Origin of the sequence: Mycobacteroides sp. H003 (assembly GCF_001440135.1) — a bacterium.
GTDB classification, from domain to species: domain Bacteria; phylum Actinomycetota; class Actinomycetes; order Mycobacteriales; family Mycobacteriaceae; genus Mycobacterium; species Mycobacterium gwanakae.
On record NZ_LJYL01000009.1, the window covers coordinates 115,344 to 1,027,878 of the forward strand.

Consider the following 912,535-nt stretch of genomic DNA (forward strand, 5'->3'; position numbering starts at 1 on the left):
GCCGACACTCCGCCCCCGACCACCAGCACGTGCTTGCCTGCGAACTCCTCCGGTGTCCGGTAGTCGTGAGTGTGCAGCTGACGTCCCCCGAAGGTGGCCGAGCCCGCGGCGAAGGGGATGAACGGTTTGTCCCAGGTCCCGGTCGCGTTGATCAGTCCGCGGACCGTGAAATCGCCCGCGGAGGTTTCGAGCGAGAAGCCGCCCGCAATTGCTTGCACCTCTCGCACGTGCACGGGCCGACGGACATCAAGGGCGTAGCGATGTTCGTACTCGTCGAAGTAACGGGGCATGGCGGTCGACGCCTTGATGGTGCCCGTCTCCTCGAACGGCAGTCCGGGCAGTTGATAGATGCGGTTGGTGTTGTCGAGCGTCAACGTGGGCCAGCGGAACTGCCACGCTCCGCCCGGGCCGGGGGAGTGATCGAGGATGACAAATCCGCCGCCGGGCTCAAGGCCGCGACGCCGGAGGAAGTACCCCGCGGCGATCCCGGCCTGCCCGCCACCAATCACGGCGACGGTAGTCATGGGCGCCATATTAGGGTGGTTGCCATGATCGGTGTAACTAGCGACGGTCCCGTCACCACCATTGAGCTGCAGCGCCCAGAACGGCGTAATGCGGTGACCTACGAGTTGGCGCTCGCCTTCGCCGAGGAGGTCCGCAAGGCCGCCGAAACGGCGCGCGTCATCGTCATCACCGGGCAGGGCACCTCGTTCTGCGCGGGTGCCGACCTGTCCAGCGGCGCTCCTGATCCCGATAAGTTCGCAGACGCCTGGCAGCACTCGATCAAGAGCATCGACGCCGCCGACATTCCGGTCATCGCCGCCGTCAACGGCCCCGCCATCGGTGCCGGTGTCATGCTGGCGATGGTGGCCGACCTGCGTGTGGTCTCCGAGACCGCGCGCTTCCAGTTCCCGGTCGCCAAATACGGTATCGCCCTGGATAACTGGAGCATCCGCAGACTGTCCTCGTTGGTCGGCTACGGGCGCGCACGCGGCATGCTGCTGGCCGCCGAGCCGCTCGACGCGCAGGCCGCCTTGCAGACCGGCATGGCCAACCGCATCGGAGAGCTTGCCGACGCGCAGGCATGGGCGGCCGAGCTGGCCGGGTTTGCGCCGCTGGCCCTCAAGCATGCCAAGCGGGTGCTCAACGACGACGGTGCGTTCGAGGACCAGCTGCCCGAGCACAAGGTGCTGTTCGACAAGGCGTGGAGTAGCCAAGACATCATCGAGGCTCAGGTCGCGCGAATTCAGAAGCGTCCCCCGAACTTCCAGGGAGCCTGAGCGTGCGGGCGCTCTGGGTTGGCGCCGGCGCAGCTCTTGCGTCGACGTGGTTCGGGCGCGCCCTGCGTGACGTCCCGCGAACGCTGGGCGCCAGCAAGGAGCGCATCGCCGAGGTTGCGCAGGGGTCACCGCAGTACCGCGGTGGTTCCTTCCATAACGCCGAACCGGCACGGCAGTTTTCGCCTGATGTCGAGGCCACCACGGTGGTGTGGGATGTGATCACCCGGCGTAGCGCGGGTGCGCCTAAAGGCCAAGTGCCGCTTGTGGTCCCTGAACTTGGCGGTCCGCCTGCCGATTTGGCCGCCACCTGGTTCGGGCATTCCAGTGTGCTCGTAGAGGTCGACGGGTATCGGGTGCTCACCGATCCGGTGTGGAGCGACAGATGCTCGCCCTCTCGAGCCGTTGGGCCGCATCGTCAGCATCCTGTCCCGGTGGAGCTGTCGGCATTGCCCGCGCTGGACGCCGTGGTGATCAGTCACGACCACTACGACCATCTCGATATGGACTCCATCATCGCGCTGACCCGGAGCCAGAACGCGGTTTTCGTGGTGCCGCTCGGGGTAGGCGCGCACCTGCGCAGCTGGGGTGTCTCACCGGCGCGGGTCATCGAGCTCGACTGGGACCAGAGTCATCAGCTCGGAAAGCTCACGCTCACCTGCACGCAGGCCCGGCATTTCTCGGGCAGGTCGCTGTCCCGCAACACCACGCTGTGGGCATCTTGGTCCATCGCCGGACCGAAACATAAGGTGTTTTTCGGCGGCGACACCGGATACACCAAGGCTTTCAAGGTCATTGGTGACACCTACGGGCCCTTTGATCTGACGCTGTTGCCGGTCGGTGCCTACAACACCTCGTGGGCCGATATCCACATGAACCCCGAAGAGGCCGTCCAGACCCACCTGGATCTCGCGACGTCTCAGGCCCCACTCCTGCCGATCCACTGGGCGACGTTCAACCTGGCCCTGCATCCGTGGGCCGAGCCGATCGAGCGGTTACTCACCGCCGCCGACGAGCAGGGCGTCACTGTCGTGGCGCCCAAGCCCGGGCAACGGGCCGATATGCGGCAGCCCGTTGCTCCCGACGGCTGGTGGCGTCTTTCCTAACGCTTGTGCGCTTGAAGCAGGAACGCGGGCTGCTTGTTGCGTCCCTTCTCGTCCTTGTGGAACAGCGGCATGTCGAAGTTGGCGCCGGGTATCACCTCGGGGATGTTCGAGTGGATGAATGCCGGACTCAGCTCGTCGATTACCCAGTACGGTTCGACCGCCGCGCGTAGCTCGTCCTCGGTGACGGCGTTGGGGCCGATTCCCGGTGGGAAGGCGCCTACCGCGAAGACCAGCACGTAGTACGACGCCTCCGGCGCCGCTGCACGGGAAATCGACCGTTGGTAGGCCTCGCGGGCCTCGACCGGGATCGAGTGGAACAGCGTGCTGTCGACGATGGTGTTGAAGCGCCCGTCGTATCCGGAGAACTTGGTGATGTCGGCGACCTCGAAGCTGGCGTTGGACAGTCCGCGTTCGGCCGCAGCGCTGCGAGCGGCCTCGATGGCCGTGGGCGATAGGTCGAGCCCGACAGTGACATGTCCCAATGCCGCCAGCCGCAGCGCGGTTTCGGCGTGGCCGCATCCGACATCCAGGACAGAGCCATGGAACTTGCCCGCATCGATCAGCGCCGCGAGTTCGGGCTGAGGCTCGCCGATGTTCCACGGCGGATCGCCTTGGAAGAGCTCACCCTTGCCTTGATATGTGGCGTCCCAGTCCGGCAGTTCATTCGATGTCATACCACCTGACATTACCCGCGTCGACCGGGAATGTGGCGTGACAATCTGGCCAAATAATTGCGCAAGGTTCCCACTCGGCAGCCGTGCCAGGCGCGCGCCGGTCGCTACTCTGCAGGGGTGGCAACGATCGAGGGATTGACCGTCGGCGGATTGACCGCCGCTGACGTCGCTGAGCGCGTGGCGCAGGGGAAGACCAATGACGTCCCCTCGCGTGCGGCACGCAGTGTGTCGGACATCGTGCGAGCCAACGTGTTCACCCGGATCAACGCCATTCTCGGGGTGCTGTTGGTCATCGTGCTGTCCACCGGCTCGGTCATCAACGGTGCGTTCGGTCTGCTGATCATCGCCAACAGTGCCGTCGGCATCATTCAGGAGCTGCGCGCCAAGCAGACGCTCGACAAGCTGGCGATCGTCGGTCAGACCCGTCCCGTGGTGCGCCGCGACGGTGCGGCGACAGCACTCGCGCCCAACGAAGTGGTTCTCGACGACATCATCGAGCTGGGGCCCGGCGATCAGATCGTGGTAGACGGCGAGGTCATCGAGGAGGCCGCTCTTGAGGTCGACGAGTCGCTGCTGACCGGAGAAGCCGATCCCATCGACAAGACCGTTGGCTCTCCGGTGCTTTCGGGCAGCTTCGTGGTGGCGGGCAGCGGCGCGTACCGGGCGACCAAGGTGGGCCGTGAGGCATACGCGGCCAAGCTGGCCGAGGAGGCGTCCAAGTTCACCCTGGTGCATTCCGAATTGCGCAACGGCATCAACAAGATCCTGCAGTTCATCACTTACCTGCTGTTGCCCGCGGGTGCGCTGATCATTTACACCCAGCTGTTCACCACCGATGACAGTTGGCAGGAATCGGTACTCCGGATGGTGGGTGCCCTGGTCCCGATGGTTCCCGAGGGGCTCGTGCTGATGACGTCAATCGCCTTCGCGGTGGGTGTGATTCGCCTGGGTCGGCGCCAGTGCCTGGTGCAGGAGCTGCCCGCCATCGAGGGGCTGGCCCGGGTGGACACGGTCTGCGCCGACAAGACCGGCACCCTCACCGAGAATGGGATGCGGCTCTCGGATGTGAAAACGCTGGACGGCGGCGGCGATCAGGCGGATGCGCTGACGGCGCTGTCGCAACTGGCGGCCGATGACCCGCGGCCCAACGCAAGTATCGCCGCCATCGCCGAGGCATACGACACCCCGCCGGGCTGGAAGTCGACGGCGATAGCGCCCTTCTCGTCGGCCAAGAAGTGGAGCGGCGCATCCTACGGTGAGCATGGCAACTGGGTGATCGGTGCCCCCGATGTACTTCTCGACCCGACCGACCCGATCGCTACGGCAGCCGAAGAGATCGGTTCCCGGGGCCTGCGGGTGCTGTTGCTCGCCTCGGCGGAGCTGCCGGTCGACGACGCCCACGCACCCGGTGCCATCACCGCACGTGCGCTGGTGGTGTTGGAACAGAAGATTCGCCCCGATGCGCGCGACACCCTTGAATACTTTGCCTCTCAACATGTCTCGATCAAGGTGATCTCCGGTGATAACGCGGTGTCGGTGAGCGCGGTGGCTCAGACGCTGGGGCTATCCGGCGCCGCCATCGACGCGCGCACCCTGCCTTCTGATACCGACAAGCTGGCCGACACCCTTGCCGATGCCACCACCTTCGGGCGGGTGCGGCCCGACCAGAAGCGGGCGATGGTCAAGGCGCTGCAGTCGCACGGCCATACCGTGGCGATGACCGGTGACGGTGTCAACGACGTGCTCGCGCTCAAGGATGCCGACATCGGTGTGGCGATGGGTGCCGGCAGCTCGGCCTCACGTGCGGTGGCTCAGATTGTGTTGTTGGACAACAAGTTCGCCACCTTGCCCTATGTGGTTGCCGAGGGGCGGCGCGTCATCGGCAATATCGAACGGGTTTCCAACCTGTTCCTCACCAAGACGGTGTACTCGGTGCTGCTCGCGCTGACGGTGGGGCTCGCGGGACTGGGCTCGAAGATCTTCCACTACGGCGCGGTGCCGTTTCCGTTCCAGCCGATCCACGTCACTATCGCCGCCTGGTTCACCATCGGTATTCCGGCGTTCATTCTGTCGCTGGCGCCCAACAATGAACGCGCACAGACGGGATTCGTGCGCCGGGTGATGATGTCGGCAATTCCGTCGGGCCTGACGGTGGGCATCGCGACGTTCCTGTCCTATCTGTTGGCTCGTCACATTCTCCACGTCACGGGGAACAGCACGCAGGCGTCGACCGCCGCGCTGATCACCGAACTTGTTGCGGCGGTGTGGGTGCTCGCCGTGGTGGCACGTCCCTATCGCTGGTGGCGGGTGGCGCTGGTGGCGTTCTCGGGCCTGGGCTACGCGGTGATCTTTGCGATCCCCTTGGCGCGAGAGACATTCATGCTCGATCCGGGCAATCTGGCGGTCACCGGGCCCGCGTTGGGCATCGGTGTCGCGGCGGCCGCCGTGATCGAGGTGTTGTGGTGGCTGCAGGGCAAGTGGTCTGGTCAGCCCCGCCATTTCTGGGCCACCAACGACGACTGAGTCGCCGCAGATAATTCGGGTGCGCGGCATCGCAGCTGTTCGCTATCTTTGCTGACGCGGAGATCAAGCGGCGTCCCGGCATCGCCGGTCGGCGTACCGCGTGTTGGGTCTTCGCCTTGTCGGCACGCCTCCTCAGGCTAGGGGGTTCGAGTCCCTCACGGGATGGCTTCCGGGCCGTGCGCCTTACGGTTCACGGATCGGCCCTGCGGGGAACGCTACGGCGAATTCCCCCCGCCGGCCCGCGACGCGGCCCGGAAGTCGTTCCTCCGCAACGGAATTACAACGTCAGAGGTAAGAGAGGTGAATAAGGATGAGTATGTGGGAAGAGATCTTCGGGCAGAAGATCACGATCATGCAATGGCAGCGCGGTGTGCTGTACCGCGACGGCGTGTTCAAGGCGGTGCTGACACCAGGCGTGCATTACACGCGCCCGCGTACCGACACCTTGGTCACCGTGGACATGCGTGCGCAGTCGATTCAGGTGGTCGGTCAAGATGTGCTGACCGTCGATGGTTTCACCGTGAAGGTATCGGCGGCGGTCGAATACAAGGTGTGCATGCCAGACGTTTTCGCCACCGCCGAGAATGGCTCGGTGCACTGGGGCATCTACCTGCGTGCTCAGCTGCAGTTGCGTGACGCCGTCGCGGCACTGACGCTCGATGAGCTGTTGGCTCAGCGGGGGCAGTTTCTGGGCGCCGATGCCGTTGCGAGGCTTGCGGCCGAGGCCGAGGAGTTCGGCGTCACGGTGACCCGGTTCGTCGTCAAGGACATCATGCTGTCCGGCGAGGTACGTAAGGCACTGGCCGGGCCGCTGTTGGCCCGTGAGGCGGGTAAGGCCCAGTTGGAGCGGGCCCGCGCCGAGGCCGCCGTGCTGCGCTCGATGGCCAACACCGCCAAGCTGCTGCGGGAGAATCCGGAGCTGCTGCAGCTGCGGACCCTGGAGTCGGTGGCGGACGGTAAGGCCATGGTCGTCCTCAACCGCTGAGTGCCCTAGAAGGAAAACCGCATGATCCTGCCGATATCGCGCAGGGCAGGGATATGCGAGATCACCTTCATCTGGATGCGGCCCGACAGTGGCAGGTGCTCCTCACCTGCCACGTCGGTGCTGCGCAGGTCGTCGAGACAGTGCAGCCCGGGATGTAATGCCTCGATTTGACCGGGGTCGTCGATACCCCAGTGCAGGGTGGCACCCGCGTTGCGCACCGCGGGGACAAGCTTCTGCAGCGTGATTCCGATGCTGCCGTAACAGTCGAAAGCCAGCTGGCCGCTGGGGAATCGGCCGGAGATCCGCCGGATCAGGGACTGTCCTTCGGCCTGTGTCAGGTACATCGTCAAACCCTCGAACACCGCGAGCGTGGGGCGATCTGCGGGGATATCGTCCAGCCATGCCTCCTCGGTAACCGAGCTGCCCACCATCCGATAGTCCCCACCGCGCTCGGGGAGCAACGCGCGCCGCAGCGCGATGATGTCGGGGTAGTCGACATCGACCCAGCGCACCGTGTCGGGCGGATTGATCCGGAAGATACGGGTGTCCAGCCCGCAGGCCAGATGCAGCACCGTCGCTTCCCGGTGCGCGGCGAGGAACTCCGAGGTCCAGACGTCGAGTTGGCGGGCGCGTAATGCCACCCCAATCGCCTGGGTTCCTTTGATCTTGGTTTTGGAGAAGTCGTAGTCGATACGACCGACGGCCTGGGCGGCGTAGTGGTCATGAAGAACCGAATTCGGGGACACGGCGTCCTGTGCCCGGCCGTACAGGGTGGCCAGCATGGTCTCTGGGGCGCCGCTCAGCGTGATTTTCACGCGGTCCGTCACTCGACCCAACATACGCCGCGAACTCGTACTACAGTTGCGCCGTCCCAGACCGAAGGAGAACCTCACATGGCTGATTTCAAGGGCCTCATCGACAAGCTCAAGAGCCTGTTGGCGGGCAACAAGGACAAGGTGAACCAGGCCGTCGACAAGGTCGGCGACGCCATCGACTCCAAGACCGGTGGCAAGTACTCGGCAGTGGTGGACAAGGTGCAGGACGCCGCCAAGGGCGCGGTCGAGAAGGTCGAAGGGGCCACAGCTCCTAAGGACGGCGACGCTCAGTAACCGACTGGCGCCGCTGCTGGCGGCGCTGGTGTTGGTCACGGCGGCCTGCGCGCGGGTCGAGGCGGAAGGTGTTGCACCTCCGCCTCCCTCGCCGCCGCCGGGTGAGGTGCTTTCCAATGCGCCGTTGTCGCTGGCTCCTGATCTGGACGTGATCGCCGACGGCCACCTCATCCGCTACATGTCGACCTCGGGTGCCACCGGCACCCCCACTGAGGTGACGGGTGTCGTGTTTTCACCGAAAGGTCAACCTCCACAACAAGGTTGGCCCATTGTGTCGGTGGGACACGGCACCACCGGTCTGGATGACGAGTGCGCGGTCTCGCGTGCTCCCGATCTGCGCGGCTACATCTGGTTGGTGCGCAACCTCACCAAGCGCGGCTGGGTGGTGGCCATCACGGACTACGAGGGGCTGGGCGTACCTGGCCCGCATCCGTATCTGGAGCCGCGATCCGAGGGATTCAACGTCGTCGACGCGGCGCGTGCCGCGATGTCGCTGATTCCCGGGTCGTCGACGACATGGGCGGCGATCGGAGCGTCCCAGGGTGGCCAGGCCACCTGGGCGGCCGCCGAGCTCGCAGGCGACTATGCCCCGGAACTGGACTTTGTGGGTGCGGCCAACCTGTCCCCGGCGGCAGATCTGACCGAGATGGCGACGCACGTCGGTGACGGACGGTACGACTGGAGCCAGCTCTCGATGATGCCCACGCTGCTCACGGGGCTGTCGGTCACGGTCCCCGAGCTGAGGCCGGAGAACTTCCTGCACGGCTCTTTTCAGGACAACCCGCACGATAAGGCGCTGCTGCTGGGATGTCATAACGGGCTGGATCCGGCGCGGGCGGCGGCCATAGGTAGATTGCGCGCCAACGATTTTCACGGCATCACCCCGCAGGATGCAGAGATCTTCGCGCGCGCGTTGAAGCGGATCTCGTTGCCGTTGGGGCCGGCTTCCGGCCCGATGCTCGTCTACGCGGGTGGGGCCGATCGGCTGATCGACGCGCGCTGGATCCACGCCGCGGTGCGGCGGGCCTGCGCATTGGGCGACACCGTCCAGGAGATCGTGGCGCCCGGTAAGGGCCATGTGGACCCCGAAGGGGAGCGGCTGGGGGTGCAGTGGATCGCGGATCGGTTTGCCGGGATCCCGGCCCCCAGTAACTGCTAGCCGTCTGTTGATGTCGCTCCGGTATCGTCTGCCGACGTGGCAGCCAAACTGAATTCCTCCATCGATGTGCCCCTCCCTCCGCAGGAGGCCTGGGAGCACGCCTCGGATCTGCGGCGTTTCGATGAATGGCTGAGTGTTCACACCGCCTGGCGCAGCGCGTTGCCCGAGACACTGGAAACGGGCACGGTGATCGATTCCATCGTGTGTGTGAAAGGCATGTACAACCGGGTCAGGTGGACTCTTAAGAAGTACGACCCTCCGACGGGACTGTCCCTGGAGGGACAGGGCAGAGGTGGCGTGAAGGTCAAGCTCCGGGTGACGATCACCCCGAAGGGGCCGGGTTCGGTAGTCGACTTCACCCTGCATTTGGGCGGCCCTGCGATGTTCGGCCCGATCGGCGCGGTGGTGGCGGCAGCGCTGCGCAGTGACATCGACGCCTCGCTGTCGAAGTTTGTTCAAGTTTTTGCGCCCGCCTCATAGTCGCCGTTTTTTGCGTTCTACCTGCGAAAACATAAGCGACCGTTTGTGATTGGCTCCGTATCGAGTTGGTGTCGGTTGTTGGCATGCTTCCGAACAAGGAGCAATATGGATATATGTCAATCACACGGAAGTTCATCGGAACGGTGTTCGCCGCAGGTGCTGGCGCGGTACTGATCGCTGCTGCGCCCGCCGCCGTGATGACCACCGGGGTGCCGACAACCACGTCTAACCAGGTGGTTCTTGCCGATCCCGGCGGCTCAGGCAGCGGTGACGCAGGGGGCGGCGGTGGCTGCTACAACGGCGTATGCGGCGGGTGGAATCCAGGACAGGGTGGCTGGGGCCACGGCTGCTACAACGGCGTTTGTGGTGGCTGGGACGGCCAGCGCGGCTGGGGCAACTAAGCCCTCTCGGCCGGACGTCAGTCCGCGAGCGGCCTAAGGGCCTGCGCCAGGGCGTCGTAGGCGTCCCGGCGAGCTGATCCGGTGCCCAACAGGTGATCCGGCAGGATCACCTCGTCAACACCCTCCTGGGCCCACGGTGCCATCTGCTCCGCGATGCGGTCTGCGGTGCCGTACAGCACCGGAATCGGTGATGTCGCAGCGGTTTCCGCGGCGTGTGCCTCGGACTGCGGGCTGTCGGTGACGATGATGCGGGCCTGGGTGGAACGCCAAATCGTCGCAGGATCGCGGCCGATCTTCTCGGCTGCGGCGTCCAGACGGCCCGAGACGTCACGGAACGCTCCGGGCGTGGACCACTGATTCCACTCCTGGGCGTAACGGGCGGTCAGGCCGAGCATGCGCGGCTGTGTGGCGCCGATGAGGATGGGCAGCGGGCGCTGCAACGGCTTGGGTTCGCAGATGGCCTCCGCCAGCTGGTAGTACTCGCCGTTCACCGTAGTGGCTTGCTCATTGAGCAAGCCGGTAATCACTTGCAGCCCTTCGGAAAACCGGTCGACGCGCGGTCCGGGCTTGCCGAGTTCGAGCCCGTAGCGCTGGTGTTCGTTCTCTTGCCAGCCGGCGCCCAGTCCGAGCGTGAAGCGCCCCTGGCTCACGTGATCGACGGTGGCCGCCCAGTTGGCAAGCACCGCCGGATGCCGGAAGGTCATCGACAGCACCAGGGGAGCGAGCCGGATCCGTGAGGTGGCCGCGGCGAGCGCGGCAAAGATCGCGGTGGCTTCGTGGAAGTCGGTGCGCTGTTCGGCGGTGTCCGAGTGCGCCATGAAGTGGTCTGCGGCGTAGAAGGCACGCCACGATCCGCCGTCGGCGTACTGGGCGATATCCAGCAGATCTGTCCAGGATTGGTTGGTTTGTCCCCATATCGAGAAGCGCATGTTTTCCAGCCTAGAGCCGGTGCGTATATCGCCGTTATTGCGTACTACCCTCGAAACGGTGGAGGAGCAACCAAGGGGTCGGCGGGCAGAGGTGATCGCGGCCGCCATTGAGGTGGCGGGCACCATGGGTGTCGGGGGTCTTACGTATCGCTCGGTGGATGCGGCGGCGAACGTCCCGAGCGGTACTACGTCGAATCATTTCCGTACACGCGATGCGCTGCTGCTGGGTGTCATTGTGGAGATCGAGAAGCTTCGCCGGGCCTTCTGGCGGGCGCTTGTCACCGAGATCAATCCGTCGACAGTGGCTGATCTGGTCGGTATCGGCACCGCGTACGCCAACGGGGCTGTCGGAATGATGAGTACCCGGGTGCGCGCGTACATGGCGCTTCTCATGGAGGGGTGGAGCCATCCCGAGCTGCGAGAGCCGCTGCAGCGGGGGCGGGATGCACAGATTCCCCGCACACTACAGCTCATGCGCAAAGTCGACCCGATAACCCCTGAGCTGCATGCGGAAATCTTTCAGGACTATCTGACGGGCATCATCTACCAGCAGCTGGCCAACCCGTCACCGAACTTCAATCCGCGTCCCGGGATTGAAGCGTTGCTCACCGGCCTGGTGACGCCCCAGGTAACGCAGGAATAGGGTTCTCGCGCCAATCGGTGTCGGTGACGATTCGCCGCGAAATGCGTTCAAGTGCTGCCTGAATCTGCTCACGGTCCGCCCGATCTTCGAAATCGGGTGTGCGGGAGAGTCGTTCGACCAAGTACTGGTTTATTGCCTCGCTGATCTTATCGACTTCCTGGCGTCCGGGATCGGTGAGCCAGACGTGGTCGTTGGTGCGCAGCGCGTACCCGTTTTCGACGAGTTCGTTGAAGGCGGGGTCGATGACCTCCGGCGGTATCCGGTACCACTGCGCGATTCGGGACACCTCGGCAGACCCGGTGGCGCGCAGGAATCGGTTGGCCTGCACCAGGGCCCACAGTGGCGCGATGGGCATCGACACACCCGCGTGTTCGCGTAGCTTGTGCAGGCCGATATGTGGGAATCCGCGCATGGCATTGCTGATCGCGATCTCCAGCAGTTTGTCTGGTGAGAACGAGTTGGGCATGCCGAAGCCCTCGCCCATATCGGCGGCAAGGGCCGAGTCGGTCCCGCGCAGCGGGACCTCTTTGAGGAACAGTGCGACGACGAAGCCGATGACGGCAACAGGTGTGGCGCAGAGGAACACAAGGTCCAGTGAGTCGGCGTAGGCGTTGATGACCGGTATCGCGGCATCGTGCGGCAGTGCGTGCAGTGCCTGCGGTGACGCGGTGGCCTCAGGTGGCACGTTCACCGAGCTGATCTCGCGTGCAAGGAAATTGGAGAACAGTGACCCGAATATCGCGGCGCCGAATGAGCTGCCGATGGTGCGGAAGAACGTCACACCGGAGGTCGCGACGCCCAGATCGTCGAAACGGGCCGTGTTCTGCACGATAAGGGTGAGTACCTGCATCGAGGCGCCGATGCCTACCCCCAGAATGAGCAGATACAGCGACTGCAACAGGAAGGGCGTCGAATTGTCCATCCTGGACAGCAGCACCAGTGCGACAGCCATGGTGGCGGTGCCGAGGACGGGATAAATCTTGTACTTGCCGGTGCGGCCCACCAGGATGCCGGTTCCGGTGGAGGTGATGAGCATGCCCGCCACCATGGGCAGGGTGCGCATACCCGACACGGTGGCCGAGACACCGTTGACGAACTGCATGAACGTCGGGAGATATGTCATCACCCCCAGCATGGCGAAGCCAACGACAAAGCTCAGCACGCAGCAGATCGTGAAGACCGGGTCGCGGAACAGCCGCGGCGGCAGGATCGGTTCGGACACATGGGATTCCACCCAGACAAACACGCCTATCGCGGCGACCGCGCTGACGAACAGTCCGATGATCACCGGTGAGGACCAGGGGTAGGTGGTGCCACCCCAGCTGGTCGCCAGCGTCAGTGCCGAGGCACCCAATCCGATGAGCACGATGCCCCAGTAGTCGATGACGGGGCGCGTCGCCTTGGCCAGAGCCGGGATGGCGGCAGCCGCGACCACGATCACCACCACCGAGATGGGCAGGTTGATGTAGAAGGCCCAGCGCCAGCCCAGATGATCGGTGAACAGTCCGCCCAACAGCGGGCCGATCACGGTCGTCACCCCGAAGACCGCCCCGAGCATGCCCTGATAGCGGCCGCGCTCGCGCATGGGAATGATCTCGCCGATGAGGGCGGTCGCCGTCACCATGAGTCCACCCGAGCCGAGGCCCTGGATCGCACGCGCACCGACCAACATGGCCATCGATCCGGCCATGCCGCAGAGCAGTGATCCGGCCGCGAAGATGACGATGCAGGCGATGAAGACTGCGCGCCGTCCGAAGAGATCACCGAACTTGCCCATGACGGCTGTGGCCACGGTGGAGGCCAGCAGATAGCTGGTGACCACCCACGACTGGTGTCCGGCATCTCCGAGATCGGCGACGACGGTGGGCAGGGCCGTAGCGACAATGGTGCCGTCCAGCGCGGCCAGGAGCATCCCGAGCAGGACCGCGACGAAGATGAGGTTGCGGCGCTGCACGCTGATCATGGAGCTCGCGGCTTCCTGATCGACTGTTTCGGGCTCAGGTGACTGCGTAGACATCGTTACCCACTCTAAGGTATTCGATTTGCCATGCGCCTATTCTTGCCCTCATGGCCGATGGGCCCAGTACAAGACGTAGTTCGATAGTTGCTGCGTTGCCAAGGGTGTTTCCGCACCTTCATATCGAGCCGGTCGGATCGGATGCGCCAGGCCTTCCGCAGGCGTGGCGAGGTATCGCGTCGTTGTCCGGACGCGAGGCGGTGAGAGAAGCACTGGTGTTGTGGCGTGAGGCGGCGACGCCGATTCTGGGCGGGTGTGGGAGCTGTGGCACCGTGATGGGCTTGAACGCGGGAGCGGCGACCTTTTCACGCGTCTGGATGACTTGTTGGTCGGGTCCTTCCACGCGCCTCCCGGTGGGTGGGAACGCATGTGAGCAGCGGCCGTACCCCCACTCCCGACCTGGGTGTAACGTACGTCACAGGGCTCGCATCGATGACCGACAGGAGCAGGCAATGAAGCATGCAGCACCCGGAACCGAAGGCAGCGCAGTCACTTTCGCGCCTCGGTACGAGAACTTCATCGGTGGTGAGTGGGTTGCCCCGTCGGATGGCCAGTACTTCGATGATTCCTCGCCGATCGACGGCAAGGTGTTCACTCAGGTCGCCCGCAGTACCGCGCCGGACATCGACAAGGCACTGGACGCCGCCCACGCCGCGGCCGAGGCATGGGGCAATACGTCAGCGGCCGAGCGGTCCAACACGCTGCTCAGGATCGCCGACCGCATGGAACAGAACATCGAGCGACTCGCCGTCGCGGAAACCTGGGATAACGGCAAGCCGATCCGCGAGAGCCTCAATGCCGACATACCGCTGGCGATCGATCACTTTCGCTACTTCGCCGGAGTGCTGCGCGCTCAGGAGGGATCGATCTCAGAGATCGACCACGACACCGTGGCCTACCACTTCCATGAGCCGCTGGGGGTCGTCGGCCAGATCATCCCGTGGAACTTCCCGCTGTTGATGGCTGTCTGGAAACTGGCGCCGGCGCTGGCGGCGGGAAACTGTGTGGTCCTCAAGCCCGCCGAGCAGACGCCCGCCTCGATCCTGGTACTCATGGAGCTGATCGCCGATCTACTCCCGCCGGGAATCGTCAATGTGGTCAACGGGTTTGGTGTCGAGGCGGGTAAGCCGCTGGCCTCCAGCCCGCGCATCGCCAAGATCGCCTTCACGGGTGAGACCACCACCGGGCGCCTCATCATGCAGTACGCGACCGAGAACATCATTCCCGTCACATTGGAGCTTGGCGGCAAGAGCCCCAACATCTTCATGCCCGACGTGATGGCCGCCGATGACGCGTTCCTGGACAAGGCGCTCGAAGGCTTCACGATGTTCGCACTCAATCAGGGCGAGGTATGCACGTGTCCCTCACGGGCGCTGGTGCATTCGTCGATCTATGACGAGTTCATGGCGCGTGCGATCACGCGTGTCGAAGCCATCGTGAGTGGGGATCCGCTCGATGAGGACACCATGATCGGTGCGCAAGCCAGTAACGATCAGTACGAAAAGATCTTGTCCTACATCGACATTGGGCGAAAAGAAGGCGCACAGGTGCTCACCGGTGGGGACGCTCGAAAGGTTGCCGACTACCCGGATGGCGCCTACATTCAGCCGACCGTGTTCGCTGGCACCAACAACATGCGCATCTTCCAGGAAGAAATCTTCGGCCCGGTGCTCTCGGTGGCGAAGTTCGACTCACTGGACGAGGCGCTGAAGATTGCCAACGACACGTTGTACGGCCTCGGTGCGGGGGTCTGGTCGCGCGATATGACCAACGCTTACCGGCTGGGCCGCGGCATCAAGGCGGGCCGGGTATGGACAAACTGCTACCACCAGTATCCGGCGCACGCCGCGTTCGGTGGTTACAAGAAATCCGGTATCGGCCGCGAGAACCACAAGATGATGCTCGACCACTACCAGCAGACCAAGAACCTCTTGGTGAGCTACTCGCCCGATGCCGCGGGCTTCTTCTGATGGTCCCCCGCAAGCGGGAGGTACCCCCAGCTTATGCGAAGGAATTCCGGCCCTGATCAATCGAGTAGAGCTCACTGCGGCGGCGGCCGAGCTGTTGGCTTCGCTGGTGGCTCGACATGGGCCTGTGATGTTCCACCAGTCCGGCGGCTGCTGTGACGGCAGCGCGCCGATGTGTTACTTGCGCGGAGAATTTCGTGTGGGCGCCTCGGATGTGTTGCTCGGTGAGGTTAGCGGGGGTACACCGTTCTGGATGAGCGCCGACCAGTTCGAGTACTGGTCACATACACATTTGACGGTGGACGTGGTGCCTGGGCGAGGGTCTGGATTTTCGCTGGAGGCGCCGGAGGGGGTGCGTTTCCTTATCCGGTCGAGGTTGTTCACCGATGACGAGGTGCTCGCGTTGGCGAATCAGCCGGTCAGGACCGGCGCCGACGGTTAAGGCGCTGCCGATTCCTTCGTGTTGTCGGTTGCCCGCAGAGGTAGTAGTTTGCCCTTGTCGGAGGCTGTCTGGTCGGGTCGGTCGTAGGGGAGTGTCATCCAGTGTATGTAGTTATTCGAACTGCTGCGGTTGCTGCGGTGTGCAGTCTGTGTGTCGGGACAGGTCTGGATGCGCGCACCGTGCGGCCGGTCCCTTCCCTAACGGCCACGGCCGCAACACGTTCCGTGACGAATCGGGCAGTTTCTCTCACGTCGTTCTCTGATTTGCTGGCGGTGGCTGCCCCGCAGAATGATGCTGGGGCGCAATCGAATCCAGTGGCCACCGGGGTGCCGAGTAGCGGCGAACTCATCGGGACAGTCGCCAAACTCCTCACGGCATCACAAGCCGCGTCGACCGGTTCGGCTCCGGCGATCACCGCGGCCGCCGTTGATCCTGTCGATCCGCCGGTGGAGCAGCCGGTAGATCCGCCCGTCGAGCAGCCCACAGATCCGCCCGCGGCCGACGAGCCGGCGCCACCCACCAACTTCCCGGGGACCCATTGGCCTGCGTTTGGCACCCCGTCCTACTTTGCGCAGTTGGCCTTTGCGGTGTTCCACGTTGTGGCCTTGCCAGTCACGGTGCCTGTGCAGTTCTTCCTGGGCAGCGCCGAGGGTGTGCCAACGGTGATCGCCGCGGCGCTCAATGACTTATCGGGCTTGCTGGGCCAGATACCAGGGTTCTCATCGCAGCAACCGGCGGCGGCGCAAGCGCAGCAGAAGGTCGCTGAGGCCTCCTCGGTGTTGCCGAAGACGGCGGCAGCGGAGGCCGAAGCGCCGGCCGCTGAGGAGCCGGCTCCGGCTCCGGCGCCAGAACCCGAACCCCTGCCGACTAACTTCCCGGGCCCGCGCCCGGCGTTCGGAACGCCGTCCTACTTCGCGCAGTTGGCGTTCGCGGTGCTGCATGTGCTGGCGCTGCCTATCACGGTGCCGGTACAGGCGATCATCGGCAGTACCGAGGGCGTGCCGACGGTAATTGCCGCCGCGCTCAACGACTTGTCCAGCCTGCTGGGACAGGTGCCGAAGATATCGCTGCCTGGGACCAACCCAGGGACCACGCCGGAGACCTCCTCGAAGCAGGTCGATCAGGCTGTCGCCAAGCCGGAAACCGCGTCCGAGAAGTCTGAGACCGCCAAGCGCGACGTTGATGCGAAGACTGCCGGTACCGAGCACACGGAGCACGGAGCGAAGCCTGGCGATACGCCCGCAGAGGCGCCCAAAAACGAGCATGAGGCCAAGCCCGCTGACGCCCCTGCCGATGCGACGAAGGCAGATCCGGCTAAGGCTGTTGAGCCCAAGGTTGACCCGTCTAAGGCTGTAGATCCGACGAAGGTCGTTGACCCGACTAAGGCCGTCGAGCCGGCGAAGGCTGTCGATCCCACGAAAGCCGTTGACCCGACGAAGGTCGTTGACCCGACGAAGGCTGTCGAGCCGACGAAGGCTGTTGAGCCCAAGGTTGATCCGGCGGCGGCAGCGTCTACGAAGCCCGAGCCTGCCAAGCCGGAGACCAAGCCCGAATCGGTCAAGCCGGAGACTAAGCCGGAACCCGCCAGCAGCCCGGTGAAGGTCGTCCGCGACAGCCTGAAGTCGACACCCGGTGGAACCACCACCACCGGCGGCACCAAGACGACTGAGGGATCCAAGGGGGCAGAAACGGACAGCAAGACGCCCGCTGCGTCTACGGCGACCAAGGTTCGCGAAGGATCGACCCCCTCCGTGGGTAGTACGTCCGATAAGCCTGCGGATAAGCCCTCGACGGAGAAGCCGTCGACCGGCAAGAGCTCACCGTCGTCGGAAGGGAGTTCGCATTCCTCCGAAGGAAAGACGCATTCCTCCGAGGGCAAGTCACACTCGGGGTCTACTGACTGACGATGATCGTGAGCGTGTTGCCGTCGCGTTCGATATGAAGTCCGGCGCGACGGGCAACCGCAGCCACTGAGGTGGCGTCATTGGGCTCGGCTCTGCTGCCGGCGAGGATACGTGCCAGTTTTCCCTTGTGCGCCTTGTTGAAATGGGTGATCACCGTACGTCGCCCATCGGGATGCTCTGTGAGGCAATCAACGGTTATCGCCTGCGGTAGCCGCCCTAATCCCGCGTACGAGCCTGAGCGTAGGTCCACCACCAGTTCGTCGGCGGCCAGCTCCGCCAACACCGGCTCCAGTACCGGCTTCCAGCGGGCGGATAACGACGGCTTTCCGGGCAGCTTGGATGAGGCCGACAGCCGATAGGCAGGCACGGGATCGTCGGCGCGTAGCAGCCCGAACAGCGCCGAGCCGACGGCGAGGCGTTCGCGTGCACGTGTCGCGGAGGCGCCGCGCAGAGACGTAACGTCCAGGGCGTCGTACAGCACGCCGGTGTACCGCTGCAGGGCAGGCATGGTGGGGGAGGTCCGCAGCTCGGCGTTGCGCTGGATTTCAGCGTCCTGAGAGGCCGAGATGCCCAGCGCCTTCCTGCATGCCGGAGGGTCGGCGGCAAGGGCGACGAGTTCGTCGACGAGTGCCGCGCGCACCGGATTCAGCGATGGTGTGGCCAGCTTGTCCAGGCGCAGAGGAACATGATCTCCACCTTCGCGTTTGGTTTCTGAGGGTGGTAGCAACACGATCACGCCACAGACCGTAGCGAACTGGCCGCCGCTGAAGGCGCAGCGGGTCAACAGCTGCGATGAGTTTTGGCGGTCCGGATGGTCGATATGGGTGAGTGCCCCATCCAGTACAAGGAGACCCCATGCCCACTCGTGAAGAAACTCCACTCGGTGCCCCCGCGTGGATCGACCTTGCCTCGTCGGATGTCGAGAAGTCGAAGGCCTTTTACAGCGCGTTGTTCGGCTGGACCCTGCAGGACGCGGGTCCCGAGTACGGCGGGTACATCAATGCGCACATGGACGGTAAGGCGGTCGCGGGAATGATCGCGAACAATCCGGAGTGGAATGCGCCCGACGGATGGACAACCTATTTCGCCACCGACGACATCGACGCCACGCTCCAGAGGGTGGCTGACAACGGTGGCGGAAACTGCATGCAGGCGATGGAAGTTCCACAGCTCGGATATATGGGCCTTTTTGGCGACCCCTCCGGAGCTGTGGTGGGACTGTGGCAGCCGCTGGCCCACAAGGGTTTTCAGCTGGTAGCCGAGGCGGGTGCCCCGGTGTGGCATGAGCTGAACACCCGCGAATACGACAAGGCGGTCGACTTTTACACCAAGGTGCTGGGTTGGGATACCAAGGTGGAGGGCGATTCCGAGGAGTTCCGGTATGCGTGTGCTCAGCACGGCGGAGAACCGATCGCCGGTGTCAATGACGCGACAGTGGGTCAGTGGGCGCTTCCGGAGGGTGTGCCGGCGCATTGGGCAGTGTATTTCGGTACATCGGACACCGACGCCAGTGCCGCAAGGGCTACCGAGCTCGGGGGTGTGGTGCTCACCCCTGTGCAGGACACCCCATATGGCCGGATGGCGCTGGTTCGGGACACCACGGGCGCTACCTTCTGGTTGTGTTCCGTCGATTCCTGATCGCGGATAGGGCATCCCGGCCTCGTTAGATATCTTCGAAGGTCGGGATGCCCCACTCCTCATGCCCGCCGCCGTGCAACAAGGTGGCACGGGTGACCGAGCGGGTACCGAACCTCTCGCGTAGCTCGTCCAACGTGCTGTCCAGCGCTAGTGTGTTTGTCTGCGAACTGTCGAATGGCAACTCCAATTGCGTTGCGCCGCAGGAGTCGAAGTTGGAGACAGCGAAACCGATCAGTGTGATGCCCCGTTCCGCGACCAGCACAGCGGCCTCGGCGACAAGCTGGCGTGCTACGGCCAGTAGGTGTTCCGTGGAAGTCGTGGGCCGTGACACGGTGTGTGAGCGCGTCGCGCGCGTGTAGTCGTCGAACCGTAGCCGGAGCACCACCGTTCGGCAGCTGCGCCCGGTGCCACGCATCCGGCGCGCGATCCGTTCGATGAGTTGTGTAGCGATCGCGTCGATCTCGTCGCCGGTGCGCCGCCGTCTGCCGAGCGCACACTGTGCGCCGATTGAGCGCCGCCGTCGACCGCCCTGTACCCGTCGCGGATCGACATTATGTGCCAGGCAATGCAATTGGTGCCCCATGGCGCGGCCAACCATCGACGCCAGGGTGGACTCGCCAAGATCGGCGATGTCGGCAACGGTGTGGATTCCGTACACCCGCAGCTTCCCGGCGGTGATGGTGCCGACGCCCCACAGCGCCCGCACCGGCAAGGGGCGCAGGAATGTCATTTCTTCGTGAGGTTCGACCACCAACAGTCCGTCGGGCTTACCCTGGCGGCTGGCGACCTTGGCCAGGAACTTGGTGCGGGCGATGCCGACGGTGATCGGTAGACCGGCTCGACGGCGCACCTCCGCGCGTAACGTCTCCGCGATATCACGCGGAGTGCCCGAAATGCGCAGTAGGCCAGCGACATCGAGAAATGCCTCGTCGATGGACAGCGGTTCGACCAGCGGGGTGGTGTCTCGGAAGACCTCGAAGACCTTCTTGCTCGCGGCACTGTACGCATCGAAACGCGGCGGTACCACCACGGCCTTCGGGCATAGCTGTCGTGCCTGTCGGCCCCCCATCGCGGTGCGCACGCCGCAGCGCTTGGCTTCGTAGCTGGCGGCCAACACGACACCGCCTCCAACGATCACCGGGCGGCCGCGCAACGCCGGATCATCACGTTGCTCGACAGAGGCGTAGAACGAGTCCAGATCCGCGTGCAGGATGCTGGCTGACCCGGTCATGAACAGATGCTCGCACCAGGGTCCGACACCTAGATCCGGTTGATTTGCCCAACAGCCAGTTGATTCGGAGAATCGCGGGTCAATCCTTGATGGCGTCTGGGAGATATTTGACTTACGGCTAGGAAAACTATCGAGTCCGTGGTCGGCGGCATGGTGCAGTGTGCCCTACGTTTATCCCGAGTTCTCCAGGTTACTTCCAGCCTATTCACATTCTTTGCCCAGAAGGGGTGGTTCACGTGCGCGTTCGCCTTCGTGCCACGGCTGCCGCGGCGGTTTGCAGTGTCTGCATCTCCGCGTCGGCTTCCGTGCCTACGATTCAATCTCTCAGCGCCAGTCCAGAACAGCACCGGACCGTCTCGACGCAGTCCTATGTGCTGACGTCGAACGAAGGCTCGCTGGCGCCGTCGAGCATCGGCTCGCTGGCGACATTGCCCGGCGTGTCAGGTTCGGCCGCGACACCATTGGCCGCGGCTGCTACTCCGGCTCCGAGTTTGTTCCAGGCGATTCAGCCGGTGTTCACGGTGTTGGGTGGGGCGTTGACGCTGCCGTTCAATATCCCGTTCTGGTTTGTGACGGGGCAGCTGAACGCGGCGGCGAATCAGAAGCTGATCAATGATTTCGTGACCGCTATCGGTCAGTTGCCGGGTGTGCCTGCTGCGGTGTTGTCGTATCTGGCGGGTATTCCGTCGCAGACGCTGCCGACCATCCCGTCGATTCCGGGTTTGAGTGCGACGGCTGCTCCGACGGTGAAGACTGCTGCATTGGCTGCGCCGGCTGCTACTCCGGCTCCGAGTTTGTTCCAGGCGATTCAGCCGGTGTTCACGGTGTTGGGTGGGGCGTTGACGCTGCCGTTCAATATCCCGTTCTGGTTTGTGACGGGGCAGCTGAACGCGGCGGCGAATCAGAAGCTGATCAATGATTTCGTGACGGCTATCGGTCAGTTGCCGGGTGTGCCTGCTGCGGTGTTGTCGTATCTGCAGGGGATCACGACTCAAACGGCTCCGACCATCCCGACCATCCCGGGTCTCACCTCCCTGGTCACGCCCTCATCGAAGCTGGTCACGAACTCTGCGGTGGCGCAGTCCGATACCGCGAAGGTTGACGTCGCCAAGTCGGAAGTCACCAAGACCGGAACCGTGGAGGAAGCGGCGAAGCCCGCTACCGCGGCCACCCCGGCGGAGTCGGTGACGACTCCGGCCGAGCCGGCCAAGCCTGCGGAATCCGTCACCCCGGCGGAGTCGGTCAAGGTGACGACGCCCGCCGAGCCGGGCAAGCCCGCGACCCCGGCTACACCCGCGGATTCGGTGAAGGTGACGACCCCGGCTGAGCCGGCCAAGCCCGCGGAAGCCGCCACCCCCGCCGAACCGGTCAAGGTGGCCACCCCGGCTGAGCCCGCCAAGCCGGCTCCCGCTGAGCCTGCCAAGCCCGCTGCCCCCGTCGACGCCGCCAAACCGGTGGAGTCGAAGGTCAACGTGCCGAAGGTCAAGCTGCCCACCCCGGTCACCAAGGTCGGCGAGGTCAGCGGTGGAGTCGGGACGAAGGCCGATGAGTCGGCCAAGGCCGACAAGAGCGAGAAGGCCGATTCCAAGGACACCAAGTCCGACAAGGGGTCCGCGCCGAAGAAGTCTGAAAATGACTCTTCAGCTGCGAAGAAGCCCGAGAGCGCGGCCTCGTCTGCCGGGAAGTCGGAGTCCGCTTCGAGTTCCTCGTCGAGCTCGTCATCGAGTGACTCGCACTCGAGCGCGTCGAATGGTTCCTCGTCCGGTTCCTCGCACAAGGCGTCGTCGGACTAGTCCGCAATCGCAAGCTCAAAGGTCCCCGCGCCCGACATGGCGCGGGGACCTGCTTGTAAGCGGAACTGACATAAGTCAACATCATTGACATGGAAATCGATGGAACCGCGACCCTGGGGTACTTGCTGACCCGTACCGCGACATCGCTGCGCGGCAAGGTGGCGGCCCGTTTGGAGCCGATGGGCCTCAGCCTGCCGGAGTACATCTGCATGCAGATCCTGCGCACCTACCCCGGCATGTCCAACTCTGAGCTGGCGCGGCAGGCGATGGTCACCCGGCAGGCCATGAATGCGGTGCTGCACCGGTTGGAGCAGGAAGGCTTGATCAGCCGTCCGGAGAACGCGGACCACGGCAGGTCGTTGCCGGCTCGCCTCACCCGGCGTGGCAGCACTCAGCTGGACAAGGCGGTTGAGGCCGTGACCGCGGGCGAGAACGAGGTCATGGAGAAGTTGACCGCTGACGAGCGCCGCGCGTTGAAGGCGATGCTGGCCAAGTGCGTTCCGAGCCAACTGCCATGAGACGCGCCGGGTGGCTGATCGCCTTCACCGGCCTGGTGATCGGTTTCAGCGTCTGGCTTCCGTGGTTGCGAACATCGGCCAGCGGTGGGGGCAGGGCCAATGCCATCGGCGGCGCCACCGGATCGGTGGTGCTGCCACCGGGATTCGGTGCGGGACAGATGATCTTGCTGGTTTCGGCGCTACTTGTGGTGGCGGGATGCATGGTGGGGCAGCACATTCTTCACCGCATCGCCCCGATCGCCGCAGGTGTACTTGCGCTCGGGCTGCTGGGGCTCGAATTGCTGTATTACCGCATCAACGTCAAGGTGCCGATTGTGACCGGCTACGGATTCTGGATCGCGATCGCGGCATCGGCCATCGCGGTCGCATTGGCGATTGTTGCCCTGTTGTCACGACCCCAGGCCGGCGAGCAGCAGTGGCACGATTGACCCGTACATCCCGTATTTGACGGTGCCCAGCGTATCCCGGTTCTTGCCTACCAGGGGTGCCACGAAACTCGTTGCGGTGGAAAGCACCTGGTCCTCGGCAACGGCCGCGTCGACGATCTGGTAGTTCAGCGATTCGGATCCGCCGAGCCGACGGCCGCTGGGCATGGTGGCCGATGCCGCCTGCGGCGTCATCTTGCCCTGACACAGCGCGGACATACCGGGAGTGAACGGCATGCCGAGGTCAACCTCGGGCAGGCAGAAGAAGCCGCGATCGGTGCGCATCACCCGGTAGTCACATGCCAGCGCGACCATGGCTCCGGCGCCGAAGGCGTGACCATTGACGGCGGCGACGGTGGGGGTGGGGAACACGAGGAAACGCGCCAGAATCTTCTGGACCTCGGTGATGTACCAGCTGAGTTTGTCGGGGTTGGCGCCCAGGAAGTCGACGTCGAGCCCATTGGAGAAGAACTTGCCGCTGCCGGTCACCACCAGTGCCGAGGGGGTTTCGTCGGCAAGCACCTCGTCGAGCAGTGCGTTGATCTGCTCGATATTCGCTGTCGTGAAACGGTTCTCGTCGGTGCCGAGCTCTAGGGTGTAGATGCCTTCGGTGCGCTGCAGGGCTGGCATGTGTATTTACCTCAACTGTTCGAGAGCTGTCGCGACTTGCTCGGGAATGGGGACAGGTGTGCGGGCCTCGGAGTCCACGTAGACATGGACGAATCGGCCCAGGGCGCGGGGAGCGTCTTCGACAACACCGTCGATGACCTTGAACACCGCGAGCTTATAGATCACGCTGGTGCGACCGCGGTGCTCCAGTGCCAAGCCGATGGACAGCTCGTCTGGGAAGGACACCTCGGCCAGGTACTTGCACGAGGTTTCGGCCACGACGCCGATGGCGGGCAGGTCGCGAATATCGCACCCAGCGGCTTCCATCAGCCAGCCGTTGACGGCGGTATCGAACCAGGCGTAGTACACGACATTGTTGACGTGCCCGTAGACATCGTTATCGGCCCAACGGGTTTGGTGCCGACGGTGCACCGGGAAGTCGGTTTTGGTGGGCAGGTCCGGCTTGGTCATGGGCGCAGCACCTGACGCACCGCGAGTCCGTCGGCCAGTGCGTCCAGCGCGATGTTGATGTCATCGAGGGGCAGCTCGCCCGACTTCAGCTTTTCCACCGGCAACCGTCCGACGCGCCACAGTGCCAGCATCGCCGGGATGTCCTGTTGCGGTTGTGCCGATCCCATGTAGGAGCCCAGGATGCTGCGGCCCTCGGCGACGATGCTCAACGCGGGCAGGCTGATTCGTGCATCCGGATGTGGCAGACCCACCGATACGGTGCCCCCGCCACGGCCGGTGAGTGCGTATGCCTGCTCCAGCACGGCGGCCGATCCGACCACCTCGAACACCCAGTCGTGTCCGCCGGGCGCTTCGTCGGGTGCACACGCGCTGGTGGCTCCGAGCTCAAGGGCCAGCTCGCGTTTGGCCGGTACCGGGTCGATGGCCAGCACCTCGCCGGCGCCGGCGGCTGCCGCGGACATCACCACGGCCTGCCCCACACCACCCAATCCGAGGACCGCGACCGAATCGCCGGGGCGCACGGACGCAGTGTGGGTGACCGCTCCGAAGCCGGTCAGCATGGCGCACCCGAACAGCGCTGCCGTGTCCAGTGGTACGTCTTTGTCGACGACGACCACCGAATTACGGTCCACCACGGCATGATCGGCGAAGCCTGAGACGCCCAGGTGATGTCGGACCTCGGAGCCGTCGAGGCCGTGCAGTCTGGTACCCCCGCGGATGAGGTCACCGCGGCCGTTGGCCGCCGCGGCGTCCGGGCACAGCGCGGGGCGGCCCGACGAGCAGTACCTGCAGGCGCCACAGCTCGGTACGTACACCAGCACCACATGGTCGCCGGGGGAGACGTCGCGAACACCGGGGCCGACTTCGGCGATGACACCGGCGGCCTCGTGTCCGAGTGCCATGGGCACCGGACGTATCCGGTTGCCGTCGACGACTGACAGATCCGAGTGACACAGCCCCGCGGCTTCGATCCGGACCAGCACCTCACCGGGACCCGGTGGGTCGAGCTCGAGTTCAACGACTTTCAGTGGGTGTGTGTCGCGGTATGGCCTTTCGATCGGTGCCGCGTGCAGCACCGCACTACGAATTCGCACAGACCCCTCCATAAATCGCATTGAGCCAGACGTGGAGCAGCGTATCGACCACCTTGCCGTCGTCGACCGCGGGCTGCTGCCCGGTGAAGGTGGCTCGCATCATCGCCTGGTTGATGAGGTTGAGAGCAATGGCGATGTCGCGGGCCGGGATGGTGTTCGGCGCGGCGCCGCGAGTGCGTTCGGCCTCAATGCCCAGCGTCGTGTTGGAGACCCAGTTCTCCGTCACTTCGGACCAGCGTTGATCCAGCTCGGGGCTTGTTCCTTGCATACTGGACAACGCGACGGTGAGGGCCCGGTGAGAACCGAAGGCGTCGAAGTAGGCCTTGATCACGGCGCGCCAATACTCGGCGGGGCTTGTCATGGCTGCGGGGTTGATCCCGGCGACGTTCGCGTCGGCCTCTTCGATGATTCGCTCGGCCAGCGTGAGGAGCACGGCCTCCTTGGAGGAGAAGTAGAAGTAGAACGTGGGCCGCGAGATGCCGGCTCCACGCGCTAGATCATCGACGGAGATGTCCGTCAGTGGGCGTTGACCGAGCAATTCCTCGGTGTTGGTCAGGATGGCCTGTATCCGCTCGTCCCCGGAGGGGCGCGTGGTTTTGCGGCCTCGCGTTGCCGGTTTTGTCACTTCTACCTGCGCATTCTATAAAGTTATCGACACACTGTTGACTTTCTCGACACTGCGTCGATAGCCTAGCTCTCATGACCGAACATGTCGAGATTGTCATCGTGGGCGCCGGAATCTCGGGGATCGGCATGGCCTGCCATGTCGCCCGTGACCTGCCGGGCAAGGACTTCGTGGTGCTCGAGGCGCGCGAGCGCATCGGTGGTACCTGGGACCTGTTCCGCTACCCGGGCATCCGCTCCGACTCCGACATGTTCACCCTGGGCTTCAACTTCCGCCCGTGGACGAGCACCAAGGGCATCGCTGACGGAACCTCCATCCGTGAGTACGTCACCGACACCGCCCGCGAGTTCGGCGTGGACAAGAAGATCCGCTTCGGTCACAAGGTCGTCGGCGCCGAGTGGTCCTCCGAGCAGGGACTCTGGACGGTGCGGGCCGAGCACGCCGGTGAGATCGTCGAGTTCACCACGCGGTTCTTCCTGGCGTGCACCGGCTACTACAACTACGACAAGGGCTTCACGCCGGAGTTCGAGGGTGTCGAAGATTTCACCGGCCAGGTGATCCATCCGCAGCACTGGCCGGAGGACCTGGACTACGCCGGCAAGAAGGTCGTTGTCATCGGCAGTGGTGCGACAGCCATGACATTGGTTCCCGCGATGGCTGGAACCGCGGGGCACGTCACCATGCTGCAGCGTTCGCCTACCTACGTGGTGTCGCTGCCGTCGACGGACGCGCTCGCGGTGGCGCTGCAGGGCAAGCTTCCGGCCTCGATCGCGTACCCGATCGTGAAGTGGAAGAACCAGATGGTCAGCTTCATCAGCTACCAGACGAGCCGCCGCGACCCGGAGCGCATGAAGGGCATCCTGCGTGCACTCCTGAAGCGACAGCTGCCCGACTTCGATCTGGACAAGCACTTCACCCCGAAGTACAACCCGTGGGATCAGCGGTTGTGTGTGGTGCCGGACTCGGATCTGTTCCGCGCGCTGCGCAAGGGCACTGCCTCCATAGCCACCGACCGCATCGCGCGGTTCACTCCCAAGGGCATCCTGCTGGAGTCGGGCGAAGAGCTCGAGGCCGATATCATCGTGACCGCAACGGGTTTGAATGTTCAGCTGGCCGGCGGGCTCAAGCCTGTGGTGGACGGTGTGCCGGTGAACCCCGCGGACTCGGTGAGCTACAAGGGTTTGATGCTGACCGGGCTGCCGAACTTCCTCTTCACCTTCGGTTACACCAACGCATCGTGGACTCTCCGTGCCGATCTGGTATCGCAGTACGCCTGCCGCTTGCTCAAGTACATGGACAAAGAGGGCCAGACGGTGGTGTGGCCCGTCGAGCCCCCGACCACTGAGCGGCTGCCGTTCCTGGAGGACTTGGTCTCCGGGTATGTGACCCGCGCGGAGAGCGCGGTCCCGCACCAGGTGCCGCTGGCACCGTGGCGCTCGTACCAGAACTACTTCCGTGAGCTGCCCGTCCTCAAGTACGGCAAGGTCGCCGACAAGGGTGTGCGATTCAGCAAGGTAAAGGTCTCGCGTGAGGCCCCCGTTGCAATAGGCAGGTAAATACCTGCATAATGGCCGGGTGCAGCCAGCACCCGGCCATTCTCATTGGGACATGGTCTTCAAGGCGCTCGCCGACCGGACTCGGCGGGAGCTGCTGGACCGGCTGCACGAACGTAACGGCCAGACCCTCAGTCAGCTGTGCGACGGCGTTCGGATGACGCGGCAATCGGCTACTCAGCATCTGGGTGTACTGGAATCTGCCAACCTGATTACTACCGTGCGACGGGGCCGGGAGAAGCTGCACTATCTCAATCCCGTTCCACTGCATGAGATTCAGGAACGGTGGATTGACAAGTTCGAACGCCCGCGGCTGCGGGCGTTGAGCGCTTTTAAGCAGCGAGCCGAGGAGCCGGAGATGTCGCAACCAACTTTCGTCTACACCACCTACATCAACAGCACGCCCGAGAAGGTGTGGCAGGCCATTACCGACCCCGAACTCAGCGGCCGGTATTGGGGGCACTCGAATGTGTCTGACTGGCAGCAGGGTTCACGTTGGGAGCATCAGCGGGTGGACGGGTCCGGCGTCGCCGACGTCGTCGGCACGGTCGTGGAGGCTGATCCGCCCCGAAAGCTGGTCACTACGTGGGCGGACCCGGCCGGCGGCGCCGACGCTCCCGTATCCACCGTCACCTTCCTGATTCAGCCGTATCAGGGCATCGTGCGGCTGACCGTTCAGCACGCCGACCTTGCGGACCCGTCGGAGTATGCCCAGGCCAGCGGTGGGTGGGCTGCGGTGCTGTCAAACCTCAAGTCGTTCTTGGAGACTGGGGCCCCGCTGCCTACGGAGCCGTGGACCCAGCCCAGCTAGGCGGCACGCTTTTCACAGGCCCATCTCAGCAGGGATGTGCATTATGTAGACATGCGTGTACAAACTGACGTAGATCCGCTGCTCCGCCGTCTCCTGGATGAGGGCGATAGGGCGAATCCCTATCCGCTCTATGGAGAAATCCGGGAGTTGGCCAGGACCGGCGCTGTGCGTCCGCAGGGCCTGCCGGTCAGCGTGCTGGCGACTTTCGATGATTGCAATGCCATGCTTCGGCATCCGCTGGCCTCCTCGGACGCTCGTCACGCCCATATACGCCAGCGGGCGGGTAGTCCGGCGCCCGCACGCGAGCCGTCACTTCTGGGTCTAGACGGGGCGGCCCACGCCAGGCTGCGCGGCCTCGTCCAGAAAGCGTTCAACGCCAAGGTTGTCAATGCGATGACCGAGAGTGTTCAGCTGCTCATCGACGAATTACTCGACAGCGCAGCAGAAATGGGCACATTCGATCTTATTGCCGACTACGCGTACCCGCTGCCGGTGACCGTGATCTCACGGATCCTGGGGGTGCCGCCCGGCGATGAGTCGATGGTGGTTGACACGACCAAGCTGCTCAACGGCTCACCCGGACTCGTGTTCGCGCTCACCGGTGAGGCCCCGGATAACACTGCTCAAGTACAGGCGGATGCGGACATGCGTGCCTATTTCTCGGAGCTGGTTGCCTCGCGGCGACGTCACCCCGGTTCGGACTTGCTGTCGGCGCTCATCGATGCCGAAGCCGGTGGCGATCGCCTCACCGACGAGGAGATCGTCACCATGTGTGTGATCTTGTACCTGGCCGGCCACATCACCACGGTCAACCTGATCGGGAACGCGGCGCTGGCCATGTTGCGTCAGCCGCGGCACTGGCGGGAACTGGGAGCCGACGCGGAGTATGCCTCGGCGGTGGTCGAAGAGACACTGCGTTTCGACCCTCCCGTACAGATGGTCATGCGTACCGCGGCACAGGACATGACCGCCGGTGCGGCGACCTTGCCAGAGGGGGAATTGGTCTTGATACTTCTTGCTGCGGCACAACGTGATCCGGCTGTCTACGAGGACCCTGACACTTTCCGCCCACGGCGTTCCGACGCCAAACACCTGGCGTTCGGCCTTGGTCCGCACTTCTGCCTGGGTGCCCCGTTGGCGCGGCTGGAAGCAAGGCTCGCGCTATCTGCTCTGACTGCCCGGTTTCCCCACGCCCACATGGTCGCTGAGCCCACCTACACATCCAATGCGGCGCTGCGGGGAATCAGTACGTTTCCGTTGAGCGTTCGTTGATCCGCCACGGCTAACGCGGACGAACCACGGGGGCTAAGCATCCTGAGCCCGATTCGGGCCCTCTAGACTGTTGTGTTGTGTTATCTGCCACCCCACAGCGTTTGTTTCAGCTGACCGATCCGGCGACAGCTGCCATATGCCGATGGGCGCGGTTGCCATGAGCAAACGCGAACCGGATCACGATAGGCCGCTCGGCCGTGCCGAGATCGTGCAGGCCATCCTTGCTTCAGCTGCAGAACTCTTCGCCGCGAAGGGGCCTAGTTCGACCTCATTGCGTGATGTGGCGACGCATGCGGCCGTCAATCACAGTCTGATACACCGATATTTCGGTACTAAACAGCAGTTACTAGCCGCCACACTGCAGCATCTCGCCGATAGGGGCGTCGAGCTGGCTACATCTGGCGAGTTGGACGCGGAGCGCCAGGAACTCGGCGACCTGCACATGCGCGTTCTCGTGCGGTCTGCCCTTGATGGCTATCCGATCGCCGAGCTGCAGGAACGCAGACCAGGAATGGAGTGGGTCCTGGATCAGGCGCGCCCCAACTTTCCCACCGAGCGTGGGGCGCAGCTTGCCGCGGCGCATGCGACGGCGCTGCAATACGGCTGGCGCCTGCTCGGTCCAGTTTTGCGTGCGGGGTTTGGGCTGGCAGATATGGATGATGAAGCGTTGCGCGCCGAGGTGATCGCCGAGATAGGTCGTACGCTCTCGCTACCGCGAGACTGATTAGAGCCCAGCATATTTCGGCCGAGAGGCCAAGCATCTTGACCATTTTGTGCACAGTTGTGTACATTCAGGTCGAGATGTTAGGCGAACCCGAAAAAAGCGAGACGGCCAGCAGTGACGCCGCATTGTGGCGTGTGCTGGTTCGTCGGCTGGGTGGCGCGGCAGCGATCTTGCACGCGGCGTTTCCCACGGCGGTGTTCGCGGTCCTTGCGCCGGGAGCTGGATTATTGGTGGCAAGCGTTGCGGCCCTGGGAACTTCCCTGGCGATCGTGTGCTTTCAGATCGCAATGGGCAGGACGGCCCGTGGTGCACTGATCGGGGCCGCTTCCGTGGGTGTTGCACTACTCGTTGCGTGGGGAATGGGCGATGCGCGAGGCTATTTCGTCATAGGAATCTGGAGAAGTCTGCTCGCGGCGATTGCGGGAACGGTGTCAATCCTGATGCGATGGCCGTTGGCGGGCTGTGCGTGGGGTTGGCTGCTTGACCACGGGACGCGTTGGCGCAGTGTTCCGCCGGCATTCCTGGCGTACGTACTGATGACATTTTCGGGAGTGCTTGCCAATGTCGCGCGATTCGTTGTGCAGCAAGACCTCTACGACACGGAAAGCCTGTTGGCGCTGGCTGCGGCGCGAGTCCTTATGGGCTGGCCGTTAGGTGTCCTGCTCATCGTGATCGCTTACCCGTTGTTACGCCGGGCGCACCACGCGATGCGTGTTGCGGGTGACTGAGTCGCAGAACCGGCCAGGTATGCGCTATGTGCCCACCGAGATCGGTCCGGTCGCGTCATCGGGTGCGACTGGTTTTGGCCCAAAGGGTTTGGGAGTTGGACGCGTGCGCACGTTGAGGGGCCACCAGAACCAGCGGCCCAGCATGGTGGCGATCGCCGGGGTCAAGAACGACCGCACCACCAGGGTGTCGAACAGCAGGCCGAGGCCGATGGTGGTACCGATCTGGCCGAGCACGCGCAGATCGCTGAAGATGAAGGACGACATCGTTACCGCGAAGACCAAGCCCGCGGCGGTGACGACGCCGCCGGTGCCGGCGATGGCGCGGATGATTCCTGTCTTCAGGCCCGCGCCCGTTTCCTCCTTGAATCGGGATATCAGCAGCAAGTTGTAGTCTGCTCCGACCGCCAGCAAGATTATGACGGCCAGCGGGAAGATGACCCAGTACAACGGAATGCCGAAGATGTACTGCCACACCACTACTGACATCCCGAACGATGCGGCCAGCGACAGTGCGACGGTCCCCACGATCACGAGTGCCGCGACCAGGCTGCGGGTGAGGAACATCATGATGAGCAGGATGAGGCCGAGCGAGGCCAACGCGGCCATCAGCAGATCGTATTTCTGGCCGTCGGCGATGTCCTTGTACGCCGAGGCGGTTCCCGCCACATAGATCTTGGCGTCAGCCAATGGTGTTGCCTTGACGGCATCGAAGGCCGCATCTTTGATCGCGTCAATGTGTGCGATGCCCTCGGAGGTCTGCGGATCCCCTTGGTGAGTGATGATCATGCGCGCGGCCTTGCCGTCCGGGGACATGAACAGTTTCATGCCGCGTTTGAACGCGGGGTTATCGAATGCCTCCGGTGGCAGGTAGAAGGAATCATCATTCTTCGCATCATCGAAGGCCTTGCCCAACTCTGTTGCGGTGCGGGTGGATTCCGCATTCTGCGTATTGGTGCCGTTGTTGATGGCGTAGTTGGACTGGGTCAGGTCGCGGTTCTTCTCCTGTATCTCGATCTGGGGCGGAATGAGATCCACGAGTTTGGGCTGCAAAGCGTCGAGTTTGTTGAGGCTTCCGGTGACGGTTTGGAGTGCGTCGACGAGTTCGTCAATACCGTCCAGCGCGTCGAAGACCGATCTCAGCGCCGCGCAGAAGGGGATGTCAAAGCAGTGCGGCTCCCAGTAGAAGTAGTTGCGTATGGGCCGGAACTGGTCATCGAAGTTCGCGATCTTGTCCCGCAGGTCCTGTGCGACCGCCACGGTCTGCTGGAATCCCTGGGTTTGTTCATGCGTGATGGCCGCACTTTGTTGTTGAAGTGCCAGCTGCTGTTTCAGCACGGCGATGGTCCGCGTCATCTGATCGGCCTGTTGGGACAGATACAGGGCCTGGTTCTCCTGCTGCGAGAGATTCATCAGCTGGCTGGCACTTGATGCACTGATCTGAAAGGGAATAGAGGAGTGGGTGATCGGTGTACCGAGCGGGCGGGTGATCGATTGGACCAGGGCCACGCCGCGGGCATGTAGAACGGATTTGGCGACGCGTTCCAGCAAGACCATTCCCGCGGGGTTACGCATATCGAAATCGGTTTCGATCATCAGAAGCTCGGGGTTCAGGCGTGCGACGGAGAAATGTCGCTCGGCGGCGGCGTACCCCACGTTGGACGGAACCGAGCCCGGCATGTAGATGCGGCCGTCGTAAGTGGTTTTGTACCCCGGCAATGCGAGCAATCCAACAAGCGTGACGACGCATGAGACGACGAGAATAGGTCCGGGCCAGCGCACGATTGCGGTGCCGATACGGCGCCAGCCGCGGGTACGCATCGCGCGTTTGGGGTCCAGCAGCCCGAAACGGCTTCCGATTACCATCACGGCCGGTGCCATGGTGAGGGCCGCCGCCAATGTCACCAACACCCCGAGCGCTGCGGGCAGGCCCAGAGTCTGAAAGTAGGGCAACCGTGTGAACGACAGGCAGAGCAATGCGCCCGCGACCGTGAGACCCGATCCGACGATCACGTGCGCGGTGGACTTGAACATCGTGTGGTAGGCGGCCAGACGATCCTCACCGGCCGAGCGTGCCTCTTGGTAACGGCCGACGAAAAATATCGCGTAGTCGGTACCGGCGGCAATGGCGAGCATGGTCAGCAGATTCGTGGCATATGTCGAGAGGCCAATGACGCCCGTATGTCCCAGTGCTGCAACGATTCCGCGGGCCGCCGACAGTTCCACCAGGACTGTTACCAGAACCAGTGCCGTGGTGGTGAGTGATCGGTAGACGACCAGCAGCATGATCGCGATAACGGCGAAGGTGATGATCGTGACTTGGGCGGAACCTGCGTTACCTACCTCGAACTGATCGGTGATGGTGGGAGCCTCACCGGACACGTAGGCCTTGACCCCGTCTGGAGCTGGTGTGTCAGCCACAATGCGACGCACGGCGTCGACGGACTCATTGGAAAGCGCCTCGCCCTGATTACCGGCGACATAGACCTGTACGTAGGCGGCCTTGCCGTCCTTGCTCTGGGAGCCGCCTGCCGTGATCGGATCGCCCCAGTAGTCGGCGACGTGCTGCACGTGCTCGCGGTCATCCTTGAGTCGCTGCACCAGTGTGTCGTAGTACTGATGTGCTTCCGCGCGAAGGGGTTTGTCGCCCTCGAGTACAACCATCGCCGAACTGTCCGAGTCGAACTCGTTGAAAACCTTGCCGATATGCCTCATCGCCAGTGTCGACGGCGCATCGGCGGCGTTCAGCGGGGCAGACCGTTCTTCACCCACCACCTCCAATTGGGGCACGGTGGCGTTGGTCACCGCCGCGATGGCCACCCAGAACAACACAATTGGCACCGCGAGCCTGCGGATGATCCTCGCTGCCCGCGATTCTTGGGCGTGACCGGCGCTCATGCGGACTTGTCCAGGCAGGTGGTGTAGCCATTCACGATGGTGACAGTCCTTTCGTCTTTGACGATGCCGTCGACGGTGATGCGGCAGCCCGTCACGTCACCACTGCCCTGTGCGCGCAGGTCGGCGAACAAGGTGGGGTCGTTGGTCACGAGCTCGTGAGACCAGGGCAGGGCGGCGTTGTCGACGCGATGAGGCTGAGCCATCTCATCGAGGAAGTTGACGGTGGCGGTGCTCCCCGGCGTACCGAAGACCTCGAGAAGGACGCGTTTGGGGTTGTAGTTGGTGTTCTCCATGGCCTCGGTGCCAGGACGTGACAGTTCGATGTTTGAACCGAAAATGCCGTGCAGCCGTGTCACTCCGAAGGCCACTACCGCCACTACGGCCGCCGCGACGATGAATGTCCACCAGCGTTTGAGGAAACTCCAGAACCAGCCCTGCACCAGCGTCCACGCCCTCTCGATAGTCGCTGACCGACTTGTGTAGAACGGTACGGTACCGTACTCCCATGACGAATGGCGTGTCAACGGGGTTGACTAAGGTGGCGAAGAAGCGACAGGCCTCCCAGTGGACGCCGCGCGAGGTGGAGCTGCTCGCTGTCACCCTGCGACTGCTGCAGCAGCATGGGTACGACCGGCTGTCGGTCGACGAAGTCGCCGCGGAGTCGAAGGCGAGTAAGGCGACGATCTATCGGCGTTGGCCGTCGAAAGCGGAACTGGTGCTGGCGGCCTTCATCGAGGGAATGCGTGCGCAGCTGATCCGGCCGAATACCGGTTCGCTACGCGAGGATCTGCTGCAGATCGGGATGAACGCGCTCGCTGACGTTCGGCGCAATACGCCCGTCATGCGTGGTCTGCTGATCGAAATTGAGCGAAACCCAGACTTGACCAAGGCATTTCGGACGAAGTTCATCGATCAGCGCAAGTTGTTGCTCGATGACGTACTTACCGCAGCTGTGGAACGCGGCGAGATCGAGGCAGCCGCCATCAATGAGGAGCTTTGGGATCTATTACCGGGGTACTTGGTGTTCCGTTCGTTGATGCCCGTGAGATCGCCGACGGCCAACACCGTTCGCACCCTGGTGAACGACGTCATCATGCCCAGCCTGACCCGGAAGCTCTGAAGCACCGATCTCTGGTTGTGGTGGGGGTATCCATTCGGTGGTGCCGTCGGTGTGTTTTCGGGTGGTCCAGCCGTGGTCGAGGAGGCGGTGATGCGGTGCACAGGCGAAGGTGAGGTTGTCGATGTCGGTGCCACCGCCGGCGGCCCATTCGCTGATGTGGTGGGCTTGGCACAGGTATCCGGGGGTGGTGCAGTGGGGGTGGGTGCAGCCGCGGTCTTTGGCGTGCAACACGATCCGCTGATCTGCTGAGGCGATGCGTTTGGAGCGTCCTAGGTGCAGGGGGCGGCCGTTGTCGTCGAAGATGCTCAGGTAGTGGTGGGCGTGGGTAGCCATGCGGATGACATCGCGCATGGGTAGGCGAGTGCCGCCGCCGGTGATCGCGATCCCGGCGGCATCTTCGATCTCGGCGAGTGTGGTCGTGACGATGACGGACACCGGTAGGCCGTGGTGTGAGCCCAGGTCGCCGCTCGCCAAGGTGGATCGCAGGCAGGCCCGCAGGGCGTCGTGGTGGCGTTGGGCCGACGATCGTCGATCACTTTCGGCGGCTTCGGGTGTGGGTTCCCCATCGACCACTGGTGTTTGGTCGTTCGGGTTGCACATGCCGGGTGCGGCCAGTTTGGTGAACACCGCATCCAGGTAGGCGCGGGTTTCCGGATCCAACAACCCGGAGATCGGTGACATGCCGTCGAAGCCTTGTTGTCCGATGCTGATCCCACGGCGGCGTGCCCGATCGGTATCGCAGAACTGTCCGTCCGGGTTGAGCAAGGCCATCATGCGGTCGGCGCCCACCCGGAGGTGCTCGGGCCCAAACTGTGCGGCCATGGTGGCCAGTTGTTGTTCGGCGGCCTCACGGGTCGGCGCATCCACCACCACCGGCAGCTTGTCGAAGAACTGCCGCACGATCCGCACGTGTTCATCCCCGATCTCACCCCGGGCAAAGGCCGCAGCCACATTCGGCAATACGGGCGCCAACACCTCGCCGGTCACCGCCCGTCGGGGCGCCAACTGTTCGGCATCGGCGATCCGGCGTCGGGCCGCACCCTTGCTGATATGCAACCGCCGCGACAACACGTCGGCATGCGAGGTACCGCCGAGTTCGACCGGTGAGGCTTGGGTAATCACCCTCGGAACTAATCCCAGCCCGGCGGCTCCGAGCCGACGTTGCACCACCTCCAACCGGGCCAACACCACCAACGTCTCAGCAGCGCTCAACGCATCGACCGCATCAGCACAGAAGGCATCAACCGCCGCCTCCAACACTACAATCGAATACATGTTCGAACACTAACTCTGCCCACCGACAAGTGGCTCGGGTGATGTGACACCAGAAACCCTTGTGACAGAAGAGATCTATCGGGGCTACCTGTAGGTTGAATGCGTGGACGCGACGATTTACCACAATCCCAGGTGTACGAAGTCTCGACAGGCGCTGACACGTCTCGAGGAGGCGGGCGCCACCGTGACCATCGTGAAGTACCTCGATGATGTACTCACCAAGGCGCAGCTGAAAAAGCTGATCAAGGACGCGGATCTCACTGTGCGTGAGGCGGTGCGCACCGGTGAGGCCGAATACAAGGAACTCGGCCTTGCGGACGCCTCCGACGATGCACTTCTTGACGCCATGGTTGCGCATCCCCGGTTGATTCAGCGTCCGTTCGTGGTGACTGCCAAGGGCACTCGCATGGCACGCCCGACCGAGGCCGTCGACGAAATTCTCTAGACCGGATGTCCTGATTCCGAGCACATCTGGCACGCAACGACCGGTTTGATGAATTGGCTTGTTGGCACGATGGCCCATATGACTCCAGAATCTGCCAACGGCGGTCTCGCGGGTGCGCTCCGGGGCCTGGCCATCGGAAGGATCGTGTTGGGCGTCGTCTCCCTGGCTGCGCCCAACGTGCTCGCCAAGGCCAGCCGCGTCTCCGGGACACCCGAACTGGTCTACATGACAAGGATATTCGGTGTTCGCGCGATTGCTCTCGGTCTCGGCTACCTGACCTCGCCCACCTCTGAGCAATTCCGGTGGCAGCGGCTCGCGCTGATGGTCGATGTCACCGACACCGTGCACGGCACCGCGCATCTGATCCGAGGCGACATTCCTCGCGTCAGTGCTGCCGCGTTGGTAGTGCTGACCGGCGGTTACATGAGCGTCGGTGCCACTCGTCTAGCCAAGGATCTGGCGCGGGTCTAGCGGCGCCTGGCATGCCGTCTGCCTACCAGCGCGGCGGCTGTCACCCCGGCGGCGACGCCGATCACGGTGTCCAGGCCGCGGTACAGGATCAGGGTGAACGGATCTGCGGGGTCGGCTAATTCGGTCATCAGCATCACCAGCGGAGTGAAGAAGCCAACCGTCAGCGCGTAGTGGCGAGCCATAAACAGCTCGGTGGGGAACAGGAGCGCAATCACCAGTGCGCCTACCCCGACAGCCGGAAGACTCAGCGTCATAAGCACTCCGGTGAGTATCAGGCCCGCTACGGTTCCCGCGGTCCGGTGGGCTGCCCGCGCCAGCACTCCCTGAAGTGCTCGATCTGACGGCCGTTCGACGTCGATGGCGGATAGTGGTACGGCAGCGGCGGCCATCGCCCAGTTGGCGTGATCGAAGCCCAGCAGCACTCCGGTCCCGCCTGCCGCGGCGACCGCCAGCGCGTAGCGCAGCGCATGCATGCCGACATCGGGCGGGAGGCGACGACGCTTCACACGCGGCGTCGGGGTCTCGCCCGATGATCCGATCAGACCGATCAGAATCGACAGCAATGCCGTCGACAGGCACAGTCCGATGGCGCCCAGCGGGGCGATCAGACCCGCTGGCACGGTGGCCGTGGCGCCTGTGGCGAAGAGGAAGAAGAAGGGCCCCGTCGGCCGCAGGCGTAACGCGTCGGCCACCACCGATCCGGCCATCGCGAATGTCACCTCAACCGCGACCAGCATCGAGGTTCTGGCATGCAGCGACGAAAGCATCACGCCGAGAGCGACTCCCACGCAGAGGAGAGTCCCCGCCTGGATCTGGTGACGTGCTCGGCGCCAGCCGGATTCGGCGCGGCCGTAGATTCCGGCAAAAGAACCGAAGACGATGTACACCAGTAACTCGGGCCGTCCGAAGACCAGCAGCACCACCCCGGGGAGAGCCAAACCTGCGCCTACCCGGAGTGCGTGCCGGTGATCGTGGCGATCCGGACGGGTGTGCTCCCAAGCCTTGGTGGTGATGATGGCAACCAGTGTGTGAGTTCAGCACTGGATCTGTCCAAGAGACATTGCCGCTGAGCTGATAGGCGGTACCGATCGCTGGTGGTAGAACGAGTTATGCAGTTCCGTCAGCTTGAATATTTCGTGGCGCTGGCGCGGGAACGACACTTCGCCCGCGCTGCGTCGGCGTGCTACGTATCCCAGCCGGCGCTGTCGGAGGCCATCCGCAAGCTCGAGCACGAACTGGGTGTCCCGCTGGTCCTGCGGGGGTCAAACTTTGAGGGCTTGACTCCGGAGGGAGAGCGCCTGGTCCTTTGGGCACGAAGGATTCTCGCCGACCGTGACGCGCTGGAGCATGAGGTGACGGCCTTGCGCAGCGGACTCACCGGTGAGCTGCGGTTGGGTGTGGTGCCCGGGGCAGCCACTCGTGTGGCGCTGATGGCCGATGCTTTCTGTGCTGAACACCCGCTGGTGCGGGTACGGATCGAGTCCAGCCTGCGCTCCACGGAGATCCTGGACCGTATCCGCCGGTTCGAACTCGACGCGGGTGTGGTCTACGACGACGGGTTGCAGACCGAAGGGCTCGAGCTAACCCGGCTTTACGAGGAGCGCTACGTGCTGGTGGCGGGCGAGGGGTTGCTGCGTGACGCCCCCGACCCGATCGACTGGTCGGAAGCGCTAAGTCTACCGATGTGCTTGTTGCACAAGGGTATGCGCGACCGCGATCGCATCGATGAGGCTGCTGCCGAGCATGGACTCGCTGTATCGCCTCGCCTGGAGGCTGATTCCGTCGCGACACTGCTGGCCCTCGTCGGGACCGGCCGCTGGGCGGCCATCGTCGCACGGACCTGGTTCGCCACCGTACCTGCGCCGGCAGGTGCTCGAGTCGTGGAGCTGCAGGCACCGCGTCTTGGCTCACCGGTCGCGCTGGTGCGTACTGCGGGTGAGCCCGCGTCTCTCTTGGCGCGCGCACTGGCGCAGACGGCGGCACCGCTCGACCAGCCCTGATCGGCTCTGCCTATTGGGCGGTCGGAACTTGGTCTTGGACACCTCGCCACGGCGCGCCGGACACTGAAGATGCGTCGAAACGAACGCGTCGGATGACTGGAAAGCCATCTGCATCAAGAGAACTGGCGGCCATACGACCGCCGTGGAGGAGTGGTCATGGCGAAGATCTTGTGTGTGCTCTACCCCGACCCGGTGACGGGTTATCCGCCCGTGTACGCCCGGGATTCGATCCCGGTCATCGGCGGCTATCCCGATGGGCAGAGTCTGCCTACCCCGTCGGCTATCGATTTCACCCCGGGCGAGCTGCTGGGATGCGTGTCCGGGGAACTTGGCCTGCGGCGTTACCTGGAGGCGCAGGGGCACGAGCTAGTGGTTACCTCCGACAAAGATGGGCCCGACTCGGTGTTTGAGAAGGAGCTGCCCGACGCCGATGTGGTCATCTCTCAGCCCTTCTGGCCCGCATATCTCAGTGCGGAGCGAATTGCCAAGGCGCCCAAGCTGAAGCTGGCATTGACGGCGGGAATCGGCTCGGACCATGTTGACCTGGATGCTGCGATCAAGGCGGGTATCACCGTCGCCGAGGTGACGTACTGCAACAGCATCAGTGTGGCTGAGCATGCCGTCATGCAGATCCTGGCACTGGTGCGCAATTACCTTCCGTCGCACCAGTGGGTGGTCGACGGCGGCTGGAACATCGCCGACAGCGTTGAACGCGCCTACGACCTTGAGGGATTCGATGTCGGCATCATCGCGGCAGGGCGCATCGGACAAGCAGTAATGCGTCGGCTCAAGCCATTTGACGTGCGGCTGCACTACTTCGACACTCGTCGATTGCCTGCCCATGTGGAGCAGGAGCTGGGGCTCACCTATCACCCAGACGTGCACTCCCTGGTCAGCTCTGTGGACATCGTCGACATCCATGCCCCGCTGCAGCCACAGACATATCACCTGTTCGACGCAAACCTGATCAATTCCATGCGGCGCGGTTCGTACATCGTGAACACCGCGCGTGCCGAGATCACGGTTCGCGATGCGGTGGTCGATGCATTGCGTAGCGGACAGCTGGCCGGTTACGCCGGCGACGTCTGGTACCCGCAGCCGCCTGCCCCCGATCATCCATGGCGCACCATGCCCCACGAGGCGATGACGCCGCATGTCTCCGGCACCACGCTGTCGGCGCAGGCCAGGTATGCGGCCGGTACCCGGGAAATCCTCGAAGACTTCTTTGAGCGCCGGCCCATCCGTGACGAATACCTGATCGTCGAGGGCGGCCAGCTGGCCGGAACCGGAGCCAAGTCCTACACCGCGGATGGCTCGGCCAGTCCCGGCGCCGGCACCTAGCCGACGCGTGGGCCGCTGTCGGGGACGGATTTCCTGACAGCGGCCCGCGTTCGCATGCACTCCAACACCGACTGGCATGGATCCTGCGGGATCTGGCACCGATTGGCAGTGTCAGGGCCGCGTCATCCTGGCAGCATCGCCTCCATGAGTCACAACGCGTCACTGCGCAAAGCGGCAGCCGGTTTTTATGCGGGAATCGGCATCTTCGCCCTCGTGAAACCCGCACTGGTGCCGCAGATGTTCGGCGGCGACGCACCCACCAGTGAATCCCGCACCGAGGTTCGCGCCGTCTACGGAGGGATCCCCCTGGCCTTCGCGCTGGCTCTGGCGCAGGCCGGTGATGATGGCCCGCGATCAGCGGGTCTTCGTGCCGCTGTTCGTTACGCCAGCTATGGCATGGGCCTGACGCGGTTGTTGTCCGGCGGGTTCGAACGGCGAGTGCAGCCCTGGCCCACAGGGTTTTTCGCCGCGCTGGAAATCGCTGCGGGCGCGGCACTCACCGAGCGGCCTAATACCTGATGCGACGTGGGGGCCATGGCGCAACCCGGGCCGATTTACGAACCTAGTACCCGTGTAAACAAAGAACTGACTCGCGAGTAAGCTCGCGGCCATGACCGCACCTGCTCAGCGTCGCGCCGTCATCGTCGCGGGCGCGCGCACTCCCTTTGTCCGTGCTTTCGGTGACTTCACCCGCATCGACACCATCGCATTGGCCGACGAGGCCGTGCGTGGTCTGCTCGACAACACCAAGATCTCCTCGAACGAGATTGAGGCCATCGTCTGGGGCGGGGTGATCCTGCCTGCGGGTGCGCCGAACATCGCTCGTGAGATCGCACTCGATCTCAAGCTTGGGCACGGCGTCGAGGGACACACCGTCACCCGTGCGTGTGCCTCCGGCCTGCAGGCCATCACCACGGCGGCCGCCGCGATCGAGCGCGGTGAGTACGACGTGATGATTGCCGGCGGTTCCGACTCCACATCCAATGCCGGAGTCAACTTGCCGCAGAAGCTCATTCACGCGGCCGCCCCGCTGGCGCTGGGTAAGCCCAAGCCAAAGGACTACCTCGACGCCGCTCTGAGCCTGGCGCCGTTCACCGGACTGCTGCCGCGGCGGCCCAAGATCGAAGAGCGGACTACTGGTGAGGTGATGGGGGAGTCCGCCGACAAGATGGCCAAGATCCACGGCATTACCCGCGAGGCACAGGACGAGTTCGCGGTGCGCTCGCACCATCGCGCAGCTGCCGCCATCAAGTCGGGACGCTTCGACCGTGAGGTAGTGCCCGTCAATGGCGTCACCCGCGACGGCCTGGTCCGCGAAAACACCAGCGTCGAGAAACTCGCAACGCTCAAACCGGTGTTCAATCGCGACGGCACGGTGACCGCGGGTAACGCCAGCCCGCTGACCGACGGCGCCGCCGCAGTGCTGCTGATGAGCGAGGAGAAGGCGCGGGCACTCGGCCTGCAGCCGCTGGCCGCCATCCGGTCCTGGAGCTATGTCAGCGTCGACCCGGCCGACGAGGTGCTCATCGGGCCCGCCATCTCCATGCCGCGAGCACTGGAGAAGGCAGGATTGACTCTTGCCGACATCGACTACGTCGACATCCACGAAGCCTTTGCCGCGCAGACTCTTTCGGTGCTGGAGGCCCTCGGTTCCAAGAAATGGGCGGCCGACCGGCTCGGGCGCGCCGAGGCCGTGGGCACACCCGATATCGACAAGGTGAATGTGCACGGCGGCTCGGTATCAATCGGCCACCCGTTCGGCGCCACCGGCGCCCGCATGGTCACCACCATGGCCAACGAGCTCGCGCTCAGCGGGAAGAGCACGGCGCTGTTGGGCATTTGCGCGGCCGGTGGCCACGGCGCCAGCGCCGTACTTGAACGCGTGGAGTAATCCTCCTAAGACGGAAAATGCCCGCCTACAAGCGTTGTCGCTCGTAGGCGGGCATCACCCATTGCGTTCTAGCCGCCGTACCCGGGCTTCAGGATCGGGGCGATGGCGCCAATCGGGATATGCGCTTCCACAGTGCCGCCATCCATCGAGTACACCCGCTGGCCGGGGGAGTAATCGATCGGGTAGTCGTGGGCGACTGGGTAATCCGGCATGTAGATGATCAGCTCGTCCGGTGTCAGCGCCCAGGCCTTGTACGCGCCGGAATACACCTTGTCCGGAGTCCACCGGTCGGGCGTGAACGGATAGGTCTGTGGGGTGTGCCCCGGCGCGGCCCGATCCAGTGCCTCGATGATGAACGGCTCGGCGATCGGCGGGATGGCGTTCAGATCGCCGCCCTTGAGAATATCGGCGAGCACCAGGCGCCTACCGCCGTCGTAGTTGAACGTCCGGTAGGCGTTGTTCACCTGCGGGCCGTTGGCGTGGTAGTCCTCGTGAAACACGATCGATGTGGTGCTGCCGTGGTTGAAGATCTGGAAGTTCTCCTCGCCATAGCTGTCCTGAATCATGTCAGCGCCCTTGGCTTTCCAGTTGTTGTACAAGTTGCGCAGGTACTCACGGATAGCGGGGTTGCTGTCCACCAACTCAGGGATGGCGACCTTGATATCGCGATCTGCCTTACGCGGCGAGGTCACCACGGTGTGGCAGTAGAGCCCGTCGAAATTGCCGCCGAGCTCGCCGCAGAAGGACTGCGCCGACGCCGACGCCAACGGCGCGCTGCTGATCGCCAGCGCGACGGCACACGCCCCGGCAACTCCTCGGACCAAGAGTTGAGAAATCCGCATGATGACCTTTCCTGGCCGACCTAGAGGTACGTCAGGTCGCTTGCGAGCCAGCGACCGTCGATCTTCACCATCGTGATCTTCATTCGATTCTTGTCGACACGTTGATCACGCACATTAACGTTCTTGACGCTCTGATCGACCATCATCAGTATCACGACTTTGTCCGTGGACTTGGACTCGATTGCCGAGTTCACGACTTTGCCCTCTGCTCCCGACTTGTTGTCGATGAGCAGCTGCCGCAATTGGATGCTTGCCTGGGTGAAATCGTCCTTGAACTTGCCGGTGGCTCCGTTGAGGATCTGCCGGAAGTTCTCGTCGATCTTGTCTGACTCGACGCTGGTCAAGACCTCTGTGTAGGCGACCGCGACGGCCTGTGCCTGCTCTCCGGCCGCATCGATCTGGTGCTGTCTCCACACCTTCATGCCCACGACACCCGAGAACACCAGAGCCCCGACCAGGATTGCCGCGAAGGCTCCGATCGCGGCATAACGCACCCACGACGACGTTCCGGAAGAATCCGCATCGTCGTCGGCCTTGGGTGCGTCCGAATCAGACTCTTCTGCCGCGTCGACGTCGTCGGCCTCGTCGGTGTCGGTCGGGTCGGTTTCCGCGGAAGTGTCCGCGGCGTCTTTCTCGTCGACCTTGTCCGCCTCGGCGTCGCTTGTGGAATCGACGTCATCTTTGGTCATGGTGACCACGGTAGTAGCTCCTTGAATCTGATTCGCAGGTCAGGTGTCAGTTCGGCGGTTCGATCGGCAGTGTCGGTCCACCATAGGTGGTGGGTACCTGGAAGCGGCCCTTCGGTGTCGGGTCGGCCTTCTTACCCATATCGGCGCCCATGGGAGGTCCGGCGGTGTCGTCCCCAGCAGGTCGCGGCGCATTCTTGGCACCGCGAATCAGGACGGCCGGATCCGTGTCCGCGCAGTAGTTGGCGTAGAGGAACGGCTCGGGGTAGTCGGCGGCCGACAGCGGCAGCCGCGGTGTCGGGTAGTCGCAGACGTAGCGCGGGTACAGATCTGCAGTGGCCCAGATTCCGCCGTCGTGCATGATGCTCATCAGCGCGTCGAACACCGAGGCCCGATAGTTGGGGAACAGGGCGTTGAGGGCAGGAACGCGCAGGTAGAGCAGCCGTGAGGCGGTTGCGAGATTACCCAGCAGGGTCACCATGGTGTCGGAGTTGTCGGCGAACAGGTTGTCGACGGCGCCCAGGGTTTTGGGGGTTTGATCGACGAGGGTGCGGTAGCCGTTTTGCATCTTCTCGATGCCGCGCAGGGTGCGGCCCAGCTCGTTGGCGGTGGCTTGGATGCCCGAGTTCTTGTCGGCGGCCAAGGTGAGCACCACCCGGCTGGTCTTGAGCAGGCTGGTGGTCTCGGGCAGCACCGAATCCAGGGTGCTTAGCAAGAAGGTGCCGCCGTCGATGATCTCGGTGAGCTTGCGCGGGCCTTCCTTGCTCAGGCTCAGTTCCTTCTTGATGAGCTCAAGCTTCTTGGGATCCACCTGCGCCAGCAGACCATCGGCATCGGCCAACAGCTTGGCCAACGTCACCGGCACCTGCGCACCCTCAGAGATCACGGCGCCGTCCTTGAGGAACGGACCCTGATCCGAGACGCCTTCGAAGTTGATGTACTGCTCGCCGGCGGGTGACAGGCCGGTGACGCGCACCTTCGCGGATACGGGAATCTTGTACTTCGACTGGATCTCGGCGACCGCGTCGACACCCTGCGGGGTGATGGCCAACGACTGCACCGTGCCCACCTTGACGCCGCGCAGCGCGACATCCTGGTTGGGCAGCAGACCACCGGACTCCGGCAGCTGCACCTTGACGCGGTACGTGCCCGAGAACGGGCTGATGCGCAGCGCACCTACCGTGAGGTAGGCGATCGCGACCAACAGCACGGTGGCCAGCGCGATGCCCGAGAGCAGCATTCTCTTGCGATGCCCGGCACGGATGGTGCCGACCAGGCCATTGGCGAGCGCGTTGATCACTGGCCCATCACCTCCGGTCCGGGGGCGGGAACGGGCGCCGGTGCGGTGCCGGGGACGGGGCCAGGAGCGGGCGCCGACGCGGGCTCGGCTTGTCCGGGAGGCGCCGGCACCGGCACGCCCGGCGGCGGTCCCGGCACGCGCTCGATCACGCCGGGTTCGGTCGCGCTCGGTCGCATCGGGACGTCCTCGCCGTACACGCCCTTGCCCACCACGCGTTCCTGAAGACGCCACAGCGTGTACTTGAAGGAGCCGACCAGCTGAGCCCAGTTGTAGCGCTTGGGGCCGTGCGAACCGATATCGCCCTTGAACCCGGCATCGGGGATCGATCCCAGTACCAATTTGTCGATACTGACGCGTACCGAAATCGCGTTGCTGGGGGTGGATTTGATGAGTGTGGTGATCTGCCGGTTGAGGCCGTTGATATCGATCGTCGGGTCCTGCGCGATGTCATTCCACGACTTGGCAATCGTGTTCGCGTCCTTGATGACGCTGTGTCCGCTGGTATCAGTGCCCGCGATCGACGGGAATTTCTGCAGCTGCTTGGTGGTGGCGCCGATCTGAAGAACCAGCTGCGAGAGCTGAGCGGTGTTGGCGGCGAGCGCCTCGGTGGCTGGATCGGCCTCTTTCACGATGTCGGTGAGAGTCTGGTTCTTGGTGTCGAGCTGGTCGGCCAACTGCGAGGTCTGGGTGAGAGCATCAGAGATCTGTGCCGATCGCGTATTCAACGTTCCCAGTAGGCGATTGGAGTCCTTGATCAGATCGCCGAACGCCTGGCCCTGATCGCCGGTTGCCTTACCGAAACCGTTGATGACATTGGTCAGGTTGCGTACCGCGCCGCCGTTGGAAACGAGCGCCGCCGAGCTGAGCACGGATTCCACCGTCGCCGCGGCCATCGTCGAATCGAGGCCGATGGTGTCGCCCTCCTTGAGGATGGGCGAGTCCGAGGTGGCACCGGCCGGGGGGCGAATCGAGACGAAGACGTCGCCGAGCGGTGTCGCGGAACGCAGCTCGGCGGTGCTGCCCTTAGGGAGCCGGACGCCGTGGATGATGCGCAATGTGGTGATCGCGGTGTAGTTACTCACCCGCATGTCGTCGACCTGGCCGACATCCGCGCCGGCCAGCTTCACCTTGGCGTTGTTCGGCAGGTTCAGGATGTTCGAGAACAGGGCGGTCAGATGGTAGCCGCCCGATCCGACGCCGGGGGCGGGCAGCGGGAGATCTCCCAGACCGTTGGTGCCACAGCCGGACAGGACGGTGGCCGCCAGCATCGCTGCCGTGCCCATCGCTGCCAGGCGCTTGCGTGTAGCCATCACTTTTGCCCCATCGCCGCGAGCCCGTCGAGCACATAGGAGAGGCCGAAATCGGGCCCATAGTCCTGCAATGTTCCTGTGCTGCAGCCCAGTTGGCGCAGGCCCATCATGTTGCAGATCTCCTTGGCTGTCTGGCTCTCGAACAGCAGCTTGTCTGTGAGGAATCGTGCGCGCAGCGACCCGTTGTCCTGGTCGATGATGTTGTAGAGGTTCTCCACGGCCAGCGGCGCAAGGTCGAGGGTCTCGGCGAGCTCGCGTTGGTTGTCCGAGACTGTCTTGAGTGCCGTGTTGCCGTTGAGGACCGCCGCCTTGATGTGGTCGCGGTTGACTTCCAGGAGGTCGCCGGCCTGCTTCACCAAATCATTGAGCTTGCGCCCGGTGTTGCCGGTGCCGAGCGCCTCGTCGTCGATGATGTTGCTCAGTTGGTGGATGGTGGTGGAGAATTCGCGCAGCTTGCCGTCGTTGGCCGCTGCGGCGTCGAACAGTGAGCTGACGTTCTTGATGATGGTCGTCATCTGCTCGCGGGTGGTTACTCCGCCCTCTGAGCTGAGCCGCAACGCTTTTGACAGCTCGTCAAGGCCTGACTTGATCTTGTCGCCGTTACCGTCGGCGACTCCGGCGGCCGCATTGATGATGTCGCCCACCGGTCCCTGACCGTTTCCGTCGCCCTTGAGCGATACCGACAATCTGTCGAGCATGCCCAGTACGCGGTCGAATTCCACCGGCGTCTTCGTCTTGTCGAGTCCGATGGTGTCGCCGTCCTTGAGTGTCGGCCCGCCCCGGTATGGGGGAGACAGCTCGACCTGGCGATCGGTGAGGATCGATGTCGACAGGGTGACGGCCTGCACGTCGACGGGCACCTTGACGTCCTTGTCGACAGTGAACTCCACGTCGACATACCCGGATCGGGGGGTGATCTTCGTGATCTTGCCGACTGGCATGCCCAGTACTGCAACAACATTGGACTCGTACAGTCCGGAAGCGTTGTCGAACTGAGCGGTCAGCGTGATGTGATCCAACTGCGACTTCACGTAGTACGCGCCTGCGCCGACGATCGCGGCGACCACTAACGCGATCGTTGCGATGACGGCGATGGCCTTACCTCTGCCGCTACTCATTTGCAGTCCTTGAAGTACTGGATCATGCCGAATTGCTTTGCGCGACCGCTGATTGCGCACATCCAGGAGTCGACGGCCAGGCCGTTGGGGGCATTGAACTCGATGGCGTTGCCAGTGCCGGTGGCGTTGGTGACGCCGCGCAGCGCGACGGGTGCAACCTGCAGAATGCTGCGCAGCAGGTCGTCATGCTGGCCGAGCATGTCGGTGAGCTGATGCAGCGTCTTGAGCATGTCGTCGAGCTGCGGCCGGTTCCTGATGACGATCTTGCTGAGCTGCTCGACCAGGTTGGTGAGCGACTGCATCATCGCGTGGAAAGTGCCACGGCGCACCACGAATTCGCCGATCAGGCTCTGCCCCTGATTGATCAGGGTTCCCACGCCCTGCTGCTGGCGGTGCAGCGTGTTGGTGACCTTCTCGGTGCTCTTGAGTAGCGTGCCCAACTGGTCGCGTCGTTCGGCGATGATTCCCGACAGTGTCTGGATGTTCTGCATGGCCTGGGGGACCACCTCGGGCAGCCCGTCGAGCTGTTTACCCAGAATGCTCAACGACTGAGCCACCTTGTCGAAATCGACCTGGTCGAAGGTGTTCGTCACGTCCTGCAGGGTCGCCTGCAAGTCGTAGGGGACCTCCGTGTGGGCGAGGTCGATGGTCTTGTTGGGCAACGACCCCGGTCCTTCCGGGCGCAGGTCCAGGTATCGGGAACCGAGGATCGTGGTCACCCGTATCGCGGCCTTGGTGTCCTTACCCAGCTTCACGTCATCGCTGACCGAGAGCTTGGCCTCGACGTGATCGCCGACCAGCTTCATGCTGGTGACCGTTCCCAGCGGGATGCCCGCCACGGTGATGGGCTGACCGGACCGCAGCGATGCTGCCTGCGCGAACTCGGCGGTGTAGGTGGTGTACCCGAAACCGATTGCCTTGACGAGCAGCATCCCGCCCACGAGTGCACCGATCACGGCGATCGCGATGAACCCGAGCCAGGTCTTGTTGTAGGTCTCGACCGGCCGGTTCTTGATCTTCTGCCATCTCGTTTGTTCAGCCATTGGCCAGGTTCCTGCATCGCGGGGTGTGCTGGGTGACGTTGCCGGGTGTCGCCGCGTTGACGATGATCGGCACCACGTCGTTGAGGCCCGGGAAGAAGCCGGTGATGTTCAGATCGCAGATGTAAGCGTTGCCGTAGGCGCCGTCACCGGTGATACGGGCCAAGCCCTTGAGCAGTAGCGGTAGGTTGCCGCCGAGGAAGGCCAGCTTCGGCTCGATCTGCACCATGTGCTTGGCGAAACCTGGTTGGCGCGTGATGAGTTCATCGAGTGACGGGTAGACCTCGTCGGTGATCTTTGACACCCGCCGCAGGGTCTGTGCCAGTGAGCCCACCGAGTTGACCAGCTCCGGACGGCGGGAGTCGAAATCCGCCACCACCTTCCGGGTGTTCGTGATGGCCTTGTCGAGACTGTCGTTCTGCTGCGCCAAGTTTCCCGTCACTGTGCTCAGGCTGGTGATCACATTGCCCAGCACCTGGTCGCGTCCTGCGAAGGTCTTTGTCAGCGTGGAGGTTTGGTCGACCAGCGACGTGATCGAGGCCTGATCACCCTGCAGGGACTGGATGACACCCTTGGTGAGATTGTCGGCCTGCTCCGGTGAGAGCGTGCTGAACAGTGGCTCGTATCCGTTGAGCAGCGTGGTGACATCAAAGGAAGGATCGGTGCGCTCCAGAGGAATCGTCGACCCCGCCGCCAGCACGTTGGTGTCACCGGTCTTGCCGAGTGACAGGCCCAGGTACCGCTGACCGACGATGTTCTGATACGTCACGGAGGCAAGGGTGTTGCCGTACAGCTTCTGGTCGTTCTGGACGACGAAGTCGACCCTGGCCTGGTTGTTGTTGACCAGTTCGATCTTCTCCACACGTCCCACGCGTACACCGGCCATGCGGACGTCATCACCGTTTCGCAACCCGTACACATCGGTGAAGACCGCCGAGTACGCCGTGGTCCCGCCCGCCACATCACGGCGCAACGTGGCATACACCAGCCACGTCAGCACCATCGCGACCGCCATGAAGACGACCAGCGCGATCAACGGACCACGGAACTTCATTGGGATCCTTCCTTCGCGAGCGAGACCGTGGTGCCCCGCACGACCGGGCCGAGCAGCAGCTGTGTGGAGGAGCTAGCAGGCTTGTCGGTGATGACACTGAGCTGAGTGCGCTCTACTGCGCTGCCTACCGGGCCCACCGTCCCGCCGAACGATGCCGGTGCGATCGGTGCGCCGCCACCGTCCCGTGCGCCGGGAGCAACCGGTGCGGCCGGCAGCGGGGGAGGTGGTGGCGGCGGCGGCTCCAGGAGATCGGGATCCGCGGTCCCGGGGACGCGCGGCACCGGCACCGCCTGCCACGGCGGCAGTGGGGGGTTCGGGTCCGTCAGATTCGGCCCGCCGGGGGGCACCACGTACGGCGGGCCGACCGCGATCAGATTTCCGTTGGGGCCCACTACAGTTCCGCGTGGTGGCTGCAGGTCCGGCGGCACCTTGTAGTTCTGGGGAAGCAGTTCTTCCGGCAGGTCTGGACGCACCACGAGCTCGGGTGCGGTGAAGCAGCTGGGACCCTTGAGCTCGCCATAGCGTGGGCAGTCGGCTCGCGTGTAGCTGTATCCGGGGGTCAGCGAGAGGTTCACCCGCATGTTGCCGGTATCCACGTCGGACAGCCAGGGATTCTCGAACCATTTCTGATTCATCTGGTTGATCTTCTGGAAGATCATCTGGAACTTGCCCGCGTTGTTCGAGAACGTGCCGAGGACGGGCGTGAGTTCTGTGGTGATGCCGATCAGCTGATCGGTGTGGTTGTCGAAGGCCTGCCGGGTAGTGCCCACCGTCGTGAGGCCGCCGTTGATCAGGCTGGTCAGCTGTTCGCGTTTCTCGACAAAGGTCTGCATCGGTTTGACGGCCTGGTGCAGTGAGTCGAGCAGTTCGGGTGCGGTCTGCTTGAGCCCCTCGGTCGCATCGAGCAGAGCCTTGACCGTGGACGGGCCGGTGTCGGTCACCACGATGTCGTTGAGTTGGGCGATGAGGCGGTTCAGCTGCGCACCGCCGGTGAGGAGCTTGACGCGGCGGTTGTCGGTCGCGGCTCCCAGCGCGGCCAGGATGCCGGTGGAGTGGTCGTCGCGGCCGCGACCGGTCGCGGTGAGGACATCGCGCAGCTTGCTCACCGTTGTCTGGAACAGCACGGTCGGCAGCTGGGTGTCCTCGGCGATGTGTGCGCCCGCGCGGATCGGAGCACCCTGCCCCCGATCCACCAGCTGCACCGAGGACACCGCGAAGACGTTGCTGGGGACAACGCGAGCGGTGGCGGTGCTGGGGATGGACTTGGCGTATTGCGGCTTGAGGTTGATGTGCACGAAGTTGGGCTGGCCGTTGGCGGCAGGGGTGACGCCATCGACCTCGCCGACCAGAACACCGTGGTACTTCACGTCGGATTTTTGGGGCAGCCCGTCACCGACGTTATTGAGATCGGCAATCACCCGGACGAAGTCGTTGAGACGTCCCGTGGACTTCAGCATCATGACGCCGGTGACCAGTGCGGCCACCACGATCATCGCGACGCCGGTACCCAGCAGGAGTTTCTCGGATGGTCCACGGCCGTCCGTCTCAAAGGAATTCGCCGCCATTTAGCCACCCAACCTCGCACCTGCGTCGACGCTCCAGAGCGCCATGGTGAGCAGCATGTTGACGATGATCACGAGTGTGATGGCGGCGCGCATGGCGTGCCCTGCGGCTACGCCCACGCCTTCGGGGCCACCGCTGGCGTAGAAGCCGTAGTAGCACTGGATGGTCGAGGCGAGCCACACGAAGATGATCGCCTTGATGACCGAGTAGAAGATGTCGATGCCGCTCACGCCGATGCCGAAGTAGTGCAGGTATGAACCGATGGATCCACCACTCATGATCCCGACCATGATCTGGCAGGACAGGTAGCTGACGGCAAGGCGCGCGACGTACAGCGGGATGGTGACGACGGTGGCCGCCATCAGCCGGGTGGTCACCAGGTAGGGGATGGGGCGGATCGCGATGGAGTCCATGGCATCGATCTCTTCGGAGATGCGCATGGCACCCAGTTGTGCGGTGAAGCGGCAGCCGGCCTGGGTGGCGAAGGCGATCGCGGCCATGATCGGAGCGAGTTCACGGGTGTTCACCAAGGAGGAGATGATGCCGGTGGCCGGCCCCAGCCCCAGCAGGTCCAGGAAGTTGTAGCCCTCGATGGCCACCAGTCCACCGGCGATGATGCCCAGGACGATCATGACACCGGCGGTACCGCCACCGACCACCAGAGAGCCGTTGCCCCAGGCGATATCGGACAGATGCCGCAGGAACTCTTTCCAATAGTGGCGCAGCACAATGGGTACGCCGGCGATCGCACGAAAGAAGAACGCGACCATGTGGCCGAGCCGGGTGATCGGCTTCTGCGCCTTGTTGTAGATGCCGACGAAGGGCCGTGCAATCGGGGGTACATAAGTTGATGCGGTCATGTCACAGCCCCGTCCGCGGGAACATCATGATGTACAGCTGGCTGATGGCGAGGTTGACCGTCATCAGCAGCAGGATCGATTCCACGACGGCCGCATTCACGGAGTTGGCGACACCGATCGGGCCGCCCTTGGTGGACAGACCCTTCTGGCAGGCCACCACTGCCACGATGGCGCCATAGATGACGGCCTTGATGAGGGCCAGGATCATGTCGCCGGGGGTCGCGAAGGCGGAGAAGGTTGTGACAAAGCTGCCCGGAGCGCCGTTCTGCCAATAGACATTGAATAGGTAGGCGCCGAGGAACCCGACGAAGCAGACGACTCCGGTGAGCGCGATACCGATCATGATGGCGGCCGCGAAGCGAGGGACGACGAGTCGCCGGATCACCGAGACGCCCATGACCTCCATGGCGTCGGTCTCTTCACGCATGGTGCGCGAGCCGAGGTCGGCAGTGATGGCCGAACCCACGGCCGCGGACATCAGGAGAGCGGCTACGAGTGAGGCGGCCTGCCGGATGATGGCGATGCCACTGGCCGCACCGGCCAGCGATGTCGCACCGACCTGCCCGGCGAGCAGCGCGAACTGGATGGAGAGCGTGACACCGATGGGCAGGGTGACCAGAATGACGGGCACGACGGCGGTGCCGGCTTGGAAGGCGCCCTGCCTGACGAACTCCTGCCACTGGAATTGGCCGGTGAATAGGTCGATGAAGAACCACTGGATAGTGCGGACACCGAGCATGAACTGCTCGCCGACGGTCTTGAGTGATTCCAGGGGGTGGCGTTTGACGTATCCGGTCGTCCAATCCTGGATCGCCGCAACGCCATCAGTGGTGGCGCGGCGCTCGTCTTGTGTGGTCATCGCAGGTGGCCCGCGCAGACGCAGCTCAGAGTGGTTGCGGCTACGGCAATCAATGCGGCTCCCTGTGTGACCTGGAACACAAATCCCAGCAATCTACGAGTACGTCTCGGACATCATGGGCTATTCGGTTCCTGGATATATGCGAAACGCGAAAATGGATTCAGGCGTGAACGTAAATTGACGGTCGTCTACTGGGGTTGTAGTACCCCGATGGCCGGGAGGTTTGCATGTTTGCTTCGGCCGCCAGGTTGCTCGCCGTAAACGCTTGTTGACGTCTCTAGCAAACTTTCGTCAATCACTTTGCGTGAGTAAGGCCCCTCCTTGCGCTGCCCGCAGCGACCGGGGCTGGTCTGGGCACGCAGTGTTACCAAACAAATCGCAGGTAGACACGATTTTCAAATAACGACTATGAGGTGGGTCACACGTTTACAGTGCTGCTCACGTTTCAGGTTTCCTCAAAGGAGAGGGTTGCGGTTTTGTCCAAGCGGCATCGAAAGTCATCCAAAAAGGTCGTCGTCCAACGCACCGTGACCGCGGCGGGCGCCGTCGCCGCGACTGCCAGCTTGGCTTTTGTCGGGCCCACCGCACAGGCGGCCGCGGCAGCGCCGGACTACAAAGGCGCGGTCACCGACTCTAAGGACGCGCTCAATAACTACTTATCCGGGACTAATGCGATTGGATCGGCTGCCGGAGGCATCTGGAATCCCATCGCCCAGCGATCCGGAGGGCTGCTCCCGACGTTCGGGACGAGCCTCACCCACTCCAATCTGACCAGCATTGCCGACCTTCCCGATGTGCTGCGGAACCTCGCAAGCACTCCGCTCCCGACGGCTGTTCCGGGAGTCATTCCCGCGATCAAGATTCCCGGGCAGGGTTTCGTCGACCTGCCACTGCCGACGACCATCCCGGGCGCCAACCTGCTCAATGGTCTGGCCAACGCGCTTGACGGTGTGTTCAACAACCCCATCATCGGGCCCGTCGTCAACCAGCTTCCGCCCCTGAGCGACATCGTCGACGGACTGATCGCCGAGCAGGACAAGTTCACGGCGGGCTACAACTGGCCGCTGCTTCAGGCCAGCGGCCTGACAACCATCACCAACACCTTTGTGCAGACACCGAGCGGGCTCAACATCAAGATCCCGGCCTCGCTGGACCCGCTGGGCATCTTGCCCGACTCGGTCCGAATCCTGCCCGATGGCACCTTGCCGAACGTGACGGCCTGGGTCCCGATGGGTGCGGGAAACTACACATTCCCGCTGGGGATGGAGACCGGATGGTGGGCGACCGCGCCCACCTTGGTGGTCGACGGCGGTGCCGTGAACGTTCCGCAGACCGTGCTGTCGATTCCCATGTGGGCCAACGGCATCAAGGCTCCACTGGGGCTGGGGCAGGCAGGCCAGTTCAATGCACATGTCCTCATCCCGACGCAGAACGGTATCTACTCGCCGGTCGGCACGACGTTGTCCAACTTCTCCGTTCCGATGCTCGGCCTGGGTATGACGAATCTCAATGTGACGACCGGAAACTATCTCGGCACCAACGGATTCAATATCAACAACGGGCAGAACATGATGGTGTTGCAGACGCCGTTCTCCGGGGCGCTGCCGATACCGATCGTCTATTCCCTGGGTGGCTTCAACATGGGGACCGAGGGCATGGGCTTCACGCTGCCATCGCTGTTCGGTGTTGGGCTCATGCCGACATTCCAGATCGGCACGGCACCGGGGGCCAACACGCCTCTGGGAATCATCCCGCCCAACCTGATTCCCACGGGTGGCATCGTGCCAACCCAGCTCATCACCGTCTCCGGCCTGATCAGTACCGCGCTCGGAATACCGGACCCGACAGTCGAACTCGCCAAGGCTCTGACTCCGCTGTACAAGGGTTTGGTTACGCCCGTCATGACACCGATCTCGGACATGCTCACCGCGCAGTACGGGAATCTGTTCAATGGTGCGGCGTCGAACACCCTGCAGGCCTCCAAGTTCTACAAGGATGTGATGACGCAGCTCGCCAGCGTGATCGGTGCGGCTCCCGCGCCGCTCTCGTCTCCGGCGCCCAACACCTTGGCGGCCACCGATACGCCCGCACCGGCGGCCACGCACGTCGAGGCTTCTGCGCCGGCGCAGAAACTGGGCGCTGCGACGGCACCTGAGGCCAAGCAGCTTGAGGCTCCGAAACTGGATCTCACCTCGAACCTCGTCGCCGCCAAGGACAAGGTTGTCGAGAAGGTCGCGCCGGCGCCGCTTTCCGCATCCGCATCCAGCGCTTCGGAATTGAGTGCGACGCCGATCGGCGAAGCGGCAGCTCAACCTGCTGCCGCTGCCGCTCCCACGCCGGATGTCGCGAAAGAGGCCCCCAAGGCCGAGGCGAAGGAAGACTCGAAAGACAAGGAGAAGCCGGCGAAGCCGGTCGTGAAGGAGAAGCTGCAGGACAAGGTCGATAAGGCGAATAGTGCGCTGAAGGATTCGGCCAGTGGGTCGATCAAGCAGACGAGGGGTGCGATCACCTCTACGGTGACTAACACGATCGAATCTGTGACTTCTACTCAGTCCGAATCCAAAGCTGCTGAGGCGAATAAGGATTCAGGCACGTCGTCGGTGACCAAGAGCGACTCCGATAGCGGCAAGCATCATGAGGATTCCTCGGGTGCGTCCAACAAGGTGAAGGTCAAGGTGGCCTCGCCCAGTGAGTCGGGTGGAAAGCATCGCGCGCCCGAGGCGTCGTCCGGTGGTGGTTCGAGCGCGGGCGGTTCGGAAGGTTCGGGTGCCCATGGCGGATCGTCGTCAAGTGCAGGAAAGCACTCGGCGAGCGACTAGAGGCGCACGGCTCCCAGCACGATATCGGCGATCCGGGAACGGAACGCCTCGGGTGAGAATCCGCACGCCTGCGACCGGATGGCGCTGGTGTCGTAGTCGGCGGGGTTGAAGTCCCGCATCAGCTCGGCGAGCTGTGCTATGACGGCGTCATCCGGGCCGGCCTGTACGTGTTCACCGGTAATGCCGGGCTCCACGGTGTCCAGAGCACCTCCCGCGCCCAGCGCCAGGACCGGTGTTCCGCACGCCATTGCCTCGACGGGGACGATCCCGAAGTCCTCCACGCCGGGCATCAATAGGGCGCGGCATCGCCGGTACATGTCCAGGAGAACCTCGTCGGATGCGGCGCCGAGAAAGGTGGTCTCGGGCCCGGCGATTTCTTCTAGGTGATCGCGGAATCGTCCCTCGCCCAGCACCACTAGGCGGCAATTGGCCCGTTGCGCGGCCCGGATGGCTAGGTCCGCACGCTTGTACGGAACCAGCCTGCCCGCACACAAATAGAAGTCCTCGCGGGCAATCGACGGATCGGGAGAGAACCTGTCGATGCGTACGGGTGGGCTGATCACTGTCGACGGCAGCCCCCACCAATCGCGAATCCGCTCCGCCACGGCATGTGAGTTGGCGATGACATGCGATAAGCGGGGTGCTGCCCGCAGTTCGCCCCGGCGCGCGAGGTTCCCCAATGCGGACAGGGCGATTCGTCCTGCCCGGCTTGCCATCTCGTGATCACGAAATGCGCGGTCCCATGCCCAGCGGGCCGGGCTGTGCACGTATGCGATGACGGGAGCATCGGTGGCGAATGCCGCCTGGGTGGCGAATGAGTGATGACTGATCAGCACCGCGTCGAGGTCATCGCCGAGCGGGAGCTTCCTCAGGGCGCTGGGAACCAGGGGAAGCAGTGGTGCGTGCGACCTGCGTCCGGTAGCGCTGTAGGCATTGTCCAGCCAGGTCCCCGAAATCGGTTCGTGCGGTGCATCGTCCGGCCAGCCCGCGGCTTCCAATACCTGCTGGCGGCAATGGGGTTCCGTGATCGGCGCGAAGACTTTCGCCTGCGGCCAGGCCTTCATGAATTCGGCGACCACCAATTCCGAGCCGCCGAACTCGGTGAAACGTTCATGGACGATCGCTATACGCGATGAGTTCATAGTTCCCTCCTCAGCATCCGGGGGTCAGAAAGGCCTTGACGTAACTGCCGGACTGCCGGACGAACATCCACGACCAGAAGGCAACTCCGGAAGGAGTGGGACTAGCGACCATGGTGAGCTCCCCGTCGAAACACTTTCCGACGATGTAACGAGCACGCGAGACGTGTGGCGTGAAGGTGATGACGATGATGTGATGCCAGCCGAGTTCCTGTGCCTTGGCGCGTATTTCCTGGGCCTCGCCCTCGGTGGTCCAGGGGTCTGGGATGAAGCAGCTGACCGTGAATGTGAAGTGGCCCTTGCAGTACTTGTCCATGTTGCGGTCATTGGCACCGGTCGACTGTGCGATCAGCAGGTACGGTGCGTACCCGCGTTTCGCCAGATCCAGCCCGACGTCGAATCGCTCGTAGGGAGTGCCGCCCAATACGACGATCGCGTCGGCGGGCCGTAGCGGATCGGTCTGCGGGTGCATGTACACACGCCAGCCAGCGGTGACGAACCCCGTCGTGAGCACGGCGATCGCGATCAAGGCCAACAGGACTCGCCTGCGCCACCGTGGTCGCCGGTCGGCGGCAGGCACTGAGGGCTCATCGGTGGGCATTTCCGTGGCGTCAGTGGAGCTCATCGGCGATTTCCTTGGCGCGGTCGACGTAGCGGTGCGATCCCTGCGTCACGCGAAGGTGGCCTGCCCCCGCGATCTTGGCGGCTTGCGCCGGATGGCAAGCACACCACTGCAGGATCTCGCCAAGTTCGGCCTCGTTGGAGAACAGCAGACATTCGGTTCCCTCGTTGAGCAGCTCGCTGTGTTCATCGGTGCGTTCCCCGACGAACAGCCCACCGCACGCGGGTATTTCGAACGTTCGACAGGTGTGGGTGTCGCGGTTGTCAGAGTTCAGCAAGACCAGGTTCGCGGTGACGGACGCCACGGTGGTCGCGAAGTGATCGCCGTAGACGGCGCCACCGACTGTGGCTCCGGTGGCCTGCAGCGAGGGCATGCGTCGCCAGCCCGGACCACGAACAAGAAGATTCTTCCCGTGCTCGTTGCCGAGTCGGGCGATCATGTCGGATCTGTCCGGGCGTCTGGCTCCGATGAACCCCACAAGATACTGCCGTGCAACCCGTTTCGCGCACGCACGATGCCACGCGGGGTCGTAGGCGCTGCGTACGAACTTCACTCGGCGCGCGCCTCGGTCTTGCAACTCGGTCACGTTGTGGCGTTTGGTGGTGACCACCAGATCCCACTCGCGTTCGTGTGCCAGGTAATCAGTCGTCGTGTTGTAGGGATTGCCGACATCATCGGGGCTGTAGTGGACGCGGACTGCTGCCGGAACCTGGAGTAGTCGTGCCTGGTCCAGGTGGATCGATTTGAACCCGAAGAGCATGTCGGGAGTGAAATCTCGCGCAATGGCATCGATCTGATCATGCACGGAGTTCTGCACCCAGGATGCCCTCCGGCGCATGGCCTTTGAGTACACCCAGGCCGGTGACAGCCTGGCAGGCAAGGTGACTCTGGTGGTGTCCACCACGACCACCTCATGGCCCGCCTGGCGGAATCCGTCCGCCATCGACCGGGCATTACTGCCCACCCAGTCATCTCCGATAAAGAGGATCTTCATCGCACAACACCCTCTTGCTCCGATTCGGTCTCGATGAGCACGCCTCGTTCCCGTCTTGCCAGGTGCCTGATTCGGACCAGATACCAAATGGCTACTCCGAATTCGGCGCCGATCACGCCGCCAATCAGTGCCCACACGGAGTGGCTCCAGGATGCTGCGATCAGCCCGGCCACCGACGCCGCTGTACCTACCACCGACGCTACGAGGACACCATGCATGTCCTGACGTACCGGTAACAGCGCGGTGCTGATGTACGAGCTGATAGTGCTTGCCGGAAGAATGAGAAGCTCGGCGCGCAGTAGGCCGACGGCCCCGAGGAACTCGCTTCCGAAAATGAGGTGAACTATCGGTGTCGCGAGCACCCAGAGTAGAGCTGCTGCGAGTATGGCCACCGCGACGGCGCCGCGTAATCCCCGCAAGCCGGTGCGCCAGAAGTGTTCGTGTCCACTGCGTTTCGCCATCCGGGGCAGCAGCACCAATCCGATCATATCCAGGAGAGATTGCATGGCCCTGACCAGACGATCACTCGCCGAGAACAGGCCCAGCGACACGGCGTCGAGCATGGCGGAGTAAATGGCCGGTGCGCCTTGCCCGTATCCGGTGGTGAGAAGTCGTGAGGTGGCGATCGGCCAGCTGGTGCGGAGGATGCGGCCAGGTGCGTAGGGGCGACACAGCCCGCCGAAGGTGCGCAGGCTGTCCCACCAGGTGCCGGCGACCGTCAGAACTGAGGAGCCCAGCAGGCACAGCACCGCGGTGGACGCGTGTGGGGAATGCGGTAGTAGCACGATGAGAAGAACGAGGTAGGCGATGCGCCCGGAGCCCTGGTAAACCGCGGATGCGACAAACCGCCCCTGCCCAATGAGCAGCCAGTCATCGGAGGTGGCCCAGAGCCCACCGGCGAAGAGTCCCAACAGAATCATGTGCACATACGAGGGCGCCCCGGCTATCCAGCCGACGCCGAACGCGGCGCCGAGCACGGCCAGGGTGATCAACCTCAGGGTTAAGTAGTCGGTACGCACCTGCCGGAGTTCGGCGGGGGTGTTGCGTAGGGCGGGCACTTGAGCCGCGAGGAACGGTGTCATGCCCAGGTCGACGACGATGGAGCCGAAGAAGTACGCCGCCATCCCCACGGCCAATAGCCCCATTCCCGCCGGGCCCAGAATTCGGGCAAGTAGTGGCACGGTCGCGAATGTCACGACGTATTGGCCGTACTTGCCGAAGACAACGGCCCCGAAATCCCGGGCCAGTCGTAATGCGCGGGGAAGCGTTGCGCTGTTTCGCGGTCCCCTAGACACTGCGCTCTTCTAACGATGCAGTCGCGCGACGGTTGAGGACCTGCGCGAAGAACGATGCGACGGTCTGTGCCGAGTCGGCGATATCGAATTTTCTGGCCCGAGACTGACCGGCTTGCGCCAATCGGATTCGAAGGTCACGGTCTTCAATGAGACGGTCGAGGGCATCGGTCAACTGATCAGCGTTGCCGGCGTCGACCAGCAGCCCGTGAACTCCCGATTCAATAGCCTCAGCGGGACCGCCGGGCTGGGTGGCGATGACTGCGCAGCCCGCGCGCAGCCCTTCGACGACGACCTGCCCGAAGGGCTCGGCGATGACCGAGCAATGCACCAGGATGTCGGCGGTGGAGAGGATGTCGGAGGGGTCGTCGAGATGCCCGGTGAATGTCACCGGCAGCTGCAGTTCGCTTGCCAGGTCTTCTAATTCGGTTCGAAAGGAATCCTCGCCGAAGAAGGTGCCGCCGACGAGGTACACGCGCTGAGGCTTAACGCTGGTGTTGGCCAGCGCCCTGAGGAACACGTCTTGTCCCTTCCATCGCGTCAGTCTGCCGACGACAGCGACAACGGTCTCGGCGGGCGGGCGCTGGGGCGGGTGTTCTGTGTCGAGTGTCCGCAGAAAATCCAGCCCGGGGTACGCCACGACGCCCGGGCGCCGCCGTGGCCGGAGGGAGTTCTGGGTGGATCGGCTGTTGGCGATGTATCCGTCGGACACCATCATGCCGATCATTCGGATAAGGAATGCCAGTGTGGCACCGAAATATTCAGCTGATATCCGATCGTGAACGTGCCAAATCAAGGGAATCCGCGCTCGTTTGGCCGCAACGGCAGACATGATGAGAGCTTTTGTGCTCCCTGCGATCAGCACATCGGCTCCGTGCTCCCGCACGACGGCACCCACATCCCACCCGAGCCGAACCAGTGACGCGGCTCCGGTCAACCTGCGCAACCATCCGGAACCGTCAATGGTGACGCTTCGGCTATCGAAAGTGTTGGCCAACAATGATGTTTGTATGCCTTGGGACCTCATTGCGCTGACCATGGGGCCGTCTTCGGTGTAGATCACGGATGGTTCGACCGTGAACTCCGCGGGTACATTGCGTAGCGCCGACAGCAAGCGCGAAGTTGCCAGCTCCGCGCCGGAGGGCGCGGCCGTGTGGGCGACGAATACCGCCCGGATCACGCGCTCAACTCCGAATACACGGCGTGGTGACGCTGCGCGGCAGCCGCCCAGGAGAACGACTCGGCATGTCGCCGGCACTGCTGCGCGCTGGGGAGCACGCCATCGAGTGCCGAGATGAGGCGCGCCCCAAGCGCTTCGGCGTTGTCAGATGGCACGATCAACGTGGGGTCCAGACCGCGTACTGCATCGGGGAGTCCGCCACAGTCGGTGACCACGGCAGGTCTGCCGGTGGCTAAGGATTCGAGTGCGATCAATCCGAACCCCTCAAGAGCCACGGATGGTACGACGGTGAGGTCGGCAAGTGTGTAGAGCTGTGTCAGGGTTGGGTCGTCCACACGTCCGGTGAATTGGATGCTGTCGTCCAGACCCGCCGCTGACACCTGTGCTCTCAGATCATTCTCGGCGGTGCCCGTGCCCACGATCATCAGGCAGGCATCTCGATGCGCGGATACGACGGCCGGCCACGATTCGATGAGGCGGTGAATTCCCATGCGGTGTTCGAGCCTGCGCACGCAGAGCACCGTGCGCCGCCCGGTGGGTGTCTCCAACGGTGGTAGCAGTCCGAATCGGTCGAGGTCGACCCCGGGTGGAATGACTTCGATGCGATCCGCCGGTATCCGATAGTCCTCGATCAGAACGTCACGGAATCGATCCGACAGGACGATCATCCGCTCGGCGCCGGTGTACCGGAGGCGCTCGACGACGTACTTGGCACGGGAACGGAAGGCTCCGGCTCCTGCGAACCTGCTTTCTGCCGCCCAGGGTCCGTGGAAGTGCACAACTAGGCGGCTGCGGGTGCGCCATCCGGTGGCGGATGGTCCATACAGGCAGAAGTGGCGATCAAGAATGCCGGGTTGTCGCAGCCCGGATCGATCGTTGAACGCGGTGAGAACCCGCGTTCGAGTGGACCCGCCGGTGGCGCCCCAAGACCATCCACCGTCAGAGGGCACCCCGAATGCGGCGGCCGACAGTTCGATGTTGTCCCGGTGGCGGAGCGCGGTGAACAGATCGGTGAAGTACCGATTCAACCCGCCCGGCAACGAGGAGAACCACTCCGCGCCGGTCATGTGCACTCTGATGGGCGCCATATCAGGCCTCATCTCTGCTGCTGGCGATCTTTGCTATCGGTGACGGCTGCGGCCTCGGTCCGACGTCGCGCGTCGTCCATCGCCACGCATGTGTTCGCCGACATGCGTGGTCCGCCTTGGGGGCTCGGCCCCATCCCTCATGTTTGTTCAATGTTCAACCGACTCAACATGCACGTGCACGTGGCCGCCGATAGGTTCGTATCCATTGATGCTCATAATGCCTGAGTAGGCCAAATAATATTACCGAGTAGCGCGATGCTCTTCGGATGCGAAATTCATGTGCGCAACGACGTCCGATGCGCCTAGTTCATGCCGCCAGGCAGCCGACTCGTCTCTAGCCTGCAACACACCGTGGGTGCTCCGCAACCTGAGGCAGGGGTTTCGCTCATTGAAAGTTGGGTTTGGCCTTGCCTTTAATTTGCCCGCAACTAGCGGGTGTGTGGTGCTCGAGATAACGCTGTGGCAGACTGGGGCGGATGCGTTCCGCGTTGCCTGAATCAGCCTGACCTGGTCATGTTATGGAAATGTTACTTGCCGGTGAGCGTTGTGTGATTGGCGTGAAGATTAGCAATAGGTGGCGGTGGGAGATGTTTGTTAGATGATTCTTATTTCCCTGCAATAAAACTTTCATTTGTGACGTTGCGACCCGTGGAGTAGCGTGACAGTCATCGCGTGGCGTGTTTTTGGTCGTTATGGAAACCTCTACACGTAAATAGGTCGGGCTCAATTGCCTAAATCGTCCATACGAATCAGCCGATATGAACGAACGGGTCAAGTGCACTTATGGATTTGAAGAGCGTCGTTAGTGACGGAATTCAACGGAGGGTAGAAGCACGCCCTGGGGGGCTGTTCTACCTGCACCGACGATGGGCGCCGGCGGCTGACCTGGTGGCCATCGCCCTCACGTCACTGGTCTCGTATCAGCTCGCGCATCATCTGCTGTCCGGGCGCCAGGACCTAGGCCGCTGGTATGCGGCAACGGATGTTGTGATCGCCGTCACGTGGTTTGCTGCGCTCTCGCTGCACACGGTGGGCCCGGGAAAGGCGTTGCGGGCGGTCTTGCAGCAATGGCAGACGGTCGTCAGTGTCACGTTCCAGCTATTCACGATTGTGCTGCTCACCTATCTCATCTCGCGTATCGAGCTGATCGATATCCGGCATTTGGCGATCGAGATACCGCTTGGACTGTTGGGCATACTCGTAGCTCGGTATGGGCTGCGGCGTATCTGGGGCTCGGCGAGCCGGACTCCGGTGCTGCTGGCGGGCGATCACGACGCTGTGCGGGAGATGATCACCGCCTTTGGCCGTCACCGGGGCAGTGGCTTCGAGGTTGTCGGCGCGTGCACTCCTGGAGTTGATCATTGGCTTGGCGGACAGGCGATCGAGGTCGGTGATCACCGCGTGCCGATAGTCGGCGACGACCGCCACGTGGTCGAGGCCGCGCAGCGGACATCGGCTCAGATCGTCGCGGTCGCGATGACCAATGACCTTGGACGCAAGGAGCTTTCAGTGCTGGCCTCCGAGCTCGGAGATCTGGGAATCGAGCTCGCGGCATCTCCTGGGGACGTGGACGAGACCGTCGTGACGACAGCGGAGCGGGGTTTGGAGCGGGTTCATATGCTTGAGATGCTCGCCCCGGGCCATCGCCGGGCCCGGTCGATGTCGAAGGAAGCATTCGACATGGCGTTCGCAGCGGCCGCCATTCTGGCCACCGCGCCGGTGATGCTCGCGATTGCCGCGGCCATCAAGCTCACCAGCGCCGGGCCGGTGCTCTATGTGTCTGAACGAATCGGCTTGGACGGCGTGCCATTTCGGATGATCAAGTTCCGCAGTATGTACACGGGCGCCGACCGCGATACCGCGGCGATGATCGACTCGGCAGGAAGTACGCCCGTCTTCTTCAAGGCGAAGGAAGATCCCCGCATCACCCCGGTGGGGGCGTTCATCCGGAAGTACAGCCTCGATGAACTGCCCCAGTTCTTCAACGTGCTGTTCGGTGACATGAGCGTTGTCGGGCCGCGGCCGCAGGTGCAGCGGGAGGTCGACGCCTATGACGAGACGATGCGGCGACGGCTCCTGGTGAAACCGGGTGTTACCGGCCAATGGCAAGTCAGCGGCCGTAACGATCTTTCCGTCGACGAATCTATCCGTCACGACATCTCGTATGTCGACAACTGGTCCATGGGGCTCGATATACGCATCATTTCCCGGACTGTCGGCGCGGTGGTGCGCAGCGAGGGCGCCTACTGATACTCGGTCGATGGCCCGTAGGGCTTCCCGAGTTTTGGTGTGCGGCCTTGTGGCGCACAATCTTTCGAGCAGGCCTTTGCGGACCGAACGGTCACCGCATTCAATCGGTAAATGCGTGTTAGCGCCAGAACACATCGTTGACAGCATGACACTCTGTGTCCTACGGTTCCTTGGGTGGTACCCCTAACTGGCGACGGGCTTTCCTTCGAGTACCAGATGCTGATTGCACATGGCTGTGGTACGGGGCGTTCCTTGCAAATTCGCTGCGAATAGGCATCGCCGATTTCTCAATGGACAGTGGGACTTTCGGCGTACAACGCTGCTCAAATTTTCTGAGGAGAGGTGTCGTGCTTATGTCGGGTCGGGATGTTCGGTCGTCGAATAACGTTCCCAAGCGATCGGGGAAGCAAGTCCTTGCCGGCGCGCCGGTGCCTGGCCGCCTGCCATTTTCTACGTCGCGGGTGATGTTGGCGACGACGGCGCTGGTGACAGTGACGGCGCTGACAGTCGGTGTGGCGGCGCCGGCCACCGTCGATTTCTCACGTCCCGAGCCTCAGGCCGCCGCAGCACTCGCTCCGCGTGCGATGAGTCTGGAAGTTCAACTTGCCTCGATGGTGGGCATCTATGGGGTGGGACCCGTCTTCCAGGCGTTGCGCCTGGCTGGGGTCGGCAGCCCGGATGCAGTCCTGACTAACGCGGTCGGGTTGCTTAATGATCCCGGTTTGTCCTCGGCGGTTAAGACGCTGCTGGACGTGCTGAACACGATCAGCCCTGTCGAGCCTAAGGTGCCCGGTTTCGGACCGGCGGGCGTTCACGATTCCGTGAACGAGCTGAGTTACAGCATGGGCGCATTCAGTGGGCTTGAAGGCGTTGTAGATACTCTTAATAGCCCGTGGATCAATTGGATTCCCGGTATTAGCGCGATCGGCAATGACTTGCTGACGGTAATCAACCAGCGGCGCGCATTCATTCTCGGGGACGGTCTCGGTGGGACCGATAGTGCGCTTGCGCTACGTCAGATGATCAAAGACGTCGAGTCCGACAGTGCCTTGTGGGGTGACGATAAGCACGGTGTGACTGGCGTTGTCGCTGTACTGTTTCGCAACACGTCGCGCCCGGGCGGCGGCCTGATGGCGATGGTCACTCCCATCTCGGAGTTGTTTGGGCTGAACCTCAGTAATCCCGGCGCGGGCAGTTACACGAATGCAGGGGCCAATGCTGGTCTTGCCACCAAGGTTCTCAATATCTCCGTCACCGATGTCGGGTGGAAGTACGACCTACTTTCGGACGCTCCGTCGACGCTTGACCCGCTCGCCTGGGCGAATTCTGTCGCGGGTGTGGTTATGCCTACCTACCTGATCCCCGATAAGGACAAGGCAGTCCCGGTGGCCGCCAACCTTGTCGGTCAGTTGCTTCCCGGGCTCATCAACGCAGGGTTGGTCACCGCGGACCCGACGGGGGGACAGGGGCTCCACCTACTTACCCAGGGCACGATCCTCGATGTGGTCAATGGCCCCCTGAACAGTGCGCTGAATGCGGTTCTGGGGCCGGTCTTTCGGTCGATCCTTGGCGCTGACTTTAAGTTCCCGGTGCAGGGCATCTCCACTTACGTCACCTATGACTCGGGCAACCTTCCGCTCCTCGAGCCCTTCCACATGCTGCCTCGCCTACTCGGATACACGGGCGTGGCGGACATCACCACACCCGTTGCCGATTCGTTTGAGAGTGTGCTCACCCAGCTGGTCGCGCTTGGTTACCAAGATGTCAAGGGCACCACCGACGCCAACGGCGTGATGACCTTTACCCGCGGTATGGATATGGCCGGTGTGCAAACGGATGTCTTCAGGGCACCGACCAACATCAACTGGGCGCAGCGTTTTGAAGTCCCGCAGACGGTGTTCAACGCGCTGATCGACGGTTTCAGCAATAACCTGCTGAGCCCGGAGAAGCAGAGACTGACGTTGTTCGGTAACAGCGCACTGGGGGATGCCATCTATAAGAACGCGCTGGTCATATCTGTGGCTCACGCGGTGCGCGAGGGACTGACCCGGCTCAAGAGCATCGCCAACCCCATGTTCAACCAGGCGCAGAACATGCTCAAGCCGGTGGCCGATGCACTCGACGCCGCCACAGTTCAGGTGAACAGGGTGATCGACCAGGGGCGTGCCGCGATAAAGGGCCTGAATATCGACGCGAGCAAGCCACTCTTCGATGCCAATCGCGCGATCAACGAATCAACTAAGTCGTTGGACAACGGGCTCCTCGGGGCAGTGCAGAGCGCTGGTGCTCATGTAGTGGCCGCGCGCTCCACCGCCGCTCTGATTGCGATGCCGGAAACGCTCCCCAAGCCTCAGCAGCTCACCGCCGGAACACCGGACCTTGCGTCGCGCCTGCTCGGCACCAGCGGCTCAGGCAAGGAAAAGGAAGCGGCCGCCGTCAACGGCGATGCTGTGTCGGATGTCGAGAAGGTCTCGTCCGCAGCGCTTTCCGCATCGAAACCACGTGTGGTTGCGGGCAGTGAGCCCTCGGCGCAGCACGCTGCCGAATCGGCTAAGGACACCGCGAAGGAAGACCTCAAGGCCGCGCCTCAGGCTGACCCGAAAGATAGGGACAGCCGGATCAAGCCAGTGGTCAAGGAAGGGCTGCGCGACAAGGTGGACCAGTCACTCAAGAAGCAGATGACTGACACCCAGAACACCGGCAGCGTCGCCGCTTCCGCGGTAACCAATACCGATGCATCCGCCGCGGCGGCGAAGACTGACAGCGCTAAGCCGGTTGGGGATGCTGCGTCCAAGCCTTCTCAGAGCAAGCAGGACAACGACTCTGGTCACCACCCGGCGGCCTCGAAAGACAAGGGGAAGCCTGTCAAGCCGGTGGTGAAGGAGAAGCTGCAGGACAAGGTCGATAAGGCGAACAGTGCGCTCAAGGATTCGGCCGCCGGGTCGATCAAGCAGACGAGGGGTGCGATCACCTCCACAGTGACTAGCACTGATGCATCCGCCGCCTCAACGAAGACCGACAGTGCTAAGTCGGCTCCTGCCGATGCGGCTGGTTCCTCGAAGGGAAACAAGACCAAGCAGGACTCCGACAGCGGCAGGCGTCACGAGGATTCTTCGGGTACGTCTCATAAGGTGAAGGTTAAGGTGGCTTCGCCCAGTGAGTCGGGTGGAAAGCATCGCGCGCCTGATGGGTCAGGTGGTGGTTCGAGCGCGGGTGGCGGTTCGGAAGGCTCGGGTGCCCATGGCGGATCGGCTTCACGTGGAGGAAAGCACTCGGCGGGCGACTAGAGGGCGCACGGTTCGGCACTCTTGCGGGCGAATGGCGCTGGTGAACCTTTCGTGGAATTCAGCAGTTCGCCCGACAATCGATCAGCAGTGCATCTTTGCGGACCGATTGATTTCAGCTTTCAATCGACGGATCCGCATTAGCGTGAGGTTAGTGCGCTGAAACGTTGGTAGACGTAATAAATTTACGCTAAAACACTGCGTTGACAGCATGACACTTCGTGTCCTACCCTTCGTATAAATGCTCCCGATGCGGTGTTGAATGAACCGCGCTGCTTTCCAATTTGAGGTGATCTGTAAATGCTCGGTGCGTGGTTTTTGACTTCCGGTTTTATGGCTATGACATTGGCAGTGGCTGGATGCGGCGATTACACCGGCGACGAAAATGGGCAGGCGACATTTGCGGAGACTATAGCTCCACCAAGCAACGACCGGCTCCCTGTCGATGTCGATTCCAGGCCAATGCTGATCGCGCACCGCGGCGGTACGGCCGATTATCCGGAGAACACACTTCTGGCAATTGTTAATGCTCAAAAATCAGGTGTCGATGGGATGTGGGTAACCGTCCAGGTCAGCGGTGACGGGATACCGGTGCTGTATCGCCCGGTTGACCTATCAGTGTTGACAAATGGGAAGGGGCGGGTGAACGCCCAGACGGTCAAGCAATTGAAGGAGCTGAACGCGGGTTGGAATTTCGCCAGAGAGGACGTCAACCCCTATCGTCAAAAGTCGGTCCAGATACCGACCCTCGAGGAGGCGATCGGCGCGATCCCGCCGAGTATGCCGCTGTTCCTCGACCTGAAGCAGACGCCGGCTCAGCCCCTGGTGGACGCGGTCTCCCGGGTGCTCGTCAAGACCGCCGCTGTAGAGAGATCAGTTATCTATTCGACGGATGCCGAAGTGTCTGCATTAGCGGCTCAGAGTGGTCTAAAGGTCGCCGAAAGTCGCGATATGACTCGTCAGCGTCTGTTGAACATGGCATTGAACCATCGGTGTGAGCCAGCGCCAAGCGCCGGAAGATGGGCTGGTTTTGAGCTCCATCGCGATGTCGTTGTGTCTGAAAAATTTACGTTGGGTACGGGGGTGTCCCAAGTCGATGCTGAGCTTTGGGACCCCAGCTCTATCGAGTGTTTCAACTCTCAGCATGCTGACATGAAGACGATTGGGTTTGCAGTGAAAACCGAGGATGATTTTCGCCTGGCCCGCAAGATTGGGCTAAATGCTGTGCTGGTTGATTCGCCCCTGGCAGCACGAAATTGGCAATAGAGAAGCCTTCAGACAATGCCTGATAACCATGTCTATCCGCTAAATGCTGAACTAGCCGAGTTGCGTTTCATGGCCGGCCGGCCCAGTTTTCGCAGTATCAGCCGGGCTATCGGGTGCAGTCACACGACGGTCGCCAAAGCCTTCGCGCCCGGGGCGATCCCGTCATGGGAGATCCTCCATCTGGTTGTGCGTCAGCTGGACGGCGACGTCGACACTTTTCGTAAGCTGTGGTGTGACGCCGTACGTAAACAGGAAAACATAGTCAGCGGTACTCAGAATATTGCCACAGTGCCAATATGGCGAATCGTCACCGTTTTTGCATTCGCGGCCATCGTCGTGTGTGCAGGAATGCTGTTGATGATCGCTCGCCCGTCAACGCGCCATCGATGAGAAACGGTCAGTCGGGGCGTTCCTTTATATCGTGAAGTAACGAGATCTGTTCGGTGTGCAGTTCTCGTTTCTCTGAGTCCCGCAAAAATAGCAATGCCGCGGATAAAACATTTACCAAATGGACGCAATTGGAAATTCATGGATAGTCATGGCGCTGATCTGTAAATGTGGACGTAGAACGTGCGTGATCGCGATAATAATCGGTTGCATGATCGAGTGCAGAATACCGTCAGACAGGGGCCTGACATCGAGCGGGTTTCTATGATTGGCACAATGCCGGGATGGGGTAGCGCTGCGTATTGTTGGTCTGAGGCAATGGAACTACTTTTCTGGCTTTCACTGATCGTGTTCTTCCTTATGGCTACTTTTCGGACAAAGAATACCGATGCGCGGAGTGATCCTGTACACGTAAGCCCATCGTTGTCATGCTCCACAGATCAATCGGAGAATTTAATGGACCCAATTGACCTAAATGGGACGCAAATCAGTATCGGCACGCTCAGTGATATAGCTCCGCAACCGGGTGTGTCACTAGAGGCTGTGGGTCGCGCACTTGGATGTGCACGGTTTGTTTTTCGCGATGCATCTCATTTATGGGATATGGGCGACAATTGAGAGCATATTATCGGCTGCAGCTCTCGGATTACGACGAGAATAGAGATATTTCCGTGTATGTAACCAACTGGGACGAAGGGCAAGGTCTTGCCGCCGCTTCCGCGGCAGATCGCGGCTGTTCGATGGTATTGAGGAAGAAGGAGCCTGACTATGCGGATTGGTGGATGTACAGGGGCACGTTCCTCGTAGGGATCGTGTCTTTGGAGCGAAGTTATCAATAGCCAGCTTGGATAAGCAAAAGTTTGTGGGCTGTAGGCCTGTGTCAACGCTTGCGCGGCCGCGTGCGGTTCGGCGCACGGGGTGACGGTGCGATGTAGTGGAAGAAGTGCCCTCGGCAGGATTCGAACCTGCGACACCGGCTTTAGGAGAGCCGTGCTCTATCCCCTGAGCTACGAGGGCGGGGGACCTGTGTGAATAGGTGTCTAAAACTCTAGCGGGTCGGCGGGTGTGCTTCGGACGCTGGCTGTTGGCGCGTCGAGGGCGTTGCCGGTGATGCTTGTGGGAAGCGATGGCTTCAGTGGGGCAGATATGTCTGGGCAGTGGGTAGCCGGGTGCCTGGTTGGGCGGCTGTGATTTTTGATTGCGTTGGTGTATCTACCAGGATCGAACGCACCTACCACTGCCGCCAACGTGCTCTTAGTCGACCGACACCGATCGAATACGAAGTCATAAGGCAGCAGCCGCCATCCCGGCGGCCTAAACCAGAAGAGTCCACCCAACCTTCAGCAGCCCCGATCGAGCAGCGGTTGCCGCTGTTGTCTGGGTGCCGACTAGTTTCCGGGGCCTGCCACAATGGTGAGGATCTTGCCTGTCAATGGATCGGTGCGTGCCAACCACCACGACTTTCCGATTCCCAGGCCATCGTAGCCGTCCAGATACCATTTGCCGTCCACGCGCGCAGCTCGATATTTCGTGCCATAGCCGCCGAAGGACGCCGCTTCTCCGTAGCGCGATGTGATGGCTGCCGTGGCGTCGTCATCCAGGTTCCAACTCGCGAACAGGTCGGCCTCGCCGACCTCGTCAACGGACCCCAGCGGGGCCCACACTGCCGGGTCGATCCGATCCCCGCCGGAGGGCACCGTACGGATGAGTGGTAACCCACCGCAAGGCTGTTCATCGGGAAGTGTTGCGTCTAGCGAGACCCCGACGATTGCGGGGAAAGGTCGTGCTGCGCCGGTTCGTACGAGATAACGCGAAATCGGCCCAGAAGGGTGGACGGCAGCAATCAAGTTGTCAAAATTGTTGCGGTCTAACGAGATGCAGTTGCGATGAAACTGCGAGTCGGCGAAGGGAATAGGCAAGGGCCATGGCGGTGTAACCGGTGTAGCTGGCGTCGAGGATAGCCGCCCGCCTGGGGTGAGTAACAGCTGCGGGCGCTCCAGGTACGGCGTTCGCGTGTTGAGGCTTTCGAGCAGGAGCTGCTGAGCCGAAGTGATGGCTGCAAGGAGGTCGGGTCGGCCTCGGGGGTCGCTACTGTCGCAGGATATGCCGGGAACCTCGTCGAGCAATGTTGCTTTGTCAGATATCGCAGGAACATGAACCTCGACCACCATGTTGTCAAATATCTGACAGCTCTCTCCGAGGGGGCGTTTGCGCGTCAGCTCAAGCTCTACCGCGCGTACTGCTCTGGTGATGGCATCAGGAGAGGCTTTAGCTGAAACTTTACCGGTCGGACTTTGCCCCGCCAAGATTACGGTCCCGTCGTCGTATGCTGCGAGAAAGGGCACCGCATCGTCCGTCATCTGGTTGATCGGCGACTTGAACCACCTGTCCAGTCGCATCACCAAGCGCGGGGACGCAGACGTTTCGGCTGGCTCAGATGATCGCTGCGGGTTGAAGCGGCCAGAACATCCGCCCGTAAACAGCAATCCAGCGCACAACATCGCCGTCAGTAGTCTGCCGGCAAGTCCTGTCATGAACCCACATTAGGCGTCACCGATCCTAGGCAATAGATTCAGCAACACACACTTTTGTCCTGAAATCTGTGTGTGCGGTTATCTTCGCGAATCGTTCCGTGCATACTTTGCTCATGATTCGCTGGATAGGATCCGCCGCGACGGTCTTCACACTTGCGGCCGGGGGTATTACCGCATCTGCTGTTGTGGCGCCGGGCGTGGCGTGTGCTTGCTCGTGCGTCGCTGTCCGCAAGGACGCGGCCTCGGTCAAGGAATGGCTTGGGCACGCGCAAGCCATCTTCGTCGGGACACCTACTGACACCTTCGGGATCGGCAACCCCGACACCGGCCGCACCATCTACGAGTTCGCAGTCCGCGAGGTCTACAAGGGCGATGTGGGTGCAGTGACAACGGTCAAGGTAGAGAACTTCGGGCCATCCTGCGGACGTGGGTACGACATTGGTACGGAGTACTTCGTGGTGGCAGGTAAGCCCGACGAGATACCCAACGACAGCAGACCCAACGCACCCGCCGCCTACGGGGACAACATGTGCTCGTTGACTCAAGCATCGGCAGGGTCCGATCTGCCCGGTCCTTCGGAAGCCGTCTACGGGAAACCTCATCCACCCACCGGGCCATCCGCCACGCTGCCCACATAGGGCGCGGCCCGGGACACCGTTTCCTGTCACGCGATGAGGCTCGCGAGTTCGGGGTCTGAGAACAGCGCCGTGGGGATGCTTCGGGCGTCGGCTTTGTCGCGCGACGAGGGTCTATCGCGTGAATACCAGACACGGTCACTCCGGCAGGAGGTTTTCTCGCTTCAAGCAGGCACGCCGTCAACAACCTCCCGGGTTGCGACATCTAGGCAGGAGGGCGCAGCCCGGCGATGGTGTGTTCGGTCAACCGCAGCAGGCTGGTTCCGGCCTTCTGCATGACCTCGAAGGAATCGTCCCCGGTCTTGACGGGTACTTTCCACAGGGTTTGGCAGGTTGCCGGGTCGACGGCGATGAACTCTTGATTGCTGATGTCCCGCCAGATGACGGTGGTGCCGTCAGATCCCACGTATTCGCCGCTGTCGAGCTGCATGTCGCAGGCTGGGCCCTGTTGACCGGTGAACAGGTCCCATGACCGCCACGCCCCTGGCGGTTCGCCAGCGTAGAGCTTTGTGCCGATCATGCGGAAGTGGTCGAGTATCGATGCAGGTACGTTGACCTGGGGCTTGCCCGCCGCGGTGTAAACCTGCAGCCCGCCGGTGTCATAGTTCTTGCCCGGCCGGTTCTGCGCAATGATCGGCATCGCCGGATTGGCCATCGCATAGAACCCGGTCAGCATGGCCACCTGTTTGCCGTCGCTGTCATACAACCCCACGCCCCGGGGGCGCGGCCCCCCGTCGAACTCGACGGCGAAACCACCGACATACGCTCGCACCTCGGCTACCCGCTGCCCCTGCGGTGGGGTGGGTGTCAGATCACGCCCATCGACGGAAAACACACGAAAGTCGTTCCCGGAGCTGGACTTCTGTATCCCCACTGTCAGCGGCGCGATGTCGTCCACTCGCGGGTCATTGATCTCAACACTGACCAGATCCCCGTTGCCGGGAAGAAACCACGTCGGTTCTCCTTGGGAGCCCACCCCGTAGACACCCTTGCCTTCCGCCGAGGCGACCAGCCAGCTCGCTCCGTGGGAGGGCCCGAGCGGGACCAGAACCGGGCGACCTGGGTGACTACGGGACTCGAGGTTGCCCGCGCCCTGGACCTTGGGGTCACCGGTGTAAGTCACCTTGCCCTCGTCCAGATCGATCACCCAGAGCTGCTCGTGCTGGCCCGTGCAGGAAATTATCGAATCCGGGCAACTGTCGGTGACGCATACGGCCACCGACGGGCCGTTGGTGGAACACGTGACCCCCGCCCATCCGGGCATCTCGATCGGCGGGAACAGCGGCTTGCCGGTCTTGGTGTCCAAGCCGTACACCAATCCGGTGACCGTTTTGTCGGGATCGCTGCGCAGCGTCGAAAAGTAGGCCCTGTCCGAGACGGCGGCGAAAAGGTCGCCCACTCGAGTCTCCGGCGTGAACCCGACATCGGTCACCGAGACCTGCCAGGCAGGCACCGGTTGGCGATCCAGTGCGAAACCAATCAACCGGTCTTTCGGCGTCCCAACCGGCGCCTCCTGCGCGTTGCTCGGCTCACCCGGACTGCTGCGGGGCCACCAGTGCACCACGGCCACGCCACCAGCCACCACAGCGACAACCACCGCGCACACCAACACCACCCACCGCCGCCGCGGCGGCCGGTCTCTCCGGTCGGTGCAGTCGGCTCCCTGGCAGGTCAACCAACGTTTGGTTGACGGTGCAAGCACCAGCCCCAGCATTACCAACGCGACGAGCACACCGCGGATCATCGTGCCCAGCCCGGGACCGAACCGCATGACTTCCACATCGGAGGTCTCGCTCATCGCGGCGACGAGCCTGCTCCAAATCTGGGTGGCGAGGACATGGGTGACGACCGGGGCCAGCAGCAAGAAAACGCCGGCCACTGCGACGACTATGCGGCCGGCCGGTTTGCGGCGCAACAGCATGATCCCGCCGACCACCAAGGCCACCGCCAAGATCGCGTTGAGCACCGCGACCACCGTGTTCAGGGTGTCCATCGCGCCGAGCGCCGAGGTCGCGTCCTGGGGCAGATACCCACCAAGGCGACCCAACGAATCATCGGTCGCCCACCGGGCGTACGCGGACCAACCGGTACCGACCAGGCACATGAACGCCGCGATGAAACACAAGATCGCGGCCCAGCGAGCAGTCTCGCGACTCGGAGGGTTGGACGCGTGTTCTGGACCGTCAGCGGCCTCCCCCGACCGCACCGTATTCATGAGTCCAGAACTTACCGATCCCGCTCAGTCTTTCGTGCACCAAATGCGTGACGCTGCATCGCGCAGCGGATGGCATGCAGGGGTGTCGCTCCCCGAGGGCGGGGATCAGCACAGGAGTCTACCGGGCTGTCCCCGTGGGCTCTCATCCGAACGGGCAGGTACCGGTTGGGCGTTCAGGGGCGGCAAAGCTATCCAGGCGATAGCCGTGATAGAAGTCTGCCAGTCGCTCGTTACGGCGGGTCAAGGTTCGCGAGATCTTCTCGTACTTGCGCTGCGCGGTACGCGATCCATCGAGCTGAGCGCGGGCGTCGTCTATGCGAATCATGTTGTACAACATGGGTTCTATCAGGAGGCGTTCCGGTGTCACACGCCACACCAGCTGCAGGAGCCGGGTGTAGAGGGTGAACTCGACGTGGTGGCGGGGCTTGAGCCGGAACCCGATCATCTCGCGTATCTCGGGGTGCATCGCCTTAGCCGAGCACACCTGAATCACCCGGCCCGCGATGGGGCGGATCGCGAGCCAGAGCGGCAATAGGGCCGGGCGCATCGCGGCGGGGAGTAACAGTGTGGGCAGTGGAAGCCGCATCAATCCGGCGAACTGCTCGCGCAAAAAGCCGTTGGACTGCAGTCTGTTTGACACCATGTCGTCGTAGTACTCGACGAAGGCGGCGTATGTTTCCGGGAATTTCCCCTTGGCGCTGGGTAGTTCGAGATCCTTGAACAGGTACCGCTGATATTGATATGCGGCCTCCTTTTCGGCGGGATTCATCGAATAACCCGTGCAGTAAGGGAAGGCCTCCAACGTGGCGTTCATGGCACTGGCCGCGATCCATATCCACAGCTCGGGATCCAGTGCGCTGTAACGAATCCCCGCGTACTCGCCGACTCCCGTGCCTCGCACATCGCGGTGACGCTCCTTGAGCCATTGTGCCGTGTCCGCTCGCTGCTGCTCATTGCCGGCGAGCAGGGACATCGCGCTCAGCGCACTCCGAATGCCGCGGTCGGTGAAATTCTGGCGGAACCGTCCGGAACGGTCCACAGACGCCGCCACCGGCAGCAGGGCTACCTCGTCGAACAGCACCCCGCCGAAGACGCCGGTTAAGGGGCTGCCCAGGTGCTTGCGAAATGCGTCCATGACGCGCGGGCGCGTGCCGGCCGCGCGGAGGAAGGCCAAGCCCGCTTCGTGGGTATCGCGGTTCGATTCGCCGTCATGCGTGGTATCGCGCGGCAGTACATGCGTCATTGCATCCTCCGTCGGTGTTAGTAATTTAGTTAGAAACTAACATTGCAACACGAAGTTGGGAAGTACCTCTGCGTGAGAGACTGAGCTGTGTCTGCAGATCCGGATCCGACCGGCGAGCGCATCCTCGAGGCCGCGCTGCAGACCATGCTCAGCTTCGGTCTTCGGCGGGCGACGGTCGACGAGATCGCGCGGCGTGCGGGCGTATCGCATATGACGGTCTATCGCCGCTGGTCCAACAAGACCGAGCTTGTGCTCGCGGTCCTCATGCGGGAGGCGCAGACGATGTTCTCCGCCATCGACCGCGAAATCGCGGCGCTGAAGAGCCCCGAGGACAAGCTCGTGGCGGGATTCACCGGAATCTATTGGCATGTGCACACACACCCATTGATGCAGCGGGCGGTGGAAACCGATCCGGAGTCGGTGCTGCCGGTCTTGACCAATGGGGCAGGCCCAGCCCTGGACATGGCGACCACATACCTGGCGGGTCACGTGAGCCGCAGCGCCGGCGATGTTGTCGACGACGCTTACGGTGTTGCGGAAGTATTTGTGCGCCTGACGCATTCGTTAATCCTTGCGCCCAGCGCCCGCCGCGAGCTGGCCACCAGGGAAGACGCCGAACAGTACGCCCGCGAGTACATCCTGCCGATCGCGCGGGCCTTGGTGCCGGCGCCCAGCAAGGCGCTGCTGTAGCCAGGCGGTGCGACGTCGGCCGATTCTCAGGCGCCCACTGTGTGTGCTTTCGGCCGGTGGGCGAGCGGGCCAAGTAATCTTTGTGCATTGACCATGGCCGGGGACATAACGACGAGACATTGGGGGTAGCGGATGGATACGGACATCGGAGCGGGCTCACCGCCGGGCGACGACTCGTCTGATGCCGCGGATACCGCGCCGCTACCGGTCCTCAACGCGTTTCCCGGGATGTTGTCCGAACCCGGTCCGTTCGCTGCGCCGGAACAGGAGTTTGGCCAGCCGCCGTTTCTCGATGAGCCGGCGTTCGTGCAACCACACTCGCCCGCGGTGGAATCGAGTGGCCAGTACCTGCAGTGGCCGAGTCATGAGCCCTTCAGTACGGCGGCTCCCGTCGCCTCGGGACCTGCGAAGCCCACTGCTCCGGTTGATTTCTCGTCCTGGGAGGACAAGCCGCAAAGAAGCAAGCGGCCCTTAGTGATTGGTGGCGCGGTGCTGGTCGCTGTGGTGGTCGTCGTCGGTGGTGTGGTCGCCGCATTCGCAGGCGGTGGCGACGACGCCCCGCCCGCGGAACCGAGCGCGGCCCCATCGACAACGGTGGCGAGCAGGGATTCCGATGCCGAAGCTCGCTTGCTCTCCATGCTTCCGACGGGATACGCGACGTCGGCCTGCAAGGTCGTTGACCCCGCGAATGAGGCGGTGGCACAAGTAAAGTGCGGGCGTAGTGACGATCCGGATGGGCCTCTGGAGGCCAGCTACTCGCTGGTGAAGGACAGGTCCGCGCTTGCGGCAGGGTTGAGCCGTCTGACGAAACGTAACGCGGTGGTGGTGTGCCCCGGCCGGATTCAGTCGCCGGGACCGTGGCGTCGTAACGCCACGCCGGATCAGGTGAGCGGCACGGTGTTCTGTGGCACCAACCAGGGACACCCAGTGGTCGGTTGGACAGATGAGGAGCGGTTGCTGCTCAGCGAGACGCGTTCGGGAGTGACCGGTCCGACTCTCGACCAGCTGTATGCCTGGTGGTCCTCGCACTCATAACAAAAACCGCCGGCCGCACGAGGCGGCCGGCGGTCAATGCCGAAAACTGTTTCTCCAGGCTCCTACTAGCCTTCGGTGGACACCGGAGTGCCCTGGCTGCCCGCTGCGCGCTGGCCGTGCGGGGTGCTCTCCGAGGCTGGAACGGCGGGAACCGCGGCCACTGGTGGGGTCGCGGTCTGCGGCGCGCCCTCGGCGCCGGGGACCGGAGTCGCGGGTACCGGCGAGGCGGGGGCCGGGCTGGCGGGCACCGCGGTGCTGTTCAGCGGCGTGCTTTCGGCGGGGACCGGGGGGGCAGGAGTCGGACCCGGCGTTGCGGTCACGGGAGCCACCGTCGGGGTCGCAGTCGCCGCGGGCTGCTGTCCATCCACCGGGGTGCCCTGGCTACCGGCGGGCAGCGGGGTGCCCTGGCTGCCCGCGGGAACAGCGGCAGGTGCCGCGGACGTGGTGGGCGCGGCGCTGGTGGCCGGCGCAGGAGCGGTGCCATGCGATTGGCTCGAAGAACCACCCGAACGCGGCGCGGCAGCGGCGGGTGCGGCCTTCCAGGTGAGCAGGTCCTCGTCACCGGAGGTGTAGGTCACCGTCTCGGGGGCGGCACCGGTCACGTCGAAGTAGATCTTGCCGCTGGTCTTCTCGCCCTGCGACAAGGTTCCCGGGTTCACGCCCTGCTCGGAGGGCACGCCGTACAGCACGCGATAGGTCTCGCCGTCGCTGGCCTTCGCGTTGAAGTTGGCGACGATGGGGATGACGCTGCCCTGGATGGCCTCGTCGGTGGCGGTGGCCTCCCATAGGGTGCCCTTGGGCTGGTACGACAGCTGGTCGGTGCTGACCTTCAGGTCGCTGATGGTCCACGCCTGTACGACATCGCCGTTGGTCAGGCGACCTTGCTGGCCGAGCGTGGTGTCGGCGCCGGCGGTCGGCATCAGGGCAAGTCCGGCGGCCGCCGCGACGGCCCCCAAGGCGGCAGTGATAGGCACATTGATCTTCACGATGGTGGTCTCCTTGACGTCCGAAATGCTCCCCCCAGCGGGGACGGTCTGTCGTAAAACTAACAGGTCTGGGTGCACCATCGTCGCCCGAAGTACACGATTGCCATACGGTTAAGAACATGACGGTTGATTCCACCGGTCACGAGGGGGCCGCGCCGGAGCCAGACGACTGGCCACCCGACGCACGCATGTTCACCATCCGCGCCGCGGCGGATGATGCCGTGCCAAGCTTGGCCGCCGAACTGCCCATTAGCGCAACAGAACTCGGGATGTTGGATGGCGATGCTGACCATCCGGTGCAGTTCTGCAGCGTGCTACTGGAACCGCCGGTCAAGCACCGGTTCGATGCCTCCGATGCCGCCCGGTATGAGCGTGAATACTGCGACCGCGATGATGACGGTGAGTTCTTCATGGTGCATGTGGCACTGCTGGGCCCGCGCCGCCCCGGGGTGTCTCTCGCGCCCGGCGCCCGCGATGTTCTTGTAGACGTTGCCTACGTGGTCGATCTGTCGCTCGAAGAAGACGGAGTACTCAATTCTGCCAAGGTCGACTGGGCGGGAGGGGCAATCGTTGATGTTGCTGGGGAGGCGGTGGCCGATCGCGTAGCCGATACCTCCGAGGGACAGCCCGATCAACCGATCGCCTCTGGGCCTATGTCCGCGCCCGTCCCGGCCGCAAGTGCGCCCGAGCCCGGGAGTCCGGGGAGTTCGGCGTGGATCCGCGAGCAGCTCGATGTCCGTATTGCCGTGTTGAGCCGGCTCGCTGGTGAAGTCGCGATCTCCGAAGTACCCGTGCCGACGGAGCTGGCCAAGGGGGAGCGCCACTCCAACACCGCTCCGCAGTATGTGCTGGATGGAGCGCAGTTCTGGTACCACACGCGTGATCCGAAAAAGGGATTCGTATGGAAGACCACGAACAACCCGAATGAACTGATTTATTGGTGCATCGACGATGTCGCCAGGGGACTGGCGTGGCGGTGGACGCAACAAACGGCCACCTACAAGACCATGCCCCCGGCGATGGCGCAACGCACGCTATGGGCGCCGTACTGGCAGCTGCTGATGAATGCGCTCGACACCAAATGGGGCGCCATTACGGGTCGCAACATCCGCGACCTGCTGTGACCGGTCACCACCGGTAGTCGAGAAACTTCCCGTCGAGAGTCAGGACCACACGATCGCCGTCGGGATCGGAGCGGCGCGCGATGTCGACCTTGAAGTTGATGGCGCTCATGATGCCGTCGCCGAACTCCTCGTGGATGGCTTCCTTGATCGCCGGGCCGTAGACGCTCAGCGCCTCATACAGCCGGTAGATCGTCGGGTCAGACGGTGCACCACCGTCCAGCGTGCCGCGGTACGGCTGGGCCCGCAACGCAGCGGTGACCTGCGGCCCCAGCTCGAGAAGTTCCGCCACCTTCGCAGCCTTCGCTTCGGGCACCGGGTGCTGGCCGAGAAGCGCGGCAATGGTCCAAATCAGTGGTGAGTCAATCGCTTCCGCGATGTGCTGCCACGTCAGCTTCTTCTCGAGGCGGCGAGCGGTGATCAGTTCAGCGGCTTCGTCCTTGGTCATGACCTCAGACAAACAGACACCCGCCGCACACGCAAACTAGCGCTGCCACATGCCTTTCTGGATGTCACGCTCGTAATAGTTCATCGAGTTCTCTCCGCTCGCGGTCCAGAGCATGGCCAGGGTGACGAGCGTGATGGCGATAAGCACCATTGAGTCGTTCCACATGATGACCTCCTTGGTAAATCGATCGGTCTACCACTCATTGCAGCACCTACACCGATCGGTGTACAGGGAGGTGTGGCGGACGCCACATAACGACTTTGCGGCTAGTCGGTGTCCAGGGCTCCGGCGGCCAGCGCGGCCGCATTGATCCTGGTCAGTACCGCATGTAGGTGTTCCAGTTCGGAGAGGTCGACACCCAGGCGCTCCACGACGGCGGCCGGCACCTTGAGTGCCTTCGCGCGCAGTGCGGCGCCCTGCTTGGTCAGGGTGACGTGTGTGGTGCGCTCGTCGGTGGCGCTGCGTGGGCGGGTGATCAGGCCCAACGTCTCGAGCCGCTTGAGCATGGGGGAGATGGTCGCCGAATCCGTTTGGAGCAGGGCGGCTATCTGCTTGACGGACAACGCTTCTGGGGCATCGTCCGCGCTGCTCTTAGCGTGATCCCAGAGCGCCAGCATCACCAGATATTGCGGATGTGTGATCCCGAGGGGGGCGAGTAGCGGCCGGTAGATGGCCAGCACGGCGCGGTTGGTGACGGCTAGTGCAAAACACACCTGCCGCTCCAGGGCCAGCGGGTCTACATCGGGTGAGACTGCGGTCATTCTCACTATCCTAACCATTAGTTAGTGCACTAATTATTAGTCTACAATCTAGTCATGGCCGCCGATCGCCCGAACTTCTTTCAGTACGTCGCCTACTGCTACGGACGGCGCCTACCTGACTCGATGAAGGAGTGGGTCGCCAATGACTTGGCGGGTAAGGGTGCGGTGCGCCGGCACATTCTCCGGTGTGCGATTCCACCGTTGTTCATTCTCGCGCCGTTCTGGCTGCTGCCGGCGTCGCTGTACGTCCACATGGAGATGACGGTGCCCATCTACGTGTGGGTGCTGATCATGGCGCATGCCCTCAACAAGGTGTGGCGCCGCCACCGGCTGGTGCAGCATGAACTGGATCCGGGCCTGGTCGATGTGCTCAAGCGTCAGAAGGACGCGTGGATTCACGAGGACTACGCGCGGCGATTCGGGCCGCGTTCGGGCGACGGCTACTCCAGCAGCGGGCCCATCTAGCACGCGGTCTGTCGAGCTAGACGGTCGGTTCAGCGATGCTGGGATCAGTCCCAGTGCTTCCAGTGGCCCTTGCCGCGCCAGCCATTGTTGCCGTGCCAGCCGCGGTCCCAGTTGCCATCCGCGCAGACGGTAACTCGGGGATAGGTATCGACGGAACCGCAAATGTCGGGATCGGCCTTTGCCGGGGTTGCGGAGGCGATACCGCCCATGAACAAACCACTAGCAACGACTCCAATTGCCAAGGCTGAGGGCAGGATTCGTTTCATGATTCACAGCCTACTCCCAGGAGAAACTAGTTCGCAAGGGTAAGGAAAACCAGTACCGCGTTCAGCAGTGTGATGAGCGCGGCGATGATCCAGCCCAGCATCGTCGTCACGCGATGATTCACATCGGTGCCCATCAGCCCGCGATCGCTGGTCAGGCGGACCAGCGGTATGAGAGCGAAGGGGATGCCGAAGGACAGCACGACCTGCGACACCACCAGTGCCCTGGTGGGGTCGATACCCGCGGCCAGGATCGCCAGCGCCGGGAGCAGCGTGATGAGCCGTCGCGCCACGATGGGGACAGACCGGCGGAGCAGTCCCTGCATGATCATGGCGCCGGCGTAGGCGCCGACCGAGGACGATGCGAGCCCCGATGCCAGCAGGCCGATTGCGAATAGCAGGGCCACGGTGGGCCCGAGGCTGTCGCGAACCGCGGCGTGTGCGCCCTCGATGGTGTCGACGCCGTCGCGCCCCTTCAGATTGGTGGCCGCTACCAGCAGCATCGCCATGTTTACCGCGCCCGCGAACAGCATCGCCAGGCACACGTCCCAACGGGTGACGCGCAGTAGCCTGCGTCGCGGCTCGCCCGCTTCGGGATGCCCGTGTCTGTCGCGGGCCAGCCCGGAATGCAGATACACGGCATGTGGCATGACCGTGGCACCCAGCATGGCCGTCGCCAGCATCAGGCTCTCGGCGCCCTGGAATCGGGGGATCAGCCCCGCGGCGGCCTCGCCCAGCGGCGGCGGTTCCACGACGACGCTGGCGAGGAATCCGATAGCGATGATGGCCAGCAGCGCCGAGATCACATATTCGAACGAGCGTTGTCCGCGTTGGTCCTGCACGGCAAGCAGCACCATCGAAACGATTCCGGTGATAACGCCACCGAGCAGTAGCGGCAGGTCGAACAACAGGTTCAGCGCGATGGCGCCGCCCACGACCTCTGCCAAATCCGTTGCCATGGCGACCAATTCGGCTTGCATCCAAAACGCCAACCGGGTGGGCCGTGACATGCGATTGCCGACGGCTTCGGGCAGTGATTGCCCGGTGACGAGGCCCAGCTTCGCTGAGAGGTACTGCACCAGCCCGGCCATCACATTGGCGGTGACGATCACCCACACCAGCAGGAAGCCGTACTTGGCACCTGCGCTGACGTTCGAGGCGACGTTTCCGGGATCGACATAAGCGATGGCTGCGACGAAAGCGGGCCCGAGTAGGTAAAACCCGTGCATTTGTCGCGTCTGCTTCGGCCGCTCCAGCACCCACGCCTCCTATTTCAAGTACCCGAATAGAAAAGTTAGAGTACCCGAAACCTTGAGTCGCGGCGAGGCCAGCTCGGGGAGGCATCGCCTAGTTGGTACTGGCCTTCTCGGCCTGACGCTTTTTGACGCTGGCCTCGAGCTTGGCCAGCAGATCAGAGACATCGGTGGCATCGAGCTCGGTGGGTGCCTCTTCCTTAGTGAACGCCTCTCCACCGTCGAGCTTGGCTTCCACCATCTCCAGCAGCTGCGACTGGTACGTGTCGTTGTATCGGCTTGGATCGAAATCGTCGGCCATCGACTCCACCACCTGCCCCGCCATCGACAGTTCGGCCGGTTTGATCTTCACTTCCTGGTCCAGCACCGGGAAGTCGGGTTCACGAATCTCGTCAGGCCAGAGCAGCGTGTGGATGATCATCACCTGACGCGTGCCGAAGTCCTTGACCCGCAAGGCCGCCAGGCGTGTCTTGTTGCGCAGCGCGAAATGCACGATCGCTACCCGATCCGTCTGCGCGAGTGTCTGTGCCAGCAGCACATACGATTTCGAAGACTTGCTATCGGGCTCCAGGTAGTAGCTCTTGTCATACAGCAGCGGGTCGAGTTCGGCGGCGGGAACGAACTCCAGCACCTCGATCTCGCGGCTTGACTCTGCGGGCAGGGTCGCCAGATCCTCATCGGTGATCACGACGGTGCGGCCGTCCTCGGCTTCGTAGGCCTTGTTGATATCCCGGAACTCGACGATCTCACCGCACTCTTCGCAGGTGCGTTTGTAACGGATCCGGCCATTGTCCTTGTTGTGGACCTGATGGAACTTGAGGTCGTGGTCCTCGGTCGCGCTGTATACCTTGACAGGGACGTTCACCAGCCCGAAGGCGAGGGAGCCCTTCCAGATGGAACGCATATCCCCAGTATGGCCCACCGGAGCCGCGCAGTCCGCGACATCCGGTGCGGTCTCAACTGCGTTCGTGCGGCTCACCAATCCGGACAAGGTGCTGTATCCGCCAACCGGAACCACTCCGGCCACCACCAAGGCGGACGTTTTCGGCTACTACACCGCCATCGCTCCGCTTATGTTGCCCCACCTCGCGGGGCGCCCGGTCACCCGTAAACGGTGGCCTAATGGCGTTGAGCAGCCGTCCTTCTTCGAGAAGGACCTCGCGTCGTCGGCCCCCGACTGGCTTCCCCGGCGGCGTATCGAGCACAAATCCCGCTACGTCACCTACCCGTTGATCGACACCTCGGTGGCACTGGCCTGGATCGCCCAGCAGGCGGCACTGGAAGTGCATGTGCCGCAGTGGCGGTTTGTCGGCGAAAATCCAGGACCGGCAACACGATTGGTATTCGATCTGGATCCAGGCGAAGGCGTGGAGCTACCGCAGCTGGCGCAGGTCGCCCGCGCGGTGCGCGATGTGCTCGGCGATATCGGGCTGACCACCTTTCCCCTGACCAGTGGGAGCAAGGGGCTGCACCTGTATGTGCCGCTGGCGCAGCCGGTCAGTTCATCCGGTGCGGTGACCGTCGCGAGAAAGGTCGCGACGCAACTGGAGCAGTCGATGCCGGACCTGGTCACCGCGACGATGACCCGGGAACTACGTGCAGGCAAGGTTTTCGTGGATTGGAGTCAGAACAGCGGTTCCAAGACAACGGTTGCCCCTTACTCGCTGCGTGGCCGCGAGGCGCCGACCGTTGCCGCACCCCGTACATGGGACGAATTGGACGACCCAGGACTGCGCCAGTTGCGGTTTGACGAAGTCCTGGCGCGCGCCGAGCGTGACGGTGATCTGCTGGCAGGGCTCGACGATGTGGCGATTATCGAAGACAAGCTGTCGACGTATCGCAGCATGCGCGATCCGGCGCGCACTCCCGAACCGGTGCCCGCCGTCGAACCGCAAGCCGGCCCCGATAGTTCGTTTGTGATTCAGGAACATCACGCCACCGCGCTGCATTACGACTTTCGGTTGGAGCGTGACGGTGTGCTGGTCTCGTGGGCGGTCCCTAAGAATCTGCCCATGGAGCCGTCCGTCAATCACCTTGCGGTGCATACCGAGGATCACCCGCTCGAATACGGGACCTTTGAGGGCACCATTCCGAAGGGGGAGTACGGCGCCGGTGAGGTCACCATCTGGGACTCGGGAACCTATGACACCGAGAAGTTCATTGATCCACGCGACGGCTCCAGCGCCAACGGTGGGGTGAAGGGAGAAGTCATTGTCACCCTGCATGGCAAGCGAATCTCGGGGCGGTATGCGCTGATTCAGACCGATGGCAAGCAGTGGCTGGCGCATCGCATGAAGGATCAGCGCTCACCTGGCGCAATGCCAGTTGGCCTCGCGCCGATGCTGCCGACTACCGGATCTGTGGCGGGCCTGACCGCCGATGAGTGGGCATTCGAAGGTAAATGGGATGGTTACCGTCTCATCCTCGAATGCGACCGCGGTCGGCTGCGGGCCGTGGCGCGCAGTGGGCGCGACGTCACCGAGGAGTTCCCGGCCTTGCGGCAGCTCTCCCGGGAATTGGGTGAGCACCGTGTGGTTCTCGATGGTGAGGTGGTGGTACTGGATTCCAGGGGGCTGCCGAGCTTCTCGTTGTTGCAGAATCGGACGCCGAGTGCCGATATCCGATTCTGGGCGTTTGATCTGCTGTATCTGGATGGAAATTCCCTGCTGCGCACCAAGTATCGTGACCGGCGCCGCCTGCTCGACGTGCTGGGGGCCGGCACCGAGATGATGACCGTTCCCGAGCAACTGAACGGCGACGGAGATGCGGCGCTGGCTCATTCGCATGAGCGGGGCTGGGAGGGCGTCGTCGCCAAACGGCTGGATTCGGCTTATGCTCCGGGCCGCACCCAGTCCTGGATCAAGGCGAAGAACTGGCGCAGCCAAGAGATCGTGATCGGTGGTTGGCGTAAGGGGCAAGGCGGACGCAGCAGTGGTATCGGTGCGCTGCTGATGGGGATACCGGCGCCCGACGGACTTCGTTATGCCGGACGGGTGGGCACCGGATTCACCGAAAAAGAGCTGGCATCGCTCAAGGAGCAGCTGGAGCCGTTGCACTGTGACAAATCACCCTTCAGCGCACCGCTTTCCGCGGTCGAGGCCAAAGATGTGCAGTTCGTCGAACCGGTCCTGGTCGCCGAGGTTCGCTACGGTGATCGCACGCCCGGCGGGATTCTCAAGCACTCCAGCTGGCGTGGTCTGCGCACCGATAAGTCAGTTGGCGACGTCGAGCTCGATCTCGGCTAGCGGGTACGGCGGTGCGCCGACACCCGCGACCGAGAAGTGGCCCCACGGGGTCTGCTCAGTGATGCGTCCTTGCGCACTGGTCTCGCCCACGGCGATGGTGACATGAGTTCCGCCCTTGAGCTCACCACCCTCGGGTTTGGCGTAAATCGTTCCCTGCCAATGGAACTTGCCGTCCAGAGGGTTGAAGAACCCGATTAGTCGCACCCGGGACTCGACGGTGAACTCGCCTGCGGTGATAACAGCCAGGCCGTCGTACAGATCGTCGTCATCCATCATGCGACGAACTTTGCTTTACGCCACATCCAGCGTGAAGTGCCGCCCATCAGGCCGATGCCGGTGAGGAAGTTGTACAGCGGTGCGAAACCGAGCTGTTGGGTCTCGCGGAAGTTCTCGTTGCGGTACGCAATCCGCTGGGTTTGATATCCGGGCAATCCGACATTGCGGTACATCTTCGGATTCGTGAACAGGTACATGAAGATGGGGCCACCGAAGCCGTTGACCTGCCGGACGATGAAACGCGCGTAACGCGGCAGTTTGTCAACACGCTGGCGCAGGCCGTCGCGGGCGAACTGGATGTGCCGGGCTTCCTCGGTGACGTGAATTCGCATGAGCCGCGCAACCATTGGCTGCAGCTCGGGATCGTCCATCATCTCGCGCTGGATGGCGTCGAAGATCTCCTCGCCAATCAGCGCGGCGACCCACAGCATTGGGCCCTTGAGGACCAGGGGCAAGGCGTTGGCCAGCCACCGCTGGTAGAGCGGTAGCCGGTAGGGCTCGACCCCGGCTTGCGATATCGCCTTACCGAACATCGTCATGTGGCGGGTCTCGTCACCGATCTCGGTGAGCGAGTAGAAGGTCTCGCTGCTGTTCGGTCTGGCATGCATGAGGGCGCGCAGCAGGCTCTGGTTGAGGATGTTCTCGAACCAGATGCCGACCGACAGGACGTTGGCCATCTCGTGCTTGGACAGCTCGATCTGTTCAGCGCGCGACATGTTGTTCCAGATGTCGGTGCCGTACAGAGAGATTGCCTTCGGGGGAAGGAAGTACTTGTCCGGATCCAACGGCGCATCCCAGTCCAGATCCACCATGGGCTGGTAGGAACGGCGCACCGAGCCCTTGAGTAGCCGGTCGGAGTATTCCTCCCGATTCGGGGTACGAGCGGGGCCGTTATTGAGGGTAGACGTCACCGTTGACAGTCCTTTCCGTTAGTATGTCAAACGTAAACGTTGCAGGTTGGGGCGTCAAGTGAGACGCGAAGTGCCACGTAATTTTTGTGGCGAACGAAAGTAGGCACCGATGAAAGTGAGCCGGTCAAGCCATCGCGGCCGTACCCGCGATCACGGCGAGATTCGCCGCCGCATCCTCGATGCCGCCGAAGAATGCTTGCTGGAGCACGGATATGAGGCGCGCCTGCATGCCTTGATCGCCAAGAAGGCCGGCCTGTCGAGGCCCACCGTCTACAAGCACGTCGGTGATCAGGCCGCGATCATCGAGGCGCTGTTCCATCGGGAGTTTCTCCGATTCGGCGAAATACTGGAGCCGGTCTTCGCGACTGCGAAGACCCCCCGCACCGGATTCATCGACGCCATCGTGCGCATCGTTCAGCACGGACGTCATCACCCGTTGCTGCAGAAGGGTCTCAAGGAGAACCCCGAGCAGGTGCTGCCTTATCTGACCGTCAAGGCGCGTCCGTTCATCGATCAGACGACCGTGCTGCTGGCCCCGTACTTCCGCAAGTTGCTCACCGACGAGCAGCTGGCCGTCATCGACGTCAAGGCCGCCGCCGAGTGGAGCTTCCGGATCGCTGCTTCGCTACTGGTCACTCCCGGCGTTGTGGCGACTCAGACCGACGAGCAGCTGGGTGATTTCATCGGCAACCTGCTCACCGTGTCGGCGATCACTGAGGGGATCTCGGCGGTGTTGACTCCCAATTCGGCTGCTTCCTAAGTCGGGATGCGACGGATCCGCGTCATCGGGATCGGTGCTGGCCATCCCGAGTACCTGACCGTGCAGGCCATCGCGGCGCTCAACGAGGTCGACGTCTTCTTCGTCGCAGACAAGGGCGACACCAAGGGTGACCTGGTCGAGTTGCGCCGCCATATCTGCGAGCGGTACATCACCGAACCCGACTATCGCTTCGTCGAACTGCCCGACCCGGTGCGTGGCAGCGGCGAGTATCGGGGTGTGGTGAAGCAGTGGCACGCAGAACGGGCCGCTCTGTGGGGCAAAGCAATTGCTTCCGAGTTGCCGGAGGGTGGCGTCGGCGCCTTTCTGGCCTGGGGTGATCCGTCCCTCTACGACAGCACGCTGCGCATCCTCGACGCGATCCTGGTCGAGGATCCTCATGCGTTCGATTACGACGTGCTACCGGGTATCACCGCAGTCGCCGCGCTCACCGCGCGCCACCGGATCGTGCTGAACGGTATCGGGGAACCGGTGCTCATCACGACGGGGCGCCGGTTGCTGGACGAGTGGCCTCGCACCGGAACCGTTGTGGTGATGCTCGACGGTGATTGCGCATTCCGGCAGCTGGACCCGTCAACGCAGATCTGGTGGGGTGCCTATCTGGGCACAGAGCACGAGCTGCTGGTGTCGGGGTCCGTCGGCGCGGTGGGCGACCGGATCGCCGAGATACGTGCCGCGGCCCGGGCCGAACACGGCTGGATCATGGATACCTATCTACTGCGGAGTGTCGGCGAGTAGAGGCAGACTGGGCCCATGCCCGAACTACCCGAAGTCGAGGCGCTCGCTGACCACCTGCGGCGCCACGCCACCGGGGCCACCATCGGCCGCATCGATGTCTCGGCATTCTCGGTGCTCAAGACCTTCGATCCGCCGGTCACGTCTCTGCATGGCCACACCGTGACGGGTGCGACGCGTTGGGGCAAGTACCTGGGCCTTCAGGTTGGCAGTCACTACCTGATCACTCATTTGTCGCGAGCGGGGTGGCTGCGCTGGTCGGACAAGCTGGCCGCCGCGCCGCTCAAACCGGGCAAAGGGCCTATCGCACTGCGGGTTCATCTTGGAACACCCGGCGAGGCACCGGGATTCGACCTCACGGAAGCCGGCACCCAAAAGCGATTGGCTGTCTGGGTCGTGGCAGACCCGGCTGCTGTGCCGCAGATCGCCGCACTGGGGCCCGACGCCCTCTCGCTGACCGACACCGGGTTGGCCGACATCCTGTCCGGCACTACCGCACGTCTGAAGAACGTGATCACCGACCAGCGGGTGATCGCCGGGATCGGCAACGCCTACAGCGACGAGATCCTGCATGTGGCCAAGCTGTCCCCTTTCGCCAGTGGAAAGACGCTCACCGAGGGTCAACGCACGGCGCTGTACGAGGCCATGCAGTCGGTTCTCACCGATGCTGTGCAGCGCAGCGTGGGACAACAGGCGGCGACTCTCAAGGGGGAGAAGCGATCCGGACTGCGGGTTCATGCCCGCACTGGGATGCCCTGCCCGGTGTGCGGTGACGTGGTGCGGGAGGTGTCCTTCGCCGACAAATCCTTCCAGTACTGCCCGACATGCCAGACCGGCGGCAAGGTGCTGGCCGACCGTCGGCTCTCGCGGCTCCTGAAATAAAGTGGCAACGTGACGCGACAGAAGATCCTCATCACCGGGGCAAGCTCCGGCCTGGGCGCCGAGATGGCCCGTCAGTTCGCCGCGAAGGGACGCGACCTGGCACTGTGCGCCCGGCGCACCGAGGCGCTGGAAGAACTCAAGGCGGAGCTGTTGGCCGCCAGCCCGGGCATCAAGGTCGCCGTGCGTTCCCTGGACGTCACCGACCATGACTCGGTGCCGGTGGTCTTCGCCGAGCTGCGCGACGAGCTCGGCGGTCTGGATCGCGTGGTTGTGAACGCCGGAATCGCCAAGGGCTGGCACCTGGGCGGCGGCAAGTCGTGGGCCAACATCCAAACCATCGAAACCAATCTCATTGGTGCACTGGTGCAGATCGAGGCGTCGCTCGCACTGTTCAAAGAGCAGGGACGCGGGCACCTGGTGCTTATCTCTTCGGTGACCGCCGCCAAGGGGCTACCGGGTACGAAGGCCGCGTATGCGGCCAGCAAGGCTGGGCTCTCCTCGCTGGGCGAGTCGCTGCGCGCCGAATATGCCAGTGGCCCAATCAAGGTCAGCACCATCGAGCCGGGCTACATCCAGACCGACCTGAGCGCCAAATCGCCCACCACGCCGATGATGGTGGATACCAAGACCGGTGTGACTGCCATGGTGGATGCCATCGAGAGGGAGCCCGGCCGCGCCGCGGTACCTCGCTGGCCGTGGGCCCCGGTGACCTTGATCATGCGCCTGATTCCGCCGCGTTTGGCCGGGCGCCTGGCCTAATCGGCCATGGGTTTCCCACATGGGACTTTGTGCCCACGTGGGATGCTGAACCTATGGCCGATCAAGAGAAACCGAACGCCTCCGTCACGGTGGACTACGCCGCCGAGCTCGATGAACTCGCGAGCCTGCGCGGCGGGATCAGTCGCACCAAAGAGGGCAAGGATGCCTGGAAACAGGGCTACCCCTACGACGAGAAGCTCAGTCGCAAGGAGTACGAGAAGACCAAACGCAAGTTGCAGATTGAGCTGCTCAAGCTGCAACTGTGAGTCAAGGAACGCGGCGAGAAGATCTGCATCATCTTCGAAGGCCGGGACGCCGCCGGTAAGGGTGGATCGATCAAGAGGTTCACCGAGCACCTCAATCCCCGCGGCGCCCGCGTCGTAGCACTCGAGAAGCCGACCTCGGTAGAGCAGACACAGTGGTACTTCCAGCGTTACACCGCGCACCTGCCCAGCGGTGGGGAGATCGTGCTGATGGACCGTTCCTGGTACAACCGGGCTGGTGTCGAGCGGGTGATGGGCTACTGCACTCCCTCGCAGGTCGCTGAATTCCTGCGTGAGGCGCCAGAATACGAACGCATGCTGGTGAATTCGGGGACGCACCTGATCAAGTTGTGGTTCTCGGTGAGCCGTAAGGAACAGCTGGCCCGCTTCGAAGCGCGACGCACCGATCCCGTGCGCCACTGGAAACTCTCGCCGACTGACCTTGCGTCTCTGGACAAGTGGGACGCCTACACCGAGGCGAAGGAGGCGATGTTCTTCTACACCGACACCGACAGCGCGCCCTGGACGGTGGTCAAGAGCAACGATAAGAAGCGTGCCCGGCTGGAGGCGATGCGCCACGTGCTCTCGCAGTTTGACTATGACAACAAGGACACCGAGATCGTGGGAGCGCCGGACCCCCTAATCGTCGGGCCGGCTTCGGCCATCTTCGAAGAAGGGGAGAAGGCCGGCTCGCGCTAGCCGGGCTGATGTAGCGATAGCACTGAATATTCAGCCCTGCAAGGGTTTTCGCTTAACATCTCGTTCCAGATTTGGTCACATCCATATGGTCCGCTCAGTGGGATGAAACATTGCCTAACTCGGATCGGGCATCGCTAATGTGAGCGCACTCACATGACCTATGGATGGGGATTCTTAATGCGTGAATCGAAAACGCGGGCAATGTCGCGTGTCCTGACGATGGTGATCGCTGCCCTCGTCTTCTCGATCGTCACCGCGGTCGTAGCCTGGGCGGCCGATCCGATGACCATTACCTTTGTGCGACATGGTGAGTCCGAAGGCAATGCGTCGGGGAAGATCGACACCTCGGTCCCCGGACCCCACCTCACGGCTACGGGCCAACAGCAGGCGAAGGATGTCGCCGACGCGCTCGGCGGCGGTTTCGACGGCATCTATGCGTCGGACATGATCCGTACCCAGGAGACTGCCAGGCCCATGGAGGACAAACTCGGGCAGAAGGCCACCGTGCTGGGCGGCCTGCGTGAGATAGGCGCGGGCATCTTCGAAGGGCAATCGGAGAAGGAAGGCATCGGCCGCATCGGATACATCGCCGCGCCCCTGCTGTGGACGGTGGGCGCACGTTTCGTGCCCGTGCCCGGAGGTGAGGACGGCAACGCGTTTGATGCCCGTGTCGATGACTCGGTGAAGACGATCTACGAGAACGGCGACCGCAATGCCGTGGTCTACTCGCATGGGGCCACCATCATGTTCTGGGTCATGATGAACGTGGACAATCCGGATCCCACCCTGCTGCTCTCCGACCCGCTGAGTAATACCTCGGTGGTGAAGGTGGAGGGCACCCCCGAGGGAGGCTGGACGCTCAAGGAGTGGAATGGCAAGCCCGTCAACCAGAACCCGTCATTGCCGACCAAGCTGTTCGTAGATTTCCGCAACTTCTTCGTACAGCCGCAAACCACGGCGTACCGCATCCAGCAGGCGATCGCGACCGGCGATATCTCCAAGGTGGCCGACGAGGTCGCCAAGGGAGTGGTGGACGTCATCAAGTCCACGGTGCACTTCCCGGTAGCAGTGGCGCGTGACGTCATCAACGAGGTGCGTGGCGCATTGCCGAAGGCGCTGGACCAATCCGTCAAGCCGGAGGCCGCAGTCGCCGAAAGCAAGGTGACGGAGAGCAAGTCGACTGCTGCGCGCGAACCCAACGCCAACACCGAGCCCCACGAGTCGAAGCTCTCCGGCGCGAAGGTCATCGAGGCGAAGAAGACTGCCGCGGTGGTCGAGGTGGCAACGGAGAAGACGGCCGGATTGGCCAAGCCGGCCGCCAAGGCCGATGAATCGGCTGCACCGGAAGCAAAGTCGCCCGAAGTAAAGGCGCCGGAGGCGAATGCGCCCGCAGTAAAGAATCCCGCCGTTCAGGCTCCGGAGGACAAGCCGCTGGCGAAGGTCATCACGCTGCCGAGCAAGCCGGTCAAGGCCAACGGTGCAACGGATTTGAGCGGCGGAAACAAGTCCGAGCCGGGTAAAACCCCGCGCGGCGTGCCGAGCGTCAAGGAACACCTCTCGGCCGCGCTCCAGAAGGCCTCTGACGCGGTTCAGAAGATCACTGGTGCGCCGTCCAAATCTGAGCCCGCCGCGACCATCGGTAACAAGAGCGGACCGGCAGGCGCGGAGCCGAAGGCGGCCAAACCCGCGACCCCCAGCCCGTCGAAGAGCGGCGGGACCGAGGGGTCGGGAGCTGGCGGCTCATCCCACAAGGACGCTGCTTAACGAGCTGTCCTCGGCTCCACCGGTCACCGGTGGAGCCGAGGATGCGCCCTGCCCGCGATGAGCGGAAGGTCAAGGTAGGACTTGAGTCCCGGCTCGGCCCTGCATACATAGGGCACGGAGTTTACGCAGTGCGCGGCCGTCGCGACGACGCCCTCGTTGGCGACGAGCCCGGCCTCGACGCTGTGGGGATGAAAGCCGGTGATCGTGCACGATGACGAGGGAGTGCCATGCACCTCGACCTCGTAGCGCGGGCCTGCCGGGCCGAACGACCAGGCGGGTTCCAAGTGTTCCTCGCCCATCAGCCAGTTCACGGCGATACGTGCGACCGCCTCGTCCCCGACGAATGCCTCCCACGAGAATTGCTGACCGGCAACGCATCCGGGTTTGATGGTGCCGATCGGAGAGTCGATGTCTGCGGTGGCGACGGCGACCTTGAGGCTGGGCCGGATCTCCACCTCTGCGAAACCCATGCCATCGAGGATCATTCGCAGGGACTGTTTGAACCCGCCGCCCAACAGTTTGGGCATGGGGCCGCTGATTGCTTCTTCGGGAGTGCCGCCGAACTTCATGATGTGTCGGATGACGTCCGGAGCGCCATAGGTGCGGATGTCTGAGTACTCCTCGGCGCGCACGTACGTTACGGCCGATGTCATAGACGAGAAGATCAGCGGATAAAGATCGGTGATGCCGCCGGGGTCAATTCCCGTGCCGTGCAGCGTTACGTCGGCCTGGCGCGCGGTGGCATCCAGATCGACGCCCGAACTGTCTGGGTAGAACCAACCGACTGGGGTAACCACATTCTTTCCTGAGGCGAGTAATGCCGAGACCTCGGACGGATTGGGAAGCAGCGGGCTGTAGATCACGCAGTCGGCGTCCAGGGCGAGGATGTCTTCCAGACTGTTGGTTGTTGTGACGCCGATGGGCGCGTGCCCGATGAGCTCTCCGATGTCGACGCCGGTCTTTTGCGGGGAGTGCACCCAGCACCCCACCAGCTGTAATTCCGGATGGGCGAGTACCGCGCGGATTGCCGCCTTGCCCACTTCGCCCGTCGCCCACTGGACCACTCGATAGACCATGTCATTGCCTCCTCGCAACCGGTAGCCTCAGACCTGCATAACACCAAACAAGTGCTTGGTCCAGATCTTGAGAGGTGGGAATCTCGGTGATTAGACACGGATTTCGGTTTGGCACGAATCTGATCTCCCATGGCGATCCTGTCCAGATCCGTGAGCAGGTGCGGCAGGCCGAGGATTGCGGGGTGGACGTTGTTGTGGTTCCCGATCACCTTGGTGTGGGTGCGCCCTTCCCGGTGATGCTTGCCGCCGCGAGCGCCTCGACGAGCATCCGGGTCGGAAGCTTCGTACTGACTACCGGTTTCTATTCGCCGCGTCTACTTGCGCGCGACATTGCCACGATCGACCGGCTCACCGGTGGCCGCGTCGAGATCGGATTGGGGGCCGGTTATGTCGAGCAGGAGTACGAGGCAGCGGGAGTGCCGTTCCTGAGTCCCGCCGGACGCGTGCAGCAGCTCGCCGATGCTCTCGGCGCGCTGCGGGGGCTGCTTTCGAGCCCGCAGCATTGGCCGCGGCCAGTCCAGGTTCCCGTGCCGATCATGATCGCGGGCAAGGGGGACAAGATCCTGAAACTCGCGGCGCAGCAAGCCGATATCGTTGCGATCTCCGATGCGAAGACGAACGCCGATCTCGCCGAACGTGCCGCATATGTGCTGGCAGCGGCCGGTCAACGCACTGACACGCCGGAACTGAACTTGGGGATATTCGATGTTGCGATTGACCGCGCACCTGATCTGGGGCTGATGCGTGTCTACCGGCCACATGACTCCGATGAACAGTTACTCGCCTCTCCTACGCTGTTGCACGGGTCCAAAGGGGCACTCATCGAGCAGATCATCGGGCTACGCGAAGAACTGGGCATTTCCTATCTCACGTACATGGGAGTAGATCCACGCGGGCTCAAGGATTTTCACTCGCTGATTGCCGCCCTCAGATAGTGACTTTCGTATCTAGCTATGGCCGCCGCGGTCGGCGATCATGCAGTCATGACGCCCGACTCGCAACCCGTGACCCTGCTGGAAAAGTACGAAAGCTGGACGCTGCTGTCCAGCGCCAAGCTGGGCAGATTGGTCGTGGTGATCGATGGAAGACCCGAGATCTTCCCGATCAACTTCGTGACCCAGCGCGGCACCGTACTGTTCCGGACGGCTGAGGGCACCAAGCTTTTCGGTGCAGTCGTGAGCGACGAGGTGCTGTTCGAGGCGGACGATCACAACGACATTGGTGGCTGGAGTGTCGTGGTGCGTGGTGCGGCACAGGTGCTGAACTCGTCGGCCGATATCGACGAGGCCGACCAAGGTGGCCTCTACCCGTGGATACCCACCGTGAAGCTGCATTATGTGCGCGTCATCCCGGCGCAGATCACCGGCCGCCGCTTTGTTTTCGGACACGAGCCGGACGGCGGCCACGTTCCGGGCTAGTGCCCGACGTGCGCCTCGGCGCGCATGCGCTCGGACATGTGCGGGTAGTGCAGCTCGAATGCCGGGCGCTCCGAACGGATTCGGGGCAGCTCGGTGAAGTTGTGCCGTGGCGGCGGGCAGCTGGTGGCCCACTCCAGGGAGTTGCCGTAGCCCCACGGGTCGTCGACCGTGACAACCTCGCCGTACCGGTAGCTCTTGAACACGTTCCACACGAACGGAAGCATCGACGAACCGAGAATGAACGCACCGACCGTCGACACGACGTTCAACCCCGTAAAGCCATCGGTGGGCAGGTAGTCGGCGTACCGGCGCGGCATACCCTCATTGCCCAGCCAGTGCTGCACCAGGAACGTGGCATGAAAGCCGATGAAGGTCAGCCAGAAATGGAACTTGCCCAGTCGTTCGTCGAGCAGGCGGCCCGTCATCTTCGGGAACCAGAAATACACGCCAGCGAAGCTGGCGAACACGATGGTTCCGAACAACGTGTAGTGGAAATGCGCCACTACAAAGTACGAGTCGGTGACGTGGAAATCGATGGGGGGAGCGGCCAGAAGCACACCTGTGAGGCCACCGAAGAGGAAGGTGACCAGGAAACCGATCGAGAACAGCATGGGGGTTTCGAAGGTCAGTTGACCCTTCCACATGGTGCCGATCCAGTTGAAGAACTTGATACCCGTCGGGACGGCGATCAGGAACGTCATGAAGGAGAAGAACGGCAGCAGCACGGCGCCGGTGGCGTACATGTGGTGCGCCCACACCGCGATGGACAAGGCCCCGATGCCCAGGGTCGCAAAGACCAGCGTGGTGTAACCGAAGATCGGCTTGCGGCTGAACACCGGGAAGATCTCCGACACCACACCGAAGAACGGCAGGGCCAACACATATACCTCGGGGTGTCCGAAGAACCAGAACAGGTGCTGCCACAGCAGGACACCGCCGTTGGCGGGATCGAAGATGTGTGCGCCCAGGTGACGGTCGGCGGCGAGCCCGATGGCAGCCGCGGCCAGCAGCGGGAACACCAGTAGCACAAGCACACTGACGACCAGGATGTTCCAGGTGAAGATCGGCATCCGGAACATCACCATGCCGGGGGCGCGCATGCACACGATGGTGGTGATCATGTTGACCGCACCGAGGATGGTGCCCAGACCGCCGACGGCAACGCCCAGGATCCACAGGTCAGCACCGGCACCCGGCGAGTGGATGGCATCGGAGAGCGGGGTGTAGGCGGTCCAGCCGAAGTCGGCGGCGCCGCCGGGGGTGATGAAGCCGGCCATCGCGATGAGAGCGCCGAACAAGAAGAGCCAGAACGATAATGCGTTCAGTCGGGGAAAGGCCACGTCGGGGGCGCCAATCTGCAATGGCAGCACCACGTTGGCGAAGCCGAACACGATGGGCGTTGCGTAGAACAGCAGCATGGCGGTGCCGTGCATGGTGAAGAGCTGGTTGTACTGCTCGTTGGACAGGAACGCGAGCCCCGGCGTGGTGAGTTCGGCGCGGATCAGCAGCGCCATCAGACCGCCCACCATGAAGAAGGCGAAACACGTGACGAGGTACATGATTCCGATCAGCTTGTGATCGGTGGTGGTAACAAGTCTGTAGATAAGAGAGCCTTTGGGCCCTAGTCGAGGGGGAAAGGGGCGACTTGCCGTCAGTTCGAGAGATGATGTAGCCACAGGAAACCTCCATACGAGACAGTCCGATTCGCCTGTGTACGTGAGGCATTTCCTGTGGACATCATGCCATAGTCGCTACACGTCGCGCGCCCGCTGTAGATCGGCTATCGAGGACCAGTCCAAGTCGGCTTGCCCGTTGGCCAGCGCCTCATCGAGAACCGTTCGCAGTACTTCGCCGAAGGGCAGTCGCAAGCCGGTATCTGCCGCGACGTCGAGAGCCAGCCCTACGTCTTTGCGTCCCAGAGTGGTTGTGAAACCAGCAGGTTGGTAGGTGGAGGTGGCGATGAGATTGCCGTAGCTGCTGTATGCCGGACCCTGGAACAGGGTACTGGTCAGCAAGTCGACCAGTAGTTCGGAATCTACGCCGGATCGTTCGGCCATGCTGACGGCCTCGCTCAGAGACTGGATGGCAGACGCGATCAGGAAGTTTCCGATGATCTTGACGACATTGGCCTGTCGAGGCACATCGCCTAATCGCCAGGTACGCGCCCCGATGATGTCCAGGAATGGTTGTGCTCTGTCGATGTGGTCCGAGGCGCCCGCCGATAACACCTGTAGTTGGCCGGCCTGTGCCACGGGGACCCGGCCGAACACGGGCGCGGCAACGTATCCCACGTTGTACTCGGCATGCAGTGCCGTGGCCCGGTCGGCCAGCTGCGTGCTGACGGTCGCAAGGTTGACATGCAAAGCTCCCGATGCTGCCCCGAGAATCTCTGCTGTCAAAAAGGTTTCGGTTACGGCGTGGTCATCGGCCAGCACAGAGAACACCACTGCGGAGTCGAAGGCCCGTGCGGGGGAGTGGAGTGGGCGAGCGCCCGCGGCCGCCAATTCGTCGACGGCGCCGGGAGACCTGTTCCACACGGAGACTTCATGTCCGGCCTGAAGAAGATTGTGTGCCATGGCCTTTCCCATGGCTCCCAGTCCGACGACGGCTATTGTGCTCACGGGTGCGCTCCTGTTTCAGTAGGCCAATTGGTGAAGATCTCGGTGTAGTCGTGGCTCATCAGTTCGATGACGGTCCCCCATGGATCGGTGAGGTAGGACATGGACCACGGTCGGCCCGCCACGACGGGACGCGGCGGGGTGATGACCTGTCCACCGGCCGCGGCAACGGCGTGCGTCTGTTTCTCTACGTCGGGAACCGTGAGGCATAGATGCCAGGTGCCGCGCCGGGTGTATTCGACGGGTACGTCAGATCGTGGATCCGTGACGGGATCGATGAATTCGAACAGCTCGATGCCCACCCCGTTTCCTGTCTGTAGACCAGCCATGCGCGCCTGGCCGAATCGACTGTCCAGCCCCGGTGGGAGCTCACCGGCCGGCCCGGGTTCGAGTGTGCGTGGACCCATGATGCATTCGAATCCGAACACTTCGCGATACCAGTCGATTCCCGCAGCGATATCGGGAACGGTGATCCCGACGTGATTGACGGACATCTCTCCTCCATTGAACTGGTTTAACCGGTTCTACCGTAGGGCATCATCGATACCTTGTCGAACCGGTTAATGTGGTTCACATGGCAGAGGATCCTCGAGTGGTGTTCCGGCTGGACAACGCGGTACTGGCCTTCCGTTTCACCGCGACGGTCTTTGACCGCGCCGGGGCGGCACGCGAGCGGCTCACCAACCCGGGGCGGCTGGGGCTGTGGTTGCGGGCCAACGGGTTGAGTTTCTCGGGTGAGCCGTTGACCGAACCGGAGCTGGCAGCAGCCGCGGAGCTTCGCGAGACCATCCACGGTGCGGGTGCGCAGGTCGCGGGCGGCGGCAGGGTCGCACCGGCAGCGGCCCGGGCGTTGAACGCCTTCTCCCGAAACGGAAAGGCGCACCGGCTGTTCGAGAACGGCGAGGCAATCTGGCAGGGCGAGTGTGTCGCGGACGCACTGTCGATCATTGCCGCCGATGCCATTGAGACACTGGGTTCACCCGATCGCGATCGGGTGAAGTCATGCTCGGATGAGCAGTGCCATGGCCTCTACGTCGACACCAGCCGCGCCAATAATCGGCGCTGGTGCAACATGAACACCTGCGGGAACCGCGCCAAAAAGGCTGCCATGAGCCGCCGCGGTTAGTGGGCGTGCATGACACCCCAGGTCGGGAGGGGATCGGGGAAGCTGTGCCAGGTCTCGGGGCCGCCGGCGAGCTCGTCGTCGGTGAGTAGCGCGGATTCCAGGAGATGCTGCACACGAGGCCGATCCAGCCGCACGCCGATGAAGACAATCTCCTGCCCCGGCGTGACCTCGGTGTTGCGCCAGAACTGCGCGGGTTCGATCGTCAGGTTCGGTCCCGCCTGCGACCAGATCGCCGCGATGTCGGGGCGGCTGGCGATCCAGCAGAATCCCTTGCTGCGCAACAGTCCTTGCAGCGCTTCCAGCGCCGCGTTGAGGCGTTGGGGATGAAACGGCCGGTCCGAGCGGAAGGTCATGCTGCTGATGCCGTATTCCTCGGTTTCGGGTGTGTGCCCGTCGGCGATCTCCTCGTCCCAGCCCGGCGCCTGGGCGGCCAACTCGGGGTCGAACAATCCCGTCTGTAGTACGAGATCGAGGTCGACGGAGCCGCCGGTGGAGCGCACGATCGTCGCCGTGGGATTGAGACGGCGCAGTAGTGTCTCCACCATCCCGAGGGTCCGTTCGTTCACCAGGTCCACCTTGTTGAGGATCAGAACGTCGGCGAACTCCACCTGATCGGTGAGTAGGTCGGCGATGGACCGGGCATCCCCGTCGGCGGCGGCCATATCGCGGTCGGCTAGGGCCTCGCCGCGTGCCAGCTCGGGCAGGAAGGTGGAAGCATCGACGACCGTCACCATGGTGTCGAGCTTGGCCACCTGCCCGAGGCTCGTTCCGTCCTCGAATTCCCAGGTGAACGAGGCGGCCACCGGCATGGGTTCGGAGATGCCGGTCGATTCGATGACGAGTTGGTCGAATCGGTTCTGTCGGGCCAGGTTTCCGACGGCTTCGATCAGATCCTCACGCAAGGTGCAGCAGATGCAGCCGTTGGTGAGTTCGACGAGCCGCTCCTCGGTGCGGTCCAGGTGTCCGGTGCCCGCAACGAGGGCGGCGTCGATGTTCACCTCGCTCATATCGTTGACGATCACCGCGACGCGGCGTCCCTCGGTATTGGCAAGGATGTGGTTGAGCAGGGTGGTTTTTCCGGCTCCGAGAAATCCGGAGAGCACGGTTACGGGTAAGAGCTGGGCTGTAGTCACATGTTAATGATAACCATTATCATTAAGGGGTGGACGCCAGGATGCCCTTCAACGTCTCGCGTCCCTCAGAATCCAGCGGTAGTAGCGGGCGTCGCGGATTGCCGACGGCGCGTCCCTGCAGTTCCAGTCCGGCTTTGACGGTTGTCGGTAGGCCCCCCGCCACGATGAACTGCAGCAGCGGCTTAAGTCCCTTATAGATCGACGCGGCGTCCTCATGGCGCCCGGCGCGCACCGCCTCGTAGAGATCCAGGCACGGTTGCGGTGCCAAACACGGTGCGGCGGTGCACCATCCGGACGCACCCGCGTTGAGGGCATCGAGCACCAGCGGGTTGCTGCCGTTGTAGAAGGGCAGCTGTCCGTCGCTGAGGCGTTGAATGCCGAGCATTCGGTTGAGGTCGCCCGTCGACTCCTTGACCATGGTGAGGTTGTCGATGTCGCGGAACATCGAGACCAAGAGCTCGGGCCTCATATCCACGCCGCTGGTGGCGGGGTTGTTGTAGGCCATCACCGGAATGTCGATGGCCGCCGCCACGGAGGCGTAGTGCTGCGCGATCTCGCGGTCGCTGAGTTTCCAGTACGAGACCGGTAGCACCATCACCGCATCGGCCCCGGCCTGCTGGGCATGCCGGGCCCGCCGAATGGTGTTGGCCGTGGTCAGGTCCGAGGCTCCGACAATGACGGGCACCCTCTTGTTGACGGCCGCGACGGTGGTGTCGACCACGGCGTCGAATTCGCGCTCCTCGAGATAGGCGGATTCGCCGGTGCTGCCCAATGGCGCGATGGCGTGGACCCCGTCCTCGACGAGCCGGGACACCAGTTCGGCGAGCCGATCGGTGTCCACGGCGTCATCGGGAAAGAAGGGGGTGACGGGGTAGGCGATGATTCCGTGAAACTGTGGCGTGGATGTCATGCGGTCTTCCTCAGGGTCGCAGGGTGATTGGCGAGTGCGGTGCGGGCGTAGTAGGCGAAGTTGGCAATGCTGCGCCGGGGAGTGAGCGTCCAGTCGTGGGCCTCGCGGGCCAGCCGGTCGGGCAGAGGGGCGATGGTGCCCGCTGCCATTGCGGCGAGCTGCAGCTTGGCGCCCCTCTCGATCAGCACCGCCAGCGAGCAGGATTCTTCGACGGAGGCGCCGGCGACGACATGGCCGTGGTGGGCGAGTAGTATCGCCTTCTTGTCTCCCAGTGCGGCCGAGATGATCTCGCCCTCTTCGTTTCCGACGGGCACACCGGGCCAGTCGGGCAGGAAGGCGCAGTCGTCATACAGTGGGGCGATATCCATTTGCGATACCACGAGCGGCGTCTCCAGCATGGACAGTGCCGCGACATGAAACGGGTGAGTGTGCACGATGCACTGCACGTCGGGGCGGGCCCGGTAGATCCAGCTATGGAAACGGTTGGCGGGGTTGGCCATTCCGGATCCTTCGAGAACGTTGAGGTCCTCGTCAACCAGCAGCAGGTTCTCCTCGGTGATTTCGTCGAATCCAAGTCCTAGCCGCTGGGTGTAGAAGGTGCCGGGCTCTTCGGCGCGCGCGGTGATCTGTCCGGCGAGGCCGGAATCATGCCCGCGATCGAACAGTGCGCGGCAGGTGAGTGCGACCTTCTGTCGTGTGGTCCATTCCGAGTCGGAGAAGTGTGTCTCCATGCTGCGCTCGGCGCGATTCATCAGAGCTGACTTGGTGTCCTGAAGTGTGGTGGCCATTTTCCGTGCTCCTTTCTGATCTCGGGCTGTTCGATCACCACCATATGACACAAAGTGTCATATGGTCAACAGTGTTGTATCGGGTTTGTCATCGGTGGCTAATAGGAACCTTCGTGTCACACTGGCCCCATGACATCGCTGGTTCGTGCGCTGCGCCGGGAACGTGGCCTGACCTTGGAAGAGCTGGGCAACCGCACCGGTCTGACCAAGAGCTACCTATCGAAGGTTGAGCGAGAGCACAGCACGCCATCGGTATCCGTTGCGATACGCATCGCTCAGGCACTTGAGGTCGACGTCAGTCGGCTGTTCACCAACGACGCCCATGAGTCCCGCGTGGTGGTGGATCGCGGCGCCGATGAATGGGATGACAGCAAGTTCCACGCGCTGAGCACCGAGATGCTCGGCAAGATCATGACGCCGTTCCTGGCCAGCCCCTCCACGGAGTTCGCCGAACACAGGTCATCCCACGAGGGCCAGGAGTTCGTGTTTGTGCACCGCGGGTCGATCGAGTTGCAGTGTGAGGACGTCAGTTATGTCCTCGACGAAGGGGACAGTGCCTACCTTGACGCCACCCGCACCCACCGGATTCGCCGCATATCCAAGACGCAGGCGCTGGTGGTCATCGTCGCCGCAACCTAACGGGTTCGGCCCCGCGCCTCACGGTAGTAACGCACCAGTGCGTCGGTGGAGCTGTCGGTCTGCTGGGCCGGGGATGCATCGTCGGTGATGACCGGCAGCAGGGCGATGGCCTGCTTCTTGCCCAGCTCCACACCCCACTGGTCAAAGGAGTCGATACCCCAGACCGTCCCCGCGGTGAACACCTCGTGCTCATAGAGCGCGATCAGCTGTCCTACCGTCGAGGGGGTCAGCTTGCTGGCGAGAATGGTTGTGCTGGGCCGATTTCCGGGCATCACCTTGTGAGGTACGACATGAGGCTCGGTGCCTTCGGCGGCGATCTCCTCGGCGGTCTTGCCGAAGGCCAGCACCTGCGTCTGCGCGAAGAAGTTGCTCATCAGCAGGTCGTGCATGCTGCCCGTGCCGTCGGCCGTGGGCAGATCGTCGGTGGGCTCGCTGAAGCCGATGAAGTCGGCCGGAATCAACCGGGTGCCCTGGTGCAGCAGTTGGTAGAAGGCATGCTGACCGTTGGTTCCGGGTTCGCCCCAGTAAATGTCGCCGGTATCGACGGTCACGGGTGCGCCATCGGCCTTCACCGACTTTCCATTGGATTCCATGGTGAGCTGCTGCAGGTAGGCCGCGAAGCGTGCCAGGTCGTTCGAGTAGGGAAGCACCCCACGTGACTGTGCGCCAAAGAAATTCGAGTACCACAGACCGATGAGGCCCAGCAGCGCCGGCGCATTCTCCGTCAGGGGTGCGGTGCGGAAATGCTCGTCGACCGTATGGAACCCGGCCAGGAATTCACCGAATGCCGCACGTCCGATCACCGCCATGACGGACAGACTGATCGCGGAGTCCACCGAGTAGCGACCGCCGACCCAGTCCCAGAAGCCGAACATGTTCGCGGTGTCGATTCCGAACTCCGACACCAGCTTCGCATTGGTGGAGACGGCCACGAAGTGCTTGGAGACGGCATCCTCACCGAGTGCGTCCACGAGCCAGCGCCGTGCCGCCGTCGCGTTGGTGAGCGTCTCCAGCGTCGAGAACGTCTTCGAGGCGACGATGAACAGCGTTGTCGCCGGGTCCAGGCCGGCGAGTGTGGCCACCAGGTCCGCGGGGTCGACATTGGAGACGAAGTGCGCCGAGATCCCGGCGTCGGCATAGTGTCGCAGTGCCTGGTAGACCATCACCGGCCCCAGGTCCGAACCGCCGATCCCGATATTGACGACGGCCGTGATGCGCTGCCCGGTGGCCCCGGCCCACTCGCCGCTGCGTACCCGGTCGGTGAAGTCGCCCATGGCATCGAGCACCTGGTGCACATCGGCGACAACGTCCTGCCCGTCGACCACCAGCTGCGCGTCGCGCGGCAGGCGCAGCGCCGTGTGCAGGACCGCGCGGTCTTCGGAAGTGTTGATATGCGCGCCGGCGAACATCGCATCGCGGCGCCCTTCGAGATCGGCCGCTTTGGCCAAATCGACTAACAGCGAAAGCGTTTCGCGAGTCAGGCGGTGCTTGCTGTAATCGATGTACAGGTCACCGACCGTCACGGTCAGGTCGGTTCCCCGGGTCGGGTCGTCGGCGAAGAACTCTCGAAGGTGGGTGGAGGCGATCTGCTTGTGATGAGTTTCCAGTGCCTGCCACGCCGCTGCGAGTGTCATGCGACCGAGCCTAGTAGTGGGGCTCGGACGGCGCAGTGCTGCCTACTGGTTGGCGCAGGTCACCCATCGACTGCTGATCCGTGCGAACCCGGCGATACCGGTCTTGGTCTCGGTCTTCCCGTCGGCCGACGCGGTGATCGTCACCCGAGAAGAGGCGGTATCGCCGTTCACGACCGTCTTTTCCACCTTGTCCACGTTGATCTTCAGATCATCGGGCTGGCCTTGGAGGTCCTCGTCGGTGATCTTCACGCAGGACAGCGCGTTGAGCACGTCGAGATCCTTGGCGCCCAGCGCGGCATAGAACGCCTTGAGCACGTTCGTCAGCTCACGCTCCTCTTCCTTGGTGCCCTCGCGCGGCACCGACGACGGGGTGGGGCCCGGTACCGAGATGCTGGTGGTGGCCGTCCCGGTGCCCGTTGTGGTGGTGGCCGTGGTTGGCGTGGCAGAGGTTGAGCTTGCGCCGCTGGTCGACGTGCTGGCGGAGCTGGTGGTGGCGCTGCTCGTGCGGGTCCGCGACTTCGTCGTGGTCGTCGTCGTGCTGGTGCTGGGCGCCGCAGGGTTCACCAGAGGGACACCGAGCTTGACGGTCGGTCGAGACTGGGGTGTGTCCTCGATGGTCCGGTTGTTCTCGACCCAGAGACCCGCCGCAACTGCCGTCACCGCGACGAGGCAGACCGCCAGTACCCCGATGACAATCTTCGTGGCGTGCCTGGCGACGAACCGGCGCGTGGGCGTTGGCTCGGCGGCCACGGCCGCCTCCAGCTCGTAGTCCACCGATTCACGGTCGCCATCTCCGGTCGTGCCGTCCTCCGGGGTGGGCTTGTCCGCGGCGACGTCATCCGCGGCATCAGGCTTATCCGCACTCTTGTCTTGGTCGCTCAACGGATCCCTCCCTCATCGCCGATCCCCGCTGGGATGCGTCGGATCAGTGTCCCAATCTGCCGCGACCCAGACGCAGCAGCAGCATGGCCAGGGTATGGCCTTCCTGGCCGAGTTCGCTGAAGCGCTCGAGAACCTTCATCTCGCGACTGTGCACAAGGCGCGGGCCACCCGAGGCCATCCGGGCCTTGCCGATTTCACGGGAGACCTCCGTGCGGCGCTTGATCGCGGCGAGGATCTCCGCGTCGAGCCGGTCGATCTCCTTGCGCAGCTCATCGATGTCCGGCGCGGGCTCGGCAGCGTTGTTGGCGGCGTTCTCGGTCATTTGAGTAGTCATTCTGTCTCACACTTTCTCTTGGAGCGGTTCGATCCGCAATGCCGCCCCGGAATCCGGCCTCACAAGAGAGGAGCCCCGTAGTCCGGTAGCGGACTGCGGGGCTCGTGAATCGGCTAGACCACGGGCACCGGAGTCCGGTACCCGTAAAAAAATCGCTCGTGGTGGTCAAGCACATCAAAGAGTGTAGCTGACGTGCGATGAACGCCGATGCGAAGAGCGTCAGGCCAAGATTGTCCCTCGTCAGCGGTAAGTTAGATCGGTCATGGCTACACCTGATTCTCTTCGCTCCAGCGGTTCATCGGCCCTCCCCGAGCCCGCGCTCTTCGACATGCCCAGCGACTCGAGTTCGCACAGCGATGCCTTGCTCGATGGCCTGAATCCGCAGCAGCGGGCCGCCGTCGCACACCAGGGGACGCCGCTGCTGATCGTCGCCGGCGCCGGGTCCGGGAAGACCGCGGTGTTGACCCGTCGCATCGCTTACCTCTTGGCCGAGCGTGACGTGAGCCCAGGTCAGATCCTGGCCATCACCTTCACCAACAAGGCCGCCGCCGAGATGCGCGAGCGCGTGGCGAACCTCGTGGGCCGACGTGCCAACTCCATGTGGGTTTCGACCTTCCACTCCAGCTGCGTGCGCATCCTGCGGAACCAGGCTTCGCTGCTGCCCGGATTGAACTCCAACTTCTCGATCTACGACTCCGACGACTCCCGGCGGCTGCTGCAGATGATCGGGCGCGATATGAGCCTGGATATCAAGCGCTACTCACCACGCCTGCTGGCCACCGCGATCTCGAACCTGAAGAACGAGCTCATCTCACCAGAGCAGGCGGTGGCCAACCTCAGCGTCGACGACGATGCCGGTGAGCTGCGCCGAATCGTCGCCGACGTGTACGGCGAATATCAGCGGCGCCTGCGTGCGGCCAATGCCCTGGACTTCGACGACCTCATCGGTGAAACCGTGGCCGTGCTGCAGCAGTTTCCGCAGATCGCGCAGTTCTACCGCCGCAAGTTCCGGCACATCCTGGTTGACGAGTACCAGGACACCAACCACGCCCAGTACGTGTTGGTCCGTGAACTAGCGGGTGCGCACGTGGACCGCGCGGTTGATCCGGACAGCCCGGAACCGGCGGAGCTGTGCGTGGTGGGCGACGCCGACCAGTCCATCTACGCGTTCCGTGGTGCCACGATTCGTAACATCGAGGAATTCGAGCGCGACTATCCCAACGCGAAAACCATTCTGCTGGAACAGAACTATCGATCCACGCAGAACATATTGAGTGCCGCCAACGCTGTTATCGCCAAGAACACGAACCGCAGGGAGAAGCGGTTGTGGACTGATTCCGGTGAGGGCGAGCTGATCGTCGGCTACGTCGCGGACAACGAACACGACGAGGCGTCGTTCATCGCCCGGGAGATCGACGGACTTTTCGATCGCAGCGACGCCAACTACGGCGACGTCGCGGTGTTCTATCGCACCAACAACAACTCCCGGTCGCTTGAAGAGATTTTCATTCGAACCGGTATTCCGTACAAAGTCGTTGGGGGAGTGCGGTTCTACGAGCGTAAAGAAATTCGCGACATCGTCGCGTACTTACGAGTGCTGACCAACCCGGGTGACGCGGTGAGCCTGCGGCGAATCCTCAACACCCCGCGCCGGGGTATCGGGGACCGTGCCGAGGCGTGCGTGGCCGTACACGCCGAGACCGCCGGGATCGGTTTCGGGGAGGCGCTCGCGGACGCCGCCGCGGGCAAGGTTGCCATGTTGAACTCTCGCTCCGAGAAGGCAATTGCCGCTTTCATGGACATGCTGGACGAGATTCGCGCCACGTTGCGCACCGACCCTGGGGCACTGCCCGATATCGGAGATGTGGTGGACGCCGTGCTCAACCACACCGGATATCGATATGAGCTGGAGAACAGCAGCGACCCGCAGGAGTTGGCGCGACTCGACAACCTCAATGAATTGGTCAGTGTCGCACACGAATTCAGTGCTGATGCGGCCAACGCCCAGGCGGCCGGTGAGGATCTGCCGGTCGACGACGAGGACGTCGGCGCGCCCCCGGGAAGCCTGGAGGCGTTCCTGGAACGGGTGTCGCTGGTGGCCGATGCCGACGAGCTGCCCGAATCCACCGCCGGTGTGGTCACCATGATGACCCTGCACACGGCCAAGGGGCTGGAATTCCCGGTGGTCTTCGTGACCGGCTGGGAAGACGGCATGTTCCCGCACATGCGCGCCCTCGGTGATCCTGTGGAGCTGGCCGAGGAACGCCGGCTCGCCTACGTCGGGATCACGCGCGCCCGCCAGCGTCTGTACCTGAGTCGGGCCAAGGTGCGTTCATCGTGGGGGCAGCCCATGATGAATCCGGAATCGCGCTTCCTGCAAGAGATTCCGCAAGACCTGATCGACTGGCGGCGCACCGATCCGCTGCCGGGCCGTATCGCGACGGGCGCCGGAAGCTACGGCGGCGGTGGTTACGGCTCCAGCGGATCACGCGGAGGATTCGGCGGTGGCGGCGGATCGTTGGGTGCTCCCTCCAAGAAGCGCACCAAGCCGCTGCTGGTGCTGGAGCCCGGTGACCGCGTGAGTCATGACAAGTACGGGCTGGGCAAGGTCATGGAGGTCACCGGTGTCGGCGAGAGTGCCACATCGCTTATCGACTTCGGCAGTGACGGACGTGTGAAGTTGATGCATAACTTCGCGCCCGTCCAGAAGCTCTAGAACAAAAAACACCGGGTGTGAGCGTCGATGCTCACACCCGGTGTTGAAAGCTATGTATCAGTCGCCGAAGCGGCTGAAGGTGATGCCCTTGTTGGCCAACCAGCCCTGCGGGTCGATGCGCTGCGAACCACCCAGCAGCACTTCGAAATGCAGGTGCGGGCCGGTGGAGTTACCGCGGTTACCGATGGTGGCGATGCGATCGCCCGCCATCACGCGCTGACCCACCGATACTTCCCACGTGTTGATGTGGCCGTACAGCGTCACGGTGCCGTCCGAGTGACGGATCTTGACCCAGGCGCCGTAACCAGCGGTCGGGCCCGTCGCGATGACGACGCCGTCGGCGGCGGCCACGATCGGAGTGCCGATGCTGTTGGCGATGTCGATGCCGCCGTGCAGCGCACCCCAGCGGTATCCGAAACCGGAGGTGAAGGTTCCGTTGGTCGGCATCACGAAGCGCGGAGCCAGCAGACGCTTCTCGCGGTCCGCCCGCTCAGAAGCGAAGGCGGTGGCCTTCGCCAGCTGCTCGTCGGTGATCGAGGTGTCGGTGGCCAGCGGAGCGGAGATCAACTGCGGTCCGTGGGCGGCCATCACAGCTGCGGAGCTACCCAACGCGAGACTGTGATGATCGGCGGCCGTCGCGGCATCGTGCTCGCTGAGGGCGGTGTATCCGGCGGCGGCAGCGGCGCCGGCGGCCATGGCCGCCAGGGCGATGCGTGTCTTGCCTACCTGGCCGATCTCGCGGCGGCGATGAACGCCTCCGCTGCTGATCCGGGGCAGCTTGTCGGTGGGGGTGTCACGGGGGTCCCTGGTGCGTGCCGCGGAGGCGGCGAACCAGTCCGCGGTGGCCTCGATGGAGGCACGAATCCGATCGGACTCGTCGGTGTCTTCTTCCCAGTCCTGCTCGATCTGATCGAGAGCGGTCTGTTGCTCGGCCTCGGCGCCCTCTTCGGGAGCGTCCTCGTAGACGTCGTAGTCCTCGAGCTCTGGGCGCTCTAGAGCGTCACTCAGGCCGAACTCGTCGATCGGCACGATGTTGGTGATCTCGTTCTCGGTCGGTGCCGTGCTCCGACCACCACGCGTGCGTGTCGTTCGATGCTGTGTCAAAACCCTGCCAGTCTTCCGTTCGGCGTCACGACTTAGCGTGACCAAAACGTGATCTAACCCAAGAGAAGGTAACGGTTGGGCAAGGGGAGTCGCAACTCAATGCGTGGAAACGCATATAAATGTGACTTGTGTCACGAAGTCGCTGATAGGGCTCCCGAGCCCGGGCATCGTTGCCGAATCTCGCCGGGGCTACCTCACCACAGATCACGGCCGTATGGCGACCCCTCGTGACCGAACTGAAACCGGTTACAGATGCGTTCGAGTCCTGCCGGGGGATGGCCAGCGGGTGAATTCTGCGGGTGACCAGGTGGTGAATTCGGCCACTTACTCAGAAGTAGTGAGGGGCCTCGCTGTGGCCTTGGCTACAGTCCCTAGTGCAATAGTGCCGACCCGACGTTCGACGAGGAAGATGGGCTAGCTAGATGGATTTATTCGAGTACCAGGCCAAGGAGCTGTTCGCTAAGCACAACGTGCCGACGACCCCGGGCCGGGTTACCACCACCGCCGAGGATGCCAAGGCGATCGCCGAGGAAATCGGCAAGCCAGTGATGATCAAGGCACAGGTCAAGGTCGGTGGACGTGGCAAGGCCGGTGGCGTGAAGTACGCCGCCACTCCCGATGACGCTTTCACTCACGCAGAGAACATCCTGGGCCTGGACATCAAGGGCCACATCGTTAAGAAGATCCTCGTCGCCGAGGCCAGCGATATCGCCGAGGAGTACTACATCTCCTTCTTGCTGGATCGCGCTAACCGCACCTACCTGGCTATGTGCTCGGTCGAGGGCGGCGTGGAAATCGAAGTGACCGCCGAGGAGAACCCCGACGCGCTGGCCAAGGTGCCGGTCGACGCGGTCAAGGGCGTTGACCTGGCTCTGGCGCGCGAGATCGCCGAGAAGGGCAAGCTGCCCGCCGAGGTGCTGGACTCCGCCGCGGTGACCATTCAGAAGCTCTGGGAGGTGTTCGTCGGCGAGGACGCCACCCTGGTGGAGGTCAACCCGCTGGTGCGCACCCCCGACAACCAGATCCTGGCGCTGGACGGCAAGGTGACCCTGGACGGCAACGCCGACTTCCGTCAGCCCGGCCACGCCGAGTTCGAGGACAAGGACGCCACCGATCCGCTGGAGCTCAAGGCCAAGGAGCACGACCTCAACTACGTCAAGCTTGACGGCCAGGTCGGCATCATCGGTAACGGCGCGGGTCTGGTCATGTCCACCCTGGACGTGGTCGCCTATGCCGGCGAGAACCACAACGGTGTGAAGCCCGCCAACTTCCTGGACATCGGCGGTGGCGCATCGGCCGAGGTGATGGCCGCCGGTCTCGACGTCATCCTGGGCGACTCTCAGGTCAAGAGCGTCTTCGTGAACGTGTTCGGTGGCATCACCGCATGCGATGCGGTGGCCAACGGCATCGTCGGAGCCCTCAAGACCCTCGGCGACACGGCCAGCAAGCCGCTGGTGGTCCGTCTCGACGGCAACAAGGTCGAAGAAGGACGGGCGATCCTGGCCGAGTTCAACCATCCGCTGGTTATCCAGGCCGAGACCATGGACGCCGGTGCCGACAAGGCCGCCGAGCTGGCGAGCAAGTAAGGGAGCTTGAATCAATGTCCATTTTCCTGAACAAAGAATCCAAGGTCATCGTCCAGGGCATCACCGGCGGTGAGGGCACCAAGCACACCGCGCTGATGCTCAAGGCCGGTACCCAGGTCGTGGGTGGCGTCAACGCCCGCAAGGCCGGAACCACCGTGTCGCACAAGGACGCCGACGGCAACGACGTCGAGTTGCCGGTGTTCGGCAGCGTGGCCGAGGCCATCAAGGAGACCGGCGCCGACGTGTCGATCGCCTTTGTGCCGCCCGCGTTCTCCAAGGACGCGATCATCGAGGCCATCGACGCCGAGATCCCGCTGCTGGTTGTCATCACCGAGGGAATCCCGGTGCAGGACAGCGCATATGCATGGGCCTACAACGTCGAGAAGGGCAACAAGACCCGCATCATCGGGCCCAACTGCCCCGGCATCATCACCCCCGGCGAGGCCCTGGTGGGTATCACCCCCAACAACATCACCGGCACCGGTCCGGTCGGTTTGGTGTCCAAGTCCGGCACCCTGACCTACCAGATGATGTACGAGCTGCGCGATTTCGGTTTCTCGACCGCCATCGGCATCGGCGGCGACCCGGTCATCGGTACCACCCATATCGACGCCATCGAGGCGTTCGAGAAGGACCCGGAGACCAAGATCATCGTCATGATCGGCGAGATCGGTGGTGACGCCGAAGAGCGCGCGGCCGACTACATCAAGGCCAACGTGTCCAAGCCGGTCGTCGGTTACGTCGCGGGCTTCACCGCCCCCGAGGGCAAGACCATGGGCCACGCCGGCGCCATCGTGTCCGGCAGCTCGGGTACCGCCCAGGCCAAGAAGGAGGCCCTGGAGGCCGCCGGTGTGAAGGTCGGCAAGACGCCGTCCGAGACTGCCAAGCTGGCTCGCGAGATCCTGCAGAGCCTGTAACGGTTCTTTACGCGAGGGCCCCGACCGGATTTCCGGTTGGGGCCCTTGTTGTTTCGCCGACCGCATACCTGGTGCGGCTGATTCAGGCCTGGGCGCCGCGTACGGTATGCGCTCGCGCGCGGTCGCCTGCCGGTGAAATTTGCTCCGCGGCAGGGTAATTCGCCCCTCTGAAGACAATGAATCTCCTGGCAGACGATATTCGGTTTCATTCAATGAGATTGTGTGACCTACGCATGAACAATCGGATGACGGGGCGCTGTCACCCCTGGTGACCGGCTACCTTCTCGGTTCGTGGGCCTCTTGTTTGACACATCCGGACTGGTGCCGACTGCTGACGGTTGGTACGACCCGGCAACCGGCGATCAATTCTGGGTCTCGGAATCGCGAGGCGCCTATCTGTCGGTGCCGTTGGAGGATCTGGACGTGGTGCGCCGCGCGCTCGTCGAGGCTGTGCTCACGCGACGCGCAGGAGTCATCGAGGCCTACATCGTGGGCGTCGATAGATTGCCGGGCCTGCTCTACGTGGTGAAGGTTCCGAAAACTGATGCCCCACAAGGACTCACCTTCATGGCCTCGATAGTTGTTCCCCGCGCGCATTCATATGCGATGGTTTGCGGGGCATTCGCGGAGGGGCCGGTGACCGGGCTGCGTGAGGCGGCCGTGCTCGAGGAGCTGTTGGCGGCCGGTGGTCCGTCGTCGAAAATGTGGCCGCCGCATCCCTACGCACCCGATCTGGAGCCGGGTATTCCGTACAACATCGCCGACGAAATACGTTGGGACATCAGGTTCCCTGACCACCCGCTGTCGCGCCTGCGGCGATGGGTGGCAAGGGTGACGCCGACCATCAGTGTGGAACAGAAGTTCGCCGCGCTGCCGCCGTTCTCGGTGCCTTAGGCGAACGCGGCCAGTTTTCCGGACAACCGCTCGATGTACGCCCGCACCTCTTCCTCGGAGCGGTCGGGCATCCCGAAAATCGCCTCGGTGACGCCCAACTCGCGCCAGGCGGCGAGTTGTTCGGGGTCCGGCTTGCCGGCCAGTACGTAGATCAGCGGATCGCCCTCACGGCCTGCCGCCGTCCATTCCGCTTTGAGTGCCACGATCTTGCCGGTGATGTCCTCGTCGCGTGGGGTGGACATCCAGCCGTCGGCGTTCTTGGCGATCCACTTGAAGTTCTTCTCGGTGCCGCCCGCGCCCACGATCACCGGCACATGCTTCTGCACGGTCTTGGGCCAGGCCCAGCTGGGGCCGAAATTGACGAATTCGCCTGAGTAGCTGGCCTCTTCGTTCTCCCAGAGCTTGCGCATCGCCTCGATGTACTCGCGCAGCATGGTGCGGCGACGACCCGCGGGAACGTTGTGGTCGGCCAACTCGTCGGTGTTCCAGCCGTATCCGACACCGACGGTGACCCGTCCGCCGCTCATGTGGTCAAGGGTGGCAATCGATTTGGCAAGGGTGATGGGATCGTGCTCGACGGGGATCGCGACTGCGGTCGCAAGCCGGATCTTTGTTGTCACCGCACACGCGGCGCCGAGGGACACCCAGGGGTCCAGGGTGCGCATGTAGCGGTCGTCGGGCAGTTCGGCGCCGCCGGTGCCGGGGTGGGCGGCCTCGCGCTTGACGGGGATGTGCGTGTGCTCGGGCACGTAGAAGGTGCTGAACCCGCCGTCCTCGGCGGCCTTGGCGGCGATGTCCGGCGAGATGCCGCGGTCACTGGTGAACAGAACGAGGCCGTAGTCCATCCACCAATTAGAACGTGTTCCAGTTTTGTTGTCGAGGGTGGGGCTCCAAATGGTGCCGGGAACGGATCACGGTGAGTAAGACGGATGACCGTCCGCAGGGTTCGCTGTTTGCATAACTCCATGACGACCGAACGGATATCCGACCACGTCAAATTTGCGTACTGGGTCCCCAATGTCAGCGGTGGCCTGGTCACCAGCACCATCGAGCAGCGCACGGACTGGGGCTACGACTACAACGTCACGCTGGCACGCACGGCCGAGAAGAACGGCTTCGAATACGCGCTCACCCAGGTGCGTTACGAGGCCAGCTACGGCGCCGAGTACCAACACGAATCCACCAGCTTCTCTCTTGCTCTGCTGCTGGCCACCGAGCGCCTCAAGGTGATCGCCGCCGTCCATCCCGGACTCTGGCAGCCGGGCGTGCTCGCCAAGCTGGGCGCAACCGCCGATCACCTATCCGGCGGTCGCTTCGCCGTCAACGTGGTATCCGGATGGTTCAAGGACGAGTTCACTCACTTGGGCGAACCGTGGTTAGAGCACGACGAGAGGTACCGCCGAAGTGGCGAATTCCTTCAGGTGCTGCGCAAGATCTGGACCGAGGACGACGTCGACTTCCGGGGCGATTTCTATCGAATCCACGACTTCACGCTGAAGCCGAAGCCACTGCACACTCCCGAGCTGTTCCAGGGAGGCAACTCCACGGCCGCGCGGCGCAACGGCGGCCTCTATTCCGATTGGTACTTCTCCAACGGCAAGGACTTCGCGGGCATCACCGACCAGATCGTGGAGGTCCGTGACCACGCCCGCACTGCCGGCCGCGAGGTCAGCGTCGGGCTCAACGGCTTCATCATCGCCAGAGACACCGAGGCCGAAGCGCGCGAGGTCCTGCGGGAAATCGTCGCGAAGGCCAATCGCCCCGCCGTCGAGGGCTTCCGCGCGGCCGTTCAGCAGGCGGGCTCGGCCACCGGCGACAAGAAGGGCATGTGGGCGGATTCCTCGTTCGAGGATCTGGTGCAGTACAACGACGGATTTCGTACCCAGCTCATCGGAACCCCGGAACAGATCGCCGAGCGGATCGTCGCCTACCGCCGACGGGGTGTGGACCTGATCCTGGGCGGCTTCCTGCACTTCCAGGAGGAGATCGAATACTTCGGCGCCAAGGTGCTGCCACTGGTCCGCGAGATCGAGGCAGCCGATGCTCAGGAAACCCACAGCGAATATCGCGTACCGGTTTTGAGCTAACCGATGTGCCTCGGCCGTGTCTGGCCTTGTCTGCGTCCGTACCGACGCCGGGTGCAGTAGCGTGGAGGCGATCCACCCCGAGACCACGACCGAAACCGTGATGTAGGAGATGTAATGACGTATTCGACCGGTGGGCCCGGATACCAGCCCGCGCAGCCGTCCAATCCGTACGGCACCCCGTCCTTTGTGGCCGAGCCCAACACGGGCGCGCTAGGGGTTTACCTGCCCGGTGGTGTCCTGGTGCTGAGCCTGATCGGCTTCATTGCCGGCTTCGGGCCGTTCTACACCGGGAAGGCCAGCTCGGGGACGTCGGGAAGCTTCGGCGGATTCGACCTGCTGGCGCTGTCGCCGGTCTTCGGCTTCGCTCAGTTCGCGCTGTTGCTCGCCGGTCTGACCGCAGGAGTCTCGCTCCTCTCCGGCAAGGACGACAAGCAGGCGCCCGTCGCCATCCTGTCGATCGTCGGATTCCTCTTTGTTCTCGGCGGCCTGTTCGGCAACCCGTTTGCGGCCGCCTTCGGTGAGGTCGGTATTGGGTGGGGCCTGATCACGCTCGCCGTGGTGTCCGGCCTGCAGGCCGCAGCCGCCGTGTATGCCCTGCTCAGCGAGGTCGGCGTGGTCAAGGCCAAGACTGCCTCGCCCGCAACCAATCCGTTCGGTAGCCAGTACCAGCCGCAGCAGAGTCAGTACTACACCCCGGCGCAGCAGCAGCCCCAGCAGCAACTGCCCAAGCAGGGGCAGGGCTACGGTCAGGCCGGTGCTCAGGGGTACGGCCAGCAGCAGAGCTTCGGCCAGCAGCCTGCTCCGAGCTATGGCCAGGCCAGCGCTCAGGGGTACGGCCAGCAGCAGCCCACGCCTGCCGCCCCGCCGTCGTACGGTGGCTACGGTCAGCAGCAGCCGCAGTCTGCGCCTCCGACCCCGCCGCAGGGCTTCAGCAGCTCCGGCTTCACTCCGCCGTCAGCGCAGCCGACCCAGCAGGCCGGATCCTCGCAGCCGACCCAGCAGTACCCAACCTTCGGTGGTGCCAGTGGTCAGGCTCCCGGAGGCGAGCAGGGCGGCGCGGGCGCTAGCAGTGGTTCGTCCTCTGCCAGTGGTGACGATCTGTTCGGCACCTCGCGTCCTTCCAACTAAGACCGTGTTTACTGCCGTGATCGGCGCGTGAATCAAACCTCGCGCGCCAATCCCGCACAGGCTCGCGCACTGCTGACGGTTGCCTTTGGCCCGTCAGCAGTTGCGTTGGTCGTCATTGCGGCAATCGTCTTGGTGCAGTTGGTAATTGCCAACAGCGATATGACCGGGACGTTCGGTGCGGTGGCCAGCATGTGGCTGGGCACCCACCTGGTACCCATCTCGATCGGTGGGCGAGTCATCGAGGTGCTGCCGCTGTTGCCGACGGCGGCGATGGTTTGGGGCGTTGCCCGAACGGTCGCCTCGACAATCGCACCCACCGCTTCCTGGTACGTGATTCGGTGGGTGATCGCCTCGGCACTGGCCGGCCCGCTCTTGATGACGGCGATATCGCTGGCGATCATTCACGACGCATCGACGGTTCTGACGCAGCTGCAATCACCGAATGCCTTGCGCGCATTCGGTTCTGTCCTCGGAGTCCATGCCGCCGGTGCGATTGTCGGCGTATTGCTGCGGGTCGGCAGGCGGCTTGCGGTGCTCCTACAGCTGCCGTCATGGCCAATGGACGCGGCTCGCGGCGCTGTCGCCGGGGTGCTCGCACTCTTCGGGCTGTCCGCGGCCGTGACCGCGGGGTCTTTGGTGGTCCATTGGGCGACTATGGATCAGCTGTACTCGGTCACCAACGATTTCGTGGGTCAGCTGAGCCTGACGTTGTTGGCGATCCTCTACGCGCCCAACGTCATTCTGGGTGGCTGCGCCCTGGCGGTCGGATCAAGCGCGCATGTGGGTACCGCGGCCTTTAGTGCGTTCGCTGTTTTCGGTGGACAACTGCCGGCGGTGCCGATCCTGGCAGCGGTCCCCACGCCACCTCTCGGTCCCGCGTGGGTGGCCCTGATGATCATCGGTGCGGCGTCCGGAGTGGCCGTCGGTCAGCAATGCGCGCGCCGACCCGTTCCGTGGCCGACGGCGATCCACAAGGTGGTCACGGCGGCGCTGCTCGCGGCAACATTCCTGGCGATCGCCGGAAAGCTTGCCGGCGGGCAGCTGGGGAACTTCGGACGCCTGGGGATCGATCAGGGCACGTTCGGCCCCGGGGTGTTCTTCTGGTTCCTGGTCATCGGCCTGTTGACGGTGTTCATGCTGGGCGGAGCCACCCGTCTCCCGGCTAAAGCCCGGCCAGAGCCCGAACCGGAACCAGCGCCAGCACCGGAACCGGAAACGGAGCTAGAACCCGAACCGGTGCCCGAGCCTGAGCCGGAACCCGAAGCCGAATCAGAGGTGGAAGCCGAACCGGACCCGGAGGCACCGGCCCAACCCCCAGCCGAGAGTGACTCCAGCGACCCTCCGGAACAGGCCAAGTGACCAGTCCGGCTACGCTCAGCGGCGTGTCGGTGTCGGATTCTCCTCGCGCGGGTGGCTCCTCGGAGCCCAAGTCGCCCGTTGAGATCGCCCCATCTGCCCCGGCGCGGGTCGTGGTCCTGGCGTCCGGCACTGGAAGCCTGCTGCGTTCCCTGCTTGACGCGGCGACGGATGACTTCCCGGCCCGGATCGTCGCCGTAGGTACCGACCGGCAATGCGCCGCCGTCGATATCGCCACCGGCGCGCAGCTGCCCAGCTACACCGTGCGGCTCTCGGACTACGACTCCCGTGAACAATGGGACGCCGCCATCACCGACGCCACGTCCGCCCACCGGCCCGATCTGGTGGTCTCGGCCGGATTCATGAAGATACTTGGGCCACGGTTTCTTTCACAGTTCTTGGGTCGGGTCATCAATACCCATCCCGCGCTATTGCCGTCCTTCCCCGGCGCGCATGCCGTCCCCGACGCGCTGGCGCATGGGGTCAAGGTCACCGGTTGCACGGTGCACCTGGTCGATGACGGGATGGATACCGGGCCGATCCTTGCCCAGCAGGCCGTCGCCGTGCATGGGGATGACGACGAGGCCAGCCTGCATGAACGCATCAAGGTGGTGGAACGCGCGCTGCTGGTAGATGTGCTGGCCGCGGTGGCCACCAGAGGTTTGATTTGGAACGGAAGAAGGGCCTCCATCAAGTGAGTACGCAGCGACCCGTACGGCGGGCATTGATCAGTGTCTACGACAAGACCGGACTGGAAGAGCTCGCCAGCGGGCTGCACGCCGCCGGTGTAGAACTGGTATCCACCGGATCGACCGCGAAAACCATTGCTGCCGCGTCAATTCCGGTGACACCTGTGGAAGAGGTCACCGGGTTTCCGGAGGTGCTGGATGGCCGGGTGAAGACCTTGCATCCGCATGTGCACGCCGGCGTCTTGGCCGACACCCGCCGCGAGGAGCACCTGACCCAACTCGAGGAGCTGGGCGTCAAGGGCTTCGAGCTGGTGGTCGTCAACCTGTACCCGTTCGCCGCCACGGTGGCCTCGGGCGCGTCCGAGGACGAATGTGTCGAACAAATCGACATTGGTGGCCCCTCGATGGTGCGTGCCGCTGCGAAGAACCACCCGAGCGTCGCGGTGGTCGTGGACCCCGCCTCATACGGTGCGGTCCTGGCTGCGGTCGATGCCGGGGGATTCACCCTGGAGGCGCGGAAGATTCTGGCGGCCAAGGCGTTCCGCCACACCGCCGAGTACGATGTGGCGGTCGCGGGCTGGCTGTCGTCCGTGGCGGAGCCCGAGGGCGCCCAGTTGCCGTCATGGATCGGCGGCACGTGGAATCGTTCTGCGGTGCTGCGTTATGGGGAGAACCCGCACCAGCAGGCGGCCCTGTACACCGGCGCCGCGGGGCATGGTCTGGCGCAGGCCGAGCAGCTGCACGGAAAAGAGATGTCGTACAACAACTACACGGACGCCGATGCTGCCTGGCGCGCCGCGTGGGACCAGGACAAGGCCTGCGCGGCCATCATCAAGCACGCCAACCCATGCGGTATCGGGGTGTCGGACATCTCGATCGCCGATGCGCATCTCAAGGCACACGAATGCGATCCGTTGAGTGCCTTCGGCGGCGTGATCGCGGTCAACCGCGAGGTGAGCGTGGAGATGGCCGAGCGGGTCGCCGACATTTTCACCGAGGTGATTGTGGCGCCGGGCTACGAGGACGGCGCGGTGGAGGTGCTGAGTCGCAAGAAGAACGTGCGTCTGCTGCGCGCGGCGCCGCCGCAGTCCGGGTACACCGAGTGGCGACAAATCAGTGGTGGCCTGCTCGTGCAGGAGCGCGATGCGCTCGACGCCGAGGGTGACGATCCGGCCAACTGGACGTTGGTGGCCGGCGCCGCTGTGGACGAGGACACGTTGGCGGACTTGGCTTTCGCCTGGAAGGTGGGGCGGGCCGTCAAGTCCAACGCGATCGTCGTGGCCTCCGGCGGCGCCACCATCGGCGTCGGAATGGGACAGGTCAACCGGGTAGACGCCGCCAAGCTGGCGGTGTCTCGTGGTGGGGATCGAGTCTCCGGCGCGGTAGCGGCCTCGGACGCCTTCTTCCCGTTCCCCGATGGCCTGGAGGTGCTGACGCAGGCCGGAGTTCGAGCGATCGTGCATCCGGGCGGATCCATGCGCGATGAGTTGGTGACCGATGCTGCTAAGGCTGCGGGAATCACGTTGTACACCACTGGAGCACGTCACTTCGCCCATTAGGGCGCAACGATAGGGAGAGCCCATGGTTCAGCCCAGTTTGGATTGGCCGGGCGAGCCATTGCGCTCTCTGGTGTGGACGCTGCAAGCCTGGGCGGTCACCATGGTGGTATTCCTTGCGGTGGCTTTCGCTATCGCCCGGTTTACCCAATGGGGACAGCAATTCTGGCGAGTCAACGCGCCCTTCTTCCGGGGGCGTGACAGTTGGCGCACGTGGGCATTGCTGGCATTCATCATGTGGCACACGGTGTACATGGCACGCGTGACGGTGATCTTCACGTACCAGTACAAGGACCTGATGAATGCGCTGCAGGTTGGCTCGGAGGCGCTCGTCACCCACAACTCGGCTCTGCTGGCCGATGCGCGCCAGGCGTTCTTCACCTCATTCGCGATCAGCGGCATTCTCGTGGTGCTCACGGTCACCTATACGGTGGTGGACTTCTTCCTGCGCAGAGTGTTCGCCATCCGGTGGCGGGTGTGGCTCAACACACGGCTCGTTGACGACTGGATGAGCAAGGATGCCTTTTACCGCAACCGTTTTCTGGATGTTCCGGTGGAGAACCCCGACCAGCGGATCCAGATCGACATCGAGACGCACACCACCAAATCGGTGGATCTGACGCTGGGTGCGGTGAACAAGACACTGCTGATCGTCATGTTCACCGGGGTGCTGTGGCAGCTCTCGGGTCCACTGTTGTTGTGGGGAATCGAGATCCCTCGAGCCATGGTCTTCATCGCGTTCGTTTTCTCGATCACGGTGACCGTTATCGCATTCTGGATCGGCCGTCCACTGGTGCGGCTGAACTTCTTGAACGAACGGTTCAGCGCGAGCTTCCGGTACGCGCTGGTGCGGCTGCGCGATAGCTCCGAGCGGGTGGCCTTCTATCGGGGCGGCGAACGTGAACGACGGCTGCTGCATTCACGTTTCGGCGAGATCATCGCCAATATGTGGCGCATCGTGTACGCACAGCTGCGCCTCAACGGATGGAACCGCGGTATCGGCGACGTGACCACCGGCATGATTCCGTACATCGTGCAGGCGCCTCGATTCTTCACCGGGCAGATCAAAGTCGGTGACCTGTTGCAGACCGTCGCCGCATTCGGAAACGTCTGCGGCGCAATGTCCTTCTTCCGAGACAGTTACGACGAATTCACCGTCTACCGGGCTGCGCTCCTGCGTATCGATCAGATGCTCGATAGCGATCATCGCGCCCGTGAACTGCCACGGATCAACGTGACCGGCGCCGACGACGCCCTGATACTCACCGATGTCCAGGTCCGCGATCTCCAGGGGCTGGACATGATCGCGGACCTCAACCTCACGCTGACCGCAGGTGACAGTGTCGTGGTCAAGGGTCCATCGGGCTGCGGGAAGACCACCTTGCTGCGCAGCCTGGCGCAGCTGTGGCCACAGGCCTCCGGACTGGTCGAGCGCCCCGACGGGTGGGCGACACTGTTCCTGCCGCAGCTGCCGTATCTGCCATTGGGCAACCTGCGCGAAACCGTGGTGTATCCACTTCCCGTGGAGGATGTTTCGGACGAGGAGCTTATGCAGGCGCTGCGCGATGTCTCGCTCGGGCACCTAACCGAGCGGCTGGATCAGGAAGCCGACTGGGCCGCCGTGCTCTCGCTGGGGGAGCAGCAGCGGGTGTCCTTCGTCAGGGTGCTACTGGTGCGCCCGACGGTGGTGTTCCTCGACGAGTCGACCTCGGCGCTGGACGAGGGGCTGGAGGATGCGATGTACGCACTGGTGCGGGAACGGCTACCCGAGTGTGTGGTTGTCAGCGTGGGACACAGGTCGACGATCGACCGTCACCACCGGTCGCGGTTGCAGCTGACCGGCAGCGGCGCATGGGAGCTCTCACCGGTGTGAATCGAGCCGGGCGGGAACTTTCGGCCACGACCGCGCGACTGATCTAATGACGGCGTCTGTGGGCTGGGCGTACGTCCACCGCGGTGGCTCCACGCGACGGATGCCAGCACGGTGCCTGTGATGAGTTCGGCAGTTAACCGTTCGAAGGAAAGGAACCGCCATGCGCGAAATCGCTGTTGAGATCGTTGTCGAGGACGAAGAGATCGTTACCGCAACGGAAATGGTTGCCAGCCACTAAGAGTGGACGCCGGGCGTGCATGGTCGTCCCCCGGCTATGCACGCCCGGACGCAGCCATGGAGGCGAAATAGTGTTCGTCGAAGACCCGCGCTGGCGTCAGTTTGTCCGGGAGTGGGCCCCCGGGTATGAGGAAACGGTCTTCCTCCCCGGATTGGTGACAGACCCGAGTGTGATCAGCGGCCGGATCGCCGCGGCGGTGGCTACGGCGACCATTGCAGGTGGAAAGGGGTTGCGACTACGCGGATTCCGGGGCAGCGAATTCGATTTCAAGCTCACCGAGCGGCTTGCCCGCACCGCGCCGCAAGGCGCGCAGCCGTTGACCGAATGGCTCGCCGAGAACTCCGATGACCGTCCGGCATGCGTCGCCATCAACGACATCTCCTCATGGGATCTGGGCCTCGGCGCGTTCGCTCAGACCCTGGTGCGCAGCCTTGTTCCGGGACGAGATCTGGTGTCCGGCGCCGATATCTACACGTTTATCGCCGATGTGGAATGGACTCCCTTCGGGATACACAAGGACGACGAGCCATCGCTGATCTTCCATCTGGGCCCCGGTGTCAAGGACCTCTGGGTGTGGCCCGCCGATGGAATCGACCACCACCAGTTGTTCGAGAACCCGTCGTTGGGCAAGGTCTCGTTTGACTTCGACCGACTGCTGCCCGGCGCGCACCGCTACACCCTGACCCCGGGTGACTTCATATGCATTCCCCGGGGGCGCTATCACCTGTTCCGCAACGCCGGCCCCTCTGTATTCCTGGGAGTTACACTCTTCCCGCCCAACATCCGGAAGTCATTCTCGGACTGGATGATCGACCATTTCGGTGCGCGGCTCGACGCAGCACACGCGCCGCGCAGCTTCGATGACGTCCGCCGGCTGGTGCTCGACACGCTCGGCGACCCCGAGGCCATATCGGGACTGGCGACAACCATGGAACTGGCGGCGGCCAAGCAGCGCACCGCCGGGTATCTGCGGCCCCCGAAGGTGGCGGCCTTGCGTACCGACGATCCCCCTGCGGGTGTCCCGCTCGGCTGGGCCTACCCCGCGGTGGTGCAATCGATCGCCGGTGCGGATCGGACCCATCTGGTGGCCCGTGGTCCCGACATAGCGTTCGGAGGCGTGGTGAATCTTGACGGACTCCTAGCGCTGGCCGGCGAGTTCACCCTGAATGACCTTGATGCCGTCCTCGCATCAGCGCTGGATGTCGATCGGCGCCGTCAGATTGTGAATACGCTGTGGCGCTTCGGTGCTTTGGATGCCGTCAGCGCTCTTCCATCGACTCGCGACGCTTGCGCCGCTTCCGCTTGACGTTTACCCCGCCCCACAGTGAGAACCCCTTGACGGTCACATGTGGTGCGCCCTGTACCCCGGTGCCGCTCGCGGAGTGATCGAAGCCACCCATCACGGCGACACCCCTGACATCCACATTGACCTCTGGAGGCAAGAGGATCGTCTGGCCACCCATGATGGAGAACGAGCGGATCTCGACCTCGTTGGAGGTGAAGTCGGCGTAACGCAGGTCCAGCACGCCGCCACCCCACAGCGCGAATGAAGTGAGCTTGCCAGGCACGTTCCAGCGGCCCCGTCGTTCAAATCCACTCATGATCGCCATCAGCACCGTTGATGGTGCTGGCTTGCTGTCTTTACCTCGAACCTGGGCGGTAGCGACCGCGGGCAGGTCGGCGCTGAGCTGATCAAGCTCACCGTATGTGTTTGCCGAGTACACCTTGGTGAGGCGGTCCTCGAATTCGGAGAGCTCCAGCCGCCCCTGCGCCGCTGCGTCGGATAACAGCTGCGCGACACGCATGCGATCGGCGTCTGCGGCCCGCATCGATGCGGTAACCCGCTCAGGGAGGTTGCTCATCACCGCCGAGCCTACGACGAACGGCGCTTAAAGGCACGCGGTTCATTCGTGTTGCTCAGCGCACTACACGCGTAGTGCCGACTGGTTCACACTTGCCAGGCGGGAGGACGCTTTTGGAGGAACGACAACATGCCCTCCTGCGCCTCCGGCGAGACGAACAGACGCGCCGACGTTTCCGTCAACTCGACTGCACGAGCATCGAAATCGGCGAGGATCGGCGCGGTGGTGAGCTTCTTGGACTCCGCCAGCCCCTGGGGCGAACCGAGCGCGATGTCATCGACCAATGACGTCACTGCCGCCTCGACTGCTTCGGAGCTGTCGACGGACTTGGTCACCAACCCGATTTCCGCGGCCACCCGTGCGTCGAACTTCTCGCCGGTGACGAAGTAGCGCGCGGCAGCGCGGCCGGTGAGGCGCGGCAGCAGTGTCAGCGAGATGATCGACGGCGCCACGCCGATGCGCGCCTCGGTCAGTGCGAAGGTGCTGTCGGGTCCTGCCACCGCGATATCGGCGGCACCGACGAGGCCGAAGCCGCCGGCTCGCACATGGCCGTTGACGGCGATGACGACCGGTAGCGGCAGCTCCAGGATGTCGCGCAACAATGCGGTGAGTTGGCCCGCCCGATCCTTGGCGACATCCTGGGGATCGGATGATGCCGCTGAGCTCTCCGACAGATCGGCGCCCGCGCAGAACGTGTTGCCAGTATGGGTGAGCACCACGGCGCGCACCGTTTTGTCGGCGGCGGCGCGCTGCAGCCCCTCTCGTAATTGCCGCACCAAGCCGCTGGACAACGCGTTGCGGTTATGCGGTGAGTCGAGCGTCAGACGGGCGGCGCGACCGTCCACCTCGTACTGGACGAGAGTGTCACTCATGGGGTGTCTCCTTTAGTACGAGCGGGGCAGGCCGAGCGATGTCTGCGCGACGAAGTTGAGGATCATCTCCCGGCTCACCGGGGCAATACGCCCGAAACGCGACAGGTTCAACAGTGGCGCCACGGCGTACTCTGAGGTCAATCCGTTGCCGCCCAAGGACTGCACGGCCCGGTCGGCGGCCCTACAGGCCACGTCCGCCGCGGCGTACTTGGCCATGTTGGCCGCCTCCGCTGCGCCCCAGTCGTCGCCGCAGTCGTAGAGCGTAGCGGCCTTCTGCATCATGAGCTTGGCCATTTCCAGCTCGACCTTGATCTCGGCGAGCGGGTGCGCAATGGCCTGGTGTGCGCCGATCGGCGTCTTCCACACCTGGCGCGTCTTGACGTAATCGGTGGCCTTTCCCAGGGCAAGGCGGGTGAGGCCAACCCCGCTGGCGGCGCCCATGATTCGCTCGGGATTCAAACCGGCGAACAGCTGCATCAGTGCGGCATCCTCGGATCCGACGAGCGCATTACCCGGCACGCGCACATCGTCTATGAAGACCTGGAACTGCCGTTCCGGGAGCGTGAGCTCCATATCGATAGGTGTGTACTCGAAACCCTTGGTGTCGGTGGGCACCACGAACAGCGCCGGCTTGAGCTTGCCGGTCTTGGCCTCCTCGGTGCGTGCCACCACCAACACGGCGTTGGCCTGGTCGACGCCGGAGATGTAAACCTTGCGCCCGTTGAGAATCCAGTCGCCGCCGTCGCGCTTGGCGGTGGTGATGATGTTGTGGGAGTTCGAGCCGGCGTCGGGTTCGGTAATGGCGAACGCCATCGTGAAGGTGCCGTCGGCCATCGCGGGCAGCCAGTTCTTCTTCTGCTCATCGGTGCCGTAGCGGGCGATGATCGTGGCGTTGATGGCGGGGGAGACGACCATCATCAGCAGCGGACACCCGGCCGCCGACAGTTCCTCGAAGACGAGCCCAAGCTCGTACATGCCGGCGCCGCCGCCGCCGTACTCCTCCGGAATGTTCACTCCCAGGAAGCCGAGCTTTCCTGCCTCATCCCACAGCTCGTTCAGATGTGCGTGGGTCTTGGACTTCTCCAGGTAGTACTCGTGGCCGTAGCTGCCGGCGAGCGCGGCCACCGCCTGGCGCAGCGCCTTGCGCTCTTCGGACTCTACGTACGGATTGGTCTGCGTCATGTGGGCTCTCCTTCGGTGTTGGCCTCCGCGGCCAACTGGGCTAGTACGGTGCCGAGTTCGACCTGTTGTCCCGGTTCGACATTGAGGATCTCTAGAACGCCGTCAGCGGGGGCGACGATGGTGTGCTCCATCTTCATGGCCTCCAGCCAGACAATGGGTGTACCCGCGGTGACGGTGTCTCCCACCGCGGCACCCACCCGCAGCACCACTCCCGGCATCGGCGCGATGAGCGAGCCCGCCGCCACCTCGGTGCTGGGGTCGGTGAATCGGGGCACCACGGCCAGTGCCACCGGACGGAGCGGGGAGTCGACGTCCACAGTTGCCCCGTAGAAGGACACGTCGAATCCACGCCGGACGCCGTCAATGACGAGTGCCACGTGATCCGGTGTCGCCGAGACCAAGTCAATGGATGGCCAGTCGCCATCCAGCTCCAGGCCGGACCGGGTCAGGCGATACCGCACCGAGATGACGCTCTCGCCGACCGCGAATTCCTTGGTCTGGAAGCCGGACGCCAGATTGCGCCAGCCGCTTGGAAGGGCCGCGCAGGCTACCGCCGAGGCCCGGTTCGCGGCCGCGTCGGCAAGTGCCGCGGCAAGCGCCGAGTACTGGTGCGCCGCCTCATCAGCCAGCGGTTTGGCAAGGATGTCCAGGCCGTGCTTGTTCAGGAATGACGTGTCGGTGTCACCGGCGAGGAACGCGGGGTGACGCAACACGTTGACCAACAGATCACGGTTGGTGGTCAGCCCGTGTATCCGCGCGCGTTCCAGCGTCGAGGCCAGCAGCCGGGCGGCCTCGGTGCGCGTCGGCGCCACCGTGATGACCTTCGCAAGCATCGGGTCGTAGTGCACCGACACCACGCTGCCGTCGACAATGGTCGAGTCCAAGCGGATCCCGTTGCGCCCCGGATGTCCAGGCAGCTGGAATTCCGCACTGGCCCCAGGTATGTCGAAGCGCCGCACGGTGCCGCTTTGCGGTTGCCACTCGGCGGCCGGATTCTCCGCATACAGCCGCGCCTCGATCGAATGACCGTGGATCGCAGGAGGTTCCGGATCGAGCCGTCCGCCTTCGGACACCTGAATCTGCAACAGCACCAAGTCCAGACCGGTGGTGCACTCGGTCACCGGGTGCTCCACCTGCAGGCGGGTGTTCATCTCGAGGAAGAAGAACTCGCCGTCTTCGGTGGCCAGGAATTCCATGGTGCCCGCGCCCACATAACCGATTGTCGCCGCGGCGGTACGTGACGCCTCGAAGAGCCGCTCGCGCATGCCGTCGATTCGGGTCACCAAGGGCGAGGGTGCTTCCTCGATGACCTTCTGGTGACGGCGCTGGATGGAGCACTCGCGCTCACCCACGGCCCACACCGTGCCGTGGCTGTCGGCCATCACCTGTACTTCGATGTGCCGGCCGGTGCCCAGGTAGCGCTCGCAGAAGACCGTCGGGTCCCCGAATGCGGATTGGGCTTCCCGTTGTGCGGCAGCGATTTCAGCGGGAAGTTTGTCGAGATCTGACACGATCCGCATACCACGGCCACCGCCACCGGCGGAGGCCTTGACGAGCACCGGAAGCTGATCGGCGGTGACGGTGTCGGGGTCGAGCTGGCCCAGCACCGGCACGCCGGCGGCTTCCATGAGTTTCTTGGACTCGATCTTCGAGCCCATCGACTCGATTGCCGTGACCGGCGGGCCGATCCAGGTAAGGCCGGCTTCCGCCACCGCGCGAGCGAAATCGGCATTCTCGGAGAGGAATCCGTAACCGGGGTGGATTGCGTCGGCGCCGGTGGCCTTGGCCGCGGCGATGATGAGCTCACCGCGCAGGTAGGTCTCTGCGCTGGAGGTGCCGGGTAGGTGCACCGCGGCATCGGCCTCGGACACATGTGGGCTGTCGGCGTCGGCGTCCGAATAGACGGCGACAGTTCCGAGCCCAAGCTTGCGGCAGGTGGCGAAGACGCGGCGGGCGATCTCGCCGCGGTTGGCGACCAGAACAGAGGTGATCGAAGGCGCAGTCATATGTTCCAAACCCTCACATCCGGAAGACGCCGAAGTTCGACGTCCCCTCGATCGGTCCATTGGCAATGGCGGACAGGCACATACCGAGCACCGCTCGGGTATCGCGGGGGTCGATGACCCCGTCGTCATACAGGCGTCCGGACATGAACATGGGCAGCGACTCTGCCTCGATCTGTGCCTCGATGGCAGCCCGCATGGCGGCGTCCGCGTCCTCGTTGACGGCCTGGCCGCGTGCCGCCGCGGCGGCACGGCTCACGATGGAGATGACGCCGGCCAACTGGGTGCCGCCCATGACCGCGGATTTCGCGCTGGGCCAGGCGAACAGGAACCGGGGATCGTAAGCGCGGCCGCACATGCCGTAATGCCCTGCGCCATAGGAGGCCCCGACGATCAGGGACAGATGCGGCACCGTCGAGTTCGACACGGCGTTGATCATCATCGACCCGTGTTTGATCATGCCGCCCTCTTCGTACTCCTTACCCACCATGTATCCGGTGGTGTTGTGTACGAAGAGAAGTGGCGTGTTGGTCTGGTTGGCCAGCTGGATGAACTGAGTGGCCTTCTGCGCTTCCTCGCTGAACAGCACGCCGCGCGCATTGGCGAGGATGCCGATCGGGTACCCGTGCAGCCGGGCCCAGCCGGTGACCAATGAGGAGCCGTATTGCTCCTTGAACTCGTCGAACTCCGAACCGTCGACGATCCGCGCGATGACCTCACGCGGATCGAACGGGATGCGCAGGTCCCCGGGGACGATGCCGAGTAGCTCCTCCTGGTCTGCGATGGGTTCGATCACCGCCGCGGGCTTGGGGCCCTTCTTGACCCAATTCAGGCGCGCGACGATCTGCCGACCGAGCCGTACGGCGTCCTGTTCATCGGCTGCCAGGTAGTCGCCCAAACCGGAAACGCGGGAGTGCATTTCGGCGCCGCCGAGCGATTCATCGTCGGACTCCTCGCCGGTCGCCATCTTGACCAGCGGCGGACCCGCCAGGAACACCTTGGAGCGTTCCTTGATCATCACGACATGGTCCGACATACCGGGAATGTAGGCGCCACCGGCGGTCGAGTTGCCGAACACCAGAGCGATCGTCGGGATGCCCGCGGCCGAGAGCCGAGTGAGGTCGCGGAACATCTGTCCGCCGGGAACGAATACTTCCTTCTGTGTGGGCAGGTCCGCACCACCGGATTCCACCAGTGAGATCACGGGCAAGCGATTCTTGAAGGCAATATCGTTGGCCCGCAGCACCTTACGCAGTGTCCAGGGGTTGCTGGTACCACCCTTGACGGTGGGGTCGTTGGCCACGATCATGCACTCGACACCCTCGACCACGCCGATGCCGGTGACCAGCGAGGCCCCGACGGTGAAGTCGCTGCCCCAGGCCGCGAGCGGACACAGCTCCAGGAACGGGGAGTCGGGGTCAATGAGCAGCTCGATGCGCTCACGTGCCAGCAGCTTGCCGCGTTCGTGATGGCGGGCAACGTATTTGTCGCCGCCACCGGCGAGTGCCTTCGCGGTTTCGGCGTTGACCTCGGCCAGCTTGGTCGCCATGGCCGCTGCCGCGTCGACGTATTCGGGAGAGCTGGTGTTGACGGCGGTACGCAGGATTGTCACGACTGGAACCCCAGGAGCTTGGCCGCCAGGGAAGTGAGGATTTCGGTAGTGCCGCCACCGATTCCGATGATGCGCATGTCGCGGTACTGCCGTTCGATCTCGCTCTCGGTCATATAGCCCATGCCTCCGAACAATTGGACGCCTTGGTTGGCCACCCACTCGCCGGCTTCGACGGCGGTGTTCTTGGCGAAACAGACTTCGGCGATGAGGTTGGTTTCACCGGCAATCGCGCGGTCGACCAGCGCGTGGGTGTACACCCGCGCCACATCGACGCGGCGGGCCATCTCCGCGAGGGTGTTCTGCACAGATTGACGGGAGATGAGGGGGCGCCCGAAGGTCTCCCTGTTCCTGCACCATTCCACGGTCAGGTCCAGGCAGCGTTGCGCACTCGAATATGCCTGGGCGGCAAGGCCGATTCGCTCGGATACGAAGGCGCCGGCGATCTGCGCGAAGCCGGTGTTTTCGCCACCCACCAGGTTCTCGGCGGGTACCCGCACATCGGTGAAGGACAACTCGGCGGTATCCGAAGAGCGCCAGCCCATCTTGTCGAGCTTGCGGGCGACCTCGAACCCCGGGGTGTCCTTGTCGATCAGCAGCAGCGAGACTCCGGCCGCCCCCGGTCCGCCGGTGCGGACCGCGGTCACCACGTAGTCGGCGCGCACGCCGGAGGTGATGAAGGTCTTGGCGCCGTTGACGATGTAGTGATCCCCGTCCTTCTTGGCCGAGGTGGTCAGATGCCCGACATCGGACCCACCGCCGGGTTCGGTGATGGCCAGCGATCCGATGAGATCACCGGCCAGGGTGGGCTTGACGTAGTTGTCGATGAGGCGCTGATCGCCGGAGGCGATGATGTGCGGTGTGGAGATGCCGCAGGTGAACAGGGAAGCGAACACGCCGCCGGGCACACCGGCATAGTGCAGTTCCTCGCACACGATCACCGGGTCGATGGCATCTCCGCCGCCACCGCCGACCTCCTCGGGCGCACCCGGACCGAGCAGACCCAGATCGCCGGCCTTGCGGTGCAATTCACGAGGAAGCAGGCCGTCACGTTCCCATTCGTTGACATGCGGCAGGATCTCGCGCTCGGCGAAGTCACGTACGGTCTCCCGAAGCGCCTTGCGCTCCGGGGTGTTCCACTGGGCCACTAGATTGTCTCCTTCAGAAGGGATTCGGGGACGTCGATCTCACGGGAACGCAGCCATTCGCCAATTCCCTTGGCCTGTGGGTCAAACCGGGCCTGATAGGCCACACCCTTGCCGAGAATGTCCTGGATGACGAAGTTCACGGCCCGCAGCTTGGGCAACAGGTAGCGCGCCACCTCCAACTGCTCGGTTTCCGGCAGCAGCTCACGCAGCGCGTCGATGGTCAGGGCGTGCGCAAGCCAGCGGTATTCCTCATCGGTGCGCACCCAGACGCCGACGTTGGCGCTGCCGCCCTTGTCGCCGCTGCGAGCACCCGCGAGGGTTCCCAGTGGGATTCGGCGTACCGGCCCGGCCGGAAGCGGTTCGGGCAGCGCCGCTGCCGGGGCGTCGGCGAGGGGCAGTGTCTGGGAGGCCTGTGCGATATCGATACGCGAGCCATCGGCCAGCACAGCCACATGCGGAACCTTCTCCGCGGGGACGTATCCCGGAGTGAACACGCCGTACGGTTCACCGTCCTTGGGAGGCGTGGTGACGTGGAAGCCGGGGTAACTCGCCAGGGCCAGCTCCACCGCAGCGTTGGAGAACTGCCGCCCCACCTTGTTCGGGTCGGAGTCGCGCACCATCACGTGCAGCAGGGCGCTGGCAGCCTGTTCGGTGTCGGCATTCGGATGATCGGTGCGGCCCAGCGTCCATTGGATGTCCTGCGGGGCCCCCGCGGGGGAAGACAGGGCGGACTCCAACTGCTTGCGGGTCAGATCCGCCTTGGCGTCGATATCGAGTCCGGTGAGCACGAACGTCATCTGATTGCGGAAGCCACCCAAGGCGTTCAGCGACACCTTCAGGTCCGGTGGTGGTGCCTCGCCCGTCACGCCGGAGACCCGCACCCGGTCGGGGCCCTCCTGGGTCAGCTCGATGCTGTCGATCCGGGTAGTGACATCAGGGTTGGCGTACCGCGCCCCGGTGATCTCATAGAGCAGCTGTGCGGTGACGGTGCCCACGCTGACCGCGCCGCCGGTACCCGTGTGCTTCGTGATGACAGACGAACCGTCCTCATGTACCTCGGCCAATGGGAACCCGGCACGCGAAAGGTCGGGGATCTCGGTGAAGAAGGCGTAGTTGCCTCCGGTGGCCTGGGTGCCGCACTCGATGATGTGCCCGGCCGCGACCGCACCGGCGAGCTTGTCGTAGTCGTCGCGGCGCCACCCGAAGTGTGCGGCGGCGGGGCCGACGATCACGGAGGCGTCGGTGACCCGGCCGGTGACCACGATGTCGGCCCCGGAATTGAGGCATTCCACGATGCCCCAGGCGCCGAGATAGGCATTGGCAGTGAGCGGTGACCCCAGTCCGAGCTCTGCGGCACGGGGCAGGAGATCGTCGCCCTCGACATGTGCGACATTGGCCGCGATTCCCAGTTTTTCCGCGAGTGCGCGGATGGCCTCCGCCAGACCCGCGGGGTTCAGACCGCCGGCGTTGGCGACGATCTTCACGCCCTTGTCCTGGGCCAGGCCCAGGCACTGCTCGAGCTGACGCAGGAACGTCTTGGCGTAGCCGCGTTCGGGGGCCTTGGCGCGGTCGCGCCCGAGGATGAGCATCGTCAGTTCGGCCAGATAGTCGCCGGTCAGATAGTCGAGTTCACCGCCGGTGAGCATCTCGTGCATGGCCGATATTCGGTCACCGTAAAAGCCTGAACAGTTCCCAATTCGTACCGGCGCAGTGGTCACGGTGGTCCTCTCGAGGTCGGCATCGACTGCTCGTGCGCTGCCAAATTACCCCACGCACTAAAACGTCAATCTAGCGGTCCAACCAAGTGGTTGGCCGAGCAAAGGTGATGGCGTCGACACGCCGTCTTATGGTGAGGAAATGCGATACGAATCCGCCGCGATACGGCGTGTCGGCGCGGATTGATCCGAGCAAATTTGCAGCTCACGTCCGCCACCGGCTATCGTGTGGTGATTGTCGCTCGCTGCGCCCGACATGTTGGCGCGGCGCGGGCGAATGACACAGAAACCTGAGAAATAAGGAGAGGGCGCGACCATGGCCGTCCCCAAGCGGAGAATGTCCCGCTCGAACACCCGTAGCCGGCGCTCGCAGTGGAAGGCCACTGCCACTGAGCTGGTCAATGTCACTGTCGGCGGACAGAACCACAAGGTTCCCCGTCGCCTGCTCAAGGCTGCCCGCCTCGGGCTCATCGATCTCGACCGTCGCTGAACGACGCGAGACCTGATTCTCAGGCTTCCTCAGTAATATCTCAGCCGCACGGTTAACACTGGTACCTGTGCGAATTCTTGTAGTCGATGATGACCGCGCTGTGCGCGAGTCGTTGAGACGGTCTTTGTCCTTCAATGGGTACTCGGTGGATCTGGCCGAGGACGGCGTCGATGCGCTGAATGTCATCGCGGCCGACCGGCCTGATGCGCTGGTGCTCGACGTGATGATGCCCAAGCTCGACGGACTCGAGGTATGCCGTCGCCTGCGCAGCACCGGAGATGATCTGCCGATCCTGGTGCTCACCGCACGAGACTCGGTCTCCGAGCGCGTGGCGGGTCTGGATGCGGGCGCGGATGATTACCTCCCCAAGCCTTTCGCGCTTGAGGAACTCTTGGCCCGGATGCGGGCGCTGCTGCGCCGGACCACTGTCGACGAATCGGCAGACGCTGCCACGCTGAGCTTCGGTGATCTCACGCTCGACCCCGTTACCCGCGAGGTGTACCGGGGCACTCGGTCGATCAGCCTGACCCGTACCGAATTCGCGCTGCTGGAAATGCTCATGACGAACCCCCGGCGGGTGCTCACGCGCAGCCGCATCCTCGAAGAGGTGTGGGGATTCGACTTTCCGACGTCCGGTAATGCACTTGAGGTGTATGTCGGTTATCTGCGGCGCAAGACCGAAGCCGAGGGGGAGCTCAGGCTCATCCACACCGTTCGCGGTGTCGGCTACGTGCTGCGGGAGACCCCTCCGTAATCCCTATGGCGACACTACGGATGCGCAGACCGACGTCTGCACTGTTCTCTCCACTACGGGCAACCAGCTCATCGGTATCGCTGCGCTGGCGCGTGATGCTGCTTGCGATGTCGATGGTGGCGATGGTCGTGGTGCTGATGGCCGTGGCTTCATACCTGTTGGTGTCCACGGCGTTGTATCGCGATGTCGACAAGCAGCTCAACGATCGTGCCAACCTGCTTATCGGCAGTGGGTTGCTGTCGGTGGACCCACGTCGCGCCATCGAAGGGACCGCGTACTCCGCCGATGTCAACGCCAAGCTGATCTTTCCGGGGCTCATCACGTTCTCGGCGACACAGCAGGGACAGATCATTCCCTATGGCGCTCCCGAGCAGGCGGTGACCCGCGGCGAGCTGGAGCAGTCGCTGCGCACCGTCAATCATCAACGCGTGCTTGCACTTAGGCTCGACAATGGCAGCACGCTGATCATGGCGAAATCGCTCGACCCCACCGATACCGTGCTACGCCGACTGGGCTGGGTGTTGCTGATTGTCGGCGGCGTGGGCGTGGCGGTAGCGGCAGCCGCTGGAGCCGTGGTGGCCGGCACCGGGTTGCGGCCGGTGGCCAGGCTCACCGATGCCGCCGAACGCGTAGCCCGAACAGATGATCTGCGCCCCATTGCCGTCACCGGCAGCGACGAATTGGCGCGGCTCACAATCAGTTTCAACACCATGTTGCGGGCCCTGGCTGAGTCCCGAGACCGCCAGGCACGTCTGGTGACCGACGCGGGTCACGAGCTGCGCACGCCGCTGACCTCGTTGCGCACCAATACCGAGCTACTGATGGCCGCCATGCAACCGGGCGCCCCCCGCCTACCCGACGAGGAAATGGAAGCGCTGCAACTCGATGTGATCGCCCAGATCGAGGAATTGTCCACCTTGGTAGGCGATTTGGTCGATCTGGCGCGTGGTGACGGTGCCGACATCGTGCATGAGCCGGTAGACCTGGTCGAGGTGGTCGAGGGCACTTTGGAACGAGTCCGCCGCCGCCGCAATGACATCGAATTCGACGTCGTCATGCAGCCGTGGCAGGTCTACGGAGACGCGGCAGGACTTTCGCGCGCGGTTCTCAATCTGCTCGACAACGCGGCGAAGTGGAGCCCATCGGGTACCACGGTGTCGGTGCGGTTGGCCCAGGTGGACGCGGCGCACGCCGAGCTGGTGATCTCCGATCGTGGGCCCGGGATTCCGCCCGCCGAACGGGATCTGGTCTTCGAACGGTTCTACCGGGCCACCCCGGCCCGGGGAATGCCGGGATCGGGTTTGGGGTTGGCCATCGTGAAGCAAGTTGTGCTCAAACATGGTGGCGCGATCAAGGTCGAGGAGACGGAACCCGGTGCGGTGGTCGACGGCAGTCCGGCCCCGGGTACGTCGATGCACGTGCTCCTTCCGGGCCGTCCCGGACCCATCGGGCACCCCGACGGGGGTGGCGCCGCCGGGCGCCGGAAGTCTGCGCCAAACGCGAGGGAGATCTCAGTGGATTCTCAGTCCGCTCCGGCAGCGTGGCACCCGAGCTAGTCGATCGTGAACGCCTATGAAGGACGGGTGAGGAAGTACCTATGACCAACGACCCCCACGGCAATTGGGCCTACCGGCCGTCCGGTCACTACTCCGGGCAACAAGCGCCGACGCATCATGCGCAGTCCGGCCACCACTATCAGGGCCAGGCATACGGATACTCGCCGCAGCAGCCGCCGAATCAGCAGCGTCCCCCTCAGCCGCAGAATCAAGCGCCCCGGGGGAAGCGCAGCGGTGGGCTCGTGGTGGGTGCGACCGTCCTGGCCCTGGTCTCCGGTGGGCTGGGCGGAACCGTGGGTGCCGTCGTCGCCGACCGCCAACACAAGGCGCCCGTCGTCACCAGCGGCAGCACCGGCTTGACGCCTATCGCTCCGGGCCGTCAGCCTGCCGCGCAACAGGTGTCCGCGCTGCCCGCGGGATCGGTGGAACAGGTTGCGGCCAAGGTGCTTCCGAGTGTCGTCAAGCTCGAAACGATCATGGGTCGTTCGAGTGAAGAGGGATCAGGGGTCATCCTCTCGGCCGACGGTTTGGTGCTTACCAACGCGCACGTCGTTCAGGCGGCGGGCGAACCCGGCGCCAAGACCACCGCCACCATCGCGGGCGGCAAGAACTCGCCCTTCACCGTGGTGGGGATCGATCCCGCCACCGACATCGCCGTGATCCGGATCACCGGCGCTTCGGGCCTGACGCCCGTCGCACTCGGCTCGTCCGCGAATCTTGTTGTGGGGCAGTCGGTTGTCGCGATCGGTTCTCCGTTGGGTCTGGACGGCACGGTGACCACAGGCATCGTCAGCTCGCTGAACCGCCCCGTATTCACCGCGGGACAGGCAGGTAACCAGGACACCGTGCTGGACGCCATCCAGACCGATGCCGCGATCAACCCGGGTAACTCCGGTGGTGCGCTGGTCAACCTGAACGGCGAGCTGGTGGGCATCAACTCCGCCATCGCGACCATGGGTGGAGATTCCAGCGGCGAGACACAAGGTGGATCCATCGGCCTGGGCTTTGCGATTCCGGTCGACCAAGCCAAGCGGGTCGCCGATCAACTGATCGCCAACGGCCACGCCACCCACGCTTCCCTGGGAGTTCGGGTTGGCAATGAGAAGGAGATCCAGGGCGCCAAGATCGTCGAGGTGGTTGCCGGTGGTGCCGCCGAGAAGGCCGGAGTGCCCAACGGGTCGGTCGTCACGAAGGTGGACAACCGCCCGGTGAACAGCGCCGACGGACTTGTAGCCGCAGTGCGTTCCAAGGCGCCGGGCGACAAGGTGACCCTGACGTACACCGATGGCAACGGCGGCCCGGAGAAGACCGTGGATGTGACATTGGGTGAGGTCGCCCGATGACTCAGATGTCCCTGCGAGCCGTTACGGTTGCTTCCATGACAGAGCTTGAGGTGCTACCGGTGGGGCGATCTCTGGTCGTCATCGTCAACGACAGAACGGCCCACGGCGACCAGGACACCAGTGGTCCGCTGGTCACTGAGCTGCTCTCGGAGGCCGGGATTGTGGTCGACGGTGTGGTGGCGGTCGAGGGAGACCTGACCGAGATTCAGAACGCGGTCAACACCGCGGTCATCGGCGGTGTGGATCTCGTGGTGACCGTGGGTGGCACCGGCGTCACCCCGCGTGATGTCACCCCTGAGGCCACTCAGCCGCTGCTCGACCGCGAGCTGCTCGGGATCGCTGAGGCCATCCGGTCGTCGGGGCTTGCGGCGGGTGTCACCGAGGCTGGTCTGTCACGCGGCGTGGCGGGTATTTCGGGAAGCACCCTGGTGGTCAACATTGCGGGAACGCGTGCTGCGGTGCGCGATGGAATGGCCACGGTGACACCGATGGCGATTCAGATCATCGAGCAGCTATCGAGTCTGGAGATTTGATCGGGTGCCGACCCCCGAGGGCCCTGATTGTGACCTTCGCCACAAAAGTGGCGAAGGGGGAACAAGGGTCAGCAATGCGGACATCGACAGGATCTTCGGCCAGGCGATGCCGTCTTTGGGTCCAGATGAACGCGATGTGAACGATTCGCGCGGCGTGCACGAAAGTGATCGGTGGTTGCGCGATAACGTGCCGCCCCATCACGGCTAAGGAATTCCCGCATATCGAACGCGTAAATCTGGCAGGTCGCGAAGTCGGGATACCCATTCGGGGTGTCGGTTCCCCCGTAGTACCGGGGCGTTTCCCAGCAAATTGCTCGTTCACCCAATTGTTAACCCGGGGATGTCTTGGGTTCGGCTAACTTCGGCTTCACATACGTGCCAGGAGTTGGGTGACTCCACCGCGAACAGAACTCGCGTTCAGATTGCCGCGTGGTCACCGTGCCGATATCGTCCTTCTGTCCGTCGCTTAGGAATTTCTCATGTTCGCCATGAGTGGACTGATAGGAACAGAATGAAGCTGTTGAGCAAGGTATCGGGCTGGGCCCGCCACGGTCTGTTGGCGGTTGGCGCCCTAGTCATGACTCTTGTTGCTCTCTTTGCGACGGCGGCGACGGCGCATGCGGGTTTGGATGATGAGCTGACGCTGGTTGATGGCAAGGGTCGGACGCTGCGGATTCAGCAGTGGGACACGTTCTTGAATGGTGTGTTTCCGCTCGACCGCAACCGCCTCACCCGTGAGTGGTTTCATTCGGGCCGTGCGGTCTATGAGGTGACTGGCCCTGGAGCCGATGCGTTCGAGGGCACCTTGGAGCTGGGTTATCAGGTGGGTTACCCCTGGTCGCTGGGTGTGGGGTTGAACTTCAACTACACGACCCCCAATACCTCGATTCTTTACGGTATTCCGAACGCCTTCGGTGGAAATCCGGAAGCCTCCTACATTCAGACCACCAACCTGTTGCCTTCGGCGGGTATCAATGTTGACTTGGGCAACGGCCCCGGCATCCAGGAAGTGGCGACGTTCTCTGTGGCGATCGCGGGCCCCAAGGGTGCCGTTGCGGTATCGAACGCTCACGGCACGGTGACCGGTGCGGCCGGTGGTGTGCTGCTGCGTCCCTACGCCCGGTTGATCAGTAGCGCCGGTGACAGTGTCACCACCTACGGCGAAACCTGGGACATGAAGTAGCGGGACTTCGCTGACGTCTGGGCACCGGGCGTTTTCACGCAAGAATTCTTCGCGCAGGATGGGCGGCCTTACCTAGGTCGAGGTCGTCATCGTGCGGTCAAGGGAGTTCCGAGACGAGGCGGGGTGCCCCTGCCGCTCCAGGGGATGGCTGCGCTTGGCGGCTGACTTCTCCCTTTCGGGTCGCGCGGTGCAGCGGTGTGACCGGGCGGGGGTGCTGCTGCGTCCTCATGCCCGGCATTGACTCCGCGGATGACGGTGTCGCCACTCGGGGCGAAACCTGGGGCATGAAGTAATTGCCATTACTCAATAGGCGCGTCGCGGCAGGATGCTGCGCAGTTAAGAACGGCGCGTAATCACAGAATCTGTGCATCGGCTGTGAGTTAGCTTGCCGGAAACATTCGGGAAACTCGTAGGGATGATTTGGCCGTTACGTTTGGCCCGCTTGGGCAACAATGTGGTCCGGGCGAAATAGGCATTGTCCAGGCGTGTATCCGCCCGAGTATTGAGGGAGCTAAATGAGAACAGGTGGCATCTGGCAGGTCATGCACAACACCCTCATGCGATTGATACTCGCGGTGGCTGGCGTGGTGGGACTGGCAGTTATCGGGACGGCGACGGCGCATGCGGGTTTGGACGATGAGCTGACGCTGGTTGATGGCAAGGGTCGGATGCTGCGGATTCAGCAGTGGGACACGTTCTTGAATGGTGTGTTTCCGTTGGACCGCAACCGCCTGACCCGTGAGTGGTTTCATTCGGGCCGCGCCGCGTATGAGGTGACGGGCGACGGTTCTGACGCGTTCGAGGGCACCCTGGAGCTGGGTTATCAGGTGGGTTACCCCTGGTCGCTGGGTGTGGGGCTGAACTTCAACTACACCACCCCCAATACCTCGATTCTTTACGGTATTCCGAACGCGTTCGGTGGCACTCCGGAAGCGTCATACGTTCAGACCACGAACCTGCTGCCCTCGGCGGGTATCAACGTTGACCTGGGCAACGGCCCCGGTATCCAGGAAGTGGCGACGTTCTCGGTGGCGATCGCCGGCCCCAAGGGTGCCGTTGCGGTCAGCAATGCGCATGGCACGGTGACCGGTGCGGCCGGTGGTGTGCTGCTGCGTCCCTACGCCCGGTTGATCAGTAGCGCCGGTGACAGTGTCACCACCTACGGCGAAACCTGGGACATGAAGTAATTGCCCTGGCGGGCCGGGCAGAAGAGTTAGGACGTCTTCTTCTGCTCGGCCAGCAGGTCGCGGATCTCGACGAGCAATTCGGCCTCGGTTTGAGCGGCAGGCTCTTCACCCGACTTGGCCAACCGCTCCTTGATCGTGTTGTACGGCAACACCACCAGGAAGTAGACGACCGCCGCGATCAGGATGAAGTTGATGGTGGCGGTGATCAGGACGTTGAAGTCCAGATATTGGCCGCCGCCGATCCCCACCTTGAGCGCAGGGTGATCCGAATCGGGGCCGGTGCCTATCCGATTGATCAGCGGCTGGATGACGGCGTCGCTGAACTTGGTGACCAACGCGGTGAAGGCCGCGCCGATGACCACAGCGACCGCGAGGTCAATGACGTTGCCGCGCAGCAGAAAATCTCTGAATCCCTTGAGCATGGTCTGACACTAACGCAAGGTCAGCGTTATCGCTTGGACTAACGCGGTTGCGGCGACACGATTTGCCTGCTGCGGCGGCAATGCGACCATTACCACCCGCTGCGTCCCAACGCCTTTGGTTGAGGGTTTCGGCGACACCAGCACCACCACGGCGCCGGTGGCCAGCACGGCGGGTTCGGGTGGCGCGGTATCCGGTGCGCCGGGTCCACGATCGGCCACAGTAAGGATGTCGACGATATCTCCGGTGCGGATCATGTCGACGGTGGCGGCATCGCCCAGCGGCACCGGGACAATGCGCGCGTCCTTGCCGGCGGCCGACTCTGCCAATCGCGGGCCCAACACGCGTAAATCGGTCAGCATTTCCCCTCGGCGAACCGGCCCGGCGAGCGTCGCACCCACAATGGTTCCCGCATTGGTGCTGACCCCGTCCGGAAGGATTGTCGAGGAACGCTTTTCGAGTCGTACGTCATCGCCGGTGAGGATCGTGCCGGGATGCAGGTCATGGACGGCGACCATCACCTCGACACGATCGTTGGCCGGATCGGGGCGAAATGCCAGCACGGCCGCGAACAGCACCAGGATCGCCGCCGCGATTCGCCGGGCCAATGCTGAGCGTGCCCAATCGGGGCGGAGTGCCGCCGATACGCGCTGCAGCGCAGTGGGATCGAGAGGCGAGCGGGCCATGCCCTCACGCTAGGACGACGCGCAGCCCCACGTCAGCATGCAATGTGCCGCTGTGGATAACTCGTCAGCTGGCGGCAGCTGATGCGGTGGCGGTGGATGTCGAGCTGGAGGAACTCGAAGTGCTCGACGTCGATGAGCTACTCGCCGAGGACTCGGAGGACTTGGATTCACTCTTGCTGCCGGAATCGCCCTTCGCGGCGGCGTCCACGCTGCCCGAGCGGCTATCGGTGCGGTAGAAGCCGCTGCCCTTAAACACGATGCCCACCGAGTTGAACAGCTTGCGCAGCTTGCCCGAGCACTTCTGGCACACGGTCAGGGCATCGTCGGTGAACGCCTGGACGATGTCGAACTTGTCGCCGCAGTCGGCACACGCATAGGAATAGGTGGGCATGAGGGGTCCTCCAGGAACTGGCAAGCCATGAAACGCCACTAGCACTCTACCGTTTGGAGTGCTAGGTCCGCCACTGGGCAACCTGGGGATTCAGCCGAGTGTGACCAATCCGTCTGCCGTCAGCGCCTGGGTCACCGGTACATCGTGCGGACCGGCCGGAATGTCATCGAGTATCTCGCCGACATAGAGGGGTGCGATCAACGCCACCGAGGCTGCGGCGAACCTCAGTGATCGGTCATAAAAGCCTGCGCCACGGCCCAGCCGGTTTCCCCGCCTGTCTACCGCGAGTGCCGGGACGAATACCAGCTCGGCGTTGGCAAGGGCGGCGGGGCCGAACACCGGCGGCGCTGGTTCCCGCAGCCCGAAAGGTGCGTCCATGAGCTCGCCGGGTCGGTACTGACCCCAGCTCAGTGACGTTGGGGTCCCCATCGCGTCATGACGTGCGACGGGGAGCAGAACCTGGACACCGCGGGTGGCCAGGGCATCGAGCATTTCCACCGTCCCGGGCTCGGATCCCACCGGCAGGTAGGCGGCGACCACCGAGAGCCCGGAAGCCACGGCCGCGACATGCGCGGCGAGCGCGGCGTTCTGTTTTTCGCGATCGGTAGGCGACATCGCCCGTCGTGCCTGCACAATCTGTTGCCGCAGGACGTCCTTGATGTTCTCTGGGGTGTTCTGGGGAGAGCCGATTCCGTGACGGTACCGCCTTAACCACGCAATCCCGTGGTCAGTGGTTAGGGTGAGTGGCTATGACGGCCCCTGACGTGTCCATCCCGCGCACCGCCGTGGTGCCCGCCGCAGGTCTGGGCACCCGGTTTCTGCCGGCCACCAAGACTGTGCCCAAGGAACTACTCCCGGTGGTCGACACCCCGGGTATCGAGCTGGTGGCGGAGGAGGCGGCCGAGGCCGGTGCCGAACGCCTGGTGATCGTCACCTCGGAGGGCAAGGACGGCGTCGTCGCGCATTTCGTCGAGGACTTGGTGCTGGAGGGCACGCTCGAGGACCGCGGTAAGCACGCCATGCTTGAGAAGGTGCGCCGCGCACCCGGACTCATCAAGGTGCAATCGGTGGTCCAGGCCGAGCCGCTTGGCCTCGGGCATGCGGTGGGTTGTGTGGAGCCGGTCCTTGACGACGACGAAGACGCCGTTGCGGTGCTGCTGCCCGATGACCTGGTGTGGCCGCGGGGCGTATTGGAGACCATGGCCAAGGTGCGGGCCAAGCGCGGCGGCTCGGTGCTCTGCGCCATCGAGGTCAAGCCCGAGGAGATCAGTTCCTATGGTGCGTTCGACGTCGAGATCGTGCCCGATGCTGCCAACCCAAATGTGTTGCGCGTCAAGGGAATGGTCGAAAAGCCTAAGGCCGAGGACGCGCCGTCGAACTATGCCGCCGCCGGGCGGTATCTGCTGGATCGGGTGATCTTCGATGCGCTCAAGCGGATTCCACGGGGTGCGGGCGGCGAGCTACAGCTCACCGACGCCATCGCCTTGCTGATCGATGAGGGACATCCGGTGCATGTCGTCGTGCATCGCGGATCCCGACACGACCTGGGAAATCCTGGCGGCTATCTCAAGGCTGCTGTTGACTTTGCGTTGGACCGCGACGACTACGGTCCGGGCTTGCGGCAGTGGTTGGTCGAGCGGCTGGGTCTGGGACCTGCCACGCTGCCTGATTCCGAGTAACGCTCAAGTAGAGAAGGGCACCAGTGCGTTCGGTCGAGGAGCAGCAGGCCAAAGTGACGGCGGCTGCGGTTGCGCCGCGCCCGGTTCGGGTGGCGATCGCCGAGGCCCAGGGTTTGTTGTGCGCCGAGGAAGTGGTGACCGCTCGACCGCTACCCGGGTTTGACCAGGCCGCCATCGACGGATACGCCGTGCGCAGCGTGGATGTGCAGGCTGCCGGTGGTGTGGTGCGTGTGATCAGCCCGGGTGAAGGCGCCCCGGATGAGGAGGATGACCTCGAGGAATCCAGCGGCGAGATCGGAACGGTCGAGTTGCCCGTGGTCGGCACGGTGCGGGTAGGGGAGCGCACTCCCACCCGGCTGCAGCCCCGGCAGGCCGTGCGGGTGCAGACCGGTGCCCCGATGCCGACATTGGCCGATGCGGTGCTGCCGTTGCGTTGGTCCGAGGGTGGTGAGTCGCGGGTCAAGGTGCTGCGCGCGGTGCGTTCGGGTGACTACGTGCGGCGCGCCGGTGATGACGTGCAACCCGGTGATGTCGCGGTCCGTGCGGGCACGATCATCGGCGCCGCGCAGGTGGGGTTGTTGGCCGCGGTGGGGCGTGATCGGGTGCTGGTACATCCGCGTCCTCGGCTGTCGGTGATCAGTGTGGGTGGCGAGCTCGTCGACGTCGACCGCACGCCCGGCAACGGCCAGGTATATGACGTGAACTCTTATGCGCTGGCTGCCGCGGCCCGCGATGCCGGTGCCGATGTGAACCGGGTGGGCATCGTCAGCGCGGAGCCCGCCGCATTCCGCGAGGTGCTCGAGGGGCAGCTGAACCGGGCAGAGGTTGTCGTCGTCTCCGGCGCCGTCGGCGGTGCCGCCGCGGAGGGGATTCGTGAGGCGCTGTCGGCGCTGGGCGATATGGAGGTCGGGCGCATCGCGATGCATCCGGGTTCGGTGCAGGGCTTCGGTCAGCTGGGCCGCGACGCGGTGCCGACCTTCCTGTTGCCGGCGAACCCGGTGGGCGCCCTGGTGGTGTTCGAAGTGATGGTGCGGCCGCTGATCCGCCTGGCCCTGGGGCGCAGGCACGCGCAGCGCCGAATTGTCCAGGCGCGCACAGTTTCTCCTATTACCTCTATCGCCGGGCGCAAAGGTTTTCTGCGTGGCCAGCTGATGCGTGATCAGGACACCGGTGAGTATCTGGTGCAGATCCTGGGCGCGCCGGGTGCGTCCTCGCATCTTCTCGCCACGCTTGCGGAGGCCAATTGCCTCGTGATCGTGCCCGCCGAGGTGGAACAGGTTCGTACCGGGGAGATCGTCGAGGTCGCGTTCCTGGCGCAGCGCGGATGAACCGCTTGCGTGAAGACCGGAGGCCGCGGTGAGCGTCTGGCGTCAAGAGAGTGCACATCCCGGTTGGCCGATGCCGCTGGGAAAACTGCGCGTGCCCGCGGGAGTGGTGTCGGTGCGGCCCATCCGGTTGCGGGACGGGATGGCGTGGAGCCGGGCACGGCTGGCCGACCAGACACATCTCCAACCGTGGGAACCGTCCTCGGAGGTCGACTGGATGGCGCGCCACGGCGTGTCTTCCTGGCCCGCGTTGTGTTCGGGTCTGCGGGCCGAGGCGCGTAAGGGGCGGATGATTCCGTGCGCGATCGAGCTGAACGGGAATTTCGTCGGGCAGCTGACGATCGGCAATATCGCGCATGGTGCGCTGCGCTCGGCGTGGATCGGGTACTGGGTGGTCAGCACGGTTACCCGGCAAGGGGTGGCAACCGCAGCGCTCGCGCTGGGGCTCGATCACTGTTTCGGGCCGGTCACCCTGCACCGGGTGGAGGCGACGGTGCGGCCCGAGAACGGGGCCAGCCGCGCGGTGTTGTCCAAGGTCGGTTTCCGTGAGGAAGGGCTGCTCAAGCGGTATCTCGACGTCGACGGCGCCTGGCGTGACCATCTGTTGGTGGCGATGACGGTCGAGGAAGTGCGTGGATCGGTGGCCGCGATGCTGGTGCGATCCGGAAACGCCGCCTGGGCCTGAGCTCATTCCTGCTGAGTCTGCGTCTCACGACGCTTTCGGGGGGAAAACCGTCGTGAGACGCAGACTCGCCATCTGAAGTGCTTCGTCGACGCGGCTGACGATCGTGCCGGGGCGGTGCCGAAGCAGTTCTGAGGTCACCCGGATGATCGTCCAGCCTTCATCCGTGAGTGCTGCGGCACGGTCGATGTCCCGGGAACGTTGGCGTGGATCCGTCCAATGCTGCGCGCCGTCGAACTCGACTCCTACCTTCGCGTCCTCCCACCCCATGTCCACACGTGCCACGAAGTCACCGAATCTGTCGAGCACCCGTATCTGCGTCTGAGGTTTGGGGAATCCGCTGCGGACCAGGAGCAGGCGAGTGCGGGTTTCCTGTGGCGACTCGGCTCGTGCGTCGACGAGTTCAAGCACTTCGCGTAGGCGCACGACGCCGCGGACGCCGGGATGGCCGGCCAGCACCGCGTGAACCTCGGGGGTCGTCAGGCCGGTCGCGTTCATCAGGGCATCGATTCTCTCCACGGCGTGGCCGAGGGTCAGCCGCCGCCCGAGGTCGAACGCCGTACGTGCGGGCGTCGTGGCATTCGTGCCGTGGACCTCGGTGATTTCGTTGGCGAGTAACGAATCCTGGTGGACTGTTAATCCGGACGGTGTCCGGTAGTTGTCAAAGACGAGTTCAGCTGGTCGATCGCCGTCTATCCATTTCGCACCGTGTAGGGCAGATGCCGACAGTCCGGCGACAATGCCCTGGCGCCGCGACCAGTGCCAGGCCGCGACCGCTCGTTCGGTCGCCGAGAGCTGTGCATCTCTTGGCACGAATACGCCGGGGTACAGCTGCCGGTACAGCCGGCGCATCCGGCGTTCGGAGATCGCACCGGATGCGAGTACGTCGGCTGAGCGGAATGGCCACGGAATGTCCCCCATGGCGCGCAGCGTCCCACCGCGCTCCGACACCCCCGTAGCGAGTCTGCGTCTCGCGACGCTTTCGGGGGAAAAACCGTCGTGAGGCGCAGGCTCGCGAGATATTACTGAGACTGATGTGACTATTGGGGCCTGTGATGCTTGCCCCTGTAGAATTACAGGTGTGTAATTGGTATCGGCGCGCCTCATAACGTGCGCAGATCGCCAACCTAGCCTTGACCTGAGGCTTAAGGCGCAGAGGCACACCTGACGCGCACAGAAAGGAGCAGGCCGAAATGCCGAGCATCCCCCAATCGGTGTTGTGGATCGGACTGGTCGTGCTGTGGCTGTTCGTCCTGGTGCCGATGCTGATCAACAAGCGTGACGTGGTGAAGCGCACGAGCGACGTCGCCCTCGCCACCCGGGTTCTCAACGGGAAGGCCGCTAAGCTGCTGCGCCGCACCGGCCCTGCCGCCGGTCACCGTAGTGACCCCGACTTCCGTCGCGAGGACATCGACGAACTCGAAGACGAGGACGAAGACTCGACCGGCGTCATCGCCAGCGAGCCCACCGAACAAGACAAGGACGCCGCGCAGGCCGTCAAGGCCATGGCCGTGCGCAAGGTTCGTCCCGAAAAGATCGAGACCGACGAGCCTGTAGACGTCGACGTCATCGACGAGGATGCGACCGCATTGCCGGCGGGCGAGGCCGCGTTGTCCGACGACCTCGAGGATCTGGAAGAGGCGCCCGTCGCCGAAACCGATTCGCGCAGCTATGAGTACGAGTACGTGGACGACACCTCGGGTCTGGCGATCCCTGCCGAGCCGGCACGGGAACGGCACCAGGCTCCGCCGGTGTACAGCTCGTCGCGGCGCCGCCGATTCGACCCCGACGTCATGGCCAAGGAGAACGCACGCAAGTTCGCCTTCCGTAAGCGCGTGCTGATGGGCCTAGTCGCGGCAATGGTCATCGCCGGGGTAGTCGCGGCGACAGCGACCAGCACCGCGTGGTGGGCCTGCGGCGGTTTGGGTGTGGCGGCGGTGCTCTACCTGGGCTACCTGCGCCGTCAGACCCGCATCGAGGAGCAGCTGCGTCGTCGTCGCGCCGCGCGTTACCAGCGGGCGCGCGTGGTGGGCGTGGAGAACGTCGCGGACCGTGAGCTCGATGTGGTCCCGCAGCGGCTGCGCCGTCCTGGTGCCGCCGTCCTCGAAATCGATGACGAGGACCCGGTTTTCGAGCACCTGGATTACTACGACGAACCACGGCAGTACCGCATGCCGCACGCTGTCGGTCAGTAGGCCGGGGTCGACGCTCTTAGCTTTTTACGGCTCATCGCACGATTCGGTCTGACGCGGGACCGGCTGGTAAGGTCTTAGCGTCTTGGGGCTATAGCGCAGTTGGTAGCGCGTCTCGTTCGCATCGAGAAGGTCAGGGGTTCGATTCCCCTTAGCTCCACCAAGAAAAACCCCCGGCTTGCCCGGGGGATTTTCATTTCTGCGGTTCGCCAGGTGATTCGGGCTCTTCCGTGGGCTTCGCGGCGCGGCCCGGATTGCCGATACGGCGGTTGAGCGCATACACAGGAGCCGCCGCGCGAGCCACCAACGGCGGAATCGCCTGTCGTGCCCTGCGGGTATTGAAGAGACCGGCGTTCATGCCGATACCGATAAAGGTCATCGCCACGATCGCTGCTATCCCGACGAACGTTGTCGTCATACGCCCCACAGTATCGTCAAGCGCTGACCTGTGCGTCGAGGCTGTGGCGTGGGCCGTCAGGACCGCGAGAGGCGCCGGGCGCCAAGCCAGCCGATCCCGGCGACCGCCGCCGGCACCCCGAACACCGCCAGCAACACGGGTAGTTCTTCGGCGACGCCGTACCCGGCCTCAAACACACCCACCCCCATGTTGAACACGGCAACGCCGGCCCAGGCAACCAGGAAGTGCGTGAAGGCCGCCTGTATGCCGACCTTATTGGCCAGCGCACCGACGGCGAGAAACGCTAGTGCTGCGATAACTCCGACGATGATGATGATCGCGGTCCGGCTCATAGCTGTGAACTCTAGGTCATCGGATGCTGGACGGGGCAATGTCGAACGCGCGGGTGAAGGCGTAGGAGAACGCGGCGGGTGTGGCATAGCCGAGCCGCCCGGCAACCTGGGTCACCGACTGCCGCCGTAGCAGCGGAACCGCTGCGAGTAGTCGCGCCCGCACCCGCCACGCCGCCGGGCTCATCGCGACCTCATCGCGGAACCGGCGAGTCAGCGAGCGCTCGCTGGTGTTCAGCCGATGCGCCCATTGAGCATTGGAGACCGACACCTCCGGAGCATCGAGGTACTCGTGACAAAGCTGTGCCAGGTCGGGTGACCGCGGCACATCGACATGCAACGGCAGCGCGGTGAAGGATGCCAGTTCGTGCAGCAGGAGTGCGGTAAGTGCTCCGTCGCGCCCCGCAAGGTCGTAGTCGGCCGCCAGATCCGCTGCCGCGCCCAGTAGTTCGTGCATCAAGGGGCTGACGTCTACGACAACGCACGACGACGGCCACCACGGAATGGCCGACGGCTCGATGTAGAGGCTTCCGGTGCGTACCTCCAGCATCCGCACTCGGTGACGGGTGCCCGCGGGGATCATGACCGCGCGACGGCTGGGCACTGTCCAGGTTCCGTCGTCGGTGTCCACGATCATCGTCCCGATGGATCCGTAGAGGAACTGTGCGCGTCGGTGCTCATGCCAATCCAGCAGCTGCCCGTTGGTGTAGTCGGTGGCTATGGGCAGCACATCGCGGGGCAGATGGTCGACATCGGCGAGCGGTACGTTCCGCATCCCCACAGGGTATGGCTGAAATTCGAATGAATCGAGCTGGCATTCGATTGTCCGCAATCTCCCCGTCGGCTGGACTGGCCTCATGGGCGTGATCGTGTTGGTGATGATCGGGATTCTGACGGGGCTCACCACGGTGCTGTTCGGTTTCGGCGGCGGATTTGTCACCGTTCCGGTGATCGTCTGGGCCGACAGTGCGCTCGCCGTGGGTGCGGCCGAGGTGGCGGTGGCGACCTCGGCGGTCGTCATGGTGGTGAACGCGGCGGCCGCCACCATGGCAACCTCACGAACCGTGTTGGTGCACTTACGAAGTGCGGCAGCGCTCACCGCATTGCTGGGGTGCGGGGGAGCACTCGGTGCGGGGCTGGCCAGGCTGGCGCCACCGCACCTCGCGATGTGGGGATTCGTGTTCTATCTCGCGGTGACGATCATCGATGTGCTGGCACGTCCCGGATTCCTGCGCCGCCCCACCATGATCGAGGGCTCCCTATCTGACTTCGCCATCTCCCCGCTACTGGGCGTGCCTATCGGTGCGGTCGCCTCGTTCCTGGGAGTGGGCGGCAGCGTGATGACGGTTCCCTTGCTGCGCCGCAGCGGACAGCCGATGAGTATGGCCACCGCACTGGCCAATCCGTTGACACTGGCGATCAGCGTGCCGGCATTGGCTGTCTTTCTCGCCGGCACGTCAGCAGCAGCGGACGATCCGTACGTCATCGGCGTGGTGGATGTGCGATCTGCCGCTGCGCTTCTCGTCGGAGCGCTGCCGATCGTGGTGTGGCTGCGGCGGCATCCGCCGCGGCTTTCGGATGTCGCGCACGCCTGGGCGTATGTCGCATTGCTCATCATTTCGGCCCTTGCGATGGTGCTCTCGCCGGGGGTCTTGTCGCCAGATTTCACCTGATAGACCCCGAACACCCAGGAATTTCCCAGGTTGAGAGTCCACAATTCTCAGATGGCGCGGACAGTATGGGTCGGATCGAGCCTCCTCGCACTCGTCGCGGTTGCCGGTTGCTCGCAGCCTGCGAATCCGGTGGTGGAAACCTCCACGCCTGAGGTAACCGAACTCAAAGTCAGTGCCGCCGCCGCGGATTCGCTGTTCGCCGGGATCGATGTGGTCAAGTCGCTCGGCTTCCCGACGGCGGACACCACACATACCGACACGGCGCCGGTCTACGGGCCCGCCATCAACCCGTCGGACCCGTGCGGCGTGTTGCACGCGGCGTCGCAAGGCGACTTGGGCGACGGCTGGCAGGCGTTTCGTCAGCTGAATGTCGACAGCAGTGCGGACCCGCATCAGACACTGCGCGAAGCCATTGCGATTTATCCCGACAAACCCGCCGCCCAAGCCGAATTCCACCGCATCACAGAGGCTTTCAACACGTGCAAGGCGCATTCGCCCGGCGCGTACACGTTCGGCATGCGCAACCCGATCACGATCACCTGGGCCGACAACACCGGTGCCACGCACATCCACACCACGGGCAACGCGGTGTACGGGGTGACCTCGTCCGGTGCCACCGACAACGCTGAGGTCGCCGGTCAGGTTGCCAATCAAATGAAGACGAACATCATCGACCCTGCTTAGAACGAGCGTCTACTCGGTACTGTCCCGATGTGCTTACAGAGCTGTATCACGCTGCGGTCGTCTTCCTCGTGGTCCTGGCCATCGTCACCTTTGTCAGCGGCTTCTGGTTCACCAATCCCTACGGCCGGTTCGCCAAGCCTGACGAGAGGTTTACCGCACCCGCCAAGATCGGTTGGCTGATCTTTGAATGCCCGCAGTGGTGGGCGTTCACCGTCACCTTCTGGACCGTCGCGCACCACCACGGCGCACCGGCGCTCGTGCTGTATGCGTTGTGGCAGGGCCACTACCTGTACCGCGGACTGATCTATCCGCTCTCCCGTAAGGGCAGTGGAAAGCGGTTCCCCTACAGCGGGATTGCCTTCGGCTTCGTCTTCAACGCGGTCAATGGTTTTGCCAACGGGTATGCGGTCGCCTTCGCCGCGCATCTGCAGAGTGCCGCCTGGTTCACCGACTCCCGGTTCATTCTCGGAGTTCTTGTGGCCCTCGGTGGCTGGTTGGTGAACTTCCAGGCCGACCGCATCCTCATCAACCTGCGAGCCGATGGTTTCGATGGATACCGCATTCCGTATGGCGGTGCGTTCAGGTGGGTGTCGGCGGCCAACTACTTCGGCGAGATCATCCTCTGGGCCGGTTGGGCATTGATGGCGTGGACGCTGCCCGGTCTGATCTTCGTGCTGTTCTCGATTGCCAATCTGGTGCCGCGGGCGCTCGCGATCCATCGGTGGTACCGCGAAACATTCCCTGACGAGTACCCGCGCGAGCGCAAGGCGATCGTTCCGGGGCTGCTGTAGGGACCTAAGCCACCAACTTTTACGCACTACTTCAATACGTAAGCGATTCGTGTAACACTGAGTTACACGATCAAGGTGGAGGTGTGCGACATGGCTGCTCCGGTAACGGCCTCATACCCGAAGACGCGGCGCATCAGGTTTTGGTTTGGTGACCCGGTCCCGATGCGAAGGCACTTCGCCGACAACGACATCGCGTTGAGCCATGTGCTGGCGGGTGCCTCGGCGGTGTTCCCGCCGGGGGAGGAGTTCTTCGTCCGATCCGTGCGTCGCTACGCCGACAGGATCACCGAGCCCACACTCAAAAAACGTGTCGCCGGATTCATCGGCCAAGAAGTCACCCACGGGCTGCACCATCGCGAGCTCAACGAGAAGCTCACGGAAATGGGCTACCGCAGCAAGATGGTCGAGACCATCGGGCGCCGATCAGGCAAGGTCGAAGACCTGGTCGACAAGTACCTACCCAACATGGACCGCCTCAAATACATCCGGTTGACCATGCTGGCCGCGACCGCGGCACTCGAGCACTACACCGCGGTTCTGGCAGAGCGTCTGCTGGAAAGCGGCGACCTGCAGGCCATGGTGACCGATGACGAGGTGCGAAACCTGTTGTATTGGCACGCCATCGAGGAGCTCGAGCACAAATCGGTCGCCTTCGACGTCTACCGCGCGGTCGGTGGGCCGGAATGGCTGCGACGTGCGGTGATGGCCGTCATCTGGACCGGTACGGTGCCATTCGCCACCGCGGGCTCCTGGTTTTCCATAGCGTGGAGCGACCCGGATGGACGGCGTCAACCGGGGCGCGTGCTGCGCGAGACGGTTGGGTTGATCCGCGGACCTCTGTTGAACGACGGGATGATCGGCCGGTTGGCCGTCTATATGAAGAAGGACTTCCATCCCGACGATCTCGACACCGAAGTGCTCCTGGAGCGGTGGCGGACCGAACTGTTCGGTGCCGAGGGCACCCTGGTCGATCATTTGAAGTAGAGACAACAATGGCCCGGGCTTGTGGCCCAGGCCATTGTCAGGTGTCTGCTGTGTCAGCAGCTCAGCGCGACATGCGCGACCTTGCGATCGACAGTCGGCACGGTGGTGGGGTTGTTACGCACATCCCGGGCCGGCTGAACATTGTTCACCGGCGACTCCTGCGTGACAGACGCCACGGTGCACTTGCTCAGGTCCGCAGCGCCCGTCTTGGAGACGATCACTCGGTACCCATTGGTCTTGAGGTCATTGATGACAGCGCTGGCATCGCCCGATCCCGATGGACCGGCGAGCGCGACACTTGCCGATCCCAGCGACGCCCCGATGACGCCAACTGCGGCAATACCTGCAAATAACAATCTCTTCACGATTTCACTCCTCTCGCCTCACTCCTCGTGGCATCGCTGTTACGGAAATGTGTCCGCATACCACACGAATGCCCGATCCCCGACTCGCTAAATCATCAACGCTCGTGAATCTGTCCAGTCCAACGCACTAATACCGAGATTGATTCCCAATCGGGGAAATTAACGTCAAATTCACATTCTCGTCTGCGCCCGCTCTCAGCCAGCGCGCGTACCCGCCCGCGGGGCGTGCAACGACCAGCGAACTGGCAAATCTGGTTAGGTTAGGCTAACTAGACGTTGCAGTTAAGGGAGATGTACACCAATTTATGGTCGAGTACGCGCACCGGCAGCACCAGCCACTTGCCGCTGGGCATCCACGTCCGCTGATACTCGGTGCGGTAGACGTCCTGCCCGTTACGGATGTTGGACACCGTGCACTTATTGGTGGGGGCTGAGCCGTTTCGGTCGATGATGACCTGATAGCCCTGCGACTGGTACTGGTTGATGACCGATTGCGCGTCATCGGCGAGCGCCGTCCCGGTAGTGAGAGCCATCAACGCGCCGACACCGAGTGCCGCAGTCGTTAGGCGAGCCGCCATCTTCATCTCATACCGTCCTCACAGGTGTTAACTCTTGGCCACACAGACATTGTTCCCTATAGGTGCCATCGATTTTTGGGCCCGAATCGATACAGTGGCCGGGTGTTGAAGCCGGTGACCGTCAAGAGCTGGGGAATCTGGGCCACCTGCGCGCTAGCGCTCGTTGTGCCGGGCTGTGGCCGAACCGTCCAGAATCCCGTCAATCACAACGTGAAGATCGGAAACATCGCCTCACTGAAGAGCCAGTTCGGACCGGAGTTCGTCGTCAAGACCATGGAACCGGCGGGGATGGACCCCAAGCTGCTCTCCCCGGCACCGCTGCCCCAGGGGATGACGGTGGATCCGCCCGGCTGCGCCAAGTACAGCGGCGGCAGTGCCGTACCGGCCGGGCTCAAGGGGAACATGGCCGCACTCACCGCCACGGGCGCCGGAAATCAGTACGTGGCGGTCGCGGTGGAAACCTCGCAGGAGGTCCCCTTCGACCCGGCGGTGTCGGCGGAATGCAAGAAGGTCGGCTTCCGCGGTAACGGGATCGCCGGGCAAACCGAGGTGATCGACGCACCCGCCATCGAGGGTGCGCGCACCCTCGCCATGAAGCGAGACGTCCTCAGCGGAACCTCGGGCAGGGCCGTCGGTCAAGAGATACTGAACTACTCGGCATATCTCGGTCGCTACATGGTGGTCGTCACGGTCAGCCCGGTTGCGGTCGGCAAGGTGCCGCCCGCGTTGCCCGACGGCAAGCGCGCATCGGATCTACTGGTCAAGGCAGTGGCCGCCGTCCGTTCTTAACGCACATCGCGGGGCCGGTACTGCAAGCTGATCCGCGGACCTACCGGCTTGGACGTCTTGGGGATCGCGTGTTCCCAGGTTCGTTGGCAGGTACCGCCCATCACCAAAAGGTCGCCATGGCCCACATGGATGCGAATCGATTCGCCCCCGAGGCGTGGCCGCAACGCGAAAGTGCGTGTCGCGCCGATGCTTACGATCGCGACCATGGTGTCTTCGCGTAGCCCGCGCCCGATGGTGTCACCGTGCCAGGCGACGCTGTCGGTGCCGTCCCGGTACTGGCACAGGCCCACTGTGGTGAATGGTTCGCCGAGTTCGGCGGTGTACTCGCTGTTCAGGCGGTCGCAGATCGCCTCCAGCACCGGATGCGGTGGCGGGCCCGCGGTCAGATCATGGAAGCTGACCAGCCGGGGGACGTCGAGGGTGCGGTCGTACATGCGGCGGCGCTCGGCGCGCCACGGTACCTGCGCCAACAGCTGACCCATGAGATTGTCGGCACGTCCAAGCCATTCATGGTGTACCTCAAGCCAAGCGCCGCCTGCCAACTCGCGGCGCGGGACCGGTGGGGCGCCGAACAGGGATGCCTGCACAGCGTGTGGAGAGGCTGTCACACCTTCATGGTATCGCACACATGTTCGATTGCGCGGCAAGCTAGCGTCTTCTCATGACGGATGCGCCAGTGCTGGGTGCCAATTCAGAGGTGGGACGGCTGCGGGCGGTGGTGTTGCACCGGCCCGGTGACGAGCTCAAGCGGCTGACTCCGCGCAACAACGACCAGCTGCTGTTCGATGGTCTGCCCTGGGTGGCGCGCGCTCAGGAGGAGCACGATGCCTTCGCCGAGGTGCTGCGCTCGCGGGGTGTCGAGGTGCTGCTGCTCTCCGAACTATTGCGTGAGGCGCTGGCCAGTGGCGCCGCCAGGGTGCAGGGCATATCAGCGGCGGTGAACGCACGCAGGTTGGGTTATGCGCTTGCGCAGGATCTTTCGGAATACCTGCGGTCGCTGGACGCGGCCGATCTCGCCTACGTGTTGATGTGTGGGATGACGTTCGACGAACTACCGGTGGGCGGCAAGGTGGCGCAGCCGTCGTTGGTGCGCACCATGCACCACGGATCGGATTTCGTCATCGAACCGCTGCCCAATCTGCTGTTCACGCGCGACTCGTCGTTCTGGATCGGGCGTAAGTTCGCGATCACCTCGCTGGCACTTCCGGCGCGCGTCCGCGAGACCTCGCTCACCGACCTGATCTATGCCCATCACCCGCGGTTCCTCGGGGTGCGGCGGGCCTATGAGTCGCATTCGGCTCCCGTCGAAGGCGGCGACGTGCTGCTGCTGGGGCCCGGGGTGGTGGCAGTCGGTGTGGGGGAGCGCACCACGCCCGCCGGTGCGGAAGCCCTGGCGCGCAGCCTGTTCGACGATGACCTGGCCCACACCGTGCTCGCGGTGCCCATCGCGCAGGAACGCGCGTCCATGCACTTGGACACCGTCTGCACCATGGTCGACACCGACGCCGTCGTGATGTATCCGGCGATTCAGGATTCGCTGTCGGCGTTCACCATTCGTCGTAACGATGATGGGGTCAGCATTTCGGGTTCGGCACCGTTCGTGGAGGCGGCGGCCGACGCGATGGGCATCGGGAAGCTGCGTGTCATCGATACCGGTCTGGATCCGGTGACCGCCGAACGCGAGCAGTGGGATGACGGGAACAACACCCTGGCCTTGGCTCCCGGTGTGGTTGTCGCCTACGAGCGCAATGTGGAGACCAATGCGCGCCTGGAGGAATCGGGTGTGGAGGTGCTTGCCATCTCGGCATCGGAGTTGGGCACGGGCCGGGGCGGACCCCGCTGCATGTCCTGTCCGATATCGCGCGATCTCCTCTAGCGCCAGCTGGGCAGCCACATCTCCATGTTCCACATGAACGGTGAGATGGCGGCGCCGGTGAGGATCGGATACAGCCACGCGAAGTTGGTGACCACCACGGCCAGATAGAACGTGGCGATGAACATTCGCAACGTTTTTCGTTCCGGATTGGCCACCGGCTTGCGCAGGAAATCGCCGATGATGAACGCGATCATCATCACCAGGAACGGCACCATCGGGGTGGCGTAGAAGAAGTACATCTGCCGGTCGATGTTGGCGAACCAGGGCAGCCATCCCGCGCAGTAGCCGACCAGTGCCGCCGCATAGCGCCAGTCGCGCCGGACCACCGTCGCCCACGTGGCCCACAACAGCACCGGGACCGCCAGCCACCAGATGGCCGGGGTGCCGACCAACAGCACTGCGCGCACACACGAATTGGCGCCACAGCCGGGAATGTTCTTGTCTTCGATGGCGTAGAGCAATGGTCGCAGCGACATCGGCCACGTCCACGGTTTGGATTCCCACGGATGATGATTGCCGTTGGCGTTGGTGAGCGTCGAATGGAATGTGTAGACGCTATGCGTGTAGTACCACAGCGAGCGCAGGGCATCGGGTACCCAACTGCCGACACCGATCTGACGGCCCTCGGCATGCCGATTGATAGCCGTCTCGGAGGCGAACCACGACCAGTACGAGGCCATGTACACGAGGAACGGAATGACCACCAGCGCATATAGGGCCGGCCCCAGATCGCGTACCCCGGTGCCCGCCCAGGGACGCTGCACGCCGTAGGCGCGCCGTGCCGCGATATCGAAGGCGATGCACAGCACTCCGAAGAATGCGATGAAGTACAGCCCTGACCACTTTGTGCCACAGGCCAATCCGAGCAGGATTCCGGCACCGAAACGCCACCACCGCACGCCCAGCCGCGGCCCCCACGCGGTCTCGCCGATGCGCCCGTCGAGGTATGCGTTGTACAGCCGCTCCCGCACCTGATCACGGTCGACGATCAGCGCGCCGAAGGCGGCCACCACAAACAGTGCCTGATACACGTCGAGCAGTGCGGTGCGCGCGGTCACGAAGCTGACGCCGTCCGCGATCAGCAGCAGTCCCGCGATGGCGCCCATCAGGGTGGACCGGCCGATCCGCCGGGCGATCCGGGCAACCAGCAGCACCAGGATGGTGCCCGAGAGTGCGGCGGCGAACCGCCAGCCGAATGCGTTGTATCCGAAGAGCCATTCGCCGAGGGCGATCATCTGTTTGCCGATGGGCGGATGCACCACCAGCCCGTAGCCGGGATTGTCCTCGACGCCGTTGTTGGTGACCACCTGCCAGCCCTGTGGCACGTAGTGCTTCTCGTCGAAGACAGGGGTGCCGCGATCGGTGAGGGCGCCGAGATTGATGAATCGTGTGAGCGCCGCAATTGCCGTGATGACGGCGGTCATCACCCAGCCCTGGAACCGGTCGGTGGGCCCGAAATCCGCAGGCGGTATCCGGGGCCCCGGGGACTCGGTGCCGTCCGAGCTCCGAGACGTCTCCCCCGTAGGCGGCAGGGTTGCGGGCACGGTCACACGCTCGATCGTAAGGGAGGGCCCGGCCCGGGCCTGTTGGTGCGGCGGGCTGGAGCGAGAGCGACGAGGGGATTTAGTCTTGCGTGATGGGGAACTTGCTGCTGGCGGCGACACCGCTGGGGGAGCCCGGGGATGCCTCGCCCCGATTGCGTGAGGCGCTGGCCAAGACCGCGGTGGTGGCCGCCGAGGACACTCGTCGGGTCCGGGCGCTCGCCAAATCGCTGGATGTGCAGATCAGCGGCCAGATCATCAGTTTCTACGACCAGAACGAAGCCAGCCGCATCGAGCCGCTGCTGGCCGATCTGGAGGCCGGGTACGACGTGCTGGTGGTCACCGACGCGGGGATGCCCTCGATCAGTGATCCGGGGTATCGCTTGGTCGCCGCATGCGTGAAACAGGGGATACCGATCAAATGCCTACCCGGGCCGTCGGCGGTGACGACGGCATTGGCCGTTTCGGGGCTCCCGGTCGACCGTTTCTGTTTCGAGGGGTTCGCGCCGCGCAAGCAGGGGGCGCGGCGGCGTTGGCTTGCCGAGCTTTCGGGGGAGCCCCGCACCTGTGTGTTCTTCGAGTCGCCGCGCAGGCTGGCCGAGACTCTGGCCGATGCGGTGGAGGTGCTGGGCCCCGAACGCCGTGCGGCGGTATGCCGCGAGCTGACCAAGACCCATGAAGAGGTGTTGCGGGGCACCCTGCGTGAGTTGGCCGTCTGGGCCGAGGGCGAGGTGCTGGGGGAGATCACGGTGGTGCTCGACGGTGGTCGCCCCGCCGTCCCCGAAATCGACACCCTGGTGACCAGGGTGGAGGAGCTGATGGACGACGGCATGGGGTTGCGTGAGTCGTGCGCGATGGCCATCGGGGAGTCCGGCGCGACGCTGTCCAGGCGCGACCTTTACGACGCGGTGGTCAAAGCGCGGGCTTGAGCCCGGGTGTGAGCAATGCGATCGCGGTGAGCTCGACCGTGGCAGCGGCCTTGTGCAGACACTCCTGCCATTCGGCTTCGATATCGGAGTCTGCGGTGATACCTCCCCCGACGCCGAGTACGGCGGATCCGTCGGGTGCGATTTCCACGGTGCGAATCGCGACGTTGAGTTCCAGGCCGGCCACCGGCGACAGCATGCCGACGGTGCCGCAGTACACCCCGCGGTTATCCGATTCCCATTGGCGCAGTAGTTGGCGGGCACGGGTTTTCGGTGTTCCGGTCACCGAGGCGGGCGGGAATGCGGCCGCCAGCAGATCTGCTGCAGTGGCCTCCGTAGGTATCTGCGCGGCGACGGTGGACACCAGATGCCACACACCGGGTGCCGGGTGGACGGCGAGAAGTTCGGGAACGGTGACAGTGCCGGTGATCGCGATGCGCCCGAGGTCATTGCGCACCAAGTCGGTGATCATGATGTTCTCGGCGACGTCCTTCACCGAGTTCAATAACGCGGCGGGGTCCTCGGTCGCCGCGAGGGTGCCCTTGATAGGGCTGGAACGCACATCAGATCCGTTGCGTTGCAAGAACAATTCGGGTGACAGCGAGGCCACGGCACCCCAGGCGCCCGACACGAAGGCGGCTCGGGCCGGCGCGGTCTGGGTGATCGCATCGGCGAAGAAGTCCACCGGATCTCCCGTCAATGCCCCGCGGAATTGCGTGCACACGCAGGCCTGGTACACCTCCCCGGCTGCGATGGCCTCCAGGCAGCGGCCGACGGCGGTGCGATGGCGCTCGCGATCGGGAGTCGTCCACTCGATGGACCACACCTCGGGATCGCGGGGATGGGTGAGCCCCTGGACTATCCACGCAGGGCATTCTTCGTCGAGAAGGCTTTCATACCACCAGCATTCGTCATTATCCAGGCGCAATACCGCATCACTCCAGCCTCCGGCCGAAGCGGGGAGCCGTGGGGCCCGGGCGTCTGCGGTCAGGTCCGGATATGCCCGATAGCCGATCCAACCGCCTCCCACCGCGCCCGGCGGAGCGGTGTTCACATGAGAAGTATTGCCACTGAACGCCTGTCGCGGCAGCACCGCACGGGCGGCGAGGGACGGGGCGATGATCGCCCGTGAGTCGAACCAGCATCCGGTCAATGCGGCAGGTGCCGGGCGTCCCGTCTCGCGCGCGGCGACGGCAAGGGATCGCAGCACGGCTGGCGGTGCGCCGAGATCGCCGAGCTGCTGGACGCGCATGGGTCTAGTTTCGCAGACCCTTCACCAGGATCGCGCGGGTGTACAGCAGTGAGAAGCCCTGACGCTGGGTGTTCTGCTGAGATTTCGATCCGGGCTGTGTGGTGACCACGGCCAGATCCGCAGCGGCACTTGCGGCTTCGTGAAGCCGGGTGGTCAGCAGTGCTGACTGGATACCGCGCCGGCGATGTGGCGCGGCAGTCGCCGCGCCGTTGAGCTGGGCCACCCCGTCGAGGATGCGCATGCTTGCGCCGCCCGCCACAACGCCCTGCCGCAGGGCGATGTAGCGCCGCACACTCTCCGTCGTCGACAGTGCATCGATCGCACGGGAGAGCACCTCGCGGGGAAACGATTCGTGGGAGGCCACGCCCTGGTCATCGGGGACCGCGAACCCCTCGACGATGACGTCGAGCCAGCTGGCCAGCTCATCGACCCCGCTGTGGCGCACCGTGATGTCATCCGGGAGCACCGGCGCGGGGATATCGCGCAGCGTCAGGCCCAGCACGTCCTCGAACGACACCAGCAGGTAACCGCGCCGGGTCAGCAGCTCGCCGATCGCCGGATCGGCCAGGCTCGAGACCTCGGCCTGCACCGGGGTGTCGCGGTCGGCGAACATCTGCTCGACGGCCTCAAGCTCGGATGCGGTGGGCACACCACCCCACCCGAGTCCGGCGATTTTGTTCATCGGTGAATCGGGTCCGGCATAGGACGCGACGCCCCCGGCCAGCGGTATCACGACACCGTCGTCACATCGCGCGGTTCCCGCGGCAATCGTGTCGGCTTCGGCGCGCTCAATGCGCGCGGCGGTATCGATGTCACAGAACACGCCGGTGATTGTGTCTGACAACCCGCCGGGGCCGCCACCGGTTATCTGCTGATGTGGCGCGCTGTTTCGGCGGTGGCCAGCTTGTCGGGATTGCGGATCGCGAAAACGTGCGCCACCTTGCCGTCCGTGATCGATACCGCCAGCACGGCGTCGAGGCGGCCTTCGCTGTAGATCAGCAGCGCGGGCGTGCTGTTGTACGTGCTCAGTTCCATGCGCACGTCCGGGAATGACGCGGCCGCCCGCGAAAGCCCGATGGCGACGCGCGCCACTCTGTCGGCCCCGTACACCGGCCGCCGCGCGGCACTGACCTTCCCGCCGCCGTCCGATGTCCACACCGCGTCGGGGGCGAGTATTTCCACCAGTGCGTCGACATCGCCGCCCGCGGCGGCCAGCAGGAACTTGGTGGTCAGCTCCTCGGTCTGCTGATCAGTAGGCGTGAACCGGCGCCGGCGCGACTGCACATGCTCGCGGGCGCGGTGCGCCATCTGGCGCACCGCGGACTCCGATTTGCATACCGTGGAGGCGATTTCGGCGTAGTCGAAGCCGAAGACCTCCCGCATGACAAACACGGCACGCTCATCCGGCGCCAGCGTTTCCAGCACCACCAGCATGGCCATGGACACCGACTCGGCCAGAACCACGTCGGTCGAGGCGTCGTCGGTGCTGCCGTCGAAGGTCACCCGCACCGGCTCCGGCAGCCATGGTCCCACGTACTCCTCGCGCCGACGGCTGTTGGCCCGCAAGGTGTTCAGTGATTGGCGGCTGACGATCTGTGCCAGATAGGCCTTGGTGTCGGTGACCGTGTTCAGGTCCACCTGCGCCCACCGGAGATAGCTCTCCTGCAGTACGTCGTCGGCTTCCGTTGCGGAACCCAGCATTTCGTACGCGATGGTGAACAGCAGCGGGCGCAGGTGGGTGAACAGCTCGGCATGGGCGGAGTCGGACACCGCTAGGCCTGCACCTTGAGGGCCTCGGCGCGCTTGCCGCCCTGGGGCCAGAAGTACCACGTGGGGTGTTTTGCGGCAGTTGCCAGGATGGAAAGCGTTCCGTTGCACACCATTTCCTTGATGGCGGCGCCTGCACGCCCGCCCACATACAGCTTGCGGGGGGTGTCGTCGGTGTGGCCCAACTGGATGACGGCAGCGTTGCGCCCGATGCTGACGTTCTGTCCGGTGAAGATTTGGCTCCGTGCCTCCGGTTGCAGGCCATCGACCAGGGCCAACACCGTCTTGACGGCGCGGGCTGCCAGTGGCCCGGCGGCCTGGCAGCTCATCCGAAGCGGCACACCTGAGGGGCTGGCGGCGTCCCCGGCCGCGATGACGCGCGGGTTGTCCACGCTGACCAGCGTTTCGTCGGTGAGCAGCCTGCCCAGGGCATCTGTGCTCAGGCCGCTGTCGGCGGCCAGCTGTGGCACCCCGAATCCCGCGGTCCACACCGTGAGCGCGGTCGGCAGCACGCGTCCGTCGGACAGCGTCACCGAATCCTCGTCCACCCGCACCACCGTGGCGGGCACCAGCACCTCGACGCCCAGCTTGTCCAGTCGCTTGGCGGCCGCGCGTCGGGCCGGATCGCCGAGCGACGGCAACAGTTGTGTGCCGCAGATCAGCGTCACGCGGCGACCGGCCTCGGCTAGTTCTCCGGCCAGCTCGACGCCGGTCAGGCCCGCGCCGACGACCACGATCGGCGCGTCCGGCCCCAGCCTCTCGTACCGGGCCCGTACCTGCTGGGCGTGTTCGAACTCGTTGATGGACAACGCATGTTCTGCCACACCGGGGATGTCGGGGGTTGTGGTGGTACTTCCGACGGCGTAGACGAGGTAGTCGTACGGCAGCACCGTGCCGGAGGCGAGCTCCAGCTTCTGGGCACCGGCATCGATATGGGTGACCTTGTCGACCACGAGGCGGATGGCCGGGTTGAGCAGGGTGTCGTAGTCGGCGGTCGCGGTGCTGCTTCCGGCGACCAGCTGATGCAGCCGGATTCGTTCGACGAAGTGCGGCCGGGGGTTGACGAGGGTCACGGTCAGGTTCTTGTTGGCGAGCAATTGGTTGGCCGCCAGGGTTCCCGCGTAGCCTCCGCCGATCACGATCACTCGGGTGTTCTCGGTCATTTCGGTGACTTCCTTTCAGTCGCTGATGCCCTTAAGACACCGGCGCGACGAAATCTGTGACAGACCGTGACCGGGATCACTTTTGCGACCTACTTGGGCACCTGATACTTCGGGAACACACCCGTCGGTGCGGGCAGGCTCACACCGGGCTTGAGCCGCGTCCCGATCGCGGAGAAGTCCCGCTGATCTTCGGACTGGCCCAGCAGATCCAGCAGTTTGGCCGCGGACTCGGGCATCACCGGCTGCACCAGTAGCGCGACGATCCGCACCACCTCCAACGTGGTGTACAGCACGGTGCCGAACCGCAGCTGATCCTCGGCGCTGTCACTTTTGCCCAGCACCCAGGGCTCCTGCGCCGAGAAGTACCGGTTGCTCGCGCCCAGCACCTGCCAGATCGCCTCCAGCGCGAGATGCATCGCCGGCACCTCGAAATGGGTGCGGGCTTGTTCCAGCAGGCTATCCGCGGCGCTGAGTAGTTCCAGATCCTCGGGTGCGAAGTCGCCCGGTTCGGGCACGATGCCGTCGAGATTCTTGGCGACCATGGACAGCGATCGCTGTGCCAGGTTGCCCAGTTCGTTGGCCAGGTCGGCGTTGATCCGCCCGATCAGACCGTCCTCGGTGTAGCTGCCGTCCTGGCCGAAGGGAACCTCGCGCAGCAGGAAGTAGCGCACCTGGTCCAGTCCGAAGGTGTCGATGAGGTTGATCGGGTCGACCACATTGCCGATCGACTTACTCATCTTCTCGCCCTTGTTGGTCAGGAAGCCGTGTGCGAAAACCCGCTTGGGCAGTTCGATTCCGGCCGACATCAGAAATGCCGGCCAGTACACGGTGTGGAACCGGCTGATGTCCTTGCCGATCATGTGCAGATCGGCGGGCCAGTACCGCGTGAACGAGTCCGACGAGGTGTCGGGGAAGCCCACCCCCGTCAGATAGTTGGTGAGGGCGTCCACCCACACGTACATGACGTGTTCGGGGTGGTCGGGTACCGGCACACCCCAGTCGAACGTGGTGCGGGAGATGGACAGATCGCGCAGACCACCGGAGACGAAGCTGACGATCTCGTTGCGCCGCACCGCCGGGCCGATGAACTCCGGATGGGCCTCGTAATGCGCCAGCAGTTTGTCCTGGTAGTTCGACAGCCTGAAGAAGTAGGAATGCTCCTCGGTCCAGTCGACCGGGGTTCCCGTCGCGGTGGCTGTACGGGTGCCGTCGGGGGCCACGGTGGTTTCGGCGTCGGTGTAATACGCCTCGTCACGCACCGAGTACCAGCCCGAGTAGGTGTCCAGATAGATGTCGCCGCTATCGGCCATCCGGCGCCATATCGCCTTCGACGCCTCGTAGTGGTCGGGGTCGGTGGTTCGGATGAACCGATCGAAGGAGATGTTGAGCTTGCGCTGCAACGCCTCGAACACGTCGGAATTGCGCCGGGCCAGTTCCGCCGTCGGGATTCCGGCTGCTGCCGCCGTCTGCGCCACCTTCAAGCCGTGTTCGTCCGTACCGGTGAGGTAACGCACGTCGAAGCCGTCCAGCCGCTTGAAGCGGGCGACCGAATCGGTCGCGACGTACTCATACGCGTGGCCGATGTGCGGCTCACCGTTGGGGTACGCGATGGCGGTGGTGATGTAGAACGGATCCAATGATTCAGGCATGGTCTGAGCAACTTTATAGACTGGTGTTCTGATGACGCCCGGCAATAAGAGGCAAGCCCCGCCCAACCCCGAGCCGCTCGCGCCCCTCATCGATGCGCACACCCATCTGGATGCATGCGGCGCCGTCACGGACCAGGACGTGCGTGCCATCGTCGATCACGCGGAGTCCGTAGGTGTGGGACGTGTGGTGACAGTGGCCGATGATCTCGAGTCGGCGCGGTGGGCGGTGTCGGCCGCCGCGAGTGATCCGCGGGTGTACGCCGCCGTCGCGCTGCATCCCACCCGTGCCGGTGATCTCACCGACGGCGCGCGTGCGGAGTTGGAAAATCTGGCCGCACATCCCCGCGTCGTGGCCATCGGGGAGACCGGTTTGGATCTGTATTGGCCGGGCCGATTGGAGGGCTGCGCGGAGCCCTCGGTTCAACGCGAAGCATTTGCTTGGCATATCGAACTGGCTAAGCGGACGGGCAAGGCGCTGATGATTCACAACCGCGATGCCGACGCCGAAGTGCTCGATGTGCTGAAGTCCGAGGGCGCGCCGGCCACGGTTATCTTCCACTGCTTCTCATCGGATGCTGAGATGGCGAAGAGATGCGTCGCTGAGGGCTGGATCTTGAGCTTGTCGGGGACGGTGAGTTTCAAGAACGCGCATGCGCTTCGGGAGGCCGCCGCGCGCATTCCCGACGAACAACTGCTGGTAGAGACCGATGCCCCCTACCTGACCCCCCATCCGTATCGGGGTGCACCGAATGAGTCGTACTGTCTGCCGTACACCGTCCGGGCCCTCGCCGAGATAACCGGGCAACGCCCGGAGCGATTAGCGGCCGCGTCCACGGCGACGGCAGTAAGGGTGTTCAAGATGGTTGATGAGTTGCCTCGGCGCGATGCTTTCGTTACCGTGTCGTGATCAGATTGCCGGGTGGTGTCACCGTTGACTACCGGTATCGAGGCACCGAAACGAACGCAGGAATCTCCTACTCGTGAATGCACTGACGAAGCTCAACGCAACGCGATCGCCCTTGCTGCGCGCCCTTGTGGCCGCCCTGCTGGTGGTGATCGGCGCGGGCGGTGGCTACGCCATCGCTGCGCACAAGACCCTGACGCTCAACGTCGACGGGAACGCCATGACGGTCACGACCGTCAAGTCACGGGTGTCCGAGGTCCTGGCCGACTACGGATACGCGCTGACGGATCGTGACGATGTCGCTCCCGCCAAGCACGACGCGGTGCGCGACGGCGACACCATCGTGCTCAAGCGCTCGCGCCCGCTGGACATCTCCGTGGACGGGCAGGGCACCCAGCAGGTCTGGACCACCGCCAACACGGTGAACGACGCGCTGTCTCAGCTGTCCATGACCGACACCGCCCCGACCGCCGCCACACGCGGCAGCCGTCTCCCGTTGGAGGGCATGTCGCTGGCGGTGGTCAGTGCCAAGACCGTGCGCCTGAACGACGGCGGCGCGATCAGCACCCCGCGTATCGCCGCGCCCACCGTGGGGACGCTCCTGGAGGCCACCGGTAACCCGCTGCAGCAGTTCGATACCGTCGATCCCGCGCCGAGCACTCCCGTGACCGCCGATATGCCGATCACTGTGACGCGGATCCGCGTCAGCAAGGTGACCGAGCAGGCTCCATTGGCGCCGACTCCTCAGAAGATCGAAGACGCCGACATGAACATGAGCCGCTCGGTCGTCGAAGACCCGGGCGCTCCCGGTACCCAGGACATCGTGTACTCGGTGCTGACGGTCAATGGCCGCGAAACCGGGCGGATGCCCGTGTCCAACAACGTGCTGACCCCCGCCCGCGACTCGGTGCTGCGGGTTGGTGCCAAGCCGGGCACCGAGGTGCCCGCGGTGACCCGTGGCTCGGCGTGGGACGCCCTGGCTTCCTGTGAGGCCGGTGGCAACTGGGCCATCAACACGGGCAACGGCTTCTACGGCGGCGTGCAGTTCGATTACGGGACCTGGCTGGCCCACGGCGGCGCCAAGTACGCACCGCGTGCCGACCTGGCGACGCGTGAGGAACAGATCGCCATCGCCGAGAAGACGCTGGCTGTGCAGGGTTGGGGCGCTTGGCCGGTATGCAGCGCGAGGGTCGGTGCCCGCTGACCATCAGGCTGCTCGGCCGCACCGAGATCCGACAACTGGCCAAGGATCTCGATTTCCGACCGACGAAGACGCTGGGCCAGAACTTCGTTCACGACGCCAACACCATTCGCCGGATTGTGTCGGCATCGGGTGTCGGTAAGGGCGATCACGTCATCGAGGTGGGGCCCGGCCTGGGCTCACTGACGCTGGGGCTGCTGGACAAGGGCTGCGCGGTGACCGCCGTCGAGGTGGATCCGGTGTTGGCTCGACGCCTTCCGGCCACCGTCAAGGAGCACTCGCACAGCGAGTTCAACCGGTTCTCGGTGATTCACCAAGACGTACTGAAGCTCACCCCCGCCGATATCACCGGGGATCCGCCGACGGCCATGGTGGCCAACCTGCCCTACAACGTCGCGGTCCCGGCACTGCTGCGGATTCTGACCGAATTCGAGTCGGTGAAGACCATTTTGGTGATGGTCCAGTCCGAGGTGGCCGACCGGCTGACGGCGGAGCCGGGTTCGCGGATCTACGGTGTGCCGAGTGTGAAGGTGCGCTACTTCGGCAAGGTGAAGCGTCTCGGTACGGTGTCTCCCGCGGTGTTCTGGCCGATTCCGCGGGTGTACTCGGGTCTGGTGCGCATCGACCGCCATCCTGACGCGATCTGGCCCTCCGATGCCGGGTTCCGTAAGGAGCTCTTCGACCTCATCGACATCTCATTCGCCCAGCGCCGCAAGACCTCTCGTAACGCATTCGCGGAGTGGGCGGGCTCGGGTGACGAGTCGGCACGCCGGCTGCTGGCTGCCAGTATCGATCCGGCGCGTCGCGGCGAGACGCTGGATGTCGCCGATTTCGCCCGGCTGCTGGAGCGTTCGGCGATCGTCTAGGTTCTACTTGTCTCCGAGGTTGGGCGGATCGTCCATCATCGGAGTCTCCGCGATCACCGGGTATTGCCCGGTGTAGCCCACGCGCTCGCGGGCCAGCTGCATAACGCGTTCCTTGGATAGGTACCAGCCGATGATGAGCAGCGGCGTGAAGATACCCAGAGCCACCAGGTTCCAATAGTTTTCGTAACACATGAGCACCAGCACCACCAGCAGGAAAATGAGTGTGGCGTACCCGGTGTAGGGAGCGCCGGGCATCTGGAACTTGCCGCGTTGCAAGATGCCCCGTTGCGTCCATTGGTACAGCCGCAGCTGACAGATGACGATGGTGGCCCACGAGGCGATGATTCCGAGTGCTGCCACATCTAGCGCGGTCTCGAACGCCTTGGCCGGGATGACCATGTTCATGAGGACGCCGACGACGGTGAAGCACGCGGTCAGTGCGATGCCCGCGAAAGGGACGCCGTTGGAGGACATGCGGGACAAGAGTTGCGGTGCACTGCCATTCATCGACATGGAACGCAAGATGCGGCCGGTGCTGTACAGGCCCGCGTTCAGGCTCGACAGCGCGGCAGTGAGCACCACGAAGTTCATGATGTCGCCGGCGTAGGGCAGACCCACCCGGGAGAAGAACGTCACGAACGGGCTCTCGCCCTCCTTGTAGAGGGTGTAGGGCAGCAGCAATGCCAGCAGAATCAATGAGCCGACGTAGAAGACGGCGATACGAATCACCACGGCGTTGATGGCCTTCGGCATGACCTTCTCGGGGTTTTCCGTCTCACCCGCTGCGGTGCCCACCAATTCCACTGAGGCGTAGGCAAAGACCACACCGGAGGTGACCACCACCAGGGCCAATAGTCCGGTAGGGAAGAGTCCACCGTTGTCGGCGAGTATCGAGGGCCCGGTGGCTGCACCTTCGACGGTGAATCGTCCCGCCAAGAACACGATGCCGACGATCAAGAAGGCTACGAGTGCAACGACTTTGATGAGTGCGGCCCAGAACTCCATCTCGCCGAACAGCTTGACGCTGATCATGTTCATGGTGAGCACGATGACCAGGGCGATCAGTGCGATGGTCCACTGCGGAATGGCCTTGAATGATCCCCAGTAGTGCATGTACAGGGCGATCGCGGTGACATCCACAATCGAGGTGGCTGCCCAGTTGACGAAGTACATCCAGCCGGCGACGTAAGCGGCTTTCTCCCCGAGGAATTCGCGCGCGTATGACACGAAGGACCCCGATGAGGGGCGGTGCAGCACCAGCTCGCCGAGGGCGCGCAGCATGAAGAAGACGAAGATGCCGCAGACCGCGTAGACGAGCCACAGGCTTGGCCCGGCCTCATGCAGTCGTTTTCCGGCGCCCATGAACAGGCCGGTGCCGATGGCACCGCCGATCCCGATCATCTGGACTTGGCGGTTCTTCAGGCCTTTGTGATATCCCTCGTCCTCGCGAGTGAGGGCGGACGTATCGTAATTAGCTGGAGATGCCATGGGGCGACGGTACCGGGGATTAGGTCATCGCGTGTGTCAAAAGTGTTATGAACTCCGTACATGTCGGATAGCGGCTTAACGGATCTTTGGCCATGGCCTTGGCGACGATCGAATCGAACGCTCGGGGGATGTCCTTATGGCGGTATGAGATCGGCCACGGAGTGGCGTTCAGGTGCAGGTCAGCGAGTCTCATCGCCGTGCGCGCGGTGAAGGGGGGTTTGCCGTCGAACAGTTCGACCGCGGTGCAGGCCAACGCATACTGGTCGGTGGCCGCCGTGACGGGTTGCCCGCGCAGCACCTCGGGTGCCGCGTAGGGCAGCGACGTCTGCACCACGGGCCTGCGCGGCCCGGAGGCGAGAGCAAGTTCCTGGGCGATACCGAAATCGGTGAGCACGGCGCCGCCCGAGCGCCGGCGCATGATGTTGGACGGCTTCACATCGCAATGCACCACCTGGGCGTCGTGGATATAGTCCAGCGCTCCGGCGATCTGTTGAAGGGTAGTTAGCTTGATGGGCATGATCCAGCTTTGATCTGTGCCCACCAAGTCTTTCGCCGAGCCGCCGGTGAGTGCTTCCATGGCCAGCCAATCGTCACCACGTTCGTAGACCGTGATGATGCGCGGGTGCGAAAACCTTTGGGCTAAATCAAATTCCCGGTGTAACCGGTCGATACTCTCGGGGTTTCGATGCCGTGGATCCAGCACCTTCAGGGCGACGTCCGGACCGTCATCGCGGTGCGCCAGGAAGACCTGTGCCGTACCGCCACGGCCCGCCACAGCGTCGATGACGTAGCCATGGAATTCGCCACCCGGTACCGGCATGCACCGAGGGTGTCACGAGTAGCCCAGCGTGGTGGCGGATTTCGTCCTACTACGCGTGTCTGGGGAACTCTGTGGTCACCGGATCTGGTCCCGCACCGACCGGCGCTGGGGGAGGCGGTACCGAACTTGCCGGCTGAGGTGTTCTGGGCGGCGGCAATGGCCGGGTGCGCACATTCAGCGGCCACCAGAACCAGCGGCCCAGCAGGGTCGCGATGGCTGGTGTCATGAACGACCGCACCACCAGGGTGTCGAAGAGCAGACCCAGACCGATGGTGGTACCCACCTGGCCGATGATCGTCAGATCGCTGATGGCCATGGCCATCATGGTGAAGGCGAACACCAGGCCCGCGGATGTCACCACGCTGCCGGTGCCACCCATTGCCCGGATCATGCCCGTCTTCAACCCGCCCGGTAGTTCTTCCTTGAGCCGGGACACCAGCAGCAGGTTGTAGTCGGATCCCACGGCGAGCAGCACGATGATCGCCATTTGCATGACCATCCAGTGCAATTCCTGCCCCAGGATGTACTGCCAGATGATGACCGACAAGCCGAATGACGCGCCCAGAGACAGCAACACGGTGCCGACGATCACCAGCGAGGCCACGAAGCTTCGGGTGATGAGCAGCATGATCAGGAAGATCAGGCACAGCGCGGAGATGCCGGCGATCATCAGGTCGTATCGGGCGCCGTCGGACATGTCCTTGAATGTCGCTGCGGTGCCGCCCAATTCGATCTTGGCATCCTCAAGGGGAGTGCCCTTGACGGCTTCGATCGCGGCCAGCTTGATGGGCTCGATATGTGAAAGTCCTTCGGGCGACGTGGGATCACCGCGATGCGAGATGATCATGCGCAGCGTCTTGCCGTCGGGGGACAGGAACATCTTGAGGCCGCGCTTGAAGTCGGGGTTGTCGAAGATCTCCGGCGGCAGGTAGAAGGAGTCGTCGTTCTTGGCCTTGTCGAAGGCCTTGCCCATGGCGGTCGAGTCCTTGCTCATCTCGTCCATCTGGTTGTACATGCCGCCCATGGTGCTGTACATCGTCAGCATCATGTTTTGCATGGATTCCATGAGCGGGATCATGTCCCGCATATCGGCAACCATCTGGGGCATGATGACGTCCATCTTCTCCATCGAGAGGACCATGCCGTCCATGTTCTCGGTGAGCTCATCGATCTTGTCGAGCACCTCGAAGATCGATCGGAACGCCTGGCAGACCGGGATATCGAAGCAGTGCTTCTCCCAATAGAAATAGTTCTTGATGGGGCGGAAGAAGTCGTCGAAGTTCTCGAGGCTGTCCCGCATGTCGTGGATGGTGCCCTGCAGGGTGTGCATCTCGACGATCATCTGGTGCATCACGCCGGTGAGCTCGGTCATGTTGGCCAGCATCTTTTTCATGGTGTTCACCATGAGGCCCATTTGGTCGGCCTGGACCTTCATATCGGCCATCCGGTCCTTCATCAGCTTCATGTTCTGAACCTGGCCGACGCCCTGGGCGCTGATGAGGAAGGGGATGGAGCTGTGTTCGATCGGGGTGCCTTGAGGACGGGTAATCGCTTGCACGCGTGCGATACCCGGAACCTTGTAGACAGCCTTGGCCAGCTTGTCGATCACCAGGAAGTCCGCGGAGTTCCGCATATCGTGATCTGACTCCAGCACCAGCATTTCCGGGTTCATCCGGGCCGGGTCGAAGTGCCGGTCGGCGGCCTGGAAGCCCTGGTTCGCGGGGATGTCCTTGGGGATGTACTTCTTGTCGTCGTAGCTGGTCTGGTAGCCGGGAAGCGCGGCCAGTCCGATGATCGCGATCGCCATCGATGCGGCCAGGATCGGGCCCGGCCAGCGGGTGATCGCGGCACCGATACGGCGCCAGGTGCGAATTCGCATGGCGCGCTTGGGCTCGAACAGGCCGAAGCGGCTTCCAATGGTGATCAGCGACGGTCCCAGGGTGAGGGCGACGGCCACGGCCGTCAGAACCGCGACGGCGCAGGGCACGCCCAGGGTCTGGAAGTAGGGCATGCGGGTGAAGCTCAGGCAGTACATGGCGCCGGCGATCGTCGATCCCGTGCCCAAGATGACATGTGCTGTGCCATGGAACATGTCGTAGTACGAGGCTTCGCTATCCAGCCCCTTGACCCGGGCTTCCTGATATCGCCCGATGAGGAAGATGGCGTAGTCGGTTCCCGCCGCGATGACCAGCACCACAAGGAGGTTCACCGCGAAGGTGGACAGTCCGATGATGTGGTTGTCACCGAGCACCGAGATCACTCCGCGTGCGGCGCCCAGCTGGATGCCCACCATGAGCAGCACCAACAGCACGGTGAAGAACGATCGGTAGAAGAACGCCAGCATCACGATGATGACGATGAACGTCAGCCCGGTGATCTTGATCATGCTGCTGTCGCCGGCGTGGGCCAAGTCGGTCTGCAGGGCGGCGGGCCCGGTGACGTAGACCTTGAGCCCGTCCGGCATCGGCTTGGGGTTGCCCTGCGCGTCGGTGGTCAGTTTCTTGATGATGTCGCGGACGGACTCGATCGATTCATTCGCGAGCGTCTCGCCCATGTCACCGGCCAGGTTCACCTGTACGTAGGTGGCCTTGCCGTCGGTGCTCTGCGCGCCGGACTCGGTGAGCGGATCGCCCCAGAAGTCCTGAACGTGCTGAACGTGTTTGGTGTCCGCGCGCAGCTGCGTCACCATTTCGTCGTAGAACTTGTGCGCGCCGGGGCCCAGCGGTTGGTCGCCCTCCAGCACGATCATGGCCGCGCTGTTGGAGTCCGACTCCTGGAAGAGCCGTCCCATGTTCTTCATGGCCTTCATCGACGGCGCGTCGTTGGGGCTCAGCGAAACGGTGTTCTCTTGACCGACCTGTTCCAGCTGAGGCGCCGAGAGGGCGAGGATGACGACGACCGCCACCCATGCGATGACGATGGGAACCGACAGGCGCCGAATCCATTTGGCGATGAATGTGGGCTCGCCGTTGGCGTGTGCCCCGCTCATGCGGACTTCACAAAGCAGTAGACGTAGGCGCTCACCTCGTTGGTATACCTCTCGTCTTTTATCTCGCCATTGGCCGTGATGCGGCAGCCCAGTCCGTCAGCATTGCGGGTTTGAGCCAGGATGTTGCCCGTCATCGACGGTGCCGTCGTGACGATCTCAATCGACCACGGTAGCGTCGCCCCGTTGATCTGGTGGGGCTCCCCTTCCTTGTCGATGTAGTTGATGTCGGCGATGGTTCCGGGCGGGCCGAAGATGTCGTAGACCACGTGCTTGGGCTTGGAGTTGTTTTTGTCGTCGGTCATGCTGCCGGCGTAGGTGGGCAGCTGATGAGAACCGAAGATGCCGCGAATGCGCCATACCGCAAAACCCGCGATGGCCAGGACAAGCACCATGACCACCGGGATCCACGCCCGCTTCAATGCGCTGAGAATCGCAGGACCCCTTCACCCGTGTGCTGTCGAACAGATCGTTTACCGGAAAGTGCATGAAGCGTTCACGTATAACGCATAGCGTGTGCGTTACAGGCAACCTACCAGCGGGTAGGTGTGCCCGCAAGTCACACGCCGTGCGTTATCTTGAGGTGGATGACACATCTGGGTTTCCGGCGCGCACGTTCGGAGGAGAACAAGCGTCAACGTGCGGCAACGATCGTGGAAGCGGCGCGCTCGCTGGCGCTGGAGTCCGGTGTCGCGTCGGTCACTCTCACGGGTTTGGCCAATCGTGCGGGTGTCCATCACTCCGCGGTGCGCCGCTACTTCAGCTCCCATAAAGAGGTGCTGCTGAGGCTCTCGACAGAAGGTATGGCCGCGTTGGCCGAATCCGTGTGCTCGGCACTGGACGGCTCGCAGGAACGGTCGCCCGCAGACGTCGGTGCCGTGTTGTCGCGTGCTCTCATCGAGGCACCGCTGTTCTGCGATCTGCTGGGTAGTCATTATCTGCACCTTGAGCACGAGGTGGAACTCGGCCAGGTCCGGGAGGCTCAGCGGGTCAACCAGGCGGCGGCGATGACGATGGTCGACGCGATAGAACGCGCGGTGCCGGAGCTGGACCGCAACAGCGCGCTCGACATCGTCACTTCGGCCTTCGCGCTGTCCGGAATGCTGTGGCAGTTCACTCATCCCCCCGAAGGGCTTGAGCACGATTTCAAGGAAGAGCCGGGCTTTCCGCAAGACTGGGACACGGATTTCGCCAGCACGCTGACGCGGCTGCTCACCGCCACCTGCATCGGGGCCGCGAAGTAGTCCAGGCCAGGGCCAGTGTGGCACCTACAGCCTGCTGGGCCACCAGATCCTGTTACCGATGATCGACATTGCCGCCGGAACCATGACGGTGCGCACAATGGTGATGTCGAGCAGGAGCCCGACGCCGATAGTGAATCCGATCTGCAGCAGGTTGATCACGCTTCCGCTCATCAGAGCGAACATCGTTAGCGCGAAGACGAGTCCGGCGGTGGTGATCACGCTGCCGGTGCTGCCAAAACCGCGGAGAATGCCGCGGACTATGCCGTCGTGCGATTCCTCCCTGATTCGGGCCGCGAACAGCATGCTGTAGTCGGCACCTACTGCGATCAATGCCATGAACGACACCGGGAAAACCGACCAGTCGACGTCGATCCCGATGATGTGCTGCCAGAACAGGATCGTGATACCGGCAGCTGCGGCGAATGACAGCGCGACCACGGCCACCATGAACAGGGGTGCTAGCAGGCTGCGCAAGAGGACAGCCAGCACCAGGAATACGCCGAGCATGGCAACCACGCCGTAGGTGGCAAAATCGCGCCACACCTGATCGCGCATGTCCGCCGACAGCGATGCCAAGCCAGTACTGGCGAACTGGGCGTTTCGCAGGCTCGTTTCGCTGGCAGCCTGGACGGCAGATGGGGCGAGTCGATGTGCGGTGTTCAATGCCTGATAGCTATCCGGCTCGACGTTGAACACCACCAGCATCCGGGCGGTCTTGCCGTCGGGAGAGAACAGCAGTTCCTGACCCGCCACAAACTGTTTGTCGGTAAAGCCTTGTGGCGGAAGGTAAAAGCCTGCCCCGGGGCCGTCGGAGGCATGCGCGCCGATGTTGTTGAGGTAGCCCGAGGCTTCCTCAAGCCCGTTGTTGAGCTGGCCGGTCAGGCCGGAGATCTGGTCGACCCCGCCCTTGACCTGGGTGAGCCCGCTGGACAACCGCGATACTCCTTGAGCGAGCGCCGAGGCGCCCTGGACCAGTTCGTCCAGCTGTTTGCGAACCTGCGTCGGCGATTGACTTCCGAGCTGCTTTGACAGCGATTGGAGCCGCGCCAGCGCGTCTTTGACCCGTGGCAGCGCCAGTCGTGCGTTCTCGATGGTCTCCTGCGGGACGGCCATCGAAGCCAGGAGCTGCCGCAGCACCCGGGTCATTGCGCCGTTGGAGATCGAGTCGAGTTCGTCGAGCTGTGTCCGGGCATGCGCGCAGATCGGGTTGATGGTGCACGCCGGAGTCGGCTCGGGAGTCAGTGCGGGACCGAGCGCTGACCCGAGGGTGTTCACCGCATCCGCCGTCAGCGCGTTGGCGCTCAGGGCTTGTAGTGAATGGTCGAGGACGTCTACCAGGGCGGCTAGGTCGGCGAGCGTCTGCGGAATATCGACGCTGCTGTTTGTCGCGGTCGATATGGCCTGTCCCGCAGATTCGTAGCTGCTGATGATGGTGCGGGCGAGTTCGACAACTTGTTTGGTGCCGGCCACCAGCCGTGGCGCGTTGGCCGCGGCCGTATCGGCGCCGCCCTGCAGCTGTGCCAGGCCGGATACCAGTCGCCCAAGATCGGGGCCGGACTGGGTAATGCGCTGCTGTGCCTCTTCCAGGCGTTTGCCAATCACGCCGGCCTGATATCCGGTGGTCGTCTCGGTCAGCGGTTTTCCGGCGGGCCGGGTTATCGATCGGACATAGGCGACATCGGGCAGCGCGGATATGGCGGTGGCGATGTGTTCGAGGGCCGCCAGATCGTCGGTGTTGCGCATGTCCGTGGCCGACGTGATGACCAGGTATTCGGGTGCGGATTCGTTGACCCCCCAATGGTCGTAGACCTTCGCGTACCCGGTTGTGCTTTCGGTGTCGTTCAACAGCATTGAACTCTCGCTGAAGTTCACCCGGAACGTGGTGACAACCGAGGCGGCGGCGAGCAAGAAGACCATGCAAGCGGCGCTGAGGATCCCGGCGTGCCGGACGATCCTGGCGCCGGTGCGTCGCCACTTGAGCTCGTTGAGATGCCTGGGTTCGGCGTACCCGCGTGCACCGAGGATCGACAACAGCGCGTACGGCACGGTGAGAGAGACGGCGAGTGCCAACACGATGGCGATGGCGATCGGGGGGCCTGCCGCTTTGAACATGCCAAGCTCGGTGAAGGCCATGGCAGACGCCGCGACGGCGATGGTCAGCGCCGATGCGGCGAGGATTCCGTTGACCTTGCTGGTGCTACGGCGCAGGGCCTCGGGAACCGAGAGCTGCGCTCTGCGTCCCTCGTGGTAGCTGGCGACGATGAAGATCGCGTAGTCGGTGGCGGCGCCGAGTAGCAATGCCGTCATCAGGGAGATGGTGAAGTTCGAGACCAGTAAGACGCCGTGCTCGCCCAGCAGCGAGATCACCGGGCGCGCTACGCCGAGGGCGATGCCGATGGTTATCAGGGGGACCATCGCCGTGATCAGCGAGCGGTAGACCGCCAACAGCACCAGCGTGATCAGGACTATCGAGACTGCCGTGATGACCAGCAAGGAGGAGTCCATCGCGCTGAACATGTCGGTCAATATCGGTGAGGGCCCGGTGAGATAGATGTGGAGCCCCTCCGGCTTGGGTAGCTCGTCGATCATCTGACGGATGCGCACGGCGTTCTCGTGGGCCGTAGTGGTCCCGATATCGCCGGTACCAGCGAGCGCGAGGTGAATGGCCTTGCCGTCCGGGCTCAGTCCGATATCGCGCAGGTCCTCGCTGCTGTAGGCGTCGAGCATGTACGCGACGTTCTCGGTGTCCGCGCGCAGCGTATCGACGAGCCGTCCATACGCCCGCCGGTCGGCGTCGTTGATGCCTTGCTCGTCCACCAGCACGATGCTGCCGATGGCCGATGAGGCTGGAACTCCGAAACGTTCCGACATGTACTGAAAGGTTTGCGCGGCTTGGGTATTGAGCGGCATGAAGGGTGCCGAGTGCTTGGCGACAGTGGTTTCCAGCTGCGGTATCCCGAGATTCAGGATGACGAGGATTGCCAACCATGAGCCGATGACTAGCCAGGGGCGCCGCGAAGAGAACGTGCTGGCCGCACGAAGCGCCGGGTTGTCACTGTGAGCCATGTGAGCCACCATTTCGTTTGCAGCGCGGCGTTGGTAAACCGATCGGTCTATCGTCGCAGCATATAGACCGATTGATCTATTGCCAAGTTTCTTCGTGCCTTGTTGCAGGCGGCGTGCTGGACGGTGGAAGCGAGGCCGATAGCGGTTAGCTCAGCCGCTTTTCGAACCAGTGGTGCGCGTACTTTTCGTCGTTGAACGCGACGACCTCGCTGTAGCCCGCCGAGCGGTACATCGCGATCGCTTCGGTAAGAGCCCGGTTGGTGTCCAGGCGAATCGTGCGGGCGCCGTGGGTGATCGCCCGCTGCTCAAGTTCGGCGAGAATTCGCTTCCCGAGCCCCATACCGCGGACATTGGGGGAAATCCACACTCGTTTGACTTCGGCCGTTTCGATGATGCCGCCAGCGTTCCTGAGGAGCTTGAGCCCACCGCAGCCGACGGGCTCTTCGTGCAGGGTTGCGACGAGGAACAGTCCGGCGGGGGCGCAGAGTTCGGCGTCGCCGGCGGGGAGCGTCAGCGCGGGGTCAAACCCGCCGGAGAATCTCGCCGAGATCTCGTCGAAGTAGGCGCGAATGCAATACCGGGCCTCCGGGGAGCGGGTGTCCATGACGGCGATCTGAACCTGCGAGGCCACAAAGAGTCGTTCGACTTCAGCCATGGCATCGGCGAGCCGTTGCCGCTGGCTGATGCTGAGCGGTTCCAGGATCGAACGCGCCAGGTCGTCCGAGCGGCGATCCAGCTCGGACAGTTCGGTGTGGCCTGCGGGCGTCAGGCGCGCGGTGCGCACCCGGGTGTCGCCGTCCGCGGCATTCACCTCGATGAGCCCACCGCCTTCCAGGGCACGCAACAGCCGGCTGAGGTACCCCGAGTCCAGTCCCAGGCGGGCACGCAGCTCGCGGATATCGCATCCCCCCGAGAGCCTGGAACCGTTGGCGCCGATCTCCCACAACACCCGCGACTGCCCCAGTGGGCGGTCCCGGGTGAGGTATTCGCTCTCGAGGACGCCTATTCGTTGGGTGACGGTTCTGTTGAAGCTGCGCAACCCGTCGACCAGGGCATCGGTCATTTACCTGACTTTAGTCAGATAAAGCCGCGATGTCTCCGTTGTTCGATGGGTAACGGCCAAGTGCGCCGCCAGAACGTACCCTCATGGGCGTGTCCGAGACCGTCTCCGATTGGGTGCCCACCGGCGCGGTGACCGTTCGGGCGCCCGGCAAGGTCAATCTGTACCTCGCCGTCGGGGACCTGCGTGACGACGGCTATCACGAGCTGACCACCGTTTTCCATGCCGTTTCCCTGGCCGATGACGTCACGGTTCGGGACGCCGACGTGCTGTCGGTCGACGTCGTCGGGCAGGGCGAGGGGACGGTGCCCACCGACGAGCGCAACCTTGCTTGGCAGGCCGCCGAACTCTTCGCCGACCATGTGGGCCGCGCCCCCGACGTGTCGATCTTCATTAACAAGGACATCCCGGTCGCAGGCGGTATGGCCGGCGGATCCGCCGATGCGGCCGCGGTGCTGGTCGCGATGAACGAGCTCTGGCGCGCCGGTGTGCCGCGCCGCGATCTGCACCACCTGGCCGCGCGGCTCGGCAGCGATGTCCCGTTCGCATTGCACGGAGGAACCGCCCTGGGTACGGGCCGGGGCGAGCAGCTGGCCACGGTTTTGGCGCGCAACGTCTTTCACTGGGTGTTCGCGTTCGCCGACGGGGGTTTGTCGACACCCGATGTGTTCCGGGAGATTGACCGGCTGCGCGAGAACGGCGATCCGCCGCGGCTCGACGAGTCCGACGAATTGCTCGGGGCGCTCGCTGCCGGGGATGCACGCCGGTTGGCGCCGCTGCTGGGCAATGAGCTGCAGGCCGCTGCGGTGAGTCTCAATCCGGGTCTGCGGCGCACGCTCCGGGCAGGGGAATCCGCGGGCGCTCTCGCCGGAATCGTGTCCGGTTCCGGCCCCACGTGTGCGTTCTTGTGTACCTCGGCCGACGATGCGGTGCAGGTGGGTGCCGAGCTCGCCGGCGCCGGCGTGTGCCGGACCGTCCGGGTGGCCAGCGGGCCCGTGCATGGCGCGCAGGTCATCCAGGGCCGCAGCGACGGCTAGACACGCCGAATAGTGCGACACGCCGAACGGCCAGATCACAGTGGGTTTTGACGGCGATTAAGAAAAGCCTAAGATGCTACGGGATCGTACGAAGGCATCCGGACTGTCACCTGAACGATATGAATCCGCTGCTAACGGCCCCGCGCGCGCCTACCGCGCGTCGCGGCAGCTGTGGCGGACCATCCGATAAGGACGCGTGACTCGCCCAACAGGCCTAGGCCAGGAGGAACTGTGAGCAGGTTTACCGACGAGCTCTACGCCAATGCGCTGTCCAGCAGCAAGGGCATGGTCACCGGCGAACCCGACACCCCCGTTCGGCACACCTGGAAGCAGGTCCACGAGCGCGCCAAGCAGCTGGCCGGTGGTCTGGCCGCCGCAGGTCTCGGACCTGACGATGCGATCGGCATGTTGGTAGGTATGCCCGTCGAGATCGCCCCGGCGATCCAGGCGGTGTGGATGCGTGGTGCCTCGCTGACGATGCTGCACCAGCCGACCCCGCGCACCGACCTCGCCGTGTGGGCCGAGGACACCCTCAAGGTTGTCGACATGATCGGGGCGAAGGCCGTCATCGTGTCTGCCCCGTTCGACGCCGCCGCACCGGTGCTGGAGGAGAAGGGCGTCATCGTCGTCCAGATCAAGGATCTGTGGGACGCCGATGCGATCGAGCCCCTGGATGTCGACGAGGATGCTGTGGCGCTCATGCAGCTGACCTCGGGGTCGACGGGTTCCCCGAAGGCGGTCAAGATCACCCACCGCAACCTCTACGCCAACGCGCACGGCATGTACGTCGCCTCCAAGTACAAGCCCGAGTCCGACGTGATGGTCAGCTGGTTGCCGCTGTTCCACGATATGGGCATGGTCGGCTTCCTCACGGTGCCGATGTTCTTCGGTGCCGAGCTGGTGAAGATCACCCCGATGGACTTCATGCGCGATGTTCTGTTGTGGGGCAGGCTGATCGACAAGTACAAGGGCACCATGACGGCAGCCCCGAACTTCGCCTACTCGCTGTTCGCCAAGCGGCTGCGCAACCAGGCGAAGCCGGGCGACTTCGACCTCTCGACCCTGCGATTCGTGCTCTCCGGCGCCGAGCCGGTGGATCCGGCCGTGGTCCACGACCTGTGCGATGCCGGAAAGCCCTTTGGGTTCAAGCCCTCCGCGATGGTTCCTGCCTACGGCATGGCCGAAACCGCCTTGGCCGTGTCCTTCTCGGAGGTTGAAGCCTCCGGTCTCATCGTCGACGAGGTTGACGCCGACCTGTTGGCCGCCCTGCGTCGCGCGGTTCCCGCCACCCGCGGAAATCTGCGCCACCTGGCGACACTCGGCCCGCTGCTGCCCGGCATCGAGGCGCGTGTCATCGACGAGGACCTGAATGTGCTGCCCCCGCGCGGCGTTGGCGTCATCGAGCTGCGGGGTGAGTCGGTGACCCCCGGCTATGTGACCATGGGTGGTTTCCTGGCCGCGCAGGACGAAAACGGTTGGTACAACACCGGTGACCTCGGATACCTGACCGAGAAGGGTCACGTCGTGGTCTGCGGTCGTGTCAAGGACGTCATCATCATGGCGGGCCGCAACATTTACCCGACCGATATCGAACGTGCGGCCGGCCGCGTCGAGGGTGTGCGGCCGGGTTGTGCGGTCGCCGTGCGGCTGGAAGCCGGGGTGGACCCCAAGAATCAGCGCGAGACCTTCGCGGTTGTGGTGGAGTCCAACGCATTCGAGAACGCGGATGAGGTTCGCCGGATCGAGCAGCAGGTCGCGCACGAGGTCGTTGCCGAGGTCGATGTGCGTCCGCGCAACGTGGTGGTGCTTGGACCGGGCAGCATTCCGAAGACGCCGTCCGGCAAGCTGCGCCGCTCGACATCGGTGGCCCTCGTCATCTAGGCGATGGCGTACTTTCTCGGGCAGCGGCTCGCCGAGCTTGTCCTGTTCGGCCCGATAATCCTGCTCATCGTGTGGCTGGCGACTCGTCGCCTGCGGCGTAAACCATCTCAGCAGAATCACTGGGAGCACGCGGTGCGGACGTGCGCTGTGAACCCCGCTTTCCGCTTGGGGCAAATCATCGAAGTGCTGTCGAGCGACGCTGAGCAAGGGGAGCGCGCGCGAATCGCATGGCACGGCACCGATATCCAGCAGGAGATCTGGTTTGGTGACGCGTGGCCGCTGGAGGACGTGTGGGTGGTGGTGAGTGGCGCGAACGGAGACGGTGCCGCTGAACGTAACCCGCAGGTCTTCTACGTCTCGGAAGTTCACGACATCATCGTGTTGTGAACGCCGAAGGCGTACCCGCTACTCGAACGGAACGGGTGGCATTCTGACCACCTGGGCGGCATAGCTCAGTCCGGCGCCGTATCCGATGAGCAGGGCCAGATCACCCGGCTTGGCGGCGCCGGTGGACAGCAGGCCCTCCATGGCCAACGGGACTGAAGCGGCAGAGGTGTTGCCCGTGTGCTCGATGTCGTTGGCGATCACCGCATCCGAACGCAGGTGCAGGTTCTTGGCCAGGAGTTCGTTGATCCGGCTGTTGGCCTGGTGCGGGACGAAGACGTCGATATCTTCCGGGCCCACCTTGGCTGCTTCCAGGGCGCGCTGGCCCACCTTGCCCATTTCGAATGCGGCCCAACGGAATACCGAGGTTCCCTCGATGCGCAGGTAGGGGCGTGGGCCCTCCGGGTCGGGTGCGGCCGCGAAGTCCATCCAGTCGATGTCCTGACGAATGGCGTTGGCCTGGCTGCCATCACTGCCCCAGACCGTGGGGCCGATGCCCTGTTCGGTGGTCTCGCCGACGACAACCGCGCCTGCCCCGTCGCCGAAGATGAAGCAGTTGCCGCGATCGGTCATATCCAGCGCGGGGGAGAGCTTTTCGGAACCGATGACCAGCACCTTGCTGGCGCTGCCACCGCGGATCATGTCGCCCGCCACGCCCACCGCGTATCCGAATCCGGCACACCCGGCGGACAGGTCGAATGCCGGGACACCCTGGGCCCCCAGCGCGGTCGCGACGGCCGGGGCAGACGCCGGCGTCTGCAGGTAGTGGGTGCTGGTGGCGACGATCACCGCGTCGATCTCGGCGCCGGTGAGCAGTGCGTTGGCGATGGCCTTACGTCCGGCTTCGATGGCCAGAGTCTGGGCGGATTCTTCCTCGGCAGCGAACCGGCGGGTCTTGATGCCGGTGCGGGTGTAGATCCACTCGTCCGAGGATTCGATGCGCTCGCAGATCTCTTCATTGGTGACGACGCGTTCGGGACGGTATGCCCCCAGGCTGAGCAGGCCGATCTTGTTGATGCCGGTGATCTCCGCGATGTCGGTCATGAGGAGACCATAGCGGGGCCGCCCGGATGTCTAACCCCAGGCATGTACCTGATTCTGTGCTGCTTCCAGGCCGAGGCGGATCAGCAGCTCAGTCGCATCGACGCCCTGTTCGCAGAGCAACGGAACCTGTTCGGTTTCCGTCTTGGCGAAATTCTCCAGCACGAAGGCCGCAGGGTCCTTGCGGCCGGGTGGGCGCCCGACGCCCAGGCGGACCCGCAGATAGTCCTTGGTGCCCAGTGCTTGCGATACCGAGCGCAGCCCGTTGTGGCCGCCCTCGCCGCCGCCGCGCTTGAGACGCACAGTGCCGAAATCGAGATCCAGCTCGTCGTGCATGACGATGACGTTCCCGGGGGGAACGGAAAAGAACTTGGCCAGCGCGGCCACCTGAGGGCCGGATGTGTTCATGAACGTGCGTGGTTTGGCCAGATTCACGGCCCGGCCGCCGAGGCGAATCGTTGTCGCCTCGGCGCCGGACTTCTTGTGCGGCTTGAACGTTGCGCCGTCCTTGGCCGCCAACAGGTCGGCGACCATGAATCCGAGGTTGTGCCGGGTCTTGGCGTAGGTCGGCCCGGGGTTGCCCAGGCCGACCACCAGCACGGCATCGTCGGATACGTCGGGCACGTCTTACTCCGCTCTACTCTTCGGAGGAGCCCTCGGCGGCCTCGTCCGCGGCGGGAGCCTCGGCAGCACCTTCGCCGCCGCCACCCTCGGCGTCCATCTCGTCGGCGGTCGGGGCCGCGACGACGTTGATGACCAGGGTCTCGGGATCGGAGATCAGGGTCGAGCCCTTGGGCAGCTCGATCGATCCGGCGGTGATCTGGGTGCCCGCGGCAAGGCCCTCAACCGACACGGTGAGGAACTCGGGGATCGACAGCGCCTCGGCCTCGATCTCCAGGGTGTTGGCGTCCTGGGTGACCAGGGTGCCGCTCTCGGCGTCGCCCTCGATGTGGACGTTCACCTCAACGGTGACCTTCTCGCCCTTGCGCACGACCAGCAGGTCCGCGTGCACCAGGTTGCGGCGGATGGGGTGAATCTCGATGGTCTTGGTGAGGGCCAGCTGCTCGCGCCCCTCGATGTCCAGGGTCAGGATGGCGTTGGTGCCGGTGTGGCGCAGCACGGCCGCGAAGTCGCGGGCCGGCAGGTTCAGGTGCTCGGGGGTGGTGCCGTGGCCGTACAGGACCGCGGGAACCAGGCCGTCGCGGCGGGCGCGGCGCGAGGCGCCCTTGCCGGTGTCCGTGCGGACGGTGACGGTGAGGTTATTGCTGGTGGGGGCGTTCTTCTTGGACATCTGGTCAACTCCTTGCGTTTCGTGAGACACGGCGCAGGGAGGACATCAGGATGACGCCCATGATCCCGTCGATAACGGTGGGAAGACCCACCCTCGCCGTGACAGCCTGTTCAGAGTAGCCGAGCCCGGACCTGAAAGACCAATCAGCGGGGGTGTCAGAGAGGGAAGGACACCCCGGTGAGCTGCTCGGACAGGTCCCATAGGCCCTTAGCGCTCTCGGCGTCCTGGGCTCTGCGGCTGCGGCCCACCCGCTTGGGGTAGCCCTTGGCTTCGAACGGGCCGTCCGGCCCGATGTACGTGTCGCCCGGCAGATCCTGGGATGCGGCGTACAGCGTGGGCAGGGCGCCGTGTGCGGCATCCTGCGCAAAGAGGTTGCCGGTCTTCAAGGCGATCTCGAAGATCGGGTTCCCGCTGTGCGACTGCAGCTCGGTGGCGGCCACACCCGGATGGACGGTCAGCGCGCGCACCGGTGATCCGGCCGCGCTCAGCCGGCGCTGCAGTTCCTTGGTGAACAGCAGGTTGGCGAGCTTGGATGCGCCATACGCTCCGGCGCGGGTGTATCCGCGCCGCTCGTAGTTGAGGTCGGCGAGGTCGATCTTCCCGGCGCGATGAGCGACCGATGCCACCGCGATCACACGGTCGGTGATCTTGGGGAGCAACAGATTGGTGAGTGCGAATGCGCCGAGATGGTTTGTGCCGATTTGGCTTTCGAAGCCATCGACGGTCTTGGCCTGCGGCACCATCATGATGCCGGCGTTGTTCACCAGGATGTCGGCGGTATCGACGGTGTCGGCGAAGGCACGCACCGACGCCAGATTGGCGACGTCGACCTGACGCACCTCGGTGCTTCCCTTGATCGAGGACTGGGCGGCCTTGCCTTTCTCGGTGTTGCGCACCGCCATGACGACATGGGCGCCCACGCGAGCCAGCTCGCGGGCGGTCTCCAGGCCGAGTCCACTATTGGCTCCGGTGATGATGACGGTGCGGCCTTCAAATGACGGCAGCGCCGCGGCGGTCCATTTGGTCACGGGAGCTGACCCTAATGCTCAAGCTCGATACCGTCGAGGGCGTGACTTTTGAGGCAGACGTCGACGCCTTCCTTTCGGGCCCGCAGTCCCCACCCCGCCTGCTCGGTATCGGAGAACCGACCCATGGGCCGCAGGAGTTCGGTTACCTGCGCAACCGGCTGCTTCGTCACCTTGTGGTCGAGCGCGGCTTCCGGTCGGTCGCGCTGGAGAGTGACGCCGTGGCCGGATTCGCCGTCGACCGGTATGTGACGGCAGGGGAGGGCACCCTCGACGAGGTGCTCGACGCCGGATTCAGTCACGGGTTCGGTGCGTATCCGGCCAGCCGCGAGCTCGTCGAGTGGCTACGCGACTGGAACAGCGGCCGAGCACCCGGCGAACAGGTGCGGTTCTACGGTTTCGACGCCACCACCGAGATGATGGCGTCGCCAAGTCCGCGCGACACCCTCCTCGCGGTGCACAGGTATCTGTCGAACGGTGGTGCCGCCCTGCCTTACTCCGAGGAGGTGATCACCGATCTGGTGGGTGAAGATGCCGCCTGGTCTCACCCGGACGCCATGCTCGATGCCACCGTCTCGATCGGCCGATCGGCTCCGGCACGCGCATTGCGGCTGGTCGCCGATGAACTCGTGATCGCGTTGGCGAGGTACGCCCCCGCGTTGCGCGCCTCGACCTCGCCGCAGCAGTTCTGGCAGATGTGCACCGTCGCCCGCGCGGCAGTGAGCCTGCTGCGGGCACATTTCGCGATGGCCGACCCTGGCCCGGATCGCATGTCCACCATGCTGGGTGTCCGGGATGCGCTCATGGCCGAGAATCTGGAGGCTATCGCCGAGGCCGAAATGCATAGGGGCCCAACGTTGGTGTTCGCCCACAACGAGCACCTGCAGCGACATCAGAGCACGGTGTCCATGGGCCCTGCGCAGGCGAGTTGGTGGTGCGCCGGAGCGCTGGTGGCCTCGGCCGATCGTGTCCCGTACGCGGTCATCGCAAGCGATTTCGGCACTCATGAAGCCGCGAACATCGGCGTGCCGCACGCTGCCACCCTCCAGGGATGGATGTGGAGCTGGGAATCCGATCGGATCCTCTTTCCTGTTGGCGAGATACCGGATGGACTGCTCGCCCGTCAGGACGTGGCCCCGCAGACGGGTTGTTACCCGGTTGACCCCGGCCAGCTCACGGGCGTGGATGCCATCGCATTCATTCGGTGCCTCAGCGCTTTGTGATCTTCAGACCGCCGGTGAGAGCGGCGACGTCCGTGGCCAGTGCCGACGCCTGCGCCTCGGTGGTGGTCACCGTGAGCTGCACGAGGTAGTGCAGCGGTCCGTCCGGCACGATGACGTCCCGATTCCACGCGTGCACCCGGACATTCTGGTTGTCGTAGGTGCCTTCGATGGCGGCCGACGGGTACCCCTGAAAGTCGTCGAGGGATGAGCTGATCTTTTGAAAGCCCTGGGCGTTCTGCGCGTCGACGAACCCGTGCTCGGTGATCGCCGTGCGGGCGTCCAGGGCACCCTCCAGCCTGATGAGGTAGATCACTGCGCTGGGTGTTCGTCCTTGATCGGCCGCGCTGGGTTTGTCACTGACCAGGTAGGCGGGTTCGAACGCGCCCAGATTCTCCCAGCCTTCGGGCAGCGGCATCTCGACGCGCACGTTCGCCGAACTCTCCGGCGACACCGGGACTACCTTGACGCCGGCGCTTTGCAGGTACTCGTTCATCGAGGTCGGCGTGGTGGTGGGTGTCGCCGTGGTGCTCGATGCCGAGCTGCTTGACGAACCAGCTTGTGGCTCGGGTTGTTTCGACTCGCATCCGGCGGTCGCGAGCGCCAGCAGGCACCCCGCGACCAGCGCGGCGCTACGCATTCCCGTCGAAAAGTCCTGTTACCGAACCGTTCTCGAAAACCTCGCGGATGGTGCTGGCGAGCAGCGGCGCAATCGACAGCACCGTCAGCTGGGGGAAGCGCTTCTCCTCGCCGATGGGCAGCGTGTTGGTGACCAGCACCTCGCGGGCGCCACAGTTGGCCAGGCGCTCGGCGGCAGGGTCGGACAGCACGCCGTGGGTGGCGGCAATCACGACGTCCTTGGCACCGGCCTCGTGCAGCAGCCCGACGGCCCCGGCGATGGTGCCACCGGTGTCGATCATGTCGTCGGTGATGACGCAGGTCTTGCCGGTGACGTCACCGACGACGCGGTTGGCCTTGACCTGGTTGGGCACTCGCGGGTCACGTGTCTTGTGGATGAAGGCCAGCGGCACACCGCCCAGGGAGTCGGCCCACTTCTCGGCGACGCGCACGCGCCCGGAGTCCGGCGACACGACGACGACATCTTCGCCATTGCTCACGTAGTGCTCGGCGATGTATCCACACAGCAGCGACTGGGCGCGCATGTGATCCACCGGTCCGTCGAAGAAGCCCTGAATCTGGTCGGTGTGCAGGTCCACCGTGACGATGCGGTCGGCGCCCGCGGTCTTGTACAGGTCTGCCACCAGGCGCGCCGAGATCGGCTCGCGGCCACGGTGCTTCTTGTCCTGGCGCGCATAGGGGTAGAACGGCAGGATCGCGGTGATCCGCTTGGCGCTGCCCCGCTTGAGCGCATCGATCATGATCAGCTGTTCCATCAGCCACGTGTTCAGCGGTGCCGGATGCGATTGCAAGACGAACGCGTCGCAGCCGCGTACCGACTCCTCGAAGCGCACGAAGATCTCGCCGTTGGCGAAATCGCGGGCGGTCTGCGCGGTCACCTGGACGTCGAGTTCCTTGGCGACCTGTTCGGCCAGTTCAGGGTGCGCACGACCCGAGAACAGCATCAGATTTTTGCGGTTATCGGTCCAGTCGGTGCTCACGGCGCAGCTAGTCCTCTTGGGTTCGTAATTTTGGGCTTCACAAGGACGGCGCCGGGTACCGGCCCGCCGGGATAATGGTACGGACCTTTCCCCGGTGACTGGGAGCGGGTTGCCGGAATTTGAACGCGAGATGTCCAACCGCGGTTTTCCGAGGCCGTGTTCGCCCTCGGTGGTCAGGAATCCCTGGACGCTTCTTCGGCGGCCCTGGCCGCATCGCTTCCGGGGCGTTTCTGGGCCACCCAGCCTTCGATGTTGCGCTGTGGGCCGGCCGACACGGCCAGCGCGCCCGGCGGCACGTCCTCGCGAATGACCGTGCCCGCGCCAGTGTACGCACCGTCGCCGACGGTCACCGGGGCCACGAACATGGTGTCCGATCCGGTCTTCACATGCGAGCCGATGACGGTGCGCCGCTTGGTTTCTCCGTCGTAGTTGACGAAGACGCTGGATGCGCCGATGTTGCTGTGCTCGCCAATATCGGCGTCGCCCACATAGGTCAGGTGCGGCACCTTGGTGCCCCGGCCCACCGTCGAGTTTTTGACTTCCACAAACGCGCCCAGCTTGGCGCTCTCGCCAGTTACCGTGCCCGGCCGCAGGTAGGTGTACGGCCCGATCACCGATCGCGCGCCGATGGTGGCGCCCTGGCCGTGGGTGCGGATGACGGTGGCCGAGTCGCCCACCGTCACGTCGATGAGGGTGGTGTCGGGGCCGATGTGGCAGTGGCCGCCGATGACGGTCTGTGAGTGCAGCTGGGTGCCGGGCGCGATGGTCGCGTCCTGCCCGATCCGGACGTCGACATCGATCCACGTGCTCGACGGGTCGACGATGGTGACTCCGGCGCGCTGGTGGAAGCGGATGATTCGCCGATTCAGCTCGGCGCCCATCTCAGAGAGCTGCACCCGGTCGTTGACGCCGGCCACCAGTGCACTGTCGTCAACATGGTTGGCGTGCACCGCTTTTCCGCCTTGGCGGATGATCGACACGGCGTCGGTGAGATACAACTCGTGCTGGGCGTTGTCCGAGCGCAGCTGAGACAGCGCCGCGTGTAGCGGCCCGATGTCGAAGGCGTACACCCCGGCATTGACCTCACCGATGGCACGTTGGCTGTCGGTGGCGTCGGTCTGCTCCACGATGGCGATGACCTCGCGGTCCTGGGTGCGCAGGATGCGCCCGTAACCGGTGGGATCGGCCAGGGTGGTGGTCAGCAGGGTGGCGGCGGCGGGCTCGGCCTGATGCCGGTTGATCAGTCCCGCGAGGGTTTCCCCATCGAGCAGTGGGATATCGCCGGAGGTGACGACGACGGTGCCGGCGAAGTCCGCGGGCAGCGCCTGCAGGCCGCATGCCACAGCGTGCCCGGTGCCAAGCTGCTGTTCCTGCACGGCGATAGCGATCTCGCGATGCAGCGATTCGGCGAGTATCTCCACCGCGGTGGCGATGCGTTCGCGGTCGTGTCCCAGCACGATCACCAGGTGTTCGGGGTTGACACTGGCGGCGGCATGTACCGAGTGCGCCAACATCGAGCGGCCGCCGAGGGTATGCAGCACCTTGGGGATGTCCGAACACATACGGGTACCGGCACCCGCGGCTAGCACGATTACTGCAGTCCCAGCGGGATTGCCTGGCATTTCCTACTCCCTACTGCTCCGTCGCCAGGACTCGAACCTGAACTATCTGAACCAAAATCAGAGGTGCTGCCGATTACACCACGACGGACTGTTACAGAATGAAGACTGTAGTCGACCAAGGAGCGAGGCTTGTCCGAGCGACATCAGGTCAACAAGCTCGGTCGTGCGGCCGAGGAAAGTGATGGCACATGTCGGTACCAAGCAGGCCGGACGGCCCCGGGCGGACTCCTCGCGTCCGGATGGCCGGTACTGAGCGGCGCCGCCAGCTGATCGATGTCGCGCGGTCGTTGTTCGCCGAACGTGGGTACGAGGCCACGTCCATCGAAGAGATCGCCCAACGCGCCGGAGTCTCTAAACCCGTCGTGTACGAGCATTTCGGCGGCAAGGAGGGCCTTTACGCCGTCGTAGTGGATCGCGAGATGTCGGTGCTGCTCGACGGCATCACCTCGTCGTTGACGAGTTATCGCTCGCGGGTGCGGCTGGAACAGGTGGCGTTGGCCTTATTGAGCTATATCGAGGACCGCACCGACGGATTCCGGATCCTGATCCGGGACTCACCGCCCGGGGTCAGCTCGGGGACATATTCGAGCCTGCTCAACGACGCGGTCAGTCAGGTGTCGAGCATCCTGGCGGGCGACTTCCAGCGCCGGGGACTGGATGCGGAGATGGCGCCGCTGTATGCGCAGGCGTTGGTGGGGCAGGTATCGATGACAGCCCAGTGGTGGCTCGATGCGCGGGAGCCCAAAAAGGAAGTGGTGGCGGCGCACATCGTCAACCTGTGTTGGCACGGCTTGAAGCATCTGGAAGCAGATCCGCAGCTACAGGAGGAATGAGCCCTCACACCGGAACATCTGAGCGCTGCGCTTCGTTGGATATAACGGGTGGTACGCGCAGGAGGTGGTCGGTGGTGACAGGGATTCGCCTGGTTCTCGGTGCTGCGGCCGCCGTCGCGGTCGCGTTGATGGGTGCTCCCGTTGCGGCCGCAGACGACTGCAGTGGTCCGCTGACCGCGCGGGTGTGTGTGAAGCCGGGCAACGCCGAGTTGCATTCCACGCCGAACCGGGAGTTCATCCCTGATGTTCCGCAGGCCTCGCCCTGGCTGGTCGTGGGTGGTACCGGCTCGGGCATCTGGATCCCATAGCCGGGCGCGCTGTCGAACCGAATCAGTGCGTGACATGCGCCGATCACCTAGAATTTAAGTCGTTGGGGTTGACCACAGGATGAGGTGTTTGTCATGACGTCAGTAGTTGTGCGATGGGCTGTGGTCGGCGCCGCCGCGGCCGCGTTGGGCGTTTTGCCCGTGTCGCTGGCTTCGGTTGCCGCGGCCGATCCGCAGTGTGCGGACCCGGCGATGTGTCAGTCCGAGCCGCCCAACCCCGAGAACTGCAACGGTGGGCCTGACGACATGGTGTGCACCCGTGCGGGGGACGCGGAACTGCATTCTTCGCCGAACCCGGCAGACATTCCGCCGGTGCCGCAGGCCGAGACTCCGCCCTGGATGGTTTTCGGTAACCCCGGTATGGGCGGCCACTAGCCGGTAACCCCGGGGTAGCACTGCCCTTGATGGTTGCTTTCAGATCCTAACGAGTTTAATGTTGTGTCGTTAGGGAATCTAAGCATTTAAGGGGTGTTGTCCCATGCCTGGCCTTCGATATGCCATGGCGGTGGTAGTGGTGAGTCTGCTGGCAGCGGTGCCCGCCGGTCCCCGTTCAGTGGATATAGCGAGTGCTGTCCGTGGTGGGCACGGACATTGCGCGCAGCCTCGGACCGGATCCGAGGTGTGCATAACTCCGGGCGATGCCGAGCTGCGGTCGTGGCCGGATCCGGCCGATCTGCCAACGCCGCCTGATGTTCCGTTACGCCCGGACAACCTCTGAGGTGATTCGGGGCCGGAACCTTCGCGATAAGTTCGAAAAAGCTGTGAACTAGCTGTGTGACATGCAAAAAGCGCCTAAAGTCAGACTCTGGGGTCGATGGATAGGCGAGGTGGTCATCATGACGTCAACAGTGATGCGGTGGGTGGTGGCAGGAGCCGCCGCGGCGGCGCTGGTGGTCACGCCCGCGGTACTTGCCCCGATGGCTGGGGCAGAGCAGCCGTGCGCGGATCCGGCGATGTGCCAGGCACCGACGCCGGGGCCGGTGCACGAGGATGCCGAGCTGCACTCGAAACCGAATCCAGCGGACATGCCGCAGGCCCCGCAGAGTGGCATGCCGCCGTGGCAGATGATCAACGCTCCGGGGGAAGCGCGTAACCACCCCTGAGCCTTGGCGTGGTCGGTCGTCAGCTGTGAACTGGCTGGGAATAGTGCTGGCCTGATGGCATCTTGAGTCGCCTCGACTTATCGTCGTGCTCATGATGTTTGTGCTGGTACGGCGTGCGGCGCTGCTTGTGGCGGCGGGTGTGACCATCGGTGTGCCGCTGGCGTTGGGCGTATCGCACGCCGACCCCCCGTGTGCACCGGGTGCTGCTGCGTGCGCGCTGCCTACAGCGGTCGTCCCGCCGGCAGGAGCGCACGAAAAGTGCAGTGCACCAAAGCCGGGCGAGGAGGTCTGTGCCGAGCCAGGCGATGCCGAGCTCCACTCAACCCCGACGGCCCACATCCCGGCACCGCCGTTGACGGTTGCTCCGACCAAGGGTGGTGCTGCGCTCTAGCGCGCGCCGCAGTCTCGGGAGAGCAGATCGGCGATCGTCTCGCGGCGTACCAGCTCGCGCACCCGTCCGTCGCGGACTGCGAGCACTGGGGGCCGTCCAACCAGGTTGTAGGACGAGGCCATGCTGTGGTTGTACGCACCGGTGCAGGCCACTGCCAGCACGTCGCCGGGGCGCACATCGGAGGGCAGGCTGACATCGCGGGCGATCTCGTCGCCGGATTCGCAGTGCCGTCCCGCCACCGTCACGAGTTGCGGTGGGGCGGAGGGGTGTCTATTGGCCAGCGCGACACTGTATTTGGCGTCATACAGTGAGACGCGGGGGTTGTCGCTCATGCCGCCGTCGACGGCCACGAACGTGCGACCGCCGGGCTGGGTCTTGACCGACACCACCCGGTACAGCGTCACTCCCGCGCGGGCGGAGATGGCACGGCCGGGCTCCACCACAACGCGGGGCCGCGGGAAGCGCTCGGCCGCGCAGGCGGCGTCGAGGGCGTCGTCGATGAAATCGCGCAGCTCGGCGAGGTCGAGTTCGGGGTCACCCGAGCGGTAGGGAACGCCGTGGCCGCCACCGATATTGAGCTCACCCAGGATCACGCCGTGCTTGGCGCGGATATCGGCCATCGCGGCGATCATCCGGCGAATGGTTTCGCCGTAGAGCGTGCAATCGGTGACCTGTGAGCCGATGTGGCAGTGCAGGCCGACCAGGTCCAGCAGGGGCTGGTCCAGCACGCGGCGGACGGCCTCGGTGGCATGCCCACTGTGCAACGGGAATCCGAATTTCTGATCGGTGACGCCCGTCGTTACCGCGGCGTGCCCGTGGATGTCGATATCGGGGGTGACCCGTACCAGTACACGCTGGCGTTTCTTGAGCCGAGTCGCCAGGAACATGATCTCGGTGTTGGAATCCAGCACGATCCGGCCCACGCCGACCGCGGCCGCGTCACTGAGCTCGTCAGGGGTCTTGGCGTTGCCGTGCATGATGATTCGTTCCGGGTCGAAGCCGCCCGCGAGCGCGGTCGCCAGCTCGCCGGAAGAGCAGACATCCAGCGACAGCCCCTCCTGCGCCACCCAGCGCGCGATATCGGTCGTCAGCAGCGCCTTGCTGGCATACGCGATCTCGATCTCGCGCAGGGTGCGGCGATAGTGACGGGCGCGGTGACGGAAATCCTCCTCGTCAACCACGTAGGCGGGGGTGCGGAATTGGTCGGCAATTTCCGAGAGCGCCGTCTCTCCGACGCACATCCGGCCCTGCTCGTCCAGGTGTGTGGTGACCGGCCACACGGCCGGGTCGACGCGAGGTCGCGCCACGTTATGTAAGGACGGCAGCAGGTCCAGAAGTGTCATGCATCTACCGTGCGCCTGTGGCGACCCCATGCGGAGTTTCTTGACGTGGCCTTGACGGTGATGGGCCCGATCTTTTCGAGATCTGGGCGCCGTAGAATGAACGCACCATGACTGTGACTGCCCCGCCTCTCGCCGGGGTGATCCGGACAGCCTTGCGGGATCCCGCATTCGATGTTCTTGCCCCGGCCCTCGCCGCCAAGACCGGCCTTGATCTGACCGCACCGTCGTGTGCCCGCCCATTCGTCGTCACCGGTATGGCCGATGCGAGCGATGCGCCCGTCCTGGTGGTGACGGCTACCACCAGGGAAGCGCAAGATCTCGCCGCCGAGCTGCGCGATGTGTACGGCGATTCGGTCACCCTGCTGCCGTCGTGGGAGACGCTTCCGCATGAACGGCTGTCACCCGGCGTCGACACCGTGGGTGCCCGGTTGCAGGTGCTGCACCGGCTCGCTCATCCGGAGGACTCCCGGATGGGGCCCCCGCTGCGGGTGGTTGTCACGACGGTTCGCTCGTTGTTGCAGCCGATGTCGCCCGAGTTGTTCGATCTGGAGCCGGTGGAGCTCACCGTGGGTGCCGAGTCGGAATTCGACGGGCTGATCGCCCGACTGGTCGAGCTCGCGTACACCCGGGTGGACATGGTGGCCGGCCGTGGCGAGTTCGCGGTGCGCGGCGGCATTCTCGACGTCTTCAGTCCCACCGCAGACCATCCGGTGCGTGTGGAGTTCTGGGGCGACGAGGTCAGCGAGATGCGCTACTTCTCCGTTGCCGACCAGCGGTCGATCCCCGAACTGCAGGTCACCTCAGTGCTCGCGATGCCCTGTCGCGAACTGCTCCTCACCGAACAGGTGCGCACGCGTGCGGCCGAGCTCGCGGCGGCGGCCGGAGACTCCGGTAGTAGCGAGGGCGAGCACCGGCTCGGTACCGGGCTGGGGGAGATGCTGGCCAAGCTGGCCGACGGAATCTGTGTCGACGGAATGGAATCGCTACTGCCCGTACTGCATTCGGGTGAGCTGACCATGCTGGTAGACCATCTGCCCGAGGGCACTCCCGTGCTGATCTGCGATCCCGAGAAGGTGCGCACCCGGGCGGCGGATCTGGAGCGCACCGGCCGGGAGTTCCTGGAGGCATCGTGGTCGGTTGCCGCGATCGGCGCCGATGCGCCAATTGACGTTGCCGCGCTGGCGGATTCGGGATTTCGGGAGCTTGATGACGTCAAGCACGCGGCAGATGAGACCGGGCATCCGTGGTGGTCACTGAGCCCGCTGAGTATGGGCGACGATCAGGCGATCGATCTCGCGGTACGGCCATCGCCCTCTTCGCGCGGCCACAAGGAGGGTGCGGCGGAGATCTTCGCGATGCTGCGCGCCCACGTGATGACCGGCGGGCGGGCCGTGGTGGTGGCCGCTGGTGCCGGCACTACCCACCGGATCATCGAGCAGCTGGCCGAAACGGAAACGCCGGCAAAGCTGTTGGAGCCCGGGGCAGAGCCCGTCGAGGGCGTTGTCGGTGTGCTGCGTGGTCACCTCACCGACGGTGTGGTGCTCACAGGCGCCAACATCGTCATCGTCACCGAGACGGACCTCACCGGCAGCCGGGTCGCGGCCACCGATGGCAAGCGGTTACCTGCCAAGCGCCGCAACCAGGTTGACCCGCTGGCCCTCGCGGCCGGCGATCTCGTGGTGCACGATCAGCACGGCATCGGGCGATTCGTGGAGATGGTGGAACGCACCGTCGGCGGGGCGCGCCGGGAGTATCTGGTGCTGGAATACGCGTCCGGTAAGCGTGGCGCCGCCGCCGGTGGGCAGAGCGATCGCCTGTACGTGCCTATGGACTCCCTCGATCAGCTGTCCCGGTATGTCGGTGGCGAATCTCCCGGCCTGAGCCGTCTCGGCGGCAGCGACTGGGCCAATACGAAGACCAAGGCGCGCAAGGCTGTTCGTGAGATCGCGGGCGAGCTTGTGGCGTTGTATGCGGCGCGCCAGGCCGCGCCCGGACATGCCTTCGCGCCGGATACTCCGTGGCAGCGGGAGATGGAAGACGCCTTCGGGTTTGTCGAGACGGTTGATCAGCTGACCGCCATCACCGAGGTGAAATCCGATATGGAGAAGCCGGTTCCGATGGACCGGGTGGTGTGCGGCGACGTGGGCTACGGCAAGACCGAGATCGCGGTGCGCGCGGCGTTCAAAGCCGTCCAGGACGGTAAGCAGGTCGCGGTGCTGGTGCCCACGACGCTGCTGGCCGATCAGCATCTGCAGACGTTCACCAATCGCACCGCGGGGTTCCCGGTGAAGGTGGCAGGCTTGTCGCGGTTCACCGATCCGGCCACCTCGAAGCTGGTCATCGAGGGAATGGCCGATGGCTCAGTCGATATCGTCATCGGCACACACCGGCTGCTGCAGACCGCGGTGCGGTGGAAGGACCTCGGTCTGGTGATCGTCGACGAAGAGCAGCGATTCGGCGTCGAACACAAGGAACACATCAAGGCGCTGCGCACCCATGTCGACGTTCTGACCATGAGTGCCACCCCGATTCCGCGCACCCTGGAGATGAGTCTGGCGGGCATCCGGGAGATGTCGACCATCCTGACGCCGCCCGAGGAGCGTTACCCCGTGCTCACCTACGTCGGTCCGCATGACGACAAACAGGTGGCAGCTGCGCTGCGGCGCGAGCTGTTGCGCGATGGTCAGGCGTTCTACGTGCACAACCGGGTGAGCTCCATCGATCGGGCCGCCGCGCGCATACGTGATCTGGTTCCCGAGGCCAGAGTTGTTGTGGCACACGGCCAAATGCCCGAGGAATTGCTGGAGCGCACCGTCGAGGGGTTCTGGAACCGCGAATACGACATCCTGGTGTGCACCACCATCATCGAGACGGGTCTGGACATCTCCAACGCCAACACCCTGATCGTGGAGCGGGCGGATATCTTCGGGCTATCGCAGCTGCACCAGTTGCGCGGGCGCGTCGGCCGCAGCCGCGAGCGCGGTTACGCGTACTTCCTGTACTCGCCCGAGGTGCCGCTGACCGAGACCGCCTACGACAGGCTCTCGACTATCGCGCAGAACAACGATCTGGGTGCCGGCATGGCGGTGGCCATGAAGGACCTGGAGATCCGCGGCGCGGGCAATGTGCTCGGCGTCGAGCAGTCTGGCCACGTCGCCGGGGTGGGGTTCGATCTGTACGTCCGGCTCGTCGGCGAGGCTGTCGAGGCGTATCGCGCGGCGGCCGACGGCAAGACGGTGCAGACCGCCGAGGAACCCAAGGAGGTGCGTATCGATCTGCCGGTCGACGCGCACCTGCCCACCGACTACATCGGTAGCGACCGGTTGCGCCTTGAGGCGTACCGCAGGCTGGCGGCGGCCGGGGACGCCGCGCAGATCGGCGCGGCGGTCGAGGAACTCGTCGACCGGTACGGTCCGCTGCCGCTTCCGGTGCAGCGACTGGTCGCGGTGGCCTCGCTGCGTTTGCTGTGCCGTGAGATGGAAATCACCGATCTTTCGGTGGTCGGTACCAACATCCGAATACAGCCGTTGCCGCTTCTGGATTCGGCGCAATTGCGGCTCAAGCGTTTGCACCCGGCCGCGCAATATCGTGCGACGACTTCCGTTGTGCAGGTTCCCATCCCGCGTGCCGGCGACGGGGGCGTGGGCTCAGAGCGCATCCGCGACCTGGAGCTGGTGCACATGATTGTCGATCTGCTGCTGGCGTTGTCGGGGCGCCCCGCGGGCAGTGTTGATATAACACCAGTGGAGGTGAGCAAATGACCGTCATCCTTGTGGACCCGCGCCATCCGTCGATGGTGCCGGTCGAGGCCGTCGGTTTGCTTGCCGGTGATCTGCAGTACACCGAGGAGCTTCCCGTCCGCCTGGCGTGGTCGCTGTCGACCGCACGTCCGGTGTACATCGGTGAGGACGCCCCGGCGCTGTTGTCCTCGGACCGCAACCATCCGGAGGTGAAGGCGCGGATCGCGGCCGGGGCCACGGTCATCGCACCGCCGGTGCGGCAGGGCGAGAAGCTCATCGACGCGGTGGCGGTAATGGACAGGCTGCGCACGAACGGCCCGTGGGAGGGCACCCAGACTCACGATTCGCTGCGGCGATACCTGCTTGAAGAGACCTACGAGCTGTTCGACGCGGTGCGTACCGGTGACGTCGACGAGCTTCGTGAAGAGCTGGGGGATGTACTGCTGCAGGTGCTTTTCCACGCCCGCATCGCCGAGGATGCCCCGGAGCATCCCTTCAACATCGATGATGTCGCCGAGGCGCTGCTGAAAAAGTTGGGCAACCGCATTCCGGTGATCCTCGGCGCCGGTGGCGATTCCAGCTCGATCTCGCTGGAAGAGCAACTGGCGCAATGGGAAGAGCGTAAGGCGCAGGAGAAGGATCGCGACTCGTGTCTGGACGGCGTGTCCAGCGGCCAGCCGGCCCTGGCACTCACGCAGAAGGTGCTCGGCCGCGTGACGGCCGCTGGTCTGCCCACCGAGTTGATCCCGGCGCAGCTGCTTTCGGTGACCATCGAGCTGGATGGGGATGCCGAGAACCAGTTGCGGGCAGATGTTTTGGAATTCATGGATACCGTGCGTCGCGCCGAGAAGAGCATCCTGGCCGATCGCCGCGGTGAGGACACCGCCGCCGGATTGGCGAGCGCCGATCTGCGTGATGTCGCTGCCGGGGAGTGGCGCGAGCATTGGCTGAGGAATCCGGTTGAGGCTCCTGCCGACGATGCCGTCGAGGTACCCGCCGAGAGCTAGGGCGTAGCCCGGGAGACCGTGCGGCGGGACTTTGTGCCTGGCCTCGCGGGACCATGGTCCGCACAGCATTTGCACAGCATTTAGGTACGCCATACCTTATCTACGTGGTGTTATCGGATGCGGTCCCCAATCTGTTGATTGGCCTGAGAGAGGGTCTCGAAGCAGGACTTGTGGTGAGCATCCTGCTTGCCGCCGTCCATCGTTCACCGCTGGCGGCCAACGGGCGCCGGGCCACGGCGCCGGTGTGGCTGGGCGTGCTCGGGGCGCTCTCGGTATCGGCCAGCTTCGCGGCGGTGCTCACCTCCACGACCAGCTCGCTGGGCGCAACCGGCCAGGACGTGGTGGGCGGCGTGCTCAGCATCCTGGCCGTCGGGTTGGTCACCGCGATGATCTTCTGGATGTCGCGCACCGCCGCCAGCCTCTCCGGTGAGCTGTCCGGCAAGGTGGAGCACGCGCTCACCCTCGGTGCGGGCGCGCTGGCCCTGACGGCGTTCTTGGCGGTCGCCCGCGAGGGATTAGAGACCACGCTGTTCTTCTGGACCGCGGCCAAGGCGGCGGGGGAGACCACCGGACCGGTGATCGGTGGCGCCCTCGGGCTGGCGATCGCGGTGACGTTGTGCTGGCTGCTGTATCGCCGCGCGGTGAAGCTCAACCTCAAAGTGTTCTTCACCCGCACGGCGGTCGTGCTCATTGTGATCGCCGCCGGAATTCTGGCCTACGGCATCGGGGATCTACAGACCGCGGGCTGGTTGCCCGGGCGGACCTGGTACGCCTTCGATCTGAGTCAGCGCATCTCCGCGGACTCCTGGTGGGCCACCATCGTCACCGGCATCACCCAGCTCACCCCGCGGATGACCGTGCTGCAGGTGGTGGCCTGGGCTGGATATCTGATACTGGTGATACCCCCGTTCTTGCGGGTATCACGTGAAAACCATTCGCCCGCTGCCGCGTCCGAGCCCGACGAGGAACCCTCGGCCTTCGCGCGCGTGATCGGCCAGCGCCCCTTCGCGGTTGCCGCGACCATCGTGGTGGTACCGGTACTCGTGGCGGCCGTGGTGATTGCGATTCTGCCGTCCGCCAACCGTGATGCCGATACGCAAGTCACCGTGACGGCCGACGGGTGCGCCGACGACTGGACGTCCGCGGGTACCGGCCTGCAGACGTTCTCTGTCGTCAACAAGTCGGGCAAGACCGGTGAGATCAACCTCGTGGACGGCAACAACGGTGTGGTCGCCGAGATCGAGACCCTGGGCCCCTCCACCAGCGCCACGCTCACCGCGACGCTCTCGGACGGCACGTACAAGTTCGCGTGCCTGATGGCCGGAGAGCCCGCCAGATACTCGGCATCTCAACAAGTCCGGGGCAAGGCCGACCCCGGGGCGCCGCAGCCGGTGGTCAGGGTGACCGAGGACGATCTCAAGCCGCCGATGCAGGCCTACCAGCGTTACGCCGACAATCTCCTGGCGGTGCTGGGTACCCAGGCGCGCGCACTTCGTGCCGACCTTGCCGCGGGCAACATCGAAGCGGCGAAGAAGTATTGGCTGCCGGCGATTCTGACCTGGAACCGAATCGGTGCGGCGTACGGCAGTTTCAAGGACTACGGGGATGCCATCGCCGGGCTGCCGCATGGGCTCCCCGATGGGGTGCACGATCCCGATTTCAAGGGCTTACGCCGCCTGGAGTACGGGTTGTGGCACGGGCAACCCGCGCCGGTGTTGGTGCCGGTGGCAGACGAATTGGTCTCGACCATCGACAAGCTGCGTGCCAACCTGGCGGACGTGATGACCGAGCCGGCCGACCAGACGAAACGCCCACACGAAATCCTCGAGGACACCTTGCGATTCCAGCTCATGGGCTACACGAACCAGGGAGCGGGAACCGAGTACGCGGAGGCGGCAGCTGCGGTCGAAGCCACCCGGGCGGTGCTGGGCCAGTTCTCTGCGCTGATCAATGCCCGCGCGCCGAAGTTATTGGCGGAAAGCAACTCCCAGCTCGATATCCTTGACGCCGCACTCAAGGCGACGCAGCAGGGTGGACAGTGGCGTCCGCTCGAGCAGGTGCCGCTGGCCGGTCGCCAGGCGGTGGATGCCGCGCTGGGGCAGGTGCTCGAGACGCTCGCCTCGGTGCCACTGCTCATCGAACTTCCGCCGAGCCGATGACCAAGGAGGCGCGCAATATGGATGTCAACCGCAGGAACTTCCTCCGCGGCGCGGCCATCGGGGCCGCAGGCACGGCCGTCACGGGTGCGGTGCTGGCGCACGGTGCCGAGGTTGACGCGAACGCGGCGGCAGTGGCCGCGCCCCCGAATCGGTACCCATTCCACGGGGCCAAGCAGTCGGGAATCCTCACCCCGGTGCCCGCAGAGAAGCAGAACTTCGCCTGCCACGTGGCATTCGATGTGACGTCCAAGAACAGGGATGCGCTGGCTGGGGCCTTCAAGAAGTTGACCGAGCGGGCGCGGTTCCTCTGTACCGGCGGCACCCCGCCCGAGCTGGGGGTCGGGCAACCGCCGGCGGATAGCGAGGTGGTTGGGCCCGTGGTCGAGGCCGACGGCCTCACCGTCACAGTGGCGGTCGGGTCCAGCCTGTTCGATAGCCGATTCGGGCTGACCGACCGCAAGCCCGCCAAGCTCAAACCAATGACGGTATTTCCCAACGACTTTCCCGATGCGGCGTGGACACACGGTGATCTGCTGGTTCAGCTGTGCGCCCACAATCCGGATACCGTGCATCACGCACTGCGCGATATCACCCGCGCGGTGCGGGGCGATCTGCAGATGCGCTGGCGGATCGAGGGGTACAACTCGCCCCCGCGCCCGTCCGGAACGGGCCGAAACCTTTTGGGGTTCAAGGATGGCACCGCCAACCCGGTGTCAAACGATGCCGAAAAGCTGATCTGGGTGGGCGATGGCGAACCCGCGTGGACCGCGGACGGCACCTACATGGTGGTACGCCTCATCCGGATGCTCGTCGAGTTCTGGGATCGGGTTTCCATCAACGAGCAGGAGCGGATGTTCGGTCGACGTCGCGACAGCGGCGCCCCGTTGGACGGGAACAACGAGTTCGATAACCCCAACTACACAACTGACCCCGAAGGTCAGACCATTCCCCTGGATGCGCATATCCGGCTGGCCAACCCGCGCACCGCCGAAACTGACAACCAGCGGCTGGTCCGGCGTTCCTACAACTACGACCTGGGCGTGGAACCGAACGGGAACATGCAGTCGGGACATGTCTTCGTCTGTTTCCAGCAGGACCTCGAGCGCCAGTTCGAAACCGTGCAGAACCGGTTGAACGACGAGCCCCTCGTCGACTATGTGCAGCCGTTCGGGGGCGGATACTTCTTCGCGCTGCCGGGCGTCGTCGACGAGAACGACTGGTACGGCAGGACCTTGCTCAGCTAGCCGAAGAGCGACTGACCCCAATACTCCTTGGGGCCCAGGCCCGGTGGACAGGCGAAGATCGCCGAACCGGTGTGCAGGATGTATTCGTTGAGGGCGTCCTCGGTGGCCAGCTTGCGCTGCATCGGGATGAACTGCGATTGCGGATTGCGCACGAAGGCGATGAAGAACAGCCCCGCGTCCAAATGCCCGAACCCGTCCGACCCATCGGTGAAGTTGTAACCGCGGCGCAGGATCTCGATACCGCCCAGTTCTTCGGCGGAGGCCAGTCGCACGTGCGCGTCCACATCCAGCAGCGGTTCCCCATCGGATTTCTTGCCGGTGAAGTCGATGGCCGCGAACTCGTCGCTCTGGCCGATCGGCGCACCCGATCCCTTGGCGCGCCCGATGACTCGTTCCTGCTCGTTGAGTACGGTGCGGTCCCAGCTCTCGATCAGCATCCGGATGCGCCGCGCCACCAGGTAGGTGCCGCCGGTCATCCATTCGGGGTTGTCGCCCTTGGCCACCCAGACGCTGGTATTGACCTTCCCGGTGTCTTCGGCCTTGATGTTGCGGGTGCCGTCCTTGAACCCGAACAGGTTTCGCGGTGTCACCTGCGACCGGCTGGTCGAGGAGGTGCGGCCGAATCCGAGCTGCGACCACTTGACCGCGACGGTTCCGAAGCCCACCCGGGCCAGGTTGCGGATGGCGTGCACCGCGACCTGTGGGTCGTCGGCGCAGGCCTGAATGCAGATATCGCCGCCGCAGCGGGCAGGGTCCAGCTTCTCGTTGCGGAACTTCGGCAGTTCCTGCAGTGGTGCCGGTAGCTTGTTGGCGATGCCGAACCGGTCCACCCCGTCCTTACGGAAGAACGAAGGGCCGAAGCCGATCGTCAGGGTCAGTGCGGAGGCGGCCAGGTCCAGCGCCTCGCCTGTATCGGTCGGCGGGGCATAGGGATTGCCGTCGAGCGCACCGCCCGGTGTGGTCTCCTCGCCCTGGGACATCCGCTCGGCCATCTCGGTCCACTGACGCAGCATGGCCTGCACCTCGCCGCGGGTGGCGTTGGGCATCACGTCGAAGGCGCAAAAATGCATGCGGTCCTGCGCCGGGGTGGTGATCCCGGCCTGGTGTTCGCCGCGGAACGGGACCTTGACGTTGTCCGGTCCGACGCTTGCCGCGCTCGCGCGGCCGCCCAGCACTCCGGCTCCCGCAGCGCCGGCCACGGCGGCGGTAACCCCCGCCGCGCCCAGCAGCTTGCGGCGGTTGAACCCGTTACCGTCCGGCGATGACACCCTGCACCTCGCTGACCTCCTTGGACAACGCATCGATGGCATGTGCCAGCTCGATGCGCTGATCTTGGGTCACCGTGTCGTAGAAGACGAATCCGTCACCCTTGCGGTACTTGCCCAGCAGGGTGTCGACTTCCTTGAACCGCTTGTCGATCGCCTGTCCCAGTTCGGGTTTGCGCTCGTCGAGGATCGGGCGCACGGTAGCGACCGCGTTCTGGGAGCCGTCCACGTTCGCCTGGAAGTCCCACAGATCGGTGTGGCTAAAGGCCTCTTCCTCACCGGAAATCTTCGTCCTGGCCACCTCGTCGAGCAGCGTCTGCGCTCCACCGGCGATCTTGGTGGTGTTGATGTCGAAGTCCTTGGCGCGCACGCCGTCTGAGAGCTCCTTGATGTCCTTGAGCAGCTGATCGGCGATGGCGTCGGTATCGGGCTGCAGGCCGGTCACCCACAGGTCCTTCTCCAGGCGGTGGTAGCCGGTCCACTTCTCGCCGGGCTGAAGGTCGGCCTCGCGCAAGTCGATTCGCGGGTCCAGGTCGTTGGGGAAGGCCTCGGCCACCGGCTCGATCCGCTCGTAGTACACGCGGCTGGTCGGGTACTGGGCCTTGGCGGAGGCGATGTCCTTGGCCTTGACCGCCTCGACGAACTTGCCGGCGGATTCACTGAGGGCGTCCACCTGGCTGATCACGTAACCCCGGTAGCGGTCCGTGGCGTCCTTGAACTTGCCCTCGGCGTCGAGCTTCACCGCGGCTCCGGTGATCGTGAAGTCGCCGCGAATGCCGTCGCCGATCATGCCGGGCTTGCATGCGGTCTGGTAGGTGCCGGGCTCGGTGAACTGCACGATGAGCTTGCGGTTGATGCCCGAGCCGATGTTCTCGACCTCACCGAGTGCGCGGTCGCCCTTGTCGTAGACGTAGAACTCGGTGACCTTCGACCCGTTGTTGGTCACCTTGAAAGTGACTGGGCCCGTGGTGGCCTCGGTCTTGGACACCTCGCAGCTGGTGTCGGTGGCGGTGACGGTGATTTCCTGACCAGCACCGGCGGCACCACTCTCGGCGGGCTCCTTGGGGGTGCAGGCCGCCAGGGTCGTACCGGTGGCCATCGCAAGCGCGGCGGCCACGTAGGCGAGTGATGGTTTCATCCAGCGGTCCTCTCGGGTTGGGCTTCTATGGTGTCGGTGGTGGGCGCCTTGGGCTGAGTGGCCACAGGACGTAGGAAGAGGCCGAGCACGATCACCAGGTAGGTGATCCAGCCCGCCAGTTGCAGCACCGTCGGGGTCGGTGTCACGTTGAAGATGCCGCGCAGCAGCTCGCCGTACCAGGCGCTCCAGTCGAACCAGCCGGTGATGTCAAAGGCCTTGTGCGACAGCCCGGGAAGCCATCCGACGGTCTGGAGGGCGCCGATGCCATAGGACAGGATGCCAGCGGCCACCACGACCAGGAAGGCGCCGGTGTATTTGAAGAACTTGCTCAGATTGATCCTGACCGCACCGCGGTACATGCCATAGGACAGCGCGGCCGCGGCAGCGACTCCGGTGACGAGTCCGGCCAGGGGCCAGGCGGTTTCGGCCTTGGCGTACCCGACCATGAACAGGGCGGTTTCGACGCCCTCACGCCCGACGGACAGGAACGCCACGGTCAGGACCGCCAGCGAGCCGGCTTCCAGTGCCTGGGCCATGCCCTGACGCAGCTCGCCGGCGATGCTGGCGGCGGCGGTGCGCATCCACAGCACCATGGTGGTCACGATCGCCACCGCGACCAGCGAGGCCACCCCGGCGATCGCTTCGGCGCCCAGGTCGCTAATGGTGTTACTGCCGAAGTGGATCGTCAGGAAGACGAGCAGGGTCATCGCGATGGCACCGGCGACACCCAGCCACACCCAGCGCAGCGCGTCGCGTCGGTTCGACTTGACCAGGAACGCCACCAGGATCATCACGACGATCCCGCATTCGAGGCCCTCGCGCAGTCCGATGAGGCCGCTGCTGAAGTATTGCGAGAAGTGAGTCGGCCCGTCGGCTAGCACGCCGATACTGCGCATGTCCAGGGTCCTTTTCCCTCATGTGACTTTGGCTAGCCAACGCTTGCCAAGGTGCGGCTGACCTTACCTGAATAGGTCCTGTGGAAGCGATGGCAACGCATCGGCTGCGTCCGTGTGTGTCCAGCTCATGCGACGATGGAGAGCAATCCATCGCACCGTCTAGGAGTTCCGTCGTGTCGTCCCTCGCCGTGCGCTCCTTGTCGGCGCGCTTAGTGCGGATCGTGCTCGTCGTCTCCATTTCGACGTTTCTGCTGGCAGCGGGCTGTTCCTGGCAGTTGGGTGGGCGTACCCCGCTACCGCAGGGGGTGCCGCCGCCTGCCGGAGATCCGGTGCCCGATATCGAGACGCCGCCCGCGCAGATTCATGGCCGTCCCGCTGACCAGCTCCGTGACTGGTCCACCCCGCGTGCCCAGAAGACGGGAATCCCCGTCATCGCCCTGGAGGCGTACGCATACGCGGCCAAGGTTGCCGAGCGCGAGAATCCACGGTGCAAGATCGCGTGGACGACGCTGGCCGGAATTGGCACTGTCGAGAGCCACAACGGCACCTACCACGGCGCCGAACTGCACCCCAACGGCGACGCATTGCCCCCGATCCGTGGGGTGCGCCTGGATGGATCCAACGGAAACCTGCGGCTTCCGGACACCGACAAGGGCGTGCTGGACGGTGACGCGAACCAGGATCGGGCGATGGGACCCATGCAGTTCATCCCCGAGACCTGGCGCATCTACGGCGTTCGCGCCGCAGGTGAGGGCGACCCCAGTCCCGACAACATCGATGATGCGGCGCTGTCGGCGGCGGGGTACCTGTGCTCGCGTGGTGGCGACCTGAGCACCACCGAGGGCTGGATCAAGGCGCTGTGGGCGTACAACATGTCGGACGTGTACGCCGAGCAGGTACGGGATTGGGCCACGGCCTACGCCAAGGGCGGGTCGCTGTAGCACTAGTCTGTACCCGATGTTCTTCGCCCGAGTGGCTCATCAACATACGACGTCGGAACCGCAGCACCCCTAAGGAGAGACAGTGCCGATTCTTGAGCAGGTAGGCGCCCGCGAGATCCTCGATTCACGCGGCAATCCGACCGTCGAGGTCGAGGTCGCCTTGACCGATGGCACGTTCGCACGGGCGGCGGTCCCCTCGGGTGCCTCCACCGGTGAGCATGAGGCCGTTGAGCTGCGCGACGGCGACGCACGTTACGGCGGCAAGGGTGTCACCAAGGCCGTGAACGCCGTACTCGACGAGATCGCCCCGGCCATCATCGGTGAGAGCGCCGATGACCAGCGCCTCATCGATCAGGCCCTGCTCGATCTGGACGGCACCCCGGACAAGTCGCGCCTCGGCGCCAACGCCATCCTGGGCGTCTCGCTGGCGGTGGCGAAGGCTGCCGCCGACTCGGCCGGGCTGGCACTGTTCCGGTACCTGGGTGGCCCGAACGCGCACATCCTGCCGGTGCCGATGATGAACATCCTCAACGGCGGCGCACACGCCGACACCGGGGTCGATGTCCAGGAGTTCATGGTGGCGCCCATCGGTGCGCCGAGCTTCAAGGAATCGCTGCGCTGGGGCACCGAGGTGTACCACTCGCTGAAGTCCGTGCTCAAGAAGCAGGGCCTGTCCACCGGACTGGGTGACGAGGGCGGGTTCGCCCCCGATGTCGCCGGAACCCGGGCCGCGCTGGATCTGATCAGCACCGCGATCGAGGCGACAGGTCTCAAGCTGGGCTCGGATGTGGCGCTGGCGCTGGATGTCGCGGCCACCGAGTTCTACAGCGCCGCTGACGGTTACAGCTTCGAGAAGGAGAAGCGCACCGCCGAGCAGATGGGCGCCTTCTACGCCGAGCTGCTCGACGCCTACCCGCTGGTGTCGATCGAGGACCCGCTGTCCGAGGACGACTGGGACGGATGGGTGGCACTGACCACGGCGATCGGTGACCGGGTGCAGCTGGTCGGCGACGACCTGTTCGTCACCAACCCCGAGCGCCTCGAAGAGGGCATCGAGCGGGGCGCCGCCAATGCCCTGCTGGTCAAGGTGAACCAGATTGGCACCCTCACCGAGACGCTGGATGCGGTGACACTGGCGCACAGCAGCGGCTACAAGACGATGATGAGCCACCGCAGTGGCGAGACCGAGGACACCACCATCGCGGACCTGGCGGTCGCGGTGGGCAGCGGCCAGATCAAGACGGGCGCCCCGGCGCGTAGCGAGCGGGTGGCCAAGTACAACCAACTGCTGCGTATCGAGGAAACACTTGGGGACGCTGCCCGTTTCGCGGGAGACCTTGCCTTCCCGCGGTTCTCGATCGAGACGTCCGACTAGCGGACAAGCCGACGGGCTGAGGCCGAGCTATGGCTGATTCCAAGCGCCGCCCCGCGTCCGGTAGGTCGCGGGGTCCGGCTCCGGCTGCCCGTAAACGGACACCGGTCAAGCGGCCGGTGCAGAAGGTCGTCCGAGGCCCAGCCCGCAGCGGTCCGGCGGCTCCTGCCAAGGCTGCCAAGACCGGCGGGGCGACCGGTGCGGTGGCCGCGTCGATCGAACGCAGTGCCGAGCATCAGTCCGAGCAGCGCCTGGGGTCCACCGCACGCCGGGCCGCTGTTCTTGCCGCCGTGGTGTGTGCGCTGACCCTGACCGTGGCCGGTCCGGTGCGCACCTACTTCTCGCAACAGGCAGAACGGAATCAGCTGGCAGCGGCCGAAGCTCAGCTGCGCGACCAGATCGCCGGGCTCGAGGACAAGAAGCGCCGGCTGGCGGACCCGGCCTATATCGCCGCCCAGGCACGTGAGCGGCTGGGATTCGTGATGCCGGGTGAGGTGCCGTTCCAGGTGCAGCTGCCGAACACCCCCGTCGATGCCAAACCGCAGAGCCAGGGGCCCGTGGACAACGGCAACCCGTGGTACACCAACCTGTGGCACAACATCGCCGACTCGCCCACGGCCATACCGACCGCCCCGGCGCCGATCCCGTGATCTCCGACGACGATATCGCCGCGGTCACAAGGCAATTGGGTCGCGCACCGCGAGGCATGCTGGAGGTCTCCTACCGTTGTCCCAACGGGGAGCCCGCCGTCGTCAAGACCGCTCCGCGGCTCCCCGACGGCACACCGTTTCCCACCCTCTACTACCTGACGCACCCGGCTCTGACGGCCGCGGCGAGCCGTCTGGAGTCCGGCGGACTGATGCGCGATATGACCGATCGCCTTGCCTCCGATGAGGAGCTGGCCGCCGCGTATCAGCGCGCTCACGAGAGCTACCTCGCCGAGCGTGACGCCATCGAGCCGCTCGGCACCACGGTGACCGCAGGCGGAATGCCGGACAGGGTGAAGTGTCTGCATGTGCTGATCGGACATTCACTTGCCGTGGGGCCCGGAGTCAATCCTCTGGGGGATGAGGCGATTCGAGAGCTGCTGGGCACCATGCCGGGTGTGCTGCCGGAGGTCTGGTGACGGCCCTGCGGGTTGGCGCCGTGGATTGCGGCACCAACTCGATCCGCCTGCTGGTCTCGGATGTTGACGACGCCGGACGGCTGACCGATGTGCACCGCGAGATGCGGATTGTGCGGCTGGGGCAGGGCGTGGACGCGACGGGGGAGTTCGCGCCGGAGGCCATCGCGCGCACCCGAGTGGCGCTCGGGGCGTACACGGAATTGATGAGCTCCCTTGGGGTACAGCGTGTGCGCATGGTGGCCACCTCGGCCGCGCGTGACGTCACGAACCGCGAGGCATTCTTTGCGATGACCGCTGAGTTGCTCGGATCCGTTGTTCCGGGCGCGGTGGCGGAGGTGATCACGGGCACCGAGGAGGCCGGGCTGTCATTTGCCGGCGCGGTAGGCGAGTTGGATTCGGCGGCCGGACCCTATGTTGTGGTGGATCTTGGCGGAGGGTCGACCGAGACTGTGATCGGTGATGCCGATGAGGTGAGGGCCAGCTTCTCGGCCGATATCGGATGCGTACGGCTCACCGAACGGTGCCTGCGCTCGGATCCGCCCACCGACGATGAGATCGAGGCAGCACGCGATGCGGTGCGTGCGCAGCTGGCGCGGACGTTCGAGGTGGTGCCGGTCCAGGACGCGCGAACCTGGGTGGGGGTGGCGGGCACCTTCACCACGCTGGCGGCGCTGGCGCACCGGCTGGATGCCTACGATCCCGCCGCGATTCACCTGTCGCGGGTGCCGCTGGAGCGTTTGTCCGAGGTGACGTCCGAGTTGATCGCGATGCCGCGCGCGCAGCGCGCCGCCCTAGGGCCGATGCATGAGGGACGCGTCGACGTCATCGGTGGTGGATCGATCGTCGTGCAGGAACTGGCGCGCGAGTTTTCTGCCCGCGCCGGCATCACCGAGCTGGTGGTCAGCGAGCACGACATCCTCGACGGCATCGCGATGTCCTTACGCAGGTAACCAGGCCTTAACACGTAACCATGTGACCTGCGTAACAGTTGACAATGTACCCCCTGCTCCAGTTGACAAGTTGATCAAATCAACTGACAGTTGATATATCAACACGGACCGATAACGGACAGTTGAAGTTCCATAAACGGTCAGTTGAGAAAGCGCAGCGCCGCGCGGAGCCCGGATCAGCAACGTTTGATTAGGTGCGGAAGGTTTGGATATCCCATGTCCGGATTGATGTCGAAGGCCGAAGTACGCGAAATTGGGGTTTCGGAAACAGGTTTCGTGCGACGGCCCGACCCGGACGGTGCCGCGGTCGCGTACCGGACATATGGGCGCGCGCGGCCCGGTGTCGCCGATGTGGTGTTGGTGCACGGCAGCCTGCAGAACTCGGCCGTGTGGTCCAAGCACGGCTACATCGCGCAGCTGTCTCAGCAGTACCGGGTGACCACCATCGACGTGCGTGGGCACGGCGCCAGCGAGAAGCCTGATCATCCCGGCGGATACGCCATCGCCTCGTCGGCGCGAGATGTCTGCGCGGTCATGGATCACCTGGGCATCCACCGGACGCACTACATCGGCTACTCGCTGGGCGGGCGCATCGGGCTCACCCTTGCCGCCACCGCGCCCGAGCGGCTCACCTCACTGGTGGTGGCGGGGTCCTCGCACCGGCCGCAGCGTGGCGCGGTGGACGTTCTGATCTTCCCCAACGCCGTTCGCGTGGTGGAGGAGTCCGGTCTGGAGGCCTTCGTCGACGGCTGGGAGGCACACCGCGGCCAGCAGATGAGCTCGGGATTCCGGGCGACCATCGAGGCCCTGGGCCAGCGTGGCCTGGCGGCGCTGCTGCGGCAGTGGGATGCCGAGCCGGGTGTCGCCGAAGATGTCCTGCTCCAAATCGAGACGCCCACACTGTTTTTCGCCGGGTCCGAAGACCCGATGCGGCTGGCCGAGTCGCGGGAGGCGGCGGTCCGGATGCCGCGTGCCTACTTCGCCCTACTGGCCGGCTGCAACCACGGGCAGACGGTGACGATGCGTGAGCGCATCCTGGATCGCGCCGAGGCGTTCTTCCGGCTGTCCGAGTTCTCCGATATCGAGAAGCTGCGGGTGGCCGGGTGACCGGAGATCCTGGGCCGCGTCCGAGCCTGGCGACGCTTGCCCGCATCGGGGTGCTCGGCGGTATGTCGGGCGGCCTGCTGGGCGGTGGCACCGGAGTGATCACCGTGCCCTCGCTGGCTCGGGCGACCACATTGAGCCGGGCCGTCATTCACGGCACCTCGACGCTGCCGAACGTCTCTGCCGCGATCGCGGGCAGCACCGTCTACGCGCTGCACGGGGCGAAGGTGGACGTGGTGGCGGGCGCCGGGCTGATGGCGGGCGGCGTGATCGGCGCGGTGGTGGGGGCCAAGCTGGTGGCCCGCATTCCCGAGTGGATCCTCAAGGCGCTGTTCGTTTTTGTGCTGCTGGCCACCGCGCTCAAACTGCTGCTCAGCGCCGCAGGCATCGACCCTTCGGCGGGTGAGGCGCTGCTTCCCGACGCTGTGCTCGCCCATTTGCCATCGGTCATCGCTATCGGTGCCGTGGTCGGTTTCGTGGTCGGTGCGTGGTCGGCCGCACTGGGTCTCGGCGGTGGGCTGCTGACGGTTCCGGCGATGCTGGTGCTGTTTGGTTCCGATCTGCACGTGGCAGAGGGCACCTCGCTGATGGTGATGTTGCCCAACGCGCTGGTCGCGGCGACCACACATCTGCGTCAGGGCACCGCTGATGCTCCGATTGGTTTCCGGTTGGCGGCATTCGCGTTGCCGGGCACCGTCATTGGGGCGCTGCTGGCGCTCGCCCTGAACGCGCGCTGGCTCGCGCTGGTATTCGGGTCCTATCTGGTGTTCATCGCCATCCGCGAGATCGTGCGGGTGTTTACGAGCTCGTCTGCCCGGACGACGACGAAACCAAGTCCGGCGCCAGCGTCGCAGGCGTGTGTTGGCGGTTGATCTTCTGCAGCTCCCGGGCGACGTCCAGGAGCCAGTTCAGTTCTTCCTTGCGGTTGGCGCCGGTACGTTCGCCGATGATCTTGGTGCCGGAGGTCTTGTCGTGCTGCGGTGCGGTGCGCTGTTGTTCGATGGCCGAATGAATTTGGCGCGCCGCTGACGTGGTGGACGCGTCTTCGGTGAGGTAGGGGCGGATGGCGCTCAGGCCGTCGCGGATCTCGACGATTCTGCGGTAGAGCCGATAATTGTGATCGCCGATGGCGGCCTGCGGTGGTGCCAGTGCGATCTGGGCGTTGCCCTCATACAGCGCGGTCCACAGCGGCTCGAGTTGACGGTGCTGCCGGTAGGCCTGGATGCGTTGGCGTGCCGAGGTGACCAGCTGTGAGAAGGACGGTCCGGCAAGGCCTACCACGATGAGGATCTGCCCGATGGTGGCGGCCAGTGGGGCCAGACGCTGCCAGGAGTAGCTGTCGTTGGTGATCATGCCGTAGATGGCCGAGTGTGCCCGCATGATGCAGAACAACAGGCACATGGCGGCTCCGGCCGCGGTGAGCAGCATGCTGCGTCGCAGCCACGCGACATCGTGAAAACGGGCGTACTGCAGGCATTTGACGGTGATCAGGAGGGCGCCCAGGCCGTAGGTGATCAGATAGATCAGCATGTAGAGCACCCAGGCCGGCTTGTTGCCGTGCGAGGCGTAGAAGTCTTGTGGCAGTTCGGAAGTCGGTGCCACAAACCAGCAGAGAGTCAGCGCGGCGCCGATGGCTACCGCCATGCCAACCCAGAGCCGTGCGCGCTGCACCGCACGGGGACCGGATTCACCCCAGAAGGTGATGACGGTGAGAACGCATGCGGTCCATGCCATGCCGCCAGAGAGGTTCAAGACGAGCCGGCCCATGTTATGTACGCCGACCAAGTTGTCGAACTTCTCGTAGAGCGGTGGTGTCGCCAGGGTGACGGCGATGCCCTTGAAGAGGAATGACAACAACAGTGCCACCGAGGCGGGTGGACGGACCCGGGAACGCAGCATCGCGGCGGCGACCACGACCACGGCGCCAAAGCTGAAGACGGCCGCTATCGAATACGCCGCGGCGGAGTCTTCAAAAACTGAGGTCACGGTGCCGCCGGTGAGCCTTCCAGCACGAGTGATGCCAGGATGCGCCGCAGGTTGGCGTTCGTGACGGGGATGGGGCGGTGGCTGTCGGGACTGACGCGCTGGCCCATCATGGAGGCGAGCATTTCTGCCTCGACCTCCTGGTCGTCGAGATAGGTCTCGCGACACAGGACTTCGGCCAGTTCACGCTTGCTTGAACTGGTGTGTCCACACATCACATGGCTCAGCTCATGCAGGATGATGTGCTCGCGATGCATGGTGGTGGTGTCGCTGTCGTACACCACGTAGTCGGTGGCATCGGTGCGGACCAGCAGGCCGTGCACGCCGCTGCCGGAGAGCGCGTAGGGCACCAGCTGGATGTCGCGCTCGCTGAGTTCACTGGCGCGGGCGCGGATGTCCTCGACGGTGGTGAGCGTGTCCAGACCCAGGTCCGCCAGCTTGCGGGTGCACTGCTTGTGGATAGCTTGAAGTTCGCGAGTGGACCGTAGATCGGTTGTGACACAACGCATCTTCGGCATGATTACTGCCCGTTGCTGACCGGGTTGTCCACCGTCGGCAGGCCCTGCAGCGCGCGCACGTGATCGAGCACGGCGGCGACTGTTTCCAGGCTCTGCTTGTTCAGGCCGATCGCACGTAACGCGATCAGCTCCACCTCGTCCCGCGTGGTCTCATCCAGCGCACCGAGACGCTCATCGAGCGAGTAGGTGCGCTCGGGATCGGTGAGCACCGAGAGCGGAACGCGGAAGAAGTCGGCCAGTGCGCCGAGCAGGTCGATGGCGGGACGGGCGCGCTTACCGGTGCGCAGCGCCGAGAGGTAGGCACCGCCGACCTTGATGCCGGGGTGAGCCTTCTTGATTCCGTTGGCGACCTCATCATTGGTCCACATCCGGCCGTCGGGACGACGATGCGACTGGAAGAGCGCATTGATGCGATCAGCGAGGTTCGCGTCGGCGGCTTTGGCGTCCTGAAGGGACACCTGCGGCGGGCTCGTAGTGGCCATCTACTAAGTCAAACACCGATACCGCGCGCTCTCAACGCGAGGGGGCGGACTCCCAGTGTGATTCAACGCACAGTTGAGGCCAGTTTTAGCGGTAGGTGTCGGTGAGGTATTCCGCCCGGCACGCGCCGCGGGCGAGCTTTCCGCTGGTGGTGCGGGGTATCGCTCCCGCGGCGACGAGCCGGACGTCGGCCACGGGCAGATTGTGCTGCCGTGAGATGGCGGCACGGATCGCCTCGACGACGGGAGCCTGCTCGGCCCGTCCCGATCCGGGTGCGCGTTCGGCGACGATGACCAGGCGCTCGCTGGTGTCGGCGATGGCGGCCTCGGCGAGTTGATTGGCGGCGACGGAGAACGCCGCGACGTATCCGGAACGCACCGCGGATGAGGCATCCGAGGCGGTGGCCTCGATGTCCTGCGGGTAGTGGTTGCGCCCGTCGATGATGATGAGGTCCTTGATGCGGCCGGTGACGTAGAGATTGTCGTTCAGGTACACCCCGAGGTCGCCGGTGCGCAGCCAGCGGGCCTCGGTGGCGGTTCCGGTTGCGTGACTGCGCTGGGTGAGTCGCGACTTCAGTGTGTTGCCGAAGGTGTCTTGTGTTTCCTTGGTGCGGCCCCAGTAGCCGCGGCCGATGTTGTCGCCGTGCAGCCAGATCTCACCGATTTCCCCTTCGGGGAGTTCGTTTCCGGTGCGCGGGTCGACGATGGTCAGCCATTGGCTGGAGATCACCTGACCGCAGGAGACGTGCGGGACCGCCATGGGGGCATCCGGTGAGACGGGTACGGCGCGGTCCTCGGCGAGCTGGTCGCGGTCCAGGTAGATGACGCTGGGGCGCGCGTCGGTGGCGATGGTGGCCACCGAGAGCGTGGCTTCGGCCATGCCGTACGACGGTTTGATCGCGGTGGCCGGGAATCCGTAGGGAGCGAAGGCCTCGGTGAACTTCTCGATCGCGGAGATGGTCACCGGCTCAGATCCGTTGAGCAGGCCCGCGACATTGCTCAGATCCCAGGTTTCCCCGGCCGGTGGGCGGCCACGCTGGGCGGCGAGTTCGAAGGCGAAGTTGGGGGCGGCGGCGAACACCCGCCCGAACGCGGATTCGGTGGCCAGTTGTTTGACCCAGCGCCGGGGGCGCCGCACGAAGGCCAACGGCGACATCAAGGTGATGTGGCCGCCGCACAGCGGGGGAAACAGGATCATGATCAGGCCCATGTCGTGATACAGCGGCAGCCAGCTCACGCTGCGGATGTTGGTGTCCAGGCCGCCGGCCAGGATCATCTGCAGCACGTTGGTACAGGCCGCGCGGTGGGTGATCTCGACACCGGCCGGGGTACGGGTGGAACCCGAGGTGTACTGCAGGTAGGCCAGGTCCTCGGAATCGAGTTCGGCGGGGACGAATGTTGCGCCGACCGAGTCAGGCACCGCGTCGATGGCGATGACGCGCGGGCGCCGCCCGCGAGGAAGCTTGCGCAAGAACGCGTTCACCGATTCGGCGGCACTGTCGGTGGTCAGGATGACCGACGGGGTGGCATCGGAGAGCACTGCGTCGAGGCGTTCGGTGTGGCCGGGCAGCTCGGGGGCGAAGAGGGGAACCGCGATGTTTCCGGCCTGAATGGCCGCGAAGAATCCGATGACGTAGTCCAGGCCCTGCGGCGCCAGGATCGCGACGCGATCACCCGGCTGGGTGACCTGCTGCAGGCGGGCGCCGATGGCGCGCATCCGGGTGTCCAGCTCCAGCCAGCTCAGTTCGAGTGCGACACCGTCATCGTCGCGCGTGAAGTCCAGGTAGCGGTAGGCGGCCGTGGCGCCGAACTCGGCGGTGTTGTGTGCGAAGTTGGAGAGCAGCGTGGTGCCGGGAGGCAGGTCGATCGCGCCCTGGGCGTCGAGATAATCCTCAATTCCATTCTGGCGAACCGCCACTGCATCTGACATATCCAACTCCCGACTCACGAAGGAAAACACTACCTGCGCTAACTAAGGAATTTCCTAGTTCGCAGGTGACCCGTCGTGCGAGGAGCGGGCGGCAACTTTCAATGTCGGCGTTCGCGCGGTCTGGTGACGAATCACACCAGAGTCCGATCGAATCCTGGTGTTGTACAAGGGGTATCACTATCCGACGGAGAGTTTCAATGTGACGCCAGGGTGTGTCGCGCAGGGGTGTGATCTTTGTCCTAGGCCAGTGGGCGCTGGGGCCGGGAGTTGGCGCTAGGGGATGTGCCGGGTAGAACTAGGGCTGACCTGCAAGGCCCCCATAGCCCAATTGGCAGAGGCAGCGGACTTAAAATCCGCCAAGTGTCGGTTCGAGTCCGACTGGGGGCACCGGCAACGGCAGTCAAAGGTAATGCGCGCTAAACGCGCAGCAGCTGCAAGCTAGGAACATCAGTCCGCCGGAATCTCTTCGACCGGCCTGTCACTGCACCCTTTCGGCACGCATTCCGAACTCGACGGCAAGTGGATCGCGATACCGTCCGTGACGTCAAATCCGGACTTAAGTTTCATCGTCGTCGGTACTCCGCACAGGTCAGCGGAAAGCGTCAAATATGCGTACGTACTGCTCGTTGGGCACTTGGACCGTGTCCGAGCCCGAGCGCTCATAGATCTTCCCGTCGAAGAAGTTCGGGGTATCACCGGCCTGTACTTTAAAGAGACAGACCGCGTGCTGATGGTATGGAACCAACCGGGCACTGTTGGCGATGGATGAAGCAAGACCTGGCTCAAGTCCGGTCGAAGGGAGCTTTTGGATCAGCCAGTGCCAATAGTCGTTCAGGTCTACTCCTCGCAAGAGAGCTTCACGGCCTATACCCACTACTCGAAAACCGCGGAAGAGGATAGGGCTCACGCCATCGAGTTGAGTGATCCGTTGGGCATCTGCGTCTGTATCAGCAATTCCAACTGCCACGTAACCGACTGTATGTTTACCTCCATTGGCCATCGCTGACATTGTTTTCGCGATCTTTTTGAAGTTGTCCTCGTCAAATTTTCTCACCGGTGCAAGGCTGTATAGCCCCTGCTTGCAGTCAAATAATTGCTGTTCTACGAGCGCATTGCTCAAAATGGTTTCGAGCTGGCTCGCATAGCCGAATGCAGCCAAATCTTCCCCAACAATCGGGCCTTCAAATGCGCTTCGAATGATCCCCTTGACTGAATCGATGGTGGTTCGCTTTGTCGGGCCGGTCCAGTCACCGCCGCCGCCCGGTACGTTCATCGACCCAGAACCGATATTTGTAAGGGCAGCAGCTGCTGCTTGGTAGTCCCTAACCCGTAGGCGATCTTTGACGATGAGCTCGTAGAAGGCCATGAATACACCGTGGTAATAACGTGGAGCCCGGCCACCGCTCCCAGCGGCGATGAGGGAGGAGAATTTCTGGCCGCTAGCCGCGAGGACGGACCTAACCTCGTCATAAACGCGCATGAAAGCATCGGCGACGTTTTCTGCGCCAGCAGTTTCAATTGCGTTAGCGATCGTCAGTGATTCTCGACTGATGCCTTGGTCAGGGTCGCCATAGTTGTAGTATTCGTCTCTTATCCTCGTCCCTGAGGTCGGCAATGGCTCGATCAAGCAGTCGAGTAGGACGTCGAGGACAAGTTGCTCGTCTAACGATTCGCGGACATCTTCGCGACGTAGAATCCCGTTAACAACCCAGAATATTTCGTCAACGTTTACTCCATAGTCCAAGTTGTAATTTGTGATACTTAATTGTGGCATCCTTCGGAGCGGTACTGACTCGCTGGGAGAGGTATCGCCACGAATTCGTGAGGATACGACACGGACAAGATCAGCTAGCGATGAAATCGTCCCAGCTTGTCGAAGTGATTGGCGGGAGAGACGTCGTCCGCCGGAATTTATGCGACGAAAGACCTCTTCAACGCTTGCTTCGTCGGCGGCACGGAACACTGATAATGCGACCGTGTAGTTAGCAAGTGCAGCGGACTCCTCACGATTGAGTATGGGCTTCCGTTGAACAAGTTTGCCCTCATCTTTCCGCAATTTTGTATCTGCCAGAGAATCGAGGTCGAAAAATCGGCCGCCCACGGAGTATTCGTTCTCTAGGAACGCAAAAATCGCGTTCAGCCGTTGCAATCCATCGATCAATTCGTACGTAATCGTACCTTCGGTGGCCAGTTCTGCGACGAGGAAGAGGGGCAGCGGTAGATCGCGAAAAATCGAGTCGATTAGCTTCTCTTTTTCTTCGACGCTCCAAACGAGCTTCCGTTGATACCGTCGATTGACCTGGAAGCGATCCGACAAGTACAGGTCGTACATTCGTTGGACACTCTCACTACGGACTGAGAGATCTTGGGTTCCCGACGCCATCCTCGGATGGTAGCGACATCAACGGCTCGGATGCGGGACGCCATCCGCCCGATAGCCGAGTGGCTGACGGCCGGGGACAGGGGACGGACACTGCTCACGCCTGCTGTGCGTTAGATGGCAGCTCGGAACTCGCCGTGTGCTGTCGCGGAAGTTGGAGCTTGCACCTTGCGGCGACCGATTGCCTGCTCTTTACCCATTGCCCATCAGCGCCGCCCAGCGGCGCTCGCGACCGAACTCACTTCAAGCTCGGCCACTCGCCAAGTTCAGTCCGTTAGGTCGGGTTAACGACAAAATTCACCGCTCGCAGCTCACGCGACAAGGCCTCTTTCCAGTTGCCTGAGAAGGGAATGTAGCCCACGCCGGCGAAGTCAGATGGGTGTTCGACCCCGTCGTTCAGCACGGCTACGCGATCGCGACCAAGCTTTCCGAAGAAGTATCCCATCTCGAAGATCACGTTCTGACGCGCGCGAGGGTGTAACTCTGAATCGCTGGTCCCCCCGATGTCGTCACTCGTGAGCAAGACGACGGCAAACTTGGCGGCGTCCGCGTGGGCCTGGAACTTTTCGATTATGGTCTGGCCACGGTTCGCCTGCTCGTCGAGAATGATGATGTCTGCGGTTAGGGATTGCTCGAGCCAGCGTGCAACCTCGAATTTCGCAGATGAATTACGTCCATGTACCAAGAAGACCGCCGCAGACACCGACTTATCCTCGCCGGTCGCCGGTTCGTCTACGTGGCCGGGTGTGCCCAGAACGCCAACGAAGTCTCGGACGGTCCGTCCTGATTCGACCAACGCCTCCCCCTGGCCGGTGAGCGATGGGCGTACGACACCGCCACCCCAGGCTTCCAGGCCCTCGATCAGCCCGTTGTTTTTGAGCCATACCGACGCTCCATCTACCTCATCCGTTGTGAGCTCCTGCTCGCGCCAATCCACCGACCGTGCCACGCCCTCGACGCTCAACGCAGGGCGTTTGTTACCGCTGATGGCTTCGTTAAAGAGCCAATGCATCACTGCTTGTCGAATGCTCCACCGACGGCTAACGAGGTTGTTTATGGCAGATGGATGAAGCTGACCTGAATCGCGTTGAACTGCTCCGTCTCCAAGATGCAGCCGAACATCGTCTTCACCTTCCAGCGCCGCCTTTCCTCGCGCTGCCGCTTCACGCAGCGGCGCCCATTGGTGATGCTCACTTGCGGCAGAGACAGCCGATCTCCAACCGGGTGTGACTCGGTTCAGGATCTGCTCCACTACGTGCGCATGCCCAGCAACGACTGCATCAGGGTCTCTTTGAGACACGACCGAACTAGAGCGATTGCGCGCCGGCGTATGGACGAGTTCGCTCGAGTCCATGAACTTGTCGATCTCATGTATCGCCCACGCCTTGTCGAGTTCACTCATAGGCCCAGTCTTACTGACCCGGCCCGTAACTATCTATCAGTTACGAACAGATGTAACTAGACGAGGACGTAGTCAAACGTCGTGACGGTCCCCTGCCAGTGCAGGCCTGACGTAGCCGCGTATACCGACGTGTTTGGTCCGTCGGTACAGAAGTCGAATACCGCGCCGGCTGGCAGGAGTTCCTCACATGGGCGAGGCGCAACTCCGATGTGAGTTCGTCGTGGCGCAGGCAGTCCGATTGGGCTGACACCGCATTGTGGGATGGGGAACCAAAGTTCAGGCGTGCAGGTCCGCTTCCCAATCCAGCGATTCGGCATTGTGCTCAAGCTCCTTCATAAGGAACGACGTTTTGGTCCAAGCTCTTCGCCAGAGTCCTCCGGCTCGTCTCAGGTTATTGATTTCCCGCACGCTGATCGACAAAAGTGAGTGGCCTCAGGATGCGTGACCAGCAGCGATAGGGGGCGAACGGGCGTCGCAGCGCCACGTGGTCCAAATGTGTGAGCTAGGCAGCGGACTTAAAATCCGCCAAGTGTCGGTTCGAGTCCGACTGGGGGCACAGAGTACGAAGTGATAACGGCCCTGGGGCCAAAACCGTGTACAGCGGGCTCGCCGCGGTCATACATTGAGCCGTGGAGCCAAAACGGCTCACGAGCCGACCCATGAAGCTGATACCAGCAGCGCAGGCGCCGTCGTTGCGGGTCCTGGTCGTCGGTGCCGGTGTCGGCGGTATCTCCATTGCGCGGGGGCTATTGCGCGACGGCCATGACGTGACTGTTTACGAGCAGCGTCCGGATGTGCACGCCGGTGGCGGTGCGGTGACCATCTGGTCCAATGGCGCCACGGTGCTGCGGCAGCTGGGCGTGGACATGGACAGGGCCGGCCAGCAGCTGTCCACGGTGCGGGTCATGACGTCGACGGGGCGCCCGCTGGCCACCTTGGACGTGGCCTCGATCGCCGACCGGCTGGGCGAGCCGATTCGGATGGTCCCGCGTTATGTCCTGCTTGAGCGGCTGCTGAAAGGCTTTCCGGCGGAACGTATCCGGTGTAATGCCAGGGCCGTTTCCGTGATGGGTGGACGTAACGGCGCGCGGGTCGAGTTCGCGGACGGCAGCGTGGCCGAGGGAGACCTGGTGATCGGCGCCGATGGCAGGCATTCACTCGTTCGCGACGCCGTCGGCGCAGACCATGCGGAGCCGACAGGCTGGTGCAGCTGGCAGGGGCTGACAGCTCTCCCGGACGGCGCCGATGAGCGTGACGCCTTTGTCGTCATCGGTGAGCGCGCAAGCCTCGGTCTGTGGCCTGCTGGAGGCTCCGATGTGCAGTGGTGGTTCGACCTGCCCTGGTCGTCCGGCTTTGTCAGACCCGAACGCCCGATCGACATGATCCGGTCCACGTTCGCCGGGTGGTCCGAGCCCGTCGATCGCGTGCTTGCGACGCTCACCGACGATGATCTGGCGCATTCGCCCTATCCGCATTTCCGCCATCCGATTCCCCGGCCGGGCCATGGAGTGCTGACGCTGCTCGGCGATGCGGCCCACACCATGCCGCCCACGCTTGCGCAAGGCGCCAACCAGGCACTGCTCGACACAATGGTGCTGTGCAAGGCGGTTTCGGAATTTCAGCGCGGCAACAACACCGATCTGCCCGAGGCGCTGCGCTGGTATGAGAAGACCCGCCGGCGCCGCGCCGCCGCCGTCTCCCGGGCTGCCTCGCTTCAGGTTTCGCACGGTGAGGCCGTGCTGAGAACGGCGGCGATGGCCTCGGACCGTTTCATGACGTGGGCACTGGCGACGTTCTTACAGTCGGTGAGTCATCGCCGGATGGCCGCTGACATCAGCCGGGGCCATGCCGCCGACACCGCCTGCCGGCCGTGATGTCCGACGCCGTCCGTGTGCGAGGCGCGATCGACGCGCCGTCGCGCTGGCTCTTTCTCGTCAAATGGTGCGTGTTGGCGGTGCCGCACTACCCCATATTGATCGTTCTTTATCTGATGTATCCGGTGCTGACCGTCGTCGCCGGTATCGCGATCTTGTTCACCGGGCGATATCCGCGAATCATCTTCGACGTCAACGTCGGAGTGCTGCGGTGGTCCTGGCGGGTGATGAACTACCGGTTTCCGATGAACAGCACCGATAGGTATCCGCCTTTCACGCTCGCCGCGCGGCCCGACTATCCCGGCGAACTCGACGTCGACTATCCAGAACGCCTCACCCAGTGGGCGGTGCTCGTGAAGGTATTGCTGGCACTGCCGCAGATCATCATCTGCTGGGCCATGGAGCCACTGCTGCAGGTGCTGGCCGTGATCTCCGCGGTGCGGTTGTTGGTGAGAGGCACGGTGTCGCAAGGCATGTTCGATCTCCTCATGGGAATCGTGCGGTGGCGTTACCGGGTCGCGGTGTACGTCTCGTTGATGTGCGACGAGTATCCGCCGTTCCGAATGGACTTGGGTGGCGGTGACACGTGAAGCACCGTAATCCGTTGTTCCCGTATATATATGGGCTCGGCATGCCGGTATTTGACCGGCTGTTCTATCGCCGATACCGGCAGGCGGCGATGAGTATGGCGACCGGCCGGTTGCTGATCGTGGGTCTCGGCCCGGGAACCGACCTCATGTTCCTTCCGCCCGCGGTGACATCGGTCGCGGCGGTCGAGCCGGAGGCGGCGATGCGCCGGATGGCTGGCGCCCTTGCGCGCCGCTGTGGCGTCGAGGTCGACATCGTGGAGGGGGTCGGGGAGGCGATACCGTTCCCGGACAACAGTTTCGACTCGGTGCATGTCGGGCTGGTGTTGTGCTCGGTGGACGATGTGGCGGCAACCCTCAGCGAGATCCGGCGGGTGCTTGCCCCGGGAGGCCGGTTGGTGGTTCTGGAGCATGTTCGCGGGGACGGCCTAATGGGGCGCTTTCAGGATCTGATCGCCAAGCCGTGGTCGTGGCTTGCCTCCGGATGCGAGCCGAACCGCCGGACCGTCGAAGCGATTGCCGCGGCCGGATTCGATACCAGCGGCCTGCGTAGCGTTCGACGAACGCTGGTTCCGCCGCCGTGCACGCCTCACCTGCAGGGCGTCGCCACCGTGTCCGAATAGCCCTATTCGACATCGTTATTCGACGCTGATGGCCTCGATGATGTTGAGCCGCGCCGCGCGGCGTGCGGGCGGGACCGAGCCCAGCAGGCTGATCGCCAGCGCGCCCACGGTGAAGGCCACGGCCATCGGGCTCGGCCGGAAGGTGACGTCGAAGTTCATGACACTGCCGCTGACGAGGCTGAACAGCCACTGATCAACCACACCGACCAGCAGCCCCGCGACACCGCCCACGACGCCGATGGCGGCGGCCTCGGCAAGAACCATGCCCAAGGTGTACCGGCGGCTGGATCCCATCGCGCGCAGCACACCGATTTCCCGGCGACGTTCGAGTACCGAGAGCGTCAACGTGTTGAGCAGCGCGACCGCGGCGACGAACACCACGATGACCCATACTGCGTTGGCGATCAGCATGCTTTGGTGCAGTGGGGCTTCCAGGCCGGCCAACGCGGCGCGGCCGTCGTACACGTAGTTCGGTGCGGGCACCACACCGCGGATACCGTTCAGCAGCCGCCCCGGATCTGTGCCGTTGGCGGCGGTGATTTGCAGTGTCGCCGTGCCCGGGCGGTCAAACCATGCCCGCATGCGTTCCAGGCTCATTCCGACGGTGCCGATGACCGTCGAGAAATAGGGCACCAAGGCCAGCACGGGTGTGCGCTGTGGACCGTGGGGTGTTTGCAGCTCCAGCTCGTCGCCCACCGAGACGCCGAGAGTCTTGCCCAGGTTCTGTGAGAGCACCACGCCCCGGCCAGCGAGTACGTTCTGACGTACCCGTTCGTCGAGCGCACGAAAGAGCGGATCGTGGGTGCCGGGGGAGAATCCATTGAGCATCACGCGGGTGCCGCCGATGACGGCGAATCCGGAGGCGCCTTCGACGACATTCGCGACGCCAGGAACCGCAGCCACCTCCTCGGTAAGACCGTGCGGCAGAACGTCAGTGGCGTAGCGGTCGGGTGAGTTCGCGCTCACCCAGACATCGACATCGGCGACCGGCGCGAAGATGGCGCGCGCGGATCGGATCATGTCGTTGTTCGTCCCGGTGATCACCACGGTGGTGACTACGGCGATGAGCACGGTCATGACCGTGGCCCACACCCGTCGCGGCGCGCGCTGGACCGTCGGCGCCGCCAGCGCCCCGGGCGCACCGAAGACTCGGGCCACGGTGGCTGTCGCACCGACGATGGGTCCGGCGAGCGCGAAACCCAGCGCGATCTCGGCGACGAACAGTGCTGCGATCGCGACGAAGGCAAGCGACCCTGGTTGGTAGAGCACGGTCAGCATCGATGCCGCCAACACCGCCGCCGCCACGACTCCGCTGGCGACACGCAGCCAACGCGGCACGTTGTCGGCCACGGAAACCCCGACGGGTGCCAGCGCCTCGATTGGTGACACCTTGTACACCTGCCGCGCGGCCATCGCCGACGCGGCCACGCTGGTCAGTACCGTCGCGGCGACGGCAGCCGGGATCGCGTAGTCGGGCAGCCAGTATTCGATGCGTGCTTCGAGCCCCTGGGTTACCGTCGGCGGCAATCGGCCAATCGCCTTTCGGCCCAGTAGAATTCCGAGAGCTGACCCGATGGTGCCGCCGATCAGCCCGAGGATCGCGGCCTCGGCGAGCATGTCGCGAATGATCGTGACGCGGCGGCCGCCGATGGCGCGCAGCATCGAGATGACCGGGCGGCGTTGGGCGATCGCCATGGTCATCGTCGTGTAGATCAGGAACGCCCCGACCACCAACGCGACCGCCGCGCCCATGAGAGCCATGTAGTTCATCAGCTTGACGCCGTCGCCGGCCCGCACCGCCCGCAGGCTCGGATCGGCGACGATCGCCCGGCCGTTCACGGCGGCGGTGACCCCATCCCGGACTGCGGCCAGATTCGCACCCGGCGTTGTGGTGACCAGAATCGAATCGAGCTGACCTTGCCGCCCGGTGACCTCCTGCGCCAACGGCAGTGCGGCGAGCACATAGTGCCCGCCATTGAGATCCGCGAGTTGCTCGCCCTGGAGCACCTCGGCCACGGTGACCGAACCCGAGCCGAGCCGGAATGTATCGCCCTTCGCGTGGCCGACGGACGGTCCGATCTGGACACCGGCGGCTTCCCGTGATGGCGCGTCAACCTTCACGCCGACAGCTTCTTTCAAGGCGCCTTCCAGCGCGGCGCTGCGGTCATCGGCGCCGAACAGTAGAACCGGTTCGGTATCGGTGGGTGCGGACATCCGGATCATCGGTGCCGCAGTCGCCACGCCGGGAACCTTGGCGACATCGGCCAAGACCGCTTCGGGGAACCCGGCATCGGTGATACCCGATACCTCGAGTGCGGCGACTCCGGCGACGCCGTCCGCAAGCCGGTTGACCGATCCGGTGATCGACCCGAAGATTCCGAATATCGCCACGAGATACATTGCGGAAACTGCCATTACGGCGATCGAGGCGATGGTGCGCCGACGATGTACGGTCAATTCGCGCAGACTGAACACACGTAGCCTGCTCGCTGCGGCGGCGATGGCGGCTCCGGGGCCGTGCTGCTCCTGGCGTCCGCGACCACTCACCCTGGCGCCACCGACATCTCGTCGGAACCGAGCCGACCGTCCTGCAGTGTGATGACCCGATCGGTTGCAGCGGCGGCGTCGGCGTTGTGGGTCACCATCACCACCAGGCGGCCGGAGCCCTCTTCGTGGGCGACCTCGGCGAGCAGAGCCAGGATGGCGGTGCCCGTATGGGAATCCAGGTTCCCGGTGGGCTCGTCGGCAAGGATCAGCGGCGGGTCCATCATCATGGCTCGCGCCACCGCGACGCGTTGCATCTCGCCGCCGGACAGTTCGGCCGGGCGGTGTTCGGTCCGCTTACCGAGGCCGACCCGGTCCAGCAGCCGAACCGCGTCCGCCTTCACCTTGCCGAGGCGGACGCCGTCGAGCAGCTTCGGCACCGCCACGTTCTCCCACGCCGAGAGCGTGGGCAGCAGGTTGAAGAACTGAAAGACGAACCCGACCCGATGATGGCGGAACTCCGACTGTTGCTCGTCGCGGAGCCTGCCGATCTCTTCACCGTCAAAGGTGATCGATCCCGAGTCGGGGCAGTCCAACGCCCCGAGCAGATGCAGCAGTGTGCTTTTCCCCGCCCCTGATGGCCCGACAATCGAGACGAACTGGCCGCCGGACAGGCGCAGGCTGATCTCGTCGAGGGCGCGCACCGTCTGCCCGCCAACCCTGTACTCGCGCACTACATTGCGCAGTTCGATGGCCAGTTCGCGCTGGGGTGTATCGGCGTTGTCCAGTTGTCTCAAGGTGGCCTCCCGCGAGACCGAGTTACCCGGCGCGCGGAGGCGCGGTCGGGATATGCGGAGCCTACTCCCGGCGTTCTCGCCACATATGGTCTTAAGTGAGGTTCCTAAGTGAGTCCCGCAACCCCCATTGGTCGAGCACCGGCCACTGAATCAGCTGCGCGCCGTTTGAGTCCGGATGGGGGCAGAGTGCATATGCGGACATATAGACCACGTCCTAGTCACGAGGCTCACAACTAGACGGTCATATCGGTACGTGGAAATTGCGACCAGCCGGGAGAGCGCTGGCCAGTAGCGTTGCTCGCACCCTGCGAAATCGTGGATACCGGAATCTGGCTACTGCGTATAGTTTGGCTAGCAGCAGTTCGTATTGCTGTATCAAACCGCAGGGGGCGTTGGGGTGGTAGATCGGATTAAGGCCGATTTGGACGCGTTGGGAAAGCTGCGTCCGCAGGTTCAAGAGCTAGCTCAAGCGATCCAAGGTGAGACAGCCGCGGGGGCGGCGTCCGGCGGCAGTGATCCGGCGTTGGCGGCGATCGCATCGTTGACAGGTAGGACGTTGCCGAACGCCCAGAAGATTGTCGCCGGATGGATGAACGTGTTCGGCGAAGTATGCGAAGCCGGTCGGCAAGGCTTGATTGCGAATGAGGAGCACGGAGTGGCGCTGATGAAAAGCGTCCCAACCTTGGGTCGTAAGGGCTGACCGAGGACATCCGCTATGTCTCCCACTAAACAGCTGATTCTGAATACCGACCAGAATGCCTACCTGGCTCCGATACAGGGCTGGAAGCAGTCCGTGCAGAAATTGGAGTCACGGACTGAAACGTTCAAAGGTTATGTGGACAAACCAGGTGGCACCTATTGGGAGGGGCAGTTCGCCGAGGCAGCCCAGCAGAACGCCGGCGATGGCCTGAAAACTGTTGGTTCCATTCGCGACTCGATCGATGGGCTTGCTGACGAAGTCACGTCCACTGTCACCTACAGCGTGTTGCCGCCGTTGACCGCCGCTAAGGCGATCATCAATCACGCTGAGCAGCAACAAGGTGTGACGGTCAACGATGATCTCTCCATGACCTATACCCCACCCAGCGGTATGAGTGATGAGGCCGTTGAGAAAAGCCGTCAGGCCGTGGCAACCATGGCCAAGGAGCTTAAGGACAGCGCTGATAAATGGTGGGCAGCAACACAAACTGTCAAAAGCCAGATTGAGACCGGTGAGGCCAAGGTCGCGGGTGAGTTGAATCTTGCGGCCGCCACGTTCAACGTCAACAATGCCGCTGCCCAGACAAAACCTGCCGATGTTCCCGGTGCGAAAGATGCGAACTTCTATAAGGAATGGTATCCGCGGTCCAGCACACCGGCCAGCACCGAAGCCGCAGCCGCCACTGCAGTGGATCCGCACGCACCCAAGCTTGGCCCGCCCTTACCCGGCGACAAGCCGCTCCAGCCCGATCCGCGGGCGGGGGGCCTAACCGGGAACTTGGGCGCGCTGGGCATCACGGACCCGAAGAGTCCGTTGGAACGGCAGCCGCGCCCGGCAGCACCGAAGCTAGACCCCAACAGTCCACAAGGCAAAGCTGCCATCGACCAGATGCGTGGATATTTGCAGAAGATCTACCCACCCGCCGAGGCAGAGCAGCGGCTTCAAGAGGCAATCAAGGGCGCTCAACAAGACCGTCCCATGGTCGCGGTGCCAGAACCTGGTCCACAAGAGCGAGTTAAGGAAACCTTCAAAGACGCCTACCGTGCTAGCTGGGATGAGGGCATCAAAGGCATCCAAGACATGGTGGGTGCCAACGGACTTGACGATTTCAAGGACGCCTGGAAGAACACTGGCGAAGGACTACTGCACCAGTTAAACCCGATCAACAATGTCATCGACGGAATCGACGAACTCAAAGGCGCTGTAGATAACCCGGAAGCCTTCCTCGGCCACAAATCCGCCATTGCCACCCAGATGGTTCCGGGTCTAATTCTCGGTGGTGAAGGAGCAGCCGTCAGGGCAGGTCTCCCTTCCGAACTCCTCACTGAAGGTGGAGCACCGGCAGCCCTGCTGCGGGACTGGAATGCCACAGGCGGAATGCCATGGAAGGACTTCGAAAGTAAGTTCGGCACACCCGAAACCCGTAACTGGCCCGACAACGATGGCTTCCCGCTAGGTCACACTCCACAGCCTGCGCAGCTACCTGCAGGAACAATCATTGACCGGTTCGGCTCTGAAGGTGGACGCTATCTCGCGCCCGATGGAGCCCCGTTCGCTGATAGGTCACTCGCGCCGGAATCAGTTGGCGGAGATTACAACCGGTATATGGTCACCGGAAAGCCACTGCCTCCGGGCTGGGCGATCGTGGAGGGTCCTGTCGCGCCATACTACGGTCAGGTCCCGTCGCCAGGCGCTGCGCAGTACATGATTGTTGGACCAGAGGGCGTCAAAGTATCTGTAAGAGAACTAGTTGACAGAGGAATCCTGGATGACTACGGACCACCCCTTGGACGCTAAGTCTGCTGAACTGCAAGCAGAAATAGACCAGCTCTCCGAGCGACTTGGAGTTCGTTCGATGCCTGTCGGGCTCCGAACCAAGGACGATCTCAACATCTTTGTCGATGAGGGCGGCAGATACCATTTCGCGTTCTACGAACGCGGGAAGTTGGGGTTCGACCAGGTGGGTAGCCTCGATGATCTTCTCTATTGGTATTGCGAAAGTGTTGTTACCCAACAAGCGGCCAGGCGCGTAGGCGACCGTAAAGAGCGTTTCAAGTACGAGTACGAATGGTTGAGCGAGTTCAGTACCGACTGGGCCAAGAGAAGAGTGCGCGAACTCTCCGCAATGTTTCGCAATGGACAGCCTGAGGACGTTTCGTTGCTCCCCGATATCGGCGAACCCCTCTAGCAGCCTTGTTGCGTGACTACCAACGGTGAGCCCCGCAACCCTTTGGTCGAGCAACGGCCAGCGGTTCATGCAAGATGGGTGCCATGCCGCAGGAGCTCACCGCCGAACAGGCCGCTGCACTGTTGAACCGCGCCGACTCGCTGGGAATCCCTCTGGGCCCCGGCCAGCCCCCGGCCTTGCTGCGCGCCCTCGGCGTGCGCCAGGACTGGACCGATTTGCGGGTGTATGGCGCCCTGCTCGCCGTCGGCACTGAACTGTTCTCCCGGCCAGGTGTGCATTATCTGTCCGGCTTTTTCGGCCCGCTTGAGCGCGCGTTGCGGGATATGGGTGCCGATATCGAGTTCGCCGCCGCGGACTTTCGCCGGTTCGGGCCGTTGCTTGAGCGCCAGTCGCCACGGGTGATGACGACCGTCGCCACGCCGCCTGACGCGGACGGTTGGTGCTCCCTCTCGCTGCACGCGGGCGGGACGATCGGTGAATTGCGCCGCGCGGGAGCTGATCCCGGGCGGCTGCTGATTGTCGAAGTCTCGGACGGATATCCACGCACTGCCGGGTTCGGGGAGCAGCATCGCCATGCGCTGCACGTCGATGAGATCGACATCCTGGTGCGTTCGACGGACGCGCCGCTGGCGCTGCCCGGGGGCGATGCGGGGCCGTCGGATGTGGATCGGGCCATCGCGCAGCACGCCGTGGCTTTCATCGGCTCGGGGGCGACGTTGCAAACCGGAATCGGCGCTATTCCCAACCAGATTGCGACTTTGTTGGCGGAGGGCGATGGCGGTGGCTATGGGCTGCACAGCGAGATGTTCACCGACGGCTGCATGCAGCTGCATCGCGCCGGCAAGGTCACCAACACCGGCAAGGGGCAGTACGACGGCGTGAGCGTCACGACCTTCGCGTTCGGCTCACCGGACCTCTACAAGTGGCTGGACGGCAATACCGATGTCGCGTTCCTGCCGGTCGAGATTGTCAACGCGCCAGAGGTTATCGGCGCCAACAACGACATGATCTCGATCAACGGTGCGCTCTCAATCGACATCCAGGGGCAGGTTGTCGCCGACACCATCAACGGAGGGCAGTTCAGCGGGATCGGTGGCGCCGAGGACTTCGTGGCCGGGGCCGGGCTGGAGCTGTCGGACCGCTCGCTGATCTGCCTGCCCTCAACCTTCGAAAAGGATGGTGTGCTGCAGTCGCGCATCGTGCCGTGGTTCGGCCCGGGTGCCGTCATCACCACGCCGCGTCATCAGGTCGACGTGATCATCACCGAGTACGGCGCCGCAGAGCTGGAAGGCAGAACGGTCCGCGAGCGCGGAGAGGCGCTGGCATCCATCGCCCACCCTCAGTTTCGGGATGAGCTGTTGGCGGCTGCTGAGCGTGCGTCGAATGGCCGCTCGCCGGTCCGCTGAGCTCAGCCCTGCTCGACGGTGTTGTTGTTACCGGACTTGGAGACTTCCGGTTCCCCGGCGTAGTAGGTGACCTTGTTGTCGAAGCCCGAGACGCCGATCTTGCGGGCGGTTTCCAGGTGCACCGTGTTCTCGACACCGGAGACCGTGAGGGTGTCGCAATTGCCCGTGATTTCAACGGTATTGGACACTCCGCTGACGTTGACCAGACAACCGTCGCAGTTGACCGCGACCTGTTTATGCGTGCCGGAGACGTTGAAGGTCGAACCCGCGGGCACGAATGTGGGGCCCGCGGGCGCGCTCGACGAGGAAGTCGCGCGGGTCCGCGTCGGAAGCGGCACGAGCGTCGACCTGACGGGCAGTGTCGCCGTGGGGCTCGAACTCGTCCGCACGTGCTGGGGCAGTGTGGGTTTGGCGGCGTAGAAGACGAGTCCGGCCACTCCCGCCGTGACCAGGGCGAAGAAGACTATGAATCGCCGGCGGAATCTGCGGACGGAGGGCCGGGGCGGATACGGCGTCCCGTAGACCGGCGGGAGCGGGTACTGGCCCGACGCCGTCGGCGGATACGGGTTCGGTTTCGTGACACCCAGTTCCGACGTCCGCGCCGTCTCGTTCAGGGAGCGTTCCAGCTCTCTGATTCGGGCTTCGGGGTCACCGTCCGGCTCCACCCACAGATAGTCCCACATGGGGGCCGGCGCGACGGTAGCGTTTTGACTATGGGGTCCTCCGAGATTGTCGCTGCCGAACCACAACTGTTCGTCACCGACTTCGAACGCGCCATCGGCTTCTACGTCGACACGCTCGGATTCGAAGTGGCCTTCACCTACGGCGAGCCGCCCTTCTACGGTCAGGTGCGGCGCGGAGGGGCGAGCCTGAACCTACGCAAGGTCAATGGCCCCGTGTATGACGGCAATTTCCTTGCTACGGAACATGATCCGCTTGCCGCCACGCTCACGACCTACAAGCTGGGCCCCTTGCACGACGAGTACCAGGCGGCGGGTGTGGTCTTCCATCAGCCCCTGCAGACCGAGGAGTGGGGCAGCGTCACCTTCATCGTGAAGGACCCCGACGGGAATCTGCTGTTGTTCTCGGGTGCGGAAGCCTGAAAAGAAGCTCTCGCCATCCGGGCGCTGAGCGATGACAATGAGGCATGCGATTGCCAACCTCATTTGAAGGACTTGTGACCGACGGCGGCAAGTCCATCGTCTATGGCGAGCCGTACACGACGGCCGACGGCACCTTGGTCATCACGGTTGCCAAGGTGCGCACCCGGGGCAGCGGCGCGGACGGCGCACCCCTGGAAACGCGCGCGAGACCACTGGGCGTCTTTGTCGTCAAGGACGGGAATGCTCAATGGCAGCCCGCCTTTAACGCCGACCGTGCCTCGACATTGGGCATACTGACCGGCTTGATCTCGGCGGTGTTGGGACTGACAGCCCTCATCCGGCGGCCACCGTGGCCAGATCTCACCTTGCCGGGTTGGTCGCCGGCGGAAAACCCGCACTGGTTCCGCGACAGGCGCTGACTGCTCAGCGCCCGTCGCGGTAGCCAATCACTACTTCGGGGTGACGGTCTCCTTGAAGGTGCCGTCGCCCTGGTTCAGCCAGGTGATGGTGCCCTTCTGGAATTCGCCGATCCAGCCGCCCTTGGCGACGTCGGGTCCGCCGGCCGTCTCCGCCTCGTCGGCGGTGGGGAAGCCGAGCGTGCCGCCTGCGCCACCCTGCTCGGTGTACACCTTCAGGATTTCGCCCTGAACCAGATGTGCACCGGTGGACGGCGAGCTGAAGATCGTGCCCTTGGCGAAGGCCTGCACCGTGCCGTCGCCCACCTTCTCGGGCTGACCGGTCGGCAGGCCGAGCTTGGCTTCTCCACCGGCCTTGGTGTACGCCTCGGCAACCGGCGGCTCCAGCGTCACATCTCCGACACCTGGCACGTTGACGGTGGAGGGCGCCCCGGCCACGACGGAGGACACCGCACTGCTGGCCGACGATGCGGCACTCGATGCGGCGCTACCACCAGCGCTGATGGCCGAGGATGCCGCACTGGTCGCGCTCGACAGCGACTCCTTGGCGGCGTTTTTGTCATCTTGAGAACACGCGACAACGACTGCTGCGGACATGGCGACGATGGAAACCGCGCCTGCTGCTCGTTTCATCAGATTGGTATCCATGAACCGAACGTAACAATGCAAACGGGGCCAATAGGTGAGTTTTTCGATGTTCACCAATTGGTCATCGGTCGATTTCGGTGGAAAAAGGTGCGTTGAACGCACGAAAATGCACCGAAATTACGCAAAAAACTACGAAACCGGTGTGAGCTCGCAGACGTAGTCGCCGACGACAATGTGTACCTCGGTCGCGTCCGGCACCGTGGGAGTGGGCACGACATTGAGTTGGAACTGCTCGCGGCCGAACTCATCGGTGGTTCCCGGCCACTGTTCCTGCAGGATGTCGCTGATCAGACCGGCGACTGCGGGTTCGGTGATGCGGTAGGTCTCGGCCTGGCAGAACTTCGAGTACACCTCGGTGACCCGGATGCGTGCCTTTTCGATGGGCAGGGTGCCCAGGTCATCGCCGGTTTCCGGGTCACGTACCGCGGTCCCGGTGGCCCCGATGACCGAGAAGATCATCCCGACCTCGACACCGGCCTCATCGCCCTTGTTGACCAGCACCGAGTAGCGGTCGACGATATCGGCGACCTTCCCGATGATGGGGTCGACGGGCTCCGGCTCCAGCTCACCAGCCGATTGCTCCGCTGGTTTCGTCTCTTCAGGCATTGCCCACGCCGACGGTGTAGTTGTTCGGGCGCGACGCGGTCTCGATCTTTTGCCGCTCCGGCTGTCCGGCGGTCTCGGCCGTCGCGAAATCGGTCTTGGCCTTGGCCACCGCGGTGCTCGAGACATTCTCCGACTCGCGCAGGGCCTGGAAGGCGTGGCGCAAAGTCAGGCGGCTGATGGTCAGCGCGAGGTTCAGCGCGCTGGAGGCGGACTGCTTGTTGCCCTCATTGAGATCGTTCGAGGCGGTCGCAAGGTGCTTGTCCACGTCGATCATGCCCTGCAGGGTCACCATCGTCGCGTACGCCGACTGCCCGACATTGCGATCAAGCTTGTTGCTCTGCTGAATGCGGTGATACAGATCGGCAATCAAGATCCCGGAGACGAGAGCGAGCAGCGGTGTGACGATGCCCTGCACGAATCGGACGAGCTCGGTATCGCCTGCCGTGAAGCCGACAACCGCCGCGACGATGGTTGCGACAATCGCCGCTCCGACGATCGTCCAATGAACAAGCGTGGGCTTCGGGGGAAGCTGATCTGAATTTGCCAACGTCGTTACCGTCCGTTCGGTGAGTGGACACATTCATTGCATCCGTGACCCCATGAGCACTGACCGGAGCATGCTAACACCGTGTACAGGTTCATCCAAGGTGAGGTTACGTGCATTACTCGATGTTTGCTGAGTGTTGCGATCGCGTCAGATTTCTCCGAATATTGTTGAATCGCAAGGAGTGTCGATAAGGGCCCTATCGGGCAGTTCTTAGCACTGCTGCTCGGCTGCGGCGTTCGTCGCCACGATCACCGCAGCTTGCCGGTCCGCGGGCAGTTCGTGCCAGGACTTGTGAAAAGTCCCGGGGCCGACGTTCCCATTGGTCTGGATGGACTGCAGGTAGCCCTCCACGAGCTGGGCGGGACCATCCTGCTTCCCGATCATCCAGTCGGCGGCCGCACGGCAGGCTTGGTAGTACTCCTCCTCCAGGGAACTGGGTGCGGCGTCCACCGACGTTGTGACGCCCGCCGGGGACATCCCCGAGCCGGAGGCGGGAGGCTGTGCCGCCGGTGCCTCGATCGGGGTGGCGGAGGTACCGGCCGGGTTGGGGGCCGCCTTCTCGTCGGATTTCGACGTGCATGCCGCACCGATCAACGGGACGCAGAGGGCCATCAGGGTCGCGGCGATGCGGATTGGGGCGGTCACCACTCCAAAGTAGCAAGTGCCTACCAGCGGCAACATTTACTCACTCAGAGCTTTTGCTCTGGAGGCAAAACCGCTGGAAAACGCCGGTACCATTTCAGCTGTGATGGGACACAGGGGTTTTCAGGGGTGGTGTTGCGGCTAGCCGCCACCATCCCTGCCCCTGCCATCGATTTGAGCCTTCATGACCACTGCATCTGTCCTGGATCTGCGCCGCCCCGCCTCCGCCGGATCCTCGCCCACTCGCCTGCGCCTGCCGGATCTGCTCCGCATCACCGATGAGGGCGCCGACGACGCCCTGCACGGCCGCTTCGACCATCTGCTGCCCGAGGGCGGCCTTCCGGTCGACGAGCGCTGGGCCACCCGCATTCACGCCGACGACGAGCTCGATGTCTGGCTGATCAGCTGGGTGCCCGACAAGTCCACCGAGTTGCACGACCACTGCGGCTCGCTCGGCGCGCTGACCGTGCTCAACGGCTCGCTGCATGAATATCGCTGGGACGGAAGCCAACTGGTGCGCCGTCGGCTCGACGCAGGCGATCAAGCGGGATTTCCGCTGGGCTGGGTGCACGATGTGATGCGCGCACCCGAGGCTCCCGTGCGCATCGCCACCGGACCCACGTTGAGCGTGCACGCGTACTCGCCGCCGCTGACCGCGATGTCGTATTACGAAGTAACCCAGGCCAAGACGTTGCGGCGCAGCCGCACCATCCTTACCGACGAGCCCGAAGGGCCGGCGGCATGACGGTGCATGATCTGCTGGCCACCGCGCGTGGTCGGCTGCGGCGCCTGCCCGCCGACGAGGTCCCCACCGCGCTGGGTAGGGGCGCATTCCTGGTCGACATTCGCCCCGCGGCACAACGTGCGCAAGAGGGCGAAGTGGTCAACGCCTTCGTCATCGAGCGCAATGTCCTGGAATGGCGGCTGGACCCCGAGAGCGACGCCCGCATCCCTGAGGCGGGCAATCACGACATCGAGTGGGTCATCCTGTGCCAGGAGGGCTACACCTCCAGCCTGGCCGCGGCCTCGCTGCAGGAGATCGGTCTGTACCGGGCCACCGACGTCATCGGCGGATACAAGGCCCTCAAGGACAAGGGCATCCTGATCTAGGCGGGCACCACGTGCGCGAGGTCCAGGACGTCTGGCTTTAGCCGAAGTCGCCCGCGTCGCGCCGCAGGTGCGTCAGCACCGACACCAGCGTGCGGGTGCGTGAGGATGACAGCCCGATCTGTGCGAACACCTTGGCGTTCAGGTCGGTGGTCGCCACCGAACCAAGATCGCGTCCGGCATCGGTGATCTCCACCAGCGTGCCGCGTCCGTCGGCGGGGTTGGGCACCCGGCGCACCAGCCCCGCCTCCTCCAGCCGGTCCACCGTGTTGGTCACCGAGGTGGGGTGAACCTGAAGCCGCGCACTGGCTTTGGCCATCGGCATGGAGCCCGCCCGGCTGAATGAGAGCAGCATCAGCAGCTCGTAACGCGAGAAGGTCAAACCGTGTGGGCGCAACACATCTTGGACCCGCGCCAGCATGATCTGGTGCGCACGCATCACCGACGTGACGGCGGCCATCCCGTCGGCGACCTCACCCCAGCCGTTCTCGACCCAATGGCGATGGGCATCGTCGACGGGATCGAACGGCAGAGTCATGGTTCCGGCGAATCTTTACCGGTGACTGAAGTTGGCGGGGCGCTTCTCGACGAACGCGGCCATGCCCTCTGACTGGTCGGCGGTGCCGAATGCCGAGTGGAAGATCCTGCGCTCGAACAGCAATCCCTCGGCGAGGCTGGACTCGAAGGCCCGGTTGACGGCTTCCTTGGCCATCATCGAGGCCGATAGGGACATCTCGGAGATGGTCTTCGCGACGGCCTTGGCCTCGTCGAGCAGGCTCTCGGTGGCGACCACGCGTGACACCAGACCACTGCGCTCGGCCTCGGCCGCATCCATGTTGCGCCCGGTGAGGATCATGTCCATGGCCTTCGCCTTGCCGATGGCACGGGTGAGCCGCTGCGAGCCGCCCATACCGGGCAGCACGCCCAGCTTGATCTCGGGCTGCCCGAACTTGGCGTTCTCGGCGGCGATGATCAGGTCGCACATCATGGCCAGCTCACAGCCACCGCCGAGGGCGTATCCGCTCACCGCGGCGATCGTCGGAGTCCGTACCGCACCCAACTTGCCCCAGGCGGCGAAGAAGTCGGAGCCGAACATGTCGCTGAACGACTGGTCGGCCATCTCCTTGATATCGGCACCCGCCGCGAACGCCTTCTCGCTACCGGTGATGATGATCGCCCCGATGCCCTGATCGGCGTCGAATTCCGCTGCGGCGGTAGTGACCTCATTCATCACCTGTGAGTTCAGCGCGTTGAGCGCCTTGGGCCGGTTCAGGGTGATGACAGCGACGCGGTCGATCCGCTCGGTGAGGATGGTTTCGAAAGTCATGACGCTCCTTGAATTCGCGTGAAGATCGCCGAGAAGTCTAGGCCCGAGCCGCCCGAGGTATTGAAGTCGTCGTAGATGTGGGCGGCCGCGAGACCGAGCTGTGCATCAACGCCGTTGGTGCGCACCGCATTGGCGGCCAGCCCCAGGTCCTTGGCCATCAGCGCGACCGCGAAGCCGGGTGTGTAGTCGCGATTGGCGGGGCTGGTGGGCACCGGGCCGGGCACCGGACAGTTCGACGTCAGAGCCCAGCACTGGCCCGAGGCGTTGGCCGCGACATCGAAAAGCGCCTGATGGCTCAGACCGAGCTTCTCGCCCAGTGCGAACGCCTCGCTGATCGCGATCATCGACACCCCGAGGATCATGTTGTTGCAGATCTTCGCGGCCTGCCCCACACCGGGACCGCCGCAGTGCACGATGCGCTTGCCCATGGCCCCCAGAATCGGTTCTGCGTCGGCGAACACCGCGTCATCGCCGCCCACCATGAACGTCAACGTCGCCGCGGTGGCGCCGGGCACACCGCCGGAAACCGGTGCGTCGGCGAAGCGATGCCCCGCCGCCGTCGCCGCATCATGTGCGGCGCGGGCGTCGGCCACATCGACGGTGGAGGAGTCTATGAACAGCGTGCCCGGACGCGCTGCGGGCAGCAGCTCCTGGTACGCGGCGAGCACATGCTCACCCTTGGGCAACATGGTGATCACCACATCGGCGGCCGCCGCTGCCGCCGCGCCCGATTCCGCCAGCGGCACGCCGGCCTCGGTGGCAGCAGCACGTGCCTGCTCGGACAGGTCGAAGGCGGTCACGGTGTGCCCGGCCTTCGTGAGGTTGACCGCCATCGGTAACCCCATGTGGCCCAAGCCGATAAAGGCAATGTTCGTCACGACCACTCCAGATCGTCGTTGACCGGCTGGAAGAAGGCCTCGACATCGGCCGCGGTGACCTCGGCGAGTGTCTTCGGATTCCACTGCGGGTTGCGGTCCTTGTCGACCAGCTGCGCCCTGATGCCCTCGACGAGGTCGTGGGAGCTCACCGACTGGCTGGACACCCGGTACTCCTGCGTGAGAACTGCTTCCAGCGAGGGCAGTTCGCGTGCCCGCCGCACTGCTGCGAGCGTTACCGACAAGGCGATGGGGGAGCGGGTCAGGATCTGATCGGCGGCCGCGCGGGCACGTTCGTCGCCGTAGGCCTGCAGTGCGGCCACGATATCGGCGACGGTGTCGGCGGCGTAGCACTCGTCGATCCAACTACGTTGGGCCAAAAGGTCACTCGACGGAGCGATGGCACCGTGCACTGTGAGCGCGGTGGCGATATCGCTATCGATGATGGCCTTGACGAACTTCTCAAGCCGGTCATGGGGCACGTAATGGTCGGCGAATCCCAACGCGATGGCGTCGGCACCGGAGAAGGGGGCGCCGGTCAGTGCGGCGTGCAGTCCCAGCTGTCCCGGGGCACGGGAAAGCAGATAGGTTCCGCCCACATCCGGGATGAATCCGATGCCCACCTCGGGCATGCCGACCTTGGAGGTGTCGGTGACGATGCGGGTGTTGGCATGTCCGGCCACTCCGACACCGCCGCCCATCACGATGCCATCCATCAGCGCCACATACGGTTTCGGGAACCGGCCGACCTGCGCGTTGAGTTGGTACTCCTCGCGGAAGAAACGGCGGGCCACCACGCCGTCGATCTTGGCGCTGTCGTGGATCTCCACCACGTCGCCCCCGGCGCACAGGCCGCGTTCCCCGGCGCCGGAGAGCACCACGGCGCGGATGTCGTCGTCGGCCTCCCACTCGGCCAGGGCCACCGACATCGCGGTGATCATGTCGTTTGTCAGTGAGTTGATGGCCTTGGGGCGGTTGAGCGTCAGCAAGCCGACGCCCTTTTCGACCCGCGTCTGGATCTGATCCGTCACGCCGGAAGCCCTTCCTGGATAAGCTTGCGGGACACGATGACTCGCATGATCTCGTTGGTTCCTTCCAGAATCTGGTGCACCCGTAGGTCGCGGACGATCTTCTCGATGCCGTACTCGGCCAGGTAGCCGTAGCCGCCGTGTAGCTGCAACGCCTCGTTGGCCACCGTGAAACCTACGTCAGTGGCGATGCGTTTGGCCATGGCACACAGCTCGGCTGCACGCGGATCGCCCTCGTGCACCGCTGAGGCCGCACGCCAGACCATGGTGCGGGCGGATTCCAGCTCGGTGGCCATATCCGCCAGCCTGAACTGCAGCGCCTGGAACTTGATCAGCTCGTCACCGAATGCCTTGCGTGTGCGCAGGTACTCGATGACCTTCTCCAGTGCGGATCGGGCACCCCCGAGTGAGCAGGACGCGATGTTGAGCCGGCCGCCGTTGAGGCCGCGCATCGCGATGGTGAATCCGATGCCTTCCTCGCCGATCCGGTTGCCCACCGGCACCCGGACATCCTCGAAGACGACCTGCGCGGTGGGCTGGGCGTGCCAGCCCATCTTGCGCTCGGGCGGCCCGAAGGACAGTCCCGGCGCGTCCTTGGGCACCACGATGGTCGAGATGCCCCGTGGGCCGGGGCCACCGGTGCGCGCCATCACCACGTAGAGGTCCGCCGCTCCCGCGCCCGAGATGAACTGTTTGACGCCGTTGAGCACGTACTCGTCACCGTCGCGAACCGCGCTGGTCCGCAAGGCCGATGCGTCACTGCCGCATTCGGGCTCGGTAAGGCAATAGGCCCCGATCGTCTCCATAGTGCACATCGAGGGCAGCCATCGCTGGCGCTGCTCCTCATCGCCGAACTCGTCGATCATCCAGGCGGCCATATTGTGGATGGAGATGAACGCCGAGACGGCGGAGCACCCGGTGGCCATCGCCTCGAAGATCAACGAGGCATCCAGGCGGGTGAGCCCGGAGCCCCCGACATCGGGGTTGATATAGATGCCACCCATGCCCAGTGCCGCGGCCTTCGGGAACACCTCGACCGGGAAGTACTTGTCGCGGTCCCATTCCAGGGCGTGCGGCGCGATATGGATATCGGCGAATTCCCGTGCCGTATTCCAGATTTCGCGCTGCTCGTCGGTGAGATTGAACATGGACAGTCCACTCAGTCCATGGTGGGAATGACGAAGGAAGCGCCTTCCTTGGTGCCCGAGGGCCAACGCTGCGTCACCGTCTTGGTCTTAGTGTAGAACCGGATCGAGTCGGGCCCGTGCTGGTTGAGGTCGCCGAATCCGGATCGCTTCCAGCCGCCAAACGTGTGGTACGCCACCGGAACCGGAATCGGCACATTCACGCCGACCATTCCGGTGTTGACCTTGGCGCAGAAGTCGCGTGCGGTGTCGCCGTCGCGGGTGAAGATCGCGACACCATTACCGAACTCATGCTCGGACGGCAGCCGCACGGCCTCGTCGTAATCCTTGGCGCGCACCACCGATACCACCGGCCCGAAGATCTCTTCTTTGTAGATGCGCATGTCGGGTGTCACGTGGTCGAAAAGTGATGCGCCGATGAAGAATCCATCCTCATGTCCGGATACGGTCAGATCGCGGCCGTCCAGGACCAGCTCGGCTCCCTCGGCGATGCCGATATCGATGTAGTCGCGCACCCTCTTGAGGGCGTCGGCGCCCACTAGCGGGCCGAAGTCGACGCCCTCGTCCAGGGATGGTCCGACCACCAGCTCGCGGGCGCGCTTGGTCAGGCCGTCGACGAGCCGTTCGGCGGTGGACTCGCCGACAGGTACCGCGACCGAGATCGCCATACAGCGCTCGCCGGCCGAGCCGTATCCCGCACCGATGAGCGCATCGATGGCCTGGTCGATATCGGCGTCCGGCATGATGATCATGTGGTTCTTGGCGCCGCCAAAGCATTGGGCGCGTTTGCCGTTCGCGGTGGCGGTCTCGTAGATGTACTGCGCGATCGGGGTCGATCCGACGAAGCCGACGGCGGCGATGCGCGGATCGTGCAGCAGCGCGTCGACGGCGGTCTTGTCACCGTTGACGACGTTGAAGACGCCGGGTGGCAGTCCTGCTTCGAGGAACAGCTCGGCCAGGCGCAGCGGCACCGACGGGTCGCGTTCGGAGGGCTTGAGCACGAAGGCGTTTCCACATGCCAGTGCGGGCCCGGCCTTCCAGAGCGGAATCATGGCGGGGAAGTTGAACGGGGTGATGCCCGCGACCACGCCCAGGGGCTGGCGGATGGAGTACACGTCGATACCCGTGCCCGCGCCGCTGGTGTACTCGCCCTTGATGAGGTGGGGGATGCCGGTGGCGAATTCGCAGACCTCGAGCCCGCGTTCGATATCGCCCTTGGCGTCGGCATGCGTCTTGCCGTGCTCCTGGGACAGCATGGTGGCCAGGTCGTCGATCTCCGCGCGAACCAGGTCGACGAACTTGGCGAGCACACGAGCGCGTTGCTGAGGGTTGCGGGCGGCCCAGCCGGGCTGAGCTTCGGCGGCGTTCGCGATGGCCGCCTCGACTTCGGAAACGTCTGCCAGCGGCACCTGCCGTACCGGCTTGCCCAACGTCGGGTCGTAGACGTCGGCATAGCGGCCGGAAGTGCCGGGGACGTGCTTACCGGCGACGAAATGTGACAGTTGCGGTAACGAACTCATGGTGTAGCCCCTTGGGAAACGGTTGGATATCCGGGAGGTCGGCACTTCTGAATCTAGTTGGACATCCATGTAATGTCTAGTAGGACTTCCAGCTAAAAACCCTGGTGTTCACAGGGATCTCACAGGGATTTGCCACAGCGGCAGGCCGCGAGCGGTACTGTGAGGCCACGACGTGGCCGGACAGTTCGGGAACCTGTGGCGTAAGCATGGAACTCTTGCACTTGCCTGCTCGTTAAACGTCCAGTTGACTTGTTTGACGTCATCCGCGGAGGCCGCATATCGCGGCACCGCACTTCCAGGAGAGGATCACGACGGTGCGAACCACCAGCAATCCCATTCTTCGGTCGCTGCCCGGAAAAGAGGGTGGCGGCTATGCGCAGTTCGGGTCGGGCGCTGCAGGTGCCGGTGCCATGGCGGCCCAGCAGCTGCGGCAGGACCCCTACACCGCGTACCCGGAGGCGCAGGCCGGCGTATCCCGGCCACTGACCATCGACGATGTGGTGACCAAGACCGGTATCACTCTCGGCGTGATCGTCGCCGTCGCCGCGGCCGCGTTCTTCTTGATCAGCTCCAACACCGGGCTGGCGCTGCCGTTCCTCGCGGTCGGTGGCATCGGCGGTTTCATCATGGTGATGATCGCCAGCTTCGGGCGTAAGCAGGACAACCCGGCGATCGTGCTGAGCTACGCGGCGCTCGAGGGCCTTTTCGTGGGTGCCATTTCGTTTGTCATCCCGGCCAGCGTGGGTGTGGGAGGGGCCAGCGCGGGTGCGCTGATCGGTCAGGCAGTCCTCGGCACCGTCGGTGTGTTCATCGGCATGTTGTTCGTGTACCGCTCCGGCGCCATCCGCGTGACGCCCAAGTTCCAGCGGATGCTGCTGGCCGGTCTGGTCGGTGTGCTGGTGCTGGCGCTGGGCAACCTGGTGCTCGGCTTCTTCGGTATCGACATGGGTCTGCGCAGCGGTGGCCCGATCGCGATCATCTTCTCGCTGGTCTGCATCGGCATTGCCGCGTTCAGCTTCCTGGTCGACTTCGACGCGGCCGATCAGCTGGTGCGCGCCGGTGCGCCGGAGAAGGCCGCCTGGGGTATCGCCCTGGGGCTGGCCGTCACCCTGGTCTGGCTCTACGTCGAGATCCTGCGACTGCTGAGCTACTTCCAGAACGACTAGTTGTCGACAACAAAAAAGGGCGCCCCGTTCGCGGGGCGCCCTTTTTCATGTCACCGAGAAACGCGGACCCTGCCCGCAGCCTCTGCGGCATTGCGCCGCGCGGTCTCCACGTCCGGGTCGTACGCCAGGGCCACTCCCATACGGCGGGTGACGAAACTCTCCGGCTTCCCGAACAACCGCAGATCGGTGCGCGGCACGGCCAGGGCGGCCTCGAGCCCATCGAACACGACACCTTCCGCGTCGACCCCGCCATAGATCACCGCGCTGGCACCCGGGGTCTTCAACGACGTGTCGACGGGAAGCCCGAGGATGGCGCGCGCGTGCAGTTCGAACTCGTTCTGCCACTGCGTGATCATGGTGACCATGCCCGTGTCGTGCGGGCGGGGGCTCACTTCGCTGAAGTACACCTGGTCGCCCTTGACGAACAGTTCGACGCCGAAAATTCCCTGCCCACCCAGGTTTTCGGTGACAGCACGTGCGATGTGCTGTGCACTCTGCAGGGCTTCATCCGACATGGGGTGCGGCTGCCAGCTCTCGACGTAGTCCCCGTTGGCCTGCCGGTGCCCGATCGGCGCGCAGAAGCTCGTCTCGATCTCTCCGCCGTCTCCCAGCGCCCTGACCGTCAACTGCGTGATCTCATAATCGAAGTCGACGAATCCCTCGACGATCACGCGGTTGTTGGTTACCCGGCTGCCCGCCATCGCGTAGTCCCAGGCCTTCTCGACATCGGCCGGTCCGTCGAGCTTGCTCTGTCCCTTGCCGGAGCTGCTCATCAGCGGCTTGACGACGCACGGGTACCCGATACCGCCGTCGATCGCGGCCTGCAGCTCGGCCAGTGAGTCGCAGAATTGGTAAGGGCTGGTGGGTAATCCGAGTGTCTCGGCCGCCAGGCGCCGGATGCCCTCGCGGTCCATGGTGAGCCGGGCAGCGCGGGAGGTGGGGATTACCCGTACCGTGCCCTCGGCCTCCAGGGCTTCCAGGGTGGCGGTGGCGATCGCCTCGATCTCGGGGACCACCAGATCGGGCTTCTCCGCCTCGATCAGGGTGCGCAGCTGCTCGGGGTCGGTCATCGAGATGACGCGCGCGTGGTGAGCGATCTGGTGCCCGGGGGCGTTCTCGTAGCGGTCGACGGCGATGGTCTCGACGCCCAGGCGTTGCAGGGCGATCAGCACCTCACGGCCGAGCTCGCCGGCGCCGAGCAGCATGACCCGCGTCGCGCGCGGTGACAGGGGAGTTCCGATAGTGGTCATCGCGACTGAACTTTAGTAGCAACGAGACCGAGGTTGTGGCGGGAATGTCTGAGACGAACCCACCACAACCTCGGTCTCGTTGTGGAGAAAGGGGCGAACTAGGCGAGGCGCTCGATGACCATCGCCATACCCTGGCCGCCGCCGACACACATGGTCTCGACACCGAAGGTCTTGTCGTAGGTGGTCAGGTTGTTGAGCAGGGTGGCGGTGATGCGCGCACCGGTCATACCGAAGGGGTGTCCCAGGGCGATGGCACCGCCGGAGACGTTGAGCTTGTCCTCGTCGATACCGAGCTCACGAGCCGAGCCCAGCACCTGCACCGCGAACGCCTCGTTGATCTCGAACAGGTCGATATCGCCAATCGTCTTGCCGGCGTTCGCCAGTGCACGCTTGGTGGCCTCGATCGGGCCCAGGCCCATGATCTCCGGGGACAGGCCGGACACACCGGTGGACACGACGCGAGCCAGCGGGGTCAGGCCCAGCTCCTTGGCGCGCGTGTCGCTCAGGATGACCAGCGCGGCCGCGCCGTCGTTGAGCGGGCAGGCGTTACCGGCGGTGATGGTGCCGTTGGGGCGGAAGACCGGCTTCAGCTGGCTGATCGCCTCGTAGGTGGTGCCGGCACGCGGGCCGTCGTCCTTGGACACCACGGTGCCGTCGGCCAGGGTCACCGGGGTGATCTCACGCTCGAAAAAGCCGTCGGCGATGGCCTTTTCGGCCCGGTTCTGGCTGCGCACGCCCCAGTGGTCCTGGTCCTCGCGGCTGATGCCGGTGTGCAGCGCCACGTTCTCGGCGGTCTGGCCCATCGCGATGTAGACATCGGGGGTCAGGCTGTCGTTACGCGGGTCATGCCATTCGGTGGCACCCTGCGCGGCAGTGGCGGTGCGGGCCTCGGCATCGGCGTACAGCGGGTTGTGGCTGTCCGGCCAGCCGTCGGAGGTGCCCTTCGGGAAACGCGAAACCGTCTCCACCCCAGCGGAAATGAAGGCGTGGCCTTCACCGGCCTTGATGGCATGCAGTGCCATGCGGGTGGTCTGCAGCGAGGACGAGCAGTAGCGGTTGACGGTGGTACCGGGCAGGAAGTCGTAGCCCAACTGCACCGCTACCGCGCGACCGATGTTGAAACCGGCCTCGCCACCGGGCTGACCGCAGCCCAGCATCAGGTCGTCGATGTCCTTGGGATCCAGTGCGGGCACCTTGTCGAGGGCGGCACGCACCATCTGCGCGGCCAGGTCATCCGGCCGCATGCTCACCAGCGAGCCCTTGCCGGCTCGCCCGATCGGGGAGCGGGCAACGGAAACGATCACGGCTTCGGGCATGAAAACTCCTGAATATAGGGGAATTAGTACTGGTTCTACTCCCCTGGAATCTAATGCAGGGATACAGCGGGCAGGTCGTCGGCCCGGGCGGCGGGCTCGTTCATACCCACGGCGATCTCTGCGGCGCTGCGCCGCCAGATCCGTCCGAGAACGCGTATCCGGGCACTCATGGTCTGCGATTCCGCGGCAGCGGACACCCATGGCAAATCGGGGATGGGGCCGCCCGTCCACTCGCCGAGGGCATGCGCGACCGCCGGGAGCAGTAGGCGCGCTGCCAGTGCATATCCGGCTGCGGAGGGGTGATAGTGGTCGTCGGCGAACATCTCTTCGGGTGCCTGCAGAAACTCCGGTGACAGCAGATCAGCAAGCGGAACCGGCACCCCGCCGGAGGCGCGCACCGCTGCTGCCTGGAAATGCGCCAGGCGTAGCCCGCGCGAGCGCACCACCGCGCGCAAAGGCTGCGGTATGGCGGTGATCACCCCGAAATCGGGACAGGTACCCACCACCACGGCCGAGCCGGCCGTGCGCAGTCGCCGGACCGCATCGCCCAGACGCCGCGCGGAGGCGCGCACCGCATTGAGCGAGGTCACGTCGTTCGCGCCGATCATGATCACGGCGAGATCCGGCGGCGGGCCGATGATCGACATGGCGTCGATCTGGGCGGCCAGCCCCTTGGACGTTGCGCCCGATATCGCCTTGGTGGACAGCCGGATTCGTTTCCCGGACTCTTCGGCCAAACCGCGGGCGAGCAGCACTCCCGGTACCTCATCGGGTATGTGGCAGCCGTATCCGGTGGCGGTGGAGTCTCCGAAAATCGCCAGGTGCAGGTCGAATTCCATGCCCCGGCTGTACCTGGTCACCGGGCCGCCGCCCTGGACGTATATGCCGTCGGCAACCGGGGGAGCGTCGTGAGTCTTCGGGATCACCAGGCGAACCTGCCTGGCCTGCGCGTTCAGGAAGCTGTACGCCCCCCAGAGCCCGGTACCCATCGCTGCGCCCGCGGCCCCGGTGCTCAGGGCTGCCCAGATCGTCCGTCTGCGTGTGGCGAGGATGCTCACGGTGGCTATTTTCACGGAAGGCGACACACCGCGCCAGTCCTCTGACCAGCATCACGCGAAATGAGGCGTGGACGATGCGGTATCGAAAGCGGTTCGTTGCCTGTTGATAGGTATAGTCCATCGGACGCTAGCTGGCAGCTAGCAGTCTGAAGCGTCACAGGACACTGGCTAGGCAAAGGAGCCTGAACAGATGACCGCACCGAAGCGCGCCCCCGAATACGGGCCTGCAGGGTCGATCGGATCTTCCCTGAACACGCTGGTACGCGCCTTTCCGATGAGCGATGGCGCCGCAGTCGAAGTGATCGAGGACGCGGCGAGTCTGGCCGCACGGGTCCTCGGATTCGGTGTCCGGATGACGGTGCGTACGGTCCTGCAGATCGGCAGCCACGCGCCCACGCTCCCGTATCCGTTTGGGCTACTCGAGGAGCTGGGCCGTTTCCTGGTTCCCCCACGCGGCACGGTCAAGGCGACGGTGACGCTGCCGAACACCAATGCGCGGTTGATTCGCGCCAAGGGTGTCGGTCCGGTGGACGGCACCGGACGCGTGGTCTTGTACCTGCACGGCGGCGCGTTCATCGTGGGTGGTCCAAACACGCACAGCGCCTTGGTGTCCACCATCTCCCAGCACGCCGACGCACCGTGTCTGCTGGTCGACTACCGGATGCCGCCCAAGGCCTCCCTGGATCAGGCGATCGACGACTGCCTGGACGGGTACCGCTGGCTGCGTGGGCAGGGGTACGCGCCGGAGCAGATCGTGTTCGCGGGCGATTCTGCCGGCGGTTTTCTCTCGGTGGCAGTGGTCCAGCGGCTGCTCGCAGAGGACGGTGAGGTCCCGGCCGCGCTGGCCCTCATCTCCCCGCTGATCGAGCTGGACCCTGCGCCCAAGGTCGCACATGAGAACGCCAAGACCGATGTGATGCTGCCGCCCAACTGTTTTGAGGCGCTGCAGAAGATCCTCACCAAGGCCGGCGGCGGCATCCCGCCCCAGGAGATCATCGACAAGGTCGACGGCCGGATGCCACAGACTCTGGTGCATTGCTCCGGCTCGGAGGTGCTGCTGTACGACGCGCGCCTGCTGGGGCAGCGCCTCGCCGAGCAAGGTGTGCCGGTGGAGATCAAGGTCTGGCCCGGCCAGATGCACGTCTTCCAGGTGGCCACCAAGGTCGTGCCCGAGGCCAAGAGGTCCCTGGCACAGATCGGCCAGTACATCCGCGACGCGGTGCCCGAGACTTCCTCGGCCGAGTTCGTCGCACCCGCGGCGGTTTGATCGCTCCGTTAGCTCCCCTGTGCGCGGGCCTGCCGCCGGTCTAATAGCGTTACCGGTATGCGCATTGCCCAGCATGTCTCCGATCTGATCGGTAACACCCCCCTTGTCCAGCTCAACTCGGTGGTGCCCGGGGGCGGCGCGGTCGTGGCCGCCAAGATCGAGTACCTCAATCCCGGCGGTAGCTCCAAGGACCGCATCGCCGTCAAGATGATCGAGGCGGCCGAGGAGGCGGGTCTGCTCAAGCCCGGTGGCACCATCGTCGAGCCCACATCGGGCAACACCGGCGTCGGACTTGCGCTGGTGGCCCAGCGCAAGGGCTATCACTGCGTGTTCGTGTGCCCCGACAAGGTCAGCGAAGACAAGCGGAATGTGTTGCGGGCCTACGGGGCCGAGGTCGTCGTGTGCCCCACGGCCGTACCGCCGGAGCACCCCGACAGCTACTACAACGTCTCGGACCGTTTGGTGCGTGAGATCGAGGGCGCCTGGAAGCCCGATCAGTACTCCAACCCGAACGGACCGGCCAGCCACTACGAAACCACCGGACCGGAGATCTGGGCCGACACCGACGGCAAGATCACCCATTTCGTGGCCGGAGTGGGTACCGGAGGAACCATCACCGGTGCGGGCCGGTACCTCAAGGAGGTCTCAGGGGGCGCGGTGAAGGTCGTCGGCGCGGATCCGGAGGGTTCCGTGTACTCCGGCGGGACGGGCCGCCCCTACCTCGTCGAGGGTGTGGGAGAGGACTTTTGGCCCACCGCCTACGACCCCAGCGTGGTCGATGAGGTCATCGCGGTATCGGATGCCGACTCGTTTGAGATGACACGCCGGCTCGCGCGCGAAGAGGGGTTGCTGGTCGGCGGTTCCTGCGGCATGGCCGTGGTGGCGGCAATTCGACTGGCCGAGAAGGCCGGACCCGACGCCGTGATCGTGGTCCTGCTGCCGGACGGTGGCCGGGGATACCTGTCCAAGGTGTTCAACGACTCCTGGATGTCCTCCTACGGCTTCCTGCGCAGCCGCCTCGACGGCAGCAAGTCCGAGCCCACTGTCGGCGATGTGTTGCGTGGAAAGTCCGGTGCGCTACCGGATTTGGTGCACACCCACCCGTCGGAGACGGTGCGCGACGCCATCGAGATCCTACGTGAGTACGGGGTATCGCAGATGCCCGTCGTCGGCGCCGAGCCGCCCGTCATGGCCGGCGAGGTCGCCGGGTCGGTGTCCGAAAGGGAGCTGCTGTCAGCGGTATTCGAGGGCCGTGCGCAACTGGCCGATGCCGTGTCTCAGCACATGAGTCCGCCGTTGCCACTGGTGGGTGCCGGCGAACCGCTGAGCACCGCGGGGTCCATGTTGCGCGACACCGACGCGGTGATGGTCATCGACGAAGGCAAGCCCGTCGGTGTCATTACCCGCCATGACCTGCTCGGATTCGTCTCGTCAGGTAGAAGCGTGCGGCACTGAATTTGGTCCCAAATCGTTTCACAGAAGCCAACCTGTGGAAACGCTGAAAGCGTAATGTGCTCTGTTGCTCGACGCTCATGCGTGCCATACGAACTGGAGGACAACCGTGACTGAAGTTCCACCACCCTCGCCGCAGGACCCGGGCGGTTACCCGCCGCCTCCGCCGGCGGCCGGTGCACCAGGTCTACCGGGCGGCAATTTCGAAATCTGGCTCCGGCGTGTCGGTGCCTACATCATCGACGTCATTCCGGTAGCTCTGCTGAGCGGTATCGGCGGCGGAATCGCGGGCGGAACCGCTACGACCGCTGATTGCATCGGCGAGTCCTACGGCGACCCCATGACCGGCGGAATGAGCTACATGAGCTGCCAGCCGGAGTACACCGGCGTCGGCTGGGCCGCCTACATTCTGTTCACCCTCGCGGCGATCGCGTTCGCGGTGTGGAACTGGGGCCTGAAGCAGGGCACCACCGGATCGAGCATCGGCAAGGGCTTGCTCGGTATCCGGGTGCTGGGTGAGGCGACCGGCCAGCCGATCGGATTCGGCATGTCCGTGGTCCGCCAGATCGCGCACTTCCTGGATGCGGTCATCTGTTACATCGGCTTCCTGCTGCCGCTGTTCACGGCCAAGCGGCAGACGATCGCCGACATGCTAGTGAAGACCGTGGTCGTTCCCAAGTAGAAGTAACCCGTTTGGCGGCGTTGGGCTGTCTCACGTCACGCGGTCCGTATAGGCTCGGACCCGATGAGTGAGCAGCGCAGCGCCGCCGACGCGTCTCGGTGGCAAGGGTTTTCCACACGGGCCATCCATGGCGGTTTCCATGCCGATCCACAGACCGGTGCGGTCAACGTGCCGATCTATGCCAGCTCGACCTTCGCCCAGGATGGCGTCGGCCAGCTGCGCGGCGGATTCGAGTACGCACGCACCGGCAACCCCACCCGAGCGGTTCTTGAATCCTCCCTGGCCGCATTGGAGGACGCCCACTTCGGCAGGGCATTCGCATCAGGCATGGCGGCCACCGACTGCGCGCTGCGCGCGCTGTTGCGCCCCGGCGATCACCTGATCATCCCCAACGACGCCTATGGCGGCACCTTCCGTCTGATCGACAAGGTGTTCTCGCAGTGGGGAATTAGCCACACACCTGTTCCGGTGGCCGATGTCGACGCCATTCGCACCGCCATCACCCCCAAGACCAAGCTGATCTGGCTCGAGACACCCACCAATCCGCTGCTGAGCATCGCCGACATCGCGGCTGTGGCCCAGGTGGCTGCCGAGCATTCCGTGAAGCTCTTGGTGGACAACACCTTCGCGTCGCCGGCGCTGCAGCAGCCGCTGAATCTCGGTGCCGATATCGCGTTGCATTCCACCACCAAATACATTGGCGGACACTCCGATGTGGTGGGCGGCGCCCTGCTCACCAACGACGAGGAATTGGATACCGCCTTTGCCTTCCTGCAGAACGGGTCGGGCGCGGTGCCCGGTCCGTTCGATGCCTATCTGACCTACCGGGGCATCAAGACATTGGCCTTGCGCATGCAGCGGCACAGTGAGAACGCTCAAGCGGTCGCCGAGTTCCTGGCGGGTCACCCCGCGGTCGCGAACACCATCTACCCGGGCCTGGACCGTCATCCCGGACATGCGGTGGCTGCCAAGCAGATGCGCGCATTCGGCGGCATGATCAGCGTGCGCCTCGCCGGCGGGCGGCAGGCCGCACTCGATTTGTGCTCGCGAACAGAGCTTTTCATTCTCGCTGAATCCTTGGGCGGTGTGGAGTCGCTGATCGAGCATCCGGGCGCCATGACACACGCGTCGACCGCCGGATCGCTGCTGGAGGTACCCGAGGACCTGGTGCGGTTGTCCGTGGGCATCGAAGAGGTTGGCGACTTGATCGGCGATCTCGAACAAGCCTTGCGCTAGGCGCGCCGCGTCAGTTCATCGAGTGCAGGGCCGCGGAGATCACCGCGCCGGTCACGGCAAGATTGACCGCCGGACCACGATTGTCGCGAACCTGGGCGGCCCAGCCGCCGTCGGCGATGGTCTGCGACCACCGGGACACCTGCTGCTTGCCGACGGGGTCCAGGCTCAGTATCGCGTCGAATCCGTTGACCCCGTGCAGTACTGCGATGATCGCGGCCGTGCTGGGAGCGGGCGGGGCGTAGTGGAACAACACATCCGTGACGCCCTGTCGCACCGCGTTCGCACGTTCGTTGTTGGTCACCGGCCAGTACTTCTCCGGGAAGAGCCGGCTGCCCATGCGAACCGTGTGGATATCCCCGGTGATCTCCAGCCTGTGCAACATCTGGGAGTTGACGCCGCGACCGACCTTGGTGATCGCCTCGGTCGGGCTCATCGGCCGTCGCCGCAGCCGGTGCACCGCCCTGTCGAGCACGGGATCCCCGATATCGGGCGCCTGCAGCACCAGCAGATCACCGGCCTTCCCTGGCTCACCGTGGGTGGCCGGCCGGACGCGTTGCGCCAGAGCAAGATCCAGAATGATTGCGGCGGCGAGGGCCTGCGTGCGCCGATCCTTGTCCAGCAGAGGCCGCCCGGAGGCATTGTTCAGCAACAGAAGCAGGAGGTCCTCCGCAATCTGTGGCATGAGGGGACAATAGCGGCAGAACTGGTGACATGATGCGTGGCATGGGCATCCAGGCAGCGGGAGCAACAGGGTTGGTGACGGTCCAGGAGATCCAGGAGGTGGCTGAGCGGCTCGCTCCTGTGATGCGGCGCACACCGGTGGTGGCTTTTCGGGCGCTCAGTGAACGCTGCGGTCACGAGGTGCGGCTCAAATGCGAAAACCTGCAACGCACAGGATCTTTCAAACCGCGTGGCGCCTACAACCGGATCAGCCTGCTGCCCGACGACCAGCGGGTGAACGGTGTGGTGGCCGCCAGCGCGGGTAACCATGCCCAGGGTGTGGCCTGGGCCGCGACCACGCTCGGCATCGCGTCCACGGTGTTCATGCCGGTAGGGGCCGCGCTGCCCAAGATCGTCGCGACCCGCGCCTACGGCGCCACGGTGCACCTCACCGGCACGACCATTGACGAAGCGCTGTTGGCCGCGACGGAGTTCGCGGCGGAGACCGGTGCGGTGCTCATCCACCCCTTCGACCATCGGGACGTCGTGGCCGGGCAGGCCACCGTCGGGCTGGAGATTCTGGAGCAGCTTCCCGATGTGGGCACCATCGTGGTGCCTGCGGGCGGCGGCGGGCTGGTCGCGGGTATCGCCGCGGTAGTCAAGGCGGCCCGGCCCGAGGTGCGGATCATCGCGGTCCAGGCCGCGGGTGCGGCCGCCTGGCCGGTGTCGCTGCAAGCGGGGTATCCGGTGGCGCTGGAATCCATGGAGACCATGGCGGACGGCATCGCGGTAGGCAAGCCAGGAGCGGTGCCGTTCGAGCATGTGGCCGCGCTGGTCGATGACGTGGTCACGGTCAGTGAGGAGGCGCTCTCGCGCGGGCTGCTGCTGTGCCTGGAGCGGGCCAAGCTGGTGGTGGAGCCCGCCGGCGCTGCCGCGGTGGCGGCACTGCTCACGCTGTCCGCCGAGGAGCTGGACCTGCGCGGCCCGGTATGTGCGGTGCTTTCGGGCGGAAACATCGATCCGCTGCTGCTCACCCATGTCATCACCCACGGTCTGCGGGCGGCCGGTCGCTATCTGACGGTGCGTGTCACCGTCGCGGACGCGCCGGGCGGTCTGTCGGGTCTTCTCGACGTGTTCCGGGCGTCAGGAGCCAGCGTTGTCGACGTGACCCACTGGCGTAACAGCGAGCGTCTGCGTCTGGGTGAGGTGGATGTGCTGGCGACCGTCGAAACCAGGGGCCCAGAACACCGTCAGGCCGTCCTTGACGCAATCGTCGCGGCCGGGCTGACGGTTCAGGAAGAGCGGTAGCACCGCGCCCAGCCCAGCCCAGGCCTCGATCGAGAGCGAGCCAGGCGCGGTTTTCGGCCTGGTTTTCCACGTGGAGCTCGCGCTCGATCAAGTGCAGGCGGTTTGTCGGTCGTTGGTGTGATGCTGCGGGCCATGGGGGAGATTCCGTGGCCGTTCCGCTCCGGCGAGGTGCTTTCCATCGGAGCGATGACCGAGCACTACATGCGTACCCGATACCGGCAGCTGTATCCGGGCATCTACGTTCCGCGTGATGCGGAGGTGAGCGCCACACAGCGCGCACACGCGGCGTGGTTATGGACAGCGCGCAGTGGCGTGATCGCCGGGGTGGCGGCATCGGCTGTGCATGGTGCCAAATGGGTCGACGCCGGTGTGACTGTCGACCTGATCCATCGTCACCACAAGATTGCGAGCGGCCTACAAATCCATCGAGATATCTTGACAGACAACGAGGTTGATCGCGTCGAGGGGCTTGCCGTCACGAGTCCTGCGCGCACTGCCTTCGATGTGGGTAGGTGGTTGCCGCAGGCCGCGGCCGTCGAGCGGATAGACGCCCTCGTGGCAGCGACCGGGTTGGTGATTGCACAGGTCGAGGACGTCATGAAGATGCACAAAGGGGCCCGCGGCCTGGCTCTGCTGAAGAGCACGTTGGCACTGGTTGACGGAGGTTCCGAATCGCCGCAGGAGACGAGAACCCGACTGCTGTTGGTGAAATCGGGGTTTCCGCCGCCGCAGACGCAGATACGTGTGTTCAACCGCTATGGCGATTTCATCGCCCGTGTCGACATGGGGTGGGAGGACCTGAAGGTTGGTGTCGAATTCGATGGAGCTCAACACTGGTTGGACTCTCGTCAGCGGTCTCGTGATATCGATCGGGCCTCGGAGTTGGCGGACGAGGGTTGGGCGATCGTGCGAGTGAGTGCCGACATGCTTCGTCACCGAGCTGGCACCGTGGTCGCTCGCGTCGATGAGGCGCTCAGAAATGCTGCCAAGCCCACAACGAGCGCGAGCCTCACGCGGATTTCGGGTCAGATTTCCGCGTGAGGCTCGCGCTCGCTCGACGAACTAGGGGAAGAATCAGTCGTGGTAGGGCTCGGCGCTGACGAGCGTCACCTTGACCTCGGCGCCATTGGGCACGGTATAGCTGCGGGTCTCGCCGACCTTGGCGTCGATGAGTGCGCCACCCAGCGGTGAGCTGGGGGAGTACACCTCGAGCTTGCCGTCCTTGACGCCCTCCTGGCGGGTGGCGATGAGGAAGGTCTCGGTGTCGTCCTTGTCTCCGTCGTAGTACACCTTGACGACCGAGCCGGGCAGTGCGACGCCGGACTGCGTCGGGACCTCACCGACCTTCGCGTTGTTGAGCAGCTCTTGCAGCTGACGGATGCGCGCTTCCTGCTGGCCCTGCTCTTCGCGTGCGGCGTGGTAGCCGCCGTTCTCGCGCAGGTCTCCCTCTTCGCGGCGCTCGTTGATCTCGGCGGCGATGACGGGGCGGTTGGCGATCAGTTGGTCGAGTTCCGCCTTGAGCCGATCATGTGACTCCTGGGTCAGCCAGGTCACCTGGGTGTCGGTCATGGTGCAGGTACTCCTTGTCTCAGGCCAGCAACGTCCACTGGCGCTCTTCTATCGGGTGCCGGGTCGGGTGCATTGCTGCGGGTTTGACTGTCCAAAATGCAGCAATACACGGTCCCAGCAGGGATCCGTGTATCCGGCCAGCATACCACTGTCGCTGTGATGTTCAGCCTATTTTTGGACGAGGTTTGCCCGATGTGAACGTTGCCGACGTGTGTCTGTCGGCCCCGGCGTCGTTCGATGACGCCGACCGTCAGGAAATCGGCGTCAGGACGCGACCAGATACGGCGGAACCGCCAGGCTGCAGCCGTAGACGTCCCCGGTGACCGGGGGGCGGGTGGTCTTCACCAGGGCTGTGACCGGCACAGATCGCTGTGAGGATGGGGGCACCAACACCTCGCGTCGTCCGGTCTCGTTTCCGTCGATGGACCGCGCGCGCAGGATGCAGACCGCCGGTCGCGACGGATCTTTCCGTTCCACCGACGCCGTGACGGACACCGTGGACGAGTCCACGAGCTTGTAGGCGGAAAGTTCGCCCTTGACGTCTCCGGGGCCCAATCGGGCATATCCGATCGCGGCGATTGCGACCCCGGCCACGATGACCAAGGCGGTCAGCCCGACCGCGATCCAGCGGCCGCGGTTGGGCTTGGCGGGCTTGGTGCCGTAACGGTCCTCTGGTCGCTGCACGGGTCAACGGTATGACGGGTATACCCGGGATGAAACGATGGGGGCGCGAGAACAGTGACGGCTGACAGAAAGAGGCGGGCGCACGGGTGACCGGATGGCGATTGATGGCGGTGCACGCCCACCCCGATGACGAGGCCAGCAAGGGTGCCGCGACCACGGCGCGGTACGCCGCCGAGGGCAACGACGTCATCGTGGTGACGCTGACGGGCGGCGAGCGCGGCGACATCCTCAACCCGGCGATGGACCGCCCCGAGGTGGCCGCGAACATCGGAACCATCCGTCGCGAGGAGATGGCCAAGGCGGCGGCCGAGCTGGGTGTGCAGCACCGCTGGCTGGGTTATGTCGACTCGGGCCTTCCGCAGGGCGATCCGCTGCCCCCGCTGCCCTCGGATTCGTTTGCACTGGTGCCCATCGAGGAGCCGATCGCCAAGCTGGTCGCGGTGATCCGGGAGTTCCGGCCACATGTCATGACCACCTACGACGAGAACGGCGGTTACCCGCACCCGGATCACATCCGGTGTCACGAGGTGTCGATGGCCGCCTTCGAGGCCGCCGCGGACCCCGAGCAGTTCCCCGAGGCCGGCGAACCGTGGACCGTCAGCAAGATCTACTACAACCACGGATTCATGCGGGCGCGCATGCAGTTGCTCAACGATGAGTGCAAGAAGCACGGATACAAAGGGCCGTTCGACGAATGGCTTGAGCGCTGGCCAGCCGATGACGACGTCTTTGATCGCCGGGTGACCACCCGGGTGCCCTGCGCCGACTTCTTCGATGCCAGGGATGCCGCGTTACGCGCTCATGCGTCTCAAATTCCGCCGGACAGTAGCTTTTTCGCGGTCCCGCGTGAATTCGAGCGGCGGCTGTGGCCCACCGAGGATTTCGAGCTCGCCAAATCACGCGTGCCGACGAGCACCCCCGAGGACGATTTGTTCGCAGGAGTTGAGGCCAAATGATGTTGATGGATGCCGTGCTGGTGCTCGCCGACGAGAAGAGCCCGAGCAACATCGGGCCGGATTTCGGCAAGGCGGGCCCGTTCGGTCTGACGGTGGTGGTGCTGCTGCTGGTGGGCACCTTCTTCCTGATTCGGTCAATGAACGCGCATCTGCGCAAGCTGCCGGAGACGTTCGACCCCGAACATCCCGAGCCTGATCAGGCCGTGGACGACGGCACCGTCGGAGCCGCCGACGAACCCGAAAAGCCTTCGGGTTCTGCCGATCAGCGGGGCGATGACCGTTAACCGGCTCGGCAAGGCGACCAGCCCATACCTGCGCCAGCACGTCGACAATCCTGTGCACTGGCAGCAGTGGACGCCAGAGGCATTGCAGGAAGCGCAGTCTCGCGATGTGCCCATCTTGTTGTCGATCGGGTATGCGGCCTGCCACTGGTGTCATGTGATGGCCCACGAGTCCTTCGAGGACGACGAGGTGGCTGCCGTCATGAACGCCGGTTTCGTCAACATCAAGGTTGACCGCGAGGAGCGTCCCGATTTGGACGCCGTCTACATGAACGCCACCGTTGCGATGAACGGGCAGGGCGGCTGGCCGATGACGTGTTTCCTCACCCCGGACGGACGGCCCTTCTATACCGGCACGTACTACCCGAAACAGGGCTTTCTGCAGTTACTTTCGGCGGTTCGTGAAACCTGGGAGCAGCGCCGGGACGAGGTGGAAGAGGCGGCCTCGAGCATCACCGGCCAGCTGCAGGCGATGTCTGGCCGCCTGCCTGCCGGGCCCGGCGTGGATGTCGCGCTGTGCGATACCGCCATCGCGGCGATTCTGCCCGCGGAAGACGTGCGCTTCGGCGGATTCGGCGGGGCGCCGAAGTTTCCGCCGTCGGCCCTGCTGGAGGCACTGCTGCGCGGATACGAACGCACGGCGGACGCGGCGGTGCTCGGGGTGGTGACCCGCACCGCGACAGCGATGGCGCGTGGCGGCATCTATGACCAACTGGCCGGGGGCTTCGCGCGGTACAGCGTGGACGCGGCCTGGGTGGTGCCGCACTTCGAGAAGATGCTGTACGACAACGCGCTGCTGCTGCGGGTCTACGCGCACTGGGCCCGCCGCACCGGCGATGCCCTGGCGCGGCGAATCGCCTCCGAGACGGCCGATTTCCTGCTGAATGAGCTGCGGGTGGGTGAGTTGTTCGTCTCATCGCTGGACGCCGACGCCGCGGGCTCCGAGGGCTCCACCTATGTGTGGACACCCGAACAACTCGCCGAGGTGCTGGGTGTTGAGGATGGCGATTGGGCGGCAACGCTTTTCGAGGTGACCGCGGCGGGCACCTTCGAGCACGGCAGTTCGGTGCTACAGCTTCTGCAGGATCCCGATGACGTTGACCGGTGGCAGAACGCGCGCACAGCCTTACTGGCGGCGAGGTTGCAGCGCGTGCAGCCAGGCCGTGATGACAAGGCCGTCACCGCCTGGAACGGGCTGACCATCACCGCGCTCATCGAAGCCTCGATCGCGCTGGATCGCGACGATCTAGTGGATGCGGCGGCGGGATGCGCCGCCAGGCTGCTGGAGCTGCATCTGCGTGACGGGCGTTTGCGCCGCGCGAGTCTGGGTGGGCAGGTCTCCGACGGGGACGGCGTGCTGGAGGATTACGGCACCCTTGCGACGGGCCTGCTGTCGCTGTATCAGGTGACCGGTCAATGGCGTTGGCGCGAGGCCGCCACCGCGTTGCTCGACACCGCGCTCGATCATTTCGCCGATCCGGAATCGCCTGGTGCGTGGTTCGACATCGCCGACGATGCCGAGCAGCTGGTGCTGCGGCCCAGCGATCCCCTGGACGGCGCGACCCCATCCGGGGCGTCCTCGGTGACCGAGGCGCTGCTCACCGCCGGGTACCTGCTGGAGGACTCGCGCTACCGGGAAGCCGCGCACGCCTCGCTGTCGGCGGCGTCCATGGCACTGGCGCGTGCTCCACGGTCGGCCGGTCACTGGCTGGCGGTGGCCGAGGCCGCGGTTCGGGGCCCGATCCAGGTGGCGGTGGCCTGTGATCCGGAGAACTCACCGCTGCTGCGGCAGGCCCGGCAGTCGGCGCCTGGGGGAGCAATTGTGGTTGGCGGGGTGAAGGATTCAAGCGAGTTGCTACGCGACAGGGGGCCGGTGGCCGATGTCGAAGCCGCCTACGTGTGCCGGGGTACCGTCTGCGATCTCCCGGTCACCGGGACCCAACAATTAGACGCGGCGTTGGGTAGGTAGCGTCCGGGGCATGACCGTTACCCGCGAACAAGTTCTCGCCGTCGTCCAGAGCTATTGCGATCTGCTCACCACGGGCACCGCAGCGCAGATCGCCGACCTCTACGCCGACGATGCGACCGTCGAGGATCCGCTGGGCGCCGACGTACTCAAGGGCCGTGAGGCGATCCAGGGTTTCTACGCCGCCATCGAGCCGCTGGACCGTCATGGCGACCTCAAGCTGGTGCGGGCCACCAACAACGAGGCCGCGTTCCACTTCGAGCTGACCATCAAGCACGAGAACGGTGGCATGGTCATCGCACCGATCGACGTGATGACCTTTAACGACGAGGGCAAGATCAGCTCGATGCGGGCCTTCTGGACCCAGGACGACATCAAGCAGCTCTAGCCTTCCCGGGGAGCCGCTACGAGAAGACGGCGAACCAGACCGCGATGTAGTGGCACGTTGCGGCGATGACCGTCGCCGCATGGAAGAACTCGTGGTGGCCGAAGTGCAGCGGCCACGGGTTGGGCCATTTCGCGGCGTACAGGATTGCGCCGATGCTGTACAGGGCGCCGCCGACGATCAGCAGCACCACCGCGGGCACCCCGGCGCCATTCAGCAGCGTGGGGAAGAAGCCGACCGCCACCCAGCCGAGCAGCAGGTACAGCGGCACTCCCACCCAGCGCGGTGCCGTCGGCCAACACATCTTCAGAATCACGCCGGCGAGCGCGCCGCCCCACACGATGGCGAGCACCAGGTTGCCTTCGGAGGGCGGCATCGCCAGCATCGCAAAGGGTGTGTAGCTGCCCGCGATGAAGACGAAGATCATCGAGTGATCGAGCCGCTTCATCCAGGTGCGTGTGATCTGGGATTTCCAGTTCACCCGGTGATATGCGGCGCTCACCCCGAAGACACCCAGCACCGTCAGGCTGTAGATGGCGGTGGCCAGTCCGGCCTGCGGTGAGCGCACCGACCACGCGACCGACACCAGCACGATTCCCGTGACGATGGCGATCACGCAGGCATAGAAATGGATCCAGCCGCGTGCCTTGGGTTTGATCGGCAGGGTCTCGATACCGCCGACAAGCGCTGCCATCGGGAGCGAGAGCTCGGAGGTCGGTGCTTCGGGTGCAGGGGACTCATCGGTGCCGGTGCCTCTTCGCGCAAGCTGGGGGTCCCGCCCGCCTGCGGGGGCCTCATCGGTCTGCATGCGTCACAGTATCCCTTCCCCGCCCAAACCCAGTTTGTGAATGTTGTGTGCAGATCGATATCTGCTGCTCCGGCGCGCGGCGGGCTCGCTAGGCTGGATCCGTGGAGATCATCCCGCCGACGCTCAAGGAACCGCTGTACAAGCTCTACGAAATGCGGCTCCGCCAGGAGCTGGCCAAGTCGGCGAAACCACGGCACATCGCCGTCCTGTGCGACGGAAACCGCCGCTGGGCCCGGTCGGCGGGGTACACCGATGTCAGCCATGGATACCGGATGGGTGCCCGCAAGATCGGCGAGATGCTCGGCTGGTGCCAGGACGCGGGCGTCGAGATGGCCACCGTGTACCTGTTATCGGCTGAGAACCTCACCCGTGATCCCGATCAGCTCGGCGAGCTGTTGGAGATCATCACCGACGTCGTCGAGGAGCTGTGTGCCCCGCAGAACAAGTGGAGCGTGCGCAGTGTGGGAGATCTCGATCTGCTGCCCGACGAGGTGGCTGAGCGGATGCGTCAGGCCGTGAAGTCGGCGCCCGCGGACGCGGCCTTCCATGTGAATGTGGCGGTTGGTTACGGGGGCAGGCAGGAGATCACCGATGCGGTGCGCACCCTGCTGAACAAGGAGCTGGCCAACGGGGCCACCGCCGAGCAGTTGGTGCAGGCGGTGACCGTCGACGCCATCTCGGAGAACTTGTACACCTCGGGACAGCCGGACCCGGATCTGGTGATCCGGACATCAGGAGAGCAGCGGTTGTCAGGGTTCCTGCTCTGGCAGAGTGCGTACTCCGAGATGTGGTTCACAGACGCCTACTGGCCCGAGTTCCGGCGGGTGGATTTCCTGCGCGCGCTGCGTGACTACGCCGCGAGAAACCGGCGGTTCGGCCAGTAGTTAACGGCGGCCCATCAGCTCGTCGATCTCGCCGATGGTCCAGACCGGGGCCTCGCGGTATCCGAGCGGCGTCGGAACCTGTCGTTTGAAGCGCCCGATGAAACCGCCTGCCGCGATGAATATCTGGCCGGTGATGCGTGCGGAGAGATCCCCGGCGAGGTAGGCGTACAGCGGTGCGACGCATTCCGGCGGTGCCGGTTCGAGCGATGCCTGCAGGGTCATCTCGTCGAGCAGTCCGCGGGCGTACAGATCCCGCAGGTGGGCGATGTACTCCCCGCCCTCGGAGAGCCGGGTGCGTGCACCCGGGCAGATCACATTGGCGCGCACACCGCTTTGCTTCAGCTCGGCGGCGATCGCCAGGGTGAGTCCGTGGACGGCCGCCTTACCCGCCGGATATCCGGTACCACCGTAGATGCCCAGGGCGGCAGTCGATCCGGTGTTGACGATGGCTCCGTGTCGCTGGGTGGCCATGAGCGGTGCGGCGACGCGGCAGGTGTGGAACACCGTGCCCAGATGCGCGTCGATCAGCCGCTGGAAGTCCTCGGGGGTGATGGTCAGGATGGACGACCCGGCGGGCTCCGGTATGCCCGCGCAGTTGATCAAGGCGTCGAGGCCGCCGAACTCGGTGCGGCAGGTGTCGATCAGATCCGTGGCCGTCTGTTCGTTATCGGGCGACCCCACGAAGGCGACTGCCGCGCCTCCGGCTGACGTGATCGCCGCGACCGTCTCCTCGACAGCGTCGGAATATCGGCCATTGACAACCACATTCGCGCCGAGCTCACCCAGGAGCCGGGCCACCGCCCGGCCGATTCCGCGGCTGCCGCCGACGACAACGCAATTGGCCATCAGGACATCAGTGCGAGACCGGGCAGTAGGCCGTGTCGAACTTCTTGATGCCGTTGATCCAGCCCGAATGAAACCGCGGGGCGTCCCCGATCCGCGAGATGTCAGGCATGCGATCGGCGATCTTGTTGAAGATGATCTCCAGCTCAACCTTGGCCAGGTTGGCGCCGAGGCAGTAGTGGGCTCCCGTGCCGCCGAAGCCCAGATGGGGATTGGGATCGCGGGTGATGTCGAAGGTGTGCGGGTTCTCGAACACCTCTTCGTCGAAGTTGGCCGACGGATAGAGCATGACCACTCGCTCACCGGCCTTGATGGGAACGCCGCCGATCGTTGTGTCCTGCAACGCGGTGCGCTGTTGCGAGATCAGCGGGGAGGTGTATCGGACGATCTCGTCGACGGCAGAGGAAGGCCTGTCCCGTTTGAACAGTTCCCACTGATCCGGGTGCTCCAGGAAGGCCATCATGCCCATGGTGGTTGCGTTACGGGTGGTTTCGTTGCCCGCGACCGACAGCATCACCACGAAGAATCCGAACTGCTCGGGGGTGAGCTGCTCACCGTCCACCGTCCCGGTCAGCAGGCGGGAAACCACATCGTTGCCCGGACAGTCCCGGCGTTGTTCGGCGAGCTGATAGGAGTATCCGAGGATCTGGGCGGCGCCGACACGGGGATCGATCTCGACATCGGCCTCGTCGTACCCCGTCATCTGGTTGCTCCATTCGAAGAGCTTGACGCGGTCTTCCTCTGGGACACCGATCAATTCGGCGATGGCCTGCATGGGCAGCTCACTGGCCACCTCGCGCACGAATTCGCCGTGCCCGCCTTCGACCGCGGCCCGTACGATGCGTTCTGCCCGCTCCTCCAGGGTGATGCGCAAGGCCGCGATCGAGCGTGGGGTGAACATGCGCGACACCAGCCCGCGGAGCTGGGTGTGTTCGGGGGCATCCTTGTTGATGAGGACAGACAGCGTGGCCTGGAACTCCTCGGGGCTGATGTGGTCCTCGAGACGGGGGATGGCGCCCTTGCGGCCCGACGAGAAGATGTCGGTGTGTAGTGAAACCTGACGCACGTCACGATGCTTGGAAATAACCCAATAGCCGTCGTCGGCGAATCCGCCCACCGTGCGTGGCTGCGGGTTCCACCAGACGGGTGCCTCCCGGCGCAGGGTCGCGAACTCCGCGTGTGGCATTCGTTCTCCGTACAGCCCCGGATCGGTGAAATCGAATCCTTCAGGAAGGCCCAGCTCCGCAGTGCTTTTCATTGCCATACACCTCCGTATGCGGCCGAATATCGACTTTCTGTGCCCGCTGATCGCGGTTCTTCGCCGAAACTCGACACTCGGCGCGGTGGGTGGGGAAGCCCGCCCTTCACCAGAGGGGGACCGGGGTCTTGCCAAGTGGGTAGTAGCCGGGCACCTTCTCGCCCGACAGGCCGCGCTGAATGCGTTTCTGCATGCCCTCGCTGAGCTTGCCCGCCTTGATGAGGTCCATGTACAGGGCGGAAACGTGGCCGAAATCGAAGAAGTCGCGTTGCCAATTCCATTGGCCATTACCGGCATACCGGAACCAGCTGCCTCCGATGCCATAGATCTCGGACTCACTGCCGTCGGAGTCCGTGGCGATCTGCTTCCAGAATCCGATAACCTCGCCTTGCTTGTCGTCGACGATCACCTTCTGATACGGATACGTCCACCCGTCCAGGCCCTCCATCTCCTGGCCGAGGGCGATATCCCGTATCTCGTCGATGCCGACGCACATCACGTCTTCCTTGGGGCCGATGTTCCAGCCGTAGGTGGCATCGTCGGTATAGAAGCGAGCCAACGGTTTCCAGTCGCCGGCCTTCTCGGCATCCAGATTGGCCTGTAGCCAGTCCGCGACGACATCGTCGAGTTCTTGGCGGGGGAACTGCGGCATCGTTGACGCTCCTATTTCTCGGTGATGAACAAAGCTCGGGCCGGACATTCCTCGACCGCGCGCTCGATCTCGTCGCGGGCGTCCTCGGGCGGTTCGTTGTTCAGGATCTCGACGGTGCCGCGCTTGGGCACGCGGAAGTAGTCGGGGGCTTCCAATTCGCACATGGCGTGCCCCTGACAGAGGTCGGTGTCCACGTCGATCCTGAAAGGCATTCCTCAGGCCCCTCGGCGCCGGTAACGAACCTTGGCGGGCTGTGCCAGCTGCACCACCATCTTGGAGTGATCGTTGTGGTATGAGTCGGCGGGCTGGGCCATCTCGAACTCATACTCGCGCAACAACACCGAGAAGATGGCTTTGATCTGCATGGTGGCGAACGCGGCGCCCACGCAGCGGTGCCGGCCCGCGCCGAACGGTATCCAGGTCCAGCGGTTCACGATGTCTTCCTGGCGGGGCTTCTCGTATCGGTCGGGCACAAATCCGTCCGGGTCGGGGAAGTCCTCGGCGATCCGGTTCGAGACAGCGGGAGAAGCCGCCACCATGTCACCGCTATGGATGGGAAAACCGCCCACCTCGAATTCGCCCTTGGCGACTCGCATCAGGACGATCAAAGGCGGGTGCAGCCGCAGGGTCTCCTTGAGTACATTCTCCAGCTTCGGGATCTGGCGCAGCGCATGGAAACTCACCTCGCTGCCATCGGCGTACAGCTCGTTCAGCTCGTCGATGACCTGCGTTTGGATAGCGGGGTGCCGGAGTAGTTCGATGAGAACCCAGGAGGCGGTTCCGGAGCTGGTGTGGTGCCCGGCGAACATCATGGAGATGAACATGCCGGTGATCTCATCGGCGGTGAAGCGGGGATTGCCGTCCTCGTCTTTGATCATGATCAGCACGTCGAGCATGTCGCGCTGGCTCTTGTCGGTGGGCGGGTTGGCAATCCGGCTGTTCATGATCTCTTGGACCAGCGCCACCAAGCCCGCACGCGCGGCATCGCGTTGCCGGAAGCTCTCGATCTCCAGGTACGGGTCCACGTAGCACAGCGGGTCGGTGCCCTGCTCAAGCTGGTGGTAGAGGTGCGCGAACCGGCCGTCGAGTTCATCGCGAAACTTCTTGCCGATCAGGCACGCCGACGAGGTGTAGATGGTCAGCTCGGCGAAAAACTCGAGAAGATCAATCTCACCGCTCTCACCCCACTGCGAGATCATCTGCCGGACTTCGTTTTCGATGGTTGCCGCGTGGCCTTTCATCTGTTCGCCGCGCAGCGCCGCGTTGTGCAGCATCTCCTTGCGGCGTTCGGGATCGGCATCGAATACCACGCCCTTGCCGAAAATCGGCGTCATGAACGGGTACGCCTCGGCCTGATCCAAATCGTCGTCGCTGGAGCGGAAGAAGAATTCGTTGGCCTCGGCGCCGGAGAGAAATACGACCTGCTTGTCGGCAAGCTGGAAGGTGCCGACGTTCCCGCATTCGTCGCGGATGCGCCGCATCAGCGCGATGGGGTCGGTGCGGAATTCCTCGAGGTGGCCGTACTGGTCCTGACCGCCGGAGACCCGCGGAACGGTGGGAGTGGTCATGAGGGCATTCCTTCCTCACCAAGCTCGAGTTTCTGTTTGTCGGCGGGTGCATCCGTCAGGGGCGCCTCCGGCTGCACCTCCATCTCCGCGATGTGTGCGCCCCTGGGCGTTTCGGCGACGAAGGTGACCGCGCGTGCGATGTCCGAGGGGCGCAGGAAGTAGGAGTGCCGCGCTTGTCCCCATGTCTTCCAGTCCTCCAGCATGGGGCCGACCTGTTCGGCCGAGAGCTGCCAGCCCATCGAGGTCAGGGTCGGCCCGGGATGCACAATGGAGGCCCTGACGCCGGTGCCCTCCAACTCCATGCGCATGGTGTTCACCATGGCGAGCAGGGCCGCCTTGGCCGCCCCATAGGCGCCCATGTGGGGGCGCTGGTGCAGTGCGACATCGGATCCGATGAACACCACGTCGCCGCGCCGCCTCGCCACCATGTCGGGCACGATCGCCGTGGCGAGCCGATTGGCGCCCAACAGGTGCACCTGAATCTGCGCGGCGAAGGTATCGGCACTCATTTCATGCACCCGTCCCGGGTACATGTCGCCGGCACCTGATACCAGCAGGTCGATCTCGCCCAGTGCCTCAATGCTCTGCGCAACAAAAGACTTCACCGAATCCGCGTCGGTGACATCCAGGGGGAAGGCGACTGCCTCTCCGCCGTCGGCCTGGATCTTCTCGACGAGTTCGGTCAGCTTGTCGACGCGGCGAGCGCCGAGCGCCACCGGGAATCCGCGGCCGGCGAGCTCGATTGCCGTCGCCGCGCCGATACCCGAGGACGCTCCGGCGACGATCGATGGACGCCGGTCTGGGTGCGGCTCAAAACGGGGCATTAACAGACCTCCACGGTGATGGGCAGAGAGGCGAACCCGCGGACATTGCTGGAATGCACACGCACGGAGGCGCTTTCATCGATTTCGTAACGGCGAATCCGGGTGAATAGCTCGGTGAGCGCCACCTTGGCCTCCATCCGTGCCAGATGCGCACCGAGGCAGAAATGCGCACCGCTGCCAAAGCTCACGAGCTTGGCGCCGATCTCTCGCCCGATGCGGTACTCATCGGCGTTCTCGAACACCCGGTCATCGCGGTTCGCCGAGCCGGGCAGCAGCAGCAGGATGTCACCGGCGCAAACTGTGGTGTCGTAGAAGGTCATATCCTCTGCCACGGTGCGCGCGAGGATCTGACTTGAGGTGTCGTACCGCAGCGACTCCTCCACCCATAGCGGTATGAGTTCGTGATCGGCATGGACGGCGGCAAGCTGGTCAGGGTTGCGATGGCCCCAGTACACGGCGTTGGCTAGCAGCTTGGTGGTCGTCTCGTTGCCGGCGATCACCATGAGGAACAGGAAGGCCAGCACCTCTTCGTCAGTGAGGCGGTCGCCGTCGATTTCCGCCTGCAGGAGAGCGGAAGTCAGATCCTCCGTTGGGCGCCGGCGACGTTCTTTGACCATGTCGATGTAGTAAGTCATCAGGTCAAAGGAGGCCTGGATGGCCTCGGGCGGCACGTCGGCGAGGCCATCTTCGCGGTGCATGACTCCGTCGGCCAACTCCCGGATGCGGGTCCGGTCGGGCTCGGGCACGCCCATCAGCTCCGAGATGACATCCATGGGCAGCTTGCCTGCATAGTCGGCGACGAAATCGAAGCTTTCCGACTGCAGGGCGTTGTCCAGGTGCGTGCGTGCAAGCGCGACGACCCGTCCTTCAAGCTCCCGGATTCGCCTGGGGGTGAATCCCTTCGACACCAGCGTGCGAAGCCGAAGATGCTCGGGGTCGTCCATCGCCAGGAACGACATCACCAGTTTGGCGTGTGGCCCGAAGGAGGCCTTGTCCATCGAGACACCGTTGGAGTTGGACAGTGCCTCGCTGTTCCTGAAGCCCTGCAGCACATCCTGGTGACGCGAGAGCGCCCAGAAGTTCAGGTCGTCGTTGCGATACAGCGGTGCTTCGTCGCGTAGGCGCCGGTAGTACGGGTACGGGTCCTCGTGAAAGTTGTAGTCGTACGGATCGAAAACCACAGAGGACATCGAGGCAGCCGTCATTCGTTGCCTCCCAGCATGAGATCCACCACGAAGGTCAGCTTGTCGGCGATCTCGTGATACGTGAAGGTGCCGCTGCCCGCGTGCATGAGGGCGCCGAAGAAGGTCATTTCGAGGGCCGACACCACGCGCGGATCGGCATCGGGTCCCATGGCCGAGCGGATCCTGCGATGGATTTCCAGCCCGATCTTGTCGCGGACAGCACGCACAGCTTCGTCGTTGTTGCTCAGCAGCGCGGTCGTGCACCCCGTGGCGATCTCGGGCTCGTCGGCAACCACCAATGCCAGGCTGCGCAGCGTCTTGGTGACCCGGGCGGTCTGGCCGTCGTTGACGTCGGTGAAGTAGGGCGCCTCATGGATGAGGTCGAGGTAGATCTCGGCCACCAGATGACTCTTGGAGGAGAAGTAGGTGTACGCGGTCGCGGGGGCCACCTTCGCGCGTGCGGCCACGCCGCGGATCGTCATATCCGCGTACGTCGTCTCGCCGAGCATCTCCCGGCCTGCGGTGACGATCTTGCGGATCGTCTCTTCCTGCCGCCGGTTTCGCGGCGAGTCGCTTGTCAGGGTCACCACAGCTTCACTGGACACTTGTCCAGATTAGCGTGCATGCGGCAACCGAGCAATACTGTTCATGAAAAATGCTGTCCAACACTAGTTTTTGAATAGTCACTGGATGCGCTCTTGCCATGGATTGATTCAGGTGGTTATGGTTCACCAGTAAGGAATGGACATGTGTCCAGATTCTTGGAATGAGGTGACATGACGCTTCTGGCCGATGGCGACAGTGATCTGTTCATCGACGGAAAGTTGATTCCCGGCGGTGCCGGACGATTTCCTACGGTGAACCCGGCTACCGAGGAGGTGCTCGGGACCGCGGCCGATGCCGATGCCGATGACATGAGCCATGCCATCGAGGCGGCGCGCCGTGCGTTCGACGACACCGATTGGTCACGCAATGTGGAGCTGCGAGTGCGGTGCCTGCGGCAGCTCCGGGATGGCATGCGGGCTCACATCGAGGAGCTGCGCGACCTGACCATCGCCGAGGTGGGAGCGCCTCGGATGCTGACCGCCGGTGCGCAGCTGGAGGGGCCGGTGGACGATCTGCGGTTCGCCGCCGACACCGCGGAATCCTTCGGCTGGAGTGCTGATCTCGGTGTTGCCTCACCGATGGGCATCAAGACTCAGCGGACTCTCATGCGTGAGGCCGTTGGCGTGGTCGGCGCGGTCACGCCGTGGAACTTTCCGCATCAGATCAACCTCGCCAAGGTGGGGCCCGCGCTGGCCGCCGGTAATACCCTGATACTCAAGCCCGCTCCGGATACTCCCTGGTGCGCGGCGGTGCTAGCCCGAATCATTGCCGAGCACACCGATTTCCCACCGGGCGTCTTCAACATCGTGACTTCCAGCGACCACCGCATCGGTGCGCAGCTGTCGACGGATCCCCGGGTGGACATGGTGTCGTTCACCGGTTCCACGGCGACCGGACGCGCGGTCATGACCGATGCCGCCGCCACCGTCAAGAAGGTGTTCCTGGAACTCGGCGGCAAGTCGGCGTTCATTGTGCTCGATGACGCCGACCTCGCTGCGGCCTGCTCGGTCTCCGCATTCACCGCGGCGATGCATGCGGGCCAGGGATGTGCCATCACCACCAGGCTGGTCGTACCGCGTGCACGCTACGAGGAGGCGGTGCAGGCGGCGGCCACCACGATGGGCTCGCTCAAGCCGGGGGATCCCACCAAACCGGGCACGATCTGTGGCCCGGTGATCTCGGCACGTCAGCGCGACCGGGTCCAGTCCTACCTGGATCTTGCTGTTGCCGAGGGTGGTTCATTCGCCTGCGGAGGCGGACGGCCAGAGGGTAGAGACCGCGGATTCTTCATCGAACCCACCGTCGTCACCGGACTGACCAACGATGCGCGCGTGGCGCGCGAGGAGATCTTCGGCCCGGTGCTGGTGGTCATCGCCCATGACGGCGACGACGACGCGGTGCGGATCGCCAACGATTCGCCGTACGGACTGTCCGGGACGGTGTTCAGCGGAGACGACGAGCGTGCGGCGCGAGTGGCATCACGGCTGCGGGTGGGAACGGTGAATGTCAACGGCGGTGTCTGGTATTCCGCCGACGCACCCTTCGGCGGCTACAAGCAATCGGGTAACGGCAGAGAGATGGGCGTCGCCGGTTTCGAGGAATACCTGGAAACCAAAGTCATTGCAACGGCTGTGAAATAGAGGAGATCTCATGGGAGAGTTCGAGGGCAAGGTCGCCATCGTCACCGGAGCCGCACAGGGCATCGGCGAAGCGTATGCGCACGCGCTGGCCGGCCAAGGTGCGGCCGTGGTGGTCGCCGATATCAACGCCGAGTTAGGGGAGGGTGTCGCCAAGCAGATCGTGGCCGACGGCGGCAAGGCCGTCTTCGCAAGTGTCGACGTCTCCGACCCCGATTCGGCAATGGCCATGGCGGACAAGGCGGTCGCAGAGTTCGGCGGTATCGACTACCTGGTGAACAACGCCGCCATCTACGGCGGCATGAAGCTCGACCTGCTGCTGTCGGTGCCGTGGGACTACTACAAGAAGTTCATGAGCGTGAACCAGGATGGCGCGCTGGTGTGTACCCGGGCGGTGTACAAGCACATCGCCAAGCGTGGCGGCGGCGCCATTGTCAACCAATCATCCACGGCTGCCTGGCTGTACTCGGGGTTCTATGGGCTGGCCAAGGTAGGCATCAATGGTCTGACGCAGCAGCTTTCGCGTGAACTGGGTGGCCAGAAGATCCGCATCAACGCCATCGCGCCGGGGCCCACCGACACCGAGGCCACCCGCGGCACGGTGCCCGAGCAGTTCCGCAGCGAGCTCGTCAAGAACATCCCGCTGAGCCGCATGGGCACCGTCGACGACATGGTGGGCATGTGTCTTTTCCTATTGTCGGACAAGGCGTCCTGGATCACCGGCCAGGTGTTCAACGTCGACGGCGGACAGATCATCCGGTCATGACGCAGTCTGCCCTCTCGCTCGGGTATATCGGTCTGGGCAACATGGGTGCGCCCATGGCCCAGCGGCTTGTCGACTGGCCCGGCGGCCTGACGGTCTTCGATCTGCGGGCCGAGACCATGGCGCCGCTTGTCGAGGCCGGCGCGCGTGCGGCGGACAACTTGGCCGATATCGCCGATGCCGACCTCATCAGCATCACCGTGCTAGACGACGCACAGGTACGTGAGGTGGTCGGAGAACTCGCGCCCAGGGTCAAGCCGGGCACCATCATCGCCATCCACTCCACCATCAGTGACGCGACAGCGGTGCAGCTGGCCAACGAACTGGCACCACAACGGATTCACGTCATCGACGCACCGGTGAGCGGTGGCGCCCCCGGCGCACACAAGGGCGAGTTGGCCACCATGGTCGGCGCCGACGACGAGACGTTCGCGCGGGTCAAGGAGCCCTTCTCGAAGTGGGCATCGCTGGTGATTCATGCCGGTGCCCCTGGTGCGGGTACCCGGATGAAGTTGGCGCGCAACCTCCTACATTTCGTTGCCTTCACCGCGGCCGGGGAGGCGCAGCGCCTGGCCGAAAGTTGTGGCCTGAACATCACCGACCTGGGCAAGGTGGTGCGTCATACGGACGCCATCACCGGTGGGCCGGGCGCCATCATGTTGCGCGATACCACCGAACCGGTGACATCGGACAGCTTCTGGCTCCCCATCTTCACGCATGTGCGCGGTCTCGGTGAAAAGGACCTGAGCCTGGCCCTGGCGCTCGGCGAAGAGCAGTCCGTCGAGCTGCCGCTGGCCGCGTTGGCCCGTGAGCGACTGGCGGCGAGTCTTGGTGTGCCACACGAGGAAGGGGCAAGTAATGGATGAGTTGCGCCGCAAGGGTCTAGACAAGATGAAAGAGGTCTATGGCTGGGACATGCCTGACCTGCCCGGCGACTACTTCAAGTACACCGCCGAGCATCTCTTCGGCACCATTTGGGATCGCCCGGAGTTGTCGATGCGTGATCGCCGGCTGCTGCTCCTGGGCGCCGTAAGTGCCCTGGGACTGGACGAGATCCTGGAGATCCAGACAGGGGCCGCCCTGGCCAATGGTGAACTCACCGATGCCGAACTGCGCGAGGTCGCGCTGTTCATCACCCACTACGTCGGGTGGCCGCTGGGGCAGCGTGTCAATAAGCATGTCGAGATGGCCATCGCCAAACGTGCCAAGAAAGACGCGGAATCCTCCGGTGACTAGCCGATTCTCGGAGTTGCCCCGGGATCAGTTGGCGGTCCTGGTTCCCGAGCTGCTGCTCATTGGTCAGCTGATCGACCGCTCTGGAATGGCCTATTGCATACAGCATTTCGGCAGAGAAGAGATGCTGCAGGTCGCCATTGAGGAATGGGCGTCATCCAGTCCGATCTATACCCGGCGCATGCAGAAGGCGCTGCGGTTCGAGGGCGACGACGTGATCACCATCTTCAAAGGTATGCAGCTCGACATCGGCGCGCCGCCCCAGTTCATGGACTTCCGGTACACCGTGCACGACAAGTGGCACGGGGAGTTTCATCTCGACCACTGCGGTGCGCTGCTCGACGTCGAACCGCTCGGACCCGACTACGTGACGGGTATGTGTCACGACATCGAAGACCCCACCTTCGATGCGACGGCCTTCGCCACCAATCCGCATGCGCAGGTTCGCCCGATCCACCGGCCGCCGCGTACACCCGCCGACAGGCATCCGCACTGTGCGTGGACGGTGACCATCGACGAGTCGTATCCGGCGGTGTCCGGAATCCCGGCCCTGGATGTTGTCGGTGCATCGGTCGCCGCCGGGTGGGAATTGGGCGGAATCGATTCCGGAGATGTGGGAGCCTCCGACTACGCCGGACCCCTGCTGTCGGACTTGGACTTCGGTGCGTTCTCACATTCGGCACTGGTGCGGATAGCCGACGAGATCTGCCTGCAGATGCATCTGCTGTTCCTGGGGTTCTCCATCGCGGTGCGTAAGCGGGCGGCCGATGCGGAGCTGGCCCGCACCGTATGCACCCAGCAGTTGATCGGGCTGGCGGGCGTCGCCGCGGCGCGGATCAAACATGCGTTGCAGGTTCCCGACGGGATCGAGGGTGTCCTGCGGGTACTTCAGGTACACCCGCTGTTGAGTCCGCTCGGCTATGTGAACGCCGAAATTTCCGGCGGTCAGCTCCATGTGTGGGAGTCACCCGCACACGAGGACCACGCCTGGATCTCGCTGTGCGGTCCCGCCGAGACGCGCCCGCTTCAGGCCATCGCGACGGCGGTCGATCCGCATATCGGCGTGGAGATTTCGGGAGACACGCAGGATTGGGTGGCCTCGTTCGTCGAGCATGAGGGCGAGGACAAGCAGCTGCCCGAGGTCATGATCGCCAATGTCAGTGGGGGATCGCGGTTCGTCTTCGAGCCGCGCAAGTCGCTGCCGCTGACCGTGGTCTGAGACGCCGATGACAAAGGGCTCGAAATCCGTTGCCCGGGTTCCGGTGCGGGTGCAGACCGCCAATGGCGTGGTGGAGGGATTCCACGATCACGGTGTGCGCCGCTTTCGGGCCATACCGTACGCCGAGCCACCGGTGGGTGCGCTGCGTCTGCGCAGCCCGGCGCCCGCGAAGCCCTGGGCTGGGGTGTTGCCCTGCGATTCCTGGAAATCGGCGTCACCGCAGAAACGTATCTATGTTCCGCTTTCGCTCAACAGGTTCCAGGCGGTCAGCGAGGATTGTCTGACGGTGAACGTGACGATGCCGGACGAGCCTTCCTCGGAGGCTCTGCCGGTGATGTTCTACATCCACGGCGGCGCCTATGTTTTGGGGAGTTCCGCGCTGGCCTTGTATGACGGCGCCGACCTTGCGCGGCGCGGCTGTGTCTTCGTCTCGGTGAACTATCGCGTCGGTGCCTACGGCGCGATCGATCTGTCGTCCCTATCGGATGATCGGCACACCATCGACAGCAATCTGTACTTACGCGATCTGGTGCTGGCGCTGCAGTGGGTGCGCGACAACATAGCGGCCTTCGGCGGAGATCCGGGCAGTGTCACCATCTTCGGCGAAAGCGCGGGGGCGCATTGCGTCCAGATGTTGTTGGCTGTTCCGGCGGCGGCCGGGTTGTTCCAGCGCGCGATCTGCCAGAGCACGGCCAGCGGAATGATCCATACCCGTGATGAGGCGGCCGCCAATGCGCGCCGGCTCGTCGGGTATCTCGGTGTCGATGTCCGTAATGCCGCCGAGGCGGTCATCAATGCCGGGCCGCGCGATCTCGTCAGGGCGACACACCGGCTGCTCACCGCGAAAACCCGTGAGTCGGCCTTCTCGCTAGGTGTGGGCCCCAGTATCGACGGTGAGGTTGTGCCCGATGATCCGATCGCGATGATGGAACGCGGGGAGGCGCAACGGGTCCCCCTCATCATCGGATACAACGCGGAAGAGGTTCGGTTGTTCAACCGACTGCTGACCCGAGTGATGTCGGTGTCCCGGTTCGACGCCCGTGCTGTCGCGGGCACTCTCGATGCGCTGCGACCCGAGGCCGCGAAACGGGTGATCGATTCCTACGAGGGTTATCCGTCCAAGGCCGCGCTGGTGCGTCTAATGGGGGATGCGATGTTCGGCTCGGAGGCCTGGCGGGTGGCTCGGGCGCACAGCCAGCATGCGTCGGTCTACTTTTACCGGTACGACTATGCGCCGCGGCCGCTGCGGCGTTTCGGACCGGGAGCCGCGCACGCGACGGAGTTGTTCGCGGTGTTTGGTCTTTTCAAGCGCTGGCCCGCGTTGGCAGGGAAACGCGATATGCCCGAGGCGCTGGCGTTGACCGAGGACATCCAGAGCCGATGGCTCGCGTTCGCACGAACAGGCGTCCCGGGCGTCGAATGGCCGGCCTACACAGAGCCTGAGCACGCGGTCATGGTGTTCGATCAGCATCGGCGTATCGACATGGACCCGCATCGCGTGCAACGGGAGCTGTGGCGCGATATCACCCGTGCAGCCTGAGCGGCTCGCGCGCGGGAACTTGCCGACCGAACGCTGCGTTGACGGTCAATGCCCGCTGCCCAGGATGAATTCGACCGCCAGTTTTCCCGCCTGACCGAACTGGGGTACCCGGTCGGTGACCGTGCCAGTCAGCTTGGAACCCGAGTCGCTGACCTCCCGCAGTCAGCGGTCGACCCCGGCGATCACATCCCGTTCATTCTCATTGCCACCGGGACCAGCTATGAGCAGACCGCGCCGTTGATGAGCCTCAATGGGCGCAAGGGCTTTCATGTGATGGACGACGGCGATGTAGATGTGTACCGGCCGATTGTCGAGATCCCGGATCAGGCTTACCTGCTGACCGATGTCGACACCGGCAGCGAGTTCTGCGACGTGACACCGGAGGCAGCGTTGCAGACGATCACCGCGCGTGGACGCACCCCGCTCACCATCGAGGAGGGCATCGCCTTGGTGCTGTTGCGCCCGGACATGTTGCGCAAGAACAAGTGTTTCTCGCTGGCGGCCTCGCGGGGAAAAGGACAGCGGGTGCCTGCGATCTGGATATCTGATCGGCGTCCCAAACTCGGATGGTGCTGGGATCGCAATCCGCACACCTGGCTGGGCACCGCCTCGTGCGGTGGCCGATTGGCCTTATAGGCCACTTCCTTCCCTGCCGTATAGACGGGCGTGACTCGTCAACCGGTCACCTGTCACACTGTTACTAATGGTGGCGATGTCGGCACTGGTTTTCGGACTCAGCTGGTGGCTGGGTCTGTATCTGCTCGCGCGTAATCCCCGTAAGCCCGTCCTCGTCCTCGCCGCCATCGGGCTGATCGGCTACTCCGTAGTCGTCGCACTCGACGCCATCCGCGTCACCCCCGGCTCCGATGCCGAACTCCTGGGCCGCATCGAAGTGTTCACCGCGATCATTCCGAGCGTCTCCTGGCTGCTGGTGCTGCTGGAACTCACCAACACCGGTGACCGGTGGCGTGATCGCGCCGCGATGGCCGTACCCGGTGCGGTCCTGGCCATCGCGCTGCTCGTGGGCGCGTCATTGGCCGGCACCATCGCCGGTCCGGCTCAGCTGGGGCACTGGATCATGTTCTGTGCCAATGGGACCGCCGCCATCGGTGCGGCCATCTTGTTGTTCCGCCGCCGTGCCTCGATACCCGGTTCGGCGCGGGGTGTCGTCCTGGTCGCCACCATGTTCTTCACCCTTGGCGATGCGCAGCTGATCATTCCGCTCGGCATCCTTCCGAGCTGGCTGGCGTTGGCGTCGACCGGCTTCGACCTGGTGCTACTCGGTCTGGGGGTGGCGCTCTGGGACGCCTTCGACGAAGGACAGGCGTTGCGCGGCGACATGCTGCGTTCCTTTGTGGCCTCGATCCTTGTCGGGGCGTTGTTCGGGGCCCAGGCGATGATCGGTATCGCCGTTGTCGGGCAGTCGGTTGCGCTGGTGGTCCTGCTGTTCACCAGCGTGGGCTTGGCCATCTGCATTCAGGTGCAGTCGGGCCCCTTCGCCGACTTCCTTGACCGCCTGGCCTTCTCGCGTTCCCCGCAGCTGCGCCACGAGCGTTCCGAGCTGCGTAATACCGAGGCGGCATTGCCACTGAAATCGGCGTCGCCCATCGACGGCGTCGATGACGAGACGTTCACCCGTCTGACTCGTCGGGCCCTGAGCCACTACGGCGACCTGGCCAAACTCGTCGCCAGCCCGCTGACGTCACTGCCCGCGATCGATGAGCGACTTACCGATCGCGGCGCTTCCGACCAGCCCGTCGAGCGTGCCAATGAACTCAGAGCCGTGCTGGCCGAATCCATCTCGCGGCTCAAACCCCGGGACGACGGGGACTTCGGCACCACCGACCAATGGCGGTATTACAACGCCCTGTACTTCCCGTACGTCATGGGTGTGCGGGCATATGCGCAGGGCGCGACGGCGGCAGGACTGGACCCGGTATCGCGTCAGGCGTGGCAGTGGCTGGTCACCGAGGTGCCGCAGCGTTCGCTGCACAACTGGCAGAACGCCGCGGCCAAACTCATTGCCGCGGATCTGCGCGCACAGACCGTTCCGGTGCCCAACGGCGTTCGCACCAACGGTTCGTCACCAGTTCCGCGGTAGCCGTCCCCGTTCCCGGCGCCATCCGGCGTGGCTGCCCGGATGCCACCTCCACGATGTCGGAATGAAGGGCCACGCCAGCGGCACGGCACGGCACAGTGTGCGGTAGGCGGCCTCGTCGGCCAGGTTCCATCGAATCCCAAAACGCTTGCGCACCTGGGGTGGCAAGCCGCCATAGATAGTCAGCCGCAGCGGAGGTGCCAACGCCATCCGCATCGGTGTGGTCGGCAACGCAAGTCGTGCGGCCGGCTTCAAATAGGGCGCCACCGGTAGGTAGGGGGACTTGCTCATATCGGGGACGGCGCGTCCCTCGATGACTTTCATCAGGTAATCAGCGGCAGGATTGGGGGTGAGCACCTCGTCGCAGTACCGGTCCCATTCCTGTTGGAAAGCCGCCCTATTCGGTGGCAGCGGTTGCTCGCTCATCGCGTACCGGCGATACCACTCGACACCCTCCTGGTAGAGCTGCTCACGTTCGGCGTCGGACAGTCGATGGCGGGAGTACCTGTCGATGGTTTGTTCGACCATCACCTGGAACGTGGCATGCGCCCACCAGAACGTTGTCGGGTTCAGTGCGTGATACCGGACGCCGTCGGGCTGGATTCCCTTGATATCGCGGTGAAAGTCCCGCACCTTCACCCCGGTCCCGGCGGCGGGATCGTCGTACACGGTGCCCAGGATCGGTGGCAGCGAGCGGAACACCCTGTCAACGGGGTCTGCGAAGAAATTCGAGTGCTCGATCAGCGCGTAACCGATGGCGGGGTCCATCGTTTGCAGGAGCCCGGCCGTGCCGCCGGTGAAGGCGATGCGCATATCGCCAGCCCAGCGCCATAAAAGTGAATGACGGTCGAGCTGTGCACCGGGTGCGGTAGAGATGACATCCGCTGTTGTCATCCTTAGATGATGGCATACCGCGCGGCGAATCGGCAGGGATTGGCAGTGCCGAATGTCGAGATGGCAGTGCATCCCGAGGAATGTCAGTGGTGTCAGCTTTCACCCGGAGCTTTCACACAAGGAGTCCCCAATGTCCATAGCTTCAGAGAACGCCTCGGTGCTTCGCACCCGATTCGCCCAACCCGACTCGCTCCTGCGATTCGGAATCGGCCTCGACGGCATTGCTACCGGTTCGGTTGCTGTCGTCCTGCTGATCGCCGCGAAATGGCTTGTCGAGCCGCTTGGTCCCTCGCTGGGATTTCAGGTGGCGCATGCCGCCGCGCTTATCGGATACGGGGTACTGGCCTTCGTGCTGAGCCGGGCCGACAGGTCCAGGCTCGGAACCATCGGCGCCGTCTATATCGCCGGCAACTTGCTGGCCACCGTGCTCTATGTGGCAGCAGGTGTCATGAAATGGGTACCGCTGACGACCGCCGGGGTGACGCTTTCCATCGCGTTCGGCATCTACACCGCCGTCATGGCGGACATCCAATTCCTGGGACTACGGCGCCTGCGCTCGGCGTAGCCGCCCACATGCTCGCCTCATTCTGAAGGCGAGCCGGTGCCGGGCCATCCACTGGATGGCCCGGCACCTTCATGTTTTAGACCGGGGTCAGCGGCAAGCGCAGCGCGCCGGGTGCGGACTCGGGAACCGTCGGACGGTTGGGCTGCACCGGGAAGACGCGCTTGTAGGGCGAGCCCAGCGCCGGCCGTGGATCGAGCTCACCCTTGTTGGGCCAGAACGCCATTGCGCGTTCGGCTTGGGCGGTGATGGTGAATGACGGGTTCACTCCCAGGTTGGCCGAGATCGCCGAACCGTCGGAGACATACAGCCCGGGATATCCGTAGACCCGTTGGTACGGGTCGATCACGCCGGTCTCGGGAGAATCACCGATGGGGCAGCCGCCGATGAAATGTGCCGTCAGCGGGATGTTCATCGAATCCAGGTGGGTGCTGCCCGCGTATCCGTCGACCTTGTCGGCCATCCGTCGTGCGACATCATGCGCGACGGGGATCCAATCCGGGTTCGGTTCTCCGGAGCCCTGTTTGGTGGTCATCTTCTTGCCGAACAGTCCACGCTTGAGATAAGTGGTCAGCGAGTTGTCCAACGACTGCATCACCAGCACGATGATCGAGTGCTGCGCGGCGCGGTAGGGGAACATCGATCGGAACACCATCGCGGGGTGCCGCACGTTGGCCAGCCAGGTGCGCGCGAAACGCCACGGGCCGCCGTCAACCATGTTGGTGCCCAACATGCTCAGGAAGGTCGAGCCTTCCCCGTATCGGACCACCTCGACATGGGTATTGGGCTCAGGGTGGATCGACGAGGTAATGGCGACGCCCTGCGAGAAGTCATCGCGGGTGGGGGAATAGACGATGGGCACCGATTCGGAGTTGGTGCGTGTCTGTTCGCCCAGGCGATCGGACAGGTTGGGCAGCGACCCTGAATCCTTGAACTTGTGCAGCAACCGCTGGGTGCCCAGCGATGCCGCCGAGAACACCACATGCTGTGCGGTGAACGTGCGCTTCTTCTTGCGTACCAGCCGCCCGGTTTGTTTGGTGCTGATCGCATAGCCCTCACGATCCTGCAGGGGCCGCACGTCGAGCACCTCGGTAAGCGGATGTATTTCTGCGCCAGCGTGTTCCGCGAGATACAGGTAGTTGGTCTCGGTGGTGTTCTTGGCATTGTGCTTGCAGCCGGTCATACAGGCAGCGCAGCCGATGCAGCCGGAGCGTTCGGGGCCGGCGCCGCCGAAGAACGGATCCGGCACAGTCTTGCCCGGCTCATCGCCGAAGAACACACCGACATTGGTGGGGTGGTAGGTGTCTTCGACGCCCAGGTCCTTGGCGACGGCGAGCAGCACCTCATCGGGTGGGGTGGTGTGCGGAGTCTGCGCAACTCCGAGCATCCGGCTGGCCTGGTCGTAGTAGGGCGCCAGTTCGGACTTCCAGTCGGTGATATGCGCCCACTGCTTATCGGTGTAGAACTGCTCCAGCGGTTCATACAGCGTGTTGCCGTAGATCAGCGATCCACCGCCCACGCCCACCGCGCTGGCGATGAAGGTCTTGCCCAGCACGGTAAGCCGCTGCGGTCCGAAGCACCCGAGCGCGGGTGCCCACATCGCCTTGCGAACGTGCCAGTTGTTCGGGGGAAAATCCTCGCGTTTCCAGCGTTTTCCCATATCTAGTATGCCGACTCGGTAGCCCTTTTCGGTGAGGCGGAGGGCCGCAACGCTCCCACCGAAACCGGACCCGATGACGACTACGTCGTAGTCATAGTCCATGGCGGTCAACCTACTGGTTGGTCGTGAGCTGTGGGGTGAAATCAGCCTTGCGCTTGGGCTAACGCGGCGCGCATCTTCTCGTGCAGCAGATTGATGGCCTGCAGCGGACGGATCATGACCTTGAACTCCACGATCTTTCCGGCATCGTTGCAGGTGATGATGTCGATTCCGTTGATGTACTTGCCGTCCACGGTCGCCTCGAACTCGAGTGCCGCGGTGTTGCCGTCCAGGATTTCCTTGGTGTAGTGGAAGTTGTTCTCGGGTCCGGCAAGGGTGGCGAAGGCGGCCAACAAGTACATGGCGGTGATCTGCTTGCCCTGCTGTGGGGTGAAGACCACGGGGGAGTAGAAGGCCGCGTCCTCGGCCAGCAGGTCGTTGAGCGCTTCCGGATTCGCGCCGGAAATGATGCCGTGCCAGGTTTCAACCACGTCGTTGATCATGCCGCGAATATACCATTCGGTCTACTTCATGCAAGCCGATCTATAGCTTGCGCAGGCGCAGCCGGTTGATCGAGTGGTCGGCATCTTTGCGGAGCACCAGCGTCGCCCGTGGCCGGGTCGGCAGGATGTTCTCCAGCAGGTTCGGCAAGTTGATCGAGTGCCAAATCTCCTGTGCGGCAAGGGTTGCCTGCTTATCGGACAGCTTGGCGTAGTGATGGAAATGTGATGACGGATTTGCGAAGGACGTGGAGCGCATGGCCAGGAACCGGGAGATGTACCACTGTTCGATGTCTTCGATGCGGGCGTCCACATAGATCGAGAAATCGAACAGATCCGAGACCATCAGGGTGGGGCCGGTTTGTAGTACGTTCAAGCCTTCGAGAATCAGGATATCGGGTTGCTGCACAACGTGTTTCTCGTTCTTGATGATGTCGTACAGCAGGTGTGAGTACACGGGGGCGGTGACCTCATGGGCCCCCGATTTGACCTCGGTGACGAATCGCAGCAGCCCGCGTCTGTTGTAACTCTCGGGAAAACCTTTGCGGTGCATGATGTTCCGTCGGGACAGTTCGGCATTGGGGTAGAGGAATCCGTCGGTGGTCACCAGGTCCACGCGGGGATGGTGGTCCCATCGCGCCAGCAATGCCTGCAGCACGCGTGCCGTCGTCGACTTGCCGACCGCGACGCTGCCCGCGACGCCGATGACGAAGGGGACAAGACGGTCCGGGTGTTGGTCCCCCAGGAAGGTGGCGGTGGCGGCGAAGAGCCGCTGGCGGGCGGCCACCTGAAGGTGGATGAGGCGAGCCAGTGGCAGGTAGACCTCGGCGACCTCGGTCAGATCGATCTGCTCGCCCAGGCCACGCAGGCCGAAGAGCTCTTCCTCGGTGAGGACCAGCGGCGTGGACTTGCGCAGCGCGCGCCACTGTTTCCGGTCGAACTCCACGTAGGGGCTCGGCTCGCTCAGCCGCGGCATGGATGCAAGTCTGGCAGTAACCCTCCGTAAACGCGGCACTAGGGTTGTGTGACATGGGCGATAACGGCCGGTCGGAGAACAGCCTCGTCAACGAATACCTGCTGCTCGGGCTGCGATTTGACCGTATTGAGAGTGGATACGTCGACTCCTTCACCGGTGATCCGGCGCTGCGGCAGCGTGTCGAGAACGAGCCCATCCCCGATCCGGCAGACCTGGCCCGCCAGGCCGTGGCCCTGCAGGCCGAGCTGACCGCAAGTGACCTCGATGCCGCGCGCAAGGCCTTCATCGACACGCACTTGAAGGCGTTGGCCTGTGCCGGCCGCAAGTTCGCGGGCGAGAACATCGGATTTGTCGACGAAGTGCATGACTACTTCGATGTGCGCATCGCGAAGGGCGATGAAGAGCGCTACCAGGAAGCGCATGAGGCGCTGGAAAGTGTTCTGCCGGAGGGCGGTTCGCTGCTGGAACGGAAAACCGCCTATGACCGGTCCCAGGAAATCGACCCGAACCGGTTGCAGGAATGTGTGGACGCCTTCTCCAGTGCGCTGCGCGACCGAGTGCGCGCGGAGTTTCCGCTGCCCGACGCCGAGACGATCACCTACGAGATCGTCAGCGACAAACCCTGGTCGGGGTTCAACTATTACGAGGGCAACTACCGCTCGACGGTCGCCATCAACTCCGATCTCAAGCAATACCTGAATAACGTGCCCGCCCTGATCGCCCACGAGTCCTACCCCGGGCACCACACCGAGCACTGCCGCAAGGAGGCGGGTCTGGTGCACCTGGGGGACCAGCAGGAGCAGACCATCTTCCTGGTGAACACACCGCAGTGCCTGATGGCAGAGGGGCTCGCCGACCTTGCCCTGTACGCCGCCATCGGCGACGACTGGGGGTTGTGGGCGCAGGAGATCTACGCCGACCTCGGGCTGCGTTTCGACGGCGAACAGGCTCAGGCCGTCGGGCGGGCGCGGGCCGGACTGATCAACGTCCGCCAAGACGCGGCCCTGATGCTGCATGACGAGCACCGTGACGTCGAGGACGTCATCGCATTCCTGAAACGCTGGCTGCTGGTCTCCGACGAGCGTGCCCGGCACATGCTCAAATTCCTGTCCTCGCCGTTGTGGCGGGCGTACATCTCCACCTACGTCGAGGGCTATCAATTGTTGAAGGGGTGGCTGGACCGTCGCCCCCCGGAACAGTCCCTCACGACCCGCTTCGGGCGGCTGCTCGACGAGCCCCTGGTGGCGTCCACGCTGACATAGCCGCCGACTAGGCTGATGGCTATGACGACCTCAGCATCCAGTGATATCGCGCAGGGCGCGCAGTACGCCGAGACCGCCAGCGCCGCCTACCGATCGGCCCTGGAAGTCATCGCGACCATCGAGCCGCGGATCGCGGATGCGACCCGTAAAGAGCTTGCTGACCAACGCGATTCGCTCAAGCTGATCGCCAGCGAGAACTACGCCTCGCCGGCCGTGCTGCTGACAATGGGTACCTGGCTGTCCGACAAGTACGCCGAGGGCACCATCGGCCACCGCTTCTATGCCGGTTGCCAGAACATCGACACCGTCGAGGCGCTGGCGGCCGAGCACGCCCGCGAGCTGTTCGGGGCGCCGTACGCCTACGCGCAGCCGCACTCGGGTATCGATGCCAACCTCGTCGCCTACTGGGCGATCCTCGCGACACGCGTCGAGGCCCCCGCGCTGGCCGAAAAGGGGGTGCGCAACGTCAACGACCTCTCCGAGAGCGATTGGGAGGAGCTGCGCCACCAGTACGGCAATCAGCGCCTGATGGGTATGTCACTGGACACCGGAGGCCACCTGACCCACGGTTTCCGCCCCAACATCTCGGGCAAGATGTTCCATCAGCGCAGCTACGGCACCGATCCCGAAACCGGCCTGCTGGACTATGACGCACTGGCCGCGGCGGCACGCGAGTTCAAGCCGCTGGTGCTGGTGGGTGGCTACTCCGCCTACCCGCGCCGGGTGAACTTCGCCAAGCTGCGTGAGATCGCCGACGAGGTGGGCGCCACCCTGTTCGTCGATATGGCGCACTTCGCCGGCCTGGTCGCCGGAAAGGTCTTCACCGGCGACGAGGACCCGGTGCCGCACGCCCACATCACCACGACCACCACCCACAAGTCGCTGCGCGGACCCCGCGGCGGCCTGGTGCTGGCCACCGCCGAGTACTCCGATGCCGTCGACAAGGGCTGCCCGATGGTGCTGGGCGGACCGCTCTCGCACGTGATGGCCGCCAAGGCCGTCGCCCTGGCCGAGGCGCGCCAGCCCTCGTTCCAGGCGTACGCACAGCGCGTTGCCGACAACGCCAAGTCGCTGGCCGAGGGATTCCTAAAGCGGGGCGCACGCCTGGTCACCGGCGGAACCGACAACCATCTGGTGCTGCTCGACGTGCAGTCCTTCGGGCTTACCGGGCGGCAGGCCGAGTCGGCCCTGCTCGATGCCGGCGTGGTCACCAACCGCAACGCCATCCCGGCAGACCCCAATGGTGCCTGGTACACCAGCGGCATTCGGTTCGGCACTCCGGCGCTCACCAGCCGCGGTTTCGACGCCGACGAGTTCGACAAGGTCGCCGAGCTTGTGGTCGACGTACTGTCCAACACCGAAGCCGATGGCACCTCGAAGGCGAAGTACACCCTTGCCGATGGTGTCGCGGATCGCGTGAAGGCCGCGTCGGCCGAACTGCTGGCCGCCAACCCCCTATATCCGGGCCTCACTCTCTAGGGTCTTTGGTCACCACGAGCGGACGCTTAGTACCCGCCCTTACTGGGGTTTTGCGGTACTAAGTGTCTCCGCGCGAAGGGCCGCGCGGCGATTTCCCATTTCTTATTCGTCCGGTTACCGTTACCGCATGGCACAGAAACCTGTACCCAATGCGTTGACTCTTGAGCTGACGGATGTCGTCGCCGAGAACATCGATCGCCACCGCGACACCGCGGAGCTTTGGTACGCCCATGAGCACGTCCCCTACGACGAGGGCGAGAACTTCGCCTTCCTGGGCGGACGCGACTGGGAGCCCTCTGATGTCAAGTTGCCCAAGGCCGTCGTCGACGCCATCCAGATCCTGCTGATCACCAAGGACAACCTGGCGGGCTACCACCGCGAGATGGTCGAGCATTTCTCGCTGGAGATCATCCCGTGGGCCGACTTTATCGGTCGCTGGACCGCCGAGGAGAACCTGCACGCCATCGCGCTGCGCGAGTACCTCGTGGTGACCCGTAACGCCGACCCCAACGGCGACGAGGACACCCGGCTGGCTCACGTCATGAAGGGCTACCGGGCCGACACGTACAACCAGATCGAGACACTGGTGTTCAACGCGTTCTTCGAGCAGATGCACGCGGTATTCGTGAAGAACCTGGCCGCGCAGACCGACGACGCCGTGCTCAAGGGCCTGCTCGCGAACATCGAGAAGGACGAGCGTCGCCACGAGCAGATCTACAGCAACATCGTGCTCGAATGCCTGCGTCTGCACCCCGAGGACACCATTGCCGCCATCAAGGCGCGCGCTGCGGAACTGAAGGTCATCGGTGCCGATATCGACGGTTACGAGGACAAGGTCGCCTCGGTGGCCGACGCCGGAATCATCGACGAGGTCACCGTGCAGGACGTGGTCCGCGAACTCACCGACAAGTGGGGCGTCACCGAGCGGCTCTGATCTTTCGCCGAGTGTCGACCTGTCGCGGGGGACACTCGCGTTTTCTGTGTGACAACTCGACACTCGCGCGAAATGTGCGTTAACCCGGAGTTAGTCAACACGCTCGATTCGGTGCGCGGCATCTGCGCGTAGGTGCGAGTAGCGTCAAAAGCGATGGCTAGCGACATGCTTTGCTATCCGGGAGGTACTGATCGTGGCGAAAACGACAGGACCGGCCCCGGTCCTGATGTGGACGGTCTCACGAGGCGTCCACACACGGTACCGACCGCGTCCACGACAGATCGCGTGTGGTGCCGCACGGATGTCAGGAGCGCTCGGTGACTGCTTCAAAGAACCCTGGGACAATCCGTACCTATGTGCTCGACACCTCGGTGTTGTTGTCCGACCCTTGGGCCACAAACCGATTCGCCGAACACGAGGTAGTGATCCCGTTGGTGGTGATCAGCGAGCTGGAAGGCAAGCGTCACCATCACGAGTTGGGTTGGTTCGCCCGTACTGCGTTGCGGATGCTGGATGATCTGCGGTTGGAGTATGGCCGCCTTGATCAGTCCATTCCTGTAGGGACACAGGGTGGTTCGCTGCACGTCGAGCTGAACCACACCGACCCTTCGGTGCTGCCCGTGGGCTTCCGCACCGACTCCAACGACTCTCGGATTCTGGCGTGCGCACTCAACCTCGCCGCCGAGGGCAAGCTGGTTACGTTGGTGAGCAAGGACATCCCGCTGCGTGTCAAGGCCGGTGCGGTGGGCTTGGCCGCCGACGAGTACCGGGCCCAGGACGTGGTGAATTCGGGCTGGACAGGCATGACCGAACTGGACACCACTGCCGAGGTCATCGACTCGCTCTTCGAGTCAGGCGAGGCTGATCTGGAGGCGGCGCGAGATCTTCCGTGCCACACCGGAGTTCGGTTACTCGGCGGTACCTCGAGCGCTCTTGGCCGAGTCAACGCGGAGAAGCGGGTGCAGTTGGTGCGCGGTGACCGCGAGGTCTTCGGACTGCGTGGGCGCTCCGCGGAACAGCGTGTGGCACTGGACATCCTGCTCGATGAGTCGGTAGGCATCGTTTCCCTGGGTGGCAAGGCAGGCACCGGTAAGTCGGCGCTGGCGTTGTGCGCCGGACTGGAAGCGGTGCTGGAGCGCCGCAGTCACCGCAAGGTCGTGGTGTTCCGGCCGCTGTATGCGGTAGGCGGTCAGGAACTGGGCTATCTGCCGGGCAGTGAGAGCGAGAAGATGGGCCCGTGGGCGCAGGCCGTCTTCGACACCCTCGAAGGTCTGGCGTCGCCAGCAGTCATCGAAGAAGTGCTGTCGCGCGGCATGCTCGAGGTGCTCCCACTCACGCACATCCGCGGGCGGTCCCTGCACGACTCCTTTGTGATCGTCGACGAGGCGCAGTCCCTGGAGCGCAACGTGCTGCTGACGGTGCTGTCGCGGCTGGGCACCGGCTCGCGGGTGGTGCTCACCCACGATGTCGCACAGCGCGACAACCTGCGTGTCGGTCGTCACGACGGTGTCGCTGCGGTGATCGAGAAGCTCAAGGGCCATCCGCTGTTCGCGCACGTCACGCTGGTGCGCAGCGAGCGTTCGCCCATCGCCGCGCTGGTCACGGAGATGCTGGAGGAGTTCGGCCCCGGGCTCTCTTCCTGAACTGACGGTTACGCTGTGGGGCGTGCTATCCAAGCGTGATGTCTTTCGGTGGACGATGGTCGCGGCCGCTGTGGGAAGTTTGATCGCGGCCGCGATCGTCGTCACCGACAAGCAGCGCGCCCTCGCCGAGCCGGTGGACTGCCAACGTGAGAAGTGCGTCGCGCTGACATTCGACGACGGGCCCAGCCCGTTCACCGACCGGCTGCTGGATATCCTGCGAGCCAACGGCGCGCACTCGACCTTCTTCGAAATAGGCAACAAGGTTCAGCGCGATCCGGCGGGCGCCAAACGCGTGGTCGATGCCGGGATGGAACTCGGCAGCCACACCTGGGAACACCCGAACATGACGACGATCCCGCCGGAGGCGATCGCCAGCCAGCTGAGTAAGGCCAGCGATGCGATCGAAGCGGCCACGGGCAAGCGCCCCAAGCTGTTCCGAACCGCTGGCGGCCTGATCAACGACCAGGTGCTGGCCGAGGCCAAGAAACAGGGGCTGGCCGATATCAACTGGGATGTGATCCCGTTCGACTGGGCCAACGATTCGAACACCGACGCCACCCGAGCCATCCTGATGTCACAGATCAAGCCGGGATCTGTGGTGCTGTTCCACGACACTTACTCCAGCACAGTGGATCTGGTGGAGCAGTTCCTCCCGGTGCTCAGGGCCAACGGATACCACGCGGTCACCGTCACGAAGCTGCTCGGTCCGCGTGAACCCGGTAGCAGTTACGGCAGCCGCGATAACGGGCCACCTGTGAACCTGCTGAAAGATATTCCGGAGTCGGAGATTCCGCCGCTGCCGAACACTCCGTCGCCGCTGCCCGCGACGAACATCCCCATCACCGACCTGCCCAATCAGGGTGCGGGTGGACCGGCCGTCGGGCAGTAGTGGTGCGACTCGTCGCCTTGGTGTTGATCACGGCACTGCTTGTCGGGCCCGCCAGCGTCGTACTTCCCGCTCCTCAGCGCTACGTCGCGACGATCAGCCGAGACGAACGCGGTGTCCCGCATGTCAGCGCGGACGATTGGGGCTCATTGGGTTACGGCACCGGGTACGCGTTCGCAGAGGACCGTGCCTGCACTCTGATCGACCAGATCATCAAGGTCCGCGGCGAGCGCAGCAAGTGGCTGGGGCCCGGCGCCGGCAATCGGAACATCGATATGGACTTCGGTTACCGCCACCTGAAACTGTGGGAGAACGCCCCCAAACGCTGGGCCGATCAGCCGGTCAGAGTGCGTGAGCTCGTCGACGGGTACGTAGCCGGGTTCAACGAATCCCTGGCGCTCAACGGCGTGAACGGTGGCTGGTGCGACGGTGCCGGTTGGGTCGGCCCGATCACGTCGCAGGACTTGTACGCGCATTTCTCCGATGTCGTGATGACGGTGTCCAGCATCTCCATGATCACCGAAATCGGTAGGGCACAGCCGCCTTCAGGCACATCGGCGCCGCACCCGGGTGCGCTGCCCGCCCGGCCGAAGATGGGAAGTAACGGCTGGGCGTTGGGATCGGAACGCTCCAGCACCGGCGGCGGCCTGTTATTGGCCAACCCGCATTACCCCTGGACGGGCGAGAACCGCCTCTGGGAGGCGCATCAGAGCATTCCCGGACAGCTCAACGTCTACGGCGTCGGATTGTCCGGAATGCCTTTGGTGCAGCTCGGATTCACCGACGCGGTGGCGTGGACAGCGACCGTCGCCGCCGGGCGCCGCTTCGCGCTGTATCGCTACGACCTGGATGCCTCCGACCCCACCGCGTACTACGTGGACGGACGGCGCCAGGTGATGACGCCCGACCCCATCACCATCGAAGTGGCGGGCGAACAGGGCATCTCGCCGATGAGCCGCACCCTCTACTCCACCAAGCACGGACCGGTGGCCGACGTGGACACCGTGGGCTGGACACGGGCGCAGGCCATCGCGATGGCCGACGCCAACGCCGACACCAACACCACGCTGACCCAGTATCTGGGCATGGCCACCGCGAAATCAATGGATGATTTCCAGGATGTTTTCCGGGCCAATCGCGGTGTGCCATGGATGAATACCGTATCGACGAGCGCCGACGGACGTGCCTGGATCGTCGACAGCTCCGCCACCCCCAATCTGTCCAGGGAGGCGCTCGCTGCGTGGGCCGTGGATCGCGAAAAGCCGGGCCTGATCAGGGATGCGTATCGCTCCGCGGGCATGGTGGTGCTCAATGGCTCCCGATCACTCTTCGACTGGGCCGACGATGACAACGCCGCGGCGTCCGGGCTCATCGGGTACGACCACATGCCCCAGCTCGAGCGGCGGGACTACGTCTTCAACGCCAATGACAGTATGTGGCTTGCTCATCCGGATCAGCTGCTCACCGGCTATCAGCCACAGCAGGGTGGCGAGGGGTGGATGCTGACGCCCCGCACCAAGACCAACGCGCGACTCCTCGCCGAGAACAGCGGTAAGTGGACGATCGACGATGTGGGCGCCGCGTTGTTCTCCGACCGCGCGATCCTCGCCGACCAGCTGCGTATACCGCTGGTACGGGCATGCACGGCGACCAAGGTCGTCGACGGTGTGGACCTGGCCCCGGCATGCTCGGCGCTGGCCGCCTGGGACGGCAGATTCACCAAGACCGCCCGCGGTGCCGCCGTGTTCCGCGAATGGCTCTCCCGCTTTACCCCCGAGGAGCGAAAGGACCGCGGCAGGCTTTTCGCCGACGGATTCAACCCTGCCAATCCTATTGGCTCGCCCTCGGTTCCGGTCACCGACGTCGGGCCGTGGCTCACCGAACTGGCGGCCGCCGTGCGGCTGCTGCAGCGCGCCGGCATTCCGGTCGATGCGCCCTTGGGGGACCTGCAACGCGAGGTGCACACCGGACGGCTGCTGCCGATCGGCGGCGGAACCGATATCGAAGGCGCCGCCAACATCGTGGACTGCTGCTCCTGGGGCACCAGCTCCGAGCCGCAGCCCAGTCCCGGTGAACGCCTGGAACCCGGCACGGAGCTGCGCGCCATCCCGGGCCCGTCGGGGGTGCTCAACGGGTACCCCATCCAGGAGGGCGACAGCTTCATCATGGCGCTGCAATACGGTCCCGACGGGCCGGATGCGAAAGGCCTTCTGGTCTACGGCAACCCGGACGATTCCAGGAATCCCGCCTACTACGCAGGCGCCCAGGCATTCAGTGCCGAACAGCTGCGCCCATTGGCCTTCACCGACGCCGACGTCTCCAAGGATGCGGTGTCCACGGTCACGATATCGAGGCCGCGCTAACGGCGGCAGGACCGGCGGGGCGCGTGCGCACCATGCCGGTCCTGACACCGTGGCGTGATTACTTGCCGGTCAACTTGTCTTTGACCGCTTCGATGCCCTCTTTCACCTTGTCTGCGGCATCAGAGATCGCCTGCTTGGCAGAGGCAATTCCCTGATCCGCCTGCCCCTCGGCCTTAAGGTCATCGTTATCGGTGGCCGCTCCAAAGGCCTCCTTCGCGCGACCTTTCAAGTCTTCGGCCTTGTTTTTTGCGTCGTCAGTTATTCCCATGTTGTGGAACCCTTTCCGTTGGGCGGTGCTGGATCCTTATCTAATCCCGGGGGCAACCGCTCGATTCACGTTTGCTCCCAAGCTCTTTCATCCATCTGGTCCCGCATTGCTGCGGAAATGCGCGAGACACCGTGTTCATACGACCTGTGGGCGAATCTTGTCCGGGGATACGTTCTTGATCAAGAGCTGGAAGTCCAGGTCGGCGTTGGCCGCACGCCGAACATCGGCGCCGCATTGTCGGGCCAGGTGGCGGATCTCGGTGGTAGAGGTATGGGGCGAGACCCCGACGGTGACCCTCACCACTGGCCTGCCTTTCTCGCGAAAGGTCACTGCGCGGGCACTCTGTACGGCAGGGTGGCGCGTCAGATCATCCGCGGCCGTGTCGGCCAACCGGGAGAGGTCGACCTCTCCATCGGTGCTGCCGATACTGCGAACCGATGTGGGGCGCAGATGGACAAGCAACAACCAGAGGCCGACAAGGACGGCGGCGACTCCGGCTCCCGCGAGCACGCCCGACAACCACGGCCATTCGAGTGCGCGAGCCGGGGCCTGCGGGTCGACTGCTGCCGCCGCCTGGCGAGCCAGGCGGTTGTGAGTGCCGTAGCCGATCAGCCAGGCCGCGCTTGTCAACAAGACGACACCCAGCAGAGCCGTTAGCAGCCTGTCGATGAATTGCGTTGTGCGTGTCACTGATTGGTTCCGCCCTTCTCACGAAGCGAGCCGCGATGTTCGTCACACCATCGGTGAGCTGAAACATGGGGCACCAGGATTCCATCGCCCACCGCGACATGCGTGCGGCGTCGCGGTTTTACCGTGAGGACGAGCAGGCTCAACCCGGCGATCCCCGCCGCCACGGCTGCCGGCCAGGTCCACCACATCCAGTGCACGTGCTGCACCCATCGGGTCGCTTCGGCAGTCCATGCCGGACCGCCAATCCATCCGACACCGATCGCCGCGTCGCGCAACACGATTACGCCTATGGCAACCAGTGCAACGGCGATGAGGATGCTGGTGATGGTTGATCCGGCCACACGGTGCGGTCCGCGGTATCTACTGCTCACGTCTGGCGCGGTGCCACTCTCCTGCGGGTCCCCGGTTCCGGCGGCGTAGGCGTCGACTACTTCGGCCGGCGTGCGATTGCTCTCGATCCGTGCGATACGCACATCGACGCTGGCCGGTTCTTCGCCCAGCGATTCGTGCAGTTCCCGGGTCACCGCTGCACGGACCGCGCCGACAACGCGCGCACCGTCTGTGGGCCAGGTGGTCGCGAGCTTGACGCTCACCGTCGGGTGGGTGTCGTCGGCGATGGTGATCGATGGCAATGTCCGGCCGGGCGCCATGCTCCCGTGGCGAATCACCCCCGGCACCGACAGCACGGCATGCTCGATCAAACGATGGCGTACCCGCTCATGGACGCGGGTGATACCGCGTACCGGCACCACGTCGGTAGTGGTCACCATCGTCAGCTCCTGTCGCGGCGACCGAGCGCGGTGAGATCGATTGTGCCGTCGAGATGTGCGCCGATGGCGCCACCGGTCCCGGCCAACACCACGGCAAGGAGGAATCCGATAAGGCCACCGGTCACAACTGCGATCGCCAGCAGTAGACCCGCGAACAGGCCAATCACTGCGTAATTTCCATTCATTCTCGTCATCTCCTATCGAGATATCTGATGCGCTGTCTCCGGACGCGCCGCCGGCGAGCTGCGCTCGCAAGGGTCATCAACCGGCCACGCCAGGTCCGCTGTGCCCGAACCGCGGCGCGCCGCGGGGCCCGTTTGTCGGCCAGCGCCTGGAGCGCTGCAATGAGCGCCTCAGCCGATCCACCCGCATCAGGGTGATGCCTTCGCACGGCCTCGCGGCGGGCCCGCCGCTCAATATCGAGCACGGTGGTCACGCCTGCGCTTCGGCCACTGTTACGTCGTCGACCACCACGACAACCGGCACACCCGCAGCCTCGCTGGCGGCCCGGCGCACCCGGGCCGCCACGTCGAGTAGGCCGGTTCGGAGGTCGAGAACCACGTGAACCTCACCGCCCTCGGATCCCAGCCGTACACCGCGTACCGTCCGACCGGGCAGATGTGTGGCGGGGACTCCCAGCCCTCCGGTGTAGAGGCCAATGACGCCGTCGACGGCAGTCACCGCCGCGACCACACGATCGACCCGCTCGCTGGGCGCGTCCGTCACTGGACTCGGGGCTCTCCGGCGTCGGACGCGTCGTCATCGCTGTCGGCGAAATGCACGTCGTGCACCGTTACGTTGACCTCGGTGACCTCGAGCCCGGTCATGTTCTCGACAGAGGAGATGACGTTGCTGCGAATTCCCTCGGCCAGGTCGTGGATGGCGATCCCGTAGTCAGCGACGATCCCGATGTCGATGGCCGCCTGACGTTCGCCAACCTCGACGCTCACGCCCTGGGTCAAGCTGGGTGAACCTGGCAGCGTCTCGCGCAACTTGCCCACGACGCGGGCAGCTTGGCCTCCCAGGTCGTAGACGCCATCGACCTCGCGCGTCGCGATGCCAGCGATCTTGGAGACCACTACGTCGGCGATGGTGGTGACGCCGTGGTTCGCGACTTTCTCGACGGCATTACTGGACGTGTCTACCTGCTTCGACGAACGCACTTCGGGGGTTTGGGTTGCCGTGGTCATCAGCTTCTCCTTCGACTTGTCTCAGCTTCCGGACATTTCCGTCCGGCACAATGAGTTCGTCGGGCAACGGTGGGTTTTGCGCACGCCGATGAGATCCAACGCACATTTTTGTGCTCACGACGACAGGGGACACAGTGGTGCTGCCGCTCTTGGCGCGGGGCGAACTGCTGGCGTCGCTGTCGGACGAGATGCTTGCCCGCCGCGCTCAGCAAGGGGATTCTGAGGCATTCGATGTGCTGGTGGTCCGACATGGTCCGGCACTGTTGAGATTCGTTGCCCGCACGTATCCGGAGCAGGCCGAGTATGACGACATCGTCCAGGAGACCTTCATCGCCGCGTGGAAAGCGCTGCCGTCGTTTGCTTTCCGGTCACAGTTCCGCACCTGGTTGTACTCACTCGCCTCTCGGAAGACCGTTGACGCAATGCGGCGGCGCCGCCGCGATTTCGATATCGACGACGTGCCCGAAGTCGCAGATATCAGCGCTGGGCCCAGTGAACGAGCACTGGACGGTGATTTCCTTGCGGCCTTGAGCCGTGAGCTATCGCAGTTGCCCTATGCGGCGCGCGCGGCCTGGTGGCTTCGTGAGGTCTATGACTTACCGTTGGCCGAGATAGCGACTGTTCTTCGGACCACCGAGGGATCAGTCCGCGGCAACTTGCAGCGCACTCGCAAGCGGCTGGCGGAAACGCTGAAAGGCTTCCGCCCATGAGTGAACGCGGAAACTATGTTCCGTCCGCCAGCTGTACAGCTCCGGGCATATGGCGTAACACTGGAGAACTGATGGATGCGAGAACCGGGGACAACCATGATGCCGTCGTTGACGCCACGGCGTGGATCGCCGATGCCACCCGCCGATTGGCCGAACTCGACGGCGGAGCCGATGATCGTGTATCGCCCGCATCGTGGAATGAGGGTGAAACCGCCCTGGAGCAGCTGCGCGCCGCCGTCGCACACCGGATCGCCGCACTGCCACGCAGGGGCAAGCCGATCAGGACGGCCATCCCGGGGATCACCGTCAGTCATCTGGCGTTGACGAAAGCGCTGACGTCAAGCCTGGCCGAGCTCGCCGCCGAGGCCTCAGCGGCGATTGCTGCCGTGGACGTGAACGTAGACGGGCAGGCGGTGACGGCATTACGCATCAACCTGGTGGCCATCGGTACTGCCGATCGTGACCGTACCTACCTCGATGACGGTGACGCACTGAGGAAGCGAGCTGCCTCAGTGGTCAACGCCATCATCGGTATCGAGCCCACGAACATAACCGTCACCTGGGAGGACATCGTTCTGCCGTCGCACTAGGCACCCACGGCGACGGGTCTTAGTCTTTCACCTTCGCCATGGCGAGTACGTCCAGGCGCTTGTCCAGCTCCTCGACGCTCAGCTTGTCGCCGATGAGGCCGCGATCGATGACGGTCTGGCGAATGGTCTTGCGCTCCTTGAGCGCTTCCTTCGCGACGGCCGCCGCTTCCTCGTAGCCGATGGCCGAGTTGAGCGGGGTGACGATCGACGGGGAGGACTCCGCCAGCGTCTTCAGGTGCTCCTCGTTGGCCACCAGGCCGTCCACGCACTTGTCGACGAAGAGGCGAGACACGTTGGCCAGCAACGTGAACGACTCCAGCAGGTTGCGCGCCATCACCGGGATGTACACGTTGAGTTCGAAGGCGCCGGACAGTCCGCCGACGGTGATGGCGGCGTCGTTGCCGATGACCTGTGCGGCCACCTGGGTCACGGCCTCGGGCAGCACCGGGTTGACCTTGCCGGGCATGATCGAGCTGCCGGGCTGCAGGTCGGGAAGCTGGATCTCGCCCAGGCCGGTCAGCGGCCCGGAGCCCATCCACCGAATGTCGTTGGCAATCTTGGTCAATGACGCGGCGATGGTCTTCAGCGCGCCCGACGCCTCGACCAGTCCGTCACGAGCGGCCTGCGCCTCGAACGAGTCGGCGGCAGTCTTCAGCTCCGACAGGCCTGTCGACTTCTTGAGTTCCTCGACGACCTTGGCGCCGAAGCCGTCAGGGGCGTTGAGGCCGGTGCCGACGGCGGTACCGCCGATGGGCAGCTCACCGAGACGGGGGAGCGTCGCCTTCACGCGCTCCGCGCCCGCCTCGATCTGGCGGGCGTAGCCGCCGAATTCCTGGCCCAGGGTCACCGGCACCGCATCCATGAGGTGGGTGCGGCCCGACTTGACCACGGTCTTCCAGGCCTTGGCCTTGGTGGCCAGCGCCTGCTGCAGGTAATCCAGCGCGGGAATCAGGTCGCGCACAGCGGCTTCCGTCGCGGCCAGGTGAGTGGCCGTCGGGAAGGTATCGTTGGAGGACTGCGACATGTTCACGTCGTCATTCGGGTGCACCGTCACGCCGTTGTTGGCAGCGATCGAGGCGATCACCTCGTTGGCGTTCATGTTCGAGCTGGTGCCCGAGCCGGTCTGGAACACGTCGATGGGGAACTGGTCGTCGTGCTTGCCGTCGGCGATCTCGGCGGCGGCGGCGATGATGGCGTCGGCCTTGGCCGGGTCCAGCAGACCCAGGTCCTTGTTCACCTGTGCACAGGCGCCCTTGAGGAGGCCGAGTGCACGGATCTGTGTGCGCTCCAGGCCGCGCCCCGAGATGGGGAAGTTCTCGACGGCGCGCTGAGTCTGCGCGCGCCACAGTGCTTCCACGGGTACGCGAACCTCGCCCATGGTGTCATGTTCGATGCGGTACTGCTGTTCAGACAATGGTCTTCCTTCTCGTCGTCGATGATGGAATTAGGGGAGGGGGTGCGTGGCGTCGTCGTCGCCGGTGAAGTCGACCGCGGAGTACTCGCGGAGCTTGGTGAGGCGGTGGTACGCCTCGATCATCCGGACGGTGCCGGACTTGGAACGCATCACGATGGACTGCGTGGTGCAGCCGCCGCCGAAGTACCGGACACCCTGCAGCAGATCACCGTCGGTGACGCCGGTCGCGCAGAAGAAGACGTTCTCGCCGGACACCAGGTCCTCGGTGGTGAGGATCCGGTCCAGGTCGTACCCGGCGTCGATGGCCTTCTGGCGCTCCTCGTCGTCGCGCGGGGCGAGCTTGCCGTGGATGGCGCCGCCCATGCACCGCATGGCAGCCGCGGCGATGATGCCCTCGGGAGTACCGCCGATGCCCAGCAGCATGTCGGTGCCCGAGTTCGGACGGGCCGTCGAGATGGCGCCGGCCACGTCGCCGTCGGAAATCAGACGGATGCGGGCACCCGTGTCTCGCACGTTCTGGATCAGCTCGCCGTGGCGGGGCCGGTCCAGGATGCATACAGTGATGTCGGACACCGAACAGTTGCGCACCTTGGCAACGCGCTTGATGTTCTCCGAAACGGGAGCGGTGACGTCGATGACATCGGCGGCGTCCGGGCCGACGGCGATCTTCTCCATGTAGAAGACGGCTGAGGGGTCGAACATGGTGCCGCGCTCGGAGACCGCGAGCACCGAGATCGCGTTGGGCATGCCCTTGCTCATCAGGGTGGTTCCGTCTACCGGGTCCACGGCGAAATCGCAGTCCGGGCCGTCGCCGTTGCCGACTTCCTCGCCGTTGTAGAGCATCGGGGCGTTGTCCTTCTCGCCTTCTCCGATGACGACCACACCGCGCATGGAAACGGAGTTGACCAGCTCGCGCATGGCGTCGACGGCGGCGCCGTCACCCTTCTCCTTTTCCCCGCGGCCGACCCATCGACCTGCGGCCATGGCACCCGCCTCGGTCACTCTGACCAGCTCTAACGCCAGGTTGCGGTCCGGGGCTTCTCTGCGCGACGGGCTCATGGGTTGTGATTGTTTCATGCGCGCCTGCAAGGATGGGGGCGTGGGAGGCGCACCTGATCCGGACCAAGATTCCGGACCCGACGATCGCATCGCCGTGCCCGCACCCCGTCCGGCCAAGCCGCGGTTGTTTCAGGACGGCCGGGACATGTTCTGGTCGATGGCTCCGCTGGTGGTCGCGTGCATCGTGCTGGCCGGACTGCTGGGGATGTGTTCCTTCACGCCGAATGGGCCGACGGTCGGTGAGCCGCCCTCGTATGACGCGCACGCCGCGCTGCAGGCCGATGCCCGGCAGTTCTCATTTCCGGTCCGGGAGCCGTCGCTGCCCGCGGGCTGGCGGGCCAACTCCGGCGGGCGCGACAGCGTCGAGGGGATGCCGCTGTCCAAGGTGGGCTACTTGAGCCCGACCGGTACGTACATGGCGGTGGTGCAGAGCGGTGCCCCCGAGGAGAAGTTGGTCCCGAAGCTCAACAGTGGGCTGGTGCCCCGCGGGCCGGAGAATGTCGACGGCGTGAGCTGGGTGGCGTACGAGGGTGGCGAGGGTGCGGAGCCGCTGTGGGCCACGCGGCTGGACAACTCGGTGACCGTTGCGCTCACCGGGTCCGGAAACACCGAAGACTTCCGGACCGTCGCGCGGGCGGTACAAACCGCTAAGCCGCTGCCGCGCTAGGAGGCGCGCATCTAGGTGTTGGCGCCCCGTGCGGCCACCGCCCAGCGACGCGGGCCGCTCGAGGTATCCACGACCAGCGTGTCGACCAGGTTCACCGCATTGCAGAGATGGTTCGGCGCGATCCGCAGACGGGTGCCGGCATCCGGTGCCGCCCCGGGAAACTCGATGGTTGCGTGATGCTCGGACAGCGCGACGATGCGCGCATCCGGTTCGCTGATTACCCGTCCGAAACCGGTGGCCCAGCCCGGCCGGTCGGCGCCCAGGATCTTGCTGCCCGCGTCCACGACGGCGGTCCGGTCGCGGGTGTGCACCACTGTGGTGACGGCACTGAGAGCGATGTCGTCGAGCGTGCAGACTTCCAACTCGAACTGCTGGGCATCGTTGAACGGGTAGACACCGGGTCGCACCTCGGTCAGCACCGTGTTGTCGGCGGCATCGACGGTGGGGGTGGAGCCGCCGCTGATCACCGACGGCTCGATCCCCTGTGCGCGCAGGCTGTCGGCGGCCGCTCCAAGCGCGTGCGATTCCTGGATGGCGACCTCTGCGCGGTGGCCCGGTGTGTAGCCGTGGCCCGGAAATGTGAAGACACCCACGACATTCAGTCCGGCAGCGCGCGCTGCTGCCGCAACGTCACCGGCCTCGGCCGGATCGACCCCGGTGCGGTGGTGGCCGGAGTCGACCTCGATGACGACGGTGATGGGTAGATCGGCGAGATACTCGGCCAACTGCCGGGCACCCGCGATGGAATCGACCCCGACCCGCAGTTGCGCGTGGGCGGTCACCTTCCGTATCCGGTCGGCCTTCTGCGGAGTCAGCCACAGCGGGTAGGCGATGAACAGATCGGTGAATCCCGCATCCGCGAAGACCTCGGCCTCGCCGATGGTGGCGACGGTGAGGCCGATGGCTCCGCTGTCGATCTGGCGTTGTGCTATCTCAACGCACTTGTGGCTCTTGGCATGTGGCCGCAGCTGGACCCCGGTGCCGCGTAGGCGCCCGGCCAGCCGTTCGATGTTGCGGTCCATCACCGCCAGATCGATGGCCAGGAAAGGGGTGTCGATATCGTCCAGACCACAAGGTTGCGTCGCGTCAGACATGTCTCGACACTAATCGGAGTGAGGCCGCGAGCCCGAGCGGCCCGGCCGCCTACATCCTCACCGGCGACGACGATTCGAAGCAGTATCTGCTGACCGCCGCGGATTCATATGCATTGCACGCCAACCAATCCGGAGCTCCCGACGATTCTGCCTTTGCCGATACGCACTCCCTCAACCAGCAGCGGGCGGTGAACTTCCTCTGTTACGTCTATGGCTCCGACGAGAAGACCTTCCGGTACCTCGTCGACCAACAGTCAATGTTGTCATTGACAAATGGCAACATTGACTGTTGTCTTACCGATAGCGCCAATGGCGGCGTGCCGGTGAGGAGAATTGTCAATGACGACAGTGCATGAGCCAGTACCGCGATCCGAGGGGGTATGCCCGGCGGGGCGCACGCCCACCGCCGAGGCGGTTGAACCGGCCGCCCATTTCCCGGCGGCACCCATGATCAGGGATGCACTTCTGGTCGGGCTGAGCTACCGGTCGGGCTGGGTCGATCGGGTGCGGGGGCACGACATCGCTCGATTCCGCACGGGGACCAGGCGATTCATCACGCTCTGCCACCCCGAGTACGTGGACCACGTACTGCACGCGGGGCGGCTCAACTACTACAAGTCATTCGAATATGAACTGCTGCGCGCCCTACTGGGTGTCAGCCTGTTCACCGATGAAGAAGAGTCGTGGCAGCGCTACCGCACCATGCTGTCCCCGATGTTCGCCAAACGGCACCTCAACGGGCTTGTCGATCTGATGATCGAACCGATTGACGAACTGCTCAATGAACTGCAGCAGCGCGAGGGGCGCATCGAGGTCGACATGGTCTCCGAGATGGTCGAACTCACGCTCAACGTGGTGGGCAATTCGTTGTTCAGCCAACAGTTCGGGCCCGTCGCCACCGGGATGTCACCCATGGTCACGGGCGGGCTGCGTTTCGGCGAACGTCTGCTACGCGTGTTCATGGTGGCCGCACCGCCGCCGATCGTGTGGCGCGGCCTGGCGCGGGTGGCGTTCACCCCGTTGCCGTTGCCGCCCCCGTTTCGGGACATCCAGCGAATCGTCACGCTGATCGACAATGCGGTGTGGCAGGTCATCAACGACCGGCGGGAGAACCCGGTTGATACGCCGGACCTGCTGAACCATCTGCTGAATGCCTCCGACGAGAAGGGAGGCATGCCGATCAAGAGAGTGCGCGACGAGGCGATCACGCTGATGCTCGCCGGGCACGAGACAACAGCCAACGCATTGTCGTGGATGTGGTACCTGCTGGCGCTGAATCCGGGCGCCCGTGACCGGATGTTCGAGGAGATCGACACAGTCCTGGCGGCACGTACCCCAACGGCCGACGATCTGCCCAATCTTCCATGGACGACAGCGGTTTTCATGGAATCGATGCGGTTCTTCTCGCCCGCGTGGGCCATCCCGCGCGTCGCGGTGCGCGACGATGTGATCGGCGGCCACCACGTGCGCAAGGGCACTACCATCATCGTGCCCGCGCATCTGATCCACCACGATCCGCGGTGGTGGCCTAATCCAGAAGAGTTCGATCCCGGCCGATTCATGCCGGGGGCGGGTAAGGATCGGCCGCGCTCGGCGTACCTGCCCTTCGGCGGTGGAAAACGCAGCTGTATCGGGCAGGGGTTCGCCGTCATGGAATCGGTGCTGATCACCGCAATGCTCAGCCAGCGTTATGTTTTCGACTTGGTGCCCGGGCATCCCATCGAACCCGAGGCCACCTTGACCTTGCGGCCGAAATTCGGCCTGCCCATGATTGCCCGGCGGCGGGAGGTTGCCCTATGAGCGGCATCGAGCCCCGGGGCGCGGTGGTCGTCGTCACCGGTGCGGGCAGCGGGATCGGTGCGGCGGTCGCCGAGCGTTTCGCACGGCTGGGTGCGGTGGTGGTCGCCAGTGATATCGACGAGGCCACCGCCAAGGACACCGCGGAGCGCTGCCGCGCTCATGGAGCGCGGGCTCACTCCTATCAGTGTGACGTCGCTGATGGTGAAGCCGTTGCCGCACTGGCGAAATCGGTGAACTCCGAGGTAGGTGATGTGGACATTCTGGTCAACAACGCCGGAGTCGGAGTCGGCGGGCCATTCCTGGACACCACCGAGGACGACTGGACATGGTTACGGTCCATCAACATCGACGGAGTGGTGCACGGCTGTCGATCGTTCGGCGCCACGATGGCAGCCCGTCGGCGCGGACAGATCGTGAACATCGCCTCCGGAGCGGCCTATCTGCCGAACCGCAGGATGGCAACGTATTGCGCCTCGAAGGCCGCCGTGGTCGCATTTTCGCGAAGCCTGCGCGCCGACTTTTCGTCCCAACGGGTCGGCGTCTCGGTGATCTGCCCCGGTGTGATCAACACCCCGATCCTCTACAACACCCGACTGCGCGGCACGGCCATTTCTGAAAAGGATCGACTGTCGCGGGTATTCAGTATCAGCCACTCGCCCAACGCGGTTGCCAAGGCCGTCACCACGGCGGCCGCGCGAGACCGCGCCATGGTGTCGGTCGGCTTCGAAACGCAACTGGGCTATCACGCGCTGCGCCTGATGCCGGTGCTCAACGGATTGGTGGCACGGCTATGAGCGCCACGACTGAACAGGTGCGTAAACGCGCGCAACGCAATACGAAGGTGGCCATGATCGGCGCCGTGCGGACCCGTGTCCTGGACGTCGACGGCAGCGGTCCCACGATCCTGCTGATCCACGGATTCACCGAATCGGCCGACGGCTGGCGGTCGGTGCTCGACATGCTCGGTGAGCAAGGCCACCGCTGCGTGGCGGTCGATCTGCCGCACTTCGGGCGCGCGGCGCGGCCGGTGACGACTGGGTATCTATCTGCTGTCGACGATTTCATCGCGGCTGCGGTGCGTCAGTTTGATCGCGGGGATGGCGTTGTGCTCGTGGGTAATTCGGTCGGTGGCCTGGCAGTGTTGCGGGCAGCCCAGCGCGCGGATCTGCCGCTGGTCGCCGCGGTGGCCATCGGTCCCGCCGGGCTACACACGACGTGGTGGATGCGACTGGTGCGGCGGGTGCGGCCGGCCACCGACTGGATACTTGGCTTGCCTATTCGGCCGGTTTTCCGGGGCACCGTCACAGCGCCGGCGTTGATCAGTGCGGGGTTCGCGCGTGCGGTGGCCGCGGGCCGTCTGACCCCGGAAGCCAAAGCGCAGTACGCCTCGCACTGGGGGCCCGGGGATCTGCGCCGCCAGCTGCTGCTCGGCGGTGAAACCATCGTCGAACTGAGCCGTCCCGATGCCCTGGCGAATGCGCGGTTTGCGGCGCCCGTCACCGCGATATGGGGAAGCAAAGACTGGGTATGCCCGCCGCGAGGCGCAAAAGCCTTGCGTGACAGGCATCCCGATGCGATGCTCCAGTTCATCGACGGTTCAGGGCACTGCCCTCAGTACGACCAGCCGGTGCGAGTTGCCGAGATCATTCGTGCCGCTATTGCTGGCGCGGTCAGCAGCCGCGCCGTACCAACCACCCTTCAGGAGAAACTCTCGTGACGACTATTGACAGCCCGGCCCACGCTGCACTGCCCACCGGAGGTGGATTGCACAGCGACGTGATAGTCATCGGCGCCGGTTTCGCCGGCATCGGATTCGCAATCAAGTTCAAAGAGGCAGGGTTTCACGATTTCGTCATCCTGGACGAGGCCGACGGGCCGGGAGGCACCTGGCACTGGAACACCTATCCGGGCATCGCAGTGGACATCCCGTCATTCAGCTATCAGTTCTCGTTCGAGAAGCGCCGTGACTGGTCACGCTCGTATGCGCCCGGGCAGGAGCTAAAACGCTACGCCGAGCAATGTGTGGCCAAATATGGCTTGGCCCAACATATCCAGTTCGGTACCAGTGTGCTGTCCGCCAGCTGGGACGGCGCTGCCAACCTCTGGCGCGTCGCCACCGCCGACGGTGCCGAACGCACCTGCCGCTACGTCGTCAGTGCGTCCGGCGTCCTGACCCGGCCCAACAACCCCGATATCCCCGGGGTCGAGGCGTTCGCCGGTATCAAGATGCACACCGCACGCTGGGACCATGACCAGGATCTGCGCGGTAAACGCGTCGGGATCATCGGGACCGGAGCCTCTGCGGTGCAGATCATTCCGTCCATTGCCGGGGAGGTGGAACACCTCACGGTATTTCAGCGCACTCCCATCTGGTGCATGCCCAAACCCGACTTCGCCTTGTCCGCGCCATTCCGTTGGGCGCTGCGTCGCGTCCCGGGGGCGCAGCAGGCAACGCGGCTCGCGAGCCAGGCGTTTGTCGAGGCGACGTTCCCTATTCCCGCGCACTACGACCGGATTCTGCGGGTCAGACCGCTCGCCGAGAAGCTGGGCCGCGCCTATCTGCGGTCACAGGTGCATGATCCGGAGGTTCGTGCCAAGCTCACTCCGCAATATGGGCTGGGGTGCAAGCGGCCCAGCTTCCACAACGGCTATCTGGCCACCTTCAACCGCCCCAATGTCCTGCTGGAGACGGCATCGATCACGGAGATCGGCGCGGACGCCGTGCACACCTCCGACGGAGCCCAGCATCGGCTCGACGTCCTGATCCTGGCGACAGGTTTCAAGGTGATGGATCCCGAAAACATGCCGACCTACGAGCTGCGCGGTGTCGGCGGCCTCAGCCTGCGGGATAAGTGGTCGAACGAGCGTCTACAGGCCTACGAAGGTGTGTCGGTGCCCCAATTCCCCAATCACTTCAACATCTTTGGCCCGTACGGGTACAACGGGTCGTCCTATTTCGCGCTCATCGAAGCGCAGACCGCGCACATCATTCGGGTCCTCTCCCATGCCCGCAAGGTAGGCGCCGAGCGTGTCGAGGTGACCCAGGAAGCCAACGATCGCTTCTTCCAGGAGATGCTGAGCAGACGGCATAACCAGATCTTCTGGCAAGACAGCTGCGCCAGCGCCAACAGCTACTACTTCGACAAGAACGGCGATGTGCCGTTGCGCCCGACCACCACGCTGGAGTCGGCCATCCGCAGTCGGCGATTCAACCTGGATGACTACTCGTTCCGCGGGCGAGCACGCACATCCGCCGAGCCGTCAGCGCGGCGCGCGCACAGCACTCCCGCGGCGAATGCGAACATAGCCACCTAACAACCGCATCCCACCGACAAGGTCCACCATGCCGACACGACGCCCCGCCGCGCCTCCGCGTAGTGACGCGGGACCGGTCACGCCGATCACGTCGATACTCGCCGGGCTGCGCCGCGCCCCGCGGCAGATCCGGCGGCAGTCGCGGGATGCCGTGAAAGCTGTTGTCGAACAGCTATTTACAACCATTGCTCAGTCTCCGGTCGACCAGTCGGCGGTTGGTGCGCTCTCGCCGCAGGAGTACCGCATCGATGACTTGGCGCGCGCTGCCGGAACGGCTATCCGCAATGTCCGGGTGTATCGCGACAGGGGGTTACTGCCTGCTCCGGTACGAGTAGGGCGGTTGGCCCTGTACAACGAATCGCACCTGGCGCGGCTGCGGCTCATCACGTCCATGCTCGATCGCGGATACAACCTGGCCCACGTGCAGGAGATGCTGACCGCCTGGGAGGAGGGCAAGGACCTCGGCGACATCCTCGGCATCGAGACCGCACTCGTCGGTACCTGGGCCGACGAGCGGCCCAGCACGATGTCGCGGGCGGAGGCCGAGCAGCTGGTCGATGACCCGGCGGCGCGTAAGCGTCTGGTGGCGCTGGGCCTGATCCGCATCAACGGTGACACGGCCACCATCACCCGGCCGAAACTCATCGACGCTCTCAACGACATCCGCCAGTACGGGATGGGGCTGGACCAGCAGATCGACGTGTACGAAAAGGTACTGCCACATATCGAGGAGATCAGCCGCATCCTGGTGGAGTCGGGAGCGCAGATGGTGACGGCGCGCCTGGAATCCGGCGGGAAACAACTCGACGACGCGCAGATCCGCGAATTGCTCACGCTGCTAGTCAAACTGCGCACATACTCCGTCAGTTCGGTTCATGACACGCTGGCCGTGTCGATCGAAGCGACGATCGAATCGATGTTCTCCGAACTCCTCGCCGGCCTGGTTACTCCCGCATCCGCGTCGGACACGGCGTAAGGCTCGCGGACGCCTATTCGGAGTCCAGCGCGTCCTCGATGCGCTTGCGTGCGCCCGCCAGGTGCTCCTCGCAGCGTTTGGCCAGTGCCTCACCGCGTTCCCAGAGCGCCAGCGAGGTGTCCAGATCCAGGCCGCCCTGTTCGAGCTGCTGCACGACCTCGATGAGCTCGGCGCGCGCCTGCTCGTAACCGAGTTCGGCGGGATTGGTCATGACGATTCTCCTGTCACGGTTGCAGTCACGGCACCATCGGAAACGCGCACCCGCAGCGATGCCCCTGCGGGTGCATCGGTCACCGTCCGCAGCACCTCCACCGTGCCATCGTCGCGCACCCGCTGCACCACCGAGTAGCCGCGGGCCAGGGTAGCGGCCGGTCCCAGCGTGGCCAGCTGTGCCGATAAGTGGCCCACCCGTTGCGATTCGGATTCCACCAGCCGCTTCATGTCGCGGCGCAATGCCGTTCGCGCGACGGCGATTTCATCCTGGCGCACGGTAACCATCCGGAGCGGATCGGCCAGCACCGGCCGGCTGCGTACCTGATCCAGCCCGCGCTGCTCGCGCTGCACCCAGTTGCGCAATGCCTGAGCCGAACGGCGCCGCAGGTCCAGAATCAACGCCTGTTCGGCCGCGGCGTCGGGTACCAGTTTCTTGGCCGCATCCGTGGGCGTCGCCGCGCGCAGGTCCGCCACCAGGTCGGAGAGCGGGTTGTCCGGCTCATGCCCGACGGCGCTGACCACCGGGGTGCGGCACGCCGAAATCGCGCGGCACAGGGTCTCGTCGGAGAACGGCAGCAGATCCTCCACGCTGCCACCGCCGCGGGCCAGCACGATCACGTCCACCGCGGGGTCGGCGTCCAGTGCCTGTAGCGCGGCCACGATCTCGGCCACCGCGTGTGGGCCCTGCACAGGGGTGTTGCGTACCGCGAATTGCACTGCGGGCCAACGTGACAAGGCCACCGAGGTCACATCGTGCTCGGCGGCGCTGGCCCGGCCCGTGATTAGGCCGATGCGGGACGGCAGGAACGGGACCGGGCGCTTGAGTCGCGCGTCGAACAGTCCCTCGGCGGCCAGCAGCTGACGCAGCCGCTCGATCCGGGCCAGCAGCTCACCGATACCTACCGCACGGATCTCGCTGAGCCGCAAAGAAAACGAGCCGCGCACCGTGTAGAAGGTGGGTTTACCGCACACCACCACCTGGGTGCCTTCGGTCAGCTTCACCGGGGCGTTGCGCACCATGTCGGGAGGGCAGGTCACGGTCAGCGACATGTCGGCGGCCGGGTCGCGCAGCACCATGAACACGGTCTTGCTGCCGGGCCGCACATCGATCTGCGTCAGCTGACCTTCCACCCACACCTGGCCCAGGCGGTCGATCCACTTGGCCACCCGGGTCGCAACAGCGCGGACCGGCCACGGGTTTTCGGGGCTTGTCCCCGGATCAGCCACGGGCAGCGGCGCGGGTGATCCTGTTCGCGAGCAAGGTCTGATACGGCGCGCGGGCCTTGTGCGCGTCTTCGTAGGTCAGCAGCTCTTCGAGCTCGCTCACGGACAGCGACTGCAGCCGCGCCCGCAGCTGCGCCAGTGTCAGGTCGTGATAGCCGAGCTCGACGACGACATCGGGAGCGTTCGGATCCGCCGGTTCGGCGGGGGCCGCAGGCGCTGCCTTTTTGGCCGGGGCCTTCTTGGCGGCTGCCTTCTTCGCAGGCGCCTTACGCGGTGCGGCCTTCGCGGCTACCGGCGCGGCCTCGGGGGCCGGTGCGGCGGCCTCGGGCTCGGAATCCGATGGCGTCGTGGGTTCCGAGGAGTACAGCGCAAACCGTCCCTGGGTCATCCGCTCGGCCGCGTCCTCGTAGACGGCGTTGGCCTGCGTCTCGTCGGGGTCGGGTGCATCGAGTTCGTCGATGTCCTCATCGAAGGTGGCCCACTCGGGCTGCTCCTCGGTGGGTGGGAAGATGTTTTCCCAGGTCTCGTCGCCCTTGATGGCCAATTCCGTGACTGTCTGCTGGAACCGCATGAAGTTCTGCACGGTCTGGCTGGCGGCCGTCATGGGATAGGTCAGCACCGCCTGCGGCAGCTTGCGGGTCTCTTCAAGAACGGTGGCGGCGACCCCAAGAAGCAACCGGACGCCGAACGGAGGACGAATCATAGGTCCAAGCTTGCCTTACGTCGGTCGTGCAGCGAAAGGCTGGGCCGTAAGCTGGTGACTATGGCTGCAGTCGATATGGGCACTCCGGGGATGGTGAGCACCGTCGTCGGCCCGGCGACGAGCAAGCGCGTGCTGCTGGCTGAGCCGCGCGGCTACTGCGCTGGTGTCGATCGTGCGGTGGAGACCGTGGAGCGGGCGCTGGAGAAGCACGGCGCCCCCGTCTACGTGCGGCACGAGATCGTGCACAACCGATATGTGGTGGACACGCTGGCCAAGGCGGGTGCGATCTTCGTCGATGAGACCGACGAGGTGCCCGAGGGCGCGATCGTCGTGTTTTCCGCGCACGGTGTTGCGCCGACCGTGCACCAGGACGCGGCCGCGCGGAACCTGAAGACCATCGATGCCACCTGCCCGCTGGTCACCAAGGTGCATCAGGAGGCCAAGCGGTTCGCCCGCGACGACTTCGACATCCTGCTGATCGGTCACGAGGGCCATGAGGAAGTCATCGGTACCGCCGGTGAGGCTCCCGATCACGTGCAGCTGGTCGACGGCCCCAGCTCGGTGGACAAGGTCACCGTGCGTGACGAGAAGAAGGTCATCTGGCTGTCCCAGACGACGCTGAGCGTCGACGAGACCATGGAGACCGTGCAGCGCCTGCGCGAGCGCTTCCCGACGCTGCAGGACCCGCCTAGCGACGATATCTGCTACGCCACCCAGAACCGTCAGGTCGCGGTGAAGGCGATGGCCCCCGAATGTGAATTGGTGATCGTCGTCGGCTCGCGCAACTCATCGAACTCGGTGCGGTTGGTCGAGGTCGCCCTCGGTGCCGGCTCCAACGCTTCCTACCTGGTCGACTACGCCGAGGACATCGACCCGGCCTGGCTTGAGGGCGTGACAACGGTCGGCGTCACGTCGGGTGCTTCGGTGCCGGAGGTGTTGGTGCGCGGGGTGTTGGAGCGGCTCGCTGAGCACGGATACGGGCAGGTGCAGCCGGTCACCACGGCCAATGAAACATTGGTGTTCTCGCTGCCGCGTGAACTGCGGGCGGCGCGACACTAGTTCGCGCTAGCGGTCGTAGTCCCAGGCGTCGTCGTATCGATCCGGACGGCGCCGTGGAGGAGCCGGTGGACGCTCATCTCTGTACCTGACGGCGGGGCGGTGCGGCTCACGCGCGGGTTCTGCGCGGGGCTCCCGGTAGCGGGGCCGCGGTTCATACCCGTAGTCGTCGTACTCGTCGCGAGCCCGTCGCGCGGGACGGCGTTCGGTCCGCATCGGGCGCTCGTCTTCCCACGGGGTGCCGACCGCCGATGCCCGCCGCGAGACGGGTTCGGAATCGGGTGCCGGACGGCGACGTGTGCCGGATTCGTGCCGTCCGTGGCGTGTCCGGGCGACGGCCTCGTCGGGGCGGGGCCGCCGGGTCCGCGTGGTTGTTCCCGCGCCCCTGCCCGTGGTGTCGGCGTCGGCATCCACCAGCGCCTGTACCCGGGTCCGTGAGGACGTCCTCGGCTTGGTGGCCTTTGTGGTCTTCGCGGCCTTGGGCTTGGCCGTTTTTTCTTTGGCGGGCTTACTGGTGAAGATCCCCCAGTACCAGCGCACCACTCCGATGATCAGCACGCCCAACGCGGTGCTGATCATCAGCGGGAAGCGTTCGATCAGCGGGTACCCGGTGGTGATGGCCATGTTCCTGATGCCATCGGCGGGTCCCTTCGACATGATCATGTAGGCCATCGGGATGCTCGCGAACAGGATCAGCGGCGGCTGCACGACGGCGGTGAAGATCGATGAATACCGCACCGCGAAAACCGCTAGGACGCATCCCGCCGCGTAGCAGCCGGCGAACGCGCCCGTCAGCTTCTCACCATTGGCCATCGCGTCAATTGCGAAACCGAGCGCGGTGCCAGCGACCGCGATCAGGATTGCGCCCCACCACGGCACACCCGGGATATCGGGGTGCGCAGACCGGTGATCGGCTTCCACCGATGAGCGGGCGCGTTGACCTGTCACATGTTGAAAGGTACCGGTGCCGAGCCGGATGTTCGGTAACGGTGCCCGTCAGCGTGCTTGTGTCAGCAGCACCGCGCCGACGGATTCGCGTCCGCATCGGCGTACCGCGAGCGCCAAAATTCGGCTTCGGTGGGCACCGGAGCGCCCGGATGGCGGCGCCGTAGGTGCTCGACATATCGCTGGTAGTCGTGATCGCCCATGACCGAGGTGAACCACCACACCAGCCCCTTGATCAGCTTCATGTCCGGGTCCCGGCGAGTTCACGTGCTGCCCATTGCTTCTCGACTTCCTTCTCCACATCGGTGGGCAGGAAGCCGCTGGGTGCGAAAAGCCGGGACGGAACATCGTCGTCTTCAGTGGTTGGCAGACCTCCGGCCCGCACCGCGCGCAGACACGTCCAGGCGGCGGCCGCGACGACCACCAACACCAACGAGGCGAAGACAATCGACAGCGTCCCCTGCACAAACGTGTTTCGGATCACGGCATCGATGGCCTCGGGCGTCTTGGCGGTCTTGAACGTCGTCAAACCCGCGTCGCGTGCCGCCGCGTACAGCTGGTGCTGCTTCCAGTAGCCCACTGCCGGATCAGACGAGAAGATCTTCTGCCAGGACGCGGTCATGGTGACAATGAGGTCCCAGGCCAGTGGGACAGCGGGAATCCAGGCCCACGTGTAGAGCCGCTGTTTGACGACGACCGTCAGCACCACCGTCAAGGCGATCGCAGCCAACAGCTGGTTGGCGATGCCGAACAACGGGAACAGGGTGTTGATACCGCCGAGAGGGTCGGTGACGCCCATGAGCAGGATCGAGCCCCAGCCGCCGACGACGATCGCCGAGCAGATCCACGCCCCGAGCCGCCAGGAGGCGTCCTTGAAGCGGCGCAGCGGCCCGCCCAGGTTCCCCAGGGAATCCGACAGCATGAACCGGGCAACCCGGGTGCCGGCATCGACGGTGGTGAGGATGAACAGCGCCTCGAACATGATCGCGAAGTGGTACCAGAACGCCTTGAAACCGCTGCCGCCGAATACATCCGACATGACATGTGAGATCCCGATGGCCAGGGTGGGGGCGCCGCCGGTGCGCGAGACGATCGAGGTCTCGCCGATATCCTTGGCTGTTTGGGTCAGCTGTGCACCGGTGATGTCCGGACCGCCGATCGGCAGTGCGTTGACGTAGGCGGCCGCGGTTTCGGCGGTACCGCCCGTGGCCGCGGTGGGTGCGTTGATCGCAAAGTACAAGTGCTGGTTGAGGATCGCCGCGGTGACCAACGCCATGACGGCCACGAAGGACTCGGTGAGCATGCCCCCGTACCCGATGAAGCGGGCCTGGCTCTCCTTCTCCAGCAGCTTGGGTGTGGTTCCCGAGGCGATCAGTGAATGAAAGCCCGAGAGCGCCCCGCAGGCGATGGTGATGAACAGGAACGGGAACAGCGATCCGGCGAAGGCCGGGCCCGAAGTGTTGAAGGCGAACTCGCTGACCGCGGGCAGTTGCGCCACCGGCCGGGCGATCAGGATGCCCAGGGCCAGCATCGCGATGGTCCCGACCTTCATGAAGGTCGACAGGTAGTCGCGGGGCGCGAGTAGCAGCCACACCGGCAGCACCGAGGCGGCGAACCCGTAGAACATCATCAGCCAGGCAATGGTGGTTTTGTCGAGGCTGAACAGTGTTTCGCCCCATCCCGATTCGGCGACCCAGCGACCGGAGATGATCGCGGCGAGCAGCAGTGCGACACCGATGACGGTCACCTCACTGACCTTGCCCGGCCGCAGGTAACGCAGATACACGCCCATGAACAGCGCGATGGGGATGGTCATCGCGATGGAGAACACGCCCCAGGGGCTTTCGCCGAGGGCGTTGACGACGACCAGGCCCAGCACCGCGATCAGGATGATCATGATGACGAAGATGGCCACCATCGCGGCGACACCGCCGACGGTGCCCATCTCGTCGCGGGCCATTTGGCCCAGACTGCGACCACCGCGACGGGTCGAGATCACCAGCACCAGGTAGTCCTGGACTGCCCCGGCCAGCACGACGCCGACGACAATCCAGATGATTCCGGGCAGGTACCCCATTTGCGCGGCCAGTACCGGGCCGACCAGCGGGCCTGCTCCGGCGATGGCGGCGAAGTGGTGGCCGAACAGCACCCGCCGGTCGGTGGGGACGAAGTCCTTGCCGTTGTCGAGCGTCTCGGCGGGGGTGGCGCGGTCATCCCGCGGTCTGACGAGTTTGCGTTCAATCAGCTTGGCGTAGAACCGGTAGGCGATGAGGTAGGTGCAGATCGCGGCCACGACGAACCAGACCGCGTTGACGTGTTCTCCGCGCAGCAGCGCGATCATCGTCCAGGCGAAGGCTCCCAGCAGTGCCACCAACACCAGCACCACGCGCGACGTGGGTGAGGGTGCCCGATTGTCGATGACGCCGACGGGTGGAAGGTCGGGGTCGGTCCGCAGCAGATCGACGCCGGGTGGGGGAGTCAGGTCCTGGGGCTCTGCGGCGGTGGCCATGCGCGTTACCTTAGGTCCCCGCTGTGGCGCCCTGTCGTACATCGAGTGTCTGTTCAAGTTCAGGGATAGATCGGGGCGATCCCTGATGTGGCTCGTGATCTTGATTCATAGCGTCTAGGCATGACCAAAACAGCGTGGTTTGCAACGGCTTTGGACGCCATGGTGATCGTTCTCCCCGTTGCGGCGGTGGCGCTGGCGGCAGTTGCGCATGCGGGGCCGCAAGGGTATGGAGACGCCGAGGCGGTGATTAGTTCTCTTGAGGAACAAGGAAATTACGTCATCCTGAATCGGACAGGTAATTGGCCATTGGAGGACTGCACGGTGATCCGGGTGCGGCAGGGCCCCTCGGTGTACCGGTATGAGCGTCCTGTTGGTGCCAGTTCCAAGTCGGTTCCGCAGAAGGTGCTGGATCACGGAACCTATTACGTGGACCTGGCGTGCTGAGCCGCGAAGACCAGGGAAAGATCAGGGGCATCCCTGATGCGCCTGGATGTTTCGGCGGTCTACGGTGAATTTATGACTACTGCACTGCGACGGCCCCGCGCGGGGAAGATGATCGGCGGGGTGTGCGCGGCAATCGCGCAGCGCTTCGGATGGGACGTCACGATCGTCCGGGTGCTCACGGTCGCATCGATCCTGCTTCCCGGGCCGCAGGTGCTGGCCTACCTGGTGTTGTGGGCGCTCATTCCACGGGAGCAGTGAGCCCGGCGGCGGGCGTTAAGTTAATTTTTCGTAACCAACGGGTGTATGGGGTTCCTCTGACCGGCAAATCGTGGGTTAGGCTGCGGACGTGCGGCGATACGACTACCCCCTACGGGTTATTGCGGTAGCCGTTGTCGTGGGCGTGCTGTGCTTCGTCGGGGTGAATCCGGGAAGTGTCATGGGCCAGACAACGGCCATGACGCACGCCGTCGATCGGGACGGTACGAGTGCGGCGCCGGCGGACGCGCCTCAGGTCGATGCCTTCGCGCAGGTAGTGCAGATCGCCAAGATGTGCCGCGGGGTTCTCGCGGGGGCGATGCTGCTGGTGCTGGGGTTCGTAGTGCGCTACGTACTGCTCACCGCGACACGGGGATCGCCTGTGCTGCAACGGATCGTCGGCCAACCAGGCCGGGTGGTGTTACTCAAAGGCTGTGTGAATCAGTGCTGAGGGGGTCGGTTAACCCGACCCCGTATCAGTCATGCCGCGATAGCGCGGTTCTACACAGGAGCATCCATGATTTCTCGTTTTGCGGTATCCGCGCTGGCGGTCGCAGCGACACTTCTCACCGCGCCGACGGCGCAGGCCGGTCCCGACGGCGATCCTGCTGCCGACGTCATCGCCGACTTGGAGGCCCGCGGGAACGTCGTCGTGATCAACCGCGTGGGCAGTGGTCCCATGGCGGACTGCAAGGCGACCGCCGTGCGGCCCGGCAGGTTGTTGGCGCCGGGGGCGTCGATCAATGCGCCGGGGACTAGCTGGGGTGGATCGATCCTGTCGACTCATCGCGTGATGCACGTCGACATCAAGTGCTGAGGAAATCACGCAGTACGATCGCGTGATTGTGCTCCGGGTCCTTGGCGGCGTAGAGCAGCGTGACGGTGCCGTGTTCGCGTTCGAGCTCGTGGGCGGTGTCCACCGCCGGGTTGGTAGCCAGCTCGGCGCGGTACTCGTCGGCGTAGGTGCCCCACTCCTCAGCGGGGGCGTGGTGCCAGCGGACCCGCAGGTCGGGGCTCGGTGCGATGTCCTTGAACCAGAGGTCGACCTGCGCGGCAGCCTTGCTCACGCCCCGCGGCCACAGCCGGTCGACCAGCACGCGATAACCGTCCGAGGGGTCGGGAGTCTCGTAGATCCGCTTGGTGGAAAAGGTCACCTGAGCATTCTTATCTGCCGGGGTCCGTAGACTCACCATCTCGTGAGCCTGAACTTGGGAATCGTTGGTCTGCCGAACGTCGGAAAGTCGACGCTGTTCAACGCGTTAACGCGCAACAACGTACTGGCGGCCAACTACCCGTTTGCGACCATCGAACCGAACGAGGGCGTGGTGCCGCTGCCGGACCCGCGCCTGGACAAGCTGGCGGAGGTTTTCGGCTCGGCGCGGACCCTGCCCGCGACCGTGACGTTCGTGGACATCGCCGGAATCGTCAAGGGTGCCTCCGAGGGGGCCGGGCTGGGGAACAAGTTTCTGGCCAACATCCGCGAATGCGATGCCATCTGTCAGGTGGTGCGGGTGTTCGCCGATGACGACGTCGTGCACGTCGATGGCCGCGTCGATCCGGCCGCCGACATCGAGGTGATCGAGACCGAGCTGATTCTCGCCGACATGCAGACGCTGGAGAAGGCGGTGCCGCGGCTGGAGAAGGAAGCTAAGACCAAGAAGGACCGTCAGCCGCTCGCCGATGCCGCCAAGGCCGCTCAAGAGGTTCTCGACAGCGGCAAGACCCTGTTCTCGACCGGGCAGGACTGGTCGGTGGTGCGCGAGCTGAACCTGATGACCACCAAGCCCTTCCTGTACGTGTTCAACGCCGACGAGTCGGTGCTCGGCGACGATGCGCGGGTCGCTCAGCTGCGGGAGCTGGTGGCCCCCGCCGATGCGGTGTTCCTGGACGCGAAGATCGAGTCCGAGTTGCAGGAGCTGGACGAGGAGTCCGCCGCCGAGCTGCTGGAGTCCATCGGGCAGAGCGAACGGGGCCTGGATGCGTTGGCGCATGCGGGTTTCCACACGCTCAAGCTGCAGACCTACCTGACCGCGGGGCCAAAAGAGGCCCGGGCGTGGACGATTCATCAAGGAGACACCGCGCCCAAGGCGGCCGGGGTCATCCATACCGACTTCGAGAAAGGCTTCATCAAGGCCGAGGTGGTGTCCTACGAGGACCTCGTCGAAGCCGGTTCGATGGCCGCGGCGAAGGCTGCCGGGAAGGTCCGGATGGAAGGCAAGGACTACGTCATGGTCGACGGCGACGTAGTCGAGTTCCGGTTTGGATCAACGTCTACGTCCAAGGGCTGATCAGGCTCTCTTAGCGGCGGATCGTGACACGATTCGATGGTGGAAATTGCCGCCTTAGTCATCTCAGCTCTTTCATTTCTAGTCGCTGGCTTCGGGACGCACCTGGCGAATAAGCGCGCCAGCGAGGCCCTTTCTGCGTCACGCAAGTCTGCGGTGGATGCTCGGTGGTTTGCTGTCCAGGAAGCCGTACAGCGGCTCATTGGTTTTGACCCCACGGCGGAGCCAGTCGGTGAGCGACTGCAAAATCTCAGGATTACCATGATCGGGCTTGTTGATCAGCTAGAGGGCTGGGATGGCATCGACTCTTGGCTGGAGGCAGAGCGCACGCTGGGCGCAACGATGAGCCGACAAGTGATGGAGGGCTCTGCGCAGGGTGACACAGTGGAACAGCGGGTGAAGAATCTCGAACCGCTGATGAGCTGGGCGCACGCTCTGAGCAGAAACCTACGCACTTTCCGCTCGACTGGGTACGACGCCGGGGTTCTTGCCGGACTCCAGGCGAACGCGGAAGCGATTGTCAGGTCTACTCACGAACGCCACGGTTGGGAGTTGCCGCCTTTGACTGACCCCCGCGTGCGTCCCCTGAAGTAGCCATCTCGCAACCTAGACCAAGATTGGAACGAGCCATACCCGGCCCGTTCCAGTCCTGGCGAAACTAAGATCACGACCCGTGAACCCGACCGCTATCGTGATCCTGGCCCTGGTCCTTGCCATCGTCTGCGGGGCAATCTCGGCTGCAATCGCGAGGTCCAACGGTCGGAGCGCGGTCAGCTATTTCGTTCTGGGATTCGTGTTCGGCGTCTTCGGAGTGCTGATCACTGCCGTCGTAGGACGCAGTACTGCGCCGCCGAAGGGGTGGGGTTCTGTCGATTGCCCGCGGTGTAACACCCGCCAGAATGTCCAACTGTCTGACGACGAGTTCCAGTGCTACAACTGCAATTACGCCGCACCTACTGATCGGTACTGAACAACAGGTGTTCGCACCCTCCTTTGAGGGTTGGCGATAAACCAGCAGGTCGAAGTACCGGCCCGGAGTCTGCGGGGCCACCTGGCACGGTACTGTGCCCGTAGTTGCTGACCATGACATGCAGGGGGCCCGGATGCCTAGCTCAGCTGAGCCGTTGAACGTAGACCCGGACGAGCTGCGGTTGACTGCCGATCATCTCGATGCCCATGCCAGCGAGTTTCTCAGTAGCCACCAGGGCACGCATGCGAGGGCAGGTCAGGTGCAGTTGGGTTCTGGCCTTGCCGCTGCGGCGTTGCCCGAGATGCTGGCTGGGTGGGAGGCCGATGGCACCCGGTTCGGGCAGCATTTCAGCGCCCACGCGGAAGGCCACAAGACGGCTGCAGTCAAGTACGTCAGGACCGACACCGGCAACGCGAGCGGCATCACTGATGCCGGTTCGGGGCTCTGAGCCGTCGTGCCACTGAGCATTAGGGAGCTGCGGCAGTGGGCTCCCGAGATAACCGAGCTGGCCAAGACTGCCCGCGAGTCTGCCGTCAACCACTCTAAATCGGCTGAGTTCTACCGGGGCCTGGTGAAGGTGTCCACCTGGCAGGGCCATGGCGGAGAAGCTGCAAAGGCGGGGATGGCGGCGACCGCACGTGACCATGACGCTGCGGCGGAAAGTCTGGTCAAGTCGGCCACGAAAATGGAGCACTGCGCCGGGGAAGCGCACGATATCGCCGAGAAGATCAACGGCATCCTGCAGGACGCTGACGCCTACCCGGCTGTTGAGGTCAACCAGGACACCAACCAGGTGACACCGCCGGATACCTCGAACATGGACAAGGACACCAAAGCGAAAGTCGCGGCGAAGGTCACCGACTTGCAAGAGCGGATCGCCGCGATAGAGGCCACCGGCGAAGTGGTGGACGGCGACTTGGCACGGGCCATCGCAACGGCAACGGGCACATCAGAACCGGACTTGAAAGACGGCACTCCCACGCCGCTCCCGGATGGCACTGTGCGCAAGGATGACCCGGCTCGCGTCCGTGCCGCCGCCGCTGCATTCGAGGGCGTGTACGGGCGTGCCCCGGTAACGCCGAATGATTGGCGGATGGCTGATGCGCTCAACCCGAACAGCTACGCCCCCAAAACCCATGGGGCTCCGCCGGAAATCGTCGCTGGACGGTTCACGCCCCAGCCCGGTAAAGGTGTGGTGCGTTCCAACATGTTCATCCCCGCCGAGAAGGTGGTGAACACCGCCAAAGACCTTGAAGATCTTCAACGCGGGCGTTTCTTCCCCAATAACTTCGGGGACCACCGTGGGCCGGACGCAAATGCCGATGTCGAGGCGTCACGGGTGTCGGTGTTTGTGGATTACGAAAACGGGGTCGTCGTTACCCGCCAGAACCCCACAGTGAACGTCGATGGGCAGCGCGGCGGCGCAATGGCAGCAGTCCCCGAAGTCCATGTGGTTCAGGGCCAGAACGGTCGGTTGACCCTCGATTACAACACCTTCGATGCCTATGAGAACCCGGTCGGCAAGGCGATGAATTTGACGGTCAATGGGCGCGTGACCCTCGACCCGCATACCGATGGCACGGTCGGGATGGGTGGTAGCACGACCATCTACCCGAGCATGGAGACCTACCAATACAGGGACGGGCATGCGCCCGTTCAGCTCCAGTGGGACCCCGCCAACTCCGGTAGTGAGTACGGTCCGGGCACCAGCCTTTCACGGCATCACTGGGTAGGGGATGCCACAATCCAGCCCGTGCGCCCCGATATGCCGGGCTGGAAATGGGAGCTGGAGAACGCAAACCCCTTCGGAGGAGACCCGTTCATCGACCACACAACCAGGCTCACCGACCCTTCCAAGGGTGCAATCCCAACGATCGGGACAGGACGATGAACCGCTTCCAATTTGTCAGACCTTCACCGGGGCGGGTAGTGGCCGTGACGATTGCGACCACCGCGCTCGTCTGCGTGGTTGCCGGGACAGTCCTGTACATCGGGTTGATCGCCACCCATCACGACAGCGCGCCAACGGCAACTGGCGACTACATCCGGCTGTTCTTCGTGAGCATCTTTTTCTATGCCCCCATGTTCATTCTCATCGTCTGGCAGATCACGGTTCCAGCGGTTCTCGCCCTCGGGGTGCTCGTCGCCTCCATACGCCGGAGATCGAGTCAGCCGATCATTGGATCGGAGAAGCCGGGCAAGTAGTTACCCCGCTCCGTTGCCGATGCGCCGTCGGAGCATCCAGTCGCGTTCCGCCAGCGCTTGCGCAGCAAGGACTTCCGGGCAGGTGTCGGGGTCTTCGCCGCGCTCCTTGGCTCGTCGGCGGGCACCGGACTCCGCGACCAGAGCCTCGACCACGGGTCGGCGTCGGGTGATCTTCATGCGAGTCATGATCCGATCCTTCGGGAGAGGTAGGACGCCAGCGCGACGGGATCACCAACGGGTACTCCGAACGTCATCCCGGCGCCCGCCCTTGACAGCCGGTCGTACGCGATGACCGCCGCCGCCAGGCTGTCCGGTTGGTGTTGTCCGGCCTGCCAAGACACCGCCGCCGATTCGAAGTCCGGGAGGTACCCGGCGAGGCGACACGTACCTACCTCGAAGGCTTGACGGATGGCGGCGGATCGGGCCAACGCATCGCCCTTGCCCCGCCACGGGGTGACGGTGATCGCATAGTTGGGTCGCATCCTGCGCAGGGTGTCCTTCACGATGCGCACGTACGTTTCGCCCGCTGCGTAGGTCTCCACAGCTATCTGGCTGGCCCCAACTTCAATGGCCAGCTCCACCGCTTTCCGTGCCCACTGCTCCGATGTGAGCGGCTCGGACCGGTCAGCGATCAACGCCACGACGCCATCGGCCTGCGAGGCGGCGATGATTCCGCAGCGGTCGCCCTTGCCGGAATCAGAGGGGTCCACCGCCACGATGGTGCGGAGGGGTCGGGTGGGGGCCGCAGCCATCCTCCAGGTGTCCAACCAGGAGGCCTTGATCAGACCACCCTGAGGTGTGGTCGGTGAGCCCATATACAAGGCGTACCAAGCCCTTTCGCCCGAAGTGCGCCGTGCCGCCGCGTAATGATCCGGTGTGAAACCCAGTGCGGAAGACATGGCCGCACCGGGGATACGGTTCAGGGCGTCTGTCACGCCGGTCTCTGCGACGGCCGGGATGTTGGTGTGCGTCCAGACGTCGGGCTCGCTAGCGAGCAGTTCACCGGCCAGATCCTCGCGGTGCCACCGCGTCATAACCAGCAGTACCGACCCGCCGGGGTGCACACGAGTGGCCAATGTGGATCGGTACTCGTTGACCACCCTTTTGCGGTGCGCGGCGCTATCAGCCTCGGCGGCGTCCTTCACAACGTCGTCCAAGATCAGCAAGTCAGCACCGAAACCAGTGACGCCGCTGTTGATTCCGGTGGCCAGCAGACCGCCTGCGTGGCCGTCGACACGCCACCGACCGACGGCGGTTTTGTCCGGGGATAGGCGGATACCCAGCGCTTGGCTGTGCTCATTGATGAGGGCACGTGCCTCACGTGAATGTGCTTGTGCCAGTTCATCGGAGTAGGACACCAGCACTATCTGGAGGTCAGGGTCGCGGGCCAGTGCCCACACTGTCGTCCAGATAGCCAACAACCGAGACTTGCCCGTTCGGGGAGGGGTAGTCACGATATCGCGCTGATCAGGCTCCCGGACGGCCTTCACCGCGATGTCCGACAACAGCCGGATTGTCGGTGTCACCTTGAACTTTGGATCGAGCATCACCGCAAGTTCGGCCGGCGTTTTCGGCCGTCGGCGGGAACGCACCGCTGCAATAGATCTGGCAGCGGTGAGGTTGGGAACGGTAGCGGTGGCAGCGGTCATCGAGGTCACGCCATCACGAAGTCTCGGCAGTTTGATCGGCCAAGTAGAGGGTGAATGGCCTGCAGCCGGGCTCGTTCGGCAGCTGCAGCTGCGCGGTCGAAGTCACTGGCGATCCGCACGTAATTTCGGCCACTGACCTTGACGACGGTAACCACGTATTTCTCGTGGAGGCTGGTCAGCGCTCCCGATTTATCCCAATATCCGCCAGGGATTTTCGGCCGGATGGTGCGCCAGGCGACGAGGCTTCCGTCGGCAGGCAACAAGGCCAAAATTGCGCGCTCAATATCGGTCTGGGTGGTCTCGGTGGTAGTCATGGTTATCCTCGGGTGTCGTTGGGGTCGAACATTTTTGGGACTGTCACCGCTGCTTGGCCCCGAGGCAGGCACTGGCGGTGGTGGTACAGCGTTAGAAACGTTGGTGTGCGAGGTGCATTCGTGGACTTTCGCCGCTGCGGATCACGGCAAGGCCCATAGCAGCGTTCGCGCGGGTCAGGCCGAGTGAGGCCAGCACGGCGTCCTGGTCGACCTCGCCCTGCCGGTAAAGGGAGGCTGCAAGTGCCAAAACGCTTGGCCAGCACCGGCGAAGAAGATGTTCTTCTGCTGAGTGGTCGACGGCCAACAGACCGCCGGAAGCGGCGTAAACCTGTTGCAGTTCATGCTGATCACAGCGCCCGCCGTCAGCCAGCACCGCGTCGACCTGCCCGACAGTGGGACGGCCGCTGTGCAGCCACGCTGCCTGAGCAAGGGGGCCTGCATGCGCCACAGCCGGTATGTGGTGCCGGTCGAACGGTCGACGGAACCGGGTGCGGCCTTGGGTGCCGGTAGTGCGTCCCTGGTACACCCCGGCGGTCGCGATCTCACCGCCTCGGAGCAGACCACGAATAGCATGTCCCGCTTCGTGAGTCCCAAGGTCAAACAGTTCTAGTTCAGCCGGTTTCATCTTGGCCGCGAAGTCGACGCGGGTTGGTAAGCGCGGACTGGCGATTGTCGTCATCTCGATGTTCCTTTCAGCAGTGCTGGTCCGTCTCCTCGATAGCGACGATGACGCCGAGATCGGTAGACCCACAGCCATTCACCGGTCCCGGCGTCATCGTCATCGAAGGGCGGGAGAGGATCGCCCGCGAGGTGGAGTCTCAGTGCGGTGGCGCAGTGCAGGGCCTTCGACTAGGTACCGCTCCAGGCATGACACGCAGGTCCAGCGGTGTACTGAGCCCTTCCATGCGAGGCACGGGCCATGACAGACACGGCATTGGCCAGCTGTTTCGGTGATCACGTCCTGGCCCCGAGCTTGGCGAGGACACGGTTAGCGCGCTCTGCGTCCTGGCGTTCACGCTGCTGCCGGTTGTGGTCCTCAATGGATGGCAGGGCCTGACGGGCAAGGACTTTCGGGAGACGACGCTCGGCGGTCAGCACCGCCGCATCGAGTCCACGGAGGGCACGTTCGATACGTTCAGAGGCACTCGGATTGCCGCGCAGGCCGTCGTGTCCAGGAGGTAGTGCACGACCGAGCAGGGCTGCAAGGTCACCCGAATACGGCTCGACCCACGCAGTCAGCTTGGATACCCAAGAGCCGGAGATGATCTGCGCATCGGTTATTTCGGGCAGCCGTGGCCGGACGGCGAGATCCGCCACCAGCCTTCGCGTAACCCCGGCATCCGCCGTCTTGCTTTCGGTCAGGAGGCGCACCATCGAGTCCATCAGCGCGTGGACAGCGTCCAGCACAGCTTCGATGTCGCGACGCATCGACAGAGGGTCCTTGAGTTGCGAGATTTGATGTGCTGTAGGCATGCACACCGCCTCGAACTCAGCGGACACGCTGAACGTCCTCGTGTAGTGAATCGCCAGGCGTTTCCGGCGCCGATCACGCAGCTCCGCCTGTGAGGCATTGGCCTTCGGGGCAGGAGCACCCGACGGGGCCAGCGGGTTCACCGGTGGTAAGCCAATCTTGGTGCGACGTTTGAGGTTCACCGTGCCACCGCCTCGGAGATGGCGCTGCGCAGACGGTCGGCGCCGGGTACGGACAGCTGACCAGACTCACGGTTAACGCTGCGTGCGATACGCCAATACGCCAAGGCCTGGCGGCACTCAATCACGCGGATATCGGTGTCCGGCGCACCGCGGCTCTTGAGGTTGGCAAGGAGTGCGGACCAGCTCGACGCGGATCTGCTGGCCGGGTCCACGGTGGTTACGGATGTGCTGCTCATGGCCATAACGTACGCCGCGTTCGTGCATTCGGCACGTCGCGGCGACGCGTATTGCGTTGCGGCACAGTACAATACCCACACATGGCGGTATTGTCCGTTCGTGGGTCACAGGCCCTGGACCGGCGTTTTTCACCACACGGCGGTGTTGTCCGCACTGCCTGTGTGGCGGTGATGGCTAGTCACGAAATTGATTGGCCAAGAACGGCGTGTCGGCCCGAAGTTCAGTCGGCGCTGTTGGCGAACGGACGCACCCCATGCCGGGCACGGAACGCACGGATCATGGCCTTCTCGGTGTCTCGGGCGTCAGCATCATCGGTTATGCGCCACGCGACGAGCAGGCCGGAGTGATCGGCCAGATGCCAGATGCGGCGACCGCCAGAGTGTCTCGCACTGCCTCCGGCTCCGTACCGACGAAACTGACGCAGACGCCGGTGCAGACCGTCGCGCTTGGAGCCCAGGCTCGCCACCCCGATGTAGACCAGCCGCTCGCCGTCAACCCAGGCATCTTCCAATACGTCGACGGGCACGGGGGCGTCGCCGCGATAGGGAGTGTTGATAACGAAGTCGGGGCGGTTGTCGGTAGGCCGCACAACGACGTAGACACCGGCCTTCTTTGGTACGTCCGCATTGCCTAGGTCGGCGAACGTCAGCCAGCCGGAGAATCCGCTCAGGTCAAGCAGATCGGACTCGGTCATCCTCGCGTGGCCTGTCGGGACAGGATGCGCGCCACGGTTGCCGATGCCCAGTGGCCACCTCGCTTGGTTGGGTGGCCTTCTGCTGTGAGGGTGGCGGCGATCTGATGGGTGCTGGCTCCATCGGCGTGCAACTCGGTCATGCGGCGAAGGGCTGCCTGCTCGGCGGGTATGGGCACTAGCGCGCCGTTCGGGTTTGTGGGGCTGCGTTTGGCCGACTTCCAGCCATATGGCGTGGCCCCGATAGAGTGACCGCCTGCTGCCGCCTTGGCCCGCCGTCCGTCACGCAGGCGCTTGGCGATCATGCGGCGCTCCAGCCCGGCGAACACCGCCGCCATCTCGCGGAAGGCGGTGCGCATGGGGTCGTCGGGATCGTCCCGAGGCACAAGGCCTGTCGACGTGAATACCTCGGCGGCGGGGTCGGTCCAGATGGTCGCGAGCACCGCCTCCTGCACGGTGACGGCGCGGGCCAGCCTGTCGAGATCACGGACGATTAGTCCGTCGGCCTTCCTGCTGGCGATCAGGTCAAGCGCCTCGGTCAGGCCGGGCCGGTCGTCGGGGCCACGCGCACCGGACATGCCCTCGTCGGCGTGCCAGGCGACGATCCGGTGACCGGCTGACTTGGCGGCGGCGCGGATGGCCGTCCGCTGAGCCGACAGACCGTAGCCGTGTTCGGCCTGTTCGATGGTGGATACGCGGAGATATGCAACCAGTCGGCGCGGGCGAGTAGTCACCGGTTAAACCTTCTCTAGCTGGGGCACAATCAGAACTAAAGATCTAGTTGCAGAATATCTCCCTAAAGGGGAGTTTGTCTGCACCGCAGTCAGTCTCAGATCGCCCGCAGGCCGTTGTCGATCGGTAGGCCACGGCTCCGAGCCGCGACGTGTCCACCGAACTTCGGGCCTCGGTTGATGGGAGCCGGTGCGCACTTTTTGCAGCCGCTACTGGACGACGCCGCCGGTTCGGCCTCGACGGCGGGTTCAGGTTCGGCCGCGAGGTCGCGCATGCGATTGAGCAGGCTCATGACTGCTGTGCCCGCCATCGGGTAATCACAGCCATTGCCGCCTCCTCGGCTCGGGCGATTACCTCTCGGGGAACGTCGGCGAGATCGTCAGGGGCGCCATTACCGGAGCTGTGGTCGCCGGAGACGGACGAAACGGCCCCCGATGGGGTATCGGAGCCTGGAATCGGTACGGGGGCACTGAGAGGCTCTGTCTCCACCCCGTCGCGACGACGGGCGACTGCCAACCACTCCGAAAGCTCGTCGGTCGGGATACCGCCCGACGCCAGAACACCGCTGGCGATCTGCACCTGCAGGTCCCACAACGGATCGTCCTCGCCCACAACGGTGCCGACGAGTTCCCGCAGCTCCGCGACTGCCTGCTGTTCTAAGGTCGCTGGGTCGAGCTTGCCCTCGGCTACATCGTCGGCAAGGCTCATCGCCGCTGTCACAACATCGCGCTTAGTCATCATGGTCACTGTTCGATCTCCTTGGTATCGACTACTTCGGCGTCAAGCACCGCCATCAGACGCTCACGGTTCTCGGCAATCACCTGGGGCAGGGTCGTGGTCACGTTGACGTTGACGGTCTCGCTGCCAATGCCGAACCACTTAGCCAAGTCGGCGTCGTTGGCAGCCAGGGCGCGGATCAGCGAAGCGACAGTGGAGAACTCGCCCGCCGCCATAGCGCGCTCCAACGCCATGGTGCCTTTCTGATTGCGGTACTGCTGACGGTCGCGCAGCCCGGCGAGCACGATCTCGCCACCGGGTAGTGGATTGCGCTTCTGGTGGGACTTGTACGCCGCCTGCGCCGCGCCGACGCTCTTGAACCCAAGTTGATCGCGGATCACCGACCAGCTGGCCCCGGCGACGTGCCGCAGGTACACGACGCGCTCGGCGCGAGCGCGGCTGTCGGCGGTGGTCATGACTGGCGGCATACCTGATTCCTACCTGACCGGGGTGCAGGTACAACATCCCCACACGGCTGCATTGTGCCGTTGTCCGACTTGGGTTTTCAGTCCCCACAGCTCTCCCGGCTCTCCTGCCTCAACGTGCCCGCAAAAGGTAGGACGGTAGGACGGTAGGACGCCCCCACAGGCTCGGAAACGGAAAATCTGAAAATACCGCCAAATGTCCAAAACTCTCTGAACAGGTAAAATAGATATGTAAATCAGATTCGTGTACGCGCGAGAGACAGGGGGTAGGTAGGACGCGTCCTACCGTCCTACCCCGCTCAGGTAGGACACTGGCCCGCTAACCCCGTCCGATCTGATTGCCCTCATCGCTTCGTCACGAGGTCTGCGTCTTCGTCGTAGGCGACTTTCCCGTTGCCCACCAGCCTGTCCAGCGCGGGATCGGCCAGTGGCCGTCTGTTACTGCGGATCTTTTGTTTGATCCCGGTCTTGCCTCCCCACCGCATCGACCCTCCGGCGCCGTCGAGGTAGCGCAGAACGGCGGCACCGAGTTCAGTCAGTGTCTGATCCTTGTCGGCCACGGCGGCAGCTGTGGCGACCTGCTCGCCGATGCGTGCCTCCATCCGCCGTTCAGCTGCGGCGCTCTCGCGTTCGCGACGACAGTCCATTGCTGAGCTGTGGAGCCGCGCGGAAGTGTCCAGGATGGTCTCGGCCAGCGCCACGTCGGCGGTGTGGATTTCGGTACGTCCTGGGTCGCACAAGATCACCAGCAGCGCAGCCAGCCGTGCGGTCAGTGCCGGACGGTGGGCTTGCATGGGGTCGGCGCCGGAGTCGCCCTCACCTCTGGCCCGTGCCAGTGCTTTCCGGCGTGCATGGGCTCGCAGTTCGGCGTCGTAGTGCAGCAGACCAACCGGCATCGTTACTTTCAGCGCGCCGGGGTTTCCGGCCTCATCGGGGATGGTGGGGTCGGTCGCTGAGAAGTACACGAACCGTTGGGGTGTTCCGTATTCCATCTGCTCGGGCGTCGACAGATCGGCCACCGCTTCCAGCTGAAACCCCACGCACAACCCGAGGGTGTAGTCGCGCACCTGGCGGGTGCGATCCGCAGTTGCGTTTTGTTGTCCCAACACAGCGCCGGTCCACCCCACGCGCAGCGTGGGCCCAATGTCCACGCCGCGCTTGTTATCCAGGATTCCTCCGACCAGCGCCGCGCCCTCGTCGCTGTAGAACAACACCTTGTGCCGCACCTGCTCGCGGCGCTTGATCTTCGTGTCGAGCGGGTCGACCACGTTCCCCATAAACGCCTCCGCGACGCCGGGACCAGACCCCACCGGCAACTCGGGTGGGCATTCGTCGGTGGCTGCCAGTAGCCCAGCCGCCATCGGGTCGGGGTACACGAAATCGAGAAGGTCATCTGATGCCGCGTGCGCCGAGGACTTCCCGGTGCCCGCCGACCCCACCAGACCGGCGAACATGTTCAGCGGCATGGGTCGCTTGACGCCGGTGTCCACCCTGACCGAGGGGTCCAAGTTGGCCGACAGTCGCGCCAGCAGGGAGCCGAAAACGGCATCCGGCGAGTTGACGCCGTGGTGTGCGAATGCGCGGATGTGCCCAAGGACAGGATGTGCCTGCCAGAACTCGGGCGGCAGATTCAGGCCGGGACCGTCCTCGTCGTCGACTGCGGCGGCGGTACCGAACTCACCGAATCCGAATTCGGAAGTAGTGGGATGCAATTCCAGCGCGGTCATCGCCGTTCCTTGGTCGTTGTCGAAATGAATCGCGGCCACCGCGCGCAGCCGCGTGAGGTGAGGCCCGTACTGCTGCACCACCGCCTCGAAGGGCGCGATGTCGTGGTCGGTCCATATGTGCATGCATGGGTCATCGGAATCGGCTACCGCGCATCCGGGTTCGTGCGCGGTGGCGCTCTTGGTGCTGGCGTGCAGTCCCGGCGCGGTCCAGATGTCGCAGCCGCAACTGTCGGCCCTGCCGGTGCTGACCCACTCGGTACCAGCGAGGATCTCGGCCCACGTGATCGAGGCACCCCACGCCGCGATGGCATCACCGCTCTGGCTGGCGTGCTGCAGGTGCTGTGCGGCCCGCTGCGCGCGCAACTGTCCTGCGCTGGTGATCCGTTCGACCAGCCAGTCCGGCACCTCGTGCACCGCGCCAGCAGGGGTGTACGGGCCTTCCGCGCGCACGCTCGGAGGTATCAGCACGTACCGGCCAGCACCCCACAGCACCGCGTAGCCGCCGTCAGCGTCGGTGAGGGTGCCCAGGTTCTCGGGAAGCTCGATCCCCTCGGGGACGGTGAAGTAGAAATGCCCACCATCCTTGTGCACCATTTCGCCCTCGGCGTTGGCCTGTCCGGGGCTACGCACGGTCGGTTCGGTATCGGCAGGCGCCCCGGCATCAGAGAGGAACGCGGCCACCTGATCGGACGTATCGCAGTCGACCACCACCAACCGGCTACAGCCCACGGAAAGCGCCACATTCACCGGAACCCCATCCGGGTACTGGTCGGCGAACACGCGCACGTACTCGTCCAGGTAGCCATCCAGAACTGCAGTGTCCATGGTCGCAAGGTGGACCCCGGCGGCTGATTTCACCTTGGCCCAGTTGCGATTACCGGCCCGGCGAGCAGCATCCCGAGCGGCGGCGTCATCGGCGGACCGGACACGGGAGGCGCGCATATCGGCGGGCATCTTGCTGTGCGGGTACACCAACAACGGCGCACAGCCAGCGTCGGCCAAGGTATTCAGATAGCCACGCATAGCGTCGTGATCGTCGGCTTCGGGAGCGGTGGACAACAGCGTCGCCAACGAGTCAGCCTGGACCACGCCGATCTTGGTATTCTTCATTTGTTCGGTTTCTTTCCAATGGGACGGAAGTAATCGGTGTCGTTGGCCCGGCGGGGTGGTGCCCGCCGGGCACACCGATTTCAGGGCGGCAGGTCTAGCCGCGATTCGCCGGTCACTCCGCCTCTAGACAATGCCGCCATGAGCGGTGTTGTGGGGCAGACGGTTTGGCTGTAGGCGCTCACGCGGCACCACCAAGGACGGCACGGATACGCTCGGCCTGTTCGGCGGTAATTTCCGGGGCACCGTCCACCAGCGCTTTGATGACGCTGCGGTGGTCATTAGAGGGGGAGGCGGTGCTGACAAGGTTGTTGTCGATCCAGGAATCGATCTCGGCCAGATCGAAATACAGCTTGGCACCGACACGAACACAGGGCATGCCTTGGCGCGTCAGGGCGCGCATCCGGGACACGGGGAGGCCGGTGTGCTTGGCTGCTCTCGCTGTGGGGGCTAGCTTCGGTCTTTCGATAGTGGTTGTCGGGGATGACATGTGCGGAACTCCGATGCGATCTCGGTATGGTTCCGCACGCTCACCCGAGCCGGACTGCCTTCGCCCCAGTCCTCGGGGTCCGCGTGCGCGGGACACCTTGCGGTGCCGCCAGCGCGGCGAACGGGTTACCTGCTGTAGCTCGTCGGGACCTCTAGGTCAGTCCCGCCGGATGTCCAGCTGGTGCGCTCCAGGCGAGTGCGAAGGTTCTCATTGCCCGGTGCGTGAGACCAATATAGCGGCCTGTGGTGCATTACCGCGCAATGCGGCGCACGGGGGTGACCCGTGTCGTTGACCGCAGAGCGGTCACACTCGCCACTGGAGACGAACTGTGTTGGGGTCGAACGTCTTCGATCCTCGGGTACCCCGCATCAGCCGCACCTCACACAAGGCATCGATGACGCTTCGGCGCCCCATGAGCGAGGCGTCCAGGAACGCTGCTGCCGGGTCCGGCGCGGTGAGTACACCGCCAAGGGTGGTACCTCCGGGCGATAGGGCTCGCAGCTCGCGGTCGGCCTTGGACAGGGAGGCGGTGACCTTCTCGGAGGCCTCGCGCAGCTGTCGGCCGGTGATAACGCCCTCGGCGTAGTCATTCTCGAAATTGGCCAACCGTGAGCGCAGGGCCGCTATCTCGGCGCGCAGTGGGGCTGTGTCTGCCGGTGCCGGAGCGAGCAGGGTGGCGGCGTCGGGTCGGCTCAGACGTTCGGCTAGCACGGCCGTCACGAACTCATCCACACCGCGCGCCAGGGGAGCGGTGCTCGGTTCGCCGTCGGCCTCGGTGATGATCTGCCGGACCCGTTCGTGATCCACGGGGCCGTGGGAGCGGTTGACGCATGCGGACTTACAGCGGTACCGGCCACCGCTGAAACTCACCACCGGTGTGCCGCACACGTCGCACAGGAACAGGCCGGAGCCCAGGTGCTTGCGGTCGGTACCCACCCGATTGGTAGCGCGGCGGGGGTCGGTGAGGCGGGCCTGCACCGCATCGAACACGTCCTCGCTGACCAGAGCTTCCCAGTTGCCGCGCTTGCCGTTTGGCTCCCCGTTGTAGACCGCACGGCCCGCATAGCGTGGGTTGACCAGGATGTCTCGGATGGTCGAGGGGTTCCAGGGCTTGCCGTTGCGGGTGGCGTGGCCCCCTTCGGTCAGCGTTCGCACAATGCCGCGCAACGACTCTCCGCCATGAAACAGCGCGAAGATCTGCCGGACGATCTTGGCCTCATCGGACACCGTCTGGCCCTTGGGTGTGTAGCCGGTCAGGCGCACCCCCAGGGGAGGCCGACCGTCGTCGGCTCGCTGGACGGCAGCGGCACGCTGGCGGGCGCTCTTGCGTTTGACCTCACCGAGTGCGAAGGCCATGCGGACGCGGGCGAAGGTCTGCCCCGCATCGGTCTGTAGATCGCACTCACCGTTGGCCGTCACCAGGTCCAGACCGCGCTTCTCGGCGGCGTCGATCCAGTCCTCCATCTGGCGGGGCTGGCGGGTGAGCCGGTCCATGTCGTAGCAGATCAGTGCATCGAATTCGCCTGCCTCATAGGCCTTTACCAACGCGTCGTATCCGGGCCGGTTCTTGCGGGCGTCGCTGGCGCTGATGCTGTTGTCCACGTACTCGTCCACCACGCGCCAGCGGCGTTGGCGTGCGATGCGCTGGCACTCTTTGCGCTGCCGGTCGATGGCCAAGCCTTCACCGGTTTGGTCTAGGGATATGCGCAGGTAGAGCGCCGCGCGCCGTGAGGGAGCTGTCGAGACCATAGAGCAACTATAACGTTTATTGACAGTGTTATTTAGTGGAGTTCCGCTTCAACGTCTGATCAGCAGAAACCGTAGCCCTGCGACACGGTGAGTGCTTCACTGTCATGGTCAGTCCTACTGCACTGTGTAGTAGACGATTCGTAGGGGGCAGAATGCGGTGGCGCGGTGTAAGTCACGTTGAGTTCGCGGTACTGGAGTATGACGCTTCCATCGCCTTCTATGACGCCTTGTTCGGCTGGCTGGGGTATAGCAGCTTTTCATCGTTGAACATGGAGTACCAGTCGATTTACTACATGACTCAGCATTTCAATCTCCACAGCTACATCGGTGTGCAGCCGGCCCGGACCGGAGGAAAGCTGACCCATGCCGAACAGGCCGTGGGCGTCAATCACGTTGCGCTGTGGGCCCGCAGCAGGAAAGAGGTCGATCGCTTTTACCGCGAGTTCTTGATCCCGCGGGGTATCGAGGTTACTGACGAGCCTAAGACGTATCCGCAGTACTGGCCGGGCTATTACGCCGTGTTCTTCGACGACCCAATCAACGGTATTCATTGGGAGTTGGCGTGGATGCCGAAAATTCCTACTCCGCGCCAGGTTTGGTCGTTCTATCGTGCGCTCAGCGGCTTCGCGGGCAGTCGGCCAGACCTCGCTAGTAGCGTACCGGGCCTTGTCTGGCAGGCACGGCGAACGCTACCTCGTCGGTGAACGGCGTAACCGTTCGAGTTGACAGATCTCGCCGCACCGCGACGTAGTCGAATTCCTTTTCAACGTCTGATCACCCGATGGGTTCAACCCATTGAGCGCGCGAGGGGCCGGGTTCGAAGGGTTCGCCGAAATACTGCGTTTCGCGGATCACCTCACCGTCTTCGAACTCCATGACGCTCACAACGTGAAAGGGCTGTGCGTCGTACGTTGCGACGAGCTCGCTGACCCATAGATCGCCACCACCGGTAATCCGTCGCACGGTGAACCGTTTCTTGTTCGGCTGAGCTTTGCGCGAGGCTTGAATGTTGGCGCGGCCACGAATTCGCTCACCAGACTGCGGGTATTCGAGAACCGCATCGTCTCGATAGACCCGATGTTCTGCATCGAAGTCGTCTGCGTCGGAGGCTGCCCAGTGGGCTTCGAGCGCACCGCGTAGATCCACGTCGTTCATAGAGGCCTTTCTTTCGATCAGATGGTTCCAGTTTCCCGGACTTGTCGGGGTGCGCGCCTAGCATCTGGCTCACCGCGCAGTCTGCCGATCCTCGGCGGCATCCCCAGGAGGTCTACCAATGAGATTCGTTTCGACACGAATCATCACAGCCGACGTCGGTCGGTTGGTCACGTTCTACGAGATGGTCACCGAAGCAGTGGCCGTCTGGGGGAATGAGCTTTTCGCGGAGATTCCGACTCCGGTCGGCACGCTGGCGATCGGCAGCGAGAAAACCGTCCCGCTGTTCGGGCAGGGATCTGCCGAGCCGGCCGCGAATCGCACAGCCATTCTCGAATTCATCGTGGATGACGTCGACGCCGAATTCGCCCGGCTTCGCGAGCAACTCGCCGATGTGGTCACCGAACCGACAACGATGCCGTGGGGGAACCGCGCCTTGCTGTTCCGGGATCCCGACGGGAATCTCGTTAATCTGTTCACCCCGGTCACCGACGGGGCGCGTGCCAAGTTCGGAGTATGACTCGTCGTGGACATGTGTGAGTTGTGATGCGACGTGCTCCGTTGGCTCTGACTTCGGCCGCGATGTACGCACGAGGGGTTTCGATCCGACGCATTCGACTAATCCGCTGCCGCCTCGTTCAGGATCGAAGTGATGAATACCGAGCGCGGTGTGAATACGTCGAGGAGACCGACTGCACACACGGCCGGAGCTAGGTTTCGGAGTTCGCTTTCGATGGCTGCGCGCCGTGGATCTGATTCGGGAGTGGTCTCTAAGAGTTTGGCATTCGCGATGAATGCCGCGACTGTGCCCTTCCGTACGCTGACTCCATCGACGGTGGTTGAGTTGTCGGCGTCGGACAGAACGTCCTCGGGGCGAACTGCGCCTTCACTTGCCACCGGAACTCCCTTCACGCGGTCGTATATCTCTCTGCGAGGGTAGCAACCTTACTCGCCGTGAAGGTCGCAATGCAGGTGCTGCAGAGAATAGGCCGCGCGTTAGTCCTGCACGTAGGACACGACCGCCATCATTCCGGCTTCGCCGTGATAAATGTTGTGGCAGTGAGTAAGCCACTGCCCGGGGTTGTCGGCATCGAAGTCCACCTCGACGGTCTTCATGGGAGCGACGAGAACCGTGTCCTTGCGGGCGCGGTACGTCCCCTTCGCATCTCGGACCGAGAAGGTGTGCCCGTGGAGATGCATGGGGTGGAACATCATCGAGTCGTTGACAAAACGTAGCCGTGCCCGTTGGCCCTCACGAACGGGCAGCCCGTCGCGTGGATCGTAGGTCTTGCCGTTGATTGTCCAGGTGTACTTCCCGACGGGACCGGCCAACCGCACATCGTGGATGACGTCCGCATTGCGCTGGCTCAGTTGAACCTCTGGGGTAGCGCTGAGTGTCGCGGTGTCTAGCGGCACTTGGGACTTCATCAGCGTCGCGGCATCTTCGGCGCGCCCGCGCACCGGGGTATCGCCCGAACGCAGAATCAGTTGGGCAAAGCCATCTTTCCCCTCCGGCACCGCCACGAGTGGCACCGACGAACCCGGGATGGTGACGACGGCATCGACCCGCTCGCCCATGGTCACCAGAACGGTGTCGGCCTTGTAGGGCTGCACCGGGAAGCCGTCGGTGTGGGTAACCGTCATCGGCACGCCGGGAATGCTGACCCGGAACGCCGTGTCGCCGCCGGCGTTGACGATACGCAACCGCACCCGCTGTCCGGCGCGATAGGTGGTGGTCTGCGGATCGGCAGCCACCCGCCCGTTGATCAGATAGTGGGGGTACTTCACATCGCCGGCGTCCATACCCAGCGGCGTCGTTGGGTCCGATCCCATGCCTCCCATCATCGAATGATCCATCGGGGGCATGCCCTTGGCGCGCAATCCTTCGAGCACTTGGTCGGGATCGGTACCGGTGCCGTCGATCCAGTCATCGAGCGCCACCACCAACTCCTCGTCGTATCCGGTGCGCTCATCGGGGTCCTCGATGATCAGCGGCGCGTACAGTCCGCGATCGATTTGCGTACCGACGTGGGGATGGAACCAGTACGTCCCCGCGTGGGGCACCGCGAACTCGTAATCGAACACTCCGGTCGGCGGTATTTCCGGCTGGGTGAGGCCGGGCACGCCGTCCATATCGTTACGCAGGGCGAGCCCGTGCCAGTGCACGGTGGTCGGCGCCGGGAGGTTGTTAACAGTTTGCACACGCAGGACTTCTCCCTTGCGAACGCGGATCTCCTGGCCGGGTACCCGCCCACCGTATGCCCATGTTTGCACCTGGGTTCCGGCGAGGTCGAGCTGAGTGGGGCCAGCGTTCAGAGCGAACTGTTTGACCGCAGCCCCCTGGGGTCGCCGGGCCGCTTCCACTGCGGCCACCCGGGCCGAATCAGGGTTAACACGTTGTGGTGTCGCAGTTCCGGAGGGGCCCCTGGTGCAGGACGCGAGAAACCCGGCTGCGGCCACCGTCATGCCCAGACGGAGGAGATCGCGGCGGCCAAGCAGTGGTGAATTGCCCGTTGTCATGATGTTATGTATACCCCGTAGGGGTATTTAAAGCGAATCGCGTGCTACGGTCGGGGTGTGTTGCCGTCCAGTGGTGAACTGCAACCGGTGTGGCGGGTCCGCGTCGTATCGGGTGCCCGTGTGCTGGTCGCGGCGACGTGCTGAAAAACGGGGGGCCGTCGCGATCGCGATGGATCGCCGTGCTCGTCGCAGGCGTGATCGCCGCACTGCCAGTGCTGCATTGCACGGTGATGGCCGATGCGGCACTCCCGGTCGTCTCGCATCACCTTGTTGCTTCTGCGTCCGACACTGCTGAGGGTGTGGGCCAACACATCGGCAGGGCCTCCCAGGATTTCACCAGCCAGATCTTTGATGTGATCGCCGGAAAAGTCCGATCCGGTAACGCATTCCGAATGCTATGGGCGGCGGCGCTGGTCGTGACCCTGGCTGTTTCGCTACTCCCTTTGCGGGTGGTGGTCACACGCGCGCCTCCTCGCCGTCGTGCGTGGGTCGCGGTCGTGGGTGGCAGGGCCCGTCTGCATCAGATTTGTGTGAGTCGACGCTGATGAATCCCTTGCGGCGGATATGTCCTTCTGCCGCATACGGCTGTCAGTGAAGACTCGCCACACCGAAGTGGCGCAGACGTTGGGAATCGTTATGTACGGACGCCTTATCTTCCACCGCCTCGGCGGCCTCTGTGTGGCCGCGGCTGTTGCTGGTGCACTCATGGCTGTTGGCACTCCGCGTGCCGACGCCGGTCCCAAGAACCATGGGAACGCCGACGTTGTCATCACGTCCCTGAAGGCCCGGGGAGACAGGGTCGTCATCAATCGGCGCGGCAGCGCACCGCTGACCGAATGCGTTGCGACCTCCGTGCGTGAGGGGCGGTCGGAGTACCGCTGGCAGCGCATCCGTGTGGCCGATCCCACCAGTCCGCTGGTCCAGGTACTCGACTACCGGGTCATGCACGTCAGCGTTGAGTGCTGACCACAGTTAGATAGCGATCAGGTCACATACCCCATGAGGGTATGTTAAATCGTGCTAACCTCGCGTCATGCTGACCGGAGCGCGCCGCACGAGTCGCCGTGGGCGGCTGTGGCTGGTCGCGGTCCTCGTCGCAACGGTCGCGACCCTGCCGATCTTGCACTGTGTCTCCGTCGGTCATGGCGGCGGTGAGGCGCCGCACCATAAGGCGACGCACGCCGCACTCCAGGGGCACGGTCCATCGGCTACCCATGCGCACCTCGACAACGCGGTCCACGAGATGGCATGTCAGACCGCGGACGGGCTGGTCGCACTGGCCCGGGGTTTCAATCCACTGCGGATTCTCTTCGTACTGGCCGCGTTTGCTCTCGCCATGCTGGTGTTCCAGCCCGCGGCTGCCCAACTCTCGCGCGGTCCACCACGTGCTATCGGTTATCACGGGGCCCGAACGGGCCGCGACATCCTCACCAAACTCTGCGTCATTCGGCGCTGATCGACCCCTCGGGCAAAGCGGAGTTCCGCCATGCCCGCACGCCGTCATCAGCTTCCCGGCCGCGCCGTGCGGCCCCCACGCAGGGATTCTCAATGAACAACAGCATTGCTCTGTCATCTCGTCGTAGCTGCACACACCTAGGACCTAAGTTCCACGACCCCAACACGCTGGTGGGCAACACCCCGGTGCTGTGGGTATCGGAGCCGTTCGCGACGCCGGGCACCGGCTTCTGGGCCAAGCTCGAAGGTCATAACCCCAACGGCATGAAAGACCGGCCTGCACTACACATGATCGAACAGGCTAGGGCGCGCGGAGAACTCAAGCCGGGTGCCATGATCGTCGAATCAACCAGCGGGACGCTGGGGCTGGGACTGGCCCTGGCCGGAATCATCTACCGGCACCCGGTCACCCTCGTCACCGACCCGGGCCTGGAGCCCATCGTGCGCAGCATGTTGACCGCCTACGGCGCTCGGGTCGAGATCGTCACAGAACCACATCCGATCGGAGGATGGCAGCAGGCGCGTAAGGATCGTGTCGCAGAAATACTTGCCGCCGAAACGGATTCGTGGTGCCCCGATCAGTACCAGAACCCCGACAATGTCGATGCCTACCGCGGGCTCGCGGAAGAACTGATCGACCAGCTGGGAACGGTGGATACCCTGGTCTGCTCGGTGGGAACTGGCGGGCATTCCTCGGGTGTGGGACGTGTACTGCGGGAACATAATCCGAACCTGCGACTGGTAGGGGTCGACACCATCGGCTCCACGATTTTCGGGCAGCCTGCCAGCTCACGGCTGATGCGCGGCCTCGGGTCGAGCATCTATCCGGGCAATGTCGACTACGCCGCATTCGACGAAGCGCATTGGGTGGCGCCGAATGAGGCCGTCTGGGCGGCCCGGACGCTGGCCGCTGCGTACCACGCCAGCGGCGGGTGGAGCGTCGGGGCAGTGGCATTGGTCGCCGGGTGGGTGGCACGGACATCGGCTCCCGGATCGCGTGTCGCGGCAATCTTCCCCGACGGTCCCATGCGCTACCACGGCACCATCTACGATGACGATTACTGCCGCAGCCACGATCTGTTGGACCGTCCACCGGCGCAGGATCCCGACGTGATCGACGATCCGTCGGATCGGGTAGTGGACCGATGGACCAGGCTGACCCGCGTGATCGACCCCATCGGGAGAATGGCGTGATCGAAACCTTCCGTCAGTTCCGGTCTTTCGACCGGCCCAGCCAGATCCTGATGGTGAATCAGTTCGCCATCAACGTCGGCTTCTACATGCTGATGCCCTACCTCGCCGGATACCTGGCCGGGCCGTTGGGCTTGGCCGCATGGATGGTGGGGCTGGTGCTGGGGGTCCGAAACTTCTCTCAGCAGGGCATGTTTCTGGTCGGCGGCACCCTGGCCGACAGGTTCGGATACAAGCCACTGATCGTGGCGGGATGTCTATTGCGTACCGGTGGCTTCCTGATGTTGGCCTTCGTCGGCTCCCTGCCGGCGATACTGATCGCCTCGGCGGCAACGGGTTTCGCGGGTGCTCTGTTCAACCCCGCGGTGCGCGCCTACCTGGCAGCAGATTCCGGAGAGCGTCGAGTGGAGGCCTTCGCCGTCTTCAACGTCTTCTACCAGGCGGGAATCCTGTTCGGGCCGATCGTTGGCCTGGCATTGACGGCATGGGACTTCCGGATCACCTGCGCCGTGGCCGCAGCGGTCTTCGCGATCCTGACGGTGATCCAGTTGATGGCCCTGCCGCCGAACCGCGTCGAGCAGGAGGCGGAACGCCAGCCGGTGCTCGCCAACTGGCGTTCGGTGGTGTCCAACAGGGCCTTCCTGCTGTTCTCCGGCGCCATGATCGGGTCCTACGTGCTGACGTTCCAGGTCTACCTTGCGCTGCCGTTCCAGGCGGCCCTGCTGACCGGCGACAAGAAGTCCGAAACGGTGTTGGTGACAAGCATCTTCGTGGTGTCCGGATTGGTCGCTATCGCCGGGCAGGTGCGACTCACCGGGTGGCTTTCCGCGCGATTCGGCCCCAGCCGCAGCCTGGTGTTCGGAATGCTGGTCATCGCGGCAGCCTTTGTGCCGCTGATGCTGCTACCCACGGCGGCGTCGGCGGGGCAACTCGCTGCCATCGGTGCGCTGCTGCTGGCGGCGGCCCTGCTGGCCGTGGGCACCATCGCGACGTTCCCCTTCGAGATGGACACCGTGGTCAGGTTGGCGCGCAACAGGTTGGTGGCCACCCACTACGGCCTGTACAACACGATTGTCGGAGTCGGCATCTTGGCCGGGAACCTGCTGACCGGCTCGATATTCGGCTACACCCAGCAGCACGGTAAGCCGGCCTTGTTATGGGTGTCGCTGACTGGGATCGGGCTGGTGTGTGCCGCGGCGCTGTTCGCGTTGCGGCGGGCAGGTCTGCTGGACCAGGGCAGGGAAGTGGCGCAGCCTGCCAATGCCTGAGTAGTTTGTGGAGGCCATGACCAGCCCCGCTAAACCCATCAACCTCGTCAACCTCGAGAGTGTTTCGAAGTCATACGGCGTCAAGCCGCTGCTCTCGAACGTCAGCCTGGGGGTGCAAGCGGGAGACCGCATCGGGGTGGTGGGCCTTAACGGTGGCGGCAAGACCACGCTGCTGGAGGTGCTCGCCGGTGTCGAGCCGGCGGATCAGGGCAGAGTGAGCCGGACCGGTGACCTGCGCCAAGCCGTCGTCACCCAGCGCGACGATCTTGAAGGCGCGACGGTATTCGATGTCGTGATCGCGCCCCTGGGTGTCGCCGAACACGAATGGGCCGGGGATGCGCGCATCCGTTCGATCCTCGAAGGGCTTGGAGTAGCGGCCCTCGGCCTGGATCGACGCGTGGATGAGCTGTCCGGAGGTCAGCGGCGGCGCGTGGGGCTCGCCGCCGCACTTGTTCGCGATCTGGACCTGCTCATTCTCGATGAGCCGACGAACCACCTGGACGTCGAAGGCGTCCAGTGGCTCGCCGAGCATCTGCTGGCGCGGCGCACCGCGCTGGTGGTCGTGACCCACGATCGGTGGTTCCTGGACACCGTGGCCACCCGCACCTGGGAGGTTGTCGACGGCAGCGTCGAATCGTATGAAGGCGGTTATGCCGACTGGACGTTCGCCCGTGCCGAACGGGGGCGGCAGGCCGACGCTGCGGAGGCGCGCCGCCGCAATCTCGCACGCAAGGAGCTGGCCTGGTTGCGGCGCGGTCCACCCGCGCGCACGTCCAAGCCCCGATACCGGATCGAGGCGGCCGAGGCCTTGATCGCCGATGTGCCGCCGCCGCGAGACTCGGTGGCGCTGAGCGCATTTGCGCGTCGCCGCCTGGGCCGTATCGTCATCGAACTTGAGGACGCGACGGTGACGACACCCGCCGGTGAGGAACTGGTGCGCGATCTGACCTGGCGCCTGGCCCCGGGCGAGCGCATTGGTCTGGTGGGCGTCAACGGATCCGGAAAGACGACTCTGCTGCGCGTGCTTGCCGGTGCGGTGCCGTTGGCGGCCGGACACCGCAAGGAAGGCAAGACGGTCAGCATCGGCTGGCTGCGCCAGGAGCTGGACGACCTGCCCGGCGACATCCGGGTGCTCGATGCGATCGAGTCGATCGCATTGCGGATCACGCTGGGAGACAAGGAGCTTTCCGCCTCGCAGGTTGCCGAGATGCTCGGATTCAGCCCGGCACGTCAACGCACGCCGGTCGCCGACCTCTCTGGTGGAGAGCGTCGCCGGCTGCAGCTGACCCGGGTGCTGATGGCAGAGCCGAACGTGCTTCTTCTCGACGAGCCCACCAACGACCTGGACATCGAAACCCTGCAGCAGGTCGAGGATCTGCTGGACGGCTGGGCCGGCACCCTGGTTGTGGTCAGCCACGACCGGTATCTCATCGAGCGGGTGTGTGATTCGACGTGGGCGCTGTTCGGTGACGGCAAGCTGACCAATCTGCCCGGTGGCATCGAGGAGTATCTGCGCCGGCACGTCCAACCCACCGCGGCCCCCACCAAACCGGCGCCCGATCGTGGCCGTGATGGTGCGGCGCTGCGCGCCGCGCAAAAAGAGCTCGGACGACTCGAACGGTCCGTTGCCAAGCTGGGGGAGCGAGAGGCTGTGTTGCATGAGCGGCTCGCTGAACATGCCACCGACCCGGACCGGGTGGTGACGCTGACCGCCGAACTCAATGCCGTCGTCGCCGAGAAGGACGCGGCCGAGGTGCAGTGGATGGAACTCGCCGAAGAGCTTGAGTAGCCCACGCGGGCGTGATCCTCAATAAAAAGCGAGGGCAGTCGGTGTGACTGCCCTCGCTCTAGAACTGAATGGATGAGTGAGAAACATCCGGGACTTGGCCCGGCATGCGATGCGCTACGCGCCTCGCCGATGCGTCCCCCTATGGGGTTCGCCTACCTGCCGTTATACGGCTAGCGGGAACCACTCATCGGTCTGCTCCGAGTTGTCGCCCTCAACCAGCATCTCGCCGCTGTAGATGGCTTCGAAGTCGATCTCGATGACCGTGGCACCGAATTCCTCGTTCGTCATGTACTGAACAGTAGGGGTCACTATTAAGAAATCATTGAGTTACGAATCGGAAAAGTCTGGCAATTTTCGCTAGACGCATCGGCGCAGGTCATAGACCATGAGCGACCTTGCTGAACTCTTAAGAAAACGGGTTGGTGCCCTTAATGAGCACCCACGCGGCGATCGCGCCCCCGATTCCGGCGATGAGCAGCACCGATGAGACCGCGGAAGGCCACTCGTCGCGGCCAAATCGCCCGTCCACAGAGATGCGTCCCGGGCCCAACAGCAGCAGCGCCATGGCTGCCGCGCCGAGCACAAGGGGGAACTGCACGGCCGGGCCCGATTGCAACAGGTCGTTTCGCGCCACATAGGTCTGGGTTGCGACGTAAAGCATCGAACCCAGCACGGCACTGGCGCCAAAGGGAGTGAGAAGTCCGGCGACCAGCATGGCGCCCCCGATGCTGTAGACACCTGCGAGCACACGAGCCGCCGTATCGGGATGCGCAAGGATCGGCGAGGAGCCCAGTTGTGCGAACTGCTCGGAGGCGAACACGATGTTCAGCCCGCTCCAGCACAGCGTCGCTCCCACCGCGACACGCAGGACCAAGAGTCCAATATCGTTGCGAGTCAACGGATCGCTGTACTGCTTGGTGCTCGGCACGCCGGAAGTCTATGGCATGAGGGCTATGGTGAATTCGCTATGGCGGCGGTCCATTCCCGGTATGACGACGGCAACGACATCCCCGGCATACCGTCCGTGCGGGTGGCGCGCGCCGAACTGACAGCGATCACCGCGATCACCGCTCTCGTATTCGGTTGGGCCAGCAGGGGGTACGGGTACTTCTTCGACGAGGCCTACTTCGTTGTCGCGGGCCGCGACCATTTGTCGTGGGGATACTTTGACCAGCCCCCGCTGGTGCCCCTCATCGCGGGCCTCGCCGACAACATCGCGCCCGGCTCCCTCTGGGTGCTGCGCCTGGCGGCGACCGCTGCGGTGGCAATTGGCACGTTGATGTGTGGGCTGATCGCCGCTGAGTTCGGCGGCGGCCGCCTCACACAATCCCTCGCGGCCATCGCGTACGCCACCGCGATGTTCCAGATCCTGGCCCACTGGCTGCAGACACCGGCCATCGATCCGGCGCTGTGGTCGGTGGTGTGCTGGCTGTTGGTGCGCTGGACCCGCAGTCTCCGGGAACGACTGCCCGACGATCGGCTGCTGCTGTGGGCGGGAGTCGTCACCGCGATCAGCATGCAGACCAAATTCCTGATCCCGGCGCTATGGCTTGCGGTACTGCTGAGCGCGGCGGTCCTCGGCCCGCGGGTGCTGCTGCGCAGCCGGCAATTGTGGATTGGGGCGGGTTTCACCGTCGTGGCCACCATCCCGACCCTCATCTGGCAGGGCACCCACGGCTGGCCATACCTGCGGATGGCCGGAATCGTGGCCGCGGAGTCCGAACGCGGGGCGGCGTTGTTGGCGGGCATGCTTATCGGTTCGGTGTTCATCGGACTGGTGCTGCTGCTGGCCGGGGTTGTGGCGCTGCTGGCGGCGCCGTCACTGCGCGCCTACCGATACCTGGGCGTGGCTGCGGTGCTGGTGGGAGCGTTCATGTTCGCCTCTCATGGACGTGCCTATTACGCCATGGGGCTGTACGCCTTGTTGATCGCCGCGGGCGCGGTGGGACTTTCCCGGTGGCGCCCTTCCCGGGCCGCGGCACGGGGCGTGGTCTACGGGCTCATCGGGGTGGTGACGGCCGCATCGGTGATCATGGCGATCGTCAGGCTGCCCATCGTGTCCGAAACCGCTGCCGCACGCTGGTTTTCCTGGGCGGGCGAGATGGGGCCCACCATGCTTGCCGGTGGCGATCACTCCACGGAGGGCCTGCGCCAGGTGGCGCGCGACACCTACGATTCGATGCCGCCCGAGGTACGTGACCGTACGGCTCTGGTGCTGCAGATCTATCCCATGGCCGCCGCCTATGACGTCGAGGCCGGACGCGAGGGCGTTTCCCGTGCCTACAGCTTCCACCGCGGGTACTACTACTTCGGGGCGCCGCCGGAATCGATGACGGACATGATGTACATCGGCGTCGATGCTCCGGATTCCGCACTTGCCCAAGGGTTCCGCGGGGTGCAGCGAATCGAGCTGCTGCACGCCTCCGGCGAGGACGAGACACAGGTCTACCGCTACTACGGCAGAATTGCGCCGTGGCAACAGCTATGGGACCAGTGGCGCACCTACAAGTAGGCGGCTCATCCGTCGAACAGATGGCACCCCGCGACGCCCAGATGTACTGGATGTCGACCAGACTCCCGAACGATCAGTTCCTGCTGTTCTGCTTCGATTCGCCGACGCAGGATGTCGCCGCCCTGCGGAACACGCTCGCCGCGCGCGCGTCGCGCATCGCGGATCTGCGGGTGCGGGCCGTCGACGTCGCCGGACACCTCGATTACCCGTACTGGGCGCCGCGTGACGAATCCCAGGTGCCCCTGACGGTGCACTCGCTGCCGGATTCCAGCTGGACGCAGTGCCGATCCGCGATCGCCGCACTGCTCACGAGCACCGTCGACATTCGCGAAAACCCTTGGCATCTTCACCTTTTCCCGGGAGTGCATGGCGCACCGAGGTCATCGGGTCCGGCGCTTGTCGCGGTATTGCAGGTATCGCACGCATTGGCTGATGGTCAGCGGGCCACCGCGGCCGCGCGGGCATTGTTCGGCGATGCGGCGGGGGAGGCCGGGCTGCTGCCGGAGGTACCTGGTTATGCCGCACTGCGAGGGCTGGCAGGCTTTCCGGTGAAGCTGGGTCGGCTGCTGAGTGCGAGCCGCGATGGCTATCGGGCTTACCGTCAGCAGCAGGAGCTTGTCGCGGCGGGTGAGTTGGAGCCGGAACCGCAGGGATTCCCACTGATTTCACTGAATGCGCGGCCCGATGAGCATCGGGAGATCCGGATGATCGTGCGGCCACGCGATGAGCTTCGCGCCGACGACGTGAGCGTGACCGTCGCGGTCCTCACCGCGATCGGCATCGCGCTGCCGCAATATCTGCGCGACCACGGACAGTGGGTTCCCGAACGGCTGGGCGCGGAGGTAACCGTCGCATCCGCCGGTGAATCTTTGGCGCGCAATAATTTCCGCAATGTTGGCGTCGACCTGTGCTGGGGTGAAACGGATCTACGCGCCCGGGCGCGGAAGATCGCGGACGGTATCGAGAGCAGGCGCCGTCGCGCCATGCACCCGGTGCTGGTCGCGCAACGTGCTGGAGGCGCGGCGCTGCCCGCGCCGATGATGTGGGCGGGTGTCAACGCCTTCAACACCGACCTGATGCCACCCACCGTCGCGGGCAACACCGTGGTGTCGAGCGTGGTGCGCGGTGCTGCCGATCTGACGTTAGGCGGTGGACGGGTGGTGTTCACCGCCGGATTCCCCGCGCTGTCGCCGGTGATGGGCCTGACCCATGGGGTGCACGGCATCGGCGACACCGTGACGGTGAGCGTGCACACCAGCGCGGCAGTGATGCCCGATGCCGATCACTACGAAGACCTGTTGGCCGACGCGCTCACCGAGGTATCTGCCCGGTTGCGATGAGTTTTCTCGTCGGCGCGGGTCGATACAGGTATGCCGACGATTACTCCATGCCTGTGGTTCGATACTCGCGCCGAAGAGGCCGCCAACTTCTATGTGTCCGTGTTTCCGAACTCCCGGATTCTCGAGGTCACCCACTACGGACCGAACACCCCCATGCCGGAGGGCACGGTGCTCACCGTCGAATTCGAGCTCGACGGGCAGCGGTACACCGCGCTGAACGGTGGACCCCAGTTCACGTTCGATGAGGCGATCTCATTTCAGATCGACTGCGGGTCTCAAGACGAGGTTGACCGCTACTGGGAGGCGCTCACGACTAACGGGGGAGAAGAGTCCCAATGCGGTTGGCTCAAGGACAAATTCGGGGTGTCCTGGCAGGTGGTCTCGCGCGAGCTGATCGACCTGATCTTCCACTCTGATCCCGTGACCGGTAACGCGGCGATGCAGGCCATGATGACCATGCGCAAGCTCGATGTGGCCGTCGCCAAGGAGGCGGTGGCCGCGGCGCAGTCCGGGTCTTAGTCGTCGTCTCCGAAGTCGTTACCTTTGCAGGCTGATGGTGAGGGTCTGATCATCGGTTCTCCAGCGAGTGGCGGATGAGATCACGACTGCGCCGGCTTCGGATGCGGTGAATTTCCATCCCCTGAGTACGTCATCGGGGTCGTTGATCGTTGCCAGGTCGCTGACCGGATGGCCGACAGGTAGACGAAGCGCCCCGATCGACCCCTTGATCGTTTCGATGCGACCACTGTCGTTGACGACCTTCAGATCAAAGTCGGGCTGGAGCCTTGCCGGCGCTACGGCCACGAGCAGACGGCTCGTCCCCGATGACCAATTCTCGACGATGTCGCCTGGCCGAATGTCCTTCATGTCGACTTGGTCACCGGCAAGCACAGCAGTAGGCGAGTAGGTTCCGAGTACTGCCAACTGAGTCTGCATGGCTGCCTCGCCCGAGCGCTGGGCTGTGAACGGCTGAGTGCCGGTACACACGGCGATTCTTTCGTTGACAGCGCATTGGATCCCCGTGGCCAGCGCAATGGTCACTTGTGGAAAGGTGCCAATCTGAGCGTGGCTGGTCGTTGTCGGCGCAGGTGCCGTCACGGCGGGCGGTGCGGTGGACTGCACCTCTTGTGTCGCGGTGGGCGGCGCCTCATGCCCGGTGCAGCCGCCTGCGGTCGCCGCCACAGCCAACGCTAGAAGCATGCTTGCGATCATCCGGCTGATGTGGCTCAGGCCATCCGCGCAACGCACGCCCGTCACGGTCGCACCTAGTTTGTGTGGGGTTGTGGTCATTCGATGCCTACCTTCCTGAGTGGGTGGTTTGCCGCTGCGGCATAGCGTCGTACTCACATCACGGGCGCGCCGGACGGACTGCAGCCGATGCTCGACGGCTAGTTACGGTTTGCCGAAGGTGTTGCGGGGCTGAAATACGCGCTGCAAGTGGGCGAGTATTTCTGGGATCAGGCCGATGTCGTTAGACGTTGTCGAGGGTGTGCGTTGTTGAGGTGGCTGGTGGCGGAGCTTTCGGGATAGGTCCAGGGGTCGGTGAAGACGGTCCACAACTGGTAGCGGTTGAGGTCCTCGGCGGTTTCGTTGACCTTGGTGAAGATCTTGTCGGCCTTGTCGTCAGGCAGCGGCAACTCCATCTGGGGCTGGCTGTGCCAGAACTCGGCGGCGACACAGTGGATGCGTTTGAGCCAAAGCATGGCCTCATCGACCGCGGGCGCCAATGCGCCTGCCATGCGGGCAGTTTCACGCGACGCAAGCTGTCCCAGCACATCGATGGCTTGATGCCGGTCGGGCATATCGGCTACTTCTCGTCGCCGAAGTCGACGTTCCAGCCCATGGACTTGTAGCGGCGTTTCTCCGACTCGCGGCGTTGCTTCTCGGCACGTTCGTGCTCGCTCCAGTCGCCGATGACGCCGGGGGATGCCTTGGGCAGATCGCCGAACAGCTCGTTGCCGTTGTCCCAGTTGATGAGGAACTCCGGAGTCTGGTGTTCGTCGTCGTCTTCGCCCTTGCCGCCGCGGCCGTGGGCGCCGCCCATGGGAGCCATGCCCATGCCGCCCATACCCATTGCGCCACCACGGACTCCGGCACCGCCGATGCCGGCGGCGTTGGTTCCGGCGCCGCCCGGGCTGGGAACACCTGCGCTACCGCGCAATGCTCCTGGGCCGCTAAGGGTTCCGGTACCCGAGCCTGAGCCTGAGCCTGAGGGGGAGCCGAAACCTGCGGCGGTCGTGTTGCCGGGCGCCAGGCCGGAGCCGTCCTTGCCCAGGCCGCCCGCGAGGCCACTGAGTGCATTGCCCAGGCCACTGCCCGAACCACCGGATCCGCTTTGAGGGCTGCCACCGCCCGCGCCACTTCCGCCGCCCGAACCCGCACCCTGGCCTTGTCCACTCTGGTTGCCCGAGCCGTCGCTGTAGGCGGGCTTGGTGTTCTTATCGGCGAGGCTGTTGGCGAGATTGTTTGAAGAGCTGGGGTTTTGGCCGCCACCGCCGCCGTTTTGGCCTCCGCCACCGCCGCCGCCGGTACCGGTTTCGGTTCCGTTGGTGGGCTGCTGAAGCGTGATGTTGCCGGGGTTGTTGCCCTGGGGTGGCCGCACGTCGGTGACATTGTCGCCCTCGCGAACAACCGGCTCGCTGAACAGTCCGACCATCTGAAGGCGTGCGAAGAACTGTTCCTGGTTCTTCAGCTGTTGTATTGCGGCATCCGACGATCCAGACTTCTTCTTCTGCGCAACCTCTGCATCGGACATCGGCGGCTCGATACTCGACTTGGCGGCACTCATCGCGTCAGCAAGTGGTGGCATCCTGTCCGCGACGTGCCGAATGCTGATGATGCCTCGTTCTGAGGCCCGGAAATACTCGGACATGTTGGTCTGCAAGGATTTCGCGGCTGCGCCGCGCCAATCCTCGACCAGCATGCCCTGCACCTTGCCACCGAGCGTGTGCATGATGTCGCCCAGCTGCTCGGCGATGCTATTGATCGATTCCTGGGCTGCCTGCGGGCTACCGGTCTGGAATGCCTGGGCAGCGTTGTAGATCGACTGGTGGTCGTGGCCTTCCCAGTGTTCCTTCTGGATTTGCTTCTTCCCCATGTCTTCTCCTCTTGAAAACTGTTGGCTCTAAGGTATTTTCGGCTCGATCTGCTTCATGATCTGCAGAGCCAACGGGCATTGGTCGTAGCGTTGGCGTGTCAAGTCCAGATTGAGATCAACCTGGACTGTCGCGATCGCTTGCTGCGACGGTATTGCCACAGAGCAGCCGATCCAGTTCTTATCGTGAAGTAGCCAGCCGGTGCGTGAACCGACCTGCACACGTTCCTGGCGATCGAATCTGCTGTTGGGTTGCTCTAACTGCGATATCGAGGTGTCCACTGCGTAGATCTTGATGCCCCACTTGGGTCCGTCCCAGATGCAGCCGCGAACACGCTGGCCAAAGGCCGTGGTGTGCGCGTCACGCTTATCAGGCTTGACTTCCCACGTCGCAATATCAGCCTCGGTGATGGCCGTACATGGATCGAAGGTTGTCCCCTTTACGGGGTCGCTATCGGTACTTGTCGTTGACGGAGTCACGCTGTTGGACGACGAAGGTGAACTGGATGTGGTTGATGGCGACCCTGCTGTGGGCGTTCCCTGGATTCCGTTATGAGTACACCCGGCGGCGAGCGCCGTCGAAAGGGCGACAACGGCGATCCATTTCGTCTTCATTGGTTCGAGTCTTCCTGAGCTGTCAGCTTGTGGTGGGCGGTGGGTAGACACCCAGGCCATTGCTGTCGATCGTGTCGCCCCTGAGCTGCTCGAATGATTCGGCGTTTCTGTGTTCAGTGTTGTCATACTCGGTCTGCGCAACCTTGGCCCACTCCGCCCACGTCTTCACAGTGTCGATGTGGGCGCCGATTACGGCTGAGACGGAGTCAGCATCGCCGGTCACTAACTCGTTTAGGGCTGTGTTCCAGGACGAGCCTTCGGCGCATGAGCCCATGCCGAGATCACTGGCGAATGAGTTCGCGTCTCTTCGTAGCGCCTCTAGCTTGTCGACTGCCGCGCTGAACTCCTGTGAGACCTTCGTCGCGGCTCCGGGCGCCAGGTGCAGTTCGTTCATATCGAGCCCTGAGTCTCCGGGCATGGACGCTCCCCTCGCTGGTCAAGCAGACATATTTTTCCTACATCTAGCTCCGACGTTAGAACACCGCGTTTGGTTCCATGTTTTTTCGGATGAGGAGGAACTCGGGTCGTCAGGTGCCTGCGGCGGGCCAGCTGGGGTCGGCTGGCAACGTTCGGCGTGAGTGTGTCACCGACGATGTTGAGATGCACTTCTCGTACCGATTCGGTACGCCTCGTGAAGGCGCTGACGTCGGCCACGCCCCTTCGAGACGACTAGGCATTGCGCTTGTTTCATATCGGCAGCGTGGTGTAGTGGGGGTCAACAAGGTCAGCGAACCGCAACTTCAGAGAGATCTGGACACCTTCGCCCCGGGTCCCCGTTACGAATTTATTGAATATTGAACTATTTAAGAATTTCTTTCCGTCGAAGGGAACCTGCAGCAGCACTTACTCATCATTAGAAGTAGATGAGTAGGTTCGCGACGCAGGAGGGTGGGTACTAGCTGGTGATTTCGGGTGAACACAGTCGCAAGGGAGCGGTTGAAGTAACCATCGACGGTGACAATCTCCCCGTTGAGGTGAAGATTTTTAACACGTTGAGCCCGCACGAATACGAGCGGGCCATCGCTATTGGATATGGAAATGCACTGCTAACGCAGATGCGGGCGCTGCTCGAGACGCGCGACCCGGATTCGTTTCGAACAATGCCTTCGCGCCGTCAAAAGATACTCGACTTCCTAACTGCAGCCACCTGGGATCAGTATATGGAGAAGGCCGTTGATTCCTTTGGGGGGATTTTCCGTGCGGAAAGTCATTTTAGAGATAACCACGGTAGACCCGGCGTATCTTTGGTGGCTGACAATTCTATTATCACGACACTCGATGTCTCCCCCGATTGGGCTGGGGAAGTAGGCCCAAGGGTCGTGGCCAACGAAGTAGTCGCGTGTGGCGCAAAGATCAGATCCATGAGGTCAAGCAGCCTTATTGCCAGCGAAGATTCTGGAGAATCTGATGATCAGCTCGAGGCTCGCCTGATGGCTCATCTAACGGATCTGCTCGTGAGTAGGAATAGCTGACATGGCACCATCTAAGAAGCAACTCAACGTATCAATTGAGCGCATGAAGACAGCGTCTAATGCCTGGCATGCAGCGTCAGAAGACCTAACTAAAGGCAGCGAAAAGATTGCCGATCTTAAATTCAGCAAATTAGAGGCGGGGATCTTTCAGAATGCATATCAGGCGTACATCGATGCCGCATCGTATGTCCAAGATCGCATGAAGGAAGGCGCTTCAGAAGCTGGAAATGTGTCCTCGACCCTCCAGGAAAATGCGGAGACTTATCAGAGGGAAGAAGACAGTAATACGCATGCAATAAAGGGATTGTATTAGGGGGATGAGTGGTCGAGAAATCGGACTATAAGGGCACATTGAGCCTTTTCAAAAGCAAGCAGCAAGAATGTGGTGATTTAAAAGAAAAGGCACACAACGCGTTCAAAGTTCTTCGTAGCGTCGTAGGTAGTATGGGGTTCGTTGGCTTTCTCACCGCTGAGTGGATTGATACCAAAGAGGCTGAAATAACGCAACATATTGAGGACCTACTAAAGAAGCTGGATGAGGTTCTGAAGGGTGCTGATGCGCCGAATACATTTATCGACTACTCGCATGCTTGGAAAAGTGAGGTTCAAAATCATGTGAAGGATGCGAGTGACACTGTTAGTCAGGACACCACCTTCGGCGGATACTGGACTGGTTCTGCCGCTGGCAAGTACGGTGATGCTAGGGCCCTGCAGGTAACCGCGCTGGGGGCTGCTTATGAAATGAACAATCAAGTCTCCCAGAAACTAATGGACCTAGCAGACAGTGGATGGAATTTCTATAAAGACTTGATTCAAGCGGTGACTGGATTCCTGAGTAAGGTGACCGGGGCAATCGGCAAGATCGCTGCAGTTATTACCGCGCCCTGGGGGGTGTCTGACACTATTGATTGTCTTACGGGTGTCATCGATTTGGTAACGCAGCTAGCAACGTCTCAGGAGACGGCCCTGCGAGAACAATATAAGGCAAAATTGGAGTTGGACAGTATGCCCTCGGTTACCAGGGGATTGCCTGGCGGCCATTGGCCTGCAGCGACCACTGGCCGATATAATGATGCCAGTGTAATTGATGGTACAAATGATTGGTCAGTAGAATCCGATGTGAACAAATCATGATAGATCTGCGAGGTAACTTCACCCGAGGGGCTGCTCTCGGGATTATTGCGGTGGGTACTTTGATAAGTGCACTGGCGGGTTGTGTTCCTTCGTCTCAGAATGGCGATCCCCCAACATCCGTGACTACAGCCATTCCCTCGATCAAAATGGGCGATGTTTGTCAATATCTTGTTGGTTTTCTCCAAGTAGATTGGATAGGAACTCGGGGAGGTGTCACTACCTACGATCCCGATTCATTCACATCTGCTCGTGTGTACGGAATGTCTCCGCCCCAAGCGAGTTGTACATACATATCAAATCGGGAAAATGTAGCGGCTGAGCCGCCAAAGAGAGAGCCTTACTACATCTCGCTGAAAGTGATTCAGGAACCGGAAAAAAGGCCGCCGAGGCCGGGTTGGAAAAGCCGATCGCTGTCGATAGACAACGTCCCCATTTTTATGTTCTGGCAAGACGATTCCGCGCATGACTGGCGGACAACGGCGGCCGTGGAGTTCTCTCTCGTTGAGGACGGTTGGTCTGGACACGTCAATCTACCGACTCTTCGCGGCTTGGACCCGGCGCGTGGAGAACCGATTTCAGAAGGCGATGTGCATGCAGCTGCCGAGAGGCTTCTGGCGATAGTGAGGAAGGTCGCGGGATCTGGCTAGAGTCCCTTCGCCGAGCGCATACTGCACGCAGGGGAAACGCCCGAAAGACCTGCGTGCGGTATGCGGTCGGCGGGGACGCTCGGAACCTTGACCGCCTAACTTATCGCTGATAACTTAACGCCGTTATTCTCTGGAGGAAGGCGTTGCGATGCTGGAACGTTTGGCTCGATCGGTTATCGCGGCACCTCGCCTCGTACTCGGTGCGGCACTACTTATCGCCATAGCGGCCGCCATCTTCGGCGTACCGGTCACCAAGCATCTCGCCGCGGGCGGGCAGCAGGACCCCAATTCCGAGTCTGCTCATGTGACACGGGTTCTCGCGGACAAGTTCGGCATCAGCGATCAGTCCCTGGTCTTCATGCTCACCAGCGAGCAGGGCGTGAAGAGCCCGCAGATGCGCGCCGTCGCAAGCGATCTGGAGCGCCAGCTCAAGGAATCCGGCGACGTGCTCAACCTGACCTCGGCGTGGACGGCGCCGCCGCCCGTCGCCGAGGATCTCTTCGGCACGGACGGCAAGTCCGGGCTGATCGTCGCCGGGTTGACCGGTGGCGAGAACGACGCGCAAAAGCACGCGGCGACTCTCATCAAGTCGCTCGCCGTCGATCGCGATGGCGTCTCGATCAAGGCCGGAGGAGTCGCCACCCTCTACAACCAGATCGTCACACAGTCCGAGAAGGACCTGCTGGTCATGGAATCGATCGCGATTCCGATCAGCTTCGTGGTGCTGGTCTGGATCTTCGGCGGCCTCTACGCGGCGCTACTGCCCCTGGTGGTCGGGGTGTTCTCGATCGTGGGGGCGATGTCGATCCTGCGGGGCCTGACGTTCGTCACTGATGTATCGGTGTTCGCGTTGAACCTAGCCGTCGCAATGGGATTGGCGCTTGCTATCGACTACTCGCTGTTGATCATCAGCCGCTATCGCGAAGAGGTGAACGCCGGTAAGCCGCGCGATGAGGCGCTGGTGCTCACCATGACCACGGCGGGGCGCACCGTGCTGTTCTCGGCGCTGACGGTCGCCCTCGCGCTGGTGGCGCTGATCTTGTTCCCGATGTACTTCCTCAAGTCATTCGGCTACGCGGGTGTCGCCGTGGTCTTTGTCGGAGCCATCGCGGCACTGGTCATCGTGCCGGCAGTGGTCACGCTGCTCGGCGACCGGATCGATGCGCTCGACGTGCGCCGTCTCATCCGCAAGATCCTGGGCAGGCCAGAACCCGTCGCCAAGGACGTCACCGAGACGTTCTGGTACCGGAATACCAAACGCGTTATGGCCCGCGCGGTTCCGATCGCCATCGTGATCGTCACGGCATTGGTGGTTCTCGGCCTGCCATTCCTTGACGGCAAGTTTGGGTTCCCGGATGACCGGGTGCTGCCCGCGTCGGCCTCGGTGCACCAGGTCGGCAACGAAATGCGCCGGAACTTCAACAACAACAGCTCCACCAACCTGTCCGTCATCGCCGAGGGCATCGGGGCGGTGCCGCCGACGGGAATCGATCAGTACGCGACGGACCTGTCGAAGATCGAGGACGTCAAGGAGGTGGCCGCACCCACCGGCGCCTTCATCCGGGGCATGAAGGTCGGCCCGCCCTCCGGTGCAACCGGGATCAAAGATGGGACAGCACTTTTCACGGTGCAGACGGGTGCCAAGCCCTACACGGCCGATGCCGAGCGTCAGCTCGACGCCATCCATGCCTTACCCGGCCCGGGCGATACCACGGTGAAGATCGGCGGGGGAGCGCAACTGGACCGTGACGCCGTCGAAGGCATCGTGGACAAGCTGCCCTTGGTGCTGGCCATCATCGCGATCGTCACCTTTGCGCTGCTGTTCCTGTTGACCGGCTCGGTGGTACTGCCCCTGAAGGCACTCGTGCTCAACGTGTTGTCCCTGACGGCAACCTTTGGCGCGCTGATCTGGATTTTCCAGGAGGGGCACCTGGGCGGATTCGGGACCGAGGTCACCGGAACGATCGTCGCCACCATGCCGATGCTGTTGTTCTGTATCGCGTTTGGGCTGTCGATGGACTACGAGGTGTTCCTCATCTCCCGGATCCGTGAGTACTGGATGGCATCCGGACGCACCCGCGCCGACAACGACGAAGCCGTGGCGCTCGGCGTGGCCCGCACCGGGCGGGTCGTCACCGCCGCAGCGATGATCATGACCATCGCCTTTGCCGCGCTGATAGCCGCGCAGGTGTCCTTCATGCGTATGTTCGGCACCGGACTGACCATCGCGATCGTGGTCGACGCCACCATCATCCGGATGCTGCTGGTGCCCTCGTTCATGCGAATGCTCGGGCGCTACAACTGGTGGGCACCTAAACCGCTGGTCAAACTCCATGACCGAATCGGATTCAGTGACTAAGCGTCCGCGTTCGTTGCGCGGTGAAGGAGACCAACTGCGCGACGAAATCATCGACGCCGCAATCGGACTTGTCCTGGAGGCCAGGGAGCTGCGCGCGCCGTCGATCCGTGAGGTGGCCCGCAAGATCGGTGTGACCCCACCGTCGATTTATCTGCATTTCGCGGACAAGGACGAGCTGATGGACGCGGTGTGCGGGCAGTACTACCAGCGGCTCGACGATGAGATGGTGGCCGCGGCCGTTGATCAGCACACCACGCTGGAGCGCCTGCACGCGCAAGGTATGGCCTACGTGCGCTTCGCCGTCGCGACCCCGCTGATGTACCGGCTGGCCACCTCGGCGCCGCCCCGCGATGACAGCGAACTGGACGAAACGCTGGTGAGTGCGGCATTTGCGCACTTGCACAAGGGGGTTCAGGAACTCGTGGAGGAAGGCTTCTACCCCGACGGCGACACCGTCGCAATGGGTCTGCAGCTGTGGTCGGCGGCGCATGGAGTGGCCTCGATGCTGGTCACCAAACCATATCTGCCGTGGGGTGATGCGGAACTGTTCGCCGACAACGCCTTACGCGCAGCGTGCCTGGGACAGGCGGTCAGTGATGTCGATCTGACCGCAGTGCTGCCGCGTCAGAAGTAGAGCCGCACCGACGCCAATGTGCCCGGTGCCGCCGAGTTGTTGGAGAACTCGAAGAGCCCGACTCCGCGCCGATCACCCAGGTGCACGGTGGCCGATACCGAGGAGCCCGCGGCCAGTAGCTTGTTAACGGTCAACGAGCTTGTTGCCGAGACGAACTCGGCCAGCGATGCGTCGGTGACGCCGTCCAGGGAGAGGGAGGCGTCGGGGGAGAGCAGCCGGGTGACCGTCGGGACGTCTCGGGCAGCCAGGGCGCCCGCCAGTTCCTGGACGCGCTGCTTGCCTGTCTCGCGAACGCCCTTGAGGCCGCGCATGAACCCCAGCACCCCGTTGAGCCCCTGGTTCTTCAGCAGCTGCGGTCCCAGCTTCGCGCTCGCCAGTAGCCCGTCGCTACCGGCGCCCAGTAGTTGGCCGATCATCGCGCGCAATTCCCAGAATGCGAACAACCGATCGATCTTGAGCGATGCGGCCGGACCGTCCTCCACCACGTCATAGCGCAGGTGCATCGGGATGTGCATGGTGACGCCGGTCGACATCGTGGTGTGAATGGTCAGATCGCGCAGTACCGACATCCCGGCAACCACATCGTTTTCGACCTCGAACACGATGGTGTTGGGCGCGATGAAGGTGTCGTAGAACTTGCTGATCGCGGCCTCACCGATATGAGGTCGCGAACCCACCGGGTCGTTGACCTGGCCGTAGGTGGCGAAGAGGCCGACCCAGCTGTCCTTGTCGTGTGCACCGACAGCTGCGGGCGACGCCTGAACGGTCGCCAGCAGCTCGTCGGCGAATGGTGCGCTGGACACCGGTTTAGGACAGTGCCCCGAGCACCGCGTCGTAGTCGGGCTCCTGAGCGATCTCGGGCACCAGCTCGGTGTAGGCGACGTTGCCGTCGGCGCCGATCACGACGATCGCGCGGCCCAGCAGCCCGGTCATTGGGCCGTCGGCGATCGTGATGCCGAAGTCCTCACCGAACGCGCTGCGGAATGCCGAGGCGGTGCCCACGTTCTCGATGCCCTCTGCGCCGCAGAAACGCTTCTGGGCAAACGGCAGGTCCTTGGACACGCACAGCACCGGCGCGCCCGCTTCAGCGGCACGCTGGTTGAAGGTCCGCACGCTGGTCTGGCAGACGGGGGTGTCGATCGAAGGAAAGATGTTGAGGATCACCGGCTTATCCCGGTACTGATCGCTGGTCACAGGGCCGAGATCGGCGCCTACCAGCTCAAATGCCGGGGCAGGAGAGCCGACAGCGGGAAGCTCGCCGACCGTGTTGATGGGGTTTCCGCGCAACGTGATCTGTGCCATGGGTCCAGTGTTCCAGAGTTCGTGTGCTGTTTGCATCAGCGGGGTTAGGTTGGAGGCATGACGACGCCCGTCAGCTTCGATAACCGGTTCTTCTCGGCAACGTGGTCCGCCATCGCGCGGCGCGAACCTCCAGAGATCAAGGAGCTGCGCGCCGAGAATCTGCGGGGCCTGACCGGACGCGTCCTGGAGGTGGGCGCGGGCACCGGCTCGAACTTCTCGCTGTACCCGAGCACCGTGACGTCGGTGATGGCCCTGGAACCCGAGTCCGGGCTGCGTCCGCAGGCCGAGGATGCGGCCGCTGCCTCGGCGATCCCGGTGACGGTGACCGCTGGCGTGTTCGAGGATCTCACCGTCACCGGCGAGGACCGATTCGACGCGGTGGTGTGCTCGCTGGTGTTGTGTTCGGTCGGCGACCCCGATCGTGCCGCCGCGCAGGCATTCGAAGTGCTCAAGCCCGGCGGTGAGGTGCGTTTCTTCGAGCACGTCGCCCACGGGGGCGCGCTCGGAGTGGCTCAGCGCGTGGTCGACGCGACGTTCTGGCCCCGATTGTTCGGGAACTGCCATACGCACCGCGACACGCTGGCAGCGCTCGAACGGGCCGGGTTCCAGATCGAGGAACGGCGCGACGACTGGCTGAAGATATTCGGAATCCCGATGCCGTCCTCGTCGATCGTGATCGGGCGCGCGGTCAAACCCGCGTAGTGCAGACGCGCTTGGAGTGCCCGCGGATCAACCGAATTCGACGACCGTCATCGCCGGCCTGATCCGGTCAGAGAACGGCAGGTCGTAGAACAGGGGCGTGGCCAGCTTCAGGAAGTTTCCGCGTCCGGGAGGCATCCGCACCTCACGCACCGTGCGCACACCGTCAAGAGCCCGCAGCTGTCCGTATTGGTGCGCGGTGAAGGAGAACGGCATGGGCGGCACCGTGTAGTGCTCGCTGAGCTTCCAACCGCGCCGCTGCGAATAGACGCTCATCAACCAGGGGATGGTGTCGAAGACCATCCACCCGCCGGGAAAGCGCTTAGCGCAGGCGGCGATGAGGTCGAACACCACATCGCGCTCCAGGTACATAAACAGCCCCTCGGCGGTGATCAGGACGCCGTTGGAGTCGTCGACCTGGTCCATCCAGGAGTGCTCGAGTGCCGACTGCGCGATGTAGCGGAGCCGATCAGAGGGCGGAAGTAACTGTTGGCGCAACCGCACGATGGGTTCCAGGTCGACGGACAACCAGTTCAGCTCGCCGTTGTCGATGCGCCAGAAACTGGTCTGCAGACCCTCGGCCAGCGCCACCACCGTGGCACGCGGGTGAGCCGCGAGATAGTCGTTGGAAACGTTGTCAAAGGTCAACGCCCGCAGCGCGATTCCCTGGTGGGTGCGACCAAAGTGGTGGTAGTCGTAATCGAGGCTGTCGCGCAGCACGATAGCCATCGGGTCCTCAAGAACGCCGTCGGGCCGGTTCGCCTCGGTGGCCCGCTGATTCAGCGTGATGAGCGCGGTCTCCGACACCCCGTCGAGGTGGCGGGCATCAATGGCAGCCATGCCAGCCACAGTACTAGCGAACGAGCTTGTGCAACGTCCGCAGGTTGCGGGTGGTCGTCGTCGACTTGTACCGCTTCTTGCCCATCGTCTTACCGACGGGGCTGGCCAGGGTCTGCGACTTGGGCACCTGCCAATACAGCACGCCATCACCGGCGGCGATGCGTTCACTGTCATCGAGCTCGCCGCCAAGGGCCGCCAGTTCGGTGAGCACCGCGGGGTCGCTGCAGAACATCACGTAGGAGTGCACGTCGTCGATATCAGGCTCCCACGGGAACGCATCGATGATGCGGCCGACCGTATCCAGGTCGTATACCAGCACCCAGGCCTCGTAGCCGAAGCGATCGCCTAGTACCTGCTGCAGTCTTTCCTTCACCGCGGCCGCAGGCTCGGTGGCATCCAACAACACATTGCCGCTCGCGAGAATTGTTGTCACACCAGCGAATCCATCAGCGGTGAGGGCATCGCGGACATCGGCCATCTTCATCGTGATGCCACCAACGTTCACTCCGCGCAGCAGGGCGGCGTATCTGGTCATGATGGCTTCTCCCAGGTGAGCAGGTGACGCCACAGCACGAGGCGCTGTAGCCGGGCGCCGGGAAGCACGCGCTGGGCGATGCGTCGCACCTCGTCGTGGCTGTCCAGGCCCTCACAAATAATCGGCGAGGGATGCTCCCACCAGCCGTGGCGGAAGCGGTAGTAGCGGTGCGTCCAGAAGCCGAGGCTGTTGTACCAAAGGTCGGTCAACGAGTGACTGGCGGCGAAGCCGACGACGACGATCCTGCCGCCCGGCTTCAGCAGGTCCGACATCCGCTGTAAACCACGTTCGACATCCATGTGATGCAGTGAGGCGATGGCGGCGATGAGATCGAAAGATCCTGCAGGAAAAGGATGCTGGAGGAAATCGGCGTGGATATATTCGACGTTGGGTGCCGATGTTTCCGTGCGGGCGATCCGCAGGCTCGGATCGTCGGAATCAATCCCTACCACCCGCTGCGCCAGCGGAGCCAGTTCACGTGTCAGCATCCCGGTGCCGCATCCGACATCGAGCACATCAGTGGCGCTGGCGGGAACCCTGCGCAGTACCTCGCGCTGGTAATGGATGTTGTGGTTCCACCGGGTGGGCACACTTACCCGAACTGCAGCAGCGTCATGGAGGGACGTGTGCGGCGCAGAAATCCACGATCAAGGCGCTTGGCGTTGACGAACTTCCAGAGGCCACGGCCGGGCTGCAGCGGTATGTCGACGGCGGCCACCACTCCCGGAACTGAGGAGAGTGCCTCGCCTTCGTCGGGTGTCAGCGCGAACGGCATGGGCGGGGCCACATAGCGGTCCGACAACTTGAGCCCTTGCAGAGTGCGCCTGCTGAACCAGTGCGGGATGCTGTCGAACATCATCTGGCCACCGGGAAAACGCTTGGCGCAGGCTTCGATCAGCCCGAGAGATTCCTCCGGCTGCAGGTACATGAGTAGGCCCTCGGCTGTGATGAACGCGCCCTCTGAGGCGTCGACCCGATCCATCCAACTCAAGTCCAGGGCCGACTGCGCCAGCCCGACGATCCGCTGGTTCTCGGGCAGTAATTTCGTGCGCAGTTCCATTACCGGTGGCAGATCGACTGAATACCAAGTGAATTGGGCTGCCGATTCCGCACCGCCGAGGCGCCAGAAGCTGGTCTGTAGGCCCTCGGCGAGTGCGACGATCGCCGCCCGGGGATGCGTCGCGAGATACACACGTGCCTGTGTGTCGAAGGCCAGCGCCCGCAGCCCGTGAGACTGTGACGGGCGCCCGAACTTGCGGTAGTCGTACTCGATGGCATCGAAGAGTTCAGCGGCCAGCGGATCCTTGATCACACCGTCCGGCCGCTTGGCTTCGGTTCCGCGATTGTGCAGAGTCCACAGGGTGGTAGCCGAGACGCCCTCCAGGCTGTCTCCGCTGATCCTCGATGAGCCACGTGGGCGAAGAGCATCAGACTCGGTCATGACGCTGATGCTAGTGAAATGGGGCGACGATAGGACTGCCCCTTGGTTAGGCTGACCGGTATGACCGAATCGAAGGCGGGCGGAGACTCGGCCGCGGATGATGCCAAGCGCAAGTTCCGCGAGGCCCTTGACCGCAAGAACAACAAGGCCAACGCCGCCGCCGACCACAAGGACACCGCAAGCAAGCCGACCCATGCACATGGCCGGGCCGGCTCGCATCGCGAATTCCGCCGTAAGAGCGGTTAAGCCACTCGCCTCTGGCTGGCCAGTGACCGGGCGATGATCAGCCCGGCGAGCACCACCACCCAGCACACGAGGCCAAAGCCCTTGAGCCCCCACACCACTGACGCCAGGGTGAACCCGCCGGCGGCCATCAGCGCTACCCCGACGGCCGCGCTGCGCACACCGGGATGCGCGACGTAGCCGCCGTCCCAGCCGGGCAAGGGGTTGTTCTCCAGCGGTCGCAGGGCCAGGAAGAGGCCCGCCACCAGGATGGTCATCGTCACCACCTGAAGCACTGACAAGAAGACGAAATTCGTTGCCGTGGTGTCGTATCGGGGGAATCCCAGGAAATCGAACACCAGGTGCATGCCCAGCAGCGCGGGCATGTGCCAGAGGTACAGCGTCATCGCGCCCGAGTTGCCGATGGCCACGGCCCACCAGACCCGTGGGCGCTGAGCCCATCGATTGATGGCAGGCATCGCCGCGATGGCCAATGCCGACAGGACGATCGCGTGCCCGGCCAACACCAGCGACGGCGGGATCATGTTCGGCACCTTCTGGCCGGCCACCCCGACCAGGCTGATGGTGTACGGGCCGAATGTCACCAGCGCGATGTTGATCGCGAAAACAGCTGCGGCGAGCATCAGCGCCGCCTTCTGGGTGATCAGCTGCCGGCGGTACCCCACGCCTAAAACCGCCGGCAGCAGCCACACCACGAAGTTCACGTATCCGATGCCGGCGGGAGCCCCCAGCCCCAGCCGCAGCACGTCAACTGCCGCGATACCCAGATAGATCCCGGCCAGCGCGCCGAGCATGCTCCGCGTGGTCGTGATGCGGGCAAGCAGCGGAACCGCCGCTAGCACCAGCACGTAGGCGCCAAGGAACCACAGGAGCTGGGTGCTTACCCCCGCGACCGGCTCGTATACGTGCAGCGGCAGGATCTGCCGAAGAATCAGCAGCGCCACCGCCCAGAAGCCCAGGTAGTAGAACACCGGGCGGTACAGGCGGGTGCAGCGATGCATGAGCCAGGATCCCCAGCTGGTTCCGGGCTTCCAGGAGCCCACGCTCGCGGCAACCCCGGCGAAGAAGAACAGCGGCATGATCTGGAAAACCCAGGTGAGTGCCTGGAAAACGGGGCGACCGTTGAGCAGGTTGCCCCACAACAACACGCCGTTGTCGATGGCGCTCACCGCCATGACGGTGTGCCCGAGGACCACGCCGACCAGCGACACGATCCGGATCACGTCAAGTGCGCGGTCGCGCGTTGCCGCCGTGGCGGCGCCCACCTCATCGGCGGTGGGCAGGCCCAGAGTCATCGTCATGCACCCAGCGTCGCCGAGTGCCGATCGCCGACACAGCGCGTCGCTACGCGATCTCGCTAGGTAGTTTCCCCTGGGCCCGCCGCGTAGGACTAGCCGCCGAGCGCGGCGATGAGGTCCTTGATCTTGGCGGCCTCGTCCTCGGTGACCTGCTCCTCAGACTCGACCGCTGTCAGGAAGCCGACCTTGAGGCCTGCGCCATTGGCGGTTTCCTGTGCGGTGAGCCGGGCGCGCCGACGTGCGGTGTACAGACGCTGGCCCAGCGTCGCGCTGGGGCTGTTGGCCGCGTCCTTCATCAGATCGTCGTAGCGATGGCGCACCCCGCTCAGCGCGACGATCACCGACGGCGTCACGCGGCTGCGGCCGGCGGCCTTCGAGATCGCGCCCTCAAGCTTGCGCAGTCCGCTCAGGACGACGGCGACGCGTTCGCCGTATTCGGCGTCGCTGGGTTCGGGCAGGGTGTCGATGGCGGAGGCGTACATGTGCACTGCCGCATCGACGAGGCTGACAATGACTGGGGCTTCGCCGTCATCCGGCACGACTTCAGGCACGACCCATCGACTCCTTCTGAAAAGACCGGTAACGACCCCGAAGTAGGCGGGGGTCGCCGACAACTTAGCGCCGATCCACAGCCCGGACAACCCCTATCGGATGAACGATTTCTGATCCGAGTGTCTAGCCATGGGTGTGCGAACTGTGCTGTGCTACCAACCTTTTCGGCAGTACAGCTGTGGTCATGGGGTGTGGGGGCAACAGATCTTGATTAGCCGGTGCTCACCGGTGCGTCCGGTTTCACCCGGCGCGGGCGCTCTTGCCAGATGACGGCGATCAGGCACAGCGCGGCCAGGGCGGCCACGGCGAGTGCGAACGTGACGCCCGCGGTGCGCAGTCCCCATGCTTGGGCGGCCAGGCCCTCGCCGATGACCGGCAGGGCGATTCCCACATAGGCGACCACGAAGTAGCTGGAGGTCACTTCGGCACGGTTGTCCTCGGGGGTCCGGTCGGCGATGGAGGCGAGTCCGCGGCTGAAGCTGATGCCCTGTCCGATGCCCACCACGACGGCGCTGGCCAGGTACCAGGGCAGTGACGAAGTATGCAGGGCCACCACAACGAGCAGCATCCCGGTCAGCAGGATTGCGCAGCCAAGGATCAGCGCCTTGGCGGCCGGTACCTGCCGGACGAGAATTTGTGCCACACAAGAAGATCCGAACGTCAGGAAGACGCTTGCCCCGGCCACCGCGTGGTTGTCGATATCGAGTACCCCGGACAGGAACCCGGGTGCCACCGCCGTGAAGGATCCGAGTGCCGCGAATCCCGCGAATCCCGCCGTCGCCGCTGCCGCGAATGTCACCCGGACCTCGGGAGGCAGCGAAAGGCGTTGCACACCAAGTTTGCCGTGCCGCGGTGCGGTCTCGGGTGCCAAGAGCAGGGCGACCACGGCGATCGACACAAGTCCGATATGAACGATGAAGGCCAGATGTGTAGGCCAGGGCGCGTACTGAACGAGAACACCGGCCACCAAGGGGCCCAATCCAAGGCCGCCGGTGTTGGCGATGGTGGCCACGGCGGCGGCCCGTCCCCGCCATTGCTCGGGTGCTGCCTCGATGACGGCGACGGTAGCGGCACCGGTGAAAAACCCTGCGGATAGTCCCGAGACGATGCGCGCGATCAGCAGCAGCGGAACAGAGTCGACGAACAGGAAGATGACCGAACTGAGGATGGCGAACCCGGCTCCGGTCAGCAACAGCGGACGACGGCCGAGAACATCAGACCAGCCGCCGAACATCAGCAGCGCGAACAGCACGCCTGCGGCATAGGTGGCGTAGACGACCGTGGTGGTGAGCACGGAAAAATGCATCTGCTGCGAGTACAACGCGTACATGGGAGTCGGCATTGTGGTGCCGATCATGACTGCCGAGAAGCTGAACGCCAGCAGGATGAACGCGGCCGAGTGGCGCAAGCGAGCAATCACAACCCAATGTAAGTCACGGGCGGGCCTGTCTCATTCCGCCACGATCAGTGTGCAATCGCCTTTTCTGCGCCGATGCCCGTCAGGGAGCGCACCTCCATCTCGGCGTTCAACCCGGGATCGCCCTTGTCGCTGGAGGTGAGCGTCCCGATGATGCCCAGCAGGAAGGCCAGTGGAATCGACACGATGCCCGGATTGGCGAGCGGGAACAAGGCGAAGTCGGCCCCGGGGATCATCGCGGTCTTGGCGCCGGAGACGGCGGGGGAGAAGACGATGAGCACGATGGTGGAGATCAGGCCGCCGTACATGCTCCACAACGCGCCGCGGGTGTTGAACCGCGCCCAGTACAGCGAGTACACGATGGTCGGCAGATTGGCCGCCGCCGCGACCGCGAAGGCAAGCGCCACCAGGAACGCGACGTTCTGCCCGTTGGCCAGGATGCCGAGCCCAATCGCGATGACACCCAGCACCACTGCGGTGATCCGCGACACCCGGACCTGCTCTGCTTCAGAGACATTGTGGCCCTTGATGACCGAGGCGTAGATGTCATGTGCGAAGGAGGCCGATGCGGTGATCGTCAGCCCGGCCACCACCGCGAGAATCGTGGCGAAGGCCACCGCCGAGATCACCGCCAGCAGGATCACGCCGCCGAGTTCGAAGGCCAACAGTGGTGCGGCCGAGTTCTGCCCGCCCGCCGCCGCCAGGATGCGATCGGGTCCGACGAGCGCCGCGGCGCCGTAGCCCAGCGCCAGGGTGAACAGATAGAAGGCGCCAATCAGTCCGATCGCCCACACCACCGAACGCCGCGCCTCCTTGGCGGTGGGCACGGTGTAGAAGCGCATCAAGACGTGGGGGAGGCCGGCGGTGCCCAGCACCAGCGCTAGTCCCAGCGACAGGAAGTTGATCTTCGATGTCAACGAGCCGCCGTACTGGGCGCCCGGCGCCAGAACATCGCGGGACGCAACACCTTTGGTGTGACTGTCGGACACGGCGTGCTGCGCCGCGCCGAGGATGTCGGAGAAGTTGAAACCGAACTTGGCGAACACCGCGGCCGTCATGAGCGCCGCGCCGCTGATCAGCAAGACCGCCTTGATGATCTGCACCCAGGTGGTGCCCTTCATTCCGCCCACCAGGACGTAGACGATCATGAGCACGCCAACCACGCCGATCACAATCGATTGGCCCCATCGGCTGTGAATGTTGAGCAGGAGTGCCACCAGGCCTCCGGCACCCGCCATCTGCGCGAGTAGGTAGAACAGTGACACCGTCAGGGTGGACGTGGCCGCCGCCAGACGCACCGGGCGCTGCCTGAGCCGGAAGCTCAGCACATCGGCCATGGTGAACTTGCCTGTGTTGCGCAGTAATTCGGCCACGAGAAGCAGGGCCACCAGCCAGGCCACCAGGAATCCGATGGAGTATAGGAAGCCGTCATACCCGTACACCGCGATGGCTCCGGCGATTCCGAGAAAGCTTGCGGCGGAAAGGTAGTCGCCGGCGATGGCGATGCCGTTCTGTGGGCCGGAGAAGGCGCGGCCGCCGGTGAAGAAGCCCTCTGCGGTCTTGTTGCTGCCGCTGGCTCGGATGACGAGGTAGAGGGTGACGGCGACGAAGACGGTGAAGATCGCGATGTTGGTGGCCGGATTACCGACGGTTTCGGCCGCCAGCGTCGATATGGTGCTCATGCCTGTTCCACCTCGGCGCGGATGGCCGCGGCCTTCGGATCCAGCTCGCGGTTGGCGAATCTGACGTAGAGGCCGGTGATGACGAAGGTCGTGAGGAACTGGCCAAGGCCCAGCACGAGTCCCACGTTGATGTTGCCGACGAGTTTGATCGCCATAAAGTCATGGGCGAACGCGCCCAGCACCAGGTACAGGCCGTACCACGCGAGAAAGAATGCCGTCATGGGAAAAACAAAGCGTCGCAATATCTTCCGAAGTTCCTGAAACTCCGGGCTGCTCTGGATTTCCAGGGCTCGTTCGGTGGACAGCTCGCTAGGATCGATCGCGGTCAACGCTGGCTCCTTATGGGTACCTGTAAGGGTGCTGGGAGAGCGTAATGAGAGCTGAGTCACAGCGGCGGGGTTTCTGGCGCTGGTTTGTCAGGTGTTCACCTGACCGGCTGCGGGAGCGACCGCTCACACGCTCCGGTGTACCGATTCATCCCCGTACTGCTGGTTGACCGCGCGCAAGAACTTCTCGGCATCGGTCGGTTCGACCGGAGGCAGGTGGATTGTTTCGCTGACGATGCCGTCGGGCAGACGTGGCTCGGAGCCGACATCGGGGATGAAGTTCTTCAGGGCGCCATCGGTGAAGGGCACGCCGGACTTGACCTGATTGTTGGAGACCAGATCGAATGCCCGCGTCATCGCATCGCGGGATTCCTCGGGCAGTGCTGCTTTGATCGCGGCGATCTCGGTGGCGGACTTCCCGTCGAAAGACTGCGCGAACTCGTACAGATACTGCAGCTGATTGGACGGGATGGTGACGCTCTTACCCGCGGCGAGATCCTTGAGCTGCCGATCATCCAAGAGTGATGCCGCGTTGACCCTGCTCAGCACGCTCTGATCGCGCTGGCTGTCCGCCTGGAAATGCTCCCCGTCCCGATTTCCCTGTGCGGGAGTCAGCCCGCAGAAGGGGTTGAACGAGGCCGCCAACTCATCGCAAATGGCGTCGATCTGCTGCTGGGCTTCCAGTTCGGCGGCCCACCACTTGTCGTAGGCCTTGCGCATCACCCGCGTGAACTTGGCGGCGCTTTGGTTTGCCTTCTCGATGACCTCCGCGCTGGCATCGGGCTGCATGTTCCAGCTGACAGTGAGGTCCTCGGCCACGGTGTAGCCATGATCGCTGGCCTCGTTGTACAGGTCGACCGCCTCGCGGCGGTACTCAATCGACTGGAACTCCAAGGTGACCAAGGCCTTCGGGGCGTCATCGAGCAGCACCTGGGTGGCCAGGTAGATCGTCTTCTCGTCACTGGCCGCGGTGTCCTGGACCGCGCGCGCGGTTTCACCGTCCCACGGAAGGCCGCCGGGCATGTCGACCGAATGTTTGTAGTCCTGGGCGCGATGTTGCAGCTCGGTGGCGGTCAGCATCGCCAGGCGCAACGGCACGATCGACTGTTCGGGATGGTTGGTCAACAACCGTCTGGCCGAGTAATCCGACTTCATTGCGGCCTCGACAGGGACGCGGCCGAAAGGATGGTTTGGCGCACGTACTCTTCGGTATCCCCGAACCGGGTCTGTGCTTGCTCGGACAAGTCAGCCATGTTGACGCAACGCGCCGCGAACATGCGCTGTAGCTCGGGGATGACTTCGGTGACCAGTCGTCTGACGGCGGTCAGCGATGGAGCATCCCCCGCTTCGACCCTCGTGGGGTTGTCGGCCCGGCTGCACAGTTTGTGGGCCTGTTCTCGTAATTCCGGCGACAGCTTGCGCAACGCCTCTAGATCAACGTCCAATTGGCCTGACAGCGGCAGCCTCCCCGAACACTGTGATCTTGGTCGCCCAAGTTGCCGTAGCGTAGCACCGCTGGCGTTGTCAAAGTTCAGAAGGAAGGAATGTCACATTGGCGAAATTGCAGCTTGCGCAAGATCCGGCCGCCGATGAGTTGCTGGAGGAGAATCCGCTAGCGCTTCTGATCGCCATGCTCCTCGATCAACAGATCCCGATGGAAGTGGCGTTCGCCGGGCCGAAGAAGATCGCCGACCGGATCGGCGGTATCGACGCGCACCAGATTGCGGAGTACGACCCCGACAAGTTTGTGGCCTTATGTTCCGAACGGCCCGCGATCCATCGCTTCCCCGGCTCGATGGCCAAGCGCGTCCAGGTGCTCGCGCAGGAGATCGTTGATGAGTACGACGGCCGCGCCGAGAACATCTGGAAGACCGGCGATCCGGACGGGGCCGAGCTGCTCAAGCGGCTCAAGGCGCTGCCTGGTTTCGGTGAGCAGAAGGCCAAGATCTTTGTGGCGCTGCTCGGCAAGCAATACGGGGTCCAGCCGAAGGATTGGCGCAAGGCCGCCGGAAATTATGGCGAGAAGGACACCCATCTGTCGGTTGCGGACGTCGTCGACGGCGAGTCGCTGGGGCTGGTGCGCGCCCACAAGAAAGAAATGAAGGCTGCGGCAAAAGCAAAGGCGGCCAAGGCATAAAGCCCTGACCGCCTCGCTTGTGTCGTGAACTACGGCAGCGCCGCGAACAGCGGTGCCGACGGGACCACCCCAACACCGGGAGCGGTCGCGGCGGGCAGCCCGGCGACGGGAGCCGCTGCGGCTGCCGGGATTCCGTTGACCAGGGCCGGCGGAATCAGCGTCTGCTGCACTCCGGCAGGCAGCAGCTTGGGCAGGTTGGTGGCCCACAGATCAACGGTCTGGGTGACACCGTCTGCGCCGGGGATCTGCGAAACGCCGGGCACGCTGCTGGTTGCGGGAACAGACGCGGGGGACAGCGCCTGGGCGGCTGCCGGCGTCAGTGCCTGAGCGGCCGGAGGCAGCGCAGGTGCGGCGGGCGCCAGGCCCGGAACCTGAGCGGCCGGTGCGGCAGGAGCCAGGCCCGGAACCTGAGCAGCCGGTGCCGCGGGAGCGACGGCCGGCAGCGCCGGTGCGGCCGGTGCGGCGATGGCCGCGGGTGCCGCAGGAGCAACCGGTGCGGCGGCGGGCGCGTTACCGAAGCCCGAAGCTGCCTGGCCCAGGATCGCGGCGGGGTTGGTCGGGTTCGGCCCCGGGGCGGGGATGGGGTCAGCGCTGGCGGTCGACGCCAGGCCCAGCGCCAGGCCGGCCGACGCGAAGGCCGCGATCGACGCGCCCATGAAGACGTTGGTGATCCGTGACATATTGAACTCCAATGCTGTTTCGCTAGACGTGATTACTGGTGTTAAACGCCAAGGTAATCCGTTACGCGTGTTACTCAAGTGACGCGTGTGGCGTAGATGGAACCGTTACCAAAACGAGTGAGCGAGGTTATCGAAGCCCCGATGAGAACAGAGCCGACCAGGGCGAATGCCGAGCCCCAGGTTTCGACACGCGGCGCGTCGGCGTGGCGGCGTGTCCGCGAATGGGCTCCGTGGCTGTTGGCGCTGAGTGTCGCGGTGCGCCTCGCCTGGGCGTACCTAACGCCGCACGGTGCCGACCTTGTGGACCTGCATGTGTACGTCAGCGGTCCGGCAACTCTGGGCCACGGCAATCTCTACGAGTTCACCTACCCGGACAAGACGCCGGACTTCCCGCTGCCCTTCACCTATCCGCCCTTTGCGGCCGTGGTGTTCTGGCCGCTGCACCTGCTTCCGTTCACTCTGCTCGGACTGTGCTGGATTCTGGGCACCATCGCCGCGCTCTACGCGGTGGTCCGGCTGAGTCAGCGGTTACTCGGATTCGACGACGCGCGTGGGGCCGCCGTGTGGACGGCCGTGACCATGTGGACCGAACCGGTGCGTTCGACCCTGGACTACGGGCAAATCAATGTGTTGTTGATGCTGCTGATCTTGCTGGCGGTGACGTCATCGCGGTGGTGGATCTCCGGAACGCTGGTGGGACTCGCAGGCGGGGTGAAGCTGACTCCTTTGGTCTCCGGCCTCTACTTCCTGGGTGCGCGCCGCTGGGCGACCGCCATCTGGGCCGCGGTGGTCTTTGTGCTCACCGTGCTGGTGGGCATCGCGATCGTCGGGGAGCAGGGGCGCTACTACTTCACCGATCTGTTGGGTAAGCCGGACCGGATCGGGCCGATCGCCACCGTGTTCAACCAGTCCTGGCGGGGCGGGATCTCCAGGATTCTCGGCCACGACGCGGGCTCGGGAGCACTGGTGCTGGTGGCATACCTGGTGACAGCGGTACTGGCCTTTTTCGCCTGGCGGGCCGTGGACGACAGGTTGGGGCGGATCTGCGTGGTGCAGATGTTCGGTCTGCTCATCTCGCCCATCTCATGGACCCACCATTGGGTGTGGATGGTTCCGTTCATGGTGTGGCTACTCCACGGGCCCTGGCGAGAAAAACTGGGCGCGAAGATCTTTGGGTACGGATGGCTGGTGCTGTTACTGGTCGGGGTGCCCTGGCTGCTCAGTTTCGCCCAACCGGATATCTGGCGCATCGACCGGCCCTGGCCGTTGGCATGGGCCGGGCTGGTGGACATTGTGGCGGCAATGGCGACGTTGACCTGGATGGCGGTGACGGGGATCAGGTCACGGGCTTGGAATCGGGAAGTTTCGCCCACCGGCTAGCGTTGCGGCCATGTCTGAACATTGGACCGTCCTGGTCACCGGTGCTTCCAGCGGGATCGGCGCGAGCGCGGCCCGGATCTTCGTCGAGCGCGGGCACCGCGTCTTCGGTACCAGCCGTAATCCGGACACCATCGCCGACCGCATCGCCGGGGTGCAGTATCTGCGGCTGGACCAAACCGACAAGGCCAGCGTCGCCGAATGTGTCGCGCAGGCGGGCGAGGTGGACATCCTGGTCAACAACGCCGGAGAAAGTCAGATCGGCGCGCTGGAAGACATCTCCATCGATGACTTCGAGAAGCTGTATACCACCAATGTCTTTGGGCCCGTGGCGCTTACCAAAGCGGTGCTACCCGGGATGCGAGAACGGCGCCGCGGCGCCATCGTGATGGTGGGATCGATGGCAGGCACCTTGCACGTGCCCTTTCGGTCGACCTACAGCTCGGCTAAATCGGCATTGCACACCGTGGCCGACTGCCTGCGGTACGAGGTCGCGCCGTTCGGGATCACGGTAAGCACTGTGGAACCCGGCGTCATCGCCACGGGGATCGAGACGCGGCGCAATCGCATCGTGGCCGAGGGATCCGCCTACCGCGAAGCATTCCAGACGGTCGACGCGGCCATGGCCGCGCGGGAACAGCACGGCATGGCCACCGATGATCTGGCCCGCCTGGTTGTGGACGTGGCGCTGAATCCGAACCCGAAGCCTTTGTACGCCAAGGGCAGTAACGCCCCGCTCATCATGGCCGCGCAACGGCTACTGCCCGCCCGGCTGTTCCTGAAGTTCTTGGCGCGCATGCACGGACTGAAGGTGGGGTAGGGCATGTTTCCCATATCTCCCCAAGGGGCCCACCCCACGGGCTCGTCGGATGCCTTCCACTCCAAGGACATCGGCAGGCTGCTGCTGCAATGCCCCGACCGGATCGGCGTGGTCGCCGCGGTCAGCGCGTTCCTGGCCGAGGCCGGCGCCAGCATCATCTCGCTGGCGCAGTACTCGACGGAACCGCAGGGTGGCTGGTTCATGCAGCGCACTGTCTTTCACCGTTCCGGGCTCAGCGCCGCACGCGAAGACATGGAGAAGCGATTCGCTTCCATCGCTGAAGAATTCGAGATCCAGTACCGATTCAGTGAGGCCGCCAAGCCCAAGAGAGTCGCGATCATGGTGTCGCGTACAGATCACTGCCTGCTGGACCTGTTGTGGCGTAACCGTCGCGGCGAGCTCGACATGTCGATCGTGATGGTGATCTCCAACCACCCCGATCTTGCCGATCAGGTGCGCTCATTTGGGCTGCCCTTCGTGCATATCCCGGCAACTCGCGAGAACCGCGCCGAAGCCGAACGCAAGCAGCTGGACCTGCTGCAGGGAAACGTCGACCTGGTGGTCCTGGCTCGATACATGCAGATCCTGTCGCCGGAATTTCTCAACGAGATCAGTTGCCCGCTGATCAACATCCACCATTCATTCCTCCCCGCGTTCACCGGCGCCATGCCGTATCGCCGTGCACGGGAACGCGGCGTGAAAATGATCGGTGCCACAGCGCATTACGTGACAGCGGAGCTGGACGAGGGCCCGATCATCGAGCAGGACGTGATCCGGGTCGACCACACGCACACCGTGGAAGACCTGGTGCGGCTCGGTTCCGATGTGGAACGCCTGGTGCTGTCGCGTGCGGTTGCCTGGCACTGCGAGGACCGGGTCATGCGACACGGCAATGTCACCGCGATCTTGTAAAGCTCCGCAGCGCCCGAGTTCCTCGGCATCCACTGTCCTGTTGCCCGCGTCTATGCGACAACTAGGGCAGTGCAGAGCCTGTAACACGTTTTGTCGCATAGACGCGGGCAGGGCCGATGTGGCATGGACCTAGCGGCCGGTCTGTGAGTCGATGGTTTCGGCCAGCGCCAGATCCTTGTCGGTGATGCCACCTTCGGAATGCGTGGACAGCACGAATGTCACGGTGCGCCATCGGATATCGATATCGGGGTGATGATCGGCGGCTTCCGCGTGCTCGGCGATGCGGCGTACCGCGTCGATTCCGTCGAGAAAGGCGTCGAACGTGACGGCGCGGCGCAGGGAGTCGCCCTCGCGGGTCCACCCGGGAAGCTCGGCGAGCGCTGCGTTGATCTGGTCATCGGTGAGCAGGGCCATCAACTCAACGTATAGCGTCGACCACCATGGCGATAGTGGTCGCGGGTGCGGTGATCGATGGCGACAAGCTGCTTATCGCGCAGCGATCCAAACCTGCCGAGTTGGCCGGGCAGTGGGAGCTCCCGGGCGGCAAGGTCGCCGAGGGCGAATCGGAGCCGCAGGCACTTGCCCGGGAGCTACGCGAGGAACTCGGGATCGAGGTCGAGGTTGACACCCGCGTCGGCGAGGACGTCGTCGTCGGGAATCTGGTGTTGCGTGCCTATCGCGCACGCGTGCACGACGGCGGCATCCCGCACCCGCATGAGCATCTGGCCCTGCGCTGGGTCACCGCCGACGAACTCGACACGGTGGAGTGGGTCGCCGCGGACGCGGGGTGGATCCCCGCGCTGCGGGCGGCGCTAGTGGGCCCGCGCCCGGTGTAGCACCTTCTTGAGCTCCTTGTCGGAGAGCCCGTGCTGCTCGGCTTTCTGCATCTTGTGCACCACAAGAGGGCACTTCATACAGCGTGGTTTGCTCTTACAGCACTTCTTCTTGGGCTTGAGTCGTGCGACCTTGCTGGCCTTCACTGAGGGTCCTACTTCTGGGTCTAAATGCGTCTTGGGCTGTGTTTGTGTCTATGTCGGGCGTCACACGTGATAACGCCAGTTTCGTGAACAGGGGTCCTCACTGCCAGAATTGGCAGACGTGACCCACAGTTTCCGGAACGTAGCCATTGTTGCGCACGTCGACCACGGCAAGACAACCCTGGTCGACGCGATGCTCAAACAATCGGGTGCGCTCACGCACCGAGGTGATGACGCCGTCGAGCGCCTGATGGACTCCGGTGATCTGGAGAAGGAAAAGGGCATCACCATCCTGGCCAAGAACACCGCGGTGCACCGGCACCATGCGGATGGCTCCATGACCGTCATCAACGTCATCGACACCCCCGGCCACGCCGACTTCGGCGGCGAGGTGGAGCGCGGCCTGTCGATGGTCGACGGAGTGCTGCTGCTGGTGGACGCCTCCGAGGGGCCCCTCCCACAGACCCGGTTCGTGCTGCGCAAGGCGCTTTCGGCGCACCTGCCGGTGATCCTTGTCGTCAACAAGACCGACCGCCCCGATGCGCGCATCGCCGAGGTGGTCGAGGAGAGCCACGACCTGCTGCTCGATGTGGCCTCTGACCTCGATGAGGAAGCACAGGCGGCTGCGGAGAAGGCGCTCGATCTGCCCACGCTGTACGCATCGGGCCGCGCCGGGATCGCCAGCACCACCGAGCCCCCGAACGGGGAGAACCCGGACGGCGAGAACCTCGACCCGCTCTTCGACGTCCTGCTCGAGCACATCCCGCCGCCCAAGGGTGACCCCGAGGCGCCGCTGCAGGCCCTCGTCACCAACCTGGATGCTTCGGCGTTCCTGGGCCGGCTCGCGCTGATCCGCATTTACAACGGACGGATCCGCAAGGGTCAGCAGATCGCCTGGATGCGCGAAGTAGATGGCCACCCCGTCATCACCAACGCGAAGATCACCGAGCTGCTCGCCACCGAGGGTGTCGACCGCAGCCCCACCGAAGAGGCGGTCGCCGGTGACATCGTCGCCGTCGCGGGTATGTCGGAGATCATGATCGGCGACACGCTCGCCGACCCCGATCACGCGCACGCGCTGCCGCGCATCACCGTCGATGAGCCCGCCATCTCGGTGACCATCGGCACCAACAGCTCGCCGCTGGCCGGCAAGGTGTCGGGGCACAAGCTGACCGCACGCATGGTCAAGTCGCGGCTGGACTCGGAGCTCGTCGGCAACGTGTCCATCAAGGTCGTCGACATCGGCCGTCCGGACGCCTGGGAGGTGCAGGGCCGTGGGGAGCTGGCGCTGGCCATCCTCGTCGAACAGATGCGCCGTGAGGGCTTCGAACTGACCGTCGGCAAGCCTCAGGTGGTCACCCGGCAGATCGACGGCAAGCTGCACGAGCCGTTCGAGGCCATGACCATCGACTGTCCCGAGGAATTCGTGGGTGCCATCACCCAGCTGATGGCCGCCCGCAAGGGCCGCATGGAGGAGATGGCCAACCATGCCGCGGGATGGGTCCGCATGGACTTCATCGTGCCGTCGCGTGGCCTCATCGGATTCCGCACCGACTTCCTGACGCTGACCCGCGGCACCGGCATCGCGAACGCCGTCTTCGAGGGTTACCGCCCGTGGGCGGGCGAGATCCGCGCGCGGCACACCGGATCGCTCGTGTCCGACCGGACCGGCAGCATCACCCCATTCGCGATGATCCAGCTCGCCGACCGCGGGCAGTTCTTCGTGGAGCCCGGTGAAGACACCTATGAGGGCCAGGTCGTCGGGATCAACCCGCGTGCCGAGGATCTTGACGTCAACGTCACCCGCGAGAAGAAGCTGACGAACATGCGCTCGTCGACCGCCGATGTCATGGAGACCCTGGCACGGCCCATCGAGCTCGACCTCGAGCAGGCCATGGAGTTCTGCGCGGCCGACGAATGTGTCGAGGTGACCCCGGAAATCGTGCGCGTGCGCAAGGTTGACCTGGATGCCAACACCCGGGCGCGCAATCGCTCACGCGCGAAGGCAGCCGCCAACAACAGCTAGGTTTGGCCGATGGCCTGTCGTATCAGCGAGCTCGTGCTCGATTGTCGCGACCCGGAGGCGCTGGCACGGTTCTGGTGCGAGGTTCTGGACTTCGTCGTGCTGAGTCGTGAGGAAGACGGCTCGCTGGAGATCGGAGCCCGCGAGGGGTTCGGCGGCCCGCAGCCGACGCTGTTCCTGAGTTTCAGTGCTGAGCCGCGCTCCGGGAAATCGCGGCTGCATATCGACGTCAACCCCACCGACCGCGATCAGGACGCCGAGCTCGAACGCCTCCTGAAGCTCGGCGCACGTCCGGCCGACATCGGTCAGACCGGCCAGGAGCAATGGCATGTCTTGGCCGACCCCGAAGGCAACGAGTTCTGCCTGCTCAAAGCTCGCCTCAAGGAGCTTTGAGGCTCGCTGTCTCGCATCGCCGCCGGAATGGGAGCAGACTGCATGGCGTGGTTGATTTCAACTCCATCAAGCGCCTCGTGGTTCACAACGCACAGCGGTATCTCGTCAACCCGGTGGGACGAAAACTGCCGGTCGTGATGCTGGAGACCACAGGCCGCAAATCCGGACAGCCGCGGCACACCGCGATCGGCGGGCGCCTCGTCGGTGACCAATTCTGGTTGGTCTCCGAACATGGCGATCACTCCGACTATGTGCGCAACATCAAGGCCAACCCGGCGGTGCGGCTGCGAATCCGCGACCAATGGCGCACCGGCACCGCGCACCTGCTTCCCGAGGATGACGCCCGCGCGCGGCTGCAGCAGCTGCCGACGGCCAATAGCGCAGTGGTCCGTGCCGTGGGCACCGAACTTTTGACCGTCCGGGTCGACCTCGACTGACTTTGGTAACGGCGGTTGCCCTGGCTCAATGAACTCGTTTGAGGGATAACGGCTTTCGCGATCGCTCGAAGGGGCCTGTGGGTACTATCGCGATATGGAGCAGACCCAGCCCACATCGCGCATCATCGAACAGAACGTGGCGGCGGCGCAGGAGCTTCCGTTCGCCAACACCGCAGACCAGGACGACGCCGACAGGGGATTCATCGCGGCCCTGGAACCGGGCATCGTCACCGATGCTTCCGGAAAAACAGTGTGGGACAACGACTCCTACGGCTTCTTGCGTGACAGCTGCCCGGCATCGGTGCACCCGAGCCTGTGGCGGCAGTGCGGCCTGAACATCAGGCAGGGGCTGTACCTCGTCACCGAGGGCATCTACCAAGTACGCGGCCTGGACATCTCCAACATGACGCTCGTCGAGGGGGAGCGCGGGGTCATCGTGATCGACCCGCTGGTGTCCGCGGAAACCGCCGCTGCCGCATTGGCGCTCTACCGGAGTCATCGGGGCGATCGCCCGGTGACCGGGCTGATCTACACCCATTCCCACGCCGACCATTTCGGGGGCGCGCTGGGGGTGGTGAGCGCGGAGGATGTCGCGGCGGGTCACTGCCCAGTCCTGGCCCCGGCGGGATTCCTGGAACATGCGGTGGCCGAGAACGTGTATGCGGGAACCGCGATGACGCGCCGGGCTGTGTACATGTACGGTGCGGTGCTGCCGAGGGGGCCGCTGGGGCAGGTGGGCTCCGGCCTGGGCCAAACCAATTCCATCGGCACCGTCACGCTGATTCCGCCGACTCTCGACATCACCCATACCGGGCAGGAAGAGACCATTGACGGAGTGCACATGGTCTTCCAGCTCACGCCGGGCACCGAGGCGCCCGCGGAGATGAATTTCCACTTCCCGCAGCGCCGCGCGCTCTGTATGGCCGAGAACGCCACGCACACCCTGCACAATCTGCTGACCCTGCGTGGCGCACTGGTCCGTGATCCGCACGTGTGGGCGCGCTACATCACCGAGGCCATCAACCTGTACGCGCGTGCTTCCGATGTGGTGTTCGCCTCGCACCATTGGCCCACTTGGGGGACCGAACTTCTGGTGGAATACCTTGCCTTGCAGCGAGATTTGTATGCCTACCTGCACGATCAGACGCTGCGCCAGCTCAACCAGGGACTGGTGGGCTCCGAGATCGCCGAGTCGCTGCAGCTTCCCCCGGCCCTTGCCAGCGCATGGCATGCGCGCGGCTACTACGGGTCGGTCAGCCACAACGTCAAGGCGATCTACCAGCGCTACATGGGCTGGTTCGACGGCAATCCGGCGCACCTCTGGGAGCATCCACCGGTCGCGAACGCGCAGCGGCACGTCGAGTTCATGGGTGGCGCCGAGGAGGTACTACGTAAGGCGCGCATCGCCTTTGAGGAGGGCGACTATCGATGGGTGGCCCAGGTGGTCAACTATGTGATCTTCGCCGATCCGGCCAACGAAGCGGCCAAGGCGTTGCAGGCCAGCTGTTTTCAGCAACTCGGTTACGGATCGGAGAACGCCACCTGGCGTAATTTCTACCTGATGGGCGCCTACGAACTGTCTCATGGCAACGTCGGAACTCCCATCACAGTCGGTTCGCCCTCGGTGGTGGCGGCGCTGACGGTGGATCAGGTCTTCGACGCGCTCTCGCTGCGCATCAACGGCCCGAAGGCCTGGGATGAACACTTCGTCAGCGATTGGCGTTTCACCGACGAGGATCGCGTGCACCGCGTGGAGCTGCGCAACGGCGTGCTGGTGCACTATGACCGGCCCGCGGACATCAGTGAGCCCGACGTGACCTTCACTCTTACCCGGCCGATCCTCATCAAGGTTCTGCTGGATGGCACGGACCCGGCGCAGCTTGTCGCTTCGGGCGAGATCACCGTGGACGGCGACGTGACCGGATTCGCGCGGCTGGTCGCCGTGCTCGATCAGCCCGATCCCAACTTTGCGATCGTGACCCCCTGACCGGTTGCCGCGGGCGCCACGTGCCACCCCACCGATAAGGTTGGTCCTCATGCCGATCGAGTCACCGCGCCTGCGACTGTGCGCAGTACTCGGTGTGGTGCTGCTCGCGGGGTGCTCCGTCAGCGCGCCACCGGCCGTGCAAGGCAGCGAAACCACCAATTCCACGACACCGCCGCCGCCCAAAAAAGAGCAGATCGTGGTGGGTATCGATTCGATCGGCGCCGGATTCAATCCGCACCTGCTGTCGGATCAGTCACCGGTGAACTCCGCGATCAGCTCGCTGGTGCTGCCCAGTGCGTTCCGCCCGGTGCCCGACTCGACGACCACCACCGGCTCACGCTGGGAGCTGGACCCGACGCTGCTGGTATCGGCCGAAGAGACCAGTCAAGAACCCTTCACGGTCACCTACACGATCCGTCCCGAGGCGCAGTGGACCGATAACGCACCCATCGGTGCCGACGATTTCTCCTACCTGTGGCAACAGATGCTCGTTCAGCCCGGGACCGTCGACCCGGCGGGCTACGGAAACATCACCGACGTGCAGTCACGTGACGGCGGCAAGCGTGTGGTCGTCACCTTCGACCACAAGTACCCGGCCTGGCGCGAGCTGTTCACCGATCTGCTGCCCGCGCACATCGTGAAGGACATTCCGGGCGGGTTCGCCTCCGGGCTGATCAAGTCGATGCCCGCGTCCGGGGGACGCTTCCGGGTCGACGCGATCGACCCCCAGCGTGACGAGATCCTGCTCGCCCGTAACGACCGGTACTGGGCCAAACCCGCGGTTCCCGACGAAATCCTGTTCCGGCGTGCGGGCGCGCCCACGGTGCTGGCCGACTCGATCCGTAACGGGGACACCCAGGTAGCCCAGGTGCACGGCAGTGCGGTGACCTTCGCTCAGCTGTCCAACATTCCTGGCGTGCGCACCGCACGCATCGTCGCGCCGCGCACCTTGCAGCTGACCTTGCGCGCCGGACAGCCCACGCTCACCGATGCCAAGGTGCGCCGTGGGCTGCTCGGACTGCTGGATGTCGGGCTGCTGGCCGCGGTGGCTGCCGGCAACGACAACGCCGTCACCCTGGCGGCGGCACAGGTGCGTTCCCCCTCGGACCCGGGATACAAGCCCACCGCGCCCACTGCTCTCACCCGCGACGCGGCCCTGGCGTTACTCAAAGAGGCCGGATATGAAGCCGTCGAGGTACCGCCGGCACCCGGCGCCCCGGCAGGTCCGCCACAGATCACCCGGGACGGCGAGCCGCTGAGCCTGGTGATCAGTGCCGCTGCCAACGATCCGACGTCGGTCGCCGTCGCCAACACCGCCGCCGATCAACTGCGCAATGCCGGAGTGCGGGCCAGCGTCCTGGCCCTCGACCCGCCCACGCTGTACGGCCAGGCGATTCCGGACGGCCGCGTCGACGCCATCGTCGGCTGGCACCAGTCGGGCGGAGACTTGGCCACCGTGCTGGCCTCCCGCTACGGCTGCCCGGCGCTGCAATCGAGCAAGCTGCCCGAGACCCGCACCACGACACCGCCCCCGCCACCGGCGAGCAATACGCCGGCGCCGCCAGCGCGGGAAGAATCCGTTCGCGCCCCGAGCAATCTCACCGGGTTGTGCGATGAGGGCCTGCAGGCCAGCATCGACGCCGCGCTCACCGGGCAGGCCGATGTGGGCAAGGTCGTCGATCAGGCCGAGCCGCAATTGTGGAAGATGGCAACGGTGTTGCCGATCATGCAGGACACCACCATCGCCGCGGCCGGCCCCAGCGTGCAGAACGTCGAGCTGACCGGTGCGGTTCCGGTGGGAATCGTGGCCACGGCAGGAGAGTGGAAGAAGACCCGCCCATGACCCGCCGTCTGATGCTCGTGCACGCGCACCCCGACGATGAGTCCCTGACGACCGGCGGAACCATCGCGCGGTACGCCGCCGAAGGCGCCGACGTCAAGGTTGTCACCTGCACTCTCGGTGAGGAAGGCGAGGTGATCGGCGACCGCTGGGCACAGCTCGCCGTGGACCACGCCGATCAACTCGGCGGGTACCGCATCGCGGAATTGTCTGCCGCGCTGAAGCACCTCGGGGTCGAGCAGCCCGTTTTTCTTGGTGGTGCCGGGCACTGGCGTGACTCCGGCATGGCCGACACCGGGCCACTGCATCCGCGGGCATTCGCTGGCGCCGACATCGACGATGCCGTCGCGGAACTGACGCGGTTGATCGACGAGCACCGCCCGCACGTCGTCATCACCTACGACCCCTTCGGGGGATATGGGCATCCCGACCACATCCAGGCGCACACGGTGACCACCGCTGCGGTCGAGCAGGCCTCCTGGAAGGTGGCCAAGCTGTACTGGACCGTCATCGCCACCAGTGCGCTGAGCGCGGGGCTCGCCGCGATGAAGCAGCTGCCTCCGGGATGTGAGCCGGCCCCCGTCGACGTCATACCCACTTATGCCGACGAGCAGATCAGCGCCGCCATCGACGTCTCGGCCTATCGCGACGCCAAGGCCGCCGCGCTGCGCGCGCATGCCACCCAGCTCACCGTCTCCGAGGACGGGACCTCGCTGGCGCTGTCGAACCTGATCGCGTTGCCGCTCGCGGACATCGAGCATTTTGTGCTGGTGCGTGGTGTGGCCGGTGTCGACACCGGATGGGAATCAGATCTGTTCGCCGGCGTGGAGTTGTAAGCTCGATCCATGCCACCTGATCCGGACCTGGACCCCAACCAGCAGCATTGGCAAGACCGGCTGGACAACTTCCAATGGGTCGTCGGCTCACTCGTGGCCCAGCTCGACTCCGTCCCGATTTAGACGCCTGAACGTTTATCTGCGCGCGTTCGTACTGACCGCGCTCGTTGTCGACGGCATCATCAGTGCCATTTTCGGCGCTGCTCTGCTCAACACGCGCTTTGGCGGGGTTCTGGTTCCGCTGGGCCTGGTCATCAGCGCTGTCCTCAACGTGGTGCTGGTGTGGTGCGCGCTGCAATGGGCACCGTCGACCCGATGGTCGGGGGCACCGCTGTGGGCGTTCGTGGCGACCACGACGCTGCTGTTGTTCGGCGGGCCCGGCGGTGACGTGATTTTCAGCGGGTTTGGGCCCGTGCTGCTGTTGGCGTTCGGTGTGCTGCCCGCGGCATATGTCCTACGGCGGGCGAACGTCTAGCCCAAGTACTCAGACTCGAGGACCAGGTCCTTCACCAATGTCTGGTACTCGACATGGGTCTCGTGCTCAATGGTCTGCCAGCGCTTTCCCTGCTGTTCCTTCATGTACGCGCGGTACTTGGGGGAGCCGGGGAAGCCAACGTTGTCGGCCACCACGATCGTGCCCGGATGCAGCCAGCCCCGTTCCATCAGCCGCTGCAGGTCGTCGAGGTAGACGTCCTTCCAGTGGTCGATGAACACGAAGTCCAGGCATCCCTCGGTGAATCCGTAGTCCTTGGTCAGTGTGTCCAGGGTGGTGCCGTCGTCGGCTGTGCCGGTGAGGCAGGTGGTGCGGTCGGCCAGCCCGGCGTGGGCCCAGACCCGGCGGGCCACCGAGGCGTTGGCCCCCGACTTCTCGATGGAGAAGAACTTGGCGCCGGGAGCCGCACGCGCGATCCGTAGCCCGCTGTAGCCGCAGTACGCGCCCAGCTCGAGGGCGATCTTGGGGTTGGCGCGTTTGACGGCCGCGTCGAGCAGCTGCCCCTTCTCGTCGCCGACATTCATCAGAATCGATTGGTCATACGCGAAGTTGTCGATGGCGTTGATCGCGGCGTCGACATCCCCGGCCGGGGCGGTGGCGATGACGTGCTCGGCGGTGGCCTCTTCACGGCCGTCGCCCATCTGACCAGTGCGCATGACGTTCAGCCCGCCGAACACCGCACGCAGAAACGAATACCGCAGAAACGGAAGTTTCTGCTTGAGCGTTCTCGTAAGACTCACGAAGATCAGCCTAGCCATCCCGGGTGTTTTCGCAGCGTGGTCCCGTTGATGAACCCCCGAGTGGTGGGGCTTTTGGTACGGGCGGATGATCTGGGGGTGACCGACGGTTGTACAAACGTGCCCGACGACGTAACGCCGCTGCCGAATCCCGCCTTTCCCGCGCCGAAAGCGGCATCTTCTGTTCCGGATGCCGCACGCGCAGGTGGCTCATCGCCCGCGCTGAGGCGGGTGCTGCGACGCGCCCGCGATGGCGTGACGCTGAACGTCGATGAGGCCGCGCTCGCGCTGACCGCGCGGGGAGACGATCTGGTCGATCTGATGGCCAGTGCGTCGCGCGTGCGCGACGCCGGGCTGGAGTCGGCCGGGCGTCGCGGCGCGGCCGGGCGCCTGCCGGTCTCCTATTCGCGCAAGGTCTTCATTCCGGTTACCCATCTGTGCCGGGACAAGTGCCATTACTGCACCTTCGTGACGGTTCCGGGCAAGCTGCGCGCGCAGGGCCAGGGCATGTACCTGGAGCCCGACGAGATCTTGGACATTGCCCGTCGCGGCGCCGAATTGGGTTGCAAAGAGGCCTTGTTCACGCTGGGCGATCGGCCCGAGGACCGCTGGCCGGAGGCCAAGCAGTGGCTCGATGAGCGTGGATATGACACCACGCTCGATTACGTGCGGGCCATGTCGATCCGGGTGCTGGAAGAGACGGGACTGCTGCCGCACCTGAACCCGGGCGTGATGACCTGGTCCGAGCTGGCACGGCTCAAGCCGGTGGCGCCTTCGATGGGGATGATGCTGGAAACCACGTCGCGGCGGCTGTTCGAGACGCGGGGCGAGGCGCACTATGGCAGCCCCGACAAGGACCCCGCGGTGCGGCTGCGCACGCTGACCGACGCCGGCCGGCTGTCCATCCCCTTCACCACCGGGCTGCTGGTGGGCATCGGGGAGAACCTGACCGAACGGGCCGAGACCATTCACGCGATCCGGAAGGTACACAAGGAGTTCGGGCACGTGCAGGAAGTGCTTGTGCAGAACTTCCGCGCCAAGCCGGACACCGCGATGAAGTCGACGCCCGACGCCGATATCGACGACTTCCTGGCCACCATCGCCGTGACCAGGCTGGTACTGGGTCCCAAGATGCGGGTGCAGTCGCCGCCAAACCTGGTGTCCCGCAGTGAATGCCTCGCGCTCATCGCGGCGGGTGTGGACGACTGGGGCGGTGTCTCGCCGCTCACGCCCGACCACGTCAATCCCGAACGCCCCTGGCCCGCAGTGGACGATCTGGCCGACGTGACCGCCGAGGCCGGATACGACCTGGTGCAGCGGCTCACCGCGCACCCGCAGTACGTGCAGGCGGGGGCGGCGTGGATCGACCCGCGGGTACGTGGACACGTGGAGGCCCTGGCCGACCCGGAAACCGGTTACGCCCTGGATATCTCGCCGACGGGATTGCCCTGGCAGGAGCCCGACGAGACCTGGGAGTCGACGGGCCGGGTAGACCTGCATGAGGCCATCGATTCGGAGGGCCGCAACACCGACACCCGTAGCGATCTGGCGAGTGCCTTCGGGGACTGGGAATCCATCCGCGAACATGTTCGTGAACTGAATGCGCGTGCCCCGGAAAAGGTGAGCGGTGACGTGCTGGCGGCGCTGCGCTCCGCCGAGAGAGATCCGGCCGGCTGCAGCGATGACGAGTACCTGGCGTTGGCGACCGCCGAGGGTCCGGCTATGGATGCTGTTGCCGCGCTGGCTGATTCGATCCGCGCGGATGTGGTCGGTGACGACGTCACGTACGTGGTGAACAGGAACATCAACTTCACCAACATCTGCTACACCGGCTGCCGTTTCTGCGCCTTCGCGCAGCGCAAGGGCGATGCCGACGCCTTCTCGCTGTCGGCCGAGGAGGTCGGAGACCGCGCCTGGGAGGCGTATGTCGCCGGTGCTACCGAGGTCTGCATGCAGGGCGGTATCGACCCGGAGCTGCCGGTCACCGGGTATGCCGATCTGGTGCGCGCGGTCAAGAAGCGGGTGCCCAGCATGCACGTGCACGCCTTCAGCCCGATGGAGATCGTCAACGGTGCGTCCAAGGGTGGCCAGAGCGTTCGTGAGTGGTTGACCGAACTGCGCGCCGCAGGTCTGGACACCATTCCGGGCACCGCCGCCGAGATCCTCGACGACGAGGTTCGGTGGGTGCTGACTAAGGGCAAGCTGCCCGCGTCGGAATGGATCGATGTCATCAGCACCGCGCACGAAGTGGGGCTGCGGTCCAGCTCCACCATGATGTATGGGCACGTCGATACGCCCAAGCACTGGGTGTCGCATCTGCGGGTTCTCTCCGGAATTCAGGACCGCACAGGCGGATTCACCGAGTTCGTACCGCTGCCGTTCGTGCATCAGAGCGCCCCGCTGTACCTGGCGGGCGCCGCGCGGCCCGGGCCCACCAACCGTGACAACCGGGCGGTGCACGCATTGGCGCGCATCATGCTGCATGGGCGTATCCACAACATCCAGACCAGCTGGGTCAAGCTGGGTATCGACGGTACACGGGTGATGCTCGAAGGAGGTGCCAACGATCTGGGCGGCACCCTCATGGAGGAGACCATCTCCCGGATGGCCGGATCTGAACACGGATCCGCCAAGACCATCGCCGAGCTGGAAGAAATCGCCGACGGCATCGGACGCCCCGCAGTGGAACGCACCACCACCTATGCGCGGCGGCCGTCCGCGGCCTGACGCCGAGCGTGAAGCCATGGCGGGATTTTCCGAGAATCTTCGCCACAGCTTCACTTTCGGCGAGATAGATCTAGATGTGCCGCCGATCGAGATTTCGGCAGTGGGCTGCCGTTGATGGCGGTAGCCTCGTGCCCTGATGACCGAATTCCCGCCCGACGAGGAGTCGATGCCGCCGACTACCCAGCGGCCATTGAATCCGCCTGTCGCTGCGTACTCCGAGGCGGATGACTCCGAGATTTCCGTAGGCAATCGCTCATGGCGCTGGGTGTGGATCGTCTGTGCGGCGGCGGCCCTGGCCATTGTGGCGGCGTTGGTTCTGGCCCTGCTGGAGGTGGACAAGGCTGAGGAGCCGGTGGCGCCGGCTCCGGTGACGACGACGACCGAACATCCGCGTGTGCCAAGTAGTTCGGTGCCCGTCGCGCCGCCGACGGAGACGGTGGTCACCACGGTTATCGAAACCACCGTGGTGGTGGAGACGCCCGCGCCGGTCGCGCCGACAGAGGTGACGCCGACAGAAGTGGTGCCGACACGTCCAGAAGAAGGCCGGTTGTGTCACGAACTGCACCCGCGGCGCGAATGCGACGGATACCGCTAAGTTGACGCTTTCTGCGCGCACCTGACTGACTGGATCGCGGTGGGTTAACTCCGGTGGCTGGTTTGGGCATCGTGATGTGCGTGATTACCCGACTCGTAGCGACAAGCTTCATCGTTGCCATGCTTGGGTTCATGGTCGCGGTACCGGCCAGTGCAGAGCCGAGAGAGATGGCGCCGCAGTCATATTCGCGGACGACCCGCGATGGCTGGCAACTGCAGATCAGGCTCGACAATGAACGCGTCAACGTGGTTCCCAACCTGGCCGCGGCAACCAACTCGCGTGAGGCATTCATTACCCTGTCGGGCACGGCGACCGCCTCCGGCGGCACCAACCCCATCACCGACAGCCTCTTCGTCATCGGATATCAGCTCGGTTGCCAGTCGGATGTGTCTTCGGGCTTGCAGCTTGGTGGATCGGCGGGTATCGCGCCGTCGGTGAGCCTTGGTGTGGCACCGACACCGTCGGTGGGAGTGGGAGGCAGCGCGGGAGTCAGCGGGTTCGTTCAGACTGTGGTGCAGCCGGGCGTCATCGTGAACCTCCCGATGGCCAATATGGTTCTGTCCCACGGTGGTACGGGTGCGCTGGATTTGGACAACGTGCATGTGAAGGCAGATGCCTGTGGTGGTGACGTGACGATCCGTTCCTTCGCCTCGTTGCGGGCGTCGACCGAGACCGGTCACACCGAGTTCGCAATCTATGGCGATCCGATCAAGATCTGATGATGAAATTCGTCTGTGCCACAGGGGTATTAGTGTCCTTGTGGTGTGCGCCGCAAGCCATGGCGGACCCGCCGCCGGTGAACCCGATGCCTGCGGTGCCCGTGGCCGTGCCGGGTGGGACACCCAACTATGCGGCGACCGCGGCGCAACCACCGTTTGGGCTGTCTCCGGCAACGCCGCGCGGTGCCCGGATCTCCGCCGGTGTCGACTCCGGGTACACCGCCCGAATCGGCGCCGGGATGACCGCCGGGCAGCTGGAGGACCCACGTGGCATGGCTGAAGGAGTGGCACCATGATCCGAACATTTTGTGTAGCAACAGTTGTGGCGGCAATCGCAGTCGGTCTTGCCCCGTCTGTCGCCGCGGCTCCGCCACCGCCCGTTCCGGCGCCCTATAACCCGGTCTTCGTGCCCGGCCAGCTGCCCGCACTGCGTCCCTCGCGCGGCACTCAGCTGCCGGTGCTGATGTCGGGCCCCGCCCGGGGGCCCCGGATTTCGGCCGGGGTAGTCGATGGCGCGGGGGTGCCGGGTGGAGTGAAGCCGGGTGTCGGAGTCGGAGACGGGAAGCTGGAAAGTCCGACCGGCACAGCGACGCGCTGACCTCTGCGAATCGTCCAAGTATTTGGCAGCTGCATCTCAGCGGCACCTCAGAATCGCTCATTAGCGTGGCGGCATCCGGCGCCATCGGCTCGGTGGCAGATCGAGCGATGACCGTCACGGAGGTGCCGAGGAATGCCGTCCTACGAAGACACGGTGCGGGCCTGGAGCGACGGCGGGGACGAGCCCACGCAATTGCTCCCGGTGACCCCGCCGTCTCGGGGCACATCCCGTCAAGTGTGGATCGTTGCGATAGCCGCGGCGGCGGGTGTGCTGGCGATCATCGCTCTCGGGTTCCTGCTTCTCGTTCCCGAGAAGACAACGGTGCCACCACTTGTCCCCATCACGTCGGTGACGACACCCTCGACATCCGCGCCGGTGTCGTCATCCCTATCACCGTCTGCGCCACCCTCGTCGACGGAGACGGTCACCGAAACGGTGACCGCAACCACCTACCTCCCGGCGCCGGCGATCACGCCCACAACCGACGCGCCACCGAGTACCACCACAACGGACCCGAACGACATCTGGAGGGCGTGCCGCCAGATGCATCCGCACCGTTGGTGCAACGGATATCGGTAGGCCCGTCGGCAGTTGCGGGGACTACAGCTTCGCGGCCAGCTCGGTGCCCTGCTTGATCGCGCGCTTGGCGTCCAGCTCACCGGCCAGCGCAGCGCCACCGATCACGTGGGCTTCAACCCCGGCTTCCTTCAACACGTCGTCGAGGTCGCGCACCGATTCCTGGCCCGCGCAGATCACCACGTTGTCGACCTCGAGCACCCGCGGGTCTTTGCGCTCCTCACCGAAACTGATGTGCAGTCCGGCATCGTCGATCCGCTCGTAGTTGACCCCCGCCAGCTCGGTCACCTTCTTGGCCTTGAGTGATGCGCGGTGCACCCAGCCCGTGGTCTTGCCCAGTCCCTTGCCCAGCGATCCCTTCTTGCGCTGGCACAGGTAGACCTCGCGAACCGCTGGAGCCGGAATGGGTTTCGTGAGTGAACCGCGGGCGTCGTGCTCCTCGGAGATACCCCACTCGGCCCGCCACTCCTTGAGGTTCAGCGTCGGTGACTCGTCGATCGTCAGGAACTCGGACACATCGAAGCCGATGCCGCCGGCGCCGACCACCGCTACACGCTTGCCGACGGGCTTGATCTGCTTGATGACCTCCGGGTAGGAGAGCACCATCGGGTGGTCGATGCCGGGGATGGCCGGAACCCGGGGCTTGACCCCGGTGGCCAAGATGACGTCGTCGAACTTACCGGCGATCAGCTCCTGCGCATCCACCTTCTTGTTCAAAAGCACGGTGACGCCGTACTTCTTGAGCATCGTCGTGTAGTAGCGAATGGTCTCGTTGAACTCTTCCTTGCCGGGAATCTTGCGGGCCATGTCGAACTGGCCGCCGATCTCGGGGTTGGCCTCGAACAGCACCACCTTGTGCCCGCGTCCGGCCGCGGTGACGGCGGCCGCCAGTCCGGCCGGGCCCGCGCCGACGACGGCGATCTTCTTGGCATGCCGGGTCGGCAGCAGCTTGAGCGTTGTCTCGTTGCCCGCACGCGGGTTCAGCAGGCAGCTGGCCTTCTTGTTCACGAACGAGTGATCCAGGCAGGCCTGGTTGCAGGCGATGCAGGTGTTGATCTCGTCGGCGTGATCGGCCGAGGCCTTCTTGACCCAGTCCGGGTCGGCCAGCAGCGGCCTGGCCATCGAAATCAACTGCACCTGACCGTCGTTGAGGATCTGTTCGGCGGACTGCGGCATGTTGATCCGGTTGGATGCCATCACCGGGATGTGGACCTCTTGAGCGATCTTGTTAGACAGATCCACGAACGCGTTCTGTGGCACCGAGGTGACGATGGTGGGCACTCGCGCCTCATGCCAGCCGATGCCGGTGTTGATGATCGTCGCACCGGCAGCCTCGATCTCCTTGGCCAGCGCCACGATCTCATCCCAGGTCTGGCCGTCGGGCACATAGTCGGCCATGGACAGCCGATAGCAGATGATGAACTCCGGTCCGACCGCCTTGCGGACGGCCTTGACCACCTCGACGGCCAGTCTGCGCCGGTTCTTCGGGCTGCCGCCGAACTCGTCGTTGCGATCGTTGGTGTACGGCGCGAGGAACTGGTTGATGAAATAGCCTTCGCTACCCATGATTTCCACGCCGTCGTAACCGGCCTTCTTGGCCATCTTGGCGCTATGTGCCCAGTCTTCGATCGTCTGCCAGACACCCTTGGTGCTGAGCTTGCGCGGCTTGAACGGCGTGATGGGTGACTTCTTGTTCGACGCGCTCACCGAGAACGGGTGGTATCCGTAGCGACCCGCATGCAGCAGCTGGACGATGATCTTGCCGCCGTTCTTGTGCACCGCGTTGGTGACAATGCGATGCCGGTACGCCTCAAGGGAAGTGGTGAGCTTTCCGGCCAGCGGCTTGAGCCAGGCGGCACGGTTGATGGCGTATCCGCCGGTGATGATCATGCCGACGCCGCCTTTGGCGCGCTCGGCGAAGTAGGCCGCCAGGGCGGGCGTATCCCAGGGGAAGTCCTCAAGTCCTGCGTGCATGGATCCCATGACGACTCGGTTCCTCAACGTTGTGAAGCCAAGGTCCAAGGGGGACAACAGGGTTGGATATGGATTACTCATGATTCTCGCTTTCAGTCCGGGCTGTGGACAGGGAAGTGATCATTTCGTCGCACCAATCGGTGAAGCCCTCTTCCATGCGGACACCGCCGCGTAGGACGAGATATTGATGCAGGGCCGCGCCGGTGAGCTGATCCGGAGCGGGAAACTGGCGTTTTTCCATTTCGCGGTAGTTGTCGAGCATGACCAGGTGGGTGTCGCGTTGCACGCGGATGTGTTCGACCACCATGTCGATGTCGCCGTAGGTACCCGCGCGGACCTTGAGGGCCAGATCGCGCATGTCGGTGCCCTCGGAGCTGTTGACCCACCGGGACAACTCGCGATAGCCCAGCTCGGCGACGTCGTAGACCTTCTTCGCGGGCCGTCCTTCTTGGTCGACGACGGTGCAGCGCAGCCAGCTGTCGTCCTCCATGCGGCGCAGCGTGCGATAGATCTGCTGGTGTGTGGCGCTGTAGAAGTAGCCGATCGACCGGTCGAATCGGCTCGTGAGCTCGTAACCTGACCCGTTCTGCTCGGCCAGGGACAACAGGATCGCGTGGGTGAGTGCCACGGCAGCATGCTGACACGAAACCGGACCCCTATGCAACTTGTTGCAGTGCAACAGTCTGCATATAACTGTCCAGTTAAGTGTCGCGGCCGGTAACGGTGACTGTCTGAAGCATGTAGTTGGGTGCGGTGCTTCGGGAGGTTGTGCGTGATGCAGATGATCGCCGAACCGTGTGCGGGCGCGCCGGATCAAACCTGCACCGGGGGATATGCCGGCGACTGCGTCGACGAGGGTGTGCAGGCCAGCCGCATCGGCCCCGCAGAATGTGCGGATTATGTTGCTTGCGAACCGGTTTGCTCAGGTGACGTCATCGTCTTGGGTGATGACAGGCCTCGCCGGTGGCCGGGTCGCGTATGCGCCGGCGCGGACTACGTCGTAGGCCCTTGATCTACCCGAACGGCGCATGTCCGAGAGGCGCGATCGGTGGGGGCATGCCGCGTGGCACGTGTCTGTGGCCCGGGGGCTGAGCGTGGCTGCTGGCGGCAAGTCAAGTTAAACGTTAAGCTAAGTACCTGTAACCGGCGGATACGGCTAGATCGCCTTGGCGAGTTAGGTCAGCCTGTGTCGCGGGGCACATCTATGGACCGGGATACTTGCCGCAACGCATGAACTGGACATCAGCGCAGGAAATGAGGAAACCTTCGTGACCTACACGATCGCGGAACCGTGCGTCGACGTTATGGATAAGGCATGCATTGAGGAATGCCCCGTCGACTGCATCTACGAGGGTGGGCGCATGCTCTATATCCACCCCGACGAATGTGTCGACTGCGGTGCTTGCGAGCCGGTGTGCCCTGTGGAGGCCATCTTCTATGAGGACGATGTGCCGGATCAGTGGACCGGCTATATCCAGGGCAACGCCGACTTCTTCGTAGACCTGGGCTCGCCCGGTGGTGCCGCGAAGGTAGGCAAGACCGATTACGACCCGCCGTCGGTCAAGGAGCTTCCGCCCATGGGTGAGGGACACTGAACTTGTCGTCTGAGTCCCGGCTGCGGGTCTCGTCCCGGCTTCCGGAGTTTCCGTGGGACACCATCGCCGGTGCGAAGGCGACCGCCGCGGCGCACCCCGAAGGGATTGTCGACCTTTCCGTCGGTACCCCGGTGGACAGTGTGGCCCCGGTCATCCGCGACGCATTGGCCGCGGCCAGCGACCTTCCCGGATATCCGGCGACCGCCGGCACGCCGGCATTGCGCCAGGCAATCCGCGACGCGGTATCGCGGCGATACGGCGTGGTGCCGCTTGCCGACGACGCCGTGCTGCCGGTCATCGGCACCAAGGAACTCATCGCGTGGCTGCCGACCCTGCTCGGGCTGGGTAGCGACGACCTGATCGTCATCCCCGAGTTGGCGTATCCCACCTATGAAGTGGGCGCCCGGCTTGCCGGTGTGCCCACGGTCCGCGCGGACTCGCTGACCCAGCTGGGTCCGCAGCATCCCGCCCTGATCTACCTCAACTCGCCCAGCAATCCCACCGGCGCGGTGCTGCCGGTGGAGCATCTGCGCAAGGTTGTCGAGTGGGCTCGCGAGCGCGGCGCCCTCGTGGTATCCGATGAGTGTTATCTCGGGCTCGGGTGGGACGCCGAGCCGGTGTCGGTTCTCGATCCACGGGTCTGCGACGGCGATACCACCGGATTGTTGGCCGTGCACTCGCTATCCAAGACCTCATCGCTGGCGGGGTACCGGGCCGGATTCGTGTTGGGCGACGCGTCGGTGGTCGGCGAGTTGCTCGCGGTACGCAAGCACGCCGGGATGATGGTGCCGGGACCGGTGCAGGCGGCGATGACCGCGGCGCTGAACGAGGACGAGCATCAGCGCGATCAGCGTGCCCGCTACGAGATTCGTCGCGACAAGCTTTCGAAGGCGTTGATCGGCAACGGATTCCGGATCGACCACTCCGAGGCGGGCTTGTATCTGTGGTCGACGCGGGGTGACTCCTGTGATGACGCGCTGGCGTACCTGGCCCAGCGTGGGATTCTGGTGGCGCCCGGACGGTTCTACGGCCCCCGCGGCAAGGAACATGTGCGGGTGGCCCTCACCGCGACCGACGAGCGGATCGACGCCGCGATCGCGCGCCTGGCCGACTGACCGTCGAAGACCCGAACTACCACACGTAACGTCCCGCCGGATTTCGGTGTTACCTGAGGTTTCGTTGCGCATTGTCCAGATTCCTCGACAGTCATGGGGGAACAGGACGATGCTTAGTGCATGGATGCCATCACCAACGTGCCGGCGCCCGTCAACGAGCCGGTGCTCACGTACGCCCCTAACACTCCCGAACGCGACCGATTGACGACGGCATTGGGTGAGCTGAGTGCCTCGCCCATCGATCTGCCGCATGTGATCGGTGGCGTTCGCCGAATGAGTGAGGGTGAACGCATCGATGTGGTGCAGCCACACAACCACCGTGCCGTGCTGGGGACCGTCACCAACGCAGGTCATGCCGAAGCCGGCGACGCGGTCGAGGCCGCGGTCGCCGCGAAGAATGATTGGGCGGCACTGTCATTCGATGACAGGGCGGCCGTCTTCCTGCGAGCCGCCGATCTGCTGTCAGGTCCGTGGCGGGCCACCCTGAATGCCGCCACCATGCTGGGGCAGTCGAAAACCGCTTATCAGGCCGAGATCGATTCGGCCTGTGAACTGGCCGACTTCTGGCGGTTCAACGTGCAGTTCGCGCGGCATATCCTCGCGGAACAGCCCAGCAGCGGCGGTGGCGCGTGGAACCGGATGGAGTACCGCCCCCTCGAGGGCTTCGTCTACGCCATCACCCCCTTCAACTTCACCGCCATCGCTGGAAATCTTCCAACGGCCCCAGCACTTTTGGGTAATACGGTGGTGTGGAAGCCATCCGTTACCCAGGCCTTCGCCGCGCACTTCACCCTGGAGCTCCTCGAAGCCGCCGGATTGCCGCCCGGTGTCATCAACCTGCTCAACGGGGACGGCATCGCGGTATCGGATGTGACGCTCGCCGATCCGCGTCTGGCGGGTATCCATTTCACCGGCTCCACCCGGACATTCCAGCACCTGTGGCGTGAGGTCGGGACCAACATCGACAGGTACAACACCTACCCGCGGCTCGTCGGGGAGACAGGCGGCAAGGATTTCGTCGTCGCGCACACCTCAGCGCGTCCAGACGTGTTGCGTACCGCACTTATTCGCGGTGCGTTCGACTACCAGGGGCAGAAATGTTCGGCGGCCTCTCGCGCCTTCGTGGCCCGCTCGGTGTGGGATCAGATGGGCGATGAGTTCCTCGATGCCACCTCCGCGTTGACCTACGGGGACGTCACCGACCTCGCCAACTTCGGCGGTGCCGTCATCGACGAGAAGTCGTTCAAGCGCAACGCCGCCGCCATCGATCGTGCCAAGAGTGCCGGGGTGACGATTGCGGCGGGAGGCGAATACGACGACAGTGAAGGATATTTCATCCGACCCACGGTGTTGCTCTCGGACGACCCGACCGACGAGGCGTTTTCCACCGAGTACTTCGGCCCGATCCTGGCGGTACACGTCTACCCCGACGACGACTACGAGCGCATCCTCGACATCGTCGATACCGGTTCCCGATACGCGCTCACCGGCGCTGTCATCGCCGACGACCGCCAAGCCGTCCAGGCGGCCAGTGACCGGCTTCGCTTCGCCGCGGGCAACTTCTACATCAACGACAAGCCCACCGGCGCTGTCGTCGGCCAGCAGCCCTTCGGTGGTGGCAGGGCATCGGGTACCAACGACAAGGCCGGGTCGCCGCTGAATCTGCAGCGCTGGCTGCTGCCGCGATCCATCAAGGAAACATTCGACGCCCCAACCGAATACGAATACCCCCACATGGAGCGTGAGGATGGCTGAGTGGTTCGGCAAAACAGCCAGACCCGCCATCCTGGCGGCCAGTAGGTCTGCGCGGCTTCGGCACGCCGCCGAGCGCATGCCGTTGACGCGCCAGGTAGTGCGCCGTTTCGTCCCCGGTGAATCCGAGGACGATGTTCTTGCGGCGGGTACCGCACTGCTGGACTCGGGGCGGTTCATCTCGATTGATTACCTGGGCGAGGACACCACCGATATCGAGCAGGCCACCCGTACGGTGTCGGCGTACCTCTCGCTGCTGGACGCTCTGGCGCAGCGCAGCGACACCGTACATACCGGTGTGCGTCCGCTGGAGATTTCCCTGAAACTCTCCGCTCTGGGCCAGGCGTTGCCGCATGGTGGCGAGCAGATAGCCCTGGAAAACGCGCAGCTGTTGTGTGCCAAGGCCGATCAGGCCGGGGTATGGGTCACCGTCGACGCCGAGGATCACACCACTACCGATTCGACCCTGGGTATCGTGCGTGAACTGCGCACCGACTTCCCGTGGCTGGGTACCGTGCTGCAGTCCTATCTGAAACGTACGTATGCCGATTGCGTCGATCTCTCCGGTCCGGGCTCGCGCATTCGATTGTGCAAGGGGGCCTATGACGAGCCCGAATCTGTGGCGCATCGAGACCCCGAGGACGTCGATGTCGCGTACCTGCGTTGCCTGCGCGTCTTGATGGAGGGTGACGGCTACCCGATGGTGGCCTCACACGATCCCGCCATCATCGATGCGGCCAACCTGATGGCGCGCGAGACAGGCAGGGGACCAGGCGATTACGAATACCAGATGCTGTACGGGATTCGCGATGCCGAACAGCGCCGCCTCTCAGGTGAGGGGCACCACATGCGGGTGTACGTGCCGTTCGGCGAGGAGTGGTACGGGTACTTTGTGCGACGCATCGCCGAGCGTCCCGCCAACATGACCTTCTTCCTGCGCGCGCTGCTTTCCGGGGGCTAGGCATGTCTCAGCGGCCCTGCAAAGGGGTCGCGTCCTAGGCTGGGCTCATGCTGCTGACGTCCCTTCACCCCAAGTCGCCCGATCTCGCGGACGCGGTTCGCATCGGTGAGGACAGCTGGGGTCGCGCCGACCTGGTAGGTGCGGCGACGGCAGCAGCCGAACGCATCGGTGGCGCCTCGGGTCCGATCGCGGTGCTGGCTCGTCCGAGCATCGACACGGTGCTGTCCGTCATCGCCGGGCTCATCGCCGGAGTCCCCATCGTGCCGGTGCCGGCAGACGTTGGGGTGGCCGAACGCCGCCACATCCTGGCCGATAGCGGGGCCATCGCGTGGCTGGGTGAAACACCAGACGAGCCAGAGGGATTGCCGCACGTGCCGGTACGCCGCCACGCGCGTTCCTGGCATCAATACTCCGAACCTCGCCCCGAGTCGACCGCACTCATCGTGTACACCTCGGGGACAACCGGTGCGCCGAAAGGCGTACAGCTGAGTCGGCGCGCGTTGGCCGCCAGCCTGGACGGGCTGGCTGATGCGTGGGCGTGGACACCCGACGACGTTCTGGTACATGGGCTTCCGCTGTTCCACGTGCACGGGCTGGTACTCGGTCTGCTCGGATCGTTACGTGTGGGAAATCGGTTTGTACACACCGTCAAGCCGACACCTGAGGCGTATGCCGCTACCCCCGGCACGTTGTACTTCGGTGTGCCCACGGTCTGGTCGCGGGTGGCGGCCGACCAATCCTGCGCTCGTGCACTGTCTTCGGCGCGGCTACTGGTGTCGGGGAGTGCCCCACTGCCGGTGCCCGTTTTTGACGAGCTGCGCGCACTCACCGGACATGCCCCGATCGAGCGCTACGGCGCCACTGAGACTGTCATCACGCTATCGACGCGTGCCGACGGAGAGCGGCGCGCAGGCTGGGTGGGTCACCCCTTGACGGGGGTGCAGACCCGGCTGCTGGCCGAAGATGGCGGCGCGGCCCCACATGACGGGGAAACCGTTGGCCAGCTGCAGGTTCAGGGCCCCACGCTGTTCAGCGGCTATCTCAACCTGCCGGAAAAGACCGCCGAGGTGCTCACCGAAGACGGCTGGTATCGCACCGGGGACGTCGCCGTCGTCGACGCCGACGGAATGCACCGGATCGTCGGACGCGAATCGGTCGACCTGATCAAATCGGGTGGCTACCGCATAGGTGCCGGTGAAATCGAAACCGTGCTTCTGGGTCATCCCGGGATCGTGGAGGTCGCGGTGGTGGGAGTGCCCGACGACGACCTAGGGCAACGCATCGTCGCCTACGTTGTCGGTGATGTGGTGGAGGACGACGTCATTGGCTTCGTGGCACAACAACTCTCGGTGCACAAGCGTCCTCGCGAGGTCCGTCGAGTGGACGCGCTACCCCGGAATGCCATGGGGAAGGTCCTGAAAAAGGAGCTGATCACTTGGACGTGACCGCGGAGATCGTCGATCAGATCAACTGGCACTGGACTTCCCAGCTGCGTCCCCGCTTCGACGGGCTCACCGACGACGAATACTTCTGGGAACCGGTGCAGGGCTGCTGGAGTCTGCGGCCACGCGGCACCGCGACGACTCCGCTGCAGGGTGGATCAGGCGACTATGTGATCGAATTCGCCGCTCCAACCCCCGAACCCGCGCCGGTCACCACCATCGCCTGGCGGCTCGGCCATATTCTCGTGGGCGTACTCGGGGCGCGTATCACCAGTCATTTCCCCGAGAGCTGGGCCGGACCGGCCATCGATTACCTGACCTACGACTACCCGGTCACCGCGGCCGACGCCCTGCAGCGCCTTGATGTCTTGTATGCCGCATGGCTCGACGGCGTGCGCGGCAAAGACGACAGGGCAATGGCACTACCGGTCGGTCCGGCCGAAGGCCCATGGGCCGACAAGCCGTTTCTGACGCTGGCACTGCACATCAATCGCGAATTGCTGCACCACGGCGCGGAGATCGCGCTGTTGCGCGATCTGTACGGCCGGCGCCGGAACTAGTTGGCGTGCAGCGCCGCGTTCAGCTCGAACGCGCCGCCATCACGCGACACCACCTCAACCGCACCGGTCTGCGAGTTGCGCCGGAACAGCAGATTGTTGGTGCCGGACAATTCCAGTGCCTTGATGGTCTTACCGTCGGGGGTGGCGACCTTGGTGCCGGCGGTGACATAGAGCCCGGCCTCGACGATGCAGTCGTCGCCCAGGCTGATGCCCACGCCAGAGTTGGCACCCAGCAGCGAGCGCTGGCCCACAGAGATCACCTGGCTGCCGCCGCCGGACAGGGTGCCCATGATTGATGCGCCGCCACCGACATCGGATCCGTCACCCACGACGACACCGGCCGAGATGCGGCCCTCCACCATGGACGCGCCCAGAGTGCCCGCGTTGAAGTTCACAAATCCTTCGTGCATGACGGTCGTCCCGGGGGCCAGGTGCGCACCCAGCCGCACCCGGTCAGCATCGGCGATACGCACTCCGGTGGGCACCACGTAGTCGACCATGCGCGGGAACTTGTCGACGCCGAACACGGTCACCACACCGCGCGCACGCAGCTTCGCGCGCACCGTCTCGAAACCCTCGACGGCGCACGGGCCGAAGTTCGTCCACACCACGTTGGTGAGCACACCGAACAACCCGTCCATGCTGGCACCGTGCGGTGGGACCAGCCGGTGCGACAACAGATGCAGGCGCAGGTAGGCGTCATAGGCGTCGGCGGGCTTATCGGCGAGCGAGCCAATGGTGGTACGTACCAACACCTTCTCGACGCCACGGTCGGCATCGGGGCCGGCCAGCGCTGCCAGTTCTGCGGGCGCGTCTGCCGCGTCGATTCGCTCGGTACCCGGAGTGCCGGGTGCGTCGGTCAACTCGGGCGCCGGGAACCAGGTATCCAGTACCGATCCGTCCGCCGCGATGGTCGCCAGGCCAAGTGCTACTGCTCCGCTCACGGGGTACACGCTAGCCTGAATCGGTGGCGCTCGAACTCGCTGGTGACCCGATAGCCCTGACGGCTGCCCTGGTAGACATCCCCAGTGAGTCCCGGCACGAAGCACAGATCGCTGACATCGTCGAGGTTGCCCTGCGGGAACAGACGACCGGATTCGAGGTCATACGCAACGGCAACGCGGTGCTGGCCCGCACCGATTACGGTCACAACACCCGGGTGATGCTCGCCGGACATCTCGACACCGTGCCCGCCGCCGACAACGTACCGAGCCACTGGGAACGGAACGAGGACGGCGACATCTTGTTCGGGTGCGGCACCGTGGACATGAAATCCGGTGATGCGGTCTTCCTGCACCTGGCCGCCACCGTGACACCCCGTGTCGACCTGACACTGGTGTTCTACGACTGCGAGGAGATCGAGTCCTCGGCCAACGGGCTGGGCCGTATCGAACGCGAACTGCCCGAGTGGCTCGACGCCGACCTTGCCATCCTCGGTGAGCCCACCGCCGGTCTCATCGAGGCAGGTTGCCAGGGCACCCTGCGCGTGGTGATCCGGGCCGCCGGTACCCGCGCACACTCGGCGCGATCCTGGCTGGGGGACAACGCCATTCACAAGCTCGGCGCCGTCCTGGACCGGCTCGCCGCATATCGGGCGCGCATCGTCGACATCGACGGCTGCGAATATCGGGAGGGGCTGTCCGCGGTGCGGATCGACGGCGGAGTTGCCGGGAACGTCATCCCGGACGCGGCCGCGGTCACCGTCAATTTCCGGTTCGCCCCCGACCGCAGCCCCGAACAGGCGCTTGTCCACGTGCGGGAGGTCTTCGACGGACTCGACGTCGACATCGAACTGACCGACGCCGCGGCCGGGGCACTGCCCGGCCTGGACCGCCCGGCCGCCGCCGAATTGATCGGCGCGGCTGGGGGAGTGGTGCGCGCGAAGTACGGCTGGACCGATGTGTCCCGGTTCGCGGCGCGAGGGATCGCCGCGGTCAACTACGGGCCGGGTGACCCCAATCTGGCGCATACTCGCGGCGAACACGTTCCGGTACAGCAGATCACCGACGTGGCCGCCGTACTGCGGCGCTACCTCAGCGCGTGACGGGTGCGGCGTAGGTTCCCGGTGTCTGACCGAGGATGCGCCGGTACACGTCGATGAACGCACTCGGTGTGGCCCAACCACACTGATGCGCCACATAGGTGACGGGCCGCCCCTCCGCGAGGAGTCGCAACGCGTGATGAAGACGGATCTGCGTGCGCCACTGCGGGTACGTCATACCCATGTCGGTGCGGAACAACCGGGTCAGCGTGCGCTCACTGGCACCTACCCGCCGCCCCAGTTCGGCCACGGTCCACACCTGTGTCAGGTCGTCATCCACCAGCGCACACGCCTCGGCCAACCGCTGATCACGCGGGATGGGCAACTTCAGCGCCTGCTCCGGGCTGCGCCGCAGCTGGTCGATGAGTACGACCTCCAGCCGCGTGACCTCCTCCCGGGGCAGGTCACCGGGAACCGAACACGTGATGATCAGCTCCCGTAGCAGCGGGGACACCGCGATGACGGTCGGAGCTTTCAGTTCCACCAGGTACTTCTCCGGATCGAAGGCCACGGAATGAAACTCGGTGGGGCCGTAAAAGCGATGTTCGTGACCAGCGCCGGCGGGTATCCACAGCGCGCGATTCGGGGGTGCGATCCAGGTGCCGTCGTCCGTCGTCACCGCGATGACACCGGAGGCGGGATACACGATCTGATGCACCTCGTGCCAGTGGCGGTCGATGCGTTGCCCACCGCTCAACGACATCACTCCGGTGAGGTGGCGGCTAATCAACACAAGAGGCGATTTTATCGGAAGTCGGCTGCGTGGGAAATTATCGCGCTGATTCTGCGGGGAATAGCCACCTGAACGCGCGGGGTTGGCCGAGACGTGAAACTCGGAGTGGCGATCGGCCGACCCCTCAGCGTCCAGACCGACACCAACCTGGTCGATGCGTTCATCGCCCACGGGCGCAAAGTCACCGATGCCGGCGTCGGGACGCTGTGGCTGGGGCAGATGTATCACTATGACGCGATCACCGTGGCCGCGGTGATCGGGCAGGCGATCCCTCCGGAAAAGCTGAGCGCTGTGGGGGTTTCGGTGATCCCCATCAATCCGCGTCACCCCATCGAGGTATCGGCGGCGGCGCAGACCGCCCAGGCCGCAAGCCGCGGGAGATTTCAGCTCGGGCTGGGGCTCGGCGCGCCGGTGATCGAGGGCCCTAGCTATGGCCTGCACGTGGACAAGCCGATACGCCGCCTACGCGAATACCTCACCACTCTCCGGCAGCTGCTCGACACCGGAACCGCCGACTTTCACGGCGAGACCCTCACGGTTGCACCGAAATTCACCACCTCACAGTCAGGCGGCGAGAACATACCCGTGTTGGTCGCGGCCATGGCCCCACAGGCGCTGCGGGCCACCGGCGAGCTGGCCGACGGCACGATTCCGCTGCACGCCGGACCGCGAGTGCTCAGCCGGGAGATCGTTCCCGTCATCGATGCGGCCGCCGAGCAGGCCGGGCGGCCACGCCCGCGTGTCATCGCCGGTGTCGCCGTCGTTGTCACCTCCGATCCGGCACGGGTCCGGGCGCTTGCCATCGAGGACATGGCGTTCTACGAGAACATCCCGTCATATCGGAAAGTGCTTGACGCCGAGGGGGTTCAGCACACCGGGGAGCTGGCGATCATCGGCGACGAGGAGCATGTGGCTAGAGAGCTGCGGCGATACTTCGATGCGGGAGCCACCGAAGTGTTCGCAAGCCACACCGAGTTGGGCGGACCGGAAGACGAGGCCCGCACGCTGGCACTACTGGGTGAGCTGTCCCGCGGGAATTGATTTGCCCGCTGCCCCTAGGCTGGCGGCGTGCCAGAAAGTACCGAACCCCAACTGCACGGACCGGTTCAGCTGCGTCGTGATCGATGTGAGAACACCACCGCCGACCAACGTCTGCTGGACATCCGCGACACCACCACCTGGACGCACACCGATCCGTGGCGCGTGCTGCGCATTCAGGGCGAGTTCGTGGAGGGCTTCGATGCGCTCGCGGAAACCCCCAAAGCGGTAACGGTTTTCGGCTCGGCCAGAACGAAGCAGGACTCACCCGAATATCGGCTCGGGCGGGAGCTGGGTGTGGCCCTGGTCAAGGCGGGGTATGCCGTCATCACCGGCGGCGGACCGGGCGCCATGGAGGCCGCGAACCGTGGTGCGAGCGAATCGGGCGGTTACTCGGTGGGCCTGGGTATCGAGCTGCCGTTCGAGCAGGGCCTCAACGAATGGGTGGACCTGGGCATCAACTTCCGCTACTTCTTCGTCCGCAAGACCATGTTCGTCAAGTACGCACAGGCCTTCGTGTGTCTGCCCGGTGGATTCGGCACCCTCGACGAACTCTTCGAGGCGCTCACCCTGGTGCAGACCCGCAAGGTCACGCGGTTCCCGATCATCCTGCTGGGCACCGAGTACTGGTCGGGCCTGCTCGACTGGATCCGCGGGACGATGCTGCCCGCGGGCAAGATCGGTGAGCAGGACATCGCGCTGCTCTCGGTCACCGACAGCATCGACGAAGCGGTGGCGGCCATCGTGCAGGCCGAGGCGGTCAACGGGAAGGGGAGTCACCGATGACTTTGTCGGTCTGTGTGTACTGCGCGTCGGGCCCCCGCCACCCGGAACTGCTGGATCTAGCCACTCGTCTGGGCACCGCCATCGCCGAACGCGGCTGGACGCTGGTCTCCGGGGGCGGCAACGTCTCGGCCATGGGCGCCGTGGCGCAGGCGGCGCGCGCTGCCGGAGGACGCACCATCGGGGTCATCCCCAAGACACTCGTACATCGAGAGGTCGCCGATACCGACGCCGATGAGCTCGTCGTCACCACCACCATGCGCGAACGCAAGCAGATCATGGAGGACCGATCCGACGCCTTCATCACCCTGCCCGGCGGGATCGGCACGCTGGAAGAGGTTTTCGAGACCTGGACCGCCGGCTATCTGGGGCTACATGAGAAGCCGGTGGTGTTGCTGGACCCCGACGGTCACTACACCGGACTGCTGCGCTGGCTCGATGAACTCCAGGACAAGGGCTACGTGGCCGCACACGCGCGGGACAGACTACTGGTGCACACCGATATCGCCGCCGCCCTGGACGCATGCAGGCCAACGGATTGACGGGGCTGGGTCGTTCGTCAACAATGCGGTGAGCCATTGCCTACTGGGCGGTAAGGAACAGGGAGAACTAGATGTCCGCAAGCAGCGCCATTCCGTCGAATCCCCGTGATCGGGTTCACCTGACCGAGGTATTGGCGCAGCTGCCGGGCATGGCCTGGGACCTGCCGATTCTGGCGCGCGGCATCATCAGCGGTATCAAGTCCAACCCCAAGGGCCGCTGGTCGATCGGGGCGCTCTTCGCCGAACGCGCCGCCAAGCACGCCGACCGCGTCTTCCTGCGGTTCGAGGGCACCGACATCACCTACGCGCAGGCGAACGCCACCGCCAACCGGTACGCCGCCACGCTGGCCTCGCACGGTGTGGGTCGCGGTGACGTCGTCGGCATCATGCTGCGCAACTCGCCGCAGACCGTCCTGCTGATGCTCGCCACCGTGAAGCTCGGTGCCATCGCCGGAATGCTCAACTACAACCAGCGCGGACACGTGCTGGCGCACAGCATCGGACTGCTCGACTCCAAACTGCTGATCAGCGAGGCGGACTTCGTCGAACCGATCAACGAATCCGGCGCCAACGTCATCTCCCTGCTCACCGGCGACGAGTTGGACCGGGCCTCGGTACTCGCGCCCACCACCAATCCCGCCGCCACCGACGCGGTGATGACCAAGGACCGGGCGTTCTACATCTTCACCTCCGGAACCACCGGCCTGCCCAAAGCCAGTGTGATGACGCACTATCGGTGGCTGCGCGGCATGTCCGGAGTCGGCGACATGGCACTGCGGCTGCGTCCCAGCGATGTGCTGTACAGCTGTCTGCCGCTGTACCACAACAACGCGCTGACCCTCGCCGTATCGACCACCATCAACGCCGGCGCCACGCTGGCGATCGGCAAGTCGTTCTCGGTGTCGCGCTTCTGGGACGAGGTCATCGCCAGCCGCGCAACCGCTTTCATCTACATCGGCGAGCTGTGCCGTTACCTGCTCAACCAGCCGCCCAAGCCCACCGATCGCCAGCACAAGGTGCGCGTCATCATCGGTAACGGGCTGCGGCCCGAGCTGTGGGGCGAGTTCACCCACCGTTTCGGCATCAAGCGGGTCTGCGAGTTCTACTCGGCCAGCGAGTCCAACACCGCGTTCGTCAACGCGCTCAACATCGACCGCACCGTCGGTATCTGCCCGATGCCCATCGCCTACGTCAAATACGACATCGAGACCGGAGAACCGCTCCGCAACTCGAAGGGGCACCTGACGAAGGTCGGAGCGGGCGAGGCGGGTCTGCTGATCAGCAAGGTCACCAGCCTGGCGCCGTTCGACGGGTACACCGATCCGACGGCCTCGGAGAAGAAGCTGGTGCGTGACGCCTTCAAGAAGGGCGACACCTGGTTCAACACAGGCGATCTGATGCGCAACCTGGGCTGGGGACACGCGGCCTTCGGCGACCGACTCGGCGATACCTTCCGGTGGAAGGGCGAGAACGTCGCGACCACCGAGGTGGAAGGCGCACTCCACCACGCCGACGCCATCGAAGAGGCTACGGTCTTCGGCGTCGAGGTACCGGGTACCGACGGCCGCGCCGGCATGGCCGCCATCAAGCTGCACGACGGCGCCGAGTTCGACCCAAAGGCATTGAGCGACATCGTGTATCAGTACCTGCCCGCCTACGCGCTGCCGCTTTTCGTAAGGATCGTGGACACCCTGGAGCACACCACCACCTTCAAGAGCCGCAAGGTGGAGCTGCGTGAACAGGCGTACGGGGAGGCCGTGACCGATCCGCTGTACGTGCTCGCCGGTCGCGGCGAGGGTTATGTGCCGTTCTATCCGGAATACGCAGGCGAGGTCGCGGGCGGCCAGCGTCCCAAGGCATAGCCCTTCGGCGGGTTACTGTTCCACCGTGGGAGTCAGTCGACGGGTGCGTGCCTCGCGGCGCCGTCAACGTCTGGTGAAGCTTGCCGACAACGACCTCACCGACGCGCAGTGGCTGACACTCGTGGAGGCCTGGGGTGGTTGCGCCTATTGCGGCGCGACCGGAACAGCGCTGCAACGCGACTGTGTACAGGCGATCTCCCGCGGTGGCCGGTACACGCTGTCCAATGTGGTGCCGGCCTGCCCGTCCTGCAATGCGAGTAAATGCAATGCGGAGGTGACCAGCTGGATGCGGCGCAAGCGGCTCGACGAGACCGCCTTCCTGCGTCGCTACGTGGAGATCTCAGCAGCGGGCTAGCCCGCGGTGTACACACCGGTCGGTTCAGCGTGGTAGCCCTTGGCGCCGATCTCGCGGGCCAACGGACTGCGGAAATCCTGCTCTGCGGCAAGGCAATCGAGGATGTGGCGATAGTCGTAGCGTGGTGTCCAGCCCAGTTCGGTGCGGGCCTTGGCGTTGGCGTAGACCCGGTCGATCGTCGGGAACATCGTCCATCCGTGCGCCGCGTACAGATTGGGCTGCTCGGGGAAGTGTTGAGCCACCACGCCCGGTGCATCGGTGCGCAGCTGCGCGATGTCGGCGCGGGAGAACGGCGTGGTCGCCGAGATCACGTATTTGGCCCAGCCGATGTCCGCCGCGCGTTCGGCCGCCAGCAGGTGTGCCTCGACGACATCGGCCAGATCCACCCGGCGATAGAGGTATTCGTTGGCCTTCACATTCGCATCGGAGTAGCGGGCCCGGACCGCGTCATTGTCGTCCTGCTCGGGGAAGAATCGGGAGGTGCGCAGCACGATGATCGGCAACCCGCTGCCCTGGTGCACCACATGCGCGATATCTTCCGCGGCGGTCTTGGTGGCGCCATAGATGTTCTTGGGCACCGGCGCCACCTCCTCGGTGATCCAGGCGGCCTCCCGGGTGCCTACCAGCGCGTGTCCGAATGCACTGGTGGTGCTCGTGTAGACGAATCCGGCCACGCCCGCGGTGACGGACTCTTCCAGGAGCGCGAGTGTGCCCTCGATGTTGGTCTCGACGAAGTCGGCCCGCGTATGCGAACCCACATGCGGTTTGTGCAGGGTTGCGGTGTGCAGCACCGACGTCACCCCGGCCATCGCCTCGGTGACAACCGCGCGGTCGGCGATCGACCCGACGATATCCGTGGCCGGTCCGGCCGCGATGTCGATGCCGACGACATCGGTCCCGCCCCGGCGCAGGGTGCGGACCAGGGCCTCCCCGAGATGGCCCGAGGATCCGGTGACCAGGAATCGCTTTCCGCCCATGTGCCCATACTGCTCAGGCCCGCAAGTCATTTCGCTCGCCGAGTGTGAAACGCGGGCGGGAAACCGGGGGAAATCTCGCCCACGTTTCCCACTCGGTGCAGCCGCTGGGGCCCTGGCCTGCACAATGAGGGCGTGCATGAGACGTTTTGCGGACGGCCCGTCCGCACCGATCGTGCCCTCATCATGGCGATCGTCAACCGCACGCCGGACTCCTTCTATGACCGGGGTGCCACCTTCACCGACGAGGCCGCCCAGTTCGCGGTGCACAAAGCGGTGGCCGACGGCGCCGATGTGGTGGACATCGGTGGCGTCAAGGCCGGCCCGGGCGAGACCGTCGACGCCGAGGCAGAGATCGCGCGGGTGGTGCCCTTCATCGAATGGGTGCGTGGTGCCCATCCTGACCTGCTGATCAGCATCGACACCTGGCGCACCGAGGTCGCGGAGAAGGCCTGCGCGGCAGGCGCCGACCTCATCAACGACACCTGGGCCGGCACCGACCCGGAGCTACCCGCAGTGGCTGCCGCCCATGGCGCCGGACTGGTTTGCTCACATACCGGCGGCGCGGTGCCGCGCACCCGGCCCTATCGGGTGAACTACGGGACCGAGGTGGACGGTGTCGTCCAAGCCGTCATCGCCGAGGTGACCGCGGCCGCCGAACGCGCGGTGGCTCTCGGGGTATCGAAGGACTCGATTCTGATCGATCCGACGCATGACTTCGGCAAAAACACCTTCCACGGGCTCGCTTTGTTGCGCCACGTAAACGATCTCGTTAATACCGGGTGGCCGGTGCTGATGGCATTGAGCAACAAGGATTTCATCGGGGAGACTCTTGGTGTGGGACTGACGGAACGACTCGAAGGCACTCTCGCCGCCACCGCCCTGGCGGCGGCGGCCGGTGCCCGCATGTTCCGGGTGCACGAAGTCGGGCCCACACGCCGCACGCTGGAAATGGTGGGCTCCATCGTCGGAACCCGCCCACCGGCGCGAACAGTGAGGGGGTTGGCATGACCCATCAACTAAACGGAGTCGTTGGTATCGATCCGAGCTGGCTGGAAACGCACAGTTGGAACCGGCCCGATTGGACAGTCGAGCAGCTCATCGCCGCGAAGAAGGGCCGCACCGTTTCGGTGGTCCTGCCCGCGCTCAATGAGCAGGAGACGGTCGCCGCGGTCGTCGACACCATCAGCCCACTGCTGGGCGGTCTGGTGGACGAGCTGATCGTGCTCGACTCGGGCTCCACTGATGACACCGCGATCCGGGCCGTGGCCGCGGGTGCGCGCGTGGTCAGCCGTGAACAGGCGCTGCCCGAGGTGCCGCCCAACCCGGGCAAGGGCGAAGTGCTGTGGCGGTCGGTGGCCGCGACCACCGGCGACGTGATCGCCTTCGTCGACTCCGATCTGATCGACCCCGATCCGATGTTCGTGCCGCACCTGCTCGGCCCGCTGTTGTTGGGTCAGGGTGTCCATCTGGTCAAGGGCTTCTATCGGCGTCCGCTCAAGGTCAGCGGGTCCGAGGATGCCAACGGCGGTGGGCGGGTGACCGAACTGGTGGCCCGGCCCATGCTTGCCGCTCTCCGGCCCGAACTGAGCTGTGTGGTGCAGCCGCTGGGCGGTGAGTACGCCGGCACCCGGGAGCTGCTGTCCTCGGTGCCCTTCGCACCCGGATACGGCGTCGAGATCGGCCTACTGATCGACACGTACGACCGACTCGGACTCAATGCCATCGCCCAGGTGAACCTGGGTGTGCGCAGCCATCGCAACCGGCCGCTGGTCGAACTCGGTGTGATGAGCCGTCAGGTGATGGCCAGCATGCTGTCGCGGTGCGGGATTCCCGACTCAGGGGTGGGCATCACCCAGTTCTTCGCCGACGGTGACGGGTTCACCCCGCGCAGCTCCACGGTGTCGCTGGAGGACCGCCCGCCGATGAATACCCTGCGCTGAGCCTCAGGTCTTCGGGATCTCGCGCTCACCGTCGGTGGGCGACCAGACGGTGACGATCATGTGGTCGTCGTCGAGTCGCACGGCCGAGGCTCCCTCGATATCTGCGACATAGAACGGCGCGAACCGGCGGCCGCGCAGGTCGAATCCGATTGTGGCGTAGAGATACTCGGCGAACGCGGCGTGCAGGTCGAGATCCTGTTCGTCGTGCACGACGCCCCAGACCTTGGCGTCACCGTGGCTGATGCGGGTATCGGTGGTGGCCGTGTGCAGCTCGAAGCGAGGGTCGCGGGCAAGATCAGCGAGCTTGGCGGTGGCGGGCATGCCGCCGACGATCAGCCTGCCCTCGAAGATGCGCGGTTCCATCGGGCTGATCCGTGGGGCGCCACTGCGGCGCAGCGTCGAGAGAAAACACAGATTGCGCGTCGCGTGGTGGCGGCGCGCGAACACGTCGGCGATGGACGGCGCCTGCTGGGTGAACTCTTGCCAGGAGGTCATGGCCCCACGGTAGGTCGCGATGTCATACCTCGCTGGCAAGATCAGTGTTGTGACGTTCGCACTGACGTATCTGCTGGTTCTCGTCGCGGTGGCCGCCGTGCTGTTCGTGCTGGGCTCGATACTGTTCGGCCGCGGGGAGGAGTTGCCGGCGCTCCCCAAGGGCACTACCGCGACAGTCCTGCCCGCCGATGATGTGGCCGGTGCCGATGTAGACGCCGTCAAGTTCTCATTGGTCTTCCGGGGGTACAAGGCCAGTGAGGTTGATTGGGTGCTGGACCGGCTTGCCCGCCAGATCGACGAGCTGCGCGCCGAGCTCGACGAGGTGCAGGGCGCCCGGGCCGGCATCGAAGCCAATGCCGAATAAGGAGCCCTCCCGCTGCTCCTGGGCCGCCGACCCGCCCGGGTCGACGCTGTACGCCGACTATCACGACAACGAGTGGGGACGCCCGCTGTACGGGCGCGACGCCTTGTTCGAGCGGCTGTGCTTGGAGGCCTTCCAGAGCGGGCTGGCGTGGATCACCATCTTGCGCAAACGTGAGGGGTTCCGTCGTGCGTTCGACGGCTTCACACCGGAGAAGGTTGCCCGGTACGGCGACAAGGATGTGGCGCGGCTGATGGCCGATTCCGACATCGTGCGCAACCGCGCCAAGATCGAGTCGGCCATATCCAATGCCCGCGTCGTCCTCGATTTGGACACCGATCTTTCGGACCTGTTGTGGTCGTTTGCGCCGAAACGCCGCGCCCGGCCGCAGCGTCTTTCCGACGTGCCCGCGGTGACCGATGAGAGCATTGCGATGGCCAAAGAACTCAAACGCCGGGGGTTCCGTTTTGTAGGTCCTACCACGGCATATGCCCTGATGCAGGCCACCGGGATGGTCGACGATCATGTGCGTTCCTGCTGGGTTCCGCGAGCCGAAACCGCCCCCTCCGGAAGGTCCAGTTGAGGGTCTGCTGTCCCCAGATGTCCGCGATAGGGAAGAATGGCTCAGTGAAACGGCAGCTCAGATAGGGAACAATGGTCGGAGATGCCGAACACCCTTGGCTGGAATTTGGAGGGAGCACACGATGGCGGCCATGAAGCCCCGAACCGGCGACGGTCCTCTCGAGGCTACGAAAGAGGGGCGCGGGATCGTTATGCGCGTGCCACTGGAAGGTGGCGGTCGCCTGGTGGTCGAGCTGACCCCCGATGAGGCTGCCGCACTCGGCGACGAACTCAAGAACGTCACCAGCTAGGCCCTGCCTCGGGCGTCAGCCGCAGACTTTTTGATAGATCTGCAGCGTCATCTCCGCGATATGCGCCCATGAGAACTCTTCGATACATCGCGCCCTGCCGGCATTCCCATATTCGGTGGCGCGGGCCGGGTCCGCGACCAATGCGTTGACCGCGTCGGCGAGCCCTGCCTCGAACGCCGCGGCTTCGCTGCTCTCGTACGCCACCAGAGTTCCGGTGACACCGTCGGCAACCACCTCAGGTATGCCACCGACACGCGATGCCACGACCGCAGTGCCACATGCCATCGCCTCGAGATTGACGATGCCCAGTGGCTCGTAGATCGACGGGCATACAAACACCGTTGCCGCGGAAAGTATTTCCCGCAGCTTGGGGATGGGAAGGAATTCGCGTATCCAGTGCACTCCGGGCCGTGCCGCGGCTAGCTCGGTGACGGCACCGGTGATCTGCTCGGCGATCTCGGGAGTGTCCGGCTCACCGGCACACAAGATCAGCTGCACCTCGGGGGAGAAATGGTGTGCCGCGGACACCAGGTGCGCGAGACCTTTTTGCCGGGTGATGCGCCCGACGAACACGGCAATCGGGCGGCCCAGATCCACGCCGAGCTCGGCGAGAACCGACCCCGGTTGGGTGATCGCCTCGGCTGGGTCAACCGGATACCAGGTGGTGGTGTCGATTCCGTTGCGCACCACATGGATCCGGTTCGGGTCCAAACCGGGGTAGGTCGCCATGATGTCTTCGCGCATGCCGCTGCTGACCGCGATGACGGCGTCAGCGGCGTGTATCGCGGTGTGTTCCACCCACGAGGACACCCGATACCCGCCGCCGAGCTGTTCGGCCTTCCACGGGCGACGTGGCTCCAGGGAATGCGCGGTCAAAACGTGTGGGATGCCATGCAGCAGCTTGGCCAGATGTCCGGCCAGGCCCGTGTACCAGGTGTGTGAATGCGCCACCGACGCACCAGCCGCCGCTGCGGCCATCACCAGATCGGCCGACAACGTCGTCAAGGCGGGGTTGGCGCCGTCCAGCGCCGGGTCTGGCCGGTGCACGAAGGCGCCGTCGCGCGGTGCGCCCATGCAGTGCACCTCGACATCGCACAGTGTGCGCAGCTGAGCCACCAGCTCGGTGACGTGAACACCGGCACCGCCGTAGACCTCGGGTGGGTACTCCCGCGTCATCATTGCCACCCGCGTCGGGGATGAGCCGCGCGCGTGAAGACCCTCCGTCATAGCCACGACCGTAGTAGGTGGCCCCGACGACCGCAGGCCCGCCGGGGGTGTACCGCTGGCCGCTTCTGCCGAGTGCCGATAGGTTGATTGCTATGAGGGCATCGCCACACGTTCTGGGGATCGTGCTTGCCGGCGGTGAGGGCAAGCGTCTCTACCCACTGACCGCCGACCGCGCGAAACCGGCGGTGCCCTTCGGCGGTGCCTATCGCCTCATCGATTTCGTGCTGAGCAACCTGGTCAACGCGCGGTTCTTGCGTATTTGTGTTCTGACCCAATACAAATCGCACTCACTGGACCGGCACATCTCGCAGAACTGGCGGCTCTCGGGCTTGGCGGGGGAGTACATCACCCCTGTCCCTGCCCAGCAGCGCCTCGGTCCGCGCTGGTACACCGGGAGCGCCGATGCCATCCACCAGTCGCTCAATCTGATCTTCGACGAGGATCCCGAGTACATCGTGGTGTTCGGCGCCGACCATGTGTACCGGATGGATCCCGAGCAGATGCTCGACTTCCACATCGACAGCGGTGCTGGAGTGACCGTGGCGGGTATCCGGGTGCCCCGCAGCGAGGCGAGCGCCTTCGGTTGTATCGACGCCGACGACACCGGCCGTATCCGTGAGTTCATCGAGAAGCCCGCGGATCCTCCGGGCACACCGGATGATCCCGACGCGGCCTTCGTGTCGATGGGGAACTACATCTTCACTACCAAGGAATTGATCGACGTCATTCGCGCTGACGCCGACGACGACCATTCCGACCACGACATGGGCGGCGACATCATTCCCCGGCTGGTGGCCGACGGGCGGGCCGCTGTCTATGACTTCAACACCAACCTGGTGCCCGGCGCCACCGAGCGCGATCACGCGTACTGGCGCGACGTCGGAACCCTCGACGCGTTCTATGACGCGCACATGGATCTGGTTTCGGTGCACCCGGTGTTCAATCTGTACAACCGGCGCTGGCCCATCCGTGGCGAGTCCGAGAACCTGGCGCCTGCCAAATTCGTCAACGGCGGCTCCGCGCAGGAATCGGTGGTGGGTGCCGGCAGCATCATTTCGGCGGGTTCCGTGCGTAACTCGGTGCTGTCCTCGAATGTCGTCGTCGACGACGGTGCCGTGGTGGAGGGCAGCGTGCTGATGCCCGGTGTGCGAGTGGGCCGTGGGGCGGTCGTGCGGCACGCGATTCTGGACAAGAACGTGGTTGTCGGTGTCGGAGAACAGGTTGGTGTTGATATCGAGCGCGATCGCGAGCGTTTCAACGTCAGCGCGGGCGGCGTGGTCGCCGTCGGCAAGGGTGTGTGGATCTAGCCTCTCACCACACCAGTGGCACAAGACGGCTGCGGACCTTCTCGGTGTATTCGTCGTAGCCGGGCAGGTCGTGGCGCAGCATCTTCTCCTCGTCGATGATCCGCACCACCAGTGAGCCGAATGCGGGAATCGCCGCGAGCAGGCCCCAGAACGAACCCAGCGCCAACGGTATGCCCACCATCATCACCAGTGAGCCCGTGTACATCGGGTGGCGCACCAGCCCGTACAGACCAGTTGAGGTGACGGTCTGTCCGGACTCGACGGTGATACTCGCTCCCGCATAGTGGTTCTGGGCCACGACCAGCGTGGCGGCACCCAGCCCGGCGATGACCAGTGCCTCTCCGACGATGACCAGCCAGTTCGGTACATGAGACCAGCCGAACCTGTGATCGAAGGCGCTGACCACGACCAGGGCCAGGAAGGAACTCAACAGCACCGTGACCGCGAGCTTCTGTATCAAGCGTGTCTCCGCGATGGGGCCGCCGCGCATACGACGCCGCAGCACCTCGGGATTCGTCCTGGCCAAGTAGACCGAGGAAATCGTGGAGCTGATCGCGAAGATCGCCAGAAACACCCAGGCCTGCCAGTAGTCGAACGTTCCCGCGGGCCAGAACAGTGCCGCGCCGAAGACAGCGAGGGCGATGATTCCCGAGATAAGAGCTTGTACACCAGTTTTCATGATCTTCCTTTCTCAGAGGGCGTCACGACGGCGGTAGATCTCGCCCGCGGCTGCGATAAGCCCGGTGCCGATGACAATGAGGACGAACATGGTCAACCACGGATACTCGACCGGCGCGCTGACCCGCATCACCGGTGAGAACTTCACAATCCAGGACGGCAGCTGCAGGATGCCTACGTACAGCATGCCCACGGAAAATGCCACCACAAGCCAGCCGATCCAGCTGTGCCGCAGTGCAACTGATAGGGCAGCGATACCGGCGATCACCAGCAGGGCGGGAATCTGTGCCAATGCGGCGAGCGTGAGACGCCACACCAAATCCGGATTGTGCAACGTGCTCGCCGCGCCCAGTCCACTGCCCAGACCGGCGATCAGCATGAGAATCGCACTGCCCACCAGTGTCACCGCGACCGCGGACAGTAGCCAGTTCCAGCGCGATACGGCACGCGCCAGTACGGCTTCGGCGATGCCGCTCTGTTCATCCTTGGCGAGCCTCATGATCGCCGACACCACGTACGCGGTGACCGCGATGGCGAGCACCTGGTTGAAGGTGGCGAAGATGCTGTCCAGGCCGTGCGCCTGGAACGCCCGGGTCAACAGCGGGTTGGTGTCAATCGAATCCCGCAGGCTCTTGGCCATCGACCCGAAGGCCATACCGCTCAGGAAGATTCCGACTCCCCATCCGGTGAGCAGCCCGCGTTGCAGTTGCAGGTTGAGTCCGAAGACGGACCTGATCTCGGGGGCATTGGCGTCCTCGCCACGTGAGGGCAGCACCCCCGCGTCGTATTGGCGGTGTCCTTCGAGCGCGTGCGCGGCGAGCATCAGGGCCACGGTGGTGCCCACCAGCAGCAGGAGGGGCCACCAACGCAGATCGACGAAGGGCCGCATCTGCTGGGCCCACGCCAGGGGCGAGAACCAACTCAGTCTGCTGCCCCTGTTGTCGATGATGTCGCCGAGCCCGCGGATCACGACGGCTGCTGCCAGGGATGCCATCGCGACACCGGTGGCGGCTCGGGAGGTGCGCCACAACTGGGAGGTGACCGCCGCGATACCGGCGAAAACCATGGAGGCTCCGGTGATTCCGAGACTGATTCCGAGACTGTCGGCGACATCGAATCCCGCGGCGGACAAAGCAATCGTCATGGCCAGGGCCAGAACGGCGTTCATCAGGCCCACCACGATGAGCGCCGCGTAGGTGCGTGCCTGGTGGCCGATGACCGCCGACATGACCAGCTCGGCACCGCCGGATTCCTCTTCGGCGCGGGTATGCCGGATGACCGTCAGGATGGACATGATCGCGGCGGCGGCGATCATGACGGTCATCAGTTCGTTGGCGACCATGACACCGATATCGGTTTCGTTGATGCCAAAGTTTGGCCCGCCCATGATGATTCCGGCGGGGGTCTTCATCATCGTGACCCGGGCCATCCGGTCGGCGGACGTCGGATACATCGACGCGAACGCCAGCGGGGTATAGGTCATCAGCAGTGTTAGCCAGCCGACCCACATGCAGATCCGGAGCCTGTCGCGGCGTAGTGCCAACAGGATCAGGGTTCCTGTGCCGGTCAACGGATGTTTCGGGGTACCGTCCGAAATCGGCTGACGCATGGGGAGCGTCGCGAAGTCGCTTCTCATCGCGGTACGCCCTGATACTCGCGCATGAAGAGCTCTTCAAGTGATGCCGGCGCCACGGTGAGGTCGACGATCCCGAGGCTTGCCAGCTGTTCCATGATGCGGTCCAGGTCGCTGCGATCCACCGTGAAGGAGGCCCGGTTGCCGCCGATCGTGAGGTCGCGCAACTGCGGAATCGATTTGAGGCCAGAGGGATTCGCCAGTGTGCGTACCGTCACCGAGGTCCGCATGACATGGCGCAGCTCGGCCAGGGAGCCGGACAACACCGCGCGTCCGGCGCGGACAATGGTCACCCGGTGGCACAGCTTCTCGACCTCGGCCAGGATGTGACTCGACAGCAACACCGCGCATCCGCGCGCGGCCACTTCGGCCACACACTCCTGGAAGACAGTCTCCATCAGCGGATCCAGGCCGGATGTCGGCTCGTCGAGTATGAACAGTTCGGCGTCGGAGCAGAACGACGCGATAAGCGCCACCTTCTGGCGGTTGCCCTTGGAATAGGTGCGTGCCTTCTTGGTGGGGTCGAGTTCGAAACGCTCGATGAGTTCGTTGCGCCTCGGTAGTGAAATATGTTCGGTGCCACGCATCCTGGTGAGGAAGTCAATCGCCTGCCCGCCGGTGAGGTTGGGCCACAGCGTGACGTCCCCGGGCACGTAGGCGATGAGCCGATGCAGATCCACGGCGTTGACCCACGGGTCGCCGCCGAGGAGCTGCACGGTGCCGGAGTCGGCGCGCAGCAGGCCCAGGAGTACTCGAATGGTGGTGGACTTTCCCGCGCCGTTGGGGCCGAGGAAGCCCGCCACCTCGCCGTGGGCGACCGACAGATCGAGCCCGTCGAGTGCCTTGGTCTTCCCGAATGACTTGGAGAGGCCGCGTATTTCGACCGCGAGGTTGGAATACATCACTTCGAGTCTCCTCCGTTGCGAGAGTTTTCCTGTTGTGCCGCAAACGCATCGAGCATGGTGGAGTCGGTCATGAGGCCTTCGGTGTAGACCTCGATAGCGGGGAAGATCAGCTCATCGGAGTAGCGGCGCAAGATCGTGCCCAGGTCGTCGTCGGGGTACATCTGTACGTAGATCGACAGCGCGCCTACGCCGTTCAAGGAGAGCCACAGCGCCCGGCCCTTGGGATCACGGCTCGGCTTGATGGTGCCCGCGCGGACTCCGTCGTCCAGATATGCCTCGGCGTTCTCGATGGAGTGCTGAAGAAACGCGCGGCCGGGCTCTCCGCCCGATTGCACACTGAGCAGCAGGTACCTAACCATCGGCGCGAACGTCTCGATCTCGTCGATGGCGTCGAGCCAGACCTTGGGGTCGTTGGAGGTCAGCGTGCGCGATTTCTCCGAGCGGATGTACTCCAGCAGGTATTCATCCACTGCCTGGCGGAGCCCGTCCTTGGATCCGTAGTGATGAATAACCAGTGCGGGGCTCACTCCCGCGGCTTCGGCGATCGCTCGCACGCTGGTGTTCAGCCCCTGTTCGCCCCACAACTTGATGGCGGCATCCCGGATGCGGGCGGCTGCGGTGAGATCATCGACTGAACGCATGTTTAGTACGTTAAACACACGTTCAGTCTGGCGTCAAGGATCTAGCCCGTGTCAGATGAAGGTTTTGACGAGAACGATGCGAAGGCGCCGCCGAAACGACGGTTTACGCGTCAGTCGCGGGTGGCAGCGAGCAGGCCGTCTCCCAGTGGGATCAGCACTGCGGTGAATCGGCCATCATCGGCGATGATGCGCGCGGCTTCGCGAACTCCAACCACATCGGGATCGTTGGCCGCGGGGTCGCCCGCGCGTCCGCCGGCGGACACCCCGTGGATCACTACTGCTCCGCCCGGGCGCAGCAACCGAATGCCACCGGCCAGGAACTCGGGTTGATCGGCCGGCGCGGCATCGATGACGAGCAGGTCGTACGACTCGTCGGCCAGTCGTGGCAAGACCTCCTGGGCGCGCCCACCGATCAGCCGGGTGCGGGACGGGGCGATGGCCGCCTCCGAAAAGGCCTGTTTGGCACTGCGCTGGTGCTCGGGCTCCAGATCAATGGTGGTCAGCACGCCGTCCTCGCGCATTCCGGAGAGCAGCCACAGGCCGCTGACCCCCGCGCCCGTCCCGACCTCGACGACGGCCTTGCCGCCGGAAAGGCGCGCGAAGACACTGAGAAGGGCGCCGACAGCGGGCGTTACCGGGCCCGCACCCAGGTCAACGGCACGTTCCCGGGCGGCGGCGACGATGTCGTCTTCGGAGATGGCGCCCTCGGCGTGGCTGACCATCGCCTCGACGCGGGATCGATCTGCGCTGCTGGTCACGATTCGATCCTGTCGAGTGGGAGGGGATCTGTCCCGCGACACGCCGAACTCATCAAGGATGTGACGGGTTTCTTGTCCCGGATCCCCCGGCGAGATCGGATCGAGACCGCATTCTCAGGAAGAGTTAAGTTAGCTCATAAGTGGCCCACACCTCGGTGATAGAAGGTCATTCACATGTCGCGATCCATCCTGAACGAGAGCCCGAGTGCCCCGCGCCTATCTGGGAATAACACCCGTGGCATCCGGGTTGAGCAGGCTGACAGCTTCCCCATTGGGGGTGAAGCCGCCACAACCGAACAGGAGGAACACGCGATTTCGCTTACGCGTATCAGCGAGTCGGCCGAATACACCGACTTCGTCGAGGCCATCGATCCCGCCGAACTATCCGGGACCGCAGTGTTCGATGCCACCGGAGACCAGGCAGCCATGCCGTCTTGGGATGAGCTGGTTCGTGAGCATGCCGACCGCGTGTACCGCCTGGCCTACCGCCTGTCGGGTAACCCGCAAGACGCTGAGGACCTGACTCAGGAGACCTTCATTCGGGTGTTCCGCTCGCTGCAGAACTACCAGCCCGGCACCTTCGAGGGGTGGTTGCACCGCATCACCACCAACCTGTTCCTCGACATGGTCCGCCGCCGTGGCCGCATTCGCATGGAGGCGCTGCCCGAGGATTACGACCGCGTCCCGGCGACCGACCCAGATCCCGAGCAGATCTATCACGACGCCCAGCTGGGCGCCGATTTGCAGGCCGCGCTGGACTCGTTGGCGCCGGAGTTCCGTGCCGCCGTGGTTCTGTGTGACATCGAAGGTCTGTCTTACGAGGAAATCGGCGCCACCCTGGATGTGAAACTCGGCACCGTCCGCAGCCGCATCCACCGCGGTCGCCAGGCCATCCGTGAGTATCTGGCTGCGCACTCCTCGACGTCCGCGCTCGCGGCCGCCGAGTAGCGCGCAACACCATTGGTGCAGGTTGGTACGCAATGAGTACATTCGCGCGCTATCTTCGAGTTAGGTCGGCACGAGTCCGCCGGCCCTACCGGACCGAAGGGAGCGTCGCCGTGGTGGATAGCGGCTCGTTCCGGCGAGCGTTCTCGAGCTTCTCGTCGTTCTCCCGGCTGCCGTCCCCATTCGCCTCGCAGAGCGAGGCGCCGGTGGGTGCTCCGCGCCAGTTCGGATCGACCGAGCATCTGTCCACTGAGGCGATAGCCGCGTTCGTGGATGGCGAGCTCCGGATGAGCGCGCACCTGCGAGCGGCGCACCACTTGTCGATGTGCGCCGAATGCGCGCTGGAGATCGACGCACAGCGCCAAGCACGCAGCGCACTGCGTGATTCCGGGGGCATCCGGGTACCGGTTTCGTTGCTCGGGTTGCTCAGCCAGATTCCGCACATCCCGCATGAGGCCGCACCGCCTTCAGCGTCTTCACATGAGGGCGACTTGCCACCCGCGTTAGCCAGTGATGAGGTGCGTCGTCGTCGTAAGCGCCGGTAGGGTGGGCCGGTGACCGCACATCAGGACACCGCCCCCCGGTTGGCGCCGCGCCCGGTTGACCGGCCGCCCGTCGATCCGGCTTCGCAGCGGGCTTTCGGCCGTCCTTCGGGGGTATCCGGTTCGTTCCAGGGGGCGGACAAGTACCGAGACCAGGGGGAGTACACACCGCGGGTGGGTCCGCCCGACCCCGTGTTGGCTCAGGCCTTCGGACGGCCCGATAACGCCACGACCTCCTTGCAGCGTCATCCCGCCGATGCCGGCAAGCTCAACGCCGTCGACGAGGGTCCGGATGCCGCTGAGGATCCGTGGCGCGACCCGACCGCGCAGGTGCAATTGGGCAGGCCCGCGGTCACCAAGGCACCCGTCGCGCTCGACGGCACGCCCGCCCCGAAGCTGGGCGTCCGCGAGGTCCTTTTCGGCGGACGGGTTTCCATCCCGGCGCTGGCCGTCCTTGCGGCGATCGCGCTGCTGATCGGCCTGGTCGGCGGCATCGTGGGCCGCAAGACGGCCGAGGTGGTGCAGGCCTTCACCACCTCGAAGGTCACCTTGACCACCGACGACAGCACCCAGCCCGATGAGTCACGCTTCACGGCGGTCGCCAACGCTGTCAAAAGTGCGGTGGTGACCATCGAGGCCAGCTCGGACGATGAGGTAGCGCAGGGTTCGGGGGTTGTCATCGACCCCAAGGGTTATGTCATCACCAACAATCACGTGATCTCCGATGCCGCGAAGAACCCCGGCAAGTTCAAGATCGAAGTCATCTTCAACGACAGCAAGAAGGTGCCCGCCAATCTTGTGGGTCGTGATCCCAAGACTGACATTGCGGTGCTGAAGGTGGATAACGTCGACAACCTGACCGTGGCCCGTCTGGGCGACTCGGACAAGGTCGCCGTCGGTGCCGAGGTCATTGCCTTCGGTTCACCGCTGGGTCTGCGTAGCACGGTGACCAGCGGCATCATCAGCGCACTGCACCGTCCGGTGCCGCTCTCGGGCGAGGGCAGCGATACCGACACCGTGATCGACGCGCTTCAGACCGATGCCGCCATCAACCACGGAAACTCCGGTGGCCCGCTCATCGATATGAAGTCTCAGGTGATCGGGATCAACACGGCCGGAAAGTCGTTGAGCGACAGCTCAAGTGGCCTCGGATTCGCCATCCCGATCAACGAGGCTGCCGAGGTCGCGCAGTCGCTGATCCGTGACGGCAAGATCGTGCACGCGACGCTGGGTATCAGCAGCCGCACGGTGAGCAACGCGACCGCTACCGGCGCCGAGGTGGCCAACGTCAAGGCCGGCAGCCCCGCCGAAAAGGGCGGCATGCTGGAGAACGATGTCGTGGTCAAGGTGGGTAACCGGACGGTGGCCGATGCTGATGAGTTCGTGGTCGCGGTGCGGCAGCTGAAGATTGGACAGGAAGCCACCATTACGGTGCTGCGTCAGGGCCGTCCCGTCGAGCTCAAAGTTACTCCCGGCCCCGACGGTTCCTGATGTTCGGCAGTGTCGGCTGGGGGGAGCTGTTGGTCCTGCTGGTCGTGGGACTCGTGGTGCTTGGTCCCGAGCGGTTGCCGGGGGCGATCCAGTGGACCACTGAGTCGCTGCGCAAGGTCCGTGACTACGCCAGTGGTGCGACGGCCTCACTGCGTGAGGAGCTTGGGCCGGAGTTCGATGACGTGCGCAAGCCGCTCGCCGAGCTGCAGAAGCTGCGCGGTATGACGCCACGTGCCGTCATTACCAAACACCTTCTGGACGGCGATGATTCGGTGCTCGATTCGTTGACCAAGCCGCTTGAAGACGTGAAGAAGGCGGTCTCGGAGCCGGCCCCCACGCCCGTCGCCAACCCTGATCTCACCACCAAGCCTGGGGATCCGGGCCCGACCCGCTACGACGCCGACGCGACCTAATTGCGCCGTGCGGTGTCGATGTTCAGCGACATGCCCGCCAGTCCGCGGCTACGTGTCGAGAGCTTGTCCGCGACCGCCCGAAGTGCCTGGCCCGCAGCCGAATCCGGCTGACTGAGCACGATGGGCAGCCCGTCGTCGCCGCCCTCACGTACCGCTGGGTCCAGTGGAATCTGGCCGAGCAGTGGCACTTTCGTTCCCACCACCCTGGTCAGGCTTTCGGCGACGGTGTCGCCGCCGCCGGATCCGAATACCTCCATGCGGGTGCCGTCGGGCAGCACCAGCCAGGACATGTTCTCCACGACGCCGACGATGCGCTGACGTGTCTGGGTCGCGATCGCTCCCGCGCGCTCGGCCACCTCGGCGGCGGCCTGCTGCGGGGTGGTGACCACCAGAATCTCGGCACCGGGAATGAGCTGCGCCACCGAGATCGCCACGTCGCCGGTGCCCGGCGGCAGATCCAGCAGCAGCACGTCCAGGTCTCCCCAGAACACGTCGGCCAGGAACTGCTGCAGGGCGCGATGCAGCATTGGCCCGCGCCACACCACCGGGGTGTTGCCCTGGGTGAACTGGGCGATGGAGATGACCTTCACGTCGTGGGCGACCGGGGGCAGGATCATCCGTTCCACCTGAGTGGGGCGATCCGAGGTGCCCATCATGCGCGGTACCGAGTGGCCATAGATATCGGCGTCGAGCAGCCCGACCGAGAGCCCCTTGGCTGCCATTGCCGCCGCGAGGTTGACGGTCACACTGGACTTTCCGACACCGCCCTTTCCCGACGCCACCGCGTACACCCGGGTAAGCGATCCGGGCTGAGCGAAGGGAATGACGGGCTCGGCGCTATCGCCACGCAACTGCTTGCGCAACTCGGTGCGCTGCTCGTCGTTCATCACATCCAGCAGCACGCGCACGGTACCTACGCCGTCGACGTCTGCGGCGGCCTGGGTTACTCGTTCGGCGATCTCCGCCTTCTTCGGGCATCCGGAGGTGGTGAGGTAGATCCCGATCTCGACGTTGTGGGCGTCGTCGAAGGTGATGTCCTTGACCATCCCCAATTCAGTGATGGGGCGGCGAAGTTCGGGATCGATAACCCCGGCGAGTGCACTGCGCACGGCCGTGGTGAGCTCGGATGTCACTACCCGAGTCTAGGGCGTGCGGTTTACGGCTTTGGCGCTGCCGGTCCCGGTGCTGGTCCGGGGGCCGGCCCGAGCTCCACTGGCGGCGGGGGCGGAGCGAACGGGTTGAACGGCTGCGGGGCCGGTGCAAACGGGTTGAAGGGTTCAGCCGGCGGTGGTGCGAACGGGTTGAAAGGCTCGGCCGGCGGTGGTGGCGGTGCACAGAAGAACACGCACGGTGCCTGGGGCGCCTCGGGCGCCGGCGTGACGGCGGGGGGTGGGCCCACGACACCGACCCGGTCCGGTGTCAGCGGGGTGAGGATCGGCAGCTGGGCCAGCGGGTCGTTGGGGGACAGTCCGGCGACGTCGGTCGCCGAGCCCGGCCCAAGCCCGCGTGACTCGCCGCCGCCCAGGTGAGCCTTGCGCTCGGGTGCGACATCGGCGGCGGTCAGCGGTGGCAGGTTGAGCGGGATGACCCCGGTGGCGTAACCAGCGGCCCAGGCGAGCACGTTCTGTGCGTAGGCCACCGAATTGTTGTAGCGCAGGATGGACGACATCACCTGCGCGCGATCCCGCAAATTCAATCCGCCGCTGCATAAATAGCGGGCGGCGGCCAGGCTCGCGTCGAAGACGTTCTGTGGATCGGCCTTTCCGTCGCCGTCACCGTCAGAGGCGTAGTGGTTCCATGTGCTCGGCAGGAACTGCATGGGGCCCATGGCCCGGACGTACACCTGTGCACCTTGGGTGCGGCTCTGCTCGTGGTCGACGATGACTTCGTTGCCCGGAAGACTCCCATCCAGGCTCGGGCCATAGATGGGACGCACCACGCGGCCTTTGATATCGGTGGCGCCGTTGTTGGCATGCCCTGATTCGATGCGGCCGATGCCCGCCAGCAGGTTCCAGCTCACCCCGCAACCGGGTGCGGCTTTGGCCATCATCCGTTCGGCGTTTTGGTAGGCGTCCAATGCGATCTTCGGGATACCAAGTCCCCCGGGGGCCATGACGATTCCCGGTGGCGGCGGTGCGATCGCGGCGCTCGGCGCGACACGGTACTGCGTCGGCGGGCGCATCACGGTCACCAGATTCAGCGGGCCCATTTCCGCCTGCTCGGCGACGGCGGAGGCCAGCGGGACCGGAACGGGTACGACGGCCTGCCCGCTGACTTGCGCGCCACTGGCCGCCACGGCAGAGCCAACGACCACCAGGGCGCTCAGTCCGCCCACCCGGAGCCAGGGCACCGGTGCGCCTGCAACGCGGAGCACCGCATCACGGGCATGCTTGACCGACGACGCAACCCAACCCGGAAGCTCCACTGCGCCCCTATCTCTCGGGCCCTCGCTTTTTCGCTGTGGTCCCAATCTGCCGGCACCCATTCTGACGTATGCAGTCGTGACGGATGTGACCGATGTGAACCGGAGCAACCATACCGGCGAGATGTCGGTCCGGTTGCAAAATGGGCAAACCCCAGCGAATTTCGGATCCCCGACGAATCTTCCCTGACCATGGCGAGTTCGGTCCGGGCACGCTACGGAAAATGGGCGAGTGGCTATCTCGGGCCACAGAGATCGCGATTAGTCTGACTTACAGTCAGTATCTGGACGTAAAAGTAATCAATTGATAGCGTTGCAGCATGACCGCTTCACCAGATGTCGCCGTCCGCTGGGAGCTCGGCTCCGATCGTCCCCGCGAGGATTACGGATTCTTCGGACCGGACTCACCGACGTGGAAGGTGTGGACCAGCCCCACCGCGCTTATCGGCTTTCAGCGCTCGGTGGTGCTCGAGCACTTCGAGCCCCACCTGGCCGCCGCCGTGGCCGATTCGGCGGGCATCTATCGGGATCCGCGCGGGCGGATGGATGGAACCCTCGCCTACTTCCTCATCGTCGCGACCGCCGATTCGCGAACCGCCGTCGAGGCCTCCGAACACCTGCAGAAGGTTCACGCTCGCTCCAAAGGCACCGACCCGGTGACCGGCAAGCGGTACAGCGCCAATGATCCGGCCTCGCAGCTCTGGATCCACGTCACCGGCTGGCATTCGGTGCTCAAGTGCTACGAGATGTTCGGTCCCGGGCCGCTGAGCCAGGCCGAGGAGGACCGCTACTGGTCCGAGTGTGTGATCGCCGCCGAGCTGCAGACCGTCAATCCGGCCGACGTTCCCCGATCCCGTGACGAGGTGCGTCAGTACTTCGCCCAGATGCGTCCGGCGCTGTGTACCTCCGAGCGGGCACAGCACGCGATGCACTACCTGCTGCGCACCCCGCGGTCGGGCAGCAATCTGCGGTTCTGGGCAGTCAGCCGGATGATGGCCCCGGCGACCATCGCGACACTGCCGCGGTGGATGCGGGAGCTGGGCCAATTCGATCAGCCGGGAATCGTCGACGCCGCGTACCGGCCCTTGGTGTCGGCAGCCATGTCGATCGCCAGCGTTCCCGCGGTGGAAGACTCCATCGCGCGATTCGCCAAGCTGCCGATGACGGCAACGACCCTGCGTGACTTCCACGCGGGCAAGACGCCCGTGCGCCCCGTCACTCTCACTCCCGCCGAAGCCAAGGAGCGGTACGGGAGGCGCGCCACCGCATAATGCGGCGCTTTACGCTGGCTAGTTGTGACAGCTCCCACCTACCGTCCGCGCCGCACCACCCTGGCCGTTCCGGGCAGCAGCCAGAAGATGATCGACAAGGCGAAAACCCTTCCCGCGGACGAGATCTTCCTCGACCTCGAGGACGCCGTGGCGGCACCGGCCAAGGTGGAGGCACGTCAGCGCATCGTCGATGCCCTCAATGCGCCGGGATGGTCCGGCCAGCTGCGATCGGTGCGCGTCAATGACTGGACCACCGAGTGGACCTACGCGGATGTGGTGGAGGTTGTCACGCGAGCCGGCGGCAACATCGACAACATTCTGCTGCCCAAGGTGGTGGACGCATCGCATGTGACGGCATTGGATCTGCTGCTGAGCCAGGTTGAGCGTTCACGGGGTCTCGAGGTGGGCGCGATCGGCATCCAGGCGCAGATCGAGAACGCCGAAGGACTCACCAACATCGATGCGATCGCATCGGCGAGCCCGCGGGTGCAGTCGCTGGTCTTCGGCCCCGCCGACTTCATGGCCAGCCTCGGCATGCGCACCCTGGTCGTCGGGGAGCAGCCGCCGGGCTATGACGGCGAGGCGTATCACCACGTGCTGATGACCATCCTGGTCGCCGCGCGTACCCATGGCATCGACGCCATCGACGGCCCCTATCTCAAGGTGCGCGACGTCGATGCCTTTCGTGTTGCGGCCGGTCGTTCGGCCGCGCTGGGCTTTGACGGCAAGTGGGTGCTGCACCCCGCACAGGTTGAGGCCGGCAACGAGATCTTCAGCCCACGCCAGGAGGACTACGACAGGGCCGAACTCATCCTCGACGCCTACGAGTGGCACACCTCGGTGGCAGGCGGCGCACGTGGCGCGGTGATGCTCGGGGACGAGATGATCGACGAGGCCAGCCGCAAGATGGCCCTGGTGATCGCAGGCAAAGGCCGCGCTGCGGGTATGACGCGACAGGCGCCCCCGTTCGAGCCCCCGGCGGGCTAGTACGAACTCGAACTGCCGCCCGAAGCGATGCCGATGATCATGATCAGCACCCAGAACACGATCACCGCGGCACCGATGATGATCCCGGCGATGGCGACACCCTTGCCGTCCTGCGGGGAGTTCTTCAGCTGATTGAGCGCGATGAAGCCCATGATGACTCCGGCAATCGATCCGATGCCGCAGAAGACGCCGACGATCGACGCGATCAACGAACCGATGGCCAGCGGGTTGGTGCCGCCACCGGTCTGCCCGTAGGCGCCGTATCCGTACGGGTCGGCGTATCCGGGTGCCGGATATCCGGGATAACCACCGGCAGTGGGATAACCCGGCGGCGGGTATGGGCCCGGCTGTCCCGACTGATACGGCTGTCCCGACTGATACGGCGGATACGTCTGGCCATATTGCGGATATGCCGGCGGTGCCGTCGGATACGGAGGCGGAGCCGTGGGATAGGCGGGAGGAGTGGTCGGATAGGCCGGGTAGGACGGGGGAGGCCCGGGCGTCTCCCACGCCGGGGGAATGCTCGGAGGCACCTGGCTGGCCGAGGACGCGGCATCGGCCGGCGGCGCGGACTGCTCCAGGGACGGATACTCGTATCCGGACGAGGCGTCGGGGCCGGTGCCGGAGGGTTCGTTGCCCGGGGTAGTCATGGCGCAAACCTAGCGTATCGAGGGCGTTTCTGGCCGCGCTGCGGGCGGAAAGTCGCAGGTCGCGGTCAAAGGGGCACCATCTGGTGCGGTCGGGCGTTAAATGGGTGCTAGCTAGCGCGTTACCGTGCATCACCGACTTCTGCAGGAGGACCGAACTCGTGGGACAACCGCTCACACCCGGGCAACCACAGCGCTCGACGTCACCGCGTTCCCCGTTGTCTTCGTCCCTGTCTTTGCCGACGCCACCGCAGGGTTGGCCCATCGGCTCGTACCCGACGTACGCGGAGGCTCAGCGCGCCGTCGACTACCTGTCCGATCAGCAATTCCCGGTCGAGAACGTCACCATCGTCGGCGTGAACTTGATGCAGGTCGAACGGGTGACCGGCCGATTGTCGTGGCCCAAGGTACTCGGCGGGGGCATGCTCAGCGGAGCGTGGCTGGGCCTGTTCATCGGCCTGGTGCTGGGGATGTTCAGCACCAATCTGGCCGGCTCGCTCGTCGTGGGACTTACCGTCGGATTGGTGTTCGGATTGGTCACCGCCGCGGTGCCCTACGCGATGACGAGGGGCACAAGGGATTTCGCATCAACCATGCAGCTTGTCGCGGGTCGCTATGACGTGCTGTGCGAGCCGGCGCAGGCAGAGGCCGCGCGCGACATGCTGGCCAAACTAGCTATCTGAGACTGCTCGGCGGTGAGCCGTATGGCGTTGGCCTGCGGCGTTGCCCGCGCCCCGGGTGGTGGGACGCGCGCACCGAACATGTTGCATGTCACCTGGTTTTAGCTCTACGGTTGCCGCGCGGGACGGGTGTGCCCGCCGTACCGGCACACGGAGGTGCCGAGACGCGTCAACGAACCAGGAGGCGGTCGTGTTGGAGTCGTCGGCCGGATGGTTCCGACGGAAGGGTGTGGCGCTGGGCGTCACGTGCCTGACGCTGGCTTCGCTGACGGGATGCGCCCGCTCCGACGACGGGGTCGTCATCCGCTTCTACACCCCGGCCAGTGAGGCCGGGACCTTCACGGCCGCCGCGCAACGATGCAATAAGGAACTGGGTGGGCGGTTCACCATCCGGCAGGTGAGCCTTCCGAAGCGGGCCGACGAGCAACGGCTGCAGCTGGCTCGCCGATTGACCGGTAACGATCGCACCCTGGACCTGATGGGCATGGACGTGGTGTGGACCGCGGAGTTCGCCGAAGCGGGTTGGGCGCTACCGCTTTCGGACGATCCGGCGGGTGTCACCGATGCCAACGCCCAGCGCGACACTCTCGCGGGCCCGCTGGCCAGCGCCCGCTGGAAGGACAAGCTGTACGCCGCCCCGTTGAGTACCAACACCCAGCTGCTCTGGTACCGCAAGGACTTGGTTCCGGAACCGCCCGAGACGTGGGAGCAGACGGTGCAGGAAGCCGAGGGCTTCGCGCGATCTGGCGGACCTAGCTGGATTGCGTTGCAGGGCAAGCAGTACGAGGGCCTGGTGGTGTTGTTCAACACCCTGCTGGTCAGCGCGGGCGGCTCAGTGCTGGGCGAGGACGGCAAGCGAGTCACCTTGACCGATACCCCGGAGCATCGCGCCGCCACGGTCACCGCCCTGCGGATCATCAAATCGATCGCGACGGCCGATGGTGCCGACCCTTCGATTACCCAGACCGATGAGGGCACAGCGCGTTTGGCCTTTGAACAAGGTAAGGCCGCCTTTGAGATCAATTGGCCGTTCGTGATGGCCAGCATGATGGAGAACGCGATCAAGGGTGGAGTTCCATTTCTGCGCCTGGATCGGCGCCCAGACCTGACCGGTGCGATCGCCGGTGCTGGCCGCTTCGAACCGAACGATGAGCAGTTCACGGCCGCGTACGAGGCAGCCAGTGCGGCACTGGGTTTCGCGCCCTTCCCGTCGGCGGTCGCGGGCCAGCCCGCCAGGGTCACCATCGGTGGGCTGAACATCGCGGTCGCCAAGACAACGCGCTACAGGGCGCAGGCCTTCGAGGCATTGAACTGCCTGCGCAGCCGCGAGAACCAGAAGGCGACGGCAATCGAGGGCGGCCTACCCGCGGTGGACTCATCCCTCTATGACGATCCCGAATTCCAGGCCAAGTACCCCGCATACGCGATCATCCGCGAGCAGCTCGCCAACGCCGCGGTGCGTCCGGCCTCCCCGTACTACCAAGCCATCTCGACGAGAGTCTCCGCTGCGCTGGCCCCGATCACCGGAATCGATCCCGAGCGCACCGCCGATCTGCTCGCCGATCAGGTGCAGAAGGCCGTGGACGGACGGGGGCTGATCCCGTGACCGGTTCGGGTGTCAAAGGGGCCGCCTCGGCGGGGAAGAAGGCCGAGCGGCGTCTCGGTCTCTTACTCATCGCACCGGCAGCGCTTCTCATGCTCGCGGTTACCGCATACCCCATCTGCTATGCCATCTGGCTCAGCCTGCAGAAGTACAGCCTGGCCAGCCCGCAGGACCGCAAGTTGGTGTGGTTCGACAACTACGTCACGGTGCTGACCGATAGATACTGGTGGAGCGCCCTGGTGGTCACACTGGTGATCACGGTGATTTCGGTGGTCATCGAGCTCGTACTCGGCCTGACCCTCGCGCTGGTGATGCATCGAACGATATTCGGGAAGGGTCTGGTGCGCACTGCCGTGCTGATCCCCTACGGAATCGTCACCGTCGCAGCGTCTTACAGCTGGTACTACGCGTGGACTCCGGGTACGGGATATCTGGCGAATCTTCTTCCGTCGGGTAGTGCGCCACTGACGCAACAGATTCCGTCGCTGGCGGTGGTGATCTTGGCGGAGGTGTGGAAGACCACGCCGTTCATGGCTCTGCTGTTGCTGGCCGGCTTGGCGCTCGTCCCAGACGACTTATTGAAGGCCGCCCAGGTCGACGGTGCCAACGGCTGGAGCAGACTGATCCGCGTCACCATCCCGATCATGAAACCGGCGATTCTTGTGGCGCTGCTGTTCCGAACCTTGGACGCCTTCCGGATTTTCGACAACATCTACGTGCTGACCGGCGGCAGCAACAACACGGGGTCGGTGTCGATTCTGGGGTACGACAACTTGTTCAAGGCCTTCAATGTCGGGCTTGGTTCGGCGATCAGTGTCCTGATCTTCCTGTGTGTGGCCATCATCGCGTTCATCTTCATCAAGGTTTTCGGTGCCGCGGCCCCGGCGGCCGATGACGAAGGGGCAAGACGGTGAGCCGCACAACGCCCTCGCGCGCTGCGGGCTGGGTGATCGCCGACGTGTTGGTGCTGTGCTACGCGCTGGTACCGGTGCTGTGGGTGTTGAGCCTGTCGCTCAAACCCACCTCGACGGTCAAGGATGGCAAGTTCTTCCCATGGCCGGTGACGCTCGATAACTACCGCAGCATCTTCAACGGAAACGTGTTCACCTCGGCACTGGTGAACTCCATCGGCATTGGGCTCATCGCGACATTGATCGCCGTCAGCGTCGGCACCATGGCCGCGTACGCGGTGGCGCGACTGGACTTTCCGGGGAAGAAGGCCCTCGTCGGCGCGGCCCTGCTCATCGCGATGTTCCCGCAGATCTCGTTGGTGACGCCGATCTTCAACATCGAGCGCTCGGTCGGCCTGTTCGACACCTGGCCAGGACTGATCATCCCGTACATCACCTTCGCGTTACCCCTGGCCATCTACACACTGTCGGCGTTCTTCCGCGAGATCCCTTGGGAATTGGAGAAGGCCGCCAAGATGGATGGAGCCACACCGGCACAGGCCTTCTGGAAGGTCATCGCACCGTTGGCCACACCGGGCATTGTCACGTCCGCGATCCTGGTCTTCATCTTCGCCTGGAACGACCTGCTGCTGGCGATCTCGCTGACAGCCACGGACCGATCCATCACGGCCCCGGTCGCCATCGCGAACTTCACCGGCAGTTCGCAATTCGAGGAGCCCACCGGGTCGATTGCCGCGGGCGCCATCGTCATCACGGTGCCGATCATCATCTTCGTGCTCATATTCCAACGACGGATCGTTGCCGGACTGACCTCCGGTGCAGTGAAGGGTTAGCGATGGCTGAGATTGTGCTGGACCAGGTGTCCAAGACGTACGCGGACGGTTCCGCGGCGGTGCAGGACGTCAGCCTGAATATCGCCGACGGCGAGTTCATCATCCTGGTCGGGCCATCGGGGTGCGGTAAGTCCACGACGTTGAACATGATCGCCGGACTCGAGGACATCTCCTCGGGCGAGCTCACCATTGCCGGTGAGCGGGTCAACGAGAAGGCGCCCAAGGATCGCGATATCGCCATGGTGTTTCAGTCGTACGCGCTGTACCCGCATATGACTGTGCGCCAGAACATTGCCTTCCCGCTGACCCTGACCAAGATGAGCAAGGCCGACGTGAACGCAAAGGTCGAAGAGGCCGCGAAGATCCTGGATCTGACCGACTATCTGGATCGCAAGCCCGCCAACCTCTCCGGCGGACAGCGGCAGCGGGTGGCGATGGGCCGCGCGATCGTCCGCAGTCCGAAGGCATTTCTCATGGACGAGCCGTTGTCCAATCTGGATGCCAAACTGCGGGTGCAGATGCGCACCGAGATAGCGCGGCTGCAAAAACGGTTGGGCACCACCACCGTCTACGTCACGCATGATCAGACCGAGGCGATGACGCTCGGTGATCGGGTGGTGGTCCTGCGCGCCGGAAAGGTGCAGCAGGTCGGCGCTCCCCAGGAGCTTTACGACACCCCGGCCAACCTGTTCGTCGCCGGTTTCATCGGATCCCCGGCCATGAACTTCTTCCCGGCGACGCTTACCGATATCGGAGTGCAGCTGCCGTTCGGTGAGGTGACACTCGAGGCGAGCGTCTACGCCAACGTTTCCGCCAAGAAGGCCGGCGTTTTGGGCAGCGACGTGATCGTGGGGATTCGGCCCGAGCAGTTCGAGGACGCCGCGTTGGTCGACACCTACAAGCGGATCACCGGACTGACGCTCACGGTGAATGCCGACCTGGTGGAGTCGCTGGGCTCGGACAAGTACGTGCACTTCACCACCGAAGGCGGCGCGGCTCATTCGGATGAGCTGGCCGAACTCGCCCAGGAGGCGGGCGTGGCTGGGGCAGACGAAAACGAATTTGTGGCAAGGCTTTCCGCGGCATCCAAGGTCGTGGAGGGTCAGCCCGTCGAGCTGATCATCGACACCGGCAAGCTGGTGATATTCGATGCCGCATCCGGGGAGAACATTTCACTGCCCGGCAATGACACTGCCGGGCAGTGACCGGCCCGGGGATGAATTCGGACGAGATCGTCCGTCACGTACGCGCCCATCTGGCCGATCACTTCACGGGTATCGGTGCGGGCGAGCCGGATTCGGCCTCAGTCACCTTTCTGGGGTCTGAACCCTATGAGCTGTTGCGCTATGGTCCCGATGATGCCGGGGTATCGCATTTCGTCTCCGTGGGAGCCTCGCGCTATCCCATGGCAGACCCGGGGGAGATGCTGACTTCAGAGGAGCTGGGTCCGCGCGCCGAAGTGCTGATCAGTTTGCGCGGCAATGTCTTTCCCGGCCTGGCCCGATCTCTTGCGGTGCTAGCCGCCTCGCCGGCGGTAGAGGGGCTGGTGCTCACCGAGGACGCGCTGGTCGATCTGGGCCAGCCGCTCTGGGATGATCCGGCACGGCAGGCGTACACGGCGGTACTGCTGCAGAACGGTGATATCCCGGATCTCCTGTTGCCCGAACCGCTCTCGCCGGTGCGTTTTCTGGTGGCCGTGCCCATCACGGCCAACGAAGCGGCCTGGGTGCGGCTCAAGGGCGCCGATGCGTTGAGGGACGCATGGCTACAGGCCGATATCGATGTGAAGGACCCGTCGCGCGCCCACGCGCAGCCGAGCTAGCGCGCTACAGCCACCCGTTCTTCCGGAAGTTCCGGTACAGCAGCGTGCATACGACGACCATGACGAGCAGCACGATCGGGTAGGCGGCCGGCTCGGCCAGCTCGGGCATGTGCTCGAAGTTCATGCCGTAGATCCCGGCGAGCATGGTCGGAAACGCGGCGATGCCCACCCAGGCGCTGATCTTGCGCATGTCGGTGTTCTGCTGCATGGCCACCTTGCCCAGGGCCGCATTCACCAGGGAGGTGAGCATCTCGTCGTAGCTTCCGATCTGATCGGCGGCGTGGCTCTGATGATCGAGCACGTCACGCAGATATCGCCGGACTTCCTTGGTGATCAGGTCGTTGTGGTCCTGGGTGAGCTTGCTGAGCGCTCCCGTGAGCGGGCTGATCGCGCGGCGCAACTCCACCACTTCACGCTTGAGCATGTAGATGTGTTCGATATCGGTGCTGGATCGGGGCGAGAAGACGTTCTGCTCCATCGCATCGATATCGGTTTCGACGAGGTCGGAGACCTCCATATACGAGTCGACCACGCGATCGGCGATGGCATGCATGACGGCATACGGGCCCAACCGCATGTGGTCGGGATCGGAATCCATCTGGGCGCGCACCTTCGCCAACCCGCTGTGGTCGCCGTGGCGCACCGTCACCACGAAGTCGCCGCCCACGAAAATCATGATCTCGCCGGTCTCCACGATCTCGCGGGCCGAGGAGATTGATTCGTGTTCAACGTAATTCACGGTCTTGAGAATCAAGAACAGGGTGTCGTCGTACCGCTCGAGCTTGGGACGGTTGTGCGCATGCACGGCATCCTCGACGGCCAGCCGGTGTAGTCCGAACGGCTGAGCGACCGCCTCCATCTGATGTTCGTCGGGTTCGTGCAGCCCCACCCAGACGAACCCGCGGTCCAGCGAGCGCACCTTTTCCAGCGCAGCGGTGGGCGTGTACTTGCCCGGCAGCCGGACCCCGTCGACGTACACGCCACAGTCGACAATGGCGCGGGCGAGAGGGACCGGGATGCGTTTGGCATCGGTCTCGGGTTCACGGCCGCGGATAGGTGAACGCAACGACGACGGATTGACCGACGGAAATCGCGCCATGATGTGGGCTCCCTGCTCGCAACCAATCGTTCTGCGGAACCGTTCCGCGAGATGGTAACCCGCGAGCCTGTGGGACCGCCTGGGACACTGAAATCGTGACATTCGATATTGCGGTGTTCACCTCAGTGTTCATCACCCTGGTCGTCATCATGGATCCCCCCGGTGCGGTACCGGTGTTTCTGTCGCTGACGGGCCGGCAGCCCGCCGCCGAACGACATCGTGCCGCCTGGCAGGCGCCGGCGGTCTCGTTGACCGTCATCTCGATGTTCGCGATCGGCGGGCAGGCGATCCTGACCTATCTACATATAGGTGTGCCCGCGCTGCAGGGTGCCGGCGGCCTGCTGCTGCTCATCACGGGCCTATCTCTGTTGATGGGCGGCGCCACCAGCCAGAACGCCGATAGCGGCGTCAACGTGGCGCTTGTCCCGCTGGGCACCCCGCTGATGGCGGGACCGGGAGCCATCGCGGCGACCATCATCGCGGTCCGTCAGGCGCAGGGGCAGGTGGGCACCTATCTGGCCATCGCCGCCGCGATCCTGTGCGTGCACGTGGTGCTGTATCTGACGCTGAGGTTCTCTACGGTGCTGATCAGAGTGCTGCGGGAGGGCGGGATCATGCTCTTGGCCCGGGTCGCAGGCTTGTTATTGGCCGCCATCGCGGTGCAGATGATCGCCGAGTCGGTGCGCGGATTCGTGGCAGGCGCGTAACGGGCCGCTCACAGTTCCAGAGTCGCCAGGAGTGACTTTCGTGGGGGCCAGTAGTCTCACCGCTGTGACCGCATCCGACGTTGTCGTGACAGATGAAGAGATTTTCGAAGCACATATCGACGGGAAGCTGTCGGTAGAGCTCAAGTCGCCGCTAGACACACAGCGCGCACTGTCGATCGCCTACACCCCGGGTGTTGCGCAGGTATCGCGGGCCATTGCCGCCGACGCCAGCCTGGCCAAGAAGTACACCTGGGCTCATCGCCTGGTCGCGGTCGTCAGCGACGGCAGCGCGGTGCTCGGTCTCGGTGATATCGGTCCTTCGGCGTCGCTGCCCGTCATGGAGGGCAAGAGCGCGTTGTTCAAGACCTTCGCAGGGCTCAACTCCATCCCGATCGTGCTCGACACCAAGGATCCCGACGAGATCGTCGAGACGCTGATCCGCCTGCGCCCCACCTTTGGTGCGGTCAATCTGGAGGACATCTCGGCGCCGCGCTGTTTCGAAATCGAGCGGCGCGTGATCGAGGCGCTGGACTGTCCGGTGATGCACGACGACCAGCACGGCACCGCCATCGTGGTGTTGGCGGCACTCATGGGGGCATCGCGGGTGTTGGGCCGCGATCAGAAGTCACTCAAGGTGGTGATCTCCGGTGCGGGTGCGGCCGGCGTCGCATGCGCCAACATCCTGCTGGCCGACGGCATTACCGACGTGACGGTGCTGGACTCGAAGGGCATCGTGCATTCCAGTCGCGATGACCTCAACGAGTTCAAGGCAGACCTTGCCGCACGCACCAACCCGCGCGGTCTTACCGGCGGACAGGCCGAGGCGCTCGCGGGTGCCGATGTGTTCCTGGGTGTTTCGGCAGGAAAGGTCGACGAGTCGCTCATCGCGACCATGGCAGACGAGAGCATCGTCTTCGCGTGCTCCAATCCCGACCCCGAGATTCACCCGCACGTGGCCGCCAAGTACGCCGCGATTGTCGCGACCGGGCGCAGCGACTTCCCGAACCAGATCAACAACGTCCTGGCCTTCCCCGGTGTGTTCCGTGGGGCACTGGACGCCGAGGCCACCAAGATCACCGAGCGGATGAAAGTGGCTGCGGCCGAAGCAATCTTCTCGGTGGTGGAACCTGACCTGGCGCCGAACAAGATTGTGCCGAGCCCGCTCGATCCGCGCGTCGGACCCGCCGTGGCCGCCGCGGTCCAGGCTGTCGCGCACGAGAGCGACTAGCCCTCTAGCCGTCGATGTTCAAGGTTCGCGCGTGGATAGCGGGGCTGCTGGCTGCAGTGTCGGTACTCGCCGCGTGCTCGGACAATCGTGGTCCCGCACCGTATTTGACGGTGGTGACCACGAATGACCCGCAGTATCGGGTGCTTGCGCACATCTATGCCGCAGTGGTGAAGGCGACCGGTATCGATACCAAGGTGCGTGAGAGTGCCGATCCGGTAGCCGAATTGGATACCGGTATCGCGAGCGTCGCACCCGGATTCACTGGGCGGCTGCTACGGCAGTTCGCGCCACAGCAGCGGGCCAGCGGTGACGAAGAGGTCACGTATAAGGCCATGATCGCCGCCCTGCCCGCCGGTGTGGCAGCCGCCGATTACGGGACTGCCGAAGATCGTCCGGCGCTGGCGGTGGCGACGTCTCCGAGCGCCTCGTCCAAACCGACATTGAAGGCCCTGGTTCGGCATTGCGATCAACTGGCGCGTGGCGGACAGGTAGGGCAGGGGACGGCGCCGGTGCCGCGCGTCGGTCCGTGTGAGACCGGCACTCCCCGCCAGTTCGCCAGCGCTGGTGAGCTTTTCGCGGCACTGAAGCGCACCGACATCGCGGTGGCATGGACCAGCACGGCCAGTCCGAGCCTGCCTGTCGACGGGGTCACCCTGCTCGACGATGAGTCCGAGTGGCTTCCGGCCAACAGTGTGGTGCCGTTGTACCGGAGAAACGAGTTGACCGAGCCACAAGTGTTGTCGCTCAACAAGGTTGCCGGTGAGCTGACCACCGGAGACTTGGCGGCGATGACCCGGGAGGTTGCGGGCGGCGCAGATCCTCAGCGCGTGGTGGACACCTGGCTCAACGATCACCAGATTTTGCTGCGTTGATGACCGCGACGCTGTGACCTGCGATAACGCCGCAGGCAATCAGATTGTGACTTGACCCGAATATTTGACACGTGGTACCCAAGTGTCACTATGGCGATCCCACTGGGCCCCAATGTTGCGGCCACAGCACCTGTACGTGGCACTGAGCTGTACCCGGGCGACCTGCCCGGATTGCGGCTACCGAACGGAGTGGAGGGCTGGGCGCGGCCCGAGCTGGCTCCCGTGGTCCGAACCTTCGAGTGGATGTTCACCAAGTACCGCCTCGGCGGCGGTGGCCTCTGCGTCTATGTCGACGGTGAACCGGCATTGGACATCTGGGCCGGTGCGGCTGCTGCGGGGCAGGGCTGGACACGGGACACCGGAGCGCTTGTCTTCTCGGCGTCGAAGGGTATCGCGGCCACCGTCATCCACCGTCTGGTCGACCGGGGCCTACTCGCCTATGACGCCCCGGTTGCGCGTTACTGGCCGGAGTTCGGCGCCAACCGTAAGTCGTCGATCACCGTGCGCCAGGTTCTCGACCATCGCGCCGGACTGTCCCGGTTGGACGGGATCGCGCGCCATGCGGAGGAAGTCGCCGACCACGAGCTCATGGAACAGCGTCTGGCCGCGGCGCCGGTCGACAAGTTCTACGGCAGACGCGCGTATCACGCGCTCACCTTCGGGTGGCTGCTTGCGGGCCTGGCCCGGTCGGTCACCGGCAAGGACATGCGTGAGCTGTTTCGCACCGAGATCGCCGAGCCGCTCGGGGTCGAGGGGATACACCTCGGACGTCCACCGCGGACCTCGTCGACCAAGGCCGCCTCGATGTACCCATTCCTGGATCCGGTGGCCACCCAGCCCGTGGTGGGCCGGGTGCTGCCGACAGTCATCCGTGCCATCGATCGTCTTCCCGGTTTCGAGGGTGCGATCGGCACGATGTACGAGCCCGGAATGGAACGGATCCTCGCCGACGACGGCACCCTGAGTTCAGCGCTGTACGACATGCAGGCACCGGCGGCCAATGCGGTCGCGACGGCACCGGCGCTCGCCAAGATGTACGCAGCCCTGGCAGGCGGTGGCACTGTCGAGGGCCGCGAGTTCCTTTCGCCGGAAACTGTTGCCGGGCTTGCTCGTAGAATCAATCTGAGCATCGACCGCACCATCGTGTTCCCCATGGGCATGCACCTGGGATACATGTCGCTGCCTATGAATGGATTCCGCGGCGGATTCGGCCACATCGGGCTCGGTGGCTCCATGGGATGGGCCGACCCCAAGCGCAAGATCGCTGTCGGCCTCGCGCATAACCGGCTGCCACTGACCATGGCTCTCGATCAGATCTCGTTTGCGTTCTTGTGGCCGCAGATCGTCAAGGCCGTCGGCTGAGATCGTGAAGTGCCCCCAATCGTCGAGCGTCGATTGGGTATCTGTCCTGACATCTGATTCATCACCCTTGTCTTGACGCCAAGTACCTGGTACTCACTGTTACTTATGGCACAACCTCACGGCCTCGACGACGCGGTCCCGGAATCACCGTTACCCACCCCCTTCGCCTATCCGCCGCTGGAACGCGGTGTGGAGCTGCCGCCGGGGGTGAACGGCTGGGCGCGCCCCGAGTTCCGAGGGGTGGTGCGCGTCTTCTCGCTTGCCTTCACCCGGTACCGCGTGGGCGGTGGCGCGATCTGTGTGTACGTGGACGGCGAGCCCGTACTGGATCTGTGGGCCGGTCAGGCGCAGAAGGGGCAGGCCTGGACGCGCGATACGGCGCCGGTGATCTTTTCGGCGTCCAAGGGAGTTACCGCCACCATCATCCACAAGCTGGTGGACCGCGGACTGCTGGAGTACAACGCCCCGGTCGCCCGGTACTGGCCCGAGTTCGCCGCCCACGGCAAGGGCGCGATCACGGTCGACGAGATCCTGTCGCATACGGCAGGGTTGTCGCGGCTGACGGGTATCGCGCACAACTACGAGGAGATGTTCGACCCGGATCTGATGGCCGACCGGTTGGCCGCGGCGCCCGTCGACAGATATTTCGGCAAGCCCGCCTACCATGCGTTGTCCATCGGCTGGCTCATGGGACGGCTTGCCAAGGCCGTCACCGGTAAGGACCTCGAAGAGCTGTACCGCACCGAACTGGCCGAGCCGCTGGGCGTCGACGGTATCCACATGGGTAGGCCGCCCAAAGATGCGCCGTCCGAATCAGCCGCGCTCACACCGCATTTGGACAGGGTCGCACGGTCCGGCTTTATCCGTCGGACGGCTCCGCCGGTCATGGGGATGCTCGACAGGATGCCCGGGGCCAAGGGGGCGGCCTCCACGCTGTACCAGCCGGGTGCCGAGATGCTGCTGGCCGACGACGGGCACGCGAGTGCTCCCGTGATGGATCTGCGGTGCGGCGCCGGCAGCGCCTGCTGTACCGCACCCGCGTTGGCCAAGCTTTACGCGGCCCTGGCGGGTGACGGGAGCGTTGACGGAACACGGTTGCTCTCGCCCGATGTCGCCCAGGGCCTCGGACGCAAGAACAGCTACCAGATAGACCACACGCTCGGGATACCGATGGGCTGGCACCGTGGGTACCACTCCCTGGTGGCGCCGATCATCGGTGGCGGCTTCGGGCATATCGGCGCGGGTGGCTCCTTCGGCTGGGCCGATCAGAAACGCAACATCTCCGTCGCCATCGTGCACAACCGGCTGCCCACCACCATGGTCTTTGACCAGACCATCATCGGCACCTTCTTGCCGTCGATCATCCGCGCGGCGCGCTAGCCGACACGGATGATCGACCCGGGTCGTTACTTCCCGGGCTTGGGCATGATGAAGCCCGTCACCAGCGAGAAGATGTCCTGGTAGCGGGAGCCGGTCACGCGTACGACCAGGTCCAGGATCTTGGCGTCGGGTCCGACGAGCACCCGTGGCTTCTTCTTGCGGACGGCGGTCAGGATGATGCGGGCCGCGGCCTCGGGGCTGGTGTTCGCGAGGTACTTGTCGAACATCGCGGCCATCGCCTGCTGGTCGTAACCCTCTGCGGTGGTGGAGTTGCGCGCGATGGCGGTCTTGATGCCACCGGGGTGCACACAGGTGACCGCGACCGGCTTCTTGCCGATGATCATCTCCTGGCGCAGTGATTCGGTGAAGCCGCGCACCGCGAACTTGGCCGAGTTGTAAGCACTTTGACCCGGCATGGACAGCACGCCGAACAGGCTGGAAACGTTGACGACGTGACCGTCGCCGGAGGCGATCAGGTGCGGCAGGAAGGCCTTGGTGCCGTTGACCACGCCCCAGAAGTCGACGTCGATGATCCGCTCGATGTCCTTGAACTGGCTTTCCTCTACCTCGCCCTGGTAGGCGATGCCGGCGTTGTTGTAGATCTGGTTGACCTTGCCGAAGTGCTCCTTGATGGCATCGGCGTAGAGCAGGAAGGCTTCGCGCTCAACGACATTGAGGCGATCGGCGCGAACATCCGCGCCCAGGGCCTTGACCTGGCGTTCGGTCTCTGCCAGGCCTTCGGCGTCGACATCGCTGATGGCCACCTTGGCGCCCGAGCGCGCGAGTTCCACCGCCAGTGCACGTCCGATTCCCGAACCCGCACCGGTCACCACGGCCACCTTGCCGCTGAAGCCTTCCATAGATGTCTCCTTGTTAGACGACTGTCAAATAGTCAGAGTAATGGGTCAGTGGGAACGTTTGGGCATCAGGAATCGCTCGACGAGAACGAACAGATCCTGGTAGCGCGCACCGGTGAGTCGAACCAGGAAGTCGATCACCTTGGCGTCGGGGCCGACGAGTACGCGTGGCTTCTTTTTGCGGACTGCGGTGAGGATGATCCGGGCCGCCGCCTGCGGACTGGTGCGTGCGACCCGATCGAACAACTTCGCGAACTGCGCGTGGTCGTAGCCCTCGGCCATCGTGGCGTTGCGGGCCACGTTGGTCTTGACGCCGCCGGGGTGTACGCAGGTGACCGCGACCGGCTTCTTGCCGGTGATCATCTCCTGGCGCAGTGATTCGGTGAAGCCGCGTACCGCGAATTTGGCCGCGTTGTAAGCGCTTTGGCCGGGAGCTCCCATGATGCCGAAGATGCTGGACACGTTGACGACGTGACCGTCGCCGGATGCGATCAGGTGCGGCAGGAAGGCCTTGGTGCCGTTGACCACGCCCCAGTAGTCGACATCGATGATCCGCTCGATGTCCTTGAATTCGCTGACTTCCAGGTCGCCGTGGAAGTCGATACCGGCGTTGTTGTAGATCTGGTTGACCTTGCCGAAGTGCTCCTTGACGACGTCGGCGTAGAGCAGGAAGGCTTCGCGCTCGGCGACGTTCAGCCGATCGGCGCGAACCTCCGCGCCCAGGGCCTTGATCTGACGTTCGGTCTCGGCGAGGCCCTCGTTGTCGATATCGCTGATGGCCACCTTGGCGCCCGAGCGCGCGAGTTCCACCGCCAGTGCACGTCCGATTCCCGAACCCGCACCGGTCACCACGGCCACCTTGCCGCTGAAGCCATCCATGACTACTCCTGACAGATTTACGTTGCGACGCTGACGTCAATCAGTGAGGGTAATGGATGGTGGCGCGGCGCGGTCGGGTGCCGGGTAGGTGGGGTCAGGCCTTGAGGCCAACGCAGATCCAGTCGACCGACACCAGCGGTGGCGTAAACGGGCGCTCCACCGGGCGATGCACGACGACATCGAACCCGGCACGCGAGAAGAGCCGCTCCATTTCCCCGGCCGTGGGAAAGTGCGCAGGTCCGCGTTCTCCGGTTCCGTGCCGCATCCAGCGCCGCTCCCTCGGACAGATCGTGGCGACCGAGACCATGCCGCCCGGGGCGAGTACGCGATAGAACTCCGCCAGTGCCGCGGGCTGATCGAAGAAATGGAATGCCGACGTTGTGACGACCGCGTCCAGAGTGCAGTCCTCGAACGGGAGCTGCTCCGCGGGCGCCTTCCTCCACTGGACGTCGGCGGACCGTGCCCTCGCCTTGGCGAGCATGCCATCGGACATATCGACCCCGTAAACAGATGGCTGGGGCAGCTCGGACTGAATCCGCGACGCCAATATGCCAGTACCACAGGCAATATCGGCGATCCGCCGTGCGTCGTGTGCGCGTAGCTGCCTAATGGTGTCGTTTTGCGCCGGGCTGTAGATGTGGCGCTGCACGAGCGGGAAGTTGTACACCTTCGACATCACGGTCCAGTACCGCGTGACCAGATTATTAAGCGAACGCCGTGGGGCGATGGCAGTCATCGTTGAAACCTAGGATCGGCGCCCGCGGAAAGTCGGTGACTCGTCCTGATCTTTGTGAAAGATACGAGGCCCACGCCCGAAAGCTATGACCGGCCCCAATAACCGGCGAACCGCTGCGATGAACCTTCGAGCAAACCTCCCAACTCGGGTACAGGACGGTAGGGTGCGCAAGGGTCTCACGGATGTGATCGGTGAGGGATACGGGTATTCCACGATGCAGTGGGAGAAGGTTGGAGTCCGCTGATGACGGCGTCACTCAGTGATCGGTTCATGCGTCGGCTGCCGGAAACGGCGCGCCGCGCGGTGGACTGCTTCGCTTCCGAGGTGCCGTACTACGGAATGCTGCCCCGCGAGGTTCTCGACGGTGAGATCACCGAGTTCACCAAGCAGCACTTCCGAATCTTCTCCCGGGTGATGCTGGAATCGCGGGCGCCCACCGAGGACGAATTCGCGGTGTCGATCCTGGCTGCGTCCCGGCGCGCGCAGGAGGACATACCGCTACCGGCGATCCTGGCCGTCTACAACGTCGCCGCTCGGGTCGGCATCGAGACACTCCGGGAGTTGGCAACCCCCGACGAGTTCGATCAGGTGCTGGCCATCAGCATGCAGGTGCAGCGATACCTGCAATTGATGCTTCCTGCCGTCACCGCCGCGTATCTCGAAGAGCGCCAAGGTCTTTATAGTGCGACGACCGAGGCTCGGCGCGACCTCTTCGACGCTCTGGTCAAGGGGGTGCCGTGGACCGATGCCGCCGAACGTGCCAGTGTCACGCTCGCCCTGTCGTACAACGTGCTGTTCCTGTACATGCCCGAGCCCGCAGCCAACACCGTGGTCGCGCGCAGACGTGCGCATCTGGTGCAGGACATCGTCGACGAGCACGCACGCGAGCCCGTGCTCACCTCCCTGGACGGCCGCGGCGGCACCATCTTGCTGCCTGCGGTGGGCGCGGTGGAGTCACTGCTGCCCTTGTTCTCCGAGGTGGCCGGGGGACCGGTCACGCTCGGAGTTTCCCATGCGACCGAGCCCGGTGAGATTGCCGCCGCAGCGGATGAAGCGCGCGAATTGGCCTTGCTCGCATTACGGCTCGGCCGAACACCGGGTGCTTACCGGCTCTCCGATCTGCTGCTGGAGTACCAGATCACCCGTCCGGGCAGAGCCCGGGACCTGCTTGCCGCCACCATCCAGCCACTCGTGGCCCACCCGCATTTGCAGCAGGCGCTTAGTGCGTATCTGCAACACGAGCACGGACGGCAGCTCGCGGCTAAATCGCTGCATGTGCATCCGAATACCCTCGACTACCGGTTGCGCCGGGTCGCAGAACTCACCGGCCTGGACCCCGCGCAGCCCTCGGCCGCACGGACATTGGCGGCGGCCCTGCTAGCGGTTAGAACTGCCGGCGGTATGCCGTCACAATCGTCCGGCAAGTAGCTTCACGACCGCCAGGATCTGCCGGAGATACATGATCACGGCGCGTGGCGACAGGACCGTTGACAATACGGTCCGGACATCGGGTCGCGTGGGTAATGTCTTGCCGCGCATGCGTTCATCAAGCCAGCCGAGCGCGTCATGACCGCCGGACAGTAACAAGAAGACGCGGTCGCTGGCGCGGTCGCGCCGGTAGGTGACCTGTGCGCCACCGGCTATGTAGTCCTCGGCGAGCTGGTCCGTGCTGGAAACCGGCAACAAGACATCGTGGATCGAGTGATAGAGATAAATCGGGGCGGTGGGGATGCGCAGCCCCAGTGTCATCGCGTCGGTGAGGGCGGCGATTTCCGGGGTGTCCATCACCTCCTCGAGCGGGCGATCGAAGATCTTGTTGAAGTTGAGAAATGGCCAGTACAGCAGCGCCTGAATGACGGTGAGACGCTCGGCCTTCTCGACCATCCGGCGTCCTCTTTTGGTGAGGTGCTTCTGCAGAAACTCCTGGATGGAGGGGCTTACCCGCATCATGGCCGCCAGCACGATGATGATGAGGCCCGAAGCGTACTGGCCACTGAGCTGGTGCATGAGGGGGCCGGGTTGGGGTGCGGGCGCGCCGATCAATGCCCCGACCAGGTTGAGTTCGGGTGCGTACTCACCGGCGAGTTCGGCGGCCCAGGCGGTGGCGTTGCCGCCGGCCGAGTACCCCCATACCGCGGTTGGTGTCTGGTTGGTCAAGCGCGGGATGCCGTCCTCACCGGATGCGGCAATCGTGGCGCGCAGCGCGTCCAGCACGTGGTAGCCGGGTTGTTTGGGTGCCATCCAGAGACCCTTCGGGCCCTCATGGTCACTGATGGTGACGATCCAACCCCGTTGGAGTGCGGCAACCGCGAGCAGAAACTCGTTCTGCGACTGGTTGATACCGAAGGTCCGGTGCTGCAGGTAGTAGGAGGGGAATCTCTTGGGGGTGACGGCGTCGATAGCACTCTGAAAGGCCAGCAGCGGCGATTCCGATGTCGCGTTCTTGGGGACAAGCACCGTGGTGACCGTGGTCTCCGGCGCACCGTGCAGGTCGGTGCTGCGATAGAGCACCTGCCAGGCATGCAGCTTCAGCGGGAAGATCCCGAAGAAGCCGATCTGAACTCGCCGGCGTCGCAGGGGTGTTCCGGGTGCGGCCTTCTCCCAGCCGTCAGCCGGACGGAAGAACGGGTCCTGCGGCGACGGTAGTGGCTTGCCAAGTTGCATCGGCCAGGCCTCGATGGGCTGGGTCGCCGGGGCCGACGTGGGCGCAGTGCCGGCTGTCATCTGGCTCCTGTCCTAGCTCTTGTCATCCCGGGTGAATCGATGGGCTGTGCTGATGCCGAAGAAGAATCAGGGGATTTGCGCAGCGTATTCAACAAGAATGATTCGTGGCAACGAATCGACATTGAATCGGGGTTACTCACCAAGGTGCCAGTGTGACCTTGTGGTTCATCACCGATGAGGCAAACGGCCGAAGTCAACCTCGAGACCATTCTCAGGATACATGGGCCACCATCATCGCTGCCCAGAGGGTTGCTAGTGGGGAATGTCGCTACCCAAAATGAACACACTGGTTAATTTTTTGGCACAAAGGATCGGTCTCCGATGCGCTACCTACAGGCGCCCGAGGAACAGCTTCAAGATCCCCCATTGCCAGCGCAGTTGGCTCCGCGCGGCGCGGAAGGTCAACGAGGTCGAGATCACGGTGCGGACGTCCGGTTCCGGCGGCAGGGGTCTGCCCGCTAACCGCGCAGCCAACCATCCAAGGGCGTCACTGCCGCCGAGTACCGCGAGCAGGATGTGCTCGGTGGTCCGGTCGCGCCGGTACGTCACATGCGCGCCGCCCGCGATGTAGTCGTGTGCCAGCTTGTCGGAGGCCGTGATGGGCAGCAGCTGGTCGTGGACGGCGTGGTACAGGTAGACCGGTGCGTTCGGCGTGCGTTGCCCCAGGCGCATTTCGTCGGTGACAGTGCTGATTTCGGGGGTACTCATCAATTCCTCGACGGGCCGATCGACGAGCGTGTCGAAGTTCTTGAAGGGCCACCGCAGCGCCGATTCGACCAGGCCCACCTCCGCCGCTTTGGTGATGATCTGACGGCCACGCCGATTCAGGTGTTCGCCGAGGAATTCGCGTGCACTCGGGTGTGCCCGCATCATCGCGGCCAGCACCGGTGGAATGAGTCCCGAGGCAAATCTGCCGCTGTGTTTGCGCACCAGCGCGCCCGGCTGAGCCGCGGGAGCGCCGAGTAGGGCTCCGGCGACATTGAGTTCCGGAGCGTAGACAGGAGCCATTTCTGCCGCCCAGGTGCTCGCCGTCCCGCCTCCGGAATATCCCCAGAATCCGACGGGGGCATCGGCGGGGAGCTGAGGTATGCCGTGTGTGCCACTGGCGTTCAAGGTAGCTCGCACACCGTCCAGCACGTGGTACCCCGGCTGCCGGGCCACCATCCATAGTCCTTGTGGGCCTTCGTGATCACTCACCGAAACGACCCAACCGCGGGCGAGTGCGGCCACCATCAACAGCAGTTCGTTCTGGGTCTGGTTGAGCCCGAACGTATGCGGGAGCAGCCCATACGAGGGGAAGGCGCGCGGGGATACCGCATCGATGGCGCATTGGTAGGCCAGGACCGGCGACGTCTCATGTGCGTCGCGGGGAACCAGCATCGTTGTCACGGTGGTTTCGGGCGCTCCGTGCAGATCTGTGGTGCGGTAGAGCAGGTGCCAGGCCTGCAGGCGCAGGGGAATTACGCCGAACAGTGCGATCCGAACTTTCCTGCGCCGCAGCAGACTTCCGGGCAGTGTGTTTTCCCAGCCGGACGGAGGGCGATAGAACGGGTCTTCGGGTGAGGGCCTGGGCTTGCCGCTGAGCGGTGGCCATTCCTCCACCGGCAGTGTTATGGGTTCGATAGCGGGTGCGGTCTTGGCCGTCATTGGCGCAGCGTATTGAACACGCGCGCAACGGGGCAGAGGTCCAAGAATGAATCAGGCCCGCCCCCTAAGGGGCGGGCCTGACCTTGGGCTCAATCACTCCTGCGCAGATGTGGGGGCGAAGGCCTCGTCGATGATCTCCTGCTGCTCGACGGCGTGCACCTTCGAGGAACCGGATGACGGCGCCGACATGGCGCGGCGGGAGATCTTGGTCAGACCCGCCAGGCGCGGCACCACCTCGGGCAGGTTCAGACCGAAGGTCGGCCACGCGCCCTGGTTGGCAGGCTCTTCCTGTACCCAGATGTACTGTGCGCCATCCGGATAACGGCTGAGAGTCTCCTCCAGGCGATACCGCGGGATGGGGTACAGCTGCTCGATGCGCACGATCGCAACGTCGTCACGCTTGTCGGCAGTCTTACGTGCCAGCAGGTCGTAGTACAGCTTGCCGCTGGTCAGCAGGATCCTGCGGACCTTGCTGCGATCGCCGACCCCGTCCTCGTAATTGGCTTCTTCGAGGACAGAGCGGAACTTGCGGTCGGTGAAGTCCTTGATATCGCTGACCGCAGCCTTGTTGCGCAGCATGGACTTCGGTGTGAAAACCACCATCGGCCGGGTGATGCCGTCCAGCGCGTGCCGGCGCAACAGGTGGAAGTAGTTCGCGGGTGTCGAGGGCATCGCGACCGTCATCGAGCCCTCGGCGCACAGCTGCAGGAACCGTTCGATACGGCCCGAGGTGTGGTCGGGGCCCTGTCCCTCGTGGCCGTGGGGGAGCAGCAGTACCACTTCGGAGAGCTGCCCCCACTTGGCCTCGCCGGAGGAGATGAACTCGTCGATGATGGACTGCGCGCCGTTGACGAAGTCGCCGAACTGGGCCTCCCACAACACCATTGCGTCGGGGTTGCCCACCGAGTAGCCGTATTCGAAGCCGACGGCCGCGTACTCGGACAGCGATGAGTCGTGCACCACGAGGTGGCCGCCGGTGGGGTTGCCTTCGGCGTCGACACTGACCAGCTGCAAGGGACTGAACTCATCGCCGTTGTGCCGGTCGATGATCACCGCGTGGCGCTGGGTGAAGGTGCCACGCTTGGAGTCCTGGCCCGACAAGCGCACTACCTTGCCCTCGGCGACCAGGGTGCCGAATGCCAGGAGCTCGCCGAAGGCCCAGTCGACCTTGCCTTCGTAGGCCATTTCGCGGCGCTTCTCCAGCACGGGCTTGACGCGCGGATGCACGCTGAAGTCCTCGGGTACCGCCAGGAAGGCGTCACCGATGCGCTGCAGCAGTGCCTTGTCGACGGCGGTGACCAGCTTCTGCGGGAGCTGCTGGTCTTCTTCCACGGACTCGCTGGGCCGCTGCTGGTACTTCTCCAGGTCGCGGACCTCGTTGAACACCCGCTCCAGCTGACCTTGGTAGTCGCGGAGGGCGTCCTCGGCTTCCTTCATCGAGATGTCGCCGCGGCCGATGAGGGATTCGGTGTAGGTCTTGCGCACACCGCGCTTGGTGTCGATGACCTCGTACATCTGCGGGTTGGTCATCGAGGGATCGTCGCCCTCGTTGTGGCCGCGCCGGCGGTAGCAGACGAGGTCGATGACGACGTCCTTGTTGAACTTCTGCCGGAAGTCGACGGCCAGGCGTGACACCCAGACGCAGGCCTCGGGGTCGTCCCCGTTCACGTGGAAGATCGGGGCGCCGATCATCTTCGCGATATCGGTGCAATATTCGGTGGAGCGGGAATGCTCCGGCGCGGTGGTGAAACCGATCTGGTTGTTCACCACGATGTGAATGGTGCCGCCGGTGCGGTAGCCGGGCAGGTTGGCCAGGTTCAAGGTTTCCGCGACCACACCCTGCCCGGCGAATGCGGCGTCACCGTGCAGCATCAACGGCACCACGGTGAAGCGGCCACCATCGGTGCCGACGTCGAGAAGATCCTGCTTGGCGCGAACCAGGCCCTCCAGTACCGGGTCGACCGCCTCAAGGTGCGAGGGGTTGGCCGTCAGCGACACCTCGATGTCGTTGTCACCGAACATCTGGATGTAGGTGCCCGAGGCGCCCAGGTGGTACTTGACGTCGCCGGAGCCGTGGGCCAACGCCGGGTTCAGGTTGCCCTCGAACTCGGTGAAGATCTGCGAGTACGGCTTACCGACGATGTTGGCCAGCACGTTCAGCCGGCCGCGGTGCGGCATACCGATGACCACTTCGTCGAGGCCGTGTTCGGCGCTCTGATCGATGACGGCGTCCATCATGGGTATGACGCCCTCGGCGCCTTCCAATGAGAAGCGCTTCTGCCCAACGTATTTGGTGGCCAGGAAGGTCTCGAATGCCTCGGCCGCGTTGAGCTTGGAAAGGATGTACTTCTGCTCGGCGACGGTCGGCTTGTCGTGCTTGACCTCGATGCGCTCCTGCAGCCACTTCTGCTGCTCGGGCTCCAGGATGTGGGTGTACTCCACCGCGGCGTGCCGGCAGTACGCGTCGCGCAGCACCGAGAGCACGTCGCGCAGCTTCATGTACTCCTGGCCCTTGAATCCCGAGACCTTGAACTCGCGGTCCAGGTCCCACAGGGTCAGCCCGTGGCTGAGCACATCCAAATCGGGGTGGCTGCGGAAACGGGTCTTGTCCAGGCGCAGCGGATCGGTGTCGGCCATCAGGTGCCCCCGGTTGCGATATGCCGCAATCAGTTCCAGCACTCGGGCGTTCTTGTCGACGACGGAGTCGGGGTTGTCGACGCGCCAGCGCACCGGCTCGTACGGGATGCCCAACTCGCGGAAGATGTCATCGAAGAAGTCGTCGGAGAGCAGTAGCTGGTGCACCGTGCGCAGGAAGTCGCCGGACTCAGCGCCCTGGATGATGCGGTGATCGTAGGTGGACGTCAGCGTCATGTGCTTGCCGATGCCCAGATCCGAGATGCGCTCCTCGCTGGTGCCCTGGAACTCCGCGGGGTATTCGAGCGCACCGGCGCCGATGATGGCGCCCTGTCCGCGCATGAGGCGCGGCACCGAGTGCACGGTGCCGATGGTGCCCGGGTTGGTCAGCGAGATGGTGACTCCGGAGAAGTCCTCGGCGGTGAGCTTGCCGTCCCTGGCCCGGCGCACGATGTCCTCGTAGGCGTTGATGAACTGGCCGAAAGCCATTTCCTCGCAACCCTTGATGGCTGCCACCACCAGGGTGCGGTTGCCGTCCTTGCCGGGGAGGTCGATGGCCAGACCCAGGTTGACGTGTGCGGGGGTGATGGCGACCGGCTTACCGTCCACTTCGGCGAAATGCCGGTTCATGTTCGGGAAGTTCTTGACGGCCTGGACGATGGCGTAGCCCAGCAGATGGGTGAAGGAGATCTTGCCGCCGCGGGTGCGCTTGAGGTGATTGTTGATGACGATGCGGTTGTCGATCATCAGCTTGGCCGGGACGGCCCGGACGCTCGTGGCGGTCGGGATCTCCAGGGAGGCCGACATGTTTTTCACCACGGCCGCGGCGGCGCCGCGCAGCACCTGCGTCTCGTCACCTTCGGCGGACGGGATGGGAGCAGCGGCCGGCTTCGGCGCCGGGGCGGCAGCGGCGGCCGGCTTCGGTGCGGCGGCGGGGGAGGCGGCCGGCTTTGGTGCGGGGGCGGCCGGTGCCGCGGGCGCGGGGGTCGCTGGTGGTGCGGGCGCGGGTGCGGGTGCGGCGGCGGATTGGCCATTGGAGACATCGGTGGCGGGCTCGGCCACATAGTCGGCAAGAAATTCGTGCCAGCTGGAGTCCACCGAGGACGGGTCTTCCTTGAATCGCTGGTACATCTCTTCGACCAGCCATTCGTTCTGCCCGAATTGGGGATTTGAACCGTTCACGGCAGTCTTCGCCTCGCTCCGTCTCGTTCGATATTCAGTCCGTTCAGCGACCGGTACCAGGCTAACGCGTCGCCAAAAGGGGTGAGGTGTCACGGTGATATGACAGAGGCGACATCATCGGCGCCGCTGATGGCCGAAGGGTGGCTGGACCGTGAACAGCCAACCCTTCCGGTTGCTAGGTCTTGGGCGCGACCAGACGCAGTTGCACCGGCCACACGGTCGGTGCCGGCCCAAAGGCATTACGCGCGTTGGTAATGATCCGCTTGCCGATGAACCGGTTGCCACCAGCGCCGATGACGGCGCCGATCCCGGCCGGCAACAGCTTGCCGAACGCCATGGCCCCGCGTTTCACCGCGAATTTCTTGGTGAACCGCTTGAGCAGGGTGGCGTTGAGATGACTGAGCGCGGGTACCGGCAGCGTCGAGGTCGCGTCGGCCAGCCAGCCGCCGCCGACGGTGCGTTCCTTGCCCAGCACGTCCGAGACGGTTGTCTCACCGTCCTCGCCGAGTAAGACAGCGAGCACCAGTGTGTGCCGATGTTCGATCTTGGCGACCTCGATGTCGTGGACCGCCGCCAGCGCGAGGGTGAACAGGGACGTCGCCTCCAGGAACAGCACTGCCTCTCCGGCGGTGGCCGACAACGCCGCCAGAGTGCCCACCCCGGGGAAGGCGGCGGCGGCGCCGACTGCTGCGCCGCTGCCCATCACCGTCGCCAGATAGCGCTTCTCCAACATCGTGATGATCTCGCCGGGTGCTGCGCCCGGGTGGGAGGCTCGTAGTTTCTGGACATACGCGCGGACCGCGGGTTCCTGAACTTTGGTGCTCTGGTCCAGGATCAGCGAGAGCAGCTTGCCGGAGGCTCCGATTTTGGTTTCTTTGCCCTTGCCTCCCAGGGCGAGCTGCCGCTGCGGTTCGGTGAAGCGAGTGCTCATCGGCGTGTGTTCCTTCAGTGCGGTGGGCTGGATGGGTCCACTGGTTGTGAGCGAAGATTTTGTCTTCACAGTAATGAAGACGAATGACGAGCGCTTTTCGTTCCTACGCCGGGGGTTGATCGGGTGTGTTTCAGATGACTGCTTGACCTCATCCAGCACTTTTGCTCACCGAGGGTGCGGTATTGGCCTGGCAGGTCGCGAGATGGATTCGGACGGCGGCGAGCAAAGCCGCAGCGGGTGGAATCACCGCGGAATAGCCGTGGCGGCGCTGCTGGCCGCGGTGGCAGCGTTGATTGACTTATTCGGGTCGCGCCAGAGGTTCGGCGACGTCGATGGGGATATGGTGCAGGACGGGTACCGGGGGCGACTCATCACACCGTCGCTGGGCATGGAATTGGTGAGATCCAACTCACATTTGTTAGGAAACGGAAGGTTTTGCGGCGTGCGAGCGCTGACCACTGAGATGACAGCTGCCCGGAGTGAGACGACCACGGACGCTCCGACACCGGTCGATTCGGTCTCTCCCCCCACCACTCGGTTGGGCAGGGCGTGGCTCATCACCGTGTTGGGTGCGATGGTTGCCCTGGGGCCGCTCACCATCGACATGTACCTCCCGGCCCTGCCCGACATCGGGACGGATCTGCATGTCACCTCGACCCTGACGCAGCTGACCCTGACCGGGACGCTGCTCGGATTGGGACTGGGACAGCTCCTCGTGGGTCCGTTATCGGATTCGCTGGGGCGGCGTCTGCCGCTGATTGCCGGGGCGACCCTGCATATTTTGGCGTCGTTGGCCATCACGGTGGCTCCGAACATCGTGGTGCTGGGTGTGCTGCGGGCGATCGAGGGCGTGGGTGCCGCGGCGGCAATGGTCGTGGCGATGGCCGTGGTGCGCGACCTCTACACCGATAAGGCGGCCGCCACCGTGATCTCCCGACTGACGCTGGTGATCGGCATCGCGCCGATCCTCGCCCCGTCGCTGGGGGCGGCAGTGCTGGTGCACGGGTCATGGCAGCACGTGTTCGCGGCCCTGTCATTTCTGGGAGTGCTGCTGCTGATTCTCGCGGTCCTGGCACTGCCCGAGACGCTGCCACCCGCCGCCCGGCGGCCCTTGCAGGTGACGGCAATCTTGCGGACCTATCGCGATCTTCTGCGTGACAAGGTGTTCGTGGTCCTGGCGCTCGTCGCCGGACTGTCGCTATCAGGCCTGTTCGCTTACATCTCGGGTGCGTCGTTTGTGCTGCAGGGCCAGTACGGCATGAATCAGCAGGTGTTCGCGGTCGCGTTCGGCGCCGGCGCCATTGCGTTTGTCGCGGCCTCACAGCTGAACGTGGTGTTGCTCAAACGATTCGAACCGCAGCAGATCGTGCAGTGGTGCCTGTCGCTGGCTCTGATTCCCGCTGCGGTACTGCTGGTGCTGGCTGGGCTCGGGGTTGGTGGGCTCGTCGGCTTCGTGGCTCCGGTGTGGACATTGATGGCGTTCATGGGATTCGTCATTCCCAACGCGCCTGCCCTGGCTTTGTCTCGTCACGGTGAGGCGGCCGGTACCTCGGCGGCGGTGCTGGGCGCCGCACAGTTCGGTGTCGGAGCCGTGATCGCGCCGTTGGTTGGTGCGTTGGGCAATAACGCACTCGCTGTGGCCGTTGTGATGATGGTCGGCGTTGTACTGGCCCTGGCGGGGTTGGCCGCCGTGAGAAGCCGTGCCACCACCTGAGCGGCGACTAGATTCCGGAGCTGTAGACCAGGACTATCCGCGGCCGTGGACGACGTTGTGGGTGGTGCTCTTCGGACTGTTCATGATCCTGCTCGACTCGACCATCGTGTCGGTCGCCAATCCCGCCATCAAGGCCGCTTTCAGTGCCGACTACTCGGCGACGGTATGGGTCACCAGCGCCTATCTGCTGGGTTACGCGGTGCCACTGCTGATCACCGGGCGACTTGGGGATCAGTTCGGCCCGAAGTCCATGTACTTGGCGGGATTGGCGGTTTTCACCGCCGCCTCATTGTGGTGTGGACTCGCCGGATCGATCGGTTGGCTTATCGCTGCACGGGTAGTGCAGGGGTTCGGCGCGGCGATGTTGACCCCGCAGACACTGACGGTGGTGCAGCGAGTGTTCCCGCCACAGCGGCGCGGAACAGCCATGGGGGTGTGGGGTGCGGTCGCCGGGATCGCGACTCTGGTGGGCCCGGTTGCCGGTGGCCTGTTGGTCGACGGGTGGGGGTGGCAGTGGATCTTCTATGTCAACGTTCCGGTGGGTGTGCTGGGAATGATCCTGGGCGCCATCTACATTCCGCGCATGGCGACGCATCCGCATCGGCTGGATCTACTCGGCATGGCGCTCTCGGCTGTGGGCATGTTCGCGTTCGTGTTCGCGCTGCAGGAGGGGGAGAGCTTTCACTGGGCGCCCGGGGTGTGGGCGATGATGGCCGCCGGTCTGGCGGTCCTGGGCGTGTTCGTGTGGTGGCAGTCGGTGAATCGGGGCGAGCCACTGATTCCGTTGCGGTTGTTCACGGACCGCAACTTCTCACTCGCCGGTGTCGGTATCGCGTCAATGGGCTTTTGCGTGATCTCCACTGGTTTGCCCATGATGTTCTACACGCAATTGGCGCTGGGTTTCTCGCCGACGAAGGCGGCATTGACGCAGGCACCGACCGCGATCGTGAGCGGGATCTTGGCGCCGGTGACCGGCTGGCTTGTTGACCGGGTCCGTCCCTCGATACTGATCGGCGGCGGTGTCACGCTGATGATCGCGTCCACGTTGTGGTGGACGGCACTGATGCGGCCCGAGACGCAGATGTGGCAGTTGATGTTGCCTGCGGCGGGTATCGGTGCTGCCATGGCATGCATCTGGGGACCATTGGCGACCACCGCGACGCGGAATCTGCCCACCGAGGTGGCCGGGGCCGGTTCCGGTGTTTACAACACGCTGCGCCAGGTCGGAGGTGTGCTGGGCAGTTCGGCAATGGGGGCGTTGATGACAGCGCGTTTGGCTGCCGAAATCCCTTCAATGCCAGCCAATTCCGATTCCGATGGGGTGTTGCCGCCTGGGCTGCGCGCGCCATTCTCGGCGGCGATGGCGCAATCCATGCTGTTGGGTATCGCCGCGTTGGTCGTGGGCCTGCTGGCGGCCTTGTTCATGCGGCCGGCCGCCCTAAAGGTAGGTGCCGTGCCCCTCGATCACATTGTCCCCATCGAAGATTAGGACCTCGTTGACGAGGCCACCCCGGTGGTTTCGGTAGTTGATGACGAGGGCATTGGCGCCCACGTAGGTGCCGATCGGTTCGAAATGTAGGTCAGGGTTGCGGGTGAGGGCATCGGCCCAGTAGGCGCGAATGGCGTCCTTGCCCCGAAAGACGCCCCCGGTTTCTGGGGCGATCTCGGCACCATAGGCGGAGGTAAAGACGGCGTTGTCGTGGAAATGCGCGAGTACTGCGTCGATGTCGTGGGCGTTCCACGCCTCGAACCAGTCCCGACTGAACCCGTGAGGATCGACGGTGAGTGTCATGCTCGGGTGGCGAATAGCACCGCGGGGTTCAGGAATCCGGTCGGATCGAAGGCTGCTTTGACGGCGCGCATGGCGGCGATGTCGCCCGGTGTGCGGGCCATGCCGAGATAGTCACGTTTGATCGTCCCGACCCCATGCTCGGAACTGACATTGCCGCCCAGGTCGGCGATGAGCGTCATCATGGGCTGATACAACGCGGTGGAGTCGGGGCAGCGCAACACATTTAAGTGCAGGTTGCCCTCGCCGACATGGCCGAACAGCACGGGTATGGCATCGGGGACGGTCGCGGCGATGAGCGCGGTGGCGCGCTGCTCGAACTCGCCGATATGTTTCAGGGGCAGCGCGACATCGAATTTCAGGGGTGGGCCGTACACGCCGAGCTCCTCGGCGATGGATTCGCGTACCTGCCAAAGACGCTCGCGGGAGGTGGCATCCAAACCGACGGCGGCCTGATCCGCCACTCCGGCGGCTTCGAGTGCCTCGGCCAGGTCTTCGGTGGGATCGCTATCGCGGGCGAGTTCGATGAGCAGCAGCCATGGGTTGGCGACGGGGCTCGGTATGCCCAACCTGGCGTCCATGAGTTCCAGGGCCGCGATTCCACTGAGGTCGCGGAAGATCCGGCTCGCCTCGACCAACTGATCCAGATCGTCGAACCCGGTGATCGCGGCGACGCTGTGTTTCGGTACCGGGTGCAGGCGCAGTTCGAGCGCCGTGATGACGCCGAGGGTGCCCTCGGCGCCGACGAACAGGCTGGTGAGGTCGTAGCCGGTGTTGTCGGCGCGAACATCGCTGTGGCGCTCCATGATTGATCCATCGGGCAGGGCAACCTGCAGGCCGATGACTTGCTCGCGCATGTTGCCATAGCGCACCGTGCGCAGGCCGCCGGCGTTGGTTGATGCCATGCCGCCCAGGGTGGCCGAGTCGCGGGAGCCGATGTCGACGCCGAACTGCAGGCTCTCCTTGGCGGCGGCCTGTTGCAGTGCGGCCAGGGTGACCCCGGAACCCACGCGTACGCGTCGATCGATCGTGTCGATGGTGCCGATCTCGGTGAGTCGCTCGGTGGACAGCAGTACGTCGTCGTGCTCGGGAACGGTCCCGGCGACCATCGACGTGCGGCCGCCCTGGGTGGTGACGGGGGTCCCGTGCTCCTTGCAGGCCTTCAGGATTGCGCCGGTTTCCGTGGCGGAACCGGGGCGGATCAGCAGGCTCGCGGCGCCGCGATAGCGGCCGGTGTGATCGATGGTCCGTCCCGTCAGCACGTCAGCGTCGGTACTGACATACCGGTCGCCAACAATCTGGACAAGGGCATCGACGAGCGCGGACATAGACCTCAGTCTGGCATGGGCTACTGCGCCAGGTCCGGACTTAGCGCCAAGAACGCCCCCAGCTCCACCAGTCCGTCGGGTGTGGCCGGCAGATACTCGGTCAATGCCGGCGATCGGACGATCACCGCCTGGAACTTCGCGCGACTGATCGCCACGTTCAAGCGGTTTCTGTTCAGCAGGAACGACATCCCGCGCGGTACGTCATCGACGGCCGAGGCCGTCATCGATACGAACACCACCGGTGCTTGGCGGCCCTGGAACTTGTCCACTGTCCCCACCAACACCTCGTCCAATCCGGCAGCGGCCAGCGCGGCTCGCACCGTCAATACCTGCGCGTTGTACGGAGCCACCACCAGCACATCGGACTGCGCCAATGGCCGGGTCCCGGATTCATCGGTCCACTCCGAACCGATGAGCTCCGTGATCTCCGAGGCGATCGCCTCGGCTTCCTGCGGACTGCTGGTCGCGTTTCCGTGATGATCCACCAGCCGCGTCCGGACCCCGGGCAGCTGCCCGGCCAAGTTGCGTGGCGGGGCCGCGGACTCGAGCTCGCCATCGTAAGAAAGCTGTGAGACCTGTTGGCATAGTGTGGGATGCATCCGGTACGAGCGCTCCAAGAAGTACCCTCGCTCGGCGGGCAGCGCGCCATGGCCTTCGACCAGCCAGCCCAGCGCGGAGCAGTCCACCGGCTCGGGGTGCACACCCTGCGACACCTGCGGCAGCTGCTGCGGATCACCGAGCAGCAGCAGGTTCTGTGCTCCCCGTGCGACTGCCAGCGTGTTCGCCAGACTGAACTGGCCCGCCTCGTCAATCACCAGCAGCCGCAGCACCCCATCGGCCACGCGGGTGGTGTTCGCGAAATCCCATGCGGTGCCGCCGATGACGGCGCCCTCACCGGCGTGGGATGCGATGAAACCCGCATAGTCGCTGTCACGAATCTGGGTCCACGCGGCATCGCCGCTGTAGGGCGAGGCCTTCTTGGCCACCCGTTCTGGCGGTACACCTGCCGCGACTATCTGATCGAGGAGGTGTTCTACAACGGCGTGGGATTGGGCCACCACACCGACAAGCCACGCTTCCTGCGTCACTAGTTCGGCAATGACGCGCGCTGCCGTGAAGGTCTTACCGGTTCCCGGTGGGCCGTGTACGGCAAGGTAGGACGAGTCCAGATTCCGCAATGCGGAAGCAATGGCTTCGGCGTATCCGCCGTCGCCCACAGGTGGCAATTGCGCGCCACGAGGGTTGCGGCGCAACAGAATATCGATGGATGCGGTGCTGGGCATATCGGGAAGGCCGTGGGCAACGTCCACGGCGACCTGCTCGATGGCGGATTCCAGTGCCTTGGTCATCACCGGTGCGCCGGGTGCCAGGGCCATCGGCATCTCCGTGAACACCTCGCCGTTCTTCGGCGTGAGCTCCTGGATCGTCACATCCACGGGTACGCCGCCGGATTCGGTGATCTCCACTACGGTGGCCGAACCAGATGCCCGGCGGTCGGGGTCCCCGTCGCCGAGCCCTGCGGGAGCGGGGGGCTCGTAAAGCGCGTAGACACTGTCATCGAGGACGCCGCCAGCGAGGTCGCCCGTCAGCCTCACATGTCGCCGGAGCTTGCGCTGGCTACCTGATTTATGCCAGTCCTCGATCAGTTCCGCGCCCTCCACGATGAAGACTCCCGCCGTGTCGGCCCATTCGTCGACGGGATTGTTCAACCTATCGAAGTGGCTCCACCAGAATGGTTTTCGCTCCCGGGTGTGATATCCGCGCGCCGCCGAAACCATGGCCGCCGCCGTTTGATCGGCGCGCCGGTCGGTGGGACCGCCATCGCCGACGAACGCCGCCAACGCCGCGCCGACCTCATCGGGCTCCGGCTCGTCCTTTTCGCCGACAGCGGCAGAGGAGGACAAGTGAGTAATGCCGTGCTCGAATGCTCGTACCAGTAGCCAGTCTCGGAGCTTTCGTGTGGAGGCGCAGTCATACCGGTTGTACTCGGCGATGGAGTCCAACACCTCTTGCGCTGCGGGGTCGCCGCTGTCGCGCAGCGCGCAGTAGCGTGCGTATTCGTTGATCGAGTCCACCGCGGTGGTGACATCACCGGAGCGTTTTCCGGATTCGATGAACAGCGGCTCCAGCGCCTTGAGCCCGTAACCGCTGGATCCGGAGCGAATGCTTTTGCGTACCACGGGATAGAGGTCAACCAACACGTTGTCCCGAAGGAGATCGTCGATCTGCTCCTCGCCGACGCCGTACCGCCCGGCGAGGCGCAGCAGTGCGGTCTTCTCGTACGCCGCGTAGTGGTAGACGTGCATCCCTGGATATCGGCGGCGACGTTTGGCTACCAGGTCCAGGAAGGTGGTCAGGGCCTTACGTTCGCTGTGGCGATCGTGAGCCCAAATCGGCCGGAACTTCTCATTTCCGGACCGGTCGTACTCAAGCACGCCAAAGAGGTATTCCAGCCCCCATTGCACGCCGTCTGCCGTCCAGAGCGGATCGCCCTCGAAGTCGAAAAAGATGTCGCCAGGGTTGGGTGCTGGCATCGTGCCCAGTGGAATCGGGTCGGCTACCTCGAATTGTGTTGCACCGCTATCGCGTTGGCGCACCTGCAACTGAGACTGTGCCACCAACTGTTGCAGACTGCGCGCCGACAGATCGGGGACCGGCTCGACACGTGTGGCCAGCTCTTCGACGGTGCCGACTCCGGCCTCCAGCAGCGCCGCACGCTGGCTGATCCGCATGCCCGCGACAAGTAACAAGTCGTCAGTGCGATCGACCTCCGGCTCGCACGCGGGACAGCGGAAGCAGGCGCGCACGCGCGCATCTGACCACTGGACCGCAGCACCGCCCGACAAATGGCGATCAAGCAAGTCCTGCAACTGGATTCGTCGTTGGCGATACACGCCAACCAGATCGGCGACCGGATAGTCGACGGTCGAACGGTCGCCCAAAATCAACCGCACCTCCGGCGACACCGGCACATCCGCCGCCATCAGGCTGTCGGCGTAGGCCGCCAACTGCAGCAATGCGGTCACCTTGGCGCTGCGGGCCAGTTTGGTATCGCAGACACGGTATGTCTGACTCTCCCGAACCACGAAGTCCGCGAAACCGAGGAACCGGCCGTCGAACATGGCGGCCTGGTACACCACCGGATGCCCGTCGTCGAAGGCCCGTTTGGTCGCGGCCGCCGCAGCATTCAGTCCATCGAGTGTGAATGTGGGAGGAAACGGGATGCTGGCCACCCCGAAGCCGAAGCGCTTCTGCAGTTCGGCGAGATGGTGAGCCTCGTGAGCGTCACCCAAAGTCGCGGTGCGCGCCAGTAGTTCATCGTCACGCGGGGGCGTAGGCCCCCAACCGAGTTTGGCATCGAACACCCGCAGCAGGGCGTATTCACAGCGGGCGGCGGAGGCAAGATCCGAAGCGCTGTAGACGACCCGGCCGTCGAGGACGAACACCCGATCACTCTAGGTGCTGGCACCGACGGATCGCGGCTACTGTCCGGCCTGTTGCACCTTTTCCACACCAGATCCATTCCAGCGGAACGACACCACACTTTCGAGACCGGGAATGCCGTTGGAGAAATTGAGTACCACCGTGTCCAGGGTGCTCGCCGACAGGTCGATGGCGTTGTAACCGTAGGTATCGGGGACACCATGGGAGATCACCCCACCCAGATGGAAGAACACTGCACGGGTGGCGGAATCGGCCGCGTGTGTGGCTCCGTTGCCGGTGGTGACGATGATCGCCGACAGGGGAGCGCACTTGTTGTAGTTGCCCGCTACCGGTACTGGATTCCACGTGGCGGCACTATCGGGTCCCGGGGGTAAGAGTGCGATGGCCGCCGCGATGGCCGGGTCCTTCAGATTCACCGTGCAGTCGTCGTTGGTCGACGGCGGCGGTTTGGGCTTGGATGTGGGGCCCGCGGTCCCGGGAGATGACGGCGTTTGCGACGGTGAGGCAATGGTGTTGGTGGGCGTTTTGGACACCGTGCTGTCGCCGCCGGTGCACGCGCAGGCGAGGGCGAGCGCAGCCGGAAGCACGGTCAGCGCGGCCACCACATCCATCCTTCGCACGGCCCCGCACACTACCGACATTTATCGAAGATGCCACGGAGGCGGGAGTTGAGCGCTATAGCGCCTAGACTTCTTGACGCCATGACCTCTACAGATATCCCCACGCCCGACACCGGCGAATCGAGTGCACCACGCGCGGATGACGCCGTCACCTTCGCGGACCTACAGATTGCCCCCGAGGTGCTGCGTGCGGTGTCCGACGTGGGGTACGAAACACCGTCGGCGATTCAGGCCGCCACCATCCCGCCGTTGTTGGCAGGTTCGGATGTGGTGGGCCTGGCGCAGACCGGTACCGGGAAGACGGCGGCGTTCGCCATCCCCATCCTCTCGAAAATCGATCTGACCTCCAAGAACACCCAGGCCTTGGTGCTGGCGCCCACACGTGAGCTAGCGCTGCAGGTCGCCGAGGCGTTCGGCCGGTACGGCGCCCATATGCCCAAGCTGAATGTGCTGCCGATCTATGGCGGCCAGTCGTATGTGGTGCAGCTGTCGGGCCTCAAGCGAGGGGCTCAGGTTGTGGTCGGGACACCAGGGCGTGTCATCGATCACCTGGAGCGCGGCACGTTGGATCTGTCGCACTTGGACTATCTGGTGCTGGACGAGGCCGACGAGATGCTCACCATGGGCTTCGCCGAGGATGTCGAACGCATCCTGGCCGATACCCCCGAGTACAAGCAGGTGGCGCTGTTCTCGGCCACCATGCCCACCACCATCCGCCGGCTCACCAAGAAGTACCTGCACGACCCGGTGGAGATCAAGGTCGAGGCAAAGACGTCCACGGCCGAGAACATCACTCAGCGCTTCATCCAGGTGGCGGGCCCCCGCAAGATGGACGCGCTCACCCGGATTCTCGAGGTCGAGACGTTCGAGGCGATGATCGTGTTCGTCAGGACCAAACAGGCCACCGAGGAGGTGGCCGAAAAGCTCAAGGCGCGCGGATTCGCCGCGGCGGCGATCAACGGCGATATCAACCAGGCACAACGTGAGCGGACCATCAACGCGCTCAAGAGCGGGACCATCGACATCCTGGTGGCCACCGACGTCGCCGCCCGCGGTCTGGACGTCGAACGCATCTCCCACGTGCTCAACTACGACATTCCGCACGACACGGAGTCGTATGTGCACCGCATCGGCCGCACCGGTCGCGCGGGCCGCTCGGGTACTGCGGTGTTGTTCGTCTCTCCGCGTGAGCGGCATCTGCTCAAGGCCATCGAGAAGGCCACCGGTGCCAGGCTTGCCGAGGAGCCGCTGCCGTCGGTCGACGATGTCAATGCCCAGCGCGTGACGAAGTTCCGCGATGCCATTACCGCTGCGCTCGCGGCACCGGAAATCGAACTGTTCCGCCGGCTCGTCGAGGACTACGAACGCGATCACAATGTGCCGGTGGCCGATATCGCCGCAGCGCTGGCGGTACTGTCGCGCGACGGCGAGCAGTTCCTGCTCAAGCCCGATCCGCCCCGCGATCCCCGCCATGAGCGTGGGGAACGCCCCGAGCGTGGGCCCCGCGAACCGCGCACGCAGACTCCCGGCTTGGCGACGTATCGCATTGCTGTCGGCAAGCGGCACAAGGTGATGCCCGGCGCCATCGTAGGCGCGATTGCGAACGAAGGCGGTTTGCATCGCAGCGACTTCGGGCACATCACGATCCGCCCCGATCACTCACTTGTGGAGCTGCCCGCCAAGCTGTCGCCCAAGACGCTGAAGGCACTGGAGAACACCCGAATCTCCGGTGTGCTCATCGAACTGCGCCCCGCAGGTGGGGCCGATGGTGCGCGCCCGGCCCGCAAGTTCTCGGATCGCAAGCGTCCAGACCACAAGCACACGGACCACAAACGGTCGGAGGCGAAGCGTCCCAAGCGGTCCCCCAAGAAACCATGACGGCGGTCCCCGCGACTGACAGTGCCCCCGTCGTCCATGGTCCCGGACGCGTCGCTGCGCTCACGGGTATCCGGGCGGTGGCCGCGACCCTCGTGGTGGCCACCCATGCGGCCTACAGCACCGGGAATTATGTCGTCGACGGCGTCTCGCCATGGCGGGCCTATCTGCACCTGATGCAGGCCCGTTTGGAGATCGGTGTCCCGATTTTCTTCGTTCTGTCCGGGTTCTTGCTGTTCCTGCCCTGGGTGCGTGCCGCTGCCGATGGAACTGCCCCACCCTCGGTGAAACGCTATGCCTGGCACAGGTTTCGGCGCATCATGCCGGCGTACTGGATTCTGGTGGCGATCGCGTACACCTGGTATCACATCCGGGATCAATATCCGAACCCCGGACACACCTGGCTGGGCTTGCTTCGAAACCTCACGCTCACCCAGATTTACACCTCCAATTACGGGTATCGCTATATCCATCAAGGCATGACTCAGATCTGGAGTCTTGCCGTCGAGGCGGCGTTCTACGTCGCGTTGCCCTTCTTGGCGTGGCTGCTGATCAAGAAACTCTGTGGGGGTCAATGGCGGCCGGTGCGCCTGCTGGTTGGTCTGGGTGCTCTGGTCCTGGTGACACCGGCGTGGATGACGCTGGTGTACACCGTCAGTGCCCTTCCCGATGGGGCGAAACTGTGGCTTCCGGCCTACCTTTCGTGGTTCGTGGGCGGCATGATTTTGTCCGTTCTCGCCGTGATGGGTGTGCGGTGCTACGCGCTGGTGACCGTGCCGCTCGCGATCATCTGCTACCTCATCGTGTCCACGCGGATAGCCGGAGACCCGACAACCTCGCCGTGGGCGCTGCCGCAAGCACTGACCAAATCGATCTTCTACGTGGTGATTGCGACATTGCTGGTCGCGCCCGCCGGGCTGGGTGACAACGGCTGGTATGTCAGGTTTCTCTCGTCGCGGCCCATGGTGTGGCTGGGCGAGATCTCCTACGAGCTTTTCCTCATCCACATGATCCTGATGGAGATCGTGATGGTCGACCTACTGCACTACCACGTCTATACCGGGTCGGTGGTGATCGTTTTTCTGGTGACGATGGTGGTCAGCGTGCCTGCGTCGTGGCTGATCCATCGGGCTGCGCAGATGCTGCTGGCGTGGGGTTCACGTCTGCGGAAATCATGGGCGCGACGAACTCCGTGATCAGAGTGCGCTCGTCCTGGGGGTTGTCCTCGGGGTAGGACAGCAGCGAGATGATCACCCGGACATACCATTTAGCCCGCAGGTGAGTCACCGCAGTGACATTCTCCGCGGAGACAAACGCCGACACCATGGCGTTCAGGACTTCCGAATGCAGGGCCAGTGAACCGCCGACATACTCGCCGGGCCGGAACCAGGCCGACAGCGCCGGGTTTTCACGCACCAGCCGCAGGCTGGTGAGCACGGCGCTGACCAGCCGCTCCGTCGGATCGTCGATTCCGGCCACCGCTGTGGTGACCTGCCCGGTGATGGTTCGTGCCTCGCGGTGCACATAGGCGATATGCAGCGCCTCGCGGTTCTCGAAGTACCGGTACAGCGTTGCCCGGGAACAGCCGGCCGCTTTGGCGATTTCATTCATGCCCACGGCAGCGACGCCGTCGCGCACGAACAACTCGGCGGCCGCATCGAGGATCTTTTCCGCGGCGACCGAGGTCCGCGTGTCGCTCAACCAACTCATGCTGGTTCACGCTCTTCGCGCCGGCGCCTCATCGCACGATCATCGCACGCGGATGGGAACCGTCAGGGGCCTTCGCACATACGAGCCGTCCGCCCAGGTGACGCCGTCGAGATCGACCTCGAAATCCGGTATGCGGGTGAGTAGTTCCTCGAGCGCTACCCGAGACTGCATGCGTGCTGCTGCGGCCCCAAGACAGTGGTGATTTCCATGGCTGAAGGTGAGCAGCTTGCCTGGGTTCCGCAGGACGTTCAATTCGCCTGCATCATTGCCGTATTCGCGCTCGTCCCGGTTGGCACTGCCATAGAGCAGCAACGCACGCCGTCCCGCGGGAATCGTGGTGTCTCCGAAGGTGACGTCACGGGTTGCGGTGCGTGCCAGACCCTGCACCGGAGAGGTCAGGCGCAGGAATTCCTCCACGGCGCCCGGGATGAGCGATGGGTCTTCGATGAGCTTGCGGCGTTGGTCGGGGTACTGGTGCAAGAGTTGTATTGCACCGCCGAGCATTCCGGTGGTGGTGTCGTTACCGCCCGTCACCATGGTGAATGCGAATCCGAGGATCTGGAGCGTCCCGCTGATGTCTCCATCGGCGCCGACTCCGGCGGCGACGAGGTGGGACACGGTGTCGTCCTCGGGTTCGGCACGCCGCCGCTCGATGAGTCCGGTGAAATACATCATCAGTTCACCGATGGTCTGAGCGACCTCGCCCTGCATGGACTCGATGTCGATGGCACCGCCGGATGCCGCGGCGACGATGCCGTCGGTCCAGACATCGAACTGTGCACGGTCCTCCTCGGGGACCCCGAGGTAGTGCGCGACGACCATGGAGGGCAGTGGCTTGAACAGCTCGACGACGATATCGCCTTCGCCGCGTTCCTTGAGGCGCTCAAGGCGTTCCACCACGAACTCGCGCACCTTGGGTTCTACAGAGGTCACTTGGCGCGGTGTGAATCCGCGGGAGACGAGCTTGCGGAAGTTGGTGTGGGTGGGCGGGTCCTGCATGACCATGGGCGGATTGTCGCCCATGCCGGTCTTCTCGAGATCGCCGTACATGATGGTCAGACCCCGGGCCGAGGAGAACGTTTCCCAGTCACGCGCCGCCTCGTAGATGTCGGCGTGCCGAGTGAGCACGTAGTAGTCCTCGGTCGGGGCGTGCTCGGGTACCACGTGGTGCACCGGGTCGTGATCGCGAAGCGCCGTATACATCGGCCATGGATTGGTCCAGTTGTCGGATGCTCCGGGGATGTAGCGCGGCACAACTGCGTGAGACACATCGACTGACATGTCTTATGTGTAAGGCATGTGGCGTGGAGTGTCAACACTCTTTGTGAAACTAGACGAGCGTCCCAGGGTTCAGGATGCCTGCGGGGTCGAGCGCCTGCTTGATCCGGCGGTTGACTTCCAGCACCTCCGGCCCGACCTGGCCTCCCAACCATGGCTTCTTGAGCCGTCCCACTCCGTGCTCACCGGTGATAGTGCCTCCCAGGGAGATCGCCAGATTCATGATCTCGCCGAACGCGGCATGGGCGCGCTGCGACTCATCGGGGTCGTTGGGGTCGTGCACGATCAGTGGATGGGTGTTGCCGTCGCCGGCGTGCGCGATCACCGAGATGAGCAGCCCGTGTTGTGTGGCGATGGCTTCCACTCCTTCCACCAGCTCGGCGAGCTTGGGAAGCGGGACGCCCACATCTTCCAGCAGCAGCGGACCTTTCGCTTCCACCGCAGGGATTGCGAACCTGCGTGCCGCGACGAAGGCCTCGCCCTCGTTCTGGTCGTCGGTGGAAAAGACTTCGGCCGCATGGTGATCGGCAAATATCCGTGCCATTAGGTCGGCATCCTCTGCCGAGGTTCGACCGCGTTCATCCGAGCGGGCGACGAGCATGGCGGCGGCGGCGCGGTCCAGCCCCATCTTCAGTTTGTCCTCTACCGCGTTGATCGCCACCGAGTCCATGAATTCCAGCATCGACGGCCGGATCTGTGCGGTGATCGCCAGCACCGCGTCGGCCGCCTCGTGCACCGTATTGAACGTCGCCACCACGGTGCACGGCGGCGGTTGTGGGGGCAGTAGCCGCAGCGTGACCTCGGTGATCACTCCGAGGGATCCTTCGCTGCCGACGAAGAGTTTTGTAAGACTCAGTCCAGCAACATCTTTCAGTCGAGGTCCGCCCAGTCGCAGGATCGTGCCGTCGGCCAGGACGACGTGCATCCCCAGCACGTAGTCGGTGGTGACGCCGTACTTGACGCAGCACAGCCCGCCGGCGTTGGTCGCGATGTTGCCGCCGATGCTGCAGATCTCGAAGGATGATGGGTCCGGCGGATACCAGAGGCCGTGTTCGGCGGCGCTGGCCTTTACTTCCGCGTTGAGGGCGCCGGGCTGGGCGATCGCGACACGTGTGGTGGTGTCGATCGTGATAGCGCGCATCCGTTCGGTCGACAGCACGATGGCGCCGTCCTGGGCGGTCGACCCGCCGGACAGTCCTGTGCCCGCACCGCGGGGCACGACGGGGATGCGGTGGGTGCTGGCCCATTTCAGGGTCGCGGAGACCTGCTCCGTACTGCTGGGACGCACCACCGCGACAGGCGTTCCGGCGTCAGGATCGAAGGCGCGGTCCTGTCGATAGGAGGCGGTGATATCCGGATCGGTGATGACCGCACCCTCACCGAGGGTGGTTGCGAGCTCGTCGAGGGCGGTCTGGCTCATATCATTCGCGCCGTCGCGCCGGCGTCGATCGGCAGCACCGTTCCGGTGATGTGCGAGCTGGCTTCGTGAGCCAGGAACAACACGGCGCGGGTGACTTCCTCGGCTTTGAGGAAGGGCGCGTACTGCAGGTGCAGCGACGCGAAGACGGACTCGACGTCCTTGAGGGTCGGTTTGTCGAGGTCGGGGCGCATCATGCCGAAGACGAAATCGTTTTGTGTCATCGGGGTTTCGATGTTCCCCGGTGCGACGGCGTTGACGGTGATGCCGTAGCCGACGAGGTCATGCGCGGCGACCTTGGTCAGCCCGATGACGCCCCACTTCGACGACACGTACGAGGCCTGCGCCCACGTCGCACTGTGTCCGAGCATCGAGGAGACCGTGACGATCCGACCGTAGTTCCGCTTGATCATGCCGGGTGCCACGGCGGCGATGGTGTTGAAGGTTCCGGTGAGGTTGGTGCCGATGACCTCGTCCCATTGCGCAGACTCGACGTCGGGCAGCAGCGCGATGGTGCTGATACCGGCGTTGGTGATGGCGATATCGATTCCGCCGAGTGACTCCTCGGTCTCGGCGACAAACGCCTCCAGCGCTGCACGGTCTTTCACGTCGAGTTTGGCTGAGATGCACTGGCGTCCGGTCTTTTCGACCATCGCGACCGTCTCGGCCAAGTCGTCCTCGGTTGCCAGTGGATACCCCACGGCGTCGCTGTTCTCGCAGCGGTCACAGATCGCGATATCAGCGCCCGCCTCAGCCAGCGCCAGTGCGTGCGAACGCCCCATTCCGCGCGCGCCGCCGGTGATCAGTGCAGTTCTTCCCTCGAAATCAGCCACGGAGCCGACCCTACCGAGTGGGATCCTTTTGGGGCCGCTGTTCGTCCCGGTCCAACTCCCGCAAGACGGGCATCCGCGTGCTGGCGACGGCGATGAGGATCATGGGTATACCGATGATCGTCAAGGTCGACGCGACGCCGAACTTGTCGGCAATCGGGCCGGCGAGCATGAATCCGAGCGGCCCGGCGCAGTACGCGGTGGACGTCATGACGCCCACGACTCGCCCGCGCAAGTGTTCGGGGGAGCGGGTCTGCATCACGTAGTTGGCGATCGGCGCCACCGGTCCGTAGATGAAGCCCAGGCACGCGCCGAGTACCAGCAGCACCGCGATGGGTGGCAGAAGCGACATGCCCAGCGTGGTGATGCCGGCGGTGAAGGTGGCACACAGCATGATGGTGCGGCGTTGGACGTAGCGGACCATGGTGGCGTACCCGAGGGCGCCGAGCAGCCCGCCGACTGAGATGGCCATGAGTATCCAGCCGAGTTGCTGAGGTGTTCCGGCATCGCTGAAGTGCTTGGGCAGCAACACACTTTCGATCGGCAGGTACAGCGCCGTGATGGCCATGTCGATAAGTGCCAGGGTACGGAGGATCTTGACATTCCAGACGAACTTCAATCCCTCGACGACGCCGCTGACGACGCCGGTGGGCTTGGTTTCGGCAGCCGGTTTCCCGCTGCCATCGACCTTGAGAAAGGCGATGGCCACCACCGACACGACGAAGGTCGCAGCGGTGGCCCACATGGTGTTGACACCGCCGATGGAGGCGATCAGCAGACCTCCCAGACCTGGTCCCACGATGTAGGCGACGTTGAACACCGCTTCGTACATGCTGTTCATCCGGTCGAGCGACCAGCCGGCAGCCTTCGCCGCGGCAGGCAGCATTGATTCGCGTGCGGTGATCCCGGCGGGGTCGAAGATGGCGCCGAGCGCGGCAAGGCCCGCGAGCAGCGGCACGCTCAGCCCGGTCGTCATCGCCAGAATCGGTATGGCAGATACGGATAACAGCGAAAGTACGTCGGAGATTATCGACATCTTGCGTCGCCCGAAGAAGTCGACCGCGGTCCCCGAGATCAGGGTCGAGAAAACCAGCGGCAGGGTGCCAGCCGCGGCGACGATCGCGGCATCCGCGGCAGAGCCGGTGCGCTGCAGCACCAGCCAGGGGATCGCGACGATCGACACACCGTTGCCGATGGCGGCTACAACGGATGCGAAGAGCAGCAGGAGTACCGGCCGGCGATTCACCTGATCGATTGTCGGCGAATCCGCCGTCGGAGAGGACATGTCGCGGAAAAACGTAGCAGCGAGCTGGGCGGGTGGTCGAGCGAATTTCTTGGCTAGTTGGCCTGCACCGCTGCGCGGATGATTTGGGCGGTCGCTTCCAGGTTGGGATCGCGACGAACCATGAATCCCTTTGCGAAGGCAAGTTTGTCGCCTCCGCGTCGCGGCACCACGTGTAGGTGCGCGTGCATGACCGTCTGGAATGCGACGCGGCCGTCGTTGAGCGCCAGGTTGGTGCCATCGCTCTGCAGCTCCGAATTCGCGCATGGCGTTGGCGATGCGCTGGCCCACCGTCATGATGGCGGCGGCGTCATCGGGCTTCAGATCCGTGAGGTCCTGTGCGTGGGCCTTCGGGATCACCAGGGTGTGTCCGCGGGTGATGGGGCGGATATCGAGGAAGGCGAGCGTCGTCTCGTCCTCGTACACACGGAATGATGGCGACTCGCCGGCGACAATGGCGCAGAAGACACACGACATGAGCACACCGTAGCGGGTCGGCAGATCAATTCACTTCTGTCACAGCTGTTTCAGGGCATGGCTGGGTGCCGATGGGCGAGATTAGCGTCCGAACATGTATTCGATTGGGGTGTTGGGGGCTGCGGTTGATGCCTTCTGTGCTGATGCGATCGATGCGTTGAGCGCTTCTGAGGCGTTGGCGGTGTTGGCCCGGTCAGAGTGGCGCAGCGTCGGCTCTGCGCTGCTGGGCTGGGGTTGGTGCCTGCGGTGACGCCCAAGCCTCGCCGGTTGAACTCGCTGGTACCTCTCATGCCGATGTTTTGTCTGGGCGGTTGCATGTCAGTAAGGGGGCGGCGCGGCGCCGGATCGCTGATGCTGACTGGTTGGCAACCCGACGGGCGGTGACCGGTGAGGTGTTGGCGCCCGTATTGCCCCGCACCGCTGCGGCCTTTGAGCGGGGTGAGATCGGGGGCGAACACGTGCGGATCGTGCGGCAGTTCTAGGACCGCCGTTGCCCAGACTGCCGGGACGCCCGCCCCGATCACGAAAGCCGCCAACAGGCCCGTGCTGGGGGGGGTGTTGGAGGCGGCCTTGATGCCTTCTGTGACCGGGTCTGCATCCGTGGTTTAGCTGTGCGCCACCTCACTCCCGAACGTAATTTCCCGGTGCTCGGCGCGCTCACAGACGACTTCGGCGCCATAATCCTATTGCGGGAGTGTCCCATTCGGGCGGTGGGCGCAATCCGCCTGACCGTCGCGCGTCTGATCGCGCCTAGAGAATCAACTTATAGATGACAGACTTCGTCTACCAGTTGCGAACCCTATCGCCCAGTCTTATCGTTTCTGCTATCAGGTTCACGGCGAGTGATCGCCAAGTGCCAACGTTGTCACCTGATCGAAGTTCGAATCTATCGCCAACTGGCAGAGCCTTTTTCGGCTCGCCTTGAGCGAACCAGACGGCAAAGATGAAAGGCACTCTGATACCCATGAGCAATCTGCTTAGCTACGACCAGATTCACACCATTGTGCGTGAGGAATTGGCCGAGGTGCTCGGCATCGAGACCGAGGAAGTCACGACGGCGCCGATGTCTGACCAGGGCGTAGAGTCGCTCGATATCGTCGAACTCCGGCGCAATCTGGAGTCGAAGTTCCGCGTTACCTTCCCGCGCAGCAACGTTCTCAGCGCTCTCGCTGATGAGCTTGGAGGTAAGGACCGCGTGTACGACGCGGAAGGTCGGATCACCAAGCTGGCTGAAGGTGCGTTGTATCAATCGGCGTTCGGCTACACGGCCGACGACTTCCAGGCCGGTGCTTGGCCGCACGAGGTTTCGGGGGCGACAACGACCGCCCATTGGGCGTCGATGGCGCATCGCCTCCTCAACCCTTCGGCTGGTCCGGTCACCGGCGATGAACTTCTGGTCGCCGATGTGCGGGAAGCACTTACTCAGGCCAACTCGGCTGTCGCATAGCGTCTTTAGCTAAAGCATCTTCACAGATGGAGCTACAGAAACAGTCACCTGATGAGGACGATGTAGTCATCACAGGGATTGGACTTGTCGCGGGTACGGTTACCGATCCCGAGGAGCTATTTTGGCAGTTGAACGACGGTGCCTCCTTCATCCGGCAACACCAGGAGCATCGCGATGCTGAGTTGCCCGCGTCGGTTTCCGGGCATGTAGATGAGGAAACCGTGCGCAAGCTGGCGAGTGCCTTGCCGGAGCAGGCGGCTCGGGTTGGTGCGGCTGGTGTAATCGGATGGCATGCGGCAGTGGAGGCTTGGAAGCGCAGTGGCCTGCCTAACCTTGCGGGCAGCGACCGGGTCGGTGTGTTTGCCGCGTGCAACAAGCTCGCGTTCGCGCCGGACACACTCACGGATCTGTCTCGGCTCTATGACCGGCAAGCCGGCACGTTCGACCTCGACGCCTACCTGGACCATCGCGAGGCCGTATCGGATCTTCCGGATGATCTTCTACAGTTTCTTCCGGATACGCTGACCGCCTCTCTGGCCGAGTATTTCGGCCTCGGTGGACCGCTGGTGACTCATGCGGAGGCGTGTGCTGCGGGCGGTGTGGCGATCGGCAGCGGCTACCGGCATATTCGCTCCGGCGAATTGGATGTGGCGCTGGTCGGTGGCGCAGAGCGACTGACTACCTACAGCATCGTCACGGCTTTCGCTGCGCTCGGCGCGCTCGCCCCCACTGGTGACAAACCAAGCGCCGAGATAAGCAGGCCATTCGATAAGGCTCGCAACGGTTTCGTCATCGCCGACGGCGCCGCATTCCTTGTGCTGGAACGACGCTCGCACGCCGAAGCGCGTGGTGCACAGGCGCTGGCAAGAGTCGCCGGCTACACGGGCACCGCCGAAGCAGTACGGATAACCTCAAGCGAGCGGGACGGTGCGACATACGCGGCATGTATGCGTGCCGCGATCGCTGATGCCGGTCTGAATCCGTCAGACATACATCATGTGAACGCTCACGGGACGGGTACGCAAGCCAACGACGAGTGTGAAGCTGCAGCTCTGCACTTGGTGTTCGGTGCCGACGCGGCCTCAATTCCGTTGACCAGCACCAAGTCCTCGCTCGGTCATGGATTTGCGGCAAGCGGCGCGATCGAAGCCGTGCTGTCTGCGATGAGCTTGCGTGAACAGGTTATTCCGCCCACGCTGAATTTCAGCGAGCCGGACGATGTCACCAAAGGGCTCGACGTAGTCACCAAGGCCCGGCACTGTGAGTTCGACACCGTGCTCTCCAACTCCTTCGGCTTTGGCGGCATGAACTGCACACTAATCCTGGCAAAGGAAGCGTGACACTCGATGAATCAGCGGTTGGCGGTAGGACTGTGCAATCCAGGCTTGTATTCCGCAACCGGGCTCGGCGTGGAGGCCGTATGGGAAGCACTGCGAATAGGAAAAAAGAGCACTGTCCCAAACGAATTCATGTTCGGACCGTGGTCCGAGATTCCTGAAGTCTTCGCCGTTCCCGATCCAGATGCATCGACGCTTGGTATCCACCGAAAAGCACTGCGCACGACGGTGAAACAAACTCGCTTGGCGATGTATGGGGCTCAACTGTCACTGAAGGGCATCTCGGACGTGGGCCGCCCTGAGTGGGGCGCCTATCTCGGCTTACCTATGGTTCTCAGTCCGCTACTGCCGCAATGTGATACGCCTGACCTTGACGAGGTGGCGCAAGACCCCCAGAAGATCGCCGAGCTGTATCTTCGAGATATTCCACCGTTCTTCGCGCTGACAGATTCGAACAACACGGTGGCTGGCCATATCGCAATCCTGTTTGGGTTGACCGGCCCCACGTCGGTGTATTCGCCCTTCTCCGATGCAGGCATGCAGGCGCTGATCGAAGGTGCACTCGCAGTTGCGGAAGGCGATTGTGAGACTGCGTTGGTCGGCGCGGTAAGCCCGTCTATATCCCCTTGGTTGGCATTGCAATACGACGATCTGGAGTGGAACGGAGCGATCCCCGGCGAAGCGGCGGCATTCTTCAGCGTCGGGCAGTCCAGCGATGTTGTACTTACGGGCTACAGCCGCGGGTTCGCTACCAGTCAGAATCGCCCCGAGGTGCTTGCGGAGACGCTGCGAAATGCGTTGCGCATGGCCGAATTATCGGTTGAGGACGTGGGCTGGATACTGGCCGACAGCCCATGGACAGACGAGGTGGCTCACGCTCAGCATGCCGCGATTAGCGGCGTGTTCAACGATCAGGCGCCGGTGTTCTCCGCGGAGCAGGCCATCGGAGTTACCGGACCGGCACAGCCCTTGGTACACGTGTTGTTGGCCCGGCACGGACTGCTTCGCGGGCTGCGGCTGTTCCCGGCGAACGGAAACGGCGACGATGCCGTGGCCGAAGAATCACTGTCGAACAATCAGGCGGTTGTGGTGCTCAGTTGCGGTGTCCAAGGACAGGTTTGCGCTGTCGTAGTGGAGAAGGTGGCGCGATGAGCGATGTGAACCAGCCCCGGCACGGCAATCGTGTATTGGTGACGGGCCTTGGCGTGGTCTGTGGCCTTGGCATGAACTGGCAGTCCATGTGGGATGGATTGGTAAACGGGCGTTCGGCAATACAGGCATGGTCGCCGCCCGATGTTCCGAACTTCCCCGTCGGCTATGCGGCACCGGTAGACGACCAAGCGTTTACCGCGTTGTTTCCCGATTTCGGTGCGCCGATGGAGAGGCGCACCCGGTTTGGCCTCGCCGCCGCGCAGCAAGCACTGGAGGACGCCGGTGTGACGAACGCTGAGGCACTGGGCCGAGTCGGTGTTTCGATCGCCTCGGAAATGCCAGAACGTGAATCGGGAGAGTTGTTGAGTGCGTATGTCGATGGCGTCGTGGACTGGAAGCGCGTACACGAACAACAGATCGGACTTGACCGGTCCCACGCGCCGTTGGCCACCGGCGATGCCTTGGCGACCGAAATCGCTACGCGCTCTGGCCTAGCTGGTCCCACGCTGAACCTCAATACGGCGTGCGCCGGGGCAACACACGCACTCGGGCACGGCTTCCGGATGATCCGGCGCGGAGAAACGGATGCCGTGATCGCCGGGGGAGCGGTTAGCCCACTGAATCTGCCGATAATGACGAGTCTGTACCTGCTCGGCGCCCCATCAACATCAAAACTCTACGGCGACAGACTATGTCGGGCATTTGACCGCGATCGCAGTGGGATGGTCACGGCCGAGGGGGCAGCAATGGTGCTCTTGGAGAGCGAGTCGTCGGCACTGGCGCGCGGTGCGCATGTGTACGGCGAGGTGGCGGGATTCGGCAGCTCGCTGGACGCATATCAGGTCACCGCACCCCACCCGCAAGGAGGCGGGTCGGTTTTGGCGATGCAGCGTGCCCTCGCCGATGCTGGAGTCGCACCGTCCGAGGTGGGTTATGTAAGTGCGCACGGTACATCCACCCCGCTGAGCGACGCGGCCGAGACGGCGGCGATCAAGGAAGTGTTCCGCGCCGGTGAGCATTACCGCTCACTCATGGTCAGCTCTATCAAGACGATGCTGGGCCACATGCTCGCCGCGGCGGGCGCCCAGCAGCTGATATCGACGGTGCTGTCGCTGCGCGACGGAATCATCCCGCCGACGCTCAACCTGGAGAACCCCGACCCGGCCTGTGACCTTGATTATGTGCCGGGTCAGGCCCGCAAGGCCGATGTCGAGGTGGCAATCAACAACTCGCTCGGGTTCGGTGGGCTCAACGCTGCTCTGGTGGTACGCCGTTATGACAACTGAACATTCAGATCAATCAATAGTCGTGACGGGAACCGGCGTGGTACTGCCGACGGGTCGTCACATCACGCCCTTGTGGGATGCCTGGACTGACGGAAAACCGGCTATTTCGCCGTACCTCGATCCGCTGGTCTCCACGCGCCGGATCACGCATTTCGGCCATGTACCGGCCGAGGTCGTGGAGCAAAGCCGGGAAGCGGTGCCACACAGACAGCGGAAATACGGCACCCCGTACACCTTCAACGCGGTATTGGCAGCTCAAGATGCGATCATCGAGGCTGGACCAGGCTGGGCGACCATCGATGATCATCGACGCGGACTATTTGTCGCACAGGACAATTCCACTACACCGAGCATCGGAACCTTCGCGCGAGGACTGACACAACTGGGTGAGGGCCGCGAAATCGATTTCGGCGCAGTGACAAACGAGCTACTCATGAACGGAGGGCTTGATCCGTTCACCATCATTCATGCCCTCAACAACAACACGCTCGCGCTGGTAAGCATCGTCCATGAGCTCCGCGGGGATTGCGCAGCGCTGGTCCAGGGCGAATCTGCGGCAGTCACCGCGCTGCAACGAGCCAAGTTCAGTCTGCGTAACGGGCATTGCGATATCGCGCTGGTGGTGGGTGCAGGCAGCTACAACGAACCACTCACGCTGGCCGGGCATTACCGCCTGGGCCATCTCAGTAAAGATGCTGGCGGCGACGGCCAGCTGCGGAGTTTCGATAGTGCGCAAGACGGAACGATCCTGAGTGAAGGCGCGGTAGCGCTGGTGTTGGAACGCTCGCGAGACGCGACCGCCCGCGGTGCCACACCGCTGGTCCAATTATGTGACACGGTTGTCGTTTCGGGCAGCCGCGGCGCCGGGCCCGCACACGTCGCTGGCCGTTATGAAGGCATGCTGCACCAGAACGGGATTGGCACAGAGCAACTCGGTGCGGTGCTGGCCGACGGCAAGGCGGCCCCCGGCTACGACACCGCCGAGATCGAACTGCTCACCACCTTGTTCAAGGGCAGTGGCATACCCGTATCGACCGTTCGGCCGATAACCGGTACGCCAGGTGCGGCCGGCCCGCTGGTCGATATTGCACTCGCTGGGCAAATTTTCACCGAAAATACTCTGCCGGCAATCGCCCATCTCGGAGATCCACTGTCTGATCAGCTCGAGTTCGTACGGGGCGGACCCCGAAAGCAGCGGATCGACTCAGTTCTGGGCACCTATACCAACTTCAACGGAATCTCCAGTGCGGTACTGGCCAAACGTCCAGACACAGCGGGCGCGGCGTGAACATCAGGACCACTTGAGCATCACAAACCAGGGAGAAACGTGTCTTTGAGCGGCAAAGAGTTTGAAGGTCAGGTTGCACTTGTCACCGGGGCCTCACGCGGAATCGGACGTTCCATCGCATTGGCGCTTGCCGAACATGGGGCGGATATCGCAGTGCACTACGGAAACTCGAAACCGGCAGCAGAAGAGGTCGCCGAAAAAATATCCGCGTTGGGTAGACGGGTCCTCCTCTGTCAGGGCGACATAGCCGATCCCGCAGTACCCGAGCTGCTAGCGGATACCGTGCACGCCGAATTCGGCCGGATCGACGTCCTTGTGAACAACGCGGGCACTCACGGAGCCGGACTGCTCCTTGACATCGCCCCGGATTATCTCGAGGAGACGGTGGCTACCAACCTCCTGGGCCCCATCCGGATGACGAAAGCTGTCGTCGCGCACATGCTGGGCCAGCGATACGGACGAATCATCAATATTTCATCCGTGGCCGCCGGCAAGCCCGATAGCGGCCAATCTAGTTATGCCGCAACCAAAGGTGGCTTGGAGTCGTTCACCAAAGCCATAGCCGTTGAGTTCGCGTCGCGAAACATCATCTCGAACGCGGTGGCGCCAGGCGTCATCTACACCGACATGGCGGAGATTACGCGTACCCATGTCCCTGCCACCTTCGAACGCTTGAAGGCCCAGATACTGGCCAAAGACTTTGCAAAGCCGGAAGTAGTTGCCAACGCCGTCCTGTACCTCGCGAGCCCCCACAACACCTACATCACGGGCGCGGTTCTACATATCGACGGCGGATACAAGATGAAGTAGCGACGAAAGCCGAAGAGCGCGAACGTATCACAATTTCTCAGACAGCATCCGCTGGGTTTCATCACAGACGGGCGCCTCGACAGACTAAGGAGGACAGGTGCGCAGGACCGATGAGTTACTGCCTGGCAATCCTTGGCTGCGCAGGCTCCGCGACGGGAGCGGTGCGACGCGGGTGATCTGTTTCCCCCATGCAGGCGGTTCCGCCAGTTACTTCAGGGGATTGGCGAAGATGCTGCCCGTCGACACCGAAGTGCTCGCCGTGCAATACCCGGGACGGGGAAATAGATTGCGCGAGCGGCCGATAGAGTCAGTGCCCCTGCTCGCAGAAGGCATCGCATCGGCCCTACCCGCTAGCGATAAGCAAGACGTACTGTTCGGTCATAGCCTCGGTGGCCATATAGCGTTCGAGGTGGCGCAGCGGCTGCCTGTTCGCAAACTTGTGGTGTCCGGGATAGTGGCACCGTCCAAGGTGGTCGATCTCGGTTATCGCCTACTCGACGAGGCCGAAGGAATCGAAAGAATAGCGGCTCTGGGTGGCTTGCCACCCGAGATCCTCAACGACCCCTCGGCCCTCAGCGCTCTTTTACCGGTGCTGCGAAGCGATTTCACGGCCGGCGAGACATACACCCCACCGCCCGACGCGACCGTCGGTTGCGATATCACCGCGCTCATCGGTGACCACGACGTCTTGGCCCCACAGGAGCGGGTGAGTTCGTGGCGCGAACACACACGTGGCAATTTCGATCTGCAGGTATTCCGCGGCGGCGGGCATTTCTACTTGGAAGACCACATCGACGAAGTAAGCGCCTGCCTCGTTCGGGCGTTCAACGTCAGCCCAATCATCTAGGCGACGATGCAAAAAGCTACTGCCGGAGAATTTCTGACCCCACTGGGAAAGCGAGGAAATGTGTACAACTACATCGTCACGTCCCCCGGGCAAGGTGTGCAGAAGCCGGGCATGCTCGATCCTTGGCTAACCCTGTCCGCTGCCCGCGATCGCATCGCTATCTGGTCTGACGCGGTCAAGTTCGACTTGGTGACCGCCAGCAGAGATGAGAATTCTTTGCGGGATACCGCCGTCGCTCAGCCTGTCATCATCGCGGCGGCGCTGCTGTCACTGAGCTTGCTGCGCGAGAAAGTCGATATCTCCGGAGACAGCGCGCTGTTCGCCGGCCACTCGGTGGGCGAGCTCGCGGCTGGGGTGGGCGCGGGCTATCTGACTGATGAGGCCGCCCTGACGTTGGCCGGCGTGAGGGGCGGTGCGATGTCATCGGCATGCGCCCTCGCCACTACCGGTATGGCCGCGGTGATGCCGACGAAAAGGGGCGGCGCGTCAGATGACGAGATTGTGGCGAAGACGCATGAACATGGCCTCTCAACGGCCAACCGTAATGGCTGCAACCAGTTCGTCGTCGCCGGACCCCTCGACGCTGTCGAGCATTTTGCGGATGCGCCACCCGAGGGCATGCGCGTCATGAAACTGGATGTGGCGGGCGCCTTTCACACATCGGCGATGGATTCCGCGATATCACCGTTTGCGGACGCAGTGAATAGCTGTCCGGTTTCGGCTCCGTCATCTCCCATGATCGGCAATAGCGACGGAGCGATCATCGCAGGTCCATCGGACTTCAAGAAGCGGTTGATCGCCCAGATCAACTCGGTGGTCCGTTGGGACCTCTGCGCTGCCGCGATCGCCGCGGCAGGAACCGCCGACACCCTGTTCATCGAACTAGCACCGAGCGGACCGTTGACCCGTCTGGCGGAACGTTTGGACGCAAAATTTCAGACTGTCGCCATCCGCGAGCCAGGGGACGTGGAGCTGCTTTCCGGCGAGTTTGCGATTGATTAGCCAAGTTCCGTGCGAACACTATGCGTAACAGGGCGAATAGCCAAGAAAGGAGGCAACGTGACAGACACGCGACCGCATCAGGACACGGTGGACGCGCCTGGCGAGCCAATTCGTCCACTTAGCCGCCTGGAGACATACTTCACTTTTGGGTTTGGTCATTTCGGCGGTCAGTCAATGCTCATCTCGGGGGATTTAAATATCGAGGCGCTGAATGACACTTGTATTGAGATGCAGCTCCGCCACGAATCCCTGCGAAGCATCATCCGTAAGAATGATCAAGTCCCCGAGTTTGTGGCGACGCACCAACCGCCCAAATCGATCCGCGTATTCGAGGGAGAAGACCTTGAGACCCGGTCCACTGGGCGTGAGGCCGTATTCGATCAGACGCAGCAGCTTTTCTATGTCGATCTGCTTCTCGGGGACGGCCAGGCCCGCATAACGTTCTTCGTCCACCACTCAATCGCGGACGGCCGTCATGGATCTGCGATCCTCATCGAGTTTTGGAGCCTTTACGTTCAGCGCATCGAGGAAGGGCAGTTCCCGCCGATCCTCACCCAAAAATTCCCGCAGTCGGGGGAGTACTTCCTGAACCGCACTCAGTATCCGGGCGCGGATCCGAGCGTGAAGGCGGATGAAGTATTGCGTGTGCCGCTGTGGGATGAGGCCGCGCTTGCCCAGAAACTCCCGCCCCCTCGGGAGCCCGCGCTCGCCAAACAGATGCAGTTGGAAAAACTCGGCAGAGCAAACCTCGCCCGCCTCGGCAATATCGAAAGCATCTCGATCAACGCGCTTGTATCCGCAGCTCTGATTCGTGCGCATGTCCGCGCTGGCGACCCAGTCCCACTGTATTTCTATCCGGTGGATCTTCGCGACTGTGTGGCGCCTCCGGTTGCCCCCACCGAAGCGACCAACTTGCTCTCCAACGCATGGTTCGGCGATGTTGAGATCGGCCCGGACCTCGTCACACTCGCCAGAAAGATACATGTCCAATTCGACAGGGACTTAGCGGACGGCACAATTCACCGAACGCGAGTTAGAAATGAGCCAACGAAGCTTCTTGCTGATAGGTCTTTTGGTGGCGCAATTCATGCCACTCAGCTAGGTCGAATTCGTGTTCCCCGCCTACCGGGGAATCTGGTCGTAGACGACATCACATCCAGTCATGCATCGGCATTGGGGCCAGCTATTTATACGTTCTTGTACGGTCGGGAGGTTTCGGTGTACACGATTGACTCGCTGAATCAACGACTGCGGGTGGGTTTCCTAGCCGGAAGTTACGAAAAGAGCGATGAGCTTCTTGCGTACATCGAAGACGAACTGACCGCGGCGATAGACGCTCGCATCTGATGGCGTTCCATCGAGGGCTCGGTGCGTTCGGGCGCAAGGTCATCCGACACGGCTGGTTGGTCGTGGTGATAGCGGTCGTGGCCTCGCTTGCATCCGTATCCGTGGTGAAGGTGCGCGCGCTATCTGCCCCGTCGGGGCCGGTGGTGAGTCCGAAGGGTGCACCGAAGCTCCCGTCGTTCGCTCCCAAGCATGTGGTCTACATGGTGTTCGGGGAATCCGCGGACACAGGGACGCTCACTTACCTAGACGTCGACAGCAGACCACACCGTGTCGACTTCACGACGTTGCCTTGGACGCACGAAGAAGTGACGACCCGCACGTCGATGTTGGCCAATCTCATGGCGCAGTCGACGGGGGATCAGCTCGGTTGCAGGATCATCGTCAACGGCGAGGTTCGCGACGAACAGGTCCAGAGTCGCGAGCAGGGATCGGTCGCATGCAAGGTGAAGTCGGCATGACCACCGCACGAGACGACGTGACGCGTGGGTAACAAGCATGTGGGGCCCGACCGCGGCGAAAGGCGCCCTTTCATCGCGCACGCTGTTCGGGTGCTCGCGATCCCGATCGTCCTCTTCTGGGTCGGCGCTGCCGTTGCGGCTAGCTTGTTAGTCCCCAAGCTCGACGGCGTGACAAAGCAACACGCAGGGCCGATGGTTCCCCTGGATGCGCCTTCGCAGCGCGCAATGCTGCACATTGGCGAGAAGTTTCAAGAATCGACTTCCACGAGCCTCGCCTACATCCTGCTGGAGACCGAGGGGCGAATACTGGGGGATGCCGACCACAAGTACTACGACGAGTTAATCCGTTTGCTCGACGCGGACAAGCAGCATGTTCAGTTCATCATGAACATGTGGGGTAAGCCGATCACGGCCGCGGGCAGTCAGAGCCCCGACAACAAGGCCGCCTACGTGATGCTGCGTTTGGTCGGCGATATCGGCGAGGCCGCCGCCAACGAGTCCACCATCGCACTACGCAAGACGGTGCAAAATACCCTTGAGCGAACCCCGCCTCCACCCGGACTCAAGGTGTACGTCTCCGGGGCGGCGCCGCTGTCTGCGGACCTGCTTGACGCCGGCGACAAAAGCATGAAGCGTGTCCTGCTTTTCACGGTTGCCGTCATCATCATCATGCTTGTCTTGGTTTACCGCTCCATTGCATGCGTAGTACTGATATTACTCACCGTCGCCTTCGAATTCACGGTGTCCAACGGCATTGTTTCCTTTTTCGTGGTTCACAACGTCATCGGCATTTCGACATTCGCGACCAGCATGGTCGAGTCACTTATCATTGCAGCCGGAACAGATTACGGGATATTTCTGCTCGGCAGATATCACGAGGCACGTAATGCGGGCGAGGACCGGGACCGCGCGTTTTACACAACGTTTCACGGAGTGTCGCACGTCATTTTGGGGTCGGGGCTCACCATTGCGGGGGCGTGCCTCTGCCTTGGTTTTGCGCGGCTTGGCTACTTCAATACGATGGGGCCGGCCTGCGCCATCGCCATGTTGGTCACTGTCGCAGCGGCGTTGACGCTCGGCCCGGCTCTGCTCGCAATCGCAAGTAAATTTGGCCTTCTCGACCCGAGATCGACCCGGCAGTCCCGGGGATGGCGCAGGGTAGGCACGATCGTCGTGCGCTGGCCAAAGCCAGTCCTCGTTGCCTCAAGTGCAGCAGTACTGGTGGGGGCCGTCTTTCTGCCGTCCTACCGAGTGAGCTATAACGAGCGGGCCTTCCAGCCGGTGAACACGCCCGCTAACGCCGGATTCATGGCCTCGGACCGGCATTTCGCGGGCGGGAAACTGAACTCAGAAATGCTCTTGATCGAGTCCGACCACGATATGCGAAACCCTGCCGATTTCATCTCACTCGATCATATCGCCAAGACCATCTTCCACACTCCGGGGATTGCCCAAGTTCAAGGCATCACCCGGCCGGAGGGCCGTCCGATGGAGCGCGCGTCAATCGCGAACATACTGGCGGGACAAGGTAGTAGCAGTGGTCAACAGCTGCCATTTACCGAGAACCAAGTAGCAGATTTAGATAACCAAGTGGCCGTCATGGATCACACCATCTCGATCATGCAGACAATTCTTGGGCTCATGGATCAAATGACGCAACTCACCCATGACATGGTGGGGACAATGGAGGAGATGAAGGCACTCGCTGACCAGGTGGAAATAAACATCAGCGCCGTCGACGATTTCCTCAGACCTATTAAGAACTACTACTACTGGGAACCGCACTGCGCGGACATCCCCATTTGCTGGATGGGGCGGTCGATGTTCGAGTCGATGGACAGCATCGACGGGATGACGGCACTGACAGCGGAGGCGCTGGCCTCCATGCAGGTCATGGACCAGCTGCTGCCCCGCATGCTTGCCCAGACACGCATGGCATTAAGTGACATGACCATCATGCGCGGGATGATGGTCAAGTCACGCGGCACCCAGGCGCTGAACACCTACACCGCGGCCGACGACGCAAACGACATGATCGATATCGGTCAGGATTTTGACGATTCTCGTAATGATGACCTCTTCTATGCGCCGAAATATATCTTCAGCAACACCGACTTCCAGGTCGCTCTCCGGTTTCTTGTTTCGCCGGACGGTACGGCGGCGAGGTTCATCATCAACCATGACGGTGAGGCCCTGAGCCCCGAGGGGGTAGCCCATGTTAATGCCATCGAAAAGGCCGCCTATGAGGGGCTGAAAGGCACATCTCTCGCCGGGGCGAAGATCTACCTCGGAGGCTCGGCCTCGAATTATCGAGACATCGAACAATATGTAAAGTCCGATCTGCTGATCGCGGCTATCGCCTCGTTCACTTTGATCTTCATCATAATGCTGATCATCACGAGGAGCATTATTGCCGCGTGCACCATTATCGGCACCGTAGCCTTCTCCTTCTCGGGAGCTTTTGGATTGGGCGTATTGATTTGGCAGCACATAGTTGGCTTGAACCTGCACTGGATGGTCCTGCCTCTTGCCTTTATCCTCTTGGTCGCGGTGGGTTCGGATTATAATCTGCTGTTAATCGCACGTATGAAGGAAGAATTGCACGGCGGAATCCAGACTGGGATCATACGGTCGGTCGGGTCAACCGGTGGTGTTGTGACAGCCGCCGGTTTGGTATTCGCATTCACCATGCTGTCCATGGTGCCGAACGATCTACGCGCCATCTCGCAAGTGGGCTCGATTATCTGTGTAGGCCTTCTGCTTGACACCCTGATTGTGCGCTCGTTCATCGTCCCAGCTATCGCCAGGATTCTGGGCCCATGGTTCTGGTGGCCGCGGATCGTGCGTTGGCGCCCGCCGGCGGGTACGTCCGGCACCACCCTCGCGAATGCCCGGAATGGAACATGATGTCGATGTCTACCGCTGAATCGCAGAGCGGCGCCGCAGGCAGGATCCGTGCCAAGTCCCGAGAGTTTCGCGTCGCGGCAGTTGGCCTGCTCCTGGCCTCGATGATTGGACCCGCGCAGCTGTATTGCATCCAGGGAATTCTGCCGCAGGTCGCGGAGGGGCTACAGATCTCTGCGGGCGACAGCCAACTCATTTTCCTGGCGGCATTTGCCGGTTTTGCGCTGGGATTGATCCCCATCAGCCTGTTGTCCGAACGCTATGGCAGGCGGAGCATACTGCTGGCGTCGTCGACACTTGGAACGTTGATTTACCTGCTTCTGGTGTTCTGCGACAGCCTCACTGAAATCGTCTTGTTGAGAGGACTTCAGGGAGTCTTGCTGGCCGGTGTTTCTGCCATTGTTATGGCATACATAGGCGAAGAGTTCGAACCCCAGGCCGTTACCCCTGCGATGGGGATATACGCGGCAGGAAACGCCCTCGGGTCACTCTTGGGCCAAATGTTGCCGGCCTGGATTGTTGGGGGCACGGGTTCATGGCGGTTGGCACTCGGCGTGCTGGCCGTGCTACTGCTTGGAGTAATTGTTGTTTCCGCTATCACACTGCCGCGCTCGAACTTCTTCATATCCAGCGATATTTCGTACGCCATGGAAGCCAGGCTCTTCCTCTCGCACCTTTCGAACCCTCGGTTACTCGTAATATATCTGCTGATATTTTGCTTCATGGGGGCGATTATTTCGATATTCAATGCCTTGCCCTTCAGGGTCGAATCGCCACCATTCAATATATCGCCGAGTATGTACGGCACATTCTTTCTGGTTATTCTGGTGGGCGTTTTCACCGCGAAGACCTCGGGTACCGTAGCCGCGAGGATCGGAATCAGGAACACGCTACTTCTGGCTGTTGTCTTGATGCTGGCCGGAGTAGCGCTACTAGCCGTTCCCGTGGTGTGGATCATTGTGCTTGGCGCAGCGCTTGTCACCGGGGGAGGGTTTGCGGGGTACACGTGTCTCACGAGCCTGTCGGCGACGATCGCGCATAAAGGTAGGGCGCAGGCGTCCTCGCTTTTTCTCGCGTCGAGCTTCAGTGGGAGCGCCGTGTTCGGGCTCGTCGGTAGCCGCGTGCTCACGGATGCGGGATGGGCTGGTCTGTTGATATACATCAGCGGATTGATGGGCCTCGGTTTCTTGCTGGCGCTCACTGTCCGCGACGCACCACCCGCCGATGCCGAAGGTAGGAAATCGTGATCAGGCCCATTGATGCTGTCTTGAAGTCTGTCCTCGATGCGAGCCCGGCGGTGCATCTTGATCGGCCAGCGGATTTGTCTCTGGCACGTGAGTCCCGCCGACATGCTGTCCGCGGTGAGGCGCCGTCGACCGCGGTTGGCCGTGTGAAGGACATCGTGATTCCGGCGACCGACGCACCCCCCATCGCGGCGCGCGTCTACTGGCCGCTGGGCTTCGAAGACGCCGGAGAGCTCCCACTTGCCGTCTACTACCACGGCGGCGGTTTTGCGCTGGGCAGCATCGATACTCACGACTGGGTGGCACGTTCGATATGCGCACATATCGAAGCGGTGGTGGTCTCCGTGGATTACCGCCTCGCGCCCGAAAATCCCTACCCTGCCGCTGTCGACGATGCATTCGCCGCACTCACTTGGGCGGCAGAGCATGCTACGGAATTGGGCGCGGACCCAGCCAGAATCGCGGTAGCCGGCGATTCTGCCGGGGGTAACCTCGCCACCGTAGCCGCCCAGCTGGCCAAAAGCCGCGGTGGTCCACATCTGAAGTTTCAACTGCTCTGGTACCCGGGCACCACCAGCGATCTCTCCTTGCCGTCGGTCATCGAGAATGCCGCAGGCCCGGTTCTCTCCCGCGACATGATGAGGATCTTCGGCCAGGCATATCTCGGTGAATTATCCGAAACCGCTGACCCGACAGCACTACCGTTCACCGTTGCGCCGGTCAACGGGGACCTCGAGGGTCTGCCCCCGGTGTACATCGCCACCGCGCAACACGACCCGCTTCGAGACGACGGCAGGATCTACGCGGCACTTCTCGCGGACGCGGGGGTAGCGGTCCAGCTCCGCAACGCGGACGCCCTGGTCCATGGCTATCTTGATTTCGCCCGGATAGTTCCGGCAGCGAAAGAGGAGTTCCTACTTTCCCTGGACGCCTGCAAGGCCGTGTTGTAGGCGTCTGCGTGCCCGAAAGCCCGGCCTTGAGGTCCCCCCACCACAACCAGAGTTGGGCAAGGCCATCACTGGTGCGTATGAGCGACCGGGCACGCTTTATTCTCCTTTGCTGTAAGGCTTTTGGAATGCATATTTTGGACCGGCGTTCAGTTCCCTACGGGGCAAACAATTTTCGCGCGGTGCGCAGCGGCGATAGTCCTTTGCCCACTCGCGGGATTGTTCTCGATGGGTACCCTCGGGGTGGTGTCAGACCTAGCAATCCAATTGTCCGAGTCCGGCCGGGATTGGCTGATCCATAAGCCGGTCGACATCGCGATCTACATCGTTTTGGCGCTGGTGGTGAGATACGTGTTCCACCGCGCGATCGATCGCCTGGTCCAGGGGGCGAGACGGACAGATCAGGCGGAGAGCCGTCGGCGGTGGTCGCTTTTCACGCACCGCGCACCGGAGACGGCGGAAAACGAGGCTCTTGATGAGGCCGAGCGACGACCCTCGACCGTGCGCACCCTGCGCGGACGTGCTCAGGACCCGGCCCGCGACGCACGAAGGCGTAAACGCCGAGCGCAGCGCGCGCAGACCCTGGGTTCTGTTCTCAAATCAGCAGTCTCGTTTCTGGTGCTCGTCTGGGTGATCCTGCAGTCGCTCGCGATCCTGGGAGTGAACGTGGCGCCCTTCATCGCATCCGCGGGGATCGTCGGCGTCGCGCTCGGATTTGGCGCGCAAAACCTGGTGCGAGACTTCATCACCGGAATATTCATGCTGTTCGAGGACCAGTACGGCGTCGGCGACGTGGTGGACGTCGGTGATGCGGTGGGCACCGTTGAAAGCGTTGGTCTGCGCATCACCACGGTGCGTGACCTGCACGGCACACTCTGGTACGTGCGCAACGGGGCGATCGCCCGCGTAGGCAATTTCAGCCAGGACTATGCGGTGGCCTTCCTGCAGGTGCCCGTGTCCTACAGTGCCGATGTCGACCTGGCCTGCAAGGTGGCGCTCGAGGCCGCTGAGCGGGCAGTCGCCGACGATGCGCTGCGTCAGGACGTGCTCGGAGCTCCGGAGATGCAGGGTGTCGACGGAATCACCACCGACGCGATCAGTCTGCGGTTGACGGTGGCCGTCCGGGCCAATGCGCAGTGGGCGGTGGAGCGCGAGTTGCGGCGCCGGATTCTCGTCGCGTTCGACGAGAACGGTATCCGTCCGCTCTATCTCGACGGGTTACTGCGTGCAGATGCCGAGGTCCTGGAAAAAGCGGACCGCTGACCGCGGCAGAGGCGCAGTACGCTGGTGATATGGCTGGTAAGGAAATCGACAAGCAGCGGGCAAACGCCGCGCTGGCGGTGATCCGTCAGCACCCAGGTATGGCGCTGTTCTTGGCCGCCCCGGTGCTGGCTGTCCTCGGCGCTGTGTGGTGGATCGCTGGTCTCGGATGGGCGCTGGTTCTCGCGGTGGTCATCCTGCTCGCGGGCGGCGCCGCGATCGTTATGCGCCGCAGCTGACGTAGCGTCCGGCGTTCCCCAGGTTGTTCGCTATAGGCGAACGCCGTGACATTTGTAAGTATGTAATTTTGTAATCATGAAACGAGATCAACAATCCGACGCCTCCGACGCCGCGGATTGGTTCGCCGGGCGCCTGCCCGACGGCTGGTTCAGTGGTGACCCCGAAGTCGTTGTCGACCGCGAAGAGATCACTGTCATCGGCCGATTCCCCGCCGAGGACAGTGAGAAGGAAAGTGATGCGCGCGCGGCAGGCCGCGCCTCTCGCTTCCGGGAAGAGACCCGCTCTCACCGAATGCGTATCGCCGATGAGGCGCAAGCCCGGTATGGGCGCAAGGTCTCCTGGGGAGTCGACGTGGGCACCGCCGAAGAGTCCGAGCGGATCCTGTTCACGCACATCGCCGTCCCGGTGATGACTCGCCTGCGCCAGCCCGAGCGTCAGGTGCTCGACACCCTGGTCGAGGCGGGAGTCGCGCGGTCACGTGCCGATGCACTGGCATGGGCGGTGCGGCTGGTCGGCGAACACGCCGAGGAATGGCTGGGCAAGCTACGGGGCGCCATGACAGAGGTTCGGGATCTGCGCACGCAAGGTCCGCAGCTCTAGGCCTGCGTCATCGCGAAGTAGGGACCGCGGCGCGCCAGCAGCTCCGTGTGGGTGCCACTCTCGACCACGCTGCCGCCATCCATCACCACAATGCGATCCGCATCGCGAATGGTGGAAAGTCTATGGGCGATAATGAAACTCGTCCGGTCCCTGCGTAGCTCGGCCATGGCCCGCTGAATCCGTAGTTCGGTGCGGGTGTCCACCGAACTCGTCGCCTCATCGAGTATCAGCAGCTGCGGTCGTGCCAGGAATGCTCGGGCAATGGTGATCAACTGCTTCTCGCCGGCGCTGACGTTCTCGCCGTCGTCGGCGATCCTGGTGTCATATCCGTCGGGAAGTGTCTGCACGAATCGGTCCACGTACGCCGCGCGTGCTGCCTCGCGAACCTCGTCGTCGGCCGCCCCCGGCCGCCCGTAGGCAATGTTCTCGGCGATGGTGCCTGCGAAGAGCCAGGTGTCCTGCAGCACCATTCCCATCCGCGATCGCAGATCGTGGCGGCTCACCGTTGAGATATCAACGCCATCAAGCAATATCCGTCCGGAGTCGAGGTCGTAAAAGCGCATCAGCAGGTTCACCAGGGTGGTCTTTCCTGCTCCCGTCGGCCCGACGATCGCCACCGTCTGCCCCGGTTCGACGCGCAGCGACAGCCCATCGATCACCCGGGTCTCGGGGGAGTAGCCAAAGCTGATGTCCTCGAACTCCACACCCGGCGACCCGGCGGGAATGGTGGCTGCATAGGCCGGGTCCGGAGTCTCCTCGTCGGCATCGAGCAACTCAAAAACCCTTTCGGCGCTGGCGAGTCCGGACTGCAGAGTGTTGTACATCGCGGCCACCTGCGTCAGCGGTTGGTTGAACTGCCGCACATACTGCGTGAACGCCTGGATGCTGCCCAGCGTCAGGTCACCCGAGGCCACCTTGAGACCGCCCACCACCGCTACGGCCACATAGCTCAGGTTCCCTACGAACGCCGTAGCGGGAGACACCAGCCCCGAGAAGAACTGCGCACCAAAGGCGCTGCTGTACACCTTGGCGTTCCGGTCCGCGAAGATCGCCTCTGCGTCGGCGCGATGTCCATACGTCTTGACGATGGTGAAACCGCTGTACGTCTCCTCGATATGTGCGTTCAGTTTCCCGGTGTTAGACCATTGCGCGACGAACAGCCGTTGTGAGCGACGGGCGATGGCCCGCGTCACCCAGAGTGACAGGGGCACCGTGGCGAGGGTGATCACGGCCAGCAGCGGCGAAATGCTGAGCATCATGACAAGCACGGCGACCAGCGTGAGCATCGAACTCAGCAGTTGGTTGATGCTCATCTGCAGGGACGTCTGGATGTTGTCGATATCGTTGGTCACGCGGCTCAGAATCTCCCCGCGCTGGCGGGAATCGAAGTAAGACAACGGAAGCCGATGTAGCTTGTCCTCCACATCGGTGCGCAACGCCACGACCGTGCGCTGCACGGTGACGTTCAGAAGCCGCGCCTGCACCCATGCCAACAACCCGGCCGCCAGATACAGGCCCAGCGCTAGTGCCAACGTCATCCCCACGGCATGAAAGTCGACACCCGCTCCGGGGGTAACGTTCATGCCGGAAAGCATCTGCGCGAATTGGCCGTTCCCGCGTGCCCGTGCCGCCTCGATGGCTTGTTCCTTGCTCAGTCCGGCGGGCAGCTCTCGCCCAACCACCCCGTTGAACAACAGGTCGGTGGCATGGCCCAGGATTCGGGGTCCGATCACCCCGATCGCGATACCGGTCATCGACAGGATGATCACCACGGCGGTCAGAAAACGTTGTGGAGCAAGACGCCTCACCATTCGCACCGCGGTGCCACGGAAGTCCCGTGAACGCTCTGCCAGCCCTTGCTGCACACCTCGAAAACCGATCCCCTGGGTCATACCAGTGACACCGCCTGCGAGTCGCAGATCTCCCGGTACATCCCACAGCAGTCCACCAGCTCGGCATGGGTGCCCACCGCGGCCACTCGGCCATTGTCGAGCACCACAATCTGGTCGGCATCGATTACCGTCGAGATCCGTTGCGCCACCACGATCACAGTGGATTGTGCGGCGACCGCGCGCAGCGCCTCCCGCAACCGGGCATCGGTACGTACATCCAGCGCGGAGAACGCGTCATCGAACAGGTAGACGCCCGGACGGCGAATCACCGCGCGGGCAATGGCTATGCGCTGACGCTGTCCACCGGAAAAGTTGATGCCGCCCTGCGACACCGGCATCTGCAGCCCCGCGGGATGCGTTTGGACGAAATCCGCCGCCCGCGCCACCTGTAGCGCCTCCCACATCTCGTTCTCGGTAGCGTCGGACTTGCCGTAGCGCAGGTTGCTTTCCACCGTTCCGGAGAACAGGTACCCGCGTTGCGGAACCAAACCCATGAATGTCCAAAGGTTCTCCGGGTCATACCGCCGGACATCGTTACCGCCCACGCGTACCGAACCCGCGGTCACGTCGTGCAAGCGGGGGATCAATGACAGCAGCGTGCTCTTGCCGCATCCGGTCGCGCCGACCACCGCGGTGACCGTCCCGGGCCGCGCTGTAAACGAAACCCCTTCCAATACCGCGCGTTCGGCGCCTGGATAGCGGAAGCCGGCATCGATGAACTCGACGATCGGATTCGATGCATCCGGGGAAACCGGATCGGGCGGGGCGGTAATCGATCCCACCGTCTCGAACACCTCGGTGATCCGTTCGGCGCACGCCGAGGCTCGCGGCACCATGACGGCCAGCATGGTGAGCATCATCATCGACATGAGGATCTGCAAGAAGTAGGACAAGAAGGCCACCAGCGAGCCCACCTGCATCTGCCCGTGGTCGATACGCAGCCCGCCGAACCAGATCAGCGCCACGCTGGAGGTGTTGATGACCAGTGAGGTGGTGGGCAGCATCAGGGCCTGCCACCGGCCGGCGGCAAGTGCCGCTTCGGACACCTCGGCGACGGCCACGCCAAACCGCTTGCGTTCCAGAGTTTCCCGGGTAAATGCGCGAATGACACGAATGCCGGACAACTGTTCGCGCATGACCCGGTTGATGCCATCGATGAGCCGTTGCATGCGGCGGAAGATCGGCAACATCGACCGCACGATGTACCAATTGACCAAGCCGAGCGCCGGCATGCTCACGATGAGCAGCCAGGACAACCCCGCATCCTGGTGGATCGCCATCGCGATCCCGCCGATGCACATGATCGGTGCCGTCACCAGCATGGTGCAGGTGATCTGGACCAGTACCTGCAGCTGCTGAACGTCGTTGGTGGTGCGCGTCAACAGGGTCGACGCACCGAATCGAGACGACTCTTCGGCGGAGAACCCGGTGATGTGGTGGAACAGCGCCGACCGCATGTCGCGACCGAACCCTATGCCGGTCCGGGAACCGAAGTAGACCGCGCCGATCGAGCAGGTGATCTGTACCAGAGTCACGGCCAGCATCACCATGCCGAGACGGGTGATCGTGCGCGTATCACCCTGCGCGACTCCGTCGTCGATGATCGCCGCGTTGACTGTCGGCAGATAGAGCGCGGCCAAGGTGCTGATGATCTGCAGCATGACGACCACCGCGACCAGACTGCGGTAGGGACGGACATAACGTCGCAGGAGGGCCCGCAACTGACCCTGAGGCATGCGCACCACTGTCGCACACGACTCCCGCAACAAACCCGCAGCTCAGTGGTTGGCGCGGGTTTGTGCCGCTACAGTGCACATGTGAGGTTGGGCTTGGATTCGCGCAACGTGTGGAGCAAGTGTGCTGTCGCCGTGGTGATGGTGGCACTTGTGGTGGCCGGCTGTTCGGGCGGTGATAAGTCTGATCAGCCCAACGGTAATGAGCCGAACGCGACAGCGCCGGCGCAGACCAAGTCCAAGGGCGTCGAAGGTCCGATGTTCTCGGAATGCGGCGGTGTCAGCGATCAGGCGATGATGCAGCTGACCAAGGTCGTGGGTTTGGTGGGCACCGCGAAGAACTCGGTGGGTTGTGTCTGGCTGCGCGGGGGAAGCATCGTGGGACCGCACTTCTCCTTCAACTGGTACCGAGGTAGTCCTATCGGTCGTGAACGGGCGACGGAAGAGCGGACGCGCCCGAGCGTCGAGGACATCGAGATCGCCGGATACAAGGGTTTCATCGCCACTAACGGCTACCCGGGCACCGTGACCACACTGTGCGAGATCGGCATGGACTTCGGGAACGACTTCATCGAATGGTCTATCAACTTCGAGCCCGGATCCGGCGCTCCCGACTCCTGCGACGTGGCCAAGCAGCTGACCGAGACGTCCATCAAGGCGGCCAAGAAATGATGCATCGGAAAACGAAGTCACTCTTCGCGGCGGCGTGCATCGCGCTCGTCGCATTCACGTCCGCAGGCTGTGGCGGCACCGTCGACGGGGAAGCGGTCATGCCCGGCCGCGGCGATCTGGGTGACGGTACGCCTGCCGAGCAGAAGTACCCCAACCTGCTCAAGGAATGCGACGTCCTCACCACGGACGTTCTGGCCAAGGCCGTCGACGCAGATCCGAGGGACATTCAGAGCACATTTGTGGGCGCGTTGTGCCGTTGGCAGGCGATGAGTAAGAGCGGTGGCCTCGTCGACATCACCCGCTTCTGGTTCGAGACGGGCAGTCTCGAAGCGGAGAAGGCCACAGCGAACAGTCTGAAGTACAACGTCCAGGAACGGGCGATTCAGGGAATCCCGTCGATCGTGATGAAGCCGCCGGACCAGCCGGGCGCCTGTGGAGTTGCCAGCGACGCGGCAGGTGTTGTTGGATGGTGGGTCAACCCGCAGGGCCAAGGCGGAGACTCATGCACGCAGGCAATAAAATTGATGGAGATGACGCTGTCAGTGAACATCTGACAGGTCGTGTTCGCTCGTCCCGTGTGGGCGGGATAGTGCTGTGTGCTGTGCTGGCCATGGGAATGCTGTTGAGTTCTGGGTGTTCCGGAAACCACCACGAAGTCAACGGGCATGAGGTGGCTACCTCGCATGATGTCCGGGTCGGCCCGGGGTACTCCGAGTGCGGCAGCCTCACCACACCCGATGTCATGGCCGTCGTACGCCGGGCTGACCTCAAGCTGATTGCAAAGACCCCCGCCGGATGCACCTGGTCTCCGAATGGATCGTGGAGCGCGCTCCCGAACGTCACCCTGTCCTGGTATCGCGGCAGCCCGATCGGCCGCGAGCGGGAGGGGGAGGAGCGGACGCGTGACGAGGTCAGGGATTTCTCCGCGGGAGGCAAGAGCGGCTTCATCAGTTCGACGTACGGGATGTGCGTCACCGCGCTGGAGTACGGGGACGACCAATTCTTCGAGCTGGCGGTCACCCTGCTCGGTGCGGGTCACGGCACGTCCTCGGACGCATGTCACTGCGCGATGAAGCTGTCCACCCAGGTGGCTGAGAAGGTCTGAGGCCCGCCGACTAGCGCGGCACGTGGAACTTGGTGAGCGATCCGCCGCCCAATTCGAGCCGTGACCATGGCGACCGAGTGGTGAGCACTGCGATCGCGGAGGTCGGAAACTTGGTGGAGATCCGGTTCGCGGCCTCCGCATTGCTGGTACCGGTATCGGCGAGCATGAGTGCCAGCTGCGATGTGGTGGGTTCATGCCCGACGACGAGGACCGTGCTCGCGGAATCCGGTACCGCGTTGATCTCGCCGAGGGTGATTCCCACCGTTGAGTCGTAGAGTTTGTCGCTGAATCTGACGAGCTGGCTGTGTACCCCGGTTTGAGTCAGCGTCGCGCGGGTCCGGGTGGCGGTTGAACACAGCACCGCGTCGATCCGATTGAAATTGTCCTGCAGCCATGTTCCGGCCTGGGTGGCTTGTCGCGTACCGCGGAGATTCAGCGGGCGCTGGTGATCGTCCACTCCCGGCGGGTACGCCGACTTCGCATGCCGCATCAAGATCAGGGTGCGCTTGGCGTCATCCGGCATGGTCGTACGGTAGCCGGGCTGGGTGACGAAAGACGGGCAAATGCCCGACCTGTGGATAAGTCACCAATCCGGGCCCCGGGGATCAGGCGCGGCACCCGGAGGTTGTCAGTGGACGGCCATAGACTTCCCGTGTGAAGTTCCTGCACACCGCTGACTGGCAGCTCGGCATGACCCGGCATTTCCTTGCCGGCGAAGCTCAGCCGCAGTATTCAGCCGCCCGTAGGGAGGCTATCGCTTCCCTTGGCGAGGTTGCTGTGGCTCAGGGTTGCGACTTCATGGTGGTGTGTGGAGATGTCTTCGAGTCCAACCAGCTGGCCCCACGCGTCATCAGTCAGGCGCTGGAGGTGATGCGCGGCGTCGGGGTGGACATCTATCTGCTGCCTGGCAACCACGATCCCCTGGATGCCGCCTCGGTGTACACCAGTGAGCTGTTCCTGGCTGAGAAGCCCGCGAACGTCCACGTCCTCGATACCGCGGGCGTGCATCGGGTGGCTGCCGGTGTCGAGCTGGTCGCGGTGCCGTGGCGTTCGAAGGCACCCACGCATGATCTGGTGGCCGAACAGCTGGAGGCTCTGCCCGTTGACGGCACCCGGCGCATCGTGGTGGCCCACGGCGGTGTGGACGTGCTGGACCCCGACCCGACGAAGCCGGCGCTCATCGCGCTGAAGGCCGTCGAGGACGCTATTGCCCGTGGTGCGGTCCATTACGTGGCGTTGGGGGACAAGCACTCCCGGACCCAGGTGGGTTCCACCGGGCGGGTTTGGTACTCGGGGGCGCCCGAGGTCACCAACTACGACGATGTCGAATCCGATCCGGGACATGCTCTCGTGGTCGACCTGGACGAATCGGGTGCGGTGCAGGTGGATGCCCATCACGTGGGCAGATGGCGGTTCGTGACGTTGCGGCGGTCGGTGGACAACGCACGCGATATCGCCGATCTCGGACTCAATCTCGAACTGCTGCCCGACAAAGAACGCACGGTGGTGCGTCTGGCCCTCACGGGCACGCTCAGCGTGACCGATAACGCCGTGCTGGAAGAGTGCCTGGACAAGTACACGCGGCTATTCGCCAGCGTGCGGGCGTGGGAGCGGCACACCGATATTGCGGTGGTGCCTGCCGACGGAGAGTTCAGTGATCTCGGTGTCGGTGGTTTCGCTGAGTCCGCGATCGCCGAGCTGAAGGAGATGGCGGCCGCGGGCGGGGCATCGTCGGCGGACGCCCAGGGCGCGTTGTCGCTGTTACTGCGCCTCACGTCCAGTACCGGGCGAGGCGGATCGGCCAAGGGCGGCGCGGTGACACGAGGGTCGGCGGCGTGAAGCTGCACCGCCTCTCGGTCACCAACTATCGCGGAATCGCTCATCGCGACATCACTTTTCCCGATCGCGGTGTTGTGGTGGTCAGCGGAGCGAATGAGATCGGCAAGACGTCCATGATCGAGGCGCTGGACCTGCTGATCGAATCCAAGGATCGCTCCACCAAGAAGGACGTCAAGCAGGTCAAGCCCACATTTGCGGACGTAGGCTCCGAGATTGAAGCCGAGATCAGCTGCGGCCCCTATCGATTCGTGTATCGGAAGCGTTTTCACAAACGCGCTGAGACGCATCTGACGGTCATCGAGCCGCGCCGCGAACAGCTCTCCGGCGATGAGGCGCATCAGCGGGTGCTGGACATGCTGGATCAGTCCATCGACATGAACTTGTGGAAGGCGCAGCGGGTTCTGCAGTCGGCAGGCGCGGGTGTGCTCGATCTGTCATCGAGCGATGCGCTAACCCGCGCCCTGGATCTTGCTGCCGGACAGTCGGTTGCGCTGTCCGGTAGCGAGCCCGATCTGGTGGAGCGGATCGACGCCGAGTACGCGCTGTACTTCACCGCGACGGGGCGTCCCACCGGTGAATGGGCCAAGGCCGGCGTCCGGCTGACCGCCGCTGAGGATGCGCTTGCCGTCGCCAACGCGGCCGTGGCCGAGGTCGAGCAACAGGTTCGTGAGCACGACGAGCTGACCCGGGAGCTGGCCTCCGTCATCGCCGACCGTGCCGAGGTGAGTCGTCGGCTGGCTCCGTTGGAGCAGGCCTCGCAAGCCGTTTCGACCTTGATGCAACAACGCGATAACGCAGCGGTAGTCGCGGAGGCGGCGCAGGCCGCGGCGGTGGCGGCACAGACCAAACGTGACGAGCGGGCCCAACTGGTCGCCGATATCCAGGCTCGTCGCGCCGGGATTGATGGCCTCGCCGAGCAGGTGTCGGCCGCGAAGGAAGCGCACGCTGAGGCGCAACAGGTAGCAGAGGCGGCGGAGGTTGCCGCGGCCCGGATGGCCGAGGAAGTCGAGGCTACCCGCGCTCAACTGCAGTCGGCCCGCGACACTTTGGACCGCGCGTTGGCCCGGGATGAGGTGGATGGACTGGCGGCCCGGGTGTCGCGTGTCGACCTCACTACCCGGCAGTTGACCACGGCCGGCGCGGAACTTTCGGCACTGGCCATCACCGCACAGGCCCTCGGTGCTATCGAGGCTGCCGCGCAAACCGTGGGCATGGCAGAGGTGGCTCTGGACACCGCTTCGGCGCAGGTGGAGGTGCGTGCGCTCGCCGATGTCGACATCACCGTCGATGGCCGCCAGCTGCGGGTTGCGGCCGGAGAGCAGTGGGCGAGTGCGGCCACCGATACCGTTGAGATCACCGCTCCCGGCGTGGCAGTCACCCGAATCATTCCGGGGGCCAACGCGGCTCAGCTGCGTGGAAACCTCGATGCGGCTCGTGAGGCACTCACCGGCGCCTTGGCGGCTGCTGGTGTAGCCGATGTCGGTGAGGCCCAGAAGCAGTATGAGCGGCGGACCGAGCTGAATGCTGAACGCGACCGGTTGACGGCACTGCTCGATGGGCTGATGGGGTCGGAGAGTCTTGACGCACTGCGTGAGAAGCTGAGCCGCTTGCGCGAGTTGGCGCCGGAGGCCGACGGTCTGTGGGATGCGATCGATCCGGCGCAGGCTCGTACAGAGGTCGCCCGGTTGGTGGCCGAGGTCGAGCGGCTGCAGGCCGAAGAGGTCACCCACCGCCACGCCGTCCAGGTCGCCAATCAGAAACTCGCCGAGAAGTCCACCGAGGCAATGGTATTGCGAGAGAAGCAGGGCGCCCGCGCCGAAGAGTTGGCCGCCGTGGAGCAGCGCCTGGCCCAGGTTCGGGCATCGGCCTCCGACGATTTGCTGAGCGAACGTCATGACCAGGCGGTCCAAGCGGCGGACCTGACCGCCCGCCGCATCACCGATCTGATGAGTCAGTTGGCTGCGCTTGAGGCTGATCGGGTACGCGCCGAACTCGGCGAGGTCTCCGCACGGGCACAGCGGCTGGATCAGCAGCACGATTCGTTGCGTCATCGGCTACGCGATATCGCGGTGCGTCTGGAAGTGTTCGGCAGGCAGGGCCGTAAGGACCAGCTGGATGCGGCGGCTTCCGAGCGTGAATATGCGGCAACGGAATTCGCCCGAATCGGGGCGAAGGCCCGAGCCGTCGACACCTTGCGATCGGTGATGCTGCGGCATCGGGACGGCATGAGATTGCGTTATGTCGACCCGTTCCGTGCGGAGCTGGAGCGGTTGGGGCGCATGGTCTTCGGCCCCACCTTCGAAGTGGACGTCGACAGCGATCTGAGTATTCGCAGCCGGACGCTGGAAGGCCGAACGGTGCCCTACGAGTCGTTATCGGGTGGCGCGAAGGAACAACTGGGCATCGTCGCGCGATTGGCGAGCGCCGCGTTGGTGGCGCCGCAGGATGCGGTGCCGGTCATCATCGACGACGCGCTGGGATTCACCGACAGCGACAGGCTGGAGCGCATGGGTGAGGTGTTCGGCGCGGTGGGCACCGAGGCGCAGGTGATCGTGCTGACCTGCAGCCCTGACCGCTATCACTCGGTCACCGGGGCACAGCGAATCAGCCTGTCGGCCTGAGTGACTCGGCTGCGCCGACACCCCTCAAAATCGGTGCCTCTCAGAAATACGCGTTCGCCGGAAGCGGCGTGCCGTGCAGCAGGTTCTGGCCGATTACCCGGGCCTTGTAGTGCACCGGATTATGCAGGCTGATGGTCCGGATGTTCCGCCAGTGCCGGTCCAGATTCCGGCTCCGGCTGGAGGCGCTGGCACCACCCAGGTCCAGCAGCTTGGTGGCGGCATCGAGTGCCACGGCATCGATGTGGACCTTGGCCTTGGCGACCGCGAGTTGGGCTTCCTCGGCGAGCTGCGCATCGGGAACTCCGTCGCGCAGGGACGCGGTGGCGGCATCAATGGCATCGGCCGCGGCAAGAACCGCAGCCTCGGCCGCGAACGCGGTTGCGCTGAGCTCGCCCAGGGTGCGTTGTAACAACGGATCATCAACAGGGCGTTCGGTGAGAGCATGGCTGAAGTTGCGCTGCCGGGAACGCAGCAGTGCCGCGCCGTCATCCACGACCGACCGCAGCACTCCGGCGACAATCGCCAGGATGTAGAGCTGCAACGACGCATACTGCGTGGTGGGCACGGGGGCCGCGTCATACGGTGTGTCGGAAAGGATTTCGTTGCTGGCGACATCGACCTGAGTAAAGATCGTGGTGCCCGTACCAGTGCGTCGCTGGCCGAACCCATCCCAGTCGTCCACCAGCCGCACCCCGTCGCGATCGCCGGGGACGATGACCGATGCGATCGAATCGTGGTCGGTGGTTGCGGTGACCGTCAGGTAGTCCGCGAACAAGGTCCCGGTGCTGTAGAACTTCTCGCCATTCAACCGATATCCGTCACCGGCCGGCAGTAGACGGGTGTTGAACACCAGACTTCCGACGGCCAAGGTCCCCTTCTCGCTGAATGCATTGGCGAACAGGTTGCCTTCGTTCACCTTCGTCAGCCAGGCGGCCGACGTGGAATCGGAAAGCGTGCGCAGCCGTTCCTCGACGAACCAGAAGTGAGTGCGGAAGATGTGCGCGACGATGGGGTCGGCCTGCGCTATATCGATAATGGCGGAAAAGAGTTGCCGCACAGAAAGTCCTGCGCCGCCGAGTTCGACGGGGATACGCAGCCGGCCGATCCCCGCTTCCTTGAGCAGCCGAACCTGGTCGAAGGGATTCTCGTCGTCAAGGTCACGTTCTCGTGCCCCGTCGGCGACCTGGGCGAGCAGATTCCGGTAGGTCTCGGTGCCGGGCAGTGCGCGGATTTCGAGGACTGACGGAGCGGAGGTCATGTCTTCGTTGTACGCAGCATGCCCATTGACGGCATCGCTTTGAATCACCCAGAACCGAAGCGGCAATATGGGTCACGATGATTCGCATAGTTCGTTCGTGGTTTCCGTGCTTTCGCTGGCTCACCCTGGTGTGTGCTTTGGCGATCGCGTGCCTGCTGTTGTTCACGCCCGGCAGCGCAGTCCCGTCCGGACCGCCCGGGGCGGACAAGGTGGTGCATTTTCTGATTTTCGGGATGCTGGCAGTGTCCTCGCGATTCGCAAGGATCGGTGAAAGGTTCACACTGGCCTGGGTTCTGGCCTTCGCTGCGTGTTCAGAGGTTATTCAGGCGCTGTGGGTTCCACGCCGGGACGGAAGTCTGCTTGATGTGCTTGCCGATGCGGTCGGCATGCTCATGGGACTCTGGTTGTGGCAGAAGATTCGTCCTGTGCACCGGCAGCAGTCGGCTTCGGAATGACGGTCGTGACGCTGCCGGTGTGAGCCAGCCCGCTGGTGACCAGGTCTAACTGGCGCAGCGCACGGTTGAGGGCCGCTTGCGCGTCGGCGTCGCTGGGGTGATCGGTATCCACCAGCATGCCGATGGTGTTGAGAATCGAGCCGGCGATGAGTTCGGCGGCGATCTCGAGATCTTCGGTGGTGTGGTGGTTTGTTGCGGGATTGCGCGCGAGCTCGACCACGACATCGTTGGTGAGCATGCGCATCTCGTTGTTGATGGCACGCCGAACCTGCGGCGAGCCGCCATGACGTTCACGCACCAGAAACCGGAAGTTGTTCGCATGCTCGCTCACCCGGTCGACCATGAGTCCGAGAATTTTGGCAGGGTTGTCACTGCCCACCTCGCGCCGGGCCTGACGGAAGGTGTCGCGAAGCGCACGAACGCTCTCCTCGGCCAGGACCGTGCCCAGGTCCTCCATCGATTCGAAATGCCGATAGAACGCCGTGGGAACCAAACCCGCGGATTTGGCCACCTCGCGCAGGCTCACGGCGGCGAAGCCACGCACCTTGAGCAGATCCAAGGTCCCGTCGAGCAATGCGCGGCGGGTATGCAGCTTCTTTTCAGCACGGCTATGGCGCATACCTGTCAGTGTACGGTCGTGCTCTTATCGATTGGTTTCTTTTGTTCGAAGCCGTGTTGAGGCCTGGTATTGACAGGTTCATCTACGTTACGCACACTGATCTCAGTGCACGATTGTTCACTATTTGGCCACCGAATTCGAAGGGGCAGTGCAGCATGGTGGGACCTGTAGAGCGCAACGTCAACGTCGTCCAGGAGGTCGTGGAGTCGGTCGGGTCTCGTGTCGGCCGGATCATCCGCATCATCACGCGGACGGTGGGAGAAGTTGGGCAGGAGCTGAGCGGCGTTGTGGCCGACGGGTTCGAAATCGCGGAGGCCAACAAGAGGGCCCGAGCTGACCATGAGCGCTGGGGCGCCTCGGCTGATGCAGATCTGGACGACGCGGCCGACGACGACGCCGAGGAAGGCGAACTCGTCGACCTCGATGACGAGGACCACGACGATGACGCTGCCGACGCTGGGGCCGATGACAAGAACGACGCCGTGGCGGAAGAGGTGACTTCCGGATCAGAGGTTGACGAGGCGCGCGACGGCGTCTCCGAGCAGGAAAGGGTCTAACCGTGTCGGCTCCAGCGTTGCAGCCAGAACCCCTTTCCGCGCCGGTCGCCACGGCGGCCCGTGAATGTCCGGTCAACCACGACCTCTATCCGGGCGGGCCGACCTTCCTGCGGTGGCATAACACCAAGGTCGGCTATCTGAAGTCGTGGCGTCTCGCACTCGGGGCGGTCTGGTCCACCTACCGGCACACCATCTCCGAGTACCTCGCCGACCTGCCTGGGCAGGATGACGTCATCGTCGCGCGGGCACCCATGCGTAAGACGGTGATTGTCCGCAATCCGGAACTGGCCCGTCATGTGCTGGTGGCCAATCAGGACAATTACATCAAGAGCGCCGAATACGATCTGCTGGCAGTCGGTTTCGGCCGCGGGCTGGTGACCGATCTCAACGAGGGACTCTGGAACCGAAATCGTCGGCTGGTGCAGCCGATCTTCGCCAAGCGTCAGGTCGATCTGTTCGCCCCACAGATGGCCGAGGCCAGCGCGCGCACCCTCGCCCGGTGGGACGAGCTGTACGCCCAGGGGAAAGCGGTCGATGTCACCGCCGAGATGAACTACCTGACCATGGATATCGTCGCGCAAACCATGTTCGGTATCGATCTGTCCGGCGACATGGCCGAGAAGATGCGGATCAACTTCGCACGCCTGCTCAAGCTCTTCGGCGTGGGCTACATCGTGGGGGCGGCGCCGCCGCTGCGCTGGTTCGTGGACAAGCTTGCCACCCACGGCCCCGACGAGTTGGCGTCACACACCCCGCGGTTGGCCATACGCGCGCTGCGTATCGGCGCGTCGGTGGCCGCGCCCCGGACCATGAGGGGGTTGCGCTGGGTGGAGCGCACCATCGATCAGCTCATCGCCGATCATCACTCCGGCCGGATCACCAGGCAGGACAACCTGTTGGCGCTGTTGATGGCCGCCGAAGATCCCGAAACGGGCGCTAGGTACACGGATCTGGAGATCCGCGATGAACTGATGACCTTCCTCGGTGCGGGCTTTGAGACCACCGCTGCCGCGCTCGCGTGGACCTGGTATCTGTTGTCCCGCAATCCCGATGCGCGTACGAAACTCGGCGAAGAGGTCGACCGCGTGCTCGGTGGACGGTTACCCACTGCCGCGGATGTCGACAATCTGCCATGGACCGCCGCGGTGCTGAATGAGGCGATGCGCGTGTACCCGCCGATCTTGGGATTGGCGCGTGCTGCGAAGGCAGATGACGTGCTGGGTGATTACCCGATTCCGGCCGGTACCACCGTCACCGTGTTGATCGACAGCATCCACCACAACGAGCGGGTGTGGGAGAACGCCAGGACCTTCGATCCCGCGCGGTTCCTCAAGGAGAACTTGCAGCCCGAACAGCGCAAGGCACACATGCCCTTTGGGGCGGGCAAGCGCATGTGTATTGCCTCGGGCTTCGCGAACTTGGAAGCCATCATCGGAATCGCGTCGCTGGCCCAGAAATACGAGCTGGAAATGGTGCCGGGCCAGAAGCCGCGCCGCGAGGTGACCTTCACCGGAGGGCCCGAGGGTGAGATCCTCATGCAGCTGCGTAAACGGCATCCCTGAGGCTGAACTGCGCAGGCTTGCCTGAGGATGTCAGCGGCGCCGCACCGTCATGAGCCCGTTGTTCTTCGGGCAGGAGGCGACCCCGCGTGAGTGCCACTTTTCGTTGGGTGCCGTCGTGGTCTCGATGGTGAAGTGCCGCAACACGGTCCGTAGGACGATGTCCATCTCCATGTTGGCGAAGGCCGCACCGACGCAGCGCCGGGTTCCGCCGCCGTAGGGAACCCACGAGTTGCCGGGTTTGGCGTCGGTGAAGCGTTCCGGGTCGAAACGCTCGGGGCTGGGGAAAGCCGCCGGGTCGTCATGCATCAAATTGATGCTCACCACCAGGGAGTGGCCCTGGGGGATTCGGTAGGGCCCGATGTCGACGTAGGGCGCCAGCACGTGACGCCCCGCGAAATCGATGACCGGCCGACTGCGTTGTACCTCAAGGATTGTCGCCTGGCGGTATTCGTTGTTCTCGGTCTGGGCCTCCTCGGCCAGGCGCGACAGCACCTGTGGGTGACGGGTGATCCGTTCGAAGGCCCACGCCAGAGTGGTGGCGGTGGTCTCGTGGCCGGCCGCCAGCAGAGTGAGTAGTTCGTCGGAGACATCGCTGCGCGACATGGTGGTGCCGTCGTCGTAGGTGGACCGCAACAGCAGGGCGAGGATGTCGGTGCGATCCTCGAAATCTGGTGCGGCGAGCGCCTTGTCGATGAGAAGTGCGATCACCTCGTCGTACCGCGCGCGGTAGGCCTTCAATCGGCCCCACGGACTGAACCGCCCATAGACTCGTTTCGGTTGCGGCACCCGGGTGGTCAGAGACGCCAGTACCACCCACGGTGGAATCAGCTCGCGCAGCACGTTCAGCTCGGCTCCGTCGGCGCCGAAGACCGCGCGCAAGATGGCGTTGAGGGTTATCCGCATCATCGGTTCCATGGTCTGGAACTGCTGACCCTCTGGCCATGACGCGCATTCGCGCAGCGTCTCTTCCTCGATGATCTGCTCGTACTGAATCATGGCCTTGCCGTGAAACTTTGGTGCGAGGAGCTTGCGGCGATGCCGGTGTTCGTTGCGCTCCAAGGCGAAGACTGATCCGGGTCCGAGCTGCTGGCTCAGGTTGGGCTGGATATTGCCCAGAATCTCGGTGCTGGTGGTGAACACCTGCCGGGTGAGATCTGGGTCCGCCACCACGACCGTGTACCCGAATTTGGGAATGTTGATCGTGTAGACCTTGCCGTACTTCTTGGCCAGTCTGCTGGTGGTCCATCGCCGGGAGGCTACGAAGGCGATGCCCTGGGCCAGCTTGGGAAGTGCCACGAGCGGGGGAGCGGTCGGCTCGGGCGTATCGGCTTCTCGGTCGATGGTTGAGGCTTCGGTCACGTCACCCTCCACGGCGTTGTGGTGTTAGTAGACATGTGTCTTATAGCTCAGCCTACCTCTGTCATGTCGGTCACACCAGGGGGAATCGCGGGAGATTTCACCGGCGGGTCGACTTGACAGGGGTAACTCTGGCACCATGTATCTCGTCTGTCGCAGGAGTCACTGAGACTTGGAGGGCGCATTGATCACTCGATGGGCGACCACCTTGGTCGTCGGTGCCGTTCTCGCGCTGTGCACTCCCGCGGTCGCGAGCTCCGAGCCCATGGCGGCGGGCAAGGACTTCTCGAAGCCGGCCGTGGTCATCCTTGGGTACGGCCTCAAGCCCGATGGCTCGATGCGGGACAAGCTGTATCAGCGGGTCGCGACGGGCAGGGCGATCGCCAATATGTTCCCGAACTCGTTCATCATCGTGACCGGAGGTAATCCGCAAAACGGGGTGTCGGAGGCCGAGCAGATGCGCAATATGCTTGTCGGCCTTGGTTATCCATCCGATCGCATCATCGTGGAGCCCCGGGCCAACAGCACGGTGCAGAATGCGCAGTTCTCGGTGCCGCTGGCCAAACAGGCGGGTGCCTCGGGAATCATCTTGGTAACGAACTCGACCCATCAACAGCGCGCAGGCCGGAACTTCACCGACGCGGGGGGCAATGTGCTGGCCACCGCGAGCTTCCCCGATGGTGATGCGCCGACCAACATCGGACAGTTCATGCGCGACATCACCAGCCCGTTCCGCTGACGACTGCGGACAACTACCGGACGACCACAGTTCGCCTGAAGGGAATGAACCCGGCAGAATCGGTGGTTGACCGATCAGGGCGCTCATCGATGTGCGCATCTAGCCGCATACCGCACAGGAGCCCTATTCATGACTGCCGTTGTCGATTCACGCGTGCAGCCCGAGTCGCCGGTGTCACCACGCACTCGCCGAGGCGCGATTCTCGCACTTGCTATAGGTGGATTCGGGATCGGGACAACCGAATTCGTGGCGATGGGGCTGCTGCCCAACATCGCACATGGCTTCGGTGTCACCGAGCCTGAGGCTGGACACGTCATCAGCGCCTATGCGCTGGGCGTGGTCGTGGGTGCACCGATCATCGCGGCACTGACCGCCCGGGCCTCGCGTCGGACCCTGCTCATCGCGCTCATGATCGCGTTCACGATCGGCAATGCGGCCACCGTCTTCGCGCCGGGTTATGCGGCGCTGATCGCCTCCAGGTTCGTCGCCGGGCTGCCGCACGGCGCGTATTTCGGCGTTGCGGCACTGGTGGCCGCGCATCTTGCCGGCCCAGGGGAGCGTGCCAAGGCGGTTGGGCAGACCATGCTGGGTTTGTCGGTGGCCAATGTCGTGGGTGTTCCGGTGGCCACCTGGCTGGGTAACACGGTGGGCTGGCGTTCGGCCTTCGCCGTCGTGGCGGTCATCGGCGTGGTCACGGTCGCGGCGTTGTTGCGGTTCTTGCCAGGGCTGACGGATATGAAGATCACGAATCCGCTAACAGAGCTCAGCGCGCTGCGACGCGCTCAGGTGTGGTTCACCCTGCTCATCGGCATCGTGGGCTTTGGCGGCATGTTCGCGTTCTACACCTACATCAGCACCACACTCACCAGCGTTTCCGGACTGTCGAGGGCCCTCGTCCCGCTGGCATTGGCGCTCTACGGCATCGGCATGGTCACCGGAAACGTGCTGGGCGGCTGGATGGCGGACCGCAGTGTCGTCAGGGCCATCGCTATCGGCCTGGTGCTGGTCGCCGTGATGCTGGTGATTTTCGCGGCGGTGTCGCGAAATCCTTGGGCGGCACTGGTGCTGGTGTTCGCCGTGGGAGTCTCCGGAACGTCACTGGTGCCCGCGCTGCAGACCCGTTTGATGGATGTGGCAGACGACGCGCAGACGTTGGCCGCCGCGCTGAACCATTCCGCGCTCAACATCGCCAATGCCGGCGGAGCCTGGCTCGGGGGCCTGGTCATCACCGCTGGGTATGGCTACCGCGCCCCGTCTCTGGTCGGCGCGGCGCTGGCGGTCGCGGGGCTCGTAGTGCTTGCGTTATCGCTGCTGTACGCCCGGCGCCGTCCACGTACGCCGTCAGCGGCCTGAGTCGATCAGTGAGGGATGCCGCCCGGCGCCATCGTCGGGGGCGCGATTGTCGGCGGCGGCATGAAGCACGGCGGGACCCCCGGCGCGTACGGCGGAACGCATGGCTGCGGGAAACATTGCTGCCCGTTCCACCCTGATGGCTGGTTGAACGGGCAGACCGGAATCGGGTCAGCATTCGCCACCGGCGCCCAGCACAGCGTCAATGCCAGACCAATCAGACCGAACACTGCTTTCTGGCGCACGAACTCAATTCTATTGGCATAGCCTTTTCCCATGGCTGGGAGTGGCAAAGCAGGGCCTGTGGGCAAGGAGTCGGTCTGGGCGAGGTGGCGCGGTCGCGTGATCGCGGTCATTGCGTTGTTGTTGACCTTGGTTGCCGTGTACTTCGCACTGTCGGCCTTCATCCCGCGGTGGTGGGCACAACGCATCGCCGATATGTCCGGTCACGGCAGCTTCACCAAGGGGATCGGCAGCGGGCTCACGCTCGGTCTGCTGTGCACCGGAATACCGTTGTTGCTCGCGCTGTGGGCATTTTTGATACGGGGTCGCCGCGGCGGGACCTTCTTCGCCGGGGTGCTGACACTGCTCGCCGTCATTGTCGCGGTGCCCAACCTGATGACCCTGACGATCGTGTTCGGCACCAGCAATTCCGCACATGCCGGTGAGCGTGTGCTGGACGTCGAAGCGCCCGGTTTCCGGGGAGCGACGGCCATCGGGGCGACCGTGGCGCTGGTGATCTTCCTGCTCGTCACGTTCTTCGTGGTGCGTAACTGGCGACGCCGAGTGAAGGTGGAGAAGCAGCAGGTTCGTGAGGCTGCTGCCGCCGCGGCGGAAAGTCCCGCGGCCGAATAATTGTGTGCCCTCGGCAGGAATCGAACCTGCGGCCTTCTGCTCCGGAGGCAGACGCTCTATCCCCTGAGCTACGAGGGCGTCAGGGCTTGGAAAGACTAGCGGGGACAGCCTAGCGCATCCCAACCGGCATCCCGACCACCGTTTCGGTCGCGGGTAAAGGATTCGGGGCCTGGATACCCGAGCCCATAGGATGATCGCCGTGACTCCCGCCGACCTCGCCGACCTGCTACGTTCCACCGCTACCACGGTGCTGGACGAGCGAGGTCTGGACACGTCGGCGCTACCGGACACCGTGACCGTCGAACGGCCCCGTAATCCCGAGCACGGTGACTACGCCACCAACGTGGCCCTGCAGGTCGCCAAGAAGGTCGGCGTCGCCCCGCGTGACCTGGCCACCTGGCTCGTCGATGCCCTCGTCGCCAACGACGCTATCGCTGCCGCGGAGATTGCCGGACCTGGGTTTGTGAACCTGCGGATCGCCGCCGACGCACAGGGCACCATCGTCGCGAACATCTTGGACGCGGGCGAGAGCTACGGCAATTCCGATGCGCAGGGCACGCACACCATCAACTTGGAGTTCGTCTCGGCCAACCCGACGGGCCCGATTCACATCGGGGGCACCCGGTGGGCCGCGGTCGGCGACGCGTTGGGCCGCCTGCTGACCCGCCAGGGCGCCAAGGTCACCCGCGAGTACTACTTCAACGACCATGGCGCGCAGATCGACCGGTTTGTCCGCTCGCTCATCGCCTCGGCCGAGGGCAAGGAAGCTCCCGAGGACGGGTATGCCGGCGATTACATCGCCGATATCGCCAAGCAGGTCCTTACTCGGCGTCCCGATGCGCTCGCGCTGCCGGAGACCGAGGCTGCCGAAGTCTTTCGGGAAATCGGCGTGGACCTGATGTTCACCCACATCAAGAAGTCGCTGCACGAGTTCGGTACGGACTTCGACGTTTTCACCCATGAGGACTCGATGCACACCTCGGGACGGGTGCAGGAGGCCATCGCGCAGCTGCGTAAGACCGGCAACATCTACGAGAAGGATGGCGCGTCCTGGTTGCGTTCGAGCAACTTCGGTGATGACAAGGACCGCGTTGTCATCAAGAGTGATGGCAATCCTGCTTATATCGCCGGTGACATCGCCTACTACCTCGACAAGCGCGAGCGCGGCTTCGACCTGTGTATCTACATGCTCGGTGCCGATCACCACGGGTACATCGCACGCCTGAAAGCCGTTGCGGCGGCATTGGGTTACGACGCCGACAGCGTCGAGGTGCTCATCGGTCAGATGGTCAACCTGGTGCGCGACGGTCAGCCGGTGCGGATGTCCAAGCGTGCAGGCACCGTGATCACTCTCGATGACCTGGTCGACGCCATTGGAGTCGATGCTGCGCGCTACGCGTTGATCCGGTCCTCGGTGGACACCTCGATCGACATCGATCTGCAGCTGTGGGCCTCCGCGTCTAGTGAGAACCCGGTCTATTACGTGCAATACGCGCACGCACGGCTCTGTGCACTGGCGCGCAATGCCGCGGATCTGGGCCTGCGGCACTCGACCGATCATCTCGAACTGCTCACCCATGAGAAGGAGGGTGCGCTGATCCGGGGGCTCGGCGAGTTCGGCCGTATTCTGCAAAACGCCGCGGTGCTGCGTGAACCGCACCGCGTCGCACGGTATTTGGAAGACATCGCCGGTGATTACCACCGGTTCTACGACTCGTGCCGGGTGCTCCCGCAAGGTGACGAAACACCGGGGGATCTGCATGCGGCACGCCTAGCGTTATGCCTTGCCACCCGGCAGGTCATCGCCAACGGCCTGGACATTCTCGGCGTGAGCGCACCGGAGCGGATGTGAGCGCACACCCGGCAGGCCCCCGCCACGCAGAAGGGGAACAGCACACCGCCATGAGCAGCGCACCTCCGGTCAACCCGACCGAATTGGCACCGAACGTATGGCCCCGCAATGCCTCTCGCGGCACCGACGGCGAGGTGACCCTTGCGGGCCTCACCGTCTCCGAGCTCGCCGAGAAGTACGGCACGCCGCTTTTTGTCATCGACGAGGACGACTTCCGATCGCGCTGCCGCGACATGGCCGCGGCGTTCGGTGGTGCTGCGCGCGTGCACTACGCCTCGAAGGCGTTCCTGTGCACCGAGATCGCGCGGTGGATCAAGGATGAGGGGCTGGGCCTGGACGTCTGCTCAGCGGGCGAGCTGGCCATCGCGCTGCGCGCCGAGTTCCCTCCGGCGCGAATCGCGTTGCACGGTAATAACAAATCTGAGGCGGAGCTCGCCCAGGCGGTGCAGGTAGGCGTCGGACACATCGTCGTCGATTCGATGATCGAGATCGAGCGACTGGACGCGATCGCGGGCAGTGCCGGTGTGGTGCAAGACGTTCTGGTGCGTGTCACCGTCGGTGTCGAGGCGCACACCCATGAGTTCATCTCCACCGCGCATGAGGACCAGAAGTTCGGGTTGTCGCTGGCCGGTGGGCAGGCACTGGAGGCCGTGCGACGTGTCTTCGCCACCGACAACCTGCGACTCGTGGGACTGCACAGCCACATCGGTTCGCAGATCTTCGATGTCGACGGGTTTGAGGTCGCCGCGCACCGGGTGATCGGGCTGCTGCGCGAGGTGGTCGCGGAGTTCGGTACCGAGAAGACCGCGCAGCTCAACATCATCGACCTCGGCGGCGGCCTCGGCATCAGTTATGTGCCGTCCGACGATCCGCCTCCCATCGAGGATCTGGCGGCCAAGCTGGGCGTGATCGTGCGCACCGAGTCGGCGCTGGCGGGCCTGCCCGAGCCGCGTTTGGTGATCGAGCCCGGCCGGGCCATCGCCGGTCCCGGCACCGTGACGCTGTACCGCGTGGGCACCACCAAGGACGTGATCCTGTCCAACGGGCAGCGGCGGTACGTGAGCGTCGACGGCGGGATGAGCGACAACATCCGCACCTCGCTGTATCAGGCCGAGTACCACCCGCAGCTGGTTTCCCGCGATAGTGACGTCGCACCGGTGCTGTCCCGGGTGGTGGGAAAGCACTGTGAAAGCGGCGATATCGTGGTCAGGGACGCGTGGTTGCCCGAGGACGTGGCTCCCGGCGACCTGGTGGCGGTCGCCGCGACCGGTGCGTACTGCTACTCGATGTCCAGCCGGTACAACCTGCTAACCCGTCCGGCGGTTATCGCCGTCAAGGACGGCGAGGCGCGACTGATCCTGCGGCGCGAGACCGTCGAGGATTTGGTGAGTTTGGAGGTAAGTGAATGAGTGACGCGATAGGCGTAGCGATCCTGGGCCTGGGCAACGTCGGCAGTGAAGTAGCGCGGATCATCGAAAGCAGCGCGAGTGACCTCGCCGCCCGTATCGGTGCGCCGCTGGAGATTCGCGGTATCGGTGTGCGCCGTGTGGCCGATGACCGCGGTGTTCCGGTCGAGCTGCTCACCGACGATATCGACGCGCTGGTTTCACGAGACGACGTCGACATCGTCGTCGAGCTCATGGGTCCGGTGGAACCCGCACGGCGCGGCATCCTGGGTGCACTCAACGCGGGCAAGTCGGTGGTGACCGCCAACAAGGCGCTTCTGGCCCAGTCTGCCGGTGAGCTCGCCGAAGCTGCCGAGAAGGCAAGGGTTGACCTCTATTTCGAGGCTGCGGTGGCCGGTGCCATTCCCGTCATCCGGCCCTTGACCCAATCGCTGGCCGGCGATTCGGTGATTCGGGTGTCCGGCATCGTCAACGGCACCACCAACTACATCCTGTCTGCCATGGACACCACCGGGGCCGGTTATGACACCGCACTTGCCGAGGCAGGGGAGCTCGGATACGCCGAGGCCGATCCGACCGCCGATGTCGAGGGCTACGACGCTGCGGCCAAGGCCGCCATTCTCGCGTCGATCGCCTTCCACACCCGGGTCAGTGCCGACGACGTATACCGCGAGGGCATCACGAAGATCAGTGCCGACGACTTCGAGTCGGCGCGAGCCCTGCAGTGCACCATCAAGCTGCTGTCTATCTGTGAACGGCTTACGGACGCCGATGGAAACCAACGAGTTTCGGCGCGGGTGTACCCGGCGCTGGTGCCGTTGACCCATCCGCTCGCGAGCGTCAACGGAGCGTTCAACGCGGTCTTCGTCGAGGCTGAGGCCGCCGGCGAGCTGATGTTCTACGGCCAGGGCGCCGGCGGTGCGCCGACCGCATCGGCCGTGCTCGGCGATTTGGTGATGGCGGCGCGCAACCGGGTGCAGGGCGGACGCGGTCCGCGGGCATCCCGGTACGCACAGCTGCCCATTGCGCCGATCGGTCTCATCCCGACCCGGTACTACGTGCGCATGCGGGTGGCCGACAAGCCCGGTGTGCTGGCCACCGTCGCCGCCGAGTTCTCCAAGCGCGAAGTCAGCATCGCCACCGTCCGGCAGGAGGGCGAGGTCGACGAGACGGGCGCCCGTCTGGTGGTGCTCACCCACAAGGCCACCGATGCTGCGCTCTCGGAAACCGTTGCTGCACTTGCCGACCTCGACGTGGTGTTGGGTGTCGCAAGTGTCATCCGGCTGGAAGGAACACAAGAGTGACCGTTCATACCCCTTGGCCCGGCCTCATCGCGGCATACCGGGACCGCCTCCCGATCGGTGAGAACTGGCAGCCCGTGACGCTTCGCGAGGGTGGCACTCCGCTGCTTCCCGCGAAGCGGCTGTCCGAGCTCACCGGTTGCACCGTGCACCTGAAGGTCGAAGGCCTCAACCCCACCGGCTCGTTCAAGGACCGCGGTATGACCATGGCGGTGACCGACGCGCTGGCCCGTGGCCAGCGCGCGGTGTTGTGCGCCTCGACCGGGAACACCTCGGCCTCCGCCGCCGCCTACGCCGCCAAGGCGGGTATCACGTGTGCGGTGCTGATCCCGCAGGGCAAGATCGCGATGGGCAAGCTGGCCCAGGCTGTGATCCACGGTGCGCGGATCATCCAGGTGGACGGCAACTTTGACGACTGTCTGGAGCTGGCGCGCAAGACCACCGCGGACTATCCGACCATCGCCCTGGTGAACTCCGTGAACCCGGTGCGCATCGAGGGACAGAAGACTGCGGCCTTCGAGATCATGGATGCCCTCGGCACCGCCCCCGATATTCACGCGCTGCCGGTCGGCAATGCTGGAAACATCACCGCCTACTGGCGCGGTTACAACGAGTACCACCGCGACGGTCTGTCGGACCGGTTGCCCAAGATGCTGGGTGCGCAGGCCGCGGGTGCGGCACCGTTGGTGAACGGGGCGCCGGTTGCCAATCCGGAGACCATCGCCACCGCCATCCGGATCGGATCGCCTGCGTCGTGGTCGGGTGCTGTTGCCGCACAACAGGAATCGGGCGGCAAGTTCCTGGCCGTCACCGATGAGGAGATTCTCAGCGCCTACCGGCTGGTCGCCTCCAGCGAGGGCGTGTTCGTGGAGCCCGCGTCGGCGGCCAGCATCGCGGGCCTGCTGAAATCGGTTGCCGACGGCTGGGTTCCGAAGGGTTCCACCGTGGTGTGCACCGTGACGGGGAACGGCCTGAAGGATCCCGATAACGCCCTGAGCGGCATGCCCGAGGTGACTCCCATTCCGGTGCAGGCGAGCGCGGTCGCCGAGGCGCTGGAACTCGCGTGAACCAAATCCTGCCCGCGGGGCTGATCACCACCGTCGTGGTGCCGGCGTCGAGTGCAAACCTGGGTCCGGGCTTCGACAGCCTCGGAATCGCGCTGTCGCTGTACGACGAGATCGAGGTCAGTACAACCGAATCCGGTCTCAAGGTGGCTGTCGAAGGTCAGGGTGCCGGTGAGGTCCCGCTGGATGGCAGTCATCTGGTGGTGCGGGCGATCGAGCGTGGGCTCGCCGCCGGAGGAGCTGCCGCCGCTGGTCTGATCGTTCAGTGCCGCAACAAGATTCCACACTCGCGGGGTTTGGGTTCTTCGGCCGCGGCTGCGGTTGCCGGCCTGGCCGCCGCCAACGGACTCCTTGCCAAGGCCGGACACCCGGTGCTCTCCGACGAGGCGCTGGTGCAGTTGGCCTCGGAATTCGAGGGGCATCCCGATAATGCGGCGGCCAGCGTGCTCGGGGGAGCCGTGGTCTCCTGGTCGGAGACCACGGGTGCGGCCCCCGTCTATGCGGCCACCCGGCTGGATGTGCACCCCGATATCAGAATTGTCGCCGCGATCCCGGAGGAACAGTCCTCCACTGCGTACACTCGCGTATTGCTGCCAGAATCTGTCACCCATGTAGACGCCAGGTTCAATATTAGCCGAGCGGCGCTACTCACCGTCGCGCTGACCGCGCGGCCGGATCTGCTGATGACGGCCACCGAAGACCGCCTACATCAGCCCCAGCGCGCCTCCGCGATGCCGGCGTCCGCCGAGGTTCTTGGATACCTGCGCAGTCAGGGGGTTGCGGCGGTTCTTTCCGGGGCTGGACCTGCGGTATTGGCCCTGACCACCGGTGATATCCCTGACGTCGCGGTGAAATACGCTGAAGATCAAGGTTTCTCGCTGGCGACGATGTCCGTATCGGCGGGCGTGTCGGTTCGATAGCCGACGTTATGGCTGGTGAGCGGGGGACTCGCCGGGGGGTGCTGGTTGCTTGATACCCACCTGGGGGTTATCCTCGGTATCAGTCCCAGCAATTGCAGCTTCTGCGCACCTGCGCCGAGAACGAGGACGATCACAAATTCTCCTAGTTCTTTCCGATGCCTCCGTCGTCGCCGACAGGCGGCGATATTGGGCAAGGTCGATGGTCAGCTGCCATTTCTCAGGACCTCGCGTGGCCCTATCTGTGTGGGCCCGCAGCATGAACTTCGCGGCCAGCAACCTGACTGGCCGAAGTGAGACCCTCGCCCCATATTCGGCGGGGGAAGGAAAGGAAATCCGTGACCGATACGGACCTCATCGCGACCGAAGCCGCCCCGGAAGCCCCCGAGGCGCCCGCCACAGCCTCCTCTGATCGCTCCAACAAGGAGCGTCGGGGTGATGGACTGGGTGCGCTGTCGACGATGGTGTTGCCGGAGTTGCGTGCATTGGCCAGCCAAGTAGGCGTCAAGGGCACCTCCGGAATGCGTAAGAGCGATCTGATCGCCGCCATTCGTGAGCATCAGGGTGCGCTTGGCGCGTCGAAGAACAACAACCAGTCCACCCAGGCCCAGCAGCCTCAGGCCTCAGCACCGGCCGAGGTTGCCCAGAAGGAACCGGCCCAGAACGAGCAGAACGAATCTGCTGGATCCGAGCCCACTCAGACCGCACTCGATCTGCCCGCCGAGGCGCCGAAGTCCGCTCCGGAAGCCGACTCCGGTGAGGGCAAGGACTCCGAGACGGCGGGCGCGCCTCGCGAGGGACGCGGTGAGCGGCGTCGCAACCAGAACCAGAACCAGAACGCCGAGGGCGAGCGCAAGCAGCAGAACGGCGGCCGGGGCAACTCGGAGAACGCCGAGAACTCGGGGCGTGAGGGTGGCTCGGGGAGCCAGAACCCGGACAACCAGAACCAGGACAACAACCAGAACCAGGGCAACCGCGGCGATGACGGTGAGGGCCGGGGCCGTCGTGGTCGCCGTACCCGTGAACGCCGTCGTGGTCGCGATCGCAACACCAACGAGGGTGGCGAGACCGAGCTGCGCGAGGACGATGTCGTCCAGCCCGTGGCCGGCATTCTGGATGTGCTCGACAACTACGCATTCGTCCGGACGTCCGGATATCTGGCCGGCCCGAACGATGTGTACGTCTCGATGAACCTCGTTCGCAAGAACGGGCTGCGCCGCGGCGATGCCATCACCGGCGCCGTGCGGGTACCCCGCGACCCGGATGCCGGGAATCAGAACCAGCGCCAGAAGTTCAACCCGCTGGTGCGCCTCGATTCCGTGAACGGCGGCCCGGTTGAGGACGCCAAGAAGCGTCCCGACTTCACCAAGTTGACCCCGCTGTACCCGAATCAGCGGCTGCGGCTGGAAACCACCACCGAGAAGCTGACGACTCGTGTGATCGACCTGATCATGCCCATCGGCAAGGGGCAGCGCGCGCTGATCGTGTCTCCGCCGAAGGCCGGTAAGACCACGATCATGCAGAACATCGCCAACGCGATCTCCGCCAACAACCCCGAGTGCCATCTGATGGTGGTGCTGGTCGACGAACGGCCCGAAGAGGTCACCGACATGCAGCGCTCGGTCAAGGGTGAGGTCATCGCCTCCACCTTCGATCGCCCGCCGTCAGACCACACTCAGGCTGCCGAGCTCGCCATCGAGCGTGCCAAGCGTCTCGTGGAACAGGGCAAGGACGTCGTGGTCTTGCTCGACTCCATCACCCGTCTGGGACGTGCCTACAACAACGCCTCGCCGGCGTCCGGCCGCATCCTGTCCGGTGGTGTCGACTCGACGGCGCTGTACCCGCCCAAGCGGTTCCTGGGCGCGGCGCGCAACATCGAGCACGGCGGCTCGTTGACCATCATCGCCACCGCGATGGTCGAGACCGGATCCACCGGTGACACGGTCATCTTCGAGGAGTTCAAGGGCACCGGTAACGCCGAGCTCAAGCTCGACCGCAAGATCGCCGAACGCCGCGTGTTCCCCGCCGTCGACGTCAACCCGTCGGGTACTCGCAAGGACGAGTTGCTGATGAGCGGCGACGAGTTCGCGATCGTGCACAAGCTGCGCCGCGTGCTCTCCGGCTTGGATTCACACCAGGCCATCGACCTGCTGATGAGCCAGCTGCGCAAGACCAAGACCAACTACGAATTCCTGGTCCAGGTCTCCAAGAACACTCCGGGCTCCAACGGCGCTGACGAGCCGCAGTACAGCTAGAGCCTGACGCGGTATCACCGGGTATCGGTCATACCGCGCAGGTTCATGTGGCCGGGACCGCTAGCCGATCGACGCGAGCGGAATCCAGATACCGAACAGCCAGAATCCCCAGGTCCGGAAACCGTCATCCCAGATCGGCTGTACCCGGTATCCCCAGTAGTCGAAGGCCGCTGGGGGCGGGCCCCAACGATCTGGAAGCGGTCCGCGCCATTCCGCGCGAGGTGGCGGGGCCCAGCCCCACGGTGGACGCTGGTCGTAATGCCACGGGTTGTCGCGCCATTCCCGGCGGTCATCGCGCCATCTGCGGTCGTCCCGCCAGTCCTGGTCGCGGTCGCGCCAATTGTCATTGCCGCGCCAGTTGCCGTTGTTCCGCCAACCGTCGTGGCCGCCCCAGTCATCGTCATCGTCGCCGTGTGGGCGGTTGGGATGATCCTGGATGTAACCGGGCTGTCCCGGAGGCTGCGCATACGCCGGAACGGCGCCCAGGCCAAGCGCTCCCATCGTCAACGCGCCAACGATGACGCCCCGGCTCACAACACTTTTCAGATTCACGTGCGACTCCTGTCCGATTATCTCGGCGGTTCGCCCCGACTCAACCGAAGTACCGATTTCCAACAACTGCACCGCGTTGGTTATGCCGCGGCTGTCGTTGTGAATATCGACAGGATGTCAATGCCCGTTACATGCCCGAGGTCGGGCGAGTATCAGGGCTGCGGAATGGACGGAATCTGCGGAATCGGCGGCGCCTGAGGGACGGGCGGTACACCGGTTCCCTGGGGGATCGGTGGGGCCTGGGGGATGGGCGGCGGTGCCGGGGGCGTGATGGGGTCGGCGTAGGCCAGCCCCGGTGCGCCGGCGAATGCGGCCAAACCCATCGCTGCCGCGGATGCGCTTGTGACGATCAATCTCTTGATGTTCATGCGTTTCCTTCCCGAATCGGCTTTCCTTCCCCAACGTACGCCGGGTTCAGAAATCGGGAATAGTGCGCAGGTCGGCGCCGTTTAGGTTCTACGTAACTGAGCTGGCATAATGGCCTCTCAGCCTTTTGAAGGGTTCCGGTTCACGCCCACAAGCGACCCGGCGACCACAACACGCAGAGGAAAAGCAATGAAATCGGGTATCCACCCCACCTACGTCGAGACCAACGTGGTCTGCGGCTGCGGCAACACCTTCACCACCCGCAGCACCAAGGACAGCGGCCACATCGTGGTCGAGGTCTGCTCGCAGTGCCACCCCTTCTACACCGGTAAGCAGAAGATCCTGGACAGCGGCGGTCGCGTCGCCCGGTTCGAGGCCCGGTACGGCAAGCGCAAGGCCGCAGCCGACAAATAGCTTCCTTGCCGACGCCCGGATTTGCCTTTGTGCAGTCCGGGCGTCGGTTTTTTGTATGACCAAGTGCGGGTATGAACATTGGGAGGAGGGCGCATGAGCGAGACGCCGCTGATCGAAGGAATGCTGGCCGAGCACGCTGAACTGGAGAAGCAACTGGCCGACCCAGCGCTGCACGCGGATCCTGGCGCGGCGCGCAAGGCCGGACGCCGGTTCGCGATGCTCTCGCCGATCGTCGCCACCCACCGCAAGCTGGTCTCCGCCCGCGATGATCTGGCCACCGCCCGTGAACTGTCGGCGGACGATCCCTCGTTCGCCGACGAGGTGACCGAGCTGGAATCTTCGATCGCCGAGCTGGAGACGCAGCTCTCGGACATGCTCGCGCCCCGCGACCCCCATGACGGTGACGACATCCTCCTCGAAGTGAAATCTGGTGAGGGAGGCGAGGAATCGGCGCTGTTCGCTGCCGACCTGGCCCGGATGTACATCCGGTACGCCGAGCGGCATGGCTGGAAGGTCACCGTTCTCGACGAGACCGAATCCGACCTCGGCGGATACAAAGACGCCACCTTGGCCATCGCCAGCAAGGGCGATACTGCCGACGGCGTCTGGTCGCGGCTTAAGTTCGAAGGCGGTGTGCACCGCGTCCAGCGCGTGCCCGTCACCGAATCCCAAGGGCGCGTGCACACCTCGGCAGCCGGAGTGCTGGTCTATCCGGAGCCGGAAGAGGTAGAAGAAATCCAGATCGACGAGTCGGACCTTCGGATCGACGTCTATCGCTCCTCGGGTAAGGGCGGCCAGGGCGTCAACACCACCGACTCGGCGGTCCGCATCACCCACCTGCCGACCGGGATCGTGGTGACCTGCCAGAACGAGCGTTCTCAGCTGCAGAACAAGGCCCGCGCCATGCAGGTGCTGGCGGCGCGGCTGCAGGCGCTCGCCGAGGAGCAGGCGCAAGCCGACGCCTCCGCCGGCCGGGCCAGCCAGATCCGCACGGTGGATCGCAGTGAGCGCATCCGCACCTACAACTTCCCGGAGAACCGCATCACCGATCACCGCGTGGGGTTCAAGGCGCACAACCTTGACCAGGTGCTGGACGGTGACCTCGACGCACTGTTCGATGCGCTGGCAGTGGCCGATCGGAAGGCACGCCTTCAGGAGGCGTGAGCGAGATGAGCGCGTTGCGTCAGCTGATCGCCGAGGCGGTCGAATCGCTCTCTGAGGCAGGAGTTTCCAGTCCGCAGGTAGACGCCGAAGAGCTCGCCGCCCATCTGCTCGGAGTCTCGCGAACGCGATTGCGCTTCGCCGAGCTCGCCCCTGATTTCCCCGAGAGTTACCGCGACCTGGTGGCGGCGCGCGTGCAGCGGATTCCCTTGCAACACTTGACCGGAAACGCCGCATTTGGCCCCGTCGAGGTGTCGGTGGGCCCGGGCGTGTTCATCCCGCGTCCGGAGACGGAATCTCTGTATGCCTGGGCAACAGGGAAATTGACGCCACACGCCACGGTCGTCGAGCTCTGTGCCGGGTCCGCGGCGCTGGCGATCGCGCTGTCGCATGACGAGCCCGCCGCACGCATCCTCGCGATCGAGCTTGACGATCAGGCACTGGTCTACACACGGCGCAACACCGCCGGAACTCCGATCGAGGTGATCCAGGCCGACGTGACCTCACCCGCGCTGCTGACGGAGCTCGATGGAACGGTCGATCTGATCGTCGCCAACCCGCCCTACATCCCCGAAGACGCCGAATTGGAGCCGGAAGTGGCGCAGCATGATCCGCCGTTGGCGCTTTTTGCGGGGTTCGACGGGCTTACCGTCATCGCGCCAATCGTGACCGCCGCAGGCCGGCTCCTTGCCTCCGGAGGCCACATCGGTGTTGAGCATGACGACACGAACGGTGAGGGAACACGTGAGTTGTTCACGGCCAGTGGACTGTTCGATGAGGTTGTGCAGCGACACGACCTGGCAGGCCGTCCGAGATTTGTCACCGCACGCCGCAAATCTCCGGCGTCATAGACTGGGGTCGTGACCGCCGTCTACGAATGCCAGGACGCTGCGACCCGCCAGGAGGGGGTCGACGCGGCGGTGAGCGCGCTCAAGGCGGGTGAGTTGGTGGTGATGCCCACCGATACCGTCTACGGATTAGGTTGTGACGCATTCGATTCCAATGCGGTTTCGGCGCTGTTGGCCGCCAAGGGGCGAGGCCGGGATATGCCCGTCGGCGTGCTCGTCGGGTCCTGGCACACCATCGACGGGCTCGTCTTCGCCGTTCCGTCGGCGGCCCGCGAACTCATCGAGGCGTTCTGGCCCGGACCGCTGAGCATCATCGTGAAGCATGCGCCGTCGTTGTCCTGGGATCTCGGGGATGCGCAGGGAAGCGTCATGCTGCGGATGCCGCTGCATCCGGTGGCCATCGATCTCTTGCGCGCTGTCGGTCCGATGGCGGTCTCCAGTGCCAATGTTTCGGGGCAGCCGGCGGCACTCACCGCCGGTGAGGCACGCGATCAACTGGGGGACAAGGTTGCCGTGTATCTGGACGGCGGCACCGCGGAATTGGGGGCGGCGTCGACCATCGTCGATCTCACCGGGCCGGTACCGCTGGTCGTGCGGGAGGGGCCGATCACCCGGGAACAGATCGTCGATGTGATTGGTGGCGACGTCGGTCCCGGCGAGTCGGCGGAACCCACAGAATCTTGAAGTACGGTCGGATGCGTGAGTGAGCTGCTGGCCCTTGCCGATCGCGGTGCGGGTGTCCCTCTGCGTGAGCTTGCCCTGGTTGGGCTGACCGCGGCTATCACGACGTTCTTCTGCACCGGTGGTGTACGGATGTTCGCGACCCGGGTGGGAGCGGTGGCTTACCCGCGCGAACGCGACGTGCACCTGCAGCCGACCCCCCGGATGGGCGGCCTCGGGATGTATCTCGGTGTTTGTGCCGCGATCTTCCTGGCCTCGCAACTGCCCGCCCTGACAAGGGGATTCGTCTATTCCTCGGGAATGCCCGCCGTGGTCGTCGCGGGAGGCATCATCATGATCGTCGGTCTTATCGACGACAAGTGGGGCCTGGACGCGCTCACGAAATTCGCGGGCCAAGTCACGGCCGCCAGCGTGCTGGTCACCATGGGGGTGGCCTGGAGCATGATCTACATCCCGTTCGGTGGGGTGGGAACGATCGTGCTGGATCAGATGTCGTCCATCCTGGTCACGCTCGCCTTGACGGTGTCGATCGTCAACGCCATGAACTTCGTGGACGGTCTCGATGGTCTGGCCGCAGGCCTGGGGCTCATCACCGCGGCGGCCATCTGCATCTTCTCGATCGGGCTGCTGCGCAGCCACGGCGGTGACGTCCTGTACTACCCGCCCGCCGTCATTTCGGTAGTGCTGGCCGGGGCGTGCCTCGGATTCCTGCCACACAACTTCCACCGGGCCCGCATCTTCATGGGGGACTCGGGGTCGATGCTGATCGGCCTCATGCTGGCCGCGGCATCGACCACGGCCGCGGGCCCCATCTCGCAGAGCTCGTACGGGGCCAAAGACATGTTCGTCCTGTTGTCGCCGTTCCTACTGGTGATCGCGGTGATGCTGGTGCCCGCCCTGGATGCGTTGTTGGCGATCATCCGGCGCACCCGCGCGGGCCGCAGCCCCTTCAGCCCGGACAAGATGCATCTGCATCACCGGCTGTTGCAGATCGGGCATTCCCATCGCAAGGCGGTGCTGATCATCTATTTGTGGGTGGCCATCATCGCGTTCGGTGCCGCCAGCACCATCTTCTTCGAGCCCCGGTATGCCGGTGCGGTGGTGTTGGGAGCGATCGGTATCGCCATCGTGGCGACGGTTGTGCCCTTGCTGCGCGGCGAAGAACCCGATCAGCTCTCGGGCGCTCAATTGGACGGGAGTTCGACGACGGTTCCGGCCGAACCGGTCATGTACGACGAAAAGTAGTAGGGGTGCATTAACCCCCTCTACCATGTGATACGGTTCTGCCATACCCGAAAACTCACGGGTGCCGGCCACGCCGGATCGGTGCAATTTTTGGAAAGTCTGTCTAGACAATCCAAGGGTTCGCCGGACCGATCAACTGACCGACAGGGAGCTGCCCTTTGAGGTGAGTTCAGCGAGCCCGCAGACCTCCTATAAGGTCTGGAACCGACGAATGCAGTTTTTGTTCCGCCACCCCGACAAAGATGTGAGGTGACACCCCAGGTGACAACGCCCGACGCCCCGCTGGTCCTTCCGGCATTGGCGTTTCGCCCGTTGCGTCTGGCGGTTCTGTGTGGCGTGCTCGGTGCCTTGGCTCTGCTGGCCTCCGCCCTGCTCGGGCATTGGCAGTTCGGCATTTTCTTCGTTACTGGGCTTGGCCTCGGACTGGTGAACGCTCTCCTCGTTCGCCAGTCTGCGGAAGTCATTACTGCGCAAGACAATCCAAGCAAGCAAAAGATGGCCATCAATTCCGCAGCGCGGTTGATGATCATCACCGTCCTCGCCCTGGTGATCGCCTTCGTGTTCCGCCCCGCAGGTCTTGGGGTGTTCTTCGGAGTCGCGTTGTTCCAGGTGCTGCTGGTGTTGACCACCGCTGTGCCGGTGTGGAAAGGGATCCGTTCAGTGAATCAGCCGCAGGCGGAGGTATAAGCCCAGCATGATTACGACATTCCAGGCAGAAGCCGCCATCGAAGTTGGCCATCACAAGCACGCACACTGGGGTTTTCTCGGTGAGGTCAACGTGGACACCATCGTTGCCACCTCGCTGGCCGCGGTGGTGGTGATCGCGCTGGCACTGTTCCTGCGGGCCAAGGTCACCTCGACCGGTGTGCCGAATGGGGTGCAGCTGTTCTTCGAGGCGGTGACCGTTCAGTTCCGCAATCAGGTCGAGTCGGCCATCGGCATGAGGATCGCGCCGTTCGTGCTGCCGCTGGCGGTGACGATCTTCGTCTTCATCCTCGTGTCCAACTGGATCTCGGTGCTGCCCGTGCAGTACACGGACGAGAACGGAAAGACGGCCGAACTGCTGGCCCCGCCAGCCTCGGACATCAACTACGTGCTGGCGTTGGCGCTGTTCGTCTTCGTCTGCTACCACATCGCGGGCTTTGCACGCCGCGGCCTCATCGGCCACCCGATCAAGCTGCTCAAGGGCCACACCTGGGTGACGGCGTTCATCAACCCGATCGAGGAACTGGCCAAGCCGATCTCGCTGTCGCTGCGACTCTTCGGCAACATGTTCGCCGGCGGCATCATGGTCGCGCTGATCGCGATGTTCCCGGCATGGATCATGTGGGCGCCCAACGCCATCTGGAAATCGTTCGACCTGTTCGTCGGCCTGATCCAGGCTTTCATCTTCGCGCTGCTGACTGTCCTGTACTTCAGCCAGTCGATGGAACTGGACGACGAGCACCACTAATTACACAGACCACATTGAATAGACCCTGGTAGCACAGCTACCACTTAATAAGGAGGAAGAAAATGGCGGACCCGACAATTGTTGCTGGTGCCCTCATTGGCGGTGGGTTGATCATGGCCGGCGGCGCGATCGGTGCCGGTATCGGTGACGGTATCGCCGGTAACGCGCTGATCTCGGGTGTGGCCCGTCAGCCCGAGGCTCAGAGCCGGCTGTTCACCCCGTTCTTCATCACCGTCGGTCTGGTTGAGGCTGCGTACTTCATCAACCTGGCCTTCATGGCGCTGTTCGTCTTCGCGACTCCCGGCGCCAGCTAATCGGCATGGGTGAATTGCACAGTGTCGCTTCTGCCGTCATGGCAGTCGCGGCGGAAGCCGCCGAAGAGGGTGGGAAGCAGAACAACTTCCTCATCCCCAACGGCACCTTCTTTGTCGTCTTGGCGATCTTCCTGATCGTCCTGGCGGTCATCGGAACCTTCGTGGTGCCGCCGATCCAAAAGGTGCTCAAGGCACGCGAGGACACGGTCGCCAAGACGGCCGAGGACAACCGGAACGCCGCTGAGCAATTCACCGCCGCCGAGGCTGACTACAAGGACGAGCTGGCCAAGGCGCGCGGTGCGGCAACCGCGGTGCGTGACGAGGCCAGAGCCGAGGGACGCGGAATTCTTGAGGACATGCGTCAGCGGGCCAACACCGAAGCGACCGCCGTGAATGCGAAGGCCGCCGAAGAGTTGGCTCGTCAGGGCGAGGCAACTTCCGGAGAGCTGTCGGCAAGCGTCGAGAGCCTGTCTCGGACGCTCGCCGAACGCGTTCTCGGCGTGAGCCTTTCGGAACCAGCGAACGCAGGGCGAGGCTAAACAAAGATGTCGACATTTATCGGACAGCTCATCGGTTTCGCTGTCATCGTGTTCCTGGTGGTCAAGTTCGTGGTGCCGCCGGTACGCACGTTGATGGCCAAGCAGCAGGACGCGGTGCGTCAGCAGCTCGCTGACAGCAAGACTGCGGCGGACAAGCTGGTCGAGGCCGAGGGTGCACATGCCAAGGCCATCGAGGATGCCAAGGCCGACGCCGCCCACATCGCGGAGGAAGCCAAGGCCGATGCCGTGCAGATCTCGAAGCAGCTGCGCGAGCAGGCCGATGCCGAGGTCGAGCGGATCAAGGTGCATGGGCAGGAGCAGATCCTGCTTCAGCGCCAGCAGCTGATCCGTCAGCTCCGCGGTGACCTCGGCGCCGAATCCGTGAACCGTGCAGGCGATCTGGTTCGTTCACACGTGAGCGACCCCGCGGCGCAGTCCGCCACTGTCGACCGGTTCCTGGATGAGCTGTCGCAGATGGCCGGCAGTATCAATACCGAACGTCGGCCGTTGGCCGCCGGTGGTGCGGGTCTGCACGCCGCCAGCCGCGAATCGCTCGCCGAGCAGGTGAAGGCCTTCCAGGCCAATGCGGTCTCCCTCGACAGCCTGACGCTCAACGCGCTGGCCGATGATCTGACTGCGGTCGCCGAGGTTCTCATCAAGGAATTGGTGCTACGCAAGCACCTCTCCGAGCCGGTCGATGCCAGCGAGCAGGCCGCCAAGGTCGCCCTGGTCGACTCGGTGTTCGGGTCCAAGATCGGACGGCCTGCACTCGAGGTCGTGCGTGCGGCCGTGACCGCCCGCTGGTCCGCCTCCAACGACCTGATCACCGCGATCGAACACATCGCCCGTCTCGCCTTGCTGGAGCGGGCCGAGCGCGACGGCCAGATCGACGACGTCGAGGACCAGTTGTTCCGCGTCAGTCGCATCCTGGACAGCGAGCCGCAGCTGAGCACGCTGCTGGGTAACACCACCTCGCCTGCCGCCGATCGTGTGGCATTGCTGAAGAACGTGCTGGCCGGTCGGTCCAATCTGATCGTGACAAGCCTGCTCGCGCAGACCGTGCGTCTGCTGCGTGGCAAGCGCGCCGATGTCGCCGTGCTCGAGGTGGCCGAACTTGCGGTTGCCCGGCGCGACGAGTCAGTGGCACACGTGAAGTCGGCCGCACCGATCAGCGATGCACAGAGCACACGGCTTGCCCAGGTGCTCGGGCAGATTTACGGCCGCACCATCGCGGTGCAACTGGATGTGGATCCCGAGCTGCTGGGCGGGCTCGTCGTCAACATCGGTGACGAGGAGATCGATGGCAGTCTGTCCAGCCGACTCTCGGCCGCCGCACTCCATCTGCCCAACTGACCATTATTTAGACCTACCCCGATAGACGAGCAGGAAGACGAAAAGCCATGACAGAGTTGACGATCTCCTCGGCGGATATCTCCGGCGCGATCGAGCAGTACGTCGCGACGTTCTCTGCCGACCCCACCCGTGAAGAAATCGGCATCGTCTCCGACACCGGTGACGGCATCGCCCACGTCGAGGGCCTGCCCTCGGTCATGACCCAGGAACTCCTCGAGTTCCCGGGCGGAGTGTTGGGCGTGGCGCTCAACCTCGACGAGCGCAGCGTCGGCACCGTTATCCTCGGTGACTTCCACGGCATCGAAGAGGGCCAGCAGGTCAAGCGCACCGGCGAGGTGCTGTCGGTGCCGGTGGGCGACGCCTTCCTGGGCCGCGTCATCAACCCGCTGGGCCAGCCGATCGACGGCCGTGGTGACATCGAGGCCGAGACCAACCGTGCCCTCGAGCTGCAGGCCGCCTCCGTGGTTCAGCGCCAGAGCGTGTCCGAGCCCCTGCAGACCGGTATCAAGGCCATCGACTCGCAGACCCCGATCGGTCGCGGCCAGCGCCAGCTGATCATCGGCGACCGCAAGACCGGCAAGACCGCCGTCTGCGTCGACACCATCCTGAACCAGAAGCAGGCCTGGGAGACCGGTGACCCGGCACAGCAGGTGCGCTGCATCTACGTCGCTGTCGGTCAGAAGGGCTCGACCGTCGCCGCGGTGCGCCGCACCCTGGACGAGGCCGGCGCGCTGGAGTACACCACCATCATCGCCGCCCCGGCCTCCGATGCCGCCGGCTTCAAGTGGCTTGCGCCGTACACCGGTTCGGCTCTCGGCCAGCACTGGATGTACCAGGGCAAGCACGTCCTCATCGTGTTCGACGACCTGACCAAGCAGGCCGAGGCCTACCGTGCCATTTCGCTGCTGCTGCGTCGTCCGCCGGGCCGCGAGGCATACCCGGGTGACGTCTTCTACCTGCACTCGCGTCTGCTGGAGCGTTGCGCGAAGCTCTCCGACGAGCTCGGTGCCGGTTCGCTGACGGGTCTGCCGATCATCGAGACCAAGGCCAACGACATCTCGGCCTACATCCCCACCAACGTCATCTCGATCACCGACGGACAGTGCTTCCTGCAGACGGACCTGTTCAACCAGGGTGTGCGCCCGGCCATCAACGTCGGTGTGTCGGTTTCCCGCGTGGGTGGTGCCGCACAGATCAAGGCCATGAAGGAGGTGGCCGGCTCGCTGCGTCTGGAGCTCTCGCAGTACCGCGAGCTGGAAGCCTTCGCTGCGTTCGCCTCCGACCTGGACGCCACCTCGAAGGCCCAGCTGGAGCGTGGTGCCCGCCTGGTCGAGCTGCTCAAGCAGCCGCAGAACTCGCCGTACCCGGTCGAGGAGCAGGTTGTCGCGATCTACCTGGGCACCGGTGGACACCTCGACTCGGTGCCGGTGGGCGATGTGATCCGCTTCGAGCAGGAGTTCCTTGATCACGTGCGCGGTTCACACGCCGACATCCTGGCCGATATCAAGGAGACCAAGAAGTTCTCCGAGGACACCGAGACCAAGCTGACCGACGCCGTGAACGACTTCAAGAAGAGCTTCGCCGCCACCGACGGCAGCTCGGTGGAGGTCAAGGACGCAGCGGCCGAGGCGCTCGACGCGTCCGAGGTCGGTCAGGAGACCGTCCAGGTCCGCAAGCCGGCTCCCAAGAAGTAATCAGCCATGGCTGCACAAATCCGAGAATTGCGCCGGCGGATCAAATCCGCCGGGTCGATCAAGAAGATCACCAAGGCGCAAGAGCTGATCGCGACATCGCGCATCTCCAAGGCGCAGGCTCGCGTGGTGGCTGCCCGGCCGTACGCGACCGAGATCACCAACGTGCTCACCGCGCTCGCCGATGATGCCGCGCTGGATCATCCGCTGTTGGTGGAGCGGGCCGAGCCCAAGCGGGCCGGCGTGCTGATCGTGTCATCGGACCGCGGGCTCTGCGGTGGCTACAACGCCAACGTGCTCCGCGTCGCCGAGGAGCTCTTCGCGCTGCTGCGCGAGCAGGGCAAGACTCCGGTGATCTACGTGATCGGCCGTAAGGCACTGAACTTCTACAAGTTCCGGGGCCGCACGGTCACCGAGTCTTGGACGGGGTTCTCCGAGCGACCCGAGTACACACATGCTCAGCAGATCGCGGGTGTGCTGGTGGACGCGTTCCTGTCGGGCGCCGATGACGACGGTGACGATCCGGGCGCTGACGGAATTCTGGGTGTGGACGAGCTCCATATCGTCTACACCGAGTTCAAGTCGATGCTGACCCAGTCGGCTGTGGCCAAGCGGATCGCCCCGATGGAGATCGAGTACGTCGGCGAGGCCACCGGCCCCACCACCCAGTATTCGTTCGAGCCTGACGCCACAACGCTTTTCGCGTCGCTGCTGCCTCGTTACCTGGCCACCCGGGTATACGCGGCGCTGCTGGAGGCGGCAGCCTCGGAGTCGGCATCCCGCCGGCGCGCCATGAAGGCCGCCACGGACAACGCCGATGAGCTCATCAAGGGACTCACCCTGGAAGCCAACCGCGCTCGCCAGGCCCAGATCACCCAGGAAATCAGTGAAATCGTTGGCGGCGTGGACGCGCTTGCCTCGGCCGCCGCAAGCGAACATTAGGAAGAGACGAGTACATGACCGCACCAACTGCTAACAAGACCGTAGGGCGAGTGGTTCGCGTTACCGGCCCGGTTGTTGACGTGGAGTTCCCGCGCGACGCCGTGCCGCCGCTCTTCTCCGCCCTCAACGCCGAGATCACCTACGAGGCGATGGCCAAGACGCTGACCCTCGAGGTCGCACAGCACCTGGGCGACAACCTGGTGCGCACCGTGTCCATGCAGCCGACCGATGGTCTGGTGCGCGGCGTGGATGTCATCAACACCGGTAACACCATCGCGGTGCCGGTCGGCGACGGCGTCAAGGGGCACGTGTTCAACGCCCTGGGCAACTGCCTCGACGAGCCGGGCTACGGCAGCGACTTCGAGAAGTGGTCCATCCACCGCAAGCCCCCGGCCTTCGATCAGCTCGAGCCGCGTACCGAGATGCTGGAGACCGGCCTCAAGGTCGTCGACCTGCTGACCCCGTACGTGCGTGGTGGCAAGATCGCCCTGTTCGGTGGTGCCGGTGTCGGTAAGACCGTTCTGATCCAGGAGATGATCAACCGCATCGCCCGCAACTTCGGTGGCACCTCGGTGTTCGCCGGCGTGGGTGAGCGCACCCGTGAGGGCAACGACCTCTGGGTCGAGCTCGCCGACGCCAACGTCCTCAAGGACACCGCGTTGGTGTTCGGCCAGATGGACGAGCCGCCCGGCACGCGTATGCGCGTCGCCCTCTCGGCGCTGACCATGGCCGAGTACTTCCGCGACGAGCAGGGCCAGGACGTGCTGCTGTTCATCGACAACATCTTCCGGTTCACCCAGGCCGGTTCCGAGGTGTCGACCCTGCTGGGTCGTATGCCTTCGGCCGTGGGTTACCAGCCGACGCTGGCCGACGAGATGGGTGAGCTGCAGGAGCGCATCACCTCGACCCGTGGCCGGTCCATCACCTCGATGCAGGCCGTGTACGTGCCCGCCGATGACTACACCGACCCGGCGCCGGCGACCACGTTCGCGCACCTGGACGCCACCACCGAGCTTTCTCGTGCGGTGTTCTCCAAGGGCATCTTCCCGGCCGTGGACCCGCTGGCTTCGTCGTCGACGATTCTGCTGCCGTCCGTCGTGGGTGACGAGCACTACCGCGTCGCGCAGGAAGTCATCCGGATTCTGCAGCGCTACCAGGACTTGCAGGACATCATCGCGATCCTCGGTATCGACGAACTGTCGGAAGAGGACAAGCAGCTGGTGGGCCGCGCACGTCGTATCGAGCGCTTCCTGAGCCAGAACATGATGGCCGCCGAGCAGTTCACCGGTCAGCCCGGCTCGACCGTGCCGCTCAAGGAGACCATCGAGGCGTTCGACAAGCTCACCAAGGGCGAGTTCGACCACCTGCCCGAGCAGGCGTTCTTCCTCATCGGTGGCCTGGACGACTTGGCGAAGAAGGCCGAAAGCCTCGGCGCCAAGCTGTAATTCGTCACTAGCTATCTGAAGGAGGTGCATTGAATGTCCGAGATTGACGTCGAGATTGTCGCCGTCGAGCGTGAGATCTGGTCGGGTAAGGCCACATTCGTCTTTACCCGCACGACCTCCGGTGAAATCGGCATCCTGCCGCACCACATTCCGTTGGTGGCGCAGCTGGTGGACGATGCAGCGGTGAAGATTGAGCGCGAGGGCGATGATGACCTGTGGTGGGCGATCGACGGGGGATTCCTGTCGATCACCGACACCAAGGTGAGCATCCTGGTTGAGTCCGCGCAGGCTCGTGCGGATATCGACGAGTCCAAGGCCAAGACCGATTCCGGTTCTGAGGATCCACGGGTTGCGGCGCAGGGACGCGCGCGTCTGCGTGCCCTTGGCCAGACGGTTTAGCAGTACCCACACGGCCAACCACTAAGGAAATACCGCTTTGAGCGTGACGGCGATGATCGAGATATCGGTCATCGCCGTCCTTGCTTTGGCGGTGGCTGCATTGAGCTTTCGTCTGCTCAAGTTGCGCAATGGCGGCACCGCGGCATTGCTGCGCGATGTGCCGGAGGCGGGGGAGGGTCGCTGGCGACACGGCGTGATGCGCTATCGCGAATCTCAGGCCGAGTTCTATCGGCTTTCGAGCGTGCGGCTCTGGCCCGATCGCCAGCTCTCGCGGCGTGAACTGGAAATCATCGACCGGCGGATTCCGCGCGGTGACGAGTACGACATCATGACGGCAGAGATCGTGGTGCTGCAGCTGCGCGATGGTGCGCGCACCTACGAAATGGCCCTGGATCGCGGTGCGTTGACCGCATTCATGTCCTGGGTTGAGTCGCGGCCCTCACCGCGTGCGGAGCGCCGCAGTCGCGAGCGTTAGGCGGGCTGCGCCGGGCCGCCGGGCTTCCAGAGAGTGTCCTTACCGTCGTTGGCAACCCGCGACAGGATGAACAGCAGATCCGAGAGCCGGTTGAGGTACTTGGCGGTGAGCACATTGGTGCTGTCGGGATAGGCGTCGATGGCCGCCCAGGCCGACCGTTCTGCCCGACGTGCCACGGTCCGCGCCACGTGCAACAACCCGGATAGCGGGGTACCGCCCGGCAGCACAAACGAATTCAGTTTCGGCAGATCGGCGTTGTACTCGTCGCACCAGCGCTCGAGACGGTCGACATAGGGCTGGGTGATCCGCAACGGTGGGTACTCGGGATCGGGTACGACGGGAGTGGACAGGTCCGCGCCGGCGTCAAAGAGATCGTTCTGGATCTGCAGTAATACCGAACCGACCGATTGGCTTGGGTTCCCGAGCACAACCGCGACGCCGATGGCGGCGTTGGCCTCGTCACAGTCGGCGTATGCGGCCAGCCGCGGATCACTCTTCGATACACGCGAGAAGTCGCTCAGACCCGTGGTTCCGTCATCTCCGGTGCGGGTATAGATGCGAGTCAGATGCACGCCGCTCGATGATCCTCGCTCACGTTGCGGGTCCGGGGCCTCATCGGTCATGTGTCGAAACGTTACCCGGCTACGCTGTCGGGCGTGAGCGAGCATTTCTTGGTGACCGGCGGCGCCCGGCTTACCGGCAACGTGGCAGTAACCGGCGCCAAGAACAGCGTGCTCAAGCTGATGGCCGCTGCTCTTCTTGCTGAGGGAACAAGCACCATCACCAACTGTCCGGACATCCTTGATGTGCCGCTGATGGCGGATGTCCTGCGTGGATTGGGCGCCACGGTGGAACTAGAGGGCGATGTTGTCAGGATCACTTCTCCCGATGAACCCAAGTACGAGGCTGATTTCGCGGCAGTGCGCCAGTTCCGGGCTTCGGTGTGTGTCCTGGGCCCCCTGGTGGGGCGCTGCCGGCGTGCCAAGGTGGCGTTACCGGGCGGAGATGCGATCGGCTCACGTCCACTCGACATGCATCAGGCGGGATTGCGACAGCTTGGAGCGGAGTGCACCATCGAACATGGGTGCGTGGTCGCCGAGGCAAAAGCGTTGCATGGAGCTGATATTCAGCTTGAGTTCCCCTCCGTGGGGGCGACCGAGAACATCTTGATGGCAGCGGTTCTCGCGGATGGTGTCACCACCATCCACAACGCCGCGCGTGAACCGGACGTGGTGGACCTGTGCACCATGCTGGTCCAGATGGGTGCCCAGATAGAGGGTGCTGGAACGTCGACGTTGACGGTGATCGGTGTTCCGAAGCTTCATCCCACCGAGCATCGCGTCATTGGAGACCGAATCGTCGCTGCCACTTGGGGTTTGGCTGCTGCGATGACGCGTGGCGATGTCACGGTGACGGGAGTGGATCCGGAGCACCTGCAGCTGGTGCTACACAAGCTGCATGATGCCGGTGCGACAGTGACCCAGAACGACAACGGATTTCGTGTGGTTCAGTACGAGCGCCCCAAAGCGATCAATGTGGCCACGTTACCGTTCCCGGGATTCCCAACTGACCTGCAGCCCATGGCAATTGGGCTTGCAGCGATAGCCGACGGCACCTCCATGATCACCGAGAACGTCTTCGAGGCCCGATTCCGTTTCGTAGAGGAGATGATGCGGTTGGGGGCCGACGCGCGGACCGACGGGCACCATGCGGTAGTTCGGGGTATCCGTCAACTGTCCAGCGCGCCGGTGTGGTCATCGGACATTCGGGCCGGCGCCGGACTCGTGCTTGCGGGGTTAGTGGCGGATGGCGTCACCGAGGTATACGATGTCTTTCATATCGACCGCGGTTACCCGTTGTTCGTGGAGAACCTCCAGAGCCTGGGTGCCGAAGTCGAGCGGGTCAGCTAGCGCTGACCACCCCCAGAACCCGAAGTTGACTCAAGTTCATTGGACTTGGTACAGTGGTCGGGTTGCCCTGAATGAGCGAGGCCGGGACAAGGAAGCGATTCCGAAATTCCGGTCTTAGGTTGGTGCGCAGTTGACCAGCCAAAACCCGGAGTTTGACTCAAGTTCACCGAACTTGATACGGTTCCCGGGCCGCTTACAAAGGGCGAAAGCCGAAATAGAAGAAGAAATTCAGATATCTCGGCGATCGGATGGTGCGCAAGTGACCAGCCAAAACCGGGAATTTGACTCAAGTTCACCGAACTTGATACGGTTTCCCAGCCGCCCGAAAGAGCGGAAGTCGGAATTCAGGAAGAAATTCCAGAATGTCGGCGATCGGATGGTGCGCAAGTGACCAGCCAAAACCGGGAATTTGACTCAAGTTCACCGAACTTGATACGGTTTCCGAGTCGCCCGAAAGGGCGAAGGCGAGAATGAAGGAAGTAATTCCGGAATTCATAGCCACAACAAATTAAATGTGTTGTTTGAGAACTCAATAGTGTGTCAGTGTTTATATAGACATTTTATGTCGATAACAATTCTTTTGACAGTTGTTTTGTCGGGATTAAATTTTGTTTGGAGAGTTTGATCCTGGCTCAGGACGAACGCTGGCGGCGTGCTTAACACATGCAAGTCGAACGGAAAGGCCCTTCGGGGTACTCGAGTGGCGAACGGGTGAGTAACACGTGGGTGATCTGCCCTGCACTCTGGGATAAGCCTGGGAAACTGGGTCTAATACCGGATAGGACCACACACTTCATGGTGAGTGGTGCAAAGCTTTTGCGGTGTGGGATGAGCCCGCGGCCTATCAGCTTGTTGGTGGGGTAATGGCCCACCAAGGCGACGACGGGTAGCCGGCCTGAGAGGGTGACCGGCCACACTGGGACTGAGATACGGCCCAGACTCCTACGGGAGGCAGCAGTGGGGAATATTGCACAATGGGCGCAAGCCTGATGCAGCGACGCCGCGTGAGGGATGACGGCCTTCGGGTTGTAAACCTCTTTCAGTAGGGACGAAGCGAAAGTGACGGTACCTACAGAAGAAGGACCGGCCAACTACGTGCCAGCAGCCGCGGTAATACGTAGGGTCCGAGCGTTGTCCGGAATTACTGGGCGTAAAGAGCTCGTAGGTGGTTTGTCGCGTTGTTCGTGAAAACTCACAGCTTAACTGTGGGCGTGCGGGCGATACGGGCAGACTAGAGTACTGCAGGGGAGACTGGAATTCCTGGTGTAGCGGTGGAATGCGCAGATATCAGGAGGAACACCGGTGGCGAAGGCGGGTCTCTGGGCAGTAACTGACGCTGAGGAGCGAAAGCGTGGGTAGCGAACAGGATTAGATACCCTGGTAGTCCACGCCGTAAACGGTGGGTACTAGGTGTGGGTTTCCTTCCTTGGGATCCGTGCCGTAGCTAACGCATTAAGTACCCCGCCTGGGGAGTACGGTCGCAAGACTAAAACTCAAAGGAATTGACGGGGGCCCGCACAAGCGGCGGAGCATGTGGATTAATTCGATGCAACGCGAAGAACCTTACCTGGGTTTGACATGCACAGGACGTACCTAGAGATAGGTATTCCCTTGTGGCCTGTGTGCAGGTGGTGCATGGCTGTCGTCAGCTCGTGTCGTGAGATGTTGGGTTAAGTCCCGCAACGAGCGCAACCCTTGTCCTATGTTGCCAGCGGGTAATGCCGGGGACTCGTAGGAGACTGCCGGGGTCAACTCGGAGGAAGGTGGGGATGACGTCAAGTCATCATGCCCCTTATGTCCAGGGCTTCACACATGCTACAATGGCCAGTACAGAGGGCTGCGAAGCCGCAAGGTGGAGCGAATCCCTTAAAGCTGGTCTCAGTTCGGATTGGGGTCTGCAACTCGACCCCATGAAGTCGGAGTCGCTAGTAATCGCAGATCAGCAACGCTGCGGTGAATACGTTCCCGGGCCTTGTACACACCGCCCGTCACGTCATGAAAGTCGGTAACACCCGAAGCCAGTGGCCTAACCTTTTGGAGGGAGCTGTCGAAGGTGGGATCGGCGATTGGGACGAAGTCGTAACAAGGTAGCCGTACCGGAAGGTGCGGCTGGATCACCTCCTTTCTAAGGAGCACCATTTCCTAGCCGAATGAGCTTGGGAACATAAAGTGAGTTTCTGTAGTGGTTACTCGCTTGGTGAATATGTTTTATAAATCCTGTCCACCCCGTGGATAGGTAGTCGGCAAAACGTCGGACTGTCAATAGAATTGAAACGCTGGCACACTGTTGGGTTCTGAGGCAACACATTGTGTTGTCACCCTGCTTGGTGGTGGGGTGTGGTCTTTGACTTATGGATAGTGGTTGCGAGCATCTAACAAGCCTCGCTCGTTTACGAGTGAGGTTAGTTTTTGCAATTTATTAGCTAAGTTCTTAAGGGCACATGGTGAATGCCTTGGCACTAGAAGCCGAAGAAGGACGTAGGAGGCTGCGATAAGCCTCGGGGAGCTGCCAACCGAGCTTTGATCCGAGGATGTCCGAATGGGGAAACCCAGCACGAGTGATGTCGTGTTACCCACTGCTGAATATATAGGCTTTGGGAGGAAACGCGGGGAAGTGAAACATCTCAGTACCCGTAGGAAGAGAAAACAACCGTGATTCCGTGAGTAGTGGCGAGCGAAAGCGGAAGATGGCTAAACCGCATGCATGTGATACCTGGTAGGGGTTGTGTGTGCGGGGTTGTGGGAGTTGTACTTGCCGGTTCTACCAGGCCGGCGGACAGTAAAAAAGTGTCGTGATTAGCGGAAGTGGTCTGGGACGGCCCGCCGCAGACGGTGAGAGTCCGGTACGCGAAAATCCGACACCTGTCTCGTACTTCATCCCGAGTAGCAGCGGGCTCGTGGAATCTGCTGTGAATCTGCCGGGACCACCCGGTAAGCCTAAATACTCTCTAGTGACCGATAGCGGATTAGTACCGTGAGGGAATGGTGAAAAGTACCCCGGGAGGGGAGTGAAATAGTACCTGAAACCATGTGCCTACAATCCGTCAAAGCCTCCTTTGTGGGGTGATGGCGTGCCTTTTGAAGAATGAGCCTGCGAGTCAGGGACACGTCGCGAGGTTAACCCGTGAGGGGTAGCCGTAGCGAAAGCGAGTCTGAATAGGGCGCCCATAGTGGCGTGTTCTGGACCCGAAGCGGAGTGATCTACCCATGGCCAGGGTGAAGCGGCGGTAAGACGCCGTGGAGGCCCGAACCCACTTAGGTTGAAGACTGAGGGGATGAGCTGTGGGTAGGGGTGAAAGGCCAATCAAACTCCGTGATAGCTGGTTCTCCCCGAAATGCATTTAGGTGCAGCGTCGCGTGTTTCTTATTGGAGGTAGAGCTACTGGATGGCCGATGGGCCCTACTAGGTTACTGACGTCAGCCAAACTCCGAATGCCAATAAGTTAGAGCGCGGCAGTGAGACGGCGGGGGAGAAGCTCCGTACGTCGAGAGGGAAACAGCCCAGATCGCCGGCTAAGGCCCCTAAGCGTGTACTAAGTGGAAAAGGATGTGCAGTCGCAAAGACAACCAGGAGGTTGGCTTAGAAGCAGCCACCCTTGAAAGAGTGCGTAATAGCTCACTGGTCAAGTGATTGTGCGCCGACAATGTAGCGGGGCTCAAGTACACCGCCGAAGCCGCGGCATTCATGCAATACATTCCCTTCGGGGCAGTGGCATGGATGGGTAGGGGAGCGTCCTGCACCCAGCGAAGCTGCGGAGTAATCCAGCAGTGGAGGGTGCGGGAGTGAGAATGCAGGCATGAGTAGCGACAGGCAAGTGAGAAACTTGCCCGCCGAATGACCAAGGGTTCCTGGGCCAGGCTAGTCCTCCCAGGGTAAGTCGGGACCTAAGGCGAGGCCGACAGGCGTAGTCGATGGACAACGGGTTGATATTCCCGTACCCGTGTGTGCGCGCCCATGATGAATCATCGGTACTAACCACCCAAAAGGTTCTAGATCAATCTCTTCGGAGTGCGACGTGAACCCGCTGCGTGGGACCTTCGGTGGTAGTAGTCAAGCGATGGGGTGACGCAGGAAGGTAGCTGTACCGGTTAGTGGTTATACCGGAGCAAGCCCGTAGGGCGATGTCTAGGTAAATCCGGACGTCATTAAGCCTGAGAGGTGACGCATAGCCGATTGAGGCGAATTCAGTGATCCTATGCTGCCAAGAAAAGCCTCTAGTGAGTTCACACACGGCCCGTACCCCAAACCAACACAGGTGGTCAGGTAGAGAATACTAAGGCGTACGAGATAACTATGGTTAAGGAACTCGGCAAAATACCCCCGTAACTTCGGGAGAAGGGGGACCTCGCTTGGTGACCGGACTTGCTCCGTGAGCTGAACGAGGTCGCAGAGACCAGTGAGAAGCGACTGTTTACTAAAAACACAGGTCCGTGCGAAGTCGCAAGACGATGTATACGGACTGACGCCTGCCCGGTGCTGGAAGGTTAAGAGGACCCGTTAACCCTTGGGTGAAGCGGAGAATTTAAGCCCCAGTAAACGGCGGTGGTAACTATAACCATCCTAAGGTAGCGAAATTCCTTGTCGGGTAAGTTCCGACCTGCACGAATGGCGTAACGACTTCTCAACTGTCTCAACCATAGACTCGGCGAAATTGCACTACGAGTAAAGATGCTCGTTACGCGCGGCAGGACGAAAAGACCCCGGGACCTTCACTATAGCTTGGTATTGGCGTTTGGTTCGGTTTGTGTAGGATAGGTGGGAGACTGTGAAGCAGGCACGCCAGTGTTTGTGGAGTCATCGTTGAAATACCACTCTGATCGTATTGAACCTCTAACCTCGGACCGTATATCCGGTCCAGGGACAGTGCCTGGTGGGTAGTTTAACTGGGGCGGTTGCCTCCCAAAATGTAACGGAGGCGCCCAAAGGTTCCCTCAACCTGGACGGCAATCAGGTGTTGAGTGCAAGTGCACAAGGGAGCTTGACTGCGAGACTTACAAGTCGAGCAGGGACGAAAGTCGGGACTAGTGATCCGGCATCTCTGAGTGGAAGGGATGTCGCTCAACGGATAAAAGGTACCCCGGGGATAACAGGCTGATCTTCCCCAAGAGTCCATATCGACGGGATGGTTTGGCACCTCGATGTCGGCTCGTCGCATCCTGGGGCTGGAGCAGGTCCCAAGGGTTGGGCTGTTCGCCCATTAAAGCGGCACGCGAGCTGGGTTTAGAACGTCGTGAGACAGTTCGGTCTCTATCCGCCGCGCGCGTCAGAAACTTGAGGAAACCTGTCCCTAGTACGAGAGGACCGGGACGGACGAACCTCTGGTGTACCAGTTGTTCCACCAGGAGCACGGCTGGATAGCTACGTTCGGACAGGATAACCGCTGAAAGCATCTAAGCGGGAAACCTATTCCAAGACCAGGTTTCTTACCCTTTTAGAGGGATAAGGTCACCCACAGACTATGGGTTCAATAGGCCAGACCTGTAAGCGTAGTAATACGTTCAGGGAACTGGCACTAATCGACCGAAAACTTACTAATAAATCGCAACCACTATTCGTCGTCATTTGACGACCACACTCCACCACCAGATAACTTGTGTGTTAATCACACGAAAGAGTTACGGCGGCCACAGCGAGAGGGAAACGCCCGGTCCCATCCCGAACCCGGAAGCTAAGCCTCTCAGCGCCGATGGTACTGTTCTCAACACGGAACGGAAGAGTAGGACACCGCCGAACATAAATTGGAAACACCCCCCAGGAAACTGGGGGGTGTTTTCATTTCTGCTGTTAGATTTTTCGAATAGCGCGACGGTAGAGATGGGAATCTTGTGCAGGCATTGAAGGGGCGCTTCAAACTGAAGCCGACGGCCACCACCGTAGGTGCGGTCGTACTCGTGCTGGTCATCTACGTCGGATTTCTTGTCATTTACCGAATGCTGGATCATCATTCGGGGCCGGCTTCGGCCGATCTCGATCTGTCCCGGGACAACGAGACTGTGGTGGTCATTGATCTGCAGGATCTGCGGACCGTGAATAACCGGTTGGATTCTGAGATCGTGGTGCTGCCCGCGAAGGCGAACCTTGACGCCTTTGGCCTGTTGAACGCGGACATGTCCGTCCGCTTGGTGTCATCGCTGGATTATGGGGAGCGGCATTTTCCGCGGGGCACGTTACCCGCGGCTATGGACGACACTCTGGTCGCAACGGGCGACGCGCAATCATGGCCCTTCGATGAGTACTCCACCGAGAAGCTGCGCGCCGAGGTCATGGTGGGCAACGGTGAAGGGCGACGTACCGTGCCTGCTCGTATCGAAGTGATCGGAAGCCTGGGCGGATGGCGCGTGTCGACGGAGACGTCGCAAGCTCCGGCAGGCAAGGGCGACCAGACCACAATTACTTTGGTGCGAGCCCGGGGCACGCTGGCATTCGATGTCGGTATCTGTCTTGTGTTGATCACACTTCCGACGATGGCGCTGATTGTGGCGATTGAGACGGTGCGGGGGAGGAAGAAGTTCCACCCACCGCTCACCACGTGGTTCGGCACCATGTTGTTCGCGATCGTGCCGCTGCGGAACATCCTGCCCGGGGCGCCGCCACCGGGAGCATGGATAGACCAAGCCTTGGTGCTGTGGGTGCTCATCGCACTCGTCGTGGCGATGGTGCTCTATGTCGAAGCCTGGTGGAAGCAGTCCGAATAGGCCGCGGTGCGACAGCCTCAGGCCACAGGTACCGCAAGCTCGGTGGGCTCGGCGCGGCCACGCAAGGTCACGGTATCGCCGGAACGCCAGTGCAGCGCCTCGCGATGGTGTGCGCGCAACACGGTGTCTAACGAGGCCACCAAGTGTCCGGGCACGGTTTTGGAGAGCTCGCAGAGCCGGGCTGCCTCGTTGACCGGGTCGCCGATCACGGTGTATTCGAAACGGTCGTGAGCGCCGACGTTTCCGGCCACCGCCTGCCCCGAGGCGACACCGATGCCTGCTTGGCATTCGGGGACCTCGGCCCGTAGTCGGCGGGCAATGGCGCGAGCAGCGGCGAGCGCCTGGCTCTCGGGGCGGTCTTGCCGAACGGGTGCTCCGAACACCGCGAGGGTGGCATCGCCCTCGAACTTGTTGACCATGCCCTCGTATCGGTCGATTTCTTCGACGACGACGGTAAAGAATCGGTTCAGCAGTGCGACCACCTCGATGGCCGGCCGGGTGGCTGCCAGCTGGGTGGATCCAACGATATCGGCGAAAAGCACTGCGACGTGGCGTTCTTCGCCGCCGAGCGCGGGCTGTTGCAACTCGGCGGCAGCGGCGACCTCGCGGCCGACATGCTTGCCGAAGAGATCCCGGACGCGCTCGCGCTCGCGCAGTCCCTCCGCCATGGTGTTGAAACCTGCCTGCAGCTCGCCCAGCTCGGTGCCGTCGTAAACCACCAGGTTCACGTCCAGGTCGTTCTGCTCGACGCGCTTGAGCGCGGACTGAACCTCCTTCACCGGGGTGGCGAGCATCCAGGAGGAGATCCAGATGAGGATGAGCCCGAAGGTTGGGATCGCAGCGGCGATGATGATGACCGCCACCGCGAGCTGGTTGACCGTGAAGTTGCCGAAGATCAGCGCTCCGACACCGGCGAGCATGATGCCGACGGCGGGCACGCCAGATCCCAGCACCCAGGCCAGCATGGTGCGCACCATGATTCCGGAAGCGAGTCGCCTTCTGCGGTATCCGGCTTCGAGGGCTCGTGCGGCGACGGGCCGCATCGCGAATTCGGTGAACAGATAGTTGGCCGCACACACCACGACACCGCTGAACCCCACCGCGAAGAAGATCTTGGGGATGTAGAGCGGATTTTGCAGACCGTAGAGCGTGGTGAACAGGGCGGTGCCGCCCGCCCACAGGATCGCCTCGACGACCGTGAGTCGCCGCGGGACTGCGAACGCGTTGCGCTGGTCCGCCTTGGTCGGCTCCCGTTCATCGAGTGCCCACCGCACCACCTTGAAGATCCGGCGGGTGCCCCAGACGGCGCCGATGAGCACCGCGAGCGTGACGTACACCGGAACGACCACGAAGTGGATCCACCAGGGCGCATCGAAGACGTTGGGATCGGGCACCGCCACGAGCACCAGCAGGATGACGACGGCGACACCAATCAGGTTGGCGGCCACCACGAACACGGTCAGCATCAGCTGGATGCGGATGCGCTGGATGAGCGTGCTTTCGTCATAGCGGCCCAGCAGCCACGATCCGTACCCGTCGCCGGCCTCGAGCCGGCCGGTCTGCCCGGTGATCGCGGCCAGGGCACGGCCCACTCGCTGCGACACTGCGCGAATCGACTCGTTTGCCATAGTTGTCGCCAGCCTAACTCCCTATACAGTGGGCCGGTGCGTCTCGTCGTAGCTCAATGCACCGTTAATTATGTCGGTCGGCTCACCGCCCATCTACCGTCTGCCAAGCGGCTCCTGCTCATCAAGGCCGATGGTTCGGTGAGCGTGCACGCCGATGACCGTGCCTACAAGCCGTTGAACTGGATGAGCCCGCCGTGCTGGCTCGTCGAGACGGAGAACGAGGAGTCGGCCGAAGCGGGTGCCTCGACCGTCTGGGTGGTGGAGAACAAGGCCGGTGAACAGCTGCGGATCACCATCGAGAACATCGAGCACGACTCTGCCCACGAGCTCGGGGTCGACCCCGGATTGGTCAAGGATGGAGTCGAGGCACACCTGCAGGAGTTGCTCGCCGAGCACGTCGCGCTGCTTGGCGACGGATACACCCTGGTGCGGCGCGAGTACATGACGCCCATCGGGCCGGTTGACCTGCTGTGCCGGGACGCCGACGGTGCGACTGTTGCCGTCGAGATCAAGCGCCGGGGTGAGATCGACGGCGTCGAGCAGCTCACCCGCTACCTCGAACTGCTCAACCGGGACACCACGCTGGCGCCCGTCGCCGGAGTCTTCGCCGCGCAGCAGATCAAGCCGCAGGCTCGCACCCTTGCCGAAGATCGCGGAATCCGTTGTCTCACACTGGACTACGACGCGATGCGGGGAATGGACTCAGACGAATTCCGTTTGTTCTGAAATTGCCCGACCACTCATAGAATCACCGCATGGGCCGCCGACATCCGCCGCGCCGTGCCGCGGCCGACCGTGCCGGTGTGCCGCCCCTCGGCCGCGACCAGGTGGAGCAGGGGACCGACGGGCTGGACTACCGTGTGCGCCGGATCGCTGCAGCGCGTGCGATCAAGGTCTACCGCTGCCCCGGCTGTGATCACGAGATCGCGATCGGCGTAGCTCATGTGGTGGTGTGGCCCGTCTCCGAGGGGCAGGACAGGGGAGTGGAGGACCGTCGGCACTGGCATACGCCGTGCTGGAGTAACCGCGCGAATCGGAGCCCGACGCGGCGTTGGAGTTAGTGCGACTGCGTCGGCTGGACGAGCTCGATGAGCACGCCGCCGGTGTCCTTGGGATGCAGGAAGTTGATCCGTGAGTTCGCGGTGCCGATGCGCGGCTCGTCGTACAGCACTCGTACGCCCGCGGCGCGGAGCTGATCGGACAGCGCATCGATATCGGTGACGCGGTAGGCCAGCTGCTGCAGACCCGCTCCCTTGGTGCTCAGGAACTTGGCGATCGGCGAGGACTCATTCAGCGGTGCCATCAGCTGGATCTGTGAGCTGCCGGGTTCGGCGCCGGGGAAGGACAGCATCGCCTCGCGGACGCCCTGCCCCTCGTTGATCTCCTCGTGCACCAGGATCATGCCCAGGTGTTCGTGGTACCACTCGATTGCGACGTCCAGGTCGGGCACCGCGATGCCCACGTGGTCGATCGCGGTCACCAGACCGGTCGATAGGATCGAGGGAACATCAAGAGGAGACGATGTCGTCATAACGCAACGGTAACGCGTTCCAGAAAACGGCGTCCACTCGAGCAGTATTAAGGAGATTCGATGAGCACGTCCGTGATTGTTGCTGGAGCACGTACACCCGTTGGCCGCTTCCAGGGATCGCTGAAGGACTTCTCGGGCGCTCAGCTCGGCGGTATCGCCATCAAGGGCGCCCTGGAGAAGGCCAAGGTGGCGCCGTCTGCGGTCGATTACGTGATCATGGGCCAGGTGCTCACCGCGGGCGCCGGGCAGATTCCCGCACGCCAGGCTGCCGTTGCCGGCGGAATCGGTATGGATGTGCCGGCGCTCACCATCAACAAGGTGTGCCTCTCGGGTGTCGACGCCATTGCGCTGGCTGACCAGCTGATTCGGGCCGGTGAGTTCGAGGTTGTCGTCGCCGGTGGGCAGGAATCGATGACCAACGCCCCGCATCTGCTGCCCAAGAGCCGCTTCGGTTTCAAGTACGGCGATGTGACGCTCGTTGACCACATGGCCTTCGACGGCCTGCATGACGCCTTCACCGACCAGGCCATGGGCATCCTCACCGAACAGCGCAACGCGGCCGATAAGTTCACCCGCGAGGAGCAAGACGAATTCGCGGCGCGCTCGCACCAGAATGCCGCCCGTGCGTGGAAGGACGGTGTCTTCGCCGACGAGGTGGTCTCGGTTCAGATCCCGCAGCGTAAGGGTGATCCGATCGAGTTCGCCGAAGACGAGGGCATCCGCGCGGACACCACCGCGGCGTCGCTGGCGGGGCTGCGTCCGGCGTTCAGCAAGGACGGCACCATCACGGCGGGGTCGTCCTCGCCGATCTCCGACGGCGCCTGTGCGGTGGTGGTGATGAGCAAGGAGCGCGCGGAGCGCGAGGGGCTGGAGTGGATCGCCGAGATCGGTGCCCATGGCGTGGTCGCCGGTCCCGATTCCAGCCTGCAGCTGCAGCCGGCTAACGCCATTCGGAAGGCTTGTGAGCGGGAAGGGATTTCCCCCGATCAGCTCGATCTGGTCGAGATCAATGAGGCCTTCGCCCTGGTGGGCTTGGCCTCGGTGAAAGACCTGGGTATCGACCCGGCCAAGGTCAATGTCAACGGCGGAGCGATCGCCATCGGTCATCCCATCGGAATGTCGGGTGCCCGGATCACCTTGCACCTGGCGCAGGAACTCAAGCGCCGCGGCGGCGGAATCGGTGTGGCCGCACTGTGCGGCGGCGGCGGTCAGGGCGATGCCCTGATCGTGCGAGTGTGATTTACGACGCGACGTAGTAGATCGGTGATGTGTCGGGCGCTGTATCGGGCAGACTGAGGGCATGACACAGCTTTTCGACCTGCGCAGCACCGCCAGCAGGTTTCGCACCGTCGCGTTGCTCGAGGCCATCAGCTGGGCAGGTCTGCTCACCGGGATGTTCTTCAAGTACGTGCCGGACCCGGGTAACGAGATCGGTGTGAAGGTCTTCGGCTGGATCCACGGCATCGTCTTCATCGCGTACCTGGTGTTGGGCTTCCTCGCGGGCCGTGAATACCGCTGGAGTCCGCTCACCTGGTTGCTCGCACTGTTAGCTGGAGTTGCCCCATTGTGCAGTGTGATCTTTGTCATATGGGCTGATAAGACGGGTAAATTGCCCGTCGCGGGGTCTGCGGCGACGGGCGACGCTGGACCGTAGTGCGGAGGCCGTGAGCCGTGACAGACTGGACAGCGTGACCCGACCACGTCCCGCGATGGCTGCGGCCATGTCCGGAGCTGTCGACCTCTCTGCTCTCAAGCAGCGCGCGCAGGAGCCCACGGGTCCTCGCGAGCCCTCGGCCGGAGATGCATGGACCGTCGAGGTAACCGAGGCGAATCTCGAAGCCGAAGTACTGGCGCAGTCGAATCGTGTCCCGGTCATCGTGCTGCTGGGGTCGCCGCGCAGCGAGGCCTCGGCGGCACTGGCCGCCACCCTGGGTGACCTGGTCGCGCAAGACCGCGGCAAGTGGGCCCTGGCGCGGGTCAACGTCGACACCAGCCCGCAGATCGCACAGGTTTTCGGTGTGCAGGCGGTGCCTACCGTGGTGGCGGTGGCCGCCGGGAGGCCTATCACCAGCTTCGCGGGACCTCAGCCCGCCGATCAGCTGCGGCGGTGGCTTGACTCCATCCTCGACGCGGTCGCCGGCAAGCTGCCCGACGCCACCGCGCCGGACGGGGAGGATGTCGGGGAGTCCGAATACCCCGAAGAAAGTACAGATCCGGCGCTGGCCGCAGCGCGTGATGCGCTCGACTCCGGAGATTTCGAGGCGGCCCGTGCCGCCTATCAAGGTCTGCTGGACGACGGCGCCACCGGGGTGGTCGCGGCCGAGGCAACCGCGTCGGTGCGTCAGATCGAGTTCTTGATCCGGGCGACGGCCCACCCTCAGGATGCGGTCGAGGTCGCCGATGCCACACCTGGTGACATCGACGCCGGGTTGGCTGCTGCCGACGTGGAAGTGCTTTCGCAGCAGCCGGATTCAGCCTTCGACAGGCTCGTCGCACTTGTTCGCGTGACCAGCGACGACGAGCGCGCCAAAGTGCGTGCCCGGCTGCTGGAGCTGTTCGAGCTATTTGATCCGGCCGATCCCGCGGTGGTCGCCGGGCGGCGCAAGCTCGCCAACGCCCTGTTCTGACTCGGCCGCTGTCCTGTCCCGCGGTTACGGGAAGCGTTTGGCGCAGGTTTGGTCATTGCCGAGGACGCCGATTCGGTAGGCATCGATGCGGGAGAATCCGGAGGGGGCCGTCTCACCCTTCACGTCGCTGGAAGCCCTGCCGCTGGAGAGCAATTCGGAGACAGCCTCGTCGAGGTCGCCGCCGGAGAGGATGACCGGTGCGCGCGGAGTCACGATGCCCCTGCCGGCGGCGCGTGAGGTGAAGTATCCGGTCAGGCACGCGGTGCGTAACCCGGTCATGATTCCCTCGGTCTCCAGACCCGCGGCCTTTTCTGCCGCCAGTGCGTAGCGCGAGACGATCACGCTGAACGCCGAATAGTCGCCGTTGACTTGCGCGGAGAACAGCGCCCGGTCCGACACCGGGGTGGCCATCTTCTGCAGGGCCTTTGGATCCAGGGCAATCGTATTGTCGTTGGGGCAGAACGAGGCCGGCGCGGTGCCCGAACCGTCGGAGCACTTGCCGTCGCCGTATACCGCCTTGGGTGGGTTGTCCATGGGGAACACCTGTGAGGCGGCGGTCAGCACCGCATCGATGGTGTCCGGGTTTATCGGCCAGTTGTCGCCGTTGGGCCCCACACCCAGGCCCTTGGGCAGCTCGCCGCGGCGCTTGAGGATCTCCCGGGGATCGATGCGCTTGCAGGCCATGGGGCCGTCGGTGAACCCGAACTGGAAGGCCGAGACCCGCTCGAAGGCCGAACCGTGGATGGCCCACTTCTTACTGGTGTCGTTGTCGCGGATCGCGATCATCGCGGCCGTGACCTTGTTCAGCCCATCGGCGGTGTTCAAGGTGAATCGTGGCGAATCCCCTTGCGCGACCCAGCGCAGATAGGCGCCGGAGAAGCAGTCGGCTTGCTGTTCCTGAGTGAGGTCGACGAGGTACTCGACCTGATCCTTGGTCATCTTCGGATCGTCGATCGGAGTGATGAGCTGAGCGTGATACTGGATCGAGTGTCCGTACTCGTGGGCCATGACGGTGTTCATCGCCATCTCGCCCATTTGCTTGCGCAGGTAGGGGAACAGCTGGCCACGATCCCAGGCGAACGAGTTCTCCGGTGGACAAAACGCGGCATTGATGAAGTCGTTCAGGTTGCCCCCGCAGAACCTGATGCTGCCGTTGTCCTTACGGGAGTCGACCGAGATGAGCCGGGATACCGGCCGGAAGTTGGCGAACGAATCGCCGTAGAACTGCGTCCAGAAATCCTCGATGTCCGCCAGGGACACCTTGACGTAATCGTCGATCTCACCGTTGTCGGTGTTCTCGATCTTGCGTTGGGGAATCTGGACGCCGGGCTTCATGCCGGAGGGGCCGTCGACCGCGGGCATACCTGCCACGCGCAGGGGGTCGGCGTAGATCGATTGAGGTTGCCCACCGAGTGGACGGCCACACGACGTGATCACCAGCACCAGCCCCACCAGCAGCGCCACCCAGCGTTTGGACATCGAGCCACCCCTTAATAACTACGCGAGTTTGCGTTGAGCGCATCCTAATGTTGTCTACAGGTCCCCGGAGATGGGTTCCAGCCAGATCGCGGCGGCGGGGGGCAGGGCCAGCGTGGCCGAGGCCGGGCGGCCGTGCCACGGGTTCGCCTCGGCGATGACTTCGCCCAGGTTCCCTACTCCGCTGCCGTGGTACTGCAGTGCGTCGGTGTTGATGACCTCACGCCAGCGTCCGGTCAGCGGCAACCCCACCCGGTAGCTGGCGTGCTCGATGCCCGCGAAGTTGAAGATGCAGGCCAACACCGAACCGTCGTCGCCGAAGCGCAGGAAGCTCAGCACGTTGTTGGCTGAATCGTTGGCGTCGATCCACGAATATCCCTGGGGGGCGGTGTCTTGTGACCACAATGCGCGACGCTGCTGGTAGGCCGAATTCAGGTCGGCGGTCAACGCCGCGATTCCTGAGGAGTACCCGTGCTCGCCCAGCTGGAACCAGTCGACGCCGCGCTCATCGGACCATTCGGCCCGCTGACCGAACTCCTGACCCATGAACAGCAGCTGCTTTCCGGGGTGCGCCCACATGTAGGCCAGCAGGCAGCGCAGCCCCGCGGCCTTGGCGTGGTCATCACCGGGGATGCGGGTCCACAGTGTGCCCTTGCCGTGCACCACCTCGTCATGGCTGATCGGCAGCACGAAATTCTCGCTGAACGCGTACAGCATCGAAAAGGTCATCTCATGGTGATGGAAGCTGCGATGGATGGGATCGCGCCCGAGGTAGCCCAGGGTGTCGTGCATCCACCCCATGTTCCATTTCATGGAAAAGCCAAGGCCGCCAAGGCTGGTCGCCCTGGTGACGCCCGGCCAGGAGGTGGACTCCTCGGCCACGGTGACAATCCCGGGATGCAGCTTGTGCACGGTGGCGTTCATCTCCTGCAGGAACTGCACCGCCTCGAGATTCTCTCGGCCGCCGTGAATGTTCGGTGTCCAGCCACCCGCGGGGCGTGAGTAGTCCAGGTAGAGCATCGACGCGACGGCGTCGACTCGCAGCCCGTCGATGTGGAACTGGTCGAGCCAGAACAGGGCATTGGCGACCAGGAAGTTGCGAACCTCGGGGCGCCCGAAGTCGAAAACATATGTGCCCCAGTCCAGCTGCTCGGCCCGGTGTGGGTCGGCGTGTTCGTATAGGGGTGTTCCGTCGAAGCGGGCCAGCGCCCACGCATCTTTGGGAAAGTGCGCGGGTACCCAGTCGACGATGACGCCGATTCCCGCCCGGTGCAGGGCATCGACCAGGTAGCGGAAGTCGTCGGGCGTGCCCAGCCTCGAGGTGGGGGCATAGTACGAGGTCACCTGATAGCCCCAGGACCCACCGAAGGGATGTTCGGCCACCGGCAGCAGCTCGACGTGGGTGAAACCTTGTGCCAGTACGTAGTCGGTGAGCTCGCGGGCCAGCTCCCGATAGGAGAGTCCGGGGCGCCAGGACGCCAGATGCACCTCGTAGGTACTCATGGGCTCGAACACCGGGTTGCCGCTGGTGCGCCGGGTCATCCATTCCTCGTCCTGCCAGGAGTAAGACGACGTGGTGACCCGCGAGGCGGTGGCAGGCGGCAATTCAGTCGCGAACGCGAACGGGTCGGCGCGGTCGGTCACCGACCCATCGGCGCCGTGCACACGGAATTTGTAAAGCGAACCGAGCGTCATGCCCGGCCAGAACAGTTCCCAGACTCCGGAGGATCCCAGGGTTCGCATGGGGGCGTCGTTGCCGTTCCACCCGTTGAAATCGCCGATTACCGAGACCCCGTGCGCGTTGGGTGCCCACACCGCAAAGGAGATCCCGCTGACCTCGCCGTCCGCGGTGACGAACGAGCGTGGGTGCGCACCAAGGATTTCCCAGAGTCGTTCGTGACGGCCCTCGTTGAACAGATGCAGATCCACTTCGCCCAGCGTGGGCAGGAATCGATATGCATCGGCGATGATCAGCGGCGTGCCGCTGTAGTCGACGTTGAGGCGGTAGTCGAGGAGGTCCAGGAAGGGCAGCGCTACCCCGAAAAGTCCGGACCCGAGGTCGGCCATCGGGTGCAGCTCGTCGCCCACCACCGCGGCCACCGCGGTGGCGCCAGGTTTGAACGCGCGAATGACGGTGTGTCCCTTGCCGCCCGGGTTGGCATACTCGTGCGCGCCGAGAATCGAATGCGGATTGTGGTGGGTGCCCGCCACCAGTCTGGCGAGATCGGCGGCATCCGGTTTCAGGAAGGTCGCAGGTGTGGTCACGGGCGGAACACCAAGTGCGTGCGGGCCGACTCGCGGACCTGCGGCAGATTCAGGATGTGCGCCACTTGCCGAGAAGGTGTCAGGGGGTCCAGTCGCACATAGTTGGCTTGGCCCCAGCGGTATTGCTCGCCGGTGAGCTCGTCACGCACCCAGAACGTTTCATGCCAATCGAGGCCGAGTGCGGGCAGGTCGAGCCAGATGGTGCCGTCCTCGGCCCCGAAGGGGTTGAGATTCACCACGATCAGGACGGCATCGCCGGTTACCGGGTCGAACTTGGAGTACGCCAGCAGGGCGTCGTTCTCGACGTGGTGGAAGGTGATGTTGCGCAGCTGTTGCAGTGCCGGATGTAGCCGGCGGATCTCGTTGAGTCGGGTGATGAATGGCTCCAATGATTCGCCGCGCGCGGCAGCTCCCTTGTAATCGCGGGGACGTAGCTGGTACTTCTCCGAGTCCAGGTACTCCTCGCTGCCGTCGCGCAACGGGACGTGTTCGTAGAGTTCGTATCCGGAGTACACGCCCCAGGTCGGGCTCAAGGTGCCGGCGAGGACCGCTCGGATGGCGAACATGCCCGGGCCGCCGTACTGAAGGCTCGCGTGCAAGATGTCCGGGGTGTTGACGAAGAGATTCGGGCGTGCCACGTCCGCCTGCGCAGCGATCTCTCGGCCGAACTCGGCGATCTCGGATTTGGCGGTGCGCCAGGTGAAGTAGGTGTACGACTGGGTGAAGCCGAGACGGGCCAGTCCGTAGAGACGAGCCGGGCGAGTGAACGCCTCGGACAGGAACAACACGTCGGGATCGGCCGCCTTGACCTCGCCGATCAACCATTGCCAGAAGTCCGGTGGCTTGGTGTGCGGATTGTCTACCCGAAATATTTTGACGCCATGGGCAATCCAGTGCTGCACGACACGCAGCACCTCGGTGTACAGCCCGGCAGGGTCGGTGTCGAAGTTCAGGGGATAGATGTCCTGGTACTTCTTGGGAGGATTTTCCGCGTAGGCGATGGTGCCGTCGGGAAGTTCGGTGAACCACTCGGGATGCGCACTGACCCACGGGTGATCGGGTGCGCACTGCAGTGCCAAGTCCAGCGCCACTTCCAGGCCTAGCTTGCGTGCGGTGGACACGAACCGGTCGAAGTCCTTGAGGGTTCCCAGCTCGGGGTGGATCGCGTCGTGACCTCCCGCAGCACTGCCGATGGCCCACGGCGAACCGACTTCACCGGGCTCGGCGATTGGATTGTTGTTGCGGCCCTTGCGGTTGATCTCGCCGATCGGATGCACCGGCGGTAGATACACCACATCGAACCCCATCGCGGCGACCCGCGCGAGATCGGCCGATGCGGTGGCCAGTGTGCCGTGCATGGGCCGTCCGTCCGGCCCCACTCCGCCGGTGGAACGCGGGAACAGCTCGTACCAGGAGCCGTAGAGCGCCCGAGTGCGGTCAACCCAGATACCGTATTGGGTTCCGCGAGTGAGCAGATCGCGCAGCGGGAACTCGGCGAGCAGTACCTGTACCTCATCGGAGAGCGCATGTTGAAAGCGAGCTCCCGGGTCGTCCTGAGTGCGCAGCCCTTCCGCTGAGGCCAGCAGCGGCCCCCGACGTTTCCGTGGCACTCCGGCCGCCGCACGTTCGAACAGGCGCGCACCGATCTCCAGATCGTTGGCCAACTCGGCAGCGCCCTGCCCCGCTTCCAGTTTGGCCTCGACGTTGTGGCGCCAGGTTGCGATCGGGTCGCCCCATCCGTCGACCCGGAAGGTCCACAGCCCCTCCCGGTCCGGGACGAAGCTGGCATGGAATCGATCGAGCGCCCCACCCGGCTGCATCGGGATATGCAGCGGTTTGATTCGTGTCGCGCTGGTGTCCTTCTCGCGGGGCGCCGAGATCCGGCGCAACGGCCCCTCGGAGAGCTGCGGGTAGCTGGGCCCGAGGCAGCGCACCACCAGTGTCGCGGAGACGGCCTCATGGCCTTCACGCCAGACGGTTGCCGCCACGGGGACGACCTCACCCACGACGGCCTTGGCCGGATAGCGCCCACCGGAGATCGCGGGGGCGACATCATCGATGCCTATGCGTCCGGTCACCACGTCCACCGTAGTAGACGGGCCCCTGCGGTGCGGTGCAGAAGCGCTACCAGAGGCTTCGCCGGTACGCCGGTGATCGGCGCGAGCGTGCGAGACGGAACCTCCACAGCATCGCGTATCGGTACGGAATTTCCGCCGGGCATGCGATCCACCGAAATCTCAGTAAAGTTCTGAAGGGTGAAAGCCCTACGTCGATTCACGGTTCGTGCCCATCTTCCGGAGCGGTTGGCGGCGCTGGGCGAGTTATCCAACAACCTGCGCTGGTCGTGGCATCAACCCACCCGGGATCTCTTCGCCGATATCGATCAGCAGCTGTGGGAGCAGACCAACCACGATCCGGTTGCGGTCATGGGGTCGGTCCCGGCGCAACGGCTCGATGAGCTGGCTGCCGACGATGGTTTCGTCGACAGGGTGGCTGCCCTGGCGGGTGATCTTCATGACTATCTGAATCGCCCCATGTGGTACCAGCGTCAGCTGGAGCGGGACGGTGAAGAGGGCGCCGAGAGCAGCGGTCTGCCCGCCGCGATCGCGTACTTCTCGATGGAGTTCGGCGTCTCGGAGGTGTTGCCGAACTACTCCGGCGGTTTGGGCATCCTGGCCGGCGATCACCTCAAGGCCGCCTCCGATCTGGGCCTGCCGCTCGTCGCGGTGGGGTTGCACTACCGGTCGGGATACTTCCGGCAGTCGCTGACCGCCGACGGCTGGCAGACCGAGCAGTATCCGCTGATAGACCCGGCCGGTCTGCCGTTGCGCTTGCTGGCGCATGACGATGGCACCCCGATCCTCATCACGGTGCCGATGCCGCAGGACCGGGTGCTTTCGGCGCGCATCTGGGTCGCTCAGGTGGGCCGGATTCCGCTGCTGCTCTTGGACTCCGATATCGCGGAGAACGATCGGGAATTGCGCTACGTCACCGACCGGCTATACGGCGGCGACCAGGACCACCGCATCAAGCAGGAAATCCTGGCCGGTATCGGCGGGGTGCGCGCCATTCGTGCGTACGTCTCCTCCTCCGGCGCGCCGTCTCCCGAGGTGTTCCACACCAATGAGGGTCACGCCGGGTTCCTGGGGCTCGAGCGCATTCGCGAGTACATCGGGCAGCACGGGCTGGACGTCGAAACTGCCCTGACGGTGGTCCGATCTAGCACCGTGTTCACCACGCACACACCGGTTCCCGCCGGAATCGACCGCTTCCCGGTGGACTTGGTGCGTCGATACTTCGGGGAATCCGGTGATTCCACGCTGCTGCCCGGTGTGCCGGTGGATCGCATTATTGCCCTGGGCGCGGAGGACGACCCCTCCACGTTCAACATGGCTCATATGGGGCTGCGGCTGGCGCAGCGCGCCAACGGTGTATCGCTTCTGCACGGCCAGGTGAGCCGGTCGATGTTCAACGGGCTGTGGCCGTCATTCGACGCCGCCGAGGTACCTATCGGATCGATCACCAACGGCGTGCACGCGCCCACCTGGGCAGCACCGCAATGGCTGGAGCTGGGCCAGCAGCTCGTCGGTGCCGAGGCGTTCAACGACGCCAGTGGATGGGAGCGCATCCACGAGGTAGACCCCGGACACATCTGGTGGATCCGATCGCAGTTGCGTGAGCAGCTGATTCAGGATGTGCGACGGCGGATACGTGCCTCGTGGCTGCAGCGCGGCGCGGCTGAGGCCGAGTTGGGCTGGGTGGACGATGCGTTCGACCCGGGTGTGCTGACCATCGGGTTCGCGCGCCGGGTCCCGACGTACAAGCGGCTCACGCTGATGCTGCGTAACCCGGAACGGCTGCGTGAGCTACTCCTGGACGAGAAGCATCCGGTGCAGCTGATTGTGGCCGGTAAATCGCATCCTGCCGACGACGGCGGTAAGGGGCTCATCCAGCAGATCGTCAGGTTCGCCGATCAGGCGGACGTGCGGCACCGGATCACCTTTCTTCCCGACTACGACATGTCCATGGCCCGCTATCTGTACTTCGGCTGCGACGTGTGGTTGAACAATCCGCTGCGTCCGCTCGAGGCGTGCGGGACCTCGGGGATGAAGAGCGCACTCAACGGTGGGCTCAACCTGTCCATCCGTGACGGGTGGTGGGACGAGTGGTACGACGGCGAAAACGGTTGGGAAATACCGACGGCCGACGGAGTCACCGACGACACCCGGCGCGATGACCTGGAGGCCGCGGCGCTTTATGAGCTGCTGGCGCAAAAGGTGGCGCCCAAGTTCTATGAGCGCGATGAGCACGGCACGCCGCAGCGCTGGGTCGAGATGGTTCGGCACACCCTGGAGAAGCTGGGTCCAAAGGTTCTGGCATCCAGGATGGTTCGCGATTACACCGTCGGCTACTACGCTCCCGCGGCCCAGTCGTTGCGTGCCACCGTCGGAGCCGATCATTCGTTCGCGCCGGCCAAGGAGCTGGCGCGCTATCGCGAACGAGTGCAGCAGGTATGGCCCTCGCTGGTCATCACCGATGTCGACAGTTCGGGCCTGCCGGACACCCCGCTGCTGGGATCACCGTTGACGCTCACCGCGTCGGTTCAGCTTTCCGGGCTGGCACCCTCGGAGGTCGCCGTGCAGGCGGTGATCGGGCGAGTGGACCTGGACGACAAGCTATCCGAATCGGTGATTGTCCCGATGGCGCACACCGGCAGTCGTGACGGTGGGGTGGAGACCTTCTCCACCACGACCACCTTGCCGGTGTCCGGGTCGGTGGGATACACGGTGCGGGTGCTCCCGCATCATCCGCTGCTGGCCGGTGATAGCGAGCTGGGTCTGGCGGTGCTGGCAGCCAGCGACCTGGAGCACTAACGGCACGACTTACCCGTAGCGGGTGAGGCAGCGGTCCGTCGATCCGGCGACTCCGTCTCGGAAGGCATCGATCCGGGAGAAGCCCGCCGGGATGGTGGTCCCGTTGACATCACTGGCCACGATGCCGTTGGTGAGCAGCCCCGATACCGCCTCATCGAGGTCCTCCGCGGTGAGCACCATCGGGTTCGGTGCATCGTCGGGTGTGGTGGGTTTGGCCATCGCCGCCGACGCGACACCCGTTAGGCAGGCGGTGCGTAGCGCGCTCTGCCCGTTGTCGAGCGGCAGGCCGTGTTGATTCTCGACCGCTAGTGCGTAACGCGAGATGACCATCGAGTACGCGGTGAAATCGCCGGCGATCTGACCGCGATTGTGGCTTGGTTCTGCGAGTTTGGCCATCCGGGGCAGATCGAGAGCAATCGTATTGGTACCGGCACAGTATTTGACCGGGGGTGATTCCGTAGGTTGGCTGTGCCCGTCACAGCTGGCACCTGACACCGACAATCGCGGTGGTTCGGTGTTTCCCTGAACGGGCAACACCGCTTTGAGCACCGTCATCAGTGTCCGTAAGGTGTCGACGGTGGGAGGTGCGTCCGCCGATGGACCTGACGGCAGGTCGAGCGGAAGCCCTCCACGGCGTTTGGTGATCTCGGCCATATCTATCCGGGTGCACTGCGGCGCACCGTCTGTGAATCCGCGCTGAAACGCCGAGACTCGGTCGAAAGCAGACCCGTGAGCGTCCATGGCGCCGACGACCTCGACAGGATCATCGCGGAATGCGATGAGTGAGGCTATAACGTTGTTGAGTCCGTCGCCGGTACTCAGTGTGAAACGTGGTGAGCTGCCCTGAGCGACCCAGCGTAGGTATGTCCCCGCGAGGCAGTCGGCCATTTGTTCGCCGATTAGCGACTGCGTTGCCGCATCCATCATCTCTGATTGATGTGCGACGGCATGGCCGTACTCGTGAGCCAGGGTCATCGGCACCGCCATAGGACCGAACATTTGTGTCAGCCTGTGAAACAGTGCGCCCCGGTCCCAGCCGATCGCGTTCTGGTCGCTACAGTACCCGGCGTTGTCGAAGCCCAGCGTCACGTTGTCGCAGAACTCCGTGACGACCGGTCCTGCGCTATCCCATGACATCAACGATTCGATGGAGCGGAATTTGGCCCAGAAGGTCCTTGGATAGGCACTCTGCCAGAAGTCTTCGATATCGGCGATCGAGTAGATGGCAAGCCGATCCATCTCACCGCCGTCGGTACCGAGGACGACTCGGTCGGCCGGTTTGGGCTGTGGACGCAGCCCGGAAGGTCCGTCGACAACGGGTAGTCCGGCCACTTGATTGGGGTCTCCGAGCTGTGAGATCGGTGTGCCGTTAACGGGATTGGTGCAGGCTGACAGTCCGAGAGCGCAGCAGGTTAGGACCGCTACCGGCGTACGGAACCACCTGACCGAATTCGGCATGGCCATCTCCCTGTAGTGGCTATCCCCGCGTGGGGGAGCCTTCCTCAGCATAGGTCGCATCGTGCTTGGTCATCAGTCGTTGCAGCGCCGCGGTGACTACCGACAAGTCGTGTGTCGACCAGAATGGTGGCAGCGATGCACGCAGAAATCCGCCATAACCCGCCGTGGCCATCCGTGAATCAAGCACCGCGACAACGCCTCTGTCCTGTGCGCCGCGCAACAGCCGGCCAGTGCCCTGGGCCAGAAGTAACGCCGCCTGGGTGCCCGCCACCGCCATGAACCCATTGCCTCCGCGCGCGCTGATTGCCCGCTGCCGGGCCGCCCTAAGCGGATCGTCGGGGCGGGGGAATGGGATTCGGTCGATGAGAACAAGCGACAGCGACGGTCCGGGCACGTCGACTCCCTGCCACAGCGACAGCGTCCCGAACAACGAGGTTTGTGGGTCCGCGCTGAACTGTTCGACCAGAATCGATGTCGCGTCGTCTCCCTGGCACAGCACCGGGGTGTCGAGCCGCGTCCGCATTTCCTCGGATGCCTCTTTGGCGGCACGCATCGAGGAAAACAGCCCCAGGGTGCGTCCTCCCGCGGCGCGGACCAGAGTCTCGATCTCGTCGAGCGTCGCCGCACCGACGCCATCGCGCCCCGGGGCGGGAAGGTGCCGCGCCAGGTAGAGAATGGCGGACTTCTCATGCTGGAACGGGGATCCGACGTCGATGCCGTGCCAGACGGCCTTGGCTTCGGTATTCGTCTCTGTGCTGGCCACTCGGGCAGGCAGGCCCCAGGAGGCGGCCATGGTGTCGAACTTGCCCCCGAGGACCAGAGTGGCCGAGGTGAGGACGACGGTGCGCTGCCCGAACAGGCGGGTGCGCAGCAGCCCGGCGACCGACAGCGGGGCGATTCGCAGTACCGGACGCACCGTGCCGCGGTTGTCCTCGTGATCGAGCCACACCACGTTGGGGCGTGCCGTGATGTCCGGTTCGGCCCAGCAGGCCAGCGTCAGTGATGCGGCATCGACGATATCGTCCAGTGCGGCAACTGCTTCGGTGCGTGCGGCGGCAGTGGCGGGGTCGGTGGACTGGCCGGTGGGGATCTCGGTGCGTGCGGCGGCCGCGGCGTCGCGCAGCGCGGTGAGGTAGGTAACGGTCTCCTCGTCCGCGCGGTCGATGGTGCCGGGCCTGCTGTCGTGGATCAGCGAAGAGAAGGTTGCCGAGCTGGCCTCGAAACGGCTCGCCGTTTCGGGTGACACCAGGCGACCTATCCGCCGGATGGTGACAGTCAGCCCGACTGCCGAGAGTTCTTGGGTGGCAACACTTGTCACCCGGTCGACGAGGTCGTGTGCCTCATCGACGATCACCGCGTCATGTTCGGGCAGGATGTTTATGTCGGCAATGGCGTCGATGGCCAGCAGTGCGTGGTTGGTGACCACCACATCCGACTGTCCGGCGTCGAGCCGGGCCAGTTCGGCGAAGCATTCGGTGCCGAACGGGCACCGGGTGGCGCCGAGGCATTCACGTGCCGACACGCTGACCTGCGACCAGGAGCGATCGGGAACGCCGGGCTTGAGCTCATCGCGGTCCCCGGTCTTGGTGGTCTCCGCCCAGTCGTTGAGACGCTGCACGTCGCGGCCGAGCGCGCTGGCCGCGAAGGGCTCGAACAACGTGTCGGGTGCTTCCTGATCGGATGCTGCGCCGTTGTGCAATTTGTTGAGGCAGAGGTAATTTCCACGGCCCTTCAGGATGGCGAATCTGGGCTTGCGGGCCAGTGAGGGTGCCAACGCCTCCGCCAACCGGGGCAGGTCACGATCCACGAGCTGGCGTTGCAGCGCGATGGTGGCGGTGGATACCACGACCGGGGATGACTCCTCGATGGCGTGGGCAAGGGCCGGTACCAGGTATGCCAGCGACTTGCCGGTGCCGGTGCCGGCCTGGACCACCAGGTGCTCGCCGCTATGCAGGGAGTGCTCGACGGCCGTGGCCATCGTGAGCTGTCCGGCGCGTTCGGTTCCGCCGAGCGCGGTGACGGCCGTGGCAAGCAGGCCCGTGGCAGATGTGGGCGTGTCGGTGTTCTTCAGCGGACTACCTCGACGCCGGCGGCCCGGAGCTCACCCAGGGCGCGATTTATTGATTGTTCTTCAATGCCAACGGCATACGCGGTGAGTACGCGGGTATGCAGCCCCTGTCGGGCCGCGTCGCGCGCGGTGGCGGCCACACAGTGATCGGTGGCGATGCCCACCACGTCGACGCTGTCCAGATCCCGTTTCTGCAGCCATGACGCCAGCGTGGTGCCATCCGCGCAGGCGCCCTCGAAGCCCGAATACGCGGCGGAGTACTCGCCTTTGGAGAACACCGCGGCGACCGGGGTGAGGTCGAAGTCGGGGTGAAAGTCGGCGCCGGGTGTGCCGACCCGGCAATGCGGCGGCCAGCTTGTCGCGAAGTCCGGTGTCTGGGAGAAATGGTCGCCGGGGTCGATGTGAAAGTCGCGCGTCGCGACCACCGCGTCGTACGCACCGGATGTGGTGAGGTCGTTGAGCTTCTGGGCCAGCGCTGCTCCGCCGGACACGGGCAGCGAGCCGCCCTCGCAGAAGTCGTTTTGCACGTCGACGACGATAAGCGCCCTGCCCATGGATCGACGGTACCCCCGCCGGTACTCAGTCGAAGATGTCAGACACGTGCCGGCCCATGCGTGAGATGTAGTCGATGAGCTCGTCGCGGCTGATGGCCAGATCCCCGCGCAGATAATCGATGATGGCGCCGGAGGCCGCGCCGACAAGCGACACCGATAGGAAGCGGCGCCGTCCCGGATCGTCGACGTCGATCAGTGCCTTCTCGGCAAGTGAGGCGAAGGCCATCGAGCCCGCGAACCCAACACTGCCCAGTATGGGTTCGGTGAATGGGGCGAGCATCATGATGCGTCCGTAGGCGGGGTTGTCGACGGTCGCCCCGATGAAGGTCTCCACCGCGCGGGTTTCTAAATCGTCTCCCTCGGCGGCGAATTCGGTGACGACGCGCATCACGGATTCGAGGACGTCTTGGTACACCGCACGCACGAAGTCGTCACGGTCACCGAATTCCTCATAGAAGTTGCGCTCCGATACGCCGGAAGACCTGCAGACCGTGCGGATAGTCAGCGCCGGGCCGTCGATGGCGCCGAGCGCCGCGATACCCGCATCGAGCAGTGCCCGCCGACGCGTCGCTCGCCGCTCAGCGGGAGTGGTTCCCGCCCATTGCCTTCTGGCTGCCATGTGTCCTCCGGCCAGGAATTATCCCACCAATCGGGTGGTGATCGCAGGATCCCCGTGCGAAAGGCCCAGCCCCTCCCACGGCAGGCTCAGTAATCCCGTGCGTACCCGGTCTCTGGCGTCGTCGAGAGAGTCGGAGGTGACGGGCGCGCCTCCGCGCACCAGTGGGGTGGTCAGTACCCGGTGCGGCTCCATCACCGTGGGCTGACCGGCGGCCGCGCGATACACCACCTCCTCGGTGACGGTGCCCGTCGGCTTGGCGGTGCGCAGCGCACACTTATGGCCGCCATGTGATTCCTTGTGGCTACTGCGTTTTGCCACCGGGATGCCGTCGATCTCGACGAGTTTGTAGACCATGCCGGCCGCCGGGAACCCCGATCCGGTTACCACCGAGGTGCCCACACCGTAGATGTCGACGGGTTCGGCGCGCAGTGCCGCGATGGAGTACTCGTCGAGGTCCCCGGAGACGACAATGCGGGTCCGGTGTGCACCCAGCCCGTCGAGTTGTGCCCGAACCTGCCGGGCCAGCATGCCCAGATCTCCCGAGTCGATGCGCACCGCCCCGAGCTCGGGCCCGGCGACGGCGATGGCGTTGTCGACCCCGGTGGTGATGTCGTAGGTGTCCACCAGCAGGGTGGTGGACACCCCGAGCGCCTCGACCTGCGCGCGAAATGCTTCACGCTCGGCCTCGCTGGGGCTCATGCCGTCCTTGGCGTGGAGCAGAGTGAAGGCGTGCGCGGCGGTGCCGCGGGCGGGCACACCATAGCGGCGGTGGGCCTCCAGGTTGGACGTCGATTCGAATCCCGCGAGATAGGCGGCGCGGGCGCAGGCTACCGCCGCCAGTTCGTGGGTGCGCCGTGAGCCCATCTCGATAAGCGGACGGCCTGCTGCGGCCGACACCATTCGGGCGGCGGCAGAGGCGATGGCACTGTCGTGGTTCAGGATCGACAGTGCCAGGGTCTCCAGAATGACGCATTCGGCAAAGGTTCCCCGCACCGTGAGCACCGGGGATCCCGGGAAGTAGAGCTCACCCTCGCGGTAGCCGTCGATGTCGCCACTAAATCGATATGCGGCCAGGTACTGGAGTGTGTCCTCGTCCAGAAAGTCGGACAGCGATTCCAATTCTTCCGATCCGAATCGGAATTCGGCAAGCGCCTCGAGCAATCGGGCGGTGCCGGCGACGACGCCGTAACGGCGGCCGTCCGGCAATCTCCTGGCGAACACCTCGAACGTGGCCTGACGTCCCGCGGTGCCGTCACGCAGTGCGGCGGCAAGCATGGTGAGCTCGTACTTGTCGGTGAGCAATGACGTATGCAGGTGCGCCATGTGCGCCACGTTAGCGGGATACCCGGGCGCGTGAACGGGTCCCGAGAGGCTCCGGGGAGACGGGGAACCCGAACTTCATGCTGACAGAGTTCGCGGCCCCGGTATTCTGGGGCCATGGGTGCGCCGGCGCGAGCCTTGCCAGGGACTACCGCAGAGAGGTCTGTCGAACATGTCGACGAGACCCAGTCGCCGTGGGTCACCATCGTGTGGGATGACCCGGTAAACCTGATGAACTATGTCGCTTACGTGTTCCAGCAGCTGTTCGGCTACAGCGAGAGCGAGGCCACCAACCTGATGCTGCAGGTTCACCACGAGGGCAAGGCTGTGGTGTCCTGCGGGGCGCGTGAGTCGATGGAGATCGACGTCAGCAAGCTGCACGCCGCCGGTCTGTGGGCCACTCTGCAGCAGGATCGTTGAGCCGCTGATCCGTGCGAAAGTGGAAGCGCGTCAACGCGTCTGATGGGGTTCGGCTGCGTTCTGAGATGGAGCCGCACGAGGCGGCGCTCGTACAGTCGATGGTCACTTCCATGCTGGCGATGCTCGATGAGCGCGAATCGTCAGCGCCCAACGACGAGCTGGCACAGCTGACCGGCATCCGTACCGGGAACACCGCGGCGCCCTCCGATGTCACTCTTGGGCGGTTGCTTCCCGACTTTCACCGCCCCGACCAGGACGGCACCAGCAGTCTCGAGGCGGTGAGCGGACTCAACAGCGCACTGCGCAGCCTCTATGAACCGGAGATCATCGACGCCAAACGTGAGGCGGGTCAACGGTTGCTGCGCACGCTTCCCCTGGAGGGCGGGCGCTTTGAGCTGTCCGAGGACGACGCGCGCGCATGGCTGACCGCGCTCAATGATGTGCGCCTGGCGCTGGGGGCGATGCTCGGGATCGACAGCGACGGGCCGCAGGAGTTGCCCGCAGACGATCCGATGGCGGGGCATATGGACATTTACCACTGGCTGACCGTGATGCAGGAGTTGTTGGTGCTCGCGTTGATGGGGAAGTCGGCGGTATGAGCCTGTTCTCGGGTGCGATCACCGACGTTCCGGGAATGCTGGTGGGACATCACCAGCGCGTGGATGCCGACGCCGAACTCGGATCGGGCTGGGCCACCGGCACCACCGTGGTGCTGGCGCCGCCGGGGACGACCGGTGCGGTCGATGTGCGCGGCGGAGCTCCGGGAACGCGTGAATCCGATCTGCTCGATCCGGCCAACACCGTCTCTACGGTCGACGCCATTGTGCTCAGCGGCGGCAGCGCCTACGGACTGGCCGCCGCCGATGGGGTGATGCGCTGGCTGGAGGAGCAGGGCAGGGGAGTGGCCCTGCAGGGCGGCACCGTGCCCATCGTCCCGGGAGCAGTCATCTTCGATCTACCGGTGGGTGCCTGGAAGAGCCGTCCCGACGCTGAATTCGGTTACCGGGCGGCAGAACTCGCAGGCGATACGCCCGAATGGGGTGCCGTGGGTGCTGGTGTCGGAGCGCGAGCCGGCACTCTCAAGGGCGGTGTCGGCTCCGCGAGTGCGGATCTGGGTAATGGGATTGTGGTCGGTGCCGTGATCGTGGCCAACCCGGTTGGACTGGTGATCAATCCGTCGACAGGGCTGCCGTGGGAGCCCGCCTGTGCGCCGGAACTCGGCGCGCCTCCGGCAAGCCAGATCGCGGCGCTGGCCGCGTTGCCCGACAAATCGGTCTCGTTGAACACCACGATCGGCGTGGTGGCGACCAACGCCCCGCTGAGCAAGGCGCAATGCCGCCGGGTGGCGATTGCTGCGCACGACGGGTTGGCACGGGCGATCAGGCCCGCGCATACCCCGATGGATGGGGACACGCTGTACGTGCTGGCGACCGGGACCGGCGAGGGCGATGCCGAGGCTCTCACCATTTCGGTGGGGATTGCCGCCGCCGACTGTGTGGAGCGTGCCGTGGTGCGGGCCGTGGTGGGCGCCGTGAGCGTGGCCGGAATACCCGCATATCGTGACGTGTTGCCAGGAGCGTTTTCGTAATCGTCCGAGACGCCAAGAGGGAAGCAGGAAAGACAGTGCTGGTAGTTCGCGCCGATTTGGTCGACGCCATGGTCAAGCATGCCCGCGCCGATCATCCCGATGAGGCTTGCGGTGTACTGGCCGGTCCGGAGGGTTCCGATCGTCCCGAGCGACACGTTGCCATGATCAACGCCGAGCGGTCTCCTACTTTTTATCGCTTTGATTCCGGTGAGCAGCTTCGGGTTTGGCGGGCGATGGATGACGCCGATGAGGTGCCGGTGGTTATCTATCACTCGCACACCGCGACCGAGGCCTACCCCAGCCGTACTGATATCAACCTGGCCGCGGAACCCGATGCCCACTACGTTTTGGTGTCCACTCGCGATCCTGAGCAGCACGAACTGCGCAGCTACCGGATCGTCGACGGGGTGGTCACCGAAGAGGAGATTTCCGTTGTGGACCAATACGTCGAGCAGTACTAGAGAAGTCGAGCAGTACTAGAGAAAAGGAATATCCACCGTGTCGATTCAAGTATCGATTCCCACGATCCTGCGTACGCACACCGGTGGCGAGAAGCGCGTCACGGCAACGGGTTCCACGCTGCAAGCGGTGATCGCGGACCTGGAATCCAACTATTCCGGGATCTCCGACCGGCTGGTTGACGACGGCAAGTTGCACCGTTTCGTCAACATCTACGTCAACGACGAGGACGTGCGGTTCTCGGGTGGGCTGGACACCGAGATCGCCGATGGCGATTCGGTCACCATCCTGCCCGCCGTGGCCGGTGGCTAGCGGCGCATGACCCGATACGACTCGTTGCTCCAGGCCCTCGGGAACACGCCGCTGGTCGGGTTGCAGAGGCTGTCCCCGGCCTGGGACGGCGATCCGCATGTGCGGCTGTGGGCCAAGCTGGAGGACCGCAATCCGACCGGCTCCATCAAGGACCGGCCTGCCCTGCGCATGATCGAACAGGCCGAGCAGGACGGGCTGCTGGAACCGGGAGCCACGATTCTGGAACCCACCAGTGGCAACACCGGAATCTCGATGGCGATGGCCGCGCAGCTCAAGGGTTACAAGATGATCTGCGTGATGCCGGAGAACACCTCCATCGAGCGACGCCAGCTGCTTGAGCTATACGGCGCTCAGATCATCTTCTCCCCGGCCGAAGGTGGCTCCAATACCGCCGTCGCCACTGCCAAAGAGCTTGCCGCGCAAAATCCTTCGTGGGTGATGCTGTACCAGTACGGCAACCCGGCGAATGCCGCCGCGCACTATCACGGCACCGGCCCGGAGATTCTGGCCGACCTGCCCGAGATCACCCACTTCGTTGCCGGGCTGGGCACCACCGGAACCCTCATGGGTACCGGACGGTTTCTGCGGGAGAACGTGCCCGGGGTGCAAATTGTTGCCGCCGAGCCGCGCTATGGCGAGGGCGTCTACGCACTGCGCAACATCGACGAGGGATTCGTGCCCGAGTTGTATGACCCCGAGGTGCTCACCACCCGCTTTTCGGTCGGGTCGTTCGACGCGGTGCGCCGTACCCGCGAGTTGGTGCAAGTAGAAGGCATCTTCGCGGGCATCTCGACCGGCGCGATTCTGCACGCGGCGCTCGGCATGGCGGCCAAGGCCGTCAAGGCGGGCGAGCGCGCGGACATCGCATTCGTGGTGGCCGATGCGGGCTGGAAGTATCTGTCGACCGGCGCCTACGCCGGTACCGTGGATGACGCAGAGGACGCGCTGGAAGGGCAGTTGTGGGCATGACGGGATACCAGGGTGGCCCGGAGGGGTTCCATCCAGCCCGTCCCGAGCGGTCCAGACGGCCACAGTGGGTCACCGGCGGAATCCTGGTGGTCTCATTCGTCGCGTTGCTTTATGTCATCGAAGGCATCGATACGGTTACCGGGCACCAACTCGACGAGAACGGCATCCGGCCGCTGGAGGCCGATGGTCTGGACGGCATCCTGTTCGCGCCCCTGCTGCATGCGAATTGGGGCCACTTGGTTGCCAACACGGTGCCCGCGCTCGTGCTGGGTTTCCTGGCCGCGGCCGCCGGGCTCGGACGCTTCCTGCTGGCAACTGCGATCATCTGGGTTCTCGGCGGGATCGGCACGTGGCTGATTGGCAACCTCGGCTCGCCCTACGAGACCAATCACATCGGGGCGTCGGGGCTGATCTTCGGCTGGCTCACCTATGTGATTGTCCGAGGATTCTTCAACCGCCGCGTGGGTCAGATCCTCATCGGTGTCGTCGTGATCGTCCTCTACGGGGGTGTGCTGTGGGGTGTGCTGCCCGGACAGTTCGGGGTGTCCTGGCAGGGGCACCTGAGTGGGGCTATCGCCGGCGTACTGGCCGCCTATTGGCTCTCGGGTAGGGAACGCAAGGCGAAGGCTGCACGTGGTCCTGGGGCGCCACCAAGGCTGTCGACATGACGGGCCCCGGCGCCGCTCTCGAGGGTCTTGGCGCAAGCGGCGCATCGCCGATCGGGATATTCGATTCCGGAGTCGGCGGACTGACCGTCGCGCGGGCCATCATCGACCAGCTGCCCGACGAGGACATCATTTACGTCGGTGATACGGGTAACGGGCCATATGGTCCGCTGACCATTCCGGAGATCCGCCGGCACGCGCTGGCCATCGGTGACGACCTCGTCGGACGCGGGGTGAAAGCCCTGGTGATCGCCTGTAATACGGCCTCGGCGGCATGCCTGCGTGACGCTCGTGAACGCTATGCGCCGGTGCCGGTCATCGAAGTGGTGTTGCCTGCGGTGCGCCGCGCCGTGCACACCACCCACAACAACAAGATCGGTGTCATCGGAACCGCGGCGACCATCGCATCGGGTGCGTACCAGGATGCGTTCGCGGCCGCGCGGGACACCGAGATCACGGCGGTGGCATGTCCGCGTTTCGTCGACTTCGTGGAGCGTGGCATCACCAGCGGGAGGCAAGTGCTGCAGCTCGCCGAGGGCTATCTGGAGCCGCTGCAGCGGGCTCAGGTCGACACCGTGGTGCTGGGTTGCACGCACTATCCGTTGCTGTCCGGGCTGATCCAGCTCGCCATGGGCGAGGATGTCACGCTGGTGTCCAGCGCCGAGGAAACTGCCAAGGACCTGCTGCGGGTGCTGTCGGAGAGGGATCTGTTGCGGCCGCATCCGGATAACCCGAGTGCCTCAGGTCCGAACCGCGTTTTTGAGGCAACCGGTGACCCCGATGCGTTCCGCACCCTGGCGGCCAGATTCCTCGGTCCGGCTGTGACAGCGGTGCAAACTCGAGCTAGCGGTGTTGCGGGTTACACCGAAATTGCAACACCTCTCTAACCCTGTGCCGAGACGCTTGCCGGACGTGGCAAGCTAGGGGCTGTGCGAGTCACCGTGCTCGGCTGCTCAGGCAGTGTCACCGGACCGGATTCACCGGCGTCTGGTTACCTTCTGACGGCACCGGATGCGCCACCGTTGGTCATCGACTTCGGTGGCGGCGTCTTGGGCTCTCTGCAACGGTTCGCCGACCCCGGATCGGTGTCCGTTCTGCTGTCGCACCTGCATGCCGACCACTGCCTGGACCTGCCTGGTCTGTTCGTGTGGCGCCGCTATCACCCGAATCCGCCCAAGGGCAAGGCCATCATGTACGGGCCTGCCGACACCCTGATTCGGGTGGGGGCCGCGTCGGCCGAGATCGGCGGTGAGGTCGACGACTTCACCGACATCTTCGACTTGTATGCGTGGAGTGAAGGTGTGCCCGTCGAATTCGGGTCGCTCACGGTGACACCCACACGGGTGGCGCATCCGCCGGAGTCATATGGACTGCGGATCGAGGACACGTCAGGTGCCGTCCTCGCCTACAGCGGTGACACCGGCATATGCGACGCGGTGGTCGAGCTGGCTCGCGATGCCGACGTGTTCCTGTGCGAGGCGTCGTGGACGCACATGCCGGGGCACCGCCCGCCGGACCTTCACCTGTCCGGCACCGAGGCGGGGCAGATCGCGGCCCGAGCAGGCGTGAAGGAACTGCTGCTGACCCACATCCCGCCGTGGACTTCGCGCGAGGATGTCATCGCCGAGGCGAAGTCGGCATTCGACGGGCCGGTGCGGGCCGTCGTCGCGGGGGAGACCATCGAGCTGTAGCTCTGCCGCTCACGCTCGGTACTTTCGCGGAGACGATAAGGTCGAGGGCGTGTCCAGACGAGAAGACGGCAGACAAGACGACGAACTGCGCCCGGTGACCATTACGCGGGGATTCACTTCGCACCCGGCAGGTTCGGTACTCATCGAGTTCGGTCAGACGCGGGTGATGTGCACCGCCAGCGCCACCGAGGGTGTGCCGCGCTGGCGCAAGGGTTCTGGACTTGGTTGGCTGACAGCCGAATACGCGATGCTGCCGGCCTCTACCCATACCCGCAGCGACCGTGAATCGGTCAAGGGGCGCGTAGGTGGCCGTACTCAGGAGATCAGCCGCTTGATCGGGCGTTCTCTTCGTGCGTGTATCGACTTGTCGGCATTGGGGGAGAACACCATTGCCATCGATTGTGATGTGCTGCAGGCCGACGGCGGGACTCGCACCGCCGCGATCACCGGTGCGTATGTAGCGCTCGCCGATGCGGTGACGTACCTGGCCGCGCACGGCAAGCTCGCCGATGATGAGCCACTGTCGTGTGCGATCGCCGCCGTGAGTGTTGGCGTGGTGGACGGCCGGGTGCGCGTAGACCTTCCCTACGAAGAGGATTCGCGCGCCGAGGTGGACATGAATGTGGTGGCCACCGACACCGGTACGTTGGTGGAGGTTCAGGGCACCGGTGAGGGCGCCACCTTCCCGCGTACGACGCTGGACAAGCTGCTTGACGCCGCCGTCGGCGCCGCCGAGGAACTGTTCGTTCTGCAGAAGGAAGCGTTAGCCCTGCCGTATCCGGGTGTCCTGCCGGAGGCGCCACAGAAGAAGGCGTTCGGTTCGAAGTAGGCGGGGGCCATGAAAATACTTGTCGCGAGCCGTAACCCGAAGAAGCTCGCGGAGTTACATCGGGTGCTCGAGTCGTCAGGGGTTACCGGGGTCGAACTGGTTTCGCTCGCCGATGTGCCCGAATACGAGGAAGTGCCAGAGACGGGCGCCAGCTTTGAGGACAACGCGCTCATCAAGGCGCGTGAGGGCGCACAACAGACCGGATTGGCCTGCGTCGCCGACGATTCCGGGCTTGCGGTAGATGCGCTGAACTGGATGCCCGGTGTGCTGTCTGCGCGCTGGGCGGGGCGGCACGGAGATGATGCTGCCAACACCGCACTGTTGCTCGCGCAGCTCTCCGATGTGCCTGATGAGCGCCGCGGTGCGGCATTCGTATCGGCGTGTGCGCTGGTGACTCCGGACGGCGAAGAGGTCGTCGTAGAGGGGCGCTGGAAGGGCTCGGTCGCGCGCGAACCCGCGGGGCAGAACGGCTTCGGCTACGACCCGATCTTCGTGCCGCGCGGCGGTCTGCGGACCGCAGCGGAAATGACGCCCGAAGAGAAGGATGCGGTATCGCATCGCGGACGGGCGCTGGCGGCGCTGCTCCCGATGCTGCGCAACCTGGTCAACCTCGGCCGGACCGCGCCGTAGCCTCCCCGGGGAGCAGCCCCCGCATTAGGGGGCTGCTCGCGGGGGTCAGGGCAGCAGGATGACCTTTCCGCGGGCATGGCCCGTCTGGACGTACTCATGGGCCTGGCGCGCTTCGGCCAACGGATAGGTGCGATCGATGGTGACCTTGAGTTCGCCATTGCCCGCAAGGCGAATCAGCTCGGGGCGGGCGGCCAGACGGATCTCCGTGCCCGCATCGGCACCGGGGCCGCCGCCCAGTGCTTTGAAGCCATCGGTTGCGGCACGGCCGAATCCGGCGATCGTGGCGATACGGTCCTTGTCGGCAACGAGTGCCAATGAGACGTCGGCGGCTTCATCGGTGCCGACCAGATCGAGGGCTGCATCAACCGAGCCGATTGAGCTGACACGGTCTTGCAGTCCGGGGCCGTATTCGACCGGGATCGCTCCGTAGCCACGAAGCTGTTCGTGGCGGGCAGCGCTGGCGGTGGCGATCACGGTTGCACCGCGGGCCTTGGCGAGCTGGGTGGCCAACAGTCCCACGCCGCCCGCGGCACCGTGAATCAGAACGGTGTCCCCTTCGGTGACATTGGTGGCTTCCAATAGGTGGACCGCGGTCTGCCCGGTGAGCAGGAATCCGGCGGCCTCGTTGAAGGACAGACTCGCGGGCTTCTTGAACACCTGGTCTGCAGTGGTGACGATCTGGTTGGCGTAGCCACCGATCTGCCCGGCGGCGATGACGTCATCACCGGGTTGGAACCCGTCGACACCCGGTCCGACGGCGGCGACAGTTCCGGAGATCTCGAGGCCGAGGCGCATGGGGATTGCGGCCGGGTCGGTGCCGAAGGCTCCCGAATACAGCTTCCAGTCGATGGGATTAACGCCGGCGGCTTTGACGTCGATGAGTACTTGGCCGTCGGCGGGGCCATCGATCGGCACCTCGCGGAACTCGAGTACGTCGGATGCGCCATAGGCAGTGGCGACAACTGCATGTGTGGTGGTCATACCGCTATCAAAGTCGCATCGTCATGTCAGTATTCCTGACATTGGAGATTTCTTTCGGCTAGATGCCGAACTGCTCCTTGACCTGCTTGGTGCGGTAATGCTCGACGATGAAACCGAGCAGCGGGATCGTGCCCGCGAGCAGCGTGCCGGCGGTGCGTGGCCACGGCCAGCGCACCTTGATGGCCAGATCGGTGGTGAAGATCAGGTACACGAAGTAGATCCACCCGTGCACGATGCCGATCCAGCTCGGCGGATGCGGTACGTGCTCAATGTATTTGAGCCACATTTCCCAGCAGAGGGCAATCAGCCACACACCGGTGGTCCAGGCCAGGATCCGGTAGCGCCACAGGGCGCCACGGATTTTCTCGACCGGCGTGGTCACGGCGGGCGTCTGGGGTGTGGCTTCGGGCTCGGTCACGGGGCAGGCTTCCTATCTTCTTCGGCCAGGGCGGCGAGGTAGGCGTTGTAGTCGGTCAGTGTGCGGTCGGCGGGATCCGGCTTCGCGGCGGCAGGGCGCTCGGGAAGCAGGCCCTCCGGTATTTCGGTCACTCGGTCGCTGGGCGGCGGGGGCGGGCCCTCGTCCTCGTACTGCACGAAGCGGCGATAAGCCCAAATCACGAACGCCGCGAAAAGCGGCCACTGCAGGGCGTAGCCGAGGTTCTGGCCATCGCCGGTCACCGACTCGAATCGCTGGAACTGCCAGTAGGCCAGGCCCAGGAACGCGAGCGCACTGACGCCGACCAGCACGATGAGTGCCGGTCTCCGACGCCGTGTAGTGGACACCTCCTGACGGTACCGCGTGAGGTGGGGGCGGGTGCCAACGCCCCTGGTCAGCGCTTTGGTCCGATGAACTCGTCGAGACGCGCGGTGGCAGCTTTGCGGTAGACGGAGACGACGTAAGCGGTCGATCGAGTCCAGGGGATGTCGAGCCTGTCGAGGGCTGCGGTGAAAAGGCCGAGGATGTCTTCCGAACGGTTGGTGAAGTGATAGCGGATGCTGGCGACTCCGCGATCGTTGGCGACCACCCGGCAGCCGTCGCTGTGAATCAGACCCCGGGCGAAATCCTCGGTGGCGTGATCGACGAGGTCCTGCTGCCAGGGCTCGAGGGCGATCTTTCGCGAATGCTTGCGGCCGGGGCCATGCTGAGGAAAGAGACAGGGCCAGTGTTTGGAGTAGTGAGAGACTTGCACACATCCCTTGGGGCACTGAACGATCGCGGCCTGCTGTCCAGGCATCAAGGCCTCGATGGCGACTCGGCACCGCTCGATGATGACCGGATACTTCTGGTCCAAGGTGATCCTGAGACGCCAGCACCGTCTGTCCGGTGAGATGCACCCATCGCCCAGATAAAGGCCTAGGAGGTAGGCGTAGCTTTCTGCGTGCAGCGAAGACCGTTCGTGAGCTACCCCACAGGCTGACGAGTTGATAGATGCCCTCACGAGGACTCCAGGCCGGCGGCGCCAGTCTCGCACCGTCGGTCGAGGTATCCCTGTTTGACGTGCGATGGCACAGTCATTCATCCCGGTCTCGATGAGTCGTTGGACTCGGCAAAACTCGTCTGCAGATCGCAAAGGGACTCCTCAAGGCGATTTGTGTTCGAACGTAACGAGGGTCTCTGACATCGAGGAGGTACGATCGGAACTCTGCGGGCGTGGCGAAATGGCAGCCGCGCGGGCTTTAGGTGCCCGTGTTCGTAAGAACGTGTGGGTTCGAGTCCCTCCGCCCGCACCAGAGATTCAGTGGGACCCGGTGTGCACTCCGCGCGCCCGTAGACTTGAATTCGTGGTTCGCGCTGACGGTTTGCTTGATATCGACGATTGCCTGAATGCCGACGGAAACGTCGAACTGCCGCCCGGCACCACGCTGATATCCCTCATCGAGCGCAACATCAGGAACGTCGGGGACACCGTCGCCTATCGCTATCTGGACTTCACCACCTCCGAGGACGGCACCCGTATCGAGCTCACGTGGTCGCAGCTCGGGGTGCGTCTGAACGCGGTAGCCGCGACGCTGCAACGCCACATCGAACGTGGTGATCGGGTCGCCATTCTGGCTCCACAGGGTCTGGACTATGTCGTCGGATTCTTCTCGGCGATCAAGGCCGGCGCCATCGCGGTGCCGCTCTTCGCTCCCGAGTTGCCCGGCCACGCTGAGCGTCTGGATACCGCCCTCACGGACTGCAGGCCAACGGTGGTCCTGACGACCTCCAGCGCACGCACGGTTGTCGAAGACTTCCTCAAAGAACAGGACACTCGCATCCTCGTCATCGACGAGATCCCCGATGAAGCGGGCGAGACCTTCGAGTACGTGCATCTAGTGGATGACGACATCTCGCATCTGCAGTACACCTCGGGTGCGACTCGACCTCCGGTCGGCGTGGAAATCACGCACCGCGCCGTCGGTGTCAATCTGACGCAGATGATCCTGTCGATCGATCTGCTGGATCGAAACACGCACGGCTGCAGCTGGTTACCGCTCTATCACGATATGGGTTTGTCCATGATCGGCTTTCCGACGGTCTATGGTGGTCACTCCACCCTCATGTCGCCGACGGCCTTCATCCGTCGGCCACAACGCTGGATCAAGGCGCTCTCCGACGGCTGCAAGGAAGGCCGCGTCATCACCGCCGCCCCCAATTTCGCGTACGAGTACACCGCACAGCGCGGTGTGCCGAAGGGCGGTGCGGACATCGACCTGGGCAACGTAGTGATGATCATCGGTTCCGAGCCGGTCAGCATCGATGCCATCCGCACCTTTGAAAAGGCCTTTGCGCCCTTCGGATTACCGTCGACCGCGTTCAAGCCCTCCTACGGCATTGCCGAGGCCGTCCTGTTTATTTCCAACATCGCACCGGATGCCGAACCCTCCGTCGTGTACCTAGATCGTGCGCAGCTCGCCGAGGGCCGCGCGGTATCGACCGCTGTCGATGCACCCAACACCACTGTCCATGTGTCCTGTGGCCAACTCGCCCGCAGCCTGTCGGGTGTGATCGTCGATCCAGCGACAGGCAACGAACTTCCGGACGGTCATGTCGGCGAAATCTGGTTGCAGGGCGACAATGTTGGCCGCGGCTATTGGGGCCGTCCGGACGAAAGTGCGAGGACATTCCACGCCCGGCTCGGTGAGACGCTCGCGAAAAGCCATGCTGACAGGTCCAATGTGGACGGCGACTGGTTGCGCACCGGCGATATGGGTTTTTATCTCGACGGTGAGTTGTACGTCACCGGACGCATGGTCGACCACATCACTATCGACGGCGGGTCGTATTACCCGCAGGACGTCGAGGCGGCCGTCGCGGACGCGTCGCCCATCGTGCGCCGCGGATACGTCACCGCCTTCACCATCGACGATGGTCTGGTGGTTGTCGCCGAGCGTGCCTCGCGGACGGCCAAGGCTGACCCGCAGGAAGCCGCCGACGCGGTCCGCGAGGCGGTCCGCAGCCACTACGGCCTGGAGCTCTGCGACGTGCGCCTGCTCCCGGCGGGAGCCATCCCGCGCACCACCAGCGGAAAACTGGCGCGACGGGCCTGTCGCCGCCAGTACCTGGACGGCACCCTGGGTGTTCACGGAGATCTCAGCTAACTCATTTGCCTCATTTGTCCCACGTCAGCGAGCCCATTCGCCACGCCTTCGTCGGCCCGGTAGGTTTTCCGGGCCGGTGGCTACGACAGCTACGGGGCCGGGGGACACGCGCTAGCTATGTGATGGAGGTGTGCGATGACTGACCTGACGATCGAAGAGCTGTTCGCGCACAACGACGACGTGCAGAAATCCCGCGCGGTCAGGCTATTGGCCGCTAAGAATCTGGCGCCATACATCACGCTCATGGAGCGCCACCTGGACCGCAGCGCGAAGGTTTCCGAACCCCAGCTGGTGGCCAAACTGGACCGGGATCTTGACGCGGTCGGCCTGGGCGAGCAGTCCGGACTCGCCCTCATCAAGAGCTGGGCAAGTGACGGCTGGTTGCACCGCGCGTCGGATGGCGCCGGTCCCGACGCCGAGAACGTCTGCTCGTTGACCGAGGACGCACGCAGTGCGCTGGCCTTCGTCCGGCGACTGCGTCGTGCTGACAGCGTCGCCACCGGCGGGTCCATCGCGGGTATCGCCGCGGGCCTCAAGCGGGTCGCGACTCAACTGGATGGCGACCCGTCGCGGCTGCGTGCCGATATCGAGGCTCAGATCGCCGAGTTGCAGAGCTACTTGCGCGCGATTGACGACGGATACCGTCCCGAGCCGGACATCGTCGATCTCGAGGATGAGACCCGGGCCATCGCCTATCAGATGGAGCAGGTGATCACCGACATCGTGCGTTACGGCAGCATGCAGAACGAGATCACCGCCGGGCTCATCGACGCGGCGGAGGACTCCGATTCCGGGTTCCGCGACCGTGCACGACGGATGTTCGCCGACTACGACGCCCTGTTCGACTCCCGCGAACGCGCCTCGTACGCCGCCTTTACACGCACCATCCAGGACCCCGACCAACGTGCCGCTCTACGCAGCGATATCGCCTGTGTCGCTGAGGGATTACCTGAGCTAGACCCGGGTTTGCGTGATGTCATGAAGAACTTCTTCAAGCTGGTTTCCCAGCAGATCGCGGAAGTCTCCCGCATCGAGCAGCGCTGTGCGCAACGTATCCGGCGATTCTTCGCCGCCGGCACCACGGAGCAGGCGCGTGGCCGTGCGCGGCAGCTCAACGATGCCCTGGCCGCCGGGCACGCGCTGCTCAAGGTGTCCACCGCGGATTCCCCGATTGACGCCGAACTACCCATCGGCCGCTCTGCGGCGGCGTCCATCGGTGCCCTGTCATTCACCATCAAGGACACGGCGCCGCCGGTGCTGGCTCAGGAAGCGCCATCGGGCCCCTTGGACTTGAGTGGATTCTCGGCACTGGCGACCCAGGTGGACATGGCCGCACTGGCCGATACGGTGAACAGAGCTGTTGCCGGTGGCCCAGTTTCCCTGCCCGACATGATTTCTCATGTCGACGCACCGTATCTGGGTGACGTGATCGTGCTGTGGTCGCTGGCCCTCAAGCAGGACAACACCCTTGATCGCGAGTCGGTCAAGGTGAAGTTCCGGTCCCTGGATGGACAGGACCGGGTGATGGAGGTACCTCAGTTGATGTTCCGTGAACCGGTGTTGGCAACCCTCGAAGAGGAGGGGGCGGCACTGTGACGACAACGCCCCTGGGAAACATCAACTTTGACGATCTGCCCGGTGTCGAGCCGGATGCCTCGGCACCCAGAACCGTCAAGGGACCACGGTTCGATGGCGACACCAGCGAGCTGACCGACAAGGCATGCTGGGCGTTGCAGAACCTGGTGGCCCGGCGCTATCTGAGCAAGGACGGCCAGCCGGAGTTGTGGGCATCGATGATGGAGCACCGCAAGGTGCTGGCCTCGCGTTTGTCCGAATTGGACCTGCGGCTACGAGTTTTCGACGATCTTGAGGTCGCCTATGCCGAACCGGCTCCCTTGGAGAACCCCAGCGCGTACGGCGCCCGGGTGTTGCGCCGCGAACCCCTGGGCACGTATGCCTCGATCGTTGCGCTGCACCTGGCCAAGATCGCGAGGACCGCACACGACGAGCAGGTGCTGGTCAGCCGCGACGATATCCATGAGCTGTTCGCCAATGTCAGCCACGACATCGACCGCGATGAAGCGATGCTGCGCGACCGCGTCGACGAAGCCATCAAACGCCTGTCGAAGGCCGAGATCCTGCAGCGCACTCGCGATGACGAGCACAGCTACACCATCAGCCCCGTCATCAACGCGCTGATGTCCGCGCAGATGATCGAGGCGTTGCAACGCCAATACGAGCAGCTGCAGCGTGGCGGTGCCGCCCCAGAAGACTCCACCGACGATGAAGAAGATGGCGATACCGATGACGATGAATGAGGGCGTACCCGGCAGGCCGGGTGATTCAGTCACCCAGCAGTTCTGGCTGTCCCGACTGCAGGTCATTAACTGGGGTGTCTTCGACGGGTACCACACCATCGAGTTCAGCCGCCGCGGCACACTGATCACCGGCTCCTCCGGAAGCGGTAAATCTTCCCTGCTGGACGCGATTTCGCTGGCGTTTCTGTCCTCGAACCGCCGTAACTTCAACGCGTCAAGCGATACCACTGCGGCCGGCTCGAGTATGGGCAAGCGCACCGTCGACAAGTATGTGCGCGGTCTGTGGGGTGAGCTGAAGAACCCGGGGGAGCGGCCAACGCAGATGTTCCTGCGCGGCAAGGGTGCGGCATGGTCGGCGATCGCGGTCACCTATTCGGGCACCGATGGTCGCGTGATCACCGGCCTCGTTCTCAAATGGCTTGCACCGGGCTCAGATTCGGATTCCTCGAGCCGCTATTACCTGATCGACGCCGATGCCGATATTCGTGACCTGTGTAATTCCTGGGCGAGTAAGGGATATTCGGCTGCGGTTTTCGATGGCGCGGGCTGGCGTGGACACAAGAGCGAACGCTGGTATTTGGAACAGCTCTACGCCGCCGTCGGTATCCAAGGTTCCTCGGCAGCCCAGCAGCTCTTGGGTAAGGCCAAGTCGCTCAAAAGCGTTGGTGGCCTGGAACAGTTCGTCCGCGAGTACATGCTCGACGAGCCCGAGTCCATGGCCGCGATCTCCGAGGCCCTGGGGCAGATCACCCCGTTGGTGGACGCGCGTGCCGCACTGGCGGTCGCGCAGCGCCAGCGTCAGACGCTGGGCGATATCGAGCAGATTCAGCAGACGTACGCCAGCGACGCGGCGCAGCTGGCCACCGTCGACGTGGTGGATCACCACACCGTCCGCGACTACGTTGATCAGCAGCGGCTGGCGCTGGCCGGTCCGGAGATCGACCTGTTGGACACCGAGATCACTCGGCTCGGCGGTGAATGCGACGAAATCCAGTCGCGCCAGGACATTCTCACCGGCGAGCGGGACAAGCTGCTCGGCCGGATCGCCGCCGCCGACAGTAATCTCGCACCGCTCAAGAGTGAACTCGCTCATGCGCGGGCCCGGGCCGAGGAGGTGTCGCGCCGCCGTACCGCGTACGACAGCGCCCTGTGGGACCTCGGCCACGACGAAGACGTCGAATCCGCTGAGGAATTCGAAGCCATGCGGGTCGAGAGCCTGCGCGCAGTCACCCGGATCAATGCGGAACTCGAAGCGGGTCATGACGCCTATGTGATGGCGGCCGGCGCCTTGTCGACAGCGCGCGACCAGCTGCGGGCTGCTTCCTCCGAGCTCAAGCGCGTTGAACATGTCGGTACCTCGGTGCCTCCTGACGAGGACCGCATGCGTGGGGAAATCGCGGCGGCGCTGGGCCTTACCGCCAAGGAGCTGCCCTACGTCTGCGAATTGATGGATCTGCGCCCAGGCCAGGAACGGTGGCGCAGATCGGTGGAGAAGGTGCTGCGGTCTACCGGTCTGTGCCTGTTGGTGCCCGATCAGCACCACCGGCAGGTGCTGCGATACGTCAACGAGAACCCGATGCGCGGTTACCTGCAGATGGAGCGGGTGATCCCTTCCGGCGCGCCGCGGCGTGCCGAGCCGGGCACCCTCGCCGACTGCCTGCGCCTGACCAACCCCAATCACGAATGCGCCAGTGCTGCCATGAATCTGGTGGCGGCTGTGGGCGATTACGTGCTGGTTGATACACCCGACGAGTTCAGCAAGCACCGCCGGGCGGTCACCGATCAGGGCCTGCGCAAGGACGGCGACCGGCGCGCGGTCAAGGATGACCGGCGCGAGCTGCGCGCCTCCCAGTACATCTATCAGGGCAACGCAGGCGACAAGCGGGCCGCGCTCTCCGATGATGTGGTCGAGGCGCAGCAGGCCGTTGGTGACGCCGAGAAGTTCATCGGCGAGATGGACACCAAGCGTGAGGAACTGCGCTCGGAGGTGGTGCGGTGGTCCAAGCTGCACAGCCAGTACGAGTACTGGAGCCAGATCGATACCGATTCGGCCGAAGCCGCCGTGGCACGGCTTCAGGACCAGTACGACGCGATGCTGGAGGCGAACCCCGACCTCACCGGTCTGCAGCAGCAGGCCGATTCCTATCTCGATGAGATCAAGAAACTCTCCGAACGTATCGGTGCGCTCAGAAGGCAAGAATCCGAACATGATTCGCGCCGCACGAGACTGCTGGACCTGTTGGACAATTTGAACCCGCGCGAGGTGGGCGGGCACACCCGATCCGGTATCGAAGCCTATGTTCCGCAGCTGTCGTCAAGCCTGGATGTGCTGGAGCCGGACACCTACCGGTTGGAGCTGTGGCGTCAGATCGAGAAGGACCAGTCGGTGCTGCGGGAGAGTGTCACCCGTTCACGCAACGAGCTGAACCGAATTCTCAACGCCTACGACCGGGACTTCCCGGATTCGATTCCCAACGACAGTGAGAACTTCGACGAGAAGATCCACGATTACGTCGCCTTGTGCCGCCGAATCGACGAGCGTGACCTACCGGCCGCCTACGAACAGATGCTGCGACTCATCACCGAGCAGGCACCTACCGCAGTCCTGCGGTTGCATCAGCTCGCGGAGGAGGAGGCGCACCGCATCACCGACCAGATCGACCGGGTCAATAGCGGTTTGGGCTCGGTGGAGTTCAACAGGGGAACCCGGTTGACCTTGCGTGCCGAGCCCAAGGCGCTTGAGGCGGTGGGCGAGCTCAACGAGCGGGCCCGGCGGATTTCGGGACGGGCCGTTGCGGTTTCCATGGGAGACGAGAAGGCCATCCACGACCAGTACCAGGACATCCTGCAACTGCGGAATCTACTGGCGGCGGAGACTCCCGAGGCCAGGCAATGGACGCGCGACGCGTTGGATGTGCGCAACCGCTTCGTGTTGTACTGCGAGGAGCGCGACGCCGCCACCGGCGAGGCGATTCGCACCTACAGCAATGCGGGTGCGAATTCCGGTGGGGAGCAGGAGAAGCTGATGGCCTTCTGCCTCGCGGGTGCGCTGAGCTTCAACCTCGCCAACCCCGAAACTGGGGACAATCGGCCGGTCTTTGCGCAGCTGATGCTCGACGAGGCATTCTCGAAGTCCGATCCGCAGTTCGCGCAGCAGGCGCTATCGGCGTTCCGTAAGTTCGGGTTCCAGTTGGTGATCGTTGCGACCGTGCAGAACACGACCACCATCCAGCCCTACATCGACAGCGTGGTCATGGTGTCCAAGCCCGACGGCCCGGGAGTTCGGCCGGTCGCCTCGACGCGCACGGTGCCTATCGGGGAGCTCGGTGACGTGCGGAAGGCAGTCAACGCCCGCTGATCGGTGGATCTTCAGCGGCCCACGAACTCGGCGGTGGTTCGGGTCAGGAAGGCCTGCACGCCCAGCGCCGCGTCCTCGGTGGTGAAGAGTTCCCGGATGGTGGGCACCAGCTGCGTCTCGGCAGCGGCTTCGCCCTCGCGTATCGCCGAGCGGGCGTTGCGCAGGGTGGCCTGCACTCCCAGCGGTGCCTGTCGCGAGATCGTCTGCGCGATGGCGATCGCCTTATCGACGTGCGCGCCGGCAGCAACGACCTCCTGCACGATTCCGATGCGGTGAGCCTCGGCGGCGTCGAAGGTGTCGGCCGTCAACATCCATCGCATCGCGTTACCCCAGCCAGCGGCTCGCGGGAAACGAATAGTGGCACCGCCGAACGGGTAAATCCCTCGATTGATTTCGAGCTGCGCGAAGGTCGCTGTCTCATCCGCGATCACAATATCGCCGGCGAGTGCGAGCTCGATGCCCAGTGTGAGGACCTTGCCATGTACCGCGACAATCAGTGGCTTGGATAGTTGCGTGCCATCGACCTGCCATGGATTGATCCCGCCCTCGGGTGTCAGGGAGGCACCGCTTTGAATCTCTGCGGCCACACTCGCCAGGTCCAGACCGGCGGTGAACATCGTGCCTTCGCCGTACAGGACGGCAGCCCGTAGCTCCGCATCCGTCTCGAACTCGCCGAATGCCAGAGACAACTCCTGGAGCATGGTCTTATCGAACGCGTTGCGCTTGGCCGGCCGGTTCAGGCCGATGACCAGGACATATCCGTCGCGACGGATGCTCAGGGTTTCGTACTCAGACATTGACTTCTCCGTGTCGGTAGCGGATTATGTAGAGCAGCATACATAGACCTGTGCGCCCCGGGAAGGACGACGATTGAGCACCCCGCGTGAACGAATGGTCGCCTCGGCCGCCCTGCTGATTCGTGAGCGCGGGGCACACGCGACGGCCATCTCCGATGTACTCGAACACAGCGGGGCGCCGCGCGGCTCGGCGTATCACTACTTTCCCGGCGGTCGCACTCAATTGCTGGGTGAAGCGGTGGATCTGGCGGGGGAGTACATCGCCGGGATGATCGACGCCACACCCTCAGGGGTGGAGGCCCTGGACAGGCTTGTCGCGTCCTATCGGAAGCAATTGGTGCGCAGCGATTTCCGGGCTGGGTGTCCCGTTGTGGCAGTCGCGGTAGAGGCCGGAGACCCGGAGAGCCCTGCCAGTAATCAAAAGCTCATCGAACACTCGGCGGCGGTCTTCCAGCGTTGGATCGGTCTCATCGCCGAAAAGCTCGCCGCCGCCGGAGTCCCCCGCGAACGAGCCGACGAGCTGGCCATGCTGATGACAACCTCTTTGGAGGGGGCAATCATCGTCGCGCGATCCACTCACGACATCACACCAATCGATGTGGTGCATAAGCAATTACGCACGCTTATCGAGGAGGCTTTGTCATGAACACCACCAATTGGTTACCCACCGCCTGCATCTTGTGTGAGTGCAACTGCGGCATTGTGGTGCAGACCGAGGGGCGCACACTTGCCAAGATTCGCGGCGACAAGGACCACCCCGCGAGCAAGGGATACACCTGCAACAAGGCATTGCGCCTGGATCACTACCAGAACAATGCCGATCGACTGACCTCACCGATGCGCCGCCGACCCGACGGTACCTATGAGGAAATCGATTGGGATACGGCCATTGTCGAGATCGCCGAGGGCTTCAAGCACATCCGTGACAGCTATGGCGGAGACAAGATCTTTTATTACGGTGGGGGCGGTCAGGGCAATCACCTGGGTGGGGCCTATAGCGGTGCCTTCCTGAAGGCCATCGGATCCAAGTACCGCTCTAACGCGCTGGCACAGGAGAAGACGGGCGAGGCCTGGATCGACAAGAACTTGTACGGCGGGCACACCCGCGGTGAGTTCGAGCACGCCGAGGTGTCGGTCTTCGTTGGTAAGAACCCCTGGATGTCGCAGAGCTTCCCGCGGGCGCGAGTGGTGCTCAACGAGATCGCCAAGGATCCGCAACGGTCGATGATCGTCATCGACCCGGTCATCACCGACACCGCCAAGATGGCCGACTTCCACCTGCGAGTGCGCCCCGGCGCCGACGCCTGGTGCCTTGCGGCACTGGCCGCGGTACTGGTGCAGGAAAATCTCTGTGACGAAGCTTTTCTCGCGGCACATGTCAACGGCACCGAGGAGGTTCGCGATGCCTTGCGTGCGGTACCGATCGACGACTATGCGCAGCGCTGCGGGGTGGCGGCAGACCTCATTCGCGCGGCGGCGCGCCGTATAGCCGCTGCCGAGAGCGTGGCGGTCTTCGAAGACCTCGGGATTCAGCAGGCGCCCAACAGCACGCTCAGTTCCTATCTGAACAAGATGCTATGGATCCTCACCGGAAGCTTCGCCAAACGCGGTGGACAACATCTGCATTCGTGGATGGCGCCGCTCATGGGTGGTTTCTTCGGCAACACCCCGGTGACCGGGGCCCGCATCATCGGGGGCCTGGTGCCGTCCAACGTCATTCCCGACGAGATCCTCACCGATCATCCCGACCGGTTCCGTGCGATGGTTGTCGAGAGCAGCAATCCCGCGCATTCCCTTGCGGATTCGGCCCGATGCAAGGAGGCCTTCCAGGCCCTGGAGCTGCTCGTCGTCGTCGACGTGGCGATGACCGAAACGGCCCGCCTCGCTCACTATGTGCTGCCTGCTGCCACCCAGTTCGAGAAGGTAGAAGCAACATTTTTCAACCTGGAGTTCCCGCACAACACTTTTCAGCTGCGGCACCCGCTGCTGGAACCCGAGCCAGGAACCTTGCCCGAGCCGGAGATCTGGGCGCGATTGGTCCGGGCATTGGGAGTGGTCGACGATGCGGACTTGCAGCCGCTGCGTGATGCTGCCGCACAGGGTCGGGATGCCTACCTGCAGGCGTTCTTCGCGGTGCTGGCCAATCCGGCACTCGGCCCGCTGGCTCCGTACATCCTGTACGAAACCCTCGGTCCGACCCTGCCCAAGGGGCTGGCGGGTGCCGCCGCGCTGTGGGGTCTGGCGCAGAAGGCGATGATGACTTATCCGCAGGCGGTGGCACGGGCGGGCCACTCGGACGGCAACGCGCTCTTCGATGCCATATTGAACAGCCCATCGGGCGTGACTTTCACCGTTCACGAGTACGAAGATGACTTCGCACTGATCACGCATGCGGATCACAAGATTGCCCTCGCGATCCCCGAAATGCTGGACGAAATTAGAGGATTGGCCTCGAGACCGGCGCAGCTGACGACTCCGGAGTTTCCGATTGTGTTGTCGGCGGGCGAGCGACGGGCGTACACGGCCAACGACATCCTGCGCAATCCGTCCTGGCGTAAACGTGATCAACAGGGCGCACTGCGGATAAGCCAGGAGGATGCCCAACAGCTCGGCATAGCCGACGGTGATCGGGTGCGCATCTCCACGGCGGCGGGTAGCGCGGAGGCCACCGTCGAGATCAGCGACATGATGCAGGCAGGTCATGCCTCACTCCCGAACGGATTCGGCCTCGACTACACCGACGAGTCCGGTGAAACGCACGTGCCGGGCGTGGCACCGAACGTCCTGACCTCCTCTGCCTGGCGTGACGAGTACGCGGGTACCCCGTGGCATAAGCATGTTCCCGCGCGCTTGGACACGTTGACCGCCGCCCTCTAACGCACCCGAGTGAGATACCTCCGGACGGTCTCCTCGGATTCGGTCATGACGCCGATGTATCCGTCTGGGCGCACCAAGATGAAGGTCGACGCGGTGATGTCGTAATCGGTCGACGGCGTGACGGGCGCTACCTGCACGTCAGGGATATCGGTGGCCCGGCCGTCCGCTGTGAGGAGCGTGAAGTGTGTACCCCGGAGCACGTCGAAGAGTCGACGGCCTTCCGGCAATAGTGCATCGGGAGCCCGGTCGCCGGCCCGTAACGTGCTGGGGGCGGGCCGGTCGTCGACGGCCAGTGAGCTCTGCCGATACGTGATATCCATCTGATGGAGCTGTGGTGCAGGGTCATTCGACGGTTCGAAGTTGCGATGATGCAGATCCGTGCTCATCCCCAGTACCGATGCGGCTACCGGCATCCGCTCCTCTTCGTACGTTTCCAGCAGACACTCGGGACCGCCCGCGATGACTGCCGCCAGCTTCCAGCCCAAGTTGTAGGCATCCTGCACGCTGGTGTTCAGACCCTGGCCGCCCGCCGAGGAGTGCACATGAGCGGCATCACCGGCCAGAAACACCCGGCCCTCCCGGAACCTGTCCACCATCCGCGTATTTACCCGATACAGCGATATCCACCGGAGATCATGCAGCACAATGTCTTCGCGTCCGGACCGCTCGACCAGGAGAGCCTGCACCGCCTCAAGGGTCGGTGGGGGAACGTCGTCGGTGGCCATGCTCGCGACAAACTGGTAGTGGTCACTGTTCGGCAGATTCCATAGCGAGAAGCGTTCCGATACCTGACCGCCCCGTGTCATCACGTGACAGAACTCGCCGTCTAAGCCGTCGGCACGGACATCACCGATCAGTGTCCGTTCGCTTTCGAAGGTTTCTCCGGCGAAACCGACGCCGAGAACCTTGCGTACCGTGCTCCGCCCGCCGTCGGTGCCAACGAGGTATGAGGATCGTATCCGGTCGGGAGTCCCGTCCCGCATTACCGTGACTGTGACCCCGTCAATATTCTGATCGAAACCGTTACTTCACAATTGAATTCAACGTCGCCACCGAGTTCGCGCAATCGGTTGAGCAGGATCTCATCGGTGCGCCATTGCGGCACCATCCAGAAGCCCGGGTAGGGAACCCCCGGTCCCGACGGAATCTCCGATCCCAGCATCTCCATCAGCGTGCGCTCGGCAACTATCTCGCGTCCGGCATAGATACGGAATGACGGCATCTTCATGCCACCGGACTGGATCGCGTCGGCAACTCCCAGGTCGTCGAACACCTCTTGGGTGCGCGGCGACAAACCCTTGCCGCGAGAGCCCGGAAACAGGCCGGGCGCCTTCTCCAACACTCGGCACCCAATGCCGCGTCGCGATAATTCGCAGGCCAGCGTCAGGCCCGTGGGGCCCGCCCCTGCAATCACCACGGTCATGAAACTCCGCCCCGAACAAGCACGATCAGCACATCGTCGACGAGTCGACGGATGAAGGTGCCGTCCACCGTCGCTCTCATGGTCAGCCGATGTGTGAGCATTGCCTCGGCGACATCGTGGATCAGCTCGCGGTCGACATCGGCGGGCGCCTCGCCCCGCGGAATCGCTCGGGACAATGGCGCATCGAAGGGGGACAGGCCCGGATCGGTCAGGTGCCTGTTGATGGCGTCGGCCAACTCCGCGTCATGCTCCATGGCACGCATGAGGTCTGTGTACAGGGTCGGCGGTATCGACGCGGTCTTGCGGCGCAGCATGTCCAGTGTTGCAATGAGGTCGCCCCGCAGCGAGCCGGTGTCGGGAACCTGGTCGTTGCAGCTCGCGTCGTGAGCATCGAGTGCGGCTTTGACCAGTTCGGCCTTGTTGCTCCATCTGCGGTAGATGGTCGTCTTGCTGGCATGCGCCTGTGCGGCGACGGAATCGATGGTGAAACGTTCGTATCCGTCAGCTACCAGCACCCGCAGGGCGGTATCGAGTATCGCCGCGGTGCGCGCTTCGCCTCGTGGCACCATGACATTAAGTGTACGTCAATCGTACACTTAATGTCATTCCTTTAGGACTGCCTCGAAGGCCACGCGGTCACCCCGGAAGAGTGAGCGCACGCATTCGATCGGTCGTCCGTCGGTGTCGAGCGTGCGTCGGTGCAGAAGGAGCATGGGCATAGCTGTCGAGGTGTCCAGAAGTGATGCCTCGCGTGGTGATGCGAGCACCGTTTCGATGCGCTCGACGGCACTGCCGAACCCGACTCCCAGTTCGCGTATGGCCTCGTACAGCGAGGTGCCGGGATCGAAAGTGTTGCGCAATGAGCCGAACCGCGATTTGGGTAGATAGGTGCTTTCCAGCCCGAGCTTGGCACCATCGGCCAGCAGGACGCGTTCCAGGTGCATCACCGTCGAGGAGTTCCGGATGCCGAGGTCCCGGCATAGGTCCGGGTCTCCGGTGATGTCCTCCCAGGTGACCAGCAGTCGCCCGGGGGTTCGGCCCTGGCTCTGGGCGCCCTCGGTGTATGACCGTAACGATAACGGCTGCACCAGCTTCGGCGCAGATACCACGGTTCCTCGTCCGCGTCGCTCGATGCGCCCTTCCACGAGCAGCTCGTGCAGCGCCTGGCGGACGGTCTCGCGTGACACCTCGAATCGTTCGGCGAGGTCGCGCTCGGGCGGAACTGAATCTCCTTCGCTCAGTGCCGAAAGGATGTGGTCGAGTTCGGTGCGTACGCGGTAATGCTTGGGAAGTCGCACGTCAGAAGTCATGCCGTGTCACCACCTTTCGGGCCAGTGCGAGCACGTGGGGAAGGGAAAGCCCCTTGGCCCCGGGAATCTTCGCTCCATCGTCGAACCGGCGCAGCCGGAGTGCGTCTGGCCACCACGGGTGCTCACTCCATCGGCTATCTGCGCCGGCTCCGCCCTGGCTGGCCAGCGATGCCACGGATGCGGCGGACAGATGCGACGCGTAGTCGGAATCGGTCAGCGCGAGGTACCGCTTGGCCGCGACGTGCGAACCGGCAAGCCACCCAACCCGTTTCCCGAGGCGAGGGGTAAGCCATTCACGCGCGATGGAGTCGTGTCGGTGGTCGGCGGCGGGGCCGAGGAGCGGACTGTGCCCGATGTCGTGCAGAACCGATGCGAGCAGCAGCTCATCGTCCGCGCGGTCGGCGTGGGCGAGGTATCCGGCCTGCAGGGCATGGTCGAGCTCGTCGACGGCCTCCTCGTCCCATATCCCGCGCAGTGACATCAGCACTGCTTCGAGTTCATCGACGGTGTCCACGGACTGAGCGTACGCCAAATTGGTCTATACCAATTGTTCATACTGTGTTCGCCCCCGCGTTCTTGATTGGTCTAGACCAATGCGAAACGCTGGTGGCATGCGAGTGGTGGTTGTTGGTGGCGGGATTCTGGGAACGGCCCATGCGTGGGCTGCGATTGAGCGCGGACACCACGTGGTGCAGCTGGAACGTGAATCCGAAGCCCGTGGGGCCACCGTCCGGAATTTCGGCCTGGTGTGGGTTTCCGGCAGGTCGCCCCGAGAACTGGAGGTCGCACAACGGTCTCGGGATCTCTGGCAGGGGATCGCGAAATCGGTTCCGGGTACCGGCTTCCGGGCAATCGGATCGCTTACCTTATTGCAGACACAGGAAGAGGTGGCTGTCGCCGAAGAGGTGATGGCGCGCTCCGATGCCGGTGCGCGTGGATTCACGCTGCTCGACCCGGAGGCTGTCCAGCGGCGTAACCCCGCACTACGCGGAAAGTTCCTCGCCGGGCTGCATTGCGCTCGGGACGGCGCCGTCGAGTCACGCGTGGCGCTGCCGGCCATGCGGTTACACCTCAAGGAGACGGGGCGGTACTCCTTCCGGCCCGGCGCGGAGGCCCGGTCGGTCGACGCCACATCCGACGGAGTCTCGGTTCGTGCTGACGACGGTGAGGTGTACCGCGCGGACGCGGTCGTCATGTGTGCCGGGGCGGCGCACGGCGGACTGGTGCGAGAGTTACTGGGCGACTTCCCGGTTCGCCGGGTGCGGTTGCAGATGATGCAGACCGCCTCACTCGGTGAGGAGCTGACCACGGCGATCGCGGACGGAGACAGCCTGCGTTATTACCCGGCATTCGCCGGTGATGCGCTCGACGCCCTGAATGCCGTGCAGCTTCAGGAACCGACGGCCGCCGAGTACAAGATGCAGCTGCTGTGCGTGCAAAGACTGCACGGCGGACTGACAATCGGGGACACCCACGAGTACACCGAACCCTTCGCCTTCGACGTTGACGAGGCTCCGTACCGGCACCTCATCAATAGGGCCGAGGAACTGTTGGGGCGCAAGCTCCCTCCAGTGGTGCGGCGGTGGGCGGGTGTCTACTCCCAATGCGCCGACCCGAACGAGATCGTCTATCGGCGCGAGGCGGCGCCCGGGGTGTGGGTGGTGACGGGCCCCGGCGGGCGCGGGATGACCCTCGGTCCGGCCATCGGTGCGGACACAGCTGACCTGATGAACCTCTAGTACAGACGACCCCAGGAAAGGGAAAACGATGTCCGATATTCCTATTCGCCTTGCCGTGCTCGACATGGCCGGCACCACGGTCGCCGATGGTGGATTGGTGCTCAAGGCATTCGAGACGGCGGCTACCGCCGGTGGTATCGAGGAGGTGGGTCCTGAACGTGATCGCGCCCGTCAGTACGTCATCGACACCATGGGGCAATCGAAGATCGCCGTGTTCCGCCATCTACTCGGCGACGAGGACAGGGCTCAACATGCGAACCGGACCTTCGAGGACGCGTACGACAGGCTCATCGGAGACGGTCATGCCAGGCCGATTGACGGTGCGGTGGAGGCTATTTCGACGCTCAGAAAAGCCGGCGTCAAAGTCGCGCTCACAACGGGCTTCAGCGCCTCCACCAAGGAGAAGCTACTGGCGGCGCTGGGATGGGCCGACATCGCAGACTTGACACTGGCGCCTTCGGAGGCCGGGAGGGGCAGGCCCTACCCGGACCTGGTGCTGACGTCCGTGCTTCGTCTGGAAGTCAATGATGTTCGCGAGGTCGCGGTCCTGGGCGACACCTCGAGCGATGTGTTGGCCGGTCATCGCGCCGGCGCACAGATTGTCGCCGGAACACTGACCGGCGCTCATGATGCCGCCCAGCTCAGCACCGCGCAGCCTACGCACATCGTGCACTCGGTGGGAGATTTTGCCGACATCGTCCTGCATCGAATCTGAAAGAGCAGGACATGAAAAATCTCCCGCTGATGCGGGTGCTGAGGTTCGTATCGACCGTGACAGTTGCCCTGACGGTAAGCGGCTGCGGCGGCACCGGTGGTGGGACCGGTCCGAACTCGGTCACCGTGTACAGCGCGGACGGGCTCGGCTCGTGGTACGAGACTCAATTCGAGAAATTCACCCAAAGTACCGGAATATCCGTGAATCTCGTGGAAGCCGGTTCTGCTGAGGTGGTCTCACGGGTCGCCAAGGAGAAGGCCAACCCGCAGGCTGACCTGCTGGTGACGTTGCCGCCCTTCATCCAGAAGGCGGCAAGAAGTGATCTACTCGTTGGCGCCGGGGTTGACGTCTCCGCGGTAGCCGAGAACAACCGAGACACTGATGGTAGATACGTCGCGATTGTCGACAACTATCTGACGTTCATCGCGAACCCTGCCGCGGAGCTGAAAGATGCGCGTTGGAGCGACTTTCTGAGTCCTAGGTTCAAGGGCAAACTTCAGTATTCGACACCCGGGCAGGCCGGGGACGGTACCGCCATGTTGGTCCTCCTGCAGCACCTCATGGGAGAGCAGGGTGCCGTCGACTATCTCAGAAAGCTGCAGCACAACAACGTTGGACCGTCCAGCTCCACAGGCAAGCTTCAGCCCAAGGTCAGTAATGCAGAACTATGGGTGGCTAACGGGGACGTTCAGATGAACCTCGCATCGATCCGCGAAGACCGCTCGAACTTCTCGGTGTTCATCCCCGCGACCGATGATGGTTCCCGCTCAACGGTTTCCCTTCCGTATGTTGCCGGAATTACCAAGGGCGCCCCGCGCCTGGAGAACGCGAAAAAGCTGCTCGACTACTTGCTGTCCGTGGGCGTTCAGCAGACCGTCTCTGGTGAGGCATTGGGGATGCCGGTACGTACCGACGTACGACCCGAGACAGGACCCAACACGCCGGCGGAAGTCCTGGAGGGAGTGAATATCTGGCATCCGGACTGGAATCAGGTGCTCGACACCCTCGATGCGTCATTCATTGCCTACCAGAAAGCGACCGGGAGCTGATATGGACCGCAGTGCCGAATTCTCCTCGCCTAAAAGGTTTGTCGGCGATGTCCTCGCCGGGACTCCAGTCGAACCTGCCGCGCGTGCTGGCGCTGCCGCGGACGCACCGGCGATCGTCTTCGACCATGTCACCGTCACCTATGGCCGCGGTAAGAAGAGGTCCGAAGCGTTGCGAAACTTCAACCTGCGTATCGCCCGCGGTGAAACGGTGGCCCTTCTTGGACCCAGTGGATCGGGAAAGTCCACCGCGCTGAAGGCACTTGCCGGCTTCGTGCGGCCGACCTTCGGCACGGTCAGGTTGGATGGGCGCGACGTGACGGACCTACCGCCCGCGAAACGAGGAATCGGCGTAGTTGTGCAGTCCTATGCACTGTTTCCTCACATGCGCGTGCGAGACAACGTTGCCTTCGGTTTGCGGGCACGTAGAACCAAATCCGGCCACATCGCGACGCGTGTCGACGAGGCGCTGGCGATGGTGAGCATGTCCAGGTATGCCGACCGTTATCCCCGCGAGTTGTCCGGCGGTCAGCAGCAGCGCGTGGCCATTGCACGCGCGCTGGCAATCCGTCCCCGGGTGCTGCTTCTGGATGAACCGCTTGCCGCCCTGGATGCTCAGTTGCGTCAGTCGATGGTCGCCGAGCTGCAGCAGCTACAAAAGACCTTGTCGGATACCGCCATGCTGTACGTCACCCACGACCAAAGCGAGGCATTGGCGTTGGCAGACCGGATTGCCGTCATGCGCAACGCGGAGCTGGTCGATGTCGATACCGCGCGCAACCTGTGGACCCGGCCGCCCTCCGATTTCACCGCGAACTTCCTCGGTGGCGCGAACCTGATCCCCTGCACCGTCGGACGGGTGTCGGGGGAGTCGGCACTGGTCTCGGTGGGGGACAAGGTACTGAGCGTCACCGCGCCAAAGCCCGAAGTGGGCCGCGACCCCTGGGCCCCCGGAGCCAATGCGATGGTGTGCGTGCGCCCACACACACTTACCGTGGTCGCCGTGACCGAACCGGGTGCACTGCACGCACGCGTGGCCGCGCAGGTGTGGCGCGGAGCATCGACCAGGCTGTCGCTCGCGGTGAATGGATTTCCCGACCAGCTCATTGACGTGGACGTGCCCGGGCATGGCGACTTTCCACCGGATTCGGCTGTCGGCGTGAAGTTCCCGGAGCCGGCCGGAGTTCTCGTCACCATTCCGGGGGCGGCGAAATGACCGCGGTTCTGGAACATGCCAAGCCCACGGACGCAGCACCCGGTAGGGAACCACGACGGACCGTGCCCATGCTGTGGGCGCTGCCGCCGCTTCTCGTCATGATCGTCATCATCGTGTACCCGTTGCTGCGAGTGTTGTCGAATTCCGCTGACGGAGAGGGGAACAGCACGTGGCTGGCGGTGCTGACCTCAACGCTGTTCCAGCGTGCTCTGGTGAGCACGGCGCAGATCGCGGTGCTCACCACCATCGGTTGCCTGGTGCTGGGGACTTTTATTGCCATCGTGCTGTCCTTCGTACCGTTTCCGGGGTCGGAACTGGTCGGACGACTGATCGACACCGTCCTGGCGCTTCCGTCCTTTCTGATCACCCTCGCCTTCACCTTTCTGTACGGCACCGCGGGTGCGGTCAACGCTGTCGTCGCGGGTATCTCCGGAGGAGCGCGTCCGCTGGATTTCCTATCCAGTCCCACCGGAGTGATCCTGGCCGAGATCACCTTCTTCACGCCGTTTGTGGTGCGCCCCTTGCTGGCCGCTTTCGCGACAGTCCCACCTGAACAGTTGGATGTTGCCGCGAGCCTCGGGGCATCACCGTGGCGGGTGCTGCGCACGGTACTGATGCCGGAAGCCTGGCCGGCCCTGATGGCAGGCGGCAGCTTGGTGCTACTTCTGGCGCTCAATGAGTTCGGGATCGTCCTATTCACAGGTGCCAAGGAAGTCGTGACACTGCCGGTCCTGATCTACACCCGGGGCATCGTCACCTTCGATCTGCCGGGCGCGGCAGTCATCGCGACCGTTCAGGTAGCGCTGTCACTTGCGTTGTACGGCCTGTACCGGATCATCTTCTCGCGCATGGTTTCCGGGCGGAGTGCGCTTCATCCCAAGGGGGCATGACATGCTGCTGTGGAGCAGGCGGAGCAGACTTATCCTGTGGACGTGCTTCGTGGCTGCGGTCACCGTGATCTTCCTGGCACCGATTGCCACCGTGGTGCTTGCCGGATTCGCCGGCGCGTGGACTGGCCCGTTGCCCTCGCAGCTCGGGTTTGAGCGATTCGAGGAGGCGCTCAGCGGGGATGATCTCGCCAGTTTGGCCGTCAGTCTGCAGACGGCCCTCATCGCGAGTGCATTCGCGTTGGTGCTCGGTGCCTGGGCCGCATTGAGTGTGCGTGAGGTGCCGCCATGGTTTCGGAGAGCCATTGATGTCGTCTTCCACCTACCGATCGCAATTCCGTCGGTGGCGATCGGTCTGGGATTGCTGATTGCTTTCAACGAACGCCCTTTCTTGCTCGGGGGAACGAAATGGATTGTGATCCTTGCGCATACCGCACTTGTGTTGGCCTTTGCCTTCAGTTCCGTTGCGGCGGCGCTGGAACGTCTTGATCCGGCCTACCGTCACGTGGCGGAGTCGTTGGGCGCGGGGCCGGGGCGGGTACTCGTGAAGGTGACGCTGCCGCTGCTGATGCCGTCACTGGGTGCAGCCGCCGGACTGGCGATCGCGCTGTCCATGGGAGAGTTGGGAGCGACGGTGATGGTCTATCCGGCCACGTGGAGAACCCTGCCGGTGACCATCTTCGGTCTCTCGGACCGTGGACAAGTGTTCTCGGCGGCGGCATCCACGACGCTGCTGCTGCTGGTGACGCTACTCGCGCTGCTCGTGGTCGGCAGGGTTCGCGGGAAGGCGGCACTTCGCTAGGCCGAACTGCCTCCAAGCGGGTCCGTCGCTCCTATGATGTCGCTGTCCACATCACCAGACGGGTACGCATTGGCAGATACCGGCGACGGCCACCATCGCTTGGTGGCACAGCCCCACAGCGAGGATGAAGGTCCGATCGCTGAGGCGGAACGCCGTGCGGCACAAATACGTTCGGATCAGCACCCGCTCGGCCGCCGTGGTACCACCTGGAACCGTCACGCTCCGTTCTACGTCGGGCTGATGGCGTCGGCCGGTGTGGCCGTGACCTACGGTGTCGTCCATCTCTTGGCGGCCATGTCCTCGGTGTTGATTCTCATCGGGCTGGCGATGTTCGTCGCATTGGGGCTGGAACCGGCGGTGTCATGGTTGGTCAACCACAGATGCCCGCGCTGGGCTGCAGTGTCGGTGGTGGTGCTGGGGGCCTTTGGGGCGCTGGCCGCCTTCCTGGCCGCGGCGATCCCGCCGCTGGTGGAGCAGGGAACTCAGCTAGTGCACCAAACTCCTCGCTACATTCAAGCGGCACAGGACCATTCGTCATTCATTGGTCAAATCAACGATCGGTTCGATGTGCAGCGCCACATCGGCGAGTTCGTCAACCGCGAAGGCGACACCGCGTTCTCGGATCTGTTGCGCGCCGGAACCGCCGTCTTCGGCGCGCTCGCGGACCTTGGCATCGTCGCGGTGTTGACCATCTACTTCCTCGTCGACATGCCCCGCATCCGTGCCACGGTGTACCGCCTTGTACCGCACTCGCGTAGGCCACGAGCCGTCCTCATCGGTGACGAGGTGTTCGCGAAGGTGGGGGCCTATGTCGGCGGCAATGTGGTGACCTCGATCATCGCCGGGGTCGCCACCTTCATCTGGTGCGCCGCGTTCGATGTGCCCTATGCGGTGCTACTCGGCGTACTGGTCGCGATGTTCGACCTCGTTCCCTACGGATCGACCGTCGCGGGCATCGTTGTTGCCGCGGTGGCGCTCACGGTGTCCATCCCGGTGGCGGCCGGCACCTTGGCCTTCTACGTCGGATTCCGTTGGTTCGAGGATTATGTGTTGACGCCCAAGGTGATTGGGCGTGTAGTCAAGGTGCCGGCAGGGGTCACGGTGGTCGCGGTGCTCATCGGCGGTGCGCTGCTCGGCATCGTCGGCGTGCTGGTCGCGATTCCGATCGCTGCGGCGGTTCAGGTGCTTGCGCGGGAACTGCTGTTCCCGGCGCTCGACGAGGCGTGACTACTGGTACAGATACACGCTCTCGGCCGCGCACGGCGGCCGGTCCTTGCCTTCGATCTCATATTTGATGCCGTACGTCGCCTCAACGGTGCCCTTATCGCGCAACTTGGCCGACAGCAACGTGACATGTCCGCGTACCCGTGCTCCCACGTGCAGGGGCGCAGGGAACCGCACCTTGTTCACGCCGTAGTTGAGCACGGCGTCATATGACGCGATCTCAAGCACCTCGTCCAGGAACGCCGGGGCGAGTGCGAGCGTGAGGTATCCGTGCACGATGGTCCCGCCGAACGGGCCGGCCTTGGCGCGTTCGGTATCGGTGTGAATCCACTGCCTGTCACCCGTCGCATCCGCGAACTCGTTGACCTGCTCCTGGGTGATCTGAACCCAACTGCTGGTACCCAATTCGACTCTGCCCAGGGACAGCAGCTCCTGTGGTGTCGCCAGCTTGGTGGACATACCGCGCACTCCTTTTCGGGTCGTGGTGCCTGATCGCATTACCGACTTCTCATGCCGGCTGGACCCTTCTTACCCGAGATCGCATGCCTGCCACGGGACAATGCCGAAATCCGGCAGCACGGTACATGCGGGTAATGTTTGCCGACATGAGGTGGTCGGTGCCGCTGGTGGTCGCGTTGCTGCTTGGGGTGGTGGCCTGCCAACGTGGGGTCGACGGCGAGGCGACGGCCGATCGGGCATCTGTATCGGCGGGACCCATCCAGCCCGCTCAGCTCGATCAGCTACTCACTCCCGCGCAATCGTTGAGCGTGACGCCGGGAAAGCCGCTGTTCGAGACCGATATGCAGTCGGTTCTATGGATCGGTGCCGATCCTGCCGAATGCCAGGGGGTCGTCGGATATGGCCGTCATCCGCTTTTCCCCACGAACTACACGGGGCGCGAAGCGCGGACGCAGACCGATAACCAGTACCCGAACCAGCACCAACTCCTCGAGGTGTCGGCTACCTACCCCGGTGATTTCCAGGCGTCGAGATTCCTCGAGTCGGTGCGCACCACCGTCTCCAAATGTCAGCTTTCGGTAGCTGCCTGGGGGGATGATCAGAAACGCAGTACGGTCACGCCCGGCCCGGTGGTCCCTGGTTCGCCGGACATGGTCCGCTGGTCGACGAATCTCGATGGCGATCAATGGATTTGCGAGTTCACCGTGATCGCCAAGGCAAACGTGATCTCGCAGTTGGTCACCTGTTCGGCGGATCGATCGATCGACAACAAGGCGCTGTCGGACAAGCGGCTCCAGAAGATCGAGGAGCTGCTCAACTCCAAGGTCTGAGCGCCGATCAGGACGCTTCGCGCGCCGCGATGTCCTGGGCGAGCAGGTTCTCGGCCCGTTCGATGATGGCATCGACGGTGAAGTCGAAGTTGGCGTCAGAGATCGTCGCGATCGAATGACCGCGGGACGCCAGATCATGCAGGGTAGGGGCCAGCGAGGCGTTCGGCACCACGCTGCGAGCCTCACCGGATGCGGGCATGACGGTGTCCATGTGCTCAAGCACCACGATGCCCCGGATGTGCAGCGACAGCGAAAAGTACACATCGAGCGCGTTATCCGGGCTGAATCCGACGCCGATGAGGGTTTGGACAAGCGATTCCAGGTTTTGAATGCTGGCCTGCAACGCCTCGGCACTGAGCTCGCTGGTGCGCATCAAGATGAGCTCAACGAGCACCGGACGTTCCCGGAACGCCTGCCGCATTCGGCGGGTATGACTGCGCAGGGCGTCCTGCCAGGTTTCGTCGCCAACGAAGGGTGCGGCGAAGTGATACTGCTTGGTGGCGCGGTCGGTCATCGCATCGAGAAGCTCACCCTTTTTGCGGAAGTACCAGTAGATACTGGTCACACCGACATCGAGATGCTTCGCTAGCAGCGGCATGCTCAGCCCACAGATCCCTATTTCCTCGGCAAGCTCGAATGCTCCGGCGATGATGTCCTCGGCGGTGATGGAGCCGCGGCGCCGCCGTTCCCGCTTAGGGCTTTGGGTGCTGGTCGTCCTGGCCTCGCGGCCGACACCGGCATGTCGCATGTGTAATCCTCGTCGTGCCCCCGTTGCGTCGATCTGCCCCGCCCTATGGACAAACGCCCTGATAGCAAGTTGGCAGAATACCGCAGAGACCTGGGTGGGCGGTCGCCTCCCCGTCGTGCACAGTTCGCTGCGACGGTGTCGGCCGATCCGCCTCAGAGATTTGCGCGGGGGAGTTTCCGGTGGTGGTGGCGCCGCGCAGGGCGACCGCGACGTGTCGCCGATCTGGTAATACCTCTGTGCGGTACGGCGACGTGCAGGCACCATTGACATTCGCAGCTGGCGGCATCGAGAAGGGTGTGGCGATGGCAATCGACAGGGATATCGACAGCGATATCGAAGAGGAACCGGCGGTGGAGACCGCTGTGCAGAAGCCAGGGAAGAGGCACTGGTGGGCGCGGCAGTACACCTTCACCGGCACCGCGGTGGGCCTGGTCTTTCTCTGGCTGTCCATGACTCCTTCGTTGCTTCCGCGTGGACCGCTCTTTCAGGCGCTGGTCAGTGGGGGCTCGGGCGCCATCGGGTACGCGCTGGGTGTGCTGGCGGTGTGGTTGGTGCGGTACATGCGGTCGCAGGATGCGAGTCCTAAGGCGCCGCGTATCGCGTGGTGGATTCTCATCGTCGTGGGGATCATCGGCACCGCCCTGATGATCGTGTGGTTCCACTTCTGGCAGGACCGCGTGCGCGACCTCATGGGTGTGCCGCGGCTGAGTTTCTGGGCGCACCCGCAGACCGCTGCGATGTCTATCCTCGTTTTGTTCATCCTGGTCGAGATCGGCCAGCAGATCCGCCATCTGATTCTGTTTCTCATCGAACGGCTCAATCGTGTGGCCCCCAAACGTGTCTCGGCTGTGGTTGCGGTCACACTGGTTGTTGTTCTTGCGATGGCACTCATCAACGGGGTTGTCGTCAGGGTCGCGATGGATTTCTTGAACAACACCTTCTCGGCGGTGAACAACGAGGAGAACCCGGACAACCCCGCGCCTACCACGGCGCTGCGCTCGGGCGGGCCGGGCTCGTTGGTCTCTTGGGCTTCGCTGGGTAACCAGGGCCGCGCGTTCATCGGAGGCGGTGCCACCACACAAGAGCTCTCGGCGTTCAACAAGGCTCCGGCCACCGAGCCCATCCGGGCGTATGCGGGTATGGAATCGGCCGACAGCATCAAGGCCACGGCCGAGCTGGCGGCCAGTGAGCTGGAACGTGAGGGAGGCCTGCACCGCAAGGTGGTCGCGGTGGCTACCACCACCGGAACCGGCTGGATCAATGAAGCCGAGGCAGACGCCCTCGAGTACATGTACAACGGCGACACCGCCATCGTCAGCATGCAGTACTCGTTTCTGCCCAGCTGGCTCTCGTTCCTGGTGGACAAGGAGAACGCGCGCCAGGCGGGACAAGCGTTGTTCGAAGCCGTCTCGGCACGGGTCCGCGCGATGCCGGAGGGGATGCGGCCCAAGCTCGTGGTGTTCGGGGAGAGCCTCGGGTCGTTCGGCGGTGAGGCACCGTTCCTGTCGGTCAACAACATCGTGGCCCGCACTGACGGTGCGCTGTTCTCCGGCCCGACCTTCAACAACACGATGTGGCTGGAAGCCACCCACAACCGCGACGACGGTTCTCCGGAAGTGCTACCCATTTACGACAACGGAAGAAACGTCCGATTCGCTTCGCGCCCAGAAGATCTCAAACGGCCCGCCGATCCGTGGGGTCGCCCGCGCATTGTCTATCTGCAGCACGCGTCGGATCCGATCGCGTGGTGGAACTCCGACCTCATCCTGAGCAAGCCCGACTGGCTGCGCGAACCTCGCGGCTACGACGTGTTGCCCAGCATGGAGTGGATTCCGTTTGTCACCTTCTTGCAGGTGTCCGCCGATATGGCCGTGGCGGTCGATGTTCCCGACGGGCATGGCCATGTCTACGTCAGAGCCGTGGCCGATGCCTGGGCGGCGATTCTGCAGCCTCCGGGCTGGACGCCGGAGAAGACCGAACGGCTGCGGCCGCTGCTGCGCTCGGGGGAGTAGCGGCCCGCGCCTGGGCGGCGGCTGTTCCGTACGGTGGGCTGGGTGAGCCACACCCTGGGGTCGAGCAACTACGTGAGCACCGCCGACGGGCGTGCGTTGCATTACATGGTCGCCGGAACCGGTGACCCGACAGTGGTCTTCGAGTCGGGAATGGGATTTTCGCGGTCGGCATGGGGGCTTGTGCAACCCCTTGTCGCCCAGCGTTTTCGGTCAGTGGTCTATGACCGTGCGAACTTGGGGCGCAGCGACGACGATGATCAACCGCGCACACTGGAGCGCATCACCGGGGACCTGGATGCACTGCTGACGGCGCTCGGACCGGGTCCGTACATCCTGGTCGGCCACAGTTACGGCGGAACCATCGCACTGGCGTCGACCGCTGCCGATCCGTCACGCATCGCGGGGATCATTCTCGTCGATCACTCCGACGAGAACCTGGATTCGTACTTCCGGCCGACCTCACTCGGCCTCCAGATCCTCGGCACCATGCATCGCGCGGCGCTCGATGCGCTGGGGCGGGTGGGTCTGCTATCGCACATCGTCCGCCGCATGATGCCGCGGATGCCGCGCGACGTCGTCGACGACATGACGGCCGAAGATCTCACGTGGCGGGCCGGGCGGGCCGCCAACGAGGAGGACCGGCGCTTTGTGGCAGGGCTGACGGGGTTGCGTGATAACCCGCCGATGGTCAACGGCATCCCCGTCACCGTCATATCGGGAGCCCGCGCCGAGTTTCTCAACGAGGAGACGCGGTCGGAGCTGAACGCTGCTCATCAATTGACCGCGCATCGGCTGGGAGCGCGCCACGTCGTGGCCCGCAAATCCGGGCATCAGATAGTCCTCACCGAACCGCGATTGATCGCCGACGAGGTATTTCGGATGGCGGGGGCATAGACCCTCTGTGTCGTATGTGACAAGCGTGGCTGCCGTGTTTGTTGAGGTAGCTGTCGTAATCTGAGGCTCGAGTTCTTCAAAGTTCTCGGAACGGCCTTGCGAGGTAACAGTGGTGTCCATATCCCGTAGGGATGTCCTCAAATACGCCGCGGTCATGCCGGCCGCAGTGGCGCTGGGTGGTGCCGCCTCGGCTGTAGCCACCCCCCGCGCGAATGCGGCCTCACTGGGAACACTCATCGATTACGCCGGCGGTGTCCCGACTCCCGAATCGATCAAGGCAGCGGGGCACTTGGGTGCTATTCGGTACGTATCAGATCCGCGCAGCCCGGGGCTGTCGGCGGGCAAACCCATCAAGCTCGCCGAGGCGCGCGATCTCTATCGGGCCGGTTTGAAGATCGTCTCCAACTACCAGTACGGAAAGCAGGACACCGCCGACTGGCTGGGCGGCCAGGAGGCCGGGATCAGGCACGCGCAGCGTGGTTGGCAGCTGCACGTCGCGGCTGGCGGCTCCTACAACGTGCCGATATACGTCTCCATCGACGACAACCCGACGCCCGAGCAGTACAAGAATCAGGTGGCGCCGTATCTGAGGGCCTGGGAATCCGTGGTCGGCCATGCCCGCACTGGGCTGTATGGCAACTCCAAGACCATTGATTGGGCGCTGCAGGACGGGCTGTGCTCGTATTTCTGGCAGCACAACTGGGGAAGTCCCAAGGGCTTCGTTCACCCTGAGGCGCACCTGCATCAGTTCGAGATCGACAAGCGTCAAGTTGGTGGAATCGGTGTCGACCTCAACGACATTCTCAAGCCCAGTTTCGGGCAGTGGGTCTGAGCGCATACCTCGTCAGGGGCGGGCGCGTGGATGATCGTGCGCTGCGAGCCATGGCGTGTACACGTCGGGACACCAGACACTGCTACGAGGCCGGTCATGACGGAAGACATCGCGCCGTGAGCAGCGGGGATGATTGCGTTTCTTGATGTTTCGGCTACTGCCTCGCGGTTGAGCACGCCGATGCCCCGCACGACTGCCTAGTCGATCGAGGGCTCGAGGCGCCCGATGAAGTGGTCGGGTGCCATGATTTCCCGATATGTCCACGGCGTGCACCGCCCTCGGCCGTTCGGGTCAACTCGATGCCATGGACCGTGGATTTCAGCCCATGGCGCGCGGGGTGGGCCGTGCGCTGGCGAGGCAGATGCCGACGGATCGGCGGCCTCCCGCGCGCCCGCACGTGGCATGGCTTCGGGCGTGTGGATGCGTAGCTGGACAAACATCACCAGTCTCACCCGTCACAGAAGTCGGCGCTGCGTCGCAATGCCAGCAAACTTGTGACACGTGTCCTGTATTTCTGAGGCCACGACGACCTCTTTGTGGCCGTGGTGCGCGACACGCGCGAACACGTTCGGCGGTATCGGAATCTAACATAACGATTCGATAACAATCGATGTCTGATCTGCGATGTTATACCTACTCGACCGTAACCACCTGCATGCAGCGCGTTTGATTCGGCGGTCAGTAGCCAGCGTGCGGCCTGCTGTTACGTAAGCGGTGGTTACTCTCGCGTAGAACTCGGCAGTAACTATTACGCCAGAAGAAATCGTCACCCCTCTTATGACACTCTTAAATCCAGACCTGCGGTGATGGTGCCTATGAACGTGCCTCAACGCTCCCGATCGACAAGGACGACGACACGGGCGCGGCTGGATTCATGACTGATGGAAAGACGGGTAGCGGCGACGTGACGATCAACGAATACGACAAGGTGACCAGCTCTGAGGACCCCGACGCGAACAGTGCGGTCGATCCCGGTCCCAGCGCGGGTCCCGCGCTGATCGACCGCCTGGAGTCCGGTGAGCCCTACGCAGTGGCCTTCGGCGGCCAGGGCAGCGACTGGCTGGACTCGCTCGCGGAGCTGGCGGCCTCGGCCGGTATCGAATCGGAGCTCGCCACCCTTGCCGGCGAGGCCGAGCTGCGCCTGGAGCCCGTCGCCAAGGAACTCGTGGTGGTGCGCCCTGTCGGCTTCACGCCGCTCACCTGGGTGCGTGCGTTGACCGCTGAGGAGCCGGTACCCGCCGCTGCCCAGCTGACCTCGGCCGCGGTCTCTATGCCCGGCGTGCTGCTGGCCCAGCTGGCCGCCGTCCGCGCGCTGAAGATCCAGGGCCTGGATGTGGCCCAGCTTCCGCCTGTCGCCGTCATCGGGCACTCGCAGGGCGTGCTCGCCGTTGAGGCGCTCAAGGCGCACGGCGATCGCGATGTCGAGCTGCTGGCCATCGCCCAGCTCGTGGGTGCGGCGGCCACCTTGGTCGCGCGCCGCCGCGGCATTGTGGTGCGCGGTAACCGCACCCCGATGGTGTCGGTGACCAATGTCGACCCCGAGCGCATCAAGGCGCTCCTCGACGAGTTCGCCCAGGATGTCCGTACCGTGCAGCCGCCCGCGCTGTCCATCCGCAACGGTCGCCGCTCCGTTGTCATCACCGGCACCCCCGATCAGCTGTCGCGTTTCGAGCTCTACTGCGAGCAGATCGCCGATCGCGAGGCCGCCGAGCGTAAGGACAAGGTGCGCGGAGGCGCGGTGTTCAGCCCGGTCTTCGACCCGGTCAACGTGGAGGTGGGCTTCCACACTCCGCGTCTGGCCGACGGTGTCGAGATCGCCGGCCGCTGGGCGGCCGCCGCGGGACTGGATGTCGAGCTGACCAAGGCACTGACCGAGGCCATTCTTGTCACCCCGGTGGACTGGGTGAACGAGGTGAACCATGTCGCCGACGCCGGCGCCCGCTGGATCCTGGATCTTGGTCCCGGAGACCTGCTGACCCGGCTGACCGCGCCGGTGATCCGTGGCCTGGGGATCGGGATTGTGCCCACCGCCACGCGCGGGGGGCAGCGCAACCTGTTCATGCACGGTGCGGTTCCCGAGGTTGCCCGGGCCTGGACCAGCTTCGCGCCCACCGTGGTGTCGCTGCCCGACGGTTCGGTCAAGCTTTCCACCAAGTTCACCCGCCTCACCGGACGTTCGCCCATCCTGTTGGCGGGTATGACGCCGACAACGGTTGACGCCAAAATTGTTGCGGCCGCCGCGAACGCGGGTCACTGGTCCGAGCTTGCCGGTGGTGGGCAGGTTACCGAGGAGATCTTCAGCAGCCGCATCGAAGAGCTGACCGCCCTGCTCGAACCCGGTCGCCAGATCCAGTTCAATTCACTGTTCCTGGATCCCTACCTGTGGAAACTGCAGGTGGGCTCGAAGCGCTTGGTGCAGAAGGCCCGTCAGGCCGGTGCGCCGATCGACGGTGTCGTGGTGACCGCAGGCATTCCCGAGCTGGAAGAGGCCGTCGCACTCATCGACGAACTCACCGACATCGGCTTCGCCCATATCGTGTTCAAGCCGGGCACGGTTGAGCAGATCCGCTCGGTGGTGCGTATCGCCGCCGAGGTGCCCACCCGGCCGATCATCATGCACGTCGAGGGTGGCCGCGCCGGAGGGCACCACTCCTGGGAAGACCTGGACGACCTGCTGCTGGCCACATACTCGGAGCTGCGCTCGCGTTCCAACATCACCGTCTGTGTCGGTGGTGGAATCGGAACTCCCGAGCAAGCTGCCGAATACCTCAGTGGCCGTTGGGCGTTGAAGTTCGGTTTCCCGTTGATGCCGGTCGACGGCATCCTCGTCGGTACCGCGGCCATGGCCACGCTGGAGGCCACCACCTCGCCGTCGGTCAAGCAGATGCTTGTCGAGACCCAAGGCACGCCTGAGTGGGTTCCCGCCGGAAAAGCCCAGGGCGGCATGGCCTCCGGACGCAGCCAGCTGGGCGCCGACATTCACGAGATCGACAACGCGGCCTCGCGCTGCGGCCGCCTACTCGACGATGTCGCCGGTGATGCCGACGCGGTGGCCAAGCGTCGCGACGAGATCATCGCCGCGATGGAGCTGACCGCCAAGCAGTACTTCGGCGATGCGGCCGAAATGACGTATGCGCAGTGGCTGAACCGCTATGTGGAGCTGTCCATCGGTGACGGCGACAGCACCGCCGATACCGCCGTGGCGCACTCGCCGTGGCTGGACATCACGTGGCGCGATCGCTTCGAGCAGATGCTCAAGCGCGCAGAGGCGCGGTTGCACCCCAAGGAATCCGGTCCCGTCGAGACGCTGTTCGCCGACGAGACGCTGCTGGAACGCCCTGCCGATGCCATCGCGGCACTGCTGCAGCGCTACCCCGAGGCGGCGGCCGTCAAGCTGCACCCGGCTGACGTCCCCTTCTTCGTCGCGCTGTGCAAGACACTGGGTAAGCCCGTCAACTTCGTACCCGTCATCGACAAGGATGTGCGTCGTTGGTGGCGCAGCGACTCCCTGTGGCAGGCCCACGACGCGCGCTACACCGCTGAGCAGGTATGCATCATCCCCGGCACCGCCGCGGTGGCCGGGATCACCCGGGTCGACGAGCCGGTGGGCGAGCTGCTCAACCGTTTCGAGCAGACCGCGATCGACGAGGTCGTGGCAACCGGTGCCGAACCGTTGCCGGTGCGCTCGCGGCTGCGTCGCCGCTGGGATGTCGAGGGCCCATTGGCGACCGTCCTGGATGCCCCAGATGTGCTGTGGTCCGGGCGAATTGCCGTCAACCCGGTGCATCGGATCGCCCCGGATGGTGCCTGGCAGGTCTTCGAGGACCGCACCGCGTCGCACCCGTCGACCGGTGCACGCCTGGAGGTCACCGGCGACGACTCGGTGCGCCTGAGCGTGCCGCTGTCCGGCATCTGGGTCGATATCGATCTGACCTTGCCTGCCACCACTCGCGACGGTGGTACCCCGGTGGTCACCACTGAAGCTGCTGGCGCCGCCATGCGGACCGTGCTCGCGGTTGCCGCCGGCGCCGAAGATCCGGCCGGCCTTCCGCTGGTGGAAAACGGCACGGCACGTGTTGTCGCACAGTGGGATCCGGAGCGCGTTGCCGACCACACCGGCGTTACCGCCGTCCTTCCGGCGCCGCTGGCGCCCGGGTCGTCGACCGTGCCCGACGCGCTGGTCGGCCTGTGCTGGCCCGCGGTGTTCGCCGCGATTGGCGATGCCAAGACCGCGGACGGTACGGGCGTCATCGAGGGTCTGCTCTCGCTGGTGCACCTGGACCATGCCGCCCACCTGATCGCCTCTCTCCCCGCTGAAGCAGCCGAACTGTCTGTTACCGCAACGGCTTCCGTGGCGACCGACACCGAGGTCGGCCGGGTTGTACCGGTTGACGTGACCGTGGCGGCAGCGGATGGCACCGTGTTGGCGACGCTGCAGGAGCGCTTTGCGATTCTGGGCCGCAACGGGGCGGCCGAACTCACCGACCCGGTCCGTGCCGGTGGTGCGCTTTCCGAGCACGAGGCGGACACCACTCGTCGCCGCCGTCGTGACGCAAAGATTTTCGCGCCCACCGACATGCGGGCGTTCGCGGTGGTTTCGGGCGACCACAACCCGATCCACACCGATAAGTCGGCCGCGCTGCTGGCCGGACTGGGATCACCGATCGTGCATGGCATGTGGCTTTCGGCCGCCGCGCAGCACGTGGTCACCTCGGCCGATGGCTCCAGCACTCCGCCGCGCACGCTGGTCGGTTGGACCTCGCGATTCCTGGGGATGGTGCAGCCGGGAGACGAGGTTGACGTTCGGGTTGACCGTGTCGGAATCGATTCCGGCGCAGAGGTTGTAGAGATCCAAGCCAAGGTCGGCAGCGACCTGGTGATGTCTGCGACCGCTCGGCTCGCAGCCCCCAAGACGGTGTACGCCTTCCCGGGGCAGGGCATCCAGCACAAGGGCATGGGTATGGACGTGCGTTCACGTTCCAAGGCCGCCCGCAAGGTCTGGGACAACGCCGACAAGTTCACCCGCGAGCGTCTCGGCTTCTCCGTGCTGCATGTGGTCAAGGACAACCCGACGAGCCTCATCGCCGGTGGCGTTCACTACCAGCACCCCGAGGGCGTGCTGTACCTGACGCAGTTCACCCAGGTGGCGATGGCCACTCTGGCCACCGCGCAGATCGCCGAGATGAAGGAATCCGGTTCGTTCGTCGAGGATGCGATCACGTGTGGTCACTCCGTCGGCGAGTACACCGCGCTGGCGACCGTCAGTGGCGTCATTCCGCAGGATGGTCTGCTCGAGGTGGTGTTCCACCGCGGGTCGGCGATGCACGACATCGTGCCGCGAGATGAGCAGGGGCGCAGCAACTACCGCCTCGCCGCGATCCGCCCGTCGCAGATCGGGCTGGAGGACGCCGATGTCAGCGCGTTCGTCGCGGGGATCGCCGAACACAGCGGAGAATTCCTGCAGATCGTGAACTTCAACCTGCGGGGCTCGCAGTACGCCATCGCCGGAACAGTGCGCGGCCTGGAGCTGTTGGAGGCCGAGGTCGAGAAGCGTCGCGAAGAGTTCGGTGGCCGGCGCTCCTTCATCATGGTGCCGGGCATCGACGTGCCGTTCCACTCCGAGGTGCTGCGGGTCGGCGTTGCCGAATTCCGCCGTTCACTGGAGCGGGTGCTGCCCATGGACGGCGACCCGAACCTGATCATCGGGAAGTACATCCCGAACCTGGTGCCCAAGCCGTTCACCCTGGATCGTGAATTCATCCAGGAGATCCGGGATCTGGTTCCCGCCGAACCGCTCGACGAGGTGCTGGCTGATTACGACACCTGGCGCAACGAGAAGCCGGTGTTGTTGTGCCGCAAGGTGCTTATCGAGCTGCTCGCCTGGCAGTTCGCCAGCCCGGTGCGGTGGATCGAGACCCAGGATCTGCTGTTCACCGAGGAGGCCGCCGGCGGCCTTGGTGTGGAGCGCTTCGTTGAGGTGGGCGTGAAGTCCATGCCGACCGTCGCCGGTCTGGCCAACAACACCCTGAAACTGCCCGAGTACAGCCACAGTTCGATCGAGGTGCTCAACGTCGAGCGCGATCACGCGGTGCTGTTCGGAACGGACAGCGATCCCGAGCCCGAGCCTGAAATCGAGGAGCCCGCGGAAAGCACCGCGGCCGCGGCGTCTGCCGAGGCTGCACCGGCCGCGGCACCTGCCGCTCCTGCGGCGCCGTCGGGCGGCCCGCGTCCGGAGGACATCGGCTTCGACGCCTCCGATGCGACGCTTGCGCTGATCGCGCTCTCGACGAAGATGCGCATCGATCAGATCGAGCCGGTGGACTCCATCGAGAGCCTCACCGACGGTGCGTCCTCGCGTCGTAACCAGCTGCTGGTCGACCTGGGCTCCGAGCTGAACCTGAGCGCTATCGACGGTGCCGCCGAGGCGGACCTGTCCGGATTGCGGGTGCAGGTCACCAAATTGGCGCGTACCTACAAGCCGTTCGGCCCAGTGCTTTCGGACTCGATCAACGATCAGCTCAAGACGGTCTTCGGCCCCTCGGGTAAGCGTCCGGCCGCCATCGCCGAGCGGATCACCAAGACTTGGGAACTGGGTCCGGGCTGGGTCAAGCACGTGACGGTCGAGTTGGCGCTGGGCACCCGTGAGGGCACCAGCGTCCGCGGTGGCGACCTCGGCGGCCTGGCACCCAGCACGCTGGCGGACGGTAATGCCGTCGATGCCGCGATCGACGCCGGTGTTGCGGCAGTGGCCGCGCGCCGTGGCGTCGGGGTATCTCTGCCCTCGGCCGGTGGAGGCGGCGGTGCGACCGTCGACGCTGCCGCGCTGAGCGAGTTCACCGACCAGATCACCGGTCGCGACGGCGTTCTCGCCTCGGCCGCACGTCTGGTGCTCGACCAGCTGGGTCTGTCGGCCCCGATCGCCACCTCGGACGGTGCGACCGATACCGAGCTCATCGAGCTGGTTTCGGCCGAATTGGGTTCGGACTGGCCGCGTTTGGTGGCGCCGAGCTTCGACGGCAAGAAGGCCGTGCTGTTCGACGACCGCTGGGCCAGCGCCCGCGAGGATCTGGCGCGCCTGTGGATCACCGAGGAAGGTGAGATCGACAGCCAGTGGGCACAGTTGGCCGAAAGCTTCGAAGGTGCCGGGCATGCCGTTGGCGCTCAGGCCAATTGGTGGCAGGGCAAGTCGCTGGCACAGGGCCGCAACGTGCACGCCTCGCTGTACGGGCGGATCGCCGCCGGCGCCGAGAGCCCCGAGCAGGGCAAGTGGGGCGGCGAGGTCGCGGTGGTGACGGGTGCTTCCAAGGGCTCGATCGCCGCATCCGTGGTCGCGGCGCTGCTGTCCGGTGGCGCGACGGTCGTCGCCACCACCTCGCGTCTTGACGAGGACCGGCTGGCGTTCTACCGCAACCTGTACCGCGAAAGTGCGCGGTTCGGCGCCAAGCTGTGGGTCGTACCGGCCAACATGGCCTCGTACGCCGATATCGACGCGCTGGTGCAGTGGGTGGGCACCGAGCAGTCCGAAAGCCTTGGGCCGATGTCGATCCACCTCAAGGACGCGCAGACCCCGACGCTGTTGTTCCCGTTCGCCGCACCGAAGGTGGTCGGGGATCTGTCGGAAGCCGGTTCGCGTGCCGAGATGGAGATGAAGGTGCTGTTGTGGGCCGTGCAGCGGCTCATCGGTGGCTTGTCGGCCATTGGCGCTGAGCGCGATATCGCCTCGCGTCTGCATGTGGTGTTGCCGGGTTCGCCGAACCGCGGCATGTTCGGTGGCGACGGTGCATACGGCGAGTCCAAGGCGGCGCTCGATGCACTGGTCACCCGCTGGAAGGCGGAGTCGTCGTGGGCGTCGCGAGTCAGCCTGGCGCACGCGCTGATCGGCTGGACCCGTGGCACCGGGCTGATGGGTCACAACGACGCCATCGTCACCGCCGTCGAAGAGGCGGGAGTCACCACGTACTCCACCGCGGACATGGCATCCATGCTGCTGGCGCTGTGCTCACCTGAAGCACGCGTGCAGGCCGCACAGACACCGGTCGAGAAGGACCTCACCGGTGGGCTGGCCGAGGTCGAACTCGACATGGCCGAGCTGGCCGCCAAGGCCCGCGAGGACATGGAGGCCAAGGCGAAGGCCGAGGCCGCCGCGTCCGCCGAGGAGGAGGACGACCCGAACCTCATTGCGGCACTGCCGTCTCCGCCGCGCGGTTACACCTCGACGCTGCCTCCGGAATGGGCCGACCTCGACGTCGACCCGGCCGATCTGGTGGTCATCGTCGGCGGTGGCGAGCTGGGCCCGCTGGGCTCCTCGCGGACCCGCTACGAGATGGAGGTCGACGACGAACTGTCGGCCGCCGGCGTGCTGGAACTCGCGTGGACCACCGGACTGGTCAAGTGGGAGGACGATCCCGAGGCCGGTTGGTACGACACCGAATCCGGTGAACTGGTGCCGGAATCGGAGTTGGTGGAGCGTTACCACGACAAGGTGGTGGCCAACATCGGTGTCCGCGAGTTCGTCGACGACGGTGCGATCGACCCCGATCACGCTTCGCCACTGCTGGTTTCGGTGTTCCTGGACAAGGACTTCACCTTCACGGTGTCGACCGAGGCCGAGGCTCGCGAGTTCGTGAAGTGGGACCCCGAGCACACGGTGATCCAGCCGTTGGCCGATGGCAGCGACTGGCAGGTAACCCGCAAGTCGGGTACCGAGGTTCGCGTGCCGCGCAAGACCAAGCTGTCGCGGACCGTCGGTGCCCAGATTCCGACCGGTTTCGATCCCACCGTCTGGGGCATCACCCCGGACATGGTCAGTTCCATCGACCGGGTGGCGCTGTGGAACATGGTCGCGACGGTGGATGCGTTCCTATCGGCGGGCTTCACCCCGACCGAGCTGATGCGCTGGGTACACCCGAGCCAGGTGGCCAACACCCAGGGCACCGGTATGGGCGGCATGACCTCGATGCAGACCATGTACCACGGAAACCTGCTGGGCCGTAACAAGCCGAACGACATCCTGCAGGAAGTGCTGCCGAACGTCGTTGCCGCGCATGTGGTGCAGTCCTACGTCGGTTCCTACGGCTCGATGATCCACCCGGTGGCCGCGTGCGCCACCGCGGCGGTGTCCGTCGAGGAAGGCGTCGACAAGATCCGCCTCGGCAAGGCACATCTGGCACTGGCCGGCGGGTTCGACGACCTGACGCTGGAGGCCATCATCGGCTTCGGCGACATGGCCGCGACCGCCGACACCGAGATGATGCGAGCCAAGGGCATTGCGGACAAGCGGTTCTCGCGGGCCAATGACCGTCGTCGCCTCGGGTTCGTCGAGGCGCAGGGCGGCGGCAGCGTGCTGCTGGCACGCGGTGATCTGGCGCTCAAGATGGGTCTGCCGGTGCTCGCGGTGGTCGCGTACGCACAGTCGTTCGGTGACGGTGTGCACACCTCCATCCCGGCTCCGGGTCTGGGCGCGCTCGCGGCCGGCCGCGGTGGCAGGGATTCGGATCTGGCGCGCTCGCTGAACAAGCTGGGCGTGACCGCCGACGACATCGCCGTCATCTCCAAGCACGACACGTCCACGCTCGCGAACGATCCCAATGAGACCGAGCTGCATGAGCGGCTAGCCGCCTCGCTGGGGCGCTCGGATGGTGCGCCGCTGTTCGTCATCTCGCAGAAGAACCTGACCGGCCACGCCAAGGGCGGCGCCGCGGTGTTCCAGATGCTTGGCCTGTGCCAGGTGCTGCGCGACGGCGTCATTCCGCCGAACCGCAGCCTGGACTGTGTCGACGATGAACTGGCCACCAGCCAGCACTTCGTGTGGCTGCGCGAGTCGCTGCCGCTCAAGGAGAAGCTGCCGTTGAAGGCGGGCCTGGTGACAAGCCTGGGCTTCGGTCACGTGTCGGGTCTGGTCGCGCTGGTGCATCCGCAGGCGTTCATCGCCTCGCTGCGTCCGGAGGATCGTGAAGATTACGAGAAGCGCTCGCGTGGGCGTGTTCTCGCCGGACAGCGTCGCCTGGCCTCCGCCATGGCCGGCGGCCGCCCGATGTACGAGCGGCCGGACGGACGTCGCTTCGACCATGACCACGATGAGTCGGAGAAGCGCCAGGAAGCGTCGATGCTGCTTGATCCAGGTTCGCGCCTGAGTGAGGACGAGGTCTACCACCGGTGATTGTCGGTATCGGGATCGACCTGGTCACCATCTCCGAGTTCGGAGAGCAACTAGCGAGTCCCGGAACGGCTTTCGGGTCCGCGTTCACGCCGGGGGAGCGGCGCGACGCGGCCTCGAAGACTGGTGGAGAGGCGCGCTACTTGGCTGCCCGCTGGGCCGCTAAGGAGGCCGTCATCAAGGCGTGGTCGGGGTCGCGGTACTCGCAGCGGCCGGTGTTACCGGAGAACATCCACCGGGACATCGAGGTCGTGACGGACACCTGGGGCCGCCCCCGTATACGGCTTTCCGGGGCGATCGCCGAGTACCTCGCCGATATGACGGTGCATGTGACTCTGACGCATGACGGCGACACCGCGGCGGCATTCGTCGTTCTGGAACAGGAAGGCGAATCGCCTTCCTAGCCTGGCTTCCCTTTTCGCCGAGTGCGAGTCTGACGCGGAATTTGGATCAAAATTCCGCGTCACGTTCGCACTCGCTGCGCGCCAAAGTCGCTAGCGCGGTTGCGCCGATGCGGTCGTCGTTGCCGGTGAAATGAGAAATGTCGCGGCAAGTCCCAGCGTGAGGAACGCCGCGGCTAGGTAACTGCCCAACTCGACTCCATGGGCCATCGCCTGGCGCGCGGCATCGGCGACGGCCTCGGTCTGGGGTTGACGCGCGAACCCGTCGATGGCAGCACCCGCACTGCGGACGACCGCACGGGTGAGCGCATCGGATTGATCGGCTGGCACCCCGGTGGACGTGAGAGTGCTGCTGAGCCGTGCGCTGATAGCGCTGAAGAAGGCCGTCGTCAGCACGGCGATCCCGAGGGCCGAGCCCAGCTGCCGGAACACGCTTTGCATGCCCGAGCCTTGACCGGAGCTACGTTCGGGTACATCGGCGAGCACCACGTTGGTCACCTGAGCAGTGGCGAATCCGATGCCGATCCCATACACGAACAGCGCCGCCGCGATGGCCCACCAGGTGCTGTCGGGCCGGGCGATGTAGCCGAGCGCCGCCAACCCCAGTGCCTCCAGCGCCAGCCCGATGCGCACCAATCCCAACGCCGAGATACGTGATGTCATAGCGAAACTGGCGCCACTGGCGACGAAACTGCCGAGTGCAATCGGTACCAAAGCCAATCCCGCCTCAACGGCGCTGTATCCCAACGCGAACTGCAGCCACAGCGGAAGGACGGCCACGATGCCGAATTCGCCCATCCCGATGATCAGCGTGGCGATATTGCCGTTGCGGAACGAGCCGATGGAGAAGAGCCGCACGTCCATCAGTGCGGTGGTCGGCTGCGCGGGATCGATATCGCGGGTCAGCGTGACCTGGCGGATGACAAAGGCGATGAGGGACAGCGCGGCCAGGACAAGTGCGACGAAAACCGGTGACACGTCGAGCGTCCAGCGCATGCCGAGCACCTCGAAGGGCTCGGTGCTGCGGACCCACCCGTAGGTGCGACCGTCAATCAGACCGAAGGCAAGCAATCCCAGCCCGAGGATGGAGAACACCGCCCCGGCGACATCCACGCGTGCCTGAGTGCGCGGTGAGCGGGGGATGAACGCCAGTGCGCCGATACAGATCACTGCGACGAGCGGGATATTGATGCCGAAAGCCCAACGCCACGAGGCGTGTTCGGCGAGCCATCCGCCGAGCAGCGGACCAAGGGCCGTCGCGGCTCCGATGGTCGACCCCCAGACGGCGAACGCCTGGCCCCGGGCCTTTCCGGTGAACTGCGCATTGAGCAGTGCAAGCGACGTCGGCAGGATCAGCGCCGCCCCGGCACCTTGCAGGAAGCGGGCCAGTATCAACCAGCTTCCGGTGGTGGCCATACCGGCCAGCAGGCTCGTCACACCGAAAATCACTACCCCGGTAAGGAAGACGCGGCGGGCGCCGAGAATGTCAGAGAATCGTCCGACAAGCAGCAGCAGCGCCGCGAAGACGATTGCGTACGACTCCTGTACCCACTGCGCCTGTGCCGACGTGACGCCGAGGTCGCGCACGATCGAGGGGATGATGACGTTGACAATCGTCGTATCGACGACGATCAGCGCCACTCCCAATGCGATGGCGGCCAAGCCCAGCCACTTGCGGGCACCCTCTGGTACGGACGTCTTCAACGGCCTGAGGCTTCAGAATCGCTCTGATCCCATGCCGCGACGGGCAAGGTCAGATAGACGCCGGCAGTCTGTTCGTCCTCGATGACGTGTCGTACCGTGTCGTGGATTGCCTCGGCGAGCCGTGTGCGAGTGCCATCTGTGACGGTGGGGCCGCAGGTGATGTCGATCAGTGGCATCTGGTCTACACGGAGAGGTCGCGGCGCAGCTTCGCGACGTGTCCGGTGGCTTTCACGTTGTACTGCGCCACTTCGATCTTGCCCTTTTCGTCCACGACGAAGGTGGACCGGATGACACCCTCGACGATCTTTCCGTAGAGCTTCTTCTCACCGAAGGCGCCGTATGCGGTCAGCGTCGTCTTGTCGGGGTCGGACAGCAGCGGGAAGTTCACGCCATCGCGTTCGCGGAACTTGGCGAGTTTCTCGGGCTTGTCCGGGGAGATGCCGATGACGTCGAGGCCTGCCTCGTTGAGCTGGGCGAGGCTGTCACGGAAGTCGCAGGCCTGTTTGGTGCAGCCGGGCGTCATGGCGGCCGGGTAGAAGTAGATGATGACCTTGCGGCCCTTGTAGGAGGACAGCGACACCTTCTTGCCATCGGCGTCGAGCAAGGTGAACGCCGGGGCCTTGTCGCCAACTTCGAGCCGCTTGGTTTCCGCCATGACCGATGCCTTTCTGTTGACCCGTACAGTTGTTGCCCTAGGGTAGTTGCTTGAGTTTCAACCGCGGACGTGGAGGAGTACACGTGGCCAGGGATCCCGAGGCAATCAAGGCCGATATCGACAAGGCCCGCGATCAGCTCGCGGCGACTGTCGACACCCTGAGTGACCGCGCAAATCCGCAGCGTCTGGCTGAGGACGCCAAGGCCTCGGTGCTGGCGACTCTCAACAAGCCGGCCATCAAATTCACCATTCTCGGTGTCGGCGCAGTAGTTGCCGCACTGGTGGCGCGCAAGGTTGTGCGCAAGTTCCGTCGCGACTGATTGCGCCCCACTCAGGCCGTAAAGCTGGCTCCGTCAATCACGAACCGGTACCGCACATCGCTCTTGAGTACCCGCGCGTAGGCCTCGTTGATCTGGGGTGCCTCGATCTTCTCGACCAGCGCCGCGATGCCCTTGTCCGCGCAGAAATCGAGCATTTCCTGGGTTTCGGAGATTCCGCCGATTGGCGAGCCCGCCCAGCGACGGCGTCCGAAGACCAGCGGTGAAGGCTTGAAGTTGATCGGATCCTCTGGCAAGCCCAGCTGTACCAGCGTCCCGTCCTTGTCGAGGAGCCACAGGAGGCCTTCGACATCGATCCCGTCGGAGACCGTGTTGAGGATCAGATCGAACGAAGACGCGAGCTTTGTGAAGGTGGCCGGGTCGCTCGTCGCGTAGTAATGGTCTGCGCCGAGGCTTAGGCCGTCTGCCTGTTTGCGCAGTGACTGGCTCAGCACCGTCACTTCAGCGCCTAGCGCGTGGGCGATCTGCACACCCATATGGCCGAGGCCACCAAGGCCAATGATGCCGACACGAGTTCCGGGTCCGGCCCTCCAATGATGTAGCGGGGAGTACATGGTGATTCCGGCGCACAGCAGCGGGGCGGCCTGATCGAGGGGAAGGGCATCCGGGATCTTCAACGCGAACCCTTCATCCACCACGATGAGATCGCTGTACCCGCCGTAGGTCGGCCGGCCGTCCTTGCCCACCGCGTTGTACGTGCCGATGAAGCCGCCCTCGCCGTTGCAGAACTGCTCTTCGCCTGATTTACAGTTGGCGCACTCGCCGCAGGAGCCGACCATGCAGCCGACACCGGCGCGGTCGCCAACCTTGAACTTCTCGACCTCCGGACCGACCTGGGTCACCACGCCGGCGATCTCGTGTCCGGGTACCACCGGGAAGCTGGCGGGACCCCAATGATTACTTACCGTGTGGATGTCACTGTGGCAGATTCCGGCCCAAACGATATCGATGACAATGTCTTTCGGACCGGGTTCGCGCCGCTCGACCACAGTCGGGCGGAGTGGCTCCGTCGGCGAGTAAGCGGCGTAGGCAGGCACAGACAAAGTCACGAGGGGCTCCTCAAATCATGGTCCTGTGTGAATATGAGAAGCCTAGGAACTGGAGTGCACTCCAGGTCAAGCCGAAGGCGCGCAGGCCTAGAACTCGAAACGCAGGATGCGCGCGGAACGTCTCATCGACGGGCTGTATCGCGCCAGCCGTGACGATATCTGCAGCCACTTCGGAAAGAGTTCCACCTCGGGGGCGTCCACCAGGCTGAACTCTTCAACGAACCGCAGCTTCGGGTTCCAGCGCTCTGGGGTACGCGGATCGTCATAACCTTCGAACCCGCGCAGCTGATTGACCTTCTTGAACATCTTCTGTGGAAACAGCTTTGAGATCCACACGCCCACCACCATGCGGCCGTAGTCGTTGAATGCGAGCTGTCCGCTGGGAAAGTGATCGGTGACGGCTCGCATCGTGGCGATGATCTGCTCCTTGGTCAGAAACGCGAAGAACCCGTCAGCGACCACCATCGCCGGACGGTCCGACGGTATTGCGTCGATCCACGTCGGGTCGGTGACCGACACCCCGATGGTGTGCTCACCTGCCCCCGGGGGCATGACTTCATCGCGCAGCCCGGCCATCCCGGGCAGATCGATGCTGTACCAATCGACGGTAGGTGGCGGTTGGATGCGTCGATACCCGTCGTCGAGACCCGCTCCGAGATCGACCACCACCGCGTTCGGGTGCTTGACGATGAACCTCCGCACGCGATCATCGAGAAGTTTTGCGCGTAAAGAAGATTGGCATACCACGGGGGCTATTACCCCCAGTGCGTCGAAGTCGTAGTCGATCGCGGCGACAGCGGCTGTCGCTCCCGGATCCGGAAGGATCGGTCGCTGCCAGCCGTCATTGACGGCCCGTGCCTTCAGAGTGAGAAAGGCGGTCTCTTCCTCCGGGGTGATTCCGCTGGTGTCGATGCCCATGCCGTCGACTATACAATTGTGTAGCCAATTGTCCAGGCGTGTAATATGCGGCGATGGAGACCGTGGACCCCGACGACCTCACCGCCCGCGCCCGCATCCGCGATGCCGCGCTGCATGAGTTCGGTGAGAGGGGGTACGACGGTGCGACCATTCGAGGCATCGCCGCGCGAGCGGGGGTCTCCTCCGGGTTGTTGCGGCACCACTTCGGGTCCAAGCAGGAACTGCGCGAGGCATGCGATGAATACCTCGTCAAGACGATGCGGAACATCAACGAGCAGGTCCGGACAAACGTGGAACGCGGTGATGTGCACTATGTTTCGGCGCGCATTCCGATCGGCCAATACCAGGACTACATCACCAGGGCTTTGGTCGACGGCTCCGCGGGCCAGGTGTTCGACGAGATGGTCGCAATGACCGAGGGCTGGCTGGCCAGTGCCGACCAGAATCGTGTGTTTCCGGCCGATATCGACGTCAAGTCCCGTGCCACCGTCATCACCGCGATGGCCCTGGCGGTGCCACTGCTTCAGCAACATGTTTCGCGTGGGCTGGGTGTTGATGTCGGTTCGCCCGAGGGCGAGCTGAAAATGGCGGCCACGCTCGTCGATATCTACGCCAACCCTCTGTTGACCCCTGAGCAGGCAAATTCGGCTCGTGAGGATCTCGCGCGCAGAATGGGATAGCTGTATTTATCGCGCAATATTCGCTGCAGACATCGCACTTGCCCTACTACCTGGTTACTCTATGGGCGTGCGAAGTTTCCGCGCGCGGCTGGAGTTTCGATGATTGTTGTCGCTGGTCTGAGGGTAGATGCGACCGTGGCCAAAGCTGCGGCGATGCTGCTGTACGTCGTCGGATTCGCGTTCACGGTGTTCTTCGGCATCGATAGTGTGCGGCTTGCCGTGGTGTTTCTTGTCGGGATCGCAGCGACGGCACTGCACTACTGGCCGGACCGTGACAAGTTCGACCGGATCTCGATAGCGGTTGCGGTCGGCCTGATGCTCGCCTTTGCGCTCGACGCATGGTCGACCTGGGTTATCGACGGGACGCTGGTGCCGGGTATCGGAATCGGCGTGGCGCGCCTGTTGGCATGGCTGCTCTCGGTCGCCGGCATCCTGGCGTTTCCGCGCCGGCTCATCGACAGGGATGCCGACGGCTAGGCCCCGGTTCGTTCGAGCCGTGATGGCCGCGTCAGCAGGTACGCGAGCACCCCGGCGGTGCGGGGCGAGCGTGCCTTCGACCACCTGAACAACAGCCCGCGCAGCAGCGGTGCCGGTGACCACCAGAACCACTTGCCCAGCAGGCCCGCCACCGCAGGCACGACGAACGTTCTGACGATGAGCGTGTCGATGATCAACCCGACCCCGATGGCGGTGCCCACCTGCTCGATACTCAAAACGTCACTGGAAAGCATGGCGAACATGGTGATACCGAAGACGATCCCGGCCGTCGTGACCACACCGCCCGTGCCGCCGAAAGCGCGGATCATTCCAGTGCGCAGTCCGGCGCCGTCCAGGAAGATCTCTTCACGCATGCGCATGGTGAACAGCAGGTTGTAGTCGGCGCCCACCGCGACCAACGCGATAAGGGCGATCGAGGGAACCGACCAGTGCAGGTCGCGTCCCAACATGTCATGCCAGATCAGAGTGGTGATTCCCAGCGCCGAGGCGTAGGAGATGACCACGGTGCCGATGACCACCGCTGCTGCCACCGGGCTGCGCAGCATCACCAGCACGATGAGGAAGACCAGCGCCAGCGCCACGGCCGCCAGTAGTAAGAAGTCGTCGCTGACATATCCGCGCAATTCGGCTGTGCCGGTGCCGAATCCAGCGATGTTCACGGTGCTACCGGCGAGGGTGCCCTCCTTGGTGGCCTCGCTCACCGCGAGGGTGATCTGCGGAGACCGGTGGGCGCCGTCCGCGCCGAACACTTTGCCGTCCCCGAACACCAGCATGCGGGTCGAGCGGCCGTCTGGGGCGAAGTACAAGCCGGCGGCGCGCTGGAAGCGCGGGTCCTGCCAGGCCCGCTGGGGTAGGTAAAAACCTCCCTCGCCGCTGCTGCGGAAATCCTCGCGCATGGCGCGCAGGTATTCGGTCAGCCCGGAGAACATGGTGCGTGTCTCACCGACCGCCTTGGTCAGTTGATCGGTGATCGTGCTGAGCTGCGCCACCGTCGCTCGCATGTTCTTGACCGAGTCCACCGCCCCGGAGAAGGATTTCTGCATTCCCTGGGCGCCGGTACCGAACTTGGCAGTGCTGGCCGTCAGCGATGCGGTTGCCGCCACCACGGAATCCATCGGTTCGACCGCCTTGAGAACCAGCGAGCAGATGCCGTCGTTGGCACAGTTGGGGTTGCCGTTGGTGAAGTTCCGTAAAGGCTCCATGTAATCGGAGACCTGGGACACGTTGTCCTGCAGTGCTTTCATTCCCGAGTGCATGTCTCCGACGCCGCCGTTGAGTTCGCCCAACCCGCTCACGCCGCCCGCGAGACCGTTCTGCAGTTGCGCGATCGCCTTGGAGAATTGGCCCAGCGTTGCCGAGAGCTGGTCCACGGCTCCAAGACGTTGGCTCATCTGGGTGGTTCCGTCATCCAGCTGATCGGCGATGATTCCCGCTTGTTCGGTCAGTGCCGCCTGTTCGGGGATGGCACCTGCCGGGCGCGAGGCCGACTGGACCATCCGAATGCCAGGAATCTCCATGAGCTTCTTGGTGACTCGCTCGATACCGATGACTCCTGCCGGGTTACGCAAATCATGGTCGGATTCGATCGAGACGATCTCCGGCAGCAATCGGTTCGGCGGGAAATGCCTGTCCATCGCCTGGTAGCCCCGGTTGGCGTGTGTGGAAAGCGGCTGCGCGGCAAGCTCATCGAAGCCGAGGCGTAGGCCGGCCACAGGAATGGCGCACACCATGAGCATTAGGGCCGAGCCGACGAGGACGGGCCCGGGCCAACGCGCGACCATGGTGCCGACCCTGCGCCACCGGCGTCCCGGCTGCCCGCGCAGTGGGCGAGGCTGGGCCAACCCGCGGCGGCCGGCCAGCCCGATGAGCGCGGGAAGTAGCGTCAGTGATGCCGCCATGCCGGTGAGGATTCCTATGGCACAAGGTAATCCGGCACTGCGCAGCATGCCTACCTGGGCGAACATGAGGCAGGAGAGGGCGGCGGCGATGGTCAGCCCGGAGGCCGCGATGACCGGCGCCACGCTGCGGTTGGCAACCTCGAGCGACTGTTCATGCGCTAACCCTGAACGTCGCTGTTCGTGATAACGCCCAAGCAGGAAGATGCCGTAATCGGTCGCCGCGCCGAGGACCAGGGCGGCCAGCAATGCGACCGAGAAGATGGAGACCTCGATGAGATTGCGTTCTCCGAGGAAGGCGACGATGGAGCGCGCCACCCCCAGACCCATGCCCACGGTGATCAGGGGGATGGCCGCGGTGATGACAGATCGGTACACGGCGAACAGCAGCACTGCGATGAGCACCACGGTGACTCCGGTGATCATCAGCATCTGCGTGTCGATAGAGGTGAGCTCGTCGGCGATGGTGGCGCCGGGGCCGGTGACCCAAGGGTGCATTCCTGCCGGCGCCGGCTCGTCAGCGACGATCTGCCTGACCGCGTCCAGGGACGCGTTGGCCTGCGCGCCACCGAGCTCGCCGGCCACACGCAGCATGGTGTACACAGCCTTCCCGTCTGGGCTGACTGCACCCTCGGCCGTCAGCGGGTCCGCCCACAGGTCCATGGCCGAATCCAAATGGGCGGTGTCCGCGCGCAGCTTCGTCAGGAGTCGATCGTGATACTGGTGCTCGACGGGCCCCAATTTGTGGTCGCTCTCGAGGACCAGGTAGTTGAGGTTCCCGCCGTCGCCGTCCTGGAACTGCCTGCCCATCACGGCGCCCGCGGTATTCACCGGGGCACTTTGTGGCAGGAACCCGCGCGCGTGGTTATGTGCCGTGCTTTCCACCTGCGGCACAAGCAGATTGCCCGCCGCTGCGGCGAGTACCCAAATCCCGATAACGAGAAACGCGTATCGGCTGCAGAACCTTGCGATGGCTTCCCACATGCATGCCGACGCTACGGAGAGGCGGTGGGGCCGTCGTCGTGCTGTGGGCGAGACTTGCTCTCCTACCGTGGTAGGAGACGCGAATCCGCGCGAAGCATGATGTGCGACGTCGAGACCGCCTCTACGCTGGCGCTATGGATTGGTTCCGGGAGACTGCGTTGCAGCGCCGTGCTCTGGTGCCGTATGAATTTCCGTGGGCCGTGCCGCTGGTCATGTACAGCAGCACACTGCTCATCGTGGGTTGCTCTGTCCTGCAGCGAGGTTTCACCCGTCCGTGGCTGCTGGCCTTAGCGGCTCTGCTCGCGTTGACCCCGATACTGTCGTTCATCGTCGCTGGTCGCAAGCTGAACGCGTTCTGGACGGTGGCGTTCGCGCTGGCGGGGGTCGGGTTGTTTCTCACCTGGCCGCCCAATGTCGTCGATGGTGCGCCCTTCCTGCTGATGTTCACGCTCGGGGAAGTGGGAGCCATCGCGTCGGTGCGCGCTGGTCTTCTCGCGGTTGGCGCCTGCGTGGCACTGCTCGTGGCGGCCGAACAGCTGCATCACCTTGGGACCTTCTCGCTCTACATGGTGTTCTTTGTGCTCTGCGGATGGTTGATCGGGCGCATCATGCAACTACAACAACGCCTGCTCTTACAGGAACGCGCACAGCAGGTGCGCATGCTGGAGCAGGCAGCTTCCGATGAACGACGCCGCATCGCACGTGAAATCCATGATGTGATAGCGCATTCCCTGTCCGTGACGATGCTTCATCTGACCGGGGCGCGGCGGGCATTGCAGGAGGATCACGATGTCGATGATGCCGTTGCCGGATTGCTCGATGCCGAACGTCTTGGGCGTCAGGCGATGTCGGATATCCGCGGCACGGTGGGGTTGTTGAGCACTGGACCCGGCGGAACCGAGCCGATGCGGCTGTCTCCAGAACCCGGCATCTCCGATATACCTGATCTGGTCGCTGATTTCACGGCGGCGGGGATGGCAGTGGAATCACATATCTACGGGTCGGGTGAGTCCGTCAGCGCTGGAGTGGGTTTGGCGCTGTACCGCGTGGCTCAGGAATCTTTGGCCAATATCGCCAAGCATTCGCCAAGGTCGTCGGCGGCGGTTCTCCTTGATATCAACGGGTCGGCGGCCAGTTTGACCGTGAGTAACGACCTGGCCGCGGGATTACTCCACGATGTGTGCTCGGGAGGCGGGCTCGCAGGCATGCGGCAGCGCATTGAGATGCTCGGCGGCGAATTCCGTGCCGGGCGGGCGGAGGACGGCTGGACAGTTTCGGCCAGCGTCCCATTGGAAACCGATGGGGCTCCGTGCCGCGTGCGGCGAAAGGTGTTATGGCGTCATGACTGATACCGAAGTGGCCGTGCTGCTGGTCGACGATCAGGAGTTGGTGCGCACGGGACTGCGCCGGATTCTGCGCCGCAAGGACGGATTCTCGATTGTCGGGGAGTGCGCGGATGGCAGTGAGGTAGCAGCGGCGGTCACCCAGGCGCGGCCCGATGTGGTGATCATGGATCTGCGTATGAAGCAGATGAGCGGTATCGAGGCGATCCGATTGCTGCACGCCGCCGAGGGGCCGCCGGCATTGGCACTGACTACATTTGACGACGACGAGCTGCTGTCCGGTGCGCTGCGTGCCGGCGCCGCCGGGTTCATTCTCAAAGATTCTCCGGCCGAAGAGCTGGTGCGCGCCGTGCACGCGGTCGCCCGTGGTGAGGCATATCTGGATCCGTCGGTAACCTCGCGGGTTCTCAGTGCCTATCGACGCGCCCCCGCCGCCAGTACCGGTGCCGCCGAGGACAAGCTCACCGTGCGGGAGCTGGATGTGTTGGCGCTCATCGCATCCGGCGCGAACAATTCCGAAATCGCCGAGCAGCTGGTGATATCCGAGGTGACGGTCAAGAGCCACATCGGCCGAATTTTCGTCAAACTCGATCTGCGAGATAGGGCCGCGGCCATCGTGTATGCCTACGATCACGGCATCGTGACGCCCAAATAGGGTTACTGGGTCTCTTTTACGCGAAGCCCCTCGATGGCCTCGTGTAATTCTTCAAGCTCACGGCGCAGATAGTCGCGGGTGGCGACCTCGCCCACGGCGAGCCGCAGCGCCGCCAGCTCCCGAGCCAGATATTCGGTATCGGCCTTGGTTTGTTCGGCGCGCCTGCGGTCCTCTTCCAGCGACACCCGGTCGCGGTTCTCCTGGCGGTTCTGGGCCAGCAGGATCAGGGGCGCGGCGTAGGCGGCCTGGGTGGAGAAAGCAAGGTTGAGCAGGATGAAGGGATAGGGATCCCATTGGAAGCCCACCGCGAAGAGGTTCAGGATGATCCAGACGATGACGAACACCGTCTGCATGGCGAGATAACGTCCCGTGCCCAGGAACCGGGCGATGTTCTCGCTGACCCGGCCGACTGCCTCGACATCGAGGCCGAGCGACAGACGCCGGGAGGTCCGTGGAGTATCGAGCCGCTGCCGCGCCGATGCGTCGCTCACGAACGGTTACCTCCCGTCACGCTCTCGGGTTCGTCGGCGCGCCAGCCGTCGGGCATCAAGTGATCCAGTACGTCGTCGACCGTAACGGCGCCGAGCAAGTGGTTCTCCCTGTCGATCACGGGACCGCACACCAGGTTGTACGCGGCGAAGTAACGGGTGACCTCGGCCAACGGCGCCTCGGCATCCAGGTAGGGCAGGTCGGTATCGAGAATGCCGCCGACCATCGCATAGGGGGGCTCACGCAGCAGCCGCTGCAGGTGGACGCATCCGAGATAGCGCCCGGTGGGTGTCGCCGTGGGTGGTCGGACCACGAAGATCAGCGAGGACAGCGCGGGAGTCAGATCCGGATCACGCACGCGGGCAAGGGCTTCGGCCACCGTGGTGTTGGGGCTCAGGATCACCGGTTCCGGGGTCATCATGCCGCCGGCGGTGTTGGGGGAGTGGGTCAGCAGCCGTCGGACGGGCTCGGAGTCCTCCGGATCCATCAGCGCCAGAAGCGATTCGGCCTCTGCGGGCGGCAGTTCGCCCAGCAGGTCGGCGGCGTCGTCGGGGTCCATGGCCTCCAGCACGTCGGCGGCGCGTTCATCTTCCAGCTTGGTGAGCACCTCGGCCTGATCGTCCTCGGGAAGCTCCTGCAGGATGTCGGCCAGCCGCTCGTCATCGAAGGCGCCCAGCACCTCGTCACGCCGCTTGGGTGGAAGCTCACGTATCGCATCGGCCACCTCGACGGGACGCATGCCCTCGAACTGGAGCATGAGCTGGGCCACGCCCTGTCCGGGCAGGTTGAGCGCCGACGGCGTCAATCCGTGGATGTGGTTCCATCCGGTGACCTGTACGCCGCTACGCCGGCCCAGTCGTCGTGGGCTGCGCACGGCCACCCGGGTGACCACCCAGTCGCGGGTGCGGGTCTGCTCAAGGCCTAGATCAACCACGACGAGGTCGACACCGTCGAACTGTTCGAGCTCGGGGTCATCGGTGCGCACCGTGGTGTCCAGGACCTGCCCGAGCACCAGTGCTTCGCTGGGCCGCTGTTCGAAGCGGCGCAGTGAGACGTTTCCGGTGTTCAGCGTCACCGATCCGGGCTCAATAGCGGTGACGCGCAGCATAGGCACGAATATTCGTCGGCGCGTGAGCATTTCAACAACCAGGCCAATGACCCGCGGCTGTTTTCGGGCAACGCCGATCGCGATCACGACATCGCGCACCCGTCCGATCGATTCGCCGTCCGGGCCGAGAACCACCAGGCCTGAGAGCCTGGCTGCGAACACCTTGCTCACTGCGGCCATGGTGCAAGGTTAGGGGGTAGGCCTTGCGGCGCCCTGCGCCGGTGTCGTGAGTTGGATGCCTAGGTGCCGATTCCGCCGTACATGAGGGCGATGACGGCGGCCGAGAATCGCTCACTGTCCTGCACCTCGCCGCCCCGTGAGGCGTGCAGACCGGTGGCCAGAATCATCCCGGTCACAGCTCGGGCGGTGTATTCGGTATCGAGATCGGCACGCAGATAGCCTTTTTCGACCCCGTGACGCAGGTAGGCCTCGGTCAGTTGGTCACTTGTGGAGAGCATTCCGAAGACGCGCTCGCGTAGCTCGTTATCGACCGAGCCCGCTTCCAGCAGAAGCAGCGGCAACTGGGGGTTGTCCCGGAACAGGTCTGCGAGCGCGGCACCGATACGCACCGACTGCTGGCGGTACTGCTCGATATCGTCGGCCAGCCCCGCGGCGTTTTCCGCGCCGATCGCCTGAAAGATCTGTTCGGTGACGTCGTCGATGACATGCTCGATGATGTCCCGCTTGCTCTTGAAGTACCGGTAGAAGGTCCCATGGCCGATCCCGATCCGCCCGGCGATATCCGCGACGCCTGTCGCGTGGTAGCCCTGCTCGGAGAAGCACGCGAACGCAGCGTCCAGAATCTCTTGCCGCATCTCGAGCTTCTTGCGCTCGGCGCGACTGAGTGTGGACGGGCTGGACGTCATAAGCGGCGATCCTACCGACCTTGACACTTGTCGAGAATGACATATCATTCCGAAACTGACAAGCCATTCCGTTGGAGGTTGATGTGAGTCGTTATCCGAAGATTGAGCTGCCAGGCGCGGTGGTCGTCATCACCGGTGGAGCCAGGGGAATCGGTGCTGCCACCGCGCGTCTTTTCGCCGATAAGGGGGCCGATGTCTGGATCGGCGATGTCGATGACGTGGTCGCCAAAGAGACCGCGGACACGATTCCGCGTGCACAGTCCGGTGCTCTCGATGTCACCAAACCCGAGTCCTGGGCCGGGTTTCTTGATCGGGTGCGCGCCGAGTCGGGCCCGATCGACATCCTGATCAACAACGCGGGCGTGATGCCGCTGGGCGGATTTGTCGAGGAGAACGAACGCACCACCGATCTGATTCTCGATGTGAACGTGCGCGGTCCGCTCAACGGTGCGCGGGCCGCGTTGCCCGAGATGGTGGCGCGGGGGCGTGGGCACATCGTCAACGTGGCGTCCATGGCAGGCAAGCTGGCCGTCCCCGGCATGGTCACCTATAACGCGTCCAAGTTCGGTGCGGTCGGGCTTTCCGTGGCGCTGCGCAAGGAGTACGCAGACAGCGGCGTCAGCATCAGCTCGGTGCTGCCGAGCGCGGTCCGCACCGAGTTGGCCTCGGGCGCACCGCTGGGCAAGGGGATGCCGACCGTCGATCCCGAGGATGTGGCGGCCGCGATCGTGCGCAGTGTCGACACTCGTCGCGCGCAGATCTCGGTGCCGGGCTGGCTCGCATTCGGATGGGGGCTGGTGGATCTTTTTGTGCCCGAACCACTTGAGCGACTTGGCCGCCGGCTGATCGATGACCGTCGTGCACTGACCTCACTGGACCTGAACGCCCGCGGCGCGTACATCGAACGCATCGAGCGGCAGAGCAAGGAGCACCAGAAGTGAGCGAACGGCGCAGTCCCAGAGTTGTCGTCGTCGGCGCCGGTATGGCCGGAATCGCGGTGGGGCACAAACTCATAGAGGCCGGTTTCGACGATTTCACCATTCTGGAGAAGGGCGATGACGTCGGTGGCGTCTGGTACTGGAACCGCTATCCGGGGCTGACCTGCGATGTGCCCTCCCAGGCCTATCAGTACCCCTTTGCGCCACGCACGGACTGGCCACGGCTCTTCGCCACCGGTCCAGAGATTCAGGCGTATCACCGCACGGTCGCCGAGGATCTGGGCGTCATGTCTCATATTCGGTGCGGGCAGGAGGTCACCGCCGCAGAGTTCACCGGTACGGGCTGGCGGGTTACCACCGCGGCGGGGGAGGTGCTGGAATGCGATTTTCTGATTGCCGCCACCGGCGTGCTGCACCACCCGAACATCCCCGATATCCCAGGGCTCGACAGCTTCCGCGGCAAGGTGGTGCACACCGCGCGGTGGGATGACTCGGTGCAGCTGGAAGGAAAGCGTGTCGCCGCGATTGGAACGGGCTCTACTGGGGTGCAAGTGGTTTCGGCGATGCAGCCCATCGTCGAGCAGGTGACCTCATTCATCCGGACACCACAATGGGTGCTGTGGGCACCGATGGCGATGCGGCAGCCAAAGTTCGTCTCCAAGCTGCTGGAGGCGTTGCCCACCGAACGCATCGTGCGATTCAGTGCGTTGACGGGCACCGACGCGTTGGTGAACATCGTGACCCGGCCCAGCTGGGGTCGGCGGCTGGTGCAGCAGTACGCGCGGGCGTGCCTGCACCTGATCCGCGACAAGGAGTTGCGTCAAAAACTGACCCCGGATTACGAGCCGCTGTGCAAGCGGCAGGTCTTGTCCGGGTCGTTCCATCGCGCTGTCCAGAAGCCGAATGTCGAGATCGTCACCGACCGCATCGACAGGGTCACGCCCACCGGCATTGTGACGGTCGACGGTGCCGAGCGCGAATTCGACGTGATTGTGCTGGCCACCGGATTTCAGGCGCACAACTACATGCGGCCGATGAATCTGGTTGGCAAAGACGGATATTCGATTGATGAGGCATGGGAAAAGGGGCCCAAGGCGTACCGGATGACCGCCATCCCCGGCTTCCCGAACTTCTTCACCGTGCTCGGCCCCAACTCGCCGACCGGATCGATCTGGCTTCAGCACACGGCCGAGCGCACCGCCGAATACGTCATCAGCTGGCTACATCGTTTCGCCCGTGGCGAGATCACCACGGTTGAAGTGAGCCGCGAGGCGACCGATGAGTTCAACGTCCAAGCGCGTGAGGCGATGAAACCCACGGTGTGGGCGACCGGGTGCAACTCCTGGTATCTCACCGAGGACGGATCGGTAGACCTGTGGCCCTTCGATCGGAAGACCATGGAGCGCATGCTCGCCTCACCCGAGGAGAGTCACTACATCGTGCAGTGACGCGCGTTAGCGCAGATTGAACGTCGACGGATCGGGGCCGATGCGACCGTCGGCCGCGTCGAGCCCGGTGATGCGCTCTACCTCGTCGGTGCTGAGTTCGAATCCGAACACATCGAAGTTGGCCGCGATGCGCGCCGGCGTCACCGACTTGGGAATGACGACGTTGCCCAGCTGAAGATGCCAACGCAGGATCACCTGCGCTGCGCTCACCCCGTGGCCCTCGGCGATGGCGCCGATGGTCGGGTTATCCAGGATCGTGCCCTGGCCAAGTGGCGACCAGGCCTCGGTGAGAATGCCGTACTCGGCGTGGAAGGCGCGCAGCTCGGGCTGGGTGAACCGGGGATGCAGCTCGATCTGGTTGAGAGCAGGCACTTCTCCGGTTTCATCGATCAGCCGCTGGAGATTCTCGACGGTGAAATTGCTGACCCCGATGGCCTTGGCTCGGCCGTCGGCCTGGATCCGCTGCAGCGCCTTGAAGCTGGCCACGTACTCGTCGAGTTCAGGCACCGGCCAGTGGATCAGGTACAGGTCCACATAATCGGTGCCCAGCCGCTCCAGGGAGGCGTCAAACGCGCGTAGCGCGCTGTCATAGCCCTGATCGGCATTCCACAGCTTGGTGGTCAGGAAGACATCCCCACGGGGAACCCCGGACTGCGCGATGGCGCGGCCCGTGCCCTCCTCGTTCTCGTACACCTTCGCGGTGTCGATGCTCCGGTATCCGACCTGCAGGGCGGTCGATACCGCCGCCTCGGCTTCGTCGCTAGGCACCTGCCAGACGCCATAGCCGAGCTGGGGAATCGTGGTACCGGAATTGAGCGTCACGTTGGGGACTATCTGGGGAACCGTCACGGTCAACCCAACGCGGGGCGTCACGGAGTATTCCCGGGGGGCTCGGGGTAAATGAAACGCCCCACTCCCAATGCTGGGAGTGGGGCGTTTCTGGTGGTGCGCCGTCAGGGGCTCGAACCCCGGACCCGCTGATTAAGAGTCAGCTGCTCTACCAACTGAGCTAACGGCGCGTGAACGTGCGTGGAAGACCTTAGCAGCCTCGGAGCCCGTAACGAAAATTGTCATCCCCCCGATAGCCCGGTCGCGGTTATTGAGGTCGTCGCCGACCATCCTGAACCCGTACAATCATCGGTGAGTTTGCGCATCAAGTTTCAAAGGGAGCAAAGCATGACCCAGGGTCGTCCACGCCTGCTGGTTGGCACGCGTCGGCGGTGGGCCACCGCGCTCGCACTCCCGATTGTGGCCATGGCTGTGCTAGCCGGATGCACGGACGCCACCTCCAAGGAACCGCCGAAAGTCATTGACAAGGCAACGCCTTACGCGGATCTGCTGGTGCCCAAGCTGGCGATGTCGGTCAAGGATGGAGCGGTCGGCGTCCCGGTCGATGCGCCCGTGACCGTGACTGCGGGCGAAGGCGTGCTCGGAACCGTCACCATGGTCAACTCCGATGGCAAAGAGATTGCCGGTGAAGTCGGTGCCGACGGTGTGACGTGGTCCACCACCGAGCCCCTCGGCTACGACAAGCAGTACACCATCAAGGCCGATGCCAGGGGCCTTGGCGGCGTGGCGCGCGCCAACGCGTCGTTCCGCACGCATTCCCCGGACAACATGACGATGCCGTATGTCATGCCGGGTGATGGTGAGGTGGTCGGTATCGGACAGACGGTCGCCATCCGGTTTGACGAGAGCATCCCGAATCGGGCCGCGGCGGAGAAGGCCATCAAGATCACCACCAACCCGCCCGTCGAGGGCGCGTTCTACTGGTTGAACAACCGCGAAGTGCGTTGGCGCCCAGAGGCGTTTTGGGAGCCCGGAACGTCGATCGATGTGAAGGTCAACACTTATGGGGTGGACCTGGGCAACGGCGTCTTCGGACAGGACAACGTGACGTCCCGCTTCTCCATCGGCGACGCGATCATCAGCCGGGTGGATGACAACAACAAGGTCGTCAACGTCGAGCGCAACGGCGAGATCATCAAGACGATGCCGACCTCGATGGGTAAGGACAAGGCGCCCACCAACAACGGCACATACATCATTGGTGAGCGGTTCAAGGATCTGATCATGGATTCCTCGACCTATGGTGTCGCGGTCAACTCGCCCGACGGCTACCGCACCAAAGTGCAGTACGCCACCCAGATGTCCTACAGCGGGATCTACGTGCACGCCGCACCGTGGTCAGTCGGCGCGCAGGGGCGCACCAACACCAGCCACGGCTGCCTGAACGTCAGCACCGCGAACGCGAAGTGGTTCTACGAGAACACCAAGCGCGGTGACATTGTGATTGTTTCCAATACGGTTGGCCCCGTTCTTCCGGTCACCGACGGGCTTGGCGACTGGAACATTCCGTGGTCGCAGTGGAAGGCCGGAAACGCCCGGAACTAGCGTCGCCGCAGACGAAAAAGCCCCCGACACGTCGAGCGTGCGGGGGCTTTTCTGCGAACTGGTCCGCTTCTAGCCTTCTATGACCTTCTGGTCGAGGACCCGCTTGGACGGCACCATGATGATCGACTTGGAGTTGTCACGATCGCGGTAGGCCGACTCCAGGATGGACGGGATGCTCTCGAGCTTGCCGTGCACGCTCATCAGCTGCTCCAGAATCGAAATACGTTGCTGGCCAACCTCTTCCACGGAGCGGCGGGCCTGGTCCAGGCGACGCTCGATCTGCTCGTCGGCCAGACGCAGGCGGCGGTCAGCTTCTTCCTTGGCGTCGGCAAGGCGCTTCTCGCACTCGGCCTGGGTGCTGCGTCGCTGCTCGTCGACGGCTGACTGGGTCTCCGTGCGCAGCTTGGTCAGCTCTTCGTCCAGTTCGGTTTCCGCCTTCTCGCGCCGCTTGGTCTCGGCGGCGCGTAGCCGCTCGGACTCGCTGACGGCCTGGGCGACAATCTGATTGGCTTCCTCGCGGGCGCGGGCCATCACCTCGGTGTACTCGGTCTCCAGCGCGCTCTGCCGGGCCGCCATATCGGCCAGCATTTCTTTGTGCTTGGTGCGCATGGCCTCCGCGTCGGACTTGGCCGAGGCAACCAGGGCTGCCGACTCGGTGCGCGCCTCGTTCTGCATCTCGGAGACCTCGTCGACCGCGATGCGCAGCATCTTGGCCATCCGGTCGGTCATCGCGTGCGCCGAGGGGGAGGTGTCGCTGAGGTTGGACACCTCATCCTTGAGCGAGCCGATCTGCTTGGTGGCGTCCTCAAGTCGGCTCTTGAGCGTCTCGACGTCGTTCAGCCCGGACTGGTGCATGATCGTCAGCCGGCTGATGTACTCGTTGACCTCAATGGGGTCGTACCCGTTGCGGGTGCGGGTGAAGTTCCGAGTGGACTCGTTGGTGGTGGTCGCGGTCACTGGTACCCCTTGGAAACAGGTGCGGAAAGAGTGGATGGACGTTAGCCCGCGAAGAGTATGACACGCGTTACCAGTTCTCGTATACAGGTGTTGGTAAATACTGGGTCGTGACGTAACCAGATTTGTAACGGTTCGACATGCCTGGTCATAGCGCCAATATTGATTGGAGCATTCAAGATTTCGTTGGCATCAGCATGCGGAGAGAATCTTTCCCTCAGTGGCGATGCTCTGTATTCATGATTAGCTGACAGCTTCTGACGACGGTCACTGTCGACGTGCACTTTTTGGGCCTGTCGGTTTGCCATGGATCGTGTAATGAAACGTATCGTCTACATGGGGCGTTTCCTGAAATCGATCTTGATCGCTCGATCCCAGGTAGCGATGTTGTGAATTACCTGATCGCGGTATGGGTTACCGGGCCAGCGGTCGGGGTGCCCAGTTCCTCGCGTTTTGCCCATAGAACCCACCAACGTCGGAGTGCCTCCTCGGGCGGTGAGCTACGTAGATTTGAATCATCGTCGACCGGGACAGTATCGCGGCGCGTGCGTGCTCATTCCACGGCTGGCGGACAAGAATCCAGCGGTCGCTCGCGCAGACCAGCACCTTGTAGTCGTCAAGTGTGTACCGCTAAGCTCGTGCAGCTTGCAAACCGTCTCTTGCGCATGGTTGGCGGTCCGCCAAAATGCCGCCCCGCCAACCGGTTCTGCGGTACCGCACCGCCAGTCAGGACTGTTTCAGATGAACGACCTCTTCTTGGGCGCATCGGTACATTTCTAAACCGGTAACCCGCGCTTTCGAGCCGCGGGCAGACTGAGCTGCCCTATCACCCCGAACGCATCTGAATAGCGACTTCCTAATACCCGCGGGATTGCCCCGTAGATGTATGCATCGGGTCCGACCAGTATTCGGGCCTTACGACGCTCGACTCCCTTGACGATGATCCGAGCGGCTTTGTCGGCATCGGTGAAACAGAGCCGCTTGAACAACGTGTGCAGGGATTCGGTGACCTCGGGGAAGGAGTCGGCTATCGATGTGCGGATGAATCCAGGGTGCACTGAGCTCACGCCAATGGGCCATCGCAGCGCGCGAGCTTCTTGCCGCAGTGCCTCTGTGAGTCCTCGAACGCCGTATTTGGTCATGCAGTAGCTGCTGACCCAGGGCATAGAGATGAGCCCTTCGATGCTGGAGATGTTCACCACGTAGCCGTCCCCTGAGTCGAGCAGATGCGGCAGGAATACCTTGGTGCCGTTGTGGACTCCGTGGAGGTTGACACCTACTACCCGGTCGGTTCTTCCCACGAGGTGTCTAGAACGCTGCGGGCAGACCCTACGCCGGCATTGTTGATAATCATGTTGATTCGTCCGAAGGCCTGTCGCACTTCGCGGGCATGCTCGATGACCTTTGCCCGGTCCGAGGTATCGAGGCGGTACGCCTTTGCTGTTGCGCCGAAGGACACAGCCTCGATCGCGGTGGCTTCCGCGCGTGCTCGGTCGATGTCCGACGGGGCCAGCTGGGAACCCCGCTGAGCGAATTCGAGTGCGAGCGCCTTACCGATGCCTGAGCCTGCGCCAGTGATGACGATGACCTTGCCGCCGAAGTCTTTCATGCGATATCGACTCCCTGCGCCGTGCGCTCATGCAAGACCATGGGAATGCCGTGTTTCGGCCGATATGTCACCTGCGGTAGGGCTTCCGGATTGTGACCGGGAACCAGGTCGAGTGTGTATCTCTGCGCGATCATCGCGGTGATGAGGACGGCCTCCATCTGAGCGAAGCCCGCTCCAATACAGATGCGCTTACCACCACCGAATGGAAGGTAGGCGCCGCGTGGCGGTTTGGGTGCTCCCGGCATGAAACGCGAGTAGTCGAAGCCTTCGGGGTTGTCCCAAACGTCAGGGTCGCGGTGCGCGAAGTACAGCGAGGGCACAATGATCATCCCGGGTTCAATTGTCGAGCCGTTGAACTCGTCAATTTCGATTGCCTCGCGAGCTAGCGTGTGTACCGGCGAGTACATCCGCAGCGTCTCCTGAAACACCGCCCCACATATCGGCAGTGACGGTATGTCGTCGACGGTGGGTGTCCGGCCTGCGAGCACGGTGTCCACTTCGTCGTATATGTCGGCGCGCATTTGGGGGTTCTTCGACAGGACCATCCACATCCACGCCAGCGCCGTGGCCGTCGTCTCGTGGCCCGCCAGTAGGAACGTAGCCACTTCATCGCAAATTTGCCGATCGGACAGGCTCGCCCCGGTTGCTTCATCGCGCAGTTCGATGAGCTGACTGAGCAGGTCGTTGCCTGCGGACTGCCCTGCGGCCGCGCTTTTGCGGCGCTCGGCGATGAGCGCGAAGATCGTCGTTTCGAGTTCGTTAGCGGCCTGCACGAGCTGCCGGCGTCCGAACGGTCGAATGCGCATCGCGCTATCGACCGATAAACCCGGCACGATGCGCGCGAGCACGGTCGACAAGACCTTTGCAGCGTCAATGGCTACTTTGACCCCGATGTCCACGTGGTGGCCTACTTTGTCGAGTTCTTCGACTTGAAATGACATGCCGAACAGCGCGGAGCCGACCACACCCAATGCGACGTGCATCATCTCAGCAGATACATCGATGGGCGTTCCTTTTGGACGCGTTGCCCAGTCCTCGAGGAGTCGGTCGATGACAGTGACCATGGTGGGCTCGAACACCGGGAGTGCACGGTGGGCAAACATCGGCTGCATCATCCTGCGGTTGCGTGTCCAGGCTGGAACATCATTGGTAGTCAGCAACCCTTTGCCCAGCAGTCTGACAAGCAGCTCGTACTCGCGTGGTTTGCAATAGTTCTGCTGACGGGACACAAATATTTGTTCGATCAGTCGATGATCTCGAGTGAATACGACATTTATACCCGCCAGCCTGGCCCCCACTGACTTCTCGCATTCGAGCAGTTTGCCTACAGCCTCGACGACATTTCCCTGGAGGTTCCGTAAAAGCTGCGACATTTCGACCAAGTTTAGGTAGCGGACCTGTTCTGTCGAATTGTTGACTGTAGATGTACTCAAGATGTGCTCCAGACCTTTCCGTTCTATCGATTGCTTCGAGTGCCGGATGTGGTGCGCGTCTGAGACCTAGGCCAAGACTGATACCCAGGGATTTAGTCCATTTGCCGATTGGCGTGCCCCACACACTTCCGCGACATAACCGTCCCATTCGTAATCTTGTTTGGTTCCGACGCTGGTTCGCGTGAATCTGGTTTCAACCTGAGTGCGGGTTGAGCGGCCCTTCTGGCCGCCACGGATTCTGTCGCCTTATGCCCGCCGTCGGTCAAGGGGAAGTCGGATTCATGAGGTTCTGCCAATACAGTGCGGGCCACTCGGACAGCTATGGCCGAAGCTCCAGCGAACCGTCCATGGCCTAGGTACCAGCTGTCGCAGCCCGAGGCCCAGGTCGTGTTGGGCATCGGGCGGCTCGTACATCAGCGCGAAACTGTGCTGTGGATTATGAGGCTGGTTCGACGTGCCGCCGATCTCGTCTGACTTCTCGTAGATCGTGAACTCTATGCCCGCCCGCTGCAGCCGCACACCCATGGCGATACCGAACAACTCTGGTCCGGCCACGGCAATACACGTGGCGTGGGTGTGGTGCATGTGACGCTGACTCTGTAGGGCTTTCGCCATGCACCCCAACGTATGGTTCCTGAGCGCCAGGGTTAATGTCCGTAGTGGACATTAATCTGACACTTGTGGACACGAGGTGGCAGCTGAGCTATTTGCGGTAACGACTCGGTGTGACGCCATGCCAACGTTTGAAAGCCCGCGTGAATGAGCCCGGATCGGAGTAGCCCAAATGCTGTGCTGTCTGGGCGACAGTAAGCCCCACACGCGAGAGCAGATCAGCTGCCAGTGTTGCCCGCGTCTCTTCGATGAGTTCACGGTAAGAAGTTTGCTCGATAGCAAGCTGTCTGCGCAACGTACGCGGATGCATTCGAAACGCCGACGCCGTCTGCTCCAGTGCGGGCATATCTGATTGGCGCTCCAACAACATCGTCCGTACAGCCGATGAGAGCCCCGTGCGAACCGCGCGTCGTTCAAGCAACTCCTCGCAATGACCGATGCATGCCGCGAGCGTGTATTGGTCGGCCCGAGGAAGTGGTTCGTCGAGCAATTCCGCCGGAAAACGAATGCAGGTACGGTCTGCACCACAGGTTATGGATGCGACGCGTGCTGGGAGCCCGGCCAAGATAGGCTCCACCGATTCACGAGTGCCGACGTAGTCGACATGTGCCTCTTCGATGAACTCTGCGATCACCGACGTAGCAAACGGCGCTACGTTGGAGAGGATTCCAACAGAATCGCGCTCGATGAAGAAGTCTCGAACGTCTAACGGCAGGTGTGCGGCACTGATAGAAATGTCGCACCAACCGTCAGATTCCTCAACATCGAAGATCACGTGCAGCGATGTCAACGCGAAAAACTGCAGCCCGACTGCGATCATTTCCCGGAATGACCCGCACGACATCACGGCAAGACCAAGCAATCCGAAATTGGTGAGGGACGCCCGAGTGCCAACTCGCGCGGCCACCAGAGGTTCATCGGGGGCAGCTCGAAGAAGATTGCGGACCATAGTGATCTCATCGCGCGCGGAGACGAGGAAGTCCGGATTAGACAGATCGGCCGATTCGACCTGCGTCCCGGCCAGAACGTCAGCTACGTTCACCCCAATTTCCTCTGCTTCCGCACACAAGTGGCGCGACCAGACGACAAGGTGCATACAGGTATTCAAAGCCGCCATACGCTGAAGCTAGCAAGGACACCCGGACTATGAGAACCAGCATGAAGAGCAAAATTTAATCTCTTCAGCTCAACCGCCGTCAATTCGAACTAGTATCGAATGCAGAAAGGTAGGAGGCCAGAAATGGCCTCCTACCTGCTGGGTGGCTGACAGGACTCGAACCTGCAGCAGTCCAGGATCGCATGGGTGTCTCTGTTTGGCGGCTCGGGACTACTGTGCCACCCGCCGCCTGTGTAGTCCGATCGGCGAGTTCACAAACAGCTCACGCTGCCCCGATTCCTGAGAAGAAGGCTGCCGGTCAAGTGCGGAAACTGTAGTGGGCCGTACTCAGACTGAATCTGCCTGTATCTGGGCTGATGGGAGAGGGTCTGCGAAATGGAAAGGTGGGAGGGCTAAAAGCCCTCCCACCTACAGGGTGGCTGACGGGACTCGAACCCGCGACAGCCAGGATCACAACCTGGTGCTCTACCAACTGAACTACAGCCACCATTGCCGCGCGAAGCGGCGTGGAAGATCTTAACCGGTGATGGCGCCTTAGGCCGAATCGGTATCCGCAGCGTTGTCCAGGTTCGCCACGATCGCGACAAGGTCACTGGTAGACGGCCCGGGGTCGGGAACAAAGGCGGCGCGCCGGTAGTAGCGCAGCTCGCGGATCGACTCCTTGATGTCGGCCAGCGCCCGGTGGGCCAGGCCCTTGTCGGGCTGGCCGAAGTAGATCCGCGGGTACCAGCGGCGGCAGAGCTCCTTGATGGAGCTGACGTCGATCATTCGGTAGTGCAGGAACTCGTCGAGCGCCGGCATATCCCGTGCGATGAATCCGCGGTCAGTGGCAATGGAGTTCCCGGCCAGGGGAGCGACCTTGGCCGAAGGCACATGCTGGCGGATGTAGTCGAGTACCTGGGCCTCGGCCTCTTCCAGAGTGACCGTCGACTTGCGGACCTCATTGGTGAGCCCGGACTTGGCATGCATGTCCTTGACCACCGGAGGCATCGCGGCCAGCGCCGCATCATCGGCGTGAATGACGAGGTCAACGCCTTCGCCGAGGATGTTGAGGTCGCCGTCGGTGACCAGGGCGGCGATCTCGATCAGTTTGTCTGAGCCGAGGTCGAGCCCGGTCATCTCGCAGTCGATCCAGACCAGTTCATCGCGTGGGGCACTCACAGTCTGACCACATTAGCGGTACGTGCGATCCGTGAGTGTGACGTCAGCACGGAATTTCGCGAGCAATCCCGTGTCGACGCCACACTGAGCGATGACGGAGACGGTTGGGGGCATTAGGGTCGTGGCCATGGCCGAGCAGACCACCGCGGGATCCACGCCCGCCCAGCAGATCGCCGCCGGATACGCCACCACAGGTCAGGCACTTGAACTGGGGTCGGTCGTGGTCGACGGCAACGTCGATCCTGCGGCGCGTATCCGCATTCCGTTGGCGACCCTCAACCGGCACGGCCTCATCGCCGGCGCGACCGGTACCGGTAAGACCAAGACCCTTCAGGTGATCGCCGAGCAGCTCAGCGCCGCGGGGGTGCCGGTGGTCATGGCCGACGTCAAGGGCGACCTGTCCGGCATCTCCAAGCCCGGCGAGGCCAGCGACAAGACGGCGGCACGTGCCAAGGACACCGGCGACGATTGGGTGGCCTCGGGCTTCCCGGCGGAGTTCGTCTCCCTCGGTACCACCGGGATCGGTGTGCCCATCCGCGCCACCATCCGCAGCTTTGGGCCGATTTTGTTGTCAAAGGTGCTGGGGCTCAACGCCACCCAGGAATCCACGCTGGGGCTGATCTTCCACTGGGCAGACCAACAGCAGCTACCACTGCAGGATCTGAAGGATCTGCGCGCGGTCATCACGTACCTGACCAGCGATGAGGGCAAGGCGGACCTGAAGAACCTCGGTGGCGTATCGGCGGCGACGGCGGGCGTGATCCTGCGAGCGCTGATCAACCTGGAGGCCGACGGCGGCGATACGTTCTTCGGCGAACCCGAAATCGATCCGAACGATCTGATGCGTACATCCGGAGACAAGGGCGTCATCACGCTTGTCGAGCTGGGGGCGCAGGCTGCGCGGCCGGTTCTGTTCTCCACTTTCCTGATGTGGATTCTGGCCAACCTGTTCACGAAGCTGCCCGAGGTCGGCGACGTTGACAAGCCGAAGCTCGTGTTCATCTTCGACGAGGCGCACCTGCTGTTCGCCGACGCGTCGAAGGCGTTCCTGGAGCAGGTGGAGCAGACCGTCAAGCTCATCCGGTCCAAGGGTGTTGGCGTCTTCTTCTGCACCCAGCTGCCCACCGATGTGCCCAACAACGTGCTCTCGCAGTTGGGTGCGCGCATTCAGCACGCGCTGCGTGCCTTCACGCCCGAGGACCAGCAGGCCCTTACCAAGACCGTCAAGACCTATCCCAAGACTGACGTGTACGACATGGGCGCGGCGCTGACCTCGTTGGGCATCGGCGAGGCCATCGTCACGGTGCTCTCCGAGAGAGGCGCGCCGACGCCGGTGGCGTGGACCCGGATGCGCGCGCCGCGTTCGTTGATGGCCGCCATCGGTGACGACGCCATCAAGGCGGCCGCCGCGTCCAGCCCCCTGCAATCCAAGTACGGCCAGACGGTCGATTCGCGATCCGCCTTCGAGGTTCTCGCCGAGAAGGCGGCCCAGGCAGCGCAGGACGCACCCATCGAGGCTCCCGCGAAGAAGGGCGCTAAGCCGGCACCTGAGAAGCCCAGCTGGTGGCGGCGCCTACTCAGCAACAGGAGCTTTCAGAGCTTCCTCAGCGCGCTGGGCAAGCAGCTCATCCGCAATATGGGCAAGAAGTAAGGGCTGTCGAGTCGATCGTCGATCTAGCCGTCCGCTGTCCGTTTCGACTGTGGCACAAAGCCTTCGGGCAGCATCCGGGAGCGCTGCCAGAGGAACTGTACCAGACGGCCCTCCAGCATGTTGGCCTCATCCATGACGCGGACAAGGCGCTCGCCGAAGAACCGTAGATTTGCGTGATAGTGCGGATTGCGTAGCGCGGCCCACGTTGCCTTGAGAGGCGGAAGCCCGGCGTCGCGGTACACGGCCGGTTGCACCATGACCAGTGGGATTACCGATGCCCCGGCGGCGACGATTACGCGCTCGACAGCCATTCGGGCTCGGCCCGTTCGTGTGACCGCGCGGTTCAGCGCCGTGCGGGCGTAGCTGATGTGACGAGCCTCTTCGATGACGTGAATCTTGGCGATCGCACGGGTGCGGGGCTGCAGCGTCTCGTCATTCATGGTCTGGCGCTGCAATCGGTCCAGTATCTCCTCGACCATGAGCATCATCGAGAAGATCGTCGCGGACAACGGTGCGAGCGCGGTGATGCCCACCAATGCCCGGGCGATCTTGGGCGGGTTATAGCTGCGGTCGCTCAACGTGTTGATCTGGCGGCCGAACATCACCGAGTGGCGACACTCGTCAGCGACTTCGGTCAGAGCGTATTGCGCTGTGGCGCTGCGGGGATCGCTGACCGAGGCCAGTTTGAGCATGGGGTGCATCAAGGCGCTCTCGGCAAGAATGCCCCAACTGGCCAGGGCCGATGCTTCCAAGCGCCCGAGTGTGATCTTCTCGTCCTCGGTCATCCGCTCGAACATTTTCGTGCCGAACAGCGAGATGTACTTGTCGGGCACGTAGCGCAGGCCCGGCACGTCGGGGGCGTCCCAATCGACATCCACTTCCGGGTTGTAGGAACGCTCGACCGATGAGCGCAGGAGCCGCACCGCCGTGCGTTCGATGGGTGAGTCGTCGTGATCGATGGGCGTTTGCGACATGACATGCCTCCCGCTGCTCAGTCCGCCATTCCGTAGATAGTACCGAAAAGTACCGGGTACTTCGCGTATCGTCAATGGCATGGCGGATGGCGGTGATGCGCGGCGCGACCGGTGGGCTCAGCACAAGGTCCGGGTGCGTCGAAAATTTGTCTCGGCGGCGGTGGTGGCAATCGAGAGAAACGGCCCGTCGGCCACGGTCGAGGACGTCGTCCGCGCGGCGCACTCCGCTAAACCCAAGCTGTACAGGCATTTCGAAGACCGCAACGACCTTTTCGACTCGGTGGCGCAGGCCATGGTGGGCGCCATCCGGCGGCGACTGACCTCGGCCGTCGACATCGCCGTCCCGCCGCGAGAATCCGCGCAGCGCGCCGCATCCCGCTTCATCGAGCTGGTGCGGCGGTATCCGCAGTCGACCCGATTCCTTTTCGAACATCAGATGGTGAGTGTGCGCGGAAAGTCCGCCCCGGCGCTTCGGCACGATGGGGCCATCGCCGAACTGGCCGCGGCGATGTCATCGTTCCTCGAGCGGGTCAACGTGCATCCCGCCGGTGTCGATCAGCTGGCCGCCGCATTGATCGGCACGGCGGCGACGACGGCGATATGGCAAGCAGCGCAGGGTGCCACGCCAGAGGAGGCTGTGGGCCAACGACTTGCCGAGATGTTGTGGGCCTCGGTCGACGTCTTCCTGCGGTCCAAGGGCGTCATCGTCGACCCCGACCACGTGCTCGATCAGGGCCGAGTCGAGACCGCCGGCGCCACGCTACGTGACTTGCGGGGCGAGGGTCAGTCGCCGAGCTTCTTATAGAAGCTGCCCACGATCGGGGCCACTATGGCGCGCGGTGCGTACCCCGCGGCTACCGACATTGCCTTGGAAGTGATGCCGGGCACGACGCGCATCTTGTTGCGTTCCAATGCATTAAGTGACACGCGAGCGGTGTACTCCCCGTTGATCCACAGGAAGTCCGGGACCACCTTATCGACAATCGAGGCTTCGGCAGGGTCGGGTTCGACGGTGCGCACCGGTCCCGGTGCCAGCAGCGTGACATGCACCCCGGTGCCCTTGAGTTCGCCGCGCAGCGACTCGGAGAAGGTATTCGCGAATGCCTTGGTGGCGGCGTAGGTGGCATTGTTGGGAATCGGAGAGTTCCCGGCCGCCGATCCCGAGATGAGGATGCCGCCGGCCCCACGCTCAAGCATGCCCGGCAGCACCGCCAGCGTAAGGTCATGCACCGCAACGGCGTTGAGCTGTACCTGCTTGCGTTCGCCCTCGGGATCCAGGCCGCGGATGGGCCCGAACGTTGCGGTCCCTGCGTTGTTGCACAGGATCGAGATGTTGCGCTCGGACAACTCGGTGCAGAGGGCGCCGCGCGCACCGGGGTCAGCGAGGTCCACTGCGCGCACCTCGACGATCACCCCTGTCTTCTCGGTGAGGGTGTTGGCCAGGTCATTGAGGATCTCGCCACGGCGGGCGGTGATGATGAGGCTGTGTCCGCGGGCGGCAAGCTCTTCGGCGAGCGCCGCTCCGATCCCCTGAGAGGCTCCGGTGACAACGGCGCGGGCATCGGGACTTGGTGCGGGTATCGGCATGGGGCAATCGTAAAGGTTGCCCACTGTGGGCCAAGCTACGCTTGTCGTTAATGAGCATGCCTGGCGTCGAGGAGCCTGTGGAGCGTCAAGACCCAGGACCGAACCGACAATCGGACACCCCCACCTCACGTGGCCGGATAGCTGCCTGGGCGGCGTTTGACTGGGGGTCTGCGGCCTTCAACACCGTCATCGTGATGTTCATCTTCACGCCGTATCTGACGGGCCGAGTCGGCGCCGGGATGCCCGATGGTGTCCCCCAGGGACTCCTCGGCTGGATGATGGGCCTGGGCGGTGTCCTTGTTTTCCTGCTCGCTCCGGTGATCGGGGTATGGGCCGACACGCCACAGCGGCGCCGTATCGCGCTGGGCACACTCACCACATTGGTGGTGCTGGTCGCCACGGCGATGAGCCTGGTGCGTGAGGACAACCGCTACCTCTGGCTGGGTCTCGGGTTATATTGCGCGGGTTCGGTTTTCAACGAACTCGCGCAGGTTCCCTACAACGCGACGCTGCACGGACTCACCACATCGGCCAACGCCTCGCGGGTATCCGGGCTCGGCCTGGCGGCCGCCTACATCGGCGGCGTAGTCGTTCTGCTGATCTGCTATCTGGGCTTCATCTCGGGGGACGGACCGACTCGCGGCTTCTTCCACATACCCGCTGCCGACGGATACGACGTGCGGGTCTCCGCGTTGTTGGCGGCGGCGTGGTTCGCGGTGTTCGCGCTGCCGCTGGTGCTCAGCCGACCGGTGGCCGATCCGGAGGACCCGCCACCCACCTCGCCCGGGTTTTTCGGGGTGTACCGGGAATTGTGGCGTGACCTTGTCGAGCAGTGGCACATGGATCGGCGCATCATCTACTTCCTGGGGGCAAGCGCGATCTTCCGCGACGGGATGGTCGCAATGTTCGCGCTGACCCCCGTCATCGCCAACGGGGTCTTCCACTTATCCGGGGCCGACATCACGTTGTTCGGCGTGGCCGGGAATGTGATGGCCGCGGCCGGTGCGATTGTCGGCGGTTTGATCGACACTCGTTTGGGGTCCAAGGGGATCATCGTCGGCTCCTTGGTCGCGATCGTCACCCTCGGCATCGTGATGATGTGCCTGTCCGGTGAGCCCTCGTTCTGGATCTGTGGGCTCGCGATCGCCGCGTTCGTCGGCCCGCCCCAGTCGGCGGCCCGAACGCTGGTGCTACGCATGGCGCCGGCGGGCCGGGAGGCGTTCGTCTTCGGCCTCTACACCATGACCGGGCGGGCGGTCTCTTTCGTCGGTCCGTGGCTTTTCGCCGTCTTTGCGCTGCTGTTCCACGCCACCCGTGCGGGAATCGCCGGCCCGGTGCTGATGATCGCGCTGGGAATGGTGGCGGTGATGTTGGTGAAGGTTCCCCGGTACCACCCGGTGACCGGCGAAAACATCAGCGGCGCAAGCTAGCCCATACCGCTACAGGTCGCCATCTTTCCCGAGGTGGTGCTCTTCTGCGCTCCGTTGACGAGCAGGGTGCAGGAGACGTCGTGCGAGAAATCGGCGGCGATCACGACGGCGTTCGTCAACTGTTCGGAGTTGAGCTTGACTTCCTTGCGCCACGGCAGCTTGACGTTGAACTCCATCTGCAGGGAGCCGCTGGCGTCGAAGTATGTGATGTTGAGGGCGGGGCCGCGTCCGGACACCTCATAGACGACAGTCTCGGTGGCCGCCTGACTTCCCTGTGTCGGAGGATTCACCGGAATTGGGGGAATGGTGAAACTCGGTATCGGCGGGAGGCTCGGCACGCTGGGCGCGGTGGTCGTCGAGGTTCGGGTGGAGGGAGTGGCGATAACTGTGGGGGGCTGCTCATCCTGGCGCTGGATCAGAACGACGAGCGTGGCGATGAGCGCGATGATGACGACCAGCGCCCCGATGCCGACGACCCACAGCCAGAAGGTGTTCGATCGGCGCGGGGGCGGGGGATCCTGTGGGGGAGGACCGTAAGACCCGTATTGCTGCGGCAGCACAGCCGTTTGGTTGGGCTGGGCAGTGCTGGAGAGCGCGGGATACTCGAACGCCTGCGAGGCGTAGGCCGGGTCATCGGGGTAATCCAACGGTTGGCTGGACTGCGACCACGACCCGTATGACGTGGAGCCGCCCTGGGCGGCCGCATCGTCGCGGCGGTTGCTGTCCATGGCCGCCAGGGTACCCGCCAACCTATCGATGCAGGTGAAAGCCCGTCGGCCGTGTTTCCGGCAGTTCATCGCCGCACGTGGGTCAACTGGCGGGGCCGTGCTGTGATCCCGGTCACGATACGGCACGATAGGGGTCATGACAGTGACCGAATCCACGGCTTCCGAGAGTGCCCCGCCCAAGAAACGCAAGGACCGCACCCATTGGCTCTATATCGCGGTCATCGTCGCGGTGGTGCTGGGCGTCGTGGTCGGCATGCTGTGGCCGGGGTTCGGCAAGTCGGTGGGTGTGCTTGGCGAGATCTTCGTCAGCCTCATCAAGATGATGATCAGCCCGGTGATCTTCTGCACGATCGTGTTGGGCATCGGATCGGTGCGCAAGGCCGCCAGTGTCGGCCGCGTCGGCGGGCTGGCGTTCGTGTACTTCCTGGCGATGTCGACCGTCGCGCTGGCGATCGGTCTGGTTGTCGGCAACCTGCTCGCGCCGGGCACCGGGTTGCATTTGTCCGGGGCGAATCAGGGGGCGGGTGCCAAGTACGCCGACCAGGCGCATGCCGCCGGTGGCACCTGGCATTTCATCAAATCGATTGTGCCGGAGACGATGTTCTCGGCGCTGACCTCAGGCAGCGTGCTGCAAACGCTGTTCATCGCGCTGCTGGTCGGTTTCGCGGTGCAAGCTCTGGGATCCACCGGTGAGTCGATCGTGCGCGGTGTCGGGATGCTTCAGAAGCTGGTGTTCAAGGTCCTCATCATGGTGCTCTGGCTGGCGCCCATCGGCGCCTTCGGTGCCATCGCCAATGTGGTCGGCCAGACCGGCTGGAACGCCGTGAAGGAGCTGGGCGCACTCATGCTCGGCTTCTACACCACGTGTGTGATCTTCATCTTTGGTGTGCTGGGCGCGCTGCTGTGGGCGGTGGCCCGGGTGTCGATCTTCAAGCTGGTGCGCTATCTGGCGCGTGAGTATCTGCTGATCGTCTCGACGTCTTCCTCCGAATCGGCGCTGCCGCGACTGATCGCGAAGATGACGCACCTCGGCGTCGAGAAGTCGACGGTGGGAATCGTTGTCCCGACCGGCTACTCGTTCAACCTGGATGGAACGGCGATTTATCTGACGATGGCCTCACTGTTCGTCGCCGACGCGATGGGCAAGCCGTTGTCGATCGGTGAGCAGATCTCGCTGCTGGCGTTCATGATCATCGCTTCCAAGGGCGCGGCCGGGGTGACCGGTGCCGGCATGGCCACGCTGGCGGGTGGATTGCAGAGCCATCGGCCCGACTTGATCGACGGGGTCGGGATGATTGTCGGCATTGACCGGTTCATGTCGGAGGCGCGGGCACTGACCAACTTCTCCGGTAATGCGGTGGCCACGTTGCTCATCGGAACCTGGACCAAGACAACGGATCGTGAGCGGATCAAGACGGTGCTCTCCGGTGCCGATCCGTTCGACGAAACCACCATGCTCGATGATCACACAGACGACGCCGTCGCCGAGAAGGTGCCCGCGCAGGCAGCCAACTGACGGCGGTGTGCGCCGTCAGTTCATGCGGTATGGATAGTTCGCGACAATCGCGTCGGTGCGATCAATGAGATTGGCCGTCAGCACAATTCCGGTCTGATTGTGCAGGATCTGGTGCCAGCGGCGCTTGGTCTTGATCTCGGTGATGAGCACGGTCACCTGGCGGCCGTCGGACTGACGCTTCTTGACGTACTCCACCAGTGGCGTCACCAGCGATCGGTGCGCGGTCGGCAGCACCACGAGCTCAAGCCCGGGGTTCCATTGATCCCAGCGTTTGGTCATGGCGTGCGCCTTCTGGTCCGTGCGGCTGATGGTGACCGGCACCACTTCGCCACCGAGGTGCAATGCCGCCTCGAGTAGCTGAACCGTTCGTTTGTTGATGTCGTCGATCGGCACGATCACCAGGGGTGTTTGATCGGGGGGATTGGGTGTCAGGGTGGGCAATTCATCGAGCTCCAGTTCGCGTTTGACGCCCTGGTAGTAGTTCTCGGTGCGCCCGAAAAGCAGAATCAGCAGGGGAATGACGATGACCAGCAGCCACGCGCCCTCGGTGAACTTGCTGCTGAAGAACACGACCATGGCGATGGCCGACAGGGCCGCGCCGAACCCGTTCAGTGCGGCCTTCCAGTGCCAGCCCGGGGTGCGGGCACAAAACCAGTGTTTGACCAAACCGGCTTGGCTGATGGTGAATCCGATGAACACACCGATCGCGAACAGGGGCAGCAGCCGGTGGGTGTCGGCGCCGCTGGCGATGAGGATCACCGCCGCGAAGGCGGCCAGTGCCGCCACTCCGTATCGGTAGACCGGCTTCTCGGCTCGCAACGCGAAGAGATGGGGCATCCGATCGTCTTTGGCGAGCAGGCTCATCAACACCGGCAACCCGCCGAAGCTGGTGTTGGCGGCGAACCCGAGGATCAGTGCGACGGTCACATTGGTGATGTAGAAGGGGATTCCGGTGCCGAAGGCGGCAGCGGAAAGCTGCGCCAGAATGGTGACGTCGCCGCGGGGGACCACATGGTGTGCCTTGATGAGGATGCTTAGTCCGATCAACATGACGCCCAAGAGAATTCCCAACGCGACCTCGGTGTGCTGGGCCCGTTTGATGGCGGGTGTCTTGAACGCCGGGACGCCGTTCGCGATGGCCTCGACACCCGTCAGCGACGAACATCCGGCCGCGAATGCCTTGAGAACCAGGATGATTCCGAGCGCGCTGACCGGTTCGATGGGCCCGAGGTCCTTGCCGATGACGGCCACGGGGGTGGGATGCGACAACCCAAAGACGATGACCGCGAGGATGCACATGATGAAGACGAAGGTCGGCAGCATGAGCACCTTGGCCGACTCGCTGATGCCGATGAGATTGAGGACGGTCAGGAGGGCCAGTCCGATCAGCGTGATGGACAGCAGATGCGGGGCGAGGGCGGGAAAGGCGCTCGCCAGGCTCGCCGCCCCGGCAGCCAGGCTCACCGCGACAGTCAGCACATAGTCGACGACGAGGCTCGCGGCCGCCAGCAGGCTCGCGCCCCGGCCGAGGTCTTTCTTGGCCACGGCGTAGGAGCCGCCACCTTCGGGGTGTACCGCGATCACCTGGCGGTAGGAGAACACCAACACGATGAGCAGCACCGAGATCGCGATGGCCACCGGCAAGGTGAAGGCGACGGCGCCGACCCCGCCCGCGATCAGGGCCAGGACGATGGCCTCCGGGCCGTAGGCCACCGAGGACAGGGCGTCCAGGGACAGCGCGGCGAGGCCGCCGACGGCAGTCAGTTTGTGTGCGTCATCCTTCAGGACGCGGCGTAGCCGCGGGTCGGCGACGCGCGGCGGTACGGGTTGGGTCGGGGGCGCAGAAACCACCGGGGGAGAGTAGACCCGGAGGTGGCGCTTTTCGTGGGTCTTTACGCGATCTTGAGGCCCGGATAGTGGTGTCAATCACGATGACATCGTCGAACCTATGTCCCATGAGGTCAACGGATGTAGACTCACCGGCATGAAGGGACTCAGTCTTACTGCGATGATCGCGATGGGTGCGGGTGCTGCCGCGATCGCCATGGCCTCCCCGGCGCATGCCGATGACGTCAGCTTCAACGAGACACTGCACTCCTACGGCATCTACGCGCCGCCGGACAAGACTGCATACCTCGGCAAGATCGCCTGCCACCGTCTGGACACCGGTCTGGACAAGGACGCCTACCAGGCCACCAGCTTCCTGACCAAGAACCTGGACCGCAACACCTCCACCGAGCAGAAGTGGCAGTTCCTGGGCGCTTCGATCGATGAGTACTGCCCCGAGCAGCGTCCGGTTCTCGAGCGCGCAGCCAGCCGTACCTAAGCCGGTTCGTTCTTAACCGCGCTCAGCGAGCGCGGTTAAGAACGTCGATGACCTGCGCCACCAGGCCGTCGATATCGGCACCGGTGGTGTCGAGAACGAGTTCGGGATTTTCCGGAGCTTCGTAGGGTGCTTCCACGCCCGTCAACCCCTTCAATTCGCCGGCACGAGCCCGTGCATACAGCCCCTTGGGGTCCCGCTTCTCGCATTCGGCCAGCGGGGTGGAGATGTACACCTCGATGAACGGCAGTTTGGCCGCGGCGTTGATGCTGCGTGCGGTCTCCCGATCGGAGCGCAGCGGCGACACCAGTGATGCCAGCGCGACCACCCCGGCGTCGGCGAAGAGCCGCGCTAGGTGTGATACCCGGCGAATGTTCTCGGCGCGGTCGCCCGGTGAGAACCCGAGGTCATCGGAAAGTCCATGGCGCAGGTTGTCGCCGTCGAGTAGGTAGGCCACCTGGCCGGACTCCACCAGCGCCCGTTCCACCGCTACCGCGATGGTCGACTTGCCGGACGCGGGCAGGCCGGTGAACCAGATGATGGCGCCGCGCTGAGTGGTGCTATCCCAACGGTATTCGCGATCCAGGGCCGAGGGATGCCACCGGATATCGGTGCGCGAGTGCGTCTCCGGTTTTACCTCGCGTGCCTCGGTGATGGTTCCGGCGCCGACGGTGTCGTTGGATGCCTCATCGATCAGGATGAACGCGCCGCTGTCCCTGCTGTCGGCGTAGGAGTCGGCCACCACGACCGAGCTGGTGCGCAGAGTCACCGAGCCGATGTCGTTGAGCGCCAACTCAACCGGACCGTCCAGCTCGTCGAGAGTTTCCGGGTCCAGCCGGGTGTGCAGAGCCTGAACGGTGGCCCGCACCGTCCGGGTGCCCTGCTTGAGTGCGAGCCGGTCACCGGCTCGCAGCGGGCCGTTGGTGAACCAGCAGACCGTGGCGTCCAGCTCGCGCGCCAGCACCGGCAGCACCGCATCCTCTACGCCGCTCACCAGCACATCGCCGCGGCCCACATCGATATCGTCGGCCAATTCGATCGACACCGACAGCGGAGCCACACCGGTAGAACGGTTTTCATCCAGAGTGTCGACCACCGTCACCGTCGACCGGGTTCCCGACGGCAGGTTCACCACCGGGTCTCCGACGCTGAGGGTGCCACCCGCCAACCGTCCGGTGTATCGCCGACGCTGATCGGCCGTTGGGCGCGAAACCCACTGCACGGGCAGGCGCAGCTTGGCGGCCTCCGGTTGCGGGGGCGAAAGCTCGACGTTCTCAAGGTATTCGAGCAGCGTCGGCCCGCTGTACCAGGCGGTGTTCTCGGAGCGGTGCACCACGTTGTCGCCGAGCTTGGCCGCGATAGGAATGACGGTGATGTCTACCTTGCCGAGCCGGTCGGCCAGTAGATGCAGCTCGCGTTCGACTTCCGCGAACCGCTGCGCATCGAAGTCAACCAGGTCGATCTTGTTGATCGCGGCCACGAAATGCTTGATACCCAACAGCTTTGCGATGCGGGCGTGGCGACGGGTCTGGCGCAGCACCCCGGCTCGCGCGTCGACCAGCAGGATCGCGACATGCGCGTTAGAGGCGCCGGTGAACATGTTGCGGGTGTAGCGCTCGTGACCCGGGGTGTCGGCCAGGATGTAGCTGCGGGTCGCGGTGGAGAAGAAGCGATAGGCGACGTCGATCGTGATGCCCTGCTCGCGTTCGGCGCGCAAGCCGTCGGAAAGCGCAGCGAGGTCGGCGTTTCCCTCGTCGTCGGTGACGGCCTCCAGGTGGTCGACCGGCAGGCTGTCGGTGTCATGCAGCAGTCGCCCGATGAGGGTGCTCTTGCCGTCGTCCACCGAACCGGCGGTGGCGATGCGCAGTAGTTGGCGGGTGTCCACCGCGGTGTGGGTGCTCATCAGAAGTAGCCCTCTCGTTTCCGGTCTTCCATAGCGGCCACGGATGTGCGGTCATCGGCGCGAGTCTCGCCGCGCTCGGACACGGTGGCCACGGAGATCTCCGCGATCACCCCCTCGATCTCGGTGGCCTGGGAGCGGACCGCGCCGGTGATCGTCATGTCGCCGACGGTGCGGTAGCGCACCCATTCGGTGGCTGCCGCCTCGTCGCCCTGCGGGGTGGCGTACTCCGAGGTGGCCAGCAGGATGCCGTCACGCTCGAACACCTCGCGTTGGTGTGCGTAGTAGATCGAGGGCAGCTCAAGGTCTTCCAGCTGTATGTAGCGCCAGATGTCCAGTTCGGTCCAGTTGCTCAACGGAAAGACCCGGACCTGTTCGCCCTTACGGATGCGGCCGTTGTACAGCGACCAGGGTTCGGGACGCTGTGCCCGCGGATCCCATTGCCCGAACTCGTCGCGGAAACTCAGGATGCGCTCCTTGGCGCGGGCACGTTCCTCGTCACGGCGGGCACCGCCGAATGCCGCGTCGAAATGGCCGGCCTCCAACGCATCGAGCAGGGTGCGCGTCTGCTGACGGTTGCGTGAGGCCCCCGGGCCCGGGTCGGCGACGCGCCCGGCGTCGATGGTGTCCTGCACCGAGGCGACGATCAGCTTGTGTCCGTGCCCGGTGGTGCGGCGGTCACGGAACTCGATGACCTCGGGGAAGTTGTGCCCGGTGTCGACATGCAGCACGGGGAAGGGTAACGGTGCCGGGCGAAATGCTTTCTCGGCCAACCTCAGCAGGACGATCGAGTCCTTGCCCGCCGAGAACAGCAGTACCGGGCGTTGCAGCTCGGCAACCACCTCCCGGATGATGTGCACTGCCTCGGCCTCCAACAGCCGAAGCTCGTTGACCTGTAATAGATCGGGCGTTGTCGCGGTGTCGCTCATAGTGGCAGTCCCTCTCGTTCCGCATCGCTCCGGTAGCGGTCCACCCAGTCGTCAGACCGCTGATCTGCCTGCCGTTCCAGCACCGGTGCCGGTGCGAGCCGGGGGTCTTGGCCCAATGCCTCCAGCACGGTGCCCACCACCTGCGTCAGGTTGCGCCACAGGAATGGGTACGAGACATCGATGGGCTGGATGTTCTCCTCGGCGAACCAGCGGCGCCACCCGGCTTCCTGCGCCTGCAACATGGTGATGACATGGGCGATGGCCCCCGCGTGGTATTCGGCGCGGGCATCGCGCACCGGGTCGGGGCGTCCACGCCACACGCGGGTCTGCACCGCGCGCCAGAACGAAACCGCTTGGGACACCACGTCTGGTCGGTATACGTGCACCAGCACCGGGTCGCTGCCGACGACGTCGCGTATCGCGGCGAGTAGACCGTCGCCGGATCGGTCGGGAAGACCTTGGGCGCGGTTCAGCAGTAGCGGGGTCTGGTTCCACATGAGCTTGCCACCCCAGATTCCGTTGGGGGTGCGCCCCACGGTGCGGATGTAATCGCGCCAGATGGTGGCGGGCGCCAGGTCGGGCTTGCCCGCGTCCAGCGGATCGAGCAGACGCAGGATCGACTCGTCCTGGACGTCGGCGAACCACTCCCGCGGCTGCGGGGACTGGCTTGTGGTGGGCAGGTACTGGAAGAACTCCTGCGGCTCGCCCGCTACACCGGTTGCGCGCAGAGATTCCACCAGGAGTGTGCTGCCACTGCGCTGCGAGGCGAGCACCAGATATGCGGTGGGATGTTCGGGCATGCGCAGTAGCCTAACCGCAATTGTTTTGTATTCGACTAATTGGGTTCGCCGTGAATTGCAATCATAGCGAACATAACTATTGTTCGATGCCGCGTTCGTCGGCGATGGCGGAACGGTTCGCTCCAGGGCGGCCATGGATGCGCAGGAATGTCTCGGTGTAACGCTCAGATATGCGTGTGCCCGCAAAATCCGAGGGAATGACGTCGAGGGTCTTCTCACGCCAGTCGTTGAGGCGCAGCGCCAAGTCGTCGGCGACGGCCCGCGCCTCCGGATCGGCATCGAGTCCCAGCAGGTTATGTGCTTCTCCCGGATCTGCGACAAGGTCGTAGAGCTCCCGGTGCGGGCGTGGGTTGGTAATGTGCGTGGCGACGGCCCGGCCTGGGGGGCTGTCAGCAATGTCCCACGGCAGGTCCAGGACCGGTCTGGGTGCGTAATTCTCTATATAGCTGTAGTTCTTTGTCCGAATGGCCCGAATGGGGTCAAAGGAATCGTGATATGTCTTCGCGGTGAATAGCTCGGAGCGGACTTGTTCTAATTCTTCCACCGGTTTCAGGATATTGCCGGCGTGGGAAATTCCCTGAATTTCCCTGGGAATATCGACACCGAGTAATTCCAGGAGCGTGGGCAGCAGATCGACGCCGCTGAAGAGTTCGTCGTAGCGCAGTGACTCGGTGCGTCGGCCACGTGGGGGGCGCACGATCAGCGCGATGCCGGTGCCGGCGTCGTACAGGGTGGACTTGGCGCGCGGCAATGCCGGGCCGTGATCGGTCATGAAGACGACCCAAGTGTTCTCGTCGAGGCCGGTCTCGGTTAACACGTCCAGCAATTCACCGACTTTGGCATCGGCCACCGCGATTGAGCCGTAGAACTCGGCCAGGTCGTCGCGCACCTCGGGGGTGTCGGGCAGATAGTCGGGCACGTTCACCGTGTCGGCGTCGGAGGGTTCATAGCGCTCCCGTGGAAACGGGCGATGTGTTTCGAAGAATCCAGCGGTGAGCAGAAACGGTGCCTTGGGAGAATTGCGCAACCACCGGGATGCATGCTCCACCACGTATTCGCAATACGAGTTCGACACGTCGTACTCGTCGAATCCCAGCGTCGCGGGATACGCCGTTTCGTGCTGCATTCCGAACAGCGCTGTGTGCCAGCCCGATCCGGACAGAATGTGGGGGAGTGTGCGCACGCCGGCGCGATACTCCCAGCCGTGATGGGCCAGCCCGATGAGGCCATTGCTTTGCGGGTATCGGCCGGTGAAAAGCGAGCCGCGCGATGGTGAACACAGCGGCGCTGTGGCATGTGCGCGGGTGAACAGGATGCCGTCGGCCGCCAGCTGGTCCAGGTGTGGGCTGGACACATCGGGATGCCCGTAGACGCCCAGGTAGCGACCGAGGTCGTGCCAATGGACGATCAGAACGTTGTCCCGTGACGCTTCGGTCACTGCGCTCCCTTCCTGAGGTTCGACGGTCTACCCAACAGTGTGCCTCGGCTATCTGGCAACCCTTCGGCTCACCCGGAGCAACTAACTCTCAACGCGAGCCCCGGAATCCCACGATATGGCTGAGAAGGTCACGGACGGCTCCGGCGGGTGGTACGCGCGCTCCGCGCCAGATGGCGCGAAGATCGCGGTGCAGGTCGATATCGCGTACTGCGACGGCGCGGAGTCTGCCCATGGCCAAGTCGTCGCCGACCGCCAACGCACTCATCACCGCCGGGCCGGCTCCCGCGCGTACCGCTGCCCGTACCGCCGCGGCGGAGGACAGCTCCAGGACAGGCGCGGCCTGATCGACGGTGCCGAGCGCGGTGCGCAGCGCTGCGGTCAGCGAGTCTCGGGTGCCCGACCCGGCCTCGCGCGCGACCAGCGGTGTCTGGGTGAGCTCTATGGGGTTGACCGGTCGGGTTCGCTTGGCCCACTTATGGTCCGGCGCTACTACGACGACGAGTTGGTCATGGGCCACCACCTTGCTGCGCAGGCCCTTGGGTGCCAGGGGGCTCTCGATGAATCCGACATCGGCACTGCCGTCCTGCACCGCCTCGGCGGCGTGCTCGCTGTTGGTCGCGGTGAGTACCACCGTGGCAGCCGAGGTGCCCACGCGTGCCGCCGCAGCCTGCAGCGACACCAACCAGCGCGGCATCAGCTGCTCGGCGATGGTCTGGCTCGCCGCGACCTTGACGCGGGCTCGGCTCTCTTCGCGCAGTGATGCCAGCGCGGTGTCGACCTGCGTGGCGACCGCCAGCAGCTTGGCGGCCCATTCGGCTACCGCGACGCCGGTGGCGGTGAGCTGAGACCCGCGTGGAGTTCTGGTGACCAGTGGCACGCCGGTCTGTGCTTCAAGGGAGGCGATGCGCGCCGATACGGCCTGCTGGGTCAGGCCGAGGTCACGGCCCGTCGCACCGAGACTGCCGGTCCTTGCGATACCCAGCAGCACCTCGAACGCGGACAGTTCTGGCATCCGGCTGCTCAACATGATCCATGTTAGGCACAAATCAGCCTTGTGAGCCCACAAATTCGCAAGGACTACTGCCGGATCTCCCTCAGATCGACGATTGATTCATGAGCAAGACATCCTCCAACGCAAAGGAAATGACCATGAACACTCTCGTCGCCAACGCAGTCGGCAAGGTCGTCATCTGGGCCGGATTGATACTCGCCGTTCTCGCCCCCGTCATTGCCGCCCTCTGGATGATGGCCGCACCCAGTGTCGTGGCCGAAGGCAGCAGCCAGAGCGCACATCATCATCACGCCGTTACCCAGACCGGCGACGCCAGCCACCAGAGCGTCATCAATGGTGGGGGCGCCAAGCTCAACAACCAGTGGTGATGCGGCCTCTGCCTATCGGGTACCCCAATGCCATGACGGGGCTCTCAGCGCGTCAAGTCCCACGATCTGCGTCTCGCCCCAATCTTTGACGAGTTCGAGCCGCACCGCTGATCCCGCATCGTCGAATCGATCCTCATCGCCGGCGAGGATCTCGCGCAGCGGCCGCGCCGCAAGATGATCCACCAACGCATTGGCGTGGGTGATCACCACCACCTGGGTTTTCGCCGCAGCGGCGCGAATGAGTGTCGCCAGCGGTGCGATGAGATCCGGATGCAGTGACGTCTCGGGCTCGTTGAGCACCATCAGTGGTGGTGGTTCAGGGCTCAGCAGCGCCGCCGCCCACAGCAGGAAACGTAGAGTGCCATCGGATAATTCGGCCGCACGCAATGCGCGCAGCATGCCGGCCTGCTGCACCTGCAGATCGAAGACCCCGTCGCGTACCGCAACGGCTACCGAGGCGCCGTCGAATGCGTCGGCGATGACCCTGTCCAGGATGTCACTGCGAGTCTCGATGATGGTCTGGATAGCGGCGGCCACATCGCTGCCGTCATTCGAGAGCACCGTTGTGCGCGTGCCGATCTGGGGCTGACGTGCCGGGGAGAGCATGTCGACACGGAAACCGTCGTAGAACCGCCAGCCGCGCAGCGTGTCCCGGACGGCGCCCAATTCGGGGAACCTGCCGGGGAATTCAGAGAGCATGCTGCGGTAGGTCGGCAGCGAGCGACTGAAATCCTTGAACCCGCGCCCCGACTCCGCGCGGGCTTCAACCACAGGGCGGGTTCTGCGGACCAGGGTCGAACTCGGGCGAACCGATGGTCCTGTGAATACGACCTCGCGCTTGATCTCCGGGTCGCGGCCGAAGGCCGAATCGCTGGGTATCGGCAGGCCGAGGTCCACCAGGTAACCAAAATCTGTTGACGCAAAACCTAATTCGATGGATACGGGGCGTGTGCGAACCGTAGGCTGAACGGCACCCGTGCGTCGTGCGCCCTTGAGAAACTCCGGCCCGGCCCACATCGCGGATTGCAGTCCACCCTGGCGTGCCAGCGAGCCGATGACCTCGCCGCGGCCACAGTCGGCCAGTAGCTGCAGTGCCCGGTACAAGGAAGATTTTCCGGTGCCGTTAGCGCCGGTGACGACCGTGAGTTGGGTAAGCGGCAGCACAATATCGCGCAAGGACCGGTATCCCCGGATGGCGACGGTGGTGAGCACGGCGTCAGGTTAGCCAAGGGCACCGACATCTGACGGTGAACGGTTACGCTGCGACTGTGCTCCGGGTACGAGGCTTGGTCGCGGTTGTCGCGGCGCTGCTCTGCGCTGCGGGGGTGCCGTCGTGCCGTGTCGGCACCGATTCGCTGGCGCAGTGCAGGAACATCCTCAGTAGCATCGGTGCCAAGAACTGCGAGTTCACCCCGACCGACGCGCTGGGGCTCCGGTTCGAGAAACGGATTGTTGGTACATCTGCACGGATTCGCATCTTCACGCGTTCCGGAGTGATGGTTCAAACGGTCAGCCACGCCATCGAGGACTCGCCCGAGTCCGGCATCATGCTGTTGCGAGATTTGGACGGCGACGGCCGCGATGAGCTGCTCCTTTCATTGGACACCGGTGGCGCACATCCGAATTCGCACTGGGCGTTGTGGCGGACGACGGGTAACTCCACACAGTTCCGTGCGGTGCGTGCTCCGCACCTGCGTGATGACGTGATGCATGATGTCGATGCACTGTTCGGCAGTGACTTCTGGCATGCCGGAGACGGTTTTATCGCGGAGTACGGAACCGGCCCAACACGCAGCTGGCTCACGCGGATCTATCGGTTCGATGGTGACGAGCTTGCACCGATCGTGTCGGTTCAGAACGATGGAGTCGGCATGGACGGCACCGCCGGTCCTTGTCGGCTGGCGACGTCATATGACCTAGGGCGCACGAATCTCACCGCGGATCAGGCCAGAGATCGCTTCTGTGCCGCCACCGAAAAGCGGCGCGGGTAGTCGTCGGCTACCGTCCGAAACCTGCGTTGCGCAACGCATCGGCCATGGAGCCACCGGGCCGGGTCTCTTCTCGCGGACGGGAATTCTTGCTGCGGTTCTGGTTTGGCCGTCCCTGATTCCTGTCGTCACGGCGGGGAGCGCCGGAACGCTCGGGACGCTTGCCCTGTTGTGGATCGTCGTTGAGGCGCAGGGTCAGGCCGATGCGCTGACGCGGAATGTCAACCTCGGTGACCTTGACCCGCACCACCTGGCCGGACTTGACTACCTCGTGAGGGTCGGAGACATACCGATCCGACATCGCCGACACGTGCACGAGGCCGTCCTGATGCACACCGACGTCAACAAACGCGCCGAAGGCGGCCACATTCGTCACGACGCCCTCCAGAACCATGCCGACCTTCAGGTCCGACACCTTTTCGACGCCCGCGGCGAAGGTGGCCGTGGTGAACGCGGGCCGCGGGTCGCGTCCGGGCTTCTCCAGCTCGCCGAGAATGTCTGTCACGGTAGGGATCCCGAACCGGTCGTCGGCGAAATCGGCGGGTTTGAGCGAGCGCAGCGAGCGCTCGTTGCCGATCAGTTCGGCGAGGGTGACACCGGAGCGGTCCAGAATCTTGCGCACCACCGGGTAGGACTCGGGATGCACGCCGGACGCATCGAGCGGGTCGTCGCCTTCACGGATACGCAGGAACCCGGCGCACTGTTCGAAGGCTTTGGGGCCCAGGCGGGGAACCTCCAACAGGCCCTTGCGGCTCCGGAAGGCACCCACCTTCTCGCGGTGCGCGACGATGGACTCTGCCAGGGATTCCGTCACCCCGGAGACTCGCGCCAGTAGCGGTACCGAGGCGGTGTTCAGGTCGACACCAACGGCATTGACGGCGTCTTCGACGACGGCATTGAGGCTGCGCGCGAGGGTGCCGGGTGTGACGTCGTGCTGGTACTGCCCGACGCCGATCGATTTGGGCTCGATCTTCACGAGCTCGGCCAGCGGATCCTGCAGGCGCCGCGCGATCGAGACCGCACCCCGCAGCGTCACGTCGAGTTCGGGGAGCTCATGCGCGGCGTAAGCGGAGGCCGAATAGACCGATGCGCCCGCCTCGCTGACCATCGCCTTCGTCGGGGCCTTGGCACCGGCGGCCTTGATATCGGCGATGAGTTCGGCTGCCAGGGCATCGGTTTCGCGTGAGGCCGTGCCGTTGCCGACGGCGATCAGCTCGACACCATGGCGAGCGACGAATGCCGCGAGCGTGGCCTTGGCCTCGTCCCACTTCTTCTGCGGCTGGTGCGGGTATACCGCGCAGGTGTCGACCACCTTGCCGGTGCCGTCCACCACGGCCACCTTGACGCCGGTCCGGAACCCGGGGTCCAGGCCGAGGGTGGCACGCGTGCCGGCGGGGGCCGCGAGCAGCAGATCCTTGAGGTTGCGGGCGAAGACGCCGACGGCGTCTTCCTCAGCGCGTTGACGCAGTTTGAGGCGGGCATCGACGGAGGCTGAGAACATGAGCTTGGCCCGCCAGGCGACGCGGACGGTACCGGCCAGCCACGGCGTCGCCGGGGTCTTGGCGGTCAGGTTGACCCCGAGCGACTGCGCGACCATGGCCTCATACGGTGCGTCGTCGCCGCCGTCGAAATTCAGGGCCAGGACCTGCTCCTTCTCGCCGCGCATGACGGCGAGCACGCGGTGCGAGGGCATGGTCTCCAGGGATTCGGAGAATTCGAAATAATCGCGGTACTTCTGTGCCGCTTCGGTTTTCGCGGCGTCCTCCGACCACGGGGCGGTGCGCAGCGCGCCGTCTGCCCAGAACTTGGTGCGGGTGGCGCCGACGAGCTCGGCATCCTCGGACGCGCGCTCGATCAGGATGTGGCGCGCGCCGTCGAGGGCGGCGTTGGCGTCGGCGACCTCCTCGGTGAGGAACTCGGAGGCCACCTCATCGGGCACCAGGTTCGGGTCTGCCAGCAGCCGGTCGGCTAGCGGCTCCAGCCCAGCCTCACGGGCGATCTGCGCCTTGGTGCGTCGCTTGGGCTTGTACGGCAGATAGATGTCTTCGACACGCGCTTTGGTATCGGCCGAGAGCAGCGCCACCTTGAGCTCGTCGGTGAGCTTGCCCTGTTCCTCGATGGAGGACAGCACCGCGGCGCGGCGCTCATCGAGTTCCCGCAGGTAGCGCAGCCGCTCTTCCAGACTGCGCAGCTGGCCGTCGTCCAGGCTGCCGGTGACTTCCTTGCGGTAACGCGCGATGAACGGGACCGTCGCGCCCTCGTCGAGCAGCCGCACAGCCGCCGCGACCTGGGCCTCGGCGACCTCCAGTTCAGCAGCGAGGCGGGCATTTACAGATTTCACGGTCACGCTCTGAGTCACGCCGAGGGACCCTACCCAATGCGGAGGACAAGCTACGCTCACCGGGTGCGTGTCTGGAGCGTGTTGTGCCTGATCTTCCTGGTCGCGGGTTGTGTCGCACACCCGCAGCAGCAGGCACCGACCTCCTCCACATCTCCATCCGCCAGTGCACCGTCCACGGTGCCGGCAACAACGACGTCGACGGCCACGACAGCCCCGGGGCCGGAGGCGTCCGTGGAGTCGGTGACCCGTTGGATCGAGGCGGGTGAGCCCGTCGACGCCGAGGAATTTCGCACGGTCGATCAGGACGGCGCACCGTCTCAGCTGTCCGAAGGTGAGGTGGCGTTCCGCTCACCCGGTGAGCTCGGTCCCCGGGTCATCGGGGGATGCATCACGGCGTTCAAGTACAAGATGCCGCTGTCCTGTCTGCCGGGGATTCGCAATGTGCCGCCCCGTCCTCCTGATCTACCCGGCCAATGGATCTCGGGCTGGGTGAGTTTCGACGGAGCGACTGTCACCGTGGGCAGCCTGCATGGAGACCCCGGGCCGTTCAGCGAGGGAGTGGGCCTGCCATTGGAACACGGCAAGCGGCTGAAATTTGGTGACTACCAATGCAGATCGGACCTGAAGGGTTTGTATTGCGTGAACTACCCGCATCACTCGGCTATCCGAATGAGCGACGAGCTTGAGGTCTACGGATGCACCAAGCGGGCAACTCCGCCGCGCGGTATCGGAGTGCAGTACGACTGCGGGTGAGTGCCGGTCAGCTATGGCATACGTCAAGAACTACCGCCGCTTCGTCATACATGCGAGCGATGAGCTTGGCGTAGACAACTTGCTGCTGTAGTTGCTCTCGTTGCGTTCCTGGCACTTTGCGGGTTTCGCGAACAACGGAGACGGCTTGACCGGATAGCTCGGCAATGTGTTGTGCCCTCGGTGCAAGATCGGATCTGGTCACCTGCGCCGCGCGCGTGCCAATCTCGTTGGACCACTTCTCGTAGTCGGCCAGGCTAGGGCCACCAGGGAGGATGGATTGAGAGTTCGTGAGATCTTCGCGCTCGCTGAAGACAGCCAGGGTTGTTATGGCCTTACCGCATTCGCTGCGCCCGGTGGAGCCATGTCCGGGCTGTGCGCGCTCCATCAGATAGGCAGCGGCACCGGCGATTACGGACATGGCGATCACGACGCCGACGACGATCAGCCACACCTTCCGTGACGGTGTCACCGACGGGTACTCGGACTCGGCGAGGGTGGGAACCTCTCCGAGTGACGAGGCAGCTGCGGCACCTAGCCGGTTCAGCTGTTGTTGCAGCCGACGCAATGTGCGTGCATCCCACCAAAAAATCGCCGCCATCAGCACGGCCACCGCAAGCCACGCCATGGCACGCGAGACATCGTGATCAACGAGGCGGGCGACTGCGATGAGCGCCGCACCCGCTGGAACTAGGTATGCGACCCATCGTGCCCATGTGGGTGTCCGCAGTCTGGTGCCAACAAGGAGCGTGCACAGCCGCACAGCCGCCGACAGCACCGGCGCCTCGGTGGGTGCGGCACCGCGCTGGCTTGCCCCGATGGCCTGGCGTCGCTGCGTCGCGTCCAACCCATCAAGCACGGCGAGAAAGGACTGGCGGAATCGTTCCTGAACAACGATCAGCAGGGTTGCAACACCGATGCTGAGCACCGGTATCTGCACCGCGCGGGCTGTCCAGTCCGATCCGTCGTCCGAAATGAGGAAGATCCACAGCGGGCCGCCGATTGCTGTCATGAGGGCGACCAGTACCAACCAGCGCACCCACCGCGGAGCAAGTAGCAACCGAATGTTCACAGCAAACATTCTGACAGGTCGAATGGTTGTTGTGTGTCCGGGTAGCCGCTGCTACATCAAGGAGGCCGCTGCTGGGCCAGCAAGGTCGCAGAGAACGGCTACGCCGACTGGGGTGGCGCGGGGTTCAGCGCATTCGGGCATAGCTCGCTTTGCAGAATGTCGACATACACGTTGGGGGCAGGCGCGGGCGCGACACCGGAACCCACCGGGAACTGCGATCCCACTTCTTCGGGTGGCACACCGTTGCGTAGATCGCGGCAGGCCTGGTGTCCCGCCTGAACCACATACGGTTCTGCGTCCTTGTGAATGAAGACTCCCGCGGCGCGCAGGCTGTCCAGGAATGTGTGGTCATTAGCCTGCGCAGTCCCCATGCCGAACAGGCCGCCAGCCGACATGCCAGCGGCAGTGATCGCGACGACGATCCTGGTGCAGAGCTTGCCCATCGTTGATTCCTTCCGGCCACCAGCCGACATGCCAGCGGCAGTGATCGCGACGACGATCCTGGTGCAGAGCTTGCCCATCGTTGATTCCTTCCGGCCACCAGCATTATTGCCAGGGGAGCGGGCTCTACATCGGCGAACGGACGAAGAAGGGCCGTTTAGTTCAGGCCGCCGCCGATGACCAGGATCTCTCCAGTGATCCACGAGGCGCGGTCCGAGGCCAGGAATGTCACTGCTGGTGCGATGTCCTCCGGGATGCCGATCCGGCCAAGGGGTGTGATGTTCTCAATCTCGGTGCGGAACTCGCGGCTTGAGAAGGCGCTGGATTGCATGCCGTCGGTCACGGTCAAGCCGGGATTGACCGAGTTCACCCTGATACCCCGTGGGCCCAGCTCCTTGGCGAGCGTGCCGGTGATCGCGTCCACCGCCCCCTTCGAGGCGGTGTACACCAGCGAGTTGGCGGGCGTGAAGCTGGTGACACTCGATCCGATGTTGACGATGCTCGAGCCGGGTCCAAGGGCGCTGCCGAGCGCTTCGGTGATTGTGATGGCCAGGCCGAAGACGTTCAGGCCGAACTGGCGCTGAAGTTCATCTGCCGTCACCGATTCAACCGCGCCCATCTCGTACACCCCGGCGTTGTTAACAAGGATGTCGAGTGCGTCGAACTGAGTGCTGAGCTCGGCGAACAGTCCTTTGACGCTGGTCGGGTCAGAGATATCGGCCTGGAGGGCGAAGGCCTGGCCTCCGGCATCCTGTATTGACTTCACGACATGATCAGCCCCGCTCTTGCTAGACGAGTAGTGGACTGCCACACGTGCTCCCGCGGAAGCCAGGTCGCGCGCGATGGCCGCGCCGATTCCCTTCGACGCGCCCGTAACAAGTGCCGTCTTGCCTGCCAGAATGCTCATGGATTCCTCTCTTTCGTTTGGCCGCAATATGTTTCGCCTCTACCTGATTGCTTTTCAGCGTAGATTTGCACTCGTCGGCGTGGAAGGGTGTGCTGCTCCTACCTAGGCACCCGTTGCGGCCGAGGTGATGTGTCACTGGGTGGGTGTATTACACCCTGGTTGGGTCGCTTTGCCGTGAGTATGTTGAGGACATGGATCGGCGAAATGAGTTGGGCGACTTTCTGAAGGCGCGCCGTGCTCTGGTCTCGCCGCGGCAAGCGGGGCTGCCAGAGGATGAGCCGCGCCGTGTCTTGGGCTTACGCAGGCAAGAGGTTGCCGCGCTGGCCGGGGTGAGTGCCGACTACTACAGCAGGCTCGAGCAAGGGCGTGAGCGGCATCCCTCAGACCAGGTGCTACGGGCGATTTCCCGTGCACTGCAGTTGGATACGCATGCGACTGAACACCTGGCGAGCCTTGCGCGGCCGTCTGGAGCAGCACCCGATGCGGCTGGCCTACGCGATGCCAGCGAGGGGACCATGAGAATCGTCAACAATGTGGTGCACGCCCCGGCATTGGTAATCAGCCCGGCGCTGGACATTCTGGCCATGAACACTCGCGCGCAGGCTCTTTACAGTGACTTCTCGGAAGTGGACAACTTGGCGTACATGGTCTTCCTCGACCCGGTGGCCAGGCAGTTCTACGCAGAATGGGACGACGTTGCGCGGGATACCGCCCGAAACCTGCGCGCGATGTCGGTGTCGTTTCGTGATGACCCGCGCATAGCAGAAGTTGTGGGTGAGTTGACGATTCAGAGCGACGTCTTCACCTTCGTGTGGATGCAGCATGATGTCCGGCCGCGCACGAGCGGGACTAAACGCTTCCGCCACAGCCAGGTCGGGGACATCAACCTTCAGTACGACAGTTTCGCGGTAGGTGGGGCACCCGGGCAGCAGCTGCTCATCTACTCGGCCGACCCGGGTGGTCCCGACGCCGATGGGCTTGAGTTGCTGGCCCGGCTTGCGCTGGACCAGCAGCCCGAATAGCGGAAAACACATCAAATCCATTTGAGACGACTAGGTTTCGCCGTCTCTTGAGTTCAGATTGCGCAGGATAGATTTCGTGACGTCACAGCAGACCGCTAATGCGGGAACACTCACCATCGGTGGCGACATCACCGTCAACAGGCTCGGCTACGGCACGATGCAGTTGACCGGTCCGGGCGTATGGGGCCCGCCGCGGGATCCGGCTGCCGCGGTGCGGCTGCTCAAACGTGTGGTTGAGCTGGGAGTGAATTTCCTGGACACCGCCGATGCGTACGGACCGCAGACCGTCGAAGACTTGATCACCGAAGCGCTGCACCCGTACTCCCGTGATCTCGTGATCGCCACAAAAGTGGGTATCGCACGCACTGGTCCGGCCGAGTGGGGCTGGATTCCGTTGGGGCGGCCCGAATACTTGCGCCAGCAGACGGAAATGAGCCTGCGGCGCCTGAAGCTAGAGCGCATCGACCTACTTCAGTTGCATCGAGTCGATCCCACTGTTCCCTTCGAAGACCAGATCGGCGAACTCAAGCTCCTGCGAGACGAAGGCAAGATCCGGCATATCGGGCTCTCAGAAGTCTCGGTGAGCCAGTTGCACGCAGCACGGCAGATCGTGCCCATTGCGTCAGTGCAAAACCTGTTCAACCTCGCCAATCGGTCAGCGGCTGACGTGGTGGACTACGCCACTGCCCACGGCATCGCGTTCATCCCATACTTCCCGCTGGCTACCGGGGGCCTGGAAGGTCCTGGCGGTGCTCTGGATCTCGTTGCGCATGCCCACGGCCGTACCCCAGCGCAGATTGCCCTGGCATGGCTGCTCCGCCGCTCACCGATTGTGTTGCCGATCCCGGGAACATCGTCGGAAGCGCACCTCGCGCAGAACGTTGCCGCGGCGGACATCGCGCTGAGCGATGCCGAGTTCGAGGTCCTTTCCGCAGCGGTACCGCCGCTGGACGACAAAGAGATTTAGCTTCATGCGGATTGGTGTTTTCACCGCGCTCACTGACGAAAGCCTGGAGCCCGGTGAACTAGCGGTCGAGATCGAGACGCGCGGTTTCGAATCCCTTTTCGTGCCAGAGCACACGCACATTCCCGTGACGATCGAAGCGATCCATGACGGTTGGGATGAGATACCCCACGACTATTGCCGCACCCTCGACCCGTTCGTAGCGTTGTCCTTCGCGGCGGCCGCGACGAGGGACCTGCGCATCGGTACCGCTGTGGCGCTGCTTGTCCAGCGAGATCCGATCACGTTCGCCAAAGAAGCCGCGACCCTGGACAGGGCATCGGGCGGACGGCTGGAACTGGGAATCGGCGTCGGGTGGCTGCGCGAGGAGATACGAAATCACGGCACCGACCCGCGCACGCGGGTGGCATTGCAGAGCGAGCGCATCCAAGCGGTCAAGAAGATCTGGACGGAAGAAGAGGCCGAATTCCACGGCAAGTATGTCGCTTTCGATCCGATCCGTTCCTGGCCCAAGCCTGTTCAACGACCACACCCGCCGGTGTGGTTAGGAGGCTGGGGGCCGTCTACCCACGAGCGGATACTTGAACACGCCGACGGCTGGATGGCACCGACAATGCTTGGAGTGGAAGAGCTTCAGAAGGGGATCGGTGAACTCAACCTACTGGCGGAGCAACAAGGCAGGCCACCCGTTCCCGTGACCGCGACCATCCTTGATCCGCGGCCCGGAGATATCGAACGCCGCGCTGACCTTGGCGTGCATCGTGTGCTGTTGGGGCTGCCGGTGGATTCCCGCGACACGACATTGCGCACGCTGGACCGCTTGGCCGCGCTGGCGGCGTGAGAACGTTGTGGTTCCGTCAATACCTCATCGGATATGGCGGTGATGATTACGATGCGAACAGACTCAGCTATTCGAGCTAAGGGCGGTGTACACAGTGGACGCAGTATGGGCCACCGGGGCATCGCTGAATTGCTCGAAGGTCCTGTAAGAGATGGCCGGATCCGCGGGTGTAGACGCCATCGAACTCGCGGAGTTGGAGTTCTTCGCAGGTAATCCGGCCAGTACGCTAGCTCCGCTAGCCGAGCTTCTTTCGCCCCTTGAAGCGGCTCCCGGGCAGGTGCTGATGCGTCAGCGCGAGCCGGCCGATTGGTTCCTGCTCGTCGGCTCGGGTGGCGGCGAGATCCTTCACGCCGGCGACAACGGAGATTCGGTCGTCGCGCATCTGGTGCCCGGCATGGTCGTCGGTGAGATTGCGCTCCTGCGTGGGAACGCCCGGACGGCGACCGTCGTGGCGACCGAACCGCTTCGCGGCTGGGCCGGTGGCGGCGATGCGTTCACCGCGATGCTTGAAATCCCTGGTGTGTCAGATGCATTGGTATCGACTGCGCGTCAACGGCTAGCCGCATTCGTCACACCTATTCCGGTGCGGCTACGCGACGGCGCCCAGTTCTACCTGCGGCCGATCCTTCCCGGTGACAGGAGGCGGCTGGCGAGGATGTCGCGACGCACGGTGTACCGCCGGTTTCTGGGAGTGCCGAACAAGCGGATGATTACCTACCTCTTCGAAGTGGACTACCGCGACCACTTCGCATGGGCACTCACCGCTGGACCCGGCGGTCTTGTCGTGGCCGATGCTCGATTCATCCGCCACCTCGATGAGCCCGACAGTGCCGAACTGGCTTTCACGGTCGGTGACGACTACCAGGGCCGTGGGATCGGAACACTGCTGATGGAGGCGTTGGCGGTGTCGGCGCATGCCGACGGTGTTCACAGATTCACGGCCTCGGTGCTCTCGGAGAACTACGCGATGCGGAGCATTCTGAATCGGTACGGTGCCCAGTGGGAATCGGATGGACCGGGGGTGGTCACCACGGTCATCGATGTTCCCCATCTGAGGGAACTCAGTCTTTCTTCCCAGTTGTTCCGGCAGATCCATGTCGCTACGCGGCAGGTGGTGCAAACGTTGTGTTGATGAGGTCGGGGAGCATTTCCGGCAGGAATCGGATCTGTGGGAATCGTTGATTTCTCGTACCTTGACGCGCTAGGTCGGCTGACTGGCGGGGTTTGGGCAACATAGAAGGACTAGATGTCCGCTGATAGGGGCGTGATTGATCTTGGTGGTCCAACGGCAGGGTGGGCTATGTAGATACTGTTTGCTACCTCTGCTCACGCGATCTTGACTATTGGCTTATGCTGGTCTGATTGGTGGTTCGCAATGCACATTGTGATTGCGGAAGTGGGGAAGGTGGCCGTCGGTGGGTTCCGTGGATCGTAATGTGACCGAGGCGACAAACGTTCTGACATGTCGTGATCTGACGCACTCCAGCGAATCACAGACGGCACCGTTGGCTGGTTCTTCGACTACAGGTGACCCGGGTCGCCGCGTGGCTGCCGTGGGGGCCGGCGCGGTGTTGACGGTAGCGGCGGTCGCGGGCCTGCATGGTTTGTACCGGGCCAGTGGCGATGTTGCGGCCTGGGGTGTGTGGGTGGTGCTGCTGCTGGCCGGTATGACGGCATTGAGCGGCGGGGTAAAGCTCATCATGTGGGGTGCCAAGCCGATGATCGCGGCCGCGTCCAAGGCCGGTAAACAACGGTTGTCTGAACCGCTGCAGGCCGTGATTGCCGCTGTCGGGCTGATCGCCGGGTCTTTGGGTGTGTGGTGGACGCTGCGCGGTGGGTACGCCATCTGGTGGCAGCACCTCACTGGGGAGAGTCAGTGGTCGCTGCCGCTGGGGGTTGGGCAGATGCTGGTGGCGGTTCTGGCCGGTGCTGCATTGTTCACCGGCGGCGGGTATTTGACCGGTTTGGCCAGGGAAGCGCTTACCGACTCGGGTCTGCTCGTTGAGCGTGACCGGACGACCGGCAAGCGTCGCGTTCAAGAGGGGTTGTGGCACCCCGGCTTGGTGGCCGCACTCATCGGCGGTGGTTTGGGTTTGGTGCTGCTGACGGCTGGGATTACTCCGCGGTTGTATGTGTGGATCACGGGCCCGGACGTGTTTCCTGCGGTGGCGGCGATCACTCTGGTCCTTCTGTGGGCAATCGCCTCCAACCTGGGGTGGTGGAAAGGTCTTGTGGGTCTGTGGAAGTGGGCCACGGATGCTTCGCAGAAGGCTGCCGCGACTGCGGGTGTTGTTGCGGTGTTGATGTTTTCGGCAAGTGGTTTGGGTTTGGGGTGGTTTAGTCCGGCGACGGTGCCGCAGGCGCGGGCGGCGTGTCCGCCGGATTGTGGTGGTCCTGGTGGTAGTGATGGTCCGCCTGGGGGTGGGCAGATGTTTCAGCCGCCGAGTCAGGGTGGGCCGCAGATGCCGGACTATCAGGGCGGTATCAATCAGGCGCCGTTGGATCAGAACAGCGGCATCAGTATCTACAACACTCAGGCACCCTCGGTCAGCAACAATGGTGCTAACGGGTCCAGTGGGCAGCAGGGGTGGGATCAGCCCGCGCACGGTACTCAGATTCCGGATTATCAGAACGCGACTCCGTATACCCAAGGGCCGGGTAGGCCGAATCCGGATTTCAACGGCGGGCAGGCCAATCCGGGATCGCAAGGTGGTCAATCAAATCAGGGTGTGCAGCAGCCAGCCCAACAACCGCAGCAGGGCGCGCAGCAGCCACCTCAGCAGCAGCCGCCGCAACAAGATGCGGGGCAGCAGCCGAACCAGTCACCGGATCAGCAGAAGATCGATGACCTGACCAAGCAGCTGCAGGAGAAGCAGCAGCAGTCTGGTCAGGATCGGCAGCGCATTGATGATCTGACTAAACAACTGCAACAGAACAAGCAGCAGAACGGCAATCAGAAGCTCCCCAAGGCTCCGTCCAAGGACAAAAAGAAGGACGACAAAGAGGACGAGCAGCAGGACCGTGACGAGCAGTCGGGCACAACGGATCTGGCATCGCTTCTACTTGGTGCTGGTTCGACGCGACGCCGCAAACAAGACGACCAACAGCAGCCCGACCAACAGCAAGAGCAGGGGCCAGACACCCAAGCCCTCGCCGAAGACGGGGCACAGTTGGGCCAATCCTTGCCAGGCGACATCGCCAACACGGTGTCCGACAGCGTAAATCTGGGGCAATCGGCGGGATCAGCGGCTCAGAACTTCGGCTCGGCTGCCCAAGCCGGAGCTTCGCTGGCATCCTCCGCACAGTCCGGCGCGGTCAACCCAATGGACGCAGTTGCCTTGGTGCAGGGAGTTTCTGGGGGTATCAGTGACACGGCCGACGCCGTGAGTTCTGGGGCTTCGATCGCGTCCACGTGGATCAACAACGCGGGTCAGGGTGCGCAGCTGGCTGCCGATGCCAACCCACAACTCAAACCGCAAGCCGAACAGGTGCAGCAGCTCACCCAGGCCGGTGGCCAAGTCGCCGATCTGACCGGCCAGGTCGCTGGCGGCGTCTCCCAGGTCTCCGGGGTGGTCAACACCGTGTCCAGCCTCGGCGCCTCCGGGATGCCCGACACCTCTGGTGCCACTGATGCGCTATCGGGGACTGCGACAGCCGTCAACGGGCCTGGCGATGTTCCGGAACCTCCAACACCACCAACGCCACAATCGTCGAGTGTGCAGGCGTTGGACTCTACGACCAGGGCACCGCAGCAGCCCTATCACCCCACACCTCAGCCCTCGCCACCACCGAGCCCGTCGGGCACGCAGGCGAATACTGAGGGCCAGGCTTCGATACCAAAACCGCTATCCCCGATGGCGGCTTCCGCCTTCCCGGCCCCGTTACAGGCTCTCAACTCCGCTAACCCTGCGAGCATATCGACACCGCACGAGCAGTCATTGTCGCAGGTCGAGCCTGGTTTAGGTGGTCTGTCATCGACGGTGGGTCGAGTGTATGCTTCGCCGCAGGCCGTTGAGCAGCAGACCCAGGGTTTGACGCAGGCGCGTGCTGAGGTGGATCGGCTCGAAAAGTTGATCACTGCCGATCGGGTTGCCAAATATACGCAAGGCCCTGACACGGGGGCGAGTCTGGATCAGGGCCAGCAGTGGGCCAAGCAGCTTGTTGACGCGCGTAAACAGCTGAGCCAGCAATATGGTGCCGCTCAGCAGATGAACGAGGTGTTGGCCCGAGCGGGCAGGGACCCGATACCGCTTGATCCGTTGCCGCCAGGGGTGGGTAACACCACGGTTCCTGACCCGAGCAGCTTTTATCATGATGGTCAGGACACTTTCGGTAACGAGGCAGTTAAGGGCTTTTTGGATCGGGGTGCCGATGCGGTTAAGGATTCGGCACGCCTGAGTACGATGCTGCCGGGCACTCCGCAAGGGATTGTGCGTGGAGTCGTTGACCCGGAAGGTTTAGCGCGTGATCAGCAGCAGCTCGCCGAGGGGGTAGCGCCTCTGGTTGGAGCTGGCGGTGATGGTGCTCCCGGCGTCGGCGATTCATGGAAAAATGTGGGCAAAGACGCGGTGTCCTGGGACGAGTGGGCCAAGCACAACTACGGGAGAGCCGCAGGACAAAACGCCTTCGACGTTTTGAGTGTGTTAGTCGGTGGTAGAGGGATCAGCGAGGCAACACGTTTCCCGAAAGCGGTGCCAATTGAGGCCGCAGCTAAACCTGTAGTAGAAAATCAGAAGTTGCAGAACATTATCGATAACCTCTATAAGGGCGTCGACAACCCGAGTCGAGTAGGTGACGGAACTACAATGGATGCATTGAAGTTCGAACTAGATAACCCCGGTTCCCAGGTGGGCGGTCGGAGTCACCTGATTAAGTCTCAAGAGACTGTCAACGGTTTGAATAAACTACTGAATCGTGGCGCACTATCGTCTTCGGACACATCAGTGGTAAACAAAATTCTGGACCGCTACAAAGAACTGGGCATTACTCCCAAGTAGGCTATGAAAGGACCAGTAAGCATCATGGGCGAAGAGGCCGTATCTCAAGAGCAACAAGAACGAGAAGCTTTCTTGTCTGAATTAGCTGCTATAGACTCGAATATCGATGAAATTATTGATGAATACCGAGACGACGATTCAGGTGACGATTTGCCTGCATATCTGATTGCTGCGGACATTGATCGATGGGCTGTGAGTAACGTTGAGTCCGATTCAGTCAGAGATGTTTTTAGTAAGCTGGAAGAGGGCTTCAGGCTTGGTACGCCCGCTGTGCAAAATCTGATAGCTGTGGGCTTTGTCGAGGGGTTACCGTTTCCATCAGAGGAGGCGGCTCAGAATATTGAGCGGATGCTAGGCCCGTGCCTTCGAGAGCTTTGGATTCTGAACCACAACCATGGTGGGCTATTTTCCGAACAGATAAGTTTAGTGGCTGAAAAGTATGCCAAATAGCTCGCCACCGCCTGTTATGGAATTTTCGGGGACCATCAGTTACCGCGTAGGGAGAAGTAGTAGCCTCCGCGGTTCCAACATGCCGAGGAAACTGCCCCGCTAGACTTACTGCGTGATGCGCTCGGTCTATCTGGAGGACTCGATGCTCAACAGGGTGTGGAAATTCCTAGATCTCTAAGGGGCTGCTGTCGCCGGTGCCAAATGTTGGAAGCAGGGAACGGATTGCTACTGGAATCATATTGAACATTGATCGCGCCGGGGCTGCGGTTGTAAGTGTCGATATTCCACAGGCTGCGTATACGCCCACTACGGAAGTTGGGTTTTCGTTACAGGCTTCGACAGACTTACATCTAGCCACTTACGGTGTGCGATACACAGTGGAGGTGGAAAGGAGGGGTGGAATAACGCCACGTGCGCTTCTTGGTGGTGAATTCTTAGCTTCTTCGCGTAGTGCTTTGGCCATCAGTATTCTTGTCGGTGATCCGTGGGATGAAGCAGGTAAACATGTTATCGAAAGCGAATTAAACCGGTCGAGGGGGTTTGTTCCCGGACTGCCGACGGATTTCGTAGAAGGCGTTCGTTCCGGCGTTATGCAAGATGATTGGCCGCTCCCGCCGGGGGTGCTGACCATTGATCGTGCTGGATACGATGCAATGGAGTCTAGCTCGCCGATATTTATGGAGGCGGCAATGGTGTTACGTGCTTGTATTAGCGCCAAATTGACCGGTCGCGCGGTAGAGCATAATGCGAAGGAAGCTATGCTTAAATTTGCGTCGATGGTATATCCTCCGAGACACGAGGGCTAACAATGGATACTGACTCGGGCGCATAAAATCCATTGCAGACTGGACAAGCTCGTTGTAGGAAGAAGCCTGTATCTACCAGCGCCCCCGGCAGGAATCGAACCTGCGACCTAGGGATTAGAAGAACCTAGATATACCCCTTTGGGACCAGTAACCTAATCATATAACCCCAGTTCAGATGGATTCTTAAGTAACCAGGGCTACCTGGGGGTACCGTATCGTTGGCGGGAGTTATGGCGGGAGTTGGAAGATGGCCAAAAGGACTAGACGGGCACCAGGCGACGGCGGGCTATTCAAACGCGCTAATGGACTGTGGGTCGGGGTGGTGGAGATCCCCACAACCGACGGAAAACGGCGCCGCCGGGAAGTCGCGTCGAAGGACTACGCCACCGCGCTCACGAAGATGCGGGCCCTGCGCTCACAAGTCCAACAGGGCGCCATCCCAGTAACGGGATCGACGACTGTCGCCGCATGGCTGGATCGGTGGATGGATGAGATTCACGGGCCCACACTGCGGCCCTCCACCGCTAAGTCCTACTCCAACACCATCCGTCTGTACATCAAGCCATCCATCGGTGGGCGCCGACTAGACAAGCTCACCCCCGAGGATGTGCGCGGCATGTACCGCGGACTCCAAGACCGGTCATTGACCCGCGCCGCCGAGAAAACCCATCAGGTATTGGGTAAGGCGCTCTCGGATGCGGTGAAAGAAGGCTTGATCACCCGCAGTGTTGTGGATGTCGTCAATAAACCTCGGCATACCCCAATGGAGCGCCAACCGCTCACGTCTCAGCAGGCTAAGACGCTGCTGAAGTCCTCTATTGATTCCAGTGATCCGATGGCAACCCGTTGGGCCGCCGCATTACTTCTCGGTGCTCGACAGGGGGAGCTTCTCGGATTGACCTGGGACCGGGTAGACCTCGAGGCTGGATTAGTGGACTTGGCGTGGCAGTTGCAGCAGCTGCACCAAAGCCACGGCTGCGAAAAAGCCACGGAGGGTTGGTCGTGTGGCCGTCAGCGCCCCGGCTGGTGCCCGGAAAGAAAATGGGACCTGCCGGCAGGCTTTGAGTACCGGGTCGTTCACCGCTCTCTGGCATTGACCCGACCGAAATCCCGGTCAGGCAAGAGGGTTGTGCCGCTCCCACTTCCGCTGTGGGCGATGCTCAAATCCCACTACGAACTCCCACGATCACCCCAGGGGTTCGTTTGGCATGACACGGGTAAGCCGATCGGACCCAGAGCCGACTATGAGAACTGGCAGAACGCGCTACTAGCTGCCGGGATTCGCGGCGAAGACTCTCCACCCATCCCTCTGCACTGCGCGCGGCACACCACCGCCACACTCCTGCTTGAGGCTGGCGTGACCGAAGATGTGCGGATGGCGATCATGGGTCAATCCTCCGTCGCGGCCCACCGGGGATACGCGCACATCGACCAATCCCAAGCCCGTGCGGCGTTGTCCAATCTGGACGCGCTTCTGAGTTAACTCACCACCATGTGTCCTGCAGGGCCACTTCGCAATCCTGCTGCCTGGCTAGTTCGGCGATCACTCCAAGCGTGATCCAGAGAGCTAGGAACAAAGTCACGCGGACTCCTTGATTCGTTGCCGCTTCTTAAGTGCGAGCGCGCGTTTCTCCACCACAAACCAGCTCATTGCCGCTAGCGGAAGTGTCACCAGGGTTGCCAGGACAAAGAATGGGAACACCCCTAGTGTCCCGAGTCCCATGATCACTAGGAGTTGTTGGATGGGGAATGCGTAGATGTACACGCCATACGAAAGATCGTTGCGCAGGTTCGGGCGTTTGAGCATAGCGCCGGACGCTATAACCAGATAGGCCAACGGGATAGCGGCCAGCACCCGGTAGTTCGGCAGCAACCCGGACAGCAGCAGTAACCCGACACTGACGGCGACGAGTGACCATCGGGCAGGGATCTTGTCTCGGTACTGGTAGATCAAGGCCCCGGCGGCGAACATCACGGCGAAGCGGGAAACCATCTGCGGAATTGTGGACATCGCGAACGCCGGAAACCCGAATACCGTCGTAGCGGCGAGAGTTAGCGCGAAAGCGATGGGGATGGTCCACCGGTATTTGAGAAGTCCCGCAATACCGAAGAGGGCGACCACGACGTAGCAGCCTGCTTCAAACGCCAGTGTCCACAGCGAGCCGTTCCACACTCCCGGCCATGGGATGTCTTTCGGGGTTCCGGCGATGCCGGGGTAGAACAGTACGTTCATCAAACCGTTGTTTAACACGTAAGCTACTGGCGCCCCGGACTTCATCAGTGCACCGGCGGAGCCGTGCTGAATCACTACTCCCAGGGGTGCGATGACGAACGCGGTCACGAAAACGCACACCCATAGTCCGGGGAGGATCCTGAGGGCGCGGGCTTTGAAGTAGTCGCGCGGTTTGGGGTTGCGCATCCAGCTCGAGGTGATGAGGAATCCGGAGATCGCGAAGAACCCATCCACACCGACTTGGGATAGCAGCTGCGTTACGGGGGTGGGGGGTATTGGGTGTCCGGTCAAAGGCCAGGTGTGCCAGAGGATCACGGAGGTCGCCAGGATGAGGCGCCATGCGTTGAGCGCGTTGTTACGCGGATCGAATACCCGTCCCAGCACTGCCCCTCCAAGATTCCGTGGGCAGACTGTACGCCGAAAGGCTCACGCCCACAGCGATTTCACAGGCTCAACTAGCCACTACATTCGTAGTGACTTCTGGTTGTCGGTCAATCACCACACCCAGCAACAACATTCCGGCGTTAGACCGGGTGTGCCAGGCCCGCAGATTCACCGTGACAACATCCCCATTCTCGACGTCGCGCAGCACCCACGGCCTCGTCGCCGGGTCAATGGGGATGATCTGCGATGCCCACTGAGTGCGGAACTCTGCGAGCGACATCAAGCTGTCCAACAGCTCACGAAGCCCCGGATCTTCCGGGGTGATAGCAATGCTGAACCTCAGCAGACCGACGCACCACTGCGAGGTTTCGTCCCAGTTCTGGATGATTTCCCGCGCTGCGGGGGAGTGGTAATGCCAGTGGATCAGGTTCGGATGCCCATTAGACAGAGGTAGAAGGCGGTGAAACGCCTCGTTGTGCTCCTCAACCTTCCATGCCGCATCCATCCACGCCGCCGGGTGAGGCTCGATCCCTCGCAAATACTCCGCGATCCCCGCAGGTAGGGCCGACTTGGCGTGCACCCAACCGCCGAGGGCATGGAAGTACTGCGTCTCCCTCGGTGTCATATTGAGCTGCCGGGCGATGAGTTCAGCGGAATCACTGCTGAGGCGCCGCCGCCCGGACTCGTAGTGCTGAATCTGGGCGACTGTGTATCCAGTTAGAGAGGCCAGTCGACGCTGCGACATCTGAGCCCGATCTCTTACTGCCCGCAAAAACTGGCCTTGGCTATTACCAAAGACCATGGACTCCATAGTAAACGTGCTTGACAAGGGGCTACAGATTTGTAGCCCCCCAACCTATTGACCAAAGTGACGGGTGATGCTTTGGTGTCATTTAGGTGAACAACAGCTCACAGTCCGAATCTGTTGAACTCCAATACATCTCAACATGATGGACGCTGCGACCTGCGGGTCTGCGCGCCCAGTGATCAAGCACACCTTTTTCGCTACAGGAGGAACTAAATCGTGCATGAAAATCCTAGCCGGACACCTGAATCCGGATTCATCATAGTTAGCGGTCGGGGACCCACGCGCTGGTTCGGCACTGGTGGGTTCCGATGCTCAATCCCCTAATCATCTTCACACTGTGCGTGTTCGCATGGTCACTATGGATCCGCCGAATGACATGGACCTGCAAGGGTCAAGTGGCCGCATCGTTGAACATCGCACTACAAGCATTCGCTGTCGTACTGATGTCACCGTGGGCTTCTGTAACCGTCGGGGTGTGGTTATACGAACGCACAGGACAGAGAAATCTCGAGGACCTGATAGCGCACGACGCCTACATCGTCGCCGCGAGCGCGATCGTCTACAACGCAATCAGCCGGCTCAAGGACGAAAACCGACAAGCACGATTCCGGCTATGCGTGGAGACTCCCGCGACGCTCGCCATCCCCCTGATGTTCCTCACCTTCACCTCAGGGGCTGGAGTCCGAGACTTCCACCCCGACTTCTTCCGAGTCGGCACCGATCTGTGGCTCACCGCGTACTGGCTATTGATGACCGGCATAACCACATGGCTCCTGACGTACGGGGCTCGAGCCTTGGTGGCGCTGCGGCGCGACCCGAAATCCAAGCTGATCGCGACTGTCTATCTAGTCTCAGCCGCGATGGGAGTAGGGGCGTGTCTGGTGCGAGCCGTCACGGCCTGCTGGCCGGGAGAGTTTCAGACAACCCTCACGGCGAGTCTGATGGTGTGGACGCCGTCTTGTCTATGCGGTGCGGGGTTCGCGCTAATGTCGGCGTGGACTTGGAAGACTAGGCCAAGGGTCCCGCTTCTGGATCAATCTCCAGTTCCGTGACCCGCTTCATCTTCGGCGTTTTGGGCGCAGCGGCCACTCGGAACGCTGACTCCACTACCTCGAGGAACTGGCTTAGCTCCTCCTGGTACATGAGGTGTATTTCGGGGTTGGACAGTCGGTCGCCGAGGATCTCGTCAGACCGCTCAAAGCGTGCCGCCGCGCCTCGTAAGCGCTTCGATTCCGCCGCGGTCACCATCTCCGTGGCTTGGAATGCATCAACCATGGCTAAGGTCGCCGCGCCTAAGTTTCGGATTCCCACGCCGACGGATCCGAGGATCTGTTCGTCCGTTGCCGCTGGCGCCTGGGTGAGGGCTTGTAGTTCCTCGGCGGCGTCTTCTCTATTCGCGTTGCGCAGCTGCTCTGGTGTGGCACCGACAACCTTGGCCATTCGCGCCAGCGTGTCGGCGGGCGCCCGGACGGGGGCGCGCACGTCTGAAGTGACTTGTTGGTATCCCTTGACAATCTGCCGCCAACGCCCCTCGCTGATACCGGCCTGCTCGGCGGCTTTGCGCACAGAGAGGCGCGGCCGGTGCGCGTCGCGAAGCTCGTCGATGAGCACACCTTCCGGGTATGCCGCGTCAACCTCTGTCATGACTACAACTCTCCTACGCGTAGTGCTGCGAAGTCTAGTGCGGAGTTTTCGGCAAATCTACGCAACTACAGCCTTGTAATATTCGAACACGGCAGCTCAGCGGCACTACGCAAGAAACTCGCGTATAACTACTTGACCTACGCGAAGCTACGCAGTAGCGTAGGTCACATGCCATCCAACGGAACCCCACACGGGGTATGGACTGAGCTCCGCGTCAATAGGGATAAGAACGGCGACAGCCTCACCTCACTGGCAAGCCGATCCAAGATCTCCCTCTCTCACCTATCTGATCTTGAGCGCGGCCGACGACTACCAACCGCCGACGTGTACAAGAAGTTGTCACGCGCACTCAACGTGCCGATCAGCGTCCTCGAACGGGAGAAGCGGGTGGATGACGACGGAAACGACGTCGCCCTCGTAGAGCTGATCCGCAGGGTTGTACGCGAGGAGCTCGAGCGAGGTGCAGCATGAGGGCTGAGCTAGTTCCTACGTCAGCATTCGACGCGGGGCGTATTCCCTGTCCACAGGGCGGCGAGGACCGTTGGTCGGCTCGCTGGCTCATGGGGCAAATGGGGTATGCCGCCTGGCAGAAGTTCGAGCCCATCATTGAGCGCGCCAAGACTGCCGCTCATGGCGAGGGCTTCAACGTCCGGACCCTTTTTACCCAAACGGTTAAAAAGACTGGTGGCAGGCCAGAAAATGACTATCACGTCACTCGATTCGCGGCGTACCTGATCGCCATGAACGGCCATCCGGGAAAGCCTGAGGTCGCCGCGGCGCAGGTCTACTTCGCGGTACGCACTCGCCAGCAGGAGTTGGCGCAGCAAGCATTCGAGATTCCTCAGAGCTACGCGGCAGCGTTACGTGCTGCGGCAGATCAAGCCGAACGTGCGGAGCTCGCCGAGGCCAAGGTGGCCGAACTGGAACCCAAGGCCGAGTTCTACGACGAGCTTATGGACGCTGACGGCACCTACTCATTCCTAGCCGTCTCCAAGATGATCGGCTGGGGCCGCAACATCATGATGGCCGAACTCCGCAAGTCTGGGGTCCTCCAGAAGAACAACCTCCCGTACCAGCGGTACGAGCACCACTTCAAAGTCACGCCCCAGACCTTCGTCAATCGCAAGACGGGGGAGACCGTGCCCACCGCAACAACATCGGTGTGGCCCAGCGGCATCGAGTTCATCCGCAAGAAGCTCGCCCAGACATCGGAACTGATGGAGGTGACGGCATGAACACTGAATCTGAATCACGCGCCCTGCGGCGGACTGCCGCAGCCAAGTACATCGGGGCTTCCCCAACCGAGCTCGACACCTTACGTCGTAACGGGGAAATCGCGGCCAGATACAAGGGGCGTATCCCGCTGTACCTGCGCGAAGAACTCGACCGGTACCTGGACTCGCTGCCGTCAGAACCTAAGTCGGCGTAGATCGTTCACAACTGAATAACCCCCGAACGCTGGCGGTCCCTCTCGCCAAAGCTGAACCGCCAGCGTCACCAACCAACACCTTGGAGGTGTGGCGTGTTCAAGCGTAGATCAATTGCGGCTGTAGCCGTAGTACTGGTGGCAGTTGGGTGTGCACCACCGGCTGCCGCCGACCCCGCCGAAGATCTAGCCGTCAAGTATGGGGCGGCGGTGTGTAAGAGCCTGGATGAAACCCCAACGATTGACGGGGTACTCACCACCGGGATGCGGTTGGTGAAGACAACCGGCGTAACCCCTTACGTGGCAGGGGAAGTACTCGCTTACAGCGTCGTCGGGCAATGCCCACAACACATCGACCTCTTGAAGCGGTTCATCGCGAAGTACAAGGGGGAACGATCGGTATGAGCGAGAAGCTGAATCCGTCTGAAGCGCAGCGGAAAGCGATGACTGCGTATATCGATTGTTTTCGTCAAAGTTCGGAGTACCTCGCATCCAACGAAATCGTGGAGGAACTTGTCGCCGCCGCCAACAGCATCCCTGAGGGTCCACCCGTTGGCACCATCGCACGACGACCAGATGGGAAGTGGATAGCGGTTCGGCGCGAGAGGCACTGGGGTTACCGCTGGCTAAAGGGAGGCCACGTGCCCAGAGTGCTGGTACCGAACCCCCGCGACGCCGACTCTTGGCCTGTCATCTACGACCCGGGCTGGAACAAGTTGCGCGTGATAGATCAACTTGACGAACTGATTTGCGGGTCGGGCCTGAATGATTCTAGGGAATTAGCGGCACTCATCGTCAAGTACCACAAGGTGATGCCGCTCGACCCGACAGCACAACAGGAACCGGTGCCGAAGGACTGCACTTGCCGCGACTGGGGTGATTGTGACGGCCTGTGTGAGAAGGCAACTGCCGATCCTGTAGCAGGCAATGGCCACACCGAGGTGCTGTCATGAGCCCTGAAGAGGTGTTGAGCCGCACCGTACTTGACTGCATCGCCGCTATCGACATGGAAGACATTGAGGCGCTACTTGCCCCCATCCGCGCGCAGCTTCCCGAGTATGCGAGGAACTCGCAGTTGTGGCGTTTGGAGCCCTGCGATTTTGAAATCTACCGCGCGAGATCCAAGCGAAAACAAAGATCAACCCCCGTGGACTCACTTGGCCCGGTTTGGCTTTCGAGTGGGACACACCAGAAGACGAAGAAGTTGATGCAGCGTGAATTCTCCAATCGCGTTGATTGTTGTGGCACTACTCACTGGTGTCGCGTTGCCTGGTCTGATCTTTGCGGGGGACGCGTTCCGGGAGTGCTGGAAAACCGATCACGTACCCGGCTATCAGTCCCCACTAGTACATGGTTGGGAGGACTGACCATGTCACGTGAGATCCGAAGGGTTCCTGTTGATTTCGAATGGCCTATCAACAAGGTCTGGGAAGGCTATCAACTCCCCGAAAAGTACACCGCAGACCCGTGTCCAGACTGCTACAGGCTGGGCTACTACGGCGAGCGCTCATTCGGCTCGGGCGCAACAGCTTCCCTCAACTGGTTACACGCAGCCCTCTACCTCGTAGGGATGATGGCAGAAGATATACGTGCTCAAGGGTTCGAGGGAACTGAGCTTCAGTTCACCCAATTCGGTGACGATAGAAGTAGATTGCACCCTTATCTGGCTACCCTACAAGGGATTAACGTCTACGAGCATCGTCGGCCCTCGCGCGACATCATCGAACTGGCTAGTGGGCTCATCGGAGACAACCGTGTGAGTTTCGGTATCGGCTCCGACTTTGCACGCCACGCCACTAAGGCACTGAAAGAAGCCGCTGGTGTCGATGAGAACTGGGGTGAATGCCCGACTTGTGACGGTCATGGCTCCGTAGAAAAGTACCCAGGCCAGCATGTCGAAGGCGAGGCATGGTCCGAGGAAGACCACGACCCACCTACCGGAGACGGTTGGCAGGTATGGGAAACGGTCAGCGAGGGCAGTCCCATCTCGCCGGTGTTCCCCAACCGTGAAGGTGTCATCCAATGGCTGATGTCCCCGGCCTACACATGGGGAACCTCACGACCACTCACACGCGAACAGGCTGAAGCCTTTGTAGGTGCCGGCTACTCCATTGGCAGCGGCGTGATCATGTCCGATGGCCGTCACATACCCGGCGACGCGGCAGTCCATGAACTTAAGGCGGGTCAATCATGATCCAGATCTACCCGATCCCATGGTGTTACAAGCATGGAGCGTTTCATGAGGATTGCCCTAAGGGTGAGCCGTCGCAGCATGGGCATCTGATCGCGAATGTTGTTGGATTCGTGTCACTTACCGCAGTCTTATTCATATTCATTGTGGGTATGTACTTCCTGGCGGGTGGGCGATGAACAACGTGAGCTCGATAGACCAACTGTTCGCGACAGCCAACCACCACCTCAACCAAGAGCTTGCGGTTATCGCAGACCTACTCGCGGAAGCATCCCCAGAGCTGGTGTGGGACCGCTACGGACGTGAAATCCTGGCCCGCTTGGAGTCTGGGGACTGCAACTACAGGACGGTCGCAGCAGTACATGTAGCGGCAGTCGTCCGGTTAGCGAGGCAGTCATGATGACCATCTTCTGTGCCGTGCTGACGATCGCACTGCTGTGGCTTATGGCCGAGAACGGCTTGTTGCGAAGCGAGAACACTGAGTTGCGGCGAGCTGTCGCCCGTCTGTCAAAGCATCCCTCCACCTACCACGAACAACCACTTCCTTACGCGCGGAGGCGAGCTGACGATGAGTAGCGCCTACTACTCCCTGTTCATCTCGGACTATGTGAATGACACCACCGACCAGGATTATGCGTCGAATTGGGATGAGGCACAGGGGAAAGCGGCAGCCTACGCAGCGGACAACAGCTATCAGATGGAGCTGCATCAGCGCAGCGATGACCATGCCGTGTGGTGGCTATCGCGGGGTTTGGAGTTGGCGGCCATCGTTTCCCTGGAGAGGCAGTACTCCGATGAGTGATTGCCGTTGCGAGAAGCCACTACTGATTGAGCGCTGGGGAGAAGGGTGGCGCTGGTGCTGGGTTGATCAATCCGGCAAGCCACACAAGGGCATGTTCCCGCACCCCGACAAGCAAGCCGCCCAAGCAGCTGGCGAGCGGTTCCAGTACGCGAAGGGGATGCGCCCGTGAAGTGCCGATTCTGCGAAGGCAGCCGACAGATTCTGATCGCAGATGTGTATTCGTCTGTCGGGTCGCAGCGTGATTCCTATGTGGCCTGGGAGCTCTCAACCCCTGAGCCGTGCCCCTGGTGCTTGAGACGTGAGGAGTTAGTGGCGTGACCGAGTTGAATCCGTCTGAATCGCAGCGGAAAGCGATGCTGGAAAAGCTCGCCGATCATTCAATGTGGGATCGAGAGGGTATGCAACGAGCGGTATATGAAATGATCGAAGTCGCCAATAGCGTCCCCGAGGGTGCTCCTGTCGGCACCATCGCACGACGACCAGGCGGACGCTGGATTGCAGACAGAGCGACGCCTACCGATTGGCGCTATACGCCACTTCAGAGATCTCACACGTGGCCGAAGCCCAACGAAGCTGATTCTTGGCCTGTCATCTACGACCCGACAAAGCCGGAGTATCCACATGTTGATGGTCCGCAGGTGTGGATTTCGCCTGATTGTTTCGCTGACTACGATGAGCGAATAATCAACTGGCGCAACAGGAATTACTACAGACCGCGCGGTGCCTCAAATGAGGTAGACCCTGAGGTTATTGCCGAGGTTGAGTCGTTGGGTCTTGACCCGACAGCACAACAGGAACCGGTAGAGATTCCCGGATTCGAGTGCCCCTGCTGCCGCTTGAACTTCACTGAAGATTCACCACGGGTTGAGGTTTGTGAACTGTGCGTCGCGTCGCATCCGATCACCCTCCGAGGCCAGGAGCCAGAAAGTGGAGACGACTGCCGTAACTGCGATGGCCGCAGATGCATGGGCTGCGTATTCCGAGAGTACGACCACGACTGTGCCGATGACTGCCCGGACTGCTGCACACCCCCTCGTACACCCCGTGTTGTTGACCGTCTAGGGGTAGACGAGCAGGGATCACGGTGGCGGGACCGGGATGGTGATAAATGGCGCTACCAAGCAAACAAAGGTTGGCAGTACACAGACGAAGGCAAGTGGGTTGACCAATACATGCAGGCATCGATTCTAGAAGGCGATGGCCCCTACACCGAAATCCTTGAGCCCCGTGTACTTCCCACGTTGGACTGTGAAGAGGCGCGGGACGGCTCGGTATGGACCGACTCGCAAGGTGTCCTTGATTGGCACTATCGATTTCGTGGGGTATGGGAGAGCTTCTCGGTTTACGGTTCCCGTACCTGGGTTCCCCTACGCGCCCTGAATCACCTGAAGCTGCATGGTCCATACACCGAAGTTCTCGGTGATCCGTCATGACCGATACCCCTATGACTGAGCTTCAAGCTGTTGCCGGTGAGGCTGCGGTGTTCGCCTACATCGAGTCTCAAGCCAAAGCGTGTAAGGAGGAGCGCCGGGATTGGGTTGCTGCTCGTATGCGGGAGCAGGGTATCCGGGGGACTGTTGACGGTATGGCGATGGGTCAAATCGTCGGCGCTGTAACAGTGAATGGCCCTAAACGAAAGATTGGCATCACGAACCACGCCGAGTTCGTCGCTTACGCAGTCCAGCATCACGCCGACGCTTTAAGACTTCCCTACCAATACGAACGCGCCCTACTGGACAAGCTGACCGACCATGACGGGACGTTCATCGACCGCGCCGGCACCGTCGTCCCCGGGGTTGACTGGGTAGAAACCACAGGATCTTCCAGTGCTTCAGCCAACAAGGATACGTGCCCGATTCTGGTGCGCGGCATGCTCTCCAACGGACGGGTCTCTCTCGATCTGAAGGCGGTCGAGTCATGACCCTGCCCGAGAGGATGCGGCTGGCTGCCGACATTTTGGATGAGGCCCAAGCCAGGTACCTGTCCGACTATCCCTGGCTTGCAGACGAGCTCGAGGGTGGCTGGTCGGCGAACGGGTTGAGGACTTTCGCTGAGATTTGGGAACGCCAGGAGGCCGCAAGTGCCTAGGCTCCTGGATCTTTTCTGTGGCGCGGGAGGCGCTGGTATGGGGTATCGCCGAGCCGGTTTTGAGGTTGTGGGGGTTGATATCAATCCGCAGCCGAACTATCCGTTCGAGTTTCATCAGGCGGACGCTTTGGAGTTCCTTGCCGAGCATGGCGGGGAGTTCGACGTCATACACGCTTCCCCGCCTTGCCAGGATCATTCACCACTAAGGTCGCGCGCCGGCGTTCATGGCACTGGATGGCTACTGGGAGCCACATTCGATTCCTTGATGTCTCAGCCGGCGCCCTGGGTGATTGAGAATGTGATGGGCGCTGACATGCGCGCCGATCTAGTGCTATGTGGGGGGATGTTCGGGCTACGAACGTATCGGCACAGGAAGTTCCGGATCGATCTGCGGTTGCCGATGTTGTTGACGGAGCCGATTCATCCGCCACATGTGGTGAAGACCTGCACTAAACAGCGTCGCAAGGGCTTTGAAGCCGGCATGAACGTCTCCATCACAGGGGATGTGGGCTCATGGGTGGGGCCGGCCTGTATGGGTATCGATTGGATGACCGGTGCTGAACTATCGCAGGCCATTCCGCCGGCATACACCATGTATATCGGATCCCAGCTGCTCGAGCACATGAGGGCTGCGGCATGAAGGCTGGCGAGTTCACCGCGGAATCCAAAGAGCTCATGGCCTATCGCTGCGGCGGCGAGTGCGAGGTGTGTTGGCCGAACGTTTGCATGCAGACGGTAGAGACGTATCACCATCGTCGCCCTAGAGGCCGGGGTGGTAGCCGCCAGGAGTCCACGAGCCAGCCTTCGAACGGGCTCGGGATATGCCGCGGCTGCCACTCCTTCATTGAGACGCGTGAGCGCGGTAAGGCTATCGAGTTGGGGTTCATTGTGTCTCAGTGGGGTGAGCCGGCGCAGGTTCCCGTGTTCTATCGGCACGAGTTTAGGGCGTTGTTGGGTGATGACGGTTCTGTTATCCGGGAGGTGGCGGCGTGAGGCGAACGTTTGATCCTTTGAATGTGGATGCTGTTCTGCAGGGTTATCCGGTGTCGTTGTCGAAGTCTGATCGTGTGGTGGCGGCGAAAGTGCTAACGGCGCAGGGGTTGAAGGCTGGTGATGTCGCCGAGCGGCTGAATGTCACTGATCGGCAGATTGAGCGCTACAAGTCTGCACCAATGCCCGAACCCGAGGAGCCTTTGGTAGTGGATTACGAGTTCTGCTCCAGTGAGCAGGTTTTGGTTCGTAAGGCAACGGATCTGATTCGGTCACTGCGAACCAAGGACCACATGGAAGTGCTGGGGGATTGTGTGGACTTCTGCGCCTGGCATCCCGGCCTAGCAGCACAAGTCATGTGTGCGTTGGCGTTGTGGGCCGATTCGGGTGAGTGGGCTTTGAGGAGGACGGCGTGACTGTTTGGCCTACCTACCATTTCTGCCGTTGTGGTCATCAGAGATACCAGCACAACTCTGGAGCTGGTGACTGTTACGGGGCTTTGGATGACGGTGTGACCCTTTGTGATTGCGGAGGGTTTGTTGAAGACAAGAAGGAATGCGCATGAGCGGCAATGAAGAAGTGGGCGCGGTGGCAGTACTTGTAGAAGCCCTCCAGGGTCCGTGGGTGTGGACCGATCCAGAGACCGGCGAGGGTGTTCCCTACACCCCTGAGATGACCGCGCAGAGACTGCTCAGCACCCTCAAGGCTAATGGATACGCACTAGTAGAACTTCCGGCGCCGGAGGCAAGGGGTGTTACCGGGCAGTCGGAGTGGCCCGTTCCCATCACCTGCACATTGACAGGAGGGCTGCGTACAGGTTCGCGAGGCGGGGCGGTGTTCATCCGCAGATCTGATGGCCGTATTGCCCTGGATGGCATACCTACGCCCCTACCTACTGCCGACGACGCGCGGCGTACTGCTGCCGCCCTTCTCGCCGCTGCGGCTGAACGTGATTCGGAGGAGCGATGAGCGACAACCCGTGGCATTTTGTTGACAAGTTCCCGGGGGAATGCACAACCGAAGTGGGTCGGAGTGGTGAGGTTCAGCCTTGCGACAAGCCCGCCTACGCCGTCGCATTCGACACCGAGGGCTACTGGCCTGTGTGTATCCATCATGCGCGGGGTCAAGCGTTGGTCACTCTCTCTGAGATTCTGGCGGCTCACTCATGAGCGACACCTGCTGCTGCAGCCACGATCTCGATGAACATCCGGGTTTCGGTCGCTGTCAAGGCACTCTCCCTGGTTCTTGGGAGCCTCTTTACCGGTACTGCCCCTGTGGGGGATTTGAGAGGAGTGACGATGAGTGACGAAACCGTTGATTCGTTGACGGATCTTCTGGAGCGGCTGGACGCTGCTGAGGTCAAGCTAGTGCAGCTCTCAGAGTTCCACAAACCCCTGAGTCACGAGCGGATACGCCTAGAGGGCAAGGCTAATGGTGTACGCCTCGCCGCTTCTTACGTCCGTGAGTCCCTTCGCCTCGCCGACCAGGAGGCAGTGTAGATGGCCGTCACCAAGAGGCTCAGGTATGAAGTCCTGCGCCGCGACAACTACAGCTGCCGCTACTGCGGACGTTCCGCTCCCGAGGTGAAGCTGACGGTTGATCACGTTGTCCCAGTTGCCTTGGGGGGTAGTGATGAGCCGTCGAACCTGGTAGCGGCTTGTGCGGACTGCAATGCCGGGAAGTCGTCGGTGCCGGCGGACGCGCCCCTTGTGGCCGATGTGGCCGCTGATGCGCTGCGTTGGTCGAGAGCCATGAACCAAGTGGCTGAGATGCGTATCGCCCAGATTGAGAGCGATGCAGGGGTTCTGAAGTGGTTCCGCGATCTATGGGGCGAGTGGACCTATGGACCCGAAAAGCTTCCAGTTCCAGCACCGGATGGATTCGATGGCGTGCTCAAGTTCCTGGCTAACGGGCTGAGCCGTGAGGAGATCGCGAATCTCGTGCGGGTGGCAATGAAGGCCGATCACATCCGGCCCGATGCTACGTGGAGGTACTTCTGTGGCTGCTGTTGGAAACGTGTGCGGGAGAACGTCGATATGGCTGCTGAGCTCATTGCCGCTGAGGGTGATGTCTGATGGCCAATGCGGCGGGTCTCATCAATGAAGGTCTGTGGCGTAAAGACCGCGACTTCCAACGCCTTCCACGGCTCGTGCAGTGCACGTTCCTACAGGTGTTGTCACAGAAGGATCTGGACACCGCTGGTGTCCTGACGCTGCACCTGGAACTCCTGGCGAAGGGCTGCGACGAGCTGACTACGGAGCAGCTGCGGTCCGACCTCAAGGTACTAGGGGAACGACGATTTGTGTTCGTGGACTACGACACCGATGAACTACTGATTCGTTCGTACGTGCGCGTCGTGAGTGTCAATTCACCGAACGCCTGGAAGTCGGTGCCAAAGAACGCTCGGCTCCTCGCGTCCGAGAAGCTGCGGCACGAGCTGGCGACAGAACTCAGACGCCTACGGAAGGCGGATGCCACTGCACTCGCCAATGAGATAGACCCCCAACCAACCCCATCTGGACCCCGTCCCGACCCGGTGGCGACCCCATCCGAAGGGAATACCCCATCCGAAGGGGGTCCGAATCCCCCCAGTCTAGTACCAGTACAAGTCCAGTCTTCTGTTGGTAATGGGTCACTTTGGGAAGGCGAACCCCCCAGCCCCTACTGCCAAGACCATCCAAACGGCACACCGCGGGCATGCCTCAAATGTCAGCGCTGCCGCGAGGAATCTCAGCGCTGGATAGACGACAAGGCCGCTTACGAAAAGTCCCTGCGTGCCGCAGTGGCTGAGCGCCGGCGCAACTGCAAGCTCTGCGGCGGCAGCGGATGGATCGACCTCCCTGACGATTCCGGCGCCACCGACTGCGAATGCAAAACACCCATCCCGAATCTCCAGCTTGTCCATGACGCCACAAACCAAAGGAGGTCGGCATCGTGACAACCCAAGCAGTAACAGACATCAAAGAACTCGTAGGAGAACGGGAATGATTGACATCAATGCAGCGAACGAAGACAAGTCAATCAGAGACTACGTGCGTGAAGCCGTGAAGTCCGGGGAGACGCACGACCAGTTGGTACGTCGGGATGCTTTTACGTCAGTAATAGAACGGCTGGAGATGCGAAAAGTTGACTTCCTTGATTCTGCCCGTAAATTCCCGTGTGCAGGTATGGAGTACAGCGACCACATGGAGCTACTAGGCAGGGCATATGGGATAGACATAGCTCTCTCATACCTAAGGGAGGAACAATGAGAACCCTACTTACGGCTGTAATCGCCGTGTTGTCAATCGGTTTCGCCGTACCGGCTGTCGCTGATCCGTACCACGATCCGTACCACCCCGATTACGTCCGGGGCTGGTGCCCCGGTGGTGGGACCAACGAGGGTGTCGGTGTGTCGTACTCCAACCTGACGGGTTGGTGCAACGGTGTCCAGTACCCGGACGGGACGTTCTGGCACCAGACGGCGTACACCGCGTTCGGTCGGTTCCGTATTGATACCGCGTGCAAGACGCGGAACGGGATTCTGTTGTCGGATGCACCTTCTGGTGGGTGCGGTGGTGAATGGCCATGAGTGAGTTGACTGAACGCGGTAAGGCGCTCCTGGAAGGCGTAACCGAGGGAGTGTGGACGGTTGACGCCGCGTGGGGAGGCCACTACGGCGTGCGGGGCGGCAAATATCAACTACAGGTCGTATACGCCCACTCCGACTGGGAGGGATTCGGCAACGGAAGCAGGCTGGCCGACGCCGAGTTCATTGCCGCTTCAAGGCAGTTGGTTCCCGAACTCATCGCAGAAGTAGAGCGGCTAGAGGGCCTGTTGGACTGGGCGAATACCGCCTTAAGGGCCTCGCTGGATAGTCAGGCAGCTGGTTGGACCGAGGTGAAGCGTCTTCGGGATGCACTACAAGTAGAGGAGAGCAAGGAATGAGGACGCCTGATGTGTGGGTTAACCACTCCGGGCGTGGGGGGTCTGAACGGGTAATCCTCCCCTCAAGGGGTGAGGTTGCGCGGGCTTCGGAATACATCGGATGGGCCTACAACAGTTGTTGGCAGACGGCTCTAGATCTCTACCGCGAGAAGTACGGGGACGAACCAAATTTCGCCGTAGACGCCCCGGACGGAGGCCTTCTATCTGCCGTGGAGTATCTGGATAAGGCTCTGACTGCGATAGAGGGGAGCGGTAAATGAGCGCGCGGAAGTTTCGAAAGAGGCCTGTCATTGTAGAAGCGATGCGGTGGGACGGGACCGCCACCGGCTCCGCAATGATCGTGGATTGGATTTACGACAACGACGCCGAATGCCAGTACTACGCCCCCGGCGAGTGGAACGAAGAATGGCCCACGGTGGCGTACATAAAGATCGAGACACTCGAAGGCTCCATGCTCGCATCCTCTGGCGATTGGATCATCAGGGGTGTAGCCGGTGAGTTCTACCCGTGCAAGCCAGACATTTTCGAGAAAACCTACGAGCCTGTAGAGGAGAGCGGGAAATGAGCAGGTCACGCGAGATCGTCGTTACGGCTCCAGTCGTCGCCTTCAAGGGGCCACACGACACCGATGCCTCCATGTTCCTGGAGGCCGCGAAGCGTTTGGACGGTGGATACCCAATCGGGGGAAGCAATCTGGCCCGCGCCGTTTCTCAGTTGCTCAGATCTGCCGCTGCCGCTCTGCAAGTAGAGACAGGAGAAGATCGATGACGTACGGGATAGACCGGGGAGCTTTCAGTGAGCGTATCTACATCGGTCGCATCAACAAAGCCGGTACCGAGTGGGTAACCAAAGAAGACCACACCGATGCGGCCATATGGACAGTGGCAGAACACGTCATCGAATCCTTCAACGGCGGTGTGGTGATAACACGTCCCGACGGTAAAAGACTGGAGATCACCGCCAAGTTTGTAGAGACAGGGGACAAAGACGTGGTGAAGCTATGAGCTGGGCTATTCCGAGGTGGCGCATACGACAGAAGGGCGATAACGCCTGGGTTGTCGAAGAATATGGGCGACTCCCGAGTGGTGCAACGCAGTGGTACGTGGGAACTGTCGAGTTCTGGTCCGTTCACGCCCAGTTCCCCTCTGGTGCTGAGGCTATAGCAGCATTCGCGGCAGGTGGAAGATGAGCGGGGACCTCTGGCGCGACGTAGATAAGTACCCCCACGAGTGTGTGGCAGAGGTTGGGCGACGCCGCGAAATACAACCCTGCGGCCTCCCCGCCTACGCCGTCGCGTTCGACCCAGAAGGCTATTGGCCAGTGTGTATTCATCACGCAAGAGGTCGGGATCTAGTACCGCTTTCAAAGATTCTGGAGCACACCCATGAGTGACCCTGCAATCGAAGCCGCACAACGGGCGTGGGGTTTGTTGCCCGAACGGTCCTATGCAACCCGCGAACAGGTCATGAATGCCGCTGCCCGTGAGATGGCTAAGTCGGTACAGACAGTTATTGAGGAGTGGGACTCCAAGGGCGAACTCCACCCTCAGGTCAACGAATTACTAGACCAACTTGCGCCACTGGTCTACCCAAGTGAGGAACTAGGACTATGAGTCGCACCAAGCGCCGATTCAAGAATGGAAGCGGAACGCCGACATGTCACGGAATCGTCTGCCACTGCCTTTGCCATGAGGTCTGCTACGGCGGACATGATGACCCAGACTGCGCCTCGCGCAAGGGTAAGCCCCTGGATGTTCTCGATGGGTGAAGTGCGGAAACTCATCTGCATCTACTGCCATGAGGAGATCCGCCCAAACCAGACAGGCGGCTATTACCACATACAAACCCAGAGGCACGGATCTGATCAGAGGTGCTTTTTGTACGCAACACCAGAGGGGCTAGAGCAATGACTGAGCGCTTGTGTCGGCACTGCCGCCGTCCAATCCTAGAATCCACCTTCTCTGAAGGTAAACGGTGGTGGCACCTTCCGTTGGGCCGCAACAACATCGCATCCCTGAACTGTTACGCGTTCGGAGACAGTCCTACCGCAGAACCTCAGGAGCTAGAGCGATGAGCGCCCTTATCCGCCAGTGGGGCAGCAACTGGCACGTCCGATACGACGGCGAATCCACCACCACGGGCTCATTCATGGGTTGCGTCGAATGGGCTTGCGGAGCGCTAGAGCCCGGTGGGCCACCTATTTCCATTCAATGGGGACTACCGATACCGGAGGACCAAGCACCATGAGCGAGTTGCTTGATAGGGCCAAAGCATCCCTAGAGGACTCAAAGTGCACTGATGAGATGCAAGATTTGTTTCGCGTGGGACTTGTGCGGGAACTCATCGCTGAAATTGAGCGCCTGGAACGGGTGAATGAACGATGGGGTGTCTGGTGGGAACGTCACTCCTGCGATGGGAGGCCGATCTGATGAGTGACGAACCTTCGGACGCACAGAAGCTCATAGCGGAAGTGATGGTGACCCATGCGCTCGTCTATGACGATTGGGCGGTCGTTGACGCCGATTTCTACACGTGTGCGTGTGGCTGGCACTTGAGCACAAGCGCCAGCGTTCACGACCATGCCGCCCACGTTGCCGCCGAGGTGGATAAAGCCCTTGGAGGACTCAACCGGACGTGGGCTGCTGTATTTCCAGACGGCTCCTACATGACCCCGTACCACGAAGTGTGGAACTTCCACCCCAACAAGAGCGCTCGCGAACTGGCCGAAGGCGATGTAGCGGAATATGAAGACACCACCCTTAAGGCTCAATGGGTGTCTGGCTGGACGGTGACCGAATGAGCGGCAACAAGACCCGGATGTGGACACGGGAATACAAGCTGATCACCTGCCACGAAGAGGTGGTTCGACGTGGCGAGTACGCGCCCTGCGAGAAGCCAGCCGTCGGATACGCCATGGATGACGACCGCAGCTTCTACCCGGTCTGCAATGAGCATCTGGTGAAAAACCAAGGGATGCAGCCGTGACTGACTACCAAGACACCGGTAGCCGGCGGAAACCTACGGCATACACCGAAACCGGGGCAGCTGATCGGGTGTGCCCGGACTGTAGTGCCCCAGAAGGACATCCCTGTAGATGGATAGCCATGGATGGGCAGGGGGATTTAGGGAAACCAAGGCATTGGCCGCATGAGACACGTTGGAGGAAATGAAATGCGTGACGATATTCACCCTGGACCGCGCATCATCTCCGGTAAGGCGGAACTACCCTGCCTGAAACCGGAGCCCTGGATGATCCAGGCGTCCTGCGCCACCGCAGACCCGGACGCGTTTTTCCCCCATAAGCGTGGCGACGGTGATAGTGAGTCGATCACCGTGCAGTACCAATACGCCAAGAAGATATGCCGCTCATGCCCAGTCAGGGTTGAGTGCTTGACCTACGCGATCGTCAACGACGAACGCGACGGGATCTACGGCGGCTTAGGCCCTCGTGAGCGCGCGAAGATCATGCGTAACAGGGAGGCCAGCTGATGTCCAATGAGATCTGGCGCCCGGTGCCCGAATGGGAAGGGCTTTATGAGGTTAGCAGCACTGGGCGGGTGCGAAGCATAAACCGCGTCAGCATCTCTCGATTGGGCCGTAAGACATCGCTGCGAGGAAGGGTGCTGAAACAGAGGTTCGGAAAGCACTACTACAAAGTGGAGCTGAGTCGATCCGGGGTTCACAGCACTGCGCATGTGCACCAACTGGTGTGCAAAGCATTTCATGGCCCTCGTCCGCCTGGTGCTGTGGTCCGACATCTAGACGGGAATGGGCGTAACAACCACAAAGACAACCTCGCGTGGGGTACTTGGCAAGAAAACAGCCAAGACATGCTCGATCACGACACCGCGTACTGGGCCAATAAGACTCACTGCAAATACGGCCACGAGTTCACCGAATCAAATACCAGGCTAGATAGAAGTCCAAACGGTGGAACCAAGCGTTCATGTCGTGAATGCGAGCGACGGCGCGCCATTCCCAAGAATCGGCGTCGTGACGAGCTGAAGCGCGTGAGTAGGCCATGGAGGCTGTGCGCGGTATGTGGTGAGCGATATCAATCCGCGTATCAACATTCGGCTTACTGCTCGACAGAGTGCCGCAAGATGTCTCGGCGCGTTGGGTACAAACGCAGGGCCGCACGGCAGGAGGCAAGCTGATGCCGCACTCAAACCCTACCGACTGGATAGCAGGGGGAAGTGTCGCCGCGGACATCGTCGGATGCCTCACCGGTCTTGTCGCTGACCTGTCATGGCAAGACGAAGCAGCGTGCCGCGGACTCCCCACGGAGTGGTGGTTCCCAGATCAAGGCGCAAGCCGGGAATGTAAGCGGGCCAAGGAAATCTGCCACGGATGCCCAGTCAAACTCCAATGCCTCCAATTCGCCATAGAGGTACACGACCAACACGGTATCTACGGGGAGCTGTCATTGAAGGACAGGCGTAGGTGGAACCAGGAAAGGAAAGCGGGCTAGACACCGCGACTTGTCCTGAAACGGAGGATAATTGAGGTATGGGCACATTACCTGATGCAGTACCACAGATGCCCGTATGTGGTGCTTGCGGCGGCGAGACTAGATCTGACGGCGAGCACTTCTATTGCGAATACTGCCTACTTGGATTCGCGCCGATCACACTAATTGCATTCTTCCTTGATCCCAACGCCAAAACATGTGGGGCTCCATGTGACAACAGCTGGCACGGCGACCACAGAATCCGGCAAGGGTGGGGCTATGACTGTGGACCGTGTGGGCTCCCTGCCGGTCACGAATCGATGCATTGGACCAACTGCCAACCGAAGCAAGTAGCGGCAATTCCCGGAGGTAGTGAGAGTTGAGTAAGTACAAGATGCCCGACCCACCTGCTGGCATGTGGTGGGAGGTCAAGTTTGACAAGCCGCTAGAGAAGACATATTTGATGGTCAAGCTACGCCGCAAGGCATGGGGCATCTTCACCAAGACGGTCGACTGGTCGTGTTATTCGCCGAGTGTCGACGCGGAAATCAATGCATACCGTTCCGTATGGCTTGCGGAAGAGATCCTCAAAGGTAAAGGGGCGGAAGCGAGGCGGTTTAAGCGGTCAGATTTCGGACTCAATGGTTTGACGGGGTACCGCCGTGGCTGAGTTGAGTGCTAAACCGCTAGTCGCATCCATGTGCACGCTGTGTTGCGCAGATCGACATGAGGCCCCAAGTGCTGGTTGTCCTGGCGCAAATGCCACCGGTCCCCAAAGGATCCTATGGAACTGGAATGCCAAGTACCGGAAATCTTCACGCACCGTCACGCTGTCAATCCCACGCGCGGCGATAACCCTGTACGACGCGGACATGAACAGGATTGGCACCGTAGCCGAGTACGAGGCAGTAACTGGCGTCAAGGTGATATTAGGGAGTGATGCCCCGTGAGTGCTGAACCGCTTATACCGCACTGGCGCCAATCGGGTTTTGGTGAGTGTGACAACTGTGGACATGGTGCCAGCGCTCATGACTACAACATGGGCGCGTGTCTATCTGTCAATGAGGGACAAGCTGGAATGTATCAAGGCTACTGCGGCTGCGACCAGCTGGAGAATGCTGCGGCTTCTGCTAATCGCCGCCGTCTCGCCTGGGAACGCTATATGGCAGAGAACGATCCACCGTCGAACGGAGAAGCCTTGTGAGCGACCGCAGCGGAATCATCCGGCATCCCGCCAACATCCTCGGTGAACTACAAGTCATCGGACTCCATATGCACACCCTGTCGGTTCGGTTGGATGAGTTGAGGGATCAGTTGGACCAAGTGGCGCAGATCGGTTACGAGATGTGGGGAAAGCCGCAGCCGCACGAAGACTTCCCGAAGAAGGGCGCCTGAATGTCCGTCTCTGACAGCTTCTTTCTAGATAAGGGCTCACAACACAAGCTCCGTGAGGAGTTGGCCAGCATCCCCCGCATGATCGGGGAGCTGTCCGTCACCCTCACCCGCCAGGCCCGCATCCAGAGGCCGGGGTTGAGTATGTCCCGACGACCCAAACCTGAATCTCAGGTCCCCATCCATATCGGCGCACACAACGCCGCCGACGTACTGCACAACTGCTTGGGCACGTGGGTGAGGCTGGTATGTGAACAGCGAGCGATCGTGTGGGACAAGGGCAACGACATCATCACCTTGGCGAAGTGGCTGCGAGTCAACATGATCGCCTTAGCCCTCACTGAAGGTTCAGAAGAAGCCTACGAGGACATCAAAGCCGCTATCGATGAGTGCTGGCGACAGATAGACATCCCCGCAGACGACGACATAGTGATCGACCGAGGTCGAGTCCATGAAGCCAATAAGCACATCGTAACCGCCGACACCATCGAACCTATTGCCCGCCGAATAGGGGAGATGGGCAAGAAGCTGAACGCGCAGCGAGTGCACTCACTGACCCGTGGTGGGCATTTACGCCCGGTCTCCAGTGACCCGGATACGGGTAAGAAGTTCTACCGCCTGGGGGATGTACTACACGCGCACAACAACTGTGAGAAGCGGGACCGGAAGAAGGGTGCATGATGAGCGACACATTGAATCGGCAGCTCAATCAAAAAGTCAAAGAGCTGCAGGATGATATAGAGGCGTGGGGTCGCAAGGCCGAGTGGGCGCTACTGCAGGACGATGTGGGCTGGTGGTACGACGTTCTTGAGGCTCTTGTAAAACGCGGTAAAAAGATGAAAGAGACGGGAATCTAGATGTGCCCGCCACGCTGCCGGGGATGTGTGCATGAACAACACGAGCATGAGGCTTGGTGGGGTAGATGCCTACATGCGGACTGCGATTGCGATCAGTGGGAAGACCGCTAGTTCCGGTGTGGCTCGATTGCGACACGCCGACCAGCTGATATACCCCTTAACCATCGTCAAGTAGTAAACTGCGCCTAGGCGCAACTCGCACCCCCGCATAGTCCCCTCCCCGTCCTCTCGTTAGGGGCGGGGTCTTTTCATTCCCGGAGGTTCCCATGCCTCTGTCTCGTGTCCGCTGCTGCATCCCCTGTGGCCGTATCCGCTACGCCCCCTGCTCTGCAGGGTGTCGAGTAGATCCCGAGAACGACCCAACAAGCTGGACAGAACAGGTGACCGTGCCCGCCGAGGCTGATCCGTCGTGATTCTGTGCCGCATCGGCTGGCATCACTGGGAGAAGTGGCGCCTCAATAAGCGCTTCATCGACACCTCGTGGGACTGCGATGTTCCCTCGGCGCAGTACAAGCGCTGCTGCATCCGCTGCGGTAAGCCGCAAACCGAGTCCATCCGCGACTTCTCCAAGGATTAGGTGCCGCCATGCTCGACAGATTCTTCGCAGCACTAGCCGGCGCCATGGCCCCTCTACTCGTGGCCATGTGTGAGCGCATCGCGAACAGGAAGATCCCTGACGACACGGTGCCGAAGTTCATGGACGGCCTACTGGACATTGCCCGAGACGGCGTTGACCGCGCCGTCGGTGTGGTGCAGACGTCCGCCGACGGTATCGCCGGTAGCGCGGAAGCTGAACTAGGCCAGCTCGGTTCGGAGATCAGGGGAGTGGTCAAAGCGGCCAACCTCATCGATATTCTCGGCAGCCTGTTCGGGCGACGCTAGACACCGCTGGTACCGGCCGTTTCGCGATAAGATTGGAGCATGAACCTCTTTGAGGCGCTGGAGCAGGTGCCTATCTGGCAGACGCTCCTAGCGATGCTGGTTCTCGTTATCGTCGGTGACATCACTAGATTCGCCACGACCGCTCTCTATAACCGCTTCAGCCCCACAAGAAGGCGGTAACGGGGGCCTCACTTGCCTCCGCGGACTCCCCGTTCTACTATCGAACACATGTTCGACAAGGTGTCATACCGTATCGAAGGGGATGGACCCGTCATAGCGGTACTCACCTACCAAAACCGGGAGTACCGGCACACCTCCCGAACCATGTGGCTGGGACACGAATACGGCATGCCGCAGGGCAGATTGCAGCTGTCGCCGCACATTTCGGTGAGTCTTCGCCGCATCAACGGAACCATAGAAGCCACCATCACCGATTCTAAGACTGGTGAAAGCTACACCCTCACACCTGAATAGACACCGCGACTTGCGCTGCGCCTCGGTAAAATTGAGGGATGAACGAACTGATGGGCGACCCAACTATGAGTGGCGACCCGGCCGTGGAGGCTGCACATCGGTCATTTCACCCCAAATACAATTACTCATGGGAAGACAAATCAACAGGCGTCGCCTCTGCCCGTGAAGCTTTGAGGCCAGTACGGGAATGGTGCGACAAGTGGCTCAACGAACTCTCTATTCGCGGCCTAGACGAGGCGCTGGACGAGTTGGCGCCGCTGATCTTCACGGCAGAGGAACTGACCGATGACTGAACCATCCCAAGCCCATATAGACCGGGCACGTGAACTCGGCCTCTCTTTCGATCCTTCTGATACATCGGATGAAGAGTTAAGTCGTGCTATCGCAACGTATGAACGGGTTTACATCGAGGCGATGACCGAGAATTCTGGTAGGGACACTGATACTCCTACCGAGCGTCGCAAGATGCTGGGCTGCTGGACACAGCGCGATGAAGACGAGGCCGAGGCGGCAGCTGGACGGCGGCGGATGTTCGGCTCCCATTAAATCCCACCCGCCTAGACACCGCTAATCCCGTTGAAACACGGGATAATTGAGGTATGACGGTAGCTGAGTTGATTGATGAGCTAGGGAAGTATCCGGGCGACACACCCGTGTTACGGCCTGGACACCCGGATGGTGGCGGCTACGACGACCTGGACTTCGTTCGAGTCACACGCTACAACCCAAACGGCTACCCGTGCTCATATGCCGGGTATTACGACTGGGCAGAGGATGGTATAGAAGCCGTCTTGCTCACCTGACGCTGAATCCCTTTGGGAGGCAATCATGCTTGATGGTCAACCATTGGATCCAGTTGAAGCCGCGCGGCTGTATGACCAACGATTGAAAGCCATGTGCACTCCAGAAGAGTGGGAAGTGTACGACCGCCGCCTACATCCCGAGAGCTACCCTCCGGAGCTCCCATGGTGGCGAAAGCTGTTCAGGCTCTAGCCATGGCCCTGACCGCTAACCAGCTCCGCATTTTAGAAGCGTTGCAGCGGTTACGTATAGCCCGTACTGAGGGTGATCTCCATGAAGAGTTGGTTTGTACTCGCCGCATGGACTACCTGCTAGACCGTGAGCCTACGGGCATAGGTTCCGTTTCGCCGATCGCGCCATAGCCAACAGATTGGCTGGTGTCGCGTTCGGATAGTTGGAGTGCGAGGCGACTTGTTCCGGGGTTTCCCCGTTTCGTAAGTCATTACACATGCCGTTACCGGCAGCCAGTAGGAACGGCCGGGACTGCCACATCACTTGAAAACCCTGCCCGGACAGTTCGTCCAGGTAGGCGTCATCGTCCGCGTACGCCGCGGGCGCGAAAACAATGCTGGCCGCTACGGCGGCTGCAGCTGCGATCTTGATCATTGGCGGATCGTAGACCTCCACCCCGACGGGTACAGGCGAAACGGGAGATCAGATGGCCGTGCAGCACTGCGAGTACTGCGGCCGCCGCCTCCGGTACGACTGCTGCCCGCACTGTGAAGAGGGGCAGTAGTGCTCGGGGTAGCGATCACCACCCACAACCGCAGGGATGTCCTTCTCAACGCTCTAATGCATTGGATCGAGCACACGTCGGCTGATGTGCCGATTGTTGTTGTGGACGACGGCAGCGACGAGCCGATATGTCTTGAGGGCTGGCGGGGTATCCCGGTGCATCGAGTGCCGAGTGTGAGTGTTGTTCGCCATCCATTACCTATGGGGATAGCGGTGGCGAAGAACCGGTGCATCGCCGAGCTTATGGACTTGGGGTGCGACCACCTCTTTCTCGCTGACGATGATGTGTGGCCCACCGTAGACGAGTGGTGGAAGCCTTACGTTGAGTCCCCGGAACCGCATTTGTCGTTTCAGTGGCCCAGCGGTGGCCGGCACAGTGTCACTCACCAAGACGAGCAGCATTTCGCTATCGGATTCCCCCGCGGGGTTCTCCTGTATGCCGAACGTCGAGTGATCGACGCGGTGGGCGGCATGGATATCGGATATGGGGCGCACGGCGGCGAACACGTCGACTGGTCGCAGAGAATCCACGACGCAGGGTTGACGCGATGGCCATTCGCCGATGTCCGCGGATCACACAACCTGATCTACTCGCGGGACAAAGCCGAAGGAAACCGCACGGGTTCTTCCCGGTTTGAGCTTCCCGAGCGTGCCCGGATGTGTGAGGCGAATGGAAACCGTTGGGGCCACAAGCACCCAACATGGCCGTACTTTCCCTACCAGGAAGGTGAAGGTGTCCAGGACTACCAGTTAGGCCCATACTTCCCGCCCGTGGAGCACTATTCGCTTCTGCGGCACGTGGTCGGTTTGAGGCCTTCTGGTGTGGCTTTGGAGTTCGGGGTGGGTAAAGGCGAATCGACCCGCATCATTGCCGAGCATATGCCGGTGATCGGGTTCGACAGCTTCACCGGCCTACCGGAGGATTGGCGTGACGGGTTCCCTAAGGGGTCGTTCGCGCATAAACCACCAGCCATCAACAACACTCGCCTAGTGATAGGTCGGTACGCCGACACTCTGCCAGGGTTCACATTTCCCGAGTGTGGTTTGGTGCATATCGACTGCGACCTTTACTCGTCCACGGCAACAGCTTTGGAGCACCTACAGCTCAAGCCGGGAACTTATGTTGTGTTTGACGAGTGGCACAGCTACGACGGCTGCGAAGACCATGAGATGAAAGCCTGGCGAGAGTACGCCGACCGCACCGGCATCAACTGGTGTGTGGTTGGGCATTCGCATGAGGCGTGGGCGATTCGGATCACTTAGGGAGTTGTGTTGCGAGTCATCCTCTTTGTGTTCGCGGGCCGCAAAGCCAACATGGAACTTCAAGTCCCGTACATCAAGCGCATACTGGCCGAGCATCCGAACGTCGAATACGACATCTGGAACCTCGCCCGCGACCCCAAGGACGCGGAGCATCTGCAAACCATCACAGGGGAGCGGATCACCGTCCGCAACGACTTCCACGGCGGATGCCATTGGACCGGCTTCAACAAGGTGTGGTGGCACTACGCCCAACCCGAGTATCAGGACTGTTTGTTCGTCAAGGTCGACGACGATGACGTGTTCTTCGAGACCGCACGATTCAGTGAACACCTCGAGGCGATAGACAACAACCGCGGCAGTGTTGTCTCCGCGCTGACCGTGAACAACGGCGCCTCAACATGGTTAGAGCCGTTGATTTGGCGCGGCTTCGAGAACCTGAACATCCCTTTGTTGGATGTGCACATGTCCGGCGACTACGCGGCCATGTCCCACGAGCATTTCCTGACCAATTGGCGGGATGTGACCGGTCAGCCCAACCAAGTCATCCCGACGACGGATTGGTTGTCGATCAACTGCATCGGACTCGACCACCCCACCCTGAAACGCATCGCGGACCTACTGGACGCGCCGTCGCCTGCCCATATCGCCGGCAGGGATTGGCCGCCCGGTTTCAAGATCGGTGACGAAGGTGCAGCCAACATGCAGCCCCGAGTCATCCACAGAGGGTTTGTGGTGTCGCACCTATCGTTTGGACCGCAGCAGCTCCCCGATGAGACATGGGACCTACTGCGCAGGGGGTACGCCAAGGTCGCAGGGGAGTACCTGTGAACATCGCCGTGATCATCCCGTTCCGGGACCGCGGTAAGGACCCTCTAAGGCCCGCGAATCTGCGACGCGTCCTGATGGGCATGGAGGGGCTGTACCGCATCCACGTTGTTGATGACGGCCGCTCAGGCTATGAGTCGTTCAACCGATCCGCCGCATATAACCGCGGTGCCGACATGGTTGACGCCGACGTGCTTGTCTATTGCGAATCAGATCTGCTGGTCGACGCTCTCCAGATTCGGGAAGCGGTCGCGCTGGCTTCGTCGGCGCCAGGTTTAGTCGTTCCGTTCTCACGCTTCATGGCCATTACCCCCGAGGACTCGGTTCGCGTCCGGGACCTTGAGTTAGAGCCCGAAGAAGCTGTATCGCATCAGGTCCGAGGCGACCGTCAGTCGATCGGTGCCGTCAATGTCGTCTCCCGGGAATCACTCTCACTCATCGGCCAGTACGACGAGTCGTTCGAGGGTGCCTGGTATGACGACGACGCGATGTGCCGAGCGTTTGAGGTGTGCTGCGGCCCAACCCGCTTCATCGACGGACCGGGATATCACCTGTACCACCTACCTGGCGCCAGTGGCGATCATTTGACCGCGGCTGATCGGGCCGCCACTGAACGCAATAAGGCCCGCTACCAGCTTTACCGGCAGGCCACAACACCTGAACGTATCCGCGAACTCACCGCAGGGGGTGTGTGATGGCCGACCATCTCATCACCGGCCCTGACGGCACCCAATACACCTTGGCAGAGTGGGTGAACTCCCACATCGTCGGAACTTTCGAGCAGATGCTCCCCGGCGGGAAGACCCGCAAGGGCGGTGCCTGCTCCTGTGGGTGGCGCACCCCGCCTTTCGATCCTATCGGTGACCGCGCTAGAGCGATGGCCGATGAACATAAGCGTCTAGAAGACCTCGCTGATGAGATGCGAAGGGAGAACGGGTAATGGCAGCCTTCGTGTACTTCACTGTGGCCGACACCTATCAGGCCATCGTCTCTGATGGGTCCGATGAGGGTAGCGAGCCGGATCTGAAGATGATTTCCGGCACTGTCACTTTCACACCTTCGGTGAAGGAAGTGCTGGCCACCATCTCCGATATCCCCACCACGGTGCGTTTGGAGCCGATCATTGGCCGCATCGAGGAAGACGGTGTGCTGAAGACTCTCGATTCCACGCCGGGTGTGAAGCTGCTCGCCAACACCGAAGCCATCGGGCCCCTGCCCGAGCTGACGTATCGGGTGGACTTCACGAACGTGGTCTACAACCGCAAAACCAACCAGCGCATCGAGCCGTTCCGGTTCGCCGCCGCCACAAGCGCCACCACACTGCGCTTGTCTTCGGTTGAGCGCCTGCCTTTATGAGCGCCACTGAACATGAATGCCTCTATCCAGAGGTGCGTGAAGGTAATTGGTTCCGAATAGCTCCGTGTGAAGTATGCGGGACGCTACCGCCGTATGAATGGATGATGGAGCGCATGCGGCGCGGTGGCCCACGTGAGAGCACGTGACTGATTACCGCATCGGCATAGTCGCCCATAACAAGCGGGCCGCTGCGGCTCACGAGTTGATGGAAGCAACTGGTGCGGCGTTCCTGTCGATAGACAACGGAACACTGGGGTGTGACAGGAACCATCGCCGCACTCTGCAATGGCTCGCCAGTAGCCCTACCGAGTGGGGTGTTGTCCTCGAGGATGACGCCATCCCATGCGGGGACTGGTCAACCACGTTGACGAATGTCCTAGATGCTTCACCGGCACCGATTGTTTCGTTCTATCTAGGTATCAACTACCCGAAGCATTGGCAGCCGAGAGTCCTGCAAGCCACTCAAGCCGCTGATGCGGCGGGTGCTTCGTGGATTGTGGCCGAAGGGTTCCTTCTCCACGCTGTGGGGTATGCGATACGTACCGAGTTGATCGACAGCGCACTAGATCACAACCGCTGGTTCCAGATGCCGGTAGATCAGGTACTCACAGACTGGGCACGCAACAACAACCACCAAGTCGCCTACACGTGGCCGAGTATCTGCGATCACGCCGATACGCCGACACTGTTCCAGCATCCCGACGGATCCTCACGCACACTGCCGCGTGTAGCGCACAGATTTGGTGTCCCACAACAGACCCCGCGATCCGTCCTACTCTGCAACTAGAATGGAATCCCAGACCCATGAAACAGGGCATCCCAATTATCACTTCCGCCGCGTGCAGCTCAATCACCATCCCGCTGCACCAACCCGATGACCCGATCTATATGTGCGTGCTATCGAGTGCACGCGCAGTGAAGGTCACTTGGTGGCGGCGTCTACTTCTTTGGATTGGCCGCTGATGCCAGTCCTAGTGACCATCCCCGGAAGCACTGATAACCAAGGCTGGCCCTCCGCCACCCACTACGTAGTAGACCCACAGGCCGTGCTGCACGTATATAACGGCGACAAGCTGATCACCTCATACAAGACATGGGATCAGGTAGTAGTACAGGACGCGCTCACACTGAAGAGTGCAGTTGAGGCCACGTTCAGTACTTACGACGATGACGCTGTAGTAGAGCTCAATGCCAAGAGCGCTTAGAGCACGGATGCCCGTTATTGGCTGCAGGTGTGGAGACTGCACGCAGCTTGATGTAGTCCGTGACTGGTGGTGGTGGAACATCTTCCAGCGCTGGGTCACATTCCGATACGAGCAGCGCAATGGGCGTACACAGACCAAATATCCGTGGGGTTTCTACTGCCAATGATCCAGTACTGCTGATGCCGCGAGCCCCAAAAGTCTGCACCTTCAAGGACTGCACCACCCTTGTCTACAACGGACACCGCTGCCCTACACACACCACTCATGGCTGGGGTAAGGGCAACCCACGCACCAAGACACCAGAGCACGAAGCATGGCGTAAAGCCGTGCTAGACCGCGACCACTACCGCTGCCGCATCCAATACCCAGGCTGCACAGGCAGAGCAGGCATAGCTGATCACATCACCGCCACCAAATTCGGCGGAGCACCGTACGACATCACCAACGGCCAAGCCGCATGCCGCCCCTGCCACGACAAGAAGAGCGCAGACGAAGGCAATACTGCACAGGGCCATCAGGTTAGACCCCGCTGATAGTCACCGTCCGCTAGTAAGATCAGAAACATGCAATGGCCCGTCCTAATCACCTGCTGGGTACTGATACTCAGCCTATGGATAGCCGACACTGCCCCGGTTAGGCGCTTCTACACCAAGACGCGCCCAGGCAAGTTCCTCACCAACACCTTCAACTGGATGCGCAAACTGTTCGTCAGGCTCGGCGTCAACTAGCCCCCAGGGGGCACCCCGTACCCCCATCGCACGCCGCCACGGGCCGAAGCTGCTCTTTCCGGTCCGTACGGGTTCCCACAGTTTTAGTCCCGCAACGGGGCGCTCACCTTTGTTCCCGAAACGGGAGGTTGTTTGATGCCTGGACCTACTCCTAAGGATCCGAGTGTTCGTGCGCGGCGGAATAAGTCGGCCACCAAGGCTGTGTTGTCTGGTGATCACGATGTTGAGACGCCGCCGTTGCCGGATGAGATTGCGTGGCATTCGATGACTAAGCGGTGGTGGGCTGATATCTGGTCGTCGCCGATGGCTCCAGAGTATGCGGAGTCTGACATCAACGGGTTGATGCGTGTGGCGATGCTGTACAACGATTTTTGGCTGGCTGAGACGCCGAAGGAGCGGGCCGAGATTCAGGTTCGCCTCGAGAAAGCTGATGCCGACTACGGAACAAACCCTATGGCTCGGCGCCGGCTGGAATGGCAGATCGAGCAGTCGGAGGATTCGAAGGCGAAGGGGCAGAAGCGGCGTCCGCCCGCGACCCCACCGCCTGAACCCGGTACCGATCCGCGGCTCAAGCTAGTCCAGTAATTCCGCTATGGCGGTTCTGATTGTTCCGCCGCTCGACCTGTCTTACCCGACACTTGGGGCGCAGGTGTGCCAGTTCATTGAAGAGCGGATGGTGTTCGGCCCCGGATCCTTATCAGGTCAGCCGGCGCGGCTCGACGATGAGAAGCGCGGCATCATCTACCGCCTCTATGAGATCTACCCGCAGGGGCATCGGCTTGAGGGGCGCCGCAGGTTTCAGCGTGGCGCCATTGAGGTCCGCAAGGGTCTCGCGAAAACCGAGCTCGCCGCCTGGATCGCCGGTTGTGAGCTGCATCCGGAGGCGCCTGTCCGGTGTGACGGGTTTGATGCGTATGGGAATCCGGTTGGGCGCCCCGTGGAGTCGCCGGTCATCCCAATGATGGCGGTCACCGAAGAGCAGGTCGAAGAACTTGCCTACGGCGTACTCAAGTACGTGCTGGAGAACGGCCCGGACGCGGATCTGTTTGTCATCACCAAAGAGAAGATCATTCGAAAGGGCTGGAACGGCACCGAAGACGGATTTGTCGTCGCAGTGTCTAACGCCCCCGGTTCTCGTGACGGTGCGCGGACCACATTTCAGCACTTCGATGAGCCGCACCGCCTGTTTATGCAGCGGATGCGAGACGCACACGAAACGATGCTGCAGAACATGCCGAAGCGGCCCCTCGAGGATCCGTGGACCTTGTACACGTCTACCGCAGGGCAGCCGGGGCAGAACAGCATCGAAGAGGATGTGCTCGCCGAAGCGGAAGCTATCGCCAAGGGTGAGGTAGACGATCCGAGCCTGTTCTTTTTCCGTCGCTGGGCTGGGGATGAGCACCGCGACCTCACCACGGTCGAAAACCGCATCGCCGCCGTCGCCGACGCCACGGGACCAGTAGGGGAGTGGGGCGTCGGCCAGTTTGAGCGGATCGCAAAGGACTACGACCGCAAAGGTGTCGACAAAGCCTACTGGGAGCGGGTCTGGCTGAACCGGTGGCGCAAATCCGGCTCACAAGCGTTCGACATGACGAAAGTTGAAGCCCTCAAGCTCAATCCGGACGGGAAACCGTGGGGACCTGTGCCGGATGGGGCGTTTGTTACAGCCGGATTCGACGGTGCGCGCTTCCGTGACGCTACAGCGCTGACCATCACCGATATTTCTACGGGCCGCCAGATGCTCCTGGGCTGTTGGCAGCGCCCTGAGAATGTCGAGGACTGGGAAGTCCCCGAAGACGAAGTAACAGACCTCGTTACGGACATGATGTCCCGATACGAGGTGTGGCGCATGTACTGCGACCCGCCGCATTGGACCGAAACGGTCGCATCCTGGGCCGCTAGATACCCAGATCGGGTTGTTGAGTGGCATACGCAGCGGAAAACGCCCATGGCAGCCGCCGTCCGGGCTTATGTCGAGGCGATTGACTCCGGAATCGTCACCTACGGGTCGAACCGGTGGATTGACACCCTGATTCAGCACATGGGGCACGCCGGAAGGCGTGAACTCAAGCTACTTGACGATCAGGGCGAGCCGATCTGGATCCTCCAGAAGCAAGACGGACGCCTGGAAGACAAATTCGACGCCGCAATGGCCGCTGTACTGTCCTGGACCGCCTGTGTAGATGCCCGCCGCGAAGGCGCGCAACCAAGACCCAAATCTTATGTGCCGAGGCGCATCTACTGACCAAAGAAGGGAGTCTCGTGGCGTCAACACCAGAAGAATGGCTCCCTATCCTGTCGAAGCGCATTGACGACAACATGGCCCGTGTGCGCCTCCTGGACCGATATGTATCCGGCGATGCACCACTACCGGAGGCGTCTAAGAACACCAGAGCCTCCTGGAAAGCGTTCCAGCGTGAATCCCGCACCAACTGGGGGATGCTGATACGGGATTCGGTGGCAGACCGGATCGTCCCGAATGGAATTACGGTCGGCGGCTCGTCGGATTCGGATATTGCCAAGCAGGCGCAGCGGATTTGGCGAGACAACCGCATGGACGCCATCGCCAGGCAGTGGCTCGAATACGGCCTTACTTTCCGTGACTCGTTCTTGACCTGCTGGCAGGGTGACAACGGCGCTGTCATCACGGCGGATTCGCCAGAAACCATGTGCGTCGCAGCAGATCCGCTACAACCTTGGCGGGTTCGCGCAGGCATCCGATACTGGCGCGACATCGACGAACAGAAGGACTATGCGCTCGTCTGGGTAAATGGTGCGCGCCAAAAGTTCTCCCGCGACTGCTACGTACCAAACATCAACTCAAAGCGCCTCCTGTCTCGCATATCCGGTCAGTGGGATCCGGCGGGACCACTCATTGAAACCGCAGGTGCCCCACCGATCGTCGTGTACGCAAACCCGGGCGGCCAGGGCGAGTTTGAGCCCCACATTGACATCATCAACCGCATCAACCGCGGAATTTTGGAACGCATGTCCACCATGGCGATTCAGGCATTCCGCCAGCGGGCTCTGCAGTCGGATCTGAACAATCCACTGCCGACAACCGACGAGCACGGCAACGCCATCGATTACGCCGCCATATTCGAGCCCGCACCAGGCGCCCTATGGGACCTACCCCCCGGCGTGAAGATCTGGGAGTCGCAGACAACCGACATTATGCCGATGCTGAATGCGTCCAAAGAAGACATCAGACAGCTCTCCGCGGCCACAAAGACCCCCTTGCCGGTACTTATGCCAGATAGCGCGAATCAGTCCGCTGAGGGCGCTCTGAACACCGAGAAGGGCTTCATTTTCAAGTGTGATGCACGCCTTGCGGTTGCAAAGCTCGGGCTGGAAGCGATTTTGGTCAAGGCGCTCGAAACTGAGGGTGTAACGGACATCCCGACCGTGGATGTCTCGTTTGAATCCCCAGCTCGCGTTACCTTGTCCGAGAAATACTCTGCCGCGGCACAGGCTAAAGCCGCTGGGGAGTCGTGGGGATCGATCGCACGGAACATCCTCAACTACTCGCCCGACCAGATCAACCAAGACGCCCTGGATCGCGCCAAAGAGCAGCTGTCATTGTTCGGCGCACAGAACCAGAATCAACCTCCTCAACAGCCAGTGACCGGTGGACCACGCTGATTACGCCGCCGCCGTCGCGGAACTAAGACGGCGGCTACTGGCCTACGCCGCAACAGTGTGGAGCCAAGTTGAACTAGACGATGCGGGACTGGAACGCCTCATCGAGTTGATGGCCCCAACCGTGTTGGCGGCCCAATTGCAGGTCGGGAATCTGACCTCGGTGTACTTCGCCGAAGTCGCCGGGGTACAAGCCATCCCAGCGGGGGGTGCGATCACCACGGCCCGCGGGGTTGCCCCGGAGGTTGTGTACGCACGCCCGGTAATCACTGCGCGTACCGCGCTCGCACGTGGAAAACCGGTGCAGCAGGCCCTCGCCGCGGGCGGGCGCCGTCTGCAGAACATAGCTGGAACCGATTTGCAGATGGCGAAAGTTCGCCAATCTCAGAGATCGTTAGAGCACAGCGGCAGGCAGTACTTCCGGCGCGTACCCACGGGTGCTGAGAACTGCGCTATGTGCCTGATTGCCGCAACGCAGCGCTACAAAACTAAGCGGCTGATGCCCATCCACCCAGGATGCGACTGCAACATCGCCCCACTCTCACCTAGAGAGTCGGTCAGCCAAGTTATCGACCAGAACATGCTCGAAGCCACCCACACGCAGGTGAAAGCCTTCACCGACCTGCAGGACCGCGGCGGACGAGCCCCCGACTACCGCAAGCTGCTTGTCACGCACGAGCACGGCGAGGTAGGCCCAGTGATCGGATGGGCCGGACAACAGTTCACCTCCAAATCCGATCTGTAAAAGACTTCCCCCACAAGGGGGTTCGCCCGAACGGGCGCCAACCAATGCGCAACGCAAAGGAAAAATCACATGTCTGATGTGACCCCGAATGACATGCCGGGAGCCGTAACGGAACCGGGCGAACCCACTCCTGAAACTAAGCCGGAAGCCCCCCAAAACGAGGTTTTCACGGCCGAAGAGCGACAGGAGCTAGAGAAGCTTCGCGCAGCCCGCGTAGAGGAACGACGCTGGGAAAAACGTGCGAAAGAAAACTTCGACGACGCCAACAAATGGCGAGAACTCCTCGAAAAGACTGGTGCGGATAAGAAGTCCGATTTCGACCCGAGGGCCGAAATCGACAAGATCCGAGCAGAACTCACCTCCGAACGCACGGAACGACTGCGCACAGAGGTAGCCCGCACCACTGGCGTTGACCCTGACGACATCAAGGGCAACACCGAAGAAGAGATGCGCGCATCCGCTGAACGCTGGCAACAGCGCTTCAATGCGCGCCTCGAAGAGGCCATGAAGTCGAAGACTGCACCGGCGGCAGCACCGGCAGCCGAGGTCACCACAGACACAAAAGTCACTGGGCCGAAACAAATCACGACCCACGACGAACTCAAATCCCTGTCCCCAGCAGACCGGATGGCCGCCTACAAAGACGGACGTCTGGACGAGCTGATGGGCAAGAAGTAACTCCCGAAAGGAGTAGTCATGGCTATCACCAATTTCATCCCCGAGCTATGGAGCGCAGCGCTGATGGAGCGCTGGAAGGCGGAGAACGTCTTCGCCGCCCTGGTTGACCGTCGATACGAAGGTCTCGCCACCAAGGGCAACACCGTCCACATCACCGGCGTCGTCCCCCCGACCGTGAAGGACTACAAGGCCGCGGGCCGACTCACCTCCGCAGACGCGATCACCGACACCCGAGTTTCGCTGTCGATCGACCAGGAGAAGTCCATCGACTTCTACGTCGATGACATCGACGAAGCGCAGGCAGCCGGCTCGCTGGAGGACTACACCAACGCTGGCGCCGACGCCCTCGTAGCCGACTCCGACCAGTTCATCGCTAACCGTCTGGTCGCGGACGGCAGCAACCTCGCTTACTCCAGCCTCACGACTGGCGACGGAGCATTCAACGTCATTCGTGACGCAGTGGTAGCGATGAACAAGGCCAATGTCCCCAACGCCGGCCGTGTCGCGGTTATCAACGCCGCCTACGCCGGTCTGCTGCAGGGCGCCGACTCGAAGCTCACCAGCTTTGAAAAGGCTGGAGACAACAACGGCCTGCGCAACGGCACCATCGGGCAGCTTTTGAACGTCCGAATCGTGATGTCGAACAACCTGCCCGAGACCGACTCGCCACAGGCCGTCTTCTTCCACCCGACCGCCTACGCGTTCGTGTCGCAGATCGACGAGATCGAAGGCATGCGAGCGGAGAACAAGTTCGCCGACCGTGTCCGTGCGCTGCACGTGTACGGCGGCAAGGTCGTTCGCCCCACCGGCGTTCTGGTCTTCAACGAGCTGGGCAGCTAGTGCTGGCATCTCCCGCTGACGTCGCCGCAGCCCTAGGACTGGCCGACGAGAACGAGCTCACCGACTCCCAGCAGGCCCGTGTAGAGGGCCTACTGGAGAGGGTGTCTCGAGTGTTTCAGCGGGAGGCTGGCCGCACCTTCACCGCAGGTTCGGTGACCGTGCGCGCGCACATCGTGGACGGACGGGTACACCTACCCGACCCGCCCACCGGTGCAAGCGTCACGGTCACCGACCTCGAAGGTGAATCCATCGACGGTGTAATCGAAGACGACTACGTGAACGTCACCCGTAACGGGTGCCGCATTCCCACCGGGGAGATTGTCTACGTCGAGTACACCCGCGATGAACCACCGGCTTCCGTGGTTTCGGCTGTAGCGGCGATCGTTGCACGAAACCTCACTGTCGAACCCGGATCGGTGGAGTCGCAGTCCACGGACATCACTGCTGGCGCCGACTATCGGCAACGGCTAGCGGATTGGGTTTCATCGACCGCCCTACTGACCAGAGATGAGCTGGCTGAGGCGCGAAGCTACCGCTACCCCGTCCCTAACGTGATCATCCACCGCCTGTGAGCTTCCAGTCGCTCGCCCGAATCCCGGTGACACACACTCCCGTAACGGGAGTCACCCAAGACGGTATGGGCAACGACGTACCCACCTTCGGCACGCCAGTGTCAAAGAAGGCGTACTCATTCGGCACCCACAGGGCCGAAAACCTGGATGGGCACACATCGCAAGATGTCGCGGAGCGCGACCTAGCCATCCCGCCCCTAGCGGTCAGTCTGATGGACCGCTTCACTGTCAACGGTGTGACGTACGAAACCGTCGGTGTGCGTGATCAAACCGGCGGATTCCACGGCTGGAAACCGGGCATCGTTGTCGAGCTCAAAAAGGTGACCGGCTGATGGCCAAGCTCAAGTTCAACAAGAAGAACTGGAACGCCACCGTTCGGAAAATAATCGACACCGACGGCGTAGAGCGCATGCAACGCGTCGCCGACGCCTGCAACCAAGGCTTAGAGACCGACGAAGCCCCCGGATACAGGGTCTCCACCGAAGGCGATGAGCCACTATCCAAGCGCGGATATCGTGCCACCGTCATCACCGCCGAAGTGGAATCCATCGTCGACAACGCCGAAAACAACACCCTCGTAAGGAACCTACACCTCGCAGGAGGTGACTAAATGTTCCCCTACGCACCAAAAGTTGTCCGCGACTACCTCGCGGCCCAAACAGGTATACGGGTATCCGGTGACGTTCCCACCAACCGCCCGAACCCACTGATCACCGTCAGCTCTGTGCCGATAGGGCCAGAACTTGAAGGTGTGAAACAACGAATTCTGTCGAAACGACGCCTGATCATCCAATGCTGGAACACAAGCGAAGTCACCGCAGGCGAGCTCGCCGAGCAAGTACGAGACCTTCTTCTGCAGGCCCCGTATGAACACATCGGCATACGCCGCGTCAACATCGTCGGCGAACCAGCCAAATGGAATGAGCCTGTAACAGGTTCTCCGCGTTTCCAACTCACGGTAGACGTGCTTCTGCGCGCTACCTAAACACCCTTTCTGGTCCCGGCTGCACCGTGCCTTGAAAGGGGCAAAATCATGGCGTCTGACGTCAAAAATGTTTACGCTGCCGAGCCTTTGGCGACCGGGTCATGCCTTGTTGCACCCCTCGGCACCACACTCCCCACCACAGTGAGCGCAACCCTAAATGTTGCGTTCGTCGACCTCGGATACATCGGCGAAGACGGATTCACCGAGACCATGGAGCGCACGACCGAAGAAAAGAAAGCCTTCGGCGGCGACACGGTCAAGGTTCTGCAGACCGAGTACAACCACACCTTCCAGTTCGTTCTCCTTGAATCACTCAAGGGTGATGTCCTGAAGGCGATCTACGGCGAGTCCAACGTGACGATCACTCCGGCTAACGGTTCCCACGGAACCCAGGTTGCGGTCAAGAAGAACTCGAAGAAGCTCCCGCACATGTCGTGGGTCATCGACACCACTGACACCGAGCTGGATGCCAAGTACCGCAACGTCATCCCCGATGGACAGATCACCGAAGTCGGTGACGTGACCATCGTGCACTCGGACACCATCTCCTACGAGGTGACTGTCAAGTGCTTCAAGGATGCGGACGGCAACTACGTCTACCTGTACACCGACGACGGTCAGGTAACCGGCTCATAGCCCCGGCGGGGCTTGTTCTTCTGATGCAGCCGGGACCGCAGGCCCCGCCGGTCTAACCGGCTGCGCTAACAATCACCGAAAGGCTGCAGATGTTCGTCTACAAATTTGAACTCGGCGAAGGCGATGAAAAAGTCGAGCACACAATCGCTTTGAAGCCATTCGACCAGATACCTACAGGCGTGCTGCGAAAGAACCGGGACGACGCTGAGGCGGGAATGTGGGCGATGTTCGAATGGGCGCTGACCGAAAAGGATCTGGAGCTGTTCGACCAGATGCCAGCCAAGAAGGTTAATGAGCTGATGACCGCTTGGCAGAAGGATGCCAACGTCGACGCCCCAAAATCCTAGCGCTTCTAGCGCTCATTGATGAGCATCGGGACGCGCTAGAAGCCGACCTACTCAACGCAGGTTTCCGGTTACGGCACTGTCCTTCACCGGAATTCACGTGGCGAGACCTGCATGTGTTCGTGATGTTCCTAGATCGTAAATCCAGACTGTTTCAGCAGCTACATCCAGACAAGGCCGATTGGACATTGACCAACCGGCTCCTAGCGATGGTTGTCAACTGCCTGCGCCTACTCCTGTGGTCGAAGTCCAAAGACGGTCAAAAGAACCGCAAGCGGCCATCGATGATCGGCCCGGACATGCAAGACAAGAGCTCGGAACGTAAGGGCTCAAATGTGAAAGCCGCACCGCTGTCACGGATCAAGGCGGCACTCGGGCGCGGTGACGATCTGGACGACAAGAGCAGGAAACTGCGGAATGTATTTGGGAGGTGAACTGTGGCAACTGAACTCGCGGCAGGATACCTATCCTTAACAGTTAAGTACAAAGAAGCCCAAAAGGGCATCGGCGCACTCTTTGACAACGCCCAAAAGCAGGCGCTGAAGTCTGGCGACAAGGCCGGAGCGGACTTCTCGAAGGCCGCGTTGGCGTCTGGCGCAAAGTGGAACTCTGCGAGCAAGTGGTGGTCCCCCTTTACGCGGGGGGCCGCAGCTGAAGGGCAGAAGGCTGGCCAGCAGTTCACTCGCGGTGCGGAATCGGCAACCTCACGCGGCCGGGTCACCTCGTTGTTCTCGGGTGCCGCACGTACCGCTCAGGTAGAGGGGACGGCTGCTGGATCACGCTTTGGCGAGGGATTCAAGTCGGCACTGAAAGCTTCCGGGGTTGTTGCCGCAGCCGGCGCCTTGGCCGTGGGGTTCAAGGCTGCGATAACTACCGGCGTCGATTTCGAGCGGACCATGAACACCCTCTCGGGCGTCACTGGCGCTACTGCGGATCAGATGGGCCTACTTCGTCAGCGCGCCAAGGATCTTGGTAACGACGTAAGCCTGTCCAGCACGTCCGCTGTCGACGCATCCCAGGCTATGACCGAACTGGCCAAGGCCGGTTTCACTGTCGAACAGTCCATGACTGCAGCCAAGGGCACTCTGCAGTTGGCTGCAGCGGCACAGATCTCAGCCGCAGAAGCAGCAAAGATTCAGGCCAACGCTCTACAGGTCTTCGGCCTGAACGCCGATTACGCGGCTAAAGCCTCAGACGTTCTAGCGAACGTCGCAAACGCTACTTCGGCCGACATTACCGATGTAGCGTTCGCGATGCAGGCCGGTGGCTCTGTGGCGTCCCAGTTCGGCTTAACCCTGGAAGACACCGCTGCCGCGATCGGCATGCTGACAGCGAACGGCATCAAGGGCTCCGACGCGGGCACCCTGCTAAAGGCCACCCTGCTGGCGCTGACTGACCAGTCCAACCCCGCCCAGGGTGCGATTGAAGAACTTGGCCTAACCGTGTACAACGCGAGCGGCCAGTTTGTCGGCATGAGTTCGCTATTGGGGCAGCTGGGTGAAGCCGCAAAGCGTATGACCCCCGAGATGTACCAGGCCGCCACCGGAACACTCTTCGGCTCCGACGCGGCCCGCCTAGCCGGTGTTGCGGCAAAGGAAGGCAGCGTGGGGTATGACCGGCTCCGTAAGGCCGTCGACAGGCAGGGCGCCGCAGCAGATCTAGCCGCAGCGCAGAATCAGGGACTACCCGGCGTTATTGAGCGGATGAAGAATGCTGTAGAGACCGCCTCGATCACATTCTTTGAGCTCATTGACGGGCCGCTGCAGTCGGTCGGCGATGGATTGACGGGCTTTGTCAACACGATGCAAACAGCGTTTGCGTCAGACTCGGTCAAGCAGGCCGCATCAACCCTCGGAACCGTGATCGGTGGGCTGGGCAAGGCAATTGGTGAGATTGCCGAAAATGTTGGCCCCGGTCTGATTTCGGGGATAAGTGGAGCGGTCAACCTGTTCGAGCGGTTTAAGGCCGTCATCATCCCGCTGGTTGCTGGGTTTGTGGCCTACAAGACGACCGTCCTGGTTATTATCGGGATCACCAAGTTGTGGGCTGCCGCTCAGGCGATCCTCAATATCGCATTGACCGCCAACCCGATCGGCTTGATCGTGGCCGCTATTGCGGCACTCGTCGCCGGTGTCATCCTGGCATACAAGAACTCTGAGACATTCCGCAAGATCGTCCAAACCGCCTGGGCCGCCATAAAAACAGTAGTTGGCGTGGCGTGGAACTTCCTAAAGACCGTGTTCGCGGCGATGAAACCCGCCTTTCAGGCGATCGGTACCGCCGCGATGTGGCTATGGGAGAACGCCATTAAGCCCGCCTGGGAAGGGATTAAACAAGTCATCGGCTTAGCGTGGGAAGTCGTATCGGACGTCTTCAACAACTGGGTGCGCGTTGGCAAGATTGTCGGCGAAGGCGCGATGTGGTTGTGGAACAACGCCATCGCGCCCGCTTGGGAGGGCATCAAGACGGCCATCAGCGCCGCATGGGACTTCGTCTCCCCGATCCTCGACAAGTTCCAGGCCGGATGGGATGCCCTTAAGTCCGGCATCTCTGGTGCGGCAAGTGCGATCAAAGACGCTGTCACATCTGCATTCTCAGGACTGGCTGCGGTCATTAAGGCGCCCCTGAAAGCCCTAGGCGCTTTCTTGTCGGCTATCCCCACTTCGGTATTCGGGTTTGAGGTTCCCGGAGCTGACAAACTCAATCAGTGGGGTAAGTCCCTGCAGGGGTTCTCCGGCGGCGGCCCGGTGCGTGGCCCCGGAACGGGTACCTCCGATTCGATCCTTGCGTGGCTATCCGATGGCGAGGGCGTCGTCACTGCCAAAGGCATGAACAACGGCGGCGCGGGAATTGTCGCCGCACTCAACGCCGGATGGGTCCCCTCGGCCTCATATCTGCGGGACATGATGATCCCAGGTTTCGCCGAGGGACTGAATCCTGGGGCGAACTACCTGCGGTCGATGGTGATGAAGCTGTGGCCGCAGATCTCCAATATTGGCGGGCGACGCTCCGAAGACGGATACGGGGAGCACTCGTCCGGAAACGCCATCGACATCATGATCCCCAACTACAACACCCCAATGGGCAAGGCGTTGGGCGATGCAGTCGCCGCATTCGTAGTGAAGAACGCACAAGTACTTGGTCTGGACGGGCTCATCTGGCGGCAAACTAGCTACGGCTACGGCGGTTCACTTACCGAAGGTAAGCCGATGTCCGACCGGGGCAGCGACACCCAGAACCACATGGACCACCTGCACGTAATGCTCGGCAAGGGACGTGGATCTGGCGCAGCCGCAGTCGGATTGCCCGCAAGCTCGGTGTCACTACCCGGCGCATCAGGCTCAGTTTCCCCACTCGGATTTGGAAGCGGATCGTCGGGACAAGGAGCGTCATCAAAGCAGGTTCGCGAAGCAGACGACCGCATCGATGACCTCTCCAACCGTCTCGACGTTACAGAGCAGGAACTCGCAGACCTCGAATCCAATCCGAAGGCTAAGGAGACCACGAAGCAGCGCAAGCGCGACATGGTCGAGAAGCTCAAGCGCGATCTGCAGCAAGCCAAAGATGACCGCGCCGGGCTAGACCTACAAGGCGGTGGATCAGGCTTCGGTGGATCGGCCAACAACCCGATCGCGAAGATTTCCGAGGGCCTCAAGGAACTGATGCCAAACTTCGGTGAACTCGCCGACACTGGGGTGGGCGGACTGACGGAAACGCTACTTCCCGACGGTTTCTCAAACCCGATGGACTGGGGCATATTCAAGGCCGGATCCACGCTCCTCAAATTCTTCGGTGGGCTCCGTAAGGAATCGGACGGCTCTCCGCTCTTGGGCGAAGGCGGGGCGGCATTCGCAAATATCGCGGGTGCCGCAATGGGCGGATCAGGAAGTGGTGTCGTAGATGCCATCACCGGCCTACTGCCACAACCGTTTGGCGGCGGCATGGCACAGCCCGGCGACTTCCAAGGTGGAAACCAGCTGGGGCGTCCAGGCATGGATCCTGCTGCGGCATTCGTGCCCGGCCAAAACCCCGGCACCGGCGGTGGCCCCACTGACCAGTCCACGAACGTCAACTTCAACGGACCCGTCGGAGCCAATGCCGGGGATGTAGTCAACAAAGTCAACGACGGCTACAACTCCAACTGGCGCCGCAACTTCGGTACTGCACGAGTGGGGGCGCCCTAGATGGCTGACTTCAACCTCCACGGCATCCATAAGCCTCCAACCGAGGACTTCTACGGCCTGCCTGAGTATTTGAAGGCGACCAAAATGAAGGTCGTCTATATCGGAGTGCCGCACCCCTCCACGGGCAAGCGGTTGATGTGGAACCTTGCTGGCACAAACGAGGGTCGCGAAGGGGTTATTCTCGCCCCCCAGCTGTCCGGGATGATGCATGTCCCGTTCGAGCAGCTGATGTCTGAAGGCCCCTACACGATCGGCGCCATTCCTGAGCGGGTGGACTGGAAGAAGCGGGAGATCAACTTCGGGGTTCACATCAATCCGGATGTGGCCCCGTGGATCTCCCGCAACGGAGAGGTCATCGACAACCCGTTCCGGTACCGAATCCTTGAGGATCGCTGGTGGGGTTCCTGGTCCGCGAAGGAGGACGGATACCTCGGGGTATGGACCCGCACCCATGGGTGGAGATTCCTGCGGGTTCGGTTGGCCTCTGATCCCAAGACAGCTTTCACGCTGGATCCGACCGCCATGGGGAACAACTTCATGACCTGGGATATGACGATCGTTGCCGTCCAACCGTATTGGGCGAAGCGCTCCGAGTATTCAACATGGAAGAACACGATCGACACCTCCACGTTGTGGGATCAGATCGAGGACCTCCTGAACGAGTTCATCCCCGGTCTCGACGTGGGCGAGGGTGTGATCACTGTTCCTAACCGCGGTGATCAAGCCTCCTACCCGAAGTTCATTGTGTCCTCGCCAGGTAAGGCGTGGATACAAGAGGGCGATAGGTGGGTTCAGCTTCCGCTACTTACCCCGCAGGACGGGTACGTGCTGGTGGACACAGACCCGAACGCTCGAACCCTCACCGCGTCAACAGATCCGGTAGATCCGCTGTTCTACAAGATTCTGCGGAACTCGCAGCTGCTGGACTTCCTTCTACATGACTTGTTTAGCTCGACGCTGCCGGTGTGGCGGCGCATGACGCAGTCATTCACCGACGCAAGTCTGATCCCGCCAAAGACAATCGCGAAGCTGAAGGTGCGCCACTCAAACGCTAACGGCTCCATTACGGCCATTGTGCCCCAACGCTACGGGATGGCTTACGCGTGAGTTGGTCGGTTGACCTCACCGGCATTTCATCTCCGCAGGAGATCCTGGACCGCATCATCGGCGCTACCCAGGCCCCGACTGTTGGTGACCCAATGTCTGCCTACCGGTACCTTGAGGGGCGGCGGCGCGCGCAGGTGGCCGAAACCAAACAGCGCCCCCTGCTGCGGTTGTGGGACAAGAACATGAAGCCCGTCGGCACGATCGCTCAAGAAAAGAGCGTGCGTGTCGAAGAGGTGATGGCAGATTCGGGCACGGGAACATGTGTTATCCGGCGAGACAACTGGCTGTCCAACTTCATCCTCTACGACCGCCGCGCCGAAGAAGACCTCCACTTCACCCTCGACCCGATCCCTACCAAGCGGTCGTACAAGACGCGTTGGGGCGGCAAGATCACCGGCGTCACCGCTAAGCGCTCTAACGACGGATTGCACACCGTCGAAATGGAGATGGTGCACAACCGCGAACACGTCAAGCATCTTCTGGCGGGTGCGAATCCGATCTTCCCTCCGGAGATCCAGTTCCCGAAGATGTTCGTGCTCCCCTGGAACTGCCGTACCGCCGTTTCGCTGACTATGTTCATCAACCTTGCGCGGCAGTACTTTCCGCTGCTGTCTATTCCGACGAACATCTTCAACCCGGGCGCATGGTTGGGGGTCGCGGACATCATCGGCGGCTTCGACCCGCTGCTATGGCCGGTGCAAGTCCAGTTCTTGAACCCGCTGTTTGATCAGTCCCGCACCACCATCCTCACTTCACGCTGGACCGACATTCACACCGTCACCGCCCCGCTACTGGAAGATGCGGGCTGCATGATCCGCGCCTACACGTGGCTCACCGAAGACGAAGAGTCCCCGCACCCTGAATTGGGGAAGCTGGCGGGTCAACTCGCACGCCCGCACCGCAACGCCGTCATTCTCGCGGTAGAGGACAAGTCCGGCGTCACTGGCCCCACCGGAACGCTACTGGACGGCCCGATAAATCTGATCGCCTCCACCGCGGACGACATGATCACCGAAACCCTCTCCAGTGTCATTGATCTGGACAAAGACAACGATGGGGAAACTGATCCGCTGATCCGCAAGTGGTTTGGTGTGGCACCAAAACCCCCGTGGGTTGTGTTCAAGGACGGCGAATACTCGGGGATCGTCGAGTCCCAGCGCACCATGCACGGCGCGACCGCGAAAACCATCATGATCGGTGGACGTTCTCCGGGGTGGGTGAACCAGCTCCAAACCTTCGGCATTAAGTACGCCTTGTCGCAGTTATCTGCCGTCATCTCATACGGTTTGGGTGCGTACCAGCAGCCTGGAACGCCAGGTTTGGAAGAGCTGTACCAAGGCCAGTTGGACGACACCCTCTTGGCGTGGCAGCGATTTACCGACCCCATCAGGGCTATCCGCATGGGCGACTTCGGGTTCCTGGAGCACTTCGAACAGGGCGGCGGCGGAACCGCGTACACCGTGTCCGGAATCTTGAACCTGCGTTCAGGGCACTGGAAGACAAGGGCATACACGAGCTTCAAGACCAGCATCCGAAACGGCACTCCATATCTACTGGACACCGATTTCACGCTAGGCGACCGTCTCGGGTTCCAGATGGGCAACGTCATCCACGTAGACCAGTGCACCGCGGTACGTCGGTCGTACGACGAGTCAAACCCCATGACTATCGAACTGTCGATCGGGGATGACTCCGAAGAAGAAGATCCAGTAGCCAAAGCCACCCGCACGCTCGCCGCGGTATGGGGATTGGTCGGCATGTTCCTGGGCTCAACGGACGTTTTCTGAGAGAAGGCAATGGAACTCAACGAGACAAACGCTTTCAAGAAGTTCACCGCAAAGCGCGAAGCCGAAGAAGCGGAAAAGCAGGAGATGCTCACCGCGTTCCACCAATTCCTTACCGACTGCCACTACCCGGTAGCCAACGACGGAACAGTAATGGACGCCTCCTACTGCGTCTCGATCATCGGATACCACATGGTTCGCCGAGGCTGGCGCCCATCAGCTACCCCAGTGATCAAGAAGCAGAAGGTTGTCGGACCTGGGGTTATCGAGGACGCCGTCAAATGGGTGCCCATGGACGCCCCCGACGATCCGCTGGAAAACCTAGAGAAGATGACCTTCGCTGAGATAGCGGCACTCCCAGAAGACCTCAAGGTAGAAGCGGCGCGCCGGCTCAACAAGGGCCGGTTCGATCACGACCTGCCCGAGCCGCAGCCCGCATGGCAGGTCACCCCCAACATTTCGATCACCGACGAAGAACCGTCCGGTGACGACTTTGTCAAGTAACCCGATTTCCCTCGTCAAACCCCTGCTACGGCGGGGGTTTTCGCATGTGAGGAGCAGCTATGCCCGATCCCGGTGACGCCGTATACCTGGGGAGTGTCCTAACCAACATGCACTTCTGGGGTGTTGTCTCGGACCTGGAAACCCCAGCGATGGTGACCGGCACTTTCGAGGTGGCCCAGAATGATGGCGCTATCACCTTGGATGCTTTGGTTGGCGCACAAGGTGTTCCGGGGGAGAACGCACCCATCGTCAAGATGCAGTACCAGTCGTCTATCGATGACCCCGATGATCTGCCCGACAACCTGACCGATGACGACGCCGACATCGGAAAAGCATGGTGGGTCGGGAACATCGTCTACCTGTGGGACGGGGAGCACTTCGTCCAGAAGCAGATGGGCACCCAGGGCCCCCCGGGGCCGTACCCCAACATTCACCCATCGATACAGCTGCTAGACCCTGACGACCCCGAACTGGAGTCGGAGATCATTGTCTCTGGCACCACCGCGGATCCGGGTTGGCTGTTCAAGATGAAGTGCCCCAAGGGGCCTCAGGGTGACAACGCCACCATCCGTGACGCCACCGACTATGACGACTCCACCGCACCCGCCACTGGTCAGGTGATCGCATGGAACGGCACAGATTTTGCTCCAGCCGACTTCAACCCGCTGGCAATGCGCGTCTACTCCCTTCCTGAGGCGTCATTCACCAACTTTAGTGGCATCACCACCCGACAAACCATCGCATCCTTCGCCGTACCCCCACAGGAATTTGACTGGCAGCCCATCGTCTTCGGGCACATCAAAGCGACCGGACTTGAGCTGGACGAAGACCCATTCATCATCGGCTGCGAGGTTCGACTCGGTGACCCCAGCTCGGGGCAGCTTGTGGGCCGCGGCTTCGGCAACATCTCTTCCTGGGCAACGATAATTCCGCACTTCTCATCAGTTGGAGACACCAGTAAGGCGATAAATCCAGACAATGGCGTTGCAGTGGTTCCTGGGTATCACACCGGGGCGACAGGGACTCTGTACGTCAACCTCTACAACGACGGTCCAACTGGCATTTACCAGTTCAACAAGAACAACGCACAGCTGACAGTCATGGTCGTACCCGTTTCTCCGGTGCCGGGTAGCTAGTGCCCAAGGCGTTTGACCGGAACTCTCCGGTTGCCGATTTCGATCCCAACAAGGCGATCGAGTTCAACCCACTCTCGGCGCTGCGTCAAAGCACGGAGATGTGGGAGACCATCCTCGGTGCCATCAAGGAGTTCGCGGAGAACCTCGTCAAGGAGCTGATTCAGAAGCTGCTTGGGCTTGCCATCGACCCAGGGCAGGCCATAGAAGAGCTTTGGGAACTGCTAACTGGATGGACTGAGAACATCCCGATTCTCGGCGACATCATCCAGATCATTGAGGATTTCCTGAACGGGAATCTGTTCGGGCACGACGGATTCATCCTGTCCAACCTCATCCCACTACTTTCGTTCAGCTGGATCACCGCAGAGCAGTCGAACCTGTTGATTGCCGGTAACTTCCAAGACGGCACGACGATCGCGGACAACCCGTACTGGTCCTGGGAATCTGGGGTAACGCACAGCGCCGACAGTTCCGGCAGTGTCAAGGTCACAGCGAACGGCACCAGTAAGGCGCTGCGGTCGAACGAGATCATCGTGAGCCCGACACAAACCATGTCGCTGGAGATGTGGCTGAAGTGGTCCGGATACTCGGGATCTAACACGCCAATCAAGTTGCAGCTGGTGGAGTTTGAGGGACGTGGCGCAAGTGCTGTGCAAGTCGGTATCAAAGACGTTGCCACGTTCAACCCGTTAACCAGCACGGGGGATTGGCGTCAACTAACCGGCAACTACACCGTTCCCGATGGTGTGCAGTCGGTGCGTGTGCGCATCTTGGTTACCAAAGACGCGGACACCGGAACGTTCAATTTCGATGACGGTATCGGCAAGAAGACCAACAAGATTCAGCAGAGCTGGATTGACGGTCTGTCAAACACTTTTCAGGAAGTGCTGTCCCGGTGGCAGCTGATCATCGACACCGTCGTCAACGGGATCACCGGTTCTAACAACGCCCTGCATTCCCTGGAAGACCTGTTCGAGGCTGTCACTCACATACCGTTGTTCAAGATCCTGGGATTCGGTGGCCCGGGGGATGCGAACACTACGTTCGAGGAGTTCCTGTCTCATCTCCTCGGGGGTATGCAGGGGTCTACTGACCCGAATTCCAATGGTGGGTTCGCAGACCTGTTTAACGTCGCCAAGCTGCTACAGACGGCCGCGGCGATGGGGGAGAGCGCCTTCCAGATCCTGAGCCAGCGTAATAACACCGGCGGCCTACTGCCATCCGGCCGCTCAAACTACGGCATCACCAGCATCAACACCACTCTCTCTGCCACTCAGAGTGCGTCACTAATTGCGACGATGCGGGTGCGGCGAGACATTGCCCTGGGGGTGGTGTCCTGGTTAGGTTGCGGCACCAGTGGGTTGACGGCGTTCTACGTCAACATCTGGAAACTCGACTCAGCTACCGGCGATTGGGCGCTGGTCCACCACTCGCCAAACATCCTGTCCGAGTTGACCGCAGGCTCAACACCAAACTGGACCTTCTATCAGCTCGACACCCCGTTGGATCAGATATCCGGCGAAGACTACGCCTACGAGCTCGTCCCCGTCGGGGGAACGCACAGTGTGCGGGGTATCTCGACTACAGACGACATTCCGGATCACCCGTTCGCGCAAGTTGTTGGTTTGGCCGCAACGCGGGACAACACCTCGTCCCCGAACTCACCGCCGTCGACTATCGCCAAGGCCAGCGTTGTTCGTTCCGGGAACATCCCGTGGATTGAGACGGCCATCGACACCGGAAACGGTGTGGGCTACTACGACCCAATCGGCGACTACGTAACCGAGTCCGGCACTGTCCCCATCCCGTCATGGTGCAACTTCGTTGATGTCGTCGCTGTTGGTGGCGCCGGTGGTGGCCAGATGGGGTTGACGCTCGGATTCCACGGCGAGTCCGGCTCTCCTGGCCTGTACAAGTCGGCCACATGGCAGCGGGGCATCCACTTCGGCGACGACACCGTCATGACCTTCACCAAAGGTGTCGGCGGACCGGGTGGACGTATCGGCCACGATGACGGCGAAAACGGCACGGCCAGCAGCTGGTCAATCCCCGACTACAGCATCACCGGCGAACCCGGAGTTGGTGGCACAGAGCTGCAGCTCGGATCCAACCCGATCGGTCGCGGCCCCGGAACCATCGAATACAAGGGCGAGAAGTACGTCGGCGGCGGCGACCAGAAAGTCCCCGGCGCCGATGGCGCGTCCCCTGCTGGTGGCGGTAACGGCGGCAATGGTCTGACGTTCCAGTTCGGCGGCAAAGGTGCTGACGGTAGGGGCTGGTATCGGTTCCGCCAGAACCCCCTTGAGGGCGAATCGATCATCGGCGGCCCGGGCCAAGTCTTGATCCCCAGCATCGAGTCCACGGCATCGCTGGGAACCCCCACCGTCACAGGTGGCTTGTCGCTGCTTTCACTCGAGGATCAGGCCGCCATCGACGCGATTGTGGCTGCGAACCTAACCGCCCCCGGCGCAACTTTGATGATCCAATCCCCGGACGGCTACTACGAGAAGGCGTACGGCAAGGTCTCCACCGCTGCAGGCGCGCGGAATGTGAACTTAGACGACCACTTCCGTATCGGTTCGTGCACGAAGTCATTCACGGCCACGATGATCCTGCAGGCAGTGGATCGCGGGTTGTTGTCGTTGGACGATCCGCTGGAGAAGTTCTTCCCCGGAGTTCCTGGTGGCGACAAGATGACTGTGCGGCACATGATTTCGTTGCGGTCGGGTCTATTCAATGAACAGGGCGACCCGGGCATGATGATCCGCTACTTCCTCTCCCCGGCTTCGGATTGGTCGGATCAGGACACGCTCGCGATCATGAAGCAGCACCAGCCGGCGTTTGAGCCTGGCTCAAGCTGGGCGTACGTCAACGCCAACTTCATCATCCTGGGAATGATCGTCGAGCTGGTCAACGGTCGCCCAACGCGTGACGTTCTACAAACAGACATTCTAGATCCACTGGGGTTGACGCAGACCAGCTACCCGACGAACGCGAAAATGCCTGAGCCGTACGCAAACGGCCACGCATACACAACTGGCATCTTTGGTGGCTGGGCTTGGCAGGATGCCACAGAGACGGGGCCGGGTTATGCCAGCTGGGCAGGTTCGATGATCTCTACCGTCCACGACTTGCTGTTGTGGGCCAAGGAATTGCGTGACGGGACCTTGTTGAGCCCGGAAATGCACGCCATGCGGACCGAATGCTACTGGCCCATTCCCTGGGGTAACGATGACCAGTTGACCTACTTCGGGTACGGGCACGGCATGTTCGAACTGGGCGAGTGGCGCGGGCATGGCGGGTCGTGGCGCGGCTACGAAGTGTCCGTCTACTACTTGCCGAACGGCACCTTGTTCGCGATGTGCGAGAACGCGCAGACCCCGACCGTTGAAGTCGAGGTGTCGATGATGTTCAAAATCGGCAAGTACCTCTACCCGGATTCGCTGACTGTTCCTGACTACCAGGTCAATCGGGTGTTCGGGATCAAATCCAGGGCATCGGTTGGTAAGCCGATCATCGGCAGTATCGATGTCAAGTTCGACAACAAGAGCACCGTCGGCACAAGCCAGTCCGCGATACCAGGATTCACTCTGGATCCGGAAGCGAACATCGCCTTCGGCTATCTGACAACGCAATCCGGAATTGACCTGTCTGTGGTGACGGCGAAAATCGGTGGCGCCACCATGAACAGGCTACCGGTCATGTCCAACGGATCTAACCAACTGGTGGTGTGGTGGCTGCTCGATCCACCCACTGGTGCGCAGTCGATCAACCTGATCGGCACACCGTATGGATCGAACTACGCAACAGGTGCAGCGTCCTACAAACTCGCAGCAGGCGCTGGCATCGGCACACCCGTAATCACCCAGGGCTACAGCGCATCCCCATCCGTGAGTGCGACCACAAACAGCCATGGCAGGATCGTCAACGCCTTCCTGTATGGCGGCCAGACCAGCGCCTACAACCAGACCGAACGCGGCCATCTAGACACCCAACCATTCGGTGCTGGCCTGATATTCGGTGACGCCCCAGGCGGTTCGGTGACATTCACGCAAACCCTCGCAGCAGCAGCCCCATGGATCGGTATCGCGATCCCCATCATCTCCAACGCGGAATAGGGAGAACCTCATGGTTAACGCTTTGTATGACAAAGCACGGGAGTCGTTCCTTATGGGCGACCTCGACTGGGAAACCCAGAACTTTAAAGTCGTCGGCGTTGACGCCACCTACACCCCCAACATGGCTACACACCAATATCTTTCGGACACCACGGGAGCTGTCTGCACATCATCAAACCTGGCCAGTAAGTCCTGGACCGGCGGTGTAGCTGACGCCGCGGATGTCACTTTCCCGACTGTCACTGGTGCCACGATCGTGCGTTGGATCGTCTACCAAGACACTGGCACTTCCAGCACGTCCCGGCTTGTCGCCATGTATGACACGGCATCCGGATTACCAACAATCCCGGATGGCACGAACATCACCGTGACATGGGACAACGGAGCTTCGCGGATGTTTCGCATCTAGCCATGGCAACTGGTTGGTGGGCTGAGACATTCAGCGAAACCACCGGGGGTGCGCTCACGCTCACTGGTGGCGCTCCGGATGTCCATGCGACGACTGGGGTTTACGTGTTCCCCCTGGGTGCCTCGCTGACCCTGACCGGATCAGCCCCCCCGGTGATTGGGCCACCCCTTCGCCCTACTGGGGCAGACCTGGTTCTCACCGGGGGGACGCCGAGTATCCGCGTCGCCAACGTCCTCACACCAGATGGCGCCAGCTTCACCATCACTGGGGGCACCCCGACGATCGTCCAGACCGACAACGACCTCATCCTGGCGACCGCTGGATCGCTTTCGGTTACCGGCAGTGCCCCAACGATCATCACCGGCAAGATCTTCCTCCCAACCGGCGCATCACTCACAGCCACAGGCGGGACTCCTTCACTCGCGGCCCGTTTCGTGCCCACCGGCGCAACACCCACCCTTACGGGCGGGCGCCCGCTGATAGACATCACCTACCCGCCGCCGACACTCCAGATGACTTTGACCGGCGGGCGACCGCTGATTGACCTGCGGGTGGTACCAGCCGGCGGCACTCCGGTCCTAACGGGCAGTGCTACCACCGTCATCCAGGGAATCATCGGCACCGCACCGACATTGACCCTCACCGCCGGAACACCACGGATAGTCGTCACTCTCGCACCCACAGGAGCTACACCAACGGTTACCGGTGGATCTCCTCTGATTGCGTTGCAAATCCCACCATCTGGGGCTTCGGTGACACTCACGGGTGGTACGCCGATCGTGACGAATGTATCCAATGCCTCCTATATTTCGTCTGCAGGTGCCGCGAGCAGTTCAGTGACTATCCCCACCCACTCCATCGGGGATCTGATTGTGATCTTCACACTCAACCCGTTCACGACTACGGCGCCGTCTGCACCTGCCGCAGGCGGAACGGTTCCGAGCTGGAACTATATCGACAACGCCAATAGTGGCAGCGGGTCAGGTTGTGCGACCGCCTATTTCAAGGCCACGGCAACGAACACAACCACAGGTTCGTGGTCGAATGCTTCGCACATTATTGCGGTAGTTGTCCGCAACCAGAATGCGTCTTCGCCGATTGGCGGCCACGCATCACAGGGCGGATCTAGCGCCACATCCACGGCACCCGCTGTGACCATGTCGCACACTGACGGGTCTTCGGTGCTGCTGCATTTCCATGGCCACTCCAGCCTGGGCGCGAGTGGATGGGATGCCGCACCAACGGGTTACACCCGCGGCGCCACCTCGGGCGCTGCTTTCGGGTCGGCCACAGCGCTGAACTACAAGAACATCACCACTTCTGACGGTTCCGTCGGCCAAACAGGCGGGCAGAACACAAGTTACGCGGCAGCCACCGTCGAAATCATCAACTAACGAAAGGGCACTACCTTGACCGCAGGAACCTGGACGTTCCCCAATGGGGCGCGCACACGACTTCTCAACGGAACCTTTGACATCGACTCGGACACATGGCGAGTCGCCCTCGTCACCTCTTCATCCAACATTGGCTCATCCACCACCACGTGGGCCGGTGTCACCAATGAGGTGTCACAGGCGAACGGCTACACCACGGGCGGTGTCGCGGTGACCCTGGCACTCTCGGGTACGACGAGCGTCACGGCGTCGTTCTCGAGCAACCCGACCTGGACGGCGTCGGGTGGCAGCATCACGGCACGCTGGGCTGTGCTCTACGAGCTTGGTGGTGACGTGCTTTGCTATGTGCTGCTGGACAATACACCCGCAGACGTGGTAACTACTGCAGGCAATTCGCTCACGATTGACGCCGATGGAAGCCCGGCCCCGGTCTTCACCCTCGCGTAACAACCCCACCTCCGAGGCCTCGCAAGTGCGGGGTCTTTTTTGTTGCCCGAAGGAGGTCGCATGTTCTCTCAACTACTGCGATACCCCGCCTTCTACGCCGCTGTAGCGGTGGCAGCGTTCGGGACCGGGGTGTGGCTCCGGTCCCGGCGACGCAAGGTGTTTGACCCGAGAGTGGGGGATATCTGATGCGTAAACGCATTGAACAGTGGTTGGCCGCGATCTGGTGGTCGTACTGATGCCGCGCGTGGTCTACGGGAATTCGTTCTCTGAGAACGGTTGGCCAATGGTCAATTCCGATGAGTGCACATGGGTCACCGTGCCGGGTACGTCGGTTAGTCTGCAGATTCAGAACGGGCAGCCGTTGGCGATTCTGCGGGCATTCGCAGCGGATTTCAACGCCTACGTTGAACCGCTGCGTGACCCGGACTCGGCGTGCTGGACACCCACCAACTCGGTGTCAACATCCAACCACCTGAGTGGTACGGCATGCGATTTCAACTGGAACGATCACCCATTCCAGGTGAGCTACGCCGGATTCTCATCGAAAGAGACGGCAACAGTTCGTGAGCTGCTCGACTTCTACGAGCAGACCGTCTTCTGGGGGCAGGACTGGCAGTCCCCGAAAGATGCCATGCACTTTCAGGTCGGCTACAACACCTACCAGAATCCGCACACCGCGGACTTCATCGCCCGCAAGATCCGCGCCGACGGATTCTCCACGTTCCGGCGCGGCAACTCGGTGGTGCTGTCAACCAAGGATCGACACGCGCTAGCGACTATCAACGAGGGTAAGCGACTCGGCATCACCCCCAAGGGAATCTGCATCGCCATCGCAGTGGAGCTGGTGGAAACCAACCTCACGATGTACGCGAACAGCAATGTCCCTGCGAGCCTCGGCTACCCACACGAGAAGGTCGGTAGCGACCACGACTCCACTGGGCTGTTCCAGCAGCGCCAGGCATGGGGTCCTTTGTCGGAAACCATGGACCCCACCCTGTCGGCGCGACTGTTCTTCCTTGGCGGCCACAGCGGGCAGCGCGGTCTTACCGACTTCGACTACAACTCCAACTCTCGTACGCCCGGCGGATGGGCGCAGGCCGTGCAAGTGAGTGCTTTCCCGTACCGCTACGACGAGCGCTACACCGAGGCCCAGCAGATCTACGCCCGACTCAGCAATCTAGGAGATGAAGACATGGCCCAAGTGCCACAGGACCAGTGGGACACCCTCTATCGGCTATTCACTCAGCCCACAGTGGGATCGGTGTCCATGTACGCCACACCGGGCGAAGGCCCGATCTACAACCTGGTGCAGCTGATTCAGTCGATCGACGGAGCTGCACATAAGGACCTGACTGTCGAGGCCGACGCCAAGCTCGGAGACCTCGAGGCCATCGGCCGTATTGCTCGTGTGGCCGCCGGGCAGGGATCGCGCACTGACGCCGCCGCAGTCGCCCATGCCAAGGCATTCCTCGCCGAGCTCGAGGCCACCAACCCTGCAGTCCTGCAGGAGTTCATCTCTCAGAAGGGACAATCATGACCGCCCAGATTCGCAAGTGGTACTACCTCATCGGCGCACTGGTGACAGCGCTCGTGCCGATTCTGGTGACCTCCGGTGTCGTCAGTGACACCCAGGGCAATGCGTGGATCAACGCCGTTGTTGCCATCGGTGGCGTTCTGGGTGCTGCGGGTCTCGGCACTGCCGGTGTGGTCTTGGGCAAGCAGATCAAGGGAGCCCCCGGTGCCGCAGCGGACAAGGCCGTCACAAGCCTGCAGGACATCCAGGCTCAGCTGAACTCCACCGCGCAGGCCGCGCAGGATCAGCTTGCCGCCGCCACCCAGGTTGCGGTGGACAGCATCAACAAGATTCAGCAGACCGTCGGTAACGTTGTCGGCCCCCAGGTTTCCCCGGGTCCACTGGCCGCGCAGGTCATCAAAAGTGTGACCGAGTGATCCTTACCCTCGGTTCCCATGGGGATGTAGTCGCGAGGTGGCAGCGGGTCATGGTGGCCCGCTACGCCTCCTACGCGAAAGCTGCAGACGGCGGCCCGCTGAAGGTTGATTCGTACTTCGGGTACGACGACCAAGATGTCCAGAAGGAATACCAGCGCCGCACCAACCAACCCCAGAACGGGATTGTGTCTAGCGACGACCTGATCAGGCTCGGCGTCACCCCAGTCCTATTCACAGTCCAGGGCACGGGTGTTGACATGTGGACCGGCTACCCAGCCGACACCGCCAGGGCATGCCTCGATCTGTGTCATTGGCAGCCCATCGGGAACTATCCCGCTGATCCGTTTCCGATGTGGCGGTCCGTGCTGCAAGGGATTGCCGAATTACGTCTGCAGTTGCGCGATTACAACAACCGATACCCCGGATGCCGGATCTGGCTGGCTGGGTACAGCCAGGGGGCGATCGTCACATCTTGGGTGTACAAGCACGACATCGTGGACCCTAATGGCATGCTGCACGATCTGCTGCCTCAGGTGAAAAAGGCTGTCACATGGGGAAACCCTATGAGAGAACTTCACAAGGCGAACGGAAACGTCCGAGCCGGCTGGGTAGTGCCGGATGGACAGGGCATTCTGTATGACCGGCTGCAGGGCACCCCCGACTACTGGCTCGACTTCGCACACGGAGCCAATAGCGATTGGGGTCGGGACCTCTACACCGACACCGAAGTTGGGCCACGCGGCGACAACGAATCGGCGATCTGCGACATCATCATGCAGCAGACGCTATGGAGCGGACCGATCTCCCTCGCCAAGCGATTCGCGCATCTCGTAGCGGATCCGATAGAGGGTCTCCCGGCGGTTTTCGAGTCGATCTATGACGCGGGAATGTTCTTCGGCAGCGGCACGGCGCCGCACGTGAACTACGACCCGCAACCCGCTATCGACTATCTGCGTGCCGCATAGCCATTGCGGCTAAAGAACGGCATTGTCACTGCTGGACAGTAGGATTGAAATCGGGACCGGGCGCGCTACCAACGCAACCCGATCCCTAACCCACCAATCTGAGCAAGCAGAAGGAGGGCTAGCAGTGAATGCTACCCGCGAACAATGGCGTCCTGTAGTCGGCTGGGAAAACCTGTACGAGGTCAGCGACCAGGGGCGAGTTCGATCACTTGACCGCATGGTTCCGGTTGGGCGATATGGCAAGCCCACCTTCCGAGCGGGGAGGGTCCTTAAACCTAGCCCCGGAGCCACCGAATACCCACGGGTAACGCTCATTGATGCGGCTAGCGGGTTGAAGCGTTTTGCCAACATCCACAGCCTGGTCCTAGAGGCATTCATTGGGCCGCGACCTGACGGTATGGAGTGCTGCCACAACGACGGCGATAGGTCCAATGCCAGATTGTCAAACCTGCGGTGGGATACACGCTCGGAGAACACATTAGATGCAGTCAGGCAGCGCACAAACCATAACGCCAAGAAGCAAACCTGCCCGAATGGCCACCTGTATGACGGCGTCTATCGCGGCAAGCGGGGCGCAGCGCGCTATTGCAAGCGTTGCACGAAGGCGCGCGCTCAACGCCGCAGTCGCGAACTCCGTTCCGCTTAACTGAAGTTACTGCTGCCCGCCGACCTCACTTAACAACTGAATAGAGCCCTCGAAGCGCCCCATGAAAGGCGGTTCAAACAAATGTCCATCCGTGAAATGTTTGCGGAGCGGTCAAAGCCGCAGCCGCGCGTATGCACCACCTGTGAGTGGTTCTCTGGACAGTCGGACGATGAGCAGGCCGCGGCGAGGGAATGGGTCGAGGCGGGTTTCTCAGTCGAGGAGCTTTGGCGTGGACTAAAGAAGCTGGGGTACCCACTGGGCGCGATCTCATTGCGCCGTCACGTCAGGGAGTGCCTGGGGTGACAATCCGAGACAATCTCAACCGGATGCTGGAAGCTCCGACGGCCGAGGAGAAGCGGTACACACCGGAGACCACGTTCGATGGTTCTGCGGGGCATATCCAGACCGGAACGATGAAAGCCGCCGATCCGGTGGACTACACGGATCTACTCAAGCAGTTCGGGTATGACCCGGATGAGGTTCAGATCGTCGGTTCGGTGCGTACGTCGCGGTGGCAGCAGCGTGAGGATGGGGAGTGGCTGGTTGCGTACCGGTTCAACATCGCGCCCCGACAGACAATCTCCACCCTCGATCTGGAAGCACTCGTCAAGAAGGCCAAGACTCACAAACCAGTTGGTGCTAAAGGCCATTGGCTCGTATTTCAAGCAGCAGATCTACAGCTGGGCAAAAGATCACGTGACGGCTCAACCGAGCAGATAGTCGAAAACTACCTGGATAGTTTGCAACGAAGTATCGAACAGTATCGAGTACTGAAGCGGTACGGCATTGAGGGTATCCAGGTTTCCATGCCGGGGGACTGCATTGAAGGCGTGGTGAGCCAATCGGGGCGCAACCTGTGGTTGACCCAAGAGACGATCACGGAGCAGACCCGCATCTTGCGCAGGTTGATGGTCGCGACCGTAGACGCGTTCCGGCCGCTAGTCGATCAGGTCTATCTAGATGTTGTGAATGGGAACCATGATCAAAGTCAGCGCCAGCAGAACACCTACCCAGGAGATGGGTGGGCCACCGAGTGTGCGATAGCGGTACATGATGCGCTACAGCTGAATCCCGCAGCCTATGGTCACGTCTCTGTGCGGACCCCTGACCGATGGTCCAACTCCATGACCGTGCCAGTCGGGTCCAGTGTTGTGACAGTCACCCACGGTGATGCATGGCGTCGCGGTAAGGGAATGCTGTGGTGGTCGGGCCAAACCTTCACGTGTCAGCCGGCGGGCGCGGCCCAGGTATTGCAGCACGGTCACTGGCACGGCTTGGATATTGAGAAGGATGGCGACAGAACCCGCCTCTGCTGCCCGGCACTTGATTGTGGGTCGGATTGGTACCGGAACCTATCGGGATCTGAATCGCGCCCTGGCGCGCTGACCTACCTGCTCGATCACGGCCAGTTTTCCCACCTTTCGGTTGTGTAGGAGATGCCATGAGCGACAACCATCCCGACGAACTCATACAGCAGTACGTCGATGCTGTTGATAGCGAACCGGAATGGGGTGTATCCGGCTTTGTGCTGATGGTCGGATTCGAGCGCGTCGATTCAGACGGCACACTCCTACATGAGTACAAGGTGTACACGCGGCACAACCAACCGCCATGGACCACACACGGACTGATAGCAGACAGTGTGGAACACCTAGAGCGAACAGAGTGATTGCCTCAGCTGTACTCAGACGGACTCTTACCCATGGTGTCCCACGGGAAGTACAAGACAGCGTCGGTTCCCCATGCCTCGGCAATCTGGGCGGCGCGCTCCATGTTGCGCAGCGTGATCCAGTCCATCACGTCCCGCTCGCGGAACCGGCCATTTTCATCCGGTTTCGGAAAACCTGTTAGGTCTTCTTCCATCTCTCAATTTTACGGCGCTACAGCAGTATCCACGGGGTCTAGATAGTGAAAGGCCCCCGCGTGAGAGAGCTGTACGCGGGGGCCGTCCTGCCCACGATTGATTGCCGCTTCTAACTTTACTCCGCTTCTCCGACATCACCGGGGTTTATCCGTCCTACCCATCTTCAAGTTAGGGGTCATCATGGCTTTGATTGATGTGAACAATCCTCCCCAGCAGGGCGTCATATACCTGAGCAAGGGCTGCAATGTTGCGTTGACTTTCCGGTGCTTCGACGGGGATGAAAACCCGATTGATTTGAGTGGCGGCCTGGAGATCGAGATCGATCAGGGAACCGCTGATGCTGTACACATCGAGGGCGACATATCAGAGGACTCGTTTTCTGCATCGGTCCTGCTTCCATCGGAGGTGTCGGACACTGCCAAGAGTGGATGGCAGTGGCGGGTGAAGCTTTTGCCCTCCAAGCAGCCTCTAATAGTGGGTGTTTTCGAGCGGCGGGACGGCAAGGTCAATGTCTAACATCACCGTTGAAGTTGAATCCGATGTAGTTAACGTGACGATGGATGATGATCCCACCGTTTTCACGGTTCAGATCGGCGGCCCCACCGGAACTAGTGGCTCTGGGGGGTATTACCGTCATGAACAGGCTTCAGCGTCTGACGAATGGGTGATCGAACACGGTTTATCCCAGCCGATCTCGGCATGCCACATCGTGTGCGACGGCGCCCAGGTATTAGCGCCTTGGGTTGAGGACGAGGGTTCCGTAACGATCAGTTTCGGTAAGCCCTACACGGGCTACGCGGTTCTGTCCTAGAGAGGATTGCCATGGCTGACATAGTTTTTGGGAACAATGTAGACGCGCAGGGCTTCAAGATAACGAACGCGGCCGACGGGGTCGCAGCGGGGGATCTCGTCACCAAACGACAACTGGACTACGCAATCCTGCTCGCCACCCTGGCTTTTAAGGGAACCGCGATCAAGAACCCGGTGCGTGTTGTCGCCACCACCCCGATAACGCTCTCAGGTCTGCAGACCGTCTCAGGTGTCGCACTGTCCGCATACGATCGCGTACTGGTGAACGGTCAGGCCGACCCGATCCAAAACGGCTTCTACGACGCCGCGTTTGGGGCATGGTCGCGTTCCTTCGACGCAGCAGCAGGCGACATACTTTCCTCGGGGACGATCGTCGTGGCCACCGAGAGCACAGAAAAGCTGTGGACGATCGCCACCACTTCAATCATCGGAACTAGCGCCCAGAACTGGGCACCACTCCTAGGTTCCTAGCGCCACGGAACACCTGGAATGATTCAGCGCCGTCGAGCTTCTTCGGCGGGCGGGTAGCCGTCGTAGAAAGAACCCTGGGGCCATATGGCGCTTTCAAGCGACTTGATTGACTCAGCCGTTGTCGCGTCAAGTTCGCCGATAATCCCGCCTGTTTCCATCGGTGGCATCTCGCGGTAATTGGTCTGCCATGGACTTTCTCGCCACATCAGATCCAAAAGCTCTTGAGAGCCACCCGTCAGTGTGTCGCCACGCTTAGCATTCTGCCGCAGCCACAGGTATGCCGCCTCCGTGGTTCCATGATCAGCCAAGAGTGCCACCCATGAGTATTCAGCCATGCCTTAATTTTACGGCGTTACAGCAGAAGTAGCGGTGTCTAGCGGGTGGTACGGATGCGCCAACTGTAATGGCAGGACCGTACCGAAAGTGGTACGGATGCGCCCACGTCAGTGTCAGAACCGTACCAAAAAGTGGTACGGGGTAGCGATTTCACCGGGAGGGTCCCATGGCTTTACATCCATCCGATTGGGCTTGGATCACTATGGCTGCTGGGATCGTCGCCTACGAGATCGCCTGCCCGCCGGGGGAACTACTCAGTGACGCTACGACGAGGTACGGGCAGTCCCACATGTTCCTCAGCTCCGCGGTCATCGGGGTAGTCGCAGTACACCTACTGCGCACCACCGGACTCTTGCGGTTCATCCCCGAACAGCTCGACCTCATCCATCTGTTGGCTTCACTGAAATGAGAGGACACCCCATGTGCAGATACGGGTTTGAAAAGAGCGTCCTGTCGACGGGTACTCCACGGTGAATGTCGCTGAGGTAGTCGGCTTGATCGCTGGCTCATCGCTCCTGTCCTCGCTCGGTGTAGCCCTCCTATCCCGCAAGAGCAACACCTTCTCCAAATTCACCGAGGCCTACGAAGCCCTAGCTGATCGGGTTACCAAGCTCGAAGAGAAGCTCGTCGCCGTAGAAGCCGCGTACTCCAATGAGCAGGAGCAGCACGGAAACACACGCGGTCTGCTGAGAATCGCCCTGCGCTACATACGTGACGTCCTCGCTTGGGGAGTAGGGGACCGCGTACACCCACTACCTGAACCGCCAGCAGAGATATTCCGGCACCTAACGCAGCCCGAAACTTAGACCTCGCCGTTGTCCATGGTCACCAATAGAATTGGTTTTATGATCGAACTGCAAGCTGATGGATGGTTCCAGGTCACCGATCAAGGGGTGTGGGCAAGTTTCGAGCCAGGTCGCCTTCCGCTCGAACTCAATCACCCGCGAGACTTGCTGAACTGCGAGGTCGATGTCGATGGATACCACTTCACTGTAAAAGGCATTGAGCACTGGGCTATTGAGTGTCCGCGAGATGCCCAACGATGCGGACACCCATTCGGACTACGGCTCGAATCTCGCCCAACGTAGATCCTCCCAGCCCCCTAGTCCCACCCCACAAGGGTGGTAGAGACGCCCCCTGGCTCCCATGTACCCCCGCATGGTCGAGCCGGGGGGCGTTTTTTGCGTTCAATCCTTGGGGCAGTAGTGCTTAACGGAGAGGTTCACGAAGCTGACCGCTTCGGCGGGTTTGGAGTCGGAGGATTTCGCGAACCCGTCAGCGACTTGTAGTTCCGTCTGCCCGTCTTTGAGGAGTGTGCACACCAGCTTGGCGTTGTAGATGGCGGTGCCGGCGGTGTCGTAGAAAACCCCGGTGCTCTCGAGGTCCATCAGGAATGCGGTGTCTTTGTCGGGGTTCAGTAGTTTGGGGGAGCGGTACGGCTCTGGTGGTGGGGTGACCGTGACGGTGACGGGCGCTGATTTCAGTGAGCCTGTGCCGTATACGGCGACCGCGGCTAAAGCGGCTATTCCGATGATCAGGAGCGCTACCGCGACACCCCAGCGGGCGTACGCGGGTTCTGTCTGGGGTTCTGCGACCGTCTCGGGTTCGGGGAGTTCGGAGCTGTAGGCAAGGGTTCCTTCCGACGCTGGGCGTGCCATCGTCGCTCCTACACGGGTGTCTTCCCCCGCTTCGCTCATGTGTCGATGGTAGTCCCGACCAGTGACAAGGGGAGGGATTAAGCCGTTTGGCGGGACTTTTGGTCGTCCGGCGGGAGTTGTGGCGGGAGTTGCGAAGGTCTCATATAGTGTGATCAGCGCCCCCGGCAGGAATCGAACCTGCGACCTAGGGATTAGAAGGCCCTTGCTCTATCCAACTGAGCTACGGAGGCATGCGGCGCTAGCCGGACCGCAGTCTATCGAACCGGTGACCGTGCGGATCGCATCTCGCCATACCCTTGACTGGTGACCACCACCTCCACCGCCAGCAAGACCGATTCGCCGATCTGGACGATCGTCGTCGGCCTTGCGGCACTGGCGGGCCTGGTCGCGGCTGCTATCGGCGCGCTGTCACTGGCAGAGGCCCTGCTCGCGACGGGTCTGCCCAACCCTGGCCCCGTCACCTCGTACGGTCTGCCGTTCGTGCGCGCGGCCGCCGAAATCGTCGCCGTGGTTGCCGTCGGTGCGTTCCTGCTCACGGCCTTCTTCGTCCCACCGCAGTCCACCGGCGTGCTCGACGTGGATGGCTACCGCTCGCTGCGCGTCGGCACCGCGGCATCGACTGCGCTTGCGGTGCTCTCGGCGGTCATGGTGCCGTTGTCGATCTCCGATGTGGCCGGCCAGCCGGTGAGCGATTTCGGGCTCGGGGAGCTGTGGACGCTCGCGGGTGAGATCGAAACCGTGAATGCCTGGCGCTGGATGGCCTTCATCGCGGCCGGGGTCGCGATCGCCAGCCGGGTGGTGCTGCGCTGGTCGTGGACACCGCTGCTCGTGGTCGGGTCGGTGGCGACGCTGATGCCGCTGGCCCTGGTGGGGCATTCGGCCACCGGCGGCGCACATGACCTGGGCACCAACAGCCTCATCATCCATTTGGTATCGGCGGCGTTGTGGGCCGGCGGTCTGGTCGCACTACTGATCCACGCGCTGCGCGGCGGCGGTTATCTGGACGTGGCCACACGCCGGTTCTCCACGCTGGCCCTGTGGTGCTATGTCGCGATCGGGCTCAGCGGAATCATCAACGCGCTTATCCGGGTGCAGCTTTCGGACCTGTTCACCACCCGCTACGGCTGGCTGCTGGTGGGCAAGGCCACCGCGCTGCTGGTTCTCGGTGTCTTGGGGTATCTACAGCGGCGATCGGCGATCACGGCACTGAGTGAGGAACCGCAGAACCGTCGACCGCTGATCCGGCTCGCCGGGATGGAGGCCGTCATCTTCGCGGTCACGTTCGGTATCGCCGTCGGACTGGGCCGCACCCCACCGCCGCCTCCGGTCAATCTCAACCCTTCACCGGTCGAGGTCGCTATCGGCTATACGCTCGACGGGCCGCCGACCCCGCAGCGATTGATGTTCGACTGGCGCTTCGATCTCATCTTCGGAACGGCCGCCATCGTTTTCGCGGTCACCTACTTGGTGGGTCTCCGTCGCCTCAAGGCCCGTGGCGACGCGTGGCCCGTGGGGCGCACCATCGCCTGGCTGTCCGGCTGTGCCTTTCTGCTCATCGCCACATCCTCGGGTGTCGGCCGGTACATGCCCGCGATGTTCAGCATGCACATGGTGGCGCACATGATGCTCTCGATGCTGGTGCCCGTGCTGCTGGTCCTCGGTGGCCCCATCACGCTGCTACTTCGCGTGTTACCCGCTGCAGGCAAGGGGGATCCGCCGGGTCTGCGTGAATGGGTGCAGCTGCTGTTGCACAGCAGCTTCTCTCGCTTCCTGACCCATCCACTGGTGGCGACATCGCTGTTCATCGGCGGGTTCTACGGCCTGTATCTCAGCGGGCTCTACGACGCCGCCGTCGATGTGCATGCTGCGCACCTGGCGATGAATCTGCACTTCCTGCTCAGCGGATACCTGTTCTATTGGGTGGTCATCGGCATCGACCCGTCGCCGCGGCGCCTGCCGCCAGTGGCCAAGCTGGGCATCGTGCTGGTGTCGCTGCCGCTGCATGCCTTCTTCGGCGTCATCTTGATGGGCACGAAATCGATTCTGGGCGAAAAGTTCTACAGCAATCTGGCACTGCCGTGGCGGATCGACCTGGCCTCCGACCAACACATGGGCGGCGCCATCACCTGGGCAACGGGAGAGCTGCCGTTGCTGGTGGTCATGATCGCCCTGGTCATCCAGTGGTCGCGTTCGGACGAACGGCTAGCCCGCAGACAGGACCGCGCCGCCGACCGTGACGACGACGCAGACCTGGCCGCCTACAACGCCATGCTCGCCAAAATGGCCCAGCTGGACGAGAACTCGCGTTAGCTCACCGCGCCCGCAGCGATTGCCGCCGGCCAGCTGCCATGTTCGCTGATGTCGATACCTGCCTGCGCGGCGGCACCGTCACACCCAAAGCCGGTGCGCCACACGCCGTCTTCGCACTCCACCTTGCCCAGCAGCATGGGCTCGGGCAGCTGCGCGAGGAAAGTGCCCAGTGCGGCAGGGGATAGGCGCCAGATTTCTCCGCCGATGCTCACCCCGTCCTCTTCCGAGCGGGTCAGGCCAGGCTTAGGGGGAGTGGTGCGCAGCGCCGCCATCCGGTACTTCGAAGCGGTACGGACCGGACCTACCCAGCGGGCACCCAGATCGGTGAGCTGAAACTCCAAGGGACCGCCCTTGAGATGCGCGCCGAACACCGCAAGCTCATAGGACAAGGTGATCGCGGTCGGCCAAACATCTTGTTCTGCAGCATCTCCGGTGATCAGAGCGGCGATGTCCAAGGCCGCCGCATCATCGAAGGCGCGTGCCAGGACCGTCACCCCGAACTGGGCGTCACCGGCGGTACCGGCGGGCACCGCGACCGCGCACAGGTCGAACAGGTTGCAGAAGTTGGTGTAGGTGCCCATCGTCGCGTTGACACCGATCGGGTCGGCCTGCACCTGTTCGATCGTCGGATGCAGCGGCGCCGTGGGTACCAACAGCGCATCCGCGCCCGCCAGGGTGGCCATGGCCTCGTCGCGCAGGCGCTGCACCTCGGCGCGATCGCGCACCAAGCGGTGTGCGGGGATATCACGTGCACCGGAAACAATCTGCGCAACAGTGGGATCGAGTGCCGCCCCGGGATTGGCGTCGATGAACTCGCCGACGGCCGCGTAACGCTCACTGACCAGAGCGCCCTCGTACAGCAATTTCGCGGCGGCAAGGAACGGGGCCAGATCGATCTCGACGATCGTCGCGCCCGCCGCGCGTAGACGCTCTACGGCCGCCTGAAAAGCGTTGCCCCACAACTTGTCGAGTGCGGGCAGCTCACGCGGGACGGCGACGGTGGGCTGAGGAGGCGCCGCAAGCCGGGTGTTGGCGGGCCAGAGCCGGGGCCCTGACGCGGCACCCATGGCGGCCATCGCCCGATTGGCGGTAGCCAGTGACGCGGCGAAAATAGTTACACAGTCATAGGATTCACAGGCCGGGACCACGCCTTCGGTGGAGATGACGCCGACGGTCGGTTTGATCCCGACAATGCCCTGCAGCCCCGCCGGGACGCGCCCCGAGCCGGCGGTGTCGGTACCGATCGCGATATCGGCCTCGCCGGTGGCCACGGCTACGGCGGAACCCGAGCTGGAGCCACCGCTGATGTATTCGGGACGGCGTGAATCCGGCACCGGGCCGTACGGGGAGCGCGTACCGACGAGCCCGGTCGCGAACTGGTCCAGGTTGGTCTTGCCGACGACAACGGCACCGGCCGCGCGCAGGGCCGCGACCACCGGTGCATCGTGCTCGGGAATGTAGGCGTACTCCGGACAGGCGGCCGTGGTCGGCACGCCACCGACGTCTACGTTGTCCTTCACCGCGAGCCGAATACCGGCCAACGTCCCTGATGAGGCATGCAATTCGGCGGCGATGTCGTCCTCGGGGCGCTGCATGATCCAAACCGTCATGTCAAGCAAGGTACGGGGGGCTGGACTCATCGGCCAGTTGTCCCCAATCTCGCATCCATCCACAGCTGTCACCGGAACGTGCCCACATGTCGGTCCGCGGTGTCGGTGCTTGGCGGGTTACTGGAGTGGCCAAGGGCACCCGTTCGGCGGTGCCGAGAAGAGATATAGAGATTGAGGAAAGGCACGAACCATGTTTGAAACTCCAGTGACTGTGATCGGCTCCATCGTCGGAGACCTCAAGCGGCGCCAGGTCGGCTCCGACGAAATGATCAAGTTCCGCGTCGCCAGTAATGCACGCCGACGGCGTGACGACGGCAGTTGGGTGAATTCGAACTCTCTCTTCATCAATGTCACCTGCTGGGGACGTCTGGTCACCGGGGTGGGTGCCGCGCTGGGGAAGGGAGCACCGGTGATCGTGCACGGTCATCTGCACACCAGCGAGTTCGAGGACAAGGACGGCAACCGCCGTCAGGTCACGGAGATGAAGGCGATCGCCGTCGGGCCTGATCTATCGCGGACCATCGCGCGGATCGAGAAGGTCGGCTACACCGGCAAGCAGGAGGGCGCTGAGGCGCCGGAGCAACCCGATCCCGGCACCGAAGACGCCACCCCGGAGCTCTCGGAAACCGACGAGAGCAGCGAGGAGTCGGTGAACCTGCGCCTTAGCGCGTGATCTGCGAGCTGACACCGGCGACCGCGCGGTCGCCTCTCACCTAGGATGGTTCGGGCAGCCCACCAGAATGGTCGTGAGCTGCGGCTAAAGAACTTAGAGGAGAGGCGACAGCGCGGCAATGGCTGAGTACATCTACACGATGATGAAAGTCCGCAAGGCGCATGGCGACAAGGTCATCCTCGACGATGTCACCCTGAACTTCCTGCCCGGCGCCAAGATTGGTGTGGTCGGTCCTAACGGTGCTGGTAAATCCAGCGTCCTGAAGATCATGGCCGGGCTGGACAAGCCGAACAACGGCGAAGCATTCCTGGCCAACGGGGCCAGCGTCGGAATCCTGATGCAGGAGCCGGAGCTGGACGAAACGAAGACGGTGCGCGAGAACGTCGAGGCCGGCGTCGCGCTCAAGGGCAAGCTGAATCGGTACAACGAGGTCGCCGAATTGATGGCCACCGACTACTCCGATGAACTCATGGAAGAGATGGGCAAGCTCCAGGAAGAGCTGGACGCCGCCGATGCCTGGGACATTGACTCGCAGCTGGAGCAGGCCATGGACGCGCTGCGCTGCCCACCACCGGACGAGCCCGTGACACATCTGTCCGGTGGCGAGCGCCGCCGGGTCGCGTTGTGCAAGCTGCTGCTGTCCAAGCCTGATCTGCTGCTGCTCGACGAGCCCACCAACCACTTGGACGCCGAAAGCGTGCTGTGGCTTGAACAGCACCTGGCCAGCTACCCGGGTGCCATCCTGGCCGTCACCCACGACCGGTACTTCCTGGACAACGTGGCCGAGTGGATCCTCGAGCTGGACCGCGGCCGCGCGTACCCCTATGAGGGCAACTACTCCACCTACCTGGAGAAGAAGGCCGAGCGCATCGCCGTACAGGGGCGCAAGGACGCCAAGCTGCACAAGCGTCTGCAGGAAGAGCTCGCATGGGTGCGTTCAGGCGCCAAGGCCCGTCAAGCCAAGAACAAGGCACGGCTCGGGCGCTACGAGGAGATGGCCGCCGAGGCGGAGAAGACGCGGAAGCTCGACTTCGAGGAAATCCAGATTCCCACCGGCCCGCGCCTGGGCAATGTGGTGGTCGAGGTGAGTCATCTCGACAAGGGATTCGAGGAACGCGCCCTCATCAAAGATCTCTCGTTCACGCTGCCCCGTAACGGCATCGTCGGCGTGATCGGCCCCAACGGTGTCGGTAAGACCACCCTGTTCAAGACCATCGTCGGGTTGGAGAATCCCGATGGCGGCGAGGTCAAGGTGGGCGAGACCGTCAAGCTGAGCTACGTCGACCAGAGCCGTGCCGGTATCGATCCCAAGAAGAACGTCTGGGAGGTTGTTTCCGATGGGCTCGACCACATTGTGGTCGGTCAGAATGAAATGCCTTCGCGGGCTTATGTTTCCGCATTCGGCTTCAAGGGGCCGGATCAGCAGAAGCCTGCGGGCGTACTCTCCGGCGGTGAGCGCAACCGTCTGAACCTGGCGTTGACCCTCAAGCAGGGCGGCAATCTGATCCTGCTCGACGAGCCCACCAACGACCTGGACGTCGAAACCCTGAGCTCACTGGAAAACGCGCTTGAGCAGTTCCCGGGCTGCGCGGTCGTCATCTCGCACGACCGGTGGTTCCTGGACCGCACCTGTACGCACATCCTGGCGTGGGAGGGAAGCGACGATAACCCTGCTTCCTGGTTCTGGTTTGAAGGCAACTTCCAGGCCTACGAAGAGAACAAAGTGGAACGTTTGGGTATCGATGCAGCCAGACCTCATAGAGTTACCCACCGCCGCCTGACACGCGACTAGGGTGAGATTGCGTGCCGAAACCCGGTACGCAAACTCGGCCAGGAGCGTTCTGCGTGACTGTTAACACAGGGACCACAACTTCCGAAAACACGCCATCTGCCAATGGATCTGGCGTGCCCACCATCGAGGCGCTGAGCGCTGCGTTCAGCCACGCCCGGTATGCGGGGGAGATGGATTGGGACGAGGTGGTCGACGCAGATGGGCACACCGCGACACCGGCGCCGCCGGTGCGCGAGGCCCTCATGCGCGCGCTGCTGCGGTTGGCCGCACGGCGAGCGCCGCACGAGATAACGATGGCCACCTACCGCAACGGTGACGACGCGGGGCTGGGAACCGCTCTACAACTGGTCACCGATTACACGCCGTTGCTGACCGAATCCATCACGGTGCTGCTGCGCCGTCAAGGTGTGGCGATCGTCGACCTGATGGACCCGGTCTTCACCGTGAAACGTGCCGCCGACGGCACGCTGCTGTCGGCGGTCCCGGTGGAAAACCTGCAAAGCGATATCGCGCCCGATACCGAGTGCTGGATCCACCTGCAGCTGCCGCCCTCCATTGACGCCGAGCGTCTGGGATTCATCGAAACGCAGCTACCGCACACCCTGGAGGACGGCAGCCACGTCGCGGCGGATACCGATGCCATGCGCGATGCGGTTGTCGAGCTGGCCGGCGCGCTGGACGCCTCGGCCGGTAGCGCCAGGTTCTCGTCCGCCGAGCTGACTGAGGTCGCCAACCTGCTGCGCTGGCTCGTCGACGGAAACTTCACCATATTGGGCTACCAGCGCTGCACCGTCGAGAACGGTCGCGCAACCGCCGACGAGTCGAGTCGGCTTGGCCTGCTCAAACGCCGCGAAGAGGTACTGCCGCAGCTCACCCACAACGACCAGCTACTGGTCCTCGCGCAGGCCACCACACCCACCTATCTGCGATACGCCATCTATCCGAACATCGTGGTGATCAGACAAGAAGACGGCAACGGTCCGGCCGTCGAGCATCGCCTTGTCGGTGTCTTCACTGTCGCCGCGACCAACGCCGATGTGCTGGCCATCCCGGTGATCTCCGACCGCGTGCATCAGGTGCTCGGCCGCTCAGATGCCAGCCAGGACTCGTTGGCGGGCCACATGCTGATCGAGTTCATGCAGAACCTGCCTCGTGCCGAGCTATTCGCATCGAGTGTCGATCGGCTCTACGACGTGGTGACCGCCGTGAGAAACATTGGCGCGCATCCGGGTTCGCTACTGTTCCTGCGCGCCGACGAGTTGGGGAACTTCGTCACGGCGCTGGTGTACCTGCCTCGCGACCGCTACACCACCACGGTGCGGCTGGCCATGCAAGACATCCTGGTGCGTGAACTCGGCGGCACCGGTATCGACTACACCGCCCGTGTCAGCGAATCACCCTGGGCATTGGTTCATTTCACTGTCCGCATGCCGGAGAACAGCCTGCACGGCAGCGTCGACACCTCGGAAGCCAACCGGGTACGCATCCAGGCGTTGCTCACTCAGACCACCCGGACCTGGAGCGATCGTCTGGTCCGCGCAGTGCGCCCCGATTCACCGATCGACCGCGCCTGCGCGGAGCGGTACTCGGTCATCCTGCCTGAGGTCTTCAAGACGAATGTGCCGCCCGCAGAGGCCATTGCCGACATCGCAAGAATCGAAGGGCTGCAAGAGAACTCCATCGACCTGGCCTATGACGCCGACGAGCTGGGCACCGGCGTGCTCAGCATGTATCTCGGTGGTCGCTCGGCCTCCCTGAGCCAGGTGCTGCCGGTGTTGCACAGCATGGGTGTCGATGTGCTCGAAGAACGCCCGTATCACTTCACCCGGCCGGACGGTCTGGCAGTCTCGCTGTACGCATTCCGCATCGTGGTGCACCCGGCGATCACCCGCACCTTCGATGCCGAGGGCACCGCGCGCCGCGCCGAACTGCTCACCAACGCCATCGATGATGTGTGGCACGGCCGTGTCGAAATCGACAGATTCAACGAGTTGGTGCTGCGCGCCGGGCTCACGGCCGGACAGATCACCATCTTGCGCGGTTATGCCAAGTACCTCCGGCAGGCCGGCTTCCCCTACAGCCAGGCGCATATCGAGACGGTCCTGGCCGATAACTCCCAGACCGCACGCGATTTCGTCGAACTGTTCGAAGCCCGGTTCGACCCCGCCGTCACCGACGACACGCTGGCCGATGCCAAGGCCGCCCAAGTGCTCGCCGAGATCGACAAAGTGGTCAGTCTGGATACCGACCGGGTGCTGCGCGCGTTCTTCGGCCTGATCCAGGCCACCTTGCGTACCAACTACTTTGTGACCAAGCCGGATTCGGCGCGCGCCAACGGTGTGCTGTCCTTCAAGCTCAACCCGCGCGAGATCACCGAGCTGCCCGAGCCACGGCCCCGCTTCGAGATCTTCGTGTACTCCCCGCGGGTGGAGGGAGTGCACCTGCGCTTCGGCCCGGTCGCCCGCGGCGGGCTGCGCTGGTCCGACCGCCGCGAGGACTTCCGCACCGAGATCCTGGGTCTGGTCAAGGCGCAGGCCGTGAAGAACGCGGTCATCGTTCCGGTTGGCGCCAAGGGAGGATTCGTCGTCAAGAATCCGCCCGCCAGCACCGGCGATGCCGCCGTCGACCGCGACGCGTTCCGCGCTGAGGGCGTCGAGTGCTACCGGCGCTTCATCAGCGGTCTGCTCGATATCACCGACAACCGCGACCGCGCGACTAATGCGGTCGTGCCCCCCGAGGGAGTGCGGCGCCGTGACGGCGACGACCCCTACCTCGTTGTCGCCGCCGACAAGGGCACCGCCACCTTCTCCGATATCGCCAACGATGTCGCCCTGTCGTACGGGTTCTGGCTCGGCGACGCGTTCGCCTCGGGCGGCTCCGTCGGCTACGACCACAAGGCCATGGGCATCACCGCCCGCGGCGCCTGGGAGAGCGTGAAACGTCACTTCCTGGAAATGGGGATCGATACCCAGACACAGGATTTCACTGTCGCGGGCGTCGGCGACATGAGCGGAGACGTCTTCGGCAACGGCATGCTGCTGTCCCAACACATCAAGCTAGTGGCTGCCTTCGACCACCGGGACATCTTCTTAGACCCGAACCCCGATCCGGCATCGTCCTGGGCTGAACGTAAGAGGATGTTCGCGCTGGAGCGCTCCAGCTGGGCCGACTACAACGCGGCGCTCATCAGCCCGGGAGGCGGTGTCTTCAGTAAGGCACAAAAATCCATACCGATCAGCCCCGAGGTTCGTGACGCGCTCGGAATCGACAGCGACGTCAAGGAGATGACACCTCCGCAGCTCGTCCGCGCGATCTTGCTGGCCCCGGTCGACCTGTTCTTCAACGGTGGCATCGGCACCTATGTCAAGGCCGAGAGCGAATCGCACGCCGACGTGGGGGACAAGGCCAACGACGCCGTGCGCGTCAACGGAAACCAAGTGCGCGCGCGGGTGATCGGCGAAGGTGGCAACCTTGGCCTGACATCGCGGGGCCGCATCGAGTTCGAGCTCAACGGCGGTCGGGTCAACACCGACGCACTGGACAACTCCGCCGGAGTGGACTGCTCGGACCACGAGGTCAACATCAAGATCCTGATCGATTCGCTGGTCAGCGCCGGCAAGGTCGAAGCCTCCGAACGGACGGCATTGCTGGAGTCGATGACCGACGATGTTGCCGCCCTTGTATTGGCCGACAACGAATCCCAGAACAACCTCATGGGCACCAGCCGGGCCAACGCGGCCTCGCTGCTGAGCGTGCATGCGCGCCAGATCGCCTACCTGGTTGCCGAACGTGGACTCGATCGTGAACTGGAGGCGTTGCCGTCCGAGAAGGAGATCGAGCGCCGCGCGGCACTCGGGATCGGTTTGACCTCACCGGAATTGGCAACCCTCATGGCACACGTCAAGCTCGGGCTCAAGGACGATCTGCTGGCCAGCGACGCCCCGGATCAAGAGGTCACGCTGCGCCGCATGGTGCACTACTTCCCGAACGTGCTGCGTGAACGGTTCGACGCGGAGATCCGCCAGCATCCGCTGCGCAAAGAGATCTACGCCACCATGCTGGTCAATTCGGTGGTCGACTGCGGCGGAATCACCTACGTGTACCGGCTCTTCGAGGATGCCGGGACGGGTTCGGTGGACGGGCTCAAGACGTATGTGGCCGTGGAGGCCATCTTCGGACTGCGCTCATTGTGGGACCGCATCCGGCATGCCGATGTGCCAGTGGCGGTTTCGGATCGGCTGACGCTGGACATGCGGCGCCTGCTGGACCGTGCATCGCGGTGGCTCATCAGCTACCGGCCGCAGCCTCTGGCTGTCGGTGCCGAGATCAACCGGTTCGCGCAGGGTATCGCCGAGCTGACCCCAATGCTCACCACATGGCTGCGTGGTCACGACCTGGAGATCGTCACCAAGCAGGCCGATGACCTGATGGAGCTGGGTGTTCCGGCTGATCTTGCCCGTGATGTGGCCGGCTGCCTGTACGGCTTCAGCCTGCTGGACATCATCGACATCGCCGACATCGCCGACCGTGACGGTGCGGAGGTTGCCGATCTGTACTTCACCCTGATGGACGACCTGCGGGTGGACGATCTGCTGACCGCGGTCTCCCAGCTCGAGCGCAACGACCGTTGGCATTCCCTGGCCCGGTTGGCGATCCGTGACGACATCTACTCCTCGTTGCGGGCGCTCACCATGGATGTGCTCTCCGTCGGCGAGCCCGATGAGACCGGCGAGCAGAAGATCGCCGAATGGGAGTTCACCAATGCCTCGCGCCTGGAACGGGCCCGAGGCACGCTCGCGGAGATCTTCGCGTCGGGTGAACCGGACCTGGCGACGTTGTCGGTGGCAGCACGCCAGATCAGAGGGATGATCAGGAGCAGCATCAGCGGTCCTGCATGATGGTGCGATGAGCGTTAGCGAAGAGCAGCAGACACCGATGAGCATCGGCGACAAGCCAGGTTATGTCGCGGCGGTGCCGGTCCGCTGGTCCGATATCGACATGTACCAGCACGTAAACCACGCGACGATGGTGACGATCCTGGAAGAAGCGCGAGTGCCGTTCCTGCGGGACGTGTTTGGCGCCGAGATCACCACCACCGGCCTGCTCATCGCCGATGTCCACGTGAAATACAAGGGGCAGGTGCGGCTCGCCGACTCTCCACTGCAGGTGACCATGTGGGTCTCGAAGATCAGAGCGGTGGACTTCACGATCAACTACGAGGTGCGTTCGGTGAACGCGGCGCCGGATTCCAAACCCGCGGTGATCGCGGACACCCAGCTGGTGACCTTTCACCTGGACAGCCAAACCCTGTTGCGTCTCACCGACACCCATCGCGAGTACCTGCAACGCTGGTCGCGACCGTGACCGAGGCCCCGCTGCGGGTGCCCGACGCCTTCGACCGCAAGGACCTGGCGACGTTCCTCACCCGCGCCGCACGACTGGACGAGTCCGCGGTGGTGCGGCTGCGTCTTCGAGACGACGGCCGGATAGTCGTCTGGACCGCAACACAATTCGACGTGCTGGCCTGCCGCGCCGTGCGCGGTGAGCTGAGAACCCCCGATATCACCGCCGCCGTCGACGAAGTGCTACGCGGCCTGCAGGCCCCGGACGCAGACGGCTACGTGCACACGGGTTTCCCGATGGACTCGGTGTGGCGGGGTGCGTTGCCCGCCGATAGCGGATTTGAGTATCTGGACGACATCCCGGCACGGACAGTGCTCGAACTGGCGCAGCGCGGGGGAGAGCTGGCACGCGAACACGGCAGTGCCCACGGTCCACCGGTGTCGCTGCTGGACCAATCCGTCGTGACGGTCGATGGAACCGATGGCCGACCGGTCGACGTGCCGATGCGATGCGTATTTGCTTTGGCAGCAATGGGATTTGTGCCCACTAACCCCGACGAGGATGAACCGGTGCGGGTGCGCGCCGTGCCCGCATGGTTACGGCTGGACGCCCGCTTCGGGTCGGTGTACCGCCGCCGGACCGATCTGTCGCTATCGGTCCGCTAGACGATCCAGGCCGCGGTATTGCGTGGCAGCTTGCCGTTGACGAGCGGCCCGCTGGTCAGGATGACCTCGCCCGCAGGCAAGTCCACCAGGTCGCTGCTGACGTTCAGGGCGCAGGTCAGCCCGCCGCCCTTGACGCGGAACGCCAGCGCACCCGGTGGGCTGCCATACCACTCCAGGCTGGTGCCGTTGAATTCTTTTCGGTTCTTGCGTAATTCGATGGCGCGCCGGTACAGCGACAGCGTGGAATCGGCCTGCTCCAGCTGATGTTCGACGGTGAAGTCGGCCCAGCCGTGGGGCATCGGCAGCCAGGTCTGATCGTTGGACGAGAAGCCGTACGGGGGATCGGTGCCCTCCCAGGGGATCGGAACCCGGCAGCCGTCACGACCCCGTTCGGTGTGGCCGGAGCGTTCCCACACCGGGTCCTGCAGGGCCTCGTCGGGTAGGTCCACATTCGGCAGCCCCAGCTCGGAACCGTTGTAGATGAACACAGTTCCGGGTAGCGCAAGCATCACCAGGGCCATGGCCCGGGCCCGCCACTGGCCGATCTGGCCGTTGCCGTAGCGCGTCACCTCGCGCTCCACGTCATGGTTGGACAGCGTCCAGGTGGGGGTTGCGCCTACGGAATCGACTGCAGCAAGGGAATTTTCGATGGCGGCGCGGATCTTGTCCGCGTCGAAGTCGGCCTCTACCAGCTTGAAGTTGAATCCGAGATGCAGCTCGTCGGGCCTGACGTACTCGGCGAAGCGAGTGTTGTCGTTCACCCAGATCTCACCGACGGCAACCACATCGCGGTACTGGTCGAGCACCTTGCGGATCTTGCGGTGGTACTCGTGTACGCCCTCGTTGTTGAAACGTGGGTCCTCATCGGCGATGTGCAGCATCGAGGTTTCGGTGTCCTCGATATCGGGAAGGCCCGGCGGCTTGGCCATGCCATGGGCGACATCGAGCCGGAAGCCGTCAATGCCACGGTCCAGCCAGAACCGCAGGGTCTCGGCGAAGTCGTCGAACACTTCCGGGTTGTCCCAGTTGACATCTGGCTGTTCCGGAGCGAACAAATGCAGGTACCACTGGCCGGGTGTGCCATCGGGCTCGGTCACCCGGGTCCAGGCCGGACCGCCGAACACCGAGGGCCAATTGTTAGGCGGCAGTTCGCCGTTGACGCCCTTGCCGTCGCGGAAGATGTAACGCGAGCGAGCCTCACTGCCAGGTTCGGCGGCGAGAGCCTCGATGAACCAGCGGTGCTCGGAGCTGGTGTGGTTGGGCACCAAGTCCATGATGACCTTGATGTTGTGGCGGTGGGCGGAGGCGATGAGCCGGTGCATCGCGATCGATCCACCGAACAACGGGTCGATCTCCCGGGGGTTCGACACGTCGTAGCCGTGGTCGGCCATCGGAGATTTGGTAACGGGATTTAGCCAGATCCCTTGGATGCCGAGCAAATCAAGGTAGCCGAGTTTTGCTGATATGCCATCGAGATCACCGACGCCATCGCCGTCGCTGTCGCCGAACGAGCGTGGGTAGATCTGATAGAAGACGGCTCGCGACCACCAGGGGTCGTCATGTTGGCCCAAGTAGGCGGCGGTCACGGTTGATCATTCTGCACCACGACGGCGCTGGCCTCGAATCGCGATCGACGTATCAGAAGGGTGAGTTGACCATCGACTGCGCCGCCATCTCCAGGTAGCTCCACAGCTGGGTGCGATGGTCGTCGTCAAGGGTGTTCCGGTCGATGGAGTCAACGGCGGTCCGCATGCAGCGCAGCCACGCGTCTCGCTCGATGGGGCCGATCCGATACGGCGCGTGGCGCATCCGCAGTCGAGGATGTCCGCGCTGGTCGGAGTAGGTGCGTGGGCCGCCCCAATACTGTTCCAGAAACATCCGCAGTCGATCCTCGGCGCCGGTGAGGTCTTCCTCCGGATACAGGGGCCGCAGCACCTCATCGTCGGCGACAAGCTCGTAGAAACGAGCCACGATCGCATGGAAAGTGGCGGCGCCACCGACGGCGTCGTAGAAGTTTTCAGGGGTGGGGGCTGCCACGTCGTCCATTGTGCCGGTACGCACTTGGGTCGGTCAGCCGGGTTGGTTACGCGATGTTCATTGGATTGACCTGCGAACACGGCGCAAATTGTCGTGCGAAGACCGCCGAATCGTGGTGCACTGGTTGTAATGGTGCAACACAAGAAGAGCCGCGGGCACCGGCATAACAGTGCCAGCGCTGGGCCGACCCAGAACGGGTCGGCCCGAATACTGCACAGTGTCCCAGGGACGAGGGTCCCCGGGGCCATCCCCCCACAGCAATCCAACGACGCCGGTTCCCTATGGGGCCGGCGTCGTGTGTTATTGCTGAACTCCACATATGAGCCGCTCACAGCGCTGCCGATGCGCCGTGCGGTGATCATGCTGCTGTGCGGCAAGGCCGATGTGGTGCACGACGATCCGGGTGCTCCCGTCATCCATTCGGCCACCACGTCGGTGGCGGTGCCCTCGGTGATCAGGCTCAGGACCTTCGTGCGGGTGCCTTACCGGGCCCGGGTTCCGATGACGCGGGCCGCGCTGATGCATCGCGATCGGTTCCGCTGCGCGTACTGCGGTGGACGCGCCGACACCATCGATCACGTCATCCCGCGCAGTAAGGGCGGCGCGCATTCCTGGGAGAACTGCGTGGCCTGCTGTTCGTCGTGTAATCACCGCAAGGCCGACCGGCTGCTGGCGGACTTGGGCTGGGCGTTGCACACCACACCGATGCCGCCGAAGGGCCAGCACTGGCGGCTGCTGTCGTCGGTCAAGGAACTCGACCCGGCATGGGTCCGATATCTAGGGGAGGGCGCGGCATGACTTCCCGGCGCGGTCGGCTACGGTTTGCATCGTGAGCTTTCTCAACAGCCCCACATACATCGGGATGCCGGTCTGGGTAGCCCTGATCACGCCGGTCTTCTTTGTGCTCGTCGGATTGTGGACGATGCGCAAGAAGGGCCCTCACCCCGCGACCTTCAACATGAACGACGGCTGGACACACGCCCCGATCCTGTGGGCCGCTGTCGACGAGAACATTGGTGACGCGCACGGGCATGGCCACGGCCATGGACACGCGAGCACCGAGGCGATTGGAGGGTCCGCAAGTGGCAAGTGGTGAAGTCATCAAGACTGCTCCCGCCGATCTGCCGCGCGGGTGGGCCGAGACCATCAGCGGACGCCTCTCGGGGGTCACCGAGCCGGGCGCGCTGTCGGTCGAGTACCCGTTCCCCAACTACGAGCTGGCGACTCTCGACGATGCGCTGACCTACGGGTCGCGTCAGTCGAAGGCGCGATTTTCCGTGTACATCGGCGATCTGGGATCGGACACCGCCGCCGGAGCACGCGACGTGTTCCTGAAGGTGCCGACGCCGGATGAGGCCGTGCTGATCGCGGTGTCGCCCAACCAGCATGTCGTGGAGGTCGTCTACGGCGAGGGACTCAAGGGTCGCGGTGCCGAGTCGGCCGCCGACCTGGGGGTCGCTGCTGCTGTGGCGTCGTTCAAGGAAGGCAACCTGCTCGACGGGATCATCAGCGCGGTGCGCGTGATGAGCGCCGCCATCTCGCGCCCCTGATCCCCACCTCTCTCTGCGCCGAGCGCATACCGCATGCATGCGAAATCTCTGAAATCGCTGCGTCTGGTATGCGCTCGATGCTTTTGTCGGTGGCCTGTCGCATGATTCGGCGATGGGGAGCGGGGTAATCCTTGGGAGCGAGGCGATTCGCGCGGGTTTGGTGACCCGGCATGAGCTGTCAACGACGTACGTGGCCAGGCACAAGGACGTCTACGTTCCGCGGGGCATCGCGGTAACGCCGACCATCCGTGCGGAGGCGGCATGGCTGCGATCGCGTAGGCAGGGGGTGCTTGCAGGGTTCTCTGCGGCAGCACTGCACGGGGCGCAGTGGGTTGACCCATCTCGACCGGCGGAGATTGTTGACGACCACAACCGGCGTCGCGAGCCAGGCGTAGTGACTCTTCGATGCACCCTCCAGGACGACGAGGTGTGTGTAATCGGCGGGATGCGGACCACGACTGCGGCTCGCACCGCGGTTGATCTCGCCTGCCGCTATCCGCAGGACGTCGCGGTGGCCGCGCTGGACTCTCTTGTGCGCGCTACGCAACTCGCACTGTCAGACGTCGCTGAACTCGCGTCGCGACACCCGGGTATGCGTGGCATTCGTCGGGCGCATGTAGCGCTTGATCTGGTGGATGCCGGGGCGCAGTCGCCTAAGGAGACCTGGCTGCGGCTGCTGCTGATACGGGCCGGGTTGCCGTGCCCTGCCACGCAGGTCATGGTGCATAACGGCGACTTCGTTGCGCTCGCGTACATCGACATGGGGTGGGAGGACCTCATGGTCGGCGTCGAGTACGACGGAGACCAGCACCGCAGCGACCGTCGGCAATACCTCAAGGACATCAAGCGTCTGGAGATGCTCGAGGGCATGGGCTGGCTGATTGTCAGGGTGGTCGCGGAAGACCACCCCGACGACATCATCCGGCGCGTGCGTGACGCCCTGGCTCGCCGAGCGCATACCGCAGGCAGGCGAATCGCGTGAAAGGCCTGCGCTTGGTATGCACTCGGCGTCAAACGAAGGGGCGCTACTGGGCGTCGAACTCGCGGGCCCGCAGTGACCTGACGATGCCCGCGCGCCCCTCGGAGACCAGACGACGCAGCGCCGACGGGATCTCCTTGGCCAAGAAGCCATCTGCTGACTCCACCGCACGCTGCGAGATGTCCCACGACGGGTACAGGCCGATCACCACGGTCTGCGCCACCTCGCTGGAACGCCGCGCCCACACATCCTCGATGACATCGAAGTAGCGACCCGCGAACGGTGCCAGCAGCTCAGCCTGTCCGGGCTGCACGATTCCCGCGATGACCGAACGCGCGGTGATGTTCGGCAGCGTGTCATCGTCGATGACCTGCTTCCACGCCGCCTCTTTCACCTCGGCGACCGGCCTGGCCGCGCGAGCCTGGGCAGCCTGACGCTTGCCTGCGGCCGTCGGGTCGCCCTCCAGCTCGGCATCGATGAACACCGACGCGTCCGGCTCCAGTGCTCCGGAGGCCGCCAGCGCGTTCACGATTCGCCACCGTAGGTCGGTGTCCACCGTCAGACCGGGCAGATCCAGCGACGCCGGATCGGAGTCCAGCAGCGCCTGCAGCACGACGGTATGTCCCGCCGACAACACCGAGTTGGTGAAGGCATTCACAAATGCCAGCTGATGGTCCGAGCCCGCCTCGGCGGCGCGCGCCAGTTCCAGCAGACGGTCGGCGAACGCCGGCCAGCCATGCTCGCGTGCCCACTCGGGCTCCACATACGAGCTCAACGCCGTCTGCGCCTGCAGCAGCAAACGCTGCGCCACACCGACTTCCGACTCGGCGTGCACGCCCGAGGACACCAGTGCCACGAAGTCTCGCGCCCGCAGCTCGGCCTCGCGGGTCATCTCCCAGGCCGCCGACCACGCGAGCGTGCGCGGCAGCGGCTCGGCGATATCGGCTACTCGCGAGAGCACCGTCTGAAGTGACGCGTCGTCCAGGCGCAGCGAGCAGTAGGTCAGATCGTCGTCGTTGACGATGATCAGCTTCCCTCGGGAAACACCAACCAGCCCGGGCACATCCGTCGACGGTCCTTCGACGTCCAACTCAAGCCGGTGGGCGCGCACCAGCTTGCCGTCCACGTCGTCGTAGATTCCGACGGCCAGGCGGTGCACCCGGGTCTCGCCGGCACCCGGGGCGGCCCCGGACTGCTTGACGGCGAACCGGGTGAACCTGCCGTCCGCGTCCACCTCGAAGTCGGGGGAGAGCGTATTCAGTCCGGTGGTCTTGAGCCACTGCGTGCCCCAGTCCGACAGATCGCGTCCCGAGGCCTCTTCCAGCGCACCCAGCAGATCGTCGAACGTCGCGTTGCCGAACGCGTGGTCGCGGAAGTACGACCGGAGGCCGGCCAAGAAATTCTCCAAACCGACATACGCCACAAGCTGTTTGAGCACACTGGCGCCCTTGGCGTAGGTGATGCCGTCGAAGTTCACCTCCACAGCGGCCAGATCGGGGATGTCGGCGGCGACCGGATGGGTCGACGGCAGCTGATCCTGGCGGTACGCCCACGACTTCTCGACATTGGCGAACGTGGTCCATGCCTCGGTGTACTCGGTGGCCTCCGCCTGGCACAGCACCGAGGCGAAGGTCGCGAAGGACTCGTTGAGCCACAGGTCATCCCACCAACGCATGGTGACCAGATCGCCGAACCACATGTGCGCCATCTCGTGCAGCACGGTCTCGGCACGTCGCTCATAGGAGTACTTGGTGACCTTGGAGCGGAAGACGTAGTCCTCCAGGAAGGTCACCGCACCGGCGTTCTCCATGGCGCCGGCGTTGAACTCGGGCACGAACAGCTGGTCGTACTTGCCGAACGCGTACGGAGTGCCAAAGTTCTTGTGATAGAAGCCGAATCCCTGCTTGGTTTCGGTGAAAAGCCGGTCGGCGTCCATGAACTCCGACAGTGAGGCGCGGCAGTAGATGCCCAGGTCGATGGTTCCGTGGTCATCGGAGTACACGTCGTTCCATCGCGCGTACGGCCCGGCGATCAGCGCGACCAGGTAGGTGCTCATCTTGGCGGTGGTCGCGAAGGTGTGCACACCGTCGGCAACCGATAGCGGGGCACCGTTGGAGATCACCTGCCAATGCGCCGGGGCGGTCACCGTGACATCGAAGGCAGCCTTGAGATCGGGCTGATCGAAGCACGCGAACATGCGCTTGGCATCGGCGGTTTCGAACTGCGAGTACAGGTACACCTCGTCGTCCACCGGGTCCACGAAGCGGTGCAGACCTTCACCGGTGTGCGAGTACTCGAGGTCAGCCTCGACCACCACGGTGTTCGTGGCGGCCAGCCCGTCGAGCGTGATGCCGTTCTCCTCGTCGTACCCGCTGACGTCTAGTTCGACGCCGTTGAGCTCGGCGCGGCGCACGGTGCGGGCCGCGATATCGATAACCGTTGAGGCCCCCGGCTGCGCGGTGAAGGTGACGGTGGTCGACGAGTGAAAGGTTTCTTCGCTCGGACCGCCGTTACCGTCGGTGAGGTCGAGGGTTATCGCGTAATGCTCGACGTCGATCGCAGCGGCGCGGGCCGCGGCCTGGTCACGGGTGAGGTTGGGGAGTGCCACGTACCCAACGTAGCCGGTAGACGCGTCGGGAACACGGCGGCGGGAACGTGAGTTGGGACAAACTGGAGCTAACCCTGCCCGACTCACATCCGAAAGGCGCGCAATGTCTGCAGACAAGAAGGATCTCGCCGAGTTCTGGTTCGACCCGCTATGTCCGTGGTGCTGGATCACCTCGCGGTGGATCCTGGAGGTCCAGAAGGTTCGCGATATCGACGTGAAATTCCGGGTGATGAGTCTGGCCGTCCTCAACGAGGGCCGCGAGGACCTGCCGGAGCGCTACCAGGAACTGATGAAGACGGCCTGGGGACCGGTGCGGGTGGCTATCGCCGCCGAGCAGGCCAAGGGCCCCGAGATCCTCGAGCCGCTGTACACCGCGCTGGGGACCCGGATCCACAACCAGGACAACAAGGACCTCCCGGCGGTCATCGCGGAGTCCCTTGCCGAGGTGGGCCTGCCCGCCGAGCTGGCCGACGCGGCCGAGTCGACCGAGTACGACGCGGCGCTACGCGAGAGCCACCACGCCGGCATGGACAAGGTGGGCCCGGACGTGGGCACCCCGACGATCCACGTCAATGGTGTGGCCTTCTTCGGTCCGGTGATCTCCAAGATCCCGCGTGGTGAAGAGGCGGGGAAGCTCTGGGATGCGTCGGTGATCTTTGCCTCGTACCCGCACTTCTTCGAGCTCAAGCGCACCCGCACCGAGCCGCCGACGTTCGACTAGTAGCGCGGCGGCGGATTGTCGAAGGTGTACGCCTGCTGATGCGGCAGGTAGCCGTGCGGTATCGGCGGCGGCGCGGGCGGTAGCAGCGGCGGCACCGGAGGAATGGGAGTCGGCGGCAGCAGCTTGGGACGGAAGAACAACGACCCGGCCTGCTGCCGATTCCGCAGCGCCGCCGCGCGCCAGGTGTGCACAGGGTGGCTGGAGAGCATGTTGACCAGCCAGACGAAGAACCCCGTCTCCAGGGTGGCGCGGTTGGCCAGTGTGTCGAACTCGACCCGCTTGAGCAAGTACTTACCGGCCGCCATGACGCCGATGGCTCCCTGAATTCCGGTGGGGCGCATGGCGTATCCGTGGTTGTCGGCGGTGTACTCCATGGACCGCGACAGCGAGGTGCCCAGGAATGGGACGAAGTTCATCGCGGTCTGGGCGAACTGTCGCCAATAGGAGGCGTGCCCGGCGGCGATGTGGCCGACCTCGTGCCCGATGATGAAGGCCAGGGCCTCCGGATCGCGCGCCTCGCCGCCGATCTCGAACAGGTCGCTGTAGACCACGACGAACCGGCGGAAGCCGTGGCCGCTGGCGAAGGCGTTAATCTGGCCGTTGCCCAGCACGACGTAAGCGTCGGGCAGCTCCTGCAGACCGAAACGCTGCGCTGCCTCGGCGACCAGCGCGTACCCCTCGGGGAACTGGGTGGGGGACATCTTCACGCCGTTCACCCGCTGCTGCCCGTAGAGAATGCCTCGACCCAGATACAAGGTTAGGGGGGTGGCGGCCAGCGCGACGATGATGATGTTCAGATCGGCGTTCTCGGGGTCGGCGAGATACCCGACGATGCTGAAAATCGCACCGATGTACAGCAGCACTGTGAACAGGATCACGACGACGAGCAACCCGATCTCCCAGGGATGTCGACGTGGGGGATAGGTGTACTGGGGCAGTCCGACCGGGTACATGCGCGCCACGGTAACCGACCGCAGGGCAACCTGACACAATCAGCGGCATGCGCGTCTATGTCGGAGCCGATCACGCCGGATACGAGTTGAAGCAGAAGATCATCGAGCATCTTCGTGGCCGCGGCCACGAGCCGGTGGACTGCGGTGCCTTTGAGCTGGACCCGCAGGACGACTACCCGGCGTTCTGTATCGATGCCGCGCGGCGCACCGTCGCCGATCCGGGCAGCCTCGGCATCGTGCTGGGCGGTTCGGGTAACGGTGAGCAGATCGCGGCCAACAAGGTCCCCGGCGCCCGATGTGCGCTGGCCTGGAGCCTGGAGACTGCGGTACTGGCCCGCGAGCACAACAACGCCCAACTGATCGGCATCGGCGGCCGCATGCACACCGTGCCGGAGGCACTGGCCATCGTCGATGCCTTCCTTGCGGCCAAGTGGTCCGAGGAGCCGAGGCACCAGCGCCGCATCGACATCCTGGCCGAGTACGAGACCACCCACGAAGCGCCGCCGGTACCGGGCGCCAACGCGTAAACGCCTGTGCCGGAGGGGCATACCCTGCACCGGCTGGCGCGGCTGCACCAGCGCCGGTTCGCCGGTTCGGCGGTGGCTGTCAGTAGTCCGCAAGGCCGATTCGCTGAAGGGGCGGCCGCGGTCAACGGACGCACCTTGGTGAAGGCCCATGCCTGGGGCAAGCATCTGTTCCACGATTACGGCCCGGCCGGTGTGGTGCATGTGCACCTGGGGCTGTACGGCACGTTCACCGAGCTGCCGGTGCCGATGGGTGTGCCGGTGGGGCAGGTGCGGATGCGCATCGAGGGCCCGCAGTTCGGTACCGATCTGCGGGGCGCGACGGCATGTGAGCTCATCGACGCGCCGCAGGTCGACGCCATCCTGGCGCGCCTGGGTCCCGACCCGCTGCGCCCCCGATCCGACCCGTCATCCGCCTTCGAGCGGATCGCTAAGTCGCACAGGCCAATCGGTGCGCTGCTGATGGATCAGAAGATCATCGCCGGGGTCGGCAATGTGTATCGCAGCGAGGTGTTGTTCCGTCAGCGGATCGACCCGTACCGGCCCGGCAGCCACCTGCAATCCGAGGAACTCGCCGCGTTGTGGGATGACCTTGTGGACCGCATGCGAGTCGGGCTGCGCGTCGGGAAGATCGTTGTCGTTGACCCCGAATACGACCATGGCGAGCCCTCGTACGCACCGGACCGCCCGCGCACCTACGTGTATCGGCGCGCGGGTGCGCCGTGCCGGGTGTGCGGCACTCCGATCCTCACCGCGGAGATGGACGCGCGAAACCTGTTCTGGTGTCCCTCATGTCAAAACGCGTGATGTCAGCCGCGGTGACGTGTCGAGTTGTAAGCTGCACTGAGTGGGACCGCGAGTACCAATAACCCGAAAGGGGAGCTCATGACGCGACCGGGTGCGCCATTGGGAAAGCTCATGGCGCGCGCGGTGCGCGGACTGGGTTCGCACCCCGAACCCGACGATATCGAGATCCGGTTGCTGGACGCCGCCATTGAAGTACTGGCCGAGCGAGGCACACAGACGGCCACTATTGATGAGGTAGCGCGGCGGGCGAAAGTGGGCCGCGCCACAGTATTTCGGCGATTCTCCAGCAAGGATCAATTGTTCGAGCGGGCTCTTGCTCAAGAAATGCAGAAGTTCCTGGACGAACTGCAGGAACGCGCGGGCGGTTTCGACGACATCGGCGAGCGGGTCGCCGAGGGGTTCGCGGTCTGCATCGAGGTTGTGAATCACCCTCTGCTGCGCGGTGATTCACTCGTCGCCCGGATGACGGCGATAGAAGCGATCACTCAGGGCGACCCTGCCCCCATCGAGCTGGCACGGAACTATCTCGCCGCGCAGATCGACCAGATGCGGGCCGAAGGGCGTATTCCGCCGGGTGACTCCAGGCGGCAGGTCGACGTCTTGATTCATCTGGTGTTGGGATACATGGCCTCGCCCGCGACAACGATCGACCTCGGTAACACCGAAGAGGTGCGTGCGCTGGCGCGCGAGACATTCGCGCCGATCCTGCTGGCGCCCAATGTGCCCGTCAACGCGCAATAGCGCGCCCTAGAAGTCGCCGAAGTCCCCACCGAAGTCGCCGCCGCCGCTGTCCCAGCCACCGCCGCTGTCCCAGCTACCGCCTTGGTCCCAGCCTCCGCCGCTTTGATCCCAGCCGGCTTGATCGGCTCCGCCTGAACCCTGATCCCAACCGCCCTGATTTGCGCCGCCGTCGTTGCCTGCGTTCAGGCCGGCGTCGTATCCGTCCGAATAGCCCTGGCCGAAACCGCTTTCGAAGCCCGAGGCGCCGTACCCGACGCCGTGCATGCCGGAGAAAAGCGAGTTGAACAGCAGCGCCGAACCCACGCCCCAGGCACCGGCGACAAGAGCGGGCTTCCACCATGGTTCGGAGTACCAGCCCGCGGGTACGGGACGTCCGGCGACGGTGCCGCCGGGGTAGTAGTTGGGGGTGCGGCCCGACGGCTCCGGGGAAGCCTCGATCTCGCGTCCCTCGAAGTTGATCCGCCGATCCTCGCTGACGGATCCGGCCTTGCTCTGCCCGGCGGTGGAGGGAAGTTCGGGTCCGGGGTCCATGCCCATGGCCAGGCGAGCCGCTCGTACGTAGTACAGCCCCTCGATGGCGCTTTCCTTGGCCAGCGTTGCCTGCGCGGGGGTCCGGGCCTGCTCGATGGCTGAGGACGCCGCGGTATAGCGCTCGGAGGCGTCGGCGAGTGCCTGCCGGGACGCGTCATCGTTCCCGCTCAGTCCCAGCACCTGACCGCCGAGGCGTTCGGTGAGGCGGCGGGCGTCGGCCTTGGCGTCCTCGAGCTGGTCGCCACGACGGCGGCTCGATCCCTGTGTGTAGATGATCGCGCCGCCGACGATCACGCCGAGGAGAAGCAGGCCCAGGATGATTTCCATGGCACCTACGGTACTGATGTGTGGAGCGGGTGACGGGAATCGAACCCGCGTAGCTAGTTTGGAAGACTAGGGCTCTACCATTGAGCTACACCCGCATGCTTGCGAGGTTGTCCCGCACGCGCTGACGAATGTACAGCGCCGGGGCGGATCAAATCCAATTCATGCCGTTGCATGTCGAGGCCGTAAGATCGCTTGGTCTCGTACGGAGTCTTGGACGAAGTATGGACGCAGGTCCGACGGGGTGTAGCGCAGCTTGGTAGCGCATCCGCTTTGGGAGCGGAGGGTCGCAGGTTCAAATCCTGTCACCCCGACAGCACGACAGCACGAAGAACCGCAGGTCACGACGATCTGCCGCGAACCATAAAGGAGCACTGCACGTGAAGAGCACCGTCGAAAAGCTGAGCCCGACCCGGGTTCGCATCAACGTCGAGGTTCCCTTCGCAGAGCTCGAACCAGATTTTTCAAAGGCCTACAAGGAGCTCGCCCAGCAGGTCCGCCTGCCCGGTTTCCGCCCCGGCAAGGCCCCCGCGAAGCTGCTCGAGGCACGCGTCGGCCGCGCCGCGGTGCTGGAGCAGGTCGTCAACTCGGCGCTCCCGGGCCGCTACAGCGAGGCCGTCACCGCGTCCGACGTCAAGCCGCTCGGACAGCCGGAGATCGAGGTCACCAAGATCGAGGACGGCCAGGAGCTGACCTTCACCGCCGAGGTGGATGTGCGTCCCGAGATCGAGCTGCCCGACCTGAGCACCGTCGCGGTCACGGTTGAGCCCGTCACGGTCGAGGACACCGAGGTTGACGCCGAGCTGGAAGCGCTGCGCGCGCGGTTCGGCACTCTCAAGGGTGTCGAGCGTGCCGCCGAGAACGGCGACTTCGTCTCGATCGACCTGTCGGCCACCGTGGACGGCAAGGAGGTCGAGGAGGCCTCGACCACTGGCCTGTCTCATGAGATCGGCTCCGGACAGCTGATCGACGGCCTCGACGAGGCCATCATCGGCCTGAAGTCCGGCGAGGAGAAGGTGTTCACCACCAAGCTGGCCGCCGGCGAATTCGCCGGACAGGATGCCGAGGTCACCGTCAAGGTCGGCTCCGTCAAGGAGCGTGAGCTTCCTGCCGCTGACGACGATTTCGCCCAGCTGGCAAGCGAATTCGACACCATCGGCGAGCTCAAGGACAGCCTCATCGAGCAGGTGAAGGGTCGCAAGCGCATCGCGCAGGCCGACGAGATCCGTAACGAGACCATCACCGCGCTGCTCGACCAGATCGAGATCCCGGTGCCCGAGAAGATCCTCGAAGAGCAGATCGGCAACAGCCTGCACGAGGCCGTCCACGGTCTGGACCACAACGAGGAGCGCCTCAACGAGCTGCTCGAAGAGCAGGGCACCTCGCGTGAAGAGTTCGACAAGGACATGCGCGAGTCCGCCACCAAGTCGATCAAGACCGAGCTGCTGCTCGACGTGATCGCCGACAAGTTCGACATCAACGTCGACCAGCAGGACCTCACCGAGCGTCTGGTCCTGATGTCGCGTCAGTACGGCATCGAGCCGCAGCAGCTGATCCAGTACCTGACCCAGCAGCAGCAGCTGCCCGGCCTGTACGTCGACGTGCGCCGCGGTAAGGCCATCGCCGAGGTCATCCGCCAGGCCAAGGTGACCGACTCCACCGGCGCGAACGTGGACGTCGACTCCGTGCTGGGGCCGCGTCGCGGTGGGGCTGACGAGGCCGCTGCCGAGCCTGATGCCGAGGAGAAGCCGGTCAAGGCCAAGAAGAGCGCGGACAGCGAGAAAACAGACAAGTCCGAAAAGGCCGAGAAGAAGGCCAAGAAGAAGAGCAAGGACGACGACGCCGAGTAGTCCGCGTCACGCTCTGAGCGAACTCGCCCGTGGCGGGGAGTGCGCAGCACCCGATGTTGGTTAATGTCGGCAGTACACGGAATTGGTTTCTTAAGCGAAATCCCGAAGAGCTAGACGAAGGCAGGTTGCACAGTGACTGAAATGCGTTCGGCGACAGCCGGGCTCAACCTGATCGACTCGGTGTATGAGCGTCTGCTCTCCGAGCGCATTATTTTCCTGGGCCAGCAGGTGGACGACGACATCGCCAACAAGCTGTGCGCGCAGATTCTGCTGCTGACGGCCGAGGACCCCACCAAGGACATCCACCTGTACATCAACTCTCCGGGTGGGTCGATCAGCGCCGGCATGGCGATCTTCGACACCATGGAGCTGTCGGAGTGCGATATCGCCACCTACGCGATGGGCATGGCGGCCTCGATGGGTGAGTTCCTGTTGGCGGCCGGTACCAAGGGCAAGCGCCACGCGCTGCCGCACGCCCGCATCCTCATGCACCAGCCGCTCGGTGGTGTCACCGGAAGCGCCTCGGACATCGCGATCCAGGCCGAGCAGTTCACGGTCATCAAGAAGGAAATGTTCCGCCTCAACGCCGAATTCACCGGCAAGAGTGTCGAACAGATCGAGGCCGATTCGGACCGCGACCGCTGGTTCACCGCGCCGGAGGCATTGGAGTACGGGTTCGTCGACAAGATCATCACCCGCGGCGATCTCAACGGCAGCAAGGGAGCATCCAAGTGATCTCGAAGCACCTCAACCCCGAGTTGGCGCCCCAAGCGCGCTACATCCTGCCCTCGTTCATCGAGCACTCGAGCTTCGGTGTCAAAGAGTCGAACCCGTACAACAAGCTGTTCGAGGAGCGCATCATCTTCCTCGGCGTGCAGGTGGACGACGCCTCGGCCAACGACATCATGGCCCAGCTGCTGGTGCTTGAGTCGCTGGATCCCGACCGTGAGATCACCATGTACATCAACTCCCCGGGTGGTTCGTTCACCTCGTTGATGGCGATCTACGACACCATGCAGTACGTCCGCTCCGACATCCGCACAGTGGTGCTGGGCCAGGCCGCCTCGGCCGCCGCGGTGCTGCTCGCCGCCGGTACCCCCGGCAAGCGGATGGCGCTGCCGAACGCGCGCGTCCTCATCCATCAGCCCGCGCTGTCCGGTGTGATCCAGGGTCAGTTCACCGACCTGGAGATCCAGGCCAAGGAGATCGAGCGCATGCGGGTGCTGCAGGAGACGACCCTGTCCCGGCACACCGGTAAGGATGCGGAGATCATCCGTAAGGACACCGACCGCGACAAGATCTTCACGGCCGAGGAGGCCAAGGAGTACGGGATCATCGACGTCGTCCTGGAGTACCGCAAGCTCTCCGCGCAGGCAGCTTCGTAGCTGCCTGCCGGCGGGCTCGGATAACAGTTGCAACACACCGGTCTCGGGTGCGCGTCATCGGCGGCTTCGGTCGGTGCGAGGCGATATGTTCTCCAGCACGGCAGGGTGTAAATGCCGTCGGTGCTATTCGGTTTATCGGTCGCGGGGTGTCCGGTATAGCGGGTAGCGTCGTGACCAACAGGTCAGAGGACGTGCTGACACCACGATCCACCACCATGTGACAGGAAGTAGGACTGGCCACCATGGCACGTATCGGAGACGGCGGCGACCTGCTGAAATGCTCGTTCTGCGGAAAGAGCCAGAAGCAGGTCAAGAAGCTCATCGCCGGCCCCGGCGTGTACATCTGCGATGAATGCATCGACCTCTGCAACGAGATCATCGAAGAGGAACTGGCCGACGCCGACGACGTCAAGCTCGATGAGCTGCCCAAGCCCGCGGAGATCCGTGAGTTCCTGGAGAACTACGTCATCGGCCAGGACACCGCGAAGAAGACGCTGGCAGTCGCCGTCTACAACCACTACAAGCGCATCCAGGCCGGCGATAAGGCCCGCGACGCCCGTGGTGAGACCGTTGAGCTGGCCAAATCCAACATCTTGATGCTCGGCCCCACCGGTTGCGGCAAGACCTACCTGGCCCAGACGCTGGCCAAGATGCTCAACGTGCCGTTCGCCATCGCCGACGCCACCGCCCTCACCGAGGCCGGATACGTGGGCGAGGACGTGGAGAACATTCTCCTCAAGCTGATTCAGGCGGCCGACTACGACGTGAAGCGTGCCGAGACCGGCATCATCTACATCGACGAGGTCGACAAGATCGCCCGCAAGAGCGAAAACCCGTCGATCACCCGCGACGTCTCCGGCGAGGGTGTGCAGCAGGCGCTGCTGAAGATCCTGGAAGGCACGCAGGCTTCGGTGCCCCCGCAAGGCGGCCGCAAGCACCCGCATCAGGAGTTCATCCAGATCGACACGACCAACGTGCTGTTCATCGTGGCCGGCGCCTTCGCGGGCCTGGAGAAGATCGTGTCGGACCGCGTCGGCAAGCGCGGCCTGGGCTTTGGTGCCGAGGTCAAGTCGAAGGCCGATATCGACACCACCGACCACTTCGCCGAGGTCATGCCCGAGGATCTGATCAAGTTCGGGCTGATCCCCGAGTTCATCGGTCGCCTGCCGATCGTCGCCTCGGTGACCAACCTGGACCGCGAATCGCTCATCACGATCCTGTCAGAGCCGAAGAACGCGTTGGTGAAGCAGTACACCCGCCTCTTCGACATGGATGGCGTCGAGCTGGAGTTCAGCCAGGATGCGCTGGAAGCCATCGCCGATCAGGCCATCCATCGTGGCACCGGCGCTCGTGGTCTGCGCGCCATCATGGAAGAAGTGCTGCAGCCGGTGATGTACGACATCCCCAGCCGCGACGATGTCGCCAAGGTTGTCGTGACCGGGGAGACCGTCATCGACAACGTGCTGCCGACGATCGTGCCGCGCAAGCCCTCCCGTGCCGAACGGCGCGATAAGTCCGCGTAGTTCGCCGTGCTGAGCGCCATGGAGCTGGCGCGGGCCGAACGTATCGACCTCGCCGATTTCCTGGCGGGTCTAACCCCCGAACAGTGGGATGCGCCGTCGCTGTGTACCCAGTGGCGGGTGCGCGATGTGGTGACACACATGATCGGGTACGAGGACCTCAGCCGGGCAGAGTTCTACTCGCGCGTGGCCAAGGCGGGTTTCAACCCGAATAAGGCCAACGCGAACCGTGTTGCCGAACTGGCCGGGCGGACCCCCGCGCAGTTGCTGGAAATGGTTCGGGCGGCGGAAGTACCGGGAGTGTTGACATCGGGATTTGGCGGCCGGATTGCCTTGCTGGACGGCATCGTCCATCAACAGGACATCCGTCGCCCGCTGGGGATCCCGCGCGAGATTCCGGGGGAGCGGATGCGCGTCGCCATGGATTTCGCGCGCTGGGCACCCCCGATCCGGGGCGCGTTGCGCGCCCGCGGTGTGCGGCTTGTGGCTACCGACCTCGACTGGTCACGCGGCAGCGGGCCCGAGGTCACCGGCCCCGCTGAGGCGCTGCTGATGGCGATGGCCGCGCGGCCCTGCGCGCTCGCAGATCTCGAAGGCCCGGGTAAATCGACCCTGGCGCAACATATTTCGTAAGCCCTCGTAAGCTGGTAGTGATGTCCACCGAGTTCATGAGCCAGCCGACGCTAGAGGGACCAACGCTCACCCTGCGTCCATTGGCAGACGACGACCTTGAGCCGCTCTACCGTGCGGCTAGCGATCCGCTCATTTGGGCGCAGCACCCGAGCTCGGACCGCCACCAGCGGCCGGTCTTCGAGAAATGGTTTGTGGAGGCCCTCGCCGCAAAATCGCTTGTCATCATCGATCACTCCACCGGGGAGATGATCGGCTCATCCCGTTTTTACGAGTGGGACGCGGACAAGCGCGAGGTCGCGATCGGGTACACGTTCCTCACTCGCGAATACTGGGGCGGCACGGTGAACGCTGAGCTCAAGACGCTCATGCTGGACTACGCGTTCATCAATGCCGACCTGGTGTGGTTCCACGTGGCTGCCGACAATCTGCGGTCGCAGAAGGCGCTCGCCAAGATCGGTGCCCACGAGCACCACCGCCAGAAGCGTGAGATCAACGGCGCGCTGGAGGATTACGTGTACTTCACCATCACCGCCGCCGACTGGCGAGACGCCTCCGACTGAGCGCGACGTCCACTGCGAAGCAGAACGTCGCGCTCAGCCGATGACCGATCAGTGCGTCGCCGGATCCTCGTCGGCGTCCACGCCGTCCCGAGACTGATCCTGCTCGGCGCGCTTGGCCGCCTCGCGCATCTCGAAGGCATCGGTGGCGATCTCGCCGATCTGCCGGGTGACATCAACCACCGCGTTGGTGATGATCTTGGCGATCTCGCCGACGTGCTCGGCGGTTGACGACACGACCTCTTGGGCCAGGTCCTTGTTGCGTTCGAACTTGCTCACCACGTCACCTAACTTACGCGTCGACCAGCTCACCGCGCTCGTCGACGACAACGACCTCTGATTCGGCGGCCGCTTCCTTGCGCTTGTCCCGCTCGATGTGCACGACGAGCTCCTCGTCGTCGCGGAACCAGCCGTTAGGCAAGGACAGGCGAGCGATCTTCTTCCAGGTGGACGAGAGCTGGGCGAAGAGGCCCCCCGTGTTGTAAGGCAGGCCGTACTTCTGGCACAGCTCGCGCACCTCGGTGGCCATCTCCGGATAGCGATTGGCCGGCAGATCCGGGAACAGGTGATGCTCGATCTGGTGGGACAGGTTGCCGCTCATGATGTGAAACAGCCTGCTGCCCTCGATGTTCGCCGAACCAAGCAACTGCCGGATGTACCACTCGCCGCGCGTTTCGTTGGCGGTCTCCTCCTTGGAGAAGGTCTGGGTGCCGGACGGGAAATGCCCGCAGAAGATGATCGAGAACGTCCACACGTTGCGCACGAAGTTGGCGGACAAGTTGCCCAGGAAGGTGATCGGAAACAGCGGGCCGGTCAGCGCCGGGAAGATCACGTAGTCCTTGAGAACCTGCTTACTGGCCTTGCGCCACATGCCCTTGATCAACGGCTTGAGGTCGTACCATTTGCGCTTGCCCCTCACGATGTTCTCGGCCTCAAGCTCGTGCACCATGACGCCCCACTCGAAGAACACCATCAGGGCGGTCGCCCAGGCCAGGTTGCCCAGGTAGTAGGGGTTCCACTTCTGCTCGGGCGCCATCCGCAGGATGCCGTAACCCACGTCGCGGTCCATGTCGACGATGTTGGTGTAGGTGTGGTGCATGTAGTTGTGCGAGTGTCGCCACTGGTCGGCGGGGCACACGGTGTCCCATTCGAACTCGCGTGAGTTAAGGCCCTTTTCGCGCATCCAGTCGTACTGGCCGTGCATGACGTTGTGGCCGATCTCCATGTTGTCGAGGATCTTGGAGACGGACAGCGCGCCCACCGCAGCGAGCCACACGGGCGGGATGAACCCCAGGTACATCAGGGCGCGCCCAGCGGCCTCACAGCCGCGTTGTGTCTTGATGATCGAGTAGATGTACTCGCGATCACGCTCGCCCAGATCGGCGACAATGCGGTCGCGCAATTCATCGAGATCCTTGCCCAGCGCCTCGATATCCGATGCGCTGATGGTGATTTCGTTGCTTGGCATCTGGCTGCCCTCCTTGGGGTCTGTTAGAGGTTGATCGACACGTCACCGACGGGGGCGGTGATGCAGAGCTGGATGTGCTGATCGGGGTCGTCGTTCTCATCGCCGGTGCGCAGGTTCCGGGTGCATCCGGATGTCTTCACCGCCGTGCAGGCGAAGCAGATTCCCATCCGGCAGCCGAATTCGGGTTGCAGTCCGGCGGCCTCGGCCTGTTCGAGGATCGGCCTGCCGTCGTTTTCGGCGGTGATGCCGGAGGTGGCGAACCGCAGCACGCCTCCGGCCTCCCCAGTGGTGCTCGACGTGGTGACATAGAACTCTTCGGTGTGCAGACGGTCGGAGAGTCCACGCTCGGCGTACAGCGTGCTCACCGCGTCGTGCAGCGAGGGCGGCCCGCACAGGAACGTCTGGGCATCGGCGCTCCAGGGCGCGAGCGCATCGAGCTGCTCGGCACTGAAGTGCCGACCGCCCTCACGCGTGTACACCGTGTGCACCGTCACCGAGGGCACCTCGCCGAGAGCGGTGAGCTCGCGTGCGTAGGCGTTTTCCGCGGCGGTCGGCGCGTAGTAGAGCACCGCGAGCTGCCCGGGGTATCCATTGCCGATGAGAGTTCTCGCCATTGAGAGAACGGGTGTAATCCCACTACCGGCGGCGATCAGAACTGTCCGAATGGGGCGCGGCGAGGGAAGGACGAATGTGCCGGCGGCCGGAGTGATGCTGTACACGTCACCCACCGCGGCGTGCTTGTACAGGTAGTTCGACACCAGCCCTTCGGGCCTGCGGGCAATGGTCAGCTCGATGAGGTCGCGGGTGTCATCGGCGCCGGACGGCGAGAAGCAGCGGACGTGGCGCACGCCATCGATCACGACACCCAGCTGTACGAACTGACCTGCGCGAAAGCCTTTGAACTGGTGGGTTGTGCGCAAGGTCAAGGTCACCGATCGGGTGGTGCGGCGCTGCACGCGAACGACGCGCGCGCGGGCCTCTTCCCAGGTGATCATCGGGTCGACCAGTTCGAGATACCGGTCGACGGCGTGCGGGGTGAGGGCGGCGGTCAACAACCGGCCCAGTGATGACTCGGGAGTGAGGATTCGTCGGGTGGCTTTAGTTAGAAATGTCATTCGAACTCCCTCCGTTAGGTTAACGAATGTACACTGAAATTGTGAACCAACTTGCCCCCACTGAGTCAAGCCGTAATCACCGTGTCGGTCATCACAGCGATACAGTGATCGCCATGACCAGTCGTCGAGAGCGGAGCTCTCATGCGGGCGCCTCCGCGCGACGTGACTCGGTTCGCGGTGAGCAGAAACTGCGCACCCGCACCGCATTGATGGAAGCCGCCCTTGAGCTTTCGCGGACTCAGGCGTTCTCGGGACTGAGCCTGCGTGATGTCGCCCGTGGCGCGGGAATCTCGCCGACGGCCTTCTACCGGCACTTCGCTTCCCTGGATGACCTGGGTGTCGCGCTGGCCGAAGAGGGAATGCGCATCGCCCGGGGGATCGCCCGGGAGATACGCCGGCGCGAACCGGCGACGTTGGCCGAAGCAATGCGCATCCTTGCCGAGCAGGTTCAGGAAAGCCCTGATCAGCTGCGGTTTGTCGTCACCGAGCGGTACACCGCACCCACCGAGGTGCGCAGGGCCGTGAACATCGAGATGCGGCTGCTCGCCGGTGAGCTGGCCATCGACCTGGCGCGTCGCGAAAAGATGCGGCTCTGGGATTCCGCTGATCTCACGACGGCGGCCAGCCTGCTGCTATCGATCGGCGCCAATGCGGTGGCCGAGTTGGTGCAGCCCGACGCCGACACCGCCGATGTCGTCGACAGCGCCACCAGCGCCCTGACCATGGCCTTCGTGGGCCTGCAGAATTGGCGCTCCAGTTAGTGTGAGGACTCGCTAGTCCCCGCGCCCGATTCACCGAGTCGCTGGTGCAACCGGTCGCGGATCTCATCGACCGTGTACGCCTCGCGTTTGCGTTGATCGCGGGCGACCAGCACGCCTCCCGCTGCCACCCCGACAGCCCCGGCGAGCCCGAGCCACTTCCACATGTTGGCCATCGCTCCAGGCTACGGTGCGGGAATGAGTGAGATAGGAGCCGTGTCGATCGACGAGGCGCTCGATGCGACGCGCACGGGCGACATCTGGGTGTTCCGTGGACGGTCGGGTCCCGATCGCCTTATCCAGACCTTGTCGAACAGCCCGGTCAACCATGTCGGTATGACGGTGGCCATCGATGATCTGCCGCCGCTGATGTGGCATGCCGAACTCGGTAACAAGCTCACCGATGTGTGGACCGGCGATAACCATCGGGGGGTGCAACTGCATGATGCGCGTGAGGCGATCGAGCGATGGGCGCACGTATATGGACAGCGGTGCTGGCTGCGGCAGCTGAGCCCGCGGATAACCCGCGAGCAGGAAGACATCGCACTGCGCGTGGTGGCCCGGATGGATGGCACGCCGTTTCCGGCCACCGCACGGCTGACCGGCCGCTGGATGCGGGGCCGGCTTCCCACGGTCAGCGATCTCACGCGGGGACTTCCCTTCGTGCACAAGAAGGTTCGCGAGGTGGCCGAGCGGGACATCACGAAAAAACGGCAAGCCGGGCTGGAGACGGCGTTCTGCGCGGAGACGGTGGCGATCACTCTCGAGGAGATGGGGTTGCTCATCACCGAGAAGCGCTCGAACTACTTCGATCCGGGGTCGTTCTGGAGCGGTGATGATCTACCGCTGGCGCCGGGCTACTCACTGGGCAGGGAGATCGCCGTCGAGGTGCCGGAGGCTTAGAGCACCCGATCCGCCCGGGTGTAGACGTTCATGCTGTCCTCACGCAGGAACGCCACCAGCGTCATCCCGGACTGTGCCGCGAGATCCACAGCCAACGAGGACGGCGCCGACACCGCGGCCAGGATGGGAATGCCCGCCATGGTGGCCTTCTGGGCGAGCTCGAAGGAGGCCCGCCCGCTGACCAACAGTGTGGTCCCGGTGAGGGGCACCTTGCCGTTTTCGAGAGCCCACCCGATGACCTTGTCCACCGCGTTGTGCCGGCCGATGTCCTCGCGGACCGCCAACATGGTGCCGTCCGTGGTGAACAGGGCCGCGGCATGCAGCCCGCCGGTGGTCGCGAAAACCTTTTGCGCCGAGCGAAGTTTGTCGGGCAGACCCGCCAGTGTGGTCGATTCGATGGTGGACGGGTCGTCGCCGGGGGAGAAGCGGCTGATGGTGCGGACCGCCTCCAGTGATCCCTTGCCGCAGACACCGCAGGATGAGGTGGTGTAGAAGTTTCTCGTCACCGCCGGGTCGGGGGCGGGAACGCCGGGGGCGAGGGTCACGTCCAGGACGTTGTAGGTGTTCAGGCCGTCGGGCCCTTCGCCCTGGCAGTAGCGCACGGTCAGCAGATCGTCGCGTCCGGCGATGACCCCCTCGGTGAGCAGGAATCCCTGGGTGAGTTCGACATCCGATCCAGGGGTGCGCATGGTGACGGCTACTGGCTGCCCATTGACCCGGATCTCCAGGGGCTCCTCGACGACGAGTGTCTCGCTGCGCTCGCCCCGTCCGACCCCGTCGATGCGGCGTATCTTGCGCCTGTCGGTGACCCTACCCACGAGCCACCAGACGGATGACAACGGCCTTCGACGCCGGAGTGTTGGACCGTTCCGCGACATGGTCCAGGGGCACAAGTGGATTGGTCTCTGGATAGTAGGCGGCGGCATTACCGCGCGGGGTGGAGTACGGCACCACCAGAAAATCCTCGGCACGCCGCTCCTCGAGCACCCCGTCGGCATCCGGGTACTCGGACACCAGATCAACCCGCGCACCCTCGGACAACCCAAATGCGGCAAGGTCTTCGGGATTGACGAAGACCACCCGGCGGCCGCCCTTGACGCCGCGGTAGCGGTCGTCGAGGCCGTAGATGGTGGTGTTGTACTGGTCATGGCTGCGCAACGTCTGTAGCACCAGTCGGCCTGCCGGTACCGGCACCCACTCCAGTGGTGCCGCAGAGAAATTGGCCTTACCCGTGTGCGTGGGAAATTGGCGATCGTCGCGCGGCGGATGCGGCAACGCGAACCCATCCGGCTGCCGGACCTTGGTGTTGTAGTCGGCGCATCCGGGTACCACCCGCGAGATGGCATCGCGGATGGTGTCGTAGTCGTCGACAAACATTTCCCATGGCACCGGGTGCTCCGGCCCCAGGACGATGCGTGCCAGCTGACAGACGATGGCGACCTCGCTGCGTAGCACGGTGCTCGGTGGATGCAGACTGCCACGTGAGAGGTGCACGATGGACATCGAATCTTCCACGGAAACAAGCTGTTTACCCGAATCTTGGATGTCGCGATCGGTGCGTCCGAGAGTGGGCAGGATCAGCGCGGTGCGCCCGTTCACCAGATGACTGCGATTGAGTTTGGTGGAGATCTGCACGGTCAGTGAGCAATTGCGCAGCGCGGCTTCGGTGATGGCGGTGTCGGGAGTGGCAGAGGCGAAATTGCCACCCATGCCGATGAAGACGGAGACCTTGCCGTCCCGCATGGCCCGGATCGCGTCCACCGTGTCGAACCCGTGTTTGCGGGGAGTCTCGATGCCGAACTCGGAATCCAATGCGGCCAGGAAGGATTCGGGCATTTTCTCCCAGATGCCCATGGTGCGGTCGCCCTGGACGTTCGAGTGGCCTCGCACCGGGCACACCCCGGCACCCGGCTTGCCGATCATGCCGCGCATCAGCAGCAGGTTGGTCGCCTCACCGATGGTGGCGACGGCGTGCCGGTGTTGGGTGAGGCCCATGGCCCAGCAGAAGATCGTGCGCTGTGATTCGGCCAGGAGTGTGGCAACCGTGGTCAGCTGCTCCATGTCGATACCCGTTGCCTGCGCGACGGTTTCCCAATCAACCGCCCGTGTCCGCGCGGCCCATTCCTCGTACCCTGCGCAGTGCTCCTCGATGAATTGCCGGTCGATGATGCTGCCGGGGTTCGCGTCGTCGGCCTCCAGCAGCAGTCTGCCAAGCCCTGCGAAGAGCGCCATGTCGCCGCCGAGCCGGATCTGTACGAACTCGTCGGCGATGGACACACCGTGCCCGACCACGCCGTTGACCTTCTGCGGGTCCTTGAACCGGAGCAGTCCGGCCTCGGGGAGCGGGTTGACGGCAATGATCTTGGCGCCGTTCGCCTTTGCCTTCTCCAGCACCGAAAGCATGCGCGGATGGTTGGTGCCAGGATTTTGGCCGGCGATGAGAATGACGTCCGCGTGCTCGATATCGGGTACCGACACCGAGCCCTTGCCGATTCCGATCGAGTCCGTCAGCGCGGTGCCCGAGGACTCGTGGCACATGTTGGAACAGTCGGGCAGGTTGTTGGTGCCCAGGCTGCGGACCAGCAGCTGGTAGCAGAACGCGGCTTCATTACTGGTGCGCCCTGAGGTGTAGAAAACCAGCCGGTCCGGATCGGCGGCCGCCCTGATCTCATCGGCGATGAGCGCGTACGCGTCGTCCCAATCAATGGGCCGGTAATGGGATTCGCCGGGGCGCAGCACCATGGGGTGGGTGAGACGGCCTTGTTGGCTGAGCCAGTACTCGGGTAGTTCGCGGAGTTCCTCGACCGAGTGCTGGGCGAAAAATTCAGGGGTGACCGTGCGTTTGGTGGCCTCTTCGGCGACTGCCTTGGCGCCGTTCTCACAGAACTCGGCAAGTTTGCGGTGCCCCGGGGTTTCAGGCCAGGCACATCCGGGACAGTCAAACCCGTGACGTTGATTCAGCTTGGACAGCGTTGCGACAGTGCGCAATGGACCCATCTGTTCGAGGCCGCGTTGCAGGGAAACGCCGACCGCGGTCATTCCCGCGGCGACGTCCTTCGCGCCGGTGACGGCGATATCGGGTTCGCCGATCTCGGCTGGCCCGGCTTCCTCGTGCTGGCCAACCGTCGGTATCCGGTGCCCGGTCATGCTTCCCATTCTGGACCCGTTGTCGAGCCGGGGTGTCACAACCCTCGGATGGCCGGCCTGCGGTGACGGCACCGAGAGGCAACCAAGCAGATGCTTGGCCCCTCCCTGTGATTTGCCTCACGTCTACTGGCGGGTAGTGGGGCAACGGCACAGGCCAGGCGGCAGGGCAGAACTCGACAGGTGTCAAGTTTTATGCCTGCCGCTATGGCCTCGTCAAGGTCAACGGTATGAAAGTGCAATAATCGGTACCGAGAGTGACAGAAAACTCTGCGGAATGGTGGCGTACGTACCGTCACCGCCAGAGTTCGTCGTGAAAGGTAGGTCACCGGTGGGCGACGGAGCCGTATCGGAGAAGCTGGAAAAGGTCGTCATCCGGTTTGCTGGAGATTCTGGTGACGGTATGCAGCTCACCGGAGACCGATTCACCTCTGAGGCTGCCGTCTTCGGCAATGACCTCGCGACCCAGCCGAACTATCCCGCAGAGATCCGGGCTCCTCAGGGCACGCTCCCGGGTGTTTCGTCCTTCCAGATCCAGATTGCCGACTACGACATCCTCACTGCGGGCGACCGGCCCGACGTGCTGGTGGCGATGAATCCGGCGGCGCTCAAGGCCAACATCGGCGACCTGCCGCGCGGCGGCATGGTGATCGCCAATTCCGATGAGTTCACCAAGCGCAACCTGGCCAAGGTCGGCTACCAGTCCGACCCGCTGGAGCACGACGACATGTCGGATTACGTCGTCTACCAGGTTCCGATGACCACGCTGGCGCTCGGCGCCGTCGAGCCTGCCGGAGTCTCCAAGAAGGACGGCGCACGCACCAAGAACATGTTCGCGTTGGGGCTGCTGTCCTGGATGTACCACCGCCCACTCGAGGGCACCGAGCAATTCCTGCGTGAGAAGTTCGCGAAGAAGCCCGATGTGGCCGAGGCCAACATCCTGGCCTTCCGTGCCGGCTGGAACTACGGCGAAACCACGGAAGCCTTCGGCACCACGTACGAGGTGGCCAAGGCATCGCTGCCGCCGGGCGAGTACCGACAGGTTTCCGGGAACACCGCGATGGCTTACGGCGTTGTGGCGGCCGGCCGGCTCGCGAACACCAAAGTGGTGCTGGGCACCTACCCGATCACCCCGGCGTCGGACATCCTGCACGAGCTGAGCAAGTACAAGAACTTCGATGTGCTGACCTTCCAGGCCGAGGACGAGATCGCCGGAATCGGTGCGGCTCTGGGGGCTTCGTTCGGTGGTGCCCTGGGTGTCACCAGCACCTCCGGCCCCGGTGTGGCGCTCAAGAGCGAGGCCGTGGGTCTGGCGGTCATGACAGAGCTGCCGCTGCTGGTCATCGACGTGCAGCGCGGCGGGCCGTCGACGGGCCTGCCCACCAAGACCGAGCAGGCCGACCTGTTGCAGGCGCTGTACGGCCGCAATGGTGAATCGCCCATCGCGGTGCTCGCACCGCGTTCGCCTTCGGACTGCTTCGACATCGCCATCGAGGCGGTGCGCATCGCGTTGATCTACCGGACCCCGGTGATGATCCTGTCCGATGGCGCGATCGCCAACGGCTCTGAGCCGTGGGCCATCCCGGATATCGCGAGCTATCCGGCGATTGAGCACACCTTCGCCTCGCCCGACCAGGATTTCGCGCCCTACAACCGAGATCCGGAGACGCTGGCCCGCCAGTTCGCAGTTCCGGGCACTCCGGGCCTGGAGCACCGTATCGGTGGCCTGGAGAAGGCCAATGGTTCGGGCAACATCTCCTACGACCCGGCCAACCACGACTTGATGGTGCGGTTGCGCCAGCTCAAGATCGACGGAATCACCGTGCCGGACTTGGAGGTTGACGATCCCACCGGTGACGCACAACTGCTGATGATCGGGTGGGGCAGCTCCTACGGCCCCATCGGCGAGGCATGCCGGCGCGCCCGCCGCAAGGGACTCAAGGTGGCTCACGCTCACCTGCGCCATCTCAATCCGTTCCCGGGGAACCTGGGCGAGGTGCTGCGCAAGTACCCGAAGGTCGTCGCGCCGGAGATGAACCTCGGACAGTTGTCGCTGCTGCTGCGCGGCAAGTTCCTGGTGGATGTGCAGTCGGTGACGAAAGTGCAGGGTATGGCCTTCCTCGCTGATGAGGTCGAAGAAATCATCGATGCGGCCCTGGACGGGTCGCTCGCCGAAAAGGAAAGCCAGAAGGCCGTTCTCGCGCGTGAATCCGCGGTGGCCGTAGGGGATCGAGCATGACTGACGTTTTGAACGGAATCAACGGAATCAGTGGCCTGGCCGGTACCGATCTGGGCCTGACGGCCAATGCTCTGGTGCCGACCACCGATGTGGAGCAGAAGTCGAAGGACTTCACCTCCGATCAGGAAGTGCGCTGGTGCCCCGGTTGCGGTGACTACGTCATCCTCAACACCATCCGTGGATTCCTGCCGGAGCTCGGGCTCAAGCGCGAGAACATCGTGTTCATCAGCGGCATTGGCTGCTCGAGCCGGTTCCCGTACTACCTGGATACCTACGGTATGCACTCGATCCACGGGCGCGCCCCGGCCATCGCGACGGGCCTGGCGCTGGCTCGAGAGGACCTTTCGGTATGGGTGGTGACCGGTGACGGTGACGCGCTGTCCATCGGCGGTAACCATCTGATCCACACCCTGCGCCGCAACGTGAATCTGACGATCCTGTTGTTCAACAACCGGATCTACGGCCTCACCAAGGGCCAGTACTCGCCGACCTCGGAGACCGGCAAGGTCACCAAGTCGACCCCGATGGGTTCGCTGGACTACCCCTTCAACCCGGTGTCGCTGGCCCTGGGGGCCGAGGCCACGTTCGTGGGACGGGCCCTGGATTCGGATAAGAAGGGTCTCTCGGAGGTGCTGCGTGCCGCGGCCGCGCACCGCGGTTCGGCCCTGGTCGAGATCCTGCAGGACTGCCCGATCTTCAACGACGGGTCCTTTGACCTGCTGCGTAAGGAAGGCGCCGAGCAGCGCGTCATCAACGTGAGCCACGGCCAGCCGATCACCTTCGGTGCCGAGGGCGAACTCTGCGTCATCCGTTCGGGTTTCGGACTCGAAGTAGCCAAGACCGCGGATGTGAAGGCCGAGGACATTGTGGTGCACGACGCGCACTCGGATGACCCGGCCTACGCCTTCGCGCTGTCGCGGTTGTCCGAGCAGGATCTGGAGCACACCGTGATGGGTGTGTTCCGCAGCGTGCAGCGGCCGACGTACGACGATCTGGCCCGTGAGCAGCTGACCACCGCTGCGGCCGCCAAGCCGAGCGACACCGCGGCGCTGCAGGCGCTGCTGACCGGTCGCGACACCTGGACCGTCAGCTAGGTGCTGGCGTGCTGCCGAGGAAATAGCGTCGGCAGCACGCATTTTGGTTTCTTTGTCGTCCGCTCGTTCGGATGCTTCGGCGTCTCCTCGCGCGCAATGTGCGGTTGCTCTCGTAGGATGCAGGGACGTTGATGTTCCGGGCCGCCGGTGTGGAACGCAACCTTCATGCCCTAGATGCGAGGTGAGAAGGCCGTGAGGCAGTCGCTGATTGCGATAGCAGCAGTAGTGGCGATGATCGGTGTCTCGTTGGGGGGCGCAGACACCGCGGCAGCCGCTCCGTCGGGTGGCAACGCCAACGATGTCATCAACGAGCTCAAGGCCAACGGGTATCGGGTGATCATCACTCGAAGCGGGGGTGGCGACCTGAGCAAGTGCACGGTCACCTCTGTGGAGAAGCAGTCCCCGGTGACGGATGTGGGGGCGGGCCGCGATGCGCAGAACTATCCGACCACCGTCCCGGTGACTTCGCGCAAGATCGCTGTCGTCGCATTGCGCTGCTAGCCCGGTAGCGCTGAAAAGGCCTCTGCTGCAAGTAGTTCTGAGCGGCACAGCGGTAAATGCCGCCGCTGCGGCAGTCACGTCGCGTATGGTGCTCGCGCACTGGGCTTTTGGCATCCGTGCGGCGAATCAGTCTGCATATCAGCGTGTCTCACTTGCATTGGCCAACAAGGCGGGGGAATGGCCGCATTGTTTCCTCGTTAATAGTGTGCCGCAATTGATAAATGGCAAATAGTGGTGCAATTGATAACAGAGTGAATAGAGTAAACTTGTCAATTCGCCACGCCGTGTGTTGTTAAAGTTCCTAATGTTACTTGAGTGATTTGCCGCATTCGTGGCGCGGCTCACAAAATCTGCGTGATCTGACTCACTTTTCGCAGGTGGAGGCGATCCTAAGAGAACCTGAGAATTTCCTAAGCGACCTGGGGTTAGTCGCTGAAGATTGGCTCTGTAATTGTTTCGTTATTGGTTTGGGATGTGCGTGTCGTGAGATGACTTTCGCTGAGTGGTTCCGTACGGTCCGACACGTCTACAAATCGGAGCAAAATTCCGAACCGTGAACCCTGTGTGCAAATGGGGCCTAGAACGCCGCGAGGCGGTCTGGCCGCCGGCCACCACGAGCCGGTGAGGCAGCAGCCGCCTCCCTTGTCGCGCCCGACCGAGACGGCGCGATCCGACGAAGATGTCCACCTCGCCTGGAGGTGAACCAGACCCGCTGCGGTATCCGCTGGCGGGTGGTGTTCGGTGCGTACCCGGCGAGAGGAACGACATGAATTACATCCGCAAAACGCTTACCACGCGTGCTGCTTTCGGGGCCCTGGCCGCTGCACTTGTCGCGGCTCCGCTGGCACTGGCTGGAACAGCGAGTGCGGATCCGGTCAACTGGGATGCCATCGCCAACTGCGAGTCCGGTGGCAACTGGGGAATCAACACCGGAAACGGCTACTACGGCGGTCTGCAGTTCAACATGGGCACCTGGCGTGCCAACGGCGGCTCCGGCTCCCCACACCTCGCCTCGCGCGAGGAGCAGATCCGGATTGCCGAGAACGTGCTGGCCCGTCAGGGCATCGGCGCATGGCCCGTCTGCGGACGGCGCGGTTAGACCCCGAGCAACAGAGATCTATTTCAACAAGCCATCAAGAGCGGAACCTTCGGTGACCCGCCTCTTGGTGGCTTGTTGGCATCTGTGCGTACCTTTCTTCCATGAAGCAACTCGCGGCGGTGGTGCTCACCGGCGGGGCGTCGCGCCGTATGGGGCGCGATAAGGCGGCCATCCGCTGGGGTGGGCAGACGCTGACACAACGCATCGTGCAGACGGTGGGTTCACGATGCGCACCGGTGATCGTGGTGCGCGCGCCGTTTCAGGACATTGCCGATGTGGACGCGGTCATCATCGCCGACCGTGAGCCCGGCCAGGGTCCACTGGTGGCGCTGGGGCAGGGGCTACGGGCCGCCGCGCGCGTGGGCGCGCGCAGAGCCTTTGTCTGCGCCGTCGATATGCCGCTGGTGCGCGCGGCACTCATCGAGGAGCTCGCAACCGGCACCGGCCGCATTGTCCTTGCCACTGCCGAGGGCCGGGATCACTACCTGGCCGCCGTCTACGACGTAGGCCTATGCGACACCATTGATGAATTGACCACTGCCGGGGAACGCCGACTCGGTGCACTCGTTGAGCACGTTGGTGCGCAACGAATTTCGATATCCGACCCGAATTGGGTCGTGAACGTGAACACACAGGCGGAGCTGAACGCGTTGCCACCTCTACCCTGACAGGCGTGTCGCATTCTCATAGCCATTCCCACGCGATGTCGACAGGGCCGGCGCCTCTCGGATCCAACGCGGCCCGGATCGTGGTGGGCCTGCTCGCTGCGATGGGTGTCGCGGTTCTCATCGGGCTGGTGACGTTGTGGCCTGAGCACCGCACCGTGGATATTCCGCTGCCCTACCAAAACGCGCACGGTGGCGCGGTGACCACGGAGTCGGGAACGGTGCTCTCGACGCGCCTCGGCGAATGCGGCAGTCCATCCACCGGCCAGGTGCTGACCGCCGATCCCACCGGGGGACAGACCCCCGAATCAACATGTGCGCTCGACCTGATCGCCATCACGTCCGGCCCGAATTCGGGTGCGAAGACCCAGCTGGAATTCACCTCCGGCGGGGGACAACCGACTCTTGCCGCGGGCGAGCACATCCGGATCACCAGACAGGTCGACGCGCAGGGCGCCACCACCTACAGCTTCTACGACTACGAACGCACCTGGCCGCTGGTCGCTGTCGCCGCGGCGTTCGCGATCGTCATCTGCCTGGTGGCGCGCTGGCGTGGGCTCCGCGCGTTGGTGGGCATCCTGGTGGCGTTCCTGGTGCTGGCGGTGTTCCTGCTTCCGGCGCTGCGGGACGGCGGGCCCGCCTTGCCACTGGCCCTGGTCGCGTCGGCGACGATCCTGTTCGTGGTCATCTACCTTGCCCACGGTGTCAGCATGCGTACCAGTGCGGCGCTCCTGGGCACGCTCACCGCGATGCTTTTCGCGGCGGCCCTGTCCTGGGCCGTCATCGAGGTGACGCACCTGACCGGTCTGTCCGACGAGCAGAACAACGAAGTCGCCGCGTACATGGGGGGAGTGTCGATATCGGGGCTGCTGCTGGCCGGGTTCATCATCGGTTCGCTGGGTGTCCTCAACGATGTGACCGTCACCCAGGCCTCAACGGTCTTCGAACTGGCAGAGCTGGGCGACGGTTCTACGCGCAAGGACGTGTTCCTCGGTGCCATGCGGGTGGGGCGCGATCACATCGCCAGTACTGTCTACACCCTCGTGCTCGCCTATGCGGGTAACTCGCTACCGCTCATGTTGTTGTTCAGTGTCGCCAATCGATCCCTGGGGGATGTGCTGACCAGTGAGGGTGTGGCGATCGAGATCGCCCGATCCGCGGTCGGTGGTATCGCCTTGGTGCTGTCTGTTCCGTTGACGACCGCGATCGCAGCGGCCCTGGCGACTCCGGGCAAGCGTGCCCAACCGAAGGCGGGTATGGCGGCCTAACCGAAGGCGGGTATGGCGGCCTAACCGAAGGCGCAGAACTCGTTTCCATCCGGGTCGGTCAGCACGGTCCAGCGGATATCGGTATCGGGGCCGCGCAGCGCGCGGGCGCCGTCGTGCACCAATTCAGCGGCATCGGCGCGAACATCCCAGTGCCAGCGGTTCTTCACCACGCGCTCATCGGCAACCCGGACAAATTTCCAGATCAGCTCACCCCAGCCGGCGGCGCCACGCAGCCATCGCAGTGTGCCGTCGGGCCCGGGTGTAATCGTTCCACCCACGAGCCCATGCCACCACTGAGCGATTTCGACGGGTTTGTCACTATCGGTGCACACCGCGAAGAGTTTTGCGGGCGTATCACTTTCGAGTTCGGGGTCCAGAAACGCACAGAACTCGTTGCCCTCTACGTCGGCCATCACGACCCATTCCGGCTCCTGCGTCAGCACCGTAGCGCCCAACGCGACGAGATCTTCGGCAGCGCGGGCGTAGACATCGAAATGCACACGGTTCTTGACGGACTTGGCCTCCGGGACGCGATTGACCCAGATGTCCACGTCTTTGCCGCGCCGGATCAGCGCCTCACCGGCCTCGTCGATATCGGCCTCGCCGCCGATGGCCGCCGCCCAGAACTTGGCGACGGGAACGGGCTGTAGCGCGTCGATACAGAAGTCCTTGAGGCTGGCGCTGGACGCGGGCTCGGGGTGGGACACAAGGGAATCCTATGGGTGAACCGTGATGTCAGATGCGTCATATCCCGCGATGTTCTGCAGCTGTCGCCAGAACAAGGAGGCGGGTATCCGTCCCGAAGCGCGCATCAACAAACCACTCAACGCTGCGGGCCGTGCGTATGTCGCGTGTCCGATCTGGCGGCTACGGGCAACCACCGTGCGGGTGCGCGACTTTCGTCTGCGCGCGTACTCACGGAAAGCACTGGGGAGAGAGGATCGTTCGGATACCGCGGCTCCGAGTACCGCGGCATCCTCGAGCGCCTGGCATCCGCCCTGACCCAGGTGCGGTCGCATCGGATGCGCGGCGTCGCCCACCAGCACCACCCTGCCGCCGGTGATTCGCCGCAGTCGTCCGCGATCGTAGATATCGCCACGCAGCACCGAGGACTCGCCGCTCTGGCTCAGCAGGTCAGGTATGGGCTTCGCCCACTCGGCGAACTTTCCTGTCAGATAGTCGATTTCGCGTCCGGATGCGCGTTGTGCTTCGTGTGATCGTTCGCCCGCGAACCAGTAAGTGCGGCCGCCGGGCATCGGCAGGTGGCCGAACTCGATCCCCGGGCCTACGGTGATCCCGGCCAGCTCATCCGAAATCGCGATATCGGCGATGCCGCGCCACGCGGTGTATCCGGAGTATCGGAAGGACAGCGGCCCGTTGAGATACTGCGCGGCCAACGATCCGATTCCATCGGCTCCGACGACCGCGGCGGCGGTCAGTGAATGACCGCCGGCAAGCTCGACAGAAGTTCCGTGCAGCCCATCCCGAACGTTGCTCACCCGGGCGCCGTAGCGCACCGTCCCGGGTGCCAGCCGGGCGGACAGAATCGCCAGGAGTTGATTGCGTTCGGTGACCGCCACCGGCTCGCCCACGGCTTTGGTGAGCTGTCCGTTCGGGGGCTCTCGCAGTATTCGTCCGTCGTGCCAGCGCACCATGCCGGCCTCCACGCGCGCGCTCACATCACGTACATCATCCCCGACGCCGAGGGCATCGCAGGCTGCTAGTGCGTTGGGCCACAAGGTAATCGCGTATCCGGCAGAGGAGCCGTCGCGGTCCTCGAGAACGACGGCATCACGTCCGGACTGTTGTAACGCGACTGCGGTGGCAAGGCCGGCGATACCGGCACCAACCACGACGATGTGGTCGCTCATAGCTCGACGTTATGGGTGGACCCCACAGCGGTAAAGGGTCTGGGGTTGTGATGTTCGGCATTCGTTCACTCGGGGCTGATCTGCTTGGCTAAGGTTTACCAAACCCCAGTTATCTAGGAGGAGACCCATGGCCACACTCGACGAGCTGCTCAACGAGATTCCCACCGACCAGATCGCAGCGAAGCTCGGGGTCGACAGCGAGACGGCCGACAAGGCGATCAAATCCGTGGTTCCGCTGCTGGTCGGCGGTTTGCAGGCCAATGCGGACGATCCGGACAAGGCCGCCGATCTGCAGGCCAACGTCAGCAGCGCCCCGAGCACTCTCCTCGACGGCGGAGTCAACGTAGAGGACGTCGACCAGAACGCGGGCAGCGCGGTGGTCGCCTCGCTGTTCGGCGACAACAGCGCCGACGATGTCGCCCAGAAGCTGGCCGGTGCCGGTGCGGGTAACAGCGACCTGATCAAGCAGCTGCTCCCGATTCTCGCCCCGATCGTCCTGGCCTTCGTGGCCAAGAAGCTCACCGGTGGCGGCGCCGCGCCCGCGCCTGCCGAGGCCCCCGCGGCCAGCGGCGGCATCGGTGACATCCTGGGGAACATCCTCGGCAGCGCCGTCGGTGGCGGGGCCGCCGCGGGCGGTAACAACCCGCTCGGCAGCATCCTGGGCAGCGTGCTCGGCAGCAAGGGCGGGAGCGACGCCCTCGGCAGCATCCTGGGCGGGCTCCTCGGCGGCAAGAAGTAGCCGCACCGCCGCACACCTTCACACGAAACCACCCGGTGCGTTGTTCGCCGGGTGGTTTCGTCATCTCTGGGCGTGAGAAAACGCCCGTGAAAATGGGCGCGACAGACAACCCTAGAATCTGATGGGTGACCCAAAGCCCTGATACGAACGCCGCCAGCTCCCTGCCCACCTCATGGGACCCGGGAGCGGTAGAGGCGGATCTCTATCAGGGCTGGGTGGACGCCGGATACTTCACCGCCGATCCCACCAGCGACAAGCCTGGCTACTCGATTGTGCTGCCGCCCCCCAACGTCACCGGCAGCCTGCACATGGGCCACGCGCTCGACCACACCCTCATGGACGCGTTGACCCGCCGCAAACGTATGCAGGGTTACGAGGTGCTGTGGTTGCCGGGCATGGATCATGCGGGCATCGCCACCCAATCGGTGGTGGAAAAGCAGCTGGCCGCCGACGGCAAGACCAAAGAAGACTTCGGTCGCGAGCTGTTCATCGACAAGGTGTGGGACTGGAAACGTGAGTCCGGCGGCACCATCGGCGGGCAGATGCGTCGTCTCGGTGACGGTGTGGACTGGAGCCGCGATCGATTCACCATGGACGAGGGCCTGTCCCGCGCGGTGCGCACCATCTTCAAGAAGCTCTTCGACGCCGGGCTGATCTACCGGGCCGAGCGGCTGGTCAACTGGTCGCCCGAGCTGAAGACCGCGATATCGGACTTAGAGGTCAAGTACGACGAGGTCGAGGGCGAGCTGGTGTCCTTCCGATACGGCTCCCTCGACGACAATGAGCCGTACCTGGTGGTGGCGACCACGCGTCTGGAAACGATGCTGGGTGACACCGCGATCGCTGTGCATCCCGATGACGAGCGCTACCGGCATCTCGTCGGCACCGAGCTCCCGCATCCGTTCCAGGACCGCAGCATCCCGATCGTCGCCGACACCCACGTCGACCCCGAATTCGGCACCGGCGCCGTCAAGGTCACGCCCGCCCACGACCCGAACGACTTCGAGATCGGCTTGCGACACGGCTTGCCGATGCCCACCATCATGGACATCCATGGCCGCATCTGCGACAGCGGAACGCAATTCGACGGTATGGACCGGTTCGAGGCGCGGGTGAAGGTGCGCGAGGCGCTGGCCGAGCAGGGCCGCATCGTTGCCGAGAAGCGTCCGTACCTACACAGCGTCGGCCACTCGGAACGCTCGGGTGAACCGATCGAGCCACGTCTTTCCCTGCAGTGGTGGGTCAAGGTCGAGTCGCTGGCCAAGGCCGCCGGCGATGCGGTCCGCAACCGTGACACCGTGATTCACCCGGCCAGCCTGGAGCCGCGCTGGTTCGCCTGGGTCGACGACATGCACGACTGGTGCATCTCTCGCCAGCTGTGGTGGGGCCACCGCATCCCCATCTGGCATGGCCCGGACGGTGAGATCGTGTGTCTGGGACCAGACGAGACTGCGCCCGAAGGTTACGTGCAGGACCCCGATGTGCTCGACACCTGGTTCTCCTCGGCGCTGTGGCCGTTCTCCACCATGGGTTGGCCCGATGCCACCCCGGAGCTGGAGAAGTTCTATCCCACAAGCGTTCTCGTCACCGGATACGACATCATCTTCTTCTGGGTGGCTCGGATGATGATGTTCGGCACCTTCGTGGCCGGCGACCCGGTGCTGCACGGGGGCAAGGTGCCCTTCGACAACGTCTTCCTGCATGGTCTGATCCGCGACCAGTTCGGCCAGAAGATGAGCAAGTCCAAGGGCAACGGCATCGACCCGCTGGACTGGGTGGAGATGTTCGGCGCGGATGCGTTGCGCTTCACTCTGGCCCGTGGCGCCAGCCCCGGCGGTGACCTGTCCATCGGCGAGGACGCGGCACGCGCCTCGCGCAACTTCACCACGAAGTTGTTCAATGCCACCCGATTTGCGTTGATGAACGGTGCCGCGCTGGGTGAGCTGCCCGACGCCGCCGAGCTCACCGACGCCGACCGGTGGATCCTGGGCCGCCTCGAACAGGTGCGGGCCGAGGTGGACACCGCGCTCGATCGCTACGAATTTAGCGTGGCCTGCGAGGGGCTGTATCACTTCGCCTGGGACGAGTTCTGTGACTGGTACCTGGAATTGGCCAAGGTGCAGTTGGCCGAGAAGCCCGACAGCACCCGCATTGTGCTGGCTACGGTGCTGGATACCCTGCTGCGGCTGCTGCATCCGGTGATTCCGTTCGTCACCGAGGTGCTGTGGAAGACGGTCACCGGCCGGGAGTCGGTGGTCATCGCTGATTGGCCAACCGAATCCGGTATCGAGCTGGACGACGTTGCCGTGCAACGTATCGCCGACATGCAGAAGCTGGTGACCGAGGTCCGCCGGTTCCGCAGCGATCAAGGTCTGGGCGACCGGCAGAAGGTCGCGGCCCGCCTCGCCGGTGTCTCGGCTGCCGGCCTGGACGGCCAGCTCGCCGCCGTGACGTCGTTGGCCTGGCTGACCCCGGCCGAGGACGGTTTCAGCCCGACGGCCTCGGTGGAGGTCCGACTGTCCGGCGCCACCGTGACCGTCGAGGTCGACACCTCCGGCACCGTCGACGTCGAGGCGGAACGGCGACGGTTGGAGAAGGATCTGGCTGCCGCGCGCAAGGAACTCGACGGCACCACAAGCAAACTGGGCAACGATGCGTTCCTGGCGAAGGCGCCTGACGCCGTCGTCGACAAGATTCGGGCTCGTCAGCAGGTGGCCACCGAGGAGGTCGAGCGGATCACCGCGCGTTTGGCAGGGCTGGCGTGAGCGAGTCATTGGGCATCGAGCCCACTCCCGACGAGATCGCGGCCCTGCTGCAGATCGAGTATCTGCTTGACCAGCGCTGGCCCGAAACGAAGATCGAGCCGTCCACCGACCGCATCTTCGCGCTGATGGAACTGCTGGGTTCGCCCCAGCGGGCGTATCCGTGTATCCATGTTGCCGGGACCAATGGCAAGACGTCGGTGACGCGGATGATCGACGCGCTGCTGACGGCACTGCACCGGCGCACCGGACGCACCACCAGCCCGCATCTGCAGTCGGCTGTCGAACGCATCGCCATTGACGGTCAACCGATCTCACCGGCGAAGTACGTGGAGATCTATTCCGAGATCGAGCCGTTCGTGGAGTTGGTGGACAAGCGCTCGCAGGAGCAGGGCGGGCCCGCGATGAGCAAGTTCGAGGTGCTGGTCGCCATGGCGTTTGTGGCGTTCGCGGACGCGCCCGTCGATATCGCCGTGGTGGAGGTCGGGCTTGGCGGGCGTTGGGATGCCACCAACATCATCGACGCCCCGGTCGCCGTCATCACTCCGATCGGTATCGACCATGTCGAGTTCCTGGGCCCGGACCTTGCCTCCATTGCCAATGAAAAAGCCGGAATCATCAAGCGGCACAAGCTTGATGCGATGACCGGTGAGGCGGGTCCCGATACGGTTGCGGTCATCGCCCAGCAGGCCCCCGAGGCGATGGAGGTGCTGCTGCGCCAAACCGTGGAAGCGGATGCGGCCGTGGCTCGCGAAGGCTCTGAGTTCTCGGTGTTGTCGCGCCAGGTCGCGGTGGGCGGGCAGGTGCTCGAACTGCAGGGGCTCGGCGGAGTTTACCCGGAGATATTTCTGCCGCTGCACGGTGAGCACCAGGCGCATAACGCGGCCGTCGCGCTGGCCGCGGTGGAGGCGTTCTTCGGTGCGGGTAGCGACCGTCAGCTCGATATCGATGCGATACGAGCAGGATTCGCGTCGGTAATCGTTCCCGGGCGGCTTGAGCGAGTGCGCAGTGCGCCCGCGGTCTTCCTGGACGCCGCGCACAATCCCCATGGTGCGGCCGCGTTGGCGGACACCCTGCAGTCCGAGTTCGATTTCCGGCGTCTGGTTGGTGTGATCAGTGTGATGGCCGACAAGGACGTGCCCGGGATTCTCGCCGCCCTCGAGCCTGCGTTCGACGAGATTGTGGTGACACACAACGGTTCTCCGCGTGCATTGGAGACGGATGCCTTGGCCGGTATCGCTCTGGAACTCTTCGGTGAGGACCGCGTTGTCGTCGCGCCCACATTGCTCGACGCCATCGAAACCGCCACCGCGATGGTGGAGGAGGCCGCCGAAGATGGGGGAGCGGAAGGTTTTTCCGGCACCGGCATCGTCATCACCGGGTCGGTCGTCACCGCGGGTGCGGCACGGACACTGTTCGGAAAGGACCCGCAGTGAGCAACCCCGAGGGCGAGAATCAGGAGACCGACGGGCAAGCTCCGGTTGACCCTTGGCGGGGATTTCGTGGGGTGATGGCGGGCACGCTCATCCTGGAGACCATCGTGGTGTTGTTGGCGGTACCGGTGGTCAAGATGGTGGGCGGCGGGCTCTCGCCGCTGTCGCTGATCTACCTCATCGGGGTCGCCGTCGCCATGATCCTGCTCTCGGGCATGCAGGGCCGGCCGTGGGCGCTTCAGGCCAACTTGGCACTCCAGGTGGTGCTGGTGGCAGGTTTCTTCGTGCACGCCGCCATTGGCTTCGTCGGATTGTTGTTTCTGGGTGTCTGGTTGCTGATCTGGTACATGCGCAACCAGGTTCGTGACCGTCAGGGCCGCGGGGAGCTGCCGGGTCAGAGGGGGGCTACTACCGACCAGTAGGCTGTCGCCCGTGACTGAGCGGACGCTGGTTTTGATCAAGCCCGATGGTGTGCGGCGGGGACTTGTCGGTGAGGTGCTGAACCGTATTGAGCGCAAGGGCCTGACGCTGGCTGCCCTCGAGCTCAAGAACGTCGATGAGTCGCTGGCAAGCGCGCACTATGCCGAGCACAAGGACAAGCCGTTCTTCGGCTCGCTACTGGAATTCATCACTTCGGGGCCCGTGGTGGCAGCCGTGCTGGAGGGGCCGCGTGCCATCGCCGCCTTCCGTCAGCTCGCCGGTGGCACCGATCCCGTCGAGAAGGCTGCGACCGGCAGCATCCGCGGCGACTTCGCCCTGGAGACCCAGGAGAACCTGGTGCACGGATCCGACTCACCTGAGTCGGCGGCGCGTGAGATCGCGCTCTGGTTCCCGGCCCTCTGACCCAATCCATCTGATCTGAATCCGCGAGTGTGCGGTTTGCGCCGGTTTCTCCTGAAATCTCGACGTAAATCGCACACTCGCTTCGTTTTGTGCCCCTGCGGATCGCGCGGGTTCCAGGCTTGGTGCCCACCGTCTGATTCGTATGGGATACTGAGTGTGGGCCACGGCACTTCGACCCCAATAGGGGCCGGCCGGAAACCCGAATGACGACACGGCGAGCGCGATTACCATTGCAGCACGTCAAGCCATCATTCCAGCCAGGCACTGGGTGGGTTCGGAACTGCGGCATCGCAGCTACGGATCGCTCGGAGCAAGACCCCCACAAACCCGGACCTAGCCCGGGTACATAGAGAGAAAAGCCCTCGCGTGGCCGCGTCTGAAGGACGCGCCCGGGGGCTTGAGGAGAATAAGTGGCCGATTATGAGCTACCAGAAGACCTACACACCAGCGCTCCAGAAGGGGACAACGCCGCGCTAGCGCCGGACACCCCGCAAGCCCCTGCTGAGCAGGGAGAATTACCCGAGAAGCTGAGGGTGCACACCCTGGCGCGCGTGCTCGGGACCTCCACCCGCCGCGTGCTCGACGCGCTGTCCAAGCTGGACGGGCGCGCCCGCAGCCCCCATTCGAACGTCGATAAGCAGGACGCCGCGAAGGTACGTGAGGCGCTTGCCGGCGAGGCGGAACCGACCGCTGCCGCGGAGACCGTGGCACCGGCACAGACCGAGGCCCCGGCGAAGGTTGTCGCCGAAAGCCCGGCCGAGGACCCCGACAACCCACCGACCGCGCCGATCCTGGTCGCGGAGCCGACCATCATCGAGGCCGCGGCAGTACCGGCACCGGCGACCGCGGGACCCACCGCGTACGACTACGGGCCGCTCTTCGTGGCCCCACAGGCTCCCGAGCCGCAGGAGGATCGCCCCGCGCCCGCCGTAGCGGCGAGCGCCGAGGACGTCGATGAGGACTCCGGTGACGGAGACGATCCCGAGGCCGAGGGCGACGGTGACCGCCCGGCCAACCGGCGCAGGCGGCGCGGACGTCGCGGGCGCGGACGCGGCCGTGGTGAGCAGGCCGGTGGCGACGGTTCCGACGAATCCTCGGAGGACTCCGCAGCCGAGGGTGGCGAGAGCGCCGACGACGAGGACGCTGCCGAGAACGCTGATGGCGATGTCGCTGCGGCAGACGCCGATGAATCGAGTGCCGAGGACGGCGACACGCCCGAGGGCGCCAGCCGTCGGCGGCGTCGCCGGCGTCGGCGCAAGGCCGGAAGTGGTGACGAGGGTGACAGCGCATCGGAAGACGATCCGCCGAACACCGTCGTGCATGAGCGCAAACCCCGCGCCGAGCGAGGCGACGAGATTCAGGGTATTTCCGGGTCCACCCGCCTGGAGGCCAAGCGTCAGCGCCGTCGCGACGGGCGGGATGCCGGACGGCGCCGCCCACCGATCCTGACCGAGGCGGAGTTCCTGGCCCGGCGTGAGGCCGTCGACCGGGTGATGGTGGTTCGGGACAAGACCCGTACCGAGTCGCCGCACGAGGGCGCCCGGTACACACAGATCGCCGTCCTGGAGGACGGTGTGCTCGTCGAGCACTTCGTGACGTCGGCGGCGTCCGCCTCGCTGGTGGGCAACATCTACCTCGGTGTGGTGCAGAACGTACTTCCCTCGATGGAGGCCGCCTTCGTCGACATCGGCCGTGGTCGCAACGGCGTGCTGTACGCCGGTGAGGTCAACTGGGACGCTGCCGGTCTGGGCGGTTCGAACCGCAAGATCGAACAGGCACTCAAGTCGGGCGACTACGTCCTGGTCCAGGTCAGCAAGGACCCGGTGGGGCACAAGGGCGCCCGACTGACCACCCAGATCTCGCTGGCGGGTCGCTACCTGGTGTACGTGCCGGGTGCGTCCTCGACCGGAATCAGCCGCAAGCTCCCGGACACCGAACGGCAGCGTCTCAAGGAGATCCTGCGCGATATCGTCCCCTCGGATGCCGGCGTCATCATTCGCACCGCATCAGAAGGCGTGCGCGAAGAGGACATTCGCGCCGACGTGCAGCGGCTGCAAGAACAGTGGCAGGGCATCGAGCAGAGCTCGGCGGACCTTTCCGCTAAAGCATCCGGTGCCGCCATGGCGCTCTACGAGGAGCCCGATGTACTGGTCAAGGTGGTCCGCGACCTGTTCAACGAGGACTTCTCCAAGCTCATCATCGAAGGTGATGAGGCGTGGGGAACCATCGACGAATACGTGAAAACCGTTGCTCCAGATCTTCTTTCGCGTATCAACCGGTATGAGCCCGCCGACGGTCCGGATGTCTTCGCGGTGCACCGCATCGACGAGCAGCTGGCCAAGGCGCTTGACCGCAAGGTGTGGTTGCCCTCCGGCGGCACGCTCGTCATCGACCGCACCGAGGCCATGACGGTTGTCGACGTCAACACCGGAAAGTTCACGGGTGCCGGCGGCAACCTGGAGGAGACGGTCACCCGCAACAACCTGGAAGCGGCCGAGGAAACCGTTCGGCAATTGCGCCTGCGCGACGTCGGCGGGATCGTCGTCATCGACTTCATCGACATGGTGCTGGAATCGAACCGAGATCTGGTGCTTCGGCGCCTGACCGAGGCGCTGGGCCGCGATCGCACCCGCCACCAGGTGTCGGAAGTGACATCGCTGGGCCTGGTGCAGCTGACTCGTAAGAAACTCGGCACGGGCCTCATCGAGGCGTTCTCGTCGACCTGCGCGCACTGCGCGGGGCGCGGCATCGTGCTGCATGTCGACCCGGTCGATAACGCCGGCACCGCGGCGACCGGGGCCAAGAAGCCTGAGACCGGGCGGCGTGCCAAGCGTTCCCGCAAGGGCAAGGCGGATGAGCCCGAAGTAGTGGTCGCCCGCACCCCACCGCACCCGCAGGGCGAGCACCCGATGTTCAAGGCGATGGCGGCGGCGAACGGCCACCACGAGGACGACGAAGAGGGCGCCTCGGCGGAGGACGTGCCGGATAACGACGTGATCGACGAGGTCGACGAGATTGTCGAGATCGTCCAGAGCGCGCCGACTCCGGGCGATCCGGAAACGACGCCCGAGCCCGCCGACAGTGACGTCGCGGAGGACACCGAGGCCGAAGACGTGCCCGAGGTTTCTTCCGAAGACTCAGATGAGCCCGCGGTGGCCGAAGCCAAACCCGAGCCCGCTGCCAAGGCGCCCACCCGGCCCCGCCGCAGGCGTTCCGCCGCACGTGCGGCTGGGCCTCCGGTCGAGCACTAGGCCCGGGCCTGCGACTACTTGCAGCGCTCCCGGAAATCGCCGAGGGGCTGACGGATCTCCTGTAAATCCGCCTTGACCTGCGGATTTTCGTCGAGGTACTGCCGTGCCTTGTCGCGGACCTGGTCCTTGGGCTGGCCCTTGAGGCTCGTGAAGAACTCGTTCACATCGGGGTGTGTGAACAGGTATGTCGACGTGGCCGCCGATACCCCCGTTGCGACACCTGCCATGTCGGCGGCGGTGCAGTTGGGCGGTGGATCGGCCGCGGCGATGGCGGGTCCGCCCAGCGCCAGCGCGGCGACCCCGCCGAGTACCACCACGGCTGCCCTGCCCGCGGTCCATGCTGTCATCGTGACTCCTCTGCAATCGAATTCTTCACTGCGAGAACAATATTGATCAACGTGGACCGGCGATGCCGCCTCCTCCACCACCGCCACCCGGTCGGCCGGGGCGCCCGAAATCGGGGGGTGGCGACGGATTGACGGTGGGGGGTCTGTATTCGGATCCGAGGATGACGTCCATTCCCCAGTTGTCGCAGTACCAGTCGTTTTCACAGGGGTAGGGGACATACGGCGTCGACGATGTGGTGCTGCCACCGCCGCGCACATCGCCTTGTGCGCACAAGGTGGTGCCGTTGGCGTTCACGCAGTCGGCGGCGGAGGGCGGTGCCGCGGTCAGGCTCAATGCGGGCAGGGCTGCCACCAGGGCGGCCGAGAGATAGGGCCTGATCATGCGCACCGTCATTACCTCCGCACTCAGAGGAGCTGATCGCCGGCTGACCTATAGGCTGATCAGCGGCATCCCGGGCTCGGTGAGGTGAGTGTAGTTCCTATCACGGCCCGTGAGAGTGCGAACGGGTTGCGAGAGCGCTGCGCGGAGGGTGTCGGTTTGACCCTTAGCCCGCTGGTCACGTAGCCTTGAGCAGTTGTCGCGAGGCTTCCGGCCCGCGGCATGTGGCCCAGTGGAACAACCGAGCGGGCCCACCCCACGATCCAGATGCGTCAGCCGACCTGGTTGCGCGCGTCCGAACAGCAGAGCAGAGGTAGACGCAACGATGGCGACCTACGCAATCGTCAAGACCGGCGGCAAGCAGTACAAGGTTGCCGTTGGTGACCTGGTCAAGGTCGAGAAGATCGAGTCGGAGCCCGGCTCCTCGGTGCAGCTGCCCGTCGCCCTGGTCGTGGACGGCGCCACCGTCACCACCGATGCCGACAAGCTGGCCAAGGTCTCGGTGACCGGCGAGATCGTCGAGCACACCAAGGGCCCGAAGATCCGCATCCACAAGTTCAAGAACAAGACCGGCTACCACAAGCGGCAGGGTCACCGTCAGCGGCTGACCGTGCTCAAGGTCACCGGAATCAAGTAGGAGCGTCTGACACATGGCACACAAGAAGGGCGCGTCCAGCTCGCGCAACGGTCGTGACTCCGCCGCACAGCGGCTTGGCGTCAAGCGGTTCGGTGGCCAGCTCGTCAAGGCCGGCGAGATCCTGGTCCGTCAGCGCGGCACCCACTTCCACCCGGGCGTGAATGTCGGGCGTGGCGGCGATGACACCCTGTTCGCGACCTCTGCGGGCACCGTCGAGTTCGGCGCTCGCCGTGGTCGCCGGGTCGTCAACATCCTCCCGGTCGACGCTTAATTGGTGTTCTGTGTTCGGTGTATGACCGGACGCAGAACAGTGTGAAGGAGGCTTCATGCCTCGTTTTGTTGACCGCGTTGTCATCCATGCCAAGGCAGGTACCGGTGGTCACGGCTGTGCTTCGGTGCACCGTGAGAAGTTCAAACCACTCGGCGGGCCCGACGGTGGTAACGGCGGTCGCGGCGGCAGCGTGATTCTGGAAGTGGATCCGCAGGTGCATACCCTGCTGGACTTCCACTTTCATCCGCACGTGCAGGCACCCAACGGATCGCAGGGCATGGGTGGCCACCGCAGCGGCGCCAACGGCGACGACCTGATTCTCAAGGTGCCCGACGGCACCGTGGTGCTCGACGATGACGGCCGTATCCTCGCGGACTTGGTCGGGGCCGGTACACGTTTCGACGCGGTCGCTGGTGGCCGGGGCGGATTGGGAAACGCCGCATTGGCGTCCCGCGCCCGGAAGGCCCCCGGATTTGCCCTGCTCGGTGAGGCCGGTGCCGAAGCCGATCTCACCCTCGAACTGAAAACCGTCGCCGACGTCGGGCTGGTCGGATTTCCGTCGGCCGGTAAGTCCTCGCTGGTCTCGGTCCTTTCGGCGGCCAAGCCAAAGATCGCCGACTATCCGTTCACGACATTGGTGCCCAACCTGGGCGTGGTCACCACCGGCGAGCACTCCTTTGTGATGGCCGATGTCCCCGGCTTGATTCCCGGCGCTGCCGACGGGCGCGGACTGGGTCTGGAGTTCCTGCGGCACATCGAGCGCTGCGCGGTGCTGGTTCACGTCGTCGACTGCGCGACACTGGAACCGGGCCGTGACCCCGTCTCCGATATCGACGCCCTGGAAAATGAATTGGCGCGGTACCAGCCGACGTTGCAAGCTGATTCTGTGCTGGGGGATCTGGCCGACCGGCCTCGCGCGGTGGTGCTCAACAAGGTTGACGTGCCCGAAGCTGCTGAGCTTGCCGACTTCGTCACCGAAGAGGTCTCCAAGCGTGGTTGGCCGGTGTTCAAGGTGTCCACGCTGACCCGTGATGGATTGCGTCCGTTGACCTTCGCGCTGTGGGAGATGATCGAGGCGGCCCGTGCGGCACAGCCCGCGCCGGTGAAGACCCGCCCCGTCATTCGGCCTATCCCGGTCGACGAGAGTGGCTTCTCGGTGACTCCCGACCCGCAGAACCCCGGTGGGTTCGTGGTCCGCGGAGTGCGCCCCGAGCGTTGGATCCGTCAGACCAACTTCGAAAACGACGAGGCCGTCGGCTATCTCGGTGACCGGCTGGCACGCCTGGGAGTGGAAGACAAGCTGCTCAAGCTGGGGGCACAGCCCGGCTGCGCGGTGACCATCGGCGATATGACCTTTGACTGGGAGCCACAGACCCCGGCGGGTGTCGATGTGACCATGAGTGGGCGCGGCACCGATGCCCGTATCGACAAGACCGACCGTGTGGGCGCGGCCGAGCGCCGACAGGCCCGGAGGGTACGCCGCGGGCAGGTGGAGCCGGAGTGACCACAGGTGTGCACGCGCGCCAGGCAATTCAGGCGGCACGCACCGTCGTGGTGAAGGTCGGCACCGCTGCCCTCACCGATGCGACCGGAACATTCAGTGCCGACCGGATGGAATACCTCGTCGAGGCCATCGAGGGCCGGATGAAGGCCGGATCCGATGTGGTGATCGTTTCTTCGGGAGCCATCGCGGCCGGCATGGTTCCGCTTGGACTGACCAAGCGCCCAACAGATCTGGCGACCAAACAGGCGGCGGCCAGCGCGGGACAGGTTGCGCTCATCAGTGCCTGGAGCGCGGCGTTCGCGCGCTATCAGCGCACCGTGGGCCAGGTGCTGTTGACGGCACACGACATTTCGATGCGCGTGCATCACACCAACGCGCAGCGCACGCTCGACAAGCTGCGCGCGCTGCACGCGGTCGCTGTCGTGAACGAGAACGACACCGTGGCCACCAACGAGATTCGCTTCGGTGACAACGATCGGCTGTCGGCGCTCGTCGCCCATCTCGTGGGTGCCGACGCGCTCATCTTGCTCTCCGATATCGACGGGCTTTACGACTCTGATCCTCGAAAGGGGAACGCCCGCTTCATTTCTGAGGTAGCCGATCCGGAAGATCTGGACGGTGTGATCGCCGGGCCGGGTGGTTCCCGTGGCACCGGCGGAATGGCCTCGAAACTTTCCTCGGCGTTACTGGCCGCCGACGCCGGTGTCCCGGTGCTGCTGGCTTCGGCGACCGAGGCGGCGGCCGCGTTGGGCGACGGCTCCTGCGGAACGGTCTTCGCCGCGCGACCGCAACGCATGTCGTCGCGCAAGTTCTGGGTGCGGTACGCGGCCGAGGCGACCGGATCGCTGACCCTGGACGAGGGCGCCGTGCGTGCGGTGGTGGCCTCACGACGTTCGTTGCTGCCCGCCGGGATCACCGAGGTATCCGGGCGTTTCCACGGCGGCGATGTCGTCGAACTTCGCGATGCTGAGGGCGCCATGGTCGGCCGTGGCGTGGTGGCCTATGACGCGGCCGAATTGGCGACCATGCTGGGCCGATCCAGCGGTGAGCTGCCCGAGGACCTGCGGCGCCCGGCAGTACACGCCGACGACCTCGTCACCTGAGCGCTTCGCGCATTTGCTCCAAAGAGTGGCGCATTGCAACCGCGCCTGATAGAACTTGTCAGCTGGTTCACAGCTTGGGGAGGCTATCGATGGCTAGGCGATTCACCGGATTCGTGAGTGCGGTGGCACTCGTGCTTGGAGTGCTGAGCCCGCCGGCAGTGGCCGCCGCGACATCGACGGACGAAAGCCAGATCCGGCAGGTTGTCGCCGCCGAGCTGACCGCGCTGCGGGCGCTCGATCCTGCCGCCTACGCGGAGAGTTTCTGCGCCGAGCACCGCGACGCATACGAAGCGTGGATGCAACGCAACATCACGCCGCCGCCCTTTGAGGACCTTGAGGGCGCCAACTCGAAGCGTCTGACGTCGGTGCTGCGCAAGAACTTCCCGTCGGTGTCGGATGCCGCGATCAATGCTTTCGTCGACGCCGTCGCAGACGGCGACCGCGACGCGTATCTCCGGACGTGGCTGGGGATTCTTCGGGAAGAGTTCTCCCACTACTCCTATCGGGTGCGACAGGTGGAGATCACCGGCGACCAGGCGGACGTGACGGTTCAAGCCAGATTGGGCAGGGCCTCGGGCACGGTCCAATGGCAGTTCCTTCGCGAGGACGGCGACTGGAAGGACTGCACGGCGCCTCCTGCCGAATCCGACTCGGCGGTGCCGTCATTGAAGGGCGAAGCGCCCCAAGGGCTTCTCGGTGCGATCGACGATGTGCGTGCCGCGGGATAGGGACCAGAAAATTCCAGATCGGAGGACAATGATCGTGTCAAGGAGCGTCTTCACATGGTTGGCCGCGTTTTTCGTAGCCATCGGGCTGGTCGCACAGACCGCGGTCGCAAGTGCCGCGCCGGCCGATGAGACCGAGATCCGGGATGTCACCGCCGGACGGCTTTCGGCATTGCAGGCGGTAGATGCGATCCAGTACGCGTCGTTCTTCTGCGCCGATGTCCGGGACAAGATCGAATCGGATTGGGAGCAGTCCTTCACCCCGCCGGAGGTCGGCCGGTTGGAGGGGGCCAACCTCAAGAAGCTGCGCGCGAAGGTTCACGAGGTGTTCCCGCTCGCCTCGGATACCGCCGTCGAGGACTTTGTGACCGCGGTGGACAACCAGGATCAGCAGGCGTTGTCGGCGGCCTGGCACCGCTTCTGGGTGGAGACTTTCGCGCACCTGACCTTCAAGGTCAGCAAGGTGACGGTGACCGGCGATACCGCCAAGGCGACCATCGCGTTCCGTAACACCGTTGGACGCGGGAACGAGCCGAGAAAGTTCGTGCACGAGGACGGCTTCTGGAAGGACTGCACACCCGAAGCGACGCAGACTGAGACTGCGATCGGTAACGATGAGCCTCTGCTGGAGGCTCTAACCGGCGCCGAGGGCTAAGAAGCTCCCGCTCGGTCGGGGCGTCCATGAGCACGATCCGCGCACCGTATTCACTGGTAAGTTTGCTCGGTGAGGGTGCACGAGCTGATCTGTACTGATAGAAATTAGCTCGGATACGAGTGGGCGATACGAGCGAGGGTTGTCATGGTTTGCCGGAGATGGACCGGAGCGGTGCTGTTGGTGGCACTGTTGTTCGGTGGTGTGGGGTGTACGCAAACGGTGGACGGAGACGGTCAGCCCAACGCTGAGGCGCTCGCGACCGCGCGCGACGAGAATCAGATCAAGGCGCTGATTGCGCAGCAGAACACCTACACCGCCAGCTTTGACTTCGCGAAGCTGGCCGAGACCAAGTGCGCCAAGTATCGGGATGCGACCGCCCAGAGCGGACCGCCCATCCCGCCCATGAGCGAAATCGCACCGCCTGAGATCGCCACGGTGCCCGGTGCGGGGGATGCGTTGCGGGGGTTGCTGGCCCAGAAGTTCCCGACGGTGCCGCAAGATGTCATCAACGCCGTGGTCGACAGCCTCGTCGCCCAGGATGAGCAGGCCTATCAAGCGGCGATGCGCAATCTGCTGAAATCGCTCATCACCGTCAAGGTCACCGATGTCCAGAACATCGAAGTCAAGGGCGACCAGGCCACCGCGGACATCACGATCACCACCACCTCCGGGAACAAGACACCTTCCGAGGAGAAGCAGACCGTCAAGTACGTCAAGGAAGACGGAAAGTGGCTGGACTGCGCGCCGCCGACCGGCGGTGCCTAGCCCACACGTAACGGACCCGGTGTCCTGCGGCGATAACGTCATGAAGTACTGCCAACCAGGGGAGGGAACCGTGAAGCGCACGCTCGTCGTCACCGCAGCGGCTGCCGCACTGGCAACTTTCGTCGTTCCCATTGCCGATGCGGCACCCAACCGCGACGCGGTGACAGAACATGTGCGGGCCTGGGAAAAGGCCTACAACGATGTCGACACCAACAAGATCGGTGACCTGACCTGCGATAAGTATCGCGATCGCGAAATGGCGAACAACGAGTCGCGAATCCCCACCTGGGACGACTTCGTCAAGCCGTCGGACCTGTACGCCAAGTTCCCCAAGCTCTCGCAAGGGACTCTCGACCAATTGCTCGACGCCGCCAAGCGCAAGGACGCCGCCGCCTTCCGGCAGGCGTCGGTGCAGGTAGTGCGCGAGAACGCGCACCTGACAGTCACCAACATCGACAAGATCAACGTCATCGAGGCCAAGAACGCGACGGCGACGGTGACCACGTCGTCGGTGTGGGGCAACGACGCGCCCAAGACCGCCACCTCCGACTGGTACCTGACCTACGAGCGTGACGCCTGGCGCTACTGCAACCCCGTGCTGACGGTCCGCTGACTCAGGCTCCTTTGAGCGACAGCTCGATCCTGGCGGCCGACGGCGCGCAGTTCCCGGCGCCCGACCGCAGGGTCGCAAGTGCACCGGCGACATTGGCCCGGCGCAGTGCCGTCTCGGCTCCGTGCGGCCACCAGGCCGCCAGCACACCGGCGAACACATCGCCGGCGCCGGTGGTGTCCAGGGGGCGCACCGGATACGACGGAACCGTGATCTCACCCTGAGGGCTGCGGTAGCGCGATCCCTCGTCGCCCAGCGTGGTCACCAGGTGCCGCGACGGGTACAGCCAGGATTTGGCCTCGGTCTCGTTGACGACGACCACGCTCGCGCGAAAGGCCAGCTCGGCCAGGTCCGGTGAGCGCACGGGGGCTGGCGAGGCGTTGAGTACGAATTGCTTTCCGGCCTCGGCGGCCCACCGCGCCGCGGTCAGCGCGACCTGCACCGGGATCTCCAGCTGGCACAGCAACACATCGTGCGAACAGATGATGTCCTTGTGCAGCTTCTCGTCCAAGGTGAACGCGCTGTTGGCGCCGGGGGCCACCACGATGCTGTTCTCGCCGGAGTCCTCCACGGTGATGGCGGCCATTCCGCTGGGCCCGTCGACTTCGACGAGCCCGTCGAGGCCAATGTTGTTGTCTGCCAGGTGAGATCGCAGCATCGGTGCGGCACCGTCAGAGCCCACGGCGCCGATGAACTGCACCGAGGCGCCCGCGCGCGCCGCGGCAACGGCTTGATTGGCGCCCTTACCGCCCGGAGCGGGCAAGGCCGACGTCGCCAGCACCGTCGCGCCCGGGGCGGGCAGCTCCTCCACCCGCAACGTCAAATCCATGTTGACGCTGCCGAGGACACATACCGTGGCTAACTCAGTCACCCGACTAGGCTAGTCCTGGCGCAGCTACATTTCGGGCACCCGGATACCCTGACACGATGAGCGTTTCAACCAACGAGTTGGCCGCACCCACGGCGGACGTCTCCGGCGTCGCCACGGATCTGCGCGCGGACGTTCATGATGCCGCCCGGCGGGCACGGGTCGCGGCCCGCGACCTGGCCAGGCTGACCGCCGATACGAAGAATTCCGCACTGCTGGCGGCGGCCGACGCGATCGTGGGCGCCACCGCCTCGATCATCGCGGCCAATGCCGATGACCTGCGGCGCGCACGCGATGCCGGTATCGGTGAGGCCATGCTTGATCGGCTCGCGCTGGACGATCACCGGATCGTCGGTATTGCCGAGGGACTGCGTCAGGTCGCGGGCCTGCCGGACCCCGTCGGCGAGGTGCTGCGGGGCTCCACCCGGCCCAATGGATTGCGGCTGCGTCAGGTCAGAGTGCCGCTCGGGGTGGTCGGCATGGTCTACGAAGGGCGCCCGAACGTCACGGTCGACGCATTCGGCTTGACGCTCAAGTCGGGCAACGCGGTGCTGCTGCGTGGCAGCTCCTCGGCCGCAACCTCCAATACCGAACTCGTGCGGGTGCTGCGTGAATCGCTGATCGCCAGTGGGCTGCCCGCCGATACCGTGCAGCTGCTCGACAGCCGGGACCGGGCGACGGTGACCCACCTCATCCAGGCCCGCGGCCTTGTCGACGTGGTGATTCCGCGCGGCGGAGCGGGTCTCATCGATGCCGTGGTCCGTGACGCGCAGGTGCCCACCATCGAAACCGGGGTCGGCAACTGCCACGTGTACGTGCATGCCGATGCCGATCTCGACCTGGCCGAGCGCATCCTGTTGAACTCCAAGACCCGTCGGCCCAGCGTGTGCAACGCCGCGGAGACGCTTCTGATCGACCGGACCATCGCCGAGGTCGCGGTGCCGCGACTGGTCGGCGCACTGCAGGCCGCCGGGGTCACGGTTCACGCCGATCTCGCGGTACCGGGTGTCGTTCCGGTGACGGCGGAGGACTTCGACACCGAATACCTGTCCCTGGATATCGCGGCCGCCGTCGTCGATGACCTTGACGCTGCGATCCGTCACATCGAGCGGCATTCCAGCGGCCACACAGATGCCATCGTCACCGCGAATCTTGGTGCGGCCCAGGAGTTCACCGACCGTGTCGATAGCGCGGCCGTGATGGTCAACGCCTCCACCGCGTTCACCGATGGCGAGCAGTTCGGGTTCGGTGCCGAGATCGGCATCTCCACCCAGAAGTTGCATGCCCGTGGCCCCATGGGGCTGCCCGAACTGACCACCACCAAGTGGATCGTCCTCGGAGACGGTCAGATCCGCCCCGCCTAACACCTGGAGTACGAGTGGACCGAACGCAGACCGCGCCGATGTTCAGCAGCATCGACGACGTGACCGCCCGGCTGGCCGAGACCGGATACCTTGCCGACACTGCCACGGCGACAGCGGTATTCCTTGCCGACCGGCTCGGCAAGCCCCTCCTGGTGGAGGGCCCCGCGGGTGTCGGCAAGACCGAATTGGCCAGGGCGGTGGCACAAACCACCGGCTCGGGTCTGGTACGTCTGCAGTGCTACGAGGGTGTCGACGAGGCACGTGCCCTGTACGAGTGGAACCACGCCAAGCAGATTCTGCGTATCCAGGCCGGATCCGGTGACTGGGATGAGACCAAGACCGATGTCTTCGCCGAGGAGTTCCTGCTTTCACGGCCGCTGTTGACGGCGATCCGCCGCGAGGATCCGACGGTTCTGCTCATCGACGAGACCGACAAGGCCGATATCGAAATCGAGGGCCTGCTCTTGGAGGTGCTCAGCGACTTCGCCGTCACGGTTCCCGAACTGGGCACCATCAAGGCCAGCAGGCAGCCCTTCGTGCTGCTGACCTCCAACGCCACCCGCGAGCTTTCCGAGGCCCTCAAGCGGCGCTGCTTGTTCCTGCATATCGACTTTCCCGATGCCGAACTGGAGCGGCGCATCCTGCTCAAGAGGGTGCCCGAGCTGCCGGCCGCGCTGGCCGAGGAGCTGGTGCGCATCATCGGTGTGCTGCGCAACATGCAGCTCAAGAAGGTCCCCTCGGTGGCCGAGACCATCGACTGGGGGCGCACCATCTTGGCGCTCGGCCTGGACACCCTCGACGACGCCGTCATCGCGTCGACGCTCGGCGTGATTCTCAAACATCACTCCGACCAGCAGCGGGCCGCGGGAGAGCTGAGGCTGAACTGATGAGCGCTCGAGCGAAGAAGAGACGGCACTAATGCCCGCGCGTAAGCCCGCGAAGGTGGTGCTGCCCCTGGCGCCGCACGGTCTGCCGGGTCATCTGGTGGGTTTCGTGGAAGCGTTACGCGAACAAGGCATCTCGGTGGGTCCGTCGGAGACGGTGGACGCGGGCCGAGTCATGACGGTGCTGGGGCTGCAGAGCCGCACGGAACTGCGCGAAGGGCTGGCATGTGCGGTGCTGCGCCGCGCCGATCACCGGCCCACATTCGATGTGTTGTTCGACCTGTGGTTCCCGCCCGCGCTCGGTGCCCGTTTCGTCGAGGTCGACGACGACAGCGTTGATATTCAGGACATCGATCAGGTGCGTGATCAGCTCGTGGACCTGTTGGCCTCCGATGCCGGCGACCTGCCACTGAATTCGTTGATCGCGCAGATCGTGGAGGCCTACGGCAAGTACAACTCCACCCGGGGAACGTCGTACTCGGCGTACCAGGCCATGAAGTCGCTGTCCCTGGACCAGATCGAGGCCAAGCTGCTGCTGGGCCTGCTCGGCAGTGGCGACGATGCATCACCCTCGGATGAAGCCGTCGCGAAAGCGATTGCCAAACAACGTATCTCGAAGGTGCGTCAGCTCGTCGAGGCGGAGACCAAGCGTCGCACCGCCGAACAGCTGGGGCGCGAGCGCGTGACCGCATACGGGGTGCCGCAACTGGCCGAGAACGTGGAGTTCCTGCGTGCTTCGGGGGAGCAGCTGCGCAACATGCGCCGAGTGGTGCACCCGTTGGCACGGATGCTGGCCAGCCGGTTGGCGGCACGGCGCCGGCGTGCGCACACCGGTCAGATCGATCTGCGTCGCACGCTGCGTAAGTCCATGTCCACCGGCGGTGTGCCCATCGATGTCGTGCAGAAGAAGCCACGCCCGGCGCGGCCCGAGCTGGTAGTGCTGTGCGATGTGTCCGGGTCGGTGGCAGGGTTTTCGCATTTCACGCTGCTTCTTGTGCACGCATTGCGTCAGCAGTTCTCGCGGGTGCGCGTCTTCGCGTTCATCGACACCACCGACGAGGTGACCCACCTGTTCACGCCCGATACCGACCTGGCCGAGGCCATTGTGCGGATCACCCGGGAGGCCCAGGTGTTCACCGGCGACGGGCATAGCGACTATGGGCACGCGTTCAAGACGTTTGTCGAGAAGTTCCCGACGGTCCTTTCCCCGCGCAGTGCGTTGCTCATCCTGGGGGACGCACGCACCAACTACCGCAATCCGGCCGTCGAGGTGCTCTCGACGATGGTTTCTTCCAGCCGGCACGCCCATTGGCTCAACCCCGAGCCCAAGAACCACTGGGGAACCGGTGATTCGGCCGCCACGCGGTACCAGGACGCCATCGCCATGCACGAATGCCGATCGGCCAAGCAGCTGGCCACGGTGATCGACAACCTGCTGCCGGTCTAGCTCCGGTCGTTGGTCCAGTAAGCTGGCAATTCGTGCAATCTGACCCCGACGTTCCTGGCGCAAGCGGCTCAGTGCAGCGGCGCCGACTCGGGGTGATGGGCGGGACATTCGATCCCATCCACAATGGCCACTTGGTTGCCGCCAGCGAGGTCGCCGACCGATTCGAGCTCGACGAGGTCATCTTCGTGCCGACGGGTCAGCCGTGGCAGAAGCAGGGGCGCAAGGTCAGCGCCGCCGAGCACCGGTATCTGATGACCGTCATCGCCACGGCGTCGAATCCGCGGTTCACCGTCAGCCGGGCCGATATCGACCGGGGCGGCGCGACCTACACCGTCGATACGCTCATCGATCTGCGTGACGCGCATCCCGATGCGGACCTGTACTTCATCACCGGTGCGGATGCGTTGGCATCGATCCTGTCGTGGGAGAACTGGGAGCAGCTGTTCACCTTGGCCAAGTTCATCGGGGTCAGTCGGCCAGGGTACGAACTGAGCTCCGATCACATCGCCCATGCCGAGCTGCCGCCCGACGGGCTCTCGCTCGTCGAGGTGCCCGCGCTCGCCATTTCGTCGACCGACTGCAGAATCCGGGCTGGGCAGGCTCGCCCGATCTGGTACCTGGTGCCCGACGGCGTGGTGCAGTACGTCGCCAAACATCGCCTTTACGGCGGAAACAAGGAAGATCGAGGAGTCCACGCATGACCGCCGCAACAGACGCCGTTGAGCTGGCGACGCTGGCCGCACAGGCCGCCGCCTCCAAGCTCGCCACCGACGTCGTCGTCATAGACGTCTCCGAACAGTTGGTCATCACCGACTGTTTCGTCATCGCATCCGCCTCCAACGAGCGTCAGGTGAACGCGATCGTCGACCAGGTCGAGGAGGTGCTGCGTCGGGCCGGACAGAAGCCGGTGCGCCGCGAAGGTGGCCGCGAGGGGCGCTGGACACTTCTGGACTATGTGGACGTGGTGGTGCATGTCCAGCATGAAGACGAACGTAATTACTATGCACTGGAACGGCTTTGGCGTGACTGCCCGACCATTGCGGTGGACCTGGACGCGTTGCCGGCGGATCTTTCCGTCGATGGCGACGCCGATGCGGAGGACGGCGCATGATCCGCCGGTTGGTGTTACTGCGGCACGGGCAAACGACCTTCAACGCCGATAGCCGAATGCAGGGGCAGCTGGATACCGGGCTGTCGGATCTGGGCCGGGCGCAGGCAGTGGCTGCGGCCGAGGTGCTGGCCAAGAGGCTCCCGCTGGTGATTGTGTCCTCGGATCTGCAGCGGGCGTACGACACCGCGACGGCCCTCGCGGACCGCTGCCATGTGGGGGTATCCGTCGATGAGCGGCTGCGCGAAACACATCTCGGCGATTGGCAGGGCCTGACCCATCACGAGGTCGACGCCATTGCCCCCGGTGCCCGGGCCGAGTGGCGCGATGACGCGACGCTGGCTCCGCACGGCGGCGAGAGCCGCATCGATGTGGCCAATCGCAGCGTGCCCCTGGTCGCCGAACTTGTTGAGTCGGTGACGGAATGGGGAACAGACGAGCGCGATCACCCGGTGGTTCTTGTCGCTCACGGTGGTCTGATCGCTGCGCTGACCGCCGCACTGCTGCGGCTGGACGTCAGCAATTGGCCGGTGCTCGGCGGGATGGGCAATGCGAGCTGGGTTCAGCTGGGCGGACATTCGGCCGACGGCGCCGGATTCGAGGACATCCGGTGGCGCCTGGATGTGTGGAACGCCTCGGCGCAGGTGACCAATGACGTCCTCTGACGAAGGTGCAGGGCGTAAGAAGCTACTGATCTTCGCGGACTCGTTGTCCTATTACGGGCCCACCGGGGGCCTACCCGCGGATGACCCCAGAATTTGGCCCAATATCGTTGGGCGGTATCTCGATTGGGATGTCGAACTGATCGCGCGTATCGGCTGGACCTGCCGGGATGTGTGGTGGGCGGCCATCCAGGACCCACGCGCGTGGGCGGCGGTCCCGCATGCCGGGGCCGTCATCTTTGCAACCAGCGGCATGGATTCGCTGCCGTCCCCGCTCCCGACGGCGCTGCGCGAGTCGATCAGACTGATCCGTCCACCGCGGCTGCGGAGCTGGGTCCGTGACGGTTATGGCTGGTTGCAGCCTCGGCTTTCGCCGATCGCGCGGGTGGCGCTGCCACCCAAGCTCACCGTGGAGTATCTCGAAAAGACCCGTGGTGCACTCGATTTCAATCGCCCCGGGCTGCCCATGATCGCCTCGCTGCCATCGGTGCACATCGCCGAGTCGTACGGTCGTGTGCACTCCGGCAGGGAAGCCACCGCGACCGCGATCCAGACCTGGGCGGCCGAACACGAGCTGCCCGTGGTGGACCTCAAGGAGGCCGTCGGCGAGGAGATCTTCTCAGGCCGGGGAAACCCGGACGGGATCCACTGGAACTTTGTCGCACATGAGCGCGTTGCCGAATTGATGATCAACGCATTGCGGAGTGTGCTGCCCGAGCGTGGGGTTCGGTGACCCATGCCGGTCGTGGTGGTGACGGATTCAGGGGCGCGACTGCAGCCGCAAGATGCCGGCATGCTGGGTATTCGGCTAGTGCCGTTGCACGTGTTGACCGGTGAGCAGGATCTGCGCGACGGTGTGGATCCCATCCCCGCCTCGGTGTACGAGAAGGGACGTGCCACCACCGCTGGCGCCTCGCCCGCCGAGCTCAGCGAGGTGTATCGGCAGGCCTTGATCGACAGCGGCGGTGACGGCGTCGTCGCGGTCCATCTGTCCGGCAGACTGTCCAGCACATTCGAGGCTGCCGAACAGGCCGCCCGTGAGTACGGCGATCGCGTGCATGTCGTTGATTCGCGGTCGGCCGCGATGGGCAGTGGTTTCGTCGCGCTGGCCGCGGCGCGGGCCGCGGCGGCCGGTGCCGATCTGAGTGCGGCATACCAGGCGGCACGGGATGCGGTCGGGCGCAGTCGATGCGTCATGGTGGTGCACAAGCTGGATCATCTGCGGCGTAGCGGGCGTATCAGCGCCACCTCGTCGTGGTTGGGCACCGCGCTGGCGCTCAAGCCGGTGCTGCAGATCGACGATGACGGCAAGCTGGTGCTGGCGCAGCGTGTTCGCACCGCCACCAAGGCGATCGGGGCGATGGTCGACAACATCGTCGAGTTCGTGGGGGAGCGCCGTGTCTCGGTGACGATCCACCATGTCGACAACACCGAAACCGCGGAGAAGGTCAACGAGCTGGTGTGCTCGCGATTGCTCACCGCTCATGATCCGGTGATCTCGGAGATGGGGCCGGTGCTGGCGGTGCATGTGGGCCCTGGTGCCGTCGGGGTGTGCGCCGAACCTGTGGATTGACGCTGTCCGGTTTCCACAGTTCCGTATTCATCCACAGATCGCGCGTCATCCCTGGCCGGATGCATGGGCGCTTTCTAGCGTCGAGATATGGATTCCGAGCTGCTGCACCGACGCCTCGCACCGCCCGGGCGCGAGCCCGATGAGGATGACGACGACGTGGGGGCGGCGACAGGTGCGGAACCGGATTCCGCGTTGCGTTGGCTTCCGGATTCACTGACGACAGACGGTGCGCGGAGTTGGCTGGAGTCCGTCCGTACCGACCCTGGTCGTGCCGGGGTCGTCGCCCTGGGCGCGATCGGCGTGCTGGCAGTGCTGGTCACCGTCTTCACCGTGATGCGTCAGCCGCCGCCTCCGGTGAGCGCACATCTGCCTCCGGTGCAACCGGTTTCATCGAGTTCTGTGTCGGCACCTAGTTCGTTGGTCATCAGTGTGGCCGGTTTGGTGACAAGACCGGGCCTGGTCACGTTGACCAGCGGCGCACGGGTCGCCGACGCGGTGACGGCGGCCGGCGGGGCGGCCAACGGCGCCGATATCGTGACGCTGAACATGGCTCGGCCGGTTGCCGATGGCGACCAGATAGTGGTCGGCCTGGCCCCGGCAGCCGGTCAGCCCGCGGGGATGGCGAGTTCCATCATCGCCGCCGGGCAATCGCCATCTGCCGGTAGCGCAGCCGGCGGGGCGGCACCGCCGGGGCGGGTAAACCTCAACACGGCAACGGAATCCGAGCTGGATGAGTTGCCCGGCGTGGGGCCGGTCATGGCGGCGTCGATTGTGCGGTGGCGATCCGAGCATGGCAAGTTCACCAGCATCGACCAGCTCTCGGAAGTAGACGGGATAGGCCCCTCGCGTCTGGACAAGCTGCGCGCCCTCGTCGTGCTGTGACTCAAACCAATCCGGTGAACGAGGTTCACCCCGAAGACACTGTCCTGGATCTGCGGCTGGTACCTCCCGCGCTCGCCGCTTGGGCGGCGACCGCCGCGGGAATCATGTGGCCAATAGGGTATTTCAGTGCTGCCGTACTGGGAGTCGGGGCACTCGCGGTGTACGTGTCCCGCCACCGCCTGAACAAGGCCTTCGCCGGTGCGGCGCTCGTTGTCCTGATTGCCGGTGTTGGATTCTCGGTGGCCGCGGCCATACGGCGCGACGGAGTGCAGAGCCATCCTTTGCGCTCGCGCGTGGGAGATGTTGTGGCGGTGCAGTTGCGGGTCTCCGATGACCCGAGGTCGATCGCCGGGGGCCGGGCGATGCTGCGCGCCGACCTTGTCGCACTGGGGGATCCCGCACTGCCGAGCGCCGGGCCCGTGATCGTCTTCGGGTCGGTGTCGCTACTGGGTGCGATGGCCGTCGGTGACACCGTACAGCTGCGTGCGGTGGTCACGCGCCCCACCCGCCGTGACCTGACTGTCGCGATGCTCAACGCCACTGGAGAGCCCAGGGTTATCGATCGCTCACCAATTCATGGGGCGGCCAATGATGTTCGCGATCGATTTGTCGAGGTGGCGCGAACTGTACTGCCCGCCGACCAAGCCGCATTGCTGCCGGCTCTCGTGCTCGGGGACACCGGTGCGCTCGACGCGGGCACCGTGGCGATGTTCCGGACATCGGGACTCACCCATCTGATGGCGGTATCCGGGGCCAACGTGTCAATCGTGTGCGGGGCCATGTTGCTGCTGGGACGGCTGATCGGGCTGCGTGCCTCGGTGGTGTTGGCGGGGCTCGTCCTGGTTGGCTTCGTCATCCTCGTCAGGCCCTCACCGAGTGTGTTGCGTGCCGCGGTAATGGGCGCCATCGGGCTGCTCGGCGTGTTGACCGCGCGGCGCCGACAAGCGATACCCGCCTTGGCGGCAACGACTTTGATTCTGCTGACCATGTCACCCGGTCTTGCCGTCGATATCGGTTTTGCCCTGTCGGTGGTCGCCACGGCCGCATTGGTGGTGTTGGCGCCGCGCTGGTCGCTACGTCTGACCGCGCGGGGCTGGCCCAAGCCCTTGGCCGACGCGTTGTGCATCGCGGTGGCCGCACAGGTGGTTACCGCACCGCTGATCGCCGCGATATCGGGAAGTGTCAGCGTGGCGTCCATCGCGGCGAATCTGGTCGCCGGGTGCGTGATCGCGCCCATCACCATCCTCGGCACCGCAGCTGCGGGGCTTGCCGTCATCTCACCGCCGACCGCAGGTGTGCTGCTGCGGTTTTGTGGCCCGGAACTATGGTGGCTGCTGCGCGTCGCCGATTACGCGGCCGCGGGTGGATCGACGGCGATTCCGGTGCCCTCGGGAGCGGTTGGCTTCATTATGATTGCTGTGCTGCTTGGTATTTCGGTATGGCTGTGGCGCCGAAGGTGGTTTCGAGCGTTGGCCTGGTCCGCAGCGCTGTGCGTATTCGCGTTGGTTATCTCGGCAAGATTGTCGGGTTGAGTAGTCGTCATTCGATCAGATCGTTGCGCGGCGGCCGGATGGACTCGTTACCGAGGGTGGCCAGAAGATCCCCCGGATCTCCATGCCAGGGGAGGGCCGACAGTTGTCGCACGCTACGTCGCCCGCCAAAGGCGCGGAGCGCCTCGAAGTCCGGAATCGAGAGGGTGAGTCTATCTGTGGCCGTGGCGGGTTCGCCGAGTTGTACGGAACCGGTCGTCGGGGTGTTCAGCATGAGAGTCAGTCCCCCGTTCTGTCGAGCCATTCCGTCGAATCTCATCATCAGGAATTCCAGGGTGACGGCGAAGACCGGATCCTCGGTGCGGTTGCCAGGTTGACCGAGTGCGCCGCGGATGTCGTGCTCATGGGTGAGGGAATCGAAGACGAGTTGGGCGGCTGGCGCTTCGAGTCCATCCTGGCCCACCCGCTCGATCACCGTGTCGATCGCCTCGCTCCAGAGATCGAGCAACTCATCGATAGTCTTACCTGCCAGGCGATCAACCTGCGCGCGGGTCCACGCCTCGGTACCTATACCTTCCAGATTGAACGACACGATGTCTTGCGCGAGTCCAGCGAGGTGAGCGAGCGTCTGGCGCACGGTCCAGGCCGGGCATGCGGGCACAGGCAGTTCGGCGATCTGGGCGCGCTCTCGAAGAAGTGCGTCAATACGTTGGTAGACAAGGCGGTACGCGGCGACCGCCTCACCACCCGGCCGTAGTGCCGGCGGCCGCTCGTCGGTGGGCACCGCGGGCTACGTCCCGGCAAGGACGAGTTGACGCTCGGGTGCCGTCGTTACGTGTGTGTCCTGACGACGCCAGCAGTGACGCAGTACCCGTACTAGGAACGCGGGCCGCCGCATCAACAACGGTGAATCGTGCATGTTGTTGACACGCAGAATCGTTTCGGTGATCTGAATGTCGTTGCGCGCTGCGATCATGACCCTGTCCGACCACCACGCCGTCAGCTTCCACAGCACGCGCTGGGTGAGGGGGATGTCGGCAGGCATCGCGGTGAACAGCGGTGCCGATAGCTTGTTGTGCTGCCACACCGTGTTGATGTGCCGACCGACGGTGCGGAAGTACCGGCGGGCCAGCTGGGCGTCGCCCTCGAAGAGGCAGTCCCGAAGCGCGACCGCTTCCAGCAGCGCCATGGTCATGCCCTGGCCCTTGATGGGGTCCAGACTGCAAATCGCGTCACCTATCACCAGCAGGCCCTCGGGGAACTGCTCCATCTGGTCGTAGCGTCGCCAGAGCGCCTCGCGGTACCTAAAGACGTGCACATCACCTATCGGTACCGCCGAGCGGATGGTGTCCAGGAGTCTTTCTGGCACGAATTGTGCTGCAAAAGAGATCATTTCATCGAAAGTGCTGGGCGGTTCGTCCAGATTGAACTTGCCCAGGGTCAGCATCACGGTGCCGTTCTCGCAGCGCGCAATGGCTCCGCCGTACGGGCGTCCGGGCGCCGGGTTGAAGAAGGTGAGCTTGTCCATGTCGGTGTCGTCGGAGACATGCAGCAGTTGGCTCGCGTACGTCACCGGTGATTCCACGCGGACCGTGGCCGGCCGGGGGTAGCCGAGCCGATCGAGGAAGGTTTGGGTCCGCGGCGTGCGCCCGGTGGCATCGATTACCAGGTCCGAGATCAACGTCGTCACCAGGCCGGTGGATCGCCGCGCCACCCGAACGCCGGTCACACGATGCCCCTCGGTCATCGGCTCGATGACGTCGTGGCCGTCCAGGAATTTCACGTTGTCCAGGCGTTGAACACGTTGCCGTACATGCATTTCCAGAAACGGTCGGGTCGCGAGGTAGAGCCGCAGTGTTTCTGGGTCGCGGAACTTCCCTGATCGAGGGAAGATCTCGCGAGATCCGATCAGCATCGTGATGCGTGACAGGTCACCCTCGTCGCACACCGTGGCGCCGTTGGTCTGGAGCTCGTCGCGGATTCCGGGAAACAACCGCTCCAGTCCTTGCGTGCCGGAGCTCATGAACATGTGAATGTGCCGCCCCTGGGGCACCCCGCTGCGTGCGGCGGCGGTCTTAAGGTCGTCGCGCTCGACCACGGTGACCATTTCGTACGACTCCGACAGCACCCTGGCTGCCAGTAGTCCGGCCATCCCGGCCCCGAGGACTACCGCGTGATCTCTGTGTTCCCGCTTGTCAGGTGTCATCGCCGATCCTTTCGTCCCGATGCACCCTACTCTTACTAACCTCTTAATTTCTTAGAAAAGCCTTAGATTTGCATGAGCCGGCCGTTAGCCACCGAACAGCAGGTACAGCCCGGTGAAGGTGTAGCCCACCATCACCAGCATCATCGCGAGCTGGCCCGTTACCTGATGTTTCTTGGGCAGGACACGCAGCGCCCGGTCATGGGCGGCGACCACACCCGCGATGTGCCCGGCCAGTACGAATCCCACCTTGAGAGTGGAAAGCACCGCGGGGTGCATCGACAAGACGTAGGAGACGTCGACATCGGAGAGCCATCTGCGCCCGAGAGGGTCGGCGAGCCGCAGCAGCGTCTGCTGACCCCGCTCCACGAGATAAGTCAGATAGTGAGCGAACACGTATCCGATGACGATCGGGATCAATGAATGTGCCAGCAGGCCCGGCAGAGCGCGGCGAGTGGACGCATCGACGCCGCCGGTCGCGCGCGCGGCGAGCCAGAAGGTGGTGGCAACGATGGCCACGAAGACGGCCAGCCCGACGGTTCGGATCGTCACGGCTGCAACTGTCGAGTCACCGGCGAGTTCGTCGACAAACGCGCGCCAGCCGGGCATGGCGGAGAAACTGTCGAACGCGGTCGAACCCAGCAGCACCGCGAGCACCGCCACGATGCCCGGCCGAATCGGCAGTGACGGCAGATGATCGAACGGATTGCCGACAGCGATGCGGCCATCGGCGTTGCGCCGCAACGGTGACAACCGCGAGGCCACCATGCTGTAGACCTCGAACGGATCGGCCCGCGCACACCAGCGGGTACCGCAGGCCAGCGCGCCGGCGAGGGTTATCGCCACGTACACCAGGAGCCAGATCTTCACCGCACCAAGCGATCCGGGGTCGGTACTGGCCAGCTCGAGCCAGACAAACATGTACAGACCCGCAGCCGCGGGCCAATATCCCCATCGCTGTGGGTAATCGGCGGGTGGCGGCCGGCGCGAGAACGGTAGTACTCGGTACACGGCGCGCGCCGGTGACAGCACCCGCCAGGCGGGCCCGCACAGCAGCGACAGCGCGACCACGCCGACCCACAGCAGAACGTAGAAGACGCCGGGCAGCGGATTCGTGGCGTCCTGTGGGCCGAGTGTCGCGGCCACGCCGATCCACGCGGTTGCCAGGAGCACCAGCGCGGTGCCGGCCCGGCGGGTGACCGGGCTATCGGCGGCGGCGGTGACCCAGTCGGGCAGCGGTCGCCCGGGCCGACTCGCGTCGAACCGGGGCTTTTTCCAGGCCAGTGCGACCACGGCGAAGGTGAACGTCAACGCCCACGCCGCGCCAATCAGTGCGTAGGAGTAGGGGATCGGAAGATCGGACGAACCGCCCAGTCCGTGGGCGAGTACCGCCGTCGACCGATCGGCCGTCACGGCTGGACGGAGATCGTCGCGATCGTCTTCTTGAGTTTGTGAAGTTCGACATCGACCTTTCCGGGCACACTGACGCTGAACTGGAACGTCTGGCCGCTCTTCGGCTCGATCTCGAAGCTGTGGTCGGGAGTCGAGTGAACGTGCAACTCGTCGGCGGTATCGCTGTCTACGCGGATCACGATGGGTTCGGCGACGCGCGTCTGCAGCGTGGCATTGGTTGGCGTGACGACTCCGTCCTTGATGGTGACGCTGACGGTCAGCGGTGCGGGCGGCGCACTGGAGTCGGTGGCCGGAGCCTTCGTCGAAGTGGTGCACCCGGCACACGCCAGCACTGCGATGGTGATCGTGGTCAGGGCTCTCATCGTCATCCTTGATTCCTCCTAATCGGGGTGTTCTTCCTCGCCGAGCGGATCGTCCTCGTCGGCCTGGCGCCGGTCTCGCATCGCCACCCAGATGACGACACCCGCCACCACAACCGCGGGTGCGAACGCGGGCAACGCCAACAGCAGTGAGTGGTCGGCCAGGTATTCGACGGTCATGGGCCGTGAGACACCGGCTCCTTGGGATCCGGAGTCGGCAATGCGTCACTGGCGCTGCGAGTTTCGGTGCCATTGATACGCCCGGCGCCCCAGCTCAAGGCGGCGATGAGCACCAGCGTGCAGAACAGCACCACCAGTGATGCCACGTTGAACAGCCACGAGGGATGGTTTTGGTTGCGTTCACGTTGCAGGATCGTCAGCTCCTGGGTGAACGGACGGGTGCTTGACGTCAACGCCGGTGTCTCCGGTGCGCCGATGCCGGGATCGGCGGGAAGGAAGATCGGCACCCCGGTCATGGTGGTGCCGTCCTGCACGCGCAGCAGCGTCTTCCACGACCCATACACCGGAATGGGCTGTGTCGAACGGTAATGGCCCTCACTGATCTTCTGAAGCCTGTCGATGGCCAGACCATGATCATTGGCCAGTCCGCCCTGCCAGGACAGAATGGTCACCCATTCGGGATCGTCACTGATGAGGTCGCGCGGGTTGATCACCACGTCCGCCGACACCATCCGCTTACCGCCGTCGTTGGACAGTTCGTTCAATGTGATTGTCGCGGTGGCATGTTCGGGCACCTCGGTGCGCAGGCCGTTGGCCACCGCGGCACCCAGCACCAGCACCGTCAGGGCGACCGCCGTGATGCTCACCGATCGTTTCGGCAGCTTCTGGCCGGTGAGCACCATGCCCAGCAGCGCGCCGCAGACGCCCATGGCGATGGCGGCAGGCACCGACATCGCCAGCGCTTCCGGCCACATGCTCAGTGGCCACGGGTAACGATAGACAGCCACGATCCAGAGCGATTCCAGCCACAGGCCGGCGGTGCCCACCCCGAGGCCCGCAATGGCGCCGAACAGGATGGGGCGCTTGATGAGCGGGGTTAGTGCGATGAGTTCGACGACCAGGGCCGGCCCGAGATACAGCGCGAACCAACTCGTCGGTCCGCCGAGGATGGGTCCGGCGAGTAGTGAGACCGCCGCACGCAGGACGATGGCGAGCAGGGCGCCGATGATGGCCGCGCCGCGTCCCATCACGGTCCGCGCGCATACCGCGGCGAAGGCGGCGGCCGCGGCGATCATCATGGGCTGCTGGACCAGCCGGAACTGTTCGACACCGAAGTCGTACTCGATCTGGAACACCGACAGCCCGATGAACAAGCCCCCGAAGGACAAGTAACGCAAGAACTTCACGAAATTGGTGTCGTCATCTGCATTGAAGCCGATGGCACGACGGCCTTCGTATTCCAGGATCAGCACGGAGACCAGCGACAGTCCGGCACCACCGATCAGCATCAGGTGCGTGGGACCCCACAGCGTGACGTCCTGGCCGAAGATGCGGTGCCAGATGTCATCCAGCGGGAACCCGATCAACGCATACAGGCCGCACATCGCCATCAGCAGTCCGCCCACCGGCGCGTACCAGGTGCGGGTGATGCGCACCGCCGCCGAACCGGGCCTGTCATAGGGCAGAACTATCGCCAGCGTGCCCGCGATGAACAGCAGGAACAACCCGAACAGGATGAAGTAATGCGCGGGGTTGGCCAGCGGGCCCGCGTCGCGGCCCTTGCCGATGTGCAGGCTGACGTCCCAGATGAAACCGAACAGCGCGGCGACGATGGTCGAGACGAACAGGCAGATCTGCAGGGCCACCCAGGGTGGTCGATTGAACTTGTTGCCGATCTTGTCTGCCAGGTTCTGGAGCCAGGTGATGCGTCGCTGGCGGTGCAGGTACCCGATCCACAGCAGGCCGCCCGAGACGATCGTGGCGGCCACCGACATGCCGATCACCTGGTCGAGCGCGGCGCCACCGCCTTCGTCGGCAGCAGCGATGATGTGCAGAGACTCCGTTGTCATTGGCCGGCCATCCTGTCCGCTGAGTGGGGGAGCAACAGTGCTACTGGTCGGTAATGTTTCCAGAATTTCTCGGCTCAAACAGGAGTACGTGCTAATCACTCACTGTCCCCGCGGCATGGGACGATCGTCAGGTGACCGATGCGCTGCACCTGATCCTGGGGGACGAAGAACTACTGATCGAGCGTGCGGTGACCTCGGTGCTGCACGCGGTGCGCGGTAAGGCGGGTGCGGACATCCCCGTCAATCGGCTGCGTGCGGGGCAGGTCGACGTGGCGGAGCTGGCCGAGTTGCTGAGCCCCTCGCTGTTCTCCGATGAAAGAGTCATCGTCGTGGAGGCCGCTGCCGAGGCGGGCAAGGACTCCGTCACCCTCATCGAGCAGGCGGCTGCCGATCTTCCACCGGGAACCTTTCTGCTCGTTCAACATTCGGGGGGTGGACGTGCGAAGGCGCTCGCCGCCACGTTGCAGAAGCTCGGTGCCGCGGTTCACGACTGCGCGCGGATCACCAAGGCCGCCGAGCGAGCCGACTTCGTGCACAAGGAATTCCGCCGCCTGGGGCAGAAGGTGGACGCCGATGTGGTCGCGATCGTGATCGATGCCGTCGGCTCCGATATTCGTGAACTAGCCGCCGCGTGCTCTCAGTTGGTATCGGACACCGACGGCAACGTCGATGAGGCCGCGGTGCGCCGCTACCACTCCGGACGTGCGGAGGTCTCCGGATTCGATATCGCCGACAAGGCGGTCGTGGGTGATGTCGCCGGCTCGACGGAGGCGCTGCGCTGGGCGATGCAGCGGGGTGTTCCGCATGTGCTGTTGGCCGATGCGCTCGCCGAGGCGGTGCACACCATCGCCCGGGTGGGGCCGATCAAACAGAACGCCTACGCGGCCGCGTCCGAACTCGGTATGCCGCCCTGGCGTATCGAGAAGGCGCAGAAGCAAGCGCGCCGGTGGTCGCGTGACGCGGTGGCCGAGGCCATCCGGGTGGTGGCCGCGCTCAACGCCGACGTGAAGGGGGTGGCGGCCGATGCCGACTACGCCCTGGAATCGGCGGTGCGCAGGGTGGCCGAGCTGGTGAACACCTGAGCCCGCGGGGCTGCCTCACGACACGAAAAACGCCGAGCGCGCTCGCGCGCTCGGCGTTGATCGGAAAATTAGATCAGAGCTTGTTCAGAGCCAGGGCGAGCGCCGACTTCTTGTTGGCGGCCTGGTTCTTGTGGATGACACCCTTGGTGACGGCCTTGTCCAGCTTGCGGCTGGTCGAGACGAGCAGCTCGCCCGCCTTCTCCTTGTCACCCTCGGCGAGCGCGTCGCGGAAACCGCGGACGGCCGTGCGCAGGGATGACTTGGTCGCCTGGTTGCGCAACCGGGCACGCTCGTTGGTGCGGATGCGCTTTTCCTGCGACTTGATATTGGCCACGCGTCTAAGTCCTTCGGTAAATCGTCTGGTAGGGCGGCGGCCTCCAGATCATTGGACCCGGGGCAGCTGAGCAGCGCCGCAAGGGAAGAGACTACCAGGAGTCTGGCCGAAACCTGAAACCGGCGGGTGGCCGCACAACGCCAGATTGCGTCCAGGTATCCAGCAAGTATCGGCGATACGCGCGCACGCACTGCCGAATCCGGCGAGTTGGTGCAGCATAGGCAAGGTGAGCCTGCGAACAGTGATGCCGAACTCGGGGCGACCCACACGCACGGCGGCAACGCCACGGCTAACCCGGCGAGATGACCAGATATTCGGCGGTTACCGCGAACTGGTGTCCGAGAAGGGGGCTTACGCCAAGGCCTTCGACGAGATGTTCGACGCCGATGGCAACGTGCGCGGGCCGTATAAGGGGATCTACGCCGAGCTGGCGCCCACCGATGCCGCCGACCTTGCCGCGCGTGCCGACGCGCTGGGCAGAGCATTCATCGACCAGGGGATCACCTTCTCGCTGTCGGGGCAGGAACGCCCGTTTCCGCTGGACCTGGTGCCGCGCGTCATCGCCGCGGCCGAATGGTCACGGCTGGAGCGGGGCATCGCTCAGCGGGTCCGCGCACTGGAGATGTACCTGGCCGACATCTACGGCGATCAGGAGATCCTGCGAGACGGGGTGATCCCGCGCGCCCTGGTCACGTCCTGCGAGCACTTCCACCGCGAGGCCGCCGGAATCAATCCGCCCAACGGGGTGCGTATCCACGTCGCGGGTATCGACCTGGTGCGCGACGCGCAAGGCACCTTCCGGGTACTCGAAGACAATCTGCGGTCCCCGTCCGGGGTGTCGTACGTGATGGAGAACCGTCGCACCATGGCGCGGGTCTTCCCGGACCTGTTCGCCACCCACCGGGTGCGCGCGGTGGACGACTACTCCTCGCATCTGCTGCGTGCCCTGCGCAAGTCGGCGGCCACCAATGAGGCGGACCCGACCGTGGTGGTTCTCACACCGGGTGTCGCGAACTCGGCCTATTTCGAGCACTCCCTGCTGGCCCGCCAGATGGGTGTGGAGCTTGTCGAGGGACGCGACCTGTTCTGCCGCGACAACCAGGTCTACATGCGCACCACCGAGGGTGAGCGTCAGGTCGACGTCATCTACCGCCGCATCGACGACACCTTCCTGGACCCCATGCAGTTCCGTCCCGATTCGGTGCTCGGTGTCGCGGGTCTGCTCAACGCCGCACGCGCTGGGAACGTCGTCATCTCCAGCGCCGTCGGCAATGGAGTGGGCGACGACAAGCTCGTCTACACCTACGTGCCGACCATCATCGAGTACTACCTCGGCGAGAAACCCATAGTCGCGAACGTGGATACCTACCGATGTTGGCTCGACGACGAGCGCGAGGAAGTGCTTGACCGCATCGACGCGCTCGTCATCAAGCCGGTGGAGGGGTCCGGCGGGTACGGCATCGTCTTCGGCCCCGACGCCACCGAGAAGGAACGCGCCGCGATCGCCAAGAAGATCAGGGCTGACCCGCGTGGCTGGGTGGCCCAGCCCGTGGTCCAGTTGTCCACGGTGCCCACAAAGGTCGGCGACCAGCTGGTACCGCGCCACGTGGACCTGCGCCCATTCGCGGTCAATGACGGTGACGACGTCTGGGTGCTACCCGGTGGTCTCACCCGGGTGGCATTGCCGGAAGGCTCGCTGGTGGTCAACTCCAGTCAGGGTGGCGGCTCCAAGGACACCTGGGTGCTGGCCTCGCGGGCTTCTGTCGCCGAGCGTGAGCTCTCGGGGGCCGAGGTGGTCCCGGAGCTGCCGAAGGCGGCGGAGGTGGAACAGGGGCCCGAGGCGGCCACCGCGGGTCTGCAGGTGCAACAGCAGCAACAACAACAGCAGGTGATGTCCTAATGCTGGCGCGAAACGCGGAGTCGCTCTACTGGATTGGCCGATACGTCGAGCGTGCCGATGACACCGCGCGCATCCTCGATGTCACGGTGCACCAGCTGCTCGAGGATGCCAGCGTGGATCCCGATCATGCCTCCCGCGTGCTGCTGCGCGTGCTGGGCATCGACGCGCCGGACACCGTGCTCGATGTGTGGTCACTCACCGAGCTGGTCGCGTTCAGCAGGGGAGTGCAGGGTGGGTCGATCGTCGACTCCATCTCCGAGGCGCGTGAAAATGCGCGCGGCGCACGGGAAGTGACGTCCACCGAGATGTGGGAGTGCCTCAACACCACCTACAACGCGCTGGCCGATCGCGAGCGCGCCGCCCGCAGACTCGGACCCCACGAGTTCTTCACCTACGTGGAGGGGCGCGCCGCGCAATTCGCGGGGCTCGCCGACTCCACACTCAGCCGTGACGACGGGTACCGATTCCTGGTGCTGGGCCGGTCCATCGAGCGGGTGGATATGACGGTGCGGCTGCTGCTGTCCCGTGTTGGTGACCGTGCGTCCTCACCCGCCTGGGTCACGCTGTTGCGTAGCGCGGGCGCGCACGACACCTACCTGCGCACCTATCGCGGGGTCCTGGACGCGAGCCGGGTCGTCGAGTTCATGCTGCTGGACCGGCTGTTCCCGCGCTCGGTGTTCCACTCGCTGCGCCAGGCCGAGCTGAGCCTGGAGGAGCTGGATCACCAGCCGCACAGCCGAGTCGGTGCGCGTGCCGAGGCGCAGCGGTTGCTGGGACGGGCCCGCAGTGAGTTGGAGTTCATGCGTCCCGGAGTGCTGCTGGAGGATCTGCCGACACGACTGGCCGGCCTGCAACAGACCTGCCGGGAACTGGGTGAGGCGGTGGCGCTGCAGTACTTCCACGCCGCGCCGTGGGTGGCGTGGACCGATGCCGGTGGCCGCCACGATGTGGATCCCATTGAAGAAGGCGAGATCTGACGATGTGGCCCCCACCCGCGGGAGGTACCCCCAACGTGCGCGAAGAGGAGAAGTAGATGTGGCGCTTGCGAGTCGTCCACGCCACCGGTTACGCCTACAAGACGCCGGTGACCGCCTCCTACAACGAGGCGCGGCTGACACCGCGCAGTGACGGTCGCCAGAACGTCATTCTCAATCGCGTGGAGACGGTGCCGGCCACCCGCTCGTATCGGTACGTCGACTACTGGGGTACCGCCGTCACGACATTCGACCTGCACGCACCCCATACCGAACTGGAGGTGACAGGTCTGTCGGTGGTGGAGACCGATGTCGCGGAGAAGCCGGAGGAAACGGTGAGCTGGGATGACATCCACGCCGACGCCGTCATCGACCGATTCGACGAGTATCTGTCGCCCAGCGCGTACGTCCCACACAGCAAGAAGGTGCAGTCGGTGGGCAAGCGGATCGCCAAGGATGCCAGTCCCGCCGAGGCCATTGTCGCGGCATCGAAATGGGTGCACTCGGAGCTCGACTACGTGCCCGGAACCACCGGTGTGCATTCGTCGGCGCTGGATGCGTTGCGTGAGAGAAAAGGTGTATGCCAGGACTACGCGCACCTGACCTTGGTCCTGCTGCGCAGCATGGGGATCCCGGCGCGCTACGTCTCGGGATACCTGCACCCCAAGGGCGACGCGGCGGTGGGCGAGACGGTGGACGGACAGAGCCACGCCTGGATCCAGGGCTGGGCCGGCGCGTGGTGGGATTACGACCCCACCAATGACAGCGAGATCAACGAGCAGTACATCACCGTGGGCGTCGGCCGGGACTACTCGGACGTCAGCCCCCTCAAGGGCATCTACTCGGGGGGTGGCTCGACCGATTTGGACGTCGTGGTCGAAGTCACACGACTCGCCTAAACACCGCAGAAAAGCCAGTTATTGCACAGGTGTCTGGCAAGAAGAGTAATAATGCGTAGACCATGGTGACCAAACAAGCTACCGGGCTATACGGCGGACGAACGGCAGACGAGCGCCGCGCGGAGCGGAGGCGACGCCTTCTTGAGGCGGGGCTCGAGGTTATGGCCAGCTCCGGCTGGGCTGCGACAACGGTTCGGGAGATCTGCAAGACCGCCGGACTGAACACCCGTTACTTCTACGAGTGCTTCGACGGCCTCGACGAGCTACTGGTCGCCGTTTTCGACTGGATCATCGAGGACAGCATCGCCACCGCAGGGTCGGCGATGGCCGCTGCCGAGAAGGACTCACGCTCGCAGGTGCATGCCGGTGTCGTGGGTGCGGTGACCGCACTGACCGCCGATCCCCGGCGCGCCCGCGTGATCGCCACCGAGGCGATGGGCAGCCAGCGGCTCACTCGTCGCCGCATGCGGTTGACGCACTACATGGCGTTGATGCTCGGTGCCGCGCGCGCCGAGTTCGATCCGGATGCCGACCCCAACTACACCGCTGTGCAGGCCGAAGCCCTGGCTGCCGGTGTCGCGGGCACCGTGCTGGCATGGCTCGACGGACGGCTGCGTCTTGAGCGTGAAGAACTGGCTGAGTACACCGCACAGTTCGTTGACCAGGCCATGTTCACGCCGTCGCCGGTGCGCAACTCCGTAGAGCACTGAGCTGCGCTGATCGGTTCGATCAGCTCCAGGAGAAGTGCGTGCGCAGGCGCATCGCAACGATGTTGAATCGCTCCACGTCCAAAATGGCGCCCTCGCGCCGGATTCCTTCTTCGGGAACATCGAGCACGCGATCCAGGCGCACCCAGCTGGGGCGACCGTCGTAATCCCAGCTGCCGCTGCCGAGCGCCACCCAGTCCGGGTCGGTGTCGTGGCGCTCCTGGCTCGAGAGCATCAGGCCCAATAGCACCGAGCCATCCCGTCCCACCACGAGCACCGGACGATCCTTGCCCTGTGACGGGTCATCCTCATAGACCACCCAGGTCCAGACGATTTCGCCGGGATCGGCGCGACCGTCCAGGTCGGGCGTGTATTCGATGCGACGGGCCCGATGGGCCGTGGGCACGCTGCGGTTGGTGACCGGACGCCCCGGAATGGCGGTCTGCTGCTCTGTCTCCACGACGCCGATCGCTTCCAGCCCGCGCTGCAGCCCCCGCTGAACGAATTCCGACCCCTGTAGTTGCCGCAGCACCTTCGGGCCTTCGCGGAACACGACTTGTTCAAGAGTGTCCACCGCGATCTTCCCGAGCTTCCGCCCGAGCGTCTGCCACTGTGACGCCATGCTGCGAGCATACTGACCGGTAGTCCCTCACGACGTGTGTGTCAGGAGCATGGCGCGCGGCATGGGAGCATGGTGCCGTGCCAAGTTTTGCCGACACGACGTTCACGGACCCGGCGCTTATCCGTAACTTCTGCATCATCGCCCATATCGACCACGGGAAGTCGACCCTGGCCGACCGGATGCTGCAGTTGACGGGCGTGGTCGATGAGCGGTCCATGCGTGCCCAGTATCTGGACCGCATGGATATCGAGCGTGAGCGCGGCATCACCATCAAGGCACAGAATGTGCGGCTGCCCTGGCAGCTCAAGGGCGAGAACGGGCCCGAGGACTATGTCCTGCACCTCATCGATACCCCCGGGCACGTGGACTTCACCTACGAGGTCTCGCGGGCGCTGGAGGCGTGCGAGGGCGCGGTGCTGCTCGTGGACGCCGCGCAGGGCATCGAGGCGCAGACGCTGGCCAACCTGTACCTGGCACTGGACAAGGACCTGACCATCATTCCGGTCCTCAACAAGATTGACTTGCCCGCGGCCGACCCCGAGCGCTACTCCGAGGAGATCGCGCACATCATCGGCTGCGAGCCCTCCGATGTGCTGCGGGTCTCCGGCAAGACCGGCGAGGGCGTCGAGGCACTGCTGAACGAGGTGGTGCGGCTCATTCCTGCGCCACAGGGTGATCCGGATGCTCCGGCGCGCGCGATGATCTTCGACTCGGTGTACGACATCTACCGGGGCGTCGTCACCTACGTCCGCGTCGTCGACGGCAAGATCACCCCGCGCGAGAAGATCGCGATGATGTCAACGGGCGCCACCCATGAGCTGCTGGAGGTGGGCATCGTCTCACCCGACCCCAAACCCTCTGCGGGCCTTGGGGTGGGCGAGGTGGGCTACCTGATCACCGGCGTGAAGGACGTGCGCCAATCCAAGGTCGGTGACACCGTCACCTCTGCGCGCAAGGGTGCGACCGAACCGCTCACCGGTTATCGCGAACCGCGGCCGATGGTGTACTCCGGGTTGTATCCGGTGGACGGATCCGACTACCCGAATCTTCGTGAGGCGCTGGACAAGCTGCAGCTCAACGACGCGGCGCTCACCTATGAGCCGGAGACGTCGGTGGCGCTGGGCTTCGGATTCCGTTGCGGCTTCCTGGGATTGCTCCACATGGAGATCACCCGTGAGCGGCTGGAACGTGAGTTCAACCTCGACCTGATCTCGACCGCACCCAACGTGGTGTACCGCGTGGTCAAGGAGGACGGCACCGAAATGATGGTGACCAACCCGTCCATCTGGCCCGAGGGCAAGATCCGTTCGGTGTTCGAGCCCGTCGTCAAGACGACTGTCATCGCACCGAGCGAGTTCATCGGTTCGATCATGGAGCTGTGCCAGTCACGACGCGGTGAACTCGGCGGCATGGATTACCTCTCGCCGGAGCGTGTCGAGCTGCGTTACACAATGCCGTTGGGCGAGATCATCTTCGACTTCTTCGACTCGCTGAAATCGCGCACTCGCGGCTACGCCAGCCTGGACTACGAAGAGGCCGGCGAGCAGGAAGCCGACCTGGTCAAGGTCGACATCCTGCTGCAGGGTGAGGCGGTCGACGCGTTCAGTGCCATCGTGCACAAGGACGGCGCCTCGGCGTACGGCAACAAGATGACCGTCAAGCTCAAGGAGCTCATTCCGCGCCAGCAGTTCGAAGTGCCGGTGCAAGCCGCTGTTGGCTCGAGAATCATTGCGCGTGAGAACATTCGGGCCATCCGTAAGGACGTGCTCTCCAAGTGCTACGGCGGTGACATCACCCGTAAGCGCAAGCTGCTGGAGAAGCAGAAGGAGGGCAAGAAGCGCATGAAGACCATTGGACGGGTCGAGGTGCCACAGGAGGCCTTCGTGGCGGCGCTGTCCACCGAGTCCACGGCGGACAAACCGAAGAAGTAGTCCTGGCGCAGGCTTCTCGCGGAGGGTGACCCAACCTCGCCGAGTGTGCGAATAGTGTCGATATTTCCGTGAATTTCGACCGTATCGGCACACTCGGGCTCAGTGCTCGCAGTCCTGACTCGGCATCCCGACGACGGCCCCGCCCTGCGGCCAGCCCGCGGGCGATTCCTCCCACGGCTCCTGACGCCCATACGGTGTCAGGTCCAAGAACGGATACCCGACCGCGGAATGATCCAGCCCGCGCGCGAAGGCCGAATAGGTGTGAAATAGCTCGGCTCCACGGCGCAGGAAGACACTGGCGCCGGGCCAATCCCCGCGCAGGTCTTCCTCGCTGAATCCGTCGGCGTGTAACTCCTCGAGCGACTTGTAGTTGTACTCGATCGGCGCGCGCGACGGGTCGAGCGTGACGTGGAAGTCGTAGCTGAAATCGCCGTCGTTGGTGGAGTACCACGGGAACGTCCACCCGTGTTCGTCGCGGTAACGGGCGATGCTGGCATACGGCGCACGGGACACGCAGGCGAAGGTGACGCCCTTGTCGGTCAACAACGCGCGATCTCGTTCGGTGAACGTCATATCGGCCGCGCCGGTGCAGCTGGGGCATCCGCGGTCGGCGGCGTCGATCCACATGAAATGGTGGATGTACAGGGTGTGACGGCCCTCGAACATGTCCAGCAGCCGCACCGGCCCGTCAGGGCCTTCGAAGAGGTAGTCCTTCTCGACTTTCACCATGGGAAGGCGTCGGCGTTCGGCATTGACGGCATCGCGCAGATGGGTGACCTCGCGCTCGCGGGCCAGCAGTTGCTTGCGGGCCGTCAGCCATTCCTCGCGGGTGACGGCGGTGGGATAGGCGGATGAGGTTGTCATACCGATACCGACCCACCCCGGCCGGAAAACTCATCGCGTCGATACGCTGAGCGGCATGAGTACCGTGCTTGCCGGGCTTCGTCTTCCAGTCGTCGGCGCCCCGATGGCCGGCGGTATCACCGTTCCCGCGGTGGCGCGCGGGGTGAGTGCGGCCGGCGGTTTCGGTCTGTTGCCTGCGGGGTACCGCAGCGTCGAGCAGCTGGACCAGGACCGCGAGGCGATGGGCGGTCTTCCCTTCGGTTTCAACGTCTTCGTTCCCACGCCAGACCGCGGGGCCGACCTGGGTGAGTACCTGGACAAGCTGAAGATCTGGGCCGACAAACTCGAGGTGGCTCCGGGCGATCCGGTCTGGCACGACGACGCGTATGCCGACAAGATCGAGTATCTGGTGGCCAATCCTGTCCCGGTGGTGTCGTTCACGTTTGGCGTGCCGTCCGCGCAGGACGCGCACCGGCTGCGCGAGGCCGGATCCGAGGTGTGGATCACCGTCACCAGTGCCGTCGAGGCCACGATCGCCGAAGGCATCGGTGCCGACGCGTTGGTTGTCCAGGGCCCCGAGGCCGGCGGTCACCGCAGCAGTTTCGATGCCGGTGCCCCCGAAGAACCGCTGGCCGATCTGATCGCGAACGTGCGGGCGGTCACCGCGTTACCGCTGGTGGCAGCGGGCGGAATCATGGACGGCGCCGACATCGCCCGGGTACTCGCCGCGGGAGCCTCGGCCGCCCAGTTGGGCACCGCGCTGGTGGTCACCGACGAGTCGGGTGCCAAACAGGTCTACAAAGACGCCCTGCTGCAACCGGCCGAAACGGTGGTGACGCGGGTCTTCTCGGGCCGTCCGGCGCGAAGCATCTCGAATGCGTTCCAGCGGGATATGGAATCGGTTGCCCCGGTGAGCTTCCCGGCGCTGAACTCGGCGACCAAGGAGCTGCGGGCAAGCGGAGATCCGGACGTGATGTCGCTGTGGGCTGGCACCGAACATCATCGGGCCCGGGCCCTGCCGGTGGCGGAACTGATGTCGGTATTGGCCGGCGAACTGGACGCGGCACGGGGTCAGGAGACGGCATGAAACCGACCACCCTGATCTGGACCGCACTTGTCGCCGCATGCCTGCTAGTCGGCATCGACCTGGTGATCTACCTGGCAGGTCCGCGTAGCGGAGGGTCCACCGGTGTCCTTGTGTCGCTCTTGGTGTTCAACCTGCTGCTCTTCGGTGGACTCGGCATCTACCTGCTTCGCAGGCGCTAATGAGCCGGGCGGGTAGCCAGATCGCACCTACGATGGTCGGATGGTGTCGTCTCTTGATCCCGAGCTGTCGCTAGAAGGACTGCTTTCCAGTCAGTCTCCTGTTCAGCGGCGCGGCCCGTTTCCGCCCATCGCCGACTACGCATTTCTCTCGGATTGGGAGAACACCTGCCTGATCGCCGCCAACGGATCGGTGGAGTGGATGTGCGTTCCGCGGCCGGATTCGCCGAGCATCTTCGGGGCGATCCTTGATCGTGGGGCGGGGCATTTCCGGATCGCGCCATACGGGCACAACGTGCCGGCCTCGCGCCGCTACCTGCCGGGCAGCCTGATGGTGGAAACCACGTGGCAGACCAAGACCGGATGGCTGACCGTCCGCGACGCGTTGGTGCTGGGGCCCTGGCACGACGTCGATTCCCGGTCGAAAACCCATAAGCGCACCCCGACGGATTGGGATGCCGAGCACATCTTGCTACGCACCGTGCGCTGTGTGAGCGGGACGGTCGAAGTGCTCATGAACTGCGAGCCCGCGTTCGACTATCACCGTGAGGGTGCCACCTGGGAGTACTCCGGCGACGGCTACGGCGAGGCGACCTGCCGGGCCACCAAGAACCCCGACGCCAATCCGACGCTGAAGCTGACCACGAATCTTCGGCTGGGGCTGGAGGGCCGGGAAGCGCGTGCTCGCACTCGGCTCACCGAGGGCGATAACGTGTTCGTCGCGTTGAGCTGGTCCAAACACCCTGTGCCGCAGACATATGCGGAGGCTGCCGACAAAATGTGGAAGACTGCTGAGGCCTGGCGGCAATGGATCAACATCGGCGAATTTCCCGACCATCCGTGGCGCTCGTACCTGCAGAGCAGTGCGCTGGTCCTCAAGGGCCTGGCGTACTCGCCGACCGGCGCGCTGCTGGCGGCCTCGACCACATCGCTACCGGAAACTCCTGGGGGAGTCCGTAACTGGGACTATCGCTACTCGTGGGTGAGAGACTCCACCTTCGCGCTGTGGGGTCTCTACACGCTGGGTCTGGACCGTGAGGCCGACGACTTCTTCTCATTCATCGCCGATGCTTCGGGTGCGAACAATGGCGAGAAACATCCGCTGCAGGTCATGTACGGCGTGGGTGGCGAACGCACCCTGACCGAGGGGGAGCTGCCCCACCTGTCCGGGTACGACGGGGCGCGACCGGTGCGCATTGGTAACGGTGCCTTTGATCAGATCCAGCACGACATCTGGGGCACCATGCTCGATTCGGTGTACGTGCACGCCAGGTCGCGGGAGCAGATTCCCGCGACGCTGTGGCCGATCCTGAAGAACCAGGCCGAAGAGGCGGCACGGCATTGGCGTGAGCCCGACCGTGGCATCTGGGAAGTACGCGGGGAGCCGCAGCATTTCACCTCGTCCAAGATCATGTGTTGGGTCGCTATGGACCGCGGCGCGAAACTTGCCGAAATGCATGGTGAAAAGAGTTATGCCCAGCAGTGGCGTGCTGTCGCCGACGAGATCAAGGACGACATCCTGGAGAATGGCGTCGATGAACGCGGGGTGTTGGTACAGCGTTACGGCTCAACGGCTTTGGATGCCTCGCTGCTGCTCGCGGTGCTGAACCGTTTCCTGCCCTCCGACGATCCGCGGATTCGGGCGACGGTGCTGGCGATCGCCGATGAGCTGACCCATGACGGCCTGGTGCTGCGTTACCGGGTGGAGGAGACCGACGACGGACTCTCGGGTGAGGAAGGAACCTTCACCATCTGTTCGTTCTGGCTGGTGTCGGCGTTGGTGGAGATCGGTGAGGTACGCCGGGCTCGCCACCTGTGCGAGCGACTGCTGTCCTTCGCCAGCCCACTGCAGCTCTACGCCGAGGAGATCGACCCGCGCACCGGTCGGCATCTGGGCAACTTCCCGCAGGCCTTCACCCACCTGGCCTTGATCAATGCGGTCGTGCACGTCATCCGGGCCGAGGAGGAAGCGGACGTGAGCGGCACCTTCCAGCCCGCGAACGCGCCCACGTGAGCATCCGGGGCGCCGCCGCGGTCGCTGTGGTGATGTGTGTGGTCGCGTCCGGATGCGGACGCGCCGCCGATCCGGATGCGCAGGCTCCTACCACAACCGAGTCTTCCTTGGGGACAACGTCATCGGCGACTCCGGCGAGCCCCGCCCCGGCCTTTGGATACACGCCGGTGTTGGAGCCGGTCAAGGGTGCCGAGGGGATGGTGACCTATGACGTGCCACTGCCGCAGCTCTCCGGCGGAGTACCCGCCGTCCGCGATCGATTCAACGACGGGATGCGCAGCGCGCTGCGTGATGTGATCGACACGTTGTCCGGTCCCGCCAAGAGCCAGCAGGTATCGATCAGCGAGGGCGATATCGGTCCTGAGCGGGAGCGCACTCGTGTCGCGATGATCGGACCGCACGTGGTGGCGGGCATCCAGGTGTATCTCTGGTACGCGGGCGGTGCACATCCGAATCAGTCGGTCTCGACGTTCGTCGTCAACAGCGATACCGCGCAACCGATTACCTATGACGATCTGTTCCCCAACCAATATGCCGCCCTGGAACGGCTGCGGCAGGTGCTACCCGATCTGGACCCGACCGCGCGGGTGCGCCAGGAGACCGTCAACGGGCGGCTCGAACAATGGATACCCGTGCCGGCCGGGTTGCGGTTCTACGTTCCGGTGTCACATGCTGCCGGTGATTTCGTTCCGATTACCGTGCCGTGGGAAAAGATTCGTGATCAGGTGGCGCCTGAAATCATTCCGGTGCTGAGCCAGTAACAAGGGGGGCGGCTTGTGAGATGTGGTCTTGCGTTGATGCTGGTGGTGACCTGCGGCGTGGCTGTCGGTTGCCTCAAACCACCCGACCAACCCACGCAGACGCTCGAGGCTCCGCCGTCCACCACGACCCCATCCACACCGGTTGTGTCCGTTACCCCGGCGCAAGCGCCGCCGACCGCGAAGCCTGCCTTCGGTTTTAGTCCCGCGCTGGAGCAGGAGAGCGGAAAGCAAGGCAAGGTCGATTACAACGTCAAACTGCCTCAGGTCACCGGCGATAAGGCCGGTGCCCGAGACCGATTCAACGACGGCATGCGCGTGGCGCTCAAAGACGTCGTGCGCAGCCTGGACGATCCGAAGGCGGCGAAGCCCGCGACAGTGGGTGACGGGCAGCTGCAGGCGGGGGAATCGAGTCGGGTCGTGTTCATCGGTCCGCATGTGTTGTCGGGAGTCGCCGTGTTCCTTTCGAACAGCGGCGGCCCGTACCCCAGCAACAGGGTCGCGACCATCACGATCAACACCGATACGGCGCAGCCGATCATGTTCGGCGATGTGTTCGCGGACCAGGGGGCGGCACGGGAGCAGTTACGGAAGTTGGTTCAGGAGCTTGGGCCGCCCGATCGGATCAAGGCGGCCGGGGATATGAAGTCTGAGCAGTTTTTGCATTGGCTTCCCGTACCTACCGGACTGACCTTCTATGTCTCCGTTCCCCACGTCGCCGGAGATTATGTGCCGGTTACCGTGCCGTGGGCGAAGATTCGCGATCGGGTGGCTCCCGGGATGCAGACGATTCTTAGCCAGTAGGCGGACGCCGCGCGAAATCCGGTGCGTGTTCGGGCAGCGGCCCGATCGCCACCCCGTAGGCGGGAACTGCCTGTAGCCATGGATATTTGGCGGCAACGGACAACACCGATGCCACTCTGCTGCTGGGAGTGATGGTGGTGTTCGACCCCACTGCCGAGAACACTCGCCGGTGAACGGCGCGCTGCACCCGCTGGATCAGTGCGGTGGGGGCCCACCGGCGCAGCTGTACCTTGCGAAGATCGGCGGTGGTCAGAGATCCGGTGCGCAGCGGCTCGGCAAGGATGCGGGCAGTCGCCACCGCGTCGGCGATCGCGAGGTTGATACCGACCCCGCCGACGGGAGACATGGCGTGGGCGGCATCGCCGATGAACAGTAGGCCTTCGCGATACCACTTGCGAAGTCTGTTGAGCTGTACATCAAGCAGTTTCACGTCATCCCAGGTGGTGATGGCATCGGTGCGGTCAGCCAGCCACGGCACCATTTCGGCGATTCGGTCGCGCAACACCTGCACGTCGCCGCTGCGCATCTGCGAGTCGGTGCCCTTTCCGATCAGATACCCGCACTGGAAATAGTCGCCACGATCGAGCATCACCATGAATCGGTTGGTACCCACCCGGGCGCGTGGTCCCTGAGGGTCGTCGGGATGCTTGGGAAGGCGGAACCACCAGACGTCGATGGGCACACCGAACTGCCGCGGCCGCATGCCCGCGGCGGCGCGCAGTACCGACCCGCGACCGTCGCAGGCCACTGTCAGGTCCGCCTTGAGCTGCCCGGTTTCTCCTGTAGCGGTGCGATATTCGACGCCGGTGATGCGGTCGCCGGCGCGCAGGAGCCCGGTCACCTCGGTGCTGCGGAGCAAGGTGAAGGTGGGCTCGGTGGCCGCGGCACTGGCCAGCATCTCCAGGAAGTCCCATTGGGGTGCCATCGCGATGTGTTTGTGCGGTCCCGGAAGTCGGTTGAGATCGCCCAGGCGATATGTCTGCTCCCCGAGGTCGACGGTGACTTGCTCGACCAAGTTGTGGGGCATGGCCGCGAATTTCGGGCCGAGCCCCAGTTCATCCAGCAGATTTAGTGTGCTGGCGTGCACCGTGTCTCCACGGAAGTCGCGCAGGAAATCGGGATGCTTCTCGAGCACCGTGACGTCGACTCCGCCGCGTGCGAGCAGCAGCGCCAGCATCATTCCGGCCGGTCCGCCGCCGGCGATAGCGCAGGTGGTGCTTTGCGAGGGTTCAGGTTTGGTCACGAGTTCTCCTCCACGCCACGATCAAAACTGCTGCCAACGCGAACACCGGTATCAACGAGACGATCCAACTCAGGGCCAGCGGTGGTCCCGGTTGGGGCAGCACCTCCAGATCAAGGATGCCCTGCCCGGTCCCCTGTGGTCCGGTGATATCGAAGATGAACTGGTGACGGCCTTCTTCCTGCAGTGCCCGGACATCCAGCCCCCAGACCTCCCGCTTGCGCGGATGGCGTGCCAGCCGTTCGGCATGCCCTTGCTTCCCTTCGGGCGACACAATGGTGAGCGTGCCCGATTTATCGGCGATCCCGCCGGCGGGGATGAACGTGAAGTCCAGTGATTGCATGGCGCGCAGCGGCCAGGTCGAGAACCCGACGGTCAGGGGATAGGGGCCGACGGTGACCTGTTCGGTGTGCACCACATTTACGGGTGCGTAGGCGTTGGCAGGGACGCTAAGGCCCAGGGACAGGCCGATAACTGTGATGAGTGACAACAGGATTCGAATGTGTCTCACGCGGCTACCTCCGCAGTCTCGACATCGCTTCCGGGCACCCGCAACATCAGTGCGATGCGCTGCGCCAGAAATCCGGCGAGTGCGCCCAACACCAGTCCCGCCACACCGACGGTGACGTAGTTGCTCACGGTTTCGGTGCCCTGCCGATACAGCATTGCGCCCTGCAGCAGATAGCCCATGCCCGCCACCGAACCCAGGATCGCGCCGATGACGGTGGTCGGCCACCGCTGCCATTTCCGGTCCCCGGCCAGGTGCAGCATCCCTGCGGCGAGTACTGCGAAGATCGCGAGGAACATGGGCATCATTCCCGGGATTGTGGGTGGTCCGCCCCAGAGATCGTCGCGCAACGGCAACCCGACTGCCGCGGCGTATTCGTGTGCGGCCCAGGGAGAAAACCACCAGAAGATGGCTTGAATGGCACCCATGATCACCGCGACCCCGAGCGGCGCCAGCGTCGAGCGTACGACGCCCGCGATGAGCAGCAGCACGAGCGGAACGATGAACGCCGAGCCCAGCGAAATCGGGTTGAAATCGAACTTGAAGAGGAACAGCGCCGTGAATGGAATGGCAGTCATCGCCGCCACCAGTGAGGCTTGGGCCATCAAACCCACCACACCCCAACGGAATCGGCGTGCCGCCGCAAAGGTCACGATACTGCCGAGGTCGGTGACGGTTCCGGACACGAACAATGCGAAATGTGGGGGAGAGGCCAGGACGGCGTCGAACCCGTAGACCGTGTGCCACCACAGATCCAACAGCCCGTACATGAGAAACGAGGCCGCGCCGCAGCCGGAGAGCAGGAAGCCCAGGGGAGCGGTGAATCTGCCCCCGAACACCCGGATCGGTACGCCGCCCACCCAGCGGGGTACTTTCTCACCCCCGCGCTGTGCGGCCGTGACCATCAAAACCATGACGAGGCTGGTGATTCCGCCGATCGCGCTACCCGAGTACAGGAACAGATGTGGCAGCGTGAAGAACGTATCGGGACCCACATCGTCGTGCCATTCGACATCCCAGGTGGTCCCCACCGCGCCTACCACGCTGCCCAGCAGCACGCCGTAGGCACCCAATGGCGCGTACTTCTCGATGACGGCGTGGGTGATCCGCGGCGTCTGTTCGGCGCCGGTGCCTGCGGTGCTCGTCTCGGCGTTCATGTCAACCTCCACTCACCCATAGTGGCATCGTCGTGCGTTCATCGGGATCGCCGGAGGGTGGCGAGACGGTCACGATGATGTCCCAGGGTCCCGCCATCGACAGCATCACCTGGTCGAACTTCGTGCGGCCCGATATCACCTCGCGCAGCGGCGGCATGGCGTGGCCCATCAGTGGCATCGCCAATTCAACTGATACCGATTGAGATTCGGGGTAACCGTCATCCTCTCTTTTGGTGATGGCGACTTCCAGAGCGGTCATCCCGACGCGGGGGTTATCCACCGTCACGGCGACGACATAGTGCTCGGTACCCGAGTGCAGCGTGACGGTCTCGGGGGCGCTGGGCCAGGCAATCCACGCCAGCCCCAGCACGGCGGCAACGATCAGCGCGAGCCCTGCCCACACCCGACGGGTCATGAGATGTCCAGTCGTACTGGGATCGTCAACACCCGGTAGTCGCGCTGTGCCTGAATCCAGGCGAGGTATCGGCCGGGTTTGGGAAACGTAAAGGTGAACGGCACGTCCGGGCCGAAGGCGGCCACTGTCTCGTCGGGTGGACTGTCACCGTTGAGCGGTGGCGCCCCCACCATGGGTGGCATCGCATCATCTTGCGTGGGCACATGGCCGGTGCTGTGGTCCATGCCGGGCATGTCGGTACCGCCGTGACCGCCCATGGAATGAGCGTGGGCCCAGACCGCCGAATCCTGCACCGCTGTGCCGAGTTCACCGGCGGGAACATCGCGCGGGATGGGGCCGGCGATCACCAGATGGCCGAGCATGCCCAGCCACGGTTGCAGAACGGGATCGACCCCGATGGTGACCGAGAGCGTTGTCGGCCGTCCCGCACGCAGTCCGGCGGCGTTCACGTGCACATGCTGCCCGTCGAGCATGCGCATACCGGGACCCTCGAATGGCGCCGGAGCCGTGGGTTTTCCGCCACGTGACGTCAGTCCACCCGGCAGGCGCACCGTCTGTACGCCACCCCCGCGCCGCACGAACTCTGCCGAGACCGCGTACCTGCCGGCCACCTCGGGTGACAACTGCACCGAATAGCGTCCCGGTGCAACCCTTATCGGATGTAGGTGAGATAGCCGCCCATCCGGGGCTACCACCAGCAGATGGATCAACGCGCTGTCGTGGATGACAAGGTCATCGGCGGGCAGTCCGGTCGCGGTGTCGATCAGGGAGAACTCGATGTCCGTCGTGCGTCCCGAATCCACGTCCGGCCGTTCGGCGATGAGCGTGGCCGAAGGCCGCGAATAGTCGGTGACCGCGGGGCGGTCAAGGCGGTAGGGGTTCGCGGCGTTGTCGACAGTGGGATCGCGTTGCGGGCCCGGCTCGGGCGGTGGCGGGGCGGACGTGGACAGCACCGCCGCAGTGATGGCGATCGCCAGGGCCGTCACGGTCGCGGTCACGGGCACCGCGATCCATATCCCGCGGTGCACCCGGGTCGCGACCACCAGCGAGACCACCAGCAGCAGTCCGGTGGCCGCCAGCCCCAGATAGGCCACCCGCTCGGGTGGCGACATCGCCTGACCGACCAGGACCAACGGGATCCGGGCGGTGTGGACACCGTCACTGATGGTGAGGTCGGTGGGCCCTGGGCGGTCCACGTCGAGAGTCGCGCCGTACGGGCCGGGTTTCTCACCGAGCACGACCAGCGCCGTTGCGGTGGGCACACCCGGCGCGGGCTGGTATTCATCGGTGCTGGCGCCCGTGGGCACGAGCTGCACGCGCAGTGGACCGGCCGCGGTGCCCCGGTGAGCGATCAGATCGACACGTAGCGGGCCGGGAATGCTGGTCACCCGGCGGGCCACCACGGTGAGCTCGCGGTCACCCAGGCTCTGTGCGACCTGCACGTCCGCGCCCGCGACGGCGGAGTCCGCCGCCGCGATGTGGGCCCCGCTGAACAGTGCGGAGAATGCGAGCACCAAGAACAGGCACTTCGCGCGCAAATGACTCATCGGTATCCAGTCTGCCCTGCGCCGAAAGGCCCGCGGCATGGTCCGCCTAAACTGGCCCGCGTGAACAGCGACAGCGTGATCGGCCTCCTGAGTTGGTGGGACGGCGTGGAGCTGTGGCTCAGCGGACGCGGGTTCATCCTTCAAACAATCATCGTGATGCCGGTTGTGCTGGTGCTGGCTTACGCGATGGCCGTGGCCGGTGACAAGGTCTTGTTTCTGCTGCTCAGCCTGTCGAATCGACTCGGTCGGTGGTACCGGGCCGCGCGTCGCCACGCCGCGGAAAATCGGGTAGCCCCGGCCACCCAGGCGGACCTTTCATGAGCGGCATGCCGCAGTCGCGCGTCACGTTGGCGCTGGTTGCGCTGGCCGTTCTGGTCATAGTCGCCTGGCTGTTGAGCCGGTAGTTACTGACTGTTGACGCAATAGTGCTTCTACCTGCCGATTCAGCCGTAAAGACGGCATTAAGGGGCTCTGCTACGCTTCCGCTCATGCATTCCGCCGCCCGGGGTAACCGCGTGCGCCACATCCTGGCGCTCATTGCGGTCGGTACTTGCGCGGTCGCTGACGTTCACTGTTGTCGCTAGACCCATCCCGTCCGCGGTTTGGTGTCGGTAGCGGCTAGTTTGAAGCCCACTGGCTGTTTCGCTGCCTTTCTGTCGTCACGGGATTCCATGAGATATCTGTCCCAGGTAATCGTCATCCCACGAAAGGTCCTCATGCTCAAGATCGCGAAGACGGTAGGTGCCCGCCGGTGGCACCACATCGGAGTTCTTGCCACAGCGGCAACAGTTCTCGCCGCCTGCGGTGGGGGATCCAGTGATGTCGCCGGGGGCGAGTCGCATTCCGATGCCGACACCACCTTGACTCTCGTCGCCTATGCGGTGCCGGAGCCAGGCTGGAAGAAGATCATTCCGGCATTCGCGAACACCGCCGAGGGTAAGGGTGTCGCGGTCACTACTTCTTACGGTGCGTCCGGCGATCAGTCCAGGGCCGTGGTCGACGGTAAGCCGGCCGACATCGTCAACTTCTCGGTGGAGCCCGATGTGAGCCGCTTGGTCAAGGCGGGCAAGGTTTCCGAGGATTGGAATGCAGACGCCACCAAGGGTGTGCCGTTCGGCTCGGTCGTTTCTCTGGTGGTGCGCAAGGGCAACCCGAAGAACATCAAGGACTGGGATGACCTGCTTCAGCCTGGTATCACGGTCATCACGCCCAGCCCGTTGAGCTCGGGCTCGGCCAAGTGGAACCTGCTGGCTCCCTATGCGGCCAAGAGCAATGGCGGCCGCGATGAGCAGGCGGGCATCGACTACGTCAGCAAGCTCGTCGGCGAGCACATCAAGCAGCGTCCCGGTTCCGGGCGCGAGGCCACCGACGTCTTCCTGCAGGGCAGCGGTGACGTGTTGATCAGCTACGAGAACGAGGCCATCAACGTCGAACGTCAGGGCAAGGACGTCGAGCACGTCAACCCGCCGCAGACGTTCAAGATCGAGAACCCGGTCGCCGTGGTCAAGGGCAGCGCACACCAGGACAAGGTGAACGCCCTGAAGAACTTCCTGTACACCCCGGAGGCGCAGAAGCTCTGGGCTGAGGCAGGTTTCCGCCCCGTCGATCCGGCCGTTACGGCAGAATTCGCCAAGGACTTCCCGACGCCTGAGAAGCTGTGGACCATCGCCGAGCTGGGTGGCTGGAAGACAGTTGACCCCGCGTTGTTCGACAAGGAAAACGGCAGCATCACAAAGATCTACAAGAAGGCCACCGGATGACAGCGACCGAACAATCGACGGAACCGGCCTCCGAGCCGAAATCGTCTGCCCGGCCCGACCGTAAGGTCGGTGCCGGGCAGACGGGGGGATTGTTGACTCGCCGCTACGGCAGCACCTCGCTGCGGGTCGGTGCGGCATCGATCTGGCTCAGCATCATCGTGCTGCTACCCCTGGCCGCAATTGTCTGGCAGTCGGCCGGTGGCGGATGGACCGCGTTCTGGAACGCGATCACCTCCAATGCCGCGGTGAGCTCGTTCAAGGTGACCCTGGGGGTCTCCTTCGGGGTGGCCGTCATCAACCTGTTCTTCGGGCTGTTGGTGGCCTGGGTGCTGACTCGTGACGACTTCCCGGGCAAGCGGCTGGTTGACGCCGTGATCGACCTGCCCTTCGCGTTGCCGACGATCGTGGCGAGTCTGGTGATGCTCGCGCTGTACGGCCCGGGCAGCCCGGTAGGCATCCACATCCAACACACCAAGTGGGGTATCGGGATTGCGCTGCTGTTCGTCACCCTGCCGTTCGTGGTGCGGTCCGTGCAGCCGGTCCTCTTGGAACTCGACCAGTCCGTTGAGGAGGCCGCCGCTTCTCTAGGGGCCGACAACTGGACGATCTTCCGCGCGGTGATCCTTCCGGCACTGCTCCCGTCGCTGTTATCGGGTGCGGGACTGGCGTTCTCGCGCGCTATCGGCGAATACGGTTCGGTGGTGCTGATCGGCGGTGCGGTGCCCGGCGAGACGGAGGTGTCCTCGCAGTGGATCAGGACGCTCATCGAGAACGACGACCGCACCGGTGCCGCGGCGATCTCGATTGTGCTGCTGATCATTTCGTTTCTCGTGTTGTTTGTCCTACGCACCATTGGTTCGCGTGCGGCCAAGCGAGAGGAGCTGGCGCAGTGACGCCGTCACCGCTCGTCAAATATGTGGCCCGCTATGCGGCGCTGCTGTATATCGGCATCCTGGTGATCGTTCCGGTGGGCCTCATTTTGTGGCGCACGTTCGAGCCCGGAGTCGGTGCGTTCTTCGAGTCGATCGCCACCCCCGCCGCGATATCGGCTTTGCAGCTGTCGCTGCTGGTGGTCGCGATTGTGGTGCCGCTCAACGTCATCTTCGGCATTCCCACGGCGCTGGTTCTGGCGCGGAACAAGTTCCGCGGTAAGGCCGTGCTGCAGGCGATCATCGACCTTCCGTTCGCCGTCTCACCCGTGGTGGTGGGTGTCGCGCTGATCCTGTTGTGGGGATCGGCGGGCGTCTTCGGGTTTGTCGAGAACGATTTCGGACTCAAGGTCATCTTTGGGTTCCCGGGAATCGTGCTCGCCAGCATCTTCGTCACGATTCCGTTCATCATTCGTGAGGTCGAGCCGGTGCTGCATGAGCTGGGCACCGAGCAGGAAGAGGCCGCTGCCACGCTGGGAGCCACTGCGTGGCAGACGTTCTGGCGTATCACGTTGCCGTCGATTCGCTGGGGGTTGACCTACGGCATCGTGCTCACCATCGCGCGCACGCTCGGTGAGTACGGCGCGGTGATCATGGTGTCCTCGAACCTGCCGGGGACGTCGCAGACCCTGACCCTGCTCGTGTCCGATCGTCATCAGCGCGGTGCCGAGTACGGCGCCTATGCCATCTCGGCGCTACTGATGGCTGTTGCGGTGATCGTCCTGGTAGTCCAGGTCGTCATCGATGCGCGACGAGCAAAAGCCAATAGCGAATAGCAAGGAGCCACAGAATGACTGACGCGATTACCGTTCGCGGCGCGAACAAGCATTACGGCGACTTCGCCGCGCTGGACAACATCGACTTCGAGGTGCCGTCGGGTTCGCTGACCGCGCTGCTGGGCCCCAGTGGTTCGGGCAAGTCGACGTTGTTGCGGGCCATCGCCGGGCTGGACCAGCCCGATACCGGCACCATCACCATCAACGGGCGTGATGTCACCGGCGTGCCGCCGCAGCGGCGCGGCATCGGTTTCGTGTTCCAGCATTACGCCGCCTTCAAGCACCTGACCGTGCGTGAAAACGTCGGGTTCGGACTAAAGATTCGCAAGAAGTCGAAGGCCGAGATCAAGGAAAAGGTCGACAACCTGCTGGAAGTGGTGGGGCTGGCAGGTTTTCACACCCGTTACCCCAACCAGCTCTCCGGTGGTCAACGTCAACGCATGGCGCTGGCCCGAGCGCTTGCCGTCGATCCGGAAGTGCTGCTCCTGGATGAGCCGTTCGGTGCGCTCGATGCCAAGGTGCGCGAGGACCTGCGGGCCTGGCTGCGCCGGCTACACGAGGAAGTACACGTCACCACGGTGCTGGTGACCCATGACCAGGCCGAGGCCCTCGATGTCGCGGACCGGATCGCGGTGCTCAACAAGGGGCGCATTGAGCAGGTGGGTTCTCCTGACGACCTGTACGACCGTCCAGCGAACAGCTTCGTGATGTCCTTCCTGGGGCCGGTGGCCAAGCTGAACGGAATCCTGGTGCGCCCGCACGATATTCGTGTGGGTCGCAACGCTGACCTCTCCCGCGCCGCGGCGGAGGGCACCGGCGAGACCACCGGGGTGACGAAGGCGACGGTGGGACGCGTCGTGCACCTCGGTTTCGAGGTGCGGGTCGAGTTGACCAGTGCCGCGACCGGGGAACAGTTCACCGCACAGATCACCCGCGGAGACGCGGAGGCACTCGGGCTACACGAAGGTGACCAGGTATATGTACGCGTCACTCGCGTCCCCGATCTGGGTGATCTGTCCGAGGTCGCGTCCTAGGGCGTCGTCTCTGCTGCATTGTGAGGACACCGGCAAGTGTCCGGCTGTGAAGCGAAATATGCCGGTCTGTCCGCGGTACGTGCCATCGTGCTGTGATGGCGGAAATTTTCGGCCGTTCACAGCCAATGTGGCCCACTACAACGGCTTTGTTCTTGTGGGAGCCGATCACTATCGATAGAGGTCTTCGATCTCTGACGCGTACTTGGCCGTTATATGTCGGCGCTTGAGTTTCATGGTAGGTGTAATCTCATCGCCGCCAGGTTCCCAGGTCCGCGGCAAAATCAGGTACTTCTTGACCTGCTCTGCACGAGACAATTTAGCGTTGGCCCTTTCGATCCCGGCCGCCATTTCCTTGGTGATAATGGGGTGGTGGCACAGGTTTTCCGTTGACGCGAGTGTCAAATCATGCTTCACAGCAAGCAATTTCAGTTCTGCCTGATCGAGAGTTACGAGTGCGGTGATGTAGGGCCGCTGTTCACCGACCGCCATAACAGCTCCGGCGAGGGGGCATGCGGCGGCGATCGTGTTTTCGATCCGAGTTGGTGACATGTTTTTGCCGGATGAGTTGATGATCAGTTCCTTTTTGCGGTCGATGATGGTGACGAATCCGTCTGGATCGATTGTCGCGATGTCGCCGGTGTGGAACCAGCCTTCGGAATCTATTGCTTCCGAGGTTTTTTCGGGTTCACCACGGTATCCGCGCATGATCTGTTGTCCGCGTACGAGTAGTTCGCCGTCGTCGGCGAGACGAATTTCGGTGCTTGAGAGTGCTTGTCCGACGGTGCCGATCCGCATGTTGTTGGGTCGGTTGATGGTGACTATGGCGCTTGTCTCGGTCAATCCGTATGCCTCGCAGATGGGGATTCCCAGGCCCAGGATGAACGTGTGCGTTTCCGGTGGGATTGGTGCGGCGCCGGACGCTCCGAGTTGGACGGCGTCCAGGCCAAGCGTCATGCGTATCTTGGCCAATACAAGTCGATCGGCGAGAGCGTGCTGGACGCGCAACCATGGCGTCACAGGCCGCTGACTGGACCGGCGGCGTATTCGTTCCTGGCCGACTCGTAGCGCCCACGCGGTAAGCCTTCTTTTCGAGGGGCTGGGGTCTGCCACTAATTGGGACTCTAACGCCGACTTGATCTTTATCCAGATCCTTGGAACGCCCATAAAGATGGTGGGCCGAATCTCTCTGAGGGTTTCCAGTATTTGGCTGATGTCACTGACGGTCGTAATCTGCACTCCCAGCAGGAGGTTGGCATAGTGACCGACCCATCTGTTCGCGGCGTGCGCATCGGGCAGGTATGACACCGCTCGATCGTGTGGGCCGATCGGCGCTAGTTGCGTGAGGGCGTTGGCGTTGGTCATGAAGTTTTCGTGGCTTAGCTCAGCGCCCTTGGGAAGCCCGGTGGTGCCGGAGGTGTAGACGATAGTCAGAATGTCGGTCGCATTTACGGCTTGCCATGTCGTATCGAAGTCGAATGTGCTGTTCGGCGTGGCTTCTACCGATGACAGGCTGATCGTTTCATCGCCGTGACTGTCGACGCTGATGATGTGTTCGACCTTCCCCCCAATGCGCGTAGCGGCGAGTATGCGATCAACAAACTGTTCCTCGCAGATCACCACGCGGTTGCAGGCGTTCTCGAAAAGATGCGCCAACACATCGGGCGGGTTGGTGTTGTACATCGAGAATGGAGTTGCGCCGGTATGGAGTACCGCGGTGTCGCAAAGGTGAAACTCCGGCCGGTTGGTGAGCATCAGCGCGACTGTGTCGCCCGCCGTTACACCAAGTGCGGCTAGGCCGGTCGCGATATGACGGACACGTTCTCCGTACTCACGCCAGGTGATGCTGACCTTGTCATGCGGGGTTCGGATCGCGACGCGATCCGAGTAAGCCTTCACGTTGTACTGAAACGCTTCGCACAGTGTGCGATGAACTACGTAAGTCGCGGCATCAGCGGGCACGCCGGCGGCACCTGTGCAAGGGCGGTCGACATGACGGTGGCGGGCTGTCGATGACTGCATAAACAAGTTCCCCCAGATGCGACGAGTGGGCCATCTCTTCATCAGCGCGGCTCCCAAGGGGCGATGGCAACCGATGGAGTCGCCAATCTCAACTTCTGGAGGTGCTGTTTGTTCTTTGGTAGCAACAGTTTCGGCGTCGGACGCGAGGTGCTCATCGAGAATCTCCTAGATAAGATAGTCATATATACTTATAGTCAATATTATGACTATAAACCCCGCTTTGGAAGGACTTCTGACGTGACAACCGTTGATCGTTTCCGGGCCGCAGTTGAGGCTCGCGAGGTCTCGGCGCTGGAGCCGCTGTTCACCGAGGATGCACGGTTCTACAGCCCGATGAAGTTCTCCGCATTCGTTGGTCGGCCTGTGGTGCTCAAGGTTTTCGGCGTGCTGCTGACCCAGGTCTTTGAAGACTTTCGTTATGTAGGAGAACTTGCCGGAACCGCTGAGACCGCGGCAGGTGGCAGCGTCGAATCGCATGTGATGGTTTTCCGGGCGACTGTGGGCGACAAGCAAGTTCATGGCATCGACTTGATCCAACTCGACGAGATCGGGCTGATCCAGGAATTCACCGTGATGCTGCGCCCGCGCAGTGCGCTTGACACCGTTGCCAAGAAGGTCGCGGAGGGGTTGGTCGCAGAAGGGCTGCTGCCTGCGTCCGCGCTCGCATTCTGAAGGTATCGAGCGACCATCCCTGACGTCTTTAAACCTGCAAAAGTTCTGGAAAACAGCTCATCGCAATGTAATTCAGTATCTACCACTAACCAAGGAGTTGTACTATGCCAAACCTCGACGCCTACATTCCGAAAGGTGCTCTGTCGCCTGATGCCGAACGTGCACTCATCGCAAGACTGACCGATATTGTGCTGCGGCACGAAGGGGCTGACCCGGCAAACCCGCTGGTGCGCTCGATCGCGTGGGTCTCGGTGCACCGCCCGGAAGAGGTCTACGTCGGTGGCGAGCCTGTGACCGGTGCCCCTCGCTATCGGTTTTACGCGGCCGCTCCGGAAGGGCAGTTCACCGACGATCGACGCAGAGCCATGGTCTCGGACATCACCACCGCGGTGCTTGATGCCGAGGAAGGTGAGCACCCGCGCGACCCCCAACGCGTATGGGTGCTCACGCCCGACATCAAAGAGGGGACATGGGGAGCAGCCGGCCAAATCGTCCGATTGGCTGACATCCTTACCTTCGCAGTCGGTGACCCAGAAGTAGGTCGCAAGCTTGCAAACAAAGCACTAGCCCGAAGCCGTACCGAGTCTGCAGCAGGCTAGTCCCGAGTAGGCCGAACTAGCTGAACCTCAACAGTTCTGAATCACAAGCCCGGAGCGGCCCGGTGCAGGCCGCCAGAACGTGACGGCGCTGCACCGGGAGCAAGTTCGAACTCAATTCACGGCGATGCCGTAGCCGTTTGGCCAGTGGTAGCGCCGCGCACACCCAACCAAAATGAGGAATACATGAGTGTCACAACCGACAGCTCGGCAGCATCATCGCTAGTCGACCTACCTACTGAAATTGCCGAAGCACGTACCTGGGCACATGATTTTGCCGAAAAATACGTACGGCCGGTCGGAGCAGAATACGACGAGAAAGAAGAAACACCGTGGCCGGTCTTGCGTGAGGCGGCCGCCGCTGGCCTGTACTCGCCGGAGTTCGCGCTGCAGTCCCGCGACGATGCTACGGGCTTGCTGATGCCTGTTGTGGCTGAGGAACTCTTCTGGGGCGACGGTGGGATCGGTCAAGCTCTCGTTGGTACGTACTTGCCCGTCTACGCCCTATTCGGTGCCGCCACCGAAGAACAAATTCATGACTGGCTTCCGTCCTTTTTCGGAACCCCGTCCGAACCTGCCGTGGCGGCTTTATGCGCCAGCGAGCCCGGCGCCGGAAGTGACGCCGCCGCCATACGCACACGCGCGCAGTTCGATCAGCGCACCGGTGAATGGGTGCTCAACGGGGTCAAGACCTGGGCCTCCAACGGTGGCATCGCCGGTGTGCACGTTGTGAACGCAGTGACCGATCCCGATCTCGGAGCCCGTGGCCACGCGCTCTTTTACATACCGCCCGGCACACCCGGGCTTCGTCAAGGACAGAAATTCCGTAAACATGGAATCCGGGCGTCACACACCGCCGAGGTGCTGCTCGAAGATGTGCGGATCCCGGCTGACAATGTCCTGGGCGGCAAGGATCAACTTGAGGAGCGTCTGGCAGCCGTGCGGGAAGGCAGACGAGTCCGAGTCCCAGCGGGCATGGCGATATTTGAACGGGCCCGGCCAGCCAACGGTGCTATGGCGATCGGAATTGCGCGCGCCGCGTACGAGCACGCACTTGAATACGCCACTGTACGTGAGCAATTCGGGCGGCCAATCATCGAAAACCAGGCCATCGCGTTCATGCTGGCCGATATGGCGACCGATATCGACGCCGCACGCTTACTGGTCTGGCGCGCAGCCTCCATGGCCGCCCTCGAGCGCCCCTTTACCCGCGGAGAGGGCAGTATGGCAAAGCTACGCGCCAGCGAAGTGGCAGTGCGCACCACCGAACGGGCTATCCAAATCCTTGGCGGCAACGGATACACACGCGACTACCCCGTAGAACGATGGGCCCGAGACGCAAAGATCTTCACCATTTTCGAGGGCACCAGCGAGATCCAAAGGCTCATGATCAGCAGCGCCATCGCGAAACGGAGGATCCGATGAACGCCGGCCAGCGCTCACTTGCCGGCAAGACGGTGGTGGTCACCGGAGGCGGCCGCGGCATAGGCCGCATGATCACCGAAGGACTACTCCTACGGGGCGCCACCGTATACATCAGTAGCAGAAAAGGAGACGAACTACGCACAGCTGCAAAGGAACTGGAAGAGTATGGCGCGGTGCACGCCATACCCGCGGATCTCGGTACGGCCATAGGCGTCGGCAAACTCGCCTCCGAGCTTGGGGAGCGGGAGACCAAGGTGCACGCATTGATCAACAACGCTGGCGCCAATTGGGGTGCCCCGTTTCAGGATTTCCCAGCCGACGCATGGGATCGGGTGCTTTCGGTGAATCTCAAGGGCGTCTTTCTCCTGACCCAAGCCTTGGTCCCACTTCTCATGGCTGCGTCTACCGTTGACGATCCGGCCCGGGTGGTCAATATCGGCAGCATCGATGGGCTTCGTGCGCCGCAGCCTGGTATCACCAACTTTTCCTACAGTGCAAGCAAGGCGGGTGCGCACATGCTCACCCAACATCTAGCTGGCGAACTAGCTCCGGCGATTCTCGTCAATGCCGTTGCACCGGGCCTATTCCCATCCAAGATGACAGCACCGCTGCTGGCATTTGGAGAAGATGCTATCGCCGCCCAGATTCCCTTGCGCAGAGTCGGCCGCTCATCAGATATCGCGGGGTTGGTGGGGTTTCTACTTGGTCCCGGCAGCACTTACATCGCCGGAGCGATCATCCCCATCGACGGCGGCGTCACTGCCCGACGGTGAACACACGGTCGGTCCAAGGCAGATATGAGAGTGGACACGAAATGGTCTATCGCTACGTAGCTCTAGGCGACAGTCTGTCGGAAGGAATCGGTGACACCCCATGGCCCGATGGGCGGGCCATGGGGTGGGCAGATCGCTTGGCACAAAAGATCGCAACCCACCGCGGCGAGATCCTTTATGCCAACCTCGCAGTCCGCGGCAAGCGCGCAGAACAGGTGCTTGCCGAACAGGTTGAATCGGCCCTAGCGCTCTGTCCAAACTTGGTAACTGTTACTGCAGGGGTCAACGACATACTGCGTCCAGGCGCCCGTCCAGACGCGGTGGTGGACGCCCTCGACCAGATCGTGCGCCGCCTCCGTGCGCGACACACACAAGTGCTCTTAGTCTGCGCGCCAGACCTTGGAGCACTGACCTTCCTAGGGAGTCTGATGTCGAGGCGCGTAACTGCATTGAATGCGGGAATCACTGCCATGGTTGATTCTTACGGCGTTTACGTACCCACGCTTCCCGCAGGCTCAGTATTCGAGGACCTCCGGGCGTGGTCACCAGACCGGCTGCATCTAAGTCCGCTCGGCCACGAGTGTCTCGCATGTTGCGCTGCGTCGAGTCTGTCAATCCCCGGGGATCAAGAATGGGCCCAGCCACCGGCCGGACAAGCACCCAAGCGCGGAATAGTCACTGAAATTCGCTGGGCAGCAACATATTTAATGCCTTGGATCGGGCGTCGGATCCGCGGTGTGTCTTCCGGTGATGGCCGTGTGGCAAAACTGCCTGAGCTCAAGTACTTGCAGGCCAGATGATTATGTCGTTGGCTGCGAGATCACACGAAAGTACCCTCGCCGTATCCGGCCGCGGTTCGTACGTGCAGATCGACACTTCGGTTGTACTGGCAGGTCCAGATCGCTTCAGAACCCTTGATATGTTGATCCCTGAGGGAGGCCCTGATGGCATTGCGGCATGCCGTGCTCGCAGCACTACTTAACGGCGAACGAAGTGGCTACCAGCTAGCCAAAGCATTCGACATCGGTGTCTCAAATTTCTGGCAGACCGGCCCCCAGCAGCTATACCTCGAACTGAACAAGCTCGAAGAGCAAGGCCTGGTCACAGGACGACAAGTCATCCAGCAACAACGCCCAAACAAACGCATGTTCACTGTGACCGCCGCGGGAATTGATGAGCTTGAGCAGTTCGCCACTGCGACATGTAAGCCCTCGTTCATCCGCGACGATCTGATGGTCATGGTGCAAGCAGCTGACTCGATCAGTCTGGACGCCGTGGTGCGACAACTCGAAGAACGCGCACAGATTGCTTCGGGCAAGGTTGCCGCGTACGACAGTCTGCTTCACGCTATGCGCGGCGAGCTCGACGAAGAATCATTCCTACAGCAAGCCACTCAAGTTGGCCCCTACCTCACATGCTTGCGGGGCCGAGCATTCGAGGCCGAAAACCACGCATGGTGTCAGCGCGCGACTGCGGTACTTCGTTCACGAGCATCAGGCCAACACGAACGAATTCAACCCTCCAAACGGAGTCGACGTGCGTAGGGCGTCCGATGCGTTGCGCTTGGGGGTCCGCCGTGGCCATGCCATTCACTATGGCCGGGGGAGTTACGGTCTTGGCGGGATGGCGCGCGGCACCCGGGCACTGCGTGTTGCGGCGAGAGAAGGCGTTGTTGTCGCTCATAAGCGGGTACGACCAAGCATGGTCGCCGAGCCGGGTTGGGTAAAGAAAATGGCCCCCGGTTCTCCGGGGGCCATTTTGTCTATCGCGCTCTAGTGCTCGTCGTAGTGATCGCCGTGCGGGGCGTGGCGGTGCCCGTCGTGGATGTAATCCACGTGGTCCTCGTGAGCAACTGCCTCGTGGCCGCAGTCAGGGCCGTGAACGTGGTCGGGGTGGTCGTGGGTCTTGTGCTCGGTGCTGGTCACGCATCCGACCCTACGTCAGACATGCGCATATAACAATGCGTTCGTCGGGATGCGGCGCGGATGTGCTGTGGGTTTTGTCAGTGCGTTACCGGGGACCGGCGCTGCGACTGCCGATGCGTACCGGTGCACCACGACCTCGGCGACCAGCCGGTTAGAGCCCAGCGGTGCTGCCATGTGGATATCCGCGTCTGCAGCCTCGGCGCGCACCCGGTCCAGCAGCAGGCCGGAGGACAGGAACCACGGTGCGACAACGATTTCCGTGGCACCACGGGAACGCAGCGAGTCCGCGGCGGCGGCAAGGGTGCTCGATTCGCCGGTGGCGAAAACTGTCGTTGAGATCTCCCACTGCATAGCGAGCGAGCGGGTGCGGTCGTTGGCTGTGGAGTCCGAGGATCCGACCGCGGACAGAATCACGCCGGGATTGTCGATGCCGAGCTCGACCACCCGACGCCGGGCCAGGCGTAACAGCCGGTCATCTGCCCCGAGCACAGGTGCTTGGGTGACTCGCAATCCCGGGGGCGCCGAAGACAGCACGGTCGGCAGGTCGATCCGGGCGTGGTAGGCGTCGGACAGCAGCAGCGGCACCACCACCACGTCACCGCTCAGATCGCGCAGTACGTCTACCAGGTTCGGCTCGGAGAGCTCCAGAAACGCGAGCCGGACTTCCAGATCCGGCCGGAGCAACCGCACCTGCGCTACCAATCGGCGCGCATTCTCCGCGAACCGCGGGTCGCGGCTCCCGTGCGCGACGGCAAGGAGCGTCGGATTACGCACGATTCAGTTCGACGGCGCGCAGGGCGTCGCCGACCAGTCCCGCCGCCAGCGTGTTGCCACTCGACGGATCGATCAGCAGGAAGCTCCCCGCGGTCCGGTCATCGACGTACTCGTCGACGCTGATCGCTTCCGCGAGGCGAATGCTGATCTGACCGATGTCGTTGAGCTCCAAGGATTCCGGTGCGGGATCGGCAGACAGGTTCTGCTCGTCGAAGCGTTCCACCAGCTCGCCGACGATCGCGGGAACGGTGCGGGTGCCGTGCTTGAGCAGCAGGCGCGCCCCGGCCTTCAGCGGCTTGTCGGCCAGCCAGCACACGGTGCCCTCGATCTCAGAAACCGGTTCGGGCACGTCGGGCGCAGCGATCAGATCGCCACGTGAGGCATCCACATCATCGGCCAGGATCAGCGTCACGCTGCGTCCCGCCTCGGCGACCTCGAGCGGCCCATCGGCGGTGTCGATGCCCGCCACTGTGGTGCGCTGCCCGGCGGGGGAGATGACCACCTCGTCACCCACCCGCACCACGCCGGCGGCGACCTGCCCGGCGTAACCGCGGTAGTCGGGGTACTCGGCGGTACGCGGACGGATCACATATTGGACCGGGAAGCGCAGACCGACGGTGCTCGACTCCTCATGTGCCGGAATCGATTCCAGATGCTCGATGAGGGTTGGCCCGCTGTAGAAGCCGGTGCGCTCGCTGCGGGTGGCGATGTTGTCACCATGCAGTGCCGAGACCGGGATCTCCACGACGTTCTCGGGCTTCCAGCCCAGCGAGCTGGTCAGCTCGTTGAACTCGGCGCTGATCGCTTCGAAGATGCGGGCGCTATCGGCCACCAGGTCGATCTTGTTGACCGCCAACACCAGCCGTGGCACCCCCAACAGCGCCAGCACCGCGGCGTGACGGCGAGTCTGCTCGATGACACCCTTGCGAGCGTCGACGAGAAGGATCACCAGCTGTGCGGTCGACGCCCCCGACACCGTGTTTCGGGTGTACTGCACGTGCCCGGGGGTATCGGCGAGGATGAACGAACGCTTCGGGGTGGCGAAGTACCGATACGCCACGTCGATGGTGATGCCCTGCTCGCGCTCGGCGCGCAGACCGTCGACAAGCAGCGAGAGATCGGGGGCATCAAGCCCGCGTGACTCGGAAGCCTTTGTGACGGCATCGAATTGGTCGATAAGCACCGACTTTGTGTCATACAGCAGCCGGCCCACCAAAGTGGACTTACCGTCGTCGACACTGCCGGCGGTGGCGATGCGCAGAAGATCGCTCATGATCAGAAGTAGCCCTCTCGCTTGCGGTCTTCCATGGCCGCCTCGGACACTCGGTCGTCGCCGCGGGTCGCGCCGCGTTCGGTGATCCGCGATGCGGCCACCTCGGCGAGCACGGCATGGACGTCGGCGGCATCGGAGAGCACCGCGCCGGTGGTCGAGCCGTCGCCCACGGTCCGGTAGCGCACCGAAAGTGTTTGCAGCTCTTCGCCGTCGCGCGGTCCACCCCACGGGCCGGGAGTCAGCAGCATGCCGTCGCGGTTGAACACCTCGCGCTCATGGGCGTAGTAGAGGTCGGCCAGCTGTACGTTTTCGCGCGCGATGTAGCGCCACACGTCCAACTCGGTCCAGTTGCTGATCGGGAACACCCGCACGTGCTCACCCGGGGCATGCCGGCCGTTGTAGAGGCTCCACAGCTCGGGACGCTGCTTCTTGGGATCCCACTGGCCGAACGCGTTACGCAGACTGAAGATGCGCTCCTTGGCGCGCGAGCGCTCCTCGTCGCGACGTCCACCACCGAGCACCGCGTCGAACTTGTTGTCGGTGATGGCCTCGAGCAGCGGGATGGTCTGCAGCGGATTGCGGATTCCGTCGGGCCGCTCGGTCAGGCGCCCGTCGGCCAGGTAGTCCTCGACTTTCGCGACGACGAGGCGCAGGTTGTGGCGTTCGACGATCTCGTCGCGGAAGTCCAGCACCTCGGGCAGGTTGTGGCCGGTGTCGACGTGCAGCAGCGCGAAGGGAAGCGGTGCGGGCCAGAAGGCCTTGAGCGCGGTGTGCAACAGCACCGTCGAATCCTTGCCGCCGGAGAACAGCAGCACCGGGCGCTCGAACTCGCCGGCCACCTCACGAATGATGTGAATCGACTCGGATTCGAGGTCGGTCAGTGTTTCCGTCTGATTCAACACAGACTCCATTTCGGTCTCCGTCGTCGTCATGAGGCGTGCAGCCCACATTCTGTCTTGGCCAGGCCCTGCCAGCGGCCGCTGCGCGCGTCGGCGCCCAGTGCCGGTTTGGCCGTGCACGGGGCACAGCCGATCGACGGATAGCCCTCGTCCACAAGCGGATTCACCAGGGTGCCGTGCTCGTCGATGTACTTCTGCATGTCCTCGTCGGTCCATGCGGCGATCGCGTTGATCTTCACCAGCCCGAACGCCTCGTCGAAGCTGATCAGCGGTGCGTTGGCGCGAGTCGGGGCATCGACGCGGCGCAACCCGGTCACCCACGCGGAGTACCCGGAGAGCGACTTGCGCAGCGGCACAACCTTACGGAGGCGGCAGCATTCGCCGGGGTTGCTCGCGAACAGGTCCTTGCCCACCAACTCGTTCTGCTGCGCCACCGTCTGCTCGGGAGCCACATTGACGATGTGGATGTCGTACACCGATTCCACGGCATCGCGCGTGCCGATCGTCTCGGCGAAGTGGTATCCGGTGTCCAGGAACAAGACGTCGACGCCCGGACGCACTTGTACGGCAAGGTCGATGAGTACCGCGTCCTGCATGTTGGAGGCCACGACGTACTCGCCGCCGAAGTTCTCGTCGGTCCAGCGCAGCAGTTCCTCGGCAGAGGCATCCTGCAGTTCGGCAGCGCCGCGCTCGGCCAGCTCGCGCAGCTGGTCGAGGTTCTTCTGGCCCTCCAGCACGCTCATCGCAGATCCGCCTCCTCGGCCCGAACCGCCCACTGCGCGAAGCGCTCTCCGTCGGTGCGCTGCTTGACGAAGTTGCGGACCACCCGGTCGATGTAATCGCCGAGTTCGGTGCTGGTGACCTTGTGCTGACGCAGCTTGCGGCCGAATCCGCTGTCCAGGCCGAGGCTTCCGCCCAGGTGCACCTGGAAGCCCTCGACACTGTTGCCTTCGCCGTCGTCGACCATCTGACCCTTGAAGCCGATGTCTGCGACCTGCGAACGCGCGCACGAGTTGGGGCAGCCGTTGATGTTGATGGTGACCGGAGTATCCAGCTGGGCGTTGAGATCGTCCAACCGCTTGTCCAGCTCGGGCACCAGATCCTGTGCGCGCTTGCGGGTTTCGGTGAAAGACAGCTTGCAGAACTCGATACCGGTGCAAGCCATCAGATTCTTGCGCCAGTGCGACGGACGCGACGGCAACCCGAGTGCGTCCAGCGCGGCGGTGAGTTCCGCCAGGTTCTCATCGGGGACGTCGAGGATGATCAGCTTCTGGTACGGCGTGAACCTGACCCGGTTGGATCCCGCCTTCTCGGCAATGTCGGCGACCGCCGACAAGATGGTGCCGGACACCCGGCCCGCGATGGGGGAGACACCAACGGCGTTGAGCCCGTTCTTGAGTCGCTGCACGCCGACGTGGTCGATGGGCCGCGGCGGCTGCACCGGGGCAGGCCCGTCGATGAGTGGGCGCTTCAGGTATTCGGTCTCGAGAACCTCGCGGAACTTCTCGACGCCCCAGTCCTTGACCAGGAACTTCAACCGGGCCTTGGCGCGCAGACGGCGGTAGCCGTAGTCACGGAAGATGCTGACGACGCCCTCCCACACGTCGGGCACCTCATCCAGTGGCACCCACACCCCGAGGCGCTGCGCCAGCATCGGGTTGGTCGACAGGCCGCCGCCCACCCACAGGTCCAGGCCGGGACCGTGCTCGGGGTGCACCACGCCGATGAAGGCGACGTCGTTGATCTCGTGCACGACATCCTGCAGGCCGGAAATGGCCGTCTTGAACTTGCGGGGAAGGTTCGCGTACTCCTTCTTCCCGATGTAGCGGCGCACGATCTCGTCGATGGCCGGCGTCGGATCGAGCACCTCGTCCAGGGATTCACCGGCGAGCGGCGAGCCCAGGATCACGCGGGGGCAGTCGCCGCAGGCCTGGGTGGTGTGCAGACCGACCTCGTCGAGACGGCGCCAGATCTCCGGCATGTCCTCGACCCGGATCCAGTGGTACTGCACGTTCTCGCGGTCCGACAGGTCGGCGGTGTCCCGCGCGTACGTGGTGGACAGATCACCCAGGGTGCGAAGCGCCTGAGTCGTCAGTGCGCCGCCGTCCGAACGCACCCGCAGCATGAAGTGATCGTCTTCGAGCATGTCGGTGTTCTCGTCACCGGTCCAGGAGCCGTCGAAACCCGGCTTGCGCTGGGTATACAGACCCCACCAGCGGAAGCGGCCACGCAGGTCGGTCTTGTCGATGCTCTCGAAGCCCTTGTGGGCGTAGATGGTTTCGATGCGCTCCCGCACGTTCAGCGGGTGATCGTCCTTCTTGGCTTGCTCATTGGGGTTCAGCGGCTCGTGTTCTCCGAGGGCCCACTGGCCCTCGCTGCGCTGTGGCTTCGGGCGAGCGGGCCGGGTCTCGCTGGTGGTCATGGTGCTCCTCAGAAAGGCAGGCACAGTCGTGGGCGACACACCGGGGGCTGACCGGAGGCGCAAATCCTCACGACCGTTTGGGTGGCAGACGGGTAGGACTACGTCACTAAGGGAGACAACACGCGCTACAGACACGCTTCAGGTCGATGTGTCGCCGCGCGACAAGGGGGACCTGATGTGTGCTCACCCGGCCAATTGTGCCATGAGAAACTGACACCCCACACGACCGGGTCGTAATTCCGCTCATTGTGAGCAAAACCTCTATTGGGCTTGGGGGATTCCCGCTATTGACCGCGCAGATTTTTTCTGCCGTCGACCCTGGCACACACTGGACCGGTGAGACCCGAAACGATTGCCACCCTGCCGCCCCTGGTGCCGGCTTCGGGGCGCCCGTTCGGGATCTATGTGCATGTTCCGTTCTGCGCCACACGCTGCGGATACTGCGATTTCAACACCTACACCGCTGACGAACTCGGCGACGGCACCTCGCCCGCGGGCTGGCTTGAGGCGCTGCGTGCCGAGCTGGACCTGGCCGCGCGGACCCTGGACGGAAAACCACCGGTGGAAACCGTGTTCGTCGGGGGCGGGACGCCCTCGCTGTTGGGTGGTTCCGGGCTCGCCGAGGTGCTCGACGCCCTCGGGACCCACTTCACGCTCGCGCCGGGTGCCGAGGTCACTACCGAGGCCAACCCCGAATCGACCTCGCCGGCGTTCTTCGAGACGATTCGGGCCGCCGGATACACCCGGGTCTCTTTGGGCATGCAGTCCGCGGCCCCGCACGTGCTGGCGACGCTGGATCGCGTGCATGCGCCCGGCCGGGCGGTGGCGGCGGCGCGAGAGGCACGCGCGGCCGGTCTTGAGCACGTCAATCTCGACCTCATCTATGGCACTCCGGGCGAAACCGACGATGACCTGCGCCGGTCCGTCGATGCGGTGCTCGACGCGGGGGTCGACCACGTATCGGCGTATGCGCTGGTCGTCGAGGAGGGCACCGCGCTGGCGCGGCGCGTGCGGCGCGGCGAGCTGCCCAATCCCGATGAGGACGCCCTGGCCGATCGGTATCAGCTGCTGGACACCGCGCTGTCGCAGGCCGGGCTGAGTTGGTACGAGGTGTCCAACTGGGCACGCCCCGGCGGGCAGTGCCGTCATAACCTCGGATACTGGGCAGGCGGCGACTGGTGGGGTGCCGGGCCGGGTGCGCACGGACACGTCAACGGGGTGCGGTGGTGGAACGTCAAGCACCCCAACGCCTATGCCAAGCAGTTGGGGGCAGGGCAGCTTCCCGTCGGCGGGCACGAGATCCTCAGCCCGGCCGAACGGCATACCGAGGATGTGCTGCTGGCAGTCCGGCTGAACACGGGAATCGCCTTGGCAGACTTGACTGTTGAGGAACGTGGCCGGGTGCCTGCCGTAGTGTCCGGGGGACTGGCGCGGCTCGTGGATGACCGGCTGGTGCTCACCGATCAGGGGCGCCTGCTGGCCGATGGCGTGGTGCGCACCATCCTGGACTAGCGCCGGCTAAACGGACCGCAGCTGGTCCATATCGAAAACCCTGGCGTGCAACACGACCCGATTACGCAGCGCGGCGCGCACGGCGCGATGCAGCCCGTCCTCTAGATAGGTGACGCCCTGCCATTTCACCGCGTGCGGAAACAGGTCTCCGTAGAACGTGGAGTCCTCACTGAGCAGCCGGTCCAAGGCGAGCACCGTGGTGGTGGTGACCAGTTCATCGAGTCGGATCTGCCGGGGCGGGATGCGTGACCAATCCCTGGTCGATAGCCCGTGTTCTGGATACGGCTTCCCCTCACGGACACCTTTGAAGATCACCGCAAACCACTCCGTAATGATCCCGCCATAACACCTGAGGTTAGCGTGGACGGCCGTGGTGGAGGGTTGGGGCAGCCTGGCCCCGTAAAATGAGAGGCAAATCGCTGCTCCGAGGGAGGTGACCATGGCCAGTGCCGATGACAGACGCTTCGAGGTGCTGCGCGCCATCGTCGCCGATTACGTCACCACCAAGGAGCCGATCGGCTCCAAGGCCCTGGTCGACAGGCACGGACTCGGCGTTTCCAGCGCCACCGTCCGTAACGACATGGCGGTACTGGAGGCAGAGGGCTACATCGCGCAACCGCACACCAGTTCAGGACGCATTCCGACCGAAAAGGGCTACCGCGAATTCGTCAACCGGCTCGAGGACGTCAAACCGCTCTCGGGCGCAGAACGCAAGGCCATCCTGAACTTCCTGGAAGGCGGCGTCGACCTCGATGACGTGTTGCGCCGCGCGGTGCGGCTGCTGGCACAGATGACTCGTCAGGTTGCCGTGGTGCAGTACCCGACGCTGTCCTCGTCGAGCGTGCGTCATCTGGAAGTGGTGCTGTTGACCCCGGCCCGGCTGTTGTTGGTGGTCATCACCGACACCGGGCGGGTTGATCAGCGGATTGTCGAGCTGGGCGATGTCATCAACGACGAGCAGTTGGGCCGTCTCCGTGTGCTGCTGGGCGCGGCCCTGGACGGCAAGAAGCTGTCGGCGGCCTCGGTGGCCGTCGCCGAGCTGGCCGAACAGTCCGACGATGACCTGCGTAATCCCCTGACGCGCGCGGCGACGGTGCTGGTGGAGACGCTCGTCGAGCATCACGAGGAACGCCTGCTGCTCGGCGGCACCGCCAATCTGACCCGCAACGCGGGCGATTTCGGCGGTCAGCTGCGTACCGTGCTGGAGGCGCTCGAGGAGCAGGTGGTGGTGCTGCGCTTGCTCGCCGCACAGCAGGAGGCGGGCCGGGTCACCGTGCACATCGGTCACGAAACCGCTGCTGAGCAGATGATCGGCACCTCCGTGGTCTCCACCCCGTATGGTGCGGGCGGAGCGGTGTTCGGCGGTATGGGTGTGCTGGGGCCCACACGGATGGACTACCCGGGAACCATCGCGAACGTCGCGGCGGTTGCCATGTATATCGGCGAAGTGTTAGCCAATCGCTAGCAGTATGTGAACTAGACAGGACGTAACAGGCACAGTGGCGCGTGATTACTTCAGCATTCTTGGGGTCAGCAAGGGTGCCAGCGATAGCGAACTCAAGCGGGCGTACCGCAAGCTCGCCCGCGAGCTGCACCCCGACATCAACCCCGATGAGCAGGCGCAGGCGCGGTTCAAGGAGGTCAGCGTCGCCTACGAGGTGCTGACCGATCCGGAGAAGCGGCGCATCGTCGACCTCGGTGGGGACCCGCTGGAGAACGGCGGTGGTGGCAACGGGTTCGGCGGTTTCGGTTCGGGCTTCGGCGGCCTGGGCGACGTCTTCGAGGCATTTTTCGGCGGTTCGGCCGGCGGATCACGCGGTCCGCGCGGACGGGTGCAGCCCGGGTCCGATTCGCTGCTGCGGATGCGCCTGGAGCTCGTGGAATGCGCGACGGGCGTCAGCAAGCAGGTGACGGTCGATACCGCGATTCTGTGCGATGGATGTGCGGGCAAGGGCACCCACGGCAACTCGGCACCGAGCGCCTGCGAGACCTGTGGTGGCCGTGGCGAGGTGCAGACGGTGCAGCGGTCCCTGCTTGGCCAGGTGTTGACCTCGCGCCCCTGTCCGACGTGCCAGGGGGCCGGAGAGGTCATCACCGATCCGTGCCACAAGTGCGGTGGCGACGGCCGCGTGCGCGCGCGTCGCGAGATCACGGTCAAGATCCCGGCCGGTGTGGGCGACGGCATGCGGGTGCGGCTGGCCGCGCAGGGTGAGGTCGGCCCCGGCGGCGGGCCTGCCGGTGACCTGTACGTCGAGGTGCATGAGAAGCCCCATGACGTGTTCATTCGTGACGGGGACGACCTGCACTTCACGGTCCGCGTCCCGATGGTGGAGGCGGCGCTGGGTACCAGTGTGTCCGTCGACGCCATTCTCGACGGCGACACCACCATCAAGGTCGAGCCGGGCTCGCAGCCCGGATCGGTGGTGACGCTGCGCGGTAAGGGCATGCCTCATCTGCGCACCGGTGTGCGCGGCAATCTGCACGCCCACCTGGATGTGGTGGTGCCGACCCGGCTGGACTCCAAGGAGCGTGAGCTCTTGAAGGACTTCCGGACCCGCCACAAGGACGGCGCCGAGGTCGTGTGGGCCGAATCCGCATCCGGCGGGGTGTTCTCGCGGCTGCGCGAGGCGTTCACGGGCCGGTAATCGATGGCGGCAGCCACGATCTTTTACGTTGACCACGTCCCCGCCGCCGGTGAACGGGTAATCCTCGACGGCGATGAGGGACATCACGCGACGCGGGTGCTGCGGATGCGGGTCGGTGAGCCGGTCATGGTGTGCGATGGCGCGGGCGAGGTCGGTGACGGCGTGGTCGCCTCCGTTGAGCGCGCCACCCTGTCGATTGAGGTGACCGGGCGCTGGGGCGTGGTCGCCGCGACACCCAAAGTGACTGTGGTGCAGGCGCTTCCCAAATCCGATCGCTCCGAGCTTGCCGTCGATCTGGCGGTGGAGGCGGGTGCCGACGAGATCGTCCCGTGGCAGGCACAGCGCTGTGTGTCGCGCTGGGACGCAAAGGCGGCGAAGGGGCAGCAGCGTTGGGAGGCGGTGGCGCGGGCGGCGTCACGCCAGTCCCGTCGGGCCTTCGTGCCGACGGTGTCGGAACTGCACTCGACGGCGCGGCTGGCCGAGCTGGTCCGGGCGCGGATCGCCGACGGTGCCATCGTGCTGGTGCTGCATGAGTCGGCGGATTCCGGGCTCAGTGCGCTGGGTGAGCGGCTGTCCGCGTCGTCGTCAGTGGTCTTGATCGTGGGGCCCGAGGGTGGTGTTGCCGACGAGGAGCTGGGGGTTTTGACCGACGCGGGTGCGGCTGCCGTGCGTTTGGGTCCGACGGTGTTGCGTACGTCCAGTGCCGCGGCCGTCGCGCTGGGCGCCCTCGGGGTGCTCACGGATCGGTGGGCGGCCGGTCCGCTTACGCACCGTTGAGCGCTAATCGCGTGGAGGCTGACGGTTGCCGGCGGTAAACTCGAGGCAACTCCACAACCCAAGAAAGCAGGCGACCGTAACCACGTGACGAGCCGAGAACAAGGTGCCGCTGCGCCGGCTTCGGAAGCACGCAGCAGCGTCGAGATTCCGAATGACCTCATCATGGGCCTGCTGGGTTCAGCCGATGAAAACCTGCGAGAGCTTGAGGACGTCCTTGCCGCCGATGTCCACGCCCGCGGAAACACCATCACCTTCACGGGCGAGCCCGCCGATATCGCGCTTGCCGAGCGGGTGATTTCCGAGCTGATCGTGATCGCCCGGCGCGGTCAGCAGCTCACGCCGTCGACCGTGCGGCACACCGTGGGGATGCTGACCGGCGATGGTGACGAGTCACCCGCCGAGGTGCTGAGCCTGGACATCCTGTCGCGGCGCGGCAAGACGATCCGGCCAAAGACGTTGAACCAGAAGCGTTATGTGGACGCGATCGACGCCAACACGATCGTCTTCGGCATCGGCCCGGCCGGTACCGGTAAGACGTACCTGGCAATGGCGAAGGCGGTCAACGCCTTACAGAGCAAGCAGGTCACCCGCATCATCCTGACGCGGCCCGCCGTGGAGGCGGGCGAGCGGCTGGGGTTCCTGCCCGGCACACTGAGCGAAAAGATCGATCCGTACCTGCGGCCCCTGTACGACGCGCTGCACGACATGATGGATCCCGAGCTGATTCCCAAGCTGATGGATGCGGGGGTTATCGAGGTCGCGCCGCTGGCCTACATGCGCGGCCGGACCATCAACGACGCGTTCATCATTCTCGACGAGGCGCAGAACACCACCGCCGAGCAGATGAAGATGTTTCTCACCCGGCTGGGCTTCGGCTCCAAGATCGTGGTGACTGGTGACATCACTCAGGTCGATCTGCCGGGCAACGCCCGTTCCGGGCTGCGCGCGGCCATGGACATCCTCGACAACATCGAGGGAATTCATTTCTCGGAGTTGACCAGTGCCGATGTGGTGCGCCACCGGCTGGTCTCGGAGATCGTGGATGCCTACGCGCGGTTTGAGGACTCGGACTTGACGGGCAATCGCGCGCAGCGGCGCGCGTCGGGGAACCGGAGCCGGCACCGATGAGCATTGAGGTCGTCAACGAGTCGGGTATCGACGTCGCCGAGGGCGAGTTGGTCAGCGTCGCACGATTCGCCATCGCGGCAATGGATGTCCATCCGGCCGCCGAACTTTCGATGATGCTCGTCGACCTGGCGGCGATGGCCGACCTGCACATGCGGTGGATGGACCTGCCCGGCCCCACCGACGTGATGTCTTTCCCGATGGACGAACTGGAGCCCGGTGGGCGTCCCGACGCGCCCGAGCCGGGTCCGTCGATGCTGGGCGATATCGTGCTGTGCCCGCAGTTCGCGGCCGAACAGGCTGAGGCGGCGGGACATTCGTTGGCGCACGAGCTGGCGCTGCTGACGGTGCACGGTGTGCTGCACCTGCTCGGCTACGACCATGCCGAGCCCGAGGAAGAGCGCGAGATGTTCGCGCTGCAGAACCAGCTGCTGCAGGACTGGTATGAGCAGCAGGCCCAGCTGTACCGAGATAGCCGTCTGCTCGACAAGTCGCGCAACTTCGACGAGTGATGTCTGGCATAGGGCTGCTGCTGGCGGCGATCGCGCTCGTCGGCCTGGGCGGCGCGTTCGCGGCCATCGACGCGGCCATCAACACGGTGTCCTCGGCGCGTGTCGACGAGCTGGTTCGTGAGGAACGGCCTGGCGCGGTGCGGCTTTCGGTGGTGATCCGGGAGCGTCCACGCTATGTGAACCTGGTGGTGTTGCTGCGCACCACCTGCGAGATCTTGTCGACGGTGTTCCTGGTCGGCTATCTCACCGCGCGGATGAGCCTTGGTGCGGCGTTGATGATTTCGGCGATTGTCATGGTGGTGACGAGTTTTGTGGCCATCGGTGTGGGGCCGCGCACGTTGGGGCGTCAGCATGCGTACTCGATCGCGCTAGGCGCCGCCGTCCCCTTGCAGGTGATTTCGGTGCTGCTGGGCCCGATTTCGCGGTTGCTGATTGTGCTCGGCAACGCGGTGACGCCCGGACGCGGTTTCCGCAACGGACCGTTCTCCTCCGAGATCGAGCTGCGCGAGGTGGTCGACATGGCGCAGCAGCGCGGCGTGGTGGCCGATGACGAACGCCGGATGATTCAGTCGGTGTTCGAGCTGGGCGATACGCCCGCCCGCGAGGTGATGGTGCCGCGCACCGAGATGGTGTGGATCGAATCCGACAAGACGGCAGGTCAAGCGACTTCTCTGGCGGTGCGCAGCGGACACTCCCGCATTCCGGTGGTTGGGGAGAACGTGGACGACGTCGTCGGCGTGGTCTTCCTCAAAGATCTTGTCCAGCAGACGTACTACTCGGTGAATGGTGGGCGCGACGTCACCGTGGCGCAGGTGATGAGGCCCGCGGTGTTCATCCCGGACTCCAAGCCGCTGGATGCGCTGCTGCGTGAGATGCAGCAGCACCGCAAGCACATGGCGCTGCTGGTCGACGAGTACGGGGCGATCGCCGGGCTGGTGACCATCGAGGACGTGCTGGAGGAGATCGTCGGGGAGATCGCCGACGAGTATGACCATGACGAGGTCGCCCCGGTGGAAGATCTGGACGACAAGGTGTTTCGTGTCTCCGCCAGACTGCCGATCGAGGACTTGGGGGAGCTGTACGACATCGAGTTCGATGAGGACCTGGACGTCGAGACGGTCGGTGGACTGCTGGCGCTCGAGCTGGGACGCGTTCCACTGCCGGGGTCAACGGCTGCCTCGCACGGACTTTTGTTACAGGCCGAGGGCGGTCCGGACACGCGCGGCCGGGTGCGCATCGGGACAATCCTGGTGCAACCCGACCCCGACAGCGGCACAGCGGCAGACGACGAGAAAACGGAGGAAAAAGATGACTGAGTTGGATGCAGAAGACAACAAGCTCGTCGTGCTGGCCCGTGGAGCGATGGGGCGTGCCGAAGCGAAGTCGGGAGCGGCGGTGCGCGACGGCGACGGCCGTACCTACGCCGGTGCGCCGGTGTCGCTTTCGGCGTTGTCGTTGACGGCGTTGCAGGCGGCGGTGGCGGCGGCAGTGTCCAGTGGGGCCTCGGTCATCGAAGCGGCGGTGCTGGTCGGCGGTTCACACGAGGATCCGGGCCTGGCCGCGGTGCGCGAGCTTTCGCCGTCGGCGACGGTCATCGTCACCGATCGCACCGGCGTGCCTGCGGGGCAGCTGTGACCTCGCCGGAATTCCGTTCGGGTTTCGTCTGTTTCGTCGGCCGGCCCAACACCGGCAAGTCGACGTTGACCAATGCGCTGGTCGGCCAGAAGGTAGCCATCACGTCGAACCGGCCGCAGACCACCCGGCACACGATCCGCGGCATCGTGCACCGCGAGAACTTCCAGATCGTGCTCGTCGACACTCCCGGTCTGCATCGACCGCGCACGCTGCTCGGGCAACGGCTCAACGACCTTGTGCGCGATACGTATTCCGAGGTCGACGTGATCGGCCTGTGCATCCCGGCCGATGAGGGCATCGGGCCGGGCGACAAGTGGATCTACGAGCAGATCAAGCTCGTCGCACCGCGCACCACGCTCATCGCGATCGTCACCAAGATCGACAAGGTGAGCAAGGAGCGGGTGGCCGAGCAGCTGCTGTCGGTGTCGCAGCTCGTCGGGCCGGACGTCGACATCGTGCCGGTGTCCGCTGTCTCGGGCGCCCAAGTCGAGGTGCTGACAGAGGTTTTGGCGTCCAAGCTGCAGCCGGGGCCCGCGTTCTATCCCGACGGTGAACTGACCGATGAGCCCGAAGAGGTGCTCATGGCCGAGCTGATCCGCGAGGCGGCGCTCGAAGGTGTGCGCGATGAGCTGCCGCACTCGCTGGCAGTGGTGATCGACGAGGTGAACGAGCGTGAGGGGCGGCCCGAGGGTTCGGAGCTGATCGACGTGCATGCGATTCTCTACGTCGAGCGGGACAGCCAAAAGGGCATCGTCATTGGTAAGGGCGGTACGCGGTTGCGTGAAGTCGGGACCAACGCGCGCAAGCAGATCGAAAAGCTGCTCGGCACCAAGGTTTTCCTGGATCTGCGGGTCAAGGTCGCCAAGAACTGGCAGCGCGACCCCAAGCAGCTCGGCAAGCTCGGCTTCTAGCGGCGGGGTCCTTTCCGCGCCCGCCCGTTTTCCGCCGGGCCCCTTTCGCGCCGAGACCGAGGTTGTGGCGGTTTCGTCTCGCACAAATTCACCACAACCTCGGTCTCGCTCACGTGTCAGAGGTGCATGGCATGGTCGCGACATGGGGAAACTGGTCACGGGGAGTACGGCCATTGCGTCTGGCCTGCTGACACGTCACGAGCTGCGCACCGGCTATCGACGCATTTATCGCAATGTCTATCTACCCATCGGGGTGGAGCTCACCGCGACTATCCGTGCTGAGGCTGCCTTCTTGTGGTCCGACGGGAGCGCAGTGGTGTGTGGTGCCTCAGCTGCCGCCCTGCATGGCAATCCGTGGATATCGGCCGACCGTCCGGCCGAGCTGATTCGCGAATGGCGCAGTGCGCCTACGGGGATCATCTTGCATGCGGACACGCTGTGCCCCGGCGAGTCGACGGTGCTCGGCGGGATTCAGGTCACGACACCCGCCAGGACGGTGTTCGATATCGGGCGCCGGGTGCACACCTCTCGTGCTGTCGAGTTGATCGACGTGCTTCTCCGTAACTGCTCGATGAGCGAGGTACGTGAGGTCGCTTCGCGGCATAGGGGCGCGCGGGGGATCCGGCGACTGATGAATGTGCTGTCGCTGGCAGACCCTGGCGCCGAATCTGTTCAGGAGACACGCTTGCGGATGTGCCTTGTCGGTGCAGGGTTACCGCGTCCGGAAACCCAGATCGAGCTGGGCGGTCCTGACGGGCGGACCATTCGTCTCGACATGGGCTGGCGGGAACAACGGGTGGCTGCCGAGTTCGATGGTGCGCAGCACTGGGGCGATTCTGTGCAGCATCGCCGCGATATCGAACGGCAAGAGACCATCGCTGCGATGGGCTGGCGGTTGGTGCGCGTTAGTCGGGACCAGCTCATCAATCAACCGTTGGCGGTCGTCCACCGAGTTCGCGCAGCCCTGAGCGCTGCGTCAAGAGCGGCCTAGCCGCCGAGACCAAGGTTGTGGCGAATTTGTGTGAGACGAAACCGCCACAACCTCGGTCTCGACGCAAAGGGGGGCACTCACCACCAGGGGTCGGGGGTTTCCGATGCCCAATCGTTGATCGACTCCAGCTGCGCCGCAAGCGAAATGAGCAACGGCTCGCTGTTCGCCGGGCCCATCAGCTGCACTCCGATGGGCAACCCGTCTTGGGTGAACCCGGCGGGCACGTTGACCGACGGCCACCCGAGCACATTCCACGGCCACGTCATGGGGCAGGCGGCGATCTGTCCGCGGTCCGTGGCGATGCTGCCGACATCGTCGAAATCGTAGATACCCGTCGGCGGCTGGGCGGTGGTCGGTGCCAACACCACGTTGAAGCTGCCGAAGATCTTGCCGACGCGTGCCTGCAATCGCGGCTCGGCCGCGCGCGCTCGCCGCAGCGCCCAGCCCGCCAGTCGTCGGCCCGTGCGCATGTTCGTGACGGTGCGCTGGTCCCAATTCGCCCCGGCGTCGAGCCGTTCGCGCCACGGCAGCAGCCCCGCGGTGGCCCGCGGCAGGAAGTTCAGGCCGAGTCCGACGCCGTAGTCCGGGTCGCCCTCGGACACCATGTGTCCGAGGGAACGCAGCTGATGGCCCACATAGCGGGTGGCGGCTTCGATTGTCGGGTGAATGCTGGCGGGAAACGCCGAGAACGGAACCTTGAGCGACAGTGCGATGCGCAGCTGCCCCGGGTCTTCGTGGACGGCATCCAGCACCCGGACGTGCGGTGGCTGGTGCAAATCGCCGGCCACGTTGCCCGACGCGGCATCCAACAACAGCGCGGCGTCAGCGACCGTGCGGGCCAGGGGCCCGTGCACTGTTATCCCGTTGAACGCCTCGGCCAGTGGCCAGGTGGAGATCCGGCCACGTTGCGGCTTGATGCCGATCAGATGTGTCCACGCGGCGGGAATCCGCACGCTCCCAGCCCCATCCGAGCCGATGGCCCCGGCGATAAGCCCGGCCGCCACCGCCGCAGCGCTGCCGCCCGAGGATCCGCCCGGGGTGTGGTTGCGGCTCCACGGGTTGCGGGTGTGGCCGAAGCCGGGCCCACTGGTGAAGCCCCACTGACCCAGCTCGCAGGTATTGGTCTTGCCGACGATCACCGCGCCCGCGGACCGCAGCCGTCGTACCAGCTCGGCGTCCTCGGACTCCGAACCGACGGCCCCGGCGGTACCGAACGCGGTTGGGGTGCCCGCCAGATCGGTGTCGTCTTTGATAGCGATGGGCACGCCGAGCAACGGCAGCCGCTCACCGGCAGCTAATCGCTTGTCGGCCACCGCGGCGTCCGCGAGGGCGCTCTTGGTGCACACCACCCGGAACGCGTTGAGCGTCGGCTGGCTGGCTTTGATCGCGTTGAGCGCCGCGAGGGTCAGCGAAACGGAGCTGACCGAACCCTCTACCAGCGCGGAGGCCTGGGACGTCAGCGTGGGAAAGCCCGACATGACCAGAAGGGTAAGCCGTCGAAATAGTGCGTCAATGCGGGGATTCGTCGGTACCAGATGGGAAACTCTTCGAATGCGGCTTTATCGGGATCGTGCTGTTGTGCTGCGGCAGCACAAGCTCGGTGAGGCCGATCGCATCGTGACCCTGCTGACCCGCCAGCATGGCCTGGTCCGCGCGGTGGCCAAGGGGGTGCGCCGCACCCGCAGTAAGTTCGGGTCACGGCTGGAACCGTTTGCGCATATCGACGTGCAGCTGCATCCGGGACGCAATCTCGACATCGTCACGCAGGTGCAGGCCATCGACGCCTTCGCATCGGACATCGTCAGCGACTACGGCCGGTACACCACCGCCTGCGCCATCTTGGAGACCGCCGAGCGGATCGCGGGTGAAGAGCGTGCTCCGGCCGTCGCTCTGCACCGCCTCACCGTCGGCGCACTCAGGGCCATCGCCGATCAGCAGCGTTCGCGTGAGTTGGTTCTCGATGCATATCTGTTGCGCGCCATGAGCATTGCCGGATGGGCGCCCGCCATCAGCGAGTGTGCACGCTGCGCCACTCCCGGCCCGCATCGCGCCTTCCATGTGGCGGCGGGCGGCAGCGTCTGCGTGCACTGCCGTCCCGCGGGTGCGGCGACTCCGCCGCCGGGTGTGCTGGAGCTGATGGCCGCGCTCCATGACGGCGACTGGGCGGCCACCGATGACGTGCCGCAGAGCCAGCGCACCCAGGCCAGCGGATTGATCGCGGCGCATTTGCAGTGGCACCTGGAGCGCAAGCTGCGGACACTTCCGCTTGTCGAACGTGGGACCAGGTTAAATATGACCCATGGTGAAGAGCAGCCAGCCCGATCCGCAGCAGGATAAGTACTTCACGGATTGGGCCGACGTCCCCCCCGGCTACGCCCCGACGTTCCCGGACAAGACGGTGTTTCCTGCTGTTTTCCCCAAGCTGCTGCCCGGATCGGGCCCCGGTGGCACGCGGCCACATCCCGCGCCCAAGCATCCCTCGGGTGCCGTACCGCCGGTCATCCCCAAGGAACTGGTGCCCCGGCACGTCGCGGTGGTGATGGACGGCAACGGGCGCTGGGCACGGGCCCGTGGCTTGCCCCGCACCGAGGGGCACAAGATGGGCGAGGCCACCATGATGGACATGGTCTGTGGTGCCATCGAGATGGGTATCCCGTGGCTGACCACCTACGCGTTCTCGACGGAGAACTGGAGAAGGCCCGCGGACGAGGTTCGATTCCTGATGGGCTTCAACCGTGACGTGGTGAAGCGGCGACGCCATGACCTGAACAACATGGGCGTGCGGTTCCGTTGGGCGGGCCAGAAGACCCGGCTGTGGAGCAGCGTCTACAAGGAGCTCGAGATCACCGAGGAGCTCACCAAGAACAACAGCACGCTGACCTTGACCACGTGCATCAACTACGGGGGCCGGGCCGAGATCGCCGAGGCGACACGGAGGATCGCCCGCCTGGTGGAGTCCGGACAGCTCAAGCCTGACCGCATCACCGAAGAGACCATCGCCAAGTACCTCGACGAGCCGGACATGCCCGACGTCGATCTGTTCTTGCGGCCCTCGGGTGAGTTCCGGTCGAGCAACTTCATGATGTGGCAGTCGGCATACGCCGAGTTCGTGTTCCAGGAAAAGATGTACCCCGACTTCGACCGCCGCGATCTCTGGGCGGCCTGCCTCGAGTACGCGCAGCGCGACCGTCGATTCGGTACGGCGTAATGACCGACCCTGATAACGGAGCCGACGAGATTCTGGACCGGGTGTACCGCGTGCTGCACCCGGTGCTGCCGGTCACCAAGGAGCCCGATGGTGCGCTGAGGGCCGACTACGAGGGCACGCTCACCTCGATTCGCGCGGTCACCATCGCGGCGGGCCTGGATGTGGTGTCGCTGTCGCAGGTGTTGGCCTGGGATGTGGCGGTCAACGCGAAATCACGGCATCTGGTCGATGGGTTGGCGCAGAAGTCCCTGTTCGGAAACATTCTGTTGATCGCCAAGGGGCGCAAGGCAGATGTATTGCTGCGCTACAACTTTCCCGCCACCGAGATCTCGGACGAGGCATTGGTGACGCTCTTGCTCATGGTGTTCGCCACCGGGGCCGATGCGCGAAGGGCGCTGGGTAACTAGGAGTTCCGGCGCAGGGCGCTGCAACGACTGCACAGACCGAAGACCTCCACCGTGTGGTGGACAGCGGTGAATCCGTGCTCTTCGGCGATGTTAGTGGCCCATGCCTCGACCGCGCCGGCCTGCACTTCGACGGCGAAACCGCAACTCTGGCAGACCAAATGGTGATGGTGTCCGTCCGAACAGCGCCGGTACACCGATTCGCCGGTGTCGTTGCGCAGCACATCGACCTCGCCCGACGTCGACATCGACTGCAGAGTCCGGTAGACGGTGGTCAGGCCGATGCCTTCGCCGGTGCGTTTGAGTTCGTCGTGCAGCTCCTGCGCCGACCGGAATTCGTCGGTCCGGTTCAGCAGCGCGGTGATGGCGGCACGCTGGCGAGTAGACCGCACGGTGCCCGGCAGGGCTGCCCGCTCTTCGCGGACGTTCATCTCTGTTCCTCGGTGTGCGCCACCGCGTCGACGACGATATGAGAAAGGTGATCGTCGACGAGGCGGTACATGACCTCTCGCCCCTGACGTTCGCCGGAGACCACCCCGGCAGCCTTGAGGACGCGCAGATGCTGACTGATGAGCGGCTGGGCGACCCCGACCGCGTCCACTAACTCGTGGACGCAGCGCTGCGATTCGCGCAGCTGCAGCACGATGGCGATACGCACCGGCGCGGCAAGCGCGCGGAGCAGCTCACCGGACTGCTCGAGGATCTCGCGCGGGGGCAGCGGCCCGGGCGGTGTGAGCGGAGCATGCGGTGGCTCGTCATGTGCGGAACTAAGCACGGTGTTCACCACGGCGCTTCACCTCAACCTGAATCACGCCCCGGCCTGTCCGGAGACCCAACATGGGGTCCGGCGGCAAACCGGGCCCATCTATTGAGGGTAGTGGCCGATGCCCGATCTGGCGGTAAGGGTGTGGCCGTGGCGGCCGGGGGGCGGTGCCGACTCGGGTCATGACAGTAGTGTGCCGCCGAATCTCCACAAGTTTGCTGAAACACACGAATTCGTCAGCCTTAGATGCGGCGGGTGAAGCAGAAGGGCCTGCACGTCTGCTCATGGCGGGCGATTTGATAACGGCGTCCTGGTGTTCACTCCAGGTCGGTCCGCTGGGGTTTCGGGTCTGTCGCATCGTAATTTATGCACCTCAATCGGCTAGTCGTGGGTGAGGAGTGTCACAGCCCGCTCCCAGGTCGCGGCGTTGACACGGCGTCGCCCGATCTCTACGTTATGAAAACGATAATCATTACCAATTAAGTCTATGACGCCTACCTGAGGATGATCGCCATGGCCACCTTTGCTACCGGCACCGACGAGCTGAAGAACACCGACGGTGTGAACCGGCCAGGGTGGTTTGTCAGCAGACGCGTCGACATCCTCTTCGTCTTCGGTTTGGGCGCGTTGTTGTCGGCGGTGCTCTTCGCGGCCGACGGGCACAAGGGCGTATTCCTCGTCGGTGCGGTGACCTTTTCACTGCTCTCCGACCTCCCGCATGTGCTGACGACGACGGCGCGCGTGTGGATGGATCCCCGCGAGCGGTCCCGGTTCTGGGCGCACTACGTGATCAGCTTCGCGGTGGTCGCCGTGATCGTCGGCACGTTGTGGTTCGGCGGCTGGATGGTGCCGCTGCTGGCCATCTGGGCCTATTGGCAGGTGTTCCACGTGCTCAAACAGCACTTCGGCATCATCAACATCTACGCGGCGAAGAATGGTTACAAGGGCCCGCGCAATCGGATCAAGTACGCGCTGTACGCCGTCTGCCTGGCTCCGGTGCTGTACCGGGCAAGCCAGGGCCTGAACTTCTCCGAGTATGTGGTCTTCGGTCACCGACTGCCCTTCTCGAACCTGAGCGTGCCGGTGCCGCCCATTCCCGGATTTTTGGTTATCGGTGGATTCGTCTGTGCCGCAGTCATGTTGGGTATCGCTATCTGGGAGCAGGTGCAGCTGAAGAGGGCCGGGCAGCGCACGCTCCCGGCCATGGCGGTGGCCACCTTCGTCATCGCGGCGCTGTCCTACAACCTGTCCTACCTACTGGTCTCGGACCTCTTCGCGCTCATCCTGATCGCGACGACAACGCACAGCCTGCAGTACCACCTGATCAACTGGACGCGGAACAACACCCGCTTCGCGCGCACCGAGGATCCGGGTGAGAAGAAGCTGCTGCTGGCACGGCTCTCGACGCGTAAGGCGCTGCCGCTGTACATCGCGTTCTTCGGGGGGCTGGGCATCCTCGCCGGGCAGCTCGACACCGTGATCTTCGCGGTCCCGCTCACCTTCGTACTGCACCACTTCTACATGGACGGCGCGCTGTGGAAGAGCAAGGGCAATCCCGAACTGGCCCATGACCTCGGAATTGTCCGTGCTGGATAACGAACTGATTCAGCAGCCTGCCGGGCAGCGGCAGGGGCGCCCGCCGGTCTCGGTGCGCCGCGTCGCATCGCGTCGTGACGCCAGGCAGTTCATCTCGATGCCCTGGCGCCTCTACGGTGACGACCCGCACTGGCGCCCGACGCTGCGCCGCGTCATGCACGCGAAGATGAACGCCAAGCACAACCCCCTGCACCAGGAGGTGCAGATTGAGAACTTCGTCGCCTATCGCGGCGATAACCCCGTCGGCCGCATCTCCGCCAGCATCGACTCGGCATACGTGCAGCGCTACGGCGACTGCGCATTCTTCGGATTCTTCGAGAGCGAGGACGACGAAGCGGTTGCGGGCGCCCTGCTGAGAACGGCCGAACAGTGGGCCGTGCGTCGAGGTATCACCAAAATGGTCGGCCCGTTCAGCTACACCTCACGTGAGGAGGTGGGCCTGCTGATCTCCGGGTACGACAAGGCGCCGGCGGTCATGCAGCCGTACAACCCCCAGTACTACCCGGGGCTGGTGGAGGCGGCCGGATATCGCAAGAAGTTCGATACCGCCTCATTCCGCTGGCATGTCGACGGCAACCCGCAAGTCCAGCAGCGCCTGCTTAAGCGCGCCGACGCGGTGATGCGTGATCAGGGAGTGTCGGTGCGTTCGGTGCGGATGCGCGACTACGCCGACGAACTGGAGATGCTGCGCGGTCTCTACAACGACTCCTTCGCGCATCATCCCGAGAATGTCCCGCTCAGCCGCGAGGTGTTCTCGGGTATGGCCGCCGAGATGCGGCCGCTGATCGACCCGAACATCGTGCGGATCGTCGAATCCGATGGCACCCCAGTCGGATTCCTGCTGATGCTGCCGGACGTCAACGAGGTCACCGGGTGCTCGGGCCGGCTCACTCCCGCGCTGCTGGCACGGCTCGCGGTCCGGTGCCACGGCCGTATCCGGGGAATCGACACCGCCGTGGTGGTGCTCATCGGCGCGGTGCAGACCCAGTTCGGGGCGGGGATCGGACGAATCCTGGCGGGAGAGATCGTGCGGACGATCACCGGCAGCGGCTATTCGTCGGTGGCCACCACCTGGGTGCACGAGGACAATGTGTGGTCCAATTCGCTTACCTCCCAGATGAAGACAGACCCGGAAAAAATTCATCGGGTCTACCAGAAGGCCCTGTGATGGGCGGCCGGACGTTGGTCACCGGGGCCACCGGGTACCTGGGCTCCACCCTCGTCGAGTCCTTGGTGCAGGCTGGCGAGCAGGTCACGGTTCTGACGAACCCGCACGATCCCGCCGTCCTCGGTGACGCGCTGCGCCCGCATGTCGATGTGGCCGTCGCCGACATCACCGATGCGCAGAGCATCGACGACGCGATGCGCGGTGTGTCCCACGTGTATCACCTCGCCGGTATCGCATCACCGAACTCGCGACTCGGACACAGAATTTGGCAGACCAATGTGCTGGGCACCTACCACGTGGCCCGGGCTGCGCTCGAACACGGTGTGCAGCGGGTGGTGCACGTTTCCTCCACCGCTGCCATCGGGTACCCACGCAACGGCGTGGTGGCCGATGAAGACTTCGACCTGCGCGATTCGGTACTGGACAACGTGTATTCGGCGACCAAACGTGCGGGTGAGCGTCTGATGCTGGACTTCGCCGAGCGCGGTCTGGATGTGGTGGTCGTGAACCCCGCCGCCGTGTTCGCGCCAGGTACGGGGCCGGCCCGATCCTGGCAGGGCCTGTTGGTCGCCGCCCGCAAGGGCCTGCTGCGCGTGGTGCCACCCGGCGGGACGGCGGTGTGCTCTGCACAGGATTTCGTGGTGGGCATCACCGCGGCAATGGCGAAGGGCGACAACGGGCGCCGGTACATCTTGAGCACCGCCAATCTGTCCTACCGGCAGATCGGGGAGCTGCTCGTGACCGCGGTAGGGCGCGAGCACCCGGTGCGGTCCGCGCCCATGGGACTGTTCCGGGCGGTGGGCAAGGGCAACAGGCTGGTCCGCGACATCTCCTTGCGCTTCGACCCCGACGACGCGCTGATTCCCGAGAACGTCGAACTGATGGCCCGCGAGCTGTACTACGCGCCCGACAGGGCGGTGCGAGAGCTGGGCATTCCCCAGGTATCCACCCACGAGTTGATAGCGGAGTTTGTGCGATGACGGTCGAGGCACGGCAGGTGCAGGGCGGCTCCAAGGAAGTGCTCGGCATTTCGATGGCGGATGCGCGCTCACTGGTGGCAGACCTGGCCGCCCGCCGCCAGTGGATCTATTGGCTGGACCTGGCCGCCTGTGTGACAGTCGGATACACCGCGTTCCTGTTGTGCCCGGCGGGCGATCTGCTCTCACTTCCGGCTGCGGCCTGCATCGTGGTGGCGGCCTTCGCGTTCTACCGCGCCGTGTTGTTTGTCCACGAGCTCGTGCATGCCGAGCGTGACCTGCGCTGGTTCTCGATGGTGTGGCACGTGGTGTGTGGAATCCCGCTGCTGGTACCGAAATTCACTTTCGAGTTCCATCACGAACACCACGCGTCACGCACCTACGGCACCGCCGAAGACGGTGAGTATGTGGCCTACGGCAGTGAGCCGCGATGGCGGGTAATCCTGTTGCCGTTCACCGCGGCGGTCGGCCCGCTGGCGTTCGTCTTCCGGTTCCTGGTGCTGGGGCCGCTGAGCTGGCTGATTCCCGCGATCCGGCCCGCCGTGCTGACGCGGGCTTCGTCGCTCATGATCGACGCCGACTTCGAGCGCCCGTTACCGCCCGCAGGCACACCCCGCTCCTGGCTGATACAGGAAATCGCCTGTTTCGCATACACATCGGCCATGCTGGTGCTGCTGCTCCTGGGCGCGTACTCGCCGATGCGGCTGGTGGAGGCGTATCTGGTGGTGGCGCTGGCGTTGTTCGTGAACTGGTTGCGGGTACTGGCGGCACACCGGTACGAGGGCACGACCGAACGCATGACCTTCCCTGAGCAGATCCTGGACTCCATCGATCACCCGTCGGTGCCCGTGCTGGGTGCACTGTGGGCCCCGGTCGGCCTGCGTTTCCACGCGGTGCATCACTTCTTTCCCCAGCTGCCGTACCACCAGTTGGGGGAGGCGCGCCGCCGGCTGGAGGCGGCGATTCCACCGGATGCCGGGTACTGGACCACCGAAGACCGTTCACTTGCCTCATCGTTGCGGCGGCTACTGGCTCACCCACGCAAGGAGGCGTCATGACTGCCGACCAATTGACTTCTACGGCAAGGGAATCTCGGGCGGCCACCTACTCCCGCCGGCTGCCGATACGGCCAATCGAGGCGCGGGGCGCCCGGGTGCGTGCCGATGACGGCCGCTGGTACGTCGATTGCCTCGCCGCTGCCGGTGCCATGTCGCTGGGCTGGAACCACCCGGTCATCAGTGAGGCCGTCATGAAGACAGTGTCCTCCGGGGAGCCGTTGCTCTCACTGGACTTTCACACACCGTCCCGCGACCGGTTCGTCGAGGAGCTGCTTTCGATTCTGCCGGTGAGGCTTGCCGCCGATGCCAGCATCCACTTGTGCTCACCCAGCGGGGCCAGCGCGGTGGAGGCCGCTCTCATGCTCGCCGAGGTGGCCACCGGCGGCCGTGAACACGTTGGGGTACAAGGCGGGTTCCATGGCTGCACGCGGGCCGCGCGCGCGGCGAGCTCCGGCGGGGGGCTGCGGCAGCAGCCGGTGGTGCTGTCGCCACAGGCGAGCTTTCTGCCTTACCCGCAGGAGTATCGCAGCCCGTTCGGCGTGGGCGGGGAGCAAGGCGTCGAACTCGCCATCGCCGCGGCCGATGCGCTGGCGCGTCCGCACAGTGGCGTGACGGCACCGGCATCGCTGATCGCCGAGTTCGTGCTCGGTGAGGGCGGGGTGATTCCTGCCCCGCCGCGCTGGGGACAGGCGCTGCGCTGCACCGCATCGACCCTCGGGGTTCCGCTGATCGCCGATGAGGTGCAGGCGGGCATGTTCCGCACGGGCCCGGCGTGGGCATTCCAGCACTGCGGTATCGAACCCGACATGGTGGTGATCTCGAAGGGGCTTGGATCCGGTATCCCCATCGCGGTCCTGGTGGTGCGCAAGGAGTTCGACGTGTGGGAACCCGGCGCGTTCACCGGGACGTTCCGTGGGAACGCCATGGCCTTCGCCGCCGCCAGTGCCGTGATTCGCTTCGCGCGGGAGAACGGTCTGCGTGCACAGGTGACCGCGCGGGGCAAGACCTTCCTGGATGGCTTGAATGCCATTGCATCCCAATCGAAGCTGGTGGGCGATGTACGCGGGGTCGGACTCATGCTGGGCGTGGAGATCGTGGATCCCGATCTGCCGTGGCGAGATGCTGCCGGGGCCCCTGCACCCGAGCTTGCCGCCGAGATTCAGCGCGCGTGCCTGCACCACGGCCTCATCGTGGAGACCGGTGGCCAGTACGGCAACGTGGTGCGCTTCTTGCCGCCGCTGACCATCGAGGAATCCGATATCGCCGCGGCGCTGAATGCATTTGAGTCGGCATTGGCAGTGGTGGAGCGCACTCGAGCGACCGCCGAGCCGGCATTGGTGGAATCTCGATGACCCCAACCCCAAGTCCCTTCGTGAGTGATTTCCTCACCGGGGAGAGTGCAGACGTGTACCGCGAGGCCGTCATGCTGGCGGCCGATCGGGCCGGCGCCGTGCTGGGCGGTGCCACCAAACCTGGCCTGGTGGAGGGTTATGCGGCGCTGAAAGACGATGCCGGGCGACTCGACCTCGATGACCCCGAGGGTGTCGGGCTGAGCCGGGCTCTGGATGAAGCAGCGGGGCTGCTGGCCGAGAAGTCCGTGGTGGTCACGCATCCGGCGTACCTGGCGCATCTGCACTGCCCGCCCGCGCTGCCGTCCCTGGCCGCCGAGGTACTGATCAGTGCGTTCAATCAGTCGATGGACTCCTTCGACCAAGCACCGGCCGCTACTGCGATCGAGCAGCAGGTTATCGAGTATCTCTGCAGCAGAATGGGGTACGGCCCTGGATCGGACGGGACCTTCACCAGCGGGGGTACTCAATCAAACCTGCAGGCATTGTTGCTCGCGCGGGATCTATTCGCCTACAAAACCTATGGGTGGGACATAGCCGCCCGGGGATTGCCGCCCCAGGCCAGTTCGTGGCGTGTGCTGTGCACGCGTCAGACGCATTTCTCGGTGCAACAGGCGCTGCGGCTGTTGGGTCTCGGGACCGCCGCGGTTCTCGAGGTACCGACCGACGAAGCCGGACGGCTGCGCGCCGAGGCACTCGTGGAAATCCTGGAGGATGCGGATCGCGCGGCCACGCCCGTATTCGCGCTCGTACTCACCGCCGGGACAACGGACTTCGGGGCGATCGATCCGCTGGAAGAGCCCATCGCCATGGCGCGGGCGCGCGGGATCTGGAGCCACGTGGATGCGTGTGCGGGTGGGTGCTTGATCTTCAGTGAACAGCACCGAAATCTGTTGCGCGGTATCGAGTCGGCGGACTCGGTTGCCCTGGATTTCCACAAGCTGCTCTTCCAGGCGATCAGTTGCAGCGCCCTGCTGGTGCGTAACCGGGAGAGCCTCGGTGTGCTTGCCGCACATGCCGATTACCTCAACCCCGAAAGTGACTCCGAGCACGATGTGCTCAATCTTGTGGGTAAGTCGTTGCAGACCACTCGGCGCTTCGACGCGCTCAAGGTGCTGGTCACTCTGCGTGCGGTGGGACAGCGGCATGTCGCGGCGATGATCGATGCCACCTGTGCGGCGGCGCGCGCCGCGGCGCAGGCAGCAGCCGAACATGCGGACCTGGAGCTGGCGGCGCCGGTGAGTACCAACACCGTGGTGTTGCGCTGGCGGCAGCCGGGCGTCCGGTCCGAGGCGTGCGATGGTGTCAATGACGCGGTCCGCGCCGAGCTGGCGCGTACCGGCAGAGCGATTGTGGGCCGCTCCAGTGCGGCTGGGGGACAGGCGATCAAGCTCACCTTCGTCAATCCCTTAGTCACGGCGTCGATGGCGGCCGCGATGGTCTGCGAGATAGCCGCCCACGGTAACCGGATCTGGTCGGCCCGCGTTCCGGAGGCCAGCGCCGTATGAGCAATCCGTTGGTACGCGTCGAGCGTGTGCCCGCCGACGACGCACGCTTTGCCTGGGCCAAGAATGTCGAGTTCACGATTTTCGGTCTGGAGAACGATTTCGCCGGGGATGTCGATATCGCGGCGGGGGAGATGGTGCATTACCGCCCGTGGGAGCGGTCCTCGGAGATTTACGTCGGCTTCACCGAGGAATCGCGCGAGCACCCCGTTGGGGTACTGCGTTCGTTGCGATATGACCCCGAGCTCGGATTCGGTAGCTTCAGCACCTTGCGCGACGCCCGGAGCTTCCGGGGACACGGTGGCCCGGCGCGCAATTATCTTTATCCGCAGTGGGATTCGTTCTTCGAGGAGCTGGCGCCGGAGCGTATCGCCGAGCTGGCCACACAGGGCGTGCGCAAGAAGTTCCGGCGCGCCGGAATGATCGAGCAGATCTGGCAGGCATTCTTCGGAGCCCTGGCCGCCGACGGTGTCCAGTTTGTGACGGTGGCGCTGGTGGTGCCACTGTTCGACTGGTACCAGCACCTGCTGCCGCACCGGTTGCACCAGATCGGTGACATTCTGCCCGACTACATCGGTGCCGACAGCGTGCCGGCCGTCCTGGACATCAGCGGCTCGTTCGTCCACGACGCCACCGACGCCGTACGAGACGGCTCACTGCTGACTGCTACCACCGCACTTCCGTCCCCCGATAAGGAAAGAACCAGATGAGATCGATTCACACCGAAGAACATGTCTTCCGCAAAGTCAGCGAGATCGACTGTCCCGTAGACAAAGTGTGGGAGCGGGTGACCACGCAAGAGGGCATCAACGACGAGATGGGCCCGTACATGAAGATGACGATGCCCAAGCAGTTCCGGGGCCGTTCCATCGCGGACGTCACTCCGGGCACCCGGATCGGTAAGAGCTTCCTGCTGTTGTTCGGTGTCCTGCCCTTCGGGTTCGACGACATCACAGTGGCCCGGCTCGAGCCCGGCCGGATGTTCCGTGAGGAGTCGCTCATGACCGGTATGCGGGTGTGGGTGCACCACCGCACCCTGGAACCGGTGGCATCCGAGACGGGTGAAAAGACACGGGTAACCGACGAGATCACCCTTGCCCCGCAGGCGCCGTTGGGGCTGATCCCCGGGTGGGGGAGATTGATGAGCAAGGTCCTGGCGGCGTTCTTCGCGCACCGGCACCGGCGGCTGAGCCGGACCCTGTCCGCCACCGGAGCTCTGCGATGAGACGTCTGGGCACGGCCGCCGCCGTTGCGCTGTCGGCCGCGCTGGCGGCTGCCTGCGCACCGGTGAACGAGGAGGCGGGCAAGCCCGTCGGGCATGCCTTCGCGCTGTTGAAATATCCGTCTGCACAGGGAGATCCGGCGTCCGAGCCGCAGGGTAAATCGCCTTTCGGTGACTATGCGCTGGAGGTCTCCGGCTCGGTGACCTATCTCGGGGAGACCACTGCGCTGCCCGGTGCCGGTGTCATGACCGTCGGCCCGGGCCCGCGGCGCGGAGAACTGAAGATCGAACAGTATTACCAGGGCGACCGATTCCCCTACGAAACCGGAATCGTCTCCGGCGGGGAGGGTAAGCCCAGCGCCCTGGATGCCATCACCATCGTCAACCCGCTGGATTCGCGGGTGACACTGCAATGCACCATCGACGGTGGAATCACCCTGTCCGACATCGATAGTGAGCGTGAGCTCAGCGGCACCTGTGGCGGGGGAGCCAAGGCCCACGGTCACATCAAACCCGAGGGCACCCGCAAGGCGAATTGGCGCGACAAGCCGGTCGAACTCGTACGGACCGTCCTGGATCTCACCGTCACCGGCGCAAGCAGCGGCCAGATCCACCAGATCAACGAGGTACCCAAGGACAGCACGGTTGGCAGCTTCCCGCTGTACACGTCGATCGACGTGAACATGACGGCCCAGGGCATCAGCCTTGCCGAGAAGCTGGAACGCCACGTCCTCCCGAAAGTGAAGGGCTGAGCATGGCCACAGATACGAACACTCCCGCACTGCGGGCGACAGACCTGGTGAAGGAGTACCCCGGCGCCGAGGCTCGCGCCGTTGACGGGCTGAATCTGACGATCCCGCAAGGCATCGTCTACTGCCTGCTCGGCAGGAACGGTGCCGGCAAGACCACCACCATCCGCATGGCGACCACACTGCTGGCGCCCACCAGCGGGGAGCTTGAGGTGCTCGGGATTCCGGTCGACAAGACCAAGGAGCTGCGACCGCTGATCGGCGTGGCGCTGCAAGAGGTGGCACTGGATCTGTGGATGTCGCCGGTCGAGCAGATCCGGATGAGCCTGGCCATCGCCGGTTGGCCCAAGGGACAGCGAAAGTCCCGCGAGGAAGAACTCGTCGAACAGTTCGGCTTGGGCAGCTACCTGAACCGGAAGGTGGGTGCCCTCTCGGGCGGCATGCGCCGCCGTGTCGATGTCGCACTGGCGGTGGCCCACAACCCGCAGATGTTGTTCCTCGACGAGCCGTCCAGCGGGCTGGACATCGAAGGAAAACAGGAGGTGTGGAATGCCATCCGGCTGCTACGCGCCGAAGGACGCACCGTCGTGTTGACGACACACGATATGGACGAGGCGGTGTCGCTCGCCGACGAGGTCGGCATTGTCAAGAGTGGTCAGCTTGTCGCCTCGGGTTCCACCCAGGAGTTCACCCGCAGTCACGGCTACGCGGTCGAGATCTCCGCCGGCGGTGACATCTCCGAAGACACCGCCAAGGAACTGTCGGCCGTGGGGTATGCCGTGCAGCGCACAGACACCGGGACCCTCTCCGGGACGTTGGATTCCGCATCGGCATCGGAACTGGGTGCGTTGAGCGCCGAACTGGGCCGGATCGGCCTGGGCGCGGCCAACATCGAAGTGCGATCCACCTCGCTGCGCGACGCATTTTTGGAGGTAACCCAGTGACCGCCTTGTCCAACACGGCACGACTTTTCCGCCGCTATGTCGTAGTGGGCTTGCGGCAGCCGGTTTTCGGGTTCATCTTCCCGATCGTGTTCCCGGTCGTTCTCGTGATCTTCGTACGCTCGATGTTCCAGCGCGTCGCGGATCTTCCGGGATTCCCGCTGTCCTCATACACCGCGTACATCGCGCCGGGGCTCATCATGCTCATCCCGATGCTCGGTGCAGGGTATGGCGCCGGAACCCTCATCGACGAGATCAGATCGGGATTCACCGACCGGCTACGGCTGTACGGCGTGTCCACCGGCCAGATCATGGCGGCCAAGATCGGCTTCGAGATGTTCCGCATCCTGCCGGCGGCGGTCATCGTCATCGGACTGCTGGCCTTCCTCGACGCACCACTGCGGGCCGGTCTGCTCACCGGAGTTTTCCTGGTCCTGGTGATGTTCCTGTGGTCGGCGGCGTACAGCTCGCTGTTCTACCTGGTGGCGTTGCGCACGCTCAATCCGCAGGCGCCGGTGGCGATGCTGCCGCTGGCGTTGCCGGTGCTCTTCGTCAGCCAGGCACTCATGCCCTCGGTGTTCTTGTCCGACTGGCTCAGGATCAGCATCAACGCGAACCCCTTCTCGCACATCGTGTCCGCCGCTTCCACGATCATGTACGGCAAATTCGACGCGATGCTCGTCGTCAAGGGTTCGCTGGTGGCCATCGGCATGTTCGCACTGCTGCAAATCCCCATCCATCTGGTGATCCGCCGGAAAATTGGCAAGTAGAGGCTTGGAAAAATGGAAACCACGTCAGAAGTCCGGGAGTTCCTCATCGAGTTCATCGCCGAGGAACTCGAGATGCCCACCGGGGATGTCAACGACTTCTCCGAGTTGGTGGGTGATCTTGGATTCGACTCGCTATCGTTCGCGGTAGGAGTTTCGGAGATCAAGGGCCGCTTCGGTATTCAGCTGACCAAGGATGATGTCTTCGAGTGCAAGACACTCGGGGCGTTGATCGAGCTGGTGGAGAGCCGGCTGTGAAGACGACGAACCCGGTGATCGACAGACTGCGCGACAGTGCTGCGGTCACCGAGCGTGGCCTCACCTGCGCGCCGATCAACCCCGACGGCACCTCGCGGTTGGAGGAGCTGAGCACCGTGTCGTGGGCCGACGTGCACCGGCGGGGGCTGCGCATCGCGGGCTCCCTGCAGGCGGCGGGTGTGCGACCCGGCGATGCGGTGGCCGTATTGGCCGGTGCCCCGGGGGAAATCGCGCCGTTGGTGCAGGGCATCTGGATGTCCGGTGCCTCGGTGACCATGCTGCATCAGCCCACGCATCGCTCCGACATGGAACTGTGGATCGAGGACACTGGCAAGGCGCTGGCCGCGGTGGGCTCCTCGATCGTGGTGGTCGGTGATCCGTTCCTGGCGGCCGCGGGGCAGTTCGCCGCCGTGGGCGCTCGCGCTCTGGAGCTGCCGGGCCTGCTGACCGGTGCACCGGGGGAGATCGTCGACACCGACGAGGATGCTATTGCGTTCTTGCAGTTGACTTCCGGATCCACTGGTACGCCGAAGGCGGTCAGCATCACCTACCGCAACATCGAGGCCAATCTGCGGGCGATGGTCATCGCCTCGGGTGCCGATCCGGAATCCGATGTGGTGGTGAGCTGGCTGCCGCTCTTTCACGACATGGGCATGATGGGGTATCTCATCGTCCCGATGTGCCGGGGGATGAACACCGTCAGCGTGACGCCCATGGATTTTCTGGGCAACCCGCTGCTGTGGGCCGAGCTGATCAGCACCTACCGGGGCAGCATGACCGCCGGACCGAACTTCGCGTACTCACTGCTGGCGCGCAGGCTGCGTAAGGCGGCCGACGGTGCCTACGACCTGTCCTCGCTGCGATTCGCGCTCAGTGGTGCCGAGGCCATCGACGTCGCCACCCTGGAACGCTTTGCGGCCGAGGGCGCCCGGTTCGGAATGCGGGCCGATGCGATCGTTCCCGCCTACGGGATGGCGGAGGCCACGCTGGCGGTTTCCTTTGTGCGCCGTGGTGAGGGTTACCAGGTATTGCCCCCGCATCCGGATCTGGTCGCCGGCCCGGGTGACGAGGCCAGTGCCCGTGTTGCGCTGGGGCTTCCGCTGCCGGGGTGTGAGGTGCGGGTGGTGGCCGAGGACCGCTCGGTGCTGCCCACGGGGGCGATCGGTGAGCTCGAGATCCGTGGGGAGAACGTCACCGCCGGGTACCGCACCGCGGCCGGATTCGAATCGATGCTCGATGCACAGGGCTGGCTGTCCACGGGTGATATCGGGTATCTCACCGCGGACGGGCAGCCGGTGATCTGCGGCCGCAAGAAGGACATCCTGATTATCTCGGGTCGCAACGTGCACCCCGAGGACATCGAACGGTCGGTCGTGGGGGTCCCGGGCGTGAGGTCGGGCGGTGTCGCCGCGGTGCGTCTGTCCACTGCTGCGGCGGGCGAGGGGTTCGCCATGGTGGCCGAATCTGCGTCGCATGCCGACAGCGAGGAGAGCGCACGCATTCGGGCCGAGGTGGCCGACCGCGTCTACCGCAGTCTGGGGGTGAGCCCGCGCGATGTCCATGTGGTCCCGGCCGGATGGATCCCCAAGACATCCTCGGGGAAGCTGCGCAGGAAAGCGACCACGGAACGGCTGACGAGGTGTGAACCGACCCGATGACGACACGGGAACAACAGGTCCGTGTCCGCTCTCTTATGTCCACAGTGGTTCGCCCACTGGGTGATCAAAGTGCGGGCTATCTGCGGCGCCATCCGATTGCCGCACTCACCACAGTGGGTGAGCAGTTCGTTCTTGGCATGCACACGCTGCGGTATTTCGCGGTCGATGTGGCGACGGGCCGCTTTCAGTGGGCGGAGTTTGTGCGGCAGGCGTCTTTCATGGCGGGCACGGCGGTGATGCCGACGGTGCTGGTGGCACTGCCCATCGGGGTGACACTCTCGATCCAATTCGCGCTGCTGGCCGGACAGGTCGGCGCGACCTCGCTGGCGGGCGCGGCCAGTGGGCTGGCGGTGGTGCGGCAGGCCGCCTCGTTGGTGGCGGCGATGCTGCTGGCCTCGGCGGTGGGCTCGGCGATGACAGCCGATCTCGGGTGCCGGACCATGCGCGAGGAGACCGCGGCCATGGAGGTCATGGGGGTATCGGTGGTGCGGCGCCTGGTGGTGCCGCGCTTCGCGGCGGCGATCGTTGTCGGTATTGCCCTCACCGGTGTGGTCTGCTTTGTCGGGTTCTTGGCCAGCTACTTGTTCAACGTCTACGTACAGGGCGGTGCCCCAGGCAGTTTCGTCGCGACCTTCGCGTCGTTCGCATCCACGGGTGATCTGTTACTGGCGCTGCTGAAGGCCGCGGTGTACGGCGCGATCGTGGCGGTGATCGCCTGCCAGAAGGGGCTGGCCGCACACGGCGGCCCGACCGGGGTGGCCAACTCGGTCAACGCGGCAGTGGTGGAATCCGTGTTGCTCCTGATGATTGTGAACGTTGTGGTCAGCCAGGTCTACACCATGTTGTTCCCGCGGGGGGTGCTGTGACGGCGACCCTGACGGACCCCCGGGTGGCGTTGTCTCCGAAGGCCTTCCGCGTCGACGCCGCGATGAGGCCGCTGGCGCGATTCGGCCACATGGTGACCTTCTTCCTGCACGCCTTCCTGGCGATCCCGATCGCGCTGCGCCGGTACCGGCGTGAGTTCCTGCGCCTGCTCTCCGATATCACCTGGGGCAACGGGTCGATCGTTGTCGGCGGCGGGACTGCCGGTGTGGTGCTGGTACTGGGTGTCACCACCGGTGCCCTGGTGGCGATCGAGGGTTACAACTTCCTGGAACTGATGGGGCTGGGTCCTGCGACGGGTGTCATCTCCTCACTGGTGACCACCCGTGAGCTCGCCCCGATCATGGCCGCGTTGGCCTTCGCCGTGCAGGCGGGCTGCCGCTTCACCACCCAGCTCGGTTCCATGCGCATCGCCGAAGAAGTCGACGCCATGGATTCCCTTGCCATTCGGCCAATTCCGTATCTGGTGACCACCCGCCTGCTGGCGTCCGTGGTCGCCATCATCCCGCTATACGTGGCCTGCCTGACGATCAGTTATCTGTCCTGCCATGTGATGGTGAGCATCGTCAGTGGCGGCTCGCTGGGCCCGTACCTGCACTACTTCACACTGCTGTCCAGCGGTACGGATATCGCCTACTCGGTCTTCAAAGTCATCGTCTTCGTCTGGATAGCCTCGGCGGTGCAGTGCTACTACGGATTCTGCGCAGACGGCGGGCCGGAAGGGGTGGGCATTGCGGCGGGACACGCGATGCGCGCCAGCATCACCGCGGTGATCGTCGTCAACATGCTGCTCACCATGGCGCTGTGGAGTGTCGACTCCGGCGCGAGGTTCGGGGGATGAGGTGACGAATCAGCTTGGCATTCCTTACGATCTGGACGGTGTGCGCTTCACCCGTCGCCAGTTGCTGATGCGCGGAGGTGCCGCGTTGGTCGCGGTTGCCGCCATCACATCGGCGTTATTGATCAAGTCAACGGGTGTGCTGGATCGCTACATCGACATCGTCGCCGAGCTGCGCAACGTCGGCGACGGGCTGCCGCCGCGCTCGGATGTGAAGTATCGGGGTGTGCTCGTCGGTGCGGTGGAGAGCGTCTCCCCGGCCGCCGGCGCTCAACCCAATCGGATACACGTGCGGCTCAAACATGGGTATGCCAGGTCCATCCCTGGGACCGTCACCGCCCGTGTGGTCCCGAGCAATGTCTTCGCGGTCTCGGCCCTGCAACTCGTCGACCACGGACCCGGCGCCCCCATCCGTGAGGGCGGGCATATCGCCGAGGACACCCGGCTGCCGACCGTGCTGTTTCAGACCACCGTCAACAAGCTGCGCGAGATCCTGACCGCCGGAGGCCGCGGCCGCGAGGATCAATCCCTGGGCGTTCTGGCCGCGGTTGGCGCGGCCACCGATCACCGCCGCGCCGAACTACTCACCAGTGCAGCGCAACTCGACCGCATCCTGGATCAGCTCAATGCCATTGTCGCGACCGACCAGGGGCCCTCTACGGTATCGGCATTGGTGCAAGCTGCCCACGGGTTATCGCAGACCGCGCCGGATCTGGTGGATGCCCTGCATCAGGCGGTGAAACCCATGCAGACTCTTGCCGAGAAGCGCGATCAGTTGCGTACATTCATCGGTGCCGGGGTGCACACCACCGGCACCACGGTGGATTCGCTGCATAACCACACCGACCAAATCATCCAGATCACCACCGATTTGACGCCCGTGCTGGGGGTGCTGGCCGACAACGCCGAGCACTTCGTGCCGATCACCCAGCGCATCACCAAGTTCTCGGACACCTTCTTCCAGGAAGTCTGGGACCCGGAACTGGCGACCGCCCGAGGCCGAGTGAACCTGTCGTTCACACCGTCCTACTCCTATACCCGCGCCGACTGCCCGCGCTACGGGGAACTCAAGGGGCCCAGCTGTTTCACCGCTCCCCAGATCGCGGTGCGTCCGGACTTGCCCGAGGTATTGCTGCCGCAGAACTACCATCCGCCGGCCAGCTTGGCGCCTCCGCCGGGAACTGTAGTCGGTGACAATGGCAACCTCGTCGCCGTCGGGCCGCCCCTGGTCAACCCCAATCCCAACCTGCAGGACCCCAATCCGCCAGTGCCGTCGTGGCTCACCCCAGCGCCACCGGTACCCGGCAGCGCCGACCCGGGGGACATCGCCGTGGCACCGGCATCTTTCGGCGGGAACGTGGGACCCGTCGGCAGCGCACAGGAGCGCAGCCAACTGGGCCGAATCCTTGGGCAGCCGGCCACAGCGGCAGATCAGCTGATCCTCGGGCCCATCGCCCGCGGCACGACTGTGACCCATAACCAGCACGCGCACAACGAGGGAGGCGCCTGATGAAACATTCGGCGACACGTGCCTCCCTAGTCGGATTGGTCGTCTTCCTGGTGATGGCCACGGTGCTCACTTGGCTGGTCTATGTCACCCTGCGCCGTGATGTGAAGGGCGCGACGGTTTCTTACGCTGCTGAGTTCACCGATGTCTTCGGACTGCGCGAGGGTGACGACGTCCGGATCGCGGGGGTTCGCGTGGGCAGAGTCCAGGGGATTGAGCTCGACGGCACGCTCGCGAAGGTGAATTTCGTCGTACAGGAAGGTCAGCGGCTTCCCGATAGCATCACTGCATCGGTGACCTACCAGAACATCGTTGGTCAACGATATCTCGCACTGACACAGGGACACTCAGGAACCGGAGCCTTGCTGGCACCCGGCGGCATTATCCCCGTCGAACGGACCGAGCCCTCCTTCGATGTCGGTACCCTGCTCAACGGGTATGAGCCACTTTTCGCGGTGCTTGACCCCGCGCAGGTGAACAACCTCACCCAGGCGGTTATCGGTTCGCTGCAGGGCGACACCGCCGCATTTGCGACGCTGGTAGACCAGACATCTACGTTGACGAAGACATTCACCGGCCGCGACGATGCGTTGGATCATGTGATCGGCAGTCTGGACAGCGTGGTGGGCAGCCTCGCGGCTCAGAACAAGGAGTTCGAGGATGCCATTGCCGCCACCCGCCAGGTAGTTGGCCAGTTCGATAGCCGCCGAAGCGAATTGGTGTCCTCGGTAGGGAAAATGACCGAGGTGGTCAGGAACCTTTCCCGGATCGCCAAGGACGTAAATCCGTCCGTACACGAATTGCTGACGCGGGAACCGGGTTACACCCGGCACATGCTGAACATTGAACCCCAGCTCGCCTACACAGGACTCAACACCCCGCTGTTCCTCAAGGGCCTGGCCCGCATGTTCGGGGAGGGGGCCTACATGAACGCCTATGGCTGCGACGTGAACATATACGGGTTCTTCCCGGGGCTCAACGACGTGGTTCCGATCATCGTGAACGCGGCCACACCCGGGGGCAAGACCAAGCACACGGCCCGGTGCAGGAACGCAGGCGACGGTGGCTAGATGATGAGACCGCTGGACTCCTACAACAAGACCTGGCTCGGTGTGATCGCCGTGTCTGTAGTCGCCGTGCTCATCGGTGCTCTGCTGCTGGTGAAGGAATGGGGAATCGGATACCGGCAATTCACCGGTGAGTTCCTGCAGGCCGCCGCGCTGCGGCCGGGAAACATTGTCACCGTCGCGGGGATGCAGGTGGGTTCGGTGACCGGGGTGCGGTTGGCGGGTGATCGCGTGGAGGTCACCTTTCGGGTGCGTGACAACGTGCCGGTCGGCGCGGAGTCCCGGGCCGCCATCAAGATCACTACCTTGTTCGGTTCTCGTTATGTCGATCTGCGCCCCGCGGGTGTGGGTGCACTTACCGGACGTCGGATCGGCCTGGTGCACACCGAGGTTCCTTATGACCTGCAGGCTGCGCTGGCCGACTCCACCCGAACCTTCGAGCAGGTAGACGCCGATCGCATTGCCTCCTCGCTGGGCGTTCTGGGCACCCAGCTGGACGGGCTGCCCAACGTGGTGCCACAGGCCATGGAGAACGTACGTGCCCTGTCTGCGGTCATCGCGCAGCGGCGCGAACAGCTGGGCACGCTGCTGGCGAGCACTGAGAAGGTCACCGGCATGCTGCGCCGCCAGCAGTCCGATATCGGCACCTTCATCCGGCAGGGACAGGAACTGGTGGGCGAGTTCGTGGCACGCTCGGCCGCCTTCCACGCGATGATGCGCTCATTACAGAGCATCGTGGCGTCGCTGCGCACCATCGTGGTCGGCGATCACCGTGCACTGGACGGTGTCATCCAGACTCTGGAGGAACTCAGCGACAAGCTTGCCGAACAGGATGCCTTGTTGCGCAACCTACTCCAGATCGCACCGGTGCCCATCCGGGAGATTGCCAATGCCACCGGCTTCGGCAACTCGATCGAGGCCAACCCGCCGGGCGGCGCGCTCATCGACTCGTGGATGTGTGCGATCAGCGGGCGCGCCAAGCAATTCGGGATGATCCAGTACTTCAAGGACTGCCAGTGACCGCAATGCGCAAGATACTCCTGATCTGTGTGGGACTCGTCCTCGTCGCAACAACGGCAGGGGCGGCATGGTCCGTTACTCGAGAGGGTGGAACCATCACGCTGACAGCTCAATTCGATAGTGCTGCGGGTCTTTATCCCGGCAATGTGGTGGCGGTGCTCGGCATGCCGGTGGGCCAGGTTTCCACGATCACCGCCCGGGGTGGATACGCCGAGGTGCAGTTCACCGTCGACCGGCAGGTCAAGATTCCTGCCGACGCTCAGGCTGTCACTCTCTCGACGTCCATCCTGACCGACCGCCAGATCGAGCTGACGCCGCCCTACCGCGGCGGGGCGGTGCTGCACGATCACGACACCATCGGACTGAACCGCACCAAGACTCCTGTCGAGTTCGATCGGGTACTCGGCATGCTCGACAAGCTTTCCGGGTCCCTGCACGGCGACGGCGCCGGAGGCGGGCCCATCGCCGCGGTGCTCAACGCCGGTGATGGCGTGGCCGCGGGTAACGGTGATCGGATCAAGACCGCGCTCGATGAGCTATCGCGGGCCCTGCGGCTTGGCGCCGACGGTGGCGAGCACAGTCGTGAGCAGATGACCGCCATCGTCAAGAATGTCAGCAGCCTGCTGGACGCGGCTGCCCGCAATGATGCGAGCTTGCGCCAGTTCGGTTCCACTGTGCGCCAGCTCAGCGACGTCCTGGCCCAGGAGAACTTCGGTTCGGGCAGTACCGGGAGGCAGTTCAACGAGGTGATCGAGCAGACCGGAAACATCCTGCAGGCCAACCGCGATGCCATCCATCGCGGTATCGCCAATGGCAACAAGAGCATTCAGTCGGTGTATGACCGGCAGCGGGAGGTCGCCGAGTTCTTCGATGTGCTGCCTCTGATGGCCGACAACCTCTACAACGCTATCGATCAACGTAACGGCGCGATACGCGCCCACTTCCTGGCCGACCACATGGTCTTCGACGGACAGATGGCCAAGGAGATCTGCAATCTGATGGGACTGCGTCAACTCGGCTGCAGCACAGGGACGTTGCAGGACTACGGCCCCGACTTCGGACTTACCTACATGCTTGACGGACTCGCGGCGATGGGGCAGAAGTGATGGTGCGCAAGCTATTGTTCTTCGTCGCGGCGGTGCTCCTGTGCGCCGGGTGTTCCTCTGCAGGACTGGCCGACCTACCGCTGCCGGCCCCGGGCCTGGGTGCCGGGGGATACCGGCTGACCGCAGTCTTTGCGAACGCGCTCAATCTGCCCGAGCGTGCCAAGGTGAAGCTCGCCGGTGCGGATATCGGCGAGGTGGAATCGATGGCTGCCAAGGATTTCCGTGCGGTGACCACGCTGCGCATCCGGCACGATGTCACCCTCCCGGTAGGCAGCACGGCGCAGTTACGCACGGCCACGCCGCTGGGTGATGTCTTCGTGGCCGTCACTCCGCCCGCTCAACCCGTCGCGGCCACACTCGGTGACGGGGATACCATCACCATCGACCACACCGGCGCGGCGGCAACGGTGGAATCGGTGCTCAGTTCGGCGGCGATTCTGGTCAACGGTGGAGCGGTGCACAACCTCACCAACGTCGTCAACGGTATGGGCAGGGCGGCGGGCCAGGACGGTCAGGCATTCGGGCGGATGATCGGCAAGTCCAACGAGCTGCTGGGCAAGCTGAATGCGCGGTCCGGACAGCTGGACACCGCCCTGACCGAGACGACCCACCTGGCCGAGGTCCTCGACGGCAAGAGTGAGAAGCTTGCCGAGGTGCTGCACGCGGCGGGCCCGGCCACCGCGACCTTGCAGGACAATGCCGGTCAGATCTCCGATTTGGTGCTGCTGCTGGGTGATGCCGCACGCGAGCTGGGTAAGTTCCCGTCCATCGCGGGCACCGATGCCAGTGGGCGCAGCGTGGTGGCCGACGCTAACGCGATCTCCCGCTCCTGGAATGACGTGGTGCTCGATCCGCAGACCAGCCTGCTCTCGCTGAACCGGTTATACGCGCCGTTCATCAAAATCACTGCGGGATCGGCTATTTCCGGCAGTGCCGGTATCGACCGACTGGTGCTGGGCGCCATACCGGATGCCGGTTTCGGGGGAGATCCTGGATTGCACGGCCCTAAACGATACGACTGGGCCAAGCTCGTGGGGACCTTCAAGTACACGCTGTGGCGGTTGCAGGAGCGCGTTGTCGGGCAGGGCCCCGAAGCGCAAGGCCTCCCGCCAGCGGGACCCGACGCGCAGGAACCCGGACGATGAGCCGCGCGTGGGTGAGCGGGCTGTCACTCGTTGCGACCCTGGCCATTTCGGTCACGTATCTGTTGGTGGGGGTGCTGCACGTCCGGCCGCTGACATCGAGTTACCCGCTGACCATCCAGCTCGCCGAGTCCGGCGGCCTGCTGCCGAATCAGGACGTGACGCTGCACGGAGTGCGCATCGGCTCGGTAGAATCACTGACCTTTACCGGCGACGGCGTCAACGCGACAGTGAGCGTCGACAGCGGGGTTCGTGTTCCCGCGTCAGCAGCGGTGCGGGTGTCCGGACTGTCCCCGGCCGGTGAGCAGTACCTCGATTTCTCCGCCGCATCCGATGAGGGCCCGTTCCTGTCCGGCGGGGACGTGGTTGCCCGGGACCGCACCGCGATACCGGTCACTCCGGCACAGCTGCTGACCCATGCCGACGGTGTTCTCGCCCAAGTGGATCCGGCCAAGATCGAGCGCATCAAGACGGAACTGAGCCTGAGCGCGCAGGGACCCCGCAAGCTCACCGACATCGTCGACGGCGGGGTGTTCCTGCTGTCCACCCTGGATTCGGTGCTCCCCGAGACGGTCAGCGCCATCGGGAACAGCCGGACGGTGCTGTCGTCGGCGGTGGACGTCAACAACGGAATCGCAGTCACCTCACGCAATCTGCGCAGCACCTTGGCGGGGATGAACGCGATGGACGGTGGCTATCGGAAACTCATCGATCAATCCCCGCGAGTGCTTGCGGCGACCGACAACCTGTTCACCGACAACTCCGACACCATGGTCCAGCTGCTGGCCAATCTGGCCACCAACGCGCACCTGTCGTATGTGCGGGTACCGGCGTTGAACGCCCTGTTTCCTACCTATCGCGGCTCGGCGCTGGAGGCGTTCATCAGCACCATGCACGAGCACGGCCTGTGGGTGACGGCCGACCTGTATCCGCGATACGCCTGCGACTACGGCACTCCTCGCCATCCACCGTCCTCGGCGGACTATCCGGAGCCCTTCTTGTACACGTACTGTCGCGACGACGATCCCGCTGTCTTGGTCCGGGGCGCCAAGAACGCCCCGCGCCCCGCAGGGGATGACACGGCCGGGCCGCCACCCGGCGCCGACCTGGGTGCCCGATCCGACCCGACGCCGCCTGGCCGCTACACCATCCCGACGCCATACGGCGGACCTGCGCTGCCCATCGAGCCACCGAGGTAAATGATGCCGGCGAACAATCCGCAACCGCGTCCGTCAACGGCCGCCGGACGCGCTGTGCACACCCGCCGGATCGCGTTCACGTTCGACGGGGCGTCCCCGTCGCGGCGGCATTTCGTCGCGGGCGATATCGCGATGAGCCATCTGGTCGCCCTGCTGTCCGGCTTCTTTCCCTCGGGTGAGGAGTTCTTCATCCAGTCGGTGCGCCGCTACGACGGTCAGATCGGTGATCCCGTGCTCAGGAAGCAGGTCGCCGGATTCATCGGGCAGGAGATGACGCACGGGATTCAGCATCGTGAGCTCAACACGCAGCTGGTGCGCCGCGGGTACTGGGCGACGGGGTTCATGGACCGGATGGGCACGCGGCTGGTCCAGCGCATGAAGCAGAACAGGGACCGGCTGCCGGATCCGGTGGCGCGAGCCGCGCTTGCGGTGACGGCCGCGGTCGAACACCTCACGGCCATCCTCGGAGAGCAGGTGCTCAGCGTGGCGTGGATACAGCAGCAGCTGACCGATCCCGAGGTGCGAGCGATGCTCAATTGGCATGCCATCGAGGAGATGGAACACAAGTCCGTTGCCTTCGACGTGTACCGCCACGTCGGGGGCTCCGAGCGGATGAGGATCGCGGCCATGGCCGTCACGCTGGGGCTTTTCCTGAGCAGGACGGTGATCTTGCTGGCCTCGATCGTCACCGATCGGTGGGCCTGGCGACACCCGGTGCGCACCCTGCGGAGCGTTCTCAGGCTGCCCCGCACGCCGCTGTTCGCCGGTCTCGGCCCCAAGATCCGGTGCTATCTGCGGCTGCGATTCCATCCCGACGACATCGACCACGGCCCACTGCTCGAGAAGTGGCGCGAGGAGTACTTCGGTCCGCAGGGCATCCTGCTGGACCATCTGAAGTAGCTGCTGCGGCCACCGAGGTAAAACGCGCTTGGTCCGGCCCTTAGGCTGTTCAGGACAATTACTGCAGTCCTGTGGACCTCAAGAGGAGCCTGAGCAGATCGTGGCCGCCAAGCCGAACGCCGCCGGTAAGAAGATCGAAGCCGTCGTCAACCTCGCCAAGCGTCGGGGACTCGTGTACCCCTGCGGCGAGATTTACGGCGGTACCAAGTCGGCGTGGGATTACGGCCCGCTCGGTGTCGAGCTCAAGGAAAACATCAAGAAGCAGTGGTGGCGCTCCGTCGTCACCAGCCGCGACGACGTCGTCGGCCTGGACTCCTCGGTGATCCTGCCCCGTCAGGTCTGGGTCGCCTCCGGCCACGTCGAGGTCTTCAACGATCCGCTGGTCGAGTGCCTGAACTGTCACAAGCGGCACCGTCAGGATCACCTGCAGGAGGCCTACGCGGAGAAGAAGGGTATCGACGACCCGGAGTCGGTCCCGATGACCGACATCGTCTGCCCCGACTGCGGCACCAAGGGGCAGTGGACCGAGCCCCGCGACTTCAACATGATGCTCAAGACGTACCTGGGCCCCATCGAGACCGAAGAGGGTCTGCACTACCTGCGTCCGGAGACCGCGCAGGGCATCTTCATCAACTTCAAGAATGTCGTGACGACGTCGCGACAGAAGCCGCCGTTCGGCATCGGCCAGATCGGCAAGAGCTTCCGCAACGAGATCACCCCGGGCAACTTCATCTTCCGCACCCGCGAGTTCGAGCAGATGGAGATGGAGTTCTTCGTCGAGCCGTCCACCGCGCCCGAGTGGCACAAGTACTGGATCGACACCCGGCTGCAGTGGTACATCGATCTCGGTATCGACCCGGAGAACCTGCGGCTGTACGACCACCCCAAGGAGAAGCTGTCGCACTACTCGGACGGCACCGTCGATATCGAGTACAAGTTCGGTTTCAGTGGCAACCCGTGGGGTGAGTTGGAGGGTGTCGCCAACCGCACCGATTTCGACTTGTCGACGCACGCAAAGCATTCCGGTGAAGACCTGTCGTACTACGACCAGGCCGAGGACCGCCGCTACACCCCGTACGTGATCGAGCCCGCGGCCGGCCTTACCCGTTCGTTCATGGCCTTCCTGGTCGATGCGTATCACGAGGACGAGGCCCCCAATGCCAAGGGCGGCGTGGATACCCGCACCGTGCTGCGCCTGGATCCGCGTCTGGCTCCGGTCAAGGTCGCGGTGCTGCCGCTGTCACGCAATGCCGACCTGAGCCCGCGCGCAAAGGCGCTGGCCGCCGAGCTGCGGCAGAGCTGGAATGTCGACTTCGATGACGCCGGTGCCATCGGGCGCAGGTATCGTCGACAGGACGAGATCGGCACCCCGTTCTGCGTCACAGTCGATTTCGACTCGCTCGAAGACGACTCCGTCACCGTTCGCGACCGCGATGAGATGACCCAGCAGCGTATTCCGATCGGCGGCGTGGCCGATCATCTCGCCAAATCTCTCAAGGGCTGCTAGCCGAGGAGCAGAAATGACTGACGTCCAGAATCACATCGGAATCGATCCCGCCAGCGCGCCGATCGAGGCACCGGCGGCCGAGGCGCAGGTTCGCGCCGACGACCGTGGGCACGTTTTCCACTCGTGGTCCGCGCAGGCGGCCATCGACCCGCTGCCGATCGCCGGTGGTGCGGGTGCGACCTTCTGGGATTACACCGGCAAGGAGTACCTGGACTTCGCCTCGCAGCTGGTGAACCTCAATCTGGGACACCAGCATCCGCGTCTGGTGGACGCCATCCAGCGTCAGGCCGGCCGGCTGGCCACCATTGCGCCCGCCTTCGCCAACGATGTGCGCGGTGAGCTCGCCCGCCTGGTGGCCGAGCGTGCACCCGGAACCCTGAACAAGGTGTTCTTCACCAACGGTGGCACCGAGGCCGTGGAGCATGCGGTCCGTATGGCGCGCCACCACACCGGTCGCCGTAAGGTGCTGTCCGCATACCGCAGTTACCACGGTGGCACCACCACCTCGATGTCGCTGACAGGTGAGCCGCGCCGCTGGGCCAACGACCCGGGCGACAACTCGGTGGTTCGTTTCTTCGGGCCGTACGCCTACCGTTCGGTGTTCCATGCCACCTCGCCGGAGGAGGAAACCCAAAGGGCGCTGGAGCATCTGGAGCAGGTGATCAACCTGGAGGGCCCGCCCACCATCGCCGCGATCATCCTGGAGTCGGTGGTCGGCACCAACGGTGTGCTGGTGCCGCCGCCCGGTTACCTGGCCGGAGTGCGGGAGATCTGCGACCGGTACGGCCTGGTGTTCATCGCCGACGAGGTGATGGTCGGATTTGGGCGATTCGGGGAATGGTTCGCCATCAACGCCTTTGACGTCACACCGGACCTCATCACCTTCGCCAAGGGCATCAACTCCGGTTATGTTCCGCTGGGCGGTGTGGTGATCTCCGATGCCATCGCCACCAGCTTCGATCACCGTCCGTACCCGGGTGGACTGACCTACTCCGGTCACCCGCTGGCCTGCGCGGTCGGCGTCGAGACCATCAAGGTGTTCGAAGACGACAAGATCCTGGAGCGGGTGCGCGATCTCGGTGAGCGCGTGGTGCGTCCGGAACTGGAACGCTGGGTGCAGACCCATCCGAGCGTCGGCGAGATCCGCGGCCGCGGCTTGTTCTGGGCCGTGGAACTGGTGCGCGACAAGCAGACTCGTGAGCCGCTGGTTCCGTTCAATGCCAGTGGTGAGGCCGCGGCGCCGATGAACGCCTTCGCGGCGGCGTGCAAGAAGAGTGGCCTATGGCCGTTCACGCACTTCAACCGCACGCATGTGGCGCCTCCGCTGATCATCAGCGAAGAGGATCTGCGGCGTGGGCTCTCGATCATCGACGAGGCGCTGAACGTCGCCGACGGGTACGCGAGCTAGCCGGGAAACACGCTGCTGTAGGCGTTCAGCGCGGGCTGGCCACCGAGGTGTGCGTATAGGACATTCGAGCCCCGCTCGATCGTCCCGTCGCTGACGAGGTCGATCAGGCCTGCCATCGACTTGCCCTCGTACACCGGGTCGGTGATCATCGCTTCGAGGCGTCCGCAGAGTTTGATCGCCTCGACGGTGGAATCGACGGGCACGCCATACTCCTCGCCCGCCCATCCCTCCAGGACGGTGATCTCGTCGGGGCGCAGGTCGCGTTCGAGGCCGATCTGCTGGGCGGTGTGCCGGGCGATGCGAGTGACCTGGTCGGTGGTCTTCGGGAGCGTGGCCGATGCGTCGATACCCAGCACTCGCCGTGGCCGTCCGCCGGCATCGGCGAGTGCGGCGAATCCCGCGATCATGCCCGCGTGGGTGGACCCGGTGACCGTGCACACGACGATGGTGTCGAAGAACACGCCCAGCTGATCCTCTTGTGCGGCTACCTCATACGCCCAGTTGGCGAAGCCGAGACCGCCGTACTTGTGTTCGGACGCACCGGCGGGGATGGGGTAGGGCTTGGCGCCGGAGTTCTCGATCGCGGTGAGCGCGTCTTCCCAGGACTGGCGGATGCCGATATCGAATCCCGAAGGGTCGAGCTGAGTTTGGGCTCCCATGATCCGCGACAACAGGATGTTGCCCGCCTTGTCGTTGACCGGATCCTCCCAGTCCACCCAGCGCTCCTGAACCAGGTGACAGCGCATCCCCAGCACGGCCGCGACGGCCGCCACCTGACGGGTGTGGTTGGACTGGTAGCCACCGATCGACACCAGGGTGTCGGCGCCGCTGGCCAGCACGTCGGGAACGATGTACTCGAGTTTGCGTATCTTGTTGCCGCCGAAGGCCAACCCGGAGTTGCAGTCTTCGCGTTTTGCCCAGATATTGGCACCGCCGAGGTGACGGCTGAGGCGCTCCAGGGGGTGCACCGGGCTGGGGCCGAAGGTCAGTGGGTAGCGGGGGAAATCATGGATCGACAAGGCGTTCTCCTGGCTCGGCTATTGGGAATGGCGTTCTGGGGGAGCGGTGTTCAGCCCGCGCCGCGTTCCCCGGATTCGGCGGCCTCCGGCGCCGCGATGAGGGTGTGCCAGTTGTCGCGGGCGGCACGCCCGGCACCCTCACTGTCGCCTGCTTCGCAGCGCGCAATGATCTGCTCGTGCAGGGCCACGGAATGACGCCCGTCGCGGCTGGCGAACCTGATGCGTTCCAGGCGGCGCAGCACGGGAGTCACCTGCTCCAGTACGGCGGCGATGTACGGATTCGCACTGGCTTCGACTGCGACGGCATGGAATTCGTCGTCGGCGGCGAGGGCGGCGTCGGGATCGTGCGCATCCAGGGCGGCGGCAAATCGTGTATTGGCGAGCCGCATCGCGGCCAGATCACCGGCAGAGATGTTGGTGATGGCCTCGCGCACGGCGAGCTCGTGCATCGCCGCGGCAACGGACTGTGCCGCGCGCGCCTCCCGGATGTCGATGGGGCTGACGATGGTGTGCCGTCCCGGTTGGGTCTGGACCAGACCGGCGTGTTCCAGCCGGGAGAGCGCCTCACGGATCGGGGTCCGGCTCACGCCCAGCCAGCGGCTCAGCTCGTCATCGCGCAGCCGCTCGCCGGGGGCCAGCGTCCCGTCCACGATGGCCGTGCGCAGCGCCTTATAGGCATCGTCGCGCAGTAGCGAGCGCGCCATCACGCCTTCGGAGGGTGGTACCGGCATGCAATATATTGCACATCGACAGCGGCGTGCCGTCAAGTGTTGGGTGAAATTTCGAGCGGGGACAGCCTGCTAGAAGCGGCCGCCGCCGCCCCGGAAGCTCGAGCCGGAGGATCGGGACGATCCGCCATACGACGACGAGCCCGACCCGGACCAGGAGCTGTGGTGGCTCGATCCGCCGCTGAGCATGCCGCGCAGGATGCCGCCGATCACGGCACCCGCGACGTTGCCGGCCACATCGCCCGCCACGCTGTATCCGCGGTAGTTGCCGTACCCGTTGCTGTAATAGGACTGGGCCGCCTGCACCTCTTGGATCGCGCTGCCTTCGGCACGTGTCGCCAGCTCGGTGGCCCGATTGGCCCACAGAATGGCGTTCGAGGGATCTGACTGGCGGGCGGCCTCGGCCGTCGCGATGCTGCGTTCGGCTTCCGCGATATATCCGCGCGCGGCGGAGCCGACGGCTCCCCGGTGCAGCCCGATGTACTGGTTTACCCCATTCACTTTCTGGCGGGCGGTGGCGATGGCTTGATCGAGGGCGCGGGCGCGGCGTTCGGCGGCGTCCTTTTCTTCCCGCACGGTGGCTAGCAGCTTGTCGAGTTCGGCATCGGCCGTGGCCAGGTGGGTGAAGGCGGTCAGCGGATCGGTGGGCCCGACTCTCTCGGCGTCGGTCACGGCCGCGGCAGCCCTGTCGTGGGCCTTCGTCAGCTCGTCGGCACGGGGCACCGATCCCTGCCGCTGAAGTTCCTCGGCCTGGGCGATGCCCGACTTCGTGTCCGCGATCGCCGCGGGCAGTGCGTCGATGGCGCGCCGGATATTGTTGGCGGCGTTGTCCACCGCGTCCAAGAGTGCGGCGGCCTGGTTCAGCGCCGATTCGGCCCCGCGCACGGCGTCGACGAGATTCATCTGCTGGCCCTCCAGGGGGCGGGCAGCGAGTTCCCGGCCGTGGGCGATCCGGGAGTCGGCGAACGTGGTGCGCTCGGTGGCCTCGGTGATGTTGTCGACGATCGACGCCAGGGCCGCGGCATCGAACTGGGTGCGCAGTTGCTCGAGAATGCGCTGTGATTCGGGTATCCGAGCGGTGGTGGCGACCACTTGCTGGGTCAGCGTGTCCAACTTCGTGGGTGCGTTGATCACCAGGTTCCGCAGCGCGTCAAAGGCATTGGACTGATCGTCGAGGGTGCGGTCGGCACGTGCGGCGGTGGTGATGACATCGATCAGCAGGCGGCGCTGCTCCGTGGGCGTCTCCGGGACGGAATCGTCGAGCTGCTTACGCACGGAGAATGCCTGAGCAAGAGCCTTTTTCGCGGAATCGACGGCTTGCTGAAAGGGTGCGGTCTGTTCGGTGCCGAATTCCTCGACGGCCAGCGTGAGTTCGGCCTCGCTGGTGCGCACGGCGTTGTCGACATTCACCACAATCGATTTCGACAGACCATCGAGTGCGTCGACCGATTGCGCGGCAAGAGCTTCGGCGTTGGTCGGATCGATGCCCTTAGCGGCCTCGACCTCTGCGCGCCGACGGGAGCGGGTGCGGAACCAGGAGTACAGCATGAAGGCGCCGACCACAACGGCTCCGAAGACCAGCGCTGCCAGGATCGGCTTCCAGGGTATGGAGGATGACGATGCGGCGGCCGATTCCAGGCCCTTGGCGGTGTTGATGGCGGCGCCATCCCAATCCGATGCCCGTAGCGCCGGTTCGATCGTGTTGGTGCGCAGCTCCTCGATCTCCGAATCGCTGACGTTCTTGATCTCGGATGCGACCTGGAACGCGTAACTGCGCTCTTCGGTGGCCACGGCGAGCAACGCGTCGCGATCTCCCAATCCGCTTGCCTTGAGGGTTTTGTTGGCCCACGTCACCGGGTCGGCGCCGTCGAAATCCTTGACGTACACCAGCCAGAGCCGCACGTGTTGTGCGTCGTAGAGCTGATCGATCGCGTTGCGCACCTTCGTCGGGTTCTTGAGCGCCCCGGCCCGGTCGGTGACGTAGGCGGGTATCCGGAAGGGCGGGTCGGCGCTGGCCGCCGGTGCCAGCAACAGGGTGGGGGCAAACACCGTGAGCATCGCGATCATGACTCCCAGCAGGCTCCCGAGGGCACGCAGCAGACGCATGGTCGCCAATCTAATGCCTCGCGCGTCGCTTGGACCCGTCCTGGCAGACTGGTGCCCACGATGCGTACACAGGATGCCTATAAGGACGCCTATACCGATTTCGACCGTGAACGCGTCGTCACCGAAACACCCAAGACGGCGGCCATCGTCGATATCCCGTCTTCGGAGTACCGGACCGACTTCGCGCGGGACCGGGCGCGGGTTCTGCACAGCGCCGCGTTCCGTCGCCTGGCCGACAAGACGCAGGTGGTGGGCCCTCGCGAGGGTGACACTCCACGGACGCGGCTGACTCACTCGGTGGAGGTGGCGCAGATCGGCCGCGGTATCGCCACCGGTCTGGGCGCCGACCCGGATCTGGTGGACCTGGCCGGGCTGGCGCATGACATCGGCCATCCGCCGTACGGGCATAACGGTGAGCGTGCGCTCGATGAGGTCGCGGTCGACCGGGGCGGGTTCGAGGGTAACGCCCAGAATTTGCGCATTCTCACCCGTCTGGAGCCCAAAGTTGTTGATGCCGACGGCAACAGCGCCGGATTGAACCTGACGCGTGCCTCGCTGGATGCGGCGACGAAGTATCCGTGGCTGCGTCCGCCGGGCGGCGGAAAGTTCGGTGCCTACGTCGAGGATGGCGCGGCGCTGGACTGGGTGCGTGCCGGGGCGCCGCCGCGGCAGCGCTGCCTGGAAGCGCAGATCATGGACTGGTCCGATGACGTCGCCTATTCGGTGCACGACGTCGAGGACGGCGTGATCTCCGGGCGTATCGATCTGCGGGTGCTGGCTTCGCGGGGGGAGGCCCAGGTGCTCGCGGAGCTGGGCGTGAAGTCGTTCGGTGGGCTGGAGCAGGGCGCACTGGAGGAGGCCGCCGCGCGGCTGGCCACGCTGCCGGTGGTCGCCGCGATCGGTCCGTATGACGGCACCCTGACCGCCTCGACCAGCCTCAAGCGGTTGACCAGCGAGTTGGTGGGCCGGTTCGCCTCGGCTGCGATCGGGGCCACCCGCAAGGTGGCCGGTGACGGGCCGCTGGTGCGGTTCGAGGCTGAGCTGACCGTGCCCGAGGTGGTGGCAGCTGAAGTGGCGGTGCTGAAAATGCTTGCGCTGCAATTCATCATGTCTGATCCGCGACATATCGCGGTACAGGCCCGTCAGCGTGAACGCATTCACCGGGTGGCGCAGTGGCTGGCGTTGGGGGCTCCGGCCACGCTGGATCCGGTGTTCCTGCCCGCGTTCGAGGCCGCCGCCGACGACGCGGCGCGCACCCGGGTGGTGGTGGATCAGATCGCCTCGTACACCGAAAGCCGGCTTGAGCGGGTGGACCGCGATAGTCAGGGTGTGCAAGCCAGCTGGGCCTGACGGCGCGGTTGGCTAAGCTGGCTCGGTGGCCGGACGCATCCCTGATCGCGATATCGCGGCGATCCGTGAGCGCACCCGGATCGAGGACATCGTCGGCGACTACGTTCAGCTCAAGCGCGCGGGTGCCGACTCGCTCAAGGGGCTGTGCCCGTTCCATGACGAGAAGTCGCCGTCGTTTCATGTGCGGCCCAATCATGGCCAGTTCCACTGCTTTGGGTGCGGTGAGGGCGGTGACGCCTACACCTTCATCCAGAAGATCGAGCACATCAGCTTCGTGGAGGCCGTCGAGCGGCTGGCCGACCGCATCAGCTACACCATCAACTACGAGGGTGGCGGCACTGCTGCGCAGCGCGACCGGGGGACCAGGGCGCGGCTCGTCGCCGCCAACGCGGCCGCGCAGGAGTTCTACGCCACCGCGCTGGATTCACCCGAGGCGGCACCGGCGCGCCAGTACCTGACCGAGCGCAATTTCGATGGTGCGGCGGCCAAACAATACGGCTGCGGATACGCCCCGTCCGGGTGGGACACCCTGACAAAGCATTTGATGCGCAAGGGATTCGAATTCAAAGAGCTCGAAGCCGCGGGGCTGTCCAAGGAAGGGCGCCGCGGTCCGATCGACCGGTTCCACCGGCGGCTGCTGTGGCCGATCCGCGCCAGCAGCGGTGAGGTGATCGGCTTCGGGGCGCGCAAGATCTTCGACGACGACACCATGCCGGGCAAGTACGTCAACACCCCGGAAACCATGCTGTACAAGAAGTCTTCGGTGCTGTTCGGGCTGGACATGGCCAGACGGGATATCGCCAAGGGCCACCAGGCCGTTGTGGTCGAGGGCTACACCGACGTGATGGCGATGCACCTGGCCGGGGTGACCACGGCGGTGGCGTCCTGCGGCACCGCCTTCGGTGATGAGCACCTCTCGATGCTGCGGCGTCTGATGATGGACGACTCGTACTTCCGTGGTGAGCTCATCTACGTTTTTGACGGGGACGCCGCCGGTCAGGCGGCCGCGCTGAAAGCCTTTGAGGGAGAGCAGAATCTGGCCGGGCAGTCGTTCGTTGCGGTGGCGCCCGACGGCATGGACCCCTGCGATCTGCGGCTCAAGTCGGGGGACGGGGCATTGCGGGATCTGGTGGCGCGCCGCACCCCGCTGTTCGCGTTCGCGATCCGGTCGGCGCTGGCGGAGTCGGATCTGGAGATCGCCGAGGGGCGCGTGGACGCGCTACGCCGCTGTGTGCCGATGGTGGCCAGGATCAAGGACCCGACGCTGCGTGACGAGTACGCCCGGCAGCTGGCTGGCTGGGTGGGATGGGACGACGTGGCCCAGGTGCTCGCGCGGGTGCGTGAGGAGGCCGCTAAGGCGGCGAAGGGCGGATCGGTGTCACTCGACCGCCGTGCCCGCGGCGCTGAACCCGCTGCGGCTCCCAAGGTCGCCATGCCCGATCCCAAGGACCCCACGCTGTGGCCGCAGCGCGAGGCGCTCAAGGCGGCGCTGCAGTTCCCGGCCTTCGCCGGACCGGTGTTCGACTCGCTGACCGCCGACAGCTTCACCCACCCCGGATATGTGGCGGTGCGCACCGCGATCGAGGCGGCCGGTGGCGCCGCGGCGGGGATCGTCGGCGCGGAGTGGATCGACAAGGTGCGACAGAGCGCGTCGTCGCAGAACCAGGTGATGCTGATCAATGCGTTGACCGCCGAGGCCATCCAGGTGGATAGCGATGAGCGGCTGCCGCGATACATCGGGTCGGTGCTGGCCAAGCTGCAAGAGGTGTGGGTCGGGCGGCAGGTGGCCGAGGTGAAGTCGAAGCTGCAGCGGATGTCACCGGTGGAGCACGCCGACGAGTATCACGCGCTATTCGGCGACCTGGTGGCGCTGGAGGCGTATCGACGCAGCCTGCTCGAGCAGGTCAGCGGCGACGATCTCTCGGTGTAGGGGCGACGCTCCTACTTGTTGTCGAGCTGAGGCTCGGGCTCCAAGATCATGGTTGTCTCGTCGATCGGCGTGAGTTCCACCATGTGGGGGTCAGGGGACAGCGAGTTGGCCAGGCGACGTCGGCTGATCTCGATCAGCTTCTTGGTCGCGGGGCTGCCGGTGACGGCCTGATACCCATTGACGATCTGCTCGTATCGGCGACGGCCAGCCTTCGCACCCAGCACGTAGCCAGCGGCCAGCACCAACAAAACCCGAATCACGAACCCTCCACCAACTAACGAAGTTCTCCCTATCCTGCCTGACGCAGCTGTGAACGGCTGCGTCAGGCAGGTCACATCTGCCCGCTTCTATGCGACAACCGCGATGTTCACCGTCTTTGTCGCTCGTGATCGGGCGATGCGGCGGGCATACGGTTTGGCTTTCACCCCTACCCGTAGGCTAAAGTCATGCCTCGGTTCGCGGTACAAACCGACGCGATCCGGTAGTCCCCTGTAGCTCAATTGGCAGAGCTTCCGACTGTTAATCGGACGGTTCTTGGTTCGAGTCCAAGCGGGGGAGCAGGTCAGGCGGTATTTTCGATTTCGTGGTGTAGCCAACGGCGATTCTGCCCCTGTGAGTGGAGCCACGATGTGAATCGGGTGGGGCCGGGCTGCCCGCCCCACGCCCCCGTGTGGGTGCAGACGACGATGCCCTGTGGCGTGGTCTTTTCGGGGCGGGCTGGCCCGGCACTGTAGTAAATAGCTGTGTCATCACCTCGCTATCACCTGATCGTGATCGGATTGGGTTGTGGGCGTGTGGATCTGGTTGGCGGAGGGCTGCGCTGCGTCGGGTGGACTCGCCGCACTGGTTCACTGTGTCGTCGCGGCGAAGTGCGATGGTGAGACCGACCAGCGTGCCGGGGCCCGCGAAGGGCGCACCCGACCGCTGGTGGCGCCGGCCGCTGGCACGGGGGAGCTTCGGCGGCGCAGAATATGGCGTCGACTTCGGCGATCAGCGCCATCAGCCCTGTGGCGTAATCCAGGTCCAGGGTGGCCAGCACCTCTAACTCGGCCGGGCTCGGCGGTGCCGGCGCCGCCATCGTCGTGCTCTGCGTCATTGCTCACCTCCTTTGTGCTGTCAACAAGGCCGACCATCCAGGTGTGCGGCCGCTGGGATACGCGATGCGTATGTCATTGCGGCCCTGGGAATTTGGTCAGGAAGTGGCCGAGAATCAATCTGGCCTCAGGTCCCCACTGGCGGTTTCCCCGAGGACACCTGGCGCCAAGACGGACCTAATCCGGCACCAGGTGCCCTGAGGTGGTGCGTGTGTCCTTTGCCGAGCTGCTGGAGCGCGGCCCACAATCAGGCGTTGACCGGCTCCTTGGTCGCGCTAGGGCCACGCACCGCGTCGCCCTCCTCGGTGATCACTGTGGTGTCATCGATCGCCTTGGACGCCACGGGGCGATCCACGGCGATTTTGCGGGGCTTGGCTTTCTCAGCCACCGGGATCACTAGACGCAAGACTCCATCGTGGTAGTCCGCGGTGATCCGGCCGGTGTCCAGATTATTGCCCAGCACCAACTGGCGTGAGAACACCCCACGTGCACGCTCAGCGGCCAACATCTCACGGCCGGGATCCAGCGGTGCGCGTTCGGCGCGCACTGTCACCACATTGTTCTCGATATCCAGATCCAGCGAATCGGCAGCAATACCAGGGAGATCGAACTCCACGTGGAACTCATCCCCGTCACGCCAGGCATCCATCGGCATCGCCGCCGGACGTGCCGCGGTTCCCAGCACCTGCTGGGTGAAACGGTCCAGCTCCCGAAATGGGTCGGTACGCATCAGCATCGTGGCCACCTCCATCTGTCCTTTCCCTTGTGCCATCTGTGCGCTACCAACTGGTTTATCTATGCCAGTTGATATAGATTTATTTAGCACTCCACGATGCCGAGTGCAAGTAAGCGAACGAGAAAAGTTGTGACGATGATCAATGAAGGCCCACCGGTGCAAGGCCGGGGGATCCGCGCTCAGCTACCCGCACCCCACCATGGGGTGTATGGGATCACGGTCGCTGCGGAATTATCCGGCGCCCCAACACAATCGCTGCGACTGTGGGAACGCCACGGGCTGCTGTCCCCGGCCCGCACCGAGGGCGGCACCCGCCGCTACAGCGCCGATGACCTGGTACGCATCGAACGGATCGTCACTCTCGTGACGGCCGGAGTCAACATCGCAGGCATCGGACGCATCCTGGAGCTCGAAGACATCAACACCGCACTACGATCTGGCGCCGCTTCGCAATAGCGATCGACACTAGCCGTGAAATTCAGGGTTTTTAGCTCGCGGTAGGCGGGTACGTCTCGTTACGGCGAGGACGAGAACGTGGTTGCCGCGAGGTCCCGCTAGGCGATTCATGCGGGGCAACCCGCGTTGAGAAAACAGCGTGGCTGCGGTCTCGCCGCCTCAATGCAGCTGGTCAATCCCCACACGGTTGACTCGCTCGTGGGCTGTGAGCAAGACGTGGTCGAAGCCGGATTGGTCAAAACTTGTGACCCCACGTAAATCAGTGCTGAGTTGCTCTGCCAGCGTGCGCAGCTTGATGTTGTGCTGTTGCGATAACCATGTGAGAAGCCCGAACGCGACGTCCTCCTCGATGTTGTACACCAGCATCAGCATGCCTTTGACCTGCTCGATGCCGGCCCGATTGTGGGCAATCTCAGCGACTCGCTCGCTGACCAGTTCTTCGGTGTGCTCTGGAGCTTCGGGGACGTGCTCGGGTGGGGTCACGTCGACGTAGAAGCCGTGTGTGCCGACTACCGCTCCGGCCTCGTCGAAGAACTGGTCACCGATGACCACGACCCAATGCACTGAGCCCCTGGTGTCCACGATGCGGTGCCGACTGCTCAGGGCGCCTCGGGTATGGGTGATCGCGTCTATCGTGTCGGCGACCTTGGCGCGGTCTTCTGGATGCTTATGCGAGAGCACTAGCTCCGTCGTTGGGATCACCACGTCGGACTGGTCGTAACCATGCAGCCGCGCTACCTGTGGCGACCATTCCCATCGCTGCTCATCGAAATAGAAGCGGAACCACCCCATCGGCGTCGGCTCTGGGCCGAACAGATCTTGCGTCACGGTCGGATCTTAATGCGGGTCAAAGCGCCTTGTCGGGGCAATAGCGCAGTGTGTAGGAGGCGGAATGATCCAGCGCAACACCACGACTCGCCACGGGCGCCGTCGGTCCACATCCGCCTTACCGCCGGTGCAGCGAGCCCAAGACGACGCGGCTCACCACCTCGACCCCCTGAGCTTCAGGCCCGCAGGGCCGCACCCACAGCGGGGCGTTTGGTCGAGCACCCCAGTGGGTACTTCGTACTTCTCATCATCCGGTCGGCGGATGGCAGGGCAGGAGGTCAGTCATGACCCGCGTGGGAAGCACATTCACATGGGCCCTTCCAGGTGGCGATTCAGTCGTATTCGTCGTGAAAGCAATTCGGTGGGGGCCGTTCAGCCTATGTGTAGGGCATCTCGGCGGCCGGTGGTCGGGGACGTGAAAACGATTGAATAGGAATGTCTTTGGCTCCAATAGTGCGATTCGCGAACTTTCAGGAGCGCCTGCGCGGGGTGTGAGGTCGGGAGTTCTGCTCTACACCGGGAGCTGATGACCCTGCGTGTGGCTGTGAACTCAACCTCCATCAAATCTAGCCTCGTTGTGGTCGATGCGAAGTACAACGGGAAAGGCAATCTCGACGATCCGCCGATATCGCGTGAGCCGGGCTACCCGCCCGGTGTCAACCTCCTGATCCGCAGTGGGAATCTGCGGAAGCTGCCCGGATGATCGCCGACGAGGCAGATATGGCTGAGTTGCGAGTGCGTGTACGTGTGCAACGAACGACGTTGGATACGGCGGGGGTCAACCTGCGCATGTTTTTTGTCATCGGCTAATTTCTTGGAGAATCCGGTGACCAGGCCGCGTCGTATATCGATCGAACGTGAGGTGGGCTATGAGGAACACCGCCGGCGTGTTTGCCCTCTGGATGGTCGGTGCCCTCGTCTCGTGCTCGAGTGCCCCAGCGCTCCCGCCGATGGATACCGAGATCAGCGATGGCCCGCTGGCTTGCAAGGTGCAGCAGGTAGTGCGCTTCGGCAACATGGTGCCGATGCTGACCTCGCGTGGGTCCCTGCCGCGACCGACCGGATACTGGGCGGCATTCTCAATTCTGGTCGCGAACAACGGAACTGAGAAGTCGACGGCATTCACCCTCGCCGACCAGTCACTGGCCACCTCGCAGGGGGTAGTGGTGCCACTGCCGAAGATCGAGCAGTTCCTGGGCAATCCGGAGGACGTTCTCGCCGGGGACCAAGAGACGTACACCGTTGCCTTCGAGGTGCTTCCGGGAGCGATCATGCAGTCGCTGACTTTGCATTGCGGTGCGAAGTCGATCACGGTGGGCATCGACAAACCGGTTGACCCCGGCACCGCAGTGGCCTGAGCCCGCGGGTGCTGCAGCAGTTCTGTGTTCTTGCCCAGGAGAAGCATTTTGGGCGGGCGGCAGATCGTCCCTACATCAGCCAGCCTTCGCTGAGTTAGGCGATCAGCAGGCTGGAGCAGTCTCTAGGGTTGACGTTGTTGGTCAGAACCTCGCGCGCTGTCGAGCTCACGCCGGCTGCAAGACCACCGATACGACGAACTGATCGAACGCACGAAATCCGGGCACGTCGATGTGGCGATAATGTATGGCCCCCTTGGTGATTTGACGGGGTTGACAGCATCGATGGTGACGACCGAGCCGATAGTGGTCGCGCTGTCTGCCGACCATCGGCTAGCGCAGGAACTGTATGTGGCCATCGGAGATCTTGCGGGCGAGGGCTTCGCGCTGCCACATACATCCCTCGTCAGCGAACTCGTATCCATGTGTGAAGCTGCTGGTTTCACCCCGCGGCAGACCGCGAGCGCGAACACCACGATCGGACTGATTGCGCATTTCGCTTCCGGATCATGCGTAGCATTTGTGCCGTACCGGATGCGCTTCATCATCGCCCCGCCGGAGGTCGTGCTGAAGCCGTTGGTGGCCAACAGAATACCTTCAGATACACCAGAAACCCCGCGCGCGATCCAGACGCAGATACTCGCTCTCACCCGTGCGGGATCACATGATCCCGCCGTCGATATCATTCTGAAACTCCTACACGATCCGACAGTGCACGAACTACCCGAAACATCTTGAGGGTCTGGCGAATAGATGGCTGGCTTCTAGTGGGCAAGTAGGGGCAGCCTCTAGTGCGCGACGAGAATCCGTCAGCTAGTGCCGAGCCACGGCGTATTCTGGAGCCATGAAGCGACCACATAATGTGGCGCGAGTTCTCTGCTCGACACTCGCTGTCGGAGCTCTGGCTTTAGCGCCAATGATCTTGCCCAGCCCCGCAGCGGGCACCGCGCACGCGACCGTGTGTGCCTCCGCCGGAAACACTTCCAAATGCGAGGGTGCGCCCAGCTCGGCCTGGTACGGCTACGGGTATTACCCGCCCGGGGCGTATTGGGGAATGCCTGGGTACCCGCCCCTTGCTGCAGGGGCGGGCATCCCGGTTCGTCCTATCCCTTAACGGCGTTGACGGCCTTCACGAAGACATCCGATAGCTCGTTGCGGTCGACATCTCCCATGCCCGACACCGACACGGCATGGTGGTCGTCGAGCTGAGCGGAGTAGGCGATCTGCACCATCTCCTTCTCCATACCGGGCGCGCTGATCTTGATGTTGGTGGACGTCCCGGTCGTCTTCACGCCGTCGATGGCGGGGGCGTCGATCTTCTCGCCGGTGCCCTCTGCCATGCCGGCGATCGACAGCGAGAACTTGTCGCATGCCCCGTTGGTGGTGTCGGCGGGGATCGGGCTGACCGTCTCCATCGCCGCGGCGATGATCATCGTCTTGGACATCGGGTCGCCGTTACCTTTGGCGCCCGTGACACCCTGCATGGACGTACCGGTCACCTGCGGGAAGGCGCCCAGCATCTTGTCGGCGCACTCCTGCGGGGTGAAGGTGGCCTTGTCGAAGATGCCCTTCATCTGATCGAGCATCGCTTGAGTCACGGTGGTCTTGGGCTGCACCTCGACGGTGTACCCGGCGGGGAACTGGTCCTTGATGGCGTCGATCTTGGCGATATCGAAGCTGCTCGCGGCCGCCGTCGAGGTGGTGGCGCTGCTGCTGGCCGATGAGCCCGCGGACTCGTCCTTCTTGTCATTGCTCGAACAGCCCAGCATCAGCCCGCCCGCCAGCACCACGGTGCCGAAAACGGTCAGTGAACGATTCATGTCGGTAATTCCCCTCTGAGCAGTGCGTTTTCAGGAACCTGGAAGTAGATTCGTACATCGTGGCACTCGACGGCTCTGCGGAATCTGCCGAACTACCGCATGAATTTGACCACACCCACCCAGACGTGTCCGGGGGATGGTTGCGTGCGGCCACCTTCGGAGCGATGGATGGCCTGGTCACCAACACCGCGCTGGTCGCCGGTGTGGGTGCTAGCGGGCTCGACACGCACGCGATCGTGCTGACCGGTGCGGCCAGTCTGGTGGCGGGTGCGTTCTCGATGGCGCTGGGTGAGTTCACGTCGGTGTCGACGTCCAACTCGCAGATCGAGCACGAGGCGAGCGTGGAACGCCGCGCCATCCAGCTGCACCCCGACGCCGAGAAGAAGGAGCTCATCGCCATGCTCGGCGATATCGGGCTCTCGCCGCAGACCGCGTCCGCAGCCGCCGACGAGATCCACCAGGACGAGAACACCGCGGTGACGATTCACCTCACCCGAGAACTCGGCATCAATCCCAACGACACTCCGTCGCCGTGGGTGGCCGCCATCTCCTCGTTCCTGACGTTCTCGGTGGGTGCGGTGGTGCCGCTGATCCCATTCCTGTTGGGATTCGCGTCACTACTGGCGGGGCTGGCCTGCGGGGGAGCGGGCCTGCTCGTCGCCGGATGGGTTGCCGGACGCTTCACGGCGCGGGCCCCCTGGTTGAGCGCCTTGCGGCAGTTGGCCTTTGGTGCCATCGCTATCGGTGCCACGTACGTGATAGGGCATCTGATCGGCGTCGCAGTGAACTAGCGCCGCGACGCGCGAAGCTGAGAATGTGCTGAGAGTGGGCAAACCGGCTGGCAGAATTGTGAAGTGAATTTCACCAGGGTGCCGCTGAAACCCGATGAGTTGGCGCAGGCGGCCGTCATGGCCGCGCTCACCGCCGCCATGGTCATCGTCGGGGTTGCCCTGCCGATCTTGGGCGCCGTCCAGCTACTCGGCGCCGTACCCATGGGGCTGCTCGGCTATCGCTACCGCGTGCGGGTGCTGCTGGCCGCCGCCGTGGCCGGCGGCGTCATCGCCTTCCTGCTTGCCGGGCTCGGCGGTTTGATCGCCATGGGCAACTGCGTCTACATCGGTGGACTCACCGGCGTAGTGCGCCGACGCGGACACGGCATGCCCCTGTTGACGGTGCTCGGGGTTATCTGCAGCGCGATCATCGCTGGTTTGGCAGTCGGTGCGCTGGCTCTGCTGAACCGGATGCGCACCCTGCTCTTCGATGCCCTGCGCGCCTCGCTGGAGGGCCTGTTCAAGATGATCGGCCACATCCCGCACCTGGAGCCCGTGGGTGTGAATGCGACGAATGCCATCGACTTCGCGATGCGCAACTGGGTGTGGTTCATCGGTGGCATCGTTTTCGTGTTCGTCCTGTTTAACGCGTTGTTCGGCTGGTGGGTGCTCTCTCGCGTGATCAAGCGCCTGGCCGTGATTCCTGATGTGCACCAGCTTGATCCACCGACGCTGGCCGGTGCTGTGGGTCCGGTGCCCGCGCGCTTACACGATGTGCGATTCCGTTATCCGCGTGGTGAATCCGATGCCTTGGCGCCACTTTCGATGAGCATCGAAGTCGGCGAGCATGTCGCGATTACCGGGCCCAACGGTTCGGGCAAGAGCACCTTGATGCGCATCCTGGCCGGGCGTGAACCCACGTCGGGGGAGATCGAGCGGCCGGGCTCGGTGGGGCTCGGCGCCATCGGCGGCACTGCAATCGTCATGCAGCACCCCGAAAGTCAGGTGCTGGGCACCAAGGTCGCCGACGACGTGGTGTGGGGTCTGCCCGCCGATCACGACGTCGACATCGAGGGCCTGCTGCGCGAAGTCGGTCTGGAGGGGATGGCCGAGCACAGCACCTCCTCACTGTCGGGCGGGGAGCTGCAACGTCTGGCGGTGGCCTCGGCCCTGGCGCGCGACCCCGCACTGCTGGTGGCCGACGAGATCACCAGCATGGTCGACCCGAAGGGGCGCGAGGATCTGCTGGGCGTGCTGTCCCGCCTCACCGATCAGCACCAGATGTCACTGGTGCACATCACCCATTTCCAGTCCGAGGCTGCCGCCGCGGACCGCGAGATCGCGCTGCGGGCGGTCAACGGCAAGACGGCGACCACCGCGATTCAGACGGTGCCGGTGCCCACCAGCACGGCCGCGCGGCCCGATACCGAGTCGCCCGTTGTTCTCGAGTTCGATTCCGTCGCACACCAGTACGCCAGCGGAACACCCTGGGCGAAAACGGCATTGCACGACGTGTCGCTGGCGGTGCACGAGGGCGACGGTGTGCTCATCCATGGCGGCAACGGCTCGGGCAAGTCGACGCTGGCCTGGATTGCCGCCGGCCTCACCAAACCAACCTCGGGGCAGTGCCTGCTGGACGGTAAGCCGGTCTCCGATCAGGTCGGGTCGGTGGCCATCAGCTTTCAGGCCGCCCGGTTGCAGCTGTTGCGCAGCCGCGTCGACTACGAAATAGCTTCGGCGGCAGGATTTTCCGTCCGCAATACCGACCGCATCGTGGCTGCGCTGGCCAGCGTCGGGCTCGAAGCAGACCTGATCAAGCGTCCCATCGATCAGCTCAGCGGCGGCCAGATGCGCCGGGTGGTGCTGGCCGGGCTGCTGGCGCGTTCGCCGCGCGCCCTGATTCTTGACGAGCCACTCGCGGGTCTAGATGCCGAGTCGCAGGCGGGTCTGCTGCGGCTGCTGGTTCAGGTACGCGAGCGCGAACGGCTCACCATCGTGGTCATCTCGCACGACTTCGATGGCATGCAGGAGCTGTGTCCGCGCACGGTGCATCTGCAGTCCGGGGTGCTGCTGCCCGAATCGGTGAGCTCGGGGAGCCGCTCATGACGACGACACGTGCACCGCGCCGCCCGGTGGTTCTGCTGCGCCCGGTCCCCGGTACCTCCCCGATCCATAGGTTGTGGGCCGGCACCAAACTTATTGCCGTCTTCCTCATCTCGGTGCTGCTGACATTGTTTCCCACCTGGACGGTGATCGGCGCGGTGGCGGCTCTGGTGATCATTACCGCGTGGCTGGCCCACATCCCGCGCGGTGCGGTGCCCACCATCCCGATCTGGATGCTGGCGCTGGTGATCGGTGGCAGCCTCACGGTGTTCTTCAGTGGCGGGCCGCCGTTCTGGCATATCGGTGGACTCACCATCGGATTCCACGGTGTGCTGGCGGTGGCGCGCACGACCGCCGTGGCGATTGTGCTGCTCGGCACGGGAGCCATGGTGTCGTGGACCACCAATGTCTCCGAGATCGCGCCCGCGGTGGCGCTATTGGGGCGCCCGTTGAAGGTCTTCGGAATTCCCGTCGACGAGCGTGCCGCCACGCTGGCGTTGGCGCTGCGTTCGTTCCCCATGTTGTCGGACGAGTTCCGGGTTCTCATCGCGGCCCGCAGGCTGCGTCCGCCCCAGGTGCGTGAGGGCAGGCGCGGGCTGGGCTGGGTGGCCGAGGTGGTCGACATGCTGACCGCGGCCATCACCGTCGCGCTGCGGCGTGCCTCCGAAATGGGCGATGCCATCACCGCGCGCGGTGGCAGCGGGCAGATCGCGGCGCATCCGCACCGGCCAGGCCGTTGGGACGCCGTGGCCCTGCTGGTACTCATCGCGGTCGGAACGGCCGTCGTGTTGTTCGAGGTGCTGTAGCGCGAACGCGGAGGTGATGGTTCAGCCCACCACGCCGGATCGCTATCTCCTCCGCAGTTTGTCCCAAAACGCCATAGCCCATCCCACGGCATGTCGTTGAAGGTAACGATTGATACTTGCGAGTACACAAAATGCGACAAATATGGCAACAACGACGAGGGAGACTTTCATCGACAGTCCGTACTTGGGGTAGAGCATAACGAGGGCTCCCACTATGCTTGCCAATCCCAACACAATGGCTGGTAGTGTCTTTTCTAAGCTCCACGTGATCGCAAACCCGATGAGGCTGATCCCGGCTATCGCGATGCCGACTAGTTGCAAATTCACTGCGCGCGGAACTTCCTACCGTTTTGCACCCATTTATATCCCGTCCGGACAATCAAGACGAGGGCGACGCACAATACGATGTAACGATTTCTAGCACTCGGTAGCAGCACCCAGAGGGGAATCGCTGCCAACAGAGTCATAGACACATACATGGAGAAGTTTCCGATGTCGTGAACTCCGCTTTCGATTTTCGCGCTGTAAAGAATCGATAGAACGGCTCCAAGAAGGAAAACAACTATAAGTACTGCAGTACTCATGACCAATATCTCCGTCCAACGGTTATGAGGTGAGCCAATTCCATGCGGACTTCGCTCCAGATCCTATTGCTTCTCCAGCGGCCTTAAACGCGGGCGTCAGATACTTTTCAGAAACCATGCCGCCCACAGCTGCCAGTGCTGGAACGGCCACGGGTGCAAGCGGTCCCGCAAAGCCGCCAATGAAGCCTCCAACTGCGGAGCCAAACGCAGATGCAACTGCCTTCGCGGCCGCATCGCCGCCGGGAGTTCCGCTTCCATAATCGACAAGGCCCGACACGACATCAAGGGCTGGGCCCACGACGGGAGTCACCCTTCCGATCTTGGAGATGACTTTGGTCGCATCTTCGGCAATCCCTTGCCCAGCTTTCTTGGCTTCCTTTTCCACCCATTCATTCGCCTTGACAAGGCCTTCGGTGCTGTCGTTTACCGCTTGCCCACCCTTCAGCATTCCTTGAGTGGCATCGGCTGCCTGTTTCGGAATCGCCGGATCGGCTTTCGTCTGCTGCGTCGCCTGTTGCGTGGCTTGCTGGGTTGCTTGCTGTGTGGTCTGTTGTGTCGCCTGCTGCGTGGCTTGTTGGCCCGCCTGCTGAGCGGCCTGCTGACCAGCTTGTTGCCCGCCGCGACGTGTTGCCGCAGTTGCAAGGTCCGTCGGATCGATCGGGTTCTTCCTCGGGGTTTCGGGCTGCTTCTGCGGTTGTTGCGGACTCTGTCGATTCGCAGGGTTTTGCGGCTGCTGCTGACCCGGCTGTGTTTGGCCGGGCTGCTGCGGGGCTTGCTGACCGGGCTGTTGTCCTGCGGGGTTCTGAGGCGACTGCCCCGGTTGCTGGATGGGTGCTTGCTGCACCGGCTGCTGTCCAGCTGGCTGCTGTGGCGCTTGCGGTGCCTGCGGTGCTTGCTGCACGGGAGGCTGCTGCGCTGGTGCTTGGGCGGGAGGTTGCGCATCGGGCTGCCACGGTCCGTAGTTGGGTAGGGGTTCGCCGTTGCGGGGTGGGCCCGGCATTTCTTGCTGCTGCGCCGAGTACCCGCCTTGTTGGGGGGCTGCGCCCTGTCCGGTGGACGGGTTGTAAATCGATACGCCGTTGTTCTGGTCCAAGGCCGGTTGCCCGGAGTTGATGCCACCGGAGTAGTCGGGCATCTGCCCAGGCATCTGTGGGGGCTGGAACATCTGTCCGCCTCCGGGCGGGCCGTCATTGCCGCCCGGGCTGCCGCCGCAGTCGGGCGGGCAGGCGGCCCGCGCCAGCGGCGCGGCGCCGGGGCCGGTGTACGAGTCGGGAGTGGCTAGGCCGAACCCGGTGGCCGAGAAGAACAGCAGCGCAACAATTCCGGCCCCGGCATAGATCTGCCCCATCGGGGTGGCACCGCCGCCGGGAGTGTGTGGGGTGTGTACCCACTGCCACCAACCGCTCAGGGCGTGCCACCACCAGGTGTTAGCCAAGAACGCAACGGTCAAGATGGCCACGATCGCGGCAAGTGCTGCCATCGGGTCGGGACCGGTCAGCCAGCTGCTCACTCTGGGCACGATGTAGCCCGATAGCAGCACCAACGCTGTGCCGCCGGCGAGTAGCGTCAGACCTAGACCGGGATGGCTGGACCACCAGTTAGCCCACCGCTCCTGGCTGTTGGTCTGCTCACTGCCGGCGCGTTGGCGGGCACCGGAATTCGACAAGAGGAGGCTCGCGAGGGCTTTGGCGCCGCCGAACAGTAGGGCGCCGGCGATGGTGATGACCGCTATTTGCACCAGCCCTAAGACAAGCGTCCACTCCGAGCGGGTGCCGGTGGCCTGGCCCCACCAGCTAGCGACATACCCTCGCATCACCCACCAAATACCGGCTGAGCCAACGATGATCCCAGTCAGCGCGCGGGCAGTCGGCGGTACACCGGCGACCGATGCGGACAGCGCAGCGCTGATCGGGGCCAACGCGCGGCGCAGCAGGGTGATTCCCTTGCCTAGGGCTGTGAACGCCGCCAACAACAGCACAACCCAGCCGACTGCCCCTGCGGTGCCGCCACCGGGAGTCAGCATGTGCAGACCCCACACACCTGCGACAGTCAGCGCGGCACCGATGATGCCGGCAGCAAAGCCAGCCAGTCGCGGCGCTGTACTCGCGGCAGCAGGCAGTGTGTCGGTGACTGGCTCCGTGTTATCGCGTGAGGCGTTTTTCATCGCCTAACCTCTTCTCCGAAGACTGGCTGGGTGAAATTCGTTGCAGAACTGGACATATCAATTTCTCGCTGTAGGTATGGCGCCACCGGGGAGCATGTTTTCCTTGGCCCAGCGGGTGTGTCCATTGGCCGCCGACAGACAGGCCTCGTAATCTGGCCCGTCATGTCCAAATGCGCTTACGCATGCACTGGACAGATCCGCCATGAACGTGTTCTCACATGTCAGCGCGCTCGTTCGGGCTGGCACGGCACTCATACAGGCCGCCAACCGGCCGCACGACGATGTGAAATCCGCGGCACCACTGGGGTTATCGCCACTCCGGAACTCGGTCGGACCCGAGACACATCGTGCATCCGCAACCGGTGGCCGCTTGGGCCCCGGGTCACCCTGAGCGATCGGGGGAGCTGAGGTGGTGACGCGATAAGCCACACTGATCGTCACCGGGAAATTCAGCAGCCCCACCTGCCCCACGTTCAGGTCCAAGGATGACTGCTGATACAGGTAACTTGTCCCGATCGACGGGCTCACCGCAATAGCGTTCCCGGCACCGTCACGAGCCTCGGGGATGCTGAACGCTCCAATAATCGCCGGAGGCTTACCAGGGGAAGCATCGGTCTCGACTACGACGGCTTGGCCTGCCTGACGCAGATGCGTGCCGTCCGGAACCCGAACGCCCAATGAGAAATCGCTGGGGGAAATGAAGCTCTTGCGCACCATCCGGATATCAACACCGCCGCCAGCATCTGGGATCGCCACATAGTCGACCGGCCCCGAACCGTAGGCGGCAGCACCACCATCGCCCCAATTGGCTGCCGTCAGTTCCCGTTCATTCGGAAGATGGATCACGATCGACTTGCCCGGCCACGCAGTCGCGGCGTGGATCCCGTCGGTCACGACTGGCGGGAGAGCCGCCACGCTACGCTCGCGACCCGCCGCCAACGGCGCACCGTTGCCTGGACCTTCACCTTGTGGGGTTGAACTGGATACTCGCGCACCACCGATCGGAGCCACCCGCGGTGGGTCATTCGGCTGCACCACGCCCGGCCGCTGCGGTGCCGGCGGCGGTGGACCCGGCTGCGGATCCGCCACAGCTTGAACAACCCCAAGCGAGCCTGTGGCGGCGAGTATCGCCGCAATGGCAAACATCGTGAGAGGCCATGGCCTACGCGGAGACGAGCCGGGACGGTGGCCTGGGTTGACCGTAGATGAGATAGCCACGGACCTGCTTCCCTGGCGACTGCGCGTCATTGCAGACTGCCCCTCCACCAGGCCCCCTAACTCCCCGAAACGTGTGATATTGCTACGCCGTGATTGCCCGCCGGCGGCTACCTGTCACAGTACAAGTCTTGTAGTTAACCCGTCAACCGATGGTGTAACCATATAATTCCTCTTCAAGGGGTCTTGACGCTCTACATGGTTAAGTATGGATGAGATCTGTAGTGGTTCGGCCCGTAGTTGGAACATCCGGGCGAGTCAAACTTTGGTCATCGTCTGGGATTCATTGCGGTGACACCCGCGCGTTATCAGCCCTACGTTTTGTGGGTTAGCTGTGAAACCATGGGTGGAACCATATTCTTGCGATTCTCGTCCAGCGAGGGCCTGATTCGGGCAAGTTCAGAAACGCAGCACGCTCTGCGCGGCGCTACTTCTCCAGTGCGTTGTTCGCCGCCTGCTGCGCTTGTTGCAGTGCGGTGTGCACATCCAGGCGGCCCAGGAACATCTCGGCGAAATACGGCTTCAGCGCGGCGAATCCGGCCCCGAATCCCTGCCCGCCCGGAGCCGCGATCTGCTGACCTTCGAGAACCTGGAAGAACGGTGCGACGTCGACGCCCTTGCCCGCCCAGTGCTGAAAGTACGGCTCACGTGCGGTCAAGACCGCGGGAATGGCCGAGCCGCTGCGGCCGAGAAAAGAATTCCCGTCCGCGCTGCCCATCCAGGCCAGCGTGCGTTTGGTCGCCTCGGGGTGCGGTGAGGACGAATTGGCGGCGGCCACAATGCCGTTGGTGACGCTGACCCGGCCCTGCGGCCCCGCTGGCATCATCGCCACACCCCACGGAAAGGTCGCGTTGGCCTGGATCTGTGCCAGGTTGTAGGTGCCCGACTGAAACAGCGCCATCCGCCCCTGGAGAAATTGGTTACGTGAGAAGTCGTTGTTGGCGTTGGTATCGGCCGCCGACGGGGCCACCTTGTCGACGTTGATGAGATCGACCAGGTACGTGAACGCCATCTCGGCCAGCGGGTTGGCGAACGCGAACCTGTCGTCCTTCTGGAAGACGGCGCCCGCTGATCCCAGGTAGTTCAGGTAGATGCCCTGTAAGTCGTTGGCGGCGTTGTACCCCCAATGCCCGGGCCCGGTGAGCCGGTGCAGCATCGGACGCAGGGTGTCGACCGTGGGGTCGGCGTCCCAGCGCAGCTCGGCGAGCTCGGCCGGGTCCACCTGCGCCTCGTCGAGCAGGTTCTTGTTGTAGTACAGCGCAATCCCGGCATCGCTGAGCTGGGGTACGCCCCACAGCTTGCCGCTGCGGGTGAATTGGGCGACGACCGACGGGTCCCAGTCCGCCTGCGGCTCAATGGGCGTGAGATTAGCGGTGTCGGCGTAATCGGAAAGATAGGCGTTACTAAGCCAGAAGATGTCGTCGGCCCCGTGCCCGGCCACATCGGTGCGCAGGCTGTTGAAGTAACTCGCGTACGAGGTGACGGTGACGGCGACCTGGACGTCGGGATTGCGTCGACTGAACTCGTCGAATGAGCTGCGGTAGGCCTTGGCCACCTGCTCATCCCACACCCGGACGGTGACCACCGTTCTGCCGTGAGCGGTCTTCGGAATGCCGAGCCAGACCGCAATTCCGAAGAGCAGCAGCGTTACCAGGCCAAGGACCAAGGCCGCGCGGGTCGAGGACTTCATCACTTGAGTCCGCTCAAGGTGATGGAACGGACGATGTACTTCTGGAACGCGATGAACAGGATCACCAACGGCACGATCGCCACGGTGGTCGCCGCCATCACGATCGGCCACTGCGCGTTGAACTGCGATTGCAGCCCGGCCGTGGCCACGGTGAGCACCCGCCAGTTGCCGCCGCTGGTGATCACCAACGGCCACATGAAGTTGTTCCACTGGGAGACCACGGTGATGAGGGTCAGCGTGATCAGGATGGGTCTGCTGACCGGCACCACCACATGCCACAGGATGTCGAGCGTGTTCGCGCCGTCCAGGCGTGCCGCACGGATCAGGTCGTTGGGGATGGTGCGGAAGTGTTCACGCAGCAGGAAGATGGCGTAGGGCGATCCGAATATGAACGGGATGACCAATGCCCAGAACGTGTTCCGCAGCCCTACCTGCGTCAGCATCAGATACATCGGCACCACGGTCACCGTCGCCGGAATCATCAGGGTGGCCAGATACACCCAGAACAGTCCGTCGCGCCCCGGGAACTGCAGCCGTGCAAAGGCATACGCGGCTAGGACTGAGAACGTCAGTTGGCCGATCACGATGATCGCCGTCATCAACACCGTCACCAGCGCCGCGCGCCCGAACCCGGCGTCGGCCAGCCCGGTGTAGTTGGCGATGGTGAACGGATTCGGCGGAGCCAGCGGGGATTCGGCAGAGAACTGCCGCGTCGTCTTTAGCGATGCCGACAGGGCGAACAGGAACGGCCCGAGCGTGAGGGCTGCGCCCAGGATCAACAGGAGATAGACGAGCGCATTCCTAGACCAGGTCATAGCTCACCCGCGTCCTGAAGTAGCGGTGCTGAATCACCGTGACGGCGACCAAGATCAGGAAAAGGATCAGCGACATGGCGGCCGAACGCCCGACATGGGCGGACTCGAATGCCTCGGCATACACGCGGTGCGCGGCCAGGTCCGTACGGTTCTGCGGGCCGCCGCCGGTGAGCGCGTACACGGTGTCGAAGGTCTGCACCGCGCTCACCACCCCGGTGACCAGAACGAAGAAGAACGTGGGCCGCAGCATCGGCAGCGTGATGCGGCGGAACCGCTGCCAGGCCGTCGCGCCGTCCACCCGGGCCGCGTTGTGCACATCGCCCGGGATGGCCAGCAGACCCGCCATGAAGAACAGCGCCACGTAACCGACGTTCGTCCACACGCTGACCGCCGCCACCACCGGCAGTGCCAGCGAGGGATCGGTGAGCCATTCGATGCGCTGCCCGAGCAGTGTGTTGATGGCGCCATCGGTGGGCGCGAGCATCCAATGCCACAGCACGCCGATGGCCAGCGGCGCGCAGATCCACGGGATGACGTAGATGGTGCGGAACAGCACGGTGCCGGGCAGGCCGCGCACCAACAGCGTCGCCGCGGCCAGACCGAGCACGGTCTGCACCGGAATCACCAGCGCCACAAAGAGCAGCGTCACCAGCAGGGAGTGCCCAAAGGCGCCGTCGGTGAGCACCGAACGCCAGTTGTCCAGGCCGACGAACTCGATGGGGCCCAGCAGATCCCAGCGGCACAGGCTCAGCCACGCCACCACCAGGATCGGCAGCAGGAGAAACGCCGCAACCCCGAACAGGCTGGGGGCCAGCAGCCCATATGCGACGGCTGTCTGCCGCGACCTACTCACGGGGACATTAAACCGCGCGCCGCCACCGGTGTGGCATAGGTACGGTTGAGCGCGTGACTCGGTCCGTAGATTCCGAATTCCTGGCGCTACCTCGCGCTGAACTCGCCGACGCTGCCCTGAACGCGGCGCGCGCCGCCGGCGCCAGCTATGCCGATCTGCGCATCCATCGACTCATCAACGAAGAGCTGATGCTGCGCGACGAGCAGGTCGAGACCGCGGTGTCCGGACGCACCATCGGTCTGGCGGTGCGGGTGATCGTCGACGGCACCTGGGGATTCGCCTCGCATGTGCAGCTCGACACCACCGCGGCCGCCGACACCGCGCGCCGGGCCGTGGCCGTCGCACGCGGGCTGCGCAGCCTGAACCGCGAGTGTGTCGAGCTGGCCGATGAGCCTGTCTACGCCGACGTCCAGTGGGTGTCCGAGTACGAGATCGACCCGTTCGGAGTGCCGCAGGCCGACAAGATCGCGGTGCTGCAGGAGTATTCGGCCCGGCTGCTGGCCTCCGACGGGGTGGACCACGCCTCGGCGTCGCTGACGGCGGTCAAGGAGCAGACCTTCTACGCCGACACGTTCGGCTCGTCCATCACCCAGCAGCGCGTCCGGGTCATGTCGCAGCTGGACGCGATCGCCGTTGACGCCGCCACCGGATCCTTCGAGACGATGCGCACCCTGGCCCCGCCGATGGGCCGCGGCTGGGAGGCCATCGGCAGCGACGGCGTGTGGGACTGGAGCACCGAGCTGCGTGAGATCCCCGAGCTGCTCACCGAGAAGGTGAAGGCGCCCAGCGTCGTCGCCGGCCGCACCGACCTGGTGATCGACCCCACCAACCTGTGGCTGACCATCCACGAATCCATCGGCCACGCCACCGAATACGACAGGGCCATCGGCTATGAGGCCGCCTATGCGGGCACCTCGTTCGCCACCCCGGACAAGCTCGGCACCATGAAGTACGGCTCGCCCGTCATGAACGTCACCGCCGACCGTAACGAGGTCCACGGCCTGGCCTCGGTCGGATACGACGACGAGGGGGTGGCCTCACAGCGTTGGGATCTGGTGCGCGACGGCATCTTTGTCGGCTACCAGCTGGACCGCGTGTTCGCGCCCCGGCTGGGCCAGGAGCGTTCCAACGGCTGCTCGTACGCCGACTCGCCGCACCATGTGCCGATCCAGCGGATGGCCAATGTGTCGCTGCAGCCCTCCCCGGAGGAGCGCTCGACCGACGACCTGATCTCCGGAGTCGAAGATGGCATCTACATCGTCGGCGACAAGTCATGGTCAATCGATATGCAGCGCTACAACTTCCAGTTCACCGGTCAGCGGTTCTACCGCATCCGCGGCGGCAAGCTGGACGGCCAGCTGCGCGACGTCGCCTACCAGGCCACCACCACCGACTTCTGGAGTTCAATGGAAGCCGTTGGCGGCCAATCGACCTGGCGCCTGGGCGGAGCGTTCAACTGCGGCAAGGCCCAGCCCGGACAGGTGGCGGCGGTCAGCCACGGCTGCCCGTCGGCGCTGTTCCGCGGCGTGAATATTCTGAACACCAAGCAGGAAGGTGGTGCCGCGTGATCCCCGCACAGCAGGTCGCCGAGGATGTCCTGGCCGAAGCCGCGCGACGCGGCGGCGCCGACGACACCATCGTCTTGATCCAGGACAGCAGCGAGGCCTCGCTGCGCTGGGCGGGCAGCTCCATGACCACCAACGGCGAGTCGGTCAAGCGCAGCATCGCGGTGGTATCGATTCTGCGGCAAGGCGATCAGACCCGGGTCGGCTCGGTGCTCACCGAGGACGCCGATCCCGCCGCACTCGCGGAGCTGGTGGCGGCCAGCCAGGCTGAGGCCGCCTCGGCGCCACCGTCGCGTGATGCCATGCCACTGCTGGGCCCCGGCGATGCGGCAGGGGAGAACTGGGACGCGGCGATCTCACCGACTGGCGCCGACGTGTTCGGGTCTCTGGCGGCCGACTTGTCGATGGGCTTCGACGGCCCCGACACCCTGTACGGATACGCCCGCCATGAACGCCAGACCACATTCCTGGCCTCGTCGACCGGGCTGCGCCGCAGGTTCACCCAGCCCACCGGCCAGGTGGAGATCAACGCCAAACGCGGAGTGGGCAGCGCCTGGGCCGGGGTGTGCACCCCCGAGTTCGTCGATGTGCCGACCGAATCGCTGCTGCGCCAGCTCAATGAACGGCTGACGGCCGCACAGAATCAGATCGAGCTCAAGGCCGGTCGCTACGAGACGCTGCTGCCGCCGTCGGCGACCGGCGACCTCATGCAATACCTGGTGTGGACCATGGGTGGGCGCGGCGCGCACGAGGGACGCAACGCCTTCGCGGCGCCGGGCGGCACCCGGCTCGGGGAGCGGCTCACCGAGCTGCCGGTCACGGTGTACTCGGACCCGTCGTACCCGGGGCTGGAAAGCAGCCCGTTTGTGGCGACCCCGATTTCGCGGGAATCGTTGTCGGTCTTCGACAATGGTGTCGGCATCGGGCGTGTCGACTGGGTGCGCGATGGCGTGATCAACGCGCTGAGCTACTCGCGTGCCGATGCCGCCGAGTTCGGTGCCGCCCCCACGGTGGGCGCCGACAACCTCATCATGACCGGCGAAGGCGGCGCGACGCTGGAAGAGATGATCGCCGCGACCGAGAACGGGCTGCTGCTGACCACGCTCTGGTACATCCGCGAGGTCGACCCGACGACGCTGCTGCTGACCGGGCTCACCCGTGACGGGGTGTACCTGGTGCGCGACGGGCAGATCACCGGCGCCGTGAACAACTTCCGGTTCAACGAGAGCCCGATCGATCTGCTGCGGCGGGTGACGCAGGTGGGTGTCACCGAATACACGCTGCCGCGCGAGTGGAGCGATTACGCGACCCGTCAGGCCATGCCCGCGCTGCGGATCCCGGACTTCCACATGTCCTCGGTCAGCGCCGCGCAGTAGGGGGTCCGCTCCTCCACACCGAGGTTGTGGCGGATTCGTCTCGCACATCCGCGCCACAACCTCGGTCTCGGCGGGCAGCTACCTCCACAGAACCTTCACAAAAGGCTCCAGCGATCACCACAACCGTCAAATAGGCTGTTCATGTGCAAGGCCAGCGAAGAATCTTGGTTGTCGACGACGAGCCAACGATCTGTGCGTCCATTTCCGCGCGGCTGCGCGCCGAGGGGTACGCCGTAGACACCGAGGACAACGGCCTGGACGCGGTGCGGCATTGCCGCGAGAACCCGCCGGACCTGATGGTGCTGGATGTCATGCTGCCCGGGCTCGACGGCCTGGAGGTCTGCCGCCAGGTACAGGCGCACGCCCCGATCCCGGTGCTGATGCTCACCGCGCGCGGCACCGAGACCGACATGCTGGTGGGGCTAGGCGTGGGTGCCGACGACTATCTGCCCAAACCGTTCAGCATGCGGGTGCTGGTGGCGCGGGTGGCCGCGCTGTTGCGCCGCACCGAACGCGTCGCGGCGCCGAGCACCGATGTGCGGATCGGGCAGGTGCGCATCGACGTCTCCGAGCGCCGCGTCTATCACCGCGACGACGAGGTGCACCTGACCCGCACCGAGTTCGATCTGCTGGCCTACCTGGCCGATAACCCGCGAGTGGCGATAAGCCGCGAGCGCCTGCTCGATCAGGTGTGGGGCTGGAGCGAAGGGCTGCCGTCGGGCCAGCGCACCGTCGACAGCCACATCAAGGCATTGCGCCGCAAGCTCGGCCAAGAGCTGATCCGCACCGTGCACGGCATCGGATACGCGCTGGAGGTACCGCGATGAGCCCACTGCTGGAACTGCTGCCGCGCCCGCTGGATCCGTTGCGCTCCTTCAAGTTCAAGACGGCGGTGCTGGTGGGGGTGGCGCTGCTGATCGCCACCTGCCTGCTCTGGATCACCGCCGAATGGAAGCTGCGGTATGCGCTCACGCTGGCGCTGTTCGTGTCCTTCGGGGTGACGTGGTTTCTGGCGCACGGTATGACCTCGCCGCTGCGGGACATGACGGCGGCGGCGCGCTCGATGGCCCAGGGCGACTACTCGCGCCGGATTCGCTCGACCTCACGCGATGAAGTAGGCCAGCTGGCAACGGCTTTCAACCACATGGCCGCCGAGTTGCAGTCCGCCGAGAAGTACCGGCGTGAGTTGGTCGGCAATGTCTCCCACGAGCTGCGCACACCGATCACGGCACTGCAGGCGGTGCTGGAGAACATTGTTGACGGGGTGGCCGAGCCTGACCCGGCGACACTGAAAACCGCACTGGCGCAGACCGAACGGCTGGGCCGGCTCGTGGACGACCTACTTGATCTGTCCAAACTCGAGAACGGATCGGTTCCGGTGCAACGCGAACCGTTCGGGGTGCGTGAGTTCGTCGATGGCGCGGTGGCCGAGGCCAAGACCACTGGACGTCAGGTGCGCTATCACGTGACGGTCGAGCCATTCGACTTGCAAGCTGTCGCCGATACCGCCCGCTTGCATCAGGTGGTGGCCAACTTGCTGGACAACGCATCCCGGCACAGCCCGCCCGGGGGACAGGTGTCGGTGTTCGCGCGTACCGAGAACGACGCGCTGCTGCTGGAGGTCGCCGACACCGGGCCCGGTATCGCACCGCACGAAAGATCACGAGTGTTCGAACGATTCACCCACGGGGGATCGCGCGACGGCGGCACCGGTTTGGGGCTTGCCATCGCGCAGTGGGCCGTCGATTTGCATGGCGGCCGCATCGAAATCGTGGACGCGCCCGGCTGCCGGGTGCGGGTCACATTGCCGCAGTACGACAACGAGGAGGGGAATTCATGACCACAGGTTCGATAGTGCCGCCGCCGTATCCGATTCCGGGGGCGCCGGCCGAGGCCGCAGTGCCGCCCGTGCCGCGCCCGCCGGTGCCGATCTTCGGGCCGCCGACGCGGTTTATGACGGCCTGGCCACGGGATATCCGTTCGAAGATGACCCAAGGTGCGCTGCTCGGCGGGGTAGGGGCCGGGCTGGTCGCGGCCCTGTGCTGGCGCTCCTCGCTTCCGGGCTTGGGCTGGACGCTGACCGCGTTCGCGGTGGCGCTCGCCGCCTTCGCGACGCAGAAGGTGCAGTGGACGCCGACGCGCATCGGCGCCCTGGTGCTGGCGCTGTGTCTGGCGGTGGTGCCGACCGTGCGGGACGCGGAATGGCTTGTTGCCCTGAGTGTCCTGACCTCGCTGGCGCTTTTCGTCTACGCGCTGGCACCGGCGCGGACGTGGACAGGCTTGATCTACGGGCAGTTCGTGATGCTGAGGACGCCGTTCCGGGTGGCGGGGTGGATGCGCCGCGGCAGCCGCACGATGTCACGCGGCCGCAAGATCAACCCGGACCGGGCGGCCATCGTCGTGCTGATCACGCTCGGCCTGGTGGCGGCATTCGGGGCGCTGCTGGCCGACGCCGATGCGCGATTCAGAGCGCTGATCAGCGGGGTACTGCCGTTCGTGTCCTTCGGGGAGGTGATCGGGCGGGTCATCGTCGGCGTGCTGGTAGGCGCCTTCGCCTTGGCCGCCATCTACGTGCTGTCCGTGCCGCCGAGCTTTGATCGGTTGGCGCCGACGGAGCCCAAGAAGCTGCCGCGCTGGGAGTGGAGCCTGCCGTTGGCCGCGCTGAATCTGCTGTTCATCGCCTTTGTGGGCGTGCAGATCTCGGTGCTGTTCGGGGGAGATGAGCACGTGCAGGTCACTGAGGGGTTGACCTACGCGGAGTATGCGCGCCAGGGCTTTTGGCAGCTGCTGTTCGTCACCATCTTGGTGATGGGAGTGATCGCGGTGGCGATCCGCGTCGCGGGGCGCGAGGATGCGCGTGACCGGCTGTTCCTGCGGGTGCTGATCGGTGGGCTGTGCCTGACCACGCTGGTGATCGTGGCCTCGGCCATTCACCGGATGTCGTTGTACGAGAAGGCGTACGGGTTTAGCGTGGAGCGGCTGCTGGTGCGCTGGATCGAGCTGGGCATGGCCATCGTGTTGGTGCTGATCCTGGTGGCGGGGATTCGGATGAGTGCGCGGTGGCTGCCCACCGCCGTGGTGGCGGTCGGCTCGTTCGGGATGCTCGGGTTGGCCATCTTCAACCCAGAAAGCTATATCGCGCAGCGCAACGTCGAATTCTTCCAGCAGACCGGCAAGATCGATCAGTGGTACATGGGGAGCTTGTCGTCGGATGCATTCGCGGCGACGAAGTCGCTGCCCGACGACGTGCGGGACTGTGTACAGGGCAAGATTGCGTATCACCTGCGGGAGACAGCGCCCTGGTACGAGTACAACATGAGCCGGGCGAAGGTTCGGGCCGCTGAGGTCAAGGCAGCGTCGTGCAACGTGGATCGCGGCGGTAGGTGACCTGGCTTTCAGGGGTGTGGCGGGGGATCGGCTAGAGTCGTGACCTGCTAGGGGCGGTAGCTCAGTTGGTTAGAGCCGTGGACTCATAATCCATTGGTCGCGGGTTCGAGCCCCGCCCGCCCTACAAGGAAGCCATTTTGAGTTGGCTGCGCTTATGAATTCTGCCGATTTACTCAGCGGGATAGGCCCTCGGTGATAAGTCAGCTGCTGGAGTCGAGGAGTGTCTGGCCCAGAAGGTCAAACTGGCCAACTTGGCGGTCTAATACGCTAAGCTGTCGCGAAATTGGCCCAGGAGCGTTGTCTTAGTTGCCGTTGGGGGTGTAGCTATGAAGAGTGCAGGTTGCGTGAGGCGGCCCCCGCTAGTCAGTGGCAGGCTTCAGCGAGGATGACAGGGCCAGCACTTATCGATTTTCGTATACACGCTATTCGGACCGGTAGTGACGAGGCTGGCCGCGTCGACTTCCATCGAATGCTTTCTGCGTTGGTGGGTGTAACCCATCCGACCGCTACCGATGTGAGAGCCGATCCAGGTGATTGGGGGATTGACGTCTTTGTTGGAAGTCTAGTAGATAAAGTGATGATTTGGCAGTCAAAGTATTTCTACACAGAGATTGGCGATTCTCAGAAGGCGCAAATTCGAAAGTCGTTTAAATCAGCAATGGATAACGCGACCAGGTATGGCTACACCGTAGAGGCCTGGACGTTGTGTGTCGCATGCGAGCTGAGCGCTCCCGAGCGCCGCTGGTGGGATAGTAAGGTCAGGGAATGGAAGAAGGCTCACCCGACGGTAAGTGTAGATCTTTGGGATGCGCCTCGGTTGCGTCGAATGTTAATGTCTCCAGACGTCAAGCCTATCTGGAATGAATTTTATGGAGCTTCGTCAATTCGGGTAGATAAGTGCGCTGCGAATAGCGGTTTGAGTGATATTCCAGTGTCAATGGAAGATACGCCAGATTATGAAGGCACACTATTTGTGAAACAGATGGTTGTAGCGGGAATCCAGGCGTCGGACGCGCAGAAGGCATCGTATTTCAATGCGGATCTACTTACACGTGATATTGCCGCGAGATCAGTATCGGAGGAAGTGGCAGCGATACGCGAGGTAGATATCTCTCTGCTGGCTAAGTGGGAGGACGCAGTGGCTGATCCAGCTACGGCTCCGAATAGTGATGACTACCAAGCTTCCGCGCGTCGACTATTCTCGACAGTTATGAATCGGACTTCAGAAGTCCAAGCCCCGGCGGTGTTGCCACTCCGGCATCTACATATACGCGGACTTATGCATAAGATCGTAGATGAAACTCGCGCTGGGTGGGTCCACGATTGGAAAGTTGTAGCCGCCGAACACGATGAGCGGTCAGCATCCAACCCAAGTAATTCACAGCTTCGGGACGAGGTCCAGGAAATCGTATGAGCAATTCGCAGAATCCATACGGAGTGGGTGAAGGGCGAGCGGTCGGCATCGGCGAGTACATCGCTCCTGAAGACTTTCCAGTGTTTCGCCTAACGCAATTGATGATCTTGCTGCAAGAGGTCGCGCCGGTGGGTGCGAAGGCTATTGAATTGGAGAGACTTGGTTATTATGACTTCTTTGCGGCAAACCCATTTGCGATCTTTGGAACCGACGACGAGTTGCAACATGCTCAGCTCCATCAGGCATCTTTCGATGAGCGACAGCTGTCCTATGCATCAACCGGATCGCGGTTCGCGAATCGGAGGAAACGCCTACAACACGATGTGGCGGTGTTGGTTGCGTACCGCCTAGCTCAGATGCGCCATGGAGGCTACGAAATAACCTCTATGGGTCAGGATTTTGTCGAATCGCTGACCGCACTGTACGTGGACCAGTATCGGCAGTCGGTGCGCGTAGTGCACAGTCGGCTCCGATTGCTATCGGACAATCAGCTTAGTCAGGCAGCTCGAGGATGGCTCAAGACCCCGTCACTGCTTCTTGACTTATACGGCTCAGTAAATTCCACCTACACAGAGACCTTGATGCGGGGAGGGCTGTGAGTTCTGTCAGCCAAGATATGCAGCCGGTTGCAAATGGGGGAATTCGTATCCGCCGGTTGCGGCTGGTCGGTGCGACTCGCAATTACGAAACAGATTTTCGGTCGGAGAGTGGAGTCTGCAGGCCGTGCAGCATAATTGCTGGCCGTACAAACACTGGCAAGACTAGCGTCTTGCGCTTTATCTCTTATGCGCTGGGTGGGTCAAGCTATCCTTCCTCGCAAGAGGTGCTGAGGCAAGTTCGTTCAGTTCTGTTGGAGATCCAAACTGCTGATGGCCTGTTTACAATTGAGCGCGCGTTGAATGGGCAGCGTACTCAAGTTTATCCTTCTGACTTGGACAACATCGATCAAATCTCCGCAACCACATACGTGATTGAGCCTACAAGTGATTCACAAAGCCTGTCGCAATTTCTACTAGCCACTGTGAATCTTCAGGACGTAAATCTCAAGGAGGCTCCAACGCAAGAGGAGTCGTCGACTGACCGTCTTAGCTTCCGTGATTTGATGTGGCTATGTTTGTTCTTGAATGAACGCATTGGTAGCCAACAACTCTTAAACTCGGGAAATATACAAAAAGCTATCAAACTCAGGCAGGTCGTCGATGCGGTCTTTGGTGTCCATGACAATGAAGAGGCTGATTTGGCAAGGCGTATTAGGGATGCGCAGTCTGCCTTGGATCAACAGCGTCGATCGTTAGAACAACTTCAAGAATTTGTTGCAAAGCAAGAACCTAAGTCGCATGCACGCCTGGAAATTGAAGCGACTGAGTTGACTGGCCAATTGGCCACCGTACGACATCGCCTACAAGAGTTGAGAGTCAGAGAGTCTGCTGCTTCTGAATTTGCGGCCGAGCTTCGTAGTCATCATGCGGCTTTGTCGACTGCTGCCAGTCGCTCGTCTGCGAAAGTTCGCGACCGGGTTTCGCTACTCAATCGTTTTGGCAGTTTGAGGGCGCAGTATGCAGACGATGTCAGAAAGCTAACTCTGCTTGTGGAAGCGGAAGGCGGCTTTAATCAGCTATCTGTTGAAGTATGCCCGGCATGTCTAAATACGCTTGAGGTTCCTCCGGCATTGGAGAATGGGCGCTGCACTCTCTGTAATCACAACGTTCAGTCGAATCATGATAGTTCCGCCATGTTCAATGCTGATTCGAAAGTCAGCGCTCAACGCGAACTGCGCGCTGCGAAAAGGCGTTACCGCGAACTTGACGATTTTTGGTTACGGCTTGGAGAGGAGCTAGATGGCCTTCGGTCGCAAGCAGATGAAGATGCTCACGCCGAAGCGGAAGTGGGTGTCAGGCTTGACGAAGCGACAAGGTCGGCTGTGACGCCATTCCTGGGAGAGCGGAATGAGCTGCAGGCTCAGCAGCAGAATCTCCTAGTACGAATTAATGAAATTGGTAATGGCTTGAGGCTTCGAAAAGGCCTTGAGGCGAAGGCGGTAGATGTTGATCGTGCCGAGAAAAATCTAGGCTTGTTACGACAACAACGGAGAGATAGGCAACAACGTCCAGACAGAGAGTCAATTCTACATCGGCTATCCGAGCGTTTTAGAGATATTTTGTATGAGATCGAGTACCCCAAGATTAAAGAGGATGGAATACTCCCCCCCCACCTTGATAAGAACCTTGTTCCGTACGTACGTAATGAGCATTTTCGAGAAGCCAGTAGTGGCGGCCAAGTCTTGATATCCCTCGCGTGGGCGCTTGCGATCTTTGAAGTTGCCTATGAAGGCAATGACGCTCACCCGGGCTTTTTGATGATAGACACGCCACAGAAAAATTTGGGTGGGGCCGCGGACGATACAGAGTTCGCCGACATTCGGTTGGTTGAGCGTTTCTATCGGCACATCGACAGCTGGTTGTCGGCTGCGGGCGCGGGTGCTCAGCTGATCTTTGTCGATAACACACCACCTGATCTTGCAGTCAAGCACATCGTAATTCGCTATACGCGAGACCCTGCAGTCCCTCCCTTTGGGCTGATAGACAACGAAACCGGGGTGGGCGATGACTTGGTATCGGCAGCTGAAGAGGCTGACGGTGATGACTTCGATGTGCAGCCTGCTTCAGAGATCTAGGTGCAAGCATGAGTCAAATTAGGCGAGACGTGGGTGCTGTCGAGGGCTGTTGACGGACGCTTGGGAGCAGCCATGATGGGATCGCCAGTCTCCGGACTCAACGGCAAGATCGCCCTGGGCGTAAGGGATTCCGAGCCTGACTGGGCTACCTACGCGGCACCCGCAGCCACTTAACATTCTGTATCTCGTCGGGATGACGCCAGCATCGCAACCTGGGACTGCTTCGGCGGTCTGGTGGAGATGCCCGCCATGAGTCGTATCGCTGAGCGAGGCGTCCGTTTCTCGCAATTTCACGCCACCGTGCTCTGTTCGCCCATCCGCGCCTCGCTGCTCACCCGTCGCAACGCGCCCATCGTAGGCATGGCGGTAAAGCGATGGAATGTCTTGCCCGCCATGTTGAGTACGCCCGCATACACAATCCGATGACCAGCGGGAGGCTCAAAGCCTTACGCGATCATAGGGTCGATCGCGGACCGCGGCACCAGCACCTGCAACGCCCCGTATGAGTCGGGCAGTATCGCGCCCTGGTCAAAGAAGAACATCACCCCGTCGTTGAGCACCGCGAAATTCTGATAGTTCGAAGGGTTGTACAGCGACGCGGGCGAGAACGGCAGCGGCGGCGGGGGAGGTGGCGTCGTAGTGGAAGTCGTAGCCGACGTGGTGGTAGTCGGCTGCCCCGAGGTCGTCGTCGGCGTGGGAGTCGCCACCGGCGGCGGGGCCAGCTGCTGCTGCAGCTGAGCCTGGACAATCGGTGCGACGGTCTTCAGCGGATCGTCGACCCGCCACAGCGGAGCACTTTCCTTGTCGTCCTGCGCCACCGTGTAGAGAATCGGCTTCCGATAGCTCTGATCCCAGTTGTACGCCTTGAACGTTGTCGTCGTACTCCCGGTGTTTTGGTACACCTTGAACACCACGGTCTGCGTGCCGCGCGGGGGAATCGCTGAGGTGTATGCCGTCGGCTTGATGCTCAGCTGATACGGCGTGCTGCGGGCGGTGTTGGACTTGGCCGTGTTGAGGAACGCGTCGCGCGTCTTGGCGACATATTCGGCGATCGGCTTCTGCTCCGGGTAGTTCAGCGGAATGGTGATGTCGACGCTGTACCCGGGGTCTGAGAGGCGGATCTCACACGTGGTGCCGGTGTTATTGCCCTTGAGGTCGGCGCAGTAGTCGTGCGGCGCGGCCCCCGCTACGCCAGAAAAACCGAAGATGGCGGCAGCCGTGGCCAGTACGGACACGCTTACCGAGCGTATGGATAAGTAGGGCACGCCTGCACTCTAACTTCGCAAGGTGAACCAAGTGCCCGGACCGCAGAACTGAGCGACCGAACCGACCTGCACCTTTGAAGCTCCTGATAATCAGGTGGAAGCCCTCTCCGCAGCCCCGTCACCCCGTTACGATCACTGCGTCCTTGGATCTTGAACCCCTACGAGGGAGTAGCCATGACGGGATCACCCGAATCCGGATTCAACGGCAAAATCGCCCTGGATATAAGGGATTCCGAACCGGACTGGACCCCGTACGCCGCACCCACCGCGCCCGAGGGCGCACCCAACGTCCTGTACCTCGTCTGGGATGACACCGGCATCGCCACCTGGGATTGCTTCGGCGGACTGGTGCAGATGCCTGCCATGAGCCGCATCGCCGAGCGCGGCGTGCGCCTCTCGCAGTTTCACACCACCGCGCTGTGCTCGCCGACCCGCGCATCGTTGCTCACCGGCCGCAACGCCACCACTGTCGGCATGGCCACCATCGAGGAATTCACCGACGGCTTCCCGAACTGCAGCGGCCGCATCCCCTTCGACACCGCGCTGCTCTCCGAGGTGCTCGCCGAGAAGGGCTGGAACACCTACTGCGTCGGCAAATGGCACCTGACTCCGTTGGAAGAGTCGAATCTTGCCGCCACCAAACGGCATTGGCCGCTCTCGCGAGGCTTCGAGCGCTTCTACGGATTCATGGGCGGCGAGACCGACCAGTGGTACCCGGACCTGGTTTACGACAACCACCCCGTCGAGCCGCCCGCCACCCCCGAAGAGGGTTATCACCTGTCCAAGGACATCGCCGACAAGACCATCGAATTCATCCGCGACGCCAAGGTGATCGCCCCCGACAAGCCGTGGTTCTCCTACGTCTGCCCGGGTGCCGGCCACGCTCCGCACCACGTCTTCAAGGAATGGGCCGACAAGTACGCCGGCACGTTCGACATGGGCTATGAGCTGTACCGCGAGATCGTGCTGGAGAACCAGAAGAAGCTCGGCATCGTTCCGCCGGACACCGAATTGTCGCCCGTCAACCCATATCTGGACGTCAAGGGACCCAACGGCGAACCCTGGCCGCTACAGGACACCGTGCGCCCGTGGGACTCGCTCAACGACGAAGAGAAGCGCCTCTTCTCCCGCATGGCCGAAGTCTTCGCCGGATTCCTGAGCTACACCGACGACCAGATCGGCCGAGTCTTGGACTACCTCGACGAATCGGGCCAACTCGACAACACCATCATCGTGGTGATCTCCGATAACGGGGCCAGCGGCGAAGGCGGACCCAACGGATCGGTCAACGAGGTCAAGTTCTTCAACGGCTACATCGACACCGTCGAGGAGAGCCTGCGCTTCTACGACAACCTCGGCGGCACCGACACCTACAACCACTACCCAATCGGGTGGGCGATGGCGTTCAACACCCCGTACAAGCTCTACAAGCGCTACGCCTCGCATGAGGGCGGCATCGCCGATACTGCAATCATTAGCTGGCCCAAGGGGATCGCCGCACACGGTGAGGTCCGCGACGCCTACGTGAACGTCAGCGATATCACCCCGACCATCTACGAGCTGCTGGGCATCACCCCGCCCGACACGGTGAAGGGCATCGCTCAGAAACCGCTCGATGGCATCAGTTTCACAGCGGCGCTGAAAGATGCAAACGCTGACACCGGTAAGGACACTCAGTTCTATACGATGCTCGGCACCCGCGGCATCTGGCACAAGGGCTGGTTCGCCAACACCGTGCACGCCGCCACACCCTCGGGCTGGTCGCACTTCGACAAGGACCGCTGGGAGCTGTTTCACATCGAGTCCGACCGCAGCCAATGCCACGACCTCGCCGACGCTCACCCGGACAAACTCGAAGAGCTCAAACAACTCTGGTTTGACGAGGCCGCCAAGTACAACGGTCTACCCCTGGCCGACCTGAACATCCTGGAAACCCTGACCCGATGGCGGCCCTACCTGGCGGGGGAGCGGACCTCGTTCACGTACTACCCGAACACCGCTGAGGTCGGACTCGGTGCCGCGGTGGAGATTCGGGGACAGTCGTTTTCAGTGCTCGCCGAGGTAGCGATCGACACCGCCGATGCCGAGGGCGTGATCTTCAAGCAGGGCGGCGCCCACGGCGGCAATGTGCTGTTTATCCAGGACGGACGGCTGCACTACATCTACAACTTCATGGGGGAGAAGGAGCAGAAGGTGTCCTCGCCGGGCACGGTGCCGTTGGGCGCCCATGTGCTGGGAGCCCGCTTCGCCAAGACCGGCACGGTCGCGGGCAGCCACACCCCGCTCGGCGACGTGACGCTGTTCATCGACGAAGAAGCCGTCGGTTCACTCGCCGGAGTTGAAATCCACCCGGGCACATTCGGTCTCGCGGGTGCCAGCCTGTCGGTCGGGCGCAACAGCGGATCGGCGGTGTCCTCGGATTACCAGGTGCCGTACGCCTTCACCGGCGGCACTATCGCGCAGGTGGTCGTCGACATCTCGGGGGAGCCGTACGAAAACCTGGAGAAGAAGCTCGCGATCGCCTTCGCCAAGGACTGAGCCAAAGATTAGGCGGGCCACTCGGTGAGCTGTTCCCACTCACCGAACGGCGGCTTCTTCGCGGACTCGATCACGATCTGCGCGGTCACCGCCGAGCCGGGGTGGTACTCGTCGATCGCGAATCCGCCCTGCCGGTTCTCGGGTGTGGCGCCGTCCCAGATGTAGATCGGGCCGGGTGCCTCGGCGGCGGCCTCGGCGACTTCCTGACCGCACTCGGCCACAGGCTCGTCACGACCAACACCGGTGTGCTTGCCATCGATACGCCGCCAGATGCTCACGAATCGGATGCTACGCGCCACCGCGCGCTCTGGGCAGCCACAACTTGACGATGCGGTGAACTCACAGAACGAGTAGGTGTCTACTTGCGCCATCGCGGCGACACTGTGTCACCGTGGACTGGTGATGAAAAAGTTTGGCGTATTGGTGGTTGCCGCCGCGCTGCTGCTCGTGACCGCACCGCTGGCGTCCGCGTGGGGTCCGCAGGGGCACAGCATTGTGGGGGCTGTCGCCGATGCGCAGCTCACACCCGCCGCCCGCGCCGAGGTCTCGCGCCTGCTGGCCGGACAAGCTACCCCGACGCTCGCGGGCGTGGCCAACTGGGCCGACCAGGTGCGCCCCAGCCGACCGAACACC

The 912,535-nt window shown here is 63.8% G+C and carries 895 protein-coding genes, 14 tRNA genes, 3 rRNA genes and 10 pseudogenes (2 of these 922 only partly in view); 566 read left to right on the plus strand and 356 right to left on the minus strand.

From position 1 onward, the window contains the following. A protein-coding gene (locus AOT87_RS00840; RefSeq protein ID WP_057968313.1) for an NAD(P)-binding domain-containing protein crosses the window boundary here: on the minus strand, window positions 1–533 show its 5' portion. Its footprint begins 529 nt before the window's first position; only the first 533 of its 1,062 coding nucleotides appear in the window; it begins with the start codon at window positions 531–533; the stop codon falls past the left edge of the window. Between the two features lie 15 nt (window positions 534–548). Between AOT87_RS00840 and AOT87_RS00845 the strand changes: the two genes are divergently transcribed. Together AOT87_RS00845 and AOT87_RS00850 are read left to right on the plus strand one after the other, a co-directional pair. Then, the gene (locus tag AOT87_RS00845; protein WP_057966573.1) at window positions 549–1,280 is read left to right on the plus strand and encodes an enoyl-CoA hydratase; all 732 of its coding nucleotides are present in this window, start codon (window positions 549–551) and stop codon (window positions 1,278–1,280) included. Window positions 1,281–1,282: 2 nt separating this feature from the next. Then, on the plus strand, window positions 1,283–2,383 hold the full coding sequence (locus AOT87_RS00850; protein WP_057968312.1) for an MBL fold metallo-hydrolase: 1,101 nt from the start codon (window positions 1,283–1,285) through the stop codon (window positions 2,381–2,383). Here the strand turns inward: AOT87_RS00850 and AOT87_RS00855 are convergent. After that, on the minus strand, window positions 2,380–3,057 hold the full coding sequence (locus AOT87_RS00855; protein WP_057966571.1) for a class I SAM-dependent methyltransferase: 678 nt from the start codon (window positions 3,055–3,057) through the stop codon (window positions 2,380–2,382). The two genes, AOT87_RS00850 and AOT87_RS00855, sit on opposite strands and share 4 nt — an antisense overlap. Window positions 3,058–3,174: 117 nt before the next feature. Between AOT87_RS00855 and AOT87_RS00860 the strand changes: the two genes are divergently transcribed. Continuing rightward, window positions 3,175–5,580, plus strand: coding sequence for a cation-translocating P-type ATPase (locus tag AOT87_RS00860; RefSeq protein ID WP_057968311.1), 2,406 nt, complete (start codon window positions 3,175–3,177; stop codon window positions 5,578–5,580). 310 nt (window positions 5,581–5,890) lie between these two features. Further along, a complete protein-coding gene (locus AOT87_RS00865; RefSeq protein WP_081343142.1) occupies window positions 5,891–6,565 on the plus strand; it encodes a slipin family protein in 675 nt (224 codons plus the stop codon). Window positions 6,566–6,570: 5 nt separating this feature from the next. On the opposite strand, the gene AOT87_RS00870 is transcribed toward AOT87_RS00865, so the two are convergent. After that, window positions 6,571–7,404, minus strand: coding sequence for a class I SAM-dependent methyltransferase (locus tag AOT87_RS00870; protein WP_057968309.1), 834 nt, complete (start codon window positions 7,402–7,404; stop codon window positions 6,571–6,573). Between the two features lie 54 nt (window positions 7,405–7,458). Between AOT87_RS00870 and AOT87_RS00875 the strand changes: the two genes are divergently transcribed. The 4 genes from AOT87_RS00875 (at window position 7,459) to AOT87_RS00890 (ending at window position 9,714) form a co-directional block, all read left to right on the plus strand. Beyond that, window positions 7,459–7,674 carry an antitoxin gene (locus AOT87_RS00875; protein ID WP_057968308.1) on the plus strand — a complete coding sequence of 72 codons (216 nt, stop codon included), beginning with the start codon at window positions 7,459–7,461 and terminating at the stop codon, window positions 7,672–7,674. A 106-nt stretch (window positions 7,675–7,780) separates the two neighbouring features. Next, window positions 7,781–8,833 carry a lipase family protein gene (locus AOT87_RS00880; RefSeq protein WP_234795841.1) on the plus strand — a complete coding sequence of 351 codons (1,053 nt, stop codon included), beginning with the start codon at window positions 7,781–7,783 and terminating at the stop codon, window positions 8,831–8,833. A gap of 36 nt (window positions 8,834–8,869) precedes the next feature. Further along, complete coding sequence (locus tag AOT87_RS00885; RefSeq protein ID WP_057966566.1) at window positions 8,870–9,313, plus strand: SRPBCC family protein; 444 nt, start codon at window positions 8,870–8,872, stop codon at window positions 9,311–9,313. 113 nt (window positions 9,314–9,426) lie between these two features. After that, on the plus strand, window positions 9,427–9,714 hold the full coding sequence (locus AOT87_RS00890) for a hypothetical protein (protein ID WP_030094381.1): 288 nt from the start codon (window positions 9,427–9,429) through the stop codon (window positions 9,712–9,714). Window positions 9,715–9,731: 17 nt separating this feature from the next. Here AOT87_RS00890 and AOT87_RS00895 read toward each other — a convergent pair whose 3' ends face one another. Further along, window positions 9,732–10,643, minus strand: a complete 912-nt coding sequence (locus tag AOT87_RS00895; RefSeq protein ID WP_057968307.1) for an LLM class flavin-dependent oxidoreductase — start codon at window positions 10,641–10,643, stop codon at window positions 9,732–9,734. 91 nt (window positions 10,644–10,734) lie between these two features. On the opposite strand from AOT87_RS00895, the gene AOT87_RS00900 reads away from it, so the two are divergent. Continuing rightward, window positions 10,735–11,286 carry a TetR/AcrR family transcriptional regulator gene (locus AOT87_RS00900; RefSeq protein WP_057968306.1) on the plus strand — a complete coding sequence of 184 codons (552 nt, stop codon included), beginning with the start codon at window positions 10,735–10,737 and terminating at the stop codon, window positions 11,284–11,286. Here AOT87_RS00900 and AOT87_RS00905 read toward each other — a convergent pair. Beyond that, window positions 11,249–13,249: an MDR family MFS transporter gene (locus tag AOT87_RS00905; RefSeq protein WP_057968305.1), complete on the minus strand. Its 2,001-nt coding sequence runs from the start codon at window positions 13,247–13,249 to the stop codon at window positions 11,249–11,251. The genes AOT87_RS00900 and AOT87_RS00905 overlap by 38 nt on opposite strands. 506 nt (window positions 13,250–13,755) lie before the next feature. On the opposite strand from AOT87_RS00905, the gene adh reads away from it, so the two are divergent. From adh to AOT87_RS00920, 3 genes are all read left to right on the plus strand, one after another. Next, entirely contained in the window at window positions 13,756–15,273 is a 1,518-nt protein-coding gene (gene adh / locus AOT87_RS00910) for an aldehyde dehydrogenase (protein WP_057968842.1), read from the plus strand. Continuing rightward, window positions 15,254–15,712: a DUF779 domain-containing protein gene (locus AOT87_RS00915; RefSeq protein ID WP_081343141.1), complete on the plus strand. Its 459-nt coding sequence runs from the start codon at window positions 15,254–15,256 to the stop codon at window positions 15,710–15,712. Before adh ends, AOT87_RS00915 begins: the two co-directional genes overlap by 20 nt. Before the next feature lie 101 nt (window positions 15,713–15,813). After that, window positions 15,814–17,616, plus strand: coding sequence for a hypothetical protein (locus tag AOT87_RS00920; RefSeq protein ID WP_057968841.1), 1,803 nt, complete (start codon window positions 15,814–15,816; stop codon window positions 17,614–17,616). On the opposite strand, the gene yaaA is transcribed toward AOT87_RS00920, so the two are convergent. Then, window positions 17,606–18,352: a peroxide stress protein YaaA gene (yaaA, locus tag AOT87_RS00925; RefSeq protein ID WP_057968840.1), complete on the minus strand. Its 747-nt coding sequence runs from the start codon at window positions 18,350–18,352 to the stop codon at window positions 17,606–17,608. The genes AOT87_RS00920 and yaaA overlap by 11 nt on opposite strands. A 119-nt stretch (window positions 18,353–18,471) precedes the next feature. On the opposite strand from yaaA, the gene AOT87_RS00930 reads away from it, so the two are divergent. Then, window positions 18,472–19,254 (plus strand): VOC family protein, encoded by a 783-nt coding sequence (locus AOT87_RS00930; protein WP_057968839.1) that lies wholly within the window; start codon window positions 18,472–18,474, stop codon window positions 19,252–19,254. A 25-nt stretch (window positions 19,255–19,279) separates the two neighbouring features. On the opposite strand, the gene dinB is transcribed toward AOT87_RS00930, so the two are convergent. After that, complete coding sequence (dinB, locus tag AOT87_RS00935; protein ID WP_057968838.1) at window positions 19,280–20,485, minus strand: DNA polymerase IV; 1,206 nt, start codon at window positions 20,483–20,485, stop codon at window positions 19,280–19,282. 227 nt (window positions 20,486–20,712) lie between these two features. On the opposite strand from dinB, the gene AOT87_RS00940 reads away from it, so the two are divergent. The 3 genes from AOT87_RS00940 to AOT87_RS00950 all read left to right on the plus strand — a co-directional run bounded on the left by AOT87_RS00940 (window position 20,713) and on the right by AOT87_RS00950 (window position 23,224). Beyond that, window positions 20,713–22,278, plus strand: coding sequence for a hypothetical protein (locus tag AOT87_RS00940; protein WP_082635652.1), 1,566 nt, complete (start codon window positions 20,713–20,715; stop codon window positions 22,276–22,278). An 89-nt stretch (window positions 22,279–22,367) separates the two neighbouring features. Beyond that, window positions 22,368–22,796: a MarR family transcriptional regulator gene (locus tag AOT87_RS00945; RefSeq protein ID WP_030094393.1), complete on the plus strand. Its 429-nt coding sequence runs from the start codon at window positions 22,368–22,370 to the stop codon at window positions 22,794–22,796. After that, window positions 22,793–23,224: a hypothetical protein gene (locus AOT87_RS00950; protein ID WP_057968836.1), complete on the plus strand. Its 432-nt coding sequence runs from the start codon at window positions 22,793–22,795 to the stop codon at window positions 23,222–23,224. Before AOT87_RS00945 ends, AOT87_RS00950 begins: the two co-directional genes overlap by 4 nt. Here the strand turns inward: AOT87_RS00950 and AOT87_RS00955 are convergent. Genes AOT87_RS00955 through AOT87_RS00970 form a run of 4 tightly spaced genes read right to left on the minus strand, consistent with a single transcriptional unit; the run spans window position 23,186 to window position 26,020 of the window. Next, on the minus strand, window positions 23,186–23,851 hold the full coding sequence (locus AOT87_RS00955) for an enoyl-CoA hydratase/isomerase family protein (protein WP_046252654.1): 666 nt from the start codon (window positions 23,849–23,851) through the stop codon (window positions 23,186–23,188). The genes AOT87_RS00950 and AOT87_RS00955 overlap by 39 nt on opposite strands. A gap of 6 nt (window positions 23,852–23,857) precedes the next feature. After that, window positions 23,858–24,301, minus strand: coding sequence for a thioesterase family protein (locus AOT87_RS00960; protein WP_057968835.1), 444 nt, complete (start codon window positions 24,299–24,301; stop codon window positions 23,858–23,860). After that, window positions 24,298–25,395, minus strand: coding sequence for an alcohol dehydrogenase catalytic domain-containing protein (locus tag AOT87_RS00965; protein WP_057966554.1), 1,098 nt, complete (start codon window positions 25,393–25,395; stop codon window positions 24,298–24,300). Before AOT87_RS00965 ends, AOT87_RS00960 begins: the two co-directional genes overlap by 4 nt. Further along, the gene (locus AOT87_RS00970) at window positions 25,382–26,020 is read right to left on the minus strand and encodes a TetR/AcrR family transcriptional regulator (protein WP_030094398.1); all 639 of its coding nucleotides are present in this window, start codon (window positions 26,018–26,020) and stop codon (window positions 25,382–25,384) included. The genes AOT87_RS00965 and AOT87_RS00970 overlap by 14 nt, the downstream gene beginning before the upstream one ends. A 74-nt stretch (window positions 26,021–26,094) precedes the next feature. Between AOT87_RS00970 and AOT87_RS00975 the strand changes: the two genes are divergently transcribed. The 5 genes from AOT87_RS00975 to AOT87_RS00995 all read left to right on the plus strand — a co-directional run bounded on the left by AOT87_RS00975 (window position 26,095) and on the right by AOT87_RS00995 (window position 31,108). Next, a complete protein-coding gene (locus AOT87_RS00975) occupies window positions 26,095–27,576 on the plus strand; it encodes an NAD(P)/FAD-dependent oxidoreductase (protein WP_052525112.1) in 1,482 nt (493 codons plus the stop codon). 52 nt (window positions 27,577–27,628) lie between these two features. Then, complete coding sequence (locus AOT87_RS00980; protein ID WP_057968834.1) at window positions 27,629–28,384, plus strand: SRPBCC domain-containing protein; 756 nt, start codon at window positions 27,629–27,631, stop codon at window positions 28,382–28,384. A 51-nt stretch (window positions 28,385–28,435) separates the two neighbouring features. Further along, window positions 28,436–29,656, plus strand: a complete 1,221-nt coding sequence (locus AOT87_RS00985) for a cytochrome P450 (RefSeq protein ID WP_052525107.1) — start codon at window positions 28,436–28,438, stop codon at window positions 29,654–29,656. 157 nt (window positions 29,657–29,813) lie between these two features. Next, the gene (locus AOT87_RS00990) at window positions 29,814–30,380 is read left to right on the plus strand and encodes a helix-turn-helix domain-containing protein (RefSeq protein ID WP_052525119.1); all 567 of its coding nucleotides are present in this window, start codon (window positions 29,814–29,816) and stop codon (window positions 30,378–30,380) included. A gap of 77 nt (window positions 30,381–30,457) precedes the next feature. Continuing rightward, on the plus strand, window positions 30,458–31,108 hold the full coding sequence (locus AOT87_RS00995) for a DUF3159 domain-containing protein (RefSeq protein WP_131727288.1): 651 nt from the start codon (window positions 30,458–30,460) through the stop codon (window positions 31,106–31,108). A gap of 24 nt (window positions 31,109–31,132) precedes the next feature. Here AOT87_RS00995 and AOT87_RS01000 read toward each other — a convergent pair whose 3' ends face one another. Both AOT87_RS01000 and AOT87_RS01005 read right to left on the minus strand, forming a co-directional pair. After that, the gene (locus AOT87_RS01000; protein ID WP_057968832.1) at window positions 31,133–34,003 is read right to left on the minus strand and encodes an MMPL family transporter; all 2,871 of its coding nucleotides are present in this window, start codon (window positions 34,001–34,003) and stop codon (window positions 31,133–31,135) included. Next, window positions 34,000–34,443, minus strand: coding sequence for an MmpS family transport accessory protein (locus AOT87_RS01005; RefSeq protein WP_057968831.1), 444 nt, complete (start codon window positions 34,441–34,443; stop codon window positions 34,000–34,002). Before AOT87_RS01005 ends, AOT87_RS01000 begins: the two co-directional genes overlap by 4 nt. Before the next feature lie 65 nt (window positions 34,444–34,508). On the opposite strand from AOT87_RS01005, the gene AOT87_RS27450 reads away from it, so the two are divergent. Continuing rightward, window positions 34,509–35,123 carry a TetR/AcrR family transcriptional regulator gene (locus AOT87_RS27450; RefSeq protein ID WP_057970343.1) on the plus strand — a complete coding sequence of 205 codons (615 nt, stop codon included), beginning with the start codon at window positions 34,509–34,511 and terminating at the stop codon, window positions 35,121–35,123. On the opposite strand, the gene AOT87_RS01010 is transcribed toward AOT87_RS27450, so the two are convergent. Continuing rightward, window positions 35,010–36,398 carry an HNH endonuclease signature motif containing protein gene (locus tag AOT87_RS01010; protein WP_057968830.1) on the minus strand — a complete coding sequence of 463 codons (1,389 nt, stop codon included), beginning with the start codon at window positions 36,396–36,398 and terminating at the stop codon, window positions 35,010–35,012. The genes AOT87_RS27450 and AOT87_RS01010 overlap by 114 nt on opposite strands. A gap of 103 nt (window positions 36,399–36,501) precedes the next feature. Between AOT87_RS01010 and arsC the strand changes: the two genes are divergently transcribed. Continuing rightward, on the plus strand, window positions 36,502–36,843 hold the full coding sequence (gene arsC / locus AOT87_RS01015) for an arsenate reductase (glutaredoxin) (protein WP_030094406.1): 342 nt from the start codon (window positions 36,502–36,504) through the stop codon (window positions 36,841–36,843). Window positions 36,844–37,122: 279 nt separating this feature from the next. On the opposite strand, the pseudogene AOT87_RS01025 reads toward arsC, so the two are convergent. Beyond that, window positions 37,123–38,330: pseudogene (locus tag AOT87_RS01025) on the minus strand (FUSC family protein); the annotation flags it as partial. A 93-nt stretch (window positions 38,331–38,423) separates the two neighbouring features. Between AOT87_RS01025 and AOT87_RS01030 the strand changes: the two are divergent. The 4 genes and pseudogenes from AOT87_RS01030 to AOT87_RS01045 all read left to right on the plus strand — a co-directional run bounded on the left by AOT87_RS01030 (window position 38,424) and on the right by AOT87_RS01045 (window position 42,546). Continuing rightward, complete coding sequence (locus AOT87_RS01030) at window positions 38,424–39,314, plus strand: LysR family transcriptional regulator (RefSeq protein ID WP_030094409.1); 891 nt, start codon at window positions 38,424–38,426, stop codon at window positions 39,312–39,314. A 156-nt stretch (window positions 39,315–39,470) separates the two neighbouring features. After that, on the plus strand, window positions 39,471–40,655 hold the full coding sequence (locus AOT87_RS01035) for an NAD-dependent formate dehydrogenase (protein WP_030094410.1): 1,185 nt from the start codon (window positions 39,471–39,473) through the stop codon (window positions 40,653–40,655). Window positions 40,656–40,799: 144 nt separating this feature from the next. Continuing rightward, window positions 40,800–41,255 (plus strand): annotated as a pseudogene (locus AOT87_RS01040) (DUF4345 family protein). Between the two features lie 10 nt (window positions 41,256–41,265). Continuing rightward, window positions 41,266–42,546: an acetyl-CoA C-acyltransferase gene (locus AOT87_RS01045; RefSeq protein WP_057968828.1), complete on the plus strand. Its 1,281-nt coding sequence runs from the start codon at window positions 41,266–41,268 to the stop codon at window positions 42,544–42,546. Window positions 42,547–42,614: 68 nt separating this feature from the next. Here the strand turns inward: AOT87_RS01045 and AOT87_RS01050 are convergent, their stop codons facing one another. The 10 genes from AOT87_RS01050 to AOT87_RS01095 are packed head-to-tail and all read right to left on the minus strand — an operon-like array spanning window position 42,615 to window position 53,178. Beyond that, window positions 42,615–43,388 carry a mannan-binding family protein gene (locus AOT87_RS01050; protein WP_046252670.1) on the minus strand — a complete coding sequence of 258 codons (774 nt, stop codon included), beginning with the start codon at window positions 43,386–43,388 and terminating at the stop codon, window positions 42,615–42,617. A gap of 20 nt (window positions 43,389–43,408) precedes the next feature. Beyond that, a complete protein-coding gene (locus tag AOT87_RS01055; RefSeq protein ID WP_046252671.1) occupies window positions 43,409–44,086 on the minus strand; it encodes a hypothetical protein in 678 nt (225 codons plus the stop codon). A 37-nt stretch (window positions 44,087–44,123) separates the two neighbouring features. Further along, window positions 44,124–45,374, minus strand: coding sequence for an MlaD family protein (locus AOT87_RS01060; RefSeq protein ID WP_046252672.1), 1,251 nt, complete (start codon window positions 45,372–45,374; stop codon window positions 44,124–44,126). Then, a complete protein-coding gene (locus AOT87_RS01065) occupies window positions 45,371–46,684 on the minus strand; it encodes an MlaD family protein (protein WP_046252673.1) in 1,314 nt (437 codons plus the stop codon). Before AOT87_RS01065 ends, AOT87_RS01060 begins: the two co-directional genes overlap by 4 nt. After that, a complete protein-coding gene (locus AOT87_RS01070; RefSeq protein WP_046252674.1) occupies window positions 46,684–47,802 on the minus strand; it encodes an MCE family protein in 1,119 nt (372 codons plus the stop codon). Before AOT87_RS01070 ends, AOT87_RS01065 begins: the two co-directional genes overlap by 1 nt. Further along, window positions 47,799–48,845, minus strand: coding sequence for an MlaD family protein (locus AOT87_RS01075; RefSeq protein WP_057966540.1), 1,047 nt, complete (start codon window positions 48,843–48,845; stop codon window positions 47,799–47,801). Before AOT87_RS01075 ends, AOT87_RS01070 begins: the two co-directional genes overlap by 4 nt. Then, window positions 48,838–49,896 carry an MlaD family protein gene (locus AOT87_RS01080; RefSeq protein WP_057968827.1) on the minus strand — a complete coding sequence of 353 codons (1,059 nt, stop codon included), beginning with the start codon at window positions 49,894–49,896 and terminating at the stop codon, window positions 48,838–48,840. Before AOT87_RS01080 ends, AOT87_RS01075 begins: the two co-directional genes overlap by 8 nt. Then, window positions 49,893–51,461 (minus strand): MCE family protein, encoded by a 1,569-nt coding sequence (locus AOT87_RS01085; protein WP_057968826.1) that lies wholly within the window; start codon window positions 51,459–51,461, stop codon window positions 49,893–49,895. Before AOT87_RS01085 ends, AOT87_RS01080 begins: the two co-directional genes overlap by 4 nt. Continuing rightward, window positions 51,462–52,319, minus strand: a complete 858-nt coding sequence (locus AOT87_RS01090; RefSeq protein ID WP_057968825.1) for an ABC transporter permease — start codon at window positions 52,317–52,319, stop codon at window positions 51,462–51,464. It abuts the gene before it with no gap. Window position 52,320: 1 nt separating this feature from the next. Then, the gene (locus AOT87_RS01095; RefSeq protein WP_046252679.1) at window positions 52,321–53,178 is read right to left on the minus strand and encodes an ABC transporter permease; all 858 of its coding nucleotides are present in this window, start codon (window positions 53,176–53,178) and stop codon (window positions 52,321–52,323) included. A 431-nt stretch (window positions 53,179–53,609) separates the two neighbouring features. Here AOT87_RS01095 and AOT87_RS01100 point away from each other — a divergent pair, with 431 nt between their 5' ends. Next, on the plus strand, window positions 53,610–55,997 hold the full coding sequence (locus AOT87_RS01100) for a hypothetical protein (protein ID WP_057968824.1): 2,388 nt from the start codon (window positions 53,610–53,612) through the stop codon (window positions 55,995–55,997). On the opposite strand, the gene AOT87_RS01105 is transcribed toward AOT87_RS01100, so the two are convergent. From AOT87_RS01105 to AOT87_RS01130, 6 genes are read right to left on the minus strand one after another with little or no spacing between them, the layout of a single operon-like run. After that, entirely contained in the window at window positions 55,994–57,139 is a 1,146-nt protein-coding gene (locus tag AOT87_RS01105) for a glycosyltransferase (protein ID WP_046252681.1), read from the minus strand. The two genes, AOT87_RS01100 and AOT87_RS01105, sit on opposite strands and share 4 nt — an antisense overlap. A gap of 10 nt (window positions 57,140–57,149) precedes the next feature. Then, the gene (locus tag AOT87_RS01110; RefSeq protein WP_046252682.1) at window positions 57,150–57,761 is read right to left on the minus strand and encodes a YdcF family protein; all 612 of its coding nucleotides are present in this window, start codon (window positions 57,759–57,761) and stop codon (window positions 57,150–57,152) included. After that, window positions 57,748–58,752: a glycosyltransferase gene (locus AOT87_RS01115; RefSeq protein ID WP_046252683.1), complete on the minus strand. Its 1,005-nt coding sequence runs from the start codon at window positions 58,750–58,752 to the stop codon at window positions 57,748–57,750. The genes AOT87_RS01110 and AOT87_RS01115 overlap by 14 nt, the downstream gene beginning before the upstream one ends. Next, window positions 58,749–60,047: a lipopolysaccharide biosynthesis protein gene (locus tag AOT87_RS01120; RefSeq protein WP_046252684.1), complete on the minus strand. Its 1,299-nt coding sequence runs from the start codon at window positions 60,045–60,047 to the stop codon at window positions 58,749–58,751. The genes AOT87_RS01115 and AOT87_RS01120 overlap by 4 nt, the downstream gene beginning before the upstream one ends. After that, the gene (locus AOT87_RS01125) at window positions 60,040–61,224 is read right to left on the minus strand and encodes a glycosyltransferase family 4 protein (protein WP_030094426.1); all 1,185 of its coding nucleotides are present in this window, start codon (window positions 61,222–61,224) and stop codon (window positions 60,040–60,042) included. Before AOT87_RS01125 ends, AOT87_RS01120 begins: the two co-directional genes overlap by 8 nt. Further along, complete coding sequence (locus AOT87_RS01130; RefSeq protein WP_030094427.1) at window positions 61,221–62,291, minus strand: glycosyltransferase family 4 protein; 1,071 nt, start codon at window positions 62,289–62,291, stop codon at window positions 61,221–61,223. The genes AOT87_RS01125 and AOT87_RS01130 overlap by 4 nt, the downstream gene beginning before the upstream one ends. Window positions 62,292–63,095: 804 nt before the next feature. Here AOT87_RS01130 and AOT87_RS01135 point away from each other — a divergent pair. The 4 genes from AOT87_RS01135 to AOT87_RS01150 all read left to right on the plus strand — a co-directional run bounded on the left by AOT87_RS01135 (window position 63,096) and on the right by AOT87_RS01150 (window position 69,502). Next, window positions 63,096–64,562, plus strand: coding sequence for a sugar transferase (locus tag AOT87_RS01135; protein ID WP_057968823.1), 1,467 nt, complete (start codon window positions 63,096–63,098; stop codon window positions 64,560–64,562). Window positions 64,563–65,026: 464 nt separating this feature from the next. After that, complete coding sequence (locus AOT87_RS01140; RefSeq protein ID WP_057968822.1) at window positions 65,027–67,849, plus strand: hypothetical protein; 2,823 nt, start codon at window positions 65,027–65,029, stop codon at window positions 67,847–67,849. A 297-nt stretch (window positions 67,850–68,146) separates the two neighbouring features. Beyond that, the gene (locus AOT87_RS01145; protein ID WP_234795801.1) at window positions 68,147–69,112 is read left to right on the plus strand and encodes a glycerophosphodiester phosphodiesterase family protein; all 966 of its coding nucleotides are present in this window, start codon (window positions 68,147–68,149) and stop codon (window positions 69,110–69,112) included. Between the two features lie 15 nt (window positions 69,113–69,127). Beyond that, window positions 69,128–69,502, plus strand: a complete 375-nt coding sequence (locus AOT87_RS01150; RefSeq protein WP_057966530.1) for a hypothetical protein — start codon at window positions 69,128–69,130, stop codon at window positions 69,500–69,502. 941 nt (window positions 69,503–70,443) lie between these two features. Here AOT87_RS01150 and AOT87_RS01160 read toward each other — a convergent pair. Beyond that, window positions 70,444–70,516: transfer RNA gene (locus AOT87_RS01160), tRNA-Arg, on the minus strand. A 371-nt stretch (window positions 70,517–70,887) separates the two neighbouring features. Then, window positions 70,888–72,033, minus strand: coding sequence for a hypothetical protein (locus AOT87_RS28565; protein ID WP_131727289.1), 1,146 nt, complete (start codon window positions 72,031–72,033; stop codon window positions 70,888–70,890). Window positions 72,034–72,146: 113 nt separating this feature from the next. Between AOT87_RS28565 and AOT87_RS01170 the strand changes: the two genes are divergently transcribed. Continuing rightward, the gene (locus AOT87_RS01170; RefSeq protein WP_057966217.1) at window positions 72,147–72,671 is read left to right on the plus strand and encodes a hypothetical protein; all 525 of its coding nucleotides are present in this window, start codon (window positions 72,147–72,149) and stop codon (window positions 72,669–72,671) included. Between the two features lie 202 nt (window positions 72,672–72,873). Here AOT87_RS01170 and AOT87_RS01175 read toward each other — a convergent pair whose 3' ends face one another. Both AOT87_RS01175 and AOT87_RS01180 read right to left on the minus strand, forming a co-directional pair. Beyond that, window positions 72,874–74,883: a hypothetical protein gene (locus AOT87_RS01175; protein ID WP_057968819.1), complete on the minus strand. Its 2,010-nt coding sequence runs from the start codon at window positions 74,881–74,883 to the stop codon at window positions 72,874–72,876. Between the two features lie 142 nt (window positions 74,884–75,025). Continuing rightward, window positions 75,026–76,126 carry an oxygenase MpaB family protein gene (locus AOT87_RS01180; RefSeq protein ID WP_057968818.1) on the minus strand — a complete coding sequence of 367 codons (1,101 nt, stop codon included), beginning with the start codon at window positions 76,124–76,126 and terminating at the stop codon, window positions 75,026–75,028. Between the two features lie 87 nt (window positions 76,127–76,213). On the opposite strand from AOT87_RS01180, the gene AOT87_RS01185 reads away from it, so the two are divergent. Continuing rightward, on the plus strand, window positions 76,214–76,816 hold the full coding sequence (locus AOT87_RS01185; RefSeq protein WP_030094473.1) for a TetR/AcrR family transcriptional regulator: 603 nt from the start codon (window positions 76,214–76,216) through the stop codon (window positions 76,814–76,816). 132 nt (window positions 76,817–76,948) lie between these two features. Further along, complete coding sequence (locus AOT87_RS01190) at window positions 76,949–77,851, plus strand: hypothetical protein (protein WP_057968817.1); 903 nt, start codon at window positions 76,949–76,951, stop codon at window positions 77,849–77,851. 65 nt (window positions 77,852–77,916) lie between these two features. Here the strand turns inward: AOT87_RS01190 and AOT87_RS01195 are convergent, their stop codons facing one another. Continuing rightward, a complete protein-coding gene (locus AOT87_RS01195; protein ID WP_057980218.1) occupies window positions 77,917–78,837 on the minus strand; it encodes an MPT63 family protein in 921 nt (306 codons plus the stop codon). Between the two features lie 119 nt (window positions 78,838–78,956). On the opposite strand from AOT87_RS01195, the gene AOT87_RS01200 reads away from it, so the two are divergent. Further along, window positions 78,957–79,961: an immunity 63 family protein gene (locus AOT87_RS01200; protein ID WP_057969779.1), complete on the plus strand. Its 1,005-nt coding sequence runs from the start codon at window positions 78,957–78,959 to the stop codon at window positions 79,959–79,961. Between the two features lie 4 nt (window positions 79,962–79,965). On the opposite strand, the gene cynS is transcribed toward AOT87_RS01200, so the two are convergent. From cynS to AOT87_RS01210, 3 genes are all read right to left on the minus strand, one after another. After that, on the minus strand, window positions 79,966–80,406 hold the full coding sequence (gene cynS, locus AOT87_RS01205) for a cyanase (RefSeq protein WP_046252706.1): 441 nt from the start codon (window positions 80,404–80,406) through the stop codon (window positions 79,966–79,968). A 36-nt stretch (window positions 80,407–80,442) separates the two neighbouring features. After that, the gene (locus tag AOT87_RS29465) at window positions 80,443–80,571 is read right to left on the minus strand and encodes a hypothetical protein (protein WP_256364537.1); all 129 of its coding nucleotides are present in this window, start codon (window positions 80,569–80,571) and stop codon (window positions 80,443–80,445) included. A 101-nt stretch (window positions 80,572–80,672) separates the two neighbouring features. After that, on the minus strand, window positions 80,673–81,167 hold the full coding sequence (locus tag AOT87_RS01210; RefSeq protein ID WP_057968676.1) for a MarR family transcriptional regulator: 495 nt from the start codon (window positions 81,165–81,167) through the stop codon (window positions 80,673–80,675). Between the two features lie 54 nt (window positions 81,168–81,221). On the opposite strand from AOT87_RS01210, the gene AOT87_RS01215 reads away from it, so the two are divergent. After that, a complete protein-coding gene (locus tag AOT87_RS01215) occupies window positions 81,222–81,632 on the plus strand; it encodes a DUF5313 domain-containing protein (RefSeq protein ID WP_057968675.1) in 411 nt (136 codons plus the stop codon). Window positions 81,633–81,676: 44 nt separating this feature from the next. Here the strand turns inward: AOT87_RS01215 and AOT87_RS28570 are convergent, their stop codons facing one another. The 3 genes from AOT87_RS28570 to AOT87_RS01225 form a co-directional block, all read right to left on the minus strand. Then, window positions 81,677–81,898 carry a hypothetical protein gene (locus tag AOT87_RS28570; protein ID WP_070950146.1) on the minus strand — a complete coding sequence of 74 codons (222 nt, stop codon included), beginning with the start codon at window positions 81,896–81,898 and terminating at the stop codon, window positions 81,677–81,679. 26 nt (window positions 81,899–81,924) lie between these two features. Next, entirely contained in the window at window positions 81,925–83,124 is a 1,200-nt protein-coding gene (locus AOT87_RS01220) for an Nramp family divalent metal transporter (protein WP_057968674.1), read from the minus strand. Window positions 83,125–83,242: 118 nt separating this feature from the next. Then, entirely contained in the window at window positions 83,243–84,052 is an 810-nt protein-coding gene (locus AOT87_RS01225) for a Ku protein (protein WP_046252709.1), read from the minus strand. Here AOT87_RS01225 and AOT87_RS01230 point away from each other — a divergent pair. After that, the gene (locus AOT87_RS01230) at window positions 84,042–86,393 is read left to right on the plus strand and encodes an ATP-dependent DNA ligase (protein WP_057968673.1); all 2,352 of its coding nucleotides are present in this window, start codon (window positions 84,042–84,044) and stop codon (window positions 86,391–86,393) included. The two genes, AOT87_RS01225 and AOT87_RS01230, sit on opposite strands and share 11 nt — an antisense overlap. Here AOT87_RS01230 and AOT87_RS01235 read toward each other — a convergent pair. Beyond that, the gene (locus tag AOT87_RS01235; RefSeq protein WP_052740106.1) at window positions 86,361–86,669 is read right to left on the minus strand and encodes a DUF4873 domain-containing protein; all 309 of its coding nucleotides are present in this window, start codon (window positions 86,667–86,669) and stop codon (window positions 86,361–86,363) included. The genes AOT87_RS01230 and AOT87_RS01235 overlap by 33 nt on opposite strands. Further along, the gene (locus AOT87_RS01240) at window positions 86,666–87,580 is read right to left on the minus strand and encodes a diiron oxygenase (RefSeq protein WP_046252711.1); all 915 of its coding nucleotides are present in this window, start codon (window positions 87,578–87,580) and stop codon (window positions 86,666–86,668) included. The genes AOT87_RS01235 and AOT87_RS01240 overlap by 4 nt, the downstream gene beginning before the upstream one ends. A 109-nt stretch (window positions 87,581–87,689) precedes the next feature. On the opposite strand from AOT87_RS01240, the gene AOT87_RS01245 reads away from it, so the two are divergent. From AOT87_RS01245 to AOT87_RS28575, 6 genes and pseudogenes are all read left to right on the plus strand, one after another. After that, window positions 87,690–88,340, plus strand: coding sequence for a TetR/AcrR family transcriptional regulator (locus tag AOT87_RS01245; protein ID WP_046252712.1), 651 nt, complete (start codon window positions 87,690–87,692; stop codon window positions 88,338–88,340). Between the two features lie 6 nt (window positions 88,341–88,346). Further along, window positions 88,347–89,096 carry a precorrin-6A synthase (deacetylating) gene (cobF, locus tag AOT87_RS01250; protein ID WP_057968672.1) on the plus strand — a complete coding sequence of 250 codons (750 nt, stop codon included), beginning with the start codon at window positions 88,347–88,349 and terminating at the stop codon, window positions 89,094–89,096. Window positions 89,097–89,111: 15 nt separating this feature from the next. Then, entirely contained in the window at window positions 89,112–89,975 is an 864-nt protein-coding gene (locus tag AOT87_RS01255) for a DNA-formamidopyrimidine glycosylase family protein (RefSeq protein ID WP_046252714.1), read from the plus strand. A gap of 9 nt (window positions 89,976–89,984) precedes the next feature. Then, window positions 89,985–90,734, plus strand: a complete 750-nt coding sequence (locus AOT87_RS01260) for an SDR family oxidoreductase (RefSeq protein WP_046252715.1) — start codon at window positions 89,985–89,987, stop codon at window positions 90,732–90,734. A gap of 53 nt (window positions 90,735–90,787) precedes the next feature. Further along, a pseudogene (ppk2, locus tag AOT87_RS01265) lies at window positions 90,788–91,696 on the plus strand (polyphosphate kinase 2). Window positions 91,697–91,873: 177 nt separating this feature from the next. Then, the gene (locus AOT87_RS28575; protein WP_234796448.1) at window positions 91,874–93,460 is read left to right on the plus strand and encodes a histidine phosphatase family protein; all 1,587 of its coding nucleotides are present in this window, start codon (window positions 91,874–91,876) and stop codon (window positions 93,458–93,460) included. Window positions 93,461–93,483: 23 nt separating this feature from the next. Here AOT87_RS28575 and AOT87_RS01275 read toward each other — a convergent pair whose 3' ends face one another. After that, window positions 93,484–94,536: a dihydrodipicolinate reductase gene (locus AOT87_RS01275; protein WP_057968671.1), complete on the minus strand. Its 1,053-nt coding sequence runs from the start codon at window positions 94,534–94,536 to the stop codon at window positions 93,484–93,486. Window positions 94,537–94,622: 86 nt separating this feature from the next. Between AOT87_RS01275 and AOT87_RS01280 the strand changes: the two genes are divergently transcribed. Together AOT87_RS01280 and AOT87_RS01285 are read left to right on the plus strand one after the other, a co-directional pair. Next, window positions 94,623–95,471 carry a TIGR03621 family F420-dependent LLM class oxidoreductase gene (locus tag AOT87_RS01280; protein WP_234796447.1) on the plus strand — a complete coding sequence of 283 codons (849 nt, stop codon included), beginning with the start codon at window positions 94,623–94,625 and terminating at the stop codon, window positions 95,469–95,471. A 48-nt stretch (window positions 95,472–95,519) separates the two neighbouring features. Then, complete coding sequence (locus AOT87_RS01285; protein ID WP_057968683.1) at window positions 95,520–95,954, plus strand: pyridoxamine 5'-phosphate oxidase family protein; 435 nt, start codon at window positions 95,520–95,522, stop codon at window positions 95,952–95,954. Here the strand turns inward: AOT87_RS01285 and ctaD are convergent. The 3 genes from ctaD to AOT87_RS01300 all read right to left on the minus strand — a co-directional run bounded on the left by ctaD (window position 95,951) and on the right by AOT87_RS01300 (window position 99,066). Continuing rightward, the gene (ctaD, locus tag AOT87_RS01290; RefSeq protein ID WP_057968670.1) at window positions 95,951–97,630 is read right to left on the minus strand and encodes a cytochrome c oxidase subunit I; all 1,680 of its coding nucleotides are present in this window, start codon (window positions 97,628–97,630) and stop codon (window positions 95,951–95,953) included. The two genes, AOT87_RS01285 and ctaD, sit on opposite strands and share 4 nt — an antisense overlap. Before the next feature lie 75 nt (window positions 97,631–97,705). Continuing rightward, complete coding sequence (locus AOT87_RS01295; RefSeq protein WP_075874231.1) at window positions 97,706–98,575, minus strand: NAD(P)-dependent oxidoreductase; 870 nt, start codon at window positions 98,573–98,575, stop codon at window positions 97,706–97,708. After that, complete coding sequence (locus AOT87_RS01300) at window positions 98,572–99,066, minus strand: VOC family protein (protein WP_046252719.1); 495 nt, start codon at window positions 99,064–99,066, stop codon at window positions 98,572–98,574. Before AOT87_RS01300 ends, AOT87_RS01295 begins: the two co-directional genes overlap by 4 nt. Before the next feature lie 80 nt (window positions 99,067–99,146). Here AOT87_RS01300 and AOT87_RS01305 point away from each other — a divergent pair, with 80 nt between their 5' ends. Continuing rightward, entirely contained in the window at window positions 99,147–99,698 is a 552-nt protein-coding gene (locus AOT87_RS01305) for a CGNR zinc finger domain-containing protein (protein ID WP_057968669.1), read from the plus strand. On the opposite strand, the gene AOT87_RS01310 is transcribed toward AOT87_RS01305, so the two are convergent. The 3 genes from AOT87_RS01310 to AOT87_RS01320 are packed head-to-tail and all read right to left on the minus strand — an operon-like array spanning window position 99,695 to window position 102,529. Further along, on the minus strand, window positions 99,695–100,831 hold the full coding sequence (locus AOT87_RS01310; RefSeq protein WP_046252721.1) for a GTP-binding protein: 1,137 nt from the start codon (window positions 100,829–100,831) through the stop codon (window positions 99,695–99,697). The genes AOT87_RS01305 and AOT87_RS01310 overlap by 4 nt on opposite strands. Before the next feature lie 22 nt (window positions 100,832–100,853). Next, the gene (locus AOT87_RS01315; RefSeq protein ID WP_057968668.1) at window positions 100,854–101,741 is read right to left on the minus strand and encodes a dihydrodipicolinate synthase family protein; all 888 of its coding nucleotides are present in this window, start codon (window positions 101,739–101,741) and stop codon (window positions 100,854–100,856) included. Then, window positions 101,738–102,529 carry an aldolase gene (locus AOT87_RS01320; protein ID WP_046252723.1) on the minus strand — a complete coding sequence of 264 codons (792 nt, stop codon included), beginning with the start codon at window positions 102,527–102,529 and terminating at the stop codon, window positions 101,738–101,740. Before AOT87_RS01320 ends, AOT87_RS01315 begins: the two co-directional genes overlap by 4 nt. A gap of 129 nt (window positions 102,530–102,658) precedes the next feature. Here AOT87_RS01320 and AOT87_RS01325 point away from each other — a divergent pair, with 129 nt between their 5' ends. Continuing rightward, window positions 102,659–103,168, plus strand: a complete 510-nt coding sequence (locus AOT87_RS01325; protein ID WP_046252724.1) for an XRE family transcriptional regulator — start codon at window positions 102,659–102,661, stop codon at window positions 103,166–103,168. Here AOT87_RS01325 and pgi read toward each other — a convergent pair. Genes pgi through AOT87_RS01340 form a run of 3 tightly spaced genes read right to left on the minus strand, consistent with a single transcriptional unit; the run spans window position 103,165 to window position 106,018 of the window. Next, window positions 103,165–104,802 (minus strand): glucose-6-phosphate isomerase, encoded by a 1,638-nt coding sequence (gene pgi, locus AOT87_RS01330; RefSeq protein ID WP_057968667.1) that lies wholly within the window; start codon window positions 104,800–104,802, stop codon window positions 103,165–103,167. The genes AOT87_RS01325 and pgi overlap by 4 nt on opposite strands. Before the next feature lie 42 nt (window positions 104,803–104,844). Further along, window positions 104,845–105,684, minus strand: coding sequence for a hypothetical protein (locus tag AOT87_RS01335; protein ID WP_057968666.1), 840 nt, complete (start codon window positions 105,682–105,684; stop codon window positions 104,845–104,847). 43 nt (window positions 105,685–105,727) lie between these two features. Beyond that, complete coding sequence (locus tag AOT87_RS01340) at window positions 105,728–106,018, minus strand: chorismate mutase (RefSeq protein WP_030094504.1); 291 nt, start codon at window positions 106,016–106,018, stop codon at window positions 105,728–105,730. A 361-nt stretch (window positions 106,019–106,379) separates the two neighbouring features. On the opposite strand from AOT87_RS01340, the gene pcrA reads away from it, so the two are divergent. Continuing rightward, window positions 106,380–108,734 carry a DNA helicase PcrA gene (pcrA, locus tag AOT87_RS01345; RefSeq protein ID WP_030094505.1) on the plus strand — a complete coding sequence of 785 codons (2,355 nt, stop codon included), beginning with the start codon at window positions 106,380–106,382 and terminating at the stop codon, window positions 108,732–108,734. Between the two features lie 57 nt (window positions 108,735–108,791). Here pcrA and AOT87_RS01350 read toward each other — a convergent pair whose 3' ends face one another. Beyond that, window positions 108,792–109,838 carry a M23 family metallopeptidase gene (locus AOT87_RS01350; protein ID WP_057968665.1) on the minus strand — a complete coding sequence of 349 codons (1,047 nt, stop codon included), beginning with the start codon at window positions 109,836–109,838 and terminating at the stop codon, window positions 108,792–108,794. Between the two features lie 422 nt (window positions 109,839–110,260). Between AOT87_RS01350 and sucC the strand changes: the two genes are divergently transcribed. The 3 genes from sucC to AOT87_RS01365 all read left to right on the plus strand — a co-directional run bounded on the left by sucC (window position 110,261) and on the right by AOT87_RS01365 (window position 113,235). After that, the gene (gene sucC, locus AOT87_RS01355; RefSeq protein WP_030094507.1) at window positions 110,261–111,424 is read left to right on the plus strand and encodes an ADP-forming succinate--CoA ligase subunit beta; all 1,164 of its coding nucleotides are present in this window, start codon (window positions 110,261–110,263) and stop codon (window positions 111,422–111,424) included. 14 nt (window positions 111,425–111,438) lie between these two features. Further along, window positions 111,439–112,341: a succinate--CoA ligase subunit alpha gene (sucD, locus tag AOT87_RS01360; protein WP_030094508.1), complete on the plus strand. Its 903-nt coding sequence runs from the start codon at window positions 111,439–111,441 to the stop codon at window positions 112,339–112,341. Between the two features lie 291 nt (window positions 112,342–112,632). Continuing rightward, window positions 112,633–113,235 (plus strand): hypothetical protein, encoded by a 603-nt coding sequence (locus tag AOT87_RS01365; protein ID WP_057968664.1) that lies wholly within the window; start codon window positions 112,633–112,635, stop codon window positions 113,233–113,235. Here the strand turns inward: AOT87_RS01365 and AOT87_RS01370 are convergent. Next, window positions 113,232–114,080, minus strand: a complete 849-nt coding sequence (locus tag AOT87_RS01370) for an LLM class F420-dependent oxidoreductase (protein WP_030094510.1) — start codon at window positions 114,078–114,080, stop codon at window positions 113,232–113,234. The genes AOT87_RS01365 and AOT87_RS01370 overlap by 4 nt on opposite strands. A gap of 120 nt (window positions 114,081–114,200) precedes the next feature. Between AOT87_RS01370 and sfnG the strand changes: the two genes are divergently transcribed. The 7 genes from sfnG to AOT87_RS01405 all read left to right on the plus strand — a co-directional run bounded on the left by sfnG (window position 114,201) and on the right by AOT87_RS01405 (window position 123,468). Then, window positions 114,201–115,322, plus strand: coding sequence for a dimethylsulfone monooxygenase SfnG (gene sfnG, locus AOT87_RS01375; protein ID WP_030094511.1), 1,122 nt, complete (start codon window positions 114,201–114,203; stop codon window positions 115,320–115,322). 114 nt (window positions 115,323–115,436) lie between these two features. Continuing rightward, window positions 115,437–116,450 carry a DUF5336 domain-containing protein gene (locus AOT87_RS01380; protein ID WP_030094512.1) on the plus strand — a complete coding sequence of 338 codons (1,014 nt, stop codon included), beginning with the start codon at window positions 115,437–115,439 and terminating at the stop codon, window positions 116,448–116,450. Between the two features lie 27 nt (window positions 116,451–116,477). Then, window positions 116,478–117,809 (plus strand): DUF6350 family protein, encoded by a 1,332-nt coding sequence (locus AOT87_RS01385; RefSeq protein WP_046252727.1) that lies wholly within the window; start codon window positions 116,478–116,480, stop codon window positions 117,807–117,809. A gap of 29 nt (window positions 117,810–117,838) precedes the next feature. Then, entirely contained in the window at window positions 117,839–118,504 is a 666-nt protein-coding gene (gene purN / locus AOT87_RS01390) for a phosphoribosylglycinamide formyltransferase (RefSeq protein WP_046255547.1), read from the plus strand. Continuing rightward, window positions 118,501–120,054 (plus strand): bifunctional phosphoribosylaminoimidazolecarboxamide formyltransferase/IMP cyclohydrolase, encoded by a 1,554-nt coding sequence (gene purH, locus AOT87_RS01395; protein ID WP_046252728.1) that lies wholly within the window; start codon window positions 118,501–118,503, stop codon window positions 120,052–120,054. Before purN ends, purH begins: the two co-directional genes overlap by 4 nt. A 22-nt stretch (window positions 120,055–120,076) precedes the next feature. Next, window positions 120,077–121,924: an ABC transporter ATP-binding protein/permease gene (locus AOT87_RS01400; RefSeq protein WP_046252729.1), complete on the plus strand. Its 1,848-nt coding sequence runs from the start codon at window positions 120,077–120,079 to the stop codon at window positions 121,922–121,924. A 308-nt stretch (window positions 121,925–122,232) separates the two neighbouring features. Further along, on the plus strand, window positions 122,233–123,468 hold the full coding sequence (locus AOT87_RS01405; protein WP_057968663.1) for a hypothetical protein: 1,236 nt from the start codon (window positions 122,233–122,235) through the stop codon (window positions 123,466–123,468). Here the strand turns inward: AOT87_RS01405 and AOT87_RS01410 are convergent. The 7 genes from AOT87_RS01410 to AOT87_RS01440 all read right to left on the minus strand — a co-directional run bounded on the left by AOT87_RS01410 (window position 123,422) and on the right by AOT87_RS01440 (window position 132,556). Then, complete coding sequence (locus tag AOT87_RS01410) at window positions 123,422–124,024, minus strand: DUF1707 domain-containing protein (RefSeq protein WP_057968662.1); 603 nt, start codon at window positions 124,022–124,024, stop codon at window positions 123,422–123,424. The genes AOT87_RS01405 and AOT87_RS01410 overlap by 47 nt on opposite strands. A gap of 86 nt (window positions 124,025–124,110) precedes the next feature. Beyond that, on the minus strand, window positions 124,111–124,896 hold the full coding sequence (locus AOT87_RS01415) for an enoyl-CoA hydratase family protein (RefSeq protein WP_030094519.1): 786 nt from the start codon (window positions 124,894–124,896) through the stop codon (window positions 124,111–124,113). 12 nt (window positions 124,897–124,908) lie between these two features. Next, a complete protein-coding gene (locus AOT87_RS01420) occupies window positions 124,909–126,078 on the minus strand; it encodes an acyl-CoA dehydrogenase family protein (protein ID WP_057968661.1) in 1,170 nt (389 codons plus the stop codon). Then, on the minus strand, window positions 126,075–128,084 hold the full coding sequence (locus AOT87_RS01425) for a biotin carboxylase N-terminal domain-containing protein (RefSeq protein ID WP_057968660.1): 2,010 nt from the start codon (window positions 128,082–128,084) through the stop codon (window positions 126,075–126,077). The genes AOT87_RS01420 and AOT87_RS01425 overlap by 4 nt, the downstream gene beginning before the upstream one ends. Window positions 128,085–128,097: 13 nt before the next feature. Next, window positions 128,098–129,693: a carboxyl transferase domain-containing protein gene (locus AOT87_RS01430; protein WP_057963769.1), complete on the minus strand. Its 1,596-nt coding sequence runs from the start codon at window positions 129,691–129,693 to the stop codon at window positions 128,098–128,100. Further along, on the minus strand, window positions 129,690–130,838 hold the full coding sequence (locus AOT87_RS01435; protein ID WP_057968659.1) for an acyl-CoA dehydrogenase family protein: 1,149 nt from the start codon (window positions 130,836–130,838) through the stop codon (window positions 129,690–129,692). The genes AOT87_RS01430 and AOT87_RS01435 overlap by 4 nt, the downstream gene beginning before the upstream one ends. Then, on the minus strand, window positions 130,838–132,556 hold the full coding sequence (locus tag AOT87_RS01440; RefSeq protein ID WP_044104193.1) for an acyclic terpene utilization AtuA family protein: 1,719 nt from the start codon (window positions 132,554–132,556) through the stop codon (window positions 130,838–130,840). The genes AOT87_RS01435 and AOT87_RS01440 overlap by 1 nt, the downstream gene beginning before the upstream one ends. A gap of 313 nt (window positions 132,557–132,869) precedes the next feature. Between AOT87_RS01440 and rpmF the strand changes: the two genes are divergently transcribed. The 8 genes from rpmF to AOT87_RS01475 all read left to right on the plus strand — a co-directional run bounded on the left by rpmF (window position 132,870) and on the right by AOT87_RS01475 (window position 139,599). After that, on the plus strand, window positions 132,870–133,043 hold the full coding sequence (gene rpmF / locus AOT87_RS01445; protein WP_005063395.1) for a 50S ribosomal protein L32: 174 nt from the start codon (window positions 132,870–132,872) through the stop codon (window positions 133,041–133,043). Window positions 133,044–133,110: 67 nt separating this feature from the next. Next, on the plus strand, window positions 133,111–133,797 hold the full coding sequence (locus tag AOT87_RS01450; protein ID WP_030094525.1) for a response regulator transcription factor: 687 nt from the start codon (window positions 133,111–133,113) through the stop codon (window positions 133,795–133,797). A 20-nt stretch (window positions 133,798–133,817) separates the two neighbouring features. After that, a complete protein-coding gene (locus AOT87_RS01455; RefSeq protein WP_057968658.1) occupies window positions 133,818–135,353 on the plus strand; it encodes a HAMP domain-containing sensor histidine kinase in 1,536 nt (511 codons plus the stop codon). Window positions 135,354–135,394: 41 nt separating this feature from the next. Continuing rightward, window positions 135,395–136,696 (plus strand): trypsin-like peptidase domain-containing protein, encoded by a 1,302-nt coding sequence (locus AOT87_RS01460; protein WP_046252736.1) that lies wholly within the window; start codon window positions 135,395–135,397, stop codon window positions 136,694–136,696. A gap of 5 nt (window positions 136,697–136,701) precedes the next feature. After that, complete coding sequence (locus AOT87_RS01465; RefSeq protein ID WP_225422036.1) at window positions 136,702–137,229, plus strand: molybdenum cofactor synthesis domain-containing protein; 528 nt, start codon at window positions 136,702–136,704, stop codon at window positions 137,227–137,229. Between the two features lie 4 nt (window positions 137,230–137,233). Then, the gene (locus AOT87_RS29165; RefSeq protein WP_075874230.1) at window positions 137,234–137,437 is read left to right on the plus strand and encodes a hypothetical protein; all 204 of its coding nucleotides are present in this window, start codon (window positions 137,234–137,236) and stop codon (window positions 137,435–137,437) included. A 303-nt stretch (window positions 137,438–137,740) separates the two neighbouring features. Then, window positions 137,741–138,412: an MspA family porin gene (locus tag AOT87_RS01470; RefSeq protein ID WP_030094529.1), complete on the plus strand. Its 672-nt coding sequence runs from the start codon at window positions 137,741–137,743 to the stop codon at window positions 138,410–138,412. 557 nt (window positions 138,413–138,969) lie between these two features. Beyond that, window positions 138,970–139,599 carry an MspA family porin gene (locus AOT87_RS01475; RefSeq protein WP_057968682.1) on the plus strand — a complete coding sequence of 210 codons (630 nt, stop codon included), beginning with the start codon at window positions 138,970–138,972 and terminating at the stop codon, window positions 139,597–139,599. Window positions 139,600–139,625: 26 nt separating this feature from the next. On the opposite strand, the gene mscL is transcribed toward AOT87_RS01475, so the two are convergent. The 4 genes from mscL to AOT87_RS01495 all read right to left on the minus strand — a co-directional run bounded on the left by mscL (window position 139,626) and on the right by AOT87_RS01495 (window position 141,786). Then, entirely contained in the window at window positions 139,626–140,021 is a 396-nt protein-coding gene (gene mscL / locus AOT87_RS01480; protein WP_030094531.1) for a large-conductance mechanosensitive channel protein MscL, read from the minus strand. Window positions 140,022–140,030: 9 nt separating this feature from the next. After that, on the minus strand, window positions 140,031–140,705 hold the full coding sequence (locus AOT87_RS01485) for an SAF domain-containing protein (RefSeq protein WP_057968657.1): 675 nt from the start codon (window positions 140,703–140,705) through the stop codon (window positions 140,031–140,033). A 64-nt stretch (window positions 140,706–140,769) separates the two neighbouring features. Then, window positions 140,770–141,096, minus strand: coding sequence for an FmdB family zinc ribbon protein (locus tag AOT87_RS01490; RefSeq protein ID WP_057968656.1), 327 nt, complete (start codon window positions 141,094–141,096; stop codon window positions 140,770–140,772). Between the two features lie 90 nt (window positions 141,097–141,186). Next, a complete protein-coding gene (locus AOT87_RS01495) occupies window positions 141,187–141,786 on the minus strand; it encodes a 5-formyltetrahydrofolate cyclo-ligase (protein WP_337251422.1) in 600 nt (199 codons plus the stop codon). Between the two features lie 59 nt (window positions 141,787–141,845). On the opposite strand from AOT87_RS01495, the gene AOT87_RS01500 reads away from it, so the two are divergent. From AOT87_RS01500 to AOT87_RS01510, 3 genes are read left to right on the plus strand one after another with little or no spacing between them, the layout of a single operon-like run. Beyond that, a complete protein-coding gene (locus tag AOT87_RS01500; RefSeq protein ID WP_030094535.1) occupies window positions 141,846–142,775 on the plus strand; it encodes a UTP--glucose-1-phosphate uridylyltransferase in 930 nt (309 codons plus the stop codon). 23 nt (window positions 142,776–142,798) lie between these two features. Further along, a complete protein-coding gene (gene glp / locus AOT87_RS01505; protein WP_057968654.1) occupies window positions 142,799–144,103 on the plus strand; it encodes a gephyrin-like molybdotransferase Glp in 1,305 nt (434 codons plus the stop codon). A 28-nt stretch (window positions 144,104–144,131) separates the two neighbouring features. Further along, window positions 144,132–144,785 carry a GNAT family protein gene (locus tag AOT87_RS01510; protein WP_044104202.1) on the plus strand — a complete coding sequence of 218 codons (654 nt, stop codon included), beginning with the start codon at window positions 144,132–144,134 and terminating at the stop codon, window positions 144,783–144,785. Between the two features lie 24 nt (window positions 144,786–144,809). On the opposite strand, the gene AOT87_RS01515 is transcribed toward AOT87_RS01510, so the two are convergent. After that, window positions 144,810–145,703: a DUF559 domain-containing protein gene (locus tag AOT87_RS01515; protein WP_057968681.1), complete on the minus strand. Its 894-nt coding sequence runs from the start codon at window positions 145,701–145,703 to the stop codon at window positions 144,810–144,812. A 272-nt stretch (window positions 145,704–145,975) separates the two neighbouring features. Between AOT87_RS01515 and glpR the strand changes: the two genes are divergently transcribed. Together glpR and AOT87_RS01525 are read left to right on the plus strand one after the other, a co-directional pair. Further along, on the plus strand, window positions 145,976–146,977 hold the full coding sequence (gene glpR / locus AOT87_RS01520) for a gephyrin-like molybdotransferase receptor GlpR (protein ID WP_030094539.1): 1,002 nt from the start codon (window positions 145,976–145,978) through the stop codon (window positions 146,975–146,977). Window positions 146,978–147,061: 84 nt separating this feature from the next. After that, window positions 147,062–147,137: transfer RNA gene (locus tag AOT87_RS01525), tRNA-Ala, on the plus strand. Window positions 147,138–147,167: 30 nt separating this feature from the next. Here the strand turns inward: AOT87_RS01525 and AOT87_RS01530 are convergent. The 3 genes from AOT87_RS01530 to AOT87_RS01540 are packed head-to-tail and all read right to left on the minus strand — an operon-like array spanning window position 147,168 to window position 148,496. Continuing rightward, window positions 147,168–147,392, minus strand: coding sequence for a hypothetical protein (locus AOT87_RS01530; protein ID WP_030094540.1), 225 nt, complete (start codon window positions 147,390–147,392; stop codon window positions 147,168–147,170). Window positions 147,393–147,448: 56 nt separating this feature from the next. Further along, window positions 147,449–147,724: a hypothetical protein gene (locus tag AOT87_RS01535; RefSeq protein WP_057968653.1), complete on the minus strand. Its 276-nt coding sequence runs from the start codon at window positions 147,722–147,724 to the stop codon at window positions 147,449–147,451. Between the two features lie 16 nt (window positions 147,725–147,740). After that, a complete protein-coding gene (locus tag AOT87_RS01540; protein ID WP_057968652.1) occupies window positions 147,741–148,496 on the minus strand; it encodes a helix-turn-helix transcriptional regulator in 756 nt (251 codons plus the stop codon). Window positions 148,497–148,584: 88 nt separating this feature from the next. Between AOT87_RS01540 and AOT87_RS01545 the strand changes: the two genes are divergently transcribed. From AOT87_RS01545 to AOT87_RS01560, 4 genes are all read left to right on the plus strand, one after another. After that, a complete protein-coding gene (locus AOT87_RS01545) occupies window positions 148,585–149,394 on the plus strand; it encodes a sulfite exporter TauE/SafE family protein (protein ID WP_057968680.1) in 810 nt (269 codons plus the stop codon). A gap of 129 nt (window positions 149,395–149,523) precedes the next feature. Then, entirely contained in the window at window positions 149,524–150,078 is a 555-nt protein-coding gene (locus AOT87_RS01550; RefSeq protein WP_057968679.1) for a sensor domain-containing protein, read from the plus strand. A 29-nt stretch (window positions 150,079–150,107) separates the two neighbouring features. Further along, window positions 150,108–150,869: a DUF1295 domain-containing protein gene (locus tag AOT87_RS01555; protein ID WP_057968651.1), complete on the plus strand. Its 762-nt coding sequence runs from the start codon at window positions 150,108–150,110 to the stop codon at window positions 150,867–150,869. A 90-nt stretch (window positions 150,870–150,959) separates the two neighbouring features. Further along, window positions 150,960–151,853 carry a metal-dependent hydrolase gene (locus AOT87_RS01560; protein WP_057968678.1) on the plus strand — a complete coding sequence of 298 codons (894 nt, stop codon included), beginning with the start codon at window positions 150,960–150,962 and terminating at the stop codon, window positions 151,851–151,853. 53 nt (window positions 151,854–151,906) lie between these two features. On the opposite strand, the gene AOT87_RS01565 is transcribed toward AOT87_RS01560, so the two are convergent. Continuing rightward, complete coding sequence (locus tag AOT87_RS01565) at window positions 151,907–152,218, minus strand: hypothetical protein (protein WP_057963775.1); 312 nt, start codon at window positions 152,216–152,218, stop codon at window positions 151,907–151,909. A gap of 269 nt (window positions 152,219–152,487) precedes the next feature. Beyond that, window positions 152,488–152,802, minus strand: coding sequence for a hypothetical protein (locus AOT87_RS01570; RefSeq protein WP_057968650.1), 315 nt, complete (start codon window positions 152,800–152,802; stop codon window positions 152,488–152,490). Between the two features lie 96 nt (window positions 152,803–152,898). On the opposite strand from AOT87_RS01570, the gene AOT87_RS01575 reads away from it, so the two are divergent. Continuing rightward, window positions 152,899–153,585: a DUF5642 family protein gene (locus AOT87_RS01575; protein WP_057968649.1), complete on the plus strand. Its 687-nt coding sequence runs from the start codon at window positions 152,899–152,901 to the stop codon at window positions 153,583–153,585. Here AOT87_RS01575 and AOT87_RS01580 read toward each other — a convergent pair. Then, a complete protein-coding gene (locus tag AOT87_RS01580; protein WP_030094550.1) occupies window positions 153,582–154,193 on the minus strand; it encodes an alpha-ketoglutarate-dependent dioxygenase AlkB in 612 nt (203 codons plus the stop codon). The genes AOT87_RS01575 and AOT87_RS01580 overlap by 4 nt on opposite strands. Before the next feature lie 53 nt (window positions 154,194–154,246). Here AOT87_RS01580 and arcA point away from each other — a divergent pair, with 53 nt between their 5' ends. Beyond that, the gene (gene arcA, locus AOT87_RS01585; RefSeq protein ID WP_057968648.1) at window positions 154,247–155,461 is read left to right on the plus strand and encodes an arginine deiminase; all 1,215 of its coding nucleotides are present in this window, start codon (window positions 154,247–154,249) and stop codon (window positions 155,459–155,461) included. Here the strand turns inward: arcA and AOT87_RS01590 are convergent. Continuing rightward, on the minus strand, window positions 155,458–157,011 hold the full coding sequence (locus AOT87_RS01590; RefSeq protein WP_109398644.1) for a phospholipid carrier-dependent glycosyltransferase: 1,554 nt from the start codon (window positions 157,009–157,011) through the stop codon (window positions 155,458–155,460). The two genes, arcA and AOT87_RS01590, sit on opposite strands and share 4 nt — an antisense overlap. Before the next feature lie 86 nt (window positions 157,012–157,097). Between AOT87_RS01590 and rsmI the strand changes: the two genes are divergently transcribed. After that, window positions 157,098–157,931, plus strand: coding sequence for a 16S rRNA (cytidine(1402)-2'-O)-methyltransferase (gene rsmI / locus AOT87_RS01595; protein ID WP_046252749.1), 834 nt, complete (start codon window positions 157,098–157,100; stop codon window positions 157,929–157,931). Here the strand turns inward: rsmI and AOT87_RS01600 are convergent. The 5 genes from AOT87_RS01600 to metG all read right to left on the minus strand — a co-directional run bounded on the left by AOT87_RS01600 (window position 157,915) and on the right by metG (window position 163,909). After that, a complete protein-coding gene (locus AOT87_RS01600; protein WP_057968647.1) occupies window positions 157,915–159,180 on the minus strand; it encodes an aminodeoxychorismate synthase component I in 1,266 nt (421 codons plus the stop codon). The genes rsmI and AOT87_RS01600 overlap by 17 nt on opposite strands. A 4-nt stretch (window positions 159,181–159,184) precedes the next feature. Further along, entirely contained in the window at window positions 159,185–160,003 is an 819-nt protein-coding gene (locus AOT87_RS01605) for a GNAT family N-acetyltransferase (RefSeq protein ID WP_057968646.1), read from the minus strand. Between the two features lie 41 nt (window positions 160,004–160,044). Next, a complete protein-coding gene (locus tag AOT87_RS01610) occupies window positions 160,045–160,950 on the minus strand; it encodes an RNA polymerase sigma-70 factor (protein ID WP_057968645.1) in 906 nt (301 codons plus the stop codon). 2 nt (window positions 160,951–160,952) lie between these two features. Continuing rightward, on the minus strand, window positions 160,953–162,110 hold the full coding sequence (locus AOT87_RS01615; protein WP_057968644.1) for an FAD-dependent oxidoreductase: 1,158 nt from the start codon (window positions 162,108–162,110) through the stop codon (window positions 160,953–160,955). Between the two features lie 89 nt (window positions 162,111–162,199). Next, window positions 162,200–163,909 (minus strand): methionine--tRNA ligase, encoded by a 1,710-nt coding sequence (gene metG / locus AOT87_RS01620; RefSeq protein ID WP_337251421.1) that lies wholly within the window; start codon window positions 163,907–163,909, stop codon window positions 162,200–162,202. Here metG and AOT87_RS01625 point away from each other — a divergent pair. From AOT87_RS01625 to rsmA, 3 genes are all read left to right on the plus strand, one after another. After that, entirely contained in the window at window positions 163,791–164,666 is an 876-nt protein-coding gene (locus AOT87_RS01625; protein ID WP_057968642.1) for a TatD family hydrolase, read from the plus strand. The two genes, metG and AOT87_RS01625, sit on opposite strands and share 119 nt — an antisense overlap. A gap of 73 nt (window positions 164,667–164,739) precedes the next feature. Continuing rightward, window positions 164,740–165,867, plus strand: a complete 1,128-nt coding sequence (locus AOT87_RS01630) for a resuscitation-promoting factor (protein ID WP_057968641.1) — start codon at window positions 164,740–164,742, stop codon at window positions 165,865–165,867. Continuing rightward, on the plus strand, window positions 165,840–166,730 hold the full coding sequence (gene rsmA / locus AOT87_RS01635; RefSeq protein ID WP_057968640.1) for a 16S rRNA (adenine(1518)-N(6)/adenine(1519)-N(6))-dimethyltransferase RsmA: 891 nt from the start codon (window positions 165,840–165,842) through the stop codon (window positions 166,728–166,730). The genes AOT87_RS01630 and rsmA overlap by 28 nt, the downstream gene beginning before the upstream one ends. A gap of 3 nt (window positions 166,731–166,733) precedes the next feature. Here the strand turns inward: rsmA and AOT87_RS01640 are convergent, their stop codons facing one another. From AOT87_RS01640 to AOT87_RS01655, 4 genes are read right to left on the minus strand one after another with little or no spacing between them, the layout of a single operon-like run. Continuing rightward, entirely contained in the window at window positions 166,734–168,218 is a 1,485-nt protein-coding gene (locus AOT87_RS01640; protein ID WP_057968639.1) for an amino acid permease, read from the minus strand. Between the two features lie 19 nt (window positions 168,219–168,237). Next, window positions 168,238–169,038 carry a serine/threonine-protein kinase gene (locus AOT87_RS01645; protein ID WP_057963787.1) on the minus strand — a complete coding sequence of 267 codons (801 nt, stop codon included), beginning with the start codon at window positions 169,036–169,038 and terminating at the stop codon, window positions 168,238–168,240. A 49-nt stretch (window positions 169,039–169,087) separates the two neighbouring features. Then, a complete protein-coding gene (locus AOT87_RS01650; RefSeq protein WP_057968638.1) occupies window positions 169,088–172,027 on the minus strand; it encodes an RND family transporter in 2,940 nt (979 codons plus the stop codon). Continuing rightward, window positions 172,024–172,446: an MmpS family protein gene (locus tag AOT87_RS01655; RefSeq protein WP_109365295.1), complete on the minus strand. Its 423-nt coding sequence runs from the start codon at window positions 172,444–172,446 to the stop codon at window positions 172,024–172,026. The genes AOT87_RS01650 and AOT87_RS01655 overlap by 4 nt, the downstream gene beginning before the upstream one ends. 165 nt (window positions 172,447–172,611) lie before the next feature. Between AOT87_RS01655 and AOT87_RS01660 the strand changes: the two genes are divergently transcribed. Then, window positions 172,612–173,268: a TetR family transcriptional regulator gene (locus AOT87_RS01660; RefSeq protein WP_057968637.1), complete on the plus strand. Its 657-nt coding sequence runs from the start codon at window positions 172,612–172,614 to the stop codon at window positions 173,266–173,268. 24 nt (window positions 173,269–173,292) lie between these two features. On the opposite strand, the gene AOT87_RS01665 is transcribed toward AOT87_RS01660, so the two are convergent. Then, window positions 173,293–176,334, minus strand: a complete 3,042-nt coding sequence (locus AOT87_RS01665; protein ID WP_057969821.1) for an MMPL family transporter — start codon at window positions 176,332–176,334, stop codon at window positions 173,293–173,295. Window positions 176,335–176,479: 145 nt separating this feature from the next. Then, window positions 176,480–177,397: a helix-turn-helix domain-containing GNAT family N-acetyltransferase gene (locus AOT87_RS01670; protein ID WP_057969343.1), complete on the minus strand. Its 918-nt coding sequence runs from the start codon at window positions 177,395–177,397 to the stop codon at window positions 176,480–176,482. A gap of 83 nt (window positions 177,398–177,480) precedes the next feature. Here AOT87_RS01670 and AOT87_RS01675 point away from each other — a divergent pair, with 83 nt between their 5' ends. The 3 genes from AOT87_RS01675 to AOT87_RS01685 all read left to right on the plus strand — a co-directional run bounded on the left by AOT87_RS01675 (window position 177,481) and on the right by AOT87_RS01685 (window position 180,699). After that, window positions 177,481–178,431, plus strand: a complete 951-nt coding sequence (locus AOT87_RS01675; RefSeq protein WP_057963791.1) for a 4-(cytidine 5'-diphospho)-2-C-methyl-D-erythritol kinase — start codon at window positions 177,481–177,483, stop codon at window positions 178,429–178,431. 231 nt (window positions 178,432–178,662) lie between these two features. Further along, window positions 178,663–180,312, plus strand: a complete 1,650-nt coding sequence (locus tag AOT87_RS01680; protein WP_057969344.1) for a fatty acyl-AMP ligase — start codon at window positions 178,663–178,665, stop codon at window positions 180,310–180,312. A 3-nt stretch (window positions 180,313–180,315) separates the two neighbouring features. Next, window positions 180,316–180,699 (plus strand): hypothetical protein, encoded by a 384-nt coding sequence (locus AOT87_RS01685; RefSeq protein ID WP_057969780.1) that lies wholly within the window; start codon window positions 180,316–180,318, stop codon window positions 180,697–180,699. A gap of 18 nt (window positions 180,700–180,717) precedes the next feature. On the opposite strand, the gene AOT87_RS01690 is transcribed toward AOT87_RS01685, so the two are convergent. The 4 genes from AOT87_RS01690 to AOT87_RS01705 all read right to left on the minus strand — a co-directional run bounded on the left by AOT87_RS01690 (window position 180,718) and on the right by AOT87_RS01705 (window position 184,056). Continuing rightward, window positions 180,718–181,740, minus strand: coding sequence for a beta-ketoacyl-ACP synthase III (locus AOT87_RS01690; protein ID WP_057966827.1), 1,023 nt, complete (start codon window positions 181,738–181,740; stop codon window positions 180,718–180,720). Window positions 181,741–181,770: 30 nt separating this feature from the next. Beyond that, on the minus strand, window positions 181,771–182,361 hold the full coding sequence (pth, locus tag AOT87_RS01695) for an aminoacyl-tRNA hydrolase (protein WP_057966828.1): 591 nt from the start codon (window positions 182,359–182,361) through the stop codon (window positions 181,771–181,773). A gap of 13 nt (window positions 182,362–182,374) precedes the next feature. Continuing rightward, entirely contained in the window at window positions 182,375–183,028 is a 654-nt protein-coding gene (locus AOT87_RS01700; RefSeq protein WP_057966829.1) for a 50S ribosomal protein L25/general stress protein Ctc, read from the minus strand. Window positions 183,029–183,183: 155 nt separating this feature from the next. Next, window positions 183,184–184,056 (minus strand): oxidoreductase, encoded by an 873-nt coding sequence (locus AOT87_RS01705; protein ID WP_057966830.1) that lies wholly within the window; start codon window positions 184,054–184,056, stop codon window positions 183,184–183,186. Window positions 184,057–184,097: 41 nt separating this feature from the next. Between AOT87_RS01705 and AOT87_RS01710 the strand changes: the two genes are divergently transcribed. Further along, the gene (locus AOT87_RS01710) at window positions 184,098–185,276 is read left to right on the plus strand and encodes an erythromycin esterase family protein (protein WP_157858998.1); all 1,179 of its coding nucleotides are present in this window, start codon (window positions 184,098–184,100) and stop codon (window positions 185,274–185,276) included. Here AOT87_RS01710 and AOT87_RS01715 read toward each other — a convergent pair. From AOT87_RS01715 to AOT87_RS01730, 4 genes are all read right to left on the minus strand, one after another. Next, complete coding sequence (locus AOT87_RS01715; protein WP_057966832.1) at window positions 185,263–185,913, minus strand: LpqN/LpqT family lipoprotein; 651 nt, start codon at window positions 185,911–185,913, stop codon at window positions 185,263–185,265. The genes AOT87_RS01710 and AOT87_RS01715 overlap by 14 nt on opposite strands. After that, window positions 185,906–186,892, minus strand: coding sequence for a ribose-phosphate diphosphokinase (locus AOT87_RS01720; RefSeq protein ID WP_005059141.1), 987 nt, complete (start codon window positions 186,890–186,892; stop codon window positions 185,906–185,908). Before AOT87_RS01720 ends, AOT87_RS01715 begins: the two co-directional genes overlap by 8 nt. Before the next feature lie 173 nt (window positions 186,893–187,065). Beyond that, window positions 187,066–188,514, minus strand: coding sequence for a bifunctional UDP-N-acetylglucosamine diphosphorylase/glucosamine-1-phosphate N-acetyltransferase GlmU (gene glmU / locus AOT87_RS01725; protein WP_030094578.1), 1,449 nt, complete (start codon window positions 188,512–188,514; stop codon window positions 187,066–187,068). A gap of 16 nt (window positions 188,515–188,530) precedes the next feature. Next, window positions 188,531–188,602: transfer RNA gene (locus AOT87_RS01730), tRNA-Gln, on the minus strand. A 151-nt stretch (window positions 188,603–188,753) separates the two neighbouring features. Between AOT87_RS01730 and AOT87_RS01735 the strand changes: the two genes are divergently transcribed. The 6 genes from AOT87_RS01735 to AOT87_RS01755 all read left to right on the plus strand — a co-directional run bounded on the left by AOT87_RS01735 (window position 188,754) and on the right by AOT87_RS01755 (window position 191,167). After that, entirely contained in the window at window positions 188,754–189,347 is a 594-nt protein-coding gene (locus tag AOT87_RS01735; protein ID WP_030094579.1) for a TetR/AcrR family transcriptional regulator, read from the plus strand. 128 nt (window positions 189,348–189,475) lie between these two features. Then, window positions 189,476–189,655 (plus strand): hypothetical protein, encoded by a 180-nt coding sequence (locus tag AOT87_RS01740; RefSeq protein WP_044104543.1) that lies wholly within the window; start codon window positions 189,476–189,478, stop codon window positions 189,653–189,655. Between the two features lie 93 nt (window positions 189,656–189,748). Next, on the plus strand, window positions 189,749–190,048 hold the full coding sequence (locus AOT87_RS01745) for a hypothetical protein (protein ID WP_030094581.1): 300 nt from the start codon (window positions 189,749–189,751) through the stop codon (window positions 190,046–190,048). A gap of 103 nt (window positions 190,049–190,151) precedes the next feature. After that, entirely contained in the window at window positions 190,152–190,391 is a 240-nt protein-coding gene (locus AOT87_RS27470) for a hypothetical protein (protein ID WP_081343208.1), read from the plus strand. A gap of 118 nt (window positions 190,392–190,509) precedes the next feature. Continuing rightward, window positions 190,510–190,776 (plus strand): hypothetical protein, encoded by a 267-nt coding sequence (locus tag AOT87_RS01750; protein WP_057966846.1) that lies wholly within the window; start codon window positions 190,510–190,512, stop codon window positions 190,774–190,776. Window positions 190,777–190,867: 91 nt separating this feature from the next. After that, window positions 190,868–191,167, plus strand: a complete 300-nt coding sequence (locus AOT87_RS01755) for a hypothetical protein (protein WP_030094584.1) — start codon at window positions 190,868–190,870, stop codon at window positions 191,165–191,167. Here AOT87_RS01755 and lysA (AOT87_RS01760) read toward each other — a convergent pair. Beyond that, window positions 191,164–192,510 carry a diaminopimelate decarboxylase gene (gene lysA / locus AOT87_RS01760; RefSeq protein WP_057966833.1) on the minus strand — a complete coding sequence of 449 codons (1,347 nt, stop codon included), beginning with the start codon at window positions 192,508–192,510 and terminating at the stop codon, window positions 191,164–191,166. The two genes, AOT87_RS01755 and lysA (AOT87_RS01760), sit on opposite strands and share 4 nt — an antisense overlap. Window positions 192,511–192,617: 107 nt before the next feature. On the opposite strand from lysA (AOT87_RS01760), the gene mfd reads away from it, so the two are divergent. The 4 genes from mfd (at window position 192,618) to efeB (AOT87_RS01780) (ending at window position 200,660) form a co-directional block, all read left to right on the plus strand. Beyond that, the gene (gene mfd / locus AOT87_RS01765) at window positions 192,618–196,271 is read left to right on the plus strand and encodes a transcription-repair coupling factor (protein WP_057966834.1); all 3,654 of its coding nucleotides are present in this window, start codon (window positions 192,618–192,620) and stop codon (window positions 196,269–196,271) included. Then, window positions 196,268–197,257: a nucleoside triphosphate pyrophosphohydrolase gene (locus tag AOT87_RS01770; protein WP_057966835.1), complete on the plus strand. Its 990-nt coding sequence runs from the start codon at window positions 196,268–196,270 to the stop codon at window positions 197,255–197,257. The genes mfd and AOT87_RS01770 overlap by 4 nt, the downstream gene beginning before the upstream one ends. Before the next feature lie 104 nt (window positions 197,258–197,361). Further along, window positions 197,362–199,416 (plus strand): iron uptake transporter permease EfeU, encoded by a 2,055-nt coding sequence (efeU, locus tag AOT87_RS01775; RefSeq protein WP_057966836.1) that lies wholly within the window; start codon window positions 197,362–197,364, stop codon window positions 199,414–199,416. 17 nt (window positions 199,417–199,433) lie between these two features. After that, window positions 199,434–200,660 carry an iron uptake transporter deferrochelatase/peroxidase subunit gene (efeB, locus tag AOT87_RS01780; protein WP_081343229.1) on the plus strand — a complete coding sequence of 409 codons (1,227 nt, stop codon included), beginning with the start codon at window positions 199,434–199,436 and terminating at the stop codon, window positions 200,658–200,660. Here efeB (AOT87_RS01780) and efeB (AOT87_RS01785) read toward each other — a convergent pair. Genes efeB (AOT87_RS01785) through efeU (AOT87_RS01795) form a run of 3 tightly spaced genes read right to left on the minus strand, consistent with a single transcriptional unit; the run spans window position 200,657 to window position 203,959 of the window. Then, window positions 200,657–201,928, minus strand: coding sequence for an iron uptake transporter deferrochelatase/peroxidase subunit (gene efeB, locus AOT87_RS01785; RefSeq protein ID WP_234795804.1), 1,272 nt, complete (start codon window positions 201,926–201,928; stop codon window positions 200,657–200,659). The genes efeB (AOT87_RS01780) and efeB (AOT87_RS01785) overlap by 4 nt on opposite strands. Next, window positions 201,909–203,063, minus strand: a complete 1,155-nt coding sequence (efeO, locus tag AOT87_RS01790; RefSeq protein ID WP_046252779.1) for an iron uptake system protein EfeO — start codon at window positions 203,061–203,063, stop codon at window positions 201,909–201,911. Before efeO ends, efeB (AOT87_RS01785) begins: the two co-directional genes overlap by 20 nt. Then, window positions 203,060–203,959 (minus strand): iron uptake transporter permease EfeU, encoded by a 900-nt coding sequence (efeU, locus tag AOT87_RS01795; protein ID WP_057966839.1) that lies wholly within the window; start codon window positions 203,957–203,959, stop codon window positions 203,060–203,062. The genes efeO and efeU (AOT87_RS01795) overlap by 4 nt, the downstream gene beginning before the upstream one ends. A gap of 173 nt (window positions 203,960–204,132) precedes the next feature. Between efeU (AOT87_RS01795) and AOT87_RS01800 the strand changes: the two genes are divergently transcribed. The 7 genes from AOT87_RS01800 to AOT87_RS01830 all read left to right on the plus strand — a co-directional run bounded on the left by AOT87_RS01800 (window position 204,133) and on the right by AOT87_RS01830 (window position 210,324). Next, window positions 204,133–204,900, plus strand: coding sequence for a lipoprotein (locus AOT87_RS01800; protein WP_046252781.1), 768 nt, complete (start codon window positions 204,133–204,135; stop codon window positions 204,898–204,900). Window positions 204,901–204,982: 82 nt separating this feature from the next. After that, window positions 204,983–206,275: a phosphopyruvate hydratase gene (gene eno, locus AOT87_RS01805; RefSeq protein ID WP_046252782.1), complete on the plus strand. Its 1,293-nt coding sequence runs from the start codon at window positions 204,983–204,985 to the stop codon at window positions 206,273–206,275. A gap of 116 nt (window positions 206,276–206,391) precedes the next feature. After that, the gene (locus AOT87_RS01810; RefSeq protein ID WP_030094595.1) at window positions 206,392–206,922 is read left to right on the plus strand and encodes a septum formation initiator family protein; all 531 of its coding nucleotides are present in this window, start codon (window positions 206,392–206,394) and stop codon (window positions 206,920–206,922) included. Further along, window positions 206,919–207,398, plus strand: a complete 480-nt coding sequence (locus AOT87_RS01815) for a DUF501 domain-containing protein (protein WP_046252783.1) — start codon at window positions 206,919–206,921, stop codon at window positions 207,396–207,398. The genes AOT87_RS01810 and AOT87_RS01815 overlap by 4 nt, the downstream gene beginning before the upstream one ends. Before the next feature lie 5 nt (window positions 207,399–207,403). Then, window positions 207,404–208,348 carry a Ppx/GppA phosphatase family protein gene (locus tag AOT87_RS01820; RefSeq protein WP_109398663.1) on the plus strand — a complete coding sequence of 315 codons (945 nt, stop codon included), beginning with the start codon at window positions 207,404–207,406 and terminating at the stop codon, window positions 208,346–208,348. 216 nt (window positions 208,349–208,564) lie between these two features. After that, on the plus strand, window positions 208,565–209,455 hold the full coding sequence (locus tag AOT87_RS01825; protein ID WP_052399428.1) for an alpha/beta fold hydrolase: 891 nt from the start codon (window positions 208,565–208,567) through the stop codon (window positions 209,453–209,455). After that, window positions 209,452–210,324 carry a sulfite exporter TauE/SafE family protein gene (locus AOT87_RS01830; protein WP_081343207.1) on the plus strand — a complete coding sequence of 291 codons (873 nt, stop codon included), beginning with the start codon at window positions 209,452–209,454 and terminating at the stop codon, window positions 210,322–210,324. Before AOT87_RS01825 ends, AOT87_RS01830 begins: the two co-directional genes overlap by 4 nt. Here AOT87_RS01830 and AOT87_RS01835 read toward each other — a convergent pair. The 4 genes from AOT87_RS01835 to AOT87_RS01850 all read right to left on the minus strand — a co-directional run bounded on the left by AOT87_RS01835 (window position 210,251) and on the right by AOT87_RS01850 (window position 214,362). Continuing rightward, window positions 210,251–211,438 carry an MAB_1171c family putative transporter gene (locus AOT87_RS01835; protein WP_057966841.1) on the minus strand — a complete coding sequence of 396 codons (1,188 nt, stop codon included), beginning with the start codon at window positions 211,436–211,438 and terminating at the stop codon, window positions 210,251–210,253. The genes AOT87_RS01830 and AOT87_RS01835 overlap by 74 nt on opposite strands. After that, window positions 211,435–211,953: an ImmA/IrrE family metallo-endopeptidase gene (locus AOT87_RS01840; RefSeq protein ID WP_030094601.1), complete on the minus strand. Its 519-nt coding sequence runs from the start codon at window positions 211,951–211,953 to the stop codon at window positions 211,435–211,437. The genes AOT87_RS01835 and AOT87_RS01840 overlap by 4 nt, the downstream gene beginning before the upstream one ends. 2 nt (window positions 211,954–211,955) lie before the next feature. Then, the gene (locus tag AOT87_RS01845) at window positions 211,956–212,435 is read right to left on the minus strand and encodes a hypothetical protein (protein WP_057966842.1); all 480 of its coding nucleotides are present in this window, start codon (window positions 212,433–212,435) and stop codon (window positions 211,956–211,958) included. 85 nt (window positions 212,436–212,520) lie between these two features. Beyond that, on the minus strand, window positions 212,521–214,362 hold the full coding sequence (locus tag AOT87_RS01850; RefSeq protein ID WP_057966843.1) for a fatty acyl-AMP ligase: 1,842 nt from the start codon (window positions 214,360–214,362) through the stop codon (window positions 212,521–212,523). Window positions 214,363–214,675: 313 nt separating this feature from the next. Here AOT87_RS01850 and AOT87_RS01855 point away from each other — a divergent pair. Next, window positions 214,676–214,749, plus strand: a tRNA-Leu gene (locus AOT87_RS01855). A gap of 202 nt (window positions 214,750–214,951) precedes the next feature. Here AOT87_RS01855 and AOT87_RS01860 read toward each other — a convergent pair. Next, complete coding sequence (locus AOT87_RS01860) at window positions 214,952–216,694, minus strand: DUF262 domain-containing protein (protein WP_057990728.1); 1,743 nt, start codon at window positions 216,692–216,694, stop codon at window positions 214,952–214,954. Window positions 216,695–217,016: 322 nt separating this feature from the next. Beyond that, window positions 217,017–218,144 carry a nucleotide-binding protein gene (locus AOT87_RS01865; protein WP_198528426.1) on the minus strand — a complete coding sequence of 376 codons (1,128 nt, stop codon included), beginning with the start codon at window positions 218,142–218,144 and terminating at the stop codon, window positions 217,017–217,019. Between the two features lie 477 nt (window positions 218,145–218,621). Between AOT87_RS01865 and AOT87_RS28760 the strand changes: the two genes are divergently transcribed. From AOT87_RS28760 to AOT87_RS01880, 4 genes are all read left to right on the plus strand, one after another. After that, window positions 218,622–218,700 (plus strand) — tRNA-Leu (locus AOT87_RS28760). A gap of 103 nt (window positions 218,701–218,803) precedes the next feature. Continuing rightward, window positions 218,804–220,018, plus strand: a complete 1,215-nt coding sequence (locus AOT87_RS01870) for an NAD(P)/FAD-dependent oxidoreductase (protein ID WP_057966844.1) — start codon at window positions 218,804–218,806, stop codon at window positions 220,016–220,018. Between the two features lie 17 nt (window positions 220,019–220,035). Beyond that, entirely contained in the window at window positions 220,036–220,608 is a 573-nt protein-coding gene (locus AOT87_RS01875; protein WP_057966848.1) for a DUF4389 domain-containing protein, read from the plus strand. After that, window positions 220,605–221,228: a class I SAM-dependent methyltransferase gene (locus AOT87_RS01880; protein WP_057966845.1), complete on the plus strand. Its 624-nt coding sequence runs from the start codon at window positions 220,605–220,607 to the stop codon at window positions 221,226–221,228. The genes AOT87_RS01875 and AOT87_RS01880 overlap by 4 nt, the downstream gene beginning before the upstream one ends. Window positions 221,229–221,243: 15 nt before the next feature. Here AOT87_RS01880 and AOT87_RS01885 read toward each other — a convergent pair whose 3' ends face one another. Together AOT87_RS01885 and AOT87_RS01890 are read right to left on the minus strand one after the other, a co-directional pair. Continuing rightward, the gene (locus tag AOT87_RS01885) at window positions 221,244–223,643 is read right to left on the minus strand and encodes an FtsX-like permease family protein (RefSeq protein ID WP_234795842.1); all 2,400 of its coding nucleotides are present in this window, start codon (window positions 223,641–223,643) and stop codon (window positions 221,244–221,246) included. 128 nt (window positions 223,644–223,771) lie between these two features. Next, on the minus strand, window positions 223,772–224,470 hold the full coding sequence (locus tag AOT87_RS01890) for an ABC transporter ATP-binding protein (protein WP_057966850.1): 699 nt from the start codon (window positions 224,468–224,470) through the stop codon (window positions 223,772–223,774). 436 nt (window positions 224,471–224,906) lie between these two features. Here AOT87_RS01890 and AOT87_RS01895 point away from each other — a divergent pair, with 436 nt between their 5' ends. The 4 genes from AOT87_RS01895 (at window position 224,907) to AOT87_RS01910 (ending at window position 228,803) form a co-directional block, all read left to right on the plus strand. Continuing rightward, window positions 224,907–225,209 (plus strand): hypothetical protein, encoded by a 303-nt coding sequence (locus AOT87_RS01895; RefSeq protein WP_057969782.1) that lies wholly within the window; start codon window positions 224,907–224,909, stop codon window positions 225,207–225,209. Between the two features lie 15 nt (window positions 225,210–225,224). Then, a complete protein-coding gene (locus tag AOT87_RS28225) occupies window positions 225,225–227,006 on the plus strand; it encodes a TNT domain-containing protein (RefSeq protein WP_057969783.1) in 1,782 nt (593 codons plus the stop codon). After that, window positions 226,978–227,397, plus strand: a complete 420-nt coding sequence (locus AOT87_RS28230) for a hypothetical protein (protein WP_057969784.1) — start codon at window positions 226,978–226,980, stop codon at window positions 227,395–227,397. Before AOT87_RS28225 ends, AOT87_RS28230 begins: the two co-directional genes overlap by 29 nt. An 83-nt stretch (window positions 227,398–227,480) precedes the next feature. After that, window positions 227,481–228,803 (plus strand): acetyl-CoA hydrolase/transferase C-terminal domain-containing protein, encoded by a 1,323-nt coding sequence (locus AOT87_RS01910; protein WP_057967239.1) that lies wholly within the window; start codon window positions 227,481–227,483, stop codon window positions 228,801–228,803. Between the two features lie 2 nt (window positions 228,804–228,805). Here AOT87_RS01910 and AOT87_RS28950 read toward each other — a convergent pair whose 3' ends face one another. Beyond that, the gene (locus AOT87_RS28950; RefSeq protein ID WP_196325794.1) at window positions 228,806–229,486 is read right to left on the minus strand and encodes a DUF3060 domain-containing protein; all 681 of its coding nucleotides are present in this window, start codon (window positions 229,484–229,486) and stop codon (window positions 228,806–228,808) included. 30 nt (window positions 229,487–229,516) lie between these two features. On the opposite strand from AOT87_RS28950, the gene AOT87_RS01920 reads away from it, so the two are divergent. Both AOT87_RS01920 and AOT87_RS01925 read left to right on the plus strand, forming a co-directional pair. After that, a complete protein-coding gene (locus tag AOT87_RS01920) occupies window positions 229,517–229,906 on the plus strand; it encodes a VOC family protein (protein WP_057967230.1) in 390 nt (129 codons plus the stop codon). A 44-nt stretch (window positions 229,907–229,950) separates the two neighbouring features. After that, a complete protein-coding gene (locus AOT87_RS01925) occupies window positions 229,951–230,325 on the plus strand; it encodes a hypothetical protein (RefSeq protein ID WP_057967229.1) in 375 nt (124 codons plus the stop codon). Between the two features lie 30 nt (window positions 230,326–230,355). Here the strand turns inward: AOT87_RS01925 and AOT87_RS29565 are convergent, their stop codons facing one another. The 4 genes from AOT87_RS29565 to AOT87_RS28245 form a co-directional block, all read right to left on the minus strand. After that, complete coding sequence (locus AOT87_RS29565) at window positions 230,356–230,970, minus strand: hypothetical protein (protein WP_101312662.1); 615 nt, start codon at window positions 230,968–230,970, stop codon at window positions 230,356–230,358. A 129-nt stretch (window positions 230,971–231,099) separates the two neighbouring features. Then, window positions 231,100–231,576 (minus strand): hypothetical protein, encoded by a 477-nt coding sequence (locus AOT87_RS01940; protein WP_030094632.1) that lies wholly within the window; start codon window positions 231,574–231,576, stop codon window positions 231,100–231,102. Then, a complete protein-coding gene (locus AOT87_RS01945) occupies window positions 231,569–232,156 on the minus strand; it encodes a hypothetical protein (protein WP_057967228.1) in 588 nt (195 codons plus the stop codon). The genes AOT87_RS01940 and AOT87_RS01945 overlap by 8 nt, the downstream gene beginning before the upstream one ends. 177 nt (window positions 232,157–232,333) lie before the next feature. After that, window positions 232,334–232,804 carry a lipoprotein LpqV gene (locus tag AOT87_RS28245; protein ID WP_109398646.1) on the minus strand — a complete coding sequence of 157 codons (471 nt, stop codon included), beginning with the start codon at window positions 232,802–232,804 and terminating at the stop codon, window positions 232,334–232,336. Window positions 232,805–232,949: 145 nt separating this feature from the next. Here AOT87_RS28245 and AOT87_RS01955 point away from each other — a divergent pair, with 145 nt between their 5' ends. After that, window positions 232,950–233,510, plus strand: a complete 561-nt coding sequence (locus AOT87_RS01955; protein ID WP_057967227.1) for a cysteine dioxygenase family protein — start codon at window positions 232,950–232,952, stop codon at window positions 233,508–233,510. Continuing rightward, window positions 233,507–233,875, plus strand: a complete 369-nt coding sequence (locus tag AOT87_RS01960; RefSeq protein WP_046252793.1) for a rhodanese-like domain-containing protein — start codon at window positions 233,507–233,509, stop codon at window positions 233,873–233,875. Before AOT87_RS01955 ends, AOT87_RS01960 begins: the two co-directional genes overlap by 4 nt. Before the next feature lie 37 nt (window positions 233,876–233,912). Here AOT87_RS01960 and AOT87_RS01965 read toward each other — a convergent pair whose 3' ends face one another. From AOT87_RS01965 to AOT87_RS01990, 6 genes are read right to left on the minus strand one after another with little or no spacing between them, the layout of a single operon-like run. Then, the gene (locus tag AOT87_RS01965; RefSeq protein WP_057967226.1) at window positions 233,913–234,410 is read right to left on the minus strand and encodes a MarR family transcriptional regulator; all 498 of its coding nucleotides are present in this window, start codon (window positions 234,408–234,410) and stop codon (window positions 233,913–233,915) included. Window positions 234,411–234,425: 15 nt separating this feature from the next. Beyond that, window positions 234,426–235,199, minus strand: coding sequence for an enoyl-CoA hydratase (locus tag AOT87_RS01970; protein WP_057967225.1), 774 nt, complete (start codon window positions 235,197–235,199; stop codon window positions 234,426–234,428). Then, on the minus strand, window positions 235,196–236,077 hold the full coding sequence (mmsB, locus tag AOT87_RS01975) for a 3-hydroxyisobutyrate dehydrogenase (RefSeq protein WP_057967236.1): 882 nt from the start codon (window positions 236,075–236,077) through the stop codon (window positions 235,196–235,198). Before mmsB ends, AOT87_RS01970 begins: the two co-directional genes overlap by 4 nt. Continuing rightward, window positions 236,074–237,105, minus strand: a complete 1,032-nt coding sequence (locus AOT87_RS01980) for an enoyl-CoA hydratase/isomerase family protein (RefSeq protein WP_057967224.1) — start codon at window positions 237,103–237,105, stop codon at window positions 236,074–236,076. The genes mmsB and AOT87_RS01980 overlap by 4 nt, the downstream gene beginning before the upstream one ends. Then, window positions 237,102–238,250: an isobutyryl-CoA dehydrogenase gene (locus tag AOT87_RS01985; protein ID WP_046252796.1), complete on the minus strand. Its 1,149-nt coding sequence runs from the start codon at window positions 238,248–238,250 to the stop codon at window positions 237,102–237,104. The genes AOT87_RS01980 and AOT87_RS01985 overlap by 4 nt, the downstream gene beginning before the upstream one ends. 11 nt (window positions 238,251–238,261) lie before the next feature. Further along, on the minus strand, window positions 238,262–239,767 hold the full coding sequence (locus AOT87_RS01990) for a CoA-acylating methylmalonate-semialdehyde dehydrogenase (RefSeq protein WP_057967223.1): 1,506 nt from the start codon (window positions 239,765–239,767) through the stop codon (window positions 238,262–238,264). A gap of 314 nt (window positions 239,768–240,081) precedes the next feature. On the opposite strand from AOT87_RS01990, the gene AOT87_RS01995 reads away from it, so the two are divergent. Then, complete coding sequence (locus AOT87_RS01995) at window positions 240,082–240,933, plus strand: Bax inhibitor-1/YccA family protein (protein ID WP_046252798.1); 852 nt, start codon at window positions 240,082–240,084, stop codon at window positions 240,931–240,933. 50 nt (window positions 240,934–240,983) lie between these two features. Here the strand turns inward: AOT87_RS01995 and purT are convergent, their stop codons facing one another. The 3 genes from purT to AOT87_RS02010 form a co-directional block, all read right to left on the minus strand. After that, window positions 240,984–242,183: a formate-dependent phosphoribosylglycinamide formyltransferase gene (gene purT / locus AOT87_RS02000; protein ID WP_057967222.1), complete on the minus strand. Its 1,200-nt coding sequence runs from the start codon at window positions 242,181–242,183 to the stop codon at window positions 240,984–240,986. A 98-nt stretch (window positions 242,184–242,281) separates the two neighbouring features. Further along, on the minus strand, window positions 242,282–243,499 hold the full coding sequence (locus tag AOT87_RS02005; RefSeq protein WP_057967221.1) for an acetyl-CoA C-acetyltransferase: 1,218 nt from the start codon (window positions 243,497–243,499) through the stop codon (window positions 242,282–242,284). Between the two features lie 50 nt (window positions 243,500–243,549). After that, window positions 243,550–244,557 carry an SGNH/GDSL hydrolase family protein gene (locus AOT87_RS02010; protein ID WP_057967220.1) on the minus strand — a complete coding sequence of 336 codons (1,008 nt, stop codon included), beginning with the start codon at window positions 244,555–244,557 and terminating at the stop codon, window positions 243,550–243,552. 190 nt (window positions 244,558–244,747) lie between these two features. Between AOT87_RS02010 and AOT87_RS02015 the strand changes: the two genes are divergently transcribed. The 4 genes from AOT87_RS02015 to AOT87_RS02030 all read left to right on the plus strand — a co-directional run bounded on the left by AOT87_RS02015 (window position 244,748) and on the right by AOT87_RS02030 (window position 249,194). Further along, complete coding sequence (locus AOT87_RS02015) at window positions 244,748–245,824, plus strand: alpha/beta hydrolase (RefSeq protein ID WP_057967219.1); 1,077 nt, start codon at window positions 244,748–244,750, stop codon at window positions 245,822–245,824. Window positions 245,825–245,881: 57 nt separating this feature from the next. After that, window positions 245,882–247,279: a cystathionine beta-synthase gene (locus AOT87_RS02020; RefSeq protein ID WP_057967218.1), complete on the plus strand. Its 1,398-nt coding sequence runs from the start codon at window positions 245,882–245,884 to the stop codon at window positions 247,277–247,279. A 106-nt stretch (window positions 247,280–247,385) separates the two neighbouring features. Beyond that, on the plus strand, window positions 247,386–247,958 hold the full coding sequence (locus tag AOT87_RS02025; RefSeq protein ID WP_057967217.1) for an RDD family protein: 573 nt from the start codon (window positions 247,386–247,388) through the stop codon (window positions 247,956–247,958). Between the two features lie 63 nt (window positions 247,959–248,021). Next, a complete protein-coding gene (locus tag AOT87_RS02030) occupies window positions 248,022–249,194 on the plus strand; it encodes a cystathionine gamma-synthase (protein WP_057967216.1) in 1,173 nt (390 codons plus the stop codon). A 10-nt stretch (window positions 249,195–249,204) separates the two neighbouring features. Here AOT87_RS02030 and AOT87_RS02035 read toward each other — a convergent pair whose 3' ends face one another. Continuing rightward, on the minus strand, window positions 249,205–249,876 hold the full coding sequence (locus AOT87_RS02035; RefSeq protein WP_030094652.1) for a GPP34 family phosphoprotein: 672 nt from the start codon (window positions 249,874–249,876) through the stop codon (window positions 249,205–249,207). Beyond that, entirely contained in the window at window positions 249,837–250,052 is a 216-nt protein-coding gene (locus AOT87_RS29170; protein WP_227465411.1) for a hypothetical protein, read from the minus strand. Before AOT87_RS29170 ends, AOT87_RS02035 begins: the two co-directional genes overlap by 40 nt. On the opposite strand from AOT87_RS29170, the gene ilvA reads away from it, so the two are divergent. Together ilvA and AOT87_RS02045 are read left to right on the plus strand one after the other, a co-directional pair. Continuing rightward, complete coding sequence (ilvA, locus tag AOT87_RS02040) at window positions 250,014–251,162, plus strand: threonine ammonia-lyase (protein ID WP_234795806.1); 1,149 nt, start codon at window positions 250,014–250,016, stop codon at window positions 251,160–251,162. The genes AOT87_RS29170 and ilvA overlap by 39 nt on opposite strands. 132 nt (window positions 251,163–251,294) lie before the next feature. Further along, window positions 251,295–252,203 (plus strand): DUF559 domain-containing protein, encoded by a 909-nt coding sequence (locus AOT87_RS02045; RefSeq protein WP_057967234.1) that lies wholly within the window; start codon window positions 251,295–251,297, stop codon window positions 252,201–252,203. Between the two features lie 33 nt (window positions 252,204–252,236). Here the strand turns inward: AOT87_RS02045 and greA are convergent, their stop codons facing one another. Together greA and AOT87_RS02055 are read right to left on the minus strand one after the other, a co-directional pair. Beyond that, entirely contained in the window at window positions 252,237–252,731 is a 495-nt protein-coding gene (greA, locus tag AOT87_RS02050; protein WP_057967215.1) for a transcription elongation factor GreA, read from the minus strand. Window positions 252,732–252,995: 264 nt separating this feature from the next. After that, window positions 252,996–253,415, minus strand: a complete 420-nt coding sequence (locus tag AOT87_RS02055; protein WP_057967214.1) for a DUF4307 domain-containing protein — start codon at window positions 253,413–253,415, stop codon at window positions 252,996–252,998. An 86-nt stretch (window positions 253,416–253,501) separates the two neighbouring features. On the opposite strand from AOT87_RS02055, the gene mca reads away from it, so the two are divergent. Genes mca through AOT87_RS02075 form a run of 4 tightly spaced genes read left to right on the plus strand, consistent with a single transcriptional unit; the run spans window position 253,502 to window position 257,006 of the window. Further along, window positions 253,502–254,371: a mycothiol conjugate amidase Mca gene (gene mca / locus AOT87_RS02060; RefSeq protein ID WP_057963825.1), complete on the plus strand. Its 870-nt coding sequence runs from the start codon at window positions 253,502–253,504 to the stop codon at window positions 254,369–254,371. After that, on the plus strand, window positions 254,368–254,655 hold the full coding sequence (locus AOT87_RS02065) for a hypothetical protein (RefSeq protein ID WP_030094658.1): 288 nt from the start codon (window positions 254,368–254,370) through the stop codon (window positions 254,653–254,655). The genes mca and AOT87_RS02065 overlap by 4 nt, the downstream gene beginning before the upstream one ends. Next, window positions 254,645–256,621: a thioredoxin domain-containing protein gene (locus tag AOT87_RS02070; RefSeq protein ID WP_081343205.1), complete on the plus strand. Its 1,977-nt coding sequence runs from the start codon at window positions 254,645–254,647 to the stop codon at window positions 256,619–256,621. The genes AOT87_RS02065 and AOT87_RS02070 overlap by 11 nt, the downstream gene beginning before the upstream one ends. A gap of 10 nt (window positions 256,622–256,631) precedes the next feature. Next, entirely contained in the window at window positions 256,632–257,006 is a 375-nt protein-coding gene (locus AOT87_RS02075) for a nuclear transport factor 2 family protein (protein WP_030094660.1), read from the plus strand. A 16-nt stretch (window positions 257,007–257,022) separates the two neighbouring features. On the opposite strand, the gene AOT87_RS02080 is transcribed toward AOT87_RS02075, so the two are convergent. Next, on the minus strand, window positions 257,023–257,697 hold the full coding sequence (locus tag AOT87_RS02080; RefSeq protein ID WP_057967232.1) for a hemolysin III family protein: 675 nt from the start codon (window positions 257,695–257,697) through the stop codon (window positions 257,023–257,025). A gap of 215 nt (window positions 257,698–257,912) precedes the next feature. Between AOT87_RS02080 and AOT87_RS02085 the strand changes: the two genes are divergently transcribed. Further along, window positions 257,913–258,695, plus strand: a complete 783-nt coding sequence (locus tag AOT87_RS02085; RefSeq protein WP_030094662.1) for a (2Z,6E)-farnesyl diphosphate synthase — start codon at window positions 257,913–257,915, stop codon at window positions 258,693–258,695. Here AOT87_RS02085 and AOT87_RS02090 read toward each other — a convergent pair whose 3' ends face one another. The 8 genes from AOT87_RS02090 to AOT87_RS02125 form a co-directional block, all read right to left on the minus strand. Beyond that, entirely contained in the window at window positions 258,696–259,541 is an 846-nt protein-coding gene (locus AOT87_RS02090; RefSeq protein WP_057967213.1) for an SDR family oxidoreductase, read from the minus strand. 7 nt (window positions 259,542–259,548) lie between these two features. Then, entirely contained in the window at window positions 259,549–260,796 is a 1,248-nt protein-coding gene (locus AOT87_RS02095; RefSeq protein ID WP_057963826.1) for a cytochrome P450, read from the minus strand. A gap of 106 nt (window positions 260,797–260,902) precedes the next feature. Beyond that, entirely contained in the window at window positions 260,903–261,448 is a 546-nt protein-coding gene (locus AOT87_RS02100) for a nuclear transport factor 2 family protein (RefSeq protein WP_030094665.1), read from the minus strand. Between the two features lie 11 nt (window positions 261,449–261,459). Next, the gene (locus AOT87_RS02105; protein WP_030094666.1) at window positions 261,460–261,660 is read right to left on the minus strand and encodes a ferredoxin; all 201 of its coding nucleotides are present in this window, start codon (window positions 261,658–261,660) and stop codon (window positions 261,460–261,462) included. Between the two features lie 3 nt (window positions 261,661–261,663). After that, window positions 261,664–263,016, minus strand: a complete 1,353-nt coding sequence (locus AOT87_RS02110; protein WP_057967212.1) for a cytochrome P450 — start codon at window positions 263,014–263,016, stop codon at window positions 261,664–261,666. Further along, window positions 263,013–263,840 (minus strand): SDR family oxidoreductase, encoded by an 828-nt coding sequence (locus AOT87_RS02115; RefSeq protein ID WP_057967211.1) that lies wholly within the window; start codon window positions 263,838–263,840, stop codon window positions 263,013–263,015. The genes AOT87_RS02110 and AOT87_RS02115 overlap by 4 nt, the downstream gene beginning before the upstream one ends. Continuing rightward, a complete protein-coding gene (locus AOT87_RS02120) occupies window positions 263,840–265,045 on the minus strand; it encodes a cytochrome P450 (RefSeq protein ID WP_030094669.1) in 1,206 nt (401 codons plus the stop codon). Before AOT87_RS02120 ends, AOT87_RS02115 begins: the two co-directional genes overlap by 1 nt. Further along, the gene (locus AOT87_RS02125) at window positions 265,042–265,629 is read right to left on the minus strand and encodes a TetR/AcrR family transcriptional regulator (protein WP_030094670.1); all 588 of its coding nucleotides are present in this window, start codon (window positions 265,627–265,629) and stop codon (window positions 265,042–265,044) included. The genes AOT87_RS02120 and AOT87_RS02125 overlap by 4 nt, the downstream gene beginning before the upstream one ends. A 171-nt stretch (window positions 265,630–265,800) precedes the next feature. On the opposite strand from AOT87_RS02125, the gene AOT87_RS02130 reads away from it, so the two are divergent. The 8 genes from AOT87_RS02130 to AOT87_RS02165 all read left to right on the plus strand — a co-directional run bounded on the left by AOT87_RS02130 (window position 265,801) and on the right by AOT87_RS02165 (window position 274,123). Further along, complete coding sequence (locus AOT87_RS02130; protein ID WP_057967210.1) at window positions 265,801–267,270, plus strand: aldehyde dehydrogenase; 1,470 nt, start codon at window positions 265,801–265,803, stop codon at window positions 267,268–267,270. Window positions 267,271–267,280: 10 nt separating this feature from the next. Further along, complete coding sequence (locus AOT87_RS02135; protein WP_057967209.1) at window positions 267,281–268,033, plus strand: SDR family oxidoreductase; 753 nt, start codon at window positions 267,281–267,283, stop codon at window positions 268,031–268,033. After that, window positions 268,030–268,896 carry an NAD(P)-dependent oxidoreductase gene (locus AOT87_RS02140; RefSeq protein WP_057967208.1) on the plus strand — a complete coding sequence of 289 codons (867 nt, stop codon included), beginning with the start codon at window positions 268,030–268,032 and terminating at the stop codon, window positions 268,894–268,896. Before AOT87_RS02135 ends, AOT87_RS02140 begins: the two co-directional genes overlap by 4 nt. Next, entirely contained in the window at window positions 268,889–269,266 is a 378-nt protein-coding gene (locus AOT87_RS02145) for a carboxymuconolactone decarboxylase family protein (RefSeq protein WP_057967207.1), read from the plus strand. The genes AOT87_RS02140 and AOT87_RS02145 overlap by 8 nt, the downstream gene beginning before the upstream one ends. Beyond that, complete coding sequence (locus tag AOT87_RS02150; protein ID WP_081343204.1) at window positions 269,259–270,482, plus strand: hypothetical protein; 1,224 nt, start codon at window positions 269,259–269,261, stop codon at window positions 270,480–270,482. Before AOT87_RS02145 ends, AOT87_RS02150 begins: the two co-directional genes overlap by 8 nt. A gap of 43 nt (window positions 270,483–270,525) precedes the next feature. Beyond that, complete coding sequence (locus tag AOT87_RS02155; RefSeq protein ID WP_081343227.1) at window positions 270,526–272,022, plus strand: carboxylesterase/lipase family protein; 1,497 nt, start codon at window positions 270,526–270,528, stop codon at window positions 272,020–272,022. Between the two features lie 48 nt (window positions 272,023–272,070). After that, on the plus strand, window positions 272,071–272,658 hold the full coding sequence (locus AOT87_RS02160; protein ID WP_057967204.1) for a DUF5701 family protein: 588 nt from the start codon (window positions 272,071–272,073) through the stop codon (window positions 272,656–272,658). 67 nt (window positions 272,659–272,725) lie between these two features. Next, window positions 272,726–274,123 (plus strand): hypothetical protein, encoded by a 1,398-nt coding sequence (locus AOT87_RS02165; protein WP_046252824.1) that lies wholly within the window; start codon window positions 272,726–272,728, stop codon window positions 274,121–274,123. Here AOT87_RS02165 and AOT87_RS02170 read toward each other — a convergent pair. Beyond that, entirely contained in the window at window positions 274,106–275,014 is a 909-nt protein-coding gene (locus tag AOT87_RS02170) for an oxygenase MpaB family protein (RefSeq protein WP_046252825.1), read from the minus strand. The genes AOT87_RS02165 and AOT87_RS02170 overlap by 18 nt on opposite strands. A gap of 130 nt (window positions 275,015–275,144) precedes the next feature. Between AOT87_RS02170 and AOT87_RS02175 the strand changes: the two genes are divergently transcribed. After that, window positions 275,145–275,579: a hypothetical protein gene (locus AOT87_RS02175; protein WP_046252826.1), complete on the plus strand. Its 435-nt coding sequence runs from the start codon at window positions 275,145–275,147 to the stop codon at window positions 275,577–275,579. Window positions 275,580–275,655: 76 nt separating this feature from the next. Here AOT87_RS02175 and AOT87_RS02180 read toward each other — a convergent pair whose 3' ends face one another. The 3 genes from AOT87_RS02180 to coaA are packed head-to-tail and all read right to left on the minus strand — an operon-like array spanning window position 275,656 to window position 278,751. Next, the gene (locus AOT87_RS02180) at window positions 275,656–277,338 is read right to left on the minus strand and encodes a GMC family oxidoreductase (RefSeq protein WP_057967203.1); all 1,683 of its coding nucleotides are present in this window, start codon (window positions 277,336–277,338) and stop codon (window positions 275,656–275,658) included. Window positions 277,339–277,379: 41 nt separating this feature from the next. Then, window positions 277,380–277,778 (minus strand): nuclear transport factor 2 family protein, encoded by a 399-nt coding sequence (locus AOT87_RS02185; RefSeq protein WP_046252828.1) that lies wholly within the window; start codon window positions 277,776–277,778, stop codon window positions 277,380–277,382. A 40-nt stretch (window positions 277,779–277,818) separates the two neighbouring features. Beyond that, window positions 277,819–278,751, minus strand: a complete 933-nt coding sequence (gene coaA / locus AOT87_RS02190; RefSeq protein WP_030094690.1) for a type I pantothenate kinase — start codon at window positions 278,749–278,751, stop codon at window positions 277,819–277,821. Between the two features lie 53 nt (window positions 278,752–278,804). On the opposite strand from coaA, the gene AOT87_RS02195 reads away from it, so the two are divergent. From AOT87_RS02195 to AOT87_RS02220, 6 genes are all read left to right on the plus strand, one after another. Then, window positions 278,805–280,013, plus strand: a complete 1,209-nt coding sequence (locus tag AOT87_RS02195) for a hypothetical protein (protein ID WP_057967202.1) — start codon at window positions 278,805–278,807, stop codon at window positions 280,011–280,013. A gap of 21 nt (window positions 280,014–280,034) precedes the next feature. Next, window positions 280,035–281,492: a glycine hydroxymethyltransferase gene (locus AOT87_RS02200; protein ID WP_030094692.1), complete on the plus strand. Its 1,458-nt coding sequence runs from the start codon at window positions 280,035–280,037 to the stop codon at window positions 281,490–281,492. A gap of 127 nt (window positions 281,493–281,619) precedes the next feature. Next, window positions 281,620–282,426, plus strand: coding sequence for an acyl-ACP desaturase (locus tag AOT87_RS02205; protein ID WP_057967201.1), 807 nt, complete (start codon window positions 281,620–281,622; stop codon window positions 282,424–282,426). Between the two features lie 287 nt (window positions 282,427–282,713). Next, complete coding sequence (locus AOT87_RS02210; RefSeq protein ID WP_196325608.1) at window positions 282,714–284,069, plus strand: PhoH family protein; 1,356 nt, start codon at window positions 282,714–282,716, stop codon at window positions 284,067–284,069. A 22-nt stretch (window positions 284,070–284,091) separates the two neighbouring features. Further along, complete coding sequence (locus AOT87_RS02215; RefSeq protein WP_030094695.1) at window positions 284,092–284,958, plus strand: polysaccharide deacetylase family protein; 867 nt, start codon at window positions 284,092–284,094, stop codon at window positions 284,956–284,958. A 2-nt stretch (window positions 284,959–284,960) separates the two neighbouring features. Further along, window positions 284,961–287,318, plus strand: coding sequence for a penicillin acylase family protein (locus AOT87_RS02220; protein ID WP_057967231.1), 2,358 nt, complete (start codon window positions 284,961–284,963; stop codon window positions 287,316–287,318). Between the two features lie 58 nt (window positions 287,319–287,376). Here AOT87_RS02220 and AOT87_RS02225 read toward each other — a convergent pair whose 3' ends face one another. The 6 genes from AOT87_RS02225 to AOT87_RS02250 all read right to left on the minus strand — a co-directional run bounded on the left by AOT87_RS02225 (window position 287,377) and on the right by AOT87_RS02250 (window position 290,236). Further along, window positions 287,377–287,586 (minus strand): CsbD family protein, encoded by a 210-nt coding sequence (locus AOT87_RS02225; protein ID WP_057969785.1) that lies wholly within the window; start codon window positions 287,584–287,586, stop codon window positions 287,377–287,379. 135 nt (window positions 287,587–287,721) lie between these two features. Then, the gene (locus AOT87_RS02230) at window positions 287,722–288,276 is read right to left on the minus strand and encodes a hypothetical protein (protein ID WP_057969786.1); all 555 of its coding nucleotides are present in this window, start codon (window positions 288,274–288,276) and stop codon (window positions 287,722–287,724) included. Beyond that, window positions 288,273–289,046, minus strand: coding sequence for a hypothetical protein (locus AOT87_RS02235; RefSeq protein ID WP_057969787.1), 774 nt, complete (start codon window positions 289,044–289,046; stop codon window positions 288,273–288,275). Before AOT87_RS02235 ends, AOT87_RS02230 begins: the two co-directional genes overlap by 4 nt. A 2-nt stretch (window positions 289,047–289,048) precedes the next feature. Continuing rightward, complete coding sequence (locus tag AOT87_RS02240; RefSeq protein WP_057969788.1) at window positions 289,049–289,231, minus strand: DUF2273 domain-containing protein; 183 nt, start codon at window positions 289,229–289,231, stop codon at window positions 289,049–289,051. Between the two features lie 247 nt (window positions 289,232–289,478). Then, window positions 289,479–289,772: a hypothetical protein gene (locus AOT87_RS02245; protein WP_057969789.1), complete on the minus strand. Its 294-nt coding sequence runs from the start codon at window positions 289,770–289,772 to the stop codon at window positions 289,479–289,481. Continuing rightward, a complete protein-coding gene (locus tag AOT87_RS02250) occupies window positions 289,769–290,236 on the minus strand; it encodes an Asp23/Gls24 family envelope stress response protein (RefSeq protein ID WP_057969790.1) in 468 nt (155 codons plus the stop codon). The genes AOT87_RS02245 and AOT87_RS02250 overlap by 4 nt, the downstream gene beginning before the upstream one ends. A gap of 149 nt (window positions 290,237–290,385) precedes the next feature. On the opposite strand from AOT87_RS02250, the gene AOT87_RS02255 reads away from it, so the two are divergent. Then, complete coding sequence (locus tag AOT87_RS02255; RefSeq protein ID WP_078321612.1) at window positions 290,386–290,946, plus strand: sigma-70 family RNA polymerase sigma factor; 561 nt, start codon at window positions 290,386–290,388, stop codon at window positions 290,944–290,946. Window positions 290,947–291,017: 71 nt separating this feature from the next. Beyond that, complete coding sequence (locus tag AOT87_RS02260; RefSeq protein WP_057969791.1) at window positions 291,018–291,536, plus strand: hypothetical protein; 519 nt, start codon at window positions 291,018–291,020, stop codon at window positions 291,534–291,536. Between the two features lie 19 nt (window positions 291,537–291,555). On the opposite strand, the gene AOT87_RS02265 is transcribed toward AOT87_RS02260, so the two are convergent. Further along, window positions 291,556–292,950 (minus strand): class II fumarate hydratase, encoded by a 1,395-nt coding sequence (locus AOT87_RS02265; RefSeq protein ID WP_030094698.1) that lies wholly within the window; start codon window positions 292,948–292,950, stop codon window positions 291,556–291,558. 30 nt (window positions 292,951–292,980) lie between these two features. Continuing rightward, entirely contained in the window at window positions 292,981–294,009 is a 1,029-nt protein-coding gene (gene glpX / locus AOT87_RS02270) for a class II fructose-bisphosphatase (RefSeq protein WP_057969321.1), read from the minus strand. 94 nt (window positions 294,010–294,103) lie between these two features. On the opposite strand from glpX, the gene AOT87_RS02275 reads away from it, so the two are divergent. Next, window positions 294,104–294,676 carry a DUF4245 domain-containing protein gene (locus AOT87_RS02275; RefSeq protein WP_030094700.1) on the plus strand — a complete coding sequence of 191 codons (573 nt, stop codon included), beginning with the start codon at window positions 294,104–294,106 and terminating at the stop codon, window positions 294,674–294,676. Between the two features lie 11 nt (window positions 294,677–294,687). On the opposite strand, the gene AOT87_RS02280 is transcribed toward AOT87_RS02275, so the two are convergent. Beyond that, window positions 294,688–295,770, minus strand: coding sequence for a D-TA family PLP-dependent enzyme (locus AOT87_RS02280; RefSeq protein WP_057969320.1), 1,083 nt, complete (start codon window positions 295,768–295,770; stop codon window positions 294,688–294,690). Window positions 295,771–296,109: 339 nt separating this feature from the next. Here AOT87_RS02280 and AOT87_RS02290 point away from each other — a divergent pair, with 339 nt between their 5' ends. Genes AOT87_RS02290 through AOT87_RS02310 form a run of 5 tightly spaced genes read left to right on the plus strand, consistent with a single transcriptional unit; the run spans window position 296,110 to window position 301,861 of the window. Beyond that, window positions 296,110–297,570 carry a cytochrome P450 gene (locus tag AOT87_RS02290; protein WP_234795807.1) on the plus strand — a complete coding sequence of 487 codons (1,461 nt, stop codon included), beginning with the start codon at window positions 296,110–296,112 and terminating at the stop codon, window positions 297,568–297,570. Then, a complete protein-coding gene (locus AOT87_RS02295) occupies window positions 297,567–298,364 on the plus strand; it encodes an SDR family NAD(P)-dependent oxidoreductase (RefSeq protein ID WP_057969794.1) in 798 nt (265 codons plus the stop codon). Before AOT87_RS02290 ends, AOT87_RS02295 begins: the two co-directional genes overlap by 4 nt. Beyond that, complete coding sequence (locus tag AOT87_RS02300) at window positions 298,361–299,287, plus strand: alpha/beta hydrolase (RefSeq protein ID WP_057969795.1); 927 nt, start codon at window positions 298,361–298,363, stop codon at window positions 299,285–299,287. Before AOT87_RS02295 ends, AOT87_RS02300 begins: the two co-directional genes overlap by 4 nt. A gap of 5 nt (window positions 299,288–299,292) precedes the next feature. After that, a complete protein-coding gene (locus AOT87_RS02305) occupies window positions 299,293–300,885 on the plus strand; it encodes an NAD(P)/FAD-dependent oxidoreductase (protein ID WP_057969824.1) in 1,593 nt (530 codons plus the stop codon). A 28-nt stretch (window positions 300,886–300,913) separates the two neighbouring features. Further along, entirely contained in the window at window positions 300,914–301,861 is a 948-nt protein-coding gene (locus AOT87_RS02310) for a MerR family transcriptional regulator (protein WP_057969796.1), read from the plus strand. A gap of 13 nt (window positions 301,862–301,874) precedes the next feature. Here the strand turns inward: AOT87_RS02310 and AOT87_RS02315 are convergent, their stop codons facing one another. Genes AOT87_RS02315 through AOT87_RS02325 form a run of 3 tightly spaced genes read right to left on the minus strand, consistent with a single transcriptional unit; the run spans window position 301,875 to window position 304,001 of the window. Beyond that, window positions 301,875–302,072, minus strand: coding sequence for an exodeoxyribonuclease VII small subunit (locus tag AOT87_RS02315; RefSeq protein ID WP_057969296.1), 198 nt, complete (start codon window positions 302,070–302,072; stop codon window positions 301,875–301,877). Further along, on the minus strand, window positions 302,069–303,301 hold the full coding sequence (xseA, locus tag AOT87_RS02320; RefSeq protein ID WP_057969295.1) for an exodeoxyribonuclease VII large subunit: 1,233 nt from the start codon (window positions 303,299–303,301) through the stop codon (window positions 302,069–302,071). Before xseA ends, AOT87_RS02315 begins: the two co-directional genes overlap by 4 nt. After that, entirely contained in the window at window positions 303,294–304,001 is a 708-nt protein-coding gene (locus AOT87_RS02325) for a lipid droplet-associated protein (protein ID WP_046252837.1), read from the minus strand. Before AOT87_RS02325 ends, xseA begins: the two co-directional genes overlap by 8 nt. Before the next feature lie 60 nt (window positions 304,002–304,061). Here AOT87_RS02325 and AOT87_RS02330 point away from each other — a divergent pair, with 60 nt between their 5' ends. After that, complete coding sequence (locus tag AOT87_RS02330) at window positions 304,062–305,060, plus strand: 4-hydroxy-3-methylbut-2-enyl diphosphate reductase (RefSeq protein ID WP_046252838.1); 999 nt, start codon at window positions 304,062–304,064, stop codon at window positions 305,058–305,060. 6 nt (window positions 305,061–305,066) lie between these two features. On the opposite strand, the gene AOT87_RS02335 is transcribed toward AOT87_RS02330, so the two are convergent. The 3 genes from AOT87_RS02335 to AOT87_RS02345 all read right to left on the minus strand — a co-directional run bounded on the left by AOT87_RS02335 (window position 305,067) and on the right by AOT87_RS02345 (window position 308,511). Further along, window positions 305,067–306,005 carry a DUF6542 domain-containing protein gene (locus tag AOT87_RS02335; RefSeq protein ID WP_196325796.1) on the minus strand — a complete coding sequence of 313 codons (939 nt, stop codon included), beginning with the start codon at window positions 306,003–306,005 and terminating at the stop codon, window positions 305,067–305,069. A gap of 62 nt (window positions 306,006–306,067) precedes the next feature. Then, on the minus strand, window positions 306,068–306,247 hold the full coding sequence (locus AOT87_RS02340; RefSeq protein ID WP_046252840.1) for a YbdD/YjiX family protein: 180 nt from the start codon (window positions 306,245–306,247) through the stop codon (window positions 306,068–306,070). Further along, a complete protein-coding gene (locus AOT87_RS02345) occupies window positions 306,244–308,511 on the minus strand; it encodes a carbon starvation CstA family protein (RefSeq protein WP_057969293.1) in 2,268 nt (755 codons plus the stop codon). The genes AOT87_RS02340 and AOT87_RS02345 overlap by 4 nt, the downstream gene beginning before the upstream one ends. Window positions 308,512–308,631: 120 nt before the next feature. Here AOT87_RS02345 and AOT87_RS02350 point away from each other — a divergent pair, with 120 nt between their 5' ends. From AOT87_RS02350 to AOT87_RS02365, 4 genes are all read left to right on the plus strand, one after another. Next, window positions 308,632–308,955: a hypothetical protein gene (locus AOT87_RS02350; RefSeq protein WP_057969292.1), complete on the plus strand. Its 324-nt coding sequence runs from the start codon at window positions 308,632–308,634 to the stop codon at window positions 308,953–308,955. A 36-nt stretch (window positions 308,956–308,991) separates the two neighbouring features. Further along, complete coding sequence (locus AOT87_RS02355) at window positions 308,992–309,213, plus strand: PspC domain-containing protein (protein WP_057969291.1); 222 nt, start codon at window positions 308,992–308,994, stop codon at window positions 309,211–309,213. Between the two features lie 178 nt (window positions 309,214–309,391). After that, window positions 309,392–309,661, plus strand: a complete 270-nt coding sequence (locus tag AOT87_RS02360; RefSeq protein WP_057969297.1) for a hypothetical protein — start codon at window positions 309,392–309,394, stop codon at window positions 309,659–309,661. A 66-nt stretch (window positions 309,662–309,727) separates the two neighbouring features. Continuing rightward, window positions 309,728–310,027, plus strand: coding sequence for a hypothetical protein (locus AOT87_RS02365; RefSeq protein ID WP_046252844.1), 300 nt, complete (start codon window positions 309,728–309,730; stop codon window positions 310,025–310,027). Here the strand turns inward: AOT87_RS02365 and AOT87_RS02370 are convergent. Then, on the minus strand, window positions 310,017–310,403 hold the full coding sequence (locus tag AOT87_RS02370; RefSeq protein ID WP_046252845.1) for a DUF488 family protein: 387 nt from the start codon (window positions 310,401–310,403) through the stop codon (window positions 310,017–310,019). The genes AOT87_RS02365 and AOT87_RS02370 overlap by 11 nt on opposite strands. A 3-nt stretch (window positions 310,404–310,406) precedes the next feature. On the opposite strand from AOT87_RS02370, the gene ychF reads away from it, so the two are divergent. The 6 genes from ychF to AOT87_RS02400 all read left to right on the plus strand — a co-directional run bounded on the left by ychF (window position 310,407) and on the right by AOT87_RS02400 (window position 314,670). Further along, window positions 310,407–311,498, plus strand: coding sequence for a redox-regulated ATPase YchF (ychF, locus tag AOT87_RS02375; RefSeq protein ID WP_057969290.1), 1,092 nt, complete (start codon window positions 310,407–310,409; stop codon window positions 311,496–311,498). Between the two features lie 39 nt (window positions 311,499–311,537). Further along, window positions 311,538–312,089, plus strand: a complete 552-nt coding sequence (locus AOT87_RS02380) for a hypothetical protein (protein WP_057969797.1) — start codon at window positions 311,538–311,540, stop codon at window positions 312,087–312,089. A gap of 79 nt (window positions 312,090–312,168) precedes the next feature. Beyond that, window positions 312,169–312,465, plus strand: coding sequence for a hypothetical protein (locus AOT87_RS02385; protein ID WP_057969798.1), 297 nt, complete (start codon window positions 312,169–312,171; stop codon window positions 312,463–312,465). Window positions 312,466–312,598: 133 nt separating this feature from the next. Then, window positions 312,599–312,913 (plus strand): type VII secretion target, encoded by a 315-nt coding sequence (locus AOT87_RS02390; RefSeq protein ID WP_057969825.1) that lies wholly within the window; start codon window positions 312,599–312,601, stop codon window positions 312,911–312,913. A gap of 6 nt (window positions 312,914–312,919) precedes the next feature. Beyond that, window positions 312,920–314,356 carry a hypothetical protein gene (locus AOT87_RS02395; protein WP_057969799.1) on the plus strand — a complete coding sequence of 479 codons (1,437 nt, stop codon included), beginning with the start codon at window positions 312,920–312,922 and terminating at the stop codon, window positions 314,354–314,356. A gap of 44 nt (window positions 314,357–314,400) precedes the next feature. Then, window positions 314,401–314,670: a hypothetical protein gene (locus AOT87_RS02400; RefSeq protein ID WP_131727317.1), complete on the plus strand. Its 270-nt coding sequence runs from the start codon at window positions 314,401–314,403 to the stop codon at window positions 314,668–314,670. On the opposite strand, the gene AOT87_RS28580 is transcribed toward AOT87_RS02400, so the two are convergent. The 14 genes from AOT87_RS28580 to AOT87_RS02465 form a co-directional block, all read right to left on the minus strand. Then, window positions 314,671–314,856, minus strand: a complete 186-nt coding sequence (locus AOT87_RS28580; RefSeq protein ID WP_131727318.1) for a hypothetical protein — start codon at window positions 314,854–314,856, stop codon at window positions 314,671–314,673. After that, on the minus strand, window positions 314,853–316,319 hold the full coding sequence (locus AOT87_RS02405) for a terminase family protein (protein WP_057969826.1): 1,467 nt from the start codon (window positions 316,317–316,319) through the stop codon (window positions 314,853–314,855). Before AOT87_RS02405 ends, AOT87_RS28580 begins: the two co-directional genes overlap by 4 nt. A 5-nt stretch (window positions 316,320–316,324) precedes the next feature. Continuing rightward, window positions 316,325–316,633: a hypothetical protein gene (locus AOT87_RS02410; RefSeq protein WP_057969801.1), complete on the minus strand. Its 309-nt coding sequence runs from the start codon at window positions 316,631–316,633 to the stop codon at window positions 316,325–316,327. Window positions 316,634–316,724: 91 nt separating this feature from the next. After that, window positions 316,725–317,312 carry a hypothetical protein gene (locus AOT87_RS28585; protein WP_131727319.1) on the minus strand — a complete coding sequence of 196 codons (588 nt, stop codon included), beginning with the start codon at window positions 317,310–317,312 and terminating at the stop codon, window positions 316,725–316,727. Window positions 317,313–317,587: 275 nt separating this feature from the next. Then, window positions 317,588–318,286 (minus strand): hypothetical protein, encoded by a 699-nt coding sequence (locus tag AOT87_RS02420; RefSeq protein ID WP_057969803.1) that lies wholly within the window; start codon window positions 318,284–318,286, stop codon window positions 317,588–317,590. Next, window positions 318,283–318,522 carry a hypothetical protein gene (locus tag AOT87_RS02425; protein WP_070940441.1) on the minus strand — a complete coding sequence of 80 codons (240 nt, stop codon included), beginning with the start codon at window positions 318,520–318,522 and terminating at the stop codon, window positions 318,283–318,285. The genes AOT87_RS02420 and AOT87_RS02425 overlap by 4 nt, the downstream gene beginning before the upstream one ends. A gap of 221 nt (window positions 318,523–318,743) precedes the next feature. Beyond that, complete coding sequence (locus AOT87_RS02430; RefSeq protein ID WP_057969805.1) at window positions 318,744–319,217, minus strand: hypothetical protein; 474 nt, start codon at window positions 319,215–319,217, stop codon at window positions 318,744–318,746. Then, window positions 319,214–319,948 (minus strand): recombinase family protein, encoded by a 735-nt coding sequence (locus tag AOT87_RS02435; protein ID WP_057969806.1) that lies wholly within the window; start codon window positions 319,946–319,948, stop codon window positions 319,214–319,216. The genes AOT87_RS02430 and AOT87_RS02435 overlap by 4 nt, the downstream gene beginning before the upstream one ends. A gap of 95 nt (window positions 319,949–320,043) precedes the next feature. Then, entirely contained in the window at window positions 320,044–320,256 is a 213-nt protein-coding gene (locus AOT87_RS02440) for a hypothetical protein (protein WP_131727320.1), read from the minus strand. After that, window positions 320,235–320,687 carry a flagellar hook-length control protein gene (locus AOT87_RS02445; protein ID WP_234796451.1) on the minus strand — a complete coding sequence of 151 codons (453 nt, stop codon included), beginning with the start codon at window positions 320,685–320,687 and terminating at the stop codon, window positions 320,235–320,237. Before AOT87_RS02445 ends, AOT87_RS02440 begins: the two co-directional genes overlap by 22 nt. Window positions 320,688–320,689: 2 nt before the next feature. Then, window positions 320,690–321,139, minus strand: coding sequence for a hypothetical protein (locus AOT87_RS02450; protein WP_057970328.1), 450 nt, complete (start codon window positions 321,137–321,139; stop codon window positions 320,690–320,692). Window positions 321,140–321,492: 353 nt separating this feature from the next. After that, window positions 321,493–323,985: a bifunctional DNA primase/polymerase gene (locus tag AOT87_RS02455; protein ID WP_057969810.1), complete on the minus strand. Its 2,493-nt coding sequence runs from the start codon at window positions 323,983–323,985 to the stop codon at window positions 321,493–321,495. Between the two features lie 178 nt (window positions 323,986–324,163). Next, window positions 324,164–324,361 (minus strand): hypothetical protein, encoded by a 198-nt coding sequence (locus AOT87_RS02460; protein WP_131727321.1) that lies wholly within the window; start codon window positions 324,359–324,361, stop codon window positions 324,164–324,166. A gap of 414 nt (window positions 324,362–324,775) precedes the next feature. Then, on the minus strand, window positions 324,776–326,221 hold the full coding sequence (locus tag AOT87_RS02465; protein ID WP_057969812.1) for a recombinase family protein: 1,446 nt from the start codon (window positions 326,219–326,221) through the stop codon (window positions 324,776–324,778). Window positions 326,222–326,373: 152 nt separating this feature from the next. Here AOT87_RS02465 and AOT87_RS02470 point away from each other — a divergent pair, with 152 nt between their 5' ends. After that, the gene (locus tag AOT87_RS02470; RefSeq protein WP_046252847.1) at window positions 326,374–326,925 is read left to right on the plus strand and encodes a VOC family protein; all 552 of its coding nucleotides are present in this window, start codon (window positions 326,374–326,376) and stop codon (window positions 326,923–326,925) included. Window positions 326,926–326,995: 70 nt separating this feature from the next. On the opposite strand, the gene AOT87_RS02475 is transcribed toward AOT87_RS02470, so the two are convergent. Beyond that, window positions 326,996–327,376: a nuclear transport factor 2 family protein gene (locus tag AOT87_RS02475; protein WP_046252848.1), complete on the minus strand. Its 381-nt coding sequence runs from the start codon at window positions 327,374–327,376 to the stop codon at window positions 326,996–326,998. A gap of 118 nt (window positions 327,377–327,494) precedes the next feature. Here AOT87_RS02475 and AOT87_RS02480 point away from each other — a divergent pair, with 118 nt between their 5' ends. After that, window positions 327,495–327,893, plus strand: coding sequence for a VOC family protein (locus tag AOT87_RS02480; protein WP_057969262.1), 399 nt, complete (start codon window positions 327,495–327,497; stop codon window positions 327,891–327,893). Between the two features lie 98 nt (window positions 327,894–327,991). Here AOT87_RS02480 and AOT87_RS02485 read toward each other — a convergent pair whose 3' ends face one another. Then, the gene (locus AOT87_RS02485; RefSeq protein WP_057969270.1) at window positions 327,992–328,270 is read right to left on the minus strand and encodes a hypothetical protein; all 279 of its coding nucleotides are present in this window, start codon (window positions 328,268–328,270) and stop codon (window positions 327,992–327,994) included. A 99-nt stretch (window positions 328,271–328,369) separates the two neighbouring features. Then, on the minus strand, window positions 328,370–329,893 hold the full coding sequence (locus tag AOT87_RS02490; RefSeq protein ID WP_057969263.1) for a multicopper oxidase family protein: 1,524 nt from the start codon (window positions 329,891–329,893) through the stop codon (window positions 328,370–328,372). A 179-nt stretch (window positions 329,894–330,072) separates the two neighbouring features. On the opposite strand from AOT87_RS02490, the gene AOT87_RS02495 reads away from it, so the two are divergent. The 6 genes from AOT87_RS02495 (at window position 330,073) to AOT87_RS02520 (ending at window position 335,596) form a co-directional block, all read left to right on the plus strand. Next, a complete protein-coding gene (locus tag AOT87_RS02495; protein ID WP_131727322.1) occupies window positions 330,073–330,438 on the plus strand; it encodes a hypothetical protein in 366 nt (121 codons plus the stop codon). 91 nt (window positions 330,439–330,529) lie between these two features. Further along, on the plus strand, window positions 330,530–330,859 hold the full coding sequence (locus AOT87_RS02500; RefSeq protein ID WP_046255580.1) for a hypothetical protein: 330 nt from the start codon (window positions 330,530–330,532) through the stop codon (window positions 330,857–330,859). A gap of 67 nt (window positions 330,860–330,926) precedes the next feature. Beyond that, window positions 330,927–331,349 (plus strand): hypothetical protein, encoded by a 423-nt coding sequence (locus AOT87_RS02505; protein WP_109398653.1) that lies wholly within the window; start codon window positions 330,927–330,929, stop codon window positions 331,347–331,349. Window positions 331,350–331,516: 167 nt separating this feature from the next. Beyond that, a complete protein-coding gene (locus AOT87_RS02510) occupies window positions 331,517–332,542 on the plus strand; it encodes a PLP-dependent cysteine synthase family protein (RefSeq protein WP_057969271.1) in 1,026 nt (341 codons plus the stop codon). Then, window positions 332,494–333,807 (plus strand): MFS transporter, encoded by a 1,314-nt coding sequence (locus tag AOT87_RS02515; protein ID WP_057969265.1) that lies wholly within the window; start codon window positions 332,494–332,496, stop codon window positions 333,805–333,807. The genes AOT87_RS02510 and AOT87_RS02515 overlap by 49 nt, the downstream gene beginning before the upstream one ends. 7 nt (window positions 333,808–333,814) lie before the next feature. After that, on the plus strand, window positions 333,815–335,596 hold the full coding sequence (locus AOT87_RS02520; protein WP_081343203.1) for an ABC-F family ATP-binding cassette domain-containing protein: 1,782 nt from the start codon (window positions 333,815–333,817) through the stop codon (window positions 335,594–335,596). A gap of 162 nt (window positions 335,597–335,758) precedes the next feature. Here AOT87_RS02520 and AOT87_RS29470 read toward each other — a convergent pair whose 3' ends face one another. Beyond that, window positions 335,759–335,884, minus strand: a complete 126-nt coding sequence (locus tag AOT87_RS29470; protein ID WP_044104255.1) for a hypothetical protein — start codon at window positions 335,882–335,884, stop codon at window positions 335,759–335,761. Between the two features lie 118 nt (window positions 335,885–336,002). Further along, window positions 336,003–336,524, minus strand: a complete 522-nt coding sequence (locus AOT87_RS02525; RefSeq protein WP_057969266.1) for a DoxX family protein — start codon at window positions 336,522–336,524, stop codon at window positions 336,003–336,005. 39 nt (window positions 336,525–336,563) lie between these two features. Between AOT87_RS02525 and AOT87_RS02530 the strand changes: the two genes are divergently transcribed. From AOT87_RS02530 to AOT87_RS02540, 3 genes are read left to right on the plus strand one after another with little or no spacing between them, the layout of a single operon-like run. After that, window positions 336,564–338,108, plus strand: a complete 1,545-nt coding sequence (locus tag AOT87_RS02530; protein WP_057969267.1) for a glycosyltransferase family 39 protein — start codon at window positions 336,564–336,566, stop codon at window positions 338,106–338,108. After that, the gene (locus AOT87_RS02535) at window positions 338,081–339,448 is read left to right on the plus strand and encodes a WS/DGAT domain-containing protein (RefSeq protein ID WP_057969268.1); all 1,368 of its coding nucleotides are present in this window, start codon (window positions 338,081–338,083) and stop codon (window positions 339,446–339,448) included. The genes AOT87_RS02530 and AOT87_RS02535 overlap by 28 nt, the downstream gene beginning before the upstream one ends. A 30-nt stretch (window positions 339,449–339,478) precedes the next feature. Beyond that, window positions 339,479–339,967, plus strand: coding sequence for a VOC family protein (locus AOT87_RS02540; RefSeq protein WP_057969269.1), 489 nt, complete (start codon window positions 339,479–339,481; stop codon window positions 339,965–339,967). An 18-nt stretch (window positions 339,968–339,985) separates the two neighbouring features. Here AOT87_RS02540 and AOT87_RS02545 read toward each other — a convergent pair whose 3' ends face one another. The 5 genes from AOT87_RS02545 to AOT87_RS02565 form a co-directional block, all read right to left on the minus strand. Continuing rightward, a complete protein-coding gene (locus tag AOT87_RS02545) occupies window positions 339,986–340,705 on the minus strand; it encodes a hypothetical protein (protein WP_057969813.1) in 720 nt (239 codons plus the stop codon). A gap of 200 nt (window positions 340,706–340,905) precedes the next feature. Further along, a complete protein-coding gene (locus tag AOT87_RS02550; RefSeq protein ID WP_057969814.1) occupies window positions 340,906–341,250 on the minus strand; it encodes a hypothetical protein in 345 nt (114 codons plus the stop codon). A 5-nt stretch (window positions 341,251–341,255) separates the two neighbouring features. Next, entirely contained in the window at window positions 341,256–342,545 is a 1,290-nt protein-coding gene (locus tag AOT87_RS02555; protein WP_057966642.1) for a hypothetical protein, read from the minus strand. 27 nt (window positions 342,546–342,572) lie between these two features. Continuing rightward, complete coding sequence (locus tag AOT87_RS02560; RefSeq protein ID WP_081343202.1) at window positions 342,573–343,157, minus strand: DUF3558 family protein; 585 nt, start codon at window positions 343,155–343,157, stop codon at window positions 342,573–342,575. 22 nt (window positions 343,158–343,179) lie between these two features. Continuing rightward, entirely contained in the window at window positions 343,180–343,575 is a 396-nt protein-coding gene (locus tag AOT87_RS02565) for a hypothetical protein (RefSeq protein ID WP_057969816.1), read from the minus strand. A gap of 484 nt (window positions 343,576–344,059) precedes the next feature. Between AOT87_RS02565 and AOT87_RS02570 the strand changes: the two genes are divergently transcribed. The 5 genes from AOT87_RS02570 (at window position 344,060) to AOT87_RS02590 (ending at window position 349,403) form a co-directional block, all read left to right on the plus strand. Beyond that, window positions 344,060–344,629 carry a hypothetical protein gene (locus AOT87_RS02570; RefSeq protein ID WP_070922639.1) on the plus strand — a complete coding sequence of 190 codons (570 nt, stop codon included), beginning with the start codon at window positions 344,060–344,062 and terminating at the stop codon, window positions 344,627–344,629. A 1-nt stretch (window position 344,630) separates the two neighbouring features. Then, complete coding sequence (locus AOT87_RS02575; protein ID WP_057970266.1) at window positions 344,631–344,942, plus strand: hypothetical protein; 312 nt, start codon at window positions 344,631–344,633, stop codon at window positions 344,940–344,942. A gap of 8 nt (window positions 344,943–344,950) precedes the next feature. Continuing rightward, window positions 344,951–345,763, plus strand: a complete 813-nt coding sequence (locus tag AOT87_RS02580) for a hypothetical protein (protein WP_057969819.1) — start codon at window positions 344,951–344,953, stop codon at window positions 345,761–345,763. Between the two features lie 795 nt (window positions 345,764–346,558). After that, window positions 346,559–348,769, plus strand: coding sequence for an MMPL family transporter (locus AOT87_RS02585; RefSeq protein WP_057968175.1), 2,211 nt, complete (start codon window positions 346,559–346,561; stop codon window positions 348,767–348,769). After that, on the plus strand, window positions 348,762–349,403 hold the full coding sequence (locus AOT87_RS02590; RefSeq protein ID WP_057968176.1) for a TetR/AcrR family transcriptional regulator: 642 nt from the start codon (window positions 348,762–348,764) through the stop codon (window positions 349,401–349,403). Before AOT87_RS02585 ends, AOT87_RS02590 begins: the two co-directional genes overlap by 8 nt. On the opposite strand, the gene AOT87_RS02595 is transcribed toward AOT87_RS02590, so the two are convergent. Next, complete coding sequence (locus AOT87_RS02595) at window positions 349,394–350,206, minus strand: nuclear transport factor 2 family protein (RefSeq protein ID WP_057968177.1); 813 nt, start codon at window positions 350,204–350,206, stop codon at window positions 349,394–349,396. The two genes, AOT87_RS02590 and AOT87_RS02595, sit on opposite strands and share 10 nt — an antisense overlap. 4 nt (window positions 350,207–350,210) lie before the next feature. Beyond that, on the minus strand, window positions 350,211–350,705 hold the full coding sequence (gene tpx / locus AOT87_RS02600; protein ID WP_030094739.1) for a thiol peroxidase: 495 nt from the start codon (window positions 350,703–350,705) through the stop codon (window positions 350,211–350,213). 57 nt (window positions 350,706–350,762) lie between these two features. Between tpx and AOT87_RS02605 the strand changes: the two genes are divergently transcribed. Beyond that, on the plus strand, window positions 350,763–351,407 hold the full coding sequence (locus AOT87_RS02605) for a class I SAM-dependent methyltransferase (protein WP_057963862.1): 645 nt from the start codon (window positions 350,763–350,765) through the stop codon (window positions 351,405–351,407). Between the two features lie 27 nt (window positions 351,408–351,434). On the opposite strand, the gene AOT87_RS02610 is transcribed toward AOT87_RS02605, so the two are convergent. The 4 genes from AOT87_RS02610 to AOT87_RS02625 are packed head-to-tail and all read right to left on the minus strand — an operon-like array spanning window position 351,435 to window position 354,220. Next, the gene (locus AOT87_RS02610) at window positions 351,435–352,244 is read right to left on the minus strand and encodes a class I SAM-dependent methyltransferase (protein WP_030094741.1); all 810 of its coding nucleotides are present in this window, start codon (window positions 352,242–352,244) and stop codon (window positions 351,435–351,437) included. Window positions 352,245–352,257: 13 nt separating this feature from the next. Further along, the gene (locus tag AOT87_RS02615; RefSeq protein ID WP_057968178.1) at window positions 352,258–352,779 is read right to left on the minus strand and encodes a DUF1697 domain-containing protein; all 522 of its coding nucleotides are present in this window, start codon (window positions 352,777–352,779) and stop codon (window positions 352,258–352,260) included. After that, window positions 352,776–353,369 (minus strand): class I SAM-dependent methyltransferase, encoded by a 594-nt coding sequence (locus tag AOT87_RS02620; RefSeq protein WP_057968179.1) that lies wholly within the window; start codon window positions 353,367–353,369, stop codon window positions 352,776–352,778. The genes AOT87_RS02615 and AOT87_RS02620 overlap by 4 nt, the downstream gene beginning before the upstream one ends. Before the next feature lie 2 nt (window positions 353,370–353,371). Continuing rightward, window positions 353,372–354,220 (minus strand): class I SAM-dependent methyltransferase, encoded by an 849-nt coding sequence (locus AOT87_RS02625; protein ID WP_030094744.1) that lies wholly within the window; start codon window positions 354,218–354,220, stop codon window positions 353,372–353,374. A 60-nt stretch (window positions 354,221–354,280) separates the two neighbouring features. Between AOT87_RS02625 and AOT87_RS02630 the strand changes: the two genes are divergently transcribed. Beyond that, window positions 354,281–354,466 carry a DUF5302 domain-containing protein gene (locus AOT87_RS02630; RefSeq protein WP_030094745.1) on the plus strand — a complete coding sequence of 62 codons (186 nt, stop codon included), beginning with the start codon at window positions 354,281–354,283 and terminating at the stop codon, window positions 354,464–354,466. On the opposite strand, the gene AOT87_RS02635 is transcribed toward AOT87_RS02630, so the two are convergent. The 7 genes from AOT87_RS02635 to AOT87_RS02665 all read right to left on the minus strand — a co-directional run bounded on the left by AOT87_RS02635 (window position 354,463) and on the right by AOT87_RS02665 (window position 361,183). Continuing rightward, window positions 354,463–355,764, minus strand: coding sequence for an acyltransferase (locus tag AOT87_RS02635; RefSeq protein WP_057968180.1), 1,302 nt, complete (start codon window positions 355,762–355,764; stop codon window positions 354,463–354,465). The genes AOT87_RS02630 and AOT87_RS02635 overlap by 4 nt on opposite strands. Window positions 355,765–355,853: 89 nt before the next feature. Next, window positions 355,854–356,243, minus strand: coding sequence for a hypothetical protein (locus AOT87_RS02640; RefSeq protein ID WP_030094748.1), 390 nt, complete (start codon window positions 356,241–356,243; stop codon window positions 355,854–355,856). Between the two features lie 281 nt (window positions 356,244–356,524). Beyond that, window positions 356,525–357,733, minus strand: a complete 1,209-nt coding sequence (locus AOT87_RS02645; RefSeq protein ID WP_057968181.1) for an MFS transporter — start codon at window positions 357,731–357,733, stop codon at window positions 356,525–356,527. A 44-nt stretch (window positions 357,734–357,777) separates the two neighbouring features. After that, window positions 357,778–359,412 carry a cation acetate symporter gene (locus tag AOT87_RS02650; RefSeq protein ID WP_109398655.1) on the minus strand — a complete coding sequence of 545 codons (1,635 nt, stop codon included), beginning with the start codon at window positions 359,410–359,412 and terminating at the stop codon, window positions 357,778–357,780. Next, window positions 359,409–359,741: a DUF485 domain-containing protein gene (locus tag AOT87_RS02655; RefSeq protein WP_057968182.1), complete on the minus strand. Its 333-nt coding sequence runs from the start codon at window positions 359,739–359,741 to the stop codon at window positions 359,409–359,411. Before AOT87_RS02655 ends, AOT87_RS02650 begins: the two co-directional genes overlap by 4 nt. A gap of 123 nt (window positions 359,742–359,864) precedes the next feature. Further along, window positions 359,865–360,893: a hypothetical protein gene (locus tag AOT87_RS02660; protein ID WP_057968183.1), complete on the minus strand. Its 1,029-nt coding sequence runs from the start codon at window positions 360,891–360,893 to the stop codon at window positions 359,865–359,867. After that, window positions 360,890–361,183 carry a hypothetical protein gene (locus AOT87_RS02665; RefSeq protein WP_057963867.1) on the minus strand — a complete coding sequence of 98 codons (294 nt, stop codon included), beginning with the start codon at window positions 361,181–361,183 and terminating at the stop codon, window positions 360,890–360,892. Before AOT87_RS02665 ends, AOT87_RS02660 begins: the two co-directional genes overlap by 4 nt. A gap of 116 nt (window positions 361,184–361,299) precedes the next feature. Between AOT87_RS02665 and AOT87_RS02670 the strand changes: the two genes are divergently transcribed. After that, window positions 361,300–361,875 carry an HhH-GPD-type base excision DNA repair protein gene (locus tag AOT87_RS02670; RefSeq protein WP_198528428.1) on the plus strand — a complete coding sequence of 192 codons (576 nt, stop codon included), beginning with the start codon at window positions 361,300–361,302 and terminating at the stop codon, window positions 361,873–361,875. Window positions 361,876–361,904: 29 nt separating this feature from the next. Here AOT87_RS02670 and AOT87_RS02675 read toward each other — a convergent pair whose 3' ends face one another. Further along, window positions 361,905–362,555 carry a hypothetical protein gene (locus AOT87_RS02675; protein WP_030094755.1) on the minus strand — a complete coding sequence of 217 codons (651 nt, stop codon included), beginning with the start codon at window positions 362,553–362,555 and terminating at the stop codon, window positions 361,905–361,907. Window positions 362,556–362,696: 141 nt separating this feature from the next. Between AOT87_RS02675 and AOT87_RS02680 the strand changes: the two genes are divergently transcribed. The 3 genes from AOT87_RS02680 to purU are packed head-to-tail and all read left to right on the plus strand — an operon-like array spanning window position 362,697 to window position 365,664. Then, the gene (locus AOT87_RS02680) at window positions 362,697–363,935 is read left to right on the plus strand and encodes a mannosyltransferase (RefSeq protein ID WP_057968185.1); all 1,239 of its coding nucleotides are present in this window, start codon (window positions 362,697–362,699) and stop codon (window positions 363,933–363,935) included. 10 nt (window positions 363,936–363,945) lie between these two features. Further along, entirely contained in the window at window positions 363,946–364,752 is an 807-nt protein-coding gene (locus AOT87_RS02685) for an SDR family oxidoreductase (RefSeq protein WP_057968186.1), read from the plus strand. A gap of 12 nt (window positions 364,753–364,764) precedes the next feature. After that, entirely contained in the window at window positions 364,765–365,664 is a 900-nt protein-coding gene (purU, locus tag AOT87_RS02690) for a formyltetrahydrofolate deformylase (protein ID WP_081343222.1), read from the plus strand. 129 nt (window positions 365,665–365,793) lie between these two features. Here the strand turns inward: purU and AOT87_RS02695 are convergent, their stop codons facing one another. After that, window positions 365,794–366,078: a 4a-hydroxytetrahydrobiopterin dehydratase gene (locus tag AOT87_RS02695; RefSeq protein ID WP_057968188.1), complete on the minus strand. Its 285-nt coding sequence runs from the start codon at window positions 366,076–366,078 to the stop codon at window positions 365,794–365,796. Window positions 366,079–366,104: 26 nt separating this feature from the next. Between AOT87_RS02695 and AOT87_RS02700 the strand changes: the two genes are divergently transcribed. The 8 genes from AOT87_RS02700 (at window position 366,105) to AOT87_RS02735 (ending at window position 374,632) form a co-directional block, all read left to right on the plus strand. After that, entirely contained in the window at window positions 366,105–366,500 is a 396-nt protein-coding gene (locus AOT87_RS02700) for a (deoxy)nucleoside triphosphate pyrophosphohydrolase (protein ID WP_057968189.1), read from the plus strand. 262 nt (window positions 366,501–366,762) lie between these two features. Next, window positions 366,763–368,667, plus strand: a complete 1,905-nt coding sequence (typA, locus tag AOT87_RS02705; RefSeq protein WP_046252884.1) for a translational GTPase TypA — start codon at window positions 366,763–366,765, stop codon at window positions 368,665–368,667. A gap of 9 nt (window positions 368,668–368,676) precedes the next feature. Further along, window positions 368,677–369,057 carry a VOC family protein gene (locus AOT87_RS02710; protein WP_057968190.1) on the plus strand — a complete coding sequence of 127 codons (381 nt, stop codon included), beginning with the start codon at window positions 368,677–368,679 and terminating at the stop codon, window positions 369,055–369,057. Between the two features lie 47 nt (window positions 369,058–369,104). After that, window positions 369,105–369,494, plus strand: a complete 390-nt coding sequence (locus AOT87_RS02715; RefSeq protein ID WP_030094763.1) for a nitroreductase family deazaflavin-dependent oxidoreductase — start codon at window positions 369,105–369,107, stop codon at window positions 369,492–369,494. A 94-nt stretch (window positions 369,495–369,588) separates the two neighbouring features. Then, window positions 369,589–371,481: an alkyl sulfatase dimerization domain-containing protein gene (locus tag AOT87_RS02720; RefSeq protein WP_057968191.1), complete on the plus strand. Its 1,893-nt coding sequence runs from the start codon at window positions 369,589–369,591 to the stop codon at window positions 371,479–371,481. A gap of 49 nt (window positions 371,482–371,530) precedes the next feature. Next, a complete protein-coding gene (locus AOT87_RS02725; RefSeq protein ID WP_057968192.1) occupies window positions 371,531–373,324 on the plus strand; it encodes an ABC transporter family substrate-binding protein in 1,794 nt (597 codons plus the stop codon). A gap of 11 nt (window positions 373,325–373,335) precedes the next feature. After that, entirely contained in the window at window positions 373,336–374,157 is an 822-nt protein-coding gene (mshB, locus tag AOT87_RS02730) for an N-acetyl-1-D-myo-inositol-2-amino-2-deoxy-alpha-D-glucopyranoside deacetylase (RefSeq protein ID WP_057968224.1), read from the plus strand. A gap of 139 nt (window positions 374,158–374,296) precedes the next feature. Beyond that, on the plus strand, window positions 374,297–374,632 hold the full coding sequence (locus AOT87_RS02735) for a hypothetical protein (protein WP_057968225.1): 336 nt from the start codon (window positions 374,297–374,299) through the stop codon (window positions 374,630–374,632). On the opposite strand, the gene AOT87_RS02740 is transcribed toward AOT87_RS02735, so the two are convergent. Beyond that, the gene (locus AOT87_RS02740; protein ID WP_057963917.1) at window positions 374,629–375,390 is read right to left on the minus strand and encodes an O-methyltransferase; all 762 of its coding nucleotides are present in this window, start codon (window positions 375,388–375,390) and stop codon (window positions 374,629–374,631) included. The genes AOT87_RS02735 and AOT87_RS02740 overlap by 4 nt on opposite strands. Before the next feature lie 138 nt (window positions 375,391–375,528). Here AOT87_RS02740 and AOT87_RS02745 point away from each other — a divergent pair, with 138 nt between their 5' ends. From AOT87_RS02745 to AOT87_RS02770, 6 genes are all read left to right on the plus strand, one after another. Further along, window positions 375,529–378,114, plus strand: coding sequence for a bifunctional FO biosynthesis protein CofGH (locus tag AOT87_RS02745; RefSeq protein WP_309297611.1), 2,586 nt, complete (start codon window positions 375,529–375,531; stop codon window positions 378,112–378,114). Between the two features lie 136 nt (window positions 378,115–378,250). Further along, window positions 378,251–378,709 (plus strand): hypothetical protein, encoded by a 459-nt coding sequence (locus tag AOT87_RS28765; protein WP_057968193.1) that lies wholly within the window; start codon window positions 378,251–378,253, stop codon window positions 378,707–378,709. A gap of 80 nt (window positions 378,710–378,789) precedes the next feature. Beyond that, entirely contained in the window at window positions 378,790–379,428 is a 639-nt protein-coding gene (locus AOT87_RS02755) for an MspA family porin (protein WP_030094771.1), read from the plus strand. Next, on the plus strand, window positions 379,428–379,724 hold the full coding sequence (locus AOT87_RS02760) for a hypothetical protein (RefSeq protein WP_081343201.1): 297 nt from the start codon (window positions 379,428–379,430) through the stop codon (window positions 379,722–379,724). Before AOT87_RS02755 ends, AOT87_RS02760 begins: the two co-directional genes overlap by 1 nt. Continuing rightward, window positions 379,721–380,026, plus strand: coding sequence for a hypothetical protein (locus AOT87_RS02765; protein ID WP_057968195.1), 306 nt, complete (start codon window positions 379,721–379,723; stop codon window positions 380,024–380,026). The genes AOT87_RS02760 and AOT87_RS02765 overlap by 4 nt, the downstream gene beginning before the upstream one ends. A gap of 132 nt (window positions 380,027–380,158) precedes the next feature. Continuing rightward, complete coding sequence (locus AOT87_RS02770) at window positions 380,159–380,605, plus strand: hypothetical protein (protein ID WP_057968196.1); 447 nt, start codon at window positions 380,159–380,161, stop codon at window positions 380,603–380,605. 21 nt (window positions 380,606–380,626) lie between these two features. On the opposite strand, the gene AOT87_RS02775 is transcribed toward AOT87_RS02770, so the two are convergent. Together AOT87_RS02775 and AOT87_RS02780 are read right to left on the minus strand one after the other, a co-directional pair. Continuing rightward, complete coding sequence (locus AOT87_RS02775) at window positions 380,627–382,657, minus strand: NADPH-dependent 2,4-dienoyl-CoA reductase (protein WP_057968197.1); 2,031 nt, start codon at window positions 382,655–382,657, stop codon at window positions 380,627–380,629. Then, window positions 382,650–383,204: a PadR family transcriptional regulator gene (locus AOT87_RS02780; protein ID WP_030094776.1), complete on the minus strand. Its 555-nt coding sequence runs from the start codon at window positions 383,202–383,204 to the stop codon at window positions 382,650–382,652. Before AOT87_RS02780 ends, AOT87_RS02775 begins: the two co-directional genes overlap by 8 nt. A 640-nt stretch (window positions 383,205–383,844) precedes the next feature. Here AOT87_RS02780 and fdxA point away from each other — a divergent pair. The 6 genes from fdxA to AOT87_RS02810 all read left to right on the plus strand — a co-directional run bounded on the left by fdxA (window position 383,845) and on the right by AOT87_RS02810 (window position 390,001). Further along, window positions 383,845–384,171, plus strand: coding sequence for a ferredoxin (gene fdxA, locus AOT87_RS02785; protein WP_030094777.1), 327 nt, complete (start codon window positions 383,845–383,847; stop codon window positions 384,169–384,171). 20 nt (window positions 384,172–384,191) lie between these two features. Beyond that, complete coding sequence (gene dapC, locus AOT87_RS02790; RefSeq protein WP_081346454.1) at window positions 384,192–385,286, plus strand: succinyldiaminopimelate transaminase; 1,095 nt, start codon at window positions 384,192–384,194, stop codon at window positions 385,284–385,286. 120 nt (window positions 385,287–385,406) lie between these two features. Then, a complete protein-coding gene (pruA, locus tag AOT87_RS02795) occupies window positions 385,407–387,041 on the plus strand; it encodes an L-glutamate gamma-semialdehyde dehydrogenase (protein WP_057968199.1) in 1,635 nt (544 codons plus the stop codon). After that, window positions 387,034–387,999, plus strand: coding sequence for a proline dehydrogenase family protein (locus tag AOT87_RS02800; protein ID WP_030094780.1), 966 nt, complete (start codon window positions 387,034–387,036; stop codon window positions 387,997–387,999). Before pruA ends, AOT87_RS02800 begins: the two co-directional genes overlap by 8 nt. Before the next feature lie 47 nt (window positions 388,000–388,046). Beyond that, window positions 388,047–389,444, plus strand: coding sequence for an acyl-CoA synthetase (locus AOT87_RS02805; RefSeq protein ID WP_057968200.1), 1,398 nt, complete (start codon window positions 388,047–388,049; stop codon window positions 389,442–389,444). Next, a complete protein-coding gene (locus tag AOT87_RS02810) occupies window positions 389,435–390,001 on the plus strand; it encodes a DinB family protein (protein WP_057968201.1) in 567 nt (188 codons plus the stop codon). Before AOT87_RS02805 ends, AOT87_RS02810 begins: the two co-directional genes overlap by 10 nt. Here the strand turns inward: AOT87_RS02810 and dapD are convergent. Continuing rightward, the gene (gene dapD, locus AOT87_RS02815) at window positions 389,998–390,945 is read right to left on the minus strand and encodes a 2,3,4,5-tetrahydropyridine-2,6-dicarboxylate N-succinyltransferase (RefSeq protein ID WP_057968227.1); all 948 of its coding nucleotides are present in this window, start codon (window positions 390,943–390,945) and stop codon (window positions 389,998–390,000) included. The two genes, AOT87_RS02810 and dapD, sit on opposite strands and share 4 nt — an antisense overlap. Window positions 390,946–390,968: 23 nt before the next feature. On the opposite strand from dapD, the gene dapE reads away from it, so the two are divergent. Further along, entirely contained in the window at window positions 390,969–392,045 is a 1,077-nt protein-coding gene (gene dapE / locus AOT87_RS02820; RefSeq protein WP_030094784.1) for a succinyl-diaminopimelate desuccinylase, read from the plus strand. Here dapE and AOT87_RS02825 read toward each other — a convergent pair. Further along, window positions 392,035–392,775, minus strand: a complete 741-nt coding sequence (locus AOT87_RS02825; RefSeq protein WP_057968202.1) for a helix-turn-helix transcriptional regulator — start codon at window positions 392,773–392,775, stop codon at window positions 392,035–392,037. The two genes, dapE and AOT87_RS02825, sit on opposite strands and share 11 nt — an antisense overlap. A 93-nt stretch (window positions 392,776–392,868) precedes the next feature. Here AOT87_RS02825 and AOT87_RS02830 point away from each other — a divergent pair, with 93 nt between their 5' ends. From AOT87_RS02830 to AOT87_RS02850, 5 genes are all read left to right on the plus strand, one after another. After that, on the plus strand, window positions 392,869–393,816 hold the full coding sequence (locus AOT87_RS02830; protein ID WP_070940431.1) for a TIGR03564 family F420-dependent LLM class oxidoreductase: 948 nt from the start codon (window positions 392,869–392,871) through the stop codon (window positions 393,814–393,816). 27 nt (window positions 393,817–393,843) lie between these two features. Next, window positions 393,844–394,599 (plus strand): TIGR00730 family Rossman fold protein, encoded by a 756-nt coding sequence (locus AOT87_RS02835; RefSeq protein ID WP_057968203.1) that lies wholly within the window; start codon window positions 393,844–393,846, stop codon window positions 394,597–394,599. Further along, on the plus strand, window positions 394,596–395,138 hold the full coding sequence (locus AOT87_RS02840) for a TIGR00730 family Rossman fold protein (protein WP_057968204.1): 543 nt from the start codon (window positions 394,596–394,598) through the stop codon (window positions 395,136–395,138). The genes AOT87_RS02835 and AOT87_RS02840 overlap by 4 nt, the downstream gene beginning before the upstream one ends. Before the next feature lie 71 nt (window positions 395,139–395,209). Next, the gene (gene fadD6 / locus AOT87_RS02845) at window positions 395,210–397,000 is read left to right on the plus strand and encodes a long-chain-acyl-CoA synthetase FadD6 (RefSeq protein ID WP_030094789.1); all 1,791 of its coding nucleotides are present in this window, start codon (window positions 395,210–395,212) and stop codon (window positions 396,998–397,000) included. Window positions 397,001–397,025: 25 nt separating this feature from the next. Beyond that, window positions 397,026–397,355: an HNH endonuclease signature motif containing protein gene (locus AOT87_RS02850; protein ID WP_030094790.1), complete on the plus strand. Its 330-nt coding sequence runs from the start codon at window positions 397,026–397,028 to the stop codon at window positions 397,353–397,355. Here the strand turns inward: AOT87_RS02850 and AOT87_RS02855 are convergent. Then, complete coding sequence (locus AOT87_RS02855) at window positions 397,352–398,332, minus strand: NAD(P)-dependent oxidoreductase (protein WP_057968205.1); 981 nt, start codon at window positions 398,330–398,332, stop codon at window positions 397,352–397,354. The two genes, AOT87_RS02850 and AOT87_RS02855, sit on opposite strands and share 4 nt — an antisense overlap. 132 nt (window positions 398,333–398,464) lie before the next feature. Between AOT87_RS02855 and folP the strand changes: the two genes are divergently transcribed. Continuing rightward, the gene (gene folP / locus AOT87_RS02860) at window positions 398,465–399,340 is read left to right on the plus strand and encodes a dihydropteroate synthase (protein WP_109398656.1); all 876 of its coding nucleotides are present in this window, start codon (window positions 398,465–398,467) and stop codon (window positions 399,338–399,340) included. After that, window positions 399,337–400,272, plus strand: a complete 936-nt coding sequence (locus tag AOT87_RS02865; protein ID WP_057968207.1) for a glucosyl-3-phosphoglycerate synthase — start codon at window positions 399,337–399,339, stop codon at window positions 400,270–400,272. Before folP ends, AOT87_RS02865 begins: the two co-directional genes overlap by 4 nt. Window positions 400,273–400,275: 3 nt before the next feature. Here the strand turns inward: AOT87_RS02865 and AOT87_RS02870 are convergent, their stop codons facing one another. Further along, the gene (locus tag AOT87_RS02870; RefSeq protein WP_057968208.1) at window positions 400,276–400,767 is read right to left on the minus strand and encodes a pyridoxamine 5'-phosphate oxidase family protein; all 492 of its coding nucleotides are present in this window, start codon (window positions 400,765–400,767) and stop codon (window positions 400,276–400,278) included. Between the two features lie 49 nt (window positions 400,768–400,816). Between AOT87_RS02870 and AOT87_RS02875 the strand changes: the two genes are divergently transcribed. From AOT87_RS02875 to AOT87_RS27490, 3 genes are all read left to right on the plus strand, one after another. Beyond that, a complete protein-coding gene (locus AOT87_RS02875; RefSeq protein WP_101312723.1) occupies window positions 400,817–401,131 on the plus strand; it encodes a DivIVA domain-containing protein in 315 nt (104 codons plus the stop codon). Further along, on the plus strand, window positions 401,121–401,711 hold the full coding sequence (locus AOT87_RS02880; protein ID WP_057968210.1) for a DNA-3-methyladenine glycosylase I: 591 nt from the start codon (window positions 401,121–401,123) through the stop codon (window positions 401,709–401,711). Before AOT87_RS02875 ends, AOT87_RS02880 begins: the two co-directional genes overlap by 11 nt. 121 nt (window positions 401,712–401,832) lie before the next feature. Then, window positions 401,833–402,000: a DUF3117 domain-containing protein gene (locus AOT87_RS27490; RefSeq protein ID WP_005059648.1), complete on the plus strand. Its 168-nt coding sequence runs from the start codon at window positions 401,833–401,835 to the stop codon at window positions 401,998–402,000. 15 nt (window positions 402,001–402,015) lie between these two features. On the opposite strand, the gene glgA is transcribed toward AOT87_RS27490, so the two are convergent. Beyond that, entirely contained in the window at window positions 402,016–403,227 is a 1,212-nt protein-coding gene (gene glgA / locus AOT87_RS02885; protein WP_101312696.1) for a glycogen synthase, read from the minus strand. A gap of 92 nt (window positions 403,228–403,319) precedes the next feature. Here glgA and glgC point away from each other — a divergent pair, with 92 nt between their 5' ends. Then, on the plus strand, window positions 403,320–404,534 hold the full coding sequence (gene glgC, locus AOT87_RS02890) for a glucose-1-phosphate adenylyltransferase (RefSeq protein WP_030094798.1): 1,215 nt from the start codon (window positions 403,320–403,322) through the stop codon (window positions 404,532–404,534). Window positions 404,535–404,538: 4 nt separating this feature from the next. Here glgC and AOT87_RS02895 read toward each other — a convergent pair whose 3' ends face one another. From AOT87_RS02895 to AOT87_RS02915, 5 genes are all read right to left on the minus strand, one after another. Further along, window positions 404,539–405,213 (minus strand): isoprenylcysteine carboxylmethyltransferase family protein, encoded by a 675-nt coding sequence (locus AOT87_RS02895; RefSeq protein ID WP_057968211.1) that lies wholly within the window; start codon window positions 405,211–405,213, stop codon window positions 404,539–404,541. A 12-nt stretch (window positions 405,214–405,225) separates the two neighbouring features. Beyond that, window positions 405,226–406,848: an ABC transporter gene (locus AOT87_RS02900; RefSeq protein WP_081343200.1), complete on the minus strand. Its 1,623-nt coding sequence runs from the start codon at window positions 406,846–406,848 to the stop codon at window positions 405,226–405,228. Next, window positions 406,845–407,750, minus strand: a complete 906-nt coding sequence (locus AOT87_RS02905) for an ABC transporter ATP-binding protein (RefSeq protein ID WP_057968213.1) — start codon at window positions 407,748–407,750, stop codon at window positions 406,845–406,847. Before AOT87_RS02905 ends, AOT87_RS02900 begins: the two co-directional genes overlap by 4 nt. Continuing rightward, the gene (locus AOT87_RS02910; protein ID WP_057968214.1) at window positions 407,747–408,391 is read right to left on the minus strand and encodes a TetR family transcriptional regulator; all 645 of its coding nucleotides are present in this window, start codon (window positions 408,389–408,391) and stop codon (window positions 407,747–407,749) included. Before AOT87_RS02910 ends, AOT87_RS02905 begins: the two co-directional genes overlap by 4 nt. A 110-nt stretch (window positions 408,392–408,501) precedes the next feature. After that, window positions 408,502–409,149, minus strand: coding sequence for an O-methyltransferase (locus tag AOT87_RS02915; protein ID WP_070925942.1), 648 nt, complete (start codon window positions 409,147–409,149; stop codon window positions 408,502–408,504). A 174-nt stretch (window positions 409,150–409,323) separates the two neighbouring features. Here AOT87_RS02915 and sigE point away from each other — a divergent pair, with 174 nt between their 5' ends. The 4 genes from sigE to tatB all read left to right on the plus strand — a co-directional run bounded on the left by sigE (window position 409,324) and on the right by tatB (window position 412,540). Continuing rightward, entirely contained in the window at window positions 409,324–410,097 is a 774-nt protein-coding gene (gene sigE / locus AOT87_RS02920; RefSeq protein ID WP_057968215.1) for an RNA polymerase sigma factor SigE, read from the plus strand. 110 nt (window positions 410,098–410,207) lie between these two features. Then, window positions 410,208–410,639: an anti-sigma E factor RseA gene (rseA, locus tag AOT87_RS02925; protein ID WP_101312697.1), complete on the plus strand. Its 432-nt coding sequence runs from the start codon at window positions 410,208–410,210 to the stop codon at window positions 410,637–410,639. A 9-nt stretch (window positions 410,640–410,648) separates the two neighbouring features. Then, the gene (locus AOT87_RS02930; RefSeq protein WP_057963883.1) at window positions 410,649–412,127 is read left to right on the plus strand and encodes a trypsin-like peptidase domain-containing protein; all 1,479 of its coding nucleotides are present in this window, start codon (window positions 410,649–410,651) and stop codon (window positions 412,125–412,127) included. Continuing rightward, complete coding sequence (gene tatB, locus AOT87_RS02935) at window positions 412,127–412,540, plus strand: Sec-independent protein translocase protein TatB (RefSeq protein WP_057968216.1); 414 nt, start codon at window positions 412,127–412,129, stop codon at window positions 412,538–412,540. Before AOT87_RS02930 ends, tatB begins: the two co-directional genes overlap by 1 nt. Here tatB and AOT87_RS02940 read toward each other — a convergent pair. Continuing rightward, the gene (locus AOT87_RS02940) at window positions 412,537–413,673 is read right to left on the minus strand and encodes an Mrp/NBP35 family ATP-binding protein (RefSeq protein WP_101312698.1); all 1,137 of its coding nucleotides are present in this window, start codon (window positions 413,671–413,673) and stop codon (window positions 412,537–412,539) included. The genes tatB and AOT87_RS02940 overlap by 4 nt on opposite strands. A gap of 23 nt (window positions 413,674–413,696) precedes the next feature. After that, entirely contained in the window at window positions 413,697–414,965 is a 1,269-nt protein-coding gene (locus AOT87_RS02945) for a lytic murein transglycosylase (protein ID WP_057968217.1), read from the minus strand. Window positions 414,966–415,282: 317 nt separating this feature from the next. On the opposite strand from AOT87_RS02945, the gene AOT87_RS02950 reads away from it, so the two are divergent. Further along, a complete protein-coding gene (locus tag AOT87_RS02950) occupies window positions 415,283–416,233 on the plus strand; it encodes an oxygenase MpaB family protein (protein WP_057968218.1) in 951 nt (316 codons plus the stop codon). Window positions 416,234–416,257: 24 nt separating this feature from the next. Beyond that, a complete protein-coding gene (locus AOT87_RS02955; protein ID WP_057968219.1) occupies window positions 416,258–417,220 on the plus strand; it encodes a CoA ester lyase in 963 nt (320 codons plus the stop codon). On the opposite strand, the gene AOT87_RS02960 is transcribed toward AOT87_RS02955, so the two are convergent. After that, window positions 417,217–417,870 carry a DUF4190 domain-containing protein gene (locus tag AOT87_RS02960; RefSeq protein ID WP_057963885.1) on the minus strand — a complete coding sequence of 218 codons (654 nt, stop codon included), beginning with the start codon at window positions 417,868–417,870 and terminating at the stop codon, window positions 417,217–417,219. The two genes, AOT87_RS02955 and AOT87_RS02960, sit on opposite strands and share 4 nt — an antisense overlap. A gap of 158 nt (window positions 417,871–418,028) precedes the next feature. Between AOT87_RS02960 and AOT87_RS02965 the strand changes: the two genes are divergently transcribed. The 6 genes from AOT87_RS02965 to AOT87_RS02990 all read left to right on the plus strand — a co-directional run bounded on the left by AOT87_RS02965 (window position 418,029) and on the right by AOT87_RS02990 (window position 423,716). Continuing rightward, on the plus strand, window positions 418,029–418,550 hold the full coding sequence (locus AOT87_RS02965; RefSeq protein ID WP_030094813.1) for a general stress protein: 522 nt from the start codon (window positions 418,029–418,031) through the stop codon (window positions 418,548–418,550). Between the two features lie 187 nt (window positions 418,551–418,737). After that, a complete protein-coding gene (locus tag AOT87_RS02970; protein WP_057968220.1) occupies window positions 418,738–420,153 on the plus strand; it encodes an ABC transporter substrate-binding protein in 1,416 nt (471 codons plus the stop codon). Further along, a complete protein-coding gene (locus AOT87_RS02975; RefSeq protein ID WP_057963887.1) occupies window positions 420,150–421,064 on the plus strand; it encodes a sugar ABC transporter permease in 915 nt (304 codons plus the stop codon). Before AOT87_RS02970 ends, AOT87_RS02975 begins: the two co-directional genes overlap by 4 nt. After that, complete coding sequence (locus tag AOT87_RS02980) at window positions 421,061–421,894, plus strand: carbohydrate ABC transporter permease (protein ID WP_057968221.1); 834 nt, start codon at window positions 421,061–421,063, stop codon at window positions 421,892–421,894. Before AOT87_RS02975 ends, AOT87_RS02980 begins: the two co-directional genes overlap by 4 nt. 2 nt (window positions 421,895–421,896) lie before the next feature. Next, window positions 421,897–423,099, plus strand: coding sequence for a sn-glycerol-3-phosphate ABC transporter ATP-binding protein UgpC (gene ugpC, locus AOT87_RS02985; protein WP_057968222.1), 1,203 nt, complete (start codon window positions 421,897–421,899; stop codon window positions 423,097–423,099). An 11-nt stretch (window positions 423,100–423,110) separates the two neighbouring features. Further along, window positions 423,111–423,716, plus strand: a complete 606-nt coding sequence (locus AOT87_RS02990) for a suppressor of fused domain protein (protein ID WP_030094818.1) — start codon at window positions 423,111–423,113, stop codon at window positions 423,714–423,716. Window positions 423,717–423,720: 4 nt separating this feature from the next. Here AOT87_RS02990 and corA read toward each other — a convergent pair whose 3' ends face one another. Beyond that, window positions 423,721–424,815: a magnesium/cobalt transporter CorA gene (gene corA, locus AOT87_RS02995; RefSeq protein WP_030094819.1), complete on the minus strand. Its 1,095-nt coding sequence runs from the start codon at window positions 424,813–424,815 to the stop codon at window positions 423,721–423,723. A gap of 95 nt (window positions 424,816–424,910) precedes the next feature. On the opposite strand from corA, the gene AOT87_RS03000 reads away from it, so the two are divergent. The 5 genes from AOT87_RS03000 (at window position 424,911) to AOT87_RS03020 (ending at window position 430,364) form a co-directional block, all read left to right on the plus strand. Next, entirely contained in the window at window positions 424,911–425,522 is a 612-nt protein-coding gene (locus AOT87_RS03000; protein ID WP_030094820.1) for a MarC family protein, read from the plus strand. An 85-nt stretch (window positions 425,523–425,607) separates the two neighbouring features. Continuing rightward, window positions 425,608–426,750, plus strand: coding sequence for an NADP-dependent malic enzyme (locus tag AOT87_RS03005; protein WP_030094821.1), 1,143 nt, complete (start codon window positions 425,608–425,610; stop codon window positions 426,748–426,750). 14 nt (window positions 426,751–426,764) lie between these two features. Next, window positions 426,765–427,622 carry a glycine betaine ABC transporter substrate-binding protein gene (locus AOT87_RS03010; protein WP_057969621.1) on the plus strand — a complete coding sequence of 286 codons (858 nt, stop codon included), beginning with the start codon at window positions 426,765–426,767 and terminating at the stop codon, window positions 427,620–427,622. A gap of 90 nt (window positions 427,623–427,712) precedes the next feature. Then, window positions 427,713–428,984, plus strand: a complete 1,272-nt coding sequence (locus AOT87_RS03015; protein ID WP_057967693.1) for a serine hydrolase domain-containing protein — start codon at window positions 427,713–427,715, stop codon at window positions 428,982–428,984. Window positions 428,985–429,089: 105 nt separating this feature from the next. Next, window positions 429,090–430,364, plus strand: coding sequence for a serine hydrolase domain-containing protein (locus tag AOT87_RS03020; protein ID WP_057967694.1), 1,275 nt, complete (start codon window positions 429,090–429,092; stop codon window positions 430,362–430,364). Window positions 430,365–430,390: 26 nt separating this feature from the next. Here the strand turns inward: AOT87_RS03020 and AOT87_RS03025 are convergent, their stop codons facing one another. From AOT87_RS03025 to AOT87_RS03035, 3 genes are all read right to left on the minus strand, one after another. After that, window positions 430,391–431,224: an SDR family NAD(P)-dependent oxidoreductase gene (locus AOT87_RS03025; RefSeq protein ID WP_057967695.1), complete on the minus strand. Its 834-nt coding sequence runs from the start codon at window positions 431,222–431,224 to the stop codon at window positions 430,391–430,393. A gap of 45 nt (window positions 431,225–431,269) precedes the next feature. Continuing rightward, window positions 431,270–432,100: an SDR family oxidoreductase gene (locus tag AOT87_RS03030; RefSeq protein WP_046252929.1), complete on the minus strand. Its 831-nt coding sequence runs from the start codon at window positions 432,098–432,100 to the stop codon at window positions 431,270–431,272. A 94-nt stretch (window positions 432,101–432,194) separates the two neighbouring features. Beyond that, a complete protein-coding gene (locus tag AOT87_RS03035; RefSeq protein ID WP_057967696.1) occupies window positions 432,195–432,836 on the minus strand; it encodes a class I SAM-dependent methyltransferase in 642 nt (213 codons plus the stop codon). Between the two features lie 243 nt (window positions 432,837–433,079). Between AOT87_RS03035 and AOT87_RS03040 the strand changes: the two genes are divergently transcribed. Beyond that, the gene (locus AOT87_RS03040) at window positions 433,080–434,264 is read left to right on the plus strand and encodes a helix-turn-helix domain-containing protein (RefSeq protein ID WP_057967700.1); all 1,185 of its coding nucleotides are present in this window, start codon (window positions 433,080–433,082) and stop codon (window positions 434,262–434,264) included. Here AOT87_RS03040 and AOT87_RS03045 read toward each other — a convergent pair. The 4 genes from AOT87_RS03045 to AOT87_RS03060 all read right to left on the minus strand — a co-directional run bounded on the left by AOT87_RS03045 (window position 434,244) and on the right by AOT87_RS03060 (window position 441,954). Continuing rightward, complete coding sequence (locus tag AOT87_RS03045; protein WP_057967697.1) at window positions 434,244–435,560, minus strand: lipase family protein; 1,317 nt, start codon at window positions 435,558–435,560, stop codon at window positions 434,244–434,246. The genes AOT87_RS03040 and AOT87_RS03045 overlap by 21 nt on opposite strands. Before the next feature lie 330 nt (window positions 435,561–435,890). Continuing rightward, a complete protein-coding gene (locus AOT87_RS03050) occupies window positions 435,891–437,207 on the minus strand; it encodes a lipase family protein (protein WP_057967698.1) in 1,317 nt (438 codons plus the stop codon). Window positions 437,208–437,300: 93 nt separating this feature from the next. Then, complete coding sequence (locus AOT87_RS03055) at window positions 437,301–441,023, minus strand: multifunctional oxoglutarate decarboxylase/oxoglutarate dehydrogenase thiamine pyrophosphate-binding subunit/dihydrolipoyllysine-residue succinyltransferase subunit (protein WP_081343199.1); 3,723 nt, start codon at window positions 441,021–441,023, stop codon at window positions 437,301–437,303. Between the two features lie 175 nt (window positions 441,024–441,198). Then, window positions 441,199–441,954: a hypothetical protein gene (locus AOT87_RS03060; protein ID WP_057969273.1), complete on the minus strand. Its 756-nt coding sequence runs from the start codon at window positions 441,952–441,954 to the stop codon at window positions 441,199–441,201. A 442-nt stretch (window positions 441,955–442,396) separates the two neighbouring features. On the opposite strand from AOT87_RS03060, the gene AOT87_RS03065 reads away from it, so the two are divergent. Both AOT87_RS03065 and AOT87_RS03070 read left to right on the plus strand, forming a co-directional pair. Next, the gene (locus AOT87_RS03065) at window positions 442,397–443,668 is read left to right on the plus strand and encodes a Bcr/CflA family efflux MFS transporter (protein WP_057969285.1); all 1,272 of its coding nucleotides are present in this window, start codon (window positions 442,397–442,399) and stop codon (window positions 443,666–443,668) included. Between the two features lie 82 nt (window positions 443,669–443,750). Then, entirely contained in the window at window positions 443,751–445,157 is a 1,407-nt protein-coding gene (locus tag AOT87_RS03070; protein WP_234796215.1) for a DHA2 family efflux MFS transporter permease subunit, read from the plus strand. Here the strand turns inward: AOT87_RS03070 and AOT87_RS03075 are convergent. The 4 genes from AOT87_RS03075 to AOT87_RS03090 are packed head-to-tail and all read right to left on the minus strand — an operon-like array spanning window position 445,107 to window position 450,840. Next, window positions 445,107–445,460, minus strand: a complete 354-nt coding sequence (locus tag AOT87_RS03075) for a nuclear transport factor 2 family protein (protein ID WP_057969275.1) — start codon at window positions 445,458–445,460, stop codon at window positions 445,107–445,109. The two genes, AOT87_RS03070 and AOT87_RS03075, sit on opposite strands and share 51 nt — an antisense overlap. Beyond that, complete coding sequence (locus AOT87_RS03080) at window positions 445,457–446,785, minus strand: FAD-binding oxidoreductase (RefSeq protein ID WP_057969276.1); 1,329 nt, start codon at window positions 446,783–446,785, stop codon at window positions 445,457–445,459. Before AOT87_RS03080 ends, AOT87_RS03075 begins: the two co-directional genes overlap by 4 nt. 20 nt (window positions 446,786–446,805) lie before the next feature. Beyond that, window positions 446,806–450,231, minus strand: coding sequence for a TM0106 family RecB-like putative nuclease (locus AOT87_RS03085; protein ID WP_057969277.1), 3,426 nt, complete (start codon window positions 450,229–450,231; stop codon window positions 446,806–446,808). Between the two features lie 36 nt (window positions 450,232–450,267). Then, on the minus strand, window positions 450,268–450,840 hold the full coding sequence (locus AOT87_RS03090; RefSeq protein WP_057969278.1) for an LppP/LprE family lipoprotein: 573 nt from the start codon (window positions 450,838–450,840) through the stop codon (window positions 450,268–450,270). Window positions 450,841–450,930: 90 nt separating this feature from the next. Between AOT87_RS03090 and AOT87_RS03095 the strand changes: the two genes are divergently transcribed. After that, window positions 450,931–452,727, plus strand: a complete 1,797-nt coding sequence (locus AOT87_RS03095; RefSeq protein WP_057965156.1) for a DEAD/DEAH box helicase — start codon at window positions 450,931–450,933, stop codon at window positions 452,725–452,727. Further along, the gene (locus AOT87_RS03100) at window positions 452,724–453,920 is read left to right on the plus strand and encodes an acyltransferase (RefSeq protein WP_057969279.1); all 1,197 of its coding nucleotides are present in this window, start codon (window positions 452,724–452,726) and stop codon (window positions 453,918–453,920) included. The genes AOT87_RS03095 and AOT87_RS03100 overlap by 4 nt, the downstream gene beginning before the upstream one ends. Here AOT87_RS03100 and AOT87_RS03105 read toward each other — a convergent pair. The 6 genes and pseudogenes from AOT87_RS03105 to AOT87_RS03130 form a co-directional block, all read right to left on the minus strand. Continuing rightward, complete coding sequence (locus tag AOT87_RS03105) at window positions 453,823–454,434, minus strand: TetR/AcrR family transcriptional regulator (protein WP_057969280.1); 612 nt, start codon at window positions 454,432–454,434, stop codon at window positions 453,823–453,825. The two genes, AOT87_RS03100 and AOT87_RS03105, sit on opposite strands and share 98 nt — an antisense overlap. A 39-nt stretch (window positions 454,435–454,473) precedes the next feature. After that, window positions 454,474–455,715 (minus strand): cytochrome P450, encoded by a 1,242-nt coding sequence (locus AOT87_RS03110; protein WP_057969281.1) that lies wholly within the window; start codon window positions 455,713–455,715, stop codon window positions 454,474–454,476. Window positions 455,716–455,764: 49 nt separating this feature from the next. Next, a complete protein-coding gene (locus AOT87_RS03115; protein ID WP_057969282.1) occupies window positions 455,765–457,132 on the minus strand; it encodes an FAD-linked oxidase C-terminal domain-containing protein in 1,368 nt (455 codons plus the stop codon). Further along, window positions 457,129–457,962, minus strand: coding sequence for a mycofactocin-coupled SDR family oxidoreductase (locus AOT87_RS03120; protein ID WP_057969283.1), 834 nt, complete (start codon window positions 457,960–457,962; stop codon window positions 457,129–457,131). The genes AOT87_RS03115 and AOT87_RS03120 overlap by 4 nt, the downstream gene beginning before the upstream one ends. 10 nt (window positions 457,963–457,972) lie before the next feature. Further along, complete coding sequence (locus AOT87_RS03125; RefSeq protein WP_057969284.1) at window positions 457,973–459,244, minus strand: MFS transporter; 1,272 nt, start codon at window positions 459,242–459,244, stop codon at window positions 457,973–457,975. A gap of 53 nt (window positions 459,245–459,297) precedes the next feature. After that, window positions 459,298–459,718, minus strand: a pseudogene (locus tag AOT87_RS03130) (HIT family protein). Window positions 459,719–459,812: 94 nt separating this feature from the next. On the opposite strand from AOT87_RS03130, the pseudogene AOT87_RS29570 reads away from it, so the two are divergent. The 17 genes and pseudogenes from AOT87_RS29570 to AOT87_RS03215 all read left to right on the plus strand — a co-directional run. After that, window positions 459,813–460,197 (plus strand): annotated as a pseudogene (locus AOT87_RS29570) (DUF222 domain-containing protein); the annotation flags it as partial. Window positions 460,198–460,661: 464 nt separating this feature from the next. After that, window positions 460,662–461,165 (plus strand): phosphopantetheine-binding protein, encoded by a 504-nt coding sequence (locus AOT87_RS03140; protein WP_030094851.1) that lies wholly within the window; start codon window positions 460,662–460,664, stop codon window positions 461,163–461,165. 26 nt (window positions 461,166–461,191) lie between these two features. Continuing rightward, on the plus strand, window positions 461,192–462,505 hold the full coding sequence (locus tag AOT87_RS03145) for a beta-ketoacyl-[acyl-carrier-protein] synthase family protein (protein WP_057968723.1): 1,314 nt from the start codon (window positions 461,192–461,194) through the stop codon (window positions 462,503–462,505). A 6-nt stretch (window positions 462,506–462,511) separates the two neighbouring features. Then, complete coding sequence (locus tag AOT87_RS03150; protein ID WP_057968722.1) at window positions 462,512–463,654, plus strand: beta-ketoacyl synthase N-terminal-like domain-containing protein; 1,143 nt, start codon at window positions 462,512–462,514, stop codon at window positions 463,652–463,654. Then, window positions 463,651–464,940, plus strand: coding sequence for a beta-ketoacyl-[acyl-carrier-protein] synthase family protein (locus tag AOT87_RS03155; protein WP_057965147.1), 1,290 nt, complete (start codon window positions 463,651–463,653; stop codon window positions 464,938–464,940). Before AOT87_RS03150 ends, AOT87_RS03155 begins: the two co-directional genes overlap by 4 nt. Before the next feature lie 22 nt (window positions 464,941–464,962). Beyond that, a complete protein-coding gene (locus AOT87_RS03160) occupies window positions 464,963–466,228 on the plus strand; it encodes a beta-ketoacyl synthase N-terminal-like domain-containing protein (RefSeq protein ID WP_057968721.1) in 1,266 nt (421 codons plus the stop codon). Between the two features lie 39 nt (window positions 466,229–466,267). Then, a complete protein-coding gene (locus tag AOT87_RS03165) occupies window positions 466,268–467,038 on the plus strand; it encodes a 3-oxoacyl-ACP reductase family protein (protein WP_057968720.1) in 771 nt (256 codons plus the stop codon). A gap of 97 nt (window positions 467,039–467,135) precedes the next feature. Further along, on the plus strand, window positions 467,136–467,885 hold the full coding sequence (locus tag AOT87_RS03170) for an alpha/beta fold hydrolase (RefSeq protein ID WP_057968719.1): 750 nt from the start codon (window positions 467,136–467,138) through the stop codon (window positions 467,883–467,885). 60 nt (window positions 467,886–467,945) lie between these two features. Continuing rightward, the gene (locus AOT87_RS03175; protein ID WP_057968718.1) at window positions 467,946–468,887 is read left to right on the plus strand and encodes an ACP S-malonyltransferase; all 942 of its coding nucleotides are present in this window, start codon (window positions 467,946–467,948) and stop codon (window positions 468,885–468,887) included. A 57-nt stretch (window positions 468,888–468,944) separates the two neighbouring features. Continuing rightward, window positions 468,945–470,234, plus strand: coding sequence for an acyltransferase (locus AOT87_RS27495; RefSeq protein ID WP_081343198.1), 1,290 nt, complete (start codon window positions 468,945–468,947; stop codon window positions 470,232–470,234). Continuing rightward, window positions 470,234–470,692, plus strand: coding sequence for an MmpS family transport accessory protein (locus AOT87_RS03185; RefSeq protein WP_057968717.1), 459 nt, complete (start codon window positions 470,234–470,236; stop codon window positions 470,690–470,692). Before AOT87_RS27495 ends, AOT87_RS03185 begins: the two co-directional genes overlap by 1 nt. A 24-nt stretch (window positions 470,693–470,716) precedes the next feature. Next, window positions 470,717–473,599 carry an RND family transporter gene (locus AOT87_RS03190; protein WP_057968716.1) on the plus strand — a complete coding sequence of 961 codons (2,883 nt, stop codon included), beginning with the start codon at window positions 470,717–470,719 and terminating at the stop codon, window positions 473,597–473,599. Window positions 473,600–473,604: 5 nt separating this feature from the next. Continuing rightward, window positions 473,605–474,843 carry an MFS transporter gene (locus tag AOT87_RS03195; RefSeq protein WP_057968731.1) on the plus strand — a complete coding sequence of 413 codons (1,239 nt, stop codon included), beginning with the start codon at window positions 473,605–473,607 and terminating at the stop codon, window positions 474,841–474,843. Beyond that, window positions 474,840–475,790, plus strand: a complete 951-nt coding sequence (locus AOT87_RS03200) for an alpha/beta hydrolase (protein WP_109398658.1) — start codon at window positions 474,840–474,842, stop codon at window positions 475,788–475,790. Before AOT87_RS03195 ends, AOT87_RS03200 begins: the two co-directional genes overlap by 4 nt. A 225-nt stretch (window positions 475,791–476,015) precedes the next feature. Next, the gene (locus AOT87_RS03205; protein WP_057968715.1) at window positions 476,016–477,050 is read left to right on the plus strand and encodes a mechanosensitive ion channel domain-containing protein; all 1,035 of its coding nucleotides are present in this window, start codon (window positions 476,016–476,018) and stop codon (window positions 477,048–477,050) included. A 29-nt stretch (window positions 477,051–477,079) separates the two neighbouring features. Continuing rightward, window positions 477,080–477,286, plus strand: a complete 207-nt coding sequence (locus tag AOT87_RS03210; RefSeq protein WP_030094864.1) for a hypothetical protein — start codon at window positions 477,080–477,082, stop codon at window positions 477,284–477,286. Between the two features lie 76 nt (window positions 477,287–477,362). Then, window positions 477,363–477,887 carry a hypothetical protein gene (locus AOT87_RS03215; protein WP_057968714.1) on the plus strand — a complete coding sequence of 175 codons (525 nt, stop codon included), beginning with the start codon at window positions 477,363–477,365 and terminating at the stop codon, window positions 477,885–477,887. Here the strand turns inward: AOT87_RS03215 and AOT87_RS03220 are convergent. Together AOT87_RS03220 and AOT87_RS03225 are read right to left on the minus strand one after the other, a co-directional pair. Then, window positions 477,884–479,779 (minus strand): ABC transporter ATP-binding protein, encoded by a 1,896-nt coding sequence (locus AOT87_RS03220; RefSeq protein WP_057968713.1) that lies wholly within the window; start codon window positions 479,777–479,779, stop codon window positions 477,884–477,886. The two genes, AOT87_RS03215 and AOT87_RS03220, sit on opposite strands and share 4 nt — an antisense overlap. Continuing rightward, window positions 479,776–481,500, minus strand: a complete 1,725-nt coding sequence (locus AOT87_RS03225; protein WP_198528406.1) for an ABC transporter ATP-binding protein — start codon at window positions 481,498–481,500, stop codon at window positions 479,776–479,778. Before AOT87_RS03225 ends, AOT87_RS03220 begins: the two co-directional genes overlap by 4 nt. Window positions 481,501–481,653: 153 nt before the next feature. Between AOT87_RS03225 and AOT87_RS03230 the strand changes: the two genes are divergently transcribed. Genes AOT87_RS03230 through AOT87_RS03240 form a run of 3 tightly spaced genes read left to right on the plus strand, consistent with a single transcriptional unit; the run spans window position 481,654 to window position 483,289 of the window. Continuing rightward, window positions 481,654–482,184: a DUF3558 domain-containing protein gene (locus AOT87_RS03230; RefSeq protein ID WP_044104574.1), complete on the plus strand. Its 531-nt coding sequence runs from the start codon at window positions 481,654–481,656 to the stop codon at window positions 482,182–482,184. Continuing rightward, window positions 482,181–482,738 (plus strand): DUF3558 domain-containing protein, encoded by a 558-nt coding sequence (locus tag AOT87_RS03235; RefSeq protein ID WP_078285174.1) that lies wholly within the window; start codon window positions 482,181–482,183, stop codon window positions 482,736–482,738. The genes AOT87_RS03230 and AOT87_RS03235 overlap by 4 nt, the downstream gene beginning before the upstream one ends. 32 nt (window positions 482,739–482,770) lie before the next feature. Next, window positions 482,771–483,289: a DUF3558 family protein gene (locus AOT87_RS03240; protein WP_030094870.1), complete on the plus strand. Its 519-nt coding sequence runs from the start codon at window positions 482,771–482,773 to the stop codon at window positions 483,287–483,289. Window positions 483,290–483,299: 10 nt separating this feature from the next. Here AOT87_RS03240 and AOT87_RS03245 read toward each other — a convergent pair whose 3' ends face one another. Beyond that, entirely contained in the window at window positions 483,300–483,812 is a 513-nt protein-coding gene (locus AOT87_RS03245; RefSeq protein WP_046252954.1) for a histidine phosphatase family protein, read from the minus strand. Between the two features lie 131 nt (window positions 483,813–483,943). Here AOT87_RS03245 and AOT87_RS03250 point away from each other — a divergent pair, with 131 nt between their 5' ends. Continuing rightward, window positions 483,944–485,128, plus strand: coding sequence for an exonuclease SbcCD subunit D (locus AOT87_RS03250; RefSeq protein ID WP_057968711.1), 1,185 nt, complete (start codon window positions 483,944–483,946; stop codon window positions 485,126–485,128). Beyond that, on the plus strand, window positions 485,125–487,749 hold the full coding sequence (locus AOT87_RS03255; protein ID WP_057968710.1) for an AAA family ATPase: 2,625 nt from the start codon (window positions 485,125–485,127) through the stop codon (window positions 487,747–487,749). The genes AOT87_RS03250 and AOT87_RS03255 overlap by 4 nt, the downstream gene beginning before the upstream one ends. Before the next feature lie 40 nt (window positions 487,750–487,789). Here AOT87_RS03255 and AOT87_RS03260 read toward each other — a convergent pair whose 3' ends face one another. Next, window positions 487,790–489,073 (minus strand): acyl-CoA dehydrogenase family protein, encoded by a 1,284-nt coding sequence (locus AOT87_RS03260; protein WP_193601861.1) that lies wholly within the window; start codon window positions 489,071–489,073, stop codon window positions 487,790–487,792. An 11-nt stretch (window positions 489,074–489,084) separates the two neighbouring features. Here AOT87_RS03260 and AOT87_RS29475 point away from each other — a divergent pair, with 11 nt between their 5' ends. Beyond that, complete coding sequence (locus tag AOT87_RS29475) at window positions 489,085–489,462, plus strand: VanZ family protein (RefSeq protein WP_057969623.1); 378 nt, start codon at window positions 489,085–489,087, stop codon at window positions 489,460–489,462. Here the strand turns inward: AOT87_RS29475 and AOT87_RS03270 are convergent. Further along, window positions 489,398–490,081: a TetR family transcriptional regulator gene (locus AOT87_RS03270; protein ID WP_030094876.1), complete on the minus strand. Its 684-nt coding sequence runs from the start codon at window positions 490,079–490,081 to the stop codon at window positions 489,398–489,400. The two genes, AOT87_RS29475 and AOT87_RS03270, sit on opposite strands and share 65 nt — an antisense overlap. Before the next feature lie 155 nt (window positions 490,082–490,236). Here AOT87_RS03270 and AOT87_RS03275 point away from each other — a divergent pair, with 155 nt between their 5' ends. Together AOT87_RS03275 and AOT87_RS03280 are read left to right on the plus strand one after the other, a co-directional pair. Continuing rightward, window positions 490,237–490,638: a hypothetical protein gene (locus AOT87_RS03275; protein WP_057968709.1), complete on the plus strand. Its 402-nt coding sequence runs from the start codon at window positions 490,237–490,239 to the stop codon at window positions 490,636–490,638. A 2-nt stretch (window positions 490,639–490,640) separates the two neighbouring features. Further along, window positions 490,641–492,200 (plus strand): cytochrome P450, encoded by a 1,560-nt coding sequence (locus tag AOT87_RS03280; RefSeq protein WP_057968708.1) that lies wholly within the window; start codon window positions 490,641–490,643, stop codon window positions 492,198–492,200. A 30-nt stretch (window positions 492,201–492,230) separates the two neighbouring features. Here the strand turns inward: AOT87_RS03280 and AOT87_RS03285 are convergent, their stop codons facing one another. Next, window positions 492,231–493,571 carry a cytochrome P450 gene (locus AOT87_RS03285; protein ID WP_030094879.1) on the minus strand — a complete coding sequence of 447 codons (1,341 nt, stop codon included), beginning with the start codon at window positions 493,569–493,571 and terminating at the stop codon, window positions 492,231–492,233. A 157-nt stretch (window positions 493,572–493,728) separates the two neighbouring features. Between AOT87_RS03285 and AOT87_RS03290 the strand changes: the two genes are divergently transcribed. Beyond that, window positions 493,729–494,295: a YdcF family protein gene (locus AOT87_RS03290; RefSeq protein ID WP_057968707.1), complete on the plus strand. Its 567-nt coding sequence runs from the start codon at window positions 493,729–493,731 to the stop codon at window positions 494,293–494,295. A gap of 129 nt (window positions 494,296–494,424) precedes the next feature. After that, complete coding sequence (locus AOT87_RS03295; protein ID WP_057968706.1) at window positions 494,425–495,648, plus strand: MFS transporter; 1,224 nt, start codon at window positions 494,425–494,427, stop codon at window positions 495,646–495,648. Between the two features lie 5 nt (window positions 495,649–495,653). Here AOT87_RS03295 and AOT87_RS28590 read toward each other — a convergent pair whose 3' ends face one another. Next, window positions 495,654–495,890, minus strand: a complete 237-nt coding sequence (locus AOT87_RS28590; RefSeq protein ID WP_123771716.1) for a hypothetical protein — start codon at window positions 495,888–495,890, stop codon at window positions 495,654–495,656. A 31-nt stretch (window positions 495,891–495,921) separates the two neighbouring features. Here AOT87_RS28590 and AOT87_RS03300 point away from each other — a divergent pair, with 31 nt between their 5' ends. Beyond that, window positions 495,922–496,500, plus strand: a complete 579-nt coding sequence (locus AOT87_RS03300) for a hypothetical protein (RefSeq protein WP_030094882.1) — start codon at window positions 495,922–495,924, stop codon at window positions 496,498–496,500. Between the two features lie 5 nt (window positions 496,501–496,505). Here the strand turns inward: AOT87_RS03300 and AOT87_RS03305 are convergent. After that, window positions 496,506–496,578: transfer RNA gene (locus AOT87_RS03305), tRNA-Arg, on the minus strand. 121 nt (window positions 496,579–496,699) lie between these two features. Between AOT87_RS03305 and argS the strand changes: the two genes are divergently transcribed. The 6 genes from argS (at window position 496,700) to rho (ending at window position 505,295) form a co-directional block, all read left to right on the plus strand. Continuing rightward, on the plus strand, window positions 496,700–498,352 hold the full coding sequence (gene argS / locus AOT87_RS03310) for an arginine--tRNA ligase (protein WP_057968728.1): 1,653 nt from the start codon (window positions 496,700–496,702) through the stop codon (window positions 498,350–498,352). Next, window positions 498,349–499,761: a diaminopimelate decarboxylase gene (lysA, locus tag AOT87_RS03315; RefSeq protein WP_057968705.1), complete on the plus strand. Its 1,413-nt coding sequence runs from the start codon at window positions 498,349–498,351 to the stop codon at window positions 499,759–499,761. The genes argS and lysA (AOT87_RS03315) overlap by 4 nt, the downstream gene beginning before the upstream one ends. Then, window positions 499,758–501,062: a homoserine dehydrogenase gene (locus AOT87_RS03320; RefSeq protein ID WP_057968704.1), complete on the plus strand. Its 1,305-nt coding sequence runs from the start codon at window positions 499,758–499,760 to the stop codon at window positions 501,060–501,062. Before lysA (AOT87_RS03315) ends, AOT87_RS03320 begins: the two co-directional genes overlap by 4 nt. Next, the gene (thrC, locus tag AOT87_RS03325; protein WP_030094886.1) at window positions 501,059–502,126 is read left to right on the plus strand and encodes a threonine synthase; all 1,068 of its coding nucleotides are present in this window, start codon (window positions 501,059–501,061) and stop codon (window positions 502,124–502,126) included. The genes AOT87_RS03320 and thrC overlap by 4 nt, the downstream gene beginning before the upstream one ends. After that, window positions 502,123–503,043 (plus strand): homoserine kinase, encoded by a 921-nt coding sequence (thrB, locus tag AOT87_RS03330; protein WP_057968703.1) that lies wholly within the window; start codon window positions 502,123–502,125, stop codon window positions 503,041–503,043. Before thrC ends, thrB begins: the two co-directional genes overlap by 4 nt. A 335-nt stretch (window positions 503,044–503,378) precedes the next feature. Further along, complete coding sequence (rho, locus tag AOT87_RS03335; RefSeq protein ID WP_057968702.1) at window positions 503,379–505,295, plus strand: transcription termination factor Rho; 1,917 nt, start codon at window positions 503,379–503,381, stop codon at window positions 505,293–505,295. Between the two features lie 60 nt (window positions 505,296–505,355). On the opposite strand, the gene AOT87_RS03340 is transcribed toward rho, so the two are convergent. Together AOT87_RS03340 and AOT87_RS03345 are read right to left on the minus strand one after the other, a co-directional pair. Further along, window positions 505,356–505,847 (minus strand): hypothetical protein, encoded by a 492-nt coding sequence (locus tag AOT87_RS03340; RefSeq protein WP_057968727.1) that lies wholly within the window; start codon window positions 505,845–505,847, stop codon window positions 505,356–505,358. Between the two features lie 152 nt (window positions 505,848–505,999). Continuing rightward, the gene (locus tag AOT87_RS03345) at window positions 506,000–506,215 is read right to left on the minus strand and encodes a hypothetical protein (RefSeq protein ID WP_030094890.1); all 216 of its coding nucleotides are present in this window, start codon (window positions 506,213–506,215) and stop codon (window positions 506,000–506,002) included. 187 nt (window positions 506,216–506,402) lie between these two features. Between AOT87_RS03345 and rpmE the strand changes: the two genes are divergently transcribed. From rpmE to AOT87_RS03420, 15 genes are all read left to right on the plus strand, one after another. Next, window positions 506,403–506,627: a 50S ribosomal protein L31 gene (rpmE, locus tag AOT87_RS03350; protein WP_030094891.1), complete on the plus strand. Its 225-nt coding sequence runs from the start codon at window positions 506,403–506,405 to the stop codon at window positions 506,625–506,627. Between the two features lie 93 nt (window positions 506,628–506,720). Further along, window positions 506,721–507,791, plus strand: coding sequence for a peptide chain release factor 1 (gene prfA / locus AOT87_RS03355; protein ID WP_030094892.1), 1,071 nt, complete (start codon window positions 506,721–506,723; stop codon window positions 507,789–507,791). Window positions 507,792–507,796: 5 nt separating this feature from the next. Then, window positions 507,797–508,639, plus strand: a complete 843-nt coding sequence (prmC, locus tag AOT87_RS03360) for a peptide chain release factor N(5)-glutamine methyltransferase (protein ID WP_030094893.1) — start codon at window positions 507,797–507,799, stop codon at window positions 508,637–508,639. A gap of 9 nt (window positions 508,640–508,648) precedes the next feature. Continuing rightward, window positions 508,649–509,320 (plus strand): L-threonylcarbamoyladenylate synthase, encoded by a 672-nt coding sequence (locus tag AOT87_RS03365; RefSeq protein ID WP_030094894.1) that lies wholly within the window; start codon window positions 508,649–508,651, stop codon window positions 509,318–509,320. A gap of 15 nt (window positions 509,321–509,335) precedes the next feature. Further along, complete coding sequence (locus tag AOT87_RS03370; RefSeq protein WP_057968701.1) at window positions 509,336–510,562, plus strand: MraY family glycosyltransferase; 1,227 nt, start codon at window positions 509,336–509,338, stop codon at window positions 510,560–510,562. A gap of 261 nt (window positions 510,563–510,823) precedes the next feature. Continuing rightward, window positions 510,824–511,249 (plus strand): ATP synthase subunit I, encoded by a 426-nt coding sequence (locus AOT87_RS03375; RefSeq protein ID WP_030094896.1) that lies wholly within the window; start codon window positions 510,824–510,826, stop codon window positions 511,247–511,249. Between the two features lie 7 nt (window positions 511,250–511,256). Beyond that, window positions 511,257–512,015 (plus strand): F0F1 ATP synthase subunit A, encoded by a 759-nt coding sequence (gene atpB, locus AOT87_RS03380; RefSeq protein ID WP_030094897.1) that lies wholly within the window; start codon window positions 511,257–511,259, stop codon window positions 512,013–512,015. A 62-nt stretch (window positions 512,016–512,077) separates the two neighbouring features. Continuing rightward, window positions 512,078–512,329 carry a F0F1 ATP synthase subunit C gene (locus tag AOT87_RS03385; RefSeq protein ID WP_030094898.1) on the plus strand — a complete coding sequence of 84 codons (252 nt, stop codon included), beginning with the start codon at window positions 512,078–512,080 and terminating at the stop codon, window positions 512,327–512,329. A gap of 5 nt (window positions 512,330–512,334) precedes the next feature. Next, window positions 512,335–512,868 carry a F0F1 ATP synthase subunit B gene (locus AOT87_RS03390; protein WP_030094899.1) on the plus strand — a complete coding sequence of 178 codons (534 nt, stop codon included), beginning with the start codon at window positions 512,335–512,337 and terminating at the stop codon, window positions 512,866–512,868. 6 nt (window positions 512,869–512,874) lie between these two features. Next, a complete protein-coding gene (locus AOT87_RS03395) occupies window positions 512,875–514,221 on the plus strand; it encodes a F0F1 ATP synthase subunit B/delta (RefSeq protein WP_057968700.1) in 1,347 nt (448 codons plus the stop codon). Between the two features lie 47 nt (window positions 514,222–514,268). After that, window positions 514,269–515,915 carry a F0F1 ATP synthase subunit alpha gene (atpA, locus tag AOT87_RS03400; RefSeq protein WP_030094901.1) on the plus strand — a complete coding sequence of 549 codons (1,647 nt, stop codon included), beginning with the start codon at window positions 514,269–514,271 and terminating at the stop codon, window positions 515,913–515,915. Window positions 515,916–515,921: 6 nt separating this feature from the next. Next, window positions 515,922–516,854, plus strand: coding sequence for a F0F1 ATP synthase subunit gamma (locus AOT87_RS03405; protein WP_057968699.1), 933 nt, complete (start codon window positions 515,922–515,924; stop codon window positions 516,852–516,854). A 14-nt stretch (window positions 516,855–516,868) separates the two neighbouring features. Next, window positions 516,869–518,299 carry a F0F1 ATP synthase subunit beta gene (gene atpD / locus AOT87_RS03410; RefSeq protein ID WP_030094903.1) on the plus strand — a complete coding sequence of 477 codons (1,431 nt, stop codon included), beginning with the start codon at window positions 516,869–516,871 and terminating at the stop codon, window positions 518,297–518,299. Window positions 518,300–518,332: 33 nt separating this feature from the next. Continuing rightward, window positions 518,333–518,698, plus strand: coding sequence for a F0F1 ATP synthase subunit epsilon (locus AOT87_RS03415; protein ID WP_030094904.1), 366 nt, complete (start codon window positions 518,333–518,335; stop codon window positions 518,696–518,698). A gap of 52 nt (window positions 518,699–518,750) precedes the next feature. Continuing rightward, the gene (locus AOT87_RS03420; protein ID WP_030094905.1) at window positions 518,751–519,173 is read left to right on the plus strand and encodes a DUF2550 domain-containing protein; all 423 of its coding nucleotides are present in this window, start codon (window positions 518,751–518,753) and stop codon (window positions 519,171–519,173) included. Here the strand turns inward: AOT87_RS03420 and AOT87_RS03425 are convergent. Beyond that, a complete protein-coding gene (locus AOT87_RS03425; RefSeq protein WP_057968726.1) occupies window positions 519,170–519,745 on the minus strand; it encodes a cob(I)yrinic acid a,c-diamide adenosyltransferase in 576 nt (191 codons plus the stop codon). The genes AOT87_RS03420 and AOT87_RS03425 overlap by 4 nt on opposite strands. 84 nt (window positions 519,746–519,829) lie before the next feature. Between AOT87_RS03425 and murA the strand changes: the two genes are divergently transcribed. The 5 genes from murA (at window position 519,830) to AOT87_RS03455 (ending at window position 527,779) form a co-directional block, all read left to right on the plus strand. Beyond that, a complete protein-coding gene (murA, locus tag AOT87_RS03430) occupies window positions 519,830–521,083 on the plus strand; it encodes a UDP-N-acetylglucosamine 1-carboxyvinyltransferase (protein ID WP_030094907.1) in 1,254 nt (417 codons plus the stop codon). A gap of 609 nt (window positions 521,084–521,692) precedes the next feature. Then, window positions 521,693–523,208 (plus strand): 16S ribosomal RNA (locus tag AOT87_RS03440). Window positions 523,209–523,504: 296 nt separating this feature from the next. Beyond that, window positions 523,505–526,619: ribosomal RNA gene (locus AOT87_RS03445) — 23S ribosomal RNA — on the plus strand. An 81-nt stretch (window positions 526,620–526,700) separates the two neighbouring features. Continuing rightward, window positions 526,701–526,817: ribosomal RNA gene (rrf, locus tag AOT87_RS03450) — 5S ribosomal RNA — on the plus strand. The 16S, 23S and 5S rRNA genes sit together here, the layout of an rRNA operon. Before the next feature lie 92 nt (window positions 526,818–526,909). After that, entirely contained in the window at window positions 526,910–527,779 is an 870-nt protein-coding gene (locus AOT87_RS03455; RefSeq protein ID WP_057968697.1) for a DUF4436 domain-containing protein, read from the plus strand. Between the two features lie 17 nt (window positions 527,780–527,796). On the opposite strand, the gene AOT87_RS03460 is transcribed toward AOT87_RS03455, so the two are convergent. Next, window positions 527,797–529,407: an adenylate/guanylate cyclase domain-containing protein gene (locus tag AOT87_RS03460; protein WP_057965122.1), complete on the minus strand. Its 1,611-nt coding sequence runs from the start codon at window positions 529,405–529,407 to the stop codon at window positions 527,797–527,799. 36 nt (window positions 529,408–529,443) lie between these two features. Here AOT87_RS03460 and nucS point away from each other — a divergent pair, with 36 nt between their 5' ends. Further along, window positions 529,444–530,133, plus strand: coding sequence for an endonuclease NucS (gene nucS, locus AOT87_RS03465; protein ID WP_030094910.1), 690 nt, complete (start codon window positions 529,444–529,446; stop codon window positions 530,131–530,133). A gap of 29 nt (window positions 530,134–530,162) precedes the next feature. Beyond that, window positions 530,163–530,468: a hypothetical protein gene (locus AOT87_RS27505; protein ID WP_081343196.1), complete on the plus strand. Its 306-nt coding sequence runs from the start codon at window positions 530,163–530,165 to the stop codon at window positions 530,466–530,468. Here the strand turns inward: AOT87_RS27505 and mce are convergent. After that, entirely contained in the window at window positions 530,465–530,938 is a 474-nt protein-coding gene (gene mce, locus AOT87_RS03475) for a methylmalonyl-CoA epimerase (protein WP_046252983.1), read from the minus strand. The genes AOT87_RS27505 and mce overlap by 4 nt on opposite strands. 60 nt (window positions 530,939–530,998) lie before the next feature. Between mce and AOT87_RS03480 the strand changes: the two genes are divergently transcribed. The 3 genes from AOT87_RS03480 (at window position 530,999) to AOT87_RS03490 (ending at window position 533,565) form a co-directional block, all read left to right on the plus strand. Beyond that, window positions 530,999–532,177, plus strand: a complete 1,179-nt coding sequence (locus tag AOT87_RS03480; RefSeq protein WP_057968695.1) for an acetyl-CoA C-acetyltransferase — start codon at window positions 530,999–531,001, stop codon at window positions 532,175–532,177. A 61-nt stretch (window positions 532,178–532,238) separates the two neighbouring features. After that, window positions 532,239–532,592, plus strand: coding sequence for a DUF3817 domain-containing protein (locus AOT87_RS03485; protein ID WP_030094914.1), 354 nt, complete (start codon window positions 532,239–532,241; stop codon window positions 532,590–532,592). A gap of 34 nt (window positions 532,593–532,626) precedes the next feature. After that, window positions 532,627–533,565, plus strand: a complete 939-nt coding sequence (locus tag AOT87_RS03490; protein ID WP_057968694.1) for a tetratricopeptide repeat protein — start codon at window positions 532,627–532,629, stop codon at window positions 533,563–533,565. A gap of 24 nt (window positions 533,566–533,589) precedes the next feature. Here the strand turns inward: AOT87_RS03490 and AOT87_RS03495 are convergent, their stop codons facing one another. The 3 genes from AOT87_RS03495 to AOT87_RS03505 are packed head-to-tail and all read right to left on the minus strand — an operon-like array spanning window position 533,590 to window position 539,384. After that, window positions 533,590–535,044, minus strand: a complete 1,455-nt coding sequence (locus tag AOT87_RS03495; protein ID WP_057968693.1) for a neutral zinc metallopeptidase — start codon at window positions 535,042–535,044, stop codon at window positions 533,590–533,592. 54 nt (window positions 535,045–535,098) lie between these two features. Beyond that, window positions 535,099–537,285: a 1,4-alpha-glucan branching protein GlgB gene (gene glgB / locus AOT87_RS03500; protein WP_057968725.1), complete on the minus strand. Its 2,187-nt coding sequence runs from the start codon at window positions 537,283–537,285 to the stop codon at window positions 535,099–535,101. Window positions 537,286–537,302: 17 nt separating this feature from the next. Continuing rightward, entirely contained in the window at window positions 537,303–539,384 is a 2,082-nt protein-coding gene (locus AOT87_RS03505) for an alpha-1,4-glucan--maltose-1-phosphate maltosyltransferase (RefSeq protein ID WP_057968724.1), read from the minus strand. A 177-nt stretch (window positions 539,385–539,561) separates the two neighbouring features. Between AOT87_RS03505 and glgP the strand changes: the two genes are divergently transcribed. Next, window positions 539,562–542,180: an alpha-glucan family phosphorylase gene (gene glgP, locus AOT87_RS03510; RefSeq protein ID WP_057968692.1), complete on the plus strand. Its 2,619-nt coding sequence runs from the start codon at window positions 539,562–539,564 to the stop codon at window positions 542,178–542,180. A gap of 9 nt (window positions 542,181–542,189) precedes the next feature. Here glgP and AOT87_RS03515 read toward each other — a convergent pair whose 3' ends face one another. From AOT87_RS03515 to AOT87_RS03535, 5 genes are read right to left on the minus strand one after another with little or no spacing between them, the layout of a single operon-like run. After that, entirely contained in the window at window positions 542,190–543,644 is a 1,455-nt protein-coding gene (locus AOT87_RS03515) for a hypothetical protein (protein WP_057969640.1), read from the minus strand. A gap of 13 nt (window positions 543,645–543,657) precedes the next feature. Then, entirely contained in the window at window positions 543,658–545,709 is a 2,052-nt protein-coding gene (locus AOT87_RS03520) for an ATP-dependent DNA helicase (RefSeq protein ID WP_057967283.1), read from the minus strand. Beyond that, a complete protein-coding gene (locus AOT87_RS03525) occupies window positions 545,706–546,260 on the minus strand; it encodes an isochorismatase family protein (protein WP_057967282.1) in 555 nt (184 codons plus the stop codon). Before AOT87_RS03525 ends, AOT87_RS03520 begins: the two co-directional genes overlap by 4 nt. A 25-nt stretch (window positions 546,261–546,285) precedes the next feature. Beyond that, a complete protein-coding gene (locus AOT87_RS03530; RefSeq protein WP_030094923.1) occupies window positions 546,286–546,879 on the minus strand; it encodes a TetR/AcrR family transcriptional regulator in 594 nt (197 codons plus the stop codon). 18 nt (window positions 546,880–546,897) lie between these two features. Further along, the gene (locus tag AOT87_RS03535) at window positions 546,898–548,202 is read right to left on the minus strand and encodes a nicotinate phosphoribosyltransferase (RefSeq protein WP_057967281.1); all 1,305 of its coding nucleotides are present in this window, start codon (window positions 548,200–548,202) and stop codon (window positions 546,898–546,900) included. Window positions 548,203–548,316: 114 nt separating this feature from the next. Here AOT87_RS03535 and clpS point away from each other — a divergent pair, with 114 nt between their 5' ends. The 11 genes from clpS to rdgB are packed head-to-tail and all read left to right on the plus strand — an operon-like array spanning window position 548,317 to window position 555,762. Next, window positions 548,317–548,619, plus strand: a complete 303-nt coding sequence (gene clpS / locus AOT87_RS03540; protein ID WP_030094925.1) for an ATP-dependent Clp protease adapter ClpS — start codon at window positions 548,317–548,319, stop codon at window positions 548,617–548,619. Between the two features lie 11 nt (window positions 548,620–548,630). After that, window positions 548,631–549,218, plus strand: coding sequence for a DUF2017 domain-containing protein (locus tag AOT87_RS03545; RefSeq protein ID WP_030094926.1), 588 nt, complete (start codon window positions 548,631–548,633; stop codon window positions 549,216–549,218). After that, window positions 549,215–550,207 (plus strand): P1 family peptidase, encoded by a 993-nt coding sequence (locus tag AOT87_RS03550; protein ID WP_057967280.1) that lies wholly within the window; start codon window positions 549,215–549,217, stop codon window positions 550,205–550,207. The genes AOT87_RS03545 and AOT87_RS03550 overlap by 4 nt, the downstream gene beginning before the upstream one ends. Window positions 550,208–550,242: 35 nt before the next feature. Further along, window positions 550,243–550,668: a M67 family metallopeptidase gene (locus AOT87_RS03555; RefSeq protein WP_030094928.1), complete on the plus strand. Its 426-nt coding sequence runs from the start codon at window positions 550,243–550,245 to the stop codon at window positions 550,666–550,668. Between the two features lie 37 nt (window positions 550,669–550,705). Further along, the gene (locus AOT87_RS03560) at window positions 550,706–550,978 is read left to right on the plus strand and encodes a MoaD/ThiS family protein (protein ID WP_030094929.1); all 273 of its coding nucleotides are present in this window, start codon (window positions 550,706–550,708) and stop codon (window positions 550,976–550,978) included. Window positions 550,979–550,984: 6 nt separating this feature from the next. Continuing rightward, window positions 550,985–551,947: a cysteine synthase gene (locus tag AOT87_RS03565; protein WP_030094930.1), complete on the plus strand. Its 963-nt coding sequence runs from the start codon at window positions 550,985–550,987 to the stop codon at window positions 551,945–551,947. After that, entirely contained in the window at window positions 551,944–552,615 is a 672-nt protein-coding gene (locus tag AOT87_RS03570; RefSeq protein WP_057967279.1) for a rhomboid family intramembrane serine protease, read from the plus strand. Before AOT87_RS03565 ends, AOT87_RS03570 begins: the two co-directional genes overlap by 4 nt. After that, the gene (murI, locus tag AOT87_RS03575; RefSeq protein WP_057967278.1) at window positions 552,612–553,499 is read left to right on the plus strand and encodes a glutamate racemase; all 888 of its coding nucleotides are present in this window, start codon (window positions 552,612–552,614) and stop codon (window positions 553,497–553,499) included. The genes AOT87_RS03570 and murI overlap by 4 nt, the downstream gene beginning before the upstream one ends. A gap of 42 nt (window positions 553,500–553,541) precedes the next feature. Next, entirely contained in the window at window positions 553,542–554,303 is a 762-nt protein-coding gene (locus tag AOT87_RS03580; RefSeq protein WP_057965115.1) for a cyclic nucleotide-degrading phosphodiesterase, read from the plus strand. Between the two features lie 49 nt (window positions 554,304–554,352). Further along, complete coding sequence (gene rph, locus AOT87_RS03585; RefSeq protein ID WP_030094934.1) at window positions 554,353–555,132, plus strand: ribonuclease PH; 780 nt, start codon at window positions 554,353–554,355, stop codon at window positions 555,130–555,132. Window positions 555,133–555,141: 9 nt separating this feature from the next. Beyond that, window positions 555,142–555,762, plus strand: coding sequence for an RdgB/HAM1 family non-canonical purine NTP pyrophosphatase (rdgB, locus tag AOT87_RS03590; protein ID WP_057967277.1), 621 nt, complete (start codon window positions 555,142–555,144; stop codon window positions 555,760–555,762). A 45-nt stretch (window positions 555,763–555,807) separates the two neighbouring features. Here rdgB and AOT87_RS03595 read toward each other — a convergent pair whose 3' ends face one another. The 5 genes and pseudogenes from AOT87_RS03595 to AOT87_RS29575 all read right to left on the minus strand — a co-directional run. After that, window positions 555,808–556,743 carry an NADP-dependent oxidoreductase gene (locus AOT87_RS03595; protein ID WP_057967276.1) on the minus strand — a complete coding sequence of 312 codons (936 nt, stop codon included), beginning with the start codon at window positions 556,741–556,743 and terminating at the stop codon, window positions 555,808–555,810. A 58-nt stretch (window positions 556,744–556,801) separates the two neighbouring features. Continuing rightward, window positions 556,802–557,161 carry a DUF3817 domain-containing protein gene (locus AOT87_RS03600; RefSeq protein WP_030094937.1) on the minus strand — a complete coding sequence of 120 codons (360 nt, stop codon included), beginning with the start codon at window positions 557,159–557,161 and terminating at the stop codon, window positions 556,802–556,804. Continuing rightward, on the minus strand, window positions 557,158–557,526 hold the full coding sequence (locus AOT87_RS03605; RefSeq protein ID WP_075907736.1) for a hypothetical protein: 369 nt from the start codon (window positions 557,524–557,526) through the stop codon (window positions 557,158–557,160). The genes AOT87_RS03600 and AOT87_RS03605 overlap by 4 nt, the downstream gene beginning before the upstream one ends. 47 nt (window positions 557,527–557,573) lie before the next feature. Then, on the minus strand, window positions 557,574–558,035 hold the full coding sequence (locus AOT87_RS03610; protein ID WP_234796445.1) for an LAGLIDADG family homing endonuclease: 462 nt from the start codon (window positions 558,033–558,035) through the stop codon (window positions 557,574–557,576). Between the two features lie 171 nt (window positions 558,036–558,206). Then, window positions 558,207–558,314: pseudogene (locus AOT87_RS29575) on the minus strand (hypothetical protein); the annotation flags it as partial. Between the two features lie 74 nt (window positions 558,315–558,388). Between AOT87_RS29575 and AOT87_RS03615 the strand changes: the two are divergent. The 5 genes from AOT87_RS03615 (at window position 558,389) to AOT87_RS03635 (ending at window position 566,001) form a co-directional block, all read left to right on the plus strand. Next, window positions 558,389–558,474: transfer RNA gene (locus AOT87_RS03615), tRNA-Leu, on the plus strand. A 51-nt stretch (window positions 558,475–558,525) separates the two neighbouring features. After that, window positions 558,526–560,325 (plus strand): fatty acyl-AMP ligase, encoded by a 1,800-nt coding sequence (locus AOT87_RS03620; protein ID WP_057969342.1) that lies wholly within the window; start codon window positions 558,526–558,528, stop codon window positions 560,323–560,325. A 135-nt stretch (window positions 560,326–560,460) separates the two neighbouring features. After that, window positions 560,461–561,921 carry a DUF3375 domain-containing protein gene (locus AOT87_RS03625; protein WP_057969338.1) on the plus strand — a complete coding sequence of 487 codons (1,461 nt, stop codon included), beginning with the start codon at window positions 560,461–560,463 and terminating at the stop codon, window positions 561,919–561,921. Further along, window positions 561,918–562,643 carry a DUF4194 domain-containing protein gene (locus AOT87_RS03630; protein WP_030094942.1) on the plus strand — a complete coding sequence of 242 codons (726 nt, stop codon included), beginning with the start codon at window positions 561,918–561,920 and terminating at the stop codon, window positions 562,641–562,643. Before AOT87_RS03625 ends, AOT87_RS03630 begins: the two co-directional genes overlap by 4 nt. Next, window positions 562,636–566,001, plus strand: a complete 3,366-nt coding sequence (locus tag AOT87_RS03635; RefSeq protein ID WP_057969337.1) for an ATP-binding protein — start codon at window positions 562,636–562,638, stop codon at window positions 565,999–566,001. The genes AOT87_RS03630 and AOT87_RS03635 overlap by 8 nt, the downstream gene beginning before the upstream one ends. Window positions 566,002–566,012: 11 nt before the next feature. On the opposite strand, the gene AOT87_RS03640 is transcribed toward AOT87_RS03635, so the two are convergent. Then, window positions 566,013–566,798 (minus strand): crotonase/enoyl-CoA hydratase family protein, encoded by a 786-nt coding sequence (locus tag AOT87_RS03640; RefSeq protein WP_057969336.1) that lies wholly within the window; start codon window positions 566,796–566,798, stop codon window positions 566,013–566,015. 73 nt (window positions 566,799–566,871) lie between these two features. On the opposite strand from AOT87_RS03640, the gene AOT87_RS03645 reads away from it, so the two are divergent. After that, window positions 566,872–567,444 (plus strand): TetR/AcrR family transcriptional regulator, encoded by a 573-nt coding sequence (locus tag AOT87_RS03645; protein ID WP_057969335.1) that lies wholly within the window; start codon window positions 566,872–566,874, stop codon window positions 567,442–567,444. After that, window positions 567,441–569,675 carry a molybdopterin-dependent oxidoreductase gene (locus tag AOT87_RS03650; protein WP_057969334.1) on the plus strand — a complete coding sequence of 745 codons (2,235 nt, stop codon included), beginning with the start codon at window positions 567,441–567,443 and terminating at the stop codon, window positions 569,673–569,675. Before AOT87_RS03645 ends, AOT87_RS03650 begins: the two co-directional genes overlap by 4 nt. Here AOT87_RS03650 and AOT87_RS03655 read toward each other — a convergent pair. From AOT87_RS03655 to AOT87_RS03670, 4 genes and pseudogenes are all read right to left on the minus strand, one after another. After that, window positions 569,672–571,098, minus strand: a pseudogene (locus AOT87_RS03655) (FAD-dependent monooxygenase). The gene AOT87_RS03650 and the pseudogene AOT87_RS03655 sit on opposite strands and share 4 nt — an antisense overlap. Then, window positions 571,095–571,667, minus strand: coding sequence for a TetR/AcrR family transcriptional regulator (locus tag AOT87_RS03660; protein ID WP_057969333.1), 573 nt, complete (start codon window positions 571,665–571,667; stop codon window positions 571,095–571,097). The pseudogene AOT87_RS03655 and the gene AOT87_RS03660 overlap by 4 nt, the downstream one beginning before the upstream one ends. Before the next feature lie 33 nt (window positions 571,668–571,700). Continuing rightward, the gene (locus tag AOT87_RS03665; RefSeq protein WP_057969332.1) at window positions 571,701–572,408 is read right to left on the minus strand and encodes a GntR family transcriptional regulator; all 708 of its coding nucleotides are present in this window, start codon (window positions 572,406–572,408) and stop codon (window positions 571,701–571,703) included. Continuing rightward, on the minus strand, window positions 572,398–572,922 hold the full coding sequence (locus AOT87_RS03670; protein WP_165589969.1) for an HD family phosphohydrolase: 525 nt from the start codon (window positions 572,920–572,922) through the stop codon (window positions 572,398–572,400). Before AOT87_RS03670 ends, AOT87_RS03665 begins: the two co-directional genes overlap by 11 nt. 97 nt (window positions 572,923–573,019) lie before the next feature. Here AOT87_RS03670 and AOT87_RS03675 point away from each other — a divergent pair, with 97 nt between their 5' ends. The 7 genes from AOT87_RS03675 (at window position 573,020) to AOT87_RS03705 (ending at window position 580,040) form a co-directional block, all read left to right on the plus strand. After that, a complete protein-coding gene (locus tag AOT87_RS03675) occupies window positions 573,020–574,147 on the plus strand; it encodes a TIGR03364 family FAD-dependent oxidoreductase (protein WP_057969331.1) in 1,128 nt (375 codons plus the stop codon). A 28-nt stretch (window positions 574,148–574,175) separates the two neighbouring features. Continuing rightward, window positions 574,176–574,862, plus strand: coding sequence for a phosphonatase-like hydrolase (locus AOT87_RS03680; RefSeq protein ID WP_057969330.1), 687 nt, complete (start codon window positions 574,176–574,178; stop codon window positions 574,860–574,862). 29 nt (window positions 574,863–574,891) lie between these two features. Continuing rightward, window positions 574,892–575,911, plus strand: a complete 1,020-nt coding sequence (locus tag AOT87_RS03685) for a 2-aminoethylphosphonate ABC transporter substrate-binding protein (RefSeq protein ID WP_057969340.1) — start codon at window positions 574,892–574,894, stop codon at window positions 575,909–575,911. Window position 575,912: 1 nt separating this feature from the next. Then, window positions 575,913–577,124 carry an ABC transporter ATP-binding protein gene (locus tag AOT87_RS03690; RefSeq protein ID WP_057969329.1) on the plus strand — a complete coding sequence of 404 codons (1,212 nt, stop codon included), beginning with the start codon at window positions 575,913–575,915 and terminating at the stop codon, window positions 577,122–577,124. Continuing rightward, on the plus strand, window positions 577,121–578,014 hold the full coding sequence (locus AOT87_RS03695; protein ID WP_081343194.1) for a 2-aminoethylphosphonate ABC transporter permease subunit: 894 nt from the start codon (window positions 577,121–577,123) through the stop codon (window positions 578,012–578,014). The genes AOT87_RS03690 and AOT87_RS03695 overlap by 4 nt, the downstream gene beginning before the upstream one ends. A 1-nt stretch (window position 578,015) precedes the next feature. Further along, the gene (locus tag AOT87_RS03700; RefSeq protein ID WP_057969625.1) at window positions 578,016–578,813 is read left to right on the plus strand and encodes an ABC transporter permease subunit; all 798 of its coding nucleotides are present in this window, start codon (window positions 578,016–578,018) and stop codon (window positions 578,811–578,813) included. Window positions 578,814–578,915: 102 nt separating this feature from the next. Next, complete coding sequence (locus AOT87_RS03705) at window positions 578,916–580,040, plus strand: AI-2E family transporter (RefSeq protein ID WP_057969641.1); 1,125 nt, start codon at window positions 578,916–578,918, stop codon at window positions 580,038–580,040. On the opposite strand, the gene AOT87_RS03710 is transcribed toward AOT87_RS03705, so the two are convergent. After that, entirely contained in the window at window positions 580,041–580,496 is a 456-nt protein-coding gene (locus tag AOT87_RS03710) for a MaoC family dehydratase (protein WP_030094965.1), read from the minus strand. A 134-nt stretch (window positions 580,497–580,630) separates the two neighbouring features. Between AOT87_RS03710 and AOT87_RS03715 the strand changes: the two genes are divergently transcribed. After that, window positions 580,631–581,326 carry a sensor domain-containing protein gene (locus tag AOT87_RS03715; protein ID WP_057968584.1) on the plus strand — a complete coding sequence of 232 codons (696 nt, stop codon included), beginning with the start codon at window positions 580,631–580,633 and terminating at the stop codon, window positions 581,324–581,326. 7 nt (window positions 581,327–581,333) lie between these two features. Here the strand turns inward: AOT87_RS03715 and AOT87_RS03720 are convergent, their stop codons facing one another. Continuing rightward, window positions 581,334–582,074 carry a TetR family transcriptional regulator gene (locus AOT87_RS03720; protein ID WP_030094967.1) on the minus strand — a complete coding sequence of 247 codons (741 nt, stop codon included), beginning with the start codon at window positions 582,072–582,074 and terminating at the stop codon, window positions 581,334–581,336. Between the two features lie 263 nt (window positions 582,075–582,337). Here AOT87_RS03720 and AOT87_RS03725 point away from each other — a divergent pair, with 263 nt between their 5' ends. The 5 genes from AOT87_RS03725 to AOT87_RS03745 all read left to right on the plus strand — a co-directional run bounded on the left by AOT87_RS03725 (window position 582,338) and on the right by AOT87_RS03745 (window position 596,372). Beyond that, the gene (locus tag AOT87_RS03725) at window positions 582,338–584,086 is read left to right on the plus strand and encodes an alpha/beta-hydrolase family protein (protein WP_109398672.1); all 1,749 of its coding nucleotides are present in this window, start codon (window positions 582,338–582,340) and stop codon (window positions 584,084–584,086) included. Window positions 584,087–584,158: 72 nt separating this feature from the next. Beyond that, on the plus strand, window positions 584,159–584,980 hold the full coding sequence (locus AOT87_RS03730; RefSeq protein ID WP_057968586.1) for an alpha/beta hydrolase: 822 nt from the start codon (window positions 584,159–584,161) through the stop codon (window positions 584,978–584,980). A gap of 109 nt (window positions 584,981–585,089) precedes the next feature. Continuing rightward, window positions 585,090–585,812, plus strand: a complete 723-nt coding sequence (locus AOT87_RS03735) for a glycoside hydrolase domain-containing protein (RefSeq protein ID WP_057968583.1) — start codon at window positions 585,090–585,092, stop codon at window positions 585,810–585,812. Window positions 585,813–586,716: 904 nt separating this feature from the next. Then, window positions 586,717–595,971 (plus strand): type I polyketide synthase, encoded by a 9,255-nt coding sequence (locus AOT87_RS03740; protein ID WP_057968585.1) that lies wholly within the window; start codon window positions 586,717–586,719, stop codon window positions 595,969–595,971. Continuing rightward, window positions 595,968–596,372 carry a holo-ACP synthase gene (locus AOT87_RS03745; protein ID WP_057965097.1) on the plus strand — a complete coding sequence of 135 codons (405 nt, stop codon included), beginning with the start codon at window positions 595,968–595,970 and terminating at the stop codon, window positions 596,370–596,372. The genes AOT87_RS03740 and AOT87_RS03745 overlap by 4 nt, the downstream gene beginning before the upstream one ends. 90 nt (window positions 596,373–596,462) lie before the next feature. Here AOT87_RS03745 and AOT87_RS03750 read toward each other — a convergent pair whose 3' ends face one another. Genes AOT87_RS03750 through bcp form a run of 3 tightly spaced genes read right to left on the minus strand, consistent with a single transcriptional unit; the run spans window position 596,463 to window position 598,728 of the window. Then, window positions 596,463–598,073, minus strand: coding sequence for a DHA2 family efflux MFS transporter permease subunit (locus AOT87_RS03750; RefSeq protein WP_057968582.1), 1,611 nt, complete (start codon window positions 598,071–598,073; stop codon window positions 596,463–596,465). Continuing rightward, window positions 598,070–598,249, minus strand: a complete 180-nt coding sequence (locus AOT87_RS03755) for a hypothetical protein (protein ID WP_057968581.1) — start codon at window positions 598,247–598,249, stop codon at window positions 598,070–598,072. The genes AOT87_RS03750 and AOT87_RS03755 overlap by 4 nt, the downstream gene beginning before the upstream one ends. Before the next feature lie 5 nt (window positions 598,250–598,254). After that, window positions 598,255–598,728, minus strand: a complete 474-nt coding sequence (gene bcp, locus AOT87_RS03760; protein WP_057968580.1) for a thioredoxin-dependent thiol peroxidase — start codon at window positions 598,726–598,728, stop codon at window positions 598,255–598,257. Between the two features lie 83 nt (window positions 598,729–598,811). On the opposite strand from bcp, the gene AOT87_RS03765 reads away from it, so the two are divergent. Then, window positions 598,812–599,048 carry a DUF3618 domain-containing protein gene (locus AOT87_RS03765; RefSeq protein WP_030094977.1) on the plus strand — a complete coding sequence of 79 codons (237 nt, stop codon included), beginning with the start codon at window positions 598,812–598,814 and terminating at the stop codon, window positions 599,046–599,048. An 11-nt stretch (window positions 599,049–599,059) separates the two neighbouring features. Here the strand turns inward: AOT87_RS03765 and AOT87_RS03770 are convergent, their stop codons facing one another. Both AOT87_RS03770 and AOT87_RS03775 read right to left on the minus strand, forming a co-directional pair. Next, a complete protein-coding gene (locus tag AOT87_RS03770) occupies window positions 599,060–600,115 on the minus strand; it encodes an NAD(P)-dependent alcohol dehydrogenase (RefSeq protein WP_030094978.1) in 1,056 nt (351 codons plus the stop codon). 87 nt (window positions 600,116–600,202) lie between these two features. Continuing rightward, the gene (locus AOT87_RS03775) at window positions 600,203–601,033 is read right to left on the minus strand and encodes a class I SAM-dependent methyltransferase (RefSeq protein WP_057968579.1); all 831 of its coding nucleotides are present in this window, start codon (window positions 601,031–601,033) and stop codon (window positions 600,203–600,205) included. A gap of 53 nt (window positions 601,034–601,086) precedes the next feature. Here AOT87_RS03775 and AOT87_RS03780 point away from each other — a divergent pair, with 53 nt between their 5' ends. After that, window positions 601,087–601,713, plus strand: coding sequence for a helix-turn-helix domain-containing protein (locus tag AOT87_RS03780; RefSeq protein WP_057968578.1), 627 nt, complete (start codon window positions 601,087–601,089; stop codon window positions 601,711–601,713). A 99-nt stretch (window positions 601,714–601,812) separates the two neighbouring features. Further along, a complete protein-coding gene (locus AOT87_RS03785) occupies window positions 601,813–602,190 on the plus strand; it encodes a hypothetical protein (protein ID WP_057965094.1) in 378 nt (125 codons plus the stop codon). On the opposite strand, the gene AOT87_RS03790 is transcribed toward AOT87_RS03785, so the two are convergent. Then, on the minus strand, window positions 602,187–605,090 hold the full coding sequence (locus AOT87_RS03790) for an RND family transporter (RefSeq protein WP_057968577.1): 2,904 nt from the start codon (window positions 605,088–605,090) through the stop codon (window positions 602,187–602,189). The two genes, AOT87_RS03785 and AOT87_RS03790, sit on opposite strands and share 4 nt — an antisense overlap. 134 nt (window positions 605,091–605,224) lie before the next feature. Here AOT87_RS03790 and AOT87_RS03795 point away from each other — a divergent pair, with 134 nt between their 5' ends. Both AOT87_RS03795 and AOT87_RS03800 read left to right on the plus strand, forming a co-directional pair. Then, window positions 605,225–606,439 carry a histidine kinase gene (locus AOT87_RS03795; RefSeq protein ID WP_057968576.1) on the plus strand — a complete coding sequence of 405 codons (1,215 nt, stop codon included), beginning with the start codon at window positions 605,225–605,227 and terminating at the stop codon, window positions 606,437–606,439. Next, the gene (locus tag AOT87_RS03800; RefSeq protein WP_057968575.1) at window positions 606,432–607,088 is read left to right on the plus strand and encodes a response regulator transcription factor; all 657 of its coding nucleotides are present in this window, start codon (window positions 606,432–606,434) and stop codon (window positions 607,086–607,088) included. Before AOT87_RS03795 ends, AOT87_RS03800 begins: the two co-directional genes overlap by 8 nt. A gap of 2 nt (window positions 607,089–607,090) precedes the next feature. Here AOT87_RS03800 and AOT87_RS03805 read toward each other — a convergent pair whose 3' ends face one another. Genes AOT87_RS03805 through AOT87_RS03815 form a run of 3 tightly spaced genes read right to left on the minus strand, consistent with a single transcriptional unit; the run spans window position 607,091 to window position 609,551 of the window. After that, entirely contained in the window at window positions 607,091–607,579 is a 489-nt protein-coding gene (locus AOT87_RS03805) for a DUF1003 domain-containing protein (protein WP_030094985.1), read from the minus strand. Further along, the gene (locus AOT87_RS03810; protein ID WP_030094986.1) at window positions 607,576–608,865 is read right to left on the minus strand and encodes a CBS domain-containing protein; all 1,290 of its coding nucleotides are present in this window, start codon (window positions 608,863–608,865) and stop codon (window positions 607,576–607,578) included. The genes AOT87_RS03805 and AOT87_RS03810 overlap by 4 nt, the downstream gene beginning before the upstream one ends. Before the next feature lie 59 nt (window positions 608,866–608,924). Next, entirely contained in the window at window positions 608,925–609,551 is a 627-nt protein-coding gene (locus AOT87_RS03815) for a TetR/AcrR family transcriptional regulator (protein ID WP_046253032.1), read from the minus strand. Between the two features lie 83 nt (window positions 609,552–609,634). Between AOT87_RS03815 and AOT87_RS03820 the strand changes: the two genes are divergently transcribed. Beyond that, the gene (locus AOT87_RS03820) at window positions 609,635–610,492 is read left to right on the plus strand and encodes an SDR family oxidoreductase (RefSeq protein WP_057968574.1); all 858 of its coding nucleotides are present in this window, start codon (window positions 609,635–609,637) and stop codon (window positions 610,490–610,492) included. Further along, a complete protein-coding gene (locus tag AOT87_RS03825; protein ID WP_057968573.1) occupies window positions 610,489–611,937 on the plus strand; it encodes an NAD(P)/FAD-dependent oxidoreductase in 1,449 nt (482 codons plus the stop codon). Before AOT87_RS03820 ends, AOT87_RS03825 begins: the two co-directional genes overlap by 4 nt. 6 nt (window positions 611,938–611,943) lie before the next feature. Here AOT87_RS03825 and AOT87_RS03830 read toward each other — a convergent pair whose 3' ends face one another. Together AOT87_RS03830 and AOT87_RS03835 are read right to left on the minus strand one after the other, a co-directional pair. Beyond that, complete coding sequence (locus tag AOT87_RS03830) at window positions 611,944–612,759, minus strand: aldo/keto reductase (RefSeq protein WP_057968572.1); 816 nt, start codon at window positions 612,757–612,759, stop codon at window positions 611,944–611,946. A 121-nt stretch (window positions 612,760–612,880) separates the two neighbouring features. Continuing rightward, a tRNA-Lys gene (locus AOT87_RS03835) sits at window positions 612,881–612,956 on the minus strand. A 157-nt stretch (window positions 612,957–613,113) separates the two neighbouring features. Between AOT87_RS03835 and AOT87_RS03840 the strand changes: the two genes are divergently transcribed. Beyond that, window positions 613,114–614,331: an Ig-like domain-containing protein gene (locus tag AOT87_RS03840; RefSeq protein WP_057968571.1), complete on the plus strand. Its 1,218-nt coding sequence runs from the start codon at window positions 613,114–613,116 to the stop codon at window positions 614,329–614,331. Between the two features lie 69 nt (window positions 614,332–614,400). Here AOT87_RS03840 and AOT87_RS03845 read toward each other — a convergent pair whose 3' ends face one another. From AOT87_RS03845 to orn, 7 genes and pseudogenes are all read right to left on the minus strand, one after another. Further along, window positions 614,401–615,288 (minus strand): DivIVA domain-containing protein, encoded by an 888-nt coding sequence (locus AOT87_RS03845; protein WP_057968570.1) that lies wholly within the window; start codon window positions 615,286–615,288, stop codon window positions 614,401–614,403. Between the two features lie 773 nt (window positions 615,289–616,061). Then, window positions 616,062–616,894, minus strand: a pseudogene (locus tag AOT87_RS29580) (SDR family NAD(P)-dependent oxidoreductase). Next, window positions 616,891–618,267, minus strand: a complete 1,377-nt coding sequence (locus AOT87_RS03855) for a cytochrome P450 (protein WP_057969626.1) — start codon at window positions 618,265–618,267, stop codon at window positions 616,891–616,893. The pseudogene AOT87_RS29580 and the gene AOT87_RS03855 overlap by 4 nt, the downstream one beginning before the upstream one ends. Window positions 618,268–618,606: 339 nt before the next feature. Further along, window positions 618,607–618,942, minus strand: a complete 336-nt coding sequence (locus tag AOT87_RS03860) for an NAD(P)-binding protein (protein ID WP_057969627.1) — start codon at window positions 618,940–618,942, stop codon at window positions 618,607–618,609. Between the two features lie 88 nt (window positions 618,943–619,030). Then, a complete protein-coding gene (locus AOT87_RS03865) occupies window positions 619,031–620,056 on the minus strand; it encodes an AraC family transcriptional regulator (protein WP_070940430.1) in 1,026 nt (341 codons plus the stop codon). Between the two features lie 414 nt (window positions 620,057–620,470). Then, window positions 620,471–620,543: transfer RNA gene (locus tag AOT87_RS03870), tRNA-His, on the minus strand. A gap of 47 nt (window positions 620,544–620,590) precedes the next feature. Then, a complete protein-coding gene (gene orn, locus AOT87_RS03875) occupies window positions 620,591–621,217 on the minus strand; it encodes an oligoribonuclease (protein ID WP_030095049.1) in 627 nt (208 codons plus the stop codon). A gap of 127 nt (window positions 621,218–621,344) precedes the next feature. Here orn and AOT87_RS03880 point away from each other — a divergent pair, with 127 nt between their 5' ends. Beyond that, on the plus strand, window positions 621,345–622,868 hold the full coding sequence (locus tag AOT87_RS03880; RefSeq protein WP_030095050.1) for a helicase HerA-like domain-containing protein: 1,524 nt from the start codon (window positions 621,345–621,347) through the stop codon (window positions 622,866–622,868). Window positions 622,869–622,891: 23 nt separating this feature from the next. Here AOT87_RS03880 and AOT87_RS03885 read toward each other — a convergent pair whose 3' ends face one another. Then, window positions 622,892–623,842 (minus strand): diiron oxygenase, encoded by a 951-nt coding sequence (locus AOT87_RS03885; protein ID WP_057965003.1) that lies wholly within the window; start codon window positions 623,840–623,842, stop codon window positions 622,892–622,894. 79 nt (window positions 623,843–623,921) lie between these two features. Between AOT87_RS03885 and AOT87_RS03890 the strand changes: the two genes are divergently transcribed. Then, window positions 623,922–624,647: a TetR/AcrR family transcriptional regulator gene (locus tag AOT87_RS03890; protein ID WP_057968244.1), complete on the plus strand. Its 726-nt coding sequence runs from the start codon at window positions 623,922–623,924 to the stop codon at window positions 624,645–624,647. Here the strand turns inward: AOT87_RS03890 and cmrA are convergent. Then, on the minus strand, window positions 624,626–625,429 hold the full coding sequence (cmrA, locus tag AOT87_RS03895; RefSeq protein ID WP_030095053.1) for a mycolate reductase: 804 nt from the start codon (window positions 625,427–625,429) through the stop codon (window positions 624,626–624,628). The two genes, AOT87_RS03890 and cmrA, sit on opposite strands and share 22 nt — an antisense overlap. 56 nt (window positions 625,430–625,485) lie before the next feature. Between cmrA and AOT87_RS03900 the strand changes: the two genes are divergently transcribed. After that, complete coding sequence (locus AOT87_RS03900) at window positions 625,486–626,859, plus strand: MFS transporter (protein ID WP_044104595.1); 1,374 nt, start codon at window positions 625,486–625,488, stop codon at window positions 626,857–626,859. Here the strand turns inward: AOT87_RS03900 and AOT87_RS03905 are convergent. After that, window positions 626,856–627,587: an MmpS family transport accessory protein gene (locus AOT87_RS03905; protein WP_030095055.1), complete on the minus strand. Its 732-nt coding sequence runs from the start codon at window positions 627,585–627,587 to the stop codon at window positions 626,856–626,858. The genes AOT87_RS03900 and AOT87_RS03905 overlap by 4 nt on opposite strands. A gap of 136 nt (window positions 627,588–627,723) precedes the next feature. On the opposite strand from AOT87_RS03905, the gene AOT87_RS03910 reads away from it, so the two are divergent. Next, window positions 627,724–629,103, plus strand: coding sequence for a cation:dicarboxylase symporter family transporter (locus AOT87_RS03910; RefSeq protein WP_046253129.1), 1,380 nt, complete (start codon window positions 627,724–627,726; stop codon window positions 629,101–629,103). Window positions 629,104–629,118: 15 nt separating this feature from the next. Here the strand turns inward: AOT87_RS03910 and AOT87_RS03915 are convergent, their stop codons facing one another. Beyond that, window positions 629,119–630,954: an APC family permease gene (locus AOT87_RS03915; protein WP_057968243.1), complete on the minus strand. Its 1,836-nt coding sequence runs from the start codon at window positions 630,952–630,954 to the stop codon at window positions 629,119–629,121. Window positions 630,955–631,087: 133 nt separating this feature from the next. On the opposite strand from AOT87_RS03915, the gene AOT87_RS03920 reads away from it, so the two are divergent. After that, window positions 631,088–631,429, plus strand: coding sequence for a DUF732 domain-containing protein (locus tag AOT87_RS03920; RefSeq protein ID WP_030095058.1), 342 nt, complete (start codon window positions 631,088–631,090; stop codon window positions 631,427–631,429). A gap of 22 nt (window positions 631,430–631,451) precedes the next feature. On the opposite strand, the gene cysC is transcribed toward AOT87_RS03920, so the two are convergent. From cysC to AOT87_RS03945, 5 genes are all read right to left on the minus strand, one after another. Further along, window positions 631,452–633,329, minus strand: a complete 1,878-nt coding sequence (gene cysC / locus AOT87_RS03925; protein ID WP_057968242.1) for an adenylyl-sulfate kinase — start codon at window positions 633,327–633,329, stop codon at window positions 631,452–631,454. Continuing rightward, window positions 633,329–634,255, minus strand: a complete 927-nt coding sequence (cysD, locus tag AOT87_RS03930; RefSeq protein ID WP_057968241.1) for a sulfate adenylyltransferase subunit CysD — start codon at window positions 634,253–634,255, stop codon at window positions 633,329–633,331. Before cysD (AOT87_RS03930) ends, cysC begins: the two co-directional genes overlap by 1 nt. Then, entirely contained in the window at window positions 634,252–635,055 is an 804-nt protein-coding gene (locus AOT87_RS03935) for a Stf0 family sulfotransferase (RefSeq protein ID WP_030095061.1), read from the minus strand. The genes cysD (AOT87_RS03930) and AOT87_RS03935 overlap by 4 nt, the downstream gene beginning before the upstream one ends. Before the next feature lie 76 nt (window positions 635,056–635,131). After that, entirely contained in the window at window positions 635,132–636,493 is a 1,362-nt protein-coding gene (locus AOT87_RS03940) for a sulfatase (protein ID WP_057968240.1), read from the minus strand. Window positions 636,494–636,581: 88 nt separating this feature from the next. Continuing rightward, window positions 636,582–637,523 (minus strand): LysR family transcriptional regulator, encoded by a 942-nt coding sequence (locus AOT87_RS03945; RefSeq protein ID WP_057968248.1) that lies wholly within the window; start codon window positions 637,521–637,523, stop codon window positions 636,582–636,584. Window positions 637,524–637,606: 83 nt separating this feature from the next. Here AOT87_RS03945 and AOT87_RS03950 point away from each other — a divergent pair, with 83 nt between their 5' ends. After that, complete coding sequence (locus AOT87_RS03950) at window positions 637,607–637,873, plus strand: hypothetical protein (protein WP_057968239.1); 267 nt, start codon at window positions 637,607–637,609, stop codon at window positions 637,871–637,873. A gap of 12 nt (window positions 637,874–637,885) precedes the next feature. On the opposite strand, the gene AOT87_RS03955 is transcribed toward AOT87_RS03950, so the two are convergent. Further along, window positions 637,886–639,085, minus strand: coding sequence for an AAA family ATPase (locus tag AOT87_RS03955; protein WP_057968238.1), 1,200 nt, complete (start codon window positions 639,083–639,085; stop codon window positions 637,886–637,888). 56 nt (window positions 639,086–639,141) lie between these two features. On the opposite strand from AOT87_RS03955, the gene AOT87_RS03960 reads away from it, so the two are divergent. Then, complete coding sequence (locus AOT87_RS03960; protein ID WP_057968247.1) at window positions 639,142–639,864, plus strand: hypothetical protein; 723 nt, start codon at window positions 639,142–639,144, stop codon at window positions 639,862–639,864. Window positions 639,865–639,871: 7 nt separating this feature from the next. Here AOT87_RS03960 and AOT87_RS03965 read toward each other — a convergent pair whose 3' ends face one another. Next, window positions 639,872–642,220 carry a Tex family protein gene (locus AOT87_RS03965; protein ID WP_057968237.1) on the minus strand — a complete coding sequence of 783 codons (2,349 nt, stop codon included), beginning with the start codon at window positions 642,218–642,220 and terminating at the stop codon, window positions 639,872–639,874. A gap of 45 nt (window positions 642,221–642,265) precedes the next feature. Between AOT87_RS03965 and AOT87_RS03970 the strand changes: the two genes are divergently transcribed. After that, window positions 642,266–642,955, plus strand: a complete 690-nt coding sequence (locus AOT87_RS03970) for a hypothetical protein (RefSeq protein ID WP_057968236.1) — start codon at window positions 642,266–642,268, stop codon at window positions 642,953–642,955. Between the two features lie 7 nt (window positions 642,956–642,962). On the opposite strand, the gene AOT87_RS03975 is transcribed toward AOT87_RS03970, so the two are convergent. The 3 genes from AOT87_RS03975 to AOT87_RS03985 form a co-directional block, all read right to left on the minus strand. Beyond that, window positions 642,963–644,024, minus strand: coding sequence for a hypothetical protein (locus AOT87_RS03975; protein ID WP_057968235.1), 1,062 nt, complete (start codon window positions 644,022–644,024; stop codon window positions 642,963–642,965). Window positions 644,025–644,122: 98 nt separating this feature from the next. Next, window positions 644,123–644,467 (minus strand): DUF732 domain-containing protein, encoded by a 345-nt coding sequence (locus AOT87_RS03980; protein WP_057968246.1) that lies wholly within the window; start codon window positions 644,465–644,467, stop codon window positions 644,123–644,125. A gap of 155 nt (window positions 644,468–644,622) precedes the next feature. Further along, complete coding sequence (locus tag AOT87_RS03985) at window positions 644,623–645,372, minus strand: SDR family oxidoreductase (protein ID WP_057968234.1); 750 nt, start codon at window positions 645,370–645,372, stop codon at window positions 644,623–644,625. 191 nt (window positions 645,373–645,563) lie between these two features. Between AOT87_RS03985 and AOT87_RS03990 the strand changes: the two genes are divergently transcribed. From AOT87_RS03990 to AOT87_RS04020, 7 genes are all read left to right on the plus strand, one after another. Next, a complete protein-coding gene (locus tag AOT87_RS03990) occupies window positions 645,564–646,394 on the plus strand; it encodes a helix-turn-helix transcriptional regulator (RefSeq protein WP_057968245.1) in 831 nt (276 codons plus the stop codon). A 76-nt stretch (window positions 646,395–646,470) separates the two neighbouring features. Then, window positions 646,471–647,361: an aldo/keto reductase gene (locus AOT87_RS03995; protein ID WP_057968233.1), complete on the plus strand. Its 891-nt coding sequence runs from the start codon at window positions 646,471–646,473 to the stop codon at window positions 647,359–647,361. Between the two features lie 4 nt (window positions 647,362–647,365). Next, the gene (locus AOT87_RS04000; protein WP_057968232.1) at window positions 647,366–648,199 is read left to right on the plus strand and encodes an LLM class F420-dependent oxidoreductase; all 834 of its coding nucleotides are present in this window, start codon (window positions 647,366–647,368) and stop codon (window positions 648,197–648,199) included. A gap of 151 nt (window positions 648,200–648,350) precedes the next feature. Then, window positions 648,351–649,331 carry a GNAT family N-acetyltransferase gene (locus tag AOT87_RS04005; RefSeq protein ID WP_057968231.1) on the plus strand — a complete coding sequence of 327 codons (981 nt, stop codon included), beginning with the start codon at window positions 648,351–648,353 and terminating at the stop codon, window positions 649,329–649,331. A 292-nt stretch (window positions 649,332–649,623) separates the two neighbouring features. After that, complete coding sequence (locus tag AOT87_RS04010) at window positions 649,624–653,196, plus strand: hypothetical protein (RefSeq protein ID WP_234796449.1); 3,573 nt, start codon at window positions 649,624–649,626, stop codon at window positions 653,194–653,196. Between the two features lie 24 nt (window positions 653,197–653,220). Then, window positions 653,221–653,646 (plus strand): hypothetical protein, encoded by a 426-nt coding sequence (locus AOT87_RS04015; RefSeq protein ID WP_057969630.1) that lies wholly within the window; start codon window positions 653,221–653,223, stop codon window positions 653,644–653,646. A 1,128-nt stretch (window positions 653,647–654,774) separates the two neighbouring features. After that, window positions 654,775–655,935 (plus strand): tyrosine-type recombinase/integrase, encoded by a 1,161-nt coding sequence (locus tag AOT87_RS04020; RefSeq protein ID WP_240483262.1) that lies wholly within the window; start codon window positions 654,775–654,777, stop codon window positions 655,933–655,935. A 96-nt stretch (window positions 655,936–656,031) separates the two neighbouring features. On the opposite strand, the gene AOT87_RS04025 is transcribed toward AOT87_RS04020, so the two are convergent. Together AOT87_RS04025 and AOT87_RS04030 are read right to left on the minus strand one after the other, a co-directional pair. Beyond that, window positions 656,032–657,069, minus strand: a complete 1,038-nt coding sequence (locus AOT87_RS04025; protein ID WP_057969632.1) for an acyltransferase — start codon at window positions 657,067–657,069, stop codon at window positions 656,032–656,034. Between the two features lie 67 nt (window positions 657,070–657,136). Beyond that, the gene (locus AOT87_RS04030; RefSeq protein ID WP_057969633.1) at window positions 657,137–657,880 is read right to left on the minus strand and encodes a helix-turn-helix transcriptional regulator; all 744 of its coding nucleotides are present in this window, start codon (window positions 657,878–657,880) and stop codon (window positions 657,137–657,139) included. A gap of 368 nt (window positions 657,881–658,248) precedes the next feature. On the opposite strand from AOT87_RS04030, the gene AOT87_RS04035 reads away from it, so the two are divergent. Next, window positions 658,249–658,929 carry a hypothetical protein gene (locus AOT87_RS04035; protein ID WP_240483263.1) on the plus strand — a complete coding sequence of 227 codons (681 nt, stop codon included), beginning with the start codon at window positions 658,249–658,251 and terminating at the stop codon, window positions 658,927–658,929. On the opposite strand, the gene AOT87_RS04040 is transcribed toward AOT87_RS04035, so the two are convergent. After that, window positions 658,886–659,521, minus strand: coding sequence for a hypothetical protein (locus tag AOT87_RS04040; RefSeq protein ID WP_057969635.1), 636 nt, complete (start codon window positions 659,519–659,521; stop codon window positions 658,886–658,888). The two genes, AOT87_RS04035 and AOT87_RS04040, sit on opposite strands and share 44 nt — an antisense overlap. 168 nt (window positions 659,522–659,689) lie before the next feature. Between AOT87_RS04040 and AOT87_RS27510 the strand changes: the two genes are divergently transcribed. From AOT87_RS27510 to AOT87_RS28280, 37 genes are all read left to right on the plus strand, one after another. Further along, window positions 659,690–659,992: a helix-turn-helix transcriptional regulator gene (locus tag AOT87_RS27510; RefSeq protein WP_082635002.1), complete on the plus strand. Its 303-nt coding sequence runs from the start codon at window positions 659,690–659,692 to the stop codon at window positions 659,990–659,992. Beyond that, a complete protein-coding gene (locus AOT87_RS04045; RefSeq protein ID WP_082635003.1) occupies window positions 659,989–660,756 on the plus strand; it encodes a phage antirepressor KilAC domain-containing protein in 768 nt (255 codons plus the stop codon). Before AOT87_RS27510 ends, AOT87_RS04045 begins: the two co-directional genes overlap by 4 nt. After that, entirely contained in the window at window positions 660,753–660,950 is a 198-nt protein-coding gene (locus AOT87_RS04050) for a hypothetical protein (protein WP_057969637.1), read from the plus strand. The genes AOT87_RS04045 and AOT87_RS04050 overlap by 4 nt, the downstream gene beginning before the upstream one ends. Window positions 660,951–661,085: 135 nt before the next feature. Further along, complete coding sequence (locus AOT87_RS28970; RefSeq protein WP_240483264.1) at window positions 661,086–661,352, plus strand: DUF732 domain-containing protein; 267 nt, start codon at window positions 661,086–661,088, stop codon at window positions 661,350–661,352. Further along, entirely contained in the window at window positions 661,349–661,900 is a 552-nt protein-coding gene (locus AOT87_RS29190; RefSeq protein ID WP_057969639.1) for a hypothetical protein, read from the plus strand. The genes AOT87_RS28970 and AOT87_RS29190 overlap by 4 nt, the downstream gene beginning before the upstream one ends. Next, window positions 661,897–663,141: a hypothetical protein gene (locus AOT87_RS04065; RefSeq protein WP_157858999.1), complete on the plus strand. Its 1,245-nt coding sequence runs from the start codon at window positions 661,897–661,899 to the stop codon at window positions 663,139–663,141. Before AOT87_RS29190 ends, AOT87_RS04065 begins: the two co-directional genes overlap by 4 nt. A gap of 565 nt (window positions 663,142–663,706) precedes the next feature. Continuing rightward, window positions 663,707–663,940 (plus strand): hypothetical protein, encoded by a 234-nt coding sequence (locus tag AOT87_RS04075; RefSeq protein WP_057969743.1) that lies wholly within the window; start codon window positions 663,707–663,709, stop codon window positions 663,938–663,940. Continuing rightward, complete coding sequence (locus tag AOT87_RS28770; RefSeq protein WP_157859000.1) at window positions 663,933–664,109, plus strand: hypothetical protein; 177 nt, start codon at window positions 663,933–663,935, stop codon at window positions 664,107–664,109. The genes AOT87_RS04075 and AOT87_RS28770 overlap by 8 nt, the downstream gene beginning before the upstream one ends. Window positions 664,110–665,112: 1,003 nt before the next feature. Next, window positions 665,113–665,373: a hypothetical protein gene (locus AOT87_RS04080; protein WP_057969744.1), complete on the plus strand. Its 261-nt coding sequence runs from the start codon at window positions 665,113–665,115 to the stop codon at window positions 665,371–665,373. Continuing rightward, window positions 665,370–665,861, plus strand: coding sequence for a hypothetical protein (locus tag AOT87_RS04085; RefSeq protein ID WP_057969745.1), 492 nt, complete (start codon window positions 665,370–665,372; stop codon window positions 665,859–665,861). Before AOT87_RS04080 ends, AOT87_RS04085 begins: the two co-directional genes overlap by 4 nt. Continuing rightward, window positions 665,858–666,028 (plus strand): hypothetical protein, encoded by a 171-nt coding sequence (locus tag AOT87_RS28975; protein WP_165589951.1) that lies wholly within the window; start codon window positions 665,858–665,860, stop codon window positions 666,026–666,028. The genes AOT87_RS04085 and AOT87_RS28975 overlap by 4 nt, the downstream gene beginning before the upstream one ends. Next, the gene (locus tag AOT87_RS29480) at window positions 666,021–666,668 is read left to right on the plus strand and encodes a DNA cytosine methyltransferase (protein WP_109398807.1); all 648 of its coding nucleotides are present in this window, start codon (window positions 666,021–666,023) and stop codon (window positions 666,666–666,668) included. Before AOT87_RS28975 ends, AOT87_RS29480 begins: the two co-directional genes overlap by 8 nt. 349 nt (window positions 666,669–667,017) lie before the next feature. Further along, the gene (locus AOT87_RS04100) at window positions 667,018–667,434 is read left to right on the plus strand and encodes a hypothetical protein (RefSeq protein WP_057969445.1); all 417 of its coding nucleotides are present in this window, start codon (window positions 667,018–667,020) and stop codon (window positions 667,432–667,434) included. Window positions 667,435–667,579: 145 nt separating this feature from the next. Next, window positions 667,580–667,987 (plus strand): hypothetical protein, encoded by a 408-nt coding sequence (locus AOT87_RS28605; protein ID WP_131727331.1) that lies wholly within the window; start codon window positions 667,580–667,582, stop codon window positions 667,985–667,987. Between the two features lie 329 nt (window positions 667,988–668,316). Further along, window positions 668,317–668,517: a hypothetical protein gene (locus AOT87_RS04105; protein ID WP_082634973.1), complete on the plus strand. Its 201-nt coding sequence runs from the start codon at window positions 668,317–668,319 to the stop codon at window positions 668,515–668,517. Beyond that, window positions 668,518–669,093, plus strand: coding sequence for an HNH endonuclease (locus tag AOT87_RS04110; RefSeq protein WP_057969443.1), 576 nt, complete (start codon window positions 668,518–668,520; stop codon window positions 669,091–669,093). Further along, window positions 669,093–669,956 (plus strand): hypothetical protein, encoded by an 864-nt coding sequence (locus AOT87_RS04115; RefSeq protein ID WP_057969442.1) that lies wholly within the window; start codon window positions 669,093–669,095, stop codon window positions 669,954–669,956. The genes AOT87_RS04110 and AOT87_RS04115 overlap by 1 nt, the downstream gene beginning before the upstream one ends. Window positions 669,957–670,002: 46 nt before the next feature. Beyond that, window positions 670,003–670,269 (plus strand): hypothetical protein, encoded by a 267-nt coding sequence (locus AOT87_RS04120; protein WP_057970235.1) that lies wholly within the window; start codon window positions 670,003–670,005, stop codon window positions 670,267–670,269. Continuing rightward, entirely contained in the window at window positions 670,266–670,589 is a 324-nt protein-coding gene (locus tag AOT87_RS04125) for a hypothetical protein (RefSeq protein ID WP_131727637.1), read from the plus strand. Before AOT87_RS04120 ends, AOT87_RS04125 begins: the two co-directional genes overlap by 4 nt. Next, a complete protein-coding gene (locus AOT87_RS04130) occupies window positions 670,586–670,945 on the plus strand; it encodes a hypothetical protein (RefSeq protein WP_198531062.1) in 360 nt (119 codons plus the stop codon). Before AOT87_RS04125 ends, AOT87_RS04130 begins: the two co-directional genes overlap by 4 nt. A 256-nt stretch (window positions 670,946–671,201) precedes the next feature. Continuing rightward, window positions 671,202–671,510: a hypothetical protein gene (locus AOT87_RS04135; RefSeq protein WP_057969698.1), complete on the plus strand. Its 309-nt coding sequence runs from the start codon at window positions 671,202–671,204 to the stop codon at window positions 671,508–671,510. Continuing rightward, entirely contained in the window at window positions 671,507–671,713 is a 207-nt protein-coding gene (locus AOT87_RS04140) for a hypothetical protein (protein WP_057969697.1), read from the plus strand. The genes AOT87_RS04135 and AOT87_RS04140 overlap by 4 nt, the downstream gene beginning before the upstream one ends. Beyond that, window positions 671,710–671,949: a hypothetical protein gene (locus AOT87_RS04145; protein ID WP_057969696.1), complete on the plus strand. Its 240-nt coding sequence runs from the start codon at window positions 671,710–671,712 to the stop codon at window positions 671,947–671,949. Before AOT87_RS04140 ends, AOT87_RS04145 begins: the two co-directional genes overlap by 4 nt. A gap of 380 nt (window positions 671,950–672,329) precedes the next feature. Continuing rightward, complete coding sequence (locus AOT87_RS28610; RefSeq protein ID WP_131727353.1) at window positions 672,330–672,557, plus strand: hypothetical protein; 228 nt, start codon at window positions 672,330–672,332, stop codon at window positions 672,555–672,557. Window positions 672,558–673,372: 815 nt separating this feature from the next. Continuing rightward, window positions 673,373–673,744 carry a hypothetical protein gene (locus AOT87_RS04155; protein WP_057969714.1) on the plus strand — a complete coding sequence of 124 codons (372 nt, stop codon included), beginning with the start codon at window positions 673,373–673,375 and terminating at the stop codon, window positions 673,742–673,744. Next, entirely contained in the window at window positions 673,741–673,929 is a 189-nt protein-coding gene (locus tag AOT87_RS04160; protein WP_057969695.1) for a hypothetical protein, read from the plus strand. The genes AOT87_RS04155 and AOT87_RS04160 overlap by 4 nt, the downstream gene beginning before the upstream one ends. A gap of 186 nt (window positions 673,930–674,115) precedes the next feature. Then, window positions 674,116–674,433, plus strand: coding sequence for a WhiB family transcriptional regulator (locus AOT87_RS04165; RefSeq protein WP_005110270.1), 318 nt, complete (start codon window positions 674,116–674,118; stop codon window positions 674,431–674,433). Between the two features lie 1,340 nt (window positions 674,434–675,773). Continuing rightward, window positions 675,774–676,064, plus strand: coding sequence for a hypothetical protein (locus AOT87_RS04170; RefSeq protein ID WP_131727340.1), 291 nt, complete (start codon window positions 675,774–675,776; stop codon window positions 676,062–676,064). 276 nt (window positions 676,065–676,340) lie between these two features. Continuing rightward, window positions 676,341–676,598 carry a hypothetical protein gene (locus AOT87_RS28615; RefSeq protein ID WP_131727341.1) on the plus strand — a complete coding sequence of 86 codons (258 nt, stop codon included), beginning with the start codon at window positions 676,341–676,343 and terminating at the stop codon, window positions 676,596–676,598. Further along, window positions 676,595–676,789, plus strand: a complete 195-nt coding sequence (locus tag AOT87_RS04175; protein WP_057969693.1) for a hypothetical protein — start codon at window positions 676,595–676,597, stop codon at window positions 676,787–676,789. The genes AOT87_RS28615 and AOT87_RS04175 overlap by 4 nt, the downstream gene beginning before the upstream one ends. Next, a complete protein-coding gene (locus AOT87_RS04180; RefSeq protein WP_057969692.1) occupies window positions 676,790–677,467 on the plus strand; it encodes a hypothetical protein in 678 nt (225 codons plus the stop codon). Continuing rightward, window positions 677,467–677,643: a hypothetical protein gene (locus AOT87_RS28980; RefSeq protein ID WP_074356228.1), complete on the plus strand. Its 177-nt coding sequence runs from the start codon at window positions 677,467–677,469 to the stop codon at window positions 677,641–677,643. The genes AOT87_RS04180 and AOT87_RS28980 overlap by 1 nt, the downstream gene beginning before the upstream one ends. Window positions 677,644–678,052: 409 nt before the next feature. Then, complete coding sequence (locus tag AOT87_RS28775; protein WP_157859001.1) at window positions 678,053–678,220, plus strand: hypothetical protein; 168 nt, start codon at window positions 678,053–678,055, stop codon at window positions 678,218–678,220. 8 nt (window positions 678,221–678,228) lie between these two features. Then, a complete protein-coding gene (locus AOT87_RS04190) occupies window positions 678,229–678,525 on the plus strand; it encodes a hypothetical protein (protein WP_057969690.1) in 297 nt (98 codons plus the stop codon). 228 nt (window positions 678,526–678,753) lie between these two features. Next, window positions 678,754–678,999, plus strand: coding sequence for a hypothetical protein (locus AOT87_RS04195; protein ID WP_057969689.1), 246 nt, complete (start codon window positions 678,754–678,756; stop codon window positions 678,997–678,999). A 38-nt stretch (window positions 679,000–679,037) separates the two neighbouring features. After that, a complete protein-coding gene (locus AOT87_RS04200; protein WP_057969688.1) occupies window positions 679,038–679,292 on the plus strand; it encodes a hypothetical protein in 255 nt (84 codons plus the stop codon). Beyond that, window positions 679,285–679,545: a hypothetical protein gene (locus tag AOT87_RS28280; RefSeq protein WP_082634956.1), complete on the plus strand. Its 261-nt coding sequence runs from the start codon at window positions 679,285–679,287 to the stop codon at window positions 679,543–679,545. Before AOT87_RS04200 ends, AOT87_RS28280 begins: the two co-directional genes overlap by 8 nt. Before the next feature lie 579 nt (window positions 679,546–680,124). On the opposite strand, the gene AOT87_RS04210 is transcribed toward AOT87_RS28280, so the two are convergent. Beyond that, complete coding sequence (locus AOT87_RS04210; protein WP_005110289.1) at window positions 680,125–680,406, minus strand: DUF732 domain-containing protein; 282 nt, start codon at window positions 680,404–680,406, stop codon at window positions 680,125–680,127. 129 nt (window positions 680,407–680,535) lie between these two features. Between AOT87_RS04210 and AOT87_RS04215 the strand changes: the two genes are divergently transcribed. From AOT87_RS04215 to AOT87_RS04385, 36 genes are all read left to right on the plus strand, one after another. Further along, window positions 680,536–681,798, plus strand: coding sequence for a TylF/MycF/NovP-related O-methyltransferase (locus AOT87_RS04215; RefSeq protein WP_057969687.1), 1,263 nt, complete (start codon window positions 680,536–680,538; stop codon window positions 681,796–681,798). A 6-nt stretch (window positions 681,799–681,804) separates the two neighbouring features. Next, window positions 681,805–682,626, plus strand: a complete 822-nt coding sequence (locus AOT87_RS04220) for a hypothetical protein (RefSeq protein WP_057969686.1) — start codon at window positions 681,805–681,807, stop codon at window positions 682,624–682,626. Next, window positions 682,623–683,318: a hypothetical protein gene (locus AOT87_RS04225; protein WP_057969685.1), complete on the plus strand. Its 696-nt coding sequence runs from the start codon at window positions 682,623–682,625 to the stop codon at window positions 683,316–683,318. Before AOT87_RS04220 ends, AOT87_RS04225 begins: the two co-directional genes overlap by 4 nt. Further along, entirely contained in the window at window positions 683,318–683,563 is a 246-nt protein-coding gene (locus AOT87_RS04230; RefSeq protein WP_057969684.1) for a hypothetical protein, read from the plus strand. Before AOT87_RS04225 ends, AOT87_RS04230 begins: the two co-directional genes overlap by 1 nt. After that, window positions 683,563–683,979 carry a hypothetical protein gene (locus AOT87_RS04235; protein ID WP_005110295.1) on the plus strand — a complete coding sequence of 139 codons (417 nt, stop codon included), beginning with the start codon at window positions 683,563–683,565 and terminating at the stop codon, window positions 683,977–683,979. Before AOT87_RS04230 ends, AOT87_RS04235 begins: the two co-directional genes overlap by 1 nt. Before the next feature lie 142 nt (window positions 683,980–684,121). After that, window positions 684,122–684,766 carry a hypothetical protein gene (locus tag AOT87_RS04240; protein WP_057969683.1) on the plus strand — a complete coding sequence of 215 codons (645 nt, stop codon included), beginning with the start codon at window positions 684,122–684,124 and terminating at the stop codon, window positions 684,764–684,766. Between the two features lie 175 nt (window positions 684,767–684,941). Next, on the plus strand, window positions 684,942–685,184 hold the full coding sequence (locus AOT87_RS04245; protein ID WP_057969682.1) for a hypothetical protein: 243 nt from the start codon (window positions 684,942–684,944) through the stop codon (window positions 685,182–685,184). A 563-nt stretch (window positions 685,185–685,747) separates the two neighbouring features. Continuing rightward, window positions 685,748–685,912 carry a hypothetical protein gene (locus AOT87_RS28780; protein ID WP_157859002.1) on the plus strand — a complete coding sequence of 55 codons (165 nt, stop codon included), beginning with the start codon at window positions 685,748–685,750 and terminating at the stop codon, window positions 685,910–685,912. Between the two features lie 135 nt (window positions 685,913–686,047). Further along, window positions 686,048–686,497 carry a hypothetical protein gene (locus tag AOT87_RS29200; RefSeq protein ID WP_057969681.1) on the plus strand — a complete coding sequence of 150 codons (450 nt, stop codon included), beginning with the start codon at window positions 686,048–686,050 and terminating at the stop codon, window positions 686,495–686,497. 7 nt (window positions 686,498–686,504) lie between these two features. Continuing rightward, window positions 686,505–688,157, plus strand: coding sequence for a hypothetical protein (locus tag AOT87_RS04255; RefSeq protein ID WP_057969680.1), 1,653 nt, complete (start codon window positions 686,505–686,507; stop codon window positions 688,155–688,157). 17 nt (window positions 688,158–688,174) lie between these two features. Beyond that, on the plus strand, window positions 688,175–689,554 hold the full coding sequence (locus tag AOT87_RS04260; protein WP_082634958.1) for a phage portal protein: 1,380 nt from the start codon (window positions 688,175–688,177) through the stop codon (window positions 689,552–689,554). After that, on the plus strand, window positions 689,541–690,296 hold the full coding sequence (locus AOT87_RS04265; RefSeq protein WP_057969678.1) for a hypothetical protein: 756 nt from the start codon (window positions 689,541–689,543) through the stop codon (window positions 690,294–690,296). Before AOT87_RS04260 ends, AOT87_RS04265 begins: the two co-directional genes overlap by 14 nt. A 69-nt stretch (window positions 690,297–690,365) precedes the next feature. Then, window positions 690,366–690,974: a hypothetical protein gene (locus tag AOT87_RS04270; RefSeq protein WP_057969677.1), complete on the plus strand. Its 609-nt coding sequence runs from the start codon at window positions 690,366–690,368 to the stop codon at window positions 690,972–690,974. A gap of 18 nt (window positions 690,975–690,992) precedes the next feature. Beyond that, a complete protein-coding gene (locus tag AOT87_RS04275) occupies window positions 690,993–691,814 on the plus strand; it encodes a P22 phage major capsid protein family protein (protein ID WP_057969676.1) in 822 nt (273 codons plus the stop codon). Continuing rightward, on the plus strand, window positions 691,814–692,386 hold the full coding sequence (locus AOT87_RS04280) for a hypothetical protein (protein WP_057969675.1): 573 nt from the start codon (window positions 691,814–691,816) through the stop codon (window positions 692,384–692,386). The genes AOT87_RS04275 and AOT87_RS04280 overlap by 1 nt, the downstream gene beginning before the upstream one ends. Then, entirely contained in the window at window positions 692,383–692,718 is a 336-nt protein-coding gene (locus AOT87_RS04285; RefSeq protein WP_240483269.1) for a hypothetical protein, read from the plus strand. The genes AOT87_RS04280 and AOT87_RS04285 overlap by 4 nt, the downstream gene beginning before the upstream one ends. Further along, on the plus strand, window positions 692,718–692,996 hold the full coding sequence (locus AOT87_RS04290; protein ID WP_240483268.1) for a hypothetical protein: 279 nt from the start codon (window positions 692,718–692,720) through the stop codon (window positions 692,994–692,996). The genes AOT87_RS04285 and AOT87_RS04290 overlap by 1 nt, the downstream gene beginning before the upstream one ends. Next, window positions 692,997–693,371 carry a hypothetical protein gene (locus AOT87_RS04295; RefSeq protein ID WP_057969673.1) on the plus strand — a complete coding sequence of 125 codons (375 nt, stop codon included), beginning with the start codon at window positions 692,997–692,999 and terminating at the stop codon, window positions 693,369–693,371. It abuts the gene before it with no gap. Between the two features lie 141 nt (window positions 693,372–693,512). After that, the gene (locus AOT87_RS04300) at window positions 693,513–694,007 is read left to right on the plus strand and encodes a hypothetical protein (RefSeq protein ID WP_240483267.1); all 495 of its coding nucleotides are present in this window, start codon (window positions 693,513–693,515) and stop codon (window positions 694,005–694,007) included. An 89-nt stretch (window positions 694,008–694,096) separates the two neighbouring features. Further along, window positions 694,097–694,354 (plus strand): hypothetical protein, encoded by a 258-nt coding sequence (locus AOT87_RS04305; protein ID WP_057969671.1) that lies wholly within the window; start codon window positions 694,097–694,099, stop codon window positions 694,352–694,354. A gap of 122 nt (window positions 694,355–694,476) precedes the next feature. Beyond that, on the plus strand, window positions 694,477–694,785 hold the full coding sequence (locus tag AOT87_RS04310) for a DUF5361 domain-containing protein (protein WP_109398869.1): 309 nt from the start codon (window positions 694,477–694,479) through the stop codon (window positions 694,783–694,785). A gap of 3 nt (window positions 694,786–694,788) precedes the next feature. Beyond that, on the plus strand, window positions 694,789–698,535 hold the full coding sequence (locus tag AOT87_RS04315) for a phage tail tape measure protein (protein ID WP_057969669.1): 3,747 nt from the start codon (window positions 694,789–694,791) through the stop codon (window positions 698,533–698,535). Further along, complete coding sequence (locus AOT87_RS04320; protein ID WP_057969668.1) at window positions 698,536–699,642, plus strand: hypothetical protein; 1,107 nt, start codon at window positions 698,536–698,538, stop codon at window positions 699,640–699,642. It begins immediately after the preceding gene. 92 nt (window positions 699,643–699,734) lie between these two features. Further along, a complete protein-coding gene (locus AOT87_RS04325) occupies window positions 699,735–701,429 on the plus strand; it encodes a hypothetical protein (protein WP_346425392.1) in 1,695 nt (564 codons plus the stop codon). A gap of 9 nt (window positions 701,430–701,438) precedes the next feature. After that, entirely contained in the window at window positions 701,439–701,930 is a 492-nt protein-coding gene (locus tag AOT87_RS04330) for a hypothetical protein (RefSeq protein WP_234797255.1), read from the plus strand. Window positions 701,931–701,989: 59 nt separating this feature from the next. Next, window positions 701,990–703,066 (plus strand): hypothetical protein, encoded by a 1,077-nt coding sequence (locus AOT87_RS04335; protein ID WP_057969666.1) that lies wholly within the window; start codon window positions 701,990–701,992, stop codon window positions 703,064–703,066. Continuing rightward, window positions 703,066–707,184, plus strand: coding sequence for a serine hydrolase (locus AOT87_RS04340; RefSeq protein WP_057969665.1), 4,119 nt, complete (start codon window positions 703,066–703,068; stop codon window positions 707,182–707,184). Before AOT87_RS04335 ends, AOT87_RS04340 begins: the two co-directional genes overlap by 1 nt. A gap of 10 nt (window positions 707,185–707,194) precedes the next feature. Then, complete coding sequence (locus tag AOT87_RS04345) at window positions 707,195–707,593, plus strand: hypothetical protein (RefSeq protein WP_057969664.1); 399 nt, start codon at window positions 707,195–707,197, stop codon at window positions 707,591–707,593. Between the two features lie 2 nt (window positions 707,594–707,595). Next, window positions 707,596–708,987 (plus strand): hypothetical protein, encoded by a 1,392-nt coding sequence (locus tag AOT87_RS29210; RefSeq protein ID WP_240483266.1) that lies wholly within the window; start codon window positions 707,596–707,598, stop codon window positions 708,985–708,987. A 15-nt stretch (window positions 708,988–709,002) separates the two neighbouring features. After that, window positions 709,003–709,434 carry a hypothetical protein gene (locus AOT87_RS04355; RefSeq protein WP_057969662.1) on the plus strand — a complete coding sequence of 144 codons (432 nt, stop codon included), beginning with the start codon at window positions 709,003–709,005 and terminating at the stop codon, window positions 709,432–709,434. Window positions 709,435–709,494: 60 nt separating this feature from the next. Further along, window positions 709,495–709,620, plus strand: coding sequence for a hypothetical protein (locus AOT87_RS29485; protein WP_256364557.1), 126 nt, complete (start codon window positions 709,495–709,497; stop codon window positions 709,618–709,620). A 97-nt stretch (window positions 709,621–709,717) separates the two neighbouring features. Then, window positions 709,718–710,971: a M15 family metallopeptidase gene (locus tag AOT87_RS29215; protein WP_240483265.1), complete on the plus strand. Its 1,254-nt coding sequence runs from the start codon at window positions 709,718–709,720 to the stop codon at window positions 710,969–710,971. Beyond that, a complete protein-coding gene (locus AOT87_RS04365) occupies window positions 710,968–711,384 on the plus strand; it encodes a hypothetical protein (protein WP_057969661.1) in 417 nt (138 codons plus the stop codon). Before AOT87_RS29215 ends, AOT87_RS04365 begins: the two co-directional genes overlap by 4 nt. 50 nt (window positions 711,385–711,434) lie before the next feature. Then, entirely contained in the window at window positions 711,435–712,349 is a 915-nt protein-coding gene (locus AOT87_RS04370; RefSeq protein WP_057969660.1) for a cutinase family protein, read from the plus strand. Window positions 712,350–713,294: 945 nt separating this feature from the next. Then, a complete protein-coding gene (locus tag AOT87_RS04380; protein WP_109398844.1) occupies window positions 713,295–714,428 on the plus strand; it encodes a hypothetical protein in 1,134 nt (377 codons plus the stop codon). 8 nt (window positions 714,429–714,436) lie between these two features. Then, on the plus strand, window positions 714,437–714,664 hold the full coding sequence (locus AOT87_RS04385; protein WP_057969658.1) for a hypothetical protein: 228 nt from the start codon (window positions 714,437–714,439) through the stop codon (window positions 714,662–714,664). Window positions 714,665–714,669: 5 nt separating this feature from the next. Here the strand turns inward: AOT87_RS04385 and AOT87_RS04390 are convergent, their stop codons facing one another. Beyond that, window positions 714,670–714,858 (minus strand): hypothetical protein, encoded by a 189-nt coding sequence (locus AOT87_RS04390; protein WP_057969657.1) that lies wholly within the window; start codon window positions 714,856–714,858, stop codon window positions 714,670–714,672. A 181-nt stretch (window positions 714,859–715,039) separates the two neighbouring features. Between AOT87_RS04390 and AOT87_RS04395 the strand changes: the two genes are divergently transcribed. From AOT87_RS04395 to AOT87_RS04405, 3 genes are read left to right on the plus strand one after another with little or no spacing between them, the layout of a single operon-like run. Then, window positions 715,040–715,375 (plus strand): hypothetical protein, encoded by a 336-nt coding sequence (locus AOT87_RS04395; RefSeq protein ID WP_131727342.1) that lies wholly within the window; start codon window positions 715,040–715,042, stop codon window positions 715,373–715,375. Beyond that, window positions 715,368–715,670, plus strand: a complete 303-nt coding sequence (locus AOT87_RS04400; protein WP_057969655.1) for a hypothetical protein — start codon at window positions 715,368–715,370, stop codon at window positions 715,668–715,670. Before AOT87_RS04395 ends, AOT87_RS04400 begins: the two co-directional genes overlap by 8 nt. A gap of 11 nt (window positions 715,671–715,681) precedes the next feature. Further along, window positions 715,682–716,140 (plus strand): hypothetical protein, encoded by a 459-nt coding sequence (locus AOT87_RS04405; protein WP_057969654.1) that lies wholly within the window; start codon window positions 715,682–715,684, stop codon window positions 716,138–716,140. Between the two features lie 23 nt (window positions 716,141–716,163). Here AOT87_RS04405 and AOT87_RS04410 read toward each other — a convergent pair whose 3' ends face one another. Beyond that, a complete protein-coding gene (locus tag AOT87_RS04410; protein ID WP_057969653.1) occupies window positions 716,164–716,475 on the minus strand; it encodes a hypothetical protein in 312 nt (103 codons plus the stop codon). Window positions 716,476–716,678: 203 nt separating this feature from the next. On the opposite strand from AOT87_RS04410, the gene AOT87_RS04415 reads away from it, so the two are divergent. Both AOT87_RS04415 and AOT87_RS27560 read left to right on the plus strand, forming a co-directional pair. After that, a complete protein-coding gene (locus tag AOT87_RS04415) occupies window positions 716,679–716,885 on the plus strand; it encodes a hypothetical protein (RefSeq protein ID WP_052537753.1) in 207 nt (68 codons plus the stop codon). A gap of 61 nt (window positions 716,886–716,946) precedes the next feature. Next, window positions 716,947–717,282, plus strand: a complete 336-nt coding sequence (locus AOT87_RS27560; RefSeq protein ID WP_057969652.1) for a hypothetical protein — start codon at window positions 716,947–716,949, stop codon at window positions 717,280–717,282. 381 nt (window positions 717,283–717,663) lie between these two features. Here the strand turns inward: AOT87_RS27560 and AOT87_RS04425 are convergent, their stop codons facing one another. Both AOT87_RS04425 and AOT87_RS04430 read right to left on the minus strand, forming a co-directional pair. Then, window positions 717,664–718,173 carry a DUF732 domain-containing protein gene (locus tag AOT87_RS04425; RefSeq protein ID WP_057969650.1) on the minus strand — a complete coding sequence of 170 codons (510 nt, stop codon included), beginning with the start codon at window positions 718,171–718,173 and terminating at the stop codon, window positions 717,664–717,666. A gap of 117 nt (window positions 718,174–718,290) precedes the next feature. Continuing rightward, a tRNA-Arg gene (locus AOT87_RS04430) sits at window positions 718,291–718,364 on the minus strand. A gap of 73 nt (window positions 718,365–718,437) precedes the next feature. On the opposite strand from AOT87_RS04430, the gene AOT87_RS04435 reads away from it, so the two are divergent. After that, a complete protein-coding gene (locus AOT87_RS04435) occupies window positions 718,438–720,444 on the plus strand; it encodes a cytochrome c oxidase assembly protein (protein ID WP_057968498.1) in 2,007 nt (668 codons plus the stop codon). Here the strand turns inward: AOT87_RS04435 and atzF are convergent. After that, window positions 720,441–722,054, minus strand: coding sequence for an allophanate hydrolase (gene atzF / locus AOT87_RS04440; RefSeq protein WP_057968499.1), 1,614 nt, complete (start codon window positions 722,052–722,054; stop codon window positions 720,441–720,443). The genes AOT87_RS04435 and atzF overlap by 4 nt on opposite strands. A gap of 190 nt (window positions 722,055–722,244) precedes the next feature. Between atzF and ssb the strand changes: the two genes are divergently transcribed. From ssb to AOT87_RS04465, 5 genes are all read left to right on the plus strand, one after another. Then, window positions 722,245–722,727: a single-stranded DNA-binding protein gene (gene ssb / locus AOT87_RS04445; RefSeq protein WP_057968500.1), complete on the plus strand. Its 483-nt coding sequence runs from the start codon at window positions 722,245–722,247 to the stop codon at window positions 722,725–722,727. Between the two features lie 118 nt (window positions 722,728–722,845). Further along, complete coding sequence (ettA, locus tag AOT87_RS04450; protein WP_030095083.1) at window positions 722,846–724,519, plus strand: energy-dependent translational throttle protein EttA; 1,674 nt, start codon at window positions 722,846–722,848, stop codon at window positions 724,517–724,519. A 227-nt stretch (window positions 724,520–724,746) separates the two neighbouring features. Next, window positions 724,747–729,417: an NAD-glutamate dehydrogenase gene (locus tag AOT87_RS04455; protein WP_057968553.1), complete on the plus strand. Its 4,671-nt coding sequence runs from the start codon at window positions 724,747–724,749 to the stop codon at window positions 729,415–729,417. Window positions 729,418–729,454: 37 nt separating this feature from the next. After that, window positions 729,455–729,883: a thioesterase family protein gene (locus AOT87_RS04460; RefSeq protein ID WP_030095085.1), complete on the plus strand. Its 429-nt coding sequence runs from the start codon at window positions 729,455–729,457 to the stop codon at window positions 729,881–729,883. Continuing rightward, window positions 729,880–730,527 carry a hypothetical protein gene (locus AOT87_RS04465; protein WP_057968501.1) on the plus strand — a complete coding sequence of 216 codons (648 nt, stop codon included), beginning with the start codon at window positions 729,880–729,882 and terminating at the stop codon, window positions 730,525–730,527. The genes AOT87_RS04460 and AOT87_RS04465 overlap by 4 nt, the downstream gene beginning before the upstream one ends. Here the strand turns inward: AOT87_RS04465 and AOT87_RS04470 are convergent. Both AOT87_RS04470 and AOT87_RS04475 read right to left on the minus strand, forming a co-directional pair. Next, window positions 730,524–732,113, minus strand: coding sequence for a glycoside hydrolase family 13 protein (locus AOT87_RS04470; RefSeq protein ID WP_057964980.1), 1,590 nt, complete (start codon window positions 732,111–732,113; stop codon window positions 730,524–730,526). The genes AOT87_RS04465 and AOT87_RS04470 overlap by 4 nt on opposite strands. A 52-nt stretch (window positions 732,114–732,165) precedes the next feature. After that, the gene (locus AOT87_RS04475) at window positions 732,166–732,573 is read right to left on the minus strand and encodes a globin (RefSeq protein ID WP_057968502.1); all 408 of its coding nucleotides are present in this window, start codon (window positions 732,571–732,573) and stop codon (window positions 732,166–732,168) included. A gap of 237 nt (window positions 732,574–732,810) precedes the next feature. On the opposite strand from AOT87_RS04475, the gene AOT87_RS04480 reads away from it, so the two are divergent. From AOT87_RS04480 to AOT87_RS04495, 4 genes are all read left to right on the plus strand, one after another. Beyond that, complete coding sequence (locus AOT87_RS04480; RefSeq protein ID WP_101312223.1) at window positions 732,811–733,362, plus strand: HNH endonuclease; 552 nt, start codon at window positions 732,811–732,813, stop codon at window positions 733,360–733,362. A gap of 31 nt (window positions 733,363–733,393) precedes the next feature. Beyond that, the gene (locus AOT87_RS04485) at window positions 733,394–733,660 is read left to right on the plus strand and encodes a hypothetical protein (RefSeq protein WP_081343193.1); all 267 of its coding nucleotides are present in this window, start codon (window positions 733,394–733,396) and stop codon (window positions 733,658–733,660) included. Beyond that, entirely contained in the window at window positions 733,647–734,114 is a 468-nt protein-coding gene (locus tag AOT87_RS04490; protein ID WP_030095091.1) for a DUF5130 domain-containing protein, read from the plus strand. Before AOT87_RS04485 ends, AOT87_RS04490 begins: the two co-directional genes overlap by 14 nt. Window positions 734,115–734,226: 112 nt before the next feature. Further along, window positions 734,227–735,096, plus strand: a complete 870-nt coding sequence (locus AOT87_RS04495) for a hypothetical protein (protein WP_057968504.1) — start codon at window positions 734,227–734,229, stop codon at window positions 735,094–735,096. 43 nt (window positions 735,097–735,139) lie between these two features. On the opposite strand, the gene pepN is transcribed toward AOT87_RS04495, so the two are convergent. After that, a complete protein-coding gene (gene pepN / locus AOT87_RS04500; RefSeq protein WP_057968505.1) occupies window positions 735,140–737,701 on the minus strand; it encodes an aminopeptidase N in 2,562 nt (853 codons plus the stop codon). A gap of 103 nt (window positions 737,702–737,804) precedes the next feature. On the opposite strand from pepN, the gene AOT87_RS04505 reads away from it, so the two are divergent. Beyond that, window positions 737,805–738,422 carry a DsbA family protein gene (locus tag AOT87_RS04505; RefSeq protein WP_030095094.1) on the plus strand — a complete coding sequence of 206 codons (618 nt, stop codon included), beginning with the start codon at window positions 737,805–737,807 and terminating at the stop codon, window positions 738,420–738,422. Here the strand turns inward: AOT87_RS04505 and AOT87_RS04510 are convergent. Continuing rightward, window positions 738,419–739,375, minus strand: coding sequence for a M48 family metallopeptidase (locus AOT87_RS04510; RefSeq protein ID WP_057968506.1), 957 nt, complete (start codon window positions 739,373–739,375; stop codon window positions 738,419–738,421). The genes AOT87_RS04505 and AOT87_RS04510 overlap by 4 nt on opposite strands. 47 nt (window positions 739,376–739,422) lie before the next feature. Between AOT87_RS04510 and AOT87_RS04515 the strand changes: the two genes are divergently transcribed. The 3 genes from AOT87_RS04515 to AOT87_RS04525 all read left to right on the plus strand — a co-directional run bounded on the left by AOT87_RS04515 (window position 739,423) and on the right by AOT87_RS04525 (window position 741,447). After that, window positions 739,423–739,902, plus strand: coding sequence for a ribose-5-phosphate isomerase (locus AOT87_RS04515; RefSeq protein WP_030095096.1), 480 nt, complete (start codon window positions 739,423–739,425; stop codon window positions 739,900–739,902). A gap of 6 nt (window positions 739,903–739,908) precedes the next feature. Beyond that, a complete protein-coding gene (locus tag AOT87_RS04520) occupies window positions 739,909–740,706 on the plus strand; it encodes a zinc finger domain-containing protein (RefSeq protein ID WP_057968507.1) in 798 nt (265 codons plus the stop codon). A 78-nt stretch (window positions 740,707–740,784) separates the two neighbouring features. Then, window positions 740,785–741,447: a TetR/AcrR family transcriptional regulator gene (locus tag AOT87_RS04525; protein ID WP_030095098.1), complete on the plus strand. Its 663-nt coding sequence runs from the start codon at window positions 740,785–740,787 to the stop codon at window positions 741,445–741,447. A gap of 6 nt (window positions 741,448–741,453) precedes the next feature. On the opposite strand, the gene AOT87_RS04530 is transcribed toward AOT87_RS04525, so the two are convergent. Then, window positions 741,454–742,305, minus strand: coding sequence for a hypothetical protein (locus AOT87_RS04530; protein ID WP_057968554.1), 852 nt, complete (start codon window positions 742,303–742,305; stop codon window positions 741,454–741,456). Between the two features lie 21 nt (window positions 742,306–742,326). Beyond that, window positions 742,327–742,400 (minus strand) — tRNA-Gly (locus AOT87_RS04535). 142 nt (window positions 742,401–742,542) lie between these two features. On the opposite strand from AOT87_RS04535, the gene AOT87_RS04540 reads away from it, so the two are divergent. The 7 genes from AOT87_RS04540 (at window position 742,543) to AOT87_RS04570 (ending at window position 748,250) form a co-directional block, all read left to right on the plus strand. Beyond that, window positions 742,543–742,616, plus strand: a tRNA-Pro gene (locus AOT87_RS04540). A gap of 66 nt (window positions 742,617–742,682) precedes the next feature. Next, the gene (tig, locus tag AOT87_RS04545) at window positions 742,683–744,152 is read left to right on the plus strand and encodes a trigger factor (RefSeq protein ID WP_057968508.1); all 1,470 of its coding nucleotides are present in this window, start codon (window positions 742,683–742,685) and stop codon (window positions 744,150–744,152) included. Window positions 744,153–744,293: 141 nt separating this feature from the next. Next, a complete protein-coding gene (locus AOT87_RS04550) occupies window positions 744,294–744,887 on the plus strand; it encodes an ATP-dependent Clp protease proteolytic subunit (RefSeq protein ID WP_109398847.1) in 594 nt (197 codons plus the stop codon). Then, window positions 744,884–745,537, plus strand: coding sequence for an ATP-dependent Clp protease proteolytic subunit (locus tag AOT87_RS04555; RefSeq protein ID WP_046253161.1), 654 nt, complete (start codon window positions 744,884–744,886; stop codon window positions 745,535–745,537). The genes AOT87_RS04550 and AOT87_RS04555 overlap by 4 nt, the downstream gene beginning before the upstream one ends. 242 nt (window positions 745,538–745,779) lie before the next feature. Beyond that, the gene (clpX, locus tag AOT87_RS04560; protein WP_030095103.1) at window positions 745,780–747,060 is read left to right on the plus strand and encodes an ATP-dependent Clp protease ATP-binding subunit ClpX; all 1,281 of its coding nucleotides are present in this window, start codon (window positions 745,780–745,782) and stop codon (window positions 747,058–747,060) included. An 18-nt stretch (window positions 747,061–747,078) separates the two neighbouring features. After that, on the plus strand, window positions 747,079–747,690 hold the full coding sequence (locus tag AOT87_RS04565; protein WP_057968510.1) for a maleylpyruvate isomerase family mycothiol-dependent enzyme: 612 nt from the start codon (window positions 747,079–747,081) through the stop codon (window positions 747,688–747,690). A 20-nt stretch (window positions 747,691–747,710) separates the two neighbouring features. Continuing rightward, entirely contained in the window at window positions 747,711–748,250 is a 540-nt protein-coding gene (locus AOT87_RS04570) for a GNAT family protein (protein ID WP_057968511.1), read from the plus strand. Between the two features lie 48 nt (window positions 748,251–748,298). Here AOT87_RS04570 and AOT87_RS04575 read toward each other — a convergent pair whose 3' ends face one another. From AOT87_RS04575 to AOT87_RS04585, 3 genes are read right to left on the minus strand one after another with little or no spacing between them, the layout of a single operon-like run. Then, window positions 748,299–748,529 carry a hypothetical protein gene (locus AOT87_RS04575; RefSeq protein ID WP_030095106.1) on the minus strand — a complete coding sequence of 77 codons (231 nt, stop codon included), beginning with the start codon at window positions 748,527–748,529 and terminating at the stop codon, window positions 748,299–748,301. Between the two features lie 10 nt (window positions 748,530–748,539). Further along, entirely contained in the window at window positions 748,540–749,715 is a 1,176-nt protein-coding gene (locus AOT87_RS04580; protein WP_057968512.1) for an acyl-CoA desaturase, read from the minus strand. Between the two features lie 23 nt (window positions 749,716–749,738). Further along, window positions 749,739–750,830 carry a ferredoxin reductase gene (locus tag AOT87_RS04585; protein WP_057968513.1) on the minus strand — a complete coding sequence of 364 codons (1,092 nt, stop codon included), beginning with the start codon at window positions 750,828–750,830 and terminating at the stop codon, window positions 749,739–749,741. Window positions 750,831–750,934: 104 nt separating this feature from the next. On the opposite strand from AOT87_RS04585, the gene AOT87_RS04590 reads away from it, so the two are divergent. Further along, window positions 750,935–751,591, plus strand: coding sequence for a TetR family transcriptional regulator (locus AOT87_RS04590; RefSeq protein WP_057968514.1), 657 nt, complete (start codon window positions 750,935–750,937; stop codon window positions 751,589–751,591). Here the strand turns inward: AOT87_RS04590 and AOT87_RS28290 are convergent. Continuing rightward, entirely contained in the window at window positions 751,588–751,764 is a 177-nt protein-coding gene (locus AOT87_RS28290; RefSeq protein ID WP_109398849.1) for a hypothetical protein, read from the minus strand. The genes AOT87_RS04590 and AOT87_RS28290 overlap by 4 nt on opposite strands. A gap of 40 nt (window positions 751,765–751,804) precedes the next feature. Here AOT87_RS28290 and AOT87_RS04595 point away from each other — a divergent pair, with 40 nt between their 5' ends. Then, window positions 751,805–752,491 carry a guanylate cyclase gene (locus AOT87_RS04595; RefSeq protein WP_193606310.1) on the plus strand — a complete coding sequence of 229 codons (687 nt, stop codon included), beginning with the start codon at window positions 751,805–751,807 and terminating at the stop codon, window positions 752,489–752,491. On the opposite strand, the gene fdhD is transcribed toward AOT87_RS04595, so the two are convergent. Further along, window positions 752,488–753,309 carry a formate dehydrogenase accessory sulfurtransferase FdhD gene (fdhD, locus tag AOT87_RS04600; RefSeq protein ID WP_057968515.1) on the minus strand — a complete coding sequence of 274 codons (822 nt, stop codon included), beginning with the start codon at window positions 753,307–753,309 and terminating at the stop codon, window positions 752,488–752,490. The genes AOT87_RS04595 and fdhD overlap by 4 nt on opposite strands. After that, entirely contained in the window at window positions 753,302–755,638 is a 2,337-nt protein-coding gene (locus AOT87_RS04605) for an FdhF/YdeP family oxidoreductase (protein ID WP_057968555.1), read from the minus strand. The genes fdhD and AOT87_RS04605 overlap by 8 nt, the downstream gene beginning before the upstream one ends. A gap of 274 nt (window positions 755,639–755,912) precedes the next feature. On the opposite strand from AOT87_RS04605, the gene AOT87_RS04610 reads away from it, so the two are divergent. From AOT87_RS04610 to AOT87_RS04635, 6 genes are all read left to right on the plus strand, one after another. Further along, window positions 755,913–757,874, plus strand: coding sequence for a 2-oxoacid:acceptor oxidoreductase subunit alpha (locus AOT87_RS04610; protein WP_057968516.1), 1,962 nt, complete (start codon window positions 755,913–755,915; stop codon window positions 757,872–757,874). Then, window positions 757,871–758,968, plus strand: a complete 1,098-nt coding sequence (locus AOT87_RS04615) for a 2-oxoacid:ferredoxin oxidoreductase subunit beta (protein WP_030095113.1) — start codon at window positions 757,871–757,873, stop codon at window positions 758,966–758,968. The genes AOT87_RS04610 and AOT87_RS04615 overlap by 4 nt, the downstream gene beginning before the upstream one ends. Window positions 758,969–759,160: 192 nt before the next feature. Further along, window positions 759,161–759,469, plus strand: a complete 309-nt coding sequence (locus AOT87_RS04620; protein WP_046255672.1) for a hypothetical protein — start codon at window positions 759,161–759,163, stop codon at window positions 759,467–759,469. A 766-nt stretch (window positions 759,470–760,235) separates the two neighbouring features. Beyond that, a complete protein-coding gene (locus AOT87_RS04625) occupies window positions 760,236–760,568 on the plus strand; it encodes a transglycosylase family protein (protein ID WP_030095115.1) in 333 nt (110 codons plus the stop codon). Window positions 760,569–760,669: 101 nt separating this feature from the next. Next, a complete protein-coding gene (mobA, locus tag AOT87_RS04630) occupies window positions 760,670–761,236 on the plus strand; it encodes a molybdenum cofactor guanylyltransferase (RefSeq protein WP_057968517.1) in 567 nt (188 codons plus the stop codon). A gap of 5 nt (window positions 761,237–761,241) precedes the next feature. Beyond that, on the plus strand, window positions 761,242–762,501 hold the full coding sequence (locus AOT87_RS04635; protein WP_198528422.1) for a YibE/F family protein: 1,260 nt from the start codon (window positions 761,242–761,244) through the stop codon (window positions 762,499–762,501). 20 nt (window positions 762,502–762,521) lie between these two features. On the opposite strand, the gene AOT87_RS04640 is transcribed toward AOT87_RS04635, so the two are convergent. After that, on the minus strand, window positions 762,522–763,208 hold the full coding sequence (locus AOT87_RS04640; RefSeq protein ID WP_057968518.1) for a VOC family protein: 687 nt from the start codon (window positions 763,206–763,208) through the stop codon (window positions 762,522–762,524). 9 nt (window positions 763,209–763,217) lie between these two features. Then, a complete protein-coding gene (locus AOT87_RS04645; protein WP_057968519.1) occupies window positions 763,218–764,372 on the minus strand; it encodes an FAD-dependent monooxygenase in 1,155 nt (384 codons plus the stop codon). Window positions 764,373–764,499: 127 nt separating this feature from the next. Here AOT87_RS04645 and AOT87_RS04650 point away from each other — a divergent pair, with 127 nt between their 5' ends. The 6 genes from AOT87_RS04650 to AOT87_RS04675 all read left to right on the plus strand — a co-directional run bounded on the left by AOT87_RS04650 (window position 764,500) and on the right by AOT87_RS04675 (window position 773,400). Further along, window positions 764,500–765,111 carry a DUF937 domain-containing protein gene (locus AOT87_RS04650; protein WP_057968520.1) on the plus strand — a complete coding sequence of 204 codons (612 nt, stop codon included), beginning with the start codon at window positions 764,500–764,502 and terminating at the stop codon, window positions 765,109–765,111. A gap of 125 nt (window positions 765,112–765,236) precedes the next feature. Beyond that, the gene (locus AOT87_RS04655; RefSeq protein WP_057968521.1) at window positions 765,237–767,876 is read left to right on the plus strand and encodes a valine--tRNA ligase; all 2,640 of its coding nucleotides are present in this window, start codon (window positions 765,237–765,239) and stop codon (window positions 767,874–767,876) included. Further along, window positions 767,873–769,309, plus strand: coding sequence for a folylpolyglutamate synthase/dihydrofolate synthase family protein (locus AOT87_RS04660; protein ID WP_057968522.1), 1,437 nt, complete (start codon window positions 767,873–767,875; stop codon window positions 769,307–769,309). Before AOT87_RS04655 ends, AOT87_RS04660 begins: the two co-directional genes overlap by 4 nt. A 74-nt stretch (window positions 769,310–769,383) precedes the next feature. Next, on the plus strand, window positions 769,384–769,728 hold the full coding sequence (locus AOT87_RS04665; RefSeq protein WP_109398873.1) for a DUF4233 domain-containing protein: 345 nt from the start codon (window positions 769,384–769,386) through the stop codon (window positions 769,726–769,728). 10 nt (window positions 769,729–769,738) lie between these two features. Continuing rightward, a complete protein-coding gene (ndk, locus tag AOT87_RS04670) occupies window positions 769,739–770,149 on the plus strand; it encodes a nucleoside-diphosphate kinase (protein ID WP_057964972.1) in 411 nt (136 codons plus the stop codon). A gap of 575 nt (window positions 770,150–770,724) precedes the next feature. Continuing rightward, window positions 770,725–773,400 carry an Rne/Rng family ribonuclease gene (locus AOT87_RS04675; RefSeq protein WP_057968557.1) on the plus strand — a complete coding sequence of 892 codons (2,676 nt, stop codon included), beginning with the start codon at window positions 770,725–770,727 and terminating at the stop codon, window positions 773,398–773,400. A 14-nt stretch (window positions 773,401–773,414) separates the two neighbouring features. On the opposite strand, the gene AOT87_RS04680 is transcribed toward AOT87_RS04675, so the two are convergent. Together AOT87_RS04680 and AOT87_RS04685 are read right to left on the minus strand one after the other, a co-directional pair. Further along, window positions 773,415–773,747 (minus strand): heme-binding protein, encoded by a 333-nt coding sequence (locus tag AOT87_RS04680; RefSeq protein WP_057968524.1) that lies wholly within the window; start codon window positions 773,745–773,747, stop codon window positions 773,415–773,417. A gap of 46 nt (window positions 773,748–773,793) precedes the next feature. Beyond that, window positions 773,794–774,135: a hypothetical protein gene (locus AOT87_RS04685; RefSeq protein WP_057968558.1), complete on the minus strand. Its 342-nt coding sequence runs from the start codon at window positions 774,133–774,135 to the stop codon at window positions 773,794–773,796. A 316-nt stretch (window positions 774,136–774,451) separates the two neighbouring features. On the opposite strand from AOT87_RS04685, the gene rplU reads away from it, so the two are divergent. The 8 genes from rplU to AOT87_RS04725 all read left to right on the plus strand — a co-directional run bounded on the left by rplU (window position 774,452) and on the right by AOT87_RS04725 (window position 780,399). Beyond that, complete coding sequence (gene rplU / locus AOT87_RS04690) at window positions 774,452–774,763, plus strand: 50S ribosomal protein L21 (RefSeq protein WP_030095128.1); 312 nt, start codon at window positions 774,452–774,454, stop codon at window positions 774,761–774,763. A 13-nt stretch (window positions 774,764–774,776) separates the two neighbouring features. After that, window positions 774,777–775,034, plus strand: coding sequence for a 50S ribosomal protein L27 (rpmA, locus tag AOT87_RS04695; protein WP_030095129.1), 258 nt, complete (start codon window positions 774,777–774,779; stop codon window positions 775,032–775,034). Window positions 775,035–775,089: 55 nt separating this feature from the next. Continuing rightward, window positions 775,090–776,538: a GTPase ObgE gene (obgE, locus tag AOT87_RS04700; RefSeq protein WP_030095130.1), complete on the plus strand. Its 1,449-nt coding sequence runs from the start codon at window positions 775,090–775,092 to the stop codon at window positions 776,536–776,538. Further along, complete coding sequence (gene proB, locus AOT87_RS04705; RefSeq protein ID WP_057968525.1) at window positions 776,535–777,641, plus strand: glutamate 5-kinase; 1,107 nt, start codon at window positions 776,535–776,537, stop codon at window positions 777,639–777,641. Before obgE ends, proB begins: the two co-directional genes overlap by 4 nt. 89 nt (window positions 777,642–777,730) lie before the next feature. Beyond that, on the plus strand, window positions 777,731–778,369 hold the full coding sequence (locus AOT87_RS04710; RefSeq protein ID WP_070940427.1) for a hypothetical protein: 639 nt from the start codon (window positions 777,731–777,733) through the stop codon (window positions 778,367–778,369). Between the two features lie 34 nt (window positions 778,370–778,403). Further along, window positions 778,404–779,021 carry a hypothetical protein gene (locus tag AOT87_RS04715; protein WP_125911111.1) on the plus strand — a complete coding sequence of 206 codons (618 nt, stop codon included), beginning with the start codon at window positions 778,404–778,406 and terminating at the stop codon, window positions 779,019–779,021. Window positions 779,022–779,192: 171 nt separating this feature from the next. Next, the gene (locus AOT87_RS04720; protein WP_030095134.1) at window positions 779,193–779,786 is read left to right on the plus strand and encodes a hypothetical protein; all 594 of its coding nucleotides are present in this window, start codon (window positions 779,193–779,195) and stop codon (window positions 779,784–779,786) included. A 70-nt stretch (window positions 779,787–779,856) separates the two neighbouring features. Continuing rightward, entirely contained in the window at window positions 779,857–780,399 is a 543-nt protein-coding gene (locus AOT87_RS04725) for a hypothetical protein (protein ID WP_057968527.1), read from the plus strand. 1 nt (window position 780,400) lies between these two features. Here AOT87_RS04725 and AOT87_RS04730 read toward each other — a convergent pair whose 3' ends face one another. Continuing rightward, complete coding sequence (locus AOT87_RS04730; protein ID WP_075874199.1) at window positions 780,401–781,267, minus strand: ribokinase; 867 nt, start codon at window positions 781,265–781,267, stop codon at window positions 780,401–780,403. 56 nt (window positions 781,268–781,323) lie between these two features. On the opposite strand from AOT87_RS04730, the gene AOT87_RS04735 reads away from it, so the two are divergent. The 10 genes from AOT87_RS04735 to AOT87_RS04780 all read left to right on the plus strand — a co-directional run bounded on the left by AOT87_RS04735 (window position 781,324) and on the right by AOT87_RS04780 (window position 790,716). Beyond that, window positions 781,324–782,628 carry a glutamate-5-semialdehyde dehydrogenase gene (locus AOT87_RS04735; RefSeq protein WP_057968528.1) on the plus strand — a complete coding sequence of 435 codons (1,305 nt, stop codon included), beginning with the start codon at window positions 781,324–781,326 and terminating at the stop codon, window positions 782,626–782,628. 38 nt (window positions 782,629–782,666) lie between these two features. Further along, the gene (locus AOT87_RS04740) at window positions 782,667–783,515 is read left to right on the plus strand and encodes a MoxR family ATPase (protein ID WP_044104601.1); all 849 of its coding nucleotides are present in this window, start codon (window positions 782,667–782,669) and stop codon (window positions 783,513–783,515) included. A 31-nt stretch (window positions 783,516–783,546) separates the two neighbouring features. Continuing rightward, window positions 783,547–784,959: a VWA domain-containing protein gene (locus AOT87_RS04745; RefSeq protein ID WP_057964967.1), complete on the plus strand. Its 1,413-nt coding sequence runs from the start codon at window positions 783,547–783,549 to the stop codon at window positions 784,957–784,959. Window positions 784,960–785,030: 71 nt separating this feature from the next. Further along, window positions 785,031–785,660, plus strand: a complete 630-nt coding sequence (gene nadD / locus AOT87_RS04750) for a nicotinate-nucleotide adenylyltransferase (protein ID WP_256364560.1) — start codon at window positions 785,031–785,033, stop codon at window positions 785,658–785,660. Beyond that, complete coding sequence (gene rsfS / locus AOT87_RS04755; RefSeq protein WP_030095141.1) at window positions 785,657–786,070, plus strand: ribosome silencing factor; 414 nt, start codon at window positions 785,657–785,659, stop codon at window positions 786,068–786,070. The genes nadD and rsfS overlap by 4 nt, the downstream gene beginning before the upstream one ends. Continuing rightward, window positions 786,067–786,732, plus strand: a complete 666-nt coding sequence (gene gpgP, locus AOT87_RS04760) for a glucosyl-3-phosphoglycerate phosphatase (RefSeq protein WP_057964966.1) — start codon at window positions 786,067–786,069, stop codon at window positions 786,730–786,732. The genes rsfS and gpgP overlap by 4 nt, the downstream gene beginning before the upstream one ends. Beyond that, the gene (octT, locus tag AOT87_RS04765; protein ID WP_057968529.1) at window positions 786,719–787,462 is read left to right on the plus strand and encodes a diglucosylglycerate octanoyltransferase; all 744 of its coding nucleotides are present in this window, start codon (window positions 786,719–786,721) and stop codon (window positions 787,460–787,462) included. The genes gpgP and octT overlap by 14 nt, the downstream gene beginning before the upstream one ends. 3 nt (window positions 787,463–787,465) lie before the next feature. Continuing rightward, the gene (locus tag AOT87_RS04770; RefSeq protein WP_030095144.1) at window positions 787,466–788,302 is read left to right on the plus strand and encodes a DegV family protein; all 837 of its coding nucleotides are present in this window, start codon (window positions 787,466–787,468) and stop codon (window positions 788,300–788,302) included. A gap of 87 nt (window positions 788,303–788,389) precedes the next feature. Next, the gene (locus AOT87_RS04775) at window positions 788,390–789,184 is read left to right on the plus strand and encodes a ComEA family DNA-binding protein (protein WP_057968530.1); all 795 of its coding nucleotides are present in this window, start codon (window positions 788,390–788,392) and stop codon (window positions 789,182–789,184) included. Window positions 789,185–789,198: 14 nt separating this feature from the next. Next, window positions 789,199–790,716: a ComEC/Rec2 family competence protein gene (locus AOT87_RS04780; protein ID WP_057968559.1), complete on the plus strand. Its 1,518-nt coding sequence runs from the start codon at window positions 789,199–789,201 to the stop codon at window positions 790,714–790,716. 7 nt (window positions 790,717–790,723) lie between these two features. Here the strand turns inward: AOT87_RS04780 and AOT87_RS04785 are convergent, their stop codons facing one another. The 6 genes from AOT87_RS04785 to AOT87_RS04805 form a co-directional block, all read right to left on the minus strand. Beyond that, window positions 790,724–791,458 carry a maleylpyruvate isomerase N-terminal domain-containing protein gene (locus AOT87_RS04785; protein WP_057968531.1) on the minus strand — a complete coding sequence of 245 codons (735 nt, stop codon included), beginning with the start codon at window positions 791,456–791,458 and terminating at the stop codon, window positions 790,724–790,726. A 6-nt stretch (window positions 791,459–791,464) separates the two neighbouring features. After that, window positions 791,465–792,880 carry an FAD-dependent monooxygenase gene (locus tag AOT87_RS04790; RefSeq protein ID WP_057968532.1) on the minus strand — a complete coding sequence of 472 codons (1,416 nt, stop codon included), beginning with the start codon at window positions 792,878–792,880 and terminating at the stop codon, window positions 791,465–791,467. 84 nt (window positions 792,881–792,964) lie between these two features. Next, window positions 792,965–794,290 carry a hypothetical protein gene (locus tag AOT87_RS04795; protein ID WP_057968533.1) on the minus strand — a complete coding sequence of 442 codons (1,326 nt, stop codon included), beginning with the start codon at window positions 794,288–794,290 and terminating at the stop codon, window positions 792,965–792,967. Beyond that, complete coding sequence (locus AOT87_RS04800) at window positions 794,287–794,658, minus strand: hypothetical protein (RefSeq protein WP_109398850.1); 372 nt, start codon at window positions 794,656–794,658, stop codon at window positions 794,287–794,289. The genes AOT87_RS04795 and AOT87_RS04800 overlap by 4 nt, the downstream gene beginning before the upstream one ends. Before the next feature lie 12 nt (window positions 794,659–794,670). Continuing rightward, complete coding sequence (locus AOT87_RS28295) at window positions 794,671–794,829, minus strand: hypothetical protein (protein WP_044104331.1); 159 nt, start codon at window positions 794,827–794,829, stop codon at window positions 794,671–794,673. Beyond that, the gene (locus AOT87_RS04805) at window positions 794,826–796,679 is read right to left on the minus strand and encodes a hypothetical protein (RefSeq protein WP_057968534.1); all 1,854 of its coding nucleotides are present in this window, start codon (window positions 796,677–796,679) and stop codon (window positions 794,826–794,828) included. The genes AOT87_RS28295 and AOT87_RS04805 overlap by 4 nt, the downstream gene beginning before the upstream one ends. 131 nt (window positions 796,680–796,810) lie before the next feature. Here AOT87_RS04805 and holA point away from each other — a divergent pair, with 131 nt between their 5' ends. Further along, window positions 796,811–797,761, plus strand: a complete 951-nt coding sequence (gene holA, locus AOT87_RS04810) for a DNA polymerase III subunit delta (RefSeq protein WP_057968535.1) — start codon at window positions 796,811–796,813, stop codon at window positions 797,759–797,761. A 73-nt stretch (window positions 797,762–797,834) separates the two neighbouring features. Here the strand turns inward: holA and rpsT are convergent, their stop codons facing one another. Continuing rightward, complete coding sequence (gene rpsT / locus AOT87_RS04815; protein WP_030095153.1) at window positions 797,835–798,095, minus strand: 30S ribosomal protein S20; 261 nt, start codon at window positions 798,093–798,095, stop codon at window positions 797,835–797,837. A 244-nt stretch (window positions 798,096–798,339) separates the two neighbouring features. On the opposite strand from rpsT, the gene AOT87_RS04820 reads away from it, so the two are divergent. The 4 genes from AOT87_RS04820 (at window position 798,340) to AOT87_RS04835 (ending at window position 802,578) form a co-directional block, all read left to right on the plus strand. After that, complete coding sequence (locus AOT87_RS04820) at window positions 798,340–799,995, plus strand: circularly permuted type 2 ATP-grasp protein (RefSeq protein WP_057969648.1); 1,656 nt, start codon at window positions 798,340–798,342, stop codon at window positions 799,993–799,995. Next, entirely contained in the window at window positions 799,995–800,972 is a 978-nt protein-coding gene (locus AOT87_RS04825; protein ID WP_030095155.1) for an alpha-E domain-containing protein, read from the plus strand. Before AOT87_RS04820 ends, AOT87_RS04825 begins: the two co-directional genes overlap by 1 nt. 56 nt (window positions 800,973–801,028) lie before the next feature. Next, window positions 801,029–801,868 carry a transglutaminase family protein gene (locus AOT87_RS04830; RefSeq protein ID WP_057968536.1) on the plus strand — a complete coding sequence of 280 codons (840 nt, stop codon included), beginning with the start codon at window positions 801,029–801,031 and terminating at the stop codon, window positions 801,866–801,868. A gap of 62 nt (window positions 801,869–801,930) precedes the next feature. Continuing rightward, window positions 801,931–802,578, plus strand: coding sequence for a TetR/AcrR family transcriptional regulator (locus AOT87_RS04835; RefSeq protein WP_057968537.1), 648 nt, complete (start codon window positions 801,931–801,933; stop codon window positions 802,576–802,578). 19 nt (window positions 802,579–802,597) lie between these two features. Here the strand turns inward: AOT87_RS04835 and AOT87_RS04840 are convergent, their stop codons facing one another. Then, a complete protein-coding gene (locus AOT87_RS04840) occupies window positions 802,598–803,197 on the minus strand; it encodes a type II toxin-antitoxin system PemK/MazF family toxin (RefSeq protein ID WP_030095158.1) in 600 nt (199 codons plus the stop codon). Between the two features lie 77 nt (window positions 803,198–803,274). Here AOT87_RS04840 and lepA point away from each other — a divergent pair, with 77 nt between their 5' ends. Then, window positions 803,275–805,128 carry a translation elongation factor 4 gene (gene lepA, locus AOT87_RS04845; RefSeq protein WP_057968562.1) on the plus strand — a complete coding sequence of 618 codons (1,854 nt, stop codon included), beginning with the start codon at window positions 803,275–803,277 and terminating at the stop codon, window positions 805,126–805,128. A gap of 99 nt (window positions 805,129–805,227) precedes the next feature. Here lepA and AOT87_RS04850 read toward each other — a convergent pair whose 3' ends face one another. Continuing rightward, a complete protein-coding gene (locus AOT87_RS04850; protein WP_057968538.1) occupies window positions 805,228–805,992 on the minus strand; it encodes a DUF899 domain-containing protein in 765 nt (254 codons plus the stop codon). A 55-nt stretch (window positions 805,993–806,047) separates the two neighbouring features. Between AOT87_RS04850 and AOT87_RS04855 the strand changes: the two genes are divergently transcribed. Genes AOT87_RS04855 through AOT87_RS04875 form a run of 5 tightly spaced genes read left to right on the plus strand, consistent with a single transcriptional unit; the run spans window position 806,048 to window position 810,810 of the window. Next, window positions 806,048–807,058 carry a nitronate monooxygenase gene (locus AOT87_RS04855; protein WP_070940426.1) on the plus strand — a complete coding sequence of 337 codons (1,011 nt, stop codon included), beginning with the start codon at window positions 806,048–806,050 and terminating at the stop codon, window positions 807,056–807,058. Next, window positions 807,055–807,237, plus strand: coding sequence for a hypothetical protein (locus AOT87_RS04860; RefSeq protein ID WP_030095162.1), 183 nt, complete (start codon window positions 807,055–807,057; stop codon window positions 807,235–807,237). Before AOT87_RS04855 ends, AOT87_RS04860 begins: the two co-directional genes overlap by 4 nt. 40 nt (window positions 807,238–807,277) lie before the next feature. Further along, window positions 807,278–809,248 carry a glycoside hydrolase family 15 protein gene (locus AOT87_RS04865; protein ID WP_057968539.1) on the plus strand — a complete coding sequence of 657 codons (1,971 nt, stop codon included), beginning with the start codon at window positions 807,278–807,280 and terminating at the stop codon, window positions 809,246–809,248. After that, complete coding sequence (locus tag AOT87_RS04870) at window positions 809,245–810,009, plus strand: hypothetical protein (RefSeq protein ID WP_057968540.1); 765 nt, start codon at window positions 809,245–809,247, stop codon at window positions 810,007–810,009. Before AOT87_RS04865 ends, AOT87_RS04870 begins: the two co-directional genes overlap by 4 nt. Before the next feature lie 15 nt (window positions 810,010–810,024). Continuing rightward, on the plus strand, window positions 810,025–810,810 hold the full coding sequence (locus AOT87_RS04875) for a hypothetical protein (RefSeq protein WP_057968541.1): 786 nt from the start codon (window positions 810,025–810,027) through the stop codon (window positions 810,808–810,810). Here the strand turns inward: AOT87_RS04875 and AOT87_RS04880 are convergent. The 5 genes from AOT87_RS04880 to AOT87_RS04900 are packed head-to-tail and all read right to left on the minus strand — an operon-like array spanning window position 810,800 to window position 815,677. Beyond that, on the minus strand, window positions 810,800–812,053 hold the full coding sequence (locus AOT87_RS04880; protein ID WP_057968542.1) for an FAD-dependent oxidoreductase: 1,254 nt from the start codon (window positions 812,051–812,053) through the stop codon (window positions 810,800–810,802). The genes AOT87_RS04875 and AOT87_RS04880 overlap by 11 nt on opposite strands. Next, window positions 812,040–812,561 carry a hypothetical protein gene (locus AOT87_RS04885; RefSeq protein ID WP_057968543.1) on the minus strand — a complete coding sequence of 174 codons (522 nt, stop codon included), beginning with the start codon at window positions 812,559–812,561 and terminating at the stop codon, window positions 812,040–812,042. The genes AOT87_RS04880 and AOT87_RS04885 overlap by 14 nt, the downstream gene beginning before the upstream one ends. Beyond that, a complete protein-coding gene (locus AOT87_RS04890) occupies window positions 812,558–813,715 on the minus strand; it encodes a hypothetical protein (protein ID WP_057968544.1) in 1,158 nt (385 codons plus the stop codon). Before AOT87_RS04890 ends, AOT87_RS04885 begins: the two co-directional genes overlap by 4 nt. A gap of 1 nt (window position 813,716) precedes the next feature. Further along, window positions 813,717–814,130, minus strand: coding sequence for a hypothetical protein (locus tag AOT87_RS04895; RefSeq protein WP_057968545.1), 414 nt, complete (start codon window positions 814,128–814,130; stop codon window positions 813,717–813,719). After that, on the minus strand, window positions 814,127–815,677 hold the full coding sequence (locus AOT87_RS04900) for a hypothetical protein (RefSeq protein WP_057968546.1): 1,551 nt from the start codon (window positions 815,675–815,677) through the stop codon (window positions 814,127–814,129). Before AOT87_RS04900 ends, AOT87_RS04895 begins: the two co-directional genes overlap by 4 nt. A gap of 60 nt (window positions 815,678–815,737) precedes the next feature. Between AOT87_RS04900 and AOT87_RS04905 the strand changes: the two genes are divergently transcribed. The 5 genes from AOT87_RS04905 to AOT87_RS04925 all read left to right on the plus strand — a co-directional run bounded on the left by AOT87_RS04905 (window position 815,738) and on the right by AOT87_RS04925 (window position 820,176). Then, on the plus strand, window positions 815,738–815,998 hold the full coding sequence (locus AOT87_RS04905; RefSeq protein WP_057968547.1) for a hypothetical protein: 261 nt from the start codon (window positions 815,738–815,740) through the stop codon (window positions 815,996–815,998). A 395-nt stretch (window positions 815,999–816,393) separates the two neighbouring features. Then, window positions 816,394–817,437 carry a sulfate ABC transporter substrate-binding protein gene (locus AOT87_RS04910; protein ID WP_057968548.1) on the plus strand — a complete coding sequence of 348 codons (1,044 nt, stop codon included), beginning with the start codon at window positions 816,394–816,396 and terminating at the stop codon, window positions 817,435–817,437. Continuing rightward, entirely contained in the window at window positions 817,434–818,330 is an 897-nt protein-coding gene (cysT, locus tag AOT87_RS04915; RefSeq protein ID WP_081343190.1) for a sulfate ABC transporter permease subunit CysT, read from the plus strand. The genes AOT87_RS04910 and cysT overlap by 4 nt, the downstream gene beginning before the upstream one ends. Continuing rightward, on the plus strand, window positions 818,327–819,142 hold the full coding sequence (gene cysW, locus AOT87_RS04920) for a sulfate ABC transporter permease subunit CysW (protein WP_030095174.1): 816 nt from the start codon (window positions 818,327–818,329) through the stop codon (window positions 819,140–819,142). Before cysT ends, cysW begins: the two co-directional genes overlap by 4 nt. A gap of 14 nt (window positions 819,143–819,156) precedes the next feature. Beyond that, a complete protein-coding gene (locus AOT87_RS04925) occupies window positions 819,157–820,176 on the plus strand; it encodes a TOBE-like domain-containing protein (RefSeq protein ID WP_057968549.1) in 1,020 nt (339 codons plus the stop codon). Window positions 820,177–820,344: 168 nt separating this feature from the next. Here the strand turns inward: AOT87_RS04925 and AOT87_RS04930 are convergent, their stop codons facing one another. Then, on the minus strand, window positions 820,345–822,135 hold the full coding sequence (locus AOT87_RS04930) for a long-chain fatty acid--CoA ligase (RefSeq protein WP_057968550.1): 1,791 nt from the start codon (window positions 822,133–822,135) through the stop codon (window positions 820,345–820,347). A 297-nt stretch (window positions 822,136–822,432) separates the two neighbouring features. Here AOT87_RS04930 and AOT87_RS04935 point away from each other — a divergent pair, with 297 nt between their 5' ends. The 6 genes from AOT87_RS04935 to AOT87_RS04955 all read left to right on the plus strand — a co-directional run bounded on the left by AOT87_RS04935 (window position 822,433) and on the right by AOT87_RS04955 (window position 827,205). Then, window positions 822,433–822,867 carry a nuclear transport factor 2 family protein gene (locus AOT87_RS04935; RefSeq protein WP_030095177.1) on the plus strand — a complete coding sequence of 145 codons (435 nt, stop codon included), beginning with the start codon at window positions 822,433–822,435 and terminating at the stop codon, window positions 822,865–822,867. A gap of 104 nt (window positions 822,868–822,971) precedes the next feature. Then, complete coding sequence (locus tag AOT87_RS04940; protein ID WP_030095178.1) at window positions 822,972–823,466, plus strand: hypothetical protein; 495 nt, start codon at window positions 822,972–822,974, stop codon at window positions 823,464–823,466. Between the two features lie 183 nt (window positions 823,467–823,649). Beyond that, complete coding sequence (locus AOT87_RS04945; RefSeq protein WP_057968565.1) at window positions 823,650–824,888, plus strand: acyl-CoA dehydrogenase family protein; 1,239 nt, start codon at window positions 823,650–823,652, stop codon at window positions 824,886–824,888. Continuing rightward, on the plus strand, window positions 824,885–825,661 hold the full coding sequence (locus tag AOT87_RS04950) for an SDR family NAD(P)-dependent oxidoreductase (protein WP_057968551.1): 777 nt from the start codon (window positions 824,885–824,887) through the stop codon (window positions 825,659–825,661). The genes AOT87_RS04945 and AOT87_RS04950 overlap by 4 nt, the downstream gene beginning before the upstream one ends. 41 nt (window positions 825,662–825,702) lie before the next feature. After that, window positions 825,703–826,461 carry an SGNH/GDSL hydrolase family protein gene (locus AOT87_RS27565; RefSeq protein ID WP_081343216.1) on the plus strand — a complete coding sequence of 253 codons (759 nt, stop codon included), beginning with the start codon at window positions 825,703–825,705 and terminating at the stop codon, window positions 826,459–826,461. Between the two features lie 144 nt (window positions 826,462–826,605). Next, entirely contained in the window at window positions 826,606–827,205 is a 600-nt protein-coding gene (locus AOT87_RS04955) for a PadR family transcriptional regulator (protein WP_057968552.1), read from the plus strand. 228 nt (window positions 827,206–827,433) lie between these two features. On the opposite strand, the gene AOT87_RS04960 is transcribed toward AOT87_RS04955, so the two are convergent. The 6 genes and pseudogenes from AOT87_RS04960 to AOT87_RS04985 all read right to left on the minus strand — a co-directional run bounded on the left by AOT87_RS04960 (window position 827,434) and on the right by AOT87_RS04985 (window position 832,954). Then, entirely contained in the window at window positions 827,434–827,586 is a 153-nt protein-coding gene (locus AOT87_RS04960; RefSeq protein ID WP_057968846.1) for a hypothetical protein, read from the minus strand. A gap of 93 nt (window positions 827,587–827,679) precedes the next feature. Beyond that, window positions 827,680–828,360: pseudogene (locus tag AOT87_RS04965) on the minus strand (sirohydrochlorin chelatase); the annotation flags it as partial. Then, entirely contained in the window at window positions 828,353–829,633 is a 1,281-nt protein-coding gene (locus AOT87_RS04970) for a GTP-binding protein (protein WP_030095184.1), read from the minus strand. The pseudogene AOT87_RS04965 and the gene AOT87_RS04970, both read right to left, overlap by 8 nt. A gap of 2 nt (window positions 829,634–829,635) precedes the next feature. Beyond that, window positions 829,636–830,565 (minus strand): sulfate adenylyltransferase subunit CysD, encoded by a 930-nt coding sequence (gene cysD, locus AOT87_RS04975; protein ID WP_030095185.1) that lies wholly within the window; start codon window positions 830,563–830,565, stop codon window positions 829,636–829,638. After that, on the minus strand, window positions 830,562–831,275 hold the full coding sequence (locus AOT87_RS04980; protein WP_030095186.1) for a phosphoadenylyl-sulfate reductase: 714 nt from the start codon (window positions 831,273–831,275) through the stop codon (window positions 830,562–830,564). Before AOT87_RS04980 ends, cysD (AOT87_RS04975) begins: the two co-directional genes overlap by 4 nt. Then, window positions 831,272–832,954 (minus strand): nitrite/sulfite reductase, encoded by a 1,683-nt coding sequence (locus tag AOT87_RS04985; RefSeq protein WP_030095187.1) that lies wholly within the window; start codon window positions 832,952–832,954, stop codon window positions 831,272–831,274. Before AOT87_RS04985 ends, AOT87_RS04980 begins: the two co-directional genes overlap by 4 nt. 336 nt (window positions 832,955–833,290) lie before the next feature. Here AOT87_RS04985 and hemW point away from each other — a divergent pair, with 336 nt between their 5' ends. Continuing rightward, window positions 833,291–834,466, plus strand: a complete 1,176-nt coding sequence (gene hemW / locus AOT87_RS04990; protein ID WP_057968847.1) for a radical SAM family heme chaperone HemW — start codon at window positions 833,291–833,293, stop codon at window positions 834,464–834,466. 6 nt (window positions 834,467–834,472) lie between these two features. Here hemW and AOT87_RS04995 read toward each other — a convergent pair whose 3' ends face one another. Next, window positions 834,473–834,781, minus strand: coding sequence for a type II toxin-antitoxin system VapB family antitoxin (locus AOT87_RS04995; protein ID WP_030095189.1), 309 nt, complete (start codon window positions 834,779–834,781; stop codon window positions 834,473–834,475). A 124-nt stretch (window positions 834,782–834,905) separates the two neighbouring features. Between AOT87_RS04995 and hrcA the strand changes: the two genes are divergently transcribed. The 9 genes from hrcA (at window position 834,906) to AOT87_RS05040 (ending at window position 843,062) form a co-directional block, all read left to right on the plus strand. Beyond that, window positions 834,906–835,931, plus strand: a complete 1,026-nt coding sequence (hrcA, locus tag AOT87_RS05000) for a heat-inducible transcriptional repressor HrcA (protein ID WP_030095190.1) — start codon at window positions 834,906–834,908, stop codon at window positions 835,929–835,931. A gap of 34 nt (window positions 835,932–835,965) precedes the next feature. After that, the gene (gene dnaJ, locus AOT87_RS05005; protein ID WP_057968848.1) at window positions 835,966–837,111 is read left to right on the plus strand and encodes a molecular chaperone DnaJ; all 1,146 of its coding nucleotides are present in this window, start codon (window positions 835,966–835,968) and stop codon (window positions 837,109–837,111) included. A 3-nt stretch (window positions 837,112–837,114) separates the two neighbouring features. Beyond that, complete coding sequence (locus tag AOT87_RS05010) at window positions 837,115–837,888, plus strand: 16S rRNA (uracil(1498)-N(3))-methyltransferase (RefSeq protein ID WP_057968849.1); 774 nt, start codon at window positions 837,115–837,117, stop codon at window positions 837,886–837,888. A 162-nt stretch (window positions 837,889–838,050) separates the two neighbouring features. Continuing rightward, window positions 838,051–839,016, plus strand: coding sequence for a PhoH family protein (locus AOT87_RS05015; protein ID WP_199340262.1), 966 nt, complete (start codon window positions 838,051–838,053; stop codon window positions 839,014–839,016). Next, window positions 839,013–839,525 (plus strand): rRNA maturation RNase YbeY, encoded by a 513-nt coding sequence (ybeY, locus tag AOT87_RS05020; protein WP_005060346.1) that lies wholly within the window; start codon window positions 839,013–839,015, stop codon window positions 839,523–839,525. The genes AOT87_RS05015 and ybeY overlap by 4 nt, the downstream gene beginning before the upstream one ends. Next, window positions 839,525–840,841, plus strand: a complete 1,317-nt coding sequence (locus AOT87_RS05025; RefSeq protein ID WP_057968850.1) for a hemolysin family protein — start codon at window positions 839,525–839,527, stop codon at window positions 840,839–840,841. The genes ybeY and AOT87_RS05025 overlap by 1 nt, the downstream gene beginning before the upstream one ends. Next, window positions 840,834–841,160, plus strand: coding sequence for a cytidine deaminase (locus AOT87_RS05030; protein WP_030095195.1), 327 nt, complete (start codon window positions 840,834–840,836; stop codon window positions 841,158–841,160). Before AOT87_RS05025 ends, AOT87_RS05030 begins: the two co-directional genes overlap by 8 nt. After that, window positions 841,157–842,071 (plus strand): GTPase Era, encoded by a 915-nt coding sequence (era, locus tag AOT87_RS05035; RefSeq protein WP_030095196.1) that lies wholly within the window; start codon window positions 841,157–841,159, stop codon window positions 842,069–842,071. The genes AOT87_RS05030 and era overlap by 4 nt, the downstream gene beginning before the upstream one ends. A gap of 142 nt (window positions 842,072–842,213) precedes the next feature. Continuing rightward, window positions 842,214–843,062 carry a DUF559 domain-containing protein gene (locus AOT87_RS05040; RefSeq protein WP_057968851.1) on the plus strand — a complete coding sequence of 283 codons (849 nt, stop codon included), beginning with the start codon at window positions 842,214–842,216 and terminating at the stop codon, window positions 843,060–843,062. 77 nt (window positions 843,063–843,139) lie between these two features. On the opposite strand, the gene AOT87_RS05045 is transcribed toward AOT87_RS05040, so the two are convergent. Next, window positions 843,140–844,540: an amidase gene (locus tag AOT87_RS05045; RefSeq protein ID WP_057966797.1), complete on the minus strand. Its 1,401-nt coding sequence runs from the start codon at window positions 844,538–844,540 to the stop codon at window positions 843,140–843,142. Window positions 844,541–844,613: 73 nt separating this feature from the next. Here AOT87_RS05045 and recO point away from each other — a divergent pair, with 73 nt between their 5' ends. The 3 genes from recO to AOT87_RS05060 are packed head-to-tail and all read left to right on the plus strand — an operon-like array spanning window position 844,614 to window position 846,677. Further along, entirely contained in the window at window positions 844,614–845,399 is a 786-nt protein-coding gene (gene recO / locus AOT87_RS05050; RefSeq protein WP_057966798.1) for a DNA repair protein RecO, read from the plus strand. Next, complete coding sequence (locus AOT87_RS05055) at window positions 845,362–846,270, plus strand: isoprenyl transferase (RefSeq protein ID WP_081343188.1); 909 nt, start codon at window positions 845,362–845,364, stop codon at window positions 846,268–846,270. The genes recO and AOT87_RS05055 overlap by 38 nt, the downstream gene beginning before the upstream one ends. After that, entirely contained in the window at window positions 846,270–846,677 is a 408-nt protein-coding gene (locus AOT87_RS05060; RefSeq protein ID WP_057966799.1) for a hypothetical protein, read from the plus strand. Before AOT87_RS05055 ends, AOT87_RS05060 begins: the two co-directional genes overlap by 1 nt. Here AOT87_RS05060 and AOT87_RS05065 read toward each other — a convergent pair. Together AOT87_RS05065 and AOT87_RS05070 are read right to left on the minus strand one after the other, a co-directional pair. Continuing rightward, window positions 846,674–847,066, minus strand: a complete 393-nt coding sequence (locus AOT87_RS05065) for a Fur family transcriptional regulator (protein ID WP_030095202.1) — start codon at window positions 847,064–847,066, stop codon at window positions 846,674–846,676. The genes AOT87_RS05060 and AOT87_RS05065 overlap by 4 nt on opposite strands. A gap of 35 nt (window positions 847,067–847,101) precedes the next feature. After that, a complete protein-coding gene (locus AOT87_RS05070) occupies window positions 847,102–847,461 on the minus strand; it encodes a metalloregulator ArsR/SmtB family transcription factor (protein WP_005060366.1) in 360 nt (119 codons plus the stop codon). 489 nt (window positions 847,462–847,950) lie between these two features. Here AOT87_RS05070 and AOT87_RS05075 point away from each other — a divergent pair, with 489 nt between their 5' ends. The 24 genes from AOT87_RS05075 to AOT87_RS05190 all read left to right on the plus strand — a co-directional run bounded on the left by AOT87_RS05075 (window position 847,951) and on the right by AOT87_RS05190 (window position 873,261). After that, the gene (locus tag AOT87_RS05075) at window positions 847,951–849,033 is read left to right on the plus strand and encodes a hypothetical protein (protein WP_078286031.1); all 1,083 of its coding nucleotides are present in this window, start codon (window positions 847,951–847,953) and stop codon (window positions 849,031–849,033) included. Next, complete coding sequence (locus AOT87_RS05080; RefSeq protein ID WP_081343187.1) at window positions 849,005–850,201, plus strand: N-acetyltransferase; 1,197 nt, start codon at window positions 849,005–849,007, stop codon at window positions 850,199–850,201. Before AOT87_RS05075 ends, AOT87_RS05080 begins: the two co-directional genes overlap by 29 nt. Next, window positions 850,201–851,181, plus strand: coding sequence for an NAD-dependent epimerase/dehydratase family protein (locus tag AOT87_RS05085; RefSeq protein ID WP_046253241.1), 981 nt, complete (start codon window positions 850,201–850,203; stop codon window positions 851,179–851,181). The genes AOT87_RS05080 and AOT87_RS05085 overlap by 1 nt, the downstream gene beginning before the upstream one ends. After that, window positions 851,178–852,236: a fatty acid desaturase gene (locus tag AOT87_RS05090; protein ID WP_057966801.1), complete on the plus strand. Its 1,059-nt coding sequence runs from the start codon at window positions 851,178–851,180 to the stop codon at window positions 852,234–852,236. Before AOT87_RS05085 ends, AOT87_RS05090 begins: the two co-directional genes overlap by 4 nt. Further along, window positions 852,233–853,588, plus strand: a complete 1,356-nt coding sequence (locus AOT87_RS05095; RefSeq protein WP_057966802.1) for an aminotransferase class III-fold pyridoxal phosphate-dependent enzyme — start codon at window positions 852,233–852,235, stop codon at window positions 853,586–853,588. The genes AOT87_RS05090 and AOT87_RS05095 overlap by 4 nt, the downstream gene beginning before the upstream one ends. After that, entirely contained in the window at window positions 853,585–855,093 is a 1,509-nt protein-coding gene (locus AOT87_RS05100) for a pyridoxal-dependent decarboxylase (protein ID WP_057966803.1), read from the plus strand. The genes AOT87_RS05095 and AOT87_RS05100 overlap by 4 nt, the downstream gene beginning before the upstream one ends. Continuing rightward, the gene (locus tag AOT87_RS05105; RefSeq protein WP_057964112.1) at window positions 855,090–855,800 is read left to right on the plus strand and encodes a hypothetical protein; all 711 of its coding nucleotides are present in this window, start codon (window positions 855,090–855,092) and stop codon (window positions 855,798–855,800) included. The genes AOT87_RS05100 and AOT87_RS05105 overlap by 4 nt, the downstream gene beginning before the upstream one ends. Next, entirely contained in the window at window positions 855,797–856,315 is a 519-nt protein-coding gene (locus AOT87_RS05110; protein WP_030095211.1) for a hypothetical protein, read from the plus strand. Before AOT87_RS05105 ends, AOT87_RS05110 begins: the two co-directional genes overlap by 4 nt. Continuing rightward, entirely contained in the window at window positions 856,312–857,064 is a 753-nt protein-coding gene (locus AOT87_RS05115; RefSeq protein WP_057966804.1) for a hypothetical protein, read from the plus strand. Before AOT87_RS05110 ends, AOT87_RS05115 begins: the two co-directional genes overlap by 4 nt. 2 nt (window positions 857,065–857,066) lie before the next feature. Next, entirely contained in the window at window positions 857,067–858,005 is a 939-nt protein-coding gene (locus tag AOT87_RS05120; protein ID WP_057966805.1) for an ABC transporter ATP-binding protein, read from the plus strand. After that, window positions 858,002–858,772 carry an ABC transporter permease gene (locus tag AOT87_RS05125; RefSeq protein WP_057966806.1) on the plus strand — a complete coding sequence of 257 codons (771 nt, stop codon included), beginning with the start codon at window positions 858,002–858,004 and terminating at the stop codon, window positions 858,770–858,772. The genes AOT87_RS05120 and AOT87_RS05125 overlap by 4 nt, the downstream gene beginning before the upstream one ends. A 12-nt stretch (window positions 858,773–858,784) precedes the next feature. Beyond that, window positions 858,785–859,027, plus strand: coding sequence for a phosphopantetheine-binding protein (locus AOT87_RS05130; protein WP_030095215.1), 243 nt, complete (start codon window positions 858,785–858,787; stop codon window positions 859,025–859,027). After that, window positions 859,024–860,685 carry a fatty acyl-AMP ligase gene (locus AOT87_RS05135; RefSeq protein WP_109398852.1) on the plus strand — a complete coding sequence of 554 codons (1,662 nt, stop codon included), beginning with the start codon at window positions 859,024–859,026 and terminating at the stop codon, window positions 860,683–860,685. Before AOT87_RS05130 ends, AOT87_RS05135 begins: the two co-directional genes overlap by 4 nt. Beyond that, on the plus strand, window positions 860,682–861,551 hold the full coding sequence (locus tag AOT87_RS05140; protein WP_070947355.1) for an ABC transporter permease: 870 nt from the start codon (window positions 860,682–860,684) through the stop codon (window positions 861,549–861,551). Before AOT87_RS05135 ends, AOT87_RS05140 begins: the two co-directional genes overlap by 4 nt. Window positions 861,552–861,613: 62 nt before the next feature. Then, window positions 861,614–862,408, plus strand: a complete 795-nt coding sequence (locus AOT87_RS05145) for an ABC transporter permease (protein ID WP_109398874.1) — start codon at window positions 861,614–861,616, stop codon at window positions 862,406–862,408. A gap of 67 nt (window positions 862,409–862,475) precedes the next feature. Beyond that, entirely contained in the window at window positions 862,476–863,915 is a 1,440-nt protein-coding gene (locus AOT87_RS05150; RefSeq protein ID WP_109398875.1) for an MCE family protein, read from the plus strand. Continuing rightward, entirely contained in the window at window positions 863,915–864,982 is a 1,068-nt protein-coding gene (locus AOT87_RS05155; protein ID WP_057966810.1) for an MlaD family protein, read from the plus strand. The genes AOT87_RS05150 and AOT87_RS05155 overlap by 1 nt, the downstream gene beginning before the upstream one ends. Continuing rightward, window positions 864,983–865,999 carry an MCE family protein gene (locus AOT87_RS05160; RefSeq protein WP_057966811.1) on the plus strand — a complete coding sequence of 339 codons (1,017 nt, stop codon included), beginning with the start codon at window positions 864,983–864,985 and terminating at the stop codon, window positions 865,997–865,999. Next, window positions 865,996–867,105: an MCE family protein gene (locus AOT87_RS05165; protein WP_109398853.1), complete on the plus strand. Its 1,110-nt coding sequence runs from the start codon at window positions 865,996–865,998 to the stop codon at window positions 867,103–867,105. The genes AOT87_RS05160 and AOT87_RS05165 overlap by 4 nt, the downstream gene beginning before the upstream one ends. Next, complete coding sequence (locus AOT87_RS05170) at window positions 867,105–868,250, plus strand: MlaD family protein (protein WP_057966813.1); 1,146 nt, start codon at window positions 867,105–867,107, stop codon at window positions 868,248–868,250. The genes AOT87_RS05165 and AOT87_RS05170 overlap by 1 nt, the downstream gene beginning before the upstream one ends. Then, a complete protein-coding gene (locus tag AOT87_RS05175; protein ID WP_057966814.1) occupies window positions 868,247–869,446 on the plus strand; it encodes an MlaD family protein in 1,200 nt (399 codons plus the stop codon). Before AOT87_RS05170 ends, AOT87_RS05175 begins: the two co-directional genes overlap by 4 nt. 3 nt (window positions 869,447–869,449) lie before the next feature. After that, on the plus strand, window positions 869,450–870,346 hold the full coding sequence (locus tag AOT87_RS05180; RefSeq protein ID WP_081343214.1) for a metal-dependent hydrolase: 897 nt from the start codon (window positions 869,450–869,452) through the stop codon (window positions 870,344–870,346). Window positions 870,347–870,446: 100 nt separating this feature from the next. Further along, on the plus strand, window positions 870,447–871,853 hold the full coding sequence (locus AOT87_RS05185; RefSeq protein ID WP_057966816.1) for a glycine--tRNA ligase: 1,407 nt from the start codon (window positions 870,447–870,449) through the stop codon (window positions 871,851–871,853). A gap of 13 nt (window positions 871,854–871,866) precedes the next feature. Beyond that, window positions 871,867–873,261: an aspartate aminotransferase family protein gene (locus tag AOT87_RS05190; RefSeq protein ID WP_057966817.1), complete on the plus strand. Its 1,395-nt coding sequence runs from the start codon at window positions 871,867–871,869 to the stop codon at window positions 873,259–873,261. On the opposite strand, the gene AOT87_RS05195 is transcribed toward AOT87_RS05190, so the two are convergent. The 3 genes from AOT87_RS05195 to AOT87_RS05205 form a co-directional block, all read right to left on the minus strand. Next, window positions 873,258–874,280, minus strand: a complete 1,023-nt coding sequence (locus AOT87_RS05195) for a 1-aminocyclopropane-1-carboxylate deaminase (RefSeq protein ID WP_057964103.1) — start codon at window positions 874,278–874,280, stop codon at window positions 873,258–873,260. The genes AOT87_RS05190 and AOT87_RS05195 overlap by 4 nt on opposite strands. A gap of 50 nt (window positions 874,281–874,330) precedes the next feature. Continuing rightward, window positions 874,331–875,011: a GntR family transcriptional regulator gene (locus AOT87_RS05200; protein ID WP_057966818.1), complete on the minus strand. Its 681-nt coding sequence runs from the start codon at window positions 875,009–875,011 to the stop codon at window positions 874,331–874,333. Window positions 875,012–875,080: 69 nt separating this feature from the next. Then, window positions 875,081–877,114 carry a TPM domain-containing protein gene (locus AOT87_RS05205; protein WP_057966819.1) on the minus strand — a complete coding sequence of 678 codons (2,034 nt, stop codon included), beginning with the start codon at window positions 877,112–877,114 and terminating at the stop codon, window positions 875,081–875,083. A gap of 60 nt (window positions 877,115–877,174) precedes the next feature. Here AOT87_RS05205 and AOT87_RS05210 point away from each other — a divergent pair, with 60 nt between their 5' ends. Both AOT87_RS05210 and dnaG read left to right on the plus strand, forming a co-directional pair. Then, a complete protein-coding gene (locus AOT87_RS05210; RefSeq protein ID WP_057966820.1) occupies window positions 877,175–878,464 on the plus strand; it encodes a deoxyguanosinetriphosphate triphosphohydrolase in 1,290 nt (429 codons plus the stop codon). 25 nt (window positions 878,465–878,489) lie between these two features. Continuing rightward, window positions 878,490–880,394: a DNA primase gene (dnaG, locus tag AOT87_RS05215; RefSeq protein WP_057966821.1), complete on the plus strand. Its 1,905-nt coding sequence runs from the start codon at window positions 878,490–878,492 to the stop codon at window positions 880,392–880,394. Window positions 880,395–880,405: 11 nt separating this feature from the next. Here dnaG and AOT87_RS05220 read toward each other — a convergent pair whose 3' ends face one another. Next, entirely contained in the window at window positions 880,406–880,654 is a 249-nt protein-coding gene (locus AOT87_RS05220; RefSeq protein ID WP_030095233.1) for a hypothetical protein, read from the minus strand. Window positions 880,655–880,879: 225 nt separating this feature from the next. On the opposite strand from AOT87_RS05220, the gene AOT87_RS05225 reads away from it, so the two are divergent. After that, window positions 880,880–880,952, plus strand: a tRNA-Asn gene (locus tag AOT87_RS05225). 783 nt (window positions 880,953–881,735) lie between these two features. Here AOT87_RS05225 and AOT87_RS05230 read toward each other — a convergent pair. After that, window positions 881,736–882,224, minus strand: a complete 489-nt coding sequence (locus tag AOT87_RS05230) for an Hsp20 family protein (RefSeq protein WP_057969497.1) — start codon at window positions 882,222–882,224, stop codon at window positions 881,736–881,738. Window positions 882,225–882,359: 135 nt separating this feature from the next. Here AOT87_RS05230 and AOT87_RS05235 point away from each other — a divergent pair, with 135 nt between their 5' ends. Beyond that, a complete protein-coding gene (locus AOT87_RS05235; RefSeq protein ID WP_081343186.1) occupies window positions 882,360–882,680 on the plus strand; it encodes a MerR family transcriptional regulator in 321 nt (106 codons plus the stop codon). A gap of 159 nt (window positions 882,681–882,839) precedes the next feature. Here AOT87_RS05235 and AOT87_RS05240 read toward each other — a convergent pair whose 3' ends face one another. Continuing rightward, window positions 882,840–883,472: a PAS and ANTAR domain-containing protein gene (locus AOT87_RS05240; RefSeq protein ID WP_078322403.1), complete on the minus strand. Its 633-nt coding sequence runs from the start codon at window positions 883,470–883,472 to the stop codon at window positions 882,840–882,842. Window positions 883,473–884,034: 562 nt separating this feature from the next. Between AOT87_RS05240 and AOT87_RS28785 the strand changes: the two genes are divergently transcribed. The 3 genes from AOT87_RS28785 (at window position 884,035) to AOT87_RS05250 (ending at window position 885,601) form a co-directional block, all read left to right on the plus strand. Next, window positions 884,035–884,211: a hypothetical protein gene (locus tag AOT87_RS28785; RefSeq protein ID WP_157859003.1), complete on the plus strand. Its 177-nt coding sequence runs from the start codon at window positions 884,035–884,037 to the stop codon at window positions 884,209–884,211. 166 nt (window positions 884,212–884,377) lie between these two features. Next, window positions 884,378–884,866 (plus strand): hypothetical protein, encoded by a 489-nt coding sequence (locus AOT87_RS05245; RefSeq protein ID WP_057968569.1) that lies wholly within the window; start codon window positions 884,378–884,380, stop codon window positions 884,864–884,866. A 174-nt stretch (window positions 884,867–885,040) separates the two neighbouring features. Beyond that, window positions 885,041–885,601, plus strand: coding sequence for a LysR family substrate-binding domain-containing protein (locus AOT87_RS05250; protein ID WP_337251424.1), 561 nt, complete (start codon window positions 885,041–885,043; stop codon window positions 885,599–885,601). Window positions 885,602–885,966: 365 nt separating this feature from the next. On the opposite strand, the gene AOT87_RS05255 is transcribed toward AOT87_RS05250, so the two are convergent. Beyond that, window positions 885,967–886,683, minus strand: a complete 717-nt coding sequence (locus AOT87_RS05255; RefSeq protein WP_030095242.1) for a DUF5642 family protein — start codon at window positions 886,681–886,683, stop codon at window positions 885,967–885,969. Window positions 886,684–886,742: 59 nt separating this feature from the next. Between AOT87_RS05255 and AOT87_RS05260 the strand changes: the two genes are divergently transcribed. From AOT87_RS05260 to AOT87_RS05270, 3 genes are all read left to right on the plus strand, one after another. Continuing rightward, complete coding sequence (locus AOT87_RS05260; protein ID WP_030095243.1) at window positions 886,743–887,474, plus strand: VIT1/CCC1 transporter family protein; 732 nt, start codon at window positions 886,743–886,745, stop codon at window positions 887,472–887,474. A gap of 84 nt (window positions 887,475–887,558) precedes the next feature. Then, window positions 887,559–889,559: an ATP-binding cassette domain-containing protein gene (locus AOT87_RS05265; RefSeq protein ID WP_081343213.1), complete on the plus strand. Its 2,001-nt coding sequence runs from the start codon at window positions 887,559–887,561 to the stop codon at window positions 889,557–889,559. Continuing rightward, entirely contained in the window at window positions 889,556–890,362 is an 807-nt protein-coding gene (locus tag AOT87_RS05270) for an energy-coupling factor transporter transmembrane protein EcfT (protein ID WP_057968566.1), read from the plus strand. Before AOT87_RS05265 ends, AOT87_RS05270 begins: the two co-directional genes overlap by 4 nt. 606 nt (window positions 890,363–890,968) lie before the next feature. On the opposite strand, the gene AOT87_RS05285 is transcribed toward AOT87_RS05270, so the two are convergent. The 5 genes from AOT87_RS05285 to AOT87_RS05305 all read right to left on the minus strand — a co-directional run bounded on the left by AOT87_RS05285 (window position 890,969) and on the right by AOT87_RS05305 (window position 897,683). Further along, a complete protein-coding gene (locus tag AOT87_RS05285) occupies window positions 890,969–893,110 on the minus strand; it encodes a hypothetical protein (RefSeq protein WP_057969491.1) in 2,142 nt (713 codons plus the stop codon). Window positions 893,111–893,167: 57 nt separating this feature from the next. Continuing rightward, window positions 893,168–894,148, minus strand: coding sequence for a hypothetical protein (locus tag AOT87_RS05290; RefSeq protein ID WP_057969495.1), 981 nt, complete (start codon window positions 894,146–894,148; stop codon window positions 893,168–893,170). Window positions 894,149–894,752: 604 nt separating this feature from the next. Then, complete coding sequence (locus AOT87_RS05295; protein WP_057968912.1) at window positions 894,753–896,015, minus strand: extracellular solute-binding protein; 1,263 nt, start codon at window positions 896,013–896,015, stop codon at window positions 894,753–894,755. After that, the gene (locus AOT87_RS05300) at window positions 896,015–896,830 is read right to left on the minus strand and encodes a carbohydrate ABC transporter permease (RefSeq protein WP_057968911.1); all 816 of its coding nucleotides are present in this window, start codon (window positions 896,828–896,830) and stop codon (window positions 896,015–896,017) included. The genes AOT87_RS05295 and AOT87_RS05300 overlap by 1 nt, the downstream gene beginning before the upstream one ends. Next, the gene (locus AOT87_RS05305; protein WP_057968910.1) at window positions 896,817–897,683 is read right to left on the minus strand and encodes a sugar ABC transporter permease; all 867 of its coding nucleotides are present in this window, start codon (window positions 897,681–897,683) and stop codon (window positions 896,817–896,819) included. Before AOT87_RS05305 ends, AOT87_RS05300 begins: the two co-directional genes overlap by 14 nt. 53 nt (window positions 897,684–897,736) lie before the next feature. On the opposite strand from AOT87_RS05305, the gene AOT87_RS05310 reads away from it, so the two are divergent. The 10 genes and pseudogenes from AOT87_RS05310 to AOT87_RS28300 all read left to right on the plus strand — a co-directional run. Continuing rightward, the gene (locus AOT87_RS05310) at window positions 897,737–899,251 is read left to right on the plus strand and encodes a TldD/PmbA family protein (protein WP_057968909.1); all 1,515 of its coding nucleotides are present in this window, start codon (window positions 897,737–897,739) and stop codon (window positions 899,249–899,251) included. Further along, a complete protein-coding gene (locus AOT87_RS05315) occupies window positions 899,248–900,624 on the plus strand; it encodes a metallopeptidase TldD-related protein (RefSeq protein ID WP_057968908.1) in 1,377 nt (458 codons plus the stop codon). Before AOT87_RS05310 ends, AOT87_RS05315 begins: the two co-directional genes overlap by 4 nt. Window positions 900,625–900,788: 164 nt before the next feature. Next, entirely contained in the window at window positions 900,789–901,451 is a 663-nt protein-coding gene (locus AOT87_RS05320) for a response regulator transcription factor (protein ID WP_057968913.1), read from the plus strand. Next, window positions 901,448–902,464, plus strand: coding sequence for a HAMP domain-containing sensor histidine kinase (locus tag AOT87_RS05325; protein WP_057968907.1), 1,017 nt, complete (start codon window positions 901,448–901,450; stop codon window positions 902,462–902,464). The genes AOT87_RS05320 and AOT87_RS05325 overlap by 4 nt, the downstream gene beginning before the upstream one ends. Then, a complete protein-coding gene (locus AOT87_RS05330; RefSeq protein WP_057968906.1) occupies window positions 902,461–904,011 on the plus strand; it encodes a DUF4173 domain-containing protein in 1,551 nt (516 codons plus the stop codon). Before AOT87_RS05325 ends, AOT87_RS05330 begins: the two co-directional genes overlap by 4 nt. 50 nt (window positions 904,012–904,061) lie before the next feature. Beyond that, a tRNA-Ile gene (locus AOT87_RS05335) sits at window positions 904,062–904,135 on the plus strand. A 261-nt stretch (window positions 904,136–904,396) separates the two neighbouring features. Continuing rightward, window positions 904,397–905,425 (plus strand): hypothetical protein, encoded by a 1,029-nt coding sequence (locus AOT87_RS28620; RefSeq protein WP_131727343.1) that lies wholly within the window; start codon window positions 904,397–904,399, stop codon window positions 905,423–905,425. After that, window positions 905,422–906,024 (plus strand): ABC-three component system middle component 2, encoded by a 603-nt coding sequence (locus AOT87_RS05340; RefSeq protein ID WP_131727344.1) that lies wholly within the window; start codon window positions 905,422–905,424, stop codon window positions 906,022–906,024. The genes AOT87_RS28620 and AOT87_RS05340 overlap by 4 nt, the downstream gene beginning before the upstream one ends. Continuing rightward, the gene (locus AOT87_RS27570) at window positions 906,021–908,099 is read left to right on the plus strand and encodes an AAA family ATPase (RefSeq protein WP_081343184.1); all 2,079 of its coding nucleotides are present in this window, start codon (window positions 906,021–906,023) and stop codon (window positions 908,097–908,099) included. The genes AOT87_RS05340 and AOT87_RS27570 overlap by 4 nt, the downstream gene beginning before the upstream one ends. A 75-nt stretch (window positions 908,100–908,174) precedes the next feature. Next, a pseudogene (locus tag AOT87_RS28300) lies at window positions 908,175–908,465 on the plus strand (sulfatase-like hydrolase/transferase); the annotation flags it as partial. 80 nt (window positions 908,466–908,545) lie between these two features. Here the strand turns inward: AOT87_RS28300 and AOT87_RS05350 are convergent. Then, entirely contained in the window at window positions 908,546–909,364 is an 819-nt protein-coding gene (locus AOT87_RS05350; RefSeq protein WP_057968492.1) for an RsiV family protein, read from the minus strand. Between the two features lie 174 nt (window positions 909,365–909,538). Between AOT87_RS05350 and AOT87_RS05355 the strand changes: the two genes are divergently transcribed. Further along, window positions 909,539–911,902 carry an arylsulfatase gene (locus tag AOT87_RS05355; protein WP_057968491.1) on the plus strand — a complete coding sequence of 788 codons (2,364 nt, stop codon included), beginning with the start codon at window positions 909,539–909,541 and terminating at the stop codon, window positions 911,900–911,902. An 8-nt stretch (window positions 911,903–911,910) separates the two neighbouring features. On the opposite strand, the gene AOT87_RS05360 is transcribed toward AOT87_RS05355, so the two are convergent. Then, the gene (locus AOT87_RS05360; RefSeq protein WP_057968497.1) at window positions 911,911–912,180 is read right to left on the minus strand and encodes a hypothetical protein; all 270 of its coding nucleotides are present in this window, start codon (window positions 912,178–912,180) and stop codon (window positions 911,911–911,913) included. 124 nt (window positions 912,181–912,304) lie between these two features. Here AOT87_RS05360 and AOT87_RS05365 point away from each other — a divergent pair, with 124 nt between their 5' ends. Beyond that, on the plus strand, window positions 912,305–912,535 hold the 5' portion of the coding sequence (locus AOT87_RS05365; protein WP_057968490.1) for a S1/P1 nuclease. 540 nt of this gene lie beyond the right edge of the window; the window shows 231 of its 771 coding nt (coding positions 1–231); the start codon lies at window positions 912,305–912,307; the stop codon falls past the right edge of the window.

Bases quoted from the DNA above. Each gene is read 5' to 3' on its own strand.
- sigE (WP_057968215.1), top strand. From the start codon at position 409,324: ATGTCGCGATCCATCCTGAACGAGAGCCCGAGTGCCCCGCGCCTATCT.
- AOT87_RS02560 (WP_081343202.1), bottom strand. From the start codon at position 343,157: ATGAAGACGAAATGGATCGCCGTTGTCGCCCTTTCGACGGCGCTCGCC.
- gpgP (WP_057964966.1), top strand. From the start codon at position 786,067: ATGATCCGCCGGTTGGTGTTACTGCGGCACGGGCAAACGACCTTCAAC.
- AOT87_RS04745 (WP_057964967.1), top strand. From the start codon at position 783,547: ATGCCCGCGCGTAAGCCCGCGAAGGTGGTGCTGCCCCTGGCGCCGCAC.
- AOT87_RS02105 (WP_030094666.1), bottom strand. From the start codon at position 261,660: ATGCCTTTCAGGATCGACGTGGACACCGACCTCTGTCAGGGGCACGCC.
- AOT87_RS01190 (WP_057968817.1), top strand. From the start codon at position 76,949: ATGGATACGGACATCGGAGCGGGCTCACCGCCGGGCGACGACTCGTCT.
- AOT87_RS03535 (WP_057967281.1), bottom strand. From the start codon at position 548,202: ATGGCGCACCTGCATACGTCATTGCTCACCGACAAGTACGAGCTCACC.
- AOT87_RS03720 (WP_030094967.1), bottom strand. From the start codon at position 582,074: ATGCGACATGCCGGTGTCGGCCGCGAGGCCAGGACGACCAGCACCCAA.
- AOT87_RS00855 (WP_057966571.1), bottom strand. From the start codon at position 3,057: ATGACATCGAATGAACTGCCGGACTGGGACGCCACATATCAAGGCAAG.
- AOT87_RS28565 (WP_131727289.1), bottom strand. From the start codon at position 72,033: ATGACAGGACTTGCCGGCAGACTACTGACGGCGATGTTGTGCGCTGGA.
- AOT87_RS01225 (WP_046252709.1), bottom strand. From the start codon at position 84,052: ATGCGTTCCATCTGGAAGGGCTCCCTCGCCTTCGGGCTGGTGAACGTC.
- AOT87_RS04050 (WP_057969637.1), top strand. From the start codon at position 660,753: ATGAACACTGAATCTGAATCACGCGCCCTGCGGCGGACTGCCGCAGCC.
- AOT87_RS03020 (WP_057967694.1), top strand. From the start codon at position 429,090: ATGGCACAACCTCACGGCCTCGACGACGCGGTCCCGGAATCACCGTTA.
- AOT87_RS05340 (WP_131727344.1), top strand. From the start codon at position 905,422: ATGAGCAATTCGCAGAATCCATACGGAGTGGGTGAAGGGCGAGCGGTC.
- AOT87_RS28225 (WP_057969783.1), top strand. From the start codon at position 225,225: ATGTCTCCCACTAAACAGCTGATTCTGAATACCGACCAGAATGCCTAC.
- AOT87_RS02765 (WP_057968195.1), top strand. From the start codon at position 379,721: ATGATCCGAACATTTTGTGTAGCAACAGTTGTGGCGGCAATCGCAGTC.
- AOT87_RS02770 (WP_057968196.1), top strand. From the start codon at position 380,159: ATGCCGTCCTACGAAGACACGGTGCGGGCCTGGAGCGACGGCGGGGAC.
- AOT87_RS02900 (WP_081343200.1), bottom strand. From the start codon at position 406,848: ATGAGAAGCGACTTCGCGACGCTCCCCATGCGTCAGCCGATTTCGGAC.
- AOT87_RS03570 (WP_057967279.1), top strand. From the start codon at position 551,944: ATGACGGGATACCAGGGTGGCCCGGAGGGGTTCCATCCAGCCCGTCCC.
- AOT87_RS28580 (WP_131727318.1), bottom strand. From the start codon at position 314,856: ATGACTCGCATGAAGATCACCCGACGCCGACCCGTGGTCGAGGCTCTG.
- AOT87_RS03880 (WP_030095050.1), top strand. From the start codon at position 621,345: ATGGCCGAGCAGACCACCGCGGGATCCACGCCCGCCCAGCAGATCGCC.
- AOT87_RS01150 (WP_057966530.1), top strand. From the start codon at position 69,128: ATGCCTGATAACCATGTCTATCCGCTAAATGCTGAACTAGCCGAGTTG.
- AOT87_RS04850 (WP_057968538.1), bottom strand. From the start codon at position 805,992: ATGACAACCTCATCCGCCTATCCCACCGCCGTCACCCGCGAGGAATGG.
- AOT87_RS02195 (WP_057967202.1), top strand. From the start codon at position 278,805: ATGGGCGATAACGGCCGGTCGGAGAACAGCCTCGTCAACGAATACCTG.
- AOT87_RS03710 (WP_030094965.1), bottom strand. From the start codon at position 580,496: ATGTCCACCAAGCTGGCGACACCACAGGAGCTGCTGTCCCTGGGCAGA.
- AOT87_RS01755 (WP_030094584.1), top strand. From the start codon at position 190,868: ATGATGTTTGTGCTGGTACGGCGTGCGGCGCTGCTTGTGGCGGCGGGT.
- AOT87_RS04775 (WP_057968530.1), top strand. From the start codon at position 788,390: ATGGATTCCGAGCTGCTGCACCGACGCCTCGCACCGCCCGGGCGCGAG.
- AOT87_RS04080 (WP_057969744.1), top strand. From the start codon at position 665,113: ATGCAGGCATCGATTCTAGAAGGCGATGGCCCCTACACCGAAATCCTT.
- sfnG (WP_030094511.1), top strand. From the start codon at position 114,201: ATGACGACCGAACGGATATCCGACCACGTCAAATTTGCGTACTGGGTC.
- AOT87_RS01770 (WP_057966835.1), top strand. From the start codon at position 196,268: ATGACCGTCATCCTTGTGGACCCGCGCCATCCGTCGATGGTGCCGGTC.
- AOT87_RS02250 (WP_057969790.1), bottom strand. From the start codon at position 290,236: ATGACCACGGCAACCCAAACCCCCGAAGTGCGTTCGTCGAAGCAGGTA.
- purT (WP_057967222.1), bottom strand. From the start codon at position 242,183: ATGACCACTATCGGAACTCCCCTGTCACCGCGCGCGACGCGGGTCATG.
- AOT87_RS02465 (WP_057969812.1), bottom strand. From the start codon at position 326,221: ATGGTCTCGACAGCTCCCTCACGGCGCGCGGCGCTCTACCTGCGCATA.
- AOT87_RS03525 (WP_057967282.1), bottom strand. From the start codon at position 546,260: ATGGGCAGGGCGCTTATCGTCGTCGACGTGCAAAACGACTTCTGCGAG.
- AOT87_RS01990 (WP_057967223.1), bottom strand. From the start codon at position 239,767: ATGAGTTCGTTACCGCAACTGTCACATTTCGTCGCCGGTAAGCACGTC.
- AOT87_RS00905 (WP_057968305.1), bottom strand. From the start codon at position 13,249: ATGATCAGCGTGCAGCGCCGCAACCTCATCTTCGTCGCGGTCCTGCTC.
- AOT87_RS27510 (WP_082635002.1), top strand. From the start codon at position 659,690: ATGCCATCCAACGGAACCCCACACGGGGTATGGACTGAGCTCCGCGTC.
- rsfS (WP_030095141.1), top strand. From the start codon at position 785,657: ATGACCGCCGCAACAGACGCCGTTGAGCTGGCGACGCTGGCCGCACAG.
- AOT87_RS05325 (WP_057968907.1), top strand. From the start codon at position 901,448: ATGAGCCCACTGCTGGAACTGCTGCCGCGCCCGCTGGATCCGTTGCGC.
- AOT87_RS02225 (WP_057969785.1), bottom strand. From the start codon at position 287,586: ATGGGAATAACTGACGACGCAAAAAACAAGGCCGAAGACTTGAAAGGT.
- AOT87_RS02910 (WP_057968214.1), bottom strand. From the start codon at position 408,391: ATGCGTTCAGTCGATGATCTCACCGCAGCCGCCCGCATCCGGGATGCC.
- AOT87_RS01745 (WP_030094581.1), top strand. From the start codon at position 189,749: ATGACGTCAGTAGTTGTGCGATGGGCTGTGGTCGGCGCCGCCGCGGCC.
- efeU (WP_057966839.1), bottom strand. From the start codon at position 203,959: ATGCGCAGTATCGGCGTGCTAGCCGACGGGCCGACTCACTTCTCGCAA.
- AOT87_RS04855 (WP_070940426.1), top strand. From the start codon at position 806,048: ATGAGTACCGTGCTTGCCGGGCTTCGTCTTCCAGTCGTCGGCGCCCCG.
- AOT87_RS04820 (WP_057969648.1), top strand. From the start codon at position 798,340: ATGCCGAACTCGGGGCGACCCACACGCACGGCGGCAACGCCACGGCTA.
- ybeY (WP_005060346.1), top strand. From the start codon at position 839,013: ATGAGCATTGAGGTCGTCAACGAGTCGGGTATCGACGTCGCCGAGGGC.
- AOT87_RS01625 (WP_057968642.1), top strand. From the start codon at position 163,791: ATGACGCCCGGCAATAAGAGGCAAGCCCCGCCCAACCCCGAGCCGCTC.
- AOT87_RS01685 (WP_057969780.1), top strand. From the start codon at position 180,316: ATGGCGTACTTTCTCGGGCAGCGGCTCGCCGAGCTTGTCCTGTTCGGC.
- rsmA (WP_057968640.1), top strand. From the start codon at position 165,840: ATGCAGCGCGAGGGTCGGTGCCCGCTGACCATCAGGCTGCTCGGCCGC.
- AOT87_RS28570 (WP_070950146.1), bottom strand. From the start codon at position 81,898: ATGAAACGAATCCTGCCCTCAGCCTTGGCAATTGGAGTCGTTGCTAGT.
- AOT87_RS04610 (WP_057968516.1), top strand. From the start codon at position 755,913: ATGGTGGCGTACGTACCGTCACCGCCAGAGTTCGTCGTGAAAGGTAGG.
- AOT87_RS28950 (WP_196325794.1), bottom strand. From the start codon at position 229,486: ATGTGGGACTATCTGTGGGTGGAGCCGGACGGTGACCCCGAAGCCCGA.
- rpmE (WP_030094891.1), top strand. From the start codon at position 506,403: ATGAAATCGGGTATCCACCCCACCTACGTCGAGACCAACGTGGTCTGC.
- AOT87_RS04305 (WP_057969671.1), top strand. From the start codon at position 694,097: ATGTTCGTCTACAAATTTGAACTCGGCGAAGGCGATGAAAAAGTCGAG.
- AOT87_RS02205 (WP_057967201.1), top strand. From the start codon at position 281,620: ATGGCACAGAAACCTGTACCCAATGCGTTGACTCTTGAGCTGACGGAT.
- AOT87_RS01105 (WP_046252681.1), bottom strand. From the start codon at position 57,139: ATGAACTCATCGCGTATAGCGATCGTCCATGAACGTTTCACCGAGTTC.
- AOT87_RS01940 (WP_030094632.1), bottom strand. From the start codon at position 231,576: ATGCCTGAAGAGACGAAACCAGCGGAGCAATCGGCTGGTGAGCTGGAG.
- rdgB (WP_057967277.1), top strand. From the start codon at position 555,142: ATGAAAATACTTGTCGCGAGCCGTAACCCGAAGAAGCTCGCGGAGTTA.
- AOT87_RS01490 (WP_057968656.1), bottom strand. From the start codon at position 141,096: ATGCCCACCTATTCCTATGCGTGTGCCGACTGCGGCGACAAGTTCGAC.
- AOT87_RS02030 (WP_057967216.1), top strand. From the start codon at position 248,022: ATGAGTGAGCAGCGCAGCGCCGCCGACGCGTCTCGGTGGCAAGGGTTT.
- AOT87_RS02540 (WP_057969269.1), top strand. From the start codon at position 339,479: ATGCCGACGATTACTCCATGCCTGTGGTTCGATACTCGCGCCGAAGAG.
- AOT87_RS04015 (WP_057969630.1), top strand. From the start codon at position 653,221: ATGGGCGAAGAGGCCGTATCTCAAGAGCAACAAGAACGAGAAGCTTTC.
- AOT87_RS03775 (WP_057968579.1), bottom strand. From the start codon at position 601,033: ATGGGCATCGACACCAGCGGAATCACCCCGGAGGAAGAGACCGCCTTT.
- AOT87_RS05080 (WP_081343187.1), top strand. From the start codon at position 849,005: ATGACCTCGGAATTGTCCGTGCTGGATAACGAACTGATTCAGCAGCCT.
- AOT87_RS03385 (WP_030094898.1), top strand. From the start codon at position 512,078: ATGGCGGACCCGACAATTGTTGCTGGTGCCCTCATTGGCGGTGGGTTG.
- AOT87_RS03855 (WP_057969626.1), bottom strand. From the start codon at position 618,267: ATGTCGCAGCTTTTACGGAACCTCCAGGGAAATGTCGTCGAGGCTGTA.
- AOT87_RS04605 (WP_057968555.1), bottom strand. From the start codon at position 755,638: ATGACCGGGCACCGGATACCGACGGTTGGCCAGCACGAGGAAGCCGGG.
- cysD (WP_057968241.1), bottom strand. From the start codon at position 634,255: ATGAGCGACACCGCGACAACGCCCGATCTATTACAGGTCAACGAGCTT.
- AOT87_RS03680 (WP_057969330.1), top strand. From the start codon at position 574,176: ATGTCCGATATTCCTATTCGCCTTGCCGTGCTCGACATGGCCGGCACC.
- AOT87_RS05210 (WP_057966820.1), top strand. From the start codon at position 877,175: ATGCGTACACAGGATGCCTATAAGGACGCCTATACCGATTTCGACCGT.
- AOT87_RS28295 (WP_044104331.1), bottom strand. From the start codon at position 794,829: ATGACCGTCGAATACCTGGCCGACCACTCACTGCTGTTGGCGTTGCCC.
- AOT87_RS04980 (WP_030095186.1), bottom strand. From the start codon at position 831,275: ATGAGCGTGCTGGAGGGCCAGAAGAACCTCGACCAGCTGCGCGAGCTG.
- AOT87_RS00865 (WP_081343142.1), top strand. From the start codon at position 5,891: ATGAGTATGTGGGAAGAGATCTTCGGGCAGAAGATCACGATCATGCAA.
- AOT87_RS03920 (WP_030095058.1), top strand. From the start codon at position 631,088: ATGAAGGGACTCAGTCTTACTGCGATGATCGCGATGGGTGCGGGTGCT.
- AOT87_RS04065 (WP_157858999.1), top strand. From the start codon at position 661,897: ATGAGCCCTGAAGAGGTGTTGAGCCGCACCGTACTTGACTGCATCGCC.
- AOT87_RS28230 (WP_057969784.1), top strand. From the start codon at position 226,978: ATGACTACGGACCACCCCTTGGACGCTAAGTCTGCTGAACTGCAAGCA.
- AOT87_RS02185 (WP_046252828.1), bottom strand. From the start codon at position 277,778: ATGATCAACGACGTGGTTGAAACCTGGCACGGCATCATTTCCGGCGCG.
- AOT87_RS01965 (WP_057967226.1), bottom strand. From the start codon at position 234,410: ATGACTCTGCCGTTCGATCCCGTCGACGATGCCCATCGCCATTGGGTC.
- AOT87_RS03785 (WP_057965094.1), top strand. From the start codon at position 601,813: ATGATTGTTGTCGCTGGTCTGAGGGTAGATGCGACCGTGGCCAAAGCT.
- AOT87_RS01665 (WP_057969821.1), bottom strand. From the start codon at position 176,334: ATGGCTCACAGTGACAACCCGGCGCTTCGTGCGGCCAGCACGTTCTCT.
- AOT87_RS03090 (WP_057969278.1), bottom strand. From the start codon at position 450,840: ATGGATGTGGTGGCCGCGCTGACCGTGCTTCCGGCTGCGCTCGCCCTC.
- AOT87_RS02640 (WP_030094748.1), bottom strand. From the start codon at position 356,243: ATGTACGCCTCCGCCATCGACACCCTGCCCGAACCCAGCGACGCCGAA.
- AOT87_RS01615 (WP_057968644.1), bottom strand. From the start codon at position 162,110: ATGACCGAGAACACCCGAGTGATCGTGATCGGCGGAGGCTACGCGGGA.
- AOT87_RS03700 (WP_057969625.1), top strand. From the start codon at position 578,016: ATGCTGCTGTGGAGCAGGCGGAGCAGACTTATCCTGTGGACGTGCTTC.
- AOT87_RS01690 (WP_057966827.1), bottom strand. From the start codon at position 181,740: ATGACCGACATCGCGGAGATCACCGGCATCAACAAGATCGGCCTGCTC.
- AOT87_RS03550 (WP_057967280.1), top strand. From the start codon at position 549,215: ATGAGCCTGTTCTCGGGTGCGATCACCGACGTTCCGGGAATGCTGGTG.
- AOT87_RS04410 (WP_057969653.1), bottom strand. From the start codon at position 716,475: ATGGCTGAATACTCATGGGTGGCACTCTTGGCTGATCATGGAACCACG.
- AOT87_RS02145 (WP_057967207.1), top strand. From the start codon at position 268,889: ATGGATGAGTTGCGCCGCAAGGGTCTAGACAAGATGAAAGAGGTCTAT.
- AOT87_RS01230 (WP_057968673.1), top strand. From the start codon at position 84,042: ATGGAACGCATATCCCCAGTATGGCCCACCGGAGCCGCGCAGTCCGCG.
- AOT87_RS03045 (WP_057967697.1), bottom strand. From the start codon at position 435,560: ATGACAGCCGGCACTGCGCCCACGTCGGCCCCGGCGACCCAGCCCATC.
- AOT87_RS01870 (WP_057966844.1), top strand. From the start codon at position 218,804: ATGAAGCTGATACCAGCAGCGCAGGCGCCGTCGTTGCGGGTCCTGGTC.
- AOT87_RS02660 (WP_057968183.1), bottom strand. From the start codon at position 360,893: ATGAAGTCGGATTACTCGGCCAGACGGTTGTTGACCAACCATCCCGAA.
- AOT87_RS28605 (WP_131727331.1), top strand. From the start codon at position 667,580: ATGAGCGGCAATGAAGAAGTGGGCGCGGTGGCAGTACTTGTAGAAGCC.
- AOT87_RS01115 (WP_046252683.1), bottom strand. From the start codon at position 58,752: ATGAAGATCCTCTTTATCGGAGATGACTGGGTGGGCAGTAATGCCCGG.
- glgC (WP_030094798.1), top strand. From the start codon at position 403,320: ATGAGGGCATCGCCACACGTTCTGGGGATCGTGCTTGCCGGCGGTGAG.
- AOT87_RS28980 (WP_074356228.1), top strand. From the start codon at position 677,467: ATGAGCGACACATTGAATCGGCAGCTCAATCAAAAAGTCAAAGAGCTG.
- AOT87_RS03640 (WP_057969336.1), bottom strand. From the start codon at position 566,798: ATGTCTGAGTACGAAACCCTGAGCATCCGTCGCGACGGATATGTCCTG.
- mfd (WP_057966834.1), top strand. From the start codon at position 192,618: ATGACTGTGACTGCCCCGCCTCTCGCCGGGGTGATCCGGACAGCCTTG.
- AOT87_RS02475 (WP_046252848.1), bottom strand. From the start codon at position 327,376: ATGAACGACGTGGATCTACGCGGTGCGCTCGAAGCCCACTGGGCAGCC.
- AOT87_RS03060 (WP_057969273.1), bottom strand. From the start codon at position 441,954: ATGAGCACTCGCTTCACCGAACCGCAGCGGCAGCTCGCCCTGGGAGGC.
- AOT87_RS05105 (WP_057964112.1), top strand. From the start codon at position 855,090: ATGAGCAATCCGTTGGTACGCGTCGAGCGTGTGCCCGCCGACGACGCA.
- AOT87_RS03115 (WP_057969282.1), bottom strand. From the start codon at position 457,132: ATGAGCCAGACCGCCCTCGACGAGCTCGCAACCACCCTCGGTGAGGGT.
- AOT87_RS04460 (WP_030095085.1), top strand. From the start codon at position 729,455: ATGAGCATCGGCGACAAGCCAGGTTATGTCGCGGCGGTGCCGGTCCGC.
- ssb (WP_057968500.1), top strand. From the start codon at position 722,245: ATGTTTGAAACTCCAGTGACTGTGATCGGCTCCATCGTCGGAGACCTC.
- AOT87_RS04125 (WP_131727637.1), top strand. From the start codon at position 670,266: ATGAGAACCCTACTTACGGCTGTAATCGCCGTGTTGTCAATCGGTTTC.
- AOT87_RS01640 (WP_057968639.1), bottom strand. From the start codon at position 168,218: ATGGCATCTCCAGCTAATTACGATACGTCCGCCCTCACTCGCGAGGAC.
- AOT87_RS03395 (WP_057968700.1), top strand. From the start codon at position 512,875: ATGTCGACATTTATCGGACAGCTCATCGGTTTCGCTGTCATCGTGTTC.
- AOT87_RS03195 (WP_057968731.1), top strand. From the start codon at position 473,605: ATGTCTACCGCTGAATCGCAGAGCGGCGCCGCAGGCAGGATCCGTGCC.
- AOT87_RS02760 (WP_081343201.1), top strand. From the start codon at position 379,428: ATGATGAAATTCGTCTGTGCCACAGGGGTATTAGTGTCCTTGTGGTGT.
- AOT87_RS05015 (WP_199340262.1), top strand. From the start codon at position 838,051: ATGGGCCTGCTGGGTTCAGCCGATGAAAACCTGCGAGAGCTTGAGGAC.
- AOT87_RS01255 (WP_046252714.1), top strand. From the start codon at position 89,112: ATGCCCGAACTACCCGAAGTCGAGGCGCTCGCTGACCACCTGCGGCGC.
- AOT87_RS28290 (WP_109398849.1), bottom strand. From the start codon at position 751,764: ATGGCCAACATGTGGAAGTGGCTCGGGCTCGCCGGGGCTGTCGGGGTG.
- AOT87_RS03935 (WP_030095061.1), bottom strand. From the start codon at position 635,055: ATGCCCGAACATCCCACCGCATATCTGGTGCTCGCCTCGCAGCGCAGT.
- AOT87_RS04210 (WP_005110289.1), bottom strand. From the start codon at position 680,406: ATGATCAAGATCGCAGCTGCAGCCGCCGTAGCGGCCAGCATTGTTTTC.
- AOT87_RS29215 (WP_240483265.1), top strand. From the start codon at position 709,718: ATGGTCAATTCCGATGAGTGCACATGGGTCACCGTGCCGGGTACGTCG.
- AOT87_RS03755 (WP_057968581.1), bottom strand. From the start codon at position 598,249: ATGCCACTGATCGACATCACCTGCGGCCCCACCGTCACAGATGGCACT.
- AOT87_RS04950 (WP_057968551.1), top strand. From the start codon at position 824,885: ATGAACGCCGGCCAGCGCTCACTTGCCGGCAAGACGGTGGTGGTCACC.
- AOT87_RS03270 (WP_030094876.1), bottom strand. From the start codon at position 490,081: ATGCGCCATAGCCGTGCTGAAAAGAAGCTGCATACCCGCCGCGCATTG.
- AOT87_RS03495 (WP_057968693.1), bottom strand. From the start codon at position 535,044: ATGTCCAAACGCTGGGTGGCGCTGCTGGTGGGGCTGGTGCTGGTGATC.
- AOT87_RS04230 (WP_057969684.1), top strand. From the start codon at position 683,318: ATGGCCGACCATCTCATCACCGGCCCTGACGGCACCCAATACACCTTG.
- rsmI (WP_046252749.1), top strand. From the start codon at position 157,098: ATGGGGAACTTGCTGCTGGCGGCGACACCGCTGGGGGAGCCCGGGGAT.
- AOT87_RS02880 (WP_057968210.1), top strand. From the start codon at position 401,121: ATGCCGAATAAGGAGCCCTCCCGCTGCTCCTGGGCCGCCGACCCGCCC.
- prfA (WP_030094892.1), top strand. From the start codon at position 506,721: ATGAGCGAGACGCCGCTGATCGAAGGAATGCTGGCCGAGCACGCTGAA.
- rpmA (WP_030095129.1), top strand. From the start codon at position 774,777: ATGGCACACAAGAAGGGCGCGTCCAGCTCGCGCAACGGTCGTGACTCC.
- AOT87_RS00875 (WP_057968308.1), top strand. From the start codon at position 7,459: ATGGCTGATTTCAAGGGCCTCATCGACAAGCTCAAGAGCCTGTTGGCG.
- AOT87_RS01145 (WP_234795801.1), top strand. From the start codon at position 68,147: ATGCTCGGTGCGTGGTTTTTGACTTCCGGTTTTATGGCTATGACATTG.
- AOT87_RS01675 (WP_057963791.1), top strand. From the start codon at position 177,481: ATGGGCGTGTCCGAGACCGTCTCCGATTGGGTGCCCACCGGCGCGGTG.
- AOT87_RS29190 (WP_057969639.1), top strand. From the start codon at position 661,349: ATGAGCGAGAAGCTGAATCCGTCTGAAGCGCAGCGGAAAGCGATGACT.
- atpA (WP_030094901.1), top strand. From the start codon at position 514,269: ATGACAGAGTTGACGATCTCCTCGGCGGATATCTCCGGCGCGATCGAG.
- AOT87_RS02440 (WP_131727320.1), bottom strand. From the start codon at position 320,256: ATGGCGGGCACAGCAGTCATGAGCCTGCTCAATCGCATGCGCGACCTC.
- AOT87_RS03405 (WP_057968699.1), top strand. From the start codon at position 515,922: ATGGCTGCACAAATCCGAGAATTGCGCCGGCGGATCAAATCCGCCGGG.
- AOT87_RS02355 (WP_057969291.1), top strand. From the start codon at position 308,992: ATGCGCCTGGATGTTTCGGCGGTCTACGGTGAATTTATGACTACTGCA.
- AOT87_RS03840 (WP_057968571.1), top strand. From the start codon at position 613,114: ATGACCCAGGGTCGTCCACGCCTGCTGGTTGGCACGCGTCGGCGGTGG.
- AOT87_RS04945 (WP_057968565.1), top strand. From the start codon at position 823,650: ATGAGTGTCACAACCGACAGCTCGGCAGCATCATCGCTAGTCGACCTA.
- AOT87_RS02895 (WP_057968211.1), bottom strand. From the start codon at position 405,213: ATGAAAACTGGTGTACAAGCTCTTATCTCGGGAATCATCGCCCTCGCT.
- AOT87_RS02035 (WP_030094652.1), bottom strand. From the start codon at position 249,876: ATGCCACAGATTGCGGAGGACCTCCTGCTTCTGTTGCTGAACAATGCC.
- AOT87_RS03105 (WP_057969280.1), bottom strand. From the start codon at position 454,434: ATGAGTTGGTTGAGCGACACGCGGACCTCGGTCGCCGCGGAAAAGATC.
- AOT87_RS04740 (WP_044104601.1), top strand. From the start codon at position 782,667: ATGTTCAGCAGCATCGACGACGTGACCGCCCGGCTGGCCGAGACCGGA.
- AOT87_RS01670 (WP_057969343.1), bottom strand. From the start codon at position 177,397: ATGACCGATGCCCTGGTCGACGGGTTGCGCAGCTTCAACAGAACCGTC.
- AOT87_RS02110 (WP_057967212.1), bottom strand. From the start codon at position 263,016: ATGACCACTCCCACCGTTCCGCGGGTCTCCGGCGGTCAGGACCAGTAC.
- AOT87_RS01050 (WP_046252670.1), bottom strand. From the start codon at position 43,388: ATGCGGATTTCTCAACTCTTGGTCCGAGGAGTTGCCGGGGCGTGTGCC.
- AOT87_RS05175 (WP_057966814.1), top strand. From the start codon at position 868,247: ATGAGCCGCGCGTGGGTGAGCGGGCTGTCACTCGTTGCGACCCTGGCC.
- AOT87_RS01215 (WP_057968675.1), top strand. From the start codon at position 81,222: ATGGCCGCCGATCGCCCGAACTTCTTTCAGTACGTCGCCTACTGCTAC.
- AOT87_RS04665 (WP_109398873.1), top strand. From the start codon at position 769,384: ATGGCGGGCACGCTCATCCTGGAGACCATCGTGGTGTTGTTGGCGGTA.
- AOT87_RS29485 (WP_256364557.1), top strand. From the start codon at position 709,495: ATGTTCTCTCAACTACTGCGATACCCCGCCTTCTACGCCGCTGTAGCG.
- mshB (WP_057968224.1), top strand. From the start codon at position 373,336: ATGCTCGTGCACGCGCACCCCGACGATGAGTCCCTGACGACCGGCGGA.
- AOT87_RS01275 (WP_057968671.1), bottom strand. From the start codon at position 94,536: ATGGTCTATCGAGTGGTCCAGTGGGCGACGGGCGAAGTGGGCAAGGCG.
- AOT87_RS29210 (WP_240483266.1), top strand. From the start codon at position 707,596: ATGGCAACTGGTTGGTGGGCTGAGACATTCAGCGAAACCACCGGGGGT.
- AOT87_RS02430 (WP_057969805.1), bottom strand. From the start codon at position 319,217: ATGACCGAGTCCGATCTGCTTGACCTGAGCGGATTCTCCGGCTGGCTG.
- AOT87_RS02045 (WP_057967234.1), top strand. From the start codon at position 251,295: ATGGGGGAGATTCCGTGGCCGTTCCGCTCCGGCGAGGTGCTTTCCATC.
- AOT87_RS04570 (WP_057968511.1), top strand. From the start codon at position 747,711: ATGTCCACCGAGTTCATGAGCCAGCCGACGCTAGAGGGACCAACGCTC.
- AOT87_RS02535 (WP_057969268.1), top strand. From the start codon at position 338,081: ATGGGACCAGTGGCGCACCTACAAGTAGGCGGCTCATCCGTCGAACAG.
- AOT87_RS04865 (WP_057968539.1), top strand. From the start codon at position 807,278: ATGGTGTCGTCTCTTGATCCCGAGCTGTCGCTAGAAGGACTGCTTTCC.
- cysD (WP_030095185.1), bottom strand. From the start codon at position 830,565: ATGACGACGACGGAGACCGAAATGGAGTCTGTGTTGAATCAGACGGAA.
- AOT87_RS01700 (WP_057966829.1), bottom strand. From the start codon at position 183,028: ATGTCCAAGAAGAACGCCCCCACCAGCAATAACCTCACCGTCACCGTC.
- AOT87_RS03860 (WP_057969627.1), bottom strand. From the start codon at position 618,942: ATGGCGAAAGCCCTACAGAGTCAGCGTCACATGCACCACACCCACGCC.
- rpmF (WP_005063395.1), top strand. From the start codon at position 132,870: ATGGCCGTCCCCAAGCGGAGAATGTCCCGCTCGAACACCCGTAGCCGG.
- AOT87_RS03650 (WP_057969334.1), top strand. From the start codon at position 567,441: ATGAACACCACCAATTGGTTACCCACCGCCTGCATCTTGTGTGAGTGC.
- AOT87_RS03885 (WP_057965003.1), bottom strand. From the start codon at position 623,842: ATGTCGCAAACGCCCATCGATCACGACGACTCACCCATCGAACGCACG.
- ettA (WP_030095083.1), top strand. From the start codon at position 722,846: ATGGCTGAGTACATCTACACGATGATGAAAGTCCGCAAGGCGCATGGC.
- AOT87_RS03905 (WP_030095055.1), bottom strand. From the start codon at position 627,587: ATGGACAGCAACCGCCGCGACGATGCGGCCGCCCAGGGCGGCTCCACG.
- efeB (WP_081343229.1), top strand. From the start codon at position 199,434: ATGGATGTCAACCGCAGGAACTTCCTCCGCGGCGCGGCCATCGGGGCC.
- AOT87_RS27450 (WP_057970343.1), top strand. From the start codon at position 34,509: ATGACGAATGGCGTGTCAACGGGGTTGACTAAGGTGGCGAAGAAGCGA.
- AOT87_RS03155 (WP_057965147.1), top strand. From the start codon at position 463,651: ATGAGCGATGTGAACCAGCCCCGGCACGGCAATCGTGTATTGGTGACG.
- AOT87_RS03145 (WP_057968723.1), top strand. From the start codon at position 461,192: ATGGAGCTACAGAAACAGTCACCTGATGAGGACGATGTAGTCATCACA.
- AOT87_RS01840 (WP_030094601.1), bottom strand. From the start codon at position 211,953: ATGCCGAAGATGCGTTGTGTCACAACCGATCTACGGTCCACTCGCGAA.
- corA (WP_030094819.1), bottom strand. From the start codon at position 424,815: ATGGCGCGATTTCCGTCGGTCAATCCGTCGTCGTTGCGTTCACCTATC.
- AOT87_RS28975 (WP_165589951.1), top strand. From the start codon at position 665,858: ATGACCCTGCCCGAGAGGATGCGGCTGGCTGCCGACATTTTGGATGAG.
- AOT87_RS03275 (WP_057968709.1), top strand. From the start codon at position 490,237: ATGGTGGGACCTGTAGAGCGCAACGTCAACGTCGTCCAGGAGGTCGTG.
- AOT87_RS05145 (WP_109398874.1), top strand. From the start codon at position 861,614: ATGAGGCCGCTGGCGCGATTCGGCCACATGGTGACCTTCTTCCTGCAC.
- AOT87_RS27565 (WP_081343216.1), top strand. From the start codon at position 825,703: ATGGTCTATCGCTACGTAGCTCTAGGCGACAGTCTGTCGGAAGGAATC.
- AOT87_RS01470 (WP_030094529.1), top strand. From the start codon at position 137,741: ATGAAGCTGTTGAGCAAGGTATCGGGCTGGGCCCGCCACGGTCTGTTG.
- AOT87_RS02170 (WP_046252825.1), bottom strand. From the start codon at position 275,014: ATGACAACAGCGGATGTCATCTCTACCGCACCCGGTGCACAGCTCGAC.
- AOT87_RS02450 (WP_057970328.1), bottom strand. From the start codon at position 321,139: ATGACCACCGCCGACAGCCGCGCTCGCGCCGAGCGCGTCGTGTACCTG.
- AOT87_RS04835 (WP_057968537.1), top strand. From the start codon at position 801,931: ATGGTGACCAAACAAGCTACCGGGCTATACGGCGGACGAACGGCAGAC.
- AOT87_RS02390 (WP_057969825.1), top strand. From the start codon at position 312,599: ATGCCTAGCTCAGCTGAGCCGTTGAACGTAGACCCGGACGAGCTGCGG.
- AOT87_RS03675 (WP_057969331.1), top strand. From the start codon at position 573,020: ATGCGAGTGGTGGTTGTTGGTGGCGGGATTCTGGGAACGGCCCATGCG.
- AOT87_RS04310 (WP_109398869.1), top strand. From the start codon at position 694,477: ATGTTCCTAGATCGTAAATCCAGACTGTTTCAGCAGCTACATCCAGAC.
- AOT87_RS05085 (WP_046253241.1), top strand. From the start codon at position 850,201: ATGGGCGGCCGGACGTTGGTCACCGGGGCCACCGGGTACCTGGGCTCC.
- AOT87_RS02960 (WP_057963885.1), bottom strand. From the start codon at position 417,870: ATGACTACCCCGGGCAACGAACCCTCCGGCACCGGCCCCGACGCCTCG.
- AOT87_RS28575 (WP_234796448.1), top strand. From the start codon at position 91,874: ATGCGTGAATCGAAAACGCGGGCAATGTCGCGTGTCCTGACGATGGTG.
- AOT87_RS01535 (WP_057968653.1), bottom strand. From the start codon at position 147,724: ATGAGCCGGACCGCGATCATCATCATCGTCGGAGTTATCGCAGCACTA.
- AOT87_RS29475 (WP_057969623.1), top strand. From the start codon at position 489,085: ATGATTCGCATAGTTCGTTCGTGGTTTCCGTGCTTTCGCTGGCTCACC.
- metG (WP_337251421.1), bottom strand. From the start codon at position 163,909: ATGGCACGCACGTCCTGGTCCGTGACGGCGCCGCATGCATCCAGATGG.
- AOT87_RS04320 (WP_057969668.1), top strand. From the start codon at position 698,536: ATGGCTGACTTCAACCTCCACGGCATCCATAAGCCTCCAACCGAGGAC.
- AOT87_RS04005 (WP_057968231.1), top strand. From the start codon at position 648,351: ATGGCCGGATCCGCGGGTGTAGACGCCATCGAACTCGCGGAGTTGGAG.
- AOT87_RS03460 (WP_057965122.1), bottom strand. From the start codon at position 529,407: ATGGCAAACGAGTCGATTCGCGCAGTGTCGCAGCGAGTGGGCCGTGCC.
- AOT87_RS02555 (WP_057966642.1), bottom strand. From the start codon at position 342,545: ATGGGGAAGAAGCAAATCCAGAAGGAACACTGGGAAGGCCACGACCAC.
- AOT87_RS04155 (WP_057969714.1), top strand. From the start codon at position 673,373: ATGAGTGACGAACCTTCGGACGCACAGAAGCTCATAGCGGAAGTGATG.
- AOT87_RS02160 (WP_057967204.1), top strand. From the start codon at position 272,071: ATGCCCGCTGCCCAGGATGAATTCGACCGCCAGTTTTCCCGCCTGACC.
- AOT87_RS01075 (WP_057966540.1), bottom strand. From the start codon at position 48,845: ATGGCTGAACAAACGAGATGGCAGAAGATCAAGAACCGGCCGGTCGAG.
- AOT87_RS04115 (WP_057969442.1), top strand. From the start codon at position 669,093: ATGGCCAATGCGGCGGGTCTCATCAATGAAGGTCTGTGGCGTAAAGAC.
- clpX (WP_030095103.1), top strand. From the start codon at position 745,780: ATGGCACGTATCGGAGACGGCGGCGACCTGCTGAAATGCTCGTTCTGC.
- AOT87_RS04295 (WP_057969673.1), top strand. From the start codon at position 692,997: ATGTTCCCCTACGCACCAAAAGTTGTCCGCGACTACCTCGCGGCCCAA.
- AOT87_RS02410 (WP_057969801.1), bottom strand. From the start codon at position 316,633: ATGACTACCACCGAGACCACCCAGACCGATATTGAGCGCGCAATTTTG.
- AOT87_RS02360 (WP_057969297.1), top strand. From the start codon at position 309,392: ATGGGCCAGACAACGGCCATGACGCACGCCGTCGATCGGGACGGTACG.
- AOT87_RS28785 (WP_157859003.1), top strand. From the start codon at position 884,035: ATGACCCTGCGTGTGGCTGTGAACTCAACCTCCATCAAATCTAGCCTC.
- fadD6 (WP_030094789.1), top strand. From the start codon at position 395,210: ATGTCCGCAAGCAGCGCCATTCCGTCGAATCCCCGTGATCGGGTTCAC.
- AOT87_RS02500 (WP_046255580.1), top strand. From the start codon at position 330,530: ATGTACGGACGCCTTATCTTCCACCGCCTCGGCGGCCTCTGTGTGGCC.
- hrcA (WP_030095190.1), top strand. From the start codon at position 834,906: ATGGCCAGTGCCGATGACAGACGCTTCGAGGTGCTGCGCGCCATCGTC.
- AOT87_RS01035 (WP_030094410.1), top strand. From the start codon at position 39,471: ATGGCGAAGATCTTGTGTGTGCTCTACCCCGACCCGGTGACGGGTTAT.
- AOT87_RS04805 (WP_057968534.1), bottom strand. From the start codon at position 796,679: ATGACAACGGAGTCTCTGCACATCATCGCTGCTGCCGACGAAGGCGGT.
- AOT87_RS03800 (WP_057968575.1), top strand. From the start codon at position 606,432: ATGACTGATACCGAAGTGGCCGTGCTGCTGGTCGACGATCAGGAGTTG.
- AOT87_RS01660 (WP_057968637.1), top strand. From the start codon at position 172,612: ATGACACATCTGGGTTTCCGGCGCGCACGTTCGGAGGAGAACAAGCGT.
- AOT87_RS05240 (WP_078322403.1), bottom strand. From the start codon at position 883,472: ATGGGGTGGTTCCGCTTCTATTTCGATGAGCAGCGATGGGAATGGTCG.
- AOT87_RS05130 (WP_030095215.1), top strand. From the start codon at position 858,785: ATGGAAACCACGTCAGAAGTCCGGGAGTTCCTCATCGAGTTCATCGCC.
- AOT87_RS04525 (WP_030095098.1), top strand. From the start codon at position 740,785: ATGACGCGACCGGGTGCGCCATTGGGAAAGCTCATGGCGCGCGCGGTG.
- AOT87_RS02020 (WP_057967218.1), top strand. From the start codon at position 245,882: ATGCGCATTGCCCAGCATGTCTCCGATCTGATCGGTAACACCCCCCTT.
- AOT87_RS03815 (WP_046253032.1), bottom strand. From the start codon at position 609,551: ATGACGTCCAGCCCGTCCACACTCAGTCGCGCCGAGCGCAAGAAGCTC.
- AOT87_RS04800 (WP_109398850.1), bottom strand. From the start codon at position 794,658: ATGACGATGAGAGCCCTGACCACGATCACCATCGCAGTGCTGGCGTGT.
- cysC (WP_057968242.1), bottom strand. From the start codon at position 633,329: ATGAGCACCCACACCGCGGTGGACACCCGCCAACTACTGCGCATCGCC.
- AOT87_RS02095 (WP_057963826.1), bottom strand. From the start codon at position 260,796: ATGAAAAGCACTGCGGAGCTGGGCCTTCCTGAAGGATTCGATTTCACC.
- AOT87_RS03980 (WP_057968246.1), bottom strand. From the start codon at position 644,467: ATGGGCAAGCTCTGCACCAGGATCGTCGTCGCGATCACTGCCGCTGGC.
- AOT87_RS03210 (WP_030094864.1), top strand. From the start codon at position 477,080: ATGGCTGGTAAGGAAATCGACAAGCAGCGGGCAAACGCCGCGCTGGCG.
- AOT87_RS04085 (WP_057969745.1), top strand. From the start codon at position 665,370: ATGACCGATACCCCTATGACTGAGCTTCAAGCTGTTGCCGGTGAGGCT.
- AOT87_RS04425 (WP_057969650.1), bottom strand. From the start codon at position 718,173: ATGAGCGAAGCGGGGGAAGACACCCGTGTAGGAGCGACGATGGCACGC.
- AOT87_RS01180 (WP_057968818.1), bottom strand. From the start codon at position 76,126: ATGACGCATGTACTGCCGCGCGATACCACGCATGACGGCGAATCGAAC.
- mobA (WP_057968517.1), top strand. From the start codon at position 760,670: ATGAAGCAACTCGCGGCGGTGGTGCTCACCGGCGGGGCGTCGCGCCGT.
- AOT87_RS04235 (WP_005110295.1), top strand. From the start codon at position 683,563: ATGGCAGCCTTCGTGTACTTCACTGTGGCCGACACCTATCAGGCCATC.
- AOT87_RS03420 (WP_030094905.1), top strand. From the start codon at position 518,751: ATGATCGAGATATCGGTCATCGCCGTCCTTGCTTTGGCGGTGGCTGCA.
- AOT87_RS03320 (WP_057968704.1), top strand. From the start codon at position 499,758: ATGAGTGACGCGATAGGCGTAGCGATCCTGGGCCTGGGCAACGTCGGC.
- AOT87_RS04335 (WP_057969666.1), top strand. From the start codon at position 701,990: ATGCCCGATCCCGGTGACGCCGTATACCTGGGGAGTGTCCTAACCAAC.
- AOT87_RS01200 (WP_057969779.1), top strand. From the start codon at position 78,957: ATGACGGTTGATTCCACCGGTCACGAGGGGGCCGCGCCGGAGCCAGAC.
- AOT87_RS04900 (WP_057968546.1), bottom strand. From the start codon at position 815,677: ATGAGTCATTTGCGCGCGAAGTGCCTGTTCTTGGTGCTCGCATTCTCC.
- glmU (WP_030094578.1), bottom strand. From the start codon at position 188,514: ATGCCAGGCAATCCCGCTGGGACTGCAGTAATCGTGCTAGCCGCGGGT.
- AOT87_RS02425 (WP_070940441.1), bottom strand. From the start codon at position 318,522: ATGAGCAGCACATCCGTAACCACCGTGGACCCGGCCAGCAGATCCGCG.
- glpX (WP_057969321.1), bottom strand. From the start codon at position 294,009: ATGAGCCCGTCGCGCAGAGAAGCCCCGGACCGCAACCTGGCGTTAGAG.
- AOT87_RS02345 (WP_057969293.1), bottom strand. From the start codon at position 308,511: ATGGCCACCGCCGCAGAGCCCCAGGACCTGACTCCCCCACCCGGCGTC.
- AOT87_RS00985 (WP_052525107.1), top strand. From the start codon at position 28,436: ATGCGTGTACAAACTGACGTAGATCCGCTGCTCCGCCGTCTCCTGGAT.
- AOT87_RS04200 (WP_057969688.1), top strand. From the start codon at position 679,038: ATGAACGAACTGATGGGCGACCCAACTATGAGTGGCGACCCGGCCGTG.
- AOT87_RS00975 (WP_052525112.1), top strand. From the start codon at position 26,095: ATGACCGAACATGTCGAGATTGTCATCGTGGGCGCCGGAATCTCGGGG.
- AOT87_RS02610 (WP_030094741.1), bottom strand. From the start codon at position 352,244: ATGGCTGCCATTGATGCCCGCCACCTCGACGGGGTGTCGGAGACCGCG.
- AOT87_RS05040 (WP_057968851.1), top strand. From the start codon at position 842,214: ATGGGGAAACTGGTCACGGGGAGTACGGCCATTGCGTCTGGCCTGCTG.
- AOT87_RS04585 (WP_057968513.1), bottom strand. From the start codon at position 750,830: ATGACATTTCTAACTAAAGCCACCCGACGAATCCTCACTCCCGAGTCA.
- AOT87_RS03780 (WP_057968578.1), top strand. From the start codon at position 601,087: ATGGAGACCGTGGACCCCGACGACCTCACCGCCCGCGCCCGCATCCGC.
- AOT87_RS02075 (WP_030094660.1), top strand. From the start codon at position 256,632: ATGACCGTTACCCGCGAACAAGTTCTCGCCGTCGTCCAGAGCTATTGC.
- sucD (WP_030094508.1), top strand. From the start codon at position 111,439: ATGTCCATTTTCCTGAACAAAGAATCCAAGGTCATCGTCCAGGGCATC.
- AOT87_RS01925 (WP_057967229.1), top strand. From the start codon at position 229,951: ATGCGATTGCCAACCTCATTTGAAGGACTTGTGACCGACGGCGGCAAG.
- AOT87_RS03625 (WP_057969338.1), top strand. From the start codon at position 560,461: ATGACTGACCTGACGATCGAAGAGCTGTTCGCGCACAACGACGACGTG.
- AOT87_RS03480 (WP_057968695.1), top strand. From the start codon at position 530,999: ATGAGCACGTCCGTGATTGTTGCTGGAGCACGTACACCCGTTGGCCGC.
- AOT87_RS05285 (WP_057969491.1), bottom strand. From the start codon at position 893,110: ATGAAAAACGCCTCACGCGATAACACGGAGCCAGTCACCGACACACTG.
- AOT87_RS01285 (WP_057968683.1), top strand. From the start codon at position 95,520: ATGACGCCCGACTCGCAACCCGTGACCCTGCTGGAAAAGTACGAAAGC.
- ugpC (WP_057968222.1), top strand. From the start codon at position 421,897: ATGGCTGAGATTGTGCTGGACCAGGTGTCCAAGACGTACGCGGACGGT.
- AOT87_RS02015 (WP_057967219.1), top strand. From the start codon at position 244,748: ATGACCGCACCGAAGCGCGCCCCCGAATACGGGCCTGCAGGGTCGATC.
- AOT87_RS02310 (WP_057969796.1), top strand. From the start codon at position 300,914: ATGCCGACACGACGCCCCGCCGCGCCTCCGCGTAGTGACGCGGGACCG.
- AOT87_RS05160 (WP_057966811.1), top strand. From the start codon at position 864,983: ATGATGAGACCGCTGGACTCCTACAACAAGACCTGGCTCGGTGTGATC.
- AOT87_RS03690 (WP_057969329.1), top strand. From the start codon at position 575,913: ATGGACCGCAGTGCCGAATTCTCCTCGCCTAAAAGGTTTGTCGGCGAT.
- AOT87_RS02695 (WP_057968188.1), bottom strand. From the start codon at position 366,078: ATGGCCCTGCTCACCGATGACCAGATCAACGCAGCGCTCGCCGAGCTT.
- AOT87_RS04290 (WP_240483268.1), top strand. From the start codon at position 692,718: ATGGCCAAGCTCAAGTTCAACAAGAAGAACTGGAACGCCACCGTTCGG.
- AOT87_RS02855 (WP_057968205.1), bottom strand. From the start codon at position 398,332: ATGGGCGGAAAGCGATTCCTGGTCACCGGATCCTCGGGCCATCTCGGG.
- AOT87_RS00930 (WP_057968839.1), top strand. From the start codon at position 18,472: ATGCCCACTCGTGAAGAAACTCCACTCGGTGCCCCCGCGTGGATCGAC.
- AOT87_RS01210 (WP_057968676.1), bottom strand. From the start codon at position 81,167: ATGACCGCAGTCTCACCCGATGTAGACCCGCTGGCCCTGGAGCGGCAG.
- AOT87_RS02115 (WP_057967211.1), bottom strand. From the start codon at position 263,840: ATGCCCCGTTTTGAGCCGCACCCAGACCGGCGTCCATCGATCGTCGCC.
- AOT87_RS01485 (WP_057968657.1), bottom strand. From the start codon at position 140,705: ATGGCCCGCTCGCCTCTCGATCCCACTGCGCTGCAGCGCGTATCGGCG.
- AOT87_RS04365 (WP_057969661.1), top strand. From the start codon at position 710,968: ATGACCGCCCAGATTCGCAAGTGGTACTACCTCATCGGCGCACTGGTG.
- AOT87_RS03595 (WP_057967276.1), bottom strand. From the start codon at position 556,743: ATGACCACCACACATGCAGTTGTCGCCACTGCCTATGGCGCATCCGAC.
- AOT87_RS03685 (WP_057969340.1), top strand. From the start codon at position 574,892: ATGCGGGTGCTGAGGTTCGTATCGACCGTGACAGTTGCCCTGACGGTA.
- AOT87_RS02295 (WP_057969794.1), top strand. From the start codon at position 297,567: ATGAGCGGCATCGAGCCCCGGGGCGCGGTGGTCGTCGTCACCGGTGCG.
- AOT87_RS04495 (WP_057968504.1), top strand. From the start codon at position 734,227: ATGGGGAGCGGGGTAATCCTTGGGAGCGAGGCGATTCGCGCGGGTTTG.
- AOT87_RS03515 (WP_057969640.1), bottom strand. From the start codon at position 543,644: ATGGCCATGCCGAATTCGGTCAGGTGGTTCCGTACGCCGGTAGCGGTC.
- AOT87_RS00895 (WP_057968307.1), bottom strand. From the start codon at position 10,643: ATGCGCTTCTCGATATGGGGACAAACCAACCAATCCTGGACAGATCTG.
- AOT87_RS04135 (WP_057969698.1), top strand. From the start codon at position 671,202: ATGAGCGCGCGGAAGTTTCGAAAGAGGCCTGTCATTGTAGAAGCGATG.
- AOT87_RS05150 (WP_109398875.1), top strand. From the start codon at position 862,476: ATGCGCGGAGGTGCCGCGTTGGTCGCGGTTGCCGCCATCACATCGGCG.
- AOT87_RS01080 (WP_057968827.1), bottom strand. From the start codon at position 49,896: ATGAAGTTCCGTGGTCCGTTGATCGCGCTGGTCGTCTTCATGGCGGTC.
- AOT87_RS01885 (WP_234795842.1), bottom strand. From the start codon at position 223,643: ATGGCAGTTTCCGCAATGTATCTCGTGGCGATATTCGGAATCTTCGGG.
- AOT87_RS04625 (WP_030095115.1), top strand. From the start codon at position 760,236: ATGAATTACATCCGCAAAACGCTTACCACGCGTGCTGCTTTCGGGGCC.
- AOT87_RS04510 (WP_057968506.1), bottom strand. From the start codon at position 739,375: ATGTACCCGGTCGGACTGCCCCAGTACACCTATCCCCCACGTCGACAT.
- AOT87_RS02605 (WP_057963862.1), top strand. From the start codon at position 350,763: ATGACGACGCCCGTCAGCTTCGATAACCGGTTCTTCTCGGCAACGTGG.
- AOT87_RS04390 (WP_057969657.1), bottom strand. From the start codon at position 714,858: ATGGAAGAAGACCTAACAGGTTTTCCGAAACCGGATGAAAATGGCCGG.
- AOT87_RS02710 (WP_057968190.1), top strand. From the start codon at position 368,677: ATGGCCTGTCGTATCAGCGAGCTCGTGCTCGATTGTCGCGACCCGGAG.
- AOT87_RS01220 (WP_057968674.1), bottom strand. From the start codon at position 83,124: ATGCACGGGTTTTACCTACTCGGGCCCGCTTTCGTCGCAGCCATCGCT.
- AOT87_RS01850 (WP_057966843.1), bottom strand. From the start codon at position 214,362: ATGTCAGATGCAGTGGCGGTTCGCCAGAATGGAATTGAGGATTATCTC.
- AOT87_RS04415 (WP_052537753.1), top strand. From the start codon at position 716,679: ATGGCTGCTGGGATCGTCGCCTACGAGATCGCCTGCCCGCCGGGGGAA.
- clpS (WP_030094925.1), top strand. From the start codon at position 548,317: ATGGGTGCGCCGGCGCGAGCCTTGCCAGGGACTACCGCAGAGAGGTCT.
- AOT87_RS01030 (WP_030094409.1), top strand. From the start codon at position 38,424: ATGCAGTTCCGTCAGCTTGAATATTTCGTGGCGCTGGCGCGGGAACGA.
- AOT87_RS01960 (WP_046252793.1), top strand. From the start codon at position 233,507: ATGACGGTGCATGATCTGCTGGCCACCGCGCGTGGTCGGCTGCGGCGC.
- AOT87_RS03665 (WP_057969332.1), bottom strand. From the start codon at position 572,408: ATGACTTCTGACGTGCGACTTCCCAAGCATTACCGCGTACGCACCGAA.
- AOT87_RS01945 (WP_057967228.1), bottom strand. From the start codon at position 232,156: ATGTGTCCACTCACCGAACGGACGGTAACGACGTTGGCAAATTCAGAT.
- AOT87_RS02840 (WP_057968204.1), top strand. From the start codon at position 394,596: ATGACTTTGTCGGTCTGTGTGTACTGCGCGTCGGGCCCCCGCCACCCG.
- AOT87_RS27490 (WP_005059648.1), top strand. From the start codon at position 401,833: ATGGCGGCCATGAAGCCCCGAACCGGCGACGGTCCTCTCGAGGCTACG.
- AOT87_RS01300 (WP_046252719.1), bottom strand. From the start codon at position 99,066: ATGTCCGTCAATCACGTCGGGATCACCGTTCCCGATATCGCTGCGGGA.
- AOT87_RS03790 (WP_057968577.1), bottom strand. From the start codon at position 605,090: ATGTGGGAAGCCATCGCAAGGTTCTGCAGCCGATACGCGTTTCTCGTT.
- pruA (WP_057968199.1), top strand. From the start codon at position 385,407: ATGGATGCCATCACCAACGTGCCGGCGCCCGTCAACGAGCCGGTGCTC.
- AOT87_RS04530 (WP_057968554.1), bottom strand. From the start codon at position 742,305: ATGGAAATCATCCTGGGCCTGCTTCTCCTCGGCGTGATCGTCGGCGGC.
- AOT87_RS00870 (WP_057968309.1), bottom strand. From the start codon at position 7,404: ATGTTGGGTCGAGTGACGGACCGCGTGAAAATCACGCTGAGCGGCGCC.
- AOT87_RS02090 (WP_057967213.1), bottom strand. From the start codon at position 259,541: ATGGCCAATTGCGTTGTCGTCGGCGGCAGCCGCGGAATCGGCCGGGCG.
- AOT87_RS04505 (WP_030095094.1), top strand. From the start codon at position 737,805: ATGTCTGCAGACAAGAAGGATCTCGCCGAGTTCTGGTTCGACCCGCTA.
- AOT87_RS04840 (WP_030095158.1), bottom strand. From the start codon at position 803,197: ATGGCGTCACAGTGGCAGACGCTCGGGCGGAAGCTCGGGAAGATCGCG.
- AOT87_RS04105 (WP_082634973.1), top strand. From the start codon at position 668,317: ATGAGTGACGAAACCGTTGATTCGTTGACGGATCTTCTGGAGCGGCTG.
- AOT87_RS02300 (WP_057969795.1), top strand. From the start codon at position 298,361: ATGAGCGCCACGACTGAACAGGTGCGTAAACGCGCGCAACGCAATACG.
- AOT87_RS04790 (WP_057968532.1), bottom strand. From the start codon at position 792,880: ATGACACCTGACAAGCGGGAACACAGAGATCACGCGGTAGTCCTCGGG.
- AOT87_RS04270 (WP_057969677.1), top strand. From the start codon at position 690,366: ATGTCTGATGTGACCCCGAATGACATGCCGGGAGCCGTAACGGAACCG.
- AOT87_RS01245 (WP_046252712.1), top strand. From the start codon at position 87,690: ATGAAAGTGAGCCGGTCAAGCCATCGCGGCCGTACCCGCGATCACGGC.
- AOT87_RS05090 (WP_057966801.1), top strand. From the start codon at position 851,178: ATGACGGTCGAGGCACGGCAGGTGCAGGGCGGCTCCAAGGAAGTGCTC.
- AOT87_RS04110 (WP_057969443.1), top strand. From the start codon at position 668,518: ATGGCCGTCACCAAGAGGCTCAGGTATGAAGTCCTGCGCCGCGACAAC.
- AOT87_RS01110 (WP_046252682.1), bottom strand. From the start codon at position 57,761: ATGAGCTCCACTGACGCCACGGAAATGCCCACCGATGAGCCCTCAGTG.
- AOT87_RS01175 (WP_057968819.1), bottom strand. From the start codon at position 74,883: ATGAATACGGTGCGGTCGGGGGAGGCCGCTGACGGTCCAGAACACGCG.
- AOT87_RS05100 (WP_057966803.1), top strand. From the start codon at position 853,585: ATGACCCCAACCCCAAGTCCCTTCGTGAGTGATTTCCTCACCGGGGAG.
- AOT87_RS04325 (WP_346425392.1), top strand. From the start codon at position 699,735: ATGTCTGCCTACCGGTACCTTGAGGGGCGGCGGCGCGCGCAGGTGGCC.
- atpB (WP_030094897.1), top strand. From the start codon at position 511,257: ATGATTACGACATTCCAGGCAGAAGCCGCCATCGAAGTTGGCCATCAC.
- AOT87_RS03715 (WP_057968584.1), top strand. From the start codon at position 580,631: ATGTTTGCCGACATGAGGTGGTCGGTGCCGCTGGTGGTCGCGTTGCTG.
- AOT87_RS00995 (WP_131727288.1), top strand. From the start codon at position 30,458: ATGTTAGGCGAACCCGAAAAAAGCGAGACGGCCAGCAGTGACGCCGCA.
- AOT87_RS03245 (WP_046252954.1), bottom strand. From the start codon at position 483,812: ATGCCGGATGACGCCAAGCGCACCCTGATCTTGATGCGGCATGCGAAG.
- AOT87_RS04830 (WP_057968536.1), top strand. From the start codon at position 801,029: ATGTGGCGCTTGCGAGTCGTCCACGCCACCGGTTACGCCTACAAGACG.
- AOT87_RS01380 (WP_030094512.1), top strand. From the start codon at position 115,437: ATGACGTATTCGACCGGTGGGCCCGGATACCAGCCCGCGCAGCCGTCC.
- AOT87_RS05030 (WP_030095195.1), top strand. From the start codon at position 840,834: ATGACTGAGTTGGATGCAGAAGACAACAAGCTCGTCGTGCTGGCCCGT.
- AOT87_RS02455 (WP_057969810.1), bottom strand. From the start codon at position 323,985: ATGAAGAATACCAAGATCGGCGTGGTCCAGGCTGACTCGTTGGCGACG.
- mce (WP_046252983.1), bottom strand. From the start codon at position 530,938: ATGACGACATCGTCTCCTCTTGATGTTCCCTCGATCCTATCGACCGGT.
- octT (WP_057968529.1), top strand. From the start codon at position 786,719: ATGACGTCCTCTGACGAAGGTGCAGGGCGTAAGAAGCTACTGATCTTC.
- AOT87_RS02365 (WP_046252844.1), top strand. From the start codon at position 309,728: ATGATTTCTCGTTTTGCGGTATCCGCGCTGGCGGTCGCAGCGACACTT.
- AOT87_RS02550 (WP_057969814.1), bottom strand. From the start codon at position 341,250: ATGCCCGACCGGCATCAAGCCATCGATGTGCTGGGACAGCTTGCGTCG.
- AOT87_RS02990 (WP_030094818.1), top strand. From the start codon at position 423,111: ATGAATTCGGACGAGATCGTCCGTCACGTACGCGCCCATCTGGCCGAT.
- AOT87_RS03415 (WP_030094904.1), top strand. From the start codon at position 518,333: ATGTCCGAGATTGACGTCGAGATTGTCGCCGTCGAGCGTGAGATCTGG.
- AOT87_RS01340 (WP_030094504.1), bottom strand. From the start codon at position 106,018: ATGACTACTCAAATGACCGAGAACGCCGCCAACAACGCTGCCGAGCCC.
- AOT87_RS03810 (WP_030094986.1), bottom strand. From the start codon at position 608,865: ATGGCCGCAGTGAGCAAGGTGTTCGCAGCCAGGCTCTCAGGCCTGGTG.
- AOT87_RS02865 (WP_057968207.1), top strand. From the start codon at position 399,337: ATGACCCATCAACTAAACGGAGTCGTTGGTATCGATCCGAGCTGGCTG.
- AOT87_RS03230 (WP_044104574.1), top strand. From the start codon at position 481,654: ATGGTGGCACTTGTGGTGGCCGGCTGTTCGGGCGGTGATAAGTCTGAT.
- AOT87_RS02505 (WP_109398653.1), top strand. From the start codon at position 330,927: ATGCTGACCGGAGCGCGCCGCACGAGTCGCCGTGGGCGGCTGTGGCTG.
- AOT87_RS04910 (WP_057968548.1), top strand. From the start codon at position 816,394: ATGCTCAAGATCGCGAAGACGGTAGGTGCCCGCCGGTGGCACCACATC.
- AOT87_RS03695 (WP_081343194.1), top strand. From the start codon at position 577,121: ATGACCGCGGTTCTGGAACATGCCAAGCCCACGGACGCAGCACCCGGT.
- AOT87_RS28770 (WP_157859000.1), top strand. From the start codon at position 663,933: ATGAGTGATTGCCGTTGCGAGAAGCCACTACTGATTGAGCGCTGGGGA.
- AOT87_RS01540 (WP_057968652.1), bottom strand. From the start codon at position 148,496: ATGCGGAACGTACCGCTCGCCGATGTCGACCATCTGCCCCGCGATGTG.
- AOT87_RS05055 (WP_081343188.1), top strand. From the start codon at position 845,362: ATGGTGAAGAGCAGCCAGCCCGATCCGCAGCAGGATAAGTACTTCACG.
- AOT87_RS04405 (WP_057969654.1), top strand. From the start codon at position 715,682: ATGGCTGACATAGTTTTTGGGAACAATGTAGACGCGCAGGGCTTCAAG.
- AOT87_RS01465 (WP_225422036.1), top strand. From the start codon at position 136,702: ATGTCCCTGCGAGCCGTTACGGTTGCTTCCATGACAGAGCTTGAGGTG.
- AOT87_RS03185 (WP_057968717.1), top strand. From the start codon at position 470,234: ATGGCGTTCCATCGAGGGCTCGGTGCGTTCGGGCGCAAGGTCATCCGA.
- AOT87_RS05095 (WP_057966802.1), top strand. From the start codon at position 852,233: ATGACTGCCGACCAATTGACTTCTACGGCAAGGGAATCTCGGGCGGCC.
- AOT87_RS01325 (WP_046252724.1), top strand. From the start codon at position 102,659: ATGACATCGCTGGTTCGTGCGCTGCGCCGGGAACGTGGCCTGACCTTG.
- AOT87_RS02685 (WP_057968186.1), top strand. From the start codon at position 363,946: ATGTCTGAACATTGGACCGTCCTGGTCACCGGTGCTTCCAGCGGGATC.
- AOT87_RS01825 (WP_052399428.1), top strand. From the start codon at position 208,565: ATGTCCGGATTGATGTCGAAGGCCGAAGTACGCGAAATTGGGGTTTCG.
- AOT87_RS03205 (WP_057968715.1), top strand. From the start codon at position 476,016: ATGGGTACCCTCGGGGTGGTGTCAGACCTAGCAATCCAATTGTCCGAG.
- AOT87_RS04680 (WP_057968524.1), bottom strand. From the start codon at position 773,747: ATGACAGCATGGACCGCGGGCAGGGCAGCCGTGGTGGTACTCGGCGGG.
- AOT87_RS01530 (WP_030094540.1), bottom strand. From the start codon at position 147,392: ATGACGACAACGTTCGTCGGGATAGCAGCGATCGTGGCGATGACCTTT.
- murI (WP_057967278.1), top strand. From the start codon at position 552,612: ATGACGGGCCCCGGCGCCGCTCTCGAGGGTCTTGGCGCAAGCGGCGCA.
- AOT87_RS01305 (WP_057968669.1), top strand. From the start codon at position 99,147: ATGGCAGAGGATCCTCGAGTGGTGTTCCGGCTGGACAACGCGGTACTG.
- AOT87_RS04735 (WP_057968528.1), top strand. From the start codon at position 781,324: ATGAGCGTTTCAACCAACGAGTTGGCCGCACCCACGGCGGACGTCTCC.
- AOT87_RS05190 (WP_057966817.1), top strand. From the start codon at position 871,867: ATGACTGACGTCCAGAATCACATCGGAATCGATCCCGCCAGCGCGCCG.
- arcA (WP_057968648.1), top strand. From the start codon at position 154,247: ATGACGGATGCGCCAGTGCTGGGTGCCAATTCAGAGGTGGGACGGCTG.
- AOT87_RS04860 (WP_030095162.1), top strand. From the start codon at position 807,055: ATGAAACCGACCACCCTGATCTGGACCGCACTTGTCGCCGCATGCCTG.
- AOT87_RS02135 (WP_057967209.1), top strand. From the start codon at position 267,281: ATGGGAGAGTTCGAGGGCAAGGTCGCCATCGTCACCGGAGCCGCACAG.
- AOT87_RS01955 (WP_057967227.1), top strand. From the start codon at position 232,950: ATGACCACTGCATCTGTCCTGGATCTGCGCCGCCCCGCCTCCGCCGGA.
- AOT87_RS04650 (WP_057968520.1), top strand. From the start codon at position 764,500: ATGGCCACACTCGACGAGCTGCTCAACGAGATTCCCACCGACCAGATC.
- AOT87_RS01500 (WP_030094535.1), top strand. From the start codon at position 141,846: ATGACGGCCCCTGACGTGTCCATCCCGCGCACCGCCGTGGTGCCCGCC.
- AOT87_RS03390 (WP_030094899.1), top strand. From the start codon at position 512,335: ATGGGTGAATTGCACAGTGTCGCTTCTGCCGTCATGGCAGTCGCGGCG.
- cobF (WP_057968672.1), top strand. From the start codon at position 88,347: ATGCGACGGATCCGCGTCATCGGGATCGGTGCTGGCCATCCCGAGTAC.
- cysT (WP_081343190.1), top strand. From the start codon at position 817,434: ATGACAGCGACCGAACAATCGACGGAACCGGCCTCCGAGCCGAAATCG.
- AOT87_RS03565 (WP_030094930.1), top strand. From the start codon at position 550,985: ATGACCCGATACGACTCGTTGCTCCAGGCCCTCGGGAACACGCCGCTG.
- AOT87_RS03095 (WP_057965156.1), top strand. From the start codon at position 450,931: ATGACCTCTACAGATATCCCCACGCCCGACACCGGCGAATCGAGTGCA.
- AOT87_RS05295 (WP_057968912.1), bottom strand. From the start codon at position 896,015: ATGAAGTCCTCGACCCGCGCGGCCTTGGTCCTTGGCCTGGTAACGCTG.
- AOT87_RS05270 (WP_057968566.1), top strand. From the start codon at position 889,556: ATGACGACGACACGTGCACCGCGCCGCCCGGTGGTTCTGCTGCGCCCG.
- AOT87_RS01130 (WP_030094427.1), bottom strand. From the start codon at position 62,291: ATGACCGGCGCGGAGTGGTTCTCCTCGTTGCCGGGCGGGTTGAATCGG.
- AOT87_RS05010 (WP_057968849.1), top strand. From the start codon at position 837,115: ATGGCGGCAGCCACGATCTTTTACGTTGACCACGTCCCCGCCGCCGGT.
- AOT87_RS03300 (WP_030094882.1), top strand. From the start codon at position 495,922: ATGGCTGGGAGTGGCAAAGCAGGGCCTGTGGGCAAGGAGTCGGTCTGG.
- AOT87_RS01045 (WP_057968828.1), top strand. From the start codon at position 41,266: ATGACCGCACCTGCTCAGCGTCGCGCCGTCATCGTCGCGGGCGCGCGC.
- AOT87_RS02070 (WP_081343205.1), top strand. From the start codon at position 254,645: ATGACCGTTAACCGGCTCGGCAAGGCGACCAGCCCATACCTGCGCCAG.
- AOT87_RS01320 (WP_046252723.1), bottom strand. From the start codon at position 102,529: ATGGCCACCACACTTCAGGACACCAAGTCAGCTCTGATGAATCGCGCC.
- AOT87_RS04330 (WP_234797255.1), top strand. From the start codon at position 701,439: ATGGAACTCAACGAGACAAACGCTTTCAAGAAGTTCACCGCAAAGCGC.
- tpx (WP_030094739.1), bottom strand. From the start codon at position 350,705: ATGGCACAGATCACGTTGCGCGGAAACCCCATCAACACGGTCGGCGAG.
- AOT87_RS01065 (WP_046252673.1), bottom strand. From the start codon at position 46,684: ATGGCTACACGCAAGCGCCTGGCAGCGATGGGCACGGCAGCGATGCTG.
- AOT87_RS02650 (WP_109398655.1), bottom strand. From the start codon at position 359,412: ATGAGCACCATATCGACGCTGGCGGCCGAAACCGTCGGTAATCCGGCC.
- AOT87_RS02805 (WP_057968200.1), top strand. From the start codon at position 388,047: ATGCTGCTGACGTCCCTTCACCCCAAGTCGCCCGATCTCGCGGACGCG.
- atzF (WP_057968499.1), bottom strand. From the start codon at position 722,054: ATGACGGTTTGGATCATGCAGCGCCCCGAGGACGACATCGCCGCCGAA.
- AOT87_RS01750 (WP_057966846.1), top strand. From the start codon at position 190,510: ATGACGTCAACAGTGATGCGGTGGGTGGTGGCAGGAGCCGCCGCGGCG.
- AOT87_RS01410 (WP_057968662.1), bottom strand. From the start codon at position 124,024: ATGAGCAACCTCCCTGAGCGGGTTACCGCATCGATGCGGGCCGCAGAC.
- prmC (WP_030094893.1), top strand. From the start codon at position 507,797: ATGAGCGCGTTGCGTCAGCTGATCGCCGAGGCGGTCGAATCGCTCTCT.
- AOT87_RS03910 (WP_046253129.1), top strand. From the start codon at position 627,724: ATGACAGTGACCGAATCCACGGCTTCCGAGAGTGCCCCGCCCAAGAAA.
- AOT87_RS02445 (WP_234796451.1), bottom strand. From the start codon at position 320,687: ATGATGACTAAGCGCGATGTTGTGACAGCGGCGATGAGCCTTGCCGAC.
- cmrA (WP_030095053.1), bottom strand. From the start codon at position 625,429: ATGCCGATACCCGCACCAAGTCCCGATGCCCGCGCCGTTGTCACCGGA.
- AOT87_RS03950 (WP_057968239.1), top strand. From the start codon at position 637,607: ATGAGCAAGACATCCTCCAACGCAAAGGAAATGACCATGAACACTCTC.
- AOT87_RS02625 (WP_030094744.1), bottom strand. From the start codon at position 354,220: ATGACCGAGTCTGATGCTCTTCGCCCACGTGGCTCATCGAGGATCAGC.
- AOT87_RS02480 (WP_057969262.1), top strand. From the start codon at position 327,495: ATGAGATTCGTTTCGACACGAATCATCACAGCCGACGTCGGTCGGTTG.
- AOT87_RS02080 (WP_057967232.1), bottom strand. From the start codon at position 257,697: ATGGCAGCGCTTGTCGGCGGTATCGAGACCCTGCCGATCAAACCCAAG.
- AOT87_RS28280 (WP_082634956.1), top strand. From the start codon at position 679,285: ATGACTGAACCATCCCAAGCCCATATAGACCGGGCACGTGAACTCGGC.
- AOT87_RS03050 (WP_057967698.1), bottom strand. From the start codon at position 437,207: ATGACGGCCAAGACCGCACCCGCTATCGAACCCATAACACTGCCGGTG.
- AOT87_RS28765 (WP_057968193.1), top strand. From the start codon at position 378,251: ATGACCGAATTCCCGCCCGACGAGGAGTCGATGCCGCCGACTACCCAG.
- AOT87_RS01070 (WP_046252674.1), bottom strand. From the start codon at position 47,802: ATGAGTAGCGGCAGAGGTAAGGCCATCGCCGTCATCGCAACGATCGCG.
- mscL (WP_030094531.1), bottom strand. From the start codon at position 140,021: ATGCTCAAGGGATTCAGAGATTTTCTGCTGCGCGGCAACGTCATTGAC.
- AOT87_RS02680 (WP_057968185.1), top strand. From the start codon at position 362,697: ATGAGAACAGAGCCGACCAGGGCGAATGCCGAGCCCCAGGTTTCGACA.
- AOT87_RS02615 (WP_057968178.1), bottom strand. From the start codon at position 352,779: ATGACCAGATACGCCGCCCTGCTGCGCGGAGTGAACGTTGGTGGCATC.
- AOT87_RS01420 (WP_057968661.1), bottom strand. From the start codon at position 126,078: ATGACGCAGACCAATCCGTACGTAGAGTCCGAAGAGCGCAAGGCGCTG.
- AOT87_RS02175 (WP_046252826.1), top strand. From the start codon at position 275,145: ATGTCCATAGCTTCAGAGAACGCCTCGGTGCTTCGCACCCGATTCGCC.
- AOT87_RS02130 (WP_057967210.1), top strand. From the start codon at position 265,801: ATGACGCTTCTGGCCGATGGCGACAGTGATCTGTTCATCGACGGAAAG.
- AOT87_RS04890 (WP_057968544.1), bottom strand. From the start codon at position 813,715: ATGAACGCCGAGACGAGCACCGCAGGCACCGGCGCCGAACAGACGCCG.
- AOT87_RS04345 (WP_057969664.1), top strand. From the start codon at position 707,195: ATGGTTAACGCTTTGTATGACAAAGCACGGGAGTCGTTCCTTATGGGC.
- dinB (WP_057968838.1), bottom strand. From the start codon at position 20,485: ATGACCGGGTCAGCCAGCATCCTGCACGCGGATCTGGACTCGTTCTAC.
- AOT87_RS04245 (WP_057969682.1), top strand. From the start codon at position 684,942: ATGCCAGTCCTAGTGACCATCCCCGGAAGCACTGATAACCAAGGCTGG.
- AOT87_RS03660 (WP_057969333.1), bottom strand. From the start codon at position 571,667: ATGGTGCCACGAGGCGAAGCGCGCACCGCGGCGATACTCGATACCGCC.
- AOT87_RS01095 (WP_046252679.1), bottom strand. From the start codon at position 53,178: ATGACCACACAAGACGAGCGCCGCGCCACCACTGATGGCGTTGCGGCG.
- AOT87_RS01650 (WP_057968638.1), bottom strand. From the start codon at position 172,027: ATGAGCGGGGCACACGCCAACGGCGAGCCCACATTCATCGCCAAATGG.
- AOT87_RS02330 (WP_046252838.1), top strand. From the start codon at position 304,062: ATGGCTGCAGTCGATATGGGCACTCCGGGGATGGTGAGCACCGTCGTC.
- AOT87_RS01740 (WP_044104543.1), top strand. From the start codon at position 189,476: ATGGGTGCTCCCGTTGCGGCCGCAGACGACTGCAGTGGTCCGCTGACC.
- AOT87_RS27470 (WP_081343208.1), top strand. From the start codon at position 190,152: ATGCCTGGCCTTCGATATGCCATGGCGGTGGTAGTGGTGAGTCTGCTG.
- AOT87_RS03010 (WP_057969621.1), top strand. From the start codon at position 426,765: ATGTTCAAGGTTCGCGCGTGGATAGCGGGGCTGCTGGCTGCAGTGTCG.
- AOT87_RS02370 (WP_046252845.1), bottom strand. From the start codon at position 310,403: ATGGTGAGTCTACGGACCCCGGCAGATAAGAATGCTCAGGTGACCTTT.
- AOT87_RS03890 (WP_057968244.1), top strand. From the start codon at position 623,922: ATGGCGGATGGCGGTGATGCGCGGCGCGACCGGTGGGCTCAGCACAAG.
- efeO (WP_046252779.1), bottom strand. From the start codon at position 203,063: ATGAAACCATCACTCGCCTACGTGGCCGCCGCGCTTGCGATGGCCACC.
- AOT87_RS01085 (WP_057968826.1), bottom strand. From the start codon at position 51,461: ATGGCGGCGAATTCCTTTGAGACGGACGGCCGTGGACCATCCGAGAAA.
- AOT87_RS04385 (WP_057969658.1), top strand. From the start codon at position 714,437: ATGAGCGACAACCATCCCGACGAACTCATACAGCAGTACGTCGATGCT.
- AOT87_RS05235 (WP_081343186.1), top strand. From the start codon at position 882,360: ATGATCAATGAAGGCCCACCGGTGCAAGGCCGGGGGATCCGCGCTCAG.
- AOT87_RS05255 (WP_030095242.1), bottom strand. From the start codon at position 886,683: ATGAATCGTTCACTGACCGTTTTCGGCACCGTGGTGCTGGCGGGCGGG.
- adh (WP_057968842.1), top strand. From the start codon at position 13,756: ATGAAGCATGCAGCACCCGGAACCGAAGGCAGCGCAGTCACTTTCGCG.
- AOT87_RS01845 (WP_057966842.1), bottom strand. From the start codon at position 212,435: ATGGCCACTACGAGCCCGCCGCAGGTGTCCCTTCAGGACGCCAAAGCC.
- AOT87_RS02460 (WP_131727321.1), bottom strand. From the start codon at position 324,361: ATGCCCTGTGTTCGTGTCGGTGCCAAGCTGTATTTCGATCTGGCCGAG.
- AOT87_RS05205 (WP_057966819.1), bottom strand. From the start codon at position 877,114: ATGCGTCTGCTGCGTGCCCTCGGGAGCCTGCTGGGAGTCATGATCGCG.
- AOT87_RS02950 (WP_057968218.1), top strand. From the start codon at position 415,283: ATGACCGCTTCACCAGATGTCGCCGTCCGCTGGGAGCTCGGCTCCGAT.
- AOT87_RS01475 (WP_057968682.1), top strand. From the start codon at position 138,970: ATGCGATTGATACTCGCGGTGGCTGGCGTGGTGGGACTGGCAGTTATC.
- tatB (WP_057968216.1), top strand. From the start codon at position 412,127: ATGTTCGGCAGTGTCGGCTGGGGGGAGCTGTTGGTCCTGCTGGTCGTG.
- AOT87_RS03345 (WP_030094890.1), bottom strand. From the start codon at position 506,215: ATGAACATCAAGAGATTGATCGTCACAAGCGCATCCGCGGCAGCGATG.
- AOT87_RS05140 (WP_070947355.1), top strand. From the start codon at position 860,682: ATGACGACACGGGAACAACAGGTCCGTGTCCGCTCTCTTATGTCCACA.
- AOT87_RS04255 (WP_057969680.1), top strand. From the start codon at position 686,505: ATGGCGGTTCTGATTGTTCCGCCGCTCGACCTGTCTTACCCGACACTT.
- AOT87_RS03100 (WP_057969279.1), top strand. From the start codon at position 452,724: ATGACGGCGGTCCCCGCGACTGACAGTGCCCCCGTCGTCCATGGTCCC.
- AOT87_RS02800 (WP_030094780.1), top strand. From the start codon at position 387,034: ATGGCTGAGTGGTTCGGCAAAACAGCCAGACCCGCCATCCTGGCGGCC.
- AOT87_RS04130 (WP_198531062.1), top strand. From the start codon at position 670,586: ATGAGTGAGTTGACTGAACGCGGTAAGGCGCTCCTGGAAGGCGTAACC.
- sucC (WP_030094507.1), top strand. From the start codon at position 110,261: ATGGATTTATTCGAGTACCAGGCCAAGGAGCTGTTCGCTAAGCACAAC.
- AOT87_RS02720 (WP_057968191.1), top strand. From the start codon at position 369,589: ATGGAGCAGACCCAGCCCACATCGCGCATCATCGAACAGAACGTGGCG.
- AOT87_RS01010 (WP_057968830.1), bottom strand. From the start codon at position 36,398: ATGTATTCGATTGTAGTGTTGGAGGCGGCGGTTGATGCCTTCTGTGCT.
- AOT87_RS01370 (WP_030094510.1), bottom strand. From the start codon at position 114,080: ATGGACTACGGCCTCGTTCTGTTCACCAGTGACCGCGGCATCTCGCCG.
- AOT87_RS04580 (WP_057968512.1), bottom strand. From the start codon at position 749,715: ATGCCAAGCAACGAAATCACCATCAGCGCATCGGATATCGAGGCGCTG.
- AOT87_RS05155 (WP_057966810.1), top strand. From the start codon at position 863,915: ATGAAACATTCGGCGACACGTGCCTCCCTAGTCGGATTGGTCGTCTTC.
- AOT87_RS04940 (WP_030095178.1), top strand. From the start codon at position 822,972: ATGCCAAACCTCGACGCCTACATTCCGAAAGGTGCTCTGTCGCCTGAT.
- AOT87_RS01460 (WP_046252736.1), top strand. From the start codon at position 135,395: ATGACCAACGACCCCCACGGCAATTGGGCCTACCGGCCGTCCGGTCAC.
- AOT87_RS02725 (WP_057968192.1), top strand. From the start codon at position 371,531: ATGCCGATCGAGTCACCGCGCCTGCGACTGTGCGCAGTACTCGGTGTG.
- AOT87_RS02140 (WP_057967208.1), top strand. From the start codon at position 268,030: ATGACGCAGTCTGCCCTCTCGCTCGGGTATATCGGTCTGGGCAACATG.
- AOT87_RS04180 (WP_057969692.1), top strand. From the start codon at position 676,790: ATGTCCGTCTCTGACAGCTTCTTTCTAGATAAGGGCTCACAACACAAG.
- AOT87_RS01090 (WP_057968825.1), bottom strand. From the start codon at position 52,319: ATGACCGCATCAACTTATGTACCCCCGATTGCACGGCCCTTCGTCGGC.
- bcp (WP_057968580.1), bottom strand. From the start codon at position 598,728: ATGGCGGAAACCAAGCGGCTCGAAGTTGGCGACAAGGCCCCGGCGTTC.
- AOT87_RS00960 (WP_057968835.1), bottom strand. From the start codon at position 24,301: ATGACCAAGCCGGACCTGCCCACCAAAACCGACTTCCCGGTGCACCGT.
- AOT87_RS01170 (WP_057966217.1), top strand. From the start codon at position 72,147: ATGATTCGCTGGATAGGATCCGCCGCGACGGTCTTCACACTTGCGGCC.
- AOT87_RS02260 (WP_057969791.1), top strand. From the start codon at position 291,018: ATGGATGCGAGAACCGGGGACAACCATGATGCCGTCGTTGACGCCACG.
- AOT87_RS03865 (WP_070940430.1), bottom strand. From the start codon at position 620,056: ATGGCGGCTTTGAATACCTGTATGCACCTTGTCGTCTGGTCGCGCCAC.
- AOT87_RS00990 (WP_052525119.1), top strand. From the start codon at position 29,814: ATGAGCAAACGCGAACCGGATCACGATAGGCCGCTCGGCCGTGCCGAG.
- AOT87_RS04160 (WP_057969695.1), top strand. From the start codon at position 673,741: ATGAGCGGCAACAAGACCCGGATGTGGACACGGGAATACAAGCTGATC.
- AOT87_RS01600 (WP_057968647.1), bottom strand. From the start codon at position 159,180: ATGCGCGTCCAGCAGCTCGGCGATCTCGGCGCACCGCCAGCCGTGCTG.
- AOT87_RS02530 (WP_057969267.1), top strand. From the start codon at position 336,564: ATGGCGGCGGTCCATTCCCGGTATGACGACGGCAACGACATCCCCGGC.
- AOT87_RS00915 (WP_081343141.1), top strand. From the start codon at position 15,254: ATGCCGCGGGCTTCTTCTGATGGTCCCCCGCAAGCGGGAGGTACCCCC.
- AOT87_RS03075 (WP_057969275.1), bottom strand. From the start codon at position 445,460: ATGACACTCACCGTCGATCCTCACGGGTTCAGTCGGGACTGGTTCGAG.
- AOT87_RS02870 (WP_057968208.1), bottom strand. From the start codon at position 400,767: ATGACCTCCTGGCAAGAGTTCACCCAGCAGGCGCCGTCCATCGCCGAC.
- AOT87_RS03985 (WP_057968234.1), bottom strand. From the start codon at position 645,372: ATGAGCATTCTGGCAGGCAAGACGGCACTTGTTACGGGCGCGTCGAAG.
- AOT87_RS04770 (WP_030095144.1), top strand. From the start codon at position 787,466: ATGCCGGTCGTGGTGGTGACGGATTCAGGGGCGCGACTGCAGCCGCAA.
- AOT87_RS01570 (WP_057968650.1), bottom strand. From the start codon at position 152,802: ATGAAGATGGCGGCTCGCCTAACGACTGCGGCACTCGGTGTCGGCGCG.
- AOT87_RS02315 (WP_057969296.1), bottom strand. From the start codon at position 302,072: ATGACCAATCCCGCCGAACTCGGTTACGAGCAGGCGCGCGCCGAGCTC.
- AOT87_RS02100 (WP_030094665.1), bottom strand. From the start codon at position 261,448: ATGCCGCAGTTCCCCCGCCAAGAACTCGACGATGTCGTCGCGGACTGG.
- AOT87_RS01860 (WP_057990728.1), bottom strand. From the start codon at position 216,694: ATGTACGACCTGTACTTGTCGGATCGCTTCCAGGTCAATCGACGGTAT.
- AOT87_RS01910 (WP_057967239.1), top strand. From the start codon at position 227,481: ATGCCGCAGGAGCTCACCGCCGAACAGGCCGCTGCACTGTTGAACCGC.
- AOT87_RS02280 (WP_057969320.1), bottom strand. From the start codon at position 295,770: ATGTCTGACGCGACGCAACCTTGTGGTCTGGACGATATCGACACCCCT.
- AOT87_RS29470 (WP_044104255.1), bottom strand. From the start codon at position 335,884: ATGACGAACGAGGAATTCGGTGCCACGGTCATCGAGATCGACTTCGAA.
- glgA (WP_101312696.1), bottom strand. From the start codon at position 403,227: ATGACGGAGGGTCTTCACGCGCGCGGCTCATCCCCGACGCGGGTGGCA.
- AOT87_RS02700 (WP_057968189.1), top strand. From the start codon at position 366,105: ATGGCGATAGTGGTCGCGGGTGCGGTGATCGATGGCGACAAGCTGCTT.
- AOT87_RS02240 (WP_057969788.1), bottom strand. From the start codon at position 289,231: ATGAATGGAAATTACGCAGTGATTGGCCTGTTCGCGGGTCTACTGCTG.
- AOT87_RS05025 (WP_057968850.1), top strand. From the start codon at position 839,525: ATGTCTGGCATAGGGCTGCTGCTGGCGGCGATCGCGCTCGTCGGCCTG.
- AOT87_RS05075 (WP_078286031.1), top strand. From the start codon at position 847,951: ATGGCCACCTTTGCTACCGGCACCGACGAGCTGAAGAACACCGACGGT.
- AOT87_RS03025 (WP_057967695.1), bottom strand. From the start codon at position 431,224: ATGGAAGGCTTCAGCGGCAAGGTGGCCGTGGTGACCGGTGCGGGTTCG.
- AOT87_RS28245 (WP_109398646.1), bottom strand. From the start codon at position 232,804: ATGTTGCCGCTGGTAGGCACTTGCTACTTTGGAGTGGTGACCGCCCCA.
- AOT87_RS01455 (WP_057968658.1), top strand. From the start codon at position 133,818: ATGCGCAGACCGACGTCTGCACTGTTCTCTCCACTACGGGCAACCAGC.
- AOT87_RS01135 (WP_057968823.1), top strand. From the start codon at position 63,096: ATGGATTTGAAGAGCGTCGTTAGTGACGGAATTCAACGGAGGGTAGAA.
- AOT87_RS04140 (WP_057969697.1), top strand. From the start codon at position 671,507: ATGAGCAGGTCACGCGAGATCGTCGTTACGGCTCCAGTCGTCGCCTTC.
- AOT87_RS04925 (WP_057968549.1), top strand. From the start codon at position 819,157: ATGACTGACGCGATTACCGTTCGCGGCGCGAACAAGCATTACGGCGAC.
- AOT87_RS01425 (WP_057968660.1), bottom strand. From the start codon at position 128,084: ATGACTGCGCCTTCGATCACCTCTGTTCTGGTCGCCAACCGCGGCGAG.
- AOT87_RS04120 (WP_057970235.1), top strand. From the start codon at position 670,003: ATGATTGACATCAATGCAGCGAACGAAGACAAGTCAATCAGAGACTAC.
- AOT87_RS01415 (WP_030094519.1), bottom strand. From the start codon at position 124,896: ATGAGTGACACTCTCGTCCAGTACGAGGTGGACGGTCGCGCCGCCCGT.
- AOT87_RS04195 (WP_057969689.1), top strand. From the start codon at position 678,754: ATGTTCGACAAGGTGTCATACCGTATCGAAGGGGATGGACCCGTCATA.
- AOT87_RS02235 (WP_057969787.1), bottom strand. From the start codon at position 289,046: ATGGTGACCACTACCGACGTGGTGCCGGTACGCGGTATCACCCGCGTC.
- AOT87_RS04165 (WP_005110270.1), top strand. From the start codon at position 674,116: ATGCGTGACGATATTCACCCTGGACCGCGCATCATCTCCGGTAAGGCG.
- AOT87_RS28780 (WP_157859002.1), top strand. From the start codon at position 685,748: ATGCAATGGCCCGTCCTAATCACCTGCTGGGTACTGATACTCAGCCTA.
- AOT87_RS01000 (WP_057968832.1), bottom strand. From the start codon at position 34,003: ATGAGCGCCGGTCACGCCCAAGAATCGCGGGCAGCGAGGATCATCCGC.
- atpD (WP_030094903.1), top strand. From the start codon at position 516,869: ATGACCGCACCAACTGCTAACAAGACCGTAGGGCGAGTGGTTCGCGTT.
- cynS (WP_046252706.1), bottom strand. From the start codon at position 80,406: ATGACCAAGGACGAAGCCGCTGAACTGATCACCGCTCGCCGCCTCGAG.
- AOT87_RS03110 (WP_057969281.1), bottom strand. From the start codon at position 455,715: ATGTCAGTCGATGTGTCTCACGCAGTTGTGCCGCGCTACATCCCCGGA.
- AOT87_RS02180 (WP_057967203.1), bottom strand. From the start codon at position 277,338: ATGGACTATGACTACGACGTAGTCGTCATCGGGTCCGGTTTCGGTGGG.
- AOT87_RS01865 (WP_198528426.1), bottom strand. From the start codon at position 218,144: ATGAGTGAACTCGACAAGGCGTGGGCGATACATGAGATCGACAAGTTC.
- AOT87_RS04370 (WP_057969660.1), top strand. From the start codon at position 711,435: ATGGTGGCCCGCTACGCCTCCTACGCGAAAGCTGCAGACGGCGGCCCG.
- AOT87_RS04825 (WP_030095155.1), top strand. From the start codon at position 799,995: ATGCTGGCGCGAAACGCGGAGTCGCTCTACTGGATTGGCCGATACGTC.
- AOT87_RS04075 (WP_057969743.1), top strand. From the start codon at position 663,707: ATGAGTAGCGCCTACTACTCCCTGTTCATCTCGGACTATGTGAATGAC.
- AOT87_RS05110 (WP_030095211.1), top strand. From the start codon at position 855,797: ATGAGATCGATTCACACCGAAGAACATGTCTTCCGCAAAGTCAGCGAG.
- AOT87_RS29465 (WP_256364537.1), bottom strand. From the start codon at position 80,571: ATGTGGAACGACTCAATGGTGCTTATCGCCATCACGCTCGTCACCCTG.
- AOT87_RS04955 (WP_057968552.1), top strand. From the start codon at position 826,606: ATGGCATTGCGGCATGCCGTGCTCGCAGCACTACTTAACGGCGAACGA.
- AOT87_RS02005 (WP_057967221.1), bottom strand. From the start codon at position 243,499: ATGCCCGAAGCCGTGATCGTTTCCGTTGCCCGCTCCCCGATCGGGCGA.
- AOT87_RS03485 (WP_030094914.1), top strand. From the start codon at position 532,239: ATGACACAGCTTTTCGACCTGCGCAGCACCGCCAGCAGGTTTCGCACC.
- AOT87_RS01645 (WP_057963787.1), bottom strand. From the start codon at position 169,038: ATGCCGGTACCGGGTGGCGAATTCCATGGCTACGTCATCGACGCTGTG.
- AOT87_RS05245 (WP_057968569.1), top strand. From the start codon at position 884,378: ATGAGGAACACCGCCGGCGTGTTTGCCCTCTGGATGGTCGGTGCCCTC.
- AOT87_RS03140 (WP_030094851.1), top strand. From the start codon at position 460,662: ATGAAAGGCACTCTGATACCCATGAGCAATCTGCTTAGCTACGACCAG.
- AOT87_RS01140 (WP_057968822.1), top strand. From the start codon at position 65,027: ATGTTGGCGACGACGGCGCTGGTGACAGTGACGGCGCTGACAGTCGGT.
- recO (WP_057966798.1), top strand. From the start codon at position 844,614: ATGCGGCTTTATCGGGATCGTGCTGTTGTGCTGCGGCAGCACAAGCTC.
- AOT87_RS04275 (WP_057969676.1), top strand. From the start codon at position 690,993: ATGGCTATCACCAATTTCATCCCCGAGCTATGGAGCGCAGCGCTGATG.
- AOT87_RS05355 (WP_057968491.1), top strand. From the start codon at position 909,539: ATGACGGGATCACCCGAATCCGGATTCAACGGCAAAATCGCCCTGGAT.
- AOT87_RS02515 (WP_057969265.1), top strand. From the start codon at position 332,494: ATGGACCAGGCTGACCCGCGTGATCGACCCCATCGGGAGAATGGCGTG.
- AOT87_RS28620 (WP_131727343.1), top strand. From the start codon at position 904,397: ATGACAGGGCCAGCACTTATCGATTTTCGTATACACGCTATTCGGACC.
- AOT87_RS02575 (WP_057970266.1), top strand. From the start codon at position 344,631: ATGGCACCATCTAAGAAGCAACTCAACGTATCAATTGAGCGCATGAAG.
- AOT87_RS28610 (WP_131727353.1), top strand. From the start codon at position 672,330: ATGAGTGACCCTGCAATCGAAGCCGCACAACGGGCGTGGGGTTTGTTG.
- AOT87_RS00890 (WP_030094381.1), top strand. From the start codon at position 9,427: ATGTCAATCACACGGAAGTTCATCGGAACGGTGTTCGCCGCAGGTGCT.
- AOT87_RS04515 (WP_030095096.1), top strand. From the start codon at position 739,423: ATGCGCGTCTATGTCGGAGCCGATCACGCCGGATACGAGTTGAAGCAG.
- AOT87_RS02775 (WP_057968197.1), bottom strand. From the start codon at position 382,657: ATGAGTAATCCATATCCAACCCTGTTGTCCCCCTTGGACCTTGGCTTC.
- AOT87_RS00955 (WP_046252654.1), bottom strand. From the start codon at position 23,851: ATGCCAGCCCTGCAGCGCACCGAAGGCATCTACACCCTAGAGCTCGGC.
- AOT87_RS01515 (WP_057968681.1), bottom strand. From the start codon at position 145,703: ATGGGGGACATTCCGTGGCCATTCCGCTCAGCCGACGTACTCGCATCC.
- AOT87_RS03080 (WP_057969276.1), bottom strand. From the start codon at position 446,785: ATGTCCGCGCTCGTCGATGCCCTTGTCCAGATTGTTGGCGACCGGTAT.
- AOT87_RS03900 (WP_044104595.1), top strand. From the start codon at position 625,486: ATGCCTGGCGTCGAGGAGCCTGTGGAGCGTCAAGACCCAGGACCGAAC.
- AOT87_RS00945 (WP_030094393.1), top strand. From the start codon at position 22,368: ATGGAAATCGATGGAACCGCGACCCTGGGGTACTTGCTGACCCGTACC.
- AOT87_RS05060 (WP_057966799.1), top strand. From the start codon at position 846,270: ATGACCGACCCTGATAACGGAGCCGACGAGATTCTGGACCGGGTGTAC.
- rplU (WP_030095128.1), top strand. From the start codon at position 774,452: ATGGCGACCTACGCAATCGTCAAGACCGGCGGCAAGCAGTACAAGGTT.
- AOT87_RS01400 (WP_046252729.1), top strand. From the start codon at position 120,077: ATGGTTCAGCCCAGTTTGGATTGGCCGGGCGAGCCATTGCGCTCTCTG.
- AOT87_RS03030 (WP_046252929.1), bottom strand. From the start codon at position 432,100: ATGGATGGCTTCAGCGGCAAGGTGGCCGTGGTGACCGGTGCGGGTTCG.
- AOT87_RS03070 (WP_234796215.1), top strand. From the start codon at position 443,751: ATGATCCTGCTCGACTCGACCATCGTGTCGGTCGCCAATCCCGCCATC.
- obgE (WP_030095130.1), top strand. From the start codon at position 775,090: ATGCCTCGTTTTGTTGACCGCGTTGTCATCCATGCCAAGGCAGGTACC.
- AOT87_RS04190 (WP_057969690.1), top strand. From the start codon at position 678,229: ATGCTCGACAGATTCTTCGCAGCACTAGCCGGCGCCATGGCCCCTCTA.
- AOT87_RS03040 (WP_057967700.1), top strand. From the start codon at position 433,080: ATGACGGCGTCACTCAGTGATCGGTTCATGCGTCGGCTGCCGGAAACG.
- AOT87_RS02165 (WP_046252824.1), top strand. From the start codon at position 272,726: ATGGTGGCGATGTCGGCACTGGTTTTCGGACTCAGCTGGTGGCTGGGT.
- AOT87_RS02630 (WP_030094745.1), top strand. From the start codon at position 354,281: ATGACCGAATCGAAGGCGGGCGGAGACTCGGCCGCGGATGATGCCAAG.
- AOT87_RS05170 (WP_057966813.1), top strand. From the start codon at position 867,105: ATGGTGCGCAAGCTATTGTTCTTCGTCGCGGCGGTGCTCCTGTGCGCC.
- AOT87_RS04550 (WP_109398847.1), top strand. From the start codon at position 744,294: ATGCGTTCGGCGACAGCCGGGCTCAACCTGATCGACTCGGTGTATGAG.
- AOT87_RS03215 (WP_057968714.1), top strand. From the start codon at position 477,363: ATGAAACGAGATCAACAATCCGACGCCTCCGACGCCGCGGATTGGTTC.
- AOT87_RS04970 (WP_030095184.1), bottom strand. From the start codon at position 829,633: ATGAGCGATCTTCTGCGCATCGCCACCGCCGGCAGTGTCGACGACGGT.
- AOT87_RS05120 (WP_057966805.1), top strand. From the start codon at position 857,067: ATGGCCACAGATACGAACACTCCCGCACTGCGGGCGACAGACCTGGTG.
- AOT87_RS04400 (WP_057969655.1), top strand. From the start codon at position 715,368: ATGTCTAACATCACCGTTGAAGTTGAATCCGATGTAGTTAACGTGACG.
- AOT87_RS03220 (WP_057968713.1), bottom strand. From the start codon at position 479,779: ATGACCCAGGGGATCGGTTTTCGAGGTGTGCAGCAAGGGCTGGCAGAG.
- AOT87_RS00845 (WP_057966573.1), top strand. From the start codon at position 549: ATGATCGGTGTAACTAGCGACGGTCCCGTCACCACCATTGAGCTGCAG.
- AOT87_RS04475 (WP_057968502.1), bottom strand. From the start codon at position 732,573: ATGGACGACGTGGCAGCCCCCACCCCTGAAAACTTCTACGACGCCGTC.
- AOT87_RS03635 (WP_057969337.1), top strand. From the start codon at position 562,636: ATGAATGAGGGCGTACCCGGCAGGCCGGGTGATTCAGTCACCCAGCAG.
- lysA (WP_057966833.1), bottom strand. From the start codon at position 192,510: ATGACACTTCTGGACCTGCTGCCGTCCTTACATAACGTGGCGCGACCT.
- AOT87_RS02120 (WP_030094669.1), bottom strand. From the start codon at position 265,045: ATGACGGCTGCCTCGATGTCCTCTGTGGTTTTCGATCCGTACGACTAC.
- AOT87_RS27505 (WP_081343196.1), top strand. From the start codon at position 530,163: ATGGGCCGCCGACATCCGCCGCGCCGTGCCGCGGCCGACCGTGCCGGT.
- AOT87_RS02340 (WP_046252840.1), bottom strand. From the start codon at position 306,247: ATGAAGCTGATCAAGGGGCTGGTGTGGTGGTTCACCTCGGTCATGGGC.
- AOT87_RS02565 (WP_057969816.1), bottom strand. From the start codon at position 343,575: ATGCCCGGAGACTCAGGGCTCGATATGAACGAACTGCACCTGGCGCCC.
- AOT87_RS03295 (WP_057968706.1), top strand. From the start codon at position 494,425: ATGACTGCCGTTGTCGATTCACGCGTGCAGCCCGAGTCGCCGGTGTCA.
- AOT87_RS04045 (WP_082635003.1), top strand. From the start codon at position 659,989: ATGAGGGCTGAGCTAGTTCCTACGTCAGCATTCGACGCGGGGCGTATT.
- AOT87_RS01315 (WP_057968668.1), bottom strand. From the start codon at position 101,741: ATGACATCCACGCCACAGTTTCACGGAATCATCGCCTACCCCGTCACC.
- AOT87_RS05115 (WP_057966804.1), top strand. From the start codon at position 856,312: ATGAGACGTCTGGGCACGGCCGCCGCCGTTGCGCTGTCGGCCGCGCTG.
- AOT87_RS01560 (WP_057968678.1), top strand. From the start codon at position 150,960: ATGGCTGCTCCGGTAACGGCCTCATACCCGAAGACGCGGCGCATCAGG.
- AOT87_RS01920 (WP_057967230.1), top strand. From the start codon at position 229,517: ATGGGGTCCTCCGAGATTGTCGCTGCCGAACCACAACTGTTCGTCACC.
- AOT87_RS02635 (WP_057968180.1), bottom strand. From the start codon at position 355,764: ATGACGATGACTCTGGGCCTGCCCACCGCCGATGAGGTGGGCGCCGCC.
- AOT87_RS04040 (WP_057969635.1), bottom strand. From the start codon at position 659,521: ATGACAGAGGTTGACGCGGCATACCCGGAAGGTGTGCTCATCGACGAG.
- AOT87_RS28585 (WP_131727319.1), bottom strand. From the start codon at position 317,312: ATGACGACAATCGCCAGTCCGCGCTTACCAACCCGCGTCGACTTCGCG.
- AOT87_RS05330 (WP_057968906.1), top strand. From the start codon at position 902,461: ATGACCACAGGTTCGATAGTGCCGCCGCCGTATCCGATTCCGGGGGCG.
- AOT87_RS02290 (WP_234795807.1), top strand. From the start codon at position 296,110: ATGACGACAGTGCATGAGCCAGTACCGCGATCCGAGGGGGTATGCCCG.
- AOT87_RS04710 (WP_070940427.1), top strand. From the start codon at position 777,731: ATGGCTAGGCGATTCACCGGATTCGTGAGTGCGGTGGCACTCGTGCTT.
- AOT87_RS04395 (WP_131727342.1), top strand. From the start codon at position 715,040: ATGGCTTTGATTGATGTGAACAATCCTCCCCAGCAGGGCGTCATATAC.
- AOT87_RS04565 (WP_057968510.1), top strand. From the start codon at position 747,079: ATGGAGCTGGCGCGGGCCGAACGTATCGACCTCGCCGATTTCCTGGCG.
- AOT87_RS00980 (WP_057968834.1), top strand. From the start codon at position 27,629: ATGGTCTTCAAGGCGCTCGCCGACCGGACTCGGCGGGAGCTGCTGGAC.
- AOT87_RS00950 (WP_057968836.1), top strand. From the start codon at position 22,793: ATGAGACGCGCCGGGTGGCTGATCGCCTTCACCGGCCTGGTGATCGGT.
- AOT87_RS05180 (WP_081343214.1), top strand. From the start codon at position 869,450: ATGCCGGCGAACAATCCGCAACCGCGTCCGTCAACGGCCGCCGGACGC.
- AOT87_RS02470 (WP_046252847.1), top strand. From the start codon at position 326,374: ATGCGGTGGCGCGGTGTAAGTCACGTTGAGTTCGCGGTACTGGAGTAT.
- AOT87_RS02350 (WP_057969292.1), top strand. From the start codon at position 308,632: ATGACCAAAACAGCGTGGTTTGCAACGGCTTTGGACGCCATGGTGATC.
- AOT87_RS03125 (WP_057969284.1), bottom strand. From the start codon at position 459,244: ATGTCCTCTCCGACGGCGGATTCGCCGACAATCGATCAGGTGAATCGC.
- AOT87_RS04035 (WP_240483263.1), top strand. From the start codon at position 658,249: ATGACATGGACCTGCAAGGGTCAAGTGGCCGCATCGTTGAACATCGCA.
- AOT87_RS05230 (WP_057969497.1), bottom strand. From the start codon at position 882,224: ATGCTGATGCGTACCGACCCATTTCGGGAGCTGGACCGTTTCACCCAG.
- AOT87_RS02405 (WP_057969826.1), bottom strand. From the start codon at position 316,319: ATGACCGCTGCCACCGCTACCGTTCCCAACCTCACCGCTGCCAGATCT.
- AOT87_RS04895 (WP_057968545.1), bottom strand. From the start codon at position 814,130: ATGACCCGTCGGGTGTGGGCAGGGCTCGCGCTGATCGTTGCCGCCGTG.
- AOT87_RS29200 (WP_057969681.1), top strand. From the start codon at position 686,048: ATGCCTGGACCTACTCCTAAGGATCCGAGTGTTCGTGCGCGGCGGAAT.
- AOT87_RS03015 (WP_057967693.1), top strand. From the start codon at position 427,713: ATGGCGATCCCACTGGGCCCCAATGTTGCGGCCACAGCACCTGTACGT.
- glpR (WP_030094539.1), top strand. From the start codon at position 145,976: ATGCCGAGCATCCCCCAATCGGTGTTGTGGATCGGACTGGTCGTGCTG.
- AOT87_RS03530 (WP_030094923.1), bottom strand. From the start codon at position 546,879: ATGGCAGCCAGAAGGCAATGGGCGGGAACCACTCCCGCTGAGCGGCGA.
- AOT87_RS03150 (WP_057968722.1), top strand. From the start codon at position 462,512: ATGAATCAGCGGTTGGCGGTAGGACTGTGCAATCCAGGCTTGTATTCC.
- AOT87_RS29565 (WP_101312662.1), bottom strand. From the start codon at position 230,970: ATGGATACCAATCTGATGAAACGAGCAGCAGGCGCGGTTTCCATCGTC.
- AOT87_RS04145 (WP_057969696.1), top strand. From the start codon at position 671,710: ATGACGTACGGGATAGACCGGGGAGCTTTCAGTGAGCGTATCTACATC.
- AOT87_RS01735 (WP_030094579.1), top strand. From the start codon at position 188,754: ATGGCCGGTACTGAGCGGCGCCGCCAGCTGATCGATGTCGCGCGGTCG.
- AOT87_RS04030 (WP_057969633.1), bottom strand. From the start codon at position 657,880: ATGGAGTCCATGGTCTTTGGTAATAGCCAAGGCCAGTTTTTGCGGGCA.
- AOT87_RS04645 (WP_057968519.1), bottom strand. From the start codon at position 764,372: ATGAGCGACCACATCGTCGTGGTTGGTGCCGGTATCGCCGGCCTTGCC.
- AOT87_RS01715 (WP_057966832.1), bottom strand. From the start codon at position 185,913: ATGCGTAGCGCCGCGCTGGTCGCGGGGTGCCTGCTGGCGCTCGCGACC.
- AOT87_RS03035 (WP_057967696.1), bottom strand. From the start codon at position 432,836: ATGACTGCCATCGCCCCACGGCGTTCGCTTAATAATCTGGTCACGCGG.
- AOT87_RS02325 (WP_046252837.1), bottom strand. From the start codon at position 304,001: ATGATTCGTCCTCCGTTCGGCGTCCGGTTGCTTCTTGGGGTCGCCGCC.
- AOT87_RS02585 (WP_057968175.1), top strand. From the start codon at position 346,559: ATGCTGGAACGTTTGGCTCGATCGGTTATCGCGGCACCTCGCCTCGTA.
- AOT87_RS05200 (WP_057966818.1), bottom strand. From the start codon at position 875,011: ATGCCGGTACCACCCTCCGAAGGCGTGATGGCGCGCTCGCTACTGCGC.
- AOT87_RS02490 (WP_057969263.1), bottom strand. From the start codon at position 329,893: ATGACAACGGGCAATTCACCACTGCTTGGCCGCCGCGATCTCCTCCGT.
- coaA (WP_030094690.1), bottom strand. From the start codon at position 278,751: ATGCCGCGGCTGAGCGAGCCGAGCCCCTACGTGGAGTTCGACCGGAAA.
- AOT87_RS02675 (WP_030094755.1), bottom strand. From the start codon at position 362,555: ATGTCACGGATCACCAACGTCTTCATGGGCGCGTCGATCGCGGCCTTC.
- greA (WP_057967215.1), bottom strand. From the start codon at position 252,731: ATGACCGACACCCAGGTGACCTGGCTGACCCAGGAGTCACATGATCGG.
- AOT87_RS01985 (WP_046252796.1), bottom strand. From the start codon at position 238,250: ATGTTCAATCTCACCGACGAGCAGCGCGAAATCTGGAATACGGCACGG.
- AOT87_RS01970 (WP_057967225.1), bottom strand. From the start codon at position 235,199: ATGACTTTCGAAACCATCCTCACCGAGCGGATCGACCGCGTCGCTGTC.
- pgi (WP_057968667.1), bottom strand. From the start codon at position 104,802: ATGACACTCGCAGCGGCGTGGCAGGCACTGGAAACTCATCACAAGCAG.
- AOT87_RS05045 (WP_057966797.1), bottom strand. From the start codon at position 844,540: ATGTCGGGCTTTCCCACGCTGACGTCCCAGGCCTCCGCGCTGGTAGAG.
- AOT87_RS04615 (WP_030095113.1), top strand. From the start codon at position 757,871: ATGACTGACGTTTTGAACGGAATCAACGGAATCAGTGGCCTGGCCGGT.
- AOT87_RS03990 (WP_057968245.1), top strand. From the start codon at position 645,564: ATGGATCGGCGAAATGAGTTGGGCGACTTTCTGAAGGCGCGCCGTGCT.
- AOT87_RS05300 (WP_057968911.1), bottom strand. From the start codon at position 896,830: ATGACCTGGTCTAGGAATGCGCTCGTCTATCTCCTGTTGATCCTGGGC.
- AOT87_RS04000 (WP_057968232.1), top strand. From the start codon at position 647,366: ATGCGGATTGGTGTTTTCACCGCGCTCACTGACGAAAGCCTGGAGCCC.
- AOT87_RS04985 (WP_030095187.1), bottom strand. From the start codon at position 832,954: ATGACCACCAGCGAGACCCGGCCCGCTCGCCCGAAGCCACAGCGCAGC.
- AOT87_RS01235 (WP_052740106.1), bottom strand. From the start codon at position 86,669: ATGATGGATGACGACGATCTGTACGACGGCCTGGCTGTTATCACCGCA.
- AOT87_RS03795 (WP_057968576.1), top strand. From the start codon at position 605,225: ATGGATTGGTTCCGGGAGACTGCGTTGCAGCGCCGTGCTCTGGTGCCG.
- AOT87_RS02200 (WP_030094692.1), top strand. From the start codon at position 280,035: ATGACGACCTCAGCATCCAGTGATATCGCGCAGGGCGCGCAGTACGCC.
- AOT87_RS02065 (WP_030094658.1), top strand. From the start codon at position 254,368: ATGATGTTGATGGATGCCGTGCTGGTGCTCGCCGACGAGAAGAGCCCG.
- AOT87_RS03235 (WP_078285174.1), top strand. From the start codon at position 482,181: ATGATGCATCGGAAAACGAAGTCACTCTTCGCGGCGGCGTGCATCGCG.